Source organism: Mesobacillus boroniphilus, from assembly GCF_018424685.1.
GTDB classification, from domain to species: domain Bacteria; phylum Bacillota; class Bacilli; order Bacillales; family Cytobacillaceae; genus Mesobacillus; species Mesobacillus boroniphilus_A.
Map to the genome: position 1 here is coordinate 1,902,330 of NZ_QTKX01000001.1, position 657,598 is coordinate 2,559,927.

A 657,598-nucleotide genomic window follows, 5' to 3' on the forward strand; every position below is an offset into this window, starting at 1 on the left:
GCACCTGTTGCAAGTGCTTTGACAATATCCAAGCTAGACTGCATTCCACCTGAAGCTATAACGGAAAGTTCCTGAGACGCAGACTTGGTTTCAATTATTGAGGCAGCGGTCGGAATACCCCAATCCTCGAAAAACGTCAACAAACGATCTCTCCGCTTATTTTCTATTTCCGCAAAATTGGTACCGCCAAATCCTCCAACATCAACATAGCGGATTCCTGCAGAAACTAGCGCATCCGCAGTTTCGGCACTGATGCCAAATCCAACCTCTTTCACAATTACTGGAATTCCCACAATTTGTTGAATTTCAATAATCCTCTTTAACGCACCGGCAAAAGACCTGTCTCCCTCAGGCATTGTCAATTCCTGTACTACATTCAAATGAATTTGCAGGCCATCTGCCTGGATCATATCGATTGCTGCTTTCGCCTGCCCGGTTGTTGCCTCACTGCCCAAATTGGCAAGGATAATCCCTTCAGGGTTCATTTCCCTGACAACTTCATAACTTCTTCGTTCTGCAGGATCCTTAAGTGCAGCCATTTGCGATCCAACAGCAATCGCAGATCCGGTCTCCCGTGCCGCTATAGCCAATTCACGGTTGATTCGATAAGTTCTCTCACCGCCGCCGCCAGTCATTGCATTTATTAAAATTGGCGAACTTAAAGAAAGTTCGCCAATTTTAGTTTCCAATTTTACTGAATCAAGATTTGATCCAGGCAAGCTTTGGTTTACAAACTTAATATCGTCAAAACCGGTTAGCCGCTTCTGGCCTGTTTCGAGGGCATATTGAATATGGTCCCATTTACGTTTTGATCTTGACACTATTTATCACCATTACTGTTTTAGATTCTTTAATTTGTCCCCAATCATATCACCTAAGCTGAAACCTTTTGTTTCTTCAGGAAGTTCATAATCAAACGCCTCATTGCTTTCTCTTTCCTCGAACTCCTTCATGCTAAGTGAAAGTCTTTGGTCGCCCTTGTTTACGTCCAGCACCTTTACTTTTACAGTCTGCCCTTCTTGAAGGACTTCATGCGGTGTGCCGATATGCTTGTGAGAAATTTGGGAAATATGGACAAGCCCTTCAACTCCAGGGAATACTTCGACAAATGCACCATAAGAAACCAAACGTTTCACAGTGCCTTCCAGAGTGCTGCCCTTCGGAGCTTTCTCATCGATGTCTGCCCATGGTCCAGGCAGTGTTTCTTTGATTGAAAGTGATATACGTTCATTGTCACGATCAACGCTCAATACTTTAACTTGAACCTGCTGGCCTTCCTGAACAACATCAGATGGCTTTTCTACATGCTCATGGGAGAGCTGTGAAATATGGACTAGGCCATCAACTCCGCCAATATCCACGAACGCCCCAAAGTCTGTGATTCTTTGAACAGTACCTTCAATAACCTGGCCAGACTGGATAGCCGCAAGCAAGTCCTGCTTCTTCTTTCCTTGCTCTTCTTCCACAACTGCGCGATGTGAAAGAATCAGGCGATTCTTTTCCTGGTCAAGCTCTACGATTTTGAAGCTAAGTGTTTTTCCTTTGTAATCAGAGAAATCTTCTACAAAGTGAGATTCTACTAGAGATGCCGGAACAAAGCCCCTTACACCAAGGTCAACTACCAGACCGCCCTTTACGACATCTTTTACTTCCGCCTCGAAAACTTCTCCACTTTCAAACTTGCCTTTTAGTTCTTCCCAGGCTTTTTCAGCATCTACTTTTCTCTTTGAAAGAATCAAAGCTTCTTCCTCGACTTTTTGTACTTCGAGCTCCAGCTCATCACCGACGGATACTGCATCTTCAGCTTTTTCAACATGAAGGCTTGATAGTTCACTAATTGGGATGATGCCGTCAAGCTTGCTTCCCTCGATATCTACTAAAACTTGCTTTTCTTCCACTTTCGTTACCTGGCCTTTGACACGGTCGCCAGCCTCAAAGTTTTTTACCTCAATTTGGTTCATATCTTCTGACATATGTACTCCTCCTTAATCCATGACTGCTGCAAATATATGCTTTGTGGCAAAAAGCCACTTAAAAAACACAATAATTAGCCACTAAGTGAAAATTCTAAAAATATCTCTTCTTATTAACTTCTTATAAACAGACATTTTTGTCAAGCAAGAAACATTACTTATACTGGTTAATTAGGTCTTGGATTTCACTCATGATCAAGTCAGTTGTCTGTTCAGCATTTAATTTCTTTTCCTTGATTGATACCATATCGATAGGCTTTCCATATACCACCTTCAATTTCTTGAATGCTTTGTATGGACCGATGATTGCGCATGGAACGACATGGGCATCAGACCGGAGCGCAAAGAAGCCTGCTCCTGCAAGTCCCTTACCCATTTCACCTGTCTTGCTTCTTGTTCCCTCTGGAAACAATCCTAAAACCTTTCCATCCTTTAAAATTCCGAGGCCTTTTCTTAAAGCTTCCCTGTCGCTCATTCCTCTTTTGACAGGGAAAGCGTTTAGGTGAGGGACAATTTTCCCAAGTACAGGGACAGTGAAAAGCTCCTCCTTCGCCATGAAATGGACGGGGCGGGGTGCGGTGATCCCAACTACTGGGGGATCAAGATTGTCAATATGATTGGCACATAACAGCACGCCGCCCTCGGCAGGCATATTTTCTGCGCCAATCACCTCAATCCGATAAATTGGTTTTAATACTGTATTTACTAAAGACCTTGCAAACGAATAAACCGTCAATTTCATCCGATCCTTTCAAGCGCCAAACCCATGATTTTGTCTACCACATCTGTAATCGACAAAGATGTTGTATCAATTTCAATTGCATCATTAGCCTTTTTCAAAGGGGCTACTTCCCGCTCCGAATCAATTTTGTCACGTGCGGCAATCTCTTCTTTCAGCTTTTCCAGATCAGAAGGGAATCCTTTCTGGATATTCTCTGCATGTCGACGCTGTGCTCTTTCCTCAACACTTGCAAGTAAAAAGACCTTCACCTCGGCATTCGGCAGTACATGTGTGCCGATATCCCTTCCATCCATCACTACACCGCCATCAATGGCAAATTGCTGCTGGCGTTTGACCATCTCTTTCCTGACAAGTTCATGCACCGCTACATATGATACTTGGTTTGTAACTTCCGCACTTCTTATCTCATTGGTGACCTCGATACCGTCAAGCAAAACCTTTTGACCAAATTCTCCAGGCATAAGCTCGATTGAGGTATCGTTTAAGATCACCATCAACTCTGATTCGTTATCCAGGCTGGCTCCTTTGTTCAAAGCCTTGTATGTAAGTGCTCTGTACATCGCACCTGTATCGATGTAAATATATGTTAGTTTTTCAGCTACAATTTTGGCAACCGTACTTTTTCCTGCCGCTGCAGGACCGTCTATGGCAATTGAAATTCGTCTACTCATATTTCCTCCTGTTACACTCCTTGTTGTTACTTGATATACTCTTATATTTTAACACAAAAATCTTTTAATCCTCTCCAATCAATACTTTTTTTAAGGCACTTTTCTAAACTTTTCCTACACCCCCGCCACTAAAGGAATATTCGGGACTGGACATATAAAAAGCTCTATCGAATGCCGCAACATAAAAAGTAAGCAGGCTAAGCACCTGCTTACTCTTTGCTACTTATCGTATTCAGGACTTCTGAATGATTGTTGTCCGTTACACCCTCGTATTGAGTAATTTGTTTCAGTTCGGGAAAAGCATCAAATTCATGGAAAAATACTTGAGCAATGACCAAAAAAATAAATTGAATAATAGCGATCTTGATTAAGATTCTTTCAAATGTTTTCATCCTTAATGCTCCCTGTAAAAAACTTTTATTCTATTATTGGAGCATTTCCACTTATTTATTCCTTTTTAGACAGGTAGCCCTTTTCTCTTCATTTCAAGCTGCCTTTCGAAGCAGAACCTTAGGAGCATTTGCCTATCGGTGCCCGATGAGTCAAAAAATTGGACAGAAGCTTTGTTCATATGGCCTTGACCATCGATAATCCGGACAACCTTACCGCGGAACTTCCTGTATTCAAATTCTCCATTTTGCATCGGAAGGGCAAACCAGCATTCAATCTCCATATCCTGTTTCAAACTGCTGTTTTTATCAATCAGCAATGCAGCCCCTCCTGCACTGATGTCATCGGTGACTGTTGTAAATGGAGCAAAATCTCCCTTACCAGAGTAAACAGCAACATCCACCGAAGTTTCCACCCGGACGAATTGTCTTCTCTGGACCTTGATAAGACGCTCCTTTCCAGGATATGAAAGAATCACCATTGGGATGTTAAGCTTGATTCTTCCTTTAACTTCCGTGTCAAAAAAATAATGAGAACCTGAATCGGTTACAAAATTGGCCTTCAACGGTGTACCCTCTAACAAGAACACTGTTCGGTTAGTATTCATGTTTATAGGATAATCAATATACAGATCATTTCCTTTACGTTCAACCAGTTTACATTTGTATTGCTCAAAGCTGTCGGAATACTTATGCTCTAGGATTATGTTATCACCGATTTTTATCATACCTAATCCACTTCCCCACTTCTGTCTATGCTGTTTTACTATTTATTTGATTGGTGAAATATCCTCTTAATAATCTCTTCTTATTATGACATGCAGGGTTAAGCTGGTGCAATAGTCCTTTAATGGATTATTTTTACAACCCACTTTTCATAAACTTTGTTACTTTCTCAACAATTATCGCAAACCATGTTCAAAAGTATCCTCGAAAAGAGCCATTGACCTAGGTGTTTCAACCGTGAAAAAAAAAAACAGGGAAAGCACTTGGCTTTCCCTTAAACTACATCCTCATATACCGGTTCAGCATTATGAAGTTTTTCTACTTTTTCTTCTGTACCGTCTTCTGCATTAATATAAATCCTGAATGTGTCATTGCCAAGAGTTCCAGTGAATTCATAGCATAACACCTCTTCATTAAGGTCGTTCAGGATAATTGCTTTTTTCTCATCCATTACTTTGAGGTTTGGATTGATCTTCTTTTTTGCTTCTTCCATTTCAATGCCTGCCTGTGGAATTTCCCTTGCTTTATGTGATTTCAAATAATCCTCAGCTGAAAAGCCAATAACATCACCATTATCCAATGCCACCTTCATATTGATCGCATCTGGATAAATCCTTACGTTGTCCTGTGTCGCTACAAATGTAAAAACACCTATGTTATCATATTGAGCGCTTTCGAAAAGATCCAGGCTTTTGAAATTATGATCTTTTAAAAAGGCGATTGCCTTATTAGAAGCATCATTGAGACTAAGTTTTTGATTCTTCACATCCCGATCAAGCAAGAACCAGATTGGATACCCACCTTTTTTGGTTATATCCATATTCGCTTCTAGCTTTGTTTGTGTATTTTGGATGGATACACTGAAGAACCCATAATCCGATCCTTTGCCGTTTTCGGTTACTTTTACTTTACCGCCATTTTTGACTGGGGTATATTTCCTGGTAATCTTGACCGCTTGTTCCTTTGATATTTTTTCGCCCGGCAGCTTTTTAAAGTTTTCGTCTTTTTTCTGAAGATTAATCTGTGCTGGTCCGAAATCAGTTTCCGTATACCCTTCTACTGTTTTTTCGACAGTCTTGAACCCATCAATGATGGTATTGTCAGTTTGACCTTTTTCTGTCGCAAGGGCGAGCTCTACATCCATCCAGCGAAGATTGTTTTCTAGTACCATATGCTGGACTTCCCTTAAATCCTGTTGAATTTCACCGGATTGCTCATATAGGGTCTTTAGCGTCGCATATTCCTTTTCCGTTAATGGTTCTTTATCAAGGTCACGAACCGCTGCTTTATAACTGAAATTCCCTATATTCGCCAAGAACTCTTCCGTCTTATTGAAAGGCAAAAGAGTCAATGGTAGCTGGCCGACATCATTATGAGCCTGTGAAGTGATTTTCCATACCTCCGCCAGCTGTGGCGACAATGAGCCTCTCGAATTCATCGCAAGCGTCGTACCAATCTTATCGTTCAATAAGTCCATTTGATATGTCAGGTCATGAAAGGCTCTTTGGTAATTGTTTTCTGCATTAATAAGTACTGCTGTTTTTTCCCTATGCTCCTGATAACCCCAGAATGCTGTTCCGGCAATTCCTACAACCAGGACTGCTATGGCTATTCCTCTTAGCAATTCAACTCACCCCTATTTACAAAAAATATGTTTCCCAATCTTTTTGATTTGCGGTCGCGACCAAATCCACGCGCTGGTTGCCGTATCGGGATTGAAGTAGTATAAAGCATTGCCAGTAGGATCCCAGCCATTGATGGCATCAAGGACAGCTTTTTTCGCAGTCTCATTTGGCGTTAGCCAAATTTGTCCATCAGCAACTGCTGTAAAAGCCCTCGGTTCGAATATTACCCCGGATATTGTATTCGGGAATGTGGCACTGTCCAATCGGTTTAGGATTACCGCCGCAACTGCTACCTGTCCGGTATACGGTTCACCTCTTGCTTCTCCATAGACCGCATTCGCCATCAGCTGAATATCGTTCTGGGAGAACCCATTCGGCGTATTTGTTGCTGCTGGTTTTGGTGCAGGCTTGGTTTGGCCGCCACCACCTGCTGCCTCACCACCCCAGGCAATTTTTGCATTTGGCGTAGCTTTAGCAAGCTTGAGTTTCGTTTTCCATCCAGCAACCCCATCAATTTCAAGACCGAATTCATATTGGAAATTTCTCAGAGCCCAATAGGTACCCCAACCGAATACCCCGTCGATCTTGCCATTATAAAATCCAATATGCTTAAGACGTGATTGGAGTTCGATAACATCGTCTCCTACCGCACCCTGCTGCAGCACCTGACTAGTAAAAGCCTCAGCCCTTTGATCAACTTCGCTAAATTGTAAAAAAGACATGATCAAAGCCAGCGCGGCCATCACCTTTAAGATAGACCGATAATTCTTCATTGAATGCAACCCCCAAAGATGTGAACTTAAAAGATTACTCCTATTTTTTGTTAAGAGATGACTTTTATTCCACAAAACAAAAAAACCCTCCATTTTTATTAAATGAAGAGTTTTTCAGATAGGATATTGTTTTTCAATGTGCTGCAGAGTCAACACTCTCGCTTTTTTAACTTTTCTCAGCCCCAGCCACCAAAGGAAAATCATGAACGGAACCATCAGCACGAGCCAGTCTTCCCTGGTCATCAGGATGTAATCATATACCCCGTGAAGCAGGACAGGCACCGTTAATGAAAGCGTGATCCACTTCTTTTGCACTCCCGGGGAAAACTTTGCCTTTCCTATATAGTAACCCATTATGACTCCAAAGAGCGCATGGCTGGAAACTGGCAGCAGCGCCCTCCCAAGTGCGTCCTGGAGGCCATTGGCAAGCAGATAAAAAATATTTTCAGCTGATGCGAAGCCCAGTGATACAGACACACTGTAGATGATTCCATCATAAGGTTCATCGAAGGCAATATGCTGAAAAATCGTGTAATAAAGGATAAACCATTTAAAAAATTCTTCTAAGAGGCCAACCGTCCCGAATGCTTTAGTAAAGTCGCCCTGGAACAATCCCTCGACAGAGAGTACATATTGAATGAACATAAGCGGAAATACAAGCAATGCACCGAATATAAACATTTTAAACACTAAAGATAGCGGCTCTGACTCGTATTGATCCTTTAAGTAAAAATAACTTAACAGTGCCAGACCCGGAGCTACCCCGGCTGTAACTATTCCCAGCATGCGCTGTCCTCTTTTCAATTTGTTTTTTTAATCGTATCATGTAATTAGAAGAAAGAAAATGGATTATTATTCTTTCTCATCGGTCTTTTCGGAGGTAATAGTTTTGAAGAAGAATATTTTATTAATTCATACTGGCGGTACCATTTCCATGAGCGAGGATACAAGCGGAGCAGTTAAACCAGGGACGAATAACCCTTTGACACAGGGAACTGATATTTTATCCAGTCTTGCTGATCTTGTTGTTGAAGAGCCCTTCAACCTGCCCTCTCCACATATTACACCTAGAGAGATGCTGGAGTTAAAATACATCCTTGAGGATTATGCTAAAAAGGGCAACATCGATGGAGCAGTAATCACCCACGGAACAGATACACTCGAAGAAACAGCATATTTTCTTGACCTCACCTGCCAGGCCAGCTTCCCGGTCGTCGTTACTGGCGCCATGCGGTCCAGCAATGAAATTGGCTCTGACGGACTCTATAATTTAATTTCGTCCATAAGGGTAGCTTCTAGTCCTGATGCTAAGGGAAAGGGTGTCCTTGTTGTCCTTAATGACGAGATCCATACGGCAGTGAACGTCACCAAAACTCATACAAGCAATATCTCAACCTTTCAAAGCCCGCAATATGGTCCGATTGGCATTGTGACAAAAAGGGGGGTTCTTTTCCACCACACTCCTACAAAACATGAAAACTATCCTTTGCAGGACATCAGCAAGAGAGTCTCACTGATTAAAGCCCACGCAGGAATGGACTCATCCCTTCTCAAAGCAGTCCTAGGCTTAAAAGTGGATGGAGTGGTGATTGAAGCACTTGGACAAGGCAATCTTCCACCGGCAGCACTTGAGGGAGTACAAGAATTCATCAAAAACAATATTCCGGTCGTCATTGTTTCCAGAAGCTTTGCCGGCATTGTCCAGGATGTTTACGGCTATGAAGGCGGAGGCAAGCACCTGAAGGAATTGGGCGTCATCTTCTCAAACGGCCTCAACGGCCAGAAAGCGAGAATCAAACTGCTTGTCGCCCTTGCTAAGACTGAAAAGATGGCTGAAATAGAAGAAATGTTCATGTTTTAGAATGAAGCAGCCAGGATAATATATGAAAAAGTGGTGACCTGAATGCAATCAGACACCACTTTTTTTATTTTTTTGCTAAAACTTTATTGGTTATGATTTCCATAGTGATTGGTGAACAAAATATCCAGTTTCCGGATAAATAGTGCACCAATGATGCTGATTGCTTCTACCACTTCGTACAATAGTAACCTAGCCCTTTTACCCCCAAACAAATAAAAAGGCGGGATTCCCCCGCCTTTATCCATCCATGCCTATTCTCTAATCGATATAGCATCTGCAATTTGTCCGCCATGGAAACGTCCATTTTCGATGAATATTTCGTTTGCATTGTTCCCGGCCGCAATGACTCCTGCAATAAATATCCCTGGTACATTCGTTTCCATTGTCTCAGGGTTAAAATATGGCCGCCCTGTTTCTGCCTCGATCATCACACCCATCTTTTTAAGGAAGTCGTGGTCCGGCCGGTATCCAGTCATCGCGAATACATGATTATTTTTTAATTTCACCGTTTCCCCTTTATGTTCATAAATAATGGATTCTACTGTGATTTCTTTGACTTCTGCACTGAATACCATATTTACAGCACCTGATCTTACAAGTGCCTCGAATTCTGGCAGTACCCATGGTTTGATGCTTGGTGAATATTCTGCTCCACGGTAAAGGACTGTCACTCTCGCACCCGCCTTCTCTAACTCTATCGCAGCATCCACGCTTGAGTTTTTACCACCAATGACCGCGACATCCATATCAAAGAAAGGATGAGCCTCCTTGAAATAGTGTGATACCTTTTTAAGCTCTTCGCCCGGGATTCCCATGAAGTTGGGATTATCATAATACCCCGTGGCGATGACGATATTTTCCGAGGTGTATCCCCCTTTATCTGTTGTAACCTCGAAAACGGATTCGCTTCTTTTTACTATTTCAATGACCCTCTCATATTTATTGATTCTCAGCTTTTCCCGCTTGACGACTTCCCGATAATAAACCAGCGCCTGATTTCGCTTTGGTTTAAGGTTCTCGGTGATAAAGGGTACGTCGCCAATAGCAAGCTTTTCACTGCTGCTGAAGAAAGTCTGGTGCGTTGGATAATTATAAATTGCATTCACAATATTTCCTTTTTCGATAATTAGAGGATTCTTCCCTTTTTTCTTTAAGGCAATCGCGGCAGCAAGACCGCAGGGACCGCCCCCGACAATAATGACATCTTCCTTTTTCATGTAGCAATTTCACTCCTTATGGATGTATATAAACCGTATCGGAATATAAAAAATCTCCTATCATTAAATGATAGGAGATTTCATCTTAAGATTCAATGAAGAACCCTTTCTAAGGTTAAATCCAGCCTCTGAATCTGCTGGCTTCTGCCATCTTTCTAACGCCAACCATATATGCTGCCAAACGCATGTCAACTCTGCGAGTCTGCGCAGTGTCATAGATGCTGTCAAAAGATTTCACCATAACCTTTTCAAGCTTGTCTTCAACTTCTTCTTCCGTCCAATAGTACCCCTGATTGTTTTGTACCCATTCAAAGTAAGAAACGGTTACTCCACCAGCGGAGGCAAGAACGTCCGGCACAAGCAGGATGCCACGCTCTGTCAGGATTTCTGTTGCTTCCAAAGTCGTTGGCCCATTTGCAGCCTCAACGACGATGCTAGCCCTGATATTACGGGCATTTTCTTCGGTAATCTGATTTTCTATCGCAGCTGGAACAAGGATGTCACAATCAAGTTCCAACAATTCTTTATTGGTAAGTGTATTATTGAATAGTTTGGTTACTGTACCAAAACTATCACGACGGTCAAGCAAGTAATCGACATCAAGTCCTTCTGGGTCATGCAGCGCCCCGTATGCATCTGAAATACCGATGATCTTCGCACCAGCATCATGCATGAACTTGGCTAAGTAGCTTCCGGCATTTCCAAATCCCTGGACAACCACTCTTGCGCCTTCAAGCTCGATTCCCTTTTTCTTTGCAGCTTCGCGGATACAAATTGTAACCCCTTTTGCTGTTGCTGATTCACGACCATGTGAACCACCGAGTACCAGCGGCTTGCCTGTAATGAATCCTGGAGAGTTAAATTCATCTATACGGCTATATTCATCCATCATCCAAGCCATAATCTGAGAGTTCGTGAAAACATCAGGTGCCGGGATGTCTTTTGTTGGTCCTACAATCTGGCTGATTGCACGGACATACCCTCGGCTCAATCTTTCCAATTCCCTGAACGACATATCACGAGGATCACAAACGATCCCGCCTTTACCTCCACCGTACGGCAGGTCGACGATGCCACATTTCAAGCTCATCCAGATTGATAAGGCTTTTACTTCTTTCTCCGTTACGTTTGGATGGAAACGTATTCCTCCCTTTGTTGGACCCACTGCATCATTGTGCTGCGCCCGGTAGCCAGTAAAGACTTTAACAGATCCGTCATCCATTCTGACAGGTATTTTCACTGTCATCATCCTGAGCGGCTCCTTTAAAAGCTCAAAAACCTCATCTGGGTATCCGAGTTTTTCCAAAGCCTTGTGAATAACAGTTTGTGTAGATCGTAAGACGTCATGTTTGTCTTCTTTATTTGGATTTTCATTACCGTTTGCGGCTACCATTGATAAACCTCCTAAATCACTTTTGCGGATGTTGTCTGCTTTCATGGATTAGTATACACCTTTGGTTATTTTATGCAAGAAGAAAAAAACAGTTTTCCGCATTTTTTGATTATTAAATGAAAACGCTACCATTCAAGTCCTTATTATTATTGAGTTGATAATAAATTGACTGAATAATAAGACATTCCTTGGTAACAAAACTGTATTTTAAGAGTTAGATTTGAAAAAACTCCAAAAAAATTCTCTAGTAATTCCCCTTCGGCAATCAGGCATATTTTTCACCAAAAAACTTAATCCCACAAGCACCTTTACAACACAATATCTTCCAATAAAAAAGCCGAAGGCCATCCATTATTTCATAAAATAATGGACAAGGCTTTCGACTGCACGTTCTTCCATAATCTCGTTCCCATACTCGAGCAGTCTGTGGATGCTCAATATTGATGGAACTCCGTATTCTGCCATTAAAGACACTGTCTTATTGGTCTCATCAGGCATTATTCCATTCATAAGCAAATAATAATGGTCATTCATGAAATGCAGGCTGCCTCCGTCAATCCCAGCGTCCAAGAGTCTTTTCGCCAGATGGATCACGTCATCGATATTTTCGAATTCAAACAAAATGTCTTCGCTTCCATCGACCGTGACCTGCATTTCTATAATCCCATCATCAAACTGTTCCTCATCTTCATCCTGTTCGATCATTGTGACGATCATGACCATCCCCTGGGCATGCAATGAAAATATTTCCACTGCTACTGAACCGATAATCTCCAAATCGAATTCCTCGCTGGCCTCCTCGAGCATATCATGAAAAAGCTGGTGCCACTTCAATGAATCCTTCCATATATCCTCTTTGGTCAATCCCCGGTCGGATAAGTCATCTATCGTAAGGAATATCTTAATTTTATTGTTGGTTAATCGTTCTAAGCGCATATTCATGCCCCCTGCCATCGACAAAGCTCTTATTGTAGTTTATGAAAATATCGCAGGTTGGTGAGTTATTTAAATTGATCGATGCGCTTTTTCAACCATTTTTCCCATTCCGCCCTTGTCATGCCTACAATGTGTTCCTGATATTCTTTTTGCTGCTCTAACGGCATGGAATCAATCGCTATTCCACCGAGCCCAACAATAAGATTTGGATAGATTTTATTAACCTCCTCGGCAAGTTTCAAGGTTGCCTCTCTATTTTCATCAAGAGTGCAGGATAAAAAGAGAAACTTGGGTTTCACTTTTTCCACCACTACTTCAAGATCATTCTCAGCAAGGCTTGTGCCAAGGAAGACAACCTCAAACCCTTTCCGTCTAAGGTACATCGTATAGATTAACAACCCTAGTTCATGTCTCTCTCCAGGCCCGCAAACTGCAATGGACTTTGGCAGGAAGGAATTGTGCGGAAATGAATTTGATAATCCTTCAATTCTCGAACGTATAAATGACGAAGCAAAATGCTCATGTGCAGTCGTTATACTTCCCTCTTCCCATAAATCGCCCACCTTAATCAAAATTGGGCCTAATAAATCAATAACTGTTTTGTCAATTGTGAATAGACTAAAGGCCTGGTTGATCAATTCATGAGCATTGGAACTATTGAACTCCAGAAGTGCAGTCAACAGCTTGTCTCCAATCTCATCAAGTCTGTCCCTTTTTGGCATTTCAGGATTTCCATTGGATAAAGCTGAGTTTTCAAGTAAAGACACAGCCTGGCTGATCGTAAAGCCTTGATTAATTTTTGAAATCAGCCACCGTAATATTTCTATATGTTCTTCGGTATACAATCGATGACCGGATTCATTTCTGACAGGGGCAATCATCTGATATCTTCTTTCCCAGGCCCTAAGGGTCCCAGGCTGGATACCAAGCATTTTGGATACTGCCTTAATATTATATTTTCCTGCGCCATTCCCCATCCTAAAACCTCCGTTATTACCTGTACTACCGATTATATCTGTGTTGCTGCATACGTGTAAAACTTCAATCTGCTTGCCTGGAATCCGCAACCAATGTAATTAGATGCGTCTCAGCCCTGGCTCCCAGTCTGAGAGGCACCCCTGTAGTTCCATATCCATTACTGGTCAGCAGCGTTGTACCATTCTTCTTTTTAATCCCGCCTAATTCATAAGGACCGCACCCGAATATCCTGATCTGTCCCCCATGTGTATGCCCACTTAAAACAAGGCTGATATTATCATCCGGCTTGAGGCTGTTGATGATGGCGGGGTTATGGCTGACAAGGATACGGAAGCCTTTTTCGTCTGCATCAAGCATTGCCAGGTCAAGCCTGCTTTTACCAAGACTTAAGTCATCTATACCTAAAACATGCAACACGTCCCCAGCTCCCGATTCAAATTTCACTGCTGTATTGTCTAGTACTTTAACACCTAAGTGGTAAAGGAGGGAGTCCAGTTCATGGAAGTTGAATTCATAATCATTGTTTCCCCAGACGAAAAAAACAGGGGCGATTGTTTTTAATTTTTCTATATTGGCAGAAACCCTCTCGAGTGGAACACCTTTTTCAGCAAGGTCACCGCCGATAATGACGAGATCTGTCTTCCCCTTCACTTCGTTGATAATAGAGTCAGCAACAATCCGCTTATGGACGTCTGAAATAAAGAAGATTCTGACAGACCCAAAACTCTTGGGGAAATCTTTCAAGCTAATTTCCTGCTTTAATACTCTGTCTGTAAAAGCCTGACGGTACATATATATTAGAAGGAAGCCGCCAATCAGCAGCATCCCCATTATAAAATAGACAATCTCCATCTCTGCCTCCCGTAATACTAAATCTGGTCTTCACACTCGTCCTCAGTTGAGCTAAATGACATCATACCATAAAGCAAACAGAAAACGAAAAAAATTGCTGTCTGCCAGACTCCGAGAGCAAGCAGTAAAAAAAAGCACCCTAGACAGGCTATTGCTAACATTAAATCCAAAGCCGACCATTCTATTCCTTTTAATATACTTATTACTGCAATAGCACCTCCCCGGATCAAGCCTCCCATTGAATACATGCCAAATACAAGTGCAATTGTCATTGCAAGGAATTCAAAAGGATTAAAGATGAACTCACCCAGGAACTCATCTGAGTGAAAAGGAATGACAACCGTCATCCAATTTACCACAAGGTAACCACAAAACAGCCCAATGACCAGCCTGAAAACTTTCCAAAGCATACAAAAACCTCCCATACACAGTGTATGAAAGGCCCTTGTCTTTATTTCCCTATGGAAAAATCAAACATCATGGATATCAAGAATTCGGAATCCTGATTGCTCCAGCTTCTTAATAAACTTATCGATATTGTCTTTCTTTTCAATTTTCATGACAATCCTGCGAACTAGTTTGTCTGTCTCGTCAAACGTAACCAATGAGATGATATGCTCATGGAACTGGTGAGCAATATCAGCCAGCCTTGCGATTCTGCCCTCGGTTTCCACCGAAGTAAACGCAATCCTTACACCCTCCCTATGGACACCGAATGCGCTCTGGAACTGATCGAGAGCATCAGATCGGGTAACGATTCCCTGGAACTTGCCATTCTCATCAATTACAGCCATTAAAGGTATATCTTTCAGTTTCACTAAAGTATTCTCAAAAATCTCAATGCCATGCAGGATTTGATCCTGTAAGCACAAAACATCCTTCGCTAATTTATTTTGGAGGAATTCATCTTTTTGGCCACCTGTATTAAAGTACTCCTGAAAAATTCCATATCTTGTGACTACACCAGCATACTTGTCACCATCCAATACAGGAACACCATCAATTTCATTTGAATCCAACTTTTCCAATACACTTTGCAATGTTTCTTCTTGCTGCGCTGTTACACACTTGTACTTCGGTATCATGATACTTTTAACAAACATTCCACTCACCTCTAATTTAAAGTACTGCCATAGGTTATATATTTCTGCATATTTTTAAAAATCCCTGCTTGAGCAGATAAATTTAACATGAATTAAAATTTTCCTCATAAAATGAAATGAAGTTTATGTAGAGGAGGGCTTAGTTTGTCAACATATAGAAGAGTATGGTACCCGTACGCCAGTCCCTTCGACCCTTGTCCGCCTATTAAGGCAAAAACGTATTCCACACCGCCAAATTTATTCCTGGGCTTCCAACCGCCCAATCTTGAACAATTCACACCAATGCAAGCATTAAGAACCGGGACACTGTGGAAGGTTTTTTATGATCCTTGGTATTCTCCATACGAAGCTCCAAGGGAGGATGATCACTCATGAAACAATTGCCAAAGGAATTTTATGCAGCCATGGAAGAACTCCAAGCAGTAGATTTTGTTCTCGTGGACCTTACTCTTTACTTAGACACCCATCCAGAGGATTACGATGCCATTAACCAGTTTAATCAGTTCGCCAAAGAAAGGCGCCGGCTAAAGAAAGTCGTTGAAAGCATGTATGGACCTCTCCAGCAATATGGCAACAGTTATTCAGGTTATCCCTGGAACTGGGATGACAGTCCTTGGCCTTGGCAGATTTAAAATCCAATTAGGAGGGGGTAAGGAAAATGTGGCTTTATGAAAAAAAATTGCAATATCCCGTAAAAGTTAGCACCTGTAACCCCACGCTCGCTAAATTCCTGGTGGAGCAATATGGCGGAGCTGATGGAGAGCTAGCTGCAGCACTGCGATACTTAAACCAGCGCTATACGATTCCAGATAAGGTAATCGGGTTATTGACTGACATCGGTACGGAAGAATTCGCCCATTTAGAAATGATTGCCGCTATGATTTACAAATTGACTAAGGATGCCACACCTGAACAAATGAAGCAGGCAGGACTTGACGCGCACTATGCGAATCATGATAGTGCCCTTTTCTATCATAATGCCGCTGGTGTACCATGGACTGCATCCTACATCGCTGCTAAAGGTGACCCGATAGCAGATTTATATGAAGATATCGCAGCCGAAGAAAAGGCTAGGGCGACATATCAGTGGATTATCAATATGAGTGATGACCCTGATTTGAATGATAGCTTAAGATTTTTACGGGAACGGGAAATTATCCATTCACAGCGCTTCCGCGAGGCAGTGGAAATCATCAAGGATGATCAAGGTAAAAAGAAGATTTTCTAATAAGAAATGCGCTAGCACCTTGGTCAGCCCCGACAAGCATTGCACGCCTAAAAACGCACGTCCTCCCAAAAGCTACCGCTTTCGGTCGTGCGATGAATCGCTTCGAAGCCTTTCTTGTCCTGTGGCTGGCGGGTCTAGCACATCGTGTGCCTCAGAGAGCCGACCAGTAAAGTCGCTCTTTGACTTCATTAGCAGGACCGAAGCGTCTCGAGGAGTTAGGAGCCGCAACTAGACAAGCGTCTCGATGGGCTTGGCGCTGGAGCTAGACACTTCTCGAAGTAGAAGATTATACTTTCTTATCTTTTAAAGGAAGAAGCATCCGCTTTGGATGCTTCTATTTATTTTCATGAAACAGATTGATATCAAACTTTTTCTTCATCATCTCAAACACAATATGGCGGTTCTTCCATTCCTCTTCTTTTTTCCATAAATCCTTACTTCGGTCTACTATTTCACAACGAAGCGCCTGGTATTCTTTCTCTGCCTTTTCACGCTTCTCCTTAAACAGGATCATCAACCCATAGGTCCCTACCGTCAATATAAGGAAATATAAATTCGCAGAATTTTGGACATACACTGAAAAAATCTCAGCGAAAGAATAAGAATACGGTTTCAACACCGTTATATAGAGATAGTAGAAATAGATGGAGATTAACCCGATCGTCACCCATACTGATAAAAGATGCCGCGATTTAAACCGGTCAAACTTTTTCTTTCGATCAATCAAATTCTGCAACATCCTTTTAGTTGCAGGATCCGTACGGTCATCCAGATTCACGATTTCCTGTTCCATGACAAGCCCTCCCCTTTTTATATGGCTCTTTTCTCAAACTTTGTTGCTATTGACTACAAAATAGGAGTGAATGAACTATTTTTCTTCTCAAAGCAGCCCCTTTTTATGAGAAAAGAGCATGCAAACTTAATACCGAACTACAAAATAGCATTATATTGCGTTAAAATCGGCATTAGGATTTTAAATCTTTACGAAAACAGCCTTTTATAATTTTTATGAACTTGTCCATGGAGTTATGATATTCCCATCCAAAAAAGAATCAAGCCCAACTCCACACTATACTCTCTCCAGCAAAAACCGAAGCGCAAGCGCATCGTTTAGCTTTGACAAAGATGCACGTCCCTTTATAGATTCCAATCAATCAAAAAAAGCCTGGAGTTTTCACTCCGGCTAATTTTTGATAGGTATCTTCAATACTTGTCCTGCCTGGATCTCATTCCCCTGGATGTTGTTTGCTTTTTTGATGATTGGGATTCCTTCCTGGGATTTATAATAATTCATCGATACTCTGAACAATGTTTCATTCGGTTTCACTGTATGGTAAATGATCTTTTCACTGCTTCCGGGCACCTCTTCTCCTGTGGCTGTGGTGCCCTCTGTGGCTGATGGCTCATTTTCGGGCTCTGAGGAAGCTGGATCCGTTATTTTACTGCCTTCTTTATCTTCACCGACACCAGGAGTTTCGGTAGTGTTTTTGTCCCCGCTGCTTGATGGAGCAGGACCAGCTGCCACAACATCGATTTCATCCGGATCAGCAACTTCTTCATGAGATGGTGTCTCTTCTTCTTCCTGGTCTACAACTTTTCCATCTTCCTGACTTTCAACATTGATCAATTCCACTCCGGCACGTTCCAGCGACTTATTCAAAGGAGTATTTGCGCCATCAAGATAAGAGATGATGCTAAAAAAAGAAATTGGCAGCAAGATAAAAAACAGGGCCATCAGCCTGATGACCGGGTATTTTACTTTAACTTTCGTTTTTTTCTGTTTTTGCCTGTGCATCTCACTTCTCGGTGGAAGGGATTCCTTTTTTTCAACAGTATTCTCAGATTTGCGCTCCACTCTTTTTCTCAGCCGCTCCGCCTGGTCCCTGATAGGTTTTTCCTTATTCACTGTCTGTACCCCCAATTGTTGCTTGAGTCCTCAATTTAATGATCAAACCTAAGATAAAATCAATGAAAAAGTGCATCACAATTGTAACAACAAGATTATTTGTCACCATATAAATATAGCCAATTAAGAAACTCAATAAAATAATATTAGTAAACAAAAACCAATTGAACAGATATCGATAATGAACGACTGCGAAAATGATGCTCGATATGATTAATCCTGTGTTTGTCTGAATGACTCCCCTAAAAAGGATTTCCTCGCTGATTGCAACCATAGCCGCAATCAGCATGATTTGGATTACACTTCTATTTTTAAAGATCCTTTCATTCAATCCGCCATCGTCATAATAGGACTTCGGCAGATATTTCATAAGTATGAAGTCCAAAGCCACGACAGCTGCCCCAGCAAGGAGTCCTACCGACAAAATATTCCAATCGCCCCAAATAAATAATTCTTTGAATTCATTCAGGCTATCAAACAATATCATACCTAATATAGTCGAAATCGTTAATAGTAAAATTTGCGTAGCAACCAAGTGGAAAAGCAGTTCTTTTTCAGTAAGTCCTGCCACTGTTTCCTTATATCGATCTTTCATTATATCCGCTCTCTCATCAATAGAATTGAAGCCAATTCCTGCTTCCAGTCCATCGCTGCTTCCGATTGTTTACTGGATGGTTCGGCTTCTTTATAATGATCCACATCTATACCACAGTTGCTGCAGCAATTCCGGGGCCGTTCCTGCAATTCTTCTCCAAACAATTCCAAAATAACAGCCCTTTTGCATTCCTTTGTATGAACCCATTCAAGCATCTTCTTAATCTTCGCATTTTTTACCATCAAGCGGTTTTCAATCAATTGGATGAGTCTCTGTTTATCTTTTTTATAATCCAAAGTTTCAACATTAGACAGGTAATCTTCGACAATCCGCCATTGTATCTCGGTGAAGCCGCATATCATTGATAGCTCTTCGGCACGCTCGGCAAGGTTTTGATAATGAATATGGTTATCGTTTAAAAACGCAAAAAGCCTTTCAATCTGATATTGATCAGGTAGCTCACCTTCAGCAAGCTGGTACGCCAGCTGTTCGTCTCCCGGAGTATAGATCAGGATGGCAATCGAATCGCGGCCATCCCTTGCTGCCCTCCCTATTTCCTGAAGGTAGGATTCAATTTGCATCGGCATGTGGAAATGAATCACATATCGGACATTTTCTTTATTAATCCCCATTCCGAAGGCGCTGGTAGCACAGACGACGTCAAGCTGGCTATTGATGAATTGCTGCTGGATAAGGACCCGGCTTTCCGAATCCAATCCCCCATGATAAGCCATGGCATTCTTGATTCCTCTTTCTCTCATATGAGACGCAGTTTGCTCAGCGACTTTTTTGCTAGAAAAATAAATAATCCCGGGGCCTTTCAAATATTTCACCAGCTCGACTGTCCGGTCCAGCTTATCCTGAAAGGTAGATGCAAACTCTAAAGCAAGTGAAATAACCGGGCGGTCCACAGAATAGACAACCTCATTCCAATCTCCTAAATGGAGCTTTTCTGCGATATCCCTTCTGACCTCATGCGAAGCCGTGGCTGTTAGTGCGAGCGTCAAAGGTCGTCCAAGCTTCTCCCTGAATTCTCCTAGCTTGAGGTAGTCCGGCCTAAAATCATATCCCCATTGAGATATACAGTGGGCTTCATCCACAACGAACAGGGAAACAGACAATTTTCTAATCCGGTTCAATACAGACTCAATCCCCAGCATTTCTGGAGATATGAAGATAAACCGAAACCATTCGAGTTCTTCCAGGGCTTTTGCTTTTTGCTGTGGTGACAAAAAGGAATTCAAAGCAATCACTCTCTTTTCACCCATTGCCATCATTTGCTCAACCTGATCCTGCATTAATGACAACAGTGGTGAAACAATCAAGACTGGCCCGTCCAACAGATAGCCTGGAAGTTGGTAGCACAGGGACTTTCCCGTTCCAGTTGGCAGCATTGAGATCGTATGCTTTCTTCCTAAAACAGATTCGATCGTTTCTTGCTGCCCTGGACGGAAATCCTCGAATTTAAAATACTTTTTTAAATATCTTTTTAACTCCATTCCATATCACCATATTTAGCCAGAACAAGCCTGATTTCAAAATAGGAGGCATCAGTCACTTGTTCCTTGATTTGCTTTAACTTTTTTGCAGAATTTCGCTGTGCAGCCTGAAGGATTCTTTCCTTTTTGTTTTGAAGGATATAGCCGTCTATATTGAATTCCTTGATGGAAAGAGCAATTTCCACAACATGATCTTCAATAGTGCTTTGTTTTAGGTTACGGGCAGCGGAAATTTCTTCCAAGTTATAACCTTTCTGCATTAATTTATATGTCTTGTCCGTTGATATTGTCAACGGTACGTTTCGCTCTGCCTTTTTGATCAATCCATTCAGTAGTGGGTAGGCCTGCTCATTCTCCAGGACCCTGTCAAACATTGCATGCAAGCAATTTAAGAATTCGAAATGATAACGCGCCGGTTCCAGCCCGGTGAACTCAGCAGCCTGCATAGTCGTCAATCCAATTTTCTTAAAACCTGTCAACCTTAAAACAACCAATTCAGGTCTCGTTTTTTCATTATTAAGTGCAGATATAAGCTCACCATAAAGCCTTTCTGCCAGCTTATATCGATCTTCATTTTGTTGCTTGATGTATTGTTTAACCCAAATAAGGGTTTCTCGCTTATTCCTTACTGGTATAAAGGACCTTTCATGGTTGATTAAATTTGAACTCACCTGGATAAGCAGTGTCAACCTTTCCCAAAAGTAATCCGTTACCTGATGATATTTCCAGCCATTCAGATATTCAGGAAAACTATATTCAGATAACCCCAGGTTCAGGGTTTCTTCGCCCTTTTCCGTTAATATTACCTTTTTTTCTGCTATTTCCTCTACCAGCTCCCTGTGCTGGAGCCTGTTAATCATTTTTTCGAGTCCATCCCGGGTAACTGAGGGGTATGTATGAAAATATGGGGTGATTTTATATAAGTGCGCGTCCTGAATCGTCTGCGAAGAACGCTTGCCCTGAAAAAGATGAAATAACGAATAAATGGTTCTTTCGCCATTGATTCTCTTCAATATAGACAATACGACTGTCTCTAAATATTTTATCCCCATCAAATCACCCTTGAATGAAAAATTAAGCAAAGGGCACTATAATATTCGGCGCCCACTATAGCAGAAAAATAATACAACATTATTTTAACATGAAAATATCTAGTAAAATGTTTTATTTTCAACGAAAAAACCATTCAATGCCTTGTGTGATAAGCATTCTCAATACTTTTTTTATTGAAATGTTGACGATACAGTTTTACAATAGATATGAGGAATACGTTTTCACTATTTGGTGAAAACGCCATATTATTGTTAAACACTTGGGAGGAATTATATCATGGCTAAGTACACAATTGTTGACAAAGAAACTTGTATTGCATGCGGAGCTTGCGGTGCAGCAGCTCCAGATATCTACGATTACGACGATGAAGGCATCGCATTCGTAACACTTGATGAAAACGAAGGTATCGTTGAGATTCCTGATGTATTAATTGACGACATGATGGATGCATTCGAAGGTTGCCCAACTGACTCAATTAAAGTTGCAGATGAGCCATTTAACGGAGATGCAATGAAGTTCGAATAAAGATAGTACATAATTCCCGCTTGTAAGCGGGAATTTTTTTATGGTTTTTATAAATCTTGAATTTATAAAAACCATAAAACAGTATCCAGCTCCCTTTTTATCAGGAGCAGCCAGTCATTTAACCACCTATAAAATTCAAAAAAAGCAACGGTGCAGGCCGTTGCTTTTGTATACGATCTCATATTAGTTTATGCACTTTTGAATGTTTGCTGTCTTTCAATCCAAGTTTTCATCCTTGTGAAGATCAGCATGAATATAACAGACATCAATATGCCTTTTACAAAATTAAATGGTAAAATTCCGGCAACAATCATGGCTCGCGCATCCGCTCCAGACATTGCTGGCATGTTCAAGAACAATGTGTATGCAGGTAGGAATACGTAGTAGTTAAGGACACTCATCAGGATTGCCATACTAGCTGTCCCAGCCACTAAAGCAAATGTCATCCCCTTATTGGTTTTCATCCGCTGATAAATATAGTACGTTGGCAGTATGAATAAAACCCCTGCAGCAAAATTGGCAGCATGGCCTACTGGAACACCAGTATCACTGCCTGTCATGAAATAATCAAGTGTATTCTTCAAGAATTCTACTAAAATACCTGCTGCCGGACCAAAAATCAACGCAGCAATCAATGCAGGAATATCGCTGAAGTCGACCATTAAGAATTTTGGAAACGGTGGCAGCGGAAAATTCAGCAGCATCAATACATAAGAGATACTGCTCAGCATACCAATTGAAACCATTGCTTTTACACTAATTTTTTTCATTTTCCCTCTCTCCTTATAGAGATCCATCTCACATAAAGAAGAAAGATTCAGCATTCACATACCCGTAACAAATAAAACCCTCAAGTGCTAAGCTTGAGGGAGACTTGTGAAAGGCATGCTTAATAAACGTTCAAAACCTGCATTTTTTGAACGTCTGCAGAACCTCCATCTTCTCCCATCCAGACTATACTGTCGGCTTTGGAATCGCACCAAATCCTGCCCTTACAGGCTCGCGGGCTTAGAGAAAAAATTCTCATTACCGCCGATCGGGAATTTCACCCTGCCCCGAAGATAGACCATATTTAATTTAACAAGTTTATTATACTGAAAAAAAGATAATTTGTGAAGGTGTATGCTTGTGACGATTTTTTGACTACGATGAGAGTTTAATTCTATTTTATTCATAAAACCCTTATGATTGTAAAATAAATCTCTGCTAAATTCGGAATAACAGAATATATTTAGTATTAATCAATAGATTATGACAACGCTTACATTCTATTCGTGAACGATTTTGCAGTTTGACAAAAGAATATTCGTCTTGTAAAATAATCAGAAAATTGTTTCTTTTAAGGAGTGAAATCTGGATGTTTCAAGTTCTTGCCGCAGATTCGATAAAAGAAGAAGGTTTACAGCCATTATTAGAACAGCCTGATATTCAGTTACATATCGGGAGCATAGATTCTGAAAATATCGATATACAAAAGATAGATGCTCTTCTCGTCAGAAGTGCCACGAAAGTCACCTCTGAGCTTCTAGACAGAATGCCCTCCTTAAAAATCGTTGGTCGCGCAGGTGTTGGGGTGGATAATATCGATATAGCTGAAGCGACTAAAAGAGGAATCATCGTGGTAAATGCTCCAGATGGGAATACGATTTCCACTGCAGAACATACCTTTGCGATGATGGCGGCACTTATGAGGAACATTCCACAGGCACACTCCACTGTTAAAAAAGGGGAATGGAAAAGAAATCAGTTTATTGGAAATGAACTATACGGAAAAACATTAGGAATCATCGGGTTAGGGAGAATTGGTTCTGAGCTTGCAAAAAGGGCGAGGGCTTTCGGAATGTCTGTGAAGGTCTACGACCCATTCCTGACCAAGGAGCGCGCCGAGATTTTAGGCGTTCAATTATCCACTTTCGACGAGGTCCTTGCCGAAGCGGATATCATTACCGTCCATACTCCTCTAACAAAAGAAACAAAGGGACTGCTAAATGAAAGAACCTTGAGCCAAACGAAAAAAGGAGTTTATCTGCTGAACTGCGCAAGAGGCGGAATCATAGACGAAATGGCTCTAGCCCATTTTATTGAGAATGGACATGTCGCAGGTGCTGCATTGGACGTATTTGAAGTTGAACCCCCTGGCGACCACCCTTTATTGAAACTTGATTCAGTCATCGTTACCCCTCATCTAGGAGCTTCAACAAAAGAAGCGCAGTTGAATGTTGCTACCCAGGTCGCCCGTGAAATCCGGACTTTCTTTGATGATAAACCCGTAGCCAACTCGATTAATCTCCCAGCTATGTCTAAAGAAATCTATGAGAAAATCCAACCCTTTCACCAGCTGGCAAAAGAAATGGGCAAAATTGTTTCGGAATGCCACAACAAAGGGATCAGCGAGCTGACAGCCACCTATTCAGGCACTGCCGCTGAACTGGAGACCTCTTTTTTAACAAAAGCACTGCTTGCAGGCTTTTTCGAAAACCGTATTGATATAAAGGTTAACGAAGTGAACGCAATCCATATTGCAAAAGAACGAGGGATTATCGTCGGGGAAAAAGTGACAGGAAATTCGTATGGTTACGCAAACACCATTACCATAACAGCCCGTGGAGATGGAGACGTTTTTACAGCAAGAGGAACATTCATTGAACATTACGGACCAAGAATTGTTAATCTTGATGGATTCACTATCGATTTCCATCCTTCAGGAAACCTGCTATATATCCAGCACATGGACCGTCCCGGTGTAATCGGCCATGTAGGAAAAGTACTCGGCGACCATGGAGTAAATATTGCGACAATGCAGGTTGGCAGGAAAGAGGCTGGCGGCGAAGCCATAATGGTCCTCTCCTTTGACAAGCCACTTTCAGACGATATGATCGTGAAGCTTGAATCACTGCAGGACATTGTCGCAATCAACAGCATTGTCCTATAAGCTAAGCACACAGGCCCCGGTTATCGGAGGCCTGTATTTTTTTGTCAACCTAACGGGAACGCTCTTCGTTCTCCATTGGAAAACGTCATAATTTCCTCGTAGCCAACCTGTCTAGCAAGGTCAATAGCCTGATCAAAATCAGCACCGACATGCTCAGGTACATGGGCATCCGATGACAACACAATCGGTATTTTTTTATCAAAGCACATCTGCAATAGCCTTTTATCTGGATACAAAGTCTGGGTAGGCTTCCTTAAGCCTGCAGTGCTTATTTCCACACAGGTCTTGGATTGGGCCAGCGCCGATGTCGCCCGATCATACTGTTCCAATAGGAAACTTTCATCCTCAGGGACATATTTAAAAATTTTCACAAGATCAATATGACCGATTATATCAAACAGATTTGTTTGCGCCAGTGTTACAACCTGGTCAAAATAACTTTTATAAACTTCATAAACATCTCTTCTGTCCCATTCTTTGCGATACTCGGCAAGATCAATCCCAAAATCACCAATCCAATGGATCGATCCGATTACATAATCAAAGTCATAGCTTTTGATGAACTGTTCCATTTCCTTATGCTTGCCAGGAGTGTAGTCCATCTCGATTGACATTTTAACGTCAATTTCATTTCTCCATGCTTCCTCAAAAAGATTAACATAATCAGCCATATCATAATATCTGCGTTCATCTACCCAGCTGTTGCGCAAGATATCGGCAGTCTGATAGAAGTGATATGCATGCTCAGAAATCCCAAAATGCTGAATTCCCTTTTGATTGGCCGTATCAGTAAACTGCTTCAAATAATCCAGCGTCAATGTGCCTCTTTCCAGATGGTTGTGGTAATCCGTCAGCATAGTACCCGTCCCCTTTATGACCGTTTTACCTATTATACTTTCAGATAACAGCCGGGAACAAGGATTAGATTATCGGGTTATTAATATTTGCTGCGGTTGTATCGTGTCAGATGTCAAATTGTTCAAAGCTTTTAATTTTTCCACAGATGTGTTTGTCTTTCTTGCGATAGAAATGAGTGTATCCCCCGAAGCAACGACATAACTGTTTTCACCTGATTTCACGATTTTTAAAACATCCCCTGAAGAGATATGGTTGTCATTGATATTATTATCTTGCCTGATCACTTCTACAGAAGTGTTATATTGTCCGGCTATTGACCAAAGGGTCTCTCCTCTTTGGACAGTATGCCTTATCGTTTTTTCAACTAATGGAGGGACATTAGCCGCTGAATTTTGACCATCTATTTTTTCACTTTCAGCGTTTAAACTCTCACCTTGGTCATTAATGGCGATATCGTCTGTCAATCGAAGCTTGGCGATTGTTTCCATCGTCACTTCATTACCTTTTTTCGCCATAGCCAAAATAGGCTGTCCTACAGCAGCTTCTCCCAATGCCAAAACTGGATCTATGGCATTTTCCTTTTCATATGTCCATTTTTCTATATGGATTTCAAAATGGAGATGTACTCCAGAAGAATCCCCCGTGTTTCCCATCAGGCCGATAATATCACCTTGCTTAACGACCTGTCCTTCTTTAACATTCCTTTTATTCAAATGGGCGTATACAGTTTCCAGATTGTTATCATGCTTAACGAACACAACGTGTCCGTATGAGCCCGAATAATAGGATTTTGTTACTACCCCTTTATCAACACTATGTATAGGTGTTTTGAATTCACCAGCAATGTCAATGCCTTTATGATGGCCATGACGCGTTCCATATAAATCCGTAATGATTCCCTCAGCTGGCCAAACCCAATCTGAAGTCAATTCTGTTATATCGAGCATTTCTGCCTGAGAGTGCTTTCCGCCAAGAAATAGCAAGCTGATACAGAGTGCCATTAACCCGGCAATGAGTAAACGCTTTATATAATCCTGCATTTTCTTCCTCCTTAACTTTTTGCTCCCTTTTCATCCCTATGACAGCCTGTACAAAAATAGAACTGTATGGTGGAAAAAGAAGCAGCTAAAAAAGCACATTCGTTATAATTGGTGGGAATCTGCTTTTTTATGCAAAAGAAGGAAAATTTGTTTATGGTATGGGGTTTACAGACCACCTTTCTAAACAAAAAAAAAGACCTGGTGGCCTTTTTTTTTTAATCAATATTTTTCTTATTTGGAGCGATTGGGAGCGGGAGGACTTCGTTCAAATTGAAAGGTCCCAGCTGTTCGATGTTCGCATTTTCTATTTTTACGCCTTTGTAATTGAACTCTTTTGCTGTCAGTAAGATCGCTTCCAGATGAGGCAGGAAACTATCATCAAGTGCTACTTCTCCTAGAGAAATCGATAATACACTATTCTCTTTTTCTGTATAATCTAATTTTATATTCCCAGGAATTGATGCAGTAAGATTTTGTTCATCTATGTCACTCAGCATCTGCTCAAAAGCAAATTCAATGGTTTCGAACTTTTCTTTTGTTGGCACAAGATACGGTAGTTCGATCCCATCTGCTAACAAGAATAAATAAGCCCGTCTGGCGGATTGTTCTGCACTGATTGGCATTTCATCCATCGTTCCATAACCTTCCAGGAGTATTCCCTTATTTCCTTCAGTGAAAAGAAGTAGTTTCTCAAATCCCTTTCCAGAAAAGTTCTGGGTCATTGCTTCTTTAAAATTAGTGCTTGCCGAGCTTCCGTACTTGAAATTATGATTTTCCTTTACATCCATACTCAATGTTTTGTTCTCTCCATCTGAACTCCATTTCGCATCCAGTGGATAATAATCGCTTAAACCCCATTCTTCTTCCTTAAGTTTTGACATTGTCTCTGCATAGCTGTCAATCCAGGCTTTTGCATTTTTCTTGGGTGTTGTTACGGTAACTGGAACCACAGTCATAGCCTGCTTGTCAGGAATTGCGTAGGTGAGAACTTCAGAAGTCTCGGTGTCTACCTCTTCTGAATACAAAGAAATTAGGCCGTCATAAGGATTTGCTTTATCCATCGCAGCGAATTCTTTGTTCTTTTCTACTACCTTACTATCTGCTGACTCCATCATGAAAGTACTCTCCTTCTGGCTCGCACTTTCATTTGCCGTATCATCGCTGGTTGCTGTATTCATTTCCATGGATGATTTTTCTCCAACAGCACTGCTGTCCATGCTTTTATCTTCAGAATAGTTGTTTCCCATCAATCCTGGTGAAAGAATAAAGGCAAGGAAGAGTACTGCCGCGAGAGCTGCACCCGGAATGACCCATGTTGGCATTTTCTTTCTCTTTTCAACACGATGGGCGATATTCTGATAAATGTCACGAGAGTCGCGATGATCTTTTATCTTTGGCATCTGGCCGAGGATTTCTTCTAGCTGCTTATCGCTTAGCTGTGACTTTTTCACTAGTCATCCCTTCCTTTTCAATTATTTCTTCCATAAGCTTTTTCAGTGTCTTTAACGCACGGTGCTGTGTCGTCTTTACCTTACTTTCCGTCCACGATAAAGCTTCTGCTGTTTCACTTATTGTTAACTCATGTATATAGCGCATGATGATGACCATTCGCTGGTCAACCGTGCATTGGTCGAGGCACTTGTACATCATTTGTATTTCTTCACTTTGAAGTGCCATTTCCTCCGGCAGGGGCTGGTCGTCCCTTACCTGGCGTACAGACATATCAAAGGATTCAAGCAATCGCTGCTTCCAGCCCTTCTGTTTGCGGAAGTGATCAATCGCGACATTCTTTGCAATTGAAAACAGCCAGGTCTTTTCACTGCTCTTGCCCTCAAACCGCTCGTAAGCCTTCAAAACGCGGATGTAAACTTCCTGTACAAGATCTTCAGCCAGCTCCCTGCTCTTTACCATATAAAATAAAAATTGAAAAACGTCATGATGATATTTTTGATACAATTCATCAAAAACGGAGTTCATAGGTCTATTCGCCTCCGTATTCATAAGATTAGTCGTAAAAAATTAATAAAAGTTTCATATTAACTATATTATTTTTAGAATGGAAATGGAAGGAATTTTCGAGGACAAAATATTCGCTCAAGCTCCAGGCGTAAAAAGAGGGGGATGGATTAATGACGGACACTTTCCCCCTGGTTCTCATGATTTCTGTCCGTCATGACCATGATGACGGACACTTTTCCTCTGGTTTTCATTATTTCTGTCCGTTATGACCATGATGACGGACACTTTCCCCCTGGTTCTCATGATTCCTGTCCGTCATGACCATGATGACGGACACTTTTCCTCTGGTTTTCATGATTTCTGTCCATCAGACCATGATGACGGACACTTTCCCTCTGGTTCTCATGATTTCTGTCCGTCATGACTATGATGACGGACACTTTTCCTCTGGTTTTCATGATTTCTGTCCGTTATAACTTTAATAGGCAAATAGAAAAGAGGCTGTCCAAAAATGATAGCATTTTGGCACAGCCTCTCTCTGGAAACATTCAATGTTCCTTGTGAATCAAGAATAGTCGGCAAGTTATTCAATATTTCGAGGGATGAAAAAGGAAAATGTCGTACCTTGTCCGAGTTTGCTTTTTACCGAAATATTCCCTCGATGTGCGTCGATAATATTCTTGGCAATAGCTAATCCAAGGCCAGTGCCAGACACTCCGCGAGTCCTGGATTTATCGCCCTTATAGAACCTCTCGAACAAGAATGGCAAGTCTTCCTCGGGAATACCAGGGCCCTGGTCACTTACCTCGAAATATAAGCCTTTTTCATTGGTCCTTCCGCTAATAACGACGGATGCCGAATCGGGAACATGCCTGATTGCATTATCGATTAGGTTGGTAAGCACCTGTTCGATGCGGTCTGGATCAAAACGAAAATCCCGTTCCTCTGAATCAAACTGGACAGATAACTCAATGCCCTTTTCCTTCGCCAAACCATGGAATTTACGGATAATCCGATTTACATATGGATTAATCTCAACGGATTCAACGTTTAGAAGAATATGACCAGCTTCCATACGGGCTAAGTCAAGAAGTTCATTAACAAGGCGGCCCATTCGGAGTGATTCATCGTAAATGACTTTGGCCATTTCTTTTTTCTCTTCATCCGTTTGAGCGATGTCATCGACGATTGCTTCACTATACCCTTGCATCATTGAAATCGGCGTCCTTAATTCGTGTGAAACATTGGCGATGAAATCTTCCCTCATTTTGTCGAGCTTTCGTTCCTCGGTCATATCCCGGACTACGGCAACAGCTCCGCGGATGAATCTTTTATTATAAAGCGGGCTGACGATGATTACCCAGGTCCTTCCCTGGGCAGTAATCTCCCCAACCTGCTCTTTCTCCGTATTGACTGCCAGCTGGAACAACTCCATGACTTCAGACGGGACGGCATCTGTATTCTCTGAAGCCAGACCCTGTTCATAGTACCAATATCTCAGGAATACTTCCGCAGGTGGATTAGTAATCAGGATTGTGCCATCACGGTTGAATGTGATAACGCCATCTGCCATACTGCTCAGAATGCTTGTCAGCTGTTCTTTTTCCTGACTTAGAGCATTCATATTGAATTTCAATTGCCTGCCCATCTGATTGAAGGCGGTTGCTAATTCCCCTATTTCATCATGAGTAAGGATTGGTACCTTTGTATCAAACTTTCCTCTGGCGACTTCAAAGGCGGCCTCCCTCATTTTTCGCAAAGGAGAAGTAATCCTGGTAGACAGGAAGAAAGCAAAGATTGTCGTAAGTACTATTGCAACGCCTGCTGCGAGCAAAATGAACTTGGTCGTCAGCCTGATTGTCTCTTCCATTACTTCAAGCGACTGATAAATAAAGACGGCCCCGTTCCCTTGCTCAAACTGTTGAAGTGGAACACCGATCATTAAATATTGAGTATCATCAACCTCGTTTGAAATGCCTGGCAGGGGAGTGATGATATCTACAGTTTTGTCCTTCTTAAAAACCGCAGAAAGATCCCGATTGTTCATGAAAAATGAAATCGGTACATGCGTCGTGTCTTCTCCACCAGGTGAATAAAAATAAGTATTTTCATCTTTAATGACTGTTACTCTGGAGTCATCATCAACCATTTCCCATGCAATCTCAAGACCTAATTGTTCCTCCTGGCCAGGATGGTCTTCCAGAACCCTGGCTATTTTCTCTGCAGTATTGGTCATTCCTTTCCTGGTTTCATTAATGTGATAGTTTTCAAAAAACTCCATCAACATGACTGTCAGTATAAACAACACAAATGAAACCAGCAAAAGGATGGTAATCCAAAGCTTACCTACTACACTGCGCCAAAACATCATTCATTGACTACCTCAAACTTGTAGCCAACCCCCCAGACTGTAACAATCATCTTCGCAGCCTGTTCAGACACTTTATTCAGCTTCTCTCGCAATCTTTTAACATGTGTATCAACGGTTCGCAAATCGCCGAAAAATTCATAATGCCAAACTTCTTTCAATAATTGCTCACGGTCAAAAACTTTATCAGGTGCTTTCGCAAGGAAGTAAAGCAGCTCATATTCCTTAGGCGTCAGGCTGACTTCTTTTCCATCTGCCAAAACCCTATGGGCATCATTATCAATGGTTAAATGAGGGAAAACAATCACATCTTTAGCAGTCGTCTCTGTCTGCAGATAACTTGTGCTCGAAGAACGGCGCAGCATCGCTTTGACTCTCAGGACAACTTCACGAGGGCTGAACGGTTTGACGATATAATCATCAGTACCTACCTCAAACCCTTGTACCCTGTTCACTTCCTCACCTTTCGCGGTAAGCATGATAACAGGTGTTGACTTCTTTTCACGAAGGTCACGGCAAACCTCGATCCCGTCTTTCCCAGGCATCATCAAATCAAGAAGGATGACGTCGTAATCGTTTGCAAGCGACTTCGCCAGCGCTTCATTTCCGTCTTCCGCTTCATCAATTATATAGTTCTCTCTCTCAAGATACATCTTCAATAATCGTCTGATTCTTTCTTCATCATCCACTACTAAAATCTTCACGTCTTTTTCCATAAGGTATATCCCTCCCTGCGATTATTTTACATAAAGCCGAGTCTTCTTTCCACGATTTTTTAAAAAAGGCCTTCACTTGAGGCAGTGAAGGCAGTCATAAATTTGACACATTTTAAGAACCTGCATAAGAATGCAAGCCAGCAATAACAAGGTTAACTGCTACAAGGTTAAACATGATAATGATAAAACCAATTACCGCAAGCCATGCGGATCTTTCGCCATGCCATCCTTTTGAAAGGCGCAAATGCAGGAAAGCAGCATAGAAAAGCCAGGTAATTAGTGCCCATACTTCCTTCGGATCCCATCCCCAGAAGCGGGTCCAGGCAATCTGGGCCCAAATCATTGCAAAAATCAGCCCGCCAAGCGTAAATACCGGGAAGCCGATTAATACGGAACGATAGCCGATCTCGTCAACTAAATCCATATTGATATTTTTTGTCCATGGCTGCAATGCAGCGGCTACACGCTTTCGCAGGATAACTCTTAATAACACATATAATACTATACCCGCCGCGAGCGACCAAATAACAGTATTCAATTTCTTGGCACTGATGATGGCAGGGGTCTCGAACAATGGTTCAAACCGTTCTTTGTCAGTCAACTCATACTGATGAGGACCTACTATCGCAGGAATTGTATACTCCTCCGTCGCAGGCTGCCCATCTTTATTGATATAGTTGAAGTTTGCTGTATAATCTGTTGCCGCGAAGAAACTCGAGACAAACACGAAGCCCAGCGTACTGATCAAACCAAACAAAACAACCTCAAGCCATAATGTACTTTTGCTTTTCTTCGTCTGGTCAACACTTCTTACAAGATAAATCAGACCTGCAGCAAAACTGATTGCCAGGATTGCTTGTCCGATTGCTGTAGTCGTAACGTGAATATGGAGCCAGTAACTTTGAAGTGCCGGAATCAATGGTGTAACTTCCCTTGGGAACATGCTTCCATAGGCAATGATCAAAGCAGCTACCGGTAAAGTGAACAATCCCAGCAACGGAGTTTTATACATAAAATAACTGATGATAAATGCTCCTACCAATGACATGCCGAAGAATGTCGTGAATTCGAACAGGTTGCTGACCGGCGCGTGTCCGGAAGCAATCCATCTTAAAATAAAAAATGTTAACTGGGAAAGGAAACCCGCAATCGTTACAACAATTCCAATTTTTGCCCATTTGTTTGGGGCATTTTTTTTGTCAGCATGCCTTTTATCCTTAATAGCTCCCCCGAAAAACAAAATACCGACTAGATAGAGGATAAATGCTGCAAACAGAAAGTTAGAACTCAACTCAACCATTATTTTCCCTCCTTACTCCTTCTTTTCTTCTGCCGCCTGGTCTTCCGGAGCTACTCCAGAATCGGAAAAGACTTCTTCAAGCTCTCTTTTTAAACCATGCCAGTTTTTATTTGTATGAGCGGCAGTCCATACCTGGTTATTTACTCTTCTTATCCATACACGTCGATGATTCCAATATGCCCCCTGAATTACACCAATCATGAATATTAATCCGCCAAGCCCAATGATCCAAAGAGTGTGATCTTTTCTGACAGTCAGAGCAGTAACATTCTTCGTTTCTATCCCTGCGAATGTCATCTTGTAATCATTTTCACCCAATGGCTCGAGATTTTGCCTGATGGCTACGAAACTGACTTCACCTTCTGTATTCTCTGGAGAGTACATTTTGAAAATAAAAGCAGGGTTATTGGGAATCCGTGATTTTGTTGCTGGTTCACCATCATCATTGAACTCAAAATCAGGGAAATAGCTCATCACTTCGACTTTGTACCCATTGCCTAAATCGTACTTCATTTCTGGGTCATATAAGTCTACAGTCACATCGCCAAACTGATCCCCTGTTTCTTTATTTTCTAGTTTAAAAGCCATTTTGCTCATTTCATCAAGCTTGTAATCGACCTGGTACAAGGCAAAGCCATCAATTTTAAGAGGCTTGTTTACCTGGATAGCCTGGTCACGAATCTTTTCTAGTTCAGGTTTTTCACCCGGGATAATTTCTCCCTGTCTCTGGTATAAAGTAGCGTCAGTTTGATAGTTTTTAACGACCGTGCCAGCTTTGTTTATTGCATCCTGGAAGACTTCCTCATCTTTATCTTTATCATAAACCTCAAAGATAAATTGATTGTTTTCAAGGTAATAGCGGCCTTCTGTACCAGGGATTGCTTTTGTTTCACCTTCCCTAAGCCACAGGATTTCGTCCACATACATACCAGGTACGAACCTAAGCATGCCTCCAATCAAAAAAATGATCAGGCCAAGATGGTTCACATATGGGCCCCATCTTGAAAAACGATTTTTTTCCGCAAGGATATCACCATTTTCCTCACGTAGCTTATACCGTTTTTTCGTTAAATTTTCTTTGATTTTCCCTGCTGCTTCATCTGTTAATACAGCATCTGACATACCGAACATTCTCTGGCGCTTCAAAAAGCTTTCATGTCTTGATACTCTCTGGTTTTTCAAAGATCTGTATAACGGAACCACCCTGTCAAGGCTCGCGATAACGAGTGATATACCAAGGGCAGCAATTAAAAGCAAGTACCACCAGGAACTGTAAAGGTTGTGGAAACCAAGGTCATAATAAAGCTTCCCTGGCCATCCGTATTTCTCTTCATAATATTCCCATGCAGGCATTACTGGCGGGATATACATTTCCTGTGGGAAAATCGTACCTAAAGAGGATGCGATCAAGAGGATGACAATCAGCCATACCCCAACTTTTACCGATGAAAAGAAATTCCAGATTTTATCGATGATCGTCTTGTTATAAGTTTGTGAACGGCGCGCACTTCCTTCATAGCGCATATCAACTAGCTGCTTCTCATTCTCTTTTTCTTCGAGCATTCTTCCGCAAGATTCACATAGGATCGTTCCCTGCGGATTTATATGGCCGCACTCACATTTTACTTCGTTCATAGTAAAAACTCCCTGTTCCCCTTACTTTTTAAGGTTTTATCTGTTCCATGAAATCACGGACTGTTTCTTCATTTAATTCCCCGGTATGGCTCTTAACCACATTCCCTTCTTTATCTATCAAAAAAGTGATTGGCAGCGGGTTAATACCATATGCTGCCTGGACTTGTCCATCATCAATCATAACAGGGAAATTCAACCCCTTGCGTTCGACAAACTTATTTATAACAAGTTTTGATTCACTTGAGTTAACTGCAAGAACCTGTACACCTTTATCCTTGAACTGCTGGTACTGATTTTCAATATAAGGCATTTCTCTCTCGCATGGCTTGCACCATGTCGCCCAAAAGTTCAGGAAAACACCTTGCCCTTTGTATTCAGAAAGCCGGTGCTTGTTGCCCTCCATATCGACAAGGACAAAATCAGGGGCCGGTTTTCCAATTTCTATCTTCTGGTTTTTATCCTTATTCATGTTGGCATACAGCGTATATCCAACTGCCAAAGCCATTATGGCAAGAATAATAGTCCGGGTTACCAGACGTTTCTTTTTCATCCCCTAAACCTCCTACCGTATTTCTCTCTCATTATATCATTTCAAATATAACTATTTTGTAAAGTCTACGATTTTTTCATTGCAAGTACACGGAGCTGTTTAACCTCGTGATGTGTAAGCTCCCTGATTTCCCCAGTCCTTAATCCATTCAGCGTCAGAAATCCGTACTTTTCCCTTTTCAGTTTCAATACAGGGTGCCCAATTGCGTCGAACATTCTTCTGACCTGTCTATTCCGTCCCTCATGGATCGTGATTTCGACAATTGCCGTGTCCTTCTTTTTATCGACACTCAGCAATTTGGTTCTAGCAGGTGCAGTTTTTCCATCTTCGAGCATGACGCCTCGAGCCAGGCTAGTCAGCTTTTCCTTTGAAGGGATTCCTTTTACCTTTGCCACATACACCTTATCAATTTCATTGCTTGGATGCATGAGCAAGTTTGCGAATTCTCCATCGTTCGTCAGCAAAAGCAGACCAGATGTATCATAATCAAGCCGCCCTACAGGATAGATGCGCTGTTGAATTGTCTGGAAAAAGTCCGTAACCACTTTGCGCCCCTTATCATCCTGTACACTTGAAATAACACCTCGGGGTTTATAGAACAAGAAATATACCGGTTCTTCCCCTTCAATCTGAACTCCATCCACTTCGACTCTGTCGGATGAGGTCACCTTGCGGCCAAGTTCTTTGACAACACTTCCATTTACCTTGACTCTTCCTTCGAGGATCATTTCCTCGGCTTTTCTTCTCGATGCTATTCCTGCATGAGCTATAACTTTTTGCAGTCTTTCCATGAAGGTCACTCCTATTTAATATCAATTAACTATGGTTAATATCAATATCTAATCCATCCTTATGAATTATGACATAACTCTCGCTGTTTTCAAAGTAAGCAATGGTGTAAAAAGTGAAAAATAAATAAGGAGAGTTAATTGTTTTTTAACAAAGGGTGGTTCTGTAATCCTGTTACATTATTATTTTATACTAATAATTGATTAGTTTACGAATACTGAACTGATAGGTTTTTAATATATATTATTAAAAATTAGACTATGTTAAATTAGGCTGTTGATTTTCGGTTTTAATAAAAAACAAAGAAGATACCCACAGAAGGTATCTTCTTTTTATGATAGGAAGTATGAAAATTCACTTTGAGTTCTTGCAAACATCTTTGCTAGCCTATGCTGACCATGTTCCTGTGCTTTTCTTGTCAGAACATGAATGTAACGACGATTATTGCCGTAATGATGGCTACTGCATCGGCAAGAAGTCCGACTTTGAGTGCGTCTCCCATTTTTTTAATCCCGACAGCGCCGAAATATACGGTAAGCACATAAAACGTTGTGTCGGTGCTTCCTTGAAGTGTGGCAGCGAGTGTACCAATAAAAGAGTCAGGCCCGTGTACCCCAATTAGGTCACTCGTAATTCCGAGCGCGGCTGTCCCTGAGATTGGCCTGATCAGCGCTAGAGGGACAATTTCAGCAGGGATCCCTACCATCTCCAAACCGGGACGGAGCCAGTCCACCATGACGTCAAGTGCACCCGATGCCCGAAAAACCGCAATGGCTACCATCATCCCTACCAGAAATGGCATGATCGAAACGGCCATTTTGATTCCTTCCTTACCGCCTTCTACAAAACTTTCATATGTGGGGACTTTTTTATAGGTACCATAAATCAGGATAAAGGCAATCATGACAGGAATGAACCATAGTGATATGGCAGATACAATTTCCATTTGGATTTACCCCTTTTTGCTTCTTCTATAATAAAAGAAACGGTCAATTAATATCGCTGCAACAGCAGAGACAGCCGTTGCCACAAGAGTCGGCCCCACTATATCTGTTGGATTGGCTGAGTTATAATTCATCCTTATCGCGATAACAGTGGTTGGAATGAGTGTGATGCTCGCTGTATTGATCGCAAGGAAAGTGATCATCGAGCGACTCGCTTCGTTTTTCCCATCGTTCAGCTCTTTCAATTCTTCCATTGCTTTGATTCCAAGTGGAGTAGCTGCATTCCCAAGCCCGAACATGTTCGCAATCATGTTTGACAGTATGTACCCCATCGCTGGATGATTGGAAGGAACTTCAGGGAACAACTTTGAAATCAATGGCTTAAATAAAGTGGAAAGCTTCGATAACAGACCAGAATCCTCCGCGATCCTCATCATGCCAAGCCAGAAAACCAGGATGCTGATCAAGCCAATACTAAGTGTGATCGCTTCCTTCGCACCGTTAAAAACAGCTTCGTTCACCTCAGCCATTGTGCCATTCACCATTGCAAAGCCAAGTCCAATTAAAATCATGACCACCCAGATATAGTTAACCATGATCCTTGACTCCTGCTATTGAGGTAAAGATATTCTTAAAAAAATCGAAGAATGAGTTTTTCTCTTTTTCCTCAATTTTGTAATAGACAGGCAAACTCGCGATCTGCATATCATCTAAATAGACATTTACCTTGCCAGCGATAGAATTTCGAATATCCTCATCGTTGGGTGCCGCCTTTTTCAATCTATATTCAACTTTGACCATGTCTTCTTCTTCTGAAGTTAGCGGGTACACAAAGGAATGGTCTAAATAAACTTTATCTTTATAATGCGAATCCTTTATTCCTTTCACTTTTCCTTTGGAAAGAATCTCGGTAATATCATAATTTGAGAATGCCGTTTCAAACATCTGGATATGGTCATTCCAATCGTCAGGCGCATTAAGTGTGACTGCGATTAAGTCAAAATCATCCTTTTTTGCTGTTGAGACTAAAGTTCTCTTCGCCCGTTTTGTATAACCGGTCTTTCCACCGGTGCTATACTTATACTTCTCTGTCAGGAGCCTGTTTTTATTTTTCCATACCCTGTCCCATGATTCTGTCGGATTAGGGGCCCTGTGAATCTTTGTTCCTGAAATCTTTTTATAAGTCTCATTTCCCATTGCATAGCGTGTCAGAAGAGCCATGTCATAAGCAGTGGAAACATGGTCTTCATGGTCATCCAACCCGTGTGGATTGGCAAAATGAGTATTTTCCATGCCGATTTGCTGCGCTTTTTCGTTCATCAAGTAAGCGAATCCTTCCAGACTGCCACCAACATGTTCCGCAATCGCGACAGCAGCATCATTACCCGACCTAAGCATCAAACCATACACCAGATCCTCAAGCCTGATCTTTTCTCCTGGCTTCAAGTATATTGAAGATCCTTCAGCACGGACAGCCTTCTTGCTCACTTTCACGGCTTCATCCAATTTGCCAGATTCTATCGCAAGGATGGCCGTCATAATCTTAGTAATACTGGCAATCCTGCTTACTCTGTGCGCATCTTTTTCAAATAACACCCTGCCAGATTCCTGTTCTATCAAAATAGCGCTTCGGGCACTTACTGAAACAGAAGCCTGCGCTGTTTGAGGAATGCTGTATATCAACAGAGTGGCAATTAACAATAATTTCATCCAAATCCTTTTCATTGACAGACCCTCGTCTCCTTTGGCAGTTTGTACAAGTTTATGCGGGACAAGGCGTGTTATGACACAAAAAGGAGAAGAAGAGCAGGGGTGCACTGGATATACTTGCCCTAATCTGGGGCCTCCAACTGGAAGAATAGTACATAAAAAAGGAACAGCTATTAATAGCTGTTCCCTGATATACATTATCTGGATTGGAGCATTTTTGTACGGTAATCTGTCTCGTAATATTCCAGCTCTTCCCGGATTCTTTGAAAGCCGCTTTCAAGACTCACCATCAGTTCGATTACTCCAATGGACACTGGTTGTCTGAACTTTATTGCATTTTTTCCTGTATAAGCAGCCCTGCTGTCTTCATACCATGCATCACTTTTAGGTGAGAAGAACTCTTCGATGCATTGATAGTAGATCCGGTATAATGTTTTTTCAGCTGCCGGTTTTGAAAAAACCTCTGCCTGAAGGATCACCTTGCAGGCATCAAATCCTTCTTCACAGTAAACTGCCAGCTTCCGAAGACTTGAGAGAATCGTTTTATAGTATTCTTCGTCTGCTTGCTGCCCTTGTTTTAGTTCTTCAAGGGTTGTTTTATTCAGGTAGTTCTCCAGCTTGACTACTGTGTCTGCCAGGAATTCCCTTACTTCCTCGATTTGTGTTTTAACTATTGTATTCCCCAAACTGACACCCCCAATGGATTTTAACCATATCTTTTTTCGATAATTATAGCCCGAATGGTCCTAACGATTGATTCCATCCTGGAATTCGGTCCCCTTTTGGGTAGATACCGGCAACCAAGAATCCAATGAAAATATAAGTAAAGACAACAAAGTTTACGAAAAGAGCCTTGCCTTATACCGGCTGGACAATATAATCCAAGGGAGAGCGCACTTCAAAGCTGCCTTGTTGCTCGATGCCTTCATAAATTCCAGGAATCTTGCTATAATCCAGTCCTTTGAAAATATCCGCGAACTCTCTCTGTTCATTTATATATACCCTTTTACGATGGCGATATCCCGGATTTTTCAATAACGCAGCAAGTGCTACCAAATCCCTCATATATACTTCCTTACTTCTGGCCTTGAAGATTGGATCCTGTTCAAATGGAGTGATGCTTCCAGCCAACTCATCAAAATACCTGACATATAGGACATGCAGGGTTTTCTCCTTGCCATCTTCCACAAAAGTCACTTCGCTCCGGTTGAAAAAATCCTCCGAGGTGTTTGATTTTTCTTTTTCAAGTTCATAACCAATACATTGCTTTATAAGCATGGTATTCCTCCCGTTGGACATTCATTCTTAAATCATTATAAGAAAAGCGCAGGCACCTTGACCAGCCCCGACAAGCGCTGCCCCCTGAAAGTGCCACGTCCTCCCAAAAGCTATCGCTTTCGGTCGTGCGATGAATCGCTTCGAAGCCTTCCTTGTCCTGTGGCTGGCGGGTCTAGCACATCGTGTGCCACGGAGAGCCGACCAGTGAAGTCGCTCTTTGACTTCACTGGCAGGACCGAAGCGACTCGAGGGGCTGGGCGCTGGAGCTAGACACTAATCTTTATCCAAAAAATATGTACTTTCTTATAAAGTATAGAAAGAAAATGCTTTTGCATTAGAAGCCAGCAGCCCAGCATTCGTCATTAAAGCATTTCCTAAATAATTATTTTGATTTTATCATAAATTCCAAACTTTGTGCACAAAAGCTATTGATCTGTTTCCATTGTTTCCTGAAATTTCTCAAAGAATAAATCCGCATCATCCTGCAATTCGTCATCCTCTATATGATCCGGAAGCGGAGGCAGTTCGCTTATACTTTTCAAACCGAAATAATCAAGAAATTCTTTTGTCGTTCCATATAAAATGGCCCGTCCTGTTCCTTCTGCTCTTCCAACTTCTTTAATCAGAGCCCTTGAAGACAGCGTATAAAGCGGCCTTTCTGTTTTCACTCCACGGATTTCTTCGATTTCAGCCCTTGTAATTGGCTGCTTATAAGCTACAATCGCCAAAGTCTCAAGTGCTGCTTGCGACAGATGCGCGGTCCCTGGTGATTCGACAAGCTTTTTTAAATAATCAGCATGCTCTTTTTTCGTAGCCAGCTGGTATACTCCAGCCAGGTGTACGATTGTTATACCTCGGTTTTCGTCACTTTCATAATCCTGCTTGAGTTCAGTAACAATTTCATTTGCCTGGATTTCATCCACTTCAAGCACAGCTGTGATCTGCTTCAGGCTCAACCCTTCATCACCAGCCGCAAAAAGAAGGCTCTCCAATATCCCTTTCCATTTCACAATTCCCACGCTTTTACTCCTTTCTGGCTGTCATATATATTTCAGCAAAGTTCCGTTCCTGTTCGACGTCGATTTCTTTCCGTTTAATGAGCTCAAGGATTGCCAGAAAAGTAACGACAATATGCTCACGGTCAGATTCAGGAAACAAGTCATAGAACTTTTTCCTTGTGCCGCTTTCTTTCAGGAAGCTTAGGACCTCGTCCATTCTTTTTTCAATGGAAATTTCCTGACGGGCGATTTTGGTCGATATTGGCCTTTGTAACTTTTTCCTTCTTAAAAGCTTTTGAAATGCACCAAGCATGTCATACAAAGAAATATCCAGATTAGCATTTTCACTTTTAACTTCATGGGCATATTCCGTTAGGTCACTTGGAGGTTTGGTATACATGAGTCCCCGTTCCTCCTCCAGTGATTTCAGGTCACTGGCTGCCTCTTTGAACTTCTTATATTCAATCAATCTCTCCACGAGTTCATTTCGCGGATCCCCTTCATGATCAAACTCAAATTCATCTTCCAGTTCTTCCTCATGCTTAGGAAGGAGCATCTTGCTTTTGATTGCTAACAGCGTCGCTGCCATTACAAGATATTCACTTGCGAGGTCGAGCTGCAATTCCTTCATCGCATGGATATACATTAAATATTGTTCAGTTATTTCCGCAACTGGTATATCATAGATATCAATCTCCAAACGATTGATCAAGTGCAGAAGTAAATCTAATGGACCCTCAAAGGCCTCGATTTTTACGTTATATTGCATTATTTCCCACCAAAATTCCTATAATGAACTGCATCATTATATAAGTATAGTAGATAAACTTCATGTTATCCATCACTATTTTATAAGTATAAATATCAAGGATTTCCTTAAAAAAACAAGCATCCGCCCAAACCCTTCTCCTCGTTCCTGCATATGCTGAAATTGTATATTAGGCTATTTCACTAATAGGAGGTAATGTTAAATGTCAGATGGAAAAGGTTATGGATACGGAGCAGGATTTGCTTTAATCGTCGTGCTTTTCATTTTGCTCATCATCGTTGGGGCAGCCTGGTTATAAGGTAAGGCAATAGAAAGCACAATGACGAAAATGCCCGGCACCAGCCGGGCATTTTTATGTTAGGCTGCTTTTCATCCGCTTCTTGTTTCATCATTGTATCGAATATATGCTAAGCTAGTGGTACTTGATTGGGGGTTATTACATGACAAAATTTCCATCATCCTATATACAATATCTCGCTCATTTCCACGGGGACAGGGATTATTTTGAATGCCATGAAATTTTGGAGGAATATTGGAAAGCAACAGATCCTGGCAATAAAAAATCGATCTGGGTAGCATTGATCCTTGTGGCAGTTTCAAATTACCACCATCGCCGTAATAATTACCCTGGAGCAATAAGGACTTTAACTAAAGCAGTGGAGATCTTTTCAGATACTAAGGAAGCAACAGCCCGGTTAGGAATCGATCATGAACTTTTGACTGAAACACTGACTAATAGAAAGAAAAACTTGCTTAACAAGGTTCCCTACACAAGCTTTAATCTGCCTCTATTCGATACCGAGCTTAAAAGGCTTTGCTATGATGAGTGCAGACATAATGGTTTTACATGGGGAACAAGCAGCAATCTGGAAAATCCTGATTTGGTCCATCGGCACTCAACACGCGATCGAAGCGATGTCATTTCAGACCGGCGGATGGCTCTCGAGGAAAAGAAAAACAGGAAAAAATAAAAAGGCAGTTGGATTTAACATCCACTGCCTTCTACACTATTGTCTTCCTCGCTGCACTTTTCAAAAAAGGATGCTGTCTCAGCATTTGCAACTGCTGTCCATTCAGGAAACATCTCCTGCAGTGAATTGACCATACGCCTTCCAACCCCCTGGTGGCGGTGAGATGGATTCACTGAGATGTGTAAAAGCTGCATCATTTTATCTTCAGTGAAGTTAACACCCAATAGCCCGATGATATCCTCACCTTCCTTCCATAAAAACAACTGCCAGGAATCATCTGTTTCATAATTCCTCATCGTCTGCTGAAGTTTTTTCAGGTCCTTTTCATTTGGCATGAAAGATAACAATCCCATTGCAATCTTTTCAAATGCCTTTTTATATCGAATTAACATAGATATCCCTCATTGTGGTTTGACAGTAATAATGGAATGATAACAAAACCATTTTTTCCATTTTTCATCCAAATTAAACCTTAACTTCCCTTAAATGGGAAGCGACAAAAAATCAAATGTTAAAACACCATTTTGATAATATATGTTTTTACGCGATTTATGTTTCTTCATATTAATTGAATTGATAATATCATACATAATCTGTTCTGATACTTCAAATCTTTTTCTCGAGCTATTGTCCAGGTACGATAAAAAACCAGTAGTAGGCTCCCCATAAAACAGACATCAACAATAATAACACAAATAACAGCCAGTTGTTCTTTTTCAAACCGGAATCCCTCCCAAACTGTAATTCTACAATAAGACCAGGGTTTTAGCCAATTTTACATAACACCAATTAGAGCAGATAAAAAAAGCTGCGGGAGAGCAGCTTTAATTTTTCACCTTTTCTTTTAAAGGAAGATCTAATTTTACCATGTCTTCGAATGTTTCGCGGCGGACCACCAGTGTGTCTTTTGAATCTTCCAGGAAAACGACCGCAGGCCTTGGAAGTCGATTATAGTTATTGGCCATTGAATACCCGTAGGCTCCTGTGCAAAAAACAGCTAGAAGATCCTGGTCTCCAGACTTTGGCAGCGGAAGGTCCCAGATCAGCATATCTCCGGATTCACAGCACTTCCCGGCAATCGATACTGTCTCTTCAGGTTTGTCCTCCACTCTGTTTGCCAGAACTGCTTCGTATTTAGCCTGGTACAATGCCGGGCGAATATTGTCACTCATTCCTCCATCGACAGCTACGTACTGGCGGACATTCGGAACATCCTTTCTCGAACCGATTCGGTAAAGGGTAGTACCTGCATCCCCAACAAGGGAACGTCCTGGCTCGATCCAGATTTCCGGCATTTTCATCGAATAATGAGAAGCTTGCTTCTTCACTTCAGCAATAATCTCCTCTACATATTGAGCTGCTGGAATAGGATCATCTTCGTCTGTATAGCGAATCCCAAAACCACCGCCAAGGTTCAGGACTGTGGATTCGTATGAAAGGTCCTTTTTCCATTGATGCAGTTTTTCGAAAATTTTCTGAGCAGCGAGGATGAATCCTGTTGTTTCAAAAATTTGCGAACCTATATGGCAGTGCAGTCCGAGAACTTCGATATTCTTGTCATCAAGGCAAATTTTCATTGCCGAATCAGCCTGTCCGTTCTGTAAATCGAATCCGAATTTCGAATCTTCCTGGCCAGTTAAAATATAATCATGTGTATGTGCTTCAATACCAGGTGTAACTCGTAATAAAACTTGGACTCCCGTATTCTTCTCTTTGCAAATATCCTTCAGCATGTCGAGTTCATAAAAGTTATCGACTACGATACAGCCGACATTGTTCTCAAGAGCCATTTTCAGCTCTTCCCGGCTTTTATTGTTGCCGTGGAAATGGATTCTTCCTGTAGGGAAGCCAGCAGCTAGCGCCGTATAGAGCTCCCCGCCTGAAACGACATCAAGCGAAAGATTTTCCTCCGCAGCTAATTGCACCATCGCTACAGTTGAAAAAGCTTTGCTCGCATACGCTACTTGCGCGGTAATTCCGGCAGTCTCGAAAGTTCTTTTAAATGCTCTTGCCCGTTCCCTGATCAAGGCAACGTCATAAACATACAGCGGGGTTCCATATTTTTCAGCCAATTGGATTGTATCAACACCGCCAATTTCCAAATGTCCAAGTCGGTTAACTTTTGCAGTTCCATGAAATTCCATGTTGTCCCCTCATCCCTTGCCTAATAAAATCATTTGATTTAACATCATTTCTTATTGCTCTGTTATTTCAGCATAAACTGTCACCTGGCGGAATGAAATCGCTAAAAATCCAGGTCGCTCAACTGTAAGTTATACGTAAATAGACAGTTCATCAGATGAACTGTCTATTTACTTTTCGCTTTAAGTCTTTAGTAAATTAAAAACACTTTACCATAATTTGAGGGAACGCGCAATTGGAACATAGTCAAGATTTTGAAGGCTGCTTGTAGCGATTCCTTGCATGGACAATACTTGGCCGGATTTTCGACCCGGGAACAGCCCTCCTGATCAAAATCTGCATAAACGCGGCAGGATGAAAAGGAATGAATGGCCATAGGTAGGGAGTATTCAATGATTTAATACTAGCAAGCAAAAGCAGCCAAACCGTGGTTCCTGCTACAAATCCCGGGACATTGAATATCGCAGTCGAGATTAGCAGGAACACCCTGCCTATCTTGTTCGCTATACTAAGTTCATAACTTGGTGTCGCATAAGTTCCGATTGCTGCCACAGCCACATAAAGGATGACTTCCGGCACGAACATCCCTACATCGATTGCGATTTGCCCTATCAGGACTGCAGCGATTAAACCCATAGCTGTGGAAAGCGGGGTCGGTGTATGGATGGCCGCCATTCTCAGGAATTCAATCCCTCCATCTGCAAGCATGATTTGCAAGAAAATCGGAATATTGGAATCCTCATTAGGCCCAATAAATGAAATTTTTTCAGGCAGCAGTTCTGGATTTTGCACAAATAAGTACCATAACGGCAAAAGTAATAGTGCTGCTAGCACCCCAAGGAATCGTATCCATCGAACCATTGTACCGACACCAGGCGATTGCCTGTACTCTTCTGCATGCTGAAGATGGTGGAAAAAGGTCGTTGGCGTAATGATGACACTCGGAGATGTATCGACATAAATTAGAACATGCCCTTCAAGCAGATGGGTTGCAGCCACGTCTGCACGCTCCGTGTACCTTACGAGCGGGTAAGGATTATAACCTTGTTTTACAAGAAATTCCTCAATTGTTTTATCTGCCATCGTAATACCGTCTATTTTAATTGAATTGAGTTCCTTTTTAATGACATCGATTAAGCCAGGATTTGCGATATCTTTTATATATCCGATGGCAACGTCTGTTTTCGACCTTTCTCCTACCTTCATCATTTCGAAACGCAGATTTTCATCCCTGATTCGCCTTCTTGTCAAAGCTGTGTTGACAATGATATTTTCAACAAAGCCATCACGGGATCCGCGCACAACCTTTTCGGTATCTGGCTCCTGGGGCTGTCTTCCAGGGTAGCTTCTGACATCTACCACCAAGCCAGTTTTTTCACCTTCAACCAATATGACAATAAGGCCTGAAAGAACCTGGTCGACAAGCTCATCCATCGTTTCAATTTTCTGGACGGACTGGTGGGTAATCCTATTCTCAACGATCGCTTGCAGATGGGTGGAGAGCTTTTCGTTATCATTGATATCCACCAGTTCTTCAACGATATGTACGATGAAGCTCGTATCGCATAACCCATTCACATAATAAAAATGAACATCTTTTTTGAGGATTTTCAGCTTTCTGACACCTAAATCAAAACTGTCTTCCAGGCCAATATGTTCTTTCATATACTTTTCAGCTTCGTCCAATGATTGCGGGATCGGCAGCTTGTCATTCTTCTTTGGCATAGAATCCGCTCCTTTCAAGGATGATTTCCACTGCTTTCTTCGTAATTGGTGAACCTAATTTATAGTGGTCACGCCTTGCCATTTTACCGATATCACCTATCCCGATTATTAAGGGGACGTCAAGTGTATCCAAACAGTACACTGTATCTCCATTAATCCTACCTATTTCAAGCTCTGGAACACCATGTTTGTCAACACCATAGGCTGTAAGTTCACCATCTCGATCTATACAAAAATCTACACGGCTCCATTCAGCCATATGCGTTTTTGAAGCGACCGCAATAGCACCGAGCACCTCAATGTCTTCATGCTCAGCTACGTATTTCAGCGCCTTTTCTCCTGCGCCTTCTCCAAGATAACCACTATCATCGAACATGACCAATACAGGGTCATTAACTGCTTTCTTGATTAATTTCACCAGGTGCGGCCCAGAAAGGACGGAAGGATTGCCATGTGAAAGAGAGATGCACCGTCCGCCAACATCTGCAGCTACACGCTCAACCGCACGCCGGGCATAATCATCACCATCTGTAATTAAGATTACCTTCCTTTTCTCGGCCATTCTTTGCCGTCCTTTCTGCTGCTCAATTTTCGTACATTAAAAAAATTGTCGCTCGAATGTAAAGCACTTTTATTATCGTCCTATGAAGTAAATCCAATGAAATAATGAGCCGAAAACTTTTCCCAGCACTATTGCCATCAGCAATGTCTCAAGCTTGTCATCCACCCTGACTCTTTTGGCGAGAATCGGCAGTACATTCAGGACCTCTGTCAACGCCGCAGCCAGCATTCCTACAAATATGCCGCCCGCCAGTCCAAGCGGGATGGTAACAAGTGGTGAAAAACTGAGCAGCGGATCCCTTAGGCTGCCGACAGTTCCCAACAAAGCACCAAGGACAACAGACCATTCATACCAGGAAATCAATTTCATCGTTTTCGTGAGCTGTGTGAGTCTAGGAATCACTCCTAGAACGGACAAGAATGCAACAAATCCAGACCCTACCGCAAGGCCACTCGCCAGTCCAACAAGAATGATAAATAAGATACTAATCGTCATCTATATGCTTCACGCTTTCCTTGTTTTCATGTAAGATTACATATTGGTCAAGAGATTGCTGGTAGTTAAACATTTCAACTTCGAGAGGACTGGGCTCTTCATTAAGTCTCTTTTTAAAAACATGGTTAAAAAATAGGATCATGCCTACCCCAATTCCTATTGAATAAGGAATTTGGAATAATAGAGGCTTCTCAACTTTTTTTCCGGTCATCATGTAATAAAGCCGCTCATGGACCGCTTGCATACTGACATCTTCATGGAAATTCATAATGGTCAACGCTGCTCCGAAAAATAATAGGAACCAGACGAGGATAAAGAATGGGATCGACATTCCTTTTTTCTTGTAAATCACCTCGATAATCGTTTGCGGCGGCCCAACAGCCTGGACGTCATAATCCGGATATATCTCTGTGATAAAATGAATGACCTTCATGACATCAACAATGTGGATATGATCCTTCGGCGAGATTTTCAGGACTGGAAGTGCAGCCAAATCTTCATATATATCCTCACTGGCAATGATCTGTGCTATATCCTTCAACAACAGTGACTCCTCAGGCTTGACCTGGACGCGATTTCGCATGCGGATATAAATCGTTTTTTCCATCAGATTCACTTCCAACACATTGTTTTCCTCGTATATTTAGTATGGATTCCTACAGTTTTTTCATGAAGTCCAATAATTGGTTAAGATAACAGGTGCATTGATTGCTGCATTTTCCGTTATCTAAATACTTTAGGTATCAATAGGATGCATTAGGTACTTTTTCCCTCAGGCTCCTATCCTCCTGCTTTTACCTTTTTCCTTTCCGGGCGATTTTCGGGCAAAGCAGGCTTCTTCTTTTACCCTTTTTCCTTTTCTCGGCAATTTTTGGGCAATGGAGAAATCGGCATTGGTTACCTCTTAAATAAAAAAAAGCCATATGGATTCAAAGATCCATACGGCCTTTCATTTGCTGCAGTATTTTCTTTTCGAGGCGTGAGACCTGGACCTGGGAGATTCCCAGGCGGCTTGCGACCTCGGATTGAGTCTGGTCCTTATAATATCTTAAATAAACAATTAGCCTTTCCCGTTCATCCAGTTCGTTTATTGCCTCTTTTAACGCGATTTTATCGAACCATCGGCCTTCTTCCCCGTTATCAATCTGGTCTAGCAGGGTAATTGGGTCGCCGTCGTTTTCGTACACCGTTTCATGGATGGATGCAGGACTGCGGCTGGCTTCTTGTGCCATGATCACATCTTCAGGCGAAATTTCCAGAAACTCGGCGATTTCATTGACAGTTGGTACCCTGCCCAATGTTTTGGAAAGCTCATCCTTCGCTTTCCTGATTTTATTGCCTGTTTCTTTTAACGACCTGCTTACTTTTACGGTACCGTCATCCCTGATGAAACGTTGGATTTCACCAATGATCATTGGAACGGCATACGTCGAAAACTTCACGTCATAGGAGAGGTCAAATTTATCAACTGATTTCAAGAGGCCGATGCTGCCAATCTGGAACAGGTCGTCAGGTTCATATCCCCTGTTAAGGAAGCGCTGGACGACAGACCATACGAGGCGCATGTTTTTCTGGACGATCAAATCCCTGGCAGCCTGGTCTCCTTGCTGGCTTCTCAAAATCAGTTCTTTGACTTCATGGTCCTTAAGATACGTTTGGTTATTATCCTTTTTTACCTCCACATCCATAAGCAGAACTCCCTTAATTGCACAGTGCTTTGCTCTTTGACAGGTGCTTTTTCAAACGAATCTCTGTCCCAAAGCCGGGCTCTGATCTCACTTGTACTTCGTCCATGAAATTTTCCATAATCGTAAAGCCCATACCGGACCTTTCAAGCTCAGGCTTAGATGTATAAAGTGGCTGCATGGCTTCATCGATATCCGGAATCCCAATTCCTTCGTCCTTAATCAGCATTTCCACCGTTCCATCCTCGAGCTGCACGGAAATAAACACTTTTCCATCTGGGTTGCTTTCATATCCGTGAATAATAGCGTTCGTTACAGCTTCCGATACTACTGTCTTGATTTCAGTCAGTTCGTCCATCGTAGGGTCCAGCTGCGCAATGAAGGCAGCGACCGTCACGCGGGCAAAAGATTCGTTCTGGCTTAAAGCGCTAAAATGAAGATTCATCTCATTTTTCATGAATCAAGCAACCCCCAATCTCTCTAATGCATATTCTTCTGTCGGTTCAAGACGGATAATCTTGAATAATCCCGACATATCAAATAACCTCTTGATTGGCGGAGAGATTGCGCACACAACCATTTCTCCGTGAAGCTGCTTGATTTGTTTATATCTTCCTAAAATTACACCAAGACCCGAACTATCCATAAAGGTGAGTTGTTCGAGGTTCAAGACAATGTGGCGGACTTCTCCGTTCTCAAGGGCTTTTGTTGCCTGCTCGCGAAGCTGTTCTGCTGTATGGTGATCCAATTCACCACTAACTCGAATCAATAAGACATCATGCTTCACTTCCATATCAATGTTAAGACTCACTATCCAAAGCCTCCTTATCTGGTATAGTGAGTCAAATTCTCCATTGATTCAGCCAAATCCTTCTTAAGAACAAAACTAGTGCCTATTCGATAAAACTTGATGGAATGGCAGTGTTTTCGACAATCCAGTGCGGAAATTCATCTTATTGTTGGCTACCGGCCCGCGTGAACATACCGAATGAGCGTTTGTATAAGATCCACCAACTGGCTTTTTCCACTGTTGCATCGGCAACAAGAGGTGTTTCCGCAAGGGTTTTTCCGTCTTTGACCAGCTTCAAAGTGCCTACCCTGTCGCCTTTTTCTACGGGTGCTTTCAGGCTTTTATTCAAAGTGATTTTTTGCTTTACGTCCTTTACGTCTGCTCCTTTTTTGGTTAGGAGGGATACACTTTCAGATGTAACAGCATTTATTGTCTTCTTGTCACCTTTGCTGATCACTGCTTTTCCTAGTGGATGTCCTTTCTTGAACATAGGATGTGTCTGATATTGACTGAAAGCATAGTCCAGCATTTTTGTTACTTGAGCATTTCTGACCTTGGAGGTTGGTGCTCCAAACACGACCGCAATCGCACGCATACCATCCTTTTGTGCTGTAGCAGTCAGGCAATATTTTGCTTCATTCGTAAAACCTGTTTTCAGGCCATCCACTCCTGGATAAAAACGAACGAGCTTATTAGTATTAACCAGCCAGAATTTCTTATCAGTATCCTCACGAAGATAATCTTCATACCTTCCTGTGAACTTCGTTATTTTTTCGTACTTCAACAATTCTTTTGCCATCATCGCCATGTCATATGCCGAGCTGTAATGGCCATCGACAGGCAATCCGGTGGTGTTCTTGAAAACTGAATTCTTCAGGCCAAGTTCCTTTACTTTATCATTCATCATTTTTACGAATGCTTCTTCGGAGCCGCCTATACGTTCAGCCATTGCAACTGAAGCATCGTTTCCGGAACCAATTGCGATTCCTTTAAGCAATTGCTCGACGGTCATTTCTTCTCCTGCCTCGAGGAATATTTGTGAACCACCCATTGAAGCTGCGTATTCACTGGCTCGGACTTTTTCGTCCATTTTCAGCCTTCCTTCATCGAGTGCTTCCATGATCAAAAGCATCGTCATGATTTTGGTCATACTTGCTGGTGGAAGCTTTTCATGACTGTTCTTATCAAAAAGAACCTGACCAGTGTCACGTTCAATCAAAATAGCTGAACTCGCATCGTCTGCCAGTCCCGGGTCTCCTTCATTGGCATATCCTTTCGGGGATATAACTACAGCGCCCATCATAAAAACAAGCAGTACACTCGTTAACTTTTTCAGATTCATGGCCATAACCCTCCTATCTTTATAGGGTTTATTTTTTCCAATGAATCCAATTTTATACAGACAAGGTATATAAATCCGTTATTTTTGCACACAAAAAAGCGAAGAGTCTCCTCTTCGCTTCCTATGCTTCATAATTATTCTGTAATTTCTTCGTGCACCAAAATTGGCGCATCGACATGTTCGCTTGAGATCTTGATATTTTCATACAGCATTTCTTTTACTTCATTAACGTCCTCGAAATTACTGTAGATGGTCAGGAGCGATTCACCCTTTTCTACCTTATCGCCAATTTTCTTGCGAAGCAGAAGGCCTACTGCCAAATCGATTTCAGATTCCTTCGTCGCTCTTCCTGCACCTAGAAGCATTGCAGCAGTTCCAACTTCATCAGCTACGATTTCTGAAACATAGCCTGCTTCTTTCGCTTCAAGTTCGAACTTGTACTTTGCCTGAGGAAGCTTGCTTGGATCATCAACAACAGAAGCATCGCCGCCCTGAGATGCCAGGAATACTTTGAATGTTTCAAGAGCGGACCCGTTCTTGATTACTTCTTCTAGCTTGCTGCGTGCTTCTCCAAGAGACTCAGCTTTGCCAGCAAGGAATACCATGTGGCTTCCAAGCGTCAAGCAAAGTTCTGTAAGGTCTTCTGGGCCTTCACCCTTCAATGTATCAATTGCTTCCTTGACCTCTAAAGCATTACCGATTGCAAACCCGAGGGGCTGGCTCATATCTGAAATAACAGCCATAGTCCTGCGGCCAACATTATTACCGATGCCTACCATCGCTTTAGCCAGTTCACGTGAATCTTCGATAGTCTTCATGAATGCGCCTGCACCTGTTTTAACATCCAGGACAATCGCGTCAGCCCCTGCGGCAATCTTCTTGCTCATGATTGAGCTGGCGATGAGCGGGATACTGTCTACTGTTGCGGTTACATCACGCAATGAATAAAGCTTTTTATCAGCCGGAGTTAAGTTTCCGCTTTGGCCGATTACCGCAATTTTATTTTTATTCACTAGATTGATGAATTCCTCATTGTCGATTTCGACATGGAACCCTTCAACTGCCTCAAGCTTATCGATTGTTCCGCCTGTATGACCAAGGCCGCGTCCAGACATTTTTGCTACTGGAACACCTAAAGCTGCAACTAATGGACCTAATACAAGAGTTGTTGTATCGCCCACACCGCCAGTAGAGTGTTTGTCGACCTTAACGCCTTCTATTGCAGAAAGGTCAATTTGATCACCAGACTTCACCATTGCCATCGTAAGATCTGCACGTTCTTTCTCCGTCATTCCTTGAAAGAAAATCGCCATTGTCAGCGCACTTATCTGATAATCAGGAATCGAGCCTGCTGTATAGCCATCAATAAAAAATTGAATTTCTTCAGTTGATAATTCATGTCCGTCTCGCTTTTTCTCTATAACGTCAACCATTCTCATCATTATCACCACTTATCAGTATTTAGCCGGGAAGCTATTGATTATTTTTCCCCTATCTTCTTCACAATTTCATTCACTAGTAAAAGGAAGCTTGATTTCACTTTTTCAGTCGTTTCAATTACTTCATCATGGCTTAATGGCTGATCGAGGATTCCGGCTGCCATATTTGAGATGCAGGAAATGCCGAGCACTTCCAACCCTGAGTGCCTTGCTACAATGACTTCTGGTACTGTGGACATTCCGACTGCGTCTCCGCCCATGGTACGAATCATCCTCACTTCAGCAGGCGTTTCGTAAACCGGTCCCGGATTACCGACATACACACCCTCTTTAATCTGGAGGTTGTTCTTGTCAGCTACTTCTTTAGCAACTTTTCTTAAGTTCTTAGAGTATGCTTCGCTCATATCCGGGAAACGTACGCCAAAACGCGAATCGTTTGGCCCGATCAACGGATTTGTTCCCATATTATTGATATGGTCTGTAATAATCACTAAATCTCCAGGCTCAAAACTCTCATTCACACCGCCAGCGGCGTTCGTAACGATCAGTTTTTCAATTCCAAGTTCTTTCATGACGCGCACCGGGAAAGTAACCTTATCCATGCTATAGCCTTCGTAATAATGGAAACGTCCTTGCATTGCGATTACTTCCACACCACTAAGCTGTCCGCAAACCAACTGTCCTGCGTGGCCTTCTACAGTGGAAACCGGGAAGCCCGGGATCTCGTTGTAAGGAATCTTAACCGGGTTTTCGATGTCATCAGCAAGAACACCCAGTCCAGAACCAAGAATCAACCCGATTATTGGCTGCTGCTTAAGCTTTTCATTAATAAAAGATGCTGCTGTTTGAATTTGATTGTAATCCATGAATTCCACTCCTTATTTCAATTCCTTGAGGAAGCTAGTGCCATGTTCAGGCATTTTCACATTAAAGTTTTCTGCTACAGTTGCACCAATATCAGCAAATGTTTTACGGACAGGCAGTTCTTTTCCTTCACTCATTCCCTTTGAGTAAACAAGGAGCGGCACGTATTCACGTGTGTGATCTGTTCCTTGGTGAACCGGATCATTGCCGTGGTCCGCTGTAATGATAAGAAGGTCATCTTCTTTCAATTTCTCAAATACTTCAGGAAGTCGTGCATCATATTCTTCTAGCGCCTTTCCATATCCTTCTGGATCGCGGCGATGTCCGAACAATGCATCAAAATCAACAAGATTCAGGAAGCTTAATCCTGTGAAGTCCTGATCTAAAGTTTGAAGCAACTTATCCATACCGTCCATATTTGACACAGTACGCAGTGATTCAGTTATCCCTTCACCGTCATAGATATCAGAAATCTTTCCAATAGCCAACACATCTAGTTCAGCATCCTTCAACTCGTTCATTACTGTTCTGCCGAATGGCTTCAGCGCATAGTCATGGCGATTGGAAGTACGTTTGAAATCGCCTGGTTCGCCCTCAAAAGGTCTTGCAATGACTCTGCCGACCATGTATTTTTCATCAAGTGTCAGTTCTCTTGCAATTTTACAAATATCATAAAGCTCTTCTATTGGAATGATTTCTTCATGAGCAGCAATCTGCAGAACTGAATCAGCAGATGTATATACGATTAGCGCGCCTGTCTTCATATGCTCTTCGCCTAGCTCCACAAGGATTTCAGTTCCGCTTGCTGGTTTGTTGCCGATAACCTTCCTGCCGGTACGTGATTCGAGTTCAGCTATCAACTCATCCGGGAACCCATCAGGGAACACCTGGAATGGCGTCTGGATATTCAGGCCCATGATTTCCCAGTGTCCTGTCATTGTATCTTTTCCGTTAGAAGCCTCTTCCATCTTTGTATAATATGCCAGTGGCTTGTCAGCAGGTGCGATACCTTTGATTTCCTCGATATTGCTAAGGCCGAGTTTGCCCATGTTGGGCATGTTCAATCCGTTCATTTTTTCTCCGATATGGCCCAGTGTATGGGAACCTTTATCCCCAAACTTTTCCGCGTCTGGTGCTTCTCCGATCCCGACTGAATCCATGACGATTAAAAATACTCTTTTATATGTATTCGACATTCCTTCTCCTCCTTAAAAGTGTGAATGCGTTACTAACCTATTTACAATTTTATGATACCCTTTTTTGTTCCAGATAATCGAATGCTTGCGTTTTCATTTGTCAGAAGTCTGACATCTTCATTTTACTAAATAAAATGAAAAACACAAGAAAAAAAGCCGACTTTTAGCCGGCTTTTATGACAATTCTATGAAACTATTACTATTGGGTAAACATGCTGATTTAATGACGCACAAATCAAACCGCCCCGCTGTCAGGCACGGGGATGGAATTTTGTATAAACGTCCTTTAACCTCGTCTTTGTCACATGCGTATAAATTTGTGTTGTCGAAATATCCGCATGACCCAGCATTTCTTGCACAGCACGAAGATCTGCTCCATTTTCTAGCAGGTGGGTGGCAAATGAATGGCGCATTGTGTGCGGAGTCAATTCTTTCTCAATCCCCGCTTCTGTGGCAAGCCGTTTGAGAATTTTCCAGAAACCCTGTCGTGATAGGCCTTTCCCATGGTGATTCAAAAATAAAGAGTCTTCCTTATGTTTTTTTGACACCAGTTTTGGCCTGCCCTTTTCAAGGTATTGCTCGATTGCATCAGAAGCTGTTTTGCCAATCGGGATGATCCTTTCCTTGCTCCCTTTCCCCATGCAGCGGACAAATCCCATTGTCAGATGGACATCAGATAATTTCAGCCCAATTAGCTCACTCACGCGGATCCCAGTGGCATACATCATTTCCAGCATCGCCTTATCTCGATAGCCAAAATGGTCAGTCAGCTTCGGGCTGTCGAGAAGTGTTTCTACCTCTTCCATGCTCAATACCTTAGGTAAGGACCGTTCATGCTGAGGGCTCTCGATGTGGACAGTTGGATCATTGTCAACCGCCTTTTCCCGAAGCAGGAAATGATGGAATGCCCTAATCGAAGCTATATGTCTTGCCAATGTTTTTGACGATTTGCCTGTGTCCTTCAAATGACCTAGAAAATGTACAATCTGAGGGCGCTGCACGCCATTAAAGTCCCCAAGCTGTTCAACATTTTTCAGATATGTGATATAGCTATTCAAATCTCGTTTATAGGATACGATCGTGTTTTTCGAAAGTCCCTTTTCTACAACTAAAAAGTGGATAAAGTCGTCGAGCCTGTCTTCCATTTTATTACTCTCCATTCAGATAAAACAGTATCAGCCTTTCAAACATACTTCCTTTTTCTTCGTCAAAAGTACCTGACACCTTTATGGCTGCTCCCTCTGGCGCGTCATACCGATGATAGCTTTCATATTCTTCGTTAATCCACATGATACCATAATAAAATAAGATTGTGCATCCAGTGAATAATATAAACACCTTTAATGTATGCAGGACCAATCCGAACCACGATTTCATTTTCCTTGCCTCCAAACTCGACACTTAGAACAAACGCTGCCTTCTTTTTAATAGTCGCCTCATGTTCTATTCGACTTTACTTATTTACTAATCTGTATGCCAATTTGGACAAGAATTATACCTGAACCTGGTGCATTTATAGAAAATAAAAAACCCTCTTTCCATTGGAAAAAGGGTTTTGGGATCATTAAGTTTCAGCCGTTTCTTTTTCCTGGCATCTGTGGCAAATACCATGGAAAGTCAGGCGGTGGTCTTTGATTTTAAACTTCCAGTCTCTTTCAACGATTTCTTCCACATCTTCAAGAAGGTCGTCCTGGATTTCATCCACTGCTCCGCATTCGATGCAGACAAGGTGGTGGTGGAAATGGGCAGCGCCTTCCTGGCGGAGATCGTAACGAGATACGCCGTCCCCGAAGTTGATTTTATCGACAATTTTAAGTTCAGTCAGCAGTTCAAGTGTCCGGTATACTGTTGCCAAACCGATTTCAGGAGATTTTTCTTTGACAAGCAAATAAACATCTTCCGCACTCAAGTGGTCTTCTTCATGTTCAAGCAACACGCGAACGGTAGCTTCACGCTGCGGCGTTAATTTATAGCTGGACGAATGCAGCTGTTTCTTGATTCTCTCAATTCTGTTTTCCATTTCGATAACTCTCACTCCCCCGCCACTGTTCTTTTATTATACCAGAAGGGTAATGAGATTCAAAATAAAATTATTACAAATAAGAAACAATAGTTATTATTACTTAAAAATTATTTTAATTAATTGAGTTGATGACCGCTTTCAATAGTGCCGGTGATAAATATGCCTCCACCCCTGCAGCCACAGCCAGGAATACAAGCGCGGCCACAAATGAAAAGATATATCTAAAAAACTGCGGCATAATCGGCTGGTTGATTTTCTTCATGAATTGGTTCCGGATCATTTTCAATGAAAAAGTCACCGCCATTGCTGCCGTTATAATGAATACTGGAATAATGATAAAGTTTTGCGGCAGGATGGAAACAAATGATAACAGAAACCCGTCCCATTGCATTTGGTTGACGAGAAAGCCAACTGTGAAACCAACGACCATCCCCTTCATGAAAAGCAGGATCAATATGACGGGAAGTCCTATGATTGATACTCCGAGAATCCAGATTAGTCCAATGAATTTTCCATTGTGTAAAAAGCTCTGCAAAAATAAATCCTTACCGTCTGCTACTTTCCCAGAAGCAGCCTGGCCAAAAAATTGCGATAAATAATAGAATAAATCTTCTTTTTGAGTGAAGCTGAGGCTGTTCACTATTACTGCCCCAAAGATGACTCCCATCAAAAACAGGACAATGACAAAAAGATAGATTGAGGAATATTCTCTTAAATGGGTTACTGCGACGTCCTGGTACCTTCGTTTCTTCATCTCTCTTCCTCCTGCATATTGGTTACTATCATCATATGCATGGACAAGGAGTCTATGACTGAATTTGGTAGATAGAAAAAAAACGGCCAATGGACCGGATTTTTTAATCTGTTATTTTCCCGTATTTGCCTCCTCCGCCTGCGTGAAAGGCGAGCTGGCCTTTTCGTGCCTTATCTATGGTTACGGCTGTCCTTTCCGAAATGACCTGTTTTAAAGAATCGAGAGGCACTGAATGAAGGACGGCCATTTCTGTACCGAAATGGTCCATAAGCTTTTCTAGCATTTTCGGTCCAAGGCCTGGAATGAATTCGAGGGGCACCTGGTGGATATATGGCGGCCTTGCCTCCTGATTCCCCTCTGAAGACCTTAGTTCCTGTATTCTGTCGGCAACACCTTTCACCTTTTTAACAGAACCGCATTCAGTACACGCATCATCAAATGTAGGACTGTATGCGAGGCATTCCCCACAGACTGTACGATGATACTTTCCAAGCTGCGGATCCAGACCGTAATTTGCTTTGATCCCCCTGCCTTCCGATTGTTTCAATGCAAGTTTCAGCTCACGGAAAGATGGCTCAACCATTTCAATTTTCTGGTATTCTCGCGCAATTTTCGCAAGAGAATGGGCGTCGGAATTCGTTACAAACGGATATTGGTGAAGCTCAGCAAGCTGGTCAGCCATTTGTGTATCTGAACTTAAACCCAATTCGACTCCATCGATCATATCTGAATCAAACACCTCTGAAAGAGAACTCATCACCCCTTTTCCGTACAAACTTTTGAAGGGTGTAAATACATGAGCGGGAATAAAAATACCTCCAAGATCCTTAACCTTCTTTTGCAAAACACGTCCAGCAATATAGACTCTTTGAGAGCTTAAATGGATATTTTTCATGTGGTTTTCAAGCCATTTTGAAAAAGTTCTCATCGATTGCAAGCTGGGCAGATAGCATAGTACATGGATAGGACCTTGGGTGCTTCCATCATTTATCTCAAGCTCGGAACCAAGGATGACACTCATCCCACCATAGTTCAATCCGCCTTCAGGGTGTTCCTTCAGCTCACCTGCTTTAAGCAAGTCTTCCATTTCATCAAGGACTTCTGGTGAATGGCTATCAATGACCCCTATCATATTCAACCCTTTATAGTCCCTGGCGTGGCGGATGATATTGCTGAACGTCAGGGATTTTGCTCCGGTGATTTTTACAGCTCGGCCTGATTTCGTCCTGCCAATATGAATGTGTAGGTCAACGAAGTATTCTTGCATTTACTTATCTAATGCCTCCTGCAATTGCAGGTGCTGTACTGCAAATGCCGTTTTTGCGTCAAAGATCCTTTGTTCTTTCACAAGCTGGATCGCCTCTTCAAGTGTTATCTCTATCAAGTTGACAAATTCGTCCTCATCCGCTGCTGCTGGATTAGCTTTTTTAGATAGCCCTGTTGCTTTATACACATGAATGATTTCATCTGCGAACCCTGGAGATGTGTAGAAAGAGATAAGCCATTCCATATTTGCGCATTCATAGCCCGTCTCTTCTTCGAGTTCACGGGCAGCACAAATTTCTGGCTTCTCACCTGCCTCAAGCTTGCCTGCGGGAATCTCGATAATCGTCCTTTCAAGTGCCTTCCTATATTGTTCAACCATGATAATTTTATGATCAGCTGTGACCGGAATGACCGCGACTGCCCCTGGATGCTTGACGATCTCCCTTTTTGATGTTTTTCCATTTGGCAATTTTACATCATCTACTTGCACGCTAATGACCTTTCCGGTAAAAACATGCTCCGTCTTCAATGTTTTTTCTTCAAGAGATTTCATACTCGTCCACTCCTGTTCTAATCCGATATCAAATGCTCATACATTTTACCATACTTATCCGAAGGGAGTAGACGGATGAAAATTTATGTCCATGGCCAAGGAATCACTTTAGCCGGCAAAGCATGGGAAATCAAGCGCGCGTTAAAAGAGTATGGCAAAAAGCATGAACTTGTAAAAGATTGGGTTGAGACTGTCAACCATCCTGTTCGCCGTCCAGAATAGTTGAATGCACTCCTTGCCTTTCGTTAAAATAAAACCAACATTGGAACGGAGTGATTTTTTATGAAAAGACGGAAACTAGGTACATCTGATTTGTTTGTCAGTGAAATCGGCCTTGGATGCATGTCGCTTGGAACGAATTTCCTAAAGGCACAGGCAGTGGTTGAAGCTGCGCTGGAGGAAGGGATCAACTATTTTGATACCGCAGATTTATATGATTTTGGAGAGAATGAAAAGATAGTCGGACAAGCGTTAAAGAATGTCAGGGAGCAGGTCATCATTGCTACGAAAGCTGGCAATCGGTGGACAGACACGAAGGACAAATGGACCTGGGATCCATCAAAGGCTTACATTAAAGAGGCCGTCAAGCAAAGCTTGAAAAGACTGGATACCGATTATATTGACCTTTATCAGCTGCACGGCGGGACAATTGAAGACAACATTGATGAAACCATCGAGGCCTTTGAAGAATTGAAAGATGAAGGATATATCAAATATTATGGCATCTCGTCCATTAGGCCTAATGTCATTCGTGAATATGCCCAAAAATCAAACATCGTCTCTGTCATGATGCAATACAGCATACTTGACCGCCGCCCTGAAGAAATAGCACTCCCGCTCCTTCATGACCAAAACATCAGTGTGGTAACGAGAGGTACGGTAGCTAAAGGCATGCTGAGTGACAGAATGCTCGAAAAGGCAGCTTCCAAAGGGTACCTTGATTACAGCTACGACGAATTGGAAGTGGTTCTTCCTTTATTGAAAGAGAAGGTCGCTTCAACTAGATCTCTTGCCGAGGCCGCCGTTCAGTATAATTTAGCCAACCCTGCAGTAGCTTCCATTGTCGCTGGAGCAAGCACCCCTGAACAAATCAAGGAAAATGCCAGGTCTGCGAATTCCTCTTCCCTGTCTGTCGAAGAAATCAATTTAATTAAGTCAATTACGAAGGCAAACAAATATGAGCAGCATAGATAAGAGAAAAAGGAACACTTTCGCTTTTATAGACGAAAGTGTTCCTTTTTTTCTGTCTGACTAATCAAGTATTTATGCCAGCATCAGCAAGAGTGTATAGCCAGCCAGTCCAGCGGCAAAGGCCCAAAAGTTACTCTCCCTTTCTTCCGGGAGCTCCTCTTTCATTACATTTAAAATGACTCCTCCTGCGAGCAGGCCAAAAAGCACGGCAATAATGCTTTCATTCACTTTCCAGATGATTCCGATTGTCCAGCCAGCCAGTATTGCGGCAGCGAGAAGCCATCTCCCTATACGATCATATATTTCCTTGTGCGCTTCCCTAAGCGCATGGTCACTGGTGATGAAATGGACGGCCAGTGCAATAAAGTAAAATATCAATCCCGCAATTGTTTCCTGTTCTCCACGTAGTAACAAATATCCTATCAAACTGTTGTATAGGAAAAACGAAACGATATGGATCCAAAACACACCTTTTGAAGCCCGGTCCATGTCGTTTTTTTCTTGCTGTTTTTTCTTTGAGGTTTTTACCATCCGTTCTAATCCATAAAAAATGGCCAAACCAATCATAGCTACAATATATGTATGGTTTTCAAAGAAACTCAGGGCATCAGATTGGATACTCCTATCAAGGACCTCGTTATGTTTATTCAACTCAGGGAGCAGATGGATGAATACATATGCTACAGAAATGCCTCCTGCAGCTGAAAGCAGTCTGCTTCGAGGTACGTTATCGAGGAAAGGTAAATATCTTGAAAATAAATGGATTGAAACGAATCCGGCCGCCAGTACGAAGGTTATAAGTAACAACATTTTGCTCCTTTGCTTTTTTTACCTAATTGCCCTTTCGCACAGGAAGCAAAACATTTGTTATCGAGGCTCTTTTCGTAAACTTTGCTGCTTTCTCAACGAAAAGTAAAAACCGGCATCAGGGTTTTTACGAGTATAAATGCAATCTTTGTTCAGAAGTCCCCCGAAAAGAGCCCCCCAATACCTTTATTAATACGGTTACAAGTACATGTACGAAAAGCAACAATCAATATGAAAACCTTTATCTAATGGGTCTCCAAAGCATCGCTTTTTGCTCAATTTCCTTCACGATCGGAGATTTTCCATCAATATAGGATTCTATGTCATATTCAAATTTTTGGGCAGCTATTTCTTTTACAACAGCGTATTTGCTGGCTTCCCGAGGGTGAGCCCTTAAGTAATCACGGAATACAAGATGCCTGTATAATTGATGGCTGCCTTTTTCAAAAGAGTGCAAATGAACTTTCCGAATCCCATTTTCGTCATACTTTTGAAAATAGCGCCGTCCAGGGATGCCGTTTTCCCCCTTCGCCTCGTAACCAGCAGCCTCAATGGCAGGTGTCGCCTTTTCCACTTGTGCAAGACTATCAGCTGCTAACATGATGTCTATGATCGGCTTGGCGCTAAGTCCCGGGACAGATGTGCTGCCGATATGGTGTATTTCTACCTCTGCCGGTTCAAGGATAGTTTCCAGAAGCTGTTTCTCATTTTCAAAAAGCGTTTTCCACTCTGGATTGTATGGAACTACTTCCACTCTTCTTCGGGTCATTTGAATTTCTTCCAATCCATTTCGCTTTCGGAAAGCAACTCTTCAAACGATTTGTTCTTTTCCCTTAAACGCTTCTCTTCCTTCTTGCGCTCCAATTCAGCCTGCTTTTCCTTTTCTTCCTCTTCCTTTAATTGTTGTTGCTGTGCTTTTAGCTTTTGCATGATATCCTGATTCAGGAGGTCACCCAGTGTTGCTGGCTTTTCCTCTTTTTTTACCGGTTGCTGGCGTTTTTGTTTCTTTTTCATAGTTGATCCCTCATTTTTTTGTTCAGCTGAAGCAGGAGAGCTTAGCTTATTTTTTTAAAGATTATATCACGAAATCTCTTAAGTGAAATAAAGTCCAGTTTTAATGAAGAAGGAACGCCTTTTAAAGGGCGTTCCCGGTTTATCAATATGCGTCTAACACTACTGAGTCGTCTACCTGCAATTCAGGTTCTGTTGATTTGATGACATCGTCGACTGTGTAGCCGGAAGCTACTTCTACAAGTTTTAGTCCGAAAGGTGTCACGTCGATGACGGCCCTATCGGTGATAATCCGATTGACTACGCCTTTTCCTGTTAGTGGCAGGCTGCATTCCTCGAGGATTTTCGGCTCGCCGTTTTTGTTCACGTGTTCCATGATGACGATGATTTTCTGGGCACCGTGGACCAGGTCCATCGCACCGCCCATCCCTTTGATCATCTTGCCTGGAATCATCCAGTTTGCCAGATCACCAGATTCTGCGACCTCCATACCGCCAAGGATTGCTATATTGATATGTCCGCCGCGGATCATTGCAAAAGATTCAGCAGAATCAAAATACGCAGCACCTGAAATCGCCGTAACCGTTTCTTTGCCTGCGTTAATCAAATCTGGATCGACGCTGTCCTCAGCTGGATAAGGTCCAATCCCAAGCAAGCCGTTTTCAGACTGAAGGACAACCTGCTTGTCGTCGGAAATGAAATTTGCAACTAATGTCGGCATCCCGATGCCAAGGTTTACGTAAAAACCGTTTTCGATTTCTTTTTCAGCCCGGCGCGCAATTTTCTCCCGGACATTCCCTTTGTTTTTAATCATATGCCTTCTCCTTTCATGATCAGCCAGAGTTAACTTCTCACTGTCAGCCTTTCAATCCGTTTCTCCTGATTGCCCTCAATCAGTGTCTGGACATAAATGCTTGGAGTATGGATACTGTTCGGATCTAATTCTCCTACTTCATATAAATTCTCGACTTCGGCAATGGTGACCCTGCCGGCCGCTGCAATCATCGGATTGAAGTTCCTTGCCGTTTTATGATAGACAAGGTTCCCCATTTTATCGCCCTTCCAGGCACGGACGATGCTAAAATCCGCAGTCAGCGACTCTTCAAGGAGATACTCTTTGCCATTGAACATTCGGGTTTCTTTTCCTTCCGCGATTGGTGTCCCCACTCCTGCTGGTGTGTAGAAAGCCGGAATTCCTGCACCGCCTGCCCTGATTTTTTCAGCCAGGGTTCCTTGTGGAATCAATTCGACTTCGATTTCACCGGATAATACCTGTCTTTCGAACTCTTTATTTTCCCCAACATATGAACCTACCATTTTCTTAATCTGCTTGTTCTTTAGCAGCAGTCCAAGTCCCCAATCGTCGACACCACAGTTATTTGAAATGACTGTCAGGTCTTTTACTCCTTTTTCAACAAGTGCCAGGATGGCATTTTCCGGGATTCCACAGAGGCCAAAGCCGCCAACCATCAAGGTTGCGCCATCATGGATATCTGCCACTGCGTCTTGAAAGGATGTGCAAATTCTTTTCATCGTTCTTCCCCCTTTGACTATGGATAGCACTGGCATGCCCCTAATATGACAGGCTGTGCCAGAGTTGCTAGAAGTTTTAAAGATTAATAGCTTTATGCAAGTTCCACTACGGTGGCGACACCCTGTCCGCCTCCGATACAAAGTGTGGCAAGGCCTTTCTTCGCTTGTCTCCTCTTCATTTCATGGATCAGCGTAACAAGGATTCTCGCGCCGCTAGCTCCAATCGGATGACCAAGCGCTATTGCTCCGCCATTCACATTCAGGATTTCCTTGTTGAATCTCAGTTCACGATCGACGGCCAGTGACTGTGCGGCAAAAGCTTCATTCGCCTCAACCAGCTCCATATCTTCCATCGTCATGCCCGCTTTATTCAAAGCCTTCTTAACAGCATCAACTGGTCCGATGCCCATGATGCTTGGGTCAACACCAGCACTTGCATTTGCCCTGATAACGACAAGTGGTTTCAGGCCAAGCTCTTCAGCTTTTGCCCTGCTCATGACAAGAAGAGCAGCTGCTCCATCATTGATTCCTGACGCGTTCCCTGCTGTTACGCTGCCATCCTTTTTGAATGCAGGACGCAGCCCGCCAAGCTTTTCCGCTGTTGACCCTTTTTTCGGATACTCATCCGTATCAAAAACAACCGGATCTCCTTTTCGCTGCGGGATTTCAATCGGTACGATTTCATCCTTGAACTTTCCTTCTTCAATCGCTTTTACAGCTTTTTCCTGGCTGGATGCTGCAAATTCATCTTGTTCCCCGCGGCCGATGTCATATTTTGAGCAGAGATTTTCTGCCGTCACGCCCATATGATAGTCATTGAACGCACACCAAAGACCGTCCGAAATCATGCTGTCGACGAGCTTCTGGTCACCCATTTTGAAGCCTTCACGTGCGTTTTTTAATAAGTATGGCGCCTGGCTCATATTCTCCATTCCGCCGGCTACGACAACCTCAGCATCTCCTGCGATAATCGCCTGTGCTGCCAGATGAACAGCCTTCAGGCCTGACCCACATACTTTATTGATGGTCATAGAGGAAGCGCTTTCAGGAATACCCGCCTTAATTGCTGCCTGCCTTGCAGGATTTTGCCCAAGACCTGCCTGGAGGACGTTCCCCATGATAATTTCATCCACCTGATCGGGCTGGACTCCTGCCTGCTTCAAGGCATCTTTAATTACCGCGGCACCGAGATCTGGTGCGGAAATATTTTTCAAACTTCCATTAAAGCTGCCGATTGCCGTTCTTACTGCAGCTACGATGACTGCTTCAGTCTTGCTCAAACTGCTCACCCTTTCTCTAGTTCTCACATTTAATTAACTTCGATTGCTTTTAATAAAATCCCTTTTATTTTATCAAAATTTTATTTATTCTTGCATTTTTAAAAATATTCTATTTACAATTAAGATATCTTAAGAGGAGGGATCTATCAAATGCTGCAGCTTCCCGAGAAGGTTGAAATAATTGAAGTTGGCCCGAGAGACGGGCTTCAAAATGAAAAGAGCTTTGTTCCTACAGAAGTAAAAAAAGAATTTATCCATTCTTTAAAGGATGCCGGCATTAAAGAGATGGAGCTTACTTCCTTCGTCTCCCCTAAATGGGTTCCACAGATGGGAGATGCGGCTGAAATCGTGGCTGACTGCCTTGACAGCGACACGAGGAATATCGTCCTCGCTCCTAATAAAAAGGGGATTGAACGCGTTTATATGACTGGCTGCAAAGCCGTTGCTGTATTCGTCGGTGTCAGCAATACCTTTAACCAAAAAAATATCAACAAAACGACTGCCGAGAGCCTTGCCGAGGTTCTGCCATTGATTGCAGAGCTTAAGTCGAAGGATTATTTTGTGCGCGCATGCATCTCTACTGCCTTTTATTGTCCGTATGAAGGCAAGATTGATGAAGATGAAGTCCTTGCACTGTGCGGTGAATTCGTTGAGGCTGGGGTCGATGAACTGAGTGTCGCCGATACAATCGGCATGGCTGCACCGCATGAGTCCTTTTCTTTATTTTCCAAATTGAAGAATGCCTACCCAGACGTGCTGCTTACTGCGCATTTCCATGATACAAGAATGCTGGCCTTATCAAATATTTTTGCCGCTCTCCAAGCAGGAATTACTCGATACGACACTTCTGCCGGCGGCCTGGGCGGATGCCCGTTCGCTCCAGGTGCTGCAGGCAACGCTGCTACTGAGGATGTTGTCTATATGCTGCACAGGATGGGAATCGAAACTGGCGTAGACCTTGATATGATGCTCAAGGCCATTGAGGTGATCCAGCCTCATATCTCAAGACCTATTGAGAGCACCTATTTCAAGCTAAATTCTGTTACAGTCTAACTTTTTGCATAAGCTCCTGCTCTTGAATCCATCTTATTAGATGAGGTTATTTTGAAGAAGGGAGCATGTTGAATGAGCCAAAAACGTGACAAAGGATACAGCCAGCAAGGTAAGCCAAACGCAGATACGGTAAAACAGCAGATTGCCGCCGAGGATCTCGAAAAAACGACCCATCCAACCAAGCGTCAAAATTCACAGCAATAAGAAAAGCGGAGGCGCCTTGGTCAGCCCCGACAAGCGCTGCCCGACAAGAACGCCACGTCCTCCCAAAAGCTACCGCTTTCGGTCGTGCGATGAATCGCTTCGAAGCCTTCCTTGTCCTGTGGCTGTCGGGTCTAGCACGTCCTGTGCCTCGGAGGGCCGGCCGGTGAAGTCGTTCTTTGACTTCATTGGGCGGACCGAAATTGCAATGTATAGCCGACTGCCCAAAAATGCAGAAACTGGAGACTCCGACAAAGAAGCGCTTTTTGCTTCTGCCGCGGAGTTGATGTTTCGGAGTTTCTAGGAGGCGAAACTAGACAAGCGTCTCGAGGAGTTAGGAGCCGCAGCTAGACAAGTGACTCGAGCTGCTCAAAGCTAACGCTTCTCGCAAGATACTCGTGGAAGTAATCTCAGCGATGAAAACTGGCTAGGCGCTGGAGCTGGACACTTCTCGAAGTGATAATTATACATTCTTATAATTTACAGGTGGACCGCCTGATTCGGCGGTCTTTTTCATGTTTGTACTACCAAGACTAATGGTAAAATAAAGAAAACAGATTATCGGAGGGTTGAGCTTGAGAAGAGCATTCCGTGTGCTATTTTCTTTTTTGTTTGTCCTAACCTCGCTCGGGGTTTTTATATCCAATAAAGTCATGTTCTTAAAAAGGAAAGATGACGAAGAAATCTTCAACCGAGAAACGAAAGCCGGGCATCTGGTGCCTGATGAATATGATTCCCTGCCAAAAACGGAAATTACCATTCCTTCGTCCTTTGGTTACTCATTGAAAGCCGTCCTTGTTGAACCACATGACACAAACCGCTACATCATCATTACTCATGGGGTTACCCAGAGCAAGACGAATTCTGTGAAATACATGAATTTGTTTCTGAACAGGGGATTCAATGCGGTTATCTACGACCACCGCCGCCATGGGGAATCCGGCGGGAAGACCACAAGCTATGGATACTATGAGAAGTTCGACCTGAAATCGGTGGTAGACTGGCTGAGGGAGGAGAAGGGTCCGGATTTGCTTCTCGGAATCCATGGAGAGTCTATGGGAGCCGCTACCCTGCTCCTTTATGCAGGCATGATTGAGGACGGTGCGGACTTCTATGTGGCAGATTGCCCTTTCTCTGACTTCAGCGAACAGCTCGCTTACCGCATCAAGGAAGAGGTTAAGTTTTTGCCTCCAAAACTATTGCTGCCAGTCGCCAGCATGTTCGTTCGCATCCGTGATAAGTATTCTTTGAGCGAGGTATCCCCGATTGCGGTTATCGAAAATATCAAAAACCCGATTCTGTTCATCCATAGCCGCAAGGACGACTTCATCCTGCCATCTATGACCGAGGCCTTGTTTGAGCAGAAACAAGGGCCGAAGAAGCTATACATGGCCGATAACGGCCTTCATGCCCAATCCTACAGCGAAAACCGGGAACAATACGAGAAGGTGCTCGATGAATTTCTTGAGGAACATGTCTGTGCCGATCATGGAAGTACGGAAGTGGACCATTAATACAAGTTGAGCGATGTTTTATCTTACGCTCTGGTTCTTTTTCAGTTCGTATGTAATCAATAGAGCCCCTCTATTGGACACTTTTCTCACGTTCCGGCTTCCGTTTGTCCGTTAGGAGCTTTCTATCGGACACTTTTCTATTTCCTCGGCTCACATTTGGCCGTTACAGGCCCCGTCACTAGTCTATTGAGCGCAAAAAAAAGATCGGCCCATTCCTGAGCCAATCCTTTACTGTTTTTCTCCCTGGCGATCGATTTCTTTGCCTTCAGCATTCAGTGCCCTGACTTCCTTGTAATCGCCAATTTCGTAATAATAGCGTTCGTTTTCTTTTTCAAAGATTTCTATTTTCGCAAACTTGCCATCTGGTCCTGCAGCTTCAATTGTTTTGATATCCGGATTCACGATTTTTCCGAAAATCACGGGAACCTTCGCATCCAATGTTCCGTCTTCTTTAAAGGTTGTGAAAGTATCGGCATACAGGATCATGAAATCATTTTTATAATAAGTCCAGTGATTATGCCCCGCATTTTCCCAGCCTTCTTTTTCGCTGCCATTGATATAGGCTACTGCCAGCGCGTCGAATGTGTTTGAGCCTTCTTTTTGCTCTGTTGTGTAAAAGATGAGCCATCCATCCTCCACTTTTTCCTTGTGGACGATTTGTTTGATGTTGAACGGAATATCGTTTTGGATTGCTTCTCCCGCAGTCTTGTAGGCGCACGCAGACAGCACAAGTGCGCACAAAATCATTATGGCCGACCTCCAAAATTTCCCCATCTTTCTCCCCTGCCTTCGCGTCAAACTTCTATGTAGTTCTACACCCTTCTCTCTTATTTAACCTTTTTTTCAATTTTTTGTAAACTCATAACCTTCTTTTATCATAAAAGCTCATTCTTGGATTCAAATATTCATTCGGGCTCTTTAATTGGAAACATCCTGCTGTATCCTTATAATCAATCGTCATCTCTTCATCAAAAAAGACTTCCTTGGATTTTTCCATATAGATTGGAATCCCGCCTGTTTCTATCTTGTTTTCTTCCTCATATCGTTCGCTTTCAAACCAGAGGGCAGCTACCCCACTTACTGCACAGCCGCATCCGTCTATATCATATTTTAATTTTAGATACCCTTGTTTTCCCGAAATTTTTTCTTGCAGTTTGTTTGAAGCTGCTTCAGTGATTTTTAATTTCATTGATTGCACTCCCTTTCCGATTTTTCATTTTACCATACGAGGATCATTATTTCGTTTGATAACCCCTGGCCAATCTCAAAATAGTCTTGCAATTTTTCTGTTTAGCTTTTACTATCAAAGATAATTGTGACACTTGAAAGGGGTGCTTATTTTGTCAAAAGTAACGATAAAGGTGAATGATAATGGTTCATTAAGGATTTCCGGCGATGTTGAGCTGTTGGATGGTGCCGGCAATAAATATGAAACGAAACCTGTTTTCTCGCTTTGCCGCTGTGGCATGAGCAAAAACATGCCGTTCTGCGATGCTTCCCATAAAGGGAAATTCGAATCAGTCGTGCGTGCACCGCAAGCTGATGAAACGGAATAATATTTTTGAGGGCAATGGTCATCCCATTGCTCTTTTTTTACGGGGATCTTTCCAGGACATTATAAAGGAGATGGTCCTGAGATGGAGCATCACTAGTGAATATCTCAATGACTCGACTACCATTCATCCGCAAGCCTGACATCGGCAATGTGTGAAATCCCGATACGATGGATTTCTTCGAATCTGTCAACAATATGGAGCTTCTGCCCAAGTTCATTCCAATAATGGATTTTTCCAATCACCAATTCATATTTCCTTTGCCTGTAATAGGTGATGCTGAGCGGGCGGTTATACTCCATCGCTTCGAGGATCGTTTCATTCAATTGTTCAAGCTGCTGTTCATCCAGCTGCTTTTCCTTTTCATATTCGTCCTCCTGTGCCCAGTCACGCAACATCTTGACATGCTCTGGAAGCATCATTGACGTCCATTTAATTCTTCCTCGGTCGCGAATCATCTTGCTCTCCTCCTCCTGTTATCAACCCTTATGCCCGCCAACGAGTGCGGCGCGATGCCTTGCTGTTCCGGCTGCTGTATACGATACCGCCCTTAAGAGTGCTGACGAGCCGTATCGGCTGCGGATCCGGTCCATTGCGTAGCCAAGCTCTTTCTTTTTCCAGCCGTTTTTTTCAAATAGATTCAATTGGAATTCGCTGTCGGTGACGAGATTCCCGAGTGAAATCGAGATGCTGCGCACCGTCTTTCCCGTATAGTTCTCGGCAAAAAGCTCGAGGCAGACACGATACAGGTCCATCGTGATATTTGTCGGATCCTCAATCGTCCTTGAGCGGTGGAAACCTCCGCCGAATTCGTCCTGGCTGTAGCCAGCCCCAAAACTTATGGTTCGGCCTGCTTTTCCATGGCTTCTTGCCCTGCGAGCGACTTCCTCGCACATTTCGAGGATGACATGCTTGATTTCCTCTTCTTCTTTATAATCGCGAAGCAGAATCTGGCTTTTCCCAAAGCTGACCTGCCCTTCCATGATTGGGGCACCGATATCCGAAAAATCGATTCCCCATGCATGCCAGTACAGCTGGTTGCCCATGATGCCGAATTTTTTCTCCAGTTTCTCAAGATCATAGCGGGCCAGCTGGCCGACGGTAAAAATCCCCATGCTGTTCAATGTTTTTTCAACGCGGCGGCCGATCCCCCACATTTCCCTTAGCGGCGAGACTTTCCACAGCTTCGTCTGGACATCATCATAGGTCCATTCAGCAATGCCCTTCTTTTTTGCATCGAGGTCAAGACAGAGCTTTGACATCAGCATGTTCGGCCCGATTCCAATTGCACAGGGAAGCTGGAATTCGCGCTCAATGTCATCTTTGATTTTTTTTGCAATTGAAGCAGCGTCTCCCCAAAGCTTCGAAGCTCCGTCAACTTTTATGAAGCTTTCGTCGACACTGTAGGTATGGATTGCTTCCTTTGGGACATAGCGATTGAATACACGGGAGATTTCTGTGGAGATTCGCAGGTAGGTGGACATTTGCGGATCAACGACAATAATTCGCGGATCATCGGGAATTTCAAATTTTCGTGACCCAGTCTTGATGCCAAACTCCTTTTTCAAACGCGGTGAGGCTGCGAGGACAACGCTTCCCGGGCGGTCAAGATTCCCGACGACAGCCAGGTAACAGTCAAGAGGATCAAGGCCAAGCATCACGGCGGCACAGCTCGCATAAAAACTCTTCATATCCACACATAAAATTTTATTTTGCGGCATTTCGATGTAATCGACCATGTTTCTTCTCTCCTTTCCGAAGGGGTACCGCTATCAATAAGAACATCTGTTCCGTTTCATTATACCCATTATAATAAGCGAATATGCGTTCGGTTTCAATGGTAATTTTCCGGCGGACTGACTTAATTAAGGGGTAAATGGTGAGTCATGCCAGGAATGGACAATTTTTCGGAAGGGTGTTTGCTCCGGCATTTCCAAGTATAATCAGGGGGGAGAGGTGCTGTTTTTATGGATAAAAAACTCATTCGCAAGATGGTCCAGAAATGCTTCGTGCAGTACCGGCATGATGATACACTGCCGTTTGGCGAGGCGGAATTCGAAGAGATCTATGAAAAGATTGTGGACCTGAAAAAAGAGGAGCCTGAGGCGGATTTGCATGATATCATCAATGATGCCGTTTATGAATTTTTGGCTACGTAAAAACAATTTGGAAGCCCGATACAATGAGCCGGCCAACCCTAAAAAATGACGGGCATCAAGAACAGCTGATTCCGACATTCCCGAAATAGTAAAAAGGCTGCCCTAAATGACAGCCTTTTTACTATTTTAATTTGATGTTCGCCTCACCTTTGATTTGTGAAGGATAATCATGGATTTTTAGAGAGATGGGCCCAGGTGCGGCTCCTTCTTTAAAATACGGAAACAAGATATCGATGGATCCGCCCTCCATATTATATCTAACAGCTTGCGAGCCGTCCCCGATTTTTTCGCCAGTCTGATCAACCGCCTGATCAAATGAAATATTTACATGCCCATTCTCGGAGCCTTTTTGGAAAGTCAGCATCAAATCATTCTCCTCCCTGCTCACTTTCATCAATCTGCCGTCGCTTGGAGCCTTCAATATTTCCAGCTTATCCGGATCAAGTATGATATCAAGTTCCTTTTTATCAAGTGCCCGTACCGAATTAAAACGCAGATAAAGCTCTTTTGGTTTTTTGAAGTAATTGCTTTGCAGGTAAAACTCTTTGGTGTTCTCCTCCGAATGGCTGATAATCGTTCCATTATTGATTGCTGCCCATTCCTCACCGGTTTCATCCATTAGCCTTAAGTCGTTAAATCCAAAGATCTGCTTGGAATTCTCCTCATCAAAATGGACGGTTACACCAATTCGTGTAGGATAGATTGACACTTTTTCGACAGTGATTTTCTGTCCCTCAAACTCGACTGTTTCATTTACTTCAAATATTTCTTTTTTATCCTTAAAAGCATCCTTGTCAATTGAGAACGGAAGCACCCAACTGTCAGCAAGCATATTCAGAGGCTGGCCGTTTTCTGCTCTTCCTTCAGCGAGCTCAATACTCAGCTTCAAGTTTTCAGGAAGATTGGTCCCATAAAATTCATATCTTGCCTGAAGCAGATCCTCGTTATTCTGCGAATCCCATCCACCAAACGACAACACCGTTTCTTCCAAATTATTTCCTTCACTGTCGGTCAGCCTCAGGTTTTCAACCGAGATTTCCTCGTGTCCGCCTGAAGAGTCAATCTTATAAAAGAGCACCATCATCTGTTCGTCGACGATCACCGAGTCAAGTGTAATTTTTATCCCATCATGTTCATCAGACACACCGATTTTTTGTGCGAAATCATTTTCAACTGCTGCAGTCAGCCCTTTATCATAGCGGACAAGCTCTACAACCTTCTCCATCCCCGGTATTAAGGTGACATACGAAGCAAATGTCTCTGACGTCCTCAGCATCGCTGTAAAAGCAAAAATCAGGATGGCTGCTGATGCGAATGTCCTCATTAACAAAAGGTTTTTCTTCTTTTTCTTTTTCCCCTTACTGATTCCTGCAGCGATTGCCTCATCCAGCAGGAGTTCAGGGACTTCGATAGTATCAAGTGCGACCCGAGCCTTTGTCAGTTTTTTTTCTTCAGCATTAAGCATAACCTAATCCCCCTTCTTCTTCGAGCTGGTCGCGAAGATCCCTCAGTCCTTTGTTCAGCCAAGTCTTCACGGTACCTTCAGGGCATTCCAGAATTTCGGCAATTTCCTTTATTTTAAAATCATGTACATATTTCAGTTCGATGACCTGCCTGGTTTTTGGATCAAGCTTGCCGATGACTTCCTCTACTTCAAGCCAGCTGGACTGGTACTCAGAGCCCATCAGGCTGATGAGATCATCGCTGACGAGGAGCCGCTTCCGTTTCTTCAATTCGTCGTTGCAGTAATTTAGCAGTATCCTTATCAGCCATGTCGTGAAATATTGCGGCTCCTTCACCTTGCGGATTGAGCGGAACGCCCTGTAGGTGATCTCCTGCATTGCTTCGACTGCGTCCTCACTATTTTTCAAATAACTGAGGGCAATCCGATATAGGCGCACTTTATGCAGTTGCATCAGTTCATAAAATGCAGTTTCATCACCTTTCTTAGCTTTTTGTATTAATTCTTGAAGCTCCAATTTGTCTCCCCCTGACTTTCTCTCTAACTATTAGACACACAAGCCGGAAAAAAGTTTTAACAAATTTAAAAAACCGCCAAAAAAATCGTGGCGGTCTGGATGTTTATTTTTTGTTGAACATATTCTTGCCGAATAACTCAAAGGTCCTGGGAAACAGGGTATAAAATCTGCTGCCTGCATTCATCCAACGCGGCAGGTTGATTTCACGTGTTCTCGTCATCATGCGGTTGACTACTTGTTTTGCCACGTATTCAGGCTGCAGCATAAAACGCTTTACATTTTTGACGTAGGTTCCCTGCTTATCCGCGACCTCAAAAAAATTCGTAGCGATTGGACCAGGATTGACCGAGGTGACAAAGATATTGTCATCAGCAACCTCCATCCGCAGGCTGTTCGTGTAGCCAAGCACCGCATGCTTTGTTGCCGAATAAACACTTGATTTCGGTGTGGCAATCTTGCCCGCCTGGGAAGCAATATTGATAATATGACCGCTTCTCCTCTGCTTCATAGCAGGCAGCACCATCGACGTGCAAGCCATCAATCCGACGACATTGACATCGAACATCGTTTTAATATCATCAATTTTCGCTTCGTGTGCATAATCAAAAATGCCAAAGCCAGCATTGTTGACCAGTATATCAACGTAGCGGATGTCAGAAAGCACTTCTGAGAAAACCCGCTTGATTGCTTCAGGGTCAGCCACATCCAGCTGCTGGGCATGGACATTGATGGCATACTTTGATTGTAATTCTTTTTTTAAACTCTCTAGTTTATCGATACTCCGGGCCAGAAGGACGAGATTCGCTCCGCGCGCGGCGCAAAGCCTGGCAATCTCGGCCCCGATTCCCCCAGAGGCACCGGTTATAATAATATTTTTTCCTTTTAAGGACGGCATCATCTTTCACCTCATTTTGCTGTATAAACGAAGGAGGTTCCTTCTTCCCTGACAGACACTGCGCCAAGGGAATATAAATAATCAAGTTGTCCCATTGTTTCAGAAATGGTTAAATTCAATTCACGCTCATAGACTGTCGGGAAGAGCAGTTTGCAAATCTCAAATACGGTCAGTTCCCTGCCTTCAAGCATTCCCCTTACCTGCATGGCCCGGTCATGCTGGCGGGCGAGCCTTTTTTCTATCAGGCTTTGCAATTCTGTTATCTCCGTTCCATGTCCGGTGTATACTAGTCCAATCGGGTACTGCTGCAGTTTTTTCAATGACGAGTTATATTGGACCTGCGGCTTCGGCCTATCTCTTTCGCCTGGCAGCGGCGGCTCAAGTAATGGGTTGGGTGAGATCCCTGCAAGTATCGTATCCCCGGCAATCATTGTGCCGTCTTTTTCACGCAAGAGCACGATATGGCTTTGGGCATGTCCCGGTGTCTCGATCACCCTCCAACCTGTCAGTCCCGGCGGAACATCATTTTCCAGAATAGTCCCAGTCAATGAGCGATTGCAAGAAAATACTAATGTCTTCTTCATTACTTTCATCGATGGCACAAAATATTGTTCTGGTATTGCTGATTGTAAAAAGAATTTCTCATAAAATTCCTGATGTTCCTTCTCGAACTCTGAAGTCCTGTTGATCCACCTTTCATTCGACGGATGGCCATATACGTCAAGGCCTGGTGAAAAGTAGTCCAGCATTCCTACATGATCCGGATGATCATGAGTCAGGATAACCTGCTCAATGTCCTCCGGCTTCAGTTTTAAATCGGCCAACTGCGATTTGAACGACTCCCAGGATTCCTCTGTTTTCGTTCCCGCGTCAACAAGTGTCAACCTGTCCCCTTTTATTAAATATGCGTTCACATCACCGACCGGGAAGGGCGTCGGCAAAGTCAGTTTGGCAATTCCATCTTTCCATTCAGCCATATTATCTATACACCCCAAAACATTATTTTTCTATAAGATAAAAGGATTGTCTGTTCAAGAAATCATTCAACTTTATAGCCCTTTGTATTTTATCAATATAAAATTAAGTTTACCTTTAAAAAGGTCAAATGTCATTATATACACACTTCGTTTTCAGAAAAAACTAAAAACTTATCAATTTACTCTTGACATAAGGGTTGTCTTTCTTGCATAATCACTATTAAAATTTCGTAAAATCTTAAAAAAGCATTTGAGCAAGACGAGTAGACAGGAATGGTGCCAGAGAGTGGAGTCCACCGGCTGAAAGACTCCGCAACCCTCTTCATGTTGAACCCTACCTTGCGAGCTGCCAGGCAAACCTGGACGTATACCGGCGTTAACGGGTGTTGAGCTGCACTTTTTTGGCGTTGGCCGAAGAAGTGAATGAAGGTGGTACCACGGAAGCATGGCCTTTCGTCCTTTTTGGATGAAGGGTCTTTTTGTTTTTCTGTTGCCAGTACAGAAGTCTCGTACCGAATGCACAAAAAAAGAAACAAATATTATGGAGGCGATCTTGATGAAGAAGCTTGTTTTTGTTGGAGCAGGTTCAATGGCAGAAGCGATGATTTCCGGAATAGGGGCAAGCGGGCTTCTTCCGGGAGAGCAAATTTGGGTGACAAATAAACAGGATACTGACAGATTGAAAACACTGGAGCAGAAATATGGAATCAAAGCGACATATGATTCGGGTATGCTTTTTGAAAATGCGGATGCAGTCGTCCTGGCAATGAAACCAAAGGATGCAGCAGCTGCGATTGAGGAAATCAAATCTAATTTATTTGAAGGAATGCTTGTCATTTCCGTCCTCGCTGGCGTGTCAATTGAGGCAATTGAGGCAGCAGCAGGAAAATCGCTGGCCGTGGCAAGGGTAATGCCAAACACCTCGGCTGCGATTGGCAAATCGGCAACTGCCCTGGCAGTAAACTCCCATGTGAGTGAAGCGCAAAAGATGCTTGTGCAGGAGCTTTTTAACACAATCGGTCTGACGACAATCGTTGAGGAATATCAGCTTGACGCAGTCACAGGACTATCTGGAAGCGGACCAGCCTATATTTATTACCTTGTTGAAGCAATGGAAATTAGCGCTGCGGAAATTGGGCTCGAAAAACAAACCGCAAAGCAGCTGATCATCCAGACACTCCTCGGGGCAGCCGAGATGTTAACGAAGTCGGATAAGGAGCCTGCCCAGCTCCGCTTTGAGGTGACCAGCCCTGGAGGTACAACCGAAGCAGGCATCAGCATTCTTGAACAGCACGGCGTCCAAACTGCTTTCGTATCCTGCATTAAAGAAGCCACAGCCCAATCAAAAAGGCTCGGCCACCTGCTTGGCAATGAACTTGCAGCCGCAAACCGCCCCCTTTAAAATTGCAAACTGCCCCACTGTTTCTCTACAATGGAGAAAAACAACAGGGACGTGCGTTCAATGCTTATAATTTTATTGTCTTTGACTCTGCTCATCTGGGTTGCCGCAACCATTGACGCTTCGCTTGGGTTTAGAAAGCTTAACTCACTTGAGAAAGCTGACGGTATTACCGAAGGACCGTTGCTAAGCGTAATTGTAGCTGCCCGGAATGAAGAGAAACATATTCTACAAAGCATTCGTACCCAACTGGTGCAAACCTACAAAAATACCGAGTGGATCCTGGTCAATGACCGATCCGATGATGGTACCGGTAAAGTGATGGAAAACCTGAAAAGCTCTGATTCGAGAATCAAAGTGATCCATATCGAGAGTTTGCCAGAAGGATGGCTCGGCAAGAACCACGCTCTCTATAAGGGCTACCAACTCGCGTCAGGCAACTTAATCTTATTTACAGATGCTGATGTTTTGTATCATCAGGAGGCTTTTTCAAAAGCTATTGGATATTTCGAGAAACACAGACTCGATCATTTGACCGCGGCCCCGAACCTTAGTGCAAAGCCCTTTTGGCTGAAGGCATTCGTTGCTTTCTTTCTATTCGGCTTTTCTTATTACAAGAGGCCGTGGCTTGGCAATAACCCTCGTTCGAAAACGGGAGTCGGAATCGGCGCATTCAATTTGATCACCAGATCGGCCTATGAAAAAGTCGGCACTCATGAATATATTAAGATGCGTCCAGATGATGATTTACAGTTGGGCATGATGGTAAAGCGACTGGGTCTCAAACAGCGGATTGTCACAGCGATGACGCTCATTGAAGTGGAATGGTACCAAAGCTTGAGAGATGCTTTAACTGGCCTGGAGAAAAACACCTTCGCCGGCCTTCATTACCGGATCAGCATGGTGCTATTTTCGGTGTTCGGTGTCTTTGTGTCCCAGGTCGTGCCTTTCTTCACTCTATTCTCAGATAATCAGGCGGTAGCAATCCTGAGTGCTGTTAATCTCGTATTCCTGGCTTTTCTTTATGTGATGGTAACCAAGAAGATGACCCGCTTTTCACCATGGCTGTTCCTTGTCCTGCCATTCACGGCCTTGCTGTTCATTTTCTCCATCCTGAGAGCCAGCTACCTGACTTTCAAAAGAGGCGGCATCATCTGGCGCGGAACGAAATATACGCTTGCGGAATTAAGAAAAAATACGTTGCGGTGAGTACAATTTTTTCCTTTCCTCGAGAAGCCCTGTTATACTTGAATTATATTTTGGATACCGAAATAAAAGGAGGCTTCTCGGTTGGAAAAGAAATTATTTTCCCCTTATAAACTAAAAGAAATTACCCTGAAAAACAGAATTGTCATGGCTCCGATGTGTATGTACTCATGTGAAAAAGAAGACGGGATTGTCACAGACTTTCATATGACGCACTATGTGAGCCGGGCTGTCGGCCAGGTGGGGTTGATCATTCTTGAGGCAACCGCGGTCACACCACAAGGCCGAATTTCCCATCATGACCTGGGTATCTGGAGCGATGAGCATGTGTCCGGTCTGACAAAATTAACTGAACAAATCAAGCAGAGCGGTGCAGCAGCTGGCATCCAGCTGGCACATGCCGGCCGGAAAGCAGCATTGCGTGATGAAATCATCGCTCCTTCTGCTATAGCTTTTGATGAAAAGTATAAAGAACCAAAGGCTATGACGGTTGATGAAATCAAGGAAACTGTCGAGGCGTTCAAGCTGGCTGCTGAGAGGTCAAAGCGTGCTGGTTTCGATGTAATTGAAATTCACGCTGCACATGGATATTTGATCAACCAGTTCCTTTCCCCTCTTACGAATAAACGTGAGGACGAATACGGCGGCACTGCAGAGAACCGCTTCCGCTTCCTCGGGGAAATCCTTGAAGAGGTAAAAACCGTATGGGATGGACCTCTGTTTGTCCGGGTTTCTGCATCCGACTACCAAGAAGATGGCCTGACGGTCGATGATTATGTAACGATTGGTTCATTGCTGAAAGAACTGGGGGTTGACTTGATTGATGTCAGCTCAGGTGCAGTTGTACCAGCCAGAATCCATGCATATCCAGGATACCAGGTTAAATTCGCTGAAAAAATCAAGCATGAAGCCGGTGTGGCTACTGGCGCGGTCGGATTGATCACGACCGGGATCCAGGCAGAAGAAATCCTCCAGAATGATCGTGCAGATTTAATTTTCATCGCCCGCGAACTGCTGCGAGATCCATACTGGCCCAGAACAGCAGCCAAGGAGCTCGGAACAAGCATCGAATCTCCTGAGCAGTATAAACGAGGATGGATATTCTAATATGAAAAGCCGGCATGCTGATGCCGGCTTTAATGTTTTTCCTACTCTGGTCGATATATTTGCGAATGTGCTCGATATATTCAAAAATCCGCTGATATATTTCAAAATGTGGTCGATATAACCGAAAATCCGCTGATATATTTTAATATGTGGTCGATATAGTATAAGGATTGATTCTGATAAGGCAAATTGAAAGACTCCCTTCTGCCAGCTGAACCGTTATACAACTTTTTTCAGCAAAATCCTTCGGTACATATTCCCGAACATGACTCCTTGATCAGAAAGCAGCCTGATATTTTCTTTTTTCGTTTGGCAGACCTCTTCAAAAGATACGCCGATATCCGTTCCAAGGACCTTGATTACATGCCTAATAGCTTTTTTGGCGATTGACATTTTTTTGCCCGGCTCAGCAAATTTATCAAATATCAGCACCAAGCCACCCTTCCGGCAAACTCTCGACATCTCGGAAAATGCTTTTTTGCTGTCTGGAACTACGGATAAAATCAAACTTCCAACGACATAATCAAAGGTGTCGTCGTCGAAATCAAGCTGCTGGGCATCCATTTGCAAAAAAGTAATCTTCGAGTTTTGGTATTTATCCTTTGCTTTTTGAAGCATATCTTCCGAATAATCGATTGCGGTGATTTCCAATTGTTCATAGGGCAATCTATCGATGTCAGCACCTGTGCCTACCCCAACGAACAGCACCTTTTCTCCGGGCTGGAAGTGAATATCTTTAAACAATTTTTCTCTTGCCCTTGAAAAAGAGCCAGCATTGAAAATCGTATCATATATTGGCGCCCAGCCTTTGTAAATGACTTTATTCCAAGAGTTTTTCATATTAACCACTCCAGCCCGAATGATTTTAAGCTTTTTAAAAAACGTTAAACCTTCTTTGCTTTAGTATTAAATTGAAGGCATTCATCCCAACTAGCAACCTGGCATTAATGATCTCCAATTAAGATTTATCCTTGACTCTCAAAAGCCTCAATCCGTTCAGTGTAACAATCAGGGTCGCGCCCATATCGGCGAAAATCGCGATCCATAGGGTGAGCCAGCCAGGGATGACCAATAGCAGTGCCAGCAATTTCACGCCAATTGAGAATGCGATGTTTTGCTTGATGATTCCCAGAGTTTTGCGGCTCAATTTAATCGTGAACGGCAGCTTTTTCAAGTCATCTGCCATCAGGGCGATATCGGCGGTTTCAAGTGCCGTATCAGTACCTGCTCCTCCCATCGCGACTCCAACTGACGCCGCGGCAAGTGCAGGTGCGTCATTGATGCCATCTCCGACCATCGCGACTTTTCCGTGGTTTTTCTGCAAGGCTTTTATAAAATTGAGCTTATCTTCAGGGAGCAAATCGGATTCAATATCAGACACACCAGCCTGGCTGCCAATCGCATCTGCGGTTCCTTTGTTGTCCCCAGTCAGCATGATTGTTTTTTCAATACCAAGATCATGCAGACGAGAAACGACTTCCCTGCTCGACTCTCTTACTTCATCGGCAACCGCGATTAAAGCAAGTACATGAGAATCAACTCCCGCAACCATTACTGTTTTACCCTCAGACTGCAGGCGTGAAATTTCATTAGCAACCACAGCAGGAATTCCACCTTCGATGATTTCTTCAAGGTATTTAGGACTGCCGATATAATAAGCAATTCCGTCGACAGTTCCCTTCAATCCTTTACCTGTTACTGATGTGAAATCTTCGATTACTTTATCCATGTACGGTACTGCGTCTGCTTCTGCCTTGCGGACAATCGCAGAGGCAAGTGGGTGCTGAGATTTATTTTCTAGGGCGGCGATTACTGCAAAAAGACCGCTTGAATTCTCACCAGATAGCATTTTAAAATCGGTAACAGCCGGCACTCCTTTTGTGAGTGTCCCAGTCTTATCAAAGGCGATTGCTTTCAGTGCACCCATTTCCTCAAGGTGGATGCCACCCTTTACAAGCACGCCATTTTTAGCGGCATTGCCAATCGCTGTCACAATTGAAACTGGTGTTGAAATGACAAGCGCGCACGGACAGCCGACAACAAGGACGGCCAGGCCTTGATAAATCCATTCGCTCCAACCTGCGCCGAAGAAAAGCGGAGGTACGATAGCGACCAAAAATGCGACAAGGATTATAATCGGCGTGTAATATTTGGCGAAGCGGTCAACGAAAGCTTGGGAAGGAGCCTTTTCCGCCTGTGCCTCTTCGACAAGGTGAATGATTTTCGCGATCGTGGTGTCATCGACCAATTTAGTGATTTTCACCTCGATGAGGCCTTCCCCATTCAACGTGCCAGCAAACACCTCATCACCTACATTTTTATCAGCTGGTACAGACTCCCCTGTAATTGCCGCCTGGTTTACAGATGAGAATCCAACAACTACTTCCCCATCCATGGCAATTTTCTCGCCTGGTTTTACAATCATGATATCTCCGACTACTATTTCATTTACATTAATGCTGTATTCCCTGCCTTTTCGGCGGACCAGCGCTTCTTTTGGTGCGATATCCATTAACGAACGAATCGAGGCTCTTGCCTTATCCATTGAATATCTCTCAAGCACTTCACTAATCGCAAACAAAATAACAACGACGGCACCTTCGCTCCATTCTCCAATGATGGCAGCACCGATGATGGCAACAGTCATCAGTGCCCTCATGTCAAAATCGAGCTTGAGAAGATTCTTTATCCCACTCTTAAATAGGGAGTAGCCACCTACTATAATGGCTCCTAAAAATAATAAGATGGACGGCAAACTTTCTTCACCATAATTAAACTGGAAAAAATACGCGGCAATGATCATAACTAAGCTGACCAGTACCGTAGAGTTTTCCTGCCAGAACGGTTTCTTTTTTTCGGGGATAATCTCTGCTTTATCCGGGTATAACCGCAGGTTCTCAAATGCACCAGCTTGCTCCAGTTCTTCAATGGAGGCTTTACCGAAAACAGTCAGCTTGGAAGCGCCAAAATTAACTTTTGCATCAAAAACACCATCCAGGTGTTTTACGTTCGTTTCGAACTTTCCGGCACAGCTAGCTCAGGTGAAGCCCTGTACCCGGTATATTGTTTTCTCACCAGATTGCGCTGCTTCAGTCATTCAAATCCATCTCCTTTTGATGTTCAAACGCTAAGTGAATCAATTGCTTCACATGGTCATCCACAAGTGAATAATAAACAAGCTTCCCTTCCTTGCGGTATTTAGCGAGCCCAAGATTTTTCAACAGCCTCAGATGGTGTGAAGCAGTTGCAGTGGACGAGTTTACGACCGCTGCTACATCACAAACACAAAGCTCTTTGCCTACATATAGTGAGTATGCGATTTTAATCCTTGTTTCATCTGATAAAGCTTTGAATATTTTTGCTGCTTCAGATGTATTTTGTTCCTTTAACTCAGCAGCTACCTGTTCAACTTTATCATCATGGACGCAATTGACCTGACAGACATCCTGCTCCTTCAACGCTCTCACCCTCATTCAAATGTTCATTTGACTATATCATATTCAAACAACCGTTTGATTGTCAAACAAAAATAAAAAACCAGGATATCTCCCGGTTTTAAAGCTTAGGCTATTTCCTCGTTCTGGCGGTCGGCAACCTTTTTAAAGTAAAATCCTAATTTCACAAGACCAACTGCAATCAAAGAAAAAATCATATTAAAGAAAACGGCAAATATCGCAAGGTCCATCACTTCAAAGATGACTGCATAAAATAATCCGGCTAAGCCAAATAGTGAGATCGTGATGAGAAAATGCATCCTTGGAAAAAGAAAGGTGATGATTCCACTAAACAACAGAACAAGTGAACCCATGATAAATAAATGAAGACCGAATAAAAGCAAAAACTCCAAAATAATTCCCCCAGTATTCGTGTTGTCGTTTTGATAGAAATGGTTCCACCACTTTCCAATTCCCTCTGGGTTCCTTTTTAAACTGAAAAATCTAAATTCGGTCATCCCATATTCGATTAAGCATCGTTTCTTCGCTGGAAACGACGAGTTCGAATACATCCGGATTTGTCATTTCCATAAGGCAGTCGTATCCGAAGCTTTCATTGAAATACCTCATAAGCAATGTAGTCATGTTACCATGGCTCACTAGTAAAATGTGGTCATGTTCTGAACATAATAAATCCTCAATCAATGTTTTGGCGCGATTCATCGCAGCTGAATGGGATTCTCCTCCTTCAAATACAAGCTTAAAATCCTCAAAGCTTTGCTTTAGCTTATCACGCCAGTCCTCAAAATTGACCGTGCTCAGCACTCTTTCTCCGAGTCTGTCATCTTCAAGAACTCTTATTCTCCTTGAATCAGAAAGAGGTTTAATTGTATCGATAGCTCTTTTAAAAGGGCTCGAATAGATGATATCTATCTCTTTTTGCTTGAAAAAGTCAACTAGTGCCAGTGCCTGTTTCCTGCCCTGTTCAGTTAGAGGAGAGTCTTCAGGCTGGCCAGCCGCACTTGCATGACGTACAAGATAAATAGTTTTCAATCATAACACCCCTTTATTCATTCGTAATCATAAGGAACGGTGATTTCCATAAAATCTTCTGAGACAACCGTATTGGCAAACACAGTTCGTGCTTCCGCTTCAAGTTCCTTCCAGTCATTGCGGTCATACCTGGAGCTAATATGGGTTAGGCACAGCTTTTTTACATCCGCTCTCAGAGCTGTTTCTGCTGCCTGCAGAGTGGTCGAATGGAAATACTCATAAGCAAGTGTGTCTTCATCTGCTGCAAAAGTCGCTTCATGGACGAGAAGATCTGCATTTTGGGCAAGCAATTGGGCATTTGCACAAACCCTTGTGTCACCCAAAATCGTGATAACCCTCCCCTTTTGCGGTGGACCGACAAATTCATCAGGATCGATGACCGTTCCGTCGTCCAATATGACTTCTTCTCCATTCTTGATTTTCCTGTAGTCAGGACCCGGTTTTACCCCTGCGGCTTGAAGCTTGTCGGCAAGAAGAGTCCCGGGTCGATCCTTTTCCTTTACCCTATATCCATACGAAGGAATTCCATGCTCCAGCAGTTTTGCTTCAACGATAAACTGCTCATCTTCAAAAATGACACCTTCCTCCAGCTCGACGATTTCAATCGGATATTTTAAGTAGGATTTACTAATTTTCAAAGATACCTCAATATACTCTTTAATCCCGGGAGGGCCGTACACGGTAACCATTGACTCCCCTCCCTGGAAGGAACGGCTTGATAGCAATCCAGGCAGCCCATATATATGGTCTCCGTGCAGGTGGGTAATGAAGATTTTTTCAATCCTGCGTGGCTTTATGCTTGTATGTAAAATTTGATGTTGAGTTGCTTCTCCACAGTCAAACAGCCAAACAGCGCCCCGCTCCTCCAGCAATTTCAATGCGATTGAGGTCACATTCCTCAGCTTGGCTGGGACACCCGCACCTGTTCCAAGAAAAAAAACATCCATAATCCTGACATCCTCCCGTACAAAATACCTGCAATCCTTACAGGCATGTTCATTATTCCTTTCAATATATCACAACAGGCATTATTCATCTAAACCAAACGCTGGATTTAACCCATAAGGGGATAGTTCCAATCAATTGGAAGAAAACTAAGTATAGCTTAAACAGTTGCTAATTGTTCTCGAAAGGGATAAAATTTTGTATTTGTAGAGTGTTTTTTATACATACTTTTAAATTCACATAAAGAGAGGTTCTATATTGTGGCACAAACCGAAAAACCAACAGCTTTAATCATGATCTTCGGGGCTACGGGAGACCTGGCAAACCGTAAGTTATTTCCTTCCCTCTTTAATTTATTTGAAAAAGGAAAACTGGACAAATTTGCGGTAGTTGGCGTTGCACGCCGTACACTTTCCAATGAAGAATTCCAGCGGAAGGTAAAAGAATCTGTGAAGGAAAATGGGGAGACAGGTGCAGACATTGACGAGTTCGTCTCCAAGTTTTATTATCATTCCCATGACGTAACTGATTCAAGTTCTTATCTCGCGCTAGGAAAGCTTGCGGAAGAATTGGACAACCACTATGGACTTAATGGCAATAGAATTTTCTACCTGGCAATGGCTCCAGAATTCTTTGGAACAATTGCTGAGCATTTAAAGAAAGATAAGCTTACTGACGTATCTGGATTTAAGCGCCTTGTCATTGAAAAGCCATTTGGACATGATCTTGAGTCTGCCAAAGTGTTGAACAAGCAAATTCGGAAAGCTTTTTCTGAAGATGAAATCTATCGGATTGACCATTATCTTGGCAAGGAAATGGTTCAAAACATTGAGGTAATCCGTTTCGCGAATGCGATGTTCGAACCACTCTGGAATAACCGGTACATTTCCAATATCCAGGTGACATCAAGCGAAACGCTTGGAGTCGAAGAACGCGGACGATATTACGAGAAAAGCGGCGCTCTGCGCGATATGGTCCAGAATCATATGCTGCAAATGGTTTCTTTGCTTGCGATGGAACCGCCAATCAAGCTGACTACTGATGAAATCCGTTCGGAAAAAGTAAGAGTATTCCGTGCTCTCCGACCTGTAAAAGGCGAGGAAGTCACCGAATATTTTGTTCGCGGCCAATATGATAAAGGCGTCATGAATGAAACAGACGTCCCAGCATACCGCCAGGAGGAAATGGTCGACTCTGAATCCAATACTGAAACATATGTTGCAGGCAAACTGATGATCGATAACTTTCGCTGGGCTGGAGTTCCATTTTACATCCGTACAGGAAAAAGGATGATGGCAAAGTCGACAAAGATCGTAATCCAATTCAAAGATATCCCGATGAATTTGTATTACCAGCCGGAAAAGACGGTCAATCCAAACCTTTTGGTCATCCACATCCAACCAGAAGAAGGCATCACACTGCACCTTAACGCCAAAAAATCCGGCCAGGGTACAGAAGCTACACCTGTAAAACTGAATTACGCCAATAAAGGAATTGAAGGACTTAACACTCCTGAAGCATACGAAAAGATTCTTTACGATTCATTGCGCGGCGACGCAACGAATTTTACACATTGGGATGAAGTCGCATTGTCATGGAGCTTTGTTGATAATATTTCAGCTGTATGGGAAAGCACAAAAGAACCAAGCTTCCCTAACTACGCATCAGGTTCTATGGGCCCTGACGCAGCAGACAAATTGCTAGAGAAAGATGGATTCTTCTGGTGGCCAATCACTGAAATTGATGTAGAAAAATGCTAATATAAAGTGAAATCCCGCCCTGGCAACAGGCGGGATTTTTTTCTTAATTCAGCACAGGCGCTTGTCGGGGCTGAACAAGGCGCTTCCGCTTCTTGTTCGTTCACCCTCCGAAAAAGAAATCAAGGATATTCGATCCAGCAGATGCTTCTTTATTGTAAAACTCCGAGTATCCGCAATTCTTGCAGAAAACGACGGTGAACTGGTTATTTTGAATATCAAACATCTTGGACAAGCCCGTTCCCGTCATTGCCACATCCTTCTGCCCTGCATTCGTACTTCCGCATTTAATACACCCATTTCCATTCATTTATTCCAACTCCCTTTTTAAGCTATATTACATTTACGCATCTGGCAAAGATTGGTTTCACTTTTTTGCTTTTTCGAGCAGACCTCTGAACTGAAATGAAATAAAAACTCGTCATGCTCTTGTTTGTACAAGCAGTAAAGTTTACGAAGCCTACATAAAAGAAAGCTAAAAGGGATAACTTATGTTTGTTCTATTTTCAGACTAGAGGTGGAAACATGGAGTGGTTTGGTCACGGCAATAAAGCTTTCGATTTCGATATGTTTTCTGCGAGTCATTATGCGATACTGTCTATCTTTGTTTTGGTTAATACTATCATTTTTACTTATCGAAAGAAATTAAGTGATAAAAGATGGAGGAAAGCGGAGCTGGGAACAGCCCTGTCATTAATCTTGATTGAGATCACCAATCATATATGGATGTACAAGCATGCTGTCTGGAAATTAGGTCGGTCGATGCCCCTGGAATTATGTAATATAGGTCTCCTGCTCGCGATTGGTTTATTACTAACCAGGAAAAAAATATTATTTGAGCTTTTATTTTTCATTGCTTTATTAGGGGCAACACAAGCCATCATCACACCTGCATTAACCTATGATTTTCCCCATTTCCGCTTTTTCCACTTTTTCTATGCCCATCTGATGATTGTGTGGGTAACCCTTTATTTCTTATGGGCAAAAGGGTATTACCCAACATTCAGTTCTGTTATAAAAGTTGTTCTATTTATCAATCTGCTATTGCCTGCGATCCTGTTCATTAATAAGATAGCTGACGGAAACTATTGGTTTTTACGCCATAAACCCAAAAGTCCAAGCTTCATGGATTTACTCGGACCTTATCCCTGGTACATTTTTTCTTTAGAAAGTTTATTGGTCTTTTTATGTTTAATTGTATGGCTCTGTTTGCGGAGTAGGCTAAAAAGAGAAGAAAACACTTCTTATTCTGAGTCTTGATTACAGAAATTTTTCGGGGACATGTCCAGGCATTTTTACGAGGAGATTTCTGACTCGATTTGCATTAACATTTTTTATGAAAAAGGCAACGAAATAAAAAAGCTTGTGATAGAAAAAAGTACTTTCTCCACAAGCTGGAAGACATTCACTTATCTTTTAAAGTATTTTTTTGATGAACTCAAGCGTTTTATCAATTATGATTTTCTGGTCGTTGTCCAGGGTAGCTACATGGTAACTTTCTTTCATATGATGAATTTCCTTTGTTTCAGAGCTGATATGATCAAAAATAGTTTGCGAATTATCAGGCGGGACAACATGGTCATCGTCTGAAACAAAAATTAAGGCTGGACAAGAAACCTTCGACAGATCTTCTTTTACTACTTTCATAAAGGGCAATATTTCTTTAATGGATTGAACCGGAGTTTTTTCGTATGCAAGCTCCGTTACTCCCAGCTTCTTGATGTCGGAACCGATAGCATCCAGGAACCTTGTCCCTTCTAGCTGGAGGACAGGCTTCATTGCCGGTATGTCAATAGCCGCATTAATCAGGACAATCCCCCTGACCTCAGGATATTTTTCAGCCATATACAAGGTCAGCGTTCCGCCCATTGACAGGCCTGTTACAAAAATCGTATCACACCGTTCTTTTAACCACTGGAACCCTTCTTCTACCGACGCAACCCAATCCTGATAGGTTGTTTGTTCCAGGTCTTCATAATGTGTGCCATGACCTTTCAATCGAGGGCCGCAAACTGTGTATCCTTGAGCAGCATATGCCTCACCCAATGGCCTCATACTCTGTGTAGAGCCTGTAAAACCATGCGACACCAATATACCTACAGAGTTTCCTTCATAAAAAAACGGTTCTGCTCCTTCAAGCACTTGATAACTTTCTGCCATACTCAATCCCTCCAACCTTTAATATCACTTAAGGTTTTCGACCACCCTTTTTGGAAACCCTGCATGCTTTTTTAATAATCTTCAATTTCCTCTATATAAAAGCAAAAACACAGCGAAACACGAAGTCCGCTGTGCTGCTTTCTTATTCCATCCACTCAGTGTGGAAGATTCCTTCTTTATCGATGCGCTGATAAGTATGGGCGCCGAAATAATCGCGCTGGGCCTGAATCAGGTTGGCCGGCAAAGTTTCTGTTCTATAGCTGTCAAAGTATGAAAGTGCAGCCGAGAAGCTTGGCACTGGAATACCGTTCATGACCGCAGCTGAAATAATTTCCCGTAATGACTGCTGGTAACTTTCTGCGATTTCCTTGAAATATGGATCGAGCAGCAGGTTTTTCAGTGCCGGATCGCGGTCATATGCTTCCTTGATTTTTTGAAGGAACTGAGCTCTGATAATGCAGCCTCCACGGAAGATCATCGCGATATCGCCATAATTTAAATCCCAGCCATATTCTTCGGATGCAGCTCTCATTTGCGCGAAGCCTTGTGCGTAAGAACAAATTTTACTCAAATAAAGCGCCTTGCGGATTGACTCAATGAATGCCTCACGGTCACCATTAAATGGCGTTGCTTCCGGGCCAGAGAGTACTTTGCTGGCTTCCACACGCTCTTGCTTCATTGCGGAGATAAAGCGGGCAAATACCGATTCTGTGATGATTGGCAGCGGCACTCCAAGATCGAGCGCACTCTGGCTTGTCCATTTTCCAGTACCTTTTTGGCCAGCGGTATCAAGAATCATATCGACAAGTGGTTTGCCTGTCTCATCATCCTTCTTTGTAAAAATATCAGCCGTTATTTCGATCAAATAGCTATCAAGCTCACCTTTGTTCCATTCGGCAAACACTTCATGCAGCTCTTCAGCACTTAATCCAAGAACATGCTTCAGCATAAAATAGGATTCAGAAATTAGCTGCATGTCACCGTATTCGATTCCGTTGTGTACCATTTTCACATAATGTCCTGCACCATCCGGGCCAATGTAAGTGGTGCAAGCTTCACCATTAACCTTAGCAGCGATATCTTGGAAAATTGGTGCTACCAGGTCATACGCTTCTTTTTGTCCGCCAGGCATGATAGAAGGTCCGTGAAGCGCGCCTTCCTCCCCGCCCGATACACCTGTACCGATGAAGTGAAGACCAAGCTCGCTCAATTCCTGGTTTCGGCGCTGGGTATCTGCAAAATATGTATTACCGCCGTCAATGATGATATCGCCCTTTTCCAGATGAGGCTTTAATTGCTCGATTGTCGCGTCCGTCGCTGCGCCAGCTTTGACCATCAGCAGGATCTTCCGCGGTTTTTCAAGCGATTGAACAAATTCCTCAATAGAATAAGTTCCGACGATCTTCTTCCCCTTTGTTTCCTCAAGCATTTCATCCGTCTTTTCTCTTGAGCGGTTATATACTGATACAGAATAACCTCTGCTTTCGATATTCATTGCCAGGTTTTTTCCCATGACAGCGAGACCAATGACACCGATTTGCTGTTTTGACATATTTCTGCTCCTCCTTTATAGAACTGTTTTATCAAATCATACACACTAATTTAACAAGGTATATATGAGGTTGCAAACAATCTGGTTTGTTCCACTTGATTTTGACTTAACCTAATAACGATAAACGTCCATTAAACATCTTTTTTCTCATTATCATTTTTTCCTCTACGGTCCTGAAGGAAATCCTTATTAAAGCTTGTCCCCGCCCCGGTATTATCCTTTGATGGAGGCCTTTTCACCTGTGAACCAGCACTCTCAATGATCCTTTTACCGTATTTCTCACGCAGCTGGCTCATCGTATTGATTAGCGGCTCCTTCTTTGCATCCTGCTCATAAGAGAATAGATCAAGCTGCTTGACTGCTTTGTCCGCTTCAAGCAGGTCCGTGCCCGTAATCCCTAGCAGCCGGATAGGGTCTCCATTCCAATGCTTCAGAAAAAGCGCTTTGGCGGCCAAGGCTATTTCATCCTGCTTCGATACAGGATTCTGCAGTTTCTGGCTCCGGGTGATCGTCTTCCTGTCCTTGAATCGGATCATCACACTGATGGTGGTGGCGACCGCTTCCTTCCTCTTCATCCTCGCAGCTACTTGCTCCGACAATCTATCAAGAACTTTCAGGAGCTCGTGCTGATTTGAAATGTCACGTGGCAGAGTAGTCGAATTGCCGATGCTTTTAAAATCGTACACAGAATCCGGATCCACTTGGCGATTGTCCTGGCCATTTGCTCTTTCTTTCAATCTTAATCCGTTGATGCCTAACAGTCCTTTTAGCTGAATTTCATTTGCTAACGCCAGGCCGCCAATAGTATCGATTCCAATACTTTTTAGTTTGTCCGCTGTTTTTGTTCCTACTCCATGCATTTCCCCGACCTCGAACGGCCAGAGAACCGTGGGAATGTCTCGCTTTCTTAAAACTGTAATTCCCATTGGTTTCTTCATATCTGAAGCTGTTTTCGCCAGGAATTTATTTGGAGCAACACCAATGCTGCACGGCAAATCAAGCTGCTCAAGAATTCTTTTTTGGATGCTTTCAGCTATCTCCAGAGGCGCTCCAAGATCGGAACAATCCGTTATATCCATATATCCTTCATCAATGGAAACGGGCTCGACAACCTCTGTGTACTGTCGCAAAATATCAAACATAGCAGCTGAAGCTGTGCGATATCTGTCAAAGTTCGGTTTTTTTATGATTAACTCCGGGCAAAGTTTTTTGGCTTCCCATAACGGCATTGTCGTACGGACGCCGAATTTCCTGGCTTCATAACTGCAAGTGACAATGATTCCGCGTCTTTCTTCAGGATTGCCTGCAATCGCCAGTGGCTTGCCCTTCAATTCAGGATCATAAGCCGCTTCTACTGAGGCATAGAAGCTGTTCATGTCAACATGCAGAATGACTTTGCCCTTTTTTGGATACAATTCTTTCATGATCCCACTTCCCAAATATACGTTCCCTTCTATTTTATCAAAAATACTTCCACATTACTTATATCAAGATTGATTTTGAACCTAAGCCAGTTTTGAACTTTATGTGAAGAAATAGGGCAATACGCTTAATACTTTCTTAAAATACCCGGTAAATAACTATAAGGATATAGAAAAAGTGGGGGAGTTTTTATGCAGCATTGGTCTATTGGAAGAAATCATCACCGATATTTCAAATCAAACCAATTTACTGGCATTAAATGCTGCAATTGAAGCGGCAAGAGCTGGTGAGCATGGAAAAGTGTTCGGTGTCGTCGCCCAGGAGGTTCGCAAGCTCGCTGAACAATCAGCTGGGGCAGCAGACAGCATCCGCACCATCCTTGAGCAGACTGGGAAAGAAACAAATCAGGCTGTGAGTGTTATGAATGAAAGCCAGGCAACCGTACTAAAAGGCAATGAGCTTGTGGAGAAAGTTGCCACAATTTTCACAGAGATTGCCGAATCGATTGAGGAAGTAAGTTTAAATGGCAACACAGTAAGCGATGCAGTCATCAATGCTAATGAGAAGATGGAATCATGGCACAGTCTGCCAATGAAGTCATTACTGCATCCTCTAGATCCGCGTTATTCCTCGAGCAGGTAGCAGCAACAACAGAAGAACAAAATGCGACGATGCAGGAGCTTTTGGAATCGTCCAACAAGCTGTCAAGCATGGCCGAAGACCTGAGGAAATCGTTCTCCAGCTTTAAGCTGTAAGACAAAACAAGCTGACCCGAGGGGTCAGCTTGTTTCTTTCTAACACGACATTATCTAATTATGTACTTCTTGCTTTTGAGTCTTCATATATTCCTTTATTTCTTTGACGCCTTCAAGTGATTGGATCAATGTTTCCGGGTCAATCAACATAATCATCCGTTTGTCAAAAGTGGCCACACCCGTTATGAACCGTGTCTTCTGATATGCTACAAGGCCCGGCTGCTTAAGGTTTTCCGCAGGAATTTCAAGAATCTCCTTTGCATCCCTCACAAGTACACCCATTGAAATTTCTGCCGTTTCTATAACAATCAGCCTGGTTTTGTCTTCGACTTGAATATCCCGGTTGTAAAGCACCTTTTCCAGGTCAATAACCGGAATCAACTCTCCCCTTACTTTCGTGATGCCTGTTACATAATCAGGCATATGCGGGATCGCTGTCATCCCTTCCATCTTTTCAATGGAAACGACGTACAGAATCGGAAACGCATATTCTTCATTCCCCGCTTGAAACACTACCGTCTTATTGCTATCAGCCATAGGAGACCACATCCTTTTTAAATTTCTGTCTAACATTCTATGTAAAATGAGATTAATAATGTAATACGATGTAAATCATCATTCTAAATATAATATCGGATTCTTTACGGTTACCTTTAGACTTATTGTTGATTGATCCTATTAATAGACATTTTGACGGTTCCCTCACTCTGAAATGTCTATTAAATCTACTTTCTTGGACATTTTGATGGTCTCCTCTGTTTAAAATGTCTATTAAATCCACTTTCTTAGACATTTTGACGGTTCCCTCACTCTGAAATGTCTATTAAATCTACTTTCTTGGACATTTTGATGGTCTCCTCTGTTTAAAATGTCTATTAAATCCACTTTTTTAGACATTTTGACGGTTCCCTCACTCTGAAATGTCTATTAAGTCTACTTTCTTGGACATTTTGATGGTCTCCGCTGTTTATAATGTCTATTAAATCCACTTTCTTAGACATCTTGACGGTTCCCTCACTCTGAAATGTCCATTAAATCCACTTCACCATTATCTAACAAAATTGTGATATATGGTGTTCGTCCAAATTCTCGCTCAGGAAAATAGTAAAGGGCTTCCTCTTCAGGAAGCCCTTCTATCATTATTGTGCTGCTACTTCTTGGATCAATGCGATGACCATCTCAGCTAGTTTGTCCAGCTCTTCGATTGGCATTCTTTCGTTTGTTGTGTGGATTTCCTCATATCCTACAGCGAGGTTGACTGTTGGGATGCCAAAGCCTGCAATGACATTTGCATCGCTTCCGCCACCGCTGTGGAGTAATTCTGAGCTTCTGCCGATTTTTGCAGCTGCTTTTTTAGCAAGCTCAACGACGAGGTCGCCTTCGCCGAACTTGAAACCAGGGTACATTACCTGGATATCTACATCTGCCTTGCCGCCCATTTCCTGTGCAGCTGATTCAAATGCTTCTTTCATTTTTGCTACTTGCGCTTCCATCTTTTCAGGAATTAGAGAACGTGCTTCTGCAAGGATCTCTACATGGTCGCATACGATATTTGTCTGTGTTCCACCCTGGAAGCGTCCGATATTTGCAGTAGTTTCTTCATCAATACGTCCAAGCGGCATTCTGGCAACAGCCTTGGCAGCAATCGTGATTGCGGAAACACCTTTTTCCGGAGCAACGCCTGCATGTGCTGTTTTACCATGGATGACAGCTGCTACTTTTGCTTGCGTTGGGGCTGCAACAATAATGTTTCCAACCTTTCCGTCACTGTCCAGTGCATATCCATATTTCGCTTTTACCAAAGAAGAATCCAATGCTTTTGCACCAACGAGACCTGATTCTTCTCCAACCGTAATGATGAACTGGATTGTTCCATGCGGGATTGATTGTTCCTTTAGAACGCGGATGGTCTCAAGCATGACAGCAAGTCCAGTCTTATCATCTGCTCCAAGGATCGTCGTTCCATCAGTCACGACATAACCATCTTTAATGGATGGCTTAACACCCTTGGCAGGAATGACAGTATCCATATGGGATGTAAAGTAGATTGTATCTACGCCGTCTTTTGTACCTTGTAAAGTACAGATCAGGTTTCCTGCTCCGTGACCAGTTTGTGCGGTTGTATCGTCCTCAAAAACCTCTACTCCGAGGTCCTCGAATTTTTTCTTAAGGACGCGTGCGATTTCAGTTTCATACTTTGTTTCAGAGTCAATTTGGACTAGCTCTAAAAACTCATTCAATAAACGTTCGTTATTAATCATCCTAGCCGACCTCCAATTATGTATATACTTCTTGAGTATAACGCTAATTGAATAACAACACCAAACACAAAATCCTAAAGCGGAATGTTGCCGTGCTTTTTGCCCGGCCTGTCTTCCTTCTTTGTCCGAAGCATTTCAAGGGACTGAATTAGTTTGATGCGGGTTTCTCGCGGATCGATAACATCATCGACCATTCCCTGGCTTGCAGCGACATATGGATTCGCGAATTTTTCACGATACTCATCGATCTTCTGCTGCCTTGTCTGGTCTGGATTGTCACTGTTCTGGATTTCCTTCGCAAAAATAATATTGGCAGCTCCCTGTGGTCCCATTACAGCAATTTCAGCATTCGGCCATGCAAAAACAAGATCCGCACCGATGGATTTGCTGTTCAAGGCAACATATGCTCCTCCGTATGCTTTTCGTAAAATAACCGTAAGCTTTGGTACCGTTGCTTCTGAATAAGCATACAGGATTTTCGCTCCGTGACGGATGATGCCGCCATGTTCCTGTTTAATGCCAGGGAAAAAACCTGTCACGTCTTCAAATGTAATGATCGGTATATTGAATGAATCACAGAACCTGATGAAGCGAGAGGCTTTATCGGAAGAATCAATATCAAGTCCGCCTGCCATCACCTTTGGCTGATTGCAGACAAGACCAACGACCTCTCCTTTAATTCTCGCAAGTCCAATGACAATGTTTTTGGCAAAGTCCTTCTGTATTTCCAGGAATGAACCGACATCGACAACCTGTTCAATTACCTTGCGCACATCATACGGCCGGACGGCATCAAAAGGAATGGCATCAGTCAGATCTGGACGATAATCATCCTTATCGTCGGCTTCAAGGCGCGGTGGCTTTTCTTCATAGTTTTGCGGCAGATAGCTTAACAGCAGCCTTACCTGCTCTAGTGTTTCTTCTTCTGACTGGCCATGGAAATGAGCATTGCCGCTGATCGTATTATGTACAATTGCTCCACCCAAATCCTCAGCAGAAATTTTCTCCCCGGTAACTGTTTCAATTACTTTAGGACCAGTGATGAACATCTGGCTTGTCTTCTCGACCATGAATACAAAATCGGTAATTGCAGGTGAATAAACGGCTCCCCCTGCGCATGGTCCCATAATTACTGAAATTTGAGGAATTACTCCGGAATAAATTGAGTTACGGTAAAAAATATGGCCGTAGCCATCAAGCGAAACAACACCCTCCTGAATCCTCGCTCCTCCGGAATCATTCAACCCTACAAATGGAGCACCATTTTTAGCTGCCAAATCCATGACATTAGCGATTTTCTTTGCATGCATTTCACCTAAAGCTCCACCGAACACGGTGAAATCCTGCGAAAATAAATAAATCGGCCTGCCGTTCACTTTACCGTAGCCGGTTACAACCCCATCCCCTGGTCCCTTCTGGTTTTCTAGTCCAAAGTCTGTGCTGCGATGCTGGATGAAGGGGTTCAATTCAACAAAGGTTCCTGGGTCAACAAGCAGCTCGATTCTCTCACGGGCTGTAAGCTTTCCTTTTTCATGCTGCTTCTCAATCCGCTCATCACCGCCTCCCAGTTCGATTTCCCTGCGACGGTCATATAGTTCATTAATCTTCTCATAGATGTCTGGCATTCTATTCAGCCTCCCCGTTTTTCTCGCAAAGTTCATATAAAACGCTTCCTGTCGATTTTGGATGCATGAAAGCGACAAGCGCTCCCCCGGCACCTCTTTTAGGAACATCCTGGATCATCCTGATGCCATTTTCTTTCATATCATTGATACGTTCCTGAATCGAATCAACACCAAGCGCGACATGGTGAATCCCTTCACCCTTCTTTTCGATGAATCGAGCGATAGCGCTTTCATCTGATAAAGGTTCCAGGAGTTCAAGCTTCGTTTCCCCGGCTTTTAGAAAAGCTACTTTGACTTTCTCGCTGTCTACTTCCTCGATCCCCAATAATGGCAGTTTCAGCACATCTGTATAAAATGGGAGGGCATGCTCAAGAGATTTGACAGCAATGCCGATATGGTCGACCTTTTTAATCATGTAATTCCCTCCAGATATTATTTAAATATATTTAATCGTTTTAATATTCGACAAAAATGTCATAAATCCTTCTTATATTAATGGGATAGAGTATTGAATTATCGATTGACATAATATTCAAGCCAGTTCACTACTACACTAACATAAAAGCTTTTTAATAATGACTAGAACGCCTTACTTAAAAAGGGTTGTTGAAATGACCAAGTGGTTGTAAAATAATAGAGATAAGTAGATTGCAAAAGCTTTGGAGGGGATTATTTTTATGCGTAAGCCGAATGTCAGGAAGGTCGTAGTTTATATCATGCTTTTTACAATGCTAGCTTCAACCCTTCTAATGGGAGTAGCTACATTCCTATAATAACTATAAAATAATCAAAGGGCTGTCATTTAATTTGACAGCCCTTATTTTTATTTACTTATTGCACCATGTTCTTGTCCCAACTCGATAAAGCTTTTTGGGGATGATGTAATAAGGATTTTTGTTCCTAATGGTATGTAATCGTATAATGATTCGACAGCCTCGTTTTGGAGCCTGACGCAGCCCTGGGAAATGTTTTTGCCAATACTAGAAGGATCGTTTGTCCCATGTATTCCATATGTTCGGCCATCCGTATTCTCAGCGTCAAACCCAATCCACCTGCTGCCAAGAGGATTATCAGGGTCTCCGCCCGGGATATCCTTTTTACGATAATACGGATCAGGAGCTTTGACTGTGACTGTGAAAAGACCTTCAGGTGTCAGGTCTTCTGACTTGCCTGTTGCCGCGCTGACCACCGTCTGGACTCTGTTCTCATTGATCAGGGCTACCTCATTCGTCTGTTTATTCACAATTACAAATGGGTCTCCTGGAAGCGGGTTAAGCCCGAGCGGCCAGATAGGCGAAAAAACGAATGCTGCTAGAAGCATAGAAATAAACACTGGCATGTTAATCCCTCCGTGGTCTATTTCTGTTAGTTTGTCACGGCAGCTTCACTTTTATCCTTACTCGTCTTCAGACCTTTAAACGAACGTTTCAACAAGAGGAATTGTTCCATTTCATTAACAAAATGAAGCAATGCAGCCCTTGCCTCGAACTCTTCCCTTGTTTTTGGCAGCTCCATATTCTCAAATTCCGTTTTCATCCTCATTAATTTTTCTAGGTAAAAAAGAACTGTATTGCCAGGGTGGATCCCTTTCGACAGCAACTCGACAAACTCTGCAACAATATTAGCCTGCTCAACATGCTTTGGAATAGAAGTAATGGAAGGAAGCACTCTTTCAATGATTTCAAACTGCTTTTCCCTGATTTTAAAATATTGATAATATAGATTTTCATCTCTTAAAAAATGATTTTCCACATCCTGAATGGCAAGTGCCTTTGCTTTTTCAATGAGCCTCGCAGTCTCGGTAAGCTCCCTGCCATCCCAGCTCGAATCCTGGTTTTTAAGGTATTGGGCGATCTCAAGGAAAATCCTCTTATAATTGGCTTCAATTCCCCTTTGGTATTCCTCAAGCTTATTATCGACACTTGGCATATACAAATTCATGATCAATGCTACGCCAATTCCAATCGTAATGATTCCCAGCTCGTTCAATAAAACCTCTCCGGTGACCTTTTCTGCCGAGTAGATATGCATGATGATGACACTGCTAGAGACTACACCTTCTTTTGCCCCAAACATGACTACTGTCGGGATGAAAAATAATAATAACAGACCGATGACAATCGGATGATAAGCAATTCCCTGAAAAAATAGCGCCGAGAATGCCATCGCTATTATACAGGCCAGGAATCGATGCCATGAAGCCTGCAGTGAACGTTTCTTTGTCACCTGGATACAAAGAATCGTCAAGATACCCGCAGACACAAAATTCTCAAAGCCAAGGTACTGGGCAATGATAATAGAAATCGCCGTACCTAGCGCTGTTTTCAAAGTCCGGTAACCAATTCTGAATTTCACATTATATTCTCCTATCAAAAAACTATAAATCCCTGCATACCTAAACAAAAAACTTTTGGATATCTCCAATTAGCCGATTTGCAAAACAAATAAAAAGATGATCATACCATTCTAGATATGATCATCCATTAGTTTATCAGATACGTCACGCTTTATAAAAGCAACTCATGTGTCTTAGAGCATTTTTTCGAGAAACTCTTTTGCCCTGCTGCTTTTAGGGCTGCTAAAGAATTCTGCTGGTGGTGCATCTTCAACAAGGACTCCACCGTCTAGGAATAGCACACGATCCGCTACTTCACGGGCAAATCCCATTTCGTGGGTGACAATTGCCATTGTCATGCCAGTGTGTGCCAGCGACTTCATTACCTCGAGCACCTCTTTGACCATTTCGGGATCCAATGCGGAGGTTGGTTCATCGAAAAGCATGACTTCAGGGTTCATTGCCAGCGCCCGGGCGATTGCTACACGCTGCTTTTGGCCTCCTGACAGCCTATTAGGATATTCATTTGCCTTTTCAGCAAGACCGACCTTTTTGAGAAGCTCTAATCCGTGCTTTTCTGCTTCTGGCTTCGATAAACCTTTAACCTTAATTGGAGCATAGGTGATGTTCTGCAATACGGTCATATGCGGGAAAAGATGAAAGTGCTGGAATACCATACCGACATTTTCGCGGACTTTCATGATATTGGTTTTCTTATCAGTAATTTCATCGCCATCAATCAAAATCTGTCCGCTTGTCGGGTGCTCAAGCAAATTAAGGCAACGGAGGAAGGTTGATTTTCCAGAACCGGATGGGCCAATGATTGCGACTACTTCACCACTTTCAATTGTTGTGGAAATCCCTTTCAACACTTCTAGTTTGCCAAATGATTTATGAAGGCCGTGTACTTTAATCACTTTGTCTCAATCTCCTTTCCACTGCCTTGCCAATCATTGTCAAGGTAATGACCATTACATAATAGATAAGCCCAGCAAAAATCAGCGGTTCAAAAAACCTGTATTGATCTCCGCCGACAATATATGACCTGCGCATAATATCATCTACCGCAATGACGGTAACAATCGCTGATTCCTTTGTAAGTGTAATGAATTCATTCATCAATGCCGGCAGGATGTTTTTCATCGCCTGTGGCAGGATGATATCCCGCATCATTCTCTCTCCAGGGACGCCCAGTGCCATTGCGGCTTCTTTTTGTCCTCTATCGACAGCTAAAATTCCTGCCCTGATGATTTCTGAAATATATGCTGCCGAGTTTAAAGAGAATGCTGCTACAGCAGCTGTATATGAATCAATCTCGAATCCAATAAGCTGAGGCAGCCCATAATAGATGATCATCAATTGGAGAATTAACGGGGTTCCGCGGAAAATCGATGTATATGCATCCGCAAACCAATTAAGTGCTTTGGATTTACTTATTTTGAAGATCGCCAGAACAATCCCAAATGCAAAGCCTAGCAGCCCTGCTACAATTACTATTTTCAAAGTGACGCCAATTCCCTTCAAAATATATGGCAATGAAGGAAGGATGGCGGTAAAATCAAGATTCATAGTCTTAACAGCCCTCTCTATCTATTTCATGAAGGAGAAAGGCGCCCAGAAGACATACGCTTTCTGAACGCCTGATTTACATCTTACTTTTCTCCACCAAACCATTTAACGATTAACTTGTCTACTTCGCCATTTTCCATTTTTTCTTTGAGAACTCTGTTAAATTCCTCAGTCAGCTTGCTTCCTTTAGGGAAGGCGATCGCTGAACCGGCTTCTTCTTCGCTTCCATCTTCAATCGTAAAGCCAGCAAGATCAGGATTATTCTTGAAATACCCCTCTGCTACTGTATCTTCGATAATTGCTGCATCAATGCGCCCAGCTTTGATTTCCTGGACTAATTCAGGAATTCTAGTACGTTTTTCAATCTTGATTTCCACTGTCTCAGCGATTTTCTCAGCTTCTTCTTCCTGAATGGATGAAAGCTGAACTCCCACTGTTTTACCTTCAAGATCTTCAATTGATTTGATATTGCTGTCTTTTGCAGAAACAATCATATGGTTCGCTGTATAGTACACATCAGTGAAGTCAACGTTCTTTTTACGGTCAGGAGTTGGAGTCATACCTGCCATGACAAAATCAACACGGTCAGCCTGAAGTGCACCAATAAGGCCGTTAAAATCCATATCCGTAATTTCTACTTCATACCCTAATTCATTGGCGATCAGGTTTGCTAAATCCACGTCAAAGCCAATGATTTCATCACTTGTAGCTGTTTCTACATATTCAAATGGCGGATAGTCGGCTGAAGTGCCCATTTTAAGAACTTTCTTTTCCTCTCCACCGTCGCCTGAAGTTTTTTCAGTGCTTGTCCCGCATGCTGCGAGAACTCCCGTTAATAAAATGCTCATCAATAAAACTGAAATTGCCTTTTTCATCTGTTGTTTTCCCCCTATAATGTCTATTCTGTAATTTTTATACAAGTTTATTAATATATTAGCTATCAACCTTTTGAATTCATGCGTTTCAACTAATATTTATTAACTAAAATGTATTTTAACACACTTTTATAAATATGCAATAATATTTTTAAATATAAATTTAATGTATTTTACCCATAAAAAAAGAACCCCGGCAAAATCGGGATTCTACAGTATTTATACTTCTTCACAATATTCTTCGAATGCATTTTGCAGTTTGTTTACGACTTGCATTGGATCGTGCCCTTCGATTTCGTGACGTTCGACCATTGTGCAAAGTTTCCCGTCCTTCAGCAATGCGAAAGATGGGGATGATGGCGGATAGCCAGTAAAATAGCTACGCGCTTTTTCTGTAGCTTCCTTATCCTGTCCGGCGAAAACAGTCACAAGATGATCTGGACGCTTATCATAGTGAACAGCATGTGCTGCTGCAGGACGGGCAATTCCTCCGGCGCAACCGCAAACTGAGTTAACCATGACAAGTGTTGTTCCTTCTTTAGCCAATGCTTGTTCTACTTCCTCGCTCGTTGTTAATTCTGTATATCCAGCTGCCCCAATTTCCTGGCGTGCCTGACGGACTACATCATTCATGAAAAAATTAAAATCCATGCTCATCGATCGATCTCTCCTCTGCTGAATAGTAACTAGTACATAAATATATGATACCAATTAAAATTAATTTTTCAAAGTATGTTTAACTCTAATGAAATGCGGGAAAGGTAACAATACAGCTAGATCCATACCCCTAAACTCCCTAGATGAAGGACAACGGAACATTCCGTTGTCCGCTTTTTTTATGAATAATATGCGTTTGGACCATCCCTTAATTAATGTCAGTGTGCACGATCTCCCTTTCTATCGACTAAATGCACTGGTACTTATTGTTTAATTCAATTTCATGGGCACATGTTTGACCATCTTCTGCCCATACTCTGGCTTTTCACTCGACTTTGGGCACATGTTTAACCATCTTCTGCCCGTACTCTCGCTTTTCACTCGATTTCGGGCACATGTTTAACCATCTTCTGCCCCTACTCTCGCTTTTCACTCGATTTCGGGCACATGTTTGACCATCTTCTGCCCGTACTCTCGCTTTTCACTCGACTTCGGGCACATGTTTGACCATCTTCTGCCCGTACTCTCGCTTTTTCACTCAACTTCGGGCACATGTTTGACCATCTTCTGCCCGTACTCTCGCTTCTCACTCGACTTCGGGCACATACTCTTTGATTTGGTGGTCTTTACTGCGGTTGAACTTGCCCTTCACTTAATTGGATAATATTTTCAATTATTATGCTTTTATTAGTACTATTTTTCTTGAAAAATGAGCTGCCCCAATGGACAGCTCATTTTTTCGTCTCGTAAAAAGCTCTAAATAACTCCTCTACACCTGAAGCTACTGGCCTGTTTCCCGAAATGACTTCGTTTTCCACCTTTGGCAGCAGGTCTTTTATTTCTGGGTGATGAAAGAAATTTGCCTGAAGCTGATCGATGATCATATCATTCAGCCACTCTTTTGTCTGGAATCTTCTTCTTTCATCAAATATTCCACTTTTTTTAGTGAAGCTCTCAAAGTCCGAGACTGTTTTCCATATATCACCAATTCCTTTGTTCTGTAACGCTGAACTCGTCATCGCAATTGTCTGCCAGCCTTTTGTCGCAGGCTGCAGAAAATGCAGGATCCGGTTGTACTCTTCTTTGGTTTTTTTCGCTGTTTGTTCATTTGGACCATCTGCTTTATTCACTATGACTGTATCAGCAAGCTCCATGATTCCTTTTTTCATGCCTTGAAGTTCATCGCCTGCACCTGTCAGGACGAGAAGCATGAAGAAATCGACCATATCCCTGACGATGACCTCACTCTGCCCAACTCCAACCGTTTCAACCAGGATGACATCGAAGCCAGCTGCTTCACATAATAGCATTGTTTCCCGCGTTTTACGGTGGACACCACCAAGCTTACCGCCAGAAGGTGATGGTCGGATGAATGCCCTCGGATTCCGTGCAAGCTTTTCCATTCTCGTCTTATCGCCAAGGATGCTGCCGCCAGTCAGGCTGGAGGTAGGATCCACCGCCAGGACGGCAACCTTATGCCCCTTGTCGCATAAATAGCTGCCAAAGCTCTCGATAAAAGTGCTCTTGCCAGCTCCCGGCACACCAGTGATGCCGATCCTGATGGAGCGTCCCGATTCAGGCAAAAGCTTCTGCAAGAGGGTTTGGGCCGACTGAAAGTCATGCTCCGCATTGCTTTCAATCAAGGTGATCCCTTTTGCCAGCGCTGTCCTGCCCCCAGCTTTAATTTCTTCAGCAAGCGAAGCTGGATCCAGTTTGGAAGAATTCTTTTTTTTCACGAAACGCCCGGCTTTTGCTGCCGGCCTTTCGGCATTTTCACCTGCCACTCCAGGCTTCACTACACTTGAAAAGGAATCAGCCTTTTCGGGATCGAACCATTCCGGCTTTTTCTCATCTGCCATTAACTAGACACTTCCTCATAGCCAAGGCGCTCATAAATAGTGCGTAAAACTTTCTGCGCCGCAACAGGAATGACCGTTCCAGGTCCAAAAATCGCACTTGCTCCATTATCATATAAGAATTGATAATCCTGAGCCGGGATGACGCCTCCGACAATGACGACAATATCTTCGCGCCCTAATTTTTTCAGCTCCTTCACAAGCTGTGGCAATAATGTTTTATGTCCTGCTGCCAAAGAGCTGATTCCGATGGCGTGGACATCATTTTCAACTGCCTGGATCGCTGTTTCTTCAGGCGTTTGAAAAAGTGGACCTATATCCACATCAAAACCTAAATCAGCAAAAGCGGTTGAAATGACCTTGGCACCCCGGTCATGTCCATCCTGCCCCATCTTCGCAATCATAATGCGCGGCCTGCGTCCTTCATTTTCAAGGAACTCCTGTGTCATTTGCTGGACTTCAGCAATTTCCTCACCATTTGTGAAGGCAGTGCTGTATACTCCGCTTACTGATCGGATGACCGCTTTATGCCTTCCAGCCGTCTTTTCGATTGCATCTGAAATTTCTCCAAGTGTCGCCCTTGCCCGAGCGGCCCTTACTGCATATTCAAGAAGGTTGCCTTCTCCTGTTTCTGCCACCTTAGCTAAATCATTTAAAGCTGCTTCAGCTTTTTCATCATCACGGTTTTCTTTCAGCTGCTTAAGCCTTTCAAGCTGTTTCGCACGAACAGCGGTATTATCGATATCCAGGATTTCCAGAGGATCCTCCTGGTCCAGCTTGAATTTATTCACGCCAATGATCGTTTCTTTTCCAGAATCAATCTGTGCCTGGCGCCTTGCCGCAGCTTCTTCGATTCGCATTTTTGGAAGTCCAGTTTCAATTGCTTTCGCCATCCCGCCAAGACCTTCGATTTCTTCAATATGCTTCCACGCACGCTCGATGAGTGAATTTGTCAAACTTTCTACATAGTAACTGCCTGCCCATGGATCTATGACCTTTGTGATCCCGGTTTCTTCCTGAAGAAATAATTGTGTATTCCGGGCGATGCGCGCTGAAAAATCAGTCGGCAGCGCAATGGCTTCATCAAGTGCATTCGTGTGCAATGATTGGGTATGCCCCATGGCTGCTGCATGTGCTTCAATTAATGTGCGGATGACATTATTGTATGGATCCTGTTCAGTAAGACTCCAACCCGATGTCTGCGAATGTGTCCTCAAGGCCATCGACTTTTCATTTTTCGGATTGAATGTCTTGATCATTTTTGCCCAGATAAAGCGGGCTGCCCTCATTTTGGCTACTTCCATGAAATAGTTCATGCCGATCGCCCAGAAGAAGCTCAGCCTTGGTGCGAATGAATCAATATCGATTCCTGCCTTTAGGCCAGTTCTCACATATTCAAGACCATCCGCGAGCGTGTATGCCAATTCGATATCCGCGGGAGCACCGGCTTCCTGCATATGATAGCCTGAAATACTGATTGAATTGAATTTCGGCATATATTTAGAAGTGTACTCGAAAATATCGGCAATGATTTTCATCGACATTTCTGGTGGATAAATGTACGTGTTCCTAACCATATACTCCTTCAGGATGTCATTTTGAATCGTCCCGGATAATTGATCCTGTGTCACTCCCTGTTCCTCGGCGGTCACGATGAAGAACGCCATGATTGGCAGGACAGCACCATTCATTGTCATTGATACAGACATCTGGTCGAGTGGGATTCCGTCGAACAGAATTTTCATATCTAGAATAGAATCAATGGCCACTCCTGCTTTACCAACGTCACCCTCGACTCGTGGATGGTCAGAATCATAACCTCGATGTGTTGCCAGGTCAAAGGCAACAGACAAACCTTTTTGCCCCATTGCAAGGTTGCGCCTGTAAAATGCGTTGCTTTCTTCTGCAGTCGAAAAACCTGCATACTGTCTTACCGTCCAGGGACGGTTCACATACATCGCAGGATACGGTCCCCTCGTAAAAGGTGGGAGGCCGGGCATTCCTTCCATATGTTCTGATGATGTTACATCTTCTTTTGTATACACTGGTTTAACCTTGATCTGCTCATTCGTTTCAAATAACAGATCATCGATTTTCTGCTCAATATGGCAATCAACTTGTTCCTTGCTGACCTCGTTTTCCTCAGCAAACAAACGGACTTTAGTAAAGTCAGGCTTTTGCATTTGCGCCCACCTCCATTTCCTGAAGCATAGATGATAGAGTCTGTAATGCATTGCTTCTTATGTGCAGGAACTCCTGTATTCCGGAAGTTTTCCATTCGCTTTGTTTCTCGTCAGGGATGCCTGCCAGGTAAAGCTTGACATCGTGCTCTCTTGTAATCTCCTGAGCCAGCTCAGGTCCAAAAGAATTGTAGGCAGACTGTTCTCCGCAAATTACAAACTGCCTGGCGATTGATGAGTCTATGAAATCAATCGCTGCCGAAATGGTGTCCACTTCCCCGCTCCTTACAGTATGAATCCCTCCCGCTGACAATAAGCCGGAAATGAAATCTGCTCTAGCCTTATGCTTCTTCATTTCACCCAGGCAAATTAAGCCGACTTCAGGCTGCACACCCTTTTTCTCCAGCTTCTTTGCCTTGAATCTCAATTCTTCATAAGACTCAGCTAATCTTTTTAATTTTAACGGTGCAAAGCCTGGTTTCACTTCTTTAAAACTATCTTTGAGAGGGCTCTCAGACTTAATTTTATTAATGCTAGCATCAACGGAGTCGATCATGTAATTTCCTTTTATCTCTTGGACAACAGGTTCACTGATCTCGTCTGTAAGGTTGGCATAAACGTTTGTTCCAATCATGCTCTTTTTACGAGTAGCAATGTCCTGTTCGTGGTCTTCAGCTGTCTGAGCAATCTGCACCTGTAGCCAGCCTGATTTCAGCGTTTCATACATACCGCCCTTGCCATCCATTTCGAGGAATAGCTCCCAGGCTTTTTCAGCCAGTTCTTTTGTCAATGACTCAACATACCAGGAACCTCCTGCAGGGTCGGCTACTTTTTCAAGATGTGCTTCAGATTTAAGCACCAGCTGCGTATTACGGGCAACTCTTTCGGAAAAAAGATTCGCAGTTCCTGCTTGTTCATCAAAGCTGCCAGTATGAAGGTACTGGATTCCGCCCAGTACTGCTGCGAAGGTCTCATTTCCAGCCCTAAGCATGTTAACGTATGGATCAAAAAGGGTTTTTGTGAACCTTGAGGTTTCAGCAGATATGACCATTTTACGGTCTTCTTCACCTGCTCCGAAAGCTTCTGCTGTTTTGCTCCACAAAAGCCTGGCAGCTCTAAGCTTGGCAGTTTCCATGAAGAAGTTTGAACCAATCGCGAATTGGAACACCATCTTTGATAACGCTTTCTTTATTTCCCATCCATTGTCCAGCAACTTTTGAAGGAGATAAACCCCGGTGGAAATGGCGATGGCCAGTTCCTGCACTGCATTCGCGCCGCTGTTATGGTATGGGACGGTATTGACGAGTACTGTCTTTACTTCTGGTAATTGCTCAGCTGCCTCTTCAAGTACTTTTGTCCATTTTATAAAGAATTCATTTTCCTCCGTTGGGAGTCCGCCAATTAAACTTGCTTCGGCAACAGGATCCGCTGCAGCGAAACCTGAAAGTTCTTCTGCACTGCCTGCTTCATTTCTGGCTATTGCCAAAGCTGCGAGCAATGGCGTCTGGAGCAATCCAGCATCCAGGCTTAAAGGATATTTATTTTTATAGGAAGAGATGAAAGACACAAGTGCTCGATTATCGGAAAATAACTCCGGTTTTACTTCAAAAGAAATGGCGGTTTGTCCCTTTGATAGGGCGACGTCGAGTTTCCCTTTCAGCTCGTCAACACTGGAGTAAAAGAGGCGGTTTGCTATATGCCAGGACTCAGACTGGTATCCAAGTGAGTGGATGCCTCTTCTATAATCTGACTCACCAGGCAGTTCCCCGGTCAATCCATTTGGAAGATCCCCTTTTGTATAAAGCGGTTTAAGAGTAATATCCTCATATGTATTCGTATAAAGAGAATCAATCGGCTTGCCTTTTAAAGAAGCAGCAGCTTTCTCCTGCCAGTCTCCAAAAGTTGCATCTTTGAACGAGGTAGCTTTCATATTTTCAATCGTCATAAACCTTACTGTCCATAGTTCAGACAGCTTTCCCCCCTTCACTAGAAATTGTAGTAAAATTCTAATTTTCATACTCTTCTATATTTTAGTATACGAATGCTTTTCTAGCAACGAAGTGATTCCAACATAAAAGCCGCTGCATTAGCAGCGGCTTTTAATACTATTAATAAATAGAAGTTGTCTCTTTTGATGTATTCTCAAGGATTTCCTTAACCCTTGCAAGGAAACGGCCGCAAACCAAGCCATCCAGTACACGGTGATCGAGAGACAGACATAGGTTCACCATATCACGAACAGCGATCATGCCGTTGTTCATCACTACAGGGCGCTTAACGATCGATTCAACCTGTAGAATGGCTGCCTGAGGGTAATTGATGATTCCCATTGATTGAACGGAACCGAAAGAACCGGTGTTGTTAACAGTGAACGTTCCGCCCTGCATTTCCTCGGCGCGAAGCTTTCCTGTGCGTACCTTCAGAGCAAGCTCATTGATTTCACGGCCAATGCCTTTAATTGTCTTTTCGTCTGCATTCTTGATGACAGGTACAAAAAGAGCATCATCAGTCGCAACTGCAATGGAAATGTTTATATCTTTTTTCTGGATGATCTTTTCGCCAGCCCACATAGAATTGATTTGCGGGAATTCCTTCAATGCCTGCGCAACTGCCTTCACGAAGAAAGCAAAGAAAGTAAGATTGAAGCCTTCCTTTTTCTTGAAATCATTCTTTAGGCCATTCCTGTACTCTACAAGATTCGTAACATCCACTTCTACCATCGTCCATGCATGCGGAGCTTCATGCTTGCTGCGCAGCATGTTAGCGGCAATCGCCTTACGCACGCCAGTCACAGGGATTTCAATGTCACCGGCAGCAACTGGGACAGACGGAGCAGGCGCAGCTGGCTGTACCTGTGGTTCAGGTTGTGTTTGTGCTGCAGGCTTTGCTGAAGCAGCATCAACCTTAACCGCCTCTTTAGGTGCTTCATTCTGTGCAGAAGCTTGAGGAATATTTCCAGATTCAATCACTTGCTTAAGATCCTTACGGGTAATCCTTCCGCCAGCTCCACTTCCCTTGACTTGGGATAGATCAATGTTATTTTCCTGAGCCAGCTTCAATACTGCAGGTGAATATCTAGCCTTGCTTCCTTCTTCCGCTGCAGGTGCAGGAGTCACACTAGCCGAAGATGCTGCTTCTGAAGCAGCTGCATCAGCTGCTGGAGCTTCTTCAGCGTTCCCGCCTTCAATTTCAATTGTGCAGATAATTTCACCAACTGCCAATGTATCGCCTTCACCCGCAATCAATTCTTTGATTGTACCCGAAAATGAAGATGGTACTTCAGCATTTACTTTGTCGGTCATGACCTCTGCGAGTGGATCGTATTTATTTACTTTATCACCAACGGAAACCAGCCACTTACTGATTGTTCCCTCGGTAACACTCTCGCCTAATTGGGGCATTTTAATTTGTTCGATTGCCACAGGTTGACCCTCCTTCTCCATTCATTCTATTTCCAATATGATTATGTTAAAATTCGGCAAGCTCTCTCATTGCTTTTTCAACTTTATCTGGATTGATCATGAAATATTTCTCCATTGTCGGAGCGTATGGCATTGCAGGAATGTCAGGTCCAGCCAGCCTTTTGATTGGTGCATCCAATTCAAACAGGCAATGTTCAGCGATAATCGCAGATACTTCACTCATAATGCTGCCTTCTTTATTATCTTCTGTTACAAGAAGGACTTTTCCTGTTTTTGAAGCAGCCTCAATAATTGCTTCTTTATCCAATGGATATACAGTTCGTAGATCAAGGATATGAGCAGAAATTCCATCCTTCGCAAGCCTTTCAGCAGCCTGCAGTGCAAAATGGACAGCCAGGCCATAAGTAATGACTGTAATATCCTCGCCCTCACGCTTTACGTCAGCTTTGCCGATTGGCAGCACATAATCGTCTTCCGGAACTTCACCCTTGATCAGTCGGTAAGCACGCTTATGTTCAAAGAACAATACCGGATCTTCATCTCTGATTGCTGCTTTTAATAAACCTTTTACATCATAAGGAGTTGAAGGCATGACAATTTTCAAGCCAGGCTGATTCGCAAACACGGCCTCAACTGATTGAGAATGATAAAGGGCACCGTGGACTCCGCCGCCGTAAGGAGCGCGGATGACCATCGGACAGCTCCAGTCATTGTTAGAACGGTAACGGATTCTTGCTGCTTCAGAAATGATCTGGTTTACAGCAGGCATAATGAAATCTGCGAATTGCATTTCGGCGATTGGACGCATTCCGTACATTGCGGCACCGATTCCAACCCCTGCGATCGCTGATTCCGCAAGCGGAGCATCAATCACGCGATCTTCGCCAAACTTTTCAAATAAACCTTGTGTCGCTTTAAATACTCCGCCTTTTTTTCCAACATCTTCACCGAGAACAAAAACTCTCGGATCTCTTTCCATCTCTTCTTTGATCGCTAATGTCACTGCATCTATATAAGAAATAACCGCCATTTTTGTTCCCCCTTACTCTTCAGCATATACGTATTTCAGAGCGTGCTCAGCCTCTGCATACGGTGCATTTTCAGCATAATCGGTTGCTTCATTAACCAGCTTCATGATTCTGTCGTTGATTTCCTTTTCAATCTCATCATTCATGATGCCATTTTCCTTTAAGTATGCGCCGAAGGTAATGATAGGGTCCTTCGTCTTTGCCTGCGCAACTTCATCTGGTGCGCGGTAGCTTCTGTCGTCATCATCCGATGAGTGTGGAGTCAGGCGGTAGGATACAGCCTCAACAAGAGTCGGCCCTTCTCCGCGGCGTCCGCGGTCAGCAGCTTCCTTTACAACTTTATAAACCTCTAAAGGATCATTACCATCAACAGTTACGCCTGGCATTCCATAACCGATTGCACGGTCGGAAACCTTCTCGGCAGCAACTTGTCTCTCGTAAGGTATGGAAATCGCATATTTATTGTTCTCAACCATAAAAATGACTGGAAGTTTATGCACCCCAGCAAAGTTCGCTCCCTCATGGAAATCTCCCTGGTTGGATGAACCTTCTCCAAATGTAACGAATGTGACCAAGTCCTTCTTTTCCATTTTACCTGCAAGGGCGATTCCAACAGCATGAGGAACCTGTGTTGTTACCGGTGAAGAACCTGTCACGATCCGATTCTTCTTTTGCCCGAAGTGTCCAGGCATCTGGCGGCCCCCAGAGTTTGGGTCTTCCGCTTTGGCAAAACCGGAAAGCATCAAGTCTTTTGCAGTCATGCCAAAAGTTAAGACCACTCCCATGTCACGGTAGTACGGAAGCACATAGTCCTTTTCACGCTCAAGAGCAAAAGCAGCTCCTACCTGTGCCGCTTCCTGTCCTTGACAGGAAATGACAAACGGAATTTTCCCGGCACGGTTCAACAGCCACATCCGCTCATCCAGCCGGCGGGCCAACAGCATTGTTTCATACATCTCCAAAACCTTTTCATCACTTAAGCCAAGTGCAGCGTGACGATTTTCTGCCATCTTTATACCTCCCAATTGTTCGTACAAGGCTCTTTTCCAGGGGAAAAGAGCTCTTGTTTATAAAATATTTTAAGAATGGATTGCTTTACCATCCACAGCCAGGGCAGCTTCGCCGATCGCCTCTGACAATGTCGGGTGCGGATGGATTGTATGAGCAACTTCCCAAGGTGTCGCATCAAGCACTTTTGCAAGGCCTGCTTCGGAGATCATGTCCGTCACATGCGGCCCGATCATATGGACACCGAGAATATCGTTCGTTTCCTTGTCTGCCACGATTTTCACAAAACCATCGGATTCACCATATACAAGTGCCTTTCCGATTGCCTTGAAGGAGAATTTACCTGTCTTCACATCGTGTCCTTTTTCCTTTGCTTCGTCTTCGGTCAGTCCAACGCTGGCAGCCTCTGGAGAGCTGTATATACATTTTGATACGAGTGTGTAGTCGATTGGATGTGGATCTTGTCCTGCGATATGCTCGACCGCAACGATTCCTTCATGTGAAGCCACATGTGCAAGCTGCAAGCCACCAATCACATCACCGATCGCATAAATGTGGGATTCCTTTGTCTGGAAATACTCGTTCGTCTGGATGAAGCCTCTTTCCAGTTGAATATCTGTATTCTCAAGGCCGATTCCTTCGACATTAGCCTGGCGCCCAACAGAGACAAGCAATTTTTCAGCGGAATATTCTTTTGTTTCACCCTTAACTTCTGCGCTGATTGTGACACCATCGCCTTTTTGCAGGGACTCTGATAAAACTTTTGCACTCGTTACGATTTTCACGCCTTTTTTCTTCATCGCGCGCTGCATTTCTCTTGAAACTTCTTTGTCCTCAGTTGGAACAATTCGGTCTGCATACTCAATCACAGTGACAGAAGATCCAAAATCAGCAAGCATAGAAGCCCATTCGATGCCGATTACACCACCACCGACGATGATGATCGACTTAGGAAGATCCTCCATCACAAGCGCTTCATCAGAAGTCATGACATATTGGCCATCTGCTTCAAGACCAGGCAATGTTCTTGGTCTTGAACCTGTCGCAACGATGACATTCTTAGGGATCAGCATTTCATTTTCTTCGCCATTATTCATCTCAACAGAAATGGTTCCTGGCATTGGAGAGAAGATGGATGGTCCTAAGATTCTTCCCAAACCTTCATAAATATCGATCTTGCCTTGTTTCATCAGGTGCTGAACACCACGGTGCAGCTGCTCGACGATTTTTTCTTTTCTTTCCTGTACCTTTGCGAAATTGACGCCAACTTCACCTGTCGTTACGCCAAAGTCTTCACTTTTCTTTGCGGTAGCATACACCTCAGCACTGCGGAGCAATGCCTTGCTTGGTATACAGCCCTTATGCAGGCATGTTCCTCCAAGCTTTCCTTTTTCAACGATGGCAGTTTTCAAGCCAAGCTGAGAAGCTCTGATGGCTGCTACGTATCCGCCTGTACCGCCTCCGAGAATGACCAAATCATATTCTGTAGCCATCTGGATCCCTCCTCTATATGGTTTAAGACCTTTCACTTGATCTTTTATCTTCGCTCCAGGCGCACGCTGGTCCTATTACCCAGCATTCTACCTGCCCGGATATTCTTTTACCTTTTCTTCCCCGCGCAGGATGCGAAGGGCTCCTTCAGCCAGGGCCTGTAGTTCGTTTTCTCCAGGATGGACAATAACGTCCGCGATCCAATTTATTCGTTCAGAGATTTCCTGGACGAACTCTTTTCCATAAGCAAGGCCGCCAGTTAGTACAATCGCGTCTACTTTTCCAGAAAGGACGGCACTTGCAGAACCGATTTCCTTTGCTACCTGGTAAGCCATCGCTTCGTATACAAGCTTTGCCTTCGCATTTCCTTGCTTGATCATTTTTTCGACCTTAACCGCATCATTCGTTCCAAGGTAACCTACCAGGCCCCCCTGGCCGACTAATTTTTTCATGATTTCTCCGCGGAAGAAATCACCAGAAAAACATAGCTCAACAAGGTCGCCTGCTGGTACTGTTCCTGCACGTTCTGGACTGAACGGACCATCGCCATGCAGACCGTTATTCACATCAACAACCCTTCCCTTTTTATGGGCACCTACGGTGATTCCGCCGCCAAGATGGGTAATAATCAAGTTCAGCTCCTCATATTTTTTGCCCAGCTCTTTCGAAACCCTGCGCGCGACTGCCTTTTGGTTCAATGCATGGAAAATGCTTTTTCGTTCAATGAGTGAGAATCCCGATACACGCGCTATCGGATCAAGTTCATCGACTACGACCGGGTCGACGATAAATGAAGGGATATTCAAACCCGATGCGATTTCATAGGCAAGAATACCTCCCAGATTTGAAGCATGCTGGCCTGAATAACCTGCTCGCAGGTCTTCGAGCATCTTATTATTCACTGCATATGTTCCGCCTTCGATCGGCCTTAAAAGCCCGCCGCGCCCACAAACAGCACTCAATTTTGAAACGTTGATCCCTTCAGTATCAAGCGTTTCAAGTATCGTATTCTTCCTGAATTCGTATTGGTCGATGATGGTTTCATAGGAGTTGATGACAGCTGAATCATGACGGATCGTTTTTTCAAAAACGGAAACCTCATTGTCAAAGACTCCAATTTTCGTTGATGTAGATCCTGGATTAATGACTAGAATCCGATGTTCTGTTTGTTGCACAGTTAAACCTCCAATTTGCTTGCGGAATAGCAAGAATCCGCAATACGTCAGTAGCATTTAGGAAACAGCAGAGGCGCCGAAACAAATATTCAGCGCTCTCTGTGGAAACCTTTCTTTAAGGCTGTTTTCGAATTGAAAGTTGCTTTTCGTATAAAACACCACTTCCCGCATAGGCTTCAGGGCTCCTGTCTTCCTGCCCATGTCTGTTGAAACCTTAACACGTTTTACTTTTACTTGGGAAAGCAACAAAGTTTACGAAAAGAGCCTTAATTAACGACGGCTTAGGATATGGTGGCCGTTTTGCAGGAATTGGCTGCGAGAGTTGCGCATTCTTTCAATACGCTCCTCAGCCATACGGTCAGCCGCTTTATAAGTAGGAATTCCATCCCTTTTAGCAATTTCGATTACTTTTTCAATATTGTTGTAAATGGTTTCAACCTTTTTCATTGCTCTTTCAGCGTTATAGCCGTAAAGCTCGTCTGCAACGTTGATTACTCCGCCAGCATTGATGACATAGTCTGGAGCATAAACAATTCCCATTTCATGGATGATATCGCCATGTTTTGTATCCTTAAGCTGGTTGTTAGCGGCACCGGCAATTACCTTCGCCTTTAGCTGAGGAATTGTTTCATCGTTGATTACAGCGCCTAATGCACATGGTGCATAAATGTCACAGTTCACGCTGTAGATTTCATCCGGCTCAACTGCTTTGGCCCCGAATTCCTCAACAGCTCTTTGTACAGCTTCCTTGTTAATATCAGTAACAATCAGCTGTGCGCCTTCCTCGTGGAGGTGACGGCAAAGATTAAATGCCACATTGCCTACTCCCTGAACCGCAATTGTCTTACCTTCTAAGGAATCTGTGCCGAAGGCTTCCTTAGCAGCTGCCTTCATTCCTCTGTAAACGCCATAAGCCGTTACAGGGGAAGGATTCCCTGATGAACCGAATGCTGGTGAGATACCAGTTACATAGTCAGTTTCCTCATGAATTAAGTCCATATCCGCTACAGTTGTACCTACATCTTCTGCAGTGATATATCTTCCATTCAACCCCTGGATATAGCGGCCGAACGCACGGAACATTTCTTCATTCTTATCCTTGCGAGGATCGCCGATAATAACTGTCTTCCCACCACCAAGATTCAAGCCAGCAGCTGCATTCTTGTATGTCATGCCTTTAGCAAGGCGAAGTGCATCCTCAATAGCCGCTTCTTCTGATGCGTAAGTCCACATACGAGTTCCGCCCAAAGCTGGTCCAAGAGTTGTATCGTGAATTGCAATGATTGCTTTCAATCCTGATTGTTTATCCTGGCAAAATACAACCTGCTCATAATCGTACTGTTCTAGATACTTAAAAATTTCCATTTCTAATTCCTCCCCTGGTTTATGTAAATTATTTAGAAGCAGAGCATAACGCCAATGCAAGTGAGTATAACTTGCTTTCAGCAGTGTCCGCCCTGGATGTTAACACGATTGGTGCTTTTGCCCCTGCAATGACTGCCCCAACCTTTGCGTTGGCAAAGTAAATTAATGATTTATAAAGGACATTTCCCACCTCGATCGCGGGGACTAGCAGGATATCAGCCTTGCCGGCGACGTCACTTTTGATACCTTTATGTTCTGCAGCAAGCTGTGAAACCGCATTATCAAGAGCCAACGGACCATCCACAATACACCCAAGAATTTGTCCTCTTTTGTTCATCATCGTTAATGAAGCAGCATCTACTGTAGCCTGCATCGCCGGATTGACCACTTCCACTGCAGCGAGTGGCGCCACTTTCGGCAGATCAATTCCTATAGAATGGGCTACCTTGACAGCATTCTTGATGATTTGAGCTTTTTGCTCAAGGTCTGGCGCGATATTCATCGCTGCATCGGTAACAATTGTAAATCGATCGTAGCCCGGCACTTCAAACACAGCCACATGGGAAAGTACCGCCCCGGTCCTCAGACCATATTCTTTATTTAGGACTGCCTTCAAAATCACGGCAGTAGGGATATTCCCTTTCATCACGACATTGGCTTCATTCGCTTTGACTGCTTTAACGGCCATTTCTGCGGCAGTATTATTATTCGGCGCGGAAATGATTTTAATCCCTTTTCTTCCTGTTAGTTCTGGATGCTTCGTTGCAATCATTCTTTCAATTTCTTCTTCGTTACCATAAAGAAGAAAATCGGCAAGCTCCTGATTTACAGCTTCGGCAACTGCCTCTAATACCTCAGTATCTTCTGCCGCTGCAACAGCAACTGTTTTCCTGCCATTTCGGGATGCCATGCTGATAAGTGAGTCTAATTTCATGACTGATTCAACCCTTTCTGTTCTTCTCGCATCACCCGCTAATAGTATATGCAAGAACTGTGCCAACTCAAAAGTATTGAAAACGCTTTACTTTTGCCCAAAAATATTATGCAAAAAATTGCATAGTGTGAAATTTATTGCATGCCATCTGCTTCAATCCTATATTTCTCGAGCTTGTAATATAAATTTCTGACGGATACACCTAACACTTTAGCAGCAGCTGTTTTGTTCCCCTTCACAGCGTTAAGGGTGGACTTGATCACGTTTGCTTCGTACTTTTCCAACTGAACTGCAAGAGGTTCAGCCGTGATTGATTGTCCAATGTAATCATCCTTGTCCTTCAACTGACTGATCTGCAATTCAGGCAAATGATCAATCCTAATAATCGTTTCGCTGTAGCTCAAGAATATAATTGCACGACCAAGAACATTTTCAAGCTCCCTTACATTTCCCGGCCAATTATATTCCATCAACTTTTTAATAGCATCATCAGAAACACCTTCAACGTTCCGCCCATAGTCTTGATTAATCTTGCGGATCAACCTTTCACACAGGTAAGGAATATCTTCCTTCCTTCTCTTTAGAGGCGGTATATGAATCGGCATTCTGTTTAAACGATAATATAAGTCTTCTCTAAAACTGCCATTCGCAATCGCTTTTTCAAGGTTCATATTTGTGGCGGCGATGACCCTGACATTGATCGGTATGGGTTTCGTTCCTCCAACCCGGACTATTTCTCTCTCCTGTAAGACCCGGAGTAACTTGGCCTGTGTATTGGCAGGCAACTCACCGATTTCATCTAGAAAAATACTGCCGTTATTGGCTTCTTCAAAAAACCCTCGTTTTCCGCCCCTTTTAGCACCTGAAAAAGCACCTTCCTCGTAGCCGAATAGTTCACTTTCCAGCAGTGATTCAGAAATTGCCGCGCAATTGACGCGTATGAACTTGTTGAATTTCCGATCGCTGGCATTGTGAATCGCATGGGCAAATAATTCCTTCCCTGTTCCTGACTCACCGCGAAGGAGGACTGTTGCAGGGGTTTTCGCTCCAAGCTTTGCTTGTTCAATTGGAATTGTCATTTCTTCTGATTGGCCGATAATATCTTCAAACGAGTATTTCGCTTCAAGGGTCCTGATAATCTGCCTTGCGCGTGTCAGCTCCCGATTCAAGCTCTGGATTTCCGACATATCATGGATAACCCCGACACTTCCCTTTAGTTTCCCATCTACTATGATGGGAGCTACATTGACAACAACTTCTTTTTTATTGGGGCCAACCCTCATCGCCGCACCCCTGACTGGCCTTCTCGTCGTAAGCACTTTCATATGCATGCTCTCGCCTTCAGATATATCAGCGGTAGCCGGTTGCCCGATTACTTCCTCTTCCTTAAGCCCGGTGATCCTCGTGTAAGCAGGATTGATCATAATTCCCCGGCCATCTTCATCTACTACAGAAATTGCTTCATCGCTGGAGTTTATGATGGCCTGAAGCATTGTTTGGATCTCTTTTAAATTCGTTATCTCTTCCGCAAGATTCACTACTTCAGTAATATCCTTAAAAACAGAGAACGCTCCAATCAATTGGTCATTTTCATCAATGATCGGAATCCTGGTAGTGATGATTTTCGACCCATTTGGAAGCAATAATTCCTGATTGGACTCAATCTTTCTTGTGTTAAGAACCCTCGGAAGCTTGCTTGTGGGTATGATTTCTAATACATGTTTGCCTTCTGCTTGTTCTCTTGTTGTTTCTATAATTTTTTCAGCGCTTTTGTTGAACAATGTTATGATTCCTTCTGTGTTGATGACCACCATGCCATCTCCAGAAGAATTGAATATCAAGTCATGTTCATATGTAATTTTCCTGAGAGTTTTTATTAACTCTTCCTTTTCCTCTAAAAGAGTAGCCAGGAGAAATGCGACACTGCCTGGAATCAGCACAGTGTTTTTGCCGCGTGCATCTCTTAAATCTTTAAAGACTTCTTCCTCACCGGTCACCTCGATGATAATATCCAATTGATCTGATATATAGTGATGCCAGTCTGTCCCGGTTTGGATACCTGCATGTTGCGCCGCGAGGATCCCTGGTGCGTCAGGATTAATATCAACCACAGCGATTACATCTGCAGTTTGTTTGAAAATATCAAGGATTGCCGTTCCACCCTTGCCTGCACCTACAATCATTACTTTTTGCATAATATCCACCACATATCTGGAAAAATATTTCATGGGCCCATCATTCTAGTCTGCAAAATCTTTCACTAATATTGTAATGCTTTTTGAATGCGCTGACAAATTTCTTTGTTTTCTAACTCTTCTGTAAGTAATGTGCAATGAGCAACTTATATTGCAGAAAAACAAGGGGTTGAGTATACTTTTTAAAAGAGGACAAATAAAGAGGGGAAACCAAATGATCAGGATCATAGCATTAATCATTATGTTGATACCAGGCGCCATTGCTGCTTTAGGGGTAAAGCTGATGCGAGACATGGTGTTCGGAATCTTGCATGCGCCTTTTCCATATTTATGGCTTCAATTTCTTGCGGGACTTCTTTTTTTCCTGGCTGGACTAGGTTTTATTGCTGGTTTTATCCTGCATCGTGATCGTAAGAGAAATAAAGTCCAGGCATTTTTCAGAATACCTGATAGTAATAAAAAGCAAAACAGGCCTTAATGATTTCAGGCCTGTTTTATTTTGTCTCTAATTCTCCTTGCCTTTGCTGGTTCATCTGTGATGACCGCAGTGCAATTCACCTTGAACAGCCTTTCCAGCTCAGCCTCTTTATTTACAGTATACGGTCTCACATCAATCCCGCTCTCCAGGGAAGCCGTGATGATCTGATCCGGCGCAGCCCGCCAGTGAGGATGAAAGCCTTTAGCTTTTATTGATTGTGCGTAAATCCATGGCATATATAAGCCCTCAGAAAGCAAAGGTGCGATTTCAATCTCCGGCGCAAGCAAATAGCTTTGGACAATGCTGTAATGATTGAAAGAGGAAATGATAATTCTGTCTGATAAATCATAGTCCCTAACCATTTTTATGACTTTTTCTTCCATGCCTTCATAAGGGATAATACTGTTTTTTAGTTCAATATTGCATACCATTCCGGTTCCTGATAACCATTCCAGGACTTCAGCTAAGGTAGGAATCTGTTCTTTTTTGGGTAAGCTTTGGAATTTGAAGCGTGCATCCAATTTTCTTAAATCCTCTAACTTGTAGTCCTTTACCAGTCCAGTGCCATCTGTAGTACGATCAACCTTCTCATCATGAATCACGACCAGCTCACCATCTCTTGTCATTTGGACATCAAGCTCCAAGCCGTCTGCACCTGCTTTTTCAGCTTCTTTAAAAGCGAGCATCGTGTTTTCTGGATATTCTGCTGCATAGCCTCGATGTGCTAAAATAAGAGTCATAACCCATCACACCCATCTTTTTCAATTTGGAGGTAAAAAACAATGAGACCATTACATATCTCTGCGGAAACGGCCATTAAGCTTTCAGAGAAGCTCGGAGTGCCTATAGAACAAATCATGCACATGCCCCAGCATATCCTTATTCAAAAGTTATCGGAATTAGAAAAGGAAAAAAAAGAATAATTTACAAGGCGCCCTTAAAGGCGTTTTTTTGTTGACCATGTCGGAGGACTGCTTCCTGCCTTATATATACATAATAATATTCAGACTCTCATATTGCCAATTTCCAGGCAAATAAAAACATCTCACTTTAAATACGGTCAGACCGAGATAAAGTAAGATGTTCATTAAAATATTATGAATAAATAGCTAAATCTTGCCTAACTCTTTCAAGAAGCCTTATGCTCCAGGCGCAGCTTATCAGCAACCATGGCGATGAATTCGGAATTTGTCGGTTTTGCCTTTGTCATTGAGACAGTATAGCCAAACAACGAGGAAATGGAATCAATATTCCCTCTGCTCCACGCCACTTCAATTGCATGGCGGATTGCACGTTCTACACGGCTTGCTGTTGTATTGAATTTCTTGGCGATATCTGGATAGAGGACTTTTGTGATCGAGCCAAGAAGTTCAATATCGTTATATACCATCGAAATGGCCTCACGCAAATACATATATCCCTTAATATGTGCAGGGACTCCAATTTCATGAATGATGCTGGTAATGCTTGCATCAAGGTTTTTGGGCTTCTGTTCAGCATTTGATCTGCCATAATTGATTGATGACGATGGTTTACGCGCTACTGATTTTGCCTTGCCGCTTACCTGGCGGATATGTCCTGCAAGATGTTCCATATCGAACGGCTTCAAAATGAAATAAGATGCTCCAAGCTCTACTGCTTTCTTTGTTACATCTTCCTGTCCAAACGCAGTCAGCATGATTACATTTGGAATGATTCCCTTCTTCATTTCCCTAAGTCTTTCCAGGACTGCCAGCCCATCAAGGTGCGGCATAATAATATCTAACAGCAAGACATCAGGATCTGTATCTTCGAGCATTTCCAAACATTCCTGGCCATTATGGGCAACTCCAACAATCTCCATATCATCCTGCGAAGAAATATATTCTTCAAGAAGACCTACTAATTCTCTGTTGTCATCAACGACGCATACTTTTATTTTGTTCACTACTTGGTTCCTCCTCAATCCAATTATGATCACAAACAATATCTTCTCTAAATTCTATTCTAAATGACTAATTCGACAATGCAACAGAAATTCCTCTTATTTTTAATTTTTTCTTAAAAAAGTAATATTTTCTTATAAATGCTTCATTTTCCTTTGTTTTTCGACTTATTTCGATAGTTGACAAAGAAGCGACAGCTATTTTGTCGAATAATCTTGGTTTTTAACTCTTTTTCCCCTATTATGACATTATTATTAAGGGAAGCAATATAAATGTTCACATAAAGAAAAGGGCGGCTATTTGCCGCCGCCGAATTCCTGTATTAACTTGCCTGCTCTCTTGGTTTTTCGTAAATGTCAATACCTGCTTCATTTAGCATCCATTCTATATGAACTCCATATCCACTTGTTGGGTCATTTACGAACACGTGGGTTACAGCTCCCACTAGCTTATCCCCCTGGATAATTGGACTCCCGCTCATTCCCTGTACTATGCCACCCGTTTTTTCCAACAGTTCTGGGTCGGTTACTTTAATGACCATGCCCTTCGTTGCCGGAAATTTCTGCGGGATGGTGCTTACAATCTCTATATCAAACAGGTTTACTTCGTCATTATTCACGACCGTCAGGATTTTCGCCGGACCTTCTTTTACTTGATGTGAAAGGGCAATTGGCAAAGGTTTATCAAATACGCCATTCGAAATATCTTTGTTCAGTTCGCCAAAGATTCCAAAAGGACTGTTCCTCCGAATATTCCCTATTACTTCCCGGTCAGATGAAAAGCGAGCCAGCTTTTCCCCAGGATTGCCTTTTCCGCCTTTCTCGATCGAAGTAACTGTAGATCGTACAATTTGCCCATCACCAACGACGATTGGTTTTTTTGTGTCCATGTCGGAAATGACATGTCCGAGAGCTCCATATTTTTTGGACTGAGGATGATAAAAAGTCATCGTCCCAATCCCTGCAGCTGAATCACGAATATACAACCCAAGCTTATAAGTGTTTTCGTTTACATCCTTTTCAGGCTGGAGTTGAGTTTTGATTTTTTCATTTTCCCTTTTAATTACAACATCCAATGGCTTACCGTCTTCTCCAGCTTGTTTAACAAACGGGCCAACGTCCGCCATTTTCTCAATTTGCTGTCCATTGATTTCTGTGATGATATCGCCTTTTTTTATACCAGCTTTTTCACCTGGCGACACTCTTCCTTCATCAGCCTGCACCTGGTGATGCCCGACCACAAGGACACCAACCGTATTCAGTTTTACTCCTATTGATTGACCGCCTGGCCTGACCTTGAAATCCTTAAGGACATTGACATCGACTTTTTTAACCGGGAAACCGGCTAATTCAAGGACCATTTCATCCTTCCCATGTCTTTTTGCCTCAAGAGATAAGGTTTCACCTTTTTGGTCCACTTTGATACTTGAGTCTTCTACGGGAGCTGTAACTTGGACTGCATTTGCCTGGAAATCAAGCTTTTGCCCCTCGAATAATGTTATATCTCCTGGAATAGATAAATATTCATGTACTGGTTTTGCAAATCCTAAAGCAATTAATGAAACAAGGAGAATTCCACCAATAAATTTTCTGAAAAAATCTTTTTTCAAATCCATTCACTCTCCTCGCTTCTAGTCCCACACACATCAAAAATGGCTACATCTTTAATTTTGCCTCGACTCCCCGCATTTATAACCTGTATAAAAATAAAAAAGCTACCCTTTATGGATAGCTTTTCATGTAACTGCCTTCATATTTTGAGCAAGCTTCAGCAATTCCTCAGCATGCTGTTTCGTGAGGTCCGTAACTTCGACCCCTGAAATCATCCTGACGATTTCCTTTACCTTTTCAGGGGAAGAAAGTGGAGTGACGGATGTTTTCGTCCTTCCATTCTTTATAACCTTTGCGATATACAGGTGGGTGTCAGCCATCGCGGCGACTTGAGGCAGATGCGAAATGCACAGAACCTGCGATCCAGTCGACACATTATAGATTTTTTCTGCAATTGATTGAGCAACACGACCGCTGACTCCTGTATCCACTTCATCGAAAATGATCGAAGTGACACCCTGATGTTTTGAGAAAATACTTTTCAAGGCGAGCATGATCCTTGAAAGTTCTCCTCCTGATGCAATTTTTGACAAAGGCTTCAATGGTTCGCCAGGATTTGTAGAGATATAAAATTCAACCTTATCTGCTCCGTTTTTATGGAAATGGTTAGAATCCGATTCGATTCTGAGGTCAAATACCGTTTTTTCCATATACAGCTCTTTTAGTTCATTATGGATTAATTTTGTCAGCTTTTTCGCCCATTTCCTGCGAGTTTGAGCCAGGTTATTGGCCTCGATGCGCAAATCCTTCTTAAGCGATGCAAGCTCCTTTTCCATCTGCCCAATATGGACTTCTTTATTTTGAAGCGTCTCGATTTCTTCTTCGATTTTTGAGGCATACTCAAGGATTTCTTCTATCGTTTTCCCATATTTCCGCTTCAATTGATTGATTTCATTTAGCCTGTCATCAATTTCATTCAACCGCTGTGGATCATATTCAAGGGAATTGAGCTCATTCCTGATGGTCCTCGCCGCATCTTCCAGCATATAAAAACTGTTCGCTACTGTGTCAGCAACATTTTTATAATCAGGATCCAAGTCAGCTGCATTCTGAAGGTTATCCATGACCAAACCAATCCAGTCAAGGCCTTTTTGCTCACCCTGCAATGCTGTATAGCTGGTCTGAATGCTCTCGTAAATCTTTTCGAAATTGCCAAGCTTACGCTTTTCTTCAAAAAGTTCCTCATCTTCGTTAATCTTTAAATCCGCTGTGTGGATTTCATCATGCTGGAACTGGATCAAATCAAGTCTATGGGCCATTTGTTGTTCATTTTCACTTAAGCTTTTCAGCTTTTTCTGTGTTTGTTCAAATGAACGAAAAACCTGATGGTATTCATTAAGGGCAGGCAGGATTTCATCTGCTCCGAATTGGTCAAGCAGATTAATATGCTTTGCCTCATCCATCAATTCCTGGTGCTCATGCTGACCGTGAATATCTATCAAGGTCGAGCCGACTTCACGCAGGACAGCGATCGTGACAAGCTTGCCATTTATTCGGCAGACACTTTTTCCACTCGCTGAAATATCTCTTCTCAAGACGATCATGGCATCTTCAATTTCGATGCCAAATTCAGCTGCTTTCGCATAACTTGGATGATTTTCACCTTCCAGATGAAATAGACCTTCAATTTCCGCTTTATCTTCGCCATGGCGGACGAATTCCGCAGAGCCCCTTCCGCCAACGAGCAGGTGGATGGCATCAATGATAATGGATTTCCCAGCCCCTGTTTCACCAGTGAGCACGGTAAGGCCTTTATTAAAAGAAACGGATAATGATTCAATTATTGCGAAGTTTCGTATCGATAATTCATTTAACAAGCAAACGTCACCTCATTTACAACATTTCGAGAAAACGATTTGTAACTTGCTCTGTATCCTCTGGAGTACGGCAAATAATCAAGATGGTATCGTCTCCACAAATCGTGCCAAGAATATCTTCCCAATCGAGATTATCAATCAGTGCCCCGATCGCGTTGGCGTTGCCAGGCAGAGTTTTCATTACTAAAAGATGTCCTGCCTGATCGATCCGGATAAAAGCATCCATTAACGACCTTTTTAACTTCTGCAATGGATTGAAACGCTGGTCTGCAGGAAGGCTGTATTTGTATCTGCCATCGATCAAAGGAACCTTTACAAGATGGAGCTCCTTAATGTCACGGGAAACTGTCGCCTGTGTAACATTGAAACCTGCAGCCTTCAGCCGATCGACAAGTTCATCCTGCGTTTCGATATCCTTGCTCGCGATTAACTCACGGATTTTTATATGTCGTTGTCCTTTATTCATTCATATCACCCCTGGATATATCCGAAACATTCATATACTCATATGTTAGCCGATTTCAACAGAATGTACAATCATTCGTCGACTTTCGGCAAAAGTTATCGTTGGAATTGACGAAGTGGTGACTATTTTAGGCCGCAATCTTCGTAATAATAGCGGTTTAAAATAATCCTCCAACTTTTGAGATAGGCTCTGTTAAACCCACAGAAACAGCAAAAAAGAACAGGCTCATTTGCCTATTCTTCCTCACTGGTTTGCTTTGATTTTAATTCATTATGCGCTTCAGTAACGACTTCTTCAGGCTCCCTTTTCAACAACAGCTTCCCCTTCTCTTCTTCTGGATTGTTCCATTGAAGATGAAGCAGGAATTCGATATTTCCATCACCGCCAGTGATCGGCGAGAAGCTTAGATCAATAACATCATAGCCCTCTTCTATCGAGAAAGTAATGATCCTGTCCAATACTTGTTCGTGGACTTTCCTGTCACGAACGATGCCTTTTTTGCCGACCTGTTCTCTTCCAGCCTCAAATTGTGGCTTAACGAGAGCGACGATATCACTGCCTGGTACCAACAGGGTTTTTAGCACAGGCAATATCAGGCGAAGTGATATGAAAGATACATCTATGCTTGCGAAATTCGGCATCCCTTTTATGAGGTCCTCCGGTTTCACATAGCGGAAATTTGTCCGCTCCATCACGACAACACGTTCATCCTGACGCAGCTTCCAAGCAAGCTGGTTGTAGCCGACATCCAAAGCGTAAGACATTTCAGCGCCGTTTTGAAGGGCACAATCGGTAAATCCGCCAGTCGAAGCTCCGATATCCAGCAGGGTTTTCCCTTGAACATCGAGATCAAAAACCTTTAGTGCCTTTTCAAGCTTCAAGCCCCCACGGCTCACGTATGGGAGGACATTTCCCTTTACAGTCAAGGGTATGTCACTGCTAACCTTTTCACCAGGCTTGTCCAGCCTGCTTTCGTTTGAGTAGACGAGCCCTGCCATGATTGTCCGTTTGGCTTTCTCCCTTGTTTCAGCAAGACCGCGTTCAACAAGCAGCACATCTAATCGTTCTTTTTTGATTTTCATTTGCTACGCCCTTTTTTGTTTCTGTCTCGCAAGCTTTTGCATCCGCAAGACGACATCTTCTGTTGTCATTCCAATTTCCTCAAGAAGCTTATCAACACTGCCATGCTCAATGAATTGATCCGGAATTCCCATCCTGTCAATCTCAACATGCTGATAGCCCAGGTCATGAGACGTTTCGAGCACAAAGCTTCCGAATCCACCCTGAAGGACAGCTTCCTCAATCGTAAGGATCGGCATGTTTTCATTCAGGATGCCCACCAGCATCTCTTCATCGAGAGGCTTGATAAAACGAGTATTGACTACCTTTACTGATATGCCCTGCTTTGCAAGTATCTCTGCTGCAGCCATTGCCATTGGAATCGTCGTTCCGAATGTCAGGATGGCTGCGTCTTCGCCTTCACGAAGTACTTCCCATGTACCAATCGGGATTTCCTGCAACTCTTCATCCATCGGTACTCCTAGTCCATTTCCTCGTGGGTAACGCATCGCAATCGGCCCTTGGTCATACTTTAATGCCGTGTACACCATATGTTGTCCTTCATTTTCATCCTTCGGCATCATCAATACCATATTAGGCAAGTGCCTCAAGAAGGCGATATCAAAAACACCCTGGTGTGTTTCTCCATCAGCGCCTACGAGTCCGGCACGGTCTATCCCAATGAACACATTCAAGTTCTGGCGGCAAATGTCGTGGACCACCTGATCATATGCGCGCTGCAAGAATGTTGAGTAAATAGCCAGGAATGGTTTCATATTTTGCGTAGCCAGTCCGGCTGCAAAAGTCGCCGCATGTTGTTCAGCGATCCCTACATCAATCATTCTGTCAGGGAATTCGCTGGCGAAGCCTTCAAGCTTTGAACCAACAGGCATAGCAGGAGTTACAGCAACTATACGTTCGTCCGTCCTAGCGATTTTCCTTACCGTTTCACTGACCAGTTTACTCCAGGCTGGTGGTGCGGATTCAGGTTTCACAAAATCGCCGGTCTCCATTTTATAAGGTCCGGTCCCATGCCATGTGCCAACCTTATCGTTTTCAGCCGGGTTATATCCCTTGCCCTTTTTTGTGATTACATGCAACAATACAGGCCCTTCCTGCTTTTTTGCATATGCAAGGTTTTCAAACAGGTCGTCATAGTCATGGCCATCTACTGGTCCAAGATAGGTAAATCCTAATTCCTCGAAAAAGATTCCTGATACAAAGAGATATTTTAAGCTGTCCTTTATTCTTTCCGCAGTCGACGCGAGCTGACCGCCAATAGCAGGCACCTTTTTTAATAAGTATTCGAGTTCATCTTTTACCCAATGGTACTTACCAGCGGTCCGAAGGCGCCCAAGTACATTATGCAATGCCCCCACATTAGGAGCGATCGACATCTCATTATCATTCAGAATGACAATAAGCTTCTTTTTTTCATGCCCGATGTGGTTCAAGGCCTCTAAAGCCATTCCTCCGGTAAGGGCACCATCACCAATAATCGGAACGATATGGGAATTTTCCCTCTTGAGGTCCCGGGCAATTGCCATCCCCATTGCAGCTGAAAGTGAAGTTGAACTATGCCCTGTTTCCCAGACATCATGCTCACTCTCAACCATCTTTGGAAAACCGCACAATCCTTTATGCTGCCTTAACGTATCAAATTGACATGCTCTTCCGGTCAGGATTTTATGTACATATGATTGATGCCCTACGTCCCAAAGAAATTTATCCTTCGGGCTGTCAAAACACTTGTGCAGGGCAATCGTCAATTCGACAACACCAAGGTTAGGTCCTATGTGTCCGCCCGTAACTGATAATTTTTCAATCAAAAACTGCCGAATCTCCCCGCTTAACTCTTCCAATTCGTTTTTCGAAAGATTCTTCAAGAAGGAAGGGTCTTTTATTGATAAAAGATCCATTTCGGACCACTCACTTTCATTTCTGACTTATTATTCCGCTTTGTTTATGCATTTCTTAAAAAGTTGTTAGTAATAACATATATTAAGTAAAGAAAGGTTTTCAAGCTATACCTGAAAATATGGCATCTGTTTTTCTTATATGTATAAAAAAAGCTGCCAACACTACCGTGCTAACAGCAAATTATAGCACACTATAGCACTATTCTCAACGACTGCTCTAATTGTTGCGCAGCCCAATTAAATCGGTGATCTGGTCTAGAATCCCGACTTCAAGCCCACTTTGGGCAAGTGAATCTTTCGCGCTCAGTAAATGGGAATCCAGCGCATCTTTGGCTCCAGCTAAACCAAGCAAAGCAGGATACGTGCTTTTTTCATTAGCTGTATCGCTCCCAACTGGCTTGCCAATCATTTCCTCAGTACCCTCAAGGTCGAGAATATCATCTCGTATCTGGAATGCAAGGCCTATATGATACGCAAATTTAGAAAGTACTTCCTTTTGTTCCGCAGTTGCGCCGGCTACTTCTGCACCCGCAATGATACTGTATTCGAGTAATTTACCTGTTTTATTAATGTGGATATATTCAAGCTGCTCAAGTGTGAGTTTCTTATTTTCCCCTTCCATATCCGCTACCTGACCGCCCACCATACCAGGAGCGCCCGCGGCAGCTGACAATCCTTTGATCAACGCCAGTTTAATGTTAGCTGGTATTGAGTCTTCAGGAATTTCCGTCAGCAGGTTGAAACTTAATGTCAAAAGAGCATCACCTGCAAGGATAGCAGTCGCTTCCCCGAATACTTTATGGTTCGTCGGCTTTCCTCTTCTTAAATCATCATCGTCCATACTTGGCAGGTCATCATGAATAAGCGAATAGGTATGGACCATTTCGATCGCCGCTGCAGCATCAAGTCCATCTTGCGGGTCTTTTCCGAATGCGTCGATTACTGCGAAAACAAGTAGCGGGCGGATCCTTTTCCCACCTGCTTCCAGTGAATAAAGCATTGCCTTCGCAAGGTTCTCAGGCGTCTCTAGGGCACTAACCGCCTCCCTTAGCCGTTCCTCGACAAGAGTCTTATATTTTTTTGTAAAAGAATCAAGTGAAACAGGATGCAATACTATTCCTCCTCATTTATGGAGAAACCTTCAGTCCGTCCATCTTCAGTAATGATCTGGGCAAGTTGTTCTTCCACATTCTTTAGCTTATCATGGCAAAGCTTGGATAATTCCATTCCTTCTTTATAAAAAGAGATCGCTTCTTCCAAAGGCACATCTCCTTCTTCAAGTTTTTCAACTATGCTCTCCAGTTGATCCATCGCCTGTTCAAAACTTAGTTTTTTTTCATCTGCCATCGTTTTCACTCTCCTCAATATCTGTCACGATACATTGAATGCTTCCATCCGAAAGCTTTACCTTTATTTTTCGTTCAGGTTTTACCTGGGTGACTGTCTTGATCAGTTCTCCATCGTCTGTGTATGCAAGACTATAGCCTCGGTCCATGATTTTCAACGGGCTTAACGCTTCAAGCGTAGACACAATTCCATTGAACTCTTTTCTTTTTTCAGATAAGACAGCCGTCATGGCCCGGTTTAAAGCTCTAGTTGTTCTCATATGCCTTTCAGCAGATACTTTCTTCAGTTCTTCTGGATGGCTTCGCTCTAATCTTCTTTTCAGTTGAAGAAGCGCATCGGTTTTAGCAAAATAAAGCTTTTCAGCTCCACGTGTCAGTGATTCCGTCAGCTTATCCACTTGTTCAAGTTTTTGTTCATAAAGCTTCCTTGGATAACGGAAGGCGTATGATCTGATCAGCCGCTGATAGCGCTCCTGCTGGAAGAATACTTTTTCCCTCATCGCCCTCATCAGTCTTGTTTCCCTGTTCATTACCCTCTCAATGAGCTCCTGGATATGAGGGACTGCCAGCTCTGCGGCTCCAGTTGGAGTCGGCGCTCTCATGTCCGCGACAAAGTCAGCGATCGTAAAGTCTGTTTCATGACCAACAGCTGAAATAATGGGGATTTTCGAGGCAAAAATCGCCCTCGCAACTGATTCCTCATTAAAATTCCATAGCTCCTCAATTGACCCGCCCCCGCGGCCGATGATCAGAACATCAATATCTGCCCTTTTATTTGCCTGTTCGATTGCCCTCACTATAGAAGGGCCTCCCTGCTCTCCCTGAACCAGGGCCGGGAAAATGAGCACCTTGGTAATTGGATATCTTCTCTTAATTGTGGTTAATATATCGCGGATTGCTGCCCCGGTTGGGGAAGTAACAATGCCGACAGCTTTTGGATATTTCGGAATAGGCTGCTTGTATTTTGGAGAAAAAAGTCCTTCTTGCTCAAGCCTCTTCTTCAGCTGTTCATAAGCTATAAATAAATCGCCCACTCCATCGGTTTTCATTTCTTTTATGTATATCTGGTACTGTCCACTGCCTTCGTATACTGAGATATCTCCTCTGACCAGAACCTTCATGCCATTCTCAGGCTTGAACTTCATGGATCTGGCGGCACCCGCGAACATAACAGCAAGGATTCTGGCTTTCTCATCCTTGAGTGTAAAATACATATGCCCGCTCGAATGCCTTTTGAAGTTGGAGATTTCCCCTTTGATATAAACGCCCTGAAGATGCGGGTCGGCATCAAATTTTCGTTTTATGTATTTGGTTAATGCGTTGACGGTTAGATAACGCTGATTATCCATTGGTAAACTCCTTTTGTGGAACTGATTAGAAAAGCGCAAGCGCCTTGCCCTGCCCCGACAAGCGCTGGAGCTAGTCAATTCTAGAAGTCGAAATTTATACTTTTCAGTATCATAAAAAAACTGCCCATATCCATTATAAATTTAGAATCCCGATTCGTCACTTAACATAAGTGGATTTTCAGTTTCTAAGTTATAACAGATATGGACAGAACCACGCCTTATAGATTTGAGTTTTGAAGTCTGTTCATATGGTTCTTTGCAGACTTCAGAGTGTTGTACATCAACATTGCGATGGTCATTGGACCAACACCGCCAGGAACAGGAGTGATATACCCTGCTTTTTCTTTAACTTCATCATAGGCTACATCGCCGCATAGCTTCCCTTGATCATCGCGGTTCATGCCAACATCGATGACCACAGCGCCTGGCTTGATATGGTCTGCCGTAATCAAATTGACTTTCCCGACTGCGGCTATGACTACATCCGCCTGTTTCGTATGTTCCTTTAAATCTTTTGTCCTGGAATGACAATATGTAACGGTTGCATTTTCATTTAAGTAAAGTTGGCCTGCCGGCTTTCCGACAATATTGCTCCTGCCGACCACAACCACATGCTTCCCGGCAAGGTCTATCTCTATTTCCTTCATCATTACCATTACACCATATGGCGTGCACGGTAAAAAAGCATCCTGGCCGGTCATCATCCGACCAATATTGATGGGATGAAAGCCATCAACATCTTTTTCAGGGGAAATAGCTTCTATCAGATTTTTTTCATTGATGTGATCTGGAAGCGGTAGCTGAACCAAAATGCCGTGAATGTCTTCATCACGATTGAGTTCGTCTATTTTAGCCAATAGTTCCTGTTCAGTAATGGAGACAGGATATTCAATCAGGACATTATGCATACCAAGTTCTCTTGCAGTTTTTTGCTTGCTGTTGACATAGGTTCTTGATGCCTGGTTATCACCGACAAGTATCACAGCCAGGCCTGGAGTTAATCCTTGCTTTTTCAACTCCTGGACCTGGTCGGCGATTTCAAGTTTCTTCTTTTTAGCTATTTCTTTTCCATCAATAATACTAGCAGCCATACTTTCTCCCCCTATGTGTTCAGGGAAGGTCCAACCTGCCTGCTTCCAATGGTTTTTAGGAAATGCTCTGCTTTACTTTTGACAGAACACCATTAATAAATCGGCTTGATTGGTCATCCCCATATAATTTAGCAATTTCAATTGCTTCATCAATAACGACATTCATCGGTACGTCTTCGTTGCAATACTTCAATTCGTATACGGCAAGACGCAGAAGATTCCGGTCAACAGCTGCAAGCCTGTCGAGAGACCACTTTTCTAAGTACACCTTGATCTCCTCATCGATTTCCTGCTGATGCTGAACCGTACCGTTCACAAGCTTGTTCAGATAATCATCCCCAGCTTCTTCTTCAAGTACATGTTCAATCGCGTCTGAAACCTCTACCTTGCTTATATCAATCTGGAATAAGGCTTGTAATGCCTTTTCTCGTGCTGTTCTTCTTTTCATTGAATTCCTTAGCTCCTTTATGGCTTGTCTGATTCTAACAAAATAATAGCATATCATATCTCTTTACGCATGGTTTCCTATTATTTTTTACTTTTTAGAAAAAAGTTAATCAAAACAAAGGGAAATATATCTCTCAGGCTAAGAATTTATGAGTAAATTAGAACAGCACTAGCAGCTTTAACACCACAATTAGCTCTTTATCATCCCACAAACAGTGATTTCTGTTTGGGGATTGGGTATTGTCCTTATTCGGAGATACGTCAGACAACTTTTACTCGGCAACACGGTATTTTGTATGAACATGGGTCCACTTCGGACAATTGTTCCTCTAGGACGCGAGGATTTGTCCGAGCCTGGGCCTACTTCGGACAACTACCTCCTGAGTGCCGATGATCGACACTTCTAGGAGCCAGATACTTCCAGGACTACAAAAAAAACCAAAGGCATGCATAATTATGCCTTTGGTTCGGTTATTAAACTTCTTGTTCGACTTCAGTTTCTACTTTTTGGTTTTCAAACTGGACGCCGACTACATGGATATTAACTTCTGTTGCATCGAGTGCAGTCATGTTCAATAATGCCTGGCGGATGTTGTCCTGGATTTTTTGGGCAACCACAGGAATTGATACACCAAACTTCATGACACAATAAACGTCAACCTTGATGCCTTCTTCGACAAGCTCGACTTTTACACCCTTGCCGTGATTCTTCTTGCCAAGTCTTTCAACTACTCCAGCCGCAAAGCCGCCGCGCATTTGCATGACACCTTCTACTTCGGATGCAGCGATGCTTGCAATGACTTCAATTACTTCAGGTGCAATTTCCACTTTCCCTAAGCCGTTTTCATCATGGCTCATTTCAAGTAAATGTTGCTGTTCACTCATGGCTAGACCTCCTATTATTCTTCTTTCATAAGATCATGCATTTCTAAAAACTTCGTATTGAACTGCCCTTCCACGAATTTCTCATGGTTTAGCAGCTTGAGATGGAACGGTATGGTCGTGTGGATACCTTCGACCACAAACTCACCAAGCGCTCTCTTCATGCGGTCAATCGCTTCTTCCCGGCTGCTTCCATAAGTAATGACCTTCGCAATCATTGAATCATAGTAAGGCGGGATTGTATAACCAGGATATGCCGCTGAATCTATTCTAACACCAAATCCGCCTGGAGGGAGATACATTTTAATTTTGCCTGCTGATGGCATGAAGTTTTTCGCTGGATTTTCTGCGTTGATTCGGCATTCAATCGCCCATCCATTGAACTCTACATCTTCCTGCTTAAGGTTCAGCCTTTCACCTGATGCAATCTTGATCTGTTCCTTGATCAAGTCAACGCCTGTTACCATTTCAGTTACAGGATGTTCAACCTGTATCCGCGTATTCATCTCCATGAAATAAAATTTACGATTGCGATAATCATAAATAAATTCTACCGTGCCGGCTCCAGTATAATCAACTGCTTTTGCCGCTTTGACCGCAGCTTCGCCCATTTCAGCCCTGATTTCTCCGTCAAGGGCTGGTGATGGTGTTTCCTCAAGCAGCTTTTGAAGGCGCCTTTGGATTGAACAATCACGCTCACCCAGATGAATGGTATGGCCATAGCTGTCTGCAAGCACCTGTATTTCAACATGGCGGAAATCTTCGATATATTTTTCAATATATACTCCCGGGTTCCCGAATGCTGTCATTGCTTCCTGCTGGGTGATATTGATCCCTTTGACAAGCTCCTGTTCTGTCCTGGCAACACGGATTCCTTTGCCGCCGCCGCCAGCTGTCGCTTTGATGATGACAGGATAACCGATGTCGTTCGCAAGGCTGACAGCATCTTCTGTACTTTCCACGATTCCCTGTGAACCCGGAACAATAGGAACATTCGCCTCTTTCATTGTTTCTCTTGCAACATCTTTCGTTCCCATCTTTTGAATTGCTTCTGGAGAAGGACCGACGAAAATGATGTTGCACTCCCTGCAAAGCTCAGCGAAATCTGCATTTTCAGCAAGGAAGCCGTATCCAGGGTGGATGGCGTCACAGCCGGTCAATTTTGCCACGCTGATAATATTTGTGAAATTCAAATAGCTGTCTTTTGAAGCTTTCGGTCCAATACAATATGCTTCATCAGCAAGCTGTACATGAAGTGATTCTTTATCTGCTTCAGAGTAGACGGCTACGGATTCGACTTCCATTTCCCTGCAGGCACGGATGACCCGGACTGCGATTTCTCCTCTATTGGCTATCAGTAATTTTTTTATCATCAATATCGCTCCTTATTCGGGCTTAACCAGGAATAAAGCTTGGCCGTATTCAACCAGCTGGCCGTCTTTAACAAGAACTTCAACAATTTCTCCATTTACTTCTGCTTCGATCTCGTTGAAAAGTTTCATCGCTTCAACGATGCATACAATTGAATCTTTGCTGACCTTTGAGCCTGCTTTTACATAAGCATCTGCTTCCGGAGATGAAGATTGATAGAAAGTTCCGACCATTGGTGAAACGATCTTATGTAAATTGGAAGTATCCTGAACTTCTTCCTGCTTCACTTCCTGGACTGCTGCCGCTTCGACCTTAGGCTCAGGGCGTTGAGTTTCCTGGACTGCTGGTACTGGCTGTGGAGCTGGTGCAGCTGGCTGAACGTGCTCAACCACAGACTTGACTGCTCCATGCTTCTTCATTTTGATCTTTGATCCTTCATATTCGTATGAAAACTCGTCAATGCTTGATTGGTCCACTAATTTAATTAGCTCTCTGATTTCCTGTACTTTTAACATCTTAAGGCACCCCTTGTCCATTTCATAATTAAGACTAGATACTAACACTATACGATAATACCATGTAAAAATTCAATATGTAACACTGTTTCTTGTCTTCCTTCTCTATTTTAATATTTTCTGAAAAAAAAGTGAATTCATACGACAGGAATCCCGAAATTTCTAGCGAATATAACAATAGCTTGAATAAGAGGAGAATTCATTTGATGAAAAGTATTGAAGAAATTAAACAAGAGGATTTGGAAAGAAAAAATTCTTTAACCGTAAAAGCCACCCTAGTGTCTGTCATTCTCGCGGCAGTTGTTGATATTGCCATGCAGAAAGAACTTGCCGTGATTCTATCAATCATTGTTGGCGGCGGCGCTGGGGTCGGAGTTGTTGGATTGCTCCACTATACTAAAAAGTTAACAAATTTCATCCCTTATCTTTCCGTTGTCATTGTTTCCGCTGTTCTATTCTTAATTATGGAAACTAGCGTTTCACCTACTGCTTATACCCTTCTTTATTTTATCCTTGCTGCGGCAGCGATCTATATGGATAGGAAATTACTGATTTTAGCTTCCGGTCTCGGATTTATTATTATTTCGATGTTCACCTTGCTGCATAACCACGAGCTGCCTTTGGAGACGAAAAACTATGTAACCATATATCTATTGTATATGCTGGTCACAGTTATGCTTGGCTTCCAGTTCTCCATCTCCAAAAAGCTCGCTCAAACGATTGAGTCAGCACAGCAGGAAACAGAGAGTCTATTGATTAAAGATTTAGAGACACGCAAAGTAATCGAAAGCAATACAAGGAGCATAGCAAAGCTGATAGATGATGTTAGATTCAAGAGCAAGGAAAATTATCAATCTTCCATTGAAATGACCCAGTCTGTGACAGAGATATCTGCAGGGATCAATATCCAATCCGATTCAGTTGTGGACATTACCCAATCCCTTGAAAAAACAAATCAGGTCATCTACAGGACATCAGCGCTTGTCAAAAAGCTGCATCAGGACTCAATGTCGGCCGAAAAGGTATCCGATAAAGGCGATGAGCTGATGTCCAGCCTTATTTCAGAATTGACAGCTTCATATGAAAATATGCAAAATGTCAATACACACATCTTGTCTCTTTCCGCGCTGATCAAGGAAACAACCAGCTTTGCATCAGATATCCAGGGAATTGCTTCCCAAACTAATTTGCTGGCACTGAACGCATCTATAGAGGCAGCCCGTGCAGGAGACAGCGGCAAAGGATTTGCCGTCGTTGCCGAAGAAGTAAGGAAGCTCGCTGACATCACAAGTAATACAGCAACCCAAATTACCGAAAACTTAAAAAGCGTCATGAGTGATACTTCAAAAACAAAAGAAGGAGTCAATCTGACAGCTGAAAAACTTACACAAAACCTCGAATTAGCAGCAGAGACAATGGAAGCATTTGAAACAATACACCAAACTTTCAAAGTTTTGAAGAGTGATATCTCTGAGCAGGAGGGACTGACAAAAACCATTTTGGATTCCTCCATGGCAATCGAAAGTTCCATTACCGGCTTCAGCTCCGTCATCCAGCAGGCAAGCGCAGCGCTAGAAGAAATCTCATCAGCAGCTATTTCGCAGAGTGAACATCATGAACATTTATTTAAATCCGTTGAAGCGGCACATCAATCTTTGGATAACCTAATTAGGCTGCAACAAAATTAAAGGGAAGGCAACCGCCTTCCCTTTTTCAATGCGTTCCTTTATTTTACAGGCTCAAATTGTACAGCTACTGGCTGTAATGAGCCAAGCTCTGTGCGCACCATCTGGATGATTTCGTTGGCTGCAGATGCTGAATGCTCCTGAGCTTTCACTGTGATTCTGACATTCTCTCCGTCCGCACGAACAAGAGCATCTTCATAACCCATTGACTTGATCAATGTTTCTAGCGTGAATTCTTTTTGAGCCACTTCATCAAGCTCGTTCATCTTCTCAATTGCATCGCTGCGGTCTTGGGCAGGCAGGTCCGTTGAAGCGACTATTGCCTGAAGATCTTCCTTCATTTTTGTGCGCTGTTCTTCAAGCTTCATACGAAGTGCTTCGAACTTTTCATCGCTTGCAATGCCAGAGATCACTGTTTTGCCATCCTTGGATTCAGTTGCTGCAGTTTCTGTTCCTTCAGCCTTCTGTTCTTCAACACCGGCCAAATCTGCTTTTTGCTGTTCAGGTGAAGTGATATAATAAACCGATAGCACCACTACAAGACTTAACATTGTTAACAACCAAACTGTTTGCTTTTTCAATAACATCTATTATTCCCCCTTAGATTTTTTAGGCATGACTGCCACCCGGTGGTTTGGTACATCCAAAGCCCTGGTGACGGCCTCGATAATCCATTTTTTCACTTGTATATTTTCGGCACCCTTGGCTACTACGACGACACCTCTGATCTCCGGCTTTTTTGTCTCCAGAACGATAGGAACCTCTTTTTCACCATTGCGGATGATGACCAGCTGCTCATCCTGTGATGCGTCCTGGACCTTGCGTTTGCCGCCTTCACGATCGGTTTCATCCGTCGTCTGGGACTGGATGACCGTGTTCTTCTCAAGAACCTTTTTTTCAGTGGCATCTACGTTTACGAAGACCGTGACATCCCCAACGCCATTTATTCCTTCGAGCACTTCTGTCAGCTGAGCTTCATAAGCCTCTTCATACTCGGAAATGACGTCATTGCCTGCCGATTTCTTTTGCCCGAACACGGCAGCATCCTCTTCAGTGCCTGCCTCCTTCGTGGCTGTAACCGCCATATCAGGACTTTTGTCTCCCAGTATATTGCCTATGAGCATGATAGCTGCCCCGAAAAGTACGACAATCATTAAGTATTGGTATTTTCCAGATTTCTTCTCTGGCGGTCCGTCTTTGCTGCTCAATTGCTTCTTAAGCCAGCTTAAGGGACCTTTCTCATTGTCCATGCTCGTCACTCCCCCCTTCTATCATTATTTGAATAGACTTTTCAGGAACATTCCATTTTTCTGACAGAAGAGAAGATATTTGATCTGTATTCTGAGAGGTTTGTTTTGATGGGAGGGGTGCATTCGTATCAATTTCTACTTCTCTTACTACTGCCACAGTCTCTCCCTCATCTTCGGCTTTTTTCACATGCACGATGACATACTCCAGGTTCTCAGGGAAAGGCCGCTGATCCTGATCATTTACTTCAAGCTCGATATTAGCAATCTCCATTCCTTGCTGCTCCATCAACTCCTCCTCTGCGGCTGTTTTCAATTGGACAGCCATTGTTTCTAAAATATATGCATGCTGGGATGCTTGTATTTCTTTTTTCTGAAATTCTATTGAATTTTTTATATTTTCATCCTCTAAACTACTGAATTGGCCCATTGAAGCTATCGCTGATTCAAAGTCTGAAGTAAACAGTTTCATGACCGGTGACAGGATGATGGCAATCAAAATCAGGCCTGTGACGATTTTCGTATATTTCTGGAAGCTAGAATTAGGCAGCAGCATGTCTAGGACAGTTGCCAGGAGGATGAAGATAATGATATTGGTAATCCACTCTTTTATAAAATCCATTTCTTATCCCCCCCTTACCTCACCATCATCGTTAGATTTCCAGCGGCAATAATGACCGTGATTGTCAAAAAAAACATCAAGGAAACAATCCCCAGTGCAGCAAAAACATAGATAATGCTTTTGCTGATGATATCCAGACAAGTAATGACTGGTCCGCCACCCAAAGGCTGCAGAATGGCGGCAGCGAATTTATAAATAAATGCAACCATAAGAATTTTCACTGCTGGGAATGCAGCAATGATCAGCAGAATGGCCACACCCGCCAGACCGACTGTGTTCTTAAGCAGCATCGAGGCGCTAATGACAGTATCCGTCGCATCCGTGAACACACGGCCGATTACTGGAACAAAATTGCCCGTGATGAATTTAGCCGTCTTGACAGTGACTCCATCCGTTACCGCTGAAGATGCCCCCTGGACGGAGATGACACCTAGAAAAACGGTCAGCAAAATCCCAAGCAACCCAACACTCCAGTTTCGGAGCATACTGGCCAATTGCGTGACCTTGTAATGCTCTGATAGGATGCTGACGATACTCAAAAGTGTTGAAAGAAATAAGAGTGGCAGTACGACATACTGGATGAACATGCCGCTGGTGTTCATCATAAATAGAATGACTGGATGGAAAAAAGCTGCCGATATCAGACCGCCGGATGTTGCCATCAGGGCAAGAAGCAGCGGGATCAAGGCAAGGATGAATTGAATCATTGTACTTATCGTGTCATTTGTGTAATCAACCACAACATGGAAACTGTTGAGTGCAATTATTATGAGGACCATGAACACGATAGAATATGCAACCTTGCTGATGGTACTTTTTTCAAAAGAATTTTGCAAAGCCTGAAGAAACATACTGAATACGGTAAGCAAAATCAGAGAACCTAATAATTTCCCATTGACTATAAACTCATGAAATGCAAAGTTCAGTATGCCTTTGAACCATTGCTTCAGTGAAAACTTTTTTTCACCACTGATGAAATCATATAGACTGCCTTTCTGGCTTTCTGGTAAATAGCCATCATATTTGTTGATGATATCCTCCCAGAATCCTTTGAGTTCATCGATATTCAAGTCCTCAAGCTGAGCTCCGGCGATTTTATCCGGATTGATCAATGTGTTGGTTTTCTCTTCGTCACCAGCAGCTTGTACACCCGGAATGAAAAAAAATAGCTGGATCAATACAATGCCAAGTATGAACTGCAAACGCTGCTTCAACTATATTCACCTCTTTAAGAAAAGGCTCGCGATCAGCCCGGAATCAAGCGAATGATTGTTTCGATCATTACAGTAAGAATCGGAATGGCCATGGCCAGAATAAGAATTTTTCCGCCTAATTCTATTTTTGATGCAATAGCGCCCTGACCTGCATCCTTAGTGATTTGAGCTGCGAATTCGGCAATATAGGCGATTCCAATAATCTTTAGGATTGTTTCTACATAGACCAGATTTACTTTTGCATTGACTGCCAGCTTCTGGATCATAGAAATGATCTGGTAGATTTGATCAACGAGAAAAAGGAAGATAGCTGAACCTGTGAACACAATCAGCAAGAAAGCAAAGTTCGGCTTTTGTTCTTTGACAATCAGGGCCAGGAAAGTCGCGATCAGTGCTACGCCCGTTATTTGAAGGATTTCAATGGCAAAGCCCTCCCTTACCCTTGAAATAGGAATACTGATTTAATTTTTTGAAAGAGATCGTCGACAATGGAGGCAACCATGAAAAGGATGTAGATGAACCCAAACAAGGTTACCCACTGCGCATATTCCTTCTTTCCAACCTGATCGAGAATAGTGTGCAAAAATGCAACGACGATGCCTACACCTGCGATTTTAAAAATAATATCCACTTCGAGTCCCATCTTGTCCTCCTCCTAAACGCTACATCAGTAAGATGATTAATAATAAGCCAGATAAAAAGCCGATACTTTTCACCATTTTCTCGTATTTCATTTGTTTTTCGCAGGCATCCGCTTCTTCTCTTTCCAGATGGGAGATCGTTAGCAGGATCTGTTTTTGCTGTGAATGCCGATCATGCCTGCCGAGCGTCTCACCAAATTGTTTCATGATTTCAAACTCTCCCTGTTTGAAGGCAGTTAGTTTCCAGACTTCTTTCAGGCTCTCTTCCCATGCGGCTTTCACCGTTGTATCGGATTCCGTCAACTTTTTGGAAAAAGCTTCGAAAAACCAGGATAAAGGCTTAGACATCTGGGCAGCGAGCTTTCTCGAGGCATCGTGTAAGGGTGTATGGCCATACATGATTTCTGCCTCCAAAGATTGCAATGCAGATTTCAGGAGCCGAAGCTGCCTTGGGCGCTCACTAAGGTGCCTGGATGCCTCGAAACCTGTCCAAGTCGTGGCCAGGATAATCAAAATAGCGCCGATTATTTTTACCATTTATGTCACTCTCACTTTTTGGCGAATTTCTTTGCCGCTTGCTTCCCTGATTGAGATGATTGTTCCAGGACCAGAAATTCTTCCAAGCTCCACAAATCTATCAAAAATCCCCATCTCCAGAATCGGTTTTAAGGTTGGCCTTTTTTGGATATCCACGAGCGAATCTCCATGTGTAGTCATGATTAATTTTATCCCTGCATTAACAGCTTCAAGAATCGCTTCTCCGTCCTCTTTGCGGCCTATCTCATCAACAACCAGGACATCGGGGCTCATCGAGCGGATCATCATCATCATGCCCTCGGCCTTCGGGCATGAATCGAGGATATCTACTCTCGGTCCAAATGTTAGCTGGGGAACCCCTTTTACACATCCTGCTATTTCTGATCTCTCATCAACAATTCCAGCTTTTAGAGGCGGCAGTTTTTTCTCGGGAACCCCGCTTGAAATCATCCTCGCTATATCCCTGAGCAATGTGGTCTTCCCTGTCTGGGGAGGGCCAATGATCATCGTATGCTTCCAGCCGTTCTGGTAAATATATGGAAGCAACGGTTCTGCAATCCCGATTTTTTCCCTGGCAATCCTCAAATTAAAGGAAGAGATATCCCTAATCGCTTTGACAAACCCATTTTCCAGGATTACCTTTCCCGCAAGTCCGACACGATGACCTCCGGCAATTGTGATATAGCCTCGCTTTAATTCTTCCTCCAGGGTATACATAGAAAAATGCCCTAGCTTGTTCAACAGCTGGACAGCATCCTCAGGCGGAATGATATACGGCAAGAATTGAGGCTTTCCTCTTACCGTTATTTCAAGCGGCCGGTTAATCCGTATCCGCACTTCTTCCATCCCATCTTTGTCATTAGGAGGCACTGCATCCAGCAATTCGGCAATTCGTTTCGGCAAAAAAGATAAGATATCGTCCATCATTAATCCTCCTGACAATACGCTTACTTAATATGTATGCCTGCTTGGCCACTTTATGACCTGTAGATTCCTGAATGGCTGATAGACAAATTTGTTTTGTGTTTGTTTAAGAATGATACGCAGATTTTTTGATAAAAGATTTGGGCTGTTCGACCAAAAGGAAATAATATGGCTTTTAAACGAAAAGAATAGTATTGAAAGGAGTTGATAAACATGAATGAGGATCACCAGAAGTTCCAAAAAGTTCAGAGAGCCGACCGAGCGTCTTACCTTGGTGGTGGAAGAAGTCCAAAGGAATCACCTATGACAGACACGAAATATAACAACAAGAATGACACCGACAAAGCACCGGGAGCTGGCGAGTAATCGCTTTCTATTCGGTTGTCCTTTCCACGCTTTTTTCTATGACCGTTATTTGTTTTTCAATAACAACATAGAAATAGGTAATAGAAAAAGAAGTGTGGAGGGATGATCGATGGTTAATGGATTGTATAATGGCTACCGGGGAAACGATACTGGGAATGGAAAGAAGATCACCGTTAGTGGTGAGGGTTCTGTGTTCGCTGCGCCAAATAGGGCGACAGCTACGGTTGGCGTGCGGACGGAAAATCAAAACCTGCAAATTGCACAGGCCGAAAATGCCGAAAAATCAAATGCAATGTTAGCATCCTTGCAAAAACTTGGGATTGCAAAGGATGATATTAAAACCGCAGATTTCCGGATTGACCCTATCTATACCTATGAGGACGGCAAGCAGATATTCCAGGGATATCGTGTCACACATCTGTACAGCATCACGATCAGGAACCTTGCCCAGGCAGGCTTGATCATCGACACCGCTGTTGAAAATGGCGCAAACGAGATAATGAACATACAATTTTCAGTTGCAGAGCCTCAGGAATTGTACAATAGGGCGCTTTCAATGGCAGTGATAGATTCATACAACAAAGCTCAAACAGTAGCTCGGACTTTAGGAATTCAAACTCCTATTTCCCCTCTTTCGATTACCGAGGAAACCCAAAAAGGTGCGCCTGGTCCATTTCTTGTGGCTTCACTTGATACAAGCGGCGGAGGCGGGACGCCGATCGAACCGGGGAAACTGGAAATCAAAGCCACTGTAACAGGAACATATATTAGTTTATGAATTTAAAAAAGTCAGGCGGAAAGCCTGGCTTTTTTGTCGTAAAAAAAGGCGAGTGGTAGTAAACTGAATATGAAACCTCTCCTGACACAAATTGTCTATATCCACTTTAGTATTTTTGAGTTAAAATACCTCTATAAGTATATTAAGGGGAGATCTTCATGAAGAAAATATTCGCGTCATTTATGTTAATATTGTTGATTACCGGCTGTTCAGGCGGTTCATATACTGATGTTTCAGTAGACGAGGCAAAAGAATTGATAGATAGTGAAGAAGTTCAAGTTTTGGATGTACGTACTCCTGATGAATTCGCAGCAGGACATATTCCAGGAGCAAAATTAGTTCCTTTGCAAGTCATTGAGAGCATGCTTTCCGAGCTTGATCAAGACCAGAAATACTTAGTAGTCTGCCGCAGCGGCAGTCGCTCTACACAGGCTAGCGGAATCCTCGTGGAAAACGGCTTCAAGAATATTTACAATATGACCGGCGGCATGAATGAGTGGAAATTTGAGATTGGGCAATAAGAAAAGCGCAAGCGCTGATCAACTGCGATTAGCGCAGAAAACCAATTAAGCATCTCGGAACTCCGGGATGCTTTTTCCATATAAAAAAACCTGCTTTGCAGCAGGTTTTTTGATTATGAATTATGCACGGGATACATAAGATGCATCTGTTGTGTTAATGACAAGTCTGTCGCCTTGGTTTATGAAGAAAGGAACCTGTACTGTAAGGCCAGTTTCCAATGTCGCAGACTTAGTACCGCCAGAAGAAGTGTCACCCTTGATACCAGGTTCTGTTTCTGTTACTTCAAGTTCAACAGTGTTTGGAAGCTCGACACCAAGAGTTTCGTGGCCGAATTGCATGATATATACTTCCATGTTTTCCTTAAGGAATTTCAACTCATATTCAATATAAGTGCCTGGTAATTCAATTTGCTCGTAAGACTCATTGTCCATGAATACGTGCTGGTCGCCGCTTGCATATAGGTATTGCATTTTGCGGTTCTCAATCTGTGCTTTCGCTACTTTTTCACCAGCGCGGAAAGTTTTTTCCTGGATTGCGCCTGTACGAAGGTTGCGAAGCTTTGAACGAACGAAGGCAGCTCCTTTTCCTGGCTTTACGTGTTGGAAATCAAGTACACGCCAAATCCCATTGTCCACTTCGATTGTTAAACCTGTACGGAAATCGTTAACTGAAATCATTATTTGTCCTCCTAATGTGTCCTATAATATGATGAGTTCCTTTGTAGAATGTGTCAGTGACTCATTATGGTCTTTTGTAATAACAGTATCGTCCTCTATTCTTACTCCGCCCAGTCCAGCAATGTAGATCCCTGGCTCGACAGTCACAACCATACCAGTTTCAAGGACGGTATCAGATCTGAATGACAGACCAGGTCCTTCATGTACTTCGAGTCCGATTCCATGGCCTGTAGAATGGCCAAAATACTCTCCGTATCCTTTTTCCGTGATAAAGTTGCGTGTAAGGGCATCAGCTTCTTTGCCTGTCATGCCGGGCTTGATGCCTGCCATTCCTCGAAGCTGGGCTTCAAGTACAATATCATAGATTTCCTTTAGCTTGTCTGAAGGGCTGCCTACGGCTAATGTACGGGTAATATCAGATACATACCCATTATAATATGCACCATAATCCAGGGTTACAAAGTCCCCTGTTTCAATCACCTTGTCACTTGCTACTCCGTGCGGAAGTGCTGAGCGATAGCCTGATGCTACAATGATATCGAATGAAGAGGATGTTGCTCCCTGTTTTCTCATGAAGAATTCCAGTTCATTTGATACTTCCAGCTCTGTCCTGCCCGGACGGATAAACTCAAGTATATGTGTAAATGCAGCATCTGCGATGGCTGCTGCTTCCTTTAATATCTTAATCTCTGAATCAGTCTTAATCAAGCGTAACTTTTCGATTTCGCCTGATACGGGCACTAATTCAGCTTCCACGCCCTTATCGAATGTTTTATAGGCTGAATATGTAACATGGTTTTCTTCGAAGCCAAGCTTTTTGATTCCCAGGTTTTTGGCTTGAGCTGCTACTTCATCCTGAATCAGTCCTTTATGCACCACTACCTCATAACCTTCGCATTGTTTAGCAGCCTGCTCAGTATACCTGAAATCCGTGATGAATAATGCTTTTTCTGCACTGATCAGCACCATGCCGGCAGAACCAGTGAACCCTGTCATATATCTGCGGTTGTAATCACTTGTGACTAACATTCCATCGATTCCGAGCCTTTGAAAGCTTTCGCGTAATTTTTGAATTTTTTCCATAACCTATTCCTCCCCTTTTGCTTCTCTTTTGAATGCTTCAAGCGCCAATTCATAGCCAAGAAAGCCTAGACCTGCAATCTGCCCCTTTGATACTGGAGCAATCACCGATTTGTGCCTGAATTCCTCTCTCTGATAAACATTGGAAATATGTACTTCGATAACGGGACAATTAATTCCTGCAATCGCATCCCTAATGGCGTAACTATAATGCGTGAAAGCCCCCGGGTTAAAAATAATACCATCTATACCAGTGTCTTCTGCCTCATGGAGTTTGTCAATCAGTTCTCCTTCATGATTCGATTGGAAGCAAATGACCTCAAACTGGATTTCCGCTCCACGCTGAGCCATCCGTTTTTCCAAATCCTCCAAAGTCCCGTCACCGTAAATTCCCGGCTCTCTTTTTCCCAAACGGTTCAAGTTTGGGCCATTGAGCAAAAGTATTTTTTTCATAATAGGCTCCCGTAAAAAAAGAATGTTCAATAAGAACATTCTATCATAATTGATTTCGTTATAACTACCGCGAGACGCTCAGGAGGTAATTTCCTGCTGATTTTTCTCCGTGTTGCGATTTTCATTTTCCTCATATGATATTGAATAGCCAACAAAAACACCATAAAGGATATAAAAGCAAATCGATGTGATCAACGTATTCCTTGACAGGTCCCAAAATGGTTTAATGCCCGGAAACAGCGGATTGAGCACATAGAAAACAAGGAAAAACAGCACTAACCCAAATGCAGCGCCAGCCCATATGGACTTAAGCTTTCTCATTAATGCATAATACACAAGAGCTGCTCCTGTTGAAAAAAGGCCAATCACTATAATGGATATGACTGTACCAAGCCATTGCTCCTTCCAGCCTCCTAGTGCCCATGGCTCAAGAATGACATTTGGACGGATTTCTGTAAAGTTGAAGATATAGGCTAAATAAGCAAGCGAACTCCAAAAAATCCCTCCAAATAACCCGGTGATGATGGTCATCGCGATGAAAGACATTGGTTCTTCCCTTTGATTCTGTTCAAGGTTTTCATGATTTTCTGCCATTAATTGCACCTCCACCCTTAGTATGTCCCGGACAGACCAATCAATTGCACATCTGGAAAATTTGTTGAAGAGGCTGTCCTCTATATAGAGGTTTGTGCTAATTTTTAGTAAAATAAAATTAACAGAACAAGAGTGTTCAATAATAATGAAAATGTAATTCTGTCGTTTAAAGCACTTTTAAAAAGGAAAAAGTAGCAGGAGAAGAGTATAAAATCGGAGAATTTGTATAAAGTAATCGTTGGCTAGTTTAAAAGCTGGAAAAATTGCTCATGATACTAGTAGGGAGGTGGCTTTCATTGAAGAATCGAACTTCTAAGTATATTGTTTCAGGACTGATTGTCCTTGCTATCTTTGGTTTTGCCTTTAAGTTATTTACCGATCCTTTAAGTATCATTACAATGTTTGCAACAATCGCCTTGGTTGGTGCGTTAATTTATTTTCTCGTCACCCGGCTGACCAGTTCAGGTTCGGGACGGCAGCAACAGCGTGCATTTCAAAAAGCAGCAAAGCGTTCGAAGAAGCGGTTCCAAACAAAAGACGCGAATGCTTCCTCTAAACGTTCAAAGATAAGGTCGCTCGCATCCGCGCGCAACAGCAAAAAGAAGGATGCGTCACATTTAACGGTCATAGACGGTAAAAAGGGCAGGAAAAAAAATCGGGCTTCATTCTGAGCTCGATTTTTTGTGTTATATTAAGGCTCTTTTTGTAAACTCTGTGGATTTCACGATTATCAATTTATTCCCTGTTAGAACATCGCCTTGAAAATAGCCCCTCGCCCTAGAAAAACGCGTAGATTATAATGTCTTAGGAAGACAACAATCATTTCGAAAACAGCCTTTATTGTGCTAATAACACCATGATTTAAAAAACTTCTCTGCATTCTTTTTGCCCAGATCAATCAATTCCTGTTTCTTTTCATCTGAAAGCTGAAATTCTGTAGTCAAGTTGCCCTCTGTCGGAATGAAAATGATATTCTTTTCATGCTTTCTGGAAATATAGCGGGAGTCATGTGCATCCTTCATTGTCTCAAACAAAGCTTCAAACATTTGCAGTGCGTTCTTAATTTTGTGAGTGGGCTGCTGGATCAGATTTTGGCTGAGCTTGACTCCAAGTACGGGACGGACTTTTTTTACATTTTCCTTATCAAATAACCACATTGGAAAATTACTTAACACTCCACCATCAACAACGATATTCATGCCAACCCGGTCTCTCAGCTTTACCGGCTCGAAGAAGAATGGAAGACTGCAGCTCATCCTGATTGCCCTTGCTACAGGAAAGGTTCTCGGATCGATACCGTATTTTGGTAAATCATCAGGGAGGATTAGCAACCGGCCATTAGTAAGATCAGATGCAATAATCCTCAAAGCATCCGGAGCAAGGTCACCAAAAGTGCGCAGCCCTCTCGCAGCCAATACATCCGCTATCCAACACTCCAATTCGTCACCTTTATAAAGCCCCAGTCGCCAATATACAAATAGCCATTTGGTCAACGCTGATGGGAAGACCGTTTTTCTCGAGTCGAGAAATTTCTTAAGGTCGAGTTCATCCAAAAGGCTGGCCATCTCAGTGCTTGAATAGCCAGCGGCAATCAAGCCCGCTATCAATGAACCCGCACTCGTCCCGGCAACCCTTTTAAAATGGAATCCCCGTTCCTCAATTGCGGCACAGGCACCAACCAAAGCTAATCCTTTAATTCCTCCACCGGAAAAAACGCCGTCAATATACATATGAGCCACTCCCGTCGATGTAATCCCATCTTTACATCTTTAAGCGCTCAATTTGTAAAATAGTACGGCGTACAAGTTGAAAATTTCAGATTTATGTGAAATATTGAATCTCCGCTTCAGGAAAGAAAGAATGGATGTAGCCCCGGATTGTTCCCTCTAGATCCTTTGCTTCATCTGTCTGGTATACGTACTTACCAATTCCGTAACGCCCCCATTTGTATTTGCGTTTCTCTTCATCCATTTCTAGCTTGGATTTAGGATATCGTTTTTGAATCACATTTTTAGCCGGCTTAGTGAAACGATGCTGAATGAGTTCGAAGCTTAAGCCTGTCAAGTCAATGCCTTCAAGTGAATGGCTCAGTCTCTCAAATAATTCATGATAGCCCTCCCTCCAACCTTCATGGATATAAATTGGCGCAACAATGAAGCCAAGCGGGTAACCTGATTGTGCCACCTTTCTTGCTGCCTCTAGCCTTTCATCAAACGATGAAGTTCCTGGTTCAAAGTTTTTTATCACATAACGTGCATTGACGCTGAAACGAAATCTTGTTTTGCCATTATGCTTTGCGTCAAGCAGGTGATCAACATGGTGGTATTTCGTGACAAACCGGAGCTGTCCATACTCTGACTGACCAAAAAATTCAATTGTTTTCTTCAAAGCGTGGGTTAAATGGTCAATCCCGACGATATCCGATGTACATGCCGCTTCAAATCTTGTGATTTCCGGCTTTCTTTCGTCCATGTATTTTTGTGCCTGCTCGAAAATTTCATCAAGGTTCACGTAGGTCCGGATATACGGTTTGCTTCCAAGCGTCGTCTGTAAATAACAGTAATGGCAATGGCCCATGCAACCAGTAGCAAGCGGGATGGCATACTCGGCTGACGGCTTGGAGGTATCGAATTTCAATGTCTTCCTGACTCCGACAACAAGAGTCGATTTCGCATTCCGGTATTGCTGCAACTCATTATCCCCCGGGATGCCTCGAACCTGGTTATGTGAAGTAGTCTCCCTGATTTCCAGACCCATCTTCTCGAACTTTTCCTTTAGCTCCCGCCCAAGCGGGTAATCCAAAGCCCTTGGCTCAATGTATACAAGCTGTGGTACAAAAGCTTTCATTTCAATGTCCTCATTTCATTCCATTTTGTCTTAACTGTTATTATGGACAGAAACGAAAAAAGAGGATGGAAAAAATTTTTCCATCCTCTTTGGGTCATATTATAAACCACATTTTAACTGTGCGTTACAGTTCGTACATGTATTGCAGCCGCCGATTTCTTTAACCTCGCCTTTGCGGCAGACCGGGCATGTGTTGCCGACTTCAGATCCAATAGTTACGTTTGTTGAGCGCAATTCATTGATCGTGTCGACTAGGACAACATGCTGCTTTTGTTTTTCTTTTTTACCAACTTCTTCTTCCATCGTGTTCTCTTCTGCTTTAAGCGTCAATACTTGTGAATCGCGGGAGCCGTCAACATAAACTGTTCCACCCTTTGCTCCACCCTTATACAGGCGCTCATATACCTTTTCAACCTGCTCAACGCTGTAGCCTTTCGGCGCGTTGACCGTCTTGCTGATTGAGCTGTCGATCCAGCGCTGGATGACACACTGCACATCAGCATGGGCTTCAGGCGCCAATTCCATCGCTGAAACAAACCAGTTCGGAAGGTTCTCAGGATCAACATCCGGATTTCTGTCCAGGTATTCTTGCACGATATCAGCCTTCACTTCGATGAATTTGCCAAGACGGCCGCTTCGGAAGTAGGAGAAGCTGAAGTAAGGCTCTAGGCCAGTACTGACCCCGACCATTGTCCCAGTTGATCCCGTGGGAGCAACAGTTAGTAAGTGCGAGTTTCGAATTCCATTCTCAAGGATCGACTCACGGATGTCTTCCGGCATTTTCTTCATGAATCCAGTGTTTGTGAACGCCTGGCGAAGTCTGTTTGTTTCTTCTTCTGTACTGCCTTGAAGGAATGGGAAGCTTCCTTTTTCCTTTCCGAGTTCAACAGATGCACGGTAAGCTGACGTCGCGATTGTTTCAAACACTTTATCGACAAGCTGGTTTCCTTCTTCGGAACCGTACTCTGTTTCACAGTAGATTAGGAGGTCGTGAAGTCCCATCACTCCTAGACCAACACGGCGCTCGCCAAGTGCTTGTCTTTTATTATCTTCAAGGAAGTAGGGAGTCGCATCGATGACATTGTCCTGCATACGCACACCGACTTCCACAGTACGCTTCAATTTTTCAAAGTTCACTGTCTTTGTTTCCTTGTCCGCCATTTCTGCAAGGTTCACGGCAGCGAGGTTGCAGACAGAGTTTGGTGCGAGAGGCTGTTCCCCACATGGGTTTGTAGCTACAACCTTCTGTCCATATGCCTGTGCGTTCGTCATGTCGTTGGCATTGTCGATGAAGAAAATGCCAGGCTCTGCTGAGTAAGTCGCACAGATGTTGATCAGGTTCCATAGTTCTTTGGCTTTGATTTTTCTATAGGTACGGACTTTATAACCAAGCTTTTCCCACTCGCGAACGTCACCGATCTTATGCCACTCTTCGTTATAAACCTTCATTGTCTCTGAGTCGTAGCTCTCTACATCAGGGAAGCGAAGTTCATAATCTGCATCGGCATCGACTGCGTCCATGAAATCCTTTGTTAGAGTTACTGAGATATTTGCACCTGTTAGGAATTCTGAGTTATGGACTGTATACGTTCCACCCGTCGCAAGCTTTTCTTCAGCCGCTTTGATAATATCAGCACTGAATCCTCCGTATCCAGGAATGCTCTTATAGTTCACGATCCCCTGATACATTGCTTCTTCTTGTAAAGTCAGCGGTGTAAATTTTAATTTTTCCTTCGCCATTTTCTTGATTGATTCATCGTTAGTGTTTTCAATCAGGAATCGAAGGATCCTTGGATTTTGCATTTTTGAAATGATGAATTCTACAATGTCAGGATGCCAGTCACTAAGCATGATCATCTGCGCGCCCCTTCTGGACCCGCCCTGCTCAACTAAATGCGTTAGCTTGGCAATATCATCGAGCCAAGAGACCGATCCGGATGATTTTCCGTTTACGCCTTTGGCGAGTGTGTTGCGCGGTCTTAATGTTGAACCGTTCGTTCCGACTCCGCCGCCCCGGCTCATGATTTCCATGACCTGCTTGCGGTGCTCGGAAATGCCTTCTCGTGAATCTTTTACAAACGGCATTACATAACAGTTGAAGTAGGTAACGTCTGTTTCTGCCCCTGCTCCGTAGAGAACGCGGCCAGCCGGGATGAAGTTCATTGAAACAAGCTCTTGATAGAACTTCTCGAACCATTCCTGGCGCTTTTCCTCTGTCTTTTCCACAGCTGCCAGCCCTGTTGCATTGCGTTTTGCAATTTGTTCGTAGAATACTTCAAGCGGCTTTTCAATAACGTCCAGTGAACGTTTGATCACACCGGTTGATGATTCTTCCGGGTCATCAAGTACACCGCGGAATTCTTCGTCCACAAGCACTTTAGCTGTTTTATTCTCCCAATCAATATCTAGTATGAACCCAAGTCCGCGTGCAGGAAACTTTGGATCCTCTTTGATGGTGAGAACGACGAAATCCCCATTTGATAGAGTAATTTTTTCAGTGTCTTTAAAAGTATAGCGGTCCAGCATGACTAGTCTGGAGACGCCTTTGTGGGTAAGTTTCATATCAGGTGTGATGGGGTGAACCTGTGGGAACAACTTAATATCCTTGTTCAGGCTTTCAACATTCAGGCTCATTTTTTGTCCAAAAGTAACAGACATTTCTACAACTCCTTCAAAGGTTTTAAATCTTTTCTCTAATGTGTTACTAGAAGTATGTAATTCTAGCTGCATTTTTGAATTACCCTTACGTTATCATATCGAAACACCAAAAATCAATATATAGTGTATTTTTTATTTTCGACAACACTATATATGGTGTTTAGGTCAAAGAAACGTAATTTTGTCAAACACGAAAACTACTAAAAAAGAGAGAGAGAAAGAGAGAATGATAGAATCTTCCACCTAAATGACAGAAATCAACAAATTTCGAAGGTTGCACTTTTTTGAATTCCTCAGACCCCTAGAAAATACTGGATAAAAACAAAAAAAGCGGAAAATCCGCTTTTTTATATTTCTTATCTCTTAAAATTCCACTCATCAGATTCATACTTGTTCTTTGCCAGTGCATTTACATAATCCAATTCTTCCTGGCTCAAAATGTATGGTTCTAAAATAATCCCTAGTCCGTCCTCGAATCCTGATTTGAATGCTTCTTTCGCTTCCTCAAGAGTAATCTTCCGGCTGCTGATCTCATTTATGGCAACAGCTTTTGTCTTGAAAGCCTTCTGCATTCTCTCCTTAACACGATCATTCGGATACTTGAATAAACTGAAAAGCTTATCCTCATCCAGATCCAGGAGGATGGAACCGTGCTGGAGAATGACTCCTTTTTGCCGTGTCTGTGCGCTGCCTGCCACTTTACGTCCCTCAACTACAAGCTCATACCAGCTTGGTGCATCGAAACAAACTGCTGACCGCGGATTTTTAAGCGCGTCCTTTTCCGCAGAAGTTTTCGGTACAGCAAAATAAGCTTCTAGACCTAACTTCTGGAACCCTTGTAAAATCCCTTCCGATATTACTCTGTATGCTTCCGTGACTGTCTTTGGCATTTCTCGGTGTTCTTCGGTAACGATAACGCTATATGTAAGTTCATGTTCATGCAGAACACCCCTTCCGCCAGTCGGCCTGCGAACAAAACCTAAACCATGCTGCTTCACGACATCGATATTAATTTCTCTTTCGATATTCTGGAAGTAACCAACAGATAGGGATGGTGGATCCCATCCATAAAAACGGACCACTGGAGGAATTTTCCCGGCACCATGCCAATCAAGCAAGGCCTCATCAAGCGCCATATTGAAGGAAGGTGAACAGTTTCCTGAATCAATAAATCTCCATACCTCTTTATTCATACATTTTTTACCCCATTTAAAATAGTTTAGAGCTAAGATTTTTATAGTCTAACAAATTAATTTTCAAAAGCAAAGCAGCTTGTTTGAAAGAAATTTATTAAATTCCTTTGCTCTCTGCCATGAAGGCTTATATAATTATAAGTGGCTCAGCTAAGCTTGAAAGGAGAAATATGTTTTGGATACACTTATCTTTTTGATCGTCCTGACAGTTGCGGTTATTCTTTACTCTGTGTTTATGTATTTCCGCCAGAAGAAAATCCTCAAGACCCTGACAGAGGAAGAATTTATAGCTGGATATCGTAAAGCGCAATTAATAGATGTCCGTGAACCGAATGAATTCGCTGGTGGACACATTTTAGGCGCTAGAAATATCCCACTAACCCAACTTAAGACCCGCCTGAAGGAAATCAGGCCGGACAAGCCGGTCTACCTTTATTGCCAGAGCGGATCCCGCAGCGGACGTGCTGCACAGCTGCTTTACAAAAAAGGATATAAGGACTTGAACCATTTACAAGGCGGCTTCAAAAAATGGGGCGGCAAAGTCAAAGCTAAATAAGCAAGATTCCCATAAAATTACCCCTCAGCCGGATGGCTGGGGGGTTTAACTTTTTATATATTGAACTCTAATCGGCTTTTCCTTGTGGACTTTTGTGAAGTTGCACTAGGTTCGGACAGCTTTTCGCTGATCCCCTTTAACCCTCTCCGAAGTCATGCCAGCTTCGAATAAACAAATGCACCAAGCATGAAAATGCAAAAAAGTCCTGCCGAAACAAATCGGCAGGACCTCTATTGTTCTATTCAGCTTTCTGGTAGCGCAATATCGGCTTCCTTGCGGCTGTTGTTTCATCCATACGGCCTACTACTGTGGAGTGTGGCGCTTCCTGGACGATTTCAGGGTTCTCTTCTGCTTCTCTCGCGATCTGGATCATCGCGTCGATGAAGACATCGAGCGTTTCCTTGGATTCTGTTTCTGTCGGCTCGATCATGATCGCCTCTTCCACATTCAACGGGAAGTAAATTGTTGGCGGATGGTAGCCGAAGTCAAGCAGGCGTTTTGCGATATCCAGTGTGCGCACACCAAGCTTCTTCTGGCGCTTGCCGCTGAGGACGAATTCGTGCTTGCAGTGCCTGTTGAATGGCAGGTCATAGTACTCTGCAAGTCTTCTCATCATATAGTTCGCGTTCAGCACAGCATACTCCGTAACGGCCTTCAAGCCATCAGGACCCATTGTGCGGATATACGTATATGCACGGACATTGATGCCGAAGTTGCCGTAGAAAGGCTTAACCCTTCCAATTGACTGCGGACGGTCATAATCGAACTTATAAACGCCATCCTGCTTTGTCACGATTGGTTTTGGCAAGAATGGAATCAGGTCTGCTTTTACACCAACTGGGCCTGAACCTGGGCCGCCGCCGCCGTGTGGTCCTGTGAATGTCTTATGAAGGTTCAAGTGAACAACATCAAAGCCCATGTCCCCAGGACGTGCCTTGGACATTACAGCGTTCAGGTTTGCTCCATCATAGTAAAGCTTTCCGCCTGCGCTGTGGACGATTTCAGCCATTTCAAGGATGTTTTCTTCGAATAGACCAAGAGTGTTCGGATTCGTCAGCATCAATGCCGCTGTATCTTCCCCGACAACCTTCTTAAGGTCTTCTAAATCAACCAGACCGTTTTCATCTGATTTTACAGTAATCGTTTCAAAACCAGCTACTGTTGCTGAAGCTGGATTCGTTCCGTGTGCTGAGTCAGGGACGATTACCTTCGTACGATTATGATCGCCGTTCGCTTCATGATAAGCGCGAATCATCATCAAGCCCGTCCATTCGCCATGTGCCCCGGCTGCCGGCTGAAGAGTCACCTCGTCCATTCCCGTGATTTCAATCAGGTGTTCCTGAAGGTCATACATCAATTCAAGAGCACCCTGGACAGAACTTTCATCCTGCAATGGGTGCAAATGCGCAAAACCGTTGAAGCGAGCGACATTTTCATTCATCTTCGGATTGTATTTCATCGTACATGATCCAAGCGGATAGAATCCGGAATCAACGCCGTGGTTGCGCTTGGATAGTGCAGTATAATGGCGCATGATATCAAGCTCGGAAGCCTCAGGAAGTTCTGGTTCTTCTTCACGAAGGAATCCTTCAGGCAACAGCTCGGATAAGTCGACTTCTGGAATATCCATTTCCGGCAGGCTGTAGCCGACACGGCCTGGTGTGCTTAATTCAAAAATGAGTGGCTGATCTTCCTTATGCATTGATATCCCCCATTTCCTTTACAAACTTATCGATTTCCTCTTTTGTTCTTAATTCAGTAACCGCAACAAGCATGTGGTTTTCGAGATTGGAATCATCACGTCCAAGATCATAGCCGCCGATGATATCCTTTTCAAGTAGCTTTTGGTTCACTTCTTTTACCGGTTTATTCAGCTTGACGACGAATTCATTAAATGTAGGTCCTTCGAATGCGATGTCAAAGCCATTCTCTTTAAAAGCCTTTTTCGCATAGTGAGCTTTCTGGATATTGGCTACAGCCATTTCACGAACGCCCTTTTTGCCAAGAGCTGTCATGGCTACTGAGGCAGCAAGCGCATTCAATGCCTGGTTAGAGCAAATATTGGATGTCGCTTTGTCTCGGCGGATATGCTGTTCCCTTGCCTGAAGTGTCAAAACGAATCCACGGCGACCCTGGTCATCCTTCGTCTGGCCGACAAGTCTGCCTGGAACCTTTCTCATGAGCTTTCCAGAAACTGCGAAGTACCCGCAGTGTGGGCCTCCGAATGCTGTTGGGATTCCAAAAGGCTGAGCGTCTCCGGTAACGATATCCGCATCGAACTTACCTGGAGGCGTCAATGCTCCTAATGCAAGCGGGTTGCTGGATACAACGAACAACGATTTATTTGCATGAACAATTTCTTCGATTTCCTTCATTGATTCAATGCCGCCGAAGAAGTTTGGATACTGTACGATGACAGCAGCAATATCTTCACTTGCCATATCCTTAAGTGCTTCAAGGTCAGTTACGCCGTCCTTGTGAGGTACTTCCACGACATCGATGTACTGGCCCTTTGCATATGTTTTGACTACGTCCTTGTATTCTGGATGTACAGCACTAGAAATCAAAACTTTCTTTCTTCTTGTATGCCCTGCACTAAGCATCGCAGCTTCAGCTAAAGCTGTGCCGCCGTCATACATCGATGAATTCGCTACTTCCATGCCAGTCAATTCACAAATCATCGTTTGGAATTCAAAGATTGCCTGAAGTTCACCCTGTGAAATCTCTGGCTGATAAGGTGTATATGCAGTGTAAAACTCTGAACGCGAGAGAACATGGTCAACAATTACTGGAATGTAATGGTCATATACACCAGCGCCGATAAATGAAGTATTCATTTTCAAATCGGCATTTTTCGCAGCCATCTTTGTCAGTTCTTTCATAAGAGCCGTTTCAGACTTGGCTGGTTTGATGTTGTATTCTCCGGCAAAACGGACTTTTTCAGGAATATCGCTGAACAATTCATCAATCGATGAAACGCCGATGCTTTCCAACATTGCGTTTTTATCACTTTCAGTCAGCGGTAAATAGCGATGCTTCATAACTTTTTCCCCTCTCCGGCTTTTACTTTTTATCTCTCTTATAAAAAGGTGTAGCTGACACAGCAGCTTTCAAGCGTTTTCCGCGGATTTCAACTTCCACTTCATTTCCTAACTCAGTTTCCTTTGCATCAATTAGTGCAAGCCCGATATTTTTCTTGAGCGTCGGCGATTGCGTACCAGTAGTAACTTCACCAATCTGAGTATCCCCTTTATAAACTGGATAGCCATGGCGTGGGATTCCCCTGTCGATCATTTCGATGCCTACAAGTTTTCTAGGCAGGCCATTTTCTTTTTGCTGCTTAAGTGCTTCTTTTCCGATAAAATCCACTTCTTTATTCAGCTTGACCGCAAATCCAATTCCTGCTTCAAGCGGGCTGATTTCTGATGAAAGCTCCTGGCCGTACAATGCCAGATTCGCTTCAAAGCGAAGTGTATCCCGGGCACCAAGTCCGCATGGGAGGACTCCCTCTTCTTTTCCTGCTTCAAGGATTTCATTCCATAGGCTTACAGCATCCTTAGCATCGCAGTAAATTTCAAATCCATCTTCACCTGTATATCCTGTTCGTGATACAAGCGCTTTCTTGCCGTTCAGGACGACTTCTTCACTAAACTTGAAAAATCCGATTATACTCAGGTCATGACCCTGCGAAAGCTTTTGAAGGACTCCCTCAGCAAGTGGTCCCTGTAAAGCAAGCTGTGCCATGCCTTCTGACAAGTTCTCAATTTTCACATTGCCTTCAAGATGATCCTGCAGCCAATCAAAATCTTTTTCGATATTTGACGCATTCACAACAAGGAGGTAATGCTCATCTTCGAGTTTATAAACTAACAAATCATCAACAGTGCCGCCGGTCTCATAACACATAGCTGTGTATTGGGCTCCGCCGTTTTTAAGTTTTGAAACATCATTCGTCATCATCTTTTGTAAATAGTCCAGGCTATCGGGGCCCTTTACCTCGATTTCTCCCATATGAGAAACATCGAATAGACCAGCTTTTGTCCTAACTGCTTCATGCTCTTCCTTGATGCTTGAAAACTGGACAGGTAGTTCCCAGCCTCCAAAATCAACTGTTTTCCCACCGTATTCTTTGTACACTTCAAAAAGCGGTGTCCGTTTTAATTCAGTCATTATGTATCCCCCTTCGTCCTATAGCAAAAAAAATCAGTTTGCACCCGCTCCTTAGATCAGACAGGTCGGACAAGGTCCCCTTCTTGTCAATTAAGCCGCAAAAAAGGACAGAGCACCCCCTCTGAATCTGAGAAGGTCTCTGTCCTTTCACCTGAAAGTTTACCTGTAAAGGCTTTCCCCTTTGGTGGCTCCCACTAAAAAAGCGCTCTCCAGAGATGCGTCAAACAAGAGTTCTTTTGCCTGAGAGATTCACAAAGTTTGCTTGCTCCTTCGGCGCTACTAAAGTAGTCTCTCCCCTTGTTGTCATCCGCAATTATATTATTTTCACAATTGGGCATGCTAGACGTTATTACACATGTCTGCAAACTGACTATTTAAGACTATAAAATGACAAATTTCAAAACATTCAAAAGCTAACTTCATCCTACCATTAGAGAGCCAATTTCGGCAATATATTTATACATTAAAAGAGGTGGATAAAATGACTGTGCAAATCAACTTTGATTCTTCCTGGCAGGACGAAATGGCTGAAAGAATTGATAAGAACGGCCCCTGGGGAAATTGGGAGCTATACAAGCTGGCCGTGGAGATAGAAAAACATACCATTATCCCTGAATTCGAGGGACTTCAGGCACCGTCGCACCTTCCTGAACTCACTCCTCTGCCGCATCAGCTGGAGGTAGCGAAGCAGGTCGTTGAAAACATGAATGGAAAAGCAATACTGGCGGATGAAGTTGGTCTGGGAAAAACAATCGAGGCAGGATTGATTTTGAAAGAATACATGATCAGGGGCCTTGTCAAAAAAGTATTGATTCTTGTTCCTGCTTCCCTAGTCTCGCAGTGGGCAATGGAGCTGAATACAAAATTCCATATCCCTGCTATTGCCCAGAAGAAAAGCTACGTATGGGAGCAATGCGATGTCGTCGTATCTTCGATTGATACGGCCAAGCGTGCACCTCACCGGGACATCATCAATAATTTAAATTATGACCTTATCATTATTGATGAAGCTCATAAGCTAAAAAATAACAAAACAAAAAACTATGAATTTGTCCAAAATCTCAAGAAAAGGTTTTGTCTGCTGCTGACAGCTACACCAATACAAAATCGCATTGAAGAGATCTTCAACCTCGTTTCCTTGTTGAAACCTGGACATCTGGGCAGTGAATCTGTATTCTATGATAAATATAAAAAGGACGCCAGGTCTGTTAATGATGACGAACATCTTAGAGAACTGGTAAATAAAGTGATGATTCGTAACAGGCGCTCTGATACTGGAATCGAATGGACTAAGCGCCATGTAGAAACCATCCCAATCCAGTTCTCGGAAGAAGAACGGGCACTGTACAATTCGGTTCAGACCTTAAGAGGTTCAGAAGCTGGTCTCAGCTCCAGCCAATTCTCGTTAATGACGCTTCAACGTGAAGCGTGCAGCAGCCGGGAAGCTGTTTTCTACACCCTCAGGAACATGCTTCAAAGACAGGAAAATCCCTCTGTCGGATTCCAGAATACCATCGCCCAGCTTATTAAACGAGTAGAGGCTGTAACGAAGAATTCTAAAGCTGAAAAAGCGCTTGAATTAATAAAGCAGATTGATGATAAAGTCATCATTTTCACAGAATATAGGGCCACCCAGCTATACCTTCAATGGTTTTTGAAGCAGCATGGCATCACTTCTGTTCCCTTTCGAGGAGGATTCAAACGCGGCAAAAAGGATTGGATGAGGGAGCTATTCCAGAAAAATGTCCAGGTACTGATCGCAACGGAGGCTGGAGGCGAAGGGATTAACCTGCAATTCTGCAGCCACATCATCAACTTCGACCTTCCCTGGAATCCGATGAGACTTGAACAAAGAATTGGAAGGATTCATCGCCTTGGGCAGGAAAAAGATGTAAAGATATATAATTTCGCGACAAAAGATACCGTTGAAGAGCATGTACTTAAACTTCTATACGAAAAAATCAACCTGTTTGAAAAGGTCATCGGTGAACTTGATGATATCCTCACTAAATTGGAGTTTGGAAATATCGAAGACCATTTGACCGATATTTTTGGAAGATCCACATCTGAAGGGGAGATTCGTATCAAGATGGAAAACCTGACATCGATGATCCAGTTCGCGGAGGAAATGAAGGAGGGAAATCAGCGTGCAGCAACAGGAAATCCATAATTTTCTCGAGAAATATTTTACCGCAAATAGCTGTGAAATGCTTGAGAATGACAAGGGGTATATGACAGTCCAGTTGACTGTCGATCTCGACAAGGAATTGATGAACCGCCCGTTTTACTGGCATTACCTTGAGAAAACCGGCGGCGTACCCAATCCAATGAAGCTGACCTTCATTACCAATAAGCAATATGCGCCAGAAGATATCAAAGGTGAGGTCATCCATTTTGGGTCACCTCGACTTCATCAAATCTTTGCATCGACAAAAAATCTTGCCGGATATATACGGTTGTATCAAAATAATCAATTTCCTACACAGACACCGCTTATACCCTGGATTGGACTGAATATGAAAATATCGTATCAATGTGACCGGAAGCGGGATGTTTTCCATTCGATCGGCCTGCATCTGATCAACGGAAGGATGGTAGAAGACTTCCATGACAGATTATTGAAGCTTCCGCTGAATACAAAAATCCCGGATTACGCCTATACACTTTCTCCATTAATTAAGCCAAAAAGCGGCGTTAGCAGGATACAGTCTTTTTTGACAACAAGAGTTGAACAAGAGGATCATACCTGGGCAGAGCAGGCAAGAAAGCGGTGGCAGAAGGACCTGGAATTACTTCATCATTTTTATGAAGACGAAGAAGAAGAGTCTGATAGCTTTAAGACTGAAAAAGCGGCATTACAGGACCAATATGAACCGAAAGTCAATATAGAAATTGTCAACGGCGGATTATTCTATTTAACAGAAAATGCTTTATAGTAATCCTGCTGGCCAGGATATATTAAATTCCTAATTCAACAACTGAAAAAATAATACCCTCGAAAAAACCCGGCTGTCGCTTTAGCCGGGCTTTCCAGTTATTTGTTCTTTTTCTTTTTTATGCTCGACATCAGCATAAACGGAAGGATGCCAAACCACCTGAAAAGAAAGGTAGCTTCTGCTTCTTTTTTTGCCTGCTTCATCTTCCGGCGCTCTTCCTTGGGCTGGTCGATATATTTTACAACGGTCTGGGTAAGGTATTTAACATAATCATTTGTTTTCACGGTTACACCTTCCTTCATTCGTTAACAAGTATAACCATGACTTACTTTTTCATACGCTGGATGATTTCATTGACGATTATTGACACTGATTTACAGGAAGTATCAATCTCGATAAATGCCGCCTCTCGATAAAATGGAATTCTGCTATTGTACAGTGTTTCAGCAGCTTCAATATTGTTTGTGCTTAATAAAGGCCTGGTGTCGTCATCTTTCAGCCTTTCCATAATGATGCTGAACTCCGCATTCAGAAAGACAACATTCATTTTTCCACTTAAGAATGCTCTGTTCTTTTCCGAGCCAATAATTCCTCCTCCAGTGGAAACAACTGCATCCTTTAAAGGCAGGGAATATAAAACTTTAGACTCCAGTTCACGGAATTTCTCTTCCCCATCAATTGAGAAGATTTCATTAATCGTCTTTCCGGCTAACTTGACAATCTCTTGGTCAGTGTCGTAAACAGCTACTTCAAGCTTTTTGGCTAATTCCTGCGATACGGTTGTCTTGCCCGAACCCATAAAACCAATTAAATAGATAGCTTCCATATCTCATAATCACCTGTCAATTCTTTTCTCTCCATCTTAACATTGCACCGCTTTCCTTGTCATATTGGCCAATACCAAGAGCTTTCTCTCCACTGTCCAGCTTAAGGTTGAAGGTCACTTCTTCTAAACTTCCTGAAACGGCTTGTTTTTGAAAAACAACATCTCCTAACCGATAGTTCAATATTCCTGAGGGCGGCAAATTTCCCTCCCGCAGCATGGCCTCAGCCTGTTTGGCCGAACACAGCATATAGTATTCTTGCAGCCGTATCGTCTCTGTTTCTTTCGCAAATCTTTTTCCTGCGAGATAATTCTCTGTCAGTATCAGCAAAAAGAATGACACTAATAATAAAAAAATCATCGAGAGCGGATAAACAAAACCTTTTTGATTTATGGTTCGACACCCCCAGTTTGAAAAAATTGATGAGCCCTGACTGAATAATCAATTCCTTGGACATCCTTGGCCTTTATCTCTACGCCATCCGCTATTTTTCCAAAGCCGAAGCTTGACAGGTTTTGCATTAAGATTTCATGCCCCTGGTAATTCACTCTCCTCCGCATACTGGAAGCATATTTTTCATAAAGAATGAATTGCCCATCAACCTTCATCAGGAGCTTATCAGGCTGGACAGTCAGCTGCTGCGCCGAACGTATCTCCTTTTTCACCTGGCTGCTAAAGACCTCCCATTCCATTTTCCTCACCGCAGTATCCACAACACGATGATCAAGGATGATTTTCATACCTAGCGGCAGCATCGAGGTAATCATCAAGAATAGCAGAACAGATAAAAGCATTTCAACCATTGTGAAGCCTCGTTCACTCTGCAGGAGCACATTTTTGGTGTTGTTTCTGAGCGATATCATAATGAATACAAACCTCCCACGAAGAATCCCCCTCATTCTTAGTGACCACTACTTCATACAGCTCGCCATTCTGCTCAATGTATCCTCTGCCAGAATCGGTTCCAGTAATTTTTAAAAACATCAATTCGTCATATAATAAATTGCTGGCTGCTGTATTTTTTTCGGACTCCACTGTTTGATTGATGACATGTATGGCAATCGGGAGCAAAATTACTCCACCCATGAAAAACGCAGCTAGTGATAGCAACATTTCACTGAGAAAAAATCCCTCATTCCTCCGAAACATAGAACCTGCCCTTTCCAATCTGAATCATCATCTTGTATCTCTTTGATCCTGTACTTACATAAATAGACCCGAAGCTATCAATATTCCCATCAGGCATGTAGCGGAACAATAACTTCATAGTCCCTTGTTCCACATTGATTTCAGGTGAGTAATTTCTTTTGGCCAAATATGGCGCAGCATAATCCGTTCCTCGGATATAGTAATAATTATTTTCTGGCATGATATGGACAGTAATTGTCTCTTGATGGGAAATCGCATATTGCTGGCTGTATAGCAGGTCGGATTTAAATTGTGAAAAGAAAAGATCCTTTTCAAGCATGTCTTTTTGGGGTGAAAACAGAAATGCAGATGTGAGGGTAAGCATAAAGAAGGCTGAAAGCACGATCAGCATTTCGACCATAGTAAAACCGCCAGAGTGGTTCATTGGCCTGTAGATGTAGTCGATTTCTTTTGCACTGAACCTTGTACAGTAATCTCGATCTGGGTTCCGTCTGGACAAGCGGCATCTGCACTTTTTAAGTATCCATCACTATGAAGCTGTGCGAATGTAGGAGTTGCTTTTTTATCAATTTTGTATGCCTGAACCTGTGCCTCGACCATTTTCATATAAGCCTCGCAGCCCTTCGTATTGATATTTGAACTATGTGAAGAGATATTGGGGACGGTAATGATAAGAAGAACGGAGATAACGAGCAAAACAATCATCATTTCTATCAAAGTAAAACCCTTTTGATTTTTCATCATGTATTCTCCTTTATTTTTTCGCATAAAAAATGTTAGATTCCTTTCATCATTTGGAACATCGGCAACAATATGGCGAGATACAGTGAAACGACAAGCAGGCCAATGAAGCTGTACAAAATGGGCTGCACCGTCTTCATCGCTTTTTCCATTTTGTCTTCTAGTTCCTTTAGGCAGTGCCTGCTATAAAAATAAAGCTCCTGGTCCAGCTTGCCATTCTTTTGCCCATGCCTGATGATCCTCGGCAGCTCTTCTTCAAAAAACGGATACTCTCCAACTGCCCTGTCAAAATCATGGCCAGCAGCCAATTTCGAAATCATGTCCTTTCCTATCTCCCTTGAAAAAGGTTCATGTAGATTTTGCTCAAACACCTTCAATGCAGCAAGCACAGAAAGGCCCCCAGAAAACAAATAGCTTAACTGAACCGAAAAATAGTGTGAGTAAAGAAGCCTGATAAATTTGCCGGCAATCGGCAGCTTCACAAGCCTTACTTTTTGTTTTAGCGGGTGAAGCTTCTTAAAGCTGATCACGTAGTATAGGGCAAGCAATGTTATGAGACTAAGAAGGAAATAGAGTGTGAAAGGAAGAATGGTGGCTGCAGCCGCGATGGCTTTCATAAAAATATTGGGGGCTAGATTCATGTCTGAAAAAAGCGAGTCGAATTTCGGCAGCAAAATCCTGTTGACAAAAAAGAATAAAATAAACGTAAGAAATACTAACAATACTGGATAAGCAGCGAGCCTTTTTAATCTCTGGAAGTCCGCTTCCCTCTTAAGTACCATATCACTGCCCTCTGTTAAAGTATTGGCAAGTCCTCCATGCTGCTCGGCAAAATAAACATAGCTGACCAGGTCCTTTTTAAAATTTAATTCTGCAAGAATCAAATATAAGGGAAATCCTTCACGCAACTTTTCAAGGCTTCTTTTAACCTCATCCTTCCTTTTCTTCTCTAAATAAAAAGTCATGGACTCAATCGCTTCTGCCAAAGAATAACCGCGCGACAGCAGTTCCCCGGTCCTTTTGAGGAACCGAGCCTGTTCGGCGACAGGCCACTTACTCTCCATCATTGAGTACCCACCTTTGGTATTCGGATTCCTTGATGAATCCAAGCGCGATGCCTTTCCGGATTGCATCCTTGAGAGTTTTGTAATGATAACTTTGAAGTTCCCCCTTCGCTTCTTTTAGGACCGCAGATAAATCCTTCCCCGTAAGGATTTCGAATACATTCCCTCTTTTGCCGCTGCCTGATGAAAAGCAAAACGGCGAGCAGCCTCCTTCGCAATACGGACATGTCAGTTCAACAAGTCTTTGTGCCGTAACTGCAATCAGTGTCTGTTCAATCTCAAGCCAATTAATCCCGAATTCAATCAGCCTGTAAATTGCTCCTCTGGCATCCCTCGTATGCATAGTTGTTAATACCAAATGACCTGTTAAAGAGGCTCTTATTGCGGTCTCCGCAGTTTCTTTATCCCTGATTTCCCCAACCATTATGATATCCGGATCATGCCTGAGAATTGCTTTCAAGCCGGCAGAATATGAAATTCCAGCCCGTTCATTGACCTGGACCTGCAGCACTGTATCACTCGGTTTTTCAATTGGATCTTCAAGTGTAATGACATTACGCTTCACCAAATCCGCGGTTTCAGAAAGCATGGAATATAAGGTAGTCGTTTTACCGCTGCCTGTCGGTCCAGTAAAAATAATCAAGCCATGTGCGTGTTTTAAAAGGGAAATCAGTTTTTTAGATGTGGATGGAAATAATGATATTTGGTAAGAAGGAGTTTGTTTTTGTTCGGGAAGGAGACGAATGACCATGCTTTCGCTCTGGTAGGCTGGAAGCGTGGAGATCCTTAGGCCTATCTTCATATCTTGATATTGATAGGTAAAAGCACCACTTTGAGGCCGTCTTTTTTCACCAATATCCATTGAAGCTGTGAATTTGAAGTGGGAAATGAGCCTCTCACAATCAGCCTGTTCAAGCGTGTATCGGGGAAGCAGCTGATTGCCGAGCCTGAATTTAATCAGTGTGTCTTTTTCGCGAGGAATAATATGAATGTCCGACGCACCACTTCTTAAAGCATCTTTTAAGACATTATCCGCTAGCTGTTCAATTGATTTAACAATAAAGATGCACCACCTTTTTTAGTTATAAAAAGGATTTCGCCATAATCCCTTCCCTTCCTGCAAATAATCAGACTTAAATATGTATAAAAAGTGACAGTTCTATTTATAATAACTACCGTAACGTCAACAAGTCATATTATTGGGCTATAGCCAAGCGGTAAGGCAACGGACTTTGACTCCGTCATGCGTTGGTTCGAATCCAGCTAGCCCAGCTATTAGAAAAAACGGAAGCAAACGCTTCCGTTTTTTTAATTAACTTGGTTGTGGATACCTATATATGGATTTTTTAATCCAACTCCAGCGCTTGTCGGGGCTGACCAAGGCGCTTCCGCTTTTCTTATTGTCCAGCTTCAGCGCCTAGCCCCTCGAGTCGCTTCAGTCCGCCCAATGAAGTCAAAAAGCGACTTCACTGGGCGGCCCTCCAGCGCTTGTCGGGGCTGACCAAGGCGCTTCCGCTTTTCTTATTATTTCGCAATTTTTTTCAAGGCATCAGGGTTAAATCCAACAATAAGCTTCTTCCCGTCTGTCAAAATCGGTCGTCTAAGCAGCTTCGGTTCCTCAATGACAAGTTTGATTACCTCTGAAAGTGGCAGGTCTTCCATTTCCACACCCAGATTTTTATAAGTTTCTCCCCTTGTTGCAAGCAGTTCATCAAAGCCTTCAGTCGTCAGTGCTAAAATCTTCAACAATTCTTTTTTCGATGGAGTATCTTTGAACATATGACGTTCATTGAATTTCACGCTGTTAGAGACCAGCCACTTTTTTGTTTTACGGCATGAAGTACAGCTTGGATAAGAATAAAACGTCAGCTCTTCCATTAAGTTAACCTCCTGGCGAACAAAATTATCATATATACATATTGTATAACTTTTGTATAACATTTGTACACTAATTTGTCATCATTTCGCCATTCAATTGTGAACATTTTCTAAACATATAGTGTAAACAGTGTAAACCTTATTTTCTCCTGTATTATAATGAAGGCAAATTAGTGGGCTGAGGTGAACTAAGGTGGAGCAAACATTAAAAATTACAAGTGTTTTGTCTGACCCAACGCGTTATTATATTTATCAATACATCACAAAAAGGCATAAGGATGTAACTGTACAGGAAATCGCCGACAATTTTGATATCCATCCAAATGTAGCAAGGCTGCATTTATCGAAACTCGAAGATGTGAACATGCTGATTTCAGAAACAAAAAAGACTGGCAAAGGCGGCCGTCCAAGCAGACTGTATCGTCTGTCAGATGAAGTGATCCAGCTGCACTTCCCATACCGCGATTATCAGCTATTGTCCAAAATCGCGATGACAACGATGATGTCGCTTGGAGAAGCAGGAAAAAAAGCATTGTACATGACTGGAAAACGTTTCGGTGAAGAACTGATGGAACAGGAAGTATCCCGACATCCACAAATGTCAGCTGAAATGACGTTTGAACAAAAACTTAACTCAATAAAAAACGCTGCGACTCTTGCAGGGTTTTATCCTGAATTCGAACCGAACACAGAAAAAACTAAGATCTACTTCCAGATATTCAACTGTCCTTTCAAGGAAGTGGCAATGGAGCATACAGAAACAGTGTGCAATATGCACTATGAATTTTTGCGCGGAATGTTCGAATCCCTGTTTGGTGATATCGAGCTGATTGAAAAAGCGAACATGTTCACAGGCTGTGACTCTTGTTCATATCAAGCTGTTATTGCACAATAATCAATCCTTGTTTACTTTTCACTCCACTTTACTTTATAATATGATAGTGATGGACTGTAGGGTAAAGGAGGGATATCTTTGGATCGTATGTACAGAGTTTTAGGATTCTGGACGGGAATCTTTGCTGTGATGTTTTTCTTGGGTCACATGTATACAACGTCCTTGATTTTCTTTGGTCAAACTGGATTTTTCTTGCTTTTAAGTTACTTGAAACTGTCTGAGCGTATGTACATTTACGTCTTCGGCGCATACTTAACGATTTTCTTTGCAGGATTTACTTACTGGTCAACATTTATGATGCCATTAGGTGGAACTGGACATTGATCAATTGTTACGCTCAAATAAAAAAAGCGATGGTTATCCATCGCTTTTTTTATTTGAGCGTATATTAAAATAATTTTTCAGCCGTGTATTCCAGACCCTTCGCCTGGACGACGACATCAAAGGACTGGCTGATCCCCCCTGGCAAGATCAGGCTCCGTATAGCGCGATTCCGCTTACTTGCTTCAGAAAACGGATTTGGGTCATGGTGTTCCGCAAGCTCTTCTAATATACCTGCAGCCATCAGGAACTCATCCTGCCTCATTTTTTGGACAAAGTCCAGGCTGTATTTTTCACCAATTGATTTAAGTGCATCAAAATGCACATGACTGGTAATATCCATCTCCCCTGGATGCTGCAAAACATCATGATGCATCTGGTGTTGGTAATATCCTCTTAAACTTCCGCGCCTGCGTGATGGGTGCATCCATTCTTCTTTCGTATATCCATAATCTACAGTCACCATGATGCCCTTCATGAAGTGATCAGCTATAGATTTAATGAACGGTTCAAAAGCAAGCGGAATCTCAATTCTTTGCCCTTCAGCCAGTTCAAGTTCTTGGTCGTTTAAAAAAGCGATGATTCGATCATTCATTACTGGAAGCATGCTCTCTTTTAATTGCCCATTTTCATGGACAATAAAAACTTCTTTCACAATACCCTCGCTTTTTTCGACGACATGGACAGGAAAGGCATCAAATAATTCATTTGAAAAAATCAGCCCTTGTTTCATGCCTGTGTATGCAAATGTATCAGCATAAAGGATGTCCACTTCTTCTAGACCGTTCAATTCCGCTTCCTGAAGCGTTCGATGATAAGGACTCGCTTCAACGATACAATAAGTAAGTGTTTCATCCTTCCATTCATTCCACCCTTGAATAAATGCCCTGGCAAAGCGACCATTTCCAGCTCCTATTTCACAAACAGATGGCGGCAAGCCGAGATTTTTGAAATTTTTCGCAAACCATTTTCCTATCAATTTGCCAAATACATCAGACACATTGCTGGATGTATAAAAGTCCCCCTCTTTGCCTATTTTTTGGCGTTCCTTTATGTAATAACCTTCCTCCGGATGATAGAGTGCAAGTTCTATATACTCAGCATATGTAATCATTTTTTCCGGGGAGGCGTCAATAAATTGTGTAATAAGTTCTTTCATAATTACTCCTTGAAAAAAGTTTTCACTATTGACATAGTGTTTTCGTTATTATATTGTTTTAGTAGTAGCTTAACTATATCCCCTCCCATGATATGAATAGAACATCCCCCAGGAAAGCCCTTCTCTTTGAGAAGGGCTTTCCTAGTTTCCTTTATCCATTCTGCTACCTTCTAAAATCCGTTTAAAAAAGGATTCGAATCCATTTCTAAACCAATCGAGGTTGCTGGTCCGTGTCCAGGAAGCACCTCTATTTGTTCTGGCAATGTCAGGAGCTTATCATGGATGCTTCTGATTAGTTGATTATGGTTGCCACCCGGTAAATCCGTCCTCCCAATGCTTCCATTAAAAAGTGCGTCTCCTGCCAGGACAAACTGTGCTTCTGGGAAATAAATCGATATACTCCCTGGAGAATGCCCAGGTGTTTCAAACACTTCGAACTTAAAACTGCCAATTGACATTACACCTTCATCTTTGATCAAGTAATCAGCAGAGCGCGCTTTGATTGGCTCATTAAGCATGAAATGCCTTGAACCATTCAAGGCTGGGTCTGATAGCCAATCCTTTTCGTTTTCATGGATATATACTTTGATTCCGTACTTATCCCTAATTCTATCCACTGCCCCGATATGGTCGAAATGGGCGTGTGTGAGCACAATTGCTTCTGGCTTCAATTGAAGCTGTTCAATCACTGTTGCCAGCTTCTTTGGATTATCACCCGGATCTACAATCAGGCAGGATTGGTTTTCATCATAAACTATATAGCAATTTGTTTGTAAAGGACCAAGGGGAATCTGTTTCCATTTCATCAAATTAGCCTCCAGCTTCTAGTGGTATTATTAATATATTTATTTTACACTATTGTCAGGCAAGTTTTAAGGATTGCGATAGAAAAGCTCAGTGCCCTGATGAGCAAACCTAAAGGATGAGTTTTCAAACCACAATTAATTAGTTTTGTACAATTCAGCACAAAGGAGGCTGCCAAGTGCAAATTTTCATTGGAATTGAGGCCAGCCCTATACTTTCAGAGCTGCCCGAGTTTGAACAGTTTCTTCTCTCAGCCGCCCCTCCGCTTCTTGTTCATGAAAATATTTATATTTATGGGGAGCAGCAAATTGCAGATGTAGCTTTAGGATTGCTGTTGGAAGCGGATCTTCATGAAGAAACACATCAATTGATAAAAACAGAAGGATTTGCGGGAGAAGATTTTTACGACTATGGATTTCAAGCTGGTGTCGATACTTTTCTATTCGCTAATGATTTGTCAGCCTTCAGATTTACAGGTGGCAGCGAAGTTCAGACTGAAATGGCTCTTATTCAGCTAAAAGAACATCTTGTTTTTATGTCTGCTGCAGGTATTTATTTTTCTATAGACCATTATACTGACCTAGTATTGGGTATAGTAAAGGCATATGAGGTGAAAGTTGAGTTTTTAGACCTCGACAAATGTTGTAAAAAAATATAAAATAAAAAACGAGTGTATGCTTGTCATTACATAACAGGCTGCCGCCTAATTTTTTTATCCAACAGGCTGATTGTCTGCCTAATATTATAAGGGGGCTTTTTCATGGGTTTTGCTATTATTTGCGCTTTAATTACACTGCTTGCCGGGTATGCAACATTTTCGGCACTTAAAAACAAAAACGTTCTTGGAATCGTATTTGGTGGAGGAACATTCTTGGTTATTGGCTGGTTCACAATCATGACGCTCCTTAACTCTGGATTCCCAACAGCGCATTAATTTGAAGCACAAAAAAGACCACCCTTTGCAGGTGGTCTTTTTTCGTTTCTATTTTTGAAGCAATTCGTTTACCCTGTTTACCTTTTCCTGCATCTTTCTTTTCACATCACGCCTGTCGTCAATCCGGATATTTGTAGCTACTCGCTGGATGCCTGCATTGAACGGTGCTTCGTGAATCGCCTGGATCACCTCAAACAAAACGCGAAGTTCTCCTTCAATCAAAGTATTCATCGGCGTAAGTTGATATTGGATTTTGCCCTGTTCTTCATACTGCTTAAGAATTCTTTGGATATCTGCTACATAAGAACTGACACTTGGTGTCTGAGTTCCGATTGGGATTACTGTTACATCAACAATTGCCATCAAAATCTCTCCTTGCAAAATAATTAATGAACGAGATCTATTATCTCGTTTGTCTCGATGTTCAAGATTTTTTCAAACTGGAAACCGTACAAGCACATTCCCCCGGAAGGTGAACAGGAAAGTGGTTCGTTTGCCATTTCGGTGAAAAGAACTTCCTCTTTACTTGTATCTAAATGATAACGCATTAAATTGAAGGTACCATCGTAAATGTCCGCTTCCCCCTGCTCTGTTGCCTGTAAATAGATAAATCCCTTTCCATTTTCCATTAAATCATAAAAAGGAACGACCCATCCAGAAAAAGAAGTTAACAAAGGAGCCGTGATAGTAGCGATCGATTTGTCACCATCCCGGAAAAATGTATACAGTCCCAATTCTTGATTTTCTTCCTCATTCACTTTTACAGTCATTAAATACGACCCAATGGAATCAAACTGATATACTTCTTCAAGTAAGATTTCAGCCTTATTTCCCTTCAAGGAAACCGACCGTAGTGGAGCCTTAAGTGAAATACCGTCTTCATCCCACTCCTGATATACAAGCATACTCTCAGAAATCCATCTTACAAAAGGCTCTGGCAGATTGAGTTCCTCTAGGTTATTTTCCCTTAAATCCAATAAATAACTACTGAAATCCCATTCATCTGTAAATGCAGAAATCACTAGCAAATTTTCATCGAATGGATTCCATTCAAATGTTAGTTCATAGGATTGAATGCTTGTAGAATACAATTCCTTACCGGACAAATCGATAATAGTCAGGATCCCCTCCTCTGACGCAGCACTATGAATCAGCACCTTTGTCTTCTCTGGACTCGGTACCGCGGTAATGATTGGGTTCGCACTTCTATATAGCAATGTTTCCTTCCCTGTTCCAAGATTGTATGAATATAAAAAAGAAGAATTTTCCCCTTTGTTTGAAACATAGAGGATTTCTGAATCACTGAGCCAGCCTGATGACTTATAAAACTCCTCTTGCTCTCCAATCTCGATTGGAATAATTTCAGCTCCTAAAAACGAAGGCCCAGGGGCTTCCTTTATTCTATTTAAGCTGTGATCAGCTCCTTCATGCAATGAACCATCAAGCTCCTGGGAGCAGCCGGAAAGGCCGAATGCAGAAGTGACGATGATCAGCAACAACCAGATAACATAAGGTATACGATATGTACTATCATTAATATGTCTCACCACTGCCCCCCCTATTTTAAACAATGTATATATCTGTACGTTAGAAACGCCTAAATGTTTCAATGAATTATGAAAAATCTATAAATATATATTTTCAATACAGAATTTTAATGGCATACGCCAATTCATGCGGAAATCCCCCTATGTAATATCCCATGGTTCCAGACAAATTACCACCTTTATTTAAAAGGAATACTCTCCATAATAAAAACCTGCACCATTAAGGCACAGGTTTCACTAAATTTTACTCATTTGATTTCGGGTAACCCTTTTCTTTACTGGCATTTTTCTCATCATAAAATCTCAGCAAGTCACCGTAAATGATTTTATCGGAAAACTCGAGCTCGTTCTTTGCTTGTTCAAAGAAAGGCTCACAAGCTGCATTATCAGTCGGCTCACCAGTTGCCTTATCATAGCAAGTTTCTCTTGTAAATACATAATCCTCAGTGATGAAGCTGCCATCACGCAGAACTGCAAAGTCAAGTCGATCCTTTGAAAATAGGTCTGACCCAAAGTCAATGTTATTCTTACTATCAATCCCTAACAGGTGAAGAATAGTCGGCTTGAGGTCAATCTGGCCTCCAACAGTTGGAATCGTCTTTCCTTCCTGGCCTGGGATATGAATAATCAATGGCACCTGCTGCAGCTGAGTGCTTTCAAATGGCGTGATTTCCTTGCCAAGATATTCACCCATCGCCTTATTATGGTTCTCTGAGATTCCATAATGGTCACCGTATAAAATGATGATTGAGTCTTCATAGAGACCTTCGTCTTTTAATTTTTGTATAAAAAGCTTCAAAGCCTCATCCTGATAACGGACAGTCGGGAAATAGTTGTTAACTGTCTTATCATTTGACGTATATGGCTCGATAAGGCGGTCTTCCTCTTTTAGTTCGAATGGGAAGTGATTCGTCAATGTAATGAACTTTGAATAGAATGGCTTCGGCATAGCCTTCAAGTGATCGATAGACTGTTGGAAAAACTCAATATCTTTCATGCCCCAGCCTACTGAATTTTCTTCTTCCACTTCATAATCCGGCAATGAATAGAAGCGCTCGTAGCCCAGTGATTGATACATGATATCACGGTTCCAGAAACTCTTATTATTCGCATGCAGAGAAGCAGTGTAATAGCCGTTTTCATTCAAAATTTCAGGAGTTGCGGTATATTCATTACCCGAGTGCGTAAAGAAAACTGCACCGCGGCTTAATGGATACAGTGAGTTATCAACAAGGAATTCGGAATCCGAAGTTTTCCCCTGGCCGGTCTGGTGATAGAAATTATTAAAGTAATAACTTTCTTTAATGAAATCGTTCAGGAAAGGCGTAATTTCCTGTCCATTCACAGTTTGGTTTATAACAAAATTCTGTGTGGATTCCATCGAAACCATAATGACATTCTTGCCTTTCGCAATACCAAACATCTCATCGTCCGGCGGCAGATAGTTTGCACGCACATAGTTGTCGATGTCAGCCAGTTCACTTCCATCAGCCATTGCTCTTTGTGCCGATGACTTTGACTGTAAGAAAGCATCATAAAGATGGTAATTATATGTTCCAATATTTTTGACCAGCATTTCTCGATCGAACGTTCTTGTCAACAGCTGCGGACGCTCAGTTTCAGCCATTCCCAGGTTAAAGAAAGCAATCGCAATTGCTACAAGGAAAAATGCTCTGCGGTCCATCTTAGAATATTCCCGATACCCCATAAGATTAGGTTTGATTTTCAACAAAAATGGCAAAACGAGGAAATCAGCAAAATACAACAAATCACTGATATTGATCAATTCAGTAACGCTGCTTCCCAAATCGCTCATATTGCTCGTTTGGAAAAGCACAGGTATTGTAAGGAAGTCATTGAAAAAGCGGTAGAACACTACATTTGCGAACAAAATTGCTGAAACTATGAAACTAGTAATCAAAATGTAGCGTTTCTGAGCCTTCTCCTTCATGAACATGCTGACACCAAAAATGAGCATCAGGAAGCTTAATGGATTTATGAACAGGATGATTTCCTGTCTCCAGTTTTCAATCTTTATATCGAAGCTAGTTTTATAGGCAATATAAGTCTTTAGCCAAAGCAGGATCGTCGCGATAGCAACAATAGAAGCTTTGGTCCATTTATTATTTTTCATTTGTTTGTTACCTCCCTGTTAAAAATAACAGATATGGGAATTTTTAGGTTATTTTTTCCACTTGCTCAAGAATCAAAGATAATCTTAATACTTTTTTTTCTAAAAAGCAAACAAAATCAAAGCAAAAAAAGCATAGACCAATTACTGTGATTTTCCACTATTTTAGACGAATCAAACCTAAAAAGGTTTCAGGAATGTCCAAATTCCGAAAATTGAAACTTTTATCACAAAAAAACAGGGAGTTTTCTCACAGAAAACTCCCTGTTGCTGATTATGCCTGACCAATTTTGTTCTTGACCAGCCACGCAGCGCCAATCACACCCGCATCATTTCCTAATGTAGCAATGCTGATTTCAGTTGATTGCGCTACTCGAGGAAAAGAATTACGTAGAAATTGTTCTTTTATTGGATTGAGCAGGACATTTCCTGCTTTTGAAACTCCGCCTCCAAGTACTATTTTTTCCGGATTAAGAGTATTAGCGATATTGGCAAGAGCAATTCCCAAATGCAATGCAACTGAATCAATGATTTTTAGTGCTAATTGATCATTTCTTTTTGCCGAATCGAAAACATCTTTTGCCGTAACATGGCCAGTTTCCTTATATACTTCTGCTAGTTCTCCAGCAGAGGTTCCTGCGTTCAATGCTTCAGTAGCAATCCTGACAATTCCAGTTGCTGATGCAATTGTTTCCAGGCAGCCAGTTTTGCCACAGTTACACGGAGCTCCTCCTTCAGCCAGAGAGGTAATATGTCCTATTTCACCGGCCGCACCGCTTACACCGTGAACAATGTCTCCGTTCGTGATCACACCGCCACCGACACCTGTCCCTAGCGTGACACATACAAGATCTTTCGCACCATTTCCTGCGCCTTTCCACATTTCACCAAGAGCTGCACAGTTAGCATCATTGTCGATTACCGCCGGAAGCGAAGTTTCGACTTCAAGCAAGTCTTTTAATGGATAAGGCTCTCGCCATCCAAGGTTCACTGCTTCAAAAATCACACCAGTCGAAAGGTCAACTGGACCAGGAGCTCCCATGCCGATTCCGATAATTTCACTTTTTGAATGCCCTAACTCCTCAAGCTTCGCGTCAATCGCCTTTGCAATATTGACCGTTATATTTTTCCCTTCGTCTGAAACATCTGTTGGGATTTCCCATTTGTGCAGGATTTCTCCATATAGACTTATGAAGGCAAGTTTGGTTGTTGTTCCTCCTAAATCTACACCTGCTAGCCATTTTTCAGCCATAATGCGTCACCTTTTCTCATTTACATTTTTTTCTTTTTCCATCCGGATTTCATGCCTCAAAAGCAAAATCGCAGACTGGTAATCTTTTGTCTCGATCAATTGGGAATTATAGAGTTCCTTTAGTTCAGCCCTCATGAGTTCCAAATCCGCTACTCTGTCACCTATGTAAATAAATGTCCCGAATTTTTTCAGGAACTGCTGGATATCATAAATCGTCTTCAACGTAATCCCCTCAATGTTTGTGAAAATAAGAGCATGTTTCCATTACTTAAGTATAAAGGATACTCAATGCCTGCTCAAGTATGCAGGACAAGATTTCATGAAAAAGACGAAAGCGTTTTATTTTTTTGAGAAAAACAAAACCTTACCAATAAAAAAAGCAGCAATCGCTGCTTTTTTTATTCTTACCGATCGGGATCCTGCGGTTTCAAGATCCGTGGGCGTCTGTTTTTTAATGGAATAGGAGACCGGACGATTACGTCTCGGAATGCCCTTGGGTTGAACGGAATGAATGGCCATAGGTACGGCACACCGAATGATTTCATTCTTGCAAGCAAGATGATGAACAGCACTATTCCAATCAGGAATCCATAAAGCTGGAATGCTGCAGTCAATATTAATAGGAATATCCTTACAAGCCGGTTTGCCAGGCTCATTTCATAGCTTGGCGTTGCGAACGTTCCAATTGCCGCAATCGCAAGGTAAAGTATGACTTCATTTGTCAACAGGCCAACTTCGACCGCCACTTGTCCAATCATCAGGGCAGCGACAAGTCCAAGTGCCGTTGCCAGAGAGGTAGGTGTATGGATGGCAGCCATCCTGAGTACATCGATACCAATTTCAATCAGGAAAAACTGTAAAAATAAAGGAATTTGTCCCGGATCATTCGGTCCAATAAAAGCCATCCTTTCTGGCAGCAATTCTGGTTTGACCGCGAACAAATACCATAATGGAAGCAGAAACAAAGATGCCCATACAGCCATGAACCGCACCATTCTCAGATATGCACCCACTAGCGGCTTATTGCGATACTCCTCGGCATGCTGCAAATGATGCCAGAAGGTTGTCGGAGTAATAAGGACACTTGGCGATCCATCAACGATGATGCAGACATGCCCTTCATACAAATGTGTCGCCGCAGTATCTGGCCTCTCTGTGTACCTTACTGTGGGAAATGGATTCCAATGCTGGCCTGAGATAAATTCCTCAATCGTTTTCTCACCCATTGGCAATCCGTCAGTATCAATTTTGCTGATTGAGTCCTTTACTTTCTTGACCATTTCCGGATCAGCAATATCTTCTATGTAACTGACAACGATATCCGTTTGCGACCTCCTGCCGACCTGCATATATTCCATTCTCAAAGTCCGGTCTCGGATTCTCCTTCTTGTAAGTGCAGTGTTGAAGACCAATGTCTCCACGAACCCATCTCTCGAACCTCTTACTACCCTTTCGGTATCTGGTTCCTGAGGACCGCGGACAGGATAAGTTCTTGCATCAATCAGGATAATTTCCGCCACTCCATCTACCGCTAGCGCTGTAGGGCCGGCCAACACCATATCCGCTACCTTATCAAGATCGTCGGTCGTTTCTACCTCGACATAAGGAATGTATGTTTTGACCAGCTTCTTAAGTGTTTCAACGTCTAAGGCTCCCGGCTCTAGCTTCGCCAGTAATTGCATGATATAGAGCAGGATGTCATCCTTTACAAATCCATCAACTAGAAACAAAGCCATTTCTCTGCCTGCGTACTCGACATCCAGCTGGATGACGTCAAAACTTTTGCCAATTCCGAGTTCTTCTCTTAAAAACTCAATATTTTCTTTCAGATTCTCATGTACGGGATGCTTTGTTTTTTCTTCTGTCATATTCTATCCAAACACCTTTCATTAAGGCTCTTTTGTAAGCTTTTTGTTATGCCCATCGATCTAATCGCAGTTTTGGACAAGGACCAAATCGAAAAGTGAAATAACTTAGTAATACAGGAACAACCATTCAATAAAATGATACTGACCAATATTTTCCTGCCCACTTCTTTCACCATCTTAGACAAAAAAGTGTAAAAACATACTTAATTGCATGTGTTCCGGACAAGTATCATATAGTGGTTATACCGACCTAACAGACAATCTGAAAAGGGTGAGTTTAATGAAAAAGTATTTATTTTTGGGTATTAGTGCTTTGGCAATAACAGTTTCCGCATTGATGATCCAACTGCAAATCGTCAACAATTCAGAGGAGACAATCACTTTTTTCCCATTGAATGATGCAGTACAGTATAAAAGCGCGAGCACATCTTTAACACTGCAAAAAGATAAAAACAATGATAAGCATGAAATTGATTGGAAGGTGCAGTCCAGTTTGGACCAGGAGGCATACCTAAGACAGGATATGGGGCTATTGTTCGCCAACGGCCTTTTAAAAGGAAAATTCGCCAAATGGGATCAGGATATAGCAGATTTATACCAGGAAGAATCCATTTTATCCCAGGAAAGCGCGAGGTATGACGCAATTACTTTTCATTATTCTGAACTGCATGGTGACGGGGACAGAATCACAAGTGCCCAAAGGATGTCCGATGACATTTTTTATGTAATTGATTCACCTTTTAGTCCACTTCAGTCCTTCGCGGTCGCTAAAAGCAAGCAGGAGAAGGATTGGAAGAAAGTCCTTGATCAGAGTGTAAGGAACACCCTTAATAAAAGCTTGAACAAGGCTGAAAAAACGTATGATTTTAAAGCTGCGAATTATATAACTGTTCCGCTCGATACAATCAGACAATACGAAGACCAGCCTTTAAAAGGATTTACACAAAAGGAGACTGCCAATATCATCGGAAAGCTTTGGGAAGGATTATATAAGAATTATTACTTGGGCATAAAAAAAAGCGATGGCACTGTCGCTGACCCGATTGACAGTACCATGCCTATTATTCTCGTTTCAAAGGATAAGAGCCATCTGCTGGTTGTGACACAAACTAGCTCTGGTGAGAGCATCGTACTCAAGCAGCTTCTTCGAGGTAGTGATTAATCTGCTCAAGTGTTTTTCGGTAGCTTTCCTGCCCAGGATTTAACTCTACCGCTTTTTCAGCATAAGTTTGTGCTTTCTTGAGGTCCTTTTCATCGAAATAAATCAATGCAAGGTTGTAATATGCTTCATGGAAATCAGGAGACAATTCAATAACCTTAAGAAGATTACTTTTGGCAGCCTCGAGCCGTCCCAGCTTGATTTCAGTAAAAGAAAGCATGAATAATGATTCGGCCGAAAGTGTCTCCATCTGGCGATAATCCATAAGCAACTCATTTGCCTGCTCATACTCTTCTGCTTTTATATGCTGTTGTGCAAGCACCAATATCGATCTTTCATCAACTAAGTTTGCTTTGCCGCTAAAACCATACTGCAAGGATAAAAAAACTGCTGCAAACGAAACGACCAGGAATGCTACTTGAAGCATTGGGCGTTTCTTCTTTGGAAGGTGAAAAATACCTGCTGACGCAAATCCGCCGACAAGGCCTCCTATATGCCCTGCATTATCGATTCCAGGAATGGTAAAGCCAAATGCAAGATTAATGCCAAGCACTACAAGAATATTCAGTCCCAATGTCCTCCAAAACAGTCTTGGTTTGGCGACAGCAAAATAAAGTAAAGCTCCAAAGCAGCCAAAAATCGCGCCGCTCGCTCCTGCCGAAAGATTCGGACTGAAAATGAAGCTGGCCAGTACCCCGCTGAATCCAGAAAAAATATATATGAGCAAAAACCGCATATTCCCATAAAGCCGTTCAACCATCGTTCCTAAATAGTATAAAGCCAGGGTATTCATGAACAAGTGAAGCAGCCCAATGTGGATGATAATAGGTGTGAAAAAACGCCACCATTCACCCTCGAGTATAAGCGGGTTGAACTTTGCACCGAATTTAATCAACGTTGATGTTTCCGTGCTTCCTCCAGCTGCTTCAAGCACCAGAAACATTAACACTTGTACAGCAATGAATAGGTAGGTAAAAAAAGGCTTACCATAGTTGAATACAGATTGTTCTTCCTTAGCTCGATCAACCGCTCTTGAAAGGGCATTTTTCTTAATGTACTCTACATCATCCAGAGCAAATTCCTCTGCCAAATCAATCTCTATTTGACCATCAAATCTATTTTCTATTTTCCTTAGTGCTTCTGACGCATTGGCCCGGTTCACTAAAATAGACTCAACAGTTACCTTGCCATTTTCAGAAAGGGTCGGTTCGGCAATCCTAAACTCATAATCGTCTACAGGGGGGTATGCACTAAAGTAGAGATTAAGAATCTTCAAGTCTCCTTTAGCAAGTTTCCTGCGGATTCTGTCTCCATTCTCCGCAGTTATCCCGATATCCCGGAGCAGCCAGTTGCTCCAATCAAGATTATAATGCAGCAGGCGAACAACCTGCGAATGCTTGTTTTCAGTCTTTTCCAGCCATAGCTCTCCATGATCCTGCGATAGCTGCAGGATACGATACTCCTTTTTCACAATCAGGAATTCCGTGACCTTCCAAAACAAATACTCTTCCAAAAAAGCCAACTTCTCCCCTACTTTCCTGCTCCGGTCCCAGCCGTTAATATGTATTTGTTTTTCCTCTATAATATGATTATAAACTAAAGATCCATTAGCAAGATATCAAGAGACCTTCAAAACAGAAAAAGACCCGACAAGGTCTTTTTACTGAAACTCTGAAGGTCCTGAGAATATTGAATCCATCATTTTGCTTCTAATACCTGGCAGACCCATGATTGAACCTACAGCCACCCGACGTAAAAACCTGTTGCCTAGAAGCATATTCATGACCCTGTACCTGTTCTCAAAAACAAAATACCCTGCCAAACCAAGCATAAAAATCGAAATCATCTTCCTTACCATATAAATCCCTCCTTTTTTATTCTGGTAATAAACCCAACTTTTTATCCAATAATCTTTAAAAATCCACTATAAAAGATGTATATATATAATAGAAGAAAGCGGTTACACAAGAAAAGTGTAAGCGCCTTGGTCAGCCCCGACACGCGCTGCCCGCCAAAAACCGCCACGTCCTCCCAAAAGCTACCGCTTTCGGTCGTGCGATGAATCGCTTCGAAGCCTTCCTTGTCCTGTGGCTGGCGGGTCTAGCACATCGTGTGCCCCGGAGGGCCGACCAGTGAAGTCGCTCTTTGACTTCATTGGGCGGACCGAAACCGAAATGTGTAGCCGACTGCCCAGAAACGCAGAAACTGGAGACTCCGACAAAGAAGCGCTTTTTGCTTCTGCCGACGGAGTTGAAGTTTCGGAGTTTCTAGGAGGCGAAACTAGACAAATCGAAATGCGGAGGCGACTGCTCAACTCCGATAAGCGCTGGAGGGCCTGCCAGTGAAGTCGGTCTTTGACTTCATTGGCAGGATTGAAATCGAAAAGTATAGCCGACTGCCCAGAAACGCAGAAACTGGAGACTCCGACAAAGAAGCGCTTTTTGCTTCTGCCGGCGGAGTTGAAGTTTCGAAGTTTCTAGGAGGCGACACTAGACAAGCGTCTCGAGGAGTTAGGAGCCGCAGCTAGACAAGCGACTCGAGGGGCTAGGCGCTGAAGCTAGACATTAATCTAAAGGTACAAAGTTTATAATTTCTTATAAAGCAAGAAAATGGGCTGCGTTGATCAACAGCCCATTTTTCTTATCCCTTCAAGACAGGGTCCATTACTTTTCTCAATACTTCTACAGAATGGTCAAATTTTTGTTGTTCTTCTTCATTTAGGGCAAGTTCGACGATCTCCCTGATTCCGTTGCGGTTAACGATAGCTGGAACACCGATATAGATATCTTCGTGACCATATTCTCCGCTAAGGTGGGCTGAAACGGTGAGGATTGAATTTTCATTTTGGAGAATCGCTTTTGTCAATCGGACAAGGCCCATTGCGATTCCATAATAGGTGGCTCCTTTTCGCTGGATGATATGGTAGGCCGCATCACGTACATTCGTGAAAATCTCCTCCAGGTCATCGTGCTTATAATGTTCCTGATCTTTCATCATTTTAGCGATCGGCTTTCCGCCTATATCGGCATGGCTCCATACAGGCAATTCTGTATCTCCATGCTCACCTATTATATAGGCATGGACGTTCCGAGTATCTACTTTGAAATAGTCTCCAAGCAAGAATCGGAATCTTGCTGTATCCAGTATTGTCCCTGAACCAATGACCCGTTCCTTTGGCAGGCCGGAGAATTTCCATACAGCATAAGTGAGGATATCCACAGGGTTTGTTGCGACTAGGAAAATTCCATCAAAACCGTTGGCCATTATTTCTTCTACAATACTTTTAAAAATTTTCGTATTTTTCTCCACAAGGTCAAGTCTTGTTTCTCCAGGTTTTTGATTGGCTCCCGCACAGAGGACCACCAAGTCTGCATCTTTGCAATCTGCATAAGAACCAAACCAGATTTTTGTCTGGGAAGGAGCGAACGGCATTCCGTGATTCAAATCCATTGCGTCCCCTTCTGACTTTTCCTTATTAAGATCAACAAGCACTAACTCTTCAGTTACTCCCTGATTGACCATCGCAAACGCATAACTTGAACCAACGAAGCCTGTTCCAACCAAGACAACACGGTTTACATGATTTTTCATATAGCATACCCCCTTGAATATTTTTTTCTTTATTAAACTGTACTTTTTCTATCGAACTTAATGTATCGCTTTTAATTTGAGGAAACGTTATCATTATAAACATTTTGTTACAATTCAATTCTTATGACGTCCTGCTTGCTGCTGTTAATGTAAAAAGATTGCAATTCTACTGTTTATAGGCAGAAAGGGAGAAAAGCTTAGCTCCTGGGAATGGTTTTAAAGTATGTGATATAAAGCCATTCCCATAATAGCCGCTGAAAAACATGAGATAAAGTTTACTACGTCGTTGTTGATCCGGGTAAATCCTGAAACCTGTTTTGTTGGCATGGAGCAATGGGTTAATTTTTCAGTAAACAGATTGCAGCGAACGCATTTAAATCCTGCCTGAATATAAGCTCCCAACAACGTATCAAGCAATGCCCCTGCCACACCGAAAAGAAACACTGACAGTATCCAGGCAGGTCCTTCACCGAATAGATAACCACTGGTTAAAGCAATCAACACGGAACCTGCTGCTGAAGCTGCGGTTCCAAAACCAGAAACCGCACCCGAAGTTCCTCGTGGCACCATTTTAAAGGACTTTATAGATACTGGCTGCTGCCTGCTTAAGACGCCAAGTTCTGATGCCCATGTATCTGCATTGGCACTTGCAATGGAGATCGCCAGAACGATGAGCCAAATAGGATCAGGAGAAATGAAATTTGCCAGACCCGCGAGTGCTGCAGTGCCCCCATTTGCTGCTACCTGGGCCCAATCTCTTGCCGAGCCTTTTTCATGTAACTCTCCCAGGTGTTCCTTCCTCTTGCTTTTATACCTGGACAGGAGGCTGGAGGTGAGAAAGAAAACCCCCATTAATAAAAGTCCATTTAAACCAAAGCCTGCCCAAATGAACATTCCGGTCAAAAAAGCAGCAAAAGCTCCAGATGGTTTTAAAAGTTGTAAATATCCTGAAACAGCAGCGAATAAGGCAATAAATCCAATTACCAAGAGCTGGTCAATCTCCAATGACAATAACTCCTTCGCTGGTGATTATTTTCCCAACCGGGATATCATGACTTTCAAAGGGGATTTCAGAAACAATCTGGTCTTTAAATGCCAAGGAAACCGTTTTTCCTTGATAGTTTGCCAGAAAACGGTCATAGTAACCTCCCCCAAATCCAAGCCTGTAGCCGTTCTTTGAAAAAGCGAGTCCCGGGACGACCACCAAGTCTATCTCATCTGGTCTCACCGAATTCGTTTCGGAAACAATAGGCTCGAATAAACCAAAATAGACTGATTCAAGTTCGGAAAATCGCTTTAGTTCCCGGAAGTCCAGTTCCCTTGACTTCGGCATGCATTTAGGGACCACCATCCTTTTTCCCGTCTCCCAGCCCTTCCTGATGATTTGGAAAGTATCGACCTCTGGAGCTAGGGAAACAGTGATCGCGACTGTTGAAGCTTCAATCCACTCGTCATTTTGAAATAGCTGCTGCGCGACCACGAAAGACTGGTCTTCGTATTGAGGCAGGCTAAGCTCTGATAACTTTGCTTTAATGGACTTCCTAAGGTTTTTTTTGGCATCCATGCGACTTTCCCCCAAACGTTTGAATATATTATATGTATTGCTCTATTCGTTTCAGGCCTTAACTATATATTTCAAGAATATCATTACTTCCAACAAGTGAGAAATTAATTACTATGGTTTTTAGGCAAACAAAAAAGCAGCCGGGAAAAATCCCGCTGCTTATTTTGTTTCACGATGTGTAGTTGCGCGCTTATCTCTAGAGCAGTATTTCTTAAGCTCAAGACGATCTGGGTTGTTACGCTTATTTTTTTTAGAAATATAGTTGCGCTCTCCGCATTCTGTGCAAGCTAATGTAATATTTACACGCATGTAATTTCCCTCCAAACTATTCGAGCTAGGTTCGTGCATACGACTTTTCTATAATATCACTTTTTGTCGGGAATTGCTAGTGTGTTTTTTAAAAGCATCGCATTCAAATGAACAACTGCATTTTTTTCATTACCTTCAATCATCCAGCAGCTGCTTTTTTGTGTTTCACGGGGACCCATTTTCAAATCGAGTGAGAAAAGGCTGGCTGCCGACCCCTTTGCCATTGGCTGGTAATTAAGCTTCCCTGATTCCCGGCAATTCCACAGTCGTTCAGTGCTCACATTCCATATCGGCTGAACTGTACACTGCTTCATCCTGCCATTGCTGTTCAAACCGTTTACAAGATAAATCCTTTTATCAGCAAAGTGAAAAATGACATCTTCATTCGGTGATACAAAACTGAATTGTTCATTGGCACTATCAGCGTGGCGCTGCATCAGGATTAACTTCGCTTCTTTGCCAACTTTGGAATGATTCGTCACATAAAGATCGAAAAATTCTACCCTTGAATGAATATTGGCCTGTTTAATTTTTATCGATAAATCTTCCAGCGGCAAAAGTTTCTCAGTCACATTCCCTAGCCAATAGACTTTCCCATTGACCCATATACCAGGACTAAAAATCAATGGTTTTCTGCTCGACTCAAAACTCTCTTCATTGTCGATTTGGAGATAAGCATTCGTCTTCATTAATACCCTCCTTTTGGCAATAGTTTGATATCGCTTTTATATATAGTGTATCTGTTGTCTTGGCATTTTGTGCCCAACTGAATTTCTCGTTGACTGATAACATACCATTTTGGCCGATTTCCTCAGCCAAGGCTTCATTTTCGAGAATCCAGTTAATGATGTGGACAAGGCTCTTTTCACTTCCTGGCTGCATATAGAACCCGGTATTAAAGTCCTCGACCAATGTTTGCATTCCTCCGGTTTTCGCGACGACTGTCGGTACACCTGCAGAAAGTGCCTCAGCAGCGGCAAGTCCAAATGGTTCATAGCTGCTGGCAAAAACAGCAATATCGGCTCTCCTCATTAAACTAGTTCGAATTTCTTCATTCACGAATCCTATAAAATTGATGAACCCATCCAGTCCAAGCTCTGTAACCTTTTCCCTATATCCTTCTAATAACGGCCCATTTCCTGCAATCACAAAGCATAGATCATCAGCTTTATGCCTTAAAAGGTCTGCAGCTGCAATCAAAGTTCGAAACCCTTTTTCCTTAACGATTCTTCCTATTGAAAAAACCAATTTCCTGCCAGTTATGAACGGATATATCTCTTCGATATTGAATTCAAGTTTCTCCATTTTTTCTGGCATAGCCCCATTTGGAATCACTGTAATTTTGTTCTTTGGGACTTTAAATAATCGGATGATCTCTTCCTCCATAAAATCACTGCATACGATGAGTTCATCTGCAGAATGGCAAAGTTCATTCTCTTTCTTGAAAATAAATTGCTGAAGCTCAGAAAAAATGCCTTTATTGCGGCCGAATTCCGTCCCATGAATCGTCGCAATCAATGGGACATCCAATGATTTGCTGATAAACTCCGCTGCGGGTCCTGTCATCCAGTCATGGGTGTGGACAGCATCAAACGCAATATGTTTTGCAATAATCAATGCTTCTTCAATGACCGCGAGATTCAACCCGGCCATCCAGGAGAGGAAATCGGGGTCCTGATCATTAATCGGATTTACCCGGTGGATATGGAAAGCACCTTGTTTTTCATATTCTTGACTATCGAAGGGTTTACTCGTTAAAACATGTATTTGCTGATTACTGCTTGCAAGTTCAGTTGTCAGAGCATGTACATGTCTCGCAAGCCCGCCTATTATATGGGGTGGGTATTCCCATGAGAGCATCAGGATTATTTTCTCTTTTTGATTCTGGCTGCCTTTCACTTGAAGATGCTCCTTTCAAGATTCTCATAATAAGTGTAGGTGCTTACTTTTCCGGTCCATCCGGGTGAAATTGGTTTGTCCGATTTTGACTGGCTATCGTGATCCTGAATAATTGAATTTGATTTTAATAATGGAAAAAATGTCTCTGTACTTCGTTTAATTCCCAGTTCAACATAATAATTACTGTTTGGTTTAATCCCCTTGAACAGCCAGCTGGAGACTCCTTGACGAAGAACGACTTCATGGATGACTTTTCTGGAATCATGCTCATATAAACGCAGGGTCTTGATGAACTGTACTTCCGGTATATAAAAATATTCGCAAATGAACCGTACTTTTTCATCCTGAAGCTGCCAGTAAACAAATAGCTTTCCAGGTGTAAGAATTCTCGCAACTAAATGATCCTGAAGCTTGCTAATATAATGACCCCTCTCCGCCACGATGCACCCCCAAATTAATCATTATATTAATGAAATAGAAAATATATTCGTTAAATTTATGTTAGCATGTTCACCTGTCAGCCACAATGAACGCAAATTGTCGTAATTTGCAGCTTGCTGGGTACTCTATGCAGAAACGCTTATTTATTTTTCAATAGTCTTTTAGGATTACAAAAATGGAGGTGATTCGACAGCCTTTACATTGAATGGAAATCATAATAAGACAAAACTATCATTTTTTTTTAGGAAAAAAATATAAATCGAATTTTCCTACCCTGAATGGTAAACTAATTCTATGTGTTCTAATAACAGCTCGGGAGGAATTACAGATGGGCTACATAATCACCAGCCTTTTTGTCCTGGCCGCGCTTCTTTTCGCAATTTCTTTCTTTATGAAAGATCCATACAAAGAATTGCGCGAAGAAATCGACCAGCTGACAATCCAACAAATCCAGGATTTATACCAGATCAAGAAAAAGCTTAAGGTGCTGGAGGAAGAATTGCTCGTTAATGATACAAACCTGGAAAAGCATTCTTCATTCAATACTGGCAAAAAGCAAATTCACGATATCATAAAAAATCAAGTATGGTCGCTTGCCCAGCAAGGGATGGATATAAACCAAATTGCAAAGCAATCATCACTTACAAACCAGGAAGTTCAAGAAATCATTAATGAATTTGTTGATAAAGGACAGATTGTATGAATAAACGTACAGCACAAGCATTCGCATTAGGATTATTGTTTTCCGCCTTTCTCTTATGGGCTGGCAGCAGTGTGATCGCTGAAAAAGAACCCAAAAAAGAAGCATCTCAAGAAGTTGCTGTTTCAGATGCGAAGAAAGTTCTTGAGGAAAAAGGTTTCAAGGTTCTAAACAGTAGCGAGTTTGCCGAACTCAATGCCAAGGCAGAAGCCGTGAAGGAAGAAAAGCCAAAAGAAGAAGCACCGGCTGAAAAGGCTAAAGAAGAAGATGTAAAAGAAGAAGAAGTGAAAGAAGAGAAAAAGTTTACACTAGTAATCGCGGGCGGCATGTCACCAGGTGACGTAGCCATCATGCTGAAGAGCCAGGGAATCATTGATGATGAAAAGAAATTTGAAAAATTCCTCGTTGACAAGGGCTACCACACAAAGGTGCAAATCGGCCAATACGAACTCACCAGCGGCCTCGATTATCACCAACTCGCTAAAATCATCACGAAAAATAGATAATTACCTCTTTCTGTGGCCCTCTCTTGGAGGGTCTTTTTTTTGCATAGCTTTTATGTATAAAAAAGGAGAGGGGATACTCCCCTCTCCTTCAAATATGATTATTGATTAAGGTCGTACCGCTTACCTTTTACCAGATAAAAAACATTTTCGGCTATATTCGTCACATGGTCAGCTGCCCGTTCAAGATAACGGCTGATGAATGACAACTGAGTGATTTGGGCCAATTGCTCTGGTTTCGTTTGTGCAAGACTTAATAGTTCCTTGATGGTCTGTCCGTATAGATCATCGACCTGGTCGTCCATCTGGGCAACCTGTCTTGCTTTGCCCAGGTCTTCTTCATTATAGGCTTCCAAAGACAGTTTAAGCATTTCAACTGATAATTGATGCATTTGCTTGATGTGCTCAATCGGTTTAACAAGCGGTTCTTTTCCAATCCTGATTGTAGACTTGGCAATGTTGACGGCGAAGTCCGCCATTCTTTCGATATCAGTCGCAATTTTGATCGCAACAATCAACCGTCTCAAATCTACAGCAACTGGCTGCTGTTTTGCGATCAAAAGAATAGCAAAATCATTGATCTCTTCTTCCATAATATTTGCTTCCGCATCATCTTCAAGTATTTTCAAAGCAAGTTCAATATCCTTGTTTTCAAGGGCTTCAAGCGATTGGTTAAGTGCGTTGACCGCAAAATTTCCGAGTTCCAGCAATTTTTCGTGCAATGTTTTCAGGTCTTCATCAAACTTCCCTCTAACTACCATACAACATCATCCTTCCAATGAAATAATTAAATCAACCGAAACGTCCAGTAATATAATCTTCTGTTCTCTTGTCCGATGGATTTGAGAAAATCTTATCAGTTTCCGCAAACTCAATGACTTCTCCATTCAGGAAGAATGCAGTCTTGTCAGAAATACGGGCAGCCTGCTGCATGTTGTGGGTAACAATGATGATACTGTAATCTTTTTTTAATTCCTGGACCAGTTCCTCTACTTTCAATGTTGAAATCGGATCAAGCGCTGATGTAGGTTCGTCCATCAGGATGACATCGGGTTCAATTGCAAGGGCACGGGCGATACAGATACGCTGCTGCTGCCCACCAGACAAGCCGTATGCATTCTGGTTTAATCTATCTTTTACATCATCCCAGATTGCAGCACCTCTTAAGCTTTTTTCAACAATCTCATCAAGTATCTTCTTATCGCGGATCCCATGGATTTTAGGGCCGTAAGCGATATTGTCATAAATGGATTTAGGGAATGGATTTGGTTTTTGGAACACCATGCCAACACTCGTTCTTAAATCCTCAACCTGATAGGATTTATCAAGGATATTTCTGCCTCTGTATAAAATTTCTCCAGAAATCTTAACAGTCGGGACCAATTCAACCATTCGGTTCAATGTTTTAATATACGTCGATTTACCGCAGCCGGAAGGCCCAATGATTGCTGTTACTTCATTCTCATTAATCGCCAGATTGATATTTTTTAAAGCGTGACCTTCTCCATACCACAGGTTAAGATCCTTTGTTTCATATACAACCTTTTGAGAATCCTCTTTGATTGTGTTTGTATTTACAGTCATTTTCGACTTATCTGTTACTACTGACATAAGTTAAAACCTCCCAGACTAATATCTCTTTTGGAATTTATTACGGATTAAAATGGCAATTGAGTTCATCACAAACAAAACGAACAACAGAATGACAATTGTTGCAGCTGCCAGGTTGGCATACTCAGCAACAAGTGCAGAGTCAATTGTCCAGTAATAAATTTGTACTGGCAAAATCGTGAACTTATCAAAGATTCCGTCTGGAATAGGGATTAACAGTGCAGGAATGCCTATAACGACAAGTGGTGCAGTTTCCCCAATCGCACGTGATAGGGCAAGAATGACACCTGTAAGAATTCCAGGCAATGCAGCTGGCAATACAACATTCTTGATTGTCTGCCATTTAGTCGCACCCATGCCATATGATGCTTCCCGGAGGAATTGAGGTACAGCCCGAATCGCTTCCTGGCTTGCCACCACAACGACTGGCAGTACGAGCAATGCCATCGTCAATCCGCCGGCCAGTACAACCGAACCTAAATCAAGGGTCCTTGCAAACACAGTCAAACCAAGGATACCGAAAACAACGGAAGGAACCCCTGCCAAATTAGAGATGTTGGTTTTAATGAAAGAAGAAATACGGCCCTTTGTTGCGTATTCTTCAAGATAAATCGCTGTTCCGATTCCAAGGATCATCGTTACGGGAGCCACTACAACCATCAGCCAAAGTGTTCCGGTGATCGCGCCCCAGATACCTGCTCTTTCAGGGTCAGTCGATAATCTATTCATCAGGAAATCCACGTTGATCCATGGTAATCCGTCTTTTAAAACTCGGTAGATTAAGACAATCAAAACAACGAGGCCGAAAAGAGTGGCAAGCAAGAATAGTCCTTTTGCAAGGCTGTTCGCCAATAACCTGGAACCCATTTTTTTCTGTACTTGAGTCGAATCTACATATTTCATTAATATTCCTCCCTAAACTTGCGAGAGATATACTGAGCTACAAGGTTCATGATCAGTGTGAAAACAAACAATGTCATGGCAACAGCATAAAGGCTGTAATATAAGGTTGTGCCGGCAGCCGCCTCGCCGCCAGTTACTTCAACAATATATGCTGTCATTGTTTGCATCGATTGTGTAACGTCGAAGGTGAAGTTCTTTGAACTGCCGCTGGCAATTGCAACAATCATCGTTTCGCCAATCGCTCTTGAAATTCCAAGAACAAATGAGGCAATGATTCCTGAAATTGCTGCCGGGATGACAACCTTCCATGTTACTTCTAGCTTTGTTGCGCCTAGAGCCAATGCACCTTCCCTCATGGAGTTCGGCACAGAACTCATAGCATCTTCCGATAAAGAAGCAACCATCGGAATGATCATGATTCCCATTACGATACCTGGGCTCAATATATTTGTCGGTTCAAGGCCTGGAATAAATGACCTTAAAAGTGGTGTTACAAATGTAAAAGCAAAGAAACCATAAACAATTGTCGGAATTCCTGCCAAAATTTCAAGGATTGGCTTTAGTAACCTGCGAGTTTTCTCAGAAGCATACTCACTCAGGAAAATCGCTGTCATCAGGCCAACCGGAATGGCTACAAGCATCGCAATTATAGTAGAAATGATGGTACCTGTAAGCAATGGTAATACTCCAAATACAGCATTTTCACCGAGAGGCTTTAATTTAGTGCCTGTGAAGAAATCTAAAAAAGGAACATCCCTAAAAAAGGCGATCGTTTCGGTCAATAATGTAAGTACAATTCCAATTGTCGTAAAAACTGAGATTGCTGCAATCCCAAATAATATCTTTGGTATTAATTTTTCAGTAGTATTGGTGATGCTTTTGGTCCTTTTCTTTTCCTGTATGATTTCACGAACATTCAACTTTTGGTCGTGATCTCGGACAACGCTTTTTGCCACGCGAATAACCCCTTTCATCCTTCTCATCCAAGGAAGAACTTTTCCTTATAGTACCCAAGGGAAAATAAAATAACAGATTCACACGCAAGAAGATGAGAAGGTTAGACCTCTCATCTTCCGCCGTAAAGGTTTTACTTCTTCAAGCCATTTAGTGTATCGATAGATGCTTGTACGTCTTCATCAGATAATGGTGCGAAACCAGTTTCTTTTGCAACGTCCTGCGCATTGTTCATTGTGTAAATAGCATAATCAAGTACTTGTGGTTTTTCTTTTGCATGATTCACGTTTAGATACGTGAACACCGGACGAGTGAATGGAGCATAGTCACCATCTTCTTTGATTGTGTCCAGAGACGGCTCTACAGGGCCATTGCCGAAATCCACTTTTACTGCAGAAAGCTTGTCTTGGTTGCTTTCATAGTAACCATAACCGAAGAAACCAATTGCGTTCTTATCTTTAGACACAAGGTCTACTAGAGTTGAGTAGTCTTGCTGCAGGTTAATATCTTCTGGAAGATCCTGTTCGTCAAGGATTTTTTCAAACATGAACTCGTATGTTCCGTGGTTTTCATTAGGTCCGTAAGTCTTGATTTCTTCATCCGGGAAATCAGCACGGACATCAGACCATTTTTTCTTTCCAGCGCTAGCAAGGAAAATATCTTTAACTTCTTGTTCAGTAAGCTCAGTAGCCCAGTCATTATCTTTATTGATGACGATTGTTATCCCATCAAGTGCAACTTTCATTTCTTGTACTTCAATACCCAGTTCTTCTGCTTCTGCTTTTTCCTCTTCCTTAATCTGGCGGGAAGCATTGTTATAGTCTGTTCCATCTTTAGCAAGGAATTTCTTGAAGCCGGCTGATGTTCCGGAGCGGCTTACCTCGACAGAAACGTTTTCCTGTTCACCCATATAGTTTTCAGCCATACGTGCCATGAAAGGGTAAACTGTACCAGAACCGTCGATGACCACGCTGCCTTCTAGCTCTCCACCGTTTCCACCTTCGTTATCTCCACCACCGCAAGCTGCAGTGAATACCGTAACAGCTGCCAGCATTAAAAACAGGCTCATCTTTTTAAGACTTTTCATTCTTTAATTCCCCCTACGAGATGTGGTTGTTGTTATGTCCTACAAGACCAAGAATACTGTTCTTCTTTTAAGACTGTTTTAACTGAATGTAAAGGTTTTGTAAATTCGGTGATTCTTGTGTATTATTGTCGAAATTAAGGTATACAAATACTTTGTCAGGTTGGTGTTAGTTTACCCAGAACAATAAAAAAACTGCCTCTTATGAGACAGTTTTTTTAACATTATTGCTCGTTATCTTCTTCAATTTCTTCGAGAAGCTCAGTTCCTTCTTCTTTTTCTTCAATTTCCTGGATTGGCTGTTCGGGATTCATGTTTCCTTCCAGACGTTTCTTTTTCAGTTCAAAATACGTATCAAGGACCCTCCGCCCGATGTCATTATTTGCATGGTGTCCCTGATTGCCTTCATAAGCCCATGGGACCATGACAGCCATAGCAATTTCGGGATTTTCATGTGGAGCATACGCAACCAGGCTCAAGTTCATCACTTCAGGTGGCATATCATAATTCTTTCTTTTAGGGCCATCATAGAAGGCTTGCGCAGTACCTGTTTTGCCGGCCGGTTTATAATCCGCTGTATAAAATGCTCCATACGCGGTACCGCCCCTTTCCTGCATAACCCTTCTGAAACCTTCCTGTACTCTGTCAAACCAATCAGGTTTGGCATCAACTTTATTGAGGATGATTGGCTCCATTTCATTCAGCACAGGACCTACCTCATTATTTTTCATGACAGGTTCACGTATTTCTTTTACAATCCTTGGCTGAAGACGGTTACCGCCATTCGCGATGGTAGAAACATATTGGGCCAGCTGCAGCGGGGTATACGTATCATATTGCCCGATTGCAAAGTCAAGTAACAGACCCGGTCTTGTTTCTGTCCCCTTGAAGCCAACCATTTCATTCGGAAGGTCGATTCCTGTCCTCGTGCCAAGACCAAATTGGCTAAAATAATTTCTCATTGTATCAAATGCTTGTGGTTCAAGATACAATGGCTGATCATATTTGTAATTCCCTTTACCGATATTAATCGCAGTCCTGAACATGTATACGTTAGACGATACCTTCAGGGCATTCCGGTCATCAAGAGTACCTAATCCTGCCTTCCAGGATTTTTTCGGATTCGTGCCTTTTATCTTAATCGGCGTATCGTAAAACTGTGTACCCGGACTGATTGCCCCGGTGTTGAATCCTGTTAAAATTGTTGCTCCTTTAACAGCAGACCCTACATTATAAGAAGTAGTGAAGTTACCGCTCGCAAAATCCTGCATGACCGTTTTTCCAGTTTCTTCATCATTAACGATCTGCTTTCCGGCTAGCGTCAACACTTCTCCGGTGTTAGGATCCATCAACACAACAAATGCCCTGTCCAGAAGTCCTGTTCTCGGCTGCTGCTTCGCGTTCGTCAATTCTTCTTCAATAATTTTCTCAACCGCGAGCTGCAGGTCCATGTCGATCGTCAGCACAAGGTCCTTGCCTCGCTGTCCTTCGGTAATCACCTTTGTGTCCAGGACGTTTCCGCCCTTGTCTGTAATGTTTTTCACCTTTGCCTTCTGACCGTGCAGTACATCCTCATATTGCTGCTCGATATAGCTCAAGCCTACTCTGTCGTTCCGGCTGTACCCGCGAGCAAGATAATACTCAAGCTTTTCTCTTGGAAGTCCCTTCTCGGAATCACTTACTTTCCCTAAAATCGACCTTAGTGTTTTATCATAGGCATATTGACGCTCCCAGTCGGTTGTTGTGTCGACACCAGGGAGCATTTCGAGGTTCTCACTGACAATAGCAAACTCTTCAGGTGTTACATCCTTTTTGACGATTTGAGGCGATAATGCATATCCGCTCATCATCTCACGTAAAATAGCGAGTATTTCAAGGTCGTCTTCCGTTAATTCTTTGAGCTCGTTTTCAGTGATACGTTCCAGCTGCAGATTATAAAGAGCTTTATCATCCAGCTTTTTTTCATCATACTGGTCCCATTCTTCTTCTTTGATTTTCTCTCTTGCACGCTCTTCATTTGTTAAGATCCAATAATCCTTTTTGTCCCGTTCCCTGACTTTCTTTAAATCTTCTTCTGAATCCTTGGAGATCAGTTTTGCCAGTCTTTCTGCTACCATGAGCATTTCCTTCGTCTCAGTGCTCTGGCTCTTTGTATATGTTATAGCCTTACTGGGCGTATTATCGACGATTGTTTTCATGTTCCGGTCATACATTTTTCCTCTCGGTACAGGATTGTTCACGGTAACGTCTTCAGTTCTCTCGATCTCCCGTTTGAAATCCTCTCCGTAAACAATTTGAACAATACCAAGTCTTAAAATAAGCATTGAAAATAAAACAAATACTGCAAAAAACAACATATTCAGCCTGAATGGCACATGCGTCTTCTTCTTTTTCTTCTTGTTCAAGCCTCTCCCACCTCTTCAGTCTGTATGTCCTTGATTATGCACTATATTTTATTTTATCGAAAATGGCTGTCTTTTTCTATTAATAAACTATGACAGAAATATTTTCCAAAAATTTTAGATTATAGAAAAAAGACCGGGAATCATCCCGATCAAGCTGGAGCTTTCAGATGAATTTTCCTGATAAAAAAGTAAATCAATGTATGCCCGCTACCCAGGAGGACAAGGAGGACAGGTATTGCCCGTTCTTCATTGAACAAATGTATTGAAGCAAGGAATAATAATATTGAAGCAATACGGCCAAGATTCAAAAATAATTCGCGGACAACGATATATTCGATTCTCATTTCAGCAGCTTTCCATCCACGTCCAATCACGTCATAAGTCATTGATGCATACGGAACGAGAAGCAATGGATAAGCGACTGCAATCAGAGCGGCATATAATAACAAACGGAAATAGCTGACCTGGAAAACAATCAGGAAAATGGCTATAAAAAGAAGCATTCCGCCAACCAGAATCGCTTTCTTCCTATATTCCTTTTTCAGCATTCTTGAGACAAAATAATACGCAAGAAATGAAATCCCTGAATTGATCAGCCCATAGGTGCCCAACGCCATTTCACTGTCTGTAGCAATAAATACAAACACCGAAACAATGAAAACAAATACCCCTTCTCTAAGACCTTGAAAAAAATGGGCATTTGTCACCATGCGCCAATTTTTATCATTCTTTCTTTCAGTAATAATCCTTCGAAACCAATACTTCCCATTTGCAGGCCTGCGTTTCAGGAAAAAACTTAACAATACAGCGATAGAAAACAGTCCCAACGAAAGCCCAAATACTACCGTATAGCCAGTCAATTTCTCAAGCCTGGAAATTATAAATCCTGCAGCTACAGGTCCAATCATTCCACCGACTGAACCAAGGATGCCAAGAAAGCCATTAAAGAAATCACGTGTTTCCGGTTCAGTGATTTCAAAGGTAAGGACATTGTAGGCAAGCCAATAAAAACCGTAGCCTATTCCTAAAAGCACTCCTAATAATAGTAAGAAATCAGAAGCTTTAGTGCCTACAAATAATACTGTTACATAAAACAACGCCAGAAAGATTACACCGATTCTAAGTACAATGACCCTGTCTACCTTTTTTGCCCATCTCCCCGCGAGGATGAATGTAAGTGGCTGAGCAACGACAATCGATAGATTATACATTGCGAGATCGGCGAGTTCTCCAGACTGCTTCCATAAATAGATGTTAACAAAGGTATTCGAAAGGGCAATGCTCAATGAGTACAATCCCCCAATAATCAATAGGAGCGCTAAATCCTTTGTCAATTCAATGTCTCCTAATAATTTGTTTACTTTGCTCATGATCGACTCCCCTTTTCTCTTGGGTAGTTTCTAACAAAGTAAAGGGGGTTATTCAGTTTTTCCCGAGGGGTTTTAAGGATCGAGCAGCCGAAACAAAAAAGAGAGGCTGCAGTCAATTGCAGCCCCTCATATTATCATTCAATTATTATTTTGCAGAAGCGAAGCGCTTGCTAACTTCTTCCCAGTTAACAACGTTCCAGAATGCACCAATGTATTCTGGTCTTCTGTTTTGATAGTTCAGGTAGTATGCATGCTCCCAAACATCAAGTCCAAGAATTGGAGTCTTGCCTTCCATTAATGGAGAGTCCTGGTTTGGAGTGCTAGTAACTTCAAGCTCGCCATTGTTAACAACAAGCCAAGCCCAGCCTGAACCGAAACGAGTAGTCGCTGCCTTAGAGAACTCTTCCTTGAAGCCTTCGAAGCCGCCAAATTTAGAATTGATCGCTTCTGAAAGCTCACCAGTAGGCTCACCGCCGCCATTTGGAGAAATGACTTGCCAGAATAACGAGTGGTTGGCATGTCCGCCGCCATTGTTGCGAACTGCAGTGCGTGCTGCTTCTGGAACTGCATCAAGGTTAGCAACAACTTCTTCAACAGTTTTAGAAAGAAGCTCTTCGTTTCCTTCCAAAGCATTGTTAAGGTTTGTTACATAAGTGTTGTGGTGCTTTGTGTGGTGAATATTCATTGTTTCTTTGTCGATGTGTGGCTCAAGTGCATCATATGCATAAGGTAATTGTGGTAATTCAAATGCCATTTTTAACATCCTCCTATGTATCGTGTTTCACTCCCAGAACAAACCTTTCACATAATTCTGTAATTAGAATTGTTCTAAAAGTGGTTCTTTTATAGATTACCAAAGAACGGCAATCGTTACAAATAAAATGCTTTAATAAAAGCTCTTTTCGTTAGGCTCTTTTCTCACACTTTGTTGCTATTGATTAGAAAATAGTAGTGAATGAACTATTTTTCTTCCCAAAGTAGCCTCTTATTATGAGAAAAGAGCATGCAAACTTAGTACCGAACTACAAAACGGCGTTCTATAACGTTAAAATCGGCTTTAGGATTTTAACAACAATCTTTACGAAAACAGCCTTTCGTTAACTATGTTGCATGTACAACCAAATTTAAAACCGGCACCTGGTTTTTACGAGGTTAAATGCAATCCCTGTATAAGCGAAGAGCCCCGATGCCTTTTCAAAATGTGGATGCAAGGATTTGTTCGAAAAGCAACAATCAATGCTAAAAAAGTTTTAAGATAACGTGTTTAAACTCCCCTATTCTTCATAGTTTTATACATATTAATTTCATTGACAGTGTCTTCAATAAAAAAAGGACTCAACATTATCGTTGTCTCAGTCGATCCAAGTCAGGACAAGAAAAAAACAAATAAGGCTGCTTGATAAAGTTTCAGAAAATCGTCAATATTGCTCAAATGCTGTCCTGTCAACGATATAAGTCGCATCTACAATAGAAATATTCCAATTATTACCAATACACCATTGACACAGTAACAACAATTCTTTTAAATCAAAAGTATAGAAAGGCTTAATAAGGAGACGACCTTGATGGACAAAAATATATCATTATACAGCTTAATTTTGCAAAACTTCATTGATCGAGAAACAATTCAAAAAATCAAACCTGATACAATGCTTTTTCAGGAAGATGAAAATGTTCAGAATGTTTATGTCATCCTAAGTGGAAGTGCATCGGTTGGGCGTGTCCATATGAAAGGAAAGGAATTCATCTTAAAAATCTTGAATGGCGAAGAAATGATCATTGAATATGAACTGTTCAAGCACAATCCACGCTATCACTTTTCAGCCAAGACTCTTACAGAATGTGAAATCCTCATGATTAAAAGAGAGCAGTTCGAGGAATTCATTATGAATGATAAAACAGCAATGAACGCGATGGTCAACTGGCTCAGTACCAGATACCTCAAAGCACAGATGAAGTGCCAGGACCTGATTATGAACGGGAAGAAAGGCGGTTTGTACTCGATTTTGATCAGGCTGTCCAATAGCTATGGCGTGATGACAGATGAAGGTATCCTGATTGATTTGCCCCTCACCCACCAGGAGCTGGCCAATCTGACGTACGGTACGCGTGAAGTTATCCAAAGAATGCTCAAGGAATTACGCGAGAAAGACGTCATCGCTTATGATCAGCTTAAATTTACTGTAAAGAACCTGGCTTATTTAAAGAGAGAAGTCGATTGCCAGAATTGTTCATTTGAAATTTGTGGATTAAATTAAAAGTTTCAGCGCCTTGTCCAGCCTCGACAGCGCTGAAGCTAGGCACTAATCTTAGAGCAAAAAGTTTATACTTTCTTTAAAAAAGGCTCTTTTCTCAAACTTTGTTGCTATTGATTACAAAATAGGAGTGAATGAACTATTTTTCTTCCCAAAGTAGCCTCTTGTTATGAGAAAAGAGCATGCAAACTTAATACCGAACTACAAAATGGCGTTCTCTTACGTTAAAATCGGCTTTAGGATTTTAACAACAATCTTTACGAAAACAGCCTTAAAAAAGACAAAAAATCGTGCTGCTTCAGCACGATTTTTTATACTAGTATGAAGAAATAAACGAGCATGATGGTCATGATGATTCCTTTTGTCACTACACTGCTGACAAAACCGACCACAGAACCGAAGCCAACTTTAATCGCATCATTCAAATCCTTTTTATTAATCAGCAATTCAGCCAGTGCGGCTCCTAAAAATGGCCCAATCAGGATACCGACGACTGGAATTACAAAAGGTCCGATCAACAAACCGATTGTGCTTCCCCACATACCTGCCTTGCTCCCGCCATATTTTTTGACACCAACGATGTTTGCAATATAATCAGCCCCAAACAGCAGGGCAACGAACAGCCCCTGAACAGACCAAAATAACCAGTTAAAAGGCTCGAATGAAAAAAACAAGCCGTAAAGGATAAAACCGCCTAACATTAAAAGTACTCCTGGCAAGATCGGAACAATTAAACTGGCAAAAGCTCCAACGAATAACACTCCAATGACAATCCAATAAACTGCTTCCATTTAATCCATCCTTTTTATTGTTGTTAAAAAAAAATAAGCAAAGGTTTCCCTTTGCTTATTTTACCACTATTTATGCTCTCCCAAAACGTACTCAGCGATGTTTACTGCGTGGTCGCCAATTCGCTCCAGGTTGCTGATGATATCAACGAAAACGATACCCGCCTGGCCAGTACACTGTCCTTCATTCATGCGAAGGATGTGCTGCTTTCTAAGCGTACGTTCCATGCTGTCAATCTCATCTTCTTTTGTGACAACCGCTCTGGCAGCATCAAGATTCTTCTGATCCAATGCCTGAAGCGCCTCTTCAACAGTACTTACTGTCAGGTTGAACATGACTTCAAGATCTTCCATTGCCGTATCAGTAATTTTAACTTTATTTGCCTGCTGGTACTCGATCAGTTCCACAATATTCTCGAAGTGGTCACCGATTCTTTCAATATCCCGAACTGTATCGATCAGCATGCTGTGCTCTTCTGATTCATGTTCTGATAGAGAGCTTGTTGCCAGGTCTACTAGATAATCTGTGATTTTACGATCAAGATTATTGATTGCTTCCTCAAGCTGATATGCATTCGAGGAATGCTTAGTATTCTTTGTTTTCAAAAACTCATTCGTTTCTTCCAGGCCCTTTAATGCAAACTTACCCATTCGCAAGACTTCTTCCTTTGCCTGGCCAAGCGCGATTGAAGGTGATTGCTCGATGAAAACAGGGTCAAGATGTTGAGCCTTGTAATCAACGATAGAATCTTCACCTGGGATCAATTTAGTCACGATCAATGCCAACATCGCAATGAAAGGCAACTGAATGAGAGTATTGGTAGTGTTAAATATTCCGTGAGCAAAAGCGATAGACATCTCAGGATTCAAGTTAAGATTATCTCTTAAGAGTTCAATCAGTGCAGTGAACGGTCCCAGAATTATTAAAAATAGGGTAGTTCCTATTAGATTGAACAGTACATGTGTTGCAGCAGCTCTCTTAGCAGCAACCGAAGTACCAATAGCAGCCAAAACAGCTGTAATAGTTGTACCGATATTATCTCCAAACAGAATTGGCAATGCTCCGTCAAGATTAATCATAGATTCAGCATGCAAGCTTTGCAGAATACCAATCGTAGCGCTTGAGCTTTGTACAATCACGGTAAATAAAGTACCGATTACTACTCCAAGAATTGGATTTGAACTCATTTCCACTGTAAGATCATGGAATGCTTCAAGGCTTCTTAGTGGTTTCATGCCACCGCTCATTAGTTCAAGACCAAAGAACAATGCCCCGAAACCAAATACGATTTGTCCAAAATTATGAACTTTTTTGCTCTTGAAGAAAAATAACATAATGGATCCAACCGCTATAATCGGCAAAGCATACTCGCCGATGTCGATACCAATGATAAAGGCGGTAACTGTTGTACCGATATTGGCACCCATTATGACCCCAATAGCCTGCCTTAGCGTCATAAATCCAGCACTTACAAGTCCCACTGTAATAACAGTTGTCCCACTACTTGTTTGTAAAAGGACTGTAACAAAAATACCTGCTAGTACACCCATTAGTGGATTAGTTGTAAAGCGGTCCAGAATATCGCGCAGTCGATCACCTGCTGACTTCTGCAAACCATCACCCATGAATTTAATGCCGTATAAAAAGATACCAAGTCCTCCAAAGAACTCAAACAGCATTTCTTGTAAATTCAATTCCATTTTTTCAACCCCTAGATTAATTTCGACAAACATCTACAAACACAGCTTATTATGAAGGAAATATTAATAAAAAGTAAACTATTTACGCTCCGAATTTACAATACCTTAACATTTCAGAGTTATGTTACAAAAATGTTACAAAGTGAGTGTGAAATGGTTGTTATTTAACTGCGTGTAAAGCTAAAATAGTGAGTGTAACTCTATCAAAGGACGTGTATTCATGAGTATTCTTCCGCAAATTGCAAAAAGCATCTATTCTCCAAAGGTTATTGCAGACACGCGATTCCAGGGAATAGGCAAAACCATCTTATTTGTCTTCACGCTGACCCTTATTTCCATTCTGCCTGTTGTCTATTATATGTTCGTTGGAATATCCGAAGCAGTCGGCTCGGTAAAGCAATCTATACAGACAGACCTGCCCTCCTTTACGATTGAAGATGGAGTCCTGCATTCAGACATTAAAGCACCATTAACCATCAAGAATGGAGGTTTCACGTTAATTTTTGACCCTACCGGTGCTGTTGACAAAGGAGATATGACTGGAATGGACGCGAACTTCGCAATGCTTCAGAATGAAATCGTTCTTGCTGCCGGCGGAGAAACCAATTCTGTTCCTTACACACTGTTTTCAAATGGATCTCTGACTAAGGATGATATCATTTCATTAATCAATACGGCTGAATCGTCACTTCCTGTATTGCTAGGATTGCTGTTTATTGTCGTCTATGTTTTTTCAAGCGGTATGAAATTCATTGAGGTGTCTCTATTAGCCCTATTTGGCCTTCTATTGAAAAATCTTTCTGGCAGAAAGCTTCAATACAGACACTTATGGAGAATGGCAGCATATAGTACAACACTACCAACTATATTTTTCACAATCATGGCATTTTTACAAACAGCTGTGCCATACAGTTTCTCCGTCAATTGGTTTGTTGCTTCTATGATGCTTTTATTAGCAATTAAGGAGATACCAGCAAAGAACTCTACGGAAAGTTAAGAAATGCGCCTCTGGCGTATTTTTTACTTTCATAGTATTACAAAAGGTTTTCTCTCCTTCTGCCCCAATATGTACCCTCTTAAACAAATCTGTTTCTTCAATCCTGGCAAACCCGATATAATTTATATTTCCTTTATAAAAACTTTCATTTTTTTCTATCAAAATGGTTCTTAACTCTATTTCCCCTGCATAAATAATGATATAAGCATTAAAGGAGGAAGGTCCTATGAAAAAACTGGCAGGATTATTAGTTTTCTTAATCGTAGCTTACGCAGTTTATAATGATTTAAGCATAGGAACACTTCCAGCAGCAAAAATGCAGGCTCCTGAAATTTCGAAAATGGAAAGTGTAGAGAAGGTAGAAAAACAAACTACACAAGAAATTCCCTTTTTTGAACATGAAGTACTGCCTGGTGATACTGTACTATCAGTAATTGACAGTTACTTGGACAGTCAATTGAACGTTCCTGTCTCCCAAGCGGTGGAAGATTTTAAAAAGTTGAACAATGGGACAGATCCCCAAAAGATCAAATTCGGAAACATCTATAAATTCCCGGACTACAGCAGCCAAAATTAGCAAAGGCTAACAATCGAAGTCTTTTCTTGTCAATTTGAGCAAAAGATTGATAAAATGGGGTTATGCATCTTTAGGAACATATTCATGAATTCCATTTTTCAAAGGAGCGAATCACTGTTGAGTGAAATTATACATCGTACTAAAACCCGTCCAATCAAGGTTGGGAATTTAACCATCGGAGGCAACAATGAAGTTGTCATCCAGAGTATGACGACAACTAAGACTCATGATGTCGAAGCGACTGTCGCTGAAATCATGCGCCTTGAAGAAGCAGGCTGCCAGGTTGTCCGTGTAGCTTGTCCGGATGAAAGAGCAGCAAATGCCATATCTGAAATCAAAAAAAGAATAAACATACCTCTTGTTGTTGATATCCATTTTGATTACCGCCTCGCGCTTAAGGCGATCGAAGGCGGAGCTGATAAAATCAGGATCAATCCAGGTAATATCGGCAAGCGCGAAAAGGTAGAGGCAGTTGTAAAAGCCGCAAAAGAGCGAGGAATCCCTATCAGAATCGGTGTTAATGCTGGTTCTCTTGAGAGACGGATACTTGAGAAATACGGCTATCCTACAGCGGATGGCATGGTAGAGAGTGCCTTGCACCACATCAAAATCCTTGAGGACCTTGATTTCCATAATATCATCGTTTCGATGAAGGCTTCTGATGTAAACCTGGCGATTGAGGCTTACGAAAAAGCTGCAAAGGCTTTTGATTATCCGCTACATCTTGGAATTACGGAATCAGGGACTTTATTTGCAGGTACTGTCAAAAGTGCCGCAGGCCTTGGAGCGATCCTTAGCAAGGGAATCGGCAACACTGTCAGGGTATCATTAAGTGCAGACCCAGTTGAGGAAGTTAAAGTCGCAAGAGAACTGTTAAAGTCGTTTGGCCTTGCAGCCAATGCTGCAACATTGATTTCTTGTCCAACATGCGGACGAATCGAAATTGATTTAATCAGCATTGCCAATGAGGTAGAAGAGTACATTTCAAAGATCAAGGCACCGATCAAGGTTGCTGTGCTTGGATGCGCTGTTAACGGTCCTGGCGAAGCACGTGAAGCTGATATCGGCATTGCCGGTGCCAGGGGAGAAGGGCTTCTTTTCAGAAAAGGTGAGATTGTCCGCAAAGTGCCAGAGGAGACAATGGTAGAAGAACTTAAGAAAGAAATCGATAAAATTGCTGAGGAAAAAATTCGCGAAGCTGCCCTTCAAAAATAATCGATGAAAATGCCCGGGAAACAAATCCCGGGCATTCTTTTGTTGGCAATCATTTTACCACCGTTAGAAGAACGGCAATATAAAGATGCCGACTAAAATGGAGATTGTCCCTATCCCAATTGCCCAGGTTCCGATAGCGGATCCTCTTCTGCGAGCCATGAAGCCAAGGACAATTCCGGCAGCTCCGAAAAGAACAGGTAAAATAAACAGCGACAAGATCGATAGGGCAAGAGCTGAGTAAGCAAGCCCTCGTCCTCCAGTTGTACTTTCTTCCTCTGACCTTCTTGTTATCGCAGGTGGTGCAGGAGCAGCAATTTCGGCCGCTGTTTCTTCCTGGTACTGTTCATTACGTCCAGGTCGGGCAATTGCAGTCATCTCCTGGTAGTGCTCATCACGCCCAGGTCCAGCGATTGCAGTCATTTCCTGATAGTGCTCATCACGTTCAGGTCCGGCTATTGCAGTCATTTCCTGGTAGTGCTCATCACGTGCAGGAGCGTACAGTTCTGTTGCTGTTTCTTCCTGGTATATTTCATCACGTGCATCCCTGATTGTAATGACATCCTGCTTAGGTTCAGTGATATATTCGGTACCTCTCTGTTTTCGCTCTTGGTCTGCCACTTTAATCCCTCGCTTTCTTAAGTGGAGCATTTATTATTGTTTACGAATGAAGGGGATTTCATCATGGCAATGTTTGACTAGGACTGTTATTCGTTGTAAATTCACAAAACAAACCCCGGAATCAAAATTGAGTTGTTGCTATAAGCGATAATCGTAACCGAAAAGGCAGCTTAGTCAAAGTAAATCTTTTTTGCGCTATCAATATTTGGTAAGATTAAAGAAAGATCAATGTTTAAGGAGCAGATTGATGAAAAAACGTTTTGGCATAGACATCGATGGTACAGTCACTTGTCCCACTACTTTTGTACCTTATTTAAATGAAGAATTCGATTTGAATATTACACTGGATGATATCAAGCAATATGACTTTATGCCGCTTGTATCAGTTTCTGAAAAAGAGTTTGCGGCTTGGTTCAAAAAAATGGAACCGGAAATTTATTCTAATTCACCTTTAGCAGAAGGTGCCAAGGATATTTTAAAGAGCTGGGAGAATGAGCACGAATTATATTTTATCAGTGCCAGAGGAACACATTTACTTGATCTGACCAAAGAATGGTTTACTGTCAACGAACTTAGATACAACGACATTCATCTGATCGGCTCACACGATAAAATCGAGGCTGCACGTAAATACGAAGTGGATATATTTTTCGAGGATAAACACGATAATGCAGTCAACCTGCATGAAGAGCTAAGGATTCCGGTCATCCTTTTCAATACTCCTTATAACCAGGAACCGATTCCTGAAGGAGTCATCCGGGTGAATAACTGGCAGGAAGCAAATGAATGGGTAAAAAACTGGTTTAAAAATAGTTAAAAACGGCCACTTGTGATGGCCGTTTTTTCTTGTTTACTATCTGGTTTACTGAACACATTCAGGGCAGCGACCATATATTTCAAATTTATGCCCGGAAATATCATAGCCTTTGAAGCTTGCTTCGATATTCCTCATTGGACAGGTCTCAATTTCCTTCGTTTTACCACAGTCAAGGCAAATGAAGTGATGATGATGCTCTTTATGTGAGCAGGTGAACCGGAAATGTTTTTCACCCGATAGCTCTGTCATCTCGAGAATCCCCAATTCAGCAAACACACTTAAGTTACGATAGATTGTATCGAAGCTCAAACCAGGATAATTCCCCTTCATCTGTTCAAGTACATCGCGAGCAGTCAAATATTTGTCATTATCGGAAAACAGCTGGAGCATATCTTCCCTTTTTCCAGTATGCTTATAACCCTGTTCCTTCAACAGGATCATTGCTTCATTCACATTCATGATATCACCCCGTTAGATGGATCTTGTTGCCGCGCGTTTTTTTAGCCAAATGGCAAGCACAAGGATGAGTACAGCAATCATTACAATTGTTCCGCCTGGAGCAAGGTCCAGGTAGTAGGACAGGAACAAACCGCCCAATACTGATACCTCGCCGAACAGGATGGAATAGAAGATGGTTTGCTTGAATCCCTTTGCGAACCGGATGCTTGCGGCAACTGGCAGTGTCATCAGGGATGAGACCAGCAGGATTCCAACGATTCTCATCGATGCTGCAATCACTAGTGCTACCATAATGATGAAAATAAAGTGGAGCGTCTTTGCAGCAATTCCCGTTGCCCTTGCATATTCTTCATCGAATGATAAAAGGAAAAGTTCTTTATATAACAATACCACAAGTACTATTACCAGTATGCTGATAACCAAGATTGTCCAAAGGTCAGCCCTGCTCACCGCACTCACGCTGCCAAATAAATAACTGAACAAATCTGTATTAAAGCCATCAGCAAGCGAAATGAAAATTACCCCAAGGCCAATTCCGCCAGAGAGGATAATCGGTATCGCCAATTCCTGGTAATGTTTATAAACAGTGCGCAGTTTTTCGATGAACAATGAGCCGCCAACTGAGAAAGCCATTCCCATGTAAAGAGGATTCAGGCCGCTGAAAACCATAAACTTTTTTTCAAGCAGAAGGCTTGCGGCAATTCCCGCCAATGTGACATGGCTGAGGGCATCAGCTATAAGCGAAAGCCTTCTGACTACGATAAAAACACCGAGCAGCGGAGCAATCACGCCAATGATCATGCCGGTCAAAAAAGCATTCTGCAAAAATTCGTATTGCAACAATCCGCTAATCATGAAGGTGCCCTCCTCCGTGATGGTGATGATCGTGTGTCAATACATGGACATCATGACCATAAATCTCTGACATATCATTTATCTTCAATTGTTCAAATTCCTCAGCACTTCCATGGAAATGCATGTTTTTATTCAAGCAGGCTACATTTGTGACCTTTTCAGAAATCGTACCTATATCATGAGTTACCAATAGCAAAGTGATGCCTTTCTCCTTATTGAGTGTTTCGAGCATCTCATAAAAGGAATTGACGTTCTGAACGTCCACACCTACCGTTGGTTCATCCAGAATCAGCAATTCAGGTTCACTGACCAGCGCCCTCGCGATGAATACCCTCTGCTGCTGGCCGCCGGATAGTTCCCCAATATTCCTGTCTAGGAATTTCCCCATCCCTACGGACTCGATTGCTTGCTTTATCTTTGCATGGTCACTCTTCTTCAAAAAATTGAAAAGGCCGAGCTTCTTCGTCAGACCACTGGCGACCACCTCAAAAACGGTAGCAGGGAAGCCGGTGTTGAAAGAATTGGCCTTTTGGGATACAAAGCCAATTTTATGCTGTTCCTTAAACTTGCTTATATCTTGTCCAAACAGGCGGATTAAGCCTTGTTGCGGCTTGATCAGCCCAAGCATCAACTTCAGCAAGGTTGACTTGCCGGAACCGTTCGGGCCGACAATCGCCAAAAAACTACCCTTTTGGATAGACAGATGTATATTTTCAAGAACATTTTCTTTATCATATCGATAATAAAGATCTTGTACCTGGACGATGTAATTATTATTGTCCATTTTTATCACCCGCAAAATAAGAATCATTCCGATTTACTTTTAGTAGTATATCTCTTACTGACCATAATGTAAATAAAAGAACTCACATTCCAAGAAAATTGTCACGAATCTAGAACTGGGCACATACCCTACTATGAAGGAGTGATGATCTTTGGCTATTTTTGAAAATATCATTAACCATAAAATAGGCAACATCACGGCTGATGAACTGCTGAAGTACGCCTCTCAATTTAATATTTCCATTACAAAGGCACAGGCAGAGAAAATCGCCGGATACTTACGCGGAAAAAAAGTGAACATCTTTAATGTTTCAGAGAGATCGGCACTGATCAAGCAAATCGCCAGAATCACCAGCCCTGAAACAGCAAAAGAAGTTAATAAGCTGTTCGTGAAATTCACTAAATAAGAGGTGTGTCCGTCATGATCATGATTTGTGACGGACACTTTATTCTTTTCCCGGCTATTTTTGTCCGTCATGAACCTTATGACGGACATATTGTTCCTTTTGCCGACTATTTCTGTCCGTCATCGGCCTATTGCTGATAATGATTATAATATCACTGTGCGTTTTCATGATAACCAGTCATCTCAGTTTGTTACGAGCATTAACCTAACAATAATCTTAAAATTTCTTACCCCAAATAAAAAAAAGCTGTGGAATGCCTGTTCCACAGCCTTGATTTTGTCAATCAGGATTAGCCATTCCTTATGATATCAAGCAAATTTTCTTTGAATTGTTTGCTTTTCAGCATTTCAATTTCATGTTTGTAAGGGGCCTTTTTATTGTTCTTGTCCTCACCGACAAATGGTGTTTCGAGAATTTTAGGAACATGTGTCAATTGCGGATGGTGGACAATGTAGCTTAATGCGTTAAAGCCGATATGTCCAAATCCGATATTCTCATGACGGTCTTTCCTCATCCCGACCTCATTTTTGCTGTCATTGATATGAAGAACCTTCAATCTATCCAGTCCGATGATTTTATCAAATTCATTCAGCACACCATCAAAATCTTCAACGATTGGATATCCTGCATCATGTATATGGCAAGTATCAAAGCAGACAGACAGCTTGTCGTTATGGATGACGCCATCCATGATCATCGCGAGCTCTTCGAAGGATTTCCCGCACTCCGATCCCTTTCCAGCCATCGTTTCAAGAGCAATTTGGACTTTATCTCCACTCGTAAGGACCTCATTGAGCCCTTCAATGATTTTTTCAATGCCTTTTTCTGTCCCTGCTCCTACATGCGCACCTGGATGCAGTACGATTTGCTTGGCGCCAATTGCTTCCGTCCTATCGATTTCACTCCGTAAAAATCTTACGCCTAAATCAAATGTATCAGGATTCTGTGTGTTCCCGATATTGATGATATAAGGAGCATGGACGACGATTTCATTGATGCCGTTCTGCTCCATATGCAGGCGGCCAGCTTCAATATTCAGGTCCTCGATTTTTTTTCGTCTTGTATTCTGAGGTGCCCCTGTATAGATCATAAAAGTATTTGCTCCATATGAAACGGCTTCCTCACTAGCTGCAAGCAGCATGTTTTTACCGCTCATGGAAACATGTGAGCCAATTAACATCTTGATCTCTCCTAAATCCCTTTATTTATTTCTCTTTTGTATACGGTTTTCTCGTTTTTTTATTTTATCCATCTCATATTTCATCTTCTTTTTATAGCCTGGTTTTACCTTTTTAGGCTTGGAAACGAGCGTCTTTGCCTTCGCCTCGCCAGTAGTTTCCTTTTTCTTTCTGTTCAGGCGTCTGTTCCGTTCCTCGATTTCGGTAAGTTCACCCTTTTTCAAATCAATATTTTTAAAAGTGATGCCCATCTTTTCAAGGCGGATCAATGCATCTTCATCACTCTGCTCATAAATCGTCAAGGCAATTCCTGATGAACCAGCACGTGCTGTCCTTCCTACCCTGTGGATATAAAAATCAAGGTCCGTCGGCAACTCATAGTTGATGACATGGCTGATACCCTGGATATCGATTCCTCTTGCGGCCAGGTCAGTAGCTACAAGATACTGGAACTCAAGATCCTTGATCTGCTTCATGACACGCTTACGTTCTCGTGGGCTCAGGTCACCATGGATACGACCAACCTTCATTCCTTTTTGGATCAAACCATCGGCAATTTCGTCAGCTTTTTTCTTCGTATTAGCAAATACAAGTCCCAAATATGGGTTAAACGCAAGAAGAGCTGAATGCACAAGCCCGATTTTATCACGATGCCTTGAAGGTAGAAGGATATGTTCAATCTTCTCTGCAGTAGCCTGTTTAGGATCGATTTGTACATATTTTGGGTTTTCCATGTACTTTTTCAAGAATGGTTTTAATTTTTCAGGAATCGTCGCTGAAAACACAAGCATTTGAAGCTTTTCTGGCATACGGGATGCAAACTGGTCAATGTCCTCGATGAATCCCATATCTAGCATTAAGTCGGCCTCATCGATCACCAGCATGTTCGCGGTATGCACAAATAGCGCATTTTCTTTGACCAGGTCGTTAATCCTTCCTGGGGTACCAATGACGATTTGTGGTTGGGTCTTAAGCTTTTCAATCGTTCTTTGCTTGTCCGTCCCGCCTATATAGCAACGAGCTGTGATCTGCTCTCCCTGCGGAGCGTGTTCAGCAATTTTTAGAACTTCATGATAAATTTGGTTGGCAAGCTCACGCGTTGGCGCAGCGATCACTGCCTGGACTTCATTGCGTGATGGATTAAGCTTATCCATGATTGGCAGTACATAGGCATGCGTCTTTCCCGTTCCAGTCTGGGATTGCCCGATGGCGCTTTCACCCTTCAGGATTGTGGGAATAAGACGTTCCTGGATTTCAGTCGGCTCATAAAAACCTAGTTTATTGATCGCATCTATAATGAACGGCTTCAATTCATAACGATTAAATTTTGTTTCACTCATTGAAAATCTCCTTTTTTCACCCTGTCCCCTTGGTAAATTGGGGAATACAGCTCGTTCCGTAAGCTGTCTCTTCAGGTTCATCCTGTAATTATAATAAAGATTGCAGAAAATCTCCAATCAGTACTATCTTAACCTTTCCTTATAAAAAAACAAACCTGTTTCGCAAACATACTTTTTTCTTAAACCAATCTTGATTATATGCATACTCTAGTAAGAGATGAAATATTGGGAAAGGAGGGGTCACGATGCTACAAGGACCCCGTATGAACTTACGCGGGATGCAGAATCGGTTTAATGGTCCTGGTATGATGAGAGGTCCCGGTATGATGGGAGGTCCTGGTATGGGACAGCGTCAGATGTATCCAAATCCATTCGGTCCTGGATCCGGGATGCCACAAGGGCAAATACCTCGGATGATGGGAAGAAATACTCAATCACGCCAGGGCGGAGGACTGCTTTCAAAGATTTTAGGAAAAGGCACCAGAAGCCAGGGGAATGGAATTTCAGGTTTATTATCAGGCGGAAATGTGCCGGCGCGTGGAGCCACCTCAGGCGGAGGAATCCTGAAAACCCTCGCTGATCCATCTGCGCTGAATGGATTTCTCACCAACACTCAAAAAGTCCTTAACACAGCACAGCAATTCGGTCCGATGGTCCAGCAATACGGTCCTCTTGTCCGTAATCTGCCTTCGATGTGGAAACTGTACAGAGGATTGAAGGATCTGCCGGATGCTGATGAACCAAAAGCCGAGGAAGAAACGAATGAAACATCCGATAAAAAAAAGAAACCAAAAAAATCAAAAAAGGCTAATAGCAATTCCCCAACACAAAAAAAGACCGTCAAAAAGCAAAGCAATAATGCAGCTTCTTCTCCAAAATTGTTCATATAAATTGGATAACAGTTAATTCATTCCTTCTGGAAAGTCACTTTTGTATTCTTTCTACAAGTCTTATATAATAAAAGAAAGAATCAGAGGTACTCTTAGGAGGATGACTCAATGAATGTAATTAAAATATCGCCACGCGGATATTGCTATGGTGTTGTTGATGCCATGGTCATTGCACGAAATGCTGCATTGGATAAAAGCTTGCCGCGTCCTATATATATACTTGGGATGATTGTCCATAATAAGCATGTCACTGATGCATTTGAAGAAGAAGGCATCATTACATTGGATGGTAACAACCGCAAGGAAATCCTTGAAAAGGTTGAAGGCGGAACAGTTATTTTTACAGCACACGGCATTTCCCCCGAAGTCAGGGAGCTTGCCAAGAAAAAGGGACTTGTCTCAATTGATGCGACATGTCCGGACGTGACAAACACTCATAATCTGATCAGGGAAAAAGAAAAAGAAGGCTTTGAGGTCATTTACATCGGCAAAAAAGGGCATCCTGAGCCAGAGGGCGCTGTCGGTGTTGCGCCAGGGATTGTACATCTTGTGGAAACTGCAGCGGATGTAGAGGCTTTGGATTTGCAGGCTGAGAAGTTGATCGTAACCAACCAGACAACGATGAGCCAGTGGGATGTTGGCGACATCATGGAAAAAGTGAAAGAAAAGTACCCTCACTCTGAGGTTCATAGAGAAATTTGCATGGCAACGCAAGTACGCCAGGAGGCTGTAGCCGAGCAGGCGAAAGAAGCAGATGTCCTGATTGTCGTCGGCGATCCAAAGAGCAATAACTCAAACCGTCTCGCACAGGTATCCGAAGAAATCGCAGGAACAAAAGCATATCGGATTGCTGATATTACAGAGCTGAATATGGATTGGGTCAAAGATGCTGAAACAGTCGCGGTTACATCTGGAGCATCGACTCCGACACCGATCACTAAAGAGGTCATTACCTTCCTCGAACAGTTTGATAAGGCAAACGAAGAAACCTGGGTAAAAGAGAAAAAGGTACCTCTTCATAAAATCCTGCCAAAAGTTAAGAAGACTGAGGCAAACGTATAATAACTGAAAGCAGCCTGAATTCAATTCAGGCTGCTTTCTTGTTTTCGTTATTTGCGGGTTCGGGTAACCGAAATTCCTATCGGCTTTGGTCGCTGCTTAGGTGTTCCTGTGACCGAAACTGGAACCGGAAACGATTTTAGTGCACAACTGACCCCGTTCTGCGACCGAAACTAATGCCAGAAACGTTTTTCGGGCGCAACTGACCTCGTTCTGCGACCGAAACTGATGCCAAAAGAAGTTTTCAGTCCCAACACTGCCCTAATGCCAGCAACCTGGTTCGTTCAGATCCAACAATCTACATAAAAGTAAATGGATCTGTCCCTATTTCAGAAGGAATAAAGCTCACTTCATATCCTTTTTCTTTGCATAGTCCTTCCATCATCGTGGCGACTCCTTTTTTCATGACCTTCTCGACATTATGTCCCGGATCAATCATATTCAGGCCAGCCATCAGCGCGTCATGTGCTGTGTGATAGTAAATATCCCCTGTAACATAAACGTCTGCCCCGCGGAATTTTGCCTGGGAGTAATACTTATTTCCGTCACCACCAAGGACAGCTACTTTTTTCACCTTTGCGTTTAAGTCGCCGACAACGCGAACTTTTTCCACACCCAAAGCTTCCTTTACAACATTAGCATATTCAGAAAGGGTCGTTTCTTCGACTTGTCCGATTCTGCCAAGTCCAAGTTGTTCTCCATTATTCTCAAGTCGATATACATCATAGGCTACTTCCTCGTAAGGATGAGCCTTGATCATAGCCTGGATGACTTTCTTTTCAATACTTTGTGGAAAAACAGTTTCTACCCGCACTTCATTGACTGCTTCAAGCTTTCCTTGTTCGCCGATATGAGGATCTGTGTTTTCTCCAGGCAGGAAACGTCCTTCACCCGCCCCGGAGAACGAACAATGGCTATAATTGCCGATTGCCCCTGCTCCTGCATTTCCTAACGCTTCCCGCAGACGTTCAGCATCTTCCTCTGGCACGAAAACGACAAGCTTTTTCAACTGGTCCTCATAGGTCGGTACAAGCACTTGAGCGTTCTTTAAACCTAGTGCAGCAGCAAGCAGATCATTTACGCCTCCTTTTGCCACATCCAGGTTCGTATGTGCAGCATAAACTGCGATGTCATGCTTGATTAGCTTGGCTATCATTCTCCCAGCTGGAGTGTCCGTCGCGATTTTTTTCAATGGCCGGAAAATTGGCGGATGATGTGCGATAATTAACTGTGCATTTTTGGCAATTGCCTCCTCCACCACTTCCTCTGTTACATCAAGAGCAACTAGGACGTTCTCGACTGTTTGGTTCAACGCTCCTATTTGCAGGCCAACCTTATCGCCTTCCATCGCAAATGCCTTAGGAGAAAATTGTTCAAAAAGCTGGATCACTTCATGCCCATTCACTTTTTTCACTGTAACGCCTCCTCTGCCATCTTTAATTTCGTTCTCAGTTCCTGTCTCTTACTAGCTGTATCATCATTCTGCACAGCGTCATCAAGCTGCTTTAAGATACGCTCCCAATTTCTCTTTTCAGCTTTCCACTTTTCTTTGAATACTTCTGGCTTTTCTTTTAGCAGAAATGGCCCAAACAATATTCCAATTTCAAGATTGATATGCTGATATGGCTTTAATGGTTCGCCTTTCTCCGCTACAAGGATTTCATAAATTTTCCGATCTTCTTCAAGAATTTCTTCTTTGATTAGTTCCCAGCCATTGTCGATCAACCATCTGCGCACCGCAAAGCTGCCAACATTTGGCTGAAGGACAAGCCTGCTGACTCCTTCTAGTTTCGATTTTCCTTTTTCAAGGATCGTTGAAATCAAAGTACCGCCCATACCCGCGATGGTAATGCAATCCACCTCTCCTGGTTCGATTGCTTCAAGACCGTCCCCTTTTCTGACCGAAATCTTGTCTGTTAGACTTTCCTCCTGAACCTGCTCGAGGGCAGATTGGAATGGTCCTTCTGCTACCTCGCCAGCAATCGCCATTGGAACAGTTCCCTTTTTAACAACATTACAAGGAAGGTAGGCATGGTCGGATCCAATATCTGCCAACCTAGCACCTTCAGGTATATTATTTGCAACGGCTTCAAGCCTGTTTGAGAGTTTTTCAGTATTCATACAAGTCACCTACTAAATCTTATTTTGCTTTTATTAGTATATGAAAACTGCATACCCCTTGTCCAATTATGTATGAGGAAAAAAGTAAAGGCTCTTTGCCAAAGCAAAGAGCCTTTAAAGATTACTTCAATTCATTAACGATCCATTCTGCCATTTGATCTTCCTTACCCGCAGCCAGACCAGGAGGCATTGCTCCTTTTCCATTAACCAGGATATCTTTGATTTCTTCCTGTGAGTACTTGCTGCCTACGCCTTTCAATGAAGGACCTGAAACGCCTTCATACTGGTTTCCGTGGCACATCGCGCATGATTGCTGGTAAAAATCCTCCGGGTTTGCTTCAGCAGTTTCTTCAGTCTTTTCACCGCCGCCTTCTTTTTCCTTTGCCAGATCCTTGGAATCCCCAACACCCTTGAAAGAAAGCAGGAACATCAAGCCGATTCCCATTACCATGATCAATACGAACGGGATAATTGGATTACGATTCATCATATACCCTCCTTTATGTACAACATCTACTTAAATAATGATTTCACACAGATATTATTTTACTTGAAAAACGTTTACAGGGAAAGTAAAAAAGCAAACTTTGTCACACTTGTTCACAATTTAGACAAAAAACTTCATCATTTGATGAAGTTTTTTCTGTATAAAGCATATTTAGGATACCCTTTTAGCAGCCAATTAATCTTGCAATAACCATTCTTTGGACTTCTGATGTACCCTCACCGATCTCTAGCAGCTTCGCATCCCTCATATAACGTTCCACTTCATATTCTCTCATATAGCCGTATCCGCCATGTATTTGGACAGCCTGATCGGCCACTTCCATGGCAATTTCTGAAGCATAGAGCTTACACATTGATGCTTCCTTTGAAAATGGGCGTCCCTGGTCCTTCAGCCAGGCAGCCTTATATACCATATTGCGTGCGAGTTCAATTTTCATTGCCATGTCCGCAAGCTTGAACTGGATAGCCTGAAACTGTGATATCTGTCTGCCGAATTGCTGTCTTTCTTTAGCATACTGCAAAGCTTTTTCATAAGCGGCCTGAGCTACTCCTACAGCCATTGCGCCTATGCCGATCCTTCCGCCGTCCAGCGTCACAAGGAATTGCTTGAATCCATCCCCTTTCCTGCCTAGCAGATTCTCAACAGGAACGTGGACATCCTCCATCACAAGCTGAGTAGTATTCGAAGCATTCAATCCCATTTTTTCATAATTATCGATAACAGAAAATCCTGGTGCATCTGTTGGTACAATAATCGCACTTATTTCCTTTTTGCCGTCCACATTACCAGTGATTGCAGTCATTGCGAGATGTTTGGCATAGCTGGCATTTGTGATAAAGTTCTTACTGCCGTTGATGATGTATTCACCATCTATCTCTTTGGCTGTCGTCTGGGTTCCTCCTGCATCCGACCCAGCATTCGGTTCTGTCAGCCCAAATGCCCCCAGGGACTCGCCTGTACATATTGGCGTTAAATATTTTTGTTTCTGCTCTTCTGTGCCAAATAGATTTATAGGAGCACCGCCGAGGGATATATGTGCAGAATATGTAATCCCCGTGGAAGCACAGGCCTTGCTCAGCTCCTCTGTGACAATTGCGAAACTGACCGTATCAGCTCCCGCTCCGCCATATTCCTCTGGGAAAGGTAAGCCCAGCATTCCAAGTTCTCCTAGCTTTTTGAAAATTTCTGTCGGAAACTGTTTAGTTTTATCTCTTTCAATCGCTCCTGGAGCAACTTCTTCCTCCGCAAATTCTCTGATTGTCCTTTTAATCATTGCCTGTTCTGATGTTAAATCAAAATTCATTTCCATCCCCCTTAAAACATTGAATGCGTTTACATTCTTCATTATAAAGGTGAACAAACAATTTTCTCAACATTTAAAAACTTTAAAATTATTAAATATTATACAAATATAGCAATCACCAGGACGATTAGCCCTATGATTCCTGAGAGCTTGAAGCTAACCATTGTCCATTTTATGCCTGCTGCTAACCACAACAAACAGTTTAGCGCCGTTACAATGTAAAGGCTGGCGGGATGGTTTGGCAATATTATTTCAACCGCCTGAACAGATGTAATCAGTAAAAGAAGTGCCGAAGCAAGTAATGGGATTAAATCAAAAAAAGATTTTTTTAACAGGTAAAGAGCTAATGAAAGTGTGCTAATACCAAAAAAAGTGATTAGGGCAGTTTGCAAAAAGATCGACAATTCAGTAAAATAAAATAAAAAAACTGAAAGCGATAACAATCCAACTAAAATGAAACTTACCAATGCTTTCATGCGGCTTGGCCTTTTCCCCAGAGTTGAAGGGGCTTCAGAACTTCCCTCTGAATACAGGTTCAAGAGGAAATTACAGTAGTGCTCCGGCAGCAGCCTGTTTTGTTTCCAGTACTTAATTTCATTGGTGATGATTTTCCTGCGATGTTCATCCATATGTCGGCACATCCTGTCTTATTGATTATCCGAGCTAATTGTCGGGGGAAAGAACATAAAAAAAGGAATAATTTACTTTTATTTTAAAAAGTAAATTATTCCTTGGCAATCCTATTCTAAAAAGTCTTTCAATCGTTTGCTGCGACTTGGGTGTCTCAGCTTACGAAGTGCCTTAGCTTCAATCTGGCGTATACGTTCGCGCGTAACACCAAATACCTTACCCACTTCTTCCAATGTACGAGTACGTCCATCATCAAGACCGAAACGGAGTCTAAGGACGTTCTCTTCACGGTCAGTAAGCGTATCAAGGACATCCTCCAGCTGTTCCTTCAAAAGCTCATACGCAGCATGTTCAGAAGGAGAGGTAGCATCCTGGTCCTCAATGAAATCTCCAAGGTGGGAATCATCTTCTTCCCCAATCGGCGTTTCGAGAGATACAGGCTCCTGGGCAATCTTAAGGATTTCGCGTACTTTTTCTGGTGACAGATCCATGTCTTCGCCGATCTCTTCAGGAGTTGGTTCGCGGCCTAAGTCCTGAAGAAGCTGCCTTTGTACACGAATCAATTTATTGATTGTTTCAACCATATGGACAGGGATCCTGATTGTCCTTGCCTGGTCAGCGATAGCACGAGTAATCGCCTGACGAATCCACCAAGTAGCATAGGTACTGAACTTAAACCCTTTACGGTAGTCAAACTTTTCTACTGCCTTAATTAAGCCCATGTTCCCTTCCTGAATAAGGTCAAGGAATAACATACCGCGGCCAACATAGCGTTTCGCGATACTAACTACGAGTCGAAGGTTCGCTTCAGCAAGGCGTCTTTTGGCTTCTTCATCGCCCTGTTCAATTCTTTCTGCAAGATTGATTTCCTCTTCTGCAGAAAGCAAGTCAACTCGGCCGATTTCTTTTAAATACATCCTTACCGGGTCATTGATCTTAACTCCCGGCGGGACACTTAAGTCATTCAAGTCGAATTCTTCATCGTCCTTTGCAAGCTGTTTGAGGTCTGGGTCTTCAACCTCATCGCTTTCACCAACGAGTTCAATCCCTTGTTCACCAAGGAACTCATAATACTCATCCATTTGATCGGAATCAAGGTCGAAGCTTGATAGCCTCTCTGCGATATCATCATAAGCAAGGACGCCTGTTTTCTTACCCAGTGCCGTTAACTGGTCTTTTACTTGTTCAACCGTCACTTCATTTTCGGTGACTTCTTTAGAACGGGCTGACTTTTCAGCCATATGTCCCCCTCCTTCCAAAAATCAAAAACAATCAGCATAAGCTTTATAAGGTCTTGCGCAATTGGATAATTTCCGTTGCGATAGCCGCAGCGCGCAAGAAGTCGTTTTGTCGTTCTGCCTGTTTTTGTTCTGCCATTTTTTCCTTTATTTTTAACATTTTTTGATAATTCAAGACCTGCTTGATATAATCAGATAATTCCTGGTCATTGATCTCCTCGTTAAGAGGCATCATCTCTATATCAGCAACGACCCTTTTTAGCTTATTATCCTGGAGATAATTTAAGAACGCGCTTGGGTCAGGATCATGTCCTTTTTCATAGTATGCAAATAAATAAGTAATAATAGCCTGATGTTCATCAATGTTCAATGTACTTCCTGCAAGCATTTCCTGCACCTTATATGCAACGTCGGCGTCTCTCATCATATGAAAGATCATTCGCCTTTCCGCAGTGTGGTATGCAGGCTTGAGTTCTGATTTCCTGGCATAGCTTGCAGGTCTTGATTCCGCTCGCGGCTGATTTTGCCTTTTCGGGCCCGATGCCTGAGCCAACTGATTGATTTGTTGGACTAATGCATCAAGAGATAGCGAAAATTCATTCGCAAGCTGCCTCAAGTACAGGTCTTTTTCTACTGCTTTATCGAGTGTACTGATTTCTTTAAGTACTTCTTCGATATATTGGAGGCGATCTCCTTCATTCTGAAGGTTTTTCCCTCGGCGATAATATATTAATTTAAATGCCATCAAAGTGGCGCTGGAGCCAATAATATCGTTCCTGAATTTTTCCTCACCATGCACCTTTATGAAGTCATCAGGATCCATCCCATCCGGCATTGTTGCAACCCTGACAGGTAATCCTGCTTTTGACAGCATGTTTGACGCCCTGAATGCCGCTTCTATACCGGCTTTGTCCGAGTCGTAACAAATCGTTACAGCTTGAACATTTCTTTTCAGCAAGGAAATATGTTCTTCAGTCAACGATGTCCCCATCGTGGCGACCCCGTTTTCTACTCCTGCACGGTTAGCGGAAATAACATCGGCGAAGCCTTCGAAAAGAACAGCTTGCTGCTGCTTACGGATCGAGCCACGCGCAAGGTGGAAATTATATAAAATTTTACTTTTGTTGAAGATTTGCGTTTCGGGACTATTTAGATATTTGGGTTCTTCGCCCCCTAGTGCCCGCCCTGAAAACGCAATCGTATTTCCCTGATGGTCGAGGATTGGGAACATTATCCTGTTCCTGAACCTGTCAAAGTATGTTTCATCGTTTTCCCGCTGGATGACCAGCCCTGCTTTCGAAATAAGATTCAGCGAAAACCCCCGTTTTTCAAGCAGTTTAACTGCAAAGTCCCATGAAGGCAGTGCATAGCCTATTTGGAAGCGGTCAATGGATTCTTGGGTAAATCCCCTGTTAAGAAGATATTCCAGGGCATCTTGACCCTCTTTTGTGTTTACAAGCAAATGGTGATAGAATTTACGCAATAGTTCATGCGCTTCGATCATTTGTTTCGAGCCTTCAGGCAGTTGTGTATTTTTGCCCGCAGCCGGTCCTTCCAGCTTTAGTTCAATTTTCGCCCTTTCCGCGAGCTTTACTGCAGCTTCTTGAAACGACAGGCCATCAATATCCATCAGGAATGAAAATACATTCCCGCCGGCACCACAACCAAAGCAGTGATAAATCTGCTTATCAGGTGAAACTGAAAATGATGGAGAGTTTTCCCCATGAAATGGACAAAGCCCAAAATAATTCCGACCTTGTTTTTTCAATTGGACATAATCACCAATGACATCGACTATTTCAACCGCCTGCCGGATTTCATTTACTTTTTCCTCGGCAATTCTCTCTGCCATAAGCATGACCTCTAATTAGTTGTGATTCCTTGAACATATCTTAAAATTCGACAAAAGCATGCTCAATTCCTTTATAAACTTTTCCCTGTCTTTTTCAGTAAAGGGTTTGGGTCCCTTACCATAGGATCCCTGCCTTCTTGCCCTGGCAGAAAGATACCTTAAGTCAAGGGCAGTCTGAATATCCTTTTCTTCAAATAAATTTCCCCTTGGAGAGATGGCATAAACCCCTTTCGCAATGAGGGTAGATGCAAGACCAATGTCCTGCGTCACCGCAAAATCACCTTTCTTAACGTGATTCATTAAATAAAGGTCTACAGCCTCCTTATGAGAATCGACAAATACCCAGTTCTGTCCTTGAAGGTCGTTCTTCATATGGGCATATGAAGCCACAAAAACAGCTTCGATGGAAAACTTCGAAGCGATTTCGACAATTTCCTTAATGACCGGGCAAGAGTCTGCATCAACAAAAAGGGTCTGACTGTTGATTTTACTAGTATTAATTCTACATCACTCCGCATATTCCTTCTTAAGGATTGTATTTTTTCAAGGGAATTTTGTCGAATTTTTTCGCGGTCAAAATCTTGACAACTGATAGTAAATAGTTTATTCGTAATCTGTCCAGTCTAAACCTAAACAGATACATTTTTATCACAATTTTTTATTATAGTATAAGAAAGGCTATTTTTCCATTATTTTTTCTCGGCTAATGCATTAATTCATTAAAGAACCGTCAAAAAGAAAAGCACATAACTAAATATGTGCTATTCGTCCATTTTTTTATTTCGGACCATATTAAGAATGACATTTGCAGTTTCTTCAACTGCTTTGTTTGTTACATCGATTACAGGACATCCTATTCTTTCAACGATCCCATCAAAATATTCTATCTCTTCCTTGATTCTTTCGATATTTGCATATATTGCTTGATCGTTCAAACCAAGTGATATTAACCTCTCACGGCGGATTTGGTTCAATTTATCCGGAGTAATCCTAAGGCCAAAGCATTTTTCCTTTGGAACAAGGAATAATTCCTCTGGAGGGTCGACTTCTGGCACAAGTGGTACATTCGCAACTTTGTAGCGCTTATGGGCGAGGTATTGTGATAATGGTGTCTTGGATGTTCTCGAGACTCCTACTAGGACAATATCGGCTTTCAAAATACCTCTTGGATCGCGGCCATCATCGTATTTTACTGCGAATTCGATTGCTTCAACTTTTTTGAAGTAATCTTCGTCAAGTTTACGGACAAGACCAGGTTCGTATAACGGAGTTTCACCACTTAGGCGCTGGATTTGCTGCATAAGCGGCCCGATGATGTCACAGGCATATATCCCTTCTTTAGTGGCAGATTCTTGAAGATATTCGCTAATATCGGGCTTGACCAGCGTATAGGCAATCATCCCTCCATCATGCTTAGCAAGTGAAATGACTTCGTCAATATGTACTTTATCCTCTACATAAGGGAACCTTTTTAGTGAAACATCCAAATGTTCGAATTGGCTGACGGCAGCCTTCGTGACTAGCTCTGCTGTCTCACCGACAGAGTCAGAAACCACATAAATAATAGGTGTTTTATTCATCTTTGACCAACCCCTTTTCTATTTGCTTCTTATTCCTCTGCCAAGGCCACAAAAGCCTTTGTAATGTTTGTCTTGGTCAATCTTCCTACCAACTCGTACCCATCATCTGTATCTTTGATGATCGGAAGGGCATCAATCTGCTTTTCAATTAATTCCTTGGCAGCATCAATAAGCAGGTCATCCCGACGGCACACTGTAATATTTGGCATTCTTGTCATGATGATATTAACCGGCAAAGTAGTAAGCTCCTGATTCCCAATGCTTGCTCTTAACAAATCCTTGCGAGAAAGGACACCTACTAGCCTTGAAGCTTTATCGACCACAAATAAAGTGCCTACATCTTCAAGGAACATCGTAACGATCGCATCGTAGACAGATACATTTTCAGGTACGACTACAGGGATGGACTGGTAATCCCTGACGAGAATTTTTTTTAGATTCTCCGAAAGCAGCTGATTTCCAGATTTGCCTGTATAGAAATATCCTACACGAGGTCTGGCATCCAAATACCCCGACATCGTCAGGATGGCAAGGTCGGGCCTTAGGGTAGCCCTTGTCAGATTTAACTTTTCGGCAATATGCTCCCCAGTGATCGGTCCGTTATCCTTTACGATTTGCAGAATATGCTCCTGGCGTTTATTCAGTTCGATTGTCCTCACCACCTAACGGGAGATTTTATATAAGCTGTTTTCACATTGGAGTGATTGAAAATTTATTAAGCTATATCCTGGTTTTTTAAAAATTATGCTTTGCCCAAGATTGTTCTGACAATGGAAGTTTTAGACTGACCGTAAAAACAGCTATTACGTAAAAAACCTAATAAAATCATTATATACTACAAGAGGTAAATAAAAGGAAGAAATTTTCTAACCATTTCATGACGATTTGTCCTGCATCTGTTCCCATCGCATAGCATCTTGTTAAAGTGCCTTCCTGTGCAGGAAGGCACTCAATGAAAGCATTTCATTTTTTACAGATGTTTACTTTACGACAATATCATTTACTTTCGCAAGCTTCATGATCAGAGTTGCCAGTGCAGCCATTTGATTTAGCCGGTTCTCACGCACATCCTGGTTATCAGACATGACCATTGTATGCTCAAAATAATCATTGATTTCTGGTTTGATGTCAACTAAAAGCTGATAATAAGAAGCAGCATCCATTCCGTCTTCAGCCTTCTTTCCTAGCTCCAGATACTTTTCATATAGCCTTTGTTCATACTCATTTTCGAATCGTTCTGGATCGATATCCCCAAGTACGTCTTTCTTGCTTGCGATATTAAGAACCCGGCTTAATGCTTCCATGCTTTCTTTAAAGCCTTCATTGCTGCTGGCAGCCTGGAGTGCTTCTGCTTTTTCAATCAGTCCAGATACAATACCGAACTCTCCGCCAAGTACTGCATCTATCAAATCGTAGCGGATTCCTCTCTCCTGCAACAAGTGCTTGACTCTCAATTTAAAGAATTGGATTAGGTCATGGTAAACTTCTTCGTCAGTGCGCTTTGTAATTCCTGCTTCTGATACAAGGTTAAGTGAAAGGCCGACAAGATTTTCAAGTGTGATATTCCATTTCTTTTCAATAAGGGTCTGCACGATCCCCGTCGCCTGTCTTCTCAATGCATAAGGATCTTGAGAACCACTAGGAATGATGCCAAGCGAGAAGAACGTAACAATAGTATCGAGTTTATCGGCTATAGCAACCAATGCTCCTGCTGGAGATGCAGGTATTGAATCTTCCGCGTTACGAGGCATGTAATGCTCATTAATTGCAGCTGCAACCTCTGGGCTTTCACCTTTTTGCAAAGCGTACTTTTCACCCATAATCCCTTGTAGTTCCGGGAACTCGTATACCATCTGTGAAACCAAATCGAATTTACTGATTTGGGCCGCCCGATCAGCAAATTTGATAACATCAGGCGAAAACTCCATTCTATCAGCAATCAAGCCTGCAAGCTTGCGTACTCTTTCTGATTTTTCAGCAATTGTTCCGATATCCTCGTGGTATACAACATTCTTCAATTTTTCCAATGCTGCATCAATCTGCATTCTTTGATCTTCTTTATAGAAAAATGCTGCATCCGCCAGTCGAGCTCTTAGAACTTTTTCGTTTCCACGGGCAACCTTTTCAATATGGAGGTGGTCACCGTTCCTTACTGTGATGAAAAGAGGCAGCAGGTCTCCGCTCTTGGATTTCACCGGAAAGTATCTTTGGTGCTCTTTCATGGAAGTGATTAGGACTTCGCTAGGGATTTCCAGGAATTCCTCTTCGAAACGGCCATATAACGCAGTTGGATATTCAACCAGGTTATTGACTTCTTCCAGCAAGTCTTCATCAACAGGGACTATCCAGCCGTTTTCCTCCTCAATTTTTTCAAGCTGAGAAGTAATGGCGTCCTTACGCTTTTGCGCGTCAGCAACAACATATTGTCCTAACAATGCTTCTTCATATTCCTGAGGAGCGGTTAAGTGGATTTCACCTTCTGCAAGGAATCGATGGCCTCTTGTTACGTTGCCAGTTTGGACACCAGCGATTTCAAATGGAACGACTTCATTTCCGAACATTGTAACAAGCCATTTGATTGGTCGAACATAACGAAGCTCGAGGTCGGCCCAGCGCATGTTTTTCGGGAAGGTCAATCCAGAAATGATAGCTTTCAATTCAACAAGCAGCTCAAAAGTATCCTTTCCTTTTATAAATTTCTTTACATGAGCATATTCAACACCGTTAATCTCTTTAAAATATATATCCTCAACGGTCAACCCCTGGCCGCGTGTAAAGCCAACCGCTGCTTTAGACCATTCTCCGTCCGCAGCAAGAGCTATTTTTTTAGCAGGGCCTTTTGCTTCTTCCTCGCTGTCTTCCTGGCGTTCATCAACATTCATGACAAGTAACGCAAGCCTGCGCGGTGTTGAATAAAGCTTGATTGCTTCAAAACCAATATTATTCGTTTTTAGCCAATTCTCCACCTTGGAAGCCAGCTGGTTTATGGTGTCAGTAATAAATCTTGCAGGCATTTCTTCCAAACCGATTTCAAGCAATAAATTCCGTTTAGTCATTTTCCACCTGCTCCTTCCGTTTAATGATTGGGAAGCCTAACTTTTCTCTTTCTTCATAGAACGTTTTTGCCACTTTCTTGGCGAGATTTCGGATACGGGCAATATAGCCGGTCCTTTCAGTTACGGAAATCGCTCCACGTGCATCAAGTATATTAAAAGTGTGAGAACACTTCAGGACATAGTCATATGCAGGGTGGACAAGCCCTTCATCCATTTGGCGATTTGCTTCTTTTTCATAAATATTGAAAAGGTTGAAAAGCATGTCTTTATCCGATGTTTCGAAAGTATATTTGGAATGCTCATATTCTGGCTGTCCAAATATGTCCCTTACAGTAAAACCGTTTGTCCATTCAAGATCAAAGACATTTTCTTTGTCCTGGATATAAGAGGCTAGTCGTTCAATTCCGTATGTAATCTCTACGGAAACTGGTTTGCAGTCAAGTCCGCCTACCTGTTGGAAATATGTGAATTGCGTGATTTCCATGCCATCCAGCCATACTTCCCAACCTAGGCCTGCGCATCCCAGGGATGGATTTTCCCAGTTGTCCTCTACGAAACGAATGTCGTGTTCAAGTGGATCAATACCCAAAGCTTTCAATGAATCCAGATAGAGTTCCTGAATATTGTCTGGAGAAGGCTTCATGATTACCTGGAATTGATGGTGCTGATAAAGCCTGTTTGGATTTTCTCCATAGCGACCGTCAGCCGGGCGGCGGGACGGCTCAACATACGCGACATTCCATGGTTCCGGGCCAATTGCACGTAGGAACGTGTATGGACTCATTGTTCCTGCACCTTTTTCGGTGTCATAAGCCTGCATAAGGACACATCCTTGTTCAGACCAGTGTTGTTGCAGTGTTAAAATCATATTTTGGATATTCATCATTACACCTCCGAAAATTTTAAATCGTGTTTTACTAAGCTCTTTTCGTAAACTTTGGGCTTTCTTGATTAATGGCGTATTATACGAAAATCATCAAATAATGCGAAAATAGACTGAATATAAAATCAAAAAAACTCCCGCCCCCTATGCATCGATTCATGCATAGGGACGAGAGTTTACCCGCGGTTCCACCCTATTTGCTGCAAATAGCAGCCTCTTTAAAAGTGATGTCGCTCCGGAACGCCTTCCTTAATTTCTGCAATCCGGCTCACACCATACCCGGACTCGCTTATACAGAGGGATTCAAGTACTCTTTTCCTTCACCGCAACATATGTAATTTTCATTAAATCTTTTCATCAACATGATTGCTTTACACTATGTGTTAAAGGGAACAACCAACATGAAAAGCTTTTGATTTGAATAATAGCGAAAAGAAACAGCAATGTCAATAGTTACAGTTGGTCCCTGAATGAATCCATTTGATCAAGGAATTTCCTGGTTTTTAAATAAAGTCCTGAGTATTCATCATAATAAGCGGAAATCACTTTTTTCAGCTCGACTTTTGTCTCTGGCTTCACTGATATATTGCCAAGACGGCTTAGGTCAAGTAGATAAAATAATCGAAGCAGCCTCACAGTACCGGGTGAAGTTTTGCTCCTGTAAGGATCAATTTCGAAACATCGATGGCACAGAAGCCCGCCCTCTCTAATCGAAAAGTTGAAATCCCCCTCCGTACTGCCACAGTTTGCACACTTGTCCAAAACGGGGTACAGTCCCTGGACATTCAGCATTTTCATCTCATAAATAAAAGTGAGAATCTCCATATCATAGCCTTCATTCATATAATTAAGGGTCTGGAGAAGCAATTCGAACATGAAAGGGTTCGACTTCTTGTCCTCAGTCACTTTATCAGTCAAATCAACAATATAGCTGGCATGAGCAGTAAGGAAAATATCCTCTCGGATCGACCTCATTGAAGAGATCATTTCTCCCTGCTGCAGGCTGCCCAGCCCTGAACTTGCCTGGAATAGAAACTGGCCATAAGTAAAAAGCTGGGTGACAGCAGAAAGCCTGCTATTAGGCTTTTTAGCACCTCTTGCCATCACACCAACTTTTCCAAATTCCCTTGTATATAAGGTAACAATTTTATTGTTCTCGCCATAATTCGTCGTTCTAATGACAATGCCTTCACATTTCTGCAGCATCTGCTGTCACCATCCATTACTACAGACAAACCTATGAGATTGGAAAATCAATTTCTGCTAGTTCTTCCTCCTGATAACCGGGTATTTCTTGATCGTCTTTCTCCAATTCCTTAAAGAGAAGATATGTGTCAATGTTACCTGTCTGAGAAAACACCTTCCAGGTAAAATCCAACATCGAAAACCCCACCTTTCAATTTTTCACTAGCAACTTTTATATCCCAAATCCTTATGAATATCATAGCCTGTCAATCAGATTTTCATGTTACATAAAAATTGTAAATCCTATTTATGAATATAATTTGCAACTGGTTAATATGTTAATGAGGGAGCATTTTGCCAAACAGGCTTAATACTCATCTTCCCTGAAACCAAAATCCCGAAGCTGTGTGGCTTTGTTTCTCCAATCCTTTTGTACCTTTACCCATAATTCGAGAAACACTTTCGTACCAAGCAAATTCTCGATATCATGACGTGCCCTTTTGCCAATTTCCTTCAGCATACTGCCCTGCTTGCCAATTATGATGCCTTTCTGGGAGTCCCTCTCAACAATGATTGTAGCCATGACATGCACCATTTCTTTTTCAGGCTGGCGTTCCATTTTTTCAATTACTACAGCAAGTGAATGAGGAATTTCTTCCCTCGTCAGATGCAGTGCTTTTTCCCTGATCAGTTCAGAAACAATAAAACGTTCAGGATGGTCTGTTACCTGGTCAGCGGGATAAAACTGTGGCCCTTCTGGCATTTTCTCCTTGATTTGCTCGAGGAGCTTTTCAACATTGTTTCCTTCAAGAGCAGATATCGGAACAATTTCAGCGAAATTGAACTTTTCATTGTAAGACTCGATTAATTTTAGCAATTCATCTGGATGGATTAAGTCGATTTTATTGATGACAAGGAAAACTGGTGTTTTTACATTTTGAAGTTTCTCAATGATAAATTCTTCCCCGCGTCCATATCCTTCCTGGGCATTGACCATAAACAATACTAGATCGACTTCTTTTAAAGTATTCTGTGCTACCTTCATCATGAAATCGCCAAGACGGTGTTTTGGTTTATGGATCCCTGGAGTGTCTATGAAAATCAGCTGTGAATCATCAAGTGTAAGGACACCCTGAACCTTATTTCGGGTCGTTTGCGGCTTATCACTCATTATCGCAATCTTTTGCCCGATTACCCTGTTAAGAAAGGTCGACTTTCCGACATTAGGCCTTCCAATAATTGAGATAAAGCCTGATTTGTGAGAATTGTTGTTATTGCCTTGATTATTAAAGTTCATACTGTATTTCCCTTCTCCACTTTATTTTAACTTATTTTCAGTGTGATTTCATCGTTTGTAGCAAAAATGAAATATAAAATTTTAAATTTTCTAAAAACATACAAGCACTGTTTTTACACTGTGATGATATTTTACTTAAGTTTTTCCCTGTTTTCAAATCGGTTCAAACATGAAGGGTTAAATGTGTAGGTTTTCTTGCTGATAATACGTACTTTAAAGGTGCTTTTCATGGATGAAAAAAACAGACTAACTAAGTCTATTCACCAAAAAAAAGTTGCCCTGTATGGACAACTAACTAAACCATGCGAATATTCTTGGCAGAAAAATTATGAAACCGATCATGACACTAGCAATCGCAAAAACCAGGACAGCACCGGCGGCGATATCTTTTGCCTGCTTCGCAAGCGGGTGGTATTCTTTCGTGTACATATCAACCGTTCTTTCAATTGCCGTATTCATCATTTCCATCGAGATCATTCCGCCAATGGCTAGGATAATGGCTATCCATTCGTACTTGTTGATTGAGAAAACAAACCCCATAAAAATGACGAAAACGGAAATGGTCAGATGGATTTGCACATTTCTTTCCTTTGCTGCCGCTGCTGCAATTCCCTCGAAACCAAATTTGAATGAGGAAGCCAACGGATGCTTCCTCTGTTTTTTAGCGGCCAAGCCCATACCCATCCAGGATTTCTTTTTGTCTGTCAAACATCTGTTTTTCATCCTGTTCATTCATATGGTCATAGCCTAATAAATGCAGGAGACCGTGGACCGCGAGGAATCCCAGTTCACGCATGAAAGAATGGTTATATTCTTCTGCCTGTTCCCTTGCCTTTGGAACGGAAATGATAATGTCGCCTAGAATCCGCGGTATATCTTTTCCGACTATTTCCATCTCCCCTTCACCCATTTCCTCCAGTGCGAAAGAAATGACATCTGTCGGGCGATCCTTGTCACGATATTCACGGTTTATTTCCTGAATTCTTTCATTCGACACGAATGTAACGGAAAGTTCGCTCCCTTCCTGAACATTCTCCTTCTCTGCCGTATAGTTCAGCAATTTTTCAATTTCATGCAATTCTTGATGTGTTAATTCATTTATTTCATCCAAAAAATCAACTTCTAAACTCATGCCTGCTTCACCTTCTGCTTATTCATTTCTGGATATTCAATTCTTGAGTGGAAAATTCCCTTCAATGTTTCACAAAGCGTATCAGCGACGGTATCCAGCTCCTTCAACGTGATGTCACACTCACTCAGCTGGCCATCCTGCAGCCGGTCCCCAATGATATTGTGTACTAGCGTTTCAATTTGCTCATGGGTCGGATGCGCCATCGAACGTACAGCAGCTTCAACACTATCCGCAATCCCAATGACCGCAGACTCTTTCGTTTGTGGCTTTGGTCCGGGATAGCGGAAATCCTCCTCTTTAACTTCATGCCCGCTTTGCTTCGCTTTATGGTAGAAGAATTTGAGCAATGTGGTGCCATGGTGCTGTTCTGCGATATCAATGATTTCTTTTGGCATCCTATGCTTGCGGAGCATCTCCGCTCCATCGGTCGCATGGGCGATAATGATATTTTTGCTTGTCAACGCCGGCAATTTATCGTGCGGGTTATCCATGTTAATCTGGTTTTCGATAAAGAATTGCGGCCGTTTCGTCTTCCCGATGTCATGATAATAACACCCGACCCTGGCAAGAAGCCCGTTTGCCCCTATCGCCTCACAAGCCGCTTCTGATAAATTGGCCACCATAACACTGTGATGATACGTACCTGGAGCTTCCGTAAGAATCTTTCTTAATAGCGGGTGGTTTGGATTGGAAAGCTCAATCAGCCTTAAAGTTGAGAGAATACCAAACCCTGCTTCAAAAAATGGCAGTAAACCGATTGTCAATACAGCAGAAACAATACCGGAAACGAAAGCAGCGGTAAAATAAAAACCGTATTCAAGGCCGGAATATTGGCTGTTCCTCAAAAACAGAATGGAAAGGATAACTATGAGATTAACCACCGACACAATCAAACCTGCTTGAAGTATTTTTGAACGTCGATTCTGTTTCTGTAAAAACAAAATAGCAGCCAAACCGCTGATTAATATATAAGTCCCTATCGTCACATTCAATGTCCCAGTAATACCCTCATTAAAGATAATAGTACCGCAAACAGCCATGATTGCTACCTGAAACAAAGCCAGTCTTTCATTTATTAAAATCTTGATTAACATCGCTCCCATTGCAGCAGGGAAGATATAGCCAATCTCCGAGTATTCAAATTCGTCAAAAAGACTGACCAGCTTCATCAACAATATAGTGGTAATAAAAATAATGCTGAAAATCAAAAGGTTCTTCTGCTTTTTGTCGGCGTTTTCCATTTCGTTAAAAATAACATACAAAGCAAATAGGATTAACGCTACAACCATACCAAGCCCAATAAAAGGCTTATAGGAATTTTCACTCTCCAACAGACCAACAAGCTGGAGTTTTTTATAGACTTCCCTGCTGATCAGCTGGCCTTCATCCACGAGAATTTGCCCTTCAAGGATTCTTACTGGTTCAACACTGTCCATAGCTTGCTGGCGCAAGTCTTCAGTAGCTTCTGGGTCATAGAATTCATTCTGGACTACTGCATAACGGCCGATTTCAATGACTGCCTTCTTTAAGCTGCTGCTTAGACTTGTATACTTTAATTCTTCCTCTACACTTAGTTTTGCATTCTCTACTTCATCTGCGGGAACACTGCGTTTCATCGTATTATTGATAGCTGTAACAGTGAGGTCTTTGGCAACCAGAAGCTCTTCCTTCGGAGCTTGAAGTAAAGTAATAAATACTTCGTCAGATAAACTTTTCGTTTCATTCTCAGTCAATTTCGTTTTTAACTTTGCCAGTTTTTCTTCAGTAGTCGGACCTTCAGGGGCAGGAACGTCTTCCACATCTGCCTCTTCAGCTGCTTTTTTCTTCTGTTCGATCTCTTCCTGTGCTTCATCATTGACTTCTGAAACCGAACCAAAAATCGAAGTGACCAAATCAACCCTGTTCTGTGCATATTCACTCTTGACCCTATATACATCCTTGACTTGCTCGACCGCTTTCCTGCGGTTTGCTTCTGTGCTTTCTTTATCCTCAATCGTAATAGGCGACCGGATGGTTTGCTCTGCCACAGAAAAGAGCTCCAAATTTAGCTTTTCAGGCTTTACATTGGTGTACATCGCCGAATACATCACGACACCAATCAGTAAAAATAACAAAACCCGAAAGATTTTTATATTCAACAAGTTCAAAATGGCAGTTAATTGGACCTGCAGCTTTTCCATATACAGCCCTCCTATTTGAAAAGCGCAAGCGCCTTGGTCAGCCCCGACAAGCGCTGGAGGGCCTGACAGTGAAGTCGTACTTTGACTTCATTGGCAGGACCGAAGCGTCTCGAGGGGCTAGGCGCTGGAGCTAGACACTAATCTTAGTGCAAAAGTTTAAATTCTTATAAAGTGAAAAGCGCAAGCGCCTTGCTCAGCCCCGACAAGCGCTGCCCGCCTAAAACGCCACATCGTGTGGCTGGCGGGTTGGCACGTCGTGTGCCTCAGAGGGCCTGACAGTGAAGTCGCTTTTTGACTTCATTGGCAGGACCGAAGCGTCTCGAGGGGCTAGGCGCTGGAGCTAGACACTAATCTTAGTGCAAAAGTTTAAATTCTTATAAAGTGAAAAGCGCAAGCGCCTTGCTCAGCCCCGACAAGCGCTGCCCGCCTAAAACGCCACATCGTGTGGCTGGCGGGTTGGCACGTCGTGTGCCTCAGAGGGCCTGACAGTGAAGTCGCTTTTTGACTTCATTGGCAGGACCGTAACGATCGAGGGGGCTAGGCGCTGGAGCTAGACACTTCTCAAAGTGGAATGCATACTTGTAATTTTTTTCAATAAAATAGAGCCAGCTTGAGAATAACTGGGAAATATACCTAACTTTATGTACCATCATATCAGTTTTTTCTTCAACTTTCACCTCTATTTAAAATTAGTCCCATTCTGCAGATGTCTAAGCGTGGCTTTATCTATAATAAGCAAAAACTCTTTTCGATATTTTAATGTTCCCCTAATCAAAAGTCAGTTCAATATCCTTCGCGAAAACACCCAGAACCCGTGAGAATGCTGATACAAGAGCGAATGCAAAAGTCCGCTCTCGTTTACCAAGAGCGGACTAAGGTGTTTATTCATTTTTACCATATGCTTCTATGATCCGGCCGACAAGCGGATGCCGGACTACGTCAGCTTGTTCAAGGTGCACAAAAGAGATTCCAGAGACATCCTTCAAAACTTTTTCTGCCTCAACCAATCCTGATTTTGCCCCTTTTGGTAAATCAATCTGGGAGGTATCTCCAGTAATGATCATTTTAGACCCAAATCCCAGGCGAGTCAGGAACATCTTCATCTGGGCTTGTGTCGTATTCTGCGCCTCATCCAGGATAACGAATGCATCATCAAGTGTCCTCCCCCTCATATAGGCAAGAGGTGCAATTTCAATTGTTCCTCTCTCTATAAGGCGCAATGTATGTTCAGTGCCAAGGATATCGTGCAGGGCATCATATAATGGGCGGAGATAAGGATCTACCTTTTCCTTCAAGTCCCCTGGAAGGAAGCCGAGGCTTTCTCCTGCCTCTACTGCTGGTCTAGTCAAGATGATTTTGGACACAGTACCATTCTTAAGTGCCGTGACTGCCATAACGACCGCAAGATACGTTTTTCCCGTACCAGCTGGCCCAATGCCAAAAATAAGATCGCGGCTTTTGATGGCATTAACATAGTGTCTTTGGCCAAGAGTCTTGACCCTGATCGATTTACCCTTAACGTTTTTACTGATTTCTTCATCATATAAATCCTTGAAATATTCCAGAGTACCCTTCTCGGCCATTTGAATCGCGTAAACGGCTTCTCTCTGGCTAATGCTGATACCCTTGCGGATAACAGCAAGCAGATTGTCCAAAACAGCCTGGGCCAGCTCGACCTTGTCCTCAGGTCCGGAAATTCCTACTGACTCTCCCCGGGTTACAATCGAGACACCAAGCTCCTTTTCAATCAGCTTTAGGTTCATATCTGCATTGCCGAATAATGAAACGGCTTCAGTTGGATTCGCTAGTAGTATTTCCATCGTTTTTAAGTCTTCTGTCATTCTCAGTCTCCTTGAATAATTGGTTGTCCTTCTGCTATATCTTCAATGATTGTAAAATGTGTGGTTAGCTTTACTTTATCATTCTCGATTGACTGATGTAAAATTTTTTCCCCTTTAATGATAGCATTTTCAGGAAGGTAGTTTTTTATATCCTTTCTCGCTAATTCTTTTGCACTCTCTATTGCTTCTTTTCTCGAATAGATGCGTGTTTCCTGCTCCCGCTCCCTAATGGTCTTTTTTTCAACCATCACAGGGAGTTCCCATTTAAAAAATCTCACAGGCTGTTCAGTCACTTCGATTTCATATTCACTGAAATCAGGTTTTCCGAACCCCCATACGGGCATAGACTTGCCTGCGAATACGAGTGAATATTTCCTTTTTTCATTGCCATTGTATACCTGAAACGTACTCTTCAAAGGCAATTCCACCTTGGTTGAATACCATGTCACACCTAGAATTTCACCTTCAGCCGCCACTACTTTCAGATCATCTTCTTTTCCATACAGGCCGGAAACAAGAAGCTGGCCCGGCATAACATAATCATTCACTTCAACAACAGGTTCCCCTTTTTCCACAAAGATCTTGTAGATAGCTGCTTTTCTTTTGGCTACCAAGTGCCTCGGCCCAATTACTTCCGCTTTTTTCGGCTCACTCTTTTCCACAGCCTGAAAATTATAGGTCGTCCCTTTCAGCTCCACACCAATCCAGGTCAGCGCTCCTACTTTATCTGTCAGCTCCTTTTGAATACTCTCCACACTATCTATAGAGAACTGCAATTTACCGACGCCAATACCCATCCTGTCCAATTCCTTACGAATTTGGTGTTCAGTCGCTGGGCTCGCACCTTTAATCTCTATTCCCCAAACCATGTTCGATAGAAGCATAATTAAGCCTAAAAATAAAAATGCCCCGGCCAAAAACCCACTGTTTGTCCATAATTTCTTTAAAATGAAAGGGCCGCCCGCCCTCTCCAAAAACCTGATTTTGCAATTACTTTCCCTTGCTGGAACCCTTAGTTTTTTTACATCCTGAAGATTGACATAAAAGGTGACGGCCTCAGATCCATGCTTTTTCACATTCCATATCGAAACACCACTGCGTGTCAACTGATTTAAAAATCTTTCTATTCCCTTTCCAGTCAATTTCACCTTGACTGTTCCAGAAAAGGTGTGAATCCATTGGTTTTTCATTCGTCTCCCCCTCAATCAATCATTTATATAAATAACCTGATCAATTTTACCTTCAAGTAAGATTTCTTCAGGCAATATGGTCTTGATTACAAACGCTTTTCCCTTGACGATCAGTTGGCCCCCTTTGATCAACAACCGCACCTCGCCATCCGAAAAAGCTAGCAGACCCCGGTGATTCTCTATATAGATATGGACTTGCCCAACCATCGTGATTCTAGGGAGATCCATCATGACATCTTGAGGAAGATCCATTTTTTGTGTCATCCATTTGCGTACATACTGGCCCCATTTTTTTGCCATAAAAAAAAGAACCCCCTTTCATCTCATATGTATGAGAAAAAAGAAGGTTCTAGCACCATTTTTAACTTTATGCCTACGCATTCTTCCAAACCCAGTGGATGCAGGCAGAGTCTCTGCCTAATTTCTCCTGACCGGGTTATATGGCCTTTTCGCCCTCGGTTTGCTAAGGACTTCAGCCCAAATCAATCCCTCTACCACGTTGTCCCTGTCTGGCTGGAAGTCAATTTCAGGTTCTTTTTGTTCTCTTTTTTGATTCAATCGACCCGATGAATCACCAGAAGACATCCGGCCTTTACCTGATCTCTGTTTGTTCATCTGCTCCTCAGACTGAAGCTTTCTTTCTAGATAAACCTTCTGGATATCATTAAGGATTTCAGCACCAGTATCCCCCTGGTCACGCTTGCCTGAATCCCGGCTTCGTTTTGCTTCCCTGCGAGGGTCATATCCAGGCTCGTAATCTTTTTCAATATCAGATCGAGGCTCAGCCCTGGCCTCTGCCGGCTGCCTCCTGGCAGGCGCAGGACCAGGCTGCCTCGCCGGTCCTGGTTGTTGCATCGGACCAGATGGCCTGGCCGGTCGGCGCTGAGGCTGCTGGCCATCTTTCTTTTTATTGAACAGACTGGAGATCACACCGATCAGAATGAACAGAGCAATTGGGTTGCTGAAAAGTTCATATAAAAGTTCCATCTTGAGTCCCCCTTTCTTTTACCGGGTTCTCTCATCAGTTATTATTGTTATTATTGTTTTTATCTTTATTACCGTTTGTAAGCTTGCCGATGGACCCTCTCATATCGGTATCAGCTTCAATATTCTGGATGTTCATATAATCCATTACACCAATATTGCCTTCACGCAGCGCTTCCGCCATTGCCAATGGTACAGTTGCTTCGGCCTCGACGACCTTCGCTCTCATTTCCTCAACGCGCGCTTTCATTTCCTGTTCTTGAGCTACGGCCATAGCTCGACGCTCTTCGGCTTTTGCCTGGGCAATCTTCTTATCCGCTTCTGCCTGCTCTGTTTGAAGCTCGGCACCGATATTCTTGCCGATATCAACGTCTGCAATATCAATCGATAGAATTTCAAAAGCAGTCCCTGCATCCAGTCCTTTGGAAAGAACTGTTTGCGAAATCATATCCGGATTTTCCAACACTTTTTTATGGTTGTCAGAAGAACCGATAGTCGATACAATACCCTCACCTACACGGGCAACGATTGTCTCTTCACCAGCACCCCCGACAAGTCTGTCGATGTTTGCTCTTACGGTGATTCTTGCTTTAGCCTTTACTTCGATTCCATCCATAGCCACACCAGCGATGAATGGTGTTTCAATTACTTTTGGATTTACACTCATTTGTACCGCTTCTAATACATCACGGCCGGCAAGGTCAATCGCTGCCGCTCTTTCGAATGAAAGCTCAATATTCGCACGGTGTGCAGCAATCAGTGCATTTACAACCCTGTCTACGTTACCTCCAGCAAGATAGTGGCTTTCAAGCTGGTTCGTTGTAACATTCAACCCCGCTTTATGCGCCTTGATCATCGGATTGATGACCCTGCTTGGGATAACCCTTCTTAACCTCATACCAATCAGCGTGAAAATGCTGACCCTGACTCCTGCCGCTAATGCTGAAATCCATAGCATTACCGGTACGAATGTCAGCAAAACACCAAGGAAAATGATCCCGAGTGCAATTGCTACTAAAACAAATGCTGTACTTGCATCCATATGAACTGCCTCCTAAAAAATATTATTCCATGTTCTTTGAATCTTCTCTATTTTACCAAATAAACTCAAAGACCATTGGTTTTTATCTCTACTTGTTACTTTATCGATACGTCGTGGCAAGAATACCTCAATGAACAATACAATGAAAAAAACAAATTAGATTTCTGTACTCTCTCTAACCACAATTCTCGAGCCTTCCGTTTTAACAATTCTAACTCTCTTGTCCTTTGCAATAAATCCACCCTCACTGACTGCATCAATGCGTTCATCGTCAACAACGATCGTTCCTGAAGGTCTGAGGGGAGTCAACGTGACCCCTTCTACCCCAATCAGTTCAAGACGGTTTTTATTGGATACATATCCCTTTTCAGTGCTTGTTGAATCTGTCAGTATGATTCTTTTGAAAAATTTCATCTTTTTTCCAAACACCCTTATCATTAAAATAGATAAAACGATGGACGCAGTCAAGGCGATCAGTAACGAGATTCCCATATGGACCACATTATCAGATGCCATAAAGAAACTTGCAAAGATAGCTAATAAGCCAATGGTTCCGGCAATTCCGCCTGGAATGAATAACTCAAGCAGGATCAGCCCGATACCTAGCGCGAACAAAATCAGCGTTTCAAAACCAGCTAGACCAGCAACCATATGGCCGTAGAAGAATAGGAGCAAAGCTGATAAGCCCGCAATTCCAGGTAGACCAAATCCTGGAGAGTACAACTCAAGCACCAACCCTAAGCTTCCGATAGTCATTAAAATCGGGATCACGACTGGATGCGTTATGAATCTCGCCAGCTTTTCAGCGAAAGTCTCATTCACATTCCTGATTTCTGAATTCTCATAGCCTAGCTTTTCCAATAATTCATCGAGGTTTTTAACAGTCCCCTCAGAATACCCAACTTCAAGCGCCTGCTCCGCCGTCAGGGTAAGAAGCTTACCCTTTTCTGCATTCAGATCCGGCAGATCAATGCTCTCATCGGCCATTGCCTGGGCGTAAATCGGATCCCTTCCACTTTCAACGGCGGCTGCTTTCATAGCGGCTAACCAATAGGAAACTGCTTTTTTATCAGCTGTATTTCCCTGCTGGTCAATAATTGCAGCAGAACCCATTGTGGATCCGGGAACCATATAAATTTCATCGGTATTAAGAGAAATATAGGCACCTGCGGATAATGCCCGCTTATTGACGAATGCAACTGTTTTCAAGTCAGTGCTTGTCAGCAGCTTACCGATACCGCCAGCTGCGTCAACCGCTCCACCAGGTGTATTTACATCAAAAATGATTGCTTCTGCACCTGCCTCTTCCGCCTCCTCAACCGCTCTTTCCAGGAAGGCAAGCAAGCCCTTTTCCACCGTTTCCTCAATCGGCACTACATAGACCACTTTTTGATCCGCATCTGCAGTGAAAGGATTGATCCAACTGGCCAGTGACAAGAGGATGATGATGCTCGCAATCACTGATTTTATTTTCAATTCGGCACCTCCATTTTTAAAAATAAGGCCATAGTGTTAATACGCATTGGTACATCAAAAGGTTTCATTGATTTCTTACGATTTCAAAAAAAAGAATTCAGTCTAATTTCTTTTGAAAGTTTATGTATTTCAATGAAGCACAAGGTACTATTAGATGACACCTATTATTATACGCTAAAAAGGCCGCAAGAATATCCCTGCGGCCTTCGAGCTTTTTATGAAAGGTGTTGTTGTACAAGTTTATTAACGAGAGATCCGTCTGCTTTACCTTTTAATTTAGGCATAATGACAGCCATTACTCTACCCATATCGGCTTTCGATGCCGCACCGGTCTCCGCGATAGCTTCTTTGACGATTGCCGTCACTTCTTCTTCGCTAAGCTGCTGTGGCATGTAAATTTCGACATGCTTTAATTCTGTTTGTATCTTTTCAACGAGGTCTTCACGACCTGCTTTTTCAAATTCCTGGAGGGAATCTTTGCGTTGCTTCACTTCACGAGAAAGTACAGTTAACTCTTCTTCTTCGGATAACTCCTGCTTGCCGAGCTTGATTGCTTCGTTTTGCAGTGATGCTTTGACCATCCGAATAGTAGTGAGTCTGTCCTTTTCTTTGTTCTTCATCGCTTGTTTCATATCATTATTTAAACGCTCGAGCAGGCTCAAGTTGATTCCACCCTCTCTTAGAACTTGCGTTTTCTAGCAGCTTCAGACTTTTTCTTACGCTTTACACTAGGTTTTTCGTAGAATTCGCGCTTTCTAGCTTCTTGGATAGTACCTGATTTAGATACAGTACGTTTGAAGCGTCGAAGAGCATCTTCAAGCGATTCGTTTTTACGAACGACAGTTTTAGACATTCTCTTTCCCTCCCTCCGAGCACAACACACTAACACCAAAACACATGGGAAACCATGTACCTTGCAATTATAATATAACACTGGCATGAGGTCAACTGTAATTAGCCCTTGTTTTTACATTATGTATTTTTGCAGGATAACATACAGACTACAAATTTTATTAGCATGTCCTGCCCTCCTTTTCATACATTTAAATGGGAGGGGGAGTCCAATGGTCTATCTATTATTTTTCCTATTATTCCTTGCCGTCTTCATCGGTGGCATGACATTGCTTCGAAAAGGCTTGTTTGAGCTATCCGCAAGCAGAATGAAGAACTGGCTGACGGTCATGACTGATACACCCCTAAAAGGATTGATTGCCGGGACCATAGCGACAGCACTTTTACACAGCAGTTCCGCTGTCATGGTCATCACGATTGGATTGATCTCTGCCGGCCTGCTGAAATTCTCGCAATCAATCGGTATCATCCTTGGATCGAATATAGGGACAACCTTCACGCTAGAAATCATTACTTTCAACATCGATGCATTTATCGTGCCCTTTGCTGTTATTGGTGCGATTTTAATGGTATCGCGAAATAAAACATGGCAGAACATCGGTGCAATTTCTTTTGGGATTGCTGCTGTTTTTGCTGCAATGCGGGGCTTCACATTCCTCGCTGACCCTGTTACCAGCTTGCCAATTGTGGAACTTGCGCTAGCCAACCTGAACAACAGCCATTTGGTCAGCATTATATCTGGCACTGTTGTAACGGCTATGATCCAGTCAAGTACTGCGATGACCGGAATCATAATGGGCTTTCTGTCTGAAGGTACATTAAGCATGGATTCCGCTATTGCTGCGATGCTTGGTGCCAATATAGGCACTTGTATTACCGCCATGCTAGCGTCCATTGGCGCAGGCAAAGAAGCAAGGCTTACTGCATTTGCGCACGTATGGCTGAATATCGCTGGCGCAGCAGTCTTCTATCTTTTCATCGACCAGATAGCTGCACTTGCTCCGATGTCTGCCACAAGACCGGAAGTCCAGCTGGCACATGTCAGTGTCATTTACAACATAGTCGCTTCATTGCTCGTTCTTCCAGTTGCCGAGAAATTCGGCAAGATGATTGAATTCATTCATGGAAAGTAAGAACGTTATTAAGGTTGAAAATCACATTTGGACGAAAAAAAACGGAAATGTGGTCGATTTATTTTATTTTTCGTTGATATATTCTAAACTGTGCTCGATATCTCCTAAAATAAGGACGCTACCTAACTAAATCGGACCTTAGATCCAAAAAAAGAGCTGGCAAAATGCCAGCTCTTTAGTCATTCAACTACATAACAGCTTGTTCAGCTACTGTTTCATCTTCCAGTACGCGGACAAATTGTCCTTCGTTGTAAGGATAGCCTGCTTTTGCAATCTTGACCTTCACGATTTTGCCAATCATATCTTCTGTAGCAGGGAATACAACTTTCAAATAGTTGTCTGTATAGCCTACATAAAGTTCGCTTTCTGGATCTTCCTTGTAGATCTCTTCAGGAATCACTTCGAGCACTTCATTTTCAAACTGGGAAGCATATTCCTTTGCAAGCTGGTTGGAAAGCTCAATCAATCGGTGAACGCGCTCGTTCTTCACTTCTTCGTCAACCTGGTCTTCCATTCTTGCAGCAGGCGTACCTGTCCGTTTTGAATAAGGGAAGACGTGCAGCTCTGAGAATTGGTGCTTCTTGATGAAATTATAGGTTTCCATGAACTCTTCTTCCGTTTCACCCGGGAAACCGACAATGATATCTGAAGTAACTGCCAATCCTGGCAATACTTCCTTAAGTCGGTCAAGACGCTCACCGAAAAATTCCATTGTGTATTTACGGCGCATACGCTTCAACACTGTGTCAGAACCTGATTGGAGCGGGATGTGCAGGTGACGCACAATAATATTGGATTGATCAATTACCTCAATCACTTCATCTGTAATCTGACTAGCCTCAATAGAAGAAATACGCAGGCGCTTTATGCCTTTAACTTGCGCTTCGAGATCACGAAGCAACGCAGCAAGGTTGTAGTCTTTCATGTCCTCACCGTAGCCGCCTGTATGGATGCCTGTCAGGACAATTTCCTTATAACCTGCATCGACAAGCTGCTGTGCCTGGCGGATGACTTCCTGTGGATCACGGGATCTCATCAAACCGCGTGCCCAGGGAATGATACAGAAAGTACAAAAGTTATTGCAGCCTTCCTGGATCTTTAATGAAGCCCTTGTCCTATCCGTAAACGCAGGTACGTCAAGCTCTTCATATACACGGTTCTTCATGATATTGCCAACCGCATTTATTGGCTGGCGCTCTTGCTTGTACTGTTCGATATAGTCGAGCATTTTCACGCGGTCCTGTGTTCCGACAACGATATCAACGCCAGGGATCGCCATGATTTCTGCTGGCGATGTTTGGGCGTAGCAGCCGGTAACACAAATAACAGCGTCCGGATTCTTGCGGACAGCTCGGCGGATGACCTGGCGGCTCTTCTTGTCCCCAGTATTCGTGACCGTACAGGTGTTGATGACATAAACATCTGAAGTAGACTCAAACTCTACTCTCTCGTATCCTTGTTCCTTAAATAACTGCCAGATGGCTTCTGTTTCGTAATGGTTAACCTTGCAACCTAATGTATGAAAAGCAACTGTAGGCATTATCTTCACCTCAATAATTCAAAATGATAAGAAACAGCAGACAAAGCATAAAGCGGTGCTGTTTCTGTACGCAAGATGCGCGGCCCGAGACCACATGCTAAAAATCCATTCTTATTTAAAAGGCCGACTTCCTCGGAGGTCAATCCTCCCTCTGGACCAAATACAATCAGGAGGCTGTCGCCTTTTCCCAATTTCGCGAGAGTAGAAGAAAGGACAGAAGCTTCTCCCTCTTTCGCTTCTTCCTCATAAGCAACTAGCTTATAAGTATACTCATCGCTCGCTTTGACCAATTCTTTAAAACTAATCGGCTCTTTCACTTCTGGAACATATGTGCGATGGGACTGCTCAGCAGCTTCCTTGGCAATCTTCTGCCAGCGTTCAACCTTTTTGGCAGCTTTCTTGCCGTCCCATTTAACGATCGAGCGGGATGCGGTAAAGGGGACAAATTCATAGGCACCGAGTTCAGTACCTTTCTGGATAATCAATTCGAGCTTATCCCCTTTGGGCAGACCGCTCGCAATCACGACATGGACCGGAAGCTCCGTAGTCCCTTCCTCCCATTTTACAACGTTTGCCACAACGATTTCATCGGTAATTTCTGCAATCTGGCAAACCGCACTTTTTCCCGTTGAAGTGACACAGATGATTTCGTCCCCAGCCTTCATCCTCATAACACGTACAATGTGATGATAATCATCGCCGCTAATATTGAACTGCTCCATATTCCCTTGTACATCAATAAAATACCGCTGCACCACAGCACCCGCTTTCTGAAAAGCGCAAGCGCCTTGGTCATCCCCGACAAGCGCTGGAGGGCCGACCGATGAAGTCGTTTTTTGACTTCATTGGGCGGACCGAAGCGTCTCGAGGGGATAGGCGCTGGAGCTAGACATTTCTCAGATTTAAGACATATGATTTAAAAAGAACAGAAAAAAGGGGTTAAGCTGTACCCCTTTTTCCACATTATTTCTTTTTGCCGATCATCGCAACCCAGTCTTCCATAGAAATTATCTCTTCTATTCCGAAACCTGCGTTGATCATTGCATCCTTAACTACTTCTTTCTTCTGCTGGATGATACCAGACGTAATGAAATACCCGCCATTCTTTACGACCTTGCCTGCATCATCAGCAAAACGCAAGATTACTTCCGCCAGGATATTCGCAACTACAATATCCGCTCCTTCTTCTACACCATCCAGAAGGTTGTTTTGTGAGATGGTAGCGACATCGTGAACCTTGTTCAGCTTGAGATTTAGTTTCGCAACCTGCACTGCTACATCATCCAGGTCCATCGCTTCCACTTTTCCTGCTCCCAGCTTTGCCGCTGCAATACTGAGAACACCTGAACCCGTCCCAACATCCACGACGCGGTCACCAGTCTGAACAGTTCTTTCCAGCGCTTGGATACACATTACAGTAGTAGGGTGTGTTCCTGTGCCGAATGCCATACCCGGGTCAAGCTCAATAATCAATTCATCCGTGTTGACTGGAGTGTAATCCTCCCACGTTGGCACGATCGTGAATTTCTCGGAAATTTTCACAGGGTTGTAGTATTTCTTCCAGGCAGTTGCCCACTCTTCCTCATTCACTTCACTGATTGATACTTTATTCAATCCGATATCAATATTGTAGATAATCAGGTTATTGATTGCTTCTTTAATCTCATCGACCGTTTCTCCAAGGAAACTATTTACCGGTAGATAAGCTTTTACAATGACTCCTTCTTCCGGATAATCGTCTGGATTAAGTTGGTATATTTCTCCGAACTGGTCCTCTCTGTCCTTCTCAAGCTCCAGCGGATCTTCAATAACAACTCCGCTCGCGCCTGCTTCGTGCAGGATATTGGAAATCGGCTCAACCGCTTCATTTGTAGTTAAAATGCTGATTTCAGACCATTTCATTTATACCAACTCCATTCGATTAATCACCTTTAAAGGCACGTTTTACTTTTGAAAAAAAGCTTTCCTCCTGCTCTCCAAGAGGAGATTGCCCGCTTACTTCTGCAAACTCACGCAGCAGCTGCTTTTGTTTTTCAGACAGCTTTGTTGGGGTTACAATCTTTACAATGACATGCTGGTCCCCTGTACCATAACCGCGGACATTCGGAACACCTTTGCCCTTCAAGCGGAATTTTGTACCCGTCTGTGTTCCAGCAGGAACTTTTAATTTTACTTTACCATGCAGTGTAGGGACTTCGACTTCATCACCTAGAGCTGCCTGGACAAATGTAATTGGCATTTCACAATAAATATCATCGCCGTCACGCTCAAAGAATTCATGCGACCTAATGTGGAAGACAATGTAAAGGTCACCTGAAGGGCCGCCATTGATACCGGCTTCTCCTTTTCCTGCTACTCTCAGCTGCTGGCCATCATCGACACCTGCTGGGATTTTAACATGAATCTTGTTCCTTCTGGTAACCTTCCCTGCTCCGGAACATGTTGTACATCTTTCTTTGATTTCCTTACCTGTTCCATTACAGTAATGACACACCCGGCGATTGACAATACGTCCAAAAGGTGTATTTTGTTCTACACTGATTTGCCCGCTGCCATGACAGTGTTTACATGTATCAACTTTAGTACCTGGTTTTGCTCCAGTTCCATCACATGTATCACATTCTTCTTCACGAGGAATTTCGATATCTGTTTCCTTGCCAAATACAGCTTCCTCGAATTTCAGGGTCATCGTATACTGAAGGTCGGCACCCTGTCTTGGCGCATTTGGATCACGGCGTCTGCCGCCCCCGCCTCCGAAGAAGGAGTTGAAAATGTCTTCAAAACCGCCGAAGCCGCCGCCGAAATCGCCGCCGCCAAAGCCCTGGTTAGGGTCGACATGGCCAAACTGGTCATAATGAGAGCGCTTTTGATCGTCACTCAATACCTCATACGCTTCTTTTACTTCTTTGAACTTTTCATCTGCTCCCGGATCTTTGTTGATGTCCGGATGGAATTGTTTAGAAAGCTTGCGGTAGGCTTTCTTTATTTCATCCTTCGAAGCCGAATTACTGACTCCGAGGACTTCATAGTAATCCCGTTTGCTCATGATTACCACTCCCGAATCTTTTCACATAAAGATAATTCTAACATTCCCGTACATTCATACGCAATATTTAAAATATCTGATATGCAGTATTTTGTCTCTCTTTTTTATTCATTGGCTATGATTAATTAGTCTGTTGATTTACGCTCCAGGCGCTTCAATCAACAGGTTTTGTACATTTAGTGTTTGACATTAAAAAAGCCAAAGCCAAGTATGACCTGACTTTGACTTTTCGGTGTTATCGCATTTTATTTATCGTCGTTGACTTCTTCGAATTCTGCGTCTACGACATTGTCGTCTTTCTTTGTTCCTTCTTGTCCTTCTGCGCCTTGCTGTGCCTGTTGTTGCTTGGCGGCTTCTTCATATAGCTTGACGCTTAGGTTTGTAACGATTTCTTGAAGAGCGTCCTTCTTAGTGCGGATTTCTTCGATTTCGCCTTTTTCGATTGCAGCCTTCAGCTCATCTTTTGCTTCGTTTGCTTTCTTGACTTCTTCTTCATCTACCTTGCCTTCAAGGTCCTTCAAAGTCTTTTCAGCAGTGAAGACTAACTGATCTGCTTCGTTGCGAAGTTCTACTTCTTCTTTCAGCTTCTTATCAGCTTCAGCATTCTCTTCCGCTTCTCTTACCATGCGGTCAATTTCTTCGTCAGACAAGCCTGTAGAAGACTTAATAGTGATTTGTTGTTCCTTGTTTGTTCCAAGGTCTTTCGCACGAACGTTTACGATACCGTTTTTGTCGATATCGAATGTAACTTCGACCTGAGGTACTCCACGTGGTGCTGGCGGGATATCCGTCAACTGGAAGCGGCCAAGTGTCTTGTTGGCAGAAGCCATTGAACGCTCACCTTGTAGCACGTGGATGTCAACAGCAGTCTGGTTGTCAGCAGCTGTTGAGAATACCTGTGATTTTGAAGTTGGGATTGTTGTGTTACGGTCGATCAGCTTCGTGAACACACCACCCATTGTCTCGATTCCGAGTGAAAGCGGAGTAACATCAAGAAGAACTACATCTTTAACATCACCAGAGATGACGCCGCCTTGGATTGCAGCACCCATGGCTACAACTTCATCAGGGTTCACACCTCTGTGAGGATCTTTTCCAGTTTCCTTCTTGATTGCTTCCTGAACAGCAGGAATACGTGTAGATCCACCGACAAGGATAACTTTATCCAATTCAGATGGGCTCAAGCCAGCATCTTTAAGTGCCTGGCGAGTAGGTCCCATTGTACGTTCTACCAAACCTGCAGAAAGCTCTTCAAATTTAGCGCGAGTCATGTTCACTTCAAGGTGAAGCGGTCCAGCTTCCCCAGCAGTGATGAATGGAAGGGAAATCTGTGTAGAAGTTACACCAGAAAGGTCCTTCTTCGCTTTCTCAGCAGCATCCTTCAAACGCTGAAGAGCCATTTTATCTTTTGATAGGTCAATGCCATTTTCTTTCTTGAATTGTTCTACCAAGTAGTCAATGATCACCTGGTCAAAGTCGTCACCGCCAAGACGGTTGTCACCTGCAGTAGATTTAACTTCGAATACGCCATCGCCAAGTTCAAGGATGGAAACGTCGAAAGTACCGCCACCAAGGTCATAAACAAGGATTGTCTGGTCTTCATCCATCTTATCAAGACCGTAAGCAAGTGCAGCAGCTGTTGGCTCGTTGATGATACGCTCAACTTCAAGGCCTGCGATTCTTCCAGCATCCTTAGTTGCCTGGCGTTCTGCATCGTTGAAGTATGCAGGAACAGTAATAACCGCTTTAGTAACAGGCTCACCAAGATAGTCTTCAGCATAAGACTTCAAGTATTGAAGAATGACTGCTGATAATTCCTGCGGTGAATATTCTTTGCCTTCTGCTTCAACTTTATGGTCTGTACCCATGTGACGCTTGATAGAGATGATTGTGTTAGGGTTAGTGATTGCCTGGCGTTTTGCCACTTCACCAACCTGGCGCTCGCCATTTTTGAACGCGATAACAGAAGGAGTTGTTCTGTTTCCTTCTGGATTTGGGATTACCTTTGGTTCGCCGCCTTCTAGTACGGCAACACAAGAGTTAGTTGTTCCTAAGTCAATACCAATGATTTTACTCATCTTCAATTACCTCCTGGTTCATTTATGTAGGCTCTTTTCGTAAACTTTGTTGCTATCTTAAGCAAAAGTAAAAATCGGCACCTGGGTTTTTACGAGTATAAAATCCCATCTTTATTCAGAAATCCCCTCGAAAAGAGCCCTGATACCACTTTTATTGGTTCACTTTTACCATTGTTGGACGGATGATGCGGTCCTTGAGGATATAGCCTTTTTGGAACTCTTCAACAACGATGTTAGGACCGAAATTTTCATCTTCAGCCTGCATGACAGCCTGGTGAAGATGCGGGTCAAATTCCTTGCCAACAGCTTCAATTACTTCAACGCCTTCATTTTTAAGGGCGTCAAGCAAACTGCGGTACACCATTTCCACTCCCTGCTTAAGGGATTTCGCCTGTTCATTATCTACATCCATCTTCAAAGCACGCTCGAAGTTGTCGATTGCGGGCAGCAGATCCGTAATAATGCTTTGGGCTCTATATTTAGCGCTCGCTTCAAGTTCAATCCTTGAACGGCGGCGGAAGTTGTCAAAATCAGCCTGAAGGCGCAAGTAACGGTTTTCGGCTTCCTCAAGCTTCCCTTCTAGTTCAGCCACTTTCCGCTCCATAGGATCTTGCTCTTCCTCTTGAGCTGGCATCTCTTCAGTTTTATCAGAAGCTTCATTTTCAGCAAAAACTTCCTCAACCGTTTCTTCTTCCGTCTGGCTGTTCAATTCTTGCTCTGTATTTCTCTCTTCTGTCACGTTAACTCACCTCCCTCAAAGTATCTCTTGGCAATGTAATGCCACACTGTTCCAGGTTGTCTGGATTTGTTTATATTTCAACGAAGCAAACATGCTTCAGTAGAAAACACATGACGATTCAGGATGGAACAGGCTGCTCCACCCTTAATCAATATTTCCATGCCTATTTATTTTGATACAGGTCAGTCAGCACCTTGGATAAATCTGTGCTGATCAATTGGAGCAAGCTGATGACACGTGAATACTCCATACGAGTTGGACCTAAAACCGCGATTGTCCCTAATTTTTCCTGGCCAATCGAATAGGTCGCAGTGATGAGGCTGCAATTTTCCATCGCTGAATTATCATTTTCCGTGCCAATTCTTACGTTGATCCCTGCCGGATTTTGTTTGATCAGCTGATATAAACCGTCCTCATGCTCAATCATGTTCATAAGGCTGCGAATTTTCTCAACATCGTTGAACTCTGGCTGGCTTAAGATGTTGGTCTTGCCGCCAAAAAACACTTTTTCATGTGAAGGCAGGTTGAGCGTGTCCGCAATCGAGTGCAAGAGAGTATCATAGCTGCTTATATGCTGGCGCAACAGCATGGCGATCTCCTTGTAAATCTTGGAGTTAAGACTTATGAGCGGTACTCCTGCCAGACGTTCGTTCAGGATGTTGACCATTTTCTCAACATCAGAAGGATCGACACTCGTAGGGAAATTGAACATCCTGTTTTCTACATGCCCAGTGTCCGTCACGATAATGGCAATGGCCGTATCCTTAGTCAACGGTACGATCTGGAGCTTCTTCAATCTGTTATCCTTAACAGCCGGACCTAACACTATTGAAGTGTAATTCGTCATTTCAGATAGGATTTTCGCTGACTTCTGCACGATTTTTTCTAGCTCGTATATCCTTTCGGCAAAAATCGATTTAACAGCCGCCATATCTGAATGATTTACTTTTTGCGGCAGCAGAAGGTTATCCACATAAAAACGATATCCCTTCTCGGATGGTATCCTTCCAGAGGATGTATGAGTTTTTTCAATGAACCCCATATCCTCCAAATCTGCCATTTCATTTCGGATTGTCGCCGAACTGAAATTAATTTCTTCCTTTTTCGACAAGCTCCTTGAACCTATCGGTTGAGCTGAACGAATAAAGTCATCAACAATCACCTGCAAAATGAGCACCTGACGATCTGTTAACAACATCATCACCTCTGTTAGCACTCTATAAGTACGAGTGCTAATTCTAAAAATAATTTATCAATAAACGCTGAGGATGTCAATGATTTGATACCCCGATGAATGATTGAAAAACTTCATTACCGAGGAGGCGTCCCTGTCTCGTAAGGAAGATTCTGTTTTCATCGGTTTTCAGCAGACCTTTTGCAGTCCAGTCGTTGATTTGTTCAGCGAATAAATCGATAGGATTCCTGCTGAATTTTTCCTCGAAGTGTCGAATAGAGACACCTTCTGACTTTCGTAGTCCGAGGAACATTTCTTCTTCCATTTTTTCCGCGATGGTAACCTTATGCGCATCCATGATTGGGAGCTCCCCATGGGATAACGGCTCAATATATTTTTTTAAAGGTCCGTAATTTGATTGCCTGATTCCATTGACATAACCATGAGCACCAGCACCGAATCCATAATACTCTTCGTTATTCCAATAGGTAAGGTTGTGCCGGCTTTCAAACCCAGGGACAGCGAAATTGCTGATTTCATATTGATTCAGACCACCGCTTTCCATATGCTCCATAAGTGTTTCGTACATTTCCGCCTCCGCATCTTCACCTGGGAGTGGTAGCTTGCCTTTTTGCAGTAAGTTATAAAACACTGTTTTTGGTTCAATAATCAGGGAATACCCCGAATAATGGACCAGTCCTAATCCAAGCGCTGTTTGGATTGATTCGATGAAATCTTGCTTTGTCTGGCCCGGAAGGCTGTAAATCAAGTCGATGCTGATATTATCGAAGCCTGCTGCTTTCGCATTTTCAATTGATTCAAAAACATCCTTCGCCCGATGGCTACGGCCGATTTTTTTCAAAAGTTCATCATTAAAAGTCTGTACTCCAAAACTCAGACGGTTGACACCTGCATTTTTCAGGATGGCCAGCTTTTCTTTTGACAGGTCGCCTGGATTCGCTTCAAAGGTATATTCCGTATTGGTATCTATATTAAGCTGTCTGTTGATCGCTAAAACAAGTTTCTCCAGTTGTTTTTCATCCAAGGCAGTAGGTGTGCCTCCCCCGACAAACACCGTTTCCATTACTTGTTTGTTTACTGACAGGCTCATTTCATTCTCAAGTGACTCCAGGTAATCATCAACCGGCTGTCCCTTCATGAATACCTTGTTGAAATCACAGTAATGGCAAATATGGTGGCAGAAAGGGATATGAATGTATGCTGCTTTCATTATTTGTTCACTTCCTAAGTGGCAATAAGCCAGGATTTAGCTCCGAACATTATAAAGAGGATTTCCGAAGAAACCATAAATTTATTGAAAAAAGAGGCCAGAATCGCTTGCTTTAACAAGCACATCCAGCCTCCCCTGCTATTTTACTTCTTTGTATTGTTGTCGTCCATTTTCAGGACTGCCATGAAGGCTTCCTGCGGAACTTCTACAGAACCAACTTGCTTCATACGCTTTTTACCTTCTTTTTGCTTCTCAAGGAGCTTACGTTTACGGGAGATATCCCCACCGTAACATTTTGCTAATACGTTTTTACGCATCGCCTTGATTGTAGAACGGGCAACAATTTTCTGTCCAATCGCCGCCTGGATAGGCACCTCAAATTGCTGTCGTGGTATAAGGTCTCTCAGCTTATCTACGATTACCTTTCCGCGTTCGTATGCAAAGTCTTTGTGAACGATGAAGCTTAATGCGTCAACTTTTTCTGCGTTCAGCAAAATATCCATCTTCACAAGCTTGGAAGGCTTGTACCCGATTAATTCATAATCGAACGAAGCATAGCCTTTCGTGCTTGATTTTAACTGGTCGAAGAAATCATAAACGATTTCTGACAGCGGGATTTCATAAACGATGTTTACACGCGTTTCATCCATATATTGCATATCGATGAAAATGCCGCGCTTTTCCTGGCAAAGCTCCATGATCGCGCCAACATAGTCATTCGGTGCCATCATTGTTGCTTTTACATAAGGTTCTTCAACACGGTCAATCTTCTGCGGGTCAGGCATGTTAGATGGGTTGTCTACCTTCAGTTCAGTACCATCAGTCATGATTACATCGTAGATAACACTTGGCGCTGTCGTGATCAAATCAATCTTGAATTCACGTTCGATGCGCTCCTGGATGATTTCCATGTGAAGAAGTCCCAGGAATCCGCAACGGAAACCGAAGCCTAATGCCTGTGAAGTTTCCGGTTCGAATTGAAGCGCTGAATCGTTAAGCTCAAGCTTTTCAAGAGCTTCCCTTAAATCATTGAATTTAGCCGAGTCAATTGGATACAGACCGCAATATACCATTGGGTTTAAGCGGCGGTAACCTGGAAGCGGTTCAGACGCTCCGTTTTTCGCATTAGTGATCGTATCACCGACACGCGTATCGCCAACGTTCTTAATTGCAGCAGTCAAGAATCCTACATCACCGACAGTCAATTCACCTGCAGGAGTAGCTTTTGGAGTGAATACTCCAACTTCCGTTACTTCAAATTCTTTGCCTGTCGCCATCATCTTGACTTTGTCGCCAACTTTTACGGTGCCATCGACGACACGAATATAAGCGACTACGCCGCGGTATGCGTCGTACAAAGAGTCGAAAATCAATGCTTTTAAAGGAGCTTCAGGGTCTCCCTGTGGAGCAGGAACTTTCTCGACGATTTGCTCAAGAATTTCTTCAATTCCGATTCCCGCTTTAGCAGACGCAAGAACTGCATCAGAAGCATCCAGCCCAATCACTTCTTCAATTTCGTTTCTTACACGCTCAGGATCCGCACTTGGCAGATCGATTTTATTGATGACTGGCACGATTTCCAGATCATTGTCGATCGCTAGGTATACGTTTGCCAGCGTCTGTGCTTCGATTCCCTGTGCAGCGTCGACAACAAGAACAGCTCCCTCACATGCTGCAAGGCTACGGGAAACCTCATAGGTGAAATCGACGTGCCCTGGAGTATCAATCAAATGGAAAGTATAAAGCTCTCCATCCTTTGCTTGATACTTTAATTGTACTGAGTTCAGTTTTATCGTAATTCCGCGCTCACGCTCAAGATCCATCGAGTCCAGAAGCTGATCCTTCATTTCACGGGCAGTCAATGCATTCGTCTTCTCAAGGATACGGTCAGCCAGCGTCGACTTACCATGGTCAATATGGGCGATGATCGAAAAATTTCGTATTTTGCTTTGTCTATTAAGTCTATCTTCTCTGTTCATTGCGTTCACTCCTACTATACTCGCGCATGTACACTATTGTTGATTATATCAGCACGTATATCAAGATTCAATAAATAATAGAGGAAGTGTCAGGGATATTCCCGTGAACTGAGCTGGACCGCGTCCTCAAAATGTTCACAGAATATTAGGAACTTATTATGTAGAATGAATTATAGAAAGGATGTGGATTATGTTTACAAAGAATCGCTATGAATCGGAAGAGTTAAGGATCCTCAAGGCTTTGAACAAGAGGATGGATTTACCAGATAAAGAGAAACAATATTTTTCGAATCTCCAAAAAGGGTTTGAGGGCGAGTTAATGTTTGATGGGTATCTGCAACGAATAGTCATCCAATCATACATCCTTAATGACTTGCTGTTTGAACACAATCATTCACATTTTCAAATTGACTCATTGATGATCTCACAGTATCTCACCTATCTTTTCGAAGTGAAAAATTTTGAAGGAGAGTATTACTTCGACGGTGATACATTTAAGAAAATTAACGGGAACGAAGTTAAGAATCCACTGCTTCAACTTGAAAGGAACGTTTCTCTCTTAAGACAATTTTTCATTAGTATCGGATTTAAAACCCCCATTGAGGCCTACCTCGTTTTTGTCAATCCCGATTTCACTTTGTACCAGGCCCCTCTCAACAGTAGAATCATCCTCCCTACCAACCTTAACCGCTTTATCCACCAAATGAATAACCAGAAGTCTACTTTAAATATTCAACACTCCAGACTGTCTGAAAAATTACTATCATCTCATTTGACGAAATCTCCATTCACTAAAATTCTACCATATGAATATGCACAGCTGCGAAAAGGAGTGTTTTGCCATTCGTGCGGGACGGTTATGGAGGAGTATCACGGTCGGGAAATTATATGCAAATCCTGTGCAGTGAAAGAGAATACGAAGAACGCAATGTTAAGTTGTGTTAAGGAGTTTAACGTCTTATATCCTCAAGAAAAGCTGTCTACTAATATTATCTACGAATGGTGTGGTGGTTTATTTCCGAAGAAAACAATCAGGCAGGTAATGAAGGAAAATTTTATTATTTCGGGTTATGGACAATGGTCCTATTATGAATGAAGATGTTGGTCACCAATGTGGTTTATTGGTTACCTCTTTTTCTCGATTCTCGATTTTTTGGGCACCAATGAGGGCTATTGGTGACCTTTTTTTCTCGTATCTCGATTTTTTGGGCACCAATGAGGGCTATTGGTGACCTGTTTTTCTCGTATCTCGATTTTTTGGGCACCAATGAGGGCTATTGGTGACCTCTTTTTCTCGATTCTCGATTTTTTGGGCACCAATGAGGACTATTGGTTACCTCTTTTTCTCGATTCTCGATTTTTTGGGCGCCAATGAGGGCTATTGGTGACCTCCTTTTTTAAACACCTCGATTTTTTGGGCGCCAATGGTATTTTCAGACCATCCTACTCGGATTCCCAACACAAAACCAGCGGGCCTAAGCCCGCTGCTACTCACTTCCCTGTAATCAATTTAATAGTTTTCTCGATGACAGAGGATACTCCACCAGCGAGTTGTTTTCCTATTGATGAGAAGAGATTGAATGCTTTCATTTCTTCTAGTTTTTTCCGTTTTTGTTCCAGGTCATGGCTGGAGACGTCATTTCCTAAGATGGCTGTTTCGAAGGTTCCGTTTTCCTTTTCTTCTATGCTAAATGCACTTTTGAATTCAGGGTCTTCGTAGCCTTTCATTTTATGGATGCCTTCATTTGCCTGTTGCATGCCGAACAATACGGATATGAACATTAAAGAAGCTAGCATAAAGCTTTTAAGCATGAACATTTTCATCTCAATCACCTAACCGATTTTTATTTCTTGTCAGTAGACTGCTGCTCTGACGCATCTACTTTTTCTGCCTGCCAGTAGAATTCACTGAATACGTCTGCAAGTGCATCGGCGGACCTGTTCAATTCTTCGAATGTGTTGTCTACGCCGCCAAATTCTATTAATAGTGCATTTCCGGACAAGTCCTGATTGAATTTCCCATTCGTCGAGGCACCCTTTTTCTCGATGATCCCCCTGCTTAAACCCTTGCCGTACTTCTTATCAAGGAGATTATGCAGTTCTCGTGCGAGAGCAAGATTTTTTTCGTAATTATCATGTTCCCCGCCGATGACAAATGCCAGTTTGGCATAAGACTTGCCGTTAATCTGGATTGTCGTTTTATCTTTGCGGTATCCATCTCGATGGATATCGATGAAGTATTGAAGATTCCGGTCTCCAGCCATCGCAGCTTCCACAACAGGACGGGATTCCTGATAGGCTTTTCCAAACCCAAGCCCTTTCTTACTGAGGTTGGCCATTACGTCCGTCTTATCTACGGTTGTTCCGACTCCCCGTTTTTCCAGGCTCGACTTCAGCTGGTCACCTATTTTCGTGACATTCACCTGTGAATGATAGGCCTTATTCGGGTCGGTCACTCCCTTTAGATAAGGAAGGTACGATTCTCTATTATGTGTAAAGTAAATATAGACGGCTTTACGGTCTCCAGTGGATAGCGGAGGTGCAGCCGAACCTTCTGGATTACCCGACTTTAGGTCTTCCGTATTTTGAAGCGCAGCTTCCTGCTCCGCCTTCAATACATCCACAGGAGGGGCCGATTCCATTGGCATGTTAGTATAATTCGTTCCTTCTCCGGCGACTAAAATCTTCCCGTCAAAAAGTGAGAATCCCGGAAGCTCCCTGCCTAGCAAGCTCCGCGGATCATCCAAACTAATATTGGTAGAAAGCTTGAACATGACATTCGTTAGCTTCGGTGTCTCATATTCCTCTGGAAGCGCCTGCAGGAACTGATGATTTTCCCACCCCATCAGGCTGAACAGCAGTTGGCCATTCAAATTGTTCGCGGCCTGATTAACGGAATCCGAAGTTATTCTGTATTCAGGCTTTAGCGAAGTCATCGCTCCGCTTATGGAAAAAATCCCAATGAGAAAGAACACAAATGCTAATGCGGCTTTTACTACTTGAGTCCCTTGGACGGCTACGATTATTCCAGATCGTTTATTAAATCTCATTGTTCCACCTCTCTAATGCAAGTCTAGTAAATATTATGACTTTGCTAGAGAGGATAGAACTTCGAATCCTTCCGTAACAGAATTGAAATAAATCTAATAGAATTTATCCTAATGTGTATACATGCCTGTATTATCCTGGTCGACATTCGTATGCAGCGCTGAATTGAGGCCGCTGGCAATCAGGTTGGCCATGTCATCTATGAACACATCCACTTCTTTAGGAGTCACCATCAGGTTATGGCCTAAAGGAGAAAGAACCTCATAAATTAACTTTCGCTTCTCTTCGTCTTCGAGTGTTCCAATCATTCCAAGAAAGGTTTGACGATGTTCTGCTTCAGGCAGGTCCTCTTCTGTCAGCTTCCTTCTTTTGCCAAAGCTCATTCCCGCCGGCACGAGAGATCTCGATGGCTTATCGCCTTCTCTCATTTCCTTGCCAAAATGTTTTAAAATGAAATCAATCGTATCACTTGTAATCGAAACCGCATCGACAACTGTAGGAACCCCAATTGCAATCACGGGTATTCCAAGAGTTTCCTTGCTTATTTCCTTCCTTTTATTTCCTACGCCCGAGCCAGGATGGATACCTGTATCTGAAATCTGGATCGTCGAATTGACTCTTTCGATCGAACGGGAAGCGAGCGCATCGATGGCAATGACAAAGTCAGGCTTCGTTTTCTCCACGACGCCAAAAATAATATCAGAGGTTTCAATACCTGTTAGCCCCATTACCCCAGGAGAAAGCGCACTAACAGAGCGATACCCTTCTTCAACGCTTTCAGGCTGAAGATCGAATAGGTGCTTAGTTACCAATAAATTTTCACATACAAGTGGCCCTAAAGCGTCTGGTGTAACATTCCAATTCCCCAAACCAACAACAAGGCAGGATGCATCTTCCTTGATCCCAGATTGTTTGATAAAATGGGCAAATTCGTTTGCGAATACTTTTTCTACTTTTCCTTGCAGCTCGGTATCCTGCTGGCGGATTCCGACCACTTCAATTGTCAAATATTGCCCTTGTTTTTTGCCAAGACTTTTTTCGCCTTCAGCCGTCACCTCTACTAGAGAAATCTTAATATCATTTTCTTCTTTTTCCTTTATAATGACGCCTTCAATATGGGAGAGATTTTCCTGGGTATGGACGGTTGCCGCCTGGTCTGCCAGCACCATCTCCCTCGCTTCCACAGCCAGGTCAGTCCTGATTGAATACATGCTCAAGTCTACTGGTTCCTTCATTGTCGCATTCCTCCAAATACAGTTTGGCTGCAATACAGCATACTATTGCCTATCTTTTCCTTTTACATAAAAAAACATTCACGATACACTAGACTTAAATTAATGCAGAGTATTGCATTATTAACCCCTGTTTGATAAAATATCATTTGTTCTTAATAAATAAGAAATGTACTGGAAATGTCGAGTTCCATAAAATCTCGATGCTTTTTTAGGAGGTGAACGGAATGCCAAACATTAAATCTGCAATCAAACGCGTAAAAACTAGTGAAGCGAGCAAAGCTCAAAACATTACTGTTAAATCTTCTATGCGTACAGCAGTTAAAAAAGCAGAAGCAGCAATCGTGAACAACGATACTGAAGCAAAAGTTTCTTTCGCAGAAGCAGCTAGCAAGCTTGACAAAGCAGCAGCTAAAGGTCTTATCCACAAAAACGCAGCTTCCCGCAAAAAAGCTCGTTTAATGAAAAAATTAAACGCTAATGGCTAATTTTAAATGCTAAATGCAAATAAAAAAACGACCTTCCCGGGTCGTTTTTTTATTTACTCTTTACTTATTTCCTTCCATTTATCTGAAAAAGGATCATTTCAATCAACATCTCTTTTTTCATGCCGCCTGTTTTCATTTGGTAATCAGCATCAGCAAGAAGCTTCATAATCCTGGTTAATTCTTCATCTGAAAATGCCCCTGCCTGCCCGGCAGCCAGCTTTACCCTGAATGGGTGAATTTTCAACGTTCCCGCAATCTGCTGCTGACCGTAGCCTTTGCGTGCCAATTCCTTCACTTGGTAAATCAGCCTGAATTGGCCTGTAATAACTGCAAGGATTTTAATCGGTTCTTCATTTTGTTTTAAAAGATCATAATAAATTCTTAAGGCAGACTCAACATTGCGATGTACAACCTTGTCGACCAGCGAGAAAATATTTTGTTCCAACGACCTTGCAGTTAGACGGTCGACAATTTCCTTACTGATTGGCTGGTTTTCTCCGGCATAAAGCGCTAGTTTATCGATTTCAGAAGTCAGCATGAACAAATTCGTTCCTGCAAGCGTCAATAGAAGCTCGATTGCATCATTTTCAATCACAGCACCATTTACCTCAGCACGTTCTTTTACCCAGGCTTTTGTTTCTGGTTCACTCAGCTTCTTGGCTTCGATGACCGTAGCTTTCCGCTTTAACTCCTTGGTCACTTTCTTTCGTTCGTCCAGCTTCTCATATGGAGCAGAAAAAACAACGATTGAATAGGGGGCAGGCTGTGAAAGATATTCCTCTAGTTTCGCTAAGTTATGTTCAACCTTTCCTTTTGACTTTTCCGATGTCAAAAATACAGGATTCTGCAGGATGACCAACCGTTTCTCTCCCATGAACGGGAAGGTTTCAGCGTCTTCCAGTGCTGCCTCGATTGGTGTTTCTTCTAAATCGTACACCGAGAAATTAAAATCTTTTTCTTCGTCATCCAAAACATTGTCCACCAGAAGCTGCCTTGTTTCATTTATTAAAAAGGTTTCAGTTCCAAACATTAAATAGACAGGATCCACCTGTTTTTTGCTGATTTTTTTCCAAATGTCCAATACCACTTTATTCCGCTCCGTTCAATCCAGTTTTGCCATATATCTATCGTAAAGAAGCTTGGACATTTTGACAAGCATTCTAAGGGAATTGGCCGCACCTTTCCGGACCAATTCCCTTATTTATATTGAACGCTGTGATATAAGGCCTAGGATACTTATATCTCAGCGGTGCATCTTGGTAAGATTATTTTAGCCGCAGGCGGGAAAAGTATTTGTGTCAACTCTTGGTACATTGGCACACATATAGGAATGGCACCAGAATTGTTCTGATTTTTTCAAAACAATGCTGTGCAGACAACACTGGATTTTTTAATTTGTATCGCTTATACTATTATAGAATTAATAGGGGGGATTGACTGTGAATCAATTCGAAGAGAATGTCCAAAGCAATCGTAATGACGCTGTTGACTCAGGTGTTGGATTCATCGTTTCTTTTGGATTCTTTGCAACAATGTTCATTATTGCGACAGTCGTGCAGTTAATCGGGAGTTAATCACGGCTACATAGGATAAACTTTTGGAGACTGCATTTTACTAAAATGCAGTCTCTTTTCATGTTCTTGTGATTATTAGGGGAGAGAACAGTTTGCTCTTGTTATATACTATGGAAACTGGGTCATAAACGTTCCTGAATTGCCTTTAAACTTGTAAATGATTGCGCCGTCTTCATCAGTCCTGAAAATCTGGGTGCCACGCTCCTCTAACCTTCTGATGACTTCCTTGCCAGGATGGCCATACCTGTTTTTCTCTCCTACGGAAATGACTGCAAAATCTGGGTTTGTTCTCTCCAGGAAAAGTTCTGAACTGGAATATTTGCTGCCATGATGTCCAACCTTCAAAACGTCTATGTCGATGTCCTTGATTTTCCTGACTATCGAGTTTTCGCCTTCATTGCCCAAGTCACCTGTAAAAAGCCACTTTTTTCCGCCAATAGCTGCCTGCAGCACAATTGACTGGTCGTTTCGCTCTCCAGTGATTTCACTTGGATTAAGAATGAAAAAATCTCCTGCTGCGGTTTTCCATCCTGTACCCATTCCAGCTAAATAAATGTCTATTCCCTCCTCATTGGCAATGTTCATAATAGATTGCTCTAGATCTGATCTGTCTGATACACGAGGTATTATCAGTTGTTTTACCCTTATTTCCTCCAACAAAGCAATAGCTCCACCTACATGGTCCGCATCCCCGTGGGTCAAAATCAATTTATCGACAGTCCTTATCCCTGAACTTTTTAAGAATGGAACAACGATTTTTTTGCCTGGATCATATGCACTGCCTCTCTGCTGCCAGTTTTCTTTTTCAAATGGCAAGACACCTCCTGTATCTATAAGATAATTCCCCTGATTATACGGCATTCTGATGAAGATGCTGTCACCCTGACCGACATCGAGGAAGGTGATTTGCCCATATGGGTTTATAAACGGCAATACTATTTGCATGATTAGAGGAAGGATCGGAAAGGCAAATAGCCATAGAGGAGGCTTTGATTTTTTTAAAATAAAACCTTCCCATTTGAAAAAAAATAGCGGAATCAAAATCATTTGCACAATCAGTAAGAATGGCTCCAGCTTACCAATGATGATCGTCGACATCGGGAGCTTTGACAAATATATGGCCAAAAAGTTCACATGATGAACCAGATTCTCCAGAAAGGATAAATAAATTGAAGGCAACGCTCCCAAAATCAACAAAATAATATAAGAAATCAACAAAAGTGGCAGCAATACAATTGAAAATAGCGGGACGAAAAGGAGATTGGCGAAAATCGATATGGCAGAGACTTCATAAAAAGAGGCGAGGATGATTGGGAGACTTGAGACCTGAGCTATAAAAGAGGCAGCAGCAGTTTGTTTTATAAACGATGTAAAATCTTTAAGTATAACAGGTGCTGATATCACCAGGGAGAAGCTGACAGCGAATGAGAGCTGAAATCCGGTATCAAAAATGAAACTGGGCTGTAAAAATGCCATGATCATAAAAGCTGCTGAAACTGCGTCAAGTGGCACCATTCTAAGCGCAAAACGCCTCGACCCGATCAACATGAACAGCATGACTGCCGACCTGACAACCGGAGGAGAAAGCCCCGTAATAACTGTGTAAACAGGCAAGAAGGACATTAATAAAATTTCAGTCTTTTCCTTCGTCACCCCTACTCTGATACAAATAAAATAAATCATACCTGTGAGCAACCCAACATGAAGGCCTGAAATTGCCAGTAAATGGACGATCCCTATCTTCTGGTAAGAACGTTCTGTTTCGGTATTGAAGAGATTTCTATCGCCGAAAATAAGTGCAGCGGCAAGTGCAGAAGTTTCCTCTGACAATGTATTTCTTATCCTTGCAATTTCTTTATGTCTGAAGGCTTTTAATTCAGTGACTATACTATCTGATTGTTTATAGCATGTTTCCAGAGATAATTTATCGACATCTAAAATCCAGGATATTTTATTCCGTTGAAGATAATTTTTGTAATCGAATGCATTGGGATTTCGGGCAGGTGATGGACTATTGAGGACCCCTGAAGCTGAACAGGCCATTCCAGGTGTGAGAAGTGTTTGAATTAATTGTTGTTCGGTATTTGACTTAATTTTGTATTTGACGACCACTTTTTCATTAGAAGGAACTGCTTTAGTGTAAGCAGAAAGCAAGTCACCATCCAGGTGGATTTCATCATCAAATAAAAGGAGGAAGTTTTTTTCGACCCCGGTATAAACAGTTTCAAGGCGATCCGAGTCAGAATACCCCACAGCCATAAAAATGAGATAGCAACCCGCCATAATCACCAGAGTGGAGGAGGGGAGTTTCTTCAGCTTTTTTAACAGGGCAATGCCAAGCACGAACAATCCCCCGTATATGAGCTCATTTTCGGTGATAGTCAGCAGCCCCAATAAGGAGACAGCTGCAAGGTAAAACAGCTGCCCTTTTAAAGGCCTTAACGGATTTAGCATCATATTTTTTATTCCTTAATTTTTGTTATTTGGATAAGTGGACAACCTCTACATCCCTTAAGAACAAATCATTATACTTGTTAGGATAGGCACTGCGGTACACGATTCTTGTGATTCCTGACTGTGCGAGTGTCTTGGAGCATTTTTCGCAAGGCTCGTGGGTTACGAAGGCTGTTGCTCCCTTTAAAAGCCCTCTGTCTGCATGGAGGACTGCATTTTCTTCTGCGTGCAAGGTCCGGATGCATCTTCCCTGCTCGTTAATCAGGCAGCCGACATCCTCACAGTGGTCATGGCCATGTATGGAGCCGTTGTAACCAGTTGATACAATGTGCTTGTCCTTTACAATGACACATCCTACATGCAGCCTTGGGCAGGTAGAGCGTGTCCCAACTTCTTTTGCGATATCCAAAAAGTATTCATCCCAACTCTTTCGTTCCATGATGTATTCCCCCTTAAAGAGCACAAAATATGTACAGCTATTTTTTTAAAAAAACCTTTCCTTGTTTCTAATTTTAATGCTTATCATCAAAGAGTCAATTTCAATGCAGCTACTTTACCGAAATCAGGTCCTTCAATTTTTCGAATGTTTTATCACCTATTCCGCTGATCTCTTTTAAATCCTCGATTGACTTGTAAGGACCGTTCGATTCGCGATATTCAATTATGGCCTCTGCTTTTGCAGGACCTATCCCCGGCAATGTCTGGAGCTCACTGGATTGAGCAGAATTCAGGTTCACTGTCCCCTTCCCTGCAGCCTCCCCTGCCTTTACCGGCAGAGCAGCTTCAACATTCTCGCCGATTCTCGGTACATATATGGCCATTTCATCCTGAACATACAGCGCGAAATTGATGGCAGCCGTATCGGCGTCCTCCACTAGCCCTCCTGCCCGTTCGATTAGGTCAACCACCCTTCCTCCCTCATGAATTTCATATACACCTGGGTTAACGACAGCGCCTTTGATATCAGCCATCATGATTATTGCTTTTTTTACTGCAATCTTTTCATCCATGTTAGCTTCGACATCCGCAACCATTGCTAAAGCTCCTTCATTCACTTCAGTCAATTCCCCTTCTTTATCGAAGGAGGTATAAAGAAAAAATAATACAGCCGCTATTCCTGCAATAACATAGAATTTGTTTTCTCTGATCCAGTCCACAAACGGTCAACACCTTTCTATATGTCATAAACTAAAATTTGAAATCATATGGATATAGGAGAATAAATGTACGAAGGAGGGAAGGGTTATGAAAATAGGGATTATAGGCACAGGGAATATGGGGAGAATTCTCGCCGAAGCTCTCATTGATGGGAATGCCGTTTCCCCTTCTTCATTGATGATTACAAATAGGACATTATCAAAAGCTTTAGAGATTCAAAAAATATATCCAGGCTTATCAGTTGGAAAGAATGCGGTAGAAGTTGCTGAAAACGCTGATGCCATTTTCGTATGCGTGAAGCCTCATAATGTTTTGGGAGTCCTAGAGACCATTAATCCTGTACTCACAAAGGATAAATGTGTCATCTCAATAACAAGCCCAATCAGTGTTGGGCAAATTGAAAGCAAAGTGGATTGTTCTGTCATGAGGATCATTCCAAGCATTACGAACAGAGCCCTTGCTGGTGTTTCACTTTTCTCCTTTGGAACTCGATGCACAACGGAATGGAGGGAAGCATTATTTACCCTATTCAAAAAGGTATCTGTTCCACTGGAAATCGAGGAGAATATTACGAGAGTGGCATCAGATATTGTCAGCTGCGGTCCGGCTTTCTTCAGTCATCTTGTCCAGAGTTTTATCAATGCTGCTGTCAAGGAAACGGAAATTGACCAGGAAACTGCCACCAAACTATCAAGTGAGATGCTAATTGGTTTAGGGGAACTTCTGAGTCAAAATCATTATACTTTGCAAACTTTAAAGGAAAAGGTCATCGTTAAAGGCGGCATAACAGGAGAAGGAATCAATGTACTGGAAAGTGAAACGGGAGATATGTTTGAACAATTATTTCAGGCAACACACAAAAAATTCGCAAAAGAACTGGAAAAAACCGAGGAACAATTCGGTCCTTAAAAGATTTCTCTATTAATCCTTATAATCCTTCCATATAAATGTGACAAATTTAGTACAAAAAAGAGGGTGTCCCAAAATAAAAACTTTTGGGCACCCTCTTTTTTAGGACGGATTGTAAAAATAGTCCGTTGATTTCCGTTCCAGGCGCTTCGCTTTCCGCGGGAAGAATTATAAAAAAGCCCCAACTGCCGGCTTTTTCAAAAGGCGAATTCTTCCTCGGGGCTGGCGGTGAGCCTCCTCACCGCCGTTGGCGTCTGCGGAGTCTTACCTGTCCAGCTGATCCCGCAGGACACTGATTGGCTTCCTCGAATCTGCCCTTACAAGATGGAAATGCGTTTGCATTTTCGGAGGAGTCTTCGCGCCTTCCACTCCAATCAACTCAGAGTTTTATATTAATGCTCACTTCTATTGTTTTGACTAAATTCAATTGAACTTTTGAGTGTGCATTTTCCCTATTCACAACTTTTTCATAGCAAAAAACAACCGTTCTGCTGTTGGCTCTGGGGGTTTCATGGTGTAGTCCCCGGTAACCTCAATACTCACAAAGCCCGCCTGCTCTAACCATTTTACATAAGAATCCTCGGGATATGTACGCTGGAAATGCAGTTCATCAACTCGATCATATTTTCCGGATAATTCATCCAGGACGAAGAAAGTAAGCTCATGTTCAACACTGTGAGCACCTTCCCCCTTGAAGCTATTCCATATATAAGTGATTTCTTCATCATCCCAGGTAAATGTAGCATCTGCAAAAATGTGCTCCATTTTATAAACAGAATGGACATCAAACAGAAATAAGCCCCCTTTTTTTAAAAGGCGGTACACCCCTTCGAATGTCTGTCGGACTGCCTGTTCATCCTCTAAATAATTTAGGGAATCACAAAAGATGCCAACGATATCAAATTCACCTAAATCATCAAGCACAGTCATGTCCTGCTGAAAAAATTGTATTGGCAACGATAGCACCTGAGCTTTCGCCTGGGCTACCGAGAGCATATCCGTAGATAAATCCGCGCCGGTTACATCAAAGTCTTTTTGCGAAAATCTTACGGATAACTCCCCGGTGCCGCAAGCGAGGTCGAGGAGCTTCATCCCGTTCACTTGAAATTTTTCTTTGTATGCCTCTACAATCGCAACCCATTCGTCATAGGGAACATCCTGCATAAGCTCATCATACAAATAAGCGAACCGCTCGTAAGACATTAATTAAGCTCACTCTGTACATTTTCGATCGGTGCATCTCCCCATAGGCGCTCAAGGTTATAGTAGCTTCGCTCTTCTTTGTGGAAGACATGGACAACAACATCACCGATATCGATCAGCACCCACCTTGCTTCGTCAAAACCTTCCATCCTCTTAAGGTTATGTCCCTGCTCTTCTGCTTTTTCCCTTATTTCACGGGCAATGGCCTGAACCTGCTTATCAGAATTCCCGTGGCAGATGATGAAATAATCGGCAATCAATGAGATACCTTTCATATTCAGTACCATAATATCTTCTGCTCTTTTATCGTCCGCTGCTTTTACCGCTGTCATTAATAATTCACGTTCACTCATTAAATCAACCTCCTGAATTTTGTACGATGCTGTTGTATGCATTGAATGTATCTGGAAAGACCGGCTGGTTTTTCTTCATTAAAAATTGAATCGTATTTTTCATGGATTGGATCAATGCTCTGTCCAAATCATCCTCTGCCAGTTCCCTGACTTCTTCCACTCCTGGAAAATGGCGGCCGGGCTCAATATAGTCAGCCAGATAGATCACTTTATCCAGAAGCGTCATGCCAATCCTTCCCGATGTATGGTACCGGATTGCATCAAGGATTTCCTTATCGTCGATTCCAGCTTCCTTTTCTGCGAGGAACGCACCTACTGGCGCATGCCAGAGCTCGCTGTTAAACTCGAGCAAGATTGCAGGCATTTTTTGTTCCTCGATGATCTGTCTCATCTCATCTTTCGGGCGGAATTTAGCATAATCATGAAAAATAGCAGCCAGTTCCGCTTTCTTTATATCTGCTCCATATTTCTCGGCCAGCTTGATGGCTGTCCCCATCACGCCAAGAGTATGCTGATAACGGTGTTCAGTTAGTTGTGGCTTCACAATCTGAAGTGCTTGTTCACGTTCCATATAAACCATGCTCCTCTATATAAACCCTAACCGGATCAGGCAGCAGATAGCGTATGCTTCTACCGTCCCTTACTCTTTCTCTAATCATGCTTGATGAGATATCCATTTGTGGTGTCTCTGCATAAAGAATATCATATGGTGAGTCAGTCGTGTAAGCTGGCCTGCTGACACCCACAAACTTGACCATTTTCAATAGTTCATCTATTTTGTGCCATTTGGGCAGATACTCAACCATATCACCACCAATGATAAAATGGAAATCGGTTTCTTTATACATATCTTTTAATATTCTCATCGTTTCATACGTGTAAGATGGACCACTTCTATCTAGTTCTGCTCTTTCAATCCTGAAATGCTGGTTATCAGCAATAGCCAGCTCGAGCATAGCCACCCTGTCTGAATGGCTGATCGGCTCATCTACTGTTTTGTGCGGCGGTACCTGGTTTGGCATGAACCAAACCTCATCTAGTCCATAAGCATGAAGCACTTCATTCGCAATAACTAAATGTCCGGTATGCGGCGGGTTGAAGGTTCCGCCTAAAATGCCAACTTTTTTCAAACAGGCACCTCCCAGTATTTATCTTGGAAGAACGAGTTGCTTATTTTCACGGGACTCTTTATATAAAACAATGGTATTACCGATAACCTGGACAAGTTCTGCTTTAGCACCGCGGGAAAGCTGTTCAGCAACTGTATCCCTATCCTCGTCACAGTTTTGCAGGATGCTTACCTTGATCAACTCTCTAGCTTCCAGCACATCTGCAATTTGCTTGATCATATTTTCATTAACCCCACCTTTTCCAACTTGAAAAATTGGAGTAAGATGATGGGCTTTCGATCTTAAAAAACGTTTTTGCTTACCTGTTAACATATGTTAACCTCCTAAATTTCTTAAAACATTCGCTTCCATTCTCTTGACGTCGGGAAAAATCCCTGTCCATATTTCAAAAGCAAGTGCTCCCTGGAAAACAAACATTCCTACACCATTCTGGACTGTAGCTCGCCTTTTCGAAGCTGCTTTTAAAAACTTTGTTTGCAATGGATTATAAATTATATCACTAACTATCGTATTCTGGGTTATGTTTTCAAGCGAAAGCGGTAAACTTTCTGTATCAGGTACCATCCCTATAGAAGTTGTCTGGATGATCAGCTGATATTCAGCAAGTGACTTTTCAGCCGATTCCTGGCTAAGAACCTTTGATTCTACCTTGAATGGGCAAGAGCTGACAAGCTCCTCAGCCTTTTCAGTTGTCCGGTTGTAAAGGTCAATCCTTCCAATACCCGCCTGGGCCATCGAAAAGTAAATTGCTCGTGAAGCACCACCTGCACCAATAATCAAAGCTGACCTTGAACCAAGATCAGCAGCCATCGATTCAAGCCCTTTAACAAACCCAGGACCATCAGTATTATAGCCTACCAGAAGGCCATTTTCGTTTTTGACAGTGTTGACCGCTCCTATTGCTCTGGCCAAGGGATCAACTTTATCAAGGTGTGCGATGATCTCTGTTTTGTGCGGAATGGTTACATTGAAGCCGCTCACACCGAGCGCTTTCAACCCTTTCACAGCATCTCCAAGATTCCCTTTGCGTACATGGAAAGGCAGATAAACGGCATCGATTCCATAAAGATCAAATAAATCATTGTGCATGGCAGGAGACATCGAATGTGCGATAGGATCGCCAATGACACCGAACAATTTTTTCAATTCATCTCCCGCCCTCTCTCTTTAAGTTGGTATTACCAAACAATCTATTTAACATATCCCCTTGGCTGGCTCTAAATAAGTGACCTTCTCAGCATTACATGAACGCCTTTAGGGACATGCGCGGCGACTTTTGCGCCCGCGTCATTGACCGTTACCCAGCCAAGTCCTGAGAAAACAACATCGGTTTTGGCTTCCTTGATTGTGAACTCATGTCGGACAAGTTCAGGAAATTCATCCATCTGCTCACGTCGAGGCGGTGTCAGCAGCTCACCAGCATGATTCTCATACAGTTCATCCGCTTTTTCAAGCTTTGTTCGATGTATGCTGATTTCATTCGGTACATAGCATGAAAAAGACCTTCTGCCGCCTGATATATAATCGAAACGGGCCAGACCGCCGAAAAATAGTGTCTGCTGTTCATTCAACTGGTACACCTTTGTCTTGATTTCTTTTTTAGGCGTGATGAACTTCAAATCACGCTTATCAACGTAGTGCGCCATCTGATGATGGTTGATGATACCTGGAGTATCAACAATCGCTTTGCCATCCTCAAGCGGAATTTCAATCATATCAAGGGTCGTTCCCGGAAAGTGTGAAGTGGTGATTATATCACCTTCGCCTGTCACTTCCTTGATAATCCTATTAATAAAAGTAGATTTCCCTACATTTGTACAGCCTACAATATAAACATCCTTGCCGTTGCGATATTCATCTATTGCCGCTGCGGCTTCCTTTATATTATAGCCTTTTGCAGCACTGACGAGGAATACATCAATCGGATTGAGCCCCAATTCCCTTGACTCCTTCTTCATCCAGTCAATCAACTTTCGCTGTTTGACCGATTTAGGAACGAGATCGGCCTTATTGCCGATCAATAATACCGGGTTTTTCCCCGCGAAACGATGGATTCCCGGCAGCCAGCTCCCATTGAAATCAAAAATATCAACAATCTTGACAATCAGGGCATCCCTGCTGCCAAGTTCATTCAATATTTTTAAAAAGTCGTCATCCGTCAGGCTTACATCCTGGATTTCATTATAATTTTTCAAGCGGAAGCATCTTTGGCAGACAACGACCTCTTTTTCCAATGAAGAGGACGGAGCATATCCTAATTCCTCTGGATTTTCCGTCTGTATTTTGACACCACAGCCTGTGCAGTTAAATTGCTCACTCAAATCTTAGTCCTCCCAATTCAGCTTTCCTTGTTTCCTGAACCAATTTAAAATTCTTCTTTCAACTTTCCTGTTGAATCTAGTCACAAACCCATCCGTCTGCGCAACTGGAATAACAAGAATAGTATGGAAGCCGCTTCTATTACCTCCGAGTACATCGGTTAAAAGCTGGTCGCCAATCACGACCGTATCTTCTTTCCGCAATCCCATTTGCTTTACTGCCTTATTGAATGCCCGAGTCATCGGCTTTCTCGCTAGAAAGATAAAAGGGATCTGAAGCGGATCCGAAAATGCCTTAACTCTTTTTTCATTATTATTTGAAACAATCGTTACGAGTATTTCATTTTTCCTCATATTATCAAACCACTCGATCAGCTTGGGCGTCGCATAGGGACGATCCCACTCAACGAGTGTATTGTCAAGGTCGGTGATTATACCCTTCACACCTTTTTCATGAAGGCTTTCGGGGGTGATTTCAAAAATACTTTTTACATGCTGGTCAGGCAAAAAATGCTTTAGCAATTTCATTACACCTCATTAATTAATTTCCTATCATTCCGTTAACATCATACCCAATTTTATCCTCGTATTCAAAGCAAACATTTAAATGGATAGGAAATAAAGAAAAATACCCGCTAAAACTCGACAAAAACAACCTTTAATCGCTTTAGTTCAGATTTTTTTAAAAATATCCCAAAAAACTTTTCGACAAAATCCAACGATTTCCAATCCTGTGGATAACCTTATTCACAAAACACACATTGATTCTATTAATATTTTCCCATTTATAAACAAATTAATCACAGGTTATCCACCACCATCTGTGGATAATTAGAACAGTTGTTCTCTAAGTTTCATTCTGATAGAGTAAGGGTAGAACAAAACAACTTACAATTATATGCAATTAACATCTGTTTTAGAAGATCCTTTTGGGGGTGAATGACTGGAATGCGTAAACTGTCGGACGAGCTGTTGATCGAGTCTTATTATAAAGCAAGAGAGTTGAATTTAAGCTACGAGTTTATTCGTTTGATTGAAACGGAAATCCACCGGCGTTCATTATCTAACCGAATTAAAGCCTCATCCTGACAGCCCCTAAAAGGGCTTTTTTTTTGTTTTTTTATATAGGTGTTATGCTAATTAATCTAAAAATAGCTAAAGGCACAGATTTACCCTGTGCCCCTCGCTTTTCAGCTTTGTACATTTAAAGTGCCGATTTTCTCGCCATACTTAATATGATATGGAGGAGTGATTTCCGGCAGCAGGGTAATAGAATCTTTCTCAAACAACAAGACTACAGTTGAACCGAAGGTGAAATAAGCCATTTGTTCACCTTTCTCCAGCTTTTGGCCGTCGTGTGTTGTTTCAATAGAATTGACAAACATGGCGCCTACCTTGATTACAGCTGCCATGCCTGCATTATGCCTGATTTCAGTGATCTTCCGGTAGTTTTTAGATAATGGGTAGTTTCCATATTGCAACCCCATTTTATTAACAGGGTACGACTTCAATCCCAACGTCCACTGGTTAATGATCTCACCTGTTACCGGACTGTGAATTTGATGGTAGTGGCTTGGGCTCAGGTAAAAAATCATATAAGTCCCCTGCTCATATCTGGCCATTGCTTCATCACTACCGAGCATCTCAGAAATAGAATATACCTTTCCTTTTACCGTGATCGTTTTATCAGCCTCGATTTGGCCAACCTCTTCGATTACTGAATCTACTGGACTAACAGCTGACAGAGGATCCTCATCTATCTTCCTTGTTCCTTCTTTTAGGTCCCTGATGAAAAATTGATGGAGACTTTCATATTCACCAATTGGCTTCTCCATCTCCTCCTGGTTGATTTTATACGTTTTAGCAAATGAAGGAATAATCCTTTTGCTGCTCTTGGATTTTGCGAATTTATGCAAAATGTCCGAAGTCCACTTCCCATTTGTCAATTCTATAAGCAGGCGATATATAGATTGGAACAATGCTCTACCTCCGATTATTATCTATGCGTTTGCAACGGATAGATTGTTTTTGTTTTGCAGGATTTAATCAACAATTCCGAAAAGTAAAAAAGAAATCTTTACGAAAAAGCATAATCAGCTTAGAATTATATATTATTATATAATAACCCAATGTGCTAGTTCCCTTTTTGGATTATGAGGAGTGAAACTATGTTTCTGCATGATGTACTTGACTCTACTGTCAAGAAAGTAAAATCCCAGACAGCCAATCTTCTGACATTGGCAAATCTTTCTTTAGGTGGATTCGCAATCATCGTTGCCATCAACGGCAATCTGAATCTAAGCCTTTTACTGATTTTCATAGCAGCCCTGGCAGATCGTTTTGATGGCATGGTTGCCAGAAAGCTCAATATCGAATCCGATCTTGGAAAGCAGTTAGATTCCATGAGTGATATTATATCATTTGGAGTTGCACCTGCATTATTAATCTATCAGGGAATTTTATCCGAGTTTGGTGCTCCCGGCGCCTTCTTTATCGTTTTTTATATAGGCTGCGGTGCCTTCCGCCTGGCACGATTCAATATCACCGAGAATACCGGATATTTCACAGGTTTGCCTATTACAGCAGCAGGAGTGCTGGCAACGCTAAGCTTCCTTGCCATTCCCCACGTTCCACCGCAAACATTCCTGTTCATTATGTTGACTCTCAGCCTGCTGATGGTCAGTCCATTCAAGCTGAGAAAAGTATAAAACCCAGCCTAAAATGGCTGGGTTTTCGTACGTTTATTTGTATTCAGAAGCCTGTCTTGTGTATGTCCCTCTTTAAAGGGACACTTTACCGAAAAGAGCACTCCTGATTGCCAGTTTCGCGAATTTATTCTCCCTACTGGCAAGCAGCATTATTACTCAGTCAAAGCCATAAATTCTTCGACATCCTCAACACACATCCGGACTGCTTTTTCCCAGAAATCCTTTTTCGTGAGATCGACGTTCAGGTGCTTTTGTGCCAAGTCCTCGACTGTCATAGAAGCGGAGTCCTTCAAAAGTGCGATATATTTCTCTTCATATCCCTTGCCTTCTTCCTGTGCCAATGCATAAATTCCAAGGGAGAATAAGTAACCAAATGTATACGGGAAGTTATAAAACGGTACTCCAGTGATAAAGAAGTGCAGCTTTGAGGCCCAGAATAGCGGGTGGTACTCTTCTAGAGCTCCTCCGTATGCTTCAGTCTGTGCATTTTCCATCAATTCACCCAGTCTTTCTGGATTGACAATCCCTTGCTTGCGCTCTTCATAGAATTTCGTCTCAAACAGGAACCTGGAATGAATATTCATCAGAAGCGCTACCGATCGCTGTATTTTATCCTCTAACAGACTGAGCTTCTCTTCTTTTGTTTTCGCGTTCTTTACAGAAGCATCCGAAACGATCATTTCAGCGAAAGTAGATGCTGTTTCAGCAACGTTCATCGCATAATTACGATTCAGCAAGTGCTGGTCTCTCATAGCATATGTGTGGAATCCATGTCCAAGCTCGTGCGCAAGTGTGGAGACATTGGATGGCGTGCCCGAGTAGGTCATGAAAATTCGTGATTGGCTGCTCTCCGGAAAGAAAGTGTGGAATCCGCCTGGAGCCTTTCCAGGACGATCTTCCGCCTCAATCCATTTATTTTCAAATGCCATTTTAGCAAAGTCGGCCATTTCCTTGCCAAATTGCTCAAAATTATCGACGATGAAATCTGCCCCTTCCTGATAAGACATTTTGGATTCCGTATTGCCAATTGGTGCATCTAAATCGTACCAGCTCAGCTTTTCAAGTCCAAGGAGCTTAGCTTTCCGATTCAGGAACTGAACAAATGGCTCTTTATTGTCGGAGATGACTTCCCACATGGCATCAAGAGTTTCTTTTTTCATCCTGTTAATATCAAGCGGCTCTTTCAACACATCTTCCCAGCCGCGGAGCTTATAGACATTCAATCGAAAGCCTGCAAGGTGGTTAAGTGTTTTTGCGTAGAAATCCTCTTGCTCTCCCCAGGCTTTTTCCCATTGAGCGAAAATTTCTTTACGAACAGAACGGTCAGCATCGGAAAGCTTATTGGCCGCTTGGCCGACAGATAAACTTTCCTCTTTATAATTGATTTTCGTATTGCCAACAAGAACGTCGTACATCTGGCCCCAGCCATGATAGCCGTCTACACTCAAGGAATTAATGGCTGATTCCTCTTTTTCGGAAAGCTTTTCCGCTGCCCGCTCACGTCGCTCTGTCAGTACAAAACGGAGCTCCTCCAAAAGCCCTTCCTGGACAAGCTCCTCCCAAACACTTTCCGAAAAGCTGGATAGCTTCTGGTCAAAGATCGTCAGCGCTGTTTGCAGCGACGCACTTATTTCTGTCACTGCCGCTTTTAATTGCCCAGCTTTTTTATCACCAGTATTTTGGGCATGTAAACAGCTCACAAATGCTCCAGCCTGCCTGACCTTCCTTGCTGCTCCATCAAATATTTCAACGAGACTTGCCAGCCTAGCTCCCTCACTTACCTGGTCAGCTGGCTGCCAGCTCTCAACTTCGTTCTTAAATTGTGTGATTTTCTCATCTGCAGACTTTAGGTGTTCAGCGAAGTCAGGTGAATCACTTCCCCCTTCAAAAAACACGTCTAAGTCCCAGACTTCTGAGTATGTATTGGACATTAATTGGCTCCCCCTTTTTTTCTGTTATTTTATTATAATGTTATTTTTCTAAAATTTCTATTTTTTCAAATGTTTTTCTGGATAGAATGTTCACTGCCTGACACAAAGAAAAACTTCTGGAACCAAAGATAGTATAAAATGAATATTTAAAGAACAGAGGTTGTTTTCGCCGGAAAGAGCCTTATAAAAAAAGCAGAAGGTTTATCCTTTTTGCAGGATAAACCTTTGATCCCTCTATCCGTAGAAATACCACCATCCGCCAAAAATCAGAACGATGACAAGCAGGATGATGAACAGCGCAAACCATACACCACTTCCGCCGTAATAACCCGGATAACCTCCATAAGGTGCCGCGTATGGTGGATAGCAACCGTAAGGCATACTTTCACACTCCTTTTCTGTATCCTATTATTACTTTATGGGATTCTGTCCATTTTGGTTTGGGCTTTCAGCGAACCTTTTACAAAAAAGTTGTGTGAAACCCGTTATAAGTGCACAGTTTTTACAAAATTTTAGTGTAAGATGAACTAAACAATTATTTTGCAAGGGGTTTTTTATATGGCTACGATTTTGCTAGTAGATGATGAAACGCGTATGCTGGATTTGCTTGCGCTGTATTTAACACCTTTAGGATATACATGCATCAAGAAAACTTCTGCCGTTGAGGCTATCAGCTACCTGGAAGATCACGATGCTAATCTCGTTTTGCTTGATGTCATGATGCCCGAGATGGATGGCTGGGAGGCGTGCAGTGAAATTCGCAGGCATTGGGACATTCCTGTCATCATGCTTACCGCCAGGAGTGAGAAGCCTGACATTGTCCGAGGCTTGAAAGTAGGAGCTGATGACTATATCACCAAGCCTTTTGATGAAGGTGAATTAGTTGCACGAATTGAAGCAGTGCTCCGCAGACAATCAGTCAAGAGCCCTCTCCTCACTTTCAAAGGCTTGAAACTTAACATAGATTCCTATGAAGTGCAGTATGACGGCACTTTGATTCCTCTTACGCCTAAGGAGTTTGCGCTGCTAAGCCTGTTTCTGCAAAAAAGCAATAAGGTTTTCACCAGGGAACACTTAATCTCAACTATATGGGGATACGGTGTCAATACCGAAGACCGTACAATCGATTCGCATGTGAGGAACCTGAGGGATAAGCTTCGCAAATCTGGTTTTGCCGTGGATAATTATCTATCTACTGTTTGGGGTGTAGGCTATAAATGGATTGATTAGGATCCATGCGAAAACTGCCATAAATAATGAAGAAAGGAGAAGGGGATCCCCCCTCTCCTTTTCTATTTATTGGCTGTTTTCGTAAAGATTGTTGTTAAAAATCCTAAAGCCGATTTTAACGTAATATAAAGCCATTTTGTAGTTCGGTATTAAGTTTGCATGCTCTTTTCTCATAACAAGAGGCTTCTTTGCGAAGAAAAATAGTACATTCACTCCTATTTTGTAGTCAATAGCAACAAAGTTTGAGAAAAGAACCTATTTATTTAATTCTTTCGGCAGGTTTTGCAGGAAGGAAATCATTAATGTCATGCCTTCTCTTGTTTCTTTCTGTGTGACCGCCTTCATCAACTGCATGGATGACAAAGGTTCTTTATCCTTTGTTTCCTCTTGAGCATTATGGAAAGCAGTAAGCATACCGTCTACCAGGTCAATGGCACCAAGCTGGACGAAGGAATCTGCGAGTTCTACACCTTTGATCGCCTTCTCAACCATATCTGTTACCATTGGGCCTGTCATTGCGCCCTTCATTGCAGCGACCATATCCGCTAGCTGCATCAAGGACTTAAGCACACCGGTTTCTTCCATCCGTTTGACTTCCAACAATGTTCGCTCGAGATTCTCAGCCACTTCCGGCAATGTTTTTAGCAAAGAGAGTGTTTCTGGCTGAAGCAGGTCATCAGCCATCTCAACCATTTTGACACCTGTTTCGGCAATCGTTGAGACCATTTCCCCGGTAACCGCATTCATGGCTGCATCAGTAAAGCCGACGAGTTTATGTTGTTCTTTTTGTTGAGCTTGAGGTGTTTCTGTAGCCATCTCAACCACCCCTTCTATAAAATCCCTTTGGCATTTAACCAGTAAAGCTCATTGTACACAGCTTTAAACCAGTGTAGCAGGTCAGAAGTTTCTGCAGGCTGCGGAGGATTATTGTAATCGAATGTAATCATGCTGGCATCTTCAAGGCTGTTTTCAAGGAAGCAAGCGACCTTGCCATTGTATACAGCTGTTTCCGGGCGACCAGTCAATCTGCTGATGATATTGGCAACAAGCGATTCAGATTGGTAGTGTGCTGTTGAACCAGCCTTACTGATTGGAAGGTTCGTAGCGTCACCAATAACGTATACATCATCCTGGCCAATCATCTTCAATGTTGTACGGTTTGTCGGAATGAAGCCGGACTCATCTCCAATACCAGAATCAATCACTGCTTTAGCGCCAGTATGGGCTGGAATCGTAATAAGCATGTCATATTCGTGTTCCGAACCATCCATCGTGATGGCCACTTTTCGCTTTGGATCCACTTCTTCCAGGTTGAAGAATGTCTCGTATTTGATATCGCGCTTCTCGAACTGTGGCAATCCCCACTCAGCAACTGGTACTAGTGAGTGAATCCGGCCGATTGGATAAGCATATTTAATTTCGATATCCTTGCGTCTTCCATTCTTGCGGTAATAATCATCAAGCATTAACGCAAGTTCAAGCGGAGCAGCCGGGCACTTGTGCGGCACATCAATCGTGATGAGTATTCTTCCTTTTTCCATGGCTGCAAGATCTTCACGCAGGCGTTCTGCACCTTCGAGTGTATAGAAGTTATGAGCTCCATCTCTTAAGCCAGGTACGCTGTCGAAATCCGGATGAGAGCCAGTTGCGACTACAAGATAGTCGTACTGGTATTGCTTTTTGCCTTTAACCGTCTTCTTCTCGACGTCAATCTTTTCTACATCATCATAAACAAGGTTTACATGTCTGTGAACGAGGGTTTCCTGTTTTCTGATAAAATGCTCTGATGGCTTCTCATTGAAGGCAATGAATAAGTATCCAGGCTGGTAAATGTGCTTTTCTGTATTTGAAATCAACGTGATTTCGACTTCACGCTTCTTAATTTCTTCCCCAAGCTGGCGGGCAAGCTTGTTTGCAACCATTGTTCCCGCGCTGCCGGCTCCAAGAACGACGATTTTCTTTGTCATTTGGTCCACACCTCTTTATTGGATTCTTTGATGAAGGCTGTTACAGTTTAAACAGCAATCAATTACTTAACCTTTTTAACTGCGATCTTGAATTCATCGCCTTCATTTTCAAGGTAGGCAATTTCGTGGCCCATTTTGTTTACCCACTCAGGAATATCGACGGCTGAACCCTTATCTGTGGAAATAACTTCCACAACATCTCCAACTTGTGCTGTTTTGATTCCTTTTACCAATTCCATTAGCGGTCCAGGGCAATATGCTCCTCTTGCATCGATTGATTTAGTTACTTGTACTTCACTCATGATTTTTTCCTCCTATATAGTTAAGTTTTATGTTAAAATTGGATAAGATTTTTATTTTTGCATGAAGGGGAAAGGGTTGAGGGCCTGCACGCCATATCACTTTTCCCCGCTTCTGCAGCTTACATTGTAATAACTGTTGCTCCTTGAGTCATTCCCAGGAATTTTGTAACCCCGATTACTCCATCGAATACATCAATCATGTCTTCTTCTTGCCAATCCATGATGTCCATTGCTAGTGCGCAGCCATAAATATTAAGTTCTCCCATATCTTTTCCTTCCTGTAAAAGTGAATCAAATAATGGGATCTTCTTAGCTAGCATTTCCTTGCCAATAGTTCCAGTGATGAAATCAGTGCTTTCAAAGCTGTCTTTGCGGAAAGATTTCAATGCGTTCATTGTAACGAAGACATTCACAGTCATGCCTGACATTGAAGCAACTGATCCTACCAGTGCACCAGCATGCAACTTCTCAAGATCTTCCGATAATAAAATGACCGCTAAAGATGGGGCTTGTTGTTCCATAATGTATTTCCTCCTAATAAATTCGAATGATTTACCTTACACTTGCATTATACCTATACCCCTATGTCTATGTCTGTTTCTTTTATGTGAACGTTCTTAGTCTAAAAAGTGACAAAACAAGGTGTTCACAGAATTAACTATTGCATCTTCAGAATATTATTATGGATTAAATTCCCAATATAAAATATTTATTCGGACAGACACAATCCACCCTATTCAGACATAGGAATTTATTATAGGCGAAAGCCTAAAAAAGCGGGGGTGGAAACATGTCGGGCATACTAACAGCACTCGGGTACTTAGTTAAAGAAGTGATCCTTCTTGTTTCGTATGTTAAAAACAATGCATTTCCTCAACCGTTATCTGCAGCTGATGAGCGAAAGTACTTAAGGTTGATGGCAAATGGTGACCCACACGCGAGAAATATGCTGATTGAGCACAATCTGAGACTAGTCGCGCATATCGTGAAAAAATTCGAAAACACCGGCGAGGATTCGGAGGATTTGATTTCTATTGGAACAATTGGCCTGATTAAGGCAATCGAAAGCTATTCGGAAGGCAAAGGCACCAAACTGGCAACATATGCTGCCAGATGTATTGAAAATGAGATCCTCATGCACTTGAGAGCATTGAAGAAAACCAAGAAGGATGTATCTTTACACGATCCTATCGGCCAGGACAAAGAAGGAAATGAAATTTCGCTGATCGATGTCCTAAAGTCTGAATCAGAAGATGTCATTGATACCATTCAGCTCAATATGGAGCTTGAAAAAGTAAAAGAATATATCGATGTCCTCGATGAGCGTGAAAAAGAGGTCATTGTTGGCCGCTTTGGCCTTGACTTAAAGAAGGAAAAAACACAACGGGAAATCGCCAAAGAACTCGGCATCTCAAGAAGTTATGTATCAAGGATTGAGAAAAGGGCATTGATGAAAATGTTCCATGAGTTTTATCGTGCGGAGAAGGAAAAGAAGAAGAATAAAGGTCAGTAATAGGGAAAACCCGGTGGATGCCCGGATTTTTTATCTTTTTCTAGGTTTTATTTTTAGGCTGTTTTCGTAAAGATTGTTGTTAAAATCCTAAAGCCGATTTTAACGTAATAGAACGCCATTTTGTAGTTCTGTATTAAGTTTGCATGCTCTTTTCTCATAACAAGAGGCAACTTTGGGAAGAAAAATAGTTCATTCACTCCTATTTTGTAATCAATAGCAACAAAGTTTGAGAAAAGAGCCTATTTTTAAAAAGAAAAAGAGATCAATCGACGATGATTGATCTCTTTTGAACTCTATTCCACACTTACTTCTGCAGCAACTACCAAACCGACAGCGCCACAGATCACCAATCCCATGACAATCAAGAACATGCCCATCACCCCTTTAACGAAGACCCATTGTTTACACCAAATTTATCATATAAATACGGTGCTAAAAGGGTAGGGTTGTGAACATTTTGTTAACGATAGGATTTCTTTTTTTTGAAAATTAATGTTAACAGCAATACATGCAGTGACATACAATTTACCTCCCGACTCCGTCGTTAGGTGGTGTCCTTCTCCACCCATAAGCTAGCCAGTCTTCTTTGAATTAAATAAATCATTTTCTTTCCACCTTTCTAAAGTTTTTTATTCAAATAAATTAAAACAGGCGCAGCATTGATTGACGGGTTTTATTGTCTTCAACCATTTTTTCTACCATTTCGTTATGGCGAATTTCTTCTAAAGACATTTGGCGTTTGTTGATTGTAATTGTAAAAAACAAGATATTTAAGGTCATTATCGGTTCACCTCCTTTTTATTTCCACCCCAAAAAGCCGCAAGGATTCCTCCCCTGCGGCGAAAATGGGCACAAAAAAGCCACAGGGCACGATTCTCCCTGCGGCCATGGATGTATTAGTAAAAAAACAGCTTAAACAATCCAGTCCGATCCGGTCGAATGCGTATTACGATATGAAGTTAGTGCGTTATTCCAGTATCCAATCATGATCATTTCACTCGACCTCCTTTTGAATTATTCCGCTTCCATTGGTAAGTATATCCACTTTGATTTGTTTTGTAAACCTTTTTTGGCCGGTTTTTCCAAAAAAGTATTCGTCAAAATCCAACAAAAAAAACGCCCTGCACGGACGTTTATTTCTTCATCAGCATTTCCTGGCCTTCTTCGGTTTCTATCAGCTGGTTGCGATATTTTTTAGCGATTGAAAAGAATGATATGGATCCAGCAAGGAAACCAATGGAAGCACCAGTTGCAATATATAAATCTGTCATAATTTTCGTTTCAGATGGAATGATCGTTCCAAGGTAAAAAAATACTCCTACAGCAAGAAGTACGGTTGCATATTGCTTAAAATCAACCATTTTTTCGTAGAGTTGTTTCGCGTCCATTTCTATCACCTGCACTTTCAGACTTAACCACAACCCTACTTTAACATTTTTTAAACATCTTATAAGCATGTAAGTTATGGAAAAAAATTGGATAAAGATTTTATTTTATGTATGATTTAGAGTTATGCTGATTTTAGGATGGATTGGAGTTGCTGCTTCGGACAAAACTAGCGACTCCTACTGGGGTTTTGTCCGAACCTGGGGCTGCTTCGGACAAAACGAGCGACTCCTACCGGGGTTTTGTCCGAATCTGGGGTTACTTCGGACAAAACGAGCGGCTTCAACTGCGATTTTGTCCGAATCTGTTGCTGCTTTGGACAAACAAGGCGCCCTCCCTGTGATTTGTCCGAACCTGCGCCTCATCACCTGTTTTTTTCCAGAAAAATAGCGTGGAATTAATTCCACGCTAAAAAAATGGATCACTTTTTAAATATTATACCTTCCAGTTCTTGACCATCTCATTAACGATTTCAAAGGAATTCTTGGAAGCGAGTTTTGTGAATTCCAGGAAGTTTACGTCTGCTGAGCCATCTGCCTGGTCAGACATTGACCTGATGATCACGAATGGGATGTTGTTCATGATACATACCTGTCCAACGGCCGCACCTTCCATTTCTGTACAATATCCATTAAGCTCCTCATAAAGGAATTTTACTTTCTCGCGGTCAGCGATAAATTGGTCACCAGATAAGATACGTCCGCTGACGATTTTCTTATCCTCTACAATTTCTTTGCTCGCCGTAATCGCCAAATCCACCAATCGCTCATCGGCTTTAAATACAGATACTTCTGTATAAGGGATTTCCCCTAGATTGAAGCCCAATGCGCGGACGTCCATATCATGCTGTACACAATCAGTTGAAACGACGATATCTCCTATTTTCAAATCGGGATTAACAGCACCAGCAACACCGGTAAATACAATATTGGATGCAGCGAATTCATCAATCAAAATTTGTGTACACACGCTTGCGTTAACTTTCCCGACTCCGGACTTACAGAGTACTACGTCATACTCGTTAAAAGTGCCGACGTAAAAGGTGATGCCTGCCTTCTTTTTTTCATCATAGTCCTTCATTGAATCGAGAATATGCTGAATTTCTTCATCCATTGCGCCTATAATACCAATCCTGCTCATAATTCTGACCTCCAAAGTCTGATTAGTTTTGATTTAGATTCCATAAAACATTAACCGGATTATGGGGAATTTTTCATAAAACCCAGAAGCCCCTTTTACTTTCTATGTAAAATTTTACGAAAGAAGCTTCGACATTCTGTTTGCTTCATATAGTATTTTTTCTTCATCAATCGTTTTGAACTGTCCATTGTCAAGAATTTGTTTACCCTGGACATAGACATCCTTTACATCTCGTCCAGATCCGGAATAAACAAGGTGGGATACTGGATTATGCTTAGGATAAAAGAATGAGTGATTAGAGTTCACGACAATAAAATCTGCATCTTTGCCAACTTCCAGCGATCCAATCCGTTCTTCAAGCCAAAGAGATTCTGCTCCCTGGATGGTTGCCATCCTTAAGGCTTGCTGTGCGGTGACGACAGTTGCATCCCTAGCTACTCCTTTATGGATGGTAGCGGCAGCTTTCAGCTCTTCAAATAAATCCAGATTATTATTGGAGGCGACGCTGTCTGTACCAAGGCTGACTGTAACTCCCTTTTCGAGCATTTTGCCAACCGGTGCAATCCCGCTGCCCAATTTGAGGTTACTGATCACATTATGGGACACCTTCACATCTTTTTCTGCAAGGATTTCAATATCCTCGTCATTCACATGGACAGCATGTGCTACAAGTGATGGACGGTCAAAGAAACCAAGGTTGTCCAGGTGTACTACTGGAGTATCTCCATAGTCCTCAATATTCTTCTCTACTTCAAATTTCGTTTCAGACATATGCGTATGCAACGGAACATTCAGTTCGACTGATTTATCAATGATTTGTGAAATATACTCTGGTGAGCAAGTATAAGGAGAATGCGGTGACAGCATAGTCGTAATCCGGCCACCTGCGCCATTGTACCAGCTTTTCGCAAAGTCCGCCGCTTCCTTAAGCTTGCTCTGTCGAAGCTCATCCGAACCAAAGCCAATGATACCGCGGCACAGTACTCCACGTATTCCTGCTTCCTCTACCGCCTTTGCAATCTCATCCATATTGTCATACATATCAACAAAAGTCGTTGTACCTGTACGGATCATTTCAAGGATGGAAAGCTTGGCGCCCCATTTTGCATGTTCAGCTGTGTATTTAGCTTCAAGCGGCCAAATTTTATCTTCCAGCCATGTCTGCAAATGCAAATCATCCGCATATCCTCTCAGCAAGGACATCGGTGTGTGTCCATGCGTATTGATCAGGCCTGGAAGGAGAATATTGCCTTTTAAATCTACTTTTTCATCATAAGAGGAAAAATCTTCAGGTGCAGCCCCGACATAAATGATTTTTTCATCTTCAATGCCAATGGCTCCATTCTCGATCACTTCATTTTTGGTATTACTCGTAACGATGGTGCCGTTATATAATAACTTTCTTGCCATATTAATCGCTCCTATGTAAAAACACTTTTCCTACTAGATTTCGGTGTTTCAGACTGAAATATGCCTATCGTTCTAATTTATCAAAAAATGGTTTATTATTATAGAGAATTTACTATTTTTTTGTAAGGCTCTGTTAATCACGGCTGTTGATTTTCGTTCTAAGCGCTTCGCTTTCCGCGGGGAAGAATTATGAAAAAGTCCAACTGCCGGCTTTCCAAAGATCAAATTCTTCCTTGCAGTCTCGGAGCCTCCTCGGCGCTTCAAGCGCCTGCGGGGTCATCTATGACTTGCTCATTCCGCAGGAGTCTTCGCCCCTTCCACTAAAATCAACAGGATGTAAAAGCAACATTCACTTTAACAGAGACATTTGTAAAAGCAGGACAGAGACTATTTTAGCAAAATTACTTAAAGGGAGTTAGATTTATGAATTTCCAATTTGATTTAATTGAAGATAAGGTTGAATTTTTTGAAGCAGTCGATTTGAAAACCCTGGAACAAAAAATCAATAAACAGATTGAAATTAATAAGGCAATCATGCTGACTGTCCATCACGTGTCGCATCAGATGCATTTAGATGATAAAGGAAGGCTGTTCTATTCAGCAGTTGTCCACTTCAAGGCAAAAAAATAAAGGGGCCATCTTCCTGAGCCCCCTCTCAAAAAATCACATTATCTCTTATCATTTTCAATCAATTCTTCCATTTTAACTGGCTTCCAGCCCTGGCCTTCCACCCATTCAATCCATACCCTGAATGTCTGGTCACTTCCCTTTTCAGAGATGGTTCCTACTGCAGTATTAGGCGCACCGCCATTTTCATTCCACCATACAGTCATGTTATTCTTATCAATTCCCGTAGCATAAGAATATGCAAGAATCATTTCCTGCCAATCAACGGCATTTTGGTCGAAAACGGTATTATGTTCTCCTGCTTGTGTTGTGCCAACCGGCTTCCATTCAGGATTCTCAATCGTCTGTTTGACATTGGCATCACTGCCGCCTTCTGTCACGATTGGTTCCGCTAATTCTTCATCCTCAGCAGATTCCTCATCTGCTTCTTCAGACTCGATATCTTCTGTTGCACTATCGTCTTTTTTATCAGAATCTTTAAGATCATTCTTTTTGTCAGTATCTTTGCTGTCATTTTTGTTTCCTGAAGGGGCTGTGGCATCTTTTTCTGCCGCAACATCGTTCTGGTCAGCAGCCCCTTCATCATTGCTGAAAAAAATGTTAAAAGAGACAATTCCAATCAACAAAATAACGACAACTATCAAGCTATTTAAAATAAGGTTCGTTTTTCTGCGCTTGGATCTTATTCGTGAACGTGTCCCCTCATTTAGGTTGTCATAGTCGTGCTTCAAGATCTTTCCCTCCCTTATAAGGTTGTCAACATTCTACCATGACTTAGGTCAAACTTGAAGGATTTTATATTCATCTAATGATGGTTCAGTTGTTTTCAGGACCATCAGCATGGTTAAAAGCATACACCTCTTTTACTATATCCGCAAAAAGAGGATTCACCCCACCCTCATTCTCCAGCACCCCTAAGTTGACAGTTACTAGCGCATATTTTGGTTTTTCATAGGGAAAATATCCTGCGAACCATTTATTGTGTAATTGCTTGTCACCTTTGTATATCCCGGTTTCTGCTGTCCCTGATTTTCCTGCCACCTCATATGGCAAGTCCCTGAACCATCTGCCCGTACCTTCTTCATTCACTACGACTTCTCGCAAAAGCTTTTGGAGCTTCATAGCTGTAAACGGTGATATTTTCTCCCCTTCAAGCTTCTGTTTTGGGAATTCAGTCATTTTTGCACCATTTTGGTATTGGATGGACAGTACGGCCCTGACCATGTCTTTTTCGCCTCCTCTAGCTATCGTAGCCATCATATTAGCAATAGCAAGCGGAGACACCCTCACTTCATGTTGACCAATCCCTGATAATGCTGCAAAATTCTTATCCTTCCTCGCTTCATCCGATAGAAAAACCCTTCCTTCTTCCTCGTCCTGAAGCTGTTTGAAATCTTCAATATGGAAAATGTCACCATTCCACCCTACACCGCCAGTGATTGACAGCATCTCTGCATATTTTTCGAGCATATTGGGATCCCTCTCCTGAAGCTCACGTGCTACCTCCCCAAAAGTCCTGTTGCAGCTCACTGCAAAGCTATCATTGAAATTTAGCATTCCATGGTCATACTTCAAATCTGGTTCTCCACTAATCGTCTGGCTGCAATTGAACTTCCTGGCTGGATCATCGAGCCCATGATCAATTGCTGCCGCGGCTACAACCGTTTTAAAAACGGAGCCAGGTATATGCTGCCTAACCATCATATTTTCTGTCCCCTCGTCATTAAAAGGGTTTACACGGTTAATGTCTGGCCTTGACACCATTGCCAGTATACTGCTTGTTTCGATATCCAGCAGCACCAAGCCGCCTTTGTTGATGTTGTGCTGGTCAACTTTATACTCTAGGAGCTTTTGCAGATCTTTATCTATCGATGTCTGAAGGTTGATTGGGTAAAATGGATTGGCGGGATCTATGTATTTAACATTAATCCCGAATAATGGTGCACCTTCTCCGTCAACATGGTAAACCAGTTTTGATTTCCCTTCAGCAACAAGGAACTCGTCAAAGCTTTTTTCCAATCCTGACAGACCGATTAAGGTCCTAGGCAGCAAATCTTTCTCCCCATACCTTGATTTCAGGAGTGATTCATTCTCCCCAATGATACCCAGAAGTTGGGCAGCTGGCACTTTTCCCAATGGATACTTCCGTTCAACAGCAAATACTCCCGGGATTTCCATCTCGTTAATGATCTCCATTTGACTCTTTGTCAGGATCAACGGATCTGGGTCGCCAAAGGCAAATGGTTCCTTGGACTTTTCCACTGCATTTTTCAAAGCGTAATCAGATACACCTAGAGTCCTTGCGACCTTGTCAGCTTCCCAGTCCATTTTCTTTAAAAATGGAAACAGGACAAGAACAGACGAAGTTTCGTAGGATAAAGGGGCTCCTGACCTATCAAGGAAATTCCCTCTGCCATTGTCAACGACCATTTCCTGGGACCTTTGCTTGACACTTGCTTCTATTAGATTTATTTCATGCTTGGAAAAGGATTCTGTATCAAGTAGCTGCAACTGGGCCAGCCGAAACATCAGCAGACCAAAGACAGCTATGCATATCGAGATCCAAGCCACCATTCTTTTTTTACGCATAAAAAACACCTCGTCAAAAGTGTTGACGAGGTGTCTATGTTTCAAACCTGCTTGAAGTCAGAGATTCTTACTTTATTGATGTAATGCGAACGTTCATTTCACCGCCAGGAGTCTGGACAGTCACTTCGTCGTCAACCTTCTTGCCCATCAAGCTTTTTGCAATCGGAGAGTCGTTTGAAATTTTGCCCTCAAACGGGTCAGCTTCAGCACTTCCCACGATTGTATAGGATTCTTCATCGCCATCTGGAAGCTCGACAAAAGTCACTGTGCGGCCAAGGCTGACTGCATCTGTGCTCACTTCATCTTCCTGGATGATTTTTGCATTGCGAATCATATTTTCAAGAGTCGTGATACGGCCTTCAACAAAGGCTTGCTCTTCTTTCGCTGAATCATACTCAGAGTTCTCTGAAAGGTCGCCAAAGCTTCGCGCGATCTTTATTCTCTCAACCACTTCTTTACGTTTTACCGTTTTCAATTGTTCCAATTCTTGTTCTAGCTTTTCTTTTCCAGCCTGTGTCATAGGAAAAACTTTTTCTGTAGCCAAAATCCTTCACTCCTTCTAGTCTTCACAATTCCCCAAAAAATAGAATGTGTAATATTATATTATGTATCCTGAAAAATATACAGGAGCGCGTCCTTTACCAGGCCGCGCGATTTAAATAGAGCCATTTCAGGCCATTTACTTTTCCTTGGACAAAAGGAAGCACTTTATTCAAGTACTTCCATGTCCACATTATCTATGTTATTGTGTCACAAAAATGATTTTTGTTCAAGAATTGTTTGAATTTTTGTTACCATCAGATCAATTGCCACATGGTTGTGGCCGCCCTCAGGAATAATAACATCTGCATATCGCTTGGTCGGCTCGATGAACTGGTTATGCATCGGCCTGACAACATTCACGTACTGTTCGATGACAGAGTCCATTGAACGTCCGCGCTCCTTGATGTCACGCAGCAGCCTGCGGATGATTCGTAAATCTGCATCTGTATCAACATAGAGCTTGATATCCATCAAGTTGCGAAGTCTCTCATCCTCAAGGATCAGAATTCCTTCAAGAATGATAACATCTTTTGGTTCAACATGGACGACCTCGCTGGACCTCGTATGGACAGCATAATCATAAACTGGCTTATCAATCGCCTCGTGGCGAAGCAGCTTTTGGATATGTTCTATCAACAGGTCATTATCAAATGCCAGTGGATGGTCATAATTTGTCTTTAGACGCTCTTCCATTGGCAGATGGCTTTGGTCTTTATAATAGTAGTCTTGTTCAATCATCAGGATTGAGTGGCCTTTAAAGCTATCATAAATTGCTTTTGTTACACTTGTCTTTCCTGAGCCGGAGCCGCCGGCTACACCAATTACAACAGGCTTGCGGTCCATTTATTTATTTCTCCTTCCGCATCATGTTATTTGGGTAAACAGGCTTGTCCATCTTGAACTTCACGATTTGAAGAGGATGGCGCGCTACATCCAGTTCATTGCCATCTTCATCCCAAATCTTCTCAATGACCTGAGTGAAGTTCTCAATCTCTGGTCCAAAGAATTCAACCTCATCGCCAGGCTTGAAGTAGTTTCTTTGCTGCAGTGTCACCATTTGTGTCTCAGCATCATAATCAAGCACCAGACCGGCAAAATCAAAAGTTGTCTTTTTGCTATGGTTTCCAAACATTTGCTCTTTATACCCAGGAACTCCCTCAAAGAAGGCAGTTGCTGTCTCACGGTTCGCACATTTATCCAATTCTTCAAGCCATTCCTGCTTGATGACAAAGTTTTCAGGGTCTGCGCAATAAGCATCAATGACTTTGCGATACACACTAACTACTGTAGCAACGTAGTGGATCGACTTCATTCGTCCTTCGATCTTCAAGCTGTCAATTCCAAGCTCGATCATACGAGGGATGGATTCGATTAACTTAAGGTCCTTAGGGCTCATCGCAAAAGGAGAGTCACCTTCAGCAAATAAGGCGTTTTCTTCCTTTCCCTCAAGTGTATACAAGTCGTAATCCCAACGGCATGATTGGCAGCAGCCACCGCGGTTTGAATCACGGGCTGTCATGTGATTGCTCAACGTACAGCGGCCGGAATAGGCGATACACATTGCTCCATGGATGAAGGTTTCGATTTCGATATCAACCTTTTCCTTCATCTCCTTGATTTCTTCCCCGCTTGTTTCACGCGCAAGAACAACACGCTCTAGACCTTCTTCTTTCCAGAACTGGACAGCCTTCCAGTTTGAAAGGGATTGCTGTGTGCTCAAGTGAACTTCAATCTCCGGAGCAACCCTGCGGCAAGTTTCGATGATCAAAGGATCAGCTACGATGATGCCGTGAACGCCAGCACCCTTCAATCCTAACAGATAGTCTTCTAGACCATCGATGTTTTCGTTATGGGCAAAAATGTTTGTTGTAACATATATTTTTGCGCCGTATTTCTTGGCGAACTCAACGCCTTCTTTCATTTCCTCAAAAGTGAAATTATCTGCGTTTGAGCGCAAACCATACTCCTGACCGCCAATAAAGACGGCATCTGCACCATAATGGACCGCAATCTTAAGTTTTTCAAGATTTCCGGCTGGCGCAAGCAGTTCTGGTTTTTTAACAATGACACGTTTTCCGTCAACAATTTGTGAGATTTTATCTGATACTGCTGTCATTACGCAACCTCCTTATAGTGTTTATTCTTAGTAAACCGTCTCTTTAAAGTAGAATCCTGTATCAAGCGGTCGGTTAGCCGGCTGCAATTGTTCTGCCGCTTCCAGTAATCCGTCTTTTTCTTCGTCATATTGGTCAGGATCTTCTACAGCCAAATCAATGGCTTTGCGATAAAGTTTTGTAACTTCCAAAATATATTCAGGGCTTTTTAGAATGCCGTCAATTTTAAAAGAATCGATACCTGCTTCCACAAGCTCCGTTAGTTCATCGATAATGCAAATATCGTTAGGACTCATGATGTGAGTGCCATTTTCATCCTCGAAAATAGGGTATTTATTCTCCCGTTCTTTATCATGAAGGAACATATTGCGTTCTTGTTTGCGGTTTTCAACTTCAAGAGCTTTGCCTTGGTATTCAAAATAATGTCCGAGCAGTGGGCGTTTAGACTGGAACATGTTCATCATTCCGTGAACCTGAACCTCAATTTCAACCTCGGCATTTTCCTTGATTTCAACAATCGCGTCCATGTTGATTTCCCTTGCAAGAACAGCGCGCTTTGCACCTTTCCTGCCCCAATAGTTGCATGTATACCAGTTCGTTCCTGTTATTTCCGTGCTCCAATGAAGCTTCATTTCCGGAGCAAATTCCTTTGCGGCCATCAAAACAGCAGGATCGCCAAAAGTGACTCCATCTGCTTTAACATCCTGCAGGTAAGTAAGGTAATCGCCAAGCAGCTCCACTTTCTCATTGTGGAACAATGCATTCATAGCGACATACACTTTCTTGCCTTTTGAATGAGCCATTTCAATTGCCTGCTTTACGTCTTCTCGGTTAAACTCGCCAGCGAGTCTCAGTCCGAATTTTTGTTCACCAATCAAGAAAGCGTCTGCTCCCGCCTCCGCTAGTGGAATAATATCCTCAACACTCTTTGGAGTTACCAATAATTCAGGTTTATTCATTCCGGTCACCTCTTCTTACTAACCGCTACACCATCGCCAATCGGAAGGATGACTGTATCATACTCCTCGTTGGCTGTTAGCCAGCGGTTGAATTCGTCTATTTTTTTAACCAGGCTGCGAACCCTCTTGCTTTCTGCTTCCTGATTATATACAAGTCCTTTGAAAAGGACGTTATCCGTAATGATCATGCCCCCAGGCTTTAAATGCCTTGAGTATATATCAAAAAAACGTTTATACTGCCCCTTGGCCGCATCAATAAAAATCGCATCAAACGGAGCATGGCCGGCAACTTCCTCCTCCAGCTCAAGGGCATCTCCACTGATTTGGATGATCCGCTGCTGCATGCCAGCCCTCTTTATATAATCAACAGCAAGCTTAAACCGTTCCTCATCACGTTCCAATGTGATGATCTTTGCTTGCGGCAGGGCGTATGCCATCCTTAGTGCGGAATAGCCTATCGCTGTCCCTACCTCAAGGATAGCTTCAGGCTGCTGTATTCGCAAAAGCTGGAGCATTGTTTCAATACCTGCCGGCTCCATGATTGGAACACCATTTTGACGGGCATATTCCTCCATCTCTGCAATGAGGCCATCCCTCGGCTGTATAAGAGAATCTATATAACTTTGCAGCTCTTGACTTAGCAAGCTGCTTCACCTCTATTCAAAGGCCAAAAATCAGCCAGAGTAGATATATAAAATGACTGTCCAAGCATGAAAAAAATAGCGTTCACAGGTTAAGAGAGACACCGCCCGGCAATATTGCCGTTCCGGTTCATAAGCTAAAAAAGCCACAACTCCTACTTCTGCAATGCACGCTATCAAATAAATCGGAGCTCTCATAAAGAGCTTACCCTAGACAGTAACATTACTATTGAATCTAGAAAAAAACACTTGAATTATTTTATCACAATAAGAAGGGAAATGCTAATCTTTCTGCATTCCCCTTTTATTTACTGTTATTTTTTGTTTGTTATATGTTCGGCAACTTTACGGTTATGTTCAGCAAGTGTTTTAGAGAAGAGTACATCTCCATTAGAGGTGGCAAGAAAATACATATCATCCGTGTCAGCAGGTGCCAGAGCGGCCTCGATTGACATTACCCCTGGATTGGCGATCGGGCCCGGCGGCAACCCTTGTATTTTATAAGTGTTATAAGGGTCATCAATTTCAAGGTCCTTAAAAAATACCCGTTCTTTATGTTCTCCATGCGCGTAAAGGACGGTCGGATCTGTTTGCAGCATCATTCCGTCTTCCAGGCGATTGTAGAAGACGCTTGCGATTTTATCGCGGTCAACTTTTTCAGTCGCTTCTTCTTCAATCAGCGATGCCATCGTCATCAATTGATGTGTAGTCATTTCCTTTTCTTCCATCTGTCCTCTGAATTCACCGAGAACTTCTTTAGTCTTAGTCAGCATGACAGTAACGATTTCCTCGACCGTCGGCTTTTCAGAATAAAAAGGATAAGTTGCCGGGAACAGATAACCTTCAAGTGGATACTTCACATTTTCGTTTAAGATGTCTTGCGTTAGAACGTCAGGATATCTTCCCATCATTTTTGTGATGAATTCCTTATCGTTCAGCTGTTTAAAAATTTCTTCTTCGTTTTGCTGTGTTTTCTCCGCGATGATTCCAGCGATTTGCTTCAACTGTTTTCCTTCAGGAATGGTGATTTTCATGACTACATCCTGCATGACTTTACCAGTTTTCAAGCTCGAAATTATTTCAGGAAGTGTCATGGACGGATTCATCTTATAATCCCCGGCCATAAAACCTGCTTCATTTTTAAATTTCACATAGTATTTGAAGACTCTCGCATCCCGGATTACACCATTCTCCTCCAATATCTTTCCGATTCCAGTAGTAGAAGAACCAATCGGAATATTGACATCGATCGTCTTCTCGCTGGATTCATCTACCGGCTTCAAGGCTTCTTTAATATAATAATATCCGCCTCCGCCAACTGCCCCGATGAGCAGGATCCCGACAATTGCCGTGATGAAGACAATCTTCCTAACGATTCTTGCTTCATTCTGCTGTTCGATCAGCTTCTCAGCTATCAACTTCTTTTTATCGTTTTTCGCGTCTTTTATATTTTTTTCGTCAGACATAAGTTCCCCCTCCAGTTAACAATGCTGATTTCCTGGATACTCTCTTTTTTCACATCTCGAACCATTATACTATATTTTTTATTTCTATTTGCAAATAATTACGAAAAAATACCTTGAACGACAAACAAACCAAAAATTCGACAGTGGACTCAGGCGTATGATAACACATAATCGGTGTTTTTTTCGAGGGAGGTGCCATCTGAGGACAATAGAGATTATCTATCGGACACTTTCCCAGGATTCCTTCTTCTGATTGGTCCATAGATCTTCCGTAAAACAAATAAAAGACCAGGCTATATTCGCCTGGTCCCATTTGAACATATTTTATTCTTCGTCTTGCTCTGCAAGGAATGTTTCTAACATTTCTTCGATCATGTCCCATTCTGCGTCAGTTTCGATTGGCATTAGTTCGCCATCTTCGTTGTCTTCTGAAGGGCTGAATGCTGATGCGTGGATTTCGATTTCTTCATCATCGTTATCCTCTGCACCTACTGGATAATAAAGAACATATGACTTGCCAAATTCATCAGAGTCAAATGTGAAAAGCACTTCGCATAGTTGTTCGTTACCGTTTTCGTCTACTACTGTGATGTTGTTTTCGCCGTGATCCATTGTAGTCACCTCAATTTAATTTTGGCTGTTTAAATAGCCTTGTAAAATCATAACTGCAGCCATTTTATCAATGACCTTTTTCCTTTTTTTGCGGCTCAAGTCTGCCTCAAGCAAAACCCGCTCTGCAGCCACTGTCGTCAGGCGCTCGTCCCAAAGGATGACAGGGACTCCGAACCTTTCCTCCAATTCACGGGCATAGAACTGGCTGGCCTCTCCGCGAGGGCCAATCGTGCCGTTCATGTTTTTAGGCAGCCCGACGACAACTTTGCCGACTTCGTACTCTTTTATTATTTTACCTAATTCATCGAAACCAAACACATTTTCTTCTTCGTTGATTTTCAATGTTTCAAGTCCCTGAGCTGTCCATCCGAGTTCATCGCTCAGCGCAATGCCGACTGTTTTCGAGCCGACATCCAATCCCATGGTCCGCATTTATTTCCCCTCTCGATGGTTCCTTAAATAGGATTTAACCAGTTCCTCGATAATTTCATCCCGCTCTAGCTTGCGGATGATATTGCGGGCATCCCGATGGCGGGGAATATAGGCCGGGTCGCCAGAGAGCAAATATCCGACAATCTGGTTGATCGGGTTATACCCCTTATCCTGCAAGGCTTCATAGACCTGCAGCAGGACTTCATTGGCATCATGCTCAAAAGGCTCTTCGGGAAAATTAAATCTCATCGTTTTATCAAACGAGCTCATCGAATGCACCTCACTTTTAAAAAATGGCAGGCAAATTTTTCTTTAGGTTATCTTCATTCTACACTACTTTACTTTTATATCAAATTGATTTAACCCATTCTTCAGCAAATTGAAGAGCATTGTCAAGTTTTGATGGGTCTTTTCCGCCAGCCTGTGCCATATCTGGACGGCCTCCGCCGCCTCCGCCGCAAATTGCCGCTGCTTCCTTGATCAGTTTTCCAGCTTGATAACCTCTTTTAATCAAGTCATCAGTTACTGCTGCAATCAGGTTTACTTTACTGCCATCAGTCATACCAAGCAGGATAACAGCTGAGCCAAGCTTCTGCTTCAAGTCATCAGCCATATTTCGCAGGCTGTTCATATCAGCTGCTTCAACGCGCGCTGCCAGCAACTGGACACCGTTCACTTCTTTGACCTTGGAAGTTAGGCTTCCTGCTTCAATATTACCCAATTTAGCTGATAGAGATTCATTTTCGCGCTGAATCTGCTTCATTTCAATAAGCATTGAGTCGATTCTGTTTGCAATTTCTTTAGGAGATGTCTTAAGTTTAGCTGCCGCATCTTTCAGGATGCTGATTTGATCATTCAGCACTTTGTAAGCTGCTTCGCCTGTTACAGCTTCAATCCTTCTTGTACCTGCACCAATGCCGCCCTCGGATACAATTTTGAACAATCCAATCACAGAAGTATTAGGAACATGGCAGCCTCCACAAAGCTCAAGACTGTAATCGCCAACTTTTACAACACGGACAATATCTCCGTATTTTTCGCCGAATAATGCCATTGCGCCCATTGCTTTCGCTTCAGCGATCGGCTTGAAGTTCGTCTCAACCTGGATGCTTCTCCAGATTTTTTCGTTAACGATTGATTCTACTTGCTCCAATTCATCTGCTGTGACCTGGCCGAAGTGGGAAAAATCGAAACGTAGTCTATCAGGCTCGACAAGAGATCCCGCCTGATTTACGTGACCTCCCAGTACATCCTTCAATGCCTGGTGTAGCAAGTGTGTTGCAGTATGATTCTTGATGATTCTCGAGCGATTATCCTGGTCAACTTTAGCTGTCACTTCAAGACGCTTCGTCACGGTGCCCTCTTCTACCACTGCATGGTGAAGGTTTTGTCCGTTAGGAGCTTTCTTTACGTCCTTGACCGATAGCTTCACGCCATTCGCTTCGATTGTTCCCTTGTCAGCGATCTGGCCACCGCTTTCCGCATAGAAAGGTGTTACATCAAGGATAAAGTGAACTTCATCGCCAGCATTCGCTTCCTCAACAAGCTCGCCTTCCTTGACCAATGCAACAATCTTGCCATTTGTTTCAAAATTTTCATAACCGACGAATTCACTGCTTTCTTTAATGTCGCCAAGAATGCCGCCTTGAACCTGCATGGAACCTACATCCTGACGTGCAGCACGTGCTCTTTCACGCTGCAGTTCCATTTCTTTTTCAAAGCCTTCATGGTCGACCTTCAATCCTTCTTCTTCAGCATACTCTTCTGTTAATTCGACAGGGAACCCGTATGTGTCATAAAGACGGAAGACATCTTCTCCCTGGACCATGCCGCTGCCTTTTTCCTTTTCCTTCTTGATCAGCTCGGAAAGGATTGCAAGGCCTTCATTAAGCGTTTCATGGAAGCGGTCTTCTTCGTTTTTGATGACTTTTTGGATGAATTCTGTCTTTTCTTTTACCTCTGGGTAGAAGTCATGCATGATTTCACCGACAACAGGAACAAGCTCGTACATGAATGGACGGTTGATGTTCAGCTTTTTCGCATAACGTACAGCTCGGCGCAATAAACGACGAAGTACATAACCGCGGCCTTCGTTCGAAGGAAGTGCACCGTCACCGACAGCAAAAGCTACCGTACGAATGTGGTCGGCAATAACTTTGAATGCTTCATCCTTCTCTTTGGACTGTCCGTATTTTTCACCAGAGATTTCTTCAGTCGCATTGATGATTGGCATGAACAAATCTGTTTCAAAGTTTGTCGGAACGTCCTGAACCACAGAAGCCATACGCTCAAGCCCCATACCTGTATCAATATTTTTCTTCGGCAGTGGAGTATATGTTCCATCAGGATTGTGGTTGAACTCGGAGAACACCAGGTTCCATACTTCTAAATAACGGTCATTTTCCCCGCCAGGGTATAATTCTGGATCTTCAGGATCATTGCCGTATTCAGGTCCTCTGTCATAGAAGATTTCCGTGTTTGGACCACTTGGGCCTTCACCGATATCCCAGAAGTTCCCTTCAAGGCGGATAATGCGCTCTTCAGGAATACCGATTTTCTCTCGCCAGATATTGAAAGCTTCATCGTCTTCGGGGTGAATTGTCACAGATAGCATTTCAGGATCAAAGCCAATCCACTTTTCATCCGTAAGGAATTCCCATGCGAATTCAATTGCTTCTACCTTGAAATAGTCACCGATCGAGAAGTTCCCGAGCATCTCAAAGAACGTGTGGTGGCGCGCTGTCTTGCCGACATTTTCGATATCGTTTGTACGAATAGATTTCTGAGCATTGGTGATCCGTGGATTTTCCGGTATGACACGGCCGTCAAAATACTTTTTCAGTGTTGCCACACCGCTGTTGATCCACAGTAGGGAAGGATCGTCATGCGGTACAAGTGACGCGCTTGGCTCGATCGCGTGGCCCTTTTCCTTAAAAAAATCAAGATACATTCTTCTGATTTCAGCACCTGTCAGTTTTTTCATAAAACTAACCTCCTAAACCCAATTGAAATTTAAGCTTTCAGGGATTTTAGGCAACAAAAAAAGCCCTCATCCCTGGACAGGGACGAGAGCTTGCTCGCGGTACCACCCTGATTATGGACGCAAAGACGTGCGCCCATCTCTCAAAAACGCTTTAACGCAGCTGCTACGGCAGGTTTTGCCTGCACTCCGGAATAGCTTTCTGTTATCCTTCATCGGGAATTCTTGCAGCCTTGGAATCCCTCTCTGGACGATGGTCTATAACATACTCGTTCCTTCTACATTTTTCGAATTATTAATCTATAGCCGAATTATATATAGCCGCTTGCCGTTTGTCAAACGACTTGGCAAAAATTATGTTGGTCGCGCTTTCTTTCTCTCCAGTATGATATGGTCTTTTGCGTGAATCAATGCCGCCCTCAATACGACCAGAACGGGAACGGCTAGTATCAATCCCAGGATACCGCCCACTTCTTCCCCTGCTAACAGCGCAAACATGATCATCAGAGGATGCATGTGCAGGCTTTTACCTACAATCAGTGGGGATAGAATATTCCCCTCGAGGAATTGAAGTGAAAAGACAATCACGAGTGATAGAACCACCATTTTTACTGACATTGTCGCGGCAATAATCACAGCCGGGATGGCACCGATGATTGGCCCGAAATAAGGAATCACATTCGTTATCCCGACAATTGCTCCAAGCAGAAGCGAATACTTTATGCCCGCCATCCAAAAAAACAATGAGGATAGTACTCCAATAATGAGACAAATGAGCAGCTGGCCGCGGATATAGCTGCCCAGCGATTTGTCGACTTCATGCAGGAACTTGGTGCCTGGCTGCCTCCACTGCCGTGGTGTGATATACCACGCCGCTTTTTTCATGACATCAAAATCCTTCAGCATGTAAAAAGCGATAAACGGGATCACGGCAATCGTCAGGATGGAATTTACGAGATCCATCAGGAATGCCATCGAACCCGCGAGCACACCATCAAGCCATTGTTCCATCCTGTTGATTCCATCCTCAATTCTTTCGTGGATACCTGCTGGCCAGGTAGAGGTCTGGTCGACAATATTATTGACCATTTGTTTATATTGCTCGGCGAAATACGGAGCATTTTCTGCCAAGTCGCCCAGCTGGTGGATCAGTGCTGGTATCCCTTTGTAAAAAGCAAAGCCGGCCCCGCCAAAGAACAAGATATAGATGATCAAGATAGATACTCCGCGATGAAGTCCTTTTTGGTGAAGGGCCTCTACGATAGGATGCAGCAAATATGTAATGAATGCAGCCACTGAAAAAGGCACAAGCAGCGAAAGCAGTACTTCCAAAAAAGGAACCCATATGGACTGCAATTTAATGAAAACATATAGAACAATGAATAAAAGGAGAAGAAATCCAAGCCGGTAATACCATTTCATCTGGATATTCATCCATCTTCGCCCTCCTTCCTGTTTATTCTTAAGAGAAAGGAGGTGGATTATACATTTTGGCCTTGCTTGGATATTTTTTAAGCAGTCCTTTTCGATTTAATAGCGAAAGGTTCTTTTTTATAGCGAAATTTTTAATAATATAGCGAAAAACTTTTTATTATAGCGAAATTCTTAATATTATAGCCAAAAAGGATTTTTTATAGCGACTTGGAAATTATCAGCGATTTTTTCCAATCTGACAGTAAAAAATCCCTTGCAATTACGCAAGGGATTAGGTTTGATTATCCGGACTAGAATAAAGCTCTCGTCATCTTTCTGCCAAGCCTCTTCATTTTTCTGCCAGACATCATATTGTTGTTGGAAGCATAGTTGATTGCTGCCATTCCAGCACCAATAGCAATTACGGAGGTTAACATTCTATTCATATGCGCCACCTCTTTCATTTATTTTACATGCCGTATTGACGTTGATCTTCTTCAAATAAATCATCAAGTGAGCTCAATGTTCCATCCTCTTCGACTTGATGGGTATGGATCAAACCTTTGTTTAGAGACAGTTCTATGAAGCAATTCCAGCAGTAATATTGGTTGATGCCAATTTTACCTATATCCTTGCTTCTGCAATTGGGACAACTTAACATAAGGACACCTCATCTCGATTTGACAGTGACGACGATGGCATCCCTTCCGATTGCAGGTGGACCAGTGGTCTTTATGACACGCTTCCCATTCGCGATATCCGAAAAAAAGCCATCCGTTAATTCGTACCCTACAATCGTGCCCAATTCTTCCATAAAATATACATCCTCCAACAGGCCAAGCTGTTCTCCTTCTTTCGAAAGAAGCTTTTTCCCAGCAAGGCTCTGATTATGTTCGAATGTATATTCCGGCTCTGCCTCCAAACGTTCCAAGGCTGACTTGTCCTTCACCATGACTCCATCTTCACCAAAGGATGAAACCTGGTCCACTTTCACCTGAAACGTTTTCTTGATGAACGCACCTTTTTTTACAAGTAAGCCTACTACGCTTCCATTGCCGGAAATGCTCACATCACAAACTTCGCCCAGTTTTTGACCACTCGTCAATTCATATACTGGCAGTCCCTTTAAAAGTGAAAATGTCCGCAAAAGTGTGTCCCGCCTTTCCCGAACAGTCTTAGTTTCCACTGACTGCGGCAAATTCATGAGGTGTAAGGTTTTCCATAAAAAAAGAATCCGCAATTATTGCAGATTCTTATGCATCCTTTTCATCCATAAAATCATAAGGAGTCAGGTTGCCCATTCCAATCATCGGATCAGCGCTTTTGATGATTTCAATGTAATCCACTTCGTCCTCATTGCCGGTAGTATCTTCATTTTGGAGTTTATTTTCCAACTGAGGCTCGCTTTGATTCTTTTTATCTGCTTCATCTTGCAATTCAGGCAGTAATTGTACAAGCTTCTCAACGAGTGTTGTGTTCCTTGCGGTATCTTCACCACGTTCAATCCCAATTTTAAGTGCTTCTTCTTCACCAACAAGAATGAGGAATTGCTTGCTCCTTGTGATTGCTGTGTAAATCAGATTCCTGCGGAGCATCCTGTAATAGCTTTTTACCACAGGCAGGACGACAATTGGAAATTCACTGCCCTGGGATTTATGCACTGAACAGCAATAAGCGTGGGTGATTTGTGACAGATCCGGCCTGTTATATGTGACTTCAATGCCGTCGAAGGAAACAATCAGCTGGTCCTGTTTTTCCGTGTTTTCCTTTGCGTAAAAAATGGCTACTACCTCGCCCATATCCCCGTTGAACACATTAGCTTCAGGCTGGTTCACCAGCTGGAGGACTTTATCGCCAATCCGGTATTTCACATCGCCAAACGCAAGCTCTTTCCTGGTTCCATCTGAATTCGGATTAAAAAGATCCTGCAACAGCTCGTTCAGACGGTCAATGCCGGCTGGGCCACGGTACATTGGTGCCAGCACCTGGATGTTCCTTGGGGAATACCCCTTCTTCTTTGCGTTGGCAACCACCTTTTCGACTACCTGGGGAATCTGGCTTGTCGTACATTTTATAAAAGAACGGTCAGGCTGTTGGGAGGAAATATCGTCTGGCAAATACCCTTTTTTGATTTGGTGGGCAAGTTCGATAATCGATGAACCTTCTGCCTGCCTGTAGATGTCCGTCAGCCTTACCGTCGGGACCCTTCCAGAATCCAATAGATCCTTCAAGACCTGGCCCGGTCCTACTGAAGGGAGCTGATCTTCATCACCCACGACGATGACCTGAATATTATCAGGGAGCGATTTGAATAATTGATGGGCCAGCCATATATCAACCATCGAGGTTTCATCAATAATCAAAATCTTTCCCTCGAGCGGCTGGTCTTCATTATGATCAAAGCCTTCCGCACCATTCCAGCGCAGCAGCCTATGGATGGTCACAGCAGGCAGTCCGGTTGACTCAGTCATCCTCTTTGCCGCACGACCAGTCGGAGCTGCAAGCAGGAACGGATAAGGCTCTTCTTTTTTATAATCTTTTGGTTCCAGAGAACAGCCATGCAGCTCGGCATATAGCTCAACGATTCCCTTAATAACCGTCGTTTTACCTGTGCCGGGACCGCCAGTCAAGATCATCATCGGTGACATCAGAGCTGTCTGGATCGCATCCTTCTGACTTGGACCGTATTGGACACCCAGACGTTCCTCAAGATTTCCGAGTGCAAGGAGAAACTCTGATTCGGGAAATTGATTTTCGTATTCTGTTTGCTCAAGGATCCTTTTAATGTTGGCAATCAGGCCTTTTTCGGAATAATAAAGGGATGGCAGATAGATTCTCTGTTCTTCGGCAACCAGCTTTCCTTCTTCACCCAGCTTGATGATTTGGTTCGAGATATCAGTAAATTCAATCTCGATATTCTGATTGTCTTCAAGCAGCTTTTTTACCTCCACGAGCAGCTCTTCCGCTTCCATGAAAACATGCCCACCCTGGATGCTTGAATTCTCAAGTGCATAAAGACAGGCAGCCTTGATACGGTCCGGATGGTTACCTGTTAATCCGAGTTGGCTGCCCAGTTCATCAGCCCTTCCGAAACCGATGCCTTCGATGTCCTCTACAAGCTTATAAGGATTGTTCTGAATAACGTCAATAGCCTGTTCCTTGTATACCTGATAAATTTTCATCGACAGCTGCGGGCCAAAGCCATATTCGTTCAATGCGACCATTACTTGTTCAAGGCCCTGATGTTCCATCAATGTGTCATAAAGTTCCTTTGCTTTTTCTGGGGCCAGCTTCGGAATTTGGTCAAGGACGGATGGATTCTCGATAATCCTCGTTATGGCCTTTTCTCCAAGTGTATCGACGATTTTCTCTGCTGTTTTCTTCCCGATTCCTTTGAAGAGATCACTTGATAGGTAGCTGATGATTCCCTGCTTTGATTGTGGCAGGTCTTTACGGAAATGAGTCGCATGGAATTGTGCGCCGAACTTGGGGTGTTCTTTTACCTCACCAAAGAAAATATAAGTCTCCTGCTCATGAATCCGGGGGAAATACCCAGTGATGACGGCTTCTTTATCCTCGTACTGTTCATTTGTTTCCTCGACCCTGATCCTCAGGACTGTGTATAGATTTTGTTCATTATGGAAAATGGTAACAAGATGCTTACCTTTCATGAACTTACCCTGTTCTGAAAACAAATCAAGTGAGTCCTGTTTGTCCAAAGTACTTCCCCCTTTCCTTCAATTCAACTTATTTAACGGAGATCTTGTCCCTCAATCAATTTCTTGCCGTGGCCTGCGAGCAAGTGGTCTGGCTGGATTTCCAATGCACGATTGAACATCTCGAGCGCTTTTTCACCATTTTCTTTGTAGCCATAAGCTACGCCAAGATTATAGAGGGCGTCCGCATGCTGCGGGTCCAGCGAGATTGCCAGTTCTAGGGCTTTAATCGCTTCGTCGATAAAAGCTTCCCTGGCGAGACAAAGCCCATATTGGAAATGGGCTTCAGCATCATTTTCTAGAAGTTCCGTGCTGCGTTGTAAATATGGCAGAGCAAGCTTGTTGCTGCCCATCTGCACGAGGGTCATACCCAGCATGAAAAAATTGTCTCCATTGTCCAGCCCTTTTTTCATGGCTAGCTCAAACATATTTTTGGCATCCTCGAAGTGCTGGTTATCATAATACACACTACCCTTGCTGTAATAGGCTGCGGTTGCATTCTCATCTATGCTGATCGCTTTATCGTAAAACGTCATTGCTCTTTCAGTATCACCCACGGCGGTGAGGACGTTCCCAAAATTTATGTATGCAACTGGATCTTCTGGCTGAGCCTCAATCGCTTCAGCGAATGTCTTGGCAGCCTCTTCCCATTTACCTTCTTTCATTAACTCAATACCTGTCTGGTTTTTATCCATTTCTAACACTCCATTCTCCATGAAAGTATACCATATTAAGGAAGGATCCAGACTCTCTTCGAGCACTTCCCAATTAAAACAGTAACGATAAATTACTATCAGTTTTGCAAGCAAAAAGAGCCTAGTCCAAAACAATCCCCGGCGAAGCTGGCCCGCCGGGGATTTTATCAGGATTAGCCGACATATGTCAGTTTGTTTCCGTTCTTGAAAATCTCATCAATCGTACCGCCACCAAGACATTCTTCCCCATCGTAAAATACGACAGCTTGTCCAGGAGTAACGGCACGAATCGGTTCTTTGAAAAGGACTTTTGCGGTCCCATCATCCTGTAGTTCGACCGTTACAGCATTATCAGGCTGGCGGTAGCGGAATTTTGCTGTGCAGTCGAAAGTCTTAGGCTTTTCCTTATCAGAAACAAAGCTGACATTAACCGCCGTGATGCTGTCTGAATAAAGCAGTTCGTTGTGAAACCCTTGTTCAACAAGCAATACATTGCGTTCAAGATCTTTGCCGACAACAAACCAAGGTTCACCTGAACCACCAATGCCAAGGCCTTGGCGCTGGCCGATCGTATAGTACATCAGACCGTCATGCTTCCCTTTCACTTCGCCGTTCATCGTCTCCATATTTCCTGGCTGGGCCGGAAGGTAATTTCCTAGGAACTCCTTGAAATTCCTTTCACCAATGAAGCAGATACCGGTACTGTCTTTTTTGGTTGCTGTGGCAAGATTTGCTTCCCTGGCAAGCTCCCTTACACGTGCCTTTTCCAGATTTCCAATTGGGAACAATACTTTTTCAATCTGAGCCTGACTCAATTGGTTCAAGAAATAAGTCTGGTCCTTATTTTCATCCAGTCCTCGAAGCATCTTGCGTTCCCCGTCCCGGTCCTCCACTCGTGCATAATGGCCTGTCGCCAGGTAATCAGCTCCCAGATTCATTGCATGCTCAAGGAATGCTTTGAATTTTATTTCCTTGTTGCACATGACATCCGGGTTAGGTGTCCTGCCTGCTTTATATTCATCAAGGAAATAAGTGAAAACCTTATCCCAATATTGTTTTTCAAAATTGACCGCATAATATGGAATGCCAATCTGGTTGCAGACGCGGATCACATCCTCGTAATCCTCAGTAGCCGTGCAGACCCCGTTTTCGTCAGTGTCATCCCAGTTTTTCATAAAGATGCCGATCACATCATAGCCCTGCTCCTTTAAAATAAGAGCGGCAACTGATGAATCCACACCGCCTGACATCCCAACCACCACTCTCGTATCCTTAGGTGATTTTTCCATTATGCTTCACCTCTTTTCTCTTCCTTTAAAACTTATTCTTCCCTTAAACCTGGCTATTTTTCGTAAGCCTGCGGACAATTTTTGCCGTATCCTCGGCTGCTTTTTCAATCTGTTCCCTTGTATTGTGTAAACCAAAGCTAAATCGGATTGAATTTTTTAGTTTTTTATCTTCTTTTCCGAACATGGCGACAAGTACATGGGAAGGATCGATTGATCCAGCAGTACACGCCGAACCGCTTGAAGCAGCAATTCCAGATAGGTCAAGGTTGACAAGCATTGCTTCGACATTCGTGCCTGGAAAGCTTAAGTTTAAAATATGAGGGAGTGATTTATCAAGCAATCCGTTCAGCTGGAAAGAGATTCCGCTCATTTCAAGTTGATCAATGAACAAAGTTCTTAAGTCATTATAGAAGCTGCGCTTTGTTTCAAGCTCCATTTGGGATAGCTGGACTGCTTTGCGAAACCCGGCAATAGCCGCTACATTCTCGGTTCCGGCACGGCGTTTTCTTTCTTGTTCACCGCCGAAGAGCTGCCGCGCCAGCTTGATTCCATCCCGGATAAAAAGAAAACCAATTCCCTTAGGACCATTGATTTTATGGGCTGAAACAGAAAGCAAATCAACCTTAAGTTCATCAACATCCAATTTTTCAATGCCATAAGCCTGGACTGCATCCGTATGGAAAACAGCTTGATGGCCAGCTAACCGATCACCAATATCCTTTATTGGCTGGACTGTGCCTACCTCATTGTTTCCGTACATGATCGTCACAAGGATGGTATCATCCCGTAATGCTTCTTCAAATGATTCCATGGAAACCTGGCCATTTTCATCTACCGGTAGATATGTGACCTCAAACCCACGCTTCTCCAATTCCTCACAGCTATGCAGGACTGCATGGTGTTCAATCTGGGTCGTGATGATATGATTCCCCTTAGAGCGATTGTTTTCGGCATAACCGATGATAGCCAGATTATCAGCTTCAGTACCGCCGCTCGTAAAAATGATATTGTTCCCTTTCGTCCCTATGCTCTTTGCCAGTTCCTCGCGGGTATCATCGAGAATTTTCCTTGCCTCACGACCGAAATGGTGGATGCTTGAAGGGTTTCCGAACTCCGCTTCCATTACCTTGACCATGTCAGCCAGCACCTCTGGATGCAATGGTGTAGTGGCTGCATGGTCCAAATAGATTCTTTCCAAAGTCTTACCCTCTCTTCAGAAGTTTTTTTAAATATTCGCTGATTTCTCGTTGTTTGTTGCTTTTAGAACACATTTCGATGCACCCGCATTCTTTAAGTCATTGCGGTTCATTTTAAGAAATTATGTGCAAGCAACACGGTTTACGAAAAAGGCCTAAATATAAAACATATAAGCGTCAGACTCGCCAAAGTTGTCGGAATGATTAGCGAGGTCTTCGATGGTTGTATTATCGAGTACGTCCTTGACAGCGTCCCTGATTCGTGTCCAGAGCTCACGCTTGGCTGGTTCCTCGTCCTCTATACCTTCAACAATGCTGATTGGCCCCTCAAGGACACGGATGATGTCCCCTGCCGAGATTGTTGACGGTTCTGAACTGAGAATATAACCGCCATATGCTCCCCTGATGCTTTTCACCAGGCCGGCATTCCTGAGCGGCGCAACCAATTGCTCCAGGTAATGCTCTGATAAATCATTAGTTTGCGCAATGGACTTTAGGGATATCGGGCCCTCTCCATATTTTTTGGCTAGCTCGATCATGATCGTCAGTCCATAGCGCCCTTTCGTAGAAATTTTCATATTGCACCTCAACTCCAATTTTCATAAAGGTTAGCTATTCTTTAGATATATTCATAATGCCCCATATGGCATTCTCTCACTATATAAATAGTATCAAAATCCTCAGTCAATAGGTAGGCTTTTGCAATTATAGCACAAATTGCGTGTACCATGCGCAAGTCCCTCGTTCGTGTTATTGTATATATACGAAATATGCGTATTATTGGAGCGATGAGCATGAATCTTAAACCTCTTGCTTTCAGGATGAGGCCGCGGACGATTGAGGAAGTGATCGGCCAGTCGCATCTTGTAGCTGAAGGAAAAATCATAAATCGGATGGTCAAGGCACGGCAATTGTCATCGATGATTCTTTACGGCCCGCCTGGTATTGGGAAAACTTCGATTGCCAGCGCCATTGCGGGAAGCACGAATTTTGCGTTCAGGACGCTGAATGCTGTTACAAACAATAAAAAAGATATGGAAGTAGTCGCCGCTGAAGCGAAAATGTCAGGGAAGGTCATCCTGCTTCTCGATGAGGTTCACCGCCTTGATAAGGCGAAACAGGACTTCCTGCTTCCTTATCTTGAAAACGGGATGATTGTCTTAATTGGAGCGACGACGAGCAACCCTTACCACGCGATCAATCCCGCAATACGGTCCAGATGCCAGATTTTCGAACTGAAACCGCTTGAACCAGTTGATATCAAAGCTGCCCTAAGCAGAGCGATTGCGGATGAAGATCGAGGCCTAGGGCACCTGAATATTGAGATTACAGATGAAGCACTCACCCATATCGCTACCGCTTCAGGCGGAGATGTGAGAAGCTCATTGAATGCTCTTGAACTTGCAGTGCTGTCAACCGAACCAGATGTGGATGGGGTCATTCATATTGATGAAGCTGCAGCTGAAGAGTGCATGCAGAAAAAAAGTCTTTCACATGATAAAGATGGAGATGCCCATTATGATGTTCTGTCAGGTTTCCAAAAATCCATCAGAGGCAGCGATGTGAATGCCGCCCTACACTACCTAGGCAGATTGATAGAAGCAGGCGACCTCGTAAGCATCAACCGAAGGCTCCTTGTCATTGCCTATGAAGATATTGGACTGGCGAGCCCGCAGGCAGGGCAAAGGACGCTGGCAGCAATTGAAGCTGCTGAAAGGGTTGGGTTTCCTGAAGCAAGAATTCCACTGGCTAATGCGGTTATTGAGCTATGTCTGTCTCCAAAGTCCAATTCCGCAATTGTAGCGATTGATTCGGCGCTTGGGGACATCCGTTCCGGTATTAGCGGAGAGGTCCCTGACCATCTAAAGGATGCCCATTATAAAGGTGCTAAAGACCTAGGAAGAGGCATTGATTACCTATATCCGCATGATTATGAAGGCGGTTGGGTAAAGCAGCAGTATCTTCCGGACAGGATCAAGAACAAGGTCTATTACAAGCCAAAGAAGACCGGGAAATTCGAACAGGCAATAGCAGCTATCTATGAAAAAATCACAGGACAAAAAAAATAAGCGGAAGGGCCATTGTTGAGGCCCCTTCCGCTTATTTTTTAGCTAAGCTCTTTCCGTAAACTTTGTTACTTTTCCAACGAAAGTAAAAACCGGCACCTGGGTTTTTACGAGTATCATCGTAGTTCTAGTTCAGAAGTCTCCTCGAAAAGAGTCCCGATACTACAAAGAATGCGGAATACAATTATACGTACGAAAAACAACAATCAATGCGAATAGAGCCTTTAGCTATTCACACGGTTTATTTCGATATCCTTCAAAAGTTCCCTGACAACATAGCTCGCCATGATGAGCCCTGCAACTGACGGAACAAACGCATTTGAAGAAGGCGGCATTTTTGCCTTGCGGATTTCCGCATTGTCGTTACCAACCTCTTTTCGGACATCTTCACGAATCACGATCGGGCTTTCATCAGAAAAAACAACCGGAATCCCCTTTTTGATTCCTTCCTTGCGTAAACGGGTACGAATGACTTTTGCAAGCGGATCAGTGTGCGTCTTGAAAATATCAGCAATCTGGAACCGGGTTGGATCCATCTTGTTAGCTGCGCCCATACTTGAAATCATTGGGATGTCACGCTTGATGGATTCCTTGATCAAATGAATTTTATAAGAGATTGTATCGGACGCATCGACAATAAAATCCAAATCGTAGCCAAAAATTTCTTCATATGTTTCTTCTGTGTAGAACATTTTTAATGCAATAACTTCGCATTCAGGATTTATATCCATAATCCTGTCTCGCATCACTTCAACCTTTTGCTTGCCAACAGTCGAAAGAAGCGCAATAAGCTGGCGGTTGACATTCGTGATATCGACATCATCCTTGTCAATCAGGATTAACTTGCCAACACCCGATCTTGCTAAAGCTTCTGCCGCAAACGAACCGACCCCGCCAATTCCTAAAACAGCCACAGTACTATTTTTCATTATATCAAGGCCTTCCTTACCAATGGCCAATTCATTTCTTGAAAATTGATGAAGCATCACAAACTCACTCCAAATATAAGATTGATGTTAATATCTATACCCGCTTTTGAATATAACATACCCGCCGTTAATTTCAAGTATTTTTATAGGAATTAAAGTGTATATTAGTTTTGGTTGTGTGAATTACTGAATGGAAGGTAGGTGAATTCCTATAAAGTGTCTATTAGAAGAGTTCAACGAGATAAAAAGAAGGAGAAAATCCTAGAATTTCCATTAGAAGGGTTCTATCGGACAAACAGAAAGAAGAAATCACAGAATTTGTCCGTTAGGAAGGCTCTATCGGACAAACAGAAGACTGAAACCCTTAAATGTGTCCGTTAGAAGAAAAACGAATTCAGACTTATAGTGAATGATTAGATCTATATAGGAATGAACTTTTAGAACAAAAAAACCATGCATCAGCATGGTTTTAATTTACGTATGTAGGAAGAGTCCCAATCGTGCCGTCGTGTTGGTTGCCTTCGTCTTGAACCCGCTCTCAGCAGGTGGGTGCCCTGTCCCGGGTTTCTGTAAGTCCTCTAGCCAGAGGCATTTACGCGGCCCGAAAACGCGAACTCCCGAAGGATAGATGTTAGGTCAAAACTTCAGGTTAAACAACGAACACATCAGGACTCTTCATCTGTTGTTATTATATTACCACAGCCCCAAATGAACTTCAAGGATATGGCCATTGGATATTACTGGTTCTTTTTAAGATTTAATGCTAAATGAAGCTCATCCAGCTGGGCTCCGCTTACTTCGCCAGGGGCGTCTGTCAGCAGGTCGCTTGCGCTTGCTGTTTTCGGGAACGCAATCGTATCACGCAGGTTTGTTCTGCCAGCAAGGAGCATGACCATTCTGTCCAGTCCCAGGGCGATTCCTCCATGTGGAGGTGTTCCATATTCAAATGCCTCAAGAAGGAATCCAAACTGCTCGACTGCCTGTTCCTTTGTAAAGCCAAGCACGGAGAACATTTTTTCCTGTACATCTCTTTCAAAAATCCTTAGAGATCCGCCGCCCAGTTCATAGCCGTTAAGGACAAGGTCATAAGCCTGTGCTTTTACACTGGCTGGATCGCTTTCGAGCAATGGCAGGTCATCGCGTACTGGCATCGTGAATGGATGGTGAGCTGCAAAATAACGATCTGCTTCCTCGTCGAACTCCAATAGTGGCCAGTCTGTAATCCAGAGGAAATTGAATTTGCTCTGGTCAATCAACCCGAGCTCTTTACCAAGCTTTAAGCGTAAGGCTCCAAGGGCATCTGCTACAACAGCCTTCTTATCTGCAACGAATAGAAGGAGGTCCCCAGCCGAAACTTCTAGCTTGGCCTGAAGTGCCGCTTGTTCTTCTTCTCCAAAGAACTTTGAGATTGGACCTTTTAGTCCATCCTCCTCCGCCTTCAGCCAAGCAAGACCTTTTGCACCGTAAACAGATACAAATTCAGTTAAACCATCAATATCCTTACGTGAATAGTTAGCTGCCGCACCTTTTACATTTATTGCTTTCACTTGGCCGCCGTTTGCTACCGCTGAAGCAAATACCTTGAAGCCAGAATCCTTTACCGTTTCCGAAAGGTCGACAAGTTCCATACCAAAGCGAGTATCCGGTTTGTCAGATCCGAAGCGGCCCATAGCCTCTTCATAGCTCATACGAGGAAATGGCACCGTCACATCCATACCCTTTACATCCTTCATGACCTTTTGCATCATTTTTTCAGTCAAGCCCATGATCTCTTCCTGGCTCAGAAAGCTCGTTTCTATATCGACTTGCGTGAATTCCGGCTGGCGGTCAGCTCGGAGATCCTCATCACGGAAGCAGCGTGCAATCTGGTAATAGCGCTCAAAGCCGCCAACCATCATCAACTGTTTAAAAATCTGCGGTGATTGAGGAAGAGCGTAGAATTCGCCTGGATGAACACGGCTTGGCACTAGATAGTCACGCGCTCCCTCAGGTGTGCTCTTTGTTAAAATCGGCGTTTCTACATCAAGGAAGCCTTCGCCATCAAGGAAGTCACGAATTGCTTTTGTTACCTGGTGTCTCATCTTAAAAGTTTCAAACATTACCGGACGACGGAGATCCAGATAACGGTATTTCAGACGAACATCTTCTGATACATCTGTTTTATCAGCGATCACGAAAGGTGTCGTTTTTGCTTCATTGATGATTGTCAGCTCTTCAGCCTGGACTTCAATCCTTCCAGTCTTAAGGTTTTCATTAATACTTCCTTCGCTGCGGGCAATGACTGTCCCTTTAACATCAAGAACGTATTCCGTACGCACTTTCTCTGCGAGCGAAAGCGCTTCTGGAGAAACGTCAGGATTGAATACAATCTGTACTAGGCCTGTTCTGTCACGCAGGTCAATAAAAATTAAACCACCCAGGTCACGACGCTTTTGGACCCAGCCTTTCAACGTTACCTTTTCACCAATTGCCTCTTCCGTTACTTCACCGCAAAAATATGATCTCCCAAACATCGAAACTCCCCCTCTACTTACAAATCTCCTTGAATTTTTCAATAAAACTCTCAAGCGGCAGTTCGATTTGCTCCCCATCCGCCATTGATTTCAGATTAATCTTCTTCTCTTTTAATTCGTCTTCACCCAACACTGCTACATATCTAGCATTCATCCTGTCAGCAGCCTTGAATTGGGCTTTGATTTTGCGGTCTTGATAATCTCTTTCCGCAGAGAAACCCGCCATTCTCAGATTATGGAGCAGGCCAACAGTATAATCCTTGGCCTCGTCACCCAATGAAACGAGGTAGCAATCAATTCCTTCATTAACCGGAAGCTCAACATTTTCTGCCTCTAGTGCTGAAAGCAATCTTTCAATGCTTAACGCAAATCCGATGCCTGGTGTTTCCGGCCCGCCGATTTCTTCGACAAGTCCATTGTACCTGCCGCCGCCACAAAGGGTTGTGATTGCTCCAAAGCCTTCTGCATCACTCATGATTTCAAAGGCTGTGTGGTTATAATAATCCAGGCCGCGTACTAGATTCGCGTCGACCTCGAATTCAATCCCTAGGTCAGTCAAATACTTGGTCACTTTACTAAAATATTGAGCAGAGTCATCAGTCAGATATTCAATGATAGATGGTGCTGATTTCATCAGCTCGTGGTCACGGTCTGCTTTGCAATCCAGGATTCGCATTGGATTTTTTTCAAGGCGATTCTGGCAGTCACTGCAGAATTCCCCGATTCGAGGCTGGAAATGTTTCACAAGAGCCTCTCTGTGTGCCATACGGCTCTCCTTATCTCCAAGACTGTTCACGACAAGCTTGAGCTTTTTCAAACCAAGTTCCTTATAAAGGGACATGGCAAGTGAGATTACTTCAGCGTCAATCGCCGGGTCTGCGCTTCCCATTGCCTCAACACCAAACTGGACAAACTGGCGGAAACGTCCAGCCTGTGGGCGTTCGTAGCGGAACATAGGTCCCATGTAGTAGAGCTTCACTGGCTGATTAGGACTTCCAAACATTTTATTCTCGACAAAAGAGCGAACAGCCGCTGCTGTCCCTTCTGGACGAAGCGTCAGGCTGCGGTCACCCCTGTCTGTGAAAGTGTACATTTCTTTTTGAACTATATCCGTTGTATCACCAACGCTTCGTTTGAATAGATCTGTATGCTCGAAAATCGGAGTTCTTAATTCCCGATATTGATATCTTTCACAAAGTTCTCTCGCCTTCGCTTCGATGAGCTGCCATTTCTCTGTCTGGCCTGGCAAAATGTCCTGTGTTCCGCGAGGGATATTGATTTGATTAGACACAGTGCATCCTCCTCCATAATTTCATATCATTATATTGGCTCGTTTCTATTAAATTGCTCAGGAACACTGCGAATCCCGAAACCCTTCAAAAAGCAACGTTCCAGTTCAAAACTACCCTTATGTAAAAAAAAGAATACAAAAAAGCCCCCAATCCCTTGCCATAATAACAAGGGACGAGAGCTTTGAATTCCCGTGGTGCCACCCTAATTGAAGTGCGTGAATGCACTTCCTCTTTAACAGTTAACGCCTGAATACGTCCTCTCCTAATGATGGGGTCAGCCATGTTCAGAGAAAATCCTACGGAGTGTTCATTCACCAAGTCATCATGCAGAAATGCTTTCAGCCAGGGCATTTCCTCTCTTTGCACTTGTTTCATGGCTACTATGCTCCATCAACGGTATGTTTTCTATATAACATTTTATTTATATTATAATACGGAGTACAAATGGCAATGTCAAGCACAATTCAAGAACGTTCAATCTGTTTTTTCAGTTTTCTTACATCACGGAGAGACAGTCCAAATTCCGAAGCTAATTCTACAGTGTTGGCGCTTTGTTCCTTCTGGATAAAATCGTGGAAATCCACTCCGAATAATTGATTCTCCCCGAATGAAGCCGATTTTCCTTTATCACTGAACCTCATAGTATCACCTTCCAATGTTTATTGCTTACTATTCTTCCCAGCCTTTGTGGAAATTTTTCATGAATATAAGATATTCTTTTTAAACTTGAATTTTTTTCTTTCCATACCGATATAAGAGAAAAGTCCTCGTGATTTTACCGGAAAAATCCGGTAATATATTTTTATAGAGAATGAGAGAGGGAGGGAGATTATTGCTCAGAAATAAAATGGTTCCTATCATCCTTTGCTTGATGCTCATTTTTGGGAGCCTTCCAGCTTTAGAGTCGGCTCACGCGGATAATGGGAGTGTCTCGATAACAGCAACCAGTTTGAATGTAAGAACAGGACCAGGACTAAGTTATCCGATATCAGGATCAGTTAAAAAGGGAGAAAAGTTTTCAATCGTCAAGGAAGAAGGAGATTGGATCCAGATCAGCTTAGGCGGCAGTAAAAAGGGATGGGTAGCCGAATGGTTTACTGCTAAGGAAGCCACTAAGACAGCTGTTTCACCAGCTGTTTCGCCAAAAGCAGACAGTGGCTCAGGCAGCGTAACTGTCAATGGTTTGAGAGTAAGGAAAGGGCCGGGCACAAACTACCAGGTAATAGGGTCGTTTAATAGTGGACAAGCTGTCGAAATCCTTAGCTCGAATGGAAATTGGGCAGAAGTGCGCACTAATGACTTACGAGGGTGGGTCTCAAAGGAATACATAACTACAAAAGAGAGCAAGGCTAGTGAAGCTCCGCCAGCCGCCAGTGCTAAAACAAGCGGAACGGTCAACGCTACTTCCTTGAATGTAAGAGATAAGCCTTCCTTGAACGCTAGCAGAGTCGGTCAATTAAGTTATGGAGCTGCAGTGACAGTCCATTCCCAGTCCAATGGCTGGGCGGAGATAACATACGCAGGAAAAAATGCCTGGGTAAGCGCTGAATACCTAAAAATCGGTGAAAAACCTGCAACTGACAGCGGGAAGACTTCGACTCCTGTAGATCAATTCACAGGCACGGTTACCGCTTCACAGCTGAACGTCCGTGACAAAAATTCTTTGGATGGCAGCGTCATCGGTTCTGTCTCAAAGGGTCAAAGCTTTAGAATCCTTGATGAACAAAACAATTGGGTTAAGATTGAATTCCAGTCTGGTAAAACAGGCTGGGCGGCAGGCTGGTTTTTTGATAAAAAGAAAAACGGACCAACAGCTGCACCTAGCCAGTCTGTAAAAAACAGCAGCGTTTCCATGCTCCATAACGGGACAAACATACGCAAAGGCCCCAGCACAAGCACAGCTGTCATTTTCCGTGCCAATCAGGGGGACAGCTTTGAAATCATAAGCGTCGAAAAAGATTGGTATAAAATCGCGCTTCCAAACGGTGCAAGCGGCTTTGTAGCTGGCTGGATTGTTTCTGTAAAGGGAACTGCACCGCAAATAGAGAGACCGGGAGCGGAAAAGCACACCAAAAATAAAACAATCATCATTGACCCTGGGCACGGTGGCAGGGATAATGGCACAACTGGTGTAAGAGGAACATTGGAAAAAACGCTCACCTTGAAAACAGCCCAGCTTTTATATGACAAATTAAGAGCTGCCGGCACGAACGTCATCCTGACCAGGAACAATGACCATTACATTTCACTAGGTTCCAGAGTCAGCAGCTCCCATTACCATAATGCCGACGCGTTTATCAGTATTCATTACGACAGCATCAACGATAGGACTGTCAGGGGAATGACGACTTACTACTACAATTCAAAACAAAAGCCTTTGGGTGAACAAATACATTCTTCGGTTGTAAGCAAAACGATGTTAAAGGATCGAGGCACTCGTTTTGGCGACTATCACGTCATCAGGGAAAACAAGCAAGCAGCCGTCCTCCTGGAACTAGGCTATTTGAGCAACCCTGCGGAAGAGATGCTCGTAAATACAAATCAATATCAGGAAGCAGTAGCTAACGGGATATTCGAAGGACTTGCACGCTATTTTAAAAACAAATAAGCAGAGCACGAGAGCATTGGGAACCTCCTTTTAGAAGTTAATTTCCAAATGTAATGTAAAAACCAAAAAGAAGGCATCCCATTGGGATGCCTTCTTTTTGATTATTTACTATCGATAATCAAGGTAACCGGACCGTCATTTGTCAATTGAACGTCCATCATTGCGCCAAATATACCGGTTTCCACCTTGATTCCTTTTTCAGCAAGGAATCGGTTGAATGCTTCATAGACAGCTTCTGCATGGTCTGGCTTCGCCGCGTCCATAAAGTTCGGGCGGCGCCCTTTGCGGCAATCACCATACAGGGTAAACTGCGAAACGGAAAGAATCTCTCCCCCTACGTCCAAAAGGGATAAGTTCATCTTTCCTGCTTCATCTTCGAATACCCTGAGGTTCGCAGCCTTCTCGGCAAGGAAGGCTGCATCTTTTTCCGTATCATCATGGGTAACGCCCACAAGGACGACAAACCCCTTATTAATGGAGCCTGTTATCTCTCCATCGACTGTCACTTTTGCTTCTTTGCTTCTCTGTATCACTAAACGCATCGCGAATCTCCTTACACATCGATCTCCACAATTGATTGTTGCTTCATTACTAAGATCAACCTAACTCATTACCCTTCTGACAGCGTAGATGTCCGGAATTTGTTTAATCCGGTCCACAACCTTTTGAAGGTGGCTGACATTTTGGATGGCAATCGACATATTGATTGTCGCCATCTTATTTTTGTCAGATTTTCCAGAAACCGCTGTAATGTTTGTCTTTGTTTCATTTACAGCCTGCAGTACTTCGTTAAGCAGACCTCTTCGATCATAGCCGCTTATTTCAATATCAACATTATATTCTTTTCGGTCATTGAGACCCGTTTCCCATTCCACAGGTATAAGTCTTGCCTGTGCATCCTCCGTATGAATGTTAGTGCAATCCGAACGGTGAACAGAAACACCCCTGCCTTTTGTGATAAAACCAACAATATCGTCCCCAGGTACAGGATTACAGCAGCGAGACAGCCTGATCAGTAAATTATCAATGCCTGAAACCCGGACGCCAGACTCACGCTTCTTTGCAGGTGTAAATGACTTGAGTTCGGAAACTGCATTCGTGATGTCCTTTTCCTGCTCAAGATCCCGCTGCTTGCGAAGCTTTTCGGTTAACCTGTTCGCCACCTGAAGGGCTGTTATTCCATTGTACCCGATTGAAGCAAACAGATCTTCTTCATTGGTGAAATTATATTTCTCTGCCACCTTTTTCAGGTTTTCAGATGTCAGGATTTCCTTAACATCAAAATCCATATTACGGATTTCTTTTTCCAGAAGCTCACGGCCCTTTTCAACATTTTCGTCCTTCTGCTGTTTCTTGAAGAATTGGCGAATCTTGTTTTTAGCTTGGGAGGTCTGGGCAAGCTTTAACCAGTCTTTGCTCGGTCCATAAGAGTGTTTTGAAGTAAGGATTTCTATGATATCCCCAGTTTTCAGCTCGTAATCAAGAGTCACCATCTTGCCATTGACTTTGGCACCGATCGTCTTATTGCCGATTTCAGAGTGGATACGATAGGCGAAATCGATTGGTACAGAGCCTGAAGGCAATTCAATTACATCGCCTTTTGGTGTGAAAATAAATACCATATCCGAGAACAGGTCAATTTTTAGAGATTCCATGAATTCCTCTGCGTTCGCTGTATCATTCTGGAATTCAAGGATTTCACGGAACCATGATAGCTTCGTTTCTAAATTGGAACCGTCAGTTGGTTTTCCTTCTTTATATGCCCAGTGGGCTGCAACCCCGAATTCAGCGATTCTGTGCATTTCATCTGTCCTGATCTGGACTTCCAGCGGATCGCCTTTAGGGCCGATTACTGTAGTGTGCAATGATTGGTACATATTCGGCTTTGGCATTGCGATATAGTCTTTGAATCTGCCAGGCATCGGTTTCCAGCAAGTATGGATGATACCAAGGATTGCATAGCAGTCCTTGATGCTGTTGACGACAATCCGGACAGCAAGCAAGTCATAGATTTCATTGAACTGCTTGTTTTGCAGCACCATTTTACGATAGATGCTGTAAATATGCTTTGGCCTTCCTGAAATTTCAGCCTTGATTGAAACTTCATTCAGCCTTTCCTTCACTTCATCAATAACATCATCAAGATACTGCTCGCGTTCTGCTCTTTTCTTTTTCATCAGGTTGACGATACGGTAATATTGCTGTGGATTCAGATAGCGTAAAGCCGTATCTTCTAGTTCCCATTTAATTTTTGAAATACCGAGCCTGTGAGCTAGTGGTGCGAAGATTTCCAGCGTTTCATTTGATATCCTGCGCTGTTTTTCACTTGGCAAATGCTTTAAAGTCCTCATGTTATGCAGGCGGTCAGCAAGTTTGATCAAGATCACACGAATATCCTGAGCCATCGCAACAAACATCTTCCGATGGTTTTCCGCCTGTTGCTCTTCATGTGACTTGTACTTGATTTTACCAAGCTTTGTTACTCCGTCAACAAGCATTGCCACTTCGTCCGTGAAGGCCTCTCTAATATCATCAAGACTCACATCCGTATCTTCGACGACATCATGAAGAAAACCAGCTGCAACCGTCGCCGGGTCCATCTCCAGGTCAGCCAGGATTCCTGCTACTTGGATTGGATGGATGATGTACGGTTCTCCTGATTTCCTGAATTGATCATGATGAGCCTGTCTGGCGAACTCATATGCCTTCCTTACCAATTCAACATGTTCATCATTCAAATATGATTTTGTACAGTCAATGACTTGTTCTGCGGTCATTACCTGGTCATTCGCCATAGGATCACCTAATTTAAATTTCTTTATATTAACCCGCAATTTCTCTCCAGCGGGAACCAAGGAAAAGTCGACAAAATATGAAAAGCGCAAGCGCCTTGTTCAGACCCGACAAGCGGTGCCCGCCTAAAACGCCACATCGTGTGGCTGGCGGGTCTGCACGTCCTGTGCCTTAGAGGGCCGACCGGTGAAGTCGTTCTTTGACTTCATTGGGCGGACCGAAACCGAAAAGTATAGCCGACTGTCCAGAAACGCAGAAACTGGAGACTCCGACAAAGAAGCGCTTTTTGCTTCTGCGGGCGGAGTTGAAGTTTCAGAGTTTCTAGGAGGCGACACTAGACAATTCGAAAAGCGAAGGCGACTGCTCAACTCCGACAAGCGCTGGAGGGCCTGACAGTGAAGTCGTTCTTTGACTTCATTGGCAGGACCGAAGCGGCTCGAGGGGCTAGGCGCTGGAGCTAGACAATTCTCGAAGTGAATTGTCTACATTCTTATTCTTAAATGAAAATCCTTTATTCACAATAATTATTCTTATAAAGGATTGTTACTATTATCAAAGAAAAAATCGAAGATGTAAAGAGAAAGGAAGAGATTTTACTGTAGAAATTAAAAAAATTGTCGAAAGATATTTTATTTCATTCAATTATAGGTTTTTTTTAGCATGCCTGCCTGCCTTTGGATGAATTTCTTCTCAATATAAGAAAAGGGCACTTCGAAATGAAGCGCCCGGTCAATTTAATATTGCATCAAGGTTAAAATATCATAGCCATCCAGCTTATTACGGCCATCGAGATAAGTAAGTTCAATCAGGAAGGCGATACCTGCCACGATTCCTCCTAGTTCTTCAACTAGCTTGATCGTTGCATCAATCGTTCCGCCAGTTGCTAGCAAGTCATCGGTGATCAGGACTCTTTGCCCTGGTTTGATTGCGTCTTTATGGATTGTTAAAACGTCACTGCCATATTCAAGTCCGTAATTGACCTTGATAGTTTCGCGCGGAAGCTTTCCTTCCTTCCTGACAGGAGCGAAACCGACGCCATGTGCATAGGCAACCGGACAACCGATGATGAAGCCGCGGGCTTCTGGACCGACTACAAGGTCGATTTGCTTTTCACGGGCATATGCCACGATTTGGTCTGTTGCATATCTATAAGCATCGCCATTGTCCATTAAGGTTGTGATGTCCTTAAATTTAATGCCGGGCTTTGGCCAATCGGGAACGATTGTTACAAATTGTTTCAAATCCATTGAATAATTGCCTCCTCATTTTTCACCGACTCTTGAATGAATTGGTCAAACCAACTCTTCAATTGCTCATACGATGAGTAGAGCAATTCATTTTCAAGAGTGAATGCTTGCACCTTGTGCTGATATGTTTTGGATTCAGATAAGTCCCTCTTTGGGACATCTTCTACTAGTGAAATAAACCCATTGTTTATTTTAACAAAATCTAGTTCAAAAAACACCTGTGACATAAAATCTATTGTTTCTTTTGTCCATCCACGATACTTGGCGAGATCATCTCCATAGCGCTTCAGGTCAAATGGTCCTTTCTTTGCGAGAAAAGCGTAGAACCATTTGAAATGCTCCCGTGTTGGCATGGTGGTAAAGAAATCACTATTTTCTTTAAAAAAATGAGCATAGATCCTTCCCGGATTTTTTCCCGCGAATAACTTTTCCAGGATATCTTTGGAAGGCGGCAGGTCCAGCAAAACGACATTTGACTGGTTAAAACCTACTTGTTCAGCTTCCAATTCGGAGGTTACCAGTTCCAATGAGTCTCCAATAAAAGGAGAAAACTTATTCTTTAATTCAGGGTTAAAGAGAATCCATTTAATATGATCCCCTGGGATCATTTCTGGAAGCTTTTCCAATCTTTTAAGCCCGCGGAAATCGAATAGCTGCCAGGACTTGACGGCTACATCCCTGAGAAAAATCTGCGGCTTCCTGATATTGTTCCATTCGTTGATGGACAGTTCTCCAATGACAGATAGCTTCGAGCTTGGCGAGATATGGTCATGGAGATGGCCAAAGCCGAATCCAATTCCATCAATCACAGTACCTTCCTCTTCAAGGGCCAGCTTAAGATGTGACTGATCCGCCCCTATTTTTCTAAGGGTTGATATATTAGCTCCATCAATCAGGACCTTGGGTTTGGGGTTGCTAACGCCATATGGAGAAAGTTGTCCAAGTTCATTTATAGTTTCAATCGTAATCTCTTTAACACCAATCCTGGCATCGATATGAGATATAGGAATTAAATCTTCTTCTTTCAACTGATCTCTTGCAAGGGCATTCAATTTGGACCTTAATTCATCCACATCGTTAAGATTCAATGTCATGCCCGCTGCCATTGGATGGCCGCCAAAATGAGGAAGGATATCTCTGCAGGTTGATAAATTTTTAAAAAGATCGAAACCGGCGATACTGCGTGCAGAACCCTTTGCTAGCCCCTTCTCTTTATCAAAACTGAGCACGATTGTTGGGCGATAATATTTTTCAACGAGCTTGGAGGCTACGATGCCAATGACTCCTGCATTCCAACCTTCCTTGCCGACGACAAGAACTGAATTATCTTCTATGGGATAATGCATTTCAACTTCAGCAACTGCTTCTTCTGCAATTTGTGAAACAATGTTTTGCCGTTCTTTATTGATTGAATCAATCTCTTCCGCAAGCATCATCGCTTCTTCTGGATCATGGGTCATCATCAATTGCACAGCAGGGTCAGCGCTGCCAAGTCGGCCGGCTGCATTAACCCTCGGGCCAATCATAAAGCCTATTGTTTCTTCATCAATGGCTGTCCTATCTGTTTTAGCAAGTTTAAGCAGCGCATTCAAACCAGGTGTCTGGCTCGACTTCAACTTCTCTATTCCCCTCTGGGCAATCAGCCTGTTCTCTCCCAGCAGAGGTACAAGGTCGGCAATTGTCCCAATAGCTGCAAACTCCAATAAATGCTCTGGGACTCTCCCAAGCAATGCGTGTGCAACCTTAAAAGCGACACCTACACCAGCTAAATCCTTGAAAGGGTATACACTGTCGTCCAGCTTCGGATGGATGATCGTAAACGCATCCGGCAGGACCGGTCCAGGTTCATGGTGGTCCGTTATGATCAGGTCGACACCTAATTCTTTTGCAATAGTTGCTTCATGAAGAGCTGAAATCCCCGTATCGACAGTAATGATCAAGCCAACTCCGCTGTCTGCGGCATTCCGGAATGCTTTTTCATTAGGACCGTATCCTTCTGTAAAACGGTTCGGTATGTAATAGTCGGCGTTCGCCCCAAGTTCAGCCAGGGCTTTCATCATGACCGTCGTACTGCTCACACCATCTGCATCATAATCACCAAATACCCAAATGGGCTCCTGCGTATCTATTGCCTTATTGATCCGCTCAACTGCCTTATCCATATCCTTCAGCAAGAATGGGTCGTGAAATTCGCTTTTTTGCCCAAATAAAAAATACCGGGCATCTTCCACGGTATCCAGTCCGCGATTGACTAACAGAGAAGCAGTCAGATGATTTATGCTCAGATCCTTAGCGAGTGAATCTATTATTGTCTGGTCAGATTTTGTAACAATCCACCTTGATTTTGGCTTTAACATACGTTCACCTCTCAGCTTATTCATTATACAAAAGCGGCGAGGCGGTTTCAATGACAATGAATGCTAATAAGGTGCTTTTAATTTACGAATGGTATTGATTTATACTAAAGGGGTAGCAAATATATAAAAATGGCAGCATAATGATATGCTGCCATTTTCGCTAGATTAATGGATATCTTCGATTTGTTGTTTGTGTGCTGGGTCTTCCTGGACTGTGTCTTTTTGGGCCAGCTGGTCTTCGAGACCTTTGTTTTTCTTCTTCAATGCCTTTACTTCTCGCTGAAGAACAAACAGCCTGAACAGACCGACAGAGCCAACGATGATTCCGCCCATCAATACAGAGCCTAAAATGACCAAAATTAATGGCCATTCTGATTCCCCAAATAAATAGTTCACTGTTACTGGATCGACATTGATCACTGCAAAAACAGCGACAATCAATGCAAAAGCAAGTCCCAACAGCAATGTCCATTGAAACTTCATTCTATCTCCTCCCCTGAGACTTATTGAATATCTACGCCATCTTCGGAATTTCCACTCTCACTGTATGGATTAATATGGACCAGAACATTTTGGACATTTTTGTTTTCCATTAGTTTCTTTTTTACATTTTTTCCAATTCGGTGGCCCTGCTCTACGGTAATATGTGGATCAACAGATATCTTCAAATCAATGATAACATAGTGGCCGTGCTCTCTGGCATGCAATTCATCCAATTTTTTCACTTCTGGAATTGACTGGACAATTGTCCTGAATTCTTCTGTATCCTCATCGTGCAGTACATGGTCAAGGGTATTGTGGATCGACTCTTTGCCAAGTTTCCATGCCATCCTGATGACCAGCAAGGCTACAAGCAGCCCTGTCACCGGGTCGGCATACTCCAGCCAGCCAATTCCGAATATGCCGCCCAAAACAGCGGCACTAATTCCAATAAGGGCGGCTATAGATGAATAGACATCGGATCTATGCTCATACGCATTGACAATCAGCGCATCACTTTTCAATTGCTTCCCCAATCTGTATTTGTATCGGAACATTCCCTCTTTTACTATTATTGAAACGACAACGGCCACAATCGCTACTGATTTGGGAGGTTCAATAGGATGAAAGAATGCCTCTATCGATGATCTGCCGATTTCCACACCCACAAGCATCAATAATACTGCAACAATGATGGCAGCAATTGATTCGGCCTTTCCGTGACCGTAAGGATGGTCTTCATCCGGAGGAGCTTTCGCTGCCTTGAGACCTATGTATACAGCTAGTGAACCTGCTACATCGGAAGCAGAATGGACAGCATCCGCTACAAGCGCTTTACTGTTGGCATAGATGCCGACACCCCACTTCAATCCTGCAAGTACAATATTTCCTACAACGCCAACCATTGCGGCAAATTCAGCCTTCTTAAAACGAACATCTTTTTCCAATTGCAAAAATCCTCCCTATGCAAAGCTTTTAATCCACGTCCCTTTTCCACCATGATTAGTCTGTCGGCATTCCTTTTATTTTATCCTGAAAAATGGCTTTTCTAACCAATAAAAACAAAAAAGCGCAAGCGTCTCGAGGAGTTAGGAGCCGCAGCTAGACAGGTGACTTGAGGGGCTAGGCGCTGGAGCTGGATTAAGAAAACCATATATAGTTATCCACAAAAAAATTATTTTATCATTTCCTAGACAGCGAAAAAATACCACGGGGGACCCGTGGTATTTTAGTTTTGCTTTTATTATTTTATACTTGCGGCTCATCTGAGTAGACTTTCTTTTCCTTGTAAGTCTTGATGGTGCCTTTCTTCTTAAGCTCTTTCTTTTTCCAAACATACCATAGCTGTGCAGCGATGAAGATGGAAGAATACGTACCGGCAATCAAACCAATTAGAAGAGCGAAAGAGAAATTCCAGATTGATGTACTGCCGAAAATCAACAGTGCAACGACTGTTATGACAACAGTCAGGATTGTGTTGACCGAGCGGCCTAATGTTTGACGCAGTGAAGAATTCACGACATCGGCAATATCTTCCGGTGTCTTCAAGCGTTTTTTCTTCACCATATTCTCACGCATCCTGTCAAAAGTAACAATCGTATCGTTGATCGAATAACCAACAATTGTCAGGACGGCTGCAATGAAGGTGATATCAACTTCAAGCCTAGTGAGACTGAATAGAACAATGATAAAGAAAGCGTCGTGAAGAAGTGCCACAATAGCAGCTAACGCCATATAGATTTCAAAGCGGATCGTTACATAAATAATGATTCCGACTGATGCAATTGCAACAGCAATCATGGCATTTTTAGCGAGTTCTTTACCGATTGTTGGTGAAACAGTTCCAACATTCGGCTCAGCACCATATTTTTCTTTAAAGTGGGATTTTAGCTCAGAGATTTGATCCTTGGTTAAAACCACTTTAAATCGAGCTACACCAATTTCGCCATTATCACCAGAAATGACGATATCGTTTGATTCCAGATCAACTTGTTTAAGTTCTTCCTTCAATTGTTCCGCTGTCAGCCTGCTGTCAGACAAGACTTCTACCCTTGTGCCGCTTGCAAAATCGATTCCAAGATTCAGGCGGAATACGAGGAGTGCAATCAAACCTATGCCGATTAAAACTGCTGAAGCAGTAAAGAACTTATTGCGACTCTTAATGAAATCAAATCGATCAAATTTAGTTTTTAAATCAAGTGAATCTAAGCCTTCAGAAATATCATGGACTTCACTTTGCTTAACACCGAACAAGCCTGGCTTGTTCTTGAATAATCCACTGTTCACGAGCAAGCCAAGGAATAATCTTGCTCCAAAGACTGCTGTAATGAAGCTAGCGAGGATACTGATGATTAACATTGTCGCAAAGCCTTTAACAGAGCTTGTCCCATATGCAAATAATACAATGGCTGCCAGCAATGTCGTAATGTTGGCATCAAAAATCGTTGACAGGGAGCCTTTGCTGCCCGCATCGAAAGCGGCTTTGATATTACGGCCAACCTTCAATTCCTCTTTTATACGTTCATAAGTTATGATGTTGGCATCTACCGCCATGCCGACACCAAGGATTAATGCCGCGATACCCGGCAGAGTTAGAACGCCATTCATCCAGTCAAAGACTAGCAGGATGAGGTAAACGTAAATTGACAACGTAATAACCGCGACGATTCCAGGTATACGGTAGAAAATCAGCATAAATACGAAAACAGCAAGAATACCGATGATTCCGGCGAAAATTGTTTCATTTAAAGCCTGTTCACCAAACTTGGCTCCTACAGATGTAGAGTATGTCTCTTCTAGATTAACCGGTAATGATCCCGCATTAAGCAATGAAGCAAGCTGTTGTGCTTCTTCAATTGTAAAATTACCAGTGATTTCAACATTCTTTTGATTTAAAATCTTATCAACATTAGGGTTGGAAAGGAATTTAGGTTCTGGCTTCATTCTTTCTTCTTTATAGGAATCTTTCCCGTCTTCGAAATCAAGCCAGATAATCAGCTGATTTTCCGGATACATATCCCGGATTTCCTTCGTGATTTCCCCGAATTGATCGCCGTCTTTCAATGTAATCGAGATGCTTGGCTTGTTTTGCTGGTCAAAGCTTTGCTTCGCACCGTTTTCTTCCAAGTCACTGCCATCCATCATGACGCGGTCGTTCACGTCACGGAAAGTAAGGTTTGCTTCAGTAGAAAGGATTTCACGTGCTTTATTCTGGTCTTTTACGCCAGCGAGCTGAACGCGTATCCGATCATCTCCTTCGATTTGGATATTCGGTTCACTGACACCAAGAACGTTGACCCTTCGCTCTAGAGCTTCAGCAGTGCTCTTCAACGTTTCGCGGTCAACTTTCTCGCCCTCTTTTCCATTTAGAGGCCTAACTTCATATAGAACCTCAAAACCACCCTGCAGGTCCAGACCTAACTTAATATCTTTCAATATATTCTGGGTTGTTGCACCCATGGCACTTCCAATTAAGATAACCAGCAAAAAGAAGGCCACGATGCGGCTGCGTTTTACCATTATGTATAAATCCTCCTTATTCTTCGCACAAACATGCTGCCAGACAAATAAAACAATAAGACTATAGAAAATAGGCAGTAGCCAATTTATAGCATTCTAATTATGTAACAGTTTAAAAAAACTGTCAATTAAGCATTGCCGCTATCCCCATAAAGAAAGTCTCTCCCTAGAATAAATCGCGTTCTGGATTGACTAATCCCCTTCTACTTAAGAAGTTCCTTTCGCTCCTCTTCGTCTTCAAGCGTAAAATCTCCTAATTTGAAGGCTTCGACGGTAGTGAAATTCATTATGTCCCCGATTTTGGCTGATAAAATATCAGCGACGATTTCATATACTTGAATCTCTTCTTTTGGTTTTTTCCATTTTTTCTTAGTGAGATAATCCCATAATTCTTTTTCTTTAACTTTTTCATATCCGAATATTTTGAATTCTTCAACTTTGCTTTCTAATGCCGGCTTCACTTGATTGTAAAACCGTCCGTATTGATGGCTTGGATTCATCCCCTGGCCCCCTCGTCCAATTTTCTAGTCTTTTAATGTTTTAACCTTGTCATGCTTTGTCCACTTTCTTGCATATAGTTAATTGTATATGAAATATGCATTTTTGAGAAGGCAGGGAGCGGAATGTCGAAGTTTTTAAAAGGAACATTTATTTTGTTGATGGCCGGGCTCGTCACGAGAGTGCTTGGTTTCATAAATCGAATCGTCATTGCACGTTTCATCGGTGAAGAAGGTGTTGGTCTTTATATGATGGCCTTCCCCACTATGGTGCTTGTCGTGACGATTACACAGCTGGGTCTCCCAGTTGCGATTTCAAAAAATGTGGCTGAAGCCGAGGCAAGAGGCGACTTCCGAAAGGTCAAGAAAATCCTTGTCGTTTCGCTGGCAACCACAATATCTCTATCTCTTGTCTTTACACCAGCGCTCATTTTCCTTGCTCCATACTTGTCCGAGACATTGTTTACGGATCCTAGGACGCAATGGCCGTTGCTCGCCATCGCTCCGATTGTGCCAATCGTGGCTATATCTTCGGTTCTCCGCGGCTACTTCCAGGGAAGGCAGAACATGAAGCCATCAGCCACTTCTCAGGTTATTGAACAGCTTGTCCGGATAACCTTGATTGCAGTACTGACAAAGGCCTTCATGCCGTATGGTATAGAATATGCTGCTGCCGGCGCAATGATTGCATCTGTCATGGGGGAGCTTATATCATTAATTTATTTAATGACAACCTTTAAGCTCAGAAAAAGTTTCCGGTTGCGGAAAAACTTTTTTCAATTCGTCAATTCCGGAAAATCCACGTTTAATGACCTTATGAAAATCGCATTGCCTACAACGGGATCGAGACTGATTGGCTCGGTTTCCTGGTTTTTCGAACCGATTGTTGTGGCGCACAGCCTGGCAATTGCTGGCGTTGCGGCCGTTGCGGCTACAAAACAGTACGGAGCTTTGACTGGGTTCGCTATGCCATTGTTGTTACTGCCATCGTTTATCACCTATTCCCTATCGACTTCTCTTGTCCCGGCAATCAGCGAAGCTAACTCAAAGAAAAATCCGAAAGTAATCGAGTACCTTTTGCAGCAGTCTCTTCGCTTTTCACTTTTAACAGGCGGCCTTGCAGTCGTCGTCCTGTACGTACTGGCAGAACCACTAATGACGTTAATGTATGGGACTTCAAATGGTTCACAGTTCATAAAGCTAATGGCACCTTTCTTCCTTTTTTATTACTTTCAGGGGCCGCTTCAGGCAGCACTGCAGGCTCTTGATTTAGCAAGAGCAGCAATGATTAACAGCCTGATCGGGAACCTCGCCAAGACTGCTGTCATTTTCCTGTTGGCAAGTCAGCCTGCCTTTGGCATCAATGGTGTAGCACTTGGGATGGTAATGGGGATTGTTCTGATCACTCTGCTGCACTTTGCTACAATGCTTAAGGCTGTCTCCTTTTCCTTCTATATAAAGGATTACATTAAGATGTTTGGGCTTATCATATTTTCAGGATCTCTGGGGTTTCTTCTCTGGGGCTTGTTGGATGAAAGCCTTGGACTTACCGTTAAAGTCATGATAAGTACCGTCTTAATGGGGGGCTTATATATAGTTCTCGCCATTGCTCTTGGCTTGATCAGGAAAAATGAACTTCTGAGAATCCGGTCTGCCGTATCATCCTTTTTCAAGAAAACAATTAAGTAAAAGCTACCCTTGATTATTTTTTTAAAATAGATCCATGAAAAAAACGTGGATATTCCTCCACGTTTTTATGTGTCTTTCATATCGATATAGAATTCACCATTTTGAAAACTGCAGAAAGAAATAGCCTTGGTATCTTCATATCCTTTTTTCTTTAACTCCTGAAGCAGCCAAACTCTTGATTTGTCAATCAAATAAAGATTGTCTTGCTGGATTTCCCCGTCAACGATTAATGGCAGGGTTAGACTTCCATTGTCCTCTTGTCCATCCTTGTTTCCCTGAGTTTTTTGGAAAATAGAAAGTGTCCCCGATGGCTCCAGGATCGCATATTTGACATCAGCTATGTTCCCCACGTCCTTTTCACGCAATTGAAGAAGCAAATCATCAAAGTTATACCTTTGCGATCTCATCGCCTTCTCGTCTATTTTCCCGTTATTAATGATTATTGTCGGCTTTCCATCCACGATATCCCTGAACTTTTTGCTTTTAAGTGAAATGATTGCCAGCGTAATTTGAATGATGACAAGTATACTGATTGGGAGAAGAGTGTTGACCAAGGGATCTTTCGTATTTTCTATGGCCATGGATGCCATCTCAGCGATCATGATATAGACAACCAAATCCAGGATGCTCAATTCACCGATTTCCCTTTTTCCCATTAAACGAAAAATCAACAGGATCAATAAATAAAGGAGAACTGTCCTAAAAAGGATGATGAAATATTGTTCCACTTTTCCCCCGCCCTTCACGCAGCATTCCTCTTTAGTCTTTTACGCAGAACCAAAATAATACTTATTGTTTCAGTAATTTTTTAGAGAGCTCCTGAATAAAAACTGATTCTATTTGTCCTTTTTCGTGAATATGCTTGTACTAGGCAATTCCCGTTTAGAGGGATTAGATCAGAGAGGAGAGGGGTTAATGGAATCCAAAAGTTTAGGCAGGGCCGTCCTGTACGGAGTGATTGCAATATTCCTATTGGCAATCGTGAGCAGTTTGATATTTTCTCTTCTATTAAGGTTCACTTCCGTCCAAGAGTCTTCGCTTCAATACGTCATGACATCTATTTCTTTTTTATCCATTTTCATTGGCGGCTTTATCACTGGCGGGAACGGAAAAGAAAAAGGCTGGATGATTGGGGGAGCTACCGGGCTGGCTTATTCTGTGATTATTTTCCTGTTCCAATACCTGGGTTATGACAGCTTATTCTCGCTTGAACAAATCATCTACCATATTTGCTATATTCTGACGGCAATGATGGGCGGCATCCTCGGTGTAAACATCGTTGGCGGGCCATCAAAGGCATAAAAAAAGAAGCGGATTCGCAAATCCGCTTCTTTTTTAATTGTTTTTATACCCCTGCAGATTCCTTGACATCGCGAATCGCAGCGCGGTCATATGTAAGACGGCTTCCGTCTCCACATTTGATGACAACTGTACCTTCATCAATTGCATCGACAATTCCATGCAAACCGCCGATCGTTACTACCTTATCACCTTTTGCAAGATCACTCTGCATTTGCTGAACCGCTTTCTGCCTCTTTTGCTGAGGGCGGATCAGTAAAAAGTAGAACAATACAAACATCAGCAATAGCGGGAATACTGTACCTACTAATCCTTCCATTCATTTCCCCTCCTTTCATTGGTTTAGGCCTTGTCCGCTTAGCGAAAATAGCCTTATTAAAAGCAGTGTATTTAGAAGTTTTTGGCATTTGGTTTATTAAAACCATATTGCTCAAAGAACTCTTCTCTAAAGTCCCCCAGACGGTCTTCACGAATCGCCTGTCTGACCTGCTCCATTAAGTTTATCAGAAAATGTAGATTATGATAAGAAGTAAGTCGAATTCCGAATGTTTCATCCGTTTTGATCAAGTGGCGGATGTATGCTCTGCTGTAATTTCGGCAAGTATAGCAATCACAATTAGGGTCCAATGGGCCAAAGTCGCGTGCAAACTTCGCGTTCTTTACAACTAATCTGCCCTCACTTGTCATCAATGTCCCATTTCTGGCAATACGTGTTGGCAATACACAGTCGAACATATCGATTCCGCGGATGGCGCCGTCAATCAATGAATCCGGTGAACCTACACCCATCAAATAGCGCGGCTTATTCGATGGAAGCCAAGGGGTTGTGAAATCAAGTACCCTGTTCATGACATCCTTCGGTTCGCCGACTGAAAGGCCGCCGACAGCGTAGCCCGGGAAGTCCATGGAAACCAGGTCCTTCGCGCTCTGCTTTCTCAATTCTTCATATTCCCCACCCTGGACGATACCGAATAACCCCTGATCCTGTGGACGCTGATGCGCTGTCAGACAACGCTCTGCCCAGCGAGAGGTCCTTTCCACCGACTTTTTCATGTAATCATATTCGGCAGGGTATGGCGGACATTCATCGAATGCCATCATGATGTCAGAACCAAGCGCGTTCTGGATTTCCATCGCTTTTTCCGGTGAAAGGAAAAGCTTGTCCCCGTTCAAATGATTGCGGAAGTGTACGCCTTCCTCTTCAATTTTCCTGAACTCGCTCAAAGAGAACACCTGGAATCCACCTGAATCTGTGAGGATGGCACGGTCCCAGTTCATAAATTTATGCAGGCCGCCTGCCTCCTTGACGATTTCATGACCAGGCCTTAACCAGAGATGGTATGTGTTGCTTAAGATAATACCTGCACCCATCTCAACCAATTCTTCAGGTGACATTGTTTTAACGGTTGCCAGTGTGCCAACCGGCATGAAGACAGGAGTTTCAAAAGATCCGTGAGGTGTATGTACACGGCCAAGCCTTGCTCCTGTTTGCTTACAGGTCTTAATTAATTCGTAACGGATTGCTGACAATGTTTAAGCTCCTTCCAGAAGTACAAATTCATTATTGTGTTTTTATTTGGCTGTTTTCGTAAAGATTGTTGTTAAAATCCTAAAGCCGATTTTAACGTAATAGAACGCTGTTTGGTAGTTCGGTACTAAGTTTGCATGCTCTTTTCTCATAACAATAGGCTACTTTGGGAAGAAAAATAGTTCATTCACTACTATTTTCTAATCAATAGCAACAAAGTTTGAGAAAAGAGCCTTTTATTTTTAGAAGCATGAAAATCTATAAAATCAACATTGCATCGCCGAAGCTGAAAAAGCGATACCTTTCCTCTACTGCTTTGTTATAGGCATTAAGAACATTTTCCCGTCCAGCCAAAGCACTCACCAGCATGATTAACGTCGACATTGGCAAATGAAAATTGGTAATCATCCCATCGATTGCTTTGAACTCATATCCAGGATAAATGAAGATATTGGTCCAGCCATTTTCAGCGACAAATTTACCGTCATTAGCTGTGGCAATGGTTTCAAGCGTCCGCGTTGAAGTTGTGCCCACGGTAATGATACGTCCGCCCTGCTCACGTACCGAGTTCAACAGCAATGCTGTTCCTTCTGTCACCTGGTAAAACTCTGAATGCATGTCATGCTCTTCGATCGAATCAACACTGACAGGCCTGAATGTTCCCAAACCAACGTGAAGAGTGATAAAAGCAATATGGATACCCATTTCCTTAATTTCCTCAAGCAGCTCTTCTGTAAAATGCAAACCAGCCGTCGGTGCTGCCGCAGAACCTCGTTCTCTTGCAAAAACAGTCTGGTATCTGTCCTTGTCCTCCAGCTGTTCCTTAATATATGGCGGAAGAGGCATTTCACCGAGCTGTTCCAGCACTTCATAAAAAATACCGTCATATGAAAACTTAAGATTCCTGCCGCCATGTTCGGCTTCCCCAGTGCATTCTGCAGTTAAAAGTCCATCTCCAAAGACGATTTTTGTGCCTTCCTTCACTCTCTTCGCCGGTTTTACAAGCGTTTCCCATTCATCTCCCTCAAGCTGTTTCAGGAGAAGGACTTCAATTTTAGCTCCCGTTTCTTCTTTCATCCCGAAAAGCCTGGCCGGAAGAACTTTTGTGTCATTCAGGACTAGGCAATCACCCGGCTCGAGATAGTTTTTGATATTCTTGAAAACATCATGTTCTATACTGCCAGATTCCTTATTTAAGACCATCAGCCTGCTTTCCGCTCTTTGTTCGAGCGGAGTCTGGGCAATCAGTTCTTCTGGCAAATGGAAATCAAACAAATCTACTTTCATGTTGTCACCCTTACTAAGTTTTCTTTATATTTCAGGTTAAAACTATACGCTGCTGACAGTTCATCTGAATCGGCCGATAAAATAAAATATGGCTGATAGGATAATGCTTGCCAGGATGGACGTCACAATTGGAAAGTAAAAGGTCGTGTTGCCCTTCTTAATGACGATGTCTCCAGGCAGCCTTCCTATATTGACAAACTGCATGATAAAGCCAATGATGAAAATGACTGCTCCGGCAATCATCACAAATTTTGCCGCTCCTGTCATCGTTCAGGCACCTCCATTTGGAAATGTCGGTAAACGGCCTCCGTTACAACCCTGCCCCTGGGAGTCCTCTGCAAAAAACCAATTTGCAATAGGTACGGTTCATACACATCTTCAATCGTCTGTGATTCCTCACCGATGGTGGCGGAAATTGTCTCTAATCCAACTGGGCCGCCGCGGTATTTTTCGATTATGCCTTTAAGCAATTTGTGGTCAATATGGTCGAGGCCAAGACGGTCTACCTGCATCAGTTCCAAAGCCTCTTTGGCTAGGGTTTCCTCAACAGCCCCATTGCCACGAACCTGGGCAAAGTCACGGACACGCTTCAACAAGCGATTGGCAATTCGCGGCGTCCCTCTAGACCTTCTGGCAAGCTCCTGGGCTGCAAGCCAATCAATTTCAGTTTCCAGAAGCTCAGCTGTCCTGACAACAATATCCGTCAGCTGCCTCTCATTATAGTATTCCAACCTGCTCAAAACTCCAAACCTGTCTCTTAATGGAGCGGACAATGAACCAGCACGAGTTGTAGCACCAACAAGCGTGAATGGCGGAAGGTCAAGCCTGACAGATCGGGCACTTGGTCCTTTGCCAATGACGATATCCAGACAGAAGTCTTCCATTGCAGGATAAAGTACTTCTTCAATCGTTCTTGGAAACCTGTGAATTTCATCAATGAACAGGACATCGCCAGGCTCTAACGCCGTCAGAATGGCTGCAAGATCTCCAGGCCTTTCAATTGCCGGTCCGGAGGTCGTTCTCAGATTGACTCCCATTTCATTGGCGATGATTGCCGCCAGCGTTGTCTTGCCTAAACCAGGTGGTCCATAGAGCAATACATGATCCAGCGTTTCACGTCTCATTTTAGCGGCTTCAATAAACACTTCAAGGTTTGCCTTTACTTTATCTTGGCCGATATATTGTCTGAGTGTCTGTGGTCGCAGGCTTTGCTCAAATGAAACATCCTGGTCGCCCGCTTCACTGGAGATGATTCGTTCTTCCATCTGTTTCTCACCCTTCTAATAAGCTGGTTAACCGAACTGGCAGGTCTTCGTTCAGTTCTAACACAGCGTTACTTTAATAGCTTCTGCAATGCTTTTTTGATATATTGGTCTGTCGTCAATTTTTCTTTCTTCAGATCTGGAGTGATCTTGCGAATTTCCTTTTCAGAGTACCCCAGTGCTTTCAGTGCCAGAACTGCCTCATCAAATTCGGTCGACTGGGTTATGGTTGCTGCTACCTCGTCCGAATTAAAAAGGTTAGGGAAATAATCTGGTACAAGATCATGCAGCTTCCCCTTTAAATCGAGGATCATTTGTCTCGCAGTCTTCTTTCCAACCCCAGGGAACTTTACCAGGAACGACTCATCTTCATTTTCAATTGCTTGAACCACTTGACCCGGTTCCCCTGACGCAAGGATGGCCAGGGCCCCTTTCGGACCGATTCCCGATACATTCAATAGCCTTGTGAAAAGTGCCTTCTCTTCACGATTCTTAAATCCATACAAAGCAATTAAATCTTCTCTTACATAATGATATGTAAATATACAAACCTCTTTACCTGCTTCTTTTGTAAATACAAATGGGTTTGGTGTCATAATCTGATAACCAATCCCGCTGTTTTCAATCACTATATATTCAGGACCGACAAAATCGACGGTGCCTTTTATGAATTCATACAATACTCTCGCCCCTCTGCTTTGCTGTAACTCATTTTAACATACTCTTTTTAAAGGTATGAATAAAAATATACGAAAAGGCGAACGTATGATCATTTTTCTTTCTTTTAGGAAATATGTTCCTTTAAATTTAGATGAAACACAAATAAGAGCCAGTCAGCCCGGCTCTCCATTGATTTCCCTCACAGTATATGGTTTAAAAGTCTCTAATACCTCTTCATAGCATTTTTTATTTCGGATTGGAATCCCTTTTTTCAATTGATCTCGTTTAATACTTTCAAGTCTGCCAAGATCGATTTGAAAGAACGATTGAATGATATTCGAACCATCGGGCCTTCCATTAAAAATAGTAAGGACCCCCTCATCTGACAACCCGAAATATCCATTCGCCTTCAAAAGCGGTGATATATCATCATATTCCTGTCTGAACACAGCCTTTTTCTCTTCCATATCTACTAGCTGCCATTTGTCATATTTGGCCCAAAAGTCTTCCATAGACCAAATGGTTTCCTCAATCCGTTCCTCACTCATTTCACCATCAAGATAGACTCTTTGCAGGATGATTGTGACCTTAAGAGGTTCATTGATTTCATGGACTGCTTCTTCAGGCTTCTCAGCAAAAACCGGCTCTGTCTGAAGTACTAAACTGTATCCCAAAAGACTGATTAGGAGCATAACAGCTGTACTGAACGCTTTTAATAATTTGATTGAAGCCATTGCTGTCCACCTCTCTTATTTGCTAAAATTTGATCAATTTCTTTTTCACTAATAGTGTAGCCAAAATTATCTTATTTATCCTTTTTAAAAGAAGGCTGTTTTTTCGTAAAGATTGTTGTTAAAATCCTAAAGCCGATCTTAACGTAATAGAACGCCATTCTATAGTTCGGTATTAAGTTTGCATGCTCTTTTCTCATAACAAGAGGGTACTTTGGGAAGAAAAATAGTTCATTCACTCCTATTTTGTAATCAATAACAACAAAGTTTGAGAAATGAGCGTAAAACAAAGCATGAAAATAGAAGGCAGAAGTCACTCTGCCTTCTATTTTGATTATGGGTTGAAGTTGAGGCTTTCCCTCGGATTTCCATTCTTCCGGTCATAATCAATATTCCTTGTTCTGCTGAAAGTTCCTTCATCCTCTATAATATTCAGCTCTCTGTCTTCAATATATGGGAGGACTGCCTTCCTGATTTTCTCTTTTGTTTGTTTTTTCAATGACTTATCTTTAAAAGTCACGGCAATTTCAACTTTCTGGCCAAACAATACAGATCTCACTTTATCGACATTGTCGACAGACTCGGCGGCAATCCCTACTTTGCGGGCCAATCTGTTATCTTGTTCAGTATTAAAATATATTCTTGCCTGGCCGCTTCCCCTTTGCTCATTCAGGTGTCCATGGTAATTTAAATCACCCCGGCTATATTTATTATCTCTTTGGAAAAAGTTATGGTCATGGTCAGATCGCGGGACGGTTGGATTCGGAGGATTGCCATTTTCATCTCTGGACTGGAGCATCCTCCGTTTTCTGCTTTCTGCGGCTAATCCCTCTTTCCCAAAATTATGGTCAAAAATTTCCGTGATCGCACCTTCTCTATCATCCATCACGTCAATTTCATTCCCTTTTTCATTCGAGTAATAGCCAAGTGGCTGCCCACGGTCGGTATTCCGTCCCTGAACAGCTGCTTCATCATTTCCGTTACAAGCCGTCACTCCTATTGTGAGCAAGGAAACTATAGGTACGAACAACATCCTTTTGTTCAATCGAAAAACCCCCATCCTAGCTAAAATGAGCACTTTTTAATGCTCATTATTAGGTTGCGGATGGGGCTGGATTTTCATTCTGACAGATACGTCCAAAAAACCTAACCATTTAGTCTTGATTTCACTTCTTCCTGGAATTGTTTCCTGTCCTGAAACTGGCTGACAGTCATTTCAACAATTGGTGCCAGATTATACGGTTTTGGCTGATTTCTTCCTCTTAACAAGCGATTCCACTCCCTTAAAATATCAGCAGGGTACAATAGCCCGTATAAAAAGGCATCAGAATTCAACCATTTATTCAAATGATCGATCCTTTCCAGTGACTTAAACTGCCAATTCAAGAAAGGCAGAATCCGATTTGCATACTGCAGCATATCATATGCTCTTGATCCAGAGCTGATCAAATCAAAATCAATTAAGTACAGCTTTCCTGTCTTTGAGCGAAGAAAATTGTGATGGGCTACATCTCCATGGAGGATGGATGGTGGCCCTGTTTCAAGATCTTTTCTCAAATTCACAAAATTCCTCAAAGAAAAATCCGCCCATTCCAGCAGATCTTCGGTAATAGCTTTATTCACATAGAAATTAACTCCTGGCAGGTTTTCGGTAAATTCATTCTTTCGATGGTGCCATTTTTTCGCTAAATCTGTTTTCGGAAGCATGCCAGCATACGAAGGAACAAGGACCGCTGTATGGTCATGGAACCTATTTAACAGTTCAACGCCTTCCTCTCTGTCTGCTTGAATTCCATAATCAAAACGCTTTTCATGATGGTCTATATATTCAATACAACCGTAGTATAACCCATGGAAATGAAGAGGATCTTTATTCTGATTATAAAATCGGTAGGATTGATCAAAACCGGATTTTCGTAAAGATGAAGCAAATGCTTCTTGAATCTTTAATTTCCGCAGATCTTTATACCCTTTTAAAATAAATCGGGTATTCTCTGTTTTAACGAGAAAGACATCTCCTCTTAAATGGGTCATTTCCTTAATTCCAATGTTGAGTTCACTGGTTAAATAAGAGAAGAGACGATTGAAAAAATAATCGTCTCCACCTCTCTTGATGTTAATATTCATTGCTCTCTTCATCTTCGAAACGCGGCATCGGCATACCATATCCTCCACCCATCGGACCTGCTCCATAAGGATTCATGAAACCCTGTGGACCCATGCCCATTTGATACCCATGGTATGGGTTAAGCTGCATACCTTGGGCACCTGGATACCCGTGATGCATATGGTGAGGATGCATACCTGGGGCAGAAGCACCTGGATAACCATAATGCATGTGGTGAGGATGGTGCATGCCTGCTCCCATCAAACCATAAGGAGCACCCATCGGTCCGCCACAACCACAATCTGTACCAGCGCCTTGAACCGCCTGCTTAGGCATCATCGGAGGCTGCATCATACCGCCGACCTGTGGCATTTGATTATCCATCATTCCACCGACCTGCGGCATCTGATTATCCATCATGCCGCCGACATGCGGCATTTGATTATCCATCATACCTCCTACTTGAGGCATCTGATTATCCATCATGCCGCCGACATACGGCATTTGATTATCCATAATTCCACCGACCTGCGGCATTTGATTATTCATCATTCCACCGACCTGCGGCATCATCGGCATCTGACCTTGCATCATTCCGCCGACCTGCTGTGGCATTTGGTGAGGCATCTGCCCTTGCATCATTCCCCCAACCTGCTGTGGCATTTGATGAGGCATCTGGCCCTGCATCATTCCCCCAACCTGCTGTGGCATTTGATGAGGCATCTGGCCCTGCATCATTCCGCCTACTTGCGGCATCTGATTATTATCCATCATGCCACCGACTTGCGGCATCTGAGGCATTGGCATATCCGAAGATTCATCATCCATCATGCCACCGACCTGTGGCATCGGCTGATTATCCATCATTCCTCCTGCCTGTGGCTGCAATGGCATTTGGTCCTCCATCGCTCCCGCTACCTGCGGCATATATGGCATCGGTTGCTGAAATCCCTGCTCATACGGCGGGCAGTAACCCGGTCCAGGCATTACAGGTGAAATAGGTACACCGTGGAAAGTAGGGCCAGTCATTTGTGGTCCAGTATGATGAGGCATATTTTCCCCCATAGTCGGGCTCAATGGCATCTGCATCTGGTCAAAAGATGATGAATCCATATCCTCGGCCGGCAATGCCATGTTTGGCATCATTCCTGGATACTGGGCCATTCCCTGTACCTGAGGGTATGGCATTTGCTGTCCTGGATAGCCATATGCAGGACCTGTCATAGAAGGTGCCCCTGGATAATTATTATAAGGATAAGGGATCATCGGCTGCTGGTAACCTCCTTGCATGAATGGCATCATTGATGGTGATTCATCCATGTAGTCATTTTTTTCAATCTTTATCTCTGGCTTGATTTCTGATTTCACATTCGGTTTCATCTCTGCTTTTTGTTGCAGAGGCTTCACCTCTGGTTTGACCTGCTGTTTGACTGGAGCCTTGACCTCAGGTTTGACTTCCGGGAAGATATTGTCTGGTTTAGGCGGGAGCTTCGGCTGCGGCTTTGGCTGTGGCTTTGGCTGTGGCTTTGGCTGTGGTGGGAGCTGCATATTGGCCATATTCATCATATAGTAATTGTTAATATCGATCTCAGGCTTAATTTGTACAGGCATCTTAGGTTTATATGGTTTAACAGGCTCTTCCTTCTTTACCGGTTTCGGCATTTCTTTCTTCGGCTGTTCCTTAACGGGAGCCTCCTTAGGCAATTCCTTCTTCACTTCTGGCATTGGCATCGGTTTCTCTTTGGCAATCGGCATTTCCTTTTTGCCACCCATATTGATTTTTGCTTGAGGCGTTCCACCTGTAATTGGAGCTTCTTTCTTTATCGTTCCTCCAGCAGTTGGAACTTTTATTTTCATACCGGGCATAATCATATCAGGGTTGCTGAGCTGTGCGTTCATCTGTTTCAGCTCTTCAAAGTTCACGCCGTACTTCTTGGCGATCTTCCAAAGAGTATCCCCTTTCTGTACGATATGGATTTTCACTCTGATTCCCTCCTATGGCATAAGTCCATATATTCTATGTTGGTGTGGGCAAATTGCTAACAATCTTCAAAAAAACTTATGCTTCTATGTAAATAAATATGTTTTTAAGCAGGAGATTAAGCTTTTCCCCAAAAAAAAAATCCTCCCCGGTGAGGGAAGGATTCCAGTTTATGATTGCTCAAGCATGCGGTTCAGGGCAAGCTTCGCGTTAAATGCTGTTTCTTCATCCACTTTTATAAGGTTAATTTCCTGACCCTGGATAACCGAGTCCAGACTCCAGGCCAGGTGCTGCAGGTCGATTCTATTCATTGTCAGGCATGGACACATATGAGGATTCAATGAAATAATCTGCTTATCAGGGTGTTGTGAAATCAGGCGGTTCACCAGATTCATTTCTGTCCCGACTGCCCAGGATGAGCCGGCAGGTGAAGCTTCGATTGCTTCAATAATATAATTTGTTGAACCTGCCTGATCAGACAAAGCAACAACCTCACGTGAGCATTCAGGGTGGACAATGATTTTCATGTCCAGGTATGCTTCGCGGACATGAGAGATATTTTCTACTGTGAAATTCTCATGGACAGAGCAATGGCCCTTCCAAAGGATGACCTTCACTTTTTCAAGTGGGCCATCGTATTCAAGGATATTCTCAATCGGGTTGTAAACTGCCATTTCATCTAGATTGACGCCGATATTAAAAGCAGTATTCCTGCCTAAATGCTGATCTGGAAGGAAAAGCAGGCGTTCTTTTTTTGAAAAAGCCCAGCGCACCATCTTCTCCGCGTTGGAAGACGTCACAGTAGCACCGCCATTTGCTCCTACAAATGATTTTATGGCTGCTGTGGAGTTCACATACGTTAACGGCAAAATAGTATCCCCAAACAGGACCTGCAGGAACTCCCATGCTCTTTCGGTCTGGTAAATATCCGCCATATCTGCCATTGAACAGCCCGCCCTCATATCAGGCAGGTAGACCTTCTGGCTCTCGGTTGTTAAAATGTCTGCCGTCTCCGCCATGAAATGGACGCCGCAAAACACAATATGTTCCGCTTCCCTGTTCTCTGCTGACAACTGGGCTAACTTCAATGAATCCCCTGTCACATCTGCGAATTGAATAACTTCATCCTTTTGATAATGATGACCAGGGATAAAAAGTTTCTTGCCCATTTTCTCCTTAATATTCTTGATCATATCCTCAAGTTCCTGGACGGACATGTTTTTGTATTTTTCAGGAAGCATCCTAGATTTGGCTTCGAGCGCCTCCAATATATTCATATGCTACAGCCCCTTTCGTTTCAGCCATCACTTTTGCGCTAATATCCAATGATTTTACAGAGTGCGTGAGAAAACCAAGAGAAATATAATCCACACCGCAATCCCTATAGCTATGGAGGTTATCGAGCGTAATGCCTCCAGATGCCTCTGTTAAAATTCCTGCTGGAACAACGCCGATCCATTCCTCGATTTGTTCTGGTGGCCTGTTATCGAACATGATGCAGTCAACTCCTGAGGCAATCGCTTCAAGAAGCTGGTCTTTTGTTTCAATCTCAACCTCTACCTTCACCATATGCCCAAGATTCGACCTTACTGCTTCAACTGCATTGCTGATTGAGCCTGCGAATGAGATGTGGTTATCTTTGATCATCACAGCGTCATATAACCCGTAACGATGGTTGAAACCCCCGCCGCATCGAACTGCATACTTCTCAAGCATCCGAAGACCCGGGGTGGTTTTACGCGTATCACAGATTCTCGTTTTTGCGCTGTTCAACACTCTAACAGCCTCATTGGTTTTCGTCGCAATCCCGCTCATCCGCTGCACAAGATTAAGTACGACTCTTTCTGCCTTAAGCAAAGAGGAAACCCTGCCAGTAATTAAGGCTAATTCTTGACCCTTACCGACTTTCTCTCCGTCTTTCACATTCACGGTAATTTGACTGCTCTCATCAAGCAGCCGGAAGCCTGTATGGATGATTTGCTCCCCGCAGAAAACCCCTTCATCTTTGGCGATTAAAACGAGACTTCCTTTGCTGTCATTTCCGAAAATCAGTTCACTGGTGACATCACGTTCACCAATATCTTCAATAAAAAATTGTTCAAGTAGCAAGCGCAGTTTGATTGAATTCATGCTTACCATCCTTTACGTTTTTTCGTTGATGGATGATTTGTTTTTTCATCCAATTGGCGTTATCTTCATGGGGAAAATCTTTCCGATAGTGCCCGCCCCTGCTTTCAGTCCTATCCAAAGCTGACTGTGTGATTAAGGATGCGGTAATGTACATGAACAGCCTATTTAGTTCAGATGGCTGCAAGTGGTCCAGCCGAGCTTCAAGCCATTCTTCCAGGCTGAACTGAGCGAGCCACTCATTCTGTAAGGTTAGCAATTCCTTCGTTCGGACGATCCCTGTCCGGTCCATCATTGTTTCTTTCAGTAAGGCCATATCTGGAAGCTCCCCGTCGAATACGGTTTGATTAAGGATACACATTCTGGCTTCTCTTTTAGCAACTTGATTAGGGATATCCATAATACTTGCTTCTTCTATATTGGCAACTTGATGGCTGTTGATCCAATCAGCAAGATTTCCGCCAACAAACATGCCTTCTAATAAGGAATTGCTCGCCAGTCTATTTGCTCCGTGGATTCCCGTACATGCCGCTTCACCAATTGCATAAAGTCCAGAGATGCTTGTTCGTCCATGCAAATCTGTCTTTACCCCGCCCATGATAAAATGGCTACCCGGGACAACGGGAATCAACCCTTTATCAATGTCTATCCCATGCTCAGAACAAAGCTTGCTGATTGTCGGGAAGCGGCTACTGAAATCATCGATGGTGGTGATATCTAAAAAGATTTGAATTCCTCTTCGCGAGTAGTCATAAATGGTTTGGGATACAATGTGCCGCGGTGCCAGGTCCTTCAACGGATGAATTCCATCCATGATCCGCTTTCCCTCTGCAGTTACAAGGACGCCCCCTTCACCCCTTACAGCTTCAGATATGAGGCCTCTTGTCTTTCCATCGACATAAAGAAGTGTGGGGTGAAACTGGACAAATTCCATATCGGCAAGCTCCGCACCTGCCCTATAGGCCAGTGCCATTCCATCCCCGGTTGTCGTATCGGCATTAGAGGTAAAGGCGAATACCTGCCCACAGCCGCCCGTAGCAAGGACAACGTGGGGAGCAAGATAAGTTTCATTCGTTCCGTCCATGCACTTAGCTTTAACACCGATACAGCGAGTCCCTTCACTATCTAAAATTAGCTCATATACGAATGTGGATTGTTCAATTGAAATATTGGCATCCAGGTTCGAGAGCAAAAAGTCGACCATATGCTTACCCGTCGCATCGCCTCCGCTGTGGACAATCCTCTTTTCACTATGGGCTCCTTCCATCCCAAGAAGCAATTTTCCTTCTCCGTCTTCATCAAAGCGGCAGCCTGATTGCCATAATCCCTTGATCAACTCCGGTGCTTTTTTGGTGATTTCAAGGACAGCTTCAGAATTATTATGATGACCTCCCGCTTCCATTGTGTCGAGATAATGGAAGTAAGGGTCATCACTCGGTGCAACCGCTGCTGCTACTCCACCCTGTGCAAGATAAGAATTGCCCGCTGTCATTTCCTTCTTTGTGAGAATAATCACATTTAAATCCTTCGGTAATTTATTGGCCAATTGCAGTGCGGCAATACCACTGCCAACAATGATTACATTTGATTGTTTCATATAATGATAGCCTCCTGGATTAACAGGTGTCTTGACATATATATTTACACACATTTACACTGTTGACAAGAACTTTTATTTTGATCATTGGGAAAAGCAAGAGGAAGTAAGACTGCATGGACTGTACGATTTGTGACCGTAATGAGAACAAAACCAAGTTTACGGGCACAAGTTGGTTCATCTTGTGACCGAGATTCGTTAGAAAGCCTGATTTCGGGCTCAAGTTGGTTCTTCTTGTGACCGAGATTTGAAAGAAAGTCTAATTTCGGAGACAAGTTGGCACTTCTTGTTACCGAGAATCGTTAGAAAGCCTGATTTCGGGCTCAAGTTGGTTCCTCTTGTTACCGAGAATCGTTAGAAAGCCTGATTTCGGGCTCAAGTTGGTTCTTCTTGTTACCGAGATTCGTTAGAAAGCCTGATTTCGGGCACAGGTTAGTTCTTCTTGTTACCGAAAATCGTTAGAAAGCCTGATTTCGGGCACAAGTTGGTTCTTCTTGTGACCGAGATTCGTTAGAAAGCCTGATTTCGGGCACAAGCAACCCATAATTGTTGAACAGGAGCGAACCTATGAAATATTTCGATTACGCGGCAACATGTCCACTGGACCGGGACGCGGCAGATATTTTTATCCAGGCATCGACAAAGTACTTTGGGAATAGCCAGAGCCTTCATGAAGCAGGCAGTGCTTCTGCTAATCTTTTGGAGAGCTGCAGACAAGAATTCTCCCGTTTGCTTGGTGTTGATAAAGCGGGGATTTATTTTACAAGTGGAGGCTCTGAAGCGAATTATCTTGGAATTATGGCACTCCTCTCTGCCAAAAGAAAAAACGGCAACCATATTATAACCGGGGCTGCTGAACATTCCTCCGTCTATAATCTGATGAAAAAGCTTGAAAGAGAGGGATGGGAGATCACATTTCTCCCAATGGACCGAAATGGCAAAATTGAGTTTACAAGATTTATCGAAGCTGTCCGGCCGGAAACTGTGCTCGTTTCTATTCAGCACGGCAATCCTGAGGTCGGCACAATCCAGCCGATCATCAATATTGCTAATTATTGCCGCTCTAAAGATATACTGATTCACACTGATTGCGTGCAAACCTTCGGAAAAATACCAGTTGCGCCACTTGCTGGATGGGTAGATTCCCTTTCAACTTCTGGACATAAGTTTTACGGACCTAAAGGAACTGGAGTGGCTTATGTAAATCCCAAGCTTGCCTCTAAGCCTTACATTGAAGGAACTGTACATGAAAAAGGCTTCAGGCCTGGCACGGTAAATGTCCCGGGAGTCGCAGCGATGACCGCAGCAGCGCAAAAAGCTCATTCTCTCATGGAAACTGAAGCGCAGAGAATAAAAAAGCTAAGAACTGCTTTTATTGATTCCCTTTCAGATGTCAGGGAATCAATTGAAATTTTTGGTGCAGAGGGCGATGAACTGCTTCCAGGTATTGTCGGAATGGCGATAAAAGGTCTTGAGGGACAATATGTCTTGCTTGAATGCAACCGCAAAGGATTTGCGATTTCAACCGGTACAGCTTGTCATACCGGCATGCTGTCACCAGCGAAGACGATGTCTGCAATGGGAATCAACGGGAAGCAGGCAAAGGAATTTTTCAGAATTTCGTTCGGGAGGGAGACTAGTCAGGAAGATGTAGTCGACCTTGGGAAAATGCTTGCAGCAATCATCGCACAGGTCCCTGCCATTTAACTTCAAGCTGATTTTATGGTAAAATTCTCGAATGAAGAGTCGAAGGAGAGATCGGATTATGAAGGAACCTACGAAAATCCTCGGAGATGAACGCCGCGCCTATATCCTGAAACGTCTGCAGGAAAGCAGTGAGCCTATCACCGGAGGCGAGCTTGCGACAATTACAAATGTAAGCAGACAGGTCATTGTTGGTGATATCACCTTGCTTAAAGCTAAAAACGAACCAATCATCGCTACGAGCCAGGGATATCTTTATATGCATGCCTCCCGTCCTTCAGCGGCGGAAAGGACCATTGCCGTCTCACACGGCCCTGAAAGGACAGAAGAAGAACTCCTGCTTCTTGTCGATCAAGGTGTAACTGTTAAGGATGTAAGAATCGAGCATCCAGTGTATGGGGATTTAACAGCTTCCATCATGGTCTCAAACCGAAACGAAGTAAAACAGTTCATGGAAAAAATCAGAGCAACCAAAGCTTCCTATTTATCAGAGTTAACGGACGGAATCCACTTGCACACAATTTCTGCTCCGACGGAAAAAGCGCTGGATGAAGCTGAAGAAACGCTGCGTAAAGAAAAATTACTTATTGATTTAGAATAGGGATATAAAAAAATCCATCAATTGATGGATTTTTTATATCTTATGGCTCGAATAGCTTCCAATCAGTTTAACAGTGCAGCCTAATGCCTCTAGTTCAGCAATGGCTCCTGGAATTAATACATCATCCATTTTCAAATTAATATCGATAATGAAAAAGTATTTTCCTAGACCCGTTTTCATCGGGCGTGATTCAATTTTGGAAAGATTGAGCTTTCGCCATGAGAAAGCAGATAAGACTTGGTGCAGCGCTCCTGCGCGATCTGAAGGCAATGTAATCATCAAGCTTGTCTTGGACTCTTCAGTTGGAGCTATGTAAATGTCATGTTTTTCCTTTGCCAGCACAGCAAATACGGTATGGTTATAGCTGTAATCATGGACATTTTTCTCAGCCGTGGCTAATCCGTACTCCTCTGCAGCAAGGTTATTCGCAATTGCGGCGATGTTCCGTTCAGGATGGTTTTGTACATATATAGCCGCTGCGGCTGTAGAAGACATATTTTCAAGGGGAATTCCTTTGAATTCTTTATGCAAAAATTTATGGCACTGTGCAAGTGCGTGTGGATGGCTTAAAATTAATTCAGCTTCCCTCCACTTTTCAACATTGTCTCGATGAACCAGCAAATGCTGCTTGATTGGCACCACCGCTTCACCAACAATCTGAAGGTCTGTTTCATGGACTAGATAATCAATGGTGACATTTACTGAACCCTCGATTGAGTTTTCCAGTGGAACGATTGCTGCATCAATTTCTCCTGCAGAAGCAGCATCCATACATTCTGGTATGCTCACAAATGGAATCCTCTTGGCCTCTTTAAACAATTGCCGGGCAGCATAATCCGTAAATGTTGCTTCCGGTCCGAGATATCCGATAATCAAGTCCATCCCCCCTGCTACAATAAACTTTATTTAAGCACCTGATCCCAGCACTTCAACTTTTTCTACGAATTCAAGTCTTTTCAACCTTGCCAGCAACTCATCCATTTCGACTCTCATTTCGGTGACATTCAAGCTTAGCGTTACATTCGCCCTGCTTTGCAGAGGAATCGTCTGATGGATAGTCAGAACATTGCAGCCAGTAGCTGCAACCGTGCTAAGCAGTTCAGAAAGCGTACCAGACCGATCTTCAAGCTGGAAAAACAGCGTAATGATCCGTTCCTTCACAACTGTATGGAACGGAAAGACCGTATCACGGTATTTATAAAATGCACTCCGGCTCAAGTCTACCCTTTGAACTGCATCCCAGACTGATTCTGCCTTACCACGTTCGATCATCTCCTTTGCCTCGAGCGTTTTCTTCATTGCCTCAGGCAGGACATCTTCACGAACAAGGTAAAACTTCCTATCTTGATTTTGCTTCATCTCCACCACCCCATCAGATTGCTAGCTTTTTTTATCATCTTGCTGCTGCGACTTAAAAAGAAAAATATCTATTTTTAAAGAGGAAAGCCGATTAACCTGTTTCTGGCTAATCGACCTTCTAAAATCATTTAAGCCTATTCCACAAATTCAAATTCATACTCAAGCAGCTTGACGGTATCTCCGTCTTTCGCGCCTCTTTCGCGGAGAGCATCATCAATGCCCATACCGCGCATCTGGCGGGCGAACCTTTGGACAGATTCATCCCTTGAAAAATCAGTCATCTTGAATAGCCTTTCAATGCTGTCACCTGAAATGACAAACGTACCATCCGATTCACGGGTAATCTGGAATTCCTGCTCAGCTTTTTCATGCTTGTACATGACACGAGTTTCATCTTTTTCTAATTCCACTTCATCAATGAGAGGGAACTCTGGAGTCTTTTCAATCAAGTCAGCTACTGCGAATAACAACTCACGCAGACCTTCTCTCGTTACAGCCGAAATTGGGAAAACAGGATGTTCATCTCCAATTTTCTCCTTGAATACCTTCAGGTTCTCTTCCGCATCCGGCATGTCCATTTTATTGGCCACGATTACTTGCGGTCTTTCCGTCAGCCTCAAGTTATATTCCTTCAATTCATTATTAATCGTTAAGTAATCCTCATAAGGATCACGGCCTTCCGTTGCAGCCATGTCAATTACGTGAATGATTACCCGAGTACGTTCGATATGGCGCAGGAACTGATGCCCAAGGCCCACTCCCGAATGGGCTCCTTCAATAAGTCCAGGCAAGTCTGCAAGTACGAAGCTTCTGCCGTCTTCTGTTTCAACCATACCAAGATTCGGAGCGATAGTTGTGAAGTGATACTCCGCTATTTTCGGTCTAGCTGCTGAAACAACAGACAATAACGTCGATTTCCCGACGCTTGGGAAGCCCACTAATCCTACATCCGCAAGGAGCTTTAACTCCATGATGATTTCTCTTTCCTGTCCTGGTTCACCTTTTTCAGAAAGCTCTGGTGCTGGGTTGGCCGGTGTAGCAAAACGCGAGTTCCCACGGCCGCCGCGACCACCTTTTGCGATGACAGCCTGCTGCCCATGTTCAACCAAGTCAGCAATGACCGCGCCAGTTTCAGCATCGGACACGATTGTCCCTGGAGGAACCTTTACGATCATATCCTTTGAATTTTTACCATGCTGGTTTTTAGACATTCCGTGCTCGCCGCGCGGTGCCTTGAAATGGCGCTGGTACCTGAAATCCATCAGCGTCCGCAGTCCCTCTTCTACCTGGAAGACTACATTTGCACCATTACCGCCGTCTCCGCCAGCTGGGCCGCCCTTCGGAACATACTTTTCACGTCGGAACGCGACCATTCCATCGCCGCCGTCCCCGCCTTTAACATAAATCTTAACCTGATCGACAAACATTATGTCATTACCACCTGTCTGAAATTTGTTATCGCTTATTATGTTTCCCTAGAGTGATTCCATAAAAACTTCTATCGTCAATTCCCCATCGACCACGCCATCCGATATAACTTTCATATGTTCACCCGGTTGCTGGTCAAGGAACGTTTTTAAGCGATTTTTATCATTTATTATTCCGCTAAAATCAAAAAAGAACCGAATTCCTTTCTCCTGTGGTTCAATTGTGACGGAGAGATGATTTTCCTGATATTGTTCAATCGATGAATTAAATGTATCAAAAAGCTGCTCTGTCCAGCCAGTCAACAGCTGGTCATCTAATCTGTGGAAGTTCTGGGAGTCCATTACTTCATATTCCAATTGGAAATGATGATTCTCCCAATTGCAGGTTAACAATTTAGAGGCAAACTGAGGTAGATGTAAATTAGATAGTTTTGCATCCTGCCTGGCTTCCATGATAATTTCTTCAATGATCTCTTTAGCCCGGTCCACTTTATTCAGCGATAAATTCCCTTTAATTAGTTGAAGCTTATTCATCCAATCATGTCGTGCATGGCGCAAAACCTCGATTGTATCCCACTCTTTTTTCATACACATACTCCTACTCATAAGACTGCTTGGTGTAAGTATAACAAAAAAGCCATTCTGCGTAAGCTAATTATGTATTTATATTAGTTGGATCCCTGTAGATTTTATTTACCCTAATCCTTCTCATAGCCAATTTTAAGTCTATAGATAGACGGTTAGCAGTCAAAAAGCTTCATAATACAAGAAAACCCTAACCGCAGTGGTTAGGGCTTCTCTTTGGCTTACGCTTCTTGAGCTGCAGGATAAACACTTACTTGCTTGCGGTCACGGCCAAGACGTTCGAATTTAACGACGCCGTCAACCTTAGCGAATAGAGTGTCATCTCCACCTTTACCCACGTTTACACCTGGGTAGATTTTAGTTCCGCGCTGACGGTAAAGGATAGAACCACCAGATACGAATTGACCATCTGCACGCTTAGCGCCAAGACGCTTAGAGATTGAGTCACGTCCGTTCTTAGTTGAACCTACACCCTTCTTAGAAGCGAAGAATTGAAGATCTAATCTTAACATTTTGTTCCACCTCCTACTGTTTGAAGGTTAATTTTATATGCTTTCCGTACTCTTTTTCCATCGATTGCAATGTAATGACCATACTTTCTAAGAGCAATTGGATTTTCGACTGTGTATCCTCAGACAAATTGTCCGGGATGTCACAGCGGAGAAAACCATCTGCGCCTTGTTCAATGTCCGGGGTGACACCTGTCAAACCAATGATGGAATTGACTGTCCCAATGGAGATGGTGGAAACACCTGCACAGACAATGTCACTGCCATGGGCAGCGAATCCAGCGTGGCCGCTAATCGTAAACGATTGGATGCTTCCGGATTTTGTACGATTAATCGTAGCACGAATCATGGTAATCCGCCTTAATTAAGCGTTGATCTTGTCGATAACAACTTTAGTGTAAGGCTGACGATGACCTTGCTTCTTACGATTGTTCTTTTTCGCTTTGTACTTGAAAACGATGATTTTCTTTTGACGGCCATTCTTTTCAACTTTAGCTGTAACAGTTGCGCCTTCAACTACTGGGCTACCAACTTTAACGTTATCGCCACCTACAAAAAGAACCTTGTCAAAAGTTACAGTTTCGCCTTCAGCAGCGTTTAGCTTTTCAATGTAGATTGCTTGTCCTTCTTCTACCTTTACTTGCTTGCCGCCAGTTTCGATAATTGCGTACATTCCATTGCACCTCCTCATTAGACTCAGACTCGCCATCAGCAGGCGTTTGCAAAAAGCAAATCTTAAATACCTGATGCGTGCGGTTGTAGCACGGGTGCTACAAACAATAACATTAAAATACTATCATATGCCGAGCAAAAGTGTCAACATATAAATCGATGTTCTTTTAATGGCCAGCTTTGGTTCAACCGTGTTCTGTCGAAGCACCAACCTTAAGGATCTCATAAAAAGGTTTCGCCGCGTCTGACACTGAGAATTTTATCTTAAAGCCCAGTGCTTTTTCAAGCCTCAATTTATGGATATCGGCCTCGCCTGAAAAATGGTTTATGACCGCCTTGGTCGCAGCTACGTGAATTTCTTCGTAATCGGAGTTTTTGTACTCCCACAGTGCCCGCTCGAGTCTGTATGCAACGGTTTCCGTGCTCAGCACCTGTCCTGTACCTCCGCAAGTCCAGCAGTTTTCAGTCAGAGTCTCGGCCATCGATTGCTTCGTCTTCTTTCTTGTCAATTGGAGGATTCCCAGCTCGGTAAAGCCGACAATCCGTGTTCGGCGCTCATCCTGAAGCAGTTCTTTTTGAATGAGTTTCAATACGTTTTCCCGATCCGTATTACTCTTCATATCAATAAAATCGATCAGAATGATGCCCGCAAGATCCCTGAGCCTGATTTGCCTTGCAGCTTCAACCGCCGCATTCAAATTTGTTTTCATGATCGTGTCACGCAAATCCGTTTTGCCGGAAAACTTGCCTGTGTTCACATCGATCATCGTAAGTGCCTCTGCCTGGTCAATGACCATGTAGGCTCCTTTTTCCAGCCATACCAACCTTTTAAGCAGCCGTTCGATTTCCTGTTCAATTTTATAAAAAGAAAAGATATGATCTTTCCCACTATAAAACTTAATCTCTTTACCCTCTGTGATATGGTGCTGAATTCTTTTCTTAAACTCGAGACAATCCGTAACCACTTCTCCATTTTCAAAAGAAAGAAGTGCTGCAACAGCCTGCTCAAAAAAGTAATCGCGACTGTGAACGAGTCCTGGCTTCTTCATTGCTGACATGGACTTTGTCATTTGAGCATATTGAACCCGCTGCTGCTCTAGCTCACGCATGATTGCTTCTTCAGTCTGTTTCAGGCTTTCGGTCCTGAAAATAAGACCTTCCTCAGGCATTTTGACATGACTGGCGAATTCTCTCCACTTATTCCTGGTGTCTGTCGAGTCTGCCTTTTTAGAAACAGCAATGTATTTACCCTGAGGCATATATACAAGGTTCTCTCCCTGTAATTCAATGATTCCTGTCAGCCTTGCCCCTTTTGTCCCGGCCGCGTCTTTTTCAACCTGAACAAGCAGCTTTTCACCTTGATGCACATACGAAGAAATCATCCGATTCGCTTTATTCTCATCTTCTGACAGTACATAGGATGCTAGTTTATCTTTTTGAAGAAAACCACTCATTTCTTCGCCAAAATTGACGAATGCTGCGTTCATCCCTGGTATCACTTTTTCTACGATACCAAAATAAATATTCCCGACCAGAGATTGCTGGTCAGGCTGTTCGATATATATTTTTTCGACTTCACCATTCTTGACCAATGCGAAGCGCTTTTCTCTAGAATTTGCATTAATGATTAGCTTGTTCATTGTTTCTCCCTATCCGCAAAAAAATGCAGCGCAAAAGCTGTCTGCGCTGCATTTATTATCCTATTTTAAAAGGTGTAAAGCAAATCTCCTATCTTTGCTGACAATAACTTCTCACTGAAAAAAGCATGGAGCAATTCATTCTCATCCATGACCATTTCCTTGCCGTTCTGCTGCTTGACGATGATTGGGTGCTTGCAGCCACGCTGGAACTTTTCCAGTATCTGACCGACCATTTCATTCTCGGTTGCGTTTATTGGCTTTAGTTCTCTCAAATCCACCTGCTTCCCATAATGCCTTTCCATTAAAAAACGCATGAACGTAAAACGCCGCTGCTTCCATTCATAATAGATAGAAAACGCCAGGAAACCGATGATGACCCAGACATTCAGTGTCAAAGGTGCGAGAATGATTAGTATAGCCGAAAAAATGACCAGGGTTCCTGCTGAAACATACAATGTCCGCAGATGTGCCTCCTGAAAGGATTTGTTCATCGATAACAGAATGAACACCAGCTTGCCTCCATCCAATGGCCAGATGGGGATAAGATTGAACAGGAGGATCATTATATTATATTCGATGAACAGCAGATGCCATTTCTCTGGAAATAAACCTGCTGTAAACAGCAAATAGGAGAGCGCCATCATCCAAACATGCTGCAGGGGGCCTGCCAGAACAACAATCAGTTCTTCTTTTAACGGCCTGTTCCCGTGCTCATCCATTTCAGCTACCCCGCCGAAAGGAAGCAGGGCGATTTTCTTGATTCTCCACGAAAAAAAAGAAGCTGCAGCACCATGTCCCATTTCATGAACAAAAATAATCAGCAGCACCATCATCAGCTCTATAAAATGCGCGGTCGCAACAGCAAGGGCGATGATCACCCACAATAAAGGATGGATGTGTATTTTTCGCAATAAGGCAATGGCTTTATTCAAACTTAATCACCTGGACGGGATCTACGAAGTCATCCCCTTTTTTAATAGCGAAATAAAATGAACCTTTTATTCCATCCGTACTGTCCATTGCCGTACCTAACTTTGCTCCCTTAGAAATATATTCATAGAGGCTCACATCGATATCGTCAAGGTTTCCGTACCATGTTTCACTCTTGTCTGCATGCTGCACAATGACCGTTTTACCGAATCCTTCTTTCATGCCGACAAAGTGGACAAGTCCTTCATCCATGGCTTCCACGCCGGCACCTTTGCCGGTTTCAATCATAATTCTCTGGCCATTGTCGCCAAAATCCTCAAGGATCTTCCCGGAAGCAGGGAGAGCATATTGGTTGTCTGGGTTCAGTTCCTGCTTATTTTCCTCATCTGCACTTTTTGCTGGAAGTAATGCCAGTGGCTTGCCAAATTGGTCTTCATACCAGTTAGAAACGGCAGCAAACTGGAATTCCTGGTCCATCGTGTGTTTCACATATTGCTGGATCGTTTCTGCTTTTTCAGATGGACTCCGGAAAATGATTGCAATGATCAAAACGAGACATGCGGAAGCAAGCACCTTGAACAGAAAAACTTCCTTCTTGAAAAGAGGATGTCCGCCTTCCCCTGGACCCATGTCATAAGATGGAATCCTGTCAAAACCATGCCGTTCTTCTTCCGTCGAGAAAAAGCGGTTATGATTCACTTTCTCCATTCTTTCCCGCTCTCTTTTCCTCTTCATCATCCTTCTGCGTATATCATCAGTTCTCGAGTTCATCCAATCCCCACCATTCCCCTTGTACTCTAAGTTAGTACAAGTCTATGACCTGTCCAATAAGAGTATGACAATTTCCATTAATTGAATGAAAAAGGCATCTGCTCTCGAACAAGTGAGAGCAGATGCCTTGTGATCAGCGGACTCCGAAGAACTTTTTAATCTTCGAAAATACGCCTTTATTATCGTTGTCTAATTGCTGCAAGGGAACTGATTCACCAAGAATTCTGCGAGCAATATTCCTATATGCGATGGAAGCTTTGCTATTTGGGTTCAGTGCGATTGGCTCGCCGTGGTTTGAAGCTTTGATAACTTCATCATCATCGGCCACAATCCCGATCAAATCGATGGATAGATGTGTAGTGATTTCGTCCACATCAAGCATGTCGCCATTTTTCATCATATGGCTTCGGATACGGTTGATGACCAGCTTTGGTGATTCAACATTTTCTTCTTTTTCAAGCAGGCCGATAATCCTGTCAGCATCCCTGACCGCGGATACTTCTGGTGTTGTGACAACAATTGCCTTGTCAGCACCAGCAACGGCGTTTTTATATCCTTGTTCGATTCCTGCCGGGCAATCGATGATGATATAATCATAATCTTGCTTCAGTTCATTCACCAATTTTCTCATTTGTTCCGGCTGGACCGCAGTTTTATCGCTGGTCTGGGCAGCTGGAAGCAAGTAAAGGTGGTCATCGAAGCGTTTATCTTTTACAAGGGCCTGATGAATCTTGCATCTTCCTTCAACTACGTCAACAAGATCATAGATAATGCGGTTTTCAAGCCCCATGACAACGTCCAAGTTACGCAAGCCGATATCTGTATCAACAAGACAGACTCTTTTGCCTTGTAGGGCTAAAGCTGTACCTATATTAGCAGAAGTTGTCGTTTTGCCAACTCCGCCTTTTCCGGATGTAACTACTATCGCTTCTCCCACTTTAGAGGCCTCCTTCGAATCTAGTTAAATTAGGTCTTTTCTTCATTAAAACTTGCAATCTATCAACAACAATCTGTTGATTGTCTGATATGTAAGCACATTCCATCACGCGGCTGTCTTCTTCAGGGACATCATCTGGAGCCCGATTGATGCAATCACTGATCCTGAGTTGGGAGGGCTTCATGACAGATGCAGCAATGACTGCTTCCTCATTTCCTTCTGTGCCCGCATGTGCAATGCCTTTCAAGGCACCCATGATAAAAATGTTCCCAGTCGCCTTAACCGTTCCTCCGGGATTGACATCTCCTATTAGCAGCAGATCTCCTGTTATTTCAAGGACCTGGCCTGAACGGATCACTTTGGCAACAGTCACGATTTCTGTTTCCTGACGAAGCCTCTCAGCTTCATCCCTGGTGATCACATTCGTCTCAAGTTCCTCTACGATTAAGTTTCTCTTCTGGCGGATCAAATCTTTCAGTTCTTCCTCCTGATCCTTTGAAAGGTACCTGTTTCCTACCTTCACCTTAACCGATAGCAGCTGTTGCTCCTCCTGGACACGAGTTGAATTCGAAAGCTTCCTATCAAGCTCCTTCTTCAATTCATCGTAAGAGCAAGTATCGTCCAAATGGAGCGTAAGCCCATCTTTTGTTCCTTTTATTGTCACATTTTGTGTTTTCTTCATACTGGATGTTCACCTCATAAGAAAAGCGCTAGCGCCTTGGTCAGCCTCAACAGGCATGTTACGCCCTGCGAGAAAGCAATTCCACAGCCTGTCCAATAACCCCAATATACTCCTTTGTTCCCATTCAACCGCGAATATTCACTAGGAGCAGCCCGTTTCCTCGAAAGCTCTTCATCAGGAATGCTACGGCCCGAGGGACAGAAACTGGACAAAAATCTGTTTTATATCATTAAAAGGAATTCGACAAGCATTCTTCAAATTCCTTTATTTGAATAGGCGTGATCAATCATCCCTATACTCCGCTGCTTCCATGTCCTCAAATACAGTAGATCATGACTCAATCGTTCCTAAGTCTGTCTGCAGCATTCTCGAATTGTTTTTTAAATGGATAGGCAGCCAATATGATAAACGCAAGGTTTAGAATTAATGTCGGGACTAGTCTTATTTTAACATAGGTCGAAAAGTCCAGGTCAGTAATTTTTATCAACAGCATCAACTCGTAAACTCCTACCTCCAAAAGCGCAATGCCAAGTAGGGATAAAATTGAAACAATCAAAACATTGGTCTGCAGAATCCTCATCATATTTGCGAACAAATAGGCGATGAACGGGAACATGAATAGATAAATCCCAATAATTTCTGTGTAGACGACATCAAAAAGCAGTCCAAAAATAATACCATAAAGGATTCCATGTCTTGGACTCAGGTAAGCCGTCAAAAATAATATCCCTACCATGAGGAAATGCGGAACAAGAATCCGGTCACTGTTGAATAATTCTGCAGGCAGAAGTTCGACAAACAAACTTTCCAGGATGAATAATAAAGCGAAAAGTGCCGGGAGCAGGAAACGGATCAATTGTCTTCCTCCTCACCTTCACTATCTTCCAAGCTTTCTTCAAGGTCCACTGAGACCATTGATTTCTTAACAACCATAACATGTTCCAAATCATAAAGATTTGCTTCTGGCTTAATATATGCCGTTTGATTCAGGCCAAATTGATCAGGGACAACCTTGACAACCTTGCCGATTGGAAGATCCTTAGGGAAAATTCCACCCATACCAGTCGTGACGACATTCTGCCCTTTTTCAATTTCCGCATCATACGGAAGCCCTTTTAACAAAAGAAGTTCTTTCTTCTTGTCATACCCTTCGATTGTGCCGTAAAGCGGCTTTTCTGCCTGGAGGATCGCAGAAATTCTGTTGGTCGGGTCAATGGAGCTGACTAGCTGCACGGTTGCCGAAAATGGTGTCGTACTCTTGATCTTACCGATTAAACCTTTTGCAGTAATAACCGCCATGTTTTTTTCGACGCCGTTAGCAGCGCCTTTATTAATGATGATCAGTTCATTCCAGCGTTCAGGACTTCTGGCAATCCTGACTGCCTGAATTGGTTCGTAGTCTGCTAGTGATTCTTTCTTGTCTAAAATTTCCTGAAGCTCCTCGTTTTCTTTTTCAAGGGAGTATACTTTCGCTTCAAGGCGGGCCATATCATCAACGCGTTTCTTTAACTCTTTGTTTTCCTGATATGTATTTTGCAAGTCTTGAAGGTTTTCGATTAAACCAGCAATATAATTCGCAGGTCTTGAGACAACGGATTGCACCCAGCTGGTAGAGTCTTTGACAAACTGTTCGGGCCATGTCAATTCTTCTCTTTCCCTTAAAGAAAATCCAATCAATGCCACGAGGACTATAATGCTCACAAGCAGCATTATCAGGCGTTTATTAAAAAAGAACTGTGGCATGATTTACACCTCTAATCTAAAAAAATGGATTACAGAAGAGGAGGGAAGTGGATTTCCCCCGCTTCCCTTCTTCCTATTACCTTGATTCTTTTGCTTTGCTCTTGAATAAATCGATATGATCTAATGCCTTGCCTGTACCAATTGCAACACAATCAAGCGGGTCTTCGGCGATCAAGACCGGCATTTTTGTTTCCTCACTGATGACCTTGTCCAAATTACGCAGCAATGCGCCTCCGCCAGTAAGGACAATTCCGCGGTCCATGATGTCAGAAGCTAGTTCTGGCGGCGTTTTTTCAAGTGTCAGCTTAACAGCATCAACAATGGCGTATACTGTGTCACGCAACGCTCTGGCAATTTCTTCGGCTGTGATTTCAATGGTCTTTGGCAATCCTGTCAGCAGGTCTCGGCCGCGGATTTCCATATTTTCAATCCCATCCGCGTCTCCTGCTGAACCAACTTCCATTTTAATCGCTTCAGCTGTTCTCTCACCAATCATAAGGTTGTAAGTTTTACGAATATAATTGATGATTGCACCATCCATCTCATCACCAGCAATGCGCACAGATTGAGATGTAACGATTCCGCCTAGAGATATGATCGCCACTTCTGTCGTACCGCCGCCAATGTCGACAACCATGCTGCCAGTTGGCTCCCATACAGGAAGGTTTGCCCCAATAGCTGCTGCAAACGGTTCCTCAATCGTAAAGGCATCTCTTGCGCCTGCCTGGCGAGTTGCGTCAATAACCGCTCGTTCCTCAACAGCTGTTATTCCAGAAGGAACACATACCATTACATACGGCTTACCGGCAAACCAGCCTTTATTCTTCGTTGCCTGTTTAATGTAGTATTTCATCATTGACGCTGTTGTCTCGTAATCAGCAATAACGCCATCTTTCATCGGCCTTAATGCTACGACGTTACCTGGTGTACGGCCAATCATATTTTTCGCGTCATTACCGACAGCAACGATATTTTTCGTATCCGTCTGAAGTGCCACAACCGACGGCTCTCTTAAAACAATTCCTTTTCCTTTAACATAAACGAGTGTATTAGCAGTACCAAGGTCTATTCCGAGGTCTCTTGTTCCGATCCCAAACATATTTGTATCTCCCTTTCTTAACAAAAAATGCAATAAAAGAACAGGCAATCTATAACAAAATTAGTTGATTGTTCATAGGCAGATTTCCTGACAAAATTTTAACTTTGTCCGCAAAAATCATAAATTATATTATATCGCAACGTCAATCAAAATCCTAGTATCATACATACCCTTTTTCCTTCAAACTAACATATTTATTTTCCCCAATGATTAAATGATCTAACAATTCAATTCCGACAATTTTACCGGACTCAGCAAGTCTTTTCGTCACTTCTATATCTTCTCTGCTTGGGGTAGGATCACCTGATGGATGATTATGGACGCAAATGACAGACGCTGCTGACCGGCGTACTGCTTCTTTAAACACCTCTCTTGGGTGTACTATGGAAGCGTTAAGGCTGCCGATAAAAATCGTCTGCTTGTGGACCACCTGGTTTTTCGTATTCAAGTATAAGCAGACAAAATGCTCCTGTGTCAAAAAGCGCATATCACTCATTAAGTATTTCGCACCGTCTTCCGGTGAGCGGATCACATAGCGTTCATCAAGGGTATGGTTGGCGATGCGCCTGCCGATTTCAACTGCCGCGAGTACATGGATCGCTTTTGCTTTTCCGATCCCTTTTATTTGGGTTAACTCTTCCAGAGTAGCATCTTTTAGAAGGCGGAGGCCCTCAAACTGGGAAAGCATTCGGTTTGCTAGCTGGAGAACTGATTCCTCGCGCGATCCCGTTCCTAGCAACAGGGCAAGCAATTCATGATTGGAAAGGCTTTGAGGGCCATTCTGGACAAATCGCTCCCGCGGCCGCTCATTTTGCGGATAATCTCTGATCATTAATGAATTTGTAGACAATCGGTTTTCCTCCCGGTCATTTATTATGACGAGGGAAGTGTAGAAGAAGTTTCTGTGGCTTTCTTTTAATAAGGAAGGTTGTATCCGATTTTTCTTAACTCCCTGATCAATCTGGATACAGGCAGTCCAACAACTGTGTAATAATCCCCACTGATCTTTTTGACAAGCATACTGCCGAATCCCTGGATTCCATAGCCGCCTGCCTTATCGAAGGGTTCACCGCTCTTTATATAGGTGTCGATTTCTTCATCTGACAATTCCCAGAACGTCACATCTGTTTTTTCATAGAAACGTGTTTCCTTCTCAGGGGAGATGATCGATACTCCTGTGTAAACTGAATGGGTGTTCCCAGACAGCTTTTTGAGCATCTGTAAGGCTTCTTGTCCGCTTTCAGGCTTCCCAAGGATCGTTCCATCGTTGACCACGACAGTATCTGAGCCAATCACAAAACAATTTGGATAATCTTGAGCCACAGTTCCCGACTTTCTGGAAGCAAGGTCCATAACCACTTCAGCAGGGCTGAGGGACTCACTGAAACTTTCGTCTGCATCACTGCTCGAGATTTCAAATTTCAAGCGGAGGTTTTCAAGAAGTTCTTTTCGCCGTGGAGAAGAAGAGGCTAAAATGAGGCGTTGCATAAAATCACCTTTCTTTTCTTTTTGCATCAAAGGGAGATACAAGCTAATACTATCAAAGTTCACCATTTCAAACAATCTAAAGTCCTTATTCTGGCAAAAAAAATCAGAGCCTGGCGCAATTTGCCGAAGGCTCTGTTAATTTGTACAATTTCCCGGAAAATATTCTTTCTCCATCCCGCCAATAAATAGATTGCCGGAATGTATTACTTGCCAAGCGATTGATAGGCTGACAGGAATGCCAGAAGGCTTTTCTCCATTTCCGCCAGTTGGTTGGCATCCTTAGTTTTTTGGTAGCTCATAAAGGCAGCACCCGCCCTCTCCATGCTCGCCTTAGCCTTTAGAACGGTTGGATCCTTTAAACTCTTGTCTTCTATTTTGCTGATCATCGCCTGGTAATTTTCTGCTTTTTTCACTTCCTCCGACGCAGCTGCAGCTCCGCTCATCAGGATTGTATAGATTTCCGGTGCCTGCTGGAGGAATTCCGATTCAGCTGCTGTTAAGCCAGCTGCCGTTCCACCTGCAATCTCGAATGGTTTTGCGAACACCTCAACCCCTTTAGCCTCGAGTGCCTCTGCCTGTTGTTTCGCAGCCTCAATGCTTCCAGCGGTTGCTAAATAGACGGCGAACTTGCCATTCACAGGAAACAACTCTGCTGTAACTCCCTGGCCATCAAGGAGATTCACCCTTTCCTTTGCAGCAGCCTCTGTTGTGAAAATGCCATTCTGGATGATAAAGGCCGGAATTGATTGTAAATCAAGCGACTCATTGCCACCTGCAGGGCTTTCAGCTGTCGGACCAGCTTTTGGCTGGGTCACTGCTGGTGCAGCTGTATTCGGTTCTGATGGCAGGAATTTAAGGAATGTCACTCCAAACGCCGTCCCAAGTAAAACGGCAAAAAGGACATTCAAAATAATAGTCGTATAAAGACGATTATTCCGTTTCGTTTTAGTATTCCATACCGAAATGCCGATGCTTTTCTTTTTTTGCTTTTTTTCCTGCTTTGGGGTGATTTTGTATTCTTTGATGATTTCCTCATCGACAGGATCAGGCAAGATCCAGTCAAAGCTCTCCTCAGCTTGTTCTTGGGCGGCCGCTGTTTCATTCAACGCTGCATCCTTTTCCAGCGGATACACCTTGCTCCGGTCTCCACGGATATCGTTGATCTGGTAACTGCTGCTTTTTTCTTTATCATATTTACCTTTTTCAATGGGTTCTTCCTGTATAGGCTTCTTTATGCTTCCAATATTCTGATTTTTGTTGTCTACCTGAACCGGACGGTCCTTGCCATTAATCTTGATTGTGATTGACTTTCCTTGCTTGTCCAATGCTTGTACCTCCCCCTGCCCGTTCGTGTTTGGCTTCATCCTATCATAGTGGCAAAAAAAAATAACAAGACTTTTGTCGTCTTGTTATAGAATGCTTTCGTCAATTTTTTTACTAGATTAGTTTTCGTCCGTTCCTTCTGTTCCATCGACATTGGGTTGTTCATTTTCTGTAAGGTTATCTTCTGAATAATCTCCGAAAGTCGGGAAAGGGTTGCGTTTGTTTGCTGGTTCGGGCGTTTCAATTTTTGGGTTGTAGTCTTTTAAGTCATCAAAGCCTGACAGATAAAATGTATTGATCGTCAAGGTCATAGCAATCATCTTTTCTTCATCTGAAAGGGAATTGATTTCCTCAGGGCCAGTGAATGAAATCGATTCGACCATGACCACCCGCTGCAATTTTTCCAGTGTCGCAATGAACTTTTCGAGTTCAAAATAGCTGGCAGATTCAACTTTCACCGTCACAGAATTTTTTGCTATCCCTTCAGGCATAGTATTCTGGTTTTCCTCTGCTGTGACCGATTCTGTTCCTTGGTTTTCGGTACTAGTGCTGTCAACTGCCGGCTGCTCACCGTGGGCTGGCTGAGCTTCACTGACTCCCTGACCGTCATTGTTGAATTCCATGGAAGTAATATAACTGTTCGATATGACTTCAGCTTTTTCAAGGTCCAGGACAAGTTGTTCAGTCATTGGATCGACTGGCAGCATCTTCTGCAATTCGACCGTACTGCTAAAATCGGTTGCGCTTGCCGTGGACAACCGTGTTTCCAGTGTCTCACTCAGCTGCTGCTCAGACTTAAGTTGACTTTCCTTGAGAGCAAGACTGTCTTTTAACGGTGATATGTATAGAAAGTAGACACCGATATAGATCAAAATTGCTAATAATGCCATTAGTGTCAAAATCATGGTATGTTTCTTTTCAAGTTGGAGGTTCATGTTTCATTCCCCCCTTTTGAAGCGATACCGTTATTTCCTTTGAATAATTCTGGCTTGAACCTGATTTCGTACTCTGCACTGTAACGAGGAAGGATTTTATCTTCCTCCTTCTCCACATTAACAGTCGATGTGGCAGCTTCTGTTTCTTCATCCTGCTTTTGTGCGACCACATTCATCAATGATACTCCCTCTACCCAATCCGCACCTTTTAGGGAACTCAAGTAAAAAGCAGCGTCTCTTGATGCATCAAATTGAATCTGAATTACAACAGAGTTCGAATCGCTATATTCAAAGTTTTGGATGAAGCCGCGCTCAGGCAGCAGGGCAATGGTCTTTTGAAGAAGCGGTACCGTTTCATGCGGATATTGCTCTGCCCACTTCACTGCTTCCTGAAGCTTCACAGTTGAGCTGCCAGCATCCCCTTCACTCAGTTTCGCCTGCTGGGCTTCATTCAGCTTCTGAAGACTTTCGATCTGCTTATCAAGTGATGCCATCTTACTTTCATAGCTGCTGCCCTGGAAAAATATTATTGAGGCACTGACTGAAAATAATAGAATTCCAGTCAGTGTCATAATGAGCATTGAAGATTTCTTATGTTCTTTTTTAGGTAAAAGGTTAATCTCGACTAGCATCATTGCACCTCTTTTAATCCAAGCCCCAGCGCCAGATGAAAGGAATTTGGCAATAACTCCTGGCCGCTTCCATGCATTATGACCTTCAAGGTATCTACTGGGATCTCAAATCGTTCCTTCATATCCATAATCACTCGATCGAACATTGGATGGTCGCCGTTTACAAGAATACGCGTCACTTCATTTTTGCCATGTGTAAGAGAATAGCGGTAAAAATCCATCAGCTTTGCAATATCACGATAGATATCTTCAAGCTGGAAGGTCAGTTCGGAGAATTCCCCTTCATAAACCAGTTCCTGTTCGGTACCGCGCTCCCTTCCCCGTTTCACCTTCCAGTTTTCCTTCAGGTCACCCGGGATGTGCCGCATGAAGACAGGAATATGCTCCTCGAACACACACATGCTGACAACATCGAGGTCAAACTGGATCGACAGAAGCACCTCGTTTTCCCACGCCATATCATTTTGATGATATAGCCTGTATATAGCAAGCGGTGAGATGTCCGCAGCAATCGGCTTCAGTTTGGTACTTTTGAACAGATCAGCATATTCTGTTACATATTTTTCAGGTGCGGCAAAAACAAGAATCTCCTGCTTTTGGTCCTCAACACCAAGGGTAATGATATCAAATACTGGATCTTCAAATGGCAGATGTATTGAAGTCCCCAGTTCCAAGTACAAGTATCCATGGATTTCATCTTCTTTTACATCAGCAGGAATTGAAACCTTCCTGATAATCACCAGAGAATCAGGCACGGTAAAACGGATTTCCCTTTTGGCGATTTTCCAATCATCAATACATTCATCAAGGATATTCACCAATGTATCAAAGTCCTGGATTTTGCCGTCCGAAATGATACCAGGAGGCAAATAACGTTGTCCGTACTGATGAGGCATGGCTGGATTTTTCTGCTTCAATTCAACATACCGGATGGAATGGTCATTGAGAACAAGATTGACAACCTTGCTTCTGCCCGAAAAAAGGGAAAGTGCCATTTAAAAAACTCCTTTAATTAAAAAACAGTTAGTAATAGATTCAAATACCAATCAACGATTTTCTCACCAAAGAAATACGCCACTAGCGTGCCTATTGCGATGAATGGACCAAATGGAATTGGCTGCTTCTTTTTCACCAGTCCGAACAGCAGGCCGATGATCCCGAAAAATGCGCCAAAAAAGGTGGAGAAAAAGAAGGACAGAAGCATGATCTTCAATCCGACAGCAAAGCCAATCAGCGCGAAAAGCTTAATGTCGCCGCCGCCCATGCCACCCCTGCTTACGAAGGCAATCAATAAGAGGAACATGAATCCCGCCGCTGCACCCGCAAGAGAGTCCCACCACGGCGTAAGAGGATGATAGATTCGTTCGACCGCAAAGATCCCAGCGAACACAAGCAGCACCTTGTCAGGGATGATCATATAAGCAAGATCTGAGACAGTAATGATAATGAACAATGAAATCAATGTAAGAGCGATTACCAGTTCAAAGCTCCAGCCAATCAGCAGGAACGCGCTTGCAAACAGCAGACCCGTCAAAAGCTCAAATAAAGGATAAACAAGAGAAATGCCGACCTTGCACTGGCGGCATTTCCCCCTTTGGAACACATATGACAAAACCGGTATCAACTCAAGCGCCGTCAGTTGATGCCCACATTTCGTGCAAGAAGAACGCGGCGCTACGATAGACTTTCCTTCTGGCACTCGAAGGCCTACTACGTTGTAGAAGGAGCCAACGACGATGCCGTACATAGTAATTAATAAAATCATTACCTTGTATGAGCTAATAATTCTGCTTCAGTTACAGTAGTATCAGTGGCTGCATGAGTAACTATCGAGGCAGCATCATGATTTTTTATAGTGTACCTTTTATTTGTAGCGTCATAATCTACTACATAATCAAGTCCTGCATCTTTTACATTAGAAACATAGTCACCTAAAGTAGTATGTGTCCAGCTAACAACATCGCTTTTTGATGAATGCGCTAATTTAGCTGCATTAATTATTTGGACTGCCTCGGCAACTTTTGCATCATTTTTTGATTTATTGATAATCCCACCAATACTCGGAATCGCAATCGCAGCAATAATCCCCAAAATTACAATAACCGCCAATAGTTCAATCAGCGTCAAACCTCTTTGATCTTTCATTTTTTCCTTCAGTGCTTTTAACATTATTATCTCTCCCTTTTAGTATTATTTACCTATGACAAAAGATATATGTATCTATCAATATTATAATGGATAGATTGTTAAATTAATATTAAAAATTCTAGTTTTTTGTCTATTTTTGCTAATTTTTAGTTCACATGATTAAAGATGTCGAACATTGGAATCATGATAGATGTGACGATGGTTCCAACTAGTCCGGCGAGCACGACAATCATGATTGGTTCAATCAATGACTTCAACTGATCTGTGCTTGTTTCTACTTCTTTTTCATAGAATTCGGCGACTTTTCCGAGCATTCCGTCAAGCGAGCCAGTTTCTTCCCCGATAGATATCATCTGGGTGACCAGTGGCGGGAATGCCCAGTGCCTGCGCATCGGAACTGTCATCGATTGTCCCACTTCCAATGCATCGCGCGATTCCCGTACCACTTTGGAAATCACTTCATTCTCGACGACGTTTTCGACAATCGACAGCGCTTGAAGTATCGGCACTGAACTTGTGAACAAAGAACTCAATGTTCTTGTCATCCGTGCGAGCACTGCTTTTTGTAAAAGTTTTCCGAATATCGGCATTCTTAATAGCGCGTAATCAAGATAATATTTCGTTTTTTTATTCTTTTTAATAAAAATAAGTGAGATCGCAATACCCATAAAGAACAGGACTATCAGCCACCAGAATTTCTGCATAAATTCACTGGCTCCAAGCACGAACTTTGTTATAGCAGGCAGCTCTCCACCAAAATCTTCGAACATCCCGACAAAAGTTGGTACGACTGAAACAAGCAGGAAGATGACAACACCTATCGCAATTACGGCAATGACTGCGGGGTACGTTAAGGCTGCAATTACTTTCTGCCTGGTGTTATGCTGCTTTTCGTAGTGTTCGGCTAAGCGCTCGAGGGCCTCATCCATGTTCCCCCCCGCTTCCCCGGCACGGACCATATTGATATACATCGCAGAGAATATTTTGGGATGCTTGGCTGATGCCTGGGACAGCTGGTTCCCATCTCTCAGTTCTGCTTCGATATCGAGCAGCACTTTCCTTAATGCTTTGCTGTCTGTTTGGTTGGCCAGGATCTTTGTTGACTCGACGACCGACACACCGGCTTTCAGTAATGTGGCAAACTGGCGGAGATAGATAACCAGGTGTTGAAGCTTTACGGGATTTCCTATCGAAATGTCTTTTGTCAAAAGTGTTTCTGGGACCTCAACGATTTCAGTTGTCCTGATTCCTTCCTCACGCAATTTTTCGAGGGCTTCTCGCTTGGATCCAGCTGTGACCGTCCCTGATCGTTTCTTTGTCCGGTCGCGGCCGGAATATTTGAATCGTGCCATTTTTACACCAACTTCTCCTGTAAATATGGTTCTGCTGCTTCCCTTTGGATAATTCCCTGCTGGATCAGTTCCTTGATGCTCATCTCCAGGGTATGCATGCCGTAAGCCTTCGAAGTTTGCATAATGCTAATAATTTGATGGATTTTTTCATTGCGAATCAGATTCGCCACTGCCGCATTATTGACAAGAATTTCTGTCGCGCCGCGACGCCCGTTTTTATCGACGGTTGGAAACAGACGTTGTGATATTACGGATACCAATACAGAAGCGAGCTGGATACGGATTTGTGTCTGCTGGCTGGACGGAAAGACATCAATGATGCGGTTTATCGTCTGCGGTGCACTCGAAGTATGTAGTGTCCCTAGAACAAGATGACCTGTCTCAGCCGCTGTGATCGCTGTCTGGATTGTATCCAGATCACGCATTTCCCCTACCAAGATGACATCCGGGTCCTGTCGGAGCGCTGCCCGCAAACCATTGGCAAAATTATTCGTATCGAAACCAACCTCACGTTGATCGATGATGCTGTTGCCATGCTTATGCAGGTACTCAATTGGATCCTCTAGCGTAACGATGTGTTTGCGCATATTATTATTGATATACTGAATCATTGACGCAAGAGTAGTTGATTTGCCGCTTCCGGTCGGTCCGGTGACAAGCACAAGACCTTGTGGTTTTTCAGCGATTCTTTTCAAGATCGAAGGCATTCCCAGTTCTTCTAGAGTCGGTATCTTAGTCGGCACGACACGGGCTGCGAGCGATACGCAGCTTCGCTGGTGATAGGCATTAATCCGGAATCTAGAGATGCCAGGAACTCCATAAGAGAAATCCAATTCTCCTTTTTCCTTGAACTGTTCCCACAAGTTCTCAGGTATGATCGCTTTCGCCATTCCCTCAGTATCTTCCGGCAGGACGATGTCCGTACCGTATTTCTTTAATTCCCCATTGATTCTCATGATGGGCGGCACTCCGACAGTTATATGGATGTCGGAAGCCTTGAGTTCGAATCCAGACATCAGCAGTTGCTCGATTTTTTCTTTCATTCTTTCTCCCCGCTTACTCAGTAATTGCAACCCTTAAAACTTCCTCGGTTGTCGTAAGGCCCTGTTTCACCTTTAACAAGCCATCATCAATCAGGAAAACCGTCTTGTTTTTTACAGCGATTTCCCTGAGGACATTCACAGGCTCCTCATTCATGATCGCCCTGCGCAGGTTTTCATCAATTGCTAGCACCTCATGGATGGCGATGCGGCCGCGGTACCCAGTCATATTGCAGGAGGAACAGCCCCGTCCCTTCCAGACGGTCTCGATATTAATGCCTCTTTTTGAGAAAATATCAATTTCGCGCTTCGTTGGCTCATGTGCCTCTGCGCAGTCCCGGCAGACTTTCCGGACAAGCCTTTGGGCAATAACTCCGCTCAATGATGACGCTACAAGGAATGGTTCAACCCCCATATCGATCATCCTTGTTACAGAGCTAAGGGCATCATTTGTATGGATTGTACTTAAGACAAGGTGGCCGGTCAATGACGCCCTTACTGATACCTCGACCGTTTCCTTATCACGAATTTCCCCAACCATGATAATATCTGGATCCTGGCGGAGAATCGATCTCAGTCCGGCTGCAAATGTCATCCTGACATTCTGATTGACCTGAATCTGGTTAATGCCCTCGAGTTGATATTCAACTGGATCTTCAATCGTGATGATATTGACTTCTTCACTATTTAGCTTGTTCAGAGCAGCATACAAGGTCGATGATTTCCCTGAACCGGTGGGACCGGTAATCAATACAATCCCATTAGGCTTCGCGATTATATCCAAGAACCGTTCAAGATTATGCTTGTTAAAACCAAGTTTCTCTACATCATTCAATGTGCTTCCCATATCAAGGATACGCATGACGACTTTTTCGCCGAACACAGTCGGCAGTGTGGACACACGCAAATCAACCGGATGGAAGTCGATATTCACCTTGATCCGTCCATCCTGTGGAACACGGTTTTCCGTGATATCAAGATTGGCCATGATTTTAATCCTCGCGATGAGGACATTTTGCATATGCTTCGGCAAAACCCGTTCAACCCTGAGAATCCCATCGATACGATAGCGGATGACGACCTTTGTTTCCTGCGGATCGATGTGGATGTCACTCGCCTTGCTAGCGGACGCATTCGAAAGCAGCTGATTCACCAGACGAATAATAGGCGAATCTGCTTCACTTATCTTTTCTTCCTTAATCGTTTCCATCGGAGCACTTTTCTGATCAATCAGATCTTCAAAGCCTTCGTTGCTGTCGTAGTATTTATTGACTGCCCGGATGATGTCATCTTTGGTGGCGATTGCCGTTTCGATATGGAAACCAGTTGAAAGCCTGAGGTCGTCCACAGTAAAGAAGTCCATCGGATCAGCCATGGCCACGAACAGCTTATCGCCATCCTTTTTCAGCGGAATGACCAATTTCCTTTTGGCCGTATCCTTTGGAACAAGGGTAAATAATTTTGTATCAAATGGGTAGCGATACAAGCTGATATGCGGGATACCGAGCTGGAACTCAAGGACCTCGATGAGCTGCTGTTCAGTAATGAGCCCCCTCTGAAGCAAAGCATCACCAAGCTTCTGGCCTTCTGTTTTTTCAGCCAGTGTCGCTTGCAGCTGTTCATCTGTAATCAAACCTGTTTCAACCAATAAATCACCAAGTCGCTTTCTCTTTTGCCTCATCTGTTATCGCCCCCGGTCCCAATGGTTACTTCGGCTGTTCATCAGGCTTGCCCCAAAGACTGCCGTCATCGGTGTTTTGTTCATCATTCGTAGTTTCTTCGCTGTTGTCAGCATACGCTGGAGGTGGAGTCGTTCCACCCGGTTGGCCAGGTATGCTGGTGTTCTGGTTTTCTCCAGGAGTTGTAACTGTATCCAAATTCCCTGTTGGAGCTGGCGGAGTTTGCTGTACTGCTGGCGCAACCGGCAGGATTTCAATCCTGTGGACTGGCGGGTAAAAATCCTCTGAAAGCAACTCGGTTTTCAGGAAGCCTCCGTCCTCGCCGTAAATTTCCCTGTTCATTGTCACCAGCAATCCTGGTGCTCCTTCCTGCTCGACCGATTTCTGCCCCTGTTTCAATAGTGCAGAATATTGTTTGATGGTTCTAGGCTTGAACTCCTGTTTGTTTGTACTAGTAATCTTGTAATCATAGAGCAGCGGTGCTCCTTTGACCGACACTTGCAACTCTCTCCCCACAATATCGAATACGATTTGATAGGCTGTCTCATTAGGGTTATAGAGCTTCAAATCGATATTTTTGGCAAAATCCACTTTCGCTTCATATCCAAGCTCAACGTTCTTAGGCAGCTGTCTGCTAATATGACGCTCTGTAATAGTCAGATTAGTCGGCAGGATTGCCCTGTACAAGGCTGATGCAATCTGGCTGAACGCAGCAGAAGAACCTTCATGTTGTCCTGCTTCTTCCACAAAAGCTGCAAACGAAAACGGTGTCTTTGGTGATATCTCGATAGCGTTAAATGACTCAGCAAGCTCCTGGATTTCATTGTCCTCAGCAGAAAGCTTGATGGAAGCAGTCGAGATAATCACAGGGTCTTCGGCAGGCAGGTACTTTTCAAGACTTATTTCTGTAGTGGAAGCAAATTCTTGTCCAGCAGCAAGCAATTCAGTCTTCAGATTTTCAAGATCAAGCTTTTCCATTACAGCAGAAGGTAATGTTAATGCCTTCAGCGCTTGCTGGTTCCATTCAACTATCAATTCATTTCGTGCACCGTCCACAACCGCTGAAACGGAATCTTCTATTTTGAATTGGAGAGTAGATGGGTCAATGGTATACTCTTGTCCTTTATATACAAGCATCAGCCTCGTTTCAGCCAGCCAGCTGCCAACCATCGCTTCGATTGCTGCATGTGCTTCTTCATGTGACATATTCGAGACATTGACACTGCCAATCATCGTATTTTCAGAGAATGCTTGATTCGTAGCTGCACGGGAGCCAAAAGCTGACGCGCCAAAGTACGAAAAGCTGAAAATAAAGAACGAAAAAACAGAAAGGATCAGCGAAAATTTTAATATTTGCTGCTTTCTCACGTATGTAGTCCTCCCGGCAATAAAATTGGTACACTATTATTAAAATTCAAGAATGAGTACCAGCATATATTTTTTTGGGTTCATATTCCTCAACCATCCAGCGGTCATCTTCAAATGATTCGGAGGTGCCGATATGATAAACACCGGCATTGGTTTCAGGAATGTCATTATGTAATCGATTTCGGTCTTCCAAAAAAGATATATCCTCTTCGTATAAAGGTTGCGCTTCCTCTATGTTGGTTATATTCTTCGCAGGGCGGACTGTGATAGGCCGGAGAACAAATTCGTTTTCCATTTCCTTTTTTGGAAGTGATTTAGTTTCAGATTCTTCGTACTCTTCAGATTCCCTATTGCTGTGCACACGCTCTGCTAATGGTACCAGTTCATTTGCACTAGTGAACCGATTTACAAATATATAACCTGTGCTGATTGCAAGCAATAGCATAAGTGCCATAACCTGCCATAATTCAATAATAAAAACTGAAATCAGTCCCATTATCCCGATCACGGATGCTGAAAAAGCCAGAATCATCTTTTCTTTTTTTATCAAGCCCAATGGAACTACAAAAATAACAATGAACGTTATTACAATCGATATTAGTAAAAATAGCAACCCTTCCATCATCCCACTCCCAAAGAAATAAAGTAGCTTTCAGATTTCAACATTTTTTTAGAAACCCAAACTAAAAATCTCAAAATATGACAATTTTCACTTTTTTCTATTGTATAATATATTTACTAGATTTAGAAGGCGGAGGATGAAAGTAATGGTAAAAAAGTCCTATAATCAGAAAGGAATGACTTTGATTGAGGTTCTGTTATCAATTGTCATCATTTCAATTATCCTTACTTCCTTTGCTGGTTTTTTCAGCCAATCTGCAATATTTATTAAGAAGAACGAGAATAAATTAAGTACATCACAAACTGCGCAAAAAATTGTTAACTTAATAGAAGTGAATGTAACAAAAAACAAGCTGGCCAATTTCAGCGGTTGTACAAATTCAGAGTGTACATTGGATAATACCGGGGTGGAATTACTTACAAATAAAACAGTGGGCAACTCATTTAGCATATCGGCCAAATTTGAAAAAAGTGTAGAGAATTTAATTTTGGTGAAGGTGAGTGTCGCGGACAATTCCAATCCTGATAGCTTTTCAGAAACTTTTACATATATAAGAAGGTGAATTTATGAAAAATGAAAAGGGACTCTCATTAATTGAAGTTCTGGTCACGATTGCAATCCTTACTTTGGCAACCACAATTATTTACAGCGTTTTATTTGGCTTCAATAGAAATTATCAACAATTATCCGAAAAAAACAACCTAGACCAGGCAGCCAATATCATGCTTGCCTCAATCAAACAGCATCATCTTAACAATGCTGAGTATATACTCAGCTATGATAAAGTACACAAAAGACTGTCCATTGGACAAAGCGGTTCCACACAGCCATTAAATGAACAGGGCATTTCTGTTGAAATAAAAGCTGGCAACAATAATCCCATTCCTTTTGAGGGAGAAAAAGTAATACCATCCCATGCTCCACTAATAATCGATTTAAAATTAATAAACAAACAAGGACAGTCATACGAAATTGAAACTATTATAAAAAGGTATTAAGGAGAAATTATGCTAAAAAATGATAGAGGTTATGCCCTAGTCCTGGTATTAGTCATTATCACAATAACGTTTACATTCGCTCTATCGATGAGCAGTATGGCCTTATCAGCAAGAAAGCAATTTAACAAGACGGATGAGATCAATAAAGCTACAGATATTGCTGAAATGGGTGTAGGTCACTACGAGACCCTTTTATACAAACTTGTAAAGGTTTCGAATCAGGAGGTTTCTCATTATTCAACTTCATTATTTGACTCACAATTTTATCAAAACATAAAAAGTAAAGTATTAAATTCCAACAACTTACCAGCTTCTAGGGTTGAAGGCAATAATAAATATGTCATTACAGATGCTACCATAGCAAGACCAACTAACGACAAAATTATCGTTTCATTTAAAAGTACCGGAAAAACAGATAAAGAAACAAAGGTTTTGACCAATAAAATTACTGTTGAGAAAAAGAAACCTTCCCGTGCAGGGGAGCCGGCACCACCTATCAGTTCGTTTAACCATAAATTTTGGCAGAGTTATGAAATGGCAGGCGGAAAAGAAATAGATGAATACCAAGGATCTAGTTATTTTACTCAATCAGTAGAACTAAAAGGGAACACCCAATTAATCATTCACGGTGATGCTTTTTTTAATTCAAGTGTTGTTTTAAAGGGCGGCGATAAGTTAATTGTGTATGGTGATGCAATATTTAACGTTCCTTTGGACGATAAGTCGATAAATGGAAGCAATTCCTCAATATGCGTTTATGGTTTCACTTATTACGTAGATAAACTCGGAAAGCTCGCTGTTTATAACCCTTTCCCAGGGGGAGATCCAACTGCATGCCCTAAGCCACTTAATATTGAATGGTTTATAGACCCGGTCAATGGGATAGAAGTTCAATATTAAAGGCTGACCCACAGGGTCAGCCCTTTATTTCACATATTCCGCAACCCGATTCCGCCCGGATCGCTTCGCGCCGACATATAATGCTCTGTCAGCATGCCTGATCAATGCCAGTGAATCGTCAGCATCCTGAGGGGCAGTGGCTACGCCAATTGACGCAGTAATTTTGACCAGCAGCTGCTTTCCTTCTTCATCCATCGATTGCAGCAGTTTGAAAGGATTTTCGGCAATCAATAGCCTGATTTGTTCTGCTAATTTCAGGGCATCGCCTTTCATCATGTCAGGGAGCAGAATCACAAACTCTTCCCCGCCATATCGGGCAACAGTACCCATATTTCCGATCCTTTTCTTTAGCCGTTCACCAAGCTCAACTAAAATCTCATTTCCACTTTGATGTCCGTATGTATCATTGACGGATTTAAAGTGGTCGATGTCGAGCAGGATCAGGGATAGGAGATCTCTTTCTCCTTTTTGTAATTTTCCGAATTCTGAGGATAGCATATTTTCAAAGTAGCGGTAATTGTATAGCCCCGTCAATGCACAGCGTTCACTATATTCCTTCGTTTTCTCGTGGTGTCTTGCATTTTCCACCGCAATCGCAAAGTGCGAACAAAGGATATCAATAATGATCAACTGCGATTTTTCAAAAGCCCTTTTTTTGTTAGCGGCCAGGACAAGGACACCAATGACCTGATTGTTCCTGACGATTGGCACACTAAGGATACTTTCAGCAGCTGGAGGCATATAACCTGAATTTATATGCCTCCATTGTTTTTTCGAATGGAAGAGTACAGGCTTCTTCTCTGCCCATACAAGCCCGCTAATTCCTTTACCTTTTCCTAGAGGCTCGGCAATCGGATCAAGGACTTCCCCAAATTCCACCTTATGTATTAGTTTTAGTTCCTTTTCATCTACTACATCCATAATGTAGGCATAATCAACCGGCAGCATCTCGATCAGCTTTTGAACAAAAAGGTCGAGTACTTCATCAGCTTTCAATCTTTCCGCCAGCTGGTGCCCAATTTCGGCAGCGCTCTGTAAATAATGGTTCACCTTGCCGCTCGAATAATAGAGACTGAGAATGATAGATAGACTCGCAAAAGGAATCCCGACAAATAATAACGAATAATGTTCCATATCACTCAAATATAGTTCGTATAGCACAAACCCAATCGGGAAGGTAATCAAGGTCGTGACGGTTTCCCAGATAAAATCTTTTCCGAAATAAGGTCCCTTCAGTTTTAGGACGACCGCTTGCAGTAATAGTAGACATAGTGTGTTAACCCCATAATTACTGATGCCGTAAACAGTTCCGAGGACATAAGTGTACGGATCCTTTGCCAAATGAGCCCCATGGCTTCCACCCAGGGCATAAAATAGTAGACCGCTCACCAATGATACGATGAAGAACATTAACGAGTTTAAAGGAACCCTGTACATATCAGCCTTTTGGACGCGAAGCCTCATTAACAGGATTAACACAGAAATCTGCATCAGAACCATCTCGATAAAAATCCCATAAGTCAGGAAAACTGCGAGTGATACCCACTGAATCAAGAAGATCGGCGTATTGTTGACCACCATTGGCATTGCAGCCACAACGGCCATCAGGAAAAGAAAGGGAATGACTTCCCATACGCTAACATCAAGGGGTGGATAGACTTGATAGGTCACCCATATCCCGACTGGAACGACCAGCAGCCAGGTAAACCAAATCGAGTTTTTGATTATTGGTGATATTTTCATCTATCCACCTCCTTCTTAGGTAAAAAGTCACGCTTTTTTTAATAGTTTAGCAAAGTTTTTGTCGAATGTCATAATTTTCTTATTTATTTTTCAACACGTTCACGATAATAGGCTTTGCTTCTGATAAAAAGTAAAGAGAGCCTGTAACAATTAGAATTTCATCTTTGTTTAATTCATTTATTTTCATATGAAAAAAGTCTTGATAATCAACTGCGATGTAGTTATTACCTTTATTTCTTCCAACATCCATTAGCTCTTCTGCAGATGCTGCCCGCGGAAAGTCAAATGTCGTGAAAGTCAATTGATCAGCAGCCTCTTCAAGAGTCGCGATCATCTTGTCCAATTTCTTATCTTTAAGAGCCGCAAAAAGGATATTAATCTTTTTATCGGCATATCGAGATTTTATTTCACGTGCCAGCGCATTTATTCCTTCCTCATTGTGTGCTCCATCGATCAGGACTATAGGATTTTCACTTAAAATCTCAAGCCGGCCAGGCCAGTATGCTTGAGTTAGTCCTTTCCTGATGTGCTCCTCCTCGATCATAAAGGAATAGTAGTTTGAAAGGACCTGGCTAGCCATTACAGCACAGGCAGCATTGTCTACCTGATATGAACCGATCATAGTGGTTCTCAGATTCCGAATCTGGCCGAACATGCTGGAAAATGAAAATTCTTCACCACGCTCTAGAGACTCTCTTGAACTTGTAGAAAATTCATCGCACAGATGGTACAGCGGAGACTTGCTTTCAAGCGCTTTTCTTCTGATTACATCCAGTGCTTCGGGCTGCTTCACTCCAGTAATGATGCTTACACCGTTCTTGATTATGCCTGCTTTTTCAAAGGCAATTTCTTCATAGGTATCACCAAGGATTGCCGTGTGATCCAGACCGATGCTAGTGATGACTGAAAGCAGGGGATGAATGACATTGGTCGAATCGAAACGGCCGCCAAGACCTACCTCGTAAATGGCAACATCCACAGGAGACATCTTCGAAAAGTAGTATAAAGACATCGCCGTGATGACTTCGAATTCAGTCGGCCCGCCCAGTTCAGTTTTGTCCAATTCATCTGCAAGAGGCTTGATAACATTTGTCAGCTCAATCAGTTCCTGATCATTGATAGGCTGGCCATTGATGCTGATTCTTTCATTGAATTGCTCAAAGTATGGTGATGTAAAAGTTCCTACTTTATATCCAGCAGCTTGCAGAATGGAACGAAGGAACGTGACAGTGGAGCCTTTTCCATTTGTGCCTCCGACATGAATACTTTTAATCCTTCTTTCGGGATGGTCCAGTCTTTCAAGCATCCATTCCATTCTTGAAAGTCCCGGTTTGATTCCAAGTCTCAGTCTTGCATGGATCCAATCAATTGCTTTTTCATATGTATCAAACATCTAACACACCTCAATTCAAGATGAAGACGAACCAATACTGGTTCGCCTTCAAATTTTGATGTTTTATTGTAATTAGTTTCTCAATTCGTTGATGCGCGCTTCGACTGCTGCACGTTTTTCAGAGTAGTCTTTTTCCTTTGCGCGCTCCTCTTCGATGACTTTCTCGGGAGCCTTCTTAACGAAGCCTTCGTTTGCCAGCTTCTTCTGTACGCGTTCTACTTCTTTATCAAGCTTCTCTTTTTCCTTTTGAAGGCGGGCGATTTCTTCATCAATGTTAATAAGGCCTTCAAGTGGCATAATGATTTCAAGTCCTGTCGCAACTGATGTCATTGCTTTTTCTGGAGCGTTGACTTCAAGCCCGATTTCAAGATTTTCCGGATTACAGAAGCGAACGATGTAGCCACGGTTATTTTCAAGCATGCTTAACGTCTTTTCATCCTTCGCCTTCAGGAACATATCAACCTTTTTGCTAAGAGGAGTGTTCACCTCAGAGCGAATATTCCTTACTGCACGGATCACTTCAACAAGCAGCTTCATATCGTCTGCAGCTTGTTTATCAGTCAAAGCAGCATCAACCTGCGGCCAGCTTGCAACTGTGATGGACTCTCCCTTGTGAGGAAGGTTCTGCCAGATTTCTTCCGTAATGAACGGCATGAATGGGTGAAGCAGGCGCATCGTGTTATCAAGAACATATGCAAGAACAGATCTAGTTGTCTTCTTAGCCGCTTCATCTTCACCGTATAGCGGAAGCTTCGCCATTTCGATATACCAGTCACACAGGTCATCCCAGATGAAGTTGTATAGCGCTCGGCCAACTTCACCAAATTCATAGCGGTCAGACAATCTTGTCACAGTCTCGATTGTTTCATTCAATCTTGTCAGAATCCACTTGTCGGCAACAGATTTCTCGCCGCTCAAATCGATTTCCTCATATTTCAGGCCGTCCATGTTCATCAACGCAAAACGGGATGCATTCCAGATTTTATTGGCAAAGTTCCAGGTCGCTTCAACCTTCTCCGTACTGTAACGAAGGTCCTGCCCCGGTGAGCTTCCTGTTGTCAGGAAGTAGCGGAGTGAGTCGGCACCATACTGGTCGATGACATCCATCGGATCAACACCGTTGCCTAGTGACTTACTCATTTTGCGGCCATCTTCTGCGCGAACGAGTCCGTGGATCAGTACATCCTTGAATGGACGCTGTCCAGTGAATTCAAGCCCCTGGAAAATCATTCTTGAAACCCAGAAGAAGATGATATCATAGCCTGTTACAAGTGCATCAGTTGGATAATGTCTCTTGTAATCAGCTGCTTCTTCATTTGGCCAGCCCATCGTCGAGAATGGCCATAGGGCCGAGCTGAACCAGGTGTCAAGAACGTCATTGTCCTGTTCCCAGTTTTCAGGGTCTTCAGGCGGCTCGTGGTCAACATAAACTTCGCCTGTTTCTTTATGGTACCACGCCGGGATACGGTGTCCCCACCACAACTGGCGGGAAATACACCAGTCGCGGATATTTTCCATCCAGCGCATATATGTGTTTTCAAAACGGTCTGGTACGAAGTTAACCTTCTCTTCCTTGCTCTGCAGGGCGATGGCTTCGTCAGCAAGCGGCTGCATTTTAACGAACCATTGAGTTGATAGATATGGCTCGACTACTGCTCCGCTTCGCTCAGAATGTCCAACAGAATGCATATGCTCTTCAATCTTGAATAGAACGCCTTCATCCTGAAGATCCTTGACGATTTGCTTGCGGCATTCAAAACGGTCCATTCCATTGTACTTGCCTGCTCTTGCATTCATTGAGCCGTCCTCGTTCATAACAAGGACACGTTCAAGATTGTGGCGGTTTCCGATCTCGAAGTCGTTAGGATCATGTGCAGGCGTGATTTTAACTGCCCCAGAACCGAATTCCATATCGACATAATCATCGCCAACAATCGGAATCTCACGGCCAACGATTGGAAGGATGACGGTTTTGCCGATCAGGTGCTTATAGCGGTCATCTTCTGGGTGAACTGCAACCGCAGTATCGCCAAGCATCGTTTCCGGTCTTGTCGTTGCGATTTCGATATGGCCGCTGCCATCTGCCAGTGGATATCTCATATGGTAGAAAGCACCCTGGACATCTTTATGGATAACCTCAATATCAGAAAGGGCTGTTTTTGCAGCAGGGTCCCAGTTGATGATGTACTCCCCGCGGTAAATCAGTCCTTTGCGATATAAAGATACGAATACTTCTTTTACAGCCTTGGATAGGCCTTCATCCAATGTGAAGCGCTCGCGGCTGTAGTCTAGTCCTAGGCCAAGCTTTGACCACTGCTTGCGGATATGCTGTGCATATTCCTCTTTCCACTTCCATGATTCTTCTAGGAACTTTTCACGGCCCAGTTCGTAGCGATTGATGCCTTGGCTGCGCAGTTTTTCATCAACCTTTGCCTGTGTCGCGATGCCCGCATGGTCCATTCCTGGGAGCCATAATACGTCATATCCCTGCATGCGTTTCATTCGTGTCAGGATATCCTGAAGCGCTGTATCCCACGCATGACCAAGATGCAACTTTCCAGTTACGTTTGGCGGCGGGATGACAATTGTATAAGGCTTTTTCGTTTCATCGTCCTTCGCTTCGAAAAACTTACCTTTGATCCACCATTCATAACGTCCTTGCTCGATTGAAGACGGATCGTATTTAGTCGGCATAGACAAATTCTCTTCCATCATTTTTCCTCCATTCATTTCCTGAAAAATAAAAAACTCCATTCGCCATAAAAGGACGAATGGAGTTTGTTCGCGGTACCACCTTTTTTCCCAGCAACGGTAAAAACTGAGTTCTGCTGCTGGCTCAAATACGGATAACGGTTCTTCACCGTCGCCTGTTACTAAGAGAAATCCGTTCCCAGGCGATGCTCAAGGGCGACCTTCCATGGTTCCGGCTTAGAAGTCCTCCCAGCTAATGGACTCCCTCTCTTGAAGCTGGCTGCTCATGTACTCTTCCCTGTCAAAGCTTTGCTTTATTATGTGTTTTGTATACTAGATATACTACCCAAAAAAGTGGATTGACGTCAATCATCATTTCCTATTTTTTATTAATTTATACTTTTTACGCCTCGATGTGTGAACAATACGCACATTTTGGGCCAATCACTCATAGAATGAAGATAAGCGCAAGCGCCTTGGTCAGCCACGACAAGCGCTGGAGGACCGACCGGTGAAGTCGTTCTTTGACTTCATTGGCAGGACCGAAGCGTCTCGAGGAGTTAGGAGCCACAGCTAGACAAGCGACTCGAGGGGCTAGGCGCTGGAGCTGGACAATTCTCGAAGTGAATAAATACTTTTTGATTTTATAAAGGGATACCTGATTGTTTGGAGGGATGGCGATGAAGAGACGAAGGTATAATCCTTATACACTCCCGAAGTGGGCCAGGACGGCGCGTGCGGTCTGTGCTCAGCTCATTATTCCTTTTTGTGTGTTCCAGGGAATCCGAACCCTGTTTTTTCCGTCGACATTTGATGTATTCTTGCTATCAATTTTCATCTTGATTGCACTGGCAATAAAATTTGAAATGATTTAAGGAGCCCTAGAGCATCTTTTAGCTCTGGGCTCCTTCTTGTTTTGCCTGCTCCTTTTGCTTCTCCAGTTCGTCGATTTTGGTCACTACATAACCTGTATTGCTCAAGAGCCAGTACTGGCGCTGAAGTTTTTGGACAAACTTCCTTTCATCCACTTCCGCTTTGCGCTGATGATACGTTTCAGCGACGCGGATGATTCCTGAGGGAAAGGCAAGATAGCTCATGAATAATTGCATTTCATCCTCCCGGAATGGAAAATACTTCAGATATACATAAATCCAGTCGATTATTTCATCTCCGTATTGGGGCTGGGTCTTCAGGGATCTTGCTAAAAACGGCAATAAGTCCTGGATGGGCGACCCCTGCCTCGCCTTCTCGAAATTGATAAAATACCCGTATCCTCTTTCATCGAACAGGAAGTGTTCAGAAGAAACTTTTCCGTGAAGCGTTACAGTCCTCGTTTTCTTTTGCTCCTTCGTTTTTTCATTCCATGTTTCAAGTTTCTGTTTGGCAAACTGGATTGCCTGGTGGATTTGGATGTAATACAGGCAGAATGTCAGCTCAAACGGGGACATATACACCCTGTTTTCACAGCTTTCAAGGAATCCATTTATGAACTCTTCTTCCTTTTCCCATTCCTTTAACGTTTGTTCATAATGCTCTTGCTTAACTTCCGAGCTGATTTCCAGTTCTTTGACTGACAAGGTATGCATCCTCGCCAATTCCCTGAATAATTGTTGGTGTCTTTGTGTTTGGTCCTCCCTTGTCTCATTCGGCATCCAGGGCATTAAATAATACAGGGACTTATTGTGCAAAACTGCATATCTTCCATCGTTTGCCGGATATACTGGAACAATCCTGTTATAGCCTTTTTGATAAAGATTTTGTATATGCTTGATAAAATCCGTACCCTCATACGGATGGATTTTCTTTAGAGCGAATGTCCCTGATTTCGTATAGACTTTTTTTACTTTGCCGAAATCCTCTGCAAAATACGGTTCAATAGGATACTGCTTTAACACTGCAGATTCTTCTTTCAAAAAATTGCGATCATCCATCGGATCTCGCCTACTTTCTGGACATCAATATGAATAAACAGAGCTGGGCAGGTGTTAGACACCTGCCCATAGTAAAAGCTATAGCAATCCCAGCCAGCAGCGAAGCCAGCCCTGACAACCAGCCTCCTTTTGGACAAGGCGTTGCTACAAAGAAAAGCGTAAGCGCCTTGGTCACCCCGACAAGAGTTGCCCGACTATAACGCCACGTCCTGTGGCTGCCAGGTCTGCACATCCTGTGCCTCAGAGGCCCAGACAGTGAAGTCGTTCTTTGACTTCATCGGCAGGACCGAAACGCTCGAGGGGCTTGGCGCTGGAGCAAAAATTTTATACTTTCTTGTGAAAAATATTAGGAATGGTGAACGACTACTCCAGGAACATATAACACCTGACCTTCGTGGACCTCATGGTCAATACTCAAATGATTCACCCGTAGAAGCTGCTGGACAGGTACATCATAGCGTTCAGAGATCGATTGAAGTGAATCGCCTTGCTGAACAATGCACACTCTTATTTTGGCAACTTCTGTTTCTTCTTCCTTCCTCGCCAAAAACTCTGCAATCGAAATGCCTTTTTTCATATTTGGCTTTTTCTTCTTCAATAATGGGGAAGATGAGCTTTCCGGAGATTCCTCCATTTCAGCAGGCATATTTTCTGCCTCTGGCTGGTCTTCTACCTCCAGTTCCACCTGCTCTTCTTCGACCTCTGCAACAGGCTCCGGCTCACCTCTGAAGTCACTTAAAGCATACTCCGGCACTTGTTGCGGTTCTCTTTGCTCTTGCAGCTCAGGTTCAGATCCTTCTTCAGCATCAGCCGCTTTCTTTGCTTCTGCCCTGAATGGCGCATACAATTCTTCTTCGTAGGAACCTTGCTCTTCCTGTTCATTTAATGCTTCATTTTGCTGGACAAACGAATAGGCAGGAGCTTCCGGGAAGTCTAGTTCAGCACTATCTTCTGTGTTATAGCTATCAGTTTCTGCATCTGTATCGGCTTCTGTTTCAACCGCAACTTCTGCAGTAGCTTCCTCACGGTAACTGACCTCCAGTTCCTCCGCCTCTTCACTGTCAGCTTCCTGATCAGCTTCATGCTGTTGTTCGCCGTATAAGCCAGTGATGGCAAGATCTGCGTTCAGCTTCAGGCGGTCTTTTTCCGGAAAAACATAATCAAATCCTTCTACTTGAATATCAATGTCATAAATGCTTTCAATCCGGTTTTTAGGGATTGTGATATCCACCGGGAAACGGTGAAGGAATTCATAGACCCCTTCTTCCCTCTCCATGACAGAATGGACGTACTTAAGAGCAGAGAGTTGTTCATCATTCTCTTGCTGCTGTTCATGGCATGTATATTCCCCAGTCAATTCCAGCGATCCGCGAATGGATACATATTGTTCATTTTCCTGGATGGTTATATTCGGATCGAGTGAAATCGAGACAAGCTCCGCGACTTCCTGTCCTCTTTGAAACCACACAGACTCTTCTAATGAAAATCGCAGGCACGATTGATTCCCCTGAGACAAAGCGACTCCTCCTTTCATTCCTTAAACGTAAAATCACTATGTCATTAACACTTTATGAGTCTGTATTTACTTTTATGATAATTTAGAACATAAAATGGAGCTGGTGATGGGAAGATGCACAAATTAATAAGAGAGAATTCTTGCTAAAGGAGTTGCTTGAAGAAATCACAGCAGGGAGAATTCGGACAGGTTTTATGATGATGACAGGATTGTGGTCGAACGACGGGCTACCATCTTAGACTATTTTGTCCGAACCTGATGCTTCTTCGGACAAACTTAAGAGATTACGACTGCCTTTTGTCCGAACCTGAAGCTACTTCGGACAAACTTAAGAGAATACGGCCGCGTTTTGTCCGAACCTGGGGCTACTTCGGACAAAGTTAAGAGAATACGTAGACATTTTGTCCAAACCTCAGGCTACTTCGGACAAACTTAAGAGAATACGGCCGCGTTTTGTCCGAACCTGGGGCTACTTCGGACAAAGTTAAGAGATTCCGACTGCCTTTTGTCCGAACCTGGGGCTACTTCGGACAAACTTAAAAGAATACGTAGACATTTTGTCCAAACCTCAGGCTACTTCGGACAAACTTAAGAGAATACGGCCGCGTTTTGTCCGAACCTGGGACTACTTCGGACAAACTTAAGAGATTACGACTGCCTTTTGTCCGAACCTGGGGCTACTTCGGACAAAGTTAAGAAATTACGACTGCCTTTTGTTCAAACCTGGGGCTACTTCGGACAAAGTTAAAAGAATACGTAGACATTTTGTCCAAACCTCAGGCTACTTCGGACAAATTTAAGAGAATACGGCCGCGTTTTGTCCGAACCTGGGGCTACTTCGGACAAAGTTAAGAAATTACGACTGCCTTTTGTCCAAACCTGGGGCTACTTCAGACAAAGTTAAAAGAATACGTACGCATTTTGTCCAAACCCGGACCTACTTCAAACAAACATACTTAAGAGATTACGCCCGCCTTTTGTCCCCCCGCCTCCCTAACACCCTCACCCAACAAAAAACACTCCCCAATAGGAGAGTGTCATATCATTATTTATTCTGCAGCTTGGAGAATGCCTTCTCTGCTGCTTCGATTGTTTTTTGCAGGTCTTCGTCTGTGTGTGCTGTTGATAAGAATAATCCTTCGAACTGTGATGGTGGCAGGAATACTCCTTCGTTTGCCATTTCACGGTAGTATGCTGCAAAGAATTCAAGATTCGATTGTTTAGCTACCTCATAGTTGATAACATTTTCATTTGTGAAGAAGATGCCGATCATGGATCCTGCACGGTTGATTGTGTGCGGAATTCCGTATTTCTCCGCCGCAGCCTTAAGTCCATTTTCAAGGATATCGGCTTTGCGTTCAAACTCTTTGTATGATTCCGGCGTTAGCTGCTTCAATGTTTCCAGTCCAGCTGTCATCGCAAGCGGGTTGCCTGATAGCGTCCCTGCCTGGTAAATCGGACCGCTTGGAGCGATTTGCTCCATGATTTCTCTCTTGCCGCCGTATGCGCCTACTGGAAGGCCTCCGCCTATGACCTTGCCAAGGCAAGTAAGGTCAGGTGTTACATTGTAATAGCCTTGTGCACAGTTATACCCTACGCGGAAGCCTGTCATAACCTCGTCAAAAATCAATACTGTTCCATACTGAGTAGTGATTTCGCGAAGTCCCTCAAGGAATCCTTTAACAGGTGGTACAACACCCATATTCCCAGCTACTGGTTCTACGATCACGCCGGCAATATCATCACCATACTGTTCAAATGCGAAACGGACGCTCTCAAGATCGTTGTATGGTACTGTAATCGTGTTCTTGGCAACTCCCTCAGGAACACCAGGGCTGTCAGGCAAACCAAGCGTGGCGACGCCTGAGCCAGCTTTTATAAGCAATGAGTCACCATGTCCATGGTAGCAGCCTTCAAACTTAAGGATTTTGTTTCTGCCTGTATACCCACGGGCAAGGCGTAATGCACTCATCGTTGCCTCAGTTCCCGAAGATACCATTCTTACCATCTCAATTGAAGGCACACGGTCAATGACTAATTGTGCAAGTTCGTTCTCAACAACTGTCGGTGCACCGAAGCTTGTCCCAAGCTCCGCTACTTTCTTGATTCCCTCAACGACCTTGTCGTTCGTGTGGCCAAGGATCAGTGGTCCCCATGATAATACATAATCAATATATTCATTGCCATCGATGTCATAGATTTTTGAACCCTTCCCTTTTTCCATGAAGATAGGATCCATATTGACAGACTTGAATGCGCGGACGGGACTGTTTACTCCTCCAGGCAATAGTTCTTTCGCTTCTTTAAAAGCTGCAATCGATTTATCATATGAGCGCATACTATCCCTCATTTCTATTTTATTGGCTCCGTGCCTCTCAAGATACCTCGAATATGCGCAGAGCCTTTTAAATATTATTGTTCCTTCAGCCAGCGTGCTGCATCCTTGGCATGATAAGTGATGATCAGGTCTGATCCGGCACGCTTCATTCCTGTCAGCATTTCCATCACGATGCTCTTTTCGTCAACCCAGCCGTTTTGAGCTGCTGCTTTGACCATTGAGTACTCACCGCTCACATTATAGATGACGACAGGCAGGTTGAAGTTGTTTTTCACATCACGGACGATGTCAAGGTATGGCATGCCCGGTTTGACGATCAGGAAATCTGCGCCTTCCATAACATCTGATTCAGCTTCACGCATAGCTTCGATGCGGTTTGCCGGATCCATCTGGTAGGATTTGCGGTCGCCAAATTGCGGCGTGCTTTCTGCTGCTTCGCGGAAAGGACCGTAAAATGCAGAAGAATATTTTACAGCATAGGACATGATTGGAACATCATGGTATCCTGCTTCATCCAAAGCAAAACGGATCGCTGTGACAAAACCGTCCATCATGTTTGATGGTGCGATGATATCCGCGCCTGCTTGTGCCTGGCTGACAGCCGTCTTTCCTAACAGCTCAAGAGAAGGGTCGTTAAGAACTTTGCCATCCTCAATTACGCCGCAGTGGCCATGGCTTGTGTATTCACAAAGGCAAGTATCGGCAATGACGACCATATCAGGAAAAGCCTTTTTGATGACCCGGATCGCTTCCTGCAAAATTCCGTGGTCATGATAAGCCTGACAGCCTACTTCATCTTTTTCGTTCGGAACGCCGAAAAGCAGCACAGATTTAATGCCCAGAGATTCCACTTCAGTGATTTCTTCTTTTAGGTTATCAAGGGATAATTGATAGACTCCCGGCATTGAAGAAACTTCGTTTTTTACATTTTCTCCTTCAACGACAAAAAGCGGATAGATTAAGTCTTCCGTGCGAAGATAGTTTTCACGTACAAGTGCGCGCATATTCGCTGTCTGACGAAGACGGCGATGGCGGCTGAATTCAAGGTGTTTCATAGATTACCCTCCATTTTTATATAGTTGGCAACACTTTTCAGCATCTCTTCGACGGTGTATTTTTCCGGCATGGCATGGACCTTCAATCCCCACTCCTCTGCCTTCCTTTTTGTAACAGGACCGATGCATGAAACGATGCAATGTTCCAGCTTTTCTCTCAAATTATTTTCCTCAACGATTTTCATAAAATGATCAATCGTAGATGGGCTTGTAAATGTAAGTATATCAAGACTTTCTTCAGTTAGCATCTTAACGAGCTTGACTTTGCTTTCTTCCGGCAAGAAGGTTTCATAGATAATGATTTCATCGACGACAGCTCCCTTTTCCTTCAGTGCTGCAGAGATATAATCCCTGGCCAGGTTCCCTTTTGGAATCAGGATCCTCTCGCTCTGATTGACATAAGGTAAGAACTCATCGACAAATCCTTCTGCAACATACTTCTCTGGAACAAAGTCTACCTTTTCTCCCAAGGCTTCAACGATCTCTTTTGTTTTTTCGCCAATTACTGCAATTTTAGGCAGAGAAGCCCTGTTCTTTTTAATGAATGAATAAAAAGTTTCTACTGTCACATTGCTAGTAAAGATAATCCAATCGTATGTATGTAAATTCTTAAGTTTATTAAGTAGAATTTCAGAAGCTGCAACCGCTTTAAAGGCAATAAGAGGGATCTCCACCGGAATCCCTCCATTTCTAGCAACTAATTCGGTGAAAGGCTTCGCGTGAGCCTTTCCCCTTGGAATCATGACCGTTTTATTTTGCAGCGAATGCGCTGGAATCATTCACTATCAAGCTCCTGTTTTACCTTGTCGATCAAGTCTTTTGCTCCCTGGCTGATCAGCTTGTCAGCTGCAAGCTCTCCCAGCTCCTCAGGATTTGTTCCTGTAACCTGTTCCTTAAAAATTAACTTTCCATCAGGCGAGCCAACCAGTGCTGTCAACACGATTTCTTCCTGATCATTGAGATATGCATATCCAGCAATCGGTACCTGGCAGCCGCCTTCCATCTTGTGTAGGAATGCTCTTTCGGCTCTGACTGTTGCACTTGTTTCAGCGGAAGTGAACTTTTCAAGCAGCTGAAGAAGCTCTTCATCATCGCCGCGACACTCGATTGAAAGTGCTCCCTGACCGACAGCAGGTACACAAATATCTTCATCAATGAACTCGGTAACGATATCACTAGCCCATCCCATGCGCTTCAAACCGGCAGCAGCAAGGATAATACCATCATAGTCTTCAGTTTCCAGCTTAGCGATCCTAGTATCGATATTTCCTCGTATCCACTTCATTTCAAGGTCAGGGCGCTGAGCCAACAGTTGGGCGCTCCTGCGAAGGCTGCTAGTTCCAATCACAGATCCCGGTTTTAATTCTTTAAAAGGAACGTGATCGTTGGATATCAGCACATCACGGTGGTCTTCCCTCTCTGGGATTGCCCCGATTACTAGTCCATCTGGAAGTACTGCAGGCATATCCTTCATGCTATGGACAGCCATATCAATCTCTTTGTCGAGCATAGCCTGTTCGATTTCTTTTACGAAAAGACCTTTTCCTCCGACCTTTGATAAAGTCACATCAAGAATTTTATCTCCTTTTGTGACGATTTCCTTTACTTCAAACTCAAAAGGAGCACCTAATTTTTTCAGCTGCTCGATTACCCAATTTGTTTGTGTCAATGCTAGCTTACTCCGTCTGGAGCCAACGATAATTTTTCTCATGACAGCCTCCTATTATTGATACCAAAAATGGAAAGATGATAATTTTCCGAAAAGGAAAAAGTTGATTAATACAATCAGGAACGATGCAACATTCCATAAGGCAAGCGCTTTTCCATACAATTCTCTTCCAACCCTTAAATAAAGGTAAATGCTATATACTGCGAGAACGATGAATGAACCTATCAGCTTGGCATCATACCAGGCAAGGTCTGGTACCTTGATCCACGCCCACTGCAAACCCAGGATAAGGCTCAATATCAGCATTGGCACTCCGATGACATTCAATATGTATGACCAATAATCTAGTTTCGTCAGGTCGGTGATCCTCCATAACAGCTTACCCCACTTTTTCCGCTTTAAAAGGTCATATTGAATGAGGTATAGCAATGAAAAGACAAATGAGATGGAGAATGCCCCGTACGACAGGATCGCCATGGTGATATGAATGAGCAGAAGTTCCGATATTAACTGCTCCGACATGACATATGAATCATATTGCACTGGCGCGAATGTATGGATTCCCATGATTATAAACCCAAGTATATTAGTAAAAAAAACGATGAAATCTACTTTTAATAGTTTGTTGATTGCCAGAGAAAGCGTAACCAGCACCCATGCATAAAAGTAAAGCCCTTCAAAAAGGGTCAAGACTGGGAACCGGCCTTGGTCGACCATGTAATAAAGCAGGAAAATAGTCTGGAATCCCCAAACAAATGCAAGTAACCAGAAGGCAATTTTGTTCGCCCTCCGGTTACTGTTAAGAAAATCGATAAAGTATAAAAGCACGCTGGCCGCATAAATCACAATGGTTATTTCATGGAGACGTGTAATATAAAGTTCACCCATGGGCACTACCTCTCTTACGGCTGAAAAGAAGCCTGAGGCGAAGGAACTTTTACCGGCTTGGTTTCAGCTGTTTTCATTCCTTCTTGTTCAGCGACGAGCTGTTCAATATTGAAAATCTTCACGAATAGATCGAGTGCTTCATCTGCATCAGGACCAGCTGCAAGCTCTTTCGCCTGAAGGACTGGATCTTTTAGGAGCTGGTTGATGATGCTCTTTGTATGCTTGTTAAGAACTTTTATATCACGATCAGATAGATGTGGCAGTTTTCGTTCGATACTGTTCATCGTCTCTTCCTGGATTGCAAGCGCCTTTACCCTCAATGCAGAAATGACCGGAACGACACCAAGCGTATTAAGCCACTGTTTGAATTGGACTATCTCACTTTCAATCATGATAAGAATTTTCTCTGCTGCCTTCTGGCGTTCCTGCAGATTTGCTTCAACAATGCCCTCTAGATCATCGATATCATAAAGAAATACATTTTCTAAAGTCGCAATTTCCGGATCAAGATCACGAGGAACAGCAATATCCACCATGAATAATGGTTTTCCTTTTCGCTTTTGCTCGACCTTTGCCATCATATCCTTTGTGACGACAAAGTCCTTCGCACCTGTTGAACTGATGAGAATATCTGCATCCACAAGCGCAGTTTTAAGCTCATCCAAAGTTTTGGCCATGCCGGAGAAACGGTTAGCCAAATCCTCAGCTTTCTGGTAAGTACGGTTGATGACCGTCACCTTCTTCGCTCCATTTGCATGAAGGTTCTGGATCGCCAGCTCGCCCATCTTCCCGGCACCAAGGATCAGGACATGTTTCTGGTCCAGGGTGCCGAAAATCTTTTTGGCAAGCTCAACTGCAGCGTAGCTTACAGAAACAGCATTCGCACCGATATCTGTTTCGGAATGGCCGCGCTTGGCAATAGTGACTGCCTGTTTGAACAACTGATTGAAGACGGTCCCAGTCGTGTTCCTTTCCAGGCCAAGCATGAAGCTTGAACGCACTTGTCCAAGGATTTGAGTTTCACCCAACACCATGGAGTTCAATCCGCAGGAAACTTTAAATAAATGTTCAATTGCCCCATCTTGTTCATAGATGAACAGGAAGGGCGTAAATTCTGCCTGAGGGATCCCGAACCATTCAGATAAGAATTCTTTGATATAATATCTGCCTGTATGAAGCTGGTCCACGACAGCATATATTTCTGTACGGTTACAAGTTGATACGATGACATTCTCAAGAATGCTCTTCTTTCCTTGAAGCGCACTCATCGCTTCTCCAAGATTCGCCTCGTTGAATGTCAATCTTTCGCGGATTTCGACAGGGGCAGTTTTATAGTTAAGACCTACAACGATAATATGCATTATTAATTGACACCCCCACAATAGAAATTGCATAATTGGCTAAGGTAATTATACATGAGGTTATTTCCCTTTTTATGTTGTAAATGTGAACAACTTTTGAAAAAACATATATAAATAGTAATGATTAAATTGAACGATCTCTTCTGTCTGTTTGTTATACTTTTATACTATATAAAAAGCAAATAAACATACTCCCTAATGTACCTTATCAAAGTTTGTCCTTTAATTCAAGTGAGCCTTTCTGGAAGTGGTGAAAGAATGAAAAATCAGAGAATTATACCAGGAATGATATTAATCGGATTTGGAATCTATTTTTATCTTCAGCAGGAAAATGTTTCGTTGTTTAATGAATTTTATACGTGGCCGACACTTTTGATCATTGTCGGTGTCGCCTTTTTAGTTCAGGGATACTGGGGTAAGGATTATGAAGCCATCTTCCCAGGTGTGATTCTCGTTGGCTTCGGTGTCCACTTTCATGTGGTCAATAAATTCGAGCTTTGGCCAGATCACCTGGGAGCTTTCATTTTAATCATTGCACTTGGCTTTTTGCTGCGATATCAGAAAACAGGCAACGGCTTGTTCCACGGTGTCCTCTTTCTCATTTTAGCAGGATTGCTGTTGTTTTATGACAGATTCACCGAATGGCTTGGTTTGTTGGAAAATGGAGTTTCGACAGCATGGAGATTTTGGCCGGCGGCATTGATACTTATTGGTGTTTACCTGTTATTTATTAAAAAGAAATAAGAATAGCTCAAGCGCTGGAGCTAGACGCGAATATTAGTTCAAAAAGTATATCCTAAAAGTAAGAAAACCCGCACCGGTATCATCTACGGTGCGGGTTTCTTATTGACCTCTATTGACAACAGCTTATTTCATGAAACTCCCTAATACTGACCAGGTTTTATCTTTCCCTTCACCTGTTTCTGAGGAGAAAAGGATGATTGTATCGTCCGGGTCTAAATCAAGTGTTTCTTTTGTAATCTTCAAGTGCTTTTGCCACTTTGATTTTGGAATTTTATCGGCTTTGGTAGCAATGATAATTACCGGGATTCCATAATGCTTGAGAAAATCATACATCATCACATCGTCCTTTGAAGGCGGGTGCCTCAGGTCAACGATCATCAGCATCGCTTTCAATTGTTCTCGTGAAGTAATATAAGTTTCGATCATCTTGCCCCAAGCTTCACGTTCCGACTTGGAAACCTTCGCATACCCGTATCCTGGAACGTCAACAAAATGAAGCATTTCATTGATTAAGTAAAAATTCAAGGTCTGTGTCTTTCCTGGCTTGGAAGACGTCCGGGCCAAGCTTTTTCGATTTAACATTTTATTGATAAAAGAAGATTTGCCAACATTTGACCGGCCCGCAAGGGCGAACTCAGGAAGATTGCCTTCCGGATACTGGTTCGGCCTTACAGCGCTGATCACGATTTCTGCACTATTTACTTTCATTGAGAATCACCACTCGCAAGAGCGTGCTTCAATACTTCATCTACATGGGAAACTAACACAAATTCAAGCTCCTTACGTACACTTTCAGGAATATCATCAATATCTTTTTCATTATCTTTTGGACAAATAACCTTTGTGAGGCCTGCTCTGTGGGCACTTAAAGATTTTTCCTTAAGGCCGCCAATTGGCAATACACGTCCTCTAAGTGTTATTTCCCCCGTCATTCCTACTTCCCTGCGGATCGGCTTTCCTGATAGAGCAGATACGAGTGCTGTAGCAATGGTAATTCCTGCTGAAGGGCCGTCTTTTGGCACAGCGCCTTCGGGAACGTGAATATGGATATCATTCTTCTCATGGAAATCAGGATCAATGTCCAGATCCTTCGCTTTTGAACGCACATAGCTGAAGGCAGCCTGTGCAGATTCCTTCATGACATCCCCAAGTTTACCAGTAAGGACGAGCTTTCCTTTTCCTGGTGACAGGGAAACCTCAATCTGGAGCGTGTCACCACCGACTGTTGTATAAGCCAGTCCTGTAGCCACGCCAACCTGGTCTTCCAATTCAGCCTGTCCATATCTGAACTTAGGCTTGCCAAGGAACTCTTCAACATTCTTGGCATTTACGATAACACGCTTTTTCTCACCCGACACAACAATTTTTGCTGTTTTCCTGCAGACTGCAGCAAGCTGTCTTTCAAGTGAACGAACACCAGATTCACGTGTATAATAACGAATCACCTTCGTGATTGCTTCATCCTTTATTTGAAGCTGGGACTTGGACAAGCCATGGTCCTTGATTTGCCTTGGCAGAAGATGGTCCTTGGCAATATGAAGTTTTTCCTGTTCTGTGTAGCCTGCGATATTAATAATCTCCATCCTGTCTAGCAATGGGCCGGGAACAGTGGAAAGATTATTGGCTGTCGCGATGAACATTACTTTTGAAAGGTCATATGACTCTTCAATGTAATGGTCGCTAAAATTATGGTTTTGCTCTGGGTCGAGCACTTCAAGCATCGCTGAAGACGGGTCGCCACGGAAATCGTTAGACATTTTATCGATTTCATCGAGAAGGAACACAGGGTTGATCGTTCCTGCTTTCTTCATTCCCTGGATCACCCGTCCGGGCATAGCACCGACATAAGTCCTTCTGTGACCGCGAATTTCCGATTCATCACGAACACCGCCTAAAGAAACTCTTACAAAATTGCGGTTTAGTGATTTAGCGATCGACCTGGCCAAACTCGTTTTACCGACTCCTGGAGGTCCAGCCAGACATAGGATTGGTCCTTTCAATGAGTTGGTCAGCTTCTGGACTGCTAGATACTCAAGAACCCTTTCCTTTACCTTTTCGAGTCCATAATGATCCTTCTCAAGGATTTTTTCCGCCTTGCTGATATCCAGATCATCCTCTGTCGCCTTTGACCATGGCAAAGCAACAAGCCATTCAATATAATTCCGAATAACAGCACTTTCGGCAGAAGTCGTCGGAACTTTTTCATAACGGTCGAGTTCCTTCAACGCAGTTTCCTTTACATGGTCAGGCATTCCGGCAAGCTCGATTTTTTCGGTAAGCTCAGAAATTTCTCCTGTCTTCCCTTCTTTTTCACCAAGCTCCTTCTGGATCGCCTTCATCTGTTCACGCAGATAATATTCCTTTTGCGTACGTTCCATTGAACGCTTTACACGCTGGCCAATCTTTTTCTCGAGGCCCAGCACTTCTTTTTCATTATGGATGATTTCGATGACACGATTCATCCGTTCCTTAATCTCAATCGTCTCGAGAATTTCCTGCTTCTCCTTAAGCTTGAGAGGAAGATGGGAGGCGATGATATCCGCCATTCTGCCCGGCTCTTCAATATCAGAAACAGATGCATACGTTTCCGCAGAAATCTTCTTGGACATTTTTATGTATTGTTCGAAATACTCAAGCATTGTCCTCATCAACGCTTCATCTTCGACATCCTTAGATTCATCGTCTTCGAAGGTTCTTACCTTACAGGAAAAATGGTCATTCTCATCAAAAATTTCAACAATTTCAGCTCTGGACAATCCTTCAACTAACACGCGGATCGTTCCGTTCGGGAGCTTCAGCATTTGCTTAACGCGAGTCAATGTACCCATCTGGTACAAATCTTCCTCGCCTGGTTCATCTATGGATATATCCTTTTGGGTTGTGAGATAAATTAAATGGTCATCCACCATTGCCTTCTCCAAAGCCTGTACCGATTTTTCGCGGCCTACATCCAAATGCAGAACCATCGTCGGATATACAAGCAAACCGCGCAGCGGCAGGAGAGGGACAGTGTGCTCATTCTTATTCGCCATGACATTGCACCTCCAACATGCGTTGTTTCTAACCATAAGTATAATACTTTGTTGTTCAATTCTATCGTATTTGTTTTCAAGTGTCTAATATCAAGAGCAGTTAGCCTTGTTTTGCCTCATTGATTAGTATCCTGATATTTATGTGAAAATATGTCCATATCTGAAGTTACTTTCAAAAGCAAACAGAAGTTTATTTTTTGGAATAAATAGACCTTCAGTCCGATCCCCTTCATTACACCCTCTTTCCTTTTTCAGGGAAAAATAAACCCTTTTTGCTCCGAGAGTTACTTTACGATTTACTGTTATTGAATTAAACCTTGTTGTTGATTTCCGCTACCGTGTAAACCTTAGTATGAAAAAAAGCCTAAAAAAAGAACGCTGGCAAGCGTTCTTTTTTCATCAGTCTAGCTCGTCTCTTTTGCCGTTAGGTCACTGGCAGCCTTGATGATTTGCTCCATTGGATGATCTTTTTCAAGAGCAATTTCAAAAACTTCATTCAGGTGTGTGACTGGAATGATTTCTATACCTTTGATTTCATTAAGGATGGTCTGCACATTTTCCTTTGGAATGATTACCTTCTTGGCACCTGCTTTTTTTGCTGCCTTTACCTTTGGATAGACTCCTCCAATCGGCTTCACATTCCCGTGGATACTGATTTCTCCTGTCATTGCAACTGTATTGTCCATCGGAATTTTATAGATGGCTGAATAAATACCCGTCGCCATAGCGATTCCGGCAGATGGCCCATCGATCGGAGTACCACCCGGGAAATTCACATGGATATCAAATTCATCAGCTGGAACGCCCATTGACCTGAGAACAGTGATGACATTTTCAATTGATCCGCGCGCCATGCTCTTTCTCCTGATTGATTTCCCCTGGCTTCCGATGCTTTCTTCATCGACGATTCCCGTAATATTGATGGATCCTTTTTCCTTCGCCTTTATGACTGTCACTTCGATTTCAAGTAATGCACCTGTATTAGGACCATAAACAGCCAGTCCATTGACAAGTCCCACCGCTGACTTCTCATTGATCTTTCTTTCCATTCTTGGTGTCAGCTGGCTTGAATGGACGACCCATTCAATTTCCTCTTCTTTAATGTAGGTACGTTCGTCTGTGATTGCCAATCCTGCAGCAATCTGCACCATATTAACGGCTTCACGGCCATTTCGCGCATAATTTGACAAGATTTCAATCGCTTTTTCACTCATAGTCAGTTCTACTTTTTCAGCTGCATTCCTGGCTACTTCTGAAATTTCCTCCTGGGTTAACTCACGGAAAAATACTTCCATACATCTAGACCTGATTGCTGGAGGGATTTCACTGGGAGTTCTTGTCGTCGCGCCTACTAGGCGGAAGTCTGCCGGGAACCCATTTTTGAAGATGTCGTGGATATGGCTCGGGATTTGCGTGTTTTCTTCATTATAATATGCACTCTCTAAAAACACTTTCCTATCTTCCAGTACTTTTAAAAGCTTGTTCATCTGGATTGGGTGCAGTTCCCCAATCTCATCAATGAATAATACTCCTCCATGGGCATTGGTTACAGCACCCTGTTTTGGCTGAGGAATACCAGCCTGCCCCATTGCACCGGCACCTTGATAGATCGGATCATGAACAGAACCGATTAACGGGTCAGCAATTCCTCTCTCATCAAACCTCGCCGTCGTAGCATCCAGTTCAACAAATACTGAAGATTTTTTGAAGGGGGATTTTTGGTTTTGCTTTGCTTCTTCTAACACGAGCCTGGCCGCAGCGGTTTTTCCTACTCCCGGCGGCCCATAAATGATAACATGCTGCGGATTAGGTCCACATAACGCAGCTTTTAGCGCTTTGATTCCATCTTCCTGTCCGACAATGTCCTTGAAGCTTGATGGCCTGACTTTTTCAGCTAGCGGTTCACTCAGGGAGACCGATCTCATCTTCCTTAACTGTTCCATTTCCTTTCGGGATTCCCTATCAATTGATACCTTTTGCGTCCGCTGATTTCTAAGTAAATTCCAGAAATACAGCCCGATGATGATTCCGAAAAATAGCTGTATGAACAAGGCGATTCCGGTCCAACTCAATTTACATTCCCTCCCGTAAGTTGATACTATTGGCTTTAACCTAGTATCCCCCCGAGAGTGTTGGAATAAACAATATTTTCAAGTGAATTTTTCCACTTGCAATGACTATAGTTTGATAGGGAATTAATGAATTTCTGCCAACACGACCAAAGGTTTTCTCTAGTTCTGACAGCTTTTCCTCTTTTAACACTAAACCTGTCTGAAGTTAACTCTGGTTTTGGCAACTTTCCCCCTTTAACACCAAACTTGCCCAAAGTTACCTTTTGTTCTGACAGCATTTCCTCCTTTTACATGAAACCTGTCCGAAGTTAACTCTGGTTTTGGCAACTTTCCTCTTTTTACATTAACCTGTCCGAAGTTGGCCCTGGTTTTTCCAGCAACCTTAACTTTAGAATGGGGTCTTATAAACTAAAAAAATCCCGGTGAAAAATCACCGGGATTTGTGAATTAAGCTGAATTTCTTTCGTCTTTCAGGACAGTACCGTCCTCTAGCACTAGCTTTGGCGGCATGTTGTTTTCGACTGTTTCCTTTGTGATGATACATTTAACGATATCTTCACGGGATGGAAGGTCGAACATGACATCCAGCATGATGCCTTCGATGATTGAACGAAGTCCGCGGGCACCAGTCTTGCGCTCAATTGCCTTTTTGGCAATTTCAATGAGTGCATCGTCTTCGAATTCAAGCTCGACATCATCTAGATTAAGCATTTTTTGATACTGTTTTACTAGAGCATTCTTCGGTTTTGTCAGGATTTCGACTAGCGCTTCTTCATCAAGCGGAGTCAAGCTGGCAATGACTGGAAGACGGCCGATGAATTCAGGGATCAACCCGAATTTAAGTAGATCTTCAGGAAGGACTTTTGACAACAATTCCTTCTTGTCTAAGTCTTCCTCTTTCTTTTCAGAGCCAAAGCCAATTACTTTCTGGCCCAGGCGACGCTTGATGATTTGCTCGATACCATCGAAAGCACCACCGCAAATGAACAGGATATTCGTTGTATCAATTTGGATGAATTCTTGGTGAGGATGCTTTCGTCCACCTTGTGGCGGTACGCTCGCAACCGTTCCTTCAAGAATTTTCAAGAGCGCCTGCTGTACGCCTTCACCGGAAACATCTCTAGTAATAGAAGGGTTTTCGGATTTTCTTGCGATTTTATCGATTTCATCGATATAGATGATTCCTTTTTCAGCCTTTTCCACATCGTAATCAGCCGACTGGATTAACTTCAAAAGGATGTTTTCTACGTCTTCACCGACATACCCTGCTTCTGTTAATGATGTAGCATCCGCGATTGCGAACGGTACATTGAGAATACGGGCTAAAGTTTGGGCTAGCAAAGTTTTACCACTGCCTGTAGGCCCGATCATCGCAATATTACTTTTTGAAAGTTCAACATCATCAATCTTGCTGTTTGAGTTGATACGCTTATAGTGGTTGTAAACGGCTACAGATAAGTTCTTCTTAGCCTGGTCCTGACCAATTACATACTCATTAAGAATATCGCGGATTTCCTGTGGTTTTGGAACATCCTTAAACTCAACTTCTTCTTCAGTGCCAAGTTCTTCTTCAACGATTTCTGTACATAATTCAATACACTCGTCACAGATATAGACGCCTGGCCCTGCTACCAATTTGCGGACTTGATCCTGCGTCTTGCCGCAGAAAGAACATTTAAGCTGTCCTTTTTCATCATTAAATTTGAACAATGCCTTCACCCCTTGAGAACTTCTAAACATATATAAAGCTGCGATTCATAAGCAAACGATCAGTTAAGTAACAGTTTTTCTGCTGTTTTTCGAGCAGGTATGTATTGCATTGTATCACATTTTGCCAGGGTACAGGAAATAATAACCCTCGGCCATTTCAGTTTCGAGCTTATGAATCGAAAAAAAATATGTACTAAATCATCTTATCCATAAATCAAGCCATTAAATCGACTTATAAGAAATTGCTAAAAAATTATGTATGTATATTGGTGTTAATTGTAGAAAACAAGGCACGATTTACTCGCGCCTTGTTTCTATATATCCTAATTCTATTATGCAACAGTTTTGCTGTTTTCTACAAGGAAATCAACTGCTTTTTTAAGTTGAAGATCGCCTTTGATTCCTTCAAGGCTTCCGCCTAGTGCTGCTTTGATTTGATCAGCAGTCATATTGTACATTTCAGACATCTTTTCAAGTTCTGCATTTACTTCTTCATCAGTAACTTCGATGTTTTCAGCTTTTGCAATTGCTTCAAGAGTCAGGTTCACACGAACGCGTGTAGCAGCTTCTTCTTTCATTTGTTCGCGAAGAGCAGCTTCGTCCTGTCCAGAGAACTGGTAGTACAGGTCAAGGTTCATGCCTTGCATTTGTAAGCGTTGTTCAAATTCATTCACCATACGGTCGATTTCAGTGTTGATCATCGCTTCAGGAACTTCGATTTCAGCGTTAGCTGCTGCTTTTTCTACAACAGTGTCACGTTCGAAGTGTTCTTTTTGGTGTCCTTTGTCGTGAGCAAGACGATCTTTGATCTTTGTCTTAAGCTCTTCTAAAGTTTCAACTTCTTCATCGGCATCTTTAGCGAACTCATCATCTAGAGCTGGAAGTTCTTTTCCTTTGATTTCGTGAACTTTCACTTTGAAAGTTGCAGGCTTACCAGCAAGTTCAGCTGCATGGTACTCTTCTGGGAAAGAAACCTCTACATCTTTTTCTTCGCCAGTAGCTGTTCCAACTAGCTGTTCTTCAAAACCAGGGATAAATGAACCTGATCCAAGTTCAAGTGCGTAGTTTTCAGCTTTTCCGCCTTCGAAAGCTTCGCCATCAACGAATCCTTCAAAATCGATGACAACACTGTCGCCATTTTCTGCAGTGCCTTCTTCTTTAACAACAAGCTCAACCTGCTTTTCTTGCATTGATTTTAGTTCGTTGTCTACTTCTTCATCTGTTACGTTTGTGTCGAATGCTTCTACTTCAAGTCCTTTGTACTCGCCAAGCTTCACTTCAGGCTTAACTGTTACAGTTGCCTTGATGATCAGGCTCTTGCCCTTTTCGATTTGTTCTACATCGATTTCTGGGCGATCAACTGGCTCGATTCCAGTTTCGTCGATTGCATTTGCATATGCTTCTGGAAGAAGAATATCAATTGCATCCTGATATAAAGACTCTACGCCGAAACGCTTTTCGAACATTTGGCGAGGCATTTTCCCTTTACGGAATCCTGGTACGTTAATTTGCTTAACGACTTTCTGGAATGCAGCGTCAAGACCTTGGTTGACCTTTTCTGCATCTACTTCAATTGTTAGAACCGTTTGGTTCCCTTCTCTTTTTTCTACCTTTGCAGACATATAGTTCCCTCCAACAATAATCTATTGTCATTTTCATTCGACGATGAATACTCTTGTTTTACCAAGCAATATTCCAGATTAAATGTAAAATAGAATGATTTTTACATAATACAACCACTACATTATAACACAGGTTTATTTCGTTTCAACAGCTTGGACTATATTATCGGGTAAGAAATTTCTTCTAACATCCGGATAAAGTCCAGAACCTGTTCCGTCTCCGCAATCTGGCTGTTGTATATTTCAGCAAATGATTCTAGTGGATCTTCAAATCCATAATACTCATTGGCGATGAAATGGCAGGCAGCAGCCCAGGCCGAAGCCTGACCGATTGGCAGTTGGAATGGATAAACTAAAAAGAAATAACGCTCGACCAATCTTTGTACATTTTCAAATAAAACAGGATCATCACTTTCAATCTCACGGCTTAACAGCTGGATAACACCACTTTCCTCAATATAATCCTTCAGTTCAGGTAAGTGTACTGGATTGAACGATTCTGCCCAACCGAATTTGTGTACATGTGTTTCTTCAGCATACTCTTGTTCGTTCAATATATTAAGCAGCATTGTTTTTAAGAAAGGATGGCCTTCTTCTGACGCAACATACTCTCTTATTTTTATTATATAAGGGCGTATGTTTTCCTTCGCGAGGCCAGCAGCTACCATAACCTGATCGTTCGGATTCTTGTAGTCAAACAGATTAAGCTCTTCCTCCTCCGGTTCTTCATCAAAACTCTCAACCGGCTCCATTTCTGTTTCACCGTTAAGCATCCGCCTGCCAAATTCAAGCATGCGGATGAAATGCTCATGCTTGTCTGCTGGAATTTCCCGTTCTTCCAGAAGCGCTTCTATAGTCGTAACGACTTCATTGTATTCATTCAATTGGACAAGGATCATTAAATACATGTCAATAACTTGTATATAATCACCCAGTCCGCTTCGGAGCATTTCTGCCACAATTTCCTTCGCCTGATGGGTATTCCCCGCTTCATAATTAGCAAGAACAAGACCAACGTATACTTCACTATTCTCAGGATCATGATCCAAAGCCTGCTCGAGAAATTGAATTGCATCCCTGTACTTTTGCTGTTTCAAATAATCCAGGCCCTTTTCCAACAGACGCTTTTCCAGACCGGGAAACAGGATCACATTATCCTTTTTTGATTCCCGTTTATCCATAAACATACACCCTTACTTTTATTAGTTAACTCTATTGATTTCCGTTAGCTTTTTTAGAAAGTTTAGCACGAATCCCTGAAAAAACAAAAAGATTCACAAGCAAGGCCTGTGAATCAATCGAATTTTTATGAAATTAGATCACTTTTTCTATATGCTTCTCTTCATATTCTTTGATATTGCCTTCAAGCTGGAGCGTTAGTTCAATCTCATCCCAGCCATTGAGGAGCATATTATACCAATATGGAGAGATATCAAACTCTGCTTTGAAGCCCACGTTGTCATAAACCACCTTCTGTTCTAGTGAAACCGCCAGTTCATACGCCTGACCGCTTGCTTTGTTAAGCAAATAGGAAACGTCTTCTTCTGGCAGTACAATCGGGAGAATTCCGTTTTTCAGGCAATTCTGTTTAAAAATATCAGCAAATGACGGGGCGATCAAAACCTTGAATCCGTAATCCAGCAAAGCCCATGGCGCATGCTCCCTTGATGAGCCGCAGCCGAAATTCTCATTTGCTATTAAAATCGTTGCCCCCTCGTTATTCGGGTGGTTGAGCTCGAAGTTTTTATCCAGCTCTCCGTTTGGTTTATAGCGCCAATCGTAGAACAGGTACTGCCCAAAACCCGTTTTTTCGATTCTTTTAAGGAATTGCTTTGGAATGATTTGATCTGTGTCAACATTTGTCCGGTCCATCGCAGCGGCTTTTCCGTTCATTTCTGTAAAACTAGACATTTTAGGCTCCTTTCATCGAAAAAAAAGTTCTTATAAAAAAACTAATTACGGCAAAATGATAATGAAATGACCCGAAATATACCGGTTTCGGGCCATTTTTGCAGCTATAATTATTGCTGGAAAATTATTCTCTTGATAAAGGAGGATATTTGCTCGTTAAAATTTGATAATTGCACCCTTCAAGCCATTAATTGAACCAAAAACTAAATTAATTGCACCGTTAAGCCGCCTAATTGCGCCTTCGTCCTTAATTTGGTAACAAAGGAAGCTAAACGGTAATACCGGCCAATGTCCTTACATCTACAAAACGACCATGAAGAGCAGCAGCAGCTGCCATTGCTGGGCTGACTAAATGGGTGCGTGCTCCGGCTCCCTGTCTGCCCTCAAAGTTGCGGTTTGAAGTGGAAGCACAATGTTCACCAGCTGGCACAATGTCTGCGTTCATACTCAGGCACATACTGCAGCCGGATTCCCTCCATTCAAATCCTGCTTCTATAAATACCTGGGCAATACCTTCTGCTTCAGCTTGCTTCTTGACCTGCTGGGACCCAGGGACGACAATTGCTTCGACTCCAGGAGCCACTTTTTTCCCTTTGATAATTTCGGAGGCTGCCCTGAGATCCTCAATTCTTGAATTCGTGCAGGAGCCAATGAAGACTTTGGTCACATTAATATCTGTGATCAACTGACCTTCCTCCAGCCCCATATAATGGAACGCTCTTTGTACGGACTTCCTTTCTGCCTCAGTCTCACATTCTGCCAGATAAGGTACTCTGTCCGTTACCTGAGCAGTCATCGATGGATTTGTGCCCCAGCTGACCATCGGTGCAATGACATTGCCATCTACCGTAATTTCATTGTCATACACGGCATCTTCATCAGAGGCCAGTTGCTGCCATTCAAGGATTTTATCGAGGAAGACATCACCCTCAGGAACATATTTCCTTCCATTCAGGTAAGCAAAAGTCTTATCATCTGGAGCAACCATTGATGCCTTGGCCCCTCCTTCAATAGACATATTGCAGATTGTCATCCTTTCCTCCATAGACATCTTCTTTATGGCTTCACCGCAAAATTCGATTACGTAACCAGTACCGAAATTGACCCCGTATTTACTGATGATGAACAGGATGAGATCCTTTGCGCTAACGCCTGGTGCAAGCGAGCCTGACACCTCTACCTTCAAGGTTTTGGGTTTTGTCTGCCAGAGTGTTTGAGTTGCCAGGACATGTTCAACCTCACTCGTACCTATGCCGAATGCCAGGGCTCCGAAGGCACCGTGTGTCGAAGTGTGGCTGTCCCCGCACACAATGGTCATCCCTGGCTGTGTCAAGCCTAGTTCAGGTCCGATGACATGGACAATGCCCTGTTCAGGACTGTCGAGGTCAGCCAGTGCAATGCCGAATTCAAGACAATTATCCCTTAAAGTATCCATCTGGTTTTTCGCAACAGGATCATTAATCTCACGCCGGTTGACGGTAGGGACATTGTGGTCCATGGTTGCAAATGTTAAATCTGGCCTCCGGACAGACCGTTTTTTTAGTCTCAGTCCCGAAAAAGCCTGCGGCGATGTTACTTCATGAACAAGATGAAGGTCAATATACATTAGGTCTGGTTTATCTTTTTCCCGATGTACAACATGCTTCTCCCAAATTTTTTCTATGATTGTTTTCCCCAATAATACCCTCCCCTTTTTTAAATCACTTTTCAATCTTGCCTGGCTTCGTAATTATTTCCGGAAGCAAAACCGGCTGCCTATTCAAAACAGCCGATTGTATAAATTCCTTTTTTATTATGCGTAAGCACTCATGATATTCAGGATTGCTTCATTGTCCAGCAAAACCGCTTTGATTTCTTCAACCATTCCTTCAGTTGTTAAGAATGGGGTGCCGAATAAGGCAATGTCACGGGTTCTGCTGCCAGCGTCCAACACCTGCTTTACCGCATTCTCGATTGCTTCAGCCTCTTCTTCAAGACCAAAGGACAGTCGAAGCATCATTGCTGCTGAAAGGATCATCGCGATTGGATTAGCCGCGTTCATACCAGCGATATCTGGTGCAGAACCATGGATCGGCTCATACAGATATGGTCCTGCAACGGAAACACTGGCTGAAGGCAGCATGCCAAGCGAGCCCGTCAGCACGGATGCTTCATCGCTCAAAATATCACCAAACATATTCTCGGTGACCAGCACATCGAACTGGCGCGGATTCTTGATTAGCTGCATAGCCGCATTATCGACCAGCATATGGTCGAGTTGGACTTCAGGATAATCCTTCGCCACCTCTTCTGCTGTTTCCCGCCACATTCGGCTCGATTCCAAAACATTTGCTTTATCCACAGAAGTAACTTTGCCTCTCCTTCTTGTGGCCAGCTCAAATGCATAACGGATGACTCTCTCAATCTCGTTTTTCTGGTAAAACAATGTATCTACTACAGAAGCCTCGCCTTTCTGAACAGTTCTCTCACTCGGCTTTCCAAAGTAAAGCCCGCCGGTCAATTCCCTGACCACTACCATGTCGACTCCTTCAACGATTTCCTTGCGAAGGGGTGAGATCCCGGAAATACTGGAGTAGTATTGAACCGGCCGTACGTTTGCATACAACCCGAGTTCTTTCCGGATTTTCAATAGTCCTTTTTCAGGGCGAATATGTCCAGGCATCTGATCCCACTTAGGGCCCCCCACAGCCCCTAACAGGACAGCATCACTGACCTTACAGAGATCGAGTGTGTGTTCCGGGAGCGGGGTTCCAAATTCATCAATTGCTGCCCCGCCGATTTCTCCATAAGTAAAATGGAACTTATGGTTAAAAAGCTCAGCTACTGCCTGGAGGATTGTAACCGCCCCCCTGCTTACTTCTTTGCCTACGCCATCTCCTGGCAGGATTGCGATCCTTTTTTCCATTACATTCGCCTCCGATTTCTTTATCGTATTTGTTTAACCGTTGACTGCAACCTTCTTCGTTTCTTCCATATATAGAACTCTATTAACTGCATTTAAGTAGGCTTTTGCTGAAGCTTCAAGGACATCCTGTGCAAGGCCTCTTCCACTCGTCTCGACACCGCCAAAGTCAAGCTTTACATATACCTGGGCCAGGGCATCCCTGCCGGCCCCAACAGACTGAATCCTGTAGTCAAGCAAGCTAGCTTTTTCATCCATACAATTTTCAAGCGTATTATACAAAGCTTCAATACTGCCAGAACCGGTGGACGCTTCCTGGATCTTTTCATTTTGGCAGCCAAAAAGCGTGACTGTCGCGGTCGGCACTTGGTTGGTCCCATACTGGACCTGAATGGAATCAAGACGATAATATTGCTGTTCTTTTGACAGGTTCTCTTCCAGGATGATGGCCACGAGGTCATCATCTGTCATTTCCTTTTTCCTGTCTGCAAGTTCCTTGAAAACGGAAAATAACTTATTGATATCCTGCTCAGGAACCGTCAGCCCAATCTCATTCAACCTGTTGCGGAACGCGTGGCGCCCAGAATGCTTTCCGAGAACCATCGAGTTATTCTGTAATCCAACAAGTTCAGGTGAAATGATTTCGTAGGTTGTTTTCTCCTTCAAAACCCCATCCTGGTGGATTCCTGATTCATGGGCAAATGCATTCCTTCCAACCACGGCTTTATTAGCGGGTACCGCCATTCCAGTCAACTTACTGACAAGGCTGCTCGTTCTGCTAATCTCCTTAAGTTTCAATCCCGTATCCGCCTGGTAAAGATCTTTGCGAATATGAAGTGCAACCGCAAATTCCTCCAGCGCCGCGTTTCCTGCCCGCTCACCTATCCCATTGATCGTTCCTTCAACCTGTGTGGCTCCTGCAGACACAGCTGCGAGCGAATTGGCGATGGACATGCCCAGATCATCATGACAATGTGCTGAAAGTTCGACGTTACTAATAGAAGGAACATGCTCTCGTAAGTAAGTAAATATTTGGCCATACTCCTGCGGTGAAATATAACCGACAGTGTCAGGAATATTGATGACCTTTGCACCAGCTTTGATAACCTCTTCTACGATTTCAGCAAGGAAATCAAGCTCTGTCCGGCATGCATCCTCAGCAGACCATTGAATGACCGGAAACTTGGCTGCCGCATATTTCACAGTTCTTACCGCCGTTTCGATGACCTCAGCTTTTGTCTGCTTCAGCTTGTGGACCCTGTGGATTGGCGAGGTGGCGATGAAGAGGTGAAGCCTCGGCTCTGCTCCCTGCCTCAATGCCTCCCATGCTGCGTCTATATCTGTTAAAACCGATCTTGCCAGTCCTGTAACCGAACACCCTTTGATCTGGCGTGCAATTTCAGCTACTGAAGCAAAGTCTCCTTTAGATGCTGCAGGGAATCCAGCTTCAATTATGTCAACATTCAACCTCTCCAATTGCCTCGCAATCTCAAGCTTTTCGGAAAAATTCAGATTGACCCCGGCTGACTGCTCCCCATCCCTCAATGTCGTATCAAAAATTTTAATTCTTCGCACTGGCAGCCACTTCTCTCTGCTTTTGTTTGTTGACAAACGGCATCATCTTTCTCAGTTCTCTTCCTACCTCTTCAATCTGGTGGCGGTTTTCTTTTTCATTGATGCTATTAAAGACTGGTCTGTTGTTTTCATTTTCAGCAATCCAGCCTTTTGCAAAAGTGCCTTCCTGGATGTCCGTCAGAACCCTTCTCATTTCCTCTTTAACCTGGTCATTTACCACCCTCGGTCCACTGACAAAGTCGCCCCATTGAGCTGTATCAGAAATCGAATAGCGCATTCCTTCGAGTCCGCCTTCATACATCAAATCAACAATCAGCTTCAGTTCATGCATCGTTTCGAAATAAGCCAGTTCCGGCTGGTAGCCAGCCTCGACAAGTGTTTCGAAACCTGCTTTCACGAGTGATGTCAGTCCGCCGCATAACACTGCCTGCTCTCCGAATAAATCCGTTTCAGTTTCTTCTTTGAAGGTTGTTTCAAGTGCCCCGGCTCTCAACGCACCGATTGCTTTCGCGTAAGCCAGCGCAAGTTCCCTTGCCGTCCCCGTTACATCCTGATGGATCGCGAATAGTGCTGGCACTCCTGCTCCTTCTTGGTAAGTCCTTCTGACCAAATGCCCAGGACCCTTTGGTGCGACAAGCAAAACATCACAGCTTTCCGGCGGGACAATCTGGTTAAAATGCACGTTAAAGCCGTGGGCGAACATAAGCGCCTGGCCAGACAGCTGAGGTTCGATTTCATTTTTATACACAGCAGTCTGTCTCTCATCCGGCAAAAGGATCATGACTACATCTGCTGCTGCCACAGCTTCAGCAACTGTTTTAACTTCAAAGCCGTCCTGTTCTGCTTTTTCCCATGACTTCCCTTGCCTTAATCCAATGACAACCTCAACCCCACTGTCGCGAAGATTCTGTGCATGTGCATGGCCCTGTGAGCCGTACCCCACAACTGCTACTCTCTTCCCGTTGAAATAAGCCTCATTCGCATCTCCGTTATAGTACATTTTCGCCATATTACCTCTCCCTTTCTAAAATGAAATTTAGTTTGTATCAAAATAGTTTTCACATTGATTAATGCTCTTCGTGCCAGTTCTTGTATCCGCAATATTAAAGGTATCGGGCTCTTTTCGAGGAAACTTCTGCACAAGATTTTCGTTTATACGTTAAGAAATCAAGCAAGTTTACGAAAAGAGTCCTTTATCACACAAAAGAAAATGATTTTTGCTGGGTACTTCGCTGGTTTCCCCTTGGGAATGCTGTCGTTCCGGTACGTGCCAATTCTCTGATTCCATATGGTTTGATCAAATCGATAAACGCCTCAATCTTTTCCGTTTCACCTGTCAATTGGATGATGATGCTATCCTTGCTGACGTCAATCACCGATGCCCTGAACGGTTCAATGATCGAATAAATTTCTGCTCTGTTGTGTGGAAGGACGGGCACCTTCATGAGAACGAGCTCCCGGGCGACAATCGCCTGGTCACTGATATCTGCTACTTTAAGGACATCAATCTGCTTATTGAGCTGTTTGGTGATTTGTTCGACCATCCCGTCACTCTCCACATGGACAGCACAAGTAATTCTCGAAACTCCCTCTTGCTCGGTTAGGCCTACCGAAATGCTTTCGATATTGTAGTTCCTCTTTGAAAAAAGATTCGTAATCCTGTTAAGTACACCCGGACGGTTCAATACCGTCATCGTTATAATCCTTTTCATTTCTTCACTCCCACCATTTCGTTGATTCCTTTTCCAGGCGCGATCATCGGGTAGACGTTTTCAGCGCCATCCACCCTGAAATCGAGCAGCACCGGCTCTTTGTCATGCAGGACCTGATCCAGAATTAAATGTGCTTCTTCCTCCGAGTGGATTTCAAATCCTTTGATGCCATAAGCCTCTGCCAGTTTTACAAAAGATGGCTGTACCGGATTTTTACTGTGGGAATACCTTTCTTTATAAAAAATTTCCTGCCATTGTCTGACCATTCCAAGCGCTTTGTTGTTAAAAATCGCTATTTTGATCGGCAGCTGAAATTCAGCGATGACCGCCAGCTCCTGCGTTGACATCTGGAAGCCGCCATCTCCGAGAACAGCGACAACACATGCATCTTGATCTGCCAGCTGTGCTCCAATACTTGCCGGAAGTCCAAACCCCATTGTCCCGAGTCCTCCTGAGGTCACCCATCGATCAGCGTGCTGGAGCTGATAATATTGCGCTGCCCACATTTGATGCTGGCCGACATCGGTAACGACAATCGCTTCGCCCGCCGTTTTTTCATAAAGGAGTTCCATAACCTTTTGCGGTTTTAGCGCGTCACTGTTTTCGTAATGATATGGAAAATCCTTTTTCCAGGCTGTTAGCGTTTCTGTCCATTCCTCCTGCACCGGCGGACTGCCTCCCAGTCTGAGCAACTGTCTTAAAGCCTCTCCTGCATCGCCAACGACCGGAATTTGCGTTGGCACATTTTTACCGATTTCTGCTGGGTCGATATCTATATGGGCAACCATTGCTTTTGGAGCGAAATGCTTCAGGTTTCCTGTCAGCCGGTCATCGAATCTTGCTCCGATATTGATCAGCAGGTCGCAATTATAAAGCGCCATGTTTGCTGCATAGCATCCATGCATCCCGGCCATTCCAAGGAACAGATCATGTCCTGCCGGAAAGCCCCCCAACCCCAATAATGTGTGGACAACATGGAGGTTCTGCTGTTCTGCGTATTCTTTTAACAGGCTCGACGCCTTCGCATGGAGGACACCTGCTCCTGCGAGAATGACCGGCCGCTTTGCCCTGCTGACTGCTTCGGACAGTTTTCTTACCTGAAGGAAATTCGGCTCCATTGTAGGCTGGTAACCAGGGAGATGGATTTCCTCCTCAACTGGCACTGCCGCTACACCCGCTGCAAGGTCCTTTGGGAAATCGATGACAACTGGACCAGGTCTTCCGCTTGTCGCAATATAAAATGCTTCCCTGATAATCCGCGGGATGTCTTTAATATCCCTAACTTGATAGTTGTACTTCGTAATAGGAGTAGTGATGCCAAGAATGTCGGCTTCCTGGAAGGCATCTGTACCAATCACCCCTGTCGCGACCTGGCCCGTGATGACTACCAGCGGCAATGAGTCCATCATCGCATCAGCAATGCCGGTGATGATATTGGTCGCTCCCGGTCCAGATGTAGCAATTACTACGCCTGGTTTTCCGCTGATTCTCGCATATCCTTCCGCTGCATGGATCCCTCCCTGTTCATGCCTTGGCAGCACATGAAGAATTTTAGAATCATAGAGCTTGTCGTAAATCGGAAGGACAGCCCCTCCTGGGTAGCCAAAAATAACTTCGACGTTTTCCTTCTCCAGCGCATTAAGCAGCAAATCGGCACCGCTTACTTCACTCGTTTTAGCCTTTGTTTCCTTCAAGGCAGCTTCCATTTATCGAACCTCCAATTTTTGAACTTTCTGTATTTTTTTCAAAATAAAAAAGCCTATCCATCTCCATATGCCTAAGGTTGCCCAGGCAAAGGGATGGAATAGGCTTTATCTCCTTTTTCCACGGTACCACCCTTATTCACGCATGATGCGTGCACTCGTGACAGCTACAGCTGCCGGTTTTGATAACAAGTGCCAAGCACTCGACCAGTTTTACTAAGATTCTTTTCAAACTGGTGCTCCAGGGTGAGTTCATTTATCGCGGCATCACCGGTTTCCAGCTATCCCGGCTCTCTGTTCATGCTGATCGCGATAAATTACTTGTCCCTGTCCTCGCTTTATCCTTATGAAATTAGACTGTTTCGTTGTTGCTTTTCGTATGAAATCTAAATTCTTTAATCAACTGACTTGATGAGCTTTTTCCGGGTAAACCTGGATACCATCTACAACAACTCTTGCCCTGAACTCACGCAGGATATTTTGTGTATGCTGTCCTGGTACTCCATCGCCGATGACTCTGCCATCTACTTTAACGACTGCAATTACTTCTGCTGCAGTCCCGGTAAGGAATACCTCATCGGCTGTGTATACATCATGGCGGGTAAATGGCTCCTCCTTGACCTCGTACCCAAGATTTTTGGCGATCTCAATTACCGCATTCCTGGTGATTCCTTCTAGTGCTCCTACATACCCTGGCGGAGTGAGGAAGCTATTACCTCTTACGATAAAAATATTATCTGCAGAACCTTCAGCAACATAGCCCTGGTCATTTAGCATGAGCGCCTCACTTACATTTGCCAGATGTGCTTCGATTTTTACAAGAACATTATTTAAATAATTCAGTGACTTCACTTTTGGGCTTAAGACATCTGGACGATTCCTTCTTGTTGCGACCGTTACAATATCCAGTCCGCGCTCATATAACTCTTTTGGGAAAATAGCCAGGGGCTCAACAATGACGACCACATTTGCTTTCGGGCATTTATAGGGATCGAGCCCAAGGTCCCCTACACCCCTGGAAACGACGATCCGGATATAAGCATCTCTCAATTGATTCCGTTCCACTGTCTCGACAACCAGGTCAGTGAAATCCTCCTTAGAGTGTGGCATGTTCAGCATGATGGATTTTGCTGACCGGTATAGTCGATCCATATGTTCTTCCATCCTGAAAATATTGCCGCTGTATACCCGTATCCCTTCAAAAATACCGTCTCCGTATAAAAATCCATGATCATATACCGAAACCTTAGCATTTTCCTTGGTGACAAATTCACCGTTTAAGTAGATCCACTGATCGGGCACAATAAACACTCCTTTAATGAATAGACGCTTTAAATTATTAAATTCACGGGTTAAAAAAATACAGTTTTACATTATCCAAAAATTAATATAAAACTATGTGACGCTTTCGATGCATTCAAGTTGTTTTTTTTATTTGAGGATTATCTTACGCCCAATTTTCACCCTCGTCAACACCCTTTTTCTAAATTATTTGATAATTTAGATTAGTTAGTTTATTTGTATACGCTTACATTGTTGATATATTCACATTTATAAAAAAATAAATTTTTTCTTTTAACCCCATATTTTGTCTTCTTTCCCGCGAGTGGGTAAGATCATTATTTTCCGGGGGCAGGACAAAAAAAACTCACCTTTCAAAAAGGTGAGTTAAGGTATGTAGTTTAAATGGCGTCCCAGGAGAGATTCGAACTCCCGACCGTACGCTTAGAAGGCGTATGCTCTATCCAACTGAGCTACTGGGACTTGGTTGTTTTTTAAAGACAAGATTTATTATATTAGGCAAATAACTAAATGTCAATAAAAAATGAAAACTTTTTTTCTGAGGGAAACCTGCTGACTCCCCTCAGAAAATCATTATAGTAGTTTTAGCTCGTTTTGTGAAGTGAAAACTCCTGCCTTAGCTCAGTCATCTCACCGTTTCCATAGTCATAGATCCGCAATATTGCTTTTCCGTTTTCCAGCTCGAGGATCGCATAGCTTCTTTCAGTCCTGCCGCGTGGAAGTCTTATACTTCCCGGATTGATGAAAAGTACGTCATCTACCATTTCTGCTCCTAGCAAATGTGAATGCCCAAAGCATACGATATCTGCCTGCAGTTCTTTTGCCTTATAATATAAGTTTACGAGTGTAGACTTAACTGAGTATAGATGCCCATGTGTCACAAAAATTTTCACGCCATTTATCATATGAATTTCGTCATCAGGAAAGTTGCCATAAAAATCACAATTCCCCTTCACCGAATTGAAATTCACAATAGCAGCATCGCTTTCAGAAAGCTCTGAGTCACCGCAGTGAATCATCAAGTCCACATCATTGCCATGCAGCTTTTCAATTCCCTCAAGCACCTCTGTTGACCCATGACTATCACTGACAATCAGCAGCCTACTCATGGCTTTCCCCACGCTTTTGTAGAAGATCATCCAGTTTTCTGATCGCATTGGCCCGGTGGCTGATTTTGTTTTTTTCATCTGAAGCCAATTCGGCCATAGCTTTTCCCTCTGTTTCTACGTAGAAAATCGGATCATAGCCAAAACCATTGGTACCCCGTCTTTCATTCAGGATTCTTCCTTCACATGTCCCGAAAACAGTCAATGTCTCTTTACCTGGCTCTGCCATTGCGAGTGCGCAGCAGAATCTTGCGGTACGCTCACTTTCTGGCACACCCTGTAGTTCATCAAGAACTTTGTCGATGTTGTTTTCATCATTTTTTTCAGAACCTGCGTAACGTGCCGAATACACCCCTGGACGTCCTTCCAATGCGTCAATTTCAAGCCCAGAATCATCCGCAATCACTCGTACACCAAGATTATTAGCGATTGTCTCCGCTTTTAAGATGGCGTTCTCCTCAAAAGTTGAGCCTGTTTCTTCTACATCTTCAATCTCTGCGTAATCGAGCAAAGTTTTTACCACCAACCCTTTTGGCAAAAAAAGCTTCTCGAACTCTTTTGCTTTTCCTTTATTTTTTGTCGCGATTATGACTGATTCCATTTTGAGATCTCCCCTATCTCTGTTTTGCACCCTCGATCTTGGCTGCCAATTCTTCGCCTAGTGCTTCCTTCTGTTTTTCGAAGAGTTCTGTTATACCTTCTTGTGCTGCCTTTAAAAGTTCCTGCAGCTGGCTGTATGAAAAAGTAGCTTCTTCTCCAGTCCCCTGCAACTCAACGAATTCGCCATTGCCTGTCATGACAACATTCATGTCGACATGAGCAGCGGAATCCTCGACATAATTCAAATCAACAACAACCTCGCCGTTCTTCAAAACCCCAACACTCGTCGCAGCTAGAAAATCAGTAACAGGAAAAGCTGACAATTTCTTTTGCTTGCTCAGCTTCTCAAGAGCCATAGCCATCGCTACAAAAGCTCCTGTGATTGAAGCAGTACGGGTACCGCCATCTGCCTGGATAACATCACAATCGACCCAAACAGTACGCTCGCCTATAGCCTCAAGATTTACGACTGCGCGCAGCGCTCTGCCGATCAAGCGCTGGATTTCCATCGTCCTTCCGGAAATCTTGCCTTTTGCCGCTTCACGTATATTCCTCTGTTCTGTAGCACGCGGCAGCATAGAATACTCTGCCGTAATCCATCCTTTCCCCTCACCCCTCATGAACGGAGGAACGCGTTCCTCGATGCTGGCAGTACATATCACTTTCGTATCTCCAACAGCGATCAACACAGAACCTTCTGGATGTTTTAAATAATCAGTTTCAATATGTATCGGTCTTAATTGCAAGGGTTCACGCCCATCAAATCGCATTTAAAAAGCCCTCCTTAGCATGATAAAAGGCAGGCAGGCTGCCTGGAAAAAACAATAAATAAGAGGCAGGAAATACGCCTGCCTCTTTGAATGTCTTTAATTAGTATATCAAAATTTTGCTATTAAAAACTACCTGTGTTTACTTTTTCAGGCCTTGTAACCGGCTCAGCCAGTTTTTCCCCCGACTCTGTCAATACATCTGCCTTCCCATCCACCGTAAGGGCAACACTCTCAACGCCCGTCTGTTCTGTTAATGACAGTACAAGTGAATTTAGCAGGTGTTTAGAAACCATTTTTTCTTCAAAGTTACCGTAAATCGATTCATTGAAGTTCAGAGTTACCTTTCCATCCTCAACCATAGGTGTGTCAAGCAGCTTCACACCAGACTGGAATTCCGACAGAAGATTGGATGCATACGCAGGACCTTCAACAAGCTCGTTTACGATTGCGGTAATGTTATCCTTAACATCATTGCTGACGCGCTTTGTTACAGGAACATAATAATACGCGCCTTCCTCACCGCCAATATAATAAACCGTGACTGCTTTAGTATTTGTGATATCAACGACATCGGAATTATCCACGTTAATGCCATCCGCACGGCTCAATTCTCCTCCAATCGGAGTACCGCCTACAGGCATAGCTTCAAGAGGCGTGCCATTCATCTGAAGCTTCACTTCATCGACTGTGTCGAACTGGGTAAGCGTCCATGTCACAGCCTGTAGGATCTTCTTCTCATCCTCTTTTTTATAGGTTGCGAATTCTTTTGAAAAATCAACTGTTGCGGTTCCGTCCTCGATGTTCACTGTCATTTGTGTGTCAGCTGGAAGGACGGCCCTGAAGCCATTTGGAAGCATTTGCTCGACAGGTCCATTCATCACAAGGTATTCCAGTGCCTGTTTGGCGACACTTTCTGTTCTAGGAAGGCCCAATGTCTGTGAAACGACATACCCGTTTTTGTCGATCAAATACAGTTCTGTCTGGATGGACGTCTCAACAGCTTCTTTTCCATCCTCTTTTGTTTCTGTAGAAACATTTTCATCAAGCGTCTCCCCATCTTCCATGAAAGTTACATCCTGGGGAGGATCTATTTTCTTCTTTTCCTCGCCCCCGAACAGTCCACAGCCAGATAGGAATACCGTAGTTGCCAATGTAGCAGCTGTAACGACCACAGCCTTTTTATTTTTTGACATATAAATCCCTCCAAAGACAGTTTGTACTAATATGTATACGAGCCTTTGGATATTTTAGACCGTCTTTTGGGAAGATTTTTGAGAATAAAAAGAATTAAACTGCAAATAAAAAGACCTCCGTTTCCGGAAGCCATGATTATCCTAATTTAATTTTCTCAACGATTTCAATCGGCCTCTCCAGCCACTGGGATGCTATGGAGGAAAAAATCGTTCTGGAGCCTGTCATGTAATATGAATGCTCCGGAAGGTCTTCCCTGTCAGCAAACATGTCGTTATGGCCGAGGATCGTGCTTACCTCGCGCGCTGTTTCCTCGCCGGAACTGATCACTTTGACCTCAGGACCCATAACTTCCTTAATGAGCGGCTCGAGCAAAGGATAGTGGGTGCATCCCAGGATCAATGTATCAAGCCCCTGCCCTTTTAACGGCTGTAGGGTCTCAGTCACCACTTTCTTCGCGACCCGTCCATCATATTCCCCACTTTCTACAAGCGGCACGAATTTAGGGCAAGCGAGTGCTTCAATGGCAGTCTTACGGTTGATAGATTTCAACGCATGCTCGTAGGCACGGCTTTTCACAGTGCCTTCAGTTCCGATAATGCCGATTTTATAATTGTCCGTTACCTTGATTGCTGTCCTCGCGCCCGGCTGGATGACGCCTAACACAGGAATCGAGAGTTCATTCCTTATTTCGTCAAGGACTACCGCGGTCGCTGTATTGCAAGCGATGACAAGCATTTTAATATTCTTTTCCAGCAGGAAACGGGTCATTTGCCAGGTAAATCTCTTCACTTCCTCTACAGGACGAGGCCCGTATGGACAACGGGCCGTATCACCGACATAGATGATCTGTTCATATGGAAGCTGTCTCATGACTTCCTTGGCAACGGTTAGCCCGCCTACTCCTGAATCAATGATTCCTATTGGTCGATTCAAAAAACTCGCCTCATTCTCCACGCATTTCTTGATGTAATTTCGCTAAGCCCTCTTTGAGGGACAATATTTCCTCACCTGAAAAATCCTTCAATACCTCTTGAAGGTACAACTGGCGTTTCTTGATCACTTCATCGATGATCCTTTCGCCTTCTTCTAGAAGATGGATGCGGACTACACGCCTGTCATTAGGATCCTTCACTCTTACAACAAGTTCATTTTTCTCCATCCTGTCAACAAGATCAGTGGTCGTGCTGCATGCCAGGAACATTTTATTCGACAGTTCCCCGATTGTCATATCTCCGTCTTCAAATAGCCATTGCAGGGCAATGAACTGTGGAGGAGTAATTGTGTAATTGCTGAGGAGCTCGCGTCCCTTCTGCTTTATAATCCCAGATATGTACCGCAAATCCTTTTCGATATCAGCAACCGTCTCCAGCCCCTGATTTTTCCCTACCCCTTCAAGCTTCATCCGTAACAACTCCTAAATAAATCTATTTCACTTTATCCATAAAACTTGTTTTCCAAGCCGAGATAATCATTTTTACTATTGTCCTTATTTTCTACTTTTTTCGAGCAAATTTCAAGACAGAATTCCGATTACTGCCTGTTTTACCCCTATAAACATCTTAACCGGCCCCCCATCCGGGTTGGCCGGTCTTGATTAAAGTTCTAGCTCTCCCATACGCAGGAGCTCTACAACAGCTTGGGAACGCCCCTTTACACCAAGCTTTTGCATGGCGTTTGAAATATGGTTCCGAACCGTTTTTTCGCTGATAAATAATTCACTAGCGATCTCTTTTGTTGTTTTGTCTTGTACTAACAGTTCGAAAACTTCTCTTTCGCGTTTAGTGAGTAATGGCTTGTGAGTATATTCATTTTCCTTCAAGTATTGTAACCCTCCTTGCCTTCGCCAGCTGTGAACTGCGGGGTGGGTATAAATTTAGTCAAAATATCATATGTGAAGGAAAGTATTGTAGTGACAATATTTAAGGGACTTCATGGCAATTTTTATTAATGAAACCTAAATCTTATTTAACGACGGATTTCTTGCTTTCTGAAAACAAGTGCCTCATATCCTCCGTCCAGGATACTCCCTTGCCTGTTTTCTTGGAAATTTGTACGATCGTTCCCCTTCCAGTCAGGCAAATCGAGCCGTCCGCTTTTTTGACCATATAGTGAAGATCAACTGAGGAATTTCCAATTGAGTTGGCCTTCACATAAATTTTCAGGTCCTCATCAAAAAAGATCTGGCTTAAATAATCACATTGCAAATCGGCAACGACCGGAATCGTCTCATTCTCTGGTTTGACCCAATCTTGCATGAAACCCTGGCTCTTGAAGTATTCAATCCTTGCCTGTTCGAAATATGTAAATGGAACAGTGTTATTTAAGTGGCCAAACATATCTGTTTCTGAAAATCGAACCTTCACCTGATAAAAAAATTCAAACTCCTCTTCCCAGCTTACAATCTCATTAATGTATTCCATCTTCTTCATGTTGAAACCTCCCGGATACTGAATGAACATTCATTCTTTTCTTTATTATAAATATTTTTAGTCTATTTGGAAATAAAAAAGTATACAACAAAAACCAGCACAGGGACGTTCCATGCTGGTTAAACTAGTTTTTATCTAACATTCTTTTTGCATAGATGATATATCGGTCAGGGGCATCGCCTATATAATTGAATGGATAGCATGTTGTTAAAACGAGCTCTTCTTCGGAATTTTGGAGGGTAATGATACTAGTATCATCTGCGCTGACAATTTTTGTGCCGGTTATCTCATATGTATAATCTCCATAAGGCATTTTCATCGTCAGGTGATCACCCAATTCCAGGTCTCCTGCTTTTCGGAAAACTGTATCACGGTGGCCCGAGAGGACAATTTGTCCATTTTCCTCAGGGTAGAACGAGCCTTTATAGTGGCCAACACCTTTCTCAAGGTCGTCAGCATCCGTTCCTTCTACTATTGCCAATTCCGCATTAATTTTTGGAATCAACAGCAATCCAGAAGCCTCTCCCGTCTCAGGCTTGAATTCTTTCTTATTTGCCTTTTGTTTATTTCCCTGGACCAATTCTTTTGCAGCCTCAAGGGAGATCTTCTCTTGCCGCTTAATGTCCCATAACTGAAATAAACCAATTCCCAGGATCATCACACCACTAATAATAATTCCAATTGCCAATATCTTTGAAAGTTGCATATACCGCTCCCATTTATGCCTTTAAGAAAGGCTATTTTCGCACTGATATGTTGCTTTTCTTACACAGGATCTTTTCCAGAAGTGATAAGGCATTATCACTTCTGGAAAAGGACCAAGAGCCTTAGTAAAAGTATACCAAGGGAATACACCTGCAAAAAAGTCCTATTTTAGCTTTAAAATGAAAAAGCCTCCTTTTCCAAAAGAAAAGGAGGCTGTTCTTTATACTTGATCGCTTCCGAAGAAGTTCTTGAATGCCTGTAGTGTTGTATCACGGTTCAAGGCTGCGATTGATGTAGTCAATGGAATGCCTTTAGGGCAAGACTGGACGCAGTTCTGTGAGTTTCCGCAGTTAGCAAGTCCGCCGTCTCCCATGATTGTTTCAAGTCTCTCACCTTTGTTCAAAGCACCTGTTGGGTGGGCGTTGAAAAGACGAACCTGTGATAATGACTGTGGCCCGATGAAATCAGACTTGTCGTTTACGTTAGGACATGCCTCAAGGCAGACACCGCAAGTCATACACTTTGAAAGTTCATAAGCCCACTGACGCTTTTTCTCTGGCATACGAGGTCCAGGTCCAAGGTCGTAAGTACCATCGATTGGAACCCATGCCTTGACACGCTTTAAAGAATCGAACATGCGGCTGCGGTCAACCTGAAGGTCACGGACAACCGGGAATGTTCTCATCGGCTCAAGCCTGATTGGCTGCTCCAGCTGGTCAACCAGTGCAGAACATGACTGACGCGGGCGGCCATTGATGACCATCGAACACGCACCACAAACCTCTTCAAGGCAGTTCATATCCCAGGCAATTGGAGTAGTGGCTTCACCTTTTACATTTACAGGATTACGACGAATTTCCATTAGCGCGGAAATCACGTTCATATTTGGACGGTAATCAAGTTCAAATTCTTCCTGATAAGGGGCTGAATCAGGAGTATCCTGACGACTGATGATAAAACGGACAGTTCTTTTCTCTGACATGCTTTATTACTCCCCTTTCTTCTTGGAATAATCGCGCTTACGCGGTTGGATTAATGAAGTATCAACTTCTTCATAATGGAAAGCTGGCGCAGAGTTTGCATCAACAAACTTCGCCATCGTTGTTTTCATGAATTCCTCATCATTACGATCCGGGAATTCTGGCTTATAGTGAGCCCCACGGCTTTCATTACGGTTATATGCACCAATAGTGATAACACGTGCAAGCTGAAGCATGTTTTGAAGCTGGCGTGTGAACACAGCACCCTGGTTGCTCCATTTTGCAGTATCGTTGATATTGATATTCTTATAGCGCTCCATCAACTCGACGATCTTCTCGTCTGTTTTCAGAAGTCTATCATTGTAGCGAACAACTGTTACATTGTCAGTCATCCATTCGCCTAGCTCTTTGTGAAGGACATATGCATTTTCTGTGCCATCGAGTGACATGACATTGTCCCACTTTTCCTGCTCCATCTTGACAGCATCATCAAACAGTACTGAAGAAATAGCATCTGAGCTCTTTTCCAGTCCGTTGATGTAACGGATTGCGTTTGGACCTGCTACCATTCCGCCATAGATTGCAGACAATAGTGAGTTAGCGCCAAGACGGTTCGCACCGTGCTGTGAGTAATCAACTTCACCTGCGGCAAATAGACCAGGAATATTTGTCATTTGATCATAGTCAACCCATAGTCCACCCATAGAATAGTGAACAGCAGGGAATATTTTCATTGGTACTTTTCTCGGGTCATCGCCCATGAATTTCTCATAGATTTCAATGATACCGCCAAGCTTGATATCAAGCTCTTTAGGATCCTTATGTGAAAGGTCAAGATAAACCATGTTCTCGCCGTTGATGCCAAGCTTCTGGCTTACGCACACATCGAAGATTTCACGTGTAGCGATATCACGAGGCACTAGGTTTCCATAAGCAGGATACTTCTCTTCAAGGAAATACCATGGCTTTCCATCTTTGTACGTCCAAACTCGTCCACCTTCACCGCGGGCAGATTCACTCATCAGGCGGAGTTTATCATCCCCTGGGATGGCTGTAGGGTGAATCTGGATGAATTCACCGTTAGCATAATATCCTCCCTGCTGGTAAACGATCGCAGCAGCTGAACCCGTATTGATGACAGAGTTCGTTGTTTTACCGAAAATGATACCAGGGCCACCAGTTGCCATGATTACAGCATCAGCAGCAAATGATTTGATTTCCATTGAAGTCAGGTTCTGTGCAACGACTCCGCGGCACACGCCCTCTTCATCCTTAATGATTCCAAGGAATTCCCATCCTTCGTACTTTGTGACCAAACCAGCCACTTCATGACGGCGCACCTGCTCATCCAAAGCGTATAGAAGCTGCTGTCCAGTTGTCGCACCAGCAAATGCTGTACGGTGGTGCTGAGTACCTCCAAAGCGGCGGAAATCAAGCAAACCTTCTGGCGTACGGTTGAACATAACGCCCATACGGTCAAGAAGGTGGATGATTCCAGGTGCTGCTTCAGCCATAGCCTTTACAGGCGGCTGGTTTGCAAGGAAGTCACCGCCGTAAACTGTATCATCAAAGTGCTCCCATGGAGAGTCACCTTCACCTTTAGTATTTACTGCACCGTTGATTCCGCCCTGTGCACATACAGAGTGGGAACGTTTTACCGGCACAAGAGAAAACAGTTCAACAGGAGTTCCTGTTTCTGCAACTTTTATTGTAGCCATTAAGCCAGCCAAACCGCCGCCGACTACGATAACCTTACCTTTACTCATCGTGACTCACTCCCTTAAATCCAAGTCTGTCTTTCATATCCGATCAAAGTAAACCGTTTTCCAGTATAAGCTTCGGACAGAAGTCCTCGAAAAAGACTTATACAAATGCCAGGATTGCGCGGACACCTACGATGGAAAGCGCAATGAAAACTCCGATAGTGATATAAGTAGAAATCACTTGTGAACGAGGTGTTACAGTGATTCCCCAGCTTACGAAGAATGACCATAATCCGTTCGCAAAGTGGAAAGTAGTAGAAATAACACCAATTAAATAGAACCAAAGCATAAATGGAGTTGATAGTATCGTCTCCATCATCTGGAAGTTAACGTCTGCACCAAATGCTGCAGCAATACGAGTTTCCCATACATGCCATGCTACGAAAATCAATGTGATGACACCAGACACACGCTGAAGCATGAACATCCAGTTCCTGAAATAGCCATATTGGCCTATATTGTTTTTAGCTGTAAAAGCAATATATAGACCGTAGATTGCATGGAATAATAATGGTAAGAAGATAATGAAAATTTCTAGAAAATACCTGAAAGGCAACTGCTCCATAAAATGTGCTGCGCTATTGAATGATTCTTCTCCCCCTGTAGCAAAATGGTTGACTACAAGGTGCTGCATAAGGAAAAGACCTACTGGAATGACACCCAGCAATGAATGCAGCCTCCGCCAATAAAACTCTTGTCTACCTGCCATATGTATACCCCCCTTGAAATTTGGCCGTGATGTTCAGGTTTGTCTCCCCATCCCTATTAACCTAACAGATTGATTCAACCCAACATCAAAAAATAAGCATTTCTTACAATTATGTGACATGTTCATTTTACTCCCATCATAATAGAGCGTCAAGAAAACGGATACATAAAAATGCTTATACAAATAAAATTTTTAAAATATATTGATATTGTAAAAATCCCTCTTTCTAATTATTCCAACGGGTTAAAGAGTATATTAAAATAATACTATTGCCTATTGGATACGCCTGATAAAAATTTCCCGATACAATAATTTTTGAATAACCAAGTTTCGGGTATGGTATAAACATGGAAAAATTTTATAGAATTCCTTATGCCATGCAAAATTTAACAACTTTTTAATTTATGATCATAGGTTGTTTTCGCGGCAAATTGTTTATAATAGAGTGATAGAAAGAGGGGAGAACATGAGTGAAATAACAACTTCAGAGCAAAAAACGGAGAACCAGCCAATAGCTGTTTCCGAATTTGGGTATGAATTGGTCAGGGAAGTCCTTCTGCCAGAACTTCTCGGTAAAGATACATCAGAAATCTTGTACTGGGCTGGAAAACGCCTTGCCCGAAAGTTTCCATTAGCAACCCTTGACGAAACCATCCAGTTTTTCCAGGATGCCAGTTGGGGCACATTAACCATCAAAGAAGAATCCCGAAAAGAAATGGTGCTTGAACTTAGCAGCGAGCTAATTTCCTCCCGACTGAAGAATAATCCAAACACCACATTCCAGCTAGAAGCAGGTTTCATTGCCCAGCAAATGGAACAACAGAAAAAAGTAACAGCTGAAGCCTTCGAACACCCCAATAAAAAATCATTGAAAATTTTGTTCACGATCAAATGGGATAAGAATGATTCGATTGAGTAGTAGTGTATAATGACAGGGGGGCACAGCGAAACCCTTGCTGTGCCCTTAAAAATTCTAGTTACTTTCCCTGTTTTTCTTATTTCCATTCCACAGTTGTCTCGTTTTCTCCCACATAATCCTATTGAATGTGACGATAATTTTTTGCTTTTCCTTTTTATCTGCAAATTATTCGCTTTATTGTGACGATAATTCTTCGTTTCTCCTTTTATCCGTCATCATCATCACTAATGCGAGTATAAATCTCTAAGGATCTCATTTACGTTTACATATAAGTAATCATAAAAGCTTTCCCGATAGCTCACACCAGGAAAGCTTCTTCAGCGACTCTCTTAATTCGTCTTAACAGCTTCGGAGTAAAGCTCAAATGCTTCGTGGAGTGATTCTACTGCGTTTACCATTTGTTTTTCCTCAACAACGGTTGAAACCTTAATTTCAGATGTGCTTACCATCTTCACCTGGACTCCGTTTCCTTCAAGTACTTCAAACATCTTGGCAGCAACACCTGGATTTGAAACCATGCCTGAACCCACAATTGATACCTTTGCCAGGCCGGTTTCGGATTCGACCGCTTGATAGTTTAATGATTCTTTATTTCGTTCTAATACATCCAGTGTCTCTGGCAGATCGTTGCTCTTGATTGAGAAGGATATATTGGCAGTACCTGCCTCTGTTCTGCTCTGGACGATGATATCAACATTGATGTGGTTCTGGGCAAGTGTTGTGAATATAGTTGAAAGTCCTTTTAATGAAGTGCTTACTCCAAGGACTGATACTCTCGTGATTTGGTCTTCAAACGCAACTCCGCGTACGATTAGATTCTGTTCCATTTCATTCTCCTCCTCGATGGTCGTGCCTCTTTCTTTTTCCATGCTGGATCTTACTTCAAGTGGCAATCCATAGTTCTTTGCGAATTCCACCGCACGCGGGTGGAGCACACCTGCCCCCAGGTTTGCCAGCTCAAGCATTTCATCATAGGAAACACTCAGCAATTTCCTCGCGCTTTTCACATATCTTGGATCGGTCGTGAATACGCCCGTCACATCGGTATAGATATCGCATTTATCAGCCTTCAAAGCCGCTGCAAGTGCTACTGCCGTTGTATCTGACCCGCCGCGTCCAAGTGTGGTGATTTCTCCATCATCAGTAACTCCCTGGAATCCCGCGACAATGACCACTTTTCCACTCTCTAAATCGTTGGCAATCCTGTCCGTCTCTATATCGACAATCCGGGCATTCCCGTGGACAGCTTCCGTTTTGATTCCAGCCTGCCAGCCTGTGTAGGAAACAGCCTCAATCCCATTTTGCGCCAATGCCATGGAGAAAAGAGCAATTGTAATTTGCTCTCCCGTTGTCAAAAGCATATCCATCTCTCTCTTTGATGGCGCGCTCGAAATATCATTCGCCATGTCGACAAGATGGTCCGTCGTTTTGCCCATTGCTGATACGACAACCACGACATTGTTGCCGTTCTGCAGTTCTTCCGCTGTCCTGCTGGCAGCATTCCTGATCCTTTCAACGTTGCCAACTGATGTTCCACCAAATTTCTGTACAATCAATCCCATACGTTTCCCCTGCCTCTTCATTCTGTATTTTGCCTCTATTTGAGTTTCATTGCTACTACGCATATGTATCTTTCCCTAGAGCCTTCAAAGATTTACATGTATAAAAAAGCCCTAAAAACAGAAAAAGCAATGAGAGTGTCTCCCATTGCTTGATAAACGTGTATAAACGCTGCAACATGAGATAGCACTCCAAGATGGCAATCTTGACAATCCAGCGTTTATTCAACGAAGGACCAGCGAGAAAATGGATAGGCATTTCCCCACTTCGGCAAACATCCCCTTTCAAAGCCCTTCGCTGAATCCTACAATTCTCCAGGCCTTTACTCTTGAAGTTCGCACCTCTATCTTCACTTTAATGCTCTAAAGTGATAGCTATATGAAATTTTTTTATCATTATAGCACACAAAAAAATAGAATGCTACATTAATTCTGTAATTTCTGATATAGTTCCTCCGCAACATTGGCTGGAAGGCCGGCAGCGGTCAACTCTTCCACTGAGGCTTCCCGCATTTTTTTCACCGATCCAAAATGCTTCAGCAAAACTTTCTTGCGCTTTTCGCCAATGCCAGGAATATCATCGAGCAGTGACTGAAAGGCACTTTTGCCCCTTAACTGGCGATGGAAGGTAATCGCGAACCGATGCACTTCATCCTGGATTCTTTGCAATAGGTAAAACTCCTGGCTGTTCCGCGGCAGTTCGATCACCTGCAAAGGATTACCATATAATAGCTGGGATGTCCTGTGTTTATCATCCTTAGCCAGGCCGGCAATCGGAATATCCAGTCCAAGTTCATTCTCCAGGACATCACGCGCGGACTCGATATGTCCTTTTCCGCCATCAATGATAATCAAGTCTGGCAGTGGCAAGCCTTCTTTCAAGACACGTGAATACCTGCGCCTTACGACTTCTCTCATTGATTCATAATCATCCGGGCCTTTGACCGATTTGATCTTGTATTTGCGGTATTCCCTTTTTTCAGGCTTGCCGTCGATAAAAACAATCATTGCCGAAACCGGGTCTGTCCCCTGGATATTGGAGTTATCGAAAGATTCAATCCGATGAGGTGTGTAAATGCCCATCTGCTCGCCAAGGTTTTCAACAGCTTTAATCGTCCGTTCCTCATCGCGCTCAATTAACGAAAACTTTTCTTTTAGAGCGATACCGGCATTCTTGGACGCCAAATGGACAAGTTCTTTTTTCTTGCCGCGCTGTGGCTTTAGGACTTTCACGCCAAGCAGTCCTTCAGCCATTTCGAGGTCCACGCCTTCTGGCACCAATACTTCCCTTGGCTTAAAATGCTCATTTTTCGAGTAAAATTGCCCCAGGTATGTCAGGATATCTTCTTCCGGTTCATTGTGAATCGGGAACATCGAAACCTCGCGCTCAATCAGTTTGCCCTGGCGGATGAAGAATACCTGCACGCACATCCATCCCTTATCGACAGCATAGCCAAACACATCCCGGTCGGTAAAATCCGTCGTTGTCATCTTCTGCTTTTCCATTGTTGCCTCGATATGGGCAATCTTATCGCGAAATTCCTTTGCCCGTTCAAAATCCAATTCCTCGGCAGCCCCAGCCATTTTCTCCGTTAAATCTTCCTTTATGTCCTTATAGCCTCCATTCAGGAAGCGCGAGATTTCATCCGTAATCTGTTTATACTCTTCCTTGCTGACATCCTTGACACAAGGAGCAAGGCACTGTCCCAGATGATAATAAAGGCAAACACGGTCAGGTAGCGTCGAGCATTTCCGGAGCGGATAGATCCTGTCCAGCAGTTTCTTCGTTTCATTCGCCGCTTGGACATTCGGGTACGGCCCAAAATATTTGCCGCTATCCTTCTTTACCTTTCTCGTAATGATCAGCTTTGGATGCCGTTCTGCAGTCAGCTTGATGAACGGATACGATTTATCATCCTTGAGCATGATATTATATTTTGGGTCATATTTCTTGATCAGGTTGATTTCAAGAAGCAGTGCTTCCATATCGGAGGAGGTGACGATATACTCAAAATCCTCAATTTCATTTACAAGACGCAGCGTTTTTCCGTCATGCGATCCTGTAAAATAAGAGCGCACCCTGTTCTTCAATACCTTGGCTTTCCCTACGTAAATGATGGTCCCCTGTCTGTCCTTCATTAAATAACATCCTGGCTGCGCAGGAAGAATAGCAAGCTTATTCTTGATCTGCTCGTTCATGCCATTCACCTCCTGTTACGGTGTCCATTTATATAAAATAATCTCGTGATAGACTGGATCAAAAATTTTATCTGATGCAAAAGTATTTACTTTCTCAAGCTTCCCGTCAAGATTAATCCCCTGAGAGCGGAAGCCTTCAACAACACTGTCTGTTAAATAAACTGTCTTACCTTTATATAACCCCTGATCGTGCAGGAAAATCCTATAGGTATAGATTCGTTTATGTGGGTAAGGCATCTTCAGATACTGAAGCACTCTGGTTTCTTCCCATGTATACAAAACGAAGTCCTCTGGCTGCTCCTCAAGATAGTGTGCAAGCTGGTAAACGGCCGGCTCGATTACAGCCTGTTTTTGTATATAAATTGAAGAAATAATTGCCTGGGCGATGATAACCCCTATTACCAAAAAGCTCGCATACACCCCTGCCCTTTTTTTAAAATAGACAGTCAGGCCAAGAAAGACCAGCAATAGCGCTAATGGCAGTATATGCCTCGGTTTTTCAATATTCTGGGCAAAAAGTGCCCAGACCCCGTAGGCGAGCAACAGCAATGCGCCCAGATGAAAGCTGTTTTCCTTATAAATTTTACTTTTAGACGACGGCAAAAAAATAAATATGCCAATAACTATATATAATACCATCAAAACAGTTGTTCGTGAAAAGATTCCCCACCACAAAATGTTGGTAAACAAGAATGTTTTCAGCCTTGCCCAACTAGACAGTTCATTCGAGACCGAAGTGCCTCCCCATTCCTGAAAATGCCCTCCGGTAAATCCAAAAGCAAGCTCCAGAAAATTAACGAGACCACCTTCAGAAATAATCAGCCCTCCAACCCAGATTGACTGAAACAATGCAGCAATGACCACATATTTAAAAACACCTGTCAAAGAAAGCTCATGTTTTGCCCATTTTCTATATAATAGATAAACGAGCCCGATTCCCATCGAAATGTAGCTCAACCTTATTCCTAATAGGACACTGAACAAAAATAGCGGCAACAGCATCCATTTCCCTGATGGCCTCGACTCTGCTGCCGCGATACTCCAGAAATACCACCAAAAAGCAGCAAGTGCAGCCCCCTCCGACATCGGCTGGTTGACTATGATCAACGGATAACTAGCAGTATAAATTGCCGCTGCAATTAGAATGGCATTCGGCCTGCTAACAATTCTTGACCCAAGTAGATACACAGGCAGGATTGAACTGGCATACACTAAAACATTAAATAGAACCAGGGCCTGATTTGGTGTCTGCACAAGGAGTTCTGTTAGCAATCCCCCTACAATAAAAAACGGATAGCCAGGGAAATGCGGCTGCATCGCACGCAGGTCATACCTGTCCATTGCCAGGGTAAAGTCGACTTGATCCCACGAGAATACGAATGGATTAAGTGAATTCAACTGGATTATGAAAATGTAAAGGACTGCAAGCGTACTAAGTCCAAGAATGATTACTCTGTTCATTTTTTCTAAATTCAACATTTTACACCAACTAACTTCCACCGAGAATCGTTTTTACGTACGCTATTTTCGTAAACTTTGTTGCTTTTACCCCCAAAGTAAAAACCGAATATGGGTTTTTACGATTATCTACGCATTTCCAGTACGGAAGCATCTTCGAAAAGAGCCCGACACCTCTAAGAATTCGAATCACTGTATGTGTTCGGAAAGCAACAATCAATACAAAAACAACCTTTAAGTATGAAAAAAGTACAAGGAGATTCCCTGTACTTTTTCTGGAGAGAGGATCGTAAAGCCTCAAATAAAATTGATTATTTAACTTGTGGGTTCAATACTACTTGCTTATTCTCTGCAGCTTTGTTTTCAGCGGCCTTTTCTTTCTTAGGGCTGCGTGATGAAGTCATCAGGAAGATCGCAGCAAAGTATCCGATATAGGCAATGACTTCTTCAACCGAAGGCATGGATGAATATCCGAACAGAGCCTTCAGGAAGATGCCCACATCACCAGAGATAAGCGGTGCGACACCAGTGTCACGGAGATAATGCGCATAATCAATCGGGTGTTCTGGCAATAGCCATGTAATATCATAAACATGGTACATAACGCTTCCAATCATGTTGACATCCTGCATCATTGAAATGGCCTGCACTAGTAATCCAGCAGAGATCAGAATGATGAAAGCGCCTGTGATTTGGAAGAACGTCTTAAGCTTGACCTTCATCGTACCTTTAAAGAACATGTAAGAGACGGCAACAGCAATCAGTGTACCTGTTATTGCTCCCCATCCTTGCATTGCAGCACCGATGTTACCACCTGTGATTGCCGCAAAGAAGAAGACAGTTTCGATTCCTTCACGCAAGACGACAAGGAATGAATGGATAACCATGCCGACAATGTTTCCTGTCGAGATGAATTTCTTCATTTTCCCTTCCATATTACCTTTCAGGTCCTTACTGTGGCTCGCCATCCAGAATACCATCTGGGTCAAGAGTACAGTAGAAACAATCATGATTCCAATTTTCAGGTAAATCTCACTGCCCATTGCAGCAAAGCCTGTGAACACAACCTGGAACAAAATCGCAACTCCGATACTTGCCAGAACAGCAAGTCCTGCACCCAGCCATACATACTTGGTATACTTAGGATTACCGGTTCTCTTCAAATATGTTGTGATGATCCCGATGATTAATAACGCTTCCAATACTTCACGAAAAGTAATCAATAATGCTTGAACTTCCATTGCTGATTCTCCCCTCTCCAAGGTGTCATCAAAATTTATGATCTTCTTCTCTTAATACCAATAACGACAATCGCACCAATGACCGTGACAATCAAAATCAAAGGAATCCAGTTACGGATATTCGAACGGTCTGTCCAGTCCTTTTTCCCAGGGCCCTCTTCTTCTTCCGTATCTGTAAAATGCCCGACTTCCAGGCTCGGAAGATCAAATCCTTCTTGCAATGCATTCAGGATCTCTTCTTTCTTCTCTCTAAAAACCGCTATGTCAGAAGGCTTCTTCCCTACTCCAAAGAGTCCGGGATTTCCTAGTGCCTCAAGTGCAGCATCAAAGTCAGCTTTTATTTCTTTGTCTACTTCAGGTTCACTTGCTTCAACCTTTGGTGATAGTGCCTGATATGTAGCATATCCTTTGGCCAGCAGCTTCTTTGAAGTATCATACTCCTCAAAGCTCTTTTCAATGCTTTCAAGCCTCCTCGCCACATTCAACACGAGGAGTTTTTCCATATTTTCAATCGTTGCTTCTTTATCTTTTTCTTCCAGGCTTTCCATGATCACTTCTCCTGGCTCGGTTCCCATATGCATATCGATTTCTTCTTTAACCGTTTCAAACAGGGATGTTGCGGCCGAGAAGTTTGGAGGGTCCTCATCCAGTTTCAACTGCATTTCCTTATAGACTTCCGCTACTTTTTCTTCATTTGGGTCACCATATGAATAAGCGCTTGCAGTTTGAGGAATACCGTTAATGAGAATAAATATCAATGAAAAACAAAAAAATATAGCTCTTTTCATTTGCTGTTTTCCCTCCTACAATGATAATGATAATGATTATCATTTTGAATGTCAATCATATTTAACAACCGTCACTTTATTGTCACTATTTTTACTGTTTTTAGATTGATAGTTATCCAAACCAACAATCTTGGAGACAGGCCTGGACATTTCACGATAAACTGCCGGCACGACATTCGTCATATATTTCTTGAATGAAATGAAAGATGTGCCAGTTGTCCTGACGCGGTATTGGATCGGCACTTCAAGTACACTGAACCCTTTTCTGACAAGGTTCAGCGTCAATACTTGAGCATAATTGTAATCATGGATGATCTCTGCATGCTCTAGAACCTGCCTGGAAAATGCCCTCATGCCTGATTGGCCGTCATATAGCCATTTTCTCAATAATAAGGTTTGCAGAAAGGTGAAAAAATAATTCCCCATTCTGCGATGAAATTTCATTCCTTTTATTGTGCCCATAAACCTGGATCCCATTGTATAATCCGCTTCTCCATTGAGAATAGGTTTGACAATGTCGGGAATTTGCCATGCCGGGTATTCTCCATCTGCATCAATCATCACGCCGACATCAGCCCCCATTTGGAAGCACTCTTCAATTCCTGTTCGGACCGCGGCACCCAGGCCGCGGTTTTTTTCAAAGCTTATGATATGGTCGGCGCCCGCTTTTTTCGCTTCAGCAACCGTGGCATCCGTTGACCCATCATCAATAACCAACACTTCCACTTTATCAGCACCGGCAAAACTGCGTGGAATGTTTTCAATTACTTCACCAATTGATTCTTCTTCGTTGTAAGCCGGCAAAAATACGATAACTTTACTCAATTACATTCTCTTCCTTCTCTACTTTTATTGCATCCATTAAAACTTTCCCCCTGCTGCTGGATGGATATGGCGCTCCCATCAGGTAGGAAATTGTTGGAGCCAGTGAGACTAGGCTGTGTTTTTCCTGGACCTTATTCCCTTTGGCGATATGCGGGCCATGCATGAAAAATGGAACAAACCGTTCTCCTTCATCCAGGTGCCCATGACCACCAATGCCATCAGCCTGTCCGTGATCTGCACAGATTATAAGAGTCGTATTCTCCATTTTCCCTTCTGCTTCAAGCCATTCGACAAACTCTTTAATCAGCGTGTCTGCTTCCTCGATTTTTTCAATATAATCATCATACAGGACTCCGCGGCTGTGACCAACCTGGTCGGTACCGATCATCTGCACGATGAAAAGATCTGGATCCTGCTCGTCCATTATTTTTCTTGCCCTCGCAAGCATATTGGTGTCCGCTTTATCCTTATGCATAACAGCCGTAACCGTCTCGACATCACTGCCCATCGCATCAACCAGGTGGGCGATCCCCAGCAGCCTGCCCCTTTTACCAACCTTTCGAAGCGAGTCAAAAATCGTTTCCGTATTAACCCCGAGTTTATAGACCATATTCGATTTAATTCCATGCTCAAACGGATAGGTGCCAGTGAACATTGAACTAAAGCACACTACGGTCCTTGCAGGGTATAAGGTTTCCATATTCAAATATTCAGTACCATTCTCTTTTAATTGATCGAGGAAAGGTGTATTTGCTTCATAAAAGCGTTCTTTGCGCATACCATCGATCACGATGACAATGACCTTATCTGACAGGCCATTCTCTGGTACTGCAGGTCCCTCATCCTTCGTATACGTCTGGTAGGCTTTTGGCTTCCAGTCAAATAAGTATCTATGCATAATAACTGTAAAAAGAAATACGAAGCCATAAAACAAGGCTATATCCAATAATGGCATTCCTATATCACTTGTTAAAGCGGTAAATGACAGTTCCCAAACCGATAGCAGCAGGAATACTTTCGGGAGCTGCTCTTGGGCATTTCCGCTAGTGGAGTCACTATTTTTCAAAACAAGCTTCCAAAACCTCGTGAAGTTAAGCCATGAAGTTCCAATCCTCAGGTGATAGTAAAGCGTTCCCCAGAAAAACACCGTAAAGAAAAAGTATAAACCAGCAGCAAAAAGCAGCAAAGTTATATTAGGTTCAGGCCAAATGATAATAAAAACAACTAAAGGAATCCACAAATAGTTTCTCAAAAAAAGTGGAAAATCATAAACAAAATAGATGAAAAATAGCGGCAGTACAGTAAGGAATGCGAGTAAAAACTCTGTGATCCTGCCCGCACTCCCAATATCTCCGAGATGAAATAATACCATTGTGCCAACTGTAAAAATTGGCGTGAAAGGTTTCCCTTCATTAAGCAAATTCCAGCTTCGGGCCGCGAATTTCTCAAACTTTGAAGCACTCTTCATGATTCGTTGCCCCTTTCTCTAATCCATTTTCTTAATAAGTTTGCCGGCACAGGAAAAGCAGCTAATGCAATCCCTCCGACAATGAATGAAAATAAATATTTCAATCCATGGGTAATGACCGCAGCAGTATATGCATTTTCTCCCGCTATCCCATTAACTCCTAACGCGAAAACCATTATGGCCTCATAGCTGGCCATTCCTCCGGGGGTAATTTGAAAAATCTGCCCTGCAACCGTTATGCTGTTTACCCAGACAGCTTGTACAAAGCTGATTATGCTACCCCCATTCAGGACTACTCCATAAATCACCGCTGCTTCCAGGACCCAGCTTACCAGAGTCAACCCAAAGATCCAGAAACCGCGCCAGCCAGAGAAGGCAGTTTTCATTATAGATATTTGTCTGTCAAAAAAAGACCGGAATTTATAGAAGATAATTAAAGCGACCATCACTCCAATTACTCCAAGCCAAACAATCACATTCCCATAAACGGGCAACTCAAGGAAAGCCAATCCCAACAGAGCCATTGTGAAAAGGATCAATGTGTCCATCAGCCGTAGGATAATCACAGAATTAAAAGCTTCATGCCCCGAGACTCCCGGCTCCCTTGCTTTCATGACACCAATTCTCGCAAAATCCCCAGCCTTGACGGGCAGGAGGTGATTCAGCAGCAAGCTGTAAAATAGACCATACATGCAGGTTGAAAGGCGTGCTTTGTTGTTTAAATAGAGCTTCCAGGCAACCCCTCTGACAAAAAAAGCAAGGAAATAGCTGGTGAAAATAAACAGCAGCATTCCAGGACTTGATGCAATGGCCTTAATTTCATCCAGCATCCTACCAGCATCAAGATAATATATCGTCATCATGAGGAATGCAGTGACGAGCAAGACTGAGACTAGTTTCTTATAGGTATTTTTCATACTGCTCAGCCCAGGCTACCGTTTCCGCAATTCCCTTGCTAAAGTCTATCTCTGGTTCGTATCCCAGCAATTCACGTGCCAGTGAAATATCAGCCCACGTTCTTTCTACATCTCCGGCACGGTCTCCTTCACGCTTGATCTTCATGTCAGGAAAATAAATCTTCAGTTCATCCAGAAGCTGGTTCATTGATATCGGCCGTCCTGAACCGATATTGAGAATGGCACTCTGCTCCAAATTTTGGAGAGCGAGGCTCATTCCATTCACAATGTCACCCACATATGTATAATCACGGGAACCGCCTTCTCCAAATACAGTGATTTCTTCTCCCGCTTTCAGTTTTTTTATAAAATTAGCGATGGCCATATCTGGTCTTCCCCATGGGCCATATACGGTAAAAAAGCGCAGGATTTTCATATCAATCCCATAAAGATGGCCATACACATGGCAAAACGATTCTGCGGCGTATTTTGATGCCGCATACGGAGAAATAGGTTTGCCTGCAGCCATTTCTTCTTTAAAAGGTTTATTTTTCATCATTCCGTAAACAGATGATGACGATGCAAATAAAAACTGCTTCACACCTGCCCTGCCAGCTCCTTCGAGTACATTGACGGTTGCCTTTATATCATAATCAATATATTCCAGCGGACGGAGGATTGAATAGGCCACACCAGGCAAAGCCGCCAGGTGCACAATGGCCTCCGGGGAAACTTTTTTAATCATATCAATGGTTTCATCCTGGTCAAGGAGATCTGTTTGATAGAATTGAAAAGTCCCAGCACTTTTAATGACATCCAGATGCTGCTTTTTCCTCTCAACTGAATAATAAGGATGCAAATTATCGATGATGGCCACCTCATGTTGCTCTTTAAGCATTTTGACAGCAAAATGGCTTCCGATAAAACCTGCTCCCCCAGTAATCAAGATTTTCACGATTGCACCTCTTTCTTTCCTCAAGCCATTTTACCATAGTATTTCATCTGTAAATAAGAAAAGCGCAAGCGCCTTGGTCAATCCTGACAAGCACTGGAGCTGGCCAATTCTCAAAGTAAAAAATTCACACTTTCTAATACTACAAAAATAGAGCCGCATCGCTGCGGCTCCCAAATTTTTAAAGCAAACCATCTACTGCAGTTATTACTGCTTCGCCTTTTGCTTTTGCATCCTCTGGCTTGTTTTCTGCGATGGCATTATACCAAGCCTCTGCATCTGCAAAGACTGCTTCTGTTTTTTCTTCACCCAATTTTTCAGTCATCTGCCCTTGAAGCATCTTCAAGAACATATTTCCTTCCATTGCGCTTACTTTAGCTTCAACTGCATTGTTTTCTGCTAATAGATTCGGAGCCTTTTCGTAGTACCCTTTGATTTTGCCGGCAACCGCTTTTGCGAATAAGGCATTTGTTTCTGCAGCCTTAATTGTAGCAGGATCAGTAGTATTAAGCGTGAATAGTTTGTCTAACTGAGCTGCAGCTGCTTCATCACCACCGCCAAGTGATCCTTTGATTGCTTGATAGAAGCCCCAAGCTTCCGCCTGCATGATGGACAGTTCTTTTGAATCTTTTCCTTCTTTCACGCCAGCTTCGATCTTCTCAGCATAAGATTTCGCTGCAAGGTAGTAGCTTCTGTAGATAGACTTATCAGTTACTTGAAGGTAAACCTGGAAATCTTCAGCATTACCTGCAGTAAGCGCTTCTTCCTGTGCAGTTAATCCTGAGTTGATGTTCTCGACAAGGCTTGAATCTCCGCTTAGCTCGTAGTACTTATCACGTTTTTCTGCTGTTGGAATGAAAACCTTTTCTGCCAAGTGCTTGATTTGTGCAAATGCAAGGTTTGCCTCATCCTTCTTATCTTCATTTAGTGCAGCAACTGCTTCTTTTTGAAGTGCCTTTTGGTTCTGATAGAAATAGGATTGGGTTGTCTTATCAGTCAATTGAACAGCGATAATCGGTTCCATTTCCCCACTTTTCCCAGCAGTAAGTGCAGCCTGGATCGCCTGGTCGAATTCAGGATTAAGTTCGGCTACATCCTTTTGAAGACCTGCTTCATATTGTTGTTGGACAGTATCCCAATTAACTTCCTGGCCTTCTTTTGCTTTTACTAGTTCGGACATCATATCTGCATACGTAGCGGCTTGTTTTGCTGCATCCGTATCTTCTACATTGACTTCCTTAGTTTCTCCAGTATTTTCCTTATTTTCATCAGTATTTCCTTCAGTTTCAGCCTGTTTGTTCTCTTCAGGCTTCTCTGCAGTTTCATCTCCCCCACAAGCTGCCAATACTGTGCTTGCCATTAAAAAACTTGCGAAGATTGCTTTCAGGTGCTTTTTCTTGTTCATGATTGAAATCCCCCTATGTAATGTGATTCGCCTTATAAATGATAATGATTTTCATTGACAATTGTTATTATAGGCGAGAATGATTATCACTGTCAATGAACTTTGTAAGAAAACTTTGACAAACTCGTGACAAGTTATCTTTCCTCATTAAGATTAACCATACTTTAAAGGCGAAATATGGAACGAATTAGTAATTACAACTCCTTTTGGGGCATTAAACACTTTTTATTGACCGTAATAGTGATTGTAATCATTACTTTTATCACTTTTTATTGACTATGATCATCTTGATAAACCGTTTGAGGTATACCAGATTCTAGAAAATAGGCATTGTTATTGTGTTCCCTATTTAGTTTTCCATGCATTTACGAAAAAAATCCCGCCTTCTCTGAAGGCGGGATTCTTACATTAAGCTTAGATATGCTGTTGCAGGCGGTCTGCAAGTGCTTCTTTTGGTTGGAAACCGACTACTTTATCAACTGGTTGACCATCTTTAAGAACAAGTAAAGTCGGGATGCTCATGATGCCATATTGTGCAGCAGTTTGCTGATTGTCGTCAACATCAAGCTTCACGATTTTCACTTTGTCGCCCATTTCTGAATCTAATTCTTCAAGTACAGGAGCGATCATCTTACAAGGGCCGCACCAAGGTGCCCAAAAATCAACAAGCACTAGGCCTGATCCTGTTTCGTTAGCAAAAGTTGCGTCAGTAGCATGTGTAATAGCCATTTAAATGCCTCCTAAATAAATCTGAATACTAACGTCAGTATATCATCGTTTACCAATTGATGCTATTTATCTGCTCTTGTTGTAATTTACCCTTTTCACATATGAATATTCCATTTCATTCTTATTTACAGACAAAAAAACGGACGTTTGTGACGTCCGTTTTTTGAATTCAATTATCATTAAGCGTTGACTTTAAGCTTCTTGAATTCTTCTGTAAGCATTGGTACAACTTCAAATAGATCGCCAACAATGCCGTAGTCTGCGACTTTAAAGATATTTGCTTCTGGATCTTTATTGATCGCTACAATGACCTTGGAGTTGGACATACCGGCAAGGTGCTGGATAGCTCCCGAAATACCGGCAGCGATATATAGGTCTGGAGTCACGACTTTGCCTGTCTGTCCGATTTGCAGTGAATAGTCACAGTAGTCAGCGTCACATGCACCACGTGAAGCTCCTACAGCTCCGCCAAGAACGTCAGCAAGTTCCTTAAGCGGTTCGAAGCCTTCTTCGCTCTTTACACCGCGTCCGCCTGCTACAACGACTTTTGCTTCGGAAAGATCGACACCTTCAGTTGCCTTACGGACAACATCTTTGATGATCGTTCTCAAATCTTTGATTTCCGCAGAAACAGTTGAAACTTCACCAGATTTTCCAGAATCCTTTTCCAGTGGAGCGATGTTGTTCGGACGGACCGTAGCAAACACAAGTCCATCGGTGACAATCTTCTTTTCGAAGGCTTTGCCTGAATAGATAGGACGAGTGAAGACAAGATTGCCGCCTGCTTCTTCAACTGCTACAGCATCTGAGATCAGGCCCGAACCCAATTTGCTTGCGATTTTAGGAGCAAGGTCTTTTCCAAGTGATGTATGTCCAAAGATGATACCCTCTGGGCTTTCCTGTTCGATTACAGCCATCAAAGCTTGCGAAAAACCGTCTGGTGTATATTGTGCAAGCTTGGCATCTTCTACAGCCACAACTTTGTCAGCACCATACTGGTATAGGTCGTTTCCTAATGAACTTACAGACTCTCCGATCAATACTCCGACTACTTCTCCGCCCTCAGCAACTGTTTTTGCAGCTGCAATTGCTTCGAAAGATACATTTCTTAGTTGTCCGTCACGTGCTTCTCCCAATACTAATACTTTTCTCGCCATTTGATTTACCTCCTGCGTATTTATTCTTCCTTTATGCCTTAAACGACTTTTGCTTCTGTATGAAGCAGGTTGACAAGTTCCTTAACCTGGTCGGCAAGTTCGCCTTGAAGGACTTTTCCTGCCTCTTTTTGCGGAGGAAGATAAATTTCGATTGTCTTTGTCTTAGCTTCTACATCGTCCTCATCCAGATCAAGATCATCAAGCTCTAGTTCATCAAGAGGCTTTTTCTTTGCTTTCATGATCCCTGGAAGAGATGGGTAGCGAGGCTCATTCAACCCTTGCTGTGCAGTAACAAGAACAGGAAGGCTTGTCTCAATGACTTCTGAATCCCCTTCTACGTCTCTAGTAATAGTAGCAGTAGTTCCGTTGATTTCTAGTTTTGTAATCGTTGTTACATAAGGCATGCCCAACTGCTCAGCAACACGAGGTCCTACTTGGCCTGATCCGCCATCAATTGCGACATTTCCGCCAAGGATCAAGTCAGCTTCTTTATCCTTAAGGTATTCAGAAAGGATTTTAGCAGTTGTGAACTGATCTCCGTCTTCAACATCATCCTCGATATTGATTAATACAGCTTTGTCTGCTCCCATAGCTAACGCTGTGCGCAGTTGCTTTTCTGTTTCTTCATTTCCTACAGAAATGACTGTAACCTCGCCACCCTGAGCATCCCTAACCTGGATTGCTTCCTCGATCGCATATTCATCGTAAGGGTTGATGATGAATTCAGCGCCATCTTCATTGATCTTGCCATTTGCGATTGTGATTTTTTCTTCTGTATCGAATGTCCTTTTCATTAGAACGTAGATATTCATTTGTTCCCCTCCTAAGTATTCAAACATTTTAGCTGTTCTAAAGATTAGAAAAATTTATGGTAAAAAAATTTGTTGCTAAAAGGTTTGCTTATCTGCCCTTAAAATCCGGCGACCTTTTTTCCAGGAATGCCTTGATTCCCTCCTGGCCGTCCTCTGACAGGAAGACATCTCCGAAGAGCTTGGCTTCTTCCTTAACTCCTTTGTAGAAGGATTCGTGCTTGGAATAGTTCAAAAGTTTAATAGCTGCCCCTATGGAAACTGGACTCTTTTTAGCGATTTTCCCAGCAAGCTTGTATGCGTTTTCAAGCAACTGCTCCTCAGGGTACGCATGGTTGGCCAATCCATATTGGACTGCTTCCACACCTGTGATTGGGTCGCTCGTAAACAGCATCTCTGCCGCTCTTGCAACGCCCACATAGCGAGGAAGACGCTGGCTGCCTGCAAACCCCGGAATGAGTCCAAGCTGCAGTTCAGGCAGTCCTAATTTCGCATTTTCACCTACAAGGCGGAAGTGGCACGCCATCGCAAGCTCTAGTCCTCCACCCAAAGCCGCGCCATGAATAGCAGCGATAATAGGCTTTGGAAAATGTTCCATGCGTTCGAATAAATCCTGTCCATACTCAGCTAATTTCGCGAAGTCTTCACCGGTTTTGACTGTAGTGAATTCCTTGATATCTGCTCCTGCTGAGAAGAACCTTCCTTCACCATGGATTAACACAACCCTGATTTCTTCATTTCCCTCGATTTCATCCAACACTCCTGAAATCTCTTTCAGCAGTCCGGATGCAAGGGCATTCGCCGGCGGACGGTCAATCGTGATCGTGGCGATCCTGTCCTCCGCAGACCATTTAAGATACTCCACATTTTCCCCTCCTTTTACATGAAGGCAAGTTTTGCATCCTGGAAAATCTCCTTTCTGCGAAACAAGCCTTTTTCCCCTGCCTTTTCCGCTTACAGGCATTCAAAGCGCCGGAAAGTCGGGAAAGACGTGATTAAAGGACCGGTTTGGTGTCCTGGTAACCGCAGCCGTTGATCAGCAGCTGGTGTACCGCTTTTGCCAGGTCAGTAAGATTGTATTTCTGTTCATTCATTACCCATGAAGTCGCAGTTTCATCTACTGTACCAAAAATCATCTGCCTTGCAAGACGCAAATCCAGGGAGCTTGAAAACTCTCCATTCTCTATGCCTTCCAAAATGATTTTGTCGATCAGCATTAAGTAGCCCTTAAGCACCTCGTTGATTTTATGCCGGAGATCCTTATTTGACTGCCTTAGCTCCAGCTGGGTTACAATTGCAAGATGCCGGTCATCTGAAAGAATCTTGAAATGCGTTTCGACCAACATATATAATTTCTCTGTTGCTGTTTGTTTTCCTGCAATTTTTTCTTCAATACTTCCCACGAAGTAACCCATTTTCTCCTGGAACAGAGAAATCAGTATGTCTTCCTTATTCTTGAAATACAAATAAATGGTCCCATCAGCCACTCCAGCCTGCTTTGCTATTTTAGACACCTGCGCCTGGTGGTAGCCGTTTTCTGCGATAATGACCACTGCTGCATCAATTATTTGCATATATTTCGGCCTGTTTTTTTTCATTTCTTTCACTCCCGCTCCAGGAAAAGCACAAGCATTAAATGCTACAGTGGCACACTCCCGTTTACGATTTTTGTCTGCAATACTGTTCACTGAATGAATCGTCATTCATATTTTTATAATAGTATTCACTCACATTTCTGTCAAGGAAATGTGTTTCATTTGGACAAGCCTTCTTATTCAAAAAGAAAGAGCCGATATTGGGAGCCGGCTTTTAAAGTTAAGCTTGCTTCTTCTGGTCTTCCTGGTTCTTTGCTTTTTCTTCTTCAACTAATGCTCTTCTAAGAATTTTACCTACTGCGGTTTTAGGAAGTTCTTTCCTGAATTCAAATATCCTTGGCACCTTATACGCCGCAAGATGTTTCCGGCAATATTCATTCAGTTCTTCTTCTGTCGCTTTGGCACCTTCTTTAAGAACGATATATACTTTCACCGTTTCACCCCGATAAGGGTCAGGGATTCCTGCTGCCACAACCTCCTGGATAGCTGGATGCTCATATAGGACTTCTTCGATTTCACGCGGGTAAATATTGAAGCCCCCAGCAATAATCATGTCTTTCTTTCGATCGACAATATAGAAATATCCTTCCTCGTCCATATACCCAAGGTCTCCAGTTAGCAGCCATCCATCTCTAAGTACTTGATCAGTTTCTTCCGGCCTGTTCCAATATCCCTTCATTACTTGCGGGCCTTTGACTGCTATTTCTCCTATTTCACCCGGCGGCAGCGGTTCGCCCGTTTCCATTGATAGGATGATTGAATCTGTATCAGGCCATGGTACTCCGATACTGCCTTTCACACGTTTTTTATCCCAGAGGAAATTCGCATGAGTGACTGGCGACGATTCAGTAAGGCCGTAACCTTCAACCAGCTTGCCTCCTGTTATCTCTTCGAACTTCTCCTGGACCTCGACAGGCAGAGGAGCTGATCCGCTTATGCAGGAATCGATGGAAGACAGGTCATATTTTTTCAGGTCAGGGTGGTTCAGCAAACCGATATAAATCGTTGGTGCTCCTGGAAACAATGTAGGCTTTTGCTTCTGGATTGTCTTTAGTGTTGTTTCAGGGTCGAATTTTGGCAATAGGACCATTTTCGAACCTTGCATTACGGATAGAATCAATACAGCTGTCATTCCATAAACATGGAAAAATGGGAGGATTCCAAGTACTACTTCTTCTCCCGGTTTGCATTTATACAGCCACGCATTGCTCATCGCCGCGTTTGCAACGAGGTTTTTATGAGTCAGCATTACACCTTTTGGGAAGCCGGTTGTCCCTCCCGTATATTGTAAAAGGGCCAAATCTTCTTCAAAATCAGAATCATATTCTTTAATTTTGCCAGCTGGCATTTTCATGATTTCATTGTAAAGATGGTTCTGTCCTTCATGTTTAACATTTACAATGATTCCATACTGTTTTTTCTGGATGAATGGATAGACAAGATTTTTAGGGAAAGGAAGATAATCCTTGATAGCGGTTACAATTACATTCTCTAAATCCGTGTTGGCGATGACCTTGGAAACCCTAGGGAACAAAATGTCAAGCGTGATGATTGCCTTCGCACCAGAGTCCTTCATCTGGTATTCGAGCTCTCGTTCCATATACAGAGGGTTTGTTTGGACGACAATTCCCCCTGCCATCAGGATTGCATAGTAACTGATGATAGACTGAGGAGTATTCGGGAGCATGATCGCAACCCTGTCCCCTTTTTCAATTCCCAGGCCTTGCAAATAAGCAGCCAATTTTTTTGCATAGTTGTAGACTTGCTTATACGTTAGTTCTTTGCCCATGAAGTGGATTGCAACCTTCTCAGGGAATTTCTCAGCAGTCTGCTTTAAATAGTCCTGGACGGTTGCTTCTTGAAGATCCAAATGAGCAGGAATTTCCGGAGGATATTGCGACAGCCATGGTTTTTCTAATTCCATCTTATTGCCCCCTTATTTAAAATTTTTTGAAAATTCTATCTCCCATTATAATATAATGGTCTTTTTATGACAATTAGAATAGTTTTTTGGAGGTTTATGGGGACAAACACCCATGTCTTGTGAAATACCACGTTGATTTCCAATAGATCTAGCAGTCCCATCCTCACACTATTCTGTTCAACCAGAAAAGTTAAAACAAATAAGAAAAAGGCTGTAAACACAAGGTCAAATTAATAACCTTATATTTACAGCCCTTTCAAATCACTATACAAAAAACATCATATAAACAATGCCGACTAACAGAAATACTCCACACAAAATCAGCAATATTTTAGCTAGTTTTTCCACTCTTTTAGATCCTCCTGTTAAATTCCTGCTCCGATGATATAAGACAAACCGATTGAAATGACCATAGATATAAGGCCTACTGCGCGGTTATCGTTTTCTATTTCTTTGTCGATGTTGAACTTGGGTGTCAGGAATTCAAAAATAAAGTACCCAATCAAAAGCAGGAAGAATCCAAAAACTCCCCAGCTGATCATCGTGAGCAGTGAATCATGCTGATTGATGGAATAGCGGAATATATTAGCTACACCGAAGATCTTGCCACCGGTGGCCATCGCAACGGAAATATTCCCTTTTTTGATTTCCTCCCAGTTGCGATATTTGGTCACTAATTCAAAAACAGCCAGGAACACGACGATGCAGAGAATCGATACACTGTAATAACCAGCTGTAACTATAAATTCATTTTCCCAAAAATGATCCATATCCATTCTCCCTGATAATATTTTACCCCACTGCCTATTATAAAGTGTCCGGACGGGGATTTATATTTTTTCATGCATAATACTACTTAAATTCTACTACAGTAACACCTGTTCCGCCTTCTCCTGCATCACCGAATCTTATTTTCTTGACTGAGCGATGGTTGCGAAGGTATTCCTGGACTCCCTGCCTTAATGCCCCGGTCCCTTTGCCATGGATGATATTGACTCGAGGATAGCCGGCAAGCAAGGCATCATCGATATATTTTTCTACTCTCATGAGGGCATCTTCATAACGTTCTCCCCTGAGATCAAGCTCAAGGCCAACGTGGAAGTCCTTCCCTTTCACTATGGCTAATGGTTTTGTTTCTACCGGCTTAGGAGTATTGATATATTCCATATCCGATTCTTTCACTTTCATCTTGAGAATGCCAATCTGTACTTGCCATTCTTTAGCGTTAACTCGCTCCAAAAGATTTCCTTTTTGGTCAAAGGTCAGTACCTTAACCTCATCCCCTGGCTTGAACTCGTGTTTCGCAGGTTTTGCTTTGCCGCCTTTCTTCACCTGGTTAAGCTCAGGAGTCGCCTCGCTAAGACGCCTTTTAGCGTCAATCAATTCATGCTCCTTGATCTCGGCTCCTTTTTCAAGCCGCAGCTTGCGAAGATCCCGGATGATTTCTTCCGCTTCTTCCTTCGCTTTTTCCAAAATTGCTGCAGCTTTACCCTTTGCTTTTTCGGCTAGCTCATCTTTTTTCTCATCATACTCCGCCATCTGTTTTTGCAAATCCTTGTGCAGGTGTTCTGCATCTTTCAACAGCTGGTTTGCTTCTTCACGGTCTCTCTCAGCCTGCTTCCGGCTGGACTCAAGCGAAGCAATCATGTTTTCGACCTCATTGCTGTCCGCGCTGATATAGGATCTTGCTGTATCGATGACAGATTCTTTCAATCCTAACCTCTTTGAAATTTCAAAGGCATTGCTTCGGCCTGGTACGCCAATCAATAGTTTGTAAGTCGGGCTCAATGTTTCTACGTCGAATTCTACGCTGGCATTGGTGACGCCTTCCCGATTGTATCCATAGGCCTTCAACTCTGGATAGTGGGTTGTCGCAATCACTCTTGCTCCGCGCTGATAAACTTCGTCCAGTATTGAGATTGCCAGTGCTGCTCCTTCCTGAGGATCAGTTCCAGCACCAAGCTCATCAAATAGCACGAGGCTATTGTGGTCAACCTTTTCGAGGATTTCCACGATATTGACCATATGGGATGAAAAAGTACTCAAACTTTGCTCGATCGACTGTTCGTCACCAATATCGGCATAAACTGACCCAAAAACAGCCACTTCTGATCCGTCAAGTGCAGGAATCTGCAATCCTGCCTGCGCCATCAGTGTACAAAGTCCGACGGTCTTCAACGTAACGGTTTTACCCCCGGTATTCGGACCAGTGATGACGATCGTCGTATAATCACTTCCTAAAGTGACGCTATTAGGGACAACTTCATCCATCGAGATCAGGGGATGTCTTGCCTGGAAAAGGTTAATCCGTCCCTCATCATTGACAATCGGTTTAGAGCCCTTAATTTTGCTTCCGTAACGCGCCTTCGCAAACATGAAGTCAAGCTCGCCCATGATGCTGACGATCTGCAAGAGCTCATCATGATGTTCGGCTGTATGTGCCGAAAGCTCTGAAAGGATTCTTTCGATCTCCTGCTGTTCTTTTACACGGATGCTTTGAAGTTCATTATTCAGCTGGACAACAGATTGAGGTTCAATGAACAGAGTCTGTCCGGATGAACTTTGGTCATGGATGATACCGCCATAATGAGAGCGATATTCCTGTTTTACAGGTATGACAAATCGATCGTTCCTGATTGTGATAATGGCATCCGAGAGCATTTTTGACGCGTTTGAAGAACGAATCATGCTTTCCAACTTTTCTCGTACCCTTGCTTCTCGCGTACGCATTTGCTGTCTCAGCGATCTTAGTGCTTCACTCGCACCGTCAAGAACTTCGCCGCCTTCATCTATTGCGTTTCTGATCGTTTCTTCCAAATTCGCCAGCACGACAATTCCTTCAGTATAGCTCAGTAAAATTGGCACCTCGGTAACTTCCTGCAAATCATCGACAAACCGCTTCATCTGCCTGCTTGCATGGACAGTACTTGCCACCTGGACCAGTTCACTTGGACTAAGCATGCCGCCGATTTGCGCCCTTTTCACATGCGGCCATATATCATGGATGCCGCCTAACGGTACATTCCCCTTTAGTCTTAGAACTTTTGTTGCTTCATCTGTCTCTTCATGCAAACGGGATACTTCCGAAAAATCAACAGAAGGCATCAAAGCAATTGCTTTTTCCCGTCCTAACGAGGATGATGCGTGTTCAATCAACTGGTTCCTGATTTTATCAAATTCAAGTGTTTTCAAAACTCGTTGCTGCACAAAAATTTCCTCCTTCTTCTTTAGCGAAGGTTATTAGAAAAGCACAAGCGCCTTGATCAGACCCGACAAGCGACTCGAGCTGCTCAAAGCTAACGCTTTTCGCAAGATACTCGAAGATGCATCTCGATGATGAAAACTGGCTAGGCGCTGGAGCTAGACATTTCTCCAAGAGAATTCTTTATCATCTTTTTTTAAAAAGGCCCTTTATTAATTACGACCGTGCAAGAAATCTAGCAATCCATTCAGATCCAACGCGTTCAGGACGGATGATTCCTTAATCCAGCCTTTTCTGGCGGCTGTTACACCTATTCCCATATGCTCTAGTGTATCCACTTTATGAGCATCTGTATTGATGACAAGCTTGACCCCTTCATCCTGTGCTTTCCTTAAATATTCTGATGCCAGATCAAGTCTGTTCGGATTGGCGTTCAATTCAAGAGCGGTATCTGTTTCTTTGGCCAGCTTGATTAGCATATCGATATCAACTGAATATCCCTCACGCCGGCCGATCAGCCTGCCAGTTGGATGAGCGATAATATCCACATGGGCGTTTATGAGAGCAGTCTTCAAACGGTTCATGATTTTTTCGGTTGGCTGGGAAAATGAAGAGTGAATCGATGCAATGACCAAGTCGAGTTCAGCAAGCAAGTCATCTTCAAAATCCAATGTACCATCCGGTAAAATATCCATTTCAATTCCAGTTAAAATCGTAAAATCATCGAATTTCTTATTCAGTTCCTTCACTTCTTCAATTTGCTTTCGCAAGCGTTCCGGCGTCAGTCCATTCGCTACCTTCAAATACTGGGAATGGTCGGTAATCGCCATGTATTTATAGCCTCTTGCGATACAATCCATTGCCATTTCCTCGATTGAATGGCCGCCATCGCTCCATGTTGAATGCATATGAAGATCACCTTTAATAGCTTCTAGAGTTATAAGTTTCAAATCTTCCTTGTACAGTTCAACTTCCGAACCATCCTCCCGCAGTTCCGGCGGAATAAACGGCAGGCCGAAATATTGGTAAAACTCTTCTTCCGATTTGAATGTAGTGACTTCACCTGTTTCTATATTCTCTACACCATATTCGCTGATCTTCTCTCCTTTTTCCTTCGCAAGCTGTCTCATTCTTACATTGTGGTCTTTTGAACCAGTGAAGTGATGGAGCGCAGTTGCAAATTCTTCAGGATCGACAAGGCGGAAGTCAACGTTCACATCATAATCCAGGCCAAGTGTGACGGAAACCTTCGTATCCCCGGCTGCGATAATTTCTTTTATTTTCGGCAGATTGACAAGCTCGTCCTTCACAGCTGAGGGATTATTCGAAGCAATGATGAAATCAAGATCTTTGATCGTCTCTCTCATCCTGCGCAAGCTGCCTGCTTTTGAGAATTGGTCGATATCATCTATCTTTTGAAGATAAGATTCAATTAATTCCGCAACTGGAAGCATGTATGCAAGCGGCAGTCTTTCCGGCCTTGTGCCAAAGTTTTCAATTGCCGCAAGAATCTTTTCTTCGCTCTTCTTGCCAAAGCCTGCAAGGTCACGGATTTTCCCTGCCTTAGCAGCCTCCTCCAGATCGTGGATACTTTCAACACCCAGTTCCTTGTATAGCTTGGCGATTTTCTTCCCGCCCATTCCTGGAAGCTGAAGCAGTGGAATCAGTCCATTCGGTACCTCTTCCTGTAATTCTTTTAACTCTGTTGATTGACCTGTTTCCATGAATTCCTGGATGACCCCTGCAGTTCCTTTGCCAATTCCTTTGAGTTCAGTCAACTCACCCATTTCTGACATACTGCGCTCATCCCCCTCAAGAGCAGCCGCAGCCTTGCGGAATGCAGAGACCTTAAATGGATTTTCACCTTTTAATTCCATATATATAGCAATCGTTTCAAGTAATTGTACGATATCTTTTTTATTAACAGACACGATGTCCACCTGCCTTTTAAAATTCTCGACCGGATTAAGCCGGACGTAGTCATTGTCTTCTATTTTATAGAAAACAAGCCTCACTGTGAAATCAAATGAAAAATTTTAAGATGAAGGATTAAAAACAGCCTAAAAAAGAGAAGGATTTTCAATTGGATGTTGTTTCTTTTTCCCCATAGGCTTAGAACCCATTTTTGCACTCGTAAAAATCTTAAAAAGCAATAAAAAAGAAAAAACTTCTCCGCAAAAGAGAAGTTATGCAGCCATGTATTCAATCCAAAGTTGTTTAATTTGCTGAGAAAATACAGGGGTATTTTTTATGATGTTTTCGGCTAGAATTGAATCGTTAAGCGGTCCCTGGATCGCCTGGATCGGCAATAAAGCAGCGATGTAGAGAACGATAAACAAAAGCAGGTAAACTTCAACAAAGCCAAGGAACCCTCCTGCCCAGACGTTCAACTGCTTTAAGATTGGAAGGTGAGCCACAAAATCGAGCATCGAACCGATGATTTGAAGCAGGATTTTCACTGCGAAGAAAATGGCTGCAAATGCAATGGCCCGATAATATGCATCTTCTAAATTGGCATTCTCAAATAGAAGATTCAACGTCGAATTGCTGCCCAGGTTCGGATATGGAATCCATAGAGTCAGCTTTGGCGCCAACTGATCATAATATATGTACGCAACGATGAAGGCTGCGATGAATCCAGCCAAATGGATGGTTTGCAGGATGAACCCCCTCTTCAATCCTACAATGAAGCCAATAAGCAAAATAGCTAATACAGCAAGATCAAGCATGCATTTTTCAGTCCTTTAACCTTTTAATTTCCGCTTCGAGCGATTCAACACGATCTTTCATTTTTATGTAATCATTAACGGCATTCACAGCAGTTAACACAGCTAGTTTACTTGTATCAAGTGAAGGATTCGCTGAGCCGATCTCACGCATTTTATCGTCTACCATCGAGGCAATGAGCCGGATATGGCTGGTGCTTTCTGTGCCGACGATCGTATATTGCTGTCCGTATATATCGACAGTCGACTTATTTTTTTTTGTGTCTGACAACATTTATGCCCCCATTCATAAGAATCCTATTTTATACTATAACATGAACGTAAAAGGCTGGGAAGTATTTGCCTGTCAGATCTGTATGATTTTTGGAAGAATATGTCTAACTATGAAAAATGTAAAACAGGGAGTGTAAAGCAATGGGAAATAGTGTCCTTCAAAAAAGTCCGGAAGAAATCAAAAAGATGAAAGAGTATTACAGTAAGTTTCTTATTGATAAGCTTCCGCCTGGCAGCGTTTTTGCCGCCAAAACACCTTCCTGTGCGATTACTGCCTATAAATCAGGAAAAGTATTGTTCCAGGGAAAAGATGGAGAGGCCGAGGCAGCCAGATGGGGAACAGCTTTAGCGCCTTCTGTTAAAAAAGGAGCGGCACCAACGCCAGGATCCCATTTACCCAGGAATATAGGAGAAATGTCCATCATCGGCTCGGACGAGGTTGGCACAGGCGACTTTTTCGGCCCCATCACAGTCGTAGCAGCCTACGTAAGGCGGCAGGATATTCCTGTATTAAAGGAGCTCGGTGTCCAGGATTCAAAGAATCTCAAGGATGATAAAATCATCGAGATCGCCAGGCAGCTTGTCACCTTTTTGCCCCACAGCCTGCTGACACTTCATAATGAAAAGTACAACCAAATGCAAATGAAAGGCATGTCGCAGGGCAAGATGAAAGCTCTCCTTCACAACCAGGCGATCCACCATGTTCTTGAAAAAATCGCACCTGAAAAACCGGAAGCTATTTTGATCGATGAATTTGCAAAAGAGCCAATTTATTACGCCCACTTGAAAGGTCAAAGGAAGATTATCAGGGAAAACGTTTTGTTCAACACAAAGGCAGAAGGAATCCATCTAGGAGTAGCTGCAGCGTCGATGATTGCCCGCTATGCCTTCGTCCGTCATTTCGAAACCCTTAGCAAACGTGCAGGATTCACGATTCCAAAAGGTGCTGGCGCTGCTGTTGACAAAGCAGCAGCAAGGCTCATCCTCGATAAAGGTAAAGATGTACTGCCAGAATTCGTTAAGCTTCATTTTGCCAATACCGAAAAAGCGAAGAAGATCGCACGCGTGTAGCTCCAATTTTTCTGAAAAAAATAAGCTGTTTTTCCAGTTAGCGGAATTATATCTATTTTCCGCGGAATTATGTGAGGGTTTCGCGGAATACAACTAGAATTTCGCGGGAATCTTCCGCATTATCGCGGAATAAAATTTGAACCGGCACCCTAGTAACGCTAATTTGCCGGTTTCCAACTGGGTTTTCGAGGTATCTCCACCATTTCCGCCGGAATCCACCAGGATTTTTTCACAGTATCTCCCCTTTTAAGCTGAATAGGTGAACTTCACATTAAAAAGGCAGCCCGCGGGCTGCCTTTTTAACATTTATCCTCTCAATACTGCTCCAGCTTTTTCTTCAAGAGCTGCAAGGACTTTATTGTGTGCTTTTGCAATGTCTTCGTCTGTCAGTGTTTTTTCCGGATCGAAGTATTTCAGTGAGAATGCAAGTGATTTCTTGCCTTCTTCCATTTTTTCACCTTCGTATAGATCGAACACATTTACTTCTTTTAATAATGAACCGCTAGCTTCTGTGATGATCTTCTCCAGGTTACCGGCAGCAGTTGCTTTATCGACAACAAGGGCAATATCCCTAGTAATCGACGGGAAGCGCGGGATTGCTGTGTACTGCAGCGGTGCTGTTTCTGCTTCAAGTAAAGCTTTTAGCGATAACTCGAATACATAAGTTTCTTTTAAATCAAGCGATTTTTGCATTGTTGGATGGACCTGGCCGATAAAGCCGATGACATTGCCATTCAGCAAAATTTCAGCAGTGCGTCCAGGGTGCAACCCATCAAGTTCAGCTTTCTGGAAATCTAGCTGGCTTTCAAGACCAAGCTTTGCAAATAACCCTTCAACGATTCCTTTAAGGACGAAGAAGTCAACAGGCTTCTTTTCACCCTGCCAAGGATGGCTTTCCCACAAGCCAGTGATGGCTGCAGCAAGGTGTTCGCGCTCTTCTGGAAGTTCTTCGTTGTTGTTTTTCAAGAAAACTGCCCCAGTTTCATAAGCAGCAACGCTGTCGGTCTGGCGAGCGATATTATACTTAAGCACCTCCAGAAGCTGAGGTACGATGCTTAAACGCAAGATGCTGCGGTCTTCACTCATTGGCATTGCCAGTTCAACTGGTTCGCGCTGATCCAATGCGTACTGTGTTGCCTTCTCCGCGCTTGTAAGGGAATACGTGACTGCCTGATAAAGGCCTGCGCCTTCCATGTAGCGGCGGACGACACGGCGCTTTTTCTGGTACTCCGATAAGTGCCCTGGTGTTGAAGAGCCTACAGGAAGAGTTGTTGGCAGATTGTCATAGCCATATAGACGGCCAACCTCTTCAATTAAATCTTCTTCAATTGTGATGTCCCCACGGCGAGTAGGTACTGTTACTGTGATTGTGTCATTATCGACAGATGTTTCGAACTTTAGGCGGGCAAAAATATCCTCAACCTGCTTCATTTCAAGGTCTGTTCCCAACACCTTGTTGATTTTCTGGATTGTTGTTGAAACAACAGCCTTCTTCACATCCAGTGAATCTGCTTCCACTGCGCCCTCAAGAACTTCTCCTCCTGCAAGCTCGATCATCAGTTCAGCAGCACGCTCTGCAGCAGGGCGAACTCTTTCTGGATCCACACCTTTTTCATAACGTGAGCTGGCTTCACTGCGCAGGCCATGGTCCTTTGAAGCCTTGCGGATTGCACCGCCGGTAAAATAAGCGGACTCGAGCAGGACAGTTGTTGTATCGCTGCCAACCTCAGAATTCGCTCCGCCCATTACGCCTGCAAGCGCAACTGGCTCTGTTCCATTAGTGATGACAAGGTGTTCTGGTGTCAAGGTACGTTTGACATCATCCAGCGTTTCAATCACTTCGCCATTCGTCGCGCGGCGGACAAGGATCTCTTTTGATCCCAATTTATCGTAATCGAATGCGTGAAGCGGCTGGCCGTACTCCAATAAAATAAAGTTTGTGATATCAACAACATTATTGTGAGGACGGATGCCCGCAGCCATCAATCTAGTTTGCAGCCAAACAGGTGATGGACCAACTTTTACATTCTTAATCACTTTCGCAACGTATAGAGGATTATCTTCTTTTGCTTCAACGTTGACCTTAATATAGTCGCTTGCTTGCTCTGAAGATGTTTCCGGCTGTGGATTTGGCAGCTTGATGTCCTTGCCAAGAATCGCTCCAACCTCGTAAGCGACACCAAGCATGCTCATCGCATCTGCACGGTTTGGCGTCAATCCAAGCTCAAGGATCTCGTCATCCCTGTTTAAAGCTACTAAAGCGTCCTGGCCAATTTCTGTATCCGGTGTAAAATTGTAAATTCCCTCAGCATACTCCTTTGGTGCCAGCTTTCCCTCGATTCCAAGCTCCTGCAACGAGCAAATCATCCCGTGGGATTCTTCGCCGCGAAGTTTTGCTTTTTTAATCTTGAAGTTTCCAGGCAGAACAGCACCCACTGTTGCAACCGCAACCTTTTGGCCTTTGCCGACATTAGGCGCGCCACAGATAATTTGAACTTTTTCACCGTTTCCAAGGTCAACAAGTGTTTTGTTTAGTTTTTCTGCATCCGGATGCTTCTCGCATTCAAGCACATGGCCGACAACTACGCCCTTTAATCCCTCGTTTAATTTTTCTACACCTTCAACTTCAATGCCGCTCTTCGTTATCTTTTCAGCAAGCTCTTCAGCCGTTACGCCTTCCAAATCGATATATTCCTGAAGCCATTTATATGATACCAACATGGTTTTACCCTCCTAATCCTTATTCTTCAACTGAAAATTGCTTTAAGAAACGGACATCGTTTGTATAGAAATGACGGATGTCATCGACTCCATACTTGAGCATCGCAATACGCTCAGGTCCCATTCCGAATGCAAAGCCAGTGTATTTCTTCGAATCATATCCTGCCATCTCCAGAACATTCGGGTGGACCATCCCTGCACCGAGGATTTCAATCCAGCCGGTTCCCTTACAAACACTGCAGCCTGATCCGCTGCAAATTTTACAAGAAATATCCATTTCGACAGATGGCTCAGTGAACGGGAAGAAGCTTGGGCGCAGGCGAATTTCGCGATCTTCACCGAACATTTTCTTTGCAAAAACTTCAAGCGTTCCTTTTAGGTCGCTCATTCTAACGTTCTCATCGACGACAAGCCCTTCGATCTGCATGAACTGATGGGAGTGTGTTGCATCATCGTTATCTCGGCGATAAACCTTTCCCGGGCAGATGATTTTTACAGGACCCTTGCCCTGATGTTTTTCCATCGTCCTTGCCTGAACAGGAGAAGTATGTGTGCGCATCAATGTTTCTTCTGTGATGTAGAAGGAATCCTGCATATCACGTGCCGGGTGTCCCTTAGGAAGATTCAACGCTTCAAAGTTATAGTAGTCTTTTTCAACTTCCGGGCCTTCCTCTACGGTGTAGCCCATTCCGATGAAAAGATCTTCGATTTCTTCAATGATGCTTGTAAGCGGATGGTGGCTGCCTGTTTTAACAGGCCTTCCTGGAAGCGTCACATCGATTTGTTCAGCGGCCAATTGCTTTTGGACTGCCGCTTCCTCCAGCTCCTTCTGTTTCACTTCGATCTGGCCGGAAATCGCATCACGGACTTCATTTGCCAGGGCACCCATTTTCGGTCTTTCTTCAGCTGATAACTTGCCCATTCCTTTTAAAACTTCTGTGATTGGACCTTTTTTCCCAAGATAGGAAACGCGAACATCATTCAATTCTTTCAGGTCAGCTGATGCAGCCACTTTTTCAAGTGCCTCAGCCTGCAGTTCTTTCAATCGATCCTGCATGGTAAATCCTCCTTCATATTCTTCTTTTTTGAACACAAAAAGACCTCATCCCTTATAAAGGGACGAGGTCAAGGTTATCGCGGTACCACCCTTTTTAACAGGCAATACAATATGTATTACGTGTTCGCTTCATTGAGATAACGGCTTTGTGCCGATGCATCTTTACGCTTATAAAAGCGGTCCCGATGCCAACTCAGGAGGTGAACTTCGCTTGCCTGTTCCATAAAAATGCTTCCAGTCATCGGCATTTTCTCCCTGGATGGCCATCTTCAAGCTACTTTTCTCCGTCATCGTTTTTATAATATTATTTTTGCTGTTTATTATATTATAATCTTGGCGCAGTATCAAATGGTTTTAGAGCCTATTTTGCTGTTTTTAAATAATATAGCAAAATACCTGCGGCGACAGCGACATTCAGCGACTCGCTTTTGCCGTATATTGGGATGTAGAGGTTTTGCGTTGTTTTTGCCAGCAATTCTTTATTTACCCCGCTTCCTTCATTTCCTACGAGCAGGGCGAAGGTTTCCTTATTGTCCACCTCTGTAAAAACCACTCCATTTTCAAGAGCAGTTCCATAAACCGGGATATTCTCAGCTTGAAGTTTAGTGATCCACTCGGAAAGGTCGCCACTTAAAACTGGCAAATGGAAGTGACTTCCCTGCGCAGAACGCAATACCTTCGGATTATACATATCGACACTGCCTTTCCCAACAATAACAGCATCAATCCCGGCAGCATCAGCCGTCCGGATCATCGTGCCAAGATTGCCAGGATCCTGGACAGAATCGATCAACAAATAAGTTTTTCCAATTGTTAGCTTCTGCTTCGCCTGCCGGCATACAGCAAATATGCCCTGTGTTGTCTCCGTATCAGCAAGCTGCTTGCTGATTTCATCGGTCACAACCGTAACAGGAATGGAACCATAATCCAGGCCAGGCGGCAATTCTGTTTTTTCGCTTAAAATAATTTCTTCAACATCTTCTGTTTTCGTGAGTGCTTCTTCAACTAAATGGAAGCCCTCGACAAGGAACATACCAGACTTGTCACGTTCCTTGCGCGTCAGCAATTTCTTCCACTGTTTCACTTGCGGATTTTTATCAGATTGAATGTACTTCAACTCTGGCTCTCCTTTAATATGGCTTGTCAATTTTACTATTATAGCTCAAAACAGATACATAATAAAACCAAAATAGTTAATCCTATAACCATCTTGGTAATTTGAAAGGAGTTTAAGCAAAGGATGAACTTAAACCTTAGGAATGCTGTCATTTCAAATGTAGCAGGAAATTCGCAGGACGAGCTTAAAGATACGATCGTCGACGCAATCCAAAATGGCGAGGAAAAAATGCTTCCAGGCCTTGGAGTTTTGTTCGAGGTGATCTGGCAGAACGCCTCTGCGGAAGAAAAGCAGGAAATGCTGAACGCTTTAGAAGAAGGATTAAAGGGAAAATAATGACTTTGGAAGGACTCCTTCATTTTGAGGGAGTTCTTTTATTTTGGTATGATTGGATTCTCATTACTTTCCCACAAAATTTGGAAAAAGTAGTGATAAAGTTCGATTTCGTAGTGATTAATGTTAATTACGTAGTGATTATGGGCCAAAACGTAGTGATTGTATATAAGACAAACAAAAAAATGTCCAGAAAACTAGTTTTCTGGACACCTTTATTCTAAATTTTACTCAAAAGTAATCTTCTCAACTGTTTCTTTATCAAGACGCTTAATGACTTCTACGATTAGCTTTACAGCGTTTTCGTAGTCATCGCGGTGAAGCATCGCTGCGTGTGAGTGGATGTAGCGTGTCGCGATTGTAATGGACAACGCTGGTACACCACGGTGCGTCAGGTGAATGGCGCCAGAGTCAGTTCCGCCGCCTGCCACTGCATCGAACTGATATGGAATGTTCAATTCATCAGCGAGGTCTGTAACGAAGTCACGAAGTCCTTTGTGCGATACCATCGATGCATCATAGATGATGATCTGTGGTCCGTCCCCCATTTTGCTAAGTGCTTCTTTTTCGGTAACGCCTGGAGTGTCGCCGGCGATTCCTACATCAACGCCGAAAGCGATGTCAGGTTGAATCATTTGTGCGGAAGTTTTAGCGCCGCGTAGGCCTACTTCTTCCTGAACAGTTCCAACACCATATACAACGTTTGGATGTTCTGCATCTTTAAGCCCCTTCAAGACATCGATTGCAATCGCACAGCCGATACGGTTATCCCATGCTTTAGCAAGAAGCATTTTCTCATTGTTCATGACTGTGAATTCGAAGTATGGAACGACCATGTCCCCAGGAGTGACTCCCCATTCCTTCGCTTCATCACGGCTTGAAGCACCGATATCAATGAACATATCCTTAATATCAACTGGCTTTTTGCGCGCTTCTGCAGGAAGGATGTGAGGCGGTTTAGAACCGATTACCCCAGTGATTTCACCTTTACGAGTAACGATTGTCACGCGTTGTGCAAGCATAACCTGGCTCCACCAGCCGCCGACTGTCTGGAAGCGGATGAATCCTTTGTCATCAATACTTGTTACCATGAAGCCTACTTCATCAAGATGGCCAGCAACCATGATTTTTGGTCCATTCTCATTGCCGACTTTCTTCGCAACTAAGCTGCCAAGTCCGTCAGTCGTTACTTCATCAGCGAATGGAGTTATGTATTTCTTCATTACTTCTCTTGGCTCACGCTCGTTGCCGGGAATGCCCTTGGCATCGGTTAAATCTTTTAGCATTGTTAATGTTTCATCTAATTTTGCCATTATTTCGACTCCCTCAATATGTATTTTCGATACCTATTATACTAGACATGCAGGGTATTGTACAAAAAATTCTGCCTAATACCCTTGTCGCTGCCTATCATAATTTACTTCATTTTTCTTAATATATGCCTGTTCAATTTGATCTTCGTTCAATCCGAGCAATTGTGCAAGCTCCATATAGTTTTTAAATAATCGAACGTAATCATCTTTCCTGTGGTTATTCCTGAATTTTTGTACGGACTCGTATATTAAGAGGAACTGATTGCTCGTGTCATTTTCCTCGGTTCTGTTTGAGGTGACCGACTCAATATCTTCATATCCACACTCAATACCCAACGACAGAATAAAGTGGACTCCATCCACAAACTCTTCGAGGATGACATCCATTTCAGATGATGGCTTCACACTCCAAAACTTGAAACACCTCGTCTCATTTGCAAGCTCGCCGATTTCAACAAGCAACGCAAGGACCTTTCTATCAAATAAATCTTCCTGCATTAATCCGTGTTGCGACTCAATATGACTATCAAGTGCTTTTTGCATTTTAAAAAGGGTTTTTGTGTTCATTTTACAGCTCCTACTTATGATTTTGTTGACTTAATGATTAAGTTTCTGACTTCGGGCAGCTTTCCCGCACTTTCCTCTAAATCTGTCCGAACTTACTCTTACTTCGGACATCAACTTTCTTCTGATTCACCCAAAATCTGTCGTAATCGCCAAATCTTATTCTTCAACCTAAAAAAAGTATAAATCAATTATAAAATTGTTGAAACTATTTGGAATCTCATCCGTAAATAAGGAAAGTTCGCATTGGAGGGGCAGTCATGATTCTGCTTTTACGTCTTGTTTTATTGCTTTTATTTGTTTTTCTAATATACAGCGCTGTGAAATATTTATTCCATCCGAAAAGGAAACTGGAGCTTGCTCATGAACAGAAGCGCTTTTTTTTATTGGATGAGCCAGACAATGTCCGCAAGAATTTCTTATTAACATATAAGGGTGTTTTATTTGAGGGTGAAAAGTATTTGGGCACAACTCCGTCTGCTTTTGAGGTTGTTTCCATTTTCATTTGGCCTAAAAAAACGTCGGCATTGAAGGGGCTAGTACTTGAAGATTTCCAATTCATCGAACGGAAAATTCGCGAAAGCTATCCTGTAGCCAAAATCGACTGGAAAAGCCCGATTAAGGAATTCATGGCGAATCATGACCAGGATGAGGAATTATAGGATGTAATAGCGTCCGATATAAAATGTAAAAGCGTCCGATCAATTTCGGACGCTTTTCTTATGTTGTCGTATCAAAAAATTCTCGCCACTTGATGAAGGTGATTTTCTCCCGTAACAAATAGGCTAACAGCAAAAATACAATCATCAGAAAGATTCCTGTTAGTGAGTCAAACTCTCCGACATACTCTCCGAATATCGTATAAAAAATGACGAATGGAATATTCGCAAGAAATGAAGCAAACATAAAGTCTTTAAAACTACTTTTTCGTTCATAAAGGCAAAAGCTTAGAAGCTGATAATGAATCACCGGCACGAGCCTCAACAGCGAGACCTGGGCGACCGTCAAATCTCTGAAGCGCCCTACTAGCCTTTTTTTCAGCCTGCTCAGTTTGTTCATCATCTCTGGAATCTGTCTCATTAAAAAGTAAAATAATATACTTGCTCCCGACAATCCGAGCAGTGAATATACAATTCCGGGTACGACCCCAAACATTAATCCTCCCGCAATACAGACGACTGCCGGCGGCACGAAAACAAATTGGCGGAAAACATGAAACAAGATGAATACAACCGGTGCATACCAGCCTCCAGATTCCACAACGATCAGCAGCATTGACCACGCATCATCCATTCTTGTCACCTGCCTGCGGTCTTTGTTGTTACTAGCTTATAAAAACATACAAGCTGTTATGCCAAAAGCTTAAATAAATATGTAAATATACCAATCTCAATAATAGCTAGCAGAGGCAGTCCATATTTAAACTGCGCATGTTTCGTCTTATGCCTGTAATGCTTCATTCCAGCTGTTGCCCCGGTCGCTCCTCCAAGAAAAGCAACATTCCATAATGTTTTTTCACTTATCCGATAATGATTGTTTCTTGCCCGCTTTTTATCCATTCCCATGATAAAAAATCCCAAAAGGTTCATGACTATGATCAAGCCAGCCAAAGTCCACATCCCCATATCTCCACTTCCTCTTTTAGTACTATGGAATCATTATATCTTATAAAAAGAAAAAACCATCCTCCGGAGAGAATGGTTATTTTCATTACTTGTTGAATTGTTGCTTAGCTGTTTCAGCCAATTGAGCGAATGCTGCTGCATCGCTTACTGCAAGTTCAGCAAGCATCTTGCGGTTTACTTCGATACCAGCAAGCTTTAGGCCGTGCATCATACGGCTGTAAGAAAGGCCGTTCATGCGTGCTGCTGCGTTGATACGAGCAATCCAAAGTTTGCGGAAGTCGCGCTTCTTCTGGCGACGGTCGCGGAATGCATACATTAGGGATTTCATAACCTGCTGGTTAGCAACCTTGTATAATGTATGTTTAGAACCGAAATAACCTTTTGCTAATTTAATGACTTTTTTACGACGCTTGCGCGTAACTGTACCGCCTTTTACACGTGGCATGTAATTTCCCTCCTATATAAATCGAGATCGCTCGAATTTACTTAATGTTGTCAAGCATGTGACGAATACGTTTGAAATCGCCTTTAGACACAAGTGCAGATTTGCGAAGCTTACGCTTAGCTTTAGTAGACTTGTTAGCAAATAAGTGGCTAGTGTAAGCGTGTGAACGCTTTAGCTTGCCAGATCCAGTTTTCTTGAAACGCTTGGCAGTGCCGCGGTGAGTTTTCATTTTTGGCATAGGGACTTCCTCCTCGTTACTTTTCTGTTTTAGGTGCTAGAACTAGGAACATGCTTCGACCATCCATTTTTGGATGTGATTCGATTGTCGCTACATCTTTGCAAGCTTCAGAGAAGCGATCAAGAACACGCTGACCTATTTCCTTATGGGTTATAGCACGGCCTTTAAAACGGATAGATGCTTTAACCTTATCGCCTTTTTCCAGGAACTTGATGGCATTGCGCAACTTCGTGTTAAAGTCATGCTCATCAATTGACGGACTAAGACGGACTTCTTTAGTTGTGATGATCTTTTGGTTCTTACGCGCTTCTTTTTCTTTCTTTTGCTGTTCGAACTTGAATTTTCCGTAGTCCATGATTCGGCCTACAGGAGGCTTCGCGTTCGGAGCAACAAGGACAAGATCAAGATTTACGCGCGTTGCGATCTCAAGAGCCTCAGCTTTGGATTTAATTCCTAATTGCTCGCCATTTTGATCAATCAGACGAATTTCGCGAGCACGAATTCCCTCGTTTAGTAACATCGCATCTTTGCTAATAATTAGCCACCTCCAGGGTTTTATCGAATACATTGTCAAGGAGAAGAAGTACATTGCCAGGCCTACGCCTCATCCTGCTCACACAATGACATACGATATAGTCCGTTTTTATTTTGCAATAAAAAAAGTGCAGGCGACAACACCCACACTTACGAAAACAAAATAATTAGACGTTTACGTATTACCTGCCAACAGCTGAAATGCGTCAGCCAGGTGAGAAGCGGGTGCTTCTTCTTTCCTAAAACTAGTATTCAGTTCACTCTTGCTAATATAGCATAAAGATATTGATGTGTCAAACGAATCAAATTCATTAACTGCAACAAAAAGTATTGTATCAGATAGGAATACAGGCTGCAATACTTTTTTCATGCATAATTAAATTTAACATCAAAAACAGCGAAGAAATTCTATCTACATGGAAATTTGTCAAAACTTAAATCCTTATTTCTTGCTATAATTTATGGTAGAAATAGACAAGAAAGCTGGTGTACATATGTTGACCGCCATCATCATCACTGGTGTGATCACTGGATTACTCGCTGGCACTGCATTGTAGTTTTTCAGAACTGGCTATGGTTTTTCCAATGATATTGACAATTCGCCTGTTACCATTAAATCATGCCGGAATTGCGGTGAGAGAATTCAGCGCAGCTATACGATAAATTTGTGTCCTACCTGTTTCAAACCGATTGAATAATCTGCATAAAAATAAGAGGAGCCTGAGCTCCTCTTATTTTTATGTCCAGCTCCAGCGCTTGTCGGGGCTTACCAAGGCGCTTGCGCTTTTCTTATTTCTTCGCTTCCTTCCTGAATGACTCCAGGAATTCATCAAAGGCAATTGTTTCGGATTTTTGTTCGCCGTATTTACGGACATTGACTGCTTTGTCAGCTACTTCATTGTCTCCGACCACTAGCATGTAAGGAACTTTCTGCATTTGTGCTTCGCGGATCTTATAGCCGATTTTTTCGTCGCGTCCATCGATTTCAACGCGGAAGCCTTCTGCCTTAAGTTTTTCCTTGATTTCTCTTGCATAGTCATAGTGGACCGCTGGTGAAACAGGGATGATTTGCGCCTGAACTGGAGCCAGCCAAGTCGGGAATGCCCCTTTGTACTCTTCGATCAGGAAGGCAACAAAGCGTTCCATAGTCGATACGACACCGCGGTGGATGACGACAGGACGATGGTGCTTGCCATCTTCGCCGATATAAGTCAAGTCGAAGCGCTCTGGAAGCAAGAAGTCAAGCTGGACTGTTGAAAGAGTTTCCTCTTTGCCAAGGGCAGTCTTGACCTGGACATCTAGCTTCGGTCCGTAGAATGCTGCTTCGCCCTCTGCCTCGAAATATTCCAGTCCCATCTCATCCATTGCCTCTTTTAACATCGCCTGTGCCTTTTCCCACATCTGGTCATCATCGAAATATTTTTCTTTATCCTCAGGATCGCGGTAGGATAGACGGAAGGAATAATCATTCATGTCAAAATCCTTGTAGACTTCCAGCACAAGCTCTACTACACGCTTGAACTCTTCCTTGATCTGGTCAGGGCGGACAAAGAGATGAGCATCGTTCAGAGTCATGCCCCGCACACGCTGCAAACCAGCCAACGCGCCGGACATTTCATAACGGTGCATTGTTCCAAGCTCGGCAATCCTTATTGGAAGCTCCCTGTAGCTATGGATGCTGTTTTTGTATACCATCATGTGGTGCGGACAGTTCATCGGTCTTAAAACAAGCTGTTCATTTTCCATTTCCATGACCGGGAACATATTTTCCTGATAGTGGTCCCAGTGTCCGGAAGTTTTATATAGGTCGACACTGCCCATTACCGGAGTGTAGACATGGTCATAACCAAGGCTGACTTCCTTATCAACGATATAGCGTTCGATGATACGGCGGATTGTCGCACCTTTTGGAAGCCAAAGCGGAAGACCCTGGCCAACCTTCTGGGAGTTAGTAAATAAGTTAAGCTCCTTGCCAAGCTTACGGTGATCGCGTTCCTTCGCTTCTTCTAGCAGTCTCAAGTGTTCTTTCAGGTCTTCCTTTTTGAAGAAAGCTGTACCATAAATACGCTGCAGCATCTTATTGTCGCTGTCGCCGCGCCAGTATGCACCAGCAATGCTCAGCAATTTGAATTCCTTCAGCTTGCCAGTTGATGGAACATGCACTCCGCGGCAGAGGTCAACAAAATCTCCCTGCTCATATAGAGTAACTTTTTCATCAGCCGGAATCGCTTCAATCAATTCAAGCTTATAAGGGTCATCAAGCTCTTTGAAAAACTTGACTGCCTCCTCGCGGCTTACTTCTTTGCGGACAATCTCGATGTTCTCATTGATGATTTTCTTCATTTCCTTTTCAATTTCAGGCAAGTCTTCCGGAGACAATGAATGTTCCATATCGATATCATAGTAGAAACCACCCTCGATTACTGGTCCTACTCCAAGGTTAACATCTTTATAAAGGCGCTTGATTGCCTGTGCCATTAAGTGTGCTGAGCTGTGGCGCAGGATTTCAAGTGCTTCTGGATGGTCAGGAGTGACGATTTCGATCGCTGCGTCCTCTTCGATTGGTCTCTTGAGATCATACGGCTGTCCATTGACCATACCGGCAATGGCTTTCTTCTTTAGGCCTGGGCTGATTGAGCTGGCGATATCTTCAGTCGTTGTGCCTGCGGGAAACTCCTTCACTGCTCCATCTGGAAACGATATTTTTAACATGTCTGCCATTGGCTTTTCCTCCTTTTAAAATGTGGCGCGATTATTTGCGCAAAAAATAAAAAAACTCGTCCCTGAAACAGGGACGAGTTTGATCACACGTGGTTCCACCCAATTCCCATTCATGCGCAAAAATTACGCAAAAATGGCTCTGGTTGCGGTAACGGCTTCTGCCGCCAGCTAATACTTGCCTAAAAGGCGTTCACAGCTGGAGTTCAGAGGTGGTAAGCGTTTCTTTAGTGTTAGGAAGTTTTCAGCCTAGCCTTCCCTCTCTGCAAACCTTTGAAGAATGCCCATGTCCTCATCATCACATTTACTATTGATTTATTATGTACGTAATTATAGTTTGTAATGTTTTGAAAATCAAGTGGGCTATTGTATATTTTCACGATTCTCTTTAAAAAAGTTTGCCTTCTCTTCATGAAAAACAGTAACCGGACTGACTTGAACACGTTCTTCAAAAAGATTGATGATTGTCCGCACTAACGGCTGGTGCGGATCGTCCGTGTACAAATAAATGGTCTCAGGTGCAATCGACAGCAATGGAGCAATCGTCCCGGAATCTACATAGACAGGGTGGTTGACTAGCAGCTTGCGGTCAATCGTCTTAAACAACTCACTCCGCTTCATTTCTTTGAATTGCTGATTATAAAAGACCATATTTTCATCAATCACCAAATATAAATGGGTCATTTGCGATTTTCTGTCCTCTAGAAAATCCCTCAGTGTATGCAGGAAAACCTGGTACTCCTGTTCCATCTTATACTCATCGATCGCTATCTCTACCCATTTGGAGAGCTGCTCAATATAGGCCTTCAGCCTGAACATAACAAAGGAATCAAAAGAGAATGAGACTCTTTCATTAAAGATTTCATTGATCGAACTCTTAATCATTCCTTGTTCCTCGACACCTTCCATGAAAGGAGCAAGTTCTTTACGGTTACCTTCTATGACGGAGTATATGATATCCAGGATTTGATCCTGCTCTTCACTGTCCGTATAAAAATAAGACTCTGCCAGAATGGTTCTCAGCCAATCATCACGTTTCACGGTTACTATAAAGTCATAAACACTCTTTTGGAGTAACGGTAAATGTTCTTTTTTATAAAATTCTTCTGGAATAAGCACTCTATTTCGATCTTCATTAAGAAGAATTGAATTCGTTTCCTGCCATGAAGCAAGCCTGGCAACTAAATGTTGATACAAATTCCAGGCATCCTGCTTTTTTTGGAAGATGATTTCAATCAACCATATCCCCCCTCTTAAATAATCCCTGATTATATATATGGGGGACTTGGACAATTTAGAAGTATCCATATAGTCGATAAATGGTTATAAGTGCAAAAAAATGTGCCACAGCTTGATTCGCTGCGGCACATTTTATATTCTGCGGTTTTTGCCCTCAACTTTTACAGGCTCGGCAAGATATCTAATCCGTTCCATGATTCTTGCTGCCTTCAATTGTTCTTCTTCTCCCCGTTGGCTGTGCGTCAAGTGATGCTCCAGACCTTTAAGGTCGAAGTTCGAAGTAAAGAAGGTTGGAAGGTTCTCTAGCATACGGAACTGCAGGATCGTCCCGAGGATTTCATCCCTTGCCCAGCTGCTCATCGTTTCTGCTCCAATATCATCAAGCATAAGAACATTTGCCTTTTTAATGGCTTCCAGCTTGTCATTGACAGTATGGTCACCGATCGCATTCTTCATTTCCCTGAAAAATTCCGGTACATATACAATCAATGAACTGATTTGTTTCTGTGCAAGTTCATTCGCGATTGCGCCAAGTAAATAGGATTTACCTGTACCGAACGGCCCATGAAGGAACAAGCCCTTTTGCTTTTTGCCCGGCTCATAATTCTCAACAAAGTCTTTTGCCACCTTGATCGCCTTGAACCTTCCGGCGTCATCCAGCTCAATATCCCCGAACGATGCCTTCAAAATTTCCTTAGGCACAAAAATGCTATTGATCAGGCGCGCATTCTTTTGCTGCTCATCATGCATGACCTTCTTTTTGCATCGGTCATATTTTACATCAATGAAGTTACCCTTTATGAAAAGCTCTGGCTCATAACCCTTAATCATGTTCTTGCAGCCTGCTAGGCTCTCGCAATCTTCGCAGCCCTTGCTCTGGTTGGAGAACTCATAAAGCTTTGACATACTGCCATCGAGCATTTCCCGGGTGATATAATCCGCATTCTCATCCAGGAATTCCTTGATATGATTATCCTGCATGACCTGCCTCTTAATGGCTTCATAGCGCTCCTGGAAATTCTGGTTATTCGCCAGCTTCTTCAATGTTTCATTAATGTTTTGCAAATGAATCACCTCCGAGATTTGAATTTCTTCAGTTCTTCTTCAAGCTTTTTCTTTTCTATTTCAAAATCAGGGTCCACATCCGCAGTATCTGTTTGATGTTGAACTTCACCCTCGGTCTTTTTCCCAAACCAATCCGGCAAAACTTCTTTACGGACAGGCTTTCTTTTTCCAGATGAAGAAGGTGCTTTCTTCCCTTCTGCCCATTCAAGATACTGCCTGTGCTCACTTTTAGCCAGCTGCATTGCATCCCTGACAGACGATATTTTTTTCCTGGACCAGTGGCTGGCAATTTTTTCGATATAGCCCTTTGTCAGCTTCATATCGGTCTTGAGCATAACATATTGAACTAAAACATTCACGACTCCCGGCAGCAGCTTTTGCTTGAACATCACCTCTTCGATGATCTGCAAGTCTCCTTTGGATGGCTCCGCTCCGCCCGAGAGATCAATCAAAAGTTGACGCGGGGATGTTTTTTCAAAATATAACACCAATTCCTCTTCCTGCGTCTTCGGCTTCTCAATGCCAGCTTTATGCTGGAAGGGCTGGGTTCGATCCAAAAGTGCCGGTAGTTTGTCCTGGTGTTCAAATTGGTACCAGTCACGGGCAGCCTTCCGCAGTTCATCTATATCTATTTCGTTTTCAGCGGTTACAGCACTCAAGACGATGTTCTTCATCTTCAAGGCATCAATCCCATATAGGAAGGCAAGATTGCTGATTGCTTCTTTAACCTTCGATGTAAAAGCTTTTTTAGGTATGAGAGATTCCTGAAGCCCTCCCAGGAGCAAATCGAAATTGAACTCCGCAGGGTCAATCTGTATTTTGGAAGATTCCCCCCTGCCGATAAAGGAATTCCCTTCCTCAGCCTCCAGGTCGGCAGCAGAATCCTCATTATGCATGAGTGCCTGAGTCGGTACAGACAAGAACACATCCTGGAATGCCTTCGTAATCTCCTCATATCCAGGCTCTGATCCAGCCGATTTATCGCTGAAAAATCGTTTGAGCCGTAAAAACTGATTCTTGCCGACTTTGCGATACAAATAGACATTCAACATGCCATCAAGGAAGAATTGTTCAGGAGTCAAAGGTGGCTGCAATTCATAAATGAATGAACGCCCTTCCTCGCCGTTTTTCACAAAGGTCTTCAGCAATCCCATGCCTTCGAGTTTTTGGCGAGCCTGGTAAATATCCTTAAGATTCATATCCATAATCGTCATTAGGTTATGGTGTGTAACAGGCTGTGACCAAAGCCGGTTCTCTTCCAGTTCAGCCCATAGGGTCATATAAAGACTTAAGCAAGCTGGCCCAATCAAAGGCTGGTACAAGAAAGTGAGCACCTTGCGATCGTATTCATGCAATAAACCACCGGATGCAACAATATATTGGTCTACAGGCACAGTCTCTTGCCAATGCTGAGCCATCCTTTTCCCTCCTTCTAAATCGTCAAAAAGAACTGTCTTCACATATATCTGTATTTTGCATCGCGATTTTGAGCTCTTTTCATAGATTTCTAACCTCTAGCTCAAAATTCTAAAAGAGCCCTAAAAAGAGCTGAAGTCCCCTTCAGCTCCGTCAGAACAAAAAGCGCAAGCGACTTGTTCAGCCCCGACAAGCGACTCGAGCTGCTCAAAGCTAACGCTTTTCGCAAGATACTCGAGGAAGCAATTTCAGAGATGAAAACTGGCTAGGCGCTTTAGCTAGATTGAAAATACTTCATGCAATTTCCCTGAACTCCAGGCCTTATGATTGTTCTTTCTTTAATAACTCTTTTAATTCATCAATGAAAACATTGATATCCTTAAACTGACGATAAACTGACGCGAATCGGACATAGGCGACTTCATCAATCTTCGCCAGCCTGTCCATCACCATCTCCCCAACGGCTTCGCTCTTAACTTCTGAAACTCCATGGCTGCGAAGTTCTTTTTCTACTTCGGAAACCAAATCCTCGAGCTCTTTCAAAGCGACAGGCCGCTTTTCACAAGCTTTTATCAAACCGCGAAGGAGTTTTTCCCGATTGAACTCTTCACGTGTACCTTCTTTTTTCACGACAATCAAGGGAATTTCTTCAACCTTCTCAAAAGTGGTAAAGCGAAATCCGCAAGCTTCGCATTCGCGCCTGCGTCGAATTGATCGGCTATCGTCAACCGGTCTTGAATCAAGAACCCGGGTAGAGTTATTTTGGCAAGTTGGACATTTCATCTCGATCAGCTCCGAATATTTTGAAATATAGAATGAGCGAAGGACCATTCGCTTTTTCCACCAATACGTCCATAAGCATTATCCTTAAGTATTATCTTATAAAAAAGATGGGAACGGGACAAGAGGAACTATTGATTTCCATATTTGCCTGAACCAATAAACGTGTTTGTACTGTCCAATTTCTCATAAATCTTCACCAATTCCTGCCTTAAAGACGGGTTGATGCCTGCCAATGAAAACTTTTCAGTAGAGATATGTAAGTCGACCGCGGTCTCAAATGGTTTCGTGGTGATAACGGTTGCCGTTAAAAAGGCAGGCAGCTTCCCCTTCAACTCGGCTGATATTTCCCCATGTTCTTTTGAAACACTCGTTATCTTAAGCGAAGGGTCAGCCTTCAGCAAGTCTTCGACCGTCTGGAACATCTGGTTAAAGTTCGCTTTGTAATAACGCGTCTTCAACTGCTCATCTTTATTGTTTTCACTTGTCCCGCTGAATTTCTCGTACCGTCCGGTTACGGATTTTAATAAAGACATCAAAAATCCTCCTGCAAGTTATTTCTATTAACATTCTACCGTATTTTACGGCAAATTAAAAAGAGGTGTATCGCTACACCTCTTGAGAATTTTCATATTTTCTATTATAGAGCTTTAGCTTGTGCTTGCTTCACATGCACAGGACCCATGCCGCGTGGAATTTCGATATTCTCACGAGTTTGTGCGCCAAGAGCTTCTGCAATATAGTCAGCTGCAATGTTAGGATCCAGATCGCCGCAAGTGTATACATCGATGCTAGCGTATCCGTGTTCTGGGAAGCTATGAATAGTTAAATGTGATTCAGAAATAATGACAACTCCGCTTACACCTTGTGGCGCAAATTTGTGGAAAGCCACTTCGCGGATTTCAGCACCTGATTTTAAAGCTGCTCCAACGAAAGTTTTTTCAATAAAATCCATATCATTCAATTTTTCAAAATCGCAACCCCAAAGTTCAGAAATTACATGACGACCCATTGTTTCCATATTCAATTTCCCCCTCTAACAATATTAGAATGAAATCCTTAGTTTCAATGGCATCTTAACTACCACGGGGGAAAGTTAGTCCAGAGAGGTCCTAACCCTTTAAGTAGCCAATTGGTACCGTTATTAAGAAGTTCACGATGACTAGTATACTTTGTTTATATTTTTTTTGCAACACATGAAATCAAATTTTTTTCATGAATTTTAAGCTTCGATTTTTATAGTTTGATAGATAGCTATTCCATAGCCTTTTAGAGGGTAACGCTTTAAAATCGGTTGGGATCTTAGGTGGTGATCTCCGTTATTCATCAACAAAAAATTATATGAAAATAAGGCATTTAACCAAGACACAAATAAAAAGCTTGCCGATAAGCAAGCTTTTTACGTTATTACAATTATCCTACCTTCACAGTTGCTGAATTGGACATTGTTTGGGCAACATGCTTTGTCAGGTCTACAACCCTGCTTGAATAACCCCATTCATTGTCATACCATGCAAGAACTTTTACTTTATTAGCACCGATGACCATTGTAGACAGACCATCAATGATCGCAGAGTGCTCATTCGTGTTAAAGTCAATTGAAACAAGCGGATCTGTCGTGATATCAAGGACGCCCTTAAGCTTACCTTTTGATGCAGAATAGAAGGCATCGTTGATTTCGTCCACTGTTACCTCACGCTTCAGGTCGACAACAAGGTCAACAAGCGAAACATTTGGAGTCGGTACCCTTAGCGCCATGCCATGCAGCTTTCCTTTAAGCTGAGGAAGCACAAGTGAAAGTGCCTTTGCTGCTCCAGTTGAGGTTGGAATGATGGATTGACCGCAAGAACGCGCCCTGCGCAAATCCTTGTGCGGGTTATCGATATTATTCTGGTCATTTGTATAAGCATGAACAGTCGTCATCAAACCATTTTCAATTCCGAAAGTATCATCCAGCACTTTCGCAACTGGTGCAAGGCAGTTTGTCGTGCATGATGCATTTGAAATGATATCATGTTTTTCAATATTTAATGCGCTTTCATTTACTCCCATAACAATAGTGATATCTTCATTCGTACCAGGTGCTGTCAAAATGACCTTCTTTGCACCAGCATCAAGATGAAGCGCTGCTTTGTCACGGGAATTGAATTTTCCAGTAGCCTCTATGACAATATCAATCTTCATTTCCTTCCATGGTAGCTCAGCAGGATTTCGATTGCTTAATAGTTTAACTCTCTTTCCGTTTACAATCAGATGATCATCAGCAGGGATGACTTCGCCTGCAAATTGTCCATGAGTAGAATCATATTTTATTAAATGCGCCAGAGTTTCAGCTGGGTAGCTTGCATTAATCGCTACAACCTCAAGATTTTCTTCAAGAATGGCTCTTCTGAACACCATTCTTCCAATTCTCCCAAAACCGTTAATCGCAATTCTCGCCTTCATTGTACGGCCCCTTCCGAATTAGTGTTATACTTAATAACCCCTTTGTATGGTATTAGTATAACATATTAAATTTTATTTGTGATAAATAAATGCACACATTTAAAATATAAAATAATTCTGATAATAATAATCATTTAGCGATAAATTTAAATACGCCAAGGCTCTTAGCCTGACTGGGATTATATTGGTTGAAACAAGGATTGAAAACAGAGAAACTGGGATTAAAACATACCTAACCAAGAAGAAGTCGATTCAAGAAACAAAAAAAGAGCCTACTCGGCTCTTAAGATTCCCCATTTACTTAAAAGATCCATCAGCTGCTGCCTCGACTGCTCGATGCTGCCGCTGTTATCAATCACAGCGGCTGCCAGACCGACTTTGTCCTTCAGCGGCATTTGTGATTTGATTCTGGAATTAGCTTCTTCTTCCGAGAATCCGTTCCGCTTCATAAGTCTTTCCAACTGGGTTTGCTCATCCACATAAACCACGATGATTTTTTCGACGAGTCCTGTCAGCTTGCTTTCAAACAGAAGCGGAATGTCCAGGACGACTGCTTTTTCATTTGCCGCTTCAGCTAGCGCTCTCTTTTGTGCCATCCGCTCCCTTACTGCTGGATGGACAATTGAATTAAGCAGCAACCGCTTTTCTTCATTGTTAAAAATGATTTCACCCAACTTTGGGCGGTTTATTGTACCGTTATCTTCTAAAATTTCAGTGCCAAAATGGCTGACAATATCATTGTATGCTTTTTCTCCTGGCTCAACAGCAAGCCTTGCTTCGATATCTGCGTCGATCACGGTGATGCCCATGTCGGTGAACATTGCTGATACCGTGCTTTTCCCGCTTGCTATACCTCCTGTCAATCCGATAACTAATGACATCCTATTTTAATCCTTTCAAGGGTCTGTTAAAGCTTCATCAGCCCAATTATGATCAATAATATTCCCGGTACAAAAGAAAACTTTTGCATCCAGCCGCTCTCCGAAAAATAACTGCCCATTCTCATCCCTGCATACACAAATAATGAACTCATGCAGGCAACTGTCAATGCCAGGTACCCTGGGGAGAATCCTAAAAATGCTGCCCCTACCCCTGCACCGAATGCATCAAGTGACAGAGCAAGCCCGAGCATGACTGCTTCAATTCCATTGATAGTACCCGATCGGTCAAAATCCGCTGTCATCGGCTTTTTCAAAATATTGATGACAATACCTAGTGATTTGATTTCAAGATTAAGGATGATTTTTTCATGACAGAGCAATTCTGTTTTGTCTTCGCGGAAAAATTGGAATAAGACCCATCCGCCTAAAACGATCAAGACAGTGCCACCCAGTGTCTCTGCCATTCCTGGTGAAAAAAAGCTCTCAAGAAAATGCCCGATCATCATGGCTGCCATCAAGACGACAGCCGAACAAACGGCTATTACCGAAATCGATTTAATCGGGATCTTCATTTTCCGCAATCCATACGTTAACCCTACACTGAAACTGTCAAGGCTGACAGCGAATGCAAGTAAAAGCAGGGAGATTGTTTGTGCCATTAACTGAGCTCCTTCCTGTCAATCGCTACGTTAGTATATGGAAGGAGCCCAGTTATGGTGAGAAAATCAACAAGCCAATATACAAGAAAAGCGCAAGCGCCTTGGTAAGCCCCGACAAGCGTTGGAGGGCCGACCAGTGAAGTCGTTCTTTGACTTCATTGGGCGGACCGAAACGTCTCGAGGGGCTAGGCGCTGGAGCTGGACAATTCTCGAAGTTGAAATGATATAAATCCTGATATTATTATTTAAGCTTTTGGCACGATGGGCAGTAATGAGTACCCCGTCCGCCAACGACGGTTTTTTCCAATGGTGCTCCGCAAACCTTGCACGGTTCGTTTTTACGACCATACACAAAGAGCTGGAGCTGGAACATGCCGATCTGCCCTTGTGAATTCACGTAGGAGCGGATGGTGCTGCCGCCTTTCTCAACAGCTTCAGACAGAGTGCTGACTATTTCCCTGTAGAGCACAGACTCCTCTTCTGCAGTCAATGAATTAGCAATCCTTTCTGGATGGATTTTCGCACGGAAAAGTGCTTCATCTACATAAATATTCCCCAGTCCAACAAGGATTTTTTGGTCAAGCAGAGCAGGCTTTATTTTTCTATTCGTTTTTTTAAGTTTTTCCGACAGCCATTCCACTGAAAAATCTTCTGAAAAAGGTTCTGGACCTAAATCAGCGAGAGGCTGGGTTTCAAATTCTTTCCCTTTTTCATAAAGGTGCATCGTCCCGAATTTCCTGACATCCTTATAGCGCAATTCTGATCCATCGTTAAAATGGAAAATGACGTGCGTATGCTTATCCACAGGGTCCTCAGTATTGAATACTCCATATTTCCCTTCCATCCTTAAGTGGGAAACTAGCGCGAAAAATTCCGTGTAAAAGATCAGGAATTTCCCCCTCCGGCCAATCTCTTTTATCGTCTGGCCTTTCAGTGCGTCGTTGAACTGCTCGACCTCATTCGGACGCTTAATCATCTTTGGCCAAAAAACGGAGACCTCTTTGATTTCTTTTCCTATCGTCAGGACCTCTAACGTCCGCCTGACGGTTTCGACCTCTGGTAGTTCAGGCATTTTATCCCGCCTTTCTCTGTAAAAATCCTGTTGCAACTCCTACTTTGCGTCATACCATGTTGGGCCATATGAGAAGTCCACCTTTAACGGTACCTTCAATTCAATGGCATTTTCCATGACTTCTGGCACAATCTTTTTCAATAACTCGATTTCACCCTCAGGTGCTTCAAAAATCAATTCATCATGTACTTGAAGCAACAGTCTTGTCTTAACGCCCTCTTCGCGGAGTCTCTCTGCCATATCAATCATTGCCTTCTTGATAATATCTGCGGCACTTCCCTGGATCGGGGTATTCATAGCGGTACGTTCCGCAAAACTTCTTATGTTGAAATTGCGGGCCGTGATTTCCGGGATGTATCTGCGGCGATGCAATAATGTCTGGACATAGCCCTTCTCCTTTGCATCCTTGACGATTTCATCCATATATTCTTTCACTCCAGGATAGCTTTCTAGATAGCGTTCAATGAATTCGCCAGCTTCCTTCCTTGTGATGTTCAGACTCTGGGATAATCCATAATCACTGATACCATACACAATCCCGAAGTTGACCGCTTTTGCATGCCGGCGCATATTGGAGGTGACTTCATCTTTCCCTACATTAAACACTTCCATCGCGGTCTTAGTATGGATATCCATATCATTCCGGAAAGCATCAATCAGTTTATCATCCCCCGCAATATGTGCGAGGACACGCAGTTCAATTTGGGAATAGTCCGCAGCAAAGATGACCCAGCCTTTTTCAGACGGAACAAAAGCCTGCCTGATTTTACGTCCTTCCTCAAGCCTGATTGGGATGTTCTGCAGGTTAGGGTCTGTTGAACTCAGTCTCCCTGTTGCTGTTAACGCCTGGTTGAATCTTGTATGGACTTTTTCAGTCTCTTTATTGACGACCTTTTGCAAACCTTCAATATATGTTGATTGCAGCTTTCCTAGCTGGCGGTAGTTAAGAATTTCTTCAATAACTTTATGCTTTGGCGCCAATTTTTCAAGGACGTCCGCTGAAGTAGAATAACCTGTTTTCGTCTTTTTCGCAGCAGGAAGTCCCAGTTTTTCAAAAAGGATGACACCTAATTGTTTTGGAGAATTGATATTGAACTGCTCACCTGCCATCTCAAAAATCTTTGTTTCGATTTCTGCAAGGCGGCCCTTGATCTCTTCGCTCATTTTTCCAAGACGATCCATATCCAGTTTGACACCCTGATACTCCATATCTGCGAGCACCAGCGACAATGGCATTTCCAGGCTGCTGAACAAATCATACTGATCATTGTCCCATAGATCCTGCTCAAGCTTTTCTTTTAATGAAACAAGTACATCCGCCTTCCGGACCAGGTGCTCTCCAAGGATTCTTTCCTCCGGAATTTTCCGTTTAGCCCCTTTTCCATAGACAGCTGCGTCAGCCTGCACGCTCGTGAAGCCATGCTGTTTTGCGATTGCGGCCAGGTCTTCCGGTGACTCGGAAGGATTGATGATGTAGGATGCGAGTGAGACATCGAAGTCAGCGCCCTTCAGATGGATGCCATGATGTCGCAATGAGACCTCGGAACGTTTCGCATCATAGACAGTCTTTTTGCTTGATTCATCCTCGGCCCATTTCTTGAATTCTTCAGATTCCAATGCGATTTTTACAGGCAGGTAGAAGCTGCCATTTTCATTTACTACCGCAAATCCGATAATATCGGCATAATGGTAGTTATCTTCGAGTACTTCAACATAAAAGCCGTTTTCTTTCGCAAAAATACCTTGCTCAATCTTATCAAGTTGCTTGAACTCGATTTCTTCAAGTTCTACATTTTCGGCTTCTGTAACTGCTCCCAGCTTGTCCAGAAGAGAATTGAAGCCGAGTTCCTTGAACATTTTCACAAGCTTTTCGTTCTCAGCTCCTTCATACTCAAGTTCACTCAACTCTAATCCTACTGGTGCTTCACGCGTGATGGTTGCGAGTTCTTTGCTCATGACAGCCTGGTCTTTGAATTCCTCAAGCTTTTCCTTAAGCTTTTTTCCGCCGACTTGATCAATCGAGCCGATCAGATTTTCAAGTGTGCCGTATTCCTTTAACAGCTTGATTGCCGTTTTCTCCCCTACGCCAGGAACACCTGGAATATTATCAGATGCATCACCCATGAGACCTTTCATATCAATAATCTGTTCCGCACTGAGCCCGTATTTTTCCTTGATATGCTCAGGTGTATATTCCTCAATATCGGTGATCCCTTTTCTTGTAATACTGATTGTCGTCTTGTCAGAACTCAACTGTGTTAAGTCCTTATCACCTGAAATTACCTTTGTTTCGAAGCCATCTTTTTCAGCTTGCAAACTCAGAGTACCGATAATATCATCAGCTTCATAATTCTCCAGCTCATATTGCGGGATGCCATATGCCGTTAGCAATTCACGGATAAACGGAAACTGCTCTGAAAGCTCTGGCGGGGTTTTTTGCCTTCCGCCCTTGTATTCACTGAAGGTTTTATGTCTGAAGGTCGTTTTCCCTGCGTCGAACGCTACAAGAATATGTGTAGGCTTTTCATCCTCGAGAATTTTCATTAGCATCATCGTAAAGCCATAAACTGCATTTGTATGTATCCCTTTTTCATTGTTCAATAATGGCAGTGCAAAAAACGCACGATACGCAATACTGTTTCCATCTATCAAAACAAGCTTCTTTGACATGTCATTCCTCCTCCTTAAAGACACTGTACTTTTCTGGTATGACTCTATATAGAAAAAAAGACCGTTAGATTCCTTCCTATTTTATCATGAGAGATAATAGAAAGAAAAATAACGGCCTTTTGGTTGGCTCTATTAATTTGTGTAACCCATCAGCATCCTTGCGTACGGTGAATCAGATGGGAGGACAATAACGGTTTCACCGTTGATTGTCTTTTTATAGGATTCCAATGTGCGGAACATTGTGTAGAATTCCGGGTCTTTGGAGAAGGTCTGGTTGTATACTTTAGCAGCTTCCCCTTCCCCTTCGCCTCGGATGGTTTCAGCATCAGCTGTAGCTTTTGCGATCAGCTCCTTCACTTCCCTGTCCGTCTGGGCAATGATTCTGTTTTTCTCGGCATCCCCCATAGAAAGGTATTCCTGTGCCTTTGACTCACGCTCAGAGATCATTCTCGTAAATACCGACAATTCATTTTCTGCCGGCAGGTCAGTCCTCTTCATGCGGACATCTGTCACAACAACACCATAATTCCCGCCATCAAGAAGCTCATTGACTTTTTCTGTCACCCTATCATTCAATGATCCTCGGGATGATTTTTCATCATTGATGATTTCATCATAGTCCAGCTTACCGAGCTCAGAACGGACAACCGAATAGATGAACTCCTCCATTCTTGATTCCGCACCCTCTAGCGTCCTTGCATTTGAAATCATCTTTTTAGGATCTTCAATTCGCCAGATCGCATAATTGTCAATCAACATTCTCTTTTTGTCCTTCGTGTTGATTTCCGCCTGTGAAACATCATATGTCATCTGGTATTTAGGCAGTGTTGTAACACTCTGGATAAACGGAACCTTGTAATTTAAACCAGGTTCTTTGATAATCCTTACGACCTCTCCAAACTGCCTTACGACTTTATACTCTCCTTGCTTCACGATAAAAACATTAGTGATAATGAAGACTAGCAGGGCAATAAGGATGACCAGGAAGATTCCGAACTTAGTATATTTTCGCCAGGATCCACCACTGCGTTCATTAATATCAATCACGTTTTGATCAGCCATTATTCTTTTCACTGCCTTCCTGCTCTGACTTCGGTTTATCTGCTTCAAGCGGGCGAATCGGGAAATACTTCATTGTATTGCCATCATCATTCATGATGTAAATTTCTGTTCCAGGCAGGACTTGCTCAAGCGTCTCCAAAATTAAACGCTGTCTTGTGATATCCGGATTAGATTTGTATTCAACATACAGCTTGTTGAATACCGCAACGTCACCTCTAGCCCCTTCGATCCTCGCCGCTTTTTCCCCCTGTGCCCTTGAGATAAGCGCATCCTTTTCCCCCTGAGCTTCGTTCAACTTCTGATTTCTGTATTTCTTTGCTTCATTTATTTTCGTGTTCATTGTTTCACGCGCATCTGTAACATTGGTAAAAGCCTTGCGCACTTCTTCATTTGGCAATTCAACATCTTGTAGTTTCACACCAAGGACAGATACACCCATATCGTACTTTTCAATCAATGATGACAATAAATCACGAACTTCTGCTTCAATTTCTGCTTTTCCTGAAGTCAATGCATCATCAATTTGGGAACTTCCGATAATGCTTCTAACAGACGCTGAGGTAGCATCATACAAGATTTCTCTTGGATTATCTGCGTTATACAGGTATTTTTCCGGATCTGTTATTTTCCATTGAACAACCAGATCGGCAAGGACGATGTTTTCGTCACCAGTAATCATTTTTGTTTCATCAGGAAATTCCTTGATTTCTCCGTCCTTTTCCTCATAACCAAACTGGAGGCTGAACGTTTCCTTTGATAATTTCTCGACACTTTGGATTGGCCATGGCAGCTTGAAGTGCAAGCCCGGTTCGCTTATACCTTCCTCCACCTTGCCAAACGTCAAAATGACCGCCTGTTCTGACTCATCGACCGTATACCACGTCGTGAACGCCGAAAGACCCAAAATAATGGCCAGAACGACAATCCCGCTCGTTACGTAAATCTTTTTTAAGCTAACCATCTCATCCCCCTCTTCCTATGCTTCTGTCTATGTTTGTTTTTACGTTTATAAACCGTAAAAGTTTCAAAAGAATGATAATTGAAATACAGTTTTGTTACAATGGTGTTTTTTGTATAATTTATTTGAAATGAAAAAAGCACAAGCGGGGTCGGCTTGTGCTTCTTTCTGGCTCCTTGGATGAAGGGGTTTTCACTAATGATTGTAGCAAGGAAGTGTTAAGGGAAAATAAATCTGTTGTTAAGTGAATGTAAATTTAGGACTATTTAAAAGCAGCATTATATAAATGCCCAAAGCAGGGTGGGTGACCTCAAATGGGCACCTAGGAAATTTCTATAAGCTCGAAACGGGGTAAGAGTACCAAAAAATGGCGCATAGAAAAACACTTTCTAGTCTGTACTAAAAAAAGCCCAATTCAGTTACGAATTGGACTGCTAATTGTTGCCTAATTAGATTTTGTACTCAATTGAATTTTCGACTGCTTTTCCCTATTAAGGCAGCTTCTTAAATAGCTTGATGGCAAAGGTGGTTCCTTTGCCTATTTGGCTAGTGACCTCGATGTGTCCTTTATGAGCTTCTACTATGTGTTTAACAATGGCGAGGCCAAGACCTGTTCCGCCTGAGTTGCGGCTTCTCGCTTTATCCACTCGATAGAAGCGTTCGAATATCCTCGGTATTTCACTTTTCTCAATGCCAATCCCTGAATCTTTTACCTCGACAGCAACGGTGTCTTCCCGGGGATTTATAGATATTTCAACCCTGCCGTTATTTGGCGAGTAAGTGATGGCATTGCTGACAAGGTTAATCAGCACTTGCTTCAGCCTATCTGCATCTCCTTCAATGACGGCATTATCGCTTGTTTGAACGAGTTTTAGGAGGATATCCTTTTGGGCTGCTTTTCCTTTTAAAATTTCAATGACTTCATTGGCCTCTTTAACAAGATCAACCTTGCCAGTTGTCAGTCGGAAGCCATGCTGCTCTATCTTAGAAAGGTCGAGCAATTCCTGAATCAGTACCTGGAGGCGGTCACTTTCTTTTAAAATGATTTCCAGGAAAGCTTCCAGCGTAGCTCGGTCATTCATCGCCCCATCCAGCAACGTTTCCGAAAATCCTTTGATTGAGGTGATTGGCGTTTTAAGCTCATGCGAGACATTAGCCACGAAGTCCTTCCTCATCTGCTCCAGTTTTTTCAGTTCGGTAATGTCATGAAAAACGAGCAGGATTCCCTTCCAGACATTGTTTGTCCCGATGATTGGAACTCCATATACTTCGAAGTGCCGCCTTTCGATTTCCATAGGCAACACGACTTGTTTCCGTACTTTTTCCTCGGTCATGAAAATCTCTTCTACCATCTGGGTAATTTCTTCATGCTCAATGACTTCATAATAAAGCTTGTATAGGTATTCAGCAGGCTCTACATTAAAGATTTCCTTGTACGGCTTATTAATCAAGTTGATAAAACCCCTGCTATCAATCAGAATCAAACCGCTGCCCATATTTTCAATCAGTGTGGTCAATCTGTCCTGCTGGGATTCTTTCAGCTTCATCAGTTCCTGAAGGTTTCTTGCCAGGATATTGACCGATGAACTCAGCATACCCGTTTCATCAATATGATCCTCATAAGTCCTGGCCCGATAGTTCCCTTTTGCCAGCTCGATGGCCACATTTGTCGCAGACTCGATAGGTTTCGTATAGCGATTAGTGATTCTTGTACCAAGAAGGATGATCACAATCAAAGCCATGCCAAGACTAATGGTAAGAATCCACCAGATTTGGCGATAAGCTTTCTGCAATTCATCAATCTTTGTTGTTAAAAACACATACCCTTCTTTTTTACCGTCATGAAGGAGAGGATTCCAATAATAATGCAGATCAAAACCGCCACCTACCTCAAGGTCACTCTGTTCCTTCGGGGTGTCTTCCACGATGTCGCCGATAATTTCCCTGTGACGGTTGATTTTCGTGCTTGATAGTTCACCCGTGTCATATTGGATATCACCTTCAAGATCAACAATCGTGATTCTTGCATTAAGCAGACCGCTCATCCTTGAGATTTCTTCGTTATCCAGCGATGCGAGCCCTCCATTTTGCTCGATATTGGAGGTCAAAAGATTGATTTCAATCTCCAGTCGTTCATTAAATGAATTGATATAATAATTTTTGAATAATTGCCCTAAAAGCAGCCCAAGGCCTATCAACACGATGATGATCAGGGTAATGAGGGCAAATAAGAGACGAGTCCGGTACTTTGTCATTCTCCCTTTGGTTCCTCCAGCTTATATCCAAGGCCTCGAATGGTTTTGATATAGGATGGCTTCTTTGTGTTTTGTTCGATTTTTTCACGCAAGTGGCTTATATGTACATCTACAATTCTTGTATCGCCGGCAAAGTCATAATTCCAAACAGCACTTAGCAACTGGTCGCGTGTAAGTACCCGGCCCTTATTCTTCGCCAGATAGAGAAGCAATTCGAATTCTTTCGGAGTCAGCTCGAGTAATTCTCCCATAAAATAAGCTTCATAGAATTCCGGCATGATTTTAAGCTCGCCAATTTTGATTTGCCCCGCGTCCTCCTGCTTTTCTTCCACTGTTTCGGGCTGTGTCTGCGTCCTTCGGAGAATCGCTTTTACCCTCGCTACAACCTCGCGCGGACTGAATGGTTTGGTCATGTAATCATCAGCGCCTAACTCCAGGCCAAGCACTTTATCAAACTCGTCATCCTTTGCCGTAAGCATCAAAATCGGCACATTGATTTTCTGCTGCCTGAGCTGTTTGCATACTTCCATACCATCCAGCTTCGGGAGCATAAGATCCAAAATCATCAAATCTGGTTTCTCATCTGCTGCAAGGCGGATCCCTTCCTCACCGTCCATGCCAGTCACTACCGAATACCCAGCCTGTTCGAGATTATATTTCAGCAGTGTCACAATAGATTGTTCATCGTCTACAACCAAGACCTTCTTGTTCATATGAGCCTCCAAAAAAAGTTATTACCCCTGTTTCATCCAATAGCTCTATTTACATTATAATATCAACCCAACCGATAAAATCAAATTTAAAATTAAAAAGGGATGCACAATTATTGTACATCCCAAAAGTTTAAAAGTTTTCTAATGCTTTTCCGTCCATACGCTGGACTGGGTATGGAGGACAGACGAGCAGTTGCCCCTTAACCACTGTCTCATCTTCTTCATTTTTTCCTGTAACTGAAATCTCAATGTTATGCTTGCTTTTGATTACTTCGGTTACTTCAAAAAGGAATTGGACTGTCCCATAATGGTAAACAGGCTTCACATACTCAATATCCTGCCTGAGAATATGGCTTCCTGGTCCTGGAAGGTATTTTGAAACAGCCGAAGTGATGATCCCATTCAGCATGATTGCAGGAACAATCGGCTTTTCATAAGGTGTCTGTGACGCATAATCATGCTGGATATACAAAGGATTGGCATCATTCGTCAATCCTAAATATAAAAGGAGATCTTTATCTTCGATTTTTTCGGTTAATGTTAATTTTTCTCCGACAGTGATTTCTTCTATTTTCCTGCCAAGCTTACGTTTTCTTCCGAGCAGCATAGCGTTTACCCCTTTGCAATAGAAGTTCAGGAATGTTCATTCCCATCTCTTGTCCCAAATTCATATACTTTATAATTTTTGTAAAAAAATCGGGGAATATTCCCCGATTTTTTTTAATAGTAAACTGTTAACGATTAAGCAAGTACTGCCATAACGTTGCGTACTGCTTCTGCAGACTTATCAAGTGCTGCTTTTTCTTCTGAAGTCAATTCAAGCTCGATTACTTTCTCGATACCGCCAGCGCCAAGGATTGTTGGAACTCCAAGGTAAATTCCTTCGTATCCATACTCTCCTTCTAGATATGCAATGGAAGGCAATACGCGTCGCTGATCCTTCAAGATAGCTTCGCACATTTCAACCAGGGAAGCTGCCGGCGCATAGTAAGCGCTGCCATTCCCAAGAAGGTTGACGATTTCGCCGCCGCCTTTGCGGGTGCGTTCTACGATGGCATCAAGGCGGTCTTTAGGAATAAGCGTCTCAAGAGGAATGCCTCCTGCATATGAATAACGCACAAGTGGAACCATGTCATCGCCGTGGCCTCCAAGAACGAAACCTGTAACGTCTTTAACAGACAGGTTTAATTCTTGTGCTACAAATGTACGGAAACGGGCAGTATCCAATACTCCCGATTGGCCGATTACGCGATTTTTAGGAAATCCTGACTCTTTGAAGATTGTGTAAGTCATCGCATCAACTGGATTAGTCAATACGACGATGAAACTATCTGGGGAGTGCTTAGCGATTTCCTGGGATACACTTTTCATGATTTTCTGGTTCGTCTGGACAAGGTCATCACGGCTCATGCCAGGTTTACGCGCAATACCAGCTGTTACAACAACGATATCTGAGTCTTTCGTATCTTCATAGCTGGAAGTACCGGTAATGTTCGCGTCAAAGCCTTGGACTGGGCTCGCTTCAAGCATATCAAGCGCTTTACCCTTTGTAGGGTTTTCCATTTGAGGGATATCGACTAATACTACATCCCCAAGTTCCTTCTGTGCTAACAAGAATGCTGTTGTTGCTCCTGTGAATCCTCCACCAATGACTGAAATCTTTTTGCGTTTCAATGACATAAGGCTTCCTCCTCAGAACGAATATATTTTTAAAAATATATGTTATTTATGTAAAGGCTATCCTTAAAAAGGATAGCCTTCCGCACATTTTAGCCCATGTTCTTGATCAGTTCGTCACCGAACTCAGAAGTCTTGACTTCTGTAGCGCCATCCATCAAACGTGCGAAGTCATATGTTACAACCTTAGAAGCGATTGATTTTTCCATAGACTTGACGATCAGGTTAGCAGCTTCAGTCCAGCCAAGGTGTTCAAGCATAAGTACACCTGAAAGGATAACTGAAGATGGGTTTACCTTATCCAAACCAGCATATTTAGGAGCTGTTCCGTGAGTCGCTTCGAAAATAGCGTGGCCAGTTTCATAGTTGATGTTTGCTCCAGGAGCGATACCGATACCGCCTACCTGTGCTGCAAGTGCATCAGAAATGTAGTCACCGTTAAGGTTCATTGTTGCAACAACATCGAACTCTTTCGGACGTGTAAGGATTTGCTGAAGGAAGATATCCGCAATCGCATCTTTCACGATGATCTTGCCAGCAGCCTCTGCGTCAGCCTGAGCTTTGTTTGCTGCATCCGTACCTTGTTCTTCCTTAATCTTGTCATACTGAGCCCATGTGAATACCTTATCACCGAATTCTTTTTCAGCAAGTTCATATCCCCAGTTTTTGAACGCGCCTTCTGTGAACTTCATGATATTGCCTTTATGTACAAGCGTTAGTGACTTACGGCCTTCTGTGATGGCGTAATTGATCGCTGAACGTACAAGGCGCTCTGTTCCTTCTTTGGATACAGGCTTGATACCGATACCTGAAGTTTCAGGGAAACGGATTTTATTTACACCCATTTCGTTCTGCAGGAATGCAAGAAGTTTCTTCACCTCGTCAGATCCGCTTGCATACTCGATACCCGCATAGATATCTTCAGTGTTTTCACGGAAAATAACCATGTCAGTGTCCTGAGGACGCTTTACAGGTGAAGGAACTCCTTCGAACCAGCGAACAGGACGCAGGCACACGAATAAGTCCAGCTCTTGACGCAATGCAACGTTAAGAGAACGGATTCCGCCACCGATAGGTGTTGTTAAAGGACCCTTAATCGCGATTAAGTATTCATTGATTAACTCTAATGTTTCACTTGGAAGCCACTCACCAGTTTGGTTGAATGCCTTCTCTCCAGCAAGAACTTCTTTCCAGACAATTTTACGCTCACCCTTGTATGCTTTTTCAACAGCAGCATCAAGAACGCGTACAGAAGCTGCCCAGATGTCTGGACCTGTACCGTCACCTTCGATAAAAGGAACGATTGGATTGTTTGGTACGTTTAATACTCCATCTTTAACTGAGATTTTTTCACCTTGCATATTATTCTCTCCCTCCAAAATCATTCAACATTGAAATCTTCAAAGCTTTTTGTCTGGTTCCGATAAATGCGGTGCCAGACAAGAATCAAAGGTTAGCAGGCTTGAATTGCCACTAACCTTTCAAATTGTAAGTCAGGCATCCTTTTAACTAACAGGAGTTCAAAAGTATGCTTAACTTCCTTACTCTCCTATTACAGCAATTTTTCACTAAAAAGTAAAATATTGCTCCTTTATCTCTAATAATTATCTCTTTTCGATGGCAACATATTCTTGTTTGCCAGGGCCTGTATAGTCTGCACGAGGGCGGATCAGGCGGTTGTTGTCATACTGCTCAAGGATATGTGCAAGCCATCCTGATACACGACTTACGGCAAAGATTGGCGTGAACAGGTCATGGTCGATGCCAAGGCTGTGATATACAGATGCTGAATAGAAGTCAACATTTGGCGGCAGGTTCTTTTCACCTGTCACGATTTCTTCAATCTTAGTGGACATTTCGTACCAGTGAGGTTCACCAGTTAGCTCAGTCAGCCTCTTGGACATTTCTCTCAAGTGTTTCGCACGAGGATCTCCCTGGCGGTAAACACGGTGTCCAAAGCCCATGATTTTTTCTTTGTTCGCAAGCTTGCCGCGAATTGCTGGATCAACATTTTCAAGAGTGCCAATTTCAGTCAGCATTTTCATAACTGCTTCATTTGCTCCTCCATGAAGAGGTCCTTTCAATGCACCGATCGCAGCTGTAACACCAGAGTACACATCAGACAGTGTCGCAACGCAGACACGTGCAGTGAATGTTGAAGCATTCAATTCATGGTCAGCATGCAGCACTAGCGCCTTATTCATTGCTTCTACTGCTACTTCATCAGGCTCATCCCCAGTTAGCATGTAAAGGAAGTTTGCCGCGAAGTTAAGGTCTTCTCTTGGCGCGATAGGCTCAAGACCTTTCCTTACTCTTGCGAAAGCCGTAACGATCGCTGGCATCTTAGCCTGGAGGCGGATCGCTTTGCGGTAATTCGATTCTTTTTCCATTACATCAGCTTCATCGTCATATAATCCTAAAAGAGATACAGCCGAGCGAACGGCAGCCATCGGATGGACTTTGTCAATCGGGTACATTTTGAAATGTTCCAATACTTCTTTTGGCAATGCCGCATTCTCTGCAAGCTGCTTCTTCAATTCGTCCAATTCTGCCGCTGTAGGAAGCTTGCGATGCCATAATAAGTAAATCACTTCTTCAAAACTAGCATTCTCAGCTAGATCATCAATGTCATAGCCTACATAAGTCAGCGTGTCGTCGATAATAGAGCTGATAGAAGATGTTGTTGCCACTACCCCTTCAAGACCACGTGTTACTGTCATACTCAATCTCTCCTTTGTAGTTAATTTCCCCATATCCCATTTTGTCTGTATGTGAATTGCTGTTAAAAACAGCGATCAGAAAAAAAGAAATTTCTGACACTTTATACGAAAAGCCGGACCATACGCCGGCGACAGACCGATTCCAGCCGAAATGCCATCTATACGATGCTCTGGGTATCGAGCGCTTGCTCAGGCAGCCGGCAAAAAAGAAAATGCTTACATTTTGTTAAATTGAAAAAACCGTGGATACTCACTCCATCCCCAGGCCTATGTAGGGGGATGGAAGCAGTTACAAGTCCTATTATAAACAATTATCTGACATTTGTGAATGAAAACAACTTAAATCAATATAAAATATTATTTTACAAAAAGGCTATTTAAATACTTCAAAGATTTTCATTGCCGCAAATGCGATACCGGCACCAATCAAAGGACCTACTGCTACTCCTTTGAATAATGAAACGGCCAGAATTGTTCCCAGGACGAGTGCGGTTGTTATATGGGGATCTTCTGCCAGCAAGGTAACTCCACCCTTAGCAAGCAGAGCAACTGCCATTCCTGAAATCAGGGCAATCCATGCATAAAGTGATTTGAAAGCACCACCTAAATCCTTGAAGCCAATATCACCGCTGGCAATCGGTGCCAGGACAGCAATAGTGATAATCGTAACTCCCCAGTTAATGCCCTTCCCCTGGAGCAGGGAAAATGTCTTAGCTTCAAAACCAGCAAGCTTCATCACAAGCAAGACCAGGACCGCAATAATTAACGATTGGTTTTTAGCCAAAAAAGCAATCGCCAATAAAGTAAATAAAAAAAGCATAGGCTCAAGCATAAATTGTCATCCTTCCACAGTTAAAACTATTGTAACATAATTAAAAATATTACACCAAGCAAGTAGGATAAAGATTGCTGCACCTACTGATTATACGCTTTAAGTGTTTGTATAAATGCAGAATTCAATTGGGACTCAATCCGCTTTCGGCAAGATTCATTATATGTAATCTATGTAGGTTTGCACATCTTTCTATGCATCCCTGGTTCAAAAGTCTCCCCCCAAGCTTTGTTCGAAAAGCAACATTCACTTCGAAGAAAGCCTTAATCAAAGATATTTTGGTTTTTAAAGGATTTTTAAAAATTAAATCGAATCTTTTAAAATGATAAACCGTATATTTTAGGAAACTTTCAGGACTGGCATCAAGCTTTTAAGATATACAAACAGTATTGGCAACCAGTGGCCCATTCCAAAAGGAGGAACCTGTTTGAATCCCATATATCTACATAGGACATTACGCTTTATTTACGTGATAGGTGTCGTTGTGGCTGGCGCGCTTGCACTTTTTTTCGTTTCCAAGGTAACTTATCCATTCATCATCGGCTTCCTTATTGCTTTTATGATGAATCCGCTCGTCAACTTTTTCCAGACACGCGCAAAAATGCCCAGGGCACTCGCAGTATTCATTTCCCTTGTGCTGATCATGTTGGTGTTCGCTGGGTTGATCACATTGCTTGTGGTCGAGATTGCTTCTGGCGCTGAATACCTTGCAAAAGTTGTCCCTGAACATCTGATTACATTGATTGATTATATTGAACATTTATTTGCTGCTCAACTTATCCCACTTTACAATCAGCTAACCAGTATGTTCCAAAGCCTTGAGTCGGGGCAGCAGGATACCATAGTGGATAATATCCAGAATGTCGGCGCCACCTTCGGGACAACGGCAGGGAATTTTATCAAGGACTTTTTTGAAAAAATCCCAAACATTCTGTCCTGGTTCCCGAATGCCGCGACGGTCCTTATTTTCTCATTATTAGGGACTTTCTTCATAAGTAAGGACTGGTATAGATTATCCGCAAAGGGTACCAGGTTTTTGCCTAATCGCGCAATGACGAGCAGCAAGACCGTTTTTGACGATTTAAAAAAAGCATTATTCGGCTTTGTCAGGGCTCAGGCAACACTGGTTTCGATCACTACCGTCATTATCCTGATTGGTCTGCTGATCCTTCGTATCGATTATGCCATCACAATTGCCCTGGTTACCGGTATAGTTGACATCATTCCATATCTTGGTACGGGGGCTGTTTTTGTCCCGTGGATCATTTATGAAGCGATAGCCGGTGAGATGAGTACTGCAATCGGTTTAGGCGTCTTATACATTGTCGTACTCGTCCAAAGGCAGGTAATGGAGCCGAAAATTCTTTCATCAAGCATTGGGCTTGACCCGCTGGCCACCTTGATCGCCCTGTTTGTCGGTTTCAAGACCATCGGCTTCCTGGGATTGATTGTCGGTCCCGTAATCCTGGTGATTTTCAATACTCTGCAACGTGCTAATGTATTCCAGGATATTTGGGCATTCATTAAAGGCAAAGACGAAGTCATCTAAAATAAGGCTGAAAAATATTGTATAGACATGGTAAAGTATCTATTTTTGGAACCCAATAATTTCGAAATGCAACAATCAAAACAAAACGCCAACCTCAGTGGGGTTGGCGTTTTCTATTTGTCCAGCTTCAGCGCCTAGCCCCTTGAGTCACTTCGGCCCGACCAATGAAGTCAAAGAACGACTTGACTGGTCGGCCCTCCAGTGCTTGTCGGGACTGACCAAGGCGCTTACGCTTTTCTATGTTAACGAATTACTTTGATCGTACCTTTATCGATCCAGTTACGGAATAATTTTAGCATTAATGCTTTGAAAAATTTCCTGGTCGGTGGTGCCAGGAGTAAAAATCCCAGACTGTCAGTAATGAAGCCCGGTGTTAGAAGCAGAGTACCGCCAACGAGGATGCTCACTCCATCCAGGATGACATCTCCAGGCATCATGCCTCTCCTTAACTGGTCCTGAGTTCTCCTTATCGTTTCCAAACCCTGCTGCTTTGCCAAAAAAGCCCCCAAAAAACCCGTTAGGATGATAAGCAGAATCGTCGGCCAAATACCGAACGTTTGACCTGAAAGAAGCAGAACACCAATCTCAGCAGCCGGAACAATAACTAAAAACAAAAAAATATATTTCATTCTCCACCTCAATGTTTTGGAATAGCGTGTCCTTATATTATACGGTCCCCGCTGACGATAATACAATAATATGATTGCTGGAAATCGCTAAAAGTATGAACTGGCGGCGCGAACACTAAGGACTGATTCCGTTAAATATCCGAACATGGATCGACTTCAGACAGTACCGGCGAGAAACACCGATGTTTTGTCCGAACATTGGTTAACTTCGGATATTTCTAGCAAGATCACCCGCTGTTTTGTTCGAACCTATTATGACTTCAGAATCTCCAAAAATAAAAGCGTGAAATCCGGTATGATTTCACGCTAAATATATTTTAAGCATTAACGATATTATAAAACGCTGGCATGCCCTTTGTAGATGACTCCTCTTGCTGAGTCAACCGTAATTTCCTGGCCATCTTTAAATAGTTGCATTGCGTTTTCTACGCCTACAATGACTGGGATTCCAAGGTTTAATCCGACTACTGCCGCATGGCTTGTCAAACCGCCTTCTTCAGTGATCAGGGCGCTGCACTTCTCGAGTGCTGGGACCATTTCACGGTCTGAGCCGATTGTTACGAGGATGCTGCCTTGTTTTACCTTATTGATTGCTTCTTGTGCATCCTTTGCTACGACTACTTTTCCGTATGCAGATTTGCGTCCGATACCTTGAGCTTTTGCAAGGATATCGCCTACTACATGGATCTTCATCAGATTAGTTGTGCCTGCTTCTCCAACCGGCACACCCGCTGTGATCACTACAAGGTCACCGTGGGATACAAGACCGCTGTTCACACTTTCTTCAACTGCAACTGCCAGCATTTCATCTGTAGTTTCAGCTTTCTGGCCAAGCTGCGGATAGACTCCCCATACAAGTGCCAGGCGGCGGACTACATGGTCATTGGAAGTTGATGCAATGATTGGTGCCTTAGGACGGTATTTAGAGATCATACGCGCTGTATGGCCGCTTTCAGTCGGTGTAATGATTGCATTCACTTCTAGGTTTAACGCTGTATGTGCAACCGATTGTCCAATAGCATCCGTAATATTGTGTTCAGTGTCTTTACTTCGGGCAGATAACAATTCTTTATGATCAAGTGCTTGTTCTGCTCGTGAAGCGATATTATGCATTGTCTGCACAGCTTCAACTGGGTACTGTCCTGCAGCTGTTTCGCCAGAAAGCATGATAGCATCTGTACCGTCAAAGATCGCATTTGCTACGTCACTTGCTTCCGCTCGTGTCGGGCGCGGGTTGCGCTGCATGGAATCAAGCATCTGGGTTGCTGTGATTACAGGCTTGCCAAGTGTGTTACATTTCTTAATTAATGCTTTTTGTACAAGAGGTACTTCTTCTGCTGGAATTTCTACTCCGAGGTCTCCACGGGCAACCATCAGGCCATCTGAAACTTCAAGGATTTCATTGATGTTGTCGACGCCTTCCTGGTTTTCGATTTTAGGGATGATTTGTATATGGGAACCCTTGTTTTCTTCAAGAAGCTGGCGGATTTCCAATACGTCTGTCGCACGGCGCACAAAAGATGCTGCGATAAAATCTACACCTTGTTCAATACCGAAGAGAATATCCTTTGCGTCTTTCTCGGTGATTCCTGGCAGGTTAACAGATACACCTGGTACGTTCACACCTTTTTTATTCTTAAGCGTTCCGCTGTTCATAACTCTAGTTTTAATTTCATTGCTAGGCTTGTCGATGCTGATAACTTCTAACCCGATTAAGCCGTCATCAAGGAGAATTTTCGCCCCTGGGTGTACATCATCAATCAACTGGTCATAAGTAACAGAGAACTTTTCAGGCGTTCCTAGAACTTCTGTCATGGAAACGATGCACTCCTGGCCAGTCGTTAGCTCAATCGCTCCGTTTTCCATATCGTTCGTGCGGATTTCAGGGCCTTTTGTATCAAGAAGGATACCTACATTCTTCCCTGTTTTACCTGCAGCTTCTCTGATATTCTTGATACGTGCTGCGTGTTCTTCGTGATTTCCGTGTGAAAAATTAAGGCGGGAAACATTCATACCTGCTTCTATCAATTGAACCAATTTGTCTACACTTTCACTAGCGGGACCAATCGTACAAACAATTTTTGTTTTGCGCATAGCTTGCAACCTCCTGGTTTACTGTAAAGAGATTTAAATAGAAAGCTCTTTTGATAATTTATATAAGTTCAAATCAACAGTATGCTCTTTTGCCAGAGCTTCAATGATATCGTAATCGACCATCTTGTTGTTTTCCATTCCGACAGCACGTCCGCCTTTACCTTCCAATAAAAGCTCTACTGCCCGTGCTCCCAGCCTGCTTGCGAGTACACGGTCGAATGCTGTAGGTGTTCCGCCGCGCTGAACATGGCCAAGGACGGTTACACGTGTATCAAAGTCAGTCTCTTCCTGTAATTGCTTCGCGAAATCATAACCGTTCATGACACCCTCTGCTACAACAATGATACTGTGTTTTTTACCACGTTCATGACCTTTTTTAAGACGGTGAGCTATGTCCTTCATGTCATGGGGATCCTCAGGAATCAGGATTGTTTCCGCACCGCCTGCCAGACCAGCCCATAATGCAAGGTCTCCAGCGTTGCGTCCCATAACTTCTACAACAAACGTTCTTTCATGTGAAGAAGCAGTATCACGGATTTTATCGATTGCATCGATGACAGTATTTAGCGCAGTATCAAATCCGATTGTGAACTCAGTTCCTGGAATATCATTGTCAATTGTTCCAGGAACACCGACACAAGGGTATCCTTGCTCAGTCAACGCTTTTGCCCCTCTGTAAGAACCGTCTCCGCCAATGACGACTAGTCCGTCAATACCAAGCTTATTCAATTGCTCGATTCCTTTTTGCTGGCCTTCCTTCGTCTTGAATTCTTCGCTTCGAGCCGAATAAAGGAACGTTCCACCCCGGTGGATGATATCACCAACTGAGCCAAGCTCCAGCTTCTTAATATTTCCGCCCATCAAGCCTGCGTATCCGCCAAATACACCATAAACTTCTACATCATGGTAGATCGCTTTTCTAACAACCGCACGAACTGCAGCATTCATGCCGGGCGAATCCCCGCCGCTCGTCAAAACACCAATTCTTTTCATCTTTTCACCTCATTCAGTATGTACTCTACCAAAAACAAATCACTGTAGTATTCTGATATTAGCTTGTCTTATTATAAACAGAATACCCGGGAATATTTCTAAAATACCACGTAGATTACCTTATCTCAACTGAATCCTCAATATTGACAATAAGACGGAATTATCATGTAATTGCAAGCGCTTCAATAGGTTTAAAAGGCTCTATTAGTATCTATGTTGCCTTCCCTCAACCCTATCATGGCCATCTCCACTTTAGGTGAAGGAATAGCCTTCTATGTATTCCAAAACACGGTATACATGTTAGTGTGAAAAACAACCTCAATGCGTAAAATAGCGTGTTTATCCCAAAAAATAAAACGTGCGGTTGCGCACGTTTTATTTTACCCCTATAAATTCAGTTGGAAACGAAAACTCTCCAATTCGTTTATATTTTTCATAGCGCTGGCTCAGCAGTGTATCTTCATCAAGGACAAGCAGTTCCGACATCGAATCTTTTAAAACTTTATCCATATACTTTGCCTGCTGCTTTAGATCTTTATGTGCCCCGCCCTTTACTTCGGGAATGATTTCATCAATGATCCCAAGTCCTTTAAGGTCTGGTGCTGTAATCTTCATCGTTTCGGCCGCTTTTTTTGCCAAAGAAGAATCTTTCCAAAGAATAGCCGCTGCGCCTTCAGGTGAGATAACTGAGTACGTGGAGTTTTCCAGCATATGAATGTAATTGCCGACTCCAAGTGCCAGTGCTCCACCACTCCCGCCTTCACCGATGACGACACAAATTACAGGAACCTTCAGCCCTGCCATCTCGAACAGATTTCTGGCAATCGCCTCACTCTGTCCCCGCTCTTCTGCAGCTTTTCCAGGGTAAGCCCCCTTCGTATCGATGAAGCAAATGATCGGACGCCTGAATTTTTCAGCTTGCTTCATCAAACGCAAAGCTTTCCTGTAACCTTCAGGATGTGGCATGCCAAAATTCCTGCGGATATTTTCCTTTGTATCTTTTCCACGCTGATGGCCTATGACTGTCACGGGATAGCCGTGGAACTTGGCGATACCGCCAACAATTGCTTCATCATCTCCATATGACCTGTCACCGTGACATTCGAAGAAATCGGTGAATAGCAAAGAGATATATTCAAGTGTAGTCGGGCGATTAGGATGGCGGGCAATCTGCACCCTGTCCCACGGTTTCATGTTCTCGTATATTTCAGATTCAAGCTTTTGGAGCCTTGCTTCGAGTTTATCTATTTCAGAAGTGAGATCTACATCCGTATTCTTGGTGAATTCCTTTAGCTCACTAATTTTTTTCCTTAATTCCAATATCGGTTTCTCAAATTCTAGTTCTCCTGCCATTCGAATGTCCCTCCTGGCTGATGGATTTCAAGTATTCTCGCGACTTGATCTTTTAAGTCTGTTCTCGAGATTACAGCATCAAGCTGTCCGTGCTTCAGCAAGAATTCCGATGTCTGGAAGTCTTCCGGCAGCTCTTCACGGATTGTTTGTTCAATGATCCTGCGTCCTGCGAAGCCAATTAAAGCTCCGGGTTCTGCAAGATTGTAGTCCCCAAGCGATGCAAAACTCGCTGAAACTCCACCTGTTGTCGGGTGAGTCATGATTGAGATGATCAACCCGCCATTATCACTGAACCTTTTCAAAGCGACGCTTGTTTTCGCCATTTGCATCAAACTCAGGACACCTTCTTGCATCCTTGCACCGCCTGATGCGGTAAAAATAATGAAAGGAATTGACAATTCATCGGCCTTTTCGATTGCCCTCGTAATTTTTTCCCCTACGACAGACCCCATACTTCCCATCCGGTAAGTAGCATCCATTATTGCAATCGAGACATCATACCCGTTCACACTGCCCAGGCCGGTAACTACTGCCTCATTCAAGCCTGTTTTTTCCCGATCCTTTTCAAGCTTTTCCACATAGCCTGGGAAACCGAGTGGATTGCCTGATACCATCTCTCGGTCCAACTCACTGAAACTGCCAGCATCCAAAAAGCTTTTGATCCGTTCAGCTGAATTCATCTGATGGTGGTAACCGCACTGGAGACACACCTTGCAATTTTTATTCAGTTCTTTCGTATACATGATTTTCTTGCAGTTCGGGCATTTAGTCATGATTCCTTCAGGAACATCCTGCTTCGCTGCTTCAGAAGGAATTGTCGCGTACTTCTTCTTTTTCGTTTTCGTAAAAAGTTCCTTAAGCAAGTTATAACCCCCTCCGAATAATACTGGTTGTTTTGTAATATCCTAAATTTAGGAATAAAGCACTAGGTGGCCAGACCACTATTTCAAAAAAGAAAGAGAGGCTGCCCTCCAGGCATCATAGGCATGTCCACAAGTATATAACATCCTTTCTTCAAAAGATGTTACTTCATGTCGTCATTCTGTCGACATTTTCCGCAGCATGCGATACCTTTCCAGGATCAGGTCTCCTCTTTTTGTTTCAAGCGAGTCTACCAGTTTGTGATAATCTTCTTTTTCAGCCGGTGATACTTTCAGCTGAAGCGCATTATAATAATCATTCAATATATACCAAATTCGATAAAAAAGATGATTGTCAGCATGTTCGGCAATTTTCCTGAAAAATTCCTCGTCCTCAAAATTATGGTCATCTATCCAGACCTTTAATCTTCCGATTTCATCTTCCTGAAACTTTTCAGCAGCCAGGTTAAGACAATCGACCTCAATCATATTTTTCGTTTCTATCACATCAAATTTAGCTTTTTCATCCTGCAGGATAAAGGTGCTTAATAATTGGACAAGCTGATTGCCTCGGAAGTCCCTGATAAACGTTCCTTCTCCTCTTCTCGTCTCGATTAGGCCGAGAAGCTCAAGGGCACGCAATGCCTCGCGAACGGAGGAGCGCCCGGCATTCAGGCGCTCTGAAAGCTCACGTTCGGATGGAATTTTATCTCCTGGCTTTAAGCCGTCTTTATTAATCATTTCCCTTAGCTGCCTGACGATTTCCACATATACTTTTGTGTTTTTTTCAGGCTGTGCCACTAAGAGATCACTCACCTTTTCCAATTAATGCAAGACGCATAGTACGTTCTTTGACTTCTTCCGGATCCACTTTAATGCGCGCGACTCCTGTTTCCATCGCTGCATTCGCAACAGCCGCCGCAACAGCAGGTGCTACACGCGGGTCAAATGGACCAGGAATGACGTAATCACTCGAAAGCTCGGACTCCTCAATCAGGCTTGCGATCGCGTCAACAGCAGCCACCTTCATCTTTTCATTAATATGGGTAGCCCTGGCATCCAATGCACCGCGGAAGATTCCCGGGAATGCAAGTACATTATTCACCTGGTTAGGGAAATCGGATCTGCCTGTACCTATTACTGCCGCTCCTGCTGCCTTGGCTTCCTCAGGCATGATTTCCGGCACCGGATTTGCCATCGCAAAAATAATCGGGTCATTATTCATCGTTTGGACCATTTCAGAAGTCAATGCTCCAGCGACGGAAACTCCGATGAACACATCCGCGCCCTTGATGGCATCCGAAAGGGATCCTTCAACGTTGTCACGGTTCGTGAATTTAGCAACTTCGTCCTTGATTGCATTCATGCCGTTAGGGCGTCCTTCATAGATCGCTCCCTTCGTATCGCACATGATTATGTCACGGACTCCGTATGAATATAAAAGCTTAATAATTGCAATTCCCGCAGCTCCAGCTCCGTTTGCAACCACTTTAATTTCGTTCATTTTTTTGCCGACGATTTTCAGCGCATTCACGAGACCTGCCACTGTTACTATCGCAGTTCCATGTTGATCATCGTGGAATACCGGGATATTCGTTTCTTTTTTCAAACGTTCTTCTACAGCGAAGCAGTTTGGCGCTGCGATATCTTCGAGGTTGACTCCACCGAATGTCGGCTCAAGCAGTTTTACAGTTTCAACAATTTTATCAACATCTGTTGTATTCAAACAGATTGGAAACGCGTCGACACCAGCAAAGCTCTTAAAAAGGACAGCTTTTCCTTCCATTACTGGAAGCGCGGCTTCAGGACCGATATTTCCAAGACCCAAAACTGCTGTTCCATCAGATACGACCGCTACCATATTGCCCTTCATTGTATAATCATAAACGGTTTCTGGCTTATCATATATTTCCTTGCAAGGCTCCGCCACACCAGGAGAATAAGCAAGACTCAGATCTCTTGCATTCCTTACAGGTACTTTTGATTTTGATTCTAATTTTCCTTTGTTTACACGGTGCATGTGCAAAGCTTCTTCACGTAAAGTCACTCAGGTCCACTCCTTAGTTATAGGCTTTCTTCGCCAAAGATCGTCGCTTTCGTCCCACTCACTGTCGGCTCATTAACTAATTCGTTAACAGCGCGAACGAGGATGACAGAATTTCTTCCAGAAGTGACAATAACTTACGAAAAAATACCTGGTTATAGAAAAAGTTGCCTACTTCAGTGGTCTGACCACACATATCCTTTTCCAATATAACACATCTATTATACTTGTAAAGAACTAATTTTTCAGGACGACATTAGTGTCACCCAATACCTTCTTTAAATCTCCCATACTTCCCTGTTCTGCGTTAACACTGAACTCGCTCGGCAGCAGCAGTGATTTCTCGGTTTCTTCGTTATAAACGATTACCGGAACAGCACCATGATGTTTTTTCAATAAAGCTTTGACTTCGTTCATCTTGCCAGTACTGTCTGTTCCCCTGGAAATCCGCAAATATAATACCGGTTTTTTTTCTGCTTCTTTATCAAGGTCGAGCACTTGTTGCACGATAAATTGGCTCTTCCCCTCTCTTTCATCGAACTTTCCTTCTAACAGCGCCATTTTCCCCTGGCCCAATACATTCCCATACTGCTTATATACAGATGGGAATATGACAGCATCCGTTTCCCCGCTTGCATCGCTAATGGTGAGGAAGGCCATTGCTTCTCCTTTTTTCGTCCGGATTTTCTTTTCCTCAGTGATATAGACTCCAAGCCTTACTTTGCTGCCCGGAGATTTTGAGGCAATCTTTTTAACACCGGCTGTCTTGAATTCCTTTTCATAAATCGAAGCAGGGTGCTTGGATAAATAGACTCCGAGTACGTCCTTTTCCAGGCTGAGCTTGTCTTCAATCCGCATCGGGTCGACCTGGGTATACTTTGGCTTCAAGGAAAACTCTGCTTCAGCGAACATATCAATCTGGCCGGAGTCATCAGGAGCCACAAGCTGTGCGTGTTCAATCGCAACATCAACAGTGGCTAAAAGAACAGCGCGGTCCTGGCCGAATTCATCGAAGGCCCCTGAATAAATCAATGCTTCGAGCACTTTTCTTGAGGCAGCCTTTTGAGGCACCCGGATACAAAAATCGAATATATCCTTAAATGGCTGGTTTCGTCTCGCCTGGAATATTTCCTTGAGAGAGGCGATTCCTACTCCTTTGATTCCTGCGAGGCTGTACCGGACCGCGTCCCCCTCTGGCTGAAAGCTGAAAGCACTTCTGTTGATCGATGGAGGAAGAAGTTTGATTTCCATTTGCTGCAGTTCTCTTGCATACTGTGCGATTTTCACATCATTGCCAATTGCCGAAGTAAGCAGCTCAGCCATAAAGTAAAGCGGAAAATGAGCTTTTAGGTACGCCAACTGGTAGGCAATCATGCTGTATGCAACCGCATGGCTGCGGTTAAAGCCGTAGTTAGCAAATCGGACAATCAAATCATAGATTAAATTCGCTGTTTGCGTGTCATATCCTTTCTTTATAGCCCCATTCACAAAATGTTCACGTTCCTGGGCAAGGACTTCCTTCTTCTTCTTTGAAACGGCTCTCCGCAGCAAGTCCGCTTCACCCAAGGAAAAGCCGGCCATTTGTGATGCAATCTGCATGATTTGCTCCTGGTAAACGATTACCCCATATGTATCCCGGAGGATCGGTTCGAGGTCCTTATGATAATAGTCTATAGGCTGTCTTCCATGCTTGCGGTCAATGAACAGCGGAATATTTTCCATCGGGCCTGGACGGTAAAGCGCGTTGACTGCAACAATATCTTCAAACCTTGTTGGTTCCAGCCTCGTCAGTACCTTTCTCATTCCTTCAGATTCCAGCTGGAAAATACCGGTCGTCTCTCCCCTTCCAAGCATCTTGAAAGTGTCTTTATCTTCAACCGGAATATCATGAATGCCCAGCTTGCGCCTTGTTTTCTGCTGGATGGAATGAAGGATCGAATCTATTAAAGTCAGATTCCTTAATCCAAGGAAATCCATCTTCAACAGACCTATTTCTTCAAGATGGTCCATTGAATATTGGGTCAGGAATACTTTTGACTGACCGGATTGGATCGGCACGACATTAGTAAGTGGCAATTCGCTGATTACTACACCCGCAGCGTGTGTGGAAGTATGCCGCGGCAAACCTTCAAGCTTGATTGCCGTTTCAAGGATTCTCTTATTCTTGGAGGATTCTTCAATGAAATCCCTTAACCCAGCAGATTCCTTGATCGCATCTTTCAGGGTGATGCCAAGCTTCGATGGAACGAGCCTTGAAAGCCGTTCGAGCTCCTTCGCGTTCAAGCCGAAAACGCGGCCAACATCCCTTACTGCAGCCTTCGCAGCAAGGGTTCCAAAAGTTGCAATCTGTGCTACATGTAGCTCGCCATATTTGGATGCGACATATTCAATAACCTCATCCCTGCGATTATCCGGGAAGTCGATATCGATATCAGGCATCGAAATACGTTCGGGATTCAAGAACCTTTCGAAGAGAAGATTATGTTCAATCGGGTCGGCATCGGTTATGTACAATACATAAGAAACGATTGAACCAGCCGCCGAACCACGTCCCGGTCCTATCAGGATTCCCCTTTCCCTGGAGTATTTTATGAAATCCCACACAATCAGGAAGTAATCGCTGAAGTTCATTTTTTTAATAATTGACAGTTCATATTTCAGTCTGTCTATATGTTTTGGGGACGGATTCCCATAACGCTTTTCAAGTCCCTGAAAGCACAGTTCTTCGAGCATCCCATCTGCATTTTTCCCTGGCTCTACAGGGAACTTTGGTAGATGCCTTGTTTCAAAGTCAAGCATGACATTGCAATTCTCCGCTATATTCAGCGTATTCTCCAATGCTTCAGGATACTCTGAGAACAGCTCGCCGATTTCTTTTGCTGGCTTTAGGTAAAATTCGCTGCTGCCCAGCTTTTCACGGGCATCATCCTGGAGTTTCTCACCATTCCTGATTGCCAGCAGGCACTCCTGGGCAAATGAATCTTCTTTTTCCAGATAATGCACCTGGTTGGAGGCAGCCAGTGGCGTGTTGGTTTCCGTTCCCAACCTTGCCAGCTGTTCGACTAACTCCTTTTGCCCGGGAAGGCCCTGGTCCTGAATAGATAGGTAAAAGTTATCCCTGCCAAAGATTTGCTTGTATAAATCCACTGTCTGCAGTGCTTTCTCTCTTTCACTGTTTGTTAAAAAATATTCTATTTCTCCCTGGGTCCCAGGAGTTATCGCAAATAAGCCTGAAGCATAATGCTTAAGCCATTTCACCGGTATTCCCTCGGGTGATTTCGTCTGTACAGCACTTGAAATCTTGATCAGGTTCTGGAATCCCTCATTGTTTTTCGCGAGAAGCACAAGCGGAAAGGATTCGTGTTCCAATGTTGGGCTGACAACGTCAACAGTCAGGCCCAGCAGAGGTTTGATCGAGTTCCTCAGGCATTCTTTATAAAATGCGACCGTTCCGTACATTACATTGCGGTCCGTCAGTGCGAGTGCTGAAAATCCTTTTGCCCTGGCATCGCGGACGAGCTGCTCTACTGTCGCCGTACTCGTGAGCAAGCTGTATGCACTATAGACATGAAGGTGAATAAATGGCATTTCTCTCACACCCTTAAAGGTTCTTCTTCTTTCATTATAGGCTTTTAAGGTAAAAAAAGAAAATATGTTCTCCTTTTGTTCAAGGAAGTTTAAACATATTAAATGCAGATTGTCCATATGATGAATTACGAGGAAAAAATCGATTTTTTATTGAAGGGTGTTTACTATGAACCAGCCATTTATCCCGGGTTTATTTGAAGCGTACTTTATTGCACTTGGTGTTTTGCTTGGCGGCTCTTTGATAGGAGGATTGGCCGCTTTTTTAACAGGCCAACCCTTAATGACGGAAATCGCCCGTTTTTCCGGCTCCATCAGGATCTGGGCCATCATCGCTGCGATTGGCGGAACATTTGATACAGTTTACAGCTTTGAAAAAGGGCTGTTAGACGGAGAAACAAAAGATATTTTCAAACAGTTTTTATTGATCCTGACTGCTATGGGCGGTGCTCAAACTGGTGCTCTGCTCATTGACTGGCTTACACAGGAGCATATTTAAAATGAGAATCCCCCCTTATTACCGCAGGCCTGATTGGCAGAGATTTTTTTCAGGTGTAGCAGTTGGTGCACTAGTTAGCTGGATATTGTTTTTATACATTAATGGTGCTTGGATGGAAAAGCATGCAAAAAAAATTGAGCAACAGAAAGATGAGATCACCGACCTGAAAAGCGATATCCAAATCTGGATGGCGGATTATGAAGAACTAAACAAAAAAAACCAGCAAAAACTGACTGTCCAGGAAATCAAGGTGAAAATCGTCAATGACAAAAAGTATAAACAGCTCGATACGCTGAGCATTTTCGAAATAGAGGAGGAGACCAAGGGACAGTTGAACATGCTTCTTGCCAAGGATCTGGATTCGGTTTTTAAAAGCAGGGATTTGATCACCAGAGTGATAGAAAACAAATCCATCAAGGTGAATGACAAGCGCTATAAACTGAAAATCAAGTCAATGGTCATCTATACTTCTGTCAGCATCCAGGTGGAGATAAGCCTTGATTGATTTGACCGTTGGTGTTGTTGCATTAATTAGGGGAGAACATCGGAAAGCTTTCGATTAAGGTCTTTATTTTGACAGCTTTGGAGCGTTCTACATGGAAGCTGTCACGATTCCGGGGTTATTTTGACAGCTTTGAAGCGTTCTACATGAAAGCTGTCACGATTCCGGGGTTATTTTGACAGCTTTGGAGCGTTCTACATGAAAGCTGTCACGATTCCGGGGTTATTTTGACAGCTTTGGAGCGTTCTGCATGAAAGCTGTCACGATTCCGAGGTTATTTTGACAGCTTTGGAGTGTTCTGCATGGAAGCTGTCTAAAACCTCCAAGAAAACATAGGGAATTCCCTCCAGTTGCCATCAGTTTGTGTGACTCCTGATAATACCGGGAAATATAAAAAGAAATTCGAAGGTATAGACTGGAGGGATCCATATGACGTTTAACAATGGAGCAGGAAATAGCGGCAGTGGTGTCGGGGGCGGTGTCTTCCCTGCGTACGCCATGAATAACCGTGACCGAGAAAACCAGGTGAAATTAACTGAGGACCAGTATGATGTATATGTGAATGATGATTTTATCGGTAAAAAAAGCCTTAAAAATCAAGGTGAAAATCTTTCAGACATCGATGATTTCTTAAAGCTGCAAGGAATCAATGATTTTACATCTTCCCTTGACGGTGACCACTACAAGATCATGAGCGATGGGTCGAATGCGGAAATCGCAGATGCATTAAATGTTTATTTTCATAATAGATAAATGAAATTAGTAAGGTGCGCTTCAGTATTGAAACGCACCTTACTTTTTGCTGATTGACGTTTTATTCCTGGCAGGCATGAATTAAGTCATCAAGAACTTTATCGACATCGTCCCATGAATAGATGGATGCTCCAGCAGCCAATGGATGGCCTCCGCCATTGTAATTCCTGGCGATCGTGTTGATCACAGGACCTTTGGAACGGAGGCGTACCCTGATTTGATCTTCTTCCTCAATGAAGAAAACCCAGGCCTTGATTCCCCTGACATTCCCCAGTTCACTGACAAGCAATGATGCTTCAGATGGCTTGACCGAATACTGGTCAAGCAGTTCCCGTTTCATCACAACCTTGGCGGCACCATTTTCCAGCAGCTCGAAATTCTGAAGGATGTACCCATTCAACTTCACCACATTAGGAGCCAGTTCATACATTCTGTCATACAGCTCGGTACGCGAGAAGTTATAGTGGATCAATTCCCCCGCGTAGGCAAATGTTTTATTTGTCGTGCTTGGATACAGGAAGCGGCCAGTGTCGCCAACAATTCCGGCGTACAGCAATCTGGCTGCCTCGTCAGACATCTTCAGGCCCCTATCCTTGAAAGTAAGATAAAATTCATAAATCATTTCACTGGTAGAGCTCGCAGAAGTATCTACCCATTGCAGGTCTCCATAAGGGTCTTCATTCGGATGATGGTCAATCTTCACAAACTGCTCCCCTAAGCGATAACGTTCATCGCAAATTCGCTCAGCATTCGCAGTGTCACAGACAATGACTAGCGCACCTTTAAAAGTATCGTCCGATATAGAATCAAGCCTTCTCAAGTAATTAAGCGATGGCTCCTCTGTGCCGACAGTGAAAATATTCTTTTCCGGATATGAAGCCCTCAGGATTTCAGCCAACCCTCCTTGTGAACCGTAAGCATCAGGATCCGGTCTCACATGGCGATGGATAATAATCGTTTCATAATTTTCAATAGCTTCAAGTATTTGCTCTTTCATTAAAATGCTCCTTCACCTTTTTCATATCTTAATTATGAACATATTTTTTGGAAAAGAAAAGCAGGAAGACATTTTGCGTGGATTGTTTAGCTGGAAAAAAAGCGCGTTTTTTTCCAGTTTGCGAATAAACGGGAGGTTTTTGCGAATGAATTCTATTTTTTACTAATAAAACTATTTTTTTGCGAATAAATCCAATTTTCCGCGAATAAATTCTATTTTTCACGAATAAACAATAGGTGAGTACGAATTAACTCCATCTCACATTACACTCCATAACACCACAACCTATGCATTGGGCCAATGCATAGACTACTGTATGGCATTCTGCCTAAATTAACGGTAAAATAGGAGTGATTCTGAATTTGGAGGAAATGCAATGCCTATTTTAGTATTATTGATTGTTCTTTCATTTGTCTTTTATATCTTTTACAAAATCAAATATGTTCGCAGTAAGCGCCCAGCTGAGCGAAAATGGCTTTCGGCCAAGTCCAGCATTGCTCTAGGATTGTTCGTGGCACTGTTTGGTATCAATCAACTGTTCCTTTTCCAGACTACTGTCACATATATCGTGGGTGTTATTTTCATTGTTATTGGTTCATTGAGCGTCTGGGGCGGAATTAAAGCATATAAATTCTACCTTCCGCAAGCTGCCAAGGAAGCGCAGGAAAATTAAGCACAACAAAGCCGATCCGGTTAAGGATCGGCTTTATTTTATCCATCAATCAATTTAGTGTCTGTCGATTAGCTGACACATCATCATGGCCTTCCCTACCAGAACTCCGTCATTGAAGGCTTCGATATCGACCTTCCCGAACTTCCTTCCTACCTCGAGAACCTTCGGATAAATCTCTATTACACTGTCAATCTGCACAGGCTTCATAAAATAGATCGTCATATTCTCGACAACCAAATCGCCTTTTTTATATCCCCGCAGCACACGGTTCGCGGCTTCTGTGACGATTGTCGTAAACACGCCATATGAAACCGTCCCAAGGTGGTTCGTCATCTGCGGAGTCACCTGGCAGCGGAAAATGTCTTCATCCTTTGTTTTCCCTTTTGATAGGACCAGCTGGTTTGTAACTGTATCATCAAGCGTCTCCCCTACCTGTGGCTGGCGCTGGATCATTTGAAGAGCTTTCAATACATCCTGTCTGCTGACAATGCCTTGAAGCCTGTTGGCATCATCCACAACCGGCAGTACTTCAATGCCTTCCCACACCATCATGTGGGCAGATGAAGCGACACTCGTCGATCCGCTTACTGTCATGGGATTCTTTGTCATGATTTTCTCAATTAATGTATCCTGTTCATGTCCCATTACGTCTTTCGATGTGATCATCCCGATTACTTTCATATTCTGGTCCACTACTGGAAAGCGGCTGTGCATTGTTTCATCCTTGTGTCGGTACCAATCTGATACCCGGTCATTAGCCTTAAGGAAAATCGTTTCAGTAACCGGTGTAAGAATATCCTCCACAAGAATAATTTCTTTTTTTATCAACTGATCGTAAATTGCACGGTTGATCATTGTCGCTACTGTAAAAGTATCATAACTGCTGGAAATAATCGGCAGCTGCAGCTCATCTGCCAGCTTTTTTACATGGTCTTCCGTATCAAAGCCCCCGGTGACTAAAACAGCTGCCCCTGCCCTTAACGCATGCTCATGCGCTTTGTCTCGGTTCCCGACAATCAGCAGGTTGCCCGCTCCCGTATAACGCATCATCGCTTCGAGCTTCATGGCCCCGATGACAAATTTATTTAATGTTTTATGAAGTCCGGCTCGGCCGCCCAGTACTTGTCCATCGACGATATTGACAACTTCGGCAAAAGTAAGCTTTTCAATGTTCTCTTTCTTTTTCCGTTCAATCCTGATGGTGCCGACTCGTTCAATCGTGCTGACATACCCTTTATTCTCAGCATCTTTTATTGCTCTGTATGCAGTCCCTTCGCTTACGTTAAGCGCCTTGGCGATTTGGCGTACCGATATCTTTTCTCCTATTGGCAATTCATCTATATATTGAAGTATTTGTTCATGCTTAGTTGCCAAGACTTTCACCCTTTTTAATAATTTTCCGTACAAAGTAGTTCTATCCATTATCATTATAAGGTTTTAAAGGGTTGGATTCAATTTAATTAGGGTTCAAGAGTTTTTTATCGCAAAATGCGTTTTTTTATAAAAGGTTCTGTTAAATTAGGCTGTTGATTTCCGTTCCAGGCGCTTCGCTTTCCGCGGGGCGTGCGGTGAGGCTCCTCAGCGCTAAAAGTGCTTGTGGGGTCTCACCTGTCCCGCTGATCCCGCAGGACATTGATTGACTTCCTCGAACTTGCCCACGCACGATGTAAATGCGTTAGCATTTTTGGAGGAGTCTGCGCGCCTTCCACTACAATCAACAGGATTTAAAAACAACAATTAGCTTTCACAGCCTATATAAAAGAAAAACTGGCTGATCCACTCAGCCAGTATAAACACGTGATTTTCTTTTTTGGTTGATTTCCAATCCCCTGCTGGCAGTCCGGCCACGTTTTTTTGGAGTGTATAAAAAGGCTGCCAGATTCCCTGCAAACACTAACAAAGCCAGGAAAAGCCACGAACCGGCAAACAAAGCTTCTTTACCTCCAACCTGGAAGTTAAGCTCTGGCATCGCTATGTAAAGCATCACGCCGCATAACAGCAGGTATAGCAAGTATCGATTTTTCTTCATTTTCCCCCTCCTACAGGTTGTCTTACATTATATCTATGCTTCCAGAGCTAAAAAAAGCATGTTAAAAAGAAAAAGCTGCACAACTTTTTGTGCAGCTTGGTGACGGTTACAGCTCGATTGCCTCTCCAACTTCAAGGACGGTGCCTTTGTTTTTCTTAAGCATTTTTACAAAAGCATGTGGATCCTGCTTGATTGGCGGGAACGTATTGAAGTGAATCGGCACTACTTCCTTGGCATTCAGGAATTCTGCCGCTAATGCAGCATCTTCTGGTCCCATCGTAAAATTATCACCGATCGGCAGGAATGCAAGATCAATCGGATGCCTCTCGCCAATCAACTTCATGTCAGAAAATAAGCCTGTATCACCCGCATGGAAGACGGTTTTGCCTTCTGCCATGAACAGAATTCCTGCTGGCATTCCACCATAAATGATTTCATTGTTTTCAGTGACCATGCCAGTGCCATGAAATGCTGGCGTCATTTTTACTTTGCCAAAATCAAATTCATAAGCACCTCCGATGGACATACCATGAGTGTTCAAGCCCTTCCAGCTTAAATATGTAGCAACTTCAAAGTTGGCGATTACAAGTGAGTCATGCTTTTGAGCCAGCTCCACCGTATCCCCCAGATGGTCCCCGTGGGCATGGGTCAGGATGATGACATCCGGCTTCACATCCTCCACCTTCAAATCAGTTAGGTCATTACCAGTGATAAATGGGTCAATCAAGATTGTCTTCCCATTTGTTTCGATTTTAACAACAGAATGGCCGTGATAAGATACTTTCATATTATCGCTCCTTTCAATCATCAATTAGATATTTCAACGTTACTTGCTTATCTCCTGCTTCATTTTTCTGTTTACCCACAAAACCTGGCCTTTAAAAGTTTTACTTTTCAACCGTGAATTGCTACTCTCATAGTGTGATGTACATATCAGAGGAGGAATTTCTATGACTGAAAGATTGGCTGCATTATCAGGTTGGATGAAGGACAATAGTGTCGATGTCACTTTTGTTACATCTCCTGACAATGTATTTTACCTGAGCGGATTTTTAAGCGATCCTCACGAAAGACTGCTCGCTGTTGCTGTATTCCAGGATGCTGAACCATTCATGATTTGCCCGGCGATGGATAAAGAAAATGCGAAAAACGCGGGATGGGGACTTGAAATCATCGGCTACAGCGATACGGATGATTCTATGGAGTTGGCATACAATGCAATTAAAAAGCGCGTTCCTTCCATCAAGAAAACAGCCATCGAGAAGGAACAACTTAATGTAGAGCGCTATGAAAAAATGGCTGGCCTTTTTGGCGGATCTGAATTTGTTTCAGCAGAAGAAAAACTTCGCCTAATGCGCATAGTAAAAACCGAAGAGGAATTGCAGAAGCTAAGAAAAGCGTGTGAGCTAGCTGATTTTGCCATCCAAACAGGAGTTAACGAAATTCAAGAAGGCAAAACCGAGCTTGATGTACTTGCAGCGATTGAATATGAACTGAAGAAAAAAGGCGTTACAGAGATGTCGTTTTCAACGATGGTCCTTACTGGTAAAAATGCAGCGGCTCCACATGGTACACCAGGCCTGACAAAAATCAAAAAAGGTGACCTCGTCTTGTTCGACCTTGGTGTTGTGATGGATGGTTACTGCTCGGATATCACAAGGACCGTTGCTTACGGTGAGATTAATAAACAGCAGGAAGAAATTTATAACACCGTATTAAAAGCACAGCTGAAAGCTCTTGATACTGCACGAGCTGGTGTTGCATGCTCCGAGGTTGACCTTGCTGCACGCAATGTGATTGAAGAAGCCGGATACGGGGATTACTTCCCTCACCGCCTCGGACACGGACTTGGTGTCAGCGTACACGAGTATCCATCATTGACAAGCACTAATCCTTTATTAATGGAAAAAGGAATGGTGTTCACTGCCGAGCCGGGAATTTATGTACCAGGCGTGGCAGGTGTAAGAATTGAAGATGATGTGGTCATTACCGAGGATGGAATCGAAATTTTAACAAAATTCCCTAAAGAATTGGTATTTGTATCGTAAAATGAAGAGCAAAATCGCCTGGATTTCGGATTCAGGCAGTTTGCTTTTTTCAAATACAGCGAGAACTTTGTTTTTATAGCGAAAATCTTTCAGTTATAGCGATAAAGATTTTTTTATAGCGAAATATTCATTTTTATAGCGAACTGTAAATTCCGAGTGATTTTTTCCAATTTAAAAAGAGCAGCCTCGGCTGCTCTTTTTTTAGCGATTATCCACTTTTTCAGGATACATATCATGGTTCATCATCCGGTAATCAGCCATTTCTTCGTACTTAGTACCAGGCTTGCCATAGTTAGTATACGGATCGATTGAAATTCCGCCTCTTGGCGTGAATTTGCCCCAAACCTCAATATATCGAGGGTCCATTAGCTTGATCAAGTCGTTCATGATGATGTTCATGCAATCTTCATGGAAATCACCGTGGTTCCTGAAGCTGAAAAGATAAAGTTTCAGCGATTTGCTTTCGACCATCAACTTGTCCGGAATGTAGCTGATATAAATGGATGCAAAATCAGGCTGGCCTGTGATCGGGCATAGACTTGTGAATTCCGGTGTGTTGAATTTCACAAAGTAATCGCGGTACGGATGTTTATTTTCAAAAGTTTCAAGGATATCAGGGCTGTATTCAAACAAGTATTTTGTCCCCTGATTGCCAAGCAATGTCAAATCTTCCAATTCCTCGTTTTTTCTTCCAGCCATTTTAAAAGCCTCCTATTATAATTGCAAACGCTTTTTGAGGCCCAGGAACCCTGCTTATCAAATAAAAAACCACATCCTCTGGGATATGGTTGAAATAATCAAAGCCATAGTTTTTTATAGAGGGTGTCCGCTATGAACCTCTCCCGCGATTGCAGGATAATTTATTCGTTTTTATATAGCAACTATAATGAAATACGATTTCAAAGTCAAAAGAAAATTTTTGAAAAGAAATATGACAAATTCATGTACTTCCATAATTTATTTTTACATTTGTTCACGAGGTTATTTACATATGTTCACCTACCTGCTATATTATTTATGTAAGTAACACATAATAAATCTGTGCGATATATTTTCTTTGTTATGAAAGCGTTTCAACATAATTTTTTTACGGAAAGGGTTTGAATTTAATGACAAAAGATTTAGCAGGTATGATTGACCACACATTACTTAAAGCAAATGCAACCGAAGCAGAGGTTGTAAAACTAGCTGAGGAAGCAAAAGAATATAAATTTGCTTCTGTTTGCGTTAACCCGACATGGGTAAAGAAGGCTGCTGAAATCCTTAAAGATGCTGAAGGTGTTGAAGTATGTACAGTTATCGGCTTCCCTCTTGGAGCTTCAACTCCTGAAGTAAAAGCATTCGAAACTACAAATGCAATCGAAAATGGTGCCACTGAAGTGGACATGGTCATCAATATCGGCGCATTGAAAGACAAGCAGTATGACTTGGTTGAAAAGGATATCAAAGCGGTAGTTGACGCAGCAAAAGGCAAAGCATTGACTAAAGTCATCATCGAGACTTGCCTTCTTACTGATGAAGAAAAAGAAATGGCTTGCAAGCTATCTGTAAAAGCAGGAGCAGATTTTGTAAAGACATCCACTGGATTCTCAACAGGCGGCGCAACTGTAGAAGACATCGCTTTAATGAGAAAAACAGTCGGCCCTGATGTGGGTGTAAAAGCTTCCGGCGGAGTAAGAAGCCTTGAGGATGCTCAAAGCATGATCGAAGCTGGTGCTACAAGAATTGGCGCAAGTTCTGGCGTGGCAATCGTAAACGGCCTGACATCTGACTCTTCATACTAAGAAAAGCGTAAGCGCCTTGCTCAGCCCCGACATGCGCTGCCCGCCTTAAAACGCCACGTACTGTGGCTGGCGGGTCTAGCACATTGTGAGCCACGGAGGGCCGACCGGTGAAGTTGTTCTTTGACTTCATTGGGCGGACCGAAGCGACTCGAGCTGCTCAAAGAAGCCTTCTCAGGGATGAAAACTGGCTAGGCGCTGGAGCTGGACAATTCTCGAAGTGAATACTAATAAAGATGGGAATGGGGAATGGACGATGGATAAAAACACGCTTGTTGAAAAAGCAATTGAAGCAAGAAGCAAAGCATACGTTCCATATTCTAAGTTTCAGGTTGGCGCTGCAATCGTTACAAGCAATGATCAAGTTTATCTAGGCTGTAATATCGAAAATGCCTCGTATGGCCTGACGAATTGTGCTGAAAGAACCGCAATTTTTAAGGCTGTATCCGAAGGTGATACAGAAATCAAGGCGATTGCAGTCGTAGGGGATACTGATGGTCCTATTTCTCCATGCGGTGCCTGCCGCCAGGTTATTGCAGAATTTGCAACTGACGATACAAAAATTTACCTTGCAAACATTAATGGCGATGTGAAGGAAACAACAATTGATGAAATCCTTCCTGGTTATTTCACATCCAAGGATATGGATAAGGTAGATATGTCCAAAAAGATGGATTAAGCTATATTATTAAAAAGTTAACAAATGGGCAATTCCTTTATTCTGAATGGATGATGGAATTGCTCTTTCTTATTCGACAGTTTTTAGCTTGATAAAGGAGGTTAGAGCCGACCGCTCAATCTGGCCGGCATACATCATGGGAGACGCAGGTTTATTATTATCAGGCGCTGCACTTTTCCTGAACAGCTTAATGCTCTTAGGAAGAGCAAACACGAAAAGCGTGGCAGTATTCAACTTATTCATCGGGGCAATGCAGGTCATTGTGCCATTCTATTTGATAATCGCATCTGATCAAAGCAACTGGACGATCTATAGTCTTGCCAGCATTTTTCTGTTTGGCTTTACTTATTTATATGTAGGAATGACATTATTGAAAGATCTTGATGGCACCGGCCTTGGCTGGTACTCCCTTTGGGTTGCCGTCATTGCAATCATCTATGCATTCGTCGCTTACGTTCATTTCGAAGACATTGTCAGCACCCTTACATGGCTGATGTGGGCCTACCTTTGGTTCCTGTTCTTCCTGTCAATGGGAATGAACAAGCAAATAGATGCGTATATCGGCAAAGTAGCCATGGTACAATCCTGGCTGACTCTGACATTCCCGGCATTGCTGTCCATGACAGGCTTATGGAAAACGGAACAGGTCATCAATGCCTGGATATACTTCTCGATTGCCGCTTTTGTTTACTTTGCTTATATTACATTAAAGCTTAAGAAAGCATCTGCTCACACTGAGAAATTCGCTTAACTATCAAAAAAAACGTCCTGCCGATTTAATTTGGCAAGGACGGTTTTTTCGATTTTACTTCGCAAGTACGTTTGTCAAAACTGGAACGACCTGCTTCTTGCGCGAAACGACGCCTTTAAGTGTCGCTGTATTGTTTTCCAATGTAACGTTGAAAGCTTCTTCTACAGCTGTGGCTTTTTCACCAATCGCCAGTGCTGCAGAATCATTTGTTAAAATATCGGTGATAACCAACAAGAATAGACCAAGATTCTTTTCTGTCACTTTATTGATCAATGCTTCTTCAAGCTCTACTTTGCGCAAAAGAACATCATTGACATCAACTGTGTTTACCTGTGCGATTTCAACCTTGGAATCTCCCATCTGGAATTCCTTGGCGTCGAGGGAAATAAGTTCTTCGATTGTTTTGCTGCTAAGATCAGCACCAGCTTTTAGCATTTCAAGACCGTATTCTTCAGCGTCCACACCTGCGATTTCAGCCAATTCACGTGCTGCTGCCACATCTTGCTCAGTGCAAGTAGGAGACTTGAACAATAAAGAATCGGAAATGATAGCAGAAAGCATCAGGCCTGCGATATTTTTATCGATTTCCACATTGTTTTCCTTGTACATCTTATTCAAGATTGTTGCAGTGCAGCCCACTGGCTCAACTCGGAAGTATAACGGATCACTTGTCTCAAAATTAGCGACACGGTGATGGTCAATGACTTCCACAATCTGGACATCAGCAATATCATCGGCGCTCTGCTGGCGTTCATTGTGGTCAACCAGGATGACCTGGCCCACTTCTTCAGAAACCCTTCCAACAAGACGAGGCGCATCAGCCTTGAAGTGATCAAGCGCATATTGAGTTTCCCCATTAACCTGGCCCAAACGCACTGCTTCCGCATCGGCACCAAGCTTTTGCTTTAAGTTAGCATAGGCGATGGCAGAGCAGATTGTATCCGTATCAGGGTTTTTATGTCCAAAAACAAGTACTTTTTCCATGATGACACTCCTCAATAACAAATTATCACGGTCGTTCTGCTAGAGAACCCGTATATCCCATAAATAATATACGCTAAAATTGAATTATTTTAAACAGCTTTGTCCAAAATTAGCTATTTCACCGAAATAAAAAGATCCGGATTAGATGGCTCCGGATCTTGATGAATTAGATTTGCTCTAACAATGTTTTTGTTTCAGAGTAAACGAGGTTGTGTGCTTCAGCCACTGCCTGATAAGTAACGTAGCCATTAAGTGTGTTGATGCCCTTTAACAGTGCTTGATTGTCCAGGCAAGCCTGCTTGTAGCCTTTGTTTGCGATTTGTACAGCATATGGCACTGTTACATTAGTCAGCGCTATTGTGGATGTTCTAGGAACTGCACCTGGCATGTTCGCAACTGCGTAGTGAACAACTCCATGCCTTTCATAAGTTGGGTTGTCATGTGTCGTGATTCTATCAGTTGTTTCGAAAATTCCGCCCTGATCGATTGCGATATCGACAACGACTGACCCCGGGTTCATCGACTGGATCATTTCTTCTGTTACAAGCTTGGGAGCCTTCGCGCCTGGAATCAAAACTGCACCAATTACAAGGTCAGATGCTTTGACTGCCTCAGCAATGTTCAAAGGATTTGACATTAGAGTCGTAATGTCAGAACCGAAAATATCATCCAGCTGACGAAGACGGTCCGGGTTCAGGTCGATCATTGTAACCTGAGCGCCAAGTCCGACAGCCATTTTCGCTGCGTTCGTGCCTGCAACGCCACCACCGATAATTGTTACTTTTCCTCTTTGTACGCCTGGAACGCCTCCAAGAAGGATACCTTTCCCGCCATGAACCTTTTCAAGGAACTGTGCACCGATTTGTGTAGACATACGGCCAGCAACTTCACTCATAGGTGTAAGTAATGGAAGAGAGCCGTTAGCCAGCTGTACAGTTTCATATGCGATGCCGACAACCTTGTTCTCAATTAGAGCCTTTGTCAGCTCTGGTTCTGGAGCCAGGTGTAAATATGTAAATAGAATCAAGCCTTCACGGAAATAACCGTATTCTTCTGCAAGAGGTTCTTTAACCTTCATGACCATATCCTGTGCCCATGCTTCTTGTGCACTTTCAACGATTAGCGCTCCGGCAGCTTTGTAGTCCTCGTCTGTAAAACTTGAGCCAATTCCAGCTCCTGTTTCGATATAAACCTCGTGTCCGAAGTTCACAAGGTTAACTACTCCTGCAGGCGTCATAGCCACACGGTTTTCATTGTTTTTTATCTCTTTAGGTACACCGATACGCATTATTGCATACCTCCTATAATAATAATTGCCCTACCATTTCAACCCTGCCACCACTATATCATTTTTTCAATTTATGATATAGGAAAAATAGAACAAAGACACTGGGATGAAAACACTTTCATTTTAGTAGAAAAAAAGGCTTTTGGCAAAACAATTCTTACAAAACTCCCTAAAATATACTATTCTGTATATTTTTAATTTTAAAGAAAGTATAAAAGGCTTGCTAAGAGCAATGATTCTTAGCAAGCCACCTCTTTCCATTTAGCCAGTTTTTTTAAAATAAGGGGTTGTAAGTACGCGTTTGAAAAAGCAAGTTTCTTTGCGAAAACAGTTTCTATCTATTTTCTTCGTTGTTTTCTACTGCTGATTTCATCTGTTCCTGCGGGACTACTCCGCTGTTGTATGAATCCATGATTTGCTGGCTTACCTGCATGACACCTTGATCATCATAATCATAAAATGACCGCCCTTGCTGTTCCCTTTTGTCCATATGACTTCCTCCTTCAATATGATGCTTGCATCTATAGTTTTCGTTGGATTGTCACAGCTATACCAAGGAAACTGTTGTATAATATAGGTAAAGGAGGCGAGAACTATGGCACTTTATTATAAGAATATTTTAGTTGCCGTTGATGGTTCTAAACAAGCAGCATGGGCTTTTAAAAAAGCCATTGAGATCGCAAAAAGAAACGACGCGAGTCTTGTCATGACCCACATAATCGATTTACGCACCTTTGCTACGGTTGAGGCATATGACCGCACCATCTCAGAGCGTGCGACCCAGTTTGCTACAGAGTTGATGGAAAGCTACAAACAGCAGGCACTCGAAGCTGGTATCAAAGACGTAGAGTATGACATCGATTATGGTTCACCAAAGGTCAAGATTGCGAAAGATGTTGCGAAAAAATACAACGCCGACCTGATCATTTGCGGAGCAACAGGAATGAACGCAGTGGAACGCTTCTTTATCGGAAGTGTCTCCGAGCATATCACCCGCTATGCATCATGTGATGTCCTGGTTGTCCGGACTGACAAAGAAAATTAAGCTTACTAACCATACAAAAAGCACGCAGCATTGAAATGCTGCGTGCTTTCTCTATTAATTCGAGAATAGCCATTTATAGTGATGTTTTTGCTTTTTCGATTTGGAGTTTTACCTGTGAAAAACCTGTGCCTCCAGCGCTGTTACGTCTTTCCACGACGTTATAAGGATTCAATGCCTCGTAAATATTTTGATCAAACAGCGGGTTCATGGATTTATATGCTTCTATTGGCAGGTCTGCAAGATAGCATCCTTTTTGAATGCATTCAAGGACAAGCTTTCCAACGATTTCATGTGCTTCACGGAAAGGTACTCCTTTCGCCGCCAGATAGTCAGCCAGCTCCGTTGCATTTGAAAAATCATTCTTGACCGATTTGGCCATCTTCTCCTCTTTCACCTTCATTGTACTGATCATGCCAGCGAATATTTTCAGGGAGCCCTTCACTGTTTTGACAGTATCAAACATCCCTTCTTTATCTTCCTGCATATCTTTGTTATATGCTAAAGGCAGTCCTTTCAATACCGTCAAGAGTCCCATCAGGCTTCCATAGACACGGCCTGTTTTACCGCGAATCAGTTCAGCCATATCCGGATTCTTCTTCTGCGGCATGATGCTGCTGCCGGTTGTAAATGCATCTGATAGCTCGATGAACTGGAACTCCTGGCTCGACCACAGTATGATCTCCTCACTCAAACGTGATAGATGCGTCATTAAAATAGAGCTGCCTGACAGGAACTCAAGAATAAAATCACGGTCACTTACAGCATCCAGGCTGTTTTCATATATGCCCTCAAACCCCAGAATTTCTGCTGTCATATGGCGGTCAATCGGAAAAGTAGTTCCTGCAAGCGCACCGGCACCAAGCGGTGATAGATTGATTCTTTTCATGCTATCTAGATAACGCTGTTTATCCCGGTCAAGCATCCAAAAGTAAGCCATCAGATGATGGGCAAATGAGATTGGCTGTGCTCTTTGCAAATGAGTATAGCCTGGCATCAGCGTCTCTATATTTTTTTCTGCCTGATGGACCAAGGTTCTTTGGAACTCAGTAATCAGCTCGATGATTTCGGATACCTGCTCTTTAAGATACAAATGCATATCCGTCGCAACCTGATCGTTCCTGCTCCTCGCCGTATGGAGCTTGCCGCCGGTTGGACCAATCAATTCCGTCAGGTGATGTTCCATGTTCAAATGGATATCCTCAAGCTTAGCTGAGTATTCCAGTTCACCTTTGACCGCTTTTTGCCTTAATTCTTTCAAACCTTGAATGATTACAGCCGCTTCACCCTCCGTAATCACTCCGCATTTCGCAAGCATTGTGGCATGGGCCATACTGCCGTCAATATCCTGCTCCGCTAGTTCCTGATCAAAGCCGATCGATGCCCCGAATTCATCGACCCATTCCTCAGCTGACCCGGTGAATCTGCCTCCCCATAATTTCTTCACACTGTCACCTTCTTGCCCTGGACCATGCTATGGACAACTGTTGGCAGTCCCCACAGATTGATGAATCCAACAGCAGCACTATGGTCGAATTCATCGTCCGCAGTGTAAGTGGCCAATTTTTCATTGTATAAAGAATACGGTGACTTTCTGCCTTCGATGATTGAATGGCCTTTGAATAGCTTGACTCGGACAGTACCAGTTACATGCTTCTGGGTTGATTTCAGGAACGCTGCCAGTGCTTCCTGAAGCGGCGAGAACCATAACCCTTCGTAAATCAATTCTGTCATCTTTTTCTCAATTACCGGTTTAAAATGAGCTACCTCTTTTACAAGCGTGATATCTTCAAGTTCCTTATGTGCTTTGATCAATGTCATCGCCGCTGGAGCTTCATACACTTCACGCGACTTGATGCCGACAAGACGGTTTTCCACGTGGTCAATCCTTCCGACACCATGCTTACCTGCAACAGCGTTAAGCTCTAGGATCAATTCTGAAAGTGGATATGCTTTGCCATCAATTGCTGTTGGTACACCTTCGACAAATTCAATCTCGATGATATCTGGTGTGTCCGGCGTGTCTTCCAGCTCAGCGGTCAATTCATAAGCTTCGACTGGCGGCGCCTGCCACGGATCCTCCAGAATGCCGCATTCATTGCTTCTTCCCCAAAGGTTCTGGTCGATTGAGAATGGACTGTCAAGATTGATTGGAATCGGGATGCCGTTATTTGCTGCATAAGCGATTTCTTCCTCACGTGACCATTTCCAGTCGCGAACCGGAGCAATCACCTTAAGATCTGGGTTCAATGCTTTGATTGATACCTCAAAACGTACCTGGTCATTTCCTTTTCCTGTGCAGCCATGCGCAACAGCAGTTGCACCTTCCATTTCAGCTATTTCTACTAGTTTCTTAGAAATCAATGGACGTGATAATGCAGATACCAGCGGATATTTCCCTTCATATAATGCATGGGCCTGGAGGGCGAATAGTGCATAATCATTGGCGAATTCTTCTTTGACATCCAAGACGTATGATTGGATAGCGCCGACCTTCAAAGCTTTTTCTTTTATGAACTCAAGATCTTTTCCTTCACCAACATCAAGGCAGCAAGCAATCACCGCGTAGCCCTGGTCCTTTAGCCATTTAATAGCAACAGATGTATCAAGCCCGCCAGAATAGGCAAGCACCAATTTATTTTCAGTCATTTTTTTATCTCCTTTTCAATGTGGATATTTATACATTTAAATAAATGTTTATTCATTGTTACTAAATTAACAGGTTTTACAGAACATTTCAAGTTGAAATTTTAGTTTTTTGGTAGGAAACTTCTGAGGGACTAGTGTAGAAGAGGAAATAAAAGTATAGTAGAATGAAATTAATGATTACCGGAATGGGGGCTCCTTTAGAAATGGAACAATATTTTCTTTTTAACAGCAGACTGGGCATACCCCTGCCTGACCTAAGAGAAAATTGGGAAGATTATGACCTTAATACACGGCACGCGATTCTCCTCCATTGGGAAAAAATTCGCGGCAGCATCCCTGACCGGATCGCAGAGCTTGAAAAAACAATCAACCTTAAGCAATCCCAGCTTTCCGATGAAAGCAACTTCATCCGTTCCTGTGAACTGAACAGTGAAATTGCTGAGCTGGCGTCAATCATCAATGACCTATGGCTCTGGTACCGCACCCAGCAGGAGATTTCATCGGAGAAAATGCATCGATAAACTTTTAATTGCATAAAAATAGCCTGGAGCTGCTCCAGGCTATTTTTGGTGTCCCTGCTTTCCATTTCTTTGCTTTCGGACAATATTTATTGCGCTAATGAGTAAAATAACACCCAGCACCCGAATCAGTCCATTTCCAATGGGACCTAACTGATGCACAGTACTGCCAATCAAAATACTTCCTACTACTGCAAAAATTAAGGCGATCACGAGTCTGATCATATTGCCCTCCCAATGATGACGTAAGGTTGTCCCTCATCATTAGGGTAAAAGGGCTCTTTTATGACGCCCCAGCCCAGGCTTTCATATAAACGACGGGCAGAGCCATTATCCAGTTGGGTTGTTAAAATCGCAGTCTTTTCTCCTGTGCCTTCAAGCAGGCGGTTTACCAGTTGCTTACCCAGCCCTTGATTCCTAAATGCAGGATCCACCCCCAATTCAACGAATTCAAAACAATCCACCAGCCATTTTTGATACTCTTCTGGGTTAAAAGCTTTTGATAGCAACCCATGATAATACTGTCCCGGTTGAGAAAAGTAACCATAAGCATAACCAGCCACTTCCCCCTGCTCGGAAATTGCCACAAAACCCCTGTAGCCCTTATAACCCTAATGCCTCACCACTCGATTGATGATGGATTGATCTTCCTGATTCCATACTTTTTGATATAAGATCGCTACCTGGCGCAATAACTCTTCATCTCTACTAATTTCTCTATACTCGAACATTTTTTAGGCCTCCCCCTGAACTGTTTGACAGCTATGCTTGTGATCAGCTCAAACGTGTCACGATTCCGTGGTTTTTTTGACAGCTTTGCTTGTGTTCGTTCCAAACCTGTCACGATTCCGTGGTTTTTTTGACAGCTTTCCTTGTGTTCGTTCCAAACCTGTCACGATTCCGTGGTTTTTTTGACAGCTATGCTTGTGTTCGTTCCAAACCTGTCACGATTCCGTGGTTTTTTTGACAGCTATGCTTGTGTTCGTTCCAAACCTGTCACGATTCCGTGGTTTTTTTGACAGCTTTGCTTGTGTTCAATCCAAACCTGTCACGATTTCGTGGTTTTTTTGACAGCTTTCCTTGTGTTCAATCCAAACCTGTCACGATTCCGTGGTTTTTTTGACAGCTTTCCTTGTGTTCGTTCCAAACCTGTCACGATTCCGTGGTTTTTTTGACAGCTTTGCTTGTGTTCGTTCCAAACCTGTCACGATTCCGTGGTTTTTTTGACAGCTTTGCTTGTGTTCAATCCAAACCTGTCACGATTTCGTGGTTTTTTTGACAGCTTTCCTTGTGTTCGTTCCAAACCTGTCACGATTCCGTGGTTTTTTTGACAGCTTTGCTTGTGTTCAATCCAAACCTGTCACGATTCCGTGGGTTTTTTGACAGCTTTGCTTGTGTTCAATCCAAACCTGTCACGATTTCGTGGTTTTTTTGACAGCTTTCCTTGTGTTCAATCCAAACCTGTCACGATTCCGTGGTTTTCTTGACAGCTTTGCTTGTTTTTCTCTCAAACCTGTCCGAACTTCCCTCTGCTTCTGCCCGCTTTTCTCGTTGTTCGCTCTAATCTATCCGAAATTGAACCTGCTTCTGACCGGTTCGAAATTGTCCTTTTATAAAAACATCCATCTTCCCTTTTATCTGGAAACTCCATACAGTTATTCGTCCATTTTTTCTAAAATCCTTTTTAGCCACAAAAAAAGATGAAACCCTTAAAGATTTCATCTCTCATGTGAATTATAAATCCTTCGTCAGTTCTCTTACTACGTGTCCGATTTCGGGAATGATCAGCTTTTCCATTGCCAGGCGAACAGCACCTGTTGATCCTGGTGTCGAGAAGACAGCCCGGTCATTCACGACTCCGGCTGCAGCACGCGATAGCAGAGCAGCAGAACCGATATCCTCAGTATAGCTGAGCATGCGGAAAATCTCACCGAATCCAGTAATTTCTTTTTCAAAGATGCTTTGAACTGTTTCAATTGTGACGTCACGTTTGGCGATTCCTGTGCCGCCATTGGTAAGCACGACATCCACATCGGAATTGCTGCAGCCTTTCAGAACTTCCGATTTAATTGGTTCAGCCTCATCTTTGACAATCACGTAATCAACGATCTTATGCCCTGCAGCCTCGAGCATTTCCATCATCAGCTTGCCGCTTTTATCCGTATCTGGCGTTCTTGTATCGCTTACTGTTATGACTTTGCAGCGCACCTGGCTCGGTGCTGCCTGCTTGTGCTCCTGTGTACTCATAACCCTACAGTGCTCCTTTTTCTTTGAAATATCTCATCTGGTAAAATTTATGCGCAAAATCAGTGACCCTTCTCGTCAATTGATAGTTTGCCCCCGCGCCGATTGCCATGCTGATCACCGGCATGCCCTGGACATGCTTTTTGCGGAACATCAGGATCGCCATACCCTTGAAAATCTGTTTGATTGGCTGTTCTAGCCATGTCACGTCTGTCAGGTCATCATTGCCCTCATAAAAATAATAGTCTTCTGCCTGTTCGAGATCATTCTTCAACTCTTCCCAGCCAGCGCTCTGCATCCTTGAAGGCATTGTCGCAGTATGGAAAACCTTTAAAGCGACCATCATTTCATATGGAGTATTAACTTCGAATCCATAGGTCATTGCAACCAGCTGGACAATCCGTAAATTAATGACTGCCATCGCCGGGATATCTGCTCCAAGGACAAGATTTCCTCCGCTGCCCGACATTCCACCCTGTACAAAGGAATAGAGCCTGTGGCGGGCAATTTGCTGCCTGGCAATGAACTCAAGCTGTTCAATCGGCAGCTCCCTTAAATCCTGAATGGTTTCGAGATCCGGCTGAAAAACCCGTCCCGCAGAAAGAATCCGTTCCTTGGCATCCATCTGCAGCTGTGAACCCTGGATTAAGGAGTGAAGATGGAAAAGCCAGCTGTCGAATAAAGTGAAAAAGCGTTCCTGCACCTCTTCTGGCAAAAGCGAAAAAGACCGTTCAAGATATCGATCATACGCTAATTCAAGGTCATTCGGTTCATAATCATAGAGATTGTTTTCCCAAGCACTTAATTCATCCAGTACCTTTTGTTCCCGTTGAGTCAAAGGCATTGAAAAACCTCCAGCATATCTGAATTTTCTTCCAGTATAGCACAAGAAAAGCGGAAGCGCCTTGGTCAGCTCTGACAAGCGCTGGAGGGCCTGACAGTGATGTCGTTCTTTGACTTCATTGGCAGGACTGAAGCGACTCGAAGAGCTAGGCGCTACAGCTGGACAAAAGAAAAGAAGAAGCGCCTCGGACAGCCTCGACAAGCGCTGCCCGCTTAAAACGCCACACCCTGTGGCTGGCTGGCCAGCAGCACGTCCTGTGCATCAAAGGGCCTGACAGTGATGTCATTTTTCGCCTTCATTGACAGGATCGAAGCGTCACGAAGAGTTAGGAGCCGCAGCTAAACAGCCTTCTCAAGGGGCTTGGCGCTGCAGCTGGACAAATTCCCCCACTATATAAAAAGGCAGAAGCATCTGCGCTTCTGCCTGAGATAGTGATTTATTTTGCCAAACGCACAACATCACGCGCGATCATGACTTCCTCGTCTGTCGGGATGACCATGACTTTTACTGGAGAGTGCGGGTAGCTGATGAATGCTTCTTCGCCGCGCACTTTGTTCAAAGCTGGATCCCAGTAGATTCCCATGAACTCAAGGCCCTGCAGGACACGGGCACGGATTGCCGAACTGTTTTCTCCAATACCTGCCGTAAAGATGATGGCATCAACACCGCACATGCGGGCTGCATATGAACCGATGTATTTATGGATTCTGTCCGCGAAAACTTTTAATGCAAGCTCAGCACGTTCATTTCCTTTTTCCGCTTCGTCTTCGATGTCGCGAAGGTCACTTGAGAATCCGGATACGCCAAGCATTCCGCTCTCTTTGTTCAGGACATCTAATACTTCATCAGCGGTTTTATCCGTTTTTTCCATGATGTATGGAATCAAGGCCGGGTCGATGTTACCTGAACGAGTACCCATCGTCACGCCTGCAAGAGGAGTGAAGCCCATGGATGTATCGATTGATTTACCGCCCTCAATTGCCGCAATACTTGCTCCGTTTCCAAGGTGGCATGAAATCAGGCGCAGGTGCTCAACCGGACGGCCTAGCATCTCTGCTGCACGCTGGGAAACATACTTATGTGAAGTACCATGGAAGCCGTACTTACGGATACCGTACTTCTTATAGTAGTCGTATGGAAGGCTGTAAAGGAAAGAGTTCTCAGGCATTGTTTGGTGGAAAGCAGTATCAAACACAGCGACCGCCGTAACATTCGGAAGTACCTGCTGGAATGCGCGGATACCAGTCAAGTTAGCTGGATTGTGCAGTGGCGCAAGCTCGGAAAGCTCCTCGATTTTTTGTAAAACCTCTTCGGTGATCAAGACAGAATCACTGAACTCTTCACCGCCGTGAACAACACGGTGGCCGATTCCTTCGATTTCATCAAGAGACTGAATGATTCCTAATGATGTTAGTTTATCAAGAAGGATTTTTACCGCTACCTCATGATTCGGGATATCGGTAACTTCCTTGTTCTTTTCTCCATTTACAGAGATCGTGAAAATTGAATCTTTAAGACCAATTCTTTCAACGATTCCTTTAGTGATGACGCCTTCACTTGGCATTTCGAACAATTGGAACTTTAGTGACGAACTGCCGGCATTGATTGCAATTATTTTAGACATTTTGTACCGCTCCTTTTATATAACAACCTGATTAAAAACCCAGTGAAATAGTACACCATTATTGTGTGCCACAGGCCGCTATTATATCTCTCATTTTCCCATTTAAACACTGTCTTTTTCACATTTCAAGCAAAGCTTTTCCAAATAGGAAATGAGTTTTTATTCAGATACTTCTAATGATTAGAAAAAAATATTGCCATGTTTTATATACCCGAAACAAACGAAAAGAACCGGTAATGATCCGGTTCTATTGCTGAGCCGTTTTATTTTCGGTATACCATTGATCGATTTTATTCAGCATCCTGTTCACGGCTGCTCCGTCCGATAGTTTTGGAAGCTCGGCAAGGAGTGCCTGTTGTGGTGCTTTCACTTCTTCACCGTTTTTCTGCAAAATAAGGATACTTTTAGCTGCCTGCTTATTTTTAAACAATGAAGCTGGAAGCTGTAAAACACCCTGGACAATCAGATATTTTTTAATGAACTCATGAAGCATCGGCGCCTGTTCACTTTCAAAAAGACCATTAGGAATCATTAAGAACAAATACCCGCCTTCTTTTACATGTTTTGTACTTTGTTCGATGAACATGTGATGGGAGTACGTATGGCCTTCTTTTGCTTTTACCTCATATTGCTCCGCTCGAAGGTCATTTGGATAGTAACCCACTGGCAGGTCACATACGACTGCATCCGCAGGATCAACAAACAATGGTTCAAGGCTGTCCTGATTGAAAAATTCGACCGGATGCTTTTGTAGATTGGCATTTACGAAAGCCAGCCGGATCAGCAGGTCATCAATTTCAACACCGACAGACTCGATTTCTTTATCAGTCTGCTGGTTCAATACCGTAGCCAGCAGGTTCCCGGTTCCGACCGCAGGGTCAAGGAGCCTGAATGACTTCTTAGCGACAAACTTGTTGACTAGATAGCCAATGAACATGCCGACAGAATCAGGTGTCATTTGATGGTTAGGCTGGACATGCTCCTTCATCCCCTTCAAAATCGCAAGCTGGAAGCCTTTGCGGATTTCTTCTTTGCTAAAGGAATCAAGGCTGATCTCCTTATATACTTTTTCAAGCCGTTTCTTTGTAACTTCATTTAGTTCGTCTTGAAGCACTGTGCCCTGGAACATGTTTTCCCCGCTTTCAGCCAGCGCCTCTAAATATGTAGATGATAACTCTTCTTTTAAAATATCTGCAGTAGTATTGAATGCAGTAAATAATTGTTCGACCGGAGTCACACTCACTTTACTTCCTCCTGATTTGAATAGATATTTATTTATTTTATCTGTGTTTTGCATTGTGTACAAGGTATATGGCTGTTTAAAAGAAATTCGGTTACCGGAAGAACCAGCTTAACTGTGCACAGAGGTTCTATCGGAATCCATAATCTCACTTATTCAAAGCAAAACAAGCCGCAGTTTCTTTCTGCGGCTTGTTCCAAAATTGTATATTAGTTTGCTTGCTTTGCAGCCTCTATTGCCGCTTCGTAGTTAGGGTGATCAGTTGCTTCGCTTACATACTCAACATATGTTACTTTGTCGTTTGAATCAACAACAAATACTGCGCGAGCTAGCAGGCGTAGTTCCTTGATAGCTACTCCGTAAGCTTCTCCGAATGAAAGTTCTCGGTGGTCAGACAAAGTCTGGACATTTTCGATTCCAGCCGCACCACACCAGCGCTTTTGCGCGAAAGGAAGGTCCACACTGACTGTCAAAATCTTAACGTTATCAAGGTTTGCAGCTACTTCATTGAAACGGCGAGTCTGTGCGTCACAAACTCCTGTGTCAAGTGAAGGAACAACACTGATTAAACGTACTTGTCCTTTTGAATCCTGAAGTGTCACTCCAGAAAGATCGTTTGCAAGCACTTTGAAATCTGGTGCCTGGTCTCCAACCTTTACTTCATTTCCTAGCAATGTAACTGAGTTCCCCTTAAATGTAACAGATGCCATACCTGCTCATCCTCCTTGTCCATTATATGTACAGTGTTAATATATCTTTTAAAGAATCTTTTTGCAATTATTTAACTAAAGGAACAGCGTCCCCAACATACATAGATAAGCTGCCTTTCCACTGGAAAAGGCAGCTTCCTGCAAAATTATTGATATTACCGTTACATCGTAAATCAAGCTACTTAAAATTCAAGGTCTGTTTTCGGACCGTTGTAATCAGATTGAGACTGAGATTGGGCTTGATTTTTGTTTTGGCTGCCATCCTGGCTGTTCTGGTCTTTCTTTGACATCATTTGCTGGATTTTTTCCACAGCCTGTGGGGCCAGGTCAAGGATCTTTTCATACAAATGAGTACTTTCGTCAAGATGAAGCATTTTTACACCTTTTGAGCTTACAATCAGGAAAGCAATTGGCGTGATTGACACACCGCCGCCGCTTCCTCCTCCAAATGGGTGCTGGGATCCTCCGGATTGTCCTCCAGAGCCGCCTGATCCCCCAGAGCCACCAGAGCCGCCGGAACCTCCCTTCGAGCTTTCCAAAACAAATTCACTTCCACCAGCTGCGAAACCGAAACCAACCTTTGAAACTGTCAGGATTACACTTCCATCCGGTGTTTCTACTGGGTCCCCAATGATTGTGTTGACATCAATCATTTCTTTCAAGCTTTCCATGGCAGTTGTCATTAGTCCTTGAATTGGATGGTCGGACATTCCTGTTTCCTCCTTATTTTAGACAGAATTAGTATTATCACCAGAAAGAGCGGATAATGGCTTTGATTTAAAATCAGGCCAGCCGCCTTTCCAATATTTAACCAGCTTTATTCCTGCTAAAATAGCATGCCCGACTCTCACTTGAATCATACATTTAAAACTAGTAATTGAAACAGTTTGCTGGAAACTTGGTGTAATCGTCATGACAGGCATCTCTTTCATTTTCATATAGTTGCTTAGAAGCCCAATTACACCGCCTTTGACTGCCCAAAAAGCACCAGTAATCACAGCTGTTGCTGCTGCATCCGATACGCCTACCATAGTGTGCCATTCAATATTCTGAATCGTAACCTTCTTTAAAAAATGCCGGACTATTTTATGGAGACCGGCGATGTGGGTGATCATCTGCCTGATATCATGCAGGCTATTAAGTAAATCATTTTTATCAATCTGAGTGGTTTTTTGTTGTTTCATATTTTCATCAGGTCCTGTTTCGACCTTTTGCTCTGCGACGATTGTGGGAGAATTTTCATCGATTTTTACTACAGGAACTTCTATCTTAAACTTGATTAATCCGCCCCATGCCTTAATTGTCACCTTAAAATGATCATTATCATTGCCGTGGAAATAATCTAAAAGAATCTTAACTTTAGTAAAAAGGATTATAATCGCCAGCACCGTGAGAAGCAGTATGGCAAGCAGCACCCATTTCATCATCCTCCACAACCTTTCAGCTTATTATTATCAACAAGAAGGCAAAAAAATAAACCTGCCGCAGCAGGTTCATTTTAGCGTGGTTCATATATGACTGTTGTATCGGCAAACAGGTCATGCAGCCCCTGTTTCTTTTTTGTAAAAGCAACGACCACATATAAAACCATGATGGTCGCCGAAATGAAACGTCCGATCCACTCGCGGAAAATAACGGTTCCCCAGGTAAGATCCTTGCCGTCCAGCTCTACCACTTTCAAACCAAAGACCATTTTTCCGAGGGTTTGGCCTAAGAACTTTGTCATTAGCACAAAATACAAATAGAAGATGACTGCTGTCGCGATGGCCATCGATGAAAAAATCCCATCCTCAATCAACGATATATCCAGCGCCCGGAACACAGGATTGATTATCATCCGGTTAATGCTCCCAATTACAATCAAGTCAAGCAAATACGCCCAAAAACGTGTCCAGAAACCTGCATAGAGACCGGCGTATATATGATTCTCCGGTTCAACCTTGCCATTTTCAAATTCCTCAGCTTCTGGATTGCCCTGGGTTTGTATATTGCTAGATTCAGACTGGGGTGCTGGACGTTTCGTTACAGTCAAAAAATCTGATTTGTCATCAGTGATCCCGGATCCATCCATGATTTCTTTCGCTTCAGATTGAGATGGTACATTGTCCCGATCTTTAAAATCATCCGAATTCATTTTTTATGCCTCCTTATTCCGCATATAAATACATTAGGCGTGGAGAATTAGGCTGGGACAATAACTTCATTAAGCCTGCCATTTCTGCGTCTTTCCCCATGAACTTTTGAGCTCCCATGCTGAAGAACGAGCCAAAACCCATGCTTTCTGAGTACTTTACGACAGTAGCATCGCCAAGCTTTTCATCCTTCCTGACACTCTCGATGACATCATCAAGGTAACCAAATCCGTCGATCAAATGCAGCTGCTTCGCCTGACGTCCATCATAAATCCGGCCATCCGCAATTTTCTTGACCTGTTCAATAGACATATCGCGTCCTTCTGAAATAACTTTGACAAATCCCTCATATGAGTTGTCGATCATCGATTGGAGGATTTCTCGCTCATCCTCTGTCATTGGTCTCGAAGGGCTCATAATATCCTTGTATGGTCCACTTTTGATTGTCGTGAATTCAACTCCATACTTTTCTGCAAGCCCGGCATAATTAACTCCCTGCATGATGACACCCAGCGATCCAGTAAGCGTTTCAGGGCTTGCAAAAATTTTGTCAGCGGGCGCAGATACATAATAACCTCCAGAAGCGGCCATTGATCCCATTGACACGTAAATCGGCTTTTCCGTTTCCTTCTGGATTTCCTTGATTTTGTCATGAATTTGCGCACTTTCCACGACGCCGCCTCCAGGAGAGTTCACTTGAAGGATGATAGCCTTAACATCTTCTGCTTCCTTGACATAATCAAGCTGTTCCATAAAAGCTTTATGATTGTATAGTGGACTTTCAAAGAATGATTCAGCATCTCCCGTATCCTGGATCACCCCATTGATGGACAATACCGCTATTTTGCTCAGCATGTCACCTTCTTCGATAATTTCTTCCGCAAACAGTTCTTCCGATACTGCAAACATATCCGTAAAAGCATTTTCTGCGTCACTGAAAGCGAATGTAGACAGAAGATTAATAACTGTTGATGCAATGAATAATCCGACGGCTATCCCTAAAGCAGCCCACCTTTTACCATTCATCTTGAAGCCCCCTTGTAAGTTTCTCGTACTTTCAAAACCTTATGAAAAAATGATAAACTGATGTCAATAACATTTATTTTAGCAAAAGTTTTTAAAAGTGGGTAAAAATATGGAAGAAATACATAATGTTTGGAGGAATTTATAATGCCAGATCGCCGCAATATTTATTTTCACCATAAACCAGACACAACCATGCTGGAAAAAGTTGAGCCTATTTATGAACTTGCTCGCCGCTATGATTTCAATATCGTGAACGACCATCGCACCGCAAATATCATCGTAAGCATTGGTGATGATGGTACCTTCCTGCAGGCTGTCAGAAAGACCGGATTCCGAGATGATTGCTTGTATGCCGGTATTTCAGTCACTGGGTCCTTGAATATGTACTGCGATTTCCATCTTGAAGATACTGATAAAATGATTGAAGCGATCACCACTGCACAAATCGAAGTCAGGCGCTACCCGACCATTGAGGTTACAATCGATGGAGATACAACATTTGGCTGCTTGAACGAGTTCAGCGTCCGTTCAGCAATCATCAAAGCTTTTGTGATGGATGTATTTATCGACGACAAGCATTTTGAAACCTTCCGCGGTGACGGAATGATCGTCGCAACTCCTACCGGAAGCACGGCGTATAACAAGTCTGTCAATGGAGCAGTTGTTGATCCACTGCTGCCATGCATGCAGGTGAGCGAGCTCGCTTCAGTTAACAATAACCATTACCGTACCCTAGGCTCATCCTTCATCCTTAGCGGTGACAGGAAGCTTACCTTCAAGGTTGCCCAGGACGGAAATGATTATCCAATCATGGGAATGGATAACGAAGCACTGAGCATCCAGCATGTCGAAAAATTCGATGTGAAACTGAGCAACAAAATCATTAAGACTGTCAAACTCAAGGACAACTCTTTCTGGGAAAAAGTTAAGAGAACTTTTCTATAAGCAAAAAGAGCTGCGGAATTCCGCAGCTCTTTTGTTCGTAATCTTTGTTGCTTTCTAAAAAATAAGTAAACAGCCTTTACATTGGCAGTCCTTTTTCTTTTTTCCACTTAATTGTCAATGCTGCTGCCAGCTTTGTCCTTGATAAAGAGTAAAGAATCAATGCCGACCAGATAAAGGTAAAGGCAAGCAGGTGGACTGTCGAGAATGTTTCGTAATAGACGAAAACTCCAAGAATCAGCGTCAATGTTGGTGCAATATATTGCAGGATACCAAGTGTTGCGAGCGGAATCCTTTGCGCTCCTTTGGCGAAAAATAGCAGAGGAACTGCAGTAGCCGCCCCTGCACCTGCGAGCAACAAGGTAGTCGACAATGAGCCGGCAAACAGTGAGTTCGTTCCCTGGTTTAGGAGGTAGGCAATATAAATGGCTGCGAGCGGCATAACGACCAATGTTTCTAGCGCAAGCCCGACAGCAGAATCTACTTTAATCAATTTCTTCGCCAACCCGTAGAGGCCAAAGGATATTGCGAGTGATAAAGCAATCCAAGGGAATTGTCCGTAGGAAATTGTCATGATCAACACACCGATTGCTGCCAGCCCGAACGATACATATTGCAGCAAGGATAGGCGTTCCTTCAGGAATACCATACCAAGAAGGACACTTACGAGCGGATTGATATAATAGCCAAGGCTTGCTTCGATCATCTGGTCTGTATTCACAGCCCAAATATACATGAACCAATTCATACTGATTAGCATTGATGCCACAGCCAGGGCGGCTAATTGCTTTTTGTTTTGGGCCAGCCCGCGCAATGTCCCTGTAAAAAGCCCCCATTTCTTATTAAGGACCAGAATTACAGCGATGAAGAAAAACGACCAGAATACACGATTAGCCAGGATTTCATCAGCGTTTACATGATCTAAAAGCTTCCAATAAACTGGAAGAAATCCCCATAATATATAAGAAAAAGCTGCGTATAGGACACCAGCTTGTTGTTCGGTCCTTTTATCCATCCGAACAGCCCCCTAATCTTTCTAGACTCGAAATAATATCATTATAAAGGGGAAAGCTGCGGACTGACAATCTTTTTTTAGGACCAATAACAGACAATTTATGCAAACTGGTTAATGCCATAAAGCAAAATAACCCCGACTGGGTTATTTTGCTTTTCGTGGTTTAAGCTTAAAGTTATAGCCAAATGTCTCTTCGGCAGAGGATATTTTATAGCCGAACCCTGACTTGAAATCCAAAAATATTTGACTTGGAAGAGATTCCAGCGATTTCTTTGGTACAAAAAAATTAATACCGCTTTCTGTAATCATTTCATCATCAGCCTGCTTTTCTTCTATTTGCAGTTGAATGTCCGTAGCGATCGAACATGTCCCAACAAACTCTGCTAAAATTCTTATTCCTTCTCTATCGCCAAATTGGACCTTGTTTAACTCTTCCAAAGCAGCGTCTCTAATTTCGATATTCATAATTGATCTCATCCTTTCTAAATTAAATATACCCAAGTTTTCATCCTCAACGCATTCTCTAACTTTACATAAGGACTTAACCTAAATACAAAAAGCAGACCAAACGGCCTGCCTCTTGTTACATTATTTATTTTGCGCCTTCCAATTCCTTTTTGCGTAATTCTATCCGGCGAATTTTACCGGAAGTGGTTTTTGGTAGTTCTTCAAGGAACTCTATCTTTCTTGGATACTTGTATGGTGCCGTCAATTCCTTCACATGCTGCTGCAGCTCAGCAACAAGGTTTTCCTGTTCAGGGCTGACGCCTTCACGCAGGACAACAAAGGCTTTTACGATATGGCCACGGATTTCATCCGGCGATGCTACTACAGCACATTCTTTTACATAAGGATGTTTAACAAGTGCATCCTCAACTTCGAAAGGCCCGATTGTATAGCCAGAGCTGATGATGATGTCATCGCCGCGCCCCTCAAACCAGAAGTAGCCTTCTTCATCTTTGCTCGCTTTGTCCCCTGTTACGTAGTAATCGCCACGGAACTGCATTGCTGTCCGCTCTGGATCCTTGTAATAGTTCTTGAACAACGCTGGCGTTTCAATATGGACAGCAATGTCCCCGACTTCACCAGGAGCACAAGGCTCACCATCTTCATTAATAATCTCGACTCGGTTTCCAGGTGTTGGCTTGCCCATCGACCCTGGTCTTAATTCCATTCCTTTCGTCACGCCGACAAGCAATGTATTTTCTGTCTGTCCATAACCGTCGCGAACCTCAACATTGAAATGTTTTTTAAATGTATCGATTACTTCACGGTTAAGCGGTTCTCCCGCGGATACGGCACTGTGAAGTCCAGGCAGATTATAATCTCTTAAGTTTTCTACCTTCGCCATTAGACGATATTCCGTCGGTGTGCAGCAAAGGACATTCACATTGTATTTTTGTAGAAGTGATAAATACTTTTGTGGCTCGAATTTCCCCTGGTAAACCAGGCCAGTTGCTCCGGTTCCCATAACAGATAAAAACGGACTCCAGATCCATTTTTGCCAGCCAGGACCTGCAGTGGCCCAGACATTGTCACCTTCCTCGATGCCAAGCCAGTTTGTCGCTGCTGTGCGAAGATGCGCATATGCCCAACCATGTGTATGGACAACTCCTTTTGGATTGCCAGTCGTTCCTGAGGTATAGCTAAGAAATGCCATGTCATCTCTTTCTGTATCTGCCAGCGGAAGTTCCTCCGATGCCGTTTCCATTTCTGCATCCAGATGGATCCATCCTTCTTTTTCATCTCCAATAACGAACTTAGGCAGTTTATCCGCTTCCTCGATTCCAGCGAATTCCTCTGCAAAAGGAGCATAGCTAACGACCGCTTTTACATCGCCATGGTTGATCCGGTATTGAAAATCTTTCGTTCTAAGCATTTCCGAACTAGGGATGACAACTAACCCCATTTTCAAGGATGCAATATAAACCTGATAGGCTTCAATCAATCTCGGGACGACGACCAAAACAACGTCACCCTTCTGCAAGCCATGTTTCAAGAAAACGTTTCCAATCTTATTCGCATTATTCAGAAGTTCCCGGTATGTAATTTCTTTTGTGCTGCCTGCTTCATTTTCCCAGATAATCGCTTTTCTTTCCTGGTCCTGAGCATAACGCTCCATTTCAGATACAAGATTATACTTTTGTGGCGCAATCAATTGTTCCCTGTTCATACTCTTCCCCCTAATAATGTTTTAAGGCTGGCTTCGCTGATGCGACTACTTGCCTTCTTATCCCCAATCCCTATTATACAAAATTATTTAAAAATTTAAAATTATATGATAACACTTTTTCAATATAATAATCTTTTCCACAAAAAAAGAGCAGGGCATCTGCCCTGCTCCTTGTAGCCATATTATTAATTTTTAATTAGCGAGAGAATCCGCCACCAAGTTGTTGTTCAGCCATTTGAACCAAACGCTTAGTGATCTCTCCACCTACAGAACCGTTAGCGCGAGAAGTAGTTTCTCCGCCTAGCTGAACACCAAATTCAGTAGCGATTTCGTACTTCATTTGGTCAAGAGCTTGTGATACTCCAGGTACTAGAAGTTGATTTGAGCTGTTGTTGTTTGCCATGTGTTTCACCTCCTTGTGAGTATAGAATGTGTAGAAACACATGGCTTAATTCAATTCTTTAACTGGTAATTGTTCACAAATTTTTAACAATCTAAAAGAAAAGCGAAAGCGCCTTGTTCAGCCCCGGCAAGCACTGGAGGGCTGACCGGTGAAGTCGTTCTTTGACTTCATTGGGCGGACCGAAGCGACTCAAGGGGCTAGGCGCTGGAGCTGGACAAAGAAAAGCGAAAGCGCCTTGTTCAGCCCCGGCAAGCACTGGAGCTGAACAATTCTCGAAGTTAAAAATATATACTTTCTGTTACTAAAATAAATCATCCATTGAATCGTCTAATCGTTCCGAAGCCGGTTGGAGGATCAAACGCTCGGTTCCCTCAACCGCTTTTTGGATTAATTCATCGAAGTCGAAGAAGCTTTCAAAGTTTTGAACCTTATCCAGCTTTGGCTTTGTTTTCGGTGAAGAAGGAACAAAAACGGTACAGCAATCCTCATAAGGGCGAATCGATATGTCATGGGTATCGATTTCATGGGCGATATCCATTATCTGAAATTTATCCATCGTAATCAATGGTCTGATGATTGGTGTATTTGTCACTTCATTAATTGCATACATACTTTCAAGCGTCTGGCTTGCAACCTGCCCAAGACTTTCACCAGTGATGATCGCAAGTCCGCCTTGTTTTTCCCTAATGGCGTCTGTTATGCGGAGCATAATTCTCCTTGTCGTTGTCATCGTATAGTTTTCCGGTATTTGTTTGTGGATGGCCTGCTGGATTTCAGTGAACGGTACAATATGAAGGGCGAAATGGCCGTTTACCTCAGCCAGTTTTTCCGAAAGGTCGATAACCTTTTGTTTTGCACGCTCACTTGTAAATGGCGGACTGAAGAAATGGACGCCTTCAACCTCGAGACCTCTCTTCATTGAAAGATAACCTGCTACAGGACTGTCAATACCCCCAGAAAGCATCAGCATCCCTTTGCCTGCAGAGGCAGCAGGCATTCCGCCGGCACCCTTTATCGTTTCAGCTGAAATATAGGAAGCTTCTTTCCTGATTTCGATTTGGAGATTTATATCCGGGTTACGAACGTCCACTTTCAGCCCTTCAATATTCCTTAAGATATGGCCGCCAAATTCAGAATTAATCCCGTTTGTGTCCAATTCAAATGTCTTGTCCGAACGTTTAGCGCTTATTTTAAAGGTCTGGCCCGGTTTATGGATTTTCCTGAAAAGCTCAAGAGCAGCATCTTTCATTTTTTCAAGATCTTTGTCAACTTTAACTGCAGGGCTGAAAGATTGTATCCCGAATATGGCCTTTAGCTTCTCTGCAATCCCTTCGCTATCCTCACCATTTAAAAGGATGAACATGCGGTCACGTTCTGCCTTGATGGTTGCATTCGGATAGTCGCTTAATGCTCTTTTAATATTTTTTCTTAGACGATCGATGAATTTATTCCTGTTTCTACCTTTAGTCGATATTTCTCCATACCTTACCAATATACGGTCATACATCATTTCTTTACTACCTCGCTTAAATGTTTTACTGTCTCAGCAATTGCCTTTGCGGCTATTTCTGCTTCTTCTACTGTATTGCTATATGTCAGGCTGACCCTGATCGCGCTTTCCGCTTCATCTTGAGGTACACCCATTGCCAGTAAAGTCTTGCTTGCAGCCTTCTTTTTTGAGGAGCAGGCGCTTGTTGTTGAAACATATATATTTTTTTCTTCTAGCGCATGCACGAATGTTTCAGCCTTTAATCCCTTGACTGAAAAGTTCAGGATGTGAGGTGCACTATTCTCCCTGGGAGTGTGAATGGTAATTCCCTTGATTTGGCTGATTCCACTTCTTAATCTTTCCATCGCAGCTTTCATTTGATTCAGCTTTTCTTTGCTCTGTTCAAATATCATCCTTAGTGCCTTTGCCATCGCAACCATGCCCGCTACATTTTCTGTCCCGCTCCGCTGCTTCCATTCCTGATTCCCGCCGGAGAATAATGGAGACAGGCGGACCCCTTCTTTGATAAACAACGCGCCTGTCCCTTTCAGGCCATGGAATTTATGCCCCGAGATAGTGGATAAATGGATTCCAGCTTCATAAAAGTCCAATGGCACCTTTCCTGCTCCCTGAACGAAATCAACATGGAAAAACGCTTTTGGATACTTTTTAAGCAAGGTTCCTATTTCCTTTATAGGCTGAATGGTACCGACTTCATTATTGACATGGATCACTGACACAAGGATGGTATCATCACGCAATTCTTTCTCGATTGATCCTGCGCTGATAAAGCCGTTACCATCAGGTTTTACATATGTTATTTCATAGCCAAGCGATTCTAACTGTACCATAGCATTGTGAATGGAAGCATGCTCAATACTTGTGGTAATGATATGCCTTCCTCTTTCCCGGTGAGCCATTGCGATCCCTTTTACTGCAAGGTTATTGCTTTCCGTTCCTCCGGATGTGAACAGGATCTCTGCTTCCTTTACATTCAGCAGCTTGGCGACCTGGGAACGTGCCTGCTGAAGGAGCTTCTCTGCCTGGCCGCCGATTTTATGAAGAGATGAAGGATTTCCGAAAAAATCCTCTGAGACCTTAATAAATGAATCCAATACTTCCTTATAGGGTTTAGTTGTGGCACTGTTGTCTAAGTAAATCATCGAATCCCCCCTTGTCCAATACATTTATGCTAACTAAAAATCTTATCATAAGAAGTAATCAATGGAAAATAACCTGGAATTGATTATTAATAGTATTCCCAAAGGGCATGCATCTCCCAAAAAAACAGGTCTCCATTCGGAGACCTACGTTTTTCATCACTCTTTTTCAGATAACATTTTCTCGATTCTCTTCAGAGCACCTGGTTCCACTTCCTCGATTGAAGTGGCCGCCTGTTCAAGTGCATCCCGATAATCGTAATTCCGGAAATTCTCTTCTGCTTCGCGAAGTCCCCGGTCAACCGAAGGATATCGGCTGCGGTACCTGTTGCCATATTGAATGACTCGCTCAGCCAGCATGACTGTCTCGACGATTTCTTCAGTCGAAGCTTCCAGCTTGTCAACTGTCAGTACAGAGATTTCAAGGTATTGTTGGACAACAGGGATATCCAGCGGCTTTTCCTCAAGCTTTTCATTGACTTGTTTGATGCTCTCATTGGCATCTTCAAGAAGGTATTTGTATTCCTGTGACAAACCAGGCATATTGCTTTTAGAGACGATACGGATCAGTTCAGAAATCTTTTTCGCCAGATCCCTTACTTTATCCCTTGCCGCTATTTCGTCCTTCCTGAGTGCACTTAACTTTTCCATCAATACTTTTTGCTCTTCGACAAGTGCATCCAGCTGCTGCTTCGCTTCTTCAAGCTCCACTTTTATCAGGCTTTGCGCTGTATCGTTTTCAGTGATTCTGTGATCGATTAATTCAAAACGCTTAAGCAGGCCCTTGAGTTGTTGTTCAACATTTGTTTGCGCCGACAACTCTTTATCATTCAGGTGGTAACTCTCCTGGATATGTTTTGTCTCTTCTTTCAACGTCTTGCTTTCTGTTATTGCTTTTACGAGAGTTTCTTTTGCCTCGTATTCCGTTTTGGTGATATATTGTTTAGCCAGGACTTCTTCTTCAAGGAGATCGAATAACTTCTCAACGCGTTCCTTCAGCCCCTGAATGCCCTGTTCTGCCATTTCAACATCGCCATTTTCCAAGGAAGCCCGATATTCAGTCAATTCCTTTCCGATTTCCTCAACCTCTTTATCTGGGTTCAGATGGTCAAGTACATATCCCTGTGCAGTCATCTCCCGGACTCCATCTTTCAGGTCGCTGACTTGGGCAGGGATGACCGACTGGCAATCATGCAGCAGCGCTGGAATGGATTCCATCTTCCCGGATACCTGTTCAAGCATTGCCTGGATGGACAGGACTACTTCCCTTGCTTCAAGGTAGTTGCCATTCTCCGTCTTCTCATCAAACTCGATGAATTTTGCCTGGATGTTTTCAAGCATCGCTTCGAGACTAGCCTCAGCGCTTCCGAAGCTGTGGCGATGCGATAGAAGATTTTTCTTGTTATCCCTGTATTGCTCCTTAAGGCCATCAATTTCCTCGCGGTTTTTTTCTTCGCTTCCGACCAGTTCATTCAATTCGCCGAGGATCTTTTTAATCTTATCCTCTGTTTCCGTTAGCTTGCGGTCAATGACAGCAAGAGATTCCTTAGCCTTTTTGAATCTGTATTTATCAATGTACTCTTCTGCGTCAAATAAATAATCCTCGATGCCGGGCAACTTGGACGTAACAAGTTCATCCCACTCTTGGCGCCAGCGCTCGAATAGCTCCTCAGTCTGGCCCGTCATGTTCAATTGTTTTACCTTTGACATTTCATCCAGCACTGGCCGGTTCATGATATCGATTTTCCATGATTCATACCGGTCGACCTCACTGTAATACTTCCGTTTCATAAAATATCCGATTAAAAAAACAATTATTAATAAAGCAATTCCGCCAATTATGTACTCCATTGTTATCCCCCTGGCCTCACAAATTCCAAGTTCTGAATCCTTCTATATAAAATGAATTTATAAATGTGTGTATAATGTATTTATATTACCATGTAAACGACAATTTTTGACTATTAAATTCATATTTTTTGTTGAAATTATCCGAATTAAGCCGATTTAACTTGAAATCTTGCATAAGAGGAGGCCAAAAATCATGAGAGATGGCCATATCCACACATCTTTTTGCCCGCATGGCACTAAAGATTCGATAGATGACTACGTCCAGAGAGCCCTGGAGCTTGGCTACACAGAAATCACCTTTGCCGAGCACGCCCCTTTACCTGAAGGATTCATCGATCCTACACCGATGAAGGACAGCGCAATGCGTTATGAGGATTTGGACCGATATTTTCAAACAATCGAAGAAGCCACGGAAAAGTTCCGAGGGAAAATAAAAATCAATACCGGTTTTGAGATTGATTTTATCGAAGGATACGAGGTTCAGACTGTCAATTTCCTCAATCAATTCGGACCTCGTCTCGATGATGCCGTTCTGTCAGTGCATTTTTTGAAAAATCCTACCGGGGGATATGACTGCCTTGATTACAGTCCGGACAACTTTGGGGAGATGGTGAAAGATTATGGGTCTGTGGAAAATATCCATCTACACTACTATCAAACTGTATTGGAATCCATTCTTGCTGACCTGGGGCCATATAAGCCAAAAAGAATCGGACATATTACCCTTGCGAATAAATTCCGCATAAAATTCCCAATCCAGCAGGAGTTTACTGATGAGATTACTGAAATACTGGAGAATGTTTCGAAGCATGGCTATGAGCTGGATTATAACGGAGCTGGTACTGCAAAACCTTTATGCCGTGAACCATATCCTCCAGAATGGGTCATCAATGAAGCCCAAAAGCGTGGAATCAGACTGGTTTACGGATCAGATGCGCACCAGGTGAAGGAGCTTGGACAGGGAATTGATAGCATGCTTATTAAGAAAAGCGCAAGCGCATCGTTCAGCCCCGACAAGCGTTGGAGGGCCGACCAGTGAAGTTGTTCTTTGACTTCATTGGGCGGACCGAAATCGAAATGTATAGCCGACTGTCCAGAAACACAGAAACTGGAGACTCCGACAAAGAAGCGCTTTTTGCTTCTGCCGGCGGAGTTGAAGTTTCTGTGTTTCTAGGAGGCGACACTAGACATGCGTCTCGAGCTGCTCAAAGCTAACGCTTATCGCAAGATACTCAAGGAAGCACTCTCAGGGATGAAAACTGGCTAGGCGCTGGAGCTGGACATTTCTCGAAGTAGAATTAATATATTCTTATCTCAATAAATAAGGAAACCGGAAGCTTTACCGGTTTCCTATATGTTAATCAACAATTTCTCCTGCACTTGATTACCTGTACAAAGGGTTCCTTTAATCCATTGTGAAATCTCATAGCTGTATTTGTCAGCAAAGTATTTTTCATGAGGCTGCACATGGAGAACCTCCGTCACATAGTGGGTATTCAAAAATGGCATCGATAGCAGTCCTTTTAACTGTAGAATACTGAACTGGATGGAATGCTTCTTAAATTCCCCGTTCGCCATACCAGCTTCTAGCACCTTTTTAAACATATAGCGTTCTTTCACATGGTAGGTCGACATAATTTCCCTGACAACCTGAGAATCTATCGTCATCTCTCTTAAAATAAACCTTGTCAATTGGATATTTTGGCATTGGTATCTCAATACATTGTCAACCATCGCCTTCAGGCAGATCTCCGCACCGCACTCTAGCAACGAAAAGCCCTTTTCCAATTCTTCAAGATAGCTTTCGAAAAAAACGGTAAAACAATTTTCGAGGAGTCCATTTTTATTCTGGAAGTAGTATGAGATATTCGCTGCATTTACATCTGCCTTTGCTGCAATATCCCTCACTGATGTCCCATTGAACCCCTTCGTATTGAATAAGTAGATGGCCGCATCAATAATCGCAGCTTTTGAATTTTTTCTCATTGCTCCACCCCTCACTTTCCGCAATTAACCTTATTGTTTACCTTTCTGGAAATGATTTAAATTTCCTTTATAAAAAGCTCGACAAAGTCTCCATTGTTTCGCCGATTTTTGATACAATGTAGAGTAAAACTTCAAGAATGAGGGGGAAATACTGTGTTTAAAGTCGAAACTTACAGCAGCAGCCGTGAAAAAAACTACGATTTATTGATCAAGCAACTAAAAGCGTTGGTGGAGGATGAAAAGAATGCGATTGCGAATCTTAGCAATGCTTCTGCTTTATTGAACCAATTTCTCGATCGCGTAAACTGGGTCGGCTTTTACCTGATGGAAGATGGCGAGCTTGTCCTCGGTCCATTCCAAGGCCTTCCAGCCTGTGTCAGAATCCCGCTCGGCAAAGGAGTTTGTGGTACAGCCGCATCCAAGCAGGAAACACTAAGAGTGGAAGATGTCCATGCATTCCCTGGCCACATCGCATGTGATGCAGCGTCACAATCAGAAATCGTCGTTCCGATGATTAAAGATGGGAACGTAATAGGTGTCCTTGATATTGATTCTCCGGAAAAAAATCGCTTTGATGAATTGGACCAGCAAAAGCTCGAGGAATTCGTTGCAGTGTTGGTGCAGTATATAAGCTAGTATAGACAGAGAACATAGAGAAACCCTCCCGCATTCTGGGAGGGTTTTTGACATTAAATCGAGCCAGTTTCCATTGTACTTTTTTTCCTAACAGCCTCGAATGCTGCTTCAATGTCATCTCTGATATCTTCCCATGCTTCCAATCCAACTGACAGCCGGAGCATGTTGTCTTTGATCCCCATTTTTTCTCTTGCTTCTTTCGGTACTACGGCATGAGTCATCGTCGCAGGGTGCTGGATCAGTGTTTCTGCATCACCAAGGCTTACTGCTATTTTAATAAGCTTTAACTTGTTCATAAATGACTGCGCGTCTTTTTGGCCCCCTTTGATGTTAAAGGATATAAGGCCGCCCGGCTTGCGCATTTGCTTTTTGGCAATTGCGTAATCGGGATGCTTTGGATCGCCTGGGAAAATGACTTCTTCAACTGCAGGATGGTCAGAAAGATAGGCTGCCAGTTTTTCAGCATTGTCACAATGGCGGTCCATCCTTACCGGCAATGTTTTCAAACCACGAAGCAATAACCACGCATCAAACGGTGAAATCACGCCGCCAATGTCCTTTTGCGTTGTCATGGCTATTTTTGCCATGATCTCCTTCGGACCGACTGCTACACCCGCTATGACATCTCCATGTCCACAAATATACTTCGTAGCGCTGTGAATGACAAAATCACAGCCAAGCTTGAGCGGATTCTGGAGATAAGGCGAGCTGAATGTATTATCAACAACTACCGGAATCCCTTTTTCCCTCGCGACTTCCGCGACCATTTCCAGGTCAACCAGTCTCATTGTTGGATTGATCGGCGTCTCGATATAAATGACTCTTGTCTCTGAAGTAATAGCAGCCAATACTTCTTCTCTCGTCGACATCATTGAAAAATCATGGTTGATATCATATTTTTCTTTCATGAGCTGCAGAAGTCCGAACGTACATCCATACACTCCCTGTGAGCAAAGGATGTGGTCCCCTGAGCGTGTCAGCGCTACTAATATCGCAGAGACAGCAGCCATCCCTGAAGCGAACGCAAGGGCTTTCTCCCCTTTTTCGATCGTTGCCATCCGTTCTTCCAGCATGGCAACTGTAGGGTTTCCAAGACGTGAATATATAAACCCTTCCTCTTCCCCAGCAAAGCGCCTTTCTCCCTGTTCAGCAGTATCGAAAGTGAACGTACTAGTTTGAAATAATGGAGGGGCAAGGCTTCCCCTGAATTCGTCCGACTTATATCCAGAATGGATCACTTCTGTTTCGAATCTTTTCTCTCCCATTACGATTCCTCCTATATGTTCTGTAAACGCTTACAAAATACCCCCATAATCAGGATATGATATTTAACCTGATATGGAAAGTGATTTCACTCACACCAACTGAAAAAGTCCTGTGGTTTGTTAAATAGAAAAAGCACTCATTTCTGAGTGCTTTTAAGAAATGCGTAAACGCCTTGGTGAGTACCGACAAGCGATGAAACTGGATAATTCTCAAAGTGAGATCATACTTTATCACTAAAGTAAGACTGGTCTTCGTTATGGACCACTACTTTATTCTTGCCTGACCCCTTTGCTTTATAAAGAGCCTGGTCTGCCCTTTTGAACACGGTCTTGGTCGTATCCTCCTGTCCCCTGACCCATGTGGATACACCGCATGATACAGTGACATTGGGGTTCGTATGTTTTTCAACTTTTTCTACCAGCCTATTCGCAATCATGACACCCGTATCGAGAGGTGCTCCTGGCAAATAAATCGCCAGTTCCTCCCCACCCCATCTGGCACCAATGTCTGTTCCGCGAATGTTTTTCGCAATCTGGCGGGCCAGCTGATTGAGAACCTCATCCCCAACCTGATGACCATACTGATCATTAACACTTTTAAAGTTATCAATATCAATTAAAATAAAAGTTCCCTGTTGATCTTCAAGCATGGAGAGATTCATTTTGTCATCCAAATATCCTCGAGAATACAGCTTCGTCAAATGATCCGTCACAACCATTTTCTCCAGCTCTTCACGCAGCATGGAATTAGTAAAAGCTAAAGTTGAATGATGAATAAGAGACTGGAGCAGCTTGAACGTATCAAACGCAAAGTGATAAGGCTCTTCATGCATGACAAGCGCAAATCCCTTTAATTCCCCGCTCTGGATCATCGGGACACCCATAATCGAGTGGAAGTGCAAGGAAGAGTCTTCGCTATCAGTTGAGATATCTCCAATGAACAATGGTTCCATATCCTGCTTGATTCGTTTTGCCATCCTCAATATATAGTTGGAAGCATCCATTGAAAAGAAAAAGCTAGTGCTGCCCTGGAGAACTGAATAGTCATCATGGTCTTCGTCAAGCATGATGAAACCGACTTCCTGAGCGTTAAAGGATTTGATGATTTGTCCGCAGATAAACCTCATCGTATCTGTCAGGCGCAAGCTTGTATTCAATTGATGCGAAGTTTCATTGATCAACTGCAAGTCGGCAATCAATTTCCTGGATTGCTCATAAAGCTTGGCGTTCTCCAACGCACTGCCCGCTGTATTGGCGAGCAGCTTGATGAACTCAACTTCATTTTGTGGAAAAACAAGTGAGTTTGGGGCAATGACCTGCAAAACTCCGTAAACACCCTGTTTTCCTTTTAAAGGTGCGTACATGATTGAATTTTTTTCTGTGACAGAGTCCTCGAACTGGATCTTCCCACTTACATATGACTGCATTGCAGTCAGGTTATCACTATCGTATTCAAGGTCTTTTACCGGCAATCCTCCATATCCCTTATGGTCATGAGACAAAAGAAGGTAATAGGTAAAAGAGGGATATACCTCTCTTAGTGTGGAAATGATTTCACCAAGCACGGCATCCATATCCATCGTCGAATGGAATTTCTTCGTCACCCTGAATAATTGCTTATATCTTTTTTCTTCCTCCATCGTATCGGCCAGGCTTCGCACCTTCTCAATAAACACATTGCATTCATAAGAAAGCTTATTGAAGAACCGGTCTGATAGCCGGCTTAGTGAACCACTGGTGATTTGAAAACCAAACAGCCCCTTTGGTTTTTCATTAGCCGCCATGACAAGCAAGAGTTCGTATTGAGGCAAGGATTCTGGATTTTTAAAGAAGGAATAGTTTTTTTGGGCTAATTCACTTACCAGACAATCGGAAAAAGTTCCCGTCACTCCGTCATTAATTGATAAACGAGTTGAAGCCTCCAGGAACATCCCCGGTTTCCATTCTTGGCAGCTGTAGAAATCGACCTCATCGGCTTTCAGGAGTTCTTTTAAAATAGCCAACATTTGCGAAAGAACTTCTGAGAAAGAAAAAGATAATCTGCCAGTGCTGATCAAATCAAAATATCGGCTTTTCAGTTCTAATATAATTTCGCGTTCTAATAATTCTTCCATATATATCACCTGTTTTAAAATCACTTAACAGCGATTTGTAAGTAGCTGTTTGGACAGGCAGCAGCCTGAATAAACTAAAATGATTCATCACGTGGCAAGGTAATATCCAAATATTTGAAAAATACAACAATTACTATTCATTATATCATAGGCCTAGTAAAATAGTATGATATAAAAGACAAACTTTTTAGGTAAAGAAACGAGATCATAATTGCATTATTTTAAATATGTCCTTGACTTTATAGCAACATAAATTATATAATACTCTTTGTGTAAAATATCGCAGCCTATGTGATCTACATTATGTATGTATTTTGTTCCTCGAACAATGTTTGATGGTGTATCTCGTAACCCGCTGCTGCTAGGGCGAAGGTACATGAAAACAAAATACCCATAAATGATTAATCACAATCTGTTTTTATTTTACAAAATAAAAACTAAGGAGGAGTCATTCATGGCTCGTTATACCGGCCCAAGCTGGAAACTATCCCGCCGTCTTGGAATTTCACTAAGCGGTACAGGTAAAGAATTAGAAAAACGCCCTTACGCACCAGGTCCTCATGGTCCTAACCAGCGTAAAAAATTATCCGAATACGGATTACAATTACAAGAGAAGCAAAAGCTTCGTCACATGTACGGAGTTACTGAGCGCCAGTTCCGTAACTTGTTCGACAAAGCAAGTAAAATGCCTGGTAAGCACGGCGAAAACTTCATGATTCTTCTTGAAGCTCGTTTAGACAACGTTGTTTACCGTCTTGGTCTTGCTCGCACTCGTCGTGCAGCTCGCCAGTTAGTAAACCACGGCCACATCATGGTTGATGGCGCACGCGTAGATATCCCATCTTACCGCGTAGCTCCTGGTCAGACAATCACACTTCGTGAAAAGTCTCGTAACCTTGATGTTGTTAAAGAAGCAATCGAAGTAAACAACTTCGTACCTGACTTCTTGACTTTCGACGCAGACAAGCTAGAAGGAACTTTCACTCGCATGCCTGAGCGTTCTGAACTTCCAGCTGAAATCAACGAAGCTCTTATCGTTGAATTCTACTCTCGTTAATAGAGTGCTTAAAAAACCCCAGCCGATTTGGCTGGGGTTTTTGTTTTGGATAAAAACTGTTGCAGCCGAAAAACTGGAGAACCAATGCACGACAAGATCGTTTATCCTTATTACTAAATGCTCTTTTTGAGTAAAATTATACATATCGCGGAATTATGATTGATTTCCGCGGAATACCTGGTGAATTTCGCGGGATTCGATTGTAGTTTCGCGGAATTCATCCAAAGTTTCGCGGAATTGTTTAGTTGGCAGGGTGAAAATGAAGAAAAAAACAAATTCAGCAACGTAATATTATCGCCCAGGATAAGTAAAACAGCCTTCCTGACCGGGAAGGCTGTTCTTTCATTAGTATTTGATCATAAAGTACTTCTTTTTGCCGCGGCGGACGATCGTGAACTGTCCTTCGATCTTGTCTGCGTCGCTAAGGACATATGCAGTATCAGTTACGCGTTCACCATTCAGGGAGACTGCTCCGTTTGATACATCTTCACGTGCCTGGCGCTTGGATGGCGAGATTTTCGCCGCAACCAGCAAGTCGACTAATCCTTGTTCACCTTCCCCTTCTACTGTAAAAGAAGGAACATCTTTGAAGCCTTGCTTGATTTCATCAGCGCTTAGGTTTTTAATGTCGCCGCTGAAAAGTGCTGCTGAAATCCTGATTGCCTGCTGAAGGGATTCTTCACCATGAATCATGCGTGTCATTTCTTCAGCAAGGGCTTTTTGAGCCTTGCGAAGATGTGGTTCTTCCTCAACCGCTTTTTCCAGCGCTTCGATTTCTTCTTTTTCTAAGAAAGTAAAGAATTTCAAGTACTTCACGACATCGGCATCAGCTGTGTTGATCCAGAACTGGTAGAACTCGTATGGAGATGTTTTTTCCGGGTCAAGCCATACAGCACCGCTTTCTGACTTTCCAAATTTTGTTCCGTCTGCCTTCGTTACAAGCGGGATTGTCAGACCAAAAGCCTTGGAGCCTTCTGCAGACATTTTACGAATCAATTCAAGTCCTGTTGTGATATTACCCCACTGGTCGCTTCCACCAATCTGCAGCTTGCAGTCGTGTTTTTCGTATAAGTGGTAGAAATCCATTGCCTGCAGGATTGTGTAAGTGAATTCCGTGAATGAAATTCCTGTTTCAAGTCTTGAAGCGATTGTATCCTTTGCCAGCATGTAATTCACGCCAACATGTTTTCCGAAGTCACGCAGGAATGTAACAACATCCATGGACCCAGCCCAATCGTAGTTGTTGACCATTAGTGCGCCATTTTCACCTTCCACACTGAAAATTTGCTCAAGCTGCTTTCTGATGCCATCTACATTCACTTGAACTTGCTCGAGTGTCTGCAGTTTACGCTCCTCACTCTTGCCGCTTGGGTCGCCAATCAAGCCAGTAGCTCCACCGACAAGAACAATTGGACGATGCCCCGCATTTTGGAAACGGCGCAGTGTCAGGAACGGAAGAAGGTGACCGATATGCATGCTGTCCGCTGTTGGATCGACTCCGCAGTAAAGAGAGATTTTCTCCTTTGAAAGCAGATCCTTCATTCCCTCTTCATCTGTTTGCTGATAAATAATCCCGCGCCACTCGAGGTCTTTTAGTAATTCCATCTTTTCTTCCTCCATTCAAGTATATATTTCTGAACCGGATTTCCACGAAATAAAAAACGCCCCTGCAATAAATGCAGGGGCGCTATATGCGCGGTACCACCCGGCTTGAAAACAAAATAAAAAATGTCTTCCACTCAATAAAATAACGGTTAAACCGGCCGCGGCTACTGAAGAACTTGTTCACTGCGGCGCTCGGGGAGGTAATTCATCCTTCTGTTTGTACCGGCTCACAGCGGCCGCCGGCTTTCTGGAACATTGACAGAAGCACTACTAATTCCCTTCACAGCTTTTACTATAAAGTTAATAAAGCATTTTTACCATAAAGCGATAGATGTTGTCAAATTCGACACTAATTTTCAGAAAAATTAACATTAGCATCTATTCGACAGCCTGATTGTGCTATAATATATGTGATTTTAGGGGGAATGATATGAATGCATGAAGGAAAACAGGCTTGGAAAGAGAAGCTTAAATCCTTTGGTGCTTTTTTTACGAATAAAAAGACCGTAAAAGGAGCCAGGATTACTTATTCGGTTGTCTGGAACATGCTGTTGTTATTGATCATTGTGCTAGCCCTCGGTGCTGGATTTGCCGGAGGAACAGGTGCAGGTTATTTTGCATCCCTTGTCAAAGATGAACAAATCAGACCTTATGAAAATATGAGGAAAGATATTTACAACTATGAAGAAACATCGGATTTATATTTTGATAACGATGTTTATCTTGGCAAGCTCCGTACGGATTTGTACCGTGAGGAAGTAAAGCTTGATGATATGTCGAAGCATTTGGTAAATGCAGTAGTCGCAACAGAAGATGAGTACTTTTACGAGCATGATGGCGTCGTTCCAAAAGCAATCATGCGTGCACTTTTCCAGGAGGTTACAAACTCAGCGACATCCTCCGGGGGAAGTACATTGACACAGCAGCTCATCAAGAACCAAATCCTTACCAATGAAATTTCCTTCGAACGTAAGGCGAAAGAGATTCTGCTCGCCCTGCGTCTCGAAAAATTCTTTGATAAAAAGGAAATCCTTGAAGCCTATTTGAACGTTGCGACTTTTGGCCGAAATGCGAACGGCAGCAACATTGCCGGTGTTCAGGCCGCAGCAAAAGGAATCTTTGGAAAAGATGCGAAGGACCTGACATTGCCTCAGGCCGCTTTTATCGCAGGACTTCCACAGAGCCCGTTCGGATATACTCCTTTTAGCAGCGACCATGGCAAGCTAAAGGACCCGGCCGGACTGGAACCAGGCCTGTCAAGGTACAAGACAGTCGTCACACGTATGCATGGAGCAGGTTTCATTTCCGAGGAAGAGTTCAAAGATGCGATTAACTATGATATTACCAAGGACTTTGTAAAAGAGGTTCCTAGTGATAATACCGTTGAGCAATACCCGTTCTTAACTTTTGAAATTGAGAAACGCTCTGTCCAGGTCCTTGCGAAAATCCTTGCTGAACGCGATGGATATGAAATTGAGGATTTGAATAAAGACGAGAAACTGTTGGCAGAGTATCATGCACTTGCAGACCGTGACCTCCGTCAGAATGGTTATAAGATTTATACGACAATCAATAAAGAAATTTATGAAAAAATGCAGGAAACAGCAAAGAACTATGCTTATTATGGCAGCGATAAACCACAGGAAGTTCCAGATCCGGATGATCCGAACAAAAAGATCGTGGTTCAGGAGCCTGTTGAAATTGGCGCTTCCCTGATTGAAAACAAGACCGGAAAAATCATTAGTTTTGTCGGAGGCCGCAACTTCAAGCGTGAACAGATCAATCACGCTACAAGTGCTCCAAGACAGAACGGTTCCACGATGAAGCCGCTCCTTGTCTATGCACCTGCAATGGAGCTTGGGAAATTGCATCCTGGTTCTGTACTTCCAGACGTCCAAGTGTTTTTAAATGGACCGGGGAAGGCTTGGCCTAATAACTATGATATGAGGTACAGCGGGTTGACCTCTGCAAGACATGCATTGACGAAGTCTTATAACGTTCCGGCTGTTCTCGCATATAAGAGCATCATCGGCCAAAGGCCAGCGAATTTTCTTGATAAAATGGGTTTTTCCAATTTGCATAAGGATGATTATGAAAACTTATCCACATCAATTGGTTCCTTGCGAGGCGGTGTCACTGTTGAAGAGAATACCAACGCATTCGGTACATTCGCAAATGGCGGGAAATTCATTGATGCTTATATGATTGAAAAGATTGTTGATAAGAATGGGAATGTTATTTTTCAGCAAAAATCAGAACCGGTGGATGTTTTCAGTCCGCAGACTTCATATCTTACAATCGATATGATGCGTGATGTTATCAACCGCGGAACAGCAACTGCGGTAAAGAGCAGACTAAAATTCGGATCTGATTGGGCTGGTAAAACAGGAACTGGCCATGAATATATTGACTCATGGTTTGTGGCAACCAATCCTAATGTCTCTTTCGGTGTCTGGCTTGGGTATGACACACCAAAACCATTGGAAAGAAAATATAACGGACTTACCTATGGTGTAAGAACCCAATACATCTGGGCAGACCTGATGAATGACGCCTATTCCGTAGCACCTCAGCTAGTCGACCCAGAAGAACGCTTCAAAATGCCTGGCGGAATCGTAAAGAGATCTTATTGTGCAGTGTCTGGATTGCTGCCTTCAAGCGCTTGCTCTAAAGCAGGACTTGTTGAATCTGATTACTTTATTGCAAAATATGCACCATCTAAAATTGATGACAGCCTTGTTGAAAACAAATTCGTTACCGTTGGTGACAAGCGCTATATCGCACTTGATTCAACACCATCTGAATTTACGGACACTGGCGTGATCCTGAATCCAGAATATATGGAAAGCATCATCGGCCATAAGATAAGAGACCCGCAGCAGCTTATCCCTAAAAAGGATGCATGGAACAAAATCCTCGTTGCGGATGATAAGCTGAGTGAAAATGGCAAGACTCCTGCAGCACTGGGAATCAAGCTTTCAGGAAAAACAATCACCTGGGGCAAACACCCTGAAAATGATATTGTCGGTTATCGAATCTATAACAATAAGAAAAAGGTCGGCAGCATCAAGGCAGGAGCGGAACTAGCATTCAATGTTGGAGACGGCTCATTCTATGTCACGGCTGTCGATATAGCTGGAAAAGAATCAGCACCATCCAATATCATTGAAATCGGCCAAAAGCCAGAGCCTAAGGATCCGCCAGAAGATCCAAAACCAAAAGATCCGCCTCCAACTGATCCTAAACCAAAGGATCCTCCTAAGCCACCTCCACCACCACCTCCTGGAGATGGAGACGGTGAAGGTGATGGAAACGGCGATGGGAATGGAAATGGTAATTAGTTTATAATAAATAAAACGATAAAAAAGTAAATAGCACGGTATTAACAGTCCAATTCGAACCTGAATTGGACTGTTTTTTTATGCCAGTACTGTCATTCTGCAAAAATTCTTATGTTAAAACATGCTTGGCTGTAAAATCAGAAATACAAATTTGGAAATTTACGCTAAACTTATGCAAGGACAATTATTGGCTTTATCATTTTCATCGAAAAATAATGAGGTGATGAATTGGGATTTTATTATTTTATAATTCTTTTTATCGGAATTTTTCTTGTTTTAAGAGCAGGGTTATATTTCTTGGCCTGATGGGTATTTTGTTTATTGGGTTATCATTATACTTATTTACACCTGGTAGTTCTGATACGATCGCTGAACTTTTGGGAATGAATAAATAGATTTCATGAACTTCTTTGTTGATTTATAGTTGTAATTTGCACTTTAAAACATTTTTACCAGACGCTAAAAAAGCGTGAAACCAAGTTTCACGCTCTTTTTCATGTATTCTTTTAATCTTCCATTGTAGAAAGGTCGCCAGTTGGGAGATCAAGTTCCCAGGCCTTCAATACACGGCGCATGATCTTACCGCTTCGTGTTTTCGGCAGCTTATCACGGAATTCGATTTCACGCGGCGCAGCATGTGCAGCAAGTCCTTTTTTAACGAATTGGCGAATCTCTTCGATCAATTCATCGGACTGCTCATAACCGTCACGCAATGCGATGAACGCCTTGATGATTTCACCGCGGACTGGGTCTGGTTTGCCAATGACACCAGCTTCAGCAACTGCAGGGTGTTCAACCAGCTTGCTTTCGACTTCAAATGGTCCGACACGCTCACCAGAAGTCATGATGACATCATCAATTCGTCCCTGGAACCAGAAGTAGCCATCTTCATCCATATATGCTGAGTCACCGGACACGTACCAGTCACCAGGCATGAAGTAAGACTCATACTTCTGAGGGTTGTTCCAGATTGTATGCATCATTGATGGCCAGCCCTTTTGGATCGCCAAATTCCCCATTCTGTATGGAGGCAATTCGTTGCCCTGATCATCGACAATCGCGGCTTTTACTCCTGGGATTGGTTTACCCATTGATCCAGGCTTGATTTCCATGCTTGGATAGTTACAGATTAATTGTGCCCCTGTCTCAGTCATCCACCATGTATCATGGATGCGCAGGTTGAACACTTTCATTCCCCATCTAACTACCTCTGGGTTAAGGGGTTCACCGACACTCAGGATATGGCGAAGTGAGCCAAGGTCGAACTTCTTTACAACCTCATCCCCCGCACCCATCAGCATCCTGAAAGCTGTAGGGGCACTGTACCAGACAGTCACTCCGTACTCTTCAATCATTTTATACCATGTCTCTGGATTGAAACGTCCGCCAATGATTACATTAGACGTTCCTGCTAGCCATGGGCCAAAAATCCCGTATGAAGTTCCTGTTACCCAGCCTGGATCCGCTGTGCACCAGTATACATCTTCTTCTTTAAGGTCAAGTACCCATTTGGCAGTCTGATAATGCTGGATCATCGCATTATGTACATGGAGCACTCCTTTAGGCTTTCCAGTCGATCCGGAAGTGTAATGTAGAATCAGCCCATCCTTGCGGTCAACCCACTCGATATCAAGCTTCTTGCTGGCTTCAGCTAGCTTTTGCTTGAAATTAACATACTTGTTGTTTTCCTCAATATTGTCGCCTACAAGAAGTATATGCTTCAAGTCAGGGAGTTCATCTACAGGAACACGCTCAAGAAGCTCAGGCGTCGTTACCAATACCTTTGCGCCGCTGTCCTGCAGTCTGTCACGGACAGCACCTTCCATGAATGCTTCGAAAAGTGGACCTACAATCGCGCCTAGCTTGACCGCCCCGAGAACAGCAAAATACAGTTCTGGAGAACGAGGCATGAAAATGAACACGCGGTCCCCTTTTTCCACATCCGCATAAGTTTTAAAAACATTGCCAGCTTTATTGGTGAGGTCCTTCATCTCTTTAAAAGTATATTTTTCCTTGCGCACCCCATCCTGATAATATAGCGCAATTTTATTTTTCCTAAATCCTTCGGCATGGCGGTCGATTGCTTCATAAGCCATATTGACCCTGCCTGTTTCAGACCAGGAAAACTCTTTCTCCGCTTCACTCCAATCAAAGTGCCCATGAAGCTCCTGATAATTTTTCAAGTTATGATCCCCTTGTGTAACTGGTAGCGCTTCCACTTTCATGTATCCATCCCCCTTGGCTTTATATTTAAAATCCATTATAGTACAAAAATTCGATTTTCTCAATTTTTAAAATATTAGTAGAAAATAAAGTGCTTATTAAATAAGAAAAGTTTCATTACGTTTATTTCTATTACAAATACGCATCGCTTTATGGGGGAGTTTCGTATATATATATTGTTGAAAATATCAGTGTTCTAAAGCAGTTTTCTTTTATAAAAAATTCATATTCAAATACAGAAAATTTTGTGAAAGCGCTTTTATCTGTTAGATTTTATGTATAATAGAATTATCGTTTGAATTGTTGACGGGTGGTGACTGAATGGAACATAAAAAGACTTATAACGCAAAAGAATTAAAAACTCCTCATGGCCGTTTGATCATTGAAGGCCCGATTTCTCCGGAAAAACTGGCAAGCTATGAATTCCACGAAGATTTGGTGGCATTCCGTCCCCCTGCCCAGCAGCACAAGGCATTGGTTGAGATTGCCGGCCTGCCGGAGGGAAGGATCATCGTAGCGCGCTCAGGTCATATGATTGTGGGCTATGTTACTTATCTCTATCCTGATCCGCTTGAAAGATGGTCTGAAGGAAAAATGGAAGATTTAATAGAACTTGGTGCAATCGAGGTCATTCCTGAATTCCGCGGCAGCCGAGTCGGCAAGAATTTGCTGATGGTTTCCATGATGGATGACGCGATGGAAGATTATATCATTATCACAACTGAATACTACTGGCATTGGGACCTAAAAGGAACCGGCTTGAATGTTTGGGAATACCGTAAAGTCATGGAAAAAATGATGAATGCTGGCGGTCTAACCTGGTACGCGACAGATGATCCGGAAATCAGCTCCCATCCAGCAAACTGTTTGATGGCGCGAATCGGCAAAAGAATTCCGCCGGAATCTATCCAGCAGTTTGACCAGCTAAGATTTATGAACCGTTTTATGTATTGATGATATTTTAGATACCTCATCATTCAAGGAGGAAGGAACCATGATCGTCGAGGAAATTATGAAAAGGGATGTCACGACACTTTTTCCTGAAAATACAATTGCGGATGCGATCAAGCTAATGGCGGATAAAAAGATCCGCCATATCCCAATAGTGAATAAGGACGAGGGCGTAATCGGTCTGGTATCAGACAGGGATATCAAGGATGCCGCTCCATCCGTTTTCCATTGGGATGAGCATAAAGGTGAACTCGAGAATCCAGTCAAATCGATTATGACGACTAATGTGATCACTGGACATCCTCTCGATTTTGTCGAGGAAATTTCGGCAGTTTTTTATGAACATAATATTAGCTGCCTGCCAATCACAAAGGATAAGAAGCTGGTAGGTATCGTCACTGAAACTGACCTGCTCCATACCCTCGTTGAGCTTACAGGCGCACATCAGCCTGGTTCGCAAATTGAAGTCAAAGTACCAAACAAAGCAGGAATGCTTTGTGAAATCGCATCTGTTATCAGCATGAGGAAAGCCAATATTCAGAGTGTGCTCGTATACCCTGACCAAAAGGATGAACGTTATAAAATTCTCGTTGTAAGAATCCAGACGATGAATCCAATCGCGGTGATTGAGGACTTGAAAAAGGCCGGACATCACGTACTCTGGCCGAACCTTCCGGGTGTTTCATCATGAGCGATCGCTCTGTATTTGTCTTTTCAGAAGAGCTGCTGAATTATCGATTCAGCAGCCACCATCCTTTCAACCAGATGCGGTTGAAGCTTACGCTGGATTTGCTGCGTAAAATGGGGGCAATGGATGAAGAACATATTGTTGCGCCTCGGATGGCAACGGATGAGGAACTTCACCTCATTCATGACCCCAATTTTGTAAACGCTGTTAAGCTTGCTGGCCAGGGAAAGCTTAAGGGTGAATCCGCTGAAGGATATGGACTGGGAACGGAAGACACACCGATTTTTGCCAATATGCATGAAGCGAGCGCTTTGCTGGTTGGGGGCACCCTGACAGCAGTGGATTATGTCATGACCGGCAAAGCCAACCACGCACTTAATCTGGGCGGCGGCCTGCATCATGGCTTCCGTGGAAAAGCATCAGGATTCTGTATTTACAATGACAGTTCTGTCGCAATAAAATACTTGCAGAAAAAATACAATGCACGCGTTTTATATGTCGATACTGATGCCCATCATGGAGACGGAGTTCAATGGTCATTTTACGATGATCCAGATGTATGCACTCTTTCGATTCATGAAACGGGACGCTACCTTTTTCCAGGGACAGGAAATGTGAATGAACGCGGCCAGGGCAAAGGCTATGGATATTCTTTCAATATCCCTGTCGATGCCTTCACAGAGGATGACTCCTGGCTCGATGCCTACAGACAAGCAATGATGGAAGTGGCAGAGTTTTTTAAACCGGACGTGATACTCACTCAAAATGGTGCAGATGCTCATTATCTTGATCCATTGACCCATTTATCAGCTACGATGCAAATTTACCGGGAAATCCCTAAGCTTGCACATGAAGTCGCCCATAAATATTGCGGCGGGAAGTGGATTGCTGTAGGCGGCGGAGGCTACGATATTTGGCGCGTTGTGCCAAGAGCCTGGTCATTAATCTGGCTAGAAATGATTGAAAACTCAAACTGTTATGGCAGCTTGCCGCAGGAGTGGATAGAAGAATGGAAGAATCAAGCACCTGTGGAATTGCCACAGCAGTGGGACGATCCTGAAGATTTATATCCGCCTATTCCGCGTAAACCGGAAATCACCGAAAAGAATGCCCAGACAGTGGAAAAAGCCTTGTATCCAATCCGCTCAAATAAAAAATCTGAAACTGTGTAAATTTGAAACCGGGAGATTATGTCCCGGTTTTTTGTGTGGTTTTTTAATAAGCGAGAGAGTTTGATTAGGATACCGGAAAAGGTAGTTCGAAGCGGTATTTATAGAGTTGGTCCAATTAATTTGAAAAGTGGCCGAATTAATTTGAAATGTGGTCGAAAAAATGGAAAAATTGATCGAAATATTTTAATTTGTGGTCGAAATAGTTGAAGGAAGTGCTCGATACAATACATTTGTGGTCATATTAACTGAAAAAATGGCTGTTATTTCATTAGAAGCTTATATATTTGAATCTTTGGTCGGCACTTTTCATTATAATGGTCAATTTCTTCCTTCAAACACATGATTTTGACAATTATCTCGTTGATTTCAGTCTTAATAGCTTTAGCTGGCTTCATTTCTCTATAAAAAGCCCCTTGCATCGTAAAATGCAAGGGGCTACTCTGTTATTTCGTAGATTTTCTGTTCTCGATTCGGTGCGGCAAGACGACGATATTCTCATCAACGTTTTCTTTGTTCATATATTTTGTCAATAAGCGCATCGCAACTGCTCCGATATCGTATAAAGGCTGGACAATCGTTGTCAACTGCGGACGTACCATTAGGGTAAGCCTTGTGTTGTCCGAAGCGATTACCTCGAAATCCTCAGGCACGCTGTAGCCGCGGTCAAATGCACCATGGATTACGCCAAGTGCCATTTCATCTGATCCGACAAGGATTGCTGTTGGCTTCTTATCAAGCTCAAGGATTCTTTCAATAGCCTCGAGTCCTGAATCATACGTATAATCCCCTTCGACAACAAGCTCTTCGTTATATTCGATTCCAGCATCTTTTAATGCGCGCTTGTATCCTTCAAGCTTTTTATCCTTGTTGATTGGCTCTAGCTGTGGTCCAATTACGAATGCGATTTCTTTATGGTCTTTTTCAATAAAAGTAGAAACAGCATCGAATGTTGCCTGCTCATAATCAATGTTGACTGATGGAATTTCACCTGTTTCTTCGATCGAACCAGCTAGGACGATTGGTACCGGGGACTTCTTGAATTCCTCAACATGCTCGGCCTTAATATTGCCGCCCATGAAAACGATTCCGTCTACTTGTTTGCCGAGCATGGTATTTAACAGATGCAGTTCTTTTTCAATATTTTGGTCAGAGTTGCTCAAGATAATATTGTATTTGTACATTGTAGCAATATCTTCGATTCCCCTTGCCAGCTCAGCAAAAAACGGGCTTGCAATATCGGGTATGATGACTCCGACAGTCGTCGTCTTTTTGCTTGCCAGTCCGCGTGCAACAGCATTCGGGCGGTATCCAAGACGATCGATAACCTCCATGACTTTCTTCCTTGTAGCTGGCTTTACATTCGGGTTCCCATTGACAACACGTGAAACCGTTGCCATTGAAACGTTCGCTTCCCGTGCAACATCATATATTGTAATATTCATCTATTTCACTCCTTCAGGTAATAAACGGCGCTTTTCAGTTAGTTTACAGCAAAAATTGCCACAATAATCATTTTTTAAGTTTGTGATTATATGTACAAGCATAATTATGTTATTAATCATACGACATCCTTACCAATCCCGCAATCTGAACAACTTAATTTATTTATTTTTATCACTATTTCTGTTAAAATCACTTCTTTTTACGTTACCCTAAAAGATGCCATAAAAAAACCTTCCTAAAGAAAGGAAGGTTTCAAGAACTTTATACTCTCACAAACGGGGTGTTTTTTAATCCTTCTAAAAACTCATCGAACTGCTTAAGGTCCATCTGCTGGGCATTATCGGATAATGCTACTGCTGGATCTGGATGAACTTCTGCCATAACCCCATCTGCCCCTATTGCAAGTGCAGCTTTGGCTGCTGGCAGCAACAAGTCTCTTCTGCCTGTAGAGTGGGTAACGTCTACCATGACTGGCAAATGTGTTTCCTTTTTCAAAATTGGCACTGCAGAGATATCAAGTGTATTCCTTGTGGCCCTTTCGTATGTCCGGATTCCACGCTCACAGAGAATGATCTGGCCATTGCCCTGTGACATGATATATTCTGCCGCATTAATGAACTCTTCAATTGTTGCGGCAAGTCCACGCTTAAGTAAAATAGGTTTATTTACAGCCCCTGCAGCTTTAAGGAGCTCGAAGTTTTGCATATTGCGTGCCCCGATTTGAATAACATCAAGGTAGTCGACAGCGATTTCGATATCGGCCGGCGTGACAATTTCACTAATGACGGCAAGATCATATTCATCTGCGACTCTCTTTAAGATTTTAAGTCCTTCTACCCCTAATCCTTGGAAGTCATAAGGTGAAGTCCGAGGCTTGAAAGCTCCGCCACGCAGCATCTTGAAGCCCTTCGCTTTAACTGCCTCAGCCACAGTCGCCACTTGTTCATATGATTCAACTGAGCAAGGACCGAAAACAAAGTCCGGTGTGCCATCGCCGATTTTCAAGCCCTTAATATCAATAATGGTATCCTCAGGCTTCTTCTTTCTCGAAACGAGAAGAGCTTTACGATGGTCATCCGATTGAAGCTCAAGGCCTGCCTTGAAAACTTCTTTAAAAATATGTTCAATTGTCGAATTCTCAAAAGGACCGTTATTTTTCTCCTTGATCAAATCAAGCATTTCCCTCTCACGCACAGGGTCATAACGGTAGACACCCTGAGTTTCTTTTGCACGGCCAATTTCCTGGACGAGCAGGGCTCTTTCATTAATTAATGATAGAAGCTCTAAATTCAATTCATCCACACGATTTCTAAGCTGATCAAGATTTTTACTCATTTTCTGTCCCGTCCTTTCGGAATACATTTTTGCCCTAACCCTAGGACCTTTCAAACAAAGAGATTCCAAACACTCTAACTGCACTCCCGAAATGTGTATAATCTGATTTGTTATAGCACCAGGATTATTATGATGCTTTTTTTAAAATCAGCTTTCTGCGGCTCTAGTCTAAAGCAATGTCATTACAAAGCCGATAAAAGAATAGAAGCCCGATGATATTATGCAGTTAATGTACTATGAATCAAGCTGTATAATATGATAAAGGTAATTATATCTGAAATGATTTGGATTGTCACGTAAAATTCTTTAATAATTAAACGCTTTTAAGTGATAAAGCATCGTATGAGAACTTAAGTTAGAGGGTGCATAAATTGCATGTGAATAATAAACTGTTTGCGTTAGATATAGGAACCAGGTCTGTTGTGGGAATCATCCTGGAGGAATCAGATGGACACTATAAAGCGATCGACATCATTGTGCGTGAACACAAGGAAAGGTCGATGCTGGACGGCCAAATCCATGATGTTTTGTCAGTATCCGAAATCATCACTGAAATCAAAGAGGCATTGGAAGCTTTACATGGCACCTTAAAAAAGGTCTGTGTTGCTGCAGCTGGCCGCGCCCTGAAAACAGAACAATCAAAGGCTGTAGCCGATATTTCCGGCAAGCCAATGTTTTCAAAGCAAGATATCCTCCATCTTGAATTAAGCGCAGTCCAGCAGGCACAAGCTGCCGTTGCTGGTGAAAAAAACAATGAGCATCACTATTATTGTGTCGGATACTCTGTACTTTATTACCAGCTTGATGGAGAAGAAATCGGCAGCCTGATTGATCAGCGTGGAAATGAAGCTTCTGTGGAAATCATTGCGACCTTTCTGCCAAAAGTAGTCGTTGAATCATTGCTATCCGCTTTGGACCGGGCTGGCCTTGAGATGGACGCACTTACTCTTGAACCGATTGCCGCTATCAATGTATTGATTCCTGCCTCAATGAGAAGATTGAATGTCGCTCTTGTTGATATAGGTGCAGGGACATCCGATATCGCTCTTACTGACTCTGGGACAGTAATTGCATATGGAATGGTGCCTGTAGCAGGGGATGAGATTACTGAAGCTGTTAGTGAAGAGTTTTTGCTTGACTTCCCTCTTGCTGAAAAAGCAAAGCGCGATTTGCTTGAAAATGAATCAATCTCGATCACAGACATACTTGGCTTTGAAACAACGATTAGCAAGGATGAAGCTGTTGAACGTATTGCCCCGGCGATTGATCGTTTGGCAGAAACAATCGGAGAGGAAATCCTGAGGTTGAATGGCAATAAATCTCCTAAAGCAGTCATGCTTGTTGGAGGCGGAAGTCTTACACCTGATCTGCCCAGGAGGCTTGCCACAAAGTTGAACCTGCCGGAAAACAGGGTCGCCATCCGTGGACTTGATGCAATCAACTCCGTTTCATTCGCTGATCATATAACCAAAGGCCCTGAACTTGTAACGCCAATCGGAATTGCCATTGCGGCAAAACAATCTCCTGTCCAATATCATACCGTGTATGTTAACGACCAGCCGGTAAGACTGTTCGAGGTCAACAAATTGACCGTGGGAGACTGCCTGCTCGCTGCCGGCATTAAAATGAACAAGCTTTACGGAAGGCCGGGCCTCGCTATGATTGTCAGCCTGAATGGCAAAAATGTGACTATACCAGGTAAGCATGGGCAGCAACCAGTATTGTTGAAAAACGGTTTACCTTGCACATTCGATGATCAGGTGGATGGAGGAGATAAACTAACTGTCCAAAAGGGAGAGGATGGAGTCAGACCGGAACTGACACTTGGTGACTTGATTGGAGAGCTTCCATCCAAAACCGTCATCATCGATGGCAAAAGGTATGAAGTAAGTGCAAAGTTAACCTGCAATAGTCTCCCTGCTTCGATGTCCCAGCCTGTTGCAGACAGGGGCGAAATTGTTTTTGTTATGCCAGACACAATTGAAGGCATTCTAAAGGAACTTAAACTCGCAGAACTGCTTAATGTCACTCGCCCATTTTTTATAAAGGTTGATGGAATAGAACACAAAATCATAGAGTTCTCGGGAAAAATTTATGTAAACGGATTGGCAGCAAACTTACAAAATAAAATTGACCATCTTGACGACATCCGTTTTGAAAAAGGAACGGAACCTACACTTAGAAGACTAGTAGAAATGCTGGGGATACCTGGTACTGATTGCATGCCGATATTCTTCAACGGCCAGCAAATCCAGCTCGAACAAGAAATAATGGAATTCACTCGCGGGGGCATTAAGCTTGGGATGGACGAACGCATACATAGCGGGGACCATATATCCACAAAACAAAAAGATGTTCAGCCATTTATCTTTCAGGACTTATTCAACTTTGCACAGTTTGAAATCCCAATGGACAGCCGCGGATTCACACTGTTGAAAAATGGAGAAAAAGCAGCGTTTGATGATCGACTTGCACCCGGTGATGAGCTGAATATAACCTTTGAAAGCCCAGTAGGCCTCAAGTAAAAAAACATCCTTTGTGGATGTTTTTTTACTTTACATTTTCTTCTTTAGCTCCCGCCAATGATTTTGAGGTGATTTTAAAATGGGAAGCATGCCATACAACGTCTGAATTCACAAATAAAATTGCCTGCGGTGATTCATGTTTAACATGAAATTTCTCAGCAATATGGTTGGATAGGTCACGTGAGTCCTGGACTGTTAGATAATATAGATTCTCGTTGCCAGCATTCTCGAACTTCGCGAATTCATCATATCCTGCCGAGCTAATTGGGCAGGTAGTGCTGTGCTTCAGCATGAAGAATGTTTCACCGGAATCGACAAGTTTGTCAAATTGTTCGATTGAATCAATCTTTTTCATCCTACTCTCTCCTTTTTAAGCCTCTTAACGGTAAAGTGTTGCTTTCCCTACTAACTTCCAGATTCAACACAGGCTTTTTTTATAAAAAAATAAACGGTGAAGTTATCTTACCACTTCACCGTTTCATTGACAAACTTACTGATTCAGCTTGTTTTCAGTATCATCGAAAGCTTTTTGCGTTTCTTCAAGCTTCTTTTGGATTTCTTCGCCAGTAGCAGTATGAGTGTTTTCCATTGAGCTTGTCTCTGCCATGGAAGTAGGCACTTCTTGAAGTTCTTCCTCGTCAACATCCGTGTTCTCTGAAGTATTGCCGCTCTTGTTCTTCATGTCCTTCACCTTGTTAACGATCGTAGAAGACTGCTGTGAAACAGTGTCTTTCAAGCCGCTTGCTTTCTCCTTCGCTACAGACGCAAGATCTGAACTCTTGTTCTTAAGTGAAGAAGTTTGCTCATTGAGCGATCCTCTTAACTCTTTTCCTGACTTAGGAGCAAGCAATAGTGCCGCCAGTGCCCCGGCAAGTCCGCCAACAATAGCTCCAGCCACAAAATCTCTGGAATTGTTGCTAGTCTCCCTCATCGATTCGTTTACATCATATTGGCTTTGTTCTCTGTTCATCATTCTATCTCCACCTTTCATTAATACCGAACACGTTCACGCTGCCTTGATACCATCTCTTCGCCTTCCAGCTGATGGTCAATCTTGGCTGTTTTTTTTGATTGCCACTTATCCTTCAACTCAAGGAATACGTTGCTCCATTGAACAACCTGAGAAATCTTGTCCTTATTTTTGTCAATCTGAAGATCCACCATTGTTTGGACATTATGAATAGATTGATTGAATCTCTGAACAGAATTTCCTACATCCTTCACAGCATTAACAACACCGTTCAAGCTCTCAGATTTTCTGGAAATATCGTCGGCCAAATTGTTAGTTTTATGCAGAAGTTCCGTTGTTTCACGAGTCACTCCATCCAACTGCTTCTCCAGCCCATCAAGTGTGCCTGATACACTGTCTAAAGTTGTTTGTAAGGATTTTAGAGTTTTGGATAGTGAGATTACCAAAACCAAGAATGCGATTGCTATAACAGCAACACTTAAATACAAAATAATTTCCACTGTTGAACACCTCCGTTAGCATATGTACATTTTACCCCGCAGCAAGCGACGTAAACCACCTTGTCTAATATGTATTTCAATATAAGCATACCCTTTTCCTTCCTGAATAAGAATATCTTTCTACAATTAAAAAATCCAGCAGAAAGTTCGAATGCGATGAGAGATCCGTAGACTTCAAAAGACATGATTTGAGTAAGTTACATATAGTTGAAACTAATTGATAGAAATGAAGGTACTACAGCATACTTGATCCAACCGGCTTCAATGGTGACCTCCTTTTCTATAAACTTGCTTTTTCGGGTGCCAATCAGCTTCATTGGCGACCTGCCTTTCCATACATTTGCTTTTTCGTGCTCCAATCAGCTTCATTGACGATCTAATATTCCATAAACTTACTATTTCGCTTCCTTACAATATTACTGCTTTTAAGATCCGTGACTCTAGTCTGAGCGATCACTTTCCAAGTAAAAAGAGCACAAATTCCGGCGTTTCGGTTACAATATGATTATGTGCTTTATTTTAAATACATAGGAGTGATATCGGTGAAAGACCCACGTATTCAAAAACTTGCAAAAAACCTTATCAATTACTCGGTCAAGCTGCAAAAAGGGGAGAAAGTCCTAATTGAAAACTTCGGACTTCAGCGGGAGCTTGTTACGGCTCTAGTGAAGGAAGCATACGAAGCAGGTGGATATCCATTTGTATCTTTGAAGGATCACCAGGTAGATCGTTCATTGCTTATGGGGGCCCAGCAGGAGCAATTTGACATGATTGCTGAATTTGAGGCAAATGTGATGAGTAAAATGGATGCGTACATCGGCCTTCGTTCTGGAGATAACATCAACGAGCATGCTGATGTTCCTGCAGACAAAATGAAGATTCATGGCAATACGATTGGCAAGAAAGTACATAGGGACATTCGCGTTCCAAAAACCAAATGGGTTGTCCTCCGTTACCCTAACTCAGCAATGGCACAGCTTGCAAAGATGAGTACGGAAGCCTTTGAAGATTTCTACTTCAACGTCTGCAACCTGGATTACGGAAAAATGGACAAGGCAATGGACAGCCTGGCAGATTTGATGAACCGTACAGACAAAGTAAGGATTACCGGTCCTGGGACAGACTTAAGCTTCTCAATCAAGGACATTCCCGCTGTAAAATGTGCGGGTGAGCTAAATATTCCTGATGGCGAGGTTTACACAGCACCTGTTCGTGATTCAGTGAATGGTGTGATTACCTACAATACACCTTCCCCTTACCAGGGATTCACTTATGAAAATGTGAAGCTGACTTTCAAGGATGGAAAAATCGTTGAGGCGACCGCAAATGATTCAGAGCGTATTAACAAGATTTTTGATACAGATGAAGGTGCACGTTATGTCGGAGAATTCGCAATTGGCGTGAATCCATATATCCTGCATCCAATGCAGGACATCCTGTTTGATGAAAAAATCGATGGAAGCTTCCATTTCACACCTGGTCAGTGCTATGACGATGCATTCAATGGCAACCATTCAAATATCCACTGGGATATGGTCAACATCCAGCGCCCTGAATACGGCGGTGGCGAGATTTATTTCGATGACGTACTAATTCGAAAAGATGGACGATTTGTCATTCCTGAACTCGAGGTTTTGAACCCTGAGAACCTTAAATAAGGAATATCTTGAGGACATATAAACAAAGGATGCGGACCTATTGGCCGCATCCTTTGTTATATCAGGGAGTATGAATTTTCTGCTTCGAGAATTGTCCAGCTGGGCTCCTAACTCCTCGAGACGCTTCGGTCATGCCAATGAAAGTCAAAGAACGACTTCACTTTCAGGCTCTCCAGCGCTTGTCGGAGTTGGGCAGTCGCCTCCGCTTTTCTTTATACCTGTAATTGTCTTTCATATGCTTCCTGGAACTTCTGGATATCACCGGCACCCATAAACAGGATGACGCCATTTCCATGCTCTTTCAGAAGTGATGTATCTTCCTCAGTAATGATTTCTGCGTTGTCGATTTTATCTTTTAAATCCGTAATCGAAAGCTTTCCATGAATCTCACGGGCAGAACCAAAGATTTCGCACAAATAAACCTTATCTGCTTTATTTAAGCTTTCTGCAAACTCACTCAGGAACGCTTGGGTCCTGGTAAAGGTGTGCGGCTGGAAAACCGCGACGATTTCACGGTCAGGATACTTCTGTTTCGCAGCTTCGATTGTTACTTTGATTTCTGTAGGATGATGCGCATAGTCATCAATGATCACCTGGTCTGCAACCTTCTTTTCGGAAAATCTTCTTTTCACGCCTTCGAACGTTTCAAGCTGGGTCTGGATGACCTTAGATTCGATATTCTCGTAATGGCATAAAGCGATAACAGCCAGCGAATTCAGGACATTATGGTCACCATAAGCCGGAATCGAGAACGTGTCATAGAATGTATTACGGACAAAAACATCGAACGTAGTACCCTCAGTTGACTTAACGATATTGCGTGCCTGGAAATCATTTTCTTCGCCAAATCCATAAAATACAACTGGTACCTTAGCCTGGATTTTTTGCAGCTGCTCATCGTCACCACATGCGAAAATACCCTTTTTAACTTGCCATGACATCTCTTGGAAAGCGGAGAAGACATCCTCAATATTGGCAAAGTAATCCGGGTGATCAAAGTCTATATTGGTCATGATCGCGTAATCAGGGAAATACGAAAGGAAATGGCGTCGATACTCACATGCTTCAAATACAAAGTATTGAGCATCTTTGTCACCTTTTCCAGTGCCATCGCCAATCAGGAACGATGTAGGCTTGGCGCCCCTCATCACATGCGCAAGCAATCCCGTAGTCGAAGTTTTCCCATGAGCCCCTGTAATCGCAACACTTGTAAAGTTTTGCATGAAATCACCCAGGAATCGGTGATATCTAATGATTGGAAGGCCAAGCTTCATTCCTTCCTGAATTTCCTCATGCGTATCCGGATAGGCATTGCCTGCAATAATCGTCATTCCAGGCTGTATATTTTCCTTATTAAACGGAAGGATCTTTATTCCAGATTTCTCAAGGGCTACCTGGGTAAAAAAGTGCTTATCATAATCGGAGCCCTGTACCTGATAATCCATATCATGGAGAACTTGAGCTAACGCACTCATTCCAGACCCCTTTATACCTACAAAATGGTAAATAGTCATATAAAGAACCTCCAACAACGTCTGTATGTAACACAGTATATGACAGATATCCTGATTTGCTCATTTCGCCTATTTCCAGTATAAAACTGTGCAAAATACAATGTGGATGGTATCTGTCTTTCATGTATTGAATCATTATAACATCATTACGATAAATAACACAGTTTCATTAAGAACCGTAATCATGGATAAAAGTACATTTTCCCTCTAGCAGATGCTTTTAAACTTCCAGAGGGAATTTTAATCTCTTTAAAATTCCACTTTTTCAAGACGCGGATTCGGCCTGAACTTTCTGCCTGACTTTGCCTGATGTTTCCCGTTCAACGTGACATTGTCGCCAGTAAAGCCAATTTTCAATTTTAAAAGGCTGCCGCCTACACCATACATGTCGACTGGTACATTTTGCTTTTCAAACTCCAAGATCCTTTTTTCACTGAAACCACCGCTCACGACAATTTTCACATGGTTAAAGCTTTCGTCATCAAGCGCTTTTCTTAGTGCAAAAATTAATTCTGCATTCACTCCTCGAGGATCGAATGTTCCAAGCAAATGCTGGTTGCGGAGGAAATACTGGTCGATTAGCGTACGGGAAGTATCAACCCTTACACCCTTCAGCTTTTCGCCAAATTCCCTTGCAACTTTCAATGAGTCAGTAATCGCATCATTATTATAATCGACAAGAGCGATCAAATCATCATTCGGAAAGGTTTCATGGTAAGCCTGGGTTGCGGCGACGATATCACCGTTGAACATCTGGATCAATGCATGCGGCATCGTACCCATCCCATGCTTGCCCCACCACTCATTCATCGCATGGGTGGCCTGGGCAGTTGCTCCTCCGATATAGGCTGCATAACCATCCCCAGCCTGTGTAGTATAGTGGTCGTCACGGTCTCCCATGAAAATAACCGGCTTTTGCTGACCTGAATAACTCGCTGCCTTCACGACATTATAAACATTCGTCGAGACAGAAGTTCTTCTTGCCAGGATGCCATCAATGATTCCCTCAAGATAACCAAAACTCTGGTAAGGTCCTGTAATGGTCAGGACTGTTTCAAATGGAGAGATTTTATCTCCATCCTTGAGCGAATGAATCTCCAGTTCTTCTGGACGATCTGCAAACGTTTTTACCAGGGCGATTACTTCATCTGTGCCGCACAAAACAGCTTCGTCCTTCTGGAAAAACTGCATCGTGATAATATTGTCTTCATGATATTTCTTTACAAGCTCTCGAGTTTTTAGAAAATACACAGCTGAAAACCAGCCATCACGAATCCTTTCATCAAACTTAAATGTATGATTGGTCAGACGGCTGATTTTCCCCTGCATTTTCAATTCGATTTCTTTCATCCAAAAAGCTCCTTCAATAAAACCCCAACATCTATAGTCATTTACCCTTATTATAAGTACATGCAAATAAAGAATACCATTTATTAATTGAATGTACTAGTTTCCTGGAGGGACTCAAGGTCAGCAGCAGTAATCAGGACATCCCTTGGCTTGCTGCCCTTTCCTTCAGAAATGAACCCTTGCTGCTCCATCATCTCAATCAGTCTGGCCGCCCGGTTATAGCCGATTTTAAAACGGCGCTGGACGCTTGAAGTTGAGGCGCCTCCCTGATCGATGACAAATTCACAGGCTTCATAGAAAAGCTCATCTTCGTCCTCAGTAACCTGAGCTTTCTTGAGTAGTTCATCCTGTTCAAATAAGTATTGCGGAGCCCTCTGCTCTCTGACAAATGCAACTATGTCATCAATTTCACTGTCCGTAACGAAGTTGCCCTGCAAACGGAATGGCTTTGATGAGCCATTTTCAAGGAACAACATATCCCCGCGGCCAAGAAGTTTTTCTGCCCCGCTAATATCAATGATCGTCCTTGAATCCACTTGTGAGGAAACAGAGAACGCAATCCTTGTAGGGACATTCGCTTTAATCAGTCCAGTGATGACGTCAACGGATGGACGCTGTGTCGCAATGATCAAATGGATGCCGCAGGCACGCGCTTTTTGGGCAATCCGGCAAATGGCCTCTTCGACATCGCCTGGAGCCATCATCATCAGGTCTGCCAATTCATCAATCACAATTACGATAAATGGCAGCTTATCAGAAAACCTTCGATGCTTCTCGGCAAGTTCATTGAACCTGTTTATATCACGGACTCCTGTGTGCGCGAATAATTCGTAACGACGCTCCATTTCCTCAACTGCCCACTTCAGCGAGGCTGTCGCTGCTTTTACATCAGTGATAACCGGACTAACGAGATGCGGAATTCGGTTATAAGGTGCCAATTCAACCATTTTCGGGTCAATCAGCAGCAGCTTCACCTCATCTGGATGTGCCTTGTAAAGCAAGCTGACCAGCATCGTATTGATGCAGACACTCTTTCCCGATCCCGTTGCACCGGCAATCAATCCGTGTGGCATCTTCTTCAGATCAGTGACGATTGGATTTCCGGCGATATCAAGTCCCAGAGCAACTGATAATGGAGATTCAAGCTCCATAAAACCTGCAGACTGTAAAATCTCACTTAATAATACCGGCCTGCTCGAATGGTTCGGCACTTCAATCCCGATTGTGTGCTTTCCTGGTATTGGTGCTTCGATTCTGATATCTTTAGCCGCTAAACTCAATTTTATGTCATCTGATAGATTGGTAATTTTATTGACTTTAACACCAGGTTCTGGCTGTACCTCAAAGCGGGTAACAGATGGTCCCTGAGTCACATTGACCACCCTTGCGCCTACATTAAAGTTCCTCAGTGTTTCATTCAACATATGCTCCTGCCCTGAAAGCCATTCAGGATCAGGCGCTTTGAACACAGGCGGGCTCAGCAGTTCCAGCGGCGGGAATTCGTATACCGCTGCCGGATGAACTTCGGGCTGTATGGCCTCTTCTCGATTATTCGAATCGACTTCTTCCCGTTCGAACCGATCGTTCATTTGTGCAGAAGAGGAATTTGCCTGTACTGACGCTATCTGTTTTTGTTCTTCACTTGATTTTGATGCAACAGCTTCCGGACTAACTCCAACCGAGAAATTGTCCTGCGCCGGTTGGTCCTCTTCCGGACTAGCTGTAACAGATAATGCTTTCTGCGGCATTTGGGTCTCCTCAGGACTTGCGGCAACAACTAAACTGTCCTGAGGAGCTTCAGCCACTTCCGGACTCGCTGCAAAAGTTAGTGTTCGTCCCGCGGATGGTTCTTCCTGTTGCATCGACAGAATATCTGAGCTGCTGCCTGTGGAGAATTCTTCTTCGCTCACTTGATTTTTCTGACCAGTAATAGCTAATGAGGACTCTTTAACATCATTATGAGTTTCGTTTTCTGACGCCCTGGACTGCTCCGATGAACTAGCCTTTTTTCCTTCAGTCATAAAAGAAGGATATTTAGACGTGTTGCGCTCTTCCCATTTTCTTTTGTCTTGCTTAAGCATGAGCACATTGAATGGAAGCTGCCTTTTGGGTTCTGCCGGCTTATCCTCTATTTTTAGGGAATCAGTGCTGTGCTCTGGCTCTGCCTTCTCAATAGAATCTTCCGTTCCCATGGTTTGGACTTTAGCAACATCGACAGGCTGAACATTCACCTCTTCTTGAGTTTGTTGAGAGTCGATTGCTTTTGTCTCTTCCTGGTTATTTTGAGATCCAATTGCTTCTGCCCCTTCTTGGATATGTTGAGATCCAATCGCTTCTGCATTTTCCTGGATATATCGAGATCCAAACGCTTCCGTCTCTTCCTGGCTATTTTGATAGCCGATTGTCCCTTTCCGGCTTTGTTGAGAGCCGATTGCTTCTGCCTCTCCTGAATTCTGCTCAAGCTCGGCTTCAGTTATCGTTTCTATTTGGGAATCCACACTACTATACTCTGGTACAGGCTCATTATTGAAAATAATATCCAGCGCCTCAGTTTCCAGGCCCATTTGTTCTACTTGTTCCTCGATTTCAGAGACCACAATATCCTGAGTTTCAGCAAGATCATCTTCTATGTATATTTCTTGCGTCAGTACCTCATCATGAACTTCTGTTGAAGCAGGACGTTCCTCTGGAGCTGGAACTGGCGAGTTAATGTTTAGATCGTTACTGATGGTTTGTTCAACTGGACTGTCCTGAATCTTTTCAAAACCAGTCAGTTCATATTCAACATCCTCCAGGTCCGTTTGAGTCTTAACTTTTCTGGGGGGCCTGTTAAATGCATAAATTGGAGACGGAATTTCGGTTGGCTTGAAAGGCTGGCGGAATTTCGGTCCGATGTCTTTTCGAGTTTCATAATGGAACTTCGTTGCAGGTTCCTCAGCTTTTTTAGGTTTGTATGGTCCTGCCGATTCCTTCGCAGGTTTGCGTCTGGATGTGCCCCTAGCATCCACAGCCGGATCACGTCGTGGATTTTGAAAGGAATCACTTTCAGACTGCCAGTCATTCGTAACCTTCAGTGAACCTTGCTCTTTGATAAACGGCTTAATTTCATCAACTTGGCTGACCTTTTCCGGACGCCCTTTTCTCGGCTTCGATTTTTCTGGAGCTGGCTTTTCATCCGGAATCAATGGAAAGCGAAAATGCCCTTTTGGATATTGGTATAATACCTTTGCTTCTATATCCCTTTTTTCATTTTGCTCTTTTTTTAATGGCTTTGAAACAGGTTGCTCCTGAACATTATCATCAAATTCATCTTCGTTTTGGAACATGGTAAAAATCTTTTTAATCCAACTCACTTTAAATCACTCTTTCTTTCGCATTTCATTATTATTTTAACAGTAAATCAATATTTTTCGAGATAAATTGAAAGAATGAGCATTTTTTAGGAGAAGAAATCTTCAATGACAATCAACTTTAGGCTCAGATATTTACAAAACATGACATCATATGTACATAAAGGAAAGTGCAAGCGCCTTGGTCAGCCCCGACAAGCGCTGGAGGGCCGACCGGTGAAGTCGTTCTTTGACTTCATTGTGCGGACCGAAATTGAAAAGTATAGCCGACTGTCCAGAAACGCAGAAACTGGAGACTCCGACAAAGAAGCGCTTTTTGCTTCTGCCGGCGGAGTTGAAGTTTCCGAAGTTTCTAGGAGGCGACACTAGACAATTCGAAAAGCGAAGGCGACTGCCCAACTCCGACAAGCGCTGGAGGCCTGACAGTGAAGTCGTTCTTTGAATTCATTGGCAGGACCGAAGCGCTCGAGGAGTTAGGAGCCGCAGCTAGACAAGCGACTCGAGCTGCTCATAGCTAACGCTTCTCGCAAGATACTCGAGGAAGCACTGTCAGGGATGAAAACTGGCTAGGCACTGGAACTAGACAATGGAAAAAAAGCCCGTTAATTCCGGGCTTTCGCTTCTTTTATTACTATTCCTTTTTAGTTTTACCTAAAATAAAGATTGGCTCCAATTCTCCATCTTCATATAGGAAGCTAAGGGCCGTAATTGGCACTCTTCCACTTGCAAAAAAGCTCATCGTCATCTGGGCCAATATATCATAACCTGTGTTATTTTCCACATCGGCAATGATCAAAACATCTTGATGGGGAACGGCCACAGTCATGGTTCCCTTCATCTTTTTCTTCATTTCATTCAAAAAACTTGTATTCAAAATCCTGCTGGCATCATAGCCGTCATTTGAATTGAGGAAATAAAATGTGTTATCAGCCACACGGTCCTCTTTTAATTTTACGGAGAGTGAACGGACATTGAACAAAGCCGTCTCACGGACCTGACCCGCTGACCAACCTTCTTTTTTCAATAGCTTCGAATCGATCAGCCTGTATGTAGTGCCTAAATCCAAAGCGTAATAAATCCTTGTTTCAGCTGTATGATCATCATATAGGAAAGGAATCCCTTCTTCCGCTTCCGATGGAAATGACGTTGAACGAATGACAGGGAAAATGTTTTTTTCTTTTCCTGACAGCTCGATCTGGCTCTCCATCGCATTCAAGCCTTCCGAGACATAATAGACAACCTCATCAATCGCTTTTTCCTTCTGATCCTGCCACTTGGCGACAATCCCAGGCAGGGCAATGGTGATGCCGCGGCCAGTATTTTTATTTTCAATTCTCAACTGATCCTTTTCACGGTCATAGGAAAAAGTCCGGTCAGGATGTTGAAGACGATTCTCCAGTTCTTTCCGCATTTTTCTGCTATCCATTGTCTTATCCCTCCATTTCTTCAGGAGTTTCTGCAACTCATTTTACATGAAATTTCCCTCCACCTCAAAAGATGGAGGGAAATAATTAGGCTAGGCCTTCAAGGAAGTTTTCGATTTCAGCCTGTGTCTTTCTATTCTTGCTGACAAAACGGCCAAGCTCTTTGCCATTGTCATAAGCAACAAAGCTTGGAATGCCGAATACATCCAGTTGGATGCAGAGATCGATGAAATCATCACGATCCACTGATACGAATCCGTATTCGCTGTATTTGCTTTCAATTTCAGGCAATACCGGCTCGATTACACGGCAATCCGGGCACCAGCCCGCAGTAAATAAAAATATATGTTTACCATCGTTTTTCAACGCTTCAAACTGTTCCATTGATTCCAAGTTTTTCATGACGAAACCTCCCGGGAAAATCTCATTGTACTTCACTTATTTTACCCATGCATTGTAAAAAAAGAAACTAATCTGATTTAAACTCTGTTAGCTAGGCTGGAGATAAAAAAAACGCCATCAAAATTGAATGGCGTCACTTTATTTTCACAGAGTTGGCTATTTTCATCATCGCTTCTGCATCTTCTCTGACATTCTCAGTTTCTGTAGTCAATTTGACGCCGCCAATCCCGACAATCAGCTGATAATGATCTTCTTTCAGCTTTTTGACAAGCAAATAACCAAATTTGCCATCTTTACTGAATGTCTCATTAGCGTCCCATTCCTTCTGCTGCTTCACAGTGGAATTATAAACGACTTTACTATTTTCTTTTTCATGCTGATTATAAAAAAGAATATATGTTTTTGATCCATCTTTGAGCAGTACATTATTAGGTGTTTCTTTTTCTACATTGACACCCGCCGGCAAGAAATAATCTATGTCTTTCGTACTATTGTTTGTTTTTTCTGGTTGACTTTCAAAAGTAGACGCAACTTCCTTTTTTATTTTAGACTTCTGTTCGGAAAATGAGGCAGAACAAGCGCTAAGCAGAAATACCCCCACTATAATTAGCCCAAATGCCCTTCTGAACTTTATCATACTTTTTTCCCCCTTGCTAAGGACTTAACCACTTCTTTTCTATCATACCTTTCTTGTTTGACGGGTGACAAGGCTTGTTGAGCATTTTTTGTTGAATTTTATGATATTTTTCAGAATTTTGTCGAAAAACCTTTCTTTATGGACTAATCTAGACCAATGTGAACCTACTTCGCGGGATGAAGATGGAAGTGACTTAGCTTTTCCTCCAACTCGCTTTCTTAGGCATCAATGATGTTCATTGTGACCTGTTCCTCCAAAATCCTAGAAACCGTGTAAAGAACAAAAAGCGCAAGCGCCTCGTTCAGCCCCGACAAGCGCTGCCCGCCTTGGCTGGCAGGTCTAGCACATCGTGTGCCACGGATGGCCGGCCGGTGAAGTCGTTCTTTGACTTCATTGGGCTGACCGAAATTGAAATGTATAGCCGACTGCTCAGAAACGCAGAAAGTGGAGACTCCGACAAAGAAGCGCTTTTTGCTTCTGCCGGCGCAGTTGAAGTTTGAGAGTTTCTAGGAGGCGACACTAGACAAATCGAAATGCGGAGGCGACTGCCCAACTCCGACAAGCGCTGGAGCTGGATTAAGACCCCCTACATGTAGTTATCCACAACTAAATAATTTTATAATTTCCTAAACAACAAAAAAAACAGCCATTAGACTGTCTTTTCTTTTTGCCCTCTTTGATATTCATATTGTCCGGCTAGCAGTTTCATGACATGTGTGAACATTTCGCTTCTGTTGATTTGTCCATTCGTGAAGATTCCTACGGCTCCTTCATTTTTGCGAACGTTTTGTTTTTTTGCATATTCATCCATTACCGGACCTAGTTCGGCACCCTTTAATAATTGCCGGGCAATTTCTTCGGGGAGTGGAATCCTTGCGCCACCGGCAATGATTGGCTCCATTCCTTTGACTGCCAGAGCACCCCAATTGCAAAGCATCAGTCCGTATGGAGTTTGCTGGACGCCACCCTCGAGGCCAATGCCGATATCAGCTTCAGCTCTTTCCGCTGCCTGTATGGCCCTGTTGACTGCCCCTTTGATTGTTTCCTCATCTGACATCGGCTGATCGCTCACACCTGATTCAGCATCAATAGAAACAATTTCATAATATGGATAATCTATGAACGCGTCCTTTACTGCGTTTATTTTTGCCGGATTCTTTGAACCTACTGCAACTCGCATAACCATTGCCACCTTCCGTCCATAAAAAAGGAGCAGTTTTTACCTGCCCCCTCACTTCTATTTTTATTAGCTATTATTCTTGATTGTTTCCACAGTAGTCTTATCTGCTGCTTTGACAAGCTTAATGAGCAGTTCCTTGGCTGCCGCATAGTCATCGACGTGGATCATGGATGCTGCAGTATGAATGTAGCGTGAGCAGATGCCGATTACCGCGCTTGGAATACCTTGATTGGAAGTGTGCACTCTTCCTGCATCTGTTCCACCCTGGGAAACGAAGTACTGGTAAGGAATATCATTCGTCTCTGCCATATCAAGGATGAATTCTCTCATGCCTCGGTGCGTGACCATTGAGCGGTCAAGGATTCTTAACAGAGTGCCTTTGCCAAGCTGGCCGAATTCGTTCTTATCACCTGACATATCATTAGCCGGACTTGCATCCAATGCAAAGAAGATGTCCGGGTCGATCATATTCGCCGCAGTCTGCGCGCCTCTTAAGCCGACCTCTTCCTGGACCGTAGCGCCTGAGTAAAGCATGTTTGGCAGCTGGATGTCCTCCGTTTCTTTTAAAAGCTCGATTGCCAGTCCGCAGCCATAGCGATTGTCCCAGGCTTTAGCAAGAATTTTCTTCTCATTTGCCATCGGAGTGAACGGGCAAATAGGTACGATTTGCTGGCCTGGTTTAATGCCGATCTTGATGGCATCTTCTTTATCATCTGCACCGATATCAATCAGCATGTTCTTGATTTCCATCGGCTTATTGCGTTTTGACTCATCCAAAAGATGAGGTGGAATCGAGCCGATCACACCTGTTATCGGTCCGTTGTTCGTGATGATCTGGACGCGCTGTGCCAAAAGAACCTGGCTCCACCAGCCTCCAAGCGTCTGGAATCTGATCATCCCGTTTTTCGTAATCGATGTAACCATGAAGCCAACTTCATCCATATGGCCAGCGACCATGATTTTCGGGCCGTTCGGGGCGCCTTTTTTCACGCCGAACACACTTCCCAATTTATCCTGAATCAGTTCATCGGAATACTGTTCTAATTGCTCGCGCATAAATTTGCGAACCGCATGCTCGTTGCCCGGAGCTCCAGGCAATTCTGTCAACGTTTTAAACAGGCTCAATGTTTGCTCGTTCATTTAACTTCTCCTTCTCACCAAAAATTTAGATTTACTAAAGATTATGTATTTATACATTCCATTTTACAGAACATTCATTATCCTTGCCAGTCTTAATCCTGTCATGCACGTTTTTTACAGTATTATTTCTTTGCTACACCTGAGTGATTTGTTATGATGAAGGTAACTTGAAATTCCATAATTAACCTTGGAGGTCCTTGACTATGAACTGGAGAGCCTTTTTCATTGGTGTTGGCGCCGGCCTGGCAGGTGCATATGCTGTAAAGGAACTTGCGTCACAAAAAGAAACCGTGTCAGCAGATAAAGTACTGAATCAAGCGAAGGCAGCGTTTAAAAAATCAGGGCCAATCAGCGGCTCATGGATCAATATGACAGCCGAACCTTATTCAAAACCACCGATTGAATACCAGGTATACAAAGGTGGAATCTCCCGCAATGTGGATGGCAGGGTTGAGCAATATGAGTTCATCGCTGACGCATCCACTGGAGCGATTCTCGATGCATATCCGTTAGACTAATTTGGGATGGAAATTCAGACCTGCATAGCGCAGGTCTATTTTTTTCTCTCAATCGTCTCTGTTATTTTACCATCCTGATCGAATTTAACTGCACGATATTCAGCATCATGGTAAAAAGTGAACCAGGCGTCCTTGCTGAATCCAAATTCAAGCCACTTCTTCTTGGCGAAAATCGAATCCATAGGATAATCGTCGTAAGCCATTACCCAAAGAGGGTTTTGATGAGCATGAGTAGGCATGATATCAGCCATGTGGACGACTGTCATCTCTTCATCCTCAATAATCAGGATTGAATGACCATCGCTATGGCCCCCGGTGTGGATCATTTTGATTGGACCAAATGACCATTCCTTCTCAAACGTCACAACCTGGTGTTCAATCCCTTGCCAGTTTTCTTTCCAGTATGTACTCTTGGACCTGATATTCGGATTTCGCATCTCATCCCACTCTACCTGGGAAGTAATGATTTTCGCGTTCGGGAAAACCGAAACAAGTTCTCCGCCTGCATCCTTCGTCAACCCGCAGGCATGGTCAAAATGCATGTGCGTCATCAATACGTAATCGATATCTTCAGTCGATAACCCCAATTGGTTCAGATCTGAATCCAGGCTTGATTCCTCAAGAACACCAAAATTACGTTTTTGCTTCTCATTCAGTTTTCCATTACCCATGCCGCTTTCAACAAGGAAATTCTTTCCTTCCGCCTGGATTAAAATTGGATCTGTGCGCAGCTCAATCTGGTTTTTGTCATTCACATCATATTTACGTGACCATAGCGGTTTCGGGACAACCCCGAACATCGCGCCACCATCAAGGTGTGTGACTCCGCCGTTCAGCCACTCCAGTCTAACATTCCGAAGCTCAAGCTTTTCCATATTGCATCCCCCTTTTTTATTTGATTGTAACACTCGGATTTTAAATTTTTAAATAATTCACCTCCCATTTTGATCACTACCATGGAAATATGGTCATTTTTCAGTAGCGATTCTATTTTATTGGCGGAGTTCACAACTTTATTGGCGAAAATTTGTTTTTATTGGCGATAATCAGATTTTATTGGCGAAAACAAATTTTTATTGGCCATTTTCATATATTTATTCGCGAACTGGAAAATATCGCGTATTTTTCCCAATTTTATTTCCATGCAAAAAGCCGATCGACAAAAGCGACCGGCCTCACTACTTATTTAGATTGAAATTGTACTTCACAACGGTAAATGCGGCTGCCGCGTGAGGAGAATTTCTCTTCGTATTCCGTCATGATGTTGCCTTCGAAATCACTGTTGTGAAGATCAAGGCTGACATAGTTTAGCTTCATGCCATAATGCGAAAAGCTGACAAGGGAGTATTCGAACAATCCCTGGTTGTCTGTCTTGAAGTGGATTTCACCATTTTTCACAAGAATGGATTCGTATACTTCAAGGAAGGACTTGAATGTCAATCTTCTCTTTTCATGGCGTGTCTTTGGCCATGGATCAGAGAAGTTTAAATAAACACGGCTGACATCTCCGCTCTCAAAGTACTTTGCAAGTTCTGCACCATTTACGTTCATCAGCTTGCAGTTTGGCAAATCTTCTTCTATCAGCTTGTCCAGTGCGCTGACGATGACGCTTTCCTGCAGTTCAATACCAATATAGTTAATGTCTGGGTTGGCTTTTGCCATTCCAGTAATGAACTGGCCTTTTCCGGTCCCAATCTCAATGTGGAGTGGCTGATCCTTCTCAAAAACTCCACCCCATTTTCCACGGTGCTGTTCTGGTTCATGGACCACATAATTCGAATACTCAAGTAATTTATCTTTAGCCCAAGGCTTGTTTCTTAGTCTCATACTGACACCTCTGTACTATTTTCATTCGTTTCAAACAATATCATGCAACCCATATGTTTTCAAGTTGAAATTTATCCTGGCGGCGCGCAGTCGATGCATAAACACAAAAAGGAATCCACAATCTATATGTGAATTCCTTTAAAACGAAAGGGTGATCATTGTGCCTTTAAGCCACCATGACCAGGTAAATTTATTAAAGGATATATTAAGCAACCAGCAAACTGACTGCTGCGGTTCGGTTGCGGAGTATCAACAATTGGAACGCCTGATCAAATCGCTGATGGTCAACACAAATGTTGACGGCAACATCAAATCGATTCTGCAGGATGTTTATCAGTATAGCCAAAATGGCGTCAATGCCTCTGACTTGGAACAGCATATCCAGACAAACCAGGGTCAGCTGTCACAATGGGTTAATGATATCGGTCAATTTTCGTAAAAATTAAATAAGTGCTTTTAAAAAATCAATCCATTTTTCCATTTCGGGTATGCGATTCTGGTTTTTATGCCACTGAATTGCTGAAAGTGACTGGGCGAGTGCATACCATTTCATTCGCTGCTTGAGATCTTCGGTCAGGATAATGCCATATTTATCCAGCCACTCCTCCCATTCCTCTACAGGTATATAGGAATACAGGAGAAGCCCTAGGTCAATGGCAGGGTCAGCGATCATCGCTCCATCCCAATCGATTAAATACAACTGGTTGTCTTCTGTAAGCAGCCAGTTGTTATGATTTACATCACAATGACAAACGACCTTTTCTTCAACATCAATATTATCAACATTTGCAGTCAAAAACTTCAATGAATCAATGACAGCCTGCTTCGTGCGAAGCTCCTCATCCAATTCCTCATTCAGGGCATGAAGGAACATTTCGGGTTTCAGCGGACTTTTTCCTAGCCTGGTAAGCATTCCAAGTAGTGGTTCTGACGCATGGATCTTCTTCAATAGCTTGGCCACACGGTCATTATTCATATCCCCGGGCTTCAGCTCTCTTCCATTCATCCATTGCTGTGCCGTGATCACATCTCCGTTTTCTAACCTTTTCGTCCAAACAAGCTTGGGTACAATTCCTTCTGCGGATAGAACAGCAAGAAAAGGGGATGAATTGCGTTTTAGAAACAGCCTTTGTTCTTCATGCTGCGCAAAATAAGCGGCACCGGTTGCACCGCCTGCAGGAACGATCTCCCAATCCTGTCCAAATAAATGTTCCAAAGTTAGTCACCTTCATTTATCACTATTTCCCTTATGCAAAAAAACTGGAAATGGATTCTATAAAATCAAAATTCACTGTTGTACTTATTATCGGAAATTAGAAAAGCTCAAGCGCATTGGTCAGACCCGACAAGCGTTGCCCGCCTAAAAACGCCACGTCGTGTGGCTGGCGGGTCTAGCACGTCCTGTGCCTCGGAGGGCCGGCCTGTGAAGTCGCTTTTTGACTTCATTGGACGGACTGAAACGTCTCGAGCTGCTCAAAGCTAACGCTTATCGCAAGATACTCAAGGAAGTCCTCTCAGGATGAAAACTGGCTAGGCGCTGGAGCTGGACACTAATCTTAATATAAAAAGTTTATACTTTAAAAATTAAAAAGACAGCTATTGATAGAAAAATACATACAATAGCTATCTTATAAATTTTATCCCCTAGAGGTTGAGTACGTCAACCCCATGTAACCTAAATTAATATTGTGAAAAAGTTATCAAGTAAAAAGCTTAAGCCTTTTGATTAGCCCTCGTCAGTTTCTTCTATTTTGCCAGCACAAACAACGAACATGGCTCCAGCAGGACCTTATCTCCGTCAATATGGCGAAATGGCTGTGCAGAAGCTTTTTCATGGTCGGCAAGGACACTCCATTTCGTATCTTCCGTTAGTTCTACAAGAAGCTGATCCATTGATGGGTTAATGAACACGATTATTTTTTCCCAATGTCCTTTTGGTTCTATTTCCGTCAGCGAATAACCGATCAACGGTGCTGGCAATGTTAAAAATTCCATATGCCTTCGGATTTGTTCATTATCGGGAAGCCGGAAAGCTTCGTTTGATTTGCGAATATCGATGATTCCTTTGATGTATTGTACATTATCCATGTTTGCATCACGAAGGTCCCAATCCAGCCAGTTTATTTCATCGGGAGACCGGTAGCTGTTGCCAACCCCTTTTTTCGACCTAAAAAATTCCTGGCCGCTGTGCAGAAATGGAATTCCCTGGGCCAGCAATACCATCGAAGTCGCCAGCCTGTGCTGCTTTTTTAAAATAGCTTCATCCTGGTCAGGAGCACTTATTTTCAGCTTATCCCACAATGTATGGTTATCATGCGATTCAATATAATTCACCGATTGTCCCGGCTGCAAAAATAGGCCATGTTTCCGTTTTCCGATCCCAACGCTGCCAGCCATCACCTGTTTCGCTGCTTCTAGATAACGGTCATTCCCTAAAGCGTAACCTTTGTCGTAAATGTTAAAGGTACTGCCTTTAATAGAATCGCGGAACCAATCATTAAACTGGCCTATTCCAGGCAGTTTTGCCTGGTTCGAAATATTGGCCTTCCGATCAGGCGGGAGCGGTGTATTAAGGTCCCAGCCTTCTCCTATGATCAAAATGTCAGGACTTACGCTATTTACTGCCTTCCTGACAGCAGTCATTGTCTCGATATCCAAAATACCCATCAAATCAAAGCGAAAGCCATCAACGTGATATTCATTCAGCCAATACATGACAGAGTCAACGATGTATTTTCTCACCATTAGCCTTTCGGAAGCAATATCGTTCCCCACTCCGGTCCCATTTGAGGGAAGGCCATGTGCATCGTGACGAAAAAAGTAACCTGGAACAATTTTTTCAAAAGGAGAGTCCTCACGGATGTAGACGTGATTATAAACCACATCCATAATGACACCCATTCCCTGGCTATGGATCGCAGAAATCAACTGTTTAAGCTCCATGATCCGATTATAAGGATTCCCGGGGTCAGAAGCATAGCTCCCATCGGGGACATTATAATGAACCGGATTATACCCCCAGTTATAGTCGCTGGCCCGATCCAGTTCATCTACTCCCTCGAAATCATGAACCGGCAGGAGTTCTATATGCGTGACACCGAGATTTTCAATATAGGAAAGCCCGGTCTCCATTCCGATTGCGCTTTTTGTTCCCGTTTCGGCTGCACCCAGGTATGTTCCTTTCCTGGCAGCCCCACTGTTAGGGTGTATTGTAAGGTCCCTGATATGGGCTTCATAGATGATGGCGTCAACTGGCTGTTTTAATTTCGGAACATTAATATCGGGCACTTTCGCTTGTGCACGATCGATGACGACGCCATATTCACCATTGACCGTTAAAGCGGTTGCATATGGATCAACAGCTTCTCTCCACTCAAGATTGATGCATACCAGGAACGAATAGCGGCAAAACTCCAAATTTCGGGCTACCTCTATGCTCCATACGCCCTTATCGCCCCGGTTCATCTCGAAAAGCTCGGGGTTTTGGTCATCTTCCTTGAAAAGCCTAAGTTTTATTTTTGTAGCTGTCGGGGCCCATAACTTGAAAATGGTTTTTTCAGGTATATATCTGACACCGAGATCATTCCCGCCGTAAAAAAATAATGAATCAAATTCATCAGTTCGGATGACTGCTCCAATTTGCAGATCCGTTTCACTGCCATGCTCATCTATAATGACATATGTTTTTCCTAATTCAGGCCTGATACTCGATAAGCAAATGTATTTTACTGCATCCTCCAGCAATACCTTCTCCTGGATTGCCAATGACAAATCAACGCCTTCTCCTTTTAGCCTGAACTCATCGGAGGTTCCTTCAAAATATGAATAAGGAAGCAATACGGTAATAACATCCATTTGATCAAGATAGGCGTTAAATTCCCTTTCAATGGCAATCATTCATTTTCAACTCCTCAAGATGCCCTGGATTTCTTTTTCCAGATAGAATTTTCAAGGCTTTTGGACATGCCTGGATTTTCAGCGGTGTATGTCCGATTGCTTCACCATCTGCATGCGCTAAAACTTCTCCTGTGGATTCAATCGTAATCGACTTGCCGATGAACTGCTCAACTTCCTGAAACTTTGTATGCTTTCCCCAGAAGACACTAATGAAAACAAATAGCAGCTTCAGTCTTGAAATTCGATGCACGACAGTTATGTCTAGAATTCCGTCATCTGGTATAGCAGCAGGAGCAATCTTCATGCCCCCTCCGTAGTATGGCTGGTTTGAAACGGTGACAAACCAGGCGTTGCTGTATTTATACACTTTGCCATCAATCGCCACTTCTATAGGAATCGTCCTGAATGTGAGCAGTTTTTTGACAAGAATATAAACATAGACCAGCCTGCCAAGGGAAAAACGGTTCAGCAGCTGTTTCATCCTGGACTCATTTGAAGCCTTTGCGACAGCAGCATCAAAGCCTACTCCCATATTATTCATAAAATAGGCTTCCTGTAATTCATTGTGCTGAATTTTTCCGATATCGATTTCGGTCGTGTGGCCACTACTTTTATCAACAATCAAACTTAAAGCATCTACTGACTTTTTCGGTATTTCAAAGCCTCTTGAAAAATCATTCCCTGAGCCTCCTGGAATGAATCCGACAGTAATGTTCGAATATGATGCGGCTCCGTTTACTACTTCATGCAGTGTACCGTCTCCTCCCACTGCTGCAATAACTGCCGTGGTGCCATCAGCCTTACGGGCTAAAGACTCAGCAAGCGCCTGGGCATGCCCTGGGTACTCAGTAAAAAATGCAAGATACGGAATGTCCAGATTCTCCAGCTCTATCTCTATGTTTCTCCAAATCTCCCGGCAGCTCCCATTCTTCGCATTCGGATTGATGATAAAATAGATTTTCTCCATATAATCAACCTTTATCTATTTAATAGGCTTTTTAAATACTATGCTTCATTATTCGTTCTTCGGACTATTCTCCCACTCAAGCCTTCTTACGGACGTAGTCTGGCAGTACTGCAGAAGAACCTGTGCTGCCTTTAGTTGCATATGCTTCAATGGAGATTTCATGCCTCTGAGGGTCATAAACCATTCATTGAAATTGCGTTTTTCAATGAATTGTACTCCATAAGGCGGGAGTGGATAGTCAATGAACCCATTCCTCGTGATCAGCAGTTTTTGTACAGGAAGATCGACTCCGTACATATCAAAAAGAGTCTTGACGATTTTCTCTGTCCGATTAAGCGCAATCAGCGGATTCAGGATCTTCTTTTCCTTATTTCTCGTTTTCTTAATCCAGAAGCGGCCCTTTGATCCGACATAAGCAGCATCCTCTTCGGCTTCGATGAACGAAATGCACATGGCTGAAGCTGGAGTGATGATGATTAACTCCGCCTCGACCGGCGCTTTTTTTAATAAAAATATAGGTTTATATAAAATGAGGAAGGTATCAGGAAATCGCTGAAGTAAAAATTTCAATGTCGGATCATTGATGAATTCTTTTGCGATAAATGATCTTTCCGTCAATGTCGAGCTGGCCCACTTCAGCTGGAATGGCAGCAATCCATCGAGGAAATGTTGTTTTAATTCCTCTATAGTTCTTATGTTACTGATTGAATTCAAAGTACTGGCGTCCATAAAATGATCCTGGCCTTCCAGATTTTCTTGGGAGCCATCCTCCTTCACAGGCTCTGGCTGGCGTACCATGCTTTTGAGCTTATGCAGAATATTATTTGACTGCTCTTCCTGTAGTGGGTCAGTGAAATTTCCACTATGTTGTTCAGGACCGTTTTCCCACTTCTCCTTAATTCCCTCCCATTGCTTTTTCTTCAGACGGACATATCTTGAGGGATAAAGGTAAATGTCCTGGGCATAGCGTGATACATAGTCTTGAAGCTTGATTAATTGTGCCATTGATTGACCTGCCTTAATTCCTGCTTCCAATTCACTTCAAGATCGGGAAGCAAGCGGGAATAGTGTTATTGATTCATATTTTGGACTTTTCCCCAAATGAGTCTTGTACAAAACGACCCTTTCGGCATGAAAAGTTAGTTCTTTTTTAAATGGGTTCACTGCCTTTAGCAGATCAGCTTTGAAAGCTTCCTCGCCGTCCCATTTTCTGGCGATGGTAATATGAGGGCTGAACGGCCGTGTTTCAAGGGTAAAACCAGAGGCCATGCATGCAGAAAATACATCATTTCTTACTTCTTTCAATTCTGCGGATTTTTCAAGCCCAGCCCAAAAAATTCTTGGAGAGTCCTTTCGGCCGAATATTCCTAAATGATCGATTTCCATTTTAAATGTAGTTCGCTTATTTAGTGCTGCCTCAATCCGTTCATTGGCAGCATGTATTTTAGCTTCAGGTGCATTCCCGAGGAAAGCGAGCGTAATGTGTAAATCCTGTGGATGAACCCAGGTTTTAAAAGGCATTTTTTCTTGCATGCTGTGGATTGTACCCTTCAGTATGTCTTTTATCTCCCCAGGAAGTTCGAGCGCATAGAAATAATGCGTATGCTGACCCATCATTCAAATACACCCTTTCTTGTCCACTTGAATTTATTGTAGCAAATGGTTTGTAATATTGGCAGAATTTCCTTATGAACATTTCTAATCCTCACAAGTTGATAGGAATAGTCTTTTTTTATATGATAAAAAGAAACTAACATTATTTTTAAGTTGGTTATCATCAATTATTCACGTAAATGGAAATACTAAAGCAGGTCGATATCGATCAAGGAGGCTATCACATGAGAGTCGTTAATAATATCGCTTCATTAATTGGAGAAACACCACTTGTAAAATTAAACCGGCTGGCGCCTGAGGGCGGGGCAGAGGTTTACCTTAAGCTTGAATATTTCAACCCTAGTAAAAGTGTAAAAGACAGGGCAGCATTCAATATGATTGTTTCAGCCGAAAACGAAGGAAATCTGAAGCCTGGCTCTACAATCATCGAACCAACAAGCGGCAACACTGGCATCGGCCTGGCTATGAACGCTGCGGCAAGAGGCTATAAATCGATTCTTGTCATGCCGGACACGATGACAGAAGAGAGAATCAATCTGTTAAAAGCGTATGGAGCAGAAGTCGTGCTGACTCCTGGCGACGAAAAAATGCCTGGTGCGATCAAGAAGGCTGAAGAGTTGGTAAAGGAAATCCCCAACAGCTTCATGCCGATGCAGTTTGAAAATGGAGCGAATCCAGACGCCCACCGTAAATCTACGGCAAAAGAAATCATCGATGCGATGGAGGAACTGAAAAAGCCGCTCAGTGCTTTCGTGGCCACAGCTGGAACTGGCGGGACCATCACCGGTACAGGCGAAGCTCTGAAAGAAGAGTTCCCTGACCTGGCCGTGCACGTTGTAGAACCTGCCGGGTCGCCAGTGCTATCCGGAGGCAAGCCCGGGAAGCACAAGCTAGTCGGCACAAGTCCAGGATTCATCCCTAAAATCCTCAATCAGGATGTGTATGAAAAAATCCATAAAATCGAGGATGAAGATGCTTATGAAACGGCACGAAGACTGGCCAAAGAAGAAGGCATCCTTGTCGGCCCATCATCAGGAGCCGCATGCTTCGCAGCCATCAATGTCGCCAAGGACCTAAAGCCGGATGAAGTTGTCATCTGCATTGCCTGTGACACGGGAGAAAGATATCTCTCAAGCGATTTATTCAGGTTTGAGGAGTAGTATTTTCAACCGGCAGGTCACGAGGCATTGTCCCTAGTCATGAATTAGTAAAAGGCGTGTGGTCCTCCACACGCCTTTTTACTCGCTATTTTTCCATCTCTTCTTCTTCATCCTCGAAAATCGTCCCCGAATGGAGCGTCACTCCGGATACAATTTCTTCCATTTCATCCTGGATCCTTTCGGTAATTTCCTCTCGTTCTTCAGGAGATAATTCATCTTTTGTATAGCCGAAAAGGTAATTATCCAAATCAAATTCTCTTAACTTGCACTTGGTATGGAAAATGTTTTCCTGATACACATTGATATCGACCATATCGAATTGATCTTTTACATCATCGGGAATATAGTTTTGAATCGAGCTAATATCGTGGTCGATGAACAGCTTATTGCCATCTTTATCACGTGTAAATCCCCTTACCCTATAATCGATTGTCATGACATCAGTTTCGAAGGAATGGATCAAGTAATTAAGCGCCTTCAGCGGCGAGATTTCCCCGCATGTAGATACATCGATATCAGCCCTGAAAGTGCTAATCCCTTCATCAGGATGGAATTCGGGGTACGTATGGACGGTAATATGGCTCTTATCCAGCTGTAAGACGACATTGTCAGGCAGCGGGCCTGGGGACTCGTCATACGCTTCATCAGGCACCTCCACCACCGGTCCCTCGGAGACAAGGATGGTCACACTAGCCCCCTGCGGCACGTAGTCCTGCTTGGCCACATTCAGGACATGGGCACCAATGATATCTGAAACGTGAGTGAGGATTTTAGTCAGCCGGTCCGCAGAATACTGTTCATCAATATAATCAATATAAGCTTCACGCTCTTCTTTTGTCTTCGTATAACAGATGTCATACATATTAAAACTTAATGATTTCGTCAAATTATTGAATCCATGCAATTCAATATGCTGTTCAGAAGTGAATTTCATTTTTGTTCCCCCTGTTCGGTTTTTCTGCTGTAGTTTGTCTGGTATTGAACAATAGCAGGAATCCTATTGGTTTAAATATTTTTATGATACCCATTCCTGCTAGGAAAAAACAAAGCAAGCGTTAAAACCTACTTAGGGAGAGATTAACTCTTTTTTTAAAATGGATATCCAAATGTAAATCATTGTTGTTTGCTGATTGACGGTCGAAAAAACCAGATATCAGAAAAATAGGCATTAAGGAAGCTGATTGGTGACTTAAAAATCCAGGTTGTGGAAAAATAGGGCACCAATGATGCCGATTGGTGATCTAAAAATCCAGTTATTAGAAAAATAGGTAACCAATGAAGGAGATTGGCAACCATATATCCCAGTTATTGGAGAAATAGGTGGCCTAAAAAAATGCCCAATGCTGGAGATATCGGCATTGGGCAAAACATGAGTTAGTAAGAAAATAACCTGCAGCATTAAAGCTGCAGGTAAAGAATTATATTTGTCCGCACTGGCGTTCAATTTCCGCTTTAAAAAGGTTTTGCAGGTTTCTCGTGACAAGACCCGGCTCCCCGTTTCTTACCGGCTTCCCATCCACTTCGACAATCGGCATGACTTCGACTGTTGTTCCAGATGAAAATACTTCATCAGCTGCAGACAATTCGTCAAGGGTGAATGCTCGTTCTTCAAAAGTAATGCCCTCATTGCTGCAAATCTCCAGTACCTTTTGTCTTGTGATGCCATTGAGGATTAAATTATCTGCCTGGTGTGTGATGATTACTCCGTCCTTTACAATCGAGATATTGGAATGGCTTCCTTCCGTAACGGTTTCTCCCCGATGGAGGATTGCCTCAAAACAGCCAGCTTCTGCAGCTTTTTGTTTTGATAGCAGATTCCCAAGCAAGTTCAAGCTTTTGATGTCACAGCGAAGCCAGCGAATGTCTTCATCAAGGATAGACCTGACCCCTTTTTCCATGGATTCAACAGGGCGAGCCACCTTCCGCGTGTAAGCGACAAATGTCGGCGCCACATCAGCTGCAGGAAAAACATGGTTTCGGGGTGATGTACCTCTTGTAAATTGCATATAGACAATCCCCGTGTCCAATTCGTTTTTTGAAATCAGTTCTTCCATTTTAGGTTCAAGCTCCTCAGGACTGTAAGGCAACTTCATCCTAATTTTTTCAGCGCTTTCTACTAGTCGCTGCAGATGCTCTTTTCCAGTGAACATCTTGCCGTTATATACCCGGATGACTTCATATACACCGTCGCCAAATTGATAGCCTCTATCCTCAATGTCTACCTTGGCGACCGTCCTGTCAAGAATCTCGCCATCTACAATTACATACTCCATCCTTTTTCCCCTCCTTGATTTTCGGTAATGTCTCTTTTATTTTGCCAATTCATAGATCGCCTGCGCATAGATCGCAGTTGCTCTGAGTAGGTCCTCAATAATCATATATTCATCCTTCTGGTGGGCGATATCAGGTCTTCCTGGGAAAAGTGGACCAAATGCCACACCTGACTTCAATGACCTTGCATATGTTCCGCCACCAATTGAAATAAGTTCTGCTTTTTCCCCAACTTGTTCTTCATACACTTTTTTCAAGGTCTGGACTAGAAAATCATTTTCATCAACATGATGCGGATTAGAGTTTGAGAAATTCTCAATGGAAAGTCCCTCAGCTTCTAGCACCTGATTTAAAATTTCCTTTGTCTTTTCAAGGTTGGTTGTCACTGGATAGCGCATATTCAATCCGGCGCGACCACCGTTATCCCGTGAGTAAGATAGCTTGCCGACATTGATAGTCAAATCTCCAGTAATGTCATCGGAATAAGCGACGCCCAATTCCTTGCCTCGTGAATCCTTCCCAAGGTATTTGGCGACAAATTTAAAGAATTTTTCACTGTTTCCATCAAGATTTAGTTCGGAAAGGAAGCTTGCCATATACAGGCCTGCGTTTTTGCCATTGTCCGGCTCCATGCCATGGGCTGAAACACCTTCAAGCTCAAGGATCAGCTTGCCGCTTTCGACGACTGCCTTGCCATCCAATTCATTGTTCTTTTTAAATTCCTCAAAGCGCTGGACAACGTCAGTTTGTGCTTGCTGAACAACCAGTTTAACCTTTGCATGATCCGGTACCATGTTATACCGACGGCCAGAGGAAAACTCGATCACTTCGGCATCGAACTCTTCTTTTTCGATACCGGCTGCTTTTGACACCAAATCATAATCAGCGATTCCTTTTTCTGCGTATATAATCGGGAAGTCAGCATCCGGCGCAAATCCCATCGCTGGCATTTCCTCATGTTCAAAATAATGGTCAACACAGCGCCAGTCGCTTTCCTCATCTGTACCAATGATCATTCTGACCCGCTTATTAAGAGGCAATCCTAATTCTTTAACGATTTTCATGGCATAATATGCAGCCATGGTTGGACCTTTGTCATCGATTGCGCCGCGGGCATAAATTTTGCCATCACGGATTTCTGCTCCATAAGGGTCGCTTGTCCAGCCGTCCCCTTCAGGTACAACATCGACATGGCATAGGACTCCAACGATTTCATCTCCTTGCCCGAATTCCAAATGCCCGGCAAGATTGCCAACATTCTTTGCGTTGAAGCCATCCTTTTCACCTAACTGAAGCATAAAGTCCAATGCTTCCTTTACCCCTTCTCCAAGCGGTGCCTCTGGAGAGGAATTTTCTTCGTCAAGCAAACTTTTGATTTTCAAAAGCTCTTGGGCGTCTTTAATTAAATCCGCCTGTCTTTTTTCAACTTCCTGCGTCCAATTGATTGAAGTCATTCATCCAAACCTCCCAATTTCTTTGTATGTATAAAGGTTGTATTCCCTTTTTGGGAACGCTTAAGCGAAGATGTTCTTATTGTACTCTAAATCCCCACTTGAAAACTTGAATATTATTTTACTCCTTATAGCCTCTTTCCGTAAACTCTGGATAAAAGATATGATAAAAAGTTTCAGGTATTTTCGTAATTTTCTAATAACTGTCATATTTAGCCTGTTTAACGCCATATCGTTAAGTATATAAACGATGAGAGAGGAGGCAGGCAATTTTCTAATTATTAATTTTTCATAAAAAACAGTTAATAATCTGGAATTTTATTTCATTAAAGTGTAAAATAGTCCAAAAGGTAAGACATCTTATGATTACCTTTAAAAATGGACGCAAAAGGAGCTGTCTGGAAAGAAGAAAACTACATACTTGGGGATTCGTCTTCAATCAATCGTCGGTTGCAGGAATATGACAAAGGGGTTTAAAAAAGGATAGGGAGTGGTTGTTTGAAACCTTCGACTAACCGGATGATAAACCGCATCAAATCCATCTACATGTATATATGTCAGAATGGTACTGTCACAACTCAAGATCTTGTAGAGGAATTCGGAATTACTCCTCGAACCATCCAGAGGGATTTGAATGTCCTGGCTTATAACGACTTAGTGAAAAGTCCGAGCCGAGGTAAATGGACAACGACCCAGAAAAAGGTAAAGATGTCGTCATAGTTCGAAAAGCGCAAGCGCCTCGTTCAGCCCCGACAAGCGTTGCCCGCCTAAAAGCGCCACGTCCTGTGGCTGGCGGGTCTAGCACATCGTGTGCCTCGGAAGGCCGACCGGTGAAGTCGCTCTTTGACTTCATTGGGCGGACCGAAAACGAAAAGCGGAGGCGACTGCCCAACTCCGACAAGCGCTGGAGGTCCTGACAGTGAAGTCGTTCTTTGACTTCATTGGCAGGACCGAAGCCGAGGAGTTAGGAGCCGCAGCTAGACAAACGACTCGAGGGGCTAGGCGCTGGAGCTGGACAATTCTCATATTAAATAAATGCTTGCTTAGCAATAAAAGAAATCGCCAGTGGAACTCCACTCGGCGATTTCTTTTTTATACTTCATATGTTTGCAGCATTTCCACTTCTTCGTCGGTAAGCTCTCTGTATTCGCCGAGCTCTAGCGTTTCATCGAGCTTCAGCGGCCCCATTGATAATCGTTTCAGGTAAATGACCCTTTTCCCAACGGCCTCGAACATCCGCTTCACCTGATGGAATTTCCCTTCCGTGATTGTCAGTTCGATATCAGAGGTTAAGCCCGATTTTAGAATAACAAGCTCTCCAGGCTTTGTTTCATACCCATCATCCAGGGTGACACCTGTTTTGAAAGCTTCGATATCCTCTTCCGTCACTTCTCCCTCTATCACTGCGAAATACGTTTTAGGGACATGTTTTTTCGGCGATAAAAGCTTGTGGGAAAGCTGGCCATCATTCGTGATCACTAGCAAGCCTTCAGTATCCTTATCAAGCCTCCCTACTGGGAATGGCTCAAATACCTGGTCTTCGATCTCTAGCAAGTCAATGACCGTCTCATCACGGTTGTCCTCCGTCGCTGAAATTACGCCAGGAGGCTTATTCATCATTAAGTAAATAAACTCTCTATAGTGAATTTCTTCTCCATTTAAGGTAATCGAATCATTTTCAGGGTCTACATGCTGCTTTGCATCCTTGATGATGGCATTATTCACTTTCACAGCGCCATCTTTTAAAAGTTTTTTCACGTCTTTTCTGCTTCCATATCCGAGGTTGGAAAGTACTTTATCGATTCTCATGTTGAACCCCCTTCTATTCATATGGGCAGGTGCCCATTCCATTTCTTGCTGCCTAACATAGACTAATATCATCATTACATCAGATTATGAGGAGATGACCTGAATGAACCATCGACAGCAAGGACAAGGCTTGTACATTCCGATTCCAGGTCTGCCAGGCGGAGGTTTCCCAGGAGGCGGATATCCTGGCGACGGTTATCCTGGTGGCGGTTATCCTGGTGGCGGAGGCCAATTTGACCGGAGACTAGACCGACTTGAAAGGCAAGTACAAAGGCTAAACAATCAAATCGACCGCCTGGACCGAAGGGTCGACAGAATAGAGCGCCGTCTGAATATCCGTGATAACGACCAGCAGATTTACTATTAGGATGTATTAAAAATGGCCTTCAAAACCGAAGGCCATTTTTCCTTATACCGGAAGCCTTAATTTGCGCTTAATTTTGGTAACTCGATCCCCGAAGAGTCTGTCCACCAATTTTGTCCGCAACCCGAGGTAGAAGTATACCGCAACGCCTACCAGGGCAGAAATTCCGATGATCACAATAGACTGGAACTTGGCAGCTGGTGAAAGGAACTGGACAAGCACTTCATAGAATGCCATCGTTACACCTGCCATCAAACCTGAGAAAATCAAAATCAGGAATATTCTTCTCGTCACAAATCCTATTGGATATTTGGCGAATTTTTTTATCACAAACAAATTGATGATGATCGCAGCCATATACCCTAAAGCTGTTGACATTACTGCCCCCTGTGTTTCAAAAAGCTTAATTAATGGGATGTTAAAAGTTAGCTTCACCAATAACCCCGTCAGCAAACTCAAAATCGTGAATCGCTGCTCGTTAATTCCCTGGAGGATGGCAGCTGTTACCGAGAAGAGCGCGAATAGGATTGCTACTGGGGCGTAGGTAGTCAAAACCTCCGTGCCCAGGTCATTATGTGCATAGAAAACGGTGTACATCGGTTCAGCAAGTATCGCGATCCCAATGGCCGCAGGTACAGTTAGGTACATCAACACCTGGAATGTCTGGTCAAGCTGACGTCTCATACCCTTGCGATCGTTTTCTGTAAAAGCCTTTGTGATGCTTGGTACCAGTGTTAAAGAAAAAGCAGTAGCTAAAGAAACTGGAATGATAACAAGCTTATGTGATTGAAAATTTAAGACTGAAAATGCCGAACTGGCTTCATTTTGGCTAAAACCGACTGACATCATCGCCCTGGTGAACGTCATCATATCAACAAATTGGAACAGGGGATTGGCAATCCCGACAAAAACAAAGGGTGCTGCATACAGCAAGATTTCCTTGTAAATATCCTTTAAGGAAATATCCATCGTCTTCTTGTCTTCTTCAAGCAGTTTATCTAAATGCGGCTTTCTTTTTATCCAGTACCAGGCTAGTACTCCAAGACTACCGAGCGCGCCAATGAAGGCAGCAAAAGTGGCTACACTAACAGCCGTAACCATATCTCCTTCTAGTACGTTCAGGACAAAAAAGGCACCGGCCAGTACGAATACAATCCTGACTATTTGCTCAACAACCTGTGATACTGCTGAAGGTCCCATTGACTGATGCCCTTGGAAGAAACCACGAATCAAGCTCATGAACGGAACTACAATCAAGGCAAAGCTGACCGCACGTATAACCGTCGTCACATCTGCAGCGGTTATTTTCACATTTTCATCATTGCTTTTATCCATGACAAGTTCAGCAAGCCCGGGAGCTGAAACATACATAATCAAGAAAGATAGAATTCCGGTTGCCAGCATAACTGCCACGCCAGATTTAAACAACTTCCTTCCGACCGCATATTCCTCGAGAGCATTGTATTTTGCTATGAATTTAGAAACAGCAAGCGGTACACCAGCTGTAGCAATACTGATGAAAATTGTATATGGAATGTAAGAGAAGGAGTACAATGCTGTCCCATACTCGCCCACTATCGCAAAAAAGGGAATAACATAAAACAGCCCAAGCACTTTAGATAATATCGTGCCAAGCGTCAATATGAACGTCCCTCTTAAAAGCTTTGATGACATAAAATCCCTACTTTTCAATCTATAAAATAAAAACAGATTACAAACTTGTATTTTACCATAAACCCTATCCGACACTATGATATTTATCAATGGATGCAGAAATTACCTGCATCCCCGCTGCAGAAATTACCTGCATCCCCTAGTTTACTCCTTCTCCAGCCTGACTGCCAGTTTTCCGGTCGAGAATTCATTAACCGCCGTTTGAAGAACATCATTCAAGGCAATGTTTTTAATGAGGAGATGCATTATAATAATAAAAGTGCAAAATGCATTTAAAAAGTGAAACGAAAAGTTGGTGAAGCAATGAAATACGATGTAATCGTCCTTGGAGGCGGTCCGTCTGGCTTGATGGCCGCGATTGCTGCTGGTGAGCAGGGCGCAAAGGTGCTGCTGATCGACAAAGGAGACAAGCTCGGCAGAAAGCTGGCGATTTCCGGCGGAGGCCGCTGCAATGTGACCAATCGGCTGCCAGTGGATGAAATCATTAAACATATACCCGGAAATGGGCGGTTCTTATACAGCGCCCTGTCGATTTTTAGCAATGAAGATATCATTTCATTTTTCGAAGGGCTCGGCATTCAGCTGAAAGAAGAAGATCATGGCCGGATGTTCCCGGTAAGTGACAAAGCTCAATCCGTTGTTGACGCCCTTTTATCAAAGCTTAAAGAATTAAAGGTGGAAATCAAGACGAACACTCCTGTTGCAGATGTACACTACAAAGATGGCAAGGCTGAATCTGTTGAATTGAAGAATGGTGAAGTGTTTTATGCAGATAGTGTTATTATTGCTGTTGGCGGAAAATCAGTCCCTCATACCGGTTCCACTGGCGATGGGTATGCCTGGGCAGAAAAAGCAGGCCATACGATTACAACTCTGTTCCCGACTGAAGTGCCATTGACGTCTTCTGAACCTTTTATAAAAGAAAAAATTCTGCAGGGACTTTCATTAAGGGGAATAGCACTCAGCGTACTTAATCCAAAAGGAAAAGCGCTGATCACTCATAAAATGGATATGATCTTTACGCACTTTGGCATTAGCGGCCCAGCTGTCCTGCGCTGCAGCCAATTCGTCGTCAAAGCGATGCAAAAGTCCAATCTGAAAGACGTCGTCATGTCCCTGGATGCCCTTCCTGACATGAAAGAAGAAGCATTGTTCCAAGAGATTAATAAACTGATCAAAGCCGAGCCGAAAAAAGCGGTGAAGAATTTATTGAAGGGGCTTCTGCCAGAACGGTACCTATTGTTCCTGCTTGAACTGAATGAGATTGATCCGGCGATGCAGGGTGGCCAGTTAGGCCATGAGAAAATAAGAAGCTTCGCCAAAGCAGTTAAGCAATTCGAGTTCAAAGTGGACGGCACCCTGCCACTTGATAAAGCTTTTGTCACCGGAGGCGGCGTCTCAGTCAAAGAAGTCGAGCCTCAAACAATGGCTTCCAAGAAAGCAGATGGACTATACTTCTGCGGTGAAATCCTCGACATCCATGGGTATACAGGAGGCTACAATATCACATCAGCTCTTGTAACCGGCCGGCTTGCCGGGACAAATGCAGCAGAATTCGCAATGCACCAATAGAGTAGATGACTAAGTGTCCGTCATAATTTTTATGACGGACACTTTTGCTTGATTCCCAGCTGTTTTTGTCCGTCATGGCCTTGATGACGGACACTTTTGCTTGATCCCCGCCTGTTTTTGTCCGTCATGCCCTTGATGATGGACACTTTTGCTTAATCCCCGGCTTTTTCTGTCCGTCACGGCCTTGATGACGGACACTTTTGCTTGATTCCCGGCTGTTTTTATCCTTCATGGCCTTGATGAGGGACACTCATACTCATCTTTAACTTGTTTCTGTCCGTGATGGTAAAATAAAACAGAGCCTGAGTGAATTCACTCAGGCTCTGTACACAACCATGGCTGAAAAACAGTAGATCTGTTCTTCGTCCTCTTCTTCTGGAATGACCGCGACATTGTACTTAATGTCCAAAAGCTTCTTTTCATCGAGCTTTTCAAGAAATTGGTTCATATCCTTTTCTAGATCTTTTTCATGTTCATGATCAAATACTCTGACCTGGATCAAGGTACGTCGTCCTTCCTTTTTTACATCCATTCTGGCCAGATTTTCAGAATTTTATAATTATGGACGTTTTGTTTCTCCGCCCCAGCTCATCATGCCGCCAACCATGTTTCGGACCTTGTAGCCTTGCTCGTTCAAGTAGTGACAAACGTTGCCGCTGCGAGCGCTTGAACGGCAGATGAAGATGTATTCTTTGTCCTTATCGAATTCGTTCAGTCTTTCAGGAATTTCGCCCATAGGCACGTGCTTAGCTCCAGGAATCATTCCAGATTCAACTTCATCATGTTCACGAACGTCCACCATTTCTGGCTTTTCGCCAGCTTCCAGCTTCTTTTGAAGTTCTTCAGTTGTAATTGTTTCAACTTTATTCATTAGTCGTTTCCTCCAATATTCAGTAAAATTAATCCTATTTAAAGGATACAATACCTTAATGTATTTTCCCCTATTTATTATATAAAAACTCTTTTTAGATTACAAAGAAAAAACCTAACGGGGTATTTTACTGGTAACTAAAAGGGCCGTAATTAAAACGACCCTTTTTGGATAGTATTAGTTAGCGACAATATTAACTAGCTTCCCTGGTACTGCAATTACCTTGCGAACGGTCTTTCCGTCGATTTGTTCTTTGACAGCAACATCGCCCATTGCAATCTGCTCAAGAGTTTCCCTGTTTGCATCTGCCGGAACCATCATTTTCGCTCTGATCTTACCGTTTACCTGGACAACGATTTCGACCTCGTCATCGACAAGCTTGGCTTCATCATAAGCTGGCCATGCTGCATATGTGATTGACTCGCTATGGCCAAGCTTTGTCCAAAGCTCCTCGGTGATATGCGGTGTAATCGGCGCCAGCATTTTTACAAAGCCTTCAACGTATGCTTTTGGAAGCTCTTCGGCTTTATATGCTTCATTGATGAAGACCATCATTTGTGAGATTGCTGTATTGAAACGAAGTCCCTCATAGTCTTCAGTCACCTTTTTAACAGTCTGGTGGTAGACCTTCTCAAGGTTCGTGCTCTCAACATCCTTGATTTTCTCGCTCAAGCTGCCCTTTTCGTCGACTAACAGGCGCCAAATGCGATCAAGGAAGCGACGGGATCCGTCCAGGCCATTTGTAGACCATGCGATGGATGCTTCAAGCGGTCCCATGAACATTTCGTAAAGGCGAAGCGTATCCGCACCATGGCTGGCAACAATCTCATCCGGATTGACGACATTGCCTTTTGATTTGCTCATTTTTTCATTATTTTCGCCAAGGATCATTCCCTGGTTGAATAGCTTCTGGAATGGCTCCTTCGTGTGGACGACTCCCACATCGTAAAGGACCTTATGCCAGAAACGAGCGTAAAGCAAGTGTAATACCGCGTGCTCTGCTCCTCCGATATAGATGTCAACAGGAAGCCACTGCTTTAATTTTTCTTCATCTGCAAGTGCCTGATCGTTCTTCGGATCGATGTAGCGCAAGTAGTACCAGCAGCTTCCGGCCCATTGCGGCATCGTATTCGTTTCCCTGCGGCCTTTTTTACCTGTTTCAGGATCGACAACATTCACCCAGTCATCAATAATGGCAAGTGGCGATTCACCAGTGCCTGATGGCTTGATTTCCGTCGTTTTAGGAAGAACTAGTGGCAGCTGGTCTTCTGGAACAGCTGACATTGTGCCATCTTCCCAGTGGATGATTGGAATCGGCTCACCCCAGTAGCGCTGGCGGCTGAACAGCCAGTCGCGAAGGCGATAAGTAACCTTCTTTGTCCCGATACCCTTATCCTCAAGCCATGCAATCATCTTATTGATTGCCTCTTCCTTGCCCATGCCGTTAAGGAATTCAGAGTTGATGTGCTCACCGTCGCCAGTGTAAGCTTCTTTTTCGATGTCTCCGCCTGCAACAACTTCTCTGATTTCCAGATCGAATTTTTTAGCAAACTCGTAGTCGCGCTCGTCATGGCCAGGTACTGCCATGATTGCACCAGTTCCATATGAAGCAAGTACATAGTCCGCAATCCAGATTGGCATTTTTTCGCCGTTCGCTGGGTTGATTGCATACGCACCAGTGAAGACACCAGTTTTGTCCTTGGCAAGATCCGTACGCTCAAGGTCGCTCTTGCTCTTGATTTCATCAATATATTTTTCAATTGCTGCACGCTGTTCAGCAGTAGTGATTCTATCAACCAATTGATGCTCAGGTGCTAATACTGCATACGTTGCGCCGAACAATGTATCTGGACGAGTCGTGAACACGGTGAACGTTCCCTCGTGTCCGTCGATGTTGAAAGTAATTTCGGCACCTTCTGAACGTCCGATCCAGTTGCGCTGCATATCCTTAAGGCTTTCCGGCCAATCAAGTAAATCTAGATCCTCAAGAAGGCGATCTGCGTAGGCAGTGATTTTGAGCATCCACTGTCTCATCGGACGGCGTTCAACCGGATGTCCGCCGCGCTCACTTTTACCGTCGATTACTTCTTCGTTCGCTAAAACGGTTCCGAGAGCCGGACACCAGTTAACCGCAACTTCATCAATGTACGCAAGGCCTTTTTCATAAAGCTTAAGGAAAATCCATTGCGTCCACTTATAATATTCAGGGTCAGTCGTGTTGACTTCGCGGTCCCAGTCATATGAAAAACCTAATGCCTTGATTTGGCGGCGGAACGTGTTGATGTTCTGTTCCGTGAACTCTGCCGGGTCATTCCCAGTATCTAATGCATACTGCTCTGCCGGAAGGCCGAATGCATCCCATCCCATTGGATGAAGAACGTTGAAGCCCTGCATCCTTTTCATGCGTGAAAGGATGTCAGTCGCTGTGTATCCTTCCGGGTGGCCAACGTGAAGGCCGGCACCAGATGGATACGGGAACATATCCAACGCGTAGAACTTCTCTTTCCCTTTATCTTCAGTTGTTTTGAACGTTTTGTTCTGTTCCCAATAAGCTTGCCATTTTTTCTCGATTTCCTGATGGTTAAAACTCATCGTAAATGTCCTCCTGTTTGGTTTCGATTTATTTTAGCGGATGGAGCTTGTTGATCGTAAAGTGCGATGACTCCTGAAAAATAAAAAACTCCCGCCCCTGTAAAAGGGACGAGAGGTTATGTATGATCTCCCGCGGTACCACCCAAATTAGTGTGTAACACTCGCTTCATTCATCCTTAACGCGGAAAACGGCAAACGCTACTTGTGTTTCACGTCTGCGACTCAAAGGCGAGTTCATGATGGTCCTGTCTGGCTTGCACCCACCGCCAGCTCTCTTCATCAGGCTTTGCACCACTACTACTCCTTGTCGAAGTCTTTCATTATGAATATAGAGATATTGTAATAAAATTCCCTCCCATATGCAAGCGGCGATGAAATAAATGATTATGGAGAGTAGTTTATGAAGGTTTGGTCAAATTTGTGCGGGAATTTTGCTATACTTTCGGACACATTTCTGGAAAAAATCGCTCGAGATTTCCAGTTTGCGAATAAAGCATTACTTTTTGCGAATAAATTTCTTTTTTTGCGAACAAATTCATTTATTTACGATTAAACAAACCTGATTTCCGAATAAATATTTTTTCTAAGAGTTTTACTAATATTTTTCACGCTGAGGGAGTTTTCTCACTGTATTCTTTCCATAAAAGAGGTAAAATCTGAGTGAAATGAAAAGGAGTGATGTACTTGATTTTAAAAAAGAGGACAATTCCAGTGAAAATTCTTATTTATGAAGCTGTTGTGAAAAGACTGCCCTTTAACCACCCCCGTAAGAAAGAGTTCCAGACAAAATTGATGAAATTAAAGGCCGGGTACAAAGGAGAAGTTGATTTGGATTATTATCTTGCACAACTTCCGGAGAAGGAATTTATCCTCCTCCAAGGCTTGAGGCTTCCTCATTTTGAAACCCACTTTCAAATTGATACCCTTCTCCTTTCCCCTTCATTTTTTATTAATTTCGAATCCAAAAACTACGCTGGTGAAATTGACATTGATTTAACATTTGATCAATTGATCAGAACTATTGATGGAAAACAAGATACATATGGGAATCCCATTTTACAGGCGAAGATTCAAACCTCAAACTTAACCACCTGGCTGAAAAACAATTCATTCTCCTACCCACCTATAGAGTATTTTGTCACCATCAGCAGCGCACAAACAATCATCAAAAACTCAAACAATTCCCCTGAAGTATTCTATAGAGTTTTCCGTACAGCGCGCGCACTTTATAAAATTGAAGATATGAAACTGAAATTCAAATCCGAAACGCTCACAATGAAGGACCTAAAGAAGATTGCTCACAAATTAATTAAATCTCATCAGCCACTAATCGTTGATCCAAAGGTATTGAATCTCCCGCTTAATGAATTAATTAAAGGCATCCAATGCCCTGAATGTCATCAATTTGGAATGAAAAGGATACATGGGAATTGGATATGCTCCTCCTGCAGCCACCTTTCAAAAACTGCCCATATCTCCGCTATTAAAGACTTTTTTCTACTACATGGTTTTTCCATCGACAATCAACAGCTTCGTGAGTTCTTAGGAATTGACTCTGTTGATCTTGCCACTCATATATTGAAATCCATTAACCCCATCCCTTCCGGATCAAAGAAAAACAGAATATATTCCCCGCCAAAAGATTTTTTCAGCTGACTAATTTTATATAGTACAATTATTGTAAAAAGGTAGAGGAAAAGAGGCGGAACGATGAAGGTGACTCTTTTTGCGACTTGTTTGGTTGATATGTTCCAGGGCAATGTGGGAAAAGCGACGGTGGAGCTGCTGGAGCGGCTTGGCTGCGAAATTGATTTTCCTGAATCGCAGGTTTGCTGCGGGCAGCCAGCGTATAACAGTGGTTATGTAAAAGAAGTGAAAGCGGCGATGAAGTCGATGATTGATACGTTCGCGGATGCCGAGTATGTCGTCTCCCCTTCTGGTTCATGCATTGCGATGTTCCATGAGTATCCCCATATTTTCAAGGGAGACCCTGTTTGGGAATCAAAAGCGAAGAATCTGGCGGCAAAATCGTATGAGCTGACACAATTCATTGTAGATGTTTTAAAAATCGAAGACGTTGGAGCCCGGTTCAAGGGTAAGGTTACCTACCACACTTCTTGCCATATGACGAGATTGCTTGGGGTGAAAAAGGCACCTATGATTCTATTGGGAAATGTGAAGGATCTTGAATTTACCGAGCTTCCGAGCAAGGAGCAATGCTGCGGGTTCGGCGGTACTTTTTCAGTAAAAATGGCGCAGATTTCAGAGCAGATGGTCGATGAAAAGGTGATGCACGTTGAAGAAACAAGTGCAGATTATTTGATTGGGGCTGACGCTGGCTGCCTGATGAACATCGGTGGACGGATCGACCGAAAGGGCAAGCCCATCAAGGTGCTGCATATCGCCGAAGTGCTGAATAGTCGATAAAGAAGGAGGACTTCCTATGCCAATGAAAATCGGTACTAATGACTTTAAAAAGCGTGTGGAGAATGGCATTAATGACTCATTCATGAGAGGCGCGGTTGCCGGAGCTCAGGAGCGGATGGGAACGCGCAGGCAGGATGCAGCAGATGAGCTCGGAAACTGGGAGGAATGGCGCAATCTTGGAGAAGAAATTCGCCAGCATGTACTCGACAATCTCGATTACTATTTGGAGCAGCTAAGCGAAAATATTGCAAAGCGCGGCGGCCATGTGTTCTTTGCCCAAACCGCTGAAGAGGCAAATGATTATATTAAAGACATCGTGAAAAAAAAGAATGCGAAAAAAATCGTCAAAGCGAAATCAATGGTCACGGAAGAAATCAGCCTTAATTCCACCCTTGAACAGGCTGGCTGCACTGTAGTTGAGACGGATCTCGGCGAATACATTCTCCAGGTGGATGATCATGATCCGCCATCGCATATCGTTGTACCAGCTTTACATAAAAACAAGGAACAAATCCGGGACGTTTTTACCCAAAAGCTCGGCTACCAAAAGACGGAAAAGCCTGAGGAACTGGCCTGGCATGCCCGAGAAATGCTGCGAAAGGAATATTTGACCGCTGACATCGGCATCACCGGCTGTAATTTTGCCGTCGCTGAAACAGGTTCGTTCGCCCTTGTCACAAATGAAGGAAATGCTGATTTGGTGACTTCACTGCCAAAAACACAAATTACGGTGATGGGAATGGAGCGGCTTGTCCCGACATTTGAAGAGCTGGAGGTCCTGGTCAGTCTGTTGACGAGAAGCGCAGTCGGGCAGAAATTGACTAGCTACATCACTGTCCTGACAGGACCGCGGGAAGAGCTGGATGTCGATGGTCCGGAAGAATTCCACCTCGTAATCGTCGACAATGGCCGCTCAAAGATTCTCGGTACCGAATTCCAGCCAATCCTGCAATGCATCCGTTGTGCGGCTTGCATCAATGTATGCCCTGTTTACCGTCATGTTGGCGGGCATTCATATGGCTCTATCTATTCCGGTCCGGTCGGCGCGGTGTTATCCCCGCTGCTTGGCGGTTACGATGAATACAAGGAGCTTCCATATGCCTCAACTCTGTGCGGAGCGTGTACGGAAGTTTGTCCTGTAAAAATTCCGCTTCATCAGCTGTTGCATAAGCATCGTCAGGTTATCGTCGAGAAGGAAGGCAAAGCACCGATTTCCGAGAAGCTTGCAATGAAGGCATTCGGCCTTGGTGCAGCTTCCCCAATGCTGTATAAATTCGGTTCCAAAGCAGCCCCTGCCGCGATGAATCCTTTTACAGCAGGAGATAAAATTTCAAACGGACCTGGCCCATTAAAGGCCTGGACAGAGATCAGGGAATTCCCTGCTCCTAACAAAGAGAGGTTCAGGGACTGGTTCGAGAACAGGGAAAAAGGAGGCGGTGAATCATGACAGGGACAATCCAAAACCGGGAAGCATTTCTAGAAAAAATCACAAACTCCTTGGGCAAAAGCCGGCGTACTAATGGTGTCACTGTACCAGAATGGAAGCACCGCCCTCAGGATACTGTTTTGAGCGAGGCGACAGCTGATAAATTGATAGAAGTTCTTAAAAATCAGTGTTTGAAAATCCACACAAGCCTTGTGATGACAGACCTGAAAACTCTGCCTGCTGCTTTAAACAAGGTTGTTCAGGATTATGGCGGCGGTCCGGTTGTGTCGTGGAAGGATGAACGTTTTACAGACTGGGGACTCGATTCACTGATGAAAGAACAGTGGCCTTCAGAAAATATAGAATTTCATCAATGGGATTATACAAAGGTCGAGGAAAATATACGCCAGGCTGAACGCGCGAATGTCGGAATCACCATCAGCGAAATCACCCTTGCAGAATCCGGAACAGTCGTATTGTTCAGTGCCAAAGATAAAGGGCGGACAGTCAGCTTCCTGCCTGCCACATATATTGCACTGATTCCTAAAAGTACAATCGTGCCGCGCATAACTCAGGCAGCGCAGAAGATGCGGGAAATGCACCTATCTGGCAAAGAAGTAGCCTCCTGTATCAACTTCATTACAGGGCCGAGCAACTCAGCGGATATAGAGCTGAACCTTGTCGTCGGGGTACATGGACCTGTGAAAGCCACTTATATTGTAATTGAAGATTTGTAAAAAGCCGGCTTCCGAAAAGGGAAGCCGGCTTTAACCTTATTGAATCGTATATCCCCCATCAATAACTGCTGCCTGGCCAGTGATTCCTTTGGCCGCATCACTAGCGAGGAACATTACATAACTGGCTATTTCCTCTACAGCCAGCAGGCGTTTTTGCGGCACGAGCGGAAAAATGACTTCTTCGAGCACTTTTTCAAGTGGCACATTCCTTGTCTCTGCAAGGCTGGAAAGCTGGTTGCGCACAAGCGGTGTGTCGACATACCCGGGACAGACCGCATTTACTGTGACCCCATGCTCCGCGGTTTCGAGTGCGGCAACCTTGGTCAGTCCAATAACCCCATGCTTGGCACTATTGTAAGCTGCTTTACCAGCAAACCCTACAAGCCCATTGATGGAAGCCATGTTGATCACCCGGCCAGAACCCTGCTTCTTCATGACCGGCAGCACATGCTTCAAGGCTATAAATGGTGCAGTAAGCATAACTTTTATCAACAGTTCGAATTTTTCCGTCGGGAAGTCTTCGATCAATGATACATATTGCAAGCCAGCATTGTTGATGAGTACATCGACACGACCATAGTGCTCAATACATTTTTCAACTGCCTGCTCAATGTCTTTTTCGCTAGTGACATCACATTTCAAACCAGCGGCTTCATGCCCTAATTCACGCAGGCTTGCTGCCGCTTTTTCCACAGCTTCTTCCTGTAAATCTGTCAAAAATACCTTCCCGCCCTGCTCACCAAAACTCTTTCCTATCTCATACCCGATTCCCTGGGCGGCTCCGGTAATCAGTATGACTTTATCTTTTACCATTGGGAATCTCCTTTCATTAAATACCTAATCCTAGAGAGAATAGAATGATCGCTATTGTTACCCCAATCAATGGGACGATGACTGTTACGGCTGCAACAGGATTGTAGGCATCCTGATGGGACTCGCCGCAGATTGCCCGAACAGTTGTGACCACATAACCATTATGCGGCAGTGAATCAAGTGCTCCGGAGGAAATTGCCGCTACCCTGTGCAGCGCTTCCGGATTGACGCCCATATCCATATAATGCGGAGCAAGTAATGGGAGCGCAATTGCCTGCCCCCCGGATGCTGAACCAGTCATCCCTGCAATGACACTTACAGCAATTGCCGCCCCGATTAACGGGCTTCCAGGTATATTCGTCATTGCATCAACAGCAGTCTGGAAAGCCGGCACAGCTTTTGCTACACCTCCGAATCCTACAACAGCAGCAGTGTTACCAATCGCAATCAATGCCCCCATCGTTCCTTCAGAAAGTGCTTCCCAGAAATTTTTGAAGTACTTGCGATTTAATAAGTAAGCAGATACAACTCCGCCAAGGAGAGCGATGATCAATGCTGACTGTTTTAATGAATCATGGAAAATGAAAGAAATCACCAATACCACTACTAAAGGAATCAAGCCCATGAGAGGATGAGGCAGCTCACGCTTTTCCATCATTGGATCAGTCTTCCTGGCGACGAATTTCTCTCCTTTTGCTACAGCTTTTGTGATCATCCGTTTCAGCCACCAGTAACCAAAAATCATCATGAAGACAGCAACGATGGCACTGACCTCCCAGCCTGCCAGCGGTGAAGTATCCAGGAATTGAATGGGAATCCAGTTCTGGATTTCCGGAGAACCTGCAGAAGTCATCGTAAAAGTGACCGAACCGAAGGCTAATGCAGCTGGAATGAAACGCCTTGGCAAATTGGCCTGCCTGAACAAGCTCAATGCCATTGGGTAAACAGAAAACGCTACGACAAACAAGCTTACTCCGCCATATGTCAAAACAGCACAGGCAGCGACAATTGCCAGGACAGCATACTTCATTCCAAGCTTATCGACGATGAACTCAGACACACTGTCAGCCGCGCCGCTATCCTCCATTACCTTTCCGAAAATCGCTCCAAGCAGGAACATCATGTACCAGGCAGTAACAAATCCAGAAAAACCAGACATATAATTGCCAACAAAATTGGCAGCCCCTTCTTCAACCAGCTGAGGGAACAGCGGCATCCCACTGAACACAGCAACAAACAACGCAGAAATCGGTCCAACAATAAGCAGGTTCATTCCCCTCATTGTTAAAAAAATTAATAAAGCGAGACCGCCAATCAATCCAATCATACTCAGCATTCTTTTTCCCCCTTGATTTTTTAAAATGAAAACAAACGAAAACTATCCTCCTTGCCCAATGTGATGACAACGCTTACAAAAATATTGAATAAAATTGCTGTATTATCTTATTGCAACTATCGTGCCAACTTTTCAGGTCAGGAGAATCGGCTTTTATTCTTAATTTTCAGTTATTTAATTCCGGATTTCCGGACTCTATCATTCTTCCATTACCTTTGCTAAATAGAACCCAAGTTATTTAACCTGTCCAGTTCCCGTTGATTAATTACCATTCATACAGTGAATACTTATTTAAATATTGCTAGAAAACAAGGAAGTCCGAAAACTCGGACAGCATTCCGAATTTCCGGACTACAAGAGGCCGTATTTATTAAGCTTTTCATAAAGTGTGGACCTGCTTATCCCCAGCTCCCTGCCAACCAGGACTTTGTCGTCTTTATTCCTTTCAAGACTTTGCTTCAGTACCCATTGTTCTGTTTCTTCAACAATATCCTTAAGCTTCTTGTTATTGAATCGATAAATGGCAGTCTGGGTTTGCAGATAATCCGGCAAGGAATCCAGCGTAATCTGTTCTCTCTTTGTCAAATGGACCGCAGCCTCGATGACATTTTCTAGTTCGCGGATATTACCCGGCCAGCTGTATGATTTCAGAATTTCCATGACATTACCTTCAATTCCTCCAATCCGCTTTCCTAACCGATTGGTAACTTTGTCGATAAAATGCGCGATCAGCAGTGTTAAGTCCTCAGCACGTTCTCTTAATGGAGGAACGCTGAAAGGAACGACATTTATCCGGTAAAATAAATCCTCCCTGAATCGTTTCTCTTCAATCATATTCTCGAGCGGCCTGTTTGTGGCAGCGATAATCCGGACATCAACCGAAATCGATTTCGTCGAACCAATCGGTTCTATTTCCCCATCCTGCAAGGCACGTAAAAGTTTTACCTGCATGCTCAGCGGCATGTCCCCGATTTCATCAAGGAAGAGGGTACCGCCATTAGCCAGCTGAAATTTCCCCTTTTTTCCTCCTTTTTTCGCGCCTGTAAAAGCTCCTTCCTCATAGCCAAACAACTCGGATTCGAGCAGATTTTCAGGGATTGCTCCGCAATTCACCTTAATGAACGGCTTCTGGTTCCGACTGCTAAGCTGGTGGATGCTGTGGGCGAACAATTCCTTCCCTGTTCCGCTCTCTCCCCTGATCAGAATCGAAATATCGCTATTGGATACCATTTTCACTTTCTCTTTTAAACTAATAATCTGCTGGGACTCGCCTAGGATGTCATCAAGCGTATATTTCACGCCTGAATCAATTTTCTGGATGTATGGCTGCATCCTGGTCAGCAGGCTTTTAACATGGCTGTCCATTTTCATCCATTCCTGAGTATCCCGGAAAAATACCGTCCCAAAGGCGGCAATTATTTCGCCATTTTTAATTATAGGAACCCGGTTGGCGATCATGTAATTCCCCTTGATAAATTGCAAGTCAGCCAGTTCCTCTTTTCCGCTCTGGGCCACAATATGCATCCTGGTATTCTCAATCACTTCGGTCACATGCCTGCCGATCGTCTCTTCACGATTGACTTCAAGGAATTCACAATAATTATGATTGATATAGATGATCCTGCCTTCTCGATCAACAACAACAAGCCATTCAAAGGCATTCTCGACAATGGTTTCAATAATGTTCGCTGGAATATGTAAAAGCTTCGTATTCATAATCCGCCACCTGGTTTTTCTTTTGATTTTATCACATTTTTCTGAAAACAATAGCTCGCATAAAAAAAGCACCTAAAAATAGGTGCTTTAGTCTACATTAGCTGCATAGTCGTTATGCAAGTAGCATCATTCTCAAATGTGGATATTTCTGATTCAACCGTTTTACCGTTATATCCAATCTTGGTTTTGAACTTTTTATCACGTGGCAGCCACAAATCGATGAAACCGTTCTGCTGGGACATCATTTTCTCTTCAACGACCACGTTTCCGTCCTCATCCTCAATATATACATCAAACTCTTTTTCAACCAGTTCACCTTGACAACCTGTCAAGCTATGATTCGTTCAAGGATGGGTTTGATTTTCATATGGCGCGATTGAGACGAAGAAGTCTTCTTCCGAGATGTCGTAGACTTGCTTGTCCCCTTCACTATCGGCAATTGTTAGCTCTTGTGAAGTGATGGAAGCTTTGTGGCCCTTAATTTCGCCCGTGCTGTAATCACTCACCAATTCCTTGATGTTCTGTTGTTGTTTTTCTGGTTCAGCAGATTCCTCTCCGCCATTACAGGCAGTTAATAAACCGGCAGCCAAAAACGCAATTCCGAGGATCTTAAATTTCAAGCCATTCACCCCCTTGTCTTTCAAAATATGATTATATTATAAACTCACAGTCCTATATTAGATGTAAAATATGCATTTTTTATCGAGAAAAAATGCATATTATGTGACCATTTAAAAGAGGAGCTGGTATCTAAGCCCAGTTCCATCCTATTTCTTTATGCTTGTGCAGCAACATTGTGCAATTCCTTTAATTTTCGGTCGTAAATTACGGTAGTGAAAATGCCAACGAACATGAGCGCGATCAGAATCGCGAATAACATCGGCATACCGTATAGGTCGACCAGGATTCCTCCCATGAGCGGGCCGATCATCCTCCCGCCAGTTGCGGTGCTGTTAACGATTCCCTGGTAAAAGCCTTCCCTGCCTTTTGGCGCCAGATCATTTGCGATTGTCGGAACGGCCGGCCAGATCAGCATTTCCCCAATTGTCAGGATCACCATAGCAGCCACAAAGCCTGTGAATACTTGAGCTCCTGCAGCAACTGCATAGGAAACCATGAAGATGACCATGCCGATGATGATTTGCAGCTTCATTTTATTCTGGAACGGCTTGATCAGCCTATTTACAACCGGCTGGCCGAGAACGATCAGTGCACCGTTAATTGTCCAGAGGATACTATATTGGTTCAAGGAAATGTTTAATTCCTGAGTATAAGCTGCGATCGTTGTTTGCCACTGTACATACCCAACCCAGCAAAGCAAGTAGCCGACAGCTAAGATAAGAAGCGCATACAGCTTGGTATGGCTTTTGACGGCGCTATTTTCCTGAAGGACATTTGTTTGTTTCGCTGACCTAGTATCGATGCTGCGATAGCCAAAAACAGCAATCATCATGAAAATCACGTACATGGCCGCGTTCGCCATAAAAATCAGCTGGAATGAATAGGATGCGACAAGTCCGCCAAGCGCAGCTCCAACCGCAACTCCAAGGTTTTGAGCCACATAGATGGCGTTGAACGCTTTACGCCCACCTTCCTTCCAAACCGACCCTGCCATTGCGTACATCGCCGGAAAGACGATTCCAGCACCAAAACCAACCAATGTCAAAAAGAAAATATACTGCGGCCAGCCTGGCCACAAGGTCAAGCCAAGCAGCGCCATGATGGTAATGCTGATTCCTAGAATAATAGACTTATAACCGCCAATTTTATCAAAAAGACTGCCGCCAAAAAGATTGCCAATAACGCTGGCAGCAGAGTTTAGCATCAGTACGATTCCGGCAACAGACAAAGATTTGCCGAGGTGCTCATGAATATAGATAGTGTTCAGAGGCCATAAAAAAGAGGATCCAGTTACATTGACTGCCATCCCGATAATTAAAAGCCATAAGGCTCGCGGCATGAAAAACGCCTTCTTTCATTAAATAAGATTCGAAAAAACCAAAAGCGCAAGCGCCTTGTTCAGCCCCGACAAGCACTGCCCGCCTAAAACGCCACGTCCTCCCAAAAGCTACCGCTTTCGGTCGTGCGATGAATCGCTTCGAAGCTTTCCTTATCCTGTGGCTGGCGGGTCTAGCACGTCGTGTGCCACGGAGGGCCGACCGGTGATGTCGTTCTTTGACTTCATTGGGCGGACCGTAAACGAAAAGTAGAGGCGACTGTCCAACTCCGACAAGCGCTGGAAGGCCTGCCTGTGAAGTCGTCTTTGACTTCATGCGCAGGACCGAAGCGTCTCGAGGAGTTAGGAGCCGCAGCTGGACAAGTGACTCAAGGGGCTAGGCGCTGGAGCTGGATTAAGAAAAACATATATACCAAAACAGTATTTACTTTTAATTTCCTATAGAATACCAAAGTAATTTTAGTGGTTTTTACTATTGGTTGCAATAGGAATTTATGAAGGGAGTTGAAGTTGAAATTTTCTATTTTTTTGAAGCTGAATTGGAAAAAACACTCGATTATTTCCAGTCCGCGGAATTATATGTTATTTTCGCGGAATCGTGAGGTGTTTTCGCAGAATCATGAAGGATTTTCGCGGAATCCGATGCTGTTTTCGCGGAATCAACCGGTGTTTTGCGTAATCAAAAGGTTTTCCTATCGAAATCAAGTTATCTTATCGCGAAAAGGAGCAATCTTTGCTCGGGAATCCAGTTCATTTTGCGGAATTAGTAAAAAATGTATCCAGGATAATTGACACTGATTCATTTTTCTGCAAAACTAAAGAAAACACCGTACAAACTACCATTTGCACAGTGTTTTCCTATTTATCTATTCTCTAAATTTGCTATTCTCTATTTTTTCGGAGCTGGCTGTTGGGCTGGGAAGTAACTATTGATTGCTTTCTCTTTCTTCTTGAAGTTATCTTTTTCCTCGTAGACAGCCTTCTTCACTTTTTCAATCTCTGTCTTGACTTCCTCAAGGTTTACACCCTTTTTCGTCAATTCTTCAATAGCAAGATTAATTGCTGCATTCGATTCTTCCACTGAAACTCTCAATGAATCCATTGTTCCCTGCGGATTATGGAAACCAGCTGAATTTTCCGCTGCAACGATATCCCAGAACCACTGGGCTTTCCTTATATGCGCCTGTGCTTCCTTGATTTTAGCCTCGTTTACACCAGATGTGATCATCTTATTTATATAGTAGTGTGATGTAATCGAGATATCCTCTGCTTTATGGAGCCCTTCCATATGAGTATCCTGAATATCCATCACTCGGCCCTTCAGCTCTTCCATATCGCGGTTGGTGTGGCATGTTGCACACGACTGCTCCATTGTCTTCAGCGGCGAAGTCCACCAGTGGGAACTGATTTTCTTCTTGCCATCGACTCGGTCATACGGCATGTGACAATCTGAGCAAGTCACACCTGCCTCACCATGCGGACCTTCAATATGCGTTTCAAACTCTGGGTGCTGTGCCTTTAACATTGGTGTACCGGATACATTGTGAATCCAGTCCTTCTCAAAGCCTGTTTCTTTTGCAATTGTTTCATAGTATTCAAACATGTCTTCAGGCTTGAATCCTTTTGCCCATGGATATGTGACCTCTCCATTTTCAGCAGCAAAATAATATTCTACGTGGCACTGGCCGCAAACATAGTTCCTCATGTCATTCTTAGTTGGATTGGACATGTCGATTCCCTGTGATTCCATTGCTTTGATAAAGCTTGGACGGGTAACTCTCAAATCCATTGTCTGCGGGTCATGGCAGTCTGAGCAGCCGATCGGTGAATGCCCCATCGCTTCTGCCTTTGGCCAAATATCCTGATTAAAATTACCGCCCCAATAATCGTCTCCCATTTCCTCGATCATATGAGGAACTGCCGTCGATTTACAAGTTAAGCATGAACCGATTGATTTGTCAGTAATACGTGCAATCGCCCGGACATCCTCATTGGCGTAAATATGGCCGCGATCCTCATTGTATTCAGTCGCAAAGCCATAGCCGTTGAAAAGGACAGGCAGATATGGTTCCTTATCATGGTCGTACTTGCTTCGTTTGACAGAACCACTGTATTTTGTATCCTCCATTTTTTCATTTTGCTTGTAGCTGTCATATTGCAGCGGGAATAAGTCCTTGAAGGCCTCATTGCTGATTTCATCTTTGCTAAGCCCTGTTTTCAGCTCATTTGCGGAAGTTGCTTTTTCCTCTGAGCCGGAGCAGCCTGTTATGATGAGCATGACAGCCGCAAGGAGCAAATATGCCCAGCGGAAATTTCTAGCCATTGTCCATCGTACCTCCTTTTTTCTCTAAAAGCTCGCCAGGTTTCGGCGGTTTAAAATAATCCTCTGTTTTGAAGCCTTTGCCGTGCGGCACTGCCTGGTGGCAGCTTGAACAGCTGTCCTTTGCATCATGTGATACATTATCCAGCGTATTTTCATGGCAGCTGATGCAGTTCTCATTAATGACTTCATCAGAGTTTTCTGTTGCGTGCAGCACCTTCGGGATTTTCGCTTCACCAAGTGTATTGAAGTACACATGGGTCATACCTGCTTTTGCCTTATAGGTGTATTTTTCGACCATGTTCTCATGCGGCAAATGGCAGTCCCCGCAGGCAAGTCCGGCGTGGTTGGAATCAGAGAACGAGTCATGGACCTCTGTCATGATATGGCAGCTCGAGCAAAATTCAGGTGAATCCGTATAAGCAAGCGTTTTGACAGTGACGACAGAAACAATGATTCCAGCAAATACGCCAATGAATAACAGCATCTTTTTGTCTATTCCCAGTAGCTTTTTCAGCATCTCTTTCACCTCCCTTATAGCTGATTAACGCAATCTACTATAGGCTGCGCTGCTAGAAAAATTCAGCCAACAATGCAGCCGTATTAAAACACGAATGTGCTTTAACCAAGGTTATGGTGAAACTTCTTCCTGGATCATCCTGATTAAGTCGTCCTTCGTTGTCGGGCCGGAGAAGCGTTCAATAATCACGCCGTTCCTGTCGATGATAATGGTCTCAGGCTGCCCGATGACGTTGTAATCCTTTGAAATTTCTTCTTTTGTATCTAAAAGGTAAGTTAGCTCAGAGCCGCTTTCCCCGATGTATTTTTCCATCCGTTTTTTCGATTCGCCTTTAGCGAGGATCAGCAGCTTTGCATCCTTATACTCTGCGCCGAATGCCTCCAGTTCAGGTGCTTCATCAATGCACGGTGCGCACCATGTCGCAAAAAAGTTCAGGACAACTGGCTGGCCCTTAAAATCAGAAAGCTTATAGGTGTTGCCGTCGATATCCTGCAGCTCGAAATCGATAGACTGGTCACCTGGCTGGGCTGATGCTTTCCCTCCCAGTCCGCTGACCAAAAAGCCCAGAACTCCGATGACGGCAACAATAACGAGGATCGGAACGATCTTTTTGCCCATTTTCATCACCCGCTTTTAAAAATCTGATTTCCATTCTTCAAGAAGTTCGAGCTCTTTCTTCAACTGCTTCTGACGGCGTCCAAGCACTACCACATAACCAGCGATCAACGTCCAAATAACTGAGTAAGCCATGAATAAGTAAGTCATTTTAAACTCCTCCTTAGTAATTAGCCAGCAAGCTTTTCAATTGCTTTTGATTTCGCCTTTTTGACGATATGCCTCATCTTTTCTATTTCGATCCCTTTGCGCATCAGGAACGCGTAAAGCAAGGTAATCGTAAAAATCGAGAATAGCAGTGCGACGAGCATATCGGGCTCGATTCCGCCTCCAGACTGGTTTTTGCCTTCGCCGAACACGATCGGATGAAGCTTCGTGTTCCACCAGCGGATTGCCATGAAGACAATCGGGACGTTGATGACACCGATGATGCCGAAAACTGCTGAAAGTCTTGCGATTTTCTCCGTTGAACCGTCCATCTTGCGGACAAACAGATAAGCAACATAGATGAACCAGAGAATCAGGGTTGTCGCGAGGCGAGGTTCCCATGTCCACCACGTATTCCAGCTTGATTTTCCCCAGATCATCCCGGTTATCAGTGTGATCGTCGTGAAAAGCACACCTATTTCTGCTGAGATTCCGGCATTGATATGATGCTGGAGCCTCGGCTTGATCAGCACCCTAACGCTGTAATAACCTACGACACCGAAAGCGAGGAAGGCGACCCATGCACTGCCAACGTGGAAGTAAAATATTTTCTGTGTAGCGCCCATTACCTTTTCAACAGGCGACCATATAAAAATCAGATAAAGTGCAATAAAAAATGACGGAATTAACGTAAACAGCAACAGCCGGTCGATAATGCCAGTATTCTTTTCCATCAAGACCCCTCCATAATAAATTCGAATAAGAAAAAGCATGCAGCCAGGAACAATAAATCGTAAGCAGCCATTAGCCTGATCCAGGAAGCAGCATCCGCGATTAGTTCATTTTCAAGAATGATTCTTGTGGCCTGGACACCCGCGATCAGCAGTGGACTTAGTAGGGGCAGCAGCAAAACCGGCAAAAGCATCTCGCTGTTCTTTGCGTTTGCCGAAAGCGCAGCCAGGAAGGTCCCGACTATAATGAAACCGAGTGTGCCAATGATGACTACAAGAATGAACCAGCTCACTTTTCCAAAAAAGCGGTAGTCGAACAGCAGAAACAAAACAGGAATGCTGACCAGCTGGACTGCCGTTACGAGGATGAAGTTCGCCAAAACCTTTCCAAGATAGATGCTGGAAGGGTCGATTGGTGCCGAGCGCAGTCCTGTCAGGGCATCGTTTTCGTGCTCGGAAAGGAAGGAACGATTCAGTCCCAAAATTCCGGAAAACACGGTAATCAGCCAGACAAGCCCGGGAATTACAGCCTTTACCATATTGTTTGTCGGATCGAACGCAAAGCTGAAGATCAGTACGACGAGACTCGAAAAGATGACCATCATGCCGATTGTCTGCTTTGTTTTGATCTCATTGCTCAGGTCTTTGCTGGCGATCGTCCACGCATCTTTAAGAATCGAAATCATGAGCTCTTCACCTCTGCTTCGTACCAGCGCTTCATCTCTGCCAGGCTTACTTCTTCTCGAATGCGCCTTGTTGAGACGATCTTTCCTTTCTTCAGCACGGCCGCCCTGTCAGCAAGTGCATGAACCTGCTCAAAATCATGCGAGATGATCAGGATTGACGTCCCACTGTCCCGTTTGTTTTTAATGATGTTATTCAGCAATGTCACTGCCTCCTGATCGAGGCCAGTGTGCGGCTCATCGAGCATTAGGATATCAGGGTCGGGCAGCAGCACTCTGGCGATGGCTAGTCTTTGCATCATCCCTCTTGAAAAGGAGCGAATGGGCATATCGCGAAAAAGGTAGAGCCCCACTTCCTTTAAGAGTTCATTTGTTTTCCTGTCAAGATCCTTTACCTTGTAAAGCTTCCCGTAAAATTTGAGATTTTCGAGCGGGGACAGATTATTGTACAGAAATGATTCATGACCTAAAAAACCAATCCGCTGCTTAATCTCAGCTGAGTTTTTCTTAACAAGCTTCCCATCCAGGAGAATTTCCCCGCTCGTTGGCTGCAGAAGTCCGACCGTGCATTTAAAGAAGGTGCTCTTTCCTGCTCCATTCGGGCCAATCACCGCTAATATCTCCCCTTTTTCCAATGAAAGGGTGATATTCCTTAATACGAGTTTATCTCCCAGCATTTTGGTCATTTTCCTCAGTTCCAGCATTGTCCCCAACTCTTTCGTTAAGTGTATTGTTCCAGTTCTTTGCTTACCTCAGCGAGATGGCTCTGGTAATCAAGTTTCAGCAATTTATAGTTCTCTTCGGTGATTTCCGCTGCCGACAGCCTTGCTTCAAGTCCGGCAAGTTCCCCTTCAATCACTTTTTTTCTTAGTAAAAGGTGTTTGAATAACTGGTCTTCCTCACCAATCATGTCCTCAGCAGGCATCCTCCGTTTTCGCAAAAACCAGACAAGAGCTATGACAGCAGCTAGAGCAATCAGCAAATAGTGTGGATTCACCATGTTTAACCCAGGAGTCGTGAGCCAGAATTTCACAAGCCATTCAGGATGGTAGGCTGGTGCCATACTGATCACCCCTTCTGATTGCGAAGCTTCTTCAGTTCTCTAAGGATTTCTGCTTCTGCTTCGGCATCCTTTATCTTCTTTTTGCTCTCTGGAAGATGTTTTGCCTTGCGTCCTTGCGTTTCTTCCTTTAACATTTCAGCCGCGAGCAATTGGTAATTCTCCTTCAATTTCTCAAAATCCTCAGCTGTGATTTTCTTCATTAAAAAGTCCATTTCCAGCTCATTCACAGCACTGTAGACTTGCTCCAGCGTCAGCTTTTCACCCTCTGTCTCCACTTCCTGAGCTGGCACCTCACCTGATGAGAAAAAAGGAGAAACGATGAAGTAAAAGCAAGTGATGATCACGAGTGATCCAATTATTAAAAATACATAATCCATTTTGATCAGCTCCTAGAAAAGCTTCCGGCGCTCTTCGTCAAATGTTTTTGCAGCAATTTCTTTCTCGATTTCCGAACTCCATGCTGTCTTCGCCTCAAGCTTTGTTTCTGCCTTCTTGACTGTCAATTTTCTGAGCCAGACACCGACAATCACACTGCCAATGCCAACTCCTGCCGCTGGCATCCCCCAGGCAATCCAGCCACTTTTGCCGCCGCCCGGAGTTCTCAAGGCAGCCTGCCCGTATTCATCAACATAGGATTGGATGATTTCCGGTTCTGATTTACCACCGTTCAGCATCTCAACCACTTCATCGTAGTAAATCTTCTTTACTGAACAGGTGGACAACTCGTGGTCAGCATGCCCCTGCATATCAAGCTGACCGATGATGTGTTTGAATTCCTTCGAATTATACGTAAAAGCTGTTGTCATGCCAGGAATCACGATAAGCAAAAGGAGTGTTGTTAAGAGAATTTTCCTGTTCACTTTTTTAACCCTCCCACTCTCGAAATGCCTTTATTGATTTGGTAACGGAATGTGGTCGGCCTACCGCCTATGAGGGCGAATGCTGTACCGATCACCATGATAATGCCGCCTACCCAGATCCAGCTTACAAATGGATTTACTTTTACCATGAATGTGACCTTGTCTTTGTTCTCCCAGGAGCTGAGTACTACGTATAGATCCTGGCTCCAATTCGTCTTGATTGCTACTTCTGTTGATGGCTCTGGCCATGTTTCATAGAAGATTTTTTCAGGTTTGATTTTGCCAATGTCCTTGCCCTTGTACGTAACATCAATATCGGCCACAACCACGCCATTGCCGTTTTTTGTATGTTCAGTCAGTTCGTTGAACTTCAGCACATAATCCCCGGTTTTGATGCTGCCTCCTGCATCTACCGTTTTCAGCACCTCTGTTGAGTAAGTATGCGAAGAAATGACACCTACCGCGATAACTGCAATACCGATATGGACGATATAGCCACCATAGCGGCGCTGGTTTTTTACTGTCAGTTTAAACGCTGCCTTCAGGATGTTTTCCTTCGTTGCTTTCCTTCTTGCGCTGATCCCTCTCGCGAATTCAAGCAAGTGCGTTCCAAACATGAAGCTCGTTGCCGATAAGCCGATAATGGCGTAAATTCCCTTGACGCCAAAAGCGAACAGGAGGATTGCTGTGGCAACACCCATTGCCAGTGGCCAGAGCATGTTCTTCATGAACTTTTCAAACACCGCTTTTTGCCATGCGATTAGCGGGCAGATTCCCATTAATACAATCAGCACCAGAAGGATCGGAGCCATCACTTTATTAAAATATGGCGCGCCGACATTGACCTTTGTCCCTGTAAAAGTTTCTGAAATCAGCGGGTACATCGTCCCCCAGAAAACAGCGAAAGCGGCAGCCACAAGAATCAGGTTGTTTAGCAGGAAGCTGCTTTCTTTTGAAAAATAAGCTTCAATTGGACTGCTGTCTTTTTTAATCAGTCCGTACCTTGTCATGACTATATACAGAGAAAACAGCATCATGAAAGCCATGAAAACAAGGAAGTACGTGCCCAGATTGCTGTCGCCAAACGCGTGGACACTTGTCAGGACTCCGCTTCTGACAAGGAATGTCCCAAACAAAGTCAAGATGTAAGATAAGATGATCAAGCTTACGTTCCAGGTTTTCAGCATATTTTTTCGTTCCTGGATCATCACTGAATGAAGGAATGCCGATACGGTCAGCCATGGCAGGAACGAGGCATTTTCAACCGGGTCCCATGCCCAGTAACCGCCCCATCCTAGCTCAAGGTATGCCCACCAGCCACCGATCACATTGCCGAGCGTCAGGAACAGCCATGCAAGAAGCGTCCATCTCCTAGTTAATTTAATCCACTCTGAATCCATTCTCTTCAGGATCAGTGCCGCAATCCCGAACGCGAATGGAACGGCCAATCCAACATAGCCCATATAGAGCGTTACTGGATGGAGAATCATGCCCGGATTTTGCAGCATCGGGTTAAGCCCTTTTCCATCAGCCGGAATTTTATCGGTCATTTCAAAAGGATTTGCATTAAGTGCCATTACACTGAAAAAGAACAGGATGTTAACCATCAGAATGCTGGATACATATGGCATCATCCGGTTTTTCTTTTCTCTTGAAAAGACAACCATTGTCGCGTACAACGCTAAAAGGAAAGCCCATAATAGCAGGGATCCGGCGTTACCCGCCCAAAATGCTGTCAATTTATAAGCCATTGGCAGGCTTTCATTCGTATAGGAAGCCACATATTTAAATTGGAACTGGCTTGTTCCAAGAAGGTAGAGCAGCAAGAAGGAAGCAATACTTGCTACAAATGCAAGCGATATGACTGCACCTCTTGCGCTTTCCATCCATTTGCTGCTTTTCTTCTTAAGCCCGACGATATTGGCGATGATTCCATATAGTGAAATCACGATCCCAAGGTAGATTGAGATGTTCCCAATTAGATACATACAGATAACCACCCATCTGTTTTATTCCGGTTTATCATTTTTGTATATTTCCTTATGCATTTCGGTATCATAGTTCTCCATGTCTTCGCCTTCATATTTTGTCGGGCATTTTGTCTGTACTTTTTCTGCTTCGAACACTCCGTCTTTTTGGATAAAACCTTCCACCAAAACGATGACATCCTCAGAGAAATTGTCTGGCTTGATGCCTTTATGGAATATCTGCAGCGTTCCCTGGCCTTCCTCGTATAGCTCAAAACGGAGCTCCAGTTTATCAGCGTCCCATTTAACGGATTCCTTATTAAGGAGGCCCTGCGTCATAATATAATCGCCTTCATATTTCGAACCATTTTTGCTAAGATCGGCAATCGTGATTTCCTTGCTCCCGGCGCTTGGCATTGTCGAAAACATCATGATCACGAATGCCACTGCTGCAAGGCCCAATCCCATTACGATTTTTTTATTTTTAGACATCACTTTCTACCTCCCAGCTTTTTGATCAATTCGTTGTATTCAGCTTCTGTAATGGTTCCTTCCACCAACATTGCGCGGAGCTTTGATTTTTTGATTTCATTGTCGTTTGGTGCATCACTTTTTACCGGCTTTGCTTTCTTTTTCTTCATGATGAAAATCAATAGTACTGCTGCAAATAAGGTCAAACTGCCAACGACTGCAATGACTAGCCACAGAGGCATTTTTTCATCATTCTGTTTTACAGTGCCGGCCTTTTTCGCATCTCCAGCCATATCTTCCATGATTTCCGCGGTGGTCCTTGTTTCTGCACGCTTGTATTCCAGCGAGATGTTCTTCGCATCACCAGGCTTCATCCCCTGGCTTTGATATAGGAACATGTTCATGTTGTAGGAGTTTTTCTGGTGCTGCTCTGAAGCAGGCTCCAGTTTGAAGCTTTCTGTATTAAGCGGCTCAACAAAAATCAAGTTCAATAATCCGATTTCAGCGAAGTTTTTAAAATCGTAGTTCAACTTCTTGGTGCCGTCTTTTTCCTTGATGCTGTCGGTATAGTACTCAATCACAAACTTGTAGATCTCCTGCGGCTGGATTTCCTCGCTCGTTTCCCAGGAAATTGTTCCGCTTTCCTTATCAAATTCATATTGAATTTCATTCATTTCAGTCAGATCGCGGGAATAATCAGCGACAAAACCAATCCTGAAATTCTTCTCATCCATTGGCAGCGGAATGACTACCTGGCCTCTTTGCGCTTCTTCGGCATTGTTCTTTAAGGCCCCATGATAGCCGACCAAGAGAGGCGGATTCTTTTTCTTATCTTTCGGGTGGTACGAATATTCCGGCATCACCTGGATCGTTAGCTCCTCCATATTCAGGACATTGGATTTTGTTTCAGCACTACCCTTACCGGGCAGCTGGAATACGAATAATAAAATAATGGCCAATATTAACTTCATAACTTTCATTCGATGAACTCCTTTCTATATGTGACAAATTCGTGAATGTTTTCACAAGACAACTTGAATTGAAAAAACATTTTATATTCTCTAAGGGTTTTTCAAAATGAAATTTAATTTTTCCTCCTGACCTTTTTTGGTCTACCTTATTTAAACCATTTCTAAAAGCCCCCATTCTGTGATATAAATCACGGAATTTTCGTCAGTTTTATCCGATTTGTGAACGGGGGGTATTTGTTGATAAATAAGTCTGTTGATTTTCGTTCCAGGCGCTTCGCTTTCCACGGGTGGCCCGGGGAGCCTCCTCGTCGTTTCAATCCTTCGCGGTCTCCCCTGCCCCATGCTCCCGTAAGAGTCTTCGCGCCTTCCACTACAATCAACAGGAGGTAAAAACACTATTGAGCTTTTTCCAAACCAATAAAAAAACCTCACTTCCCTAATGGAAGTGAGGGTGTTACAAATTTATGAAGATTGCTCTGGTTCAGGATGGAATTTTGATTTTACCGGCTGCCCACCACTCTGTTCATATTTTTTCTTTGCTTCTTTTACCGGATCATGATCCATTCCAAGCTCAAGATCCTGGTTATTGGTGCCGTTCCTTGTTTTTTGTTCAGGATTATTCTGCTTTGAGCGCTTCTTCAAGATGTTTTTCCCCTCCTGTTTAGTGATCAAGCAAAATCATATTGTTCTGGACTTGCTGGAGCTGAAGTCTCATCCGGTGCAGCTGTTCGCGCTGCTGGGAATTTGCACTGAATGCGAGCTTGGCCAAATCATTGTATGCGTCCTCAATTGCCTGCAGTGCATTGGTAAAATCGCCGTCATTAAAATGTTGCTGTGTGGCGGCATTCTTGTATTGATCCTGGGCAAGATTGATTGCATCCTCACATTGCTGAAGTAACTGGTCAACCGATTGACGTGTTGCCAATAATAGCCCCTCCTTTACATGATGCTGAAGCAAAGTCTGCTTCTTCTTTATTTTGTTCACAATACATTTTCCTATCACGATTTTGACAATGTTTAATGATGCCAATTATGTTGGTACACTTTGTAATCTTTTTGCAATTGGATTCACGTTCTCTAAATGGTACAATTTTTATTATTCATTTCTTTGACAGACAGGTTATAGGAGGTTTCTGGCATGATTCAGACCAACCCTTTTCATTACGCAACAGACGATAAAAGATACCATACTTGGAATTACCATCTGCGCAGCCATTTTGGTCATAAGGTTTTCAAAGTGGCGCTTGATGGAGGATTCGATTGCCCAAATCGCGATGGCACAGTAGCGCACGGAGGCTGCACATTTTGCAGTGCTGCTGGTTCAGGTGATTTCGCAGGTGATAGAGTAGAGGATCTCGGCACACAGTTCACAAAGATCAAAGAAAAAATGCATACTAAATGGAAAGATGGCAAGTACATGGCCTATTTCCAGGCTTTCACCAATACACACGCCCCAGTCGAGGTGCTGCGAGAGAAGTACGAAACCGTATTGAACGAAGATGGGGTCGTCGGGCTTTCAATTGCTACGAGACCGGATTGCCTGCCTGATGATGTCGTGGAATATTTGGCTGAGCTGAACGAGCGAACGTATTTATGGGTAGAACTTGGACTTCAGACGGTCCATGAAAAAACAGCCAATTTAATCAACCGGGCCCATGATTATGAAACGTACAAAGAAGGTGTGGACAAGCTCCGAAAGCATGGCATCAGGGTTTGCTCCCATATCATTAACGGACTGCCGATGGAAACTCCTGAAATGATGATGGAAACGGCAGGTGAAGTCGCGAAACTTGATGTTCAAGGTATCAAGATCCATCTTCTTCATCTGTTGAAGGGCACTCCGATGGTCAAGCAGTATGAAAAAGGGCTGCTTGAATTCCTTAGCTTTGAGGACTATGTAAAATTGGTCTGTGATCAGCTGGAAATCCTGCCCCCTGAAATGATCATCCACCGAATTACCGGGGATGGACCGATCGAGCTGATGGTCGGGCCAATGTGGAGCGTCAATAAATGGGAAGTACTGAACTCGATTGATAAAGAATTGAAGCGTCGAAACAGCTGGCAGGGGAAATTTTATACTGGAAACAAAGCGGTGATTGAAAATGAAGCTTGAACGAATCCTTCCATTTGCCAGGAACCTTCTTGAATTAGCTGTGAAGCCCGGGGATATCGCTGTCGATGCGACAGTCGGCAACGGGCATGATACATTATTTTTAGCCAACCTGGTCGGCCCTTCCGGCAGGATTTACGGCTTTGATATCCAGGATGAAGCGCTCATGGCGTGCAAAACGAAGCTTCGCGAACATGATTTGCAGGATCAGGTAACATTGTTCCATACCGGGCATGAAAACATCACAGAGTGCATACCGCCGCTGCACTTCGGAAAAGTCACAGGTGCCATCTTCAACCTTGGATATCTCCCCGGCGGCGATAAAAACATCGTAACCGTCCCTGAGACAACCATCCAGGCCATCGACCAGCTGCTAGAAATCATGGCCCCAGAAGGCATCATAGTAATTGTGATCTACCACGGACATCCCGAAGGCAAGGTAGAACGGGAGTATTTATTGCGATATGTAAAATCACTGGAACAAAACATAGCACATGTATTAGAGTATAAATTCCTGAACCAGAAAAACAACCCGCCATTTATTATTGCGATTGAGAAGAGATAAGAGAGCTTCCCATTAGTGGGAGCTTTTTTTATGATGGGAGTGTAAAATGGCTTTTTTAGTTCAAAGCAGCTGGGCCTGTATGATTGAAGGATAGCACTATAAAAAATTTGAACCGAATTATCGCCATTTATGTGACGATAAACCACGCAACCTTGCTTTTATGGGAACATGATGAGCACTCTTCCCCACTCATTATTTTTAGTAAAGATTTTAACAGGCAAAAAAACAGCCAGGGTATCAAAGTCCCCTGGCTGCATTCCTATTTTATAAACGCCCTCACCACTCCAGAAGGAATCCATTTCTGCAATGACCGATACGCTCGTCCATTGATATAAAAGAAGTAGCTGACAGGGCCGGCTGTCTTGATCATTTCTCTCGCAAGCTTCCTGATTCTTTCCTGGCGCCTTACTTTTTCATCGGATAGGTAAACACCGAGAAGGCCGCGGTTGATTAGTTTATGAAATTTTTGATGCGGAAGCTTGGCCGTATGATGGTCAGCATGTTGTACAAAATGTCGCAAGCGGTCAAATAAAGCTTCTTCATTTTCATAATAAAAACAGAAGTTCAAATCGCCGCCTTGGCGGTCTTCTTCCTGGTCGATGAAGTAATCGAGCAGGATATGGAGCCCTTGTATGTAAGGAAAATACCCGTTACGGATGCTATCTGCGTATTCTGGCTTGAAGTCATCACGCAGCCCGTAGGATACGAGGCAAAAGATTCCGAGCGTTGAGCCGGTGCACGCTGAGAATTCATACCACTCCATGTCCGGAATGTTATCACGATGGCCATCGAACCATATTTGCAGTCTCGGTACACGATCTTTGACCTCAACATGCTTGTGTATTTGCAAATCGCAATAATAATCGCATAGCTCGCTCAGGTGCTTCTTGATATCCTGATAATGATCAAGCTCGGCAAGAATCTCCCGGCAAACGGTCACTAACTCAATTAGATAACCGCCATCACTCTGGTCCTCCCGCTCCCGGTAATAATTTTTCAGCTGGTTGTCCAGATTGAGAGCGTCCGCCATTGATTCATGCAATGCAGCAAAATCAGCCGGGTCAAGGGACGTACTTCGATCACAAAGATTATCCAGGTAATCACTGATTGTCTGATAAGCCACTATGAAGCGGATCGCTTTCTTATAATTCTTTTTCGCGGTCAGACTCAAAATTGAGCCTCCTTCGCAATGAAAGGTTTTATGCTCGATACTGGCGAGAGCCTGTTTCCTTAATTCAGGGTTCGGGATTTCCTCTGCCCTGCTCTTCCAGTATGCCAGTTCCCTGTGTACTTGAGGCAGAACTTGTTTGTATACACGGTACATTAAACTGATTGGCATTGATGGAATCAACATGTATACACCTTCACCCTTTCCATGTAAAAACAAAATCTAATAAACATATCCAATTGCCTTCAGCTGGCTGATGACAAAATCATGTGCATAGTCAAAAATCTCTTCGCGTTCAGGCTCGTTGAACACTTCATGATAGCACTTCGGCCATTCTTTATATCTTTTTTCCGACAGCGGAGCATTGTTGAACCAGTCCTTGACAGAACGTTTATCCACAATCCTATCATCCCCGCCCTGCAATAGGAGCGTCGGAACATCCTGCACTTTGCCCATGTTTTCAAAAGCCTGCTCCATTGCTGAGATAAGTTCACGGTACCAGCGGATGGATACCTTGGTAATATAGAGTGCGTCATTTGCATCCACAGCCCTAACGTCCTCATTCCTTGTTGCCATTTCAACCGTCAGGCCTGACGACATACGCATGGTAGGAACCAGTACATTCAAGCCGTGCGAAAGCATATCCAGCATTTTCGAAGGATAATTGATCAAACCAAGACATGGCGAAGACAGAATAAGTCCGGCAATTTCGACACGTTCCTCCTGCAGCATGCGGATGGCTACAAGTCCCCCCATGCTATGGCCGAGCAAAAATACCGGCAGGTCAAATTCATAAGCTGCCTCTACCCACTCTTTCACTTCCAAAATATACTCATCAAATGAATCTATATGGCCACGGTTTGCCCTCGTTGTCATGCCCTGTCCAGGCAAATCACCCATTATGACATGAAATCCGGATGTGCGCCACGCTTCAATCAGCCACCCGTATCGCCTGTGATGCTCAAGGGCACCATGAATCATAACGATTACAGCCTTAGCATCACCGTCAGCTTCCCATTTCCACATGACCATTCCCCCACTCAAATACTTTTTCTTTCTTTAAAAGAACTATAATATATAATTAGTGAATAAGAAAAGCGTAAGCGCCTTGGTCAGCCCCGACAAGCGCTGCCCGCCTAGAACGCCACCTCATGTGGCTGGCGGGTTTGCACGTCCTGTGCCTTAGAGGGCCGACCGGTGAAGTCGTTCTTTGACTTCATTGGGCGGACCGAAACCGAAAAGTTTAGCCGACTGTCCAGAAACATAGAAACTGGAGACTCCGACAAAGAAGCGCTTTTTGCTTCTGCCGGCGGAGTTGAAGTTTCGGAGTTTCTAGGAGGCGAAACTAGACAAGCGTCTCGAGGAGTTAGGAGCCGCAGCTAGACAAGCGACTCGAGGGCTAGGCGCTGGAGCTGGACAATTCTCGAAGTTAATTTTATACCTTCTTATTTTAAATTAAAAACGAAAGCATTGATTTAAATCTATTTTATTTAGGAGTGTATTCTATGATTTATCCTTACAAAGGCAAGACACCTAAAATAGCTGATTCAGCATTTATTGCTGATTATGTAACGATTACCGGGGATGTCGAGATCGGAGAAGAATCGAGCGTTTGGTTCAACACCTCCATCCGTGGTGACGTCGCTCCCACTATTATTGGAAATAAAGTGAATATACAAGATAACTCTGTCCTCCATCAAAGTCCAAATAATCCTTTGGTTCTTGAGGATGAAGTGACAGTTGGCCACCAAGTCATCCTCCACAGCTGCATCATCCGAAAAAAAGCATTGATTGGGATGGGCTCGATCATCCTTGACCAGGCTGAAATCGGCGAAGGTGCTTTCATTGGCGCTGGCAGCCTTGTCCCTCAAGGTAAAATAATCCCTCCGAACACGCTTGCATTCGGTCGGCCGGCCAAGGTCATCCGCGAGCTGAACGAAGAAGACATCCGTGACATGGAACGAATCTCAAGAGAGTATGCCGAGAAAGGTCAATACTATAAAAATCTTAAGAACAAAGACGAATGATTGGTTAAACAAATTCCACATCAGTCCGATATTAATTTATATATTATACCCTGAAATTTTTGAAATATGCGGACGGGCCAGGTGATAGATGTGGATATGTTATATATATCAATTGCGGCAATTGTACCGCTGCTAGTCTTGTTTTTTCTGTTGATCCGAAAACAAAATAGCATGATCAAATCCATTTTGATGTTCATGTTTGTTTTTTCATCTGTGGCAGGTGCCTTCCTGCTCGAGAACATGCAGGCTTCCCATGTCGCAAAAGCTGTCCAGTCGGTCAAGGAATGGCTTGATGAGCCTGAGCCCCAGGCGGCACGTGCACCAGATGTAATAGAAGAATACAAACCTGAAATCATCCCAATAAAAAACCAGGTACTTCTGGATGCGCCGATCATCTGGCAGATGCCTGAGCTCCCAAGAGGTTGCGAAGTCACGAGCCTGGCCATGCTTCTGCAGTACCAGGATATCAAAGTGGACAAGCTGACACTTGCCAGGGAAGTAAAGAAAAACCCAGCTGAATACCGTCTCAATAATGGCAAAATCTATTTTGGTGATCCAAATGAAGGTTTCGTCGGCAATATGTACACGTACACTCAACCAGGTCTGGGTGTCTACCATAAACCGATTGCTGAATTGGCCGAACAGTACCTTCCCGGTAAAATAATAGATCTGACCGGCGCAGAATTCCAGGAACTTAAAATCCAATTATCTGATCAACGGCCAGTATGGATCATTACGAATACGGAATATAAAAGATTGGACGATAGCTTTTTCCAAACATGGTATACACCTAATGGGGAAGTCAAAGTTACAACAAAAGAGCATTCCGTTTTGATTACCGGCTATGACAAAAGCTTTATCTACTTCAACGATCCGTTAACTGGTGAGAAAAATAAAAAAGCACCCATGAAAGACTTCGTGGAAGCCTGGGTGCAGATGGGAAGGCAAGCAGTTACCTACCTTCCCTGATTTTAAGATTGTAAAACTTTCTGAGCCTCATACTCCTTTTGGAAGGAGTATTTTTTTTCGACATAAACATCATGCCACATCATGAACATCAGTACTGTCCAGATTTTACGGCTGTTGTCAGCCTTGTTCTGGCAGTGGTCATCCAATAGCTTCAATAAGTACGACTTATTGATAAGATGCTCTGTGTTGCTTTCCTTGATGATGTTCTTCGCCCAGTCATTCATTTCTTCCTTCAGCCAGTGGCGAATCGGCACCGGGAATCCAAGCTTTTTGCGTGTAAGAACGTGATCAGGTACAACCCCTTCAGCCGCTTTCCGCAAAATGTACTTGGTTGTGTTGTTAGCTGTTTTCAAGCTTGTAGGAATCTTTGAAGCTGTTTCGAAAACAATCTTATCAAGGAATGGTACGCGAAGCTCCAAAGAATGAGCCATCGTCATTTTATCAGCCTTCAATAAAATGTCGCCCCGCATCCAAGTGTGTATATCAATATATTGCATTGTATCAACCGGATCGTAGCCTCTGCTCTCGCGATAAAGAGGCTTCGTGATATCCCTGTAATCGTACTGTCCATTATAAACATGGAGCAGCTCGCTCTTCTCTTTTTCAGTGAACATCTTCGCGTTTCCAATGTAACGCTCTTCCATTGGTGTCACGCCGCGTTCGATGAAGCTCTTGCCCTTCATGCCCTCTGGCATCATTTTAGATATGCCCTTTAGCATGGACTTTCCTACCTGTGGGATCTTGTTGAACATTTCAAGGTCCTGCGGTTCACGGTAAATGTTATAACCGCCGAACAGTTCATCCGCACCTTCTCCGGAAAGGACAACCGTTACATGCTTCCTTGCTTCACGGGCAACGAAGTACAAAGGTATAGCGGCCGGGTCAGCAAGCGGGTCATCCATATGCCACATAATCTTCGGAAGTTCATCCATGTATTCCTGCGGACTGATCACATAGCTGATGTTTTCAACACCGAGTTTATCAGCCGTTTCCTTAGCGACGTCAATCTCGCTGAAGCCATTCTGTTCAAACCCAACAGAGAATGTCTTGATTGAAGGATGATACTGCTTCGCAATCGACGCAATGATCGAGGAATCAATTCCTCCAGAAAGGAAAGAGCCAACTGGCACATCACTGCGCATGTGGATTTTCACCGATTCAAACAGGACATCCCTGATCTCCTTCGTGAATTCATCCTCGGTCTTATGGATTGGCGAGAAGCTGGCTTTCCAGTAACGCTTGATTTCCATCGGCGAACCGATTCTCTTTGTAAAATAATGCCCTGGCTCAAGCTTGTAGATGCCTTCAGACATTGTATTAGGTTCTGGAACGAACTGATACGTTAAATAGTGCTGAAGTGCCTTGTAATCAAGAACGTCATTCTCAAGTGCTAGCAGGATGCTCTTTTTCTCAGAACCGAAGAACGTGCGGTCGCCATCTTCAAAGTAGAAGAAAGGCTTGATGCCGAAATGGTCACGCGCACCATAAAGAACCTGCTCCTGTTTATCCCAAATGACAAACGCGAACATTCCGCGCAGCTTGTCGACAGCCTGTTCTTTCAGGTGGCTGTAAAGAGCAATGATTACTTCGGTGTCAGAGTGAGTCTCAAAGGTCAGGCCTTCTTCCATCAACTCTTCACGAAGCTCAAGATAATTGTAGATTTCCCCATTGAAAATGATCCAGTAGCGCTCATTTTCGTAGGTTAATGGCTGATGGCCAGCCTCAAGGTCAATGATGCTCAGACGGCGGAAGCCGAACTGGATATGCTCGTCATAGAAATACCCATCATCATCCGGTCCACGATGGGTGATGATGTCATTCATATTTTTAAACAGCTGCTTATCATCGCTGCTGAATTCCTGTGCATTTTCATGTACACAACCGATAAAGCCACACATTATGTACTTCACCTTCTCCATTTCAGAAAAAATTTATTGTTATTTTCCAGTGATTTTACTATCTAAAAACATACCATCTAATACTATCATTAATCGCAAAATTTTTGCAGTAAAATCTGAGGGAAATTTAAGGTAATACTCTATTTTACACCTTTTGGACCATTCGCAAACCTGAGGAATTTCTGCCTCTCTCCTGATTAGACGGCAAATAATAAGGGGAGTTACATATTTCTATGCAACTCCCCTTTGATTTTATTTTCCTTGAGCTTGAGTGCGAAGTGCCTCAGCCTTGTCTGTACGCTCCCATGGAAGGTCAACGTCAGAACGGCCGAAGTGTCCATAAGCAGCTGTCTGCTTGTAGATTGGCTTGCGCAGGTCAAGCATGTTGATGATACCAGCCGGGCGAAGGTCGAAGTTGTTTTCAACAACGTCGATCAATACGTCTTCGCTCACTTTGCCTGTACCGAATGTATCGATTGAGATGGATACCGGACGGGCAACACCGATTGCGTATGCAAGCTGAACTTCAACTTTGTCAGCAAGACCAGCAGCTACGATGTTCTTAGCAACGTAACGTGCAGCGTATGCAGCTGAACGGTCAACTTTTGTAGGATCCTTACCAGAGAAAGCGCCGCCGCCGTGACGAGCGTATCCGCCGTAAGTATCAACGATGATTTTACGGCCAGTCAAACCAGCATCACCCTGTGGTCCGCCGATTACGAAACGGCCAGTTGGGTTGATGAAGTATTTTGTATTTTCGTCAATCAATTCTGATGGTACAACAGGATTGATGACATGTTCTTTAAGATTGCGCTGGATTTGCTCAAGCGAAACTTCTGGGTGGTGCTGAGTTGAGATAACGATTGTATCGATGCGGACAGGCTTGTCGTTCTCATCGTATTCAACTGTTACCTGAGTTTTTCCGTCTGGACGAAGGTAAGGTAGGATTTCTTCCTTACGTACTTCAGTCAGGCGGCGAGAAATCTTATGTGCCAATGAAATCGGTAGAGGCATAAGCTCTTTTGTTTCGTTGCAGGCAAACCCGAACATTAAGCCCTGGTCTCCAGCTCCGATTGCTTCGATTTCTTCATCTGACATTTGGCCTTCACGTGCTTCAAGAGCCTGGTCAACACCCATTGCGATATCAGCAGACTGCTCGTCGATTGAAGTCAAAACTGCGCAAGTTTCAGAGTCGAAGCCGTACTTAGCGCGAGTGTAGCCAATTTCCTTAACTGTTTCACGAACAATTTTCGGAATATCTACGTATGTAGATGTAGTGATTTCCCCTGCAACTAGTACAAGGCCTGTTGTAACTGATGTTTCAGCAGCAACACGGGCGTTAGCATCCTTAGCAAGGATCGCATCCAAAATCGCGTCAGAGATCTGGTCGCAAATTTTATCCGGATGGCCTTCTGTTACTGATTCAGAAGTGAACAAACGGCGTTTGTTTGACATCTGAGTTCCTCCCTCATTTATAAAAATAGATCGAGGCTGTCCCAATACAGACCTCGGGTTGATACGGTACTCATTCCCTATGTAGTATGAAATAAACGCTGAGTTTTTATTAGAAAAATTTGTTTAAGATTCATGGTGAATTTCTTTTTTCCTAATTTCACCCACGGGAGCAATGACACCTAAGAAGGCAGTCCATCAGCATTTCCATGCATCGGACAGAAAAAAGCAATATAAAAAACCTCTCCAATTACGAGGAAAGGTTTAAGCTTAAATCCGCGCCTTTCGCTCTTATCGTTCAAGGGCAGTTCCCTTGCGTCAGGTTAGCACCTTTGCCCGGAAAAGATCAGCAATCAAAAGCTGTTTTTTTCTCGTTTGCAGGTTGCTGGGTTTCATTGGGCCTGTCCCTCCACCAGCTCGGGATAAGAGAGTATCCGTTCAAGTCCAAATCATAACGAAACTAGAATTGCATGTCAATGATTTTCTCATTAAATTTGTCGATTGTTGTTGAAAGTTTTTTTGTAATGCTCTTTTCTCAAACTTTGTTGCTATTGACTACAAAATAGGAGTGAATGAACTATTTTTCTACTCAAAGTAGCCTCATGTTATGAGAAAAGAGCATACAAACTTAATACCGAACTACAAAATTGCGTTCTATTACGTTAAAATCGGCTTTAGGATTTTAACAACACTCTTTACGAAAACAGCCTTTTGTAAAATAAAAAGGTCACGAAAAGGATCCTTTTCGCTTGACTATATAAAGAAAGAATTATATAACGCAAGTTAGGTACAAGGTAATTTTTCTATTGATTAGTATAGATTAATTGAACAAATGTGTTATACTAATACCGAGATGTAAACACTTACAAATTATCAATATTTTAAAAAAGGAAGGTATTCTCCGATGAATGTTGTAGGAATATCAAATGAACTTTCAGCTTTATTAAAAGGAAGCAATGTCCAGGTCCAGTTATCCGTTCCCCAGCTTGTTGAAAAAGTCCTGAACCGCAACGAAGGACTCCTGACTTCAACTGGTGCCGTAAGAGCAACAACTGGTAAGTATACTGGCCGTTCACCTAAAGATAAATTCATTGTCGAAGAAGAATCCGTGAAGGATAAAATTGACTGGGGCTCTGTCAACCAGCCGATTTCCGAGGAATCTTTCACAAAGCTATATAATAAGGTATTGAATTTCCTAAAAGAAAAAGAGGAATTTTTTGTTTTCAAAGGCTTCGCAGGTGCTGACACAAAATACCGCCTTCCAATCCAGGTCATCAATGAATACGCTTGGCACAACCTTTTTGCACATCAATTGTTCATCCGTCCAAGTGAGGAAGAGCTTGTTGACCATGAAGCAGGATTCACGGTCATCTCAGCGCCGAATTTCAAAGCTGACCCAGAGGTTGATGGCACGAATTCCGAGACATTCATCATCGTTTCCTTTGAACAGCGTGTTGTACTGATTGGCGGAACTGAATATGCAGGAGAAATGAAAAAGTCGATTTTCTCTGTCATGAATTACCTTCTGCCTGAAAACGGCATCCTTTCCATGCACTGCTCTGCAAATGTGGGACGCGAAGGCGATGTTGCATTGTTCTTCGGCCTTTCCGGAACAGGAAAGACAACTTTGTCTGCTGATAACAATCGCCGCCTGATTGGTGATGACGAGCATGGCTGGTCAGCTAACGGCGTCTTTAACATCGAGGGTGGATGCTATGCAAAATGCATCAACTTATCCAAAGAAAAAGAACCGCAAATCTTTGATGCAATCCGGTTCGGATCTGTACTTGAAAATGTCGTTATCGATGAAGAAACGCGTGTAGCGGATTATGATGATGGCAGTCTTACAGAAAACACTCGCGCTGCCTATCCAATCCAGGCAATCGATAACATCGTGGATCCGAGCATTGCCGGACATCCAAACGCGATCGTATTCCTGACTGCTGATGCTTTCGGAGTCTTGCCTCCAATCGCTAAGCTAACGAAGGAACAAGCAATGTACCATTTCTTGAGCGGATATACATCAAAGCTAGCTGGCACGGAACGCGGCATCACTTCACCGCAAGCAACGTTCTCGACTTGCTTCGGCTCACCTTTCCTTCCGCTTGCAGCAACAAGATATGCGGAAATGCTTGGTGAAAAAATCGATGAGCACAACGCTAAAGTATTCCTTGTCAACACAGGATGGACAGGCGGAGAGTACGGTACTGGAAGCCGCATGAAGCTTGCTTTCACGCGTGCGATGGTCCAGGCAGCACTTGAAGGTGAACTGAACAATGTGGAAACAGTGAAAGACGAAATCTTCGGCCTTGACATCCCGCTTCATGTACCAGGTGTACCGGACGATGTCCTTCAGCCAGTCAAGACATGGAGCGACAAAGACGCTTACTTTAAAAAAGCCAACGAGCTTGCTGGGAAGTTCCGTAAGAATTTCAAGAAGTTCTCGAACGTACCGTCAGAGATCGAAGAAAAAGGCGGACCAACAGCGAAGTAATAAGAAAAGCGCAAGCGCCTTGGTCAGCCCCGACAAGCGCTGCCCGCTCGATAACGCCACATCGTGTGGCTGGCGGGTCTAGCACATCCTGTGCCACGGAGGGCCAACCGGTGAAGTCGTTCTTTGACTTCATTGGGCGGACCGAAACCGAAAAGTTTAGCCGACTGTCCAGAAACGCAGAAACTGGAGACTCCGCCGGCAGAAGCGCTTTTCGCTTCTGCCGGCGGAGTTGAAGTTTCGGAGTTTCTAGGAGGCGACACTAGACAAGCGACTCGAGGGGCTAGGCGCTGGAGCTGGACAATTCTCGAAGTAAAATCTATCCTTTCTTATCGCATAATGGCCATTTCCAATTGGAGATGGCCATTTTCTTTTCAACAGTCTATTGTTGCCGTGATTTATGTTGATAGCAATTCATACTAATTACTTCTGTTTCTTAAAGCTTCCCTATCAACATTTTGTGGAGGCTGTTCCATCCATCTGTTATCAATCATTATTTTAATCCCGTCATTTGCATATTGAAGGATTTCAGTCACAAGCCTTGTGTAATGCCCACCTAGATCTTTTCTTAGGCTCGCTCCAATTGCAGTTCCATAGCCACCAACACTGATCGCATCCAGACTGTTGGTTTGAAACATCATTAGCTTATCTGAAAAAGGCGGTACAATTGATTGAGATATCGCTGAATCCCAGGTACTTGGTAGCGGAACTCCATCCTGTATTAATATTTCTCTAAAAACAGTTTCATGCTTAGCGGCTATTTCAGAACCTCTCTCCATAAATTTCCGTACCTCTGGTGATTGGGCTGTTTGAGAAAAACCTGCTAAAAATGTCCTGCCAATGGAATTTGTCTCTGTATTTTTAGATATATGAGCCAGTTCTACAGCGGTTAGTGGGCGATGTCTTCCCATTAAACTGGATAAAAAGGATTCATCCTGTAAATATTCTGCTTTCTCCATTGGAGGTATGATTGGCGAACGTACAAACGTGCCTTTTTTTAAAAGTAAATCACAAGAATCATTATAAAGTTTCATAAATATCTTAGAAGTCTTCGAAAATAATTCTCTGACATCGTTCCTTGCCAATACTTCGAGAAATGCTGCTGATGCCACAGTTCCTGCCGAAGCCATGTGTTTAATATACCGAAGAGCAAAAAGGTCTGAATACACCCGGCCTGCTTTTAAATTCACGTCTTCCTGAGTAAACCCGATAGGCAGTGCATGATGATCTTTTTCAAAAATGGATTTGACTTGATCCACTACAAATTTGCAATTTGATAACGCATCATTTATGATATCCGTCATTTCGGTATCTTCATTTACCTTTGCAAAATGCTGTACGATGCAGTGAGCCATTGAATTTTGCATATACGCTCCCCACATTGCGGCTACTTCTGATGAAGTCAATTGAGGGTTATGTTCCATTTCAACTCATAACTCCTTCTTTTTTCCTTATTTTTCGCCAAAAAAGAGATAATATTCGTTGATAAAACCTAAGTATTATTGTCAAAGAAATAATCGATCAACATTCAGAAATTGACTGTAAAGAAAAAAACAGAGCACATAAAGTGCCCTGCTTAGTTGGTTGAGTTCAAGGATATTAATTGATACGTAAGTGTTGTTGTGTTTTCTGTCCATTCTACTTTTTTGATGACACCTGTTCCGGTAAGGTCACCTTCGATTGTCTTTTTGACTTCTAGTGGAATGTCAACTGGATAAAGCCTGTAGCCTTCCTTGGTCAAAGAGAAGTAATTGTCTTCGAGCCGCTTTTCCCGGCCCTTTGTGACGATCATTGTATTCAACTCTAATGGCATTCCCATTGTACTCGCTCCTCTAATGTTCATCATTAACTTCACTTTATTTTATCATTGTTGTTCGGGTGATTTCATCCAATTCGTTAAATCGGCGACAACTTTCCGATTCATTACTGGCGGAAAGTAGTGTGTGTAGTCATCAAAATACCAGCTTTCTACAGGCATGTCCATCTCTTTTAGACGTTTCTCGATTCGGTATGAGTGTTCCGCCGACACATTGCGGTCGTTGCGGCCGTGGATCAGCAGCACTGGCGCTTTCAGGTTTTCGATTTCGTATAATGGCGTCCTGAATTTATACCGGTCCGGCACCTTTTTTGGTGATCCTCCGATTACCCTTTTCATCATCCTGCGCAGATCCTTTCTTTCTACATACGTTAAAAACATATCTGTTACCCCTCCCCAAGTAACAACCGACGCCGTCTCCGGAAATTCAATGGCAGTCAGCAAAGCCATCAAACCTCCGCGTGAAAATCCAAAAACATGAATCCGATCGACCCATGGCAAAGTTTGCAGCAGCTTGAATCCAGCAAAGGCATCTACCCGGTCATCACCTCCAAAGTCCTCATCTCCTTCCCCTCCCTGGTTCCCCCGGTAAAAAGGAGCGAAAACTGTGAAGCCTTCAGACGCAAATTGGGCAATCCGAGCAGGCCGCACCTTGCCTACATTTTTGATGCCACCCCGCAGATACAGGAATCCTTCTGTCCCGCTTCCATCAGCCGGCTTGGCCAGCAGTCCTTTTACACGAAGTCCGCCTGCATAATAGGTCACCATTTGCAGCTCGACGGACGGATTGGGGGAAGGAAATTTATAAGCTGAGATTATTTGCCCATCGTTTTCCAAAGTAATCACTCCTCTTATATGAATTTCTTTAAATTTGGTTACTGGGCATTCACACATTTTTAGGTGATTCATACGATACTGTAAGCCCAATTTAAGACAGATTTCTAGGAGGCATCATGATGAAAAAATGGTTCAAAGCCGGTTTTGCTTTATTTTTGATTACTGTACTTATTATACCTCTTGCTGCTTGCAGTCAAGACAAGGTACAGACTGTCAAAGTGGCCGAGGTAACGCGTTCGATCTTCTATGCTCCTCAATATGTTGCCCTTGAAAAGGGATTTTTTGAGGATGAAGGATTGGAAGTTGAATTAACAACTACTTGGGGCGGCGACAAGACCATGACAGCCGTGCTCTCGAACGCAGCTGATATTGGACTCGTTGGTTCTGAGACGTCAATCTACGTCTATGCCCAGGGATCAAATGACCCAGTCATTAACTTTGCCCAGCTGACGCAAACCGATGGCACCTTCCTTGTTTCCAGAGAAAAAATCGATGATTTTTCATGGGATCAAATAAAAGGAGCCACCTATCTCGGTCAGCGAACAGGCGGGATGCCGCAAATGGTCGGTGAATTTGTACTTAAGAAGCACGGCATCGATCCAAAGTCAGATTTGAATATGATCCAAAATATTGATTACGCGAATATTCCCAACGCCTTCGCTTCCGGTACCGGAGATTTTGTCCAGCTATTCGAACCGCAAGCTAGCTTGTTTGAAAAAGAAGGCAAAGGCCATATCGTCGCTTCATTCGGAACAGAATCCGGTCATGTACCTTATACCACATTTATGTCAAAACAAAGCTATATGAAGGAAAACCCGGAAACAATTGAAAAATTCACTCGTGCCATCTTCAAAGCTCAACAATGGGTGGACTCACACAGTGCAAAAGAAACAGCTGAGGTCATCCAGCCATTTTTTAAAGATACAGATTTAGCGCTCATCGAGACAGTGGTTGATCGCTATAAGAGCCAGGGTTCCTATGCCACAGATCCAATTTTGGATGAGGAAGAGTGGAAGAACTTACAGGACATTATGGATGAAGCAGGTGAACTTCCTGAAGAAGTCAGCCATGACACATTAGTCAATACAGAGGTGGCAAAAGAAATCATGAAATAACAGGAGGTTAGCAGCCCAATGGACTTTTTGACATTAAGAGGAATCCATCACACTTATTTCACAAAAACTTCTGCTGTCACTGCGCTGAATGATATTTCACTCGATGTCCAGGAAGGGGAGTTCGTATCCTTCCTGGGTCCGAGCGGCTGCGGCAAAACAACGCTGCTTTCAATCATCGCAGGGCTGATTGAGCCTACCGATGGACAGGTAAAGCTGGAAGGGAAATCAGTCAAGGATGCTGCAAACCAAACAGGATATATGCTGCAGCAGGATTATTTATTTCCTTGGAAAACAATTGAGGAAAATATTTTTCTCGGCTTGAAGATTAACGGAACTTTGGGAGAATCCAAAAAAGATGAGGTTTTATCGCTGCTTAGGCAAATGGATTTGGAGAACGTAGAAAAACTTTATCCCAAACAGCTGTCCGGGGGTATGCGACAGCGTGTGGCACTGGTTCGGACACTGGCAACAGAGCCTAAGCTGCTCATGCTCGACGAACCTTTTTCCGCATTGGACTATCAAACGAAATTAAAGCTCGAGAACCTGGTTTCAAACACCTTCAAGACTTTCGGAAAAACAGCGATTCTCGTTACACATGATATTGGAGAAGCAATAGCAATGAGTGATAGAATCTTCCTGTTTTCGCCAAGACCAGGACGCTTGCATAGAACTTTCACTATACCAGAGGAGCTACGAAACTTAAGTCCTTTCGAAGCTAGAAACCATCCTTTATACACCGAACTGTTCCAGAACATATGGAAGGAGTTGGAATCGATTGAACCAGAAGAAAACTGAACTCCTTCATCAGCAGTATCTTAAAAAGCTAAGCCGCGAGCGAAAAATCGTCCGCATCTATCAATTGTTAATTTTCATAGCTTTTTTCGCCATCTGGGAAATCTCAAGCCAGCAAAAATGGATCGACCCGCTTCTATTCAGTTCACCGTCAAAAATCTGGAATATGCTAATTGAGAAGACATTGGATGGTTCGCTAGCAGTTAACCTTGGAGTGACATTGGCTGAAACCGTACTTGGATTTATCCTCGGTACACTCGCAGGTACAATACTCGCAGCAATATTATGGTGGTCTCCGCTGCTTTCCAGGATTTTGGATCCATACCTTGTAATATTGAATTCCATGCCTAAGGTTGCTCTTGGCCCTATTTTGATCGTTGCGCTTGGAACCAATATGACCTCCATCATTGCGATGGGTGCCATCATCTCCGTTATCATAACTACAATTGTTGTCTACACCGCTTTCAAAGAGGTCGACCCTAACTACCTGAAAGTGCTGCAGACATTCGGAGCTACAAGGACACAATGCTTCCGGGAGGCAATTTTGCCGGCGTCATTCCCGACCATCATTTCAACCTTGAAGGTGAATGTCGGCCTATCCTGGGTAGGAGTCATTGTCGGTGAATTCCTCGTTTCTGCCCGGGGTCTCGGATATATGATCATCTATGGTTTCCAGGTTTTCAATTTCACACTTGTTTTTCTGTCGCTGCTCGTCATCGCCGTGTTCGCAACCGTGATGTACCAGCTCGTTGAACTGCTCGAAAAGAAACTGATCAAAAGCAATCAATAATGAAGCCGTGATGATGCTCCGGCTTCTTTTCTGTTCCAAAAAATTCAATTAAAAATGAACTTGGTCGAAAAAAATAGATTTTCGCCAATAAAGTTGTAAACTCCGCCAATAAAACGAAATTTTCGCCAATAAAATTGTGAACTTCGCCAATAAAATGAGATTTTCGCCAATAAAATTGTGAACTTCGCCAATAAAATGAGATTTTCGCCAATATACCGGATTTCGGTTAACAGTTACTACTTTTAACTCCGCAAAATGTCAAAAAAGCGGCGGTACCCAAATGAAAGTCCGCCACTTTAATGCTTTTTGCTTAAAAATTCAAGGCTATGCTTGATCACATCGTCCTTCATGATAAAACTGTACTCGTCCCTCATTCTTTCCACGAGAATATCGCCACTTACAAGTACTGGGCCGCCTGTTTCCATGTAATCATCCTGTGGCATGATTTTTTCCACTTCACCGTAATAGATTCTTTTTACAAATGTATCCTCTTTATCACTAACCTGATACTCACCAATGCTAACAAGCCTGCTTAAAACTGCGCCAGTCTCTTCCATGACTTCTCGGCGAGCTGCACCCTCCAGAGTTTCACCTTTTTCCATTTTGCCGCCTGGAAACTCAAGACCTCTGACTCTATGTTTGGTCAAAAGCCATTTGCCTAGATATTTACAAATTACCAGCACATGGCGAGCACTTTTTTCAAAGGCGTTTTCCTGAAAGGATAAAATCACAACTCCGCCGTTCATATCTTTAAACTTCTCCATGTAAACTCTCCCCGAATCTAGATCATAACCTAATTATATAGAAAAACAAAAAATGAATAAACCGCAGACATCTGCCTGCGGCTGCTCTATTTTTCAGGAAGGATTCCCATGCTTTCAATATGGTTTCTGGCTTCTTCATCGCCGAGTTTATAAATCATTTCATATGTCTGGATCAGCTGTCTGTCGAGCGCATCATTGTCACGGTCATAATGGTATTGGACATATGGAACGTGCGCCCTCATGAAATTCTGCCAGCCTGTGGAATAGCTCTGATCAAATATCTCCCTTAACGCAGTGATTTCCTCGTCATTTGCCTCAATTTTAAAATTCCATGGAGATGCGGTTGAAACGCTTGAAATCTCGCCCTCACTAATGTTGATGTAGTATGTTTTTTTGCCTTCTGGCATGTGCCTCACCTCATGGATATCGTTCCCTGCGTCTATATTTGTTTATACTGAATATCTTTAAAATAAATAATTTTTTCTGCCCTCCAAATTACTCTTCAAGTTGTGTGTATGTTAAAATTAGACCAAATATAGATAGAGAAAAATCAGCAAACCCAACAGGAAAATACTTCAATTCCAAGGCATATTTTTTCCGATGGAGGGTATTAAATAAGTATAAGGTTTATGGACGCTTAAGAAGGAGAGGTGAAATTTTATGAAACTGATTGATGAGCTATACGAACTGTACCGCAATAAATTGACCGGTGATGAAGAGGATATCGATATGCTCGCTTTTGCCTTCCTTGAAGAAATGAGTCGTGAAGACTTGTTGAAAATTATCCAGGACCTCGATAAGCAGGAGCTTTATGATTTGATGGGGCTTTACTTGATCGAGAGCTTGAAGGGAAAGTTTGCCCAGGATGATTTCGGCGCGCGCTCTGTCAATTCATATCCTTCCCGTAATGTGCACTAATCCTTATAAATAACCATACATACAAACCGGCTGAAGCCGGTTTTTCTTTTTGTCTCTATTTCGTTTTTTCAATGAAAAAAACCGGCCGATTTCCAGCCAGTTTTCCTTGTAGAGAATTTGATAAGCATATATTTTCCGCTTCAAGAAATGTCCAGCAAAGCACTTGTCGGGGCTGACCAAGGCGCTTTCGCTTTTCTTATCCAAGATAAGCCTTGAACATCCACATATGCTTGCGAAGGCTCATTTTTACTTCTGTCATCATATCCGCAGTAGCTGTATCTTCTGCCTTTTCTGCAAGTTCGATAGCATTTTGAAGCTCGTCCACGATTGTAGCAAAGTCATCATGCAATTGTTTGACCATGTCTTCTTCATTTTCTGAACCAGTTGCTTCTTCAACCGAAGATAATTCCAGATATTCTTTAAGCGTTGCCACTGGCTTTCCGTCTAACGCGAGAATCCTTTCCGCGAATTCATCAATGATTGTCGCTGCTTCGTTATAAAGCTCTTCAAATTTCGTATGCAGCGTGAAGAAGTGACGTCCTGTAACATACCAGTGATAATTATGAAGCTTTGTGTAAAGTACCGTCCAGTTTGCAACTTGCTTGTTAACTGCTTGAATTAAATCTGTTTGTGCCATTGTTATTTCATCCTCCCTTTTAGTCATAGTTTATATTCCCCTTCCAGCTTTATAAAAAACATGCTGCCAGCAACTTTTTACCTACCAAGGTAAGGAACATGCTAAAATAATTTTGAAGCAAAGGAGGCCGTTTTATGTATACCGTTTTGATTATCTCAGTCATTATCGTTATCATAGTTTTAATATTAAGTGTAGTTACCACTTCAAAAGCATATCAGTATAAACACACTGTCGACCCGATTGATGAAAATAGCACCCACGAAGATTCTAATGATGAAAACAAATAAAAGGAGCTGCCACCAGCTCCTTTTTAGGATTTAAAGAAGGGATGAACACCATGCTAAAAAAAGCATTCATCGGCATTATACGCTTTTATCAGATTGTCATTTCGCCATTAAAACCGCCTACATGCCGTTTCTACCCAACATGCTCCCATTACGGGCTTGAAGCGATCAAAAGATTTGGTCCCTTCAAAGGAGGATGGCTGACGATTGTACGTATCCTGAAGTGCCAGCCCTTCCATCCAGGAGGCATGGACCCGGTACCGGAAGAGTGGCCATCAAAGAAAAACGCTAAAGCTCATAACCATTAACATTACTTATTGTAGCCATCGATCACTTGATCAAGCCTTCCCGTTGAAGGATCGATCACTAGTCCATGGACCGGAACATCCTTAGGCATCAAGGGATGGTTTTTAACGATTTCAACACTGTGAGCAACGCTGTCCTTGACGTTATCGAAACCGTGAAGCCATTCCTCTACGTCTATTCCTGAATAATTCAGTGTTCCCAGCATATCATCTGTAACACCGCGCTTTTTCATTCCTTCGATCATGATGTCGGGCTTCATCCCGCTCATGCCGCAGTCATAATGGCCAATGATCGCCACTTCCTCTGCCTGTAGCTGGTAAACAGCGACAAGCAGACTTCTCATGATACTTCCGAAAGGGTGCATGATCAGGGCACCTGCATTCTTTACAATTTTCACATCACCATTGCGAATATTCAAAGCCCTTGGTAAAAGTTCAACAAGCCTTGTATCCATGCAGGTTAAAATAACCATCTTTTTATTCGGAAACTTCGTTGTGGTGAATTCTTCATATTTCTTTTCAGCTACGAACTTTTCATTAAAATCAAGAATTTCATCAAGCATCCTCATATTTCCCTTCTCCTTTTAAACAGTTTCTTTCTACTAGAATACCTCAAACTGAATCTGAACCAAAATGTTTTACTTGATTTTGTCGTCATCCTTTTGTATGATACAGAAGGTAAATCGTAACCATTACGAATTAATATTTTTTCCTTATGACTAGAAAACTAATAACAAATAAAATTCATTTTCTAAATCGTAATGAGTCCGCTTTGACTAACAGGAGGCACATATGAAAAAAACTGCATTTATTTTATCTTTATTTATGGTCATTGCTGCTTTTCTAAGCGGCTGTGGGCAAGATGGCGCTGATCAAAAGAAGAATGATGATTTGCTGCAAGTCTACACCACTGTTTATCCACTACAGTTCTTTGCACAGCGAATTGGCGGTGAATATGTAAACGTTGAAACCATCTATCCACCGGGAGCAGATGAGCATACATTCGAGCCCTCCCAAAAAGATATGATGGCACTGGCAGACGCAGACTTATTTTTCTATATCGGTCTGGGCCTTGAAGGTTTTGTTGATAAAGCCAGCAAGACACTTAAGAACGAAGATGTAAAAATGGTACCAGTTGGTGAATCTTTGCACCTGGATGAGGCAGGCGATGAGAATGGGGAGCATCAAGAAGAAGCAAACCACGAAGATGAAACCGCTGAAGAAGGCCATGATGATGAAGAGCATGCAGATGAGCATGGTCACGGAGATTTCGACCCTCACGTCTGGCTTGACCCTATTTACGCAAACGAACTAGCTCTTGCTATCAAAGAACAATTAGCAGATCAAATGCCTGAGCATAAGGATACTTTCGACCAAAATTATACCGAGCTAACTGCGCAATTGAAGGACCTTGACAAGGAGTTTTCTGAGGTTATTGGCTCAGCCAAGCGCAAGGAAATCCTTGTATCACACTCTGCCTTTAGTTATTGGGAGGATCGTTACGGAATTCAGCAAATCAGCATTTCTGGCCAATCAACTACAAACGAGCCATCTCAAAAAGAACTTCAAAATTTGATTTCACATGCCAAAGATGAAAAGATCAAATATGTATTGAACGAACAAAACTTTAATTCCAAGCTGGCAAAAATGGTCCAGCAAGAAATCGGAGCAAAATCGCTGACACTCCATAATCTTTCCATATTGACCGATGAAGATATTAAAAATAACGAAACATATTTCACGTTAATGGAAAAAAACATCGCCACACTTGAAAAAGCACTAAACGAATAATGTGAGATTGCCTCCCTCCTATGGGGAGGCTTTTTTTATGCCACTGGTAAAATACAGCACATATTATCCAAAAAAATGAAAACACTATTGAAAGTCATATTACGGAAAGGAAGTTAAATGATGGATGATATATTGATTGCCCGCTCACTTTTTGGCACAACTATGGGTTTCCATATTATCAATGCAACAATTGGGGTCGGGCTGCCATTGATGATACTTGCGGCAGAACTTCTTTATCAGAAAACAAAGGACCTTGATTACGCCATAATGGCTAAAAGATGGACAAAAGCTTTTGCGGTGACACTTGGTGTCGGCATCCCGACTGGAACTATTGCTGGAGTTCAGCTCTCCCTCCTCTGGCCAGGATTCATGGAGGTCGTTGGCAGAGTAATGGCTCTCCCATTCCAAATTGAGATTTATGCTTTTTTTATCGAAGCTTTGTTCATGTCTATCTATGTTTATGCAGCAGACAGGATATCACCATGGATGAGGATTGCCAGCCTAACGCTTGTGGCTTTCGGCGCTCTTGCCTCAGCTGTGCTGATTACGAATGTCCACGCATTCCAGGGTACACCAAGAGGTTTTCGTGTTGAAAACGGTGAACTGGTGGACATTGATCCCTGGGCTGCCTTTTTCAATCCAAGCTTTGCTGTAACAGCGGGACATGTCGTGGTAACGGCCTATATGACTGGCGCGTTTATCATCGCCACTGTCGCTGCCTATAAGATGCTGAGAAGTGATTTTGGTTCAAAGGTGTACAAGTTCCATCAGAAGGCGCTGATGGCCAGTTTGATTATTGGCGGGATTTTCTCCATCCTGACCGCAGTGAATGGCCATGCTGCTGCCCAATACCTGCATGAATACCAGCCTGAAAAACTGGCAGCTGCTGAAGGGCTTTTTGAGACACAGGAATATGCACCACTGGCGATTGGAGGGTTTACCGACAGGGAAACGGAATCGGTCAAATGGGGGATTGAAATTCCATGGGCTTTAAGTTTTTTAGCGGGCAATTCTTTTGATACCGAAGTAAAAGGACTGAATGATTTTCCCGAGGAACATTGGCCTCCACTGTTTATCCATACATTATTTAATGCAATGGTCGGTGTCGGGATGCTGTTGATCACCCTCTCCATGATCGCATTTGTCTGGAACAAAATCTTAAAAAAAGACCGGTTTCCAAAATTCCTCATGTGGCTGTTTGTAGCTACTGGCCCGCTTGCAATGCTGGGAATTGAATTCGGCTGGGTTTTTGCCTGCACAGGGAGGCAGCCATGGGTGATCTACCGTGTCCTTTCCACCACGGATGCTGCGACAACTGCCACAAACCTTGGCATTTTATTTATGCTGTTTGCCGGAGTTTACGTTTTACTGGGTGTTATGGAAATCATCGTCCTTCGCTACTTCTTCCGGAGAAATACTGTATTAGATGATTTAAACAGAGCACAGCAAAAGGAGATCCCATTGTTTGGTTCTAATACATGAAAGGGTGATACCGTGTGACTGATGCACTTACTGCCATAACCGTCCTATGGGGCTTTGTTTTTATTTATGCCGTCATGGCCACGATGGATTTCGGTGCCGGATTCTGGTCGATGGTGTATATCAATAAAACGAAAACGAAAGCAACAAATATCGCCAACCGCTATCTGTCGCCGACATGGGAGGTTACAAATACATTTATCGTTGCGCTTGTCGTCGCTGTTTATAGCATGTTCCCCAAAGCGGCTTACACTTTAGGAACTGTATTGCTGATTCCTGGCAGCATGATCTTGCTTCTATTGTCATTGCGAAGCGCTTTCCTTGTTTTTTCGAATATTGCGGAGGATTATCGGAAGGTTCTCACTTATATATCAGGAATCAGCGGAATTCTCATCCCAGGATTACTGATCAGCGTCCTTCCAATAACTCATGGGGGTTTCGTGGAGTTTTCTGAAGGGTCCCAGAACCTGAATCTTGGCAAATTGTTTACAAGTCCAAATGAATACGCCTTTATTGGTTTTGCTGTAGCCAGTACACTATTTCTGTCGTCCCTGCTGCTTGCCGATTACTCAAAAGCCTCCGATGAACTTCACGCTTACAATGTATATAGACGCGATGCATTAATTATGGGGCCTATTTCACTTGTCATGGCTTTTGCCGTTATGCTGACCTTAAGAGATGAGGCTACCTGGATTTACAATAACATGATGGATGATCTCTATATTCTGATTATATCAGTGATTTTTTTCCTGATTGGCGGACTGGCGCTTATCCTTCCGTCCATAGGTAATAAACCGATCAGAGGTATTCCTCGGCTCGCAGTCATTATGATTACACTGCAATATCTTGCAGCAAGCTATGTTTACGGGAAGGCACATCTGCCTTACATTGTCTATCCAGAAGTCACAATCCAGTCCGCTTTCACTGACCCTAATTCATTCAGGGCTGTATTCACGACATACATAGTCGGATTTTTGATCCTTTTTCCGGGCTTCATCTATTTTTGGAGCTTGTTCATGCAGGATAAACGATATTTACGGCAAAAAAAAGCGAAAGAACAAACATGAACCGTGTTGCCTAATTTTTGCTCGAATTACTTCTCGATTCCCGTAGCATGCTAAAGATGTATCAATCAAAAAAGGAGTGGTACAGCAATGGCAAAAGATGTATTGTGCGAAGTAAACAACTGTCATTATTGGAAGCAAGGCAACTTGTGCAGTGCTGAAAAAATCTATGTAGTAAGTCATTCAGGCGAAACCGCTGACACCCAAAAGGAAACAGACTGCAAGACGTTCGAAGCAATGAGTTAATTGGATAAGACCGGGTTAGCCCCGGTCTTGTTTTCGCATTATTATACTCAGCACATTTTCACCTGACGATAAACCAATAAACAAAAATGATTCCCATGTCGCTCAATACATGTCCGATTATTGCTGCTGTGATAGCACCAGTTTTTTCTCTGATATAGCCCCAAAACATGCCCGCAATAAAAACTGGCACAGCTGCAAACATCCCATATATACCCTCAAAAATAGGAATCACCGAAACTAGATGGTATAGCGTATAGAATGCAGCAGTCATCAAAAGGCTATACCTCGCTGTACCGTCCTTCCTCAGCTTTTCATTGATATACCCTCTCCAATAGACTTCTTCAAAAATTGGATTAGCCACCAGCAGGATCAACACGAGCCAAATCTCACCACGAGCAGAAAATCCCCACTCCCAAAGCAAAACCCGCAGCTGATCGATATCCAAAAGATAAATATGCAGCCACTTTAATCCTCCAAAAATGAATAGGAAAAAGAGCAGCCCGCTTCCGAAACCCAAAATAACAGCCTTGCTTGTCACTTTAAACCTTTCCTGTGGAAATCCACGACCAAGCAATGGCACAGCCAAAAGCCAGCTATAGAATAGCAAAAACGTAGCGATTACGCTCTCAAGCACTTGAATCCCGATGAAAATCATGAGCGTTGGTCCAACTAACAGGAAGAATTTCTTCATATCCGCCTACCCCAATCCTGCTTCCTTCTTCTTGTTACTTTCTAGTTTGAATCTTTCATTGAGCTTCTGTAAAAAGCGATCGACAATCTTATTGAATTCATGATAAGACCTGGGCGGCAGCTGATGCGTGCCATTTTTTATATACACCACTTGCATATTGGGAGCTTTTTTTTGAAAAGGAATTCGGTAATGATGCATCGGTTTTTCAAGCGAACCGTATACAAGCAGGATAGGCATATCCAGCTTATTAAGCTGGTTGCTGGAATCATAGTTGAGGCCTGCTTTGCAATACTCATAGCACCGCCGGGCATCAGACCTTCTGGCATATTCATATATCTTTCTTTCATCTTCTGGACCACATTTATGAAACTTTGCCTGCCATTTTGCAGCAAGAGACACTTGACCGAATTTGACCATTAGCATCACTAACTTAATAATAAATTTTGGGATAAGGGTATCAATTTTTGAAAAACCACCAGACAAAATCAACGCTTCTGACCGTTCAGGATACTTCAGTGCAAATTCCTGGGCAACCAACCCGCCATAGGAATAACCACAGAGCACCACTTTTTCAATACCTAGTTCATCAAGCAGCCTCTTCAAATCGGCTGCAAGTCCCTCGATACTTACAGGCTGGTTTCCTTTCGAGCTCCATCCATGTCCGGCTAAGTCATAAAAGATTGTCGTGTATCGTTCAGCAAGCGCCTCCTGATGCATAAAAACATTGTGTCCCATTACAAAAGGATGAATAAAAACAACAGGTAGTCCGTTACCTTTTATATGATAGTAAAGTGAGAGTGAGTCATCGATTTTGGCATATGGCATAAAAAGCTTCACCCTTTTATGCTGTATTTACCCGAATCAATGACAAGCAAAAACAGAGCGGAATTTTATTGTAATTTATGATTGAGGACCTTCCCGTCAAACGGCTTTTTCATGTAAAAAACTCCCTCCATTAAGAAGGGAGCTAAGCGATTATTATACCTCTAGGCTTGCCATTGGTCCGAAGAATTCGAAGTGAATTCTGTCTTCTGTGACGCCAAGGTCTTTTAATGCTGCGTTGATTGCTTTCATGAATGGTACTGGGCCACAGAAATAGAAGTCTGATTGTTCAAGGTTTACCTTTTCTTTTAGCCATTCTTTTGTTACGTAGCCCTCAACATCAAAGCTGTTGTTCTGGCGGTCTTCTTCAGTTGGCTGATCGTAGAATACCACTGAATTCACTTTTGCTTTTGCAGCTGTGGCTGCGACTTCATCTTTAAGTGCATGGACTTTGCCGTTTTGGGCTGCATGGATGAAGGTAACTTCTTTCTCCGGCTGCAGGTCTGCCACTGTGTTAAGCATACTGACCATCGGAGTCAGACCGACACCGCCGCTAATCAATACAACAGGTGTTTCTTTTTCTGTATCAAGGAAGAAATCGCCTGCAGGCGCGCTGATACTGAGAACTTCCCCTTCTTCAACACTGCTGTGCAGGTAGTTGGATACCTTTCCATCAGGAGTTTCCATGCCAGCTTCCTTCTTAATGCTGATGCGGTAGTAGTCCTTTCCTGGTGCGTCAGACAAGCTGTACTGGCGGATATGAGTAAAATCTTCTCCTTCGATTTCAAGCTTGACGCTGATGTATTGTCCTGGTTTGAAAGTAGCGATTTCATTTCCATCTACTGACTTCAGGTAAAACGAAGTGATGACTTCACTTTCCTCGACTTTATTCGCAACAATGAATGGACGGAAGCCATCCCAGCCGCCTTTTTGGTTTGCTGCTGCATCATACATGTCCGCTTCAACCGAAATGAAGGCGTCCGCAATCACTCCGTATGCATCTGCCCATGCATTGATGATTTCGTCTGTAGCCGCATCGCCAAGTACTTCTTTAATTGCGATCAGCAAGTGCTTGCCGACAATCGGATAATGTTCAGGCTGGATGCCAAGGCTGCGGTGCTTGTGGGCAATCTGATTAACAACCGGTAAAATTGCTTCGAGATTGTCGATATATTTGGCAGCTGCATAGACTGTTCCAGCCAACGCTCTTTGCTGTCGACCCTGCTTCTGGTTCGCATGGTTAAAAATATTCAAAAGCTCTGGATGATTTTCAAACATAGTCTTATAGAATACTGTCGTGATTTGTTCACCGTGAACTTCTAGAACCGGCACTGTGGATTTGATGATTTCAATTGTTTTTTGATTTAGCATCATATGCACTCCCCTATGTCTATTTACTCGTTGAGGCGTTTACCTCATTCCCATAGTGATTATAATAAATTGTTCCGGCAGACTAAGTGATTCAAATCACACTATCTTAAAATAGTTCTTTTCAACTAGATTTTTAACTTGAATTTGCACCAATTTTATTTGATTTCCATGCAAAAATTCCTCTATCTTTGAAACTCGATAGTATTTATCGATCAAAACCTTTGCAAAAAGGGTTGCCAGAATTTTTTATAGCGAAAATCTCGTTTTTATAGCGAACTGGAAATTATCGCTGATTTTTTCCAGTTCCGCTTACAATGTTAAAAATAAAAGCACTGCCTAAGCAGTGCTTCTCCAATCTAAAATTCGAATCGTTCCTCAAAAACAGTAACTTCCTTCATGCGCTTTTTATTCAGTTCATAACCTATGCCTGGGCGTTCTGGTATTCTGATCATGCCATTATGGACCGTGATTTCCGGATCGATTATGTCTTCTTCCCAATAGCGGTCGGAACCGGAGATATCGCCTGGTATTGTAAATCCTGGGAGCGATGCAAGTGCGATATTGTGTGCTCTTGAAATTCCAAATTCAATCATCCCGCCTGCCCAGACTGAAATTCCTTTAGAAACACAATAATCGTGGATTCGCTTTGCTTCGCCCATTCCGCCGACCCGGCCGATTTTAATATTGATGACCTTACAGCTGCCTAGTTCGACGGCTTTCCTTGCATCGTCAAAAGTGACAATACTTTCATCAAGGCATATAGCTGTCTCTATTTGAGATTGTAGTTTGGCATGGTCAATGATGTCATCATATCCCAGCGGCTGCTCGATCATCAGCAGGCCGAACTCATCGAGTGCTTTTAAGCGGGCCACATCCTCCAAAGAGTATGCCGAGTTGGCATCCGCCATCAACGGAAGGTCAGGAAACTGCTTACGAATTTCTGAGATATATTGAAAATCATCTTCCGGACTGATTTTTACTTTCACCCGTTGAAATCCTTGCTCCAGATAGCCTTCAATTTGTTTCAGAGCCTCTGGAAGATCTGGATTGCCTACAACAACACCTGCAGGGATAGCTTCTATGGTCCCACCAATCAGCTTCGATAATGGGAGACTTTCTATCTTAGCCTGCAAATCCCATAATGCCGTTTCTAGCGCTGCCTTTGCCATATGATTTCTTCGAACTGTGCTGAATAAAAGGTAGGCTTCATCAGGATGATTTATCCCTTTTTTATTTAAAAGAGGAATCAAAAAATCTTTCAGCACATGGTATGAAGTGTTGACGGTCTCCTCGGTGTACCATGGAGATGAAAAGGCAACACCTTCTCCATAGCCAATAAAACCATTGCGGTCTTCTACCTCGACGATAATCGCTTCTCTCTCTGTCACTGAGCCTAAATGGGTAGTGAATGGAAGTTTCAATGGCATTTTGACGATTGATAGTTTAACGGCTTTAATGTCCATTTCCATCACCCTCCGCTTCGAGCCACTCTCGCAGTTTGCGTCTTAATAATTTCTTCGCGGCATTCCTTGGCAGGCTTTCTACAAAGTAGAATTTTTTCGGAAGCTTGTATTTTGCGAGTTTCTCTTCACAAAGAGCCAGCAATGCCTCTTCGGAAACGCCTGAATCGCTTTTCACAATAAAAGCCACGGGCACCTGTTGCCATTTTTCATCTGGTGCACCAATCACTCCCGCATCGGCAACACCTGGATATGAAAGCAGTACACCTTCAATTTCCGCTGGATAGATATTTTCGCCTCCTGAAATGATTAAATCTGAGCGGCGATCAAGGACATAAAGGAAGCCTTCACTGTCCAAATAGCCGATATCGCCCGTGTGAAGCCATTTATTTCGAATTTTATCAGCAGTCACATCTGGACGGTTCAAATAGCCATACGTCACATTTGGACCTTTGACCAAGATCTCTCCCTCGGCTCCAAGTGGAACATCTTGCCCATCTGAATCAACAATCCGGATCAAGTTAGGAAATAAAGCTTTACCAGCAGAACCAAGGCGTTCAATACTGTACTCCGGTGACAAGGTCGCAAATTGTGAAGAAGTTTCTGTCATACCATATGTCTGGAACACAGGAATTCCTTTATCAATACAAGATTCTAGCAAAGGCAGAGGCGCAGGCCCTCCGCCCAGCAGCATGCAGCGGAAGGAGTCCGGCAATTTTCTTGTTCCTAGTTCGACCAGGACTCTACTCAGCATCGTGCTGACTACAGACATCACCGTAACTTGATATTTCCGAATATCCTCAACTACCTTTTTTTCCTCAAAAGTTGAATGGAGTATAACTGGCATTCCGTATATTTGGCTCCTCATCAAAATGGAGTAGCCGCTAATATGGAAGATCGGCACAGTGCAAAGCCATTTATCGTAATCATGCAAGCCAAGATTGAGCGCCGACGCATTTGCGCTCCACCAATGGTTGCCATATGTTTGCATGACTCCCTTCGGATTGCCGGTTGTACCTGATGTATACATGATCGTCGTTACATCGTCCATATCGTATTCTTCGAGAAATACAGAGTCTCCATCCTCTAGCTGCTTCAGCTTGTCTGTACTGATGAAGTTTACTTCTGAGCTTATCGAAGACACTTTGTCATCAAAACGTGACTCATATACCAGCACATCAGCATCACTATCACCCAGTTGCCATGACAGTTCTTCGGATGTTAGTCGATTGTTTAAAATCACAGCCTTGATTCCAGCCATCTGCAAAGCGTATAAAATGAACACGGATTCCGCCTGATTGGAAAACAGTACCGCGGCCGTTTTCCCCTTCCCTAACCCAAGGGTTCCAATCTTGCCGACGTATGAACTTGCTTTTTCAAAAACTTCTAAAAACGTATATGTATGCCCCTCGAATATCAGTGCTTCACGATTTGGAGACAGGTCCGCCCTCTTTTTCAGCCAATTTGGCATGGTTTCAGTCAATGACCTCACCTCTTCTCTGTATACTAAAACAGCTTGATGGAATATCCACCAAGCTGTCGACAAAATTATAAAATCAAGGGAACCTTGGGAACTGTCCAAAGTCTGGCTTGCGCTTTTCTTTGAACGCGTCGCGGCCTTCTTTCGCTTCTTCTGTTGTGTAGTACAGCAAAGTTGCGTCTCCAGCCATCTGCTGAAGTCCAGCAAGTCCATCAGTGTCAGCATTCATGGCAGCTTTCAAGAAACGAAGTGCTGTAGGGCTCTTTTCAAGGATTTCTTCACACCACTTGAGTGTCTCCTCTTCAACCTGATCAAGAGGTACAACTGTGTTGACAAGACCCATGTCCAAAGCTTCCTGGGCATTGTACTGACGGCATAGGAACCAGATTTCGCGAGCCTTTTTATGTCCAACGATTCTTGCCAGGTAGCCTGAACCGTAACCAGCATCAAAGCTTCCGACTTTCGGTCCAGTCTGGCCGAAGATCGCGTTATCAGCTGCAATTGTCAAGTCGCAGACCACATGAAGTACATGTCCGCCACCGATTGCATAACCTTTTACCTGAGCGATTACTGGTTTAGGAATTACACGGATCAAACGCTGAAGGTCAAGGACATTCAAGCGAGGAATTTCGTCTTCACCAACGTATCCGCCATGTCCGCGCACTTTCTGGTCTCCGCCTGAGCAGAATGCATCGTCTCCAGCACCAGTCAGGACGATTACTCCAACACTGGCATCATCGCGTGCGTAAGCAAATGCGTCAATCAATTCCATAACCGTTTTAGGACGGAAAGCGTTACGCACTTCCGGGCGGTTAATGGTGATTCTGGCAATGCCATTATATGTTTCATACAGAATATCTTCATACTTGCGTTCTGAAACCCATTCAACTGTCATCAAGACAACCTCCTATTATGTATTCGACAAAAACTCACTTACTATTGTACCAAATTTTTCACGTTCTTCCACATGAATTGCATGGCCACAATCAATTATCGACAAATGTTTTGCATTTGGAAGCTTTGAAGCCATGTCATCGGCAATTTCACAGAATTTTTTATCCAGCCCACCTGTAATCAAAAGCGTCTCGAACTCGAAGTCCGTAAGCTTGTCCCACCATGAAGGCTGGGCACCTGTTCCCATGCCCCTAAGACTGTTTGCCAGTCCGGCAGGGTTATTCCTAAGCCTTTGACTCCTTATTTGTTCCCTTATTTCTTTTGGAAGATTCAGCTGTGATTGAAAAAGCGGTATTGACTCCCAGTAATCGATGAACTCTTCCAGACCCTCGGTTTCAATTCTTGCTGCCAATTTATGATCCTGTTCAACACGCGAATCCCTATCGACTTGATTTTCAAGTCCAGGTGTAGTGCTCTCAAGAATCAGCTTTCTGATTCTCTCAGGATATAAACTCGCAAACGTGATGGCTGTCCGGCCACCCATTGAGTATCCAAGCATATCCGTCCGCTCAATGCCGAGTTTGTCCATGAGCACTTTCAAGTCATTTGCGGCTTTTTTCAAATCATATCGCCCCATATCGCCTGGCGATTCAGTCTGTCCATGCCCGATCAGGTCGACCATCAAAAGCTTTGAGTGCCTTCCCCATATCGGACAAAACGGCTTCCATGTAGAAGCCGCTCCAGTAAAACCATGAAGCAACACCAAAGGAAAACCTTCACCGCACTGCTCGACATGATATCGTACGCCGTTGATCATGGTTTTCATTTCGTGTCACCTTTTAGCATATAAGTTATTTCCCGGGAAACAGATTTCCACAAATCTCGATGTTCCTTCAGGTTGGAATCCCTGGAAGTCCTTAATTCCATCACTTTTAAGCCGCCCACCTTCTGGTTTTGGGTAAAAGTCTCTGAAAAATGCTCCCAATCTTTGACTAGATCATATTTCCCGTTGTACATTTCGACAACATGGCTGAAATCCAGGTCCAAAGGTGTACCGAAAAGCTTTTCAAAATGCTTCGGTTCTTTTGCCTGAGGAAGGAACGAGAAGATTCCGCCGCCATTATTGTTGATTAGTAAAATATTGATATCGATATTATATAATTTTGAAGCTAATAACCCGTTCAAGTCATGGTAGAATGTAAGATCGCCAAGCACTAGGTAACAAGGCTGGGACACGCTTGCAACACCAAGTGCAGTAGAGACTATGCCATCAATTCCATTGGCTCCCCTGTTTGCCATGACCTTGATTTTCTTCTTATTTAATAGGAAGAACGAATCAAGGTCCCGGATTGGCATGCTGTTGCCGACAAACAATGTTGAGCCTTCCGGAAGCATTTCAGTAAGCTGCTGGAATAGTTTCCCTTCACTTAACTCTTCAACCTGAGAAATAGCAGATAATTGTTCTTTGGCTAGTTCATTTACGGTGAGCCACTTATTCAGATAGTCAGACTTGCCTGCTGGTGCAGCTACCTCACCAATTTTTTTACAGAACAGAGCTTCATCGCAATATAACATATCGGATGCTGACATCGTAGGCTCACGCCAGCCTGCCCCGCTGTCAACCACGAATTGACGGGCAGTCCTGTTTTCTTTTATAAAAATAGTCAATGCTTTCGAGATTGGCATTGCTCCAAATCTTATGATTACGTCGGGCTTTAATGATTCCTTCGCAGCTTCATTCCGCAAGAACGCATCGTAGGCATCAATGATGTGATGACCATCATGTTCTCCGCTGCGCAATTGTGACAGTGGATCAGCGATGATCGGGAATTGTAATTTGTCAGCAAGGGCCGTGACTTCATCTGTGAATTCGCTGTTGTCGAGTTGTCCGCAGACAATAATCCCCTTCGTATATGAAGCGATATCCTCACTGATTGCCGCAAACGTTTGATCTGATAAACTGAGGCGACCTGTATCGATTTCCACATAACCGCCGACGCGCTCAGGCAGTTCGAACATGCTTTCATCCATTAGAGGGATTAACGGTTCCCTGAATGGGAAGTTCAAATGAACAGGTCCCTGAGGATAGCTTGAGGCAGTAGCGGCTGCTCTGCCACAAACAGTCCGGGCATAGCGGATCATATCCTCCGTTTTTTCCGGCGGTGCCATTTCGACAAACCATTTTACGTTCTTGCCGTATAGATGAATCTGGTCAATCGCCTGCGGCGCGCCGACGTCACGCAATTCGTGCGGCCGATCTGCTGTCAGGACAATCAGCGGAATCCTTGAAATACTGGCTTCAATCACCGCTGGATAATAGTTCGCAGCAGCTGTTCCGGACGTACAAAGCAAAGCGACAGGCTTCCCCGTGGCCTTCGCAATTCCAAGGGCGAAGAATGAAGCGGATCTCTCATCGACCTGTATATGGATGCGCAGGTCTGGGTGCTCAGCCATAACCAGTGCCATTGGCGTTGACCTCGAACCAGGACTGATGACAACATCCTTTACTCCTGTTTTGGATAGTTCCGCAACGAATGCTGCGATATATGCTGTTAAACCTTCCTGGTGGCTCATGTGATCTTTCCTCCAAGTGCTGTAAGCATCGGCCTGAACTTGATGCTAGTCTCTTTATATTCGCTTTCGGCATTTGAATCTGCCACAATTCCACATCCGGCAAATAACGAAGCCTCATTTCCCTGAATCAGTCCTGAGCGGATCGCTACGGCAAATTCACCATTTCCCTGATAATCCATCCAGCCAACAGGTGCTGCATAAAGGCCTCTATCGAGCTGTTCGATTTCCCTGATTTTCTCGATTGCTTCCTGCTTCGGCAATCCGCCCAATGCAGGAGTCGGATGAAGTCTGTTCACTAAATGAAGAAGTGATGTACCTTCCCTGTTCTTGCCAATTACAGGCGTATACAAATGCTGGATATATCTCATTTTCATCAAAGTAGGCTGTTCCGGAAGAAGCACCTCATCACAGGTTTCTTCCATCGCTCCCCTTATCATATCCACCACATATTGATGCTCTATCAAGTTTTTCTGGTCTGTTAATAGTTCCTCACCGAGTTTTTCATCTTCTTCAGGAGTGCTGCCCCTGGCGATCGAACCTGCCAAGCAGGCTGAAAATAGGCTTGATCCTTCCTTCTTGACCAACCGTTCAGGAGAAGCTCCGATAAAGCAGTCACCATTGGATTCAAAGGCAAATGTAAAGCTTTCTTGCTGATTCTCAAGTAGATTCGCCAGGACACTTTCTGACTGGACTTCATCTGTAAAGTGAAGACGAAGCTCCCTCGCAAGGACTACTTTTTTCAGTTCACTATTTTCAAAACCGTCTACAACGTCAGTGACTGTCTGCTTCCATGCCTCGGGATCAATTTCAATAATATCCTTCAGACCAAGCCTGGCAAGTGCTGGTTTCTGTCCAGCCTTCGAAAGAACCGCTTCCCTCTCCCTTGTGACTTTATCAAACAGGGACATATCGTCATGCTGAGTGCAGACTACATTGGTTGTAAAGTACGCCTCTCCCTTGACAATAGTCAGCATATATTTCGGAATGTGGAAAAGAGCCTCGGAGAATTTTGACCATAAGCCTGTCTTTTTCTTCAGTGGATCAAATGTAAAACCGCCAAACATAGAAGGTCCTGTTCCATTTACATTGTATTTATTAAAAACCAGTGCTGTATCCATGAAGCGCTTCCACTCTTTTTCAACATGAAAAAAGCGGTCAGCTCCCTGATCCGACTGTATTTGCCCGCATATACCCAATCCAGATAGGAAGTGTTCCCCTTCAGGATCCTTCCAGTAAAAGCGTTCTCCAAAAAAATTTTCCCTGCCTGAAGCAAAAAAATAAAAAGGATCTATACGATCTATTTTATGGACCTCGCTGACCAAAATCGACTGAGATTGCCCTTTGGCCCGCTCAATCGCATCAAGAATTCCCTGTCTAAGTTCCGTTTCCTGAATGGCAACCAAAAATATCCCCCCAATAACAGCCTCTCATCTGTTATCACACGTTTTAAAGCTTATTTTAAGATACACCTCATACACCACGATGTCAATAATGGCGGGCTTTCTTAACCTGTTAACATCCTTATTATATATTGCACGCAAACAGCTGAGACAATCTGGAAAATACATCCTCATTATACGTGAAAATACTAATTGACAGTGTATATGTGAATATCTACACTAATAATTGTAAAGTAATTTAGCCTATATGTTAAAGGTCTTTTTGACAATTTTAGTTCTTTTAGATAAAATATTAAGGTTTGATAGAATGATATAAGGGAGAGAATTAGTTATGCAACCACAGCTACAGCCTAGTTCTTCACCAGCAGTCAATGGCGCAGACTGGAGGGTCTGGTGGCAGCTTACACGGCCGCACACTTTGACTGCCGCATTTGCCCCTGTCCTTTTAGGGACTGCTTTAGCGATAGAATACAGCGGTGGAATCCATTGGGGAATGTTCCTCGCGATGTTAATAGCAAGTCTGTTAATTCAGGCAGCAACGAATATGTTCAATGAATATTATGATTTTAAACGTGGACTAGATAATGAAAATTCCGTTGGGATCGGCGGAGCGATCGTTCGACATGGCATAAAGCCTAAAACCGTTTTGAACCTGGCCTTTAGCCTTTATGGAATTTCAGTCCTTCTTGGCGTATATATTTGCATGAGTACCAGCTGGTGGGTCGCTGCTGTCGGTGTTGTTTCCCTGGCTGCAGGTTATCTTTATACAGGCGGTCCATTGCCAATTGCCTACACACCTTTCGGGGAGCTTGTCGCAGGATTTTTCATGGGTGTTCTAATCATCCTTATTTCCTTCTACATCCAGACTGGCACTGTTACCTCGACTAGTGTACTTGTTTCTTTTCCTAGCTTTTTACTTGTAGGTGCGATCCTGCTTGCGAATAATATTCGTGATCTCGATGGTGACAAGGAATTTGGCCGGAAAACATTGGCGATTCTGCTTGGAAGAAAAGGCGCCATCAGGCTGCTTGCAGGTATGTTCATTGTCTCTTACTCTTGGGTAATCGGCTTAATCATTGCAGGTGTTGTTTCACCTTGGCTGGCGATTGTCGCTCTCAGCATTCCTAAGGCTGTAAAAGCAACGAAAGGCTTCATCGGAAAATCAAATCCATTACAAATGATGCCTGCTATGGCCGCCACAGCAAAGACCAACACAATTTTCGGCTTACTTTTATCAGTAGGCATTTTCATCAGCCTAATATAAGTATACTTGAGAAGCTTCTGCCTTTGGCGGAAGCTTTTTCTATGTTTCTTAAAATCACGAGCGGGTATTTAGTACGTATGACACGAATCAAAACTAAGGATGTGTAATGATGTTGACAAATGACCAGCTTAACAGATTGAAGCAAATGGTTATAGATGAAAAAGAAACGCTTATTTCACAAATAGATAGCAATGAAGAGGAAGGTTATCTGGAGGGCAGCCAGCGTGAAGCTACAGGAGAACTGTCTTCCTACGATAACCATCCAGCTGACAGCGGAACTGAACTGTTTGAACGCAGCAAAAATCTGGCGATGTACGAGCATCATGACGACCAGATTGAAAAGGTCGACAGTGCCCTGAAGGCAATCGAGGATGGCACATACGGAAATTGTGCGGAATGTGGGAAAGAGATTCCTTTTGAGCGGCTTGAAGCAGTACCATATACTTTATATTGCGTCGAGCACTCAAATGAACAGAATCTATCAAATGACCGTCCAGCTGAAGAAGATGTTCTTGATTACACCCATGAAGCCGATTTCGACCGCAGGCAAAACGAAGAAATGGCCGACAACAGGAACAGCTTTGATGATGTAGCCGAGTTTGGCACATCTGAAACACCTTCGGATTTTATCGGTGATCATGAAGACTATAATAAGCTCTATATTGATAATGAAAAAGAAAAAGGATTCACAGAAGACTACGAATCCTTCAGCGCTACTGACATTGAAGGTGATGACCGACAAATATTCCAAAGTGATACCGAAGAGGAATACGAAGAAATGCTGGACGAAGCTGGCATCGAGTCCGAGCTTGGGGACATCCCTTATAAAGAGGGAGACAGTTATGTAGATGATAACAATAAGAAAAATGAATAAGAAAACAGCCTCAGTTCATAAGTGGACATCTATATCCACAGTGGGAGTTTTGTAACCCTTTGGAATTTCAAAAAAGATTGGAGAAGTTTATCTCCAATCTTTTTCACTATTATTTACTCAGCAGCCATCGCATCTGCTTTCGTTTCGTGGACAGTACCGAATGGATGCTCAGGTGGTGCATAAATAACATATACTTTCAGCTTTGTATCGCCTATATTGGTTACATTATGCCATTTTCCTTCAGGAATCATTATCGCATAGTCGTCAGACACTCTAGTCTCAAAATCCAGGTTATCCTGGGTGTCCCCCATTTGTACGAGCGCTTCTCCTTCTTCTACACGGATAAATTGGTCGCCGGTTTCGTGGACTTCCAGGCCAATGTCATCACCAACATCGATGCTCATGACAGTCACCTGTAGGTTGCTGCCCGTCCATAAGGCAGTGCGGAATGTCTCGTTTTGCAAGCTCGCTTCTTCAATATTGATCGTAAACGGTTCTTTTCCATAGTCCTGCAATCGGCTACCCGTCTCTTCCCGTAGACATTCTAACCTTATTGCATGCTCTAATTCATCAGCAAAAGCACGGAAAAATACATTGCCCACCGGCAGGTTTTGGGTAAGTAAATAACTGTTTCGATATGCATGGTAATCCTCTACTTCTGTTTCATAAGCCTTTTGCAAACCTTCTCGATAAGATTGGAAGTCAACCTGATCAAAATGGTACTGTGGATTTTGGCCAGTAAGAGTGACAAACAAATCTGTAAATTGCCTTAAATGAATTTGCTTATCCTCCAAAGCCTGCTGTATAGCTTTCTTATGCCTCCGGTTTGGTGCAGATTTTGCCAGGCGACTGTAAAAATCAACTGCTGAAGCTTCCCCTTTTATTCCAGCAAGCAGCGCTCCAAGTACTTGCTGATGGCTATTATGACTGGATCTTGCCATTACGTTTGGGCTATATGCCGAGGAATCAACATAATATGGATAGGAATAGGTTGGAACGTTATACAATTAGCTCATTCCCTTCACAGGTTTTTATCAACCTATCGTATGCCCAGTAACCAGCAAACGTACATTGTTCTATTTTTGGACAAGGAATATTCCCGCTGCAGATTTCCAAACTAAAAGTAACTTATTAGAAATGGAGATAAACGATGAGTATCATTTTAGCTTTATTGGCCGCCCTATTTGCTTCCTTCACCGCCATTCTCGCCAAAATCGGAATCGAGGATGTCGATTCCAACTTGGCAACTGCCGTCAGGACGATCGTGGTCGTGATCATGGCCTACCTAATGGTGGTGATCACCGGGCAAACCGGAAGCATAACAGCAGTGTCAACGAAATCATTCATTTTCCTGGTTCTTTCTGGATTGACTACGGGTCTATCGTGGCTTGCCTTTTTTAAAGCAATTCAAATTGGGGATGTATCCAAAGTAGTCCCGATTGACAAGGCAAGTGTCGTGTTGACGATCCTCTTATCATTCGTTGTACTAAGGGAGCCTGCAACAATGCCAGTAGTAGCCGGCGGCATCATTATTTCTTTAGGCACCTTTGTTCTAATCGGTAAAGACAAGAAGAAAAAGCAGAGGAAAAGAGTGCTTAACACCAAATCATATATTTTTCTCGCCATCATGTCAGCAGTATTCGCTGCCCTGACCAATATCCTTGCGAAAATCGGAATTGAGAATGTTGATCCCAATGTGGCCACCTTCATCCGTACAGTCGTGATTATCATTTTTGCGTGGAGCATAGTTTTTTTCCAGGGAACTGTGAAGGAACTCAAGAAAATCTCCAGGAAATCCTACATATTCCTAATCCTTTCCGGCGCCGCAACTGGTTTCTCTTGGTTATGTTATTTTGCAGCACTCGCAATCGGGAAAGTGAGCATCGTAAATCCGATTGATAAATTCAGTGTTGTATTGACGATGATTCTGAGCTTCATCATTCTAAAAGAAAAACCAACAAAATCCACCGTTGCTGGTGCCATACTGATCACAATTGGAACAGCGTTGTTGATTTTATAGAGAGGAGTTGCTGGTCCAGCATCCATACCTTTTTCAAGTGTATATAAGCTCTCCTATTTTACCTTATTGATGTTCAATGGCCCCTTTGGGCTTACTATGCGTCTTTTTTAACTTCCATGACTTCATTTGGGCTTATAGAACCTTTCTATGTTCCCTTTTAGCTTCTACGAACCACATTCGTGCAAATAAAACCATCTTCCTTGCCCCTCACAAGTTCACGTTCTCATTCCAACGCCATAGCAAAAAGGCCAAATCGTACCACGATTTGGCCTCTTGCATCTTAAACTTTCAAAGCAGATTGTACCTTCCAGATTTGGTACGCATATTCCATAATGGTCCTGTCACTGGAGAAATAACCTGACTTCGCGATATTGACCAGGCTCTTTTGCAGCCAAGCGTTTCGATCTAAATAATTCCTGCTGACCTCCTGATGTGCCTCTGCATAGGATGCAAAGTCCCTCAAAACGAAATACTGGTCGTTATGGCCGAGCAAGGTATCGTATATTTCATTAAAGTGGTTTTCTGTATCGGGGAAGAATCCATTGATCAGCTGGTCCACCACTTCCCGGATCCGTTCATCATGGTGATAATATTCGAGCGAATGATATCCGCCATTGTTCTGGTAATCTTGCACTTCCTCTGCAGTCAATCCGAATAAAAAGATATTTTCCCTGCCGACCAAATCGGTAATTTCGACATTGGCGCCATCCAACGTCCCAAGTGTCAAAGCCCCGTTCATCATGAACTTCATATTCCCGGTGCCGGAAGCCTCTTTGCTTGCGGTTGAGATTTGTTCACTGATATCCGCAGCCGGAAAAATTTCCTCAGCCAGGGAGACGCGGTAGTTCTCAAGGAAAACAACCTTCAGCTTCCCATTAGTGGCAGGATCATTGTTTACTTTTTCTGCAACACTATTAATCAGCTTGATGACCTTCTTGGCAAAATAATAACCTGGAGATGCTTTTGCCCCGAAGATAAATGTGCGCGGATATAGCAGTGCTTCAGGATCCTCTTTCAAGGCATTATACAGATGCATGATGTGCAGTACATTCAACAGCTGTCGCTTATAGGCATGAAGCCTTTTTACCTGGACGTCAAAAATTGATTCCGTATCAACTTGAATTCCCGTTTTATCCAAAATCCGCTTTGCCAGACGCTCCTTGTTTGCCTGCTTAATTCCATGCAATTTTTCGAGAAAAACGGAGTCATCCTTGAACCGTATTAAATCCTCCAATTTTTGAGGGGACGAAACCCAGTCAGTTCCAATAGCCTCCGTAATCAATCCGGACAGGCCAGGATTCGCTTTCAGCAGCCAGCGGCGGTGGGTGATCCCATTTGTCTTATTATTGAACCGCTCGGGATAAAACTGATAAAACAGGTTCATTTCCCGATTTTTCAAGATTTCCGTATGAAGCTGTGCAACTCCATTGACGCTGTGGCTGCCGACAATGGCGAGCGGCGCCATTCGCACCTCGTCATGGGCGATGATCGCCATGCTTTCAACCCTGCCCCAGTCGCCAGGATACTGCTCCCATACCTGCTTGCAGAAGCGCTCATTGATTTCCTCAACTATCATGAAAATGCGTGGAAGCAGCGGCTTGAAAATCCGGATCGGCCACCTCTCCAGCGCCTCAGCCAGTGTCGTATGGTTCGTATAGGAAAGCGTCTGGACAGTTATATGCCAGGCATCGTCCCAGCCGAGGCCCTCCTCATCCATCAATATCCTCATCAGCTCAGGAACGGCAATTGCAGGGTGCGTGTCATTAATATGGATACTTACATAATCATGGAACTCTAGCAAACTCTTATTCTTCTTTTTAAAAGAATTCACGATCGCCTTCAAGCTTGACGAAACAAGGAAATATTGTTGCTTGAGCCGAAGGATCTTCCCTTCATCATGTGTGTCATCCGGATATAAAAATTCGGAAACTGATTCGGTATCCTTCTTATATTTAAAAATATCTGCGTTTGCCGGGAATCTCGATGGCTCGGCATTCCATAGCCTTAACGTGTTGACAGTCTGAGTCTCATAGCCGATGACAGGCAGATCATATGGTACAGCCATGATTGTCTCGGCGTTCAGATGCCTGAAAACAAGCCTGCCATTTTCCATTCTGCTTTCGATTTCACCCCAGAACGGAATCTCCACTGCGTCATCTGCTTTTCGAATCTCCCAGACATGACCGTGCCTGAGCCATTGCTCAGGCAGTTCAACCTGGTAACCATCGACAATCTTCTGCTCAAACAGTCCATGTTTATAGCGGATTCCACAGCCGTGTCCTGGCAAATCAAGAGAAGCGAGGGAATCAAGGAAGCAGGCAGCAAGGCGGCCGAGACCGCCATTGCCAAGCCCGGCATCCGCCTCGATTTCTTCTAACTGATCCAGCTCGATGCCCAGCTCCCTGAGCCCTTCACAGACCACTTTTTCCACTCCTAAATTAATCAGGTTATGCCTCAGCAGCCGGCCCAGCAGGAACTCGATTGACAAGTAATAAACCTGCTTCTTCGCGCCAGCACGATATAATTCGTTAGTTTTAATCCAATCAGAACTCACATGCTCCCTGATCATATGCCCGAGAGTCTGGAACTGCTCCCGGCTCGTGCTTTCTTCAAAGCTGGTTCCAAACATCATCTCGAGTTTTTTCAAGAAAGCCGTTTTAAATTGGGGAACATTAGAAAACATGCGATTCACTCCTTGAGATGAGATTGGAATACAATTCTTTGTATTGTTTGGCAGACTGTGCCCAACTGTAGTCTGTCTCCATAGCATTTTTCGCCAGCTTAAGCCATTTTTCGCGCTCATGGTAAAAAGACAGCGCCCGTTCAATTGTAAATAGCATGTCATGCGCATTAAAGTTTGCAAAGGAAAATCCGTTTCCCTCACCGTTAAATTCATTGTAAGGCTGTACGGTATCGTTCAGGCCGCCTGTTTCTCTTACAACAGGAATAGAGCCATAGCGCATCGCGATCATCTGACTTAGCCCGCATGGTTCGAACTTGGATGGCATCAGGAATAAATCGGAGCCTGCGTAGACTTGATGAGCCAAATTTTCATCAAAGCCAATGTATACGCCACACTGCTCAGGATATTCCGCAGACATTTCCCTGAAAAATCGCTCAAACTCAGGGTCTCCTGTGCCAAGAACGACGAGCTGCAATCCGGTCGCCATGATTTCATGGAAGACTCCCCTGACCAAATCAAGACCCTTCTGCTTCGTCAGCCGCGTAATCATTGCCACAACAGGAATATTCTCGTTTTCTGGCAAACCGAAATCACGCTGAACTTGAAGCTTGTTTTCGCCTCTTCTTTCAAGTGAGCCCACTCCGAAAGTGGCAACCAATCCAGGATACTTTTCTGGATCATAAAGATCGTGGTCAATACCATTCAGAATCCCGGATAGGTCCTCGCTTCTTTTCCGCAGAATGCCATCGAGCTTTTCACCATAAAATTCTGTCTGGATTTCCTCCTTGTAGGTAGGACTGACAGTAGTGATATGGTCAGCAGCAATCAATGCACCCTTCATGAAATTGGTGTTCCCGAAAAACTCCAGCTGCTCTTCATTGAAATACTGGCTGTCAATCTGCAGTAGGTCACCCAATACTTCTGGTGGGAAGATTCCCTGGAACTGCAGATTATGAATCGTGAACACGGATCTAATCAATCCGAATCCAGGCCGCTTATAGTACTCTGTCCTGAGTAAAAATGGTATCATTCCCGTGTGCCAATCATGACAATGAATGACATCAGGGTAAAATTCGATCTCTGCTATAAATTCAAGGACCGCTCTATTAAAAAACGCGAACCGCTCCCCATCATCATAATGCCCATAAAGACGATCGCGCTTGAAGTAATACTCATTATCAACAAAATAGAAAGTAACACCGTCATACTCCAGAGTCTCAATGCCGCAATATTGTGAACGCCAGCCTAATTGCACATTATACTCTTTCACTTTCTTCATTTCTGAGCTGAATTTTTCAGGAATCAAGCCATACTTCGGCAAAATGACCCTGACATCCGCCCCGAGTTTTTTCAATTCCTTCGGAAGCGATCCCGCTACATCCGCCAGTCCCCCTGACTTGATGAACGGAACACATTCCGATACAGCAAATAAAACCTTCACGATCCGCTCCCCACTCCCTGGACCGAACCCTTCCGGATGACAGCCGGTGATTCTGCTGGCGCTGTGATCACTGTTCCTGCTTCAATTCTTGCATCCTTATCAACAATGACTGAATCCAAGATACAATTCTCCTTGATTTGCGTTTTTTGCATGATGATGCAATTGCGTACGACTGTACCCTTGCCAATTTTCACTCCCCTGGCGATGATGCTGTTTTCAACCGTACCCTCAATCATCCCGCCATTGGCAACCATCGAGTTACGGACAGATGCCTCGGCATCATATCTGGTTGGAGGTTCATCCTTTACTTTTGTCAGGATAGGCCGCTCTTTCAGGAATAGCTGTTTCCAGACCTCAGGCTTCAGCAAATCCATGCTGGTCCTGAAATAGTTTTCAATCGTATCAACCATAGCGGCGTATCCCTCAAAATTGTAATAGCAGAGATGGAACTGGCTATCTATATCGGTCACGACATCCCTCATATTCGAGTAGCCGGTTTCATTGCGCGTCATAACCAAGTCCATCAACAACGACTTTTTCACGAGGTATATGCCCATTGATTTTCCTTCTTTTTGCACCTCGGTGATGTCGCAGCCGGATTTGATATGCCAATCAAGCAGCGGCTGGAAATCCATATTGAAAACCGTATAGGAATTCGCAATCAGCGCATACTCCTGGGTACTCCGTTCAAAGAAGTCAATGTTGTCAGCAAAGTGGTCCAGCGTGCCGATTCCCGTATAATGTTTATCAAGATTAGGCGCAGGGAAGAAGAATAGTCCATCCCTTTTTCGATTAAGGTCCCAGTTCCTGCCTGACCCTAAATGGTCCATCAGCGACCTGTATTGAAATTTAGGAAAAATAGCCACACTCTGTATACCTGAGTTGACCATATTGGAAAGGATAAAATCAATCAGCCTGTATCTTCCGCCAAAAGGAATCGCTGCCACCGACCGGTGAATGGACAGTTCCTGGAGATCATCGTGAACGGTTGTTGCATCTATTACTCCTAATAATTGTTTGTTCATTTCTTTTTCCTCCCGAATCGGTTCAATTGGATTGCAATTCACCGATTGTTTCTTCCGATACTAATGTGATGTCGTTCTCGCTCTCGCCTGGCTTTATGATTGTTCCATCCGGTACATATACTCCAGGGGAAACAATCGCCTTTTCAATTACACAGTTGTGGCCAATAACGGCATCCGGCATGATAACAGTTTCCTTTACAACAGCTCCCTTTTTCACAGTCACTCCCTGAAAAACGACCGTTCTGGAAACCTCCCCTTCGATCTTGCAGCCCTCATTGACCAGCGACTCTGTTACTTCTCCTTCTGGGCAAATATATTGCGGCGGCTGATTGGGATTGACGGAATAAATCCGCCACGACTGATCAAACAGGTTCAACTCACAATCTTTATCCAATAAATCCATATTCGCTTCCCAAAGGCTTTGTACTGTCCCTACATCCTTCCAGTAGCCTTTAAAAGGATAAGCAAATAATTTCATATTTTCTTCGATTAACAGAGGAATGATATCCTTTCCGAAATCATGGCTGGAATCAGGATTCTGATCATCCCTTATCAGATATTCCCTTAAAACACTCCATTTAAAAATATAAATTCCCATCGAAGCCAGATTATTTTTCGCTACATCCGGTTTTTCCTCAAATTCAGTGACCCTAAGTTCAGCATCCGTATTCATGATGCCAAAGCGATTTGTCTCTTCCCATGGAACTTCAATGACCGAGATTGTCACATCGGCACCTTTCTCAATATGATGTTCTAGCATCAATTCATAATTCATTTTATAAATATGGTCACCTGAGAGAATAAGGACGTACTCCGGATTATACTGATCAAGATAATTCAGATTCTGGAAAATCGCACTTGCCGTACCAGAATACCATTTTACTTCAGAACTCTCCGCATAAGGCGGTAACACAGTGACACCGCCATCCTTCCTGTCGAGGTCCCATGCACTGCCAATGCCAATATAAGAATTAAGCAAAAGTGGCTGATATTGTGTCAATACGCCCACAGTATGGATTCCTGAGTTCGTGCAGTTGCTTAACGGGAAATCGATGATCCGGTATTTGCCGCCAAAAGGGACAGCTGGCTTAGCGAGATTCTTCGTCAGTGAGTGCAGCCGGCTTCCTTTTCCTCCTGCCAACAGCATTGCTACGCATTTCTTCTTTTGCATGATTGTTTCTCCCCTTTCTTTTTATAACAGGACGTAAGACTGAGATTCCGAATGGAGAAATACTCATCTCTATAGAATATGGCCTTCCATGAAAGGCTATTTCTTCCGCTTTCAAAACTTTTTTATTTATAACTCCTGAACCGCCAAAGTCTGTAGCATCACTGTTCAAAATTTCCCGATATTCGCCATTCTTTGGGACACCGATTCGATAATCGCTATATATTTTTTCTGTAAAATTGCAAACTATGACCAGAAGTTCTTCAGGATTCTTCCCTTTCCGGATAAAAGAAAAAATCGACTGGTCCCGGTTATCAGCATCGATCCACTCAAAGCCTTCATAGCTTTGATCGACCTCATACAGCGGCTTAGACCGCTTATACAATTTGATTAGTTCCTTATTATAATGGTTCATCTTTTCATGCATTTCATAATCGAGGAGATTCCAGTCAAGCTGTTCTTTGTCCTTCCATTCCGAAAACTGTCCAAATTCGGTCCCCATGAAAGTCAGTTTCTTGCCCGGATGTGCTGCCATGAACCCAAGCAATAGTCTAAGCTGTGCGAACTTTTGCCAGTAATCGCCCGGCATCTTATCAAGAAGCGATTTCTTCCCGTGAACGACCTCATCGTGCGAAAAGGGCAGGACAAAATTCTCTGAAAATGCATATAGCAGCGAAAAGGTGACTTTATCATGTATATGCTTCCTGTTATGGGATTCTTCCTCCATATACTTCAAGGTGTCATTCATCCATCCCATGTTCCACTTGTATGTAAAACCAAGACCGCCATACTCCACAGGAGCCGTCACCTGCGGCCAGTCAGTCGAATCCTCCGCAATCATCAATGCTCCCGGTTCATACTCCTTGACCGCTTTGTTCAGTTTCTTTAAAAAATCCACTCCAAATTGGTTCGCTGCCTGGATCGAATTCGGCCAGTAGATGATATTAGCCACAGCATCAACCCTGAAGCCGTCAATATGGTATTTCTCCAACCAGAAAAGCGCACTCGAAATCAGAAAGCTCTGCACCTCCGTTTTTCCCAAGTCGAAATTGGCTGTGCCCCAAACATGGTTTTCACGATCATTCTCCCGCTGATATTCAAATACATAGCTGCCATCGAACTGGTACAACCCATGAGCATCCTTGCAAAAATGCCCCGGAATCCAATCAAGGATGACCCCAATGCCATTTTGATGACACATATCAACGAAATACATGAAATCATGAGGCGGTCCATAACGACTCGTAACGGAAAAATAACCAGTAGATTGATAGCCCCATGAGATGTCGAGCGGATGCTCAGTTAGAGGCAATAATTCAATATGTGTGTATCCGTGCTCAGCAATATATGGGATCAACTCATCAACAAGCTCACGGTATGTAAGAAAAGAACCATCCTCATGCTTCTTCCAGGAACCCACATGAAGCTCATATATGAACATCGGCTCCCCGAGGGTAGTCCGCTTTTCACGCTTTTGCAGCCACTTCTGATCATTCCATTTGTAACCGTCCATTGAATAGACAATCGAAGCCGTGTTTGGCCTTAATTCGGAGAAAAACGCATAAGGGTCAGATTTGAGCCTGTGCTCACCCGACGCAGTCACAATCTCATATTTATAAATGGTACCGGTCAAATCACCCTCTAGAGCGAGCTGCCAGACTCCCTCCTGATTGACTTTATGAAACTCATAGCCATTCCCATCCCAATTATTTAAATCACCTGCTAACCTTACCTGAGTCGCCTTTGGAGCCCACACACAAAATCGAGTATATGTTTCAGTTCCATTTTTAATGACATGTGCTCCAAATAAATTGTAGCTTTGAAACAGATTGCCTTCATGGAACAAATGCAATTCAAACTCTGTAGGATTAATCACCAAGATCCTTCCACCTGCCTTCTGCAAAACTTATGAAAACTCCCTTTTTCAGTAGTATTCTAGTTTTCATCCAAAATTCCTTGTAAACATTTTTTTAATATTTCGACAATAATTCTCACCAAATTTCGGTATTCGACAATTCTATCTAAATGGCAGCGCTTCAATGTACTAAATCTTCCAATTGCGCGAATTTTGGAGAACGAAAATTGAAATAGAATAATATTTTTGGGGAAGGTTGCGTTGATTTTATAAGGATTGATAGAGAAAATTAGCGGAAAAACATTTTTGGAATGATAGCGTTTTCATAAAATTTTTGAAGTATAACTTGCTTTTTGTTTTGAGTGAGAGGTTAGAGTTATTGAGGGAGGGACACTAAGGCTGAGAGAGAGTTTTTCAACCGGATTCCGGAATTTTTGATACAACCGTGAATTATGTTTCCGTAATCTATTTCCCTGCCACATTACGGGAACATCCACTAAGAAAGAATCTATTCTTTTCCTACCTATCAGAATTATTAACATGCACCAGCTCTTGGAGTTCTGTCTTCGAAGTCGCGCTTTGACTAACTCACTGGGAATCAGGGGCGACGCTGGGGAAGCAGAAGTATTTTTATAAGTTAACTAGTACCTACCTGGCAACGCTATTGATCCTGATTTGTTATCCTTAAATAAAAAAAAACTGTTAGCACGAATGCTAACAGTTTTCCTTATGACCCCTACGGGATTCGAACCCGTGTTACCGCCGTGAAAGGGCGGTGTCTTAACCGCTTGACCAAGGGGCCTTGTGGCGGAGAAGGAGGGATTTGAACCCTCGCGCCGGTTACCCGACCTACACCCTTAGCAGGGGCGCCTCTTCAGCCTCTTGAGTACTTCCCCATAAAAATGGCTCCGCAGGTAGGATTCGAACCTACGACCGCTCGGTTAACAGCCGAGTGCTCTACCACTGAGCTACTGCGGAATAATATAAAAAATGGGCCTAAGTGGACTCGAACCACCGACCTCACGCTTATCAGGCGTGCGCTCTAACCAGCTGAGCTATAGGCCCTTATGGAGCGGGTGAAGAGAATCGAACTCTCATCATCAGCTTGGAAGGCTGAGGTTTTACCACTAAACTACACCCGCAAAAAATGGGGCGACTGATGGGAATCGAACCCACGAATGCCTGAACCACAATCAGGTGCGTTAACCACTTCGCCACAATCGCCATATCTATAAATGCATATTAATTGAAATTAAATAAGGTGGCTCAGGACGGAATCGAACCGCCGACACAAGGATTTTCAGTCCTTTGCTCTACCGACTGAGCTACTGAGCCACTATAATATTGCTTCCTAAATCCCAATAGGTTTAGGTCCTTTGCTAGAAGCTTATTCGGAGATGTGAGCAACTTGCTCTACCGACTGAGCTGCTGGCAATTATAAAAATGGCGGTCCCGACCGGGATCGAACCGGCGATCTCCTGCGTGACAGGCAGGCATGTTAACCGCTACACCACGGGACCAGATTGCGGGGGCAGGATTTGAACCTGCGACCTTCGGGTTATGAGCCCGACGAGCTACCGGACTGCTCCACCCCGCGACGATATAAATCACACTATTTTGTTTATGCTCTTAGTGAGCATGGACTGTCCCGATCTCAGGTAGCTTATTCAAGAAGCAACTCGATCGGTACAACTCGCAGCATATTCAGTGAAGTAACGCTTGTTGCTCCACCCCGCGACGATAATATTCAATAAAATAATGGAGGAGGTAGAGGGATTCGAACCCCCGCGCGGTGTTACCCGCCTGTCGGTTTTCAAGACCGATCCCTTCAGCCAGACTTGGGTATACCTCCGTGTAAAAATAAGCAATGGTGGACCTTGTAGGACTCGAACCTACGACCGGACGGTTATGAGCCGTCTGCTCTAACCAGCTGAGCTAAAGGTCCAGGATATCCTAGATTGAATAGGTTCAACCAGATTAAATTTGGTAGCGGCGGAGGGGATCGAACCCCCGACCTTACGGGTATGAACCGTACGCTCTAGCCAGCTGAGCTACACCGCCAAATTATTATTTAAAGTTTTATGGTGGAGCCTAGCGGGATCGAACCGCTGACCTCCTGCGTGCAAGGCAGGCGCTCTCCCAGCTGAGCTAAGGCCCCATATAATATAAGTAGCATGGTCGGGAAGACAGGATTCGAACCTGCGACCCCTTGGTCCCAAACCAAGTGCTCTACCAAGCTGAGCTACTCCCCGATAAAGAGAAAATATAATGGCGCGCCCGAAAGGAGTCGAACCCATAACCTTCTGATCCGTAGTCAGACGCTCTATCCAATTGAGCTACGGGCGCATTATTTAGTATTTTAGCTAACTTGGTGGTGCCGAGGACCGGAATCGAACCGGTACGGTAGTCACCTACCGCAGGATTTTAAGTCCTGTGCGTCTGCCAGTTCCGCCACCCCGGCTTAAGAACTATGGAGCGGAAGACGGGATTCGAACCCGCGACCCCAACCTTGGCAAGGTTGTATTCTACCACTGAACTACTTCCGCAAACTTTATGTTTTTTTGAAAAATGGTGCGGGTGAAGGGAGTCGAACCCCCACGCCTTGCGGCGCCAGATCCTAAGTCTGGTGCGTCTGCCAATTCCGCCACACCCGCATATTTGATTCAATGTTATTTTACTTTCGTAAAAAAACAATGGTGAGCCATGAAGGACTCGAACCTTCGACCCTCTGATTAAAAGTCAGATGCTCTACCGACTGAGCTAATGGCTCGTACAAAAGGTGCCGGCAAGAGGACTTGAACCCCCAACCTACTGATTACAAGTCAGTTGCTCTACCAATTGAGCTACACCGGCATGTTAATGAAGATTATTTTTACTGTGCAAAAAAATCTTGGTGGAGGATGACGGGATCGAACCGCCGACCCTCTGCTTGTAAGGCAGATGCTCTCCCAGCTGAGCTAATCCTCCATTTGAAACTGCCCGGCGACGTCCTACTCTCACAGGGGGAAACCCCCAACTACCATCGGCGCTGAGAAGCTTAACTTCCGTGTTCGGTATGGGAACGGGTGTGACCTTCTCGCTATCGTCACCAGACATTTTTTAAAGACAATATCTATTATACTGACTTTAAGTTATTTTGCAAGAGAAATTTTAAAAGAAATTTCACTTCGAAAAATCTTTATTCCCTCAAAACTAGATAATGTGTAAGAAGAATAAGAAGAAATGAGTAATCTAATTTGGTTAAGTCCTCGAACGATTAGTATCAGTCAGCTCCACACGTCACCGCGCTTCCACCTCTGACCTATCAACCTGATCATCTTTCAGGGTTCTTACTAGCTTGCGCTATGGGAAATCTCATCTT

General features: G+C 43.1%; 650 protein-coding genes, 23 tRNA genes, 2 rRNA genes, 1 other RNA gene, 4 riboswitches and 10 other annotated features (1 of these 690 running past the window's edge). Of the genes, 130 read left to right on the forward strand and 546 right to left on the reverse strand.

Going from position 1 to position 657,598, the window contains the following annotated elements; translation table 11 throughout:
• From fni to prsW, 9 genes are all read right to left on the reverse strand, one after another.
• Positions 1–821 carry the 5' portion of a type 2 isopentenyl-diphosphate Delta-isomerase gene (gene fni, locus DYI25_RS09730; RefSeq protein ID WP_213368271.1) on the reverse strand. 238 nt of this gene lie to the left of the window's left edge, so only the first 821 of its 1,059 coding nucleotides appear in the window; the start codon lies at positions 819–821; its stop codon lies off the left edge, out of view.
• A 12-nt stretch (positions 822–833) separates the two neighbouring features.
• A complete protein-coding gene (gene rpsA, locus DYI25_RS09735) occupies positions 834–1,973 on the reverse strand; it encodes a 30S ribosomal protein S1 (RefSeq protein ID WP_213368272.1) in 1,140 nt (379 codons plus the stop codon).
• A 154-nt stretch (positions 1,974–2,127) separates the two neighbouring features.
• A complete protein-coding gene (locus DYI25_RS09740; RefSeq protein WP_213369532.1) occupies positions 2,128–2,709 on the reverse strand; it encodes a lysophospholipid acyltransferase family protein in 582 nt (193 codons plus the stop codon).
• 2 nt (positions 2,710–2,711) lie between these two features.
• Positions 2,712–3,386, reverse strand: a complete 675-nt coding sequence (gene cmk / locus DYI25_RS09745) for a (d)CMP kinase (RefSeq protein WP_213368273.1) — start codon at positions 3,384–3,386, stop codon at positions 2,712–2,714.
• Positions 3,387–3,595: 209 nt separating this feature from the next.
• The gene (locus DYI25_RS09750) at positions 3,596–3,778 is read right to left on the reverse strand and encodes a YpfB family protein (protein WP_213368275.1); all 183 of its coding nucleotides are present in this window, start codon (positions 3,776–3,778) and stop codon (positions 3,596–3,598) included.
• Positions 3,779–3,843: 65 nt separating this feature from the next.
• Positions 3,844–4,503 carry a flagellar brake protein gene (locus DYI25_RS09755; protein WP_213368277.1) on the reverse strand — a complete coding sequence of 220 codons (660 nt, stop codon included), beginning with the start codon at positions 4,501–4,503 and terminating at the stop codon, positions 3,844–3,846.
• Between the two features lie 272 nt (positions 4,504–4,775).
• Positions 4,776–6,125: a germination protein YpeB gene (ypeB, locus tag DYI25_RS09760; protein WP_213368279.1), complete on the reverse strand. Its 1,350-nt coding sequence runs from the start codon at positions 6,123–6,125 to the stop codon at positions 4,776–4,778.
• A 12-nt stretch (positions 6,126–6,137) separates the two neighbouring features.
• Complete coding sequence (gene sleB, locus DYI25_RS09765; protein WP_425374511.1) at positions 6,138–6,848, reverse strand: spore cortex-lytic enzyme; 711 nt, start codon at positions 6,846–6,848, stop codon at positions 6,138–6,140.
• Between the two features lie 165 nt (positions 6,849–7,013).
• On the reverse strand, positions 7,014–7,685 hold the full coding sequence (prsW, locus tag DYI25_RS09770; RefSeq protein ID WP_213368283.1) for a glutamic-type intramembrane protease PrsW: 672 nt from the start codon (positions 7,683–7,685) through the stop codon (positions 7,014–7,016).
• A 103-nt stretch (positions 7,686–7,788) separates the two neighbouring features.
• Between prsW and DYI25_RS09775 the strand changes: the two genes are divergently transcribed.
• A complete protein-coding gene (locus DYI25_RS09775) occupies positions 7,789–8,760 on the forward strand; it encodes an asparaginase (RefSeq protein ID WP_425374502.1) in 972 nt (323 codons plus the stop codon).
• An 83-nt stretch (positions 8,761–8,843) separates the two neighbouring features.
• Here DYI25_RS09775 and DYI25_RS09780 read toward each other — a convergent pair whose 3' ends face one another.
• The 8 genes from DYI25_RS09780 to DYI25_RS09815 all read right to left on the reverse strand — a co-directional run bounded on the left by DYI25_RS09780 (position 8,844) and on the right by DYI25_RS09815 (position 15,239).
• A complete protein-coding gene (locus DYI25_RS09780) occupies positions 8,844–9,005 on the reverse strand; it encodes a hypothetical protein (RefSeq protein WP_213368287.1) in 162 nt (53 codons plus the stop codon).
• Positions 9,006–9,011: 6 nt separating this feature from the next.
• Complete coding sequence (locus tag DYI25_RS09785; RefSeq protein ID WP_213368289.1) at positions 9,012–9,977, reverse strand: YpdA family putative bacillithiol disulfide reductase; 966 nt, start codon at positions 9,975–9,977, stop codon at positions 9,012–9,014.
• 115 nt (positions 9,978–10,092) lie between these two features.
• Positions 10,093–11,370 carry a Glu/Leu/Phe/Val family dehydrogenase gene (locus tag DYI25_RS09790; protein ID WP_213368291.1) on the reverse strand — a complete coding sequence of 426 codons (1,278 nt, stop codon included), beginning with the start codon at positions 11,368–11,370 and terminating at the stop codon, positions 10,093–10,095.
• A 351-nt stretch (positions 11,371–11,721) separates the two neighbouring features.
• Positions 11,722–12,306, reverse strand: coding sequence for a genetic competence negative regulator (locus tag DYI25_RS09795; RefSeq protein ID WP_213368293.1), 585 nt, complete (start codon positions 12,304–12,306; stop codon positions 11,722–11,724).
• A 65-nt stretch (positions 12,307–12,371) separates the two neighbouring features.
• Entirely contained in the window at positions 12,372–13,283 is a 912-nt protein-coding gene (locus DYI25_RS09800; RefSeq protein WP_213368295.1) for a MerR family transcriptional regulator, read from the reverse strand.
• Between the two features lie 64 nt (positions 13,284–13,347).
• Positions 13,348–14,136, reverse strand: coding sequence for a metallophosphoesterase (locus tag DYI25_RS09805; RefSeq protein ID WP_213368297.1), 789 nt, complete (start codon positions 14,134–14,136; stop codon positions 13,348–13,350).
• Between the two features lie 17 nt (positions 14,137–14,153).
• Positions 14,154–14,546 (reverse strand): hypothetical protein, encoded by a 393-nt coding sequence (locus DYI25_RS09810; RefSeq protein WP_213368299.1) that lies wholly within the window; start codon positions 14,544–14,546, stop codon positions 14,154–14,156.
• A 60-nt stretch (positions 14,547–14,606) separates the two neighbouring features.
• Complete coding sequence (locus tag DYI25_RS09815; protein WP_213368301.1) at positions 14,607–15,239, reverse strand: CBS domain-containing protein; 633 nt, start codon at positions 15,237–15,239, stop codon at positions 14,607–14,609.
• A 144-nt stretch (positions 15,240–15,383) separates the two neighbouring features.
• On the opposite strand from DYI25_RS09815, the gene DYI25_RS09820 reads away from it, so the two are divergent.
• From DYI25_RS09820 to DYI25_RS09830, 3 genes are read left to right on the forward strand one after another with little or no spacing between them, the layout of a single operon-like run.
• The gene (locus DYI25_RS09820) at positions 15,384–15,614 is read left to right on the forward strand and encodes a spore coat associated protein CotJA (RefSeq protein WP_213368303.1); all 231 of its coding nucleotides are present in this window, start codon (positions 15,384–15,386) and stop codon (positions 15,612–15,614) included.
• Positions 15,611–15,871, forward strand: coding sequence for a spore coat protein CotJB (locus tag DYI25_RS09825; protein WP_213368311.1), 261 nt, complete (start codon positions 15,611–15,613; stop codon positions 15,869–15,871). Before DYI25_RS09820 ends, DYI25_RS09825 begins: the two co-directional genes overlap by 4 nt.
• Before the next feature lie 26 nt (positions 15,872–15,897).
• Entirely contained in the window at positions 15,898–16,467 is a 570-nt protein-coding gene (locus DYI25_RS09830) for a manganese catalase family protein (protein ID WP_213368313.1), read from the forward strand.
• 334 nt (positions 16,468–16,801) lie between these two features.
• Here DYI25_RS09830 and DYI25_RS09835 read toward each other — a convergent pair whose 3' ends face one another.
• The 5 genes from DYI25_RS09835 to DYI25_RS09855 form a co-directional block, all read right to left on the reverse strand.
• The gene (locus DYI25_RS09835) at positions 16,802–17,260 is read right to left on the reverse strand and encodes a YpbF family protein (RefSeq protein ID WP_213368315.1); all 459 of its coding nucleotides are present in this window, start codon (positions 17,258–17,260) and stop codon (positions 16,802–16,804) included.
• Positions 17,261–17,650: 390 nt separating this feature from the next.
• A complete protein-coding gene (locus DYI25_RS09840) occupies positions 17,651–18,373 on the reverse strand; it encodes a LysM peptidoglycan-binding domain-containing protein (RefSeq protein ID WP_213368317.1) in 723 nt (240 codons plus the stop codon).
• Complete coding sequence (locus DYI25_RS09845) at positions 18,366–18,968, reverse strand: CPBP family intramembrane glutamic endopeptidase (protein WP_213368319.1); 603 nt, start codon at positions 18,966–18,968, stop codon at positions 18,366–18,368. The genes DYI25_RS09840 and DYI25_RS09845 overlap by 8 nt, the downstream gene beginning before the upstream one ends.
• Positions 18,968–20,467, reverse strand: coding sequence for a RecQ family ATP-dependent DNA helicase (locus DYI25_RS09850; RefSeq protein WP_213368321.1), 1,500 nt, complete (start codon positions 20,465–20,467; stop codon positions 18,968–18,970). Before DYI25_RS09850 ends, DYI25_RS09845 begins: the two co-directional genes overlap by 1 nt.
• Positions 20,458–21,519, reverse strand: coding sequence for a helix-turn-helix domain-containing protein (locus tag DYI25_RS09855; protein WP_213368323.1), 1,062 nt, complete (start codon positions 21,517–21,519; stop codon positions 20,458–20,460). The genes DYI25_RS09850 and DYI25_RS09855 overlap by 10 nt, the downstream gene beginning before the upstream one ends.
• Positions 21,520–21,796: 277 nt before the next feature.
• Between DYI25_RS09855 and DYI25_RS09860 the strand changes: the two genes are divergently transcribed.
• Positions 21,797–22,045, forward strand: coding sequence for a ferredoxin (locus DYI25_RS09860; protein WP_213368325.1), 249 nt, complete (start codon positions 21,797–21,799; stop codon positions 22,043–22,045).
• Between the two features lie 188 nt (positions 22,046–22,233).
• On the opposite strand, the gene DYI25_RS09865 is transcribed toward DYI25_RS09860, so the two are convergent.
• Positions 22,234–22,815: an ECF transporter S component gene (locus DYI25_RS09865; RefSeq protein ID WP_249745300.1), complete on the reverse strand. Its 582-nt coding sequence runs from the start codon at positions 22,813–22,815 to the stop codon at positions 22,234–22,236.
• 163 nt (positions 22,816–22,978) lie between these two features.
• Positions 22,979–23,112, reverse strand: a riboswitch (FMN riboswitch).
• 290 nt (positions 23,113–23,402) lie between these two features.
• Between DYI25_RS09865 and serA the strand changes: the two genes are divergently transcribed.
• Positions 23,403–24,977: a phosphoglycerate dehydrogenase gene (gene serA / locus DYI25_RS09870; protein WP_213368328.1), complete on the forward strand. Its 1,575-nt coding sequence runs from the start codon at positions 23,403–23,405 to the stop codon at positions 24,975–24,977.
• Between the two features lie 44 nt (positions 24,978–25,021).
• On the opposite strand, the gene DYI25_RS09875 is transcribed toward serA, so the two are convergent.
• The 17 genes from DYI25_RS09875 to DYI25_RS09955 form a co-directional block, all read right to left on the reverse strand.
• Positions 25,022–25,834 carry a histidinol-phosphatase gene (locus DYI25_RS09875; protein WP_213368330.1) on the reverse strand — a complete coding sequence of 271 codons (813 nt, stop codon included), beginning with the start codon at positions 25,832–25,834 and terminating at the stop codon, positions 25,022–25,024.
• A 69-nt stretch (positions 25,835–25,903) separates the two neighbouring features.
• Positions 25,904–26,875 (reverse strand): M23 family metallopeptidase, encoded by a 972-nt coding sequence (locus DYI25_RS09880; RefSeq protein WP_213368331.1) that lies wholly within the window; start codon positions 26,873–26,875, stop codon positions 25,904–25,906.
• A 215-nt stretch (positions 26,876–27,090) separates the two neighbouring features.
• Positions 27,091–28,326: a hypothetical protein gene (locus tag DYI25_RS09885; protein WP_213368332.1), complete on the reverse strand. Its 1,236-nt coding sequence runs from the start codon at positions 28,324–28,326 to the stop codon at positions 27,091–27,093.
• Complete coding sequence (sigX, locus tag DYI25_RS09890; protein ID WP_213368333.1) at positions 28,301–28,852, reverse strand: RNA polymerase sigma factor SigX; 552 nt, start codon at positions 28,850–28,852, stop codon at positions 28,301–28,303. Before sigX ends, DYI25_RS09885 begins: the two co-directional genes overlap by 26 nt.
• 565 nt (positions 28,853–29,417) lie before the next feature.
• Positions 29,418–31,205, reverse strand: a complete 1,788-nt coding sequence (locus DYI25_RS09895; protein ID WP_213368334.1) for an ATP-binding protein — start codon at positions 31,203–31,205, stop codon at positions 29,418–29,420.
• Positions 31,202–31,918: a response regulator transcription factor gene (locus DYI25_RS09900; RefSeq protein WP_041965633.1), complete on the reverse strand. Its 717-nt coding sequence runs from the start codon at positions 31,916–31,918 to the stop codon at positions 31,202–31,204. The genes DYI25_RS09895 and DYI25_RS09900 overlap by 4 nt, the downstream gene beginning before the upstream one ends.
• 112 nt (positions 31,919–32,030) lie before the next feature.
• Positions 32,031–33,218, reverse strand: a complete 1,188-nt coding sequence (ccsB, locus tag DYI25_RS09905) for a c-type cytochrome biogenesis protein CcsB (protein WP_213368335.1) — start codon at positions 33,216–33,218, stop codon at positions 32,031–32,033.
• A gap of 12 nt (positions 33,219–33,230) precedes the next feature.
• On the reverse strand, positions 33,231–34,853 hold the full coding sequence (gene resB / locus DYI25_RS09910; protein ID WP_213368336.1) for a cytochrome c biogenesis protein ResB: 1,623 nt from the start codon (positions 34,851–34,853) through the stop codon (positions 33,231–33,233).
• Positions 34,854–34,881: 28 nt separating this feature from the next.
• The gene (gene resA, locus DYI25_RS09915) at positions 34,882–35,403 is read right to left on the reverse strand and encodes a thiol-disulfide oxidoreductase ResA (protein WP_213368338.1); all 522 of its coding nucleotides are present in this window, start codon (positions 35,401–35,403) and stop codon (positions 34,882–34,884) included.
• Between the two features lie 65 nt (positions 35,404–35,468).
• Positions 35,469–36,194: a 23S rRNA pseudouridine(2605) synthase RluB gene (rluB, locus tag DYI25_RS09920; RefSeq protein ID WP_213368340.1), complete on the reverse strand. Its 726-nt coding sequence runs from the start codon at positions 36,192–36,194 to the stop codon at positions 35,469–35,471.
• A 416-nt stretch (positions 36,195–36,610) separates the two neighbouring features.
• Complete coding sequence (locus tag DYI25_RS09925; protein WP_213368342.1) at positions 36,611–37,138, reverse strand: spore maturation protein; 528 nt, start codon at positions 37,136–37,138, stop codon at positions 36,611–36,613.
• 6 nt (positions 37,139–37,144) lie between these two features.
• Positions 37,145–37,732: a nucleoside recognition domain-containing protein gene (locus tag DYI25_RS09930; RefSeq protein WP_213368344.1), complete on the reverse strand. Its 588-nt coding sequence runs from the start codon at positions 37,730–37,732 to the stop codon at positions 37,145–37,147.
• A complete protein-coding gene (locus tag DYI25_RS09935) occupies positions 37,725–38,861 on the reverse strand; it encodes a D-alanyl-D-alanine carboxypeptidase family protein (protein WP_213368346.1) in 1,137 nt (378 codons plus the stop codon). The genes DYI25_RS09930 and DYI25_RS09935 overlap by 8 nt, the downstream gene beginning before the upstream one ends.
• A gap of 182 nt (positions 38,862–39,043) precedes the next feature.
• Positions 39,044–39,532, reverse strand: a complete 489-nt coding sequence (locus DYI25_RS09940) for a DUF3907 family protein (RefSeq protein WP_213368348.1) — start codon at positions 39,530–39,532, stop codon at positions 39,044–39,046.
• A gap of 172 nt (positions 39,533–39,704) precedes the next feature.
• Positions 39,705–40,124 carry a hypothetical protein gene (locus DYI25_RS09945; protein WP_213368350.1) on the reverse strand — a complete coding sequence of 140 codons (420 nt, stop codon included), beginning with the start codon at positions 40,122–40,124 and terminating at the stop codon, positions 39,705–39,707.
• 425 nt (positions 40,125–40,549) lie between these two features.
• The gene (scpB, locus tag DYI25_RS09950) at positions 40,550–41,143 is read right to left on the reverse strand and encodes an SMC-Scp complex subunit ScpB (RefSeq protein ID WP_213368351.1); all 594 of its coding nucleotides are present in this window, start codon (positions 41,141–41,143) and stop codon (positions 40,550–40,552) included.
• Between the two features lie 4 nt (positions 41,144–41,147).
• Positions 41,148–41,891, reverse strand: coding sequence for a segregation/condensation protein A (locus tag DYI25_RS09955; RefSeq protein WP_213368352.1), 744 nt, complete (start codon positions 41,889–41,891; stop codon positions 41,148–41,150).
• A 202-nt stretch (positions 41,892–42,093) separates the two neighbouring features.
• On the opposite strand from DYI25_RS09955, the gene DYI25_RS09960 reads away from it, so the two are divergent.
• Together DYI25_RS09960 and DYI25_RS09965 are read left to right on the forward strand one after the other, a co-directional pair.
• Complete coding sequence (locus DYI25_RS09960) at positions 42,094–42,189, forward strand: YjcZ family sporulation protein (protein ID WP_079509612.1); 96 nt, start codon at positions 42,094–42,096, stop codon at positions 42,187–42,189.
• A 142-nt stretch (positions 42,190–42,331) separates the two neighbouring features.
• Positions 42,332–42,862 carry a DUF309 domain-containing protein gene (locus DYI25_RS09965; protein WP_213368353.1) on the forward strand — a complete coding sequence of 177 codons (531 nt, stop codon included), beginning with the start codon at positions 42,332–42,334 and terminating at the stop codon, positions 42,860–42,862.
• 14 nt (positions 42,863–42,876) lie between these two features.
• Here the strand turns inward: DYI25_RS09965 and DYI25_RS09970 are convergent, their stop codons facing one another.
• From DYI25_RS09970 to DYI25_RS10060, 19 genes are all read right to left on the reverse strand, one after another.
• Positions 42,877–43,254 (reverse strand): GNAT family N-acetyltransferase, encoded by a 378-nt coding sequence (locus DYI25_RS09970; protein ID WP_213368354.1) that lies wholly within the window; start codon positions 43,252–43,254, stop codon positions 42,877–42,879.
• A gap of 432 nt (positions 43,255–43,686) precedes the next feature.
• A complete protein-coding gene (lysA, locus tag DYI25_RS09975) occupies positions 43,687–45,006 on the reverse strand; it encodes a diaminopimelate decarboxylase (RefSeq protein WP_213368355.1) in 1,320 nt (439 codons plus the stop codon).
• 244 nt (positions 45,007–45,250) lie between these two features.
• On the reverse strand, positions 45,251–46,729 hold the full coding sequence (locus DYI25_RS09980; RefSeq protein WP_213368356.1) for a spore germination protein: 1,479 nt from the start codon (positions 46,727–46,729) through the stop codon (positions 45,251–45,253).
• A complete protein-coding gene (locus tag DYI25_RS09985) occupies positions 46,713–47,291 on the reverse strand; it encodes a stage V sporulation protein AE (RefSeq protein WP_213368358.1) in 579 nt (192 codons plus the stop codon). Before DYI25_RS09985 ends, DYI25_RS09980 begins: the two co-directional genes overlap by 17 nt.
• 72 nt (positions 47,292–47,363) lie before the next feature.
• A complete protein-coding gene (locus tag DYI25_RS09990) occupies positions 47,364–47,786 on the reverse strand; it encodes a stage V sporulation protein AB (RefSeq protein ID WP_213368360.1) in 423 nt (140 codons plus the stop codon).
• Positions 47,776–48,393, reverse strand: a complete 618-nt coding sequence (locus DYI25_RS09995) for a stage V sporulation protein AA (RefSeq protein ID WP_213368362.1) — start codon at positions 48,391–48,393, stop codon at positions 47,776–47,778. Before DYI25_RS09995 ends, DYI25_RS09990 begins: the two co-directional genes overlap by 11 nt.
• A 322-nt stretch (positions 48,394–48,715) precedes the next feature.
• Positions 48,716–49,474, reverse strand: coding sequence for an RNA polymerase sporulation sigma factor SigF (gene sigF, locus DYI25_RS10000; protein ID WP_213368364.1), 759 nt, complete (start codon positions 49,472–49,474; stop codon positions 48,716–48,718).
• Between the two features lie 13 nt (positions 49,475–49,487).
• Positions 49,488–49,928, reverse strand: coding sequence for an anti-sigma F factor (gene spoIIAB / locus DYI25_RS10005; RefSeq protein WP_213368366.1), 441 nt, complete (start codon positions 49,926–49,928; stop codon positions 49,488–49,490).
• 3 nt (positions 49,929–49,931) lie between these two features.
• A complete protein-coding gene (gene spoIIAA, locus DYI25_RS10010; protein WP_213368367.1) occupies positions 49,932–50,282 on the reverse strand; it encodes an anti-sigma F factor antagonist in 351 nt (116 codons plus the stop codon).
• 142 nt (positions 50,283–50,424) lie between these two features.
• Entirely contained in the window at positions 50,425–51,597 is a 1,173-nt protein-coding gene (locus DYI25_RS10015) for a D-alanyl-D-alanine carboxypeptidase family protein (protein ID WP_274609514.1), read from the reverse strand.
• Positions 51,598–51,737: 140 nt separating this feature from the next.
• Complete coding sequence (locus DYI25_RS10020) at positions 51,738–53,042, reverse strand: pyrimidine-nucleoside phosphorylase (RefSeq protein ID WP_213369538.1); 1,305 nt, start codon at positions 53,040–53,042, stop codon at positions 51,738–51,740.
• 41 nt (positions 53,043–53,083) lie between these two features.
• Positions 53,084–53,908 (reverse strand): purine-nucleoside phosphorylase, encoded by an 825-nt coding sequence (locus DYI25_RS10025; RefSeq protein ID WP_213368371.1) that lies wholly within the window; start codon positions 53,906–53,908, stop codon positions 53,084–53,086.
• A 12-nt stretch (positions 53,909–53,920) separates the two neighbouring features.
• Complete coding sequence (deoB, locus tag DYI25_RS10030; RefSeq protein ID WP_213368374.1) at positions 53,921–55,102, reverse strand: phosphopentomutase; 1,182 nt, start codon at positions 55,100–55,102, stop codon at positions 53,921–53,923.
• Between the two features lie 251 nt (positions 55,103–55,353).
• Positions 55,354–56,247 (reverse strand): site-specific tyrosine recombinase XerD, encoded by an 894-nt coding sequence (xerD, locus tag DYI25_RS10035; protein WP_213368376.1) that lies wholly within the window; start codon positions 56,245–56,247, stop codon positions 55,354–55,356.
• A gap of 4 nt (positions 56,248–56,251) precedes the next feature.
• Entirely contained in the window at positions 56,252–56,479 is a 228-nt protein-coding gene (locus DYI25_RS10040; protein WP_213368378.1) for a YqzK family protein, read from the reverse strand.
• A 187-nt stretch (positions 56,480–56,666) separates the two neighbouring features.
• Positions 56,667–57,122, reverse strand: coding sequence for a Fur family transcriptional regulator (locus DYI25_RS10045; protein WP_213368380.1), 456 nt, complete (start codon positions 57,120–57,122; stop codon positions 56,667–56,669).
• A 115-nt stretch (positions 57,123–57,237) separates the two neighbouring features.
• The gene (spoIIM, locus tag DYI25_RS10050; RefSeq protein WP_023627454.1) at positions 57,238–57,879 is read right to left on the reverse strand and encodes a stage II sporulation protein M; all 642 of its coding nucleotides are present in this window, start codon (positions 57,877–57,879) and stop codon (positions 57,238–57,240) included.
• A 103-nt stretch (positions 57,880–57,982) separates the two neighbouring features.
• Positions 57,983–59,146, reverse strand: coding sequence for an endonuclease Q family protein (locus DYI25_RS10055; RefSeq protein WP_213368382.1), 1,164 nt, complete (start codon positions 59,144–59,146; stop codon positions 57,983–57,985).
• Positions 59,147–59,698: an NUDIX hydrolase gene (locus DYI25_RS10060; RefSeq protein WP_213368384.1), complete on the reverse strand. Its 552-nt coding sequence runs from the start codon at positions 59,696–59,698 to the stop codon at positions 59,147–59,149.
• A gap of 75 nt (positions 59,699–59,773) precedes the next feature.
• On the opposite strand from DYI25_RS10060, the gene mciZ reads away from it, so the two are divergent.
• Positions 59,774–59,920 carry a Z-ring formation inhibitor MciZ gene (gene mciZ / locus DYI25_RS10065; RefSeq protein WP_213368386.1) on the forward strand — a complete coding sequence of 49 codons (147 nt, stop codon included), beginning with the start codon at positions 59,774–59,776 and terminating at the stop codon, positions 59,918–59,920.
• Positions 59,921–59,980: 60 nt separating this feature from the next.
• Complete coding sequence (locus DYI25_RS10070) at positions 59,981–60,892, forward strand: aldo/keto reductase (RefSeq protein ID WP_213368388.1); 912 nt, start codon at positions 59,981–59,983, stop codon at positions 60,890–60,892.
• Between the two features lie 69 nt (positions 60,893–60,961).
• On the opposite strand, the gene DYI25_RS10075 is transcribed toward DYI25_RS10070, so the two are convergent.
• The 6 genes from DYI25_RS10075 to DYI25_RS10100 form a co-directional block, all read right to left on the reverse strand.
• Positions 60,962–61,699: a hypothetical protein gene (locus DYI25_RS10075; RefSeq protein ID WP_213368390.1), complete on the reverse strand. Its 738-nt coding sequence runs from the start codon at positions 61,697–61,699 to the stop codon at positions 60,962–60,964.
• A gap of 238 nt (positions 61,700–61,937) precedes the next feature.
• Positions 61,938–62,465: a GrpB family protein gene (locus tag DYI25_RS10080; protein ID WP_213368393.1), complete on the reverse strand. Its 528-nt coding sequence runs from the start codon at positions 62,463–62,465 to the stop codon at positions 61,938–61,940.
• Complete coding sequence (locus DYI25_RS10085) at positions 62,462–62,710, reverse strand: YqkE family protein (RefSeq protein ID WP_213368395.1); 249 nt, start codon at positions 62,708–62,710, stop codon at positions 62,462–62,464. Before DYI25_RS10085 ends, DYI25_RS10080 begins: the two co-directional genes overlap by 4 nt.
• Before the next feature lie 142 nt (positions 62,711–62,852).
• Positions 62,853–63,521, reverse strand: coding sequence for a 3-oxoacid CoA-transferase subunit B (locus tag DYI25_RS10090; protein WP_213368397.1), 669 nt, complete (start codon positions 63,519–63,521; stop codon positions 62,853–62,855).
• Positions 63,522–63,550: 29 nt separating this feature from the next.
• Positions 63,551–64,240, reverse strand: a complete 690-nt coding sequence (locus tag DYI25_RS10095) for a CoA transferase subunit A (RefSeq protein ID WP_213368399.1) — start codon at positions 64,238–64,240, stop codon at positions 63,551–63,553.
• 92 nt (positions 64,241–64,332) lie between these two features.
• Positions 64,333–65,520, reverse strand: coding sequence for an acetyl-CoA C-acetyltransferase (locus DYI25_RS10100; protein WP_213368402.1), 1,188 nt, complete (start codon positions 65,518–65,520; stop codon positions 64,333–64,335).
• A gap of 150 nt (positions 65,521–65,670) precedes the next feature.
• Here DYI25_RS10100 and DYI25_RS10105 point away from each other — a divergent pair, with 150 nt between their 5' ends.
• The 4 genes from DYI25_RS10105 (at position 65,671) to DYI25_RS10115 (ending at position 68,288) form a co-directional block, all read left to right on the forward strand.
• Positions 65,671–66,573: a hydroxymethylglutaryl-CoA lyase gene (locus tag DYI25_RS10105; RefSeq protein ID WP_213368404.1), complete on the forward strand. Its 903-nt coding sequence runs from the start codon at positions 65,671–65,673 to the stop codon at positions 66,571–66,573.
• A 72-nt stretch (positions 66,574–66,645) separates the two neighbouring features.
• Positions 66,646–66,777 (forward strand): hypothetical protein, encoded by a 132-nt coding sequence (locus DYI25_RS22605; protein ID WP_274609499.1) that lies wholly within the window; start codon positions 66,646–66,648, stop codon positions 66,775–66,777.
• Between the two features lie 163 nt (positions 66,778–66,940).
• The gene (locus DYI25_RS10110; protein WP_213368406.1) at positions 66,941–67,078 is read left to right on the forward strand and encodes a hypothetical protein; all 138 of its coding nucleotides are present in this window, start codon (positions 66,941–66,943) and stop codon (positions 67,076–67,078) included.
• A 271-nt stretch (positions 67,079–67,349) separates the two neighbouring features.
• Positions 67,350–68,288, forward strand: coding sequence for an alpha/beta hydrolase (locus DYI25_RS10115; protein ID WP_213368408.1), 939 nt, complete (start codon positions 67,350–67,352; stop codon positions 68,286–68,288).
• Between the two features lie 228 nt (positions 68,289–68,516).
• Here DYI25_RS10115 and DYI25_RS10120 read toward each other — a convergent pair whose 3' ends face one another.
• Both DYI25_RS10120 and DYI25_RS10125 read right to left on the reverse strand, forming a co-directional pair.
• Entirely contained in the window at positions 68,517–69,035 is a 519-nt protein-coding gene (locus DYI25_RS10120; protein WP_213368410.1) for a hypothetical protein, read from the reverse strand.
• Positions 69,036–69,147: 112 nt separating this feature from the next.
• A complete protein-coding gene (locus DYI25_RS10125) occupies positions 69,148–69,477 on the reverse strand; it encodes an iron-sulfur cluster biosynthesis family protein (protein WP_213368412.1) in 330 nt (109 codons plus the stop codon).
• Between the two features lie 142 nt (positions 69,478–69,619).
• On the opposite strand from DYI25_RS10125, the gene DYI25_RS10130 reads away from it, so the two are divergent.
• Positions 69,620–69,844 (forward strand): CDGSH iron-sulfur domain-containing protein, encoded by a 225-nt coding sequence (locus DYI25_RS10130; protein WP_415802648.1) that lies wholly within the window; start codon positions 69,620–69,622, stop codon positions 69,842–69,844.
• 116 nt (positions 69,845–69,960) lie between these two features.
• Here DYI25_RS10130 and DYI25_RS10135 read toward each other — a convergent pair whose 3' ends face one another.
• Positions 69,961–70,299, reverse strand: coding sequence for a YolD-like family protein (locus DYI25_RS10135; protein ID WP_213368414.1), 339 nt, complete (start codon positions 70,297–70,299; stop codon positions 69,961–69,963).
• Positions 70,300–70,320: 21 nt separating this feature from the next.
• Complete coding sequence (locus DYI25_RS10140) at positions 70,321–71,580, reverse strand: DNA polymerase thumb domain-containing protein (protein ID WP_213368415.1); 1,260 nt, start codon at positions 71,578–71,580, stop codon at positions 70,321–70,323.
• A gap of 228 nt (positions 71,581–71,808) precedes the next feature.
• Between DYI25_RS10140 and DYI25_RS10145 the strand changes: the two genes are divergently transcribed.
• Positions 71,809–72,000 (forward strand): YqzH family protein, encoded by a 192-nt coding sequence (locus DYI25_RS10145; protein ID WP_213368416.1) that lies wholly within the window; start codon positions 71,809–71,811, stop codon positions 71,998–72,000.
• Between the two features lie 121 nt (positions 72,001–72,121).
• Here DYI25_RS10145 and DYI25_RS10150 read toward each other — a convergent pair whose 3' ends face one another.
• The 4 genes from DYI25_RS10150 to DYI25_RS10165 form a co-directional block, all read right to left on the reverse strand.
• Positions 72,122–73,465 (reverse strand): DUF4179 domain-containing protein, encoded by a 1,344-nt coding sequence (locus DYI25_RS10150; RefSeq protein WP_213368417.1) that lies wholly within the window; start codon positions 73,463–73,465, stop codon positions 72,122–72,124.
• Positions 73,458–73,979 (reverse strand): sigma-70 family RNA polymerase sigma factor, encoded by a 522-nt coding sequence (locus tag DYI25_RS10155; RefSeq protein WP_213368418.1) that lies wholly within the window; start codon positions 73,977–73,979, stop codon positions 73,458–73,460. Before DYI25_RS10155 ends, DYI25_RS10150 begins: the two co-directional genes overlap by 8 nt.
• Positions 73,980–74,082: 103 nt before the next feature.
• Positions 74,083–74,877 carry an SDR family NAD(P)-dependent oxidoreductase gene (locus DYI25_RS10160; RefSeq protein ID WP_213368419.1) on the reverse strand — a complete coding sequence of 265 codons (795 nt, stop codon included), beginning with the start codon at positions 74,875–74,877 and terminating at the stop codon, positions 74,083–74,085.
• A gap of 8 nt (positions 74,878–74,885) precedes the next feature.
• On the reverse strand, positions 74,886–75,851 hold the full coding sequence (locus DYI25_RS10165) for an MBL fold metallo-hydrolase (RefSeq protein ID WP_213368421.1): 966 nt from the start codon (positions 75,849–75,851) through the stop codon (positions 74,886–74,888).
• Positions 75,852–76,407: 556 nt separating this feature from the next.
• On the opposite strand from DYI25_RS10165, the gene proC reads away from it, so the two are divergent.
• The 3 genes from proC (at position 76,408) to namA (ending at position 79,563) form a co-directional block, all read left to right on the forward strand.
• Positions 76,408–77,253, forward strand: coding sequence for a pyrroline-5-carboxylate reductase (proC, locus tag DYI25_RS10170; RefSeq protein WP_213368423.1), 846 nt, complete (start codon positions 76,408–76,410; stop codon positions 77,251–77,253).
• A gap of 60 nt (positions 77,254–77,313) precedes the next feature.
• Positions 77,314–78,459 carry a glycosyltransferase gene (locus tag DYI25_RS10175; protein ID WP_213368425.1) on the forward strand — a complete coding sequence of 382 codons (1,146 nt, stop codon included), beginning with the start codon at positions 77,314–77,316 and terminating at the stop codon, positions 78,457–78,459.
• A gap of 81 nt (positions 78,460–78,540) precedes the next feature.
• The gene (namA, locus tag DYI25_RS10180; protein WP_213368427.1) at positions 78,541–79,563 is read left to right on the forward strand and encodes an NADPH dehydrogenase NamA; all 1,023 of its coding nucleotides are present in this window, start codon (positions 78,541–78,543) and stop codon (positions 79,561–79,563) included.
• 219 nt (positions 79,564–79,782) lie between these two features.
• On the opposite strand, the gene DYI25_RS10185 is transcribed toward namA, so the two are convergent.
• The 6 genes from DYI25_RS10185 to rnz all read right to left on the reverse strand — a co-directional run bounded on the left by DYI25_RS10185 (position 79,783) and on the right by rnz (position 84,997).
• The gene (locus DYI25_RS10185) at positions 79,783–80,403 is read right to left on the reverse strand and encodes a class I SAM-dependent methyltransferase (protein WP_213368429.1); all 621 of its coding nucleotides are present in this window, start codon (positions 80,401–80,403) and stop codon (positions 79,783–79,785) included.
• Positions 80,404–80,521: 118 nt separating this feature from the next.
• Positions 80,522–82,660, reverse strand: coding sequence for a heavy metal translocating P-type ATPase (locus tag DYI25_RS10190; RefSeq protein ID WP_213368431.1), 2,139 nt, complete (start codon positions 82,658–82,660; stop codon positions 80,522–80,524).
• Positions 82,653–83,021, reverse strand: a complete 369-nt coding sequence (locus tag DYI25_RS10195; protein ID WP_213368433.1) for an ArsR/SmtB family transcription factor — start codon at positions 83,019–83,021, stop codon at positions 82,653–82,655. Before DYI25_RS10195 ends, DYI25_RS10190 begins: the two co-directional genes overlap by 8 nt.
• Before the next feature lie 104 nt (positions 83,022–83,125).
• Positions 83,126–83,410: a hypothetical protein gene (locus DYI25_RS10200; protein WP_213368435.1), complete on the reverse strand. Its 285-nt coding sequence runs from the start codon at positions 83,408–83,410 to the stop codon at positions 83,126–83,128.
• Positions 83,411–83,501: 91 nt separating this feature from the next.
• Positions 83,502–84,050 (reverse strand): histidine phosphatase family protein, encoded by a 549-nt coding sequence (locus tag DYI25_RS10205; RefSeq protein ID WP_213368437.1) that lies wholly within the window; start codon positions 84,048–84,050, stop codon positions 83,502–83,504.
• A 17-nt stretch (positions 84,051–84,067) separates the two neighbouring features.
• Positions 84,068–84,997, reverse strand: a complete 930-nt coding sequence (rnz, locus tag DYI25_RS10210; protein ID WP_213368439.1) for a ribonuclease Z — start codon at positions 84,995–84,997, stop codon at positions 84,068–84,070.
• A gap of 291 nt (positions 84,998–85,288) precedes the next feature.
• Here rnz and zwf point away from each other — a divergent pair, with 291 nt between their 5' ends.
• A complete protein-coding gene (gene zwf / locus DYI25_RS10215; RefSeq protein ID WP_249745409.1) occupies positions 85,289–86,755 on the forward strand; it encodes a glucose-6-phosphate dehydrogenase in 1,467 nt (488 codons plus the stop codon).
• A 100-nt stretch (positions 86,756–86,855) separates the two neighbouring features.
• Here the strand turns inward: zwf and DYI25_RS10220 are convergent, their stop codons facing one another.
• Complete coding sequence (locus DYI25_RS10220) at positions 86,856–87,062, reverse strand: zinc ribbon domain-containing protein (protein ID WP_213368443.1); 207 nt, start codon at positions 87,060–87,062, stop codon at positions 86,856–86,858.
• Positions 87,063–87,277: 215 nt separating this feature from the next.
• Here DYI25_RS10220 and DYI25_RS10225 point away from each other — a divergent pair, with 215 nt between their 5' ends.
• On the forward strand, positions 87,278–88,012 hold the full coding sequence (locus DYI25_RS10225) for a TIGR02206 family membrane protein (protein ID WP_213368446.1): 735 nt from the start codon (positions 87,278–87,280) through the stop codon (positions 88,010–88,012).
• Positions 88,013–88,168: 156 nt separating this feature from the next.
• Here the strand turns inward: DYI25_RS10225 and DYI25_RS10230 are convergent, their stop codons facing one another.
• From DYI25_RS10230 to DYI25_RS10240, 3 genes are all read right to left on the reverse strand, one after another.
• Positions 88,169–88,912: an alpha/beta hydrolase gene (locus DYI25_RS10230; RefSeq protein WP_213368448.1), complete on the reverse strand. Its 744-nt coding sequence runs from the start codon at positions 88,910–88,912 to the stop codon at positions 88,169–88,171.
• Positions 88,913–89,054: 142 nt separating this feature from the next.
• A complete protein-coding gene (gene gndA / locus DYI25_RS10235) occupies positions 89,055–90,464 on the reverse strand; it encodes an NADP-dependent phosphogluconate dehydrogenase (protein WP_213368450.1) in 1,410 nt (469 codons plus the stop codon).
• A gap of 131 nt (positions 90,465–90,595) precedes the next feature.
• Positions 90,596–91,888, reverse strand: a complete 1,293-nt coding sequence (locus DYI25_RS10240) for a DNA polymerase IV (RefSeq protein ID WP_213368453.1) — start codon at positions 91,886–91,888, stop codon at positions 90,596–90,598.
• A 175-nt stretch (positions 91,889–92,063) separates the two neighbouring features.
• On the opposite strand from DYI25_RS10240, the gene DYI25_RS10245 reads away from it, so the two are divergent.
• On the forward strand, positions 92,064–92,528 hold the full coding sequence (locus tag DYI25_RS10245; protein ID WP_342032492.1) for a methyl-accepting chemotaxis protein: 465 nt from the start codon (positions 92,064–92,066) through the stop codon (positions 92,526–92,528).
• A gap of 167 nt (positions 92,529–92,695) precedes the next feature.
• Here the strand turns inward: DYI25_RS10245 and DYI25_RS10250 are convergent, their stop codons facing one another.
• The 4 genes from DYI25_RS10250 to mce all read right to left on the reverse strand — a co-directional run bounded on the left by DYI25_RS10250 (position 92,696) and on the right by mce (position 96,942).
• Positions 92,696–93,178 (reverse strand): chemotaxis protein CheW, encoded by a 483-nt coding sequence (locus tag DYI25_RS10250; RefSeq protein ID WP_213368455.1) that lies wholly within the window; start codon positions 93,176–93,178, stop codon positions 92,696–92,698.
• Positions 93,179–93,780: 602 nt separating this feature from the next.
• Entirely contained in the window at positions 93,781–94,902 is a 1,122-nt protein-coding gene (locus tag DYI25_RS10255) for a tripeptidase T (protein WP_213368458.1), read from the reverse strand.
• 74 nt (positions 94,903–94,976) lie between these two features.
• A complete protein-coding gene (locus DYI25_RS10260) occupies positions 94,977–96,527 on the reverse strand; it encodes an acyl-CoA carboxylase subunit beta (RefSeq protein ID WP_213368460.1) in 1,551 nt (516 codons plus the stop codon).
• A gap of 1 nt (position 96,528) precedes the next feature.
• The gene (mce, locus tag DYI25_RS10265; RefSeq protein WP_213368461.1) at positions 96,529–96,942 is read right to left on the reverse strand and encodes a methylmalonyl-CoA epimerase; all 414 of its coding nucleotides are present in this window, start codon (positions 96,940–96,942) and stop codon (positions 96,529–96,531) included.
• A 262-nt stretch (positions 96,943–97,204) separates the two neighbouring features.
• Between mce and prli42 the strand changes: the two genes are divergently transcribed.
• A complete protein-coding gene (gene prli42, locus DYI25_RS10270) occupies positions 97,205–97,300 on the forward strand; it encodes a stressosome-associated protein Prli42 (RefSeq protein WP_213368463.1) in 96 nt (31 codons plus the stop codon).
• Positions 97,301–97,350: 50 nt separating this feature from the next.
• On the opposite strand, the gene DYI25_RS10275 is transcribed toward prli42, so the two are convergent.
• The 17 genes from DYI25_RS10275 to DYI25_RS10355 form a co-directional block, all read right to left on the reverse strand.
• Positions 97,351–97,866: a L,D-transpeptidase gene (locus DYI25_RS10275; protein ID WP_213368466.1), complete on the reverse strand. Its 516-nt coding sequence runs from the start codon at positions 97,864–97,866 to the stop codon at positions 97,351–97,353.
• A 26-nt stretch (positions 97,867–97,892) separates the two neighbouring features.
• Positions 97,893–98,882, reverse strand: a complete 990-nt coding sequence (locus tag DYI25_RS10280) for an aromatic acid exporter family protein (RefSeq protein ID WP_213368469.1) — start codon at positions 98,880–98,882, stop codon at positions 97,893–97,895.
• 174 nt (positions 98,883–99,056) lie between these two features.
• Positions 99,057–99,779: an amino acid ABC transporter ATP-binding protein gene (locus tag DYI25_RS10285; RefSeq protein WP_213368471.1), complete on the reverse strand. Its 723-nt coding sequence runs from the start codon at positions 99,777–99,779 to the stop codon at positions 99,057–99,059.
• Positions 99,772–100,431 (reverse strand): amino acid ABC transporter permease, encoded by a 660-nt coding sequence (locus tag DYI25_RS10290; protein WP_213368473.1) that lies wholly within the window; start codon positions 100,429–100,431, stop codon positions 99,772–99,774. The genes DYI25_RS10285 and DYI25_RS10290 overlap by 8 nt, the downstream gene beginning before the upstream one ends.
• Positions 100,432–100,514: 83 nt before the next feature.
• A complete protein-coding gene (locus DYI25_RS10295) occupies positions 100,515–101,306 on the reverse strand; it encodes a transporter substrate-binding domain-containing protein (RefSeq protein ID WP_213368475.1) in 792 nt (263 codons plus the stop codon).
• Positions 101,307–101,525: 219 nt separating this feature from the next.
• Entirely contained in the window at positions 101,526–101,963 is a 438-nt protein-coding gene (locus DYI25_RS10300) for a BrxA/BrxB family bacilliredoxin (protein ID WP_102263519.1), read from the reverse strand.
• 731 nt (positions 101,964–102,694) lie between these two features.
• Positions 102,695–103,822 (reverse strand): methylmalonyl Co-A mutase-associated GTPase MeaB, encoded by a 1,128-nt coding sequence (gene meaB / locus DYI25_RS10305; RefSeq protein WP_213368477.1) that lies wholly within the window; start codon positions 103,820–103,822, stop codon positions 102,695–102,697.
• Positions 103,822–106,002: a methylmalonyl-CoA mutase gene (gene scpA / locus DYI25_RS10310; protein ID WP_213368479.1), complete on the reverse strand. Its 2,181-nt coding sequence runs from the start codon at positions 106,000–106,002 to the stop codon at positions 103,822–103,824. The genes meaB and scpA overlap by 1 nt, the downstream gene beginning before the upstream one ends.
• The gene (locus tag DYI25_RS10315) at positions 105,989–107,944 is read right to left on the reverse strand and encodes a methylmalonyl-CoA mutase subunit beta (protein WP_213368481.1); all 1,956 of its coding nucleotides are present in this window, start codon (positions 107,942–107,944) and stop codon (positions 105,989–105,991) included. Before DYI25_RS10315 ends, scpA begins: the two co-directional genes overlap by 14 nt.
• A gap of 163 nt (positions 107,945–108,107) precedes the next feature.
• Positions 108,108–109,421 (reverse strand): dihydrolipoamide acetyltransferase family protein, encoded by a 1,314-nt coding sequence (locus DYI25_RS10320; RefSeq protein ID WP_213368483.1) that lies wholly within the window; start codon positions 109,419–109,421, stop codon positions 108,108–108,110.
• A 46-nt stretch (positions 109,422–109,467) separates the two neighbouring features.
• The gene (locus tag DYI25_RS10325; RefSeq protein ID WP_213368485.1) at positions 109,468–110,451 is read right to left on the reverse strand and encodes an alpha-ketoacid dehydrogenase subunit beta; all 984 of its coding nucleotides are present in this window, start codon (positions 110,449–110,451) and stop codon (positions 109,468–109,470) included.
• A gap of 12 nt (positions 110,452–110,463) precedes the next feature.
• Positions 110,464–111,459 carry a thiamine pyrophosphate-dependent dehydrogenase E1 component subunit alpha gene (locus DYI25_RS10330; RefSeq protein ID WP_213368487.1) on the reverse strand — a complete coding sequence of 332 codons (996 nt, stop codon included), beginning with the start codon at positions 111,457–111,459 and terminating at the stop codon, positions 110,464–110,466.
• Positions 111,460–111,528: 69 nt separating this feature from the next.
• Positions 111,529–112,950 carry a dihydrolipoyl dehydrogenase gene (gene lpdA / locus DYI25_RS10335; RefSeq protein ID WP_213368489.1) on the reverse strand — a complete coding sequence of 474 codons (1,422 nt, stop codon included), beginning with the start codon at positions 112,948–112,950 and terminating at the stop codon, positions 111,529–111,531.
• Positions 112,951–113,037: 87 nt separating this feature from the next.
• The gene (buk, locus tag DYI25_RS10340; RefSeq protein ID WP_213368491.1) at positions 113,038–114,123 is read right to left on the reverse strand and encodes a butyrate kinase; all 1,086 of its coding nucleotides are present in this window, start codon (positions 114,121–114,123) and stop codon (positions 113,038–113,040) included.
• A 270-nt stretch (positions 114,124–114,393) separates the two neighbouring features.
• Positions 114,394–115,488 carry a branched-chain amino acid dehydrogenase gene (bcd, locus tag DYI25_RS10345; protein WP_213368493.1) on the reverse strand — a complete coding sequence of 365 codons (1,095 nt, stop codon included), beginning with the start codon at positions 115,486–115,488 and terminating at the stop codon, positions 114,394–114,396.
• A 28-nt stretch (positions 115,489–115,516) separates the two neighbouring features.
• A complete protein-coding gene (gene yqiS, locus DYI25_RS10350) occupies positions 115,517–116,422 on the reverse strand; it encodes a phosphate butyryltransferase (protein ID WP_213368495.1) in 906 nt (301 codons plus the stop codon).
• 134 nt (positions 116,423–116,556) lie between these two features.
• Entirely contained in the window at positions 116,557–118,617 is a 2,061-nt protein-coding gene (locus DYI25_RS10355; protein WP_213368497.1) for a sigma-54 interaction domain-containing protein, read from the reverse strand.
• Positions 118,618–118,831: 214 nt separating this feature from the next.
• On the opposite strand from DYI25_RS10355, the gene DYI25_RS10360 reads away from it, so the two are divergent.
• Positions 118,832–119,095: a DUF2627 domain-containing protein gene (locus DYI25_RS10360; RefSeq protein WP_213368500.1), complete on the forward strand. Its 264-nt coding sequence runs from the start codon at positions 118,832–118,834 to the stop codon at positions 119,093–119,095.
• Positions 119,096–119,100: 5 nt separating this feature from the next.
• On the opposite strand, the gene DYI25_RS10365 is transcribed toward DYI25_RS10360, so the two are convergent.
• Positions 119,101–119,835 (reverse strand): glycerophosphodiester phosphodiesterase, encoded by a 735-nt coding sequence (locus DYI25_RS10365; RefSeq protein ID WP_213368502.1) that lies wholly within the window; start codon positions 119,833–119,835, stop codon positions 119,101–119,103.
• A 42-nt stretch (positions 119,836–119,877) separates the two neighbouring features.
• Here DYI25_RS10365 and DYI25_RS10370 point away from each other — a divergent pair, with 42 nt between their 5' ends.
• Positions 119,878–120,018, forward strand: coding sequence for a YycC family protein (locus tag DYI25_RS10370; protein WP_213368504.1), 141 nt, complete (start codon positions 119,878–119,880; stop codon positions 120,016–120,018).
• A gap of 206 nt (positions 120,019–120,224) precedes the next feature.
• Here DYI25_RS10370 and spo0A read toward each other — a convergent pair whose 3' ends face one another.
• The 14 genes from spo0A to accB all read right to left on the reverse strand — a co-directional run bounded on the left by spo0A (position 120,225) and on the right by accB (position 134,892).
• On the reverse strand, positions 120,225–121,022 hold the full coding sequence (spo0A, locus tag DYI25_RS10375; protein ID WP_213368505.1) for a sporulation transcription factor Spo0A: 798 nt from the start codon (positions 121,020–121,022) through the stop codon (positions 120,225–120,227).
• Between the two features lie 320 nt (positions 121,023–121,342).
• Complete coding sequence (gene spoIVB / locus DYI25_RS10380; RefSeq protein ID WP_213368506.1) at positions 121,343–122,635, reverse strand: SpoIVB peptidase; 1,293 nt, start codon at positions 122,633–122,635, stop codon at positions 121,343–121,345.
• A gap of 120 nt (positions 122,636–122,755) precedes the next feature.
• Complete coding sequence (gene recN / locus DYI25_RS10385) at positions 122,756–124,447, reverse strand: DNA repair protein RecN (RefSeq protein ID WP_213368507.1); 1,692 nt, start codon at positions 124,445–124,447, stop codon at positions 122,756–122,758.
• 16 nt (positions 124,448–124,463) lie between these two features.
• Complete coding sequence (ahrC, locus tag DYI25_RS10390) at positions 124,464–124,913, reverse strand: transcriptional regulator AhrC/ArgR (RefSeq protein ID WP_041967930.1); 450 nt, start codon at positions 124,911–124,913, stop codon at positions 124,464–124,466.
• A 233-nt stretch (positions 124,914–125,146) separates the two neighbouring features.
• Positions 125,147–125,995 (reverse strand): TlyA family RNA methyltransferase, encoded by an 849-nt coding sequence (locus tag DYI25_RS10395; RefSeq protein ID WP_213368508.1) that lies wholly within the window; start codon positions 125,993–125,995, stop codon positions 125,147–125,149.
• A gap of 3 nt (positions 125,996–125,998) precedes the next feature.
• Positions 125,999–127,891: a 1-deoxy-D-xylulose-5-phosphate synthase gene (gene dxs / locus DYI25_RS10400; protein ID WP_213368510.1), complete on the reverse strand. Its 1,893-nt coding sequence runs from the start codon at positions 127,889–127,891 to the stop codon at positions 125,999–126,001.
• 217 nt (positions 127,892–128,108) lie between these two features.
• Positions 128,109–129,002: a polyprenyl synthetase family protein gene (locus tag DYI25_RS10405; RefSeq protein WP_213368512.1), complete on the reverse strand. Its 894-nt coding sequence runs from the start codon at positions 129,000–129,002 to the stop codon at positions 128,109–128,111.
• Positions 129,003–129,004: 2 nt separating this feature from the next.
• Positions 129,005–129,238: an exodeoxyribonuclease VII small subunit gene (locus DYI25_RS10410; protein ID WP_167831504.1), complete on the reverse strand. Its 234-nt coding sequence runs from the start codon at positions 129,236–129,238 to the stop codon at positions 129,005–129,007.
• A complete protein-coding gene (gene xseA, locus DYI25_RS10415; protein WP_213368514.1) occupies positions 129,228–130,586 on the reverse strand; it encodes an exodeoxyribonuclease VII large subunit in 1,359 nt (452 codons plus the stop codon). Before xseA ends, DYI25_RS10410 begins: the two co-directional genes overlap by 11 nt.
• 218 nt (positions 130,587–130,804) lie before the next feature.
• Positions 130,805–131,677, reverse strand: a complete 873-nt coding sequence (folD, locus tag DYI25_RS10420) for a bifunctional methylenetetrahydrofolate dehydrogenase/methenyltetrahydrofolate cyclohydrolase FolD (RefSeq protein ID WP_213368516.1) — start codon at positions 131,675–131,677, stop codon at positions 130,805–130,807.
• 55 nt (positions 131,678–131,732) lie between these two features.
• Positions 131,733–132,125, reverse strand: a complete 393-nt coding sequence (nusB, locus tag DYI25_RS10425) for a transcription antitermination factor NusB (protein ID WP_213368518.1) — start codon at positions 132,123–132,125, stop codon at positions 131,733–131,735.
• A 473-nt stretch (positions 132,126–132,598) separates the two neighbouring features.
• On the reverse strand, positions 132,599–133,009 hold the full coding sequence (locus tag DYI25_RS10430) for an Asp23/Gls24 family envelope stress response protein (RefSeq protein ID WP_213368520.1): 411 nt from the start codon (positions 133,007–133,009) through the stop codon (positions 132,599–132,601).
• 14 nt (positions 133,010–133,023) lie between these two features.
• Entirely contained in the window at positions 133,024–134,379 is a 1,356-nt protein-coding gene (gene accC, locus DYI25_RS10435) for an acetyl-CoA carboxylase biotin carboxylase subunit (protein ID WP_213368522.1), read from the reverse strand.
• A 12-nt stretch (positions 134,380–134,391) separates the two neighbouring features.
• Complete coding sequence (accB, locus tag DYI25_RS10440; RefSeq protein ID WP_213368524.1) at positions 134,392–134,892, reverse strand: acetyl-CoA carboxylase biotin carboxyl carrier protein; 501 nt, start codon at positions 134,890–134,892, stop codon at positions 134,392–134,394.
• Between the two features lie 206 nt (positions 134,893–135,098).
• On the opposite strand from accB, the gene DYI25_RS10445 reads away from it, so the two are divergent.
• Positions 135,099–136,580 (forward strand): methyl-accepting chemotaxis protein, encoded by a 1,482-nt coding sequence (locus DYI25_RS10445; protein WP_213368526.1) that lies wholly within the window; start codon positions 135,099–135,101, stop codon positions 136,578–136,580.
• Between the two features lie 38 nt (positions 136,581–136,618).
• Here DYI25_RS10445 and DYI25_RS10450 read toward each other — a convergent pair whose 3' ends face one another.
• From DYI25_RS10450 to spoIIIAA, 8 genes are read right to left on the reverse strand one after another with little or no spacing between them, the layout of a single operon-like run.
• Complete coding sequence (locus tag DYI25_RS10450; RefSeq protein ID WP_213368528.1) at positions 136,619–137,164, reverse strand: SpoIIIAH-like family protein; 546 nt, start codon at positions 137,162–137,164, stop codon at positions 136,619–136,621.
• 3 nt (positions 137,165–137,167) lie between these two features.
• Complete coding sequence (gene spoIIIAG, locus DYI25_RS10455) at positions 137,168–137,827, reverse strand: stage III sporulation protein AG (protein WP_213368530.1); 660 nt, start codon at positions 137,825–137,827, stop codon at positions 137,168–137,170.
• Complete coding sequence (gene spoIIIAF, locus DYI25_RS10460) at positions 137,817–138,446, reverse strand: stage III sporulation protein AF (protein WP_213368532.1); 630 nt, start codon at positions 138,444–138,446, stop codon at positions 137,817–137,819. The genes spoIIIAG and spoIIIAF overlap by 11 nt, the downstream gene beginning before the upstream one ends.
• 14 nt (positions 138,447–138,460) lie before the next feature.
• Positions 138,461–139,660 (reverse strand): stage III sporulation protein AE, encoded by a 1,200-nt coding sequence (spoIIIAE, locus tag DYI25_RS10465; RefSeq protein WP_213368534.1) that lies wholly within the window; start codon positions 139,658–139,660, stop codon positions 138,461–138,463.
• 32 nt (positions 139,661–139,692) lie between these two features.
• Positions 139,693–140,082, reverse strand: coding sequence for a stage III sporulation protein AD (gene spoIIIAD, locus DYI25_RS10470; RefSeq protein ID WP_213369542.1), 390 nt, complete (start codon positions 140,080–140,082; stop codon positions 139,693–139,695).
• Positions 140,083–140,096: 14 nt separating this feature from the next.
• On the reverse strand, positions 140,097–140,303 hold the full coding sequence (gene spoIIIAC / locus DYI25_RS10475; protein WP_009794945.1) for a stage III sporulation protein AC: 207 nt from the start codon (positions 140,301–140,303) through the stop codon (positions 140,097–140,099).
• 19 nt (positions 140,304–140,322) lie between these two features.
• Positions 140,323–140,838, reverse strand: a complete 516-nt coding sequence (gene spoIIIAB / locus DYI25_RS10480) for a stage III sporulation protein SpoIIIAB (protein WP_213368535.1) — start codon at positions 140,836–140,838, stop codon at positions 140,323–140,325.
• Positions 140,839–141,762 carry a stage III sporulation protein AA gene (gene spoIIIAA, locus DYI25_RS10485; protein ID WP_213369544.1) on the reverse strand — a complete coding sequence of 308 codons (924 nt, stop codon included), beginning with the start codon at positions 141,760–141,762 and terminating at the stop codon, positions 140,839–140,841. It lies immediately after the preceding gene.
• A 213-nt stretch (positions 141,763–141,975) separates the two neighbouring features.
• Here spoIIIAA and DYI25_RS10490 point away from each other — a divergent pair, with 213 nt between their 5' ends.
• The 3 genes from DYI25_RS10490 (at position 141,976) to DYI25_RS10500 (ending at position 143,427) form a co-directional block, all read left to right on the forward strand.
• The gene (locus DYI25_RS10490) at positions 141,976–142,128 is read left to right on the forward strand and encodes a hypothetical protein (RefSeq protein WP_213368536.1); all 153 of its coding nucleotides are present in this window, start codon (positions 141,976–141,978) and stop codon (positions 142,126–142,128) included.
• 109 nt (positions 142,129–142,237) lie between these two features.
• Positions 142,238–142,906: an SIMPL domain-containing protein gene (locus tag DYI25_RS10495; RefSeq protein ID WP_213368537.1), complete on the forward strand. Its 669-nt coding sequence runs from the start codon at positions 142,238–142,240 to the stop codon at positions 142,904–142,906.
• Positions 142,907–143,064: 158 nt separating this feature from the next.
• A complete protein-coding gene (locus DYI25_RS10500) occupies positions 143,065–143,427 on the forward strand; it encodes a rhodanese-like domain-containing protein (protein WP_213368538.1) in 363 nt (120 codons plus the stop codon).
• Positions 143,428–143,547: 120 nt separating this feature from the next.
• Here DYI25_RS10500 and efp read toward each other — a convergent pair whose 3' ends face one another.
• From efp to DYI25_RS10520, 4 genes are all read right to left on the reverse strand, one after another.
• The gene (gene efp / locus DYI25_RS10505; protein WP_213368539.1) at positions 143,548–144,105 is read right to left on the reverse strand and encodes an elongation factor P; all 558 of its coding nucleotides are present in this window, start codon (positions 144,103–144,105) and stop codon (positions 143,548–143,550) included.
• A gap of 21 nt (positions 144,106–144,126) precedes the next feature.
• Positions 144,127–145,188, reverse strand: coding sequence for a M24 family metallopeptidase (locus DYI25_RS10510; RefSeq protein ID WP_213368540.1), 1,062 nt, complete (start codon positions 145,186–145,188; stop codon positions 144,127–144,129).
• A gap of 3 nt (positions 145,189–145,191) precedes the next feature.
• The gene (gene aroQ / locus DYI25_RS10515; protein ID WP_213368541.1) at positions 145,192–145,638 is read right to left on the reverse strand and encodes a type II 3-dehydroquinate dehydratase; all 447 of its coding nucleotides are present in this window, start codon (positions 145,636–145,638) and stop codon (positions 145,192–145,194) included.
• 78 nt (positions 145,639–145,716) lie between these two features.
• Positions 145,717–146,232 (reverse strand): YqhR family membrane protein, encoded by a 516-nt coding sequence (locus DYI25_RS10520; protein ID WP_213368543.1) that lies wholly within the window; start codon positions 146,230–146,232, stop codon positions 145,717–145,719.
• 296 nt (positions 146,233–146,528) lie between these two features.
• On the opposite strand from DYI25_RS10520, the gene DYI25_RS10525 reads away from it, so the two are divergent.
• Positions 146,529–146,903: an SA1362 family protein gene (locus DYI25_RS10525; RefSeq protein WP_213368546.1), complete on the forward strand. Its 375-nt coding sequence runs from the start codon at positions 146,529–146,531 to the stop codon at positions 146,901–146,903.
• 174 nt (positions 146,904–147,077) lie between these two features.
• Here DYI25_RS10525 and DYI25_RS10530 read toward each other — a convergent pair whose 3' ends face one another.
• The 4 genes from DYI25_RS10530 to DYI25_RS10545 form a co-directional block, all read right to left on the reverse strand.
• Positions 147,078–147,962, reverse strand: a complete 885-nt coding sequence (locus DYI25_RS10530; RefSeq protein WP_213368547.1) for a patatin-like phospholipase family protein — start codon at positions 147,960–147,962, stop codon at positions 147,078–147,080.
• 91 nt (positions 147,963–148,053) lie between these two features.
• Entirely contained in the window at positions 148,054–149,079 is a 1,026-nt protein-coding gene (splB, locus tag DYI25_RS10535) for a spore photoproduct lyase (protein WP_213368548.1), read from the reverse strand.
• Between the two features lie 99 nt (positions 149,080–149,178).
• Positions 149,179–151,737 carry a vitamin B12-dependent ribonucleotide reductase gene (locus DYI25_RS10540; protein ID WP_213368549.1) on the reverse strand — a complete coding sequence of 853 codons (2,559 nt, stop codon included), beginning with the start codon at positions 151,735–151,737 and terminating at the stop codon, positions 149,179–149,181.
• Positions 151,738–152,093: 356 nt separating this feature from the next.
• The gene (locus tag DYI25_RS10545; RefSeq protein ID WP_213368550.1) at positions 152,094–152,930 is read right to left on the reverse strand and encodes a lipoate--protein ligase family protein; all 837 of its coding nucleotides are present in this window, start codon (positions 152,928–152,930) and stop codon (positions 152,094–152,096) included.
• Positions 152,931–153,165: 235 nt separating this feature from the next.
• Here DYI25_RS10545 and DYI25_RS10550 point away from each other — a divergent pair, with 235 nt between their 5' ends.
• The gene (locus DYI25_RS10550) at positions 153,166–153,486 is read left to right on the forward strand and encodes a rhodanese-like domain-containing protein (protein ID WP_180321303.1); all 321 of its coding nucleotides are present in this window, start codon (positions 153,166–153,168) and stop codon (positions 153,484–153,486) included.
• Positions 153,487–153,724: 238 nt separating this feature from the next.
• On the opposite strand, the gene gcvPB is transcribed toward DYI25_RS10550, so the two are convergent.
• The 3 genes from gcvPB to gcvT are packed head-to-tail and all read right to left on the reverse strand — an operon-like array spanning position 153,725 to position 157,656.
• Positions 153,725–155,188 carry an aminomethyl-transferring glycine dehydrogenase subunit GcvPB gene (gcvPB, locus tag DYI25_RS10555; protein ID WP_213368551.1) on the reverse strand — a complete coding sequence of 488 codons (1,464 nt, stop codon included), beginning with the start codon at positions 155,186–155,188 and terminating at the stop codon, positions 153,725–153,727.
• The gene (gcvPA, locus tag DYI25_RS10560; RefSeq protein WP_213368552.1) at positions 155,181–156,527 is read right to left on the reverse strand and encodes an aminomethyl-transferring glycine dehydrogenase subunit GcvPA; all 1,347 of its coding nucleotides are present in this window, start codon (positions 156,525–156,527) and stop codon (positions 155,181–155,183) included. The genes gcvPB and gcvPA overlap by 8 nt, the downstream gene beginning before the upstream one ends.
• A gap of 22 nt (positions 156,528–156,549) precedes the next feature.
• Positions 156,550–157,656: a glycine cleavage system aminomethyltransferase GcvT gene (gene gcvT / locus DYI25_RS10565; RefSeq protein ID WP_213368555.1), complete on the reverse strand. Its 1,107-nt coding sequence runs from the start codon at positions 157,654–157,656 to the stop codon at positions 156,550–156,552.
• 218 nt (positions 157,657–157,874) lie between these two features.
• A riboswitch (glycine riboswitch) is annotated at positions 157,875–157,963 on the reverse strand.
• A gap of 174 nt (positions 157,964–158,137) precedes the next feature.
• Between gcvT and DYI25_RS10570 the strand changes: the two genes are divergently transcribed.
• Both DYI25_RS10570 and DYI25_RS10575 read left to right on the forward strand, forming a co-directional pair.
• A complete protein-coding gene (locus DYI25_RS10570; protein ID WP_213368556.1) occupies positions 158,138–159,826 on the forward strand; it encodes a DEAD/DEAH box helicase in 1,689 nt (562 codons plus the stop codon).
• A complete protein-coding gene (locus tag DYI25_RS10575; protein WP_213368557.1) occupies positions 159,804–160,592 on the forward strand; it encodes a YqhG family protein in 789 nt (262 codons plus the stop codon). Before DYI25_RS10570 ends, DYI25_RS10575 begins: the two co-directional genes overlap by 23 nt.
• Before the next feature lie 98 nt (positions 160,593–160,690).
• Here DYI25_RS10575 and DYI25_RS10580 read toward each other — a convergent pair whose 3' ends face one another.
• Genes DYI25_RS10580 through comGA form a run of 9 tightly spaced genes read right to left on the reverse strand, consistent with a single transcriptional unit; the run spans position 160,691 to position 165,436 of the window.
• Entirely contained in the window at positions 160,691–160,876 is a 186-nt protein-coding gene (locus DYI25_RS10580) for a YqzE family protein (protein ID WP_023627343.1), read from the reverse strand.
• 41 nt (positions 160,877–160,917) lie between these two features.
• Entirely contained in the window at positions 160,918–161,418 is a 501-nt protein-coding gene (locus tag DYI25_RS10585; RefSeq protein ID WP_213368558.1) for a shikimate kinase, read from the reverse strand.
• A 16-nt stretch (positions 161,419–161,434) separates the two neighbouring features.
• Positions 161,435–161,746: a competence type IV pilus minor pilin ComGG gene (gene comGG / locus DYI25_RS10590; protein WP_213368559.1), complete on the reverse strand. Its 312-nt coding sequence runs from the start codon at positions 161,744–161,746 to the stop codon at positions 161,435–161,437.
• A 59-nt stretch (positions 161,747–161,805) separates the two neighbouring features.
• Complete coding sequence (gene comGF / locus DYI25_RS10595) at positions 161,806–162,279, reverse strand: competence type IV pilus minor pilin ComGF (protein ID WP_213368560.1); 474 nt, start codon at positions 162,277–162,279, stop codon at positions 161,806–161,808.
• Complete coding sequence (locus DYI25_RS10600; RefSeq protein WP_213368561.1) at positions 162,233–162,565, reverse strand: hypothetical protein; 333 nt, start codon at positions 162,563–162,565, stop codon at positions 162,233–162,235. Before DYI25_RS10600 ends, comGF begins: the two co-directional genes overlap by 47 nt.
• Positions 162,549–162,965, reverse strand: coding sequence for a competence type IV pilus minor pilin ComGD (gene comGD, locus DYI25_RS10605; protein ID WP_213368563.1), 417 nt, complete (start codon positions 162,963–162,965; stop codon positions 162,549–162,551). Before comGD ends, DYI25_RS10600 begins: the two co-directional genes overlap by 17 nt.
• A gap of 20 nt (positions 162,966–162,985) precedes the next feature.
• Positions 162,986–163,306 carry a competence type IV pilus major pilin ComGC gene (comGC, locus tag DYI25_RS10610; RefSeq protein WP_213369546.1) on the reverse strand — a complete coding sequence of 107 codons (321 nt, stop codon included), beginning with the start codon at positions 163,304–163,306 and terminating at the stop codon, positions 162,986–162,988.
• A 35-nt stretch (positions 163,307–163,341) separates the two neighbouring features.
• Positions 163,342–164,373 carry a competence type IV pilus assembly protein ComGB gene (gene comGB, locus DYI25_RS10615; RefSeq protein ID WP_213368565.1) on the reverse strand — a complete coding sequence of 344 codons (1,032 nt, stop codon included), beginning with the start codon at positions 164,371–164,373 and terminating at the stop codon, positions 163,342–163,344.
• Positions 164,360–165,436 (reverse strand): competence type IV pilus ATPase ComGA, encoded by a 1,077-nt coding sequence (gene comGA / locus DYI25_RS10620; protein ID WP_342032513.1) that lies wholly within the window; start codon positions 165,434–165,436, stop codon positions 164,360–164,362. Before comGA ends, comGB begins: the two co-directional genes overlap by 14 nt.
• A gap of 134 nt (positions 165,437–165,570) precedes the next feature.
• On the opposite strand from comGA, the gene DYI25_RS10625 reads away from it, so the two are divergent.
• A tRNA-Gln gene (locus DYI25_RS10625) sits at positions 165,571–165,642 on the forward strand.
• Between the two features lie 252 nt (positions 165,643–165,894).
• Here the strand turns inward: DYI25_RS10625 and DYI25_RS10630 are convergent.
• The gene (locus DYI25_RS10630; RefSeq protein ID WP_213368566.1) at positions 165,895–166,248 is read right to left on the reverse strand and encodes a Spx/MgsR family RNA polymerase-binding regulatory protein; all 354 of its coding nucleotides are present in this window, start codon (positions 166,246–166,248) and stop codon (positions 165,895–165,897) included.
• A 193-nt stretch (positions 166,249–166,441) separates the two neighbouring features.
• On the opposite strand from DYI25_RS10630, the gene DYI25_RS10635 reads away from it, so the two are divergent.
• Positions 166,442–167,143, forward strand: coding sequence for a helix-turn-helix transcriptional regulator (locus DYI25_RS10635; RefSeq protein WP_213368567.1), 702 nt, complete (start codon positions 166,442–166,444; stop codon positions 167,141–167,143).
• Between the two features lie 78 nt (positions 167,144–167,221).
• On the forward strand, positions 167,222–167,467 hold the full coding sequence (locus tag DYI25_RS10640; protein ID WP_213368568.1) for a DUF2626 domain-containing protein: 246 nt from the start codon (positions 167,222–167,224) through the stop codon (positions 167,465–167,467).
• Positions 167,468–167,531: 64 nt separating this feature from the next.
• On the opposite strand, the gene DYI25_RS10645 is transcribed toward DYI25_RS10640, so the two are convergent.
• Together DYI25_RS10645 and DYI25_RS10650 are read right to left on the reverse strand one after the other, a co-directional pair.
• Positions 167,532–168,623, reverse strand: coding sequence for a class I SAM-dependent methyltransferase (locus tag DYI25_RS10645; protein WP_213368569.1), 1,092 nt, complete (start codon positions 168,621–168,623; stop codon positions 167,532–167,534).
• Between the two features lie 170 nt (positions 168,624–168,793).
• A complete protein-coding gene (locus DYI25_RS10650; protein WP_213368570.1) occupies positions 168,794–169,429 on the reverse strand; it encodes an MBL fold metallo-hydrolase in 636 nt (211 codons plus the stop codon).
• A 176-nt stretch (positions 169,430–169,605) separates the two neighbouring features.
• Between DYI25_RS10650 and DYI25_RS10655 the strand changes: the two genes are divergently transcribed.
• Positions 169,606–170,085 (forward strand): hypothetical protein, encoded by a 480-nt coding sequence (locus tag DYI25_RS10655; protein WP_213368572.1) that lies wholly within the window; start codon positions 169,606–169,608, stop codon positions 170,083–170,085.
• Between the two features lie 102 nt (positions 170,086–170,187).
• Positions 170,188–170,361, forward strand: a complete 174-nt coding sequence (locus DYI25_RS10660; protein ID WP_213368574.1) for a DUF2759 domain-containing protein — start codon at positions 170,188–170,190, stop codon at positions 170,359–170,361.
• A gap of 48 nt (positions 170,362–170,409) precedes the next feature.
• On the opposite strand, the gene DYI25_RS10665 is transcribed toward DYI25_RS10660, so the two are convergent.
• The 6 genes from DYI25_RS10665 to DYI25_RS10690 all read right to left on the reverse strand — a co-directional run bounded on the left by DYI25_RS10665 (position 170,410) and on the right by DYI25_RS10690 (position 177,159).
• Complete coding sequence (locus DYI25_RS10665; protein WP_213368576.1) at positions 170,410–170,724, reverse strand: MTH1187 family thiamine-binding protein; 315 nt, start codon at positions 170,722–170,724, stop codon at positions 170,410–170,412.
• Positions 170,725–170,747: 23 nt separating this feature from the next.
• Positions 170,748–171,908: a hypothetical protein gene (locus tag DYI25_RS10670; protein ID WP_213368578.1), complete on the reverse strand. Its 1,161-nt coding sequence runs from the start codon at positions 171,906–171,908 to the stop codon at positions 170,748–170,750.
• Positions 171,909–172,152: 244 nt separating this feature from the next.
• Positions 172,153–174,042 (reverse strand): LTA synthase family protein, encoded by a 1,890-nt coding sequence (locus tag DYI25_RS10675; protein ID WP_213368580.1) that lies wholly within the window; start codon positions 174,040–174,042, stop codon positions 172,153–172,155.
• A gap of 271 nt (positions 174,043–174,313) precedes the next feature.
• Positions 174,314–175,291, reverse strand: a complete 978-nt coding sequence (locus DYI25_RS10680; RefSeq protein ID WP_213368582.1) for an ROK family glucokinase — start codon at positions 175,289–175,291, stop codon at positions 174,314–174,316.
• A gap of 6 nt (positions 175,292–175,297) precedes the next feature.
• Positions 175,298–175,513 carry a YqgQ family protein gene (locus tag DYI25_RS10685; RefSeq protein WP_213368584.1) on the reverse strand — a complete coding sequence of 72 codons (216 nt, stop codon included), beginning with the start codon at positions 175,511–175,513 and terminating at the stop codon, positions 175,298–175,300.
• 182 nt (positions 175,514–175,695) lie between these two features.
• Positions 175,696–177,159 carry a spore germination protein gene (locus DYI25_RS10690; protein WP_213368586.1) on the reverse strand — a complete coding sequence of 488 codons (1,464 nt, stop codon included), beginning with the start codon at positions 177,157–177,159 and terminating at the stop codon, positions 175,696–175,698.
• Positions 177,160–177,439: 280 nt separating this feature from the next.
• Here DYI25_RS10690 and DYI25_RS10695 point away from each other — a divergent pair, with 280 nt between their 5' ends.
• Positions 177,440–178,321 carry a hypothetical protein gene (locus DYI25_RS10695; RefSeq protein ID WP_213368588.1) on the forward strand — a complete coding sequence of 294 codons (882 nt, stop codon included), beginning with the start codon at positions 177,440–177,442 and terminating at the stop codon, positions 178,319–178,321.
• On the opposite strand, the gene DYI25_RS10700 is transcribed toward DYI25_RS10695, so the two are convergent.
• Together DYI25_RS10700 and DYI25_RS10705 are read right to left on the reverse strand one after the other, a co-directional pair.
• On the reverse strand, positions 178,293–179,840 hold the full coding sequence (locus DYI25_RS10700) for a rhomboid family protein (RefSeq protein ID WP_213368590.1): 1,548 nt from the start codon (positions 179,838–179,840) through the stop codon (positions 178,293–178,295). The two genes, DYI25_RS10695 and DYI25_RS10700, sit on opposite strands and share 29 nt — an antisense overlap.
• Positions 179,841–179,978: 138 nt before the next feature.
• A complete protein-coding gene (locus DYI25_RS10705) occupies positions 179,979–180,176 on the reverse strand; it encodes a hypothetical protein (RefSeq protein ID WP_213368592.1) in 198 nt (65 codons plus the stop codon).
• A 274-nt stretch (positions 180,177–180,450) separates the two neighbouring features.
• Between DYI25_RS10705 and DYI25_RS10710 the strand changes: the two genes are divergently transcribed.
• Both DYI25_RS10710 and DYI25_RS10715 read left to right on the forward strand, forming a co-directional pair.
• The gene (locus DYI25_RS10710) at positions 180,451–180,663 is read left to right on the forward strand and encodes a hypothetical protein (RefSeq protein WP_213368593.1); all 213 of its coding nucleotides are present in this window, start codon (positions 180,451–180,453) and stop codon (positions 180,661–180,663) included.
• A complete protein-coding gene (locus DYI25_RS10715; protein ID WP_213368594.1) occupies positions 180,660–180,845 on the forward strand; it encodes a hypothetical protein in 186 nt (61 codons plus the stop codon). Before DYI25_RS10710 ends, DYI25_RS10715 begins: the two co-directional genes overlap by 4 nt.
• Positions 180,846–180,958: 113 nt before the next feature.
• On the opposite strand, the gene DYI25_RS10720 is transcribed toward DYI25_RS10715, so the two are convergent.
• From DYI25_RS10720 to DYI25_RS10750, 7 genes are all read right to left on the reverse strand, one after another.
• A complete protein-coding gene (locus DYI25_RS10720) occupies positions 180,959–181,909 on the reverse strand; it encodes an L-lactate dehydrogenase (protein WP_213368595.1) in 951 nt (316 codons plus the stop codon).
• Positions 181,910–182,125: 216 nt separating this feature from the next.
• Positions 182,126–182,914 (reverse strand): DUF92 domain-containing protein, encoded by a 789-nt coding sequence (locus DYI25_RS10725; protein WP_213368596.1) that lies wholly within the window; start codon positions 182,912–182,914, stop codon positions 182,126–182,128.
• Positions 182,904–183,473 carry a 5-formyltetrahydrofolate cyclo-ligase gene (locus DYI25_RS10730; RefSeq protein ID WP_213368597.1) on the reverse strand — a complete coding sequence of 190 codons (570 nt, stop codon included), beginning with the start codon at positions 183,471–183,473 and terminating at the stop codon, positions 182,904–182,906. Before DYI25_RS10730 ends, DYI25_RS10725 begins: the two co-directional genes overlap by 11 nt.
• A gap of 159 nt (positions 183,474–183,632) precedes the next feature.
• On the reverse strand, positions 183,633–183,782 hold the full coding sequence (gene rpmG / locus DYI25_RS10735) for a 50S ribosomal protein L33 (protein WP_192470885.1): 150 nt from the start codon (positions 183,780–183,782) through the stop codon (positions 183,633–183,635).
• 56 nt (positions 183,783–183,838) lie between these two features.
• On the reverse strand, positions 183,839–184,471 hold the full coding sequence (locus tag DYI25_RS10740; protein WP_213368599.1) for a hypothetical protein: 633 nt from the start codon (positions 184,469–184,471) through the stop codon (positions 183,839–183,841).
• Positions 184,437–185,681, reverse strand: coding sequence for a glycosyltransferase family 4 protein (locus DYI25_RS10745; protein WP_213368601.1), 1,245 nt, complete (start codon positions 185,679–185,681; stop codon positions 184,437–184,439). Before DYI25_RS10745 ends, DYI25_RS10740 begins: the two co-directional genes overlap by 35 nt.
• Positions 185,678–186,121 carry a DUF4912 domain-containing protein gene (locus DYI25_RS10750; RefSeq protein WP_213368603.1) on the reverse strand — a complete coding sequence of 148 codons (444 nt, stop codon included), beginning with the start codon at positions 186,119–186,121 and terminating at the stop codon, positions 185,678–185,680. The genes DYI25_RS10745 and DYI25_RS10750 overlap by 4 nt, the downstream gene beginning before the upstream one ends.
• 329 nt (positions 186,122–186,450) lie before the next feature.
• Here DYI25_RS10750 and DYI25_RS10755 point away from each other — a divergent pair, with 329 nt between their 5' ends.
• Both DYI25_RS10755 and DYI25_RS10760 read left to right on the forward strand, forming a co-directional pair.
• A complete protein-coding gene (locus DYI25_RS10755; RefSeq protein ID WP_213368605.1) occupies positions 186,451–186,825 on the forward strand; it encodes a hypothetical protein in 375 nt (124 codons plus the stop codon).
• Positions 186,822–187,328, forward strand: a complete 507-nt coding sequence (locus DYI25_RS10760; protein ID WP_213368607.1) for a hypothetical protein — start codon at positions 186,822–186,824, stop codon at positions 187,326–187,328. The genes DYI25_RS10755 and DYI25_RS10760 overlap by 4 nt, the downstream gene beginning before the upstream one ends.
• Before the next feature lie 98 nt (positions 187,329–187,426).
• On the opposite strand, the gene phoU is transcribed toward DYI25_RS10760, so the two are convergent.
• The 8 genes from phoU to DYI25_RS10800 form a co-directional block, all read right to left on the reverse strand.
• Entirely contained in the window at positions 187,427–188,086 is a 660-nt protein-coding gene (phoU, locus tag DYI25_RS10765; RefSeq protein WP_213368609.1) for a phosphate signaling complex protein PhoU, read from the reverse strand.
• A gap of 31 nt (positions 188,087–188,117) precedes the next feature.
• Positions 188,118–188,936: a phosphate ABC transporter ATP-binding protein PstB gene (gene pstB, locus DYI25_RS10770; RefSeq protein WP_213368611.1), complete on the reverse strand. Its 819-nt coding sequence runs from the start codon at positions 188,934–188,936 to the stop codon at positions 188,118–188,120.
• Positions 188,937–188,954: 18 nt separating this feature from the next.
• The gene (gene pstA, locus DYI25_RS10775; RefSeq protein WP_213368613.1) at positions 188,955–189,839 is read right to left on the reverse strand and encodes a phosphate ABC transporter permease PstA; all 885 of its coding nucleotides are present in this window, start codon (positions 189,837–189,839) and stop codon (positions 188,955–188,957) included.
• Positions 189,839–190,813 (reverse strand): phosphate ABC transporter permease subunit PstC, encoded by a 975-nt coding sequence (gene pstC, locus DYI25_RS10780; RefSeq protein WP_213368615.1) that lies wholly within the window; start codon positions 190,811–190,813, stop codon positions 189,839–189,841. The genes pstA and pstC overlap by 1 nt, the downstream gene beginning before the upstream one ends.
• Before the next feature lie 113 nt (positions 190,814–190,926).
• Positions 190,927–191,880, reverse strand: coding sequence for a PstS family phosphate ABC transporter substrate-binding protein (locus DYI25_RS10785; RefSeq protein ID WP_213368617.1), 954 nt, complete (start codon positions 191,878–191,880; stop codon positions 190,927–190,929).
• A 221-nt stretch (positions 191,881–192,101) separates the two neighbouring features.
• The gene (locus DYI25_RS10790; protein WP_249745419.1) at positions 192,102–194,234 is read right to left on the reverse strand and encodes a peptidoglycan D,D-transpeptidase FtsI family protein; all 2,133 of its coding nucleotides are present in this window, start codon (positions 194,232–194,234) and stop codon (positions 192,102–192,104) included.
• A 197-nt stretch (positions 194,235–194,431) separates the two neighbouring features.
• The gene (locus DYI25_RS10795) at positions 194,432–195,652 is read right to left on the reverse strand and encodes an MFS transporter (RefSeq protein WP_213368620.1); all 1,221 of its coding nucleotides are present in this window, start codon (positions 195,650–195,652) and stop codon (positions 194,432–194,434) included.
• A 145-nt stretch (positions 195,653–195,797) separates the two neighbouring features.
• Positions 195,798–196,406: a superoxide dismutase gene (locus DYI25_RS10800; protein WP_213368622.1), complete on the reverse strand. Its 609-nt coding sequence runs from the start codon at positions 196,404–196,406 to the stop codon at positions 195,798–195,800.
• A gap of 811 nt (positions 196,407–197,217) precedes the next feature.
• On the opposite strand from DYI25_RS10800, the gene DYI25_RS10805 reads away from it, so the two are divergent.
• The gene (locus DYI25_RS10805) at positions 197,218–197,910 is read left to right on the forward strand and encodes a Crp/Fnr family transcriptional regulator (protein ID WP_249745303.1); all 693 of its coding nucleotides are present in this window, start codon (positions 197,218–197,220) and stop codon (positions 197,908–197,910) included.
• 308 nt (positions 197,911–198,218) lie between these two features.
• Here DYI25_RS10805 and DYI25_RS10810 read toward each other — a convergent pair whose 3' ends face one another.
• Complete coding sequence (locus DYI25_RS10810; protein ID WP_213368626.1) at positions 198,219–198,698, reverse strand: DUF456 domain-containing protein; 480 nt, start codon at positions 198,696–198,698, stop codon at positions 198,219–198,221.
• Between the two features lie 66 nt (positions 198,699–198,764).
• On the reverse strand, positions 198,765–200,396 hold the full coding sequence (locus DYI25_RS10815; protein WP_213368627.1) for a Na/Pi cotransporter family protein: 1,632 nt from the start codon (positions 200,394–200,396) through the stop codon (positions 198,765–198,767).
• A gap of 220 nt (positions 200,397–200,616) precedes the next feature.
• Between DYI25_RS10815 and DYI25_RS10820 the strand changes: the two genes are divergently transcribed.
• The 3 genes from DYI25_RS10820 to ispG all read left to right on the forward strand — a co-directional run bounded on the left by DYI25_RS10820 (position 200,617) and on the right by ispG (position 203,185).
• Positions 200,617–201,393, forward strand: a complete 777-nt coding sequence (locus DYI25_RS10820) for a DUF1189 domain-containing protein (RefSeq protein WP_213368628.1) — start codon at positions 200,617–200,619, stop codon at positions 201,391–201,393.
• Between the two features lie 226 nt (positions 201,394–201,619).
• Positions 201,620–201,970, forward strand: a complete 351-nt coding sequence (locus DYI25_RS10825) for a hypothetical protein (protein ID WP_213368629.1) — start codon at positions 201,620–201,622, stop codon at positions 201,968–201,970.
• Between the two features lie 126 nt (positions 201,971–202,096).
• The gene (gene ispG, locus DYI25_RS10830; protein WP_213369552.1) at positions 202,097–203,185 is read left to right on the forward strand and encodes a flavodoxin-dependent (E)-4-hydroxy-3-methylbut-2-enyl-diphosphate synthase; all 1,089 of its coding nucleotides are present in this window, start codon (positions 202,097–202,099) and stop codon (positions 203,183–203,185) included.
• 63 nt (positions 203,186–203,248) lie between these two features.
• Here ispG and DYI25_RS10835 read toward each other — a convergent pair whose 3' ends face one another.
• Positions 203,249–203,803: a DUF4190 domain-containing protein gene (locus DYI25_RS10835; protein WP_342032493.1), complete on the reverse strand. Its 555-nt coding sequence runs from the start codon at positions 203,801–203,803 to the stop codon at positions 203,249–203,251.
• 247 nt (positions 203,804–204,050) lie between these two features.
• Between DYI25_RS10835 and DYI25_RS10840 the strand changes: the two genes are divergently transcribed.
• A complete protein-coding gene (locus DYI25_RS10840; RefSeq protein ID WP_213368630.1) occupies positions 204,051–204,620 on the forward strand; it encodes a 5' nucleotidase, NT5C type in 570 nt (189 codons plus the stop codon).
• A 45-nt stretch (positions 204,621–204,665) separates the two neighbouring features.
• Here DYI25_RS10840 and DYI25_RS10845 read toward each other — a convergent pair whose 3' ends face one another.
• From DYI25_RS10845 to DYI25_RS10855, 3 genes are read right to left on the reverse strand one after another with little or no spacing between them, the layout of a single operon-like run.
• Positions 204,666–205,079 carry a Fur family transcriptional regulator gene (locus tag DYI25_RS10845; RefSeq protein ID WP_213368631.1) on the reverse strand — a complete coding sequence of 138 codons (414 nt, stop codon included), beginning with the start codon at positions 205,077–205,079 and terminating at the stop codon, positions 204,666–204,668.
• Positions 205,080–205,091: 12 nt separating this feature from the next.
• Positions 205,092–205,934, reverse strand: a complete 843-nt coding sequence (locus DYI25_RS10850; protein WP_213368633.1) for a metal ABC transporter permease — start codon at positions 205,932–205,934, stop codon at positions 205,092–205,094.
• The gene (locus tag DYI25_RS10855; protein WP_213368635.1) at positions 205,927–206,718 is read right to left on the reverse strand and encodes a metal ABC transporter ATP-binding protein; all 792 of its coding nucleotides are present in this window, start codon (positions 206,716–206,718) and stop codon (positions 205,927–205,929) included. Before DYI25_RS10855 ends, DYI25_RS10850 begins: the two co-directional genes overlap by 8 nt.
• A gap of 151 nt (positions 206,719–206,869) precedes the next feature.
• Between DYI25_RS10855 and DYI25_RS10860 the strand changes: the two genes are divergently transcribed.
• Entirely contained in the window at positions 206,870–207,124 is a 255-nt protein-coding gene (locus tag DYI25_RS10860) for a DUF2624 domain-containing protein (protein ID WP_213368637.1), read from the forward strand.
• Between the two features lie 289 nt (positions 207,125–207,413).
• Here the strand turns inward: DYI25_RS10860 and DYI25_RS10865 are convergent, their stop codons facing one another.
• Together DYI25_RS10865 and DYI25_RS10870 are read right to left on the reverse strand one after the other, a co-directional pair.
• The gene (locus DYI25_RS10865) at positions 207,414–208,304 is read right to left on the reverse strand and encodes a deoxyribonuclease IV (protein WP_213368639.1); all 891 of its coding nucleotides are present in this window, start codon (positions 208,302–208,304) and stop codon (positions 207,414–207,416) included.
• 21 nt (positions 208,305–208,325) lie between these two features.
• Complete coding sequence (locus DYI25_RS10870; protein WP_213368641.1) at positions 208,326–209,642, reverse strand: DEAD/DEAH box helicase; 1,317 nt, start codon at positions 209,640–209,642, stop codon at positions 208,326–208,328.
• Positions 209,643–209,887: 245 nt separating this feature from the next.
• On the opposite strand from DYI25_RS10870, the gene DYI25_RS10875 reads away from it, so the two are divergent.
• Both DYI25_RS10875 and DYI25_RS10880 read left to right on the forward strand, forming a co-directional pair.
• Positions 209,888–210,532, forward strand: a complete 645-nt coding sequence (locus tag DYI25_RS10875; RefSeq protein ID WP_249745305.1) for a YqfQ family protein — start codon at positions 209,888–209,890, stop codon at positions 210,530–210,532.
• A 108-nt stretch (positions 210,533–210,640) separates the two neighbouring features.
• Entirely contained in the window at positions 210,641–211,594 is a 954-nt protein-coding gene (locus DYI25_RS10880) for a 4-hydroxy-3-methylbut-2-enyl diphosphate reductase (protein WP_213368643.1), read from the forward strand.
• Positions 211,595–211,889: 295 nt separating this feature from the next.
• Here the strand turns inward: DYI25_RS10880 and DYI25_RS10885 are convergent, their stop codons facing one another.
• The 26 genes from DYI25_RS10885 to rpsU form a co-directional block, all read right to left on the reverse strand.
• Positions 211,890–213,005: a Nif3-like dinuclear metal center hexameric protein gene (locus DYI25_RS10885; protein WP_213368645.1), complete on the reverse strand. Its 1,116-nt coding sequence runs from the start codon at positions 213,003–213,005 to the stop codon at positions 211,890–211,892.
• Positions 213,002–213,712 (reverse strand): tRNA (adenine(22)-N(1))-methyltransferase, encoded by a 711-nt coding sequence (locus DYI25_RS10890; RefSeq protein ID WP_213368648.1) that lies wholly within the window; start codon positions 213,710–213,712, stop codon positions 213,002–213,004. Before DYI25_RS10890 ends, DYI25_RS10885 begins: the two co-directional genes overlap by 4 nt.
• A 121-nt stretch (positions 213,713–213,833) precedes the next feature.
• Positions 213,834–214,199 (reverse strand): cytochrome c550, encoded by a 366-nt coding sequence (gene cccA / locus DYI25_RS10895; protein ID WP_102263619.1) that lies wholly within the window; start codon positions 214,197–214,199, stop codon positions 213,834–213,836.
• Positions 214,200–214,383: 184 nt separating this feature from the next.
• Entirely contained in the window at positions 214,384–215,523 is a 1,140-nt protein-coding gene (locus DYI25_RS10900; protein ID WP_213368650.1) for an acyl-CoA dehydrogenase family protein, read from the reverse strand.
• A 98-nt stretch (positions 215,524–215,621) separates the two neighbouring features.
• Positions 215,622–215,999 (reverse strand): hypothetical protein, encoded by a 378-nt coding sequence (locus tag DYI25_RS10905; protein WP_213368652.1) that lies wholly within the window; start codon positions 215,997–215,999, stop codon positions 215,622–215,624.
• 264 nt (positions 216,000–216,263) lie between these two features.
• Positions 216,264–217,394 (reverse strand): RNA polymerase sigma factor RpoD, encoded by a 1,131-nt coding sequence (rpoD, locus tag DYI25_RS10910; RefSeq protein ID WP_213368654.1) that lies wholly within the window; start codon positions 217,392–217,394, stop codon positions 216,264–216,266.
• 43 nt (positions 217,395–217,437) lie between these two features.
• Entirely contained in the window at positions 217,438–219,243 is a 1,806-nt protein-coding gene (gene dnaG / locus DYI25_RS10915) for a DNA primase (protein ID WP_213368656.1), read from the reverse strand.
• 15 nt (positions 219,244–219,258) lie between these two features.
• Complete coding sequence (locus tag DYI25_RS10920) at positions 219,259–219,729, reverse strand: YaiI/YqxD family protein (RefSeq protein WP_213369558.1); 471 nt, start codon at positions 219,727–219,729, stop codon at positions 219,259–219,261.
• A 275-nt stretch (positions 219,730–220,004) separates the two neighbouring features.
• Complete coding sequence (locus DYI25_RS10925) at positions 220,005–220,823, reverse strand: pyruvate, water dikinase regulatory protein (protein ID WP_213368658.1); 819 nt, start codon at positions 220,821–220,823, stop codon at positions 220,005–220,007.
• A gap of 29 nt (positions 220,824–220,852) precedes the next feature.
• Complete coding sequence (locus DYI25_RS10930; RefSeq protein WP_213368660.1) at positions 220,853–221,482, reverse strand: CBS domain-containing protein; 630 nt, start codon at positions 221,480–221,482, stop codon at positions 220,853–220,855.
• Positions 221,483–221,803: 321 nt separating this feature from the next.
• Positions 221,804–223,879, reverse strand: a complete 2,076-nt coding sequence (glyS, locus tag DYI25_RS10935) for a glycine--tRNA ligase subunit beta (RefSeq protein ID WP_213368662.1) — start codon at positions 223,877–223,879, stop codon at positions 221,804–221,806.
• On the reverse strand, positions 223,872–224,762 hold the full coding sequence (gene glyQ, locus DYI25_RS10940; protein WP_213369560.1) for a glycine--tRNA ligase subunit alpha: 891 nt from the start codon (positions 224,760–224,762) through the stop codon (positions 223,872–223,874). The genes glyS and glyQ overlap by 8 nt, the downstream gene beginning before the upstream one ends.
• Before the next feature lie 161 nt (positions 224,763–224,923).
• Positions 224,924–225,095 (reverse strand) — a binding site (T-box leader).
• A gap of 120 nt (positions 225,096–225,215) precedes the next feature.
• Positions 225,216–225,968: a DNA repair protein RecO gene (gene recO / locus DYI25_RS10945; RefSeq protein ID WP_213368664.1), complete on the reverse strand. Its 753-nt coding sequence runs from the start codon at positions 225,966–225,968 to the stop codon at positions 225,216–225,218.
• A 31-nt stretch (positions 225,969–225,999) separates the two neighbouring features.
• Positions 226,000–226,143 (reverse strand): YqzL family protein, encoded by a 144-nt coding sequence (locus DYI25_RS10950; RefSeq protein ID WP_023627269.1) that lies wholly within the window; start codon positions 226,141–226,143, stop codon positions 226,000–226,002.
• Between the two features lie 171 nt (positions 226,144–226,314).
• The gene (gene era / locus DYI25_RS10955) at positions 226,315–227,244 is read right to left on the reverse strand and encodes a GTPase Era (protein ID WP_213368666.1); all 930 of its coding nucleotides are present in this window, start codon (positions 227,242–227,244) and stop codon (positions 226,315–226,317) included.
• Between the two features lie 291 nt (positions 227,245–227,535).
• A complete protein-coding gene (locus DYI25_RS10960; RefSeq protein ID WP_342032494.1) occupies positions 227,536–227,886 on the reverse strand; it encodes a diacylglycerol kinase family protein in 351 nt (116 codons plus the stop codon).
• A gap of 19 nt (positions 227,887–227,905) precedes the next feature.
• The gene (gene ybeY, locus DYI25_RS10965; protein WP_213368668.1) at positions 227,906–228,376 is read right to left on the reverse strand and encodes an rRNA maturation RNase YbeY; all 471 of its coding nucleotides are present in this window, start codon (positions 228,374–228,376) and stop codon (positions 227,906–227,908) included.
• Positions 228,373–230,556: an HD family phosphohydrolase gene (locus DYI25_RS10970; RefSeq protein ID WP_213368670.1), complete on the reverse strand. Its 2,184-nt coding sequence runs from the start codon at positions 230,554–230,556 to the stop codon at positions 228,373–228,375. The genes ybeY and DYI25_RS10970 overlap by 4 nt, the downstream gene beginning before the upstream one ends.
• Positions 230,557–231,437: 881 nt before the next feature.
• Positions 231,438–232,397, reverse strand: coding sequence for a PhoH family protein (locus DYI25_RS10975; RefSeq protein ID WP_213368672.1), 960 nt, complete (start codon positions 232,395–232,397; stop codon positions 231,438–231,440).
• A gap of 2 nt (positions 232,398–232,399) precedes the next feature.
• Complete coding sequence (gene yqfD / locus DYI25_RS10980) at positions 232,400–233,587, reverse strand: sporulation protein YqfD (RefSeq protein ID WP_213368674.1); 1,188 nt, start codon at positions 233,585–233,587, stop codon at positions 232,400–232,402.
• Between the two features lie 15 nt (positions 233,588–233,602).
• Positions 233,603–233,887: a sporulation protein YqfC gene (yqfC, locus tag DYI25_RS10985; RefSeq protein WP_213368677.1), complete on the reverse strand. Its 285-nt coding sequence runs from the start codon at positions 233,885–233,887 to the stop codon at positions 233,603–233,605.
• Between the two features lie 117 nt (positions 233,888–234,004).
• On the reverse strand, positions 234,005–234,574 hold the full coding sequence (locus DYI25_RS10990) for a hypothetical protein (RefSeq protein ID WP_213368679.1): 570 nt from the start codon (positions 234,572–234,574) through the stop codon (positions 234,005–234,007).
• 34 nt (positions 234,575–234,608) lie between these two features.
• A complete protein-coding gene (gene floA / locus DYI25_RS10995) occupies positions 234,609–235,613 on the reverse strand; it encodes a flotillin-like protein FloA (RefSeq protein WP_213368681.1) in 1,005 nt (334 codons plus the stop codon).
• Positions 235,614–235,769: 156 nt separating this feature from the next.
• Entirely contained in the window at positions 235,770–237,056 is a 1,287-nt protein-coding gene (locus DYI25_RS11000; RefSeq protein WP_342032515.1) for a nodulation protein NfeD, read from the reverse strand.
• A 248-nt stretch (positions 237,057–237,304) separates the two neighbouring features.
• Positions 237,305–237,751: a GatB/YqeY domain-containing protein gene (locus tag DYI25_RS11005; RefSeq protein WP_213368683.1), complete on the reverse strand. Its 447-nt coding sequence runs from the start codon at positions 237,749–237,751 to the stop codon at positions 237,305–237,307.
• 17 nt (positions 237,752–237,768) lie between these two features.
• Positions 237,769–237,942 (reverse strand): 30S ribosomal protein S21, encoded by a 174-nt coding sequence (gene rpsU / locus DYI25_RS11010; RefSeq protein ID WP_015595024.1) that lies wholly within the window; start codon positions 237,940–237,942, stop codon positions 237,769–237,771.
• Positions 237,943–238,153: 211 nt separating this feature from the next.
• Here rpsU and DYI25_RS11015 point away from each other — a divergent pair, with 211 nt between their 5' ends.
• Positions 238,154–239,074, forward strand: coding sequence for a Na/Pi symporter (locus tag DYI25_RS11015; RefSeq protein WP_213368684.1), 921 nt, complete (start codon positions 238,154–238,156; stop codon positions 239,072–239,074).
• A gap of 187 nt (positions 239,075–239,261) precedes the next feature.
• On the opposite strand, the gene mtaB is transcribed toward DYI25_RS11015, so the two are convergent.
• The 9 genes from mtaB to lepA form a co-directional block, all read right to left on the reverse strand.
• Positions 239,262–240,614 carry a tRNA (N(6)-L-threonylcarbamoyladenosine(37)-C(2))-methylthiotransferase MtaB gene (mtaB, locus tag DYI25_RS11020; RefSeq protein ID WP_213368685.1) on the reverse strand — a complete coding sequence of 451 codons (1,353 nt, stop codon included), beginning with the start codon at positions 240,612–240,614 and terminating at the stop codon, positions 239,262–239,264.
• Between the two features lie 5 nt (positions 240,615–240,619).
• Positions 240,620–241,369, reverse strand: coding sequence for a 16S rRNA (uracil(1498)-N(3))-methyltransferase (locus DYI25_RS11025; protein ID WP_213368686.1), 750 nt, complete (start codon positions 241,367–241,369; stop codon positions 240,620–240,622).
• 208 nt (positions 241,370–241,577) lie between these two features.
• Entirely contained in the window at positions 241,578–242,516 is a 939-nt protein-coding gene (gene prmA, locus DYI25_RS11030; RefSeq protein ID WP_213368687.1) for a 50S ribosomal protein L11 methyltransferase, read from the reverse strand.
• A gap of 19 nt (positions 242,517–242,535) precedes the next feature.
• On the reverse strand, positions 242,536–243,660 hold the full coding sequence (gene dnaJ, locus DYI25_RS11035) for a molecular chaperone DnaJ (protein ID WP_213368688.1): 1,125 nt from the start codon (positions 243,658–243,660) through the stop codon (positions 242,536–242,538).
• 245 nt (positions 243,661–243,905) lie between these two features.
• On the reverse strand, positions 243,906–245,738 hold the full coding sequence (gene dnaK / locus DYI25_RS11040) for a molecular chaperone DnaK (RefSeq protein ID WP_213368690.1): 1,833 nt from the start codon (positions 245,736–245,738) through the stop codon (positions 243,906–243,908).
• A gap of 151 nt (positions 245,739–245,889) precedes the next feature.
• Positions 245,890–246,477, reverse strand: a complete 588-nt coding sequence (gene grpE / locus DYI25_RS11045; protein WP_213368692.1) for a nucleotide exchange factor GrpE — start codon at positions 246,475–246,477, stop codon at positions 245,890–245,892.
• 163 nt (positions 246,478–246,640) lie between these two features.
• On the reverse strand, positions 246,641–247,672 hold the full coding sequence (gene hrcA, locus DYI25_RS11050) for a heat-inducible transcriptional repressor HrcA (RefSeq protein ID WP_213369567.1): 1,032 nt from the start codon (positions 247,670–247,672) through the stop codon (positions 246,641–246,643).
• A gap of 76 nt (positions 247,673–247,748) precedes the next feature.
• Complete coding sequence (hemW, locus tag DYI25_RS11055; RefSeq protein WP_213368694.1) at positions 247,749–248,882, reverse strand: radical SAM family heme chaperone HemW; 1,134 nt, start codon at positions 248,880–248,882, stop codon at positions 247,749–247,751.
• 143 nt (positions 248,883–249,025) lie between these two features.
• Positions 249,026–250,861 carry a translation elongation factor 4 gene (lepA, locus tag DYI25_RS11060; protein ID WP_213368696.1) on the reverse strand — a complete coding sequence of 612 codons (1,836 nt, stop codon included), beginning with the start codon at positions 250,859–250,861 and terminating at the stop codon, positions 249,026–249,028.
• A gap of 190 nt (positions 250,862–251,051) precedes the next feature.
• Between lepA and DYI25_RS11065 the strand changes: the two genes are divergently transcribed.
• Entirely contained in the window at positions 251,052–251,957 is a 906-nt protein-coding gene (locus tag DYI25_RS11065) for a nuclease-related domain-containing protein (RefSeq protein ID WP_213368698.1), read from the forward strand.
• Between the two features lie 395 nt (positions 251,958–252,352).
• On the opposite strand, the gene DYI25_RS11070 is transcribed toward DYI25_RS11065, so the two are convergent.
• The 3 genes from DYI25_RS11070 to gpr form a co-directional block, all read right to left on the reverse strand.
• Entirely contained in the window at positions 252,353–252,685 is a 333-nt protein-coding gene (locus tag DYI25_RS11070; protein WP_213368700.1) for a YqxA family protein, read from the reverse strand.
• Between the two features lie 20 nt (positions 252,686–252,705).
• Positions 252,706–253,911 (reverse strand): stage II sporulation protein P, encoded by a 1,206-nt coding sequence (gene spoIIP, locus DYI25_RS11075; protein WP_213368702.1) that lies wholly within the window; start codon positions 253,909–253,911, stop codon positions 252,706–252,708.
• 108 nt (positions 253,912–254,019) lie between these two features.
• Positions 254,020–255,144, reverse strand: a complete 1,125-nt coding sequence (gene gpr / locus DYI25_RS11080) for a GPR endopeptidase (protein ID WP_213368704.1) — start codon at positions 255,142–255,144, stop codon at positions 254,020–254,022.
• Positions 255,145–255,368: 224 nt separating this feature from the next.
• On the opposite strand from gpr, the gene rpsT reads away from it, so the two are divergent.
• Entirely contained in the window at positions 255,369–255,629 is a 261-nt protein-coding gene (gene rpsT / locus DYI25_RS11085) for a 30S ribosomal protein S20 (protein WP_035209610.1), read from the forward strand.
• Positions 255,630–255,693: 64 nt separating this feature from the next.
• Here the strand turns inward: rpsT and holA are convergent, their stop codons facing one another.
• Positions 255,694–256,716, reverse strand: a complete 1,023-nt coding sequence (gene holA, locus DYI25_RS11090; protein WP_213368707.1) for a DNA polymerase III subunit delta — start codon at positions 256,714–256,716, stop codon at positions 255,694–255,696.
• Positions 256,717–257,068: 352 nt separating this feature from the next.
• Between holA and DYI25_RS11095 the strand changes: the two genes are divergently transcribed.
• A complete protein-coding gene (locus DYI25_RS11095) occupies positions 257,069–257,203 on the forward strand; it encodes a YqzM family protein (RefSeq protein ID WP_023627242.1) in 135 nt (44 codons plus the stop codon).
• Positions 257,204–257,311: 108 nt separating this feature from the next.
• On the opposite strand, the gene DYI25_RS11100 is transcribed toward DYI25_RS11095, so the two are convergent.
• The 3 genes from DYI25_RS11100 to DYI25_RS11110 all read right to left on the reverse strand — a co-directional run bounded on the left by DYI25_RS11100 (position 257,312) and on the right by DYI25_RS11110 (position 260,814).
• On the reverse strand, positions 257,312–259,660 hold the full coding sequence (locus tag DYI25_RS11100; RefSeq protein WP_213368709.1) for a DNA internalization-related competence protein ComEC/Rec2: 2,349 nt from the start codon (positions 259,658–259,660) through the stop codon (positions 257,312–257,314).
• A gap of 22 nt (positions 259,661–259,682) precedes the next feature.
• Positions 259,683–260,096: a deoxycytidylate deaminase gene (locus DYI25_RS11105; protein ID WP_213368711.1), complete on the reverse strand. Its 414-nt coding sequence runs from the start codon at positions 260,094–260,096 to the stop codon at positions 259,683–259,685.
• A 109-nt stretch (positions 260,097–260,205) separates the two neighbouring features.
• Positions 260,206–260,814 (reverse strand): helix-hairpin-helix domain-containing protein, encoded by a 609-nt coding sequence (locus DYI25_RS11110; protein ID WP_342032495.1) that lies wholly within the window; start codon positions 260,812–260,814, stop codon positions 260,206–260,208.
• Between the two features lie 88 nt (positions 260,815–260,902).
• On the opposite strand from DYI25_RS11110, the gene comER reads away from it, so the two are divergent.
• Entirely contained in the window at positions 260,903–261,724 is an 822-nt protein-coding gene (comER, locus tag DYI25_RS11115; protein WP_213368713.1) for a late competence protein ComER, read from the forward strand.
• Positions 261,725–262,180: 456 nt separating this feature from the next.
• On the opposite strand, the gene DYI25_RS11120 is transcribed toward comER, so the two are convergent.
• The 8 genes from DYI25_RS11120 to DYI25_RS11155 form a co-directional block, all read right to left on the reverse strand.
• Complete coding sequence (locus tag DYI25_RS11120; RefSeq protein ID WP_213368715.1) at positions 262,181–262,927, reverse strand: class I SAM-dependent DNA methyltransferase; 747 nt, start codon at positions 262,925–262,927, stop codon at positions 262,181–262,183.
• Complete coding sequence (rsfS, locus tag DYI25_RS11125; RefSeq protein WP_213368717.1) at positions 262,927–263,280, reverse strand: ribosome silencing factor; 354 nt, start codon at positions 263,278–263,280, stop codon at positions 262,927–262,929. The genes DYI25_RS11120 and rsfS overlap by 1 nt, the downstream gene beginning before the upstream one ends.
• Before the next feature lie 4 nt (positions 263,281–263,284).
• Positions 263,285–263,851, reverse strand: a complete 567-nt coding sequence (gene yqeK, locus DYI25_RS11130; RefSeq protein ID WP_213368719.1) for a bis(5'-nucleosyl)-tetraphosphatase (symmetrical) YqeK — start codon at positions 263,849–263,851, stop codon at positions 263,285–263,287.
• Positions 263,841–264,410: a nicotinate-nucleotide adenylyltransferase gene (locus DYI25_RS11135; RefSeq protein WP_213368721.1), complete on the reverse strand. Its 570-nt coding sequence runs from the start codon at positions 264,408–264,410 to the stop codon at positions 263,841–263,843. The genes yqeK and DYI25_RS11135 overlap by 11 nt, the downstream gene beginning before the upstream one ends.
• A gap of 18 nt (positions 264,411–264,428) precedes the next feature.
• The gene (gene yhbY, locus DYI25_RS11140) at positions 264,429–264,722 is read right to left on the reverse strand and encodes a ribosome assembly RNA-binding protein YhbY (protein ID WP_213368723.1); all 294 of its coding nucleotides are present in this window, start codon (positions 264,720–264,722) and stop codon (positions 264,429–264,431) included.
• A gap of 3 nt (positions 264,723–264,725) precedes the next feature.
• The gene (gene aroE, locus DYI25_RS11145) at positions 264,726–265,556 is read right to left on the reverse strand and encodes a shikimate dehydrogenase (RefSeq protein ID WP_213368726.1); all 831 of its coding nucleotides are present in this window, start codon (positions 265,554–265,556) and stop codon (positions 264,726–264,728) included.
• 71 nt (positions 265,557–265,627) lie between these two features.
• The gene (gene yqeH / locus DYI25_RS11150; protein ID WP_213368728.1) at positions 265,628–266,731 is read right to left on the reverse strand and encodes a ribosome biogenesis GTPase YqeH; all 1,104 of its coding nucleotides are present in this window, start codon (positions 266,729–266,731) and stop codon (positions 265,628–265,630) included.
• 3 nt (positions 266,732–266,734) lie between these two features.
• Entirely contained in the window at positions 266,735–267,250 is a 516-nt protein-coding gene (locus DYI25_RS11155) for a YqeG family HAD IIIA-type phosphatase (RefSeq protein WP_213368730.1), read from the reverse strand.
• Between the two features lie 426 nt (positions 267,251–267,676).
• On the opposite strand from DYI25_RS11155, the gene DYI25_RS11160 reads away from it, so the two are divergent.
• Positions 267,677–267,817, forward strand: coding sequence for a sporulation histidine kinase inhibitor Sda (locus tag DYI25_RS11160; protein ID WP_041965193.1), 141 nt, complete (start codon positions 267,677–267,679; stop codon positions 267,815–267,817).
• Between the two features lie 101 nt (positions 267,818–267,918).
• Here the strand turns inward: DYI25_RS11160 and DYI25_RS11165 are convergent, their stop codons facing one another.
• Positions 267,919–268,707 carry a phosphatidylserine decarboxylase gene (locus DYI25_RS11165; protein WP_213368732.1) on the reverse strand — a complete coding sequence of 263 codons (789 nt, stop codon included), beginning with the start codon at positions 268,705–268,707 and terminating at the stop codon, positions 267,919–267,921.
• A 189-nt stretch (positions 268,708–268,896) separates the two neighbouring features.
• Between DYI25_RS11165 and pssA the strand changes: the two genes are divergently transcribed.
• A complete protein-coding gene (gene pssA, locus DYI25_RS11170; RefSeq protein ID WP_213368735.1) occupies positions 268,897–269,436 on the forward strand; it encodes a CDP-diacylglycerol--serine O-phosphatidyltransferase in 540 nt (179 codons plus the stop codon).
• Positions 269,437–269,588: 152 nt separating this feature from the next.
• Here the strand turns inward: pssA and DYI25_RS11175 are convergent, their stop codons facing one another.
• Complete coding sequence (locus tag DYI25_RS11175; RefSeq protein ID WP_213368737.1) at positions 269,589–271,367, reverse strand: M3 family oligoendopeptidase; 1,779 nt, start codon at positions 271,365–271,367, stop codon at positions 269,589–269,591.
• A gap of 234 nt (positions 271,368–271,601) precedes the next feature.
• Positions 271,602–271,748 carry a hypothetical protein gene (locus tag DYI25_RS11180; protein ID WP_213368739.1) on the reverse strand — a complete coding sequence of 49 codons (147 nt, stop codon included), beginning with the start codon at positions 271,746–271,748 and terminating at the stop codon, positions 271,602–271,604.
• A 177-nt stretch (positions 271,749–271,925) separates the two neighbouring features.
• Here DYI25_RS11180 and DYI25_RS11185 point away from each other — a divergent pair, with 177 nt between their 5' ends.
• Positions 271,926–272,597 (forward strand): response regulator transcription factor, encoded by a 672-nt coding sequence (locus tag DYI25_RS11185; RefSeq protein WP_213368741.1) that lies wholly within the window; start codon positions 271,926–271,928, stop codon positions 272,595–272,597.
• A gap of 255 nt (positions 272,598–272,852) precedes the next feature.
• Here the strand turns inward: DYI25_RS11185 and DYI25_RS11190 are convergent, their stop codons facing one another.
• From DYI25_RS11190 to DYI25_RS11205, 4 genes are all read right to left on the reverse strand, one after another.
• Positions 272,853–273,413, reverse strand: coding sequence for a DUF1641 domain-containing protein (locus tag DYI25_RS11190; protein WP_213368743.1), 561 nt, complete (start codon positions 273,411–273,413; stop codon positions 272,853–272,855).
• Between the two features lie 14 nt (positions 273,414–273,427).
• Positions 273,428–274,564, reverse strand: coding sequence for an NAD(P)/FAD-dependent oxidoreductase (locus DYI25_RS11195; protein ID WP_213368745.1), 1,137 nt, complete (start codon positions 274,562–274,564; stop codon positions 273,428–273,430).
• A 62-nt stretch (positions 274,565–274,626) separates the two neighbouring features.
• Positions 274,627–274,866 carry a sulfurtransferase TusA family protein gene (locus DYI25_RS11200; protein ID WP_213368748.1) on the reverse strand — a complete coding sequence of 80 codons (240 nt, stop codon included), beginning with the start codon at positions 274,864–274,866 and terminating at the stop codon, positions 274,627–274,629.
• 119 nt (positions 274,867–274,985) lie between these two features.
• A complete protein-coding gene (locus DYI25_RS11205) occupies positions 274,986–275,387 on the reverse strand; it encodes a DsrE/DsrF/DrsH-like family protein (protein ID WP_167831642.1) in 402 nt (133 codons plus the stop codon).
• 269 nt (positions 275,388–275,656) lie between these two features.
• Between DYI25_RS11205 and sigK the strand changes: the two genes are divergently transcribed.
• The gene (gene sigK, locus DYI25_RS11210) at positions 275,657–276,379 is read left to right on the forward strand and encodes an RNA polymerase sporulation sigma factor SigK (protein WP_023627218.1); all 723 of its coding nucleotides are present in this window, start codon (positions 275,657–275,659) and stop codon (positions 276,377–276,379) included.
• 642 nt (positions 276,380–277,021) lie between these two features.
• On the opposite strand, the gene DYI25_RS11215 is transcribed toward sigK, so the two are convergent.
• The 4 genes from DYI25_RS11215 to DYI25_RS11230 all read right to left on the reverse strand — a co-directional run bounded on the left by DYI25_RS11215 (position 277,022) and on the right by DYI25_RS11230 (position 280,315).
• Positions 277,022–277,159 carry a YrzI family small protein gene (locus tag DYI25_RS11215; protein ID WP_213368750.1) on the reverse strand — a complete coding sequence of 46 codons (138 nt, stop codon included), beginning with the start codon at positions 277,157–277,159 and terminating at the stop codon, positions 277,022–277,024.
• Between the two features lie 353 nt (positions 277,160–277,512).
• Positions 277,513–277,767: a YrhC family protein gene (locus DYI25_RS11220; RefSeq protein ID WP_249745307.1), complete on the reverse strand. Its 255-nt coding sequence runs from the start codon at positions 277,765–277,767 to the stop codon at positions 277,513–277,515.
• A 433-nt stretch (positions 277,768–278,200) separates the two neighbouring features.
• Positions 278,201–278,905 (reverse strand): 5'-methylthioadenosine/adenosylhomocysteine nucleosidase, encoded by a 705-nt coding sequence (locus DYI25_RS11225; protein WP_213368753.1) that lies wholly within the window; start codon positions 278,903–278,905, stop codon positions 278,201–278,203.
• 114 nt (positions 278,906–279,019) lie between these two features.
• Positions 279,020–280,315, reverse strand: a complete 1,296-nt coding sequence (locus DYI25_RS11230; protein ID WP_213368755.1) for an amidohydrolase family protein — start codon at positions 280,313–280,315, stop codon at positions 279,020–279,022.
• Between the two features lie 423 nt (positions 280,316–280,738).
• Here DYI25_RS11230 and DYI25_RS11235 point away from each other — a divergent pair, with 423 nt between their 5' ends.
• Positions 280,739–280,945 carry a YrzA family protein gene (locus DYI25_RS11235; protein WP_213368757.1) on the forward strand — a complete coding sequence of 69 codons (207 nt, stop codon included), beginning with the start codon at positions 280,739–280,741 and terminating at the stop codon, positions 280,943–280,945.
• A 38-nt stretch (positions 280,946–280,983) separates the two neighbouring features.
• Here the strand turns inward: DYI25_RS11235 and DYI25_RS11240 are convergent, their stop codons facing one another.
• The 21 genes from DYI25_RS11240 to cymR form a co-directional block, all read right to left on the reverse strand.
• Positions 280,984–281,673, reverse strand: coding sequence for a YrrS family protein (locus DYI25_RS11240; RefSeq protein WP_213368759.1), 690 nt, complete (start codon positions 281,671–281,673; stop codon positions 280,984–280,986).
• 85 nt (positions 281,674–281,758) lie between these two features.
• Positions 281,759–283,531 (reverse strand): peptidoglycan D,D-transpeptidase FtsI family protein, encoded by a 1,773-nt coding sequence (locus DYI25_RS11245; RefSeq protein ID WP_213368761.1) that lies wholly within the window; start codon positions 283,529–283,531, stop codon positions 281,759–281,761.
• Positions 283,532–283,598: 67 nt separating this feature from the next.
• Entirely contained in the window at positions 283,599–284,075 is a 477-nt protein-coding gene (gene greA, locus DYI25_RS11250; protein ID WP_213368763.1) for a transcription elongation factor GreA, read from the reverse strand.
• A 206-nt stretch (positions 284,076–284,281) separates the two neighbouring features.
• A complete protein-coding gene (gene udk / locus DYI25_RS11255) occupies positions 284,282–284,917 on the reverse strand; it encodes a uridine kinase (RefSeq protein ID WP_213368764.1) in 636 nt (211 codons plus the stop codon).
• Between the two features lie 4 nt (positions 284,918–284,921).
• The gene (locus DYI25_RS11260; protein WP_213368765.1) at positions 284,922–286,190 is read right to left on the reverse strand and encodes a peptidase U32 family protein; all 1,269 of its coding nucleotides are present in this window, start codon (positions 286,188–286,190) and stop codon (positions 284,922–284,924) included.
• A 27-nt stretch (positions 286,191–286,217) separates the two neighbouring features.
• On the reverse strand, positions 286,218–287,147 hold the full coding sequence (locus tag DYI25_RS11265; RefSeq protein WP_213368766.1) for a peptidase U32 family protein: 930 nt from the start codon (positions 287,145–287,147) through the stop codon (positions 286,218–286,220).
• A gap of 5 nt (positions 287,148–287,152) precedes the next feature.
• Entirely contained in the window at positions 287,153–287,791 is a 639-nt protein-coding gene (locus tag DYI25_RS11270) for an O-methyltransferase (RefSeq protein WP_213368767.1), read from the reverse strand.
• A 311-nt stretch (positions 287,792–288,102) separates the two neighbouring features.
• Positions 288,103–289,254, reverse strand: coding sequence for an endolytic transglycosylase MltG (gene mltG, locus DYI25_RS11275; RefSeq protein ID WP_213368768.1), 1,152 nt, complete (start codon positions 289,252–289,254; stop codon positions 288,103–288,105).
• A gap of 324 nt (positions 289,255–289,578) precedes the next feature.
• A complete protein-coding gene (locus tag DYI25_RS11280) occupies positions 289,579–289,866 on the reverse strand; it encodes a DUF1292 domain-containing protein (RefSeq protein WP_213368769.1) in 288 nt (95 codons plus the stop codon).
• A 15-nt stretch (positions 289,867–289,881) separates the two neighbouring features.
• Entirely contained in the window at positions 289,882–290,298 is a 417-nt protein-coding gene (gene ruvX, locus DYI25_RS11285; RefSeq protein WP_102263684.1) for a Holliday junction resolvase RuvX, read from the reverse strand.
• Positions 290,299–290,568: an IreB family regulatory phosphoprotein gene (locus DYI25_RS11290; RefSeq protein WP_213368770.1), complete on the reverse strand. Its 270-nt coding sequence runs from the start codon at positions 290,566–290,568 to the stop codon at positions 290,299–290,301.
• A 79-nt stretch (positions 290,569–290,647) separates the two neighbouring features.
• Positions 290,648–293,281, reverse strand: a complete 2,634-nt coding sequence (gene alaS, locus DYI25_RS11295) for an alanine--tRNA ligase (protein ID WP_213368772.1) — start codon at positions 293,279–293,281, stop codon at positions 290,648–290,650.
• 75 nt (positions 293,282–293,356) lie between these two features.
• Positions 293,357–293,568, reverse strand: a binding site (T-box leader).
• A gap of 64 nt (positions 293,569–293,632) precedes the next feature.
• Complete coding sequence (locus DYI25_RS11300) at positions 293,633–294,712, reverse strand: AI-2E family transporter (protein ID WP_213368775.1); 1,080 nt, start codon at positions 294,710–294,712, stop codon at positions 293,633–293,635.
• Between the two features lie 290 nt (positions 294,713–295,002).
• Complete coding sequence (locus DYI25_RS11305) at positions 295,003–295,137, reverse strand: YrzQ family protein (protein ID WP_213368777.1); 135 nt, start codon at positions 295,135–295,137, stop codon at positions 295,003–295,005.
• Between the two features lie 23 nt (positions 295,138–295,160).
• The gene (locus tag DYI25_RS11310) at positions 295,161–295,352 is read right to left on the reverse strand and encodes a hypothetical protein (RefSeq protein ID WP_102263688.1); all 192 of its coding nucleotides are present in this window, start codon (positions 295,350–295,352) and stop codon (positions 295,161–295,163) included.
• A 9-nt stretch (positions 295,353–295,361) separates the two neighbouring features.
• On the reverse strand, positions 295,362–295,838 hold the full coding sequence (locus DYI25_RS11315) for a PRC-barrel domain-containing protein (protein WP_213368779.1): 477 nt from the start codon (positions 295,836–295,838) through the stop codon (positions 295,362–295,364).
• A gap of 106 nt (positions 295,839–295,944) precedes the next feature.
• Positions 295,945–298,410 (reverse strand): SF1B family DNA helicase RecD2, encoded by a 2,466-nt coding sequence (gene recD2 / locus DYI25_RS11320; RefSeq protein WP_213368781.1) that lies wholly within the window; start codon positions 298,408–298,410, stop codon positions 295,945–295,947.
• 32 nt (positions 298,411–298,442) lie between these two features.
• Positions 298,443–299,102, reverse strand: coding sequence for a tetratricopeptide repeat protein (locus tag DYI25_RS11325; RefSeq protein ID WP_213368783.1), 660 nt, complete (start codon positions 299,100–299,102; stop codon positions 298,443–298,445).
• Between the two features lie 173 nt (positions 299,103–299,275).
• Positions 299,276–300,391: a tRNA 2-thiouridine(34) synthase MnmA gene (gene mnmA, locus DYI25_RS11330; protein WP_213368785.1), complete on the reverse strand. Its 1,116-nt coding sequence runs from the start codon at positions 300,389–300,391 to the stop codon at positions 299,276–299,278.
• 43 nt (positions 300,392–300,434) lie between these two features.
• The gene (locus DYI25_RS11335) at positions 300,435–301,589 is read right to left on the reverse strand and encodes a cysteine desulfurase family protein (RefSeq protein ID WP_213368787.1); all 1,155 of its coding nucleotides are present in this window, start codon (positions 301,587–301,589) and stop codon (positions 300,435–300,437) included.
• 153 nt (positions 301,590–301,742) lie between these two features.
• Positions 301,743–302,165 carry a cysteine metabolism transcriptional regulator CymR gene (gene cymR, locus DYI25_RS11340; protein ID WP_041967745.1) on the reverse strand — a complete coding sequence of 141 codons (423 nt, stop codon included), beginning with the start codon at positions 302,163–302,165 and terminating at the stop codon, positions 301,743–301,745.
• Positions 302,166–302,381: 216 nt separating this feature from the next.
• Between cymR and DYI25_RS11345 the strand changes: the two genes are divergently transcribed.
• A complete protein-coding gene (locus DYI25_RS11345) occupies positions 302,382–303,656 on the forward strand; it encodes a replication-associated recombination protein A (RefSeq protein ID WP_213368789.1) in 1,275 nt (424 codons plus the stop codon).
• Positions 303,657–303,877: 221 nt separating this feature from the next.
• Here DYI25_RS11345 and DYI25_RS11350 read toward each other — a convergent pair whose 3' ends face one another.
• The 5 genes from DYI25_RS11350 to DYI25_RS11370 all read right to left on the reverse strand — a co-directional run bounded on the left by DYI25_RS11350 (position 303,878) and on the right by DYI25_RS11370 (position 309,028).
• The gene (locus tag DYI25_RS11350; protein ID WP_213368791.1) at positions 303,878–304,639 is read right to left on the reverse strand and encodes a tRNA threonylcarbamoyladenosine dehydratase; all 762 of its coding nucleotides are present in this window, start codon (positions 304,637–304,639) and stop codon (positions 303,878–303,880) included.
• Positions 304,640–305,069: 430 nt separating this feature from the next.
• Positions 305,070–305,257, reverse strand: a non-coding RNA gene (gene ssrS / locus DYI25_RS11355) — 6S RNA.
• Between the two features lie 62 nt (positions 305,258–305,319).
• Positions 305,320–307,095: an aspartate--tRNA ligase gene (aspS, locus tag DYI25_RS11360; protein WP_213368793.1), complete on the reverse strand. Its 1,776-nt coding sequence runs from the start codon at positions 307,093–307,095 to the stop codon at positions 305,320–305,322.
• 13 nt (positions 307,096–307,108) lie between these two features.
• A complete protein-coding gene (gene hisS / locus DYI25_RS11365; protein ID WP_342032496.1) occupies positions 307,109–308,386 on the reverse strand; it encodes a histidine--tRNA ligase in 1,278 nt (425 codons plus the stop codon).
• Between the two features lie 166 nt (positions 308,387–308,552).
• Positions 308,553–308,790, reverse strand: a binding site (T-box leader).
• A gap of 61 nt (positions 308,791–308,851) precedes the next feature.
• Positions 308,852–309,028, reverse strand: a complete 177-nt coding sequence (locus tag DYI25_RS11370; RefSeq protein ID WP_213368795.1) for a hypothetical protein — start codon at positions 309,026–309,028, stop codon at positions 308,852–308,854.
• Between the two features lie 191 nt (positions 309,029–309,219).
• On the opposite strand from DYI25_RS11370, the gene DYI25_RS11375 reads away from it, so the two are divergent.
• The gene (locus DYI25_RS11375) at positions 309,220–310,995 is read left to right on the forward strand and encodes an SH3 domain-containing protein (protein ID WP_213368797.1); all 1,776 of its coding nucleotides are present in this window, start codon (positions 309,220–309,222) and stop codon (positions 310,993–310,995) included.
• A 101-nt stretch (positions 310,996–311,096) separates the two neighbouring features.
• Here DYI25_RS11375 and dtd read toward each other — a convergent pair whose 3' ends face one another.
• Positions 311,097–311,537 carry a D-aminoacyl-tRNA deacylase gene (gene dtd, locus DYI25_RS11380; protein ID WP_213368799.1) on the reverse strand — a complete coding sequence of 147 codons (441 nt, stop codon included), beginning with the start codon at positions 311,535–311,537 and terminating at the stop codon, positions 311,097–311,099.
• Positions 311,538–311,597: 60 nt separating this feature from the next.
• Entirely contained in the window at positions 311,598–313,790 is a 2,193-nt protein-coding gene (locus DYI25_RS11385; protein ID WP_213368801.1) for a RelA/SpoT family protein, read from the reverse strand.
• A 184-nt stretch (positions 313,791–313,974) separates the two neighbouring features.
• On the opposite strand from DYI25_RS11385, the gene DYI25_RS11390 reads away from it, so the two are divergent.
• Complete coding sequence (locus DYI25_RS11390; protein WP_213368803.1) at positions 313,975–314,181, forward strand: hypothetical protein; 207 nt, start codon at positions 313,975–313,977, stop codon at positions 314,179–314,181.
• Between the two features lie 341 nt (positions 314,182–314,522).
• Here the strand turns inward: DYI25_RS11390 and DYI25_RS11395 are convergent, their stop codons facing one another.
• The 6 genes from DYI25_RS11395 to DYI25_RS11420 form a co-directional block, all read right to left on the reverse strand.
• Positions 314,523–315,035: an adenine phosphoribosyltransferase gene (locus tag DYI25_RS11395; protein WP_213368805.1), complete on the reverse strand. Its 513-nt coding sequence runs from the start codon at positions 315,033–315,035 to the stop codon at positions 314,523–314,525.
• Positions 315,026–317,392: a single-stranded-DNA-specific exonuclease RecJ gene (gene recJ / locus DYI25_RS11400; protein ID WP_213368806.1), complete on the reverse strand. Its 2,367-nt coding sequence runs from the start codon at positions 317,390–317,392 to the stop codon at positions 315,026–315,028. The genes DYI25_RS11395 and recJ overlap by 10 nt, the downstream gene beginning before the upstream one ends.
• A 165-nt stretch (positions 317,393–317,557) precedes the next feature.
• Positions 317,558–317,875 carry a LapA family protein gene (locus tag DYI25_RS11405; protein WP_213368807.1) on the reverse strand — a complete coding sequence of 106 codons (318 nt, stop codon included), beginning with the start codon at positions 317,873–317,875 and terminating at the stop codon, positions 317,558–317,560.
• A 20-nt stretch (positions 317,876–317,895) separates the two neighbouring features.
• Entirely contained in the window at positions 317,896–318,819 is a 924-nt protein-coding gene (locus DYI25_RS11410) for a cation diffusion facilitator family transporter (RefSeq protein ID WP_213368808.1), read from the reverse strand.
• Between the two features lie 301 nt (positions 318,820–319,120).
• Positions 319,121–321,391 (reverse strand): protein translocase subunit SecDF, encoded by a 2,271-nt coding sequence (secDF, locus tag DYI25_RS11415; protein ID WP_213368809.1) that lies wholly within the window; start codon positions 321,389–321,391, stop codon positions 319,121–319,123.
• A gap of 203 nt (positions 321,392–321,594) precedes the next feature.
• Positions 321,595–321,891 carry a post-transcriptional regulator gene (locus tag DYI25_RS11420; protein WP_213368810.1) on the reverse strand — a complete coding sequence of 99 codons (297 nt, stop codon included), beginning with the start codon at positions 321,889–321,891 and terminating at the stop codon, positions 321,595–321,597.
• 123 nt (positions 321,892–322,014) lie between these two features.
• On the opposite strand from DYI25_RS11420, the gene spoVB reads away from it, so the two are divergent.
• Positions 322,015–323,577 carry a stage V sporulation protein B gene (gene spoVB / locus DYI25_RS11425; protein WP_213368812.1) on the forward strand — a complete coding sequence of 521 codons (1,563 nt, stop codon included), beginning with the start codon at positions 322,015–322,017 and terminating at the stop codon, positions 323,575–323,577.
• Positions 323,578–323,642: 65 nt separating this feature from the next.
• Here the strand turns inward: spoVB and DYI25_RS11430 are convergent, their stop codons facing one another.
• Positions 323,643–324,305: a DUF421 domain-containing protein gene (locus DYI25_RS11430; RefSeq protein ID WP_213368814.1), complete on the reverse strand. Its 663-nt coding sequence runs from the start codon at positions 324,303–324,305 to the stop codon at positions 323,643–323,645.
• A gap of 187 nt (positions 324,306–324,492) precedes the next feature.
• Between DYI25_RS11430 and DYI25_RS11435 the strand changes: the two genes are divergently transcribed.
• Positions 324,493–324,879 carry a TIGR04086 family membrane protein gene (locus DYI25_RS11435; RefSeq protein ID WP_213368816.1) on the forward strand — a complete coding sequence of 129 codons (387 nt, stop codon included), beginning with the start codon at positions 324,493–324,495 and terminating at the stop codon, positions 324,877–324,879.
• Positions 324,880–324,922: 43 nt separating this feature from the next.
• Here the strand turns inward: DYI25_RS11435 and yajC are convergent, their stop codons facing one another.
• The 13 genes from yajC to nadB form a co-directional block, all read right to left on the reverse strand.
• Positions 324,923–325,195 carry a preprotein translocase subunit YajC gene (yajC, locus tag DYI25_RS11440; protein WP_213368817.1) on the reverse strand — a complete coding sequence of 91 codons (273 nt, stop codon included), beginning with the start codon at positions 325,193–325,195 and terminating at the stop codon, positions 324,923–324,925.
• 71 nt (positions 325,196–325,266) lie between these two features.
• A complete protein-coding gene (gene tgt / locus DYI25_RS11445) occupies positions 325,267–326,406 on the reverse strand; it encodes a tRNA guanosine(34) transglycosylase Tgt (RefSeq protein WP_213368819.1) in 1,140 nt (379 codons plus the stop codon).
• 256 nt (positions 326,407–326,662) lie between these two features.
• Positions 326,663–327,691 (reverse strand): tRNA preQ1(34) S-adenosylmethionine ribosyltransferase-isomerase QueA, encoded by a 1,029-nt coding sequence (gene queA, locus DYI25_RS11450; protein ID WP_213368821.1) that lies wholly within the window; start codon positions 327,689–327,691, stop codon positions 326,663–326,665.
• 60 nt (positions 327,692–327,751) lie between these two features.
• Positions 327,752–327,958, reverse strand: coding sequence for a DUF2905 domain-containing protein (locus tag DYI25_RS11455; RefSeq protein WP_213368823.1), 207 nt, complete (start codon positions 327,956–327,958; stop codon positions 327,752–327,754).
• Positions 327,955–328,956 (reverse strand): Holliday junction branch migration DNA helicase RuvB, encoded by a 1,002-nt coding sequence (gene ruvB, locus DYI25_RS11460; RefSeq protein ID WP_213368825.1) that lies wholly within the window; start codon positions 328,954–328,956, stop codon positions 327,955–327,957. Before ruvB ends, DYI25_RS11455 begins: the two co-directional genes overlap by 4 nt.
• 68 nt (positions 328,957–329,024) lie before the next feature.
• Complete coding sequence (gene ruvA, locus DYI25_RS11465; RefSeq protein ID WP_213368827.1) at positions 329,025–329,633, reverse strand: Holliday junction branch migration protein RuvA; 609 nt, start codon at positions 329,631–329,633, stop codon at positions 329,025–329,027.
• A gap of 153 nt (positions 329,634–329,786) precedes the next feature.
• On the reverse strand, positions 329,787–330,347 hold the full coding sequence (locus DYI25_RS11470) for an intercompartmental signaling factor BofC (RefSeq protein WP_213368829.1): 561 nt from the start codon (positions 330,345–330,347) through the stop codon (positions 329,787–329,789).
• Between the two features lie 331 nt (positions 330,348–330,678).
• Entirely contained in the window at positions 330,679–331,389 is a 711-nt protein-coding gene (locus tag DYI25_RS11475; RefSeq protein ID WP_213368831.1) for a YhcN/YlaJ family sporulation lipoprotein, read from the reverse strand.
• Positions 331,390–331,490: 101 nt separating this feature from the next.
• Positions 331,491–332,471 (reverse strand): aminoglycoside phosphotransferase family protein, encoded by a 981-nt coding sequence (locus tag DYI25_RS11480; protein ID WP_213368833.1) that lies wholly within the window; start codon positions 332,469–332,471, stop codon positions 331,491–331,493.
• Positions 332,461–334,434: a SafA/ExsA family spore coat assembly protein gene (gene safA, locus DYI25_RS22610; RefSeq protein WP_213368835.1), complete on the reverse strand. Its 1,974-nt coding sequence runs from the start codon at positions 334,432–334,434 to the stop codon at positions 332,461–332,463. The genes DYI25_RS11480 and safA overlap by 11 nt, the downstream gene beginning before the upstream one ends.
• Before the next feature lie 168 nt (positions 334,435–334,602).
• Positions 334,603–335,709: a quinolinate synthase NadA gene (gene nadA, locus DYI25_RS11490; protein ID WP_213368837.1), complete on the reverse strand. Its 1,107-nt coding sequence runs from the start codon at positions 335,707–335,709 to the stop codon at positions 334,603–334,605.
• A complete protein-coding gene (gene nadC / locus DYI25_RS11495) occupies positions 335,675–336,562 on the reverse strand; it encodes a carboxylating nicotinate-nucleotide diphosphorylase (RefSeq protein ID WP_213368839.1) in 888 nt (295 codons plus the stop codon). Before nadC ends, nadA begins: the two co-directional genes overlap by 35 nt.
• Positions 336,531–338,156: an L-aspartate oxidase gene (gene nadB / locus DYI25_RS11500; protein WP_213368841.1), complete on the reverse strand. Its 1,626-nt coding sequence runs from the start codon at positions 338,154–338,156 to the stop codon at positions 336,531–336,533. The genes nadC and nadB overlap by 32 nt, the downstream gene beginning before the upstream one ends.
• Positions 338,157–338,723: 567 nt before the next feature.
• Here nadB and DYI25_RS11505 point away from each other — a divergent pair.
• Together DYI25_RS11505 and DYI25_RS11510 are read left to right on the forward strand one after the other, a co-directional pair.
• On the forward strand, positions 338,724–339,863 hold the full coding sequence (locus DYI25_RS11505; RefSeq protein WP_213368843.1) for an IscS subfamily cysteine desulfurase: 1,140 nt from the start codon (positions 338,724–338,726) through the stop codon (positions 339,861–339,863).
• 58 nt (positions 339,864–339,921) lie between these two features.
• Positions 339,922–340,461 carry a transcription repressor NadR gene (locus DYI25_RS11510; RefSeq protein WP_213368844.1) on the forward strand — a complete coding sequence of 180 codons (540 nt, stop codon included), beginning with the start codon at positions 339,922–339,924 and terminating at the stop codon, positions 340,459–340,461.
• A 33-nt stretch (positions 340,462–340,494) separates the two neighbouring features.
• Here the strand turns inward: DYI25_RS11510 and pheA are convergent, their stop codons facing one another.
• The 28 genes from pheA to DYI25_RS11650 form a co-directional block, all read right to left on the reverse strand.
• The gene (gene pheA, locus DYI25_RS11515; protein ID WP_213368845.1) at positions 340,495–341,337 is read right to left on the reverse strand and encodes a prephenate dehydratase; all 843 of its coding nucleotides are present in this window, start codon (positions 341,335–341,337) and stop codon (positions 340,495–340,497) included.
• Between the two features lie 30 nt (positions 341,338–341,367).
• Positions 341,368–341,820, reverse strand: coding sequence for an ACT domain-containing protein (locus tag DYI25_RS11520; protein WP_213368846.1), 453 nt, complete (start codon positions 341,818–341,820; stop codon positions 341,368–341,370).
• Between the two features lie 134 nt (positions 341,821–341,954).
• On the reverse strand, positions 341,955–343,247 hold the full coding sequence (obgE, locus tag DYI25_RS11525; protein ID WP_213368847.1) for a GTPase ObgE: 1,293 nt from the start codon (positions 343,245–343,247) through the stop codon (positions 341,955–341,957).
• Between the two features lie 48 nt (positions 343,248–343,295).
• Positions 343,296–343,835, reverse strand: a complete 540-nt coding sequence (locus tag DYI25_RS11530) for a Spo0B C-terminal domain-containing protein (protein WP_213368848.1) — start codon at positions 343,833–343,835, stop codon at positions 343,296–343,298.
• Between the two features lie 218 nt (positions 343,836–344,053).
• Positions 344,054–344,344 carry a 50S ribosomal protein L27 gene (rpmA, locus tag DYI25_RS11535; protein ID WP_041964011.1) on the reverse strand — a complete coding sequence of 97 codons (291 nt, stop codon included), beginning with the start codon at positions 344,342–344,344 and terminating at the stop codon, positions 344,054–344,056.
• Between the two features lie 13 nt (positions 344,345–344,357).
• A complete protein-coding gene (locus DYI25_RS11540) occupies positions 344,358–344,690 on the reverse strand; it encodes a ribosomal-processing cysteine protease Prp (protein WP_213368850.1) in 333 nt (110 codons plus the stop codon).
• A gap of 15 nt (positions 344,691–344,705) precedes the next feature.
• Positions 344,706–345,014, reverse strand: a complete 309-nt coding sequence (gene rplU / locus DYI25_RS11545) for a 50S ribosomal protein L21 (RefSeq protein WP_041964013.1) — start codon at positions 345,012–345,014, stop codon at positions 344,706–344,708.
• A 15-nt stretch (positions 345,015–345,029) separates the two neighbouring features.
• Positions 345,030–345,109, reverse strand: a sequence feature (ribosomal protein L21 leader region).
• A gap of 89 nt (positions 345,110–345,198) precedes the next feature.
• On the reverse strand, positions 345,199–346,653 hold the full coding sequence (locus tag DYI25_RS11550) for an Rne/Rng family ribonuclease (RefSeq protein ID WP_213368851.1): 1,455 nt from the start codon (positions 346,651–346,653) through the stop codon (positions 345,199–345,201).
• A 65-nt stretch (positions 346,654–346,718) separates the two neighbouring features.
• Positions 346,719–347,585, reverse strand: a complete 867-nt coding sequence (locus DYI25_RS11555; protein ID WP_213368852.1) for a M50 family metallopeptidase — start codon at positions 347,583–347,585, stop codon at positions 346,719–346,721.
• Positions 347,578–348,354, reverse strand: a complete 777-nt coding sequence (locus tag DYI25_RS11560; protein WP_213368853.1) for a M23 family metallopeptidase — start codon at positions 348,352–348,354, stop codon at positions 347,578–347,580. Before DYI25_RS11560 ends, DYI25_RS11555 begins: the two co-directional genes overlap by 8 nt.
• 133 nt (positions 348,355–348,487) lie before the next feature.
• The gene (gene minD, locus DYI25_RS11565; protein ID WP_213368854.1) at positions 348,488–349,291 is read right to left on the reverse strand and encodes a septum site-determining protein MinD; all 804 of its coding nucleotides are present in this window, start codon (positions 349,289–349,291) and stop codon (positions 348,488–348,490) included.
• Position 349,292: 1 nt separating this feature from the next.
• The gene (gene minC, locus DYI25_RS11570) at positions 349,293–349,973 is read right to left on the reverse strand and encodes a septum site-determining protein MinC (protein ID WP_213368855.1); all 681 of its coding nucleotides are present in this window, start codon (positions 349,971–349,973) and stop codon (positions 349,293–349,295) included.
• Between the two features lie 337 nt (positions 349,974–350,310).
• The gene (mreD, locus tag DYI25_RS11575) at positions 350,311–350,829 is read right to left on the reverse strand and encodes a rod shape-determining protein MreD (RefSeq protein WP_213368857.1); all 519 of its coding nucleotides are present in this window, start codon (positions 350,827–350,829) and stop codon (positions 350,311–350,313) included.
• Complete coding sequence (gene mreC, locus DYI25_RS11580) at positions 350,826–351,716, reverse strand: rod shape-determining protein MreC (protein WP_213368859.1); 891 nt, start codon at positions 351,714–351,716, stop codon at positions 350,826–350,828. Before mreC ends, mreD begins: the two co-directional genes overlap by 4 nt.
• Positions 351,717–351,792: 76 nt before the next feature.
• A complete protein-coding gene (locus DYI25_RS11585) occupies positions 351,793–352,815 on the reverse strand; it encodes a rod shape-determining protein (protein WP_213368860.1) in 1,023 nt (340 codons plus the stop codon).
• Between the two features lie 160 nt (positions 352,816–352,975).
• The gene (gene radC / locus DYI25_RS11590; protein ID WP_274609500.1) at positions 352,976–353,665 is read right to left on the reverse strand and encodes a RadC family protein; all 690 of its coding nucleotides are present in this window, start codon (positions 353,663–353,665) and stop codon (positions 352,976–352,978) included.
• A gap of 65 nt (positions 353,666–353,730) precedes the next feature.
• A complete protein-coding gene (locus DYI25_RS11595; RefSeq protein ID WP_213368861.1) occupies positions 353,731–354,303 on the reverse strand; it encodes a Maf family protein in 573 nt (190 codons plus the stop codon).
• A gap of 203 nt (positions 354,304–354,506) precedes the next feature.
• Positions 354,507–355,628, reverse strand: coding sequence for an SPOR domain-containing protein (locus DYI25_RS11600; protein ID WP_213368862.1), 1,122 nt, complete (start codon positions 355,626–355,628; stop codon positions 354,507–354,509).
• Between the two features lie 117 nt (positions 355,629–355,745).
• Positions 355,746–356,561: a type 4a pilus biogenesis protein PilO gene (gene pilO, locus DYI25_RS11605; protein WP_213368863.1), complete on the reverse strand. Its 816-nt coding sequence runs from the start codon at positions 356,559–356,561 to the stop codon at positions 355,746–355,748.
• Positions 356,558–357,196 carry a hypothetical protein gene (locus DYI25_RS11610; protein WP_213368864.1) on the reverse strand — a complete coding sequence of 213 codons (639 nt, stop codon included), beginning with the start codon at positions 357,194–357,196 and terminating at the stop codon, positions 356,558–356,560. Before DYI25_RS11610 ends, pilO begins: the two co-directional genes overlap by 4 nt.
• Entirely contained in the window at positions 357,193–358,188 is a 996-nt protein-coding gene (gene pilM, locus DYI25_RS11615; RefSeq protein ID WP_213368866.1) for a type IV pilus biogenesis protein PilM, read from the reverse strand. The genes DYI25_RS11610 and pilM (DYI25_RS11615) overlap by 4 nt, the downstream gene beginning before the upstream one ends.
• Before the next feature lie 17 nt (positions 358,189–358,205).
• Positions 358,206–358,958, reverse strand: coding sequence for a prepilin peptidase (locus tag DYI25_RS11620; RefSeq protein WP_213368868.1), 753 nt, complete (start codon positions 358,956–358,958; stop codon positions 358,206–358,208).
• Positions 358,958–359,362, reverse strand: coding sequence for a prepilin-type N-terminal cleavage/methylation domain-containing protein (locus DYI25_RS11625; RefSeq protein WP_213368870.1), 405 nt, complete (start codon positions 359,360–359,362; stop codon positions 358,958–358,960). The genes DYI25_RS11620 and DYI25_RS11625 overlap by 1 nt, the downstream gene beginning before the upstream one ends.
• A 125-nt stretch (positions 359,363–359,487) precedes the next feature.
• Positions 359,488–360,693 carry a type II secretion system F family protein gene (locus DYI25_RS11630; protein WP_213368872.1) on the reverse strand — a complete coding sequence of 402 codons (1,206 nt, stop codon included), beginning with the start codon at positions 360,691–360,693 and terminating at the stop codon, positions 359,488–359,490.
• Positions 360,694–360,695: 2 nt separating this feature from the next.
• Positions 360,696–361,736: a type IV pilus twitching motility protein PilT gene (locus DYI25_RS11635; RefSeq protein WP_213368874.1), complete on the reverse strand. Its 1,041-nt coding sequence runs from the start codon at positions 361,734–361,736 to the stop codon at positions 360,696–360,698.
• A gap of 13 nt (positions 361,737–361,749) precedes the next feature.
• The gene (locus DYI25_RS11640) at positions 361,750–363,414 is read right to left on the reverse strand and encodes a GspE/PulE family protein (RefSeq protein ID WP_213368876.1); all 1,665 of its coding nucleotides are present in this window, start codon (positions 363,412–363,414) and stop codon (positions 361,750–361,752) included.
• Positions 363,415–363,439: 25 nt separating this feature from the next.
• Positions 363,440–364,780, reverse strand: coding sequence for a VanW family protein (locus tag DYI25_RS11645; protein ID WP_213368878.1), 1,341 nt, complete (start codon positions 364,778–364,780; stop codon positions 363,440–363,442).
• A 46-nt stretch (positions 364,781–364,826) separates the two neighbouring features.
• The gene (locus DYI25_RS11650; RefSeq protein WP_213368880.1) at positions 364,827–365,405 is read right to left on the reverse strand and encodes a hypothetical protein; all 579 of its coding nucleotides are present in this window, start codon (positions 365,403–365,405) and stop codon (positions 364,827–364,829) included.
• 133 nt (positions 365,406–365,538) lie between these two features.
• On the opposite strand from DYI25_RS11650, the gene DYI25_RS11655 reads away from it, so the two are divergent.
• Genes DYI25_RS11655 through DYI25_RS11665 form a run of 3 tightly spaced genes read left to right on the forward strand, consistent with a single transcriptional unit; the run spans position 365,539 to position 367,300 of the window.
• Positions 365,539–365,964: a prepilin-type N-terminal cleavage/methylation domain-containing protein gene (locus tag DYI25_RS11655; RefSeq protein WP_213368882.1), complete on the forward strand. Its 426-nt coding sequence runs from the start codon at positions 365,539–365,541 to the stop codon at positions 365,962–365,964.
• A 4-nt stretch (positions 365,965–365,968) separates the two neighbouring features.
• Positions 365,969–366,400: a type II secretion system protein gene (locus DYI25_RS11660; RefSeq protein ID WP_213368884.1), complete on the forward strand. Its 432-nt coding sequence runs from the start codon at positions 365,969–365,971 to the stop codon at positions 366,398–366,400.
• A gap of 9 nt (positions 366,401–366,409) precedes the next feature.
• Complete coding sequence (locus DYI25_RS11665) at positions 366,410–367,300, forward strand: hypothetical protein (protein ID WP_213368887.1); 891 nt, start codon at positions 366,410–366,412, stop codon at positions 367,298–367,300.
• A gap of 24 nt (positions 367,301–367,324) precedes the next feature.
• Here DYI25_RS11665 and DYI25_RS11670 read toward each other — a convergent pair whose 3' ends face one another.
• From DYI25_RS11670 to DYI25_RS11680, 3 genes are all read right to left on the reverse strand, one after another.
• Positions 367,325–369,043, reverse strand: a complete 1,719-nt coding sequence (locus DYI25_RS11670) for a sensor domain-containing diguanylate cyclase (RefSeq protein WP_213368889.1) — start codon at positions 369,041–369,043, stop codon at positions 367,325–367,327.
• A 79-nt stretch (positions 369,044–369,122) separates the two neighbouring features.
• Positions 369,123–370,436, reverse strand: a complete 1,314-nt coding sequence (locus tag DYI25_RS11675; RefSeq protein WP_213368892.1) for a bifunctional folylpolyglutamate synthase/dihydrofolate synthase — start codon at positions 370,434–370,436, stop codon at positions 369,123–369,125.
• 72 nt (positions 370,437–370,508) lie between these two features.
• Entirely contained in the window at positions 370,509–373,151 is a 2,643-nt protein-coding gene (locus DYI25_RS11680; protein ID WP_213368894.1) for a valine--tRNA ligase, read from the reverse strand.
• Between the two features lie 45 nt (positions 373,152–373,196).
• Positions 373,197–373,441 (reverse strand) — a binding site (T-box leader).
• Between the two features lie 366 nt (positions 373,442–373,807).
• Between DYI25_RS11680 and DYI25_RS11685 the strand changes: the two genes are divergently transcribed.
• Entirely contained in the window at positions 373,808–374,002 is a 195-nt protein-coding gene (locus DYI25_RS11685; RefSeq protein ID WP_167832796.1) for a hypothetical protein, read from the forward strand.
• A gap of 18 nt (positions 374,003–374,020) precedes the next feature.
• Here DYI25_RS11685 and ysxE read toward each other — a convergent pair whose 3' ends face one another.
• From ysxE to hemA, 8 genes are all read right to left on the reverse strand, one after another.
• On the reverse strand, positions 374,021–375,058 hold the full coding sequence (ysxE, locus tag DYI25_RS11690) for a spore coat protein YsxE (RefSeq protein WP_213368897.1): 1,038 nt from the start codon (positions 375,056–375,058) through the stop codon (positions 374,021–374,023).
• A gap of 346 nt (positions 375,059–375,404) precedes the next feature.
• On the reverse strand, positions 375,405–376,574 hold the full coding sequence (gene spoVID, locus DYI25_RS11695; protein WP_213368899.1) for a stage VI sporulation protein D: 1,170 nt from the start codon (positions 376,572–376,574) through the stop codon (positions 375,405–375,407).
• Between the two features lie 1,045 nt (positions 376,575–377,619).
• Entirely contained in the window at positions 377,620–378,912 is a 1,293-nt protein-coding gene (gene hemL, locus DYI25_RS11700; protein ID WP_213368901.1) for a glutamate-1-semialdehyde 2,1-aminomutase, read from the reverse strand.
• 74 nt (positions 378,913–378,986) lie between these two features.
• Positions 378,987–379,967 (reverse strand): porphobilinogen synthase, encoded by a 981-nt coding sequence (gene hemB / locus DYI25_RS11705; RefSeq protein WP_213368902.1) that lies wholly within the window; start codon positions 379,965–379,967, stop codon positions 378,987–378,989.
• Positions 379,964–380,746 (reverse strand): uroporphyrinogen-III synthase, encoded by a 783-nt coding sequence (locus DYI25_RS11710; protein ID WP_213368903.1) that lies wholly within the window; start codon positions 380,744–380,746, stop codon positions 379,964–379,966. The genes hemB and DYI25_RS11710 overlap by 4 nt, the downstream gene beginning before the upstream one ends.
• Positions 380,743–381,678 (reverse strand): hydroxymethylbilane synthase, encoded by a 936-nt coding sequence (gene hemC / locus DYI25_RS11715; protein WP_213368904.1) that lies wholly within the window; start codon positions 381,676–381,678, stop codon positions 380,743–380,745. Before hemC ends, DYI25_RS11710 begins: the two co-directional genes overlap by 4 nt.
• A 12-nt stretch (positions 381,679–381,690) precedes the next feature.
• Positions 381,691–382,524, reverse strand: coding sequence for a cytochrome c biogenesis protein (locus DYI25_RS11720; protein ID WP_213368905.1), 834 nt, complete (start codon positions 382,522–382,524; stop codon positions 381,691–381,693).
• Between the two features lie 14 nt (positions 382,525–382,538).
• Entirely contained in the window at positions 382,539–383,885 is a 1,347-nt protein-coding gene (gene hemA, locus DYI25_RS11725; RefSeq protein WP_213368906.1) for a glutamyl-tRNA reductase, read from the reverse strand.
• A gap of 258 nt (positions 383,886–384,143) precedes the next feature.
• Here hemA and DYI25_RS11730 point away from each other — a divergent pair, with 258 nt between their 5' ends.
• Entirely contained in the window at positions 384,144–384,629 is a 486-nt protein-coding gene (locus DYI25_RS11730; protein ID WP_213368907.1) for a LiaI-LiaF-like domain-containing protein, read from the forward strand.
• Positions 384,630–384,752: 123 nt separating this feature from the next.
• Here the strand turns inward: DYI25_RS11730 and yihA are convergent, their stop codons facing one another.
• The 27 genes from yihA to DYI25_RS11865 form a co-directional block, all read right to left on the reverse strand.
• Positions 384,753–385,337 carry a ribosome biogenesis GTP-binding protein YihA/YsxC gene (gene yihA, locus DYI25_RS11735; protein WP_213368908.1) on the reverse strand — a complete coding sequence of 195 codons (585 nt, stop codon included), beginning with the start codon at positions 385,335–385,337 and terminating at the stop codon, positions 384,753–384,755.
• The gene (gene lon, locus DYI25_RS11740) at positions 385,334–387,661 is read right to left on the reverse strand and encodes an endopeptidase La (protein WP_213368911.1); all 2,328 of its coding nucleotides are present in this window, start codon (positions 387,659–387,661) and stop codon (positions 385,334–385,336) included. Before lon ends, yihA begins: the two co-directional genes overlap by 4 nt.
• Before the next feature lie 404 nt (positions 387,662–388,065).
• Positions 388,066–389,733 carry an ATP-dependent protease LonB gene (lonB, locus tag DYI25_RS11745; protein ID WP_213368914.1) on the reverse strand — a complete coding sequence of 556 codons (1,668 nt, stop codon included), beginning with the start codon at positions 389,731–389,733 and terminating at the stop codon, positions 388,066–388,068.
• A 447-nt stretch (positions 389,734–390,180) separates the two neighbouring features.
• Positions 390,181–391,443 carry an ATP-dependent protease ATP-binding subunit ClpX gene (gene clpX, locus DYI25_RS11750; protein WP_213368916.1) on the reverse strand — a complete coding sequence of 421 codons (1,263 nt, stop codon included), beginning with the start codon at positions 391,441–391,443 and terminating at the stop codon, positions 390,181–390,183.
• Between the two features lie 332 nt (positions 391,444–391,775).
• Entirely contained in the window at positions 391,776–393,065 is a 1,290-nt protein-coding gene (gene tig / locus DYI25_RS11755; RefSeq protein ID WP_213368918.1) for a trigger factor, read from the reverse strand.
• A gap of 158 nt (positions 393,066–393,223) precedes the next feature.
• On the reverse strand, positions 393,224–394,246 hold the full coding sequence (locus DYI25_RS11760) for a tetratricopeptide repeat protein (protein ID WP_213368919.1): 1,023 nt from the start codon (positions 394,244–394,246) through the stop codon (positions 393,224–393,226).
• 133 nt (positions 394,247–394,379) lie between these two features.
• Positions 394,380–394,976, reverse strand: a complete 597-nt coding sequence (leuD, locus tag DYI25_RS11765) for a 3-isopropylmalate dehydratase small subunit (RefSeq protein WP_213368920.1) — start codon at positions 394,974–394,976, stop codon at positions 394,380–394,382.
• A 268-nt stretch (positions 394,977–395,244) separates the two neighbouring features.
• Complete coding sequence (gene leuC / locus DYI25_RS11770) at positions 395,245–396,654, reverse strand: 3-isopropylmalate dehydratase large subunit (protein WP_213368921.1); 1,410 nt, start codon at positions 396,652–396,654, stop codon at positions 395,245–395,247.
• A gap of 114 nt (positions 396,655–396,768) precedes the next feature.
• On the reverse strand, positions 396,769–397,881 hold the full coding sequence (gene leuB, locus DYI25_RS11775; protein WP_213368922.1) for a 3-isopropylmalate dehydrogenase: 1,113 nt from the start codon (positions 397,879–397,881) through the stop codon (positions 396,769–396,771).
• Between the two features lie 33 nt (positions 397,882–397,914).
• Entirely contained in the window at positions 397,915–399,453 is a 1,539-nt protein-coding gene (locus tag DYI25_RS11780) for a 2-isopropylmalate synthase (RefSeq protein ID WP_213368924.1), read from the reverse strand.
• Complete coding sequence (gene ilvC, locus DYI25_RS11785; RefSeq protein WP_213368926.1) at positions 399,440–400,462, reverse strand: ketol-acid reductoisomerase; 1,023 nt, start codon at positions 400,460–400,462, stop codon at positions 399,440–399,442. Before ilvC ends, DYI25_RS11780 begins: the two co-directional genes overlap by 14 nt.
• Before the next feature lie 187 nt (positions 400,463–400,649).
• The gene (ilvN, locus tag DYI25_RS11790) at positions 400,650–401,165 is read right to left on the reverse strand and encodes an acetolactate synthase small subunit (RefSeq protein WP_213368929.1); all 516 of its coding nucleotides are present in this window, start codon (positions 401,163–401,165) and stop codon (positions 400,650–400,652) included.
• Positions 401,162–402,871, reverse strand: coding sequence for an acetolactate synthase large subunit (gene ilvB / locus DYI25_RS11795; RefSeq protein WP_213368932.1), 1,710 nt, complete (start codon positions 402,869–402,871; stop codon positions 401,162–401,164). The genes ilvN and ilvB overlap by 4 nt, the downstream gene beginning before the upstream one ends.
• A gap of 86 nt (positions 402,872–402,957) precedes the next feature.
• Positions 402,958–403,211: a binding site (T-box leader), on the reverse strand.
• Positions 403,212–403,267: 56 nt separating this feature from the next.
• Positions 403,268–404,170: a branched-chain-amino-acid transaminase gene (gene ilvE, locus DYI25_RS11800; RefSeq protein WP_213368935.1), complete on the reverse strand. Its 903-nt coding sequence runs from the start codon at positions 404,168–404,170 to the stop codon at positions 403,268–403,270.
• A 385-nt stretch (positions 404,171–404,555) separates the two neighbouring features.
• A tRNA-Arg gene (locus DYI25_RS11805) sits at positions 404,556–404,632 on the reverse strand.
• A gap of 122 nt (positions 404,633–404,754) precedes the next feature.
• Entirely contained in the window at positions 404,755–405,279 is a 525-nt protein-coding gene (locus DYI25_RS11810; protein ID WP_213368937.1) for a metallophosphoesterase, read from the reverse strand.
• On the reverse strand, positions 405,272–405,877 hold the full coding sequence (locus DYI25_RS11815) for an XTP/dITP diphosphatase (RefSeq protein ID WP_213368940.1): 606 nt from the start codon (positions 405,875–405,877) through the stop codon (positions 405,272–405,274). Before DYI25_RS11815 ends, DYI25_RS11810 begins: the two co-directional genes overlap by 8 nt.
• Before the next feature lie 13 nt (positions 405,878–405,890).
• On the reverse strand, positions 405,891–406,646 hold the full coding sequence (gene rph / locus DYI25_RS11820; RefSeq protein WP_213368942.1) for a ribonuclease PH: 756 nt from the start codon (positions 406,644–406,646) through the stop codon (positions 405,891–405,893).
• 122 nt (positions 406,647–406,768) lie between these two features.
• On the reverse strand, positions 406,769–407,839 hold the full coding sequence (locus DYI25_RS11825) for a GerMN domain-containing protein (RefSeq protein ID WP_213368944.1): 1,071 nt from the start codon (positions 407,837–407,839) through the stop codon (positions 406,769–406,771).
• 136 nt (positions 407,840–407,975) lie between these two features.
• Positions 407,976–408,773 (reverse strand): glutamate racemase, encoded by a 798-nt coding sequence (racE, locus tag DYI25_RS11830; protein ID WP_213368946.1) that lies wholly within the window; start codon positions 408,771–408,773, stop codon positions 407,976–407,978.
• 10 nt (positions 408,774–408,783) lie between these two features.
• On the reverse strand, positions 408,784–409,242 hold the full coding sequence (locus tag DYI25_RS11835; protein WP_213368948.1) for a MarR family winged helix-turn-helix transcriptional regulator: 459 nt from the start codon (positions 409,240–409,242) through the stop codon (positions 408,784–408,786).
• 192 nt (positions 409,243–409,434) lie between these two features.
• Entirely contained in the window at positions 409,435–409,659 is a 225-nt protein-coding gene (gene gerE, locus DYI25_RS11840; protein ID WP_019154738.1) for a spore germination transcription factor GerE, read from the reverse strand.
• Between the two features lie 142 nt (positions 409,660–409,801).
• Positions 409,802–410,269 (reverse strand): acyl-CoA thioesterase, encoded by a 468-nt coding sequence (locus DYI25_RS11845; protein ID WP_213368951.1) that lies wholly within the window; start codon positions 410,267–410,269, stop codon positions 409,802–409,804.
• 124 nt (positions 410,270–410,393) lie between these two features.
• A complete protein-coding gene (locus DYI25_RS11850) occupies positions 410,394–410,975 on the reverse strand; it encodes a class D sortase (RefSeq protein ID WP_213368953.1) in 582 nt (193 codons plus the stop codon).
• Positions 410,976–411,194: 219 nt separating this feature from the next.
• The gene (sdhB, locus tag DYI25_RS11855; protein WP_213368956.1) at positions 411,195–411,956 is read right to left on the reverse strand and encodes a succinate dehydrogenase iron-sulfur subunit; all 762 of its coding nucleotides are present in this window, start codon (positions 411,954–411,956) and stop codon (positions 411,195–411,197) included.
• Between the two features lie 6 nt (positions 411,957–411,962).
• Positions 411,963–413,720, reverse strand: a complete 1,758-nt coding sequence (sdhA, locus tag DYI25_RS11860; RefSeq protein ID WP_213368958.1) for a succinate dehydrogenase flavoprotein subunit — start codon at positions 413,718–413,720, stop codon at positions 411,963–411,965.
• Between the two features lie 97 nt (positions 413,721–413,817).
• A complete protein-coding gene (locus DYI25_RS11865) occupies positions 413,818–414,426 on the reverse strand; it encodes a succinate dehydrogenase cytochrome b558 subunit (RefSeq protein ID WP_213368960.1) in 609 nt (202 codons plus the stop codon).
• Between the two features lie 466 nt (positions 414,427–414,892).
• Between DYI25_RS11865 and DYI25_RS11870 the strand changes: the two genes are divergently transcribed.
• Positions 414,893–415,345: a YslB family protein gene (locus DYI25_RS11870; protein ID WP_213368962.1), complete on the forward strand. Its 453-nt coding sequence runs from the start codon at positions 414,893–414,895 to the stop codon at positions 415,343–415,345.
• 329 nt (positions 415,346–415,674) lie between these two features.
• On the opposite strand, the gene DYI25_RS11875 is transcribed toward DYI25_RS11870, so the two are convergent.
• From DYI25_RS11875 to zapA, 21 genes are all read right to left on the reverse strand, one after another.
• Positions 415,675–416,907 carry an aspartate kinase gene (locus DYI25_RS11875; RefSeq protein WP_213368964.1) on the reverse strand — a complete coding sequence of 411 codons (1,233 nt, stop codon included), beginning with the start codon at positions 416,905–416,907 and terminating at the stop codon, positions 415,675–415,677.
• A gap of 174 nt (positions 416,908–417,081) precedes the next feature.
• Positions 417,082–417,259, reverse strand: a riboswitch (Lysine riboswitch).
• Positions 417,260–417,330: 71 nt separating this feature from the next.
• Positions 417,331–419,103: an excinuclease ABC subunit UvrC gene (gene uvrC / locus DYI25_RS11880; RefSeq protein WP_213368967.1), complete on the reverse strand. Its 1,773-nt coding sequence runs from the start codon at positions 419,101–419,103 to the stop codon at positions 417,331–417,333.
• Between the two features lie 15 nt (positions 419,104–419,118).
• Positions 419,119–420,582 (reverse strand): hypothetical protein, encoded by a 1,464-nt coding sequence (locus DYI25_RS11885; RefSeq protein WP_213368969.1) that lies wholly within the window; start codon positions 420,580–420,582, stop codon positions 419,119–419,121.
• 290 nt (positions 420,583–420,872) lie between these two features.
• A complete protein-coding gene (locus DYI25_RS11890; RefSeq protein WP_213368971.1) occupies positions 420,873–421,802 on the reverse strand; it encodes an FTR1 family iron permease in 930 nt (309 codons plus the stop codon).
• Between the two features lie 35 nt (positions 421,803–421,837).
• Positions 421,838–422,590: a hypothetical protein gene (locus DYI25_RS11895; protein ID WP_213368973.1), complete on the reverse strand. Its 753-nt coding sequence runs from the start codon at positions 422,588–422,590 to the stop codon at positions 421,838–421,840.
• Positions 422,591–422,641: 51 nt separating this feature from the next.
• Positions 422,642–423,415, reverse strand: a complete 774-nt coding sequence (locus tag DYI25_RS11900; protein WP_213368975.1) for a glycosyltransferase family 2 protein — start codon at positions 423,413–423,415, stop codon at positions 422,642–422,644.
• Positions 423,408–424,883 (reverse strand): alkaline phosphatase family protein, encoded by a 1,476-nt coding sequence (locus tag DYI25_RS11905; RefSeq protein WP_213368977.1) that lies wholly within the window; start codon positions 424,881–424,883, stop codon positions 423,408–423,410. Before DYI25_RS11905 ends, DYI25_RS11900 begins: the two co-directional genes overlap by 8 nt.
• On the reverse strand, positions 424,880–425,800 hold the full coding sequence (locus tag DYI25_RS11910; protein ID WP_213368979.1) for a lysylphosphatidylglycerol synthase transmembrane domain-containing protein: 921 nt from the start codon (positions 425,798–425,800) through the stop codon (positions 424,880–424,882). The genes DYI25_RS11905 and DYI25_RS11910 overlap by 4 nt, the downstream gene beginning before the upstream one ends.
• Complete coding sequence (locus tag DYI25_RS11915) at positions 425,784–426,734, reverse strand: NAD-dependent epimerase/dehydratase family protein (RefSeq protein ID WP_213368980.1); 951 nt, start codon at positions 426,732–426,734, stop codon at positions 425,784–425,786. The genes DYI25_RS11910 and DYI25_RS11915 overlap by 17 nt, the downstream gene beginning before the upstream one ends.
• A 178-nt stretch (positions 426,735–426,912) precedes the next feature.
• A complete protein-coding gene (locus DYI25_RS11920) occupies positions 426,913–428,136 on the reverse strand; it encodes a hypothetical protein (protein WP_213368981.1) in 1,224 nt (407 codons plus the stop codon).
• Between the two features lie 414 nt (positions 428,137–428,550).
• Complete coding sequence (trxA, locus tag DYI25_RS11925; protein WP_213368982.1) at positions 428,551–428,865, reverse strand: thioredoxin; 315 nt, start codon at positions 428,863–428,865, stop codon at positions 428,551–428,553.
• A 179-nt stretch (positions 428,866–429,044) separates the two neighbouring features.
• On the reverse strand, positions 429,045–430,022 hold the full coding sequence (locus tag DYI25_RS11930) for an electron transfer flavoprotein subunit alpha/FixB family protein (protein ID WP_213368983.1): 978 nt from the start codon (positions 430,020–430,022) through the stop codon (positions 429,045–429,047).
• A 38-nt stretch (positions 430,023–430,060) separates the two neighbouring features.
• Entirely contained in the window at positions 430,061–430,834 is a 774-nt protein-coding gene (locus DYI25_RS11935; RefSeq protein ID WP_213368984.1) for an electron transfer flavoprotein subunit beta/FixA family protein, read from the reverse strand.
• Between the two features lie 88 nt (positions 430,835–430,922).
• Positions 430,923–431,696 (reverse strand): enoyl-CoA hydratase, encoded by a 774-nt coding sequence (locus DYI25_RS11940; protein WP_213368986.1) that lies wholly within the window; start codon positions 431,694–431,696, stop codon positions 430,923–430,925.
• Between the two features lie 130 nt (positions 431,697–431,826).
• Positions 431,827–432,429 (reverse strand): TetR/AcrR family transcriptional regulator, encoded by a 603-nt coding sequence (locus tag DYI25_RS11945; RefSeq protein ID WP_167832747.1) that lies wholly within the window; start codon positions 432,427–432,429, stop codon positions 431,827–431,829.
• Between the two features lie 217 nt (positions 432,430–432,646).
• Positions 432,647–434,350, reverse strand: coding sequence for a long-chain-fatty-acid--CoA ligase (locus DYI25_RS11950; RefSeq protein WP_213368988.1), 1,704 nt, complete (start codon positions 434,348–434,350; stop codon positions 432,647–432,649).
• Between the two features lie 365 nt (positions 434,351–434,715).
• Entirely contained in the window at positions 434,716–435,120 is a 405-nt protein-coding gene (locus DYI25_RS11955; protein ID WP_213368990.1) for a DUF350 domain-containing protein, read from the reverse strand.
• Between the two features lie 82 nt (positions 435,121–435,202).
• A complete protein-coding gene (locus tag DYI25_RS11960) occupies positions 435,203–437,557 on the reverse strand; it encodes an endonuclease MutS2 (protein WP_213368992.1) in 2,355 nt (784 codons plus the stop codon).
• A gap of 207 nt (positions 437,558–437,764) precedes the next feature.
• On the reverse strand, positions 437,765–439,483 hold the full coding sequence (gene polX / locus DYI25_RS11965) for a DNA polymerase/3'-5' exonuclease PolX (protein WP_213368994.1): 1,719 nt from the start codon (positions 439,481–439,483) through the stop codon (positions 437,765–437,767).
• Positions 439,484–439,738: 255 nt separating this feature from the next.
• Positions 439,739–440,281 (reverse strand): CvpA family protein, encoded by a 543-nt coding sequence (locus DYI25_RS11970; protein WP_213368996.1) that lies wholly within the window; start codon positions 440,279–440,281, stop codon positions 439,739–439,741.
• Between the two features lie 7 nt (positions 440,282–440,288).
• Positions 440,289–440,552 carry a cell division protein ZapA gene (gene zapA, locus DYI25_RS11975; protein ID WP_371931994.1) on the reverse strand — a complete coding sequence of 88 codons (264 nt, stop codon included), beginning with the start codon at positions 440,550–440,552 and terminating at the stop codon, positions 440,289–440,291.
• A 140-nt stretch (positions 440,553–440,692) separates the two neighbouring features.
• On the opposite strand from zapA, the gene rnhC reads away from it, so the two are divergent.
• Positions 440,693–441,622, forward strand: coding sequence for a ribonuclease HIII (gene rnhC, locus DYI25_RS11980; RefSeq protein WP_213368998.1), 930 nt, complete (start codon positions 440,693–440,695; stop codon positions 441,620–441,622).
• A gap of 306 nt (positions 441,623–441,928) precedes the next feature.
• On the opposite strand, the gene pheT is transcribed toward rnhC, so the two are convergent.
• From pheT to DYI25_RS11995, 3 genes are all read right to left on the reverse strand, one after another.
• Positions 441,929–444,343, reverse strand: a complete 2,415-nt coding sequence (gene pheT, locus DYI25_RS11985) for a phenylalanine--tRNA ligase subunit beta (protein ID WP_213368999.1) — start codon at positions 444,341–444,343, stop codon at positions 441,929–441,931.
• A 19-nt stretch (positions 444,344–444,362) separates the two neighbouring features.
• Positions 444,363–445,400, reverse strand: a complete 1,038-nt coding sequence (gene pheS, locus DYI25_RS11990; protein WP_213369000.1) for a phenylalanine--tRNA ligase subunit alpha — start codon at positions 445,398–445,400, stop codon at positions 444,363–444,365.
• Positions 445,401–445,455: 55 nt separating this feature from the next.
• Positions 445,456–445,700, reverse strand: a binding site (T-box leader).
• Between the two features lie 61 nt (positions 445,701–445,761).
• Positions 445,762–446,517 carry a TrmH family RNA methyltransferase gene (locus DYI25_RS11995; protein ID WP_213369001.1) on the reverse strand — a complete coding sequence of 252 codons (756 nt, stop codon included), beginning with the start codon at positions 446,515–446,517 and terminating at the stop codon, positions 445,762–445,764.
• Positions 446,518–446,640: 123 nt separating this feature from the next.
• Between DYI25_RS11995 and sspI the strand changes: the two genes are divergently transcribed.
• Positions 446,641–446,853, forward strand: coding sequence for a small acid-soluble spore protein SspI (gene sspI, locus DYI25_RS12000; protein ID WP_213369002.1), 213 nt, complete (start codon positions 446,641–446,643; stop codon positions 446,851–446,853).
• 224 nt (positions 446,854–447,077) lie between these two features.
• Here sspI and DYI25_RS12005 read toward each other — a convergent pair whose 3' ends face one another.
• A complete protein-coding gene (locus DYI25_RS12005) occupies positions 447,078–448,163 on the reverse strand; it encodes a M42 family metallopeptidase (protein WP_041967559.1) in 1,086 nt (361 codons plus the stop codon).
• Positions 448,164–448,238: 75 nt separating this feature from the next.
• Positions 448,239–448,730, reverse strand: a complete 492-nt coding sequence (locus DYI25_RS12010) for a dUTP diphosphatase (protein ID WP_213369004.1) — start codon at positions 448,728–448,730, stop codon at positions 448,239–448,241.
• Between the two features lie 257 nt (positions 448,731–448,987).
• Here DYI25_RS12010 and DYI25_RS12015 point away from each other — a divergent pair, with 257 nt between their 5' ends.
• Positions 448,988–449,389 (forward strand): sigma-w pathway protein ysdB, encoded by a 402-nt coding sequence (locus DYI25_RS12015; protein ID WP_213369006.1) that lies wholly within the window; start codon positions 448,988–448,990, stop codon positions 449,387–449,389.
• 58 nt (positions 449,390–449,447) lie between these two features.
• On the opposite strand, the gene DYI25_RS12020 is transcribed toward DYI25_RS12015, so the two are convergent.
• The 26 genes from DYI25_RS12020 to DYI25_RS12145 form a co-directional block, all read right to left on the reverse strand.
• Entirely contained in the window at positions 449,448–450,020 is a 573-nt protein-coding gene (locus DYI25_RS12020; RefSeq protein ID WP_213369008.1) for a TVP38/TMEM64 family protein, read from the reverse strand.
• 56 nt (positions 450,021–450,076) lie between these two features.
• A complete protein-coding gene (locus tag DYI25_RS12025; protein ID WP_342032497.1) occupies positions 450,077–450,352 on the reverse strand; it encodes a DUF1294 domain-containing protein in 276 nt (91 codons plus the stop codon).
• An 85-nt stretch (positions 450,353–450,437) separates the two neighbouring features.
• Positions 450,438–450,797: a 50S ribosomal protein L20 gene (gene rplT / locus DYI25_RS12030; RefSeq protein ID WP_102263819.1), complete on the reverse strand. Its 360-nt coding sequence runs from the start codon at positions 450,795–450,797 to the stop codon at positions 450,438–450,440.
• A gap of 37 nt (positions 450,798–450,834) precedes the next feature.
• Entirely contained in the window at positions 450,835–451,035 is a 201-nt protein-coding gene (gene rpmI / locus DYI25_RS12035; RefSeq protein ID WP_213369010.1) for a 50S ribosomal protein L35, read from the reverse strand.
• A gap of 16 nt (positions 451,036–451,051) precedes the next feature.
• Positions 451,052–451,555: a translation initiation factor IF-3 gene (gene infC / locus DYI25_RS12040; RefSeq protein ID WP_213369012.1), complete on the reverse strand. Its 504-nt coding sequence runs from the start codon at positions 451,553–451,555 to the stop codon at positions 451,052–451,054.
• Between the two features lie 130 nt (positions 451,556–451,685).
• Positions 451,686–451,812: a sequence feature (ribosomal protein L20 leader region), on the reverse strand.
• A 546-nt stretch (positions 451,813–452,358) separates the two neighbouring features.
• Entirely contained in the window at positions 452,359–454,290 is a 1,932-nt protein-coding gene (gene thrS, locus DYI25_RS12045; protein ID WP_213369015.1) for a threonine--tRNA ligase, read from the reverse strand.
• Between the two features lie 360 nt (positions 454,291–454,650).
• A complete protein-coding gene (gene ytxC, locus DYI25_RS12050) occupies positions 454,651–455,526 on the reverse strand; it encodes a putative sporulation protein YtxC (RefSeq protein ID WP_213369017.1) in 876 nt (291 codons plus the stop codon).
• Between the two features lie 132 nt (positions 455,527–455,658).
• Positions 455,659–456,591: a primosomal protein DnaI gene (dnaI, locus tag DYI25_RS12055; protein ID WP_213369019.1), complete on the reverse strand. Its 933-nt coding sequence runs from the start codon at positions 456,589–456,591 to the stop codon at positions 455,659–455,661.
• A gap of 5 nt (positions 456,592–456,596) precedes the next feature.
• A complete protein-coding gene (locus tag DYI25_RS12060; RefSeq protein ID WP_213369021.1) occupies positions 456,597–458,009 on the reverse strand; it encodes a replication initiation and membrane attachment family protein in 1,413 nt (470 codons plus the stop codon).
• Positions 458,010–458,328: 319 nt separating this feature from the next.
• Positions 458,329–458,790, reverse strand: coding sequence for a transcriptional regulator NrdR (gene nrdR / locus DYI25_RS12065; protein WP_102265147.1), 462 nt, complete (start codon positions 458,788–458,790; stop codon positions 458,329–458,331).
• 128 nt (positions 458,791–458,918) lie between these two features.
• Entirely contained in the window at positions 458,919–459,323 is a 405-nt protein-coding gene (locus tag DYI25_RS12070) for a hypothetical protein (RefSeq protein ID WP_213369022.1), read from the reverse strand.
• 104 nt (positions 459,324–459,427) lie between these two features.
• On the reverse strand, positions 459,428–459,808 hold the full coding sequence (gene speD / locus DYI25_RS12075) for an adenosylmethionine decarboxylase (protein ID WP_213369023.1): 381 nt from the start codon (positions 459,806–459,808) through the stop codon (positions 459,428–459,430).
• Positions 459,809–460,200: 392 nt separating this feature from the next.
• The gene (locus tag DYI25_RS12080) at positions 460,201–461,232 is read right to left on the reverse strand and encodes a glyceraldehyde-3-phosphate dehydrogenase (RefSeq protein ID WP_213369024.1); all 1,032 of its coding nucleotides are present in this window, start codon (positions 461,230–461,232) and stop codon (positions 460,201–460,203) included.
• A 272-nt stretch (positions 461,233–461,504) separates the two neighbouring features.
• Positions 461,505–462,113: a dephospho-CoA kinase gene (gene coaE, locus DYI25_RS12085; RefSeq protein ID WP_213369025.1), complete on the reverse strand. Its 609-nt coding sequence runs from the start codon at positions 462,111–462,113 to the stop codon at positions 461,505–461,507.
• 26 nt (positions 462,114–462,139) lie between these two features.
• Positions 462,140–462,772 carry a sporulation membrane protein YtaF gene (gene ytaF / locus DYI25_RS12090; protein ID WP_213369027.1) on the reverse strand — a complete coding sequence of 211 codons (633 nt, stop codon included), beginning with the start codon at positions 462,770–462,772 and terminating at the stop codon, positions 462,140–462,142.
• A 241-nt stretch (positions 462,773–463,013) separates the two neighbouring features.
• The gene (mutM, locus tag DYI25_RS12095) at positions 463,014–463,844 is read right to left on the reverse strand and encodes a DNA-formamidopyrimidine glycosylase (RefSeq protein WP_213369030.1); all 831 of its coding nucleotides are present in this window, start codon (positions 463,842–463,844) and stop codon (positions 463,014–463,016) included.
• A 39-nt stretch (positions 463,845–463,883) separates the two neighbouring features.
• On the reverse strand, positions 463,884–466,514 hold the full coding sequence (gene polA / locus DYI25_RS12100; RefSeq protein ID WP_213369032.1) for a DNA polymerase I: 2,631 nt from the start codon (positions 466,512–466,514) through the stop codon (positions 463,884–463,886).
• 132 nt (positions 466,515–466,646) lie between these two features.
• A complete protein-coding gene (gene hflC, locus DYI25_RS12105; protein WP_213369580.1) occupies positions 466,647–467,576 on the reverse strand; it encodes a protease modulator HflC in 930 nt (309 codons plus the stop codon).
• Positions 467,569–468,537, reverse strand: coding sequence for an FtsH protease activity modulator HflK (gene hflK, locus DYI25_RS12110; RefSeq protein WP_213369033.1), 969 nt, complete (start codon positions 468,535–468,537; stop codon positions 467,569–467,571). The genes hflC and hflK overlap by 8 nt, the downstream gene beginning before the upstream one ends.
• A gap of 488 nt (positions 468,538–469,025) precedes the next feature.
• Positions 469,026–470,789, reverse strand: a complete 1,764-nt coding sequence (gene pnpS / locus DYI25_RS12115) for a two-component system histidine kinase PnpS (RefSeq protein ID WP_213369034.1) — start codon at positions 470,787–470,789, stop codon at positions 469,026–469,028.
• Entirely contained in the window at positions 470,786–471,502 is a 717-nt protein-coding gene (locus DYI25_RS12120) for a response regulator transcription factor (RefSeq protein WP_213369035.1), read from the reverse strand. Before DYI25_RS12120 ends, pnpS begins: the two co-directional genes overlap by 4 nt.
• 130 nt (positions 471,503–471,632) lie before the next feature.
• Positions 471,633–472,109, reverse strand: a complete 477-nt coding sequence (locus DYI25_RS12125; protein WP_213369036.1) for a MaoC/PaaZ C-terminal domain-containing protein — start codon at positions 472,107–472,109, stop codon at positions 471,633–471,635.
• 134 nt (positions 472,110–472,243) lie between these two features.
• Complete coding sequence (gene mdh, locus DYI25_RS12130; protein WP_213369037.1) at positions 472,244–473,182, reverse strand: malate dehydrogenase; 939 nt, start codon at positions 473,180–473,182, stop codon at positions 472,244–472,246.
• 89 nt (positions 473,183–473,271) lie between these two features.
• Complete coding sequence (icd, locus tag DYI25_RS12135) at positions 473,272–474,540, reverse strand: NADP-dependent isocitrate dehydrogenase (RefSeq protein ID WP_213369038.1); 1,269 nt, start codon at positions 474,538–474,540, stop codon at positions 473,272–473,274.
• A gap of 243 nt (positions 474,541–474,783) precedes the next feature.
• Positions 474,784–475,899: a citrate synthase gene (gene citZ, locus DYI25_RS12140; RefSeq protein ID WP_213369040.1), complete on the reverse strand. Its 1,116-nt coding sequence runs from the start codon at positions 475,897–475,899 to the stop codon at positions 474,784–474,786.
• Positions 475,900–476,272: 373 nt separating this feature from the next.
• Entirely contained in the window at positions 476,273–476,731 is a 459-nt protein-coding gene (locus tag DYI25_RS12145; protein WP_213369042.1) for a DUF441 domain-containing protein, read from the reverse strand.
• 427 nt (positions 476,732–477,158) lie between these two features.
• Here DYI25_RS12145 and ytvI point away from each other — a divergent pair, with 427 nt between their 5' ends.
• Positions 477,159–478,280 (forward strand): sporulation integral membrane protein YtvI, encoded by a 1,122-nt coding sequence (ytvI, locus tag DYI25_RS12150; protein WP_213369044.1) that lies wholly within the window; start codon positions 477,159–477,161, stop codon positions 478,278–478,280.
• Between the two features lie 242 nt (positions 478,281–478,522).
• Here the strand turns inward: ytvI and DYI25_RS12155 are convergent, their stop codons facing one another.
• The 8 genes from DYI25_RS12155 to dnaE form a co-directional block, all read right to left on the reverse strand.
• Positions 478,523–478,909, reverse strand: coding sequence for an FxsA family protein (locus tag DYI25_RS12155; protein WP_213369046.1), 387 nt, complete (start codon positions 478,907–478,909; stop codon positions 478,523–478,525).
• Between the two features lie 333 nt (positions 478,910–479,242).
• Positions 479,243–481,003 carry a pyruvate kinase gene (gene pyk, locus DYI25_RS12160; protein ID WP_213369048.1) on the reverse strand — a complete coding sequence of 587 codons (1,761 nt, stop codon included), beginning with the start codon at positions 481,001–481,003 and terminating at the stop codon, positions 479,243–479,245.
• A gap of 33 nt (positions 481,004–481,036) precedes the next feature.
• Complete coding sequence (gene pfkA, locus DYI25_RS12165) at positions 481,037–481,996, reverse strand: 6-phosphofructokinase (RefSeq protein ID WP_213369051.1); 960 nt, start codon at positions 481,994–481,996, stop codon at positions 481,037–481,039.
• Positions 481,997–482,371: 375 nt separating this feature from the next.
• On the reverse strand, positions 482,372–483,349 hold the full coding sequence (gene accA, locus DYI25_RS12170) for an acetyl-CoA carboxylase carboxyl transferase subunit alpha (protein ID WP_213369053.1): 978 nt from the start codon (positions 483,347–483,349) through the stop codon (positions 482,372–482,374).
• Positions 483,334–484,212 carry an acetyl-CoA carboxylase, carboxyltransferase subunit beta gene (gene accD / locus DYI25_RS12175; RefSeq protein ID WP_213369054.1) on the reverse strand — a complete coding sequence of 293 codons (879 nt, stop codon included), beginning with the start codon at positions 484,210–484,212 and terminating at the stop codon, positions 483,334–483,336. Before accD ends, accA begins: the two co-directional genes overlap by 16 nt.
• Positions 484,213–484,386: 174 nt before the next feature.
• Positions 484,387–484,950 carry a GntR family transcriptional regulator gene (locus tag DYI25_RS12180; protein WP_249745434.1) on the reverse strand — a complete coding sequence of 188 codons (564 nt, stop codon included), beginning with the start codon at positions 484,948–484,950 and terminating at the stop codon, positions 484,387–484,389.
• Between the two features lie 67 nt (positions 484,951–485,017).
• A complete protein-coding gene (locus tag DYI25_RS12185) occupies positions 485,018–486,256 on the reverse strand; it encodes an NAD(P)-dependent malic enzyme (protein WP_213369056.1) in 1,239 nt (412 codons plus the stop codon).
• A 234-nt stretch (positions 486,257–486,490) separates the two neighbouring features.
• Positions 486,491–489,841, reverse strand: coding sequence for a DNA polymerase III subunit alpha (gene dnaE, locus DYI25_RS12190; protein WP_213369057.1), 3,351 nt, complete (start codon positions 489,839–489,841; stop codon positions 486,491–486,493).
• A 166-nt stretch (positions 489,842–490,007) separates the two neighbouring features.
• Here dnaE and DYI25_RS12195 point away from each other — a divergent pair, with 166 nt between their 5' ends.
• The 3 genes from DYI25_RS12195 (at position 490,008) to DYI25_RS12205 (ending at position 491,592) form a co-directional block, all read left to right on the forward strand.
• Positions 490,008–490,337, forward strand: coding sequence for a YtrH family sporulation protein (locus DYI25_RS12195; RefSeq protein WP_213369058.1), 330 nt, complete (start codon positions 490,008–490,010; stop codon positions 490,335–490,337).
• A gap of 1 nt (position 490,338) precedes the next feature.
• Positions 490,339–490,842, forward strand: coding sequence for a sporulation membrane protein YtrI (gene ytrI, locus DYI25_RS12200; protein ID WP_213369060.1), 504 nt, complete (start codon positions 490,339–490,341; stop codon positions 490,840–490,842).
• A 426-nt stretch (positions 490,843–491,268) separates the two neighbouring features.
• Positions 491,269–491,592: a hypothetical protein gene (locus DYI25_RS12205; RefSeq protein WP_213369062.1), complete on the forward strand. Its 324-nt coding sequence runs from the start codon at positions 491,269–491,271 to the stop codon at positions 491,590–491,592.
• 61 nt (positions 491,593–491,653) lie between these two features.
• Here DYI25_RS12205 and DYI25_RS12210 read toward each other — a convergent pair whose 3' ends face one another.
• Positions 491,654–492,589, reverse strand: a complete 936-nt coding sequence (locus DYI25_RS12210) for a DHH family phosphoesterase (protein ID WP_213369064.1) — start codon at positions 492,587–492,589, stop codon at positions 491,654–491,656.
• Positions 492,590–492,965: 376 nt separating this feature from the next.
• Here DYI25_RS12210 and DYI25_RS12215 point away from each other — a divergent pair, with 376 nt between their 5' ends.
• Positions 492,966–493,262 carry a YtpI family protein gene (locus DYI25_RS12215; RefSeq protein ID WP_213369066.1) on the forward strand — a complete coding sequence of 99 codons (297 nt, stop codon included), beginning with the start codon at positions 492,966–492,968 and terminating at the stop codon, positions 493,260–493,262.
• A gap of 54 nt (positions 493,263–493,316) precedes the next feature.
• Here the strand turns inward: DYI25_RS12215 and DYI25_RS12220 are convergent, their stop codons facing one another.
• The 3 genes from DYI25_RS12220 to DYI25_RS12230 all read right to left on the reverse strand — a co-directional run bounded on the left by DYI25_RS12220 (position 493,317) and on the right by DYI25_RS12230 (position 496,078).
• Complete coding sequence (locus DYI25_RS12220; RefSeq protein ID WP_213369067.1) at positions 493,317–494,636, reverse strand: CBS domain-containing protein; 1,320 nt, start codon at positions 494,634–494,636, stop codon at positions 493,317–493,319.
• Positions 494,637–495,042: 406 nt separating this feature from the next.
• A complete protein-coding gene (locus DYI25_RS12225; protein WP_213369068.1) occupies positions 495,043–495,291 on the reverse strand; it encodes a hypothetical protein in 249 nt (82 codons plus the stop codon).
• 106 nt (positions 495,292–495,397) lie between these two features.
• Positions 495,398–496,078 (reverse strand): metal-dependent hydrolase, encoded by a 681-nt coding sequence (locus tag DYI25_RS12230; protein WP_213369069.1) that lies wholly within the window; start codon positions 496,076–496,078, stop codon positions 495,398–495,400.
• A gap of 163 nt (positions 496,079–496,241) precedes the next feature.
• Between DYI25_RS12230 and DYI25_RS12235 the strand changes: the two genes are divergently transcribed.
• Positions 496,242–497,339, forward strand: coding sequence for a M24 family metallopeptidase (locus DYI25_RS12235; protein ID WP_213369070.1), 1,098 nt, complete (start codon positions 496,242–496,244; stop codon positions 497,337–497,339).
• Between the two features lie 201 nt (positions 497,340–497,540).
• Here the strand turns inward: DYI25_RS12235 and queF are convergent, their stop codons facing one another.
• Positions 497,541–498,038 carry a preQ(1) synthase gene (gene queF, locus DYI25_RS12240; protein ID WP_213369072.1) on the reverse strand — a complete coding sequence of 166 codons (498 nt, stop codon included), beginning with the start codon at positions 498,036–498,038 and terminating at the stop codon, positions 497,541–497,543.
• 410 nt (positions 498,039–498,448) lie between these two features.
• Here queF and deoC point away from each other — a divergent pair, with 410 nt between their 5' ends.
• The 3 genes from deoC (at position 498,449) to DYI25_RS12255 (ending at position 500,550) form a co-directional block, all read left to right on the forward strand.
• The gene (deoC, locus tag DYI25_RS12245) at positions 498,449–499,123 is read left to right on the forward strand and encodes a deoxyribose-phosphate aldolase (protein WP_213369074.1); all 675 of its coding nucleotides are present in this window, start codon (positions 498,449–498,451) and stop codon (positions 499,121–499,123) included.
• Between the two features lie 253 nt (positions 499,124–499,376).
• Positions 499,377–499,799, forward strand: a complete 423-nt coding sequence (locus DYI25_RS12250) for a cytidine deaminase (RefSeq protein ID WP_213369076.1) — start codon at positions 499,377–499,379, stop codon at positions 499,797–499,799.
• Between the two features lie 136 nt (positions 499,800–499,935).
• The gene (locus DYI25_RS12255; protein ID WP_213369582.1) at positions 499,936–500,550 is read left to right on the forward strand and encodes an AmiS/UreI family transporter; all 615 of its coding nucleotides are present in this window, start codon (positions 499,936–499,938) and stop codon (positions 500,548–500,550) included.
• Between the two features lie 54 nt (positions 500,551–500,604).
• Here the strand turns inward: DYI25_RS12255 and DYI25_RS12260 are convergent, their stop codons facing one another.
• The 3 genes from DYI25_RS12260 to DYI25_RS12270 form a co-directional block, all read right to left on the reverse strand.
• On the reverse strand, positions 500,605–501,534 hold the full coding sequence (locus DYI25_RS12260; protein ID WP_213369077.1) for a manganese-dependent inorganic pyrophosphatase: 930 nt from the start codon (positions 501,532–501,534) through the stop codon (positions 500,605–500,607).
• A 166-nt stretch (positions 501,535–501,700) separates the two neighbouring features.
• On the reverse strand, positions 501,701–502,822 hold the full coding sequence (gene ald / locus DYI25_RS12265) for an alanine dehydrogenase (RefSeq protein WP_213369078.1): 1,122 nt from the start codon (positions 502,820–502,822) through the stop codon (positions 501,701–501,703).
• 334 nt (positions 502,823–503,156) lie between these two features.
• Complete coding sequence (locus DYI25_RS12270) at positions 503,157–503,312, reverse strand: hypothetical protein (RefSeq protein WP_213369079.1); 156 nt, start codon at positions 503,310–503,312, stop codon at positions 503,157–503,159.
• A 105-nt stretch (positions 503,313–503,417) separates the two neighbouring features.
• Here DYI25_RS12270 and DYI25_RS12275 point away from each other — a divergent pair, with 105 nt between their 5' ends.
• Positions 503,418–503,867, forward strand: coding sequence for a universal stress protein (locus tag DYI25_RS12275; RefSeq protein WP_213369080.1), 450 nt, complete (start codon positions 503,418–503,420; stop codon positions 503,865–503,867).
• Between the two features lie 73 nt (positions 503,868–503,940).
• Here DYI25_RS12275 and argH read toward each other — a convergent pair whose 3' ends face one another.
• Positions 503,941–505,311, reverse strand: coding sequence for an argininosuccinate lyase (argH, locus tag DYI25_RS12280; protein ID WP_213369081.1), 1,371 nt, complete (start codon positions 505,309–505,311; stop codon positions 503,941–503,943).
• Positions 505,308–506,513 (reverse strand): argininosuccinate synthase, encoded by a 1,206-nt coding sequence (locus tag DYI25_RS12285; protein ID WP_213369083.1) that lies wholly within the window; start codon positions 506,511–506,513, stop codon positions 505,308–505,310. Before DYI25_RS12285 ends, argH begins: the two co-directional genes overlap by 4 nt.
• A gap of 203 nt (positions 506,514–506,716) precedes the next feature.
• On the opposite strand from DYI25_RS12285, the gene DYI25_RS12290 reads away from it, so the two are divergent.
• Complete coding sequence (locus DYI25_RS12290) at positions 506,717–507,034, forward strand: hypothetical protein (protein ID WP_213369085.1); 318 nt, start codon at positions 506,717–506,719, stop codon at positions 507,032–507,034.
• Between the two features lie 39 nt (positions 507,035–507,073).
• Here DYI25_RS12290 and DYI25_RS12295 read toward each other — a convergent pair whose 3' ends face one another.
• From DYI25_RS12295 to sppA, 11 genes are all read right to left on the reverse strand, one after another.
• Complete coding sequence (locus DYI25_RS12295; protein ID WP_213369087.1) at positions 507,074–507,256, reverse strand: hypothetical protein; 183 nt, start codon at positions 507,254–507,256, stop codon at positions 507,074–507,076.
• Entirely contained in the window at positions 507,253–507,618 is a 366-nt protein-coding gene (locus tag DYI25_RS12300) for a GNAT family N-acetyltransferase (RefSeq protein ID WP_342032498.1), read from the reverse strand. Before DYI25_RS12300 ends, DYI25_RS12295 begins: the two co-directional genes overlap by 4 nt.
• A 1,147-nt stretch (positions 507,619–508,765) precedes the next feature.
• Positions 508,766–509,278 (reverse strand): MogA/MoaB family molybdenum cofactor biosynthesis protein, encoded by a 513-nt coding sequence (locus DYI25_RS12305; protein ID WP_213369091.1) that lies wholly within the window; start codon positions 509,276–509,278, stop codon positions 508,766–508,768.
• A gap of 4 nt (positions 509,279–509,282) precedes the next feature.
• Positions 509,283–510,119 carry an EcsC family protein gene (locus tag DYI25_RS12310; protein ID WP_213369093.1) on the reverse strand — a complete coding sequence of 279 codons (837 nt, stop codon included), beginning with the start codon at positions 510,117–510,119 and terminating at the stop codon, positions 509,283–509,285.
• 436 nt (positions 510,120–510,555) lie between these two features.
• Entirely contained in the window at positions 510,556–511,743 is a 1,188-nt protein-coding gene (locus DYI25_RS12315) for an acetate kinase (RefSeq protein WP_213369096.1), read from the reverse strand.
• Positions 511,744–511,990: 247 nt separating this feature from the next.
• The gene (locus DYI25_RS12320; RefSeq protein ID WP_213369098.1) at positions 511,991–512,986 is read right to left on the reverse strand and encodes a class I SAM-dependent methyltransferase; all 996 of its coding nucleotides are present in this window, start codon (positions 512,984–512,986) and stop codon (positions 511,991–511,993) included.
• A 206-nt stretch (positions 512,987–513,192) separates the two neighbouring features.
• On the reverse strand, positions 513,193–513,693 hold the full coding sequence (tpx, locus tag DYI25_RS12325; RefSeq protein WP_213369100.1) for a thiol peroxidase: 501 nt from the start codon (positions 513,691–513,693) through the stop codon (positions 513,193–513,195).
• A 182-nt stretch (positions 513,694–513,875) separates the two neighbouring features.
• Positions 513,876–514,403, reverse strand: coding sequence for a GerW family sporulation protein (gene ytfJ / locus DYI25_RS12330; protein ID WP_213369102.1), 528 nt, complete (start codon positions 514,401–514,403; stop codon positions 513,876–513,878).
• Between the two features lie 18 nt (positions 514,404–514,421).
• Complete coding sequence (locus tag DYI25_RS12335) at positions 514,422–515,120, reverse strand: DUF2953 domain-containing protein (RefSeq protein WP_342032499.1); 699 nt, start codon at positions 515,118–515,120, stop codon at positions 514,422–514,424.
• Between the two features lie 71 nt (positions 515,121–515,191).
• A complete protein-coding gene (locus tag DYI25_RS12340) occupies positions 515,192–515,680 on the reverse strand; it encodes an RDD family protein (RefSeq protein WP_425374512.1) in 489 nt (162 codons plus the stop codon).
• 160 nt (positions 515,681–515,840) lie between these two features.
• A complete protein-coding gene (sppA, locus tag DYI25_RS12345) occupies positions 515,841–516,851 on the reverse strand; it encodes a signal peptide peptidase SppA (protein WP_213369104.1) in 1,011 nt (336 codons plus the stop codon).
• A gap of 144 nt (positions 516,852–516,995) precedes the next feature.
• Between sppA and DYI25_RS12350 the strand changes: the two genes are divergently transcribed.
• Positions 516,996–517,796 carry an NAD kinase gene (locus DYI25_RS12350; RefSeq protein WP_213369106.1) on the forward strand — a complete coding sequence of 267 codons (801 nt, stop codon included), beginning with the start codon at positions 516,996–516,998 and terminating at the stop codon, positions 517,794–517,796.
• A 76-nt stretch (positions 517,797–517,872) separates the two neighbouring features.
• Here the strand turns inward: DYI25_RS12350 and rarD are convergent, their stop codons facing one another.
• The 7 genes from rarD to ezrA all read right to left on the reverse strand — a co-directional run bounded on the left by rarD (position 517,873) and on the right by ezrA (position 525,884).
• A complete protein-coding gene (rarD, locus tag DYI25_RS12355; RefSeq protein ID WP_213369108.1) occupies positions 517,873–518,808 on the reverse strand; it encodes an EamA family transporter RarD in 936 nt (311 codons plus the stop codon).
• Positions 518,809–518,952: 144 nt separating this feature from the next.
• Complete coding sequence (locus DYI25_RS12360) at positions 518,953–519,273, reverse strand: iron-sulfur cluster biosynthesis family protein (protein ID WP_213369110.1); 321 nt, start codon at positions 519,271–519,273, stop codon at positions 518,953–518,955.
• 127 nt (positions 519,274–519,400) lie between these two features.
• On the reverse strand, positions 519,401–520,981 hold the full coding sequence (mbcS, locus tag DYI25_RS12365; protein WP_213369112.1) for an acyl-CoA synthetase MbcS: 1,581 nt from the start codon (positions 520,979–520,981) through the stop codon (positions 519,401–519,403).
• 196 nt (positions 520,982–521,177) lie between these two features.
• Positions 521,178–521,384, reverse strand: coding sequence for an alpha/beta-type small acid-soluble spore protein (locus DYI25_RS12370; RefSeq protein ID WP_213369114.1), 207 nt, complete (start codon positions 521,382–521,384; stop codon positions 521,178–521,180).
• 301 nt (positions 521,385–521,685) lie between these two features.
• Positions 521,686–522,894 carry a tRNA uracil 4-sulfurtransferase ThiI gene (thiI, locus tag DYI25_RS12375; protein WP_213369116.1) on the reverse strand — a complete coding sequence of 403 codons (1,209 nt, stop codon included), beginning with the start codon at positions 522,892–522,894 and terminating at the stop codon, positions 521,686–521,688.
• The gene (locus DYI25_RS12380) at positions 522,891–524,036 is read right to left on the reverse strand and encodes a cysteine desulfurase family protein (protein WP_213369119.1); all 1,146 of its coding nucleotides are present in this window, start codon (positions 524,034–524,036) and stop codon (positions 522,891–522,893) included. Before DYI25_RS12380 ends, thiI begins: the two co-directional genes overlap by 4 nt.
• Before the next feature lie 156 nt (positions 524,037–524,192).
• Positions 524,193–525,884, reverse strand: coding sequence for a septation ring formation regulator EzrA (gene ezrA / locus DYI25_RS12385; protein WP_213369120.1), 1,692 nt, complete (start codon positions 525,882–525,884; stop codon positions 524,193–524,195).
• A gap of 193 nt (positions 525,885–526,077) precedes the next feature.
• Between ezrA and hisJ the strand changes: the two genes are divergently transcribed.
• Positions 526,078–526,923 (forward strand): histidinol-phosphatase HisJ, encoded by an 846-nt coding sequence (gene hisJ / locus DYI25_RS12390; RefSeq protein WP_213369122.1) that lies wholly within the window; start codon positions 526,078–526,080, stop codon positions 526,921–526,923.
• Complete coding sequence (locus DYI25_RS12395; protein WP_213369124.1) at positions 526,920–527,099, forward strand: hypothetical protein; 180 nt, start codon at positions 526,920–526,922, stop codon at positions 527,097–527,099. Before hisJ ends, DYI25_RS12395 begins: the two co-directional genes overlap by 4 nt.
• A gap of 135 nt (positions 527,100–527,234) precedes the next feature.
• Here the strand turns inward: DYI25_RS12395 and refZ are convergent, their stop codons facing one another.
• Positions 527,235–527,870 (reverse strand): forespore capture DNA-binding protein RefZ, encoded by a 636-nt coding sequence (refZ, locus tag DYI25_RS12400; protein WP_213369125.1) that lies wholly within the window; start codon positions 527,868–527,870, stop codon positions 527,235–527,237.
• A gap of 153 nt (positions 527,871–528,023) precedes the next feature.
• Between refZ and DYI25_RS12405 the strand changes: the two genes are divergently transcribed.
• The gene (locus tag DYI25_RS12405) at positions 528,024–528,506 is read left to right on the forward strand and encodes a GAF domain-containing protein (protein WP_213369126.1); all 483 of its coding nucleotides are present in this window, start codon (positions 528,024–528,026) and stop codon (positions 528,504–528,506) included.
• A 53-nt stretch (positions 528,507–528,559) separates the two neighbouring features.
• Here the strand turns inward: DYI25_RS12405 and megL are convergent, their stop codons facing one another.
• A complete protein-coding gene (gene megL, locus DYI25_RS12410) occupies positions 528,560–529,771 on the reverse strand; it encodes a methionine gamma-lyase (protein ID WP_213369127.1) in 1,212 nt (403 codons plus the stop codon).
• A gap of 221 nt (positions 529,772–529,992) precedes the next feature.
• Positions 529,993–531,885, reverse strand: coding sequence for a sensor domain-containing diguanylate cyclase (locus DYI25_RS12415; protein ID WP_213369128.1), 1,893 nt, complete (start codon positions 531,883–531,885; stop codon positions 529,993–529,995).
• A 454-nt stretch (positions 531,886–532,339) separates the two neighbouring features.
• Between DYI25_RS12415 and rpsD the strand changes: the two genes are divergently transcribed.
• On the forward strand, positions 532,340–532,942 hold the full coding sequence (gene rpsD, locus DYI25_RS12420; protein WP_041965450.1) for a 30S ribosomal protein S4: 603 nt from the start codon (positions 532,340–532,342) through the stop codon (positions 532,940–532,942).
• Between the two features lie 345 nt (positions 532,943–533,287).
• On the opposite strand, the gene tyrS is transcribed toward rpsD, so the two are convergent.
• Positions 533,288–534,547, reverse strand: a complete 1,260-nt coding sequence (tyrS, locus tag DYI25_RS12425) for a tyrosine--tRNA ligase (protein ID WP_213369130.1) — start codon at positions 534,545–534,547, stop codon at positions 533,288–533,290.
• 72 nt (positions 534,548–534,619) lie between these two features.
• Positions 534,620–534,840: a binding site (T-box leader), on the reverse strand.
• 141 nt (positions 534,841–534,981) lie between these two features.
• On the opposite strand from tyrS, the gene DYI25_RS12430 reads away from it, so the two are divergent.
• The gene (locus DYI25_RS12430; protein ID WP_213369132.1) at positions 534,982–537,888 is read left to right on the forward strand and encodes a transglycosylase domain-containing protein; all 2,907 of its coding nucleotides are present in this window, start codon (positions 534,982–534,984) and stop codon (positions 537,886–537,888) included.
• Between the two features lie 506 nt (positions 537,889–538,394).
• On the opposite strand, the gene acsA is transcribed toward DYI25_RS12430, so the two are convergent.
• Positions 538,395–540,113, reverse strand: a complete 1,719-nt coding sequence (gene acsA / locus DYI25_RS12435; protein ID WP_213369134.1) for an acetate--CoA ligase — start codon at positions 540,111–540,113, stop codon at positions 538,395–538,397.
• 319 nt (positions 540,114–540,432) lie between these two features.
• On the opposite strand from acsA, the gene DYI25_RS12440 reads away from it, so the two are divergent.
• The 3 genes from DYI25_RS12440 to DYI25_RS12450 are packed head-to-tail and all read left to right on the forward strand — an operon-like array spanning position 540,433 to position 542,922.
• Positions 540,433–541,065 (forward strand): GNAT family N-acetyltransferase, encoded by a 633-nt coding sequence (locus DYI25_RS12440; RefSeq protein ID WP_213369136.1) that lies wholly within the window; start codon positions 540,433–540,435, stop codon positions 541,063–541,065.
• A gap of 40 nt (positions 541,066–541,105) precedes the next feature.
• Complete coding sequence (locus tag DYI25_RS12445) at positions 541,106–541,753, forward strand: acetoin utilization AcuB family protein (protein WP_213369138.1); 648 nt, start codon at positions 541,106–541,108, stop codon at positions 541,751–541,753.
• The gene (locus DYI25_RS12450) at positions 541,750–542,922 is read left to right on the forward strand and encodes an acetoin utilization protein AcuC (protein WP_213369140.1); all 1,173 of its coding nucleotides are present in this window, start codon (positions 541,750–541,752) and stop codon (positions 542,920–542,922) included. The genes DYI25_RS12445 and DYI25_RS12450 overlap by 4 nt, the downstream gene beginning before the upstream one ends.
• Positions 542,923–543,365: 443 nt before the next feature.
• Here DYI25_RS12450 and ccpA read toward each other — a convergent pair whose 3' ends face one another.
• Together ccpA and DYI25_RS12460 are read right to left on the reverse strand one after the other, a co-directional pair.
• Positions 543,366–544,364: a catabolite control protein A gene (gene ccpA, locus DYI25_RS12455; RefSeq protein ID WP_213369142.1), complete on the reverse strand. Its 999-nt coding sequence runs from the start codon at positions 544,362–544,364 to the stop codon at positions 543,366–543,368.
• A 262-nt stretch (positions 544,365–544,626) separates the two neighbouring features.
• Complete coding sequence (locus DYI25_RS12460) at positions 544,627–545,700, reverse strand: bifunctional 3-deoxy-7-phosphoheptulonate synthase/chorismate mutase (protein WP_213369144.1); 1,074 nt, start codon at positions 545,698–545,700, stop codon at positions 544,627–544,629.
• 371 nt (positions 545,701–546,071) lie between these two features.
• Between DYI25_RS12460 and pilM (DYI25_RS12465) the strand changes: the two genes are divergently transcribed.
• The gene (pilM, locus tag DYI25_RS12465) at positions 546,072–548,225 is read left to right on the forward strand and encodes a cell division protein FtsA (RefSeq protein WP_249745308.1); all 2,154 of its coding nucleotides are present in this window, start codon (positions 546,072–546,074) and stop codon (positions 548,223–548,225) included.
• Positions 548,226–548,250: 25 nt separating this feature from the next.
• On the opposite strand, the gene ytxJ is transcribed toward pilM (DYI25_RS12465), so the two are convergent.
• The 3 genes from ytxJ to DYI25_RS12480 all read right to left on the reverse strand — a co-directional run bounded on the left by ytxJ (position 548,251) and on the right by DYI25_RS12480 (position 549,695).
• Positions 548,251–548,580, reverse strand: a complete 330-nt coding sequence (gene ytxJ, locus DYI25_RS12470) for a bacillithiol system redox-active protein YtxJ (RefSeq protein WP_213369146.1) — start codon at positions 548,578–548,580, stop codon at positions 548,251–548,253.
• Positions 548,581–548,715: 135 nt separating this feature from the next.
• Entirely contained in the window at positions 548,716–549,198 is a 483-nt protein-coding gene (locus tag DYI25_RS12475; protein ID WP_213369148.1) for a YtxH domain-containing protein, read from the reverse strand.
• 17 nt (positions 549,199–549,215) lie between these two features.
• On the reverse strand, positions 549,216–549,695 hold the full coding sequence (locus DYI25_RS12480) for a DUF948 domain-containing protein (protein ID WP_213369150.1): 480 nt from the start codon (positions 549,693–549,695) through the stop codon (positions 549,216–549,218).
• A 542-nt stretch (positions 549,696–550,237) separates the two neighbouring features.
• Between DYI25_RS12480 and DYI25_RS12485 the strand changes: the two genes are divergently transcribed.
• The gene (locus DYI25_RS12485) at positions 550,238–551,353 is read left to right on the forward strand and encodes an aminopeptidase (RefSeq protein ID WP_213369152.1); all 1,116 of its coding nucleotides are present in this window, start codon (positions 550,238–550,240) and stop codon (positions 551,351–551,353) included.
• A 212-nt stretch (positions 551,354–551,565) separates the two neighbouring features.
• Here the strand turns inward: DYI25_RS12485 and murC are convergent, their stop codons facing one another.
• From murC to DYI25_RS12500, 3 genes are all read right to left on the reverse strand, one after another.
• Positions 551,566–552,867, reverse strand: coding sequence for a UDP-N-acetylmuramate--L-alanine ligase (gene murC / locus DYI25_RS12490; RefSeq protein ID WP_213369154.1), 1,302 nt, complete (start codon positions 552,865–552,867; stop codon positions 551,566–551,568).
• 249 nt (positions 552,868–553,116) lie between these two features.
• Positions 553,117–554,217 (reverse strand): nicotinate phosphoribosyltransferase, encoded by a 1,101-nt coding sequence (locus DYI25_RS12495; RefSeq protein WP_213369155.1) that lies wholly within the window; start codon positions 554,215–554,217, stop codon positions 553,117–553,119.
• Between the two features lie 83 nt (positions 554,218–554,300).
• Positions 554,301–557,570 (reverse strand): DNA translocase FtsK, encoded by a 3,270-nt coding sequence (locus DYI25_RS12500; RefSeq protein ID WP_213369156.1) that lies wholly within the window; start codon positions 557,568–557,570, stop codon positions 554,301–554,303.
• Positions 557,571–557,783: 213 nt separating this feature from the next.
• Here DYI25_RS12500 and DYI25_RS12505 point away from each other — a divergent pair, with 213 nt between their 5' ends.
• Positions 557,784–557,936, forward strand: a complete 153-nt coding sequence (locus DYI25_RS12505; RefSeq protein ID WP_213369157.1) for a hypothetical protein — start codon at positions 557,784–557,786, stop codon at positions 557,934–557,936.
• Positions 557,937–558,198: 262 nt separating this feature from the next.
• Here the strand turns inward: DYI25_RS12505 and DYI25_RS12510 are convergent, their stop codons facing one another.
• From DYI25_RS12510 to DYI25_RS12520, 3 genes are all read right to left on the reverse strand, one after another.
• Positions 558,199–558,993, reverse strand: coding sequence for a DUF1444 domain-containing protein (locus DYI25_RS12510; RefSeq protein WP_213369158.1), 795 nt, complete (start codon positions 558,991–558,993; stop codon positions 558,199–558,201).
• An 85-nt stretch (positions 558,994–559,078) separates the two neighbouring features.
• Positions 559,079–559,393: a thioredoxin family protein gene (locus tag DYI25_RS12515; RefSeq protein ID WP_213369159.1), complete on the reverse strand. Its 315-nt coding sequence runs from the start codon at positions 559,391–559,393 to the stop codon at positions 559,079–559,081.
• 133 nt (positions 559,394–559,526) lie between these two features.
• Positions 559,527–560,030: a hypothetical protein gene (locus DYI25_RS12520; RefSeq protein WP_213369160.1), complete on the reverse strand. Its 504-nt coding sequence runs from the start codon at positions 560,028–560,030 to the stop codon at positions 559,527–559,529.
• A 371-nt stretch (positions 560,031–560,401) separates the two neighbouring features.
• Between DYI25_RS12520 and DYI25_RS22615 the strand changes: the two genes are divergently transcribed.
• Complete coding sequence (locus tag DYI25_RS22615) at positions 560,402–560,530, forward strand: hypothetical protein (RefSeq protein ID WP_274609501.1); 129 nt, start codon at positions 560,402–560,404, stop codon at positions 560,528–560,530.
• A gap of 149 nt (positions 560,531–560,679) precedes the next feature.
• Here DYI25_RS22615 and DYI25_RS12525 read toward each other — a convergent pair whose 3' ends face one another.
• The gene (locus DYI25_RS12525) at positions 560,680–561,210 is read right to left on the reverse strand and encodes a DUF84 family protein (protein ID WP_213369162.1); all 531 of its coding nucleotides are present in this window, start codon (positions 561,208–561,210) and stop codon (positions 560,680–560,682) included.
• 66 nt (positions 561,211–561,276) lie between these two features.
• Positions 561,277–562,350 carry a M42 family metallopeptidase gene (locus DYI25_RS12530; protein WP_213369164.1) on the reverse strand — a complete coding sequence of 358 codons (1,074 nt, stop codon included), beginning with the start codon at positions 562,348–562,350 and terminating at the stop codon, positions 561,277–561,279.
• Between the two features lie 203 nt (positions 562,351–562,553).
• Between DYI25_RS12530 and DYI25_RS12535 the strand changes: the two genes are divergently transcribed.
• Positions 562,554–562,868 carry a PepSY domain-containing protein gene (locus DYI25_RS12535; RefSeq protein ID WP_213369165.1) on the forward strand — a complete coding sequence of 105 codons (315 nt, stop codon included), beginning with the start codon at positions 562,554–562,556 and terminating at the stop codon, positions 562,866–562,868.
• A gap of 35 nt (positions 562,869–562,903) precedes the next feature.
• On the opposite strand, the gene DYI25_RS12540 is transcribed toward DYI25_RS12535, so the two are convergent.
• The gene (locus tag DYI25_RS12540; protein WP_213369166.1) at positions 562,904–563,743 is read right to left on the reverse strand and encodes a YtnP family quorum-quenching lactonase; all 840 of its coding nucleotides are present in this window, start codon (positions 563,741–563,743) and stop codon (positions 562,904–562,906) included.
• Between the two features lie 307 nt (positions 563,744–564,050).
• Complete coding sequence (trmB, locus tag DYI25_RS12545) at positions 564,051–564,695, reverse strand: tRNA (guanosine(46)-N7)-methyltransferase TrmB (RefSeq protein ID WP_213369167.1); 645 nt, start codon at positions 564,693–564,695, stop codon at positions 564,051–564,053.
• Between the two features lie 160 nt (positions 564,696–564,855).
• Between trmB and DYI25_RS12550 the strand changes: the two genes are divergently transcribed.
• Positions 564,856–565,134, forward strand: coding sequence for a YtzH-like family protein (locus DYI25_RS12550; RefSeq protein WP_041964692.1), 279 nt, complete (start codon positions 564,856–564,858; stop codon positions 565,132–565,134).
• Between the two features lie 3 nt (positions 565,135–565,137).
• Here the strand turns inward: DYI25_RS12550 and DYI25_RS12555 are convergent, their stop codons facing one another.
• The 5 genes from DYI25_RS12555 to thpR form a co-directional block, all read right to left on the reverse strand.
• Positions 565,138–565,911 carry a phosphotransferase family protein gene (locus tag DYI25_RS12555; RefSeq protein ID WP_213369168.1) on the reverse strand — a complete coding sequence of 258 codons (774 nt, stop codon included), beginning with the start codon at positions 565,909–565,911 and terminating at the stop codon, positions 565,138–565,140.
• A gap of 530 nt (positions 565,912–566,441) precedes the next feature.
• Complete coding sequence (pulA, locus tag DYI25_RS12560) at positions 566,442–568,592, reverse strand: type I pullulanase (RefSeq protein ID WP_213369169.1); 2,151 nt, start codon at positions 568,590–568,592, stop codon at positions 566,442–566,444.
• On the reverse strand, positions 568,579–569,559 hold the full coding sequence (locus tag DYI25_RS12565) for a diacylglycerol/lipid kinase family protein (RefSeq protein WP_213369170.1): 981 nt from the start codon (positions 569,557–569,559) through the stop codon (positions 568,579–568,581). Before DYI25_RS12565 ends, pulA begins: the two co-directional genes overlap by 14 nt.
• 48 nt (positions 569,560–569,607) lie before the next feature.
• The gene (locus tag DYI25_RS12570) at positions 569,608–570,564 is read right to left on the reverse strand and encodes an NERD domain-containing protein (RefSeq protein ID WP_213369172.1); all 957 of its coding nucleotides are present in this window, start codon (positions 570,562–570,564) and stop codon (positions 569,608–569,610) included.
• A 36-nt stretch (positions 570,565–570,600) separates the two neighbouring features.
• On the reverse strand, positions 570,601–571,176 hold the full coding sequence (gene thpR, locus DYI25_RS12575) for an RNA 2',3'-cyclic phosphodiesterase (protein ID WP_249745309.1): 576 nt from the start codon (positions 571,174–571,176) through the stop codon (positions 570,601–570,603).
• Between the two features lie 221 nt (positions 571,177–571,397).
• On the opposite strand from thpR, the gene cysK reads away from it, so the two are divergent.
• Positions 571,398–572,333: a cysteine synthase A gene (cysK, locus tag DYI25_RS12580; protein ID WP_213369174.1), complete on the forward strand. Its 936-nt coding sequence runs from the start codon at positions 571,398–571,400 to the stop codon at positions 572,331–572,333.
• A gap of 85 nt (positions 572,334–572,418) precedes the next feature.
• Here cysK and speD (DYI25_RS12585) read toward each other — a convergent pair whose 3' ends face one another.
• The 3 genes from speD (DYI25_RS12585) to pepV all read right to left on the reverse strand — a co-directional run bounded on the left by speD (DYI25_RS12585) (position 572,419) and on the right by pepV (position 576,058).
• Positions 572,419–573,267 carry an adenosylmethionine decarboxylase gene (gene speD / locus DYI25_RS12585; protein ID WP_213369176.1) on the reverse strand — a complete coding sequence of 283 codons (849 nt, stop codon included), beginning with the start codon at positions 573,265–573,267 and terminating at the stop codon, positions 572,419–572,421.
• A 484-nt stretch (positions 573,268–573,751) separates the two neighbouring features.
• Entirely contained in the window at positions 573,752–574,606 is an 855-nt protein-coding gene (dat, locus tag DYI25_RS12590; RefSeq protein ID WP_213369178.1) for a D-amino-acid transaminase, read from the reverse strand.
• Positions 574,607–574,642: 36 nt separating this feature from the next.
• Positions 574,643–576,058: a dipeptidase PepV gene (pepV, locus tag DYI25_RS12595; protein ID WP_213369180.1), complete on the reverse strand. Its 1,416-nt coding sequence runs from the start codon at positions 576,056–576,058 to the stop codon at positions 574,643–574,645.
• A gap of 495 nt (positions 576,059–576,553) precedes the next feature.
• Here pepV and DYI25_RS12600 point away from each other — a divergent pair, with 495 nt between their 5' ends.
• Complete coding sequence (locus DYI25_RS12600) at positions 576,554–576,775, forward strand: DeoR family transcriptional regulator (RefSeq protein ID WP_023626930.1); 222 nt, start codon at positions 576,554–576,556, stop codon at positions 576,773–576,775.
• A gap of 372 nt (positions 576,776–577,147) precedes the next feature.
• On the opposite strand, the gene DYI25_RS12605 is transcribed toward DYI25_RS12600, so the two are convergent.
• A complete protein-coding gene (locus DYI25_RS12605) occupies positions 577,148–577,864 on the reverse strand; it encodes a pseudouridine synthase (RefSeq protein WP_213369182.1) in 717 nt (238 codons plus the stop codon).
• A gap of 103 nt (positions 577,865–577,967) precedes the next feature.
• Between DYI25_RS12605 and DYI25_RS12610 the strand changes: the two genes are divergently transcribed.
• The gene (locus DYI25_RS12610; RefSeq protein ID WP_213369184.1) at positions 577,968–578,231 is read left to right on the forward strand and encodes a hypothetical protein; all 264 of its coding nucleotides are present in this window, start codon (positions 577,968–577,970) and stop codon (positions 578,229–578,231) included.
• 42 nt (positions 578,232–578,273) lie between these two features.
• Here the strand turns inward: DYI25_RS12610 and DYI25_RS12615 are convergent, their stop codons facing one another.
• Positions 578,274–579,902, reverse strand: coding sequence for a putative polysaccharide biosynthesis protein (locus DYI25_RS12615; protein ID WP_213369186.1), 1,629 nt, complete (start codon positions 579,900–579,902; stop codon positions 578,274–578,276).
• Between the two features lie 303 nt (positions 579,903–580,205).
• Between DYI25_RS12615 and DYI25_RS12620 the strand changes: the two genes are divergently transcribed.
• Positions 580,206–581,474: an NAD(P)/FAD-dependent oxidoreductase gene (locus tag DYI25_RS12620; protein ID WP_213369188.1), complete on the forward strand. Its 1,269-nt coding sequence runs from the start codon at positions 580,206–580,208 to the stop codon at positions 581,472–581,474.
• 316 nt (positions 581,475–581,790) lie between these two features.
• Here DYI25_RS12620 and DYI25_RS12625 read toward each other — a convergent pair whose 3' ends face one another.
• The 3 genes from DYI25_RS12625 to leuS all read right to left on the reverse strand — a co-directional run bounded on the left by DYI25_RS12625 (position 581,791) and on the right by leuS (position 584,937).
• Positions 581,791–581,976: a sporulation protein Cse60 gene (locus DYI25_RS12625; protein WP_213369190.1), complete on the reverse strand. Its 186-nt coding sequence runs from the start codon at positions 581,974–581,976 to the stop codon at positions 581,791–581,793.
• A 57-nt stretch (positions 581,977–582,033) separates the two neighbouring features.
• Positions 582,034–582,345, reverse strand: coding sequence for a rhodanese-like domain-containing protein (locus tag DYI25_RS12630; protein ID WP_213369191.1), 312 nt, complete (start codon positions 582,343–582,345; stop codon positions 582,034–582,036).
• 177 nt (positions 582,346–582,522) lie between these two features.
• Complete coding sequence (gene leuS / locus DYI25_RS12635; RefSeq protein WP_213369192.1) at positions 582,523–584,937, reverse strand: leucine--tRNA ligase; 2,415 nt, start codon at positions 584,935–584,937, stop codon at positions 582,523–582,525.
• Positions 584,938–585,038: 101 nt separating this feature from the next.
• Positions 585,039–585,257, reverse strand: a binding site (T-box leader).
• 391 nt (positions 585,258–585,648) lie between these two features.
• Here leuS and DYI25_RS12640 point away from each other — a divergent pair.
• From DYI25_RS12640 to DYI25_RS12655, 4 genes are read left to right on the forward strand one after another with little or no spacing between them, the layout of a single operon-like run.
• Positions 585,649–586,593 carry a nuclease-related domain-containing protein gene (locus DYI25_RS12640; RefSeq protein ID WP_213369193.1) on the forward strand — a complete coding sequence of 315 codons (945 nt, stop codon included), beginning with the start codon at positions 585,649–585,651 and terminating at the stop codon, positions 586,591–586,593.
• A 54-nt stretch (positions 586,594–586,647) separates the two neighbouring features.
• Entirely contained in the window at positions 586,648–587,364 is a 717-nt protein-coding gene (locus DYI25_RS12645; protein ID WP_213369194.1) for a (Fe-S)-binding protein, read from the forward strand.
• Positions 587,365–587,380: 16 nt separating this feature from the next.
• Positions 587,381–588,811: a LutB/LldF family L-lactate oxidation iron-sulfur protein gene (locus DYI25_RS12650; RefSeq protein WP_213369195.1), complete on the forward strand. Its 1,431-nt coding sequence runs from the start codon at positions 587,381–587,383 to the stop codon at positions 588,809–588,811.
• The gene (locus DYI25_RS12655; protein WP_213369589.1) at positions 588,805–589,527 is read left to right on the forward strand and encodes a LutC/YkgG family protein; all 723 of its coding nucleotides are present in this window, start codon (positions 588,805–588,807) and stop codon (positions 589,525–589,527) included. Before DYI25_RS12650 ends, DYI25_RS12655 begins: the two co-directional genes overlap by 7 nt.
• A gap of 36 nt (positions 589,528–589,563) precedes the next feature.
• Here DYI25_RS12655 and DYI25_RS12660 read toward each other — a convergent pair whose 3' ends face one another.
• The 20 genes from DYI25_RS12660 to DYI25_RS12755 form a co-directional block, all read right to left on the reverse strand.
• Complete coding sequence (locus tag DYI25_RS12660; protein ID WP_213369197.1) at positions 589,564–590,340, reverse strand: 3-hydroxybutyrate dehydrogenase; 777 nt, start codon at positions 590,338–590,340, stop codon at positions 589,564–589,566.
• Positions 590,341–590,356: 16 nt separating this feature from the next.
• Complete coding sequence (locus DYI25_RS12665; RefSeq protein WP_213369199.1) at positions 590,357–591,676, reverse strand: GntP family permease; 1,320 nt, start codon at positions 591,674–591,676, stop codon at positions 590,357–590,359.
• A gap of 351 nt (positions 591,677–592,027) precedes the next feature.
• The gene (locus tag DYI25_RS12670; RefSeq protein WP_213369201.1) at positions 592,028–593,392 is read right to left on the reverse strand and encodes a sigma-54 interaction domain-containing protein; all 1,365 of its coding nucleotides are present in this window, start codon (positions 593,390–593,392) and stop codon (positions 592,028–592,030) included.
• A gap of 92 nt (positions 593,393–593,484) precedes the next feature.
• Positions 593,485–594,012: a CueP family metal-binding protein gene (locus DYI25_RS12675; protein ID WP_213369204.1), complete on the reverse strand. Its 528-nt coding sequence runs from the start codon at positions 594,010–594,012 to the stop codon at positions 593,485–593,487.
• A 155-nt stretch (positions 594,013–594,167) separates the two neighbouring features.
• Positions 594,168–595,352, reverse strand: a complete 1,185-nt coding sequence (locus DYI25_RS12680; RefSeq protein ID WP_213369206.1) for an MDR family MFS transporter — start codon at positions 595,350–595,352, stop codon at positions 594,168–594,170.
• Positions 595,353–596,238: 886 nt separating this feature from the next.
• Entirely contained in the window at positions 596,239–597,672 is a 1,434-nt protein-coding gene (locus DYI25_RS12685; protein ID WP_213369208.1) for an ammonia-forming cytochrome c nitrite reductase subunit c552, read from the reverse strand.
• Complete coding sequence (locus tag DYI25_RS12690) at positions 597,665–598,189, reverse strand: cytochrome c3 family protein (protein WP_213369210.1); 525 nt, start codon at positions 598,187–598,189, stop codon at positions 597,665–597,667. The genes DYI25_RS12685 and DYI25_RS12690 overlap by 8 nt, the downstream gene beginning before the upstream one ends.
• A gap of 111 nt (positions 598,190–598,300) precedes the next feature.
• Positions 598,301–598,807 carry a TlpA family protein disulfide reductase gene (locus DYI25_RS12695; RefSeq protein WP_213369212.1) on the reverse strand — a complete coding sequence of 169 codons (507 nt, stop codon included), beginning with the start codon at positions 598,805–598,807 and terminating at the stop codon, positions 598,301–598,303.
• 15 nt (positions 598,808–598,822) lie between these two features.
• On the reverse strand, positions 598,823–598,954 hold the full coding sequence (locus tag DYI25_RS12700; protein ID WP_213369214.1) for a CcmD family protein: 132 nt from the start codon (positions 598,952–598,954) through the stop codon (positions 598,823–598,825).
• Positions 598,955–598,974: 20 nt separating this feature from the next.
• A complete protein-coding gene (locus tag DYI25_RS12705; RefSeq protein WP_249745311.1) occupies positions 598,975–599,685 on the reverse strand; it encodes a cytochrome c biogenesis protein in 711 nt (236 codons plus the stop codon).
• Complete coding sequence (locus DYI25_RS12710; protein WP_213369219.1) at positions 599,685–600,368, reverse strand: heme exporter protein CcmB; 684 nt, start codon at positions 600,366–600,368, stop codon at positions 599,685–599,687. Before DYI25_RS12710 ends, DYI25_RS12705 begins: the two co-directional genes overlap by 1 nt.
• A complete protein-coding gene (gene ccmA, locus DYI25_RS12715; protein ID WP_213369221.1) occupies positions 600,365–601,069 on the reverse strand; it encodes a heme ABC exporter ATP-binding protein CcmA in 705 nt (234 codons plus the stop codon). The genes DYI25_RS12710 and ccmA overlap by 4 nt, the downstream gene beginning before the upstream one ends.
• A gap of 17 nt (positions 601,070–601,086) precedes the next feature.
• Positions 601,087–601,428, reverse strand: coding sequence for a hypothetical protein (locus tag DYI25_RS12720; RefSeq protein ID WP_213369223.1), 342 nt, complete (start codon positions 601,426–601,428; stop codon positions 601,087–601,089).
• A gap of 5 nt (positions 601,429–601,433) precedes the next feature.
• Complete coding sequence (locus tag DYI25_RS12725) at positions 601,434–601,805, reverse strand: hypothetical protein (protein WP_213369225.1); 372 nt, start codon at positions 601,803–601,805, stop codon at positions 601,434–601,436.
• A 12-nt stretch (positions 601,806–601,817) separates the two neighbouring features.
• Positions 601,818–602,288 carry a cytochrome c-type biogenesis protein CcmH gene (locus tag DYI25_RS22455; RefSeq protein WP_213369227.1) on the reverse strand — a complete coding sequence of 157 codons (471 nt, stop codon included), beginning with the start codon at positions 602,286–602,288 and terminating at the stop codon, positions 601,818–601,820.
• Entirely contained in the window at positions 602,285–604,276 is a 1,992-nt protein-coding gene (locus DYI25_RS12735; RefSeq protein ID WP_213369230.1) for a heme lyase CcmF/NrfE family subunit, read from the reverse strand. Before DYI25_RS12735 ends, DYI25_RS22455 begins: the two co-directional genes overlap by 4 nt.
• A gap of 21 nt (positions 604,277–604,297) precedes the next feature.
• Positions 604,298–604,747 (reverse strand): cytochrome c maturation protein CcmE, encoded by a 450-nt coding sequence (locus tag DYI25_RS12740; RefSeq protein WP_213369232.1) that lies wholly within the window; start codon positions 604,745–604,747, stop codon positions 604,298–604,300.
• The gene (locus DYI25_RS12745; protein ID WP_213369234.1) at positions 604,747–605,706 is read right to left on the reverse strand and encodes a hypothetical protein; all 960 of its coding nucleotides are present in this window, start codon (positions 605,704–605,706) and stop codon (positions 604,747–604,749) included. Before DYI25_RS12745 ends, DYI25_RS12740 begins: the two co-directional genes overlap by 1 nt.
• Positions 605,707–606,159: 453 nt before the next feature.
• Positions 606,160–606,339, reverse strand: a complete 180-nt coding sequence (locus DYI25_RS12750; protein WP_213369237.1) for a glycogen biosynthesis protein GlgD — start codon at positions 606,337–606,339, stop codon at positions 606,160–606,162.
• Between the two features lie 19 nt (positions 606,340–606,358).
• A complete protein-coding gene (locus DYI25_RS12755) occupies positions 606,359–606,622 on the reverse strand; it encodes a YtzC family protein (protein WP_213369238.1) in 264 nt (87 codons plus the stop codon).
• 213 nt (positions 606,623–606,835) lie between these two features.
• On the opposite strand from DYI25_RS12755, the gene DYI25_RS12760 reads away from it, so the two are divergent.
• A complete protein-coding gene (locus DYI25_RS12760) occupies positions 606,836–607,810 on the forward strand; it encodes a TIGR01212 family radical SAM protein (RefSeq protein ID WP_213369239.1) in 975 nt (324 codons plus the stop codon).
• Positions 607,800–608,372: a tRNA (mnm(5)s(2)U34)-methyltransferase gene (locus tag DYI25_RS12765; RefSeq protein WP_213369240.1), complete on the forward strand. Its 573-nt coding sequence runs from the start codon at positions 607,800–607,802 to the stop codon at positions 608,370–608,372. Before DYI25_RS12760 ends, DYI25_RS12765 begins: the two co-directional genes overlap by 11 nt.
• 259 nt (positions 608,373–608,631) lie before the next feature.
• Here DYI25_RS12765 and DYI25_RS12770 read toward each other — a convergent pair whose 3' ends face one another.
• Entirely contained in the window at positions 608,632–609,726 is a 1,095-nt protein-coding gene (locus tag DYI25_RS12770; RefSeq protein ID WP_213369241.1) for a tetraprenyl-beta-curcumene synthase family protein, read from the reverse strand.
• Positions 609,727–609,762: 36 nt separating this feature from the next.
• Positions 609,763–610,566 (reverse strand): alpha/beta hydrolase, encoded by an 804-nt coding sequence (locus DYI25_RS12775; RefSeq protein WP_213369242.1) that lies wholly within the window; start codon positions 610,564–610,566, stop codon positions 609,763–609,765.
• Between the two features lie 171 nt (positions 610,567–610,737).
• Here DYI25_RS12775 and DYI25_RS12780 point away from each other — a divergent pair, with 171 nt between their 5' ends.
• The 3 genes from DYI25_RS12780 (at position 610,738) to DYI25_RS12790 (ending at position 612,536) form a co-directional block, all read left to right on the forward strand.
• Positions 610,738–610,923: a hypothetical protein gene (locus DYI25_RS12780; protein ID WP_213369243.1), complete on the forward strand. Its 186-nt coding sequence runs from the start codon at positions 610,738–610,740 to the stop codon at positions 610,921–610,923.
• 122 nt (positions 610,924–611,045) lie between these two features.
• Positions 611,046–611,567, forward strand: a complete 522-nt coding sequence (locus DYI25_RS12785) for a gamma carbonic anhydrase family protein (protein ID WP_213369244.1) — start codon at positions 611,046–611,048, stop codon at positions 611,565–611,567.
• Positions 611,568–611,663: 96 nt separating this feature from the next.
• Complete coding sequence (locus DYI25_RS12790; RefSeq protein ID WP_213369590.1) at positions 611,664–612,536, forward strand: C39 family peptidase; 873 nt, start codon at positions 611,664–611,666, stop codon at positions 612,534–612,536.
• 2 nt (positions 612,537–612,538) lie between these two features.
• On the opposite strand, the gene asnB is transcribed toward DYI25_RS12790, so the two are convergent.
• Both asnB and metK read right to left on the reverse strand, forming a co-directional pair.
• Complete coding sequence (gene asnB / locus DYI25_RS12795) at positions 612,539–614,434, reverse strand: asparagine synthase (glutamine-hydrolyzing) (protein WP_213369246.1); 1,896 nt, start codon at positions 614,432–614,434, stop codon at positions 612,539–612,541.
• Between the two features lie 252 nt (positions 614,435–614,686).
• A complete protein-coding gene (gene metK, locus DYI25_RS12800; RefSeq protein WP_213369247.1) occupies positions 614,687–615,889 on the reverse strand; it encodes a methionine adenosyltransferase in 1,203 nt (400 codons plus the stop codon).
• 285 nt (positions 615,890–616,174) lie between these two features.
• A riboswitch (SAM riboswitch) is annotated at positions 616,175–616,315 on the reverse strand.
• Between the two features lie 475 nt (positions 616,316–616,790).
• Here metK and pckA point away from each other — a divergent pair.
• On the forward strand, positions 616,791–618,380 hold the full coding sequence (gene pckA, locus DYI25_RS12805) for a phosphoenolpyruvate carboxykinase (ATP) (RefSeq protein ID WP_213369249.1): 1,590 nt from the start codon (positions 616,791–616,793) through the stop codon (positions 618,378–618,380).
• A gap of 416 nt (positions 618,381–618,796) precedes the next feature.
• Here the strand turns inward: pckA and DYI25_RS12810 are convergent, their stop codons facing one another.
• From DYI25_RS12810 to DYI25_RS12820, 3 genes are all read right to left on the reverse strand, one after another.
• Positions 618,797–619,801, reverse strand: a complete 1,005-nt coding sequence (locus tag DYI25_RS12810) for a DUF3231 family protein (RefSeq protein WP_213369251.1) — start codon at positions 619,799–619,801, stop codon at positions 618,797–618,799.
• A 152-nt stretch (positions 619,802–619,953) separates the two neighbouring features.
• Complete coding sequence (locus tag DYI25_RS12815) at positions 619,954–620,196, reverse strand: DUF2584 domain-containing protein (protein WP_213369254.1); 243 nt, start codon at positions 620,194–620,196, stop codon at positions 619,954–619,956.
• A 45-nt stretch (positions 620,197–620,241) separates the two neighbouring features.
• Positions 620,242–621,030, reverse strand: coding sequence for an alpha/beta hydrolase family protein (locus DYI25_RS12820; protein ID WP_249745312.1), 789 nt, complete (start codon positions 621,028–621,030; stop codon positions 620,242–620,244).
• A 119-nt stretch (positions 621,031–621,149) separates the two neighbouring features.
• Between DYI25_RS12820 and DYI25_RS12825 the strand changes: the two genes are divergently transcribed.
• The 3 genes from DYI25_RS12825 to DYI25_RS12835 are packed head-to-tail and all read left to right on the forward strand — an operon-like array spanning position 621,150 to position 623,727.
• Positions 621,150–622,145, forward strand: coding sequence for an ABC transporter substrate-binding protein (locus tag DYI25_RS12825; protein WP_213369593.1), 996 nt, complete (start codon positions 621,150–621,152; stop codon positions 622,143–622,145).
• A gap of 18 nt (positions 622,146–622,163) precedes the next feature.
• On the forward strand, positions 622,164–622,940 hold the full coding sequence (locus tag DYI25_RS12830; RefSeq protein WP_213369255.1) for an ABC transporter ATP-binding protein: 777 nt from the start codon (positions 622,164–622,166) through the stop codon (positions 622,938–622,940).
• Positions 622,921–623,727: an ABC transporter permease gene (locus DYI25_RS12835; RefSeq protein WP_213369256.1), complete on the forward strand. Its 807-nt coding sequence runs from the start codon at positions 622,921–622,923 to the stop codon at positions 623,725–623,727. Before DYI25_RS12830 ends, DYI25_RS12835 begins: the two co-directional genes overlap by 20 nt.
• A gap of 296 nt (positions 623,728–624,023) precedes the next feature.
• Here the strand turns inward: DYI25_RS12835 and ytkD are convergent, their stop codons facing one another.
• Both ytkD and DYI25_RS12845 read right to left on the reverse strand, forming a co-directional pair.
• Positions 624,024–624,491: an RNA deprotection pyrophosphohydrolase gene (gene ytkD / locus DYI25_RS12840; RefSeq protein WP_213369257.1), complete on the reverse strand. Its 468-nt coding sequence runs from the start codon at positions 624,489–624,491 to the stop codon at positions 624,024–624,026.
• Between the two features lie 86 nt (positions 624,492–624,577).
• Positions 624,578–624,898 carry a hydrolase gene (locus tag DYI25_RS12845; protein ID WP_213369258.1) on the reverse strand — a complete coding sequence of 107 codons (321 nt, stop codon included), beginning with the start codon at positions 624,896–624,898 and terminating at the stop codon, positions 624,578–624,580.
• Between the two features lie 253 nt (positions 624,899–625,151).
• Here DYI25_RS12845 and DYI25_RS12850 point away from each other — a divergent pair, with 253 nt between their 5' ends.
• Complete coding sequence (locus tag DYI25_RS12850) at positions 625,152–625,409, forward strand: DUF6154 family protein (RefSeq protein WP_023626881.1); 258 nt, start codon at positions 625,152–625,154, stop codon at positions 625,407–625,409.
• A 196-nt stretch (positions 625,410–625,605) separates the two neighbouring features.
• Here the strand turns inward: DYI25_RS12850 and DYI25_RS12855 are convergent, their stop codons facing one another.
• Positions 625,606–626,046, reverse strand: coding sequence for a Dps family protein (locus tag DYI25_RS12855; RefSeq protein ID WP_213369599.1), 441 nt, complete (start codon positions 626,044–626,046; stop codon positions 625,606–625,608).
• 134 nt (positions 626,047–626,180) lie between these two features.
• Here DYI25_RS12855 and ytzI point away from each other — a divergent pair, with 134 nt between their 5' ends.
• Both ytzI and yidD read left to right on the forward strand, forming a co-directional pair.
• Positions 626,181–626,333 (forward strand): YtzI protein, encoded by a 153-nt coding sequence (gene ytzI / locus DYI25_RS12860; RefSeq protein ID WP_102263963.1) that lies wholly within the window; start codon positions 626,181–626,183, stop codon positions 626,331–626,333.
• A gap of 50 nt (positions 626,334–626,383) precedes the next feature.
• Positions 626,384–626,638 carry a membrane protein insertion efficiency factor YidD gene (gene yidD, locus DYI25_RS12865; protein WP_102263964.1) on the forward strand — a complete coding sequence of 85 codons (255 nt, stop codon included), beginning with the start codon at positions 626,384–626,386 and terminating at the stop codon, positions 626,636–626,638.
• Positions 626,639–626,640: 2 nt separating this feature from the next.
• On the opposite strand, the gene DYI25_RS12870 is transcribed toward yidD, so the two are convergent.
• Positions 626,641–627,204, reverse strand: coding sequence for a beta-class carbonic anhydrase (locus tag DYI25_RS12870; protein WP_213369259.1), 564 nt, complete (start codon positions 627,202–627,204; stop codon positions 626,641–626,643).
• A 223-nt stretch (positions 627,205–627,427) separates the two neighbouring features.
• Here DYI25_RS12870 and DYI25_RS12875 point away from each other — a divergent pair, with 223 nt between their 5' ends.
• From DYI25_RS12875 to DYI25_RS12890, 4 genes are all read left to right on the forward strand, one after another.
• Entirely contained in the window at positions 627,428–628,426 is a 999-nt protein-coding gene (locus tag DYI25_RS12875; RefSeq protein ID WP_213369261.1) for a metal ABC transporter solute-binding protein, Zn/Mn family, read from the forward strand.
• A 120-nt stretch (positions 628,427–628,546) separates the two neighbouring features.
• Positions 628,547–629,908 carry a cytochrome ubiquinol oxidase subunit I gene (locus DYI25_RS12880; RefSeq protein ID WP_213369601.1) on the forward strand — a complete coding sequence of 454 codons (1,362 nt, stop codon included), beginning with the start codon at positions 628,547–628,549 and terminating at the stop codon, positions 629,906–629,908.
• Positions 629,909–629,922: 14 nt separating this feature from the next.
• Positions 629,923–630,972, forward strand: a complete 1,050-nt coding sequence (locus tag DYI25_RS12885; protein WP_213369263.1) for a cytochrome d ubiquinol oxidase subunit II — start codon at positions 629,923–629,925, stop codon at positions 630,970–630,972.
• Between the two features lie 87 nt (positions 630,973–631,059).
• On the forward strand, positions 631,060–631,215 hold the full coding sequence (locus DYI25_RS12890; RefSeq protein WP_213369265.1) for a DUF1540 domain-containing protein: 156 nt from the start codon (positions 631,060–631,062) through the stop codon (positions 631,213–631,215).
• A 58-nt stretch (positions 631,216–631,273) separates the two neighbouring features.
• Here DYI25_RS12890 and DYI25_RS12895 read toward each other — a convergent pair whose 3' ends face one another.
• From DYI25_RS12895 to DYI25_RS12935, 9 genes are all read right to left on the reverse strand, one after another.
• The gene (locus DYI25_RS12895; RefSeq protein ID WP_213369267.1) at positions 631,274–631,906 is read right to left on the reverse strand and encodes a CPBP family intramembrane glutamic endopeptidase; all 633 of its coding nucleotides are present in this window, start codon (positions 631,904–631,906) and stop codon (positions 631,274–631,276) included.
• 6 nt (positions 631,907–631,912) lie between these two features.
• Entirely contained in the window at positions 631,913–632,731 is an 819-nt protein-coding gene (locus tag DYI25_RS12900) for an alpha/beta fold hydrolase (protein WP_213369269.1), read from the reverse strand.
• A 153-nt stretch (positions 632,732–632,884) separates the two neighbouring features.
• The gene (gene hmpA, locus DYI25_RS12905) at positions 632,885–634,099 is read right to left on the reverse strand and encodes an NO-inducible flavohemoprotein (protein ID WP_213369603.1); all 1,215 of its coding nucleotides are present in this window, start codon (positions 634,097–634,099) and stop codon (positions 632,885–632,887) included.
• A 356-nt stretch (positions 634,100–634,455) separates the two neighbouring features.
• Positions 634,456–635,562: an o-succinylbenzoate synthase gene (gene menC, locus DYI25_RS12910; RefSeq protein WP_213369272.1), complete on the reverse strand. Its 1,107-nt coding sequence runs from the start codon at positions 635,560–635,562 to the stop codon at positions 634,456–634,458.
• Positions 635,552–637,042 carry an o-succinylbenzoate--CoA ligase gene (locus tag DYI25_RS12915; protein WP_213369274.1) on the reverse strand — a complete coding sequence of 497 codons (1,491 nt, stop codon included), beginning with the start codon at positions 637,040–637,042 and terminating at the stop codon, positions 635,552–635,554. Before DYI25_RS12915 ends, menC begins: the two co-directional genes overlap by 11 nt.
• Positions 637,043–637,115: 73 nt before the next feature.
• Complete coding sequence (gene menB, locus DYI25_RS12920) at positions 637,116–637,934, reverse strand: 1,4-dihydroxy-2-naphthoyl-CoA synthase (protein WP_213369276.1); 819 nt, start codon at positions 637,932–637,934, stop codon at positions 637,116–637,118.
• 15 nt (positions 637,935–637,949) lie between these two features.
• Positions 637,950–638,759 carry a 2-succinyl-6-hydroxy-2,4-cyclohexadiene-1-carboxylate synthase gene (gene menH / locus DYI25_RS12925; protein WP_213369278.1) on the reverse strand — a complete coding sequence of 270 codons (810 nt, stop codon included), beginning with the start codon at positions 638,757–638,759 and terminating at the stop codon, positions 637,950–637,952.
• A complete protein-coding gene (menD, locus tag DYI25_RS12930) occupies positions 638,756–640,507 on the reverse strand; it encodes a 2-succinyl-5-enolpyruvyl-6-hydroxy-3-cyclohexene-1-carboxylic-acid synthase (protein ID WP_213369280.1) in 1,752 nt (583 codons plus the stop codon). Before menD ends, menH begins: the two co-directional genes overlap by 4 nt.
• A complete protein-coding gene (locus DYI25_RS12935; RefSeq protein WP_213369282.1) occupies positions 640,504–641,910 on the reverse strand; it encodes an isochorismate synthase in 1,407 nt (468 codons plus the stop codon). The genes menD and DYI25_RS12935 overlap by 4 nt, the downstream gene beginning before the upstream one ends.
• 328 nt (positions 641,911–642,238) lie before the next feature.
• Here DYI25_RS12935 and DYI25_RS12940 point away from each other — a divergent pair, with 328 nt between their 5' ends.
• Together DYI25_RS12940 and DYI25_RS12945 are read left to right on the forward strand one after the other, a co-directional pair.
• Positions 642,239–643,171, forward strand: a complete 933-nt coding sequence (locus tag DYI25_RS12940) for a 1,4-dihydroxy-2-naphthoate polyprenyltransferase (protein ID WP_213369284.1) — start codon at positions 642,239–642,241, stop codon at positions 643,169–643,171.
• A 106-nt stretch (positions 643,172–643,277) separates the two neighbouring features.
• Positions 643,278–644,045, forward strand: a complete 768-nt coding sequence (locus tag DYI25_RS12945; protein ID WP_249745313.1) for a TraR/DksA C4-type zinc finger protein — start codon at positions 643,278–643,280, stop codon at positions 644,043–644,045.
• A 113-nt stretch (positions 644,046–644,158) separates the two neighbouring features.
• Here DYI25_RS12945 and DYI25_RS12950 read toward each other — a convergent pair whose 3' ends face one another.
• Positions 644,159–645,052: a cupin domain-containing protein gene (locus tag DYI25_RS12950; protein WP_249745314.1), complete on the reverse strand. Its 894-nt coding sequence runs from the start codon at positions 645,050–645,052 to the stop codon at positions 644,159–644,161.
• Positions 645,053–645,195: 143 nt separating this feature from the next.
• Here DYI25_RS12950 and DYI25_RS12955 point away from each other — a divergent pair, with 143 nt between their 5' ends.
• Positions 645,196–646,065 carry an EamA family transporter gene (locus DYI25_RS12955; RefSeq protein WP_213369286.1) on the forward strand — a complete coding sequence of 290 codons (870 nt, stop codon included), beginning with the start codon at positions 645,196–645,198 and terminating at the stop codon, positions 646,063–646,065.
• Positions 646,066–646,345: 280 nt separating this feature from the next.
• Here DYI25_RS12955 and DYI25_RS12960 read toward each other — a convergent pair whose 3' ends face one another.
• The 28 genes from DYI25_RS12960 to DYI25_RS13095 form a co-directional block, all read right to left on the reverse strand.
• Positions 646,346–648,748 carry a glycogen/starch/alpha-glucan phosphorylase gene (locus DYI25_RS12960; RefSeq protein ID WP_213369288.1) on the reverse strand — a complete coding sequence of 801 codons (2,403 nt, stop codon included), beginning with the start codon at positions 648,746–648,748 and terminating at the stop codon, positions 646,346–646,348.
• A complete protein-coding gene (gene glgA, locus DYI25_RS12965) occupies positions 648,738–650,189 on the reverse strand; it encodes a glycogen synthase GlgA (RefSeq protein ID WP_213369291.1) in 1,452 nt (483 codons plus the stop codon). The genes DYI25_RS12960 and glgA overlap by 11 nt, the downstream gene beginning before the upstream one ends.
• Positions 650,186–651,214 carry a sugar phosphate nucleotidyltransferase gene (locus tag DYI25_RS12970; protein WP_213369293.1) on the reverse strand — a complete coding sequence of 343 codons (1,029 nt, stop codon included), beginning with the start codon at positions 651,212–651,214 and terminating at the stop codon, positions 650,186–650,188. The genes glgA and DYI25_RS12970 overlap by 4 nt, the downstream gene beginning before the upstream one ends.
• 22 nt (positions 651,215–651,236) lie before the next feature.
• Entirely contained in the window at positions 651,237–652,385 is a 1,149-nt protein-coding gene (locus DYI25_RS12975; RefSeq protein ID WP_249745315.1) for a glucose-1-phosphate adenylyltransferase, read from the reverse strand.
• Entirely contained in the window at positions 652,303–654,261 is a 1,959-nt protein-coding gene (gene glgB / locus DYI25_RS12980) for a 1,4-alpha-glucan branching protein GlgB (protein WP_213369295.1), read from the reverse strand. The genes DYI25_RS12975 and glgB overlap by 83 nt, the downstream gene beginning before the upstream one ends.
• A gap of 706 nt (positions 654,262–654,967) precedes the next feature.
• Positions 654,968–655,039 (reverse strand) — tRNA-Glu (locus DYI25_RS12985).
• 3 nt (positions 655,040–655,042) lie between these two features.
• Positions 655,043–655,133 (reverse strand) — tRNA-Ser (locus DYI25_RS12990).
• A 7-nt stretch (positions 655,134–655,140) separates the two neighbouring features.
• Positions 655,141–655,215: transfer RNA gene (locus DYI25_RS12995), tRNA-Asn, on the reverse strand.
• A 13-nt stretch (positions 655,216–655,228) separates the two neighbouring features.
• A tRNA-Ile gene (locus DYI25_RS13000) sits at positions 655,229–655,302 on the reverse strand.
• Between the two features lie 3 nt (positions 655,303–655,305).
• Positions 655,306–655,379, reverse strand: a tRNA-Gly gene (locus tag DYI25_RS13005).
• 6 nt (positions 655,380–655,385) lie between these two features.
• Positions 655,386–655,461: transfer RNA gene (locus tag DYI25_RS13010), tRNA-His, on the reverse strand.
• A gap of 38 nt (positions 655,462–655,499) precedes the next feature.
• Positions 655,500–655,572: transfer RNA gene (locus DYI25_RS13015), tRNA-Phe, on the reverse strand.
• 109 nt (positions 655,573–655,681) lie between these two features.
• Positions 655,682–655,757, reverse strand: a tRNA-Asp gene (locus tag DYI25_RS13020).
• 3 nt (positions 655,758–655,760) lie between these two features.
• Positions 655,761–655,834, reverse strand: a tRNA-Met gene (locus DYI25_RS13025).
• A gap of 162 nt (positions 655,835–655,996) precedes the next feature.
• A tRNA-Ser gene (locus DYI25_RS13030) sits at positions 655,997–656,089 on the reverse strand.
• A gap of 16 nt (positions 656,090–656,105) precedes the next feature.
• A tRNA-Ile gene (locus DYI25_RS13035) sits at positions 656,106–656,182 on the reverse strand.
• Between the two features lie 39 nt (positions 656,183–656,221).
• A tRNA-Met gene (locus tag DYI25_RS13040) sits at positions 656,222–656,298 on the reverse strand.
• Positions 656,299–656,319: 21 nt separating this feature from the next.
• A tRNA-Ala gene (locus tag DYI25_RS13045) sits at positions 656,320–656,395 on the reverse strand.
• 17 nt (positions 656,396–656,412) lie between these two features.
• Positions 656,413–656,489, reverse strand: a tRNA-Pro gene (locus DYI25_RS13050).
• Positions 656,490–656,506: 17 nt separating this feature from the next.
• Positions 656,507–656,583 (reverse strand) — tRNA-Arg (locus DYI25_RS13055).
• 26 nt (positions 656,584–656,609) lie between these two features.
• Positions 656,610–656,698 (reverse strand) — tRNA-Leu (locus DYI25_RS13060).
• Positions 656,699–656,708: 10 nt separating this feature from the next.
• Positions 656,709–656,783 (reverse strand) — tRNA-Gly (locus tag DYI25_RS13065).
• A gap of 23 nt (positions 656,784–656,806) precedes the next feature.
• Positions 656,807–656,891 (reverse strand) — tRNA-Leu (locus tag DYI25_RS13070).
• Between the two features lie 40 nt (positions 656,892–656,931).
• Positions 656,932–657,007, reverse strand: a tRNA-Lys gene (locus DYI25_RS13075).
• Between the two features lie 10 nt (positions 657,008–657,017).
• Positions 657,018–657,090: transfer RNA gene (locus DYI25_RS13080), tRNA-Thr, on the reverse strand.
• A gap of 38 nt (positions 657,091–657,128) precedes the next feature.
• Positions 657,129–657,204 (reverse strand) — tRNA-Val (locus DYI25_RS13085).
• A gap of 10 nt (positions 657,205–657,214) precedes the next feature.
• Positions 657,215–657,330: ribosomal RNA gene (gene rrf / locus DYI25_RS13090) — 5S ribosomal RNA — on the reverse strand.
• 143 nt (positions 657,331–657,473) lie between these two features.
• A 23S ribosomal RNA gene (locus DYI25_RS13095) occupies positions 657,474–657,598 on the reverse strand; the annotation flags it as partial.

Excerpts from the sequence above, each read along its gene's own strand:
- rpsA (WP_213368272.1), bottom strand. The coding sequence starts at position 1,973 with ATGTCAGAAGATATGAACCAAATTGAGGTAAAAAACTTTGAGGCTGGC.
- cmk (WP_213368273.1), bottom strand. The coding sequence starts at position 3,386 with ATGAGTAGACGAATTTCAATTGCCATAGACGGTCCTGCAGCGGCAGGA.
- DYI25_RS09750 (WP_213368275.1), bottom strand. The coding sequence starts at position 3,778 with ATGAAAACATTTGAAAGAATCTTAATCAAGATCGCTATTATTCAATTT.
- DYI25_RS09755 (WP_213368277.1), bottom strand. The coding sequence starts at position 4,503 with ATGATAAAAATCGGTGATAACATAATCCTAGAGCATAAGTATTCCGAC.
- sleB (WP_425374511.1), bottom strand. The coding sequence starts at position 6,848 with ATGTCTTTTTTACAATTTAGCGAAGTTGATCAAAGGGCTGAGGCTTTT.
- prsW (WP_213368283.1), bottom strand. The coding sequence starts at position 7,685 with ATGCTGGGAATAGTTACAGCCGGGGTAGCTCCGGGTCTGGCACTGTTA.
- DYI25_RS09780 (WP_213368287.1), bottom strand. The coding sequence starts at position 9,005 with ATGGATAAAGGCGGGGGAATCCCGCCTTTTTATTTGTTTGGGGGTAAA.
- DYI25_RS09785 (WP_213368289.1), bottom strand. The coding sequence starts at position 9,977 with ATGAAAAAGGAAGATGTCATTATTGTCGGGGGCGGTCCCTGCGGTCTT.
- DYI25_RS09790 (WP_213368291.1), bottom strand. The coding sequence starts at position 11,370 with ATGGTAGCCGCAAACGGTAATGAAAATCCAAATAAAGAAGACAAACAT.
- DYI25_RS09795 (WP_213368293.1), bottom strand. The coding sequence starts at position 12,306 with ATGCGCTTAGAACGATTAACCAACAATAAAATTAAGATATTCCTTACG.
- DYI25_RS09800 (WP_213368295.1), bottom strand. The coding sequence starts at position 13,283 with ATGGGGAATGGCGCAGGAAAATATAATATTAAGGCAGTATCCAAAATG.
- DYI25_RS09805 (WP_213368297.1), bottom strand. The coding sequence starts at position 14,136 with ATGGAGATTGTCTATTTTATAATGGGGATGCTGCTGATTGGCGGCTTC.
- DYI25_RS09810 (WP_213368299.1), bottom strand. The coding sequence starts at position 14,546 with ATGCTTTGGAAAGTTTTCAGGCTGGTCATTGGGCTGTTTTGTGGTTAC.
- DYI25_RS09815 (WP_213368301.1), bottom strand. The coding sequence starts at position 15,239 with ATGTTTGTTAAAAGTATCATGATACCGAAGTACAAGTGTGTAACAGCG.
- DYI25_RS09825 (WP_213368311.1), top strand. The coding sequence starts at position 15,611 with ATGAAACAATTGCCAAAGGAATTTTATGCAGCCATGGAAGAACTCCAA.
- DYI25_RS09830 (WP_213368313.1), top strand. The coding sequence starts at position 15,898 with ATGTGGCTTTATGAAAAAAAATTGCAATATCCCGTAAAAGTTAGCACC.
- DYI25_RS09835 (WP_213368315.1), bottom strand. The coding sequence starts at position 17,260 with ATGGAACAGGAAATCGTGAATCTGGATGACCGTACGGATCCTGCAACT.
- DYI25_RS09845 (WP_213368319.1), bottom strand. The coding sequence starts at position 18,968 with ATGAAAGATCGATATAAGGAAACAGTGGCAGGACTTACTGAAAAAGAA.
- DYI25_RS09850 (WP_213368321.1), bottom strand. The coding sequence starts at position 20,467 with ATGGAGTTAAAAAGATATTTAAAAAAGTATTTTAAATTCGAGGATTTC.
- DYI25_RS09855 (WP_213368323.1), bottom strand. The coding sequence starts at position 21,519 with ATGGGGATAAAATATTTAGAGACAGTCGTATTGTCTATATTGAAGAGA.
- DYI25_RS09860 (WP_213368325.1), top strand. The coding sequence starts at position 21,797 with ATGGCTAAGTACACAATTGTTGACAAAGAAACTTGTATTGCATGCGGA.
- DYI25_RS09865 (WP_249745300.1), bottom strand. The coding sequence starts at position 22,815 with ATGAAAAAAATTAGTGTAAAAGCAATGGTTTCAATTGGTATGCTGAGC.
- serA (WP_213368328.1), top strand. The coding sequence starts at position 23,403 with ATGTTTCAAGTTCTTGCCGCAGATTCGATAAAAGAAGAAGGTTTACAG.
- DYI25_RS09875 (WP_213368330.1), bottom strand. The coding sequence starts at position 25,834 with ATGCTGACGGATTACCACAACCATCTGGAAAGAGGCACATTGACGCTG.
- DYI25_RS09880 (WP_213368331.1), bottom strand. The coding sequence starts at position 26,875 with ATGCAGGATTATATAAAGCGTTTACTCATTGCCGGGTTAATGGCACTC.
- sigX (WP_213368333.1), bottom strand. The coding sequence starts at position 28,852 with ATGAACTCCGTTTTTGATGAATTGTATCAAAAATATCATCATGACGTT.
- DYI25_RS09895 (WP_213368334.1), bottom strand. The coding sequence starts at position 31,205 with ATGATGTTTTGGCGCAGTGTAGTAGGTAAGCTTTGGATTACCATCCTT.
- DYI25_RS09900 (WP_041965633.1), bottom strand. The coding sequence starts at position 31,918 with ATGGAAAAAGACGTGAAGATTTTAGTAGTGGATGATGAAGAAAGAATC.
- ccsB (WP_213368335.1), bottom strand. The coding sequence starts at position 33,218 with ATGGTTGAGTTGAGTTCTAACTTTCTGTTTGCAGCATTTATCCTCTAT.
- resB (WP_213368336.1), bottom strand. The coding sequence starts at position 34,853 with ATGAACGAAGTAAAATGTGAGTGCGGCCATATAAATCCGCAGGGAACG.
- resA (WP_213368338.1), bottom strand. The coding sequence starts at position 35,403 with ATGAAAAAGAAACGTCTGGTAACCCGGACTATTATTCTTGCCATAATG.
- rluB (WP_213368340.1), bottom strand. The coding sequence starts at position 36,194 with ATGGAAAGACTGCAAAAAGTTATAGCTCATGCAGGAATAGCATCGAGA.
- DYI25_RS09925 (WP_213368342.1), bottom strand. The coding sequence starts at position 37,138 with ATGGAAATTGTATCTGCCATATCACTATGGTTCATTCCTGTCATGATT.
- DYI25_RS09930 (WP_213368344.1), bottom strand. The coding sequence starts at position 37,732 with ATGGTTAACTATATCTGGGTGGTCATGATTTTAATTGGACTTGGCTTT.
- DYI25_RS09935 (WP_213368346.1), bottom strand. The coding sequence starts at position 38,861 with ATGAAAAGGATTTGGATGAAATTATTGTTAATTGCCACTCTGTTGATA.
- DYI25_RS09945 (WP_213368350.1), bottom strand. The coding sequence starts at position 40,124 with ATGCTTATAAAGCAATGTATTGGTTATGAACTTGAAAAAGAAAAATCA.
- DYI25_RS09955 (WP_213368352.1), bottom strand. The coding sequence starts at position 41,891 with ATGCAATATAACGTAAAAATCGAGGCCTTTGAGGGTCCATTAGATTTA.
- DYI25_RS09960 (WP_079509612.1), top strand. The coding sequence starts at position 42,094 with ATGTCAGATGGAAAAGGTTATGGATACGGAGCAGGATTTGCTTTAATC.
- DYI25_RS09965 (WP_213368353.1), top strand. The coding sequence starts at position 42,332 with ATGACAAAATTTCCATCATCCTATATACAATATCTCGCTCATTTCCAC.
- DYI25_RS09970 (WP_213368354.1), bottom strand. The coding sequence starts at position 43,254 with ATGTTAATTCGATATAAAAAGGCATTTGAAAAGATTGCAATGGGATTG.
- lysA (WP_213368355.1), bottom strand. The coding sequence starts at position 45,006 with ATGGAATTTCATGGAACTGCAAAAGTTAACCGACTTGGACATTTGGAA.
- DYI25_RS09980 (WP_213368356.1), bottom strand. The coding sequence starts at position 46,729 with ATGCCAAAGAAGAATGACAAGCTGCCGATCCCGCAATCATTGGACGAA.
- DYI25_RS09985 (WP_213368358.1), bottom strand. The coding sequence starts at position 47,291 with ATGGCCGAGAAAAGGAAGGTAATCTTAATTACAGATGGTGATGATTAT.
- DYI25_RS09990 (WP_213368360.1), bottom strand. The coding sequence starts at position 47,786 with ATGACGATTAGTATCTTATTTATCATTCTTGTTGGACTGGCGAGTGGC.
- DYI25_RS09995 (WP_213368362.1), bottom strand. The coding sequence starts at position 48,393 with ATGGAAAAAACGATTTATATCCGCATGCGAAATCGCGTCCAGGTCAAG.
- sigF (WP_213368364.1), bottom strand. The coding sequence starts at position 49,474 with ATGGATGTGGAGGTAAAAAAGGATAATAACCAAACGTATCTTAAGGAC.
- spoIIAB (WP_213368366.1), bottom strand. The coding sequence starts at position 49,928 with ATGAAAAATGAGATGAATCTTCATTTTAGCGCTTTAAGCCAGAACGAA.
- DYI25_RS10020 (WP_213369538.1), bottom strand. The coding sequence starts at position 53,042 with ATGAGAATGGTTGACGTTATAGAGAAAAAGCGAGACGGACATGAATTA.
- DYI25_RS10025 (WP_213368371.1), bottom strand. The coding sequence starts at position 53,908 with ATGGATTACAATCAAATTCAAACAGCAGCATCTTTTATTAATGAAAAG.
- deoB (WP_213368374.1), bottom strand. The coding sequence starts at position 55,102 with ATGTCGAATACATATAAAAGAGTATTTTTAATCGTCATGGATTCAGTC.
- xerD (WP_213368376.1), bottom strand. The coding sequence starts at position 56,247 with ATGGAAGACAGGCTCGACGACTTTATCCACTTTTTAGTTGTAGAAAAG.
- DYI25_RS10040 (WP_213368378.1), bottom strand. The coding sequence starts at position 56,479 with ATGAAATCGTGGTTCGGATTGGTCCTGCATACATTAAAGGTGTTTATA.
- DYI25_RS10045 (WP_213368380.1), bottom strand. The coding sequence starts at position 57,122 with ATGGAAAACAGAATTGAGAGAATCAAGAAACAGCTGCATTCGTCCAGC.
- spoIIM (WP_023627454.1), bottom strand. The coding sequence starts at position 57,879 with ATGAAGAAACGAAGGTACCAGGACGTCGCAGTAACCCATTTAAGAGAA.
- DYI25_RS10055 (WP_213368382.1), bottom strand. The coding sequence starts at position 59,146 with ATGCAAGAATACTTCGTTGACCTACACATTCATATTGGCAGGACGAAA.
- DYI25_RS10060 (WP_213368384.1), bottom strand. The coding sequence starts at position 59,698 with ATGAAATCTCTTGAAGAAAAAACATTGAAGACGGAGCATGTTTTTACC.
- mciZ (WP_213368386.1), top strand. The coding sequence starts at position 59,774 with ATGAAAATTTATGTCCATGGCCAAGGAATCACTTTAGCCGGCAAAGCA.
- DYI25_RS10070 (WP_213368388.1), top strand. The coding sequence starts at position 59,981 with ATGAAAAGACGGAAACTAGGTACATCTGATTTGTTTGTCAGTGAAATC.
- DYI25_RS10075 (WP_213368390.1), bottom strand. The coding sequence starts at position 61,699 with ATGTTGTTACTTATAACCTTCGTACTGGCGGCCGGATTCGTTTCAATC.
- DYI25_RS10080 (WP_213368393.1), bottom strand. The coding sequence starts at position 62,465 with ATGACCCGAAGAAGAGTGGAAGTAGTTCCATACAATCCAGAGTGGAAA.
- DYI25_RS10085 (WP_213368395.1), bottom strand. The coding sequence starts at position 62,710 with ATGAAAAAGAAACAAAAACGCCAGCAACCGGTAAAAAAAGAGGAAAAG.
- DYI25_RS10090 (WP_213368397.1), bottom strand. The coding sequence starts at position 63,521 with ATGATTAAAAACAAAGGGAATGTCCGGGAGAAAATTGCGCGCCGGGCT.
- DYI25_RS10095 (WP_213368399.1), bottom strand. The coding sequence starts at position 64,240 with ATGAAAAGAATTTGCACATCCTTTCAAGACGCAGTGGCAGATATCCAT.
- DYI25_RS10105 (WP_213368404.1), top strand. The coding sequence starts at position 65,671 with ATGCTGCAGCTTCCCGAGAAGGTTGAAATAATTGAAGTTGGCCCGAGA.
- DYI25_RS22605 (WP_274609499.1), top strand. The coding sequence starts at position 66,646 with ATGAGCCAAAAACGTGACAAAGGATACAGCCAGCAAGGTAAGCCAAAC.
- DYI25_RS10120 (WP_213368410.1), bottom strand. The coding sequence starts at position 69,035 with ATGATTTTGTGCGCACTTGTGCTGTCTGCGTGCGCCTACAAGACTGCG.
- DYI25_RS10125 (WP_213368412.1), bottom strand. The coding sequence starts at position 69,477 with ATGAAATTAAAAATCACTGAAGCAGCTTCAAACAAACTGCAAGAAAAA.
- DYI25_RS10135 (WP_213368414.1), bottom strand. The coding sequence starts at position 70,299 with ATGATTCGCGACCGAGGAAGAATTAAATGGACGTCAATGATGCTTCCA.
- DYI25_RS10140 (WP_213368415.1), bottom strand. The coding sequence starts at position 71,580 with ATGGTCGATTACATCGAAATGCCGCAAAATAAAATTTTATGTGTGGAT.
- DYI25_RS10145 (WP_213368416.1), top strand. The coding sequence starts at position 71,809 with ATGGATAAAAAACTCATTCGCAAGATGGTCCAGAAATGCTTCGTGCAG.
- DYI25_RS10150 (WP_213368417.1), bottom strand. The coding sequence starts at position 73,465 with ATGCTTAATGCTGAAGAAAAAAAACTGACAAAGGCTCGGGTCGCACTT.
- DYI25_RS10160 (WP_213368419.1), bottom strand. The coding sequence starts at position 74,877 with ATGATGCCGTCCTTAAAAGGAAAAAATATTATTATAACCGGTGCCTCT.
- DYI25_RS10165 (WP_213368421.1), bottom strand. The coding sequence starts at position 75,851 with ATGGCTGAATGGAAAGATGGAATTGCCAAACTGACTTTGCCGACGCCC.
- proC (WP_213368423.1), top strand. The coding sequence starts at position 76,408 with ATGAAGAAGCTTGTTTTTGTTGGAGCAGGTTCAATGGCAGAAGCGATG.
- DYI25_RS10175 (WP_213368425.1), top strand. The coding sequence starts at position 77,314 with ATGCTTATAATTTTATTGTCTTTGACTCTGCTCATCTGGGTTGCCGCA.
- DYI25_RS10185 (WP_213368429.1), bottom strand. The coding sequence starts at position 80,403 with ATGAAAAACTCTTGGAATAAAGTCATTTACAAAGGCTGGGCGCCAATA.
- rnz (WP_213368439.1), bottom strand. The coding sequence starts at position 84,997 with ATGGATGTTTTTTTTCTTGGAACAGGTGCGGGTGTCCCAGCCAAGCTG.
- zwf (WP_249745409.1), top strand. The coding sequence starts at position 85,289 with ATGATCTTCGGGGCTACGGGAGACCTGGCAAACCGTAAGTTATTTCCT.
- DYI25_RS10220 (WP_213368443.1), bottom strand. The coding sequence starts at position 87,062 with ATGAATGGAAATGGGTGTATTAAATGCGGAAGTACGAATGCAGGGCAG.
- DYI25_RS10225 (WP_213368446.1), top strand. The coding sequence starts at position 87,278 with ATGGAGTGGTTTGGTCACGGCAATAAAGCTTTCGATTTCGATATGTTT.
- DYI25_RS10230 (WP_213368448.1), bottom strand. The coding sequence starts at position 88,912 with ATGGCAGAAAGTTATCAAGTGCTTGAAGGAGCAGAACCGTTTTTTTAT.
- gndA (WP_213368450.1), bottom strand. The coding sequence starts at position 90,464 with ATGTCAAAACAGCAAATCGGTGTCATTGGTCTCGCTGTCATGGGAAAA.
- DYI25_RS10240 (WP_213368453.1), bottom strand. The coding sequence starts at position 91,888 with ATGAAAGAATTGTATCCAAAAAAGGGCAAAGTCATTCTGCATGTTGAC.
- DYI25_RS10250 (WP_213368455.1), bottom strand. The coding sequence starts at position 93,178 with ATGGCTGATAGCAATAAGACGGTAGTGTTTCAAGCGGGGAATGAAGAA.
- DYI25_RS10255 (WP_213368458.1), bottom strand. The coding sequence starts at position 94,902 with ATGATTAATAACGAACGTTTATTGAATGAGTTTTTAGAGCTAGTCCAA.
- DYI25_RS10260 (WP_213368460.1), bottom strand. The coding sequence starts at position 96,527 with ATGCCAGACATCTATGAGAAGATTAATGAACTATATGACCGTCGCAGG.
- mce (WP_213368461.1), bottom strand. The coding sequence starts at position 96,942 with ATGATTAAAAAGGTCGACCATATCGGCATTGCTGTCAAATCTCTTGAG.
- prli42 (WP_213368463.1), top strand. The coding sequence starts at position 97,205 with ATGCGTAAGCCGAATGTCAGGAAGGTCGTAGTTTATATCATGCTTTTT.
- DYI25_RS10275 (WP_213368466.1), bottom strand. The coding sequence starts at position 97,866 with ATGCCAGTGTTTATTTCTATGCTTCTAGCAGCATTCGTTTTTTCGCCT.
- DYI25_RS10290 (WP_213368473.1), bottom strand. The coding sequence starts at position 100,431 with ATGAATCTTGATTTTACCGCCATCCTTCCTTCATTGCCATATATTTTG.
- DYI25_RS10295 (WP_213368475.1), bottom strand. The coding sequence starts at position 101,306 with ATGAAAAAGGCAATTTCAGTTTTATTGATGAGCATTTTATTAACGGGA.
- DYI25_RS10300 (WP_102263519.1), bottom strand. The coding sequence starts at position 101,963 with ATGAGCATGGATTTTAATTTTTTCATGAATGATGTAGTCCGTCAGGCA.
- meaB (WP_213368477.1), bottom strand. The coding sequence starts at position 103,822 with ATGGCAGATGAGAAAAAGCCGGAATGGTTCGATCCCGAAAAGGCTGAT.
- scpA (WP_213368479.1), bottom strand. The coding sequence starts at position 106,002 with ATGCAAAAGCCTGACTTTACTAAAGTCCGTTTGTTTGCTGAGGAAAAC.
- DYI25_RS10315 (WP_213368481.1), bottom strand. The coding sequence starts at position 107,944 with ATGACGATTGAAAATATGAAAGCTACCTCGTTCAAAGATGCAACTTTT.
- DYI25_RS10325 (WP_213368485.1), bottom strand. The coding sequence starts at position 110,451 with ATGGCGGTTATTTCTTATATAGATGCAGTGACATTAGCGATCAAAGAA.
- DYI25_RS10330 (WP_213368487.1), bottom strand. The coding sequence starts at position 111,459 with ATGGCAGAAAATCGTCACGCTGCACTTGGCTTAAGTGATGAAAAGGTT.
- lpdA (WP_213368489.1), bottom strand. The coding sequence starts at position 112,950 with ATGGCTACAGAATATGATTTGGTCATTCTCGGAGGCGGTACAGGCGGA.
- bcd (WP_213368493.1), bottom strand. The coding sequence starts at position 115,488 with ATGGAAATTTTTAAGTATCTAGAACAGTACGATTATGAGCAGGTTGTA.
- yqiS (WP_213368495.1), bottom strand. The coding sequence starts at position 116,422 with ATGAAATTAGACTCACTTATCAGCATGGCATCCCGAAATGGCAGGAAA.
- DYI25_RS10355 (WP_213368497.1), bottom strand. The coding sequence starts at position 118,617 with ATGCAAAAAGTAATGATTGTAGGTGCAGGCAAGGGTGGAACGGCAATC.
- DYI25_RS10360 (WP_213368500.1), top strand. The coding sequence starts at position 118,832 with ATGATCAGGATCATAGCATTAATCATTATGTTGATACCAGGCGCCATT.
- DYI25_RS10365 (WP_213368502.1), bottom strand. The coding sequence starts at position 119,835 with ATGACTCTTATTTTAGCACATCGAGGCTATGCAGCAGAATATCCAGAA.
- DYI25_RS10370 (WP_213368504.1), top strand. The coding sequence starts at position 119,878 with ATGAGACCATTACATATCTCTGCGGAAACGGCCATTAAGCTTTCAGAG.
- spoIVB (WP_213368506.1), bottom strand. The coding sequence starts at position 122,635 with ATGGATTTGAAAAAAGATTTTTTCAGAAAATTTATTGGTGGAATTCTC.
- ahrC (WP_041967930.1), bottom strand. The coding sequence starts at position 124,913 with ATGAATAAAGGACAACGACATATAAAAATCCGTGAGTTAATCGCGAGC.
- DYI25_RS10395 (WP_213368508.1), bottom strand. The coding sequence starts at position 125,995 with ATGAAAATCAAAAAAGAACGATTAGATGTGCTGCTTGTTGAACGCGGT.
- dxs (WP_213368510.1), bottom strand. The coding sequence starts at position 127,891 with ATGGATCTTTTATCAATAAAAGACCCTTCCTTCTTGAAGAATCTTTCG.
- DYI25_RS10410 (WP_167831504.1), bottom strand. The coding sequence starts at position 129,238 with ATGGCAGATGAAAAAAAACTAAGTTTTGAACAGGCGATGGATCAACTG.
- xseA (WP_213368514.1), bottom strand. The coding sequence starts at position 130,586 with ATGGATAATCAGCGTTATCTAACCGTCAACGCATTAACCAAATACATA.
- folD (WP_213368516.1), bottom strand. The coding sequence starts at position 131,677 with ATGGCTGCTAGTATTATTGATGGAAAAGAAATAGCTAAAAAGAAGAAA.
- nusB (WP_213368518.1), bottom strand. The coding sequence starts at position 132,125 with ATGAAAAGAAGAACAGCACGAGAAAAGGCATTACAAGCCTTATTCCAG.
- DYI25_RS10430 (WP_213368520.1), bottom strand. The coding sequence starts at position 133,009 with ATGAGTGAACAGCAACATTTACTTGAAATGAGCCATGATGAAAACGGC.
- accC (WP_213368522.1), bottom strand. The coding sequence starts at position 134,379 with ATGATAAAAAAATTACTGATAGCCAATAGAGGAGAAATCGCAGTCCGG.
- accB (WP_213368524.1), bottom strand. The coding sequence starts at position 134,892 with ATGTTAAAAGTACAGGAAATCAGAGAGCTAATTAAATTAGTGGACCAA.
- DYI25_RS10445 (WP_213368526.1), top strand. The coding sequence starts at position 135,099 with ATGAAAAGTATTGAAGAAATTAAACAAGAGGATTTGGAAAGAAAAAAT.
- DYI25_RS10450 (WP_213368528.1), bottom strand. The coding sequence starts at position 137,164 with ATGTTATTGAAAAAGCAAACAGTTTGGTTGTTAACAATGTTAAGTCTT.
- spoIIIAG (WP_213368530.1), bottom strand. The coding sequence starts at position 137,827 with ATGGACAATGAGAAAGGTCCCTTAAGCTGGCTTAAGAAGCAATTGAGC.
- spoIIIAF (WP_213368532.1), bottom strand. The coding sequence starts at position 138,446 with ATGGATTTTATAAAAGAGTGGATTACCAATATCATTATCTTCATCCTC.
- spoIIIAC (WP_009794945.1), bottom strand. The coding sequence starts at position 140,303 with ATGGGACTCGAAGTGGATATTATTTTTAAAATCGCAGGTGTAGGCATC.
- spoIIIAB (WP_213368535.1), bottom strand. The coding sequence starts at position 140,838 with ATGGTAAAAATAATCGGCGCTATTTTGATTATCCTGGCCACGACTTGG.
- spoIIIAA (WP_213369544.1), bottom strand. The coding sequence starts at position 141,762 with ATGGACGATATCTTATCTTTTTTGCCGAAACGAATTGCCGAATTGCTG.
- DYI25_RS10490 (WP_213368536.1), top strand. The coding sequence starts at position 141,976 with ATGAATGAGGATCACCAGAAGTTCCAAAAAGTTCAGAGAGCCGACCGA.
- DYI25_RS10495 (WP_213368537.1), top strand. The coding sequence starts at position 142,238 with ATGGTTAATGGATTGTATAATGGCTACCGGGGAAACGATACTGGGAAT.
- DYI25_RS10500 (WP_213368538.1), top strand. The coding sequence starts at position 143,065 with ATGAAGAAAATATTCGCGTCATTTATGTTAATATTGTTGATTACCGGC.
- efp (WP_213368539.1), bottom strand. The coding sequence starts at position 144,105 with ATGATTTCAGTTAACGATTTCCGTACAGGTTTAACAATCGAAGTGGAC.
- DYI25_RS10510 (WP_213368540.1), bottom strand. The coding sequence starts at position 145,188 with ATGGAAAAAATTCAAAAATTACGCGAAAGCTTTCAAAGGCTCGGAATC.
- aroQ (WP_213368541.1), bottom strand. The coding sequence starts at position 145,638 with ATGAAAAAAATACTTTTGCTCAATGGCCCAAACTTGAACCGTTTGGGA.
- DYI25_RS10520 (WP_213368543.1), bottom strand. The coding sequence starts at position 146,232 with ATGGCAGAAAATCATGAAAACCTTGAACAGAATCAAAGGGAAGAACCA.
- DYI25_RS10530 (WP_213368547.1), bottom strand. The coding sequence starts at position 147,962 with ATGTATATTGACGGCGTTTTTTCCGGTGGAGGAATTAAAGGATTAGCT.
- splB (WP_213368548.1), bottom strand. The coding sequence starts at position 149,079 with ATGAAAGCTTTTGTACCACAGCTTGTATACATTGAGCCAAGGGCTTTG.
- DYI25_RS10540 (WP_213368549.1), bottom strand. The coding sequence starts at position 151,737 with ATGTCTGTTACTTTTGGACAAAAAATGAGCCTGAATGTTGAAAGCCTG.
- DYI25_RS10545 (WP_213368550.1), bottom strand. The coding sequence starts at position 152,930 with ATGAATAAAGAGGTATGGAGATTTATTGATTCAGGAAACTGTTCACCT.
- DYI25_RS10550 (WP_180321303.1), top strand. The coding sequence starts at position 153,166 with ATGTATTTCCGCCAGAAGAAAATCCTCAAGACCCTGACAGAGGAAGAA.
- gcvPB (WP_213368551.1), bottom strand. The coding sequence starts at position 155,188 with ATGCATAAGGAAGATCAGCCACTCATTTTTGAATTAAGCACACCAGGC.
- gcvPA (WP_213368552.1), bottom strand. The coding sequence starts at position 156,527 with ATGAAGCATCGCTATTTACCGCTGACTGAAAGTGATAAAAACGCAATG.
- gcvT (WP_213368555.1), bottom strand. The coding sequence starts at position 157,656 with ATGACTGAATTAAAACGGACACCGCTTTTTGAAGTGTACAAAGAATAC.
- DYI25_RS10570 (WP_213368556.1), top strand. The coding sequence starts at position 158,138 with ATGACTGTGCAAATCAACTTTGATTCTTCCTGGCAGGACGAAATGGCT.
- DYI25_RS10585 (WP_213368558.1), bottom strand. The coding sequence starts at position 161,418 with ATGGAAGCTATCTATTTAATTGGTTTTATGGGTTCGGGCAAGACAACC.
- comGF (WP_213368560.1), bottom strand. The coding sequence starts at position 162,279 with ATGATATCGCTCAGAAACAACACCAAAAATGTGCTCCTGCAGAGTGAA.
- DYI25_RS10600 (WP_213368561.1), bottom strand. The coding sequence starts at position 162,565 with ATGTTTCGGAGGAATGAGGGATTTTTTCTCAGTGAAATGTTGCTATCA.
- comGD (WP_213368563.1), bottom strand. The coding sequence starts at position 162,965 with ATGGTCGAAATGCTGATCGTGCTTTCAGCCTTCTTTATGCTTACCCTC.
- comGC (WP_213369546.1), bottom strand. The coding sequence starts at position 163,306 with ATGAAAAATCAAAAGGGTTTTACTTTGATAGAAATGATGATTGTTTTG.
- comGB (WP_213368565.1), bottom strand. The coding sequence starts at position 164,373 with ATGATGGAGAGTAAGTGGCCTGTCGCCGAACAGGCTCGGTTCCTCAAA.
- DYI25_RS10630 (WP_213368566.1), bottom strand. The coding sequence starts at position 166,248 with ATGGAAGAGCTGACGTTTTATTCTTATCCAAGCTGTACTTCATGCCGT.
- DYI25_RS10645 (WP_213368569.1), bottom strand. The coding sequence starts at position 168,623 with ATGAAAGAACTTATTACACAATTTATTGACGCCTCCCCGGAAAAAATG.
- DYI25_RS10650 (WP_213368570.1), bottom strand. The coding sequence starts at position 169,429 with ATGAAATGGAAACAGATTCCCCTTGGTCCTTTACAAACAAATTGCTAT.
- DYI25_RS10660 (WP_213368574.1), top strand. The coding sequence starts at position 170,188 with ATGGGTTTTGCTATTATTTGCGCTTTAATTACACTGCTTGCCGGGTAT.
- DYI25_RS10665 (WP_213368576.1), bottom strand. The coding sequence starts at position 170,724 with ATGGCAATTGTTGATGTAACAGTAATCCCAATCGGAACTCAGACACCA.
- DYI25_RS10675 (WP_213368580.1), bottom strand. The coding sequence starts at position 174,042 with ATGAAAAATAATAAATGGACCAAAGCTTCTATTGTTGCTATCGCGACG.
- DYI25_RS10680 (WP_213368582.1), bottom strand. The coding sequence starts at position 175,291 with ATGGCTGAAAAATGGCTAGCAGGTGTAGATTTAGGAGGAACAACAACC.
- DYI25_RS10690 (WP_213368586.1), bottom strand. The coding sequence starts at position 177,159 with ATGACAGAAGAAAAAACAAAGCATCCCGTACATGAGAATCTGAAAGAA.
- DYI25_RS10695 (WP_213368588.1), top strand. The coding sequence starts at position 177,440 with ATGAAAAAGTATTTATTTTTGGGTATTAGTGCTTTGGCAATAACAGTT.
- DYI25_RS10705 (WP_213368592.1), bottom strand. The coding sequence starts at position 180,176 with ATGGTAAGGAAGATGATTTCGATTTTTATGCTTGGTTTGGCAGGGTAT.
- DYI25_RS10720 (WP_213368595.1), bottom strand. The coding sequence starts at position 181,909 with ATGAAAAATCATGTAAACCGTGTTGTCTTGGTTGGAACAGGCTTCGTT.
- DYI25_RS10730 (WP_213368597.1), bottom strand. The coding sequence starts at position 183,473 with ATGGATGCCAAAAAAAACCTTAGGAAGTCCATTAAAGCAAAGTTATCA.
- rpmG (WP_192470885.1), bottom strand. The coding sequence starts at position 183,782 with ATGCGTGTAAATATTACATTAGCTTGCACAGAATGCGGAGAGCGCAAC.
- DYI25_RS10740 (WP_213368599.1), bottom strand. The coding sequence starts at position 184,471 with ATGAAGACGAATGCTTATCTCCAAATCGACAATGAAGAGAGTTTTGAG.
- DYI25_RS10755 (WP_213368605.1), top strand. The coding sequence starts at position 186,451 with ATGGGCTACATAATCACCAGCCTTTTTGTCCTGGCCGCGCTTCTTTTC.
- DYI25_RS10760 (WP_213368607.1), top strand. The coding sequence starts at position 186,822 with ATGAATAAACGTACAGCACAAGCATTCGCATTAGGATTATTGTTTTCC.
- phoU (WP_213368609.1), bottom strand. The coding sequence starts at position 188,086 with ATGGTAGTTAGAGGGAAGTTTGATGAAGACCTGAAAACATTGCACGAA.
- pstB (WP_213368611.1), bottom strand. The coding sequence starts at position 188,936 with ATGTCAGTAGTAACAGATAAGTCGAAAATGACTGTAAATACAAACACA.
- pstA (WP_213368613.1), bottom strand. The coding sequence starts at position 189,839 with ATGAAATATGTAGATTCGACTCAAGTACAGAAAAAAATGGGTTCCAGG.
- pstC (WP_213368615.1), bottom strand. The coding sequence starts at position 190,813 with ATGAAAGGGGTTATTCGCGTGGCAAAAAGCGTTGTCCGAGATCACGAC.
- DYI25_RS10785 (WP_213368617.1), bottom strand. The coding sequence starts at position 191,880 with ATGAAAAGTCTTAAAAAGATGAGCCTGTTTTTAATGCTGGCAGCTGTT.
- DYI25_RS10790 (WP_249745419.1), bottom strand. The coding sequence starts at position 194,234 with ATGTTGTTTTTTGCAGTATTTGTTTTATTTTCAATGCTTATTTTAAGA.
- DYI25_RS10795 (WP_213368620.1), bottom strand. The coding sequence starts at position 195,652 with ATGAGCAAAGTAAACAAATTATTAGGAGACATTGAATTGACAAAGGAT.
- DYI25_RS10800 (WP_213368622.1), bottom strand. The coding sequence starts at position 196,406 with ATGGCATTTGAATTACCACAATTACCTTATGCATATGATGCACTTGAG.
- DYI25_RS10805 (WP_249745303.1), top strand. The coding sequence starts at position 197,218 with ATGGACAAAAATATATCATTATACAGCTTAATTTTGCAAAACTTCATT.
- DYI25_RS10810 (WP_213368626.1), bottom strand. The coding sequence starts at position 198,698 with ATGGAAGCAGTTTATTGGATTGTCATTGGAGTGTTATTCGTTGGAGCT.
- DYI25_RS10815 (WP_213368627.1), bottom strand. The coding sequence starts at position 200,396 with ATGGAATTGAATTTACAAGAAATGCTGTTTGAGTTCTTTGGAGGACTT.
- DYI25_RS10820 (WP_213368628.1), top strand. The coding sequence starts at position 200,617 with ATGAGTATTCTTCCGCAAATTGCAAAAAGCATCTATTCTCCAAAGGTT.
- DYI25_RS10825 (WP_213368629.1), top strand. The coding sequence starts at position 201,620 with ATGAAAAAACTGGCAGGATTATTAGTTTTCTTAATCGTAGCTTACGCA.
- DYI25_RS10840 (WP_213368630.1), top strand. The coding sequence starts at position 204,051 with ATGAAAAAACGTTTTGGCATAGACATCGATGGTACAGTCACTTGTCCC.
- DYI25_RS10845 (WP_213368631.1), bottom strand. The coding sequence starts at position 205,079 with ATGAATGTGAATGAAGCAATGATCCTGTTGAAGGAACAGGGTTATAAG.
- DYI25_RS10850 (WP_213368633.1), bottom strand. The coding sequence starts at position 205,934 with ATGATTAGCGGATTGTTGCAATACGAATTTTTGCAGAATGCTTTTTTG.
- DYI25_RS10855 (WP_213368635.1), bottom strand. The coding sequence starts at position 206,718 with ATGGACAATAATAATTACATCGTCCAGGTACAAGATCTTTATTATCGA.
- DYI25_RS10865 (WP_213368639.1), bottom strand. The coding sequence starts at position 208,304 with ATGTTAATTGGCTCACATGTTTCCATGAGCGGTAAAAACATGCTGCTT.
- DYI25_RS10870 (WP_213368641.1), bottom strand. The coding sequence starts at position 209,642 with ATGAGTGAAACAAAATTTAATCGTTATGAATTGAAGCCGTTCATTATA.
- DYI25_RS10875 (WP_249745305.1), top strand. The coding sequence starts at position 209,888 with ATGCTACAAGGACCCCGTATGAACTTACGCGGGATGCAGAATCGGTTT.
- DYI25_RS10880 (WP_213368643.1), top strand. The coding sequence starts at position 210,641 with ATGAATGTAATTAAAATATCGCCACGCGGATATTGCTATGGTGTTGTT.
- DYI25_RS10890 (WP_213368648.1), bottom strand. The coding sequence starts at position 213,712 with ATGAATACTGAAAAACTCTCAAACAGGCTTGAAGCCGTTGCAAATAAT.
- cccA (WP_102263619.1), bottom strand. The coding sequence starts at position 214,199 with ATGAATCGTAATCCAATTATCCCGTTCGTATTGATCATGGTAATGGGA.
- DYI25_RS10900 (WP_213368650.1), bottom strand. The coding sequence starts at position 215,523 with ATGAATTTTGATTTAACATCAGAACAGGCAATGATTAAAAGGACAATC.
- DYI25_RS10905 (WP_213368652.1), bottom strand. The coding sequence starts at position 215,999 with ATGAAAGCATTGGTAAGTTTCATTTTAGTTGGATTGTTATCGCTTTCA.
- rpoD (WP_213368654.1), bottom strand. The coding sequence starts at position 217,394 with ATGGCTGAAAAGTCAGCCCGTTCTAAAGAAGTCACCGAAAATGAAGTG.
- dnaG (WP_213368656.1), bottom strand. The coding sequence starts at position 219,243 with ATGGCAGAGAGAATTGCCGAGGAAAAAGTAAATGAAATCCGGCAGGCG.
- DYI25_RS10925 (WP_213368658.1), bottom strand. The coding sequence starts at position 220,823 with ATGAATAAAACACCTATTATTTATGTGGTTTCTGACTCTGTCGGTGAG.
- glyS (WP_213368662.1), bottom strand. The coding sequence starts at position 223,879 with ATGACTAAACGGAATTTATTGCTTGAAATCGGTTTGGAAGAAATGCCT.
- glyQ (WP_213369560.1), bottom strand. The coding sequence starts at position 224,762 with ATGAATATCCAAAATATGATTTTAACACTGCAACAACACTGGTCTGAA.
- recO (WP_213368664.1), bottom strand. The coding sequence starts at position 225,968 with ATGCTGCAGAAATGTGAAGGCATTGTCATTAGAACGACGAATTATGGC.
- DYI25_RS10950 (WP_023627269.1), bottom strand. The coding sequence starts at position 226,143 with ATGTTGGATTTTACCTGGAAGGTGTTTTCTCAGACAGGTAACATTGAC.
- era (WP_213368666.1), bottom strand. The coding sequence starts at position 227,244 with ATGAACTTTAATAATCAAGGCAATAACAACAATTCTCACAAATCAGGC.
- ybeY (WP_213368668.1), bottom strand. The coding sequence starts at position 228,376 with ATGAGTTTAGAAGTTGATTTTTTGGATGAAATAAATGAATTAACACAT.
- DYI25_RS10970 (WP_213368670.1), bottom strand. The coding sequence starts at position 230,556 with ATGGAAAAGCTGCAGGTCCAATTAACTGCCATTTTGAACTTGTTGAAT.
- DYI25_RS10975 (WP_213368672.1), bottom strand. The coding sequence starts at position 232,397 with ATGACAGAAGACTTAAAAACGATGGAAATACTACTAGCGAATCCAACT.
- yqfD (WP_213368674.1), bottom strand. The coding sequence starts at position 233,587 with ATGAAAAACCAATGGATTCACACCTTTTCTGGAACAGTCAAGGTGAAA.
- yqfC (WP_213368677.1), bottom strand. The coding sequence starts at position 233,887 with ATGGCAAAAAAATGGGGCCAGTATGTACGCAAATGGATGACACAAAAA.
- DYI25_RS10990 (WP_213368679.1), bottom strand. The coding sequence starts at position 234,574 with ATGGAACTTTTATATGAACTTTTCAGCAACCCAATTGCTCTGTTCATT.
- floA (WP_213368681.1), bottom strand. The coding sequence starts at position 235,613 with ATGGATGCAAGTACAGCATTTGTTTTAGTAGCAATTGCACTCGGGATC.
- rpsU (WP_015595024.1), bottom strand. The coding sequence starts at position 237,942 with ATGTCTAAAACTGTCGTTCGTAAAAACGAATCGCTTGAAGATGCTCTT.
- DYI25_RS11015 (WP_213368684.1), top strand. The coding sequence starts at position 238,154 with ATGGTCTATCTATTATTTTTCCTATTATTCCTTGCCGTCTTCATCGGT.
- mtaB (WP_213368685.1), bottom strand. The coding sequence starts at position 240,614 with ATGCCTACAGTTGCTTTTCATACATTAGGTTGCAAGGTTAACCATTAC.
- prmA (WP_213368687.1), bottom strand. The coding sequence starts at position 242,516 with ATGAAATGGTCTGAAATCAGCATTTTAACTACAAATGAAGCGGTTGAG.
- dnaJ (WP_213368688.1), bottom strand. The coding sequence starts at position 243,660 with ATGAGCAAACGGGATTACTATGAAGTCCTCGGAGTCAGTAATTCGGCT.
- dnaK (WP_213368690.1), bottom strand. The coding sequence starts at position 245,738 with ATGAGTAAAATCATTGGTATTGACTTAGGAACAACTAACTCTTGTGTT.
- hemW (WP_213368694.1), bottom strand. The coding sequence starts at position 248,882 with ATGAAAGCAGCATACATTCATATCCCTTTCTGCCACCATATTTGCCAT.
- lepA (WP_213368696.1), bottom strand. The coding sequence starts at position 250,861 with ATGAACAGAGAAGATAGACTTAATAGACAAAGCAAAATACGAAATTTT.
- DYI25_RS11065 (WP_213368698.1), top strand. The coding sequence starts at position 251,052 with ATGTTTACAAAGAATCGCTATGAATCGGAAGAGTTAAGGATCCTCAAG.
- DYI25_RS11070 (WP_213368700.1), bottom strand. The coding sequence starts at position 252,685 with ATGAAAATGTTCATGCTTAAAAGCTTTATGCTAGCTTCTTTAATGTTC.
- spoIIP (WP_213368702.1), bottom strand. The coding sequence starts at position 253,911 with ATGAGATTTAATAAACGATCTGGAATAATCGTAGCCGTCCAAGGGACT.
- gpr (WP_213368704.1), bottom strand. The coding sequence starts at position 255,144 with ATGAAGGAACCAGTAGACTTGAGCATGTATTCAATCAGGACTGACCTG.
- rpsT (WP_035209610.1), top strand. The coding sequence starts at position 255,369 with ATGCCAAACATTAAATCTGCAATCAAACGCGTAAAAACTAGTGAAGCG.
- DYI25_RS11100 (WP_213368709.1), bottom strand. The coding sequence starts at position 259,660 with ATGATGCTAAATCCGTTAAGGCCTTTAAAAGGGCAGCTGTTTTACCTT.
- DYI25_RS11105 (WP_213368711.1), bottom strand. The coding sequence starts at position 260,096 with ATGGAACGAAAGAGTTGGGATGAATACTTTTTGGATATCGCAAAAGAA.
- comER (WP_213368713.1), top strand. The coding sequence starts at position 260,903 with ATGAAAATAGGGATTATAGGCACAGGGAATATGGGGAGAATTCTCGCC.
- DYI25_RS11120 (WP_213368715.1), bottom strand. The coding sequence starts at position 262,927 with ATGTCTTACGAGCGGTTCGCTTATTTGTATGATGAGCTTATGCAGGAT.
- rsfS (WP_213368717.1), bottom strand. The coding sequence starts at position 263,280 with ATGAGTGAACGTGAATTATTAATGACAGCGGTAAAAGCAGCGGACGAT.
- yqeK (WP_213368719.1), bottom strand. The coding sequence starts at position 263,851 with ATGGAACGTGAACAAGCACTTCAGATTGTGAAGCCACAACTAACTGAA.
- yhbY (WP_213368723.1), bottom strand. The coding sequence starts at position 264,722 with ATGTTAACAGGTAAGCAAAAACGTTTTTTAAGATCGAAAGCCCATCAT.
- DYI25_RS11160 (WP_041965193.1), top strand. The coding sequence starts at position 267,677 with ATGCGTAAACTGTCGGACGAGCTGTTGATCGAGTCTTATTATAAAGCA.
- pssA (WP_213368735.1), top strand. The coding sequence starts at position 268,897 with ATGTTTCTGCATGATGTACTTGACTCTACTGTCAAGAAAGTAAAATCC.
- DYI25_RS11175 (WP_213368737.1), bottom strand. The coding sequence starts at position 271,367 with ATGTCCAATACATACTCAGAAGTCTGGGACTTAGACGTGTTTTTTGAA.
- DYI25_RS11180 (WP_213368739.1), bottom strand. The coding sequence starts at position 271,748 with ATGCCTTACGGTTGCTATCCACCATACGCGGCACCTTATGGAGGTTAT.
- DYI25_RS11185 (WP_213368741.1), top strand. The coding sequence starts at position 271,926 with ATGGCTACGATTTTGCTAGTAGATGATGAAACGCGTATGCTGGATTTG.
- DYI25_RS11190 (WP_213368743.1), bottom strand. The coding sequence starts at position 273,413 with ATGGCTACAGAAACACCTCAAGCTCAACAAAAAGAACAACATAAACTC.
- DYI25_RS11195 (WP_213368745.1), bottom strand. The coding sequence starts at position 274,564 with ATGACAAAGAAAATCGTCGTTCTTGGAGCCGGCAGCGCGGGAACAATG.
- DYI25_RS11200 (WP_213368748.1), bottom strand. The coding sequence starts at position 274,866 with ATGAGTGAAGTACAAGTAACTAAATCAATCGATGCAAGAGGAGCATAT.
- DYI25_RS11205 (WP_167831642.1), bottom strand. The coding sequence starts at position 275,387 with ATGGAACAACAAGCCCCATCTTTAGCGGTCATTTTATTATCGGAAGAT.
- sigK (WP_023627218.1), top strand. The coding sequence starts at position 275,657 with ATGTCGGGCATACTAACAGCACTCGGGTACTTAGTTAAAGAAGTGATC.
- DYI25_RS11215 (WP_213368750.1), bottom strand. The coding sequence starts at position 277,159 with ATGACCTTAAATATCTTGTTTTTTACAATTACAATCAACAAACGCCAA.
- DYI25_RS11220 (WP_249745307.1), bottom strand. The coding sequence starts at position 277,767 with ATGGACGCGAAACAACTCTACGAAAAAATGGTTGATTTTAAGCAATAT.
- DYI25_RS11225 (WP_213368753.1), bottom strand. The coding sequence starts at position 278,905 with ATGAGCAGGATTGGTATTATAGGCGCAATGGATGAAGAAATTCAGCAT.
- DYI25_RS11230 (WP_213368755.1), bottom strand. The coding sequence starts at position 280,315 with ATGGCAAGAAAGTTATTATATAACGGCACCATCGTTACGAGTAATACC.
- DYI25_RS11235 (WP_213368757.1), top strand. The coding sequence starts at position 280,739 with ATGAATTTCCAATTTGATTTAATTGAAGATAAGGTTGAATTTTTTGAA.
- DYI25_RS11245 (WP_213368761.1), bottom strand. The coding sequence starts at position 283,531 with ATGCGTAAAAAAAGAATGGTGGCTTGGATCTCGATATGCATAGCTGTC.
- udk (WP_213368764.1), bottom strand. The coding sequence starts at position 284,917 with ATGGACCGCAAGCCTGTTGTAATTGGTGTAGCCGGCGGCTCCGGCTCA.
- DYI25_RS11260 (WP_213368765.1), bottom strand. The coding sequence starts at position 286,190 with ATGACAGCAGTATCAGATAAAATCTCACAAATTGTTGACGGAAAACGT.
- DYI25_RS11265 (WP_213368766.1), bottom strand. The coding sequence starts at position 287,147 with ATGAATAAACCTGAATTATTGGTAACTCCAAAGAGTGTTGAGGATATT.
- mltG (WP_213368768.1), bottom strand. The coding sequence starts at position 289,254 with ATGTCTGACGAAAAAAATATAAAAGACGCGAAAAACGATAAAAAGAAG.
- DYI25_RS11280 (WP_213368769.1), bottom strand. The coding sequence starts at position 289,866 with ATGGATCACGGCGAAAACAACATCACAGTAGTAGACGAAAACGGTAAC.
- ruvX (WP_102263684.1), bottom strand. The coding sequence starts at position 290,298 with ATGCGGACCATGGGATTGGATGTCGGCTCGAAAACAGTCGGCATTGCG.
- DYI25_RS11290 (WP_213368770.1), bottom strand. The coding sequence starts at position 290,568 with ATGAGCTCGTTTGATAAAACGATGAGATTTAATTTTCCCGAAGAGCCT.
- alaS (WP_213368772.1), bottom strand. The coding sequence starts at position 293,281 with ATGAAAAAACTGACAGGTGCTGAAATCAGAAGAATGTATCTTGATTTT.
- DYI25_RS11300 (WP_213368775.1), bottom strand. The coding sequence starts at position 294,712 with ATGAATATCCAGATGAAATGGTATTACCGGCTTGGATTTCTTCTCCTT.
- DYI25_RS11305 (WP_213368777.1), bottom strand. The coding sequence starts at position 295,137 with ATGAATAGAATGTTAACCTCCGTAATTGCTATTGGTGCTGGAATGGCA.
- DYI25_RS11310 (WP_102263688.1), bottom strand. The coding sequence starts at position 295,352 with ATGTTAAGTTGTCCCAATTGCAGAAGCAAGGATATAGGTAAAATTGGC.
- DYI25_RS11325 (WP_213368783.1), bottom strand. The coding sequence starts at position 299,102 with ATGGATAAAAACCAGACAGGTATTGAGTTAATGAAAGAAGGTAAATGG.
- mnmA (WP_213368785.1), bottom strand. The coding sequence starts at position 300,391 with ATGGAAAAATCACCTAAGGATACGAGAGTGGTGGTTGGGATGTCAGGC.
- cymR (WP_041967745.1), bottom strand. The coding sequence starts at position 302,165 with ATGAAAATTTCTACGAAAGGGCGCTATGGACTGACGATCATGATCGAG.
- DYI25_RS11345 (WP_213368789.1), top strand. The coding sequence starts at position 302,382 with ATGAATCTTAAACCTCTTGCTTTCAGGATGAGGCCGCGGACGATTGAG.
- DYI25_RS11350 (WP_213368791.1), bottom strand. The coding sequence starts at position 304,639 with ATGCTTCATCAATTTTCAAGAAATGAATTGGCCATTGGTAAGGAAGGC.
- aspS (WP_213368793.1), bottom strand. The coding sequence starts at position 307,095 with ATGTTTGGGAGATCATATTTTTGCGGTGAAGTAACGGAAGAGGCAATT.
- DYI25_RS11370 (WP_213368795.1), bottom strand. The coding sequence starts at position 309,028 with ATGAGGTTCAGTGATAAAGGAAAATCGGCTTCATTCGGGGAGAATCAA.
- dtd (WP_213368799.1), bottom strand. The coding sequence starts at position 311,537 with ATGCGTTTAGTGATACAGAGAAGCAAAGAAGCAAAAGTGACAGTCGAT.
- DYI25_RS11385 (WP_213368801.1), bottom strand. The coding sequence starts at position 313,790 with ATGGCGAATGACCAGGTAATGACCGCAGAACAAGTCATTGACTGTACA.
- DYI25_RS11395 (WP_213368805.1), bottom strand. The coding sequence starts at position 315,035 with ATGGATTTGAAACAATTTGTAACAATCGTTCCCGATTGGCCAAAGCCC.
- recJ (WP_213368806.1), bottom strand. The coding sequence starts at position 317,392 with ATGTTAAAGCCAAAATCAAGGTGGATTGTTACAAAATCTGACCAGACA.
- DYI25_RS11405 (WP_213368807.1), bottom strand. The coding sequence starts at position 317,875 with ATGAAGTTTCAATGGACATTGCTGTTGGGACTTGCTTTTGCATTGATT.
- secDF (WP_213368809.1), bottom strand. The coding sequence starts at position 321,391 with ATGGTAAAACGCAGCCGCATCGTGGCCTTCTTTTTGCTGGTTATCTTA.
- DYI25_RS11420 (WP_213368810.1), bottom strand. The coding sequence starts at position 321,891 with ATGAATCCAAGCCATCAATACGGACGGTTTTACAATCAAGTGAAGCCG.
- spoVB (WP_213368812.1), top strand. The coding sequence starts at position 322,015 with ATGTCGAAGTTTTTAAAAGGAACATTTATTTTGTTGATGGCCGGGCTC.
- DYI25_RS11435 (WP_213368816.1), top strand. The coding sequence starts at position 324,493 with ATGGAATCCAAAAGTTTAGGCAGGGCCGTCCTGTACGGAGTGATTGCA.
- yajC (WP_213368817.1), bottom strand. The coding sequence starts at position 325,195 with ATGGAAGGATTAGTAGGTACAGTATTCCCGCTATTGCTGATGTTTGTA.
- queA (WP_213368821.1), bottom strand. The coding sequence starts at position 327,691 with ATGAAAGTAGATTTGTTTGATTTCCATTTGCCAGAAGAACTGATTGCC.
- DYI25_RS11455 (WP_213368823.1), bottom strand. The coding sequence starts at position 327,958 with ATGACAGGAGCGGCAAAATTTGTGATGATTGCCGGAGCAGTCATTTTC.
- ruvB (WP_213368825.1), bottom strand. The coding sequence starts at position 328,956 with ATGGAAGAACGAATCATCTCCAGTGAAGCGGGCGACCAGGATGTTTCA.
- DYI25_RS11470 (WP_213368829.1), bottom strand. The coding sequence starts at position 330,347 with ATGGCTTCAATCAAATTATTAAAAGCGTTCAGTACAGCTGTTATGCTC.
- DYI25_RS11480 (WP_213368833.1), bottom strand. The coding sequence starts at position 332,471 with ATGAATATTAACATCAAGAGAGGTGGAGACGATTATTTTTTCAATCGT.
- nadA (WP_213368837.1), bottom strand. The coding sequence starts at position 335,709 with ATGAATATATTGGAGGCGCTCGAAGCCAAATCTAGGATGCTTCCTGAA.
- nadC (WP_213368839.1), bottom strand. The coding sequence starts at position 336,562 with ATGAATTCAATCAAACTGCGCTTGCTACTTGAACAATTTTTTATTGAA.
- nadB (WP_213368841.1), bottom strand. The coding sequence starts at position 338,156 with ATGAAACAATCAAATGTAATCATTGTTGGCAGTGGTATTGCCGCACTG.
- DYI25_RS11505 (WP_213368843.1), top strand. The coding sequence starts at position 338,724 with ATGAAATATTTCGATTACGCGGCAACATGTCCACTGGACCGGGACGCG.
- DYI25_RS11510 (WP_213368844.1), top strand. The coding sequence starts at position 339,922 with ATGAAGGAACCTACGAAAATCCTCGGAGATGAACGCCGCGCCTATATC.
- DYI25_RS11520 (WP_213368846.1), bottom strand. The coding sequence starts at position 341,820 with ATGAAGCAAAATCAAGATAGGAAGTTTTACCTTGTTCGTGAAGATGTC.
- obgE (WP_213368847.1), bottom strand. The coding sequence starts at position 343,247 with ATGTTTGTCGATCAGGTTAAGATTTATGTTAAAGGCGGGGACGGCGGC.
- DYI25_RS11530 (WP_213368848.1), bottom strand. The coding sequence starts at position 343,835 with ATGAAAAAAGAGTGGGATACAATCGAGGTTTTGCGCCATGCACGACAT.
- rpmA (WP_041964011.1), bottom strand. The coding sequence starts at position 344,344 with ATGTTAAGATTAGATCTTCAATTCTTCGCTTCTAAGAAGGGTGTAGGT.
- DYI25_RS11540 (WP_213368850.1), bottom strand. The coding sequence starts at position 344,690 with ATGATTCGTGCTACGATTAATCGTACAAAATCCGGAAGCATCCAATCG.
- rplU (WP_041964013.1), bottom strand. The coding sequence starts at position 345,014 with ATGTACGCAATTATCGAAACTGGCGGCAAGCAAGTAAAGGTAGAAGAA.
- DYI25_RS11550 (WP_213368851.1), bottom strand. The coding sequence starts at position 346,653 with ATGAACAAGCTAATCATTAATGCAAATTCTAGAGAAAAGCGCTTCGCA.
- DYI25_RS11560 (WP_213368853.1), bottom strand. The coding sequence starts at position 348,354 with ATGAACTCGAGAACTGATGATATACGCAGAAGGATGATGAAGAGGAAA.
- minC (WP_213368855.1), bottom strand. The coding sequence starts at position 349,973 with ATGAAGAAAACACAAAATGTGACAATAAAAGGAACAAAAGATGGGCTT.
- mreC (WP_213368859.1), bottom strand. The coding sequence starts at position 351,716 with ATGCCACAGTTCTTTTTTAATAAACGCCTGATAATGCTGCTTGTGAGC.
- DYI25_RS11585 (WP_213368860.1), bottom strand. The coding sequence starts at position 352,815 with ATGTTTGGGATCGGAACAAGAGACCTCGGAATAGACCTTGGTACTGCT.
- DYI25_RS11595 (WP_213368861.1), bottom strand. The coding sequence starts at position 354,303 with ATGCAACGCCTCATTTTAGCCTCTTCTTCTCCACGGCGAAAAGAACTT.
- pilO (WP_213368863.1), bottom strand. The coding sequence starts at position 356,561 with ATGAACCTCCAACTTGAAAAGAAACATACCATGATTTTGACACTAATG.
- DYI25_RS11610 (WP_213368864.1), bottom strand. The coding sequence starts at position 357,196 with ATGATGCTAGTCGAGATTAACCTTTTACCTAAAAAAGAACATAAGAAA.
- pilM (WP_213368866.1), bottom strand. The coding sequence starts at position 358,188 with ATGGCACTTTCCCTTTTTTCGGGCAGAAGCAAGGTTGTCAATCTTGTT.
- DYI25_RS11620 (WP_213368868.1), bottom strand. The coding sequence starts at position 358,958 with ATGATTTTATTAATTACTATGTACGGCATCGTCGTTGGCTCCTTCTAC.
- DYI25_RS11625 (WP_213368870.1), bottom strand. The coding sequence starts at position 359,362 with ATGTTAAAAGCACTGAAGGAAAAAATGAAAGATCAAAGAGGTTTGACG.
- DYI25_RS11630 (WP_213368872.1), bottom strand. The coding sequence starts at position 360,693 with ATGGCACGATTCAAATATTCCGGCCGCGACCGGACAAAGAAACGATCA.
- DYI25_RS11635 (WP_213368874.1), bottom strand. The coding sequence starts at position 361,736 with ATGAAAGAAAAAATCGAGCAACTGCTGATGTCTGGATTCGAACTCAAG.
- DYI25_RS11640 (WP_213368876.1), bottom strand. The coding sequence starts at position 363,414 with ATGAGGCAAAAGAGAAAGCGACTTGGTGATTTATTGGTTGAAACAGGT.
- DYI25_RS11650 (WP_213368880.1), bottom strand. The coding sequence starts at position 365,405 with ATGATGGAAGGGTTGCTATTTTTACTAATATCGATTGTAATAACGTTC.
- DYI25_RS11655 (WP_213368882.1), top strand. The coding sequence starts at position 365,539 with ATGAAAGTAATGGTAAAAAAGTCCTATAATCAGAAAGGAATGACTTTG.
- DYI25_RS11660 (WP_213368884.1), top strand. The coding sequence starts at position 365,969 with ATGAAAAATGAAAAGGGACTCTCATTAATTGAAGTTCTGGTCACGATT.
- DYI25_RS11665 (WP_213368887.1), top strand. The coding sequence starts at position 366,410 with ATGCTAAAAAATGATAGAGGTTATGCCCTAGTCCTGGTATTAGTCATT.
- DYI25_RS11670 (WP_213368889.1), bottom strand. The coding sequence starts at position 369,043 with ATGAAAATATCACCAATAATCAAAAACTCGATTTGGTTTACCTGGCTG.
- DYI25_RS11675 (WP_213368892.1), bottom strand. The coding sequence starts at position 370,436 with ATGTTTGATACATATGAAAAAGCAATTGATTGGATCCATGCAAGACTG.
- DYI25_RS11680 (WP_213368894.1), bottom strand. The coding sequence starts at position 373,151 with ATGATGGAAGAGAATTTGTCTATGCCGACTAAATACGATCCGTCTTCA.
- DYI25_RS11685 (WP_167832796.1), top strand. The coding sequence starts at position 373,808 with ATGAAGAGACGAAGGTATAATCCTTATACACTCCCGAAGTGGGCCAGG.
- ysxE (WP_213368897.1), bottom strand. The coding sequence starts at position 375,058 with ATGGATGATCGCAATTTTTTGAAAGAAGAATCTGCAGTGTTAAAGCAG.
- hemL (WP_213368901.1), bottom strand. The coding sequence starts at position 378,912 with ATGCGCTCATATGATAAATCGATTGCAGCTTTTAAAGAAGCGAAAGAA.
- hemB (WP_213368902.1), bottom strand. The coding sequence starts at position 379,967 with ATGAAACACCTTGAATTCAGCCGCCATCGCCGTCTTCGTCAGACAGCG.
- DYI25_RS11710 (WP_213368903.1), bottom strand. The coding sequence starts at position 380,746 with ATGATTCCAGCGCATTCGCTGCAAAATAAAACGGTCATGATTCCAAGG.
- hemC (WP_213368904.1), bottom strand. The coding sequence starts at position 381,678 with ATGAGAAAAATTATCGTTGGCTCCAGACGGAGTAAGCTAGCATTGACA.
- DYI25_RS11720 (WP_213368905.1), bottom strand. The coding sequence starts at position 382,524 with ATGGGTGAACTTTATATTACACGTCTCCATGAAATAACCATTGTGATT.
- hemA (WP_213368906.1), bottom strand. The coding sequence starts at position 383,885 with ATGCATATTATCGTTGTAGGTCTTAACTATAAAACTGCCCCTGTCGAA.
- DYI25_RS11730 (WP_213368907.1), top strand. The coding sequence starts at position 384,144 with ATGAAAAATCAGAGAATTATACCAGGAATGATATTAATCGGATTTGGA.
- yihA (WP_213368908.1), bottom strand. The coding sequence starts at position 385,337 with ATGAAAGTAAATAGTGCAGAAATCGTGATCAGCGCTGTAAGGCCGAAC.
- lon (WP_213368911.1), bottom strand. The coding sequence starts at position 387,661 with ATGGCGAATAAGAATGAGCACACTGTCCCTCTCCTGCCGCTGCGCGGT.
- tig (WP_213368918.1), bottom strand. The coding sequence starts at position 393,065 with ATGTCTGCAAAGGTAGAAAAAAGAGAAGGGAACCAAACGGTTCTAACA.
- DYI25_RS11760 (WP_213368919.1), bottom strand. The coding sequence starts at position 394,246 with ATGGATAAACGGGAATCAAAAAAGGATAATGTGATCCTGTTTCCCGGT.
- leuD (WP_213368920.1), bottom strand. The coding sequence starts at position 394,976 with ATGTCTAGTTTTACAGAAATGAACGGAAAAGCCGCTGCGATGGACCGG.
- leuB (WP_213368922.1), bottom strand. The coding sequence starts at position 397,881 with ATGGAAAAAAGGATCGCAATCCTGCCAGGAGATGGCGTAGGCAAAGAA.
- ilvC (WP_213368926.1), bottom strand. The coding sequence starts at position 400,462 with ATGGCGAAAATGTACTATAACGGAGATGCGAATGAGGCTTATTTCAAC.
- ilvN (WP_213368929.1), bottom strand. The coding sequence starts at position 401,165 with ATGAAAAGGATTATAACGATGACGGTATTGAACCGTCCGGGTGTACTT.
- ilvB (WP_213368932.1), bottom strand. The coding sequence starts at position 402,871 with ATGGAAGCTGCCTTGAAGGAAACAAAGGCTAAAACGAGTGAAGTAAGC.
- DYI25_RS11810 (WP_213368937.1), bottom strand. The coding sequence starts at position 405,279 with ATGAGTAGGCTGCTGATTGTCAGTGATAGTCATGGGTCAACAGAGGTG.
- DYI25_RS11815 (WP_213368940.1), bottom strand. The coding sequence starts at position 405,877 with ATGGAATCAGTCATAATCGCGACAAAAAATAAAGGAAAAGCAAAAGAG.
- rph (WP_213368942.1), bottom strand. The coding sequence starts at position 406,646 with ATGCGATTTGATGGGCGTGAACCCTTGCAATTAAGACCGATACATATT.
- DYI25_RS11825 (WP_213368944.1), bottom strand. The coding sequence starts at position 407,839 with ATGTCAAAAAATAAAAAGGCTGTGGTCGTTACAGCTGCTACATTGGCA.
- DYI25_RS11835 (WP_213368948.1), bottom strand. The coding sequence starts at position 409,242 with ATGAAGCTTGAAGGGGTAGGGAAAAATCAGGGGCTGGAGACGGTTGCT.
- DYI25_RS11845 (WP_213368951.1), bottom strand. The coding sequence starts at position 410,269 with ATGAAGAAGATGGAATACATTAATGAGATTGTAAGCTGGGAAGAGGAG.
- DYI25_RS11850 (WP_213368953.1), bottom strand. The coding sequence starts at position 410,975 with ATGCAACTTTCAAAGATATTGGCAATTGGAATTATTATTAGTGGTGTG.
- sdhB (WP_213368956.1), bottom strand. The coding sequence starts at position 411,956 with ATGTCAGAGAAAAGAACTGTCCGTTTTATCATCAGTCGTCAGGATACT.
- sdhA (WP_213368958.1), bottom strand. The coding sequence starts at position 413,720 with ATGAGTAAAGGTAAGGTTATCGTAGTCGGCGGCGGTTTGGCTGGCTTA.
- DYI25_RS11865 (WP_213368960.1), bottom strand. The coding sequence starts at position 414,426 with ATGGCAGGTAGACAAGAGTTTTATTGGCGGAGGCTGCATTCATTGCTG.
- DYI25_RS11870 (WP_213368962.1), top strand. The coding sequence starts at position 414,893 with ATGAGTGAAATAACAACTTCAGAGCAAAAAACGGAGAACCAGCCAATA.
- DYI25_RS11875 (WP_213368964.1), bottom strand. The coding sequence starts at position 416,907 with ATGGGATTGATTGTACAGAAATTTGGTGGAACATCAGTTGGCAACGTT.
- uvrC (WP_213368967.1), bottom strand. The coding sequence starts at position 419,103 with ATGAACGAGCAGATCAAGAATAAGCTTGCTATTCTTCCTGCGCAGCCA.
- DYI25_RS11885 (WP_213368969.1), bottom strand. The coding sequence starts at position 420,582 with ATGTTGAATTTAGAAAAAATGAACAGAGTAATCATTCTTGGACTTAGT.
- DYI25_RS11890 (WP_213368971.1), bottom strand. The coding sequence starts at position 421,802 with ATGGAAGTTCAAGCATTATTGATTACTTTTCGTGAAGTATTGGAAGCG.
- DYI25_RS11895 (WP_213368973.1), bottom strand. The coding sequence starts at position 422,590 with ATGAAAAGAGCTATATTTTTTTGTTTTTCATTGATATTTATTCTCATT.
- DYI25_RS11905 (WP_213368977.1), bottom strand. The coding sequence starts at position 424,883 with ATGAAGAGTGCTTCAAAGTTTGAGAAATTCGCGGCCCGAAGCTGGAAT.
- DYI25_RS11910 (WP_213368979.1), bottom strand. The coding sequence starts at position 425,800 with ATGAAAAATACCTATAAGAAACTAGTCTCAGTCTTGCTCGTCACTGCA.
- DYI25_RS11920 (WP_213368981.1), bottom strand. The coding sequence starts at position 428,136 with ATGAACAAGAAAAAGCACCTGAAAGCAATCTTCGCAAGTTTTTTAATG.
- trxA (WP_213368982.1), bottom strand. The coding sequence starts at position 428,865 with ATGGCTATTACACATGCTACTGACGCAACTTTTGCTAACGAAACAGGA.
- DYI25_RS11930 (WP_213368983.1), bottom strand. The coding sequence starts at position 430,022 with ATGGCGAGAAAAGTATTAGTATTGGGAGAAGCACGTGACGGACAACTA.
- DYI25_RS11935 (WP_213368984.1), bottom strand. The coding sequence starts at position 430,834 with ATGAATATCTACGTTCTAATGAAAAGGACATTCGATACAGAAGAAAAA.
- DYI25_RS11945 (WP_167832747.1), bottom strand. The coding sequence starts at position 432,429 with ATGAAAAAAAACAGGCCGAAATATATGCAAATAATTGATGCAGCAGTG.
- DYI25_RS11950 (WP_213368988.1), bottom strand. The coding sequence starts at position 434,350 with ATGGAATTAGAAAAACCATGGCTGTCGCAATATCCTCCGGAAATTCCT.
- DYI25_RS11955 (WP_213368990.1), bottom strand. The coding sequence starts at position 435,120 with ATGGATCATTTTTGGGAAAATGAATTTATAGTTACAGCTGGTTATTAC.
- DYI25_RS11970 (WP_213368996.1), bottom strand. The coding sequence starts at position 440,281 with ATGCTTGATCTTGCTGTATTAGCTATTTTGCTTATTGGCTTCATTGTA.
- zapA (WP_371931994.1), bottom strand. The coding sequence starts at position 440,552 with ATGTTGTCAGACACAAAAAAAAATAAGTCGACTGTCGATATATACGGA.
- rnhC (WP_213368998.1), top strand. The coding sequence starts at position 440,693 with ATGGGAAATAGTGTCCTTCAAAAAAGTCCGGAAGAAATCAAAAAGATG.
- pheT (WP_213368999.1), bottom strand. The coding sequence starts at position 444,343 with ATGTTGGTATCATATAAATGGCTTCAGGAATATATCGATTTGGAAGGC.
- pheS (WP_213369000.1), bottom strand. The coding sequence starts at position 445,400 with ATGCAGGATCGATTGAAAGAACTGCAGGCTGAGGCACTTGAAAAAGTG.
- sspI (WP_213369002.1), top strand. The coding sequence starts at position 446,641 with ATGAACTTAAACCTTAGGAATGCTGTCATTTCAAATGTAGCAGGAAAT.
- DYI25_RS12005 (WP_041967559.1), bottom strand. The coding sequence starts at position 448,163 with ATGGCAAAATTAGATGAAACATTAACAATGCTAAAAGATTTAACCGAT.
- DYI25_RS12010 (WP_213369004.1), bottom strand. The coding sequence starts at position 448,730 with ATGAACACAAAAACCCTTTTTAAAATGCAAAAAGCACTTGATAGTCAT.
- DYI25_RS12015 (WP_213369006.1), top strand. The coding sequence starts at position 448,988 with ATGATTCTGCTTTTACGTCTTGTTTTATTGCTTTTATTTGTTTTTCTA.
- DYI25_RS12020 (WP_213369008.1), bottom strand. The coding sequence starts at position 450,020 with ATGGATGATGCGTGGTCAATGCTGCTGATCGTTGTGGAATCTGGAGGC.
- DYI25_RS12025 (WP_342032497.1), bottom strand. The coding sequence starts at position 450,352 with ATGGGGATGTGGACTTTGGCTGGCTTGATCATAGTCATGAACCTTTTG.
- rplT (WP_102263819.1), bottom strand. The coding sequence starts at position 450,797 with ATGCCACGTGTAAAAGGCGGTACAGTTACGCGCAAGCGTCGTAAAAAA.
- rpmI (WP_213369010.1), bottom strand. The coding sequence starts at position 451,035 with ATGCCAAAAATGAAAACTCACCGCGGCACTGCCAAGCGTTTCAAGAAA.
- infC (WP_213369012.1), bottom strand. The coding sequence starts at position 451,555 with ATGTTACTAAACGAGGGAATTCGTGCTCGCGAAATTCGTCTGATTGAT.
- thrS (WP_213369015.1), bottom strand. The coding sequence starts at position 454,290 with ATGGCAGACATGTTAAAAATATCGTTTCCAGATGGAGCAGTGAAGGAG.
- DYI25_RS12060 (WP_213369021.1), bottom strand. The coding sequence starts at position 458,009 with ATGGCTCAGCATTGGCAAGAGACTGTGCCTGTAGACCAATATATTGTT.
- nrdR (WP_102265147.1), bottom strand. The coding sequence starts at position 458,790 with ATGAAATGTCCAACTTGCCAAAATAACTCTACCCGGGTTCTTGATTCA.
- DYI25_RS12070 (WP_213369022.1), bottom strand. The coding sequence starts at position 459,323 with ATGTCTTTATTAAAATCCGTAACCGGACGGTACGAGAAATTCAGCGGG.
- speD (WP_213369023.1), bottom strand. The coding sequence starts at position 459,808 with ATGGAAACAATGGGTCGTCATGTAATTTCTGAACTTTGGGGTTGCGAT.
- DYI25_RS12080 (WP_213369024.1), bottom strand. The coding sequence starts at position 461,232 with ATGAAGGCGAGAATTGCGATTAACGGTTTTGGGAGAATTGGAAGAATG.
- coaE (WP_213369025.1), bottom strand. The coding sequence starts at position 462,113 with ATGTCATTAGTTATCGGATTGACAGGAGGTATAGCAAGCGGGAAAAGC.
- ytaF (WP_213369027.1), bottom strand. The coding sequence starts at position 462,772 with ATGGCACAAACAATCTCCCTGCTTTTACTTGCATTCGCTGTCAGCCTT.
- mutM (WP_213369030.1), bottom strand. The coding sequence starts at position 463,844 with ATGCCTGAACTACCAGAGGTCGAAACCGTCAGGCGGACGTTAGAGGTC.
- polA (WP_213369032.1), bottom strand. The coding sequence starts at position 466,514 with ATGTCAAAGAAGCTTGTTTTGATAGATGGAAACAGTATTGCGTATCGT.
- hflC (WP_213369580.1), bottom strand. The coding sequence starts at position 467,576 with ATGGCTGATCAAAACGTGATTGATATTAATGAACGCAGTGGTGGATCC.
- hflK (WP_213369033.1), bottom strand. The coding sequence starts at position 468,537 with ATGGTTAGCTTAAAAAAGATTTACGTAACGAGCGGGATTGTCGTTCTG.
- pnpS (WP_213369034.1), bottom strand. The coding sequence starts at position 470,789 with ATGACAAAGTACCGGACTCGTCTCTTATTTGCCCTCATTACCCTGATC.
- DYI25_RS12120 (WP_213369035.1), bottom strand. The coding sequence starts at position 471,502 with ATGAACAAGAAGGTCTTGGTTGTAGACGATGAACAATCTATTGTGACA.
- DYI25_RS12125 (WP_213369036.1), bottom strand. The coding sequence starts at position 472,109 with ATGCTGCTCGGAAGAAAACGTAAGCTTGGCAGGAAAATAGAAGAAATC.
- mdh (WP_213369037.1), bottom strand. The coding sequence starts at position 473,182 with ATGTCATTGAAACGCAAAAAGATTTCAGTCATTGGTGGAGGATTCACA.
- icd (WP_213369038.1), bottom strand. The coding sequence starts at position 474,540 with ATGCAAGGTGAAAAAATCTCAGTTAAAGATGGAGTATTAAACGTACCA.
- citZ (WP_213369040.1), bottom strand. The coding sequence starts at position 475,899 with ATGACAGTAACACGTGGTCTTGAAGGGGTAGTGGCAACAACATCTTCT.
- DYI25_RS12145 (WP_213369042.1), bottom strand. The coding sequence starts at position 476,731 with ATGCTTGAGCCTATGCTTTTTTTATTTACTTTATTGGCGATTGCTTTT.
- DYI25_RS12155 (WP_213369046.1), bottom strand. The coding sequence starts at position 478,909 with ATGAAATATATTTTTTTGTTTTTAGTTATTGTTCCGGCTGCTGAGATT.
- pyk (WP_213369048.1), bottom strand. The coding sequence starts at position 481,003 with ATGCGCAAAACAAAAATTGTTTGTACGATTGGTCCCGCTAGTGAAAGT.
- pfkA (WP_213369051.1), bottom strand. The coding sequence starts at position 481,996 with ATGAAAAGAATTGGTGTTTTGACGAGCGGCGGGGATTCGCCCGGCATG.
- accA (WP_213369053.1), bottom strand. The coding sequence starts at position 483,349 with ATGGCAGGAGAACTAGAATTTGAGAAACCGATATTGGAATTAAGGAAA.
- DYI25_RS12180 (WP_249745434.1), bottom strand. The coding sequence starts at position 484,950 with ATGATTAATAAAGACGGCTTAAAGCCAGGAGATAAAATTCCATCCGAA.
- dnaE (WP_213369057.1), bottom strand. The coding sequence starts at position 489,841 with ATGCCATTTATTCACCTTCATGTCTATAGTGCATACAGCTTGCTCACG.
- DYI25_RS12195 (WP_213369058.1), top strand. The coding sequence starts at position 490,008 with ATGAACCAGCCATTTATCCCGGGTTTATTTGAAGCGTACTTTATTGCA.
- ytrI (WP_213369060.1), top strand. The coding sequence starts at position 490,339 with ATGAGAATCCCCCCTTATTACCGCAGGCCTGATTGGCAGAGATTTTTT.
- DYI25_RS12205 (WP_213369062.1), top strand. The coding sequence starts at position 491,269 with ATGACGTTTAACAATGGAGCAGGAAATAGCGGCAGTGGTGTCGGGGGC.
- DYI25_RS12210 (WP_213369064.1), bottom strand. The coding sequence starts at position 492,589 with ATGAAAGAGCAAATACTTGAAGCTATTGAAAATTATGAAACGATTATT.
- DYI25_RS12215 (WP_213369066.1), top strand. The coding sequence starts at position 492,966 with ATGCCTATTTTAGTATTATTGATTGTTCTTTCATTTGTCTTTTATATC.
- DYI25_RS12225 (WP_213369068.1), bottom strand. The coding sequence starts at position 495,291 with ATGAAGAAAAATCGATACTTGCTATACCTGCTGTTATGCGGCGTGATG.
- DYI25_RS12230 (WP_213369069.1), bottom strand. The coding sequence starts at position 496,078 with ATGAAAGTATCTTATCACGGCCATTCTGTTGTTAAAATCGAAACAAAT.
- DYI25_RS12235 (WP_213369070.1), top strand. The coding sequence starts at position 496,242 with ATGACTGAAAGATTGGCTGCATTATCAGGTTGGATGAAGGACAATAGT.
- queF (WP_213369072.1), bottom strand. The coding sequence starts at position 498,038 with ATGGCTGGAAGAAAAAACGAGGAATTGGAAGATTTGACATTGCTTGGC.
- deoC (WP_213369074.1), top strand. The coding sequence starts at position 498,449 with ATGACAAAAGATTTAGCAGGTATGATTGACCACACATTACTTAAAGCA.
- DYI25_RS12250 (WP_213369076.1), top strand. The coding sequence starts at position 499,377 with ATGGATAAAAACACGCTTGTTGAAAAAGCAATTGAAGCAAGAAGCAAA.
- DYI25_RS12255 (WP_213369582.1), top strand. The coding sequence starts at position 499,936 with ATGGGAGACGCAGGTTTATTATTATCAGGCGCTGCACTTTTCCTGAAC.
- DYI25_RS12260 (WP_213369077.1), bottom strand. The coding sequence starts at position 501,534 with ATGGAAAAAGTACTTGTTTTTGGACATAAAAACCCTGATACGGATACA.
- ald (WP_213369078.1), bottom strand. The coding sequence starts at position 502,822 with ATGCGTATCGGTGTACCTAAAGAGATAAAAAACAATGAAAACCGTGTG.
- DYI25_RS12270 (WP_213369079.1), bottom strand. The coding sequence starts at position 503,312 with ATGGACAAAAGGGAACAGCAAGGGCGGTCATTTTATGATTATGATGAT.
- DYI25_RS12275 (WP_213369080.1), top strand. The coding sequence starts at position 503,418 with ATGGCACTTTATTATAAGAATATTTTAGTTGCCGTTGATGGTTCTAAA.
- DYI25_RS12285 (WP_213369083.1), bottom strand. The coding sequence starts at position 506,513 with ATGACTGAAAATAAATTGGTGCTTGCCTATTCTGGCGGGCTTGATACA.
- DYI25_RS12290 (WP_213369085.1), top strand. The coding sequence starts at position 506,717 with ATGGAACAATATTTTCTTTTTAACAGCAGACTGGGCATACCCCTGCCT.
- DYI25_RS12295 (WP_213369087.1), bottom strand. The coding sequence starts at position 507,256 with ATGATCAGACTCGTGATCGCCTTAATTTTTGCAGTAGTAGGAAGTATT.
- DYI25_RS12305 (WP_213369091.1), bottom strand. The coding sequence starts at position 509,278 with ATGAGTACACAGGAGCACAAGCAGGCAGCACCGAGCCAGGTGCGCTGC.
- DYI25_RS12310 (WP_213369093.1), bottom strand. The coding sequence starts at position 510,119 with ATGCCTTTGACTCAACGGGAACAAAAGGTACTGGATGAATTAAGTGCT.
- DYI25_RS12315 (WP_213369096.1), bottom strand. The coding sequence starts at position 511,743 with ATGTCTAAAATAATTGCAATCAATGCCGGCAGTTCGTCACTAAAGTTC.
- tpx (WP_213369100.1), bottom strand. The coding sequence starts at position 513,693 with ATGGCATCTGTTACATTTAAGGGGAACTCAGTTACATTGCTAGGAAAT.
- ytfJ (WP_213369102.1), bottom strand. The coding sequence starts at position 514,403 with ATGTCCGACCATCCAATTCAAGGACTAATGACAACTGCCATGGAAAGC.
- DYI25_RS12335 (WP_342032499.1), bottom strand. The coding sequence starts at position 515,120 with ATGATGAAATGGGTGCTGCTTGCCATACTGCTTCTCACGGTGCTGGCG.
- sppA (WP_213369104.1), bottom strand. The coding sequence starts at position 516,851 with ATGAATGGTAAAAGGTGGGCTGCTTTAGGGATAGCCGTCGGATTATTC.
- DYI25_RS12350 (WP_213369106.1), top strand. The coding sequence starts at position 516,996 with ATGCCAGATCGCCGCAATATTTATTTTCACCATAAACCAGACACAACC.
- rarD (WP_213369108.1), bottom strand. The coding sequence starts at position 518,808 with ATGGATAAAAGGACCGAACAACAAGCTGGTGTCCTATACGCAGCTTTT.
- DYI25_RS12360 (WP_213369110.1), bottom strand. The coding sequence starts at position 519,273 with ATGAATATCGAAATTAGAGACGCTGCTTTGGAAGAGTTAAACAAGGTC.
- mbcS (WP_213369112.1), bottom strand. The coding sequence starts at position 520,981 with ATGAACAGGGAACAATTGATTGCGCCACAAAAGTATAATCTTGTATCT.
- DYI25_RS12370 (WP_213369114.1), bottom strand. The coding sequence starts at position 521,384 with ATGGCAAACAACAACAGCTCAAATCAACTTCTAGTACCTGGAGTATCA.
- thiI (WP_213369116.1), bottom strand. The coding sequence starts at position 522,894 with ATGATGTATGACCGTATATTGGTAAGGTATGGAGAAATATCGACTAAA.
- DYI25_RS12380 (WP_213369119.1), bottom strand. The coding sequence starts at position 524,036 with ATGATTTACTTAGACAACAGTGCCACAACTAAACCCTATAAGGAAGTA.
- ezrA (WP_213369120.1), bottom strand. The coding sequence starts at position 525,884 with ATGGAGTACATAATTGGCGGAATTGCTTTATTAATAATTGTTTTTTTA.
- hisJ (WP_213369122.1), top strand. The coding sequence starts at position 526,078 with ATGAGAGATGGCCATATCCACACATCTTTTTGCCCGCATGGCACTAAA.
- refZ (WP_213369125.1), bottom strand. The coding sequence starts at position 527,870 with ATGAGAAAAAATTCAAAAGCTGCGATTATTGATGCGGCCATCTACTTA.
- megL (WP_213369127.1), bottom strand. The coding sequence starts at position 529,771 with ATGGGAGAGAAAAGATTCGAAACAGAAGTGATCCATTCTGGATATAAG.
- DYI25_RS12415 (WP_213369128.1), bottom strand. The coding sequence starts at position 531,885 with ATGGAAGAATTATTAGAACGCGAAATTATATTAGAACTGAAAAGCCGA.
- rpsD (WP_041965450.1), top strand. The coding sequence starts at position 532,340 with ATGGCTCGTTATACCGGCCCAAGCTGGAAACTATCCCGCCGTCTTGGA.
- tyrS (WP_213369130.1), bottom strand. The coding sequence starts at position 534,547 with ATGGAATTACTAAAAGACCTCGAGTGGCGCGGGATTATTTATCAGCAA.
- DYI25_RS12430 (WP_213369132.1), top strand. The coding sequence starts at position 534,982 with ATGCATGAAGGAAAACAGGCTTGGAAAGAGAAGCTTAAATCCTTTGGT.
- acsA (WP_213369134.1), bottom strand. The coding sequence starts at position 540,113 with ATGAAAGTGGAAGCGCTACCAGTTACACAAGGGGATCATAACTTGAAA.
- DYI25_RS12440 (WP_213369136.1), top strand. The coding sequence starts at position 540,433 with ATGGAACATAAAAAGACTTATAACGCAAAAGAATTAAAAACTCCTCAT.
- DYI25_RS12445 (WP_213369138.1), top strand. The coding sequence starts at position 541,106 with ATGATCGTCGAGGAAATTATGAAAAGGGATGTCACGACACTTTTTCCT.
- DYI25_RS12450 (WP_213369140.1), top strand. The coding sequence starts at position 541,750 with ATGAGCGATCGCTCTGTATTTGTCTTTTCAGAAGAGCTGCTGAATTAT.
- ccpA (WP_213369142.1), bottom strand. The coding sequence starts at position 544,364 with ATGAATATTACAATATATGATGTTGCACGGGAAGCGAACGTTTCAATG.
- DYI25_RS12460 (WP_213369144.1), bottom strand. The coding sequence starts at position 545,700 with ATGAGTAAAAATCTTGATCAGCTTAGAAATCGTGTGGATGAATTGAAT.
- ytxJ (WP_213369146.1), bottom strand. The coding sequence starts at position 548,580 with ATGAAAAAGATTGATTCAATCGAACAATTTGACAAACTTGTCGATTCC.
- DYI25_RS12475 (WP_213369148.1), bottom strand. The coding sequence starts at position 549,198 with ATGATGAACAGAGAACAAAGCCAATATGATGTAAACGAATCGATGAGG.
- murC (WP_213369154.1), bottom strand. The coding sequence starts at position 552,867 with ATGACTATTTACCATTTTGTAGGTATAAAGGGGTCTGGAATGAGTGCG.
- DYI25_RS12495 (WP_213369155.1), bottom strand. The coding sequence starts at position 554,217 with ATGAAAGAAATCGAATTGAAAATGCAGGGGAAAATCAGCCGTCTGACC.
- DYI25_RS12510 (WP_213369158.1), bottom strand. The coding sequence starts at position 558,993 with ATGGATAGCAGAAAAATGCGGAAAGAACTGGAGAATCGTCTTCAACAT.
- DYI25_RS12515 (WP_213369159.1), bottom strand. The coding sequence starts at position 559,393 with ATGAAAAACTTGGAATCAATGGAACAGTTTGAAGCGTTGAAAAACGAT.
- DYI25_RS12520 (WP_213369160.1), bottom strand. The coding sequence starts at position 560,030 with ATGATAAAGTTCAGAAGGGCATTTGGGCTAATTATAGTGGGGGTATTT.
- DYI25_RS12525 (WP_213369162.1), bottom strand. The coding sequence starts at position 561,210 with ATGCGAGTTGCAGTAGGTTCAAAGAATCCGGCAAAAATAAACGCAGTA.
- DYI25_RS12530 (WP_213369164.1), bottom strand. The coding sequence starts at position 562,350 with ATGAACGAGCAAACATTGAGCCTGTTTAAAACGTTGACAGAATTGCCT.
- DYI25_RS12535 (WP_213369165.1), top strand. The coding sequence starts at position 562,554 with ATGAACTGGAGAGCCTTTTTCATTGGTGTTGGCGCCGGCCTGGCAGGT.
- DYI25_RS12540 (WP_213369166.1), bottom strand. The coding sequence starts at position 563,743 with ATGGAAAAGCTTGAGCTTCGGAATGTTAGACTGGAGTGGCTGAACGGC.
- trmB (WP_213369167.1), bottom strand. The coding sequence starts at position 564,695 with ATGAGACTAAGAAACAAGCCTTGGGCTAAAGATAAATTACTTGAGTAT.
- pulA (WP_213369169.1), bottom strand. The coding sequence starts at position 568,592 with ATGATTGCCATTGAAAGGGAATTTAACGCCTATCTTGATCAAATGGAT.
- DYI25_RS12565 (WP_213369170.1), bottom strand. The coding sequence starts at position 569,559 with ATGGAGAAAATCTATTTTATCATCAATCCGAATGCGAAGAATGGGAGC.
- DYI25_RS12570 (WP_213369172.1), bottom strand. The coding sequence starts at position 570,564 with ATGGCACAATTAATCAAGCTTCAAGACTATGTATCACGCTATGCCCAG.
- thpR (WP_249745309.1), bottom strand. The coding sequence starts at position 571,176 with ATGATGGGTCAGCATACGCATTATTTCTATGCGCTCGAACTTCCTGGG.
- cysK (WP_213369174.1), top strand. The coding sequence starts at position 571,398 with ATGAGAGTCGTTAATAATATCGCTTCATTAATTGGAGAAACACCACTT.
- speD (WP_213369176.1), bottom strand. The coding sequence starts at position 573,267 with ATGAAATTCACTTCTGAACAGCATATTGAATTGCATGGATTCAATAAT.
- dat (WP_213369178.1), bottom strand. The coding sequence starts at position 574,606 with ATGGAGTATGTAATTGTAGATGGCGAGATTCTTGACAGGACGGTCGCC.
- pepV (WP_213369180.1), bottom strand. The coding sequence starts at position 576,058 with ATGACTTCAATCAATTGGACGCAGGAAGTTGAAAAAAGACAGGCGGAT.
- DYI25_RS12605 (WP_213369182.1), bottom strand. The coding sequence starts at position 577,864 with ATGAGAATCGATAAAGTACTTTCCAACCTCGGATATGGAAGCAGAAAA.
- DYI25_RS12610 (WP_213369184.1), top strand. The coding sequence starts at position 577,968 with ATGAACCATCGACAGCAAGGACAAGGCTTGTACATTCCGATTCCAGGT.
- DYI25_RS12615 (WP_213369186.1), bottom strand. The coding sequence starts at position 579,902 with ATGTCATCAAAGCTTTTAAGAGGGACGTTCATATTGACGCTTGGCACG.
- DYI25_RS12620 (WP_213369188.1), top strand. The coding sequence starts at position 580,206 with ATGAAATACGATGTAATCGTCCTTGGAGGCGGTCCGTCTGGCTTGATG.
- DYI25_RS12630 (WP_213369191.1), bottom strand. The coding sequence starts at position 582,345 with ATGAATAAAGTTGAAACAATTACAACTGAAGAACTTCAAAAGAAGCTG.
- leuS (WP_213369192.1), bottom strand. The coding sequence starts at position 584,937 with ATGAGTTTTAACCATCAGGAAATCGAGAAAAAATGGCAAGCTTATTGG.
- DYI25_RS12645 (WP_213369194.1), top strand. The coding sequence starts at position 586,648 with ATGAAGGTGACTCTTTTTGCGACTTGTTTGGTTGATATGTTCCAGGGC.
- DYI25_RS12650 (WP_213369195.1), top strand. The coding sequence starts at position 587,381 with ATGCCAATGAAAATCGGTACTAATGACTTTAAAAAGCGTGTGGAGAAT.
- DYI25_RS12660 (WP_213369197.1), bottom strand. The coding sequence starts at position 590,340 with ATGGTAAAAGATAAAGTCATACTGATTACCGGAGCCGCCCAGGGAATC.
- DYI25_RS12665 (WP_213369199.1), bottom strand. The coding sequence starts at position 591,676 with ATGCTGAGTATGATTGGATTGATTGGCGGTCTCGCTTTATTAATTTTT.
- DYI25_RS12670 (WP_213369201.1), bottom strand. The coding sequence starts at position 593,392 with ATGAATACGAAGCTTTTACATATTCCAGCGAACATTATTGAAACCATT.
- DYI25_RS12680 (WP_213369206.1), bottom strand. The coding sequence starts at position 595,352 with ATGCCGCGAGCCTTATGGCTTTTAATTATCGGGATGGCAGTCAATGTA.
- DYI25_RS12685 (WP_213369208.1), bottom strand. The coding sequence starts at position 597,672 with ATGGCTAGAAATTTCCGCTGGGCATATTTGCTCCTTGCGGCTGTCATG.
- DYI25_RS12690 (WP_213369210.1), bottom strand. The coding sequence starts at position 598,189 with ATGCTGAAAAAGCTACTGGGAATAGACAAAAAGATGCTGTTATTCATT.
- DYI25_RS12695 (WP_213369212.1), bottom strand. The coding sequence starts at position 598,807 with ATGGGCAAAAAGATCGTTCCGATCCTCGTTATTGTTGCCGTCATCGGA.
- DYI25_RS12700 (WP_213369214.1), bottom strand. The coding sequence starts at position 598,954 with ATGACTTACTTATTCATGGCTTACTCAGTTATTTGGACGTTGATCGCT.
- DYI25_RS12705 (WP_249745311.1), bottom strand. The coding sequence starts at position 599,685 with ATGGAAAAGAATACTGGCATTATCGACCGGCTGTTGCTGTTTACGTTA.
- DYI25_RS12710 (WP_213369219.1), bottom strand. The coding sequence starts at position 600,368 with ATGATTTCGATTCTTAAAGATGCGTGGACGATCGCCAGCAAAGACCTG.
- ccmA (WP_213369221.1), bottom strand. The coding sequence starts at position 601,069 with ATGCTGGAACTGAGGAAAATGACCAAAATGCTGGGAGATAAACTCGTA.
- DYI25_RS12720 (WP_213369223.1), bottom strand. The coding sequence starts at position 601,428 with ATGGCACCAGCCTACCATCCTGAATGGCTTGTGAAATTCTGGCTCACG.
- DYI25_RS12725 (WP_213369225.1), bottom strand. The coding sequence starts at position 601,805 with ATGGATTATGTATTTTTAATAATTGGATCACTCGTGATCATCACTTGC.
- DYI25_RS12735 (WP_213369230.1), bottom strand. The coding sequence starts at position 604,276 with ATGTATCTAATTGGGAACATCTCAATCTACCTTGGGATCGTGATTTCA.
- DYI25_RS12740 (WP_213369232.1), bottom strand. The coding sequence starts at position 604,747 with ATGTCTAAAAATAAAAAAATCGTAATGGGATTGGGCCTTGCAGCAGTG.
- DYI25_RS12745 (WP_213369234.1), bottom strand. The coding sequence starts at position 605,706 with ATGAAAGTTATGAAGTTAATATTGGCCATTATTTTATTATTCGTATTC.
- DYI25_RS12760 (WP_213369239.1), top strand. The coding sequence starts at position 606,836 with ATGATTCAGACCAACCCTTTTCATTACGCAACAGACGATAAAAGATAC.
- DYI25_RS12765 (WP_213369240.1), top strand. The coding sequence starts at position 607,800 with ATGAAGCTTGAACGAATCCTTCCATTTGCCAGGAACCTTCTTGAATTA.
- DYI25_RS12770 (WP_213369241.1), bottom strand. The coding sequence starts at position 609,726 with ATGTTGATTCCATCAATGCCAATCAGTTTAATGTACCGTGTATACAAA.
- DYI25_RS12775 (WP_213369242.1), bottom strand. The coding sequence starts at position 610,566 with ATGTGGAAATGGGAAGCTGACGGTGATGCTAAGGCTGTAATCGTTATG.
- DYI25_RS12785 (WP_213369244.1), top strand. The coding sequence starts at position 611,046 with ATGATTTATCCTTACAAAGGCAAGACACCTAAAATAGCTGATTCAGCA.
- DYI25_RS12790 (WP_213369590.1), top strand. The coding sequence starts at position 611,664 with ATGTTATATATATCAATTGCGGCAATTGTACCGCTGCTAGTCTTGTTT.
- asnB (WP_213369246.1), bottom strand. The coding sequence starts at position 614,434 with ATGTGTGGCTTTATCGGTTGTGTACATGAAAATGCACAGGAATTCAGC.
- metK (WP_213369247.1), bottom strand. The coding sequence starts at position 615,889 with ATGTCAAACAAACGCCGTTTGTTCACTTCTGAATCAGTAACAGAAGGC.
- pckA (WP_213369249.1), top strand. The coding sequence starts at position 616,791 with ATGAATGTTGTAGGAATATCAAATGAACTTTCAGCTTTATTAAAAGGA.
- DYI25_RS12810 (WP_213369251.1), bottom strand. The coding sequence starts at position 619,801 with ATGGAACATAACCCTCAATTGACTTCATCAGAAGTAGCCGCAATGTGG.
- DYI25_RS12815 (WP_213369254.1), bottom strand. The coding sequence starts at position 620,196 with ATGGGAATGCCATTAGAGTTGAATACAATGATCGTCACAAAGGGCCGG.
- DYI25_RS12825 (WP_213369593.1), top strand. The coding sequence starts at position 621,150 with ATGAAAAAATGGTTCAAAGCCGGTTTTGCTTTATTTTTGATTACTGTA.
- DYI25_RS12830 (WP_213369255.1), top strand. The coding sequence starts at position 622,164 with ATGGACTTTTTGACATTAAGAGGAATCCATCACACTTATTTCACAAAA.
- ytkD (WP_213369257.1), bottom strand. The coding sequence starts at position 624,491 with ATGGAGAAGTTTAAAGATATGAACGGCGGAGTTGTGATTTTATCCTTT.
- DYI25_RS12845 (WP_213369258.1), bottom strand. The coding sequence starts at position 624,898 with ATGCCAGAAGGCAAAAAAACATACTACATCAACATTAGTGAGGGCGAG.
- DYI25_RS12850 (WP_023626881.1), top strand. The coding sequence starts at position 625,152 with ATGAAACTGATTGATGAGCTATACGAACTGTACCGCAATAAATTGACC.
- DYI25_RS12855 (WP_213369599.1), bottom strand. The coding sequence starts at position 626,046 with ATGGCACAAACAGATTTAATTCAAGCAGTTAACAAGCAAGTTGCAAAC.
- ytzI (WP_102263963.1), top strand. The coding sequence starts at position 626,181 with ATGTATACCGTTTTGATTATCTCAGTCATTATCGTTATCATAGTTTTA.
- yidD (WP_102263964.1), top strand. The coding sequence starts at position 626,384 with ATGCTAAAAAAAGCATTCATCGGCATTATACGCTTTTATCAGATTGTC.
- DYI25_RS12870 (WP_213369259.1), bottom strand. The coding sequence starts at position 627,204 with ATGAGGATGCTTGATGAAATTCTTGATTTTAATGAAAAGTTCGTAGCT.
- DYI25_RS12875 (WP_213369261.1), top strand. The coding sequence starts at position 627,428 with ATGAAAAAAACTGCATTTATTTTATCTTTATTTATGGTCATTGCTGCT.
- DYI25_RS12880 (WP_213369601.1), top strand. The coding sequence starts at position 628,547 with ATGGATGATATATTGATTGCCCGCTCACTTTTTGGCACAACTATGGGT.
- DYI25_RS12890 (WP_213369265.1), top strand. The coding sequence starts at position 631,060 with ATGGCAAAAGATGTATTGTGCGAAGTAAACAACTGTCATTATTGGAAG.
- DYI25_RS12895 (WP_213369267.1), bottom strand. The coding sequence starts at position 631,906 with ATGAAGAAATTCTTCCTGTTAGTTGGACCAACGCTCATGATTTTCATC.
- DYI25_RS12900 (WP_213369269.1), bottom strand. The coding sequence starts at position 632,731 with ATGCCATATGCCAAAATCGATGACTCACTCTCACTTTACTATCATATA.
- hmpA (WP_213369603.1), bottom strand. The coding sequence starts at position 634,099 with ATGCTAAATCAAAAAACAATTGAAATCATCAAATCCACAGTGCCGGTT.
- menC (WP_213369272.1), bottom strand. The coding sequence starts at position 635,562 with ATGGACATTAAAGCCGTTAAACTATCAATCGTCAAAATGCCATTGAAA.
- menB (WP_213369276.1), bottom strand. The coding sequence starts at position 637,934 with ATGACAGTTGAATGGGTTTCAGAACGCAAGTATGAAGATATTCTGTAT.
- menH (WP_213369278.1), bottom strand. The coding sequence starts at position 638,759 with ATGAAAACCATGATCAACGGCGTACGATATCATGTCGAGCAGTGCGGT.
- menD (WP_213369280.1), bottom strand. The coding sequence starts at position 640,507 with ATGAGCCACCAGGAAGGTTTAACAGCATATATCGCAGCATTCGTTGCG.
- DYI25_RS12940 (WP_213369284.1), top strand. The coding sequence starts at position 642,239 with ATGCAACCACAGCTACAGCCTAGTTCTTCACCAGCAGTCAATGGCGCA.
- DYI25_RS12945 (WP_249745313.1), top strand. The coding sequence starts at position 643,278 with ATGATGTTGACAAATGACCAGCTTAACAGATTGAAGCAAATGGTTATA.
- DYI25_RS12955 (WP_213369286.1), top strand. The coding sequence starts at position 645,196 with ATGAGTATCATTTTAGCTTTATTGGCCGCCCTATTTGCTTCCTTCACC.
- DYI25_RS12960 (WP_213369288.1), bottom strand. The coding sequence starts at position 648,748 with ATGTTTTCTAATGTTCCCCAATTTAAAACGGCTTTCTTGAAAAAACTC.
- DYI25_RS12970 (WP_213369293.1), bottom strand. The coding sequence starts at position 651,214 with ATGAACAAACAATTATTAGGAGTAATAGATGCAACAACCGTTCACGAT.
- DYI25_RS12975 (WP_249745315.1), bottom strand. The coding sequence starts at position 652,385 with ATGCAAAAGAAGAAATGCGTAGCAATGCTGTTGGCAGGAGGAAAAGGA.